This is a genomic window from Pseudomonas urmiensis, assembly GCF_014268815.2.
GTDB lineage: Bacteria > Pseudomonadota > Gammaproteobacteria > Pseudomonadales > Pseudomonadaceae > Aquipseudomonas > Aquipseudomonas urmiensis.
Genome location: NZ_JABWRE020000001.1, coordinates 3189508 through 4101875, shown reverse-complemented (window position 1 = coordinate 4101875; position 912368 = coordinate 3189508). Strand labels below are relative to the sequence as shown.

The 912368-nt window shown below is 60.8% G+C and carries 791 protein-coding genes, 22 tRNA genes, 3 rRNA genes, 1 other RNA gene, 19 pseudogenes and 1 riboswitch (2 of these 837 only partly in view); of the genes and pseudogenes, 483 read left to right on the top strand and 353 right to left on the bottom strand.

Annotation, left to right across the window (positions count from 1 at the left end; all coding sequences use genetic code 11):
* The 7 genes from HU737_RS18475 to HU737_RS18445 all read left to right on the top strand — a co-directional run.
* Window positions 1-726 carry the 3' portion of a CBASS cGAMP-activated phospholipase gene (locus HU737_RS18475; protein WP_186553709.1) on the top strand. The gene continues 309 nt to the left of window position 1, outside the view, so 726 of the gene's 1035 nt are visible here — the last part of the coding sequence; the start codon falls outside the window, past its left edge; the stop codon is at window positions 724-726.
* The gene (locus HU737_RS18470) at window positions 710-1879 is read left to right on the top strand and encodes a CBASS cGAMP synthase (protein WP_202885253.1); all 1170 of its coding nucleotides are present in this window, start codon (window positions 710-712) and stop codon (window positions 1877-1879) included. The genes HU737_RS18475 and HU737_RS18470 overlap by 17 nt, the downstream gene beginning before the upstream one ends.
* A 9-nt stretch (window positions 1880-1888) precedes the next feature.
* On the top strand, window positions 1889-3556 hold the full coding sequence (locus tag HU737_RS18465) for a ThiF family adenylyltransferase (RefSeq protein WP_186553710.1): 1668 nt from the start codon (window positions 1889-1891) through the stop codon (window positions 3554-3556).
* Window positions 3541-4020 carry a Mov34/MPN/PAD-1 family protein gene (locus HU737_RS18460; RefSeq protein WP_186553711.1) on the top strand — a complete coding sequence of 160 codons (480 nt, stop codon included), beginning with the start codon at window positions 3541-3543 and terminating at the stop codon, window positions 4018-4020. The genes HU737_RS18465 and HU737_RS18460 overlap by 16 nt, the downstream gene beginning before the upstream one ends.
* A 181-nt stretch (window positions 4021-4201) precedes the next feature.
* Entirely contained in the window at window positions 4202-4633 is a 432-nt protein-coding gene (locus tag HU737_RS18455) for a hypothetical protein (RefSeq protein ID WP_186553712.1), read from the top strand.
* A complete protein-coding gene (locus HU737_RS18450; protein ID WP_186553713.1) occupies window positions 4634-5224 on the top strand; it encodes a Cap15 family cyclic dinucleotide receptor domain-containing protein in 591 nt (196 codons plus the stop codon).
* Window positions 5225-6251: 1027 nt separating this feature from the next.
* A complete protein-coding gene (locus HU737_RS18445) occupies window positions 6252-6485 on the top strand; it encodes a hypothetical protein (RefSeq protein WP_186553714.1) in 234 nt (77 codons plus the stop codon).
* A 1-nt stretch (window position 6486) separates the two neighbouring features.
* Here HU737_RS18445 and HU737_RS18440 read toward each other — a convergent pair whose 3' ends face one another.
* From HU737_RS18440 to HU737_RS18420, 5 genes are all read right to left on the bottom strand, one after another.
* Window positions 6487-7041 (bottom strand): PqiC family protein, encoded by a 555-nt coding sequence (locus tag HU737_RS18440; protein WP_186553715.1) that lies wholly within the window; start codon window positions 7039-7041, stop codon window positions 6487-6489.
* A 17-nt stretch (window positions 7042-7058) separates the two neighbouring features.
* The gene (locus tag HU737_RS18435) at window positions 7059-8714 is read right to left on the bottom strand and encodes a PqiB family protein (RefSeq protein WP_186553716.1); all 1656 of its coding nucleotides are present in this window, start codon (window positions 8712-8714) and stop codon (window positions 7059-7061) included.
* Window positions 8698-9339: a paraquat-inducible protein A gene (locus HU737_RS18430; RefSeq protein ID WP_186553717.1), complete on the bottom strand. Its 642-nt coding sequence runs from the start codon at window positions 9337-9339 to the stop codon at window positions 8698-8700. Before HU737_RS18430 ends, HU737_RS18435 begins: the two co-directional genes overlap by 17 nt.
* The gene (locus HU737_RS18425) at window positions 9336-9932 is read right to left on the bottom strand and encodes a paraquat-inducible protein A (protein WP_186553718.1); all 597 of its coding nucleotides are present in this window, start codon (window positions 9930-9932) and stop codon (window positions 9336-9338) included. Before HU737_RS18425 ends, HU737_RS18430 begins: the two co-directional genes overlap by 4 nt.
* A gap of 106 nt (window positions 9933-10038) precedes the next feature.
* Complete coding sequence (locus tag HU737_RS18420) at window positions 10039-11595, bottom strand: methylenetetrahydrofolate reductase C-terminal domain-containing protein (protein ID WP_186553719.1); 1557 nt, start codon at window positions 11593-11595, stop codon at window positions 10039-10041.
* Window positions 11596-12179: 584 nt separating this feature from the next.
* Here HU737_RS18420 and metE point away from each other — a divergent pair.
* The gene (metE, locus tag HU737_RS18415; RefSeq protein ID WP_186553720.1) at window positions 12180-14489 is read left to right on the top strand and encodes a 5-methyltetrahydropteroyltriglutamate--homocysteine S-methyltransferase; all 2310 of its coding nucleotides are present in this window, start codon (window positions 12180-12182) and stop codon (window positions 14487-14489) included.
* A gap of 124 nt (window positions 14490-14613) precedes the next feature.
* Here the strand turns inward: metE and HU737_RS18410 are convergent, their stop codons facing one another.
* Window positions 14614-15795: an acetyl-CoA C-acetyltransferase gene (locus HU737_RS18410; protein WP_186553721.1), complete on the bottom strand. Its 1182-nt coding sequence runs from the start codon at window positions 15793-15795 to the stop codon at window positions 14614-14616.
* Window positions 15796-16024: 229 nt separating this feature from the next.
* Here HU737_RS18410 and HU737_RS18405 point away from each other — a divergent pair, with 229 nt between their 5' ends.
* Both HU737_RS18405 and HU737_RS18400 read left to right on the top strand, forming a co-directional pair.
* Window positions 16025-16291: a PepSY domain-containing protein gene (locus HU737_RS18405; RefSeq protein WP_186553722.1), complete on the top strand. Its 267-nt coding sequence runs from the start codon at window positions 16025-16027 to the stop codon at window positions 16289-16291.
* Complete coding sequence (locus HU737_RS18400; RefSeq protein WP_186553723.1) at window positions 16291-16827, top strand: cytochrome b/b6 domain-containing protein; 537 nt, start codon at window positions 16291-16293, stop codon at window positions 16825-16827. Before HU737_RS18405 ends, HU737_RS18400 begins: the two co-directional genes overlap by 1 nt.
* Window positions 16828-16941: 114 nt before the next feature.
* Here HU737_RS18400 and HU737_RS18395 read toward each other — a convergent pair whose 3' ends face one another.
* From HU737_RS18395 to HU737_RS18380, 4 genes are read right to left on the bottom strand one after another with little or no spacing between them, the layout of a single operon-like run.
* A complete protein-coding gene (locus HU737_RS18395; RefSeq protein ID WP_186553724.1) occupies window positions 16942-18051 on the bottom strand; it encodes an agmatine deiminase family protein in 1110 nt (369 codons plus the stop codon).
* A 3-nt stretch (window positions 18052-18054) separates the two neighbouring features.
* On the bottom strand, window positions 18055-19149 hold the full coding sequence (locus HU737_RS18390) for an extracellular solute-binding protein (protein ID WP_186553725.1): 1095 nt from the start codon (window positions 19147-19149) through the stop codon (window positions 18055-18057).
* Between the two features lie 2 nt (window positions 19150-19151).
* On the bottom strand, window positions 19152-20042 hold the full coding sequence (gene aguB, locus HU737_RS18385; RefSeq protein WP_186553726.1) for an N-carbamoylputrescine amidase: 891 nt from the start codon (window positions 20040-20042) through the stop codon (window positions 19152-19154).
* Window positions 20039-21094 (bottom strand): agmatine deiminase family protein, encoded by a 1056-nt coding sequence (locus HU737_RS18380; RefSeq protein WP_186553727.1) that lies wholly within the window; start codon window positions 21092-21094, stop codon window positions 20039-20041. The genes aguB and HU737_RS18380 overlap by 4 nt, the downstream gene beginning before the upstream one ends.
* 135 nt (window positions 21095-21229) lie before the next feature.
* On the opposite strand from HU737_RS18380, the gene HU737_RS18375 reads away from it, so the two are divergent.
* From HU737_RS18375 to HU737_RS18360, 4 genes are all read left to right on the top strand, one after another.
* The gene (locus tag HU737_RS18375; protein ID WP_186553728.1) at window positions 21230-22078 is read left to right on the top strand and encodes a LysR substrate-binding domain-containing protein; all 849 of its coding nucleotides are present in this window, start codon (window positions 21230-21232) and stop codon (window positions 22076-22078) included.
* A gap of 213 nt (window positions 22079-22291) precedes the next feature.
* Complete coding sequence (gene fabV, locus HU737_RS18370) at window positions 22292-23491, top strand: enoyl-ACP reductase FabV (RefSeq protein ID WP_186553729.1); 1200 nt, start codon at window positions 22292-22294, stop codon at window positions 23489-23491.
* Window positions 23492-23647: 156 nt separating this feature from the next.
* Window positions 23648-24334, top strand: coding sequence for a GNAT family N-acetyltransferase (locus HU737_RS18365; protein WP_186553730.1), 687 nt, complete (start codon window positions 23648-23650; stop codon window positions 24332-24334).
* Between the two features lie 95 nt (window positions 24335-24429).
* Entirely contained in the window at window positions 24430-25338 is a 909-nt protein-coding gene (locus HU737_RS18360; protein ID WP_186553731.1) for an alpha/beta hydrolase family protein, read from the top strand.
* 93 nt (window positions 25339-25431) lie between these two features.
* On the opposite strand, the gene HU737_RS18355 is transcribed toward HU737_RS18360, so the two are convergent.
* The 4 genes from HU737_RS18355 to HU737_RS18340 form a co-directional block, all read right to left on the bottom strand.
* Window positions 25432-25773: a HopJ type III effector protein gene (locus tag HU737_RS18355; protein WP_186553732.1), complete on the bottom strand. Its 342-nt coding sequence runs from the start codon at window positions 25771-25773 to the stop codon at window positions 25432-25434.
* Complete coding sequence (locus HU737_RS18350) at window positions 25766-26062, bottom strand: DUF1244 domain-containing protein (RefSeq protein WP_186553733.1); 297 nt, start codon at window positions 26060-26062, stop codon at window positions 25766-25768. Before HU737_RS18350 ends, HU737_RS18355 begins: the two co-directional genes overlap by 8 nt.
* A gap of 11 nt (window positions 26063-26073) precedes the next feature.
* On the bottom strand, window positions 26074-26766 hold the full coding sequence (folM, locus tag HU737_RS18345; protein WP_186553734.1) for a dihydromonapterin reductase: 693 nt from the start codon (window positions 26764-26766) through the stop codon (window positions 26074-26076).
* Window positions 26767-26844: 78 nt separating this feature from the next.
* A complete protein-coding gene (locus HU737_RS18340) occupies window positions 26845-27417 on the bottom strand; it encodes a putative antibiotic biosynthesis monooxygenase (protein ID WP_186553735.1) in 573 nt (190 codons plus the stop codon).
* Between the two features lie 217 nt (window positions 27418-27634).
* Here HU737_RS18340 and HU737_RS18335 point away from each other — a divergent pair, with 217 nt between their 5' ends.
* Window positions 27635-28576, top strand: a complete 942-nt coding sequence (locus HU737_RS18335) for a MerR family transcriptional regulator (protein ID WP_186553736.1) — start codon at window positions 27635-27637, stop codon at window positions 28574-28576.
* On the opposite strand, the gene HU737_RS18330 is transcribed toward HU737_RS18335, so the two are convergent.
* Complete coding sequence (locus tag HU737_RS18330; protein ID WP_186553737.1) at window positions 28561-29178, bottom strand: hypothetical protein; 618 nt, start codon at window positions 29176-29178, stop codon at window positions 28561-28563. The genes HU737_RS18335 and HU737_RS18330 overlap by 16 nt on opposite strands.
* 59 nt (window positions 29179-29237) lie before the next feature.
* Window positions 29238-29678: a PAS domain S-box protein gene (locus tag HU737_RS18325; RefSeq protein ID WP_186553738.1), complete on the bottom strand. Its 441-nt coding sequence runs from the start codon at window positions 29676-29678 to the stop codon at window positions 29238-29240.
* Window positions 29679-29783: 105 nt separating this feature from the next.
* Here HU737_RS18325 and HU737_RS18320 point away from each other — a divergent pair, with 105 nt between their 5' ends.
* Window positions 29784-30239 (top strand): flavodoxin, encoded by a 456-nt coding sequence (locus HU737_RS18320; protein ID WP_186553739.1) that lies wholly within the window; start codon window positions 29784-29786, stop codon window positions 30237-30239.
* Between the two features lie 14 nt (window positions 30240-30253).
* Here the strand turns inward: HU737_RS18320 and HU737_RS18315 are convergent, their stop codons facing one another.
* The gene (locus HU737_RS18315; protein WP_186553740.1) at window positions 30254-31132 is read right to left on the bottom strand and encodes a LysR family transcriptional regulator; all 879 of its coding nucleotides are present in this window, start codon (window positions 31130-31132) and stop codon (window positions 30254-30256) included.
* A gap of 100 nt (window positions 31133-31232) precedes the next feature.
* On the opposite strand from HU737_RS18315, the gene HU737_RS18310 reads away from it, so the two are divergent.
* The 4 genes from HU737_RS18310 (at window position 31233) to HU737_RS18295 (ending at window position 34430) form a co-directional block, all read left to right on the top strand.
* Window positions 31233-31619: a CidA/LrgA family protein gene (locus tag HU737_RS18310; RefSeq protein ID WP_186553741.1), complete on the top strand. Its 387-nt coding sequence runs from the start codon at window positions 31233-31235 to the stop codon at window positions 31617-31619.
* Window positions 31609-32295: an LrgB family protein gene (locus HU737_RS18305; protein ID WP_186553742.1), complete on the top strand. Its 687-nt coding sequence runs from the start codon at window positions 31609-31611 to the stop codon at window positions 32293-32295. Before HU737_RS18310 ends, HU737_RS18305 begins: the two co-directional genes overlap by 11 nt.
* Window positions 32296-32476: 181 nt before the next feature.
* The gene (locus HU737_RS18300; protein ID WP_186553743.1) at window positions 32477-33382 is read left to right on the top strand and encodes an alpha/beta fold hydrolase; all 906 of its coding nucleotides are present in this window, start codon (window positions 32477-32479) and stop codon (window positions 33380-33382) included.
* Window positions 33383-33515: 133 nt separating this feature from the next.
* The gene (locus HU737_RS18295; RefSeq protein ID WP_186553744.1) at window positions 33516-34430 is read left to right on the top strand and encodes an SDR family oxidoreductase; all 915 of its coding nucleotides are present in this window, start codon (window positions 33516-33518) and stop codon (window positions 34428-34430) included.
* A 408-nt stretch (window positions 34431-34838) separates the two neighbouring features.
* Here HU737_RS18295 and HU737_RS18290 read toward each other — a convergent pair whose 3' ends face one another.
* Window positions 34839-35627: an IclR family transcriptional regulator gene (locus tag HU737_RS18290; RefSeq protein ID WP_186553745.1), complete on the bottom strand. Its 789-nt coding sequence runs from the start codon at window positions 35625-35627 to the stop codon at window positions 34839-34841.
* Between the two features lie 184 nt (window positions 35628-35811).
* On the opposite strand from HU737_RS18290, the gene hmgA reads away from it, so the two are divergent.
* The 3 genes from hmgA to maiA are packed head-to-tail and all read left to right on the top strand — an operon-like array spanning window position 35812 to window position 39054.
* Window positions 35812-37113: a homogentisate 1,2-dioxygenase gene (gene hmgA / locus HU737_RS18285; RefSeq protein ID WP_186553746.1), complete on the top strand. Its 1302-nt coding sequence runs from the start codon at window positions 35812-35814 to the stop codon at window positions 37111-37113.
* A 3-nt stretch (window positions 37114-37116) separates the two neighbouring features.
* Window positions 37117-38409 (top strand): fumarylacetoacetase, encoded by a 1293-nt coding sequence (gene fahA / locus HU737_RS18280; RefSeq protein ID WP_186553747.1) that lies wholly within the window; start codon window positions 37117-37119, stop codon window positions 38407-38409.
* Between the two features lie 12 nt (window positions 38410-38421).
* Window positions 38422-39054 carry a maleylacetoacetate isomerase gene (maiA, locus tag HU737_RS18275; RefSeq protein WP_186553748.1) on the top strand — a complete coding sequence of 211 codons (633 nt, stop codon included), beginning with the start codon at window positions 38422-38424 and terminating at the stop codon, window positions 39052-39054.
* Here maiA and HU737_RS18270 read toward each other — a convergent pair.
* Window positions 39048-39854, bottom strand: coding sequence for a SirB1 family protein (locus tag HU737_RS18270; RefSeq protein WP_186553749.1), 807 nt, complete (start codon window positions 39852-39854; stop codon window positions 39048-39050). The two genes, maiA and HU737_RS18270, sit on opposite strands and share 7 nt — an antisense overlap.
* 123 nt (window positions 39855-39977) lie before the next feature.
* On the opposite strand from HU737_RS18270, the gene HU737_RS18265 reads away from it, so the two are divergent.
* Window positions 39978-40997, top strand: a complete 1020-nt coding sequence (locus tag HU737_RS18265; protein WP_186553750.1) for a Leu/Phe/Val dehydrogenase — start codon at window positions 39978-39980, stop codon at window positions 40995-40997.
* Between the two features lie 137 nt (window positions 40998-41134).
* On the opposite strand, the gene HU737_RS18260 is transcribed toward HU737_RS18265, so the two are convergent.
* Window positions 41135-41347, bottom strand: coding sequence for a YebG family protein (locus tag HU737_RS18260; RefSeq protein WP_186553751.1), 213 nt, complete (start codon window positions 41345-41347; stop codon window positions 41135-41137).
* Between the two features lie 700 nt (window positions 41348-42047).
* Here HU737_RS18260 and HU737_RS18255 point away from each other — a divergent pair.
* From HU737_RS18255 to HU737_RS18235, 5 genes are all read left to right on the top strand, one after another.
* Window positions 42048-43025: a site-specific integrase gene (locus HU737_RS18255; protein WP_186553752.1), complete on the top strand. Its 978-nt coding sequence runs from the start codon at window positions 42048-42050 to the stop codon at window positions 43023-43025.
* Window positions 43022-44488, top strand: a complete 1467-nt coding sequence (locus HU737_RS18250; RefSeq protein WP_186553753.1) for a site-specific integrase — start codon at window positions 43022-43024, stop codon at window positions 44486-44488. The genes HU737_RS18255 and HU737_RS18250 overlap by 4 nt, the downstream gene beginning before the upstream one ends.
* Window positions 44489-44494: 6 nt before the next feature.
* Complete coding sequence (locus HU737_RS18245) at window positions 44495-46663, top strand: hypothetical protein (RefSeq protein WP_186553754.1); 2169 nt, start codon at window positions 44495-44497, stop codon at window positions 46661-46663.
* Between the two features lie 13 nt (window positions 46664-46676).
* Entirely contained in the window at window positions 46677-47105 is a 429-nt protein-coding gene (locus HU737_RS18240) for a hypothetical protein (RefSeq protein WP_186553755.1), read from the top strand.
* Between the two features lie 175 nt (window positions 47106-47280).
* Entirely contained in the window at window positions 47281-47586 is a 306-nt protein-coding gene (locus HU737_RS18235; RefSeq protein WP_186553756.1) for a hypothetical protein, read from the top strand.
* A gap of 262 nt (window positions 47587-47848) precedes the next feature.
* On the opposite strand, the gene HU737_RS26655 is transcribed toward HU737_RS18235, so the two are convergent.
* A complete protein-coding gene (locus HU737_RS26655; protein WP_186553757.1) occupies window positions 47849-48247 on the bottom strand; it encodes a PQQ-binding-like beta-propeller repeat protein in 399 nt (132 codons plus the stop codon).
* Here HU737_RS26655 and HU737_RS18225 point away from each other — a divergent pair.
* The 3 genes and pseudogenes from HU737_RS18225 to HU737_RS18215 form a co-directional block, all read left to right on the top strand.
* Window positions 48137-48640: pseudogene (locus HU737_RS18225) on the top strand (LysR family transcriptional regulator); the annotation flags it as partial. The gene HU737_RS26655 and the pseudogene HU737_RS18225 sit on opposite strands and share 111 nt — an antisense overlap.
* 266 nt (window positions 48641-48906) lie before the next feature.
* Complete coding sequence (locus HU737_RS18220; protein ID WP_186553759.1) at window positions 48907-50574, top strand: hypothetical protein; 1668 nt, start codon at window positions 48907-48909, stop codon at window positions 50572-50574.
* A gap of 22 nt (window positions 50575-50596) precedes the next feature.
* Window positions 50597-51148, top strand: a complete 552-nt coding sequence (locus tag HU737_RS18215; protein ID WP_186553760.1) for a hypothetical protein — start codon at window positions 50597-50599, stop codon at window positions 51146-51148.
* A gap of 130 nt (window positions 51149-51278) precedes the next feature.
* Here HU737_RS18215 and HU737_RS18210 read toward each other — a convergent pair.
* Window positions 51279-51461 (bottom strand): annotated as a pseudogene (locus HU737_RS18210) (SDR family oxidoreductase); the annotation flags it as partial.
* Window positions 51462-51576: 115 nt separating this feature from the next.
* On the opposite strand from HU737_RS18210, the gene HU737_RS18205 reads away from it, so the two are divergent.
* Together HU737_RS18205 and HU737_RS18200 are read left to right on the top strand one after the other, a co-directional pair.
* Entirely contained in the window at window positions 51577-52458 is an 882-nt protein-coding gene (locus tag HU737_RS18205) for a hypothetical protein (protein WP_186553761.1), read from the top strand.
* Between the two features lie 245 nt (window positions 52459-52703).
* Window positions 52704-53732, top strand: a complete 1029-nt coding sequence (locus HU737_RS18200; protein ID WP_186553762.1) for a DUF4238 domain-containing protein — start codon at window positions 52704-52706, stop codon at window positions 53730-53732.
* A 248-nt stretch (window positions 53733-53980) separates the two neighbouring features.
* On the opposite strand, the gene HU737_RS18195 is transcribed toward HU737_RS18200, so the two are convergent.
* Window positions 53981-54856 (bottom strand): TIR domain-containing protein, encoded by an 876-nt coding sequence (locus HU737_RS18195; RefSeq protein ID WP_186553763.1) that lies wholly within the window; start codon window positions 54854-54856, stop codon window positions 53981-53983.
* Entirely contained in the window at window positions 54811-55197 is a 387-nt protein-coding gene (locus HU737_RS26455; RefSeq protein WP_367616042.1) for a transposase, read from the bottom strand. Before HU737_RS26455 ends, HU737_RS18195 begins: the two co-directional genes overlap by 46 nt.
* Window positions 55198-55331: 134 nt before the next feature.
* Between HU737_RS26455 and HU737_RS18185 the strand changes: the two genes are divergently transcribed.
* On the top strand, window positions 55332-56408 hold the full coding sequence (locus HU737_RS18185) for an ArsO family NAD(P)H-dependent flavin-containing monooxygenase (RefSeq protein WP_225915620.1): 1077 nt from the start codon (window positions 55332-55334) through the stop codon (window positions 56406-56408).
* A 23-nt stretch (window positions 56409-56431) separates the two neighbouring features.
* On the opposite strand, the gene arsJ is transcribed toward HU737_RS18185, so the two are convergent.
* From arsJ to HU737_RS18145, 8 genes are read right to left on the bottom strand one after another with little or no spacing between them, the layout of a single operon-like run.
* Window positions 56432-57664 carry an organoarsenical effux MFS transporter ArsJ gene (gene arsJ, locus HU737_RS18180; protein ID WP_186553766.1) on the bottom strand — a complete coding sequence of 411 codons (1233 nt, stop codon included), beginning with the start codon at window positions 57662-57664 and terminating at the stop codon, window positions 56432-56434.
* A gap of 9 nt (window positions 57665-57673) precedes the next feature.
* Window positions 57674-58678, bottom strand: coding sequence for an ArsJ-associated glyceraldehyde-3-phosphate dehydrogenase (locus HU737_RS18175; protein ID WP_186553767.1), 1005 nt, complete (start codon window positions 58676-58678; stop codon window positions 57674-57676).
* A 32-nt stretch (window positions 58679-58710) separates the two neighbouring features.
* On the bottom strand, window positions 58711-59214 hold the full coding sequence (locus HU737_RS18170) for a cyclin-dependent kinase inhibitor 3 family protein (protein WP_186553768.1): 504 nt from the start codon (window positions 59212-59214) through the stop codon (window positions 58711-58713).
* Between the two features lie 12 nt (window positions 59215-59226).
* On the bottom strand, window positions 59227-59943 hold the full coding sequence (arsH, locus tag HU737_RS18165; protein WP_186553769.1) for an arsenical resistance protein ArsH: 717 nt from the start codon (window positions 59941-59943) through the stop codon (window positions 59227-59229).
* Between the two features lie 4 nt (window positions 59944-59947).
* A complete protein-coding gene (gene arsB, locus HU737_RS18160) occupies window positions 59948-61009 on the bottom strand; it encodes an ACR3 family arsenite efflux transporter (RefSeq protein WP_186553770.1) in 1062 nt (353 codons plus the stop codon).
* A gap of 18 nt (window positions 61010-61027) precedes the next feature.
* Entirely contained in the window at window positions 61028-61498 is a 471-nt protein-coding gene (locus HU737_RS18155; RefSeq protein ID WP_186553771.1) for an arsenate reductase ArsC, read from the bottom strand.
* Window positions 61499-61518: 20 nt separating this feature from the next.
* On the bottom strand, window positions 61519-61875 hold the full coding sequence (locus tag HU737_RS18150; RefSeq protein WP_019752756.1) for a metalloregulator ArsR/SmtB family transcription factor: 357 nt from the start codon (window positions 61873-61875) through the stop codon (window positions 61519-61521).
* A gap of 8 nt (window positions 61876-61883) precedes the next feature.
* On the bottom strand, window positions 61884-62297 hold the full coding sequence (locus HU737_RS18145) for an arsenate reductase ArsC (RefSeq protein WP_186553772.1): 414 nt from the start codon (window positions 62295-62297) through the stop codon (window positions 61884-61886).
* 116 nt (window positions 62298-62413) lie between these two features.
* Here HU737_RS18145 and HU737_RS18140 point away from each other — a divergent pair, with 116 nt between their 5' ends.
* Both HU737_RS18140 and HU737_RS18135 read left to right on the top strand, forming a co-directional pair.
* A complete protein-coding gene (locus HU737_RS18140) occupies window positions 62414-62752 on the top strand; it encodes an ArsR/SmtB family transcription factor (RefSeq protein ID WP_186553773.1) in 339 nt (112 codons plus the stop codon).
* Window positions 62753-62796: 44 nt separating this feature from the next.
* Window positions 62797-63939 (top strand): flavin-containing monooxygenase, encoded by a 1143-nt coding sequence (locus tag HU737_RS18135; protein ID WP_225915619.1) that lies wholly within the window; start codon window positions 62797-62799, stop codon window positions 63937-63939.
* Here HU737_RS18135 and HU737_RS18130 read toward each other — a convergent pair.
* A pseudogene (locus HU737_RS18130) lies at window positions 63842-64195 on the bottom strand (GNAT family N-acetyltransferase); the annotation flags it as partial. The gene HU737_RS18135 and the pseudogene HU737_RS18130 overlap by 98 nt on opposite strands.
* Between HU737_RS18130 and HU737_RS26245 the strand changes: the two are divergent.
* Window positions 64194-64286 (top strand): annotated as a pseudogene (locus HU737_RS26245) (transposase domain-containing protein); the annotation flags it as partial. The pseudogenes HU737_RS18130 and HU737_RS26245 sit on opposite strands and share 2 nt — an antisense overlap.
* A gap of 68 nt (window positions 64287-64354) precedes the next feature.
* Window positions 64355-64843, top strand: a complete 489-nt coding sequence (locus HU737_RS18125) for a GNAT family N-acetyltransferase (protein ID WP_186553774.1) — start codon at window positions 64355-64357, stop codon at window positions 64841-64843.
* A gap of 464 nt (window positions 64844-65307) precedes the next feature.
* On the opposite strand, the gene HU737_RS18120 is transcribed toward HU737_RS18125, so the two are convergent.
* From HU737_RS18120 to HU737_RS18110, 3 genes are all read right to left on the bottom strand, one after another.
* Window positions 65308-65910 (bottom strand): DUF6088 family protein, encoded by a 603-nt coding sequence (locus HU737_RS18120; RefSeq protein WP_186553775.1) that lies wholly within the window; start codon window positions 65908-65910, stop codon window positions 65308-65310.
* Between the two features lie 58 nt (window positions 65911-65968).
* Window positions 65969-66235, bottom strand: coding sequence for an antitoxin Xre/MbcA/ParS toxin-binding domain-containing protein (locus HU737_RS26450; protein WP_186553776.1), 267 nt, complete (start codon window positions 66233-66235; stop codon window positions 65969-65971).
* Window positions 66236-66555: 320 nt separating this feature from the next.
* On the bottom strand, window positions 66556-66843 hold the full coding sequence (locus tag HU737_RS18110; RefSeq protein ID WP_186553777.1) for a helix-turn-helix domain-containing protein: 288 nt from the start codon (window positions 66841-66843) through the stop codon (window positions 66556-66558).
* 85 nt (window positions 66844-66928) lie between these two features.
* Here HU737_RS18110 and HU737_RS18105 point away from each other — a divergent pair, with 85 nt between their 5' ends.
* Window positions 66929-67381 carry a hypothetical protein gene (locus HU737_RS18105; RefSeq protein ID WP_186553778.1) on the top strand — a complete coding sequence of 151 codons (453 nt, stop codon included), beginning with the start codon at window positions 66929-66931 and terminating at the stop codon, window positions 67379-67381.
* Between the two features lie 334 nt (window positions 67382-67715).
* Here the strand turns inward: HU737_RS18105 and HU737_RS18100 are convergent, their stop codons facing one another.
* A complete protein-coding gene (locus HU737_RS18100) occupies window positions 67716-68654 on the bottom strand; it encodes an Abi family protein (RefSeq protein WP_186553779.1) in 939 nt (312 codons plus the stop codon).
* Between the two features lie 412 nt (window positions 68655-69066).
* Here HU737_RS18100 and HU737_RS18095 point away from each other — a divergent pair, with 412 nt between their 5' ends.
* Complete coding sequence (locus HU737_RS18095; protein ID WP_186553780.1) at window positions 69067-73191, top strand: HigA family addiction module antitoxin; 4125 nt, start codon at window positions 69067-69069, stop codon at window positions 73189-73191.
* Window positions 73192-73507: 316 nt separating this feature from the next.
* On the top strand, window positions 73508-74425 hold the full coding sequence (locus tag HU737_RS18090) for a pPIWI-associating nuclease domain-containing protein (RefSeq protein WP_217838538.1): 918 nt from the start codon (window positions 73508-73510) through the stop codon (window positions 74423-74425).
* 133 nt (window positions 74426-74558) lie between these two features.
* Here the strand turns inward: HU737_RS18090 and HU737_RS18085 are convergent, their stop codons facing one another.
* Window positions 74559-74825, bottom strand: a complete 267-nt coding sequence (locus HU737_RS18085; protein ID WP_186553782.1) for a YebG family protein — start codon at window positions 74823-74825, stop codon at window positions 74559-74561.
* A gap of 533 nt (window positions 74826-75358) precedes the next feature.
* On the opposite strand from HU737_RS18085, the gene HU737_RS18080 reads away from it, so the two are divergent.
* Window positions 75359-75829: a phosphate-starvation-inducible protein PsiE gene (locus HU737_RS18080; protein WP_186553783.1), complete on the top strand. Its 471-nt coding sequence runs from the start codon at window positions 75359-75361 to the stop codon at window positions 75827-75829.
* Between the two features lie 3 nt (window positions 75830-75832).
* Here HU737_RS18080 and HU737_RS18075 read toward each other — a convergent pair whose 3' ends face one another.
* From HU737_RS18075 to HU737_RS18055, 5 genes are all read right to left on the bottom strand, one after another.
* Window positions 75833-76129, bottom strand: coding sequence for a DUF3509 domain-containing protein (locus HU737_RS18075; protein ID WP_186553784.1), 297 nt, complete (start codon window positions 76127-76129; stop codon window positions 75833-75835).
* Between the two features lie 136 nt (window positions 76130-76265).
* On the bottom strand, window positions 76266-76613 hold the full coding sequence (locus tag HU737_RS18070; protein WP_186553785.1) for an HPF/RaiA family ribosome-associated protein: 348 nt from the start codon (window positions 76611-76613) through the stop codon (window positions 76266-76268).
* Between the two features lie 167 nt (window positions 76614-76780).
* Window positions 76781-79108 (bottom strand): TonB-dependent Fe(3+) dicitrate receptor FecA, encoded by a 2328-nt coding sequence (fecA, locus tag HU737_RS18065; RefSeq protein WP_186553786.1) that lies wholly within the window; start codon window positions 79106-79108, stop codon window positions 76781-76783.
* A 239-nt stretch (window positions 79109-79347) separates the two neighbouring features.
* A complete protein-coding gene (locus tag HU737_RS18060) occupies window positions 79348-80277 on the bottom strand; it encodes a FecR domain-containing protein (protein ID WP_186553787.1) in 930 nt (309 codons plus the stop codon).
* Window positions 80274-80768: a sigma-70 family RNA polymerase sigma factor gene (locus HU737_RS18055; RefSeq protein ID WP_186553788.1), complete on the bottom strand. Its 495-nt coding sequence runs from the start codon at window positions 80766-80768 to the stop codon at window positions 80274-80276. Before HU737_RS18055 ends, HU737_RS18060 begins: the two co-directional genes overlap by 4 nt.
* A gap of 179 nt (window positions 80769-80947) precedes the next feature.
* Here HU737_RS18055 and HU737_RS18050 point away from each other — a divergent pair, with 179 nt between their 5' ends.
* The 6 genes from HU737_RS18050 to HU737_RS18025 all read left to right on the top strand — a co-directional run bounded on the left by HU737_RS18050 (window position 80948) and on the right by HU737_RS18025 (window position 87247).
* Window positions 80948-81253: a DUF3649 domain-containing protein gene (locus HU737_RS18050; protein WP_186553789.1), complete on the top strand. Its 306-nt coding sequence runs from the start codon at window positions 80948-80950 to the stop codon at window positions 81251-81253.
* Entirely contained in the window at window positions 81250-82830 is a 1581-nt protein-coding gene (locus HU737_RS18045) for a PepSY-associated TM helix domain-containing protein (RefSeq protein ID WP_186553790.1), read from the top strand. Before HU737_RS18050 ends, HU737_RS18045 begins: the two co-directional genes overlap by 4 nt.
* On the top strand, window positions 82824-83150 hold the full coding sequence (locus HU737_RS18040) for a DUF3325 domain-containing protein (protein WP_186553791.1): 327 nt from the start codon (window positions 82824-82826) through the stop codon (window positions 83148-83150). The genes HU737_RS18045 and HU737_RS18040 overlap by 7 nt, the downstream gene beginning before the upstream one ends.
* Window positions 83151-83154: 4 nt before the next feature.
* Window positions 83155-83727 carry an RNA polymerase sigma factor gene (locus HU737_RS18035; protein ID WP_186553792.1) on the top strand — a complete coding sequence of 191 codons (573 nt, stop codon included), beginning with the start codon at window positions 83155-83157 and terminating at the stop codon, window positions 83725-83727.
* The gene (locus tag HU737_RS18030; protein WP_186553793.1) at window positions 83727-84710 is read left to right on the top strand and encodes a FecR family protein; all 984 of its coding nucleotides are present in this window, start codon (window positions 83727-83729) and stop codon (window positions 84708-84710) included. Before HU737_RS18035 ends, HU737_RS18030 begins: the two co-directional genes overlap by 1 nt.
* A gap of 134 nt (window positions 84711-84844) precedes the next feature.
* Window positions 84845-87247, top strand: a complete 2403-nt coding sequence (locus tag HU737_RS18025) for a TonB-dependent siderophore receptor (RefSeq protein ID WP_186553794.1) — start codon at window positions 84845-84847, stop codon at window positions 87245-87247.
* Here HU737_RS18025 and HU737_RS18020 read toward each other — a convergent pair.
* Complete coding sequence (locus HU737_RS18020) at window positions 87244-88119, bottom strand: helix-turn-helix domain-containing protein (RefSeq protein ID WP_186553795.1); 876 nt, start codon at window positions 88117-88119, stop codon at window positions 87244-87246. The two genes, HU737_RS18025 and HU737_RS18020, sit on opposite strands and share 4 nt — an antisense overlap.
* Before the next feature lie 232 nt (window positions 88120-88351).
* On the opposite strand from HU737_RS18020, the gene HU737_RS18015 reads away from it, so the two are divergent.
* The gene (locus HU737_RS18015) at window positions 88352-89254 is read left to right on the top strand and encodes a DMT family transporter (protein WP_186553796.1); all 903 of its coding nucleotides are present in this window, start codon (window positions 88352-88354) and stop codon (window positions 89252-89254) included.
* A gap of 98 nt (window positions 89255-89352) precedes the next feature.
* Here the strand turns inward: HU737_RS18015 and HU737_RS18010 are convergent, their stop codons facing one another.
* Window positions 89353-90327, bottom strand: coding sequence for a 2-hydroxyacid dehydrogenase (locus HU737_RS18010; protein ID WP_186553797.1), 975 nt, complete (start codon window positions 90325-90327; stop codon window positions 89353-89355).
* Window positions 90328-90513: 186 nt separating this feature from the next.
* On the bottom strand, window positions 90514-91461 hold the full coding sequence (locus HU737_RS18005; protein ID WP_186553798.1) for a LysR family transcriptional regulator: 948 nt from the start codon (window positions 91459-91461) through the stop codon (window positions 90514-90516).
* A gap of 182 nt (window positions 91462-91643) precedes the next feature.
* Between HU737_RS18005 and HU737_RS18000 the strand changes: the two genes are divergently transcribed.
* From HU737_RS18000 to HU737_RS17985, 4 genes are read left to right on the top strand one after another with little or no spacing between them, the layout of a single operon-like run.
* Window positions 91644-93170: an efflux transporter outer membrane subunit gene (locus HU737_RS18000; protein ID WP_186553799.1), complete on the top strand. Its 1527-nt coding sequence runs from the start codon at window positions 91644-91646 to the stop codon at window positions 93168-93170.
* Window positions 93167-95344 carry an FUSC family protein gene (locus tag HU737_RS17995; RefSeq protein ID WP_186553800.1) on the top strand — a complete coding sequence of 726 codons (2178 nt, stop codon included), beginning with the start codon at window positions 93167-93169 and terminating at the stop codon, window positions 95342-95344. Before HU737_RS18000 ends, HU737_RS17995 begins: the two co-directional genes overlap by 4 nt.
* Window positions 95334-95534, top strand: coding sequence for a DUF1656 domain-containing protein (locus HU737_RS17990; protein WP_186553801.1), 201 nt, complete (start codon window positions 95334-95336; stop codon window positions 95532-95534). The genes HU737_RS17995 and HU737_RS17990 overlap by 11 nt, the downstream gene beginning before the upstream one ends.
* 10 nt (window positions 95535-95544) lie before the next feature.
* Window positions 95545-96405 carry an efflux RND transporter periplasmic adaptor subunit gene (locus HU737_RS17985; RefSeq protein WP_186553802.1) on the top strand — a complete coding sequence of 287 codons (861 nt, stop codon included), beginning with the start codon at window positions 95545-95547 and terminating at the stop codon, window positions 96403-96405.
* 129 nt (window positions 96406-96534) lie between these two features.
* Here HU737_RS17985 and HU737_RS17980 read toward each other — a convergent pair whose 3' ends face one another.
* Window positions 96535-96981, bottom strand: a complete 447-nt coding sequence (locus tag HU737_RS17980; RefSeq protein WP_186553803.1) for a universal stress protein — start codon at window positions 96979-96981, stop codon at window positions 96535-96537.
* Window positions 96982-97244: 263 nt separating this feature from the next.
* Here HU737_RS17980 and HU737_RS17975 point away from each other — a divergent pair, with 263 nt between their 5' ends.
* The 5 genes from HU737_RS17975 to HU737_RS17955 all read left to right on the top strand — a co-directional run bounded on the left by HU737_RS17975 (window position 97245) and on the right by HU737_RS17955 (window position 103034).
* Window positions 97245-98153: a LysR family transcriptional regulator gene (locus HU737_RS17975; RefSeq protein ID WP_186553804.1), complete on the top strand. Its 909-nt coding sequence runs from the start codon at window positions 97245-97247 to the stop codon at window positions 98151-98153.
* A 232-nt stretch (window positions 98154-98385) separates the two neighbouring features.
* Window positions 98386-99927, top strand: a complete 1542-nt coding sequence (locus HU737_RS17970; RefSeq protein WP_186553805.1) for an MFS transporter — start codon at window positions 98386-98388, stop codon at window positions 99925-99927.
* Window positions 99928-99956: 29 nt separating this feature from the next.
* Window positions 99957-101018, top strand: coding sequence for an HlyD family secretion protein (locus tag HU737_RS17965; RefSeq protein ID WP_186553806.1), 1062 nt, complete (start codon window positions 99957-99959; stop codon window positions 101016-101018).
* Entirely contained in the window at window positions 101015-102463 is a 1449-nt protein-coding gene (locus tag HU737_RS17960) for an efflux transporter outer membrane subunit (RefSeq protein ID WP_186553807.1), read from the top strand. The genes HU737_RS17965 and HU737_RS17960 overlap by 4 nt, the downstream gene beginning before the upstream one ends.
* 58 nt (window positions 102464-102521) lie before the next feature.
* Complete coding sequence (locus HU737_RS17955) at window positions 102522-103034, top strand: SDR family NAD(P)-dependent oxidoreductase (protein ID WP_186553808.1); 513 nt, start codon at window positions 102522-102524, stop codon at window positions 103032-103034.
* 126 nt (window positions 103035-103160) lie between these two features.
* Here the strand turns inward: HU737_RS17955 and HU737_RS17950 are convergent, their stop codons facing one another.
* The 14 genes from HU737_RS17950 to HU737_RS17885 form a co-directional block, all read right to left on the bottom strand.
* Window positions 103161-103985 (bottom strand): SDR family oxidoreductase, encoded by an 825-nt coding sequence (locus HU737_RS17950; protein ID WP_186553809.1) that lies wholly within the window; start codon window positions 103983-103985, stop codon window positions 103161-103163.
* A gap of 472 nt (window positions 103986-104457) precedes the next feature.
* Complete coding sequence (locus HU737_RS17945; RefSeq protein ID WP_186553810.1) at window positions 104458-104922, bottom strand: multidrug transporter; 465 nt, start codon at window positions 104920-104922, stop codon at window positions 104458-104460.
* 283 nt (window positions 104923-105205) lie between these two features.
* The gene (locus HU737_RS17940; RefSeq protein ID WP_186553811.1) at window positions 105206-106660 is read right to left on the bottom strand and encodes a mannose-1-phosphate guanylyltransferase/mannose-6-phosphate isomerase; all 1455 of its coding nucleotides are present in this window, start codon (window positions 106658-106660) and stop codon (window positions 105206-105208) included.
* A gap of 33 nt (window positions 106661-106693) precedes the next feature.
* The gene (locus HU737_RS17935) at window positions 106694-107350 is read right to left on the bottom strand and encodes an alginate O-acetyltransferase AlgF (RefSeq protein ID WP_186553812.1); all 657 of its coding nucleotides are present in this window, start codon (window positions 107348-107350) and stop codon (window positions 106694-106696) included.
* A 17-nt stretch (window positions 107351-107367) separates the two neighbouring features.
* Window positions 107368-108525 (bottom strand): alginate O-acetyltransferase, encoded by a 1158-nt coding sequence (locus tag HU737_RS17930; protein WP_186553813.1) that lies wholly within the window; start codon window positions 108523-108525, stop codon window positions 107368-107370.
* Window positions 108526-108538: 13 nt separating this feature from the next.
* Window positions 108539-109996: an MBOAT family O-acyltransferase gene (locus HU737_RS17925; protein WP_186553814.1), complete on the bottom strand. Its 1458-nt coding sequence runs from the start codon at window positions 109994-109996 to the stop codon at window positions 108539-108541.
* 202 nt (window positions 109997-110198) lie between these two features.
* The gene (locus HU737_RS17920) at window positions 110199-111302 is read right to left on the bottom strand and encodes a mannuronate-specific alginate lyase (protein WP_186553815.1); all 1104 of its coding nucleotides are present in this window, start codon (window positions 111300-111302) and stop codon (window positions 110199-110201) included.
* A gap of 8 nt (window positions 111303-111310) precedes the next feature.
* Window positions 111311-112753, bottom strand: coding sequence for an alginate O-acetyltransferase (locus HU737_RS17915; protein ID WP_186553816.1), 1443 nt, complete (start codon window positions 112751-112753; stop codon window positions 111311-111313).
* Window positions 112754-112767: 14 nt separating this feature from the next.
* Entirely contained in the window at window positions 112768-114324 is a 1557-nt protein-coding gene (algG, locus tag HU737_RS17910) for a mannuronan 5-epimerase AlgG (RefSeq protein ID WP_186553817.1), read from the bottom strand.
* A 17-nt stretch (window positions 114325-114341) separates the two neighbouring features.
* Window positions 114342-115820: an alginate export family protein gene (locus HU737_RS17905; protein ID WP_186553818.1), complete on the bottom strand. Its 1479-nt coding sequence runs from the start codon at window positions 115818-115820 to the stop codon at window positions 114342-114344.
* The gene (gene algK / locus HU737_RS17900; protein WP_186553819.1) at window positions 115817-117304 is read right to left on the bottom strand and encodes an alginate biosynthesis TPR repeat lipoprotein AlgK; all 1488 of its coding nucleotides are present in this window, start codon (window positions 117302-117304) and stop codon (window positions 115817-115819) included. Before algK ends, HU737_RS17905 begins: the two co-directional genes overlap by 4 nt.
* Window positions 117305-117316: 12 nt before the next feature.
* Window positions 117317-118483 carry an alginate biosynthesis protein Alg44 gene (locus HU737_RS17895; RefSeq protein WP_186553820.1) on the bottom strand — a complete coding sequence of 389 codons (1167 nt, stop codon included), beginning with the start codon at window positions 118481-118483 and terminating at the stop codon, window positions 117317-117319.
* A gap of 37 nt (window positions 118484-118520) precedes the next feature.
* Window positions 118521-120002, bottom strand: coding sequence for a glycosyltransferase family 2 protein (locus HU737_RS17890; RefSeq protein ID WP_186553821.1), 1482 nt, complete (start codon window positions 120000-120002; stop codon window positions 118521-118523).
* A gap of 62 nt (window positions 120003-120064) precedes the next feature.
* Window positions 120065-121381: a nucleotide sugar dehydrogenase gene (locus tag HU737_RS17885; RefSeq protein ID WP_186553822.1), complete on the bottom strand. Its 1317-nt coding sequence runs from the start codon at window positions 121379-121381 to the stop codon at window positions 120065-120067.
* 899 nt (window positions 121382-122280) lie between these two features.
* Between HU737_RS17885 and HU737_RS17880 the strand changes: the two genes are divergently transcribed.
* The 4 genes from HU737_RS17880 to HU737_RS17865 all read left to right on the top strand — a co-directional run bounded on the left by HU737_RS17880 (window position 122281) and on the right by HU737_RS17865 (window position 127717).
* Window positions 122281-125856, top strand: a complete 3576-nt coding sequence (locus HU737_RS17880; RefSeq protein WP_367616040.1) for a hemagglutinin repeat-containing protein — start codon at window positions 122281-122283, stop codon at window positions 125854-125856.
* Window positions 125853-126083 carry a hypothetical protein gene (locus HU737_RS17875; RefSeq protein ID WP_055002011.1) on the top strand — a complete coding sequence of 77 codons (231 nt, stop codon included), beginning with the start codon at window positions 125853-125855 and terminating at the stop codon, window positions 126081-126083. The genes HU737_RS17880 and HU737_RS17875 overlap by 4 nt, the downstream gene beginning before the upstream one ends.
* A gap of 188 nt (window positions 126084-126271) precedes the next feature.
* Window positions 126272-127422, top strand: a protein-coding gene (locus HU737_RS17870) for an IS3 family transposase (RefSeq protein WP_186553823.1) whose coding sequence is annotated in 2 segments (ribosomal slippage) — window positions 126272-126515 and window positions 126515-127422 — 1152 coding nt in all. Because the reading frame shifts where the segments join, the coding sequence is not laid out codon by codon here.
* A gap of 94 nt (window positions 127423-127516) precedes the next feature.
* Complete coding sequence (locus HU737_RS17865) at window positions 127517-127717, top strand: hypothetical protein (RefSeq protein WP_186553824.1); 201 nt, start codon at window positions 127517-127519, stop codon at window positions 127715-127717.
* Window positions 127718-127734: 17 nt separating this feature from the next.
* Here the strand turns inward: HU737_RS17865 and yaaA are convergent, their stop codons facing one another.
* On the bottom strand, window positions 127735-128511 hold the full coding sequence (gene yaaA, locus HU737_RS17860) for a peroxide stress protein YaaA (RefSeq protein WP_186553825.1): 777 nt from the start codon (window positions 128509-128511) through the stop codon (window positions 127735-127737).
* Window positions 128512-128656: 145 nt separating this feature from the next.
* Between yaaA and HU737_RS17855 the strand changes: the two genes are divergently transcribed.
* From HU737_RS17855 to moaE, 5 genes are all read left to right on the top strand, one after another.
* On the top strand, window positions 128657-129799 hold the full coding sequence (locus tag HU737_RS17855) for a polysaccharide deacetylase family protein (RefSeq protein WP_186553826.1): 1143 nt from the start codon (window positions 128657-128659) through the stop codon (window positions 129797-129799).
* 309 nt (window positions 129800-130108) lie between these two features.
* Entirely contained in the window at window positions 130109-131503 is a 1395-nt protein-coding gene (locus HU737_RS17850) for a PhoH family protein (protein WP_186553827.1), read from the top strand.
* Window positions 131504-131687: 184 nt separating this feature from the next.
* Window positions 131688-132158, top strand: coding sequence for a cyclic pyranopterin monophosphate synthase MoaC (moaC, locus tag HU737_RS17845; RefSeq protein WP_186553828.1), 471 nt, complete (start codon window positions 131688-131690; stop codon window positions 132156-132158).
* Window positions 132158-132403: a MoaD/ThiS family protein gene (locus HU737_RS17840; protein WP_186553829.1), complete on the top strand. Its 246-nt coding sequence runs from the start codon at window positions 132158-132160 to the stop codon at window positions 132401-132403. Before moaC ends, HU737_RS17840 begins: the two co-directional genes overlap by 1 nt.
* A 2-nt stretch (window positions 132404-132405) precedes the next feature.
* Window positions 132406-132855, top strand: coding sequence for a molybdopterin synthase catalytic subunit MoaE (gene moaE, locus HU737_RS17835; protein ID WP_186553830.1), 450 nt, complete (start codon window positions 132406-132408; stop codon window positions 132853-132855).
* A gap of 159 nt (window positions 132856-133014) precedes the next feature.
* Here moaE and rhlB read toward each other — a convergent pair whose 3' ends face one another.
* Together rhlB and HU737_RS17825 are read right to left on the bottom strand one after the other, a co-directional pair.
* Window positions 133015-134454 (bottom strand): ATP-dependent RNA helicase RhlB, encoded by a 1440-nt coding sequence (rhlB, locus tag HU737_RS17830; protein ID WP_186553831.1) that lies wholly within the window; start codon window positions 134452-134454, stop codon window positions 133015-133017.
* 100 nt (window positions 134455-134554) lie between these two features.
* On the bottom strand, window positions 134555-135211 hold the full coding sequence (locus HU737_RS17825; RefSeq protein WP_186553832.1) for an alpha/beta hydrolase: 657 nt from the start codon (window positions 135209-135211) through the stop codon (window positions 134555-134557).
* 337 nt (window positions 135212-135548) lie between these two features.
* On the opposite strand from HU737_RS17825, the gene HU737_RS17820 reads away from it, so the two are divergent.
* The 4 genes from HU737_RS17820 (at window position 135549) to HU737_RS17805 (ending at window position 139706) form a co-directional block, all read left to right on the top strand.
* Window positions 135549-136577, top strand: coding sequence for an amino acid ABC transporter substrate-binding protein (locus tag HU737_RS17820; protein ID WP_186553833.1), 1029 nt, complete (start codon window positions 135549-135551; stop codon window positions 136575-136577).
* Between the two features lie 67 nt (window positions 136578-136644).
* A complete protein-coding gene (locus tag HU737_RS17815; protein ID WP_186553834.1) occupies window positions 136645-137823 on the top strand; it encodes an amino acid ABC transporter permease in 1179 nt (392 codons plus the stop codon).
* A 10-nt stretch (window positions 137824-137833) separates the two neighbouring features.
* Window positions 137834-138931, top strand: coding sequence for an amino acid ABC transporter permease (locus HU737_RS17810; protein ID WP_186553835.1), 1098 nt, complete (start codon window positions 137834-137836; stop codon window positions 138929-138931).
* Between the two features lie 10 nt (window positions 138932-138941).
* Window positions 138942-139706, top strand: a complete 765-nt coding sequence (locus HU737_RS17805) for an amino acid ABC transporter ATP-binding protein (protein WP_186553836.1) — start codon at window positions 138942-138944, stop codon at window positions 139704-139706.
* Window positions 139707-139829: 123 nt separating this feature from the next.
* Here the strand turns inward: HU737_RS17805 and algW are convergent, their stop codons facing one another.
* On the bottom strand, window positions 139830-140990 hold the full coding sequence (gene algW, locus HU737_RS17800) for a Do family serine endopeptidase AlgW (protein ID WP_186553837.1): 1161 nt from the start codon (window positions 140988-140990) through the stop codon (window positions 139830-139832).
* A 282-nt stretch (window positions 140991-141272) separates the two neighbouring features.
* Between algW and HU737_RS17795 the strand changes: the two genes are divergently transcribed.
* The 3 genes from HU737_RS17795 (at window position 141273) to cysN (ending at window position 145089) form a co-directional block, all read left to right on the top strand.
* On the top strand, window positions 141273-142031 hold the full coding sequence (locus tag HU737_RS17795; RefSeq protein WP_186553838.1) for a Nif3-like dinuclear metal center hexameric protein: 759 nt from the start codon (window positions 141273-141275) through the stop codon (window positions 142029-142031).
* 222 nt (window positions 142032-142253) lie between these two features.
* Entirely contained in the window at window positions 142254-143171 is a 918-nt protein-coding gene (gene cysD, locus HU737_RS17790) for a sulfate adenylyltransferase subunit CysD (RefSeq protein ID WP_186553839.1), read from the top strand.
* A gap of 16 nt (window positions 143172-143187) precedes the next feature.
* Entirely contained in the window at window positions 143188-145089 is a 1902-nt protein-coding gene (gene cysN / locus HU737_RS17785; protein ID WP_186553840.1) for a sulfate adenylyltransferase subunit CysN, read from the top strand.
* Between the two features lie 50 nt (window positions 145090-145139).
* Here cysN and HU737_RS17780 read toward each other — a convergent pair whose 3' ends face one another.
* The 5 genes from HU737_RS17780 to HU737_RS17760 form a co-directional block, all read right to left on the bottom strand.
* On the bottom strand, window positions 145140-145403 hold the full coding sequence (locus HU737_RS17780; RefSeq protein ID WP_312155007.1) for a bacteriocin immunity protein: 264 nt from the start codon (window positions 145401-145403) through the stop codon (window positions 145140-145142).
* A complete protein-coding gene (locus tag HU737_RS17775; RefSeq protein ID WP_186553842.1) occupies window positions 145400-145720 on the bottom strand; it encodes a pyocin-S2/colicin E7-DNase domain-containing protein in 321 nt (106 codons plus the stop codon). Before HU737_RS17775 ends, HU737_RS17780 begins: the two co-directional genes overlap by 4 nt.
* 262 nt (window positions 145721-145982) lie before the next feature.
* Entirely contained in the window at window positions 145983-146246 is a 264-nt protein-coding gene (locus HU737_RS17770) for a bacteriocin immunity protein (RefSeq protein WP_186553843.1), read from the bottom strand.
* Window positions 146243-148771: an S-type pyocin domain-containing protein gene (locus tag HU737_RS17765; protein ID WP_225915618.1), complete on the bottom strand. Its 2529-nt coding sequence runs from the start codon at window positions 148769-148771 to the stop codon at window positions 146243-146245. The genes HU737_RS17770 and HU737_RS17765 overlap by 4 nt, the downstream gene beginning before the upstream one ends.
* Before the next feature lie 113 nt (window positions 148772-148884).
* Complete coding sequence (locus tag HU737_RS17760; RefSeq protein ID WP_186553844.1) at window positions 148885-149364, bottom strand: Lrp/AsnC family transcriptional regulator; 480 nt, start codon at window positions 149362-149364, stop codon at window positions 148885-148887.
* Between the two features lie 127 nt (window positions 149365-149491).
* Here HU737_RS17760 and HU737_RS17755 point away from each other — a divergent pair, with 127 nt between their 5' ends.
* The gene (locus HU737_RS17755; RefSeq protein ID WP_186553845.1) at window positions 149492-150688 is read left to right on the top strand and encodes a methionine gamma-lyase; all 1197 of its coding nucleotides are present in this window, start codon (window positions 149492-149494) and stop codon (window positions 150686-150688) included.
* Between the two features lie 86 nt (window positions 150689-150774).
* Window positions 150775-153471, top strand: coding sequence for an alpha-ketoglutarate dehydrogenase (gene mdeB / locus HU737_RS17750; RefSeq protein ID WP_186553846.1), 2697 nt, complete (start codon window positions 150775-150777; stop codon window positions 153469-153471).
* A 77-nt stretch (window positions 153472-153548) separates the two neighbouring features.
* On the opposite strand, the gene HU737_RS17745 is transcribed toward mdeB, so the two are convergent.
* Window positions 153549-153986 carry a Z-ring associated ZapG family protein gene (locus tag HU737_RS17745; RefSeq protein ID WP_186553847.1) on the bottom strand — a complete coding sequence of 146 codons (438 nt, stop codon included), beginning with the start codon at window positions 153984-153986 and terminating at the stop codon, window positions 153549-153551.
* Between the two features lie 139 nt (window positions 153987-154125).
* Between HU737_RS17745 and HU737_RS17740 the strand changes: the two genes are divergently transcribed.
* The 3 genes from HU737_RS17740 (at window position 154126) to zapE (ending at window position 157314) form a co-directional block, all read left to right on the top strand.
* Window positions 154126-154761, top strand: a complete 636-nt coding sequence (locus tag HU737_RS17740; RefSeq protein ID WP_186553848.1) for an alpha/beta hydrolase — start codon at window positions 154126-154128, stop codon at window positions 154759-154761.
* Between the two features lie 25 nt (window positions 154762-154786).
* Window positions 154787-156136: a tryptophan--tRNA ligase gene (locus HU737_RS17735; RefSeq protein WP_186553849.1), complete on the top strand. Its 1350-nt coding sequence runs from the start codon at window positions 154787-154789 to the stop codon at window positions 156134-156136.
* Between the two features lie 83 nt (window positions 156137-156219).
* On the top strand, window positions 156220-157314 hold the full coding sequence (gene zapE / locus HU737_RS17730; RefSeq protein WP_186553850.1) for a cell division protein ZapE: 1095 nt from the start codon (window positions 156220-156222) through the stop codon (window positions 157312-157314).
* Between the two features lie 59 nt (window positions 157315-157373).
* Here the strand turns inward: zapE and HU737_RS17725 are convergent, their stop codons facing one another.
* On the bottom strand, window positions 157374-158270 hold the full coding sequence (locus HU737_RS17725; protein ID WP_186553992.1) for a GlxA family transcriptional regulator: 897 nt from the start codon (window positions 158268-158270) through the stop codon (window positions 157374-157376).
* A 291-nt stretch (window positions 158271-158561) separates the two neighbouring features.
* A complete protein-coding gene (locus HU737_RS17720; protein ID WP_186553851.1) occupies window positions 158562-159602 on the bottom strand; it encodes an NADP(H)-dependent aldo-keto reductase in 1041 nt (346 codons plus the stop codon).
* Between the two features lie 257 nt (window positions 159603-159859).
* Here HU737_RS17720 and rplM point away from each other — a divergent pair, with 257 nt between their 5' ends.
* From rplM to HU737_RS17685, 7 genes are all read left to right on the top strand, one after another.
* Entirely contained in the window at window positions 159860-160288 is a 429-nt protein-coding gene (gene rplM, locus HU737_RS17715) for a 50S ribosomal protein L13 (protein WP_186553852.1), read from the top strand.
* Between the two features lie 14 nt (window positions 160289-160302).
* Window positions 160303-160695 carry a 30S ribosomal protein S9 gene (gene rpsI, locus HU737_RS17710; RefSeq protein WP_186553853.1) on the top strand — a complete coding sequence of 131 codons (393 nt, stop codon included), beginning with the start codon at window positions 160303-160305 and terminating at the stop codon, window positions 160693-160695.
* A gap of 263 nt (window positions 160696-160958) precedes the next feature.
* A complete protein-coding gene (petA, locus tag HU737_RS17705) occupies window positions 160959-161552 on the top strand; it encodes a ubiquinol-cytochrome c reductase iron-sulfur subunit (RefSeq protein WP_186553854.1) in 594 nt (197 codons plus the stop codon).
* Complete coding sequence (locus HU737_RS17700; RefSeq protein WP_186553993.1) at window positions 161552-162763, top strand: cytochrome b; 1212 nt, start codon at window positions 161552-161554, stop codon at window positions 162761-162763. The genes petA and HU737_RS17700 overlap by 1 nt, the downstream gene beginning before the upstream one ends.
* Window positions 162763-163542: a cytochrome c1 gene (locus HU737_RS17695; protein WP_186553855.1), complete on the top strand. Its 780-nt coding sequence runs from the start codon at window positions 162763-162765 to the stop codon at window positions 163540-163542. The genes HU737_RS17700 and HU737_RS17695 overlap by 1 nt, the downstream gene beginning before the upstream one ends.
* A gap of 119 nt (window positions 163543-163661) precedes the next feature.
* Window positions 163662-164285 carry a glutathione S-transferase N-terminal domain-containing protein gene (locus HU737_RS17690; protein WP_186553856.1) on the top strand — a complete coding sequence of 208 codons (624 nt, stop codon included), beginning with the start codon at window positions 163662-163664 and terminating at the stop codon, window positions 164283-164285.
* Window positions 164286-164295: 10 nt separating this feature from the next.
* Window positions 164296-164730, top strand: a complete 435-nt coding sequence (locus HU737_RS17685) for a ClpXP protease specificity-enhancing factor (protein WP_186553857.1) — start codon at window positions 164296-164298, stop codon at window positions 164728-164730.
* Window positions 164731-164832: 102 nt separating this feature from the next.
* Here HU737_RS17685 and HU737_RS17680 read toward each other — a convergent pair whose 3' ends face one another.
* The 5 genes from HU737_RS17680 to HU737_RS17660 all read right to left on the bottom strand — a co-directional run bounded on the left by HU737_RS17680 (window position 164833) and on the right by HU737_RS17660 (window position 168608).
* On the bottom strand, window positions 164833-165051 hold the full coding sequence (locus HU737_RS17680) for a YgdI/YgdR family lipoprotein (protein ID WP_186553858.1): 219 nt from the start codon (window positions 165049-165051) through the stop codon (window positions 164833-164835).
* 114 nt (window positions 165052-165165) lie between these two features.
* Window positions 165166-165744: a BON domain-containing protein gene (locus tag HU737_RS17675; protein WP_186553859.1), complete on the bottom strand. Its 579-nt coding sequence runs from the start codon at window positions 165742-165744 to the stop codon at window positions 165166-165168.
* A complete protein-coding gene (locus tag HU737_RS17670; RefSeq protein ID WP_186553860.1) occupies window positions 165741-166334 on the bottom strand; it encodes a phosphoheptose isomerase in 594 nt (197 codons plus the stop codon). The genes HU737_RS17675 and HU737_RS17670 overlap by 4 nt, the downstream gene beginning before the upstream one ends.
* A gap of 88 nt (window positions 166335-166422) precedes the next feature.
* Entirely contained in the window at window positions 166423-166794 is a 372-nt protein-coding gene (locus HU737_RS17665; RefSeq protein ID WP_186553861.1) for a YraN family protein, read from the bottom strand.
* A complete protein-coding gene (locus tag HU737_RS17660; RefSeq protein ID WP_186553862.1) occupies window positions 166794-168608 on the bottom strand; it encodes a penicillin-binding protein activator in 1815 nt (604 codons plus the stop codon). Before HU737_RS17660 ends, HU737_RS17665 begins: the two co-directional genes overlap by 1 nt.
* Before the next feature lie 187 nt (window positions 168609-168795).
* On the opposite strand from HU737_RS17660, the gene rsmI reads away from it, so the two are divergent.
* From rsmI to lpxC, 18 genes are all read left to right on the top strand, one after another.
* Complete coding sequence (gene rsmI, locus HU737_RS17655; protein WP_186553863.1) at window positions 168796-169671, top strand: 16S rRNA (cytidine(1402)-2'-O)-methyltransferase; 876 nt, start codon at window positions 168796-168798, stop codon at window positions 169669-169671.
* A gap of 152 nt (window positions 169672-169823) precedes the next feature.
* Window positions 169824-170183, top strand: an RNA gene (gene rnpB, locus HU737_RS17650) — RNase P RNA component class A.
* Between the two features lie 308 nt (window positions 170184-170491).
* Complete coding sequence (gene mraZ, locus HU737_RS17645; protein ID WP_186553864.1) at window positions 170492-170947, top strand: division/cell wall cluster transcriptional repressor MraZ; 456 nt, start codon at window positions 170492-170494, stop codon at window positions 170945-170947.
* Complete coding sequence (gene rsmH / locus HU737_RS17640; RefSeq protein ID WP_392464703.1) at window positions 170944-171891, top strand: 16S rRNA (cytosine(1402)-N(4))-methyltransferase RsmH; 948 nt, start codon at window positions 170944-170946, stop codon at window positions 171889-171891. The genes mraZ and rsmH overlap by 4 nt, the downstream gene beginning before the upstream one ends.
* Window positions 171888-172181 (top strand): cell division protein FtsL, encoded by a 294-nt coding sequence (ftsL, locus tag HU737_RS17635; RefSeq protein ID WP_186553865.1) that lies wholly within the window; start codon window positions 171888-171890, stop codon window positions 172179-172181. Before rsmH ends, ftsL begins: the two co-directional genes overlap by 4 nt.
* Complete coding sequence (locus HU737_RS17630) at window positions 172181-173929, top strand: peptidoglycan D,D-transpeptidase FtsI family protein (protein WP_186553995.1); 1749 nt, start codon at window positions 172181-172183, stop codon at window positions 173927-173929. The genes ftsL and HU737_RS17630 overlap by 1 nt, the downstream gene beginning before the upstream one ends.
* A complete protein-coding gene (locus HU737_RS17625) occupies window positions 173929-175416 on the top strand; it encodes a UDP-N-acetylmuramoyl-L-alanyl-D-glutamate--2,6-diaminopimelate ligase (protein WP_186553866.1) in 1488 nt (495 codons plus the stop codon). Before HU737_RS17630 ends, HU737_RS17625 begins: the two co-directional genes overlap by 1 nt.
* Window positions 175409-176776 carry a UDP-N-acetylmuramoyl-tripeptide--D-alanyl-D-alanine ligase gene (locus HU737_RS17620; protein WP_186553867.1) on the top strand — a complete coding sequence of 456 codons (1368 nt, stop codon included), beginning with the start codon at window positions 175409-175411 and terminating at the stop codon, window positions 176774-176776. The genes HU737_RS17625 and HU737_RS17620 overlap by 8 nt, the downstream gene beginning before the upstream one ends.
* Entirely contained in the window at window positions 176776-177858 is a 1083-nt protein-coding gene (gene mraY / locus HU737_RS17615; protein WP_186553868.1) for a phospho-N-acetylmuramoyl-pentapeptide-transferase, read from the top strand. Before HU737_RS17620 ends, mraY begins: the two co-directional genes overlap by 1 nt.
* Before the next feature lie 6 nt (window positions 177859-177864).
* The gene (murD, locus tag HU737_RS17610) at window positions 177865-179211 is read left to right on the top strand and encodes a UDP-N-acetylmuramoyl-L-alanine--D-glutamate ligase (RefSeq protein WP_186553869.1); all 1347 of its coding nucleotides are present in this window, start codon (window positions 177865-177867) and stop codon (window positions 179209-179211) included.
* Entirely contained in the window at window positions 179208-180422 is a 1215-nt protein-coding gene (gene ftsW, locus HU737_RS17605; RefSeq protein WP_189661729.1) for a putative lipid II flippase FtsW, read from the top strand. Before murD ends, ftsW begins: the two co-directional genes overlap by 4 nt.
* Window positions 180412-181491, top strand: coding sequence for an undecaprenyldiphospho-muramoylpentapeptide beta-N-acetylglucosaminyltransferase (gene murG / locus HU737_RS17600; RefSeq protein ID WP_186553870.1), 1080 nt, complete (start codon window positions 180412-180414; stop codon window positions 181489-181491). Before ftsW ends, murG begins: the two co-directional genes overlap by 11 nt.
* Window positions 181484-182938, top strand: coding sequence for a UDP-N-acetylmuramate--L-alanine ligase (murC, locus tag HU737_RS17595; RefSeq protein ID WP_186553871.1), 1455 nt, complete (start codon window positions 181484-181486; stop codon window positions 182936-182938). The genes murG and murC overlap by 8 nt, the downstream gene beginning before the upstream one ends.
* Window positions 182935-183891: a D-alanine--D-alanine ligase gene (locus HU737_RS17590; protein ID WP_186553872.1), complete on the top strand. Its 957-nt coding sequence runs from the start codon at window positions 182935-182937 to the stop codon at window positions 183889-183891. The genes murC and HU737_RS17590 overlap by 4 nt, the downstream gene beginning before the upstream one ends.
* A 6-nt stretch (window positions 183892-183897) precedes the next feature.
* Window positions 183898-184767 carry a cell division protein FtsQ/DivIB gene (locus HU737_RS17585; RefSeq protein WP_186553873.1) on the top strand — a complete coding sequence of 290 codons (870 nt, stop codon included), beginning with the start codon at window positions 183898-183900 and terminating at the stop codon, window positions 184765-184767.
* 14 nt (window positions 184768-184781) lie between these two features.
* Window positions 184782-186044 carry a cell division protein FtsA gene (gene ftsA / locus HU737_RS17580; protein ID WP_186553874.1) on the top strand — a complete coding sequence of 421 codons (1263 nt, stop codon included), beginning with the start codon at window positions 184782-184784 and terminating at the stop codon, window positions 186042-186044.
* A gap of 55 nt (window positions 186045-186099) precedes the next feature.
* Window positions 186100-187296 carry a cell division protein FtsZ gene (gene ftsZ, locus HU737_RS17575; protein ID WP_012274054.1) on the top strand — a complete coding sequence of 399 codons (1197 nt, stop codon included), beginning with the start codon at window positions 186100-186102 and terminating at the stop codon, window positions 187294-187296.
* Between the two features lie 112 nt (window positions 187297-187408).
* Window positions 187409-188320: a UDP-3-O-acyl-N-acetylglucosamine deacetylase gene (gene lpxC, locus HU737_RS17570; RefSeq protein ID WP_186553875.1), complete on the top strand. Its 912-nt coding sequence runs from the start codon at window positions 187409-187411 to the stop codon at window positions 188318-188320.
* Window positions 188321-188407: 87 nt separating this feature from the next.
* On the opposite strand, the gene HU737_RS17565 is transcribed toward lpxC, so the two are convergent.
* A complete protein-coding gene (locus HU737_RS17565) occupies window positions 188408-188869 on the bottom strand; it encodes a DUF721 domain-containing protein (protein ID WP_186553876.1) in 462 nt (153 codons plus the stop codon).
* A 340-nt stretch (window positions 188870-189209) separates the two neighbouring features.
* Here HU737_RS17565 and secA point away from each other — a divergent pair, with 340 nt between their 5' ends.
* The 4 genes from secA (at window position 189210) to HU737_RS17545 (ending at window position 194935) form a co-directional block, all read left to right on the top strand.
* On the top strand, window positions 189210-191945 hold the full coding sequence (gene secA, locus HU737_RS17560; RefSeq protein WP_186553877.1) for a preprotein translocase subunit SecA: 2736 nt from the start codon (window positions 189210-189212) through the stop codon (window positions 191943-191945).
* A 127-nt stretch (window positions 191946-192072) separates the two neighbouring features.
* Window positions 192073-193290 carry a bifunctional glutamate N-acetyltransferase/amino-acid acetyltransferase ArgJ gene (gene argJ / locus HU737_RS17555; protein WP_186553878.1) on the top strand — a complete coding sequence of 406 codons (1218 nt, stop codon included), beginning with the start codon at window positions 192073-192075 and terminating at the stop codon, window positions 193288-193290.
* Window positions 193291-193361: 71 nt separating this feature from the next.
* Complete coding sequence (locus tag HU737_RS17550) at window positions 193362-193994, top strand: glutathione S-transferase family protein (RefSeq protein WP_186553879.1); 633 nt, start codon at window positions 193362-193364, stop codon at window positions 193992-193994.
* A complete protein-coding gene (locus HU737_RS17545) occupies window positions 193991-194935 on the top strand; it encodes a Nudix family hydrolase (RefSeq protein WP_186553880.1) in 945 nt (314 codons plus the stop codon). The genes HU737_RS17550 and HU737_RS17545 overlap by 4 nt, the downstream gene beginning before the upstream one ends.
* 45 nt (window positions 194936-194980) lie before the next feature.
* On the opposite strand, the gene HU737_RS17540 is transcribed toward HU737_RS17545, so the two are convergent.
* Genes HU737_RS17540 through HU737_RS17530 form a run of 3 tightly spaced genes read right to left on the bottom strand, consistent with a single transcriptional unit; the run spans window position 194981 to window position 198531 of the window.
* The gene (locus tag HU737_RS17540) at window positions 194981-195541 is read right to left on the bottom strand and encodes a cob(I)yrinic acid a,c-diamide adenosyltransferase (RefSeq protein ID WP_186553881.1); all 561 of its coding nucleotides are present in this window, start codon (window positions 195539-195541) and stop codon (window positions 194981-194983) included.
* A 3-nt stretch (window positions 195542-195544) separates the two neighbouring features.
* Window positions 195545-197575, bottom strand: a complete 2031-nt coding sequence (locus tag HU737_RS17535) for a sensor histidine kinase (RefSeq protein ID WP_186553882.1) — start codon at window positions 197573-197575, stop codon at window positions 195545-195547.
* 38 nt (window positions 197576-197613) lie between these two features.
* Window positions 197614-198531: a putative 2-dehydropantoate 2-reductase gene (locus HU737_RS17530; RefSeq protein WP_186553883.1), complete on the bottom strand. Its 918-nt coding sequence runs from the start codon at window positions 198529-198531 to the stop codon at window positions 197614-197616.
* 101 nt (window positions 198532-198632) lie between these two features.
* Between HU737_RS17530 and HU737_RS17525 the strand changes: the two genes are divergently transcribed.
* The 3 genes from HU737_RS17525 to HU737_RS17515 all read left to right on the top strand — a co-directional run bounded on the left by HU737_RS17525 (window position 198633) and on the right by HU737_RS17515 (window position 201510).
* Window positions 198633-199118 carry a YajQ family cyclic di-GMP-binding protein gene (locus HU737_RS17525; protein WP_186553884.1) on the top strand — a complete coding sequence of 162 codons (486 nt, stop codon included), beginning with the start codon at window positions 198633-198635 and terminating at the stop codon, window positions 199116-199118.
* A 113-nt stretch (window positions 199119-199231) separates the two neighbouring features.
* Window positions 199232-200074: a mechanosensitive ion channel family protein gene (locus HU737_RS17520; protein ID WP_186553885.1), complete on the top strand. Its 843-nt coding sequence runs from the start codon at window positions 199232-199234 to the stop codon at window positions 200072-200074.
* 194 nt (window positions 200075-200268) lie between these two features.
* On the top strand, window positions 200269-201510 hold the full coding sequence (locus HU737_RS17515; RefSeq protein WP_186553886.1) for an MFS transporter: 1242 nt from the start codon (window positions 200269-200271) through the stop codon (window positions 201508-201510).
* A 105-nt stretch (window positions 201511-201615) separates the two neighbouring features.
* Here the strand turns inward: HU737_RS17515 and HU737_RS17510 are convergent, their stop codons facing one another.
* Together HU737_RS17510 and HU737_RS17505 are read right to left on the bottom strand one after the other, a co-directional pair.
* On the bottom strand, window positions 201616-203163 hold the full coding sequence (locus HU737_RS17510) for an AmpG family muropeptide MFS transporter (protein ID WP_186553887.1): 1548 nt from the start codon (window positions 203161-203163) through the stop codon (window positions 201616-201618).
* 43 nt (window positions 203164-203206) lie between these two features.
* Complete coding sequence (locus HU737_RS17505; RefSeq protein ID WP_186553888.1) at window positions 203207-203560, bottom strand: MGMT family protein; 354 nt, start codon at window positions 203558-203560, stop codon at window positions 203207-203209.
* Window positions 203561-203713: 153 nt separating this feature from the next.
* Between HU737_RS17505 and HU737_RS17500 the strand changes: the two genes are divergently transcribed.
* From HU737_RS17500 to HU737_RS17455, 10 genes are all read left to right on the top strand, one after another.
* Window positions 203714-204721: a DUF481 domain-containing protein gene (locus tag HU737_RS17500; protein ID WP_186553889.1), complete on the top strand. Its 1008-nt coding sequence runs from the start codon at window positions 203714-203716 to the stop codon at window positions 204719-204721.
* A 134-nt stretch (window positions 204722-204855) separates the two neighbouring features.
* Window positions 204856-205587, top strand: a complete 732-nt coding sequence (locus HU737_RS17495) for a HugZ family pyridoxamine 5'-phosphate oxidase (RefSeq protein ID WP_186553890.1) — start codon at window positions 204856-204858, stop codon at window positions 205585-205587.
* A 65-nt stretch (window positions 205588-205652) separates the two neighbouring features.
* Entirely contained in the window at window positions 205653-206114 is a 462-nt protein-coding gene (locus tag HU737_RS17490) for an FxsA family protein (protein WP_186553891.1), read from the top strand.
* A 259-nt stretch (window positions 206115-206373) separates the two neighbouring features.
* Complete coding sequence (locus tag HU737_RS17485; protein ID WP_003260750.1) at window positions 206374-206667, top strand: co-chaperone GroES; 294 nt, start codon at window positions 206374-206376, stop codon at window positions 206665-206667.
* A 48-nt stretch (window positions 206668-206715) separates the two neighbouring features.
* A complete protein-coding gene (groL, locus tag HU737_RS17480) occupies window positions 206716-208365 on the top strand; it encodes a chaperonin GroEL (RefSeq protein WP_186553892.1) in 1650 nt (549 codons plus the stop codon).
* Window positions 208366-208555: 190 nt separating this feature from the next.
* Window positions 208556-209239, top strand: coding sequence for a two-component system response regulator ColR (colR, locus tag HU737_RS17475; protein WP_186553893.1), 684 nt, complete (start codon window positions 208556-208558; stop codon window positions 209237-209239).
* A complete protein-coding gene (locus tag HU737_RS17470) occupies window positions 209229-210557 on the top strand; it encodes a sensor histidine kinase (protein ID WP_186553894.1) in 1329 nt (442 codons plus the stop codon). The genes colR and HU737_RS17470 overlap by 11 nt, the downstream gene beginning before the upstream one ends.
* Window positions 210558-210671: 114 nt before the next feature.
* Entirely contained in the window at window positions 210672-211352 is a 681-nt protein-coding gene (locus tag HU737_RS17465; protein WP_186553895.1) for a class I SAM-dependent methyltransferase, read from the top strand.
* A gap of 6 nt (window positions 211353-211358) precedes the next feature.
* Entirely contained in the window at window positions 211359-212060 is a 702-nt protein-coding gene (locus tag HU737_RS17460) for a lipopolysaccharide kinase InaA family protein (RefSeq protein WP_186553896.1), read from the top strand.
* Window positions 212057-212284 carry a hypothetical protein gene (locus HU737_RS17455; RefSeq protein WP_186553897.1) on the top strand — a complete coding sequence of 76 codons (228 nt, stop codon included), beginning with the start codon at window positions 212057-212059 and terminating at the stop codon, window positions 212282-212284. Before HU737_RS17460 ends, HU737_RS17455 begins: the two co-directional genes overlap by 4 nt.
* 100 nt (window positions 212285-212384) lie before the next feature.
* Here HU737_RS17455 and HU737_RS17450 read toward each other — a convergent pair whose 3' ends face one another.
* The 5 genes from HU737_RS17450 to HU737_RS17430 all read right to left on the bottom strand — a co-directional run bounded on the left by HU737_RS17450 (window position 212385) and on the right by HU737_RS17430 (window position 220428).
* Window positions 212385-215438 (bottom strand): multidrug efflux RND transporter permease subunit, encoded by a 3054-nt coding sequence (locus tag HU737_RS17450; RefSeq protein ID WP_186553898.1) that lies wholly within the window; start codon window positions 215436-215438, stop codon window positions 212385-212387.
* 10 nt (window positions 215439-215448) lie between these two features.
* Window positions 215449-216603 carry an efflux RND transporter periplasmic adaptor subunit gene (locus HU737_RS17445; protein WP_186553899.1) on the bottom strand — a complete coding sequence of 385 codons (1155 nt, stop codon included), beginning with the start codon at window positions 216601-216603 and terminating at the stop codon, window positions 215449-215451.
* Between the two features lie 219 nt (window positions 216604-216822).
* Entirely contained in the window at window positions 216823-217920 is a 1098-nt protein-coding gene (locus HU737_RS17440) for a DUF1513 domain-containing protein (protein WP_186553900.1), read from the bottom strand.
* 2 nt (window positions 217921-217922) lie between these two features.
* A complete protein-coding gene (locus HU737_RS17435; protein WP_186553901.1) occupies window positions 217923-218987 on the bottom strand; it encodes an imelysin family protein in 1065 nt (354 codons plus the stop codon).
* A gap of 19 nt (window positions 218988-219006) precedes the next feature.
* A complete protein-coding gene (locus HU737_RS17430) occupies window positions 219007-220428 on the bottom strand; it encodes a di-heme oxidoreductase family protein (RefSeq protein ID WP_186553902.1) in 1422 nt (473 codons plus the stop codon).
* A gap of 173 nt (window positions 220429-220601) precedes the next feature.
* Here HU737_RS17430 and HU737_RS17425 point away from each other — a divergent pair, with 173 nt between their 5' ends.
* Together HU737_RS17425 and HU737_RS17420 are read left to right on the top strand one after the other, a co-directional pair.
* Window positions 220602-221351, top strand: coding sequence for a hypothetical protein (locus tag HU737_RS17425; RefSeq protein WP_186553903.1), 750 nt, complete (start codon window positions 220602-220604; stop codon window positions 221349-221351).
* Window positions 221352-221353: 2 nt separating this feature from the next.
* Complete coding sequence (locus tag HU737_RS17420) at window positions 221354-221755, top strand: hypothetical protein (RefSeq protein WP_186553904.1); 402 nt, start codon at window positions 221354-221356, stop codon at window positions 221753-221755.
* A gap of 212 nt (window positions 221756-221967) precedes the next feature.
* Here HU737_RS17420 and HU737_RS17415 read toward each other — a convergent pair whose 3' ends face one another.
* The 4 genes from HU737_RS17415 to HU737_RS17400 all read right to left on the bottom strand — a co-directional run bounded on the left by HU737_RS17415 (window position 221968) and on the right by HU737_RS17400 (window position 227227).
* Complete coding sequence (locus HU737_RS17415; RefSeq protein ID WP_186553905.1) at window positions 221968-223305, bottom strand: imelysin family protein; 1338 nt, start codon at window positions 223303-223305, stop codon at window positions 221968-221970.
* 149 nt (window positions 223306-223454) lie between these two features.
* A complete protein-coding gene (locus HU737_RS17410) occupies window positions 223455-225506 on the bottom strand; it encodes a putative bifunctional diguanylate cyclase/phosphodiesterase (RefSeq protein WP_186553906.1) in 2052 nt (683 codons plus the stop codon).
* 331 nt (window positions 225507-225837) lie between these two features.
* The gene (locus HU737_RS17405; RefSeq protein WP_186553907.1) at window positions 225838-226434 is read right to left on the bottom strand and encodes a superoxide dismutase; all 597 of its coding nucleotides are present in this window, start codon (window positions 226432-226434) and stop codon (window positions 225838-225840) included.
* 193 nt (window positions 226435-226627) lie between these two features.
* Window positions 226628-227227, bottom strand: a complete 600-nt coding sequence (locus tag HU737_RS17400) for a LysE/ArgO family amino acid transporter (protein WP_186553908.1) — start codon at window positions 227225-227227, stop codon at window positions 226628-226630.
* A 126-nt stretch (window positions 227228-227353) separates the two neighbouring features.
* On the opposite strand from HU737_RS17400, the gene HU737_RS17395 reads away from it, so the two are divergent.
* The 3 genes from HU737_RS17395 (at window position 227354) to HU737_RS17385 (ending at window position 230348) form a co-directional block, all read left to right on the top strand.
* The gene (locus HU737_RS17395) at window positions 227354-228244 is read left to right on the top strand and encodes a LysR family transcriptional regulator ArgP (protein ID WP_186553909.1); all 891 of its coding nucleotides are present in this window, start codon (window positions 227354-227356) and stop codon (window positions 228242-228244) included.
* Between the two features lie 49 nt (window positions 228245-228293).
* Window positions 228294-229289 carry an NAD-dependent epimerase/dehydratase family protein gene (locus HU737_RS17390; protein ID WP_186553910.1) on the top strand — a complete coding sequence of 332 codons (996 nt, stop codon included), beginning with the start codon at window positions 228294-228296 and terminating at the stop codon, window positions 229287-229289.
* A gap of 234 nt (window positions 229290-229523) precedes the next feature.
* The gene (locus tag HU737_RS17385; RefSeq protein WP_186553911.1) at window positions 229524-230348 is read left to right on the top strand and encodes an ATPase; all 825 of its coding nucleotides are present in this window, start codon (window positions 229524-229526) and stop codon (window positions 230346-230348) included.
* Window positions 230349-230464: 116 nt separating this feature from the next.
* Here the strand turns inward: HU737_RS17385 and HU737_RS17380 are convergent, their stop codons facing one another.
* From HU737_RS17380 to HU737_RS17370, 3 genes are read right to left on the bottom strand one after another with little or no spacing between them, the layout of a single operon-like run.
* Window positions 230465-231514, bottom strand: coding sequence for an alkene reductase (locus tag HU737_RS17380; protein WP_186553912.1), 1050 nt, complete (start codon window positions 231512-231514; stop codon window positions 230465-230467).
* Window positions 231515-231533: 19 nt separating this feature from the next.
* Window positions 231534-232703 carry an MFS transporter gene (locus HU737_RS17375; protein WP_186553913.1) on the bottom strand — a complete coding sequence of 390 codons (1170 nt, stop codon included), beginning with the start codon at window positions 232701-232703 and terminating at the stop codon, window positions 231534-231536.
* A gap of 13 nt (window positions 232704-232716) precedes the next feature.
* A complete protein-coding gene (locus HU737_RS17370; RefSeq protein WP_186553914.1) occupies window positions 232717-233019 on the bottom strand; it encodes an ArsR/SmtB family transcription factor in 303 nt (100 codons plus the stop codon).
* Window positions 233020-233173: 154 nt separating this feature from the next.
* On the opposite strand from HU737_RS17370, the gene HU737_RS17365 reads away from it, so the two are divergent.
* Window positions 233174-233743 carry an acyl carrier protein phosphodiesterase gene (locus HU737_RS17365; protein WP_186553915.1) on the top strand — a complete coding sequence of 190 codons (570 nt, stop codon included), beginning with the start codon at window positions 233174-233176 and terminating at the stop codon, window positions 233741-233743.
* A gap of 72 nt (window positions 233744-233815) precedes the next feature.
* On the opposite strand, the gene HU737_RS17360 is transcribed toward HU737_RS17365, so the two are convergent.
* Complete coding sequence (locus tag HU737_RS17360; protein ID WP_186553916.1) at window positions 233816-234604, bottom strand: lysophospholipid acyltransferase family protein; 789 nt, start codon at window positions 234602-234604, stop codon at window positions 233816-233818.
* Entirely contained in the window at window positions 234604-235359 is a 756-nt protein-coding gene (olsB, locus tag HU737_RS17355) for an L-ornithine N(alpha)-acyltransferase (protein WP_186553917.1), read from the bottom strand. Before olsB ends, HU737_RS17360 begins: the two co-directional genes overlap by 1 nt.
* Before the next feature lie 135 nt (window positions 235360-235494).
* Here olsB and HU737_RS17350 point away from each other — a divergent pair, with 135 nt between their 5' ends.
* The 6 genes from HU737_RS17350 (at window position 235495) to HU737_RS17325 (ending at window position 240300) form a co-directional block, all read left to right on the top strand.
* Window positions 235495-236382: an acyl-CoA dehydrogenase middle domain-containing protein gene (locus HU737_RS17350; RefSeq protein ID WP_186553918.1), complete on the top strand. Its 888-nt coding sequence runs from the start codon at window positions 235495-235497 to the stop codon at window positions 236380-236382.
* A 42-nt stretch (window positions 236383-236424) separates the two neighbouring features.
* On the top strand, window positions 236425-237513 hold the full coding sequence (locus HU737_RS17345) for a serine hydrolase domain-containing protein (RefSeq protein ID WP_186553919.1): 1089 nt from the start codon (window positions 236425-236427) through the stop codon (window positions 237511-237513).
* Window positions 237510-237806 carry an amidase gene (locus tag HU737_RS17340; RefSeq protein ID WP_186553920.1) on the top strand — a complete coding sequence of 99 codons (297 nt, stop codon included), beginning with the start codon at window positions 237510-237512 and terminating at the stop codon, window positions 237804-237806. The genes HU737_RS17345 and HU737_RS17340 overlap by 4 nt, the downstream gene beginning before the upstream one ends.
* Before the next feature lie 44 nt (window positions 237807-237850).
* A complete protein-coding gene (locus HU737_RS17335; RefSeq protein ID WP_186553921.1) occupies window positions 237851-238432 on the top strand; it encodes a YceI family protein in 582 nt (193 codons plus the stop codon).
* A gap of 1 nt (window position 238433) precedes the next feature.
* Complete coding sequence (locus HU737_RS17330) at window positions 238434-239591, top strand: phospholipase D-like domain-containing protein (protein WP_186553922.1); 1158 nt, start codon at window positions 238434-238436, stop codon at window positions 239589-239591.
* A gap of 130 nt (window positions 239592-239721) precedes the next feature.
* On the top strand, window positions 239722-240300 hold the full coding sequence (locus HU737_RS17325) for a DJ-1/PfpI family protein (RefSeq protein ID WP_186553923.1): 579 nt from the start codon (window positions 239722-239724) through the stop codon (window positions 240298-240300).
* Window positions 240301-240371: 71 nt separating this feature from the next.
* Here HU737_RS17325 and HU737_RS17320 read toward each other — a convergent pair whose 3' ends face one another.
* The gene (locus tag HU737_RS17320) at window positions 240372-241895 is read right to left on the bottom strand and encodes a fumarate hydratase (RefSeq protein WP_186553924.1); all 1524 of its coding nucleotides are present in this window, start codon (window positions 241893-241895) and stop codon (window positions 240372-240374) included.
* Window positions 241896-242145: 250 nt separating this feature from the next.
* Between HU737_RS17320 and HU737_RS17315 the strand changes: the two genes are divergently transcribed.
* Entirely contained in the window at window positions 242146-243066 is a 921-nt protein-coding gene (locus HU737_RS17315) for an iron-sulfur-binding ferredoxin reductase (protein WP_186553925.1), read from the top strand.
* A 140-nt stretch (window positions 243067-243206) separates the two neighbouring features.
* On the opposite strand, the gene pyk is transcribed toward HU737_RS17315, so the two are convergent.
* Window positions 243207-244661 carry a pyruvate kinase gene (pyk, locus tag HU737_RS17310; protein ID WP_186553926.1) on the bottom strand — a complete coding sequence of 485 codons (1455 nt, stop codon included), beginning with the start codon at window positions 244659-244661 and terminating at the stop codon, window positions 243207-243209.
* A 181-nt stretch (window positions 244662-244842) separates the two neighbouring features.
* Between pyk and HU737_RS17305 the strand changes: the two genes are divergently transcribed.
* The 3 genes from HU737_RS17305 (at window position 244843) to sbcB (ending at window position 247232) form a co-directional block, all read left to right on the top strand.
* Window positions 244843-245229, top strand: coding sequence for a tetratricopeptide repeat protein (locus HU737_RS17305; RefSeq protein ID WP_186553927.1), 387 nt, complete (start codon window positions 244843-244845; stop codon window positions 245227-245229).
* 122 nt (window positions 245230-245351) lie between these two features.
* Window positions 245352-245711 (top strand): PilZ domain-containing protein, encoded by a 360-nt coding sequence (locus tag HU737_RS17300; RefSeq protein WP_186553928.1) that lies wholly within the window; start codon window positions 245352-245354, stop codon window positions 245709-245711.
* Window positions 245712-245801: 90 nt separating this feature from the next.
* The gene (gene sbcB / locus HU737_RS17295; protein ID WP_186553929.1) at window positions 245802-247232 is read left to right on the top strand and encodes an exodeoxyribonuclease I; all 1431 of its coding nucleotides are present in this window, start codon (window positions 245802-245804) and stop codon (window positions 247230-247232) included.
* A 65-nt stretch (window positions 247233-247297) separates the two neighbouring features.
* Here the strand turns inward: sbcB and mvaT are convergent, their stop codons facing one another.
* The gene (mvaT, locus tag HU737_RS17290) at window positions 247298-247675 is read right to left on the bottom strand and encodes a histone-like nucleoid-structuring protein MvaT (protein WP_186553930.1); all 378 of its coding nucleotides are present in this window, start codon (window positions 247673-247675) and stop codon (window positions 247298-247300) included.
* A gap of 300 nt (window positions 247676-247975) precedes the next feature.
* On the opposite strand from mvaT, the gene purU reads away from it, so the two are divergent.
* Both purU and HU737_RS26650 read left to right on the top strand, forming a co-directional pair.
* Window positions 247976-248827, top strand: coding sequence for a formyltetrahydrofolate deformylase (purU, locus tag HU737_RS17285; protein ID WP_186553931.1), 852 nt, complete (start codon window positions 247976-247978; stop codon window positions 248825-248827).
* A gap of 16 nt (window positions 248828-248843) precedes the next feature.
* Window positions 248844-249080: a hypothetical protein gene (locus HU737_RS26650; RefSeq protein WP_405129548.1), complete on the top strand. Its 237-nt coding sequence runs from the start codon at window positions 248844-248846 to the stop codon at window positions 249078-249080.
* On the opposite strand, the gene gpgF is transcribed toward HU737_RS26650, so the two are convergent.
* The 5 genes and pseudogenes from gpgF to HU737_RS26640 all read right to left on the bottom strand — a co-directional run.
* Complete coding sequence (gene gpgF, locus HU737_RS17280; RefSeq protein WP_186553932.1) at window positions 248983-249978, bottom strand: glucosaminyl phosphatidylglycerol flippase; 996 nt, start codon at window positions 249976-249978, stop codon at window positions 248983-248985. The two genes, HU737_RS26650 and gpgF, sit on opposite strands and share 98 nt — an antisense overlap.
* Window positions 249975-250742 (bottom strand): N-acetylglucosaminyl phosphatidylglycerol deacetylase, encoded by a 768-nt coding sequence (gene gpgD, locus HU737_RS17275; RefSeq protein ID WP_186553933.1) that lies wholly within the window; start codon window positions 250740-250742, stop codon window positions 249975-249977. Before gpgD ends, gpgF begins: the two co-directional genes overlap by 4 nt.
* The gene (gpgS, locus tag HU737_RS17270; RefSeq protein WP_186553934.1) at window positions 250735-251856 is read right to left on the bottom strand and encodes an N-acetylglucosaminyl phosphatidylglycerol synthase; all 1122 of its coding nucleotides are present in this window, start codon (window positions 251854-251856) and stop codon (window positions 250735-250737) included. Before gpgS ends, gpgD begins: the two co-directional genes overlap by 8 nt.
* Window positions 251857-252091: 235 nt before the next feature.
* Window positions 252092-252688, bottom strand: a pseudogene (locus tag HU737_RS26645) (methyl-accepting chemotaxis protein); the annotation flags it as partial.
* A 261-nt stretch (window positions 252689-252949) separates the two neighbouring features.
* Window positions 252950-253909 (bottom strand): annotated as a pseudogene (locus HU737_RS26640) (HAMP domain-containing protein); the annotation flags it as partial.
* 226 nt (window positions 253910-254135) lie between these two features.
* Between HU737_RS26640 and HU737_RS17260 the strand changes: the two are divergent.
* Window positions 254136-255611, top strand: a complete 1476-nt coding sequence (locus HU737_RS17260) for a helicase HerA-like domain-containing protein (protein ID WP_186553936.1) — start codon at window positions 254136-254138, stop codon at window positions 255609-255611.
* 133 nt (window positions 255612-255744) lie between these two features.
* Here the strand turns inward: HU737_RS17260 and HU737_RS17255 are convergent, their stop codons facing one another.
* Both HU737_RS17255 and HU737_RS17250 read right to left on the bottom strand, forming a co-directional pair.
* Window positions 255745-257217, bottom strand: a complete 1473-nt coding sequence (locus tag HU737_RS17255; RefSeq protein WP_186553937.1) for an inorganic phosphate transporter — start codon at window positions 257215-257217, stop codon at window positions 255745-255747.
* A 302-nt stretch (window positions 257218-257519) separates the two neighbouring features.
* The gene (locus HU737_RS17250; protein WP_186553938.1) at window positions 257520-257720 is read right to left on the bottom strand and encodes a hypothetical protein; all 201 of its coding nucleotides are present in this window, start codon (window positions 257718-257720) and stop codon (window positions 257520-257522) included.
* Between the two features lie 565 nt (window positions 257721-258285).
* On the opposite strand from HU737_RS17250, the gene pcaR reads away from it, so the two are divergent.
* The 9 genes from pcaR to pcaC all read left to right on the top strand — a co-directional run bounded on the left by pcaR (window position 258286) and on the right by pcaC (window position 268007).
* Window positions 258286-259155: a pca regulon transcriptional regulator PcaR gene (pcaR, locus tag HU737_RS17245; RefSeq protein ID WP_186553939.1), complete on the top strand. Its 870-nt coding sequence runs from the start codon at window positions 258286-258288 to the stop codon at window positions 259153-259155.
* 425 nt (window positions 259156-259580) lie between these two features.
* The gene (gene pcaK / locus HU737_RS17240) at window positions 259581-260927 is read left to right on the top strand and encodes a 4-hydroxybenzoate transporter PcaK (RefSeq protein WP_186553940.1); all 1347 of its coding nucleotides are present in this window, start codon (window positions 259581-259583) and stop codon (window positions 260925-260927) included.
* A 191-nt stretch (window positions 260928-261118) separates the two neighbouring features.
* On the top strand, window positions 261119-261979 hold the full coding sequence (locus HU737_RS17235; protein WP_186553941.1) for a CoA transferase subunit A: 861 nt from the start codon (window positions 261119-261121) through the stop codon (window positions 261977-261979).
* Window positions 261976-262755 (top strand): CoA-transferase subunit beta, encoded by a 780-nt coding sequence (locus HU737_RS17230; protein WP_186553942.1) that lies wholly within the window; start codon window positions 261976-261978, stop codon window positions 262753-262755. Before HU737_RS17235 ends, HU737_RS17230 begins: the two co-directional genes overlap by 4 nt.
* Entirely contained in the window at window positions 262752-263957 is a 1206-nt protein-coding gene (gene pcaF, locus HU737_RS17225) for a 3-oxoadipyl-CoA thiolase (protein WP_186553997.1), read from the top strand. Before HU737_RS17230 ends, pcaF begins: the two co-directional genes overlap by 4 nt.
* 171 nt (window positions 263958-264128) lie before the next feature.
* Window positions 264129-265418, top strand: a complete 1290-nt coding sequence (locus tag HU737_RS17220; RefSeq protein ID WP_186553943.1) for an MFS family transporter — start codon at window positions 264129-264131, stop codon at window positions 265416-265418.
* Between the two features lie 9 nt (window positions 265419-265427).
* Window positions 265428-266792, top strand: coding sequence for a 3-carboxy-cis,cis-muconate cycloisomerase (locus HU737_RS17215; protein ID WP_186553944.1), 1365 nt, complete (start codon window positions 265428-265430; stop codon window positions 266790-266792).
* A gap of 11 nt (window positions 266793-266803) precedes the next feature.
* Entirely contained in the window at window positions 266804-267595 is a 792-nt protein-coding gene (pcaD, locus tag HU737_RS17210) for a 3-oxoadipate enol-lactonase (RefSeq protein WP_186553945.1), read from the top strand.
* 10 nt (window positions 267596-267605) lie between these two features.
* Window positions 267606-268007 (top strand): 4-carboxymuconolactone decarboxylase, encoded by a 402-nt coding sequence (gene pcaC, locus HU737_RS17205; protein WP_186553946.1) that lies wholly within the window; start codon window positions 267606-267608, stop codon window positions 268005-268007.
* A 105-nt stretch (window positions 268008-268112) separates the two neighbouring features.
* Here pcaC and HU737_RS17200 read toward each other — a convergent pair whose 3' ends face one another.
* The 6 genes from HU737_RS17200 to HU737_RS17175 form a co-directional block, all read right to left on the bottom strand.
* Window positions 268113-268637 (bottom strand): Mpo1 family 2-hydroxy fatty acid dioxygenase, encoded by a 525-nt coding sequence (locus HU737_RS17200; protein WP_186553947.1) that lies wholly within the window; start codon window positions 268635-268637, stop codon window positions 268113-268115.
* Window positions 268638-268737: 100 nt separating this feature from the next.
* Window positions 268738-269697 (bottom strand): LysR family transcriptional regulator, encoded by a 960-nt coding sequence (locus HU737_RS17195; RefSeq protein WP_186553948.1) that lies wholly within the window; start codon window positions 269695-269697, stop codon window positions 268738-268740.
* 162 nt (window positions 269698-269859) lie between these two features.
* Window positions 269860-271113 (bottom strand): OprD family porin, encoded by a 1254-nt coding sequence (locus HU737_RS17190; RefSeq protein WP_186553949.1) that lies wholly within the window; start codon window positions 271111-271113, stop codon window positions 269860-269862.
* 399 nt (window positions 271114-271512) lie between these two features.
* A complete protein-coding gene (locus HU737_RS17185; protein WP_186553950.1) occupies window positions 271513-272967 on the bottom strand; it encodes an AdeC/AdeK/OprM family multidrug efflux complex outer membrane factor in 1455 nt (484 codons plus the stop codon).
* Window positions 272964-276116, bottom strand: coding sequence for a multidrug efflux RND transporter permease subunit TtgB (ttgB, locus tag HU737_RS17180; protein WP_186553951.1), 3153 nt, complete (start codon window positions 276114-276116; stop codon window positions 272964-272966). Before ttgB ends, HU737_RS17185 begins: the two co-directional genes overlap by 4 nt.
* 3 nt (window positions 276117-276119) lie before the next feature.
* On the bottom strand, window positions 276120-277271 hold the full coding sequence (locus HU737_RS17175; RefSeq protein ID WP_186553952.1) for an efflux RND transporter periplasmic adaptor subunit: 1152 nt from the start codon (window positions 277269-277271) through the stop codon (window positions 276120-276122).
* Between the two features lie 256 nt (window positions 277272-277527).
* On the opposite strand from HU737_RS17175, the gene HU737_RS17170 reads away from it, so the two are divergent.
* Window positions 277528-278160, top strand: a complete 633-nt coding sequence (locus tag HU737_RS17170) for a TetR family transcriptional regulator (RefSeq protein WP_186553953.1) — start codon at window positions 277528-277530, stop codon at window positions 278158-278160.
* Window positions 278161-278343: 183 nt separating this feature from the next.
* Here the strand turns inward: HU737_RS17170 and HU737_RS17165 are convergent, their stop codons facing one another.
* Window positions 278344-279795, bottom strand: coding sequence for an MDR family MFS transporter (locus HU737_RS17165; protein WP_186553954.1), 1452 nt, complete (start codon window positions 279793-279795; stop codon window positions 278344-278346).
* Between the two features lie 368 nt (window positions 279796-280163).
* Between HU737_RS17165 and HU737_RS17160 the strand changes: the two genes are divergently transcribed.
* Complete coding sequence (locus HU737_RS17160) at window positions 280164-281033, top strand: isocitrate lyase/PEP mutase family protein (RefSeq protein ID WP_186553955.1); 870 nt, start codon at window positions 280164-280166, stop codon at window positions 281031-281033.
* Window positions 281034-281051: 18 nt separating this feature from the next.
* On the opposite strand, the gene HU737_RS17155 is transcribed toward HU737_RS17160, so the two are convergent.
* Window positions 281052-281225, bottom strand: a complete 174-nt coding sequence (locus HU737_RS17155) for a hypothetical protein (protein ID WP_217838537.1) — start codon at window positions 281223-281225, stop codon at window positions 281052-281054.
* Between the two features lie 78 nt (window positions 281226-281303).
* A complete protein-coding gene (locus tag HU737_RS17150) occupies window positions 281304-282209 on the bottom strand; it encodes a LysR family transcriptional regulator (protein WP_186553956.1) in 906 nt (301 codons plus the stop codon).
* A gap of 102 nt (window positions 282210-282311) precedes the next feature.
* Here HU737_RS17150 and HU737_RS17145 point away from each other — a divergent pair, with 102 nt between their 5' ends.
* Window positions 282312-283187, top strand: coding sequence for an MBL fold metallo-hydrolase (locus HU737_RS17145; RefSeq protein ID WP_186553957.1), 876 nt, complete (start codon window positions 282312-282314; stop codon window positions 283185-283187).
* A gap of 28 nt (window positions 283188-283215) precedes the next feature.
* A complete protein-coding gene (locus tag HU737_RS17140) occupies window positions 283216-283830 on the top strand; it encodes an NAD(P)-dependent oxidoreductase (protein ID WP_186553958.1) in 615 nt (204 codons plus the stop codon).
* Between the two features lie 36 nt (window positions 283831-283866).
* Here the strand turns inward: HU737_RS17140 and HU737_RS17135 are convergent, their stop codons facing one another.
* Complete coding sequence (locus tag HU737_RS17135; protein ID WP_186553959.1) at window positions 283867-284742, bottom strand: LysR substrate-binding domain-containing protein; 876 nt, start codon at window positions 284740-284742, stop codon at window positions 283867-283869.
* Between the two features lie 115 nt (window positions 284743-284857).
* Between HU737_RS17135 and HU737_RS17130 the strand changes: the two genes are divergently transcribed.
* On the top strand, window positions 284858-286495 hold the full coding sequence (locus tag HU737_RS17130) for a 5-guanidino-2-oxopentanoate decarboxylase (protein ID WP_186553960.1): 1638 nt from the start codon (window positions 284858-284860) through the stop codon (window positions 286493-286495).
* Between the two features lie 208 nt (window positions 286496-286703).
* Here HU737_RS17130 and HU737_RS17125 read toward each other — a convergent pair whose 3' ends face one another.
* The gene (locus tag HU737_RS17125) at window positions 286704-287624 is read right to left on the bottom strand and encodes an AraC family transcriptional regulator (RefSeq protein ID WP_186553961.1); all 921 of its coding nucleotides are present in this window, start codon (window positions 287622-287624) and stop codon (window positions 286704-286706) included.
* Between the two features lie 202 nt (window positions 287625-287826).
* On the opposite strand from HU737_RS17125, the gene HU737_RS17120 reads away from it, so the two are divergent.
* Both HU737_RS17120 and HU737_RS17115 read left to right on the top strand, forming a co-directional pair.
* Window positions 287827-288135, top strand: a complete 309-nt coding sequence (locus HU737_RS17120) for an antibiotic biosynthesis monooxygenase family protein (protein ID WP_186553962.1) — start codon at window positions 287827-287829, stop codon at window positions 288133-288135.
* 32 nt (window positions 288136-288167) lie between these two features.
* Window positions 288168-288401 carry a hypothetical protein gene (locus tag HU737_RS17115; protein WP_186553963.1) on the top strand — a complete coding sequence of 78 codons (234 nt, stop codon included), beginning with the start codon at window positions 288168-288170 and terminating at the stop codon, window positions 288399-288401.
* Here HU737_RS17115 and HU737_RS17110 read toward each other — a convergent pair whose 3' ends face one another.
* From HU737_RS17110 to bglX (HU737_RS17085), 6 genes are all read right to left on the bottom strand, one after another.
* Window positions 288402-289013 carry a flavin reductase family protein gene (locus HU737_RS17110; protein ID WP_186553964.1) on the bottom strand — a complete coding sequence of 204 codons (612 nt, stop codon included), beginning with the start codon at window positions 289011-289013 and terminating at the stop codon, window positions 288402-288404.
* Window positions 289014-289130: 117 nt separating this feature from the next.
* Entirely contained in the window at window positions 289131-289496 is a 366-nt protein-coding gene (locus HU737_RS17105; protein ID WP_186553965.1) for a heme utilization protein, read from the bottom strand.
* Window positions 289497-289872: 376 nt separating this feature from the next.
* Window positions 289873-291192, bottom strand: coding sequence for an MFS transporter (locus tag HU737_RS17100; protein ID WP_186553966.1), 1320 nt, complete (start codon window positions 291190-291192; stop codon window positions 289873-289875).
* 288 nt (window positions 291193-291480) lie between these two features.
* Entirely contained in the window at window positions 291481-292815 is a 1335-nt protein-coding gene (locus HU737_RS17095) for a sigma-54-dependent transcriptional regulator (RefSeq protein ID WP_186553967.1), read from the bottom strand.
* On the bottom strand, window positions 292809-294566 hold the full coding sequence (locus HU737_RS17090) for a sensor histidine kinase (protein WP_186553968.1): 1758 nt from the start codon (window positions 294564-294566) through the stop codon (window positions 292809-292811). Before HU737_RS17090 ends, HU737_RS17095 begins: the two co-directional genes overlap by 7 nt.
* Window positions 294567-294743: 177 nt before the next feature.
* The gene (gene bglX, locus HU737_RS17085) at window positions 294744-297035 is read right to left on the bottom strand and encodes a beta-glucosidase BglX (protein ID WP_186553969.1); all 2292 of its coding nucleotides are present in this window, start codon (window positions 297033-297035) and stop codon (window positions 294744-294746) included.
* Window positions 297036-297259: 224 nt separating this feature from the next.
* Between bglX (HU737_RS17085) and HU737_RS17080 the strand changes: the two genes are divergently transcribed.
* Together HU737_RS17080 and HU737_RS17075 are read left to right on the top strand one after the other, a co-directional pair.
* Window positions 297260-297877, top strand: coding sequence for a TPM domain-containing protein (locus tag HU737_RS17080; RefSeq protein WP_186553970.1), 618 nt, complete (start codon window positions 297260-297262; stop codon window positions 297875-297877).
* Between the two features lie 99 nt (window positions 297878-297976).
* A complete protein-coding gene (locus HU737_RS17075) occupies window positions 297977-299197 on the top strand; it encodes a class I SAM-dependent methyltransferase (protein ID WP_186553971.1) in 1221 nt (406 codons plus the stop codon).
* Between the two features lie 167 nt (window positions 299198-299364).
* On the opposite strand, the gene HU737_RS17070 is transcribed toward HU737_RS17075, so the two are convergent.
* The 4 genes from HU737_RS17070 to HU737_RS17055 all read right to left on the bottom strand — a co-directional run bounded on the left by HU737_RS17070 (window position 299365) and on the right by HU737_RS17055 (window position 304613).
* Entirely contained in the window at window positions 299365-301917 is a 2553-nt protein-coding gene (locus HU737_RS17070) for a TonB-dependent receptor (RefSeq protein ID WP_186553972.1), read from the bottom strand.
* 117 nt (window positions 301918-302034) lie between these two features.
* The gene (locus tag HU737_RS17065; RefSeq protein WP_186553973.1) at window positions 302035-302982 is read right to left on the bottom strand and encodes a FecR family protein; all 948 of its coding nucleotides are present in this window, start codon (window positions 302980-302982) and stop codon (window positions 302035-302037) included.
* Complete coding sequence (locus HU737_RS17060; protein WP_186553974.1) at window positions 302979-303512, bottom strand: RNA polymerase sigma factor; 534 nt, start codon at window positions 303510-303512, stop codon at window positions 302979-302981. Before HU737_RS17060 ends, HU737_RS17065 begins: the two co-directional genes overlap by 4 nt.
* Before the next feature lie 84 nt (window positions 303513-303596).
* Window positions 303597-304613, bottom strand: coding sequence for a DUF4917 family protein (locus tag HU737_RS17055; protein WP_186553975.1), 1017 nt, complete (start codon window positions 304611-304613; stop codon window positions 303597-303599).
* A 101-nt stretch (window positions 304614-304714) separates the two neighbouring features.
* On the opposite strand from HU737_RS17055, the gene HU737_RS17050 reads away from it, so the two are divergent.
* Complete coding sequence (locus HU737_RS17050; protein ID WP_186553976.1) at window positions 304715-305782, top strand: glycerophosphodiester phosphodiesterase family protein; 1068 nt, start codon at window positions 304715-304717, stop codon at window positions 305780-305782.
* A 36-nt stretch (window positions 305783-305818) separates the two neighbouring features.
* Here HU737_RS17050 and HU737_RS17045 read toward each other — a convergent pair whose 3' ends face one another.
* The 6 genes from HU737_RS17045 to HU737_RS17020 all read right to left on the bottom strand — a co-directional run bounded on the left by HU737_RS17045 (window position 305819) and on the right by HU737_RS17020 (window position 311814).
* Complete coding sequence (locus tag HU737_RS17045; RefSeq protein WP_186553977.1) at window positions 305819-307519, bottom strand: SulP family inorganic anion transporter; 1701 nt, start codon at window positions 307517-307519, stop codon at window positions 305819-305821.
* A 229-nt stretch (window positions 307520-307748) separates the two neighbouring features.
* Window positions 307749-307822, bottom strand: a tRNA-Gly gene (locus HU737_RS17040).
* Window positions 307823-307965: 143 nt separating this feature from the next.
* Window positions 307966-308850, bottom strand: coding sequence for an alpha/beta fold hydrolase (locus tag HU737_RS17035; RefSeq protein ID WP_186553978.1), 885 nt, complete (start codon window positions 308848-308850; stop codon window positions 307966-307968).
* A gap of 456 nt (window positions 308851-309306) precedes the next feature.
* On the bottom strand, window positions 309307-309999 hold the full coding sequence (locus HU737_RS17030) for a pseudouridine synthase (RefSeq protein ID WP_186553979.1): 693 nt from the start codon (window positions 309997-309999) through the stop codon (window positions 309307-309309).
* A 109-nt stretch (window positions 310000-310108) separates the two neighbouring features.
* Window positions 310109-310339 carry a cysteine-rich CWC family protein gene (locus HU737_RS17025; protein WP_186553980.1) on the bottom strand — a complete coding sequence of 77 codons (231 nt, stop codon included), beginning with the start codon at window positions 310337-310339 and terminating at the stop codon, window positions 310109-310111.
* Complete coding sequence (locus HU737_RS17020; RefSeq protein ID WP_186553981.1) at window positions 310336-311814, bottom strand: sensor domain-containing diguanylate cyclase; 1479 nt, start codon at window positions 311812-311814, stop codon at window positions 310336-310338. Before HU737_RS17020 ends, HU737_RS17025 begins: the two co-directional genes overlap by 4 nt.
* Before the next feature lie 212 nt (window positions 311815-312026).
* Between HU737_RS17020 and HU737_RS17015 the strand changes: the two genes are divergently transcribed.
* Window positions 312027-312488: a hypothetical protein gene (locus HU737_RS17015; protein ID WP_186553982.1), complete on the top strand. Its 462-nt coding sequence runs from the start codon at window positions 312027-312029 to the stop codon at window positions 312486-312488.
* Window positions 312489-312522: 34 nt separating this feature from the next.
* Here HU737_RS17015 and dspII read toward each other — a convergent pair whose 3' ends face one another.
* A complete protein-coding gene (gene dspII, locus HU737_RS17010; RefSeq protein WP_186553983.1) occupies window positions 312523-313626 on the bottom strand; it encodes an enoyl-CoA hydratase/isomerase DspII in 1104 nt (367 codons plus the stop codon).
* 128 nt (window positions 313627-313754) lie between these two features.
* Here dspII and ung point away from each other — a divergent pair, with 128 nt between their 5' ends.
* From ung to HU737_RS16985, 5 genes are all read left to right on the top strand, one after another.
* Window positions 313755-314447 (top strand): uracil-DNA glycosylase, encoded by a 693-nt coding sequence (gene ung / locus HU737_RS17005; protein ID WP_186553984.1) that lies wholly within the window; start codon window positions 313755-313757, stop codon window positions 314445-314447.
* 111 nt (window positions 314448-314558) lie between these two features.
* Window positions 314559-316496, top strand: coding sequence for a hypothetical protein (locus tag HU737_RS17000; RefSeq protein WP_186553985.1), 1938 nt, complete (start codon window positions 314559-314561; stop codon window positions 316494-316496).
* A gap of 214 nt (window positions 316497-316710) precedes the next feature.
* Window positions 316711-319062, top strand: coding sequence for a hypothetical protein (locus HU737_RS16995; RefSeq protein WP_186553986.1), 2352 nt, complete (start codon window positions 316711-316713; stop codon window positions 319060-319062).
* Window positions 319063-319549: 487 nt separating this feature from the next.
* Window positions 319550-322720: an autotransporter outer membrane beta-barrel domain-containing protein gene (locus HU737_RS26445; RefSeq protein ID WP_217838536.1), complete on the top strand. Its 3171-nt coding sequence runs from the start codon at window positions 319550-319552 to the stop codon at window positions 322718-322720.
* A gap of 241 nt (window positions 322721-322961) precedes the next feature.
* The gene (locus HU737_RS16985) at window positions 322962-323357 is read left to right on the top strand and encodes a hypothetical protein (protein ID WP_186556148.1); all 396 of its coding nucleotides are present in this window, start codon (window positions 322962-322964) and stop codon (window positions 323355-323357) included.
* Window positions 323358-323532: 175 nt separating this feature from the next.
* Here the strand turns inward: HU737_RS16985 and HU737_RS16980 are convergent, their stop codons facing one another.
* The 5 genes from HU737_RS16980 to HU737_RS16960 form a co-directional block, all read right to left on the bottom strand.
* Window positions 323533-324567: an AbrB family transcriptional regulator gene (locus HU737_RS16980; protein WP_186556149.1), complete on the bottom strand. Its 1035-nt coding sequence runs from the start codon at window positions 324565-324567 to the stop codon at window positions 323533-323535.
* Window positions 324560-326074 (bottom strand): tripartite tricarboxylate transporter permease, encoded by a 1515-nt coding sequence (locus HU737_RS16975; protein ID WP_186556150.1) that lies wholly within the window; start codon window positions 326072-326074, stop codon window positions 324560-324562. Before HU737_RS16975 ends, HU737_RS16980 begins: the two co-directional genes overlap by 8 nt.
* A gap of 3 nt (window positions 326075-326077) precedes the next feature.
* On the bottom strand, window positions 326078-326536 hold the full coding sequence (locus HU737_RS16970) for a tripartite tricarboxylate transporter TctB family protein (protein WP_186556151.1): 459 nt from the start codon (window positions 326534-326536) through the stop codon (window positions 326078-326080).
* Between the two features lie 221 nt (window positions 326537-326757).
* Complete coding sequence (locus tag HU737_RS16965) at window positions 326758-327738, bottom strand: Bug family tripartite tricarboxylate transporter substrate binding protein (protein WP_186556152.1); 981 nt, start codon at window positions 327736-327738, stop codon at window positions 326758-326760.
* A gap of 32 nt (window positions 327739-327770) precedes the next feature.
* Complete coding sequence (locus tag HU737_RS16960; RefSeq protein WP_186556153.1) at window positions 327771-329060, bottom strand: OprD family porin; 1290 nt, start codon at window positions 329058-329060, stop codon at window positions 327771-327773.
* A 203-nt stretch (window positions 329061-329263) separates the two neighbouring features.
* Between HU737_RS16960 and HU737_RS16955 the strand changes: the two genes are divergently transcribed.
* A complete protein-coding gene (locus HU737_RS16955; protein WP_186556154.1) occupies window positions 329264-329935 on the top strand; it encodes a response regulator in 672 nt (223 codons plus the stop codon).
* Window positions 329928-331307, top strand: coding sequence for a sensor histidine kinase (locus tag HU737_RS16950; RefSeq protein WP_186556155.1), 1380 nt, complete (start codon window positions 329928-329930; stop codon window positions 331305-331307). Before HU737_RS16955 ends, HU737_RS16950 begins: the two co-directional genes overlap by 8 nt.
* A 34-nt stretch (window positions 331308-331341) precedes the next feature.
* Here HU737_RS16950 and HU737_RS16945 read toward each other — a convergent pair whose 3' ends face one another.
* Complete coding sequence (locus HU737_RS16945) at window positions 331342-332148, bottom strand: HDOD domain-containing protein (RefSeq protein ID WP_186556156.1); 807 nt, start codon at window positions 332146-332148, stop codon at window positions 331342-331344.
* A 51-nt stretch (window positions 332149-332199) separates the two neighbouring features.
* A complete protein-coding gene (gene ygfZ, locus HU737_RS16940; protein WP_186556157.1) occupies window positions 332200-333141 on the bottom strand; it encodes a CAF17-like 4Fe-4S cluster assembly/insertion protein YgfZ in 942 nt (313 codons plus the stop codon).
* 133 nt (window positions 333142-333274) lie between these two features.
* Between ygfZ and HU737_RS16935 the strand changes: the two genes are divergently transcribed.
* The gene (locus tag HU737_RS16935; protein WP_186556158.1) at window positions 333275-333529 is read left to right on the top strand and encodes an FAD assembly factor SdhE; all 255 of its coding nucleotides are present in this window, start codon (window positions 333275-333277) and stop codon (window positions 333527-333529) included.
* Window positions 333513-333971 carry a protein YgfX gene (locus HU737_RS16930; RefSeq protein ID WP_186556159.1) on the top strand — a complete coding sequence of 153 codons (459 nt, stop codon included), beginning with the start codon at window positions 333513-333515 and terminating at the stop codon, window positions 333969-333971. The genes HU737_RS16935 and HU737_RS16930 overlap by 17 nt, the downstream gene beginning before the upstream one ends.
* Window positions 333972-333987: 16 nt before the next feature.
* Here HU737_RS16930 and nadB read toward each other — a convergent pair whose 3' ends face one another.
* The gene (nadB, locus tag HU737_RS16925; RefSeq protein ID WP_186556160.1) at window positions 333988-335592 is read right to left on the bottom strand and encodes an L-aspartate oxidase; all 1605 of its coding nucleotides are present in this window, start codon (window positions 335590-335592) and stop codon (window positions 333988-333990) included.
* A gap of 437 nt (window positions 335593-336029) precedes the next feature.
* On the opposite strand from nadB, the gene rpoE reads away from it, so the two are divergent.
* From rpoE to pdxJ, 10 genes are all read left to right on the top strand, one after another.
* Entirely contained in the window at window positions 336030-336611 is a 582-nt protein-coding gene (gene rpoE / locus HU737_RS16920) for an RNA polymerase sigma factor RpoE/AlgU (protein WP_011535354.1), read from the top strand.
* A 31-nt stretch (window positions 336612-336642) separates the two neighbouring features.
* Entirely contained in the window at window positions 336643-337233 is a 591-nt protein-coding gene (locus tag HU737_RS16915; protein WP_186556161.1) for a sigma-E factor negative regulatory protein, read from the top strand.
* A gap of 11 nt (window positions 337234-337244) precedes the next feature.
* Window positions 337245-338207, top strand: a complete 963-nt coding sequence (locus tag HU737_RS16910) for a MucB/RseB C-terminal domain-containing protein (RefSeq protein ID WP_186556162.1) — start codon at window positions 337245-337247, stop codon at window positions 338205-338207.
* 206 nt (window positions 338208-338413) lie between these two features.
* Window positions 338414-339811 carry a DegQ family serine endoprotease gene (locus HU737_RS16905; protein WP_392464732.1) on the top strand — a complete coding sequence of 466 codons (1398 nt, stop codon included), beginning with the start codon at window positions 338414-338416 and terminating at the stop codon, window positions 339809-339811.
* 284 nt (window positions 339812-340095) lie between these two features.
* Complete coding sequence (gene lepA, locus HU737_RS16900) at window positions 340096-341895, top strand: translation elongation factor 4 (RefSeq protein WP_186556164.1); 1800 nt, start codon at window positions 340096-340098, stop codon at window positions 341893-341895.
* A 5-nt stretch (window positions 341896-341900) separates the two neighbouring features.
* Window positions 341901-342755: a signal peptidase I gene (gene lepB, locus HU737_RS16895; protein ID WP_186556165.1), complete on the top strand. Its 855-nt coding sequence runs from the start codon at window positions 341901-341903 to the stop codon at window positions 342753-342755.
* Between the two features lie 164 nt (window positions 342756-342919).
* Window positions 342920-343609: a ribonuclease III gene (rnc, locus tag HU737_RS16890; RefSeq protein ID WP_186556166.1), complete on the top strand. Its 690-nt coding sequence runs from the start codon at window positions 342920-342922 to the stop codon at window positions 343607-343609.
* Window positions 343602-344504: a GTPase Era gene (gene era / locus HU737_RS16885; protein ID WP_186556167.1), complete on the top strand. Its 903-nt coding sequence runs from the start codon at window positions 343602-343604 to the stop codon at window positions 344502-344504. The genes rnc and era overlap by 8 nt, the downstream gene beginning before the upstream one ends.
* A 103-nt stretch (window positions 344505-344607) precedes the next feature.
* Window positions 344608-345291 (top strand): DNA repair protein RecO, encoded by a 684-nt coding sequence (gene recO / locus HU737_RS16880; RefSeq protein ID WP_186556168.1) that lies wholly within the window; start codon window positions 344608-344610, stop codon window positions 345289-345291.
* Window positions 345292-345352: 61 nt separating this feature from the next.
* On the top strand, window positions 345353-346075 hold the full coding sequence (pdxJ, locus tag HU737_RS16875; RefSeq protein WP_189661898.1) for a pyridoxine 5'-phosphate synthase: 723 nt from the start codon (window positions 345353-345355) through the stop codon (window positions 346073-346075).
* Window positions 346076-346124: 49 nt separating this feature from the next.
* On the opposite strand, the gene HU737_RS16870 is transcribed toward pdxJ, so the two are convergent.
* Together HU737_RS16870 and HU737_RS16865 are read right to left on the bottom strand one after the other, a co-directional pair.
* A complete protein-coding gene (locus HU737_RS16870; protein ID WP_186556170.1) occupies window positions 346125-347510 on the bottom strand; it encodes a heavy metal sensor histidine kinase in 1386 nt (461 codons plus the stop codon).
* Window positions 347507-348181, bottom strand: coding sequence for a heavy metal response regulator transcription factor (locus HU737_RS16865; RefSeq protein ID WP_186556171.1), 675 nt, complete (start codon window positions 348179-348181; stop codon window positions 347507-347509). The genes HU737_RS16870 and HU737_RS16865 overlap by 4 nt, the downstream gene beginning before the upstream one ends.
* A gap of 299 nt (window positions 348182-348480) precedes the next feature.
* Between HU737_RS16865 and HU737_RS16860 the strand changes: the two genes are divergently transcribed.
* Complete coding sequence (locus tag HU737_RS16860; protein ID WP_186556172.1) at window positions 348481-348684, top strand: hypothetical protein; 204 nt, start codon at window positions 348481-348483, stop codon at window positions 348682-348684.
* Between the two features lie 69 nt (window positions 348685-348753).
* Here HU737_RS16860 and cmoB read toward each other — a convergent pair whose 3' ends face one another.
* The 7 genes from cmoB to HU737_RS16825 form a co-directional block, all read right to left on the bottom strand.
* The gene (gene cmoB, locus HU737_RS16855) at window positions 348754-349710 is read right to left on the bottom strand and encodes a tRNA 5-methoxyuridine(34)/uridine 5-oxyacetic acid(34) synthase CmoB (protein WP_186556173.1); all 957 of its coding nucleotides are present in this window, start codon (window positions 349708-349710) and stop codon (window positions 348754-348756) included.
* Window positions 349707-350450 carry a carboxy-S-adenosyl-L-methionine synthase CmoA gene (cmoA, locus tag HU737_RS16850; RefSeq protein ID WP_186556174.1) on the bottom strand — a complete coding sequence of 248 codons (744 nt, stop codon included), beginning with the start codon at window positions 350448-350450 and terminating at the stop codon, window positions 349707-349709. Before cmoA ends, cmoB begins: the two co-directional genes overlap by 4 nt.
* Before the next feature lie 89 nt (window positions 350451-350539).
* The gene (locus HU737_RS16845) at window positions 350540-350932 is read right to left on the bottom strand and encodes a protease inhibitor I42 family protein (protein WP_186556175.1); all 393 of its coding nucleotides are present in this window, start codon (window positions 350930-350932) and stop codon (window positions 350540-350542) included.
* A 152-nt stretch (window positions 350933-351084) separates the two neighbouring features.
* The gene (gene lon / locus HU737_RS16840; RefSeq protein WP_186556176.1) at window positions 351085-353505 is read right to left on the bottom strand and encodes an endopeptidase La; all 2421 of its coding nucleotides are present in this window, start codon (window positions 353503-353505) and stop codon (window positions 351085-351087) included.
* Between the two features lie 223 nt (window positions 353506-353728).
* Entirely contained in the window at window positions 353729-356140 is a 2412-nt protein-coding gene (locus tag HU737_RS16835; RefSeq protein ID WP_186556177.1) for a glucose/quinate/shikimate family membrane-bound PQQ-dependent dehydrogenase, read from the bottom strand.
* 32 nt (window positions 356141-356172) lie between these two features.
* Window positions 356173-357519, bottom strand: a complete 1347-nt coding sequence (locus HU737_RS16830) for a carbohydrate porin (protein WP_186556178.1) — start codon at window positions 357517-357519, stop codon at window positions 356173-356175.
* Window positions 357520-358084: 565 nt separating this feature from the next.
* A complete protein-coding gene (locus HU737_RS16825) occupies window positions 358085-360142 on the bottom strand; it encodes a TonB-dependent receptor (RefSeq protein WP_186556179.1) in 2058 nt (685 codons plus the stop codon).
* Window positions 360143-360360: 218 nt separating this feature from the next.
* Here HU737_RS16825 and HU737_RS16820 point away from each other — a divergent pair, with 218 nt between their 5' ends.
* Window positions 360361-360582, top strand: a complete 222-nt coding sequence (locus tag HU737_RS16820; RefSeq protein ID WP_186556180.1) for a VF530 family protein — start codon at window positions 360361-360363, stop codon at window positions 360580-360582.
* Window positions 360583-361236 carry a Pr6Pr family membrane protein gene (locus HU737_RS16815; RefSeq protein ID WP_186556181.1) on the top strand — a complete coding sequence of 218 codons (654 nt, stop codon included), beginning with the start codon at window positions 360583-360585 and terminating at the stop codon, window positions 361234-361236.
* Between the two features lie 4 nt (window positions 361237-361240).
* Here HU737_RS16815 and HU737_RS16810 read toward each other — a convergent pair whose 3' ends face one another.
* From HU737_RS16810 to HU737_RS16800, 3 genes and pseudogenes are all read right to left on the bottom strand, one after another.
* Complete coding sequence (locus HU737_RS16810) at window positions 361241-362002, bottom strand: siderophore-interacting protein (RefSeq protein ID WP_186556182.1); 762 nt, start codon at window positions 362000-362002, stop codon at window positions 361241-361243.
* An 8-nt stretch (window positions 362003-362010) separates the two neighbouring features.
* A pseudogene (locus HU737_RS16805) lies at window positions 362011-362532 on the bottom strand (PadR family transcriptional regulator); the annotation flags it as partial.
* Window positions 362533-362640: 108 nt separating this feature from the next.
* Complete coding sequence (locus HU737_RS16800; protein WP_186556183.1) at window positions 362641-365769, bottom strand: transglycosylase domain-containing protein; 3129 nt, start codon at window positions 365767-365769, stop codon at window positions 362641-362643.
* A 437-nt stretch (window positions 365770-366206) separates the two neighbouring features.
* Here HU737_RS16800 and HU737_RS16795 point away from each other — a divergent pair, with 437 nt between their 5' ends.
* Window positions 366207-367625, top strand: a complete 1419-nt coding sequence (locus tag HU737_RS16795; RefSeq protein ID WP_186556184.1) for an amino acid permease — start codon at window positions 366207-366209, stop codon at window positions 367623-367625.
* Window positions 367626-367664: 39 nt separating this feature from the next.
* Here the strand turns inward: HU737_RS16795 and HU737_RS16790 are convergent, their stop codons facing one another.
* On the bottom strand, window positions 367665-369284 hold the full coding sequence (locus tag HU737_RS16790) for an FMN-binding glutamate synthase family protein (protein WP_186556185.1): 1620 nt from the start codon (window positions 369282-369284) through the stop codon (window positions 367665-367667).
* Between the two features lie 178 nt (window positions 369285-369462).
* Here HU737_RS16790 and HU737_RS16785 point away from each other — a divergent pair, with 178 nt between their 5' ends.
* On the top strand, window positions 369463-369717 hold the full coding sequence (locus HU737_RS16785) for a type B 50S ribosomal protein L31 (protein ID WP_186556186.1): 255 nt from the start codon (window positions 369463-369465) through the stop codon (window positions 369715-369717).
* Window positions 369718-369773: 56 nt separating this feature from the next.
* On the opposite strand, the gene HU737_RS16780 is transcribed toward HU737_RS16785, so the two are convergent.
* Window positions 369774-374051 (bottom strand): DEAD/DEAH box helicase, encoded by a 4278-nt coding sequence (locus HU737_RS16780; RefSeq protein ID WP_186556187.1) that lies wholly within the window; start codon window positions 374049-374051, stop codon window positions 369774-369776.
* Between the two features lie 574 nt (window positions 374052-374625).
* Between HU737_RS16780 and HU737_RS16775 the strand changes: the two genes are divergently transcribed.
* Complete coding sequence (locus HU737_RS16775) at window positions 374626-375039, top strand: NUDIX hydrolase (protein ID WP_186556188.1); 414 nt, start codon at window positions 374626-374628, stop codon at window positions 375037-375039.
* On the opposite strand, the gene metR is transcribed toward HU737_RS16775, so the two are convergent.
* Together metR and HU737_RS16765 are read right to left on the bottom strand one after the other, a co-directional pair.
* Window positions 375023-375940 (bottom strand): transcriptional regulator MetR, encoded by a 918-nt coding sequence (gene metR, locus HU737_RS16770; RefSeq protein ID WP_186556189.1) that lies wholly within the window; start codon window positions 375938-375940, stop codon window positions 375023-375025. The two genes, HU737_RS16775 and metR, sit on opposite strands and share 17 nt — an antisense overlap.
* A 112-nt stretch (window positions 375941-376052) precedes the next feature.
* Window positions 376053-381248: a dermonecrotic toxin domain-containing protein gene (locus HU737_RS16765; protein WP_186556190.1), complete on the bottom strand. Its 5196-nt coding sequence runs from the start codon at window positions 381246-381248 to the stop codon at window positions 376053-376055.
* 199 nt (window positions 381249-381447) lie between these two features.
* Between HU737_RS16765 and HU737_RS16760 the strand changes: the two genes are divergently transcribed.
* On the top strand, window positions 381448-382443 hold the full coding sequence (locus tag HU737_RS16760; RefSeq protein ID WP_186556191.1) for an alpha/beta fold hydrolase: 996 nt from the start codon (window positions 381448-381450) through the stop codon (window positions 382441-382443).
* Window positions 382444-382476: 33 nt separating this feature from the next.
* Here HU737_RS16760 and HU737_RS16755 read toward each other — a convergent pair whose 3' ends face one another.
* From HU737_RS16755 to HU737_RS16725, 7 genes are all read right to left on the bottom strand, one after another.
* Window positions 382477-382812 carry a GlpM family protein gene (locus HU737_RS16755; protein WP_186556192.1) on the bottom strand — a complete coding sequence of 112 codons (336 nt, stop codon included), beginning with the start codon at window positions 382810-382812 and terminating at the stop codon, window positions 382477-382479.
* Window positions 382813-382837: 25 nt separating this feature from the next.
* Window positions 382838-384166, bottom strand: a complete 1329-nt coding sequence (gene aauR / locus HU737_RS16750) for a two-component response regulator AauR (protein WP_186556193.1) — start codon at window positions 384164-384166, stop codon at window positions 382838-382840.
* Window positions 384163-386067 carry a two-component sensor histidine kinase AauS gene (aauS, locus tag HU737_RS16745; protein ID WP_186556194.1) on the bottom strand — a complete coding sequence of 635 codons (1905 nt, stop codon included), beginning with the start codon at window positions 386065-386067 and terminating at the stop codon, window positions 384163-384165. The genes aauR and aauS overlap by 4 nt, the downstream gene beginning before the upstream one ends.
* A gap of 69 nt (window positions 386068-386136) precedes the next feature.
* Window positions 386137-386871 carry an amino acid ABC transporter ATP-binding protein gene (locus HU737_RS16740; RefSeq protein WP_119138855.1) on the bottom strand — a complete coding sequence of 245 codons (735 nt, stop codon included), beginning with the start codon at window positions 386869-386871 and terminating at the stop codon, window positions 386137-386139.
* A complete protein-coding gene (locus HU737_RS16735; protein ID WP_186556249.1) occupies window positions 386868-387539 on the bottom strand; it encodes an amino acid ABC transporter permease in 672 nt (223 codons plus the stop codon). Before HU737_RS16735 ends, HU737_RS16740 begins: the two co-directional genes overlap by 4 nt.
* On the bottom strand, window positions 387539-388285 hold the full coding sequence (locus HU737_RS16730; RefSeq protein ID WP_186556195.1) for an amino acid ABC transporter permease: 747 nt from the start codon (window positions 388283-388285) through the stop codon (window positions 387539-387541). The genes HU737_RS16735 and HU737_RS16730 overlap by 1 nt, the downstream gene beginning before the upstream one ends.
* Before the next feature lie 145 nt (window positions 388286-388430).
* Window positions 388431-389351 carry a glutamate/aspartate ABC transporter substrate-binding protein gene (locus HU737_RS16725; RefSeq protein WP_186556196.1) on the bottom strand — a complete coding sequence of 307 codons (921 nt, stop codon included), beginning with the start codon at window positions 389349-389351 and terminating at the stop codon, window positions 388431-388433.
* A 337-nt stretch (window positions 389352-389688) separates the two neighbouring features.
* Between HU737_RS16725 and HU737_RS16720 the strand changes: the two genes are divergently transcribed.
* Complete coding sequence (locus tag HU737_RS16720) at window positions 389689-394077, top strand: NEL-type E3 ubiquitin ligase domain-containing protein (protein ID WP_186556197.1); 4389 nt, start codon at window positions 389689-389691, stop codon at window positions 394075-394077.
* 57 nt (window positions 394078-394134) lie between these two features.
* On the opposite strand, the gene glpD is transcribed toward HU737_RS16720, so the two are convergent.
* The 4 genes from glpD to HU737_RS16700 form a co-directional block, all read right to left on the bottom strand.
* Window positions 394135-395673 (bottom strand): glycerol-3-phosphate dehydrogenase, encoded by a 1539-nt coding sequence (gene glpD, locus HU737_RS16715; RefSeq protein ID WP_217838535.1) that lies wholly within the window; start codon window positions 395671-395673, stop codon window positions 394135-394137.
* Between the two features lie 204 nt (window positions 395674-395877).
* The gene (gene glpR, locus HU737_RS16710; RefSeq protein ID WP_186556199.1) at window positions 395878-396633 is read right to left on the bottom strand and encodes a DNA-binding transcriptional repressor GlpR; all 756 of its coding nucleotides are present in this window, start codon (window positions 396631-396633) and stop codon (window positions 395878-395880) included.
* Between the two features lie 170 nt (window positions 396634-396803).
* Window positions 396804-398303, bottom strand: coding sequence for a glycerol kinase GlpK (gene glpK / locus HU737_RS16705; RefSeq protein WP_186556200.1), 1500 nt, complete (start codon window positions 398301-398303; stop codon window positions 396804-396806).
* A 75-nt stretch (window positions 398304-398378) separates the two neighbouring features.
* Window positions 398379-399230, bottom strand: coding sequence for an MIP/aquaporin family protein (locus HU737_RS16700; protein ID WP_186556201.1), 852 nt, complete (start codon window positions 399228-399230; stop codon window positions 398379-398381).
* A gap of 305 nt (window positions 399231-399535) precedes the next feature.
* Between HU737_RS16700 and ybaK the strand changes: the two genes are divergently transcribed.
* The gene (gene ybaK, locus HU737_RS16695; RefSeq protein ID WP_186556202.1) at window positions 399536-400006 is read left to right on the top strand and encodes a Cys-tRNA(Pro) deacylase; all 471 of its coding nucleotides are present in this window, start codon (window positions 399536-399538) and stop codon (window positions 400004-400006) included.
* Window positions 400007-400082: 76 nt separating this feature from the next.
* Here the strand turns inward: ybaK and HU737_RS16690 are convergent, their stop codons facing one another.
* Together HU737_RS16690 and argF are read right to left on the bottom strand one after the other, a co-directional pair.
* Window positions 400083-401192, bottom strand: coding sequence for an ABC transporter ATP-binding protein (locus HU737_RS16690; protein WP_186556203.1), 1110 nt, complete (start codon window positions 401190-401192; stop codon window positions 400083-400085).
* Complete coding sequence (gene argF / locus HU737_RS16685) at window positions 401189-402109, bottom strand: ornithine carbamoyltransferase (protein WP_186556204.1); 921 nt, start codon at window positions 402107-402109, stop codon at window positions 401189-401191. The genes HU737_RS16690 and argF overlap by 4 nt, the downstream gene beginning before the upstream one ends.
* 364 nt (window positions 402110-402473) lie before the next feature.
* Here argF and HU737_RS16680 point away from each other — a divergent pair, with 364 nt between their 5' ends.
* Entirely contained in the window at window positions 402474-404582 is a 2109-nt protein-coding gene (locus HU737_RS16680) for a molybdopterin oxidoreductase family protein (protein WP_186556205.1), read from the top strand.
* A gap of 481 nt (window positions 404583-405063) precedes the next feature.
* Window positions 405064-405399, top strand: a complete 336-nt coding sequence (gene grxD, locus HU737_RS16675; RefSeq protein ID WP_054899444.1) for a Grx4 family monothiol glutaredoxin — start codon at window positions 405064-405066, stop codon at window positions 405397-405399.
* A gap of 87 nt (window positions 405400-405486) precedes the next feature.
* On the opposite strand, the gene bfr is transcribed toward grxD, so the two are convergent.
* Together bfr and HU737_RS16665 are read right to left on the bottom strand one after the other, a co-directional pair.
* The gene (gene bfr / locus HU737_RS16670) at window positions 405487-405960 is read right to left on the bottom strand and encodes a bacterioferritin (protein ID WP_186556206.1); all 474 of its coding nucleotides are present in this window, start codon (window positions 405958-405960) and stop codon (window positions 405487-405489) included.
* Window positions 405961-406163: 203 nt separating this feature from the next.
* Window positions 406164-406385 carry a bacterioferritin-associated ferredoxin gene (locus HU737_RS16665; RefSeq protein ID WP_186556207.1) on the bottom strand — a complete coding sequence of 74 codons (222 nt, stop codon included), beginning with the start codon at window positions 406383-406385 and terminating at the stop codon, window positions 406164-406166.
* 211 nt (window positions 406386-406596) lie between these two features.
* On the opposite strand from HU737_RS16665, the gene HU737_RS16660 reads away from it, so the two are divergent.
* The gene (locus tag HU737_RS16660) at window positions 406597-407199 is read left to right on the top strand and encodes a peroxiredoxin (protein WP_112897608.1); all 603 of its coding nucleotides are present in this window, start codon (window positions 406597-406599) and stop codon (window positions 407197-407199) included.
* A 135-nt stretch (window positions 407200-407334) separates the two neighbouring features.
* Here HU737_RS16660 and rnt read toward each other — a convergent pair whose 3' ends face one another.
* Both rnt and pyrC read right to left on the bottom strand, forming a co-directional pair.
* Complete coding sequence (gene rnt, locus HU737_RS16655) at window positions 407335-407946, bottom strand: ribonuclease T (protein WP_189661901.1); 612 nt, start codon at window positions 407944-407946, stop codon at window positions 407335-407337.
* Window positions 407947-408002: 56 nt separating this feature from the next.
* Window positions 408003-409049, bottom strand: coding sequence for a dihydroorotase (pyrC, locus tag HU737_RS16650; RefSeq protein ID WP_186556209.1), 1047 nt, complete (start codon window positions 409047-409049; stop codon window positions 408003-408005).
* Between the two features lie 130 nt (window positions 409050-409179).
* Between pyrC and HU737_RS16645 the strand changes: the two genes are divergently transcribed.
* On the top strand, window positions 409180-410127 hold the full coding sequence (locus tag HU737_RS16645) for a flagellar protein MotY (protein WP_186556210.1): 948 nt from the start codon (window positions 409180-409182) through the stop codon (window positions 410125-410127).
* 266 nt (window positions 410128-410393) lie between these two features.
* Window positions 410394-411611 (top strand): argininosuccinate synthase, encoded by a 1218-nt coding sequence (locus HU737_RS16640; RefSeq protein WP_027594196.1) that lies wholly within the window; start codon window positions 410394-410396, stop codon window positions 411609-411611.
* A gap of 51 nt (window positions 411612-411662) precedes the next feature.
* Here the strand turns inward: HU737_RS16640 and HU737_RS16635 are convergent, their stop codons facing one another.
* Entirely contained in the window at window positions 411663-412133 is a 471-nt protein-coding gene (locus HU737_RS16635; protein ID WP_186556211.1) for a hypothetical protein, read from the bottom strand.
* 334 nt (window positions 412134-412467) lie between these two features.
* Between HU737_RS16635 and HU737_RS16630 the strand changes: the two genes are divergently transcribed.
* Complete coding sequence (locus HU737_RS16630; protein ID WP_186556212.1) at window positions 412468-413094, top strand: response regulator transcription factor; 627 nt, start codon at window positions 412468-412470, stop codon at window positions 413092-413094.
* A gap of 190 nt (window positions 413095-413284) precedes the next feature.
* On the opposite strand, the gene HU737_RS16625 is transcribed toward HU737_RS16630, so the two are convergent.
* From HU737_RS16625 to metG, 7 genes are all read right to left on the bottom strand, one after another.
* Window positions 413285-413464, bottom strand: a complete 180-nt coding sequence (locus HU737_RS16625) for a PA3496 family putative envelope integrity protein (RefSeq protein WP_186556213.1) — start codon at window positions 413462-413464, stop codon at window positions 413285-413287.
* A 104-nt stretch (window positions 413465-413568) separates the two neighbouring features.
* Complete coding sequence (gene nth, locus HU737_RS16620) at window positions 413569-414207, bottom strand: endonuclease III (protein ID WP_186556214.1); 639 nt, start codon at window positions 414205-414207, stop codon at window positions 413569-413571.
* A 4-nt stretch (window positions 414208-414211) separates the two neighbouring features.
* A complete protein-coding gene (locus HU737_RS16615; protein ID WP_186556215.1) occupies window positions 414212-414736 on the bottom strand; it encodes an Rnf-Nqr domain containing protein in 525 nt (174 codons plus the stop codon).
* Window positions 414729-415331 carry an RnfABCDGE type electron transport complex subunit G gene (locus tag HU737_RS16610; RefSeq protein ID WP_186556216.1) on the bottom strand — a complete coding sequence of 201 codons (603 nt, stop codon included), beginning with the start codon at window positions 415329-415331 and terminating at the stop codon, window positions 414729-414731. The genes HU737_RS16615 and HU737_RS16610 overlap by 8 nt, the downstream gene beginning before the upstream one ends.
* A complete protein-coding gene (locus HU737_RS16605; RefSeq protein ID WP_186556217.1) occupies window positions 415328-416299 on the bottom strand; it encodes an RnfABCDGE type electron transport complex subunit D in 972 nt (323 codons plus the stop codon). Before HU737_RS16605 ends, HU737_RS16610 begins: the two co-directional genes overlap by 4 nt.
* A complete protein-coding gene (locus HU737_RS16600; RefSeq protein ID WP_186556218.1) occupies window positions 416296-416844 on the bottom strand; it encodes an Rnf-Nqr domain containing protein in 549 nt (182 codons plus the stop codon). Before HU737_RS16600 ends, HU737_RS16605 begins: the two co-directional genes overlap by 4 nt.
* 92 nt (window positions 416845-416936) lie before the next feature.
* Window positions 416937-418979, bottom strand: coding sequence for a methionine--tRNA ligase (gene metG / locus HU737_RS16595; protein ID WP_186556219.1), 2043 nt, complete (start codon window positions 418977-418979; stop codon window positions 416937-416939).
* A gap of 155 nt (window positions 418980-419134) precedes the next feature.
* On the opposite strand from metG, the gene apbC reads away from it, so the two are divergent.
* Entirely contained in the window at window positions 419135-420229 is a 1095-nt protein-coding gene (gene apbC / locus HU737_RS16590; RefSeq protein WP_186556220.1) for an iron-sulfur cluster carrier protein ApbC, read from the top strand.
* A gap of 146 nt (window positions 420230-420375) precedes the next feature.
* Here the strand turns inward: apbC and HU737_RS16585 are convergent, their stop codons facing one another.
* Window positions 420376-420585 (bottom strand): cold-shock protein, encoded by a 210-nt coding sequence (locus tag HU737_RS16585; protein WP_043197576.1) that lies wholly within the window; start codon window positions 420583-420585, stop codon window positions 420376-420378.
* A gap of 327 nt (window positions 420586-420912) precedes the next feature.
* On the opposite strand from HU737_RS16585, the gene dcd reads away from it, so the two are divergent.
* Together dcd and HU737_RS16575 are read left to right on the top strand one after the other, a co-directional pair.
* Window positions 420913-421479 carry a dCTP deaminase gene (gene dcd, locus HU737_RS16580; RefSeq protein ID WP_186556221.1) on the top strand — a complete coding sequence of 189 codons (567 nt, stop codon included), beginning with the start codon at window positions 420913-420915 and terminating at the stop codon, window positions 421477-421479.
* Between the two features lie 97 nt (window positions 421480-421576).
* Window positions 421577-421801 (top strand): hypothetical protein, encoded by a 225-nt coding sequence (locus HU737_RS16575; RefSeq protein WP_186556222.1) that lies wholly within the window; start codon window positions 421577-421579, stop codon window positions 421799-421801.
* Here the strand turns inward: HU737_RS16575 and pdeM are convergent, their stop codons facing one another.
* From pdeM to HU737_RS16525, 10 genes are all read right to left on the bottom strand, one after another.
* Window positions 421802-422461 (bottom strand): ligase-associated DNA damage response endonuclease PdeM, encoded by a 660-nt coding sequence (gene pdeM, locus HU737_RS16570; RefSeq protein ID WP_186556223.1) that lies wholly within the window; start codon window positions 422459-422461, stop codon window positions 421802-421804. It lies immediately after the preceding gene.
* 62 nt (window positions 422462-422523) lie between these two features.
* Entirely contained in the window at window positions 422524-424974 is a 2451-nt protein-coding gene (locus tag HU737_RS16565) for a ligase-associated DNA damage response DEXH box helicase (RefSeq protein WP_186556224.1), read from the bottom strand.
* A 64-nt stretch (window positions 424975-425038) separates the two neighbouring features.
* Window positions 425039-426154, bottom strand: coding sequence for a succinylglutamate desuccinylase/aspartoacylase family protein (locus HU737_RS16560; protein WP_186556225.1), 1116 nt, complete (start codon window positions 426152-426154; stop codon window positions 425039-425041).
* Window positions 426155-426251: 97 nt separating this feature from the next.
* Window positions 426252-427910 (bottom strand): ATP-dependent DNA ligase, encoded by a 1659-nt coding sequence (locus HU737_RS16555; RefSeq protein ID WP_186556226.1) that lies wholly within the window; start codon window positions 427908-427910, stop codon window positions 426252-426254.
* A complete protein-coding gene (locus HU737_RS16550) occupies window positions 427907-428923 on the bottom strand; it encodes a ligase-associated DNA damage response exonuclease (protein WP_186556227.1) in 1017 nt (338 codons plus the stop codon). The genes HU737_RS16555 and HU737_RS16550 overlap by 4 nt, the downstream gene beginning before the upstream one ends.
* A gap of 149 nt (window positions 428924-429072) precedes the next feature.
* Window positions 429073-431511 (bottom strand): penicillin acylase family protein, encoded by a 2439-nt coding sequence (locus HU737_RS16545; protein ID WP_186556228.1) that lies wholly within the window; start codon window positions 431509-431511, stop codon window positions 429073-429075.
* Window positions 431512-431690: 179 nt separating this feature from the next.
* Complete coding sequence (locus HU737_RS16540) at window positions 431691-431894, bottom strand: SEC-C metal-binding domain-containing protein (RefSeq protein WP_033694179.1); 204 nt, start codon at window positions 431892-431894, stop codon at window positions 431691-431693.
* 6 nt (window positions 431895-431900) lie between these two features.
* Window positions 431901-432374, bottom strand: coding sequence for an LEA/WHy family protein (locus HU737_RS16535; protein ID WP_186556229.1), 474 nt, complete (start codon window positions 432372-432374; stop codon window positions 431901-431903).
* Between the two features lie 2 nt (window positions 432375-432376).
* Window positions 432377-432853 (bottom strand): YchJ family protein, encoded by a 477-nt coding sequence (locus HU737_RS16530; protein ID WP_186556230.1) that lies wholly within the window; start codon window positions 432851-432853, stop codon window positions 432377-432379.
* Between the two features lie 4 nt (window positions 432854-432857).
* Window positions 432858-433352: a DUF6231 family protein gene (locus HU737_RS16525; RefSeq protein WP_186556231.1), complete on the bottom strand. Its 495-nt coding sequence runs from the start codon at window positions 433350-433352 to the stop codon at window positions 432858-432860.
* Window positions 433353-433500: 148 nt separating this feature from the next.
* Here HU737_RS16525 and HU737_RS16520 point away from each other — a divergent pair, with 148 nt between their 5' ends.
* The 4 genes from HU737_RS16520 to HU737_RS16505 all read left to right on the top strand — a co-directional run bounded on the left by HU737_RS16520 (window position 433501) and on the right by HU737_RS16505 (window position 436127).
* Entirely contained in the window at window positions 433501-434193 is a 693-nt protein-coding gene (locus tag HU737_RS16520; RefSeq protein ID WP_186556232.1) for a PA1041 family peptidoglycan-binding anchor lipoprotein, read from the top strand.
* Window positions 434194-434281: 88 nt separating this feature from the next.
* Complete coding sequence (locus tag HU737_RS16515; protein ID WP_186556233.1) at window positions 434282-435004, top strand: PA1041 family peptidoglycan-binding anchor lipoprotein; 723 nt, start codon at window positions 434282-434284, stop codon at window positions 435002-435004.
* Window positions 435005-435100: 96 nt separating this feature from the next.
* Window positions 435101-435376 carry a DUF1145 domain-containing protein gene (locus HU737_RS16510; RefSeq protein WP_186556234.1) on the top strand — a complete coding sequence of 92 codons (276 nt, stop codon included), beginning with the start codon at window positions 435101-435103 and terminating at the stop codon, window positions 435374-435376.
* A complete protein-coding gene (locus tag HU737_RS16505) occupies window positions 435369-436127 on the top strand; it encodes a collagen-like protein (RefSeq protein WP_186556235.1) in 759 nt (252 codons plus the stop codon). The genes HU737_RS16510 and HU737_RS16505 overlap by 8 nt, the downstream gene beginning before the upstream one ends.
* A gap of 51 nt (window positions 436128-436178) precedes the next feature.
* Here HU737_RS16505 and HU737_RS16500 read toward each other — a convergent pair whose 3' ends face one another.
* The gene (locus HU737_RS16500) at window positions 436179-436820 is read right to left on the bottom strand and encodes a TetR/AcrR family transcriptional regulator (protein ID WP_275959795.1); all 642 of its coding nucleotides are present in this window, start codon (window positions 436818-436820) and stop codon (window positions 436179-436181) included.
* A 171-nt stretch (window positions 436821-436991) separates the two neighbouring features.
* Here HU737_RS16500 and HU737_RS16495 point away from each other — a divergent pair, with 171 nt between their 5' ends.
* On the top strand, window positions 436992-438092 hold the full coding sequence (locus HU737_RS16495) for an efflux RND transporter periplasmic adaptor subunit (RefSeq protein ID WP_186556237.1): 1101 nt from the start codon (window positions 436992-436994) through the stop codon (window positions 438090-438092).
* Window positions 438093-438098: 6 nt separating this feature from the next.
* Window positions 438099-441164, top strand: a complete 3066-nt coding sequence (locus HU737_RS16490) for an efflux RND transporter permease subunit (RefSeq protein ID WP_186556238.1) — start codon at window positions 438099-438101, stop codon at window positions 441162-441164.
* A 45-nt stretch (window positions 441165-441209) separates the two neighbouring features.
* Here the strand turns inward: HU737_RS16490 and HU737_RS16485 are convergent, their stop codons facing one another.
* From HU737_RS16485 to plsB, 4 genes are all read right to left on the bottom strand, one after another.
* Window positions 441210-441899, bottom strand: coding sequence for a DUF4197 domain-containing protein (locus HU737_RS16485; protein WP_186556239.1), 690 nt, complete (start codon window positions 441897-441899; stop codon window positions 441210-441212).
* A gap of 33 nt (window positions 441900-441932) precedes the next feature.
* Window positions 441933-442331 (bottom strand): YbaY family lipoprotein, encoded by a 399-nt coding sequence (locus HU737_RS16480; protein ID WP_186556240.1) that lies wholly within the window; start codon window positions 442329-442331, stop codon window positions 441933-441935.
* Window positions 442332-442452: 121 nt separating this feature from the next.
* Complete coding sequence (locus HU737_RS16475) at window positions 442453-443163, bottom strand: hypothetical protein (RefSeq protein ID WP_186556241.1); 711 nt, start codon at window positions 443161-443163, stop codon at window positions 442453-442455.
* Window positions 443164-443260: 97 nt separating this feature from the next.
* Window positions 443261-445729, bottom strand: a complete 2469-nt coding sequence (gene plsB, locus HU737_RS16470) for a glycerol-3-phosphate 1-O-acyltransferase PlsB (RefSeq protein ID WP_186556242.1) — start codon at window positions 445727-445729, stop codon at window positions 443261-443263.
* 233 nt (window positions 445730-445962) lie between these two features.
* On the opposite strand from plsB, the gene HU737_RS16465 reads away from it, so the two are divergent.
* Entirely contained in the window at window positions 445963-446172 is a 210-nt protein-coding gene (locus HU737_RS16465; RefSeq protein WP_186556243.1) for a cold-shock protein, read from the top strand.
* Window positions 446173-446236: 64 nt separating this feature from the next.
* Here the strand turns inward: HU737_RS16465 and HU737_RS16460 are convergent, their stop codons facing one another.
* From HU737_RS16460 to HU737_RS16445, 4 genes are all read right to left on the bottom strand, one after another.
* On the bottom strand, window positions 446237-446614 hold the full coding sequence (locus HU737_RS16460; protein WP_186556244.1) for a hypothetical protein: 378 nt from the start codon (window positions 446612-446614) through the stop codon (window positions 446237-446239).
* 19 nt (window positions 446615-446633) lie between these two features.
* Complete coding sequence (locus HU737_RS16455) at window positions 446634-447446, bottom strand: putative RNA methyltransferase (protein WP_186556245.1); 813 nt, start codon at window positions 447444-447446, stop codon at window positions 446634-446636.
* The gene (gene dapE / locus HU737_RS16450) at window positions 447446-448597 is read right to left on the bottom strand and encodes a succinyl-diaminopimelate desuccinylase (RefSeq protein WP_186556246.1); all 1152 of its coding nucleotides are present in this window, start codon (window positions 448595-448597) and stop codon (window positions 447446-447448) included. The genes HU737_RS16455 and dapE overlap by 1 nt, the downstream gene beginning before the upstream one ends.
* A 193-nt stretch (window positions 448598-448790) precedes the next feature.
* Entirely contained in the window at window positions 448791-451391 is a 2601-nt protein-coding gene (locus HU737_RS16445; RefSeq protein ID WP_186556247.1) for a glycosyltransferase, read from the bottom strand.
* Window positions 451392-451651: 260 nt separating this feature from the next.
* Here HU737_RS16445 and tcdA point away from each other — a divergent pair, with 260 nt between their 5' ends.
* On the top strand, window positions 451652-452461 hold the full coding sequence (gene tcdA / locus HU737_RS16440; RefSeq protein WP_186556248.1) for a tRNA cyclic N6-threonylcarbamoyladenosine(37) synthase TcdA: 810 nt from the start codon (window positions 451652-451654) through the stop codon (window positions 452459-452461).
* A 467-nt stretch (window positions 452462-452928) separates the two neighbouring features.
* Here the strand turns inward: tcdA and HU737_RS16435 are convergent, their stop codons facing one another.
* Window positions 452929-453393: a CopD family protein gene (locus tag HU737_RS16435; RefSeq protein ID WP_186557574.1), complete on the bottom strand. Its 465-nt coding sequence runs from the start codon at window positions 453391-453393 to the stop codon at window positions 452929-452931.
* 98 nt (window positions 453394-453491) lie between these two features.
* Here HU737_RS16435 and dinG point away from each other — a divergent pair, with 98 nt between their 5' ends.
* From dinG to pdxH, 5 genes are all read left to right on the top strand, one after another.
* Window positions 453492-455636, top strand: a complete 2145-nt coding sequence (gene dinG / locus HU737_RS16430) for an ATP-dependent DNA helicase DinG (protein ID WP_186557575.1) — start codon at window positions 453492-453494, stop codon at window positions 455634-455636.
* A gap of 81 nt (window positions 455637-455717) precedes the next feature.
* A complete protein-coding gene (locus HU737_RS16425; protein WP_186557576.1) occupies window positions 455718-457955 on the top strand; it encodes a beta-galactosidase in 2238 nt (745 codons plus the stop codon).
* A 133-nt stretch (window positions 457956-458088) separates the two neighbouring features.
* Window positions 458089-459234: a serine hydrolase domain-containing protein gene (locus HU737_RS16420; RefSeq protein WP_186557577.1), complete on the top strand. Its 1146-nt coding sequence runs from the start codon at window positions 458089-458091 to the stop codon at window positions 459232-459234.
* Between the two features lie 99 nt (window positions 459235-459333).
* Window positions 459334-460323 carry an OmpA family protein gene (locus HU737_RS16415; protein ID WP_186557578.1) on the top strand — a complete coding sequence of 330 codons (990 nt, stop codon included), beginning with the start codon at window positions 459334-459336 and terminating at the stop codon, window positions 460321-460323.
* A 19-nt stretch (window positions 460324-460342) separates the two neighbouring features.
* Complete coding sequence (gene pdxH, locus HU737_RS16410; protein ID WP_186557579.1) at window positions 460343-460990, top strand: pyridoxamine 5'-phosphate oxidase; 648 nt, start codon at window positions 460343-460345, stop codon at window positions 460988-460990.
* Here the strand turns inward: pdxH and HU737_RS16405 are convergent.
* Window positions 460987-461220: a hypothetical protein gene (locus HU737_RS16405; RefSeq protein WP_186557580.1), complete on the bottom strand. Its 234-nt coding sequence runs from the start codon at window positions 461218-461220 to the stop codon at window positions 460987-460989. The two genes, pdxH and HU737_RS16405, sit on opposite strands and share 4 nt — an antisense overlap.
* 139 nt (window positions 461221-461359) lie before the next feature.
* Between HU737_RS16405 and HU737_RS16400 the strand changes: the two genes are divergently transcribed.
* Complete coding sequence (locus HU737_RS16400) at window positions 461360-461824, top strand: outer membrane lipoprotein (protein WP_186557581.1); 465 nt, start codon at window positions 461360-461362, stop codon at window positions 461822-461824.
* 141 nt (window positions 461825-461965) lie between these two features.
* Here HU737_RS16400 and HU737_RS16395 read toward each other — a convergent pair whose 3' ends face one another.
* From HU737_RS16395 to HU737_RS16365, 7 genes are all read right to left on the bottom strand, one after another.
* Window positions 461966-463579, bottom strand: a complete 1614-nt coding sequence (locus tag HU737_RS16395; RefSeq protein WP_186557582.1) for an NAD(P)/FAD-dependent oxidoreductase — start codon at window positions 463577-463579, stop codon at window positions 461966-461968.
* 103 nt (window positions 463580-463682) lie between these two features.
* Window positions 463683-464357: a COG3650 family protein gene (locus HU737_RS16390; RefSeq protein ID WP_186557583.1), complete on the bottom strand. Its 675-nt coding sequence runs from the start codon at window positions 464355-464357 to the stop codon at window positions 463683-463685.
* Window positions 464358-464567: 210 nt separating this feature from the next.
* Window positions 464568-465269, bottom strand: coding sequence for an ABC transporter ATP-binding protein (locus HU737_RS16385; protein ID WP_186557584.1), 702 nt, complete (start codon window positions 465267-465269; stop codon window positions 464568-464570).
* Window positions 465270-466037, bottom strand: a complete 768-nt coding sequence (livG, locus tag HU737_RS16380; RefSeq protein ID WP_186557585.1) for a high-affinity branched-chain amino acid ABC transporter ATP-binding protein LivG — start codon at window positions 466035-466037, stop codon at window positions 465270-465272.
* Entirely contained in the window at window positions 466034-467290 is a 1257-nt protein-coding gene (locus tag HU737_RS16375; RefSeq protein ID WP_186557586.1) for a high-affinity branched-chain amino acid ABC transporter permease LivM, read from the bottom strand. The genes livG and HU737_RS16375 overlap by 4 nt, the downstream gene beginning before the upstream one ends.
* A complete protein-coding gene (gene livH / locus HU737_RS16370) occupies window positions 467287-468210 on the bottom strand; it encodes a high-affinity branched-chain amino acid ABC transporter permease LivH (protein WP_186557587.1) in 924 nt (307 codons plus the stop codon). Before livH ends, HU737_RS16375 begins: the two co-directional genes overlap by 4 nt.
* A 186-nt stretch (window positions 468211-468396) precedes the next feature.
* Window positions 468397-469512, bottom strand: coding sequence for a branched-chain amino acid ABC transporter substrate-binding protein (locus HU737_RS16365; protein ID WP_186557588.1), 1116 nt, complete (start codon window positions 469510-469512; stop codon window positions 468397-468399).
* A 359-nt stretch (window positions 469513-469871) separates the two neighbouring features.
* Between HU737_RS16365 and HU737_RS16360 the strand changes: the two genes are divergently transcribed.
* Window positions 469872-470177 (top strand): DUF2288 domain-containing protein, encoded by a 306-nt coding sequence (locus HU737_RS16360; RefSeq protein ID WP_186557589.1) that lies wholly within the window; start codon window positions 469872-469874, stop codon window positions 470175-470177.
* Window positions 470178-470436: 259 nt separating this feature from the next.
* Here the strand turns inward: HU737_RS16360 and HU737_RS16355 are convergent, their stop codons facing one another.
* On the bottom strand, window positions 470437-472554 hold the full coding sequence (locus HU737_RS16355) for a hypothetical protein (protein WP_372353335.1): 2118 nt from the start codon (window positions 472552-472554) through the stop codon (window positions 470437-470439).
* A 254-nt stretch (window positions 472555-472808) separates the two neighbouring features.
* On the opposite strand from HU737_RS16355, the gene HU737_RS16350 reads away from it, so the two are divergent.
* Complete coding sequence (locus HU737_RS16350; RefSeq protein ID WP_186557591.1) at window positions 472809-473696, top strand: NAD(P)-dependent oxidoreductase; 888 nt, start codon at window positions 472809-472811, stop codon at window positions 473694-473696.
* On the opposite strand, the gene HU737_RS16345 is transcribed toward HU737_RS16350, so the two are convergent.
* Together HU737_RS16345 and rapA are read right to left on the bottom strand one after the other, a co-directional pair.
* On the bottom strand, window positions 473596-475860 hold the full coding sequence (locus HU737_RS16345) for a putative bifunctional diguanylate cyclase/phosphodiesterase (protein ID WP_186557592.1): 2265 nt from the start codon (window positions 475858-475860) through the stop codon (window positions 473596-473598). The genes HU737_RS16350 and HU737_RS16345 overlap by 101 nt on opposite strands.
* Before the next feature lie 234 nt (window positions 475861-476094).
* On the bottom strand, window positions 476095-478941 hold the full coding sequence (gene rapA / locus HU737_RS16340; protein ID WP_186557593.1) for an RNA polymerase-associated protein RapA: 2847 nt from the start codon (window positions 478939-478941) through the stop codon (window positions 476095-476097).
* A gap of 123 nt (window positions 478942-479064) precedes the next feature.
* On the opposite strand from rapA, the gene HU737_RS16335 reads away from it, so the two are divergent.
* The 7 genes from HU737_RS16335 to HU737_RS16310 all read left to right on the top strand — a co-directional run bounded on the left by HU737_RS16335 (window position 479065) and on the right by HU737_RS16310 (window position 483945).
* Window positions 479065-479763 carry a M949_RS01915 family surface polysaccharide biosynthesis protein gene (locus tag HU737_RS16335; protein ID WP_186557594.1) on the top strand — a complete coding sequence of 233 codons (699 nt, stop codon included), beginning with the start codon at window positions 479065-479067 and terminating at the stop codon, window positions 479761-479763.
* Between the two features lie 110 nt (window positions 479764-479873).
* A complete protein-coding gene (locus HU737_RS16330; RefSeq protein WP_186557595.1) occupies window positions 479874-480200 on the top strand; it encodes an aspartate-semialdehyde dehydrogenase in 327 nt (108 codons plus the stop codon).
* A gap of 60 nt (window positions 480201-480260) precedes the next feature.
* Window positions 480261-480422 (top strand): hypothetical protein, encoded by a 162-nt coding sequence (locus HU737_RS16325; RefSeq protein WP_186557596.1) that lies wholly within the window; start codon window positions 480261-480263, stop codon window positions 480420-480422.
* A gap of 137 nt (window positions 480423-480559) precedes the next feature.
* Window positions 480560-480676, top strand: coding sequence for a cytochrome c oxidase subunit CcoM (gene ccoM, locus HU737_RS26365; RefSeq protein ID WP_025340347.1), 117 nt, complete (start codon window positions 480560-480562; stop codon window positions 480674-480676).
* A gap of 206 nt (window positions 480677-480882) precedes the next feature.
* Complete coding sequence (locus HU737_RS16320) at window positions 480883-482871, top strand: FUSC family protein (protein WP_186557597.1); 1989 nt, start codon at window positions 480883-480885, stop codon at window positions 482869-482871.
* Entirely contained in the window at window positions 482858-483064 is a 207-nt protein-coding gene (locus HU737_RS16315; RefSeq protein ID WP_186557598.1) for a DUF1656 domain-containing protein, read from the top strand. Before HU737_RS16320 ends, HU737_RS16315 begins: the two co-directional genes overlap by 14 nt.
* Before the next feature lie 11 nt (window positions 483065-483075).
* The gene (locus HU737_RS16310; protein ID WP_186557599.1) at window positions 483076-483945 is read left to right on the top strand and encodes an efflux RND transporter periplasmic adaptor subunit; all 870 of its coding nucleotides are present in this window, start codon (window positions 483076-483078) and stop codon (window positions 483943-483945) included.
* Window positions 483946-484063: 118 nt separating this feature from the next.
* Here HU737_RS16310 and HU737_RS16305 read toward each other — a convergent pair whose 3' ends face one another.
* Entirely contained in the window at window positions 484064-484822 is a 759-nt protein-coding gene (locus tag HU737_RS16305; protein WP_186557600.1) for an SDR family NAD(P)-dependent oxidoreductase, read from the bottom strand.
* A 114-nt stretch (window positions 484823-484936) separates the two neighbouring features.
* Between HU737_RS16305 and HU737_RS16300 the strand changes: the two genes are divergently transcribed.
* Together HU737_RS16300 and HU737_RS16295 are read left to right on the top strand one after the other, a co-directional pair.
* A complete protein-coding gene (locus HU737_RS16300; RefSeq protein ID WP_186557601.1) occupies window positions 484937-485854 on the top strand; it encodes a LysR family transcriptional regulator in 918 nt (305 codons plus the stop codon).
* 138 nt (window positions 485855-485992) lie between these two features.
* Window positions 485993-486313 (top strand): DUF2025 family protein, encoded by a 321-nt coding sequence (locus HU737_RS16295; protein WP_186557602.1) that lies wholly within the window; start codon window positions 485993-485995, stop codon window positions 486311-486313.
* A gap of 167 nt (window positions 486314-486480) precedes the next feature.
* Here HU737_RS16295 and HU737_RS16290 read toward each other — a convergent pair whose 3' ends face one another.
* Window positions 486481-489066: a bifunctional diguanylate cyclase/phosphodiesterase gene (locus HU737_RS16290; protein ID WP_186557603.1), complete on the bottom strand. Its 2586-nt coding sequence runs from the start codon at window positions 489064-489066 to the stop codon at window positions 486481-486483.
* Between the two features lie 57 nt (window positions 489067-489123).
* Window positions 489124-490200 carry a diguanylate cyclase gene (locus HU737_RS16285; protein WP_186557604.1) on the bottom strand — a complete coding sequence of 359 codons (1077 nt, stop codon included), beginning with the start codon at window positions 490198-490200 and terminating at the stop codon, window positions 489124-489126.
* Between the two features lie 126 nt (window positions 490201-490326).
* Between HU737_RS16285 and HU737_RS16280 the strand changes: the two genes are divergently transcribed.
* Complete coding sequence (locus tag HU737_RS16280) at window positions 490327-491421, top strand: MBL fold metallo-hydrolase (RefSeq protein WP_186557605.1); 1095 nt, start codon at window positions 490327-490329, stop codon at window positions 491419-491421.
* A 3-nt stretch (window positions 491422-491424) separates the two neighbouring features.
* On the opposite strand, the gene HU737_RS16275 is transcribed toward HU737_RS16280, so the two are convergent.
* Entirely contained in the window at window positions 491425-492321 is an 897-nt protein-coding gene (locus HU737_RS16275; RefSeq protein WP_186557606.1) for a formate/nitrite transporter family protein, read from the bottom strand.
* A 539-nt stretch (window positions 492322-492860) separates the two neighbouring features.
* Here HU737_RS16275 and HU737_RS16270 point away from each other — a divergent pair.
* From HU737_RS16270 to HU737_RS16225, 10 genes are all read left to right on the top strand, one after another.
* Window positions 492861-494397, top strand: a 16S ribosomal RNA gene (locus tag HU737_RS16270).
* Between the two features lie 87 nt (window positions 494398-494484).
* Window positions 494485-494561 (top strand) — tRNA-Ile (locus HU737_RS16265).
* A gap of 26 nt (window positions 494562-494587) precedes the next feature.
* Window positions 494588-494663 (top strand) — tRNA-Ala (locus tag HU737_RS16260).
* Window positions 494664-494901: 238 nt separating this feature from the next.
* Window positions 494902-497794, top strand: a 23S ribosomal RNA gene (locus HU737_RS16255).
* Window positions 497795-497923: 129 nt separating this feature from the next.
* Window positions 497924-498039 (top strand): 5S ribosomal RNA (gene rrf / locus HU737_RS16250).
* The 16S, 23S and 5S rRNA genes sit together here with 2 tRNA genes alongside, the layout of an rRNA operon.
* Before the next feature lie 380 nt (window positions 498040-498419).
* Window positions 498420-500063, top strand: a complete 1644-nt coding sequence (locus HU737_RS16245) for an acetolactate synthase large subunit (RefSeq protein ID WP_186554616.1) — start codon at window positions 498420-498422, stop codon at window positions 500061-500063.
* Window positions 500064-500227: 164 nt separating this feature from the next.
* Window positions 500228-500782, top strand: coding sequence for a UPF0149 family protein (locus tag HU737_RS16240; RefSeq protein WP_186554617.1), 555 nt, complete (start codon window positions 500228-500230; stop codon window positions 500780-500782).
* A 155-nt stretch (window positions 500783-500937) separates the two neighbouring features.
* Window positions 500938-501567, top strand: coding sequence for a glutathione S-transferase family protein (locus tag HU737_RS16235; protein WP_186554618.1), 630 nt, complete (start codon window positions 500938-500940; stop codon window positions 501565-501567).
* 30 nt (window positions 501568-501597) lie between these two features.
* Complete coding sequence (locus tag HU737_RS16230; RefSeq protein ID WP_186554619.1) at window positions 501598-503625, top strand: pyridoxamine 5'-phosphate oxidase family protein; 2028 nt, start codon at window positions 501598-501600, stop codon at window positions 503623-503625.
* A gap of 68 nt (window positions 503626-503693) precedes the next feature.
* A complete protein-coding gene (locus HU737_RS16225) occupies window positions 503694-504593 on the top strand; it encodes a LysR family transcriptional regulator (RefSeq protein WP_186554620.1) in 900 nt (299 codons plus the stop codon).
* Between the two features lie 84 nt (window positions 504594-504677).
* Here the strand turns inward: HU737_RS16225 and HU737_RS16220 are convergent, their stop codons facing one another.
* The 3 genes from HU737_RS16220 to HU737_RS16215 all read right to left on the bottom strand — a co-directional run bounded on the left by HU737_RS16220 (window position 504678) and on the right by HU737_RS16215 (window position 509609).
* Window positions 504678-505928, bottom strand: coding sequence for a ribonucleotide-diphosphate reductase subunit beta (locus HU737_RS16220; protein WP_186554621.1), 1251 nt, complete (start codon window positions 505926-505928; stop codon window positions 504678-504680).
* A 496-nt stretch (window positions 505929-506424) separates the two neighbouring features.
* The gene (locus tag HU737_RS26355; protein ID WP_264082861.1) at window positions 506425-506556 is read right to left on the bottom strand and encodes a hypothetical protein; all 132 of its coding nucleotides are present in this window, start codon (window positions 506554-506556) and stop codon (window positions 506425-506427) included.
* 173 nt (window positions 506557-506729) lie between these two features.
* Entirely contained in the window at window positions 506730-509609 is a 2880-nt protein-coding gene (locus HU737_RS16215) for a ribonucleoside-diphosphate reductase subunit alpha (RefSeq protein WP_186554622.1), read from the bottom strand.
* Between the two features lie 817 nt (window positions 509610-510426).
* Here HU737_RS16215 and HU737_RS16210 point away from each other — a divergent pair.
* Together HU737_RS16210 and HU737_RS16205 are read left to right on the top strand one after the other, a co-directional pair.
* Window positions 510427-511131 (top strand): response regulator, encoded by a 705-nt coding sequence (locus HU737_RS16210; protein ID WP_186554623.1) that lies wholly within the window; start codon window positions 510427-510429, stop codon window positions 511129-511131.
* Complete coding sequence (locus tag HU737_RS16205; protein ID WP_186554811.1) at window positions 511128-512735, top strand: ATP-binding protein; 1608 nt, start codon at window positions 511128-511130, stop codon at window positions 512733-512735. Before HU737_RS16210 ends, HU737_RS16205 begins: the two co-directional genes overlap by 4 nt.
* A 3-nt stretch (window positions 512736-512738) precedes the next feature.
* Here the strand turns inward: HU737_RS16205 and HU737_RS16200 are convergent, their stop codons facing one another.
* Together HU737_RS16200 and HU737_RS16195 are read right to left on the bottom strand one after the other, a co-directional pair.
* Window positions 512739-513440, bottom strand: coding sequence for a 4'-phosphopantetheinyl transferase family protein (locus tag HU737_RS16200; protein ID WP_186554624.1), 702 nt, complete (start codon window positions 513438-513440; stop codon window positions 512739-512741).
* A gap of 123 nt (window positions 513441-513563) precedes the next feature.
* A complete protein-coding gene (locus tag HU737_RS16195) occupies window positions 513564-514355 on the bottom strand; it encodes a dienelactone hydrolase family protein (protein ID WP_186554625.1) in 792 nt (263 codons plus the stop codon).
* A gap of 145 nt (window positions 514356-514500) precedes the next feature.
* Here HU737_RS16195 and HU737_RS16190 point away from each other — a divergent pair, with 145 nt between their 5' ends.
* From HU737_RS16190 to HU737_RS16175, 4 genes are all read left to right on the top strand, one after another.
* Window positions 514501-515106, top strand: a complete 606-nt coding sequence (locus HU737_RS16190) for an outer membrane protein (RefSeq protein ID WP_186554626.1) — start codon at window positions 514501-514503, stop codon at window positions 515104-515106.
* A 169-nt stretch (window positions 515107-515275) separates the two neighbouring features.
* A complete protein-coding gene (locus tag HU737_RS16185) occupies window positions 515276-515953 on the top strand; it encodes a response regulator (protein ID WP_186554627.1) in 678 nt (225 codons plus the stop codon).
* A complete protein-coding gene (locus tag HU737_RS16180) occupies window positions 515950-517296 on the top strand; it encodes an ATP-binding protein (protein ID WP_186554628.1) in 1347 nt (448 codons plus the stop codon). Before HU737_RS16185 ends, HU737_RS16180 begins: the two co-directional genes overlap by 4 nt.
* A gap of 391 nt (window positions 517297-517687) precedes the next feature.
* Window positions 517688-519010: a dicarboxylate/amino acid:cation symporter gene (locus HU737_RS16175; protein WP_186554629.1), complete on the top strand. Its 1323-nt coding sequence runs from the start codon at window positions 517688-517690 to the stop codon at window positions 519008-519010.
* A 157-nt stretch (window positions 519011-519167) separates the two neighbouring features.
* Here the strand turns inward: HU737_RS16175 and HU737_RS16170 are convergent.
* Window positions 519168-519665: pseudogene (locus HU737_RS16170) on the bottom strand (SprT family zinc-dependent metalloprotease); the annotation flags it as partial.
* Between the two features lie 127 nt (window positions 519666-519792).
* Entirely contained in the window at window positions 519793-520392 is a 600-nt protein-coding gene (locus HU737_RS16165) for a Yip1 family protein (RefSeq protein ID WP_186554631.1), read from the bottom strand.
* 284 nt (window positions 520393-520676) lie between these two features.
* Between HU737_RS16165 and ttcA the strand changes: the two genes are divergently transcribed.
* On the top strand, window positions 520677-521501 hold the full coding sequence (gene ttcA, locus HU737_RS16160) for a tRNA 2-thiocytidine(32) synthetase TtcA (protein ID WP_186554632.1): 825 nt from the start codon (window positions 520677-520679) through the stop codon (window positions 521499-521501).
* Between the two features lie 4 nt (window positions 521502-521505).
* Window positions 521506-522177 (top strand): DNA-3-methyladenine glycosylase I, encoded by a 672-nt coding sequence (locus HU737_RS16155; RefSeq protein WP_186554633.1) that lies wholly within the window; start codon window positions 521506-521508, stop codon window positions 522175-522177.
* 197 nt (window positions 522178-522374) lie between these two features.
* Here the strand turns inward: HU737_RS16155 and HU737_RS16150 are convergent, their stop codons facing one another.
* From HU737_RS16150 to arsC, 3 genes are read right to left on the bottom strand one after another with little or no spacing between them, the layout of a single operon-like run.
* A complete protein-coding gene (locus HU737_RS16150) occupies window positions 522375-522788 on the bottom strand; it encodes a DUF2069 domain-containing protein (RefSeq protein WP_186554634.1) in 414 nt (137 codons plus the stop codon).
* On the bottom strand, window positions 522781-523386 hold the full coding sequence (gene wrbA / locus HU737_RS16145) for an NAD(P)H:quinone oxidoreductase (RefSeq protein ID WP_186554635.1): 606 nt from the start codon (window positions 523384-523386) through the stop codon (window positions 522781-522783). Before wrbA ends, HU737_RS16150 begins: the two co-directional genes overlap by 8 nt.
* Window positions 523383-523736, bottom strand: a complete 354-nt coding sequence (gene arsC / locus HU737_RS16140) for an arsenate reductase (glutaredoxin) (RefSeq protein ID WP_186554636.1) — start codon at window positions 523734-523736, stop codon at window positions 523383-523385. Before arsC ends, wrbA begins: the two co-directional genes overlap by 4 nt.
* An 87-nt stretch (window positions 523737-523823) precedes the next feature.
* Between arsC and HU737_RS16135 the strand changes: the two genes are divergently transcribed.
* Entirely contained in the window at window positions 523824-524288 is a 465-nt protein-coding gene (locus HU737_RS16135; RefSeq protein WP_186554637.1) for a TlpA disulfide reductase family protein, read from the top strand.
* Window positions 524289-524446: 158 nt separating this feature from the next.
* On the opposite strand, the gene HU737_RS16130 is transcribed toward HU737_RS16135, so the two are convergent.
* From HU737_RS16130 to HU737_RS16115, 4 genes are all read right to left on the bottom strand, one after another.
* Window positions 524447-524851, bottom strand: coding sequence for an META domain-containing protein (locus HU737_RS16130; RefSeq protein ID WP_186554638.1), 405 nt, complete (start codon window positions 524849-524851; stop codon window positions 524447-524449).
* Window positions 524848-525285: a hypothetical protein gene (locus HU737_RS16125; protein WP_186554639.1), complete on the bottom strand. Its 438-nt coding sequence runs from the start codon at window positions 525283-525285 to the stop codon at window positions 524848-524850. Before HU737_RS16125 ends, HU737_RS16130 begins: the two co-directional genes overlap by 4 nt.
* A 31-nt stretch (window positions 525286-525316) precedes the next feature.
* Window positions 525317-526306 carry a 2-hydroxyacid dehydrogenase gene (locus HU737_RS16120; RefSeq protein WP_186554640.1) on the bottom strand — a complete coding sequence of 330 codons (990 nt, stop codon included), beginning with the start codon at window positions 526304-526306 and terminating at the stop codon, window positions 525317-525319.
* Window positions 526307-526470: 164 nt separating this feature from the next.
* Complete coding sequence (locus tag HU737_RS16115) at window positions 526471-529227, bottom strand: response regulator (protein WP_186554641.1); 2757 nt, start codon at window positions 529225-529227, stop codon at window positions 526471-526473.
* A 206-nt stretch (window positions 529228-529433) separates the two neighbouring features.
* Between HU737_RS16115 and HU737_RS16110 the strand changes: the two genes are divergently transcribed.
* From HU737_RS16110 to HU737_RS16080, 7 genes are all read left to right on the top strand, one after another.
* Window positions 529434-530150: a response regulator transcription factor gene (locus HU737_RS16110; protein ID WP_186554642.1), complete on the top strand. Its 717-nt coding sequence runs from the start codon at window positions 529434-529436 to the stop codon at window positions 530148-530150.
* A 2-nt stretch (window positions 530151-530152) separates the two neighbouring features.
* Window positions 530153-531553 (top strand): sensor histidine kinase, encoded by a 1401-nt coding sequence (locus HU737_RS16105; protein ID WP_186554643.1) that lies wholly within the window; start codon window positions 530153-530155, stop codon window positions 531551-531553.
* Window positions 531554-531690: 137 nt separating this feature from the next.
* Window positions 531691-532590 (top strand): cysteine synthase CysM, encoded by a 900-nt coding sequence (gene cysM, locus HU737_RS16100; RefSeq protein WP_186554812.1) that lies wholly within the window; start codon window positions 531691-531693, stop codon window positions 532588-532590.
* Window positions 532590-533948, top strand: coding sequence for a 23S rRNA (uracil(1939)-C(5))-methyltransferase RlmD (gene rlmD / locus HU737_RS16095; RefSeq protein WP_186554644.1), 1359 nt, complete (start codon window positions 532590-532592; stop codon window positions 533946-533948). The genes cysM and rlmD overlap by 1 nt, the downstream gene beginning before the upstream one ends.
* A gap of 96 nt (window positions 533949-534044) precedes the next feature.
* Window positions 534045-536285, top strand: a complete 2241-nt coding sequence (relA, locus tag HU737_RS16090; RefSeq protein WP_186554645.1) for a GTP diphosphokinase — start codon at window positions 534045-534047, stop codon at window positions 536283-536285.
* A 109-nt stretch (window positions 536286-536394) separates the two neighbouring features.
* Entirely contained in the window at window positions 536395-537228 is an 834-nt protein-coding gene (gene mazG, locus HU737_RS16085; RefSeq protein ID WP_186554646.1) for a nucleoside triphosphate pyrophosphohydrolase, read from the top strand.
* 26 nt (window positions 537229-537254) lie between these two features.
* Window positions 537255-537794, top strand: coding sequence for a DUF2058 domain-containing protein (locus HU737_RS16080; RefSeq protein ID WP_186554647.1), 540 nt, complete (start codon window positions 537255-537257; stop codon window positions 537792-537794).
* Between the two features lie 44 nt (window positions 537795-537838).
* Here the strand turns inward: HU737_RS16080 and HU737_RS16075 are convergent, their stop codons facing one another.
* The 4 genes from HU737_RS16075 to purM form a co-directional block, all read right to left on the bottom strand.
* A complete protein-coding gene (locus tag HU737_RS16075) occupies window positions 537839-538021 on the bottom strand; it encodes a hypothetical protein (protein ID WP_186554648.1) in 183 nt (60 codons plus the stop codon).
* Between the two features lie 254 nt (window positions 538022-538275).
* Complete coding sequence (locus tag HU737_RS16070) at window positions 538276-538986, bottom strand: DUF3108 domain-containing protein (protein WP_186554649.1); 711 nt, start codon at window positions 538984-538986, stop codon at window positions 538276-538278.
* Between the two features lie 8 nt (window positions 538987-538994).
* On the bottom strand, window positions 538995-539648 hold the full coding sequence (purN, locus tag HU737_RS16065) for a phosphoribosylglycinamide formyltransferase (RefSeq protein ID WP_186554650.1): 654 nt from the start codon (window positions 539646-539648) through the stop codon (window positions 538995-538997).
* The gene (purM, locus tag HU737_RS16060; RefSeq protein WP_186554651.1) at window positions 539648-540706 is read right to left on the bottom strand and encodes a phosphoribosylformylglycinamidine cyclo-ligase; all 1059 of its coding nucleotides are present in this window, start codon (window positions 540704-540706) and stop codon (window positions 539648-539650) included. The genes purN and purM overlap by 1 nt, the downstream gene beginning before the upstream one ends.
* A 341-nt stretch (window positions 540707-541047) precedes the next feature.
* Between purM and HU737_RS16055 the strand changes: the two genes are divergently transcribed.
* The 6 genes from HU737_RS16055 to HU737_RS16030 all read left to right on the top strand — a co-directional run bounded on the left by HU737_RS16055 (window position 541048) and on the right by HU737_RS16030 (window position 548540).
* A complete protein-coding gene (locus HU737_RS16055) occupies window positions 541048-542103 on the top strand; it encodes a DUF2066 domain-containing protein (protein ID WP_186554652.1) in 1056 nt (351 codons plus the stop codon).
* A gap of 15 nt (window positions 542104-542118) precedes the next feature.
* Window positions 542119-543192, top strand: coding sequence for an AI-2E family transporter (locus HU737_RS16050; RefSeq protein ID WP_186554813.1), 1074 nt, complete (start codon window positions 542119-542121; stop codon window positions 543190-543192).
* A gap of 166 nt (window positions 543193-543358) precedes the next feature.
* Window positions 543359-544063, top strand: a complete 705-nt coding sequence (gene hda / locus HU737_RS16045; RefSeq protein WP_186554653.1) for a DnaA regulatory inactivator Hda — start codon at window positions 543359-543361, stop codon at window positions 544061-544063.
* A 127-nt stretch (window positions 544064-544190) separates the two neighbouring features.
* Window positions 544191-544829, top strand: a complete 639-nt coding sequence (locus HU737_RS16040; RefSeq protein ID WP_186554654.1) for a C40 family peptidase — start codon at window positions 544191-544193, stop codon at window positions 544827-544829.
* Between the two features lie 135 nt (window positions 544830-544964).
* Entirely contained in the window at window positions 544965-545501 is a 537-nt protein-coding gene (locus tag HU737_RS16035; protein ID WP_186554655.1) for a C40 family peptidase, read from the top strand.
* Window positions 545502-545978: 477 nt separating this feature from the next.
* Window positions 545979-548540, top strand: coding sequence for a dermonecrotic toxin domain-containing protein (locus HU737_RS16030; protein WP_186554656.1), 2562 nt, complete (start codon window positions 545979-545981; stop codon window positions 548538-548540).
* A 6-nt stretch (window positions 548541-548546) separates the two neighbouring features.
* Here the strand turns inward: HU737_RS16030 and HU737_RS16025 are convergent, their stop codons facing one another.
* Window positions 548547-549464: a LysR family transcriptional regulator gene (locus HU737_RS16025; protein ID WP_186554657.1), complete on the bottom strand. Its 918-nt coding sequence runs from the start codon at window positions 549462-549464 to the stop codon at window positions 548547-548549.
* 124 nt (window positions 549465-549588) lie between these two features.
* On the opposite strand from HU737_RS16025, the gene HU737_RS16020 reads away from it, so the two are divergent.
* Entirely contained in the window at window positions 549589-550647 is a 1059-nt protein-coding gene (locus HU737_RS16020; protein ID WP_186554658.1) for a tartrate dehydrogenase, read from the top strand.
* Between the two features lie 81 nt (window positions 550648-550728).
* Window positions 550729-552039 carry a dicarboxylate/amino acid:cation symporter gene (locus HU737_RS16015; RefSeq protein WP_186554659.1) on the top strand — a complete coding sequence of 437 codons (1311 nt, stop codon included), beginning with the start codon at window positions 550729-550731 and terminating at the stop codon, window positions 552037-552039.
* Between the two features lie 40 nt (window positions 552040-552079).
* Here the strand turns inward: HU737_RS16015 and HU737_RS16010 are convergent, their stop codons facing one another.
* Window positions 552080-552658: a hypothetical protein gene (locus tag HU737_RS16010; protein WP_186554660.1), complete on the bottom strand. Its 579-nt coding sequence runs from the start codon at window positions 552656-552658 to the stop codon at window positions 552080-552082.
* A 152-nt stretch (window positions 552659-552810) separates the two neighbouring features.
* A riboswitch (cobalamin riboswitch) is annotated at window positions 552811-553017 on the top strand.
* A gap of 122 nt (window positions 553018-553139) precedes the next feature.
* Here HU737_RS16010 and cobO point away from each other — a divergent pair.
* The 15 genes from cobO to HU737_RS15940 all read left to right on the top strand — a co-directional run bounded on the left by cobO (window position 553140) and on the right by HU737_RS15940 (window position 565699).
* Window positions 553140-553751 carry a cob(I)yrinic acid a,c-diamide adenosyltransferase gene (gene cobO / locus HU737_RS16005; RefSeq protein WP_186554661.1) on the top strand — a complete coding sequence of 204 codons (612 nt, stop codon included), beginning with the start codon at window positions 553140-553142 and terminating at the stop codon, window positions 553749-553751.
* Window positions 553748-555043: a cobyrinic acid a,c-diamide synthase CobB gene (locus HU737_RS16000; RefSeq protein WP_186554662.1), complete on the top strand. Its 1296-nt coding sequence runs from the start codon at window positions 553748-553750 to the stop codon at window positions 555041-555043. The genes cobO and HU737_RS16000 overlap by 4 nt, the downstream gene beginning before the upstream one ends.
* Complete coding sequence (bluB, locus tag HU737_RS15995; RefSeq protein ID WP_186554663.1) at window positions 555040-555690, top strand: 5,6-dimethylbenzimidazole synthase; 651 nt, start codon at window positions 555040-555042, stop codon at window positions 555688-555690. The genes HU737_RS16000 and bluB overlap by 4 nt, the downstream gene beginning before the upstream one ends.
* Entirely contained in the window at window positions 555687-556595 is a 909-nt protein-coding gene (cbiB, locus tag HU737_RS15990; protein WP_186554664.1) for an adenosylcobinamide-phosphate synthase CbiB, read from the top strand. The genes bluB and cbiB overlap by 4 nt, the downstream gene beginning before the upstream one ends.
* Window positions 556588-557580, top strand: coding sequence for a threonine-phosphate decarboxylase CobD (cobD, locus tag HU737_RS15985; RefSeq protein WP_186554665.1), 993 nt, complete (start codon window positions 556588-556590; stop codon window positions 557578-557580). The genes cbiB and cobD overlap by 8 nt, the downstream gene beginning before the upstream one ends.
* On the top strand, window positions 557577-559031 hold the full coding sequence (locus HU737_RS15980) for a cobyric acid synthase (protein ID WP_186554666.1): 1455 nt from the start codon (window positions 557577-557579) through the stop codon (window positions 559029-559031). The genes cobD and HU737_RS15980 overlap by 4 nt, the downstream gene beginning before the upstream one ends.
* Window position 559032: 1 nt before the next feature.
* A complete protein-coding gene (gene cobU / locus HU737_RS15975; RefSeq protein WP_186554667.1) occupies window positions 559033-559554 on the top strand; it encodes a bifunctional adenosylcobinamide kinase/adenosylcobinamide-phosphate guanylyltransferase in 522 nt (173 codons plus the stop codon).
* Complete coding sequence (gene cobT / locus HU737_RS15970; RefSeq protein WP_186554668.1) at window positions 559551-560606, top strand: nicotinate-nucleotide--dimethylbenzimidazole phosphoribosyltransferase; 1056 nt, start codon at window positions 559551-559553, stop codon at window positions 560604-560606. The genes cobU and cobT overlap by 4 nt, the downstream gene beginning before the upstream one ends.
* On the top strand, window positions 560603-561172 hold the full coding sequence (gene cobC, locus HU737_RS15965; RefSeq protein WP_186554669.1) for an alpha-ribazole phosphatase family protein: 570 nt from the start codon (window positions 560603-560605) through the stop codon (window positions 561170-561172). Before cobT ends, cobC begins: the two co-directional genes overlap by 4 nt.
* Window position 561173: 1 nt before the next feature.
* On the top strand, window positions 561174-561914 hold the full coding sequence (locus tag HU737_RS15960) for an adenosylcobinamide-GDP ribazoletransferase (RefSeq protein ID WP_186554670.1): 741 nt from the start codon (window positions 561174-561176) through the stop codon (window positions 561912-561914).
* Between the two features lie 163 nt (window positions 561915-562077).
* Window positions 562078-563256, top strand: a complete 1179-nt coding sequence (locus HU737_RS15955) for a glycoside hydrolase family 5 protein (protein ID WP_186554671.1) — start codon at window positions 562078-562080, stop codon at window positions 563254-563256.
* Between the two features lie 53 nt (window positions 563257-563309).
* The gene (locus HU737_RS15950; protein WP_186554672.1) at window positions 563310-563714 is read left to right on the top strand and encodes a MarR family winged helix-turn-helix transcriptional regulator; all 405 of its coding nucleotides are present in this window, start codon (window positions 563310-563312) and stop codon (window positions 563712-563714) included.
* Window positions 563715-563778: 64 nt separating this feature from the next.
* A complete protein-coding gene (locus tag HU737_RS15945) occupies window positions 563779-564981 on the top strand; it encodes an MFS transporter (RefSeq protein ID WP_186554673.1) in 1203 nt (400 codons plus the stop codon).
* Window positions 564978-565100 (top strand): hypothetical protein, encoded by a 123-nt coding sequence (locus tag HU737_RS26350; protein ID WP_264082859.1) that lies wholly within the window; start codon window positions 564978-564980, stop codon window positions 565098-565100. Before HU737_RS15945 ends, HU737_RS26350 begins: the two co-directional genes overlap by 4 nt.
* A gap of 47 nt (window positions 565101-565147) precedes the next feature.
* Entirely contained in the window at window positions 565148-565699 is a 552-nt protein-coding gene (locus tag HU737_RS15940; RefSeq protein WP_186554814.1) for a glutathione peroxidase, read from the top strand.
* A gap of 3 nt (window positions 565700-565702) precedes the next feature.
* On the opposite strand, the gene HU737_RS15935 is transcribed toward HU737_RS15940, so the two are convergent.
* Window positions 565703-565963 carry a DUF2798 domain-containing protein gene (locus HU737_RS15935; RefSeq protein ID WP_186554674.1) on the bottom strand — a complete coding sequence of 87 codons (261 nt, stop codon included), beginning with the start codon at window positions 565961-565963 and terminating at the stop codon, window positions 565703-565705.
* Window positions 565964-566077: 114 nt separating this feature from the next.
* Between HU737_RS15935 and HU737_RS15930 the strand changes: the two genes are divergently transcribed.
* Window positions 566078-567019: a LysR family transcriptional regulator gene (locus tag HU737_RS15930; RefSeq protein ID WP_186554675.1), complete on the top strand. Its 942-nt coding sequence runs from the start codon at window positions 566078-566080 to the stop codon at window positions 567017-567019.
* A gap of 117 nt (window positions 567020-567136) precedes the next feature.
* Here HU737_RS15930 and HU737_RS15925 read toward each other — a convergent pair whose 3' ends face one another.
* From HU737_RS15925 to HU737_RS15915, 3 genes are all read right to left on the bottom strand, one after another.
* Window positions 567137-568429 (bottom strand): OmpP1/FadL family transporter, encoded by a 1293-nt coding sequence (locus HU737_RS15925; protein WP_186554676.1) that lies wholly within the window; start codon window positions 568427-568429, stop codon window positions 567137-567139.
* A gap of 146 nt (window positions 568430-568575) precedes the next feature.
* Window positions 568576-569058, bottom strand: a complete 483-nt coding sequence (locus HU737_RS15920; RefSeq protein ID WP_186554677.1) for a hypothetical protein — start codon at window positions 569056-569058, stop codon at window positions 568576-568578.
* Between the two features lie 248 nt (window positions 569059-569306).
* Window positions 569307-569531 carry a hypothetical protein gene (locus HU737_RS15915; RefSeq protein ID WP_186554678.1) on the bottom strand — a complete coding sequence of 75 codons (225 nt, stop codon included), beginning with the start codon at window positions 569529-569531 and terminating at the stop codon, window positions 569307-569309.
* 952 nt (window positions 569532-570483) lie between these two features.
* Between HU737_RS15915 and HU737_RS15910 the strand changes: the two genes are divergently transcribed.
* Window positions 570484-570900, top strand: coding sequence for a tetratricopeptide repeat protein (locus HU737_RS15910; RefSeq protein WP_186554679.1), 417 nt, complete (start codon window positions 570484-570486; stop codon window positions 570898-570900).
* Window positions 570901-571171: 271 nt separating this feature from the next.
* Window positions 571172-572530, top strand: a complete 1359-nt coding sequence (locus tag HU737_RS15905) for a DNA recombination protein RmuC (RefSeq protein ID WP_186554815.1) — start codon at window positions 571172-571174, stop codon at window positions 572528-572530.
* On the opposite strand, the gene HU737_RS15900 is transcribed toward HU737_RS15905, so the two are convergent.
* From HU737_RS15900 to bglX (HU737_RS15880), 5 genes are all read right to left on the bottom strand, one after another.
* Window positions 572502-575981, bottom strand: a complete 3480-nt coding sequence (locus HU737_RS15900; protein WP_186554680.1) for a hybrid sensor histidine kinase/response regulator — start codon at window positions 575979-575981, stop codon at window positions 572502-572504. The genes HU737_RS15905 and HU737_RS15900 overlap by 29 nt on opposite strands.
* 121 nt (window positions 575982-576102) lie before the next feature.
* A complete protein-coding gene (locus HU737_RS15895; protein WP_186554681.1) occupies window positions 576103-577281 on the bottom strand; it encodes an MFS transporter in 1179 nt (392 codons plus the stop codon).
* Window positions 577282-577363: 82 nt separating this feature from the next.
* Complete coding sequence (locus tag HU737_RS15890) at window positions 577364-577933, bottom strand: LemA family protein (RefSeq protein ID WP_186554682.1); 570 nt, start codon at window positions 577931-577933, stop codon at window positions 577364-577366.
* Between the two features lie 2 nt (window positions 577934-577935).
* The gene (locus HU737_RS15885) at window positions 577936-579045 is read right to left on the bottom strand and encodes a hypothetical protein (RefSeq protein ID WP_186554683.1); all 1110 of its coding nucleotides are present in this window, start codon (window positions 579043-579045) and stop codon (window positions 577936-577938) included.
* 169 nt (window positions 579046-579214) lie between these two features.
* Complete coding sequence (gene bglX, locus HU737_RS15880) at window positions 579215-581542, bottom strand: beta-glucosidase BglX (RefSeq protein ID WP_186554684.1); 2328 nt, start codon at window positions 581540-581542, stop codon at window positions 579215-579217.
* A 166-nt stretch (window positions 581543-581708) separates the two neighbouring features.
* On the opposite strand from bglX (HU737_RS15880), the gene HU737_RS15875 reads away from it, so the two are divergent.
* On the top strand, window positions 581709-583583 hold the full coding sequence (locus tag HU737_RS15875) for an MFS transporter (RefSeq protein ID WP_186554685.1): 1875 nt from the start codon (window positions 581709-581711) through the stop codon (window positions 583581-583583).
* A gap of 18 nt (window positions 583584-583601) precedes the next feature.
* Here HU737_RS15875 and sugE read toward each other — a convergent pair whose 3' ends face one another.
* From sugE to rdgC, 3 genes are all read right to left on the bottom strand, one after another.
* On the bottom strand, window positions 583602-583919 hold the full coding sequence (gene sugE / locus HU737_RS15870) for a quaternary ammonium compound efflux SMR transporter SugE (RefSeq protein WP_186554686.1): 318 nt from the start codon (window positions 583917-583919) through the stop codon (window positions 583602-583604).
* A gap of 170 nt (window positions 583920-584089) precedes the next feature.
* Window positions 584090-585055, bottom strand: coding sequence for a bile acid:sodium symporter family protein (locus HU737_RS15865; protein WP_186554687.1), 966 nt, complete (start codon window positions 585053-585055; stop codon window positions 584090-584092).
* A 172-nt stretch (window positions 585056-585227) separates the two neighbouring features.
* The gene (rdgC, locus tag HU737_RS15860; protein ID WP_186554688.1) at window positions 585228-586148 is read right to left on the bottom strand and encodes a recombination-associated protein RdgC; all 921 of its coding nucleotides are present in this window, start codon (window positions 586146-586148) and stop codon (window positions 585228-585230) included.
* A gap of 206 nt (window positions 586149-586354) precedes the next feature.
* Here rdgC and HU737_RS15855 point away from each other — a divergent pair.
* From HU737_RS15855 to HU737_RS15845, 3 genes are all read left to right on the top strand, one after another.
* A tRNA-Val gene (locus HU737_RS15855) sits at window positions 586355-586430 on the top strand.
* Window positions 586431-586443: 13 nt separating this feature from the next.
* Window positions 586444-586520 (top strand) — tRNA-Asp (locus HU737_RS15850).
* 159 nt (window positions 586521-586679) lie between these two features.
* Window positions 586680-588386, top strand: coding sequence for a molecular chaperone HscC (locus tag HU737_RS15845; RefSeq protein ID WP_186554689.1), 1707 nt, complete (start codon window positions 586680-586682; stop codon window positions 588384-588386).
* A 39-nt stretch (window positions 588387-588425) separates the two neighbouring features.
* Here HU737_RS15845 and HU737_RS15840 read toward each other — a convergent pair whose 3' ends face one another.
* The 3 genes from HU737_RS15840 to map all read right to left on the bottom strand — a co-directional run bounded on the left by HU737_RS15840 (window position 588426) and on the right by map (window position 592739).
* On the bottom strand, window positions 588426-591083 hold the full coding sequence (locus tag HU737_RS15840) for a J domain-containing protein (protein WP_186554690.1): 2658 nt from the start codon (window positions 591081-591083) through the stop codon (window positions 588426-588428).
* Window positions 591080-591772, bottom strand: a complete 693-nt coding sequence (locus HU737_RS15835; RefSeq protein WP_186554691.1) for a DUF1266 domain-containing protein — start codon at window positions 591770-591772, stop codon at window positions 591080-591082. Before HU737_RS15835 ends, HU737_RS15840 begins: the two co-directional genes overlap by 4 nt.
* Before the next feature lie 166 nt (window positions 591773-591938).
* Window positions 591939-592739: a type I methionyl aminopeptidase gene (map, locus tag HU737_RS15830; RefSeq protein ID WP_186554692.1), complete on the bottom strand. Its 801-nt coding sequence runs from the start codon at window positions 592737-592739 to the stop codon at window positions 591939-591941.
* A gap of 366 nt (window positions 592740-593105) precedes the next feature.
* Here map and HU737_RS15825 point away from each other — a divergent pair, with 366 nt between their 5' ends.
* From HU737_RS15825 to HU737_RS15790, 8 genes are all read left to right on the top strand, one after another.
* Window positions 593106-597134, top strand: a complete 4029-nt coding sequence (locus tag HU737_RS15825) for a bifunctional nitrate reductase/sulfite reductase flavoprotein subunit alpha (RefSeq protein WP_186554693.1) — start codon at window positions 593106-593108, stop codon at window positions 597132-597134.
* 386 nt (window positions 597135-597520) lie between these two features.
* Window positions 597521-600073, top strand: a complete 2553-nt coding sequence (gene nirB, locus HU737_RS15820; protein WP_186554694.1) for a nitrite reductase large subunit NirB — start codon at window positions 597521-597523, stop codon at window positions 600071-600073.
* Window positions 600073-600435, top strand: coding sequence for a nitrite reductase small subunit NirD (gene nirD / locus HU737_RS15815; protein ID WP_186554695.1), 363 nt, complete (start codon window positions 600073-600075; stop codon window positions 600433-600435). The genes nirB and nirD overlap by 1 nt, the downstream gene beginning before the upstream one ends.
* Before the next feature lie 45 nt (window positions 600436-600480).
* Window positions 600481-601413, top strand: coding sequence for a pca operon transcription factor PcaQ (gene pcaQ, locus HU737_RS15810; RefSeq protein WP_186554696.1), 933 nt, complete (start codon window positions 600481-600483; stop codon window positions 601411-601413).
* A gap of 255 nt (window positions 601414-601668) precedes the next feature.
* Complete coding sequence (gene bamJ, locus HU737_RS15805) at window positions 601669-602412, top strand: BamJ family beta-barrel-assembly machinery protein (protein ID WP_186554697.1); 744 nt, start codon at window positions 601669-601671, stop codon at window positions 602410-602412.
* Window positions 602413-602680: 268 nt separating this feature from the next.
* The gene (locus HU737_RS15800; protein ID WP_186554698.1) at window positions 602681-603121 is read left to right on the top strand and encodes a YkvA family protein; all 441 of its coding nucleotides are present in this window, start codon (window positions 602681-602683) and stop codon (window positions 603119-603121) included.
* Window positions 603122-603221: 100 nt separating this feature from the next.
* A complete protein-coding gene (locus HU737_RS15795; RefSeq protein ID WP_186554699.1) occupies window positions 603222-603566 on the top strand; it encodes a helix-turn-helix domain-containing protein in 345 nt (114 codons plus the stop codon).
* Entirely contained in the window at window positions 603563-603931 is a 369-nt protein-coding gene (locus tag HU737_RS15790) for a hypothetical protein (protein WP_186554700.1), read from the top strand. The genes HU737_RS15795 and HU737_RS15790 overlap by 4 nt, the downstream gene beginning before the upstream one ends.
* A 100-nt stretch (window positions 603932-604031) precedes the next feature.
* On the opposite strand, the gene HU737_RS15785 is transcribed toward HU737_RS15790, so the two are convergent.
* Window positions 604032-606113, bottom strand: coding sequence for a carboxy terminal-processing peptidase (locus HU737_RS15785; RefSeq protein ID WP_186554701.1), 2082 nt, complete (start codon window positions 606111-606113; stop codon window positions 604032-604034).
* Between the two features lie 140 nt (window positions 606114-606253).
* Between HU737_RS15785 and HU737_RS15780 the strand changes: the two genes are divergently transcribed.
* Window positions 606254-607216 carry an NAD(P)H-quinone oxidoreductase gene (locus HU737_RS15780; RefSeq protein WP_186554702.1) on the top strand — a complete coding sequence of 321 codons (963 nt, stop codon included), beginning with the start codon at window positions 606254-606256 and terminating at the stop codon, window positions 607214-607216.
* A gap of 292 nt (window positions 607217-607508) precedes the next feature.
* Here the strand turns inward: HU737_RS15780 and HU737_RS15775 are convergent, their stop codons facing one another.
* From HU737_RS15775 to HU737_RS15750, 6 genes are all read right to left on the bottom strand, one after another.
* Window positions 607509-608162: an HAD family hydrolase gene (locus HU737_RS15775; protein ID WP_186554703.1), complete on the bottom strand. Its 654-nt coding sequence runs from the start codon at window positions 608160-608162 to the stop codon at window positions 607509-607511.
* A gap of 12 nt (window positions 608163-608174) precedes the next feature.
* On the bottom strand, window positions 608175-609164 hold the full coding sequence (locus HU737_RS15770; protein WP_186554704.1) for an ABC transporter ATP-binding protein: 990 nt from the start codon (window positions 609162-609164) through the stop codon (window positions 608175-608177).
* A gap of 1 nt (window position 609165) precedes the next feature.
* Window positions 609166-609960 (bottom strand): ABC transporter permease, encoded by a 795-nt coding sequence (locus HU737_RS15765; RefSeq protein WP_186554705.1) that lies wholly within the window; start codon window positions 609958-609960, stop codon window positions 609166-609168.
* Window positions 609950-610789 (bottom strand): ABC transporter permease, encoded by an 840-nt coding sequence (locus tag HU737_RS15760; RefSeq protein ID WP_186554706.1) that lies wholly within the window; start codon window positions 610787-610789, stop codon window positions 609950-609952. The genes HU737_RS15765 and HU737_RS15760 overlap by 11 nt, the downstream gene beginning before the upstream one ends.
* A complete protein-coding gene (locus HU737_RS15755) occupies window positions 610786-611592 on the bottom strand; it encodes an alkaline phosphatase family protein (protein WP_186554707.1) in 807 nt (268 codons plus the stop codon). The genes HU737_RS15760 and HU737_RS15755 overlap by 4 nt, the downstream gene beginning before the upstream one ends.
* A 123-nt stretch (window positions 611593-611715) precedes the next feature.
* A complete protein-coding gene (locus HU737_RS15750) occupies window positions 611716-612777 on the bottom strand; it encodes an ABC transporter substrate-binding protein (protein ID WP_186554708.1) in 1062 nt (353 codons plus the stop codon).
* Window positions 612778-613116: 339 nt separating this feature from the next.
* Here HU737_RS15750 and HU737_RS15745 point away from each other — a divergent pair, with 339 nt between their 5' ends.
* Window positions 613117-613830: a UTRA domain-containing protein gene (locus HU737_RS15745; protein WP_186554709.1), complete on the top strand. Its 714-nt coding sequence runs from the start codon at window positions 613117-613119 to the stop codon at window positions 613828-613830.
* Window positions 613831-613933: 103 nt separating this feature from the next.
* Here HU737_RS15745 and HU737_RS15740 read toward each other — a convergent pair whose 3' ends face one another.
* The 7 genes from HU737_RS15740 to minC form a co-directional block, all read right to left on the bottom strand.
* The gene (locus HU737_RS15740) at window positions 613934-616087 is read right to left on the bottom strand and encodes a mechanosensitive ion channel family protein (RefSeq protein WP_186554710.1); all 2154 of its coding nucleotides are present in this window, start codon (window positions 616085-616087) and stop codon (window positions 613934-613936) included.
* A gap of 44 nt (window positions 616088-616131) precedes the next feature.
* A complete protein-coding gene (locus HU737_RS15735; protein WP_186554711.1) occupies window positions 616132-616299 on the bottom strand; it encodes a hypothetical protein in 168 nt (55 codons plus the stop codon).
* A gap of 180 nt (window positions 616300-616479) precedes the next feature.
* Window positions 616480-617769, bottom strand: a complete 1290-nt coding sequence (locus tag HU737_RS15730; protein ID WP_186554712.1) for a M18 family aminopeptidase — start codon at window positions 617767-617769, stop codon at window positions 616480-616482.
* 110 nt (window positions 617770-617879) lie between these two features.
* Window positions 617880-618515 (bottom strand): RluA family pseudouridine synthase, encoded by a 636-nt coding sequence (locus HU737_RS15725; RefSeq protein WP_186554713.1) that lies wholly within the window; start codon window positions 618513-618515, stop codon window positions 617880-617882.
* Window positions 618516-618694: 179 nt separating this feature from the next.
* On the bottom strand, window positions 618695-618949 hold the full coding sequence (minE, locus tag HU737_RS15720; protein WP_119139657.1) for a cell division topological specificity factor MinE: 255 nt from the start codon (window positions 618947-618949) through the stop codon (window positions 618695-618697).
* Between the two features lie 3 nt (window positions 618950-618952).
* Entirely contained in the window at window positions 618953-619765 is an 813-nt protein-coding gene (minD, locus tag HU737_RS15715; protein ID WP_186554714.1) for a septum site-determining protein MinD, read from the bottom strand.
* A gap of 98 nt (window positions 619766-619863) precedes the next feature.
* A complete protein-coding gene (gene minC / locus HU737_RS15710; RefSeq protein WP_186554715.1) occupies window positions 619864-620616 on the bottom strand; it encodes a septum site-determining protein MinC in 753 nt (250 codons plus the stop codon).
* 111 nt (window positions 620617-620727) lie between these two features.
* On the opposite strand from minC, the gene HU737_RS15705 reads away from it, so the two are divergent.
* Both HU737_RS15705 and HU737_RS15700 read left to right on the top strand, forming a co-directional pair.
* Window positions 620728-621663, top strand: coding sequence for a lipid A biosynthesis lauroyl acyltransferase (locus HU737_RS15705; RefSeq protein ID WP_186554716.1), 936 nt, complete (start codon window positions 620728-620730; stop codon window positions 621661-621663).
* Window positions 621664-621792: 129 nt separating this feature from the next.
* Entirely contained in the window at window positions 621793-622935 is a 1143-nt protein-coding gene (locus HU737_RS15700) for a patatin-like phospholipase family protein (RefSeq protein ID WP_186554717.1), read from the top strand.
* Window positions 622936-623020: 85 nt separating this feature from the next.
* On the opposite strand, the gene HU737_RS15695 is transcribed toward HU737_RS15700, so the two are convergent.
* A complete protein-coding gene (locus HU737_RS15695) occupies window positions 623021-623836 on the bottom strand; it encodes an MlaA family lipoprotein (RefSeq protein WP_186554718.1) in 816 nt (271 codons plus the stop codon).
* The gene (locus tag HU737_RS15690; RefSeq protein ID WP_186554719.1) at window positions 623829-625127 is read right to left on the bottom strand and encodes an alpha/beta fold hydrolase family protein; all 1299 of its coding nucleotides are present in this window, start codon (window positions 625125-625127) and stop codon (window positions 623829-623831) included. The genes HU737_RS15695 and HU737_RS15690 overlap by 8 nt, the downstream gene beginning before the upstream one ends.
* Before the next feature lie 231 nt (window positions 625128-625358).
* On the opposite strand from HU737_RS15690, the gene HU737_RS15685 reads away from it, so the two are divergent.
* Window positions 625359-625736 (top strand): hypothetical protein, encoded by a 378-nt coding sequence (locus HU737_RS15685; protein ID WP_186554720.1) that lies wholly within the window; start codon window positions 625359-625361, stop codon window positions 625734-625736.
* A gap of 146 nt (window positions 625737-625882) precedes the next feature.
* Here HU737_RS15685 and HU737_RS15680 read toward each other — a convergent pair whose 3' ends face one another.
* Window positions 625883-627442, bottom strand: coding sequence for a glycoside hydrolase family 17 protein (locus tag HU737_RS15680; RefSeq protein ID WP_186554721.1), 1560 nt, complete (start codon window positions 627440-627442; stop codon window positions 625883-625885).
* A 206-nt stretch (window positions 627443-627648) separates the two neighbouring features.
* On the opposite strand from HU737_RS15680, the gene HU737_RS15675 reads away from it, so the two are divergent.
* The 9 genes from HU737_RS15675 to HU737_RS15635 all read left to right on the top strand — a co-directional run bounded on the left by HU737_RS15675 (window position 627649) and on the right by HU737_RS15635 (window position 640027).
* Window positions 627649-628497: a glycine betaine ABC transporter substrate-binding protein gene (locus HU737_RS15675; protein WP_186554722.1), complete on the top strand. Its 849-nt coding sequence runs from the start codon at window positions 627649-627651 to the stop codon at window positions 628495-628497.
* A 237-nt stretch (window positions 628498-628734) separates the two neighbouring features.
* Window positions 628735-629046 (top strand): DUF485 domain-containing protein, encoded by a 312-nt coding sequence (locus HU737_RS15670; RefSeq protein WP_186554723.1) that lies wholly within the window; start codon window positions 628735-628737, stop codon window positions 629044-629046.
* Entirely contained in the window at window positions 629043-630707 is a 1665-nt protein-coding gene (locus HU737_RS15665) for a cation acetate symporter (protein WP_186554724.1), read from the top strand. The genes HU737_RS15670 and HU737_RS15665 overlap by 4 nt, the downstream gene beginning before the upstream one ends.
* Before the next feature lie 221 nt (window positions 630708-630928).
* A complete protein-coding gene (locus HU737_RS15660; RefSeq protein WP_186554725.1) occupies window positions 630929-631408 on the top strand; it encodes a CS1 type fimbrial major subunit in 480 nt (159 codons plus the stop codon).
* A gap of 94 nt (window positions 631409-631502) precedes the next feature.
* Window positions 631503-633998, top strand: coding sequence for a TcfC E-set like domain-containing protein (locus tag HU737_RS15655; RefSeq protein WP_186554726.1), 2496 nt, complete (start codon window positions 631503-631505; stop codon window positions 633996-633998).
* A 227-nt stretch (window positions 633999-634225) separates the two neighbouring features.
* Window positions 634226-634960: a fimbrial biogenesis chaperone gene (locus tag HU737_RS15650; protein WP_186554727.1), complete on the top strand. Its 735-nt coding sequence runs from the start codon at window positions 634226-634228 to the stop codon at window positions 634958-634960.
* A 197-nt stretch (window positions 634961-635157) separates the two neighbouring features.
* Window positions 635158-636171 carry a hypothetical protein gene (locus HU737_RS15645; protein WP_186554728.1) on the top strand — a complete coding sequence of 338 codons (1014 nt, stop codon included), beginning with the start codon at window positions 635158-635160 and terminating at the stop codon, window positions 636169-636171.
* A 29-nt stretch (window positions 636172-636200) separates the two neighbouring features.
* The gene (locus tag HU737_RS15640) at window positions 636201-636827 is read left to right on the top strand and encodes a response regulator transcription factor (protein WP_186554729.1); all 627 of its coding nucleotides are present in this window, start codon (window positions 636201-636203) and stop codon (window positions 636825-636827) included.
* A gap of 11 nt (window positions 636828-636838) precedes the next feature.
* Window positions 636839-640027, top strand: coding sequence for a transporter substrate-binding domain-containing protein (locus HU737_RS15635; RefSeq protein ID WP_186554730.1), 3189 nt, complete (start codon window positions 636839-636841; stop codon window positions 640025-640027).
* Between the two features lie 36 nt (window positions 640028-640063).
* Here the strand turns inward: HU737_RS15635 and HU737_RS15630 are convergent, their stop codons facing one another.
* Window positions 640064-640222 (bottom strand): DUF3309 family protein, encoded by a 159-nt coding sequence (locus tag HU737_RS15630; protein WP_186554816.1) that lies wholly within the window; start codon window positions 640220-640222, stop codon window positions 640064-640066.
* Window positions 640223-640257: 35 nt separating this feature from the next.
* On the opposite strand from HU737_RS15630, the gene HU737_RS15625 reads away from it, so the two are divergent.
* The 4 genes from HU737_RS15625 (at window position 640258) to csrA (ending at window position 642046) form a co-directional block, all read left to right on the top strand.
* Window positions 640258-640446, top strand: coding sequence for a hypothetical protein (locus tag HU737_RS15625; protein WP_186554731.1), 189 nt, complete (start codon window positions 640258-640260; stop codon window positions 640444-640446).
* Between the two features lie 35 nt (window positions 640447-640481).
* Window positions 640482-641294 (top strand): SDR family oxidoreductase, encoded by an 813-nt coding sequence (locus tag HU737_RS15620; protein ID WP_186554732.1) that lies wholly within the window; start codon window positions 640482-640484, stop codon window positions 641292-641294.
* A 106-nt stretch (window positions 641295-641400) separates the two neighbouring features.
* Window positions 641401-641733, top strand: coding sequence for a YnfA family protein (locus HU737_RS15615; RefSeq protein ID WP_186554733.1), 333 nt, complete (start codon window positions 641401-641403; stop codon window positions 641731-641733).
* Window positions 641734-641860: 127 nt separating this feature from the next.
* The gene (csrA, locus tag HU737_RS15610) at window positions 641861-642046 is read left to right on the top strand and encodes a carbon storage regulator CsrA (protein WP_186554734.1); all 186 of its coding nucleotides are present in this window, start codon (window positions 641861-641863) and stop codon (window positions 642044-642046) included.
* Between the two features lie 29 nt (window positions 642047-642075).
* Here the strand turns inward: csrA and HU737_RS15605 are convergent, their stop codons facing one another.
* The 5 genes from HU737_RS15605 to mnmC all read right to left on the bottom strand — a co-directional run bounded on the left by HU737_RS15605 (window position 642076) and on the right by mnmC (window position 649358).
* A complete protein-coding gene (locus tag HU737_RS15605) occupies window positions 642076-642303 on the bottom strand; it encodes a YheU family protein (RefSeq protein ID WP_186554735.1) in 228 nt (75 codons plus the stop codon).
* A gap of 67 nt (window positions 642304-642370) precedes the next feature.
* Window positions 642371-643555: an osmoprotectant NAGGN system M42 family peptidase gene (locus HU737_RS15600; RefSeq protein WP_186554736.1), complete on the bottom strand. Its 1185-nt coding sequence runs from the start codon at window positions 643553-643555 to the stop codon at window positions 642371-642373.
* A 144-nt stretch (window positions 643556-643699) separates the two neighbouring features.
* Window positions 643700-645445 (bottom strand): N-acetylglutaminylglutamine synthetase, encoded by a 1746-nt coding sequence (gene ngg, locus HU737_RS15595; RefSeq protein WP_186554737.1) that lies wholly within the window; start codon window positions 645443-645445, stop codon window positions 643700-643702.
* A 3-nt stretch (window positions 645446-645448) separates the two neighbouring features.
* Window positions 645449-647236, bottom strand: a complete 1788-nt coding sequence (locus HU737_RS15590) for an N-acetylglutaminylglutamine amidotransferase (protein ID WP_186554738.1) — start codon at window positions 647234-647236, stop codon at window positions 645449-645451.
* A gap of 148 nt (window positions 647237-647384) precedes the next feature.
* The gene (mnmC, locus tag HU737_RS15585; protein ID WP_186554739.1) at window positions 647385-649358 is read right to left on the bottom strand and encodes a bifunctional tRNA (5-methylaminomethyl-2-thiouridine)(34)-methyltransferase MnmC2/FAD-dependent 5-carboxymethylaminomethyl-2-thiouridine(34) oxidoreductase MnmC1; all 1974 of its coding nucleotides are present in this window, start codon (window positions 649356-649358) and stop codon (window positions 647385-647387) included.
* Between the two features lie 148 nt (window positions 649359-649506).
* Here mnmC and pap point away from each other — a divergent pair, with 148 nt between their 5' ends.
* Window positions 649507-651000 carry a polyphosphate:AMP phosphotransferase gene (pap, locus tag HU737_RS15580; protein ID WP_186554740.1) on the top strand — a complete coding sequence of 498 codons (1494 nt, stop codon included), beginning with the start codon at window positions 649507-649509 and terminating at the stop codon, window positions 650998-651000.
* Window positions 651001-651211: 211 nt separating this feature from the next.
* Window positions 651212-652174 (top strand): DMT family transporter, encoded by a 963-nt coding sequence (locus HU737_RS15575; protein ID WP_186554741.1) that lies wholly within the window; start codon window positions 651212-651214, stop codon window positions 652172-652174.
* 100 nt (window positions 652175-652274) lie between these two features.
* Here HU737_RS15575 and HU737_RS15570 read toward each other — a convergent pair whose 3' ends face one another.
* A complete protein-coding gene (locus HU737_RS15570; RefSeq protein ID WP_186554742.1) occupies window positions 652275-653669 on the bottom strand; it encodes a class II fumarate hydratase in 1395 nt (464 codons plus the stop codon).
* 154 nt (window positions 653670-653823) lie between these two features.
* Here HU737_RS15570 and HU737_RS15565 point away from each other — a divergent pair, with 154 nt between their 5' ends.
* The 7 genes and pseudogenes from HU737_RS15565 to HU737_RS15535 form a co-directional block, all read left to right on the top strand.
* Entirely contained in the window at window positions 653824-654345 is a 522-nt protein-coding gene (locus HU737_RS15565; protein ID WP_186554743.1) for a DUF2059 domain-containing protein, read from the top strand.
* 10 nt (window positions 654346-654355) lie between these two features.
* Window positions 654356-654652, top strand: a complete 297-nt coding sequence (locus tag HU737_RS15560) for a BolA family protein (protein WP_186554744.1) — start codon at window positions 654356-654358, stop codon at window positions 654650-654652.
* A 176-nt stretch (window positions 654653-654828) separates the two neighbouring features.
* On the top strand, window positions 654829-655761 hold the full coding sequence (gene trhO / locus HU737_RS15555; protein ID WP_186554745.1) for an oxygen-dependent tRNA uridine(34) hydroxylase TrhO: 933 nt from the start codon (window positions 654829-654831) through the stop codon (window positions 655759-655761).
* 3 nt (window positions 655762-655764) lie between these two features.
* Window positions 655765-656397: a DsbA family protein gene (locus HU737_RS15550; RefSeq protein WP_186554746.1), complete on the top strand. Its 633-nt coding sequence runs from the start codon at window positions 655765-655767 to the stop codon at window positions 656395-656397.
* A complete protein-coding gene (locus HU737_RS15545) occupies window positions 656390-658222 on the top strand; it encodes an ABC transporter ATP-binding protein (protein ID WP_186554747.1) in 1833 nt (610 codons plus the stop codon). The genes HU737_RS15550 and HU737_RS15545 overlap by 8 nt, the downstream gene beginning before the upstream one ends.
* A gap of 183 nt (window positions 658223-658405) precedes the next feature.
* Window positions 658406-660862 carry an EAL domain-containing protein gene (locus HU737_RS15540; protein WP_186554748.1) on the top strand — a complete coding sequence of 819 codons (2457 nt, stop codon included), beginning with the start codon at window positions 658406-658408 and terminating at the stop codon, window positions 660860-660862.
* A gap of 39 nt (window positions 660863-660901) precedes the next feature.
* A pseudogene (locus tag HU737_RS15535) lies at window positions 660902-661675 on the top strand (iron-containing redox enzyme family protein); the annotation flags it as partial.
* Between the two features lie 34 nt (window positions 661676-661709).
* Here HU737_RS15535 and HU737_RS15530 read toward each other — a convergent pair.
* The 4 genes from HU737_RS15530 to HU737_RS15515 all read right to left on the bottom strand — a co-directional run bounded on the left by HU737_RS15530 (window position 661710) and on the right by HU737_RS15515 (window position 665302).
* On the bottom strand, window positions 661710-662450 hold the full coding sequence (locus HU737_RS15530) for a YciK family oxidoreductase (RefSeq protein WP_186554750.1): 741 nt from the start codon (window positions 662448-662450) through the stop codon (window positions 661710-661712).
* Between the two features lie 92 nt (window positions 662451-662542).
* Window positions 662543-663214 (bottom strand): N-acetylmuramic acid 6-phosphate phosphatase MupP, encoded by a 672-nt coding sequence (mupP, locus tag HU737_RS15525; protein ID WP_186554751.1) that lies wholly within the window; start codon window positions 663212-663214, stop codon window positions 662543-662545.
* Window positions 663215-663216: 2 nt separating this feature from the next.
* A complete protein-coding gene (gene ubiG / locus HU737_RS15520; protein WP_186554752.1) occupies window positions 663217-663915 on the bottom strand; it encodes a bifunctional 2-polyprenyl-6-hydroxyphenol methylase/3-demethylubiquinol 3-O-methyltransferase UbiG in 699 nt (232 codons plus the stop codon).
* 64 nt (window positions 663916-663979) lie between these two features.
* A complete protein-coding gene (locus HU737_RS15515; protein WP_186554753.1) occupies window positions 663980-665302 on the bottom strand; it encodes a TRZ/ATZ family hydrolase in 1323 nt (440 codons plus the stop codon).
* A gap of 109 nt (window positions 665303-665411) precedes the next feature.
* Here HU737_RS15515 and mtnA point away from each other — a divergent pair, with 109 nt between their 5' ends.
* The 23 genes from mtnA (at window position 665412) to HU737_RS26435 (ending at window position 695140) form a co-directional block, all read left to right on the top strand.
* Complete coding sequence (gene mtnA / locus HU737_RS15510) at window positions 665412-666488, top strand: S-methyl-5-thioribose-1-phosphate isomerase (protein ID WP_186554754.1); 1077 nt, start codon at window positions 665412-665414, stop codon at window positions 666486-666488.
* Window positions 666489-666782: 294 nt separating this feature from the next.
* Window positions 666783-669548, top strand: a complete 2766-nt coding sequence (gyrA, locus tag HU737_RS15505; protein WP_186554755.1) for a DNA gyrase subunit A — start codon at window positions 666783-666785, stop codon at window positions 669546-669548.
* A gap of 70 nt (window positions 669549-669618) precedes the next feature.
* A complete protein-coding gene (gene serC, locus HU737_RS15500; RefSeq protein ID WP_186554756.1) occupies window positions 669619-670704 on the top strand; it encodes a 3-phosphoserine/phosphohydroxythreonine transaminase in 1086 nt (361 codons plus the stop codon).
* On the top strand, window positions 670704-671798 hold the full coding sequence (gene pheA, locus HU737_RS15495) for a prephenate dehydratase (protein WP_186554757.1): 1095 nt from the start codon (window positions 670704-670706) through the stop codon (window positions 671796-671798). Before serC ends, pheA begins: the two co-directional genes overlap by 1 nt.
* A 252-nt stretch (window positions 671799-672050) precedes the next feature.
* On the top strand, window positions 672051-674258 hold the full coding sequence (locus tag HU737_RS15490; protein WP_367616064.1) for a bifunctional prephenate dehydrogenase/3-phosphoshikimate 1-carboxyvinyltransferase: 2208 nt from the start codon (window positions 672051-672053) through the stop codon (window positions 674256-674258).
* On the top strand, window positions 674255-674941 hold the full coding sequence (gene cmk / locus HU737_RS15485; RefSeq protein WP_186554759.1) for a (d)CMP kinase: 687 nt from the start codon (window positions 674255-674257) through the stop codon (window positions 674939-674941). The genes HU737_RS15490 and cmk overlap by 4 nt, the downstream gene beginning before the upstream one ends.
* Before the next feature lie 122 nt (window positions 674942-675063).
* Window positions 675064-676740 carry a 30S ribosomal protein S1 gene (gene rpsA, locus HU737_RS15480; protein WP_186554760.1) on the top strand — a complete coding sequence of 559 codons (1677 nt, stop codon included), beginning with the start codon at window positions 675064-675066 and terminating at the stop codon, window positions 676738-676740.
* Window positions 676741-677223: 483 nt separating this feature from the next.
* A complete protein-coding gene (gene ihfB, locus HU737_RS15475) occupies window positions 677224-677523 on the top strand; it encodes an integration host factor subunit beta (protein WP_186554761.1) in 300 nt (99 codons plus the stop codon).
* 19 nt (window positions 677524-677542) lie between these two features.
* A complete protein-coding gene (locus tag HU737_RS15470) occupies window positions 677543-677806 on the top strand; it encodes a lipopolysaccharide assembly protein LapA domain-containing protein (protein ID WP_186554762.1) in 264 nt (87 codons plus the stop codon).
* 104 nt (window positions 677807-677910) lie between these two features.
* Window positions 677911-679350, top strand: a complete 1440-nt coding sequence (locus HU737_RS15465) for an MBL fold metallo-hydrolase RNA specificity domain-containing protein (RefSeq protein WP_186554763.1) — start codon at window positions 677911-677913, stop codon at window positions 679348-679350.
* Between the two features lie 217 nt (window positions 679351-679567).
* Entirely contained in the window at window positions 679568-680644 is a 1077-nt protein-coding gene (locus HU737_RS15460) for an LPS O-antigen chain length determinant protein WzzB (RefSeq protein ID WP_186554764.1), read from the top strand.
* Between the two features lie 1293 nt (window positions 680645-681937).
* Window positions 681938-683071: an NAD-dependent epimerase/dehydratase family protein gene (locus HU737_RS15455; RefSeq protein ID WP_186554765.1), complete on the top strand. Its 1134-nt coding sequence runs from the start codon at window positions 681938-681940 to the stop codon at window positions 683069-683071.
* A complete protein-coding gene (locus tag HU737_RS15450) occupies window positions 683071-684075 on the top strand; it encodes a WaaS/CpsH family glycosyltransferase (RefSeq protein WP_186554766.1) in 1005 nt (334 codons plus the stop codon). Before HU737_RS15455 ends, HU737_RS15450 begins: the two co-directional genes overlap by 1 nt.
* Before the next feature lie 39 nt (window positions 684076-684114).
* Window positions 684115-685440: an O-antigen ligase family protein gene (locus tag HU737_RS15445; protein WP_186554767.1), complete on the top strand. Its 1326-nt coding sequence runs from the start codon at window positions 684115-684117 to the stop codon at window positions 685438-685440.
* Window positions 685437-686714 (top strand): lipopolysaccharide biosynthesis protein, encoded by a 1278-nt coding sequence (locus tag HU737_RS15440; protein WP_186554768.1) that lies wholly within the window; start codon window positions 685437-685439, stop codon window positions 686712-686714. The genes HU737_RS15445 and HU737_RS15440 overlap by 4 nt, the downstream gene beginning before the upstream one ends.
* The gene (locus tag HU737_RS15435) at window positions 686711-687958 is read left to right on the top strand and encodes a hypothetical protein (protein WP_186554769.1); all 1248 of its coding nucleotides are present in this window, start codon (window positions 686711-686713) and stop codon (window positions 687956-687958) included. Before HU737_RS15440 ends, HU737_RS15435 begins: the two co-directional genes overlap by 4 nt.
* Window positions 687900-688514: an acyltransferase gene (locus HU737_RS26440; RefSeq protein WP_367616038.1), complete on the top strand. Its 615-nt coding sequence runs from the start codon at window positions 687900-687902 to the stop codon at window positions 688512-688514. The genes HU737_RS15435 and HU737_RS26440 overlap by 59 nt, the downstream gene beginning before the upstream one ends.
* A 47-nt stretch (window positions 688515-688561) precedes the next feature.
* Window positions 688562-689422 carry a 3-deoxy-8-phosphooctulonate synthase gene (gene kdsA, locus HU737_RS15425; protein WP_186554771.1) on the top strand — a complete coding sequence of 287 codons (861 nt, stop codon included), beginning with the start codon at window positions 688562-688564 and terminating at the stop codon, window positions 689420-689422.
* Window positions 689423-689425: 3 nt separating this feature from the next.
* Entirely contained in the window at window positions 689426-690385 is a 960-nt protein-coding gene (locus tag HU737_RS15420; protein WP_186554772.1) for a KpsF/GutQ family sugar-phosphate isomerase, read from the top strand.
* 32 nt (window positions 690386-690417) lie between these two features.
* Window positions 690418-691515 (top strand): acyltransferase family protein, encoded by a 1098-nt coding sequence (locus HU737_RS15415; protein WP_186554773.1) that lies wholly within the window; start codon window positions 690418-690420, stop codon window positions 691513-691515.
* Between the two features lie 640 nt (window positions 691516-692155).
* Window positions 692156-693541, top strand: a complete 1386-nt coding sequence (locus HU737_RS15410) for an undecaprenyl-phosphate glucose phosphotransferase (protein WP_186554774.1) — start codon at window positions 692156-692158, stop codon at window positions 693539-693541.
* 21 nt (window positions 693542-693562) lie between these two features.
* Window positions 693563-694804 (top strand): O-antigen ligase family protein, encoded by a 1242-nt coding sequence (locus HU737_RS15405; RefSeq protein ID WP_186554775.1) that lies wholly within the window; start codon window positions 693563-693565, stop codon window positions 694802-694804.
* Window positions 694805-694924: 120 nt separating this feature from the next.
* Entirely contained in the window at window positions 694925-695140 is a 216-nt protein-coding gene (locus tag HU737_RS26435; protein WP_367616037.1) for a transposase, read from the top strand.
* Between the two features lie 273 nt (window positions 695141-695413).
* On the opposite strand, the gene HU737_RS15400 is transcribed toward HU737_RS26435, so the two are convergent.
* Entirely contained in the window at window positions 695414-696571 is a 1158-nt protein-coding gene (locus tag HU737_RS15400; protein ID WP_186554776.1) for an acyltransferase family protein, read from the bottom strand.
* 489 nt (window positions 696572-697060) lie between these two features.
* Here HU737_RS15400 and rfbC point away from each other — a divergent pair, with 489 nt between their 5' ends.
* From rfbC to HU737_RS15375, 5 genes are all read left to right on the top strand, one after another.
* Complete coding sequence (gene rfbC / locus HU737_RS15395) at window positions 697061-697606, top strand: dTDP-4-dehydrorhamnose 3,5-epimerase (protein ID WP_186554817.1); 546 nt, start codon at window positions 697061-697063, stop codon at window positions 697604-697606.
* Window positions 697607-697726: 120 nt separating this feature from the next.
* Entirely contained in the window at window positions 697727-698797 is a 1071-nt protein-coding gene (gene rfbB / locus HU737_RS15390; RefSeq protein WP_186554777.1) for a dTDP-glucose 4,6-dehydratase, read from the top strand.
* Window positions 698794-699690 (top strand): dTDP-4-dehydrorhamnose reductase, encoded by an 897-nt coding sequence (gene rfbD, locus HU737_RS15385; RefSeq protein ID WP_186554778.1) that lies wholly within the window; start codon window positions 698794-698796, stop codon window positions 699688-699690. The genes rfbB and rfbD overlap by 4 nt, the downstream gene beginning before the upstream one ends.
* A gap of 4 nt (window positions 699691-699694) precedes the next feature.
* The gene (gene rfbA, locus HU737_RS15380; protein WP_186554779.1) at window positions 699695-700576 is read left to right on the top strand and encodes a glucose-1-phosphate thymidylyltransferase RfbA; all 882 of its coding nucleotides are present in this window, start codon (window positions 699695-699697) and stop codon (window positions 700574-700576) included.
* 185 nt (window positions 700577-700761) lie between these two features.
* On the top strand, window positions 700762-701103 hold the full coding sequence (locus tag HU737_RS15375) for a ComEA family DNA-binding protein (RefSeq protein ID WP_186554780.1): 342 nt from the start codon (window positions 700762-700764) through the stop codon (window positions 701101-701103).
* Window positions 701104-701149: 46 nt separating this feature from the next.
* Here the strand turns inward: HU737_RS15375 and HU737_RS15370 are convergent, their stop codons facing one another.
* Window positions 701150-701317 (bottom strand): DUF2897 family protein, encoded by a 168-nt coding sequence (locus HU737_RS15370; RefSeq protein ID WP_186554781.1) that lies wholly within the window; start codon window positions 701315-701317, stop codon window positions 701150-701152.
* Between the two features lie 182 nt (window positions 701318-701499).
* Between HU737_RS15370 and pyrF the strand changes: the two genes are divergently transcribed.
* Window positions 701500-702201 carry an orotidine-5'-phosphate decarboxylase gene (gene pyrF / locus HU737_RS15365; protein WP_186554782.1) on the top strand — a complete coding sequence of 234 codons (702 nt, stop codon included), beginning with the start codon at window positions 701500-701502 and terminating at the stop codon, window positions 702199-702201.
* An 83-nt stretch (window positions 702202-702284) separates the two neighbouring features.
* On the opposite strand, the gene HU737_RS15360 is transcribed toward pyrF, so the two are convergent.
* Window positions 702285-703286 carry an NADP-dependent oxidoreductase gene (locus tag HU737_RS15360; protein WP_186554783.1) on the bottom strand — a complete coding sequence of 334 codons (1002 nt, stop codon included), beginning with the start codon at window positions 703284-703286 and terminating at the stop codon, window positions 702285-702287.
* Window positions 703287-703515: 229 nt separating this feature from the next.
* Between HU737_RS15360 and HU737_RS15355 the strand changes: the two genes are divergently transcribed.
* Entirely contained in the window at window positions 703516-704277 is a 762-nt protein-coding gene (locus HU737_RS15355; protein ID WP_186554784.1) for an SDR family oxidoreductase, read from the top strand.
* Window positions 704278-704282: 5 nt separating this feature from the next.
* Here the strand turns inward: HU737_RS15355 and HU737_RS15350 are convergent, their stop codons facing one another.
* Entirely contained in the window at window positions 704283-705128 is an 846-nt protein-coding gene (locus HU737_RS15350) for a lipopolysaccharide kinase InaA family protein (protein WP_186554785.1), read from the bottom strand.
* A gap of 97 nt (window positions 705129-705225) precedes the next feature.
* Window positions 705226-706386 carry an MFS transporter gene (locus HU737_RS15345; RefSeq protein ID WP_186554786.1) on the bottom strand — a complete coding sequence of 387 codons (1161 nt, stop codon included), beginning with the start codon at window positions 706384-706386 and terminating at the stop codon, window positions 705226-705228.
* Between the two features lie 215 nt (window positions 706387-706601).
* Between HU737_RS15345 and HU737_RS15340 the strand changes: the two genes are divergently transcribed.
* The 3 genes and pseudogenes from HU737_RS15340 to HU737_RS26630 all read left to right on the top strand — a co-directional run bounded on the left by HU737_RS15340 (window position 706602) and on the right by HU737_RS26630 (window position 710056).
* Entirely contained in the window at window positions 706602-707999 is a 1398-nt protein-coding gene (locus HU737_RS15340) for an aminotransferase-like domain-containing protein (protein WP_186554787.1), read from the top strand.
* A 116-nt stretch (window positions 708000-708115) separates the two neighbouring features.
* Window positions 708116-709195, top strand: a pseudogene (locus HU737_RS26635) (HAMP domain-containing protein); the annotation flags it as partial.
* The gene (locus tag HU737_RS26630) at window positions 709184-710056 is read left to right on the top strand and encodes a methyl-accepting chemotaxis protein (RefSeq protein ID WP_437182257.1); all 873 of its coding nucleotides are present in this window, start codon (window positions 709184-709186) and stop codon (window positions 710054-710056) included. The pseudogene HU737_RS26635 and the gene HU737_RS26630, both read left to right, overlap by 12 nt.
* A gap of 95 nt (window positions 710057-710151) precedes the next feature.
* Here the strand turns inward: HU737_RS26630 and HU737_RS15330 are convergent, their stop codons facing one another.
* Window positions 710152-711342, bottom strand: coding sequence for a benzoate/H(+) symporter BenE family transporter (locus HU737_RS15330; RefSeq protein ID WP_186554789.1), 1191 nt, complete (start codon window positions 711340-711342; stop codon window positions 710152-710154).
* A 142-nt stretch (window positions 711343-711484) separates the two neighbouring features.
* Between HU737_RS15330 and HU737_RS15325 the strand changes: the two genes are divergently transcribed.
* Window positions 711485-712087, top strand: coding sequence for a glutathione S-transferase family protein (locus HU737_RS15325; protein WP_186554790.1), 603 nt, complete (start codon window positions 711485-711487; stop codon window positions 712085-712087).
* Between the two features lie 118 nt (window positions 712088-712205).
* On the opposite strand, the gene HU737_RS15320 is transcribed toward HU737_RS15325, so the two are convergent.
* From HU737_RS15320 to HU737_RS15300, 5 genes are all read right to left on the bottom strand, one after another.
* Entirely contained in the window at window positions 712206-712577 is a 372-nt protein-coding gene (locus HU737_RS15320; RefSeq protein WP_186554791.1) for a glutaredoxin family protein, read from the bottom strand.
* Between the two features lie 60 nt (window positions 712578-712637).
* Window positions 712638-713183, bottom strand: a complete 546-nt coding sequence (folE, locus tag HU737_RS15315; RefSeq protein WP_186554792.1) for a GTP cyclohydrolase I FolE — start codon at window positions 713181-713183, stop codon at window positions 712638-712640.
* 70 nt (window positions 713184-713253) lie between these two features.
* Window positions 713254-713814 carry a Smr/MutS family protein gene (locus HU737_RS15310; RefSeq protein WP_186554793.1) on the bottom strand — a complete coding sequence of 187 codons (561 nt, stop codon included), beginning with the start codon at window positions 713812-713814 and terminating at the stop codon, window positions 713254-713256.
* 229 nt (window positions 713815-714043) lie between these two features.
* On the bottom strand, window positions 714044-714364 hold the full coding sequence (locus tag HU737_RS15305) for a hypothetical protein (RefSeq protein ID WP_186554794.1): 321 nt from the start codon (window positions 714362-714364) through the stop codon (window positions 714044-714046).
* Between the two features lie 80 nt (window positions 714365-714444).
* Complete coding sequence (locus HU737_RS15300) at window positions 714445-715035, bottom strand: cysteine hydrolase family protein (RefSeq protein WP_186554795.1); 591 nt, start codon at window positions 715033-715035, stop codon at window positions 714445-714447.
* Between the two features lie 178 nt (window positions 715036-715213).
* On the opposite strand from HU737_RS15300, the gene prmB reads away from it, so the two are divergent.
* Window positions 715214-716122 (top strand): 50S ribosomal protein L3 N(5)-glutamine methyltransferase, encoded by a 909-nt coding sequence (gene prmB / locus HU737_RS15295; RefSeq protein ID WP_186554796.1) that lies wholly within the window; start codon window positions 715214-715216, stop codon window positions 716120-716122.
* 130 nt (window positions 716123-716252) lie between these two features.
* Here the strand turns inward: prmB and HU737_RS15290 are convergent, their stop codons facing one another.
* Together HU737_RS15290 and HU737_RS15285 are read right to left on the bottom strand one after the other, a co-directional pair.
* Window positions 716253-717038, bottom strand: a complete 786-nt coding sequence (locus tag HU737_RS15290) for a hypothetical protein (protein WP_186554797.1) — start codon at window positions 717036-717038, stop codon at window positions 716253-716255.
* Between the two features lie 109 nt (window positions 717039-717147).
* Complete coding sequence (locus HU737_RS15285; protein ID WP_186554798.1) at window positions 717148-718110, bottom strand: alpha/beta fold hydrolase; 963 nt, start codon at window positions 718108-718110, stop codon at window positions 717148-717150.
* Between the two features lie 260 nt (window positions 718111-718370).
* Between HU737_RS15285 and aroC the strand changes: the two genes are divergently transcribed.
* The 3 genes from aroC (at window position 718371) to HU737_RS15270 (ending at window position 721280) form a co-directional block, all read left to right on the top strand.
* Window positions 718371-719462 carry a chorismate synthase gene (aroC, locus tag HU737_RS15280; protein WP_186554799.1) on the top strand — a complete coding sequence of 364 codons (1092 nt, stop codon included), beginning with the start codon at window positions 718371-718373 and terminating at the stop codon, window positions 719460-719462.
* Between the two features lie 127 nt (window positions 719463-719589).
* Window positions 719590-720744 carry an MFS transporter gene (locus HU737_RS15275; RefSeq protein WP_186554800.1) on the top strand — a complete coding sequence of 385 codons (1155 nt, stop codon included), beginning with the start codon at window positions 719590-719592 and terminating at the stop codon, window positions 720742-720744.
* On the top strand, window positions 720744-721280 hold the full coding sequence (locus tag HU737_RS15270) for an oxidase (protein WP_186554801.1): 537 nt from the start codon (window positions 720744-720746) through the stop codon (window positions 721278-721280). The genes HU737_RS15275 and HU737_RS15270 overlap by 1 nt, the downstream gene beginning before the upstream one ends.
* A gap of 399 nt (window positions 721281-721679) precedes the next feature.
* Here HU737_RS15270 and HU737_RS15265 read toward each other — a convergent pair whose 3' ends face one another.
* Window positions 721680-721952 (bottom strand): DUF3509 domain-containing protein, encoded by a 273-nt coding sequence (locus HU737_RS15265; RefSeq protein ID WP_186554802.1) that lies wholly within the window; start codon window positions 721950-721952, stop codon window positions 721680-721682.
* A 268-nt stretch (window positions 721953-722220) separates the two neighbouring features.
* Here HU737_RS15265 and HU737_RS15260 point away from each other — a divergent pair, with 268 nt between their 5' ends.
* Complete coding sequence (locus HU737_RS15260) at window positions 722221-722742, top strand: ankyrin repeat domain-containing protein (protein ID WP_186554803.1); 522 nt, start codon at window positions 722221-722223, stop codon at window positions 722740-722742.
* Between the two features lie 59 nt (window positions 722743-722801).
* A complete protein-coding gene (locus HU737_RS15255) occupies window positions 722802-723332 on the top strand; it encodes a hypothetical protein (protein WP_186554804.1) in 531 nt (176 codons plus the stop codon).
* A 69-nt stretch (window positions 723333-723401) separates the two neighbouring features.
* Here HU737_RS15255 and HU737_RS15250 read toward each other — a convergent pair whose 3' ends face one another.
* Window positions 723402-724340, bottom strand: coding sequence for a ZIP family metal transporter (locus HU737_RS15250; RefSeq protein WP_186554805.1), 939 nt, complete (start codon window positions 724338-724340; stop codon window positions 723402-723404).
* Between the two features lie 127 nt (window positions 724341-724467).
* On the opposite strand from HU737_RS15250, the gene HU737_RS15245 reads away from it, so the two are divergent.
* The 4 genes from HU737_RS15245 (at window position 724468) to HU737_RS15230 (ending at window position 727858) form a co-directional block, all read left to right on the top strand.
* Window positions 724468-724659, top strand: a complete 192-nt coding sequence (locus HU737_RS15245) for a PLDc N-terminal domain-containing protein (protein WP_186554818.1) — start codon at window positions 724468-724470, stop codon at window positions 724657-724659.
* A gap of 223 nt (window positions 724660-724882) precedes the next feature.
* Window positions 724883-726958, top strand: a complete 2076-nt coding sequence (locus HU737_RS15240; RefSeq protein ID WP_186554806.1) for an LTA synthase family protein — start codon at window positions 724883-724885, stop codon at window positions 726956-726958.
* A gap of 143 nt (window positions 726959-727101) precedes the next feature.
* Window positions 727102-727338: a hypothetical protein gene (locus HU737_RS15235; RefSeq protein WP_186554807.1), complete on the top strand. Its 237-nt coding sequence runs from the start codon at window positions 727102-727104 to the stop codon at window positions 727336-727338.
* Between the two features lie 187 nt (window positions 727339-727525).
* Window positions 727526-727858: a ribonuclease E inhibitor RraB gene (locus HU737_RS15230; protein ID WP_186554808.1), complete on the top strand. Its 333-nt coding sequence runs from the start codon at window positions 727526-727528 to the stop codon at window positions 727856-727858.
* Between the two features lie 239 nt (window positions 727859-728097).
* Here HU737_RS15230 and HU737_RS15225 read toward each other — a convergent pair whose 3' ends face one another.
* Window positions 728098-728898, bottom strand: coding sequence for a cytochrome c (locus HU737_RS15225; protein ID WP_186554809.1), 801 nt, complete (start codon window positions 728896-728898; stop codon window positions 728098-728100).
* A gap of 527 nt (window positions 728899-729425) precedes the next feature.
* Between HU737_RS15225 and HU737_RS15220 the strand changes: the two genes are divergently transcribed.
* Both HU737_RS15220 and HU737_RS15215 read left to right on the top strand, forming a co-directional pair.
* Window positions 729426-730160, top strand: coding sequence for an amidotransferase (locus HU737_RS15220; RefSeq protein WP_186554810.1), 735 nt, complete (start codon window positions 729426-729428; stop codon window positions 730158-730160).
* Between the two features lie 236 nt (window positions 730161-730396).
* Window positions 730397-731548: a DDE-type integrase/transposase/recombinase gene (locus HU737_RS15215; RefSeq protein ID WP_186557779.1), complete on the top strand. Its 1152-nt coding sequence runs from the start codon at window positions 730397-730399 to the stop codon at window positions 731546-731548.
* Between the two features lie 67 nt (window positions 731549-731615).
* On the opposite strand, the gene HU737_RS15210 is transcribed toward HU737_RS15215, so the two are convergent.
* The 3 genes from HU737_RS15210 to HU737_RS15200 all read right to left on the bottom strand — a co-directional run bounded on the left by HU737_RS15210 (window position 731616) and on the right by HU737_RS15200 (window position 734210).
* The gene (locus tag HU737_RS15210; RefSeq protein ID WP_186557639.1) at window positions 731616-732587 is read right to left on the bottom strand and encodes a magnesium and cobalt transport protein CorA; all 972 of its coding nucleotides are present in this window, start codon (window positions 732585-732587) and stop codon (window positions 731616-731618) included.
* A gap of 66 nt (window positions 732588-732653) precedes the next feature.
* Window positions 732654-733373, bottom strand: coding sequence for a lysophospholipid acyltransferase family protein (locus HU737_RS15205; RefSeq protein WP_186557640.1), 720 nt, complete (start codon window positions 733371-733373; stop codon window positions 732654-732656).
* 147 nt (window positions 733374-733520) lie between these two features.
* The gene (locus HU737_RS15200; RefSeq protein WP_186557641.1) at window positions 733521-734210 is read right to left on the bottom strand and encodes a crotonase/enoyl-CoA hydratase family protein; all 690 of its coding nucleotides are present in this window, start codon (window positions 734208-734210) and stop codon (window positions 733521-733523) included.
* A 288-nt stretch (window positions 734211-734498) separates the two neighbouring features.
* On the opposite strand from HU737_RS15200, the gene HU737_RS15195 reads away from it, so the two are divergent.
* Window positions 734499-734588: transfer RNA gene (locus tag HU737_RS15195), tRNA-Ser, on the top strand.
* Between the two features lie 303 nt (window positions 734589-734891).
* Here the strand turns inward: HU737_RS15195 and HU737_RS15190 are convergent.
* From HU737_RS15190 to HU737_RS15180, 3 genes are all read right to left on the bottom strand, one after another.
* Window positions 734892-737048, bottom strand: coding sequence for a TonB-dependent siderophore receptor (locus HU737_RS15190; protein WP_186557642.1), 2157 nt, complete (start codon window positions 737046-737048; stop codon window positions 734892-734894).
* A 157-nt stretch (window positions 737049-737205) separates the two neighbouring features.
* Entirely contained in the window at window positions 737206-737583 is a 378-nt protein-coding gene (locus tag HU737_RS15185) for a hypothetical protein (protein WP_186557643.1), read from the bottom strand.
* A 123-nt stretch (window positions 737584-737706) separates the two neighbouring features.
* Entirely contained in the window at window positions 737707-738894 is a 1188-nt protein-coding gene (locus HU737_RS15180) for an MFS transporter (RefSeq protein ID WP_186557644.1), read from the bottom strand.
* Between the two features lie 108 nt (window positions 738895-739002).
* Here HU737_RS15180 and HU737_RS15175 point away from each other — a divergent pair, with 108 nt between their 5' ends.
* Window positions 739003-739875 carry a LysR family transcriptional regulator gene (locus tag HU737_RS15175; protein WP_186557645.1) on the top strand — a complete coding sequence of 291 codons (873 nt, stop codon included), beginning with the start codon at window positions 739003-739005 and terminating at the stop codon, window positions 739873-739875.
* 66 nt (window positions 739876-739941) lie between these two features.
* Here the strand turns inward: HU737_RS15175 and HU737_RS15170 are convergent, their stop codons facing one another.
* Window positions 739942-740697 (bottom strand): 3-oxoacyl-ACP reductase family protein, encoded by a 756-nt coding sequence (locus HU737_RS15170; RefSeq protein ID WP_186557669.1) that lies wholly within the window; start codon window positions 740695-740697, stop codon window positions 739942-739944.
* Window positions 740698-740808: 111 nt separating this feature from the next.
* Between HU737_RS15170 and HU737_RS15165 the strand changes: the two genes are divergently transcribed.
* The gene (locus HU737_RS15165; RefSeq protein WP_186557670.1) at window positions 740809-741747 is read left to right on the top strand and encodes a LysR family transcriptional regulator; all 939 of its coding nucleotides are present in this window, start codon (window positions 740809-740811) and stop codon (window positions 741745-741747) included.
* A gap of 53 nt (window positions 741748-741800) precedes the next feature.
* Here the strand turns inward: HU737_RS15165 and HU737_RS15160 are convergent, their stop codons facing one another.
* Together HU737_RS15160 and HU737_RS15155 are read right to left on the bottom strand one after the other, a co-directional pair.
* Window positions 741801-742283: a GreA/GreB family elongation factor gene (locus HU737_RS15160; RefSeq protein WP_186557646.1), complete on the bottom strand. Its 483-nt coding sequence runs from the start codon at window positions 742281-742283 to the stop codon at window positions 741801-741803.
* A gap of 2 nt (window positions 742284-742285) precedes the next feature.
* A complete protein-coding gene (locus HU737_RS15155; RefSeq protein ID WP_186557647.1) occupies window positions 742286-742678 on the bottom strand; it encodes a hypothetical protein in 393 nt (130 codons plus the stop codon).
* A 133-nt stretch (window positions 742679-742811) separates the two neighbouring features.
* On the opposite strand from HU737_RS15155, the gene earP reads away from it, so the two are divergent.
* Both earP and efp read left to right on the top strand, forming a co-directional pair.
* The gene (gene earP, locus HU737_RS15150; RefSeq protein WP_186557648.1) at window positions 742812-743945 is read left to right on the top strand and encodes an elongation factor P maturation arginine rhamnosyltransferase EarP; all 1134 of its coding nucleotides are present in this window, start codon (window positions 742812-742814) and stop codon (window positions 743943-743945) included.
* Between the two features lie 48 nt (window positions 743946-743993).
* Window positions 743994-744566, top strand: coding sequence for an elongation factor P (gene efp, locus HU737_RS15145; RefSeq protein ID WP_186557649.1), 573 nt, complete (start codon window positions 743994-743996; stop codon window positions 744564-744566).
* A gap of 72 nt (window positions 744567-744638) precedes the next feature.
* On the opposite strand, the gene HU737_RS15140 is transcribed toward efp, so the two are convergent.
* From HU737_RS15140 to HU737_RS15130, 3 genes are all read right to left on the bottom strand, one after another.
* Window positions 744639-745067 (bottom strand): organic hydroperoxide resistance protein, encoded by a 429-nt coding sequence (locus HU737_RS15140; RefSeq protein WP_186557650.1) that lies wholly within the window; start codon window positions 745065-745067, stop codon window positions 744639-744641.
* A 129-nt stretch (window positions 745068-745196) separates the two neighbouring features.
* Window positions 745197-745652, bottom strand: a complete 456-nt coding sequence (locus HU737_RS15135) for a MarR family winged helix-turn-helix transcriptional regulator (RefSeq protein WP_186557651.1) — start codon at window positions 745650-745652, stop codon at window positions 745197-745199.
* Between the two features lie 54 nt (window positions 745653-745706).
* Window positions 745707-746663 (bottom strand): LysR family transcriptional regulator, encoded by a 957-nt coding sequence (locus HU737_RS15130; protein WP_186557652.1) that lies wholly within the window; start codon window positions 746661-746663, stop codon window positions 745707-745709.
* A 112-nt stretch (window positions 746664-746775) separates the two neighbouring features.
* Between HU737_RS15130 and HU737_RS15125 the strand changes: the two genes are divergently transcribed.
* Entirely contained in the window at window positions 746776-747525 is a 750-nt protein-coding gene (locus HU737_RS15125) for a sulfite exporter TauE/SafE family protein (RefSeq protein WP_186557653.1), read from the top strand.
* Between the two features lie 93 nt (window positions 747526-747618).
* Here the strand turns inward: HU737_RS15125 and HU737_RS15120 are convergent, their stop codons facing one another.
* Complete coding sequence (locus HU737_RS15120) at window positions 747619-748473, bottom strand: LysR substrate-binding domain-containing protein (RefSeq protein WP_186557654.1); 855 nt, start codon at window positions 748471-748473, stop codon at window positions 747619-747621.
* Window positions 748474-748569: 96 nt separating this feature from the next.
* On the opposite strand from HU737_RS15120, the gene HU737_RS15115 reads away from it, so the two are divergent.
* Window positions 748570-748788 carry a DUF1127 domain-containing protein gene (locus HU737_RS15115; RefSeq protein ID WP_186557655.1) on the top strand — a complete coding sequence of 73 codons (219 nt, stop codon included), beginning with the start codon at window positions 748570-748572 and terminating at the stop codon, window positions 748786-748788.
* A 93-nt stretch (window positions 748789-748881) separates the two neighbouring features.
* Here the strand turns inward: HU737_RS15115 and HU737_RS15110 are convergent, their stop codons facing one another.
* Window positions 748882-750228: a class II 3-deoxy-7-phosphoheptulonate synthase gene (locus tag HU737_RS15110; RefSeq protein WP_186557656.1), complete on the bottom strand. Its 1347-nt coding sequence runs from the start codon at window positions 750226-750228 to the stop codon at window positions 748882-748884.
* Between the two features lie 121 nt (window positions 750229-750349).
* On the opposite strand from HU737_RS15110, the gene HU737_RS15105 reads away from it, so the two are divergent.
* Both HU737_RS15105 and HU737_RS15100 read left to right on the top strand, forming a co-directional pair.
* A complete protein-coding gene (locus HU737_RS15105; RefSeq protein ID WP_186557657.1) occupies window positions 750350-751105 on the top strand; it encodes a spermidine synthase in 756 nt (251 codons plus the stop codon).
* Window positions 751106-751484: 379 nt separating this feature from the next.
* A complete protein-coding gene (locus tag HU737_RS15100) occupies window positions 751485-753173 on the top strand; it encodes a DEAD/DEAH box helicase (protein WP_186557658.1) in 1689 nt (562 codons plus the stop codon).
* A gap of 176 nt (window positions 753174-753349) precedes the next feature.
* Here the strand turns inward: HU737_RS15100 and HU737_RS15095 are convergent, their stop codons facing one another.
* The gene (locus HU737_RS15095; RefSeq protein WP_186557659.1) at window positions 753350-754117 is read right to left on the bottom strand and encodes a DODA-type extradiol aromatic ring-opening family dioxygenase; all 768 of its coding nucleotides are present in this window, start codon (window positions 754115-754117) and stop codon (window positions 753350-753352) included.
* A 101-nt stretch (window positions 754118-754218) separates the two neighbouring features.
* Between HU737_RS15095 and HU737_RS15090 the strand changes: the two genes are divergently transcribed.
* Complete coding sequence (locus HU737_RS15090) at window positions 754219-754869, top strand: thiopurine S-methyltransferase (protein WP_186557660.1); 651 nt, start codon at window positions 754219-754221, stop codon at window positions 754867-754869.
* 50 nt (window positions 754870-754919) lie between these two features.
* Here the strand turns inward: HU737_RS15090 and htpX are convergent, their stop codons facing one another.
* Together htpX and HU737_RS15080 are read right to left on the bottom strand one after the other, a co-directional pair.
* Window positions 754920-755807 carry a protease HtpX gene (gene htpX, locus HU737_RS15085; RefSeq protein ID WP_186557661.1) on the bottom strand — a complete coding sequence of 296 codons (888 nt, stop codon included), beginning with the start codon at window positions 755805-755807 and terminating at the stop codon, window positions 754920-754922.
* 212 nt (window positions 755808-756019) lie between these two features.
* Window positions 756020-757231 carry a pyridoxal phosphate-dependent aminotransferase gene (locus tag HU737_RS15080; RefSeq protein ID WP_186557662.1) on the bottom strand — a complete coding sequence of 404 codons (1212 nt, stop codon included), beginning with the start codon at window positions 757229-757231 and terminating at the stop codon, window positions 756020-756022.
* A gap of 167 nt (window positions 757232-757398) precedes the next feature.
* Between HU737_RS15080 and msrB the strand changes: the two genes are divergently transcribed.
* Window positions 757399-757794 (top strand): peptide-methionine (R)-S-oxide reductase MsrB, encoded by a 396-nt coding sequence (gene msrB / locus HU737_RS15075; protein WP_186557663.1) that lies wholly within the window; start codon window positions 757399-757401, stop codon window positions 757792-757794.
* Window positions 757795-757807: 13 nt separating this feature from the next.
* Window positions 757808-758296 carry a glutathione peroxidase gene (locus HU737_RS15070; protein WP_186557664.1) on the top strand — a complete coding sequence of 163 codons (489 nt, stop codon included), beginning with the start codon at window positions 757808-757810 and terminating at the stop codon, window positions 758294-758296.
* Here HU737_RS15070 and HU737_RS15065 read toward each other — a convergent pair.
* A pseudogene (locus tag HU737_RS15065) lies at window positions 758286-760642 on the bottom strand (response regulator). The gene HU737_RS15070 and the pseudogene HU737_RS15065 overlap by 11 nt on opposite strands.
* Window positions 760643-760845: 203 nt before the next feature.
* Here HU737_RS15065 and HU737_RS15060 point away from each other — a divergent pair.
* Together HU737_RS15060 and HU737_RS15055 are read left to right on the top strand one after the other, a co-directional pair.
* Entirely contained in the window at window positions 760846-761733 is an 888-nt protein-coding gene (locus HU737_RS15060; RefSeq protein ID WP_186557666.1) for an ATP-binding protein, read from the top strand.
* Entirely contained in the window at window positions 761734-762216 is a 483-nt protein-coding gene (locus HU737_RS15055) for a GAF domain-containing protein (protein WP_186557667.1), read from the top strand.
* Window positions 762217-762252: 36 nt separating this feature from the next.
* Here the strand turns inward: HU737_RS15055 and HU737_RS15050 are convergent, their stop codons facing one another.
* A complete protein-coding gene (locus tag HU737_RS15050; RefSeq protein WP_186557668.1) occupies window positions 762253-763020 on the bottom strand; it encodes a hypothetical protein in 768 nt (255 codons plus the stop codon).
* Between the two features lie 404 nt (window positions 763021-763424).
* Between HU737_RS15050 and HU737_RS15045 the strand changes: the two genes are divergently transcribed.
* From HU737_RS15045 to HU737_RS15025, 5 genes are all read left to right on the top strand, one after another.
* Window positions 763425-763500, top strand: a tRNA-Glu gene (locus HU737_RS15045).
* A gap of 4 nt (window positions 763501-763504) precedes the next feature.
* Window positions 763505-763580: transfer RNA gene (locus tag HU737_RS15040), tRNA-Gly, on the top strand.
* 92 nt (window positions 763581-763672) lie between these two features.
* Window positions 763673-763748 (top strand) — tRNA-Glu (locus HU737_RS15035).
* Between the two features lie 3 nt (window positions 763749-763751).
* A tRNA-Gly gene (locus HU737_RS15030) sits at window positions 763752-763827 on the top strand.
* A gap of 86 nt (window positions 763828-763913) precedes the next feature.
* Window positions 763914-763989 (top strand) — tRNA-Gly (locus HU737_RS15025).
* Between the two features lie 40 nt (window positions 763990-764029).
* Here the strand turns inward: HU737_RS15025 and HU737_RS15020 are convergent.
* The 6 genes from HU737_RS15020 to HU737_RS14995 form a co-directional block, all read right to left on the bottom strand.
* Window positions 764030-768949, bottom strand: a complete 4920-nt coding sequence (locus HU737_RS15020) for an RHS repeat-associated core domain-containing protein (RefSeq protein ID WP_217838534.1) — start codon at window positions 768947-768949, stop codon at window positions 764030-764032.
* A gap of 75 nt (window positions 768950-769024) precedes the next feature.
* On the bottom strand, window positions 769025-769306 hold the full coding sequence (locus tag HU737_RS15015) for a hypothetical protein (protein ID WP_186557768.1): 282 nt from the start codon (window positions 769304-769306) through the stop codon (window positions 769025-769027).
* A 10-nt stretch (window positions 769307-769316) separates the two neighbouring features.
* Window positions 769317-770639: a hypothetical protein gene (locus tag HU737_RS15010; protein WP_186557769.1), complete on the bottom strand. Its 1323-nt coding sequence runs from the start codon at window positions 770637-770639 to the stop codon at window positions 769317-769319.
* Between the two features lie 207 nt (window positions 770640-770846).
* Entirely contained in the window at window positions 770847-771224 is a 378-nt protein-coding gene (locus HU737_RS15005; RefSeq protein WP_186557770.1) for a hypothetical protein, read from the bottom strand.
* On the bottom strand, window positions 771221-772345 hold the full coding sequence (locus HU737_RS15000; protein ID WP_186557771.1) for a hypothetical protein: 1125 nt from the start codon (window positions 772343-772345) through the stop codon (window positions 771221-771223). Before HU737_RS15000 ends, HU737_RS15005 begins: the two co-directional genes overlap by 4 nt.
* Before the next feature lie 30 nt (window positions 772346-772375).
* Window positions 772376-773839 (bottom strand): hypothetical protein, encoded by a 1464-nt coding sequence (locus HU737_RS14995; RefSeq protein ID WP_186557772.1) that lies wholly within the window; start codon window positions 773837-773839, stop codon window positions 772376-772378.
* 167 nt (window positions 773840-774006) lie between these two features.
* Here HU737_RS14995 and HU737_RS14990 point away from each other — a divergent pair, with 167 nt between their 5' ends.
* On the top strand, window positions 774007-778164 hold the full coding sequence (locus HU737_RS14990; protein WP_217838533.1) for a sugar-binding protein: 4158 nt from the start codon (window positions 774007-774009) through the stop codon (window positions 778162-778164).
* Window positions 778165-778214: 50 nt separating this feature from the next.
* Here the strand turns inward: HU737_RS14990 and HU737_RS14985 are convergent, their stop codons facing one another.
* Complete coding sequence (locus tag HU737_RS14985) at window positions 778215-778625, bottom strand: PA2817 family protein (RefSeq protein ID WP_186556954.1); 411 nt, start codon at window positions 778623-778625, stop codon at window positions 778215-778217.
* A gap of 210 nt (window positions 778626-778835) precedes the next feature.
* Between HU737_RS14985 and HU737_RS14980 the strand changes: the two genes are divergently transcribed.
* Window positions 778836-781115, top strand: coding sequence for a hypothetical protein (locus HU737_RS14980; RefSeq protein WP_186556953.1), 2280 nt, complete (start codon window positions 778836-778838; stop codon window positions 781113-781115).
* Window position 781116: 1 nt separating this feature from the next.
* The gene (locus tag HU737_RS14975; protein ID WP_186556952.1) at window positions 781117-783435 is read left to right on the top strand and encodes a hypothetical protein; all 2319 of its coding nucleotides are present in this window, start codon (window positions 781117-781119) and stop codon (window positions 783433-783435) included.
* 83 nt (window positions 783436-783518) lie between these two features.
* On the opposite strand, the gene HU737_RS14970 is transcribed toward HU737_RS14975, so the two are convergent.
* Window positions 783519-785966 (bottom strand): acyl-CoA dehydrogenase, encoded by a 2448-nt coding sequence (locus HU737_RS14970; protein WP_186556951.1) that lies wholly within the window; start codon window positions 785964-785966, stop codon window positions 783519-783521.
* 229 nt (window positions 785967-786195) lie between these two features.
* Between HU737_RS14970 and HU737_RS14965 the strand changes: the two genes are divergently transcribed.
* From HU737_RS14965 to HU737_RS14955, 3 genes are all read left to right on the top strand, one after another.
* Window positions 786196-786819, top strand: a complete 624-nt coding sequence (locus HU737_RS14965; protein ID WP_186556943.1) for a glutathione S-transferase — start codon at window positions 786196-786198, stop codon at window positions 786817-786819.
* A gap of 144 nt (window positions 786820-786963) precedes the next feature.
* The gene (locus HU737_RS14960) at window positions 786964-787896 is read left to right on the top strand and encodes an ABC transporter ATP-binding protein (RefSeq protein ID WP_186556941.1); all 933 of its coding nucleotides are present in this window, start codon (window positions 786964-786966) and stop codon (window positions 787894-787896) included.
* Window positions 787893-788672 (top strand): ABC transporter permease, encoded by a 780-nt coding sequence (locus tag HU737_RS14955; RefSeq protein WP_186556939.1) that lies wholly within the window; start codon window positions 787893-787895, stop codon window positions 788670-788672. Before HU737_RS14960 ends, HU737_RS14955 begins: the two co-directional genes overlap by 4 nt.
* On the opposite strand, the gene HU737_RS14950 is transcribed toward HU737_RS14955, so the two are convergent.
* Window positions 788556-789182: a DUF2062 domain-containing protein gene (locus tag HU737_RS14950; protein WP_186556937.1), complete on the bottom strand. Its 627-nt coding sequence runs from the start codon at window positions 789180-789182 to the stop codon at window positions 788556-788558. The two genes, HU737_RS14955 and HU737_RS14950, sit on opposite strands and share 117 nt — an antisense overlap.
* A gap of 142 nt (window positions 789183-789324) precedes the next feature.
* Between HU737_RS14950 and HU737_RS14945 the strand changes: the two are divergent.
* The 8 genes and pseudogenes from HU737_RS14945 (at window position 789325) to murB (ending at window position 796265) form a co-directional block, all read left to right on the top strand.
* Window positions 789325-791548: pseudogene (locus HU737_RS14945) on the top strand (DNA internalization-related competence protein ComEC/Rec2).
* Between the two features lie 171 nt (window positions 791549-791719).
* Complete coding sequence (locus HU737_RS14940; RefSeq protein WP_186556935.1) at window positions 791720-792355, top strand: MotA/TolQ/ExbB proton channel family protein; 636 nt, start codon at window positions 791720-791722, stop codon at window positions 792353-792355.
* On the top strand, window positions 792352-792786 hold the full coding sequence (locus HU737_RS14935) for an ExbD/TolR family protein (RefSeq protein ID WP_186556933.1): 435 nt from the start codon (window positions 792352-792354) through the stop codon (window positions 792784-792786). Before HU737_RS14940 ends, HU737_RS14935 begins: the two co-directional genes overlap by 4 nt.
* Window positions 792786-793796 carry a tetraacyldisaccharide 4'-kinase gene (gene lpxK, locus HU737_RS14930; protein WP_186556931.1) on the top strand — a complete coding sequence of 337 codons (1011 nt, stop codon included), beginning with the start codon at window positions 792786-792788 and terminating at the stop codon, window positions 793794-793796. Before HU737_RS14935 ends, lpxK begins: the two co-directional genes overlap by 1 nt.
* Window positions 793797-793838: 42 nt before the next feature.
* Window positions 793839-794024, top strand: coding sequence for a Trm112 family protein (locus tag HU737_RS14925; protein ID WP_028633616.1), 186 nt, complete (start codon window positions 793839-793841; stop codon window positions 794022-794024).
* Complete coding sequence (gene kdsB / locus HU737_RS14920) at window positions 794021-794785, top strand: 3-deoxy-manno-octulosonate cytidylyltransferase (protein WP_186556929.1); 765 nt, start codon at window positions 794021-794023, stop codon at window positions 794783-794785. Before HU737_RS14925 ends, kdsB begins: the two co-directional genes overlap by 4 nt.
* Window positions 794785-795249, top strand: coding sequence for a low molecular weight protein-tyrosine-phosphatase (locus HU737_RS14915; protein ID WP_186556927.1), 465 nt, complete (start codon window positions 794785-794787; stop codon window positions 795247-795249). The genes kdsB and HU737_RS14915 overlap by 1 nt, the downstream gene beginning before the upstream one ends.
* Window positions 795246-796265, top strand: a complete 1020-nt coding sequence (gene murB, locus HU737_RS14910) for a UDP-N-acetylmuramate dehydrogenase (protein WP_186556925.1) — start codon at window positions 795246-795248, stop codon at window positions 796263-796265. The genes HU737_RS14915 and murB overlap by 4 nt, the downstream gene beginning before the upstream one ends.
* Before the next feature lie 184 nt (window positions 796266-796449).
* Here murB and rne read toward each other — a convergent pair whose 3' ends face one another.
* Window positions 796450-799707, bottom strand: coding sequence for a ribonuclease E (rne, locus tag HU737_RS14905; RefSeq protein WP_186556923.1), 3258 nt, complete (start codon window positions 799705-799707; stop codon window positions 796450-796452).
* Between the two features lie 753 nt (window positions 799708-800460).
* Here rne and rluC point away from each other — a divergent pair.
* The 3 genes from rluC to sppA are packed head-to-tail and all read left to right on the top strand — an operon-like array spanning window position 800461 to window position 803096.
* A complete protein-coding gene (rluC, locus tag HU737_RS14900) occupies window positions 800461-801417 on the top strand; it encodes a 23S rRNA pseudouridine(955/2504/2580) synthase RluC (protein WP_186556922.1) in 957 nt (318 codons plus the stop codon).
* A 6-nt stretch (window positions 801418-801423) separates the two neighbouring features.
* Window positions 801424-802104, top strand: a complete 681-nt coding sequence (locus HU737_RS14895; RefSeq protein WP_186556921.1) for an HAD family hydrolase — start codon at window positions 801424-801426, stop codon at window positions 802102-802104.
* 2 nt (window positions 802105-802106) lie between these two features.
* Window positions 802107-803096 carry a signal peptide peptidase SppA gene (sppA, locus tag HU737_RS14890; protein WP_186556919.1) on the top strand — a complete coding sequence of 330 codons (990 nt, stop codon included), beginning with the start codon at window positions 802107-802109 and terminating at the stop codon, window positions 803094-803096.
* A gap of 38 nt (window positions 803097-803134) precedes the next feature.
* On the opposite strand, the gene HU737_RS14885 is transcribed toward sppA, so the two are convergent.
* The gene (locus HU737_RS14885) at window positions 803135-803713 is read right to left on the bottom strand and encodes a Maf family protein (protein ID WP_186556917.1); all 579 of its coding nucleotides are present in this window, start codon (window positions 803711-803713) and stop codon (window positions 803135-803137) included.
* Window positions 803714-803808: 95 nt separating this feature from the next.
* Here HU737_RS14885 and HU737_RS14880 point away from each other — a divergent pair, with 95 nt between their 5' ends.
* From HU737_RS14880 to tmk, 10 genes and pseudogenes are all read left to right on the top strand, one after another.
* Window positions 803809-804336, top strand: a complete 528-nt coding sequence (locus HU737_RS14880; RefSeq protein WP_186556915.1) for a YceD family protein — start codon at window positions 803809-803811, stop codon at window positions 804334-804336.
* Between the two features lie 13 nt (window positions 804337-804349).
* Window positions 804350-804532, top strand: a complete 183-nt coding sequence (gene rpmF / locus HU737_RS14875) for a 50S ribosomal protein L32 (protein WP_008096416.1) — start codon at window positions 804350-804352, stop codon at window positions 804530-804532.
* A gap of 3 nt (window positions 804533-804535) precedes the next feature.
* Window positions 804536-805546, top strand: coding sequence for a phosphate acyltransferase PlsX (gene plsX, locus HU737_RS14870; protein ID WP_186556913.1), 1011 nt, complete (start codon window positions 804536-804538; stop codon window positions 805544-805546).
* A gap of 127 nt (window positions 805547-805673) precedes the next feature.
* Window positions 805674-806612 carry an ACP S-malonyltransferase gene (gene fabD / locus HU737_RS14865; protein WP_186556911.1) on the top strand — a complete coding sequence of 313 codons (939 nt, stop codon included), beginning with the start codon at window positions 805674-805676 and terminating at the stop codon, window positions 806610-806612.
* Between the two features lie 16 nt (window positions 806613-806628).
* Window positions 806629-807369, top strand: coding sequence for a 3-oxoacyl-ACP reductase FabG (fabG, locus tag HU737_RS14860; RefSeq protein ID WP_186556909.1), 741 nt, complete (start codon window positions 806629-806631; stop codon window positions 807367-807369).
* A gap of 214 nt (window positions 807370-807583) precedes the next feature.
* Window positions 807584-807820 carry an acyl carrier protein gene (acpP, locus tag HU737_RS14855; protein WP_008096410.1) on the top strand — a complete coding sequence of 79 codons (237 nt, stop codon included), beginning with the start codon at window positions 807584-807586 and terminating at the stop codon, window positions 807818-807820.
* Window positions 807821-807983: 163 nt separating this feature from the next.
* Entirely contained in the window at window positions 807984-809228 is a 1245-nt protein-coding gene (fabF, locus tag HU737_RS14850; RefSeq protein WP_186556907.1) for a beta-ketoacyl-ACP synthase II, read from the top strand.
* The gene (gene pabC / locus HU737_RS14845) at window positions 809228-810049 is read left to right on the top strand and encodes an aminodeoxychorismate lyase (protein WP_186556905.1); all 822 of its coding nucleotides are present in this window, start codon (window positions 809228-809230) and stop codon (window positions 810047-810049) included. The genes fabF and pabC overlap by 1 nt, the downstream gene beginning before the upstream one ends.
* A 3-nt stretch (window positions 810050-810052) precedes the next feature.
* Window positions 810053-811258: an endolytic transglycosylase MltG gene (mltG, locus tag HU737_RS14840; protein ID WP_186556904.1), complete on the top strand. Its 1206-nt coding sequence runs from the start codon at window positions 810053-810055 to the stop codon at window positions 811256-811258.
* Between the two features lie 9 nt (window positions 811259-811267).
* Window positions 811268-811561: pseudogene (tmk, locus tag HU737_RS14835) on the top strand (dTMP kinase); the annotation flags it as partial.
* 408 nt (window positions 811562-811969) lie between these two features.
* Here tmk and HU737_RS14830 read toward each other — a convergent pair.
* Window positions 811970-812257, bottom strand: coding sequence for a helix-turn-helix domain-containing protein (locus tag HU737_RS14830; protein WP_186556902.1), 288 nt, complete (start codon window positions 812255-812257; stop codon window positions 811970-811972).
* Window positions 812258-812496: 239 nt separating this feature from the next.
* Here HU737_RS14830 and HU737_RS14825 point away from each other — a divergent pair, with 239 nt between their 5' ends.
* On the top strand, window positions 812497-813156 hold the full coding sequence (locus HU737_RS14825; protein ID WP_186556901.1) for an antitoxin Xre/MbcA/ParS toxin-binding domain-containing protein: 660 nt from the start codon (window positions 812497-812499) through the stop codon (window positions 813154-813156).
* Window positions 813157-813163: 7 nt separating this feature from the next.
* Window positions 813164-813664 (top strand): hypothetical protein, encoded by a 501-nt coding sequence (locus tag HU737_RS14820; RefSeq protein WP_086978016.1) that lies wholly within the window; start codon window positions 813164-813166, stop codon window positions 813662-813664.
* 41 nt (window positions 813665-813705) lie between these two features.
* Here HU737_RS14820 and HU737_RS14815 read toward each other — a convergent pair whose 3' ends face one another.
* Complete coding sequence (locus tag HU737_RS14815) at window positions 813706-814086, bottom strand: hypothetical protein (protein WP_186556900.1); 381 nt, start codon at window positions 814084-814086, stop codon at window positions 813706-813708.
* A gap of 326 nt (window positions 814087-814412) precedes the next feature.
* Here HU737_RS14815 and HU737_RS14810 point away from each other — a divergent pair, with 326 nt between their 5' ends.
* The 9 genes and pseudogenes from HU737_RS14810 (at window position 814413) to HU737_RS14775 (ending at window position 824516) form a co-directional block, all read left to right on the top strand.
* On the top strand, window positions 814413-814970 hold the full coding sequence (locus HU737_RS14810; protein ID WP_225915616.1) for a recombinase family protein: 558 nt from the start codon (window positions 814413-814415) through the stop codon (window positions 814968-814970).
* Between the two features lie 320 nt (window positions 814971-815290).
* Entirely contained in the window at window positions 815291-817783 is a 2493-nt protein-coding gene (locus tag HU737_RS14805; protein ID WP_186556899.1) for a nuclease-related domain-containing DEAD/DEAH box helicase, read from the top strand.
* A 208-nt stretch (window positions 817784-817991) separates the two neighbouring features.
* Entirely contained in the window at window positions 817992-818651 is a 660-nt protein-coding gene (locus HU737_RS14800) for a hypothetical protein (protein ID WP_186556898.1), read from the top strand.
* A gap of 534 nt (window positions 818652-819185) precedes the next feature.
* Complete coding sequence (locus HU737_RS14795) at window positions 819186-819983, top strand: hypothetical protein (RefSeq protein WP_186556896.1); 798 nt, start codon at window positions 819186-819188, stop codon at window positions 819981-819983.
* 377 nt (window positions 819984-820360) lie between these two features.
* The gene (locus HU737_RS14790; RefSeq protein ID WP_186556895.1) at window positions 820361-821008 is read left to right on the top strand and encodes a phospholipase D-like domain-containing protein; all 648 of its coding nucleotides are present in this window, start codon (window positions 820361-820363) and stop codon (window positions 821006-821008) included.
* Between the two features lie 681 nt (window positions 821009-821689).
* A complete protein-coding gene (locus HU737_RS14785) occupies window positions 821690-822397 on the top strand; it encodes a hypothetical protein (RefSeq protein ID WP_186556894.1) in 708 nt (235 codons plus the stop codon).
* Window positions 822398-822607: 210 nt separating this feature from the next.
* A pseudogene (locus HU737_RS26430) lies at window positions 822608-822709 on the top strand (SEC-C metal-binding domain-containing protein); the annotation flags it as partial.
* Window positions 822710-822742: 33 nt separating this feature from the next.
* Entirely contained in the window at window positions 822743-823435 is a 693-nt protein-coding gene (locus HU737_RS14780) for a hypothetical protein (protein WP_225915756.1), read from the top strand.
* Between the two features lie 406 nt (window positions 823436-823841).
* Window positions 823842-824516 (top strand): DUF4145 domain-containing protein, encoded by a 675-nt coding sequence (locus tag HU737_RS14775; protein ID WP_186556893.1) that lies wholly within the window; start codon window positions 823842-823844, stop codon window positions 824514-824516.
* A 298-nt stretch (window positions 824517-824814) separates the two neighbouring features.
* Here HU737_RS14775 and HU737_RS14770 read toward each other — a convergent pair whose 3' ends face one another.
* On the bottom strand, window positions 824815-825132 hold the full coding sequence (locus HU737_RS14770) for an SDR family oxidoreductase (protein ID WP_367616063.1): 318 nt from the start codon (window positions 825130-825132) through the stop codon (window positions 824815-824817).
* Window positions 825133-825411: 279 nt separating this feature from the next.
* Between HU737_RS14770 and HU737_RS14765 the strand changes: the two genes are divergently transcribed.
* Entirely contained in the window at window positions 825412-826734 is a 1323-nt protein-coding gene (locus tag HU737_RS14765; protein WP_186556891.1) for a hypothetical protein, read from the top strand.
* Window positions 826735-828331: 1597 nt separating this feature from the next.
* Here HU737_RS14765 and HU737_RS26425 read toward each other — a convergent pair.
* Both HU737_RS26425 and HU737_RS26345 read right to left on the bottom strand, forming a co-directional pair.
* Window positions 828332-828508: pseudogene (locus HU737_RS26425) on the bottom strand (DUF2026 family protein); the annotation flags it as partial.
* A 248-nt stretch (window positions 828509-828756) separates the two neighbouring features.
* Complete coding sequence (locus tag HU737_RS26345; protein WP_186556966.1) at window positions 828757-829059, bottom strand: hypothetical protein; 303 nt, start codon at window positions 829057-829059, stop codon at window positions 828757-828759.
* On the opposite strand from HU737_RS26345, the pseudogene HU737_RS26220 reads away from it, so the two are divergent.
* The 4 genes and pseudogenes from HU737_RS26220 to HU737_RS14735 form a co-directional block, all read left to right on the top strand.
* A pseudogene (locus tag HU737_RS26220) lies at window positions 829011-829417 on the top strand (IS5 family transposase); the annotation flags it as partial. The gene HU737_RS26345 and the pseudogene HU737_RS26220 overlap by 49 nt on opposite strands.
* A 217-nt stretch (window positions 829418-829634) precedes the next feature.
* On the top strand, window positions 829635-830765 hold the full coding sequence (locus HU737_RS14745) for an SIR2 family protein (protein ID WP_186556888.1): 1131 nt from the start codon (window positions 829635-829637) through the stop codon (window positions 830763-830765).
* Window positions 830765-832579 (top strand): ATP-binding protein, encoded by a 1815-nt coding sequence (locus tag HU737_RS14740; RefSeq protein ID WP_186556887.1) that lies wholly within the window; start codon window positions 830765-830767, stop codon window positions 832577-832579. The genes HU737_RS14745 and HU737_RS14740 overlap by 1 nt, the downstream gene beginning before the upstream one ends.
* Before the next feature lie 314 nt (window positions 832580-832893).
* Window positions 832894-833655: a hypothetical protein gene (locus HU737_RS14735; protein ID WP_186556886.1), complete on the top strand. Its 762-nt coding sequence runs from the start codon at window positions 832894-832896 to the stop codon at window positions 833653-833655.
* A gap of 183 nt (window positions 833656-833838) precedes the next feature.
* Here HU737_RS14735 and HU737_RS26625 read toward each other — a convergent pair.
* Both HU737_RS26625 and HU737_RS26620 read right to left on the bottom strand, forming a co-directional pair.
* Window positions 833839-834015 (bottom strand): annotated as a pseudogene (locus tag HU737_RS26625) (IS5/IS1182 family transposase); the annotation flags it as partial.
* 46 nt (window positions 834016-834061) lie between these two features.
* Window positions 834062-834169 (bottom strand): annotated as a pseudogene (locus HU737_RS26620) (IS5/IS1182 family transposase); the annotation flags it as partial.
* A gap of 364 nt (window positions 834170-834533) precedes the next feature.
* Here HU737_RS26620 and HU737_RS14725 point away from each other — a divergent pair.
* The 4 genes from HU737_RS14725 to HU737_RS14710 all read left to right on the top strand — a co-directional run bounded on the left by HU737_RS14725 (window position 834534) and on the right by HU737_RS14710 (window position 838652).
* Window positions 834534-835505 carry a hypothetical protein gene (locus HU737_RS14725; protein ID WP_186556885.1) on the top strand — a complete coding sequence of 324 codons (972 nt, stop codon included), beginning with the start codon at window positions 834534-834536 and terminating at the stop codon, window positions 835503-835505.
* A 293-nt stretch (window positions 835506-835798) separates the two neighbouring features.
* Entirely contained in the window at window positions 835799-836467 is a 669-nt protein-coding gene (locus tag HU737_RS14720) for a KilA-N domain-containing protein (protein ID WP_225915615.1), read from the top strand.
* Between the two features lie 514 nt (window positions 836468-836981).
* Window positions 836982-837713, top strand: coding sequence for a hypothetical protein (locus HU737_RS14715; protein ID WP_186556883.1), 732 nt, complete (start codon window positions 836982-836984; stop codon window positions 837711-837713).
* Between the two features lie 78 nt (window positions 837714-837791).
* Complete coding sequence (locus tag HU737_RS14710; protein WP_186556881.1) at window positions 837792-838652, top strand: hypothetical protein; 861 nt, start codon at window positions 837792-837794, stop codon at window positions 838650-838652.
* A 280-nt stretch (window positions 838653-838932) separates the two neighbouring features.
* On the opposite strand, the gene HU737_RS14705 is transcribed toward HU737_RS14710, so the two are convergent.
* The 5 genes from HU737_RS14705 to HU737_RS14685 form a co-directional block, all read right to left on the bottom strand.
* Window positions 838933-840231, bottom strand: coding sequence for a site-specific integrase (locus HU737_RS14705; RefSeq protein WP_186556879.1), 1299 nt, complete (start codon window positions 840229-840231; stop codon window positions 838933-838935).
* 1 nt (window position 840232) lies between these two features.
* Window positions 840233-841213 (bottom strand): hypothetical protein, encoded by a 981-nt coding sequence (locus HU737_RS14700; RefSeq protein WP_186556878.1) that lies wholly within the window; start codon window positions 841211-841213, stop codon window positions 840233-840235.
* Entirely contained in the window at window positions 841210-843240 is a 2031-nt protein-coding gene (locus HU737_RS14695) for a tyrosine-type recombinase/integrase (protein ID WP_186556876.1), read from the bottom strand. The genes HU737_RS14700 and HU737_RS14695 overlap by 4 nt, the downstream gene beginning before the upstream one ends.
* A complete protein-coding gene (locus tag HU737_RS14690) occupies window positions 843237-845414 on the bottom strand; it encodes a hypothetical protein (RefSeq protein WP_186556875.1) in 2178 nt (725 codons plus the stop codon). The genes HU737_RS14695 and HU737_RS14690 overlap by 4 nt, the downstream gene beginning before the upstream one ends.
* A gap of 514 nt (window positions 845415-845928) precedes the next feature.
* A complete protein-coding gene (locus HU737_RS14685) occupies window positions 845929-846753 on the bottom strand; it encodes a deoxynucleotide monophosphate kinase family protein (protein ID WP_225915614.1) in 825 nt (274 codons plus the stop codon).
* Between the two features lie 114 nt (window positions 846754-846867).
* Between HU737_RS14685 and HU737_RS14680 the strand changes: the two are divergent.
* The 3 genes and pseudogenes from HU737_RS14680 to HU737_RS14670 form a co-directional block, all read left to right on the top strand.
* A pseudogene (locus tag HU737_RS14680) lies at window positions 846868-847206 on the top strand (dTMP kinase); the annotation flags it as partial.
* A complete protein-coding gene (locus HU737_RS14675; protein WP_186556871.1) occupies window positions 847199-848185 on the top strand; it encodes a DNA polymerase III subunit delta' in 987 nt (328 codons plus the stop codon). The pseudogene HU737_RS14680 and the gene HU737_RS14675, both read left to right, overlap by 8 nt.
* Window positions 848186-848220: 35 nt before the next feature.
* Window positions 848221-849003: a TatD family hydrolase gene (locus HU737_RS14670; protein ID WP_186556869.1), complete on the top strand. Its 783-nt coding sequence runs from the start codon at window positions 848221-848223 to the stop codon at window positions 849001-849003.
* 333 nt (window positions 849004-849336) lie between these two features.
* Here HU737_RS14670 and HU737_RS14665 read toward each other — a convergent pair whose 3' ends face one another.
* The gene (locus HU737_RS14665) at window positions 849337-850470 is read right to left on the bottom strand and encodes an aminotransferase class V-fold PLP-dependent enzyme (protein WP_186556867.1); all 1134 of its coding nucleotides are present in this window, start codon (window positions 850468-850470) and stop codon (window positions 849337-849339) included.
* 72 nt (window positions 850471-850542) lie between these two features.
* Between HU737_RS14665 and HU737_RS14660 the strand changes: the two genes are divergently transcribed.
* The 5 genes from HU737_RS14660 to HU737_RS14640 all read left to right on the top strand — a co-directional run bounded on the left by HU737_RS14660 (window position 850543) and on the right by HU737_RS14640 (window position 854021).
* A complete protein-coding gene (locus HU737_RS14660; RefSeq protein ID WP_186556865.1) occupies window positions 850543-851178 on the top strand; it encodes a TetR/AcrR family transcriptional regulator in 636 nt (211 codons plus the stop codon).
* A gap of 106 nt (window positions 851179-851284) precedes the next feature.
* On the top strand, window positions 851285-852253 hold the full coding sequence (locus tag HU737_RS14655) for a GTP 3',8-cyclase MoaA (RefSeq protein ID WP_186556863.1): 969 nt from the start codon (window positions 851285-851287) through the stop codon (window positions 852251-852253).
* A gap of 66 nt (window positions 852254-852319) precedes the next feature.
* On the top strand, window positions 852320-852925 hold the full coding sequence (locus HU737_RS14650) for a DUF4823 domain-containing protein (RefSeq protein WP_186556859.1): 606 nt from the start codon (window positions 852320-852322) through the stop codon (window positions 852923-852925).
* Between the two features lie 12 nt (window positions 852926-852937).
* Window positions 852938-853498, top strand: a complete 561-nt coding sequence (locus HU737_RS14645; protein ID WP_186556858.1) for a DUF1285 domain-containing protein — start codon at window positions 852938-852940, stop codon at window positions 853496-853498.
* A 109-nt stretch (window positions 853499-853607) separates the two neighbouring features.
* The gene (locus HU737_RS14640; protein WP_186556856.1) at window positions 853608-854021 is read left to right on the top strand and encodes a cupin domain-containing protein; all 414 of its coding nucleotides are present in this window, start codon (window positions 853608-853610) and stop codon (window positions 854019-854021) included.
* A gap of 63 nt (window positions 854022-854084) precedes the next feature.
* Here the strand turns inward: HU737_RS14640 and HU737_RS14635 are convergent.
* Together HU737_RS14635 and HU737_RS14630 are read right to left on the bottom strand one after the other, a co-directional pair.
* Window positions 854085-854160 (bottom strand) — tRNA-Asn (locus HU737_RS14635).
* A gap of 65 nt (window positions 854161-854225) precedes the next feature.
* The gene (locus HU737_RS14630) at window positions 854226-855422 is read right to left on the bottom strand and encodes an amino acid aminotransferase (RefSeq protein WP_186556855.1); all 1197 of its coding nucleotides are present in this window, start codon (window positions 855420-855422) and stop codon (window positions 854226-854228) included.
* 278 nt (window positions 855423-855700) lie between these two features.
* Between HU737_RS14630 and uvrB the strand changes: the two genes are divergently transcribed.
* From uvrB to HU737_RS14565, 13 genes are all read left to right on the top strand, one after another.
* Window positions 855701-857716 carry an excinuclease ABC subunit UvrB gene (gene uvrB / locus HU737_RS14625; RefSeq protein WP_186556854.1) on the top strand — a complete coding sequence of 672 codons (2016 nt, stop codon included), beginning with the start codon at window positions 855701-855703 and terminating at the stop codon, window positions 857714-857716.
* A 223-nt stretch (window positions 857717-857939) separates the two neighbouring features.
* Window positions 857940-859421: a glutamate--tRNA ligase gene (gltX, locus tag HU737_RS14620; protein ID WP_186556852.1), complete on the top strand. Its 1482-nt coding sequence runs from the start codon at window positions 857940-857942 to the stop codon at window positions 859419-859421.
* Window positions 859422-859701: 280 nt separating this feature from the next.
* Window positions 859702-859777, top strand: a tRNA-Ala gene (locus tag HU737_RS14615).
* Window positions 859778-859853: 76 nt separating this feature from the next.
* A tRNA-Glu gene (locus HU737_RS14610) sits at window positions 859854-859929 on the top strand.
* Between the two features lie 53 nt (window positions 859930-859982).
* A tRNA-Ala gene (locus HU737_RS14605) sits at window positions 859983-860058 on the top strand.
* A 44-nt stretch (window positions 860059-860102) separates the two neighbouring features.
* Window positions 860103-860178: transfer RNA gene (locus HU737_RS14600), tRNA-Glu, on the top strand.
* A gap of 64 nt (window positions 860179-860242) precedes the next feature.
* Window positions 860243-860318: transfer RNA gene (locus tag HU737_RS14595), tRNA-Ala, on the top strand.
* Window positions 860319-860361: 43 nt separating this feature from the next.
* Window positions 860362-860437, top strand: a tRNA-Glu gene (locus HU737_RS14590).
* 168 nt (window positions 860438-860605) lie between these two features.
* Window positions 860606-861145, top strand: a complete 540-nt coding sequence (locus tag HU737_RS14585; protein ID WP_186557671.1) for a TetR/AcrR family transcriptional regulator — start codon at window positions 860606-860608, stop codon at window positions 861143-861145.
* Between the two features lie 25 nt (window positions 861146-861170).
* Window positions 861171-862004, top strand: a complete 834-nt coding sequence (locus HU737_RS14580) for an alpha/beta fold hydrolase (RefSeq protein WP_186557672.1) — start codon at window positions 861171-861173, stop codon at window positions 862002-862004.
* 43 nt (window positions 862005-862047) lie between these two features.
* Window positions 862048-862482 carry an acyl-CoA thioesterase gene (locus tag HU737_RS14575; RefSeq protein ID WP_186557673.1) on the top strand — a complete coding sequence of 145 codons (435 nt, stop codon included), beginning with the start codon at window positions 862048-862050 and terminating at the stop codon, window positions 862480-862482.
* A 50-nt stretch (window positions 862483-862532) separates the two neighbouring features.
* A complete protein-coding gene (locus HU737_RS14570; RefSeq protein ID WP_186557674.1) occupies window positions 862533-863507 on the top strand; it encodes a tRNA dihydrouridine synthase in 975 nt (324 codons plus the stop codon).
* Between the two features lie 178 nt (window positions 863508-863685).
* Complete coding sequence (locus tag HU737_RS14565) at window positions 863686-864132, top strand: Hsp20 family protein (RefSeq protein WP_186557675.1); 447 nt, start codon at window positions 863686-863688, stop codon at window positions 864130-864132.
* Between the two features lie 178 nt (window positions 864133-864310).
* On the opposite strand, the gene HU737_RS14560 is transcribed toward HU737_RS14565, so the two are convergent.
* Together HU737_RS14560 and HU737_RS14555 are read right to left on the bottom strand one after the other, a co-directional pair.
* A complete protein-coding gene (locus HU737_RS14560) occupies window positions 864311-867607 on the bottom strand; it encodes a PAS domain S-box protein (protein ID WP_186557676.1) in 3297 nt (1098 codons plus the stop codon).
* Between the two features lie 61 nt (window positions 867608-867668).
* A complete protein-coding gene (locus HU737_RS14555; RefSeq protein ID WP_186557677.1) occupies window positions 867669-868547 on the bottom strand; it encodes a LysR family transcriptional regulator in 879 nt (292 codons plus the stop codon).
* A gap of 130 nt (window positions 868548-868677) precedes the next feature.
* Between HU737_RS14555 and leuC the strand changes: the two genes are divergently transcribed.
* From leuC to HU737_RS14450, 21 genes are all read left to right on the top strand, one after another.
* On the top strand, window positions 868678-870111 hold the full coding sequence (leuC, locus tag HU737_RS14550; protein ID WP_186557678.1) for a 3-isopropylmalate dehydratase large subunit: 1434 nt from the start codon (window positions 868678-868680) through the stop codon (window positions 870109-870111).
* Window positions 870108-870752, top strand: a complete 645-nt coding sequence (gene leuD / locus HU737_RS14545) for a 3-isopropylmalate dehydratase small subunit (RefSeq protein ID WP_186557679.1) — start codon at window positions 870108-870110, stop codon at window positions 870750-870752. The genes leuC and leuD overlap by 4 nt, the downstream gene beginning before the upstream one ends.
* 129 nt (window positions 870753-870881) lie before the next feature.
* Window positions 870882-871646: a class I SAM-dependent methyltransferase gene (locus HU737_RS14540; RefSeq protein WP_186557680.1), complete on the top strand. Its 765-nt coding sequence runs from the start codon at window positions 870882-870884 to the stop codon at window positions 871644-871646.
* A 53-nt stretch (window positions 871647-871699) separates the two neighbouring features.
* Window positions 871700-872782, top strand: coding sequence for a 3-isopropylmalate dehydrogenase (gene leuB, locus HU737_RS14535; RefSeq protein ID WP_186557681.1), 1083 nt, complete (start codon window positions 871700-871702; stop codon window positions 872780-872782).
* A gap of 63 nt (window positions 872783-872845) precedes the next feature.
* Window positions 872846-873958 carry an aspartate-semialdehyde dehydrogenase gene (asd, locus tag HU737_RS14530; RefSeq protein ID WP_186557682.1) on the top strand — a complete coding sequence of 371 codons (1113 nt, stop codon included), beginning with the start codon at window positions 872846-872848 and terminating at the stop codon, window positions 873956-873958.
* Between the two features lie 253 nt (window positions 873959-874211).
* Window positions 874212-875216: an aspartate-semialdehyde dehydrogenase gene (locus HU737_RS14525; RefSeq protein WP_186557683.1), complete on the top strand. Its 1005-nt coding sequence runs from the start codon at window positions 874212-874214 to the stop codon at window positions 875214-875216.
* 228 nt (window positions 875217-875444) lie between these two features.
* Complete coding sequence (locus tag HU737_RS14520) at window positions 875445-878132, top strand: FimV/HubP family polar landmark protein (RefSeq protein ID WP_186557684.1); 2688 nt, start codon at window positions 875445-875447, stop codon at window positions 878130-878132.
* 207 nt (window positions 878133-878339) lie between these two features.
* Window positions 878340-879194 carry a tRNA pseudouridine(38-40) synthase TruA gene (truA, locus tag HU737_RS14515; protein WP_202885272.1) on the top strand — a complete coding sequence of 285 codons (855 nt, stop codon included), beginning with the start codon at window positions 878340-878342 and terminating at the stop codon, window positions 879192-879194.
* A 60-nt stretch (window positions 879195-879254) separates the two neighbouring features.
* The gene (locus tag HU737_RS14510; protein ID WP_186557686.1) at window positions 879255-879875 is read left to right on the top strand and encodes a phosphoribosylanthranilate isomerase; all 621 of its coding nucleotides are present in this window, start codon (window positions 879255-879257) and stop codon (window positions 879873-879875) included.
* A 274-nt stretch (window positions 879876-880149) separates the two neighbouring features.
* Window positions 880150-881043: an acetyl-CoA carboxylase, carboxyltransferase subunit beta gene (accD, locus tag HU737_RS14505; RefSeq protein ID WP_186557687.1), complete on the top strand. Its 894-nt coding sequence runs from the start codon at window positions 880150-880152 to the stop codon at window positions 881041-881043.
* Window positions 881043-882350, top strand: coding sequence for a bifunctional tetrahydrofolate synthase/dihydrofolate synthase (gene folC / locus HU737_RS14500; RefSeq protein WP_186557688.1), 1308 nt, complete (start codon window positions 881043-881045; stop codon window positions 882348-882350). The genes accD and folC overlap by 1 nt, the downstream gene beginning before the upstream one ends.
* Entirely contained in the window at window positions 882334-883017 is a 684-nt protein-coding gene (locus HU737_RS14495; RefSeq protein ID WP_186557689.1) for an SPOR domain-containing protein, read from the top strand. Before folC ends, HU737_RS14495 begins: the two co-directional genes overlap by 17 nt.
* A gap of 270 nt (window positions 883018-883287) precedes the next feature.
* Complete coding sequence (locus HU737_RS14490) at window positions 883288-883842, top strand: CvpA family protein (protein ID WP_186557690.1); 555 nt, start codon at window positions 883288-883290, stop codon at window positions 883840-883842.
* 42 nt (window positions 883843-883884) lie between these two features.
* Window positions 883885-885390, top strand: coding sequence for an amidophosphoribosyltransferase (gene purF, locus HU737_RS14485; RefSeq protein WP_186557691.1), 1506 nt, complete (start codon window positions 883885-883887; stop codon window positions 885388-885390).
* Window positions 885391-885405: 15 nt separating this feature from the next.
* The gene (locus tag HU737_RS14480) at window positions 885406-886617 is read left to right on the top strand and encodes an O-succinylhomoserine sulfhydrylase (RefSeq protein WP_186557692.1); all 1212 of its coding nucleotides are present in this window, start codon (window positions 885406-885408) and stop codon (window positions 886615-886617) included.
* Complete coding sequence (locus HU737_RS14475) at window positions 886614-887387, top strand: SDR family oxidoreductase (protein ID WP_186557693.1); 774 nt, start codon at window positions 886614-886616, stop codon at window positions 887385-887387. Before HU737_RS14480 ends, HU737_RS14475 begins: the two co-directional genes overlap by 4 nt.
* Before the next feature lie 233 nt (window positions 887388-887620).
* A tRNA-Val gene (locus HU737_RS14470) sits at window positions 887621-887696 on the top strand.
* A gap of 79 nt (window positions 887697-887775) precedes the next feature.
* Window positions 887776-887852: transfer RNA gene (locus tag HU737_RS14465), tRNA-Asp, on the top strand.
* Between the two features lie 97 nt (window positions 887853-887949).
* Window positions 887950-888026 (top strand) — tRNA-Asp (locus HU737_RS14460).
* A gap of 139 nt (window positions 888027-888165) precedes the next feature.
* A tRNA-Asp gene (locus tag HU737_RS14455) sits at window positions 888166-888242 on the top strand.
* A 200-nt stretch (window positions 888243-888442) separates the two neighbouring features.
* Window positions 888443-889333: a DUF2242 domain-containing protein gene (locus HU737_RS14450; RefSeq protein WP_186557299.1), complete on the top strand. Its 891-nt coding sequence runs from the start codon at window positions 888443-888445 to the stop codon at window positions 889331-889333.
* 355 nt (window positions 889334-889688) lie between these two features.
* On the opposite strand, the gene HU737_RS14445 is transcribed toward HU737_RS14450, so the two are convergent.
* On the bottom strand, window positions 889689-890729 hold the full coding sequence (locus HU737_RS14445) for an AraC family transcriptional regulator (protein WP_186557298.1): 1041 nt from the start codon (window positions 890727-890729) through the stop codon (window positions 889689-889691).
* 3 nt (window positions 890730-890732) lie between these two features.
* Complete coding sequence (locus HU737_RS14440) at window positions 890733-891851, bottom strand: carbon-nitrogen hydrolase family protein (RefSeq protein WP_186557297.1); 1119 nt, start codon at window positions 891849-891851, stop codon at window positions 890733-890735.
* 193 nt (window positions 891852-892044) lie between these two features.
* On the opposite strand from HU737_RS14440, the gene HU737_RS14435 reads away from it, so the two are divergent.
* Both HU737_RS14435 and HU737_RS14430 read left to right on the top strand, forming a co-directional pair.
* Window positions 892045-894081, top strand: coding sequence for an NADPH-dependent 2,4-dienoyl-CoA reductase (locus HU737_RS14435; protein ID WP_186557296.1), 2037 nt, complete (start codon window positions 892045-892047; stop codon window positions 894079-894081).
* A 114-nt stretch (window positions 894082-894195) separates the two neighbouring features.
* On the top strand, window positions 894196-895095 hold the full coding sequence (locus HU737_RS14430) for a 1-aminocyclopropane-1-carboxylate deaminase/D-cysteine desulfhydrase (protein WP_189661970.1): 900 nt from the start codon (window positions 894196-894198) through the stop codon (window positions 895093-895095).
* On the opposite strand, the gene HU737_RS14425 is transcribed toward HU737_RS14430, so the two are convergent.
* The gene (locus tag HU737_RS14425; protein ID WP_186557295.1) at window positions 895086-895631 is read right to left on the bottom strand and encodes a cytochrome b; all 546 of its coding nucleotides are present in this window, start codon (window positions 895629-895631) and stop codon (window positions 895086-895088) included. The genes HU737_RS14430 and HU737_RS14425 overlap by 10 nt on opposite strands.
* Before the next feature lie 194 nt (window positions 895632-895825).
* Here HU737_RS14425 and HU737_RS14420 point away from each other — a divergent pair, with 194 nt between their 5' ends.
* Window positions 895826-897442 carry a WG repeat-containing protein gene (locus HU737_RS14420; RefSeq protein ID WP_186557294.1) on the top strand — a complete coding sequence of 539 codons (1617 nt, stop codon included), beginning with the start codon at window positions 895826-895828 and terminating at the stop codon, window positions 897440-897442.
* An 89-nt stretch (window positions 897443-897531) separates the two neighbouring features.
* On the opposite strand, the gene HU737_RS14415 is transcribed toward HU737_RS14420, so the two are convergent.
* Entirely contained in the window at window positions 897532-898521 is a 990-nt protein-coding gene (locus tag HU737_RS14415) for a DUF1853 family protein (protein WP_186557293.1), read from the bottom strand.
* A 44-nt stretch (window positions 898522-898565) separates the two neighbouring features.
* On the opposite strand from HU737_RS14415, the gene HU737_RS14410 reads away from it, so the two are divergent.
* From HU737_RS14410 to HU737_RS14360, 11 genes are all read left to right on the top strand, one after another.
* Entirely contained in the window at window positions 898566-899456 is an 891-nt protein-coding gene (locus HU737_RS14410; RefSeq protein WP_119139528.1) for an NAD(+) kinase, read from the top strand.
* The gene (locus tag HU737_RS14405) at window positions 899456-900427 is read left to right on the top strand and encodes a metallophosphoesterase (RefSeq protein WP_186557292.1); all 972 of its coding nucleotides are present in this window, start codon (window positions 899456-899458) and stop codon (window positions 900425-900427) included. Before HU737_RS14410 ends, HU737_RS14405 begins: the two co-directional genes overlap by 1 nt.
* The gene (locus HU737_RS14400; protein ID WP_186557291.1) at window positions 900424-901296 is read left to right on the top strand and encodes a rhomboid family intramembrane serine protease; all 873 of its coding nucleotides are present in this window, start codon (window positions 900424-900426) and stop codon (window positions 901294-901296) included. Before HU737_RS14405 ends, HU737_RS14400 begins: the two co-directional genes overlap by 4 nt.
* A 13-nt stretch (window positions 901297-901309) precedes the next feature.
* Window positions 901310-901570, top strand: coding sequence for a YeaC family protein (locus tag HU737_RS14395; RefSeq protein ID WP_186557290.1), 261 nt, complete (start codon window positions 901310-901312; stop codon window positions 901568-901570).
* A complete protein-coding gene (locus tag HU737_RS14390) occupies window positions 901567-902397 on the top strand; it encodes a DUF2797 domain-containing protein (RefSeq protein ID WP_186557289.1) in 831 nt (276 codons plus the stop codon). Before HU737_RS14395 ends, HU737_RS14390 begins: the two co-directional genes overlap by 4 nt.
* Before the next feature lie 13 nt (window positions 902398-902410).
* Window positions 902411-905068 carry an aminopeptidase N gene (gene pepN, locus HU737_RS14385; protein WP_186557288.1) on the top strand — a complete coding sequence of 886 codons (2658 nt, stop codon included), beginning with the start codon at window positions 902411-902413 and terminating at the stop codon, window positions 905066-905068.
* A gap of 222 nt (window positions 905069-905290) precedes the next feature.
* Complete coding sequence (locus HU737_RS14380; protein ID WP_186557287.1) at window positions 905291-906319, top strand: WD40/YVTN/BNR-like repeat-containing protein; 1029 nt, start codon at window positions 905291-905293, stop codon at window positions 906317-906319.
* A gap of 20 nt (window positions 906320-906339) precedes the next feature.
* The gene (locus HU737_RS14375; protein WP_186557286.1) at window positions 906340-908715 is read left to right on the top strand and encodes an efflux RND transporter permease subunit; all 2376 of its coding nucleotides are present in this window, start codon (window positions 906340-906342) and stop codon (window positions 908713-908715) included.
* 70 nt (window positions 908716-908785) lie between these two features.
* Window positions 908786-909088, top strand: coding sequence for a DUF5629 family protein (locus tag HU737_RS14370; protein ID WP_186557285.1), 303 nt, complete (start codon window positions 908786-908788; stop codon window positions 909086-909088).
* Entirely contained in the window at window positions 909054-910184 is a 1131-nt protein-coding gene (locus HU737_RS14365) for a lactonase family protein (RefSeq protein ID WP_186557300.1), read from the top strand. Before HU737_RS14370 ends, HU737_RS14365 begins: the two co-directional genes overlap by 35 nt.
* A gap of 149 nt (window positions 910185-910333) precedes the next feature.
* Window positions 910334-910513 (top strand): hypothetical protein, encoded by a 180-nt coding sequence (locus HU737_RS14360; protein WP_186557284.1) that lies wholly within the window; start codon window positions 910334-910336, stop codon window positions 910511-910513.
* Window positions 910514-910641: 128 nt separating this feature from the next.
* Here the strand turns inward: HU737_RS14360 and HU737_RS14355 are convergent, their stop codons facing one another.
* Both HU737_RS14355 and HU737_RS14350 read right to left on the bottom strand, forming a co-directional pair.
* Window positions 910642-911235, bottom strand: a complete 594-nt coding sequence (locus HU737_RS14355; protein WP_186557283.1) for a glutathione S-transferase — start codon at window positions 911233-911235, stop codon at window positions 910642-910644.
* Window positions 911232-912368 carry the end of an AAA family ATPase gene (locus HU737_RS14350; RefSeq protein ID WP_186557282.1) on the bottom strand. It continues 2508 nt past the right edge of the window, so the window shows 1137 of its 3645 coding nt (coding positions 2509-3645); its start codon lies beyond the right edge, outside the window — the gene reads right to left on this strand; its stop codon occupies window positions 911232-911234. The genes HU737_RS14355 and HU737_RS14350 overlap by 4 nt, the downstream gene beginning before the upstream one ends.

Sequence of the window (912368 nt, the reverse complement as noted above, 5' to 3'; positions counted from 1 at the left end):
CTCAGCGATCCGAAGCTCTTCGGTGAGCGCACACTCGCGGAGAGCAAGCATCCTGTGCTCATTCCAGCGATCAACTACTCAAGCGGACAGCCTCAGGTTTTTAAAACGTCTCACCACCCCTCTTTCAAGCGAGACCATAATTTCCGACTGGTCGACATCGCCTTGGCCACGAGCGCTGCCCCCGCCTACTTCCCAAGGCACACCTTCAATCACAACCAGTACGTCGACGGCGGCTTATACGCCAATGCCCCTGGCCTGTTGGCGGCCCACGAAGCACAGATTTTCTTTGAACAATCCTGTGAGGCAGTCCATCTCCTCTCAATAGGGACCATGTCCTCGAAATTCACTGCGAACCCAGGGCGCAACCGGAGTGGAGGTACTTACGATTGGGGAGGGATCAACCCTGCCAATACCCCTAAACGTCTGTTCGGCCTATCCATTTCAGTCTTGGAGTCGTTGAGCGACTTCATGCTTCGGCATCGCCTTCCCGGTAGATACCTCCACATCGACGAAACCCTTACGGATGAACGCGCAAGCGCCGTCGCCCTTGATAAAGCGGATGGCCCAGCGCGAGAGGTGCTCCTGGGCGCTGCCTCTGAACAGTCGAAGTTCTGGCTGGGGAACAGCGAACTACAACCGTTCCTTGAACATCTGGCGCCATCGCCAAAATTTTTCTATGGCGCTAGCGCCACCGAAGGGAGTAGTGAAAGTGCTGAAACTGAATAAGCTTTTTCATAAAGGTGGCGCCGACGATAACGTGTTCGAAGATCGAATCGCGCCGACAACTGAGCAACGCAAATTCCTGATGGGCTGCAAGAACAAGATTCGGGATCATTTGAAACCCAGAATTCGTGCGGTGACTAAAGCCGTATTGGGCATGGATCGTGTAGTGGAACCCCGCTTCCGTACTCAAGGCTCTTGGTCTTACAACACTTGCGTTGTGCCAGCCCAGCCCTCTCAAGAGATGGACTGGGATTACGGGGTTTATCTGCCCGTAACTGTTTGGGAGGAAAATGGCCCTCCACACAAGATGGCAAAGGTGTATTTCGGCTTGGTGGAGGAACTGCTGAAAGACTTGTGCGAGACAGAAGGCTGGAAGCTTTTGACTGGCAAGTCAACATGCATACGCATTCAGGTCGCCACATGGGCTCACATCGACATTCCTCTCTATGCGGCTCCTGAAGACGAATTCGCGACAATTACAGAGCGTGCGTCCCTTGAAAAGGCGGTTGTCTTGGACAGCGCTAACAACATGATTGTTGCTCGCTCCATGAACGAGAGCTTTGAGCCGCAGGAGTGGGAAGATCTGGACCATATTGCGATGGCTACACGCAGTGGTGAATGGCGCGAATCTGATCCCGAAGCCGTAGCGAACTGGTTCAGAGATCGAATTGAAGAGCACGGTGAGCAACTGCGACGGATCTGCTGCTACCTTAAAGCCTGGCGAGATGTGCATTGGCAGTCTGGAGGACCAACTTCTGTGTCGATCATGATCGCCGTCGCTCAAAACTTCATTGCTCGAAAGGGGCGGGATGATCTGGCCTTGGAAGATGCAGCAAAACATCTGGGTGAGGTCTTCAAGAGTGAGATACGTGAAGCCGGGATCGACGATGAAAAAGAAGACTTCAATCGCTTGAGTGACACCGAGCGTGCGGCAGCTGCGCGTCGGTTCTCGGAGCTTGGCACCGCGATTCATGACAGCCGGATGCTGAGGGAGCATCAAAAACCTCAAGCGATCACCCAAATGAGATCCCAGTTCGGTAGCCGTATGCCCTGGGACAATTCTCTCATCGACTTGGATAGCGAAGTGGATGCGATTCGGAACACCGCTCCTGAAAAAGTCGCTCCGCCTGTAGTTTTGTCCAGCAGTGCTGGCTGAGGAGCGCCCGTGAGCCTTTTAGGAGAAACCCTGAGGGCGCTCAGAGCACTCGGATTTGTGCCGGCGGCCGCTAAGGCGCCGGCGCGCGCATTCAAGGGTATGCTGGCCTGTAAGAAAGGCAATGTGCGAGTTAAGCTTACCATCATGGACTGGGACTTTTTGAGCTATCCCTTGATCCGCATATTGGATCGCCCTGACTACCTCCCCGAACTGATGCCACACATTGACGTACTCGGCAACCTTTGTTATTTCGCCCCAGGATCTGTAACCCTCGACAGGTACGATCCTGCAACGGCAGTTTTGCAATGTATCAACCAAGCAACTGCGATCTTAGATCGCATCGCAATGGATCCGAGTTATCGTGACAGCGACATTCAAAATGAATTTCCTGCTCATTGGGAGTACGGCCAAAAAGCCGCCCCATGGGAGGTTCTCTTAGGACATACAGATGACAAGGAAAAATTCGCAAACTACTTTATCATCGAAAGTTCCGAGAAAAAAAGAGTTCTGATTACAAACGATCAAGATGAAGCTAACAGATTAGCGACGTCGTTAGGCGCGACTATTAGTAACTCAAGGTACCGGTGCTGGATATTCAAAACCGCAATTATTCCTGCAGTACCGGAAGCTATGCCGAATACTGTTAAGGAGCTTTTCACCTGGCTTCGTATCTGGGACAAAAAGCTTTCAGACAGCATTCAGCAGATGCTATCTGAACCTGACTATCTAAGCTTCAAGTATGTTTCCTTTGCGATCGACACCCCGGTGGGCTGGATCGGCTTCGGCTTTGATCTCGACCATATGAAGCGAAAAGGCTACCGCCGAAGTCCCAATCTCTACCGACAATATCTCCACAACAAAGGAGGAGAGACATCTCTATTTAGGCTATCCATTAATAAGGTCGGCGGCCAGTTTGTTCATAGTAGAAATTTGAATTATAAAGACCTATATAACAAACGTATTACCATAGTAGGCTGCGGTGCTATTGGATCCTTTGTGGCGCACGCTATGCTGCGACTCGGCGCGGGGACAGGAAAGCTCGGCAGCTTAAAATTAATTGATCCCGATACGATGGGGCCCGAAAACTTAGGGCGGCATATTCTCGGCTATCCTTCACTTTTTCAGCAAAAAGCGAAAGCGCTTGCTGTGGATCTAAGACGCCAATTTCCACACAGTCTTGTCGAAGCAGTTGCGACGAGCGTGTTCTCTCATAAAGAATTATTCGGGGCAGAGTTGATAATCGATGCCACCGGGGAGGAGACAGTTAGCGAGCTACTCAACGGTATTCGAATACAGCGGAGAAGCCACGTACCTTTTTTACACGTATGGATTCGTGGTAACGGTGAAGCTGTACAAGCCCTATGGGTCGATAATAAGGGTGGCGGATGCTATAGATGCCTTCTTGTGCCTGATGGAAATTTTCATCGAAAAGAGCGCTATCGTGTACTGAAAACTGTGCCAGTTCGAAGGAGTGATGGTTGTCGAGCCTACACTCCGTATGCAGTTTCAGCGCCGCTGCATGCCGCAGCTTTGGCAGCGGAAATGGTGTGCGACTGGCTGCAGGGCTCACCCGATCCTAAGTTCAGAACCCGATCGATGGAAAACGCTGATATTTTCAAAATTAAAAATCAAAACCTGTCAAAAATTAAAGGTTGCCCTGCATGCGCACAGCAATAGTTTGGGGCGCCGAGCAACAGAGTGATAGAAAGATTCTGGTCGAAGCTGAGCCATTGCAAACAATGGATAAGTATCGCCAAGATAGGGCCGACAAGGCAGAGGCAGGGGGGATCCTATTAGGCTATAGAAGAGGCCCATACCTACACGTTGTTCAGGCTACTGCGCCTCAAATAACTGACCAGCGTTCGCGATACAGATTTGACAGAGCGGCTCATTATCATCAAAAAATTGCAATGGAACGATGGAGGGGAAGCGACAGTACAATTGATTATCTGGGGGAGTGGCATACTCACCCTGAAATCAAACCTTCTCCTTCAAATATTGATATCGGCGAGTGGAGTAAAGTTATAAAGCGGCAGTCGAAACCCATGATGTTTTTGATACTTGGTCTGAGCGGCGATACGTGGGTCGGAATGTCACTAGGCCAACAACTAATCCGCTACAACATAATATGGCCAAAGTGATTCATAATCCGTCCGTTTCGCTCGGAGTGCTCTGGGAGGGCATGGTGATCTTAGAAAGAGCCGGGTGCCAAGGCCGATAGAGGCTTGAGCAAAAGGAGTGAGCACTAAAAATGTTAGACCAAGGAAAAATGATGGAGTCGCTTGACGAGTGCGGTAATGTCGGAATAGAGGTTAACTAAAAATGACCCGAAAGATTATCAATTTATTAAGTAAGACGGCGTCTCTCGCAGGAGAAAATTTTTCCGGTATTGGCATAATACTCTGGAATGAAAAGTTTGAGCTTCCTATATTCCCAATTAAAGAGAACGCAGTAATACCGGAAAGCGGAAATTTATCGTGGGATCTAGCAAAAATATCCACCACGGAAAATGAACTTCATGATGGCTTTCATATATTAACACCTGCTCTGAATCTGGTTCGTGTTTCCCAATATTTTTCACCGCCGATCATTCATGGCATTTCTGTGAATCGCGAGAGGAGTTTTGGAGGGAGGTACTTGGCAGCGCTATTTGGGTCTGCGCTTCCTGGCGTAGAGCTAAGCGCAATAGCTACCCCTTCTCTGGGAATTGCTGTATTCGAAAACGGCCAAGAAACCTACTTTGAGGAGCCTTAAGTGTTTTCAATTCTCTCCCCAATAAAGCTCGTTGTTTTAATATGCCAAATATATGCGGCGCTAGTGCTCTTCATCGTCCTGGCTTTGTTTTTCATCGACCCTGATATTTCAAAATCTTATCTCTTGAAAATTGTGCTGGGGGGAGCCGGCATACTTGAGGTTACGTTACTCGTAACCGCAAATTTTTTCTGGAGGAAGTTATGGGCTAGATTCCCTGTCCTCAACGATTATTTATTTCCAGACCTAAACGGCGTATGGAGTATGAAAATTCACTGGAGCAACAATGGCGAGGGAGGAGTCGTAGCGGCCAGGGCCACTGTCAAACAGAGTTTAATTTCCGTAAGTATGGAGGTTCATTCGGAGGGATCTGACTCAGAAACTATCTTGGTAAAGACATCTAAAGACTCCGAATCGGGGCGACCGCTAATGCACTATATGTACAGGGTAGTACCTAAGTCTATCGGGGAAGAGCCATCCCCACCATACGAAGGTGCTTCCACACTTAAACTTTTCTCTGAAGAAGGTGGAGTTCTCAGGGGTAACTATTTTACAAGTCGAAATACCAAAGGGCATTTCGTGCTCATTCGGTAGTGATGACTGCTAGGTGAGTGGTGATCTCTGAGGAAAAAGTTCTAAGTCGGACGAGCTCCTTGAGGTAGTTTTAGAGGTAAAGGGCTGTATCCTCACGGGTAATAATAAAATTCAGTTACTTGTGTTAATACGATTCCTGCCTTCGAAATCCACACCCTCTGGCAATGCTCCCCCAACCCCCATTTTGAGCGGCCTTGTCGTTTCTGCTAGGCTCGTTTTCCCTTCACGCCACGGCCTCATTGATCGGCCCTGAGGCATTCAGGAAGCGGACGATTCTCAAGTCCTAGTTAAGAAAAGGAAGAACAACATGTCTAACCCTCGTCACTGGAATGATTGGGCTGGCGGACTGACCCTAGTCCTTCAGGCAGTCGTCTATATCCCTCTGCTTTACATTATCCTTATGCCATGGCTTTGCCTGGCACTGGTCAAACTAGAGAAAACTCCATTCTTCCCTAGTTTTTTCCACGCGATGGCTTCCTCAGGCTGGCTGATCGCCTCTGGGGTCGTGGGCCTAACGGTTCTATTCGTGGTGGTTCGCAGCTTAGTCCGCTGAAATCATGGCGACTTAACAGTTAGAAGGCTGATCACCATTTCCTTCATCATTGAAGGAGAATTCTGTCTCCGCTGCCCCTTGCCCCGCCAAGCCTCAAGGTCTAAATTGGCGAGGTCGCGGCAAATTCCGCGACCGGGTTTGGCGACTCGGATAACTTGGCGCAACAGCGCCCCACACGATTGCAGGCGCTTTTTTTGTGCCCGCAGCCTCGTGCCATGGCGGCTGTGCGTGGGAGACCTTCGGGTCTGCCGGGTTCCAAGTTCCCGGTTCGCCAACCTGCGTACAGCTGCCACCCAATTGTTTGGCGACGATGCGTGGCAGCTCCAATCAAACTTGGAGTCTCATGCATGCCTACTCGCATACCGAGCAAAATCCTCGCATTCGTTCTCCGCCGTCCACTGCGGCCGGCATCTCGAAGCCTTCGCTTCTATCCCATCCACACCCACCCCACCGCAACCCCAAGGCAGGCCCCCCATGCCTGACCAAGAACGCCTCTCCACCCTCCAAAGCTACACCTGGACCCTAGAACTCCTGGCCGAAGCCCTGGTCCAGCACGACGACATGCTCGAGTGCGAACACAACCCGCGCCTGAGCTTTCGCAACACCGCGGGCATCCACCAGGCGATCCGCATCATCAGCCGCCTGGCCAGCGAGCAATGTGGAAAACTCCTCGATACCGGCGACAACGCCCTAGCCGACAGCAGCTGACTCAACGCTCGCCAGGGCACCCCCCGCGCAGATTCACAGCCGCCTGACGAATCTGCGTGGCCAGCCCCTGCACGTTGTTCTGCTGCGCGCGGACCAAGTCCTCGATCTCCGGCCCGGCGGGCGTTTGCAGCAGGCTGTGGCAGTTGAGCATCTCTCCACCCTCAGCCCCGCGCAGGCGCCAGCGGGCATCGATCAGTGCGTACTGCCCGGGGATCGAGTCAAAGCGCTGCACGTTGATCTTCACCGCCACTTTGCGCGCCGCGCTGCCGTTGCCCAGTTGCACCACCAGGGCACTGCGCAGCTCTTCACTGAGGCTCGCGCCCCACCAATCGGTTTCAAGAATGGCCAGGCCATTGCTGCCTTGGCGAATGACGATCTGCGCCCGGTCGACTTGTGGCGGCACGCTGATGCCTTCGATCACCACTTCGGCGGCGTTGCTGCTGGCCTGGGTGGGGGCGTGTACTGGGGTCAGGGTGTGAAAGGCAATCGGGTCGCTGCGGCACGCGGCGAGCAGGGCCAGGGTGCAGAGCAGCGGGAGGGTGTGCCGTGGGGTCATGGGTTTCGCTCCTGCGGTCAGTTGCGCGGTGGGCCTTGCAGGTCCAGGGGCGCGGCGTTGGCGGGGCGGCCGCGGATCAGCGATTCGGGGTTGCGTCCGAGGTAGTCGGAGAGCTCGCGCAGCGAGCGCGACATGCGCGCGAGTTCGTCGAGGGTTTCGGTGAGTTTTTCGCGCTGCGGTGAGTCTTCGGCCAGGGTCGAGTTGGCCGATTGCAGGGTCTGGCTGACGTGGGCGAGGGTGTCTTGCACGCGGGGCAGGGTCTTGCTGTTGAACTGGGCGAGGCTTTTGCGCAGCTCGACCAGGTTGCTGTCGAGGTTGCTGGCGATGCGTTCGACCGGCAGTTTGTTGATCTTCTCGACCATGGCCTGCAATTGCTCTTGCAGCAGTTCGAGGCTGCCGGGGATGGTCGGGATGGCAATCGGCCGGGCGTTGAGGTCGAACTCGGCTTTTGGCGCTTTGGGGAAGAACTCCAAGGCAATGTACAGCTGGCCGGTGAGCAGGTTGCCGCTGCGCGCCTGGGCGCGCAGGCCGTTGTCGACGAAAGTGCTGAACAGCTTGGCGGAGGCGGCGATGTCGTCGGGGTTGTGCTTGAGCACTTTGAGCATTTTCACGTGGGCCTGGCCGAGGCGTTGTGGGTAGACGACGATGCCGACGTTGATCGGGAAGCTGCGTTTGACTTCGTCGAAGTCGAGGTTCACCGACACCACGCGGCCAATTTCTACGCCGAGAAATTCCACCGGGGCGTCGACCTTGAGGCCGCGTAGGGCCTGGTCGAAGCGCAGGGTGAAGTACTGCGCCTTGCCGTTGGGTGGGGCGAGGGCGGTTTGCTGGTCGGCGAACAGCTCGTAGGTCTTGTCTTCGGCGGCGGGGCTGTCATTGGGGCTGTACTCGGGGGCGCGGAAGGCGATGCCGCCGACGATCAGGGTGGACAGCGATTCGGTCTTTACCGAGACGCCATTGGCGCCGACATTCACATCGACGCCGCTGGCATTCCAGAAACGGGTGTTTTCGGTGACGTAGGCATCGTTGGGGGCGTGGATGAACACTTCGATGTTCACCCCTTTGCCGTCGGCATCCAGGGCGTAGGCGACCACTTGGCCGACCGGGATCTTGCGGTAGTAGACCGGCGAGCCGATATCCACCGAGCCCAAGTCGGGCGCGTGCAGGGTGAAGCGTTTGCCGGGTTCGCCGTAGGTGATCGGCGGCGGGTTTTCCAGGCCGGTGAAGTGCTTGGCGCGGGTGTTGGACTGGCCGATGTCGGCGCCGACGTAGTCGCCCGACAGCAGGGTGTCGATGCCGGACACGCCCCCGGCACCAATGCGCGGGCGGACTACCCAGAATTGCGAATCTTCGCGGGTGAAACCTTCGGCTTGTTTGTCCAGTTTCACCGTGGCGTTGACGCTTTTCTGATCATTGCTCAGGGCCACTTCCGACACGTGGCCGATGACTACGCTGCGGTATTTGACTTCGGTCTTGTTGGCGGTGAGGCCGGCGCCGGTCTTGAAGGTGAGGGTGATGGTCGGGCCTTCCTGCATTGTGCGGTGGATCACCAGCGACAGGCCGACCAGCACCGCGACGATGGGCACGATCCACACCAGCGAGACGCTGAAGCGGCGGGTTTTCACCTCTGGCCGGGCGGGCTCGTGGGGGGCTTGATCAGTGGGTGACGACATCCGTGCGCTCCTTGGTGGCGGGTGGTTCCCAGATCAGGCGGGGGTCGAAGCTCATGGCCGCGAGCATGGTGAACACCACCACCAAGCCGAAGAATAGAATGCCCGGGCGTGGCTCGATGGTGCCCAGCGCTTGGAATTGCACGAGGGCGGCGACCAGTGCCACCACCAGCACATCGAGCATCGACCAGTAGCCGATCAGCTCGACGAAGCGGTACAGCTTGGAGCGCTCCTTGCGCGCCCAGTCGCTGCCGCGCTGGACGGTGATCAGCAGCAGCGACAGGGCGACGAACTTGACCCCGGGCACGGCGATGCTGGCGATGAAGATGATCAGGGCGATGTCCCACGCGCCGTGCTCCCAGAACTCCAGCACGCCGCTCATGATGGTGCTGTCGGCGCCGTCGCCGAGCAGGGTGGTGTTCATCACCGGCAGCAGGTTGGCCGGCACGTAGAAGGCCAGGGCGGCGAGCATGTAGGCCCAGGTGCGCGCCAGCGAGTTGGTCTTGCGTCGGTGTAGCGGCGCGTCGCAGCGTGGGCAGTGGTGCGGCTCGTTGCTCATGTCGCAGGCCAGGCCGCAGCTGTGGCACAGGCACAGGTTGAGTTCGCTGGCGGTCGGCGGGCGGTTCATAGCAGGTCCCACAGGTCGCGCACATCGCGCCCAGCAATGCGGATCAGCAACAGGCTCAGCGCGGCCAGGGCGAACAGGCCGATGCCGGGCAGTACGTCGAGCATGCCGGCCAGCTTGAACACCGCGACCATGGCGCCGAGCAGGCACACTTCGAGCATGCTCCACGGGCGTAGGGTTTCCAGCCAGCGCATGGCCAGCTTGAAGCCGGGGGCGCGGCGCTGGGCGAGGGCGAAGGTCAGCACCCAGGTCAGCAGCACCAGCTGGAAGGCCGGGGCGATGATGATGGCGATGGCGGCGACCATGGCCATGAAGGTGATCGGGCCTTGGCTCAAGGCCAGGACCGAATCCCACAGGGTCGCGCTGTTTTTCAGGCCCTGCATGCTGATGCTCATCACCGGGTAGAAGTTGGCGAACAGCCAGAGCATGGCGGCGGTGATGCTCAACGCCAGGCGCTGTTGCACCGTAAGGCCGTTGTAGCGCTGGAGCACGCCGGCGCAGCGGCTGCAGACAGTTTTCTGGTGCTTGGCGAGCGGGACCTTTTCGTAGACGCAGTCGCAGTGCTCGCAAATGATGAACTGGGCAGCATGGGCCATGTTCACGCTCGAAGGGGCCGCTTGGCAGGGACTCAGTGAATATAGGAGCGCTGGGATAAACGGCAACTTTTTCGGGGGCCGTTTATCGTTGATGGGGGAGGGCGGGTTAGCTGTCGATTTCGGCGGGGCGTTTGGTGTGGGCCGGCTTGAGATGATGGGCTGAGGGTTTTGGGCTGGCTGGGCGGGCCTCTTCGCGGGCAAGCCTGCTTCCACAGGGTTCAGGGGTGTTTGCGGGAGTGAACCAGGCTGGCCAGGAGCTTTGGTGGCGGGTGGGGAGTTCGATGCAGGGGATCAGGCGGTCGGTGAGGACTGCGGTTTGCTCGACGGATTTGGCGGTGCGGTATTTGACGCTGTGCACGCACTCGCGGTCGCCGAACTCGCAGCGGTTGAGCGAGGTGCCGCCGCAGGGGCCGTTGGCCAAGCCCTTTGGGCAGCTTTCCGGGCAGATGTAGAGGGTGTCTTCGAGCCGGCAACGCCCGCAGGTGTCGCAGCCGAGCAGGGGCCGTTTGATGCTGCGTTCCAGCTGGTGCAGCAGGCGCGCGCCTTGGGCTGTGCGCCAAACCGGGCGGGTGACGGCCCAGCCGAAGCTGCGGCTGAGCCAGTTGCTACGGTCGAACAACAGTGAGTGCAAGCCAGACAGCACGTGGTAGCGGGCTTGCTCTGTGCGGCTGGCGCTGACGCGCGACTCGCCCAACCGCCAGTTGGCGCCGGGTGGGTTGAAGGTGACAGCGGGCAAGCCGGGCATTTGCCAGCTGGCAGCCCAGGCGGGTGCCCATTGCTCCAGGGTGTGGATTTCGCCTTGCTGGGTGTGCAGCGCCTGCTCCAACGCTTGGAACTGGGCCAGGTCATGGATGCCGGAGAGGTGCACGCCGGCATAGCCCATCAACTTCAAGCCGATCACCTGCAGCGCCAGGCGCTCGATGCTGCGGGTCTGGGCGTAGGTTTTCGACACGTCCAGTTCGGCCGCGAGGATGTCGCGCATCGCTGGGCTGACCACCGCGCCTGCCACGTGTTCGAGCATCTTGGCGCGGCCGTGGGTCAGGGCCATCAGGCAGGCGATCAGTGGCTTGGGCGTGCGCTGGCGGCGCATCCAGTGCAGCGCTTCCTGGTGTTTGCGGTCGTCATAGCCCATCTGCAGGGTGAGAAAATCCGCTCCGGCGCTGAGTTTTTTTTCGGCTTTGAAGTATTGCGCGGCGCCTTCTTCCTCGTGGTACTTGAACGGGTTGAGTGCGGCGCCGAGCAGCCAGTCGGGGCGGGCTTGGCGGGTGATTTGTAGCGCCGCGACCGATTCGAGGTAGCGCACCGGGCGTTGGCCGGGCTGGTGGCCGGGGAGGCGGTCGCCGGTGAGGATCAGCAGCTGGTCGAGGCCGGCGCTGTCCATGCGTTTGAGCTGGGCGAGCAGGTCTTGGCGTTCGCGGTCTTTGCCGGAGAAGTGCAACAGGGCGGGAACGGCTGTGTCGAGGGAGGTGAAAGCGTCCAGCGGCGACATGTCCAGCGGGCTGCCGACCCGGTCGCCGATGGCCACGGTCAGCGGCCAGCCGCACAGCTGCTTGCGGGCCATGATCGCTTCGAGGGCGGCGAAGCGCTCGGCGCTGGGCTTGGGGACGAACTCCATGACGCAGACGAAGGTGTGTTCGTGCAGGGCGTCTTTCAGCTGGCTCATGGCGGGCTGGGCACCGGGCTGGGGTAGGCTGGCATTTTGCGCGATGTGCGGGGTGGGCGCTTGTCTGGATGCGCAGCTTAGTGATTTGGTTGAGACATCGAGATTGTCGGGGGCCGCTTTGCGGCCCTTCGCGGCGGTTCGGCGCCCCGACAAGCCAGCAGGCTCATTTTCAGCCGGAAGAACGGCGCGGTAGCTGTGGTAGGTGTGGTGGATGATCTGGCCTCTTCGCGGGCAAGCCCGCTCCCACAGGCTCATTGCCAGCCGGAAGAACGGCGCGGTACCTGTGGTAGGTGTGGTGGATATTCTGGCCTCTTCGCGGGCAAGCCCGCTCCCACAGGTTCACCGCCAGCCGGAAGAACGGCGCGGTACCTCCCACAGGTTCACCGCCAGCCAGAAGAACGGCGCGGTACCTGTGGGAGCGGGCTTGTCGGGGCGCCGAACCGCCGCGAACGGCTGCAAAGCTGCCCCAGTATCTCCGCCTCATGAATAAATCTCGTGATCATCTCAAATTATATGAGTTTGTCTCACGATGCCCGTGCCGCCAAACTTCCCTCATTGAATTTCCACTCTAAGGGACAAGGCACATGGCACTGGCACACAACCTGGGTTTTCCACGCATCGGCCGCGATCGTGAGCTGAAAAAAGCCCAGGAAGCTTTCTGGAAACGCGAACTCGACGAAACCGGCCTGCGCGCCGTAGGCCGCGAGCTGCGTGCCGCCCATTGGCAGGCGCAAAAAGACGCTGGCATTGAACTGCTGCCGGTCGGCGACTTCGCCTGGTACGACCAGGTCCTGACCCACTCGCTGACCTTCGGCGTTATCCCCGAGCGCTTTCGTGGCCAAAGCGGCGCCAAGCCGACCCTGCACACCCTGTTCAGCATGGCCCGTGGCGCCGTGGCGACGGACCGCAGCGACAGCTGCTGCGGCGGCGCCCACGCCCAGGAGATGACCAAGTGGTTCGACACCAACTACCACTATCTGGTCCCGGAATTCACCGCCGAGCAGCAGTTCACCCTGAGCTGGGAGCAGTTGTTCGAGGAAGTCGCCGAAGCCAAGGCGCTGGGCCATGCAGTCAAACCGGTGGTGATCGGTCCGCTGACTTACCTGTGGCTGGGCAAGACCAAGGGCGCTGAGTTCGACAAGCTGGAACTGGTCGACCGCCTGCTGCCGCTGTACGACGAGATCTTCAACCGCCTGGCCGCGCAGGGCGTGGAGTGGGTGCAGATCGATGAGCCGATCCTGGTGCTGGATCTGCCACAAAGCTGGAAAAACGCCTACGAGCGGGTCTACAACATCCTTCAGCGTGCGCCGCTGAAAAAGCTGGTCGCGACCTACTTCGGTGGCCTGGAAGACAACCTCGGCCTGGCGGCCAATCTGCCGGTTGATGGCCTGCACATCGACCTGGTGCGCGCCCCCGAGCAGTACCCGACCATCCTCGACCGCCTGCCGGCCTACAAGGTGCTGTCGCTGGGCGTGGTCAATGGCCGCAACGTCTGGCGCTGCGATCTGGAAAAAGCCCTCGACGTGCTGCGCCATGCCGCCGAGCGTTTGGGTGATCGGCTGTGGGTCGCGCCGTCGTGCTCGCTGCTGCACAGCCCGGTGGACCTGGCCCGGGAAGACCAACTCGATGCCGAGCTGAGAAGCTGGTTGGCCTTTGCCGTGCAGAAGTGCCAGGAAGTCGCTGTGCTGACCAAGGCCATCAACCAGCCAGGCGCCGCCGACGTGCACGCCGCACTGGAAGACAGCCGCGTCGTACAGGCCAGCCGCGCTGCCTCGCCGCGCATTCACAAACCGGCTGTGCAGGCCCGTCTGGCGGCGATCAAGCCCGCCGACAGCCAGCGTCTGTCGGCCTTTGAGCAACGCATCGTCAAGCAGCGGGCGGGGCTGGACCTACCGGCTTATCCGACCACTACCATTGGCTCGTTCCCACAGACTTCGGCGATCCGTCTGGCGCGTCAGTCGTTCAAGCAGGGCAAGTTGACCGAGGCCGAGTATGTCGAGGCCATGCACAGCGAGATTCGCCACGCGGTGCAAATCCAGGAGCAACTGGGGCTGGACGTGCTGGTACACGGCGAGGCCGAGCGCAACGACATGGTCGAGTACTTCGCCGAGCAGCTCGACGGCTATGTATTCACCCGCTTCGGCTGGGTGCAGAGCTACGGCTCGCGCTGCGTCAAGCCGGCGGTGATCTTCGGTGACCTGAGCCGGGCCAAAGCCATGACCGTAGAGTGGATCAAGTACGCCCAGGGCCTGACCCGCAAGGTCATGAAGGGCATGCTGACTGGCCCGGTCACCATGCTGATGTGGTCGTTCCCGCGTGAAGACGTCAGCCGCGAAGTGCAGGCCCGGCAGCTGGCGCTGGCGATTCGTGACGAGGTGGTGGACCTGGAAGCGGCGGGCATCAAGATCGTGCAGATCGACGAAGCAGCCTTCCGCGAAGGCCTGCCGCTGCGCAAGAGCGCCTGGGCCAATTACCTGGAGTGGGCCACCGCAGCCTTCCGCTTGTGCGCCTCTGGGGTGCGTGATGAAACCCAGATCCACACCCACATGTGCTACAGCGAGTTCAACGATGTGATCGAGTCGATCGCGGCGATGGACGCTGACGTAATCACCATCGAGACTTCGCGCTCGGACATGGAGCTGCTGGAGGCGTTCGAGAAGTTCGACTACCCGAACGAGATCGGCCCTGGCGTGTACGACATTCACTCGCCGCGGGTGCCGAGCCGTGAAGAGATGGTCAAGCTGCTGCGCAAGGCTGCGCAGCGCATTCCCGCTGAGCGTCTGTGGGTCAACCCCGACTGCGGCCTGAAGACCCGTGGCTGGCCTGAGACCGAGGCGGCGCTGGTGAACATGGTCGCCGCTGCGCGCGAGCTGCGTGGTGCGGCGGTGGCTTGAGCGGTTAGTTGAGCAAAACAACGGGACGCACTGCGTCCCGTTTTGCGTTGTGCGGGCTTAGATCGATTCTGAACTGGGGTTTGTTGGGGCTGCAACGCAGCCCCAACATCTCACTGGCGAAAACTCACTCGCGCTCGATCGCCAACGCCACGCCTTGCCCGCCGCCAATGCACAAGGTCGCCAGCCCCTTCTTGGCATCGCGCTTGATCATCTCGTGCAACAGCGTCACCAGCACCCGGCACCCCGAAGCCCCAATCGGATGCCCCAGGGCAATTGCCCCGCCGTTGACGTTGACCCGCGCAGCATCCCACTCCAGCGATTTACCCACCGCCAGCGCCTGAGCGGCAAACGCCTCGTTGGCTTCGATCAAGTCCAGATCGCCCAGCGTCCAACCTGCCTTGTCCAGGCAACGCTGGGTCGCCGATACCGGCCCGATGCCCATGATCGCCGGATCGACCCCGGCACTGGCATAACCGGCAATCTTCGCCAGCACCGGCAGGCCCAGCGCCTTGGCTTTGTCCGCACTCATCAGCAACACCGCCGCAGCGCCATCGTTGAGGCTGGAGGCATTGCCCGCGGTCACGCTGCCGTCCTTCTTGAATGCCGGGCGCAGTTTGGCCAGCGACTCGGCCGTGGTGTCAGCGCGCGGCTGTTCGTCACGGTCGACCACTTTCGGCTCGCCTTTTTTCTGCGCCAGCACGATCGGGGTAATTTCATCTTTGAAGCGCCCAGCCTCGATGGCGGCAATCGCCTTGCGCTGGGATTCAGCGGCAAAGGCGTCCTGCTGCTCGCGGCTGATGTCGAACTTGTCCACCAGGTTCTCGGCCGTGATGCCCATGTGGTAATCGTTGAACGCATCCCACAGGCCATCGCTGATCATGCTGTCGATCAACTGCCCATGGCCCATGCGCTGGCCGCTGCGCGCCGATGGCATGACGTAGGGCGACAGGCTCATGTTCTCCTGGCCTCCCGCAATCACCACCTCGGCATCGCCACAGCGAATCGCCTGGGTGGCCAGGTGCAGTGCTTTGAGGCCCGAGCCGCAGACCTTGTTCAAGGTCAGCGCCGGTACTGCGAACGGCAGGCCGGCCTTGACCGCCGCCTGGCGTGCGGGGTTCTGCCCGGCGCCGGCGGTCAGCACTTGGCCGAGGATCACTTCATCGACTTGGGCTGGGTCCAGCCCGGTTTGCTCCAGCAGGCGCTTGATCACCGCAGCGCCCAGCTCGACCGCTGGCACGCTGGCCAGCGCCCCCTGGAAACTGCCAATGGCCGTACGGGTGGCGGCAACGATGACGACTTCATTCATTTTGTTGTTCTCCATGAAGGTGGGGCGCCAGGACAGGGGCGCATTCCCACCAGCATCGGCGGGATTGGTTGATTTGTTAAGTTTGTTTTTCTTTGTGATTGATCTGAAATGCAAATGAATGGCCCAGGGGGCAGCAGAAGTGGCAGCCAGCATCGCCAGGCAATCGCAGCTACGCTAGATGAGCTTGGCTGCGCCGCATGCTGTTTCACTCACACTGGAGCTTATCGTCATGCGTACCCTGATCCTGCTCACGTTGCTGCTTGTCAGTGGCCTTTCCCTCGCCTCACCGCAATGCACCACCGCCGAGAAAAGTACCTGGCAAGACCCAGAGAAATTCCAGACCCAGCTCAAGGAACAGGGCTACAAGATCAACAAGTTCAAGGTCACCAAAGGCAACTGCTACGAGATCTATGGCTTCGACAAGGATGGCCGCAAGGTCGAGATCTACCATGACCCGGTCACTGGCAAGGCGGTGAAAACCGAGATCGAAGACTGATGCCAGCCGCCAGGGTGCGGCTGTGGGATCCGCTGTTGCGCGCCTGTCACCTGTCGTTTGCCACGGTGTTCTTCGCCAATTACTTCTTCAATGAAGAAGGCGACGATTGGCATCAGTGGCTGGGTTATTACGCGTTGGGCTGCCTGCTGCTGCGGCTGGTATGGGGCTTCGTTGGCCCGCGCAGTGCCCGTTGGGCGGACTTTTGGCCGACCCGTGCGCGCTTGGCGGCGCACGCTCGGGCGCTGCTGCGGGGCGAGCCGTATCACCGGTTGGGGCATTCGCCGATTGGCGCGTTGGTGATGCTGGCGATGCTTGGCTGCATCGCCGGGCTTGGGCTGACTGGGTGGTTGTCGCAGGAAGTCGACGCGCTATGGGGCGCGGATTGGCCGGTGGATGTGCACAGTGTGCTGGCCAATGCCTTGTTGGCACTGGTGTGCGTGCATGTGTTGGCGGCGCTGGTCGAGAGTGTGCGGCTGGGTGAGAACTTGCCGTGGTCGATGATTACCGGGTGGCGGCGGGGGCCTGGGGATCGGTGAATGGGGCCGCTTTGCGGCCCAATCGCGGGGCAAGCCCGCTCCCACGCAGATATTGTGCTGACAGGTTGCGTGGGAGCGGGCTTGCCCCGCGATTAAGGCGCACGCGGCCCTGGGCTACACCGCCGGACACTGATGGGTAACGCAGTGAATCCCGCCACCCCCAGCCGCAATCGCATCGATATCCAGCTGCACCACTTCGCGCCCTGGATACAGCTTTACCAGCAAGTCACGCGCCTTGCCGTCCGCACGCTTGTCGCCAAACTGCGGCGCAATCACCGCCCCGTTGATCACGAAGTAGTTGATATACCCCGCAGCAAAATCTGGATTGCCGCGGCTGAACTTATTGCGCCTGGGCGCCAGCGGCGGCGACACGGTGTGAATTTCAAGCGGGCGGCCATCGGCATCGGTCGCGCCCTTGAGTATCTCCAGGTGCCGCTTGGTCACGGCGTGATCATACGAGTCCGGGTCGTTATCCAGATTGGCGATCACCACCCCAGGGCGGACGAAGCGCGCATAGAAATCCACATGCGCATCGGTGATGTCCTTGCCCTTGATCCCCGGCAGCCAGATGATCTTGCGCAAGCCCAAGCGCGTCTTGAGCTCTTCTTCGACCTGGGCCTTGCTCCAGCCAGGGTTGCGGTTGCCGTTGACCCAGCAGCTCTCGGTCATGATCCCGGTGCCATGGCCATCCACCTCGATCCCACCCCCTTCGCCAACCAGCTCGCTGCGCTGATACTGCGCGCCGGCCAGCTTGGCCACCCGCGCAGCCAGCTTGGCATCGTTGCGGTGGCGCTGCTTGCCACCCCAGCCGTTGAAGTTGAAATCGACGGCGGCCAGTGCGCCGTCATCGTCGACGACGAAGTTGGCGCCGATGTCGCGCATCCAGATGTCGTCCAGCTCGCAGGTGACGTAGGTGATGTTGTGGCGACCACAATAGTCTTCAGCCAGGTCGCGCTCGGTCGGACGGCAAAACACCGTCAGCGGCTGGAAGCGGGCAATGGCCTGGGCGATGCGTCCGAGGGCGGCTTGCACGTCAGCGGTGAAGTCTTCCCAGATGGCGTCCTGGGCGCCAAAGGCGAGGTACGCGCGCTGCTGCGCTTCGCCTTCGTCAGGCATGAACCAGCGCCCCAGCTCAGCGGCGCGGGCGCTGCCCAGTGGCAGCCCGAGGCCGGCGCCAAGGCCGGCGGCCAGGGACAGTTGCAGGAAGGTTCGACGAGTCGGCATGGGTCAGTCCTGTGCAGTCTTGAAGCGGGTCCAGACGCGCATGCGCGCACGCATGTCGGCCTGGGGGATGTCCTTGCCTGGGATCAACCGGGCGTAGGTCGCTGGGTCTAGGTAGATATCGGGGTTGTCGCGCATGCGTGCATCCACCGCCGGGCGCGCCTTGGCGCTGGCGGTCGGGTAGCCGGTGAAGTTGCTGATCGCGGCCATGTTTTCCGGGCGCATGACGAAGTTGATGAAACGATAGGCGTACTCCGGGTGACGCGCATCGGCGGGGATGGCCATGGTGTCCATCCACACCGTGGTGCCTTCGCGCGGCACGCGGTACTGAAAGTCGATGGCTTTGCCGGCAGCCTCGGCAGTGCGCTGGGCCTGGATCACATCGCCGCTGTAGCCCAGCGACAGGCACAGGTTCTCGTTGACCAGTTCGGTCACCGGCTGCGACTGGAACTTGCGCACGTAGGGGCGGATGGCGCTGAGCAGTGCGCTGGCGGCGGCCAGGTCTTCGCGCTTGGCGCTGCGCGGCTCGCGGCCGAGGTAGTTGAGCACCACGGCCAGGGCTTCGTCGGGCGAGTCGATGATCGAGATACCGCAGTCGGCGAACTTGGCGGCCAACTCTGGCTTGAGCAGCAAATCGAGGCTATTGAGTGGTGCATCGGGCATGCGCTGGCGGATCTTGTCGGCATTGACTGTCAGGCCGATGGTGCCCCAGGTGTAGGGTATGGTCGCCTGGCGCGCCTTGGGGTATTGGTCGTGCAGCGTGCGCAGGCCGGGGTCGAGATCGTCCAGCGCGGGCAGTTGGCTGCGATCGAGTGGTTGCAGGCTGCCGGCGCGCATCAGCCGTTCGGCTACGGTGTCGCCGGGGAATACCAGGTCGTAGCCGCTGCGCCCGGACATCAGCTTGGCTTCGAGCACTTCGCTGCCGTCCATGACGTCGTAGATCACCTGGATACCCGTCTCGGCGGTAAAACGCTTGAGGGTGTCTTCGGCAAAATAGTCCGCCCAGTTGTACAGGCGCAGGGTCGGTTGTTCGGCCTGGGCCTGGCTGGCGCAAAGCGCCAGGCCCAGGGCGGCCAGCAGGTGGCAAGGGCGCAGGGGCATGATCAGATCCTCCGGGTGGGGTGGCCGTCGAGCGTCATCAGGGGCGCGTACATCTCGGGGCGGCGGTCGCGGTAGATGCCCCAGCTCAAGCGCTCTTCGCGCATGCGCGCCAGGTCCAGGTCGTGCAGCCAGACGCCCGTGCTGTCGCGGTCCGCTTCGGCGAGCAGGGCGCCCTTGTGGTCGCAGATGAACGACGAGCCGTAGAAGCGCATGGCCAGGCTGGCATCGCTGCGTGCCACTTCACTGCCAACGCGGTTGGCGGCCACGACCGGCAGCAGGTTGGCGGCGGCGTGACCGCGCATGGCCATCTGCCAATGGTCGCGTGAGTCCAGTTCGGCGGCGCCGGGTTCCGAGCCGATGGCGGTGGGAAACAGCAACACTTCGGCGCCCATCAGCGCCAGGCAGCGGGCGGTCTCGGGGAACCACTGGTCCCAGCAGATACCGATGCCCAGGCGGCCAAAGGCGGTGTCCCAGACCTTGAAGCCGGTGTCACCGGGGCTGAAGTATTCCTTCTCCTGGTAGCCGATGGCGTTGGGGATGTGGGTCTTGCGATAGACCCCGAGCAGGCGCCCGTCGGCATCGGCCACGCTCAGCGAATTGAAGAAGGCGTTGCCGGCCCGTTCGTACCAGCTCAGCGGCAGCACCACGCCCAGCTCGCCGGCCAGGGCGGCGAAGCGCTTGAGCAGCGGGCTGTGCTGGTACGTCTCGGCCAGCGCCTGGTGGCTGTGGCATTGCTCGATGCAGAAGTACGGGGTGGCGAACAGCTCCTGCAACAGGATCACCTGGGCACCCTGGGCGGCCGCCTGGCGTACCAGTTGTTCGGCGCGCTCAAGGTTGGCCGGCAGATCCCAGCTGCAGGGCATTTGGGTGGTGGCGATGCGCAACTGGCTCATGGGCGTGCCTCGCGCAGGGGCCAGGCCGGCTGCTGCTGGGTGATGCAGTGGATACCGCCACCGCCTTGGGCAATGTTGTCGATGCGCACCGGGACGATCTCGCGCCCAGGGAAGGCCACGGCCAGCTGGCGCGCGGCGGCCTGGTCGGCGTCGATGCCGTAGGCGGGCATGATGATCGCGTCGTTGGCGATGTAGAAGTTGGTGTAGGAGGCGCAGAACACCTCGGCCTCAGGGTCGACGGCGGCGCTGGCTTCGTACAGGTCGAGCAGCTCGAATGGGCGGCCTTGGGCATCGCTCGCCAGTTCCAGGGCGCGGCGGTTTTCCCGGGCGACCTCGGCGTACACCGAGTTGTGCTCGTGGGTGGCGTCGACCAACAGCACGCCGGGGCGGGCGAAGGCGCACACGCCATCGACGTGGCCATCGGTCATGTCGCCGGTGACGTACTGCGGATCGCCCGGCAGCCAGATGGTCTTGCTAATGCCCAGCAGGCGGGCGAAGCAGTCTTCGAAATCGGCCTTGGTCAGCCCCGGATTGCGATTGCGGTTGAGCAGTACCGATTCGGTGGTGATCAGCGTGCCTTGGCCATCGACATGAATCGCACCGCCTTCGTTGCACAGCGGCGTGCTGAAGCCCTCCAGGCCCAGGTGGTCGAGGATACGCCGGCCGAGGCTGCGATCCTGGCTGTGCGCCGACTTGTTGCCCCAGGCGTTGAAGCGCCAGCTCAGGCCTGCCAGGCCATGCTGCGGATGGCAGATAAAGCTCGGCCCGCTGTCGCGGCACCAGCTGTCGTCCACCGCCAGCTCCACCAGCTCGATGCCTGGGCCGCACAGTGCTCGGGCGCTGGCGATGGCGGAAGGATCGACCACCATCTTCACCGGCTCGAAGCGGGCGATGGCGCTGGCCACGCGGGCATAGTCGCGTTGCACATCGGCCAGGGTCACGCGCCAGCCGGCTTCCCACAGGCTTTGGTTGTGCGGCCAGATCATCCAGGTGGCGGCGTGGCGGGCCCATTCGGCAGGCATGCGCCAGCCGCTGTCGTTGGACAGGTGCATAGAGAACTCCGATCAGTTAAGAATTATTTATCAACGAAGCCCGCCGTCGCGGGTGTTGAGGTCAATGCTAGGGCTAGGAAGGTGCAGCGACAAACGATAGATTTAGCGCACATCTGATCAGTCAGGCTTATCGATATGCTCAAACACTGGCCCCCGCTCAATGCCCTGCGCGGTTTCGAGGCTGCTGCCCGGCTCGGCAGTTTTCACAAGGCTGCCGAGGCGCTGAACCTCACCCAATCGGCGATCAGCCAGCAGATTCGCAGCCTGGAAAGTTATCTGGAGCAGCCGCTGTTTCACCGCACTGGGCGCAGTGTCAGCCTGACCGATGCTGGCCACGATCTGCTCAGCACAACGCAATCGATGCTGCAGCAATTGGCGGTGGGGATTCGGCGGCTCGATCAGTACCGCAAGCCCAACCAGTTGGTGGTCAACACCACCCCGGCGTTTGCCCGGCATTGGTTGCTGCCGCGTCTGGCAGACTTTCGTCAGCGCTGCCCGCAGGTCGACCTGTGGCTGTTCACCAGCTTCGACGTGCCAGACATGGCTACCCAGACCATCGACCTGGCCATTCGTGACGACCTCAGCGCCCAGGCCGAATGCAGCTTCAGCGTGCTGCATCAGGATCGACTGTACCCGGCGTGCCATCCGGGGTTGCCAGAAAGCGGCCGCACGACCTTGCACGGCGAGCGGGAGATGGACTGGAGCCACTGGCAGGTGGAGGGCGGCGAGGATGTCGGCCAGCAGGGGCGGGGGCTGAATTTTTCTGACCCCGGGTTGCTGCTCGAAGCGGCTTGCGAGGGGCTGGGGATTGCCCTGGTGAGCCAGCTGCTGGCGCAGCGGGCGGTGGCCGAGGGCCAGTTGCAGGCGCTGTCGCAGCAGCGCGTGCGCGGGCCTGCCTGGGCCTGCCTGGTGCATCGCGATAGCCAGGATGATCCGCTGGCGCGGCAGTTTCTGGCGTGGTTGCGGGGTGAGCTGGCGGGCTGAGGGTGTCTGGGCTGGCCTCATCGCGGGGCAAGCCCGCTCCCACAGTTGCTGCGCCGCTGCGACATGTCCCGCGATGTGGCCGGCAGCCTTTTGCATCACTCAATCACCCCGTAATATGTGTCGGATAACCTGCGGGGGTAGTCTCACCCTCTGATCAACGGATCCGGCCCACGCGGCGCGGCTCCTCAGCATAAACCTGACGAGGTACAGACATTGGCCATCATTCATCCCAAGGTTCGCGGTTTCATCTGCACCACGACTCACCCCAAGGGCTGCGAGCTCAACGTCCGTGACCAGATCGAAGCCACCCGCAAGCTGGGCGTGCGCGAGGATGGTCCGAAGAAGGTCTTGGTGATCGGTGCTTCCAGCGGCTACGGCCTGGCAGCGCGCATCACCGCCGCATTCGGCTTCAAGGCCGACACCCTGGGCGTGTTCTTCGAAAAGCCGGGCACCGAAACCAAGCCTGGCACCGCCGGCTGGTACAACGCCGCCGCGTTCGACAAGTTCGCCAAGGCCGAAGGCCTGTACAGCAAGTCGATCAATGGTGATGCCTTCTCCGACGAAGCCCGCGCCAAGGTCATCGAGCTGATCAAGAACGAAATGGGCGGCAAGGTCGACCTGGTCATCTACTCGCTGGCCTCGCCGGTGCGCAAGTTGCCACAGACCGGTGAGCTGGTGCGCTCGGCGCTCAAGCCAATCGGCGAGCCGTACAAGTCGACCGCGATCGACACCAACAAAGACACCATCATCGAAGCCAGCATCGAGCCTGCCACCGAGCAGGAAATCGCCGACACCGTGACCGTCATGGGTGGCCAGGACTGGCAGCTGTGGATCGATGCCCTGTCGCAGGCCGGCGTGCTGACCGACGATGCGCGCACTGTCGCCTTCAGCTACATCGGCACTGAAATCACCTGGCCGATCTACTGGCACGGTGCGCTGGGCAAGGCCAAGCAAGACCTGGACGAAACCGCCAAGCGCCTGAACAAGCAGGTCGGTGGCGGCGCCAACGTGGCCGTGCTCAAGTCGGTAGTGACCCAGGCCAGCTCGGCCATCCCGGTGATGCCGCTGTACCTGTCGATGGTCTTCAAGATCATGAAAGAGAAAAACGTCCACGAAGGCACTCAGGATCAGCTCGATCGCATGTTCCGTGATCGCATGTACCGCGCCGATGGTCAGCCGGCCGAGCTGGACAGCGAAGGCCGTCTGCGCCTGGACGACTGGGAGCTGCGCGACGACGTACAGGACGCCTGCAAGGCCCTGTGGCCGCAAGTGAGCACCGAGAATCTGTTCGAGCTGACCGACTATGCCGGTTACAAGAAGCAGTTCCTCAACCTGTTCGGTTTCGAGCGTCAGGATGTTGACTATGATCAAGACGTAGCCACCGACGTACGGTTCGACTGCGTCGAGCTGTAAGCAAGCCATTGACCGTGCACCTGTTTTCCACAGGTGTACGGTTCCCGCCTGGGCTTGTTAACATCTTGCAACACATTATCTGCTGGCCATTTGATATGGCCGCCATCTATACCGCAGTTATTGGCCGGGCAATTTCGCCGTGGCCTGGGAGGCGGTATGAGTGCACTGCAAAAACTACAAGAACGCATAAGGCGAAAAGGTCTCAAGCGCACCTTCAAGACGCTGTTCGAACGTTACGTGTTTTTCCACTGGGAACTGCTGTGGATGGAACGCGATTTGATCAGCCCCGTCCCCCCTTGCAAGCTTAAAGAGCACCCGCCGGTCACCTTGGTGGAAATCACCACCGACAATGCCGATGCCTTCGCTCGCCACTTTGGCGACCGCGTTGAAACCATGCGCGAACTGGCCGCTGCCGGGCATACCGGGCACATGTATCTGGACGAGCAGGGCGATGCCGTGGCGTTCATCTGGGCCAGCGTGGTCGACTATCACGACAAGCACTATTACGGCTGCACCTTCCCGGTCAAACCGGGGGAATTCTTCGAGTTCGGCGGTGAAATGATCCGCCGTTACTTTGGCAGTGAGCTATCGGTGACCGCCCAGGTCGCACTGTGGAATACCATGCGCGAGAAGGGCTGCCACAAGGTGGTGGATGTGGTCGAGACGCACAACGTGCCGGCGATGAAACTGCACCTGCGCATGGGTTACCACGAGCAGGGCCGGGTGATGCATGTGTACGGCCTGTTCGGCCGCTTCAAACTGTTTCGCGAGAGCCGCTATCACGGTTCGCGCCTGGAAGTGCTGCGCAAGCCAGGCGTTGCTCGCGCCTTGTCGACGACCTGAGAGGGTGGCTTGGCGCTGATTTTTTGCTAGCTTTGGCGGACAACAATTCGTGTGTCCGCCCTTTCCTGTAGGCGCGACGCCGCAGGGAGCGCGCCATGAGCAGCCTCACTCAACCCGCCAGTGCCTTTCGCCAGCCAGCCGCCGATGGTTACAGCCTCGGCGGTTTCCAGTGGCGCCATGCCCAGCCCGATCCCCAGCGTCCGCTGGTGATCATCAATGCCGCAACCTCGGTGCGCTGTCGTTATTACTCGCGTTTTGCCGATTATCTGTTTGCCCAGGGCTTCGATGTGCTGACCTACGATTACCGGGGTATCGGCGAGTCGCGGCCGGCGTCGTTGCGCGGGTTCAGTGCTTCTTGGAGCGACTGGGGGCGATTGGATTTCGAAGCCATGCTGCAGCGCGCAGCCGAGCAGTTCGCGGGGCAGCCCGTGGATGTGGTGGGGCACAGCTTTGGCGGCTGGGCGGTTGGCCTGGCGCCGTCTGCCGAGCGGGTGCGGCGGGTGGTGATGGTCGGCGCGCAGTTTGCCTACTGGCGCGACTATGCGGCGCAGCAGCGCTGGCAGCTGTTTGGCAAGTGGCATGTGCTGATGCCGTTGTTGACGCGGGTCTACGGCTATTTCCCGGGCAAGCGCCTGGGCTGGCTGGAGGATACCCCGGCAGGGGTGGTGGATGACTGGAGTACGCGTACGCCGCGCTTTGAGCACCGGCCCAGTGGCCGCTCGCTCGCCAGCTTGCCGTTTGCCCAGGTGCGGGCGGCCACATTGGCAATCAGCCTGACCGATGATCCGTTTGGTACGGTGGCGGCGACTGAGCGCCTGCTGGGGTATCTGACCCACGCCGAGCGGCTGCATCTGCGGGTGGCGCCTGGGGATATCTCAGTGGATGAGATTGGCCATTTTGCGTTTTTTCACGATCGTTTTCGCGAGGCGCTGTGGCCGATTGCCCTGAGGTGGTTAGGGCAGGGGCAGCTGGGGGCTGAGGTGCCGGGGCAGATCATCAGCTGATGGAGGTAGGTCTGGCCTCTTTGCGGGCAAGTCGCAGCGGCGCACCGCCGCTCCTACAGAGCACTGTTGGAGCGGGATTTGCCGCGAAGTGGATCAGGCCAGACGCTTGAGCGGCTGCTCAGCGAACTTGACCCCGGCCAAGCCATGGGCGATCAGCGCGCGGATATTGCCGTGGTCGCTGCCATCGGGCGTGGCCACTACGCTGCGGTAGTGCTCACCAAACGCCAGCAGCGCCTCTTGGTCGCTCAGGCCTTCGAGCAATGCCAGGCCCAGGGTCTTGCAGGAGCCTTCGTTTTGCCCGGCAGCGTTCTCCACGCCGCCATTGCTGAACGCTTGAGGCTGGTAGCTGTAGTGCTCGGCAATGAACGCCAGGGTATCGGCAAAAACGTGTTCGCCGCTGGCAAGGCTGGCGCGCAGGGTGTTCAGATCAGTCACGAGGTTTTCCTTGTTCGAACGCCGCTTGCTGCTCGGCGCTGGCTTCTTTCTGGTATTGGGCTTTCCACTGGGCATAGGGCATGCCGTACACCGCTTCGCGGGCGTCATCCATGCTCAGCTCTATCTGCTGCTCGTCGGCTGCGGCCTTGTACCACTTGGACAGGCAGTTACGGCAGAAACCGGAGAGGTTCATCAGGTCGATGTTTTGCACGTCGGTACGTTTTTGCAGGTGTTCGACCAGGCGCCGGAACGCGGCGGCTTCGAGTTCGAGTTGTTGTTGCGCGGTCATGGGAGCTTCCCTCAGGTCATGCGATTCTTCAGATGGCGGCCACCATTGATGACCACCTGGCTGCCAGTGCTGTACTGGCTATCGAGCAGGTATTTGACCGCCTCGATCAGCGGCCCGGCGCCGGGTTCGAACTCCAGCAGGGCTTTTTTCAAGGTTTGCTGGCGGTAGGCTTCGTCGCCACCTTCCTTGAGGATCAGCAAGCCCGGCAGGATACCGTTGACGCGCACCTTGGGCGCGTATTTCTGGGCAAACGACAGCACCATGTTCTGCAGCGCGGCCTTGGTCGCGGCGTAGCCGATGTGGCTCTTGCTGCCGCGTGAGGAGGTTTCGTCGCAGATGTGAATGATATCGGCCTTGTCGACCTTGGCCAGCAGTTCACCCAGGGCCAGGTTGAGGTGGTAGGGCGCCTCGACATGCAGGCGGAACATCATGTCGAGGTTGTCCAGGCCGTCATCGAGCCACACCGAGGCGTTGTGGATGATCGCTCGCAGCCCGTCGTAGTGGGTGTGCAGGTGCTCGATCAGCGCCTGGCGGTCGGCCTGCTGGCAGAGGTCGGCGCGAAACTGGACGATGTTCGGGTGCGCCGACTGGGCAAGAATGCTGCGACTGGCACTGACCACCGTATGGCCGGCCTGTGCCAGTTCAAGCGCCAGGGCCAGCCCTACGCGTTGGCTGGCTCCGGTTACGAGGATAGGGCTATTCATGTTCGGGGCGGTCTACTTGTCTGTGCGTGCAGTGATGCCCCAGCATACCCGAACTGTCTGCCTCTTGCGTGGCGTGCCTCAGCGGCTGCGCAGCCCGCGTGCCGGTTGGCTGGCGTTGGCCGGCGCCGGGTGCAGCCAGGGGGCCAGCAGACGGGTCGACAACGGGATGAACAGGTAGACCATCACCGGCGTCAGGGCCAGGGTGCTGAGCAGCACTCGGGGCACCAGATCGAGTGGTGCCAGCCAGTGGCCGAAGAGCACGTTGAACAGCAGCGAGACCGGAAAGAACGCCAGCCAGATGGCGACCGCTTGCTTCCAGCGCGGCGGTTTTTGCACCATATTGGTGCCAAACCAGTCATCAATGCCGCTGACGCGCGTCTCTTTGGGGCGTTCGAACAAGCCATCGCCGCGTTGCAGCCAGGCTCGCCGCGAAGCGGAATGCTCCCAACTGTGCAGGGTCTGCTCGTTGGTGAAACGGAAGATAATCTGGAATTCATCGCCCTCGGCGGGCGGTGCGAGGATGCCCGAGCCCAGGTAGCCGGGGAAGTCGGTGGCCAGCTGCTCGCCTTCATGCAGCCAGGTCAGTAGGTCCTGGTAGCGGCCATGGGCGGCGCGGCGCGACACCATCAAGGTGACGGGTGGGGTAGACATCGTGTATCTCCTGGCGACGGGGCTGGCGGGTAGCTGGCCCCTTGGCTTCGTCGCCCGGGGTGGTGGGCGACGCAAGCAGGCTTGCAAGAATCGGGCGCGATTATCGCGGATATTTCATGACCCGTCAGTTTCAGGCGGCGAACGGGATAATCTGAACTCTTTGCCCAAGCGGGCGTAGAATGCCTTTCAATTACCTGAGACAGGGTCATCTGGGCGCATGAACAAGCAGCTATCGGCCTCAACCAGCGCAGCTGATCTGGACTACCAGCAGCTGTATCCGATCCGCGAGGTGTCGAAGTTGACTGGCGTTAACCCTGTGACCCTGCGCGCGTGGGAGCGCCGTTACGGATTGATCCAGCCGACTCGCACCGACAGCGGCCATCGCCTGTATTCCCAAGCGGACATCGACGATATCCGCAGCATCCTGGGTTGGCTGGAGCGCGGTGTGGCCGTGAGCAAGGTCGGCAGCATCCTGGCCCGCGGTCAGGCGTTGGCGCAGGACGGCTGGGCCGCTAGCAGCGCCGATGAACGCCTGCGCTGGCGCACCCAAGTGCGTGAAGCTGTGCAGCGCTTTGACGGCGCCAGTCTTGATCGGCTGTTTGACCAGGTGTTCGCCAGCAATGCCCTGGATCAGGTGTTCGATGAGGTGTTCATGCCGGTCTGGCACAGCCTGCGTGCGGGTCACGCAAATTTTGGACAAATGAGCGAGTGGGCGTTTCTCGACCAGTTTCTGCGGGGGCGGGTGCTGATGCGCCTGCAACTGGTGCGTGGGCCGCGCAGGCAGCAGATAGTGCTGGCGCCACTGAGTTCAGGCGCGCTGGAGCTTGAGCTGCTGGTCGCAGGCTTGCTGCTGAGCAGTGATGAAGTGAGCGTGGTGGTGCTGGCGCCAGGGCAGCCACTGGATGAGCTGACGCTGGTTTGCGAACGCTTGAGCCCGGATGCATTGGTGCTGTTTTCTAACCAACAGCCTACCGCTGAGTTGGGCAAGCGACTGGCGCGATGGGTGTTGGGCCTTGGCTGTCCGCTATTGCTGGCTGGAGAAGCGGCAGAAATGGCCCAGGATCATCTGGCCGGCAGCCCAGTGGCTTGCCTGGGCGCCGATGGCAGCCTGATGCGTAAGCGCCTACGCCAGTACCTGGCGGGTCAGCTCGATACCTGAGTATGCAGCTCGGGGTGGGCCAGGCGGTGGGCCTGGAGGATGTACTCACGCAGGCGCTCGATCTCGTGCGCTGGGCTGCGGCTGAGGTCGTAGGCGGCCAGGTCGCGGCCAATGCGTCGGCGCAGCACGCCATGCAGGCCGATCGCCGGGATGCCTTCGGGAGCGAAACGCAGGTCGAAACGTGATGGCGCTTTGGCCACACCGCGGATTTCCACCAGTGCGCCCTTGAACGAGATGTCCCTGACCCACAAGCCGCTGTGTTCGCCGTGCTCGCCCAGCAGCGCCGAAGGTTGTTCCATCGACAGCCGCCAAGGGCGCAGCATCGGGCCATCTTCGTAGATTTCCGGTGAACCTACCTGCAAGTGCAGGGCGTGGAATTCGTCCTCGACCAATTGCAGCGGGAAGCTGATCTGCTGGTTGTTGAACTGCGCCTGCAGGGTGACCTGTTCATTGGCCACCAGGCGGGTCAGCAACTGCTGGATCTGCCGGTCGCCATTGACCAGTAGGCTCGACATGGAGTCGGCCAGGTTCAACTGCGGCGAATGCTGCATATCCTGGATGAAATCCATTTCGTCCTGGGTCAGGAGGGCGTTTGCGTGCATGATCGAGCTCGAGAGTGGCGATTTCTTCAACGTGATTGACCGCGTCCGAGGCGCTTGGTTCAAGCGTGCAGTTGAGATTCCAGTTCAGCCAGGCGGGCGCGCACTTTATCCAGCTCACGTTGCAGCTCGACCTGACGGCTGACGTCCTTCTGGATACCAATGAAATAGGTACGGTTTTCAGCGGCGTTGTGTACCGGGGTGATCGACAGTTCGTTCCAGAACGCGCTGCCATCCTTGCGGTAGTTGCGCAGCACTTCACGGCACGGCTGGCCTTCTTTCAAGGCTTTGCGAATGCGCGAGCGGGCAAGCTGATCGCGATCGTCGCCCTGCAGGAAGCGGCAGTCCTGGTAGAGAATCTCATCGCGTTCGAAGCCTGTGAGGCGTTCGAATGCCGCGTTCACGTAGATCAGGATGGTGTCTTCATCGCCTTCTTGTTCAGCGACGACGATCCCGTCGTTGGAGGCATCGATCATGGATTGCAGCAGTTGCGCGTTGATCATCTTCGGACCATTGGCAGAGGAGGGGACTTTCGGCTTAGGCGGCCTTTTGCTATCGCCGGATGCTAGTATCCTACGTTTTCACTCAGTTTCGGAATCCTCTTTCAGATGAAAGTCGCCATTATTTCCGGGTCGGTGTATGGCACCGCCGAAGAAGTTGCTCGTCATGCCCAAGCGTTGCTCAAGGCGGCAGGCCATGAAGCCTGGCACGCGGCGCGGGCTACCCTGCAGGATATTCAAGGGTTTGCCCCGGAGGCGTTTTTGGCCGTCACCTCGACCACCGGCATGGGCGAGCTGCCGGATAACCTGATGCCGCTGTACAGCACCCTCCGCGACACCTTGCCGGCAGCCTGGCGCGGCTTGCCAGGTGCGGTGATCGGCCTGGGTGATTCGAGCTATGGCGACACCTATTGCGGCGGTGGCGAGCAGATGCGCGAGCTGTTTGCTGAATTGGGCGTGCATGAAGTGCTGCCGATGTTGCGTTTGGATGCCAGCGAAACCGTGACGCCGGAAACCGATGCAGAGCCGTGGTTGGCGGAGTTTGCGGCTGCCCTCAAGGGCTGAATCTGGTGCTGGCCTCAAGCCTGCTCGCGCAACAGTTTCAACCAGGCCTGCGCCGCCCGTGACAGGTACGCCCCGCGGCGCCAGATAAAAGCGATATCCCAACGCAAATAGTCCGGCGCCAACAGCGGCAGGCGCACCACCCCAGGGCGTTCCAGCGCCCGTGCCACCACCCGGGGCAGCAACACCACCCCTTGGCCAGCGGCAACCAGCGCGGCAAGAAAGTCCGCCTGGCCGCTGCGCCCGCCTTCTTTAGGGGTGAACCCCACCTGCTGGCAGGCGCTCAGCAAGCGGTCATTGAGCACGAAACTGCGCTGATACAGCAAAAACGGTGTATCGGCCAGCTGGCGCAACTCGACCTGAGCCAGCCCGGCAAGTGGATGTTCCGCCGGCAGCAAGGCATCCAGCGGTTCATTGCAGAACGGTTGGTACTCAAAGTCGCCATCGCTCGGCGTCAGGCTACCGCCCAGCTCCAGCTCGCCGCTTTTGACCGCCTGCTCCACCGTGCGGCTGCCGCCTTCAAGCAGTTGAATGGCGATGTTCGGATGCCGGCGCCGGTATTCGGCGAACAATCCGGCGAACAGCGCATCGCTACCCAGCAGTGGCAGGCCCAGGCGCAGTTCACCACGGGCCATCTGGCTCAGGTCATCCAACTCGCTTTGCAGTTCCTGACGCTGGCGCAGCAGCGCCTCGCCGCGCTCCAGGACAATCCGCCCAGCCGCTGTCAGGTGCAATTGCGAGCCCTGCCGCTCAAGCAGCGGCTGGCCCACATCTTGCTCCAGCTGGGCGACCTGCTTGCTCACGGCGGACTGGCTGATATGCAAGGTCAGCGCAGCCTGGGTGAAGCCACCTCGGTGCACCACCTCGATGAAGCTGCGCAGTTGTTTGAATTCCATGCTCTGAATTCCATTTTGGAATGGTCTCCAGTCTAACAATTCGCTTCTGGCCTAGGCAGGCAAATTTTACAATGGGCACCTGCTCGAGGAACCCCGCCCCATGAACGCCCTGTTGTTGAAGAAATTCGCCCGCCTGCTGATTGAGTTGGCGGTGCTGCTCGTTTTGTTTCTGCTCGGCGGCCAGCTCGCCGTGTGGTTCGGCTGGCCCATCCCCGGAGGGGTGATGGGGCTGGCGCTGCTGCTGGTGTTGTTTGCCAGCGGTATTCTCAAGCCGGCCATGCTGCAACTGGGCGCCGGCTGGCTGATGGCCGAGATGCTGCTGTTCTTCATCCCTGCGCTGATGAGCCTGCTCGACTACGGCAGCCTGCTGCGCGACGAGGGTTGGCGCATTCTGCTGGTGATCGCCGTGAGTACCCTGCTGGTGATGGTGGTCACGGCGGTGACGGTCGAGCTGGTCTGCCGCTGGAGCCTGCGCCATGAGTCTTGAGCCCATGCCGCTGTTCTGGCTCGTGCTGACCTTGCTGGCTTATCTGGGCAGCCGCTGGCTGTACCGGCGCAGCGGGCGCTATTTGCTGTCGCCGTTGATCCTGGTACCGGCTTTGTTGTTGGCGGTGGCGCTGCCGTTGCACACCGCCTATGCCGAGTATGCCCGCAATACCCACTGGCTGATGGGCGTGCTGGGCCCGGTGACGGTGGCCTTCGCCGTCCCCATCTGGCAGCAGAAAGCATTGCTGGCGCGGCACTGGCCGGCGTTGTTGGTGGGGATGTTGGCCGGAAGTGCCGCATCGATTGCCAGCTCCTGGGGTCTGGCCCATTGGTTGGCGCTGGATGATTCGGTCAGCCTGTCGTTGCTGCCGCGCTCTATCACCACGCCATTCGCCATGCCCTTGGCACGTGATTTGGGTGGGGTGCCGGAACTGACTGCGGTGTTCGTGATGTTCACCGGCGTGCTCGGCGCCATGTTCGGCGGCATCCTGTTGCGCTACCTGCCGCTGCGTACGCCCCTGGCGCGTGGTGCGTTGTTCGGGGTCGGTGCGCATGGCGCCGGGGTCAGTCGGGCACAGGAAGTGGGCCGCGAAGAAGGTTCTGTGGCCGGCTTGGTCATGGTCTTGACCGGGCTGCTCAACCTGTTTGCCGCGCCCTTGCTGGCGATGCTGCTCTGACCGTTCATACACCTGACCTGTTAGGTCATCAAGCTGGCTGCCAAGGTAAGTTCCGCCACTGCTCGCGCTGACTAGACTGTGCCTCGACGCGACATAGAGAGCACATGTAAGTGCCGAGGTGACATGCAATGACCGCAGCCTTGCCGTATTCCTTCACCCCCTACCTTCCGGGACCACTGTGATGCCTTTGGCCGAAATTCCATTGTGCGTCTGGCGAACCCGGGGTCAGAGTTTCTCATTCCGGGGCCAGAGCATCCGCTACTGGACAGCAGGGCAAGGAGAGCCACTGCTACTACTCCACGGTTTCCCCACCGCCAGTTGGGACTGGCACTACTTGTGGGCGCCCCTTGCGCAGCGTTTTCGCGTTATCGCCTGTGACATGATCGGCTTCGGCGATTCCGCCAAGCCCCTGGGGCACAGCTACAGCCTGATGGAGCAGGCTGATCTGCAATTGGCGTTGCTGGCTCATTTGAAGATCGATCAGCCCGCGCATCTGCTGGCCCACGACTACGGTGGCAGCGTGGCCCAGGAGCTGCTCGCGCGCCATCACGAAGGGCGCGCCGAGATCGCCAGCTGCGTATTCCTCAACAGCGCCTTGTTCCCCGAGCGCTGCCCGTTGCTGCTGGTGCAGAAGCTGTTGCTCAGCCCACTGGGCTGGTTGGTGGGGCGCTCGTTTGGCCGCGACGATCTGGTGCGCAATGTCACCCAGGTGTATGGCCCTTGCACCCACCCCAGCGAGAGCGCACTGGATGACAGCTGGAGCCTGATTGTTTCCAACCGAGGCACGCGGATCCTGCACAAGTTGATGAGTTTCGTCCCGGAGCGGCGTTTTTACCGCGAGCGCTGGGTGGGGGCGCTGCAACATGACGGGGTGCCGCTACGCTTTATCAACGGTGCCGTCGATCCTTTGTCCGGCGCGCACATGGTCGAGGCTTATCGCCAGCAGGTGCCCGATCCGGACACCGTGCTGCTGCAGGGCATAGGCCACTATCCGCACATCGAAGCACCGGTACAGGTGCTGCGCCACTACCTGGCCTTTCGTGAGCAGCCGATGAGCTATCTGCCGCAAAAGGTCGCCTGGTCGTAGCGCCAGAGTGCAGGCCGGTGGCAACCATCGGCCTGTCTTATCGCCCATCATTCAGCCCCAGTGCGCTTGATTGTCCCGGGCACTTGGCTGGCCGACACTGCCTTTAATCCAATCACCCTGTGGAGCCATGAGCATGAGCGAGCCCGTACGTCTGCAAGATCGAGTGGTGATCGTCACCGGCGCCGGTGGTGGTCTGGGCCGGGCCCATGCCCTGCTGTTCGCCGCGCATGGCGCCAAGGTGGTGGTCAACGACCTGGGCGGCAGCACCCATGGCGAAGGCGCCAGTGCCTCGGCGGCGGATCGGGTGGTCGAGGAGATTCGCGCCGCCGGTGGCACCGCCGTGGCCAACCACGATTCGGTCACTGATGGCAGGCGCATCGTCGAGCAGGCTTTGGACAGCTTTGGCCGGGTCGATGTGCTGGTGAACAACGCTGGCATCCTGCGCGACAAGACCTTCCACAAGATGGAAGACGCCGACTGGGACCAGGTCTATCGGATTCATGTCGAAGGCGCCTACAAGGTCACTCACGCTGCCTGGCCGCATCTGCGCGAGCAAAACTGGGGGCGAGTGATATTTACCGCTTCGACCTCGGGCATCTATGGCAATTTTGGCCAAGCTAACTACGGCATGGCCAAGCTCGGTCTGTATGGCCTGACCCGAACCTTGGCCATTGAAGGGCGCAAGCACGGCATCCTGGTCAATGCCATCGCCCCCACCGGTGGTACCCGGATGACCGAAGGGCTGATTCCCCAGCAGGTGTTCGAGCGCTTGAAGCCCGAACTGATCAGCCCGCTGGTGGTGTACCTGGGCAGCGAGCAGTGCCAGGACAGTGGCCAATTGTTCGAAGTGGGCGGTGGTTGGGTAGGCAAGGTGCGTTGGGAGCGCAGCGTGGGCGTAGGGTTCGATCCGCGTGAAGGCTTCACCCCCGAACAGGTAGCCGATCACTGGGCGCAGATTGGTGATTTCGAAGGCGCGCTGCATCCCGAAGACAGCTTGCAGGCGTTGCAGCAAATGATGGCCAATCTGCAAAAATATCCGCTGAGTTGAACAGCAGATTCTTGCAGGCATAAAAAAGGCCGCTGCAAGCGCAGCGGCCAATCGAGACGTTAGATCAAGGAGCTTCAAAATCAACGTCGGTGAACCTGGGGTGGCGCGAAAGGCGGGGGGAGGGCCCTTCGCGCTAACCAGTGAGATAAGAATAAGCGCTTGATCCTGTGGGAAAAATAGTCGCTTCTGACATTCTCTATTACATCTTGGGTGATAATCGCGCGGCCTTGATTCGCTGATCGATCCGGGTTGCTTGTTCCCGATCCTCCATATCCCATCGTGCAGTCAGTGAAGCGGGGGGCACGGAGCAAGTGTTGGAGCACGAGAGCAAGATCAGTCGCCGTGAGGGATCCGCTATTGGCGAAATGCGTTAGGCAGCGGCCAGCGGCATGACAGCCGTCTAGGCATTCAAATCCCGGGCTCGCGCTGATAACCCATCCGCCTGCTGACTGCCTCCACGGCAGCCAGCAGGCGCTGCGCCGCTGGGCCCTGCTCATCGGCGTGGAAGATCGAAGTCGGGCCGACCACAGTCATCACCGCAGCGATCTGGCCCATGGCGTTGAATACCGGCGCTGACAGGGCATCCACCCCCGGCATCAGCAAGCCGTGCACATGGTGCAGGCCACGCTCGCGTATCCCCTCCAGCAGGGGGTCATAATCACTGGCGCTTTGCTTGAGCACCGCCAGCTCCCGCTCCAGCAAATCCTGCGTCTCGCGCGCCGGCAGATGAGCGGCGAACACCAGTCCGGTCGACGAGCTGAGCAGCGGCAACACTGAGCCGATCTGGGTCACCACGGTTACCGCACGCACCGCCGGCTCGATACTGACCACCGTTGCCCCCTGATTCCCCCACACCGCGATGAAGCAGCTCTCATTGAGCTCGTCGCGCAATTGCGACAGCGGCAGTGCGGCCACCTTGAGCACATCGATGCTGCCCAGCGCCGCCATCCCCACGCGCAGTGCTTCACGTCCCAGCCCATAGTGGTTGGTGCTTGGGTCCTGCTCGGCAAAGCCGCTGGAGATCAGCGCCTGCAAGTAGCGATGGACCTTGCTGGCAGGCATCTGCACGTGTTCGGCCAGGCGCGACAGCGAGGTTGAGGGCGACAGTTCGGCGAGCGCCTTGAGGATGTCGGTACCGACTTCCGCCGAGCGGACCTTCTGCTTGCCGGTGTCGGCAGGGTTGCGGGCGGTGGTCATGGGGCTGGGCATCCGGGGAAGACTGAGGGCGTCTTTATAGCTTGACGCCTTGATGCAATCAAATTACGTTATTCGTAATCTGATTACGATAAAAACAATGCAGACGCGCTACCGGTGCTTGCCGCATGGGCAATTGAGCTGGCAGCAGCTGCCAGCATGGCTCGCTTCGAGCCCGGAGGCATCGATGACTCGCGACACGTCCCCCGCAATCGACTACCTGAGCGGCTTCGGCAACGAATTCGCCAGCGAGGCGCTGCCTGGCGCTCTGCCGGTCGGGCAGAACTCGCCGCAAAAAGCGCCCTATGGCCTGTACGCCGAGCTGTTGTCGGGCACCGCGTTCACCATGACCCGTAGCGAGCTGCGCCGCACCTGGCTGTACCGCATTCGTCCCTCGGCGCTGCACCCGCGCTTCGAGCGGCTGGAACGCCAGCCGCTGGCAGGCTCACTTGGAGCGGTTACGCCTAACCGCCTGCGCTGGAGCCCGCAGCCGATTCCCAGCGAGCCGACCGATTTCATCGAGGGCTGGCTGCCGATGGTGGCCAACTCGGCGACCGATAAACCTGCGGGCGTGAGCATCTACATCTACCGCGCCAACCGTTCGATGGAGCGGGTGTTCTTCAACGCCGATGGCGAGCTGCTGCTGGTGCCCGAGCAGGGCCGCCTGCGTATCGCCACTGAATTGGGCGTGATGCAAGTCGAACCGCTGGAAATCGCGGTAATCCCGCGAGGCATGAAGTTTCGCGTCGAACTGCTCGATGGCCAAGCGCGTGGCTATATCGCCGAGAACCACGGCGCACCGCTACGCCTGCCCGACCTCGGCCCGATTGGCAGCAACGGCCTGGCCAACCCGCGTGACTTCCTCACCCCGGTGGCACACTACGAAGAGACCAGCGGCCCGGTGCAGCTGGTGCAGAAGTTCCTCGGCGAACACTGGGCCTGCGAGCTGCAGCACTCGCCGCTGGACGTGGTCGCCTGGCATGGCAGCAACGTGCCGTACAAGTACGACCTGCGCCGTTTCAACACCATTGGCACGGTCAGCTTCGATCACCCAGACCCTTCGATCTTCACGGTATTGACCTCGCCGACCAGCGTTCACGGTCTGGCCAACATGGACTTCGTGATTTTCCCACCGCGCTGGATGGTGGCCGAGAATACCTTCCGTCCACCCTGGTTCCACCGCAACCTGATGAATGAGTTCATGGGCCTGATCCAGGGTGCCTACGATGCCAAGGCCGAAGGCTTCCTGCCCGGCGGCGCTTCGCTGCATGGGGTGATGAGCGCCCACGGCCCGGACGCCGAGACCTGCAGCAAAGCCATCAGCGCCGAGCTTGCCCCGCAGAAAATCGACAACACCATGGCCTTCATGTTCGAGACCAGCCAAGTGCTGCGTCCGAGTCAGCAAGCCCTTGAATGCCCGCAATTGCAGGCCGACTACGATAGTTGCTGGGCCACCTTGCCGAGCACCTTCAACCCGAACCGGAGATAACCCATGAACCAGACCGCCATCGCCCGTAGCTGGGTCGAGCACGCCAACGGCCATCGCGATTTCCCTCTGCAAAACCTGCCGCTGGGCATCTTCAGCCGCCCGGGTGAAGCCTTGCGCTGCGGCGTGGCCATTGGTGATGCGATCCTCGACCTGGACGCGGTGCTCGCTGCCGGACTGTTCGAGGGTCAGGCCAAAGAAGCTGCACAGGCGACCCAAGGTGGTGCGCTGAACGCCTATTTCGCCCTCGGCCGCAGCGCTCGGGTGGCCTTGCGTGAGCGTCTGCTGGCGCTGCTCGGCGAGCACAGCGAGCACCAGGCTGCGCTCACGTCGGCGCTGTATCCAGCCAGCGAGTGCCAGCTGCACCTGCCGGCCAAGGTTGGCGACTACACCGATTTCTACGTCGGTATCGAGCACGCCAAGAACGTTGGCAAGCTGTTTCGCCCCGACAACCCGCTGCTGCCTAACTACAAGTACGTCCCGATCGGTTATCACGGCCGCGCCTCGACCCTGCGCCCCTCCGGCACCGAGGTGCGCCGGCCCAAGGGCCAGACCCTGCCAGCCGGCCAGACTGAGCCCGTTTTCGGCCCTTGTGCACGCCTGGACTACGAGCTGGAACTGGGCATCTGGATCGGCCAGGGCAACCCTATGGGCGAGTCGATCGCCATCGGCGATGCCGCCGAGCACGTGGCGGGCTACTGCCTGCTCAACGACTGGTCGGCGCGCGATATCCAGGCCTGGGAATACCAGCCGCTGGGGCCATTCCTGTCCAAGAGCTTCATCACCAGCCTGTCGCCTTGGGTGATTACTGCCGAAGCCCTGGAGCCGTTCCGCTGCGCCCAGCCGGCACGCCCTGAAGGCGATCCGCAGCCGCTGTCGTACCTGCTGGATAAACGCGACCAGGCCAATGGCGCCTTCGACATCGAACTGGAAGTGCTGCTGATCACCGAGCGCATGCGCGAGCAAGGCTTGCCGGCGCATCGCTTGACCCTGAGCAACACCCGCAGCATGTACTGGACCGTGGCGCAGATGGTCGCGCACCACAGCGTCAACGGCTGCCAGTTGCAGCCGGGTGACCTGTTCGGCTCGGGCACCCTGTCCGGTGCCCAACCAGGCTCGTTCGGCAGCCTGCTGGAGATCACCGAAGGCGGCAAGCAGCCAATCGAATTGGCCAGCGGCGAGGTGCGCAAGTTCCTTGAAGATGGTGACGAGATCATCCTGCGTGCGCGCTGCAGCAAGGATGGCGTGGCCAGCATCGGCTTCGGCGAATGCCGCGGCAAGGTCGTCGCGGCTAACTAAGAGGGTAGGGTGATGGAGCTGTTCACTTATTTCCGTTCCACCTCCTCCTACCGGGTGCGCATTGCCCTGGCGCTAAAGGGTCTGGATTACCAGGCCCTGCCGGTCAACCTACTCGAGGGCGAGCACCGCGCGGATGATTATCGGGCGGTGAACCCTCAAGGGCGAGTGCCGGCGCTACGGACTGACAGTGGTGAGGTGCTGGTGCAGTCCCCGGCGATTATCGAGTACCTGGAAGAGGTCTATCCGCAGCCGGCGCTGTTGCCCGCTGCGCCTGAGGCGCGGGCCAAGGTGCGCGGGGTGGCGGCGTTGATTGGCTGCGATATTCACCCGCTGCACAACGTCAGTGTGCTCAACCAGCTGCGCCAGTTGGGCCATGACGAAGGGCAGGTCAATCAGTGGATTGGCCACTGGATTGGCCAGGGTTTGGCGGCTGTGGAGCAGTTGATCGGTGATAACGGCTTCTGCTTCGGCGAGACGCCGGGGTTGGCCGATCTCTATCTGATCCCCCAGCTGTACGCGGCCGAACGGTTCAATGTCGAGCTCACTGCGTACCCACGAATCCGCCGGGTAGCGGCGCTGGCCCAGCAGCATCCGGCCTTCGTCCAGGCGCATCCCGCCCAGCAGCCAGACACCCCGGCTCAGTGAATCGACTGGTTGCTGGCGGGTAGATGGCCCAGCCGCTCGCTCAGTTTCACCCGCTGCACGGGGTCGTCGGTCAGCAGTAGAGCATGCTCCAGATCGAAGCGTTCGGCCTGCGGGCAATCCAGGCGCTGATACAGCGTTGCCCGCGCCAGGTAGTCGCTGACCAGCACCGGCCCCAACTGCATCACCCGCTCGGCATCGATCAGTGCCGCCAGGTCGTTGTCGTTGCTGATGTGCAACTGGCGCAGGTTACGCGACAGCCGTTGCAGCATCTGCCTAGGGCTGGCCACTTGCATGTGGTCGGCGCTCAGCGCGACTTGCGGGCCGAACTGGCGGGCCAACAGCTGGCGGCATTCAGCCGGATACAGACGGCGTCCGCCACACGGGTCGAGCAAGTGGTCGGCGCCGGGTACTCGCAGCAGGAAATGACCGGGAAAGTTCACCCCTTCCAGCGGGATCGACAAACGCCTGGCCAGCTCCAGCGCCAGAATCGCCAGCACCAGCGGTTGGCCACGACGGCGCAGCAAGACCTTGTCCATTAATGCCGCATGCGGCCGCAGCGGGTGGTATTCGTCCTGGGCAAAGCCTAATGCAGTGAGCTGGCGCAGCAGCGGTTGCGCCAGTTCGCTGACTGGCAGCATCGGCAGACTGGCATTGATCTCTCGTTGCAGGTCATTGAGCCGGGCAAGGCTGTCCGCGGGCTCGACGCTGCGGTCGTGCTCGGCGGCAATCCATAACGAGGCTTCCAGCAGGGCGACCGGCTCGCGTTCCAGGCAGGCCAGGCAGGCTTGACGTGGCTTCATGAAAATCTCCCAACACGCTTAACTATTAGCTCTGGCGCGCGGTTTCGTCCAGTGGTCCGGCTGCGATACATGGGCTTGTGGGCTGCCTATACTGTGTGGAGCACCTCTTCGGGGAGCCCGTTGATGTTCGCGCTCATGCAAAGCACCCGCACTCAGTCTCTGCACCTGTTCATTGACCCACCTACCGGCCTCAAGGCGGTGGTGGTCATCCACAGCGAGCAGCTGGGCCCGGCTTTGGGCGGCTGCCGCTACTTGCCGTACGCCGATGACGAAAGCGCCATGACCGACGCTATTCGCCTGGCCCAAGGCATGAGCTACAAAGCGGCGTTGGCGGGGCTACCGGTGGGCGGCGGTAAAGCAGTCATCGTGCGTAACCCGCATGTGGAAAACCGCGCGGCGCTGTTCGAGGCATTCGGGCGATTTGTCGACAGCTTGCAGGGGCGTTTCATTACCGCCGTCGACAGTGGCACCTCGACCCTGGACATGGACTGCATTGCCCAAACCACCCCGCATGTCACCAGCACCACTGCCTCGGGCGATCCCTCACCGCATGCAGCCATGGGCGTATTTGCCGGGATTCGCGCGACTTCGATGGCGCGTCTGGGTAGCGACAATCTCGAAGGTTTGCGGGTTGCGGTACAAGGGTTGGGCAATGTCGGTTATGCATTGGCTGAGCAGCTGCATGCGGCGGGTGCGGAATTACTGGTCAGTGACTTGGACCCTGGCAAAGTGCGCCTGGCGGTGGAGCAGTTCAATGCCCATCCGGTGATCAATGACGCCTTGATCAGCACGCCCTGCGATATTTTCGCGCCTTGTGGTGTTGGCCCGGTACTCAATGGCCAAAGCGTGATGCAGCTGCGTTGCGCAGCGGTGGCGGGTGCGGCGAACAACCAGCTGACCACCTTGCAAGTGGCCGATCAGTTGGAAAAACGCGGAATTCTGTATGCGCCTGATTATGTGATCAATGCCGGTGGCTTGATCTATGTGGCGCTGAGACATCGTGGCGAAGACCTGGGCACCATCACTGCGCATCTGGCACGCATTCCTACGCGGCTGACGGAAGTGTTCGCGCATGCTCAGGCGGAGAAACGCTCACCGGCGCGGGTGGCGCAGATGTTGGCCGAGCGGTTGCTTTACGGATGATCCGGGTTTGATGTTGTCTGTTCTGGCCTCTTCGCGGGCAAGCCCGCTCCCACAGGGATTGCGCTGTTCTCAGGTTAAGCGCTGTACCTGTGGGAGCGGGCTTGCCCGCGAAGAGGCCAGAACAGGCCCCCCAAAACTTATTCCTCGCCACCACCCTCAAGCAACTCCGCCAACGCATCCGGCTGGCTCTTGAACGCCCGGGCAAACACATCGCGGTTCTTGGCCATGTAGATACCGGCTTCCTCGACCTGCTGTTCAGTCAACGAAGGCACCGCCTTTTGCAGCACCTCAGCCAGGCGCTCGGCGAGTTCGAGCATCTTGTCGTGACGATCGGCTTCGGCTTTATCCATGATTTAGCGGAACGCGTAGTGTCCACTTGAGGTGCGCTAATCGGAACGTTTTAGCCTTTTGCAGCCTTGCTCGATTGGCGAGGTGAGCTAAGGTAAACATTGCGCCAGTGCAGCGCATAAGGAGCATGGTTAGCGGTAAGACGACGGGATCGCCCGCGGCCCCGCATCCGTACCCACGACTTTTAACTTGTCGAGTACGAGGCCATGCTGCTATTCAATTTCCAGTCCGTTTGCATACATTCGTCGAGTCTTAGCGAGATTCGCGGTGTGTTTTTCTCTCAGCTCATTGAAAGGTTTAATATATTTCTACGGTATATCGTTTGCTATCGGCATGTTGAGAGTGTTTGCTTGGTGGCGCGATATATTCAGAGAATACGCTTCTTCAATAGTTTTGAACGCCTCGGTGCAGTGTTTTATTCCTACGGCGTAATAAAATAATATGTCCTCTATATCTAGGGTCGTAAGTCTGACTTTTGTTGTTCATAAGTTCAAGGTGGGTGTGTTGTCCAGGTGCATGCTCGTGCATGCTGAAACTAGTTCCCCATCTATGTGTGTAAGCTTATACGAGGCGACTTACTCAAAAAGTAGTCGTAGGTATAAGGGGACAATTAATACTGTTTTGCATCACGTAGCTTATTTGTTTACATGGGCGGAAAATAATCTGCCAGACCTTGAGTGTCGGTTACTCAAGGGTTGTGGAGTGGATTTCCAAGATATAAAAAAATTTGGAAACTGGCTTGATAAAAACATTAAGTCAAAGACGGATGGTAAACAAGTTTGCGGTTATCCTCGTGAGATTATGGGTAACTGTAAAAGGTTTGTAATATGGTTTGTTGAAAGCTGCGCGCCAATTAGCTCTAGAGGTTTGGGTGTAAACTATAATTTCCATGAGCTTATTAAGGCGCATGAATTATGCTGGCTTCGGTGCATGTCAGGGAATACCAATGATCCCATCGCTCCTAATATCACGGATGAACAGTTATGTAATATTGAAGCGATTCTGCACAATGCCCTATCAGACAGCGGTGACGAAGACAGTTCTGCTGTTAGAAACTATCTGATCTATCGGTTAATACGAGCATTTGGTTTGCGTATTGGCGAAGCCTTGGCGCTGAGGTTAAGTGATTTAAAATTGAACGGTGCACATCCATCACTAGAAATTACAAGAATAGATGAGCGCGGTGCTGAGTATCAAGATCCGAGGTCGCCATATCACCCAAAAGTTAAAACTTTGTCTAGGTTGCTCTATTTTGATCCTGGTGATAAAGATTTGCTTGCTTTGTTAGAGCAATACATATCTTTCCATAGGGTAAAAATCGCAGATGTTGGGGGTAAGAGGCGGGCTTCAATATTCTTGGGGCACGATTTTATCTTTATTGAACATGGTGATAAAAGCTCGGCGCGACCTCTTTCGTGTTCAGCAGCTACCAAAATCGCTTCGTCTATAAGTGCGCAGGTTGGATTCAAATTTCATTGGCATGTTCTTAGGCATGCCACCTTTAACCGCCTTTACGAAGCCGCCTCTAATTTAAAAGATAACGCCACTGAAATGGATCATATCGTTTATATGGGTGGGTGGGCTAGTTCTGAGTCTCTTCGCATATACGCTCGTCGAGCAATACGTGATAGCGCTCTACGAAAGTTAAATAGAATTAACCAAATGGGGGCTTCTGGATGAGCATCGAAATGGACGAGTTTGGGGACTACAGGGATGACCTCGGAACTCTTTATGTTAAATCTGGGAAAAGGCAGCCTGTATTTGTAAAAGTGGAAGAATCTGTAATTCAAGGTCGATGGCGCCGTGTGAACTGCAAACTGGATCTAACTGGTCTCGAACTGCCTAAATGTATCGTGACAGCCGCTTATCAATTCGCGATAAGTCGGCTGGAAACTTGTGTGCCGACCGTTTTAATCGGTATGGACAAGCTAATGCGAAATTTGGCAGCGAATTGGAAGTCTGGCTGGCTAGATTTCTCTTCGCTTAGTTTACCTCAATTAATCATGTTGTTAGCTGAATATAGAAAGGATTTAAAGACTCACTTTAGAAAATTTTACATGTATTGCGCGATACATGGTTTTTGTGGGGCTGATGAGTCTTTTGCCATTGAATTAGAAGCTCTTACTTTCTCAAGCGCTAAACCTATGCTGGCGGTACTTCAATGGCACGAAACCAAAGGAGCAATGACTGCAGCTGAGCAGGAAGTCGTGCGAACAGAAATGATTAATAAGAAAATGGGCGAAACGATAACAGAGACGACGTCGAGATTATATACATGGATACTATTCGAAACTTTAAAGCGGCCATCACAAGTCGGTGATATTGAGTCTGACGCGTTATGGAGGCCCAGCTCTAGTAACGACTCGCAATATTTCTTAAGGATACCGAAAGCGAAGTATCAGGCAGGTCAGAGCGATGAAATGTGGCCGATTACAAGGGGGTTGGCACATGCAATTGTCGAGTACTCAGCGCACGACTTCGTGCGTATGGCTCAGAAGGAAACAGGATACTTGTTGGTGTCCTCAGTATTTGGGTTTCGAAGTAGGCTTGGAGTTAATTTAAATAAATGGTTCAAGGCTAGGAAAATCATCAGTCCACGAACTTTAAAGCCGCTCGTAATAACCCCCTATAGGATTAGGCATACTGGTGCTACGCAGATGGCTATGTTAGGTGCTTCTGCTCACGAAATTCAATATATACTCGAACATCGTACGCCTTATGCAGTTCAGGTTTACATTGACAGCTTAGCCTCAGAGTTATGTCCTTTAATTGATCAAGTAGGAAGAAGGCTGGGAGGGTTATTCTCAAGTCTCAATGACTTCTTTTTTCAAGGTGCTATTAGCTCCGAAGGAAAAGGTGCTCCGATTCTAATTCCGTCTTCGGAGCAGCCCGCAGTAGTTGGTGGGTGTTCGAAGAAAACTACTTGCAATAAGCACCCTTTTTTTCAGTGTTACAACGGGTGTCGTTATTTCTTGGCTTGGAGGGAGGCAGATCATACGCGATCATTATCTTATCTCGAAGGCGAGCTAGAGCGATGGAGAGTTTCGGAAGGGCGAAATGAGAGAAGTAAAGTGATCAAAGATCTTGAGCAGGTGTATCGCTCAGTTTTGGATGTCGTGGAAAGGATTAAAAAGGGGGGCTGAAAAAGAATGAGTATACAGGATAAGTTGTTGGTTAGTGGTGTTCCTGATGCTCTGCTTGCCACCGCTGAAATTTCTATCGCGCGTTTGGATGCACATGTCGACTTTTTTTCCGATGTTTGGGAAATTCTACCGTGGGAAAATAGACCTGGTAACCGTAAAAAGATGCCTCTTCGGTTTGATAAGTTTACAAATAAGGGAGCCAAGGTTATTGCAAAAATATACATTGCTGAAAAGCGAGTTAACAGACGAATATGCGCGGCGACAATATATTCAATACACCGAGCATTATTTGAGCTTGATGGACAGATCGGTACGAAAGATTTCGAAAAAATTAATACCTCAGATTTCGATGCCATTCAGCTTTCATACATCAGGCGAGGGCATCAAGGAAAAGTGCCTTCATTGACACTTCTTCAGTCATTCGCGATCTGGTTGCGCAATAAATTAGGTCTATCGATCAGTTATGACGCTCCGAAGCTTAGAGTGGGTATTAGGCACGGTCGACACGGAACGGAAGAGGGAAGAGCCGCAAAGCTAATGTCTCTGGAGGTTATAGCAAGGTTGTTCAGTCTCGCTCAAGCGCCACATGTCAGTATGCGTGATAAGTTTTTTTTGAACGCCATTGTGCTAGCTGCCGCCACTGGTATGAGAATTAAAGAGCTAGCTTGTCTTCCTGTGGATTGTTTAGTTGATCAAGCTGGAAAATGGGTTGTTAGATTGTTTCCTGAAAAAGGAGGCCTTATAACATATCGGCCTTTTCCGCAAGATATGTACCCAGCAGTTCGAAGTGCCGTCGAATACATTAAACAGAACACGGCTGATGGTAGAAGCATAGCGCTTAATTTAAAAATCCAACCCGGACTAGATTGGCAGCTGATTAGAAGATCAGAAAAAGCCTTGCGCTATTTTGCTGCAAAGTTTGCTTCAGAGTGGATGGATAAGATGAGTTTGTTTACTCCCAATGGAGTCTATTTCCGGACAAGTGATCAGTTTGTTGATGCTATTGGTTTGACAGCTAGGCTAGGGTCTGCCGCTGAAACTGCGAAATATTTAGGCACGAGCTTTCGAGTGGTTAGAAAGCTAATCGCTTGTCAGGAAGGAATGAAAAAAAATCAGTATCTTTATGAACAGCCTTTTGGAGTTTTTCATGTTCTTGATTCGAATGTCTCCAATTGGAAAGAGCGCATCGCGTTTCATCCACATGTTCCGACAGTGAAAAATATGGAGGCTCATTATGAAACCGCACTCAATGATTACGATCATATACGCATGCCTGTAATGGAGGTTCTTGATGAAGCCGTTATACGCCAGATAGAAGGTGCTCGTCCTGTATTTAAAGAAGATCCGCTATTCGAAAAAACATATGAAAGAAAGTTGCAGCCTGTTGTGCGGACAGCTAATAGTGTCTTGTTAGAGCCAGAGGATGCTCTCTTTATAATCCCAAGATACTTTTTAAGCACTCACATGCGTGCGCGTTCAAATCAATATACGACTGTCTCAAGCGGCATGTTTTCAGTCTGGTTGTTCGATTGTAGTAAGAGCGGAAATTCGCTATTCTTTGAAAATAATGTAGTCGATCCTAAAACTGGTGAGATTGTCAAGTTTACTTGGCACGATTTGCGGCACTGGTTAGATACAACTTATAAACAAGGCGGCCTGTCGGAACTCCAGGTCAATACTATCTTGGGAAGAAAGGATCAGAAGCAAGGCGCAGTCTATGACCAAACACCAGCGCTTGAACGGTCAGCAGTAGTCCATGAGCTAATTGCGAGTATTAGAGGCAATAAGGCTGTCGGGGTAGTTCAAGATACGTTTAACGAAATTTCCCTGGCTAACCGCCAAACCGCAGAAGCCTACTTACTCGCTGCGGTGCGTATTGTAAATCCAATGCCGCATGGGGGATGTCTTCATAATCTTGCACTCAAACCTTGCCCTCATAGCCTTTCTTGCTTTGTAGAGGGCCCGTCAGGGGAGCCATGCGATCACTTGATTATCGATTCGACTGACAAGGCTCAATATGTGGAATTAAAGTGGGTAAGGGATAACGCGGAAACACTTCAGGAATACATAAAATCTGCAGGTGGAGAATCTAGCCCACAATTTACTCACTTTCAGAATGTCGCAAAGTCTGCAGATAGAATTCTTAATCAGATACTTTCAAAAACTAAGACGTAGGAGTGCATATTGTATGCAGCTCAGAGGTCAGAAGTTACAGAAATTCCTAGAGCAATGTTTGTTGGATGATATTAATTTAAAGTTATCTGAAGGTGCTAGATTTCGATATAGCCAAAAGGCCTTTGCTGCGCGTGCAGGTGTCTCGCGCCAGACAATCAGAGCCCATCAAGAGTTTATTGATGAATTGCTTTTGGTACATAATTTGAATCGAAGGGTTTTGGATAAAAATGCGAGGGTTTCTAGTCTGCAAAAGTTGGTGGATAAAATGGGTTTGGAGTTGGCGTTGGCTACTAGAAGGTATGAGTCGATGCGAGCGCAGTACTTAATGATATTTGAAGTGTTGGTTGAAGAGTCCTTTGATGTATCTAAGTTGGCTCCAGTTGCTGTCAAAAAAAAATCTCTTCCGTCGAGCGCCGATAAATGTCCGGTGTGCGGTTGCTAAGCCGCCCCTGTAAAGGGGTGAATTACTCAATATCTTTATTTGTGGGTTTCAAGATTGTGCTGGACTACCTGGAGCGCACGCGCTTAGGTATTTACCATTAGCGGCGGCCCTTCAGGCGATACGATCACTCGGGGCTGATCTGCTCTCATACGCTCGCTGACGTAAGGAGATACGGATGAAAGTTATCGGCAAGGTCGAAATAGAAGGCGTCAGTGATGTCGTTTGCGATGTCTGCCGATTCACCACAAGGGTAGATGGCGGAGGCCTTCAATTCGCAACGTTGCAGGCTCATTGGGGCTATGGATCAAAGCATGACGGTGAGCGGTGGGAGATACACTTGTGTGAGAGCTGCTTTTTTCAAGCTGTTGCCGGCCTTAAACAAGAGAGGCGTACACAAGGGCTTTTCGACGAGAGCGGTGGTATGCCGGCCGACGATTTCGGCTTGGTAACGAAAGATGATTTCTTCAACGACGGAGGATGATGCTTGTATCCACAGCGCGCCCCGTTCAGCGCAGACCTCGCAGAAAAGCGAATAAAGCCCTTCAAGATCCTGGCGTGTGGTCTGTCTATCGTCCATGTCCATCCTTCAGTCCAAACCTAGCCCCCCTTCTATTCATTGAGAGTGGGCAGGCAAACTGGCTCATCGTGTAATTCGCTGTCTACGACTTGTCGGGGGCTAACCCATAGCCACCTTCATGAACGTGCGGACCAGGCCGCACGTTCTCGCAGAAAGTGATCGGTCATCATTTGGGAAGGGCGTAGGCTACGACGTAATCGCCTTTTTGAGTCGTCGATAAGTTGCCTCCGGCACTGATGACGACGAACTGCCGACCACTTGATGGCGAAACGTAGGTCATCGGGACGGTTTCTGCGCCTACTGGTAAGCGGCTCTTCCAGAGTTCTCGACCGGTTCGAGTATCCAGCGCTCTCAGGTAGTTATCCTGAGTGGCGGCCATGACTATCAGACCTGAAGCTGTCGTGATGGGGCCGCCCCGGGTCGTCACACGCCTTCTTAATGTCGGAGTATCTGCATGCCTAGTGACAACTTGCGCGACATCCAGGCTTTCCTTGCGATCGCACAGGAGAGGAGCTTTACCCGTGCAGCCGCCAAGCTGGGCGTTTCCCAATCTGCGCTCAGCCATACCCTCAGAGCGTTGGAATCGCGCCTGGGCCTGCGACTGCTCACCCGCACAACCCGCAGTGTGTCGCCAACAGAAGCCGGAGAGCGTTTGATTGCAAGCGTTGCCCCACGCTTTGAGGCCATCCGGGAAGAGTTGGTCTCGTTCGAGGAGCTTCGGGATAAGCCTGCCGGGACGGTGTGCATCAACGCTTCCGAGTTCGCAATCACGACGATGCTTTGGCCGAAACTCTCGGAGCTCCAGCCCAAGTACCCGGATGTGAAGATTGAACTGTCGATTGATCCGGGAGTAGGTGAGGTCGCTGTCGAAGGGTTTGATGCCGGCGTCCGCTTCGGTGATCAAATTGCCAGGGGCATGATAGCAGTTAGGATTTCATCAGATGTCCGCATGGCGGTTGGACGCAATGCGAAAGTGGTCCCATCGTCGAGATCCGCGCGGGCGATGTCATATGGTGCCCTCCAGGCCATGCTGACCATAGCTAAATGTAAATGCGTTGGGGGCGGGGTAAAAAAGGGGCATTGTGACATTTTCATCGAAAAACGGAGCGAATCGCTCTGAAAGGCCCGATTTTACTGGGTTCATAAACAGGCGCCGCAACGAAGCGTTGACCCTTGTTTACAAGGAGTATAAATAGCGCTGTGTGACATCCTTTGAGAACGATCATGGCTGACAATGCGCTCATCGATCTGCTGAAGCAAACCGGGCCCCTGCTGAGCAGTGATTTATCCAAGCTCCTAGAAACCAAATCTGGACTGACCCCTGAAGCGGCCAGAAAGCGTGTCGAGCGCGGGTGCGCTGGCATGACCCGTCTCAATCACATCATCTTTCCCCATCGGGCGCGCTTCTGCTATCTCCAAGATGACTATGGTTCTCCTTTGTTCTTCGACAATTTGATGGAGGCCCTGAAGAAAACGCGCAGCTCCTATTTCGCGGCATTACAAGCTCTCGCGCTTCGCGGCAACGTGATGCCTCGCCGGCATTTTCTTATCGCCTGCGGTGCGCCAGTAGCTCAGAAGAAACACATCTCAGCAGAAACCCTGCTGGAGCGTCTGGTGAAAGCCACGCTTGTAAAGGAGGTGGCACTCCCAGGTGGCGAATCCTGTGTGGTGCGATGCGATCACCACCAGATGCTCGAAATGACCTCCATGTGGGCAAAGATGAAAGGCCGGCTCATTGCAGAGAAGGTAACCCTCTTGGCCGTAAAGGATTGGGCCCGCAACCTGGGTATGGTGAGCTACGACTCTGTTGAAACACGCGAGGATGAGGGGTTAGAGGCGTTACCCAAGGTCGGAACGTTCAATTGGGACTTGGCCGGCCCTTCCTACTTATTTCCGATGCGAGAATACGTCAGCACAGCTCTCAAACCAGGCTTCTTCGTTTGCGACCTGGCGCTAAACGGGTGGGTAAATGCCGCCCACCTAGCAGGGTTCGTCAACAAATGCGTGACGCTTCGCAGTCTCAAGAAGGTGGGCAAATGCCTTCAGATTTTTGTCGCTGAAAGCTACCAAACTGAAGCTTTTGCTCTTCTCAAGGAGCAGGGCATCATTCCGGCGACAACCGAGAGCCTGTTTGGCCGGGATGTGGCAGTAGCTTTGAAGAACCTTTGTACTGTATTGACCGACACCGCAAAGCTCACTCAAAACCCGGAAGCGCTGGATAAAATTTTCAACGATTTATCCCGGATCGAAGGCGCGGCTTCCACGCTGCGCGGCAGCCTTTTTGAATTCGCGGTTGCCCAGATCGCGCGGTCTACGTTTTTGGGATATCCCCAGGAGATGAACCGGATTGTCAAAGATAGCATCGGTGCGGAAGCGGAAATCGACGTGCTGGTACACCGTCCGAATCATGAAGTCGTGTTCATCGAGTGCAAGGGAATACACCCGATCAGCACCTTAGATGACGCCGAAGTGGAGAAATGGCTGCTCAAGCGCATTCCTGTGATCAGGGGGTTTGTCAAAACGCACTCCGAATGGTCTGGCATCTGCCAAAGGTTCGAGCTGTGGACGAGCGGCAAGCTTTCCGAAAATGCGACTGCGATGGTGAACGCAGCGCGCGCGAAGAACCCCAAATTGGATATCCAGCTACGTGATTCCGAATACGTCCTTGCTCAAGCCATGAGTAGCAATGATCAGGGGCTGATCAAAGCCTATCGCCAGCACTTCGTGACTCATCCAATGCAGGAGTTTGAAGAAGCCCGCCAACGTGAGCAGCGGAAGGCCGAAAAAGCCAAGGCTAGGTTGAACGCACCTACCTCACAGCCCTCAACCGCGCTACCGGTTAGTCCTCCATCAGCCAGTGCATTGGCCATCTCCACTTTAGCGAACCTTTAATTTTCCCTGCTCGGTAGAAAAAATGAACGCAACAAACAGTCTGGATAGAGCTGAAAGATTTGGTGAAATCTGCCAAGCAATCGGCTTCACCTTGTGGCAGCTACAGATGCTTGAGGGATCAACCGCCCAATTTTTCGTATTGGTCGAGCAAGCCGTACCGCAGATGGGGGAGGAGGAAGGCAACATTCTTGTAACAGAGGCTCAGAAGAAGACCTTCGGAGGCAGCATTTCGCGCCTATCCAGAAGTGAACATCTTCCGAAAGACGTACTGGTGCGCTTCCAGTCCCTACTAAAAGACCGCAACTGGCTGGTGCATAGCTCCAACGCGGATAGCAAGAAAGCTTTGAATGACGAAGCTGCCTATGTTGGGCTTCACAGAAAGCTGGAATCTATCGTGGAGGAGTCTGCACAGTTGTTGAGGGAAATTCTGGCACTCTCGGAAAAATTCGTCCTTGGACACGGTGTGTCGATGGCGGATCTTGAGACCCGAACTGCCGAAATACTCAAAGAGTGGCAGAGCGAGATGGCCCACCCCGAGCTCAACCCGCTATTCAACGCGGAATATTCTCTTTGAGTACACGAATTCATTAGTCTATGACGCAGTCACCCCGAGGGTATAGTTGGGCCAATACAGGTTCTTGACCTGGGCATTTTGTATCTGCGCCCTGGTACAGAGAGGATCACGTCGCTCAGGCTACCCATCGCGGGCAGGAGCGTTGCTGACTTCCTAAGCTCTTGATGCCTGAAGCGGCCAGTGTGCGGGTCGGACCTGCCGAAATGGCGCTGACGCGAGTGCCTTCCGGGCCCAGGCTGCCGGATAGGTAGCGCACACCGGCTTCCAGGCGAGCCTTGACCGCCAATACACCTTCATGGCTGTGCTGCTGCATCTGCTCAGGGCGTGGGCACGTCGGTATGAGGTGTCTGATTGTCCCTGAACCAAGGCGCCGCTATCATCGCCCGCTTTGCCACGAAGTATCGCGGTGTTTAGTGAGAGGGATTGCTATGACGTTGTGGGGACCTGTCAACGGTGTGTTTACGGCTTCAGCGTCGTGGTTGCCGAACCTGGATTTTCTAGACAAGTTCCAATGGTTTCCCTTCATCTTGACGGCCACTGCAGCCCTCATTACCGCGTTGATCGGCGCTCGCCGTGGTGCATTGGCAGCACAGAAGATCGCGAAGAACCACAAGCAGCATGAAGAGCTCATAAAGGAAATCCGGGCCTGTAACGCTGGCATAACGATTTCTACTTTCATGCTGGATTATGCGGTAGGGGTTTACGAAGTCGCACACCCTATGCGTGAAAACTACCTAGAATCCATGCGGTTGCACAACCTTGGCACACCAGTCATTACACCACAGGAAGTTCGTGGCATTTCAGCATCGACTCCTCCAATCGTTGAGCTGAGGAAGATTATCTTTGAAGACGTGACAGCGCCAGTGAGTGCGCTGCGAGCGATAATGTCGTTGTCTCAAGCGGTAGAGCATGCAGTTAATGCCATCGAGAGCCGCAACGAGCTTCTCGAAAAATTCAGGAGCAACCAGTATCCCGACGGTTTCGGTTTTACTGAAATGTACTACGGCATACCTGTGGGCGGGGTGGCCCACAGAGATTACCACGACATCGTCATGAACCTCGCCGAGACAAGTGACGAAATGCTGTTTTTCAGTGAAGTGCTGTGCGTGGAGTTGTATGAGCACGCCTCTGCATTAAGAAAGAGCCTAAAGACGTTCTCGAAAGAGCCGGTGGTTGTCAGGAAATTGCTGTTGAGACCAGATGCAGAGGCTCGGCAGGTTCGGGTCAGAGAGAAATACAAAGATTGGTACGCGTCGATGAAGCCGATTCAAGATATGCGCCGTAAGTGGTGGCAGTTCTGGCGCAAGTAAGGTATCCCTTGGCCTATCTGCAAGGATCAGGATGCTTGAGGGGGGCGGACTCGTTGGCCGTCACCTGATGATCACCAAGCGGCACCTGAGAAAGTTAATGCGTCGCGCGCGAAGCTGCCTGCCAATAAGCAAGATGTAGAGGCGACGTTGGACTTCGTCCAGGATGGTTCGAGATAGGGTTCGCCGGCGAGCCGCGCAGGCGAGCCCGGTTGCCAGGTGGCAAGGCATTGGAGGATTTAGCAGAAATGGAAAGCTTTAAAAAGGACAACCACTACGTACCTCAGGCGTACCTGAGGCACTGGATGATCCAGGGCAAAGTCCTCGCCTACCGTCTGCTAGTGCCGCATGAAAAAAGCGCGATTTGGAAGCCGCTTTCAACCAAAAGCGTGGCCGTGCTTCGGCATCTTTATACTCGTCTCTCTGGCTCTGAGGAGACCGACGAAGTCGAGCGCTGGCTTGAACGTGATTTCGAAGGTCCAGGACTCGCATCCATCGATAAGGTAGTTAGCGAGTCGCAGTTGACCCGCGAGGATTGGAACAACCTGTTCCGCTTTGCTGTTGCGCAATCTGTCCGTACTCCTGCCCAGATGCAGAGCTTTATCAAACGGCACACTGAAACGCTTGAGGCATTCCTGTCTGAGACTATAGAGTGGTCAGTGGGCCAAATCGAGGCAGCTTCAGCCGCTGGAGTTCAACCTGAACCCCCTCCGGTTCTAGACCCTTACAGTAAGCTGCCGCTGAAGATTCAACGTTTGAAGAATGAGCATGGCGAAGAAGGCATCCAAGCCGAGATCCTGGTTGGGCGGAAATTCTGGCTCTGGCAGATCGAACACGTGCTCAAGAGCACTATCAATCGATTGCCAAATCATCGTTGGACCATCCTACACGCTCCACCTGGAGTCACCTGGCCAACGTCCGATAATCCGTTCATGAGGGTCGGAATTGGGGCGAATGGAGCACTCAGTCTTGAGGGCGGTTGGGATGTACCAGGCACAATGCTGTTCATGCCACTCAGTCCCAAGCACCTCCTGTTCACGTGTGTTGGCTCACCGCCCCCTCGGCGCGGCACCACGTCGAGTCTCGCTCAGGCAGCATTTTTCAGGACGATGATTTTGACCGGGGCCCATCACTACGTATTTGCGACAGATACGCGAGATATTGAGGAATACAGGCCCCGCACCGTCTGTCCCGAGCAGTTTAAAGCAGTACGTAAGCATTGGGCGGAATGGCATGAGACCCAGTCGAGAGAGGAACCCAATTATCCTGACATGTGATCAATCGAGTCCTTTTTGCTTTGGGCAGGTGTATCCCGACTGCACCATGGCCCTGGTGGTGCCGGGATACTGGTGAATATTCACTAATCAGCGAATTACGGAAATAAAAAAGCCCGCCGTAATGGGCGGGCTATCAGATGTCTCCGAGGGGAGGCTAAGCGCCAACGAGGTCTCGGAGCAAGCTGTCACAGGTTACGTTTTCTGGTCTGTGTCTACCAGCGTTATCAACGTAACCATGACAAGCGGGGCTAGCCGCGCATCACCTTATTCCAATCAATCTCATAACCGGCGTCTTGGAGTTCACGACTCAAGGCTTGCTTCCAACCGTCGTCGTTCATCGGCGTCCACACTACGCCTGCAAAGTCGCTTGGAATCTCAACCTGACCGCGCTTCAGTGCGCAGACTCTTTCCCGACCCAGGCAGCCGAGGAAATAACCTAGCTCCAACAGGACGTTTTGCCTTGCACGCGGCTCTAATTCCCCACCCTTTACACAGCCTTGGTCGTCAGGCGTGAGCAATACAACGGCAAATCCTACGTCTCGGTGTCTTTCTATCTTCTCGATCACCGTCCCGCCACGGTTTGCCTGCTCATGCAGAATGATTGGCTCTAGACCAAGCTTTTCAAGGAATCGAGCCACCGACTCTCTTGCTCCCTCGTCATGGCCATGGACAACGAACACTCGACCTGAGTGGACGACTCTATCTTCAGGGGATGATGTGACCTGGATCTGCCCCGAGGCTGAGAGATCCGCCAAATCCTCCTTCAAACTTTTCTGTGCTTGCTCAAGCAGAGCAATAGAGTTTTGTACCCTGCGTTGAATTGGGGTGTAGTAGTCAATCTGCTGTCCGGTACTGACGATCATCGGATAGTACGTGAGGTCTGCGGCGGCTGCGTAGGTCCGATAGGCACTGGTGTCTTCCCCGAAGCATCTGGTCAGACTGTCCTTTATGGCAACCTGCATAGTCTTAAGCTCAGGTGTGTTTCCATTCCGGACGGTGTTGAGGTCAAAAGCGTGGAGCTCTGCAATTCGTTCAGATAGCCGAGCAAGGCCACGGTCGATCTCTTGCGATGTCAGTTTCATCTTCGGCTGTGGAGGTACAACAGAGGGGGTTTTTCGTGCCATGGTCTACACATTCCTTGGTAGCGGTAGGCCATTATTGCTGATTTGAAATGTCCGATCACCCTCGGGAGGCCCCGGACGCATCTGGTCTCTTGCCCGGCCATGGGTAACTCAATGATCACTGACGCTTCGGCTGACCGTTTAGGTGCGGCTTTTAGCGGGACGAATGCCGGCAGTGAAGTCGCTGCGGGCTGATGTCGATAGAGCGGCATCCATTTGCGGATGACGTTGGCGTTGATGCCGTGGCTGATGGCAACGCTGGACACGGTTGCGCCAAGTTGCAAACATTCCTGAACTGGGTAATTGCATTCATTTGACCACCTGTTTGCATTCGACTTGACCACCCAATTGCATTCGACTTGACCAGTCGTTTGCGTTCAGCGCCGCCAGGTGCGCCTGAGGCCGGCAGGGCTTGGGTTAGAAATGAGCTCAGCTTTCTGAAAAGATGTACCCCATCACTGTTTCGAAGGGGATTGGAATGACAGCTCATGCAGAGCGGGTGTGGGATGTGGTCATCATTGGCGGTGGGCAAGCGGCGTTGGCGACTGCCTATTTTCTCCGCCGCACCGGGCTTTCGTTCGTCATGCTCGATGCCGAGGATGCGCCCGGCGGAGCTTGGCGACATGGCTGGAATTCCCTTCGGCTCTTCTCGCCAGCCACCTGGAGCTCCATACCCGGCTGGATGATGCCGCCTGTTCAGGATGGCTATCCCTCTCGCGAACATGTCGTCGATTACCTGAGCCGCTACGAAGCGCGCTATCAGTTCCCTATTGAGCGGCCAGTGCGGGTCACCTCCGTCGAGAGCCTCGGCGGTGCATTGCGTGTCCATTCCGAGCGCGGGTACTGGGACGCAAGAGCGGTAGTCAGTGCCACGGGCACCTGGAGCAACCCCAATATTCCTGCTTATCCCGGTGCCGAGCTGTTCCGTGGTCAGCAGCTGCATTCAGCTCACTATGTTGAGCCGCAGGCCTTCTCGGGCAAGCGGGTCCTGGTCGTCGGTGGCGGCAACTCCGGGGCCCAGATTCTCGCAGAGGTTTCCCAAGTAGCAGATGCGACCTGGGTAACGCCAACCGACCCACTTTTCCTGCCTGATGATGTGGACGGTCGAGTGCTGTTCGAGCGGGCGACAGAGCGCTGGAAAGCGCAGATGGAGGGCCGTGTGATTGAGCAGCCAGTCGGTGGGCTGGGCGATATCGTGATGGTCCCGCCTGTGGTCGCGGCGCGTGAGCGAGATGTTCTGCACGCTGTGCGGCCCTTCATTCGTTTCACCCCCGACGGTGTGGTCTGGACGGACGGCTCGGAGACCGCAGTCGATGCGGTGATCTGGTGCACCGGATTCAAGCCGTCGCTGGGGCACTTGGCGAGCCTCGGGGTAGTCACCGGTGACGGCCGCGTCGAAGTTTCAGGTACACGGGCAGTGAATGAGCCTGGCCTATGGCTGGTGGGTTATGGCGAGTGGACAGGCTCTGCATCCGCGACCTTGATAGGGGTGACGCGCACAGCCCGGAGCACTGTTGCTGAGATCGAGCAGTTTCTGGTGAAAGCGGAGGCGTGAGTGCCTCCGTTCTCCCTCAGTGATCAGTAGGTCTGCTGCGCCATATCGCTGTGTCTGGGCAACCCGATCGAGATGAGCGCGGCAGCCAGTACGAAAATGCTGGAAACCCACAGGCAGGCCTCCAGGCCATAGGCTTGGAACACCCAGCCTGACAGCAGCGTGCCGACCAGCCGCCCGAGGGCGTTGGACATGTAGTAGAAGCCTACGTCCAGGGAGACACCGTCTTCCTTGGCATAGCTGACGATCAGGTAGCTATGCAGCGAGGAGTTCACCGCGAACAGCACGCCGAACAGCATCAGCCCACCGAGCAGCACCACCTGCGCCGACCAGCCTGCTGATAGGCCCACGGCAATGAGCGCAGGCAGTCCGGCCAGGGCGAGAGCCCAGATGAATGCCGCTCGGCCGTCGGGCACATGACCACGCTTCTTGCCGGTGATGTGAGGAGCAAACGACTGGACGATGCCGTAGCCAATGATCCACACGGCGAGGAAGCCGCCGACCAGCCAGAAGTCCCAGCCAAACGCGGTGCTCAGGTACACCGGCAGCGCCACGACGAACCAGACGTCTCGGGCACCGAAGAGAAACAGCCGTGCGGCCGAGAGGATATTGATCGCCCGGCTCTTGGACAGCATGTCGCGGAACTTGGGTTTGGCCTTGGCTTTGCCCAAGTCCTTTTTCAGCAGCACCAGACTGCTGATCCAGATCAGGGCCAGTACTGCCGCCATGGCCAGCACTGCCAGGGTAAAACCGAGCAACCCGAGCAGTGCTCCGCCGAGGAAAAAGCCCACGCCTTTGAGTGCGTTCTTCGAGCCCGTCAGGATGGCCACCCATTTGTAGAGCGTCCCCTGTTGGCTATCCGGCACCAGGAGCTTGATGGAGCTCTTGGCGCTCATCTTGTTCAGGTCCTTGGCGATGCCGGACAGCGCCTGAGCGGCCATCACCCAGGGCACTGTCAGCCAGGCTGCCGGTACCGTGAGCATCAGCAAGGCCACGACCTGCATGCCCAGGCCGATGTTCATGGTGCGGTTGAGCCCCAGGCGGGCGCCGAGGTAGCCACCCACCAGGTTGGTGATCACGCCGAACACTTCGTAGAACAGGAACAGCGCGGCGATCTGCAGCGGCGTGTAGCCCAGCGAATGGAAGTGCAGCACCACCAGCATGCGCAATGCGCCGTCGGTGAGGGTGAAGGCCCAGTAGTTGCCGGTAACCAGCAAGTACTGACGCACTTCCGCAGACAGGACTGACAACGCCTTCATGATCGCTGTTTACTCCGCTGCGCCGACCAGGCGGGCCAGTTCCGCTGCACGGTTGGCGTAGCCCCATTCGTTGTCATACCAGGCGTAGAGCTTCACCTGGGTGCCATTGACCACCAAGGTCGACAGCGCGTCGATGATCGAGGAGCGCGGATCGGTGCGGTAGTCGATGGACACCAACGGGCGCTCTTCGTAGCCCAGGATATCTTTCAACGGGCCTTCGGCCGCCGCCTTCAGCAGAGCGTTGACCTCTTCAGCCGTGGTCTCACGTTCCACTTCGAACACGCAGTCGCTCAGCGAGGCGTTGGCCAGCGGTACGCGCACAGCGTGACCATTCAGCTTGCCGCGCAGCTCGGGGAAGATCTCGGCGATCGCGGTGGCCGAACCCGTGGTGGTTGGGATCAGGCTCATGCCGGAGGCACGGGCGCGGCGCAGGTCCTTGTGCGGCGTATCGAGGATGCTCTGGGTGTTGGTGAGGTCGTGGATGGTGGTGATCGATCCGTGGCGGATGCCCAGGTTCTCGTGAATCACCTTGACCACCGGGGCCAGGCAGTTGGTAGTGCAGGAGGCGGCGGTAACGATGCGATGCTGCGCCGGGTCGAATAGGTGCTGGTTGACGCCCATCACCACGTTCAGTGCACCTTTCTCCTTCACTGGAGCGCAGACCACCACACGTTTGACGCCCTGATCCAGGTAGGCCTGGAGCACGGCTACCGACTTCATCTTGCCGCTGGCCTCGATGACTAGGTCGCAGCCCGACCAATCGGTGTCGGCGATGGTCTTGTTTGCGGTGACCTGAATGCGCTTGCCGTCGATCACCACCATACTGCCCTCAGCACGGGCTTCACGGTGCCAGCGGCCGTGGACCGAGTCGAAGTTGATCAGGTGGGCATGGGTCTCGGCGTCGCCGGCCGGGTCATTGATCTGCACAAACTCGAACTCTGGCCAGTCCCAAGACGCGCGCAGCGCCAAGCGACCGATGCGGCCAAACCCATTGATGCCTACTTTGATTGCCATGTTGTTGTTCTCGCGTAGCCGTCAGGGGACGGTCAGAGGGTATTGGCGAACTGGTTGATGTAGTCGACGTGCGCAGGGTTCTGGATCGCACGTGGGCGCAGGGCCTGGACCTGAGCAACAGCTTCCTGCACAGGAATGCCGCACTCGATCATCAGGCGGGCCGCAAACAGGCCGGTGCGGCCGGAGCCGCCTTTGCAGTGAATGGCGATCGTCTTGCCAGTCATCACCAACGCTTTCAGGCGTTCCCGGTGGATCTCCCAGGCGGCAGCAAAGGGCTCGCCGGGCGCCTGGTCGTCTTCCACCGGCAGGTGGAACCATTCGAGGCCAAGCAGTTGGCACTCCTCGGGCAGCAGGTCGATCTCGTTCTGCAGCAGCTCTTCACTCGGCATCAGGGTGACCAGTGCACTCGCACCGGCTTCGCGTAGTGTTGCCAGCGCTTGGGATACCGAGGTGTCCTTGGTACCAGGGCACGGGGTGAAGATCAGCTGGCCGATCAGCTCGGGAGTCGCCAGCACGGAATACGGGTGCAATTGCATGCTCAGAAAGCCTCAGATGGATCGTTGATTAACGCGTTTGGAAAGTTCTTCAGCCGACTCCTTGCGCTCGGAGTAGCGATCGACGAGGTAGTCGGCGCGGTCACGAAGCAGCAGGGTGAACTTCACCAGCTCCTCCATCACGTCGACGACACGGTCGTAGTACGCCGAGGGCTTCATGCGGCCGGCCTCGTCGAACTCCAGGTAGGCCTTGGGTACGGACGACTGGTTGGGGATGGTGAACATGCGCATCCAGCGACCGAGGACGCGCAGCTGGTTGACCACGTTGAACGACTGCGAGCCGCCGCAGACCTGCATCACCGCGAGGGTCTTGCCTTGCGTCGGGCGCACGGCCCCCATGCTCAGTGGAATCCAGTCGATCTGCGACTTGAACACGCCGGTCATTGCACCGTGGCGTTCTGGCGAGCACCAGACCATGCCTTCGGACCACAGCACCAGGTCACGCAGTTCCTTGACCATGGGATGGTCGTCGGGCACGTCATCCGCCAGTGGCAGGCCGGTGGGGTTGAAGATCCGCGTCTCCGCACCGAAGTGCTCCAACAGGCGTGCCGCTTCTTCTGTCAGCAGACGGCTGAAGGAGCGTTCGCGTGTCGATCCGTACAGCAGCAGGATGCGCGGTTTATGGGTGGACTGCTGCTCGATCGCGAGCTTGTCGGCGGACGGCAGGTCGACCAGTTCGTTGTCGATGTTGGGGATGTGGTGTTCGGTCATGATTTTACTCCTGAGACAAGGCACCAGATGGCTGATCGAACCAGCGGCGCTTGAGCCACAAGGCCACGCCCACCAGAGAGATCAGTACCGGCACTTCCACCAAGGGCCCGATGACGGTGGCAAAGGCAACCGGCGAAGCGAGGCCGAAGGTAGCGATGGCCACGGCAATGGCCAGTTCGAAGTTGTTACTCGCTGCGGTGAACGCCAGCGCGGTGGTGCGTGGGTAGTCGGCCTCCAGCAGCTTGCCCATCCAGAAGCTGATGAAGAACATCACCACGAAGTAGATGGTCAGCGGGATGGCGATGCGCAGCACATCCAGCGGCAGCTGCAGCACCATGTCGCCCTTCAGGCTGAACATGGCCACGATGGTCAGCAGCAACGCCACGAGCGTCAGCGGACTGATCTTCGGAATGAAGCGCTGCTGGTACCAGGTCTCGCCCTTGCTACTGATCAGGATCTTGCGGGTCAGGAAGCCGGCCAGGAACGGGATGCCCAGGTAGATCAGCACCGACTGAGCGATGTCGAGGAAGCTGGTCTGGATGACACTACCCTCAAGGCCAAACAGCGGCGGCAGCAGGCCCAGGAAGATCCAGGCGTAAACGCTGAAGAACAGGATCTGGAAAATGCTGTTGAAGGCGACCAGGCCCGCCACGTACTGGTTGTTGCCACCGGCGATCTGGTTCCACACCAACACCATGGCGATGCAGCGCGCCAAGCCGATGAGGATCAGGCCGGTCATGTACTCCGGCTTGTCGGAGAGGAACACTATCGCCAGCCCGAACATCAGTACCGGGCCGATCACCCAGTTCTGGACCAGCGACAGTACGAGGATGCGCTTGTCCTTGAAAACCTGGGGCAACTCCTCGTATTTCACCTTCGCCAGTGGCGGGTACATCATGACGATGAGCCCAATGGCGATGGGGATGTTAGTCGAGCCTACCGACAGGCTGTTCAGCCACGCGGGTAATCCCTGGAACAGGCTGCCCAAGGCGATACCCAGGCCCATGGCCAGAAAGATCCAGACCGTCAGGTAACGGTCGAGGAAGGACAGTCGGCTTTTGCTCATGGTGGATCTCCCTAAACGTCAGAGCGTTCCGATGCGGGCCAGCTCGACCTTGAGCTGCGCGGCATCCAGTTGTTCAAAAGGTAGTGCGAGGAATGCCTTGAGGCGTCGTTTGATCTGCTCAAGCGTGAGGTCGAAAGCCGTGTCCAATTCGGCGGCGCTACCCTGCAGGTCCGACGGATCGGAAAGCCCCCAATGGGCTTTTACTGCCGGCCCGAAGAACACAGGGCAGGCTTCGCCAGCGGCCTTGTCGCAGACGGTGATGACGAAGTCCGGTGCCAGCTCGGCGTGTGCATCGCTGGATTTGCTGCTGAGGCCATCGGTGGAAATACCGGCGCGCTGCAGCGCGGAGATGGACAGCGGATGTACCTCACTCTTGGGCTGGCTTCCGGCGCTGTAGGCCTTCATACCGGCCGGGGCCAGGTGGTTGAACACGGCTTCTGACAGGATGCTGCGGCAGCTATTGGCGGTGCAGAGGAACAGTACTTTCATCGGCTTTTGCTCGGCAGTAATCAGCAGCAGGTAGCAGCACGCTGTGGGCGGTCACCCATGGCGTCCAGTCGAGTGGAGCTGCTGTTCAGCCACTCGCTGTTGGCCTCCAGCGTCGTTTTCAGGATCTCGCGTACCCAGGCGGGCAGCTCTGGATGCAGCCGGTAATAAACCCATTGGCCCTGGCGGCGGTCTGCCAGCAGGTCACACGTGCGCAACTGCGCCAGGTGGCGGGAAACCTTGGGCTGGCTTTCTTCCAGTGCACAGGTCAGCTCACAGACGCAGAGCTCTTCCTCGCGGGCGATCAGCAGCATCATCCGGATGCGGTTCTCGTCGGCGAGGCATTTGAAAACCTTGGTAGGGGTCAGTGGATCAGTCATAGCGATTCTCAGTGCTTGGTTTTCACGAGGACGAACATCTTGATGCGCTCATGGATCTCGTGAAGCGTATGGCGGAAGGCATCGTGTTTGTCGCTGGTGACCGGATCTTCGAAGTGCCACGCCAAGCGCGCGCCCAATGCCGGCAGTAACTGGCATTCCAGCGCCGCCTTGTCGCAAAGGGTGATGACGTAGTCGAAGCGCTCGTCGGCGAACTCATCGATGGACTTGCTGCGCAGGTCGCTGGCATCGATACCGAGGTGTTCAAGCGCCGCGAAGGTACGCGGTTCTACTTCGCCAGGCTGAGTACCGGCGCTGAATGCTTCAAAGCGCACAGGGTCTGTGTGTCGGAGCAATGCTTCGGCGAGCTGGGAGCGAGCAGCGTTTGCGGTGCAAACAAACAGGACGCGGATCTTGCCAGTCATCACGAGGTACTCTGCGTGTATATGGTTTTTCGAATATACGCTTTTTCGAATGTATCGCAACCCCTCCGGTGATGGGTGGCTTTACATGTGCATATTCGTGCACATATATTGGCGGCATGACGACCCACCAGAACCTCCGCACCCAAGTCATCGACGCTGCCATCGAGTCGCTGGACGAAGCCTTCTTCAAAGCACTCTGCGAGCCCTCCAGGGTCGCGGTGTTCAAGCGCGTGCTCCTGCTGGGCCGGGCGGATGTCGGCGAAATCGCTAAAGAGCTGCCGCAGGAGCGCTCGGTGGTCTCCAGGCATCTGCAGGTGCTGCACGATGCCCAGATCGTGAAAGCCACCAAGGTGGGCAGGCAGGTGTTCTACGAAGTGAATGGTGGGGCAATCGTCGAGCGCCTTGAGGGGCTGCTCCAGCGAACCAAGGGTCTGGTTTCGCTGTGCTGCCCGTAGCGCGTGCCCTTTTTTTGTCCTGATATATGCATGGGTGCGCACATATGAATAAATCGAGTCGCGCGGTGGATGTTATCGTCATCGGTGGTGGGCAAGCGGGTTTGGCGCTTGGCTGGCATTTGCAGCAACAGGGCTTGGACTTTCTCATCCTGGATGAGCAGACGCGCCCGGGTGGAAACTGGCGTAACTACTACGACAGCCTGCAACTGTTCTCCCCGGCAGAGTATTCAGCGCTACCGGGGATGGTGTTTCCCGGCGATCCCCAGGGCTACCCACTGCGAGACGAAGTGGTGCAGTACCTGGAGGCATACGCCGCCGAGTTTCAACTGCCCTTTGAGGGCGGCACCCGAGTGCTGGAAGTCGTGCAGAAGGACAAGGCATTCGAAGTTCGCGCTGCCAACGGATCGACCTTCACGGCGCGTGCGGTGGTCGTGGCATCAGGGGGCTTCAGCCGTCCAAGCACGCCTGACATCCCTGGCCTGGAAAGCTTTTCAGGTACCTGCCTGCACAGCTCGGCGTATCGAACGCCTGAGGCCTTTGCCGGCCAGCGCGTCGTCGTGGTCGGCGCGGCGAACTCGGCGGTTCAAATTGCCTATGAGCTTGCCGGCGTTGCGCAGGTAGTGCTGGCGACCCGCGAGAAGATCCGCTTCTTCCCCCAGCGGATCCTGGGGCTCGATTTTCATGCCTGGCTGAAATTCACCCGGTTGGAGCACACGCGGTGGTTGAGTGACCAGAGCACGCCCGTGCTGGACACCGGCAAGTACCGGAAGGCACTGGATACCGGGTGGCTCCAGCGCATAGCGATGTTCCAGCAGGTGTTGCCCGATGGCGTCGTCTGGCCAGATGGAACCACCCTGCAGGCCGACGCGCTGATTTTCGCAACGGGCTTCCGGCCGAACCTGGAGTTTCTGGCACAGCTTCCAGTCGCCGACCAGCAAGGTCGTGTCCTGCAGCGAAACGGCGTGGCAGATCAGGTGCCAGGCTTGTATTTCGTCGGGCTGCCCAAGCAAAGGAACTTCGCCTCGGCAACCCTCAGGGGTGTAGGGGCTGACGCAGGCTATCTCATGCCCCGGCTGCTTCGTCATCTGGACCGGGTTGGTTCGACGGAAACACCCGCTCAACGATCGCGCAATCCAGCCACCGGCCTTCAAGACAAGCGTGCTTCTCATAGACGCCAACCGTCCTGAAGCCGCAGGACTGGCAGAGCGCGAGGCTCACCTCGTTGAAGGTGAAAATTCGGGAGAGGACTTTCCAGAAACCACGTGCCTCAGCCTCACGGAGCAATGCTTTGAGCAGCGCCTTGCCGATGCCACGTCCGCGGACGTTACGGTGCAGATAGATCGAGAAGTCGGCGATGCCAGCGTAGCACGAACGTGCGCGGTAGCTGCTCAGGTTTGCCCACGCCACTACCGTACCGTCGACCTCGACGACCAGTACCGGGTATGCATATTTGAAGGACGTCCTCACGCGCCTGCCGACGCAGCGCTCAAGTGAGATTGCGGAGCTGCTGCCGCATCAATGGGTGCCCCGATAACCAGGCAAGGTGTTTGAGCAAATAGTGGTGAGCTAGAATGCCGAATGCATAGACCTCAAGGACGCGCGATGATATTGCAACACAGGCCAGTGAAGGCTGATGACATCAAAACTATCTGTAGCTTTCCCCTTAACGCTCAGGAACTGTTTTATATGTTCCCGAAAGCTCAATACCCTCTGACTGAAGCTCAGCTGTCTAACGCTATTACTCAACGATTCGACTCGACGATTGTCGAGGCCGGGAATAGCGTCGTCGGCTTTGCTAACTTTTATCGGGCTGAAACGGGTGGGGTTTGCTGTATCGGCAATGTCATCGTTGCCCAAGAGGCACGAGGTAAAGGTGTGGCGACCTTCATCGTGGAGACGATGACTGCTCTGGCGTTCGACCGCTATGACGCCACAGAGGTGCAGATCTCGTGCTTCAATGAAAATACAGCAGGCTTGCTGCTTTATCCAAAACTAGGCTTCTTGCCCTTTGCTGTCGAAGAGAGAACTTCTCTGGATAGTCGTAGATCAGCACTCATCCATATGACCCGCAGCAGAGCAGGCCGACCATAACCTCACCTTGAAAGCCCGGTTAATGGAGCTGCTTTTAGGTATTCAGTCAGCTGCTTTGTTTCTGGTGTGTCAGTGCTGAGTGGGCAGCGCTGTGCAGCCTAAGGATCAAGGGATGGGATTACTGGACGCTTACCGATAAGGGTGATCGCGTCCGCCTAAAAATACGCGGACACCATCGCCCTTAATGCTGGAGTTCGGAAGGTGAGTTCGCCGGACGCTTACGGATGAGCTAACGTTCAAGACGGTTCTGAAGACTGGTGAGAAGCTGGCGGTATCGAAGCCTTGAGCTTCACTAACTAGCCATGGAGCCTCTTTCAACCCTTGGCCGGCATCTGAATTAAGGGGCATGTGCGTGGCTCATTGCCGGCAAACGCGGCTCCACAATACTGCGCAGGCCTGGAAAATGGTGATGCTTCTGCGGGAGCCGGCGTAGCTTACTATCTGCGGTCTGCCTGTTCGCGAGTTTATTCGCGCGCATTCCAATTGCAATTGGCCAGTGCTGAGCGCATCCACTTAGGCATTTTGCACGTCATAAGCTTATTGAATTCCTCGTGATCGAGCGAATTGGCGATCTTGATCGCGATCTGCTCAGTTACGCCATTTTCTCCGAGATAGAAAAGGGCGGTCAGTGCCATCCCTATTTTCGTTCCCGCTTGTTGGAGTCGTCGGCGAGACGCATGGCGCAGCCGAACAACCGCGTTACCAATCTTGATCTCACGTGTCCTTCCGCTGGTGTAGAAAGTGGGCAAAACCTGCATTTGAACACTTAGCCCCAGTCGGCGAAGAGCTTCTGCACCATGGATCTGAATAGTCTCGCCTCTTGCCCTGGCAACGGCTTCTAACACAGAAATCGGGTTGGCTCGAATCATTTTGCCCGTGTATCGGCTGCGCATGGGACGCATGTAAACGCCGCGGGCAACACGCTCCAGAGAACCACTGAGCACCATCCGAGACAGAGCTTTGTTTACCGCAGTGCGTGAGCCCGTTCTCTCGAATACGTTCCTAACAAAGGGCCTCCCCTTACGCATACGCTTGATACGGTTCGAGATAGACTCTGCGATGGACACAGCTGATCCTATGTCAGACGAGTTGTGGGCAGTTACTCTGGCATGGAACCCAGCGGCGTTAAGCGTAGACACCGTATTCAATTCGTCCTAGAAGTGTCACCACTTGCTGGTAGCCCGATCGAGTTACCAAGATGCTGCAAGGTGACTGATGCCTTAGCCCGATCGCTGGCTTGTACAGCCATTGCGCGGCAAGCACACGACCGCCAAGCACTAGCGTTGCCAGATGCAAGGTTTGTTCGCACCTTCCCTTGAAGCATCGGTGGTCGATGCTCCAACACCCCTGTGGTGAACTTGGGCACAGCGCTAGTATCTGAGGATCGTTCATTTGCACACCTCAAAGGTGAAATCCTATCTCTCAACCGGCAAGTCGGCCAACGGGTTCCATTCCTTTGCCGACTTGTGCCGCTATGTCGAGGAACCTTCCTTGCGTCTGTTCCCGCCCTCGCAAAAGCTCCCGGGCGCCGCCTTCATTTTCTGCCTTTAGACGCCACTTGTCAGTCTTTACCTTCCGTCGGCCCTTCATTGCCGCTCCTCTGCCTCGTAGGTTGCGCCAAGGATCAACTCCGCCGCTGGGTCAGACAGCGCAGCCCTTGGTTGCATCCTATCGGACATCTCAGTTTATGCTGAAGGGGCAAGCGCCCATCCTCATGGGGCCAATGGTGTCACGCTTAGCTCCTCACGAACTCGCTCAATGATTGAGTCCAGGGTGGCATCCTCGTCCATAAAAAGGTAGCACTGGGTCAAGATCGTCAAAGGATGGACATTCATGGCAGAGGCGAGCCCATGCACCATTTCGAGGGTAGGGCCCTTTCCTCCGGCTTCCAGTTGACTAAGGTAGGTTTGGCTACTGTGGCCGCCGAAATCTTCTTGGCTGAGGCTACGGGATTTTCTCAGCAGCCTCATTGCCTTACCAAATGCCTGTTTCAGCTCCATTTTTTCATTCCTACAAAAGGAATGATGAAGCCGTCTTGAACGTCATACATCCATTAACTATTGTTAATATTTTGAGGGTTTTTCGATGTTCAAGACCTATAGACATGCCGAACTCAGCCCAGCAGGCATTTTCGGCGAGCCTGCCAGCCGTCACTGGAAATTTATTGAGCTGGAACTGCACCACCCATGGTTTTACGTGGAGCTTGTGCGCGATTACGGTGACGACATCGTGGGCAGCATGCTGATGATCCCTACGGTACCGATCCTGAAACAAATGCTTTCGGAGCTTGATGACCGCTCATGGTTCGCGCAGGCTCACCTGATGTCCCCTGGTCACATGAGGGGAGGGAGCGACTGGGTGATGGAACCGCTCCAGGAAGTGAGCGTTGCTGAAGACGCTTCAGGAGCGGAAGAGGGGTACATCTACAAGGTTGTAGGTGGGGCTTGTTACAGCATTCATCACTCGCCCCAGCAAGAAAACCTCAAGGTCACAGAAATTATTTTTTTGGCTGAGCGCGATCTGCGCGTGAATGGATGAGTAAAGAAACTTGAGTATTTTATTTGTCGTTGCAACTTTTAGAAGGCAAATCGACTGCTCTAGCTTAGCTGTCTTTGTGTTGATTTTAAAATTGGCTTCAATCAGTACTATTAAATACGGAAGCGAGTTTCAGTATTGTTATTCTAAACTGTTTAGTCTCCAGTCAGTAAGGTGCGGATTTTTTCCACTCAGCAACCAACGGGTTGTCAGTGAGCCCAGGCTGCTCTATGTGTATTTGGGGGAGAGGCTTGCGCTACCCAGTGCAATATGGGTATAGGCCTTCAGATTATGAGTTTCTCAAGGCTAACGAACGGCTTATCAGCAGCGATTGGCTTCAATAGAAAATTTTGTTAGATACTCTGCGACGATTGATCCTATGGATTTTTTCAGGAGTACGAGGAGTCTTGTTAGGCCAAGTGACGACTTCATGCTGTGGTGTCGTGCGAATCACCGCCTCGTACGTACCGACCCTACCACCGTTCTTCCGATACACTGTCAATGCTTCTTTTGTCAGCAGAGCTTGCAGGGACCACCAGTGATCGGACGCCTTAATGTAATTAGTAATTTCGGGATCTATCCAGCCTGCTAGCCAAGTTATTTGGTTTGCGAGCAAACGGAGGCTGTTTACCGTTTGGCGTGGCCGGCGAGGTATAAAGCCCAGATTGCCATATGAGTCAAACTCCGGCGTTCTCCAGATCTGATCGTGATGGCCAATCCTATTTCGAACATCTCGTACTTGGCTAAGTAGATTAGCCAGTCGGTCGACAAACGCTGCATCATCGTATGGCGTCGTAGCCAGGTCAGGGGCGTTTGGAAATGCTATTGATAAAACGCTAGCCTGCATGCCAGCAGGGTGCGATTTATGCTTCAAGCCTTTGATAATCGTTTCCCAGAATCCGAAGGGGACCTTCGCGACAATGTCGTCAACAGTTGCATTCCCTTTTCCTTTCTTCTTCGCGATTTTCCCTACCGCGCCGAGTACATCCTCATGGGTGTATCGTGTGAGCTTGTGCCAGTAGGTTGGCTCGGCAGGACTGGACGGGTTAGGTCTCGTTTTGAGCATCCACTCGAAGCTGTCCGCTCCGCTATAGTACTGGGACAGGCCTCTATGCAGGGCATTGCGAAGGCTGACCTCGAGGTCGCCGAGGATTGGTAGGAGAGCGGCTCCGACTGCTTGCGTCCATGCATAGCATCCCAAGAGATCGCTGTCGCTCGTGGTAACGAAAAATGTGTCGAGGGTCTTGAGGCGCGGGGCGGTCAGGTGGAAATGCATAGAGTCCCTTGTCAACGTATCGGTTTTCTACTATCTTCACTCTCGAAACGTGGGTTTTCCGGAATTCCGGTCGTGCCCGCGTACCCTGAGTAAGAACCCCGCCATGCTGCGGGGTTTTTGCTTTTTACGGGGCGAGAAAACCAAATCCCACCGTTGAGTCACTCGCGTGAGCAGTATCATCGGCTGCTCGGAACCAGCCGCCACCGCTGGGCGCTGCGATCACTCCCTTCAATACGCCCGCTGATTCAAGCTTTAGGCCTTTGACGAAAATCCTACGTCTCCTGACAGGGTCAAGCAGTCAAATGGTCCACATCTCTCCTGCTGGAGCTACATTAGTGTATTGTGTAGCGCTACGCAATACAATATTTTGGAGCGAGCTCGACTCCACAGCTTAATACACCGAGGATTCACGATGCCGACCATCGATGCTCTACACCCTGGGATACGCATTAAGACAGAGGTCATCCCGTCCGGGATGTCAGTCACGAAGGCTGCCCAGCTTGTAGGCGTTGGGCGGCCTGCCTTATCGAACCTGCTCAATGGTAAGGCTGCTTTATCTGCGGAAATGGCTGCCCGACTAGAGAAGGCGTTTAAGTTTCCGCTCAGGGACTTGATGGAGATGCAGGCGCAATACGAGGCGTCGCGAGCCCAGCGAAAGGCAGCGCCTGTTGATGCGGTGACCTATGTCCCCCCATTCCTAGCGATTCAGGCTAATGCCATTGAAGGGTGGGTCTCCCACAGCATTCGAGCGCGATCCCGCTTGGCCGTTTTCTTGCGCACGCTTGTGCACTCGACCGGCCGCGGGCTCACAAAAGTCGACTTTCCTGGCAATGACGATGCCGAGCGACCGGGGTGGGATGGTTTCGTTACAGCAGGCGAGGGGACGCCTTGGATTCCAGTCGGTCGCTCCGGCTGGGAGTTTGGAACCAATGAAGATCCCCGCTCTAAAGCAAGTGGCGACTTTGAGAAGAGCGTAGCTGCGCTCGAAGACAGAGAGCGTGCCGAAACGACGTTTGTGTTTGTTACCCCCCGCCGTTGGGCTGGGAAGGCTACCTGGGTTAATTCTAAGAAAGAGCTAAATCTGTGGAGGGATGTGCGTGCTTATGACGCGAGCGATCTTGAGCAATGGCTTGAGCAGTCTCTGCCAGCCCAAGCATGGTTCGCCAATGAGACATGCACCCCAGCACAGGCCGTTCGTTCGCTCGACAAATGCTGGGCAGACTGGGCCGAGGTCGCAGCGCCTCCTCTCACAGGTGCTCTATTCAATTCTGCGATTGAGTCTGCAAAGCGCACAGTTATAAGCCGCTTATCCAATACGCCAGAGCGTCCAATTACTATCGCTGCAGATTCAACAGAAGAGGCGCTTGCATTTCTTGCCCAGTTACTTAGTGAATATGGCGGTGAAGAGTTAGCTTCATATCGAGATCGGGTCTTGGTATTTGACAAGCCTGATGTGCTGCCTCGGCTCGCTTCGGGTAAACAAACGTTCATACCGGTCGTATACACTCGTGAGGTTGAGCGAGATCTTGCTCCCTTCGCAAAGTCTATGCACTCGTTTGTAATTTATCCTCGTAATGCCGCAATAAAGATTCCTGATGTAATCTTGGAGCCGGCTAGCTATCAGGCGTTCAATACGGCCCTGGAAGGGATGGGCAAGAGTAGGGATGAAGTCACTCAGCTTGCTAAAATTTCGGGCCGCTCTCTTACTGTTTTGCGAAGACGTCTCTCGTCCGTACAAGCAGTGCAATTGCCAGAGTGGGCTGCGAACGTCCATATAGCAACCAAGCTTGTTCCATTTCTGCTCGTCGGGGCTTGGGATAGCCGGAACGACGCCGATAAAATAGGGCTCTCACTTCTGGCTGGTGAGCGCCCCTACGACGAGCTTGAAAAAGACTGTCAAAACTTGGCAAAACTTAACGACGCGCCGATATGGTCGATAGGCACCGCCAGAGGAGTGGTTTCAAAGCTTGATCTGCTCTACGCAGCCGCTGACGGGATCATGGAAGTTGACCTAACTCGCTATTTTGAAATGGCACGCATGGTCCTAGGAGAGGACGACCCCGCTCTCGACCTTGATGAAGACCAGCGTTGGATTGCGCCACATCATGGCAAGGTGCGCGAATTCTCCAGCACCTTCAGAGAAGGCATATCGGAAACGTTGGTTTTACTCGCGGTTCACGGCGAAGAAGTGTTCAGGGGGCGCTTCGGCATTGATATTGAAACGGAGGTAATTCGGGTAGTTCGTGATTTGCTTCGGGCTCCTTTAACAACACGAGCTTTAGAAGCTAATGATCGCGACCTTCCGACTTATGCAGAAGCAGCTCCAGATGAATTTCTATCTATATTGGAGCGGGACCTTCGATCGGAGAGTCCTGCGGTATTTGGACTTCTGAGGCCAGTCAGCCCGGGCTTGCTAGGCGGTAGCCCAAGTCGAACGGGGTTGTTGTGGGCGCTTGAAGGGCTGTCATGGAATCCCGCTACCTTACACCGTGCTGCCTTGATTCTCGCACGGCTCGCGCAGATAGAGATTAAGGACAACTGGCTCAACAAGCCCGCAAATTCGCTGCGCTCGATTTTTCGAGCATGGATGCCTCAGACCGCGGCAAGTCTACCCCAACGTGTGGATTTGATTAAGAAACTAGCTTTGAAGTTTCCTGATGTCGCATGGAAGATTTGTATCGCTCAGTTTGAGAATCACAGTCAAGTTGGCGACTATAGTCACAAGCCGCGATGGCGCGCTGATGGTTATGGATACGGCGAGCCCCTTCCTACGTGGGGGCCGATTAGAGAGTTTGTACGTGAGGTGGTTGAGCTCTCTTTGAGCTGGGCGGATTACACCTTGGAAATGCTCAGTGATTTAGTCGATCGCTTACAATCGCTGAGTAACGAGGACCAGGCTAGAGTATGGAAGTTAATTGAGAGTTGGGCAAAGGCTGAGGCAAGTGACGCTGACAAGGCAGTGATGCGCGAGAAAATTCGAGTTTCAACACTATCGCGTCGTGCGGTTCTACGTGCGAAGAGGACTGGTGTTGACGACAGTTTAACCGCAGCAGGAAAAGCCGCCTATGACGCGCTTGAACCGAGCGATCTACTTCATAAGTATTTGTGGCTGTTCCGCAATGCTTGGGTCGAGGAGTCTGCTGACGAATTAGAGAATATTGAAGAGTCTAACTACCGTGAGCGTGAAAAGCGCATCAACGATCAGAGAGCAGAAGCGTTACGCGAAGTATTCATGCAACGTGGTTTTTCCGGAATTTTAAAATTGTCCGAACAAGGAGGAGCTCCTTGGGTGATTGGTTCCCTTGCCGCTGGCTCCGTCCTGTCGGAATCGGAGTTGGTCGAATTACTTCGACTTGCACTTGATCCGATCCTCATCGGTGAGAGTGAGGTCCATTCTCAGAAGAACCTCATCGGTGGTGCAATTCGAGCTATCACGGATGACGTTCAGCGCGAAACCATCTTGCTCAAAGTCATCTCTGGTGAGTCTGAGGAGGGTATGGTTGATCTTTTCTTGCTTGCCCCGTTTGGAAAAGGCACTTGGAAGCTGGTTGATACCCTTGGAGAGCGTGCTCAGTTACGTTACTGGGGCGAGGTAGCGCCGGAATGGCTGCATGGCCCAGAATCGGAGAGCAGCGAAGCTGTCGAGCGCTTGTTAAATGCCGAAAGACCTCGCGCAGCATTTTCGTGCATTCGATATGAGATAGCTAAAATTGACGGAATGGTAATTTTCAAGCTGTTGTCAGAGATGGCAAAAGGTGGTAGGGATCTGCCTGATCAGTACATGCTAGAGCATTACCACGTCGAAGAAGCGTTCAATCAGTTAAATCGATCTTCATCTATATCTCTTGAGCAAATGGCTAGCCTGGAGTTCGCATATATAGATGTATTAGGACAACCCTGGAGCAGGTCCGAAGTTTCCAAAGTTCCCAATCTTGAAAAATACATTGAGCAGCATCCTGAATTATACGTTCAGGCAATTTGCTGGATGTACAAACGAGCGGATGGCGCGACCGACCCTGCTGAGTTTCAAATCACGCCAGATCGCATAGGCGAAATGGCCAAGCGCGGTTACAGGTTGCTAGAGACTATACACCGCCTGCCTGGACAGGATGATTTCGGCGAGGTTGATGAAGTGCGTCTTGCGAAATGGATAGAGGCGGTCCGCCAGTCGTGTAACGAACTGAGTCGTGGAGACATTGCGGATGTTTGTATTGGGAAGCTCCTTTCGCACGCACCAGTGGGAAAAGATGGCATCTGGCCGTGCACGCCTGTTCGTAACGTGATTGAAGATATTCAGTCTGAGCCAATGATGGAGGGGGCGCATACAGGAGTTTACAACTCTCGGGGTGCACATTTTCGTGGTGAGGGGGGCGAGCAAGAACGCGAGCTCGCTACTAGATATCGAACTTGGAGTGAAGCTTTACAGTTTTCACATCCATTTGTTGCTTCGAAGTTGCTTATGAGTTTGGCTAGAACTTACGATCATGAAGCGATTCGAGAGGACAATCAAGCAGGTATTCGTCGCCGCTTACACTGATGAATATGGCTATGGAGCAGTTCATCATGACCGAGATCTTGACTAGCGAGTCGATGATGAACTGCTTAACTGGTTGGGTTCGAATGGATGTCCCGCCGGTCGACGAGCATGCTGTGTTTGAGCGTCGTTGGATTTAACGCGAGGCTGCGGCAGTTACCATGGATCTGGGGCTGTTGCCCCTTGCTCGGCCATTATTGGCCAAGCCCTGACTGCATGGTCCCCTGAAGCGCATAACATCCGTTGCGCTTAGCCTATAGGTGACTTCCATTCCCGCTCTGAGCGATGATCCGGAATGGTCGTAGACGAGAGGAAGAACATGGACGAAAGGATCTTGCAGTTAATCGGTGATGCTCAGTTCGAGCGTTGCCTTTATGAAGCTGCGATGTTTAATCTCGAAGACCGCAGGAACAGGCTGCGCTTTCATAACTTCGCCTTTGCTATGCGCGAGCTGGTGGGTCACACGCTGAAGCGCCTTGCTCCAGACGCCGAGGTGAAAAAGTGCATATGGTGGCAGCAGAAGGCAGAAGGCGTTGTCCCGGAGGTAACGCGAGTCGAGCGGTGTGTGTATGCAACGCAGGGCGGGCTTTCCAACCACTACGTGCGAACAAAGCTCCGGTTGGACTTCGCTCAGGAGTTTGAGGAGCTTCGAGATGCCGTAGTCCGTTTGAACGGGTACGTCCACATCACACCAGAAGTTTTCCTCTTGGAAGAAGACGATATCGAGCGCCTCGCAGTAGAAACAATCGAAGCCGTGGCCGGACTGATGGCCTGCATCCAAGAGTGCAGAGCCGCCGTCGGGGATCGTTTATCGCATGCGATCAATGATGCAACGGTCCAGCAGATTGTTGGGGAAAGTTTGGACGCTGTGGATGAGCTAGCCACGCACTATTCCCTTGAAGAAATCTACGTGGACTCGCATGAGGTTACCAGTATCACCTCTGAGACCGTACATATCAGGGTAAGCGGTAGCATAGGGGTAACACTGCAGTGGGGATCTAACTCTGATCTCAGAAGGGGCGATGGAGCCGAACTAGATGAGTCGTTCGATTACACCTGCGAATTGACCTGCGAAGCGGCAAATCCAAATCCTGAGGCGCTAGAGTTCGTCGAAGACTCTTTGATGGTAGACACGGGCGACTGGCACGATCAAGAGGAGGATTGGATCAACTCTGCGGCGAGTACATCCGAAGACCATGAAACTCTCGATGCTTCGGGGATTCGATCGGACTTCTAGGCTCAGTAGTTTAAGCAACGCCCCGTCCATAGCTATCCATCATCAAAAGCGATTATGGGGCCGAAAGCGGGACGTTCAAGCATGCTGATTCCGCCCTGCATCAAATGGGTTGGGTATGTGTTGTGACACCATCTCAATTGGCGCTATCGTCTTTCCCTGTCAACTGATCTAACGCATTAGCACCACTCTTAAACGCCGACGCAAAGATTGCTCTATTTTTCGCCATAAAAATGCTTGCGTCCTCCGCTTGTTTTTCGTCAAGGCCCGGTACATTTTTAATGAGAACGGCAGTTAAAATTTCTGCCAATTCAAGCATTTGGTCATGTGCATCAGCTAATTTTCGATCCAAAAAAACCTTCTCCAAATCGCGAGTGCTTCGGTACAAGACTTCTACTGCCATAATCGGCCTCTCAAAATTTATGGTCTACCCAACAACTTGTGGCAGTGCTCTGAAAAAATAATCAATACCTAGGGGGTAACTGTACACCCGTGATCGCTCACATCTGTACATCGACCTCGAAAAAACCTATCTAACGGACCACAGGTGTACTAGCTTAACTGACTGATTTGGATAGTCTTTAAACGTAGACTGCAAGGCCTGGCGCTGCATCGTTACACTCGCACTGTCCGATAAATCATGAACAAACGCTCCGGGTCGCGGCTGCTGCGGTACACCACTTCGACGGCCATTCATCACCTCTGTGCCTTTTAGCTGGTTGGATTGATCAATTACTGTATCGATATACAGTAATCGCTCTGGCCACTTCAATGCAACCCAATAGTGGCCATTTATATCCGGGAAAAGCGTAGCCCATAGGTGCCTTGCGGCAATCGGTCGCCTTCCAAGCCAAGGGCCTGGCCCTTTAACTGCATGGCACAAGCGTCACAGGCGTGGCGCATCATCCTTCAGCTCGTATCGGGGAATCGAACATCGTGAACATCAAATGGGCAGAAAAACTGCGCAAGGGCCTGCATGGCTCGGCCGACTCGCTGGGCAACCTGTGCGTCGAGTCGTTCCACTACCTGGCGTTGTTCGGTATCGGCGGGATCACGGCCTGGGCCGCTGTGATGACCTTCCTGGACATGCTCAGCAAAGGTGGGGTCAGCGTCGATGACATCCTGCTGCTGTTCATCTACCTGGAGCTGGGAGCGATGGTGGGGATCTACTTCAAGACCAACCACATGCCCATTCGCTTTTTACTGTACGTGGCGATCACGGCGCTGACCCGCTTGCTGATCGGCGATGTGTCGCACCACAAGGCGCCGGATGTTGGCCTGTTGTACCTGTGCGGCGGCATCCTGCTGCTGGCCTTTGCGATCCTGGTGGTGCGCTATGCCTCCTACCGCTACCCGTCGAGCCGGGTGCTGGATGCCAGCGGCAAGGAAGTCGACGAGGGCCGCTAGCGCTCAGTTGGCGATGTGGCTGGTGCTGAAATGCTGCTGGCGTGGGTCGCGGGTGAGGGCTGCGAGCACCTCAAGGGGGTTCTCGCCCTGTTCGATGGCAAGGCCCAGGCGGATGCTGTCGATCACCCGCTGCAAGCGCACGGGGTCGTTGCGCTGGGCTTGGCTGATCAGGCGCTTGGCGACGATGCCGCTGTCATCGGACAAGGTCAGCATGATGCTGCCATCCAGGCGTTCGATGCTCAGGTTGACCCGGTAGCGTGGGGCAAAGGCGTCGCTGATTTGATCGAATGGATTGTTCATGATCGCGCATCTGTAATTGGCAATGCAGGGGTTGACCGACGTACAGGCGGGTTGGTTCAGGGCCACTGATCGGGTCAAGGCACAAACCAAAACGCCCGGTGCAATGCACCGGGCGTTTGTGTTCAAGCAACCTCGATCATTCCTCGGGGTCATGCGCTTCAAGGATCACGCGCTTACTACGCAGCTTGCCGTAGAAGTGTTCCAGCGCGTTGTTCAGCTTGCTGGCGGCGCCATCGACCGCCTGGTCCAGCGAAGTGGCGGTGTGGGTCACGGAAATCGGTTGGTGGCCTTTGGGGCGAGCCTCCATCTGGCAGCGTTTGTCATGCGGTCCGGGCTTGGCGCCGTTTTCGTCGCGCAGGTGGACCTCAATGCGGGTGAGGTCGTCCTCGTAGCGTTCGAGGGTGCTTTCAAGCGTACTGCGGACCCACTCGTTAAGCCGGATGTTGCCTTCGATATGGTTGCTGCTGTTGACCTGGATTTGCATGACTTCAATCCTTATTCAGCTTGCTCGCAAAGAGACGTGCCTAGGCCACTGAGGCCTGTGGAATTTTTTCGCCTCTTGACTCTAAGGTCAGGCATCCGCGCGGCGAATTCAACCCCCCGAGAAAGAAAAATTTCCTGTTGCAATAAATTCGAAATCATCTAGGGCCGTCAGAACGCAACCGATGTTTGCAGGTATAAAGTCCGAGGTTCGCCGACGTACTTGCCCTTGTTGTTGTCATCGAACGAGCGGGTGTAGTACTCGCGATTGAACAGGTTCTTCACCCCCACCGCGACCTTGAGGTTGGACAACTGCGGGCCGAAATCGTAGGCCGCGCGGGTGCTGACCAGCATGTAGCCAGGAATCCGCCCGGTGCTGCCATCCGCGCTCTCTTCGCCGGTGTTGGCGTTGTCGGCGTACTGGCTGCTCTGGAAGCTGCTGTCCAGGTCCAACTGCCACGGACCTTCGGTGTAGCCCACGCCCAGGGTGCCCTTGTGGCGGGACGAGAACGGCACCTGGTTACCTTTGTTCGGCCCATCTTCGCGGATAGTGGCATCGACGAAGGCGTAGCTGGCATGCACATCGAAGCCGGCCAGGGCAGGGCTCAAGCCATCCAGGGCATAACGCACGCTGGTCTCGATGCCCTGGTGACGGGTTTCGCCACGGGCGATCACCGAGTCGTTGGTCTGGTTGCTTTCATACTGATTGTCGAAGTTGATCAGGAACGCGCCGATTTCTGCCTGCAAATCGCCGTTGTCGTAACGGGTGCCGACTTCCCAGGTACGCGCTTTCTCCGGTTTCACCTCACCGCTGCTGACCCGGTTGGGCATCTGGCTGTATTGCACGCTGCCGAACGAGCCTTCTGTGTTGGCGTAGAGGTTCCAGCTGTCGGTCAAGTGGTACATCACGTTAAGCGCCGGCAGGGCGGTGTTGTAGCTGCCCTGGTAGCGCTGGCCGTTGAGCTTGTTGCTCTGCTCGGAATCGATCATCTCGTAGCGCACGCCCGGGGTAATGGTCCAGCGGCCGATGTCGATGCGGTCATCGAGGTAGATGGCATGCGCTTCGGTACTGCCGCGGGTGTCGCGGTCGTTGCGACTGGCGGTGGTGGGCAGCTCGCCATTGACCGGCTCGCGGAAGCGCAGTTCGTGCCCGGCCTCGTTGATGTAGCGGTAGCCAACGCCCAGTTCGTGCCAGCTGTCGCCCAGCGCCAGGCCTTGCGAGAAACGCGTTTCGATACCACGCACCCAGTACTCGCGCGGCGACAGCGAGACGAAACTGCCCTGGTCCAGATAACCGCTGCGCAGGGTCTTGGTGAAGAAGCTATTGACGCTGAACTGGCGGTCATCCTGCTTGTAGTCATAACCGACGTTGACCAGCGTGCGACGGCCCCAGAACTTGTCTTTCAAGCGGGTCGACTGATACGGGTCGGCATCGAAGTCGGCCTTGCTCAGGCCGCCAGGCATTTGCGCCTCGCCCTCGTAGTACTGGGCCATGGCGTGCAGGCTGTTGGCCTCGTCGAGCTGCAGCTTGCCCTTGAGGATCAGGTCGTCGATCTGCGTGTCGCTGTGTTCGCGCCAGTCGCCGCCACGGGTGCCGGAGTACAGCAGCGCGCCGCCCAGGCCGTTGTCGTTGGTGCCACCGACCAGCAGGTTGGCGCTGTTCTTGAAGCCATCGTGGCTGGACGAGGGGCTGATCTGGTTTTGCATGGCGGCCTTGAAGGTCGCCTGTTCAGGAATGGCGCGGGTCACGAAGTTGACGATGCCGCCGACGTTCTGCGGCCCGTAGCGCACCGCACCGCCGCCGCGCACCACGTCTACCGCGTCCATGTTGCCCAGGCTGAGCGGGGCCAGCGACAGCTGCGGCTGGCCATAGGGCGCGAACGGCACCGGGATGCCGTCCATCAGCACGGTCGAGCGCGAGGCCAGGCGTGGGTTGAGGCCACGGATGCCGAAGTTCAGCGCCAGGTCATGGCTGCCGGTGCCGTTGTTTTCCGGGGCATTGACCCCGGGGATGCGGTTGAGCACTTCGCGCGCGCTGCTGGCGCCGCTGCGTTCGAACGCTTCGCGGCGGATCACGTCACGCGCGCCGGGGTGCTCGAAAACGTTGTCCTGCTGGGCTTCGGCCAGCCAGTCGCCGACCACGGTCGAGGCACCCAATTCAACTGGCGCACCGGCAGCAGGAGCGACGATGGGTTGCAGGCTGAAGGCATTGTCGGCCTCCTGGCGGGCTTGCAGGCCGCTGCCGCGCAGCAAGGCATCGAGGCCCTGGCGCACCTCGTACTGACCGTCCAGCCCTGGGCTTTGCAGGCCTTGGGTCAACTGCGAGCCGAACGAGATCAGCGCACCGCTTTCGCGGCCAAACTGGTTGAGCGCATCTTCCAGCGAGCCGGCCACGATGTGGTAGGCGCGGGCATCGGCCGCTTGGGTGGCGGGCACAGCGAGGCCGAGGGTGGTGGCGAGCAAAAGTGCCTGAACGAGAGGGCTGGGGCGAAGCAGCATGTGAGTGGTCCTTGAGAAGGGGTTTTGCCTTCTCTGTCACGCGAGCGTTGCTAAATGGCTCAGGTGATTTCGATATTTTTCAAAACCTTTTTATTTCGGTGTCTGTACTGGCCTTTTCGCGAGCAAGTCGCAGCGGCACACCGCCGATCCTACGGGGGATAGCGCTGATCTCAGGGTTGGCGCTGTACCTGTGGGAGCGGGCTTGCCCGCGAAGAGGTCGGTGCTGACAGCCGACTGACTCAACTGGTCCGGGATTCAACCGTCACCCAGTACCGGGTAAAGCGCCTCACCCGCACCGGCAGCGCCACCTCCAGCATCTGCAGAATCCGCTCGCTGTCATCCAACGGGTACGAGCCGGAAATACGCAGGTCCGCGACCTGCTCGCTGCACCCCAACTGGCCGTGTCGATAACGCCCCAGCTCGTCGAGAAAATCCGCCAGGCGCATCTGCGAGGCCACCAGCATGCCGTCGACCCAGGCGCCAACATTGCGCTGCAGTGGGGCGATCGCCTGCCACCCGCTGCCAGCGAACCTGGCCTGCTGCCCCGCCAGTAAGGCGTGCCCAGCCACGCTCGCGCTGCCGTCGAACACCGACACCAAGCTAAAGCCACTGAACTGGCGCACGTTGAACCGGCCCTGGTCCAGGCGCAGCACCCCCTCGGCACTGCGCAGCAGCAACGGCCGTGGATCCTTGGCCACTTGCAGTTGCAGTTCACCTTCGAACAGGCGCACCAGCCGTTGTTGGCCGTCGAAGCGCACATCGGCGGCGCTGCGGGTATTGAGCTGCAGCTCGCTGCCGTCGCCGAGGGTCATGCGCCGCCGCTGCCCCACCGGACTGCGATAATCGGCCATCAGCCCAGGCAGCGCTGTGTGCTGCTGCAGGCCCAGGCCGGCGGCGCTGGCCATGCCCACCAGCAGCAGCGCCTTGAGTGCCCGGCGGCGGGCCGGGGAGGGCGGCGCCTGCAAGGTGGCGTGCACCACCGGGGAGGCGACGCCACGTAGGCGCTGGTTGACCTGTTGAATATGGCTCCAGGCGCGCTGGTGCTCACTGTCTGCGGCCAGCCAGCGCTCGAATGCCTGCTGCTGGGCAGCGTCGAACGTTTCGTCCTGGGACTCGATCAGCCAGTGCACGGCCTGCTCGGCCACCTGCGCGCAGAAGGTGCTGTTCACAGGGCGAAGTAACAGCGCATGGCCGCCTTGTTCAGGTAGCGTTTGACCGTGGCCAGGGAGATGCCCAGCTCGCGTGCGATTTCGCCCTGGCCCAGGCCATCGACCTGAGCCAGCAGGAACGCCCGCTTGACCAAGGGCGCCAGGCCGTCGAGCAAGCGGTCGAGCTCCAGCAACGTCTCGAAGATGATCGCCTTCTGCTCCTCGCACGGCGCGACCTCTTCGGGCACCTGGGCCAAGGCCTCGAGGTAGGCGCGCTCCAGTTCCTGGCGGCGAAAGTGGTTGCACAGCACGCGCTTGGCCACCGTGGTCAGAAAGGCCCGCGGTTCTACCAGCTGCGGCACTTCCCGTGCCTGCAGCAGGCGGATGTAGGTGTCCTGGGCCAGGTCCGCGGCGTTTTGCGGACAACCCAGGCGCCGCCGCAGCCAGCCGGTCAACCAGCTGTGGTGGGCGTGATAAAGGCCTTCGACCGTGGAAGAGAGGGCGCTGGACACCGTCGACACTCCGGCGCCTGATTGCGCAACTGGAAGTAAGAATTGTTCGCATTGTATTCAGGCGATCGACCTACGGCAATCCTTGCCGATCGACGGATTTCATCAAAACGTGTCGCCTGAACTTTGCTTATGAGAATTGAAATCATTATTATTGCAGCCCCGTTTTCTCGGACCGCGTCATGAAAAGCAAAGCCGCCGGGTTGCCCCTGAGCTATCGACTGGCCGTGACTTCACGCAGCCTGGCCGCGTTGCTGGGCGGCTACCTGCTGGCGTCGATGACCAGTGTCTGCATTGCCTTGCTGGCGCCGTTGGCGCAAGTGGACGCGGCCCTGACCGGCCTGTTGTCGTCGTTCGTGTTCTACCTGCTGGCCTTCATCTGGTGCTTTGCCTGTCGCAGCGCCTGGCGCGCCTGGCTTGGCGTGCTGCTGCCGAGCCTGCTGCTGGGGATGATCAATGGATTGGCCTACTGGATGAAAAACCCATGAAAGAGGGCTTCCGCCAGGCCATGGCCTGGTTGCACACCTGGACCGGCCTGATCTTCGGCTGGCTGTTGTTCGCCATCTTCCTGACCGGCACGCTGTCGTACTTCAAGGAAGAGATCAGCCACTGGACCCAGCCGGAGATCCGCAGCCATCAGCTCGACCCGGTCGCAAGCCTGGGCTTGGCCCAGCAGTACCTGCAGAGCAACGCCGGCAACGCCAGCAGCTGGTTCATCCGCCTGCCCAATGAGCGCGAGGCGGCCCTGAGCGTCAACTGGCGCGACCCCAACGCCCAAGGCCGGCGCGGCTTCACCAGCAAAGCGCTGGACGCCCACAGTGGCGAGCCGGTCGAGGCCCGTGACAGCCGCGGCGGCGAGTTCTTCTACCGTTTCCACTTCCAGCTCGAAATGCCCTACCCATGGGGCCGCTGGCTATCGACCTTGTGCGCTTTCATCATGCTGCTTGGGCTGGTGACCGGGATCATCACCCACAAGAAGATCTTCAAGGAGTTCTTCACCTTCCGCCCGGGCAAGGGCCAGCGCTCCTGGCTGGATGGACACAACGCGATCGGTGTGTTGGTGCTGCCCTTCCACCTGATGATCAGCTACAGCAGCCTGGTGCTGTTCATGTACATGGTGATGCCGGCCGGCATCCTTGCCAGCTACGGCGATAGTGGCGGTTATTTCAACGACCTGTTCGGCCGCGACGACCCACCTGCAGTGACTGGCGTTGCCGCGCCGATGGCGCCATTGCCCGAGCTTTATGCCAAGGTCCAGACCCTGGCCCCCGGTGCGCGCATGGGCTACATCCAGATTCAGAACCCTGGCGACAGCAGTGCCCGGGTCACCTTCACCCAGGCCGCCGCCGATCACGTGGCCTACAGACGCAGCGCCAACTGGACCTTCGATGGCGTCAGCGGCGAGCTGCTGCGCCAGGGCGCCCCGGAATCCGCTGCGATGATGACCGCCTTCAGTTTCGCCGGTTTGCACATGGGTAACTTCGCTGGCCCTTGGCTGCGCTGGCTGTATTTTGCCTTCGGCATTGCTGGCACTGTGGTGATTGGCACCGGCCTGGTGATGTGGCTGGGCAAGCGCCAGCTCAAGCATGCCAAGAGCGCCAGCCTGCCGGGTGAACTGCGCCTGGTCGAAGTGTTGAACATTGCCAGCATGAGCGGTCTGCTGCTGGGCGTGGCGGCTTTCTTCTGGGCCAACCGCCTGCTGCCGGTTGCCCTGCAGGGCCGCGCCGACTGGGAGGTCAAGGCCTTCTTCCTGGCGTGGGCAGTGTCGCTGGTGCATGCCGTGCTGCGACCCGGGCGCAAGGCCTGGGGCGAGCAACTGGCGCTGGGCGCGCTGGCATTTGCCCTGTTGCCCCTGCTCAATGCGCTGACCACTGGGCTGGGGTTGGATCAGTCGATCGCTGCCGGTGATTGGGCCATGGCAGGCTTTGACCTGACTGCGCTAGGCACCGGCCTGTTCCTCGGCTGGGCGGCGAACAAGATGCTGCGCGCGCCCAAGACGGTCGCCAAGCGCGCCCCGCGCACGGCCAAGGCCAGCGCTGAAGTGGTCGAGGTGAACGGATGCTAAGCATTGCCTTGATCGGTTTTGCCGGGTTTGCCGGCCTGTGCCTGAGCATGGAAAAGCACTTCAACGAGCTGCTCAAGCGCAAGCCCAGCGGCGCTCAGGCGCGGGCGCTGCGGATCGGCGGCTGGCTGCTGTTGGCGCTGTCGCTGGTGCTTGCCGTGCAACTGCGCGGTTGGGCGTTGGGGCTGGTGGAGTGGATCGCTGTGCTGATGGCAGGCGTGACCCTGTGGGTGTTCGGCTTGCCCTATCAGCCACGCCTGCTGCTGGGCCTTGCCGCAGCAAGCGTGGTGCTTGGGCCACTGCTGGCCGTGATCGGCGTGTGAGCGCTTGAGCGAGCCGCTAGACATCAGCAAGCCTGAAGCCGACAGCGCCACTGGCCGCGCGCGCTTCGTGCAAGTGTTCCTCGCCCAACGTGCGCGCATGGAGGCGTTGGTCAGCCGCCGCGTGGGCTGTCGTGCCACCGCGGCTGATCTGGTCCAGGAGTTGTTCCTGCGTTTCTGGCGGCGCCCCGAGGTCAAGGTCGAGGCGCTGGACACCTACCTGCTGCGCTGTGCCGGCAACCTGGCCATCGATCATCTGCGTAGTGAAGGCAGCCGCGGGCGAATCGTTGAAGGCCTGCTCGCAGTGGATCAAGACTCACCCAGCCAAGCCATGGAGCAAGCGCTGCAAGTCGAGCATGACCTGCAACGGATCGAGGCCGCGCTGCGTGCCCTGCCGGAACGGACCCGGCAAATTTTCCTGCTCAACCGCATCCATGGTTGCACCTACGGCGAGATCGCCAAGGCCATGCAACTGTCCCAGAGCGCTGTGGAAAAGCATATGATGCGCGCCCTCGAAGCGTGCAAGGCGAGTATTGCCGAGCCCGCATCCGCCGTGCGCAGACCAGGGAGCGCCCGTTGATGAGCCGTACCGACCCGATCTGCGCCGACCCTGCCCAGGCGGCCCTGAGCTGGCTGAGCCGGATCAATCAGCATCCCGCCGAGGCACAGAGTGCTGCGTTCAAGCTTTGGCTGCTGGCCGACCCCGCCCATCGCCAGGCCTATGCCGAGGCTCAGGCACTGTGGCGCCTGAGTGAAGCGCCGGCAGCGAAACTGGCTGGCGAGGAGCAGGACAGCCTGCAGCACTACCTCGATGCCATCCGCCAGGCGCCAGCCCGCAACCCCTGGCGACGCCGTGCTGGCGCCCTGGCGGTTGCCGCGTGCCTGGTGTTGGCACTGGGCACCCTGGGCGGTTGGCAGCCGCAATTCTGGTTGCAGGATGTGCAGGCCGACTACACCAGCGCTGGGCAGGTGCAGCAGATCACCCTGGCAGACCAGTCGCGCATGACCCTGGATGCGGGCAGCGCAGTAGCCATCGATTTTGCCCAGGGCGAGCGGCGCGTGCGGCTGTTGCGCGGTGCTGCGTTCTTTGAGGTGACCCATACCGGCCAGCCGTTCCTGGTGGATGCCGGTGGTGGCCAGGTGCGGGTGCTTGGCACCCAGTTCGAGGTGCGTGAGCAGGGCGGGGGGGCGCAGGTCACGGTGCGTAGCGGGCGGGTCGCGGTAACCTCCGGGCAGGGTCAGCAGCCTCGCGAGCTAACCGCTAATCAACAACTGGCCTATGCCGATGGCGTGGCCGGGCAGGTGTTGGCGGTGGACAGTGACAGCCGCCTGGCCTGGCGCCAGGGCTGGTTGAATTATTACCAGGTGCCGTTGGCGCAGGTGATCGAGGATCTCAGCCGTTATTACCCTGGGCGGATCGTGCTGCTCGATGGCGAGCAAGGCCTGCGTAAGGTCAGTGGAAGTTTCCCGGTCGAGGAGCCGCTGCTAGCGTTGGACTCGCTGGGCAAGGTCATGGGCTTTTCGCGCAGCACCTTGTTGGGGCGGTTGACCCTTTTGAAGTAGCCTTAGCGCCGACACTGGCAATGTATTTTTCAACTTTTTTCACAGCACAGGTGAGGTACCAGGACGTGGCATCCGTGTAGTGAGTGGAAGTGCGATTCATTCGCAAGTAATCACCCTCTCACAGGTCAGCGTCCATGAAGTTCTCCCCGCGTTGCGTGTCTCTCTGGCTCGGTCTTGGCACCCTGTCCGCCGTCGGCGTGGTGCCGGTTGCCAGCGCTGCCCAGCAGACCCAGCTGTATGCCTTCGCCCAGCCCAGCCAGCCGCTGGCCGCAGCCCTCAACGCGTTCAGCCGCACCACCGGCCAGAGTGTGGTCTACACCCTCGAACTGCCCAACCTGCAATCGCCAGCGCTGAACGGCTCGCTCAGTGCCGAGCAAGCCTTGCAGCAGTTGCTCGGCAATGCTGGCCTAAGCTGGCGCCGGCTCGACGCACGTACCCTGACCCTGGAATTGGCCGACAGCGCCGGCGCGCTGAACCTTGAGGCCACCAACGTCAATTCGCAGATGGACGACTACAGCTACCAGCCGCCGGCCAGCGCCTCGATCATGCGTGGCCAGGGGCCGATCCAGGACATTCCCCAGGCGATCAACGTGGTCCCGGCCCAGGTCATCCGCGACCAGGCCCCGCGCAACCTCGACGACGCCCTGGCCAATGTCAGCGGCATCACCCAGGGCAACAACTTCGGCGGCACTTCCGACACGGTGATGAAGCGCGGTTTTGGTGACAACCGCGACGGCTCGATCATGCGCGACGGCATGCCGCTGGTGCAGGGCCGCAGCCTCAATGCCAGCACCGAGCGGGTCGAAGTGCTCAAGGGGCCGGCATCATTGCTGTATGGCATCCAGGACCCGGGCGGGGTGATCAACGTGGTCAGCAAGCGCCCGCAACATGAGCAGTACAACGCCTTGACCCTGCGCGGCTCGACCTACGGCAGTGGCAAGAACGGCAGTGGCGGTGGCCTGGACAGCACCGGCGCGCTGGGCGACAGCCCACTGGCCTATCGCTTGATCGTCGACCATGAAGACGAAGACTACTGGCGCAACTACGGCGTGCACCGCGAATCCCTGGTGGCGCCGTCGCTGGCCTGGCTGGGCGAGGACACGCAAGTGGTACTGGCCTACGAGCACCGCGAGTTTCTCTATCCCTTCGACCGTGGCACCGCCTTTGGTAGCGACGGGCATCCGCTGAACATCCCCGCCACGCGCCGTCTGGACGAGCCCTTCAACGACATGGAAGGGCGCTCGGACCTGTACCGCCTGGAGGTCGATCATCAGCTCAGCGATGACTGGAAAGCGCACTTTGGCTACAGCTTCAACCGCGAAACCTACGATGCCAGCCAAGTCCGAGTCACCGCCGTCAATGAAGCCAAGGGTACGCTGACGCGCAGCATCGACGGCACCCACAACGCCATGAGTCGCGATCAGTTCGCCACCTTCAGCTTTAACGGCAACGTGGTGGTGGCGGGCATGCGCCATGACCTGCTGGTGGGCGTCGATCACGAGGACCGCAAGGTGTTTCGTGGCGACCTCATCCGCCAGACCCCAAGCGCGACCTTCAGCTATGAGAATCCGCTCTACGGCCAGCAACAGGAAGGCAGCAACGTGCGTGCCAGCGACAGCGACCAGACCGACAAGCTGCGCACGGACTCGCTGTTTATCCAGGATGCGCTGCACCTGGATGAGCACTGGATCCTGGTGGCCGGTGGGCGTTTCCAGCAGTACGACCAATACGCCGGACGCGGCCGCCCGTTCAAGGCCAACACTGACAACAGTGGCCAGACCTGGGTGCCGAATGCGGGCGTGGTGTACAAGGTCGATGAGCAGCTGTCGTTGTATGGCAGCTATAGCGAGTCGTTCAAGCCCAATTCGAGCATCGCTCCGCTGAGCATCGGCGGCGGCCAGACCTTGCTGCTCGATGGCGGTATTGCACCTGAAGAAGGCAAATCCTGGGAGCTGGGCGCCAAGCTCGACATCCCCGGCCAGCTCACCGGCAACCTGGCCTTGTTCGATATCACCAAGCGCAACGTGCTGGTCGCCGACGGCGACAGCAACCCCGGCACGATCATCTACAGCAACGCAGGCCAAGTGCGTTCACGAGGGGTGGAGCTGGACCTGACCGGCCAGCTCAGCGAGCGCTGGAGCTTGATCGGCAGCTATGCCTTCACCGACGCCGAAGTGACCAAGGACCCTGAACTGAAGGGCAAGCGCCTGCAGAACGTCGCCCGTCACAGCGGCTCGCTGTCGGCGGTGTACGACTACGGCAGCCTGTTCGGTGGCGACCGCCTGCGGCTGGGGGCGGGCGCTCGCTATGTGGGCGAGCGCGCAGGCAACGCGAGCAACGATTTCGACCTGCCGGCCTACACCGTCGCCGATGCTTTCGCCAGTTACGAGACCCAGTTGGATGAGCACAAAGTACGCTTGCAACTGAACGTGAAGAACCTGTTCGATAGGGTGTACTACACCTCGGCAGTCAACCGTTACTTCGTCGCCCTCGGCGATGCACGTCAAGTCAGCCTGTCGAGCACCTTCGAGTTCTAATGGGCGAACGCTGCACGATACTCGCCAGGGGTCGCACCGAGTGCCTGGCGAAAGCGATTGCTGAAGTGGCTGGCGCTGGCAAAACCACACAGCAGGGCGATCTGCACCAGCGCCAGATCGCCCAGGCGCAACAGTTGGCAGGCCCGCTGCAGACGCCGCGCCAGCAGGTATTGGTGCGGCGGCAGGCCGAAGCTTGCGCGAAACATCCGGGCGAAGTGGTATTCGGAAAGGTTGCAGCGCAGCGCCAGGTCCGCCAGGGTGATCGGTTGATCCAGGTGCGCTTCGATGTACTCGACCAGTTGCCGGCGCAGGCTCGGTGCCAGGCCGCCCTTCAGGCGCAGGCCTTGGCGTAGACCGGCCTGGCTGAGCACTGCGTGGTCGACGATATCGTGGGCCAGGCTGCTGGCCAGCAAGCGCTCGCCGGGCTCGTCCCAGTTCAAGCTGATCAGCTGGCGAAAACGCCGGGCCTGCTGCGCATCTTCAAGGAAGGTCGCTTCTTGTAGCTGCATCTCGCGCGGCTCACGATCGAGCAGGCGAATGCAGCCAAGGGCGAACTGCTCCTCGCTGATGTACAGGTGCGCCAGGCGAATGGCGCCGTTGACCACCCAGTTCGATTCATGGCCGGCGGGCATGATGCACAGCTTGTCGGGCGCGCCTTTGTCGGACGGGCGCTGGCGGCGGAATGTGCCGGTGCCGTCGGCGATGTAGCAGGACAAGGTGTGATGGCTGGGCGCCTGGTAGTCACGGGCATCGTCGCGGTTGCTCCATAACGCAGCAGCCAGCCCCTCGCCCAGTTGCGCGCTGTGTTCCAGGCGAGCGTTGGGCGAGGCGTGCATGGCGTTGAAGACTTGCAGCTGGGTCAGTGGCGGCATGGGTGATTCCTCTGAGTGCCATCCTACTGCGCAATGGCGGGGTTGGCAGTGCCTGGCGATGGAAAAGCGCAAGTTTGTGCAAGCGCACCGGTCATCCGAGGCTCGACACTGGCTCCATGTGATGCCCATCGCGGGGCAAGCCCGCTCCCACGCTGCCTATCCAGCACTGGCTATCTGCGTGGGAGCGGGCTTGCCCCGCGATGGGTACCAATACCTGCCTGAGGATCCAGCCATGAACCTGTCGCTCTACCTGCTCACCGTGCTCATCTGGGGCACCACCTGGATTGCCCTCAAGCTACAACTGGGCGTGGTTGCCATCCCCGTTTCGATCGTCTACCGCTTCGCCCTGGCTGGGCTGATCCTGTTCGCCATCCTCCTGCTGACCCGCCGCCTGCAACCGATGAACCGCCGTGGCCATTTGATCTGCCTGGCCCAGGGCCTGTGCCTGTTCTGCGTCAACTTCATGTGCTTCCTGACTGCTAGCCAATGGATCGCCAGCGGCCTGATCGCCGTGGTGTTCTCCACCGCGACCCTGTGGAATGCGCTCAATGCGCGGGTGTTCTTCGGCCAACGGATCGCCAGCAATGTTTTGGCCGGTGGGGCGATGGGCTTGCTCGGGCTGGGGTTATTGTTCTGGCCCGAACTGTCCAGCCACGCTGCCAGCCGCGAAACCCTCTACGGCCTGGGCCTGGCGCTGCTCGGCACGCTGTGTTTCTCGGCCGGCAACATGCTTTCGAGCATGCAGCAAAAAGCCGGGCTCAAGCCGATGACCACCAACGCCTGGGGCATGGTCTACGGCGCGGCGATGTTGGCGGTGTATTGCCTGCTCAACGGGGTGCCATTCGCCATGGAATGGAACACGCGCTATATCGGCTCGTTGCTGTACCTGGTGATCCCGGGCTCGGTCATCGGCTTTACCGCGTACCTGACCCTGGTCGGGCGCATGGGGCCGGAGCGCGCGGCCTATTGCACGGTGCTGTTCCCGTTGGTGGCGCTGAACGTGTCGGCGGTTGCCGAGGGTTATCAATGGACGGCGCCAGCGCTGTTGGGGCTGGTGGCGGTGATGGCGGGGAACGTGTTGGTGTTTCGTAAACCGAAGGTCAAAGTAGTGCAAGGGGCTGTAGTTGTGCGCTGACAGGTTAGCCCTCATCGCGGGGCAAGCCCGCTCCCACGCCAACCTAGCCTTGCGAGAATGGCGTGGGAGCGGGCTTACCCCGCGATGAGGCTGGCCTGTCAGTGCTTCCACACCTGCGGATTGACCAGATCCCGAGGCCGCTCACCGAGCAGTGCCGCACGCAGGTTGTCCAGCGCCCGGTTGGCCATCGCTTCACGGGTCTCGGCCGTGGCCGAGCCAATATGCGGCAGGGTCAAGGCATTGGGCAGCTTGAACAGCGGCGAATCGGCCAGCGGTTCTTTCTCGTACACATCCAGCCCGGCGCCGCGAATGGTGCCGGCCTGCAGCGCCTCGATCAGCGCAGCCTCATCTACCACCGGCCCACGGGCGATGTTGATCAGGAACGCGCTGGGCTTCATCATCTGCAGTTCGCGAGCGCCGATCAGCTTGCGGGTAGCGTCAGACAGCGGCACTACCACGCAGACGAAATCCGCCTCGGCCAACAGCTGATCGAGGCTGCGGTACTGCGCGCCGAGTTCCTGTTCCAGCGCCTGCTTGCGGCTGTTGCCGGCATACAGGATCGACATGTTGAAACCAAAGCGGCCACGCCGGGCGACGGCGGCGCCGATGTTGCCCAGGCCGATGATGCCCAGCGTCTTGCCGTGCACATCGCTGCCGAAGCGGTCTGGGCCAACAGTGGCTTGCCACTGGCCGGCCTTGGTCCAGGCGTCCAGCTCCGCGGTGCGACGGGCGCAGCCCATGATCAGCGAGAAACCCAGGTCGGCAGTGCTTTCGGTGAGCACGTCAGGGGTGTTGGTCAGGGCGATGCCGCGCTCGTTGAAGTAATCCAGGTCGTAGTTGTCGTAGCCGACCGACACACTCGACACGACTTCCAGCTTGGCTGCGCCTTCGAGCTGCGCCCGGCCAAGCTTGCGGCCGACGCCGATCAGGCCGTGGGCCTCGGGCAGGGCTTCGTTGAACTGGGCATTGATGTCGCCGAGCTTGGGGTTGGGCAGGATCACGTTGAAGTCGTGCTGCAGGCGCTCGGCCATGGCCGGGGTGATGCGGCTGAAGGCCAGGACGGTCTTTTTCATCGGGCTACTTCTCTGCAAGGCGGTGGTGGAGTGTCAGTGCCGACCGCATCGCGGGGCAAGCCCGCTCCCACGCAGAGTTTCAGCCGGGTGGGAGCGGGCTTGCCCCGCGATGGGGCCGGCACTGACGATGACGAAGCCAATGATTAGCAACCTACCATTGTCCTTCACCGCCGTGCAGCAGGTTTTTCAATTGGCGACCAGTAACTCGTGGGTTTTCAGGTCCGCCTCATGCGCGGCAAGAATCTCCGGCAACGAGTTACGCAGGTATTCGACCCAGGTCTTGATCTTGGCATCCAGGTACTGGCGCGAGGGATAAATCGCGTACAGGTTCAGCTCCTGCAAGCGGTAATCGGGCATCACCCGCACGATGCTGCCATCGCGCAGGCCATCGATGGCCGAATAGATCGGCAACACGCCCACCCCCATGCCACTGCGGATCGCCGTCTTCATCGCATCGGCGGAGTTGACCTGGAACGGCGAGCTGGTGATGTTGACCATCTCCTGGCCCTCCGGCCCGTCGAACAGCCATTTCTCCAGCGGAATCACCGGGCTGACCATGCGCAGGCACGCGTGCTTGAGCAGGTCGATCGGCTTTTGCGCAATGCCATGCTTGGCGACGTACTCGGGCGAGGCACAGACGATGCTGTAGGTGATCCCCAGGCGCTGCGAGACAAAACCTGAGTCAGGCAGCTCGGTAGCCAGCACGATGGATACGTCGTAACCCTCGTCGAGCAGGTCGGGCACGCGGTTGGCCATGGTCAAATCGAAGGTCACGTCCGGGTGCGACTCGCGGTAGCGGGCGATTGCATCGACGACGAAATGCTGGCCGACGCCGGTCATCGAATGCACCTTCAACTGCCCGGCAGGGCGGGCGTGGGCATCGCTGGCTTCGGCTTCGGCTTCTTCCACGTAGGTAAGGATTTGCTCGCAGCGCATCAGGTAGCGCTTGCCCGCCTCGGTCAAGGCGATGCGCCGGGTGGTGCGGTTGAGCAGCCGAGTTTGCAGATGGGCTTCCAGATTGGAGACCGCCCGCGACACGTTCGCGGTGGTGGTGTCTAGTTGCACTGCGGCAGCGGTGAAGCTGCCGAGCTGGGCCACGCAACTGAAAGCACGCATGTTTTGCAGGGTGTCCATGGGTCACTCTCTAGGTAGAGGCCGAAATTGTGACACGAAGTTACAGATTTGTTCCTTCGACCAAAGCCGGATTATCGCTGTTTTGGTAACAAAGATTCGCAGGATTATGCGCTTATCGCCAGTGCGACGGCCCCCTAGAATTGCCCGGCCTCATCCACTTCTTTCCTCGGGAAATCGCAGCTGTGCCGCGTCGCATCATCAGAGCGCTGAATGCGCTCAGTGCCTGTGCCCTTAGCCTGTCCTTGTCTGGCTGTATCGGAACCTGGGGTATCGCCCCGCAAAGCAAGACGCTGCAAGCCAATACCCTAGCCACCGACCACGCCATCAGCGAGGCCGCCCGCGATGCCCGCTGGCCCGACCAGCAGTGGTGGCGCGCCTATGGCGATGCCCAGCTCGACCGTTGGGTAGCCCTGGCCCTGGCCGGCAGCCCGAGCCTGGCGATGGCCGTAGCGCGAGTGCGCGAAGCCAAGGCTATGGCCGGCGTGGTCGAATCGGCGGAGAAACTCCAGGGTAACGGCCAGGCCAGCCTCAAGCGGCATAACTGGCCAGAGGATCAGTTCTACGGCCCCGGCGCGTTGTCGGGTGCCAACACCTGGGACAACAATGCCGCCCTTGGCCTGAGCTATGCCCTGGACCTGTGGGGGCGCGAGCGCAACGCCAGCGAGCAGGCGCTCGACCTGGCCCACATGAGCGTGGCCGAAGCGCGCCAGGCTCAGCTGGAGCTGGAAAACAACCTGGTCAAGGTCTACATCCAGCTGGCCCTGCACTTTGCCCAGCGCGACATCGTCAAGTCCGAGCTCGAACAGCAGGAGCAGATCCTGGGCCTGGCCAAGCGTCGCCTGGAGGGCGGCATCGGCACTCACTTCGAGGTCAGCCAGGCCGAAGCGCCGCTGCCCGAGACCCATCGCCAGCTCGACGCGCTCAATGAAGAAATCGCCCTGGCGCGTAACCAGCTGGCGGCCCTGGCCGGCAAGGGGCCGGGGGAGGGCGCGCAGCTCCAGCGTCCGAGCCTGACCCTTGGCGCAGCGCTGACCTTGCCTTCGGCATTGCCCGCCGAATTGGTCGGCCAGCGCCCCGACGTGGTCGCCAGCCGCTGGCAGGTCGCGGCGCAGGCGCGGGGTATCGACGTCGCACACGCAGGCTTCTTCCCCAACGTCGACCTGGTCGGCAGCTTGGGCTTCATGGCCACTGGGGGTGGCGCGCTGGAGTTTCTCACCGGGCGCAAGTTCAACTACAACGTCGGCCCGGCCATCAGCTTGCCGATCTTCGATGGTGGCCGCCTGCGCGCGCAGTTGGGTGTGGCCTCGGCGGGGTATGACGTCGCCGTGGCGCGCTACAACCAGACCGTGATCGGCGCGCTGAAGAACATCTCCGATCAATTGATCCGCCGCGAGTCGATGAAAGAGCAGGCGCACTTCGCCCAAGCGTCGGTGGCCGCCGCGCAGAAGACCTACGACATTGCCCTGGTCGCCTTCCAGCGCGGCCTGACCGACTACCTCAACGTGCTCAATGCGCAGACCTTGTTGTTCCGCCAGCAGCAAGTGCAGCAGCAGGTCCAAGCCGCGCGCCTGACCGCCCATGCCGAGCTGGTCACAGCGTTAGGTGGTGGTCTGCAAGCGGGCCAGGATGCACCTGCCGAACAGCGCCAGGCCGCGCCGAAAACCCCAGCCACCCTGGCCATCTTCGACAAGCCGGACCACAGCCAATGAGCACATCGAGCTTGCCCGTGCGCTGGCTGCAAAGCCTGGAGTGGCGCCGGGGCTTCTTCGCCTGGGCGCGTACCGACGGGGTGACTTGGGTCTACATCTTCAAGGTACTGGCCGCAGCCTTCATCACCCTGTGGCTGGCCATGCGCCTGGAACTGCCGCAGCCGCGCACGGCGATGATCACCGTGTTCATCGTCATGCAGCCACAGAGCGGGCATGTGTTCGCCAAGAGCTTCTACCGGGTGCTCGGCACCTTGGCAGGTTCAGCGATGATGGTCGCGCTGATTGCGCTTTTTCCGCAGAACACCGAGCTATTCCTGCCCAGCCTGGCCCTGTGGGTGGGCCTGTGCTCGGCAGGCGCCATGCGCTACCGGACCTTCCGCGCCTACGGCTTCGTGCTCGCTGGCTACACCGCGGCGATGATCGGCCTGCCGGTGCTGGAACACCCTGACCAAGCCTTCATGGCCGCCGTGTGGCGGGTACTGGAGATCTCCTTGGGGATTCTGGTGTCGACCATGGTCAGCGCCGCGATCCTGCCGCAGTCGGCCAGCGCTGCCATGCGCAACGCCCTGTACCAGCGCTTTGGCGTCTTCGCAGGGGTGGTGGTCGAGGCGCTGCGGGGCGACAGCCAGCGTGATCGTTTCGAAACCAGCAACGTGCGCTTCATCGCCGAGGCCGTGGGCCTGGAAAGCCTGCGTAACGTCACCGCCTTCGAAGACCCGCACATGCGTCGGCGCAGCGGTCGCCTGGTGCGCATGAACAGCGAGTTCATGGCCATCACCACCCGCTTCAATGCCCTGCACCGCTTGCTCGAACGCTTGCGCGCACGCGGGCCGTTGCAGATCGTCGGCGCTATCGAGCCGGGGCTTGCAACCCTCGCCGAGTTGCTCGAACCCTACGTCGGCCGGGCCCTGACCGATGCCGATGCACTACGCCTGACCCTGGAGCTGGCCGCCTACAAGGAGGGCCTGCAAGCCCAGGTGCGCACCCTGCGCGCCGAGTACCTGGAGACCAACCCCAGCGAAGCCGACCTGCTCGACTTCCACACCGCCTTCGAGCTGCTGTACCGCTTCGTCGACGAGATGTTCAGCTACGCCGAAACCCACGCCTCGCTGTCTGCGCACAACCACCAGCGCGAGCAGTGGGACGAGCCCTATGTGTCGCAGACCAACTGGCTGGTGTCGCTGGCTGCCGGGGTACGCGCTTCGGCGGTGCTGCTGTTGCTGGGCAGCTACTGGCTGATCAGCGACTGGCCGAGCGGGGCGATGATGACCCTGATCGCCACCGTCACCGTCGGCCTGTCGGCGGCTTCGCCCAACCCCAAGCGCATGTCGTTCCAGATGGCCTGCGGCACGCTGATCGGCGCCTTTATCGGCTTTTTCGAAACCTTCTTCGTCTTCCCCTGGATCGATGGCTTCCCGCTGTTGTGCATGGTCCTGGCGCCGGTATTCGTGCTCGGCGCGTTCCTCTCCTCGCGCCCGGCCTACGCCGGCTACGGGATTGGCTTGCTGGTGTTCTTCGCCATCGGCTCGGTGCCGAACAACCTCACCGTGTACAACCCCTACACCTTCATCAACGACTACATCGGCATGGTCATCGGCATGCTGGTTTGCGCTGCCGCCGGGGCGATCATCCTGCCGCCCAACAGCCGCTGGCTGTGGAGCCGTTTGCAGCGCGACCTGCGTGAGCAGGTGCTGTTCGCCATCGGCGGGCGCCTGCGCGGGCTGAGCTCGGCATTCGAAAGCCGCACTCGCGACTTGCTGCACCAAGCCTATGGCCTGGCCGCTGGCAAGCCGCAGGTGCAGAGCGAACTGATGCGCTGGATGTTCGTGGTGCTGGAAGTCGGCCACGCCATCATCGAGCTGCGCAAGGAGCAGGACCGCGCCCCAGTGCACCCGGCCTATGCCGAGTCGCAGCCCTGGCGCCAGGCGATCCGGGTGATGGGCCGGGCGCTGGCGCGCTTGTTCCTGCAACCCAACGCCAGCAACCACGAGCGCGCGCTGGTCGCGGTGGACCATGCGATCAGTCGCGTGCAAGCCACCGACGAGCCGTTCGCCCGCCACTTCGACACCTCGGTGCTGCGCCGCTCGCAAAGCTACCTGCACTTCATCCGTACTTCCCTGCTCGACCCACAGTCGCCGCTGGCCCCGGCGAAAGGATTGCACCATGCCCCGTGAGATCGCCTTCCATGGCGTGTACATGCCCACCATGACCTTGATGTTCCTGTTCGCCGCAGGCTTGGCCTGGGGCCTGGACCGCTTCATCGCAAGCGTTGACGGCTACCGCTTCTTCTGGCACCCGGCGTTGCTGCGCCTGTGCCTGTTCATCTGCCTTTTCGGCGCCATGGCGCTGTCTGTCTACTGGTGAGAATCCTTCGATGAAAAAGTTCTTCAGCCTGATTGCCACCCTGCTGGTGCTGGTCGCCGCCGTGGCCATCGGCCGCCAGTTGTGGCTGCACTACATGACCACCCCGTGGACCCGCGACGGCCGCGTGCGCGCCGACATCATCAACGTCGCCGCCGACGTCCCGGGCTATGTCACCGACGTGCCGGTGCGCGATAACCAGCGGGTAAAGAAGGGCGATGTGCTGATCCAGATCGACGCCGAGCACTATCAGGTCGCGGTCGATCAGGCCAAGGCCCTGGTCGCTTCGCGCAAGGCCACCTGGGAGATGCGCAAGGTCAACGCCAAGCGCCGCGCCGACATGGACAACCTGGTGATCTCCAAGGAAAACCGCGACGACGCCAGCAACATCGCAAGCTCCGCCCTGGCCGATTACCAGCAGGCCCAGGCGCAATTGGCGGCAGCCGAGCTCAACCTCAAGCGTACGCGCATCGTGGCCACCGTCGACGGTTACGTGACCAACCTGAATATCCATCGTGGCGACTATGCGCGTACCGGCGAGCCGGTGATGGCAGTGGTCGATGAGAACTCGTTCTGGGTGTATGGGTTCTTTGAAGAGACCAAGCTGCCACATGTGAAGGTGGGCGATCAGGCTGAGCTGCAGATGATGAGTGGCGAGCGGATCAAGGGCCATGTGGAGAGCATCGCTCGCGGGATCTATGATCGCGACAACCCGCAGAGCCGCGAATTGATTGCCGATGTGAACCCGACCTTCAACTGGGTGCGCTTGGCCCAGCGAGTGCCGGTGCGGATTCACATCGATGAAGTGCCGGACGGGTTTTTGTTGGCGGCGGGGACTACCTGTACCGTGGTGGTCAAGCCTGGCGAGGGTTGATCCAGCACTGGCAGTGCGCCTTTTGCCGCCATCGCGGGGCAAGCCCGCTCCCACGTAGCCTGGCCCTCGTAGAAGCGAACGGCGTGGGAGCGGGCTTGCCCCGCGATGGCGTCAGTCAATCCACCCAGGTTACGCAGCCCCCACCAACACCGGAACCTGCACCCGATCAATCACCTTGGCGCTAATCGACGGATCCAGCAGCCGGCCCAGCCGCGACAGGTGGCGGTGGCCGATGATGATCAGTTCGCAGTCCAGCGCCTTGGCCTTGTCGACAATGGCCTCGACCGGCTCAGCGGCGATCATGCAGCCCTGCGCATTGAAGCCTGCGTTGCGCAGGGTTGTCAGCGCCTCGGACACGGCCTGCTCGGCCAGTTGCTGTTCTTCGCAGGCGGCGGGGTATTCCTCCAGCTCGCCTGCGCTGAAGGGAAGGGGTTTGTCGTGCACAGCAAAGCTTGAGTCGATGGCCATCAGCACGTGCAGTTGCTGCTCGTCCGGGCGGCAGTAGCGCAGCGCCAGGTTCAGCAGGGCGCTGGCAGCGGGGGAGGCGTCGATGGCGATCAGGACGGGGCGGGGCATGCAGGCTCCTCGGTCTGGGGCAGGTATTGATGCAACAACTGCCGGCCTCATCGCGGGGCAAGCCCGCTCCCACGCAATTTCTCTCACACCGATAACTGCGTGGGAGCGGGCTTGCCCCGCGATGAGGCCGGCAAAGTCTCTACAGCATTCTGAGCCGATCCACCGATCAGGATAAATAGCCCCCCACGCACGGCGCCGTTGCGTCTGGCGCAATCGGCGACCTGTTAACATCGCGCTTCCCCCAGCCGCCACGGACCACGGCCATGCAACTCCCGGACATGAACCTGCTCGTCGCCCTCGACGCCCTGCTCGATGAAGGCAGCGTGGTTGGCGCAGCCCAGCGCATGAACCTGAGCCCGGCAGCCATGAGCCGAACGCTGGGGCGCATCCGCGATGCACTGGGCGATCCGATTCTGGTGCGTGCGGGTCGCGGCCTGGTCCCCACGCCACGCGCCCTGGCCCTGCGCGAGCAGGTCAGCCTGCTGGTCGAGCAGGCCGGGCAGGTGTTTCGCAGCGCCGAAGACGTCGACCTGCTCAACCTGGATCGGGCCTTCAACATCCGCACCAACGACCTGTTCATCGCCCTGTATGGCGCCCAGCTGTTGCGCATGATGCACGAACAGGCACCGCGCACGGTCCTGCGCTTCGTGCCCGAGAGCCCAGGCGGTGATGATGACAGCGTGCTGCGCGACGGGCGCACTGACCTGGTGATCAGCTCAAGCATCGACCTGGCGCCAGAGATCAAGGTGCAGAGCTTGTTCCATACCTTTTATGTTGGCTTGGCGCGCCGCGATCATCCGATCTTCGATGCCGAGATCACCCCGGCGCGCTTTGCCGCTTATCCACAGATCAGCGTGTCGCGGCGCGGCCGGGCCAATGGCCCGATCGATGTCGAGCTGGCCAACTTCAAGGTGCAGCGGCGGGTGGCGCTGATTACCCCAAGTTTTCACTCGGCGCTGTTCTCGCTGCCCGATTCGGACCTGATCCTGCCGATGCCGGCCAATATCCTCAACAGCGTTACCAAGCTCGGGCTGCCGTTGCGTTCGTTCGAGATCCCGGTGCCGTTGGAACGGGTCAATGTGATGCAGGCGTGGCACCCACGTTTTCACAGTGATCCGGCGCACCGCTGGTTGCGCCAGACCTTGAAAGCTTGTTGCAGTGTCGATCCGTGACATCGGCGGTGTCTTCTTCGCGGGCAAGCCCGCTCCCACACTGAGCGCGCCGGACACAAACAGTGAGTACACACCCATCCCTGTGGGAGCGGGCTTGACCGCGAAGAAGGCGACGCGGTTAAAGCGGATTGCGCCTGACGCAACTTAAAACTGCCAATAAGTCAGTTTTCGTAAGCATTCGACCTTCTTAGACTTGCTCCAGCCCCGATTATGTTGCTGGAGATGTCCGTCCATGAGTTCTTTGACCGCGCCTACCGCCGCGCTCGCTACCGCCTCGGCGCCCGCTGCGCCTGCGCAAACGGCGTTCGGCCTGCGGGTGGTGGTCGGCTTGTTTGGCGTACTGCTGGCAGTGCTCTGCGCGGGTCTCAACGAAGCGGTGACGAAGATTTCCCTGGCCGATATCCGCGGCGCCATGGGCATCGGCGCCGACGAGGGCGCCTGGCTGCTGGCGGTGTACGCCGCGGCTTCGGTGTCGGCCATGGCGTTTTCACCCTGGCTGGCCACGACCTTCTCGCTACGCCGCTTCACCCTGACTGCCATCGGCTTGTTCGCTGTGCTCGGCTTGCTGCAACCCTATGCACCCAACCTGCACAGCCTGATGCTGCTGCGCGTCGTGCAAGGCCTGGCCTCAGGCGCCTTGCCGCCAATGCTGATGAGCGTCGCCCTGCGCTTCCTGCCGCCGGGGATCAAGGTCTATGGCCTGGCCTGCTACGCCCTGACTGCCACCTTCGGCCCTAACCTTGGCACGCCGCTGGCGGGGTTGTGGACCGAATATGTCGGCTGGCAGTGGGCGTTCTGGCAGATCATCCTGCCTTCCCTGCTGGCGATGGCCTGCGTCGGCTGGGGCCTGCCGCAAGACCCGCTGCGCCTGGAGCGCTTCAAACAGTTCGACTGGCGCGGGGTGCTGCTCGGTTTACCGGCGCTCAGTTGCATCGTCCTCGGCCTGTCGCTGGGTGACCGCTGGGGCTGGTTCGACTCGCCGCTGATCTGCTGGCTGCTCGGTGGCGGCCTGCTGCTGTTGGTGCTGTTCATGTACAACGAATGGTCCGAGCCGCTGCCGTTCTTTCAACTGCGCATGCTCTCGCGGCGTAACCTCAGTTTCGCCCTGGTGACCTTGGCCGGGGTGCTGATCGTGCTTTCCGGTGTGGGCACAATTCCATCGGCGTACCTGGCGCAGATCCAGGGCTATCGGCCGGCGCAGACCAGCCCATTGATGATGCTGGTGGCCATGCCGCAACTGCTGGCCCTGCCGCTGACTGCTGCGCTGTGTAACATCCGCGCAGTGGATTGCCGTTGGGTGCTGGCGGTTGGCCTGGCGATGCTGGCGCTGTCGTGCGTGGGCAGCAGCCTGCTGACCTCGCAGTGGATTCGCGACAACTTCTACGGTTTCTACTTGCTGCAGGTGTTTGGCCAGCCGATGGCCGTGCTGCCGCTGCTGATGCTTTCCACCAACGGCATGACGCCGCAGGAGGGGCCGTTCGCCTCGTCCTGGTTCAACACCGTCAAGGGCTTGTCTGCGGTGATCGCCACCGGCCTGCTCGATGCCCTTGGGACCCTGCGCCGGCATTTTCATTCCAACCACCTGGTGGACAGCCTGGGTAATGCGCCGCTGATCGATGATCGCGCCGCAGGCCTTGCGCAACGCATCCATCAACAGGCCCTGGTGCTGACCTCGGCCGATCTGTACCTGGTCATGGCGGGCATCGCCGTGGCCCTTATCTGCCTTATTCCTTTCGTGCCCACTCGGGTCTATCCACCGCGTGCGGTGGCCTGAACCCCTGGATGAATTCGAGAACACAGAACATGACCAACAATCGCAAGACTCTCGTCATCGGCTCGGTGCTGGCCGTGGCCGTCCTGGCCGGCCTGATTGGCCCGTGGCTGCTCGGCAGCGACCATCAGCAACGGACCAACGATGCCTACGTGATCGCCGACTACACCGTGGTCGCGCCAAAAGTGGCAGGTTTCATCAAAGAGGTCTTGGTCGAGGACAACCAGCAGGTCAAGGCCGGCCAGTTGCTGGCGACGATCGATGCGCGCGACTATCAGGCCGCCCTCGATGCTGCGCAAGCGCAGTTGCTGGTAGCCAAGGCGCAAAGCGCCGATGCCCGCGCCACGCTCGACCGCCAAGGCTCTCTGATCGCCCAGGCTGAGGCGGCGGTGAAAGCGGCCCAGGCTGAGATGGCCTTCGCCGAGCATGAGGTCAATCGCTACAGCCGTCTGGCCGAGCAGGGCGCCGGTACCGTGCAGAATGCCCAGCAAGCGCGCAGCCGGGTCGATCAGGCCCGTGCGCGCCTGGCCAACACCCAGGCGGCATTGGTCGCCACCCGCAAGCAGGTGGACATTCTCAGTGCCCAGGTCGCCAGTGCCGATGGCCAGCTCAAGCGGGCCGAAGCCGGGGTGGAGAAGGCCGAGCTGGATCTGTCCTATACCCGCATCACTGCCCCCGTCGACGGCATGGTCGGCGAGCGCGCCTTGCGCGTCGGTGCCTACGTCAATCCGGGCGCACGCTTGCTGTCGGTGGTGCCGCTGGAGCAGGCCTACGTCGTGGGCAACTTCCAGGAAACCCAACTGACCCACGTGCAACTCGGGCAGCCGGTGAGCATCAGCGTCGACACCTTCGCTGGCGAAACCCTCAAGGGCCATGTCCAGAGCATCGCCCCAGCCACGGGCGTGACCTTCGCTGCGGTCAAACCGGATAACGCCACCGGCAACTTCACCAAGGTGGTCCAGCGCATCCCGGTGAAGATCGTCTTCGATGACGGCCAGCCACTGTTGCAGCGCCTGCGCGTGGGGATGTCGGTGGTAGCCACCATCGACACCCAAGGCGACACCCTCGCAGGCAAAGAGGTGACTGCCCGATGAAACCGCTATTGCCCTTGAGCCCCTTGCTGCTTGCCGTACTGCTGGCAGGCTGCACCCTCGGGCCGGACTTCCAGCGCCCTGACAGCCAAGCGCCGCAGGACTGGGCGGCGCTACAAGGCCCGGCTGCGGCTAGCCAGCCGGTGGCCGAACCGCTGGAGCTGCGCTGGTGGGACAGCTTTCACGATGCCCAGCTCAGCGCCCTGATCCAGCGCGTCGCCGAGCGCAACCTCGACTTGCAGATGGCCAGCGCCCGCCTGCTGCAAAGCCGCGCCCTGCGTAGCAGCGTGGCGGCCGAGCAGGCGCCGTCGGTGGATGCCAATGCCGGTTACAGTCGTGCCCGCAATAGCGCCGAAGGCCTCAACGACCCGTCCGGTAAGGCCGGCAAGTCGGCGTTCAACCTGTGGCAGGGCGACTTGGTCGCAGGCTGGGAGCTGGACCTGTGGGGCCGGGTACGGCGGCAGGTGGAAGCCGCCGATGCGACAGTGGCCGTGGCCGAGAATGATCGGCGCGGGGTGCTGCTGGCGTTGCTGTCGGAAACTGCCGGTAACTACATTCAGCTGCGCGCCGTACAGCACACCCTGGAGGTCACCCAGGACAACCTCAAGGTCGCCCAGCACAGCCTAGAGCTGTCCCAGGATCGCCAGGCGCAAGGCGTTGCCACCCGTTTGGATGTGGCCCAGGCCGGGGCCCAGGTGGCCTCGATCGAAGCGCGCCTGCCAACGCTGGAGGCGCGCCGCGATGACCTGATCAACGCCCTGAGCCTGCTCGCCGCCGAGCCACCGCGCAGCTTGCAGAGCGAGCTGCTGAAGACCGGCGAGCTGCCGGCGCCGCAGGAGAAATTCGCCATTGGCGTGCCATCTGAGCTGGCTGAGCGCCGCCCGGATATCCGCCAGGCCGAAGCGCGCTTGCATGCTGCCACCGCCAGCATCGGCGTGGCCAAGGCCGATTTCTACCCCAGTATTCGCTTGTCCGGCAGCATGGGTTTCCAGGCCATGCAGCTGTCTGATTTTGGCGCGTGGGACTCACGCCGGTTTGCCTTTGGCCCGCAGTTGTCGCTGCCGATTTTCGAAGGTGGCAGGCTGACCGGAACTTTGCAATTGCGCGAGGCCCAGCAACAGGAAGCGGCGCTGAACTACCGCAAGGTGGTGCTGGCTGCCTGGCATGAGATCGACGATGTGTTGCGCTTGTATAACGCCAGTCAGCTGCGCCGCGATCATTTGGCCGAGGCGGTGCGGGAGAACCGGATTGCCTTGCAAACCGCTCAGCGCCAGTACGTCGAAGGGGCGGTGGACTTTCTCAATGTGCTGAGCGTGCAGTCGGCGTTGTTGGCCAGTGAAGAGCAGTGGATCGACAGCTCGGCGGCGGTTTCGCAGGCCATGGTGGGTTTGTACAAGGCGTTGGGTGGGGGGTGGCAGGCGTTTGACCAAGAGCCGCCTAGGGTGTGAAGCGGGGCCGCTTTGCGGCTGCAAAGCAAGCCCCAACCAACTAACGAGGAGGCCGCAGATGCATCTTCCCCTGAACGGCAAGCGCGCCATCGTCACTGCCTCCACCACCGGCCTGGGTTTGGCGATCGTGATCGGCTTGGTCCAGGCCGGCGCCGAAGTGGTGCTTAACGGCCGCAGTCAGGCCCACGTCGATGAAGCGTTCAGGCAGGTGCGCGAGGCACTTCCCGCCGCTCGCCTCATCGGCGTCGCTGCCGACCTGAGCACTGACCAGGGCATCCAGACGCTGATCGAGCGCGTGCCGCACACTGACATCCTGGTCAACGGCTTAGCCGTGGCCCAAGTCTGCGCTACCAGCCTGGCACGCCATTACGCCCAGGGTATGGTGGCGCGTAACTGGGGGCGGCTGGTGTTTCTGTGCGCTAAGCGCGAGCTGAAGACTCTAGTGCGCGGGATGGGCGAGACCTTGGCCAGCACTGGGGTGAGGGTTGATGCGGTTGTGCCTGGGGTGGCGGAGCAGGTGGCGACCAGGGTGGTTGATCTGGCTGCGGTTGGCGTCCAGCCCTTGTGCTGACTGTGCCGGCCTCTTCGCGGGTAAGCCCGCTCCCACAGGTACAGCGTCGGTCTCAGGCTCTACACACCTGGCTCAAACGACTCGGGCCCTGTGGGAGCGGGCTTGCCCGCGAAGCGGTCACCACAGTCAAAGCGGTCGCAACAACCCAAAGCGCTTGCGCAGCACCTTGTCGAGCAACCGCTGCGGCAGCAAGCGCGCCAGCAGCGGTAGCGCGGTGCTGCCATTGCCCAGGCGCACCAGCGCCGGCGTCGGCGACTTCTGTGTTGCCGCCAATAATCCCTGAGCGAACTGCGCGGCCGGTGTGGGTTTGTCCTGCGAAGCGCGCGCGCGTGCCTGGATATGTTCGCGCAGCGGCCACCACGGTGAATCAGCCGCCAATACCTGCTCGGCCTGCTGCTGGGCATTGCTGGCAAACTGCGAAGCAATCGCCCCAGGCTGGACCTCCATCACCCGGATGCCGAACGGCGCCAGCTCCAGGCGCAGGGCATCACTGAGTGCATGCACGGCGGCTTTCGAGGCGCAGTAGGCGCCGGCAAACGGCGTCACCAACACCCCGGAAACACTGCCGATATTCACCACCAGGCCGCGGTTGCGACGTAGCAGCGGGAACAGCGCGCGGGTCACGCCGACCACGGCGAATACGTTGGTCTCGAACTGCTGACGCAGCGCCTCGACCCCGCCATCGAGCAGCGGCCCCATGGCGCCGTAGCCCGCGTTGTTGATCAGGATATCCAGGCCGCCATGGCGCTGTTCGAGCTCGCCGGCCAACTGCGTCAGGCCGTGGGCATCATTGACATCCAGCTGTCGTGCGCAGAAACCAGCCGCGCTCAGTTGCTGCACATCCTCGAGCTTGCGGGCCGTGGCCCAGACTTCGTGACCAGTATCGCGGAAGGCGTTGGCCAGGGCGCGGCCGATGCCGCTGGAGCAGCCGGTGATGAGAACTGTGGGCATGGCGGGGTCTGCGCAAAAGGGATGAAGGTTCGATCATAGCGCAGCCGGGGCGATGCAGCCTTGCCAATGCCTGACGCAACGGTGCCGCGCGGCCAACGCGCACCACCTGTGCTGAGCCTCTGACCGGCAGCAGGATCTGCGAGGGGATGTAGCGCAGGTCGAGGTCCTTGAACACGGCGGTTAGCCAGCCCTCCCAGGCGGGATCTTCGAACTGGTCGAGGTTCAAGTCGTAAAAGGTGATGCCCCGCAGGCGGCGCGCCAGGCGTTTATAGACCGGCCGCAGGCTGTTGCACGGCGGGCAACTGTGCGAGCCGACGAAGATCACGCTGCGCCGCTCGCGGCGTTCGGCATCGAGCAGGTCGTCCAGGGCATCGGGGTCGCAGAGGGGATGCAGGTGCACGACAACGTCCTCCTGACAAGGCAATGCGCCTATTCAATGCCAGGTGGTGCCGCGGCGAAACTGACAAAAATGCTAGTTGGCAAACGAGCCTTGCAGGTGTTCTGGACGAAACTCCAGGGTCTGCGGGCGATAGCCTGAACGCAGCGGCGGCAAGGGCAGGCAGTCGCTCCACTCGGCGCCAGGTTGCAATTCGCCGGGGCCGCGGTAGCGCGGTGCGCTGTAGGTGCTTTCAGCGAGGTTGACGGTGTCGCCCGGCGCATAGGCGCCGACTCGCCAGCGTAGTTCGGTGAGGGGGGCCTTGTTGCCGTTTTTCATGGTCACGCGCAGGGCGCGGTCGGCAGGACACTGATCAGGAGCGTAGGTCAGGCGCAATTCCAGGCGGGCCAGCTGCGAAGATTCGCGGCTGTCTTGCCAGACTACCCACAGCGCAACCAGCCCCAGGCCCAATACGGCGGCCAGGGAGATCGGCAGGGCCTTGGCCGGATAGCGCAGGAGCAGGACCAGCCAGGTGAGGATGAGCAGAGCGCCGATGATCATTGTGCAGGACATGCCTTGGTTGGGCGGGTTTGACCATCGTAGCTGTAAAAGGGGTTCACCTCAAAAAGCAACGTTGGCGCACGCAAGGATGGCTGCGTGGACCTGTTGGTTGATGGACCTGTTGGTTGATGGAACTAATAGGCGGGGGGGCGTGGGAGCGGGCTTGCCCCGCGATAGCGATCTGACAGAGTGATTGCGTTGTCTGCCATGACGCTATCGCGGGGCAAGCCCGCTCCCACGTGGTCACCACGTAGTCAATGTCCCCAGGTGTTCAGGGAATCGCTTACTGGGCGATGGTCTTCACCGAAACCCCACGCTCCATCGGCGTGGACGTGCGCCCGTAGACGTCTTCGAAGCGCTCGATATCATCCTCGCCCAAGTAGCTGCCGGACTGCACTTCGATGATCTCCAGGGGGATCTTGCCGGGGTTGCGCAGGCGGTGGATCGAGGCGATCGGGATGTAGGTCGACTGGTTCTCGGTGAGCAGGAACACGTTCTCGTCACAGGTCACCTCCGCCGTGCCCGAGACCACGATCCAGTGCTCGGCGCGGTGGTGGTGCATCTGCAGCGACAGGCTGGCACCGGGCTTGACCGTGATGTGCTTGACCTGGAAGCGTCCACCCATGTCGACCGAGTCGTACGAGCCCCACGGGCGGTACACCTCAAGGTGGTTCTGGGTCTCGCTGCGGCCCTGCTTGTCGAGTGTGTTGACCATCTGCTTGACGCCTTGGACCTTGTCCTTGTGGGCGATCATCATGGCGTCCTTGGTCTCGACCACGACGATGTTCTCAAGACCGATCACCGACACCAGCTTGCCGTTGCCGTGGATCATGCAATTGCGGCTGTCCTGCACCACCACATCGCCTTTGGTGACGTTGCCGTTGTCGTCTTTCTCGTGCACGTCCCACAGCGACGACCAGCAGCCGACATCGCTCCAGCCGGCCGACAGCGGCACCACGCAGGCGCGCTGGGTCTTTTCCATCACCGCGTAGTCGATGGAGTTGTCCGGGCAGCAGGCGAAGGTGGCTTCGTCGATGCTGAGGGTGTCGCCTTGTTCATCGCTGCGCTCCAGGGCCAGCAGGCAGGTGTCGTAGATGTCCGGATCGTGCTTTTTCAGCTCTTCGAGGAAGCGGCTGGCGCGGAACAGGAACATGCCGCTGTTCCAGAAGTAGCCGCCGGCGCGGACGAACTCGGTGGCGCGTTTTTCGTCAGGTTTTTCGACGAACTGGGCAACCCGGGCCACGCCTTCGGGCAGCAGCGCGTCCTGGCTGGAGCGGATGTAGCCATAGCCGGTTTCCGGTTTGGTCGCCGGCACGCCGAACAGCACCATTTCGCCGCGCTCGGCCGCCACGGTGGCCAGGGCCAGGGCGCGTTGCAGGGCTTTTTGGTCATCGATCACATGGTCGGCCGGCAGCACCAGCATCAGCTCATCGCAACCTTCGTTGACCAGCTTCATCGCGGTCATCGCCACCGCTGGCGCGGTGTTACGGCCGAACGGCTCCATCAGGATCGCCTGGGTCTCAAGGTTCAGCGCGCTCAGTTGCTCCTGAACGATGAACTTGTGGTCTTTGTTGCAGACCACGATCGGCGCCTGCATGCCTTCGAACACCAAGCGCTCGAGGGTCTGCTGGAACAGGGTGTGCTCACCGGTCAGGGCGAGGAACTGCTTGGGGAACTGCTTGCGCGACAGAGGCCACAGACGCGAACCGCTACCACCAGAAAGAATTACCGGAATCATGATGTTTCTCCAAAGGTCGATAGAGGCAGGGGATCAGTTAGTGGACACAGGGCGGGTTACCCACACCGGCGACAGGCTGTTGCCGGAGCCAGTGACGTACAGCACGGCAGCTTCGCCGCGTTCCAGGGCGACGGGTTTGACGTCGCCGACTTTCTTGTCTCCTTGGTACAGGGCCAGGTTGACCTTGACCGGGTTGATCTCACGCTCACCACGGCCGTTGGCGGCCACCGGCTTGACCACTTCGGTCTTGCCGTCGGCGGTCTTCAGGGTCAGTTGCTGGTCGGTCAGGTTCTGCACGCGGACCAGGGCTTTTTGCTTGTTCTTGAACGGTGGCTCTTCGATCAACTGCGGGTTGCCGCCGCTGTTGTTGACCAGGGTGTAGTACTTGTCCGAGGCGAGCTTGACCGGCACCGATTTGCCCGCGACCTGGGCGGTGTAGTCGCCGCCTGGGAGGAAGCTGAAGTCGCTGCTGGCTTGCGCGCCAACCTGCTTGATCTGGGTGTTGCCGACACTGGCGGCGGTCGGTGCGCTGCTGGCGTTGTACAGGCGCACGAAGGTCGAACCTTTAGGCGCGCTAGGGCCGTACAGGGCCGCGTCAGCGCCGGCGAAGGCTTGTACCGAGGCCAGCGCGGAAAGGGACAGGCCGGCTGCGAGGGTGAGGGCTTTGGCAAAAGATGGCTTATGGGTCATGTGCGTGTTCCTCTCTATCAGTGGTTCGCCCGGTTGGACGACAGGGCCAGGTTTTCTTCAGATTTACGGGTGTTTTTCAGCTGCGCGATCCACTGCGGATCGAACGCGCTGAGGTCGTTTTTCATTGGCAGATAACGTTCGGGGAATTCCCACACCACCACCTGTGGCGCGGCATTCTTGAAGGCATCGCTTTGCAGGTACTTGAGCATCGGTAGCAATGGCCCGTGGCCGTCTTCGGCGTAGTTGGCGACATCGCTGCGCAGCGCTTGCTGCAGGGCGCCGAGGAAGTTCCAGTGCGGGTTGGCGCTGTAGCTGGTGCCGACCAGGGCCACCGGGATCTGGCTGTCGGCAAACAGCGCATCGCCGGTCTCGCCTTGGGCCTCGACCGCGTGGGTGCTGCGTTGCTGCAGGTTGTCCGGAGCGGGCAGCAGGTTGCTGAACAGCGGGTCGAGTGGCAGGAAGTTGGTCAGGTCGCCCTTGTATGGCTTGGTCTCGCCCGCTTGGGTGATGAACGCCTGTGGGTCGCCGCTGAGCAGGCTCTGGCGGGCCACCGCTTCGGCCACCGCCTGGGCGGCGACTTCGGCGCCCATTGGCGTCCAGTGAGTGTCGGTACGCAGGAACACCTGGCCACGCGCTTTGGCTTGCTCCATTGGCGCTTGCAGGTCAGGGGCGAATACGTTGGCCTGACGCGCCTGGGCATGGAACTGGTTGTACAGGTCGCCATGCAGGCTAGCCGGCAGCTCCTGGCCGAGGTATTCGGAGTAGATCCGCGCCTTGGCTGGGACGATCGCCAACACCAGTTGCGTGCCTTGGCGTTGCAAGGTGTCGCGCACGCCGCGGATCAGCGCCAGGTTTTCCTGCATCAGTTGCTCGGCGCCAGCAGTGGGCTTGAACTCTTCGTCGCTGAACAGCCACTGCTCGCGCCCCAGCACCACGCCGGGGCGGCCTTCGTTGAATAGCTTGAAATCCAGTGCCGCCCAGAGGTTGGTACTGATGCGCTTGATCGGGAACTGATCGTCGTAATGGGTCTCGGCGGCCTTGGCCAGCTTGCCGTTGAGCAGGGTCATCTGCTCGGTGCGCTGGAACGTCGAGGCGCCGCTGAGCGACCACACGCCCAAGCCTGTGAGCAGGCCGAGGAAGGTCAGGGAGTAGGTGATGCGAAGTGTCCGGGTCATGGTCGTCCGTGCCTCAGAACTGGAAGTAGAGGAATGGCGAGTAGCTCTGCGCGGAGAGCTTGAGCACCGAGGCGACGAACAGCAGCAGCACCAGCACACGGGCCATCACCCGGGTCCAGTCCAGGCCGATCGAGCCGTCGGCGTTGATCTGCACCGGGGTTGCCTTGGCGGTTGGCTTGGCATTGCGGTAGAAGTCGCGCAGGCCGAAGAACGCCAGGCTCGCGTAGGCGATGAACATGGTCGCCACTTGCAGGCCGGTGAGATTGGCGCGGTTGAGTTCCGACAGCTGCCATTCACCGAAGCTGAACATGGCACCGTACATACGCCCGGCGACGTGCAGGTTCTCGGCGCGGAAGATCACCCAGCCGACCACTACCAGCAGGAAGGTGAAGGCCCATTTGACCGGGTTGAAGCGCTGCGGGTTGGTATCCAGGCCCAGGGCGCGTTCGATCGCCAGCCACATGCCGTGCCAGGCACCCCAGATGATGTAGGTGAAGTTGGCGCCATGCCACAGACCACCGAGCAGCATGGTCAGGAACAGGTTGCGGTAGGTGTTGAAGGTGCCTTTGCGGTTGCCGCCCAGGGTGATGTACAGGTAGTCGCGCAGCCAGGTCGACAGGCTGATGTGCCAGCGCCGCCAGAACTCGGTGATCGACTGGCTGATGTACGGCTGCTTGAAGTTCTCCATGAAACGGAAGCCCATCATCAAGCCCAGGCCGATGGCCATGTCGCTGTAGCCGGAGAAGTCGAAGTACAGCTGCGCGGTGTAGGCCAGGGCGCCCAGCCAAGCATCGCCGGTGGTGGGGTTTTCCAGGGCGAAGCAGTGGTCGGCGACCACCGCCAGGGTGTCGGCGATGAACACTTTCTTGATGAAGCCCTGCATGAAGCGGGTGCAGCCTTCGGAGAACTTGTCCAGGGTGTGGGTGCGGTTGTTGAACTGGTCGACCAGGTCCTTGAAGCGCAGCACGGGGCCGGCGATCAGGTGTGGGAAGATCGCCACGAACGCGGCGAAGTCGATCAGGTTGCGGGTGGCCGGGGTGTCGCCGCGGTACACGTCGATGATGTAGCTGATCGACTCGAAGATGTAGAACGAGATACCGATCGGCAGCAGCACGTGGGTGATGATGAACGGTTCAAGGCCGAACGAGGTGATGATCGCGTTGAGGCTGTCGACGCCAAAGTTGGCGTACTTGAAGTAGCCAAGGATCGCCAGGTCGACACCGACGCCGAGCAGCAGCCAGCGCTGGGCCGGCTTGGTGCGCACGCCAGCGGCGCCGACTTTCAGGCCGATCCAGTAGTTCCACAGGGTGACCCCGGCGAACAGCGCGAGGAAGTCGACCCGCCACCAGGCGTAGAAGATGTAGCTGGCAACCAGCAGCAGCAGGTTGCGATAGCGTTGCCCGCTCAAGTAGTACAGGCCGAGGAAGATCGGCAAGAACAGGAACAGGAACACGTTTGACGAGAAGACCATCCCGGTTCTCCTTATTGTTCACAGCATCCGGGGCAGCAGCCCCCCAAACCCCCCACGAAAAGTGCAGGGTCACCTGATGTAAGAGCACTGTGCGTGGGAGCGGGCTTGCCCCGCGATAGCGTCAATGGCGACAACACCGCTGCGCCTGCCGACGCTATCGCGGGGCAAGCCCGCTCCCACGCAGTTCACTTTCACATGTGTGTTACTTCTTGCTTTCTGCGCTCGGGTCGTAGACCCGGGTCAGGTTGCCGCCGAGGCGGAAACTGTCGAACGGCTGCATGCCCCGTTTGCGCTGCAAGGTGTCGCCGTTGCAGGCGTAGAGGCTGCAATAGGGTTCGAGCCAGGAGTACTTGCTGTCGACCTTGAGGTCTTTCATGTCCTGCTTCTCCCCATTGCGGCGCTTGAACGCACTCGGGTCCTTGGCACCGGCCAAGACTTTCTGGCCCAGGCGCTGCAAGGCGTTGTTGTTCTCACCGCGCAGGTCGACACCATTGACCTGGGCGAAACTGGCGATCATCGCCAGTGGCGGCAGGGCGTAGTTGTGATAGGCCAGCGCGCGCTGCTTGCGCTTGAGCTCGTTGGGCAAGAAGCCCTGCTCATCGATCTGGTTGGCGCCGACCTTGTATTCCTTCACCGCCCAGTCGAACAGGTCGCGGCGGTCAGTTGCCACGGCGGTGGCCATGACCGACCAGGCCGCCCAGTAGCTGTGGTTGTTGATCTTCTCCAGCGGCAGGTCGCTCCAGTCGCGCACGGTCTGTTCGGCGAGGCGGGCGAACCACTTCTCGATCAGTTCGGCCTCGGCCTGGTGCGCGGCCAGTGGCTGGGAGTTGGAGAACTTAAGACGCAACCACGAACCACTCATGCTGCCCAGCGCCCATTTGCGCATGGACTTGCCGGTGTGGTTGTAGTCGGTCGACATCAAGGCATCGGCGCGCGCCCACGTGCCGAGCCAGCTCAGTGCACAATCGAGCTGGGCCGGGCGGCCGTCACGCATGTACTGACCGACCATCTTGCTGATGCCGCGCTCCAGCGTGGTGATGTCCTGGGTGGAACTGCGGAAGGCTTTTTCCGACGCCAGGTTGAGCGTCGCCCGGGCCTTGTCCGAGCCTTCGTACTTGCTGCGAAATTGCAGCGCACCGGTGTAGGGCTTGGGCGCCGCTTCACACTGGAACTTGCCGTCGGTGGTCTTGATCTGCTCGATCCCGGCGTAGTAACCCTGGGGCGGCACCAACGCGGCATGCGCGGCACTGCCAAACAGCGCCAGGGCGAGCAGGGCGGGGGCGGTGATGGTGCGAGTGTTGGTCATGGTTCGCCTCACTGGCCAGCTTGCGCGGTGTGCGCGGGGCTGGCGAAGTTGTTGCGTTTGCACAGCTTGGCCTCGACCTTCTGGGTGCCTTGTTCTGGCCCCTGGACTTCCAGCGCCAGCAGGTTCTGGCTGGCCCAGTCTTCGTCTTCACGCAGTTGGAAGACGAAACGCCCGTCGGTGTCGGAGGTTTCCGGTTTCTCGATCTTGATGTCTTCATGACGGCCGTTGAGGTACCACAAGGTGGCCTGCAGAACCTTGACCGAGGTGTCCTCGAACTTGATGTCCATCTGCAGGTTGCGGTTGACCAGATCCTTGATCACGCCGCCCTTGCCGTTGACCATCAGCTCGTTCTTGCCGGGCTTGAGGGTGGCGCTGGCGCTCATCTGCGCCGGGCGATCGTCGCAGCCATCGTCGAGCAGGCCGAGGATCTGCCGCCAGATGGTTTCCTGGTCCAGGCGATACAGCGGCGAGAACTCCCAGATGAGGATCTTCGGTGGGTTTTTCTGGAACTCTTCGCTGCCCAGGTACTGGATCATCGCCCCTTCCAGGCCGCCACCAGGGAAGGCGACGTTGAGCACGTCGGCGCCGATGTACTGCTGCAGGAAGCCCGAGAAGTTGTAGTTCTTGCCGCTGTGGCTGGTGCCGACCAGGGTGATCTCGGCGTTGCCGCTGTCACCGAACAGGTCGTCGCCGCCGCTCGAACCCTTCGGCTCAGTGGCGAACTGGTCCATGTACTGCACCGCATAGCTGGTGCCACAGAGCTGGCCGGCGACGTTGTGCAGGGTGCCGGTCTTGCCCATGCGCCCGGATTTGTGAGTTTCGAATTCCTTGCGCGGGATGCCCTCGAAGGCGGGCATCTTGTGCACCGTATCGGCGACGATCTTCGCTGCGCGCTCGGCGCCATACGGGGTCCAGTGCTGGTCGCCGCGGAAGTAGAAGTCCTTGCCCTGGTCGGCGGCGGCCAGTTGCTCGTTGGTCAGCGGCGACAGGTCCGGCACGCTGTAGCCCATCTTGGCGAAGCGCTGCAGCATGGCCTGGTAGTTACCCAGCGCCTTCTGGTAGTCGAAGGCGGCTTTCTCTTGCGGGTTGAGCATGTTGCGGTTCACCAGGCCACGGGTTGGCTGGTACACCACCACCAGTTCAACGCCGCGTTTCTTGAACGCGTCGTGTACCTGCTGCAAGCGCTTGTAGCCGGCGGCAGTGGTGGTGAACTCGGTGCGCAGGTCTTCGCGGGTTCGGAACAGCCAGTCGCCTTGCGCCTGCACCAGGGTGGTGAAGTTCTGCTGGTAGCGAGTGGTGTAGCGGCTGGCGTCATGTGCTTCTGGGCACAGCTGGCAGCAGGGCTCGGCGCTGAAGCTTGGCGCTTGCACGTCTTCGGCGCGCACGCCTTGGCTGATCGCCAGCAGGGCGGCGGACAGACCGAGCAGTTTCATCAGGTGTGGGGTCGTCATGGTCTTGGCTTTCCTTAATCGATCATTTCGGTCTGGCGTTCGACCGGGTCGATCAGCACGGCCTTCTGCTGGCGTACCAGCAGGTCGAGGATTTCGTCCTGGCGCTCGCCAAGCACGCCATTGAGGCTGATGCCGCTGGCTTTGCGCGGGGCGAGCATGGACACCTTGTACAGCTCGACCGACAGCGGCGAGTCGATCGACAAAGGCCCGGAACCATTGGCCGCCAGCTCACCGCCGACGACGATCAACGAGACCTTGGTATCGAACGGGTCAAGGGCGATGTCGCGGTCAGTGTCGGACAGGTCCTTGATGTGCCCGTAGACCCCGACCAGGCCGTTGGCCATGGCGACGTTTTCATACAGGCGGATGTTGACGCTGTTACGCACGCGAATGCCGTGGCGACGGTTGTTGATCAGCTTGTTGCCCCAGATCAGGTTGTCGCCGCTTTCGTACAAGGTGATGCCGTCGGTATGGTTGCGGTAGATCTCGTTGTAGGCGATCAGGTTGTTGACGCTGTTACGGTCGATCACTACCCCGGAGAGCTTGTTGTCGTAGCTCTTGTTGTTGATGATCCAGCTGTCGTTGACCTCACGCGAAACGATGATGCCGTGCTTCTTCTTGGTGCCGTACACGGTGTTGCCAGCGATGATCAGCCGGTGCGAGCGGTCGTGTGGGTCGATGCCGTAGACGATGTTGTCGCGGTAGGTGCTGTCCTTGACCACGAAGTCGCTGGTCTCGTAGCAATAGAAGCCGTACCACATGTCGCTGAACTCGGAGCCGATGATCCAGCCGGTCGGTTCCGGGCGGCCCATGCGCTTGGCCATGTTCGGCGTGTACTGCGAGATGCTCACGCCATACGACTTGGACTTGGCGTAGCCGAAGCTGGCCATCTTGCTGTTGACGATGTAGGTCTCGGTGCCACCCCACGACAGCAAGAAGGGGCGAAATTCCTTGGGCGAGCGGAAGGTCGATGGGCCGTTGTCCTTCTCGCGCCAGCCGGTGACCTGGGTGTCGCTGACGAACAGCCTGCCGTCGTTGACCAGGAACGAGCCGCCCTCTTGCGACAGGCGCAGCTCCTTGACCTTGCCGTCGATCTCAAGGATGCCCTTCTGTCCGACCACGATCGGCAGGCGGGCAAGGAACACCCCAGGCGAGACTTCGCGCAGATACTGGTCAGGCACCTGCTTGCTCAGCTGCGCCATGTCGACATGCCCGTCATCGACGAAGATCGCCCGGGGAATGCCGTGCTGGCGCTGGACCCATTCGGCGGCCTTGTTGTCGCCGCCGATGAACTCCTTGAGCGACTCTTCCTGGAGCATGCGGCGCACGCTGACCTTGCCCTTGCGGCTGCGATCGATCTTCTTTTGCACCGCTTGCGCGGTATAGCCGGAAAGATCGGGCAGCTTGGGCGGATCCATGTGCAGCGGCTCGACCGGCGCACTGGATACCGTGTAGGTCTTGGCCTGCTGCAGACCTTTGGCCATTTCCGGCTCGGCGGCCTGGACCATGCCTGCGGCCAGCAGCAAGGCGCTGGCGAGCAGACTGTGGCGAAGATGCGGGTGCAGGTTCATAGCTTTCCTCTCCCGGCTCAGAAGCGCCAGATCACGTCGACAAAGGCGCGGTGCATGTACGAATCGGCTTCTTTGCCATAGGCGTCACCCGGCTTGAAGACACCCGCGCGCAGGCGTACCAGGGCCGACGGTTCGTCGATCGACTGGCTCAGCGAAGCCGGCAGCAAGCCTTGCTTGAAGTACTTGGTGACGACCACGTCCATCTCTTGGCCCAGGTCCTTCTCGCCGCTGATCAGCGGGCGGTTGACGCCGTTGTCCTCGACCACCGCATTGATGCCGCTGGAGCCGATGTTCTGTTGGTCATCGACGCGCCAGAACTTGTGGTAGATGAAGCTTGCGTCGTAGTCCTCGCGCAGCTGCCAGGAGGCGAACAGGGTGGCTGCCTGCAAGTTGCCCAGCTCGCCACGGAAGGCCTCGCCGAAGCGGTGGACGCGCGAACGGGTGCCGGTGAAGTTGGAGCGATTGCTCTCAAGGCCGGTCTGTTCGAAGTTGTTCGAGCCGTCGCTGCCACCCCCGCCGCTGCCGCGGGCATAGGCGGCGCCGACCTGCCAGTTGGGGTCCAGGCGCAGGCGGATACCCAGGTCGGTGGCCCAGGCGTTGACGTCACCGCTCTGCTTGCCGGTAACCACTTGCTCGCCATTGCGCGTCTCGCTGCTGAGCTTGTCGCGATCGCCGGTCAGCCAGGTCAGGCTGCCCCAGTAGTTGACGGTGTGGTCGTTGCGCCAGTTGTAGGCATCGCTGTTGGCCTCAAGGCCAAGCCAGGTGAGATCGCCAGTGCGGGTCTTGTCGAGGGTGTCGATGGTCTCGCCGGGTTTGTTCAGGCTGCCGCTGTCATGGGTGTGATGGGCGCGCAGGCCAACCCAGTGACCTGGCGTCCACTGCGCGGCGACGTTGCCGTAGACGTGCGTGCGGTCTTCGTCTTCGGCGGCCAGCTCAGTCAGGTCGGTGCGGTATTCGCTGAAGCGCTGGGCAACGCCGACATCGGCCTTGAGCAGGGTGGTGTCGAAGGTCCAGTTCAGCGCCTCGATATTGGTGTCGCGCCACATGCCGTCGTCGTTGCGCAGGCGTTGCCGGCCAAAGCGCAGGTATTCGCCGGGGTAGGGCGTGAAGCCGTTGTAGCCGACCCAGAACTCGCGCAGGGCCAGGTAGCTTTTGTCGGGCTGGCGGCTGTCGTCGCCGGTATCGATGGCGCTGCCATCGTCCGAGGCGCGCAGGGTGTCGGTCTCGATGATGTCGGTGGCGGTCACCGCCTGGCCCATGGCGTAGGCGTTCCAGTTACCGCGCTCGCCATATACCCAGGGGCGCAGGTCCAGGCCCAGGCCGTTGACGTCACCGCCGGAGCGGGTGCCCAGGTCGCGGTCGTCTTCGGATTGAGCAGTGACTTTCACTTCCAGGCCGAAGTTCTTCTGCGCAGTCATGTCAGCCAGGGTCGGGCACGACCACAGCAGGGCGAAGCTCAGGCCGATACCGGCTTTCACGAAAGGGTTGAGCGTCATAGGGAGGCGTCCTCGGCGTCTTCATCGTCTTGCAGGGCTTCGATGGCCATGACGCTGTTGGCGCCCTGGGCCATGCTGCCGCGCGCCTGCTTCTCCTGCGCCAGCAGGCGCTCGGCCTGGCTGCGCTGGTCAGGCGTCAGTTGCTGATCGAGTTGTTGCAGCATGGCGCTGGACTGTTCGGTGGGGTTGGCCTGGGCCAACTGGGCGAACACCCAGGCATTGCCCGGATTCTGGCGAATGCCGTGGCCTTCGCTGTACAGCTGGGCCAAGGCGTAGTCGGCGCTGAGCTGACCGCCGCGAGCGGCGCTGAGCAGGTGGTCGACGGCCTTCTGTGGCTCGACCTGGCCCAGATAGCCCCGGCGATAGAGCTGGCCGAGGTAGTAGTGGGCGCTGATCTCGCCGGCATCGGCTGCGGCCTGCAAGTGGGTTTGGGCTTTCTCGGCATCGGCCGGCAGGGTCTTGCCTTCGTAGTAGAGGCGGCCCAGCAGCAGTTCGGCGCGTGGCTGTTCGGCGGCGCGGCCCTTTTCGATGTAGGCCAGCAACTGTTCGGTGTCACCCAGTTCGGGGAAGTCGTACAGCAGCTGGGCGAGGCTGGCCCAGGAGGCTGGGTTGACCGGGGCCACGTGTTCGAGCAGCTCCTTGGCGGTCTTCTCATCGGTTTGGCCGAGGTTGCGATCAGCCAGCACGCGGGCGACGCTGTCGACCCGGGTAGCCGGCACAGTGCCGCGGGCATAGCCGGCCTTGAGCTGCTCGAGCAGGGCGTTGCGCTGGTCGGCCTGGTTGCGTTTCTGGTAGACGGTGGCCAGCTCGACGTAGCAGATGTCGGTGCTGTTGATTGCGGCCTTGCAGATGTTCTCGACGTCATCCAGGTGCTGGTCGTAGGTGCCCTGGGTGCGGTAGAGCAGGATCTGCGCCAGGCCCGCTTCCGGCTGGCCGGCGGCGCGCCATTGCTCGATCTGCTGTTGCGCGTTGACGTTGGGGAAGCTCTGCGGGTACTGCAGGTAGAGCATCGCCAGCGGGATCAGGGTGTTGCCTTCGCCTTGCTTGGCGGCGAGCTTGAGCAGGGTCTCGGCTTCTTCGCGTTCAGCCTGGGTGCTGTCGGGCTTGGCCACCAGCAGGCGGCCAAGGCGCGCCTGGGCACGCGGCGAAGTGGCAGCGGCGTCGCGGTAGGTGGCCTCGGCCTCCTTGAGCTGGGCGGGGTCGCGGGAGGCGACTTTGATGTCGGCTAGGCCCACTTGGGCGTCGCTGTAGCCGAGGTCGGCCAGGGCCTTGTAGTTGCGCTCGGCGGTGGCGGTGTCGCCACGCTTCATCGCTTCGTTGGCCAGGCGCTGGTCGGGCAGGCCCGCGCAGCCGGCCAAAGTGATGGCGATGGCGAGCAACGTCGCAGTGCGTGGGAGTGGGCTTGCCCCGCGATGACGGTCGCCTGCTCGGGCGCTGTCGCGAGGCAAGCTCGCTCCCACGAAGTTCGTATGCTGGAGGGTCATGGTCAGATCCTCTTAAAGCCCACGGGCGACGGCTTTGTCGATCAGCCAGTTCAGCGACGGACCGCGGTCGCTGTTGACCGACGCTGGGCGACCGGCCAGTTCAGCAGGCAGCGCGCCGTCTGGCTTGATCTGCACGCGGATGTCGGAGGCCAGGTCTGCGCTGTTGAGGCTGGCGCTGCTGACGATCTGACCCGTGCGTACTTCGTCTTCGCCGGCAATCTGGAAGTTGACCCGGGTGCCTGGCTTGACCTCGTCGAACTGGCGATAGCTGAAGCGCGCCTCGATCATCGGGTTGGTGGTGCGGGGGATCAGCTGGAAGATCGGCTGGCCTTTGCTGGCGTACTGGTCGTCGTCCACCAGTTGCTGCGCAACCACGCAGTCGCAGGGGCTGGTGAGGGTGCCAGCGAGCTGCTTGCCGAACAGTTCCTCGACTTTGGCCGGCTCCAATTGCGCGTCGTCCAGATGGCCCTTGAGCATGTCCAGCATGCTGGTGCTGAAGCTTGCCAGCGGCGCGCCCTTGACCACTTGGCCGCCGCTCTCCACCAGGCTTTTGACGGTGCCATCGCGCGGCATGGTGACGGTGGTGGTCGGCACTGCGACCACACCGGCTTCGGCATGGCTGACGAAGTACATGCCATACAGCGACTTGGCGACGAAGCCGAAGGCGGCGATACCCACCACGAACACGCCGAGGGTCACGGTCACGGCGCGCAGGCGGCCGAAGGCGCTCAGGCCCGAGCCGCCGTCTTTCTGCTTGCGCGCCTTGGTGAAGTTGTCGCGCTGCAAGGTACTGAGCACGTCACCGGCGGTGATCAGTTCACCGGACAGGTGCGAGGTGATGATGTGGCGCAGGGTGGCGATGTCACGCGGTTCCAGGTTCTGGAACTCGGCGCCGGTACGGCCGGTGGCGGGGTCGCTGGCACGCACGAGGAATTCGATATCCATCGACAGGCCGAGGTTGTCGACCACGAACTGCAGGCGACCGCGCAGCACATCGCCGATCGGCAGCGCGCGCTTGGCATGGAAGGACAGGCCCCCAGCGGAGAGGTCGTCGACCTTGACCTCTTGTGGCTCGCGATTGCCATCCAGGAAGCGCAGCTTGGCGGGGATGCGGACCCGGGCGTGCTGGCGCTGGGCTTCGGACTCATGCACGACATTGACGTTCACGGCGGTATTCATGGCGATTTCGTTCCTGTTGTATCCGATCCGGGGTGGCTCACACGACCATGAACAGCACGGCGACGAAGATGCTCGCGGCCGAGAAGGTCATGGTGCGGGAGGACCAGGTGTTGAACCATTGTTGAAAGCTGGCAAGGTCACGCTTGAGGGCAGTGGGCTGGCGGGTCCAGGACTGCTTGTCGAGGCGGAAGAACACGTAGATCTTCATCAACGCGCCGACGATCTGGTTGTAATAGAGAATCACGGGATAGGCCGGACCCACGCTGTGGCCCGAGCACAGCAGCATGATGGTCAGGATCAGCCGGGTGATGCCGATCCACAGCAGGTACACCAGCAGGAAGGCCATGCCGAACTTGAGGCTGGCGATCACCGCGACGGTCAGGCCGAGCAGGCTGGTCCACATCGACACGCGCTGGTCGAACAGCACCACGCTGGTGAACAGCCCCAGGCGCTTGAGGCCCAGGCCCAAGGCGCGCGAGTTCTGCCGCAGGTTGTTGCCGTACCAGCGGTACATGAGTTTGCGGCTGGCCTTGAGGAAGCTTTTTTCCGGCGGGTGCTCGACCGTGTTGATCGCCGCATCCGGCACATAGAAGGTGTCGTAGCCCAGGCGCATCAGGCTGAACCAGCTCGACTTGTCGTCGCCGGTGAGGAACTTGAAGCGGCCCAGGCGCCAGTGCATCAGCGAGTCGCTCTCGACGTCGGCGATGAACTCGGGGTTGGTCACCACGCTGGCGCGGAACATCGACATCCGCCCGGTCATGGTCAGCACGCGCTTGGACAGGGCCATCGAGCACATGTTGATGTGGCGCTGGGCGAAGCGCAGCTTGTGCCACTCGCTCATGATGTAGCCGCCGCGCACTTCGCAGAATTCGTTGGTGGTCAGGCCACCGACATTGGGGAACAGCTTGAACCAGGGTACGGTCTTGCGCACCACGCCCTCGCCGAGCACGGTGTCGCCATCGATCACCGCCACCACCGCGTGCTGGTCGGGCATCATTCGCGAGATGGCGCGGAAGCCAAAGGCCAGGCCATCGCGCTTGCCGGTACCGGCGATGCGCACGAAATCGAGGGTGACGTGTTCAGGCGGGTTGTATTTTGCCCACAGGCTTTTCACCAGCAGTTCGTCGCACTTCTCCACCAGCGAGCAGACCACAGTGGTCGGGTAGCCGCAGTTGATCGCTTCGCGGATCACCGAGCTGTAGACCTGGGCGGTGGTCAGCGCATCGATACGAAAACTGGTGACCATCAGGTACACGTGGGACGGGTCCGCGGCCTTGCCCAGCTTGCGCACTTTGTTGCGCAGGTACGGGTAGACGCCGTACAGGAAGATCATGCCGCGGATGAAATGGGTGGCGCCCATCGAGTAGCGCCAGATGCCGACAGCGCCGACCAGGAAGATGAAGTGCTTCGACTGCGAGTCGAAGATGTCGCTGGGCAGGGCCAGGGCGATCAGCATGAGCAGGCTCATGTAGAGCAGCCACCCGGCGCACTGCAACAGCACTGTCTGGAACCTTTGCATGTTCGGCATCCGTCGCGAAATTCAGTGAAGAGCGGGGCCTTGCGGCCCCGCGTCAGGCTGGCTTACCAGCAGATGCCTTCGGTGCGGCTGGTGGAGCAGGTCGGCTTGCTCATGAAACCGACCAGGTCGATCACTTGCTTGCCTTCCGGGGCACGGTCGGCCAGGGCACGGAACTGCTCGTCGCGGTTGCCCAGGATGATGATCTCGGCGTCGTTGACCACTTGCTCGAAGTTGGCGTTGAGCAGCGAGGACACGTGCGGGATCTTCGACTCGATGTAGTCTTTGTTGGCGCCGTGGACACGGGCGTACTCGACGTTCTGGTCGTAGATGTTGAGCTCGTAGCCCTTGCCGATCAGGCGCTCGGCCAGCTCGACCAGGGGGCTCTCGCGCAGGTCGTCGGTGCCGGCCTTGAAGCTCAGGCCAAGCAGGGCGATCTTGCGTTTGTCGTGGCTTTCGATGATGTCGAAGGCGTTCTGCACCTGCGATTCGTTACTGCGCATCAGCGAGTCGAGCAGCGGCGCTTTCACATCCAGGCTGGAGGCGCGGTAGGTGAGGGCGCGCACGTCCTTGGGTAGGCACGAGCCGCCGAAGGCGAAGCCTGGGCGCATGTAGTACTGCGACAGGTTGAGGACTTTGTCCTGGCAGACCACATCCATCACTTCACGACCATCGACGCCGACCGCCTTGGCGATGTTGCCGATCTCGTTGGCGAAGGTGACCTTGGTCGCGTGCCAGACGTTGCAGGTGTACTTGATCATCTCGGCCACGGCGATGTCCTTGCGGATCACCGGCGCGTCGAGCTCTTCGTACAGTGCTTGCAGAACGTCGCCGCTGGCCTTGTCCAGTTCACCGATGACGGTCATTGGTGGCTGGTCGTAGTCCTTGATCGCGGTGCTTTCCCGCAGGAACTCAGGGTTGACCGCCACACCGAAGTCGACCCCGGCTTTCTTGCCCGAGCAGTCTTCCAGGATTGGGATTACCACGTTCTTGACGGTGCCTGGCAACACGGTGCTGCGCACCACGATGGTGTGGCGGCGGGTGGTGTCACGCAGCACGTAGCCGATCTCGCGGCACACCGACTCGATGTACTCAAGGCCCAGGTCGCCGTTTTTCTTGCTCGGCGTGCCGACGCAGATCATCGACACGTCGCTGGCACGGATGGCCTCGGCGAAGTCGGTGGTGCCACGCAGGCGGCCATTGGCCAGGCCTTGCTGCAGCAGTTCTTCCAGACCCGGTTCGACGATGGGCGACTTGCCCTTGTTGATCAGGTCGATCTTGGTGGCGGACACGTCCACACCAATCACTTCATGGCCCCGTGCCGACAGGCAACCTGCACAGACTGCACCCACATAACCCAAACCAAAGATGCTGATACGCATCGCATTCACCTCGTGTGTTTATCACGCCAGCCCTTCAGCGGAAGAGCCGACCGGGTTGATTAACCAGCAGTATTCGGGCGCACGGATCCATGGCGAAAAGACACTTCACCGAACGCAGGCATGAATAAATCCGGAGTGCAAAAAGTTGTGCACTCTTAAATGGCAGTCAAAGGCCGATAATTAAAAGGCGTGCCCTGAAATGCAGCCGTCTTAAATGCAGAACGCTACTTGGCGAACTGCTGTGCTTGTTTTTTCAAGTGAATAAATCCTTTGAAATCAACCACTAGGACGATTAAAGGGGGCGCGTCTATCCTCCGTGTGACAGGGCTTAGTGGCGCGTGCCATTGCCGCTGTCGAACTTTCCTGGGCGGGTGTAGATACCTGCCGTTGTCATCTGTAAGTCATCTCTCACGTTCAACGCTCGTGAATCGTTACGGGTGCTATGAGCGACCGCGGCTAGCAGAAGTTCCTGAGGGGGTTCGTGCAGAATGAATGATTTCTAAATATTTTTTCAGGCGTAAATACTTTCATACTGATGGCACTGGCGAGTGCCATCCCTATATATAAAGGGCGAAAACGGGGTGAGATAGTTTTGTGCCAGTATCCGAAAAATTTTTTCAAAATTCGTCAAAAAAGTACGAACGGTCTTATGGCGTTTGGCGATAACAATCCGCTAGACGAAATATTGGCGCCAGTTTTATGTCGCGGCGACGGGCCGTTTTGGTGCGCGTCTCATTCGGATCGCGAAAGTCCATTTTTTTAGTAGGTCTTTTCTGTTGGCTGTCGGAAAGAGAGAACGACGCCCTCCAAAATTCTGGGACCATGGTAGTAGGTGGAATCGCCGCTGATTCTCGATACATCGGAAGGTTGATCCATCAGATCTTGATGGCGGACGCGATGTGAGCGTCATAGGTAGTCAACTCAAGGCTGGCGGCGACCTGATGGTGGGAGCTACGGGCGATGTGGCGGTACTCTCTGGGGTCGAAGAGCACGGCGAATACAGCAAGAAAACCAAGTCCGGATTCCTTGGGCTGTCGAAGAGCGGCAAGAGCCAGCTCAAGACCAGCGCGAGTCAGGTAGCCAGCGAACTGGACGCGGGCAACGACATCGTCCTAGCTGCTGGGAACGACCTGCGTCTGCGCGCCAGCGAGGCCAATGCGGGTAACGATGTAGAGTTGCGCGCTGGGTTGCTAGACAGCAAGGGCGACATCAACCTGGTTGCTGCCAACGACACAACCTACAGCCGCTCCGAGGAATACAAGAAGAAGGTCGGCCTGTCGGTGTCCTCGGATCTGGTGATCCGATCAGTCTCGGTGGCCTCGGCCAAGGCCGCAGGGCAAGAGGCCCGGAGCAGCACTAGTGTCGCAAGTCAGGTGGTGGCCGAGCGTGACGCGACGCTCCAGGCAGAGCGCGACATCAATCTGCTGGGCAGTGGAGTGAATGCCGGACGCAACGTCACCCTCAATGCCGGGCGCGACGTCAACGTGGCTGCAGCCGAGAATCACCGTGACGATCAGCAGTGGTCCAAGACCACCCAGGTGGGCTTGAGCTTTGCCAGCGACGATAACGGCGTCAGTTTCTTTGCCGGTAGTGAGAAGGAAAAGGCCAAAGACCGCCTGCGTCAACAGCTGGCCGCCGCCAGTCAGCTCAAGGCAGGGCAAGATCTGGATGTAACCGCAGGGCGTGATTTCAACCAGACCGGCTCCGACCTGATCGCTGGGCATGACATCAAGCTTGGGGCTGGCCGCGATATCAACATCGATGCTGCCCGAGAAACTCAGGTCCGAGAGCAGGAGCATGAGTACGTCAGTCACGGCGCGGGAGGCTCGATCAATCATAACTTTGGCAATACCAAGGATGCGGTAAGTAGCGCAGGCAAGGGCGAGAACGCCGTCAGCAAGGGATCAAGCACCTTGCAGGCGATCGATTCGGTCAATCAGTTCCTGGCTGGCCCGACCGCTGATGGCAAATTTGGTCGCAGCGCCCAGAGCAGTCAGCAGACCAGCATCGACCAAGGCAATCGCACATCGACACTGGACGCCGGCAACGACATCACTCTCGACGCCGGCAACGACGTGACGATCAAGGGCGGTCAGTTGCAAGCCGGGCGCGATATTGCCATCAAGGGTCGAGACATCGACATTGACGTTGCCCAGGGTAGCGTTAGCCAGGAAAGCCAACAGTCGCAGAGTTGGGGGGGCGTGCACGGCGGTACCAGTGGCGGCTTCAAGTTGGGTATTGGCGCTAGCCATGGCACCGCCAGCGCCGATAGCGCACAAGGCACCTCGACGCCGAGCCAGCTCAACGCCGGACGCGATGTCAAGCTCGATGCCAGCAACGACTTGAACATCATTGGCAGTGGGGTTCAGGCCGGGCGGGGTATCGATCTGGCTGCGGGCAATGACTTGAACATCCGCGCTGCGCAAAACGACAGCAGCCAGGAACACAACCGCCGCAGTGGCGGCGGTGAAGTGGGAATTACCGTTGGATCGGAAGGCCTGGGTATCTATGCCAGCGTCAACCTGGGCAAGGGCAATCTGGAGCGCGAAGCGCAGCGCCACCAAGAGGCCTACATCTACGCCAGCGACCAGCTGAAATTTACCAGCGGCAAGGACACCTCCATCGCCGGTGCGCAGTTGCGCGGCGACCAAGTGATCGGCCAGGTGGGCGGAGATCTGAGCGTGGCCTCGGCCGTCGATACCGGCAAGGTCAAGGGCAAGGAGTTCGACCTCAGCGCGACCGTTACGGTGGGGCCGGGTGCTGGCGCCAGTGGCTCGGTGGGGTACGGCCAAACCTCAGGCAAGATCGAATGGGTCGAGAACCAGACCCGCATCACCGGTGCCAGCAAGGTCGACATCCGAACCCAAGACCATACCCAGCTAGATGGTGCGTTGATCGCCGCTGACAACGGCAACCTCAAGCTCGACACCGGCAGCCTGGGCTACAGCGATATCGCCGGCAAAGACAAAGAGCACGGTTACTACCTGAACGTCGGCGGCACTTTCAGCAACGATTCAGGCAGCGCCCAACAGGACAGTAGCCAGGTTGGTAAAGGAGAGAAGGGCCAGAACGGCTGGAGCGTAAGCGGTTGGGAGTATGAGAAGGATCGCGAGCAGATCGTTCGTGCCACGGTCGGCGCAGGTGATATCACGGTGCGCCAGGATGCCGAGACAGGCCAGGCCTCGACTAGCGGTTTGAACCGGGATCTGGACAAGGCCTACGCGATCACTCGGGACAAAGAGTCGCGCACCGACCTCTACGTGACCGGTAGCTCCTTGGACGATGCACTGAATCCGCAGGAGACGCTGCAGCAGTGGAGCGCTGGACTGCTTGATTACAACAAGACCGCGCAGAAGAACTTCGAGCAGGCCAGTACCGGACTCAACGCTACGCTCAATCGTCTTGAGCGGGTGATGGGCCGGCAGATGCCCGCCGGGGTGGGCGCTGTCACCAGCCGTGAGTTTGCCGAGCAGACCCTGGAGCAGTTGATCCTCAGCGGCAAGAGTCGCAGCCAAGCCATGGCGATGATGGCAGATGGTGACTTCCAGAATCGCGTCTTGGAGCAGCTGAGCCAGTTCTGGAACATCAGCCCGGAACATGCTGAACAGGTAAAAGGCGTCGTTGCCCAAGCGCTTGAGCCGATAAAAGCACCCACGGTCGTGAATCTTCCTCCCTCAGAGGTCGCCGCCGCGAGACTGACCCTGCTGCAGGAAAACTTGCGCGCACTGTCTGACATCAACGAGTTCATTGAACAGAACCCGGACAAAGCCCAGGCCGTCGCCGTCGTGCTGGCCTTGACCCAGGGGCCGAAGGGCGTGATTCAGGCTGTGGCCATGAGCGCCGCCGAGCAAACCCCGCTTGGGCAAGAGCTGATGGCCCGCTTGCAGGGCATGCAGGACTATGTGGGGCAGAAGATTGCCGAGCATATGGAAGGCCAGGGGCTTAGGAAGGATGATAGTTTTGACAAGTACCTGATGGGCGGTGGTAGTCTGGTTGCGAGCATCATCGGGACTGGTATATCAGCCGTTAAAGGCGGTAAAGCTGGTGCTGATGGCCCGTCGCGTGAAGTCAAGACGGGGGCTGAGAGGGGTAATGGAGGTGCAAAAGCTACTGCTACAACGGGAGAAGTTGTAGCTACTGAAGCCACAAGTGCAAATGCCCAAGCTGCATTGAGAGCGAAACTATCAGGACTACAAAAAGCTCAAGAGACAGCAGCGGTCACTAGAACACTGCCTGATGGCCGTATTCGTTACTACACACAAGAGGTTCCTGCAAGGACAGAAGGACCTACTCGGGGTGCTTCTTTCGCCACGGAGTTTGATCCTAAGACGGGCAGTACGAGGCAATGGATGGAAAGCTATGACCATGCAGGAGAAGTAATCCGTGTCCACCCGAAAAGTATTAATGGGCAGCCGGTTGATGCTCAGCACTACCCTCCGACCGGAGCAGAGCTAAAGAGTTGGGGGCAGCAATGAGCATGGAAGACATAGTGGCTGACAGACTTGGAAGAGTAGTTGCTGATGGATTTGATATTTTTAAAATATCAAAAGAGGCACTTGATATTTACCAAGATCCAAACCTTTCTCTCACAAAAGATTTAGACATTGCGTTGTTGTCACTAATGGCAATGGTCGAAGGGCCAGAGTTTGAGATGACAGAAAAAGAATTTTATGATTTTTTATCTGATATTCGACAGATGTAGTTTTCAATATATCCAACTTGATCAGGCACTATCGACACCGGCCTTGCGCCGGTGTTTTGCACTCTATTTGCACCCTTTTTGCCGCCTTCCTGCACTCATCCTGTAGTCTTCTTGTACTCAAGCTGTGAATCGCCTCTGGTTTCCTAGACACCTCCAAGCCTCATAATGAGGCCCAAACAGGAGGTGCCATGAGTCGTCAGCGTTACCCCGAAGAATTCAAAATCGAAGCGGTCAAGCAAGTGACCGAGAAAGGCAAGCCTGTCGCCGATGTTGCCCAGCGTCTGGGGATATCCGTTCACAGCCTTTACGCCTGGATCAAGCTCTACAGCAAGCCCCAAGAACAGCGTCAGCAAGACGATGATCAGCAGGCTGAACTGCGTAAGCTACGCGCTGAACTCAAACGCGTGACGGAAGAGCGAGACATCTTAAAGAAGGCCGCCGCGTACTTTGCCAAGGAGTGCGGCTGAAGTACGCCTTCATCAAGAAGCACTCGACGGATTACCCGGTGCGGCGCCTTTGCCAAACCCTCAAGGTGCATCCCAGCGGCTACTACGTCTGGCTGGCCGAGCCTCAAACTGCCCGAGTAAAAGAAGATCATCGTCTGCTCGGTTTGATCAAGCATGCTTGGCTGGAGAGTGGCGGTGTGTACGGCTATCGCAAAATTCACGATGACCTGCGTGAGCTGGGAGAAACCTGCGGGCGAAATCAAGTGGGCCGCTTGATGCAGGCAGAGGGGCTGCGTTCGCAAACGGGCTATCGGCGGCGCCCAGGATTTTATGGCGGGAAGCCGACCGTAGCCTCGCCGAATCACCTTGCGCGGCAGTTCAAGGTCAGTGAGCCGAACAAGGTCTGGGTGACAGACATCACATACATTCGCACCCATGAAGGATGGCTGTATCTGGCGGTAGTGCTGGATCTGTTTTCTCGCCAAGTGATTGGTTGGTCAATGAAGCCCAGGATGTGCAGCGACCTAGCTATTGACGCATTGCTGATGGCCCTATGGCGCCGCAAGCCACAGCAGCAAGTGATGATTCATTCAGACCAAGGCAGTCAATTTAGCAGTTCGGATTGGCAAAGTTTTCTGAAGGCCAACAATGTGATCAGCAGCATGAGCCGGCGGGGAAACTGCCATGACAATGCCGTAGCCGAGAGCTTTTTCCAGCTTTTGAAGCGGGAACGGATTCGACGAAAGACCTACGCGACACGTGACGAAGCCCGGAGTGATATTTTCGATTACATCGAGATGTTTTATAACCCTAAACGCCGACACGGCAGTGCTATGCAGCTGTCGCCAGTAGAGTATGAGAAACGCTATTTTCTGAGCTTGGAGAGTGTCTAGCAAACCAAGGGCGATTCAATAGAGCCTTGGTGGTTGCTATCGAAAGATATGGCGACATCTCTTTTTTATTATAGCTCTATGCTTTTGAAATAACTTGCGCGCGCTGTCTGACATCATCGAGTTCATTGAGCAGAATCCGGACAAAGCCCAAACCGTCGCCGTCGTGCTGGCCTTGACCCACGGGCCGAAGGGCGTGATTCAGGTTGTGGCCCTGGGCTCCGTCTTTCAGACCCCGCTTGTGCGGGATCTGACAGGATTACCGCTTAGCAACATGCTGATGCACGATACAACCTGATCTCGTGCCGCGATCATTCACTCTGAATGATCGCGCAAAAACACCAAATGATCCGTCTTCGACTGCTCGGCACTGTAGTAGTACCCCTGCACATCGAACTGCTTGAGCTGCTCAGGATCGTTGATCTGCTCCTGGATCACGAACCGGCTCATCATCCCCCGGGCCTTCTTGGCATAGAAGCTGATGATCTTGTACTGGCCGTTTTTCCAGTCCTTGAAGTCGACGTTGATGACCCGCGCATTCAAGGCGTTGCGCTTGACCGCGCTGAAGTACTCGTTGCTGGCCAGGTTGAGCAGCACGTCATCGCCTTGCTCGGCCAGGGCCTGGTTCAGCCATTCGCTGATCCGCGTGCCCCAGAATGCATAGAGGTCTTTGCCACGGGCGTTGGCCAGCTTGGTGCCCATCTCCAGGCGGTAGGGTTGCATCAAGTCGAGCGGGCGCAGCAGGCCATACAGGCCGGAGAGCATGCGCAGGTGCTGCTGGGCATAGCTGAAGTCGTCTTCGCTGAGGCTTTCGGCGTCGAGCCCGGTGTACACGTCACCCTTGAACGCCAGCAGCGCCTGCTTGGCGTTGGCTGGGGTGAAGTCTGGGGTCCAGCTGCCGAAGCGTGCGGCGTTGAGGCCGGAGAGTTTGTCCGACAGGTGCATCAACTCGCTGATTTGCGCAGGGCTCAGCTCGCGCAGCTGGGTGATCAGCTCCTGCGAGTCGTCCAGGTACTGCGGCAGGGTGAAGCGCTGGGTCACTGCAGGGGTGTCGTAATCGAGGGTCTTGGCGGGGGAAATCACCGTCAGCATCAGGTCGGCTCCTTGAATCGTAGAGGCGGATTCTACGGGCTGGCCGGGGTAAGTCCAAACTATGCCGACGATAGTCACAGAACATCGGCGAGCCTCGCGTTATAGTGCGGCTCATGATTGAACGGGATTTGCGGAGAGTCCGACCGTGCGCATTGCCTTAGCCTTGCTGGCAGGCTGGTTCAGCCTGGCCGTGCAGGCCGCCCCACCGATTCAAGCCAGCCTGGACCGCAGCCTGTGGCCCGAGCAACTGGACAGCCCGGCGCTGTTCGATGTCGCTTCGCGTGCGGAAATTTTGTCGTTTGCCCAGGTGTTGCAAGAGAGCGAGTTGCTCGATGAGCCGGCGCTGGCTGCGCGGCTCAAGCTCAGGCAGGTCAACTTGACAGTGATTCGTGCGGTGCGGGCGCGGATGTGGCAGCGGCTGTGGCAGAACTACCAGCAGGCCCAGCGCAGTTGCGAGCAGGATGCCTCGTTCTGCTACCCGGTCGAGTCGATGGCCGAACTTCGCACGCAAGCCGCCACGTTCAACGCTGATGTCGGCGAGTTCTATACCGGTTGGATCGAACCGAGCCGGCAGTTTCATGTGCGCTATCTGGATGAGCAATTGCGCAAGGCAGCGTTGTTCCCGCAAACCAGCAGCGAGATCGAGCGCCTCTCCAGCCGCGAGCGCAATGGCGATGAGCTCAATGACCGGATGTTCTTGCTGACCTTCGTCGGTGGCCCTGGCGCCGAAGGCAGCAGCACCGACAGCCTGACCGACTATTTGCGCCGGCAGAAGTTGGGCGGCACCTTCTTTGTCTTGGGTAATCGCCTGCAACAACGTCGCGACGCCGCCGCCAGTTCGCTCGGCGAGCTGTATGCCGGGCAATGCGTAGGCATTCAGGGGTGGGAGTACCGCTCGCATGCGCAGTGGCAGGACTGGCAAGACTCGCTGCGCCGCAGTCAGGCGCGGGTCCAGGCGGATTTGCCCGAGCAGTACGTGCCGTTGTTCCGTCCGCCCTATGGCCAGCGCCGCGCCGATGGCGAGGCGTTCATGGCCAGCCAGGGGCTGCAGGTGTCGCTGTGGGATATCGATGCACTGGATGACACAGCCTTGACCGCCGAGCAATCCGCCCAGCGCGTGGTAACCCTGATGCTGTTGTGGCGCAAGGGGGTGATTCAACTGCACGACAATCAGCCCAAGGCCCAGCAGGCGGTGCAGTGGCTGCTGCACAACACCGGACAAAGTGGCATCGGCTGGGAAGATTGCCAGGCGTACGTGCACCAGGATGGCCCACCTGCATCACACTAGGCGGCAACCTACCCCCGCGAAAAGCATAGGGCTTGATCTTTGACTTTAGTTCCCCGATGACAGCCAGCCAAGGCGCGTTAGCCATTCGGAAAAATAAACTTCATCGGGACGTAAAAAAGCTTTTTTTGTTCATGGTTTTTGCGGTATGAAAGAACCAGACAGCCGATTCCTGCAGCACAGGTGGCGTCATCCAGACCCTCCTTTGCCAGGTGCGCTTCCCGCCCGTAACAACGCGGATACGGGGAGAACGGCGTCACTCTGCGGCGCAGCGGTTACGCGCCGCGTGGTTCTGACACAAGGTGCCCGAGTATGGATGACCATGGACGCAACCCTTCCTCCACCCAGCCGATCCTCTATGTGCTCGATACCAACGTCCTGATTCACGATCCCAACGCATTGCTCAACTTCGAGGAGCACCACGTCGCCATTCCGATGACGGTGCTGGAGGAACTCGACAAGCTCAAGACCGGTAAACACACCATCGCCGCCGAATGCCGCCAGGCGATCCGGCTGATCGATCAAACCCTCGGTGACGCCTCGCCCAGTGATGTCGAACAGGGTGTGCCGATCCAGCGTGGCAAGAGCGGACCGAAAGGTTTCCTGTCCATCCTGATGAGCCCGCGTAGCGAGCCCAACCGTCTGCTGCCAGAGAACCTGGCCGACAACATCATCATCAACCAGCTTCTGGAACTGCGCGCTAAACGCTCCGACCTGGACGTGGTGCTGGTGACCAAGGACATCAACATGCGCCTGAAGGCGCGCGCTTGCGGGATTGCCGCCGAGGACTACAGCACCGACCAGTTGGTCGACGACGTGTCCTTGTTGTCCAAGGGCTATCACTCGGTCAGCGGATCGTTCTGGGACCGGGTCAGCAAGGTCGAGACCCGCCAGGAGCGCGGCCGGACCTGGCATCGGGTGCAGCTGACCGACAACCTGCCGGCGGTGCACGTCAACGAGTTCATCATCGATGAGCAGGGCTTCGTGGGTTGGATCAAGGGCATCCGTAACGATGAACTGCTATTGCTCGACCTGCACCAGGAGCCGCTGCTGCACCAGGAGGCCTGGGGGCTGAAACCGCGTGACATCCATCAGAGCCTGGCGCTGTTCGCCTTGCTCGATCCGGATATTCACCTGGTCAACCTGACCGGCGCTGCCGGTTCCGGCAAGACCATCCTGGCGTTGGCTGCGGCTATCGAACAGACCATGGTCAGCAAGCGCTACCGGCGCATCATCGCCACCCGCAGCGTGCAGGGGCTGGACCAGGAGATTGGCTTCCTGCCAGGCACCGAGGCGGAGAAGATGGAGCCTTGGCTGGGGGCGATCACCGACAACCTTGAAGCCTTGCACATGGACGATGAGAGCACCCATGGCAGCGTCGAGTACATCCTTGAGCGGGTACCGCTGCAGTTCAAGTCGCTGAACTACATTCGCGGTCGTAGCTTCCAGCAGAGCCTGATCCTGATCGATGAATGCCAGAACCTTACCCCGCACCAGATGAAGACCATCATCACCCGCGCGGGGGCAGGGTCCAAGGTGGTGTGCCTGGGCAACCTGGCGCAGATCGATACGCCTTACCTGTCGGCGACCAGTTCTGGGTTGACCTACTTGACCGAGCGCTTCAAGGACTTCCCGCATGGCGTGCACATCACCCTGCAGGGTGTGCCTCGTTCGGTACTGGCTGAGTACGCTGAGTCGCACCTGTAGATAGATAGGTGGCTGTAGCGGCCTCATCGCGGGGCAAGCCCGCTCCTACCGGGCTGCACCGCTCTTGTGGGAGCGGGCTTGCCCCGCGATGAGGCCGCTACAATCACCACCCGCCCGGCTTTTTTCGCTGCGTAAACCTGACCGGCAGGTTTACACTGATCGCTCCCTTCCCAGGAGCAGAGCAGTGCTGACTCATCTCGATTCCCAGGGGCGCGCCAACATGGTCGACGTCACTGAAAAAGCCGTGACCGAACGCGAAGCGGTGGCCGAAGCGCGCGTGCGCATGTTGCCGCAGACCCTGCAAATGATCGTCGACGGCGAGCACCCCAAGGGCGATGTGTTCGCCGTGGCGCGGATTGCCGGTATCCAGGCGGCGAAAAAGACCAGCGACCTGATCCCGCTTTGCCATCCCCTGATGCTCACCAGCGTCAAGGTCGAGCTCAGCGCCGAAGGTACCGATGCAGTGCGTATCGTCGCCCGCTGCAAGCTGGCCGGGCAGACCGGAGTGGAGATGGAAGCACTGACTGCCGCCAGCGTTGCCGCGCTGACCATTTACGACATGTGCAAGGCGGTGGATAAGGGCATGGTCATCGAGCAGGTGCGCCTCTTGGAAAAAATCGGCGGCAAGAGCGGCCACTATCAGGTGCAGGCGTGATGAAAGTCCAAGTGGTGTATTTCGCTCGCTACCGTGAGCAACTGGGGCGTGATGGCGAGCCGCTGGAAGGCGATTTCGCGGCGATTGCCGATGTGCGCAACGCCTTGTTGGCGAAGGGCGATGATTACCAGGTGCTGGCCGAGCAGAACCTGATGTGCGCGCGTAACCAGGACCTGTGCCGGCTTGACGAGCCGCTGGCGGAGGGCGACGAAGTGGCGTTCTTCCCACCGGTGACCGGAGGCTGAGCATGACGGTTCGAGTGCTGGAGCAGGCGTTCGATCCGGGCGCCGAGGTCAACGCCATGCATGCCGCCAATGTCGGGGTCGGGGCGGTGGTCGGCTTTGTCGGTTATGTGCGCGATTTCAACGATGGCCGGGATGTGGCCGGGATGTTCCTGGAGCATTATCCGGGCATGACCGAGAAGGCCTTGGCCAAGATCGTCGTCGAGGCCGAGCAGCGTTGGCCGTTATTGAAGGTCGAAGTGCTGCATCGTATTGGCGGGCTGGAGCCGGGCGAGCCGATCGTGTTCGTCGGTGTGGCCAGTGCGCATCGGCAGGCAGCATTCGATGCCTGCAACTTCATCATGGATTACCTGAAGACCCGGGCGCCGTTCTGGAAGAAGGAAAACACCCAGGACGGGCCGCGCTGGGTCGAGGGCAGGCAGTCGGATCAGGATGCTGCCGAGCGCTGGCAATAACCCATCGATAATGGGGCTGCGTGGGAGTCCTAGCGTGGGAGCGGGCTTGCCCCGCGATCGCTTCAGGCCAGGCAACGAAGCTGCCTGGGCCTACGCTATCGCGGGGCAAGCCCGCTCCCACGCGATGACTCTTACGCTATGCCTTCCACACTACGCCTGTCAGTGATGCTTGCGCGGTACTGCCTGCAGCAACTCGTCAGGTGGCATCTCGCACTTGATCTTGCGCCCCAGCAGCTCTTCGATCGCTGGCAACTGATACGAATCATCCTCACCGGCAAAACTGATCGACACACCCGCAGCCCCGGCACGACCAGTACGGCCAATGCGGTGCACGTAGTCATCCGGATCTTCCGGCAGGGTGAAGTTGATCACGTGGCTGATGCCATCGATGTGAATCCCGCGCCCGGCCACGTCGGTGGCGACCAGCACGGTGATGCGCCCCTCTCGGAAGTTTTCCAGGGTACGAATGCGCTTGTGCTGCGGCACGTCACCGGACAACTGGGCGGCGTTGATGCCGTCGCGCACCAGGCGCTCTTCGATGCGCCGCACTTCATCCTTGCGGTTGGCAAAGACCATCACCCGTTCCCACTTCTGCTGGGTCACCAGGTTGTACAGCAGCTTGTACTTGTCGCTGCCGGCCACGGCATAGACGTGCTGCTCGACGGTCTCGCTGGCAACGTTCTCCGGTTCGATCTCGACGATCGCAGGGTTGGTCGTCCATTGCTTGGCCAGGTTCATCACATCGTCGGTGAAGGTCGCCGAGAACAGCAGGGTCTGGCGCTCGCTCTTGGGTGGGGTCTGGCGGATGATCTGCCGCACCTGGGGGATGAAGCCCATGTCGAGCATGCGGTCGGCTTCGTCGAGCACCATCACCTCGACCATGTCCAGGTGCACTTCGCCGCGCTGGTGGAAGTCCAGCAGGCGCCCTGGAGTGGCTACCAGGATGTCGCAGTGACGCGCTTCGAGGGCCTTGAGCTGCTTGTCGAAGTCCATGCCGCCGACGAACGTCATCACGTTCAGGCCGCTGTACTTGGTCAGCGCCGCGGCGTCCTTGGCGATCTGTACCACCAGCTCACGGGTTGGGGCGATGATCAGCGCGCGCGGCTCGCCCATGTAGCGCTCTTTCGGCGCCGGGGTCTGCTGCAGCTGGGAAATGATCGAGATCAGGAACGCGGCGGTCTTGCCGGTGCCGGTCTGCGCCCGACCAATGGCGTCCTGGCCGCGCAGGGTGTAACCCAGCACTTGGGCCTGGATGAGGGTGCAGTAGGGGAAGCCCAGGTCCTGGATGGCATGCATCAGCTCGTTGGAGAGCTTGAAGTCATGGAAGCGGGTCTTGCCTTCTTGTGGCTCGACGACGAAGTCTTCTGGTTTCCACAGGCTGGCTTGTGGCTTGGGTTTGCGCTCGCGGCGCGGCTTGTCCTGTACGGGCTTGTCGACGCGAGGGCTGGCAGGCGCTGGAGCTGGCGCTTTGGCGCTGGGCTGGGCCTGGGGTGCCGGCGGTTGGACCGCAGGCGCGGGCGTAATCACGCGGGCATCGGGTTCCACGGCCTGAGGCGCGGCGTCTCCCTTGCCGAATATTTTTTTAAGTGCCTTGAGCACGGTCGTCTCATCAATTGGTTAAGGAATGTACGCCCGGCAGTGTAATGCAAGAACCGGGTGCGGCGTAGCGCAATGCACAGCCAACTACATACGGCCTGACTCAGCGCAGGCGTTCACTCAGCCAATCGTGGATGTCGGACAGCTCTGCCACGGCCACCTCGTGCTCCATCGGGTATTCATGCCAGCGCGCGGCGACGCCCCAGCTGTTGAGGTATTCGAAGGCCGTGCGGCCCATGGACGGGATCACCACCGGGTCATGCACGCCATGCAGGCACAGGGCCGGCGTGCGCTGCTGGCAGGCGCTGAGCTGATGGCCTTCGCTGAAGGTCGGGGCATAGGTGGACAGGGCAATCACGCCGCCCAGTGCTTCTTGCCACTTTATATAGGCAGTGTGCAGTACCACCGCGCCACCCTGGGAGAAACCAGCAAGGATGATCCGCGCCAGGTTGATGCCCTTGGCTTGCTCGGCCTTGATCAGTTCGATCACCTGCTCGGCCGATTCATCCAGTTGCGCCTCGTCAATGGCGCGGGCTGGGGTCATGGCCTTGATGTCGTACCAGCTGGGCATCTGATAGCCGCCGTTGATGGTCACCGGGCGGGTCGGGGCCTGGGGCATGACGAAGCGGGTACTGAGCAGGCGCTCCTGAAGAAATTCGGCCACCGGTAGGAAGTCGTAACGGTCGGCCCCCAGTCCGTGCAACCAGATCACACAGGCGTCGGCGGTATTTTGCGGTTCGAGAATCAGCGGTTGGGTCATGACTGCTCCGAAAGTGTGCGCGCTGGCTTAAGTGGTGCGTAAAAAGAAGGCATCTGTAGTGAATGCCAGAAATAGATGTCGCAACTCTACAACTTTTCCTACTTGACTACCGCTTAAACGCTTAAGCCTTCGACTGTGGTACGCGCTTTGCTATGAATCGAGTGATGCGAAGGGATGGCCCCATGCCGGTAACACCCCTCGTACGGATACAAAGGCTGTCATAGAACAGCTCATTGCGCCAATTGACCCAAAAACAAGCCAACAAGGGTCGGATGCGCCTCATAAGGGTGCGGTGCAATTCCGGCTCGATACAACAAGAGCGATTTGGAGGTTGTGAATGAAGATGTTGAAAACCACCCTGGCAGTCCTGACCGCTGCCGCCGCGCTGGGCGCCACCAGTTTCGCCCAAGCCGGCGCTACCCTCGATGCGGTAAAGAAGAAGGGCTTCGTCCAGTGTGGCGTGAGCGATGGCCTTCCGGGTTTCTCGGTACCTGATGCCAAAGGCAACATCGTCGGTATCGACGCCGATGTCTGCCGCGCCGTGGCCGCCGCCGTGTTCGGCGACGCCACCAAGGTCAAGTTCAGCCAGCTCAACGCCAAGGAGCGCTTCACCGCGCTGCAGTCCGGCGAAGTCGACGTACTCTCGCGCAACACCACCTGGACCAGCTCGCGCGATGCCGGCATGGGCCTGGTATTCGCCGGTGTTACCTACTACGACGGCATCGGCTTCCTGGTCAACAAGAAGCTCGGCGTCTCCAGTGCCAAGGAGCTCGACGGCGCTACCGTGTGCATCCAGGCCGGTACCACCACCGAGCTGAACGTCTCCGACTACTTCCGTGCCAATGGCCTGAAGTACACCCCGATCACCTTCGACACCTCCGACGAGAGCGCCAAGTCGCTCGAATCCGGCCGTTGCGACGTGCTTACTTCGGACAAGTCGCAGCTCTATGCACAGCGCTCCAAGCTGGCTGCACCGACCGAGTACGTGGTACTGCCGGAAACCATCTCCAAGGAACCTCTGGGCCCCGTGGTACGCAAAGGCGATGAAGAGTGGTTCAGCATCGTCAAGTGGACCTTGTTCGCCATGCTCAACGCGGAAGAGGCGGGCATCACCTCGAAGAACGTCGAGGCCGAAGCCAAGTCGGGCAAGAACCCGGACAACGCTCGTCTGCTCGGCGCTGACGGCGAATACGGCAAGGACCTCAAGCTGCCCAAGGACTGGGTCGTACAGATCGTCAAGCAAGTGGGTAACTACGGCGAAGTGTTCGAGAAGAACCTGGGCAAAAGCACCCCCCTGCAAATCGATCGTGGCTTGAACGCCCTGTGGAACAACGGCGGCATCCAGTACGCGCCACCTGTGCGCTGATGGCTGCACCCTGCGGCGGCATTCCGCCGCCGCAGGCTGTTCTGATCCCTTTTTTCCGGGGCACTTCATGCAAAATCAAATCGGCGCACAAAAGGGGTTTTCCCTGAGCGATCCACGTGTGCGTGCGTGGCTGTTCCAGATCGTCACGGTGGCATTCGTGGTCGGTCTGGGTTGGTACCTGTTCCACAATACCCAGACCAACCTGCAGCACCGTGGCATCACCTCGGGCTTTGACTTCCTCGAACGCAGTGCCGGCTTCGGCATCGCCCAGCACCTGATTCCCTACGTGGAGTCGGACAGCTATGCGCGGGTGTTCGTCATTGGCCTGCTCAACACCCTGCTGGTGACCTTCATCGGCATCATCCTGGCGACTTTGCTGGGCTTTATCGTCGGCGTGGCGCGGTTATCGCCGAACTGGATGATCAACAAGCTGGCGACCGTGTATGTGGAGACCTTCCGCAACATTCCGCCGCTGTTGCAGATCCTGTTCTGGTACTTCGCGGTGTTTCTGACCCTGCCCGGACCCCGTGGCAGCATCAACATCGACGACATGTTCTTTATCAGCAACCGCGGCCTGAACATGCCCGGCGCGTCCATGGCGGACGGGTTCTGGCCGTTCGTTGCCGCGGTGCTGCTGGCCATCGTCGCGGTGGTGCTGATGGTCCGACATGCCAACAAACGGTTCGATGAGACTGGCGAGCCGTTTCACAAGTTCTGGGTGGGTTTGCTGCTGTTGCTTGGCATTCCTAGCGTGTGCGCGCTGCTGTTCGGTAGCCCGGTGCACTGGGAAGTGCCGCAGCTCAAGGGTTTCAACTTCGTCGGCGGCTGGGTGCTGATCCCGGAGTTGCTGGCATTGACCCTGGCGCTGACCATCTATACCGCAGCCTTCATTGCCGAGATCGTGCGCTCAGGGATCCGTTCGGTCAGCCATGGCCAGACCGAAGCTGCGCGTTCGCTTGGCCTGCGCGAGGGCCCGACCCTGCGCAAGGTGATCATCCCCCAGGCCCTGCGGGTGATCATTCCGCCACTGACCAGCCAGTACCTGAACCTGGCGAAGAACTCGTCCCTGGCCGCCGGTATCGGCTATCCGGAGATGGTCTCGCTGTTCGCCGGTACCGTGCTCAACCAGACCGGCCAGGCCATCGAGGTGATTGCCATCACCATGAGTGTCTATCTCGCCATCAGCATCAGCATTTCGCTGCTGATGAACTGGTACAACAAGCGCATAGCGCTGATCGAGCGGTGAGGATACGCCCGTGAATGCCCATGTTTTCAAACCCGATATGCCGCCACCGGTGAAAACCGTCGGCGTGCTCGCATGGATGCGTGCCAATCTGTTCTCCAGCTGGCTTAACACCCTGCTGACCCTGTTCGCCCTTTACCTGGTGTGGTTGATCGTGCCGCCGCTGTTGCAGTGGTCGCTGATCGATGCCAACTGGGTCGGTACCACCCGTGCCGACTGCACCAAGGAAGGCGCTTGCTGGGTGTTCATCCAGCAGCGCTTCGGCCAGTTCATGTATGGCTACTACCCCAGCGAATTGCGCTGGCGCGTCGACCTGACGGTATGGCTGGCGGTGATCGGCGCAGCGCCGCTGTTCATCAGTCGCTTCCCGCGCAAGGCGATCTACGGCCTGGGCTTCCTGGTCCTGTACCCCATCGTCGCCTATGTGCTGCTGCATGGCGGCAGCCTGGGCCTGGCCACGGTGCCGACCAGCCAATGGGGTGGCTTGATGCTGACCCTGGTGATCGCCACTGTCGGTATTGTCGGCGCGTTGCCGTTGGGCATCTTGCTGGCATTGGGCCGACGCTCGCACATGCCGGCGGTGAAGGTGGTCTGTGTGACCTTCATCGAGTTCTGGCGCGGCGTGCCGCTGATTACCGTGCTGTTCATGTCGTCGGTGATGCTGCCGCTGTTCCTGCCCGAGGGCATGAGCTTCGACAAGCTGCTGCGGGCGATGATCGGGGTGATCCTGTTCCAGTCGGCGTACATCGCCGAGGTGGTGCGCGGTGGCTTGCAGGCGATTCCCAAGGGCCAGTACGAGGCCGCTGCGGCGATGGGCCTGGGTTACTGGCGGGCGATGGGCCTGGTGATCCTGCCGCAGGCGCTCAAGCTGGTCATCCCCGGCATCGTCAACACCTTCATTGCCCTGTTCAAGGATACAAGCCTTGTAATCATCATCGGCCTGTTCGACCTGCTCAACAGCGTCAAGCAGGCGGCGGCAGACCCGGCCTGGTTGGGTATGGCGACCGAGGGCTACGTGTTCGCGGCCCTGGTGTTCTGGATTTTCTGTTTCGGTATGTCCCGCTACTCCATGCATCTGGAGCACAAGCTGGACACTGGCCACAAGCGTTAGGAGTTTGCATATGAGTGAAGCGATCAAGCAGCCTGCTGGCCCCGAAGGCATCATCCAGATGCAGGGCGTGAACAAATGGTACGGCCAGTTCCATGTGCTCAAGGACATCAACCTGAATGTGCGCCAAGGCGAGCGTATCGTCCTGTGCGGCCCGTCGGGCTCGGGCAAGTCGACCACCATCCGTTGCCTCAACCGCCTGGAAGAGCATCAGCAAGGGCGTATCGTCGTCGATGGCGTCGAGCTGACCAACGACCTCAAGCAGATCGAAGCGATCCGCCGCGAGGTGGGCATGGTGTTCCAGCACTTCAACCTGTTCCCGCACCTGACCATTCTGCAGAACTGCACCCTGGCACCGATGTGGGTGCGCAAGATGCCCAAGCGCAAGGCCGAGGAAATCGCCATGCACTACCTTGAGCGGGTGCGTATTCCCGAGCAGGCGCACAAGTTTCCGGGGCAGTTGTCTGGTGGCCAGCAGCAGCGGGTGGCGATTGCCCGGGCGCTGTGCATGAAGCCGAAGATCATGCTGTTCGATGAGCCGACGTCGGCGCTCGATCCGGAGATGGTCAAGGAAGTGCTCGATACCATGGTCGGCTTGGCCGAGGACGGCATGACCATGCTCTGCGTGACCCACGAGATGGGCTTTGCCCGGACCGTGGCGAACCGGGTGATCTTCATGGACAAGGGTGAGATCGTCGAACAGGCGGCGCCGGATGATTTCTTCGACCGGCCGCGCAGTGATCGGACCAAGCTGTTCTTGAGCCAGATCCTGCACTGATAAAACGCACTCGTGGGAGCGGGCTTGACCCGCGATAGCGTCCGATCAAACTAACGCTATCGCGGGGCAAGCCCGCTCCCACAAGGTTCGCTGGCTAGGCTGAAACTCTACCTAGACTGAACCTCACTTCTCCTCGGTTTTGGCCACCGGCGCCGGTGGCGGCCGCAGCCCCACCTCGGCAATCAGCTTGAGCTGCTGCCCATTGCGAATCACCTCGATGGCCACCTTGTCGGTCGGCTTGATCCGCGCCACCTGGTTCATCGACTTGCGGCCATCGCCGGCCGGTTCGCCATTGATGCTCAGAATCACGTCACCCAGCTGCAAGCCTGCGCGCTGCGCCGGGCCATCGCGGAAAATCCCCGCCACGACGATCCCTGGCCGCCCCTCAAGGCCAAACGACTCGGCCAGCTCCTGGCTCAGCGGTTGTACTTCGATACCCAGCCAGCCACGGATCACCTGCCCGTGCTCGATGATCGACTTCATCACCTCCAGCGCCAGCTTGACCGGAATGGCGAAACCAATGCCCTGCGAGCCGCCGGATTTGGAGAAGATCGCCGTGTTGATACCGACCAGGTTGCCGTTGGCATCGACCAGCGCACCACCGGAGTTGCCCGGGTTGATGGCGGCGTCGGTCTGGATGAAGTCTTCGTAGTTGTTCAGCCCCAGCTGGTTACGGCCGGTGGCGCTGATGATGCCCATGGTCACGGTCTGGCCGACGCCGAACGGGTTACCGATGGCCAGCGAGACGTCGCCGATGTGAATGTTGTCGGAGCGGCCAATGGTAATCGCCGGCAGGCTCTTGAGGTCGATCTTCAGCACCGCGAGGTCGGTTTCCGGGTCGCTGCCGATCACCCGCGCCAGGGTTTCGCGGCCGTCCTTGAGGGCCACGACGATCTGGTCGGCGCCGCTGGTGACGTGGTTGTTGGTCAGCAGGTAGCCCTCGGGGCTCATGATTACCGCCGAACCCAGGCTCGACTCCCAGCGGCGCTGCTTGGGCAGGTTGTCGCCGAAGAAACGGCGGAACTGCGGGTCTTCGAACAGCGGGTGGGCGCTCTTGTTCACCACCTTGGTGGTGTACAGGTTGACCACCGCCGGGGCGGCCAGCGTCACCGCGTCGGCATACGACACTGGGCCCTGCATGATCCGCGTGGTTTGCGGTGCTTGTTGCAGGTTGACGTCCTGGCTGGGCAGGCCGACCCATTCGGGGAAGCGCTGGATCACCAGCAGGGCAATCAATATGCCGGTAAGCAGTGGCCAGCCAAAGTAACGCAGAACCTTGAGCATCGAATGAATCCTGGGAGTGGGGCAGGGGCCGTTGCAGAGTGGGCCGGGATGCAAGCGCGCGCGATCATACACGTCAAAAGTATGCTCGGCGACGGCTACGATCGCGGGGCAAGCCCGCTCCTACGCAGGCCGCGCTGATCCGAGGGGGGCGGGCTTGCCCCGCGATTGCCATATGCCCCAGGCGACTATCGCCGGTTTCCCCGAGTCCGGCGACGGCCCATAATGGCGGCCATTATACGGGCGTTGCGCCCGCCGAATGTGCAGATTTCGAGGAGATTTTCCATGGCCGTCGCCCTCAGCACCCTGGTCGAGGAAGCCGAGCGCTACCTGTCCAGCGCCAAGATCCAGGATTACTGCCCCAATGGCCTGCAGGTCGAGGGGCGGCCGCAGGTCAGCCGGATCGTCACGGGCGTCACTGCCAGCCAGGCGTTGCTCGATGCTGCTGTCGAGGCGCAAGCGGATCTGGTCCTGGTCCACCACGGTTATTTCTGGAAAGGCGAGAACCCGTGCATCACCGGCATCAAGCAGCGCCGGTTGAAGACCTTGCTCAAGCATGACATCAGCCTGCTGACGTTCCACCTGCCGCTGGATGTGCATCCGGAGGTGGGCAACAACGTGCAGTTGGCGCACCAGTTGGGGATTACCGTCGAAGGGCCGCTGGATCCGAACAACCCGAAAGTGGTCGGCATGGTCGGCTCGCTGAGTGAGGCGATGTCGGCGCGCGACTTTGCCCGGCGTGTGCAGGAAGCGCTGGGCCGTGAGCCGCTGTTGATCGAGGGTGATCAACTGGTGCGGCGCATTGGTTGGTGCACAGGCGGCGGCCAGGGCTACATCGACACGGCGATTGCCGAGGGTGTCGATCTGTTTCTGAGCGGCGAAGCTTCCGAGCAGACCTTCCACAGCGCTCGCGAGAATGGCATCAGCTTCATCGCTGCCGGGCACCATGCTACCGAGCGGTATGGCGTGCAGGCACTGGGCGATTACCTGGCGCGGCGGTTTGCTGTGGAGCACCTGTTCATCGATTGCCCTAATCCGATCTGATCGAGCGTTGGGCCGCTTTGCGGCTCATCGATCCTGTAGGAGCCGGCCTGCCTGCGATGGCCTGCACAGCAGGCCCCATGCGCCCCAAACCCCCAGTCATATGGTTAGATTGTTTCGATCTAGCCAGCCTCCTAAATAGAATCAGGTGCTGTGATAAAGTGGCTCGCTCGAACACGGCCCGCTTGGCCGTCCATAAGATCGTATCGTTTTACGTGAGTAGCCATGGTCGACAAACTGACGCACTTGAAACAGCTGGAGGCGGAAAGCATCCACATCATCCGCGAGGTGGCCGCCGAGTTCGACAACCCGGTGATGCTGTACTCGATCGGCAAAGACTCCGCCGTGATGCTGCACCTGGCGCGCAAGGCCTTCTTCCCGGGCAAGCTGCCGTTTCCGGTGATGCACGTCGACACCCAGTGGAAATTCCAGGAGATGTACAGCTTCCGCGACAAGATGGTCGAGGAAATGGGCCTGGAGCTGATCACCCACGTCAACCCTGAGGGTGTGGCGCAGGGCATCAACCCGTTCACCCATGGCAGCTCCAAGCACACCGACATCATGAAAACCCAGGGCCTCAAGCAGGCGCTGGACAAGTACGGCTTCGACGCCGCCTTCGGTGGTGCGCGCCGTGACGAAGAGAAATCGCGGGCCAAGGAGCGGGTTTATTCGTTCCGTGACAGCAAGCATCGCTGGGATCCGAAAAACCAGCGTCCGGAGTTGTGGAACGTCTACAACGGCAAGGTCAACAAGGGCGAGTCGATCCGCGTCTTCCCCCTGTCGAACTGGACCGAACTGGACATCTGGCAGTATATCTACCTCGAAGGCATCCCAATCGTGCCGCTGTACTTCGCCGCCGAGCGTGACGTCATCGAGAAGAACGGCACCCTGATCATGATCGACGACGAGCGCATCCTCGAGCACCTCTCCGAGGAAGAGAAAGCGCGCATCGTCAAGAAGAAGGTGCGTTTCCGTACCCTCGGCTGCTACCCGTTGACGGGTGCTGTCGAGTCGGAAGCCGAGAGCCTGACCGACATCATTCAGGAAATGCTCCTGACGCGCACTTCCGAGCGCCAGGGCCGGGTCATCGACCACGATGGCGCAGGCTCCATGGAAGACAAAAAACGTCAGGGCTACTTCTAATTTTCAGGGTTACTCCATGTCGCACCAATCCGATTTGATCAGCGAAGACATCGTCGCTTATCTGGCTCAGCACGAGCGTAAAGAACTGCTGCGTTTCCTCACCTGCGGCAACGTCGATGATGGCAAGAGCACCCTGATCGGGCGCCTGCTGCACGACTCCAAGATGATCTACGAGGACCACCTCGAGGCCATCACCCGTGACTCCAAGAAGTCCGGCACCACTGGCGAAGAAGTCGACCTGGCGCTGCTGGTCGATGGCCTGCAGGCCGAGCGTGAGCAGGGCATCACCATCGATGTCGCCTACCGCTATTTCTCCACCGCCAAACGCAAGTTCATCATCGCCGACACCCCGGGCCACGAGCAGTACACCCGTAACATGGCCACCGGTGCCTCGACTTGCGATCTGGCGATCATCCTGGTCGACGCCCGTTACGGCGTGCAGACCCAGACCCGCCGACACAGCTACATTGCCTCGTTGCTGGGCATCAAGCACATCGTCGTTGCGGTCAACAAGATGGACCTCAAGGGCTTCGATGAAGGCGTGTTCGAGTCGATCAAGGCCGACTACCTGAAGTTTGCCGAGGCCATCAACCTGACGCCGAGCAGCCTGCACTTCGTGCCGATGTCGGCGCTCAAGGGCGACAACGTGGTCAACCGCAGCGAGCGTTCGCCGTGGTACACGGGCCCTGCGTTGATGGAAATCCTCGAGACCGTTGAAGTTGCCGCCGACCGCAACTTCACCGACCTGCGCTTCCCGGTGCAGTACGTCAACCGGCCGAACCTGAACTTCCGCGGCTTTGCCGGCACCCTGGCCAGCGGTGTGGTGCACAAGGGCGATGAAATCGTCGTGCTGCCGTCGGGCAAGAGCAGCCGGGTCAAGTCGATCGTCACCTACGAAGGTGAGTTGGAAAACGCAGGTCCAGGCCAGGCCGTGACCCTGACCATGGAAGACGAGATCGACATCTCCCGTGGCGACCTGCTGGTGCATGCCGACAACGTCCCACCGGTGACCGATCAGTTCGACGCCATGTTGGTGTGGATGGCTGAAGAGCCGATGCTCCCAGGCAAGAAATACGACATCAAGCGCGCCACCAGCTACGTGCCCGGCTCGATTGCCAGCATCAGCCACAAGGTCGATGTGAACACCCTTGAGAAGGGCGCCGCTAGCGCGCTGCAGCTGAACGAGATCGGCCAGGTCAAGGTCAGCCTCGACGCCGCTATCGCGCTGGACGGTTACGACAGCAACCGCACCACCGGTGCATTCATCGTCATCGACCGCCTGACCAACGGCACCGTTGGCGCCGGCATGATCATCGCCCCGCCAGTGCTGCCGCATGGCAGCACCGGCCAGCATGGCAAGTTGGCCCACGTTGCCACCGAAGAGCGCGCCCTGCGCTTCGGCCAGCAGCCGGCTACCGTGCTGTTCAGCGGCCTCTCTGGCGCTGGCAAGAGCACCCTGGCCTATGCCGTTGAGCGCAAGCTGTTCGACATGGGCCGTGCGGTGTACGTGCTCGATGGCCAGAACCTGCGTCACGACCTGAATAAAGGCCTGCCACAGGACCGCGCCGGTCGCACCGAGAACTGGCGCCGTGCTGCCCACGTCGCGCGCCAGTTCAACGAAGCCGGCCTGCTGACCCTGGCCGCCTTCGTCGCCCCGGATGCCGAAGGCCGCGAACAGGCCAAGGCACTGATCGGCAAAGAACGCCTGGTGACCGTGTACGTACAGGCATCGCCGATTGCCTGCCGCGAGCGCGACCCGCAAGGCCTGTACGCTGCCGGTGGCGACAACATCCCGGGTGAAAGCTTCCCGTTCGATGTACCGCTGGATGCCGACCTGGTGATCGATACCCAGAACAGCAGTGTTGAAGAAGGCGTCAAGCAGGTGCTGGACGTGTTGCGCCAGCGCGGCGCGATCTGATCGCTAGCGCTGCATGAAAAAACCCGCCTCGGCGGGTTTTTTTTGCGCTGTCATGGCGACTCGCGCAAACAAACCAGCCCCTCTGCCGTCCGCCAGGCAATTACACGCTGGACAATCTGCTCAGCGCTTTCATCCTTCCCCGAGGCCGGGTTGTAGATCAGGTCGGAGCCGGATGGGTGTCCCACCAGCTCAATGAAATGCTCAAGCAAACGGTCCTGCCAGGCGCGCGTCCCGGCGGCCTGGATCAACTCCTCGACCAGCGCCTTGAACTCGCCATAGCTGTAATCAGCGAGGCTGGTTCTATCAAGGATCACCACGGAAACTCCGACGAAAGCGCAAATTGCAGGGCGCTCATGACCCTCAGGTTGTATGCGTCATACGGCGAGCCACCAAACTCGGGTGAGTCGAGGTGGCGGATCTCATAGGAGCGCAGCCCCTTTGCAGTGTCCTTGAACGGCGCACGGGGTGGCCAGCCTTGTTTGATTCGATGCAGCTGAGCACTGATGAACTGCTGGGAGTAGACCGGGTCTTCGGCAATCGCCATCCAGAAGGCCATGGAATATTGCTCGAAACTTTCGAATGTGTGCCCTGCCAGTTTGCTGGTGATGTGCCGGGGTAGGTAGGCGGCCATGAGTATTTACCTGCGTAAGTGACGACAAGCGATGAGCAGGGAGAGTCAGCCCGCTGCTAGTGCAATTGCAGGTATTGATGATCGCTTGGAATACGTAAGGGAAATAGTTTTCGCTGGCCGAATAAACTGTAAGTGATTTTTGGCGCTCGCGTAGGTTAATTCTTGCGAGGCGAACTGCAGTTAATTCAGAGGTTTCCTACGCCTTACCTACGATCAGGCAAACAATAAAAGGCCCTGAGGTCAGGGCCTTTTAGTGTAATATTTAGGACGGTTTGAAGCCGTCCTTGCCATTGGCTAGCCGCCATTCCTTGACAATTCTGAGAACCTCCGCTGGCTCTCCTGCCTTTTTAGTGGTGGGCCTATATAATAGGTCTATTCCAGAGGGGTGCTCAGTTATTTTTCTAAAGTGCATTAGCAAAGGTGTGAGCACATTATCAGGCTCGTTCTCATTTGCTTTGTCTATCTCCGCTATAAAATCGAGAAAATCCTTTTCTGTATAGTCGCTGAGTTTTGGTTTAAGGATCATTCCTTGCCTCCATAGTGGATTTTATTATGGGATCGCGGTGTGACGATTCTAATGTTGTTCATGTCATAAACTCCGCCACCTTCGCTTATTGGTACGGTGTGGTGCAGTACGTAGGCTGCCTGACTCATATAAATTTCGCTGTCGGGTACTAATGGCGCATATCCAAATTTCTTCATACGTTGCAAGCTTCTTTCGTCGAATTGTTTTGACAGCTCAGGATCGTTTGCAACAGCCTTCCATAGCCTCGTTCGAAAGCCGTCGAAATTTTTGAAATCTACGCCCCTGAGAAGATCAGCAATATGTGCTGGAATCGGGGCGCCTTCTACACGTGCAGTTTCTCCAGGCCACGCTCCAGAAACTTGTGGCGTCTGTCCGACGGCGACTCCCGGCTCGAATCGCGGACTCTTGAACACCACCAGAATGGGCGGTAACCCCGAGTCGAGTGGGAAGGTAACGATCAATCGTTCCTGATCAAGGTCTAGGGCTGGATACTGCTCCTGCTCCTGCTCCGAGATGACCGGATTGAGGCTGCTGCCGCTATAAACAATCGTACCGGGAGGTACTGGCAGAAGGCTGGTCGAGCTACCGTGTTCACTGCCTGGCGCACTGGCGGGTGTCCAGGTGAGGAAGCGTTGGGGATTATCCAGCGCCACGGTATATAGTTGCCGCTCAGAGTCGAAGCCAGCGGCACGCACGGGGATAGCTCTGCCTCCAGACTCTACGTAGAGGCTCAGTTCCTCAGCTGTTTCAGTTGCTGTGAGAAGGTAGGGCAGGTCAATGCTCTTCGAGGTCATCGCCAGTGCGGATAAGTTCGGCCCGCCAGGGGGTGACAAATCGCTAAGTGGCACGCTGATCAGGTAGCGCCGCTCGCTGTTGCCTAGTGTCGATGGCCAGGCCAAGGAGAGGGTTGCGATCAACGCTCTCCCAATAGCGGGCACGACAGACACGGCTATGTTTGCAACTGCCGCTCGGGTGGCAGTTTGTAATGCCGTGTAGGCTGCTTGCGAGATTGCGAAAGTCGCAGGCCCCAGCGGCAGAATTAGTGGCAGCGAAGCCGAGGTGCTGCCAATCGCGTTGTAGCTGGTACGGCGTCTTTCAGCATCCGCCAGCTCGCGTCGCTGCGCTTCAGCTTTTTGGGCGGCGTCCTTGGCTTTACGTTCAGCCTCCGCTTTTTGTGCAACTTCCTTGGCCTTGCGCGCTGCTTCAGCTTTTTGGGCGGCGTCCTTGGCTTTACGTTCAGCCTCCGCTTTTTGTGCAACTTCCTTGGCCTTGCGTGCGGCTTCAGATTTTTGGGCCGCCTCCTTGGCCCGACGCTCAGCCTGGACCTTTTGAGCTATTTCCCTTGCCTTCCGTTCGGCTTCTTGTTTTTGTTTCAAGGAGTTCGCATGCTGAACCTGCAGACGCTCAAATTCCAATGCACGTTGGCGAAGAGCGGTCAGCGCCGCTGAGAACTGTTGCAAATAGCGGATCGACTCGTTCAGCGCAAGCGCGCGGTGATAGTCTTTCCAAAGTTGGCCCGCACGCCGTTTGGCCTGATCATCAACAAGGTGCAGCAGTGCCTCGACCTCCGGTTTGGAGAGAGGACTTTTAATTTTTGAGTTACGCTCCTTGAACGGAGGGACTTGCGATCTTTTGAGGTTAATCAGCTTGCCAGCGGCAGTCAGACTAACGGCTAGATTCTGCTCAAGTTTTGAAGGCTTTTCGTGCTTGGTGAGTTCAACTAGCTCATGCTGCAAGAGGCTGGGCAGGCAGTCGAAGCAAATCTGTCGCTCCAGCAGTATTTGTGCGGCCCTGCGTGTGATGATCGTGGGCAGGTTGGTGGGCTGTTCTTGAAGCTCGGCATGATCCAGTTGACGAGCAAGCGTGGGGAGGTCGTTTGCCAGTGCCTGGATTTTTTCTGCCTGCAGATGCAATTTATAGGCAGCGTCTACGGAAGCATCGAAAGTAGTCCAGAGCTTTTTAGCACCCTGTCGAGTGAGATGCCCAGGGAACGCGCCGGGATCATTCATACGAGTAGAGAATGAGTCGTAGCGTTTAAAGAAGGGTATCGCGCCGTAGAAGCTTACCGCTTGCGGTAGAGTTTGCAGGTAATCGATGCGCTTTTGCTGAATACTCAGAATCGAAAGCTTTTGCTGTTTCCCAACTATTTGGGCGCGCGAGCCACCGGATTTCATGGCCTGCTGTTCAATGTTCGTGCGTTCTGACGCTATCTGAGCAGAGAGTTGTTTGAGCTGCGGAGCGTAATGTCGCGCATGGATGCGCATGATCGTTAGCTGTTCTTCTCCGTATATACTGCGCCAGGCCAACTCCTTACCGATTTGGCTTTTAGAAAGGGAGGTGCCTCGTGGTTGTCCTGCGTCCATTCCCCAGCCACCGTAGCCAGGTCCCCCGCCACCGGATTGAAGTGGCACCAGAGGTTTCCGGTCAATAGGCTCGGCACTTATGTAAACAGCTTCTGTGAGATGAAGTACAGGATTTGCGGTTACATGTGTATTTTCGAGATGTACTGTCTGTTGTTTAGCCATGTAGGTTCTCCATGATCGCTACACGGCAAATCTGTCAAATGCACTATTTTTTGTAAGTCGGGAACAGCAGATCTAAAAAGTAGGGCAATGCCTGCCCATGAGTAGGAGGCGTCCTAAATATGCTTTTCTGTTACCGGAATCACCCGTCGCTCTTTGACCGCCTTATACGAGAAACTCGAATAAATCTCCTTCACCCCCGGCAACCGCTGCAGCACTTCCCGGGTGAACTCGCCAAACGACTCCAAGTCCCGCGCCAGGATCTCCAGCAAAAAATCATAGCGCCCGGAAATGTTGTGGCAGGCAACGATTTCGGGAATCTCCAGCAGCCGCTTTTCAAACGCCAGGGCGATTTCCTTGGTGTGCGAATCCATCATGATGCTGACGAAGGCGGTGACGCCAAAACCCAGTGACTTGGGCGAGAGAATGGCCTGATAGCCGGTGATATAGCCGTTGTCTTCGAGCAGTTTGACCCGCCGCCAGCACGGCGAAGTGGTCAGCGCGACCTGGTCGGCGAGCTCGGAAACGGTGAGGCGGGCGTTGTCTTGCAGGGCCGCAAGCAGGGCGCGGTCGGTGCGGTCGAGAGTCGAAGGCATGGTTTACCCTCCAGGGTGGCTAATTGTTGTTTTTGTTCCAAGAAGCACCCGCTTGCGTGGGCAACTTTGGAAAAATCCCGGCAGCTCGTTGGCATAAGCTTATAACAAACCACACGAGGCTGTTGCCATGCGCGACTCCAACAATAATTCAGGGTTTTCCACGCGAGCGATTCACCACGGTTACGACCCGCTTTCCCACGGTGGCGCGCTGGTACCGCCGGTGTATCAAACCGCGACCTATGCCTTCCCCACTGTTGAATACGGCGCTGCCTGCTTTGCCGGCGAAGAGCCGGGGCACTTCTACAGCCGCATTTCCAACCCGACCCTGGCCCTGCTGGAGCAGCGCATGGCTTCGCTGGAGGGCGGCGAGGCGGGGCTGGCGTTGGCTTCGGGGATGGGCGCGATCACCTCGACCTTGTGGACCTTGCTGCGCCCTGGCGATGAGCTGATCGTCGGGCGCACGCTGTATGGCTGTACCTTTGCCTATCTGCATCACGGTATCGGCGAATTTGGGGTCAAGGTGCAGCATGTGGATCTCAACGATCTACAGGCGCTCAAGGCCGCGATCACGCCGAAGACGCGAATGATCTACTTCGAGTCGCCGGCCAACCCCAACATGCAGTTGGTCGATATCGCGGCTGTGGTGGCGGCCGCTGCTGGCCATGACATTCGGGTGGTGGTCGACAATACTTACTGCACGCCTTATCTACAGCGCCCGCTGGAACTGGGCGCGGACCTGGTGGTGCACTCGGCCACCAAGTACCTCAGCGGCCATGGCGATATCACGGCCGGGCTAGTGGTCGGGCGCAAGGCGCTGGTCGATCGTATTCGCCTGGAAGGGCTCAAGGACATGACCGGCGCGGTACTGTCGCCGCACGATGCTTCGCTGCTGATGCGCGGTCTCAAGACGCTGGCCCTGCGCATGGATCGGCATTGCGCCAATGCTCGCCAGGTGGCGGAGTATCTGCAAGAGCAGCCCCAGGTGGAGCTGCTGCATTACCCAGGGCTGCCGAGCTTCCCGCAGTACGCGCTGGCGCAGCGGCAAATGCGCCAGCCGGGCGGGATGATCGCCTTTGAGCTCAAGGGTGGCATCGAGGCTGGCAGGCGTTTCATGAATGCCCTGCAACTGTTCAGCCGGGCCGTGAGCCTGGGCGATGCCGAGTCGCTGGCCCAGCATCCGGCCAGCATGACCCACTCCAGCTACACCCCAGAGGAGCGTGCGCATCACGGGATTTCCGAAGGGTTGGTGCGGTTGTCGGTGGGGTTGGAAGATGTCGATGATCTGCTTGCTGACATTGAGCAGGCACTTCGGCTGTGTGCCTGAGCAGTGGGTGATGGCTTCTTTGCGGGCAAGCCCGCTCCCGCAGGGCCTGCGCGGCTCTACAAAACCTTCAGGGATGAGGCGATGCCATGGTAGCGATGATGAATCCCAATGAGCCGCTGAGCGCCGAAGATGCCGATCTGGACAGCGACCCCGGCGAGACCGCTGAATGGTGTGAAGCGCTGGAGTCGACCTTGGCCCACTGCGGCCCGGCGCGGGCGCGCTACTTGTTGCAGCGGTTACAGGCCCATGCCCTGGAGCTGGGCCTGGAGCGCGATACCCAGGCTTTTTCCGCCTATCGCAACACCTTGCCGGTGGAGCAGCAGGGCGTTTATCCCGGTGACCTTGAGCTGGACGAGCGCATCACCAGTATCCTGCGCTGGAACGCCCTGGCGATGGTGGTCCGGGCCAACCATGCCTATGGCGATCTGGGCGGTCATATCGCCAGCTACGCCTCGGCGGCGGAGATTTTCGAAGTGGGTTTTCAGCACTTCTTCCGGGGCGAGGGCGGCGGTGAGCAGCGCAGTGCGGACCTGGTGTTCTTCCAGCCGCATTCGGCACCAGGCATCTATGCCCGCGCCTTTCTCGAAGGGCGCTTGAGCGAGGCGCAGTTGGCCAACTACCGCCAGGAAGTCGCAGGCAATGGCTTGTGCTCTTATCCACACCCTTGGCTGATGCCCGAGTTCTGGCAGTTCCCGACCGGCTCCATGGGCCTTGGCCCGATCAATGCGGTGTACCAGGCGCGCTTCATGCGTTATTTGCAGCACCGCGGCCTGCTGGATACTTCACAGCGACACGTCTGGGGTGTGTTCGGCGATGGCGAGATGGACGAGCCGGAATCGATTGCCGGACTCACCCTGGCGGCGCGCGAAGGCCTTGATAACCTGACTTTCATCATCAATTGCAACTTGCAGCGCCTGGATGGCCCGGTGCGTGGCAACGGGCAGATCATCCAGGAGTTGGAGGCGCTGTTCAGCGGTGCCGGCTGGAATGTGATCAAGGTGCTGTGGGGTTCGGAATGGGATGCGTTGTTCGCCCGTGACCATGAGCATGCGCTGCTGCGCCAATTGGCAGCGACCCCGGATGGCCAGTTCCAGACCCTGGGCGCCAACGATGGTAGCTACAACCTCGAGCATTTCTTCAAGCAAAGCCCGGCGTTGCAGCGGCTGGTCGAGCACATGAGCTCAGAGCAGATCAATGCGCTCAGACGCGGTGGCCACGACATGCGCAAGCTGCATGCCGCCTACGCCGCAGCCAAGGCCTGCAAGGGCCGGCCGACGGTGATCCTGGCCAAGACCAAGAAGGGCTATGGTATGAGCAGCGCCGGTGAGTCGCGGATGACCGCGCATCAGGCCAAGAAGCTCGATGTGCAGGCACTGCTGGCGTTTCGCGATCGCTTCCATTTGCCATTGTCGGACCAGGCGGTGGAGCAGCTGCAGTTCTATCGCCCCGCCGAGGACAGCGCCGAGATGCTCTACCTGCGCCAGCGCAGGGCCGCCTTGGGCGGACTTTTGCCGCAGCGGCGCAGCGACTGCCGCAGGCTGCCAGTGCCGGATCTGCAAGCGTTCGGCAGTTTCGCCCTGCACGCCGATGGCAAGCCGATGTCCACCACCATGGCCGCCGTGCGCTTGCTTGGCAGCTGGCTGAAGACGCCGGAGCTGGGCCCGCGGGTAGTGCCGATCGTGGCTGACGAGGCGCGCACCTTTGGCATGGCCAGCCTGTTTCGCCAGATCGGCATCTACTCGTCTTGTGGCCAGCGCTACGAGCCTGAGGACGCCGGTTCGCTGCTGACCTACAAGGAAGCGCGCGACGGCCAGTTACTTGAGGAAGGCATCACCGAGGCAGGGGCGATTTCGTCCTGGGTGGCGGCGGCAACCTCCTACGCGGTGCACGGCGAGCCGATGTTGCCGGTGTACATCTATTACTCGATGTTCGGCTTCCAGCGCGTCGGTGACTTGATTTGGGCTGCCGCCGACCAGCGTGCCCGGGGCTTACTGCTCGGGGCAACTGCCGGGCGCACCACACTGGGCGGTGAGGGGTTACAGCATCAGGATGGTTCGAGCCTGGTGATGGCCGCGTTGGTGCCTAACTGCCGGGCCTGGGATCCGTGCTTTGCTGGCGAGCTGGCAGTCATCCTCGATTACGCCGCGCGGCGCATGTTGGTCGAGCAATGCGACGAATTCCACTATGTGGCGGTGATGAATGAAAACTATCCACAACCCACACTGGCTGCCCAGGCCTATGAGGATGTGCTGCGTGGGATGTACCGCTTTAGCCAACAGCAGGCGCTGAATCCGCGTGGCAAGGTGCGGTTGTTGGGCTCAGGGGCGATCTTGCGGGAGGTGATCGCCGCCAGCGAGCTGTTGGCCACCGAATGGCAGGTCGACAGTGACGTGTTCAGCGTGACCAGCTTCAGTGAACTGGCGCGTGAAGCGCGGCAAGAGCGCCGGTCTGCGGCGATGGGGCAGGGCGGCGAAGAAGAGAGTCATGTACGCCGCTGCCTGGCAGGGGATGCGCCGGTGATAGCCGCCAGTGATTATGCGCGGGCCTGGCCGCAGCTGATTGCCGAATACATCGAGGCGCCCTATATGACCTTGGGCACCGATGGCTTTGGGCGCAGTGATACGCGCCAGGCGTTGCGCCAGTTCTTCGAGGTGGATCGGCATAGCGTGGTGATGGCGGCGTTGTATAGCCTTGTCAAGCAGGGGCAGTTGGCAGAGCAGGTGCTGGGGCAGGCGAGGGCGCGTTATCAGCTGAGTGATTCACAAGCGCCCTGGTGCCGCTGATCCTGGAGGTGACGCCAAGTGTCAATGTGTCTCAAATAAACAAGGCCTCTTGCGAGGCCTTGTTCGTTACATCCTGATCAACGCTTGAGCCCGTAGCTCTCGTCGAGCATGCCCGGCGAGTTAGGTGCCTTGGGCGCGTAGTCACGCGGTACTTCAGCCGTGTCCTTCGGCGGGGTCAGGCGGTCACGTGGACCTTGCGCCGCTTCCGAGTGCAGGGCGGCCAGCAGGCGCTGACGGGTCAGTTCGTCGAGGGCCAGGCGGTTGGCGCCATCGGCCAGGTGATCCTGCACATCCTGGTAGCTCTGGGTCAGGCGTTGGACCAGGGCAGCAGTGCTGTTGAAGTGCGTCACCACTTCGTTCTGATAGCTGTCAAAACGCTGCTGGATGTCATCCAGCTGGCGTTGCGTGCTGCTGGGTGCAGCGTTGGGCAGCAGGCGGGCCACGACGAAGCCGACGACTACGCCGACGACCAGGGCCAGGGTCGGCAACAACCAAACAAGGAGCGAGAGTTCCACGAGTCCTTCCTCTATAAACGGCTTTGCTTTACGTTAACGGCTCAGACCTGCGCTGTATACCGCGAGCGATCGCAAATATTTCAGAACAGAATTCATCAGCTAGACGAGTCGACCCCTCCTGAGGTCACGGAGTAGTGATTTGCTTATCCGCGAAACCCCTTTGTTCATCGATGGCCCCTGCGGCCAACTTGAAGCCTTGCACCTGGAAGTCGCCGAGCCGCGCGGGGTGGTATTGATCTGCCATCCCAACCCGGTCCAGGGCGGCACCATGCTCAACAAGGTGGTCTCGACCCTGCAACGCACTGCCCGTGATGCTGGATACACCACGTTACGCTTCAACTATCGTGGGGTCGGGCAAAGCGCGGGCAGCCACGACATGGGCGCAGGCGAAGTAGACGATGCCGAGGCGGTCGCCGCCTGGGTGCGTGCTACCCATCCGCACCTGCCGCTGGTGTTGATGGGCTTCTCCTTCGGCGGCTTCGTTGCCGCCAGCCTGGCCGGGCGCCTGGAGGCCACTGGTGTAACCTTGCAGCACCTGTTCATGGTCGCGCCAGCGGTGATGCGTTTGAACGCCGACTTCCCATTGCCGCAGCGCTGCCCGTTGAGCGTGATCCAGCCAGACACCGACGAGGTGGTCGATCCGCAGCTGGTTTACGATTGGTCCGACGCCCTGTCGCGCCCCCATGAGCTGCTGAAAGTGGCAGAATGCGGACACTTCTTCCATGGCAAGCTGACCGATCTGAAGGATCTGGTGCTGCCGCGTCTTTCGAACTGAGCCAAGCCTGATCAAGCGATTACCCATGACTACGCGCATTCTTACCGGTATCACCACCACCGGCACCCCGCACCTGGGCAACTACGCCGGGGCCATCCGCCCGGCGATTCTCGCCAGCCAACAGCCCGGTGCCGACTCGTTCTACTTCCTGGCCGACTACCACGCGCTGATCAAGTGCGATGACCCGCTGCGCATCCAGCGCTCGCGCCTGGAGATCGCCGCTACCTGGCTGGCCGGCGGCCTGGATCCGGACAAGGTGACCTTCTACCGCCAGTCCGACATCCCTGAGATCCCCGAGCTGACCTGGCTGCTGACCTGCGTCGCCGGTAAAGGTCTGCTCAACCGCGCCCATGCCTACAAGGCCTCGGTGGACAAGAACCTGGAAAACGGCGAAGACCCGGACGCCGGCGTGACCATGGGCCTGTTCAGCTACCCGGTGCTGATGGCCGCCGACATCCTGATGTTCAACGCCCACAAGGTGCCAGTGGGCCGTGACCAGATCCAGCACGTGGAAATGGCCCGCGATATCGGCCAGCGCTTCAACCACCTGTTCGGCCAGGGCAAGGAGTTCTTCGCCCTGCCGGAAGCGGTGATCGAAGAAAGCGTGGCTACCTTGCCAGGCCTGGACGGTCGCAAGATGTCCAAGAGCTACGACAACACCATTCCGTTGTTCAGCAGCGCCAAGGACATGAAGGACGCCATCTCGCGGATCGTCACCGACTCGCGCGCGCCGGGCGAGGCCAAGGATCCGGACAACTCGCACTTGTTCACTCTATTCCAGGCCTTCTCGACCCAGGCGCAGTCGGCCGAATTCCGTGAAGAACTGCTGCAGGGCTTGGGCTGGGGTGAGGCCAAGCAGCGCCTGTTCCAATTGCTCGATGGCCAACTGGCCGCGCCGCGTGAGCACTACCACCAGTTGATCGCGCGCCCTGCAGACCTTGAGGACATTCTCTTGGCCGGCGCCACCAAGGCGCGCAAGATCGCCACGCCATTCCTTGAGCAACTGCGTGAAGCGGTCGGCCTGCGTTCGTTCCGCACCAGCGTGCAAAGCACCGGCGAAGTGAAGAAGAAGGCTGCCAAGAGCGCCCGCTTCGTCAGCTTCCGCGATGACGACGGCAGCTTCCGCTTCCGCCTGCTGGCTGCTGACGGTGAGCAACTGCTGCTGTCGCGCAGCTTTGCCGACGGCAAGACCGCGGGCGCTGTCAGCAAGCAACTGCAGCAGGGTGGTGATGCCGATGTTCGGGTCGATGGCCTGAGCTTCTCGCTGTGGCTTGAAGGCGAGCAAGTCGCCGACGGCCCGCAGTTCGCCGACGCCACCGGCCGCGACGCAGCGCTGGTCAGCTTGCGTGCAGCACTGCAACCACAGGCAGACTGAGGCATTTCGCCGCAACTCTGATTGCCATTATGCGGGCCCGTCGCTACAGTGACGGCCCGCTTTTGTTACCTCGCTAACGAATTATGACGCCCTTAGAACGATATCAAGCAGATCTGAAACGTCCCGATTTCTTCCATGACGCGGCGCAGGAAACAGCGGTGCGTCATTTGCAGCGTCTGTACGACGATCTGGTCGCGGCGCAGAACAACAAGCCGGGCGTGTTCGGCAAGCTGTTCGGCAAGAAAGACCAGACGCCGGTCAAGGGCCTGTACTTCTGGGGCGGGGTAGGCCGGGGCAAGACTTACCTGGTGGACACCTTCTTCGAGGCCCTGCCGTTCAAAGAGAAGATGCGTACCCACTTCCACCGCTTCATGAAGCGCGTGCACGAAGAGATGCGCACGCTCAAGGGCGAGAAGAACCCGCTGACGGTGATCGCCAAGCGTTTCTCCCAGGAAGCCAAGGTCATTTGCTTCGACGAATTCTTCGTTTCCGACATCACCGATGCCATGATCCTCGGCACCTTGATGGAAGAGCTGTTCAAGAATGGCGTCTCCTTGGTGGCAACCTCCAACATCGTCCCTGACGGTCTGTACAAGGATGGTCTGCAGCGTGCGCGCTTCCTGCCGGCGATTGCCATGATCAAGCAGTACACCGACGTAGTGAACGTCGACAGCGGGGTCGACTATCGCCTGCGTCACTTGGAGCAGGCCGAACTGTTCCACTACCCACTCGACGCGGCGGCTCACGAGAGCCTGCGCCAGAGCTTCAAGGCGCTGACGCCGGAGTGCACCCAGGCCGTCGAGAACGACGTACTGATGATCGAGAATCGCGAGATCCACGCCCTGCGTACTTGCGATGACGTTGCCTGGTTCGACTTCCGCGCCCTGTGCGACGGGCCGCGCAGCCAGAACGACTACATCGAGCTGGGGAAGATCTTCCACGCCGTGTTGTTGAGCAATGTCGAGCAGATGGGCGTGACCACCGATGACATCGCCCGGCGCTTCATCAACATGGTCGATGAATTCTATGACCGCAACGTCAAGCTGATCATCTCGGCCGAGGTCGAGCTCAAGGACCTGTACACCGGAGGCCGCTTGAGCTTCGAGTTCCAGCGTACCCTGAGCCGCTTGCTGGAGATGCAGTCACACGAATTCCTGTCGCGCGCACACAAGCCCTGAGTGTGCCACTGCCCCTGTAGGAGCGGGGCAAGCCCGCTCCTACAGGGGCCTCGCTGCTTTCACGCTTCCTGCATGAACTGCTGCCGGTACTGGTTCGGCGACAATTCGGTGTGCTGGCGGAACAGCCGGGCAAAGAAGCTGGCATCGTCGTAACCCACCTCATAGCTGATGGTCTTGATGCTCTTGCGGGTGCTCGACAGCAGGCCTTTAGCCGTCTCGATGCGCAGCCGCTGCAAGTAGTGCAACGGCTTGTCGCCAGTCGCCGTCTGGAAGCGGCGCATGAAGTTGCGAATGCTCATGCCGTGGTTGCGGGCCACGTCCTCGAAGCGGAACTTGTCGGCGAAGTGCTCTTCGAGCCAGTGCTGAATCTGCAGGATGATCAGGTCCTGATGCAGCTTTTGTCCGCCAAACCCCATTCGCCCTGGGGTATAGCTGCGCTGCACTTCATACAGAATGTCACGGGCCACGGCGCGGGCGACGTTGGCCCCGCAGAAACGCTCGATCAGATAGATGTACAGATCGCAGGCCGAGGTGGTGCCGCCGGCGCAATAGAGGTTGTCAGCGTCGGTCAGGTGCTTGTCCTGATTGAGCTTCACCTTGGGGAAGCGTTCGGCGAAGCTGGCGAAGAAGCGCCAGTAGGTGGTTGCCTCCTTGCCATCGAGCAGGCCGGCCTCGGCCAGCCAGAACACGCCGCTGGCCTCGCCGCACAGTACCGCGCCACGCGCATGTTGCTCGCGTAGCCAGGGCAGGACGTGTGGGTAGCGTTGCTGGAGATTGTCGAAGTCGTCCCAGAACGCCGGGAGGATGATCACATCGGCATCGCCCAGGCCGCCATCGACCGGCACCTGCACGTTGCTGAAACTGTCCACCGGCTGGCCGTCGGGGCTTACCAGGCAGATCTCGAACATCGGTTGCAGGCCCAGGCCCAGCTGTTTGCTGTAGCGCAGGCTGGCCAGGTGGAAGAAATCCTTGGCCTGCATCAGCGTCGATGCGAACACTTTGTCGACAGCCAGAATGCTGACGCGCCGCAGTGAAGCGGAGGGTTGGGTAAACATCATTGTCATTGTTCTTATAGGGTAGAGTGGTCAATCACCGGCTGGATCGTCTTATTTTTTGGCGATTGTGTCTACCCCGGGAATCGAAGGCGATTCGGTTGGTAGGGGGAGGAGCGGGCATGCCCTGCGATGTTGGATGGATAACCGACGTCATCGCGGGGCAAGCCCGCTCCCACGCATGGAAGAAGGCAATCAGGGCGCCGGGTTAGGCTGCTCCTGATGAATCGCCTCGATCGCCGCCAGCAACTCATCACCGAGCACCAGGTCGGCGCTCGCCAGGTTGCTGTCCAACTGCTCCAGGCTGGTCGCGCCAATGATGTTGCTGGTCACGAACGGCTGACGCGTGACGAACGCCAGGGCCATCTGTGCCGGATCCAGGCCATGCTCGCGGGCCACCTGCACATACCGGCTGCAGGCTGCGACCGTCTGCGGATTGGAGTAGCGGGAAAAGCGGCTGAACAAGGTCAGGCGGCCTTGCGCCGGCCGCGCGCCATTTTCGTATTTACCCGAGAGCATGCCGAACGCCAGTGGCGAGTAAGCCAGCAGGCCGCATTGTTCGCGAATCGCCACCTCGGCCAGGCCCACCTCGAAACTGCGGTTGAGCAGGTTGTAGGGGTTCTGGATCGACACCGCCCGTGGCCAGCCGCGGCTCTCGGCCAGGTGCAGGAACTTCATCGTGCCCCACGGCGTTTCATTAGATAGGCCAATGTGGCGGATCTTGCCGGCGCGCACCTGCTCATCGAGCACCTCGAGGGTTTCTTCCAGCGGCGTGAAGTGATCTTGAGGCAGGTGCTGGTAGCCCAGCTTGCCGAAGAAGTTGGTGCTGCGCTCTGGCCAGTGCAGTTGATACAGGTCGATGCGGTCGGTCTGCAGACGTTTGAGGCTCTCATCCAGGGCGGCGACGATGTGCTGGCGGTTGTGCTTGAGCTGGCCATCACGGATATGGCTGATGCCGTTGCCGGGGCCGGCGACCTTGCTGGCGAGGATCCACTGGTCGCGATCGCGGTTGGCTGCGAACCAATTGCCGATGATTCGCTCGGTGGCGGCGTAGGTCTCCGGGCGCGGCGGCACCGGATACATTTCGGCGGTGTCGATGAAGTTGATCCCGCCGCTCTTGGCCCGGGCGATCTGCTCGAAGGCCTGCGCCTGATCGTTCTGCTCACCCCAGGTCATGGTGCCCAGGCACAGGGCGCTGACGTTGAGGTCGGTACGGCCGAGCTTGCGATGTTCCATGCGGGTGCGTCTCCTCGGGAAATAAGCCATCAAATCAGGTTGAATTTTTTTGCGCAATCTGGATAATTCTGCACCTCTGCGTTCTGCGGAAGTGATGCACCGCCTTACGAGAGTAACCCCGCCGAATATTGGACGTGCCCGACCCGAGCCCCCAATAGCGTCCGTATCCGGCTGCGCGCTTGCTTGTCAAGCTGTGCACTATCCAGTAAGATTCGCCGTCTATTTTTCGCTGGGCGGCCTCTGAGGCTTTAGAGATAATGAAAACTTTTACTGCTAAACCAGAAACAGTAAAGCGCGACTGGTTCGTCGTCGACGCCGCTGGTCAGACCCTGGGTCGTCTGGCTACCGAAATCGCTCGTCGTCTGCGTGGCAAGCACAAAGCTGAATACACCCCTCACGTTGACACCGGCGACTACATCGTCGTTATCAACGCCGAGCAGGTACGTGTCACTGGTGCCAAAACTACTGACAAGATGTACTACTCCCACTCCGGCTTCCCAGGTGGCATCAAGGAAATCAGCTTCGACAAGCTGATCGCCAAAGCCCCTGAGCGTGTCATCGAGACCGCGGTCAAAGGCATGCTGCCTAAGAACCCGCTGGGTCGCGACATGTACCGCAAGCTGAAAGTGTACGCGGGTGCTGCTCACCCACACACTGCTCAGCAGCCTCAAGAACTGAAGATCTAACGGGATAGTTCATTATGTCGGCGACTCAAAATTACGGCACTGGCCGTCGCAAGACCGCAACCGCTCGCGTTTTCCTGCGTCCAGGTACCGGTAACATCTCCATCAACAACCGTCCTCTGGACACCTTCTTCGGTCGCGAAACCGCTCGCATGGTTGTTCGCCAGCCGCTGGAGCTGACCGAGAACGTGGCCAAGTTCGACATCTACGTCACCGTTTCCGGTGGTGGTGTTAGCGGTCAAGCCGGTGCGATCCGTCACGGTATCACCCGCGCTCTGATGGCCTACGACGAAACCCTGCGTGGCGCTCTGCGTCGTGCTGGCTACGTCACCCGCGACGCTCGTGAAGTTGAGCGTAAGAAAGTGGGTCTGCGTAAAGCGCGTAAGCGTCCTCAGTACTCCAAGCGTTAATTTCGCTTCGGCAGTCGAAAAAAGCCCGGTTCTTTGGAACCGGGCTTTTTTTATGTCTTGAACTAACCTGTCAGCATGTCCGTGACCACTTGCCACATAGACGCAGATCAAGCAAAGAGAGGGTTATAGCCCAGCCAGGGGGTAATCACCTTGTCAGTGTGTGGATTTGTTTCTTACCATGGCGACCAAAATTTAGTGCCACAGACTTAACTAAATACAGGCCTGATCCAACAGGCCAAAAGCAGCTGATGGGAGAGGACTGAATGAGTAATGACGGCGTCAACGCAGGCCGGCGCCGCTTCCTCGTAGCCGCCACGTCCGTGGTGGGTGCAGCGGGGGCTGTGGGGGCTGCGGTACCGTTCGTGGGGTCATGGTTTCCCAGTGCCAAGGCGAAAGCCGCAGGTGCACCGGTGAAGGTCAATATTGCCAAGGTTGAGCCGGGCCAGCAGATGGTTGCTGAGTGGCGCGGTCAGCCGGTATTCATCGTGCGGCGAACGCAGGAGATTCTGGGGAATCTGCAGAAAATCGCCGGCGAGCTATCCGATCCCGAATCGAAGGCGTCAGTGCAGCCGACCTATGTCGACCCGCAAGTGCGTTCGATCAAGCCAGAAATTCTCATCCTCGTGGGCCTGTGTACCCACCTGGGCTGCTCGCCGACCTTCCGCCCTGAAGTGGCACCGGCTGACCTCGGTCCGAAGTGGGTAGGTGGCTACTTCTGCCCTTGCCATGGCTCCCACTACGACCTCGCGGGTCGCGTCTATAAATCGCAGCCCGCGCCTCTCAACCTGCCAGTGCCTCCGCACTCATACGAGACGGACGACATCATCGTCATCGGCGTCGATCAGGAGAACGCATGATGAGCAAGTTCATGGACTGGATTGATGCTCGCTTCCCCGCCACCAAGATGTGGGAAGACCACCTGAGCAAGTATTACGCGCCCAAGAACTTCAACTTCCTGTACTTCTTCGGCTCCCTGGCGCTGCTGGTGCTGGTCAATCAGATCGTGACCGGTGTCTGGCTGACCATGAGTTTCACCCCCTCGGCGGAAGAGGCGTTCGCCTCGGTCGAGTACATCATGCGCGATGTCGAGTACGGCTGGATCCTGCGCTACCTGCACTCCACCGGCGCTTCGGCGTTCTTCATCGTGGTCTACCTGCACATGTTCCGCGGGCTGCTCTACGGCTCCTACCAGAAGCCACGTGAGCTGGTCTGGCTGTTTGGCATGCTGATCTACTTGGCACTGATGGCCGAGGCCTTCATGGGCTACCTGCTGCCGTGGGGGCAGATGTCCTACTGGGGCGCCCAGGTGATCATCTCGCTGTTCGGCGCGATTCCGCTGATCGGCGATGACCTGACCCAGTGGATCCGCGGTGACTACCTGATTTCCGGGATTACCCTGAACCGCTTCTTCGCCCTGCATGTGATCGCCTTGCCGATCGTGATCCTGGGCCTGGTGGTGCTGCACATCCTGGCGCTGCATGAAGTGGGTTCGAACAACCCCGATGGCGTCGACATCAAGAAGAAAAAAGACGAAAACGGCATTCCGCTGGACGGCATTCCGTTCCACCCGTACTACACCGTCAAGGACATTGTCGGCGTGGTGGTGTTCCTCTTCGTGTTCTGCGCCGTGGTGTTCTTCTTCCCGGAAATGGGCGGTTACTTCCTGGAAAAACCGAACTTCGAACAGGCCAACGCGTTCAAGACCCCCGAGCACATCGCTCCAGTCTGGTACTTCACGCCGTTCTACGCGATCTTGCGTGCGGTGCCTGACAAGCTGTTCGGCGTGATCGCCATGGGCGCCGCCATCGCTGTGCTGTTCGTGTTGCCCTGGCTCGACCGCAGTCCGGTGCGCTCGATGCGTTACAAGGGCTGGTTGAGCAAGATCTGGCTGCTGGTGTTCTGTGTGTCCTTCGTCATCCTTGGCATCCTCGGTGTGCTGGCGCCTACGCCGGGTCGGACCTTGCTCTCGCAGGTCTGCACCGTGCTGTATTTCGCTTACTTCCTGCTGATGCCGTTCTACACCAGGCTTGAGAAGACCAAACCGGTTCCGGAAAGGGTGACTGGCTGATGAAAAAGCTTATTGCAGTATTGTTCCTGGCTGTGATGCCTGCCTTGTCCTTTGCCGCGGAACACGGCCTGGAGCTGGACAAGGTCGATATCGATCTGACCGACAAAGCCGCCATGCAAGATGGTGCGCGCACTTTCGCCAACTATTGCATGGGGTGCCACAGCGCCAAGTTCCAGCGTTACGAGCGGGTGGCCGATGATCTGGATATTCCGCATGAGCTGATGCTGGAGAACCTGGTGTTCACCGGGGCCAAGATCGGCGATCACATGAAGATCGGCATGCAGCCGGACGACGCCAAGACCTGGTTCGGCGCCGCGCCACCGGACCTGACCCTGGTCGCCCGGGTGCGTGGCAACGACTGGCTGTATTCTTACCTGCGCAGCTTCTACGAGGACAAGTCGCGGCCTTATGGGGTCAACAACAAGGTCTTCCCTAACGTCGGCATGCCTAACGTGCTGGTCGGCTTGCAGGGTAACCAGGTGATTGGCTGCAAGCAGGTGCAGAGTGTGGTCGATGGCAAGAAGCAGTACGACCCGCTGACGGGCAGCCCATTGACCCATGAAGCGTGTGACCAGCTGACCATCGAGCCGAAATCCGGTACCCTGACGCCCGAGCAGTTCGACGAGAAGGTCAAGAACCTGGTGACCTTCCTGGCCTATTCGGCCAACCCGGTCAAACTGGAGAGCCAGCGCATTGGTACCTATGTGTTGCTGTACCTGGCTTTCTTCTTCGTGTTCGCCTACTTGCTCAAGCGCGAATACTGGAAGGACGTGCACTGATCACGCAGTAATTTCTGGTTAGTTGAACGCGCCCTGGGGCGCTCCCCGCAGCTGCGGAGAGCCTCCCAGGGCGCGTTTGCATTTCAGTTTCACGAGCATCCCATGCGAGGAGGCGCTTCATGGGCGTAACCAACAGGTTAGCCTGCTATTCCGATCCCACTGATCACTACTCTCACCGGGTGCGCCTTGTGCTCGCCGAGAAGGGCATCAGTGTGCAGATCATCGACGTCGATCCTGGTCGTCTGCCACCCAAGCTGGTTGAAGTGAACCCCTATGCCAGCGTACCGACCTTGGTCGACCGCGATTTGGCGTTGTACGAATCGACCGTGGTCATGGAATACCTCGATGAGCGTTATCCGCATCCGCCGCTGATGCCGGTCTATCCGGTCGGGCGCGGCAACAGCCGCTTGCTCATGCATCGCATCCAGCGTGACTGGTGCGCACTGGCCGATGTGCTGCTCGACAAGCGTAGCGCCGAGGCTGCCCGCACCCAGGCGCGCAAAGAGCTGCGCGAGAGCCTGACGGGCGTTGCGCCGCTGTTCGGCGAGATGGCCTGCTTCATGAGCGAGGAGCAAAGCCTGGTCGATTGTTGTCTATTGCCCATACTCTGGCGCTTGCCGGTAATGGGTATCGAATTGCCGCGGCAAGCCAAGCCGCTGCTTGATTATATGGAGCGACAGTTTGCTCGTGAGCCTTTCCAGGCGAGCCTGTCTGCTGCTGAACGTGAAATGCGCAAGCTTTAAGGAGCCGTTGATGAACTCCAGTCGCCCCTATCTGGTTAGAGCACTGTACGAGTGGATCGTCGACAACGATTGCACGCCCCATATGCTGGTCAACGCCGAGTACCCAGCCGTCCAGGTGCCTCAGGGCTTCGCCAGTGATGGCCAGATAGTTTTGAATATTTCCCCCAGTGCAGTGCGTAGCCTGCACATGGACAACGAGGCGGTGAGCTTCGAAGGCCGCTTTGGTGGGGTTGCCCATTCGTTGTATGTGCCGATCAGCGCGATCCTGGGGATCTACGCCCGAGAGAATGGCCAGGGTATGGTCTTCGAGCTGGAGCCGCCGTTGAGCGATGATGAAGATGAGTTCGAAGACGAAGGCGTCGAGCCAGATGACGATGGTCCGCCAGAGGGTGGCGGGCAGCCGCCGCGTCCGAGTGGCCGGCCGAGTCTGAAGGTGGTCAAGTAACGAAAAAGGCGATCCGTGATGGATCGCCTTTTTTGTGTTGCCGCGTCTGACCTGTCGCGGGGCAGGCTCGCTCGTACACGTTCGTAGCGGGCTGGCGTGCTATCAGAGGTCGCTGATGGTGCGAACCTGATCCTTGTTGATGCGGGTGCGCTTGCCGTCCAGTTGCTCGAACTCGTAGAAGCCGGAGTTGCGGTCGTAGTGCGGTTGGTCCACGGCCTGGATCTCGCGACCATCGTTCAGGGTGATCAGGCTCGGGGTGGAGCAGCCGGCCAGGGTGGCGCAGGCGCCGATCAGCAGGGCGGGCAGCAGGTACTTGTTCATGCGGTGTTTCCTGAGTTGTCGAGGTGTAAGCACCGCGGGGCAAGTCCGCTCGCACGCGATTGCTCAGAGCAAGGGCGCGTGGGAGCGGGCTTGCCCCGCGATGGTAGTGGCTGATCAGTCGATGTATTCGAACAGCTTGACGATCTTCTGCACGCCAGAGACGCCCTGCACCACGTTGGTGGCGGCATTGGCTTCGTTTTGGGTGACCAGGCCCAGCAGGTAGACGATACCGTTTTCAGTGATCACCTTGATCCGCGAGCCAGGGACGTTGGCGTCACCGAGCATCGAGGTCTTGATCTTGGTAGTCAGCCAGGCATCGTTGTTGCGCGCCAGGATCGACGACGGCTGCATCACCTGCAGCTCGTTGTGGACCTTCTTGACCCGTTGCACCTGGCCTGCGGTCTGCTCGGCGAGGCTCTTGAGGTCGGCGCGTGGGGTTTGGCCGGCCAGTAGTACAACGCCGTTGTAGCTGCTCACGACAATGTGCGAACCCTTGTCCAGGTCAGGGTTGGCCTTGGCGACGTTGACCGAGACCTTGGTCTCGATCAGCGAGTCGTCGATCTTGCTGCCGATGGTACGGGTGCCGCGATCATCCTCGATGGGGTTGTCGCGGGTCGAGGTCAGTACCGAGCTGCAGCCGGAGATGCTCAGGCACAGGGTCAGGGCCATCAGGCCGAAACGCTTGGGGATCATTCTTCACTCCCGAACAGTTGGCTGTCGATCAGATCGCACAGGCAGTGGATCGCCAGCAGGTGGACTTCCTGGATCCGCGCGGTGACCGTCGAAGGCACGCGGATCTCTACATCTTCGGGCAACAGTAGCGAGGCCATGCCACCGCCGTCGCGCCCGGTCATTGCTACGACAATCATTTCGCGGTCATGTGCGGCCTGGATCGCTTGTATCACGTTGGCCGAGTTACCGCTGGTGGAAATCGCCAGCAGTACGTCGCCGGGCTGACCCAGGGCGCGGATCTGCTTGGAGAAGACTTCGTTGTAGCTGTAGTCGTTGGCGATCGAGGTAATCGTCGAGCTGTCGGTGGTCAAGGCGATCGCCGGCAGGCTTGGGCGTTCGCGCTCGAAGCGATTGAGCAGCTCGGAGGAGAAATGCTGGGCGTCGCCGGCCGAGCCGCCGTTGCCGCAGGCGAGCATCTTGCCCTCGTTGAGCAGTGCATTGACCATGACCATGCTGGCATGTTCGATGTGCGGTGCCAGGATGTCCATTGCCTGTTGCTTGGTGTCGATGCTGGCCTGAAACAGCCGGCGAATTCGGGATTGCATGTCCATCTGGTGTGACCTTAAGAGGGGCGGTGGCCTTTGCTACGCGCAACAGGGACCAGCCCGCGAAACATAGAGCAAAAAATTCGGAATGGGTTCAGCATTCGAAGGCGTTTTGCAGCCATTGCAGCGGTTGGCCTGCGTGGCCACTGCCTTGCAGAGCGACTACATCGAAGCGGCAGGGATGATTGGCCCAGCGGGACTCCTTCTGCAGGAACAGGTTGGCGGCTAGCGCCAGTCGCTTCTGCTTGCGCCCGTCGATGCTACCGAGGGCGCCGCCGAAGTCCGCGTGCAGCCGGTAGCGGACTTCGACGAATACTACTGTATCGGTGTCGAGCATGACCAGATCAAGCTCACCACCCTTGCATCGCCAGTTGCGCGTGACTAGCTGCAAACCTTGCCCTCGAAGGTACTCGAGGGCTTGGTCCTCTGCGGCTTGGCCGGCGCGGCTGGGCGATGCGTCGGGCATTAGCGCGGGGTGTCCGGCAGGCGCTTGACCTGGCCGCCAGCAAACTCTGCCCACGGCAGTTGACGTTCAATCCGCTGGTTGGCATTCATGCTCAGGCTACCCGACAGGCCTTCGACGCGGTTGTCCGGCAGTGCCTTGAGTTGGCCCAGGCGTGGCGCCAGGCTGTAGGCATCGACGCCCATCGCATACAGGCGACCCAGGCTGCCGGCAGCTTGCGGCCACTGCTGGACCACTTGTTGGCGCAGGCTGTTGCTGCTGTCGAGCAGCCAGGGCGTTTCGCAGAAGCGGATGCCGGTCATGTCGTTGTACTGGTTGACGTCACCGCTGGCGCTGTACAGGTTGGACGTGGCATAGACTGGCACGTCCCCGGCGTACTGGAAGTTCAGGGTCGGCTTGATCTGCTGGGCCTGCTGCGGCGTCGAGGCGAGGAAGATGAAGTCGATGTCCTGGCGGCGCGACGGTTGGGCGGCGATGTTGCCACCGACAGTGCTCTGCAGGCTCTTGGCGCGGCCTTCGCTCTGGCGCAGCTGGAACAGCTCGGCAATCTGTTGGGCCAGGGCGATCGGTTGAGCGATGCGCTCGGCAGCCAGCAGGGTGCCGCCATTGGCTTCCCAGTCCTTGCGGAAGGCGGCCAGTACGCGGTCGCCCCATTCGCCGCTAGGCACCAGGGCGACAGCGCGAACCATGCCATCGGCACGGGCGCGGCGCGAGACTTCGCGGGCTTCGTCTTCAGCAGCCAGGCCGAACTGGAACAGTTGTGGCGGGGCTTTCTGGCCGGCGTCGGCGTAGTTCAGGGCCAGGGTAGTGATCGGCAGCTGCGGGTAGGCGGCGAGCTTCTTCACCAGCGGCTTCTCCAGCGGGCCGATGACCAGTTGCACGCCAGCGGCCTGGGCCTGACGGTAGAAGTCGTCCAGCGAGCTGATGCGCGAGCTGTCGAAGACCTGCACCGCTGGCACCACTTGACCGGATTGCTGGGCCTGGAAGTGGGCGGCCATGAAGCCATCGCGCAGGGCGCGGGCGACACCGGCCAGTTGGCCTTCCTGAGGCAGCAGCAGGGCGATCTTGGTCAGGGGCTGGCTGGCCAGTTCCTTGAGCTTGACCAGCGCGGTCGGCAGTTGCTTGGCCGCCGGGTGCTCTGGGTTCTGAGTGCGCCAGGTATCGATGGCGGCCTGTTGTTGCTCCAGGGTGCCCGCGCTTTTCACTGCCAGGGCCAGGCTGGTCCAGCCGGCCAGGGTTTGATCGGTGCTCGGTTGCAGTTGCTCGGCCGGCAATGCGGCGACCAGTGCCCAGATCGCGTCATTGTTGGCGCTGGCGGCCTCACCGCTGAGCAGTGGCGTCAGCGCTACGCGCTGCTGGGCAGCGGCGAGGGTCTGGCCATCGGCCTCGAGCGCCGCGGCGTGCACGCTATAGGTGCGCACCTGTTGCTCTTCGGGCAGCTCGCCAAGGCGCTGCAGGCTCGGGTGGGCGAGGGCGGTCAGGGCGGCCTTGGGCTGGTTACGGCTCATGGCCAGCTCAGCGCTGAGAGTGCTGGCGAACACTTGCTGGGCAGGCTTGAGTGGATCCAGTGGCACCTGCTCGAGAATGCGTGCGGCGCGTGGGTAGTCCTTCTGCTTGTAGGCAAGGTCGGCGGCGCTCAGGCGCAGCAGGGCGGCGTCCTCCGGCGACTTGCTGTTGGCTGCCTTGTCGAGCAACTGCTCGATGCTGGCATCCGGGGTGCGCGGGAGTTCGCCCAGGCTGGATGAGGGCGAGCTGGCGCAAGCTGCCAGCAGGGCAGCGAGGCAGAGGGCTGTAAGCAGCCGCAGGCAAGCGATCATGTAAAGGTCCTGTTACTCGATCAAGTTGGCCGGCAATTGTACCCAACCACTGGCCGGGGCGCGATGTTGCTGATGCCGAACCTTCACTATAGGTCGCTTGAGGGCGTGCGCCGGTGAAGTTCATTGCGCCCTATTGCCAAGGCTCGGGCTACAATGGCGCCTTTGATCCGAAAGACAGGTGTGCGCAGTGACAGATGTAGCAGGGGCTTCGAAATCCACCACCGGTACGCTGTACGTCGTCGCCACGCCTATCGGCAACCTCGATGACATGAGCGCGCGGGCGCTCAAGGTATTGGCCGATGTCGCCCTGATCGCTGCCGAGGATACTCGCCATTCGGTGCGCCTGATGCAGCATTTCGGTATCGATACCCCCCTGGCTGCCTGTCATGAGCACAACGAGCGTGACGAAGGCGGGCGCTTCATTACCCGACTGCTGGCGGGTGACGATGTGGCGCTGGTCTCCGATGCGGGCACGCCGCTGATCTCCGATCCGGGTTATCACCTGGTGCGCCAGGCGCGTGCCGCTGGGGTCAAGGTGGTGCCAGTGCCGGGCGCTTGCGCGCTGATCGCGGCGTTGTCCGCTGCCGGGCTGCCGTCTGACCGATTCATTTTCGAAGGCTTCCTGCCAGCCAAGACCGCCGGGCGCCGCGCTCGCCTGGAACTGGTCAAGGAAGAGCCGCGCACGCTGATTTTCTATGAAGCACCGCACCGTATTCTTGAGTGCCTCGAAGATATGGAGGCCGTGTTCGGTGCTGATCGTCCGGCGTTGCTGGGACGTGAACTGACCAAAACCTTCGAGACTCTCAAGGGTTTGCCCTTGGGTGAGCTGCGCGCATTCGTCGCTGGCGACAGCAACCAGCAGCGTGGCGAGTGCGTGGTGTTGGTAGGTGGGTGGAGTGCGCCAGAGGATGAGCAGGCGATCAGTAACGAGGCGCAGCGGGTGCTGGACCTGCTGTTGGCGGAGTTGCCGCTCAAGCGTGCGGCTGCTTTGGCAGCAGAAATTACCGGTGTGCGGAAAAACCTGCTTTATCAGGCCGCGCTGGAAAAGCAAAAAGCTCAGTAATGGCTTGCTGCAATTCAATTGAGTGTTTCGAATTATTTGCTGGTGCCCGAACAGGCTTGCTCGATAATCAGCCAGTAAAGCGCGCTCGGCTTGGCGATATAGCTGCTATATCACTTGTTCTTGAGCGCGCCTGCCGTTAACCTTGTCGGCGGAGAGTCGATCGGACAGTCGCTGCCTTCTTTTGTTCCGCAAAAGAGGGGGGAGGAAAGTCCGGGCTCCATAGGGCAGAGTGCCAGGTAACGCCTGGGAGGCGCGAGCCTACGGAAAGTGCCACAGAAAATAACCGCCTAAGCACTTCGGTGCCGGTAAGGGTGAAAAGGTGCGGTAAGAGCGCACCGCACGTCTGGCAACAGTTCGTGGCTAGGTAAACCCCACTCGGAGCAAGACCAAATAGGGTTCCATTAGGCGTGGCCCGCGTCGGAACCGGGTAGGTTGCTAGAGGCGTCCAGTGATGGCCGTCGTAGAGGAATGACTGTCCTCGACAAAACCCGGCTTACAGATCGACTCTCCACCTATCCCTCCCTGCTTGAATCGATAGCAGGAACGCATTGGTAATACCGAAAAAATCTTACTCTTAATAAATCACTTTAACTTCGCACTCTATCCGACTGAGTGTGCGCGATTTTTTTCCTCAGATTTACCCGCCGATACTCCTTCTTCCTCTCATTGTTACGCTAAATCGCCGTCCTGTAAGGGATTTCCCTACGAGCGTGCCTTGACGGTGTGGCGGGCGGATTCCTATAGTGTGCGCAAGTGGCAGAAAGTGGGATGAAGTGGGTTTTCTGACACAAAAACGCTAACATTGTGGGGAATCGCAGCCGTGTTCCGCGGAGCCAACGCCGTCAGCCTCGATGCAAAGGGCAGACTCGCCATGCCGAGTCGGTACCGTGACGAGCTCGATTCGCGTTGCCAAGGGCAGTTGATCGTGACCATTGATGCGGTCGATCCCTGCATTTGCGTATACCCCCTCGATGAGTGGGAACAGATAGAAGCCAAGTTGCGCGCCTTGCCGTCGTTGCGTGAGGAAAACCGCCGCCTCCAGCGTTTGCTGATCGGTAATGCGGTTGACCTGGAGCTCGATGGCAGTGGGCGTTTCCTGGTACCGCCCCGCCTGCGTGAGTACGCCAAGCTCGACAAGAAGGCGATGTTGGTGGGGCAGCTGAACAAATTCCAGCTGTGGGATGAGGATGCCTGGAACGCAGTTTCGGCAGCCGATCTTGCAGCTATCCAACAACCGGGCGCCATGCCTGATGAATTGCGTGACCTGATCCTGTGACGATAGATAGCGGCTTCAACCACATCACCGTGCTACTCGACGAAGCTGTCGAGGCACTGGCCCTGCGCGACGATGGTTGCTATCTCGATGGCACCTTCGGCAGGGGTGGTCACAGCCGCCTGATTCTCAGCAAGTTAGGGCCGCAGGGCCGGCTGCTGGGGTTCGACAAAGATCCACAAGCGATTGCCACCGGGCAAGCGCTGGCGGCCGAAGACGGCCGCTTCGTCATTGTGCAACGCAGCTTTGCCGAGCTGGGCCAGGAAGTGGCCGAGCGCGGCCTGGCGGGCAAGGTCAGCGGCGTGCTGCTTGACCTGGGCGTGTCCTCGCCGCAGCTCGATGACCCTGAGCGCGGCTTCAGCTTCCTCAACGACGGCCCGCTGGACATGCGCATGAACCCTGCCCAGGGCATCAGCGCTGCCGAGTTCATTGCCACTGCCCCGGTCGAAGAAATCGCCCGCGTCTTCAAGGAATATGGCGAAGAGCGTTTCTCCGGGCGTATGGCCCGTGCCGTGGTCGAGCGCCGCGAAAAACAGCCGTTCACCCGTACCGCCGACCTTGCCGAAGTGCTCAAGGTCGCCAACCCAGCCTGGGAAAAGGGCAAGAACCCGGCGACCCGCGCCTTCCAGGGCCTGCGGATTCACGTCAACAACGAGCTGGGCGATCTTGAAGCCGGTCTTGAAGCGGCGCTCGATGCGCTGCAAGTCGGTGGCCGCCTGGTGGTGATCAGCTTCCACTCTCTGGAAGACCGTATCGTCAAGCTGTTCATGCGCAAACTGGTCAAGGGCGAGGCAGACAACTTGCCGCGCAACCTGCCGGTGCAGCACAAAGTCTTCGAGCCGAAGATCCGCTTGATCGGCAAGGCGCAGTTCGCCTCCGATGCCGAACTCAAGGCCAACCCGCGGGCGCGCAGCGCCGTCATGCGGGTGGCGGAGAAGTTGCGGTGAGCCGGCTATTTGCCAAACCTTTGCCAGGCGGTAGCTTCCTGATGCTCCTGCTGTTTGTCGGTGTGCTGGTTTCAGCGATCGCCGTGTCCTACAGCGCGCACTGGAATCGCCAGTTGCTCAATGCCCTGTACGGCGAACTGAGCGAGCGCGACAAAGCCCAGGCCGAATGGGGCCGGTTGATTCTTGAGCAAAGCACCTGGACTGCCCACAGCCGCATCGAGAGCCTGGCCAGCGAGCAGTTGAAGATGCGCGTGCCTGCCGCTGACGAAGTGCGGATGGTGGCGCCATGATGAAGCTCGAAGGCGCACTCTACCCCTGGCGCTTCCGCGTCGTGATCGCTTTGCTGGCACTGATGGTCGGCGCCATTTGCTGGCGGATCATCGATCTGCAGGTGGTCGATCGTGCCTTCCTCAAGGGCCAGGGCGATGCGCGCAGCCTGCGCCATATCCAGATTCCGGCACACCGTGGGCTGATCACCGACCGCAACGGCGAACCGCTGGCGGTGAGTACCCCGGTCACCACCTTGTGGGCCAACCCCAAGGAAATGCAGCCCTACAAAGACCGTTGGGCGCAATTGGCTGCCGTGCTCGGGCAAAACCCGCAGCAGTTGACCGAGCGTCTTACCCAGCAGGCCAACAAAGAATTCATCTACCTGGTACGCGGCCTCACCCCAGAGCAAGGCCAGCAAGTGCTGGACCTGAAAGTCCCGGGTGTCTACGGCATGGAAGAGTTCCGCCGTTTCTACCCGGCCGGTGATGTCACCGCGCATATGGTCGGCTTTACCGACCTGGACGACCACGGCCGCGAAGGGGTGGAACTGGCCTACGACGAATGGCTGGCCGGGGTGCCCGGCAAGCGCCAGGTGATCAAGGACCGGCGCGGCCGGCTGATCAAAGACATCCAGGTAACCAAAAACGCCAAGGCCGGAAAGACCTTGGCGTTGTCGATAGACCTGCGCCTGCAATACCTGGCCACCCGCGAGCTGCGTAACGCTATCGCCGAACAGGAAGCCAAGGCCGGCAGCCTGGTGATCATGGACGTCAAGACCGGCGAAGTGCTGGCCATGGTCAACCAGCCGACCTACAACCCGAACAACCGTCGCAGCATGTTCCCGGCCGCCATGCGCAACCGGGCGATCATCGACGTGTTCGAGCCAGGCTCGACAGTCAAGCCGCTGTCGATGAGCGCCGCCCTGCAAAGCGGGCGCTGGAAGCCGACCGACAAGGTCGAGGTCTACCCGGGCAGCCTGCAGATTGGCCGCTACACCATCAAGGACGTGTCGCGCAGCGAGGGCCCGATCCTCGACCTGACCGGCATCCTGATCAACTCCTCCAACGTAGGCATGAGCAAGATCGCCTTCGATATCGGCGGTGAAGCCATCTACCGGGTCATGTCGCAGCTGGGCCTGGGGCAGTACACCGGCCTGGGCTTCCCGGGCGAGCGCGTGGGTAACCTGCCTAACCACCGTGAATGGCGCAAGGCCGAGACTGCGACCCTGTCGTACGGCTACGGTCTGTCGGTCACCGCGCTGCAACTGGTGCACGCCTACGCCGCCTTGGCCAACGACGGCAAGATGGTGCCGCTGAGCATCGTCAAGGTCGACAAGACCCCTGAGTCCACCCAAGTGGTGCCCAAGGAGACCGCCGAAACCATCCAGGGCATGCTCCAGCAGGTCATTGAAGCGCCGCGCGGTGTATACCGGGCGCAGGTGCCGTTCTATCACGTCGGTGGCAAGTCCGGTACCGCGCGTAAGGCGACCGTCGGCTCCAAGGGCTACACCGAAAACGCCTACCGTTCGCTGTTCGCCGGCTTCGGCCCGATGAGCGATCCGCGTTATGCGATCGTCGTGGTCATCGATGAGCCGAGCAAGGGTGGCTACTTCGGCGGCCTGGTCTCGGCGCCGGTCTTTAGCAAAGTGATGTCGGGCACCCTGCGCCTGATGAACGTACCGCCAGACAACCTGCCGCCGCCTGCACCCGCAACGCCTGCCGCGCCGCAGCAGGTCAACGCCGCAGTCGCCAAAGGAGGGCGTGGTTGATGACAATGCCACTGAGCAAGCTGTTCGCCCATGCCAGCCGCGATCCGCTGATCCGTGAGTTGACCCTGGACAGCCGCGCCGTGCGTCCAGGCGACCTGTTCCTGGCTGTGCCAGGGGCCAAGGTCGACGGCCGCGACCACATCGCCGATGCCTTGGCCCGTGGCGCTGCCGCCGTTGCCTATGAAGAGCAGGGTGCAACCGTACTGCCGATCACTGACGCGCCGCTGATCCCGGTCAAGGGCTTGATCGCCCAGCTGTCGGAGATTGCCGGGCGTTTCTACGGCGAGCCGAGCCGTCAGCTCAATCTGATTGGCGTCACCGGCACCAACGGCAAGACCAGCGTTACCCAGTTGCTGGCGCAGGCGCTCGATGCGTTGGGTCAGCGTTGCGGGCTGATCGGCACGCTTGGCACCGGATTCTACGGCGAACTGCAGAGCGGTCGCCTGACCACGCCTGACCCGATTGCCGTGCAGGCGACCCTATACGACCTGAAGAAAGCCGGTGGCAAGGCCGTGGCCATGGAAGTCTCGTCGCATGCGCTGGAGCAGGGCCGGGTTGCCGCGCTCGCCTTCGACATCGCGGTGATGACCAACCTGTCGCGTGACCACCTGGACTACCACGGCAGCATGCAGGCCTATGAAGCGGCCAAGGCCAAGTTGTTCGCCTGGCCCAACCTGCGCGCCCAAGTGGTCAATCTGGACGATGAGTTCGGTCGCCGCCTGGCGGCCGATTTCGCCCGCAAGCCGGCTGCCGATCACGTCGAAACGCGCCTGCTCAGCTATAGCCTGGAAAACCCCGAGGCTTCGTTGTTCTGCCGCGAAGCCACGTTCGACGACGATGGCGTGCGTGCCATCCTGGTGACGGCGCAAGGTGAAAGCATCCTGCGCAGCCAGCTGCTGGGGCGCTTCAACCTGAGCAACATGCTCGCGGCGGTCGCCGCTTTGCTCGCCCTGGACTACTCGCTCGACGAAATCCTCAAGGTCACGGCGAAACTGCAAGGCCCGGTCGGGCGCATGCAGCGTTTGGGTGGCGGCGACAAGCCGTTGGTCGTGGTCGACTACGCGCACACGCCCGACGCCTTGGAAAAAGTCCTCCAAGCCCTGCGCCCACATGCTCATGGCAAGCTGCTGTGCCTGTTCGGCTGCGGCGGCGACCGTGACCGTGGCAAGCGTCCACTGATGGCCGAAGTGGCCGAGCGCCTGGCGGATCGCGTGCTGGTCACCGACGACAACCCGCGTACTGAAGATCCTGCGTTGATCTTCGACGATATCCGCCCTGGTTTCGCCCAACCTGGTGCCGTCGAATTCGTCGCCGGCCGTGGCGCGGCCATTGCCCACCTGATCGCCACCGCCGCAGCCGACGATGTCATCGTCCTGGCCGGCAAGGGGCACGAGGACTACCAGGAGATCAACGGCGAGCGCCACGATTTCTCCGACCTGGTCGAAGCCGAAAAGGCACTAGCAGCCTGGGAGGCTCCACATGCTTAAGCCCATGACCCTTAGCCAACTGACGGCGCCACTGCAAGCGCGCCTGGTGGGTACTGACATCAGCTTCAGCGGGGTCAGCATCGACAGTCGCACGGTCACCAATGGCCAGCTGTTCGTCGCGCTCGCCGGACCACGTTTCGATGGTCACGATTATCTGGCCGACGTGAAGGCCAAAGGCGCCGTGGCGGCTCTGGTCGAGCGCGAAGTTGCCGATGTCGATCTGCCGCAGTTGGTCGTCGCCGACTGCCGCCTGGCCCTCGGCCAGCTCGGTGCGCTGAACCGCGCCGCCTTCGACAAGCCGGTCGCAGCCATTACCGGTTCCAGCGGCAAGACCACGGTCAAGGAACTGCTGGCCGCCATCTTGCGCACGCGCGGGCCGGTGTTGGCCACCCGTGGCAACCTCAACAATGATCTCGGTGCGCCGCTGACCCTGCTGGAAATCGGCGCCGAGCATACGGCGGCAGTGATCGAGCTGGGCGCTTCGCGCATCGGCGAGATCCGCTACACCGTTGGCCTGACCCAGCCGCAGGTGGTCATCATCAATAACGCCGGCACCGCCCATGTCGGTGAGTTCGGTGGTCCGGAAAAAATCGTCGAAGCCAAGGGCGAGATCCTTGAAGGCCTGGGCGAGGGCGGCACGGCCATTCTCAACCTGGACGACAAGGCCTTTGCGATCTGGCAAAAACGTGCCGGCAACCACGCCATCCTCAGTTTTGCCTTGGCTAACAGCCAGGCAGATTTCCACGCCAGCGACGTCGGTCGCGACGAGCGCGGTTGCCCATCGTTCACCCTGCACGGTCCGGCCGGTTCGGTCCCGGTGCAGTTGAACCTGCTCGGCACCCACAACGTCAGCAATGCCCTGGCCGCGGCCGCCGCCGCGCATGCCCTGGGGGTCAGCCTGCCGGGGATCGCCGCTGGCTTGAACGCGGTGCAGCCGGTCAAGGGACGTACCGTGGCGCAAGTTGCGCCCAATGGCGTGCGGGTCATCGACGACAGCTACAACGCAAATCCCACCTCGATGTGCGCCGCCATTGATATACTCGCCGGCTTTTCCGGACGCACCGTCCTGGTGCTCGGGGATATCGGCGAACTGGGTCAATGGGCGGAGGAAGGCCACCGGCAGGTGGGCGACTACGCACGCGGCAAGGTCGACGCCTTGTACGCGGTAGGGACCAACATGACACATGCGGTCGAGGCGTTCGGCGCCAATGGCCGTCATTTCGCTACTCAAGCTGAGCTGATCGACGCCGTTCGCGGTGAGAGCGCCAGCGACACCACTATCTTGATCAAGGGCTCGCGCAGCGCTGCGATGGAAAACGTCGTGGCGGCATTGTGTGGTGCCAGCGGGGAGAAACATTAATGCTTTTGCTGTTGGCTGAGTATCTGCAGCAGTTCCACAAAGGCTTCGCGGTCTTCCAGTACCTGTCCCTGCGCGGGATTCTCGGGGTACTGACTGCGTTGTCGCTGTCGCTGTGGCTGGGCCCGTGGATGATTCGTACCCTGCAAGTCCGTCAGATCGGTCAGGCTGTGCGCAATGACGGCCCGCAATCGCACCTGTCCAAGTCCGGCACCCCGACCATGGGCGGTGCCTTGATCCTGTCTGCCATCGCCATCAGCACCTTGCTCTGGGCTGACCTGACCAACCGCTATGTCTGGGTGGTGCTGATCGTCACCCTGCTGTTCGGCGCCATCGGCTGGGTCGACGACTACCGCAAGGTGATAGAGAAGAACTCGCGTGGCCTGCCGAGCCGCTGGAAGTACTTCTGGCAATCGGTGTTCGGCCTGGGCGCGGCGATCTTCCTCTACATGACCGCGCCGACCAGCGTCGAGACCACGCTGATCGTGCCGTTCGTCAAGGACCTGACCATCCCCCTGGGGATCGGCTTCGTGGTGCTGACCTATTTCGTCATCGTCGGTTCGAGCAACGCGGTCAACCTGACTGACGGCCTCGATGGCCTGGCGATCATGCCGACGGTGATGGTCGGCGGTGCACTGGGCATCTTCTGCTACCTGTCGGGTAACGTGAAGTTCGCCGAGTACCTGTTGATTCCGTACGTGCCGGGCGCCGGCGAGCTGATCGTGTTCTGCGGCGCGCTGATCGGTGCGGGCCTGGGCTTCCTGTGGTTCAACACCTATCCGGCCCAGGTATTCATGGGCGACGTCGGCGCACTGGCGCTGGGCGCAGCGCTTGGCACCATCGCCGTGATCGTGCGCCAGGAAATCGTGCTGTTCATCATGGGCGGTGTGTTCGTCATGGAAACCCTGTCGGTGGTGATCCAGGTCGCCTCCTTCAAGTTGACCGGCAAGCGCGTGTTCCGCATGGCACCGATCCACCACCACTTTGAACTCAAGGGTTGGCCTGAGCCACGGGTGATCGTCCGCTTCTGGATTATCACGGTGATTCTGGTGCTGATCGGCCTTGCAACCCTGAAACTGAGGTAGACGAGCGTGTCACTGATCGCTTCCGACCAATTCCGCATCGTTGTCGGCCTCGGCAAGAGCGGCATGTCCCTGGTTCGCTTCCTGGCGAACCGGGGCATTGCCTTTGCGGTCGCCGATACCCGCGAGCAACCGCCGGAACTGGAAACCCTGCGCCGGGAATACCCGCAGGTGGAAGTACGCTGTGGTGAGCTTGACGTCGACTTCCTCTGCCGCGCCAACGAGCTGTACGTCAGCCCGGGCCTGGCCCTGGCCACTCCGGCCCTGCAGCAAGCGGCAGCCCGCGGCGTCAAGCTGTCGGGCGACATCGAACTGTTCGCCCGCAACGCCAAGGCACCGATCATTGCCATCAGCGGCTCCAACGCCAAGAGCACGGTAACCACCCTGGTCGGCGAGATGGCCGCCAAGGCAGGCAAGCGTGTGGCAGTCGGCGGTAACCTGGGGACGCCAGCGCTGGACCTGCTCGATGACAGTGTCGAGCTGTACGTCATGGAGCTGTCGAGCTTCCAGCTGGAGACCACCGATCAGCTCAACGCCGAAGTGGCGACCGTACTCAACATCAGTGAAGACCACATGGATCGCTACAGCGGTCTGCCGGCCTACCACTTGGCCAAGCACCGGATCTTCCGTGGCGCCAATCAAGTGGTCGTCAACCGCCAGGACGCGCTGACCCGGCCACTGCCGGTCGAAGGCCGTCCATGCTGGAGCTTCGGTTTGAACGCCCCCGACTTCAAGGCCTTTGGCCTGCGTGAAGTCGATGGCGAGAAATACCTGGCATTCGAGTTCCAGAACCTGATGCCGGTGCGCGAGCTGAAGATTCGCGGTGCGCATAACCACAGCAATGCCCTGGCGGCCTTGGCCCTGGGCCATGCCGTGGGCTTGCCGTTCGCGCCGATGCTGGCAGCACTGCGCGAATTCAGCGGCTTGGCCCATCGTTGCCAGTGGGTGCGCGAGCGCAATGGGGTGAACTGGTACGACGATTCCAAGGCGACCAACGTGGGTGCCGCCCTGGCGGCCATCGAAGGTTTGGGCGCCGATATCCAAGGCAAGCTGGTGCTGATCGCTGGCGGTGACGGCAAGGGCGCCGACTTTGCCGCGCTGCGTGAGCCCATTGCGCGCTACTGCCGCGCCGTGGTGTTGCTTGGCCGCGATGCCGAGCGCCTGGCGCAAACGCTGGGTGACGCCGTGCCGCTGGTGCGGGTCAAGACCCTGGACGAGGCCGTCCAGAAATGCGCCGAACTGGCCCAGCCTGGCGATGCCGTGTTGCTGTCGCCGGCTTGCGCCAGCCTCGACATGTTCAAGAACTTCGAAGAGCGTGGGCGCCTGTTCGCCCAGGCGGCGGGGGGGCTGGCATGATCTTCGGCATCCTCAAGCCATACCCGTCGCCGCTGATCAGTGGCCGTGGCATCGACCTCGACTTCGCCTTCCTTGCGGGCTGCCTGGCACTGCTCGGCCTGGGCCTGGTGATGATCACCTCGGCCTCCTCGGAAGTGGCCGCCGTGCAGTCCGGCAATCCGCTTTACCACATGTTCCGCCACCTGGTGTACGTGGCCATTGGCCTGGTCGCCGGCGGGGTGACTATGTTGGTGCCGATCGCCACCTGGCAGCGCATGGGCTTCATGATGCTGTTGGCCGCCTTCGGCTTGCTGTTCCTGGTACTGGTGCCGGGCATTGGCCGTGAAGTGAACGGCTCGATGCGCTGGATCGGCTTCAGCTTCTTCAACGTCCAGCCATCGGAGATCGCCAAGGTCTTCGTGGTCATCTACCTGGCCGGCTACCTGGTGCGTCGCCAGCAGGAAGTGCGTGAGAGCTGGATGGGCTTCTTCAAGCCGTTCATCGTGCTGCTGCCGATGGCCGGACTGTTGCTGATGGAACCGGACTTCGGTGCCACCGTGGTGATGATGGGCGCGGCCGCAGCGATGCTGTTCCTCGGCGGGGTGGGGCTGTTCCGCTTCTCGCTGATGGTGGTGCTGGCGGTGGTTGCGGTATTTGTCCTGGTGCAGGCGCAGCCCTATCGAATGGCGCGGCTGATCACCTTCACCGACCCCTGGTCCGATCAGTTCGGTTCCGGCTACCAGTTGACCCAGGCGCTGATCGCCTTTGGTCGCGGCGAATGGCTGGGCGTGGGCCTGGGCAACAGCGTGCAGAAACAGTTCTACCTGCCTGAGGCGCACACCGACTTCGTGTTCTCGGTACTGGCCGAAGAGCTGGGCGTGGTCGGCACCCTGTGCACCGTGGCGCTGTTCGTGTTCGTCACAGTGCGCGCGCTGTACATCGGCCTGTGGGCCGAGAAGGCCAAGCAATTCTTCGCCGCCTACATGGCCTTCGGCCTGGCGTTCCTGTGGATCGGCCAGTTCCTGATCAACATCGGGGTGAACGTCGGCCTGCTGCCGACCAAGGGCCTGACCTTGCCGTTCCTCAGTTACGGCGGCAGCTCGTTGGTGATCTGCTGTGCCTGTGTCGGGCTGTTGCTGCGCATCGAATGGGAAAGTCGCACGCACCTGGGCAGTGAAGAGCACGAATTCAAAGAAAGCGATTTTGCCGAGGAGACCGCTCATGGCCGCTGACGGTAAAAACGTTCTGATCATGGCAGGCGGCACTGGCGGGCATGTGTTCCCGGCGCTGGCCTGCGCCCGTGAATTCCAGGCGCGCGGCTATAGCGTGCACTGGTTGGGTACCCCACGCGGTATCGAAAACGAGCTGGTGCCCCAGGCTGGCCTGGCGCTGCACCTGATCCAGGTCACTGGCCTGCGCGGCAAGGGCAAGCTGTCGCTGCTCAAGGCGCCGTTCACCCTGATCAAGGCTGTGTTGCAGGCGCGCAAGATCATCGCCCAGCTCAAGCCGGTCTGCGTGATCGGTTTCGGCGGCTATGTCACTGGCCCTGGTGGAGTGGCGGCAAAACTGTGCGGCGTACCGCTGGTGATCCACGAGCAGAACGCTCGCGCCGGTACTGCCAATCGCCTGCTGGTGCCGCTGGCAGCGCGGGTTTGCGAAGCCTTCCCGGACACCTTCCCGGCCAGCGACAAGCGCCGTACCACGGGCAATCCGGTGCGCCCGGAACTGTTCCTCGACGCCCAGCGCGCACCGCTGGCCGAGCGCCGTGCGCGCTTGTTGGTACTCGGTGGCAGCCTCGGTGCGGAACCATTGAATAAATTGCTGCCTAACGCCCTGTCGCAAGTGTCTGCAGACCTTCGGCCAGAGGTGTTCCACCAGGCCGGTAAGCAGCATGCGCCGATCACCGCCGAGCGATATCGCGAAGCCGGGGTCGAGGCTCAGGTCGAGCCGTTCATCAAGGACATGGCCCACGCCTACGGCTGGGCCGATATGGTGGTGTGCCGGGCCGGTGCCCTGACCGTCAGCGAACTCGCTGCGGCAGGCCTGCCCTCGATGCTGGTGCCTTTGCCCCACGCCATCGATGACCACCAGACCCACAATGCCAACTATCTGGCTCGTGAAGGCGCCGCCTTCCTGATGCCACAAGCGACAACTGGCGCAGCGCAGCTCGCTGAACGCCTGAACGAGGTGCTGATGCAACCCGAGAAACTCAACTCCATGGCTGGCACCGCACGGCGCCTGGCCAAGCCTGCCGCAACCAGCACCGTGGTCGATATCTGCCTGGAGGTGGCCCATGGTTGAAAGCCAGAAAGCCATTCCCCAACCAAAAATGGGCCGTATCCGCCGTATCCACTTCGTCGGTATCGGCGGCGTGGGCATGTGCGGTATTGCCGAAGTGCTGTTGAACCTGGGCTATGAAGTGTCCGGCTCCGACCTCAAGGCCTCGCCGGTTACCGAGCGCCTGGAGTCGTTCGGCGCGCAAATCTTCGTCGGCCACCGCGCCGAGAACGCCGCCAATGCCGATGTGCTGGTGGTGTCCAGCGCGATCAACCCGGCCAACCCGGAAGTCGCCACCGCACTTGAGCGGCGCATTCCCGTGGTGCCGCGTGCCGAGATGCTCGCCGAGCTGATGCGCTACCGCCACGGCATCGCCGTTGCCGGCACCCATGGCAAGACCACCACCACCAGCCTGTTGGCCTCGGTGTTCGCCGCTGGCGGCCTGGACCCGACCTTCGTCATCGGTGGTCGTCTGACCGCAGCGGGCACCAATGCCCAGCTCGGCGCCAGCCGCTACCTGATCGCCGAAGCGGACGAGAGCGACGCCAGCTTCCTGCACCTGCAGCCGATGGTTGCCGTGGTCACCAACATTGACGCCGACCACATGGCTACCTACGAAGGCGACTTCAACAAGTTGAAGAAAACCTTCGTCGAGTTCCTGCACAACCTGCCGTTCTACGGTCTGGCGGTGATGTGCCTGGACGATCCGGTGGTGCGCGAGATCCTGCCGCAGGTCAAGCGACCGACGGTGACCTACGGCTTCAGCGAAGAGGCCGACATTCGCGCCATCAACGTGCGCCAGCAGGGCATGCAGACCCACTTCACCGTCCTGCGCCGCGACTGCGAGCCGCTGGAGGTATCGGTCAACATGCCAGGCAACCACAACGTGCTCAACGCCTTGGCGACCATCGCCATCGCCACTGACGAAGGCATCAGCGATGCCGCCATCGTCCAGGGGCTGTCTGGCTTCCAGGGCGTGGGTCGACGCTTCCAGGTCTACGGCGAACTGCCGGTCGACGGCGGCAGCGTGATGCTGGTCGACGATTACGGTCACCACCCGACTGAAGTCGCCGCGGTGATCAAGGCGGTGCGCGGTGGCTGGCCAAGCCGGCGTCTGGTGATGGTCTACCAACCACACCGCTACAGCCGTACCCGCGATCTGTACGACGATTTCGTCCAGGTGCTGGCCGATGCCAACGTGCTGCTGCTGATGGAGGTCTACCCGGCCGGTGAAGAACCGATTCCCGGTGCCGACAGCCGCCAGCTGTGCCACAGCATTCGTCAACGTGGCCAGCTCGATCCGATCTACATCGAACGAGGTGTGGAGTTGGCGCCGCTGGTCAAGCCGCTGCTGCGCGCCGGCGACATCCTGCTCTGTCAGGGGGCTGGTGATATCGGTGGCTTGGCCCCGCAACTGATGAAAAGCCCGCTGTTCGCTGGCGCCGTAGTTAAGCAGGAGAAGTCCAAATGACCAGCGCCTACGACAAGCTGCACTCGACCCTGGACGTCAAGGCGTTCGGCCGCGTCGCCGTGCTCTACGGCGGCAAGAGCGCCGAACGTGAGGTGTCGCTGAAATCAGGCGCCGCAGTGATCGACGCGCTGACCAGCGCTGGAGTCGACGTGGTCGCCATCGATGTCGGCGACGACCTGCTCACTCGCCTGCAAAGCGAGAAGATCGATCGCGCCTTCATCATTCTCCACGGTCGTGGCGGTGAAGACGGCAGCATGCAAGGCCTGCTCGAGTGCCTCGGCATTCCCTACACCGGCAGCGGTATCCTCGCTTCGGCGCTCGCCATGGACAAGCTGCGCACCAAGCAGGTGTGGCAGAGCCTGGGTATTCCAACGCCGCGTCACGCCGTGTTGGGTAGCAAAGACGATTGTGTTGCCGCCGGTACGGAACTGGGCTTCCCGCTGATCGTCAAACCCGCCCATGAAGGCTCAAGTATCGGCATGGCCAAGGTGAACAGCGTTGAAGAGCTGGTCGCCGCCTGGCAAGACGCCGCCAAGTACGATTCGCAAGTCCTGGTCGAGCAATGGATCCACGGCCCGGAGTTCACCATCGCCGTATTGCGTGGCCAGGTGCTGCCGCCGATCGCCCTGGGCACGCCGCACGTGTTCTACGACTACGACGCCAAGTACATCGCCAATGACACCCAGTACCGCATCCCGTGCGGCCTGGACAGTGCCAAGGAACAGGAACTGATCGACCTGACCGCGCGCGCCTGCGATGCCATCGGCATCGAAGGCTGGGGCCGGCTGGACGTGATGCAGGACGAGCAGGGCCGGTTCTGGCTGCTCGAAGTCAACACCGCACCGGGCATGACTGATCATAGCCTGGTGCCCATGGCGGCCCGCGCGGCCGGTCTGGACTTCCAGCAATTGGTGCTGGCGATCCTGGCCGAAAGCGTTGGGACGCGAGGTTAAGCAAGCATGCAAGGCGCGATGATACGTCAGCAGCAACCCGTTACCGGCCGTAGCAAGCCGGTGCCGCGAGGTGCCAGCCGACTGGTGGCCGACGAGCCCGTATCGGCGCGCCTGCCGCGGCCAAGCCTGGGTGGCCTCAAGCGCCTGCTGTGGCCGGTATTGCTGGTGGCTGCCGGCTTTGGCGCTTATGAGGGCGCCGTGCGCCTGATGCCTTATGCCGACCGACCGATTACCAAGATCGCTGTGCAAGGTGATCTGAGCTACATCAGCCAGCAAGCAGTGCAGCAGCGAATCGCCCCCTACGTGGCCGCGAGCTTCTTCAGCGTCGACCTCAGCGCCATGCGCGCCGAGCTTGAGCAGATGCCCTGGATCGCGCACGCCGAAGTACGCCGGGTGTGGCCCGACGAGGTGGTGATCCGCCTCGAAGAGCAACTGCCGGTGGCGCGCTGGGGCGATGAAGCCTTGCTCAACAACCAGGGCCAGGCGTTCACCCCGCGTGAGCTGGCCAACTATGAGCACCTGCCGCAGCTGTTCGGGCCGCAGCGCGCTCAGCAACAAGTCATGCAGCAATATCAGGTATTGAGCCAGATGCTGCGCCCCATGGGCTTTTCCATCGCTCGCCTGGAGCTGCGCGAGCGAGGCAGTTGGTTCCTGACCACCGGTGCCGGTAGCGCCGGCCCCGGTATCGAACTGCTGTTGGGGCGCGACCATCTGGTGGAGAAGATGCGCCGTTTCATTGCCATTTACGACAAGACACTCAAAGAGCAGATCACCAACATCGCCCGCATTGATCTGCGCTACGCCAACGGATTGGCTGTTGGCTGGCGGGAACCGATTGCACCGACGACGGCCCAACCCGCCGTTGCGAAGAATTAGAGAGAGGCAGGACCATGGCAAACGCGCATAGCGGCAAAATGATCGTCGGGCTGGACATCGGCACCTCCAAGGTGGTGGCGCTGGTGGGTGAAGTCGGCGAAGACGGTACCCTGGAGATCGTCGGTATCGGTACTCATCCGTCCCGCGGCCTGAAGAAGGGTGTGGTGGTGAACATCGAGTCGACCGTGCAGTCGATCCAGCGCGCCGTGGAAGAGGCCCAGCTGATGGCTGGCTGCCGGATCCACTCGGCGTTCGTTGGCGTGGCCGGCAATCACATCCGCAGCCTGAACTCCCACGGCATCGTCGCCATCCGCGACCGTGAAGTCAGCACTGCCGACCTTGAGCGGGTACTCGACGCTGCCCAGGCCGTGGCCATCCCGGCTGACCAGCGCGTGCTGCACACCCTGCCGCAGGACTACGTGATCGACAACCAGGAAGGCGTGCGCGAGCCGCTGGGCATGTCCGGCGTGCGTCTGGAAGCCAAGGTCCACGTGGTCACTTGCGCCGTCAACGCCGCGCAGAACATCGAAAAATGCGTACGCCGCTGCGGCCTGGAAATCGACGACATCATCCTTGAGCAGTTGGCCTCGGCCTACTCGGTGCTCACCGATGACGAGAAAGAGCTGGGCGTGTGCCTGGTCGACATCGGTGGCGGTACCACGGATATCGCCATCTTCACCGAGGGTGCGATCCGTCACACCGCGGTGATCCCGATCGCTGGCGACCAGGTTACCAACGACATCGCCATGGCCCTGCGTACCCCCACCCAGTACGCCGAAGAAATCAAGATTCGCTACGCCTGCGCCCTGGCCAAACTGGCCGGTGCCGGCGAGACCATCAAAGTGCCAAGCGTCGGCGACCGTCCGCCGCGCGAACTGTCGCGCCAGGCCCTGGCTGAAGTGGTGGAGCCTCGTTACGACGAGCTGTTCACCCTGATCCAGGCCGAACTGCGCCGCAGCGGCTACGAGGACCTGGTGCCTGCCGGCATCGTTCTCACTGGCGGCACCGCGAAGATGGAAGGGGCCGTGGAATTGGCCGAGGAAATCTTCCACATGCCGGTACGCCTGGGCGTACCGCACAGTGTTCGGGGCCTGAGCGACGTGGTGCGCAACCCGATCTATTCCACCGGCGTGGGCTTGCTCACCTACGGCCTGCTCAAGCAGTCCGAGGACTTGATCCTGACCGGTAATAGCAACAGCAGCAGCAACAGCTATGGCGATGAACCGAAGGCTCCAGTGCTTGAGCGATTCAAGCGTTGGGTCCAGGGCAACTTCTAAGTTTCAAAGCAGTAGTGGTAGGCGCGACAACTAGAGAACTGTAAGGAGAGGGAAAATGTTCGAGCTCGTAGACAACGTCCCGCAAAGTCCGGTCATCAAAGTGATCGGCGTCGGCGGTGGCGGCGGCAACGCCGTCAACCACATGGTCAAGAGCAGCATCGAAGGCGTGGAATTCATCTGCGCCAACACTGATGCTCAAGCGCTGAAAAACATTGGCGCGCGTACCATCCTGCAACTGGGTACCGGCGTGACCAAGGGTCTGGGTGCCGGTGCCAATCCAGAAGTCGGCCGTCAGGCTGCGCTGGAAGACCGTGAGCGCATCGCCGAGGTGCTGCAGGGCACCAACATGGTGTTCATCACCACCGGCATGGGTGGCGGTACCGGTACCGGTGCGGCGCCGATCATCGCCGAAGTGGCCAAGGAAATGGGCATCCTCACCGTTGCAGTGGTGACTCGCCCGTTCCCGTTCGAGGGCCGCAAACGTATGCAGATCGCCGATGAAGGCATCCGCATGCTGGCTGAGAGCGTCGACTCGCTGATCACCATCCCCAACGAGAAGCTGCTGACCATCCTGGGCAAGGATGCCAGCCTGCTGTCGGCATTCGCCAAGGCTGACGACGTTCTGGCCGGCGCAGTGCGCGGCATCTCCGACATCATCAAGCGTCCGGGCATGATCAACGTCGACTTCGCCGACGTGCGTACCGTGATGGGCGAGATGGGCATGGCCATGATGGGTACTGGCTGCGCCAGCGGTCCGAACCGTGCTCGTGAGGCCACCGAGGCTGCAATCCGCAACCCGCTGCTCGAAGACGTCAACCTGCAGGGCGCTCGCGGTATCCTGGTGAACATCACCGCCGGTCCCGACCTGTCCCTGGGCGAGTACTCCGACGTCGGTAGCATCATCGAAGCCTTCGCCTCCGACCACGCGATGGTCAAGGTCGGCACCGTGATCGACCCGGACATGCGCGACGAGCTGCACGTAACCGTAGTGGCCACTGGCCTGGGTGCGCGCATCGAGAAACCGGTCAAGGTCGTCGACAACACCCTGCAGACCGCTCAACAGGCGTACGAGGCTTCTAACCCAGCCCCGGCTCGTCAGGAGCAGCCAGCGGTCAATTACCGTGACCTGGAGCGTCCGACCGTGATGCGCAACCAAGCGCATGCGGGCGCCGCAGCAGCCGCTAAACTCAATCCTCAGGATGACTTGGACTATCTGGACATCCCAGCTTTCCTGCGTCGTCAGGCTGATTGATGGAATTTATCAGGGGTATAAAGGTGATTGGTATTCAGCAAAGGTCGGGTCTGTTATTATCCCCAGCCTTTGTTGATACCAGTTCGCAATTTGCGCTGAAGCGGCCAATGCCATGATTAAACAACGCACCCTGAAGAATATTATCCGTGCTACGGGCGTCGGCCTGCACTCCGGTGAGAAGGTCTACCTGACCCTCAAGCCTGCGCCTGTGGATACCGGCATCGTCTTCCGCCGCGCCGACCTTGACCCTGTGGTCGAGATCCCGGCTCGCGCGGCCAACGTCGGCGAGACAACCATGTCGACGACGCTGGTCAACGGTGACGTCAAGGTCGATACGGTCGAGCACCTGCTCTCCGCTATGGCGGGCCTGGGCATCGATAACGCCTACGTCGAGCTCTCCGCCTCGGAAGTGCCGATCATGGATGGTAGCGCCGGACCTTTCGTATTCCTGATTCAATCGGCCGGCCTGGAAGAACAGGACGCGCCCAAGAAGTTCATCCGCATCCTGCGTGAAGTGACAGTGGAAGATGGCGACAAGCGCGCTACTTTCCTGCCTTTCGAAGGGTTCAAGGTGAGCTTTGAGATCGACTTCGATCACCCGGTCGTCAGCGGCCGGACCCAGAGCGCCAGCGTCGACTTCTCCAGCACCTCGTTCGTGAAGGAAGTCAGCCGCGCCCGGACCTTCGGGTTCATGCGCGACATCGAGTACCTGCGCAAGCACAACCTCGCGTTGGGCGGCAGTGTCGAGAACGCCATTGTTGTCGATGAGACCGGCGTGCTTAACGAAGACGGCCTTCGCTACGAAGACGAATTCGTCAAACACAAGATCCTCGACGCCATCGGTGACCTGTATCTGCTGGGCAACAGCCTGATTGGCGAGTTCAAGGGCTTCAAGTCCGGACACGCGCTGAACAATCAGTTGCTGCGCAAGCTGATCGCTGAAACTGATGCCTGGGAAGTGGTCATTTTCGAAGATGCCAGCACGGCACCGATCTCTTATATGCGCCCTGTTGCGGCCGTGTAAGTTCGAACACTCTCTAGTTCATTGAGGCCACCTTCGGGTGGCCTTTTTTATGGGGGTTAGCAAACTCACGACAGGCACCTCGAGGCCTCAGCGCTTATCCTTCACCTGTGCATGACTGGCCAAGCGCTCCAGCGCCGCCCTCAGGTTGGGATCGCTGATGCCCTCGGCGGTATCGCGCAGGCTCTCGGCCGCATTGCTCGACAGCTCTGGTGCATGCCCACTGCGTTTAGCCGGCGCCACCGGGGGTTGCACCCTGAAATGAATTCGCTGCAAGTTGCCAAAGGCTTCCAGGGCCAGCAACTGACGCTGCAGGCGTTTCTGCTGATAGCGCAGGCGCGTAGCCCAGTGGCCATCGGTCACCACCAGCAGCAACACGCCATCGCGCCAGGAGGCTACATGACAGTGGGCGCGGGCGGCCGGTTGCAACTGGCTTTCAAGCAAACGTTGCAGGTGCTCCAGGCGTTCGGCCTGGTTGAGCAGTAAGCGCAGCGGCCGGGCTTCGCGCAGGAGCGCGGCCGGCGGCCGGGCGGGCGAAGGTTTAAAGGCCATGAGGATTCGCAGGAAGTTACAGAACCGCCATGGTAACAGAAGGTGGGTTTTGCATAGGCTGCTCTGTCTTGTTGACGGGTAATCCGGCGAAGACGGCGGAACTCATGGCATCGCGTAAGAGTCATTCTCAATACGTTTCATCTTCGCTACACCTTGAACTTGCAAAAAAAGTCCTTATGTTAGAAACGTCCCCGCCCTAGCGCTGTGCCAGCATCGTGGAAATCCACCACTTTCCTCACCATCGTTTCCGGGTAGAATGCTCGTTCGCATGCGGCCCAAGGGCTGCTCGGGCGACTCATGGGGCCGCCCTCCATCCCTAAGTGTGGAAGATCCTGCCGATATGTTTGCGCCTTTGTTAAAGAAACTTTTTGGAAGCAAGAACGAGCGCGAGATCAAACGCCTGCTCAAGACGGTCAGCACCGTCAATGCCTTCGAAGAGAAAATGTTGGCCCTCTCCGATGAGCAGCTGCGTGGCAAGACCGCAGAGTTCAAAGAGCGCCTGGCCAAAGGCGAAACCCTCGACCAACTGCTGCCAGAAGCCTTCGCCGTGGCCCGTGAGGCCGGTAAGCGCGTGATGGGCATGCGTCACTTCGATGTGCAGCTGATCGGCGGCATGACCTTGCACGAAGGCATGATCGCAGAAATGCGCACCGGTGAAGGCAAGACCTTGGTCGGTACCCTGGCTGTCTACCTCAACGCATTGTCCGGCAAGGGCGTGCACGTGGTCACGGTCAACGACTACCTGGCCCGCCGCGACGCCAACTGGATGCGTCCGCTGTACGAATTCCTCGGCCTGTCGGTGGGCATCGTCTCGGCCTTCCAGCCACCGGAAGAAAAGCGCGCTGCCTATGCTGCCGACATCACCTACGGCACCAACAACGAATTCGGTTTCGACTACCTGCGCGACAACATGGCCTTCAGCGTCGACGAGAAGTTCCAGCGTGAGCTGAACTTCGCGGTCATCGACGAAGTCGACTCGATCCTCATCGACGAAGCGCGCACCCCGCTGATCATCTCCGGCCAGGCCGAAGACAGCTCCAAGCTGTACATCGAGATCAACCGCCTGATCCCGCGCCTGACCCAGCACATCGAAGAAGTCGAAGGCCAGGTCACCCAGGAAGGCCACTACTCGATCGACGAGAAGAGCCGCCAGGTCGAGCTCAACGAAGCCGGTCACCAGTTCATCGAAGAGATGCTCACCCAAGCCGGCCTGCTGGCCGAGGGCGAGAGCCTCTATTCGGCACACAACCTGGGCCTGTTGACCCACGTTTACGCCGGTCTGCGTGCGCACAAGCTGTTCCATCGCAACGTCGAGTACATCGTCCAGGACGGCCAGGTCCTGCTGATCGACGAGCACACCGGCCGGACCATGCCGGGTCGTCGCCTGTCCGAGGGCCTGCACCAGGCCATCGAGGCGAAGGAAAACCTCAACATTCAGGCCGAGAGCCAGACCCTGGCCTCGACCACCTTCCAGAACTACTTCCGTCTGTACACCAAGCTGTCCGGCATGACCGGTACCGCCGACACCGAAGCGTTCGAGTTCGCCCAGATCTACGCCCTCAACGTGATGGTCATTCCGCCGAACAAGCCGTTGGCGCGTAAAGACTTCAACGACCTGGTGTACCTGACCGCCGAAGAGAAGTACCAGGCGATCATCGCCGACATCAAGGAAAGCATGGCCAGCGGCCGTCCGGTCCTGGTCGGTACGGCGACCATCGAGACCTCCGAGCACATGTCCAACCTGCTCAAGCAGGAAGGCATCGATCACAAGGTGCTCAACGCCAAGTACCACGAAAAAGAAGCCGAGATCATCGCCCAGGCCGGTGCGCCAGGCGCGCTGACCATCGCCACCAACATGGCCGGCCGTGGTACCGACATTCTCCTGGGCGGTAACTGGGAGGCTGAAGTTGCCGCCCTGGAAAACCCTACCGCCGAGCAGATCGCCCAGATCAAGGCGGACTGGCAGAAGCGCCACCAGCAAGTGATCGAGGCCGGCGGTCTGCACGTGATCGCCTCCGAGCGCCACGAATCGCGTCGTATCGACAACCAGCTGCGCGGCCGTTCCGGTCGTCAGGGCGACCCAGGCTCCAGCCGCTTCTACCTGTCGCTGGAAGACAGCCTGATGCGTATCTTCGCCTCCGACCGGGTGAAGAACTTCATGAAGGCGCTGGGTATGCAATCCGGCGAGGCCATCGAGCACCGCATGGTTACTAACGCCATCGAGAAGGCTCAGCGCAAGGTCGAAGGGCGCAACTTCGATATTCGTAAGCAACTGCTCGAATACGACGACGTGGCCAACGAACAGCGTAAAGTCATCTACCACATGCGCAACAGCCTGCTGGCTGCGCAGAACATCGGCGACACCATCGCCGAGTTCCGCCAGGAAGTGCTCGATGCCACCATCAGCCAGCACATTCCGCCGCAATCGCTGCCAGAGCAGTGGGACGTGGCCGGTCTTGAGGCGTCGCTGTCGAGCGACTTCGGCATCAAGCTGCCGATCCAGCAGTGGCTGGACGAGGACGACCACCTCTACGAAGAGACCCTGCGCGAGAAGCTGCTGAACGAGATCACCAGCGCCTACAACGAGAAGGAAGACCAGGCCGGCGAAGACGCCCTGCGGACCTTCGAGAAGCAGATCCTGCTGCGCGTGCTGGACGACCTGTGGAAAGACCACCTGTCGACCATGGATCACCTGCGTCACGGTATCCACCTGCGCGGTTACGCGCAGAAGAACCCCAAGCAGGAGTACAAGCGCGAATCCTTCACCTTGTTCCAAGAGCTGCTGGAGTCGATCAAGCGCGACACCATCCGCGTGCTCTCGCACGTTCAGGTACGCCGCGAAGATCCGATCGAAGAAGAAGCCCGCCTGCGTCGCGAAGCCGAAGAGCTGGCCCAGCGCATGCAGTTCCAGCACGCCCCGGCGCCTGGCCTGGAAAGCGAGCAGCACAGCGAGGAGGGCGCGGAAGTCGCCGTCGCCGCAGCGCCGGTGCGCAATGACCTCAAACTGGGCCGCAACGAGCCGTGCTGGTGTGGTTCGGGCAAGAAGTTCAAGCATTGCCACGGCCAGATCGAGTGATCGAGCTGTCCCCGCGTCACCCTGACAACTGAAACACTGCGCCGCGAACGGTTTCGACCTTCGCGGCGTTGTTCCCTCTCACGCCTGGCCGTATCTTGTGCGGCACATATTTTCTAGGAGCGCATTCATGGCTGTTGGTCTTGGTCCTTTGCCCACCCTGCACCCGGTTCCGGGGTTTGAACTCGGCATCGCTTCGGCGGGCATCAAGCGCCCTGGGCGCAAGGACGTGGTAGTGATGCGCTGCGCCGAAGGCTCCAGCGTTGCCGGCGTATTCACCCTCAATGCCTTCTGCGCCGCCCCGGTGATTCTCTCCAAGCAGCGCGTACAGGGCACTGTGCGCTACTTGCTGACCAACACCGGCAATGCCAACGCCGGTACCGGCGCCCCTGGCCTGGCCGCCGCTGAGCGCACCTGCGCCAAGCTGGCTGAACTGGCCGGTGTCGACGCCCAGTCGGTACTACCATTCTCCACCGGCGTGATCGGTGAGCCGCTGCCGGTCGAGAAAATCGAAGGCGCGCTGCAGGCCGCCTTGGACAACCTGTCGGAAAACAACTGGGCCGAAGCCGCCACCGGCATCATGACCACCGATACCCTGCCCAAGGGTGCCAGCCGTCAGTTCCAGTTCGAAGGCCAGACCATCACCGTTACCGGCATCAGCAAAGGCGCCGGCATGATTCGCCCGAACATGGCCACCATGCTCGGCTACATCGCCACCGACGCCAAGGTCGCCCCAGCGGTGCTCAAGGACCTGATGCTCGACGGTGCCAACAAGTCGTTCAACCGCATCACCATCGATGGCGACACCTCGACCAACGACTGCTGCATGCTGATCGCCACCGGCAAGGCCGATGTGCCCGAGATCAGCGAAGCCAAGGGCGCGCTGTTCGAGGCGCTGAAGCAGGCGGTATTCGAAGTCTGCATGGAAGTCGCCCAGGCCATCGTGCGTGACGGTGAAGGCGCTACCAAGTTCGTCACCGTAGAGGTCAACGGTGGTGGCAATCATCAGGAGTGCCTGGACGTTGGTTACGCGGTGGCCCACTCACCGCTGATCAAGACCGCCCTGTTCGCCTCCGACCCCAACTGGGGCCGCATCCTCGCCGCCGTTGGCCGTGCGGGTGTACCGCAACTGGATGTCAGCTTGATCGACGTGTTCCTCGGCGAAGTGTGCATCGCCAGCAAAGGTGGCCGCAGCCCAAGCTACACCGAAGAGCAAGGCTCCAAGGTAATGGCCCAGGAGGAAATCACCATTCGTATCGAGCTGGGGCGTGGGCAGTGCAGCGAAACCATCTGGACGACTGACCTGTCCCACGAGTACGTCAAGATCAACGCTGAGTATCGCACCTGATCTGCTGATCCTTGGGGCCGCGCAGCGGCCCCAAGGTATTTCAGATTCAGCCAATTAAATGGAGCCGAACCATGAGTTACCACCTGATCATCGGCGACAAGTTGTACTCCTCCTGGTCGCTACGCGGCGCCCTGGCCCTGGAATTGGCCGGTGTTCCTTATGAAGAAACCCTGATCAAACTCAACCAGGCCGATACGCGCACGCGCATCCTGGCGTTTTCCGCGTCCGGCAAAGTGCCCCTGCTCAAGACCGAGCACGGCGTCATCGCCGACTCGCTGGCGATTGGCGAGTACCTGGCCGAGCGTCATCCTCACGCTCAACTGTGGCCAGCCGACATTGCCGCCCGTGCCCAGGCGCGCTCGGCCTGCGCGCAGATGCACAGCGGCTTTTTCGCCCTGCGCGGGGCGATGCCGTTTGACCTGTCGCGTGACCAGGCGCTGGAAAACGTGCCCTTGGACGTGCAAGTGGACATCGACCGCATCGTCGCGTTGTGGTCCGAATGCCGCCTGGCGGCCAAGGACAGCGGCCCGTTCCTGTTCGGCAAGCCAAGCCTGGCCGATGCGTTCTTCGCCCCTGTAGCTGTACGCCTGCGTACCTATCGGGTGGAAGTGCCGGCCGAAGCGGCCAGCTACATCGAGACCATCTATCAATGGCCGGCCTTCCAGGCCTGGCAGCAAGCAGGCCTGGCGGAGCGTGAAGGGTGAAACGGATTCATGTAGTAGCGGCAGTCATCCGTGGCGCTGATGGGCGCATTCTGATTGCGCGCCGCGCCGACACCCAGCATCAGGGCGGCTTGTGGGAGTTCCCCGGCGGCAAAGTGGAGGAGGGTGAGGGCGTCGAAGCGGCCCTGACCCGAGAGCTGCGTGAGGAGCTCGGTATCGACGTGAGCCGCTCGCGGCCGCTGATCAAGATCAGCCACGATTACCCGGACAAGCAAGTGTTGCTGGATGTGCGTGAAGTCGATGCCTTCACTGGCGAGCCGCATGGCGTCGAGGGTCAGCCGCTGGAGTGGGTTGCGCCGCGTGATCTGGGCCAATACCAATTCCCTGAGGCGAACAAGCCGATCGTCGCGGCTGCGCGTTTGCCCGATCAGTACCTGATCACCCCCGATGGGCTTGAGGTGCCGCAAATGCTGCGCGGTATCCAGAAGGCCGTGGCAAGCGGGATCAAGTTGATCCAGCTGCGCGCACCGGATATGTACGATCCCAAGTACCGCGATGTAGCGGTGGATGCGGTCGGGCTGTGTGCCGGCAAGGCGCAGTTGATGCTCAAGGGGCCGCTGGAATGGTTGGGCGACTTCCCCGCCGCGGGCTGGCACCTGACCGCCGCACAGTTGCGCAAGTATGCCGCCAAGGGGCGACCGTTCCCGGAGAACCGCTGGTTGGCGGCGTCGTGCCACTCGGCTGAAGAGTTGGCCCTGGCTGAGCAGATGGGGGTGGACTTCGTCACCTTGTCGCCGGTGCAGGCGACCCAGACCCATCCAGAGGCGCTGCCGTTGGGCTGGGAGCAGGCGGGGCGGTTGATCGAGGGGGTTAGCCGGCCGGTGTTCTTGCTTGGCGGTGTGGGCGCCGCTCAGCGTGAGCGTGCCTGGCAGGTGGGGGCGCAAGGTGTGGCGGGGATTCGGGCGTTTTGGCCTGAGGTTTGAGTCGCCACTGCAAGGGGCTGCAAAGCAGCCCCAGCAATTTCAGCCTCAAGGTTTTGTAGCTGCCTGCCACAAAACCTCCGCCAGCCCCTGGCGCCGGCCAATGATCCGTGCCGCGACAAACAGCAAATCCGAAAGCCGATTGATATACGCCAAGCCCACTCCGGCCAGCGGCTCCAGCGCATTGAGCTGCTGACAGCGCCGCTCGGCACTGCGCGCCTGGCTACGGCAAACATGCGCCTGTGCCACCAATGCCGATCCACTGGGCAGAATGAAGTTTTTCAGCGGCCCCAGCTCCTCGTTCCACAGATCGATAGCCGCCTCCAGCCGCTCCACTTCAGCTTGGTTCAACGCTTGATAGCTGGGCATCGCCAGCTCCCCACCGAGATCGAACAGGCGGTGCTGACACGGCGCCAGCACCTCGCTCAGCTCATCCAGCCCAGCCTCGCTCAGGCCCGCCAGCAGCAGCCCCAGCTGACTGTTGAGGCTATCCACCTCGCCAATCGCCTCGATCCGTGGGTGGTCCTTGGGCACCCGGCGGCCGTCGCCAAGCCCGGTCTCGCCCTGGTCGCCGGTGCGGGTGTAGATCTTCGACAGGCGATAGCCCATGTGTCATGCCTCCGTGTTGCCCGTCGCCGTCGGCGCGGGCTGGCCAAGGGGCAGGCGCAGGGTAAAGCACGTTCCCTGGCCGGGGGTGGAGTGCACCTCCATCTGCCCCTTGTGGTTGTTGGTGATGATGAAATACGAGACCGAAAGGCCCAGCCCGGTGCCCTGGCCGATCTCCTTGGTGGTGAAGAATGGCTCGAAGGTGCGTTTGCGCACCGCTTCAGGCATGCCGATGCCGTTGTCCTCGACCTGGATCTCCGCCCACGGCGGATTGAGCCGAGTACGCAGGGTGATGCGCCCCGGCTCGCAGGGCTGCGGGCGCAGGTGGATGGCCTGGGCGGCGTTTTTCAGCAAGTTCAGTAGTACCTGCTCCAGCTCGTTGGCGGTGCACGGCACCGGCCCCAGTTTGGCATCGAACTGGCGGACGATGGCCTGGCCCTTGAAGTCGAAACCGATGGCCAGGTCGAAGTCGTTGCCAGCAATCTCCACCGCCTGATCGATCAACGCCGGCAGGTCGCACGGGGCCAACTGGCGATTGCTGCGCCGGCTGAAACTGAGCATGTGGGTGACGATCTTCGCCGCCCGTGCCCCCGCTTGCTGGATGCCGTCGAGCAGTTGCGGCACTTCGCGGCTCTCCAGGTAGCGGTTGACCACTGGCAGGTCGATGCCCAGCTCTTCGGCCTGCTCCTGGTTGCGTGGCAGCTCTGGCGACAGCCGCCGACGAATGTTCTGCACGTTGTGCAGGATCGCGCCGAGCGGGTTGTTGATCTCGTGGGCCATGCCAGCCGCCAGGCCGCCCACCGAGAGCATCTTCTCCGACTGCACCATCATCTCTTCCAGCGACAGCCGCTGGGTGATGTCATCGATGCGGATCACCACGCCACGCCCACCGCCGCCCATCAACGGGTAGAAGGTCAGGGCATAGTGGCGCGGCTCGTCATCCTTGGGCCAGGTGACCCGTTCGATCTTCGCTACCCGGTGCTTTTCGACACTCTCTTTGAGTTGCGGCAAAAACGGCTTGAGCGGCTCGAAGGCAATGAAAATCGGCTGATTCAACGCCTCATCCAGCGGCGTGCCGGAGAGCACCGTGGCTTCGTGGTTCCACTGGGTGACGTAGAGCTGTTCGTCTAGCGCGATAAGCGCCGAGGGCATCGAGTCGATGATGCTGTTGAGGTAGTTCTGAAAGCCGGTGAGTTTCTTCTCGATCTTGCTGCGTACCTGCACCTCAAGCTCCAGCTTGCGGTTGGTGTGCCGGGTTTCCTCGGCCAGGCCCTGGGCTTGGTCGTAGGCGCTCTGGAACTCGTCACGGGTGCGCTTGAGTTGCTGCTCACGGGCCTCGATGCGCGAGAGCATGGTGTTGAAGGCGTTGGCCAGGCTGCCGATTTCATCGTCGTTGCCGCGCTCGGCACGCAGGGCATAGCTTTCTTCACGGGTTACCTGGCGGCTGAGTTCTTCGAGCTGGTTGATCGGCTGGGTGATCAGGCGCTTGATCTGCCGGGCGATCACCAGCCACAGCAGAATGCTGAAGATCAGGATCGCGATACTTGCGCTCAGGGTGCCGGTGTAGAAGGCGGTCGGCAGTTCGCTGCTGGCGACCAGCAGCAGGTGCGCAGGTGGGTTGGCGGCGCGCGGCAGGCGGATCAACTGGCTGCTGCGAAATTCCATCAGCCGCCAGCCATCGACATTGCGGTAGCGCTTGGGCAAGGCCAGTGGCTCGCCATGCTGCAACTGCGCCAGCATGCGTCCGTCGCTGCCATAGATAGCGGCGGCGCGCAGCGGCGAGTAGCTGTCGAGCTCCTTGAGCAGCTCGCTTGCGGCCTCTGGCGAATCGCCGGCGCGGGCTGACAGTTGCGGGTTGGATACCAGCCGGCCGATGGTCTGCAAGGCTTGTGGCGCCATGCTTTCCTGGGTAATCCAGTACGCGGCGCTGATGAACGTCAGGTTGGCCACCAGCAGGATGGTTACCAGCAGCACCAGCAGGGCGGCCAGCAGTTTCTGCCCGACCGGGAGGTTGTCCAGCCGTTGGCGCAGGTTCATGGGCAAGGCAGTGTCCGTATCCAGTTGAAGGGGCGCTGTCAGTCGCTAGGCAGGCCGCGGGCTTGCAGGTTTTCGACCAGGCGCTGACGCAGGTGTTCCAGCTGCGCTAGGTGCAGGCCATGGCGGGCAGCGCTGCGACAGGCGTGGCCAAGCAAGTAGTGCACCTCGGTACGGCGTGCGTTGCGTACGTCCTGATACATGGAAGAATAGTTGGCCGCAGTGGCCAGGATTACCCGTTCGACCTCTTCGCCCAGTTCTTCAGCGGCCTTGGGTTGGCCACAGCGGCGCAGCAACTCAGCCAACTCCTCGCACAGCGCGCTGACTTCGCCCAGGTGTCCCAGCAGGCCACCATTCTGGCAGTCGTGCAGTACGGTCAGAGGGTTGATCGCGCAGTTCAGCGCCAGCTTGCGCCACAGCCGGGTGAGGATATCCACGCTCCACTCGGCAGGGATACCGGCGTCGTGCAGATCGTCGAACCACTCGGGCGCCGCGGGGTTGAGTGGATCACCCAGCCAATTGAAGCCGTGGCCGGCAAAACGCACCCGCCAGTCTTCTTCGCGAAACGCGCCTTCAGTGCTGGAGGCAAAGATGCAGCGCGCGTGGGGCACCTGCTCGGCGACCTCATCCTGGCTACCCAGGCCGTTCTGCAGCAGGATCAGTTCGGCACCTTCGGCCAGCCGCGGCGCCAGGCGGGCGACGGCAGGCGCGGCGTCATAGGCTTTACAGGCCACCAATAAACGGTGGATCGGGCCACCGCAGTCATCGGTTTCGGCGGGGATGGCGAAGTGCGCGGAGTGATCCTGTTCGACCAGGGTCAGGCCACCTGCGGCCTGATACGATGCCAGCCGCTGCTGATCGCGCAGGATCAGCCGTACCGCCTTGCCAGCGCGAGCCAAGCGGCAGGCCCAAAGGCTGCCCAGGCTACCGGCGCCGAGAATATGCCAGGTGCTGCTCATCTGCGTTTCGCAACCCGTTATAATGTGTCCCGCATTTTAACCATCAAACCCTGCGTGCTCCATCTTCATGCCGAGCGCGTCTTTATTTTTGGAGAACAACCATGCCTTCGTTCGACGTGGTATCGGAACTGGACAAGCACGAAGTGCAGAACGCTGTCGACAACGCCATCAAGGAGTTGGATCGTCGCTACGACCTGAAAGGTAAGGGTAGCTTCGAATTCAAGGACAAGGAGCAGACTGTTCTTATGACCGCCGAGGCCGAGTTCCAGCTCGAGGCCATGATCGAAATCCTGCGCGGCGCCCTGGTCAAGCGCAAGATCGACGTCAAGTGCCTGGAAACCAAGGATGCCTACGCTTCGGGCAAGGAAATGAAGCAAGAAGCCAAGTTCCGCGAAGGCATCGATAAAGAGCTGGCGAAGAAGATCGTCGCCCATATCAAGGATGCCAAGCTCAAGGTCCAGGCCGCCATCCAGGGTGAGCAGGTCCGAGTTACTGGCAAGAAACGCGATGATCTGCAAGAGGCCATTGCTGCACTGCGCGCCAAGGAATTCGACATGCCGCTGCAGTTCAACAACTTCCGCGACTGATCGCGCAGCGGCCCGGAACAACGCTGGCTCAATGATGTCCATCGGGTCCGCGGCCGCTGAAATCCTGCGGCCTGCTTTACTGTGTACGTGCCGTTCGGCATCAGGAGATAAATATGGATTTGAACGCTGAGGTCGATCAGCTGGTCCGCCAATCGCAGACCTGGCTTCCCTTGATCATGGAATACGGCAGCCGTCTGCTGCTGGCGTTGCTGACCCTGGCCATCGGCTGGTGGATTACCAACAAACTCAGTGCCCGCCTGGGCAAACTGGTAGGCCTGCGCAACGCCGACCTGGCCTTGCAGGGCTTTATCAGCACCCTGGCCAACATCGTCCTGAAAGTGCTGCTGCTGGTCAGCGTGGCGTCGATGATCGGTATCGAGACCACCTCGTTCGTGGCCGCCATCGGTGCGGCAGGCCTGGCGATCGGTTTGGCCTTGCAGGGCAGCCTGGCGAACTTCGCCGGTGGCGTGCTGATCCTGCTGTTCCGCCCGTTCCGCATTGGCGACTGGATCGAGGCGCAAGGCGTCAGCGGTACGGTCGACAGCATCCAGATTTTCCACACCGTGCTGCGTACCGGTGACAACAAGACCGTGATCATGCCCAACGGCAGCCTGTCCAACGGCATCATCACCAACACCAACCGCCAGCCGACACGCAAGGTCGTGTTCGATGTCGGTGTCGATTACGACGCAGACCTGCAAAAAGCCCGTAACGTGCTGCTGGAGCTCGCCCAGGACCCACGCGTGTTGCAGGATCCGGCGCCGCAGGCAGTGATTTCCACCTTGGGCGACAGCTCGATCACGGTATCCCTGCGTATCTGGACCAAGACCGCCGACTACTGGGACGTGATGTTCATGCTCAACGAGCATGCACGTGACCGTCTGCGCGCCGAAGGGATCGACATTCCGTTCCCGCAGCGAGTGATTCGCGTGGTGCAGGAAGCGGCCACCGAGTAACCCTTAAAGATCGTGGGAGCGGGCTTGCCCCGCGAATACGCGTCATCGCACGATATCGTTGCAATGACTGGCGCATTCGCGGGGCAAGCCCGCTCTCACGTTTTCATTTCTGCGCCCTTACACTTGTTCACAGCCAGGCCCCGCCTTTTCTGGCATATAACCTGACCTTTCTTCGTACCCCGTTGATCCCTGCCATGAAACCACTGCTGTATATCACCCCCAGGCGAGCCTTGCTGTTCGGCCTGACCCTGGCCCTGTTCGAGCTGCTCACCTACCTTGCCAGCGACGCCGTCATGCCCGCTATGCCGGTGGTGGTCGATGAGCTCAACGCCAGCCCCGAGTTCATCCCCCACGCCTTGAACCTGTACCTGCTGGGCGGGGTGGTCCTGCAATGGCTGATCGGTCCGCTCGCTGACCGCTACGGCCGGCGCCCGCTGCTGCTCAGTGGTTGCCTGATCTTCGGCGCAGCTTGCCTGGCGACCTATTGGGTGCACGACATCGGCGTGTTCAACCTGCTGCGCCTGCTGCAGGGCATCGGCCTGGGTTTCGTGGTCACGGTCAGCTACCCGGCGTTGAACGAGGCGTTCAGTGAGGCCGATGCGGTGCGCATGATGGCCCTGCTGGCCAACATCGCCTTGCTCTCGCCGCTGCTGGGGCCGTTGGTTGGCACCTTGATGCTGCAATGGCTGGACTGGCGCTGGCTGTTCCTGGCCTTTGCGGTGGGCGCCGTGCTGACCTGGCTGCTGCTGTACAAGTTGATGCCGGAAACCCTTGGGGTCGAGCGCCGCGATGGCTCGCGCCTGGCGTTCACACCAATCCACCTGCTGCCGCTGTTGGCAGGCTACGGCCAGTTGCTGGGCAACCGCCGCTTCGTTGCGGGCAGTGCGGCATTGGGCTTGGTGGGTCTGCCGCTGATTGGCTGGATTGGCTTGTCGCCGGTGCTGCTGATTCACGATGAGGGGCTGAGCACCATGGCATACGCCTTGTGGCAGTTGCCGGTGTTCGCTGGGCTGATCATGGGCAACCTGATCATCAACCGCATTGCCGATCGCTATCCGCTGCCGAGCCTGGTACGCGGAGCGCTGCTGCCGTACCTGGCGGGCTTGGCGCTGATGGTCCTGGCTACGTGGCTGTGGCCGTCGGTGACCAGCGTGGTGGCGGGGATGTCGCTGTATGCGCTGGGATTGGGCGTGGCCAACGCGGTGCTGTACCGCATGACCTTGTTCTCCAGCGAGCAGAGCAAAGGCTTGGTGTCAGCCATGCTCGGCATGATCACCATTGCCCTGCTGGGGCTGGGTGGCGCGGTGCTGGCAATGATCGGGGCGGGCGCGAGCCTGTTGCATTTTGCCTTGGCGGCGGGTGTGGCGGGGGCGTTGGCGCTTTGGCCATTGTGGTTTGTGGTGGGTGGCCAGGCAGGGGAAGGGGCAGTGGCTTAGTGATCCGAGCAGTGGGCCTATCGCGGGGCAAGCCCGCTCCCACGCAACATGACAGCAGGCTGTGGGCTGCGTGGGAGCGGGCTTGCCCCGCGATAGCTCTACCTGTCAGGGTTGTTCAGGCGCAGAACCTTGCACTGGCGCTTGCTTGCCCCGCCCAATCTCCTGACGCCACTGCAGGGCGATCAGGATCAAGGTCGGCACCCCCAGCAGCGCAGTGATCAGGAAGAAGTCGTGATAGCCGAACTTCTCCACCATCACCCCAGAGTAACCACCAATCAAGCGCGGCAACAGCAGCATGATCGAGCTGAGCAGGGCGTACTGAGTTGCCGAGAACTTCAAATTGGTCAGGCTGGACAGGTAGGCGACGAACGCTGAAGTGGCCATGCCGGAGCTGAAGTTATCCAGCGAAATAGTCACCACCAGCATTTCCAGGTTCGGCCCCATATCGGCCAGCATCAGGAACAGGATGTTGGTCGCCGCCGATGCCACGCCACCGATGAACAGGATCGGCATGATGCCGAAACGCACGATCAGCAGCCCGCCAGCACCGGCGCCGAGCAGGGTCATGATCAGGCCGAAGATCTTGCTGACGCTGGCGATCTGGTCCTTGGTGAAGCCCATGTCGATGTAGAACACGTTGGCCATCACGCCCATCACCGTATCGGACATGCGATAGGTGGCAATCAGACCCAACAGCAGCAACGCCTGCCAGCGATAACGCGCGATGAAGTCGTTGACCGGCGTCAGCACCGGCGCCAGGCCGCGGCGGCCCAGGGAAGACAGGCAAGCCCAGGTCAGCAATACATACAACAGCAGACGCAGGAAGGCGCGGTCTTCGAGAAACAGGTCGAGTACGGTCGAGTCGCCGAACACCACGCTGGCCCAGTCGGTATTGAACAGCTGGGTGAAGCTGGCTGGGACCGATACCAGCAGGATGATCAGCACGAACACCGAAGCCAGCTGGTGGCCCAGGCCATAACGTGCGGCAGACAGTTGAGTGCGCAGCGGAACCGGTGGCTCACGCATCACCAGGGTAGTGAATACCGCAGGCAGCATGATCACGCCAAACAGCACGTAGGTGCCGGTCCAGGCCTGATGCAGGTAACTGAAGCCGGTGGAGCCAAACCACTCGGCGAAGAACAGCGCACCCGCCGTGGCCAACAGCGCGGCGACCCGGTAACCGGCCATGTAGCTGGCGGCGAGGGCGGCTTGGCGCTGGTCGTCGGCGATTTCCAGGCGATAGGCATCGACGGCGATGTCCTGGGTCGCTGAAGCGAAGGCCACCAGCACCGCCAAGGCAATCAGCCACGACAGATGCTTTTGCGGGTCGCACAAGCCCATGCCGACCAGGCCGATCACCACCAGCACCTGCGACAGCAGCAGCCACGAGCGACGCCGCCCAAGGCCGCCGAGCAGTGGCAGGCGCCATTGGTCGAGCAGTGGCGACCAGACCCATTTGAAGGCGTAGGCAAGGCCGATCAGGCTGGCATAGCCGATGGTTTCGCGCGCCACACCGGCTTCGCGCAACCACACCGAAAGCGTTGAGAACACCAGCATGTACGGCAGGCCGGCGGCAAAGCCAAGCAGCAAGAGCACCAGGGTTGACGGGCTGGCATAGGCAGCGAGCGCAGCGCGCCAGGTTTTACGGGGCATGGGCCAACATCTGCCTCAAGTTTACGAAAACAAAGCGCGCACTCTAACCGCTGTGCTCCATTGGGCGCCAGCCATGGCGCGTCATATCCACACGATTATTGGTTACATTGACCCCTTCCGCGCGCAGCCGGGCACGCTGTTCGTCGCCTGACGGGGTACCCAGTGCCAAGCTCAGGCGCCCTCCGGCGCCGAGCACCCGGTGCCAGGGCAAACGGGTGTCCCCAGGCAGTTGCCCAAGGGTACGCCCGACCCAGCGCGCTGCTCGCCCAAGCCCTGCTAGCTCGGCCAGCTGGCCATAGCTGACGACCTTGCCCGAAGGAATCTGTCCCAGCACGGAATACAGTGCCATTCGTCGGGCATCAGCATCTTCCGCCGAAAGGCGCGAAACCCCTGTCATCAGGCGAGCGCCGGGTGTGGCAGGCCGAACGGCGTGCCAACTTGGTAAATGAGAGTTGAACTCATCGGCATGGGCTGGGTCTGTCCTTGCTCTAGTCGTGTGTATCTGGATAATGCCCGGCTTTTTTCGTCAAACCGAGCCCGTAGTCAGCTTATGTATTCTAGAACCTTGCTTTGCCTTATCGCCGCATCCCTGTGTACTCCTGTATTGGCCGACACCGTCTGGATGAAGAACGGTGACAAGCTCAGTGGCAAGATCAAGGTCTTCGACGGCGGCAAGCTGCTGCTCGAGACGCCGTATGGCGGCTCCATCGCCCTGGACTGGAAACAGGTGCAGACGCTGGAGAGCGATCAGGAGATGCTGGTCAAGCAGGACGCCTACACGGGCGAGAAAGCCAAGTCGCTCAAGGCCGCCGAGCCAGGCAAGGTCACCCTGGCCAACGGCGATGCGCCCAAGACCGTCGATCTGGCCAGCATCGAGCAGATCATGAAGCCGCGACCTTTGGTCGAAGACTTCCTGTGGAAGGGCAATGTTGACCTGGCCATGGACTACAAGCGCGCCGAGAACGACACCGACGACTACGACGTCAGCTTCAAGACTACCGCCCGCCACGGCCGCTGGCGGCACAATGCCGAAGGCGAGTACAACCGCGAAACCAAGGACGACGTCACCACCACCAACAACTGGAGCGCCGAGTACGCGCTGGACCGTTTCCTCACCGAGAAATGGTTCTGGCAGGGCCGTCTGGAATACAAGCGTGACCACATCGAAGACCTGGCTCGCCAGCGCACCGTGGGTACCGGCCCGGGTTACCAGTTCTGGGATGACGAACTGGGCGCGTTCTCGCTCGGCTCGCTGATCAACCGCACTGACTACCAGTACCGCGATGGCGGCAAGGACAACTTCTATTCGGCGGCAGTCAAGTGGGACTACACCCGCTACCTGATCGGCAAGAACGTCCAGCTGTTCACCAATGGCGAGCTGGGCAAGCCACTGGGTGGGGTCGCCGACTACTCGCTGGATGCCGAGATCGGCCTGCGCTACAAGGTTACCGAGTGGGCCTCGCTGAACCTCAAGGCCGAGAAGGACATGATCCAGGGCACCCGCGACAGCGATCTGGACAAGACCCGCTATACCGCAGGCTTTGGCGTTACCTGGTAAAAGCAGTTGCTAGCGGTAAGCTACAAGCGCCAAGCAAGAGCGGACGTACGGACCTCTAACCGGCGTCGCTGGCTTGCTTTTTCTTGCCGCTTGTAGCTATAGCTTGCAGCTGATTTTCTTCAGGAGCCTCTTTCGTGAGTACCAACGCCCTTCGCCCCGCCCGGGAACTGCTGCTCAAGGAATACCGCGGCGTGCTCTCGACCCATTCCAAGTCCATGCCCGGCTACCCGTTCGGCTCCGTCGTGCCGTACTGCCTGGACGCCGAAGGCCATCCGCTGATCCTCATCAGCCGCATCGCCCAACACACCCACAACCTGCACAAAGACCCCAAGTGCTCGCTGCTGGTCGGTGAGCGCGACGCCGAAGATGTGCAGGCCGTCGGCCGCCTGACGGTCATGGCCGAGGCGCACAAGCTCACCGATGAAGCGGCCATCGAAGCGGCCGCCGAGCGTTACTACCGCTACTTCCCGGAAGCCGCTAACTACCACAAGGCCCATGACTTCGATTTCTGGGTGCTGCAGCCGGTGCGCCACCGCTACATCGGCGGCTTCGGTGCGATCCACTGGCTCGACCAGGTCACCCTGGCCAACACCTTCGCCGGCAAGGCCGAGGCGAGCATGATCGAGCACATGAACAGCGACCATGCCAACGCCATCGCCCACTACGTCGAACTGAGCGACTTGCCACGCACGCCAGCGGCGCACATGGTCGGTATCGACAGCGAGGGGATGCACCTGCGCATCGGCCAGGCGGTTTACTGGCTGCCATTTCCAAGCACCTGCAATACGCCGACACAAGTTCGCGAAGCCCTGGTTTTGCTGGCGCGCGCCGACAACTGGCCATCTGCGACACACGTCGAGGGTTGAAAAAGCGAGCACACGCATCCATTTGAGGTCTTACTGGAAGGTTGTCTTCCGTCGAGGAACCCTTGATGCGTGTTTTCCTACTGCTGTTTCTGATTTTTCCGGTGCTGGAGCTGTTCGTCTTCGTCAAAGTCAGCGCCGCCATCGGTTTCTTCCCGGCGCTGCTGCTGATCATCGCCGGTTCCGCCCTGGGTGTGCTGGTGATGCGTGTGGCCGGCTTGGCCACCGCCCTGCGTGCCCGTGAGAGCCTGCAGCGCGGCGAGCTGCCCGCCGAGGACATGTTCCAGGGCATGATGCTGGCGGTCGGTGGTGGCCTGTTGCTCATCCCAGGTTTCATCAGCGACGTGCTCGGCCTGATCTGCCTGCTGCCGTTCACCCGTCACCTGGCGGCGCGCAAGCTGCGTCAGCGGGCCGAGGCCCAGGCCATGCGCCAGCGAGCGTTCCAGGACGATCCGTTCAATGCCCGTCCGCCAGAAGGCGCCCACCGTCCTAACGTCATCGAAGGCGAGTACGAGCGGCGCGACAAGTAATTGTTGCAAGCCTTTACCCAACGGCCCCGAGAGGGGCCGTTGTGCGTTTTGCGATAAGCCTATGAAATATTTTCCAGGGCAAGCCTTGTAATTGTTTCCAGCGACCTCATGTATGTGGTCACCGCAAGGTTTCTGGTGGAAACGCCAGACAAGACTCAGGGGTTTGCCTGATGCAGGCCCCTCCCGGCAACGCCGGAATGCCTCAACCCGCCGGTGTCGATACCGGCCGATGAAAACCACAATTTGGGAGAGATCGACAATGAAGCTTCGTCCTCTGCATGACCGCGTAGTCATCCGTCGCAGCGAAGAAGAATCGAAAACCGCTGGCGGTATCGTCCTGCCGGGTTCGGCCGCTGAAAAACCAAACCGCGGTGAAGTTGTTGCCGTCGGCACCGGTCGCATCCTGGACAACGGCGAAGTTCGCGCGCTGGCCGTGAAAGTGGGTGACAAAGTGGTTTTCGGCCCTTACTCGGGCAGCAACACCGTGAAAGTCGATGGCGAAGACCTGCTGGTAATGGCTGAGAACGAGATTCTCGCCGTTATCGAAGGCTGATTTCCCCGATTTCCCGTTACTCCAAAGAATTCCAAGGATTAAACGATCATGGCTGCTAAAGACGTAAAATTCGGCGATTCCGCCCGTAAGAAAATGCTCGTTGGTGTCAACGTTTTGGCTGACGCTGTTAAAGCGACCCTCGGCCCGAAAGGCCGTAACGTTGTTCTGGCCAAGAGCTTCGGCGCGCCAACCATCACCAAAGACGGTGTTTCGGTTGCCAAGGAAATCGAACTGAAAGACGCCTTTGAAAACATGGGCGCCCAGCTGGTCAAGGAAGTTGCTTCCAAGGCCAACGATGCTGCCGGTGACGGCACCACCACCGCTACCGTTCTGGCTCAGGCCATCGTCAACGAAGGCCTCAAGGCCGTCGCTGCCGGCATGAACCCGATGGATCTGAAGCGCGGTATCGACAAGGCCACCGCCGCTGTCGTCGCCGAGCTGAAAAACCTGTCCAAGCCATGCGCCGACTCCAAGGCCATCGCTCAGGTAGGCACCATCTCCGCCAACTCCGACACCTCCATCGGTGAAATCATCGCCGAAGCCATGGAAAAAGTCGGTAAAGAAGGCGTGATCACCGTTGAAGAAGGCTCGGGCCTGGAAAACGAACTGTCTGTCGTAGAAGGCATGCAGTTCGACCGCGGCTACCTGTCGCCTTACTTCGTCAACAAGCCAGACACCATGGTTGCCGAGCTCGAAGGCCCGCTGCTGCTGCTGGTCGACAAGAAGATCTCCAACATCCGTGAGCTGCTGCCAGTTCTGGAAGCCGTTGCCAAGGCCGGCCGTCCGCTGCTGATCGTTGCTGAAGACGTTGAAGGCGAAGCGCTGGCTACCCTGGTCGTCAACAACATGCGCGGCATCGTCAAGGTTGCTGCGGTCAAGGCGCCAGGCTTCGGCGATCGCCGCAAGGCCATGCTGCAAGACATCGCCGTCCTGACTGGCGGTACCGTCATCTCCGAAGAGATCGGTCTGTCCCTGGAGTCGGCTACCCTGGAGCACCTGGGTAACGCCAAGCGCGTCATCCTGTCCAAGGAAAACACCACCATCATCGACGGCGCTGGTGTCGACGCTGACATCGAAGCACGCGTCAAGCAGATCCGTGCCCAGATCGAAGAGACTTCGTCCGACTACGACCGTGAGAAGCTGCAAGAGCGTCTGGCCAAGCTGGCTGGCGGTGTTGCCGTGATCAAGGTCGGTGCTGGCACCGAAGTTGAAATGAAAGAGAAGAAAGCCCGCGTTGAAGACGCCCTGCACGCTACCCGTGCAGCCGTTGAAGAAGGCGTGGTGCCTGGCGGTGGTGTTGCCCTGGTACGTGCCCTGGCAGCCATTGTCGACCTCAAAGGCGACAACGAAGACCAGAACGTCGGTATCGCCCTGCTGCGCCGCGCTGTTGAATCGCCGCTGCGCCAGATCACTGCCAACGCCGGCGACGAGCCAAGCGTTGTCGCTGACAAGGTCAAGCAAGGTTCGGGTAACTTCGGTTACAACGCCGCTACCGGCGAATACGGCGACATGATCGAGATGGGCATCCTTGACCCAGCCAAGGTCACTCGCTCGGCGCTGCAAGCTGCAGCTTCGATCGGCGGTCTGATGATCACCACCGAGGCGATGATTGCCGATGCTCCTCAGGAAGCTGCTGCTGGCGGCATGCCTGACATGGGCGGCATGGGTGGTATGGGCGGCATGGGCGGCATGATGTAAGCCAGCCTTACCCCCTCGCTGTAACGAGAAGCCCCGCCTAGTGCGGGGCTTTTTGTTTTTTGTGGCGAGATGCAGGTTCGGTGAAAAAAGCGTCGGCATCGACGATATCCCCGCAAGGCTGGCGCCCGGCCATTGATGGCCGTAAGCTGCGCCTGCCGCGCACTGCGAAAGCGCCGCACAGGAGACCCCGATGCGCATTCTTTTGGTTGAAGACAACCGCGATATTCTTGCCAACCTGGCCGATTACCTCGGCATGAAGGGCTACACCGTCGATTGTGCCCAGGATGGTTTGTCTGGCCTGCACCTGGCCGCGACCGAGCACTACGACCTGATAGTGCTCGACATCATGCTGCCTGGCATCGATGGCTACACCCTGTGCAAGCGCCTGCGCGAGGATGCCCGTCGCGATACGCCGGTGATCATGCTCACCGCTCGCGATCAACTGGATGACCGCCTGCAGGGCTTTCGCTCCGGTGCCGACGACTACCTGCTCAAGCCGTTCGCGCTGTCGGAGCTGGCCGCGCGCATCGAAGCGGTGCTGCGCCGCAGCCAAGGGGGAGGGCGTCGCACGTTGCAGGTCGCCGACCTCAGCTATGACCTGGACACCCTCGAAGTCACCCGCCAGGGCCGCTTGCTCAAGCTCAATCCGGTGGGCCTCAAGCTGCTCGCGGTACTGATGCAGAAGAGCCCGCACGTGCTGCGCCGCGAAGTGCTGGAAGAAGCCCTGTGGGGCGATGACTGCCCCGACAGTGACAGCCTGCGCAGCCACGTCCACCAGCTGCGCCAAGTGATCGACAAACCTTTCGACAAACCTTTGCTGCATACCGTCCACGGCGTCGGCTATCGCCTCGCCGAGGGTCGCGATGGAGTTTAAGCAAAGCCTTGCCCAGCGCATCATCATCGCCTTTGCCTTGATGAGCGCCCTGGTGGCCGGGGCCTTCGCCTTCGGTATCGTCGCCACCGTGCACCTGGTCGAAGAACGGCTGATCTCTGCCGTGCTCGGCGGTGACCTGCAGCGCCTGCTGCGCATGGACAGCGTCAGTGACTGGAGCCACCGGCCACGCCCGGACCAGCTGTTCTACTTCAGTGGCGGGCGCGACGATTTCGAGTTGCCCAAGGACTTGCGCCACCTCAACGCCGGTTTCCATGAAGTGTTCCGCGATCAGTTGTCTTACCACGCTATGGTCGAGGTAGTGGACGGTCGGCACTACGTGCTGTTGCAGGACCAGAGTGATTTCGAAGAGCGCGAGCGGGTGTTGTTCGCAGTGGTGGTGGTTGGTTTCGTGCTCAGCCTGGTGCTGGCGGTGTTCCTCGGCTGGCTGCTGGCCCGGCGGGTGATGGCCCCGGTAATCCGCCTGGCGCGCCAGGTTCGCCATCGCGATCAGTTGCTCGGCCTGGCGCCGCCCTTGGCCCCGGACTATGCGGCGGACGAGGTTGGCCAGTTGGCGGTGGCCTTCGATGACACCCTGGGCCGGTTGCGCGATGCGTTGACCCGCGAGCGGCTGTTCACCAGTGACGTCAGCCATGAGTTGCGCACGCCACTGATGGTACTGGCCACTTCTTGCGAGCTGCTGATGGAAAACCCCGGCCTGGACAGCCGCGCGCGTAACCAGGTGGAGCGCATCGCCCGCGCCACCGAGGAGATGCGCGAGCTGGTGAAGACCTTCCTGATGCTCGCCCGCGCCCAGCGCGATGAGGGCGCGGTCGCCTCCAAGGCGACTTTGCGTGAGGTGGCCGACGATCTGATCGGCGTCTGGCGCGATACCGTCGAGCAAAAGGGCCTGACCCTGTACTACGACGGTCGGGTCAGCGCCAGCTCGGTGCTGTACAACGCTACCTTCCTGCAATCGGTGATGGGCAACCTGCTGCGCAACGCGGCGCACTACACCGACAGTGGCTACATCCGCCTGAGCCTGGAGGCTAACGGTTTCAGTGTCGAGGACAGTGGTGTGGGTATCCCGGAAGAGCAGCGCGAAGCGATGTTCCGCCCCTTCGTGCGTGGCGACGAGCGCCGCGGCGAGGGCCTGGGCCTGGGCCTGTCGCTGGTGCAGCGGATCTGTGACGACCAGGGCTGGCGGGTCACCCTGAGCGCGACTTTGCCACACGGGTGTCGCTTCCAGGTCGACCTCAGCCAGGGCGCGACAGCGCCGGAAGCGGGCACGCTGATCGGCCAAGAGCCCTCTACCAAGTAATTAGTAACTTCTTGCAAAACTTGTGGAAAAGTCCGACAGATTTTTCACATTGGCATGACCTGATTCCAACGTGCGCTTACCTAAGGTGAGCGCACTGGAGTCTGGAGATGCCCAATGCGTAGCCCCATCAAACTCGAATTTTCCGAGAAGTACGACCAGCAACACGCGCGTGACTACTTCCTCAAGCACCAAGATGGCTTGGCTCGTCGCCTGTCGCACCAGCGTGATGAGCAACTGGCACGGCGCGCCCTGGCGCTGGCGGGTGACCCTGGCCTGGTGCTCGACCTGCCCTGCGGCGCTGGCCGCTTCTGGCCGCTGCTGGCGGAAAAGACCAATCGGGTAATCATTGGCGCCGACAACTCCGAAGCGATGATCGAGACAGCCTGTGCCGCGCAACCGCCAGAAGTGGTGGCGCGGGTACGGCCCTTGCAGACTTCAGCCTTTGCCATCGATCTGCCGGACAACGCCGTGGACAGCATCTTCTGCATGCGCCTGTTCCACCACATCGGCGAAGCGGCCCATCGCCAGACCATTCTCTCGGAGTTTCATCGGGTTAGCCGCGACAGCGTAATCCTGTCGCTGTGGGTTGATGGCAATTTCAAAGCCTGGCGGCGCAAAAAGCTTGAGCAGCGTCGTAGCGCCAAAGCGGAGCAGGGCAGTTACCAAAACCGCTTCGTGTTACCCGCTGACACAGTCGAGCAAGAATTTTTGGCTGCCGGCTTTCGCATTCAGGAACGTCTGGACTTCCTGCCGTTCTACGCCATGTGGCGAGTTTACGTATTACGCAAGGGGTAGGCATTCATGGCAGTAGCCCAGAGTCGCGGTTCGCAGTTCGATTACTACTGGCAACAGCAGGGTGAGTGGGTCGAGGAACCCAATCAGCGGCGCGGCGGCGAAAGCGGCGTGCAGCGGCTGAACGACGCGAGCGGGCAGCTGCTGTATGCCAAGCGTCAGGTCGGGCATCTCTATCGCAGCCTGCTGCATCCGTTTGGCCGGCCAACGGTGCTGCGCGAGCAGGACGCCTTGCACAGCTTCGAACAACTGGGTGTGCGCGTGCCGCGCATCGTCTACTGCGGTGCTCAACGCGATGGCGATCACCAGTGGCGCGCGCTGTTGGTCAGCGAAGCGCTGGATGGCTTCGTCGATCTGGATACCTGGCATGCCGAAGGTGCGCGGGAGCGCTATCCGCAGGTGCTGCACGAACGCATGCTCAAGGATTTGGCCGACAATCTGGCGCGCATGCACCTGGGTCATTGGCAGCATGGCTGCCTTTACGGCAAGCATGTATTCATCAAGATCAGTGGCGAGGGCGAGCAAGCCCGCGCTGAAGTCGCGTTGCTCGATTTGGAGAAGTGCCGGCGGCGCATCAGTCGCCAGCGTGCAGCGCTGAACGACTTGGGTCAGCTACGCCGCCATTCGTCACTCAACGAGGCAGAGTGGCAAACACTGCTCTATTTTTACCAGATGGCGTTTGGCAGCGCTGTCAAAGGGTTAGAGCAATGAAACTAGAAATAGCTCGAGCTTTGTTTCTGGTGGGTGCATTGGTGGTGACGACGGCGGCTGCTGCTGCCTGGGACGAACCGGGCCCAACAGTATTCAGCAAAGCTGATCAGGCAGGGCAGTGCGCTCTGCCGCGTGTGGCAAAACAGCAAGCCGTGGCGCAGCCAGACAATGATCTGCTGTTGTTCCTGTTCGGCTTGCGTCAAGGGTTGCGGCCGTTCGGCTGACAATATCCGAGTCATTCATTCCCTGTAATAGCTGGCGAAGCCTGCGACGGGCTGCATAGCAGGCCCAATCCGCTAGCGAGGGCTTCGCCAGTTCCCACGACTACCTCTCGATCACCGTCTGCTGTTCCCCTGCAATCGTCTTGTGCGCCAGCAAGGTATAGATGCAGGGCAGCACGAACAGGGTAAACAGTGTCCCGATCGACATCCCGGTGGCGATCACCATGCCGATATCGAAGCGGCTCACCGCCCCGGCGCCTGTCGCCAGGATCAACGGCACCATGCCGAACACCATCGCGGCGGTGGTCATCAGCACCGGGCGCAAGCGAATCGCTGCCGCGTCTTCAATCGCCTCGCGCCTGCCCAGGCCCTTTTCTTCACGCAACTGATTGGCGAATTCGACGATCAGAATGCCGTGCTTGGTGATCAACCCGATGAGTGTCACCAAACCCACCTGGGTGTAGATGTTCATGCTCGACACCCCCAGAAACAACGGCAGCAACGCCCCGCAAATCGACAGCGGCACGGTCACCAGAATCACCAGCGGATCGCGGAAACTCTCGAACTGCGCCGCCAGTACCAGGAAAATGATCGCCAGCGCCAGGCCAAAGGTCACCCACAGCGCGCTGCCTTCCTGGACAAACTGCCGCGCGACTCCGGCATAGTCGAAAGAAAAGCCTTCCGGCGCCTCTTCACGGGCGATCTGCTGCACGGTTGCCAGTGCCTCTCCCATGCTGACCATCGGCACGCCCTGGATCATCGCCGAGTTCAGCTGCTGGAACTGGTTGAGCTGGCGCGGGCGGGCGCGGTCGCTGAGGGTGATCAGGGTCGACAGCGGCAGTAGTTGGCCCTGGTCGTTCTTCACGTAGTAGTTGTTCAGCCAGCCTGGGTTGTCGCGGTACGGCCGCTCGACCTGGGCGATGACCTTGTAGCTGCGCCCTTCCAGGGTAAAGCGGTTGATCTCGGCTTCGCCCAGCAAAGTCGCCAGGGTACCGCCGAGCACGTCCATCGACACGCCCATCTGCGCCGCTTTGGCCCGATCAATGTCGACCACCACTTCAGGCTTGTCGAACGCCAGGTCGATGTCGAGGAAGGCGAACTTGCCTGAGGCCTGGGCACGTTCCTTGACCCGCTGGGCGACGTCCAACAGGGCGGGGTAATCGCCAGCGCTGTTGATCACGAACTGGAACGGCAGACCCTCGCCGGTGCCCGGCAGCGAGGGCAGGTTGAAGCCAAAGATCTGCAGGCCGCCGATCTCTTCGAGCTTGGCTTGGACCAGCGGCAGCAACTCCATCTGGCTGCGTTCGCGCTCATTCCACGGCTTGAGCAAAAAGCCGCCGATGCCGCTCTGTACCCCATTGAAACCGTTGATCTGGAACGAGGAGTAATACTCGGGGAAGCTCTTGAAGATCGTGGTGAATTCGTCGGTGTAGGCGTTCAGGTAATCCAGGTTGGCCGGCTGCGGCGAGCTGCTCATCATGAAGATAACCCCCTGGTCTTCGTTGGGCGCCAGTTCACTCTGGGTGAATTTCAGCAGGACCGGGATCAAGCACAGGATGATCACGGCGAACACCAGCACCACTGGCCGGCTGTTGAGGGTGGCGTGCAGCAGACGCTGGTAGCGAACCTTGAGCCCTTCGAACAGCACATCCAGGCGATGGGCCAGGCCGCTGGGGTTCTGCTCGTGACGCAGCAACAGTGCGCACATCATCGGCGACAGGGTCAGGGCGACAACGCCGGAGATGATCACCGCACCCGCCAGGGTCAGGGCGAATTCCTTGAACAGGGCGCCGGTCAGGCCTTGCAGAAAGCCGATCGGCGCATACACGGCGGCCAGGGTGATGGTCATCGACACCACCGGCATGGCGATTTCGCGGGCGCCCTCCAGGGCTGCATCGAAGGGTGACTTGCCCTCTTCGATATGGCGGTGGATGTTTTCCACCACGACGATGGCATCGTCCACCACCAGGCCGATGGCCAGCACCATCGCCAGCAGCGTGAGCAAATTCAGCGAATAGCCCATCATCTGCATGAAAAACAACACGCCGATCATCGACAGCGGGATGGTGATGACCGGGATCAACACCGAACGCAGCGCGCCGAGGAACAGGAACACCACGACGATGACGATCAACACCGCCTCGCCGAGGGTCTTGATCACCTCATCGATCGAGGCCTGGATGAACAGCGTGGCGTCGTAGGCGATGGACACCTTCAGGCTTGCCGGCAACTGGCTCTCCAGCTCTGGCATGATCCGCCGCACTTCCTTGATCACCTCCAGCGGGTTGGCCGCAGGCGTCGCCTTGATGCCGATGTACACCGATGGCGTGCCGTCGAACGAGCTGACCGTGTCGTAGTTCTCCGCGCCCATTTCGACGCGCGCGACGTCGCCCAGCAGCACCCGGGTATCGCCCTCGGTCTTGAGCGGCAGGGCGGCGAAGGCTTCCGGCGATTTCAGTTCGGTGGTGGCGTTGATGCTGGTCACCACGTACTCGCCTTTGACCTCGCCGGCAGCGGAAAGGAAGTTGTAGCGGCGCACCGCTGCGGTGACATCGTTGGCCGAAAGGCCGAAGCCTGCCAGCTTGACCGGGTCGATCCAGATGCGCATGGCGAACACCTGGTTGCCGAGGATCTCGGCTTCAGCCATGCCTGGCAGAGTGGCCAGCTTGGGCTGGATCACCCGCGACAGATAATCGGTGATCTGCGGGTTGCTCATCTGCTCGCTGTAGAAGCTGATGTACATCAGCGCCGAAGCGTCGGCGGCTTCTTTGCTCAGCACCGGGTCTTCGGATTCTTGCGGCAGCTTGTTGCGCACTTCGTTGGCCTTGGCCAACAGCTCGGTGAACAGCCGGTCGCTGTTGGCGCCGATACGCGCGTAGATGGAGATGATCGAGAAGTTCTGGCGGCTCACCGAGGTCATGTAGTCGATGCCTTCGGCGCTGGCCAGGCTCTGCTGCAGCGGCTGGGTGATGTAGCCCTGGATGGTTTCGGCGTTGGCTCCGGGGTAGGCGGTGGTCACCGTGATCAGGGCGTTTTCCATCTGTGGGTATTGGCGGATCTGCAGCTTGCTCCAGGCCTGGAAACCCAGCAGCAGGATCAGCAGGCTGACCACGCTGGCCAACACCGGGCGGCGGATGAACGGGTCGGTGAACGCCATGCCAGCCTCCTCAGTCCGCGCGCTGCGCGTTGGGTGCGTTTTGCCGCTGCAGGGCGTGGTCGGGGGCAATCCGGATCGGCGCGCCCGAGGTCAGCTTCAATTGCCCGGCGCTGACCACCTGATCGCCCGCCTTGAGCCCTTCGCTGATCACCACCACGCCGTCGCGGCGTTCGCCGGTTTGTACCGTGCGCTGCTCGGCGATCAGCACGGGTTGGCCTTCTGCGTTGGTTTCGGGCTGGCCGCCCTTGTCCTTTTTGGCGCTGACGACGTACACCGAATTGCCATACAGCGTGTAGGTAATCGCGCTTTCCGGCACCACCACTTGCGGGCGTGGATCAGGCAGCAGGATCAGCAGATTGGCGAACATCCCCGGCAGCAGCTTGCGCTCGGGGTTGGCCAGGGTGGCGCGCACCAGCAGGTTGCGCGTGCTTTCCTCGACCTTGGGGTTGATCGCGCTGAGGCTGGCTGGGAAGGTCTGTTCGGGGTAGGCGCCCACCTGTACCAGTACCTGTTGGCCGAGGCTCAGCTGCGGCAGGGCTTGTTCGGGCACGTTGAAATCGACGTAGAGGCTGGACACATCTTGCAGGGTGGCGATCACCGTGCCGCTGGCGAGGAAGTCGCCGACATCCACCTGGCGAATGCCGATGGTGCCGCTGAACGGCGCCTTGATGCTCTTTTTCGCCAGCGATGCCTTGAGCTGGTCGACCACGGCCTGGTTGCGCCGATATTGCGCAGTCAAACGGTCGAACTCACCGCGGGAGATGGCTTGGTCGCCGACCAGTTGGCTGCCGCGGCCGAAGTCCACCTTGGCCAGCCCCAGGTCAGCCTGGGCGGTGCCCAGCAGTGCGGTTTCGGCGTCGCTGTCCAGTTGCAGCAGCAATTGTCCGGCCTTGACCTGTTGGCCGGAGTCGAAGTGCAGCGACTTGACCGTGCCGGCCACTTCCAGGCTCAGGTCGACGCCCTGCAAGGCCTTGAGACTGCCGACAGCGGGCAGTCGCTGTTGCCACGGGCGCTGCTCGGCGGTCGCGGCGGCCACGCTGATCGGTGGCTTGGGCGCGGTGAATACCTGGATCTGGTTGTAGATCGAGAAGGCCTTGATGCCCCCCAGGATCAATACAATCAGCAGCACGACGGCCAACATGATCAGCATGCGGCGGCGCAGCATAAGTCCGGTTCCTTGGATGCGTGGTTGTTATAGGTATGGCACGACCACGGGCGATCCTGCCCACGTGCGGATGGGAAGAGTATTGCCTGTTTTCAGGAAAACGTGGAGAGCAGGGGCCGACTGGCCTCATCGCGGGGCAAGCCCGCTCCCACGCCAATGGCGACTGGTTGGAGTCCGTCTGCGTGGGAGCGGGCTTGCCCCGCGATGAGGCCAGTGCGGTCAAGCCAGATGCAGGTGGTTATCCCAGAACCCCGAAGGCAGTTCCATCGGCTGGCCGATCAAGTCTTGCTTGCGACAGTCATAGAAGCGGCAGCGCCCCTGCCCGGAGGTGACGACAAAACCATCTTTTACCGCCCCCACCCCAGCGCAATCGGGCATCGGTGCATCAAGCCTGACCTGGGCACTGTCCAGATCCCAGATAAACAAGCGGTTGGCACGCGGCGCAGTCAGCGCCACCAGGCGTAAATCATTGTGGATGGCCACGCTGGCGGTGTACTGGGCCATGGCCTGCAACTGCCGCTCGGGCACCGGGAATGCCCTGAACGGCTCGCCCGGGCGCTTGATCGCAAGCAGTTCGGCAGTTTCATCGGCATCGCCCATGAACTGCTGGCAGGCGACCACCGTGCCATCGTCGGCAATGGCCAGGTGACGCACGCTGTTCATCTGCTGGGTAAGGGTTTCCTTGCTCAGCAGGGTGCCGTCGCGCTGCATCAGGACCAGGCTCGGCTCCATCGCATTGAGGTTCATTTCTACCCGGCTTTCGGCCTCGGTGCGGATACCGCCATTGGCCACCACCAGGGTTTCGCCGTCGGGTAGCCAGGCCAGCTCATGTGGACCGATTCCGTGAGTGGGGATCTCGCCCGCATGCACCAGCCGTTCACCTTCGAAGCGGTAGACGCCAAGCACGCCACGTCCTGGGTCGGTGGTGTCGTTCTCGGTGGTATACAACCACTCGCCGCTGTTATGGATCACCGCGTGGCCATAGAAGTGGCGGTTGGGTTGCGAGCGGATGGTTTGCAGCAGGCGCCCGTCACGCAGGTCGACCAGGTAGCTTTCGGTACCTGGGCGGCGGGCGACGAACAGGGCGATCGGTAGCTCGGGGTGGTTGATGATGGCGTGGCAACGCTGGCCCACTTCGGTGGCGAACACGTGGCTGCCGTCCAGCCGGTAGCCCACTGCGTAGTGCTTGCCGTCGGCGTCGTCACGCGCCGACAGCAGCAGCGGTTCGCTGCCTTTGTTGCGCAACAGGCTCCAACCGCCCAGGGTCAGGGCGCTGAGCAGGAGGCTACCGAGTTTGAGGGCCTGGCGTCGCAGCATGATCAGTCACCGTCGTTGGCATTGAAGCCCAGCTGGATGTTCAACGCCTTGGCCAGCTCGCCTTCATGCAGGCGGTGCACCACGTTGAGGCTGTCGTAGATCTGGTTGAGCGTCTGTTTGCCGGCATCGTCGGCCAGCAGCTCGCCCAGGGTCTTGTGGTTGTCGGCCAGCAGTTTGACCGAGCTTGCGTAAGCGTCGTCGATCTTCTGCGCGAGGGCGCTCTGGTCTTTGCCAAGCAGGCCGCGCAGGCCTTGATTGTCGACCCCGACCCATACCGCTTGGGCGGCTTTGAGGCTGGCTTCCAGGCTTTTCAGCGAAGAGTGGCTACGCCAGGCTTCGGCTTGCAGCGGCTGGGCGATGCCCTTGCTCTGGCGGCCCATGGGTGCGCCGAGCTTCTTCTTCAGGGTATCCAGGGCGGTGACCTGGGCGCGCAGCAGATCGGCGATCGCTTCGTGCGAGTCAGCGTAGCGCTGGTTAGGGAACTTGGTCATCTGCGAGAGCATGCCGTCGGTGCTGTTCCAGCCCTTGAGGATCTCTTCGGCCAGGGCCTTCTGGTGATCGCCAATGGCCACCAGCAGCGGGCAGTACCGGGCCTTCTGCTCAGGCGTGGCGACGTCTGGCTTGCTGTCGAAGAGGATGTACTCGTAGGCCGACAGACCGCGTACCACTACGCTGGCCTTGCCCAGGCTCTGGGCGTCGATTGGCTTGTCGGCGTTGACCAACTGCTCGACCTGACGGCCGACCAGGTTTTTCTTGTCGGGCCAGAACTGCACCTGCCAGGGGCGATTGCCCTCGGCCAGTGGGCCGACCAGCAGCGGTTGCAGCTCGGCCCAGGCTTTCTGCGCGTTGAGGAAGTCGGCGCGGGCGGCGTCCAGCGAGGTTTTGCCTTCGCAGTAGGCCAGGGCACTGGCGGCCAACTGGCGGTCGGCTTCGACCCAGCGGCTGTAGGTCGGCAGGATCACCTGCTTGGCGATGGCGGCGGAGGTCACCGCTTGTGGGTCTTGCGGCGAGCAAGCACCCAGGGCGAGTGCGGCGAGGCTGGTGAACAACAGTTTGGGTCGGAACATGCCCGGCTCCTTGCGCGTTTTAAAGTGAGTTCAGGAACGCCAGCAGCGCGGCGCGCTGCTCGGCATTGAAGGTCAGAACCTGGTCGCGCGCCGCCTGCGCTTCGCCGCCGTGCCAGAGCACCGCTTCGAGCAGGTTGCGGGCGCGGCCATCGTGCAGCAATTGGCTGTGGCCGCTGACCGCTTCGGTCAGGCCAACGCCCCACAGCGGTGGGGTGCGCCAGTCTTGGCCGCCAGCGGCAAATTCGCTGCGGTGGTCGGCCAGCCCCGGGCCCATGTCGTGCAGCAACAGGTCGCTGTAGGGGCGGATGAGCTGGTTGGCCAGTTCAGGCTCGGCGGCATCGGCGGCGGTGGTGAACTGCGGTGTGTGGCAGCTTTGGCAGCCCGCCTGGAAGAACAGGTTCTTGCCGGCCAGCACCTGCGGCGCAGCCACGTCGCGCCGCGCTGGCACGCCGAGGTTGCGGGTATAGAAGGTGACCAGGCGCAGGATGTTGTCGCTGACTTCCTTCTCACCGTCGGCGCCATCGCCGTTGGGCGCGGCCAGGCAGTCGAGTTGGGCGGGTGTGCAGTCATCGTGCGGCAGCAAGGTAGTGGTCAGGCCCATGTCACCGGCAAAGGCGTGGACGTTCTGCTGGTTGACGTTGGGCTGGCCGGCCTTCCAGCCGAATCGGCCGAGCACGGTCTTGCCTTGGGCATCATCCCAGACTTGATTGGCCCGCCCGCGAATGCCGTCGCCATTGCGATCGTCCGGGTCGGCGTTAGCCAGGATCGCCGCCTCTGGAATGGCTTCGAGCAGGCCCAGGCCGATCATCGGCGGTGCTACGCGGGCGGAGAAGCGGGTATCGGCATGCATCGGCCCATAGCCGAGTTGGCTGATTTGCAGCTGCGGCCGGCGTAGCTCGACGCTGTAGCCATCGGCGAAGCGGACCGTCTCGCTGCTGTAGGTCACGCGCACCTTGCCTTCCGGGGTCACGCCGGGGATGGCCATGTCTTGCAGTTGGGTGCCGTAGGTAGGTTCCGGTACCACGCCCAGGCGCTGGATTTCCTGGGCGTAGGCAGGTTGGTCAGGAATCGACAAACGCACCAGCATCGACACCGCATTGCTGGCACCCGGCTCGGGAGGATGTCCGCGTCCGTCACGCACATGGCAGTTCTGGCAGGCGTTGGTATTGAACAGCGGGCCGAGGCCATCACGCGCGGTGGTGGTGGCGGGGGCGATCACCCAGGGGTTACGGAAAAAACTGTTGCCAACGGCAAAGTCCAGCCGACGCTCCGGCGAGAGGTTGGCCGAAGGCAGGGAAAAGGCATTGCGGTCGCTGCGCAGGACCGTCGCCTTGCCGCCAGACAGGGCCTCGCCGGGCTCGGCCTGGGTGAAACGCGGGGCGTCGTCACAGGCGGCCAGGACAGTAGCCAGTAGCAGGGGGCTTAGGCGGAGCAAGGACATCAACGATCCTGGGCTTGGGCAAAAAACCGGCGTGCAAGCTTAGCAGGCTAGGGGTGTTTGAATAAGAGCAATTTGCAACTACTGGATGAAATCGTTGTCAGTTACCGCGCCGGTTTGTGGGACGGTTCTTAAATTCGCGAAGGACTTGCGCGGCGATCCGGGCCGAGATCGACATGGGCTCCAAGGCAATCGATGCCTTGGAAAGCCAATTGCCGGAAGGCGCGGCCAGCAAGATCCTGCGCGGCTACACCTTCATTGGCGGCGACAACCTCAGTGACTGGACCTTGGCCGGCCAGCTGCACCTTGACTACATCGCCCAGCTCTACCAATCGAACGATCCACGCTGGATGAGCGAAGCCAGCAAATACACCGAGCAAACCGGCTTCAGTCCCTTTGGCTTGAATCCGCTGGCGCTCGGCGGCATGGGTAAAGGCCTGGCCAGCGCGGGCTCCGTTGGCAAGGCTGGGAGTGTTGAGCCAGGCAGCGTTTCACCAGGCTCGACGCCAGCCAAATGGGACAACGCCGTGTCGCGTGCCGAAGGCGACTTTGGCGCGCTCAATCAGCCGTCGAAAACGGGCCAGACGCCTGCGTTCTTCAATCCGCAACGGTCGGCCAGTGAGGCGCTGAACAACGGTCGAATTCACATCGATGATCTGCGCAAGCTGGTACCTCCGGGCACACCTGACGGATTCAAACCTTCGGTGACGATTACCGACGGGAGTAAGTTCAACTACGTCATTGGTGGGCAGAAGGTCGAGGTCAAATGGCATGCGCCGGATAGCAATGCTGCGGGTAAGTTCCCCGGCTCCAACTCTGGCGCCGGCTGGACTGCGCAAATCAGGATTGGTGGCAAGCTGCTGGGCCAGGATGGCAAGCTCTACAGAAAGGCCGGTAATCAAACTCACATTCCCGTAGATTTCTAGCGATGAAAACGCCTGACTATTATCAGTCCCTGCCCGACGGCATGCCGCCGCAGAGTATTCGTGATGAGTTCGAAGCCATCCTGCTGGCGCCGGATGACATGGCCACACTGCCACTGACCGAGGCGCTATACGAGCTGGCTGATCGGCAATGGCATACCTACAGCTTGCTCGATGAGGCGCTGAAGGGGCGGCTGGAACAGTTGCTCATCAGTCGCTGGCGGGATGATTTTGAGATCACCGAGAACCTGTTGTCGATAGTGTCTCGACTGGGCTTGGTGGGGGTGTGGGAATTTCTTCTGGGGCTCGATAAGCAGCGGATCTCAGCTGCAACCCGCGAGGCGATCGACGATGCCGTGGCGGAGATGGCTGACAGCATTGCCGATCCCTACAGCGGGATGCGCTAGGGCCACCAAACGACAACGCCCGGTATATACGAATTGGGGCCGCTTTGCGGCCCTTCGCGGGCAAGCCCGCTCCCACAGGGATTGCGTCGACCTTCAGGTAAACGCTTCCTCTGTGGGAGCGGGCTTGCCCCCGAAGGGCTGCAAAGCAGCCCCGATTCTTGATTGACTGGCCGGCCCGAAGGCCGCCATTTGATTGATCCAGTATCAGCCGATCAGAATTCGTGATCAGCGGTATCCGGGTTCAGGTTGGCAATGCCCAGCTTGCCGGCAGCCTGCTCGATCGCGCCGGTCTGCTTGACCAGCGAGGCGATGGCGTCACGCACGATCTGGTTGCCGGCAGCGTTGTCGGCGGCGATCAGTTGATCGTAGTGCTCGCCCTTGAGCGCGTGGTCAACGATGACCTGGATCTTGGCCTCGGTGGCCTCCAGGTCAGCCTTGAGGGTGGCGTCAGCGGCCGGGTCGACCTTGGCCACCAGCGACGACAGGCTCGGGCCGGTCAGCTTGCTGCCATCGACTCGGGTGTACTCGCCCAGGTAGACGTTGCGGATACCCTTGGCGTCGTAGAAGTGCGAGTAGTGGGTGTTGTCGCTGAAGCAGTCGTGCTCGTCTTCAGGCGAGTTGGCTTCCAGGGAGACCTTCATGCGCTCGCCGGCCAGTTCACCCAGCGACAGGCTGCCCATGCCGAACAGCATCTTGCGCACGCCGTCGTTGACAGGCTCGGCTTCAAGCTTGGCGCGGTAGTTGTCGGCGACGTTCGGTGCCCAGTTGCCAACCATCTCTTCGAGGTCTTTGACCAGCAGGTCGGTGACCGCTTTGAGGTAGGCACGGCGACGCTCGTTGTGACCGCCAGTGGCGCCTTTGCCTTCCAGGTAGTCGGTCGCTGGGCGGTTGCCCGCGCCTGGGCCGGTGCCGTTGAGATCCTGGCCCCAGAGCAGGAATTCGATCGCGTGGTAGCCGGTGGCGACGTTGGCTTCCGAACCGCCCAGCTCATTGAGGCTGGCGAGCTTCTCGGGGGTGATGTCCTTGACGTCGATCTTGTCTTCGCCGACCTGGATCTCGGTGTTGGCGATGATGTTGGCGCTGGCGGCTGGGTTACCCAAGGCGTGCTCGTAGCTCTTGTCGACGTAGTCGATCAGGCCTTCGTCCAGCGGCCAGGCGTTAACTTGGCCTTCCCAGTCGTCGATGATGGTGTTGCCAAAGCGGAATGCCTCGCTCTGCAGGTAAGGCACGCGTGAGGCGGCCCAGGCGTCTTTGGCCGCTTTCAGGGTTTCATCGTTAGGCTTGGCCAGGAACGCGTCGATGGCGCTCTGCAGGGTCTTGGCGGTGCTCAACGAGTCGCTGTACACGGCATGGACCAGCTCGGCGTAGTGCTTGACCACGGCCTTGCCGGCGGCTTCGTCGATCGCCCCAGGCGCCGCAGCAGCGGTGCTGGCGGCAGCAGGTGCCTGGGCTTGCGGTGCGGCAGCCTTGTCGTCCTTGCCTTCGCCGCAACCGGCGAGAGCGATGGCGATGGCCAGCAGACTGGCGGAGGCCAGAGGCATTCGAATCATTATTGGTTTCCCTGCGTCGTGTGGTTGGACTGCGCGGCGTGGCACGCGAAACCGCAACATCATGCGAAAGATTTGCATTTGCTGTAAAGGGGTGGGCACGCAATTCATGCAAATGCCGGTTGCCAGGGCATTCTCAGCAGTGGCAAGGGTTACAGCGCCGACACCTGATTGCGTTGCGCCTGGCGCAGGAAGGCGGTGAGCTCCCGGGCCGACAACGGTTTGCTGTAGTGATAGCCCTGACCTTCATGACAACCCTGGGCAATGATGTAGGTCTCTTGTTCGGCGGTCTCCACGCCTTCGGCGATCACCTGCATGCCCAGGCTCTTGCCCAGCTGGATGATGGCGCGAACGATGGTCGCGTCGTCATCGTCATCGAGCAGGTCCTGGACGAAGCTCTTGTCGATCTTGATCTTGTCCAGCGGCAGCGATTTCAAATAGCTGAGCGAGGAATACCCCGTACCGAAGTCGTCGATGGCGATCAGCGCGCCGGAGCGGCGCAGGCTCAGCAGGTGCTGGGCGGCGGTGCTGATGTCTTCCATCAGGCCGGTCTCGGTGACTTCCAGCTCCAGGCTGCGCGGCGGCAGGCGGTAGGCCTGCAGCAGGTTGTTGACCACCCGCGGCAGCTCATTGTGGTGCAGCTGCACGGTCGACAGGTTGACCGCCATGCGCAACTCGCTGAAGCCCAGGTCGTGCCATTCACGCAGCTGCCGGCAGGCCTGGTCGAGCACCCATTCGCCGATGCTGATGATGTTGCCGTTCTGCTCGGCCAGCGGGATGAACTGATCCGGCGGGACCATGCCCAGTTCCGGGTGCTGCCAGCGCAGCAGCGCTTCGACGCCGACCACGCGATGATCGCGATAGCTGATCTGCGGCTGGTAGACCAGGTACAGCTGGTTGCGCGGCAGCGCTTCACGCAGGTCTTTTTCCAGCTCGCGGCGCCGACGCATCTCGCTGTCGACGCTGGCGATGTAGAACTGGTAGCGGTTGCGCGAGCGGGCCTTGGCCAGGGTCATGGTCTGCTCGGCCTTTTGCAGCAGCTTCTCGGTGCTGTCACCGTCTTCCGGGAACAGGGTGATACCGATGGTCGCGCGCAGGCGGATTTCCTGCAGGTCGACGGCGAACGGCGCTTCCAGATCATCGAGGATGCTCTGGGCCAGCTCGGCCGCTTCATAGGGCTGCTCGATATTGGCCTGGACCAGGGCGAACTGATCGCCGCCCAAGCGCGCCAGGGCGCCAAGGCGGCCGCTGTGGGCGCGCAGGCGGTCGGCCAGGGCCAGCAGCAACTGGTCGCCGACCTGGTAGTTGAATTGCTCGTTGATGCTCTTGAAGTCGTCCAGCCCCACGCACAGTACCGCCACGCGCCGTTGCAGGCGGCCACCATCGACGAGGATCTGGTCGAGCTGCTGTTGCAACTGCTGGCGGTTGGGCAGACCGGTGAGGAAGTCATACTGGGCCATGCGTTGCAGGCTGTTTTCGGCTTCGTGGCGCAGATGCGTGTTGCGTTCGATCGACGCCAGCAGCTGGTTGGCCGTATTGACCCACAGCCCCAGTTCGTTGCGTTCATGACCCTTGATCAGTGGAATCTGATGCTGGCTAGGGCGGTCGGGGTTGATCTGGGTGAGGTGCTCGATGATTTTCGACAGCGGCTTGGTCAGCAGCCAGTGATAGACCAGGTACAGCACCAGGCCCATGGCCAGCGCGCGCAGCACGCCGGAGATGAAGATGATCACTGCGTTGATCAGAAAATCTTCGCCATAGGCGGCGGTGTCGAGGGTGATGCTCAGGTCGCCGTAGTATTCGCTATAGGGCCCGCGGCCGACCAGTTGAGTGGTGTAGGTGCGTTCCTGGCCGAGAAACAGGTCGGTCAGCCAGCGCATGGACATATCCTGCAGCGGCCGGGATTTTTCCGCCAGCATGGTTTCGTTGGGGTGGCCGATAGAGGCCATGCGCACCGACTCGTCCTGGAACAGGCCTTCCATGACCTGCATGCCCATTTCCCGGTCGAGGCTATACACAGCCTGGGTCGACGGGTCGCGGAACATGTCGAGGATGCGCTGGGCATCATTGTTCACGGCCTGGCGGGTCTTGTAGGTGTCGTAGACGATCTGCGCACAGCTCAGAACCACGCCGACCGCCAGTGCGCAAAGCAGCACAACCCTGAGCAACTTGACCGATAAGCTGTTGCGAAATTCCAGCTTCAATGGGGTTTCCTTAATCCATGCGCATGCCACTATTTTGCCATTAGCTTCGGCAATAGACTATCGACCTTGCTGCCTTCGGTACTGTATCGGTTGCGCGCCCCTGCGACTTGAGTGCGTTGCGTCAACTTTCCAGACGTTTGATGTTAGCGCGCTATGCCAGGGGAGCAAGAGGGGGAAGGCCGCCAGACGGTGAAAAATTGTAGGGGCTGGCACTGATCGGGGCTGCCCTTGGCCTCGCTGTGCATGCCCCAGGCTTCTCTAGCGCCATGCCATAGCGCTGCCACAAAAAAACCCGGCAAGTGCCGGGTTTTTTCTACAAGCCAGAAGCCACTCAGGCAGTGAAGGTCTTGCCTTCGAACTGCTCGGCAACGAACTTCCAGTTGACCAGGTTCCAGAACGCCTCGACGTACTTCGGACGGACGTTGCGGTAGTCGATGTAGTAGGCGTGCTCCCAGACGTCGCAGGTCAGCAGCGGAGTGTCGCCGTTGGTCAGCGGGTTGCCAGCGCCGATGGTGCTGGCCAGGGCCAGGGAACCGTCAGCCTTCTTCACCAGCCAGCCCCAGCCGGAACCGAAGGTGCCAACCGAAGTCTTGGTGAACTCTTCCTTGAACTTGTCGAAGGAACCGAAAGCGCTGTTGATGGCGTCGGCCAGAGCACCGGTCGGCTGACCGCCAGCGTTTGGCGCCAGGCAGTTCCAGTAGAAGGTGTGGTTCCAGACCTGAGCGGCGTTGTTGAAGATGCCGCCCGAAGAGGTCTTGACGATCTCTTCCAGGGTCTTGCCTTCGAATTCAGTGCCTGGGACCAGGTTGTTCAGGTTCACGACGTAGGTGTTGTGGTGCTTGTCGTGGTGATACTCCAGGGTTTCCTTGGAGATGTGCGGCTGCAGGGCATCGTGGGCGTAGGGCAGCGGCGGCAATTCAAAAGCCATGGTGGATCTCCTGATTCAGGTCTAGTTCGCGGTTTGCGCAAGGCCGATCACGGGCGGCCCGGTAAACGTCGGCGAGTTTGTACTCTTTGCGACGCAAGCTCTGGATCATATCACCAGCCCCGGCGCATAACCACGCAACAACTATAGGGAATAGAGGTTCCAGAGCGGTTACATGGCCGCTGACCTATGGCCGTCAATTGAAGATCAACTGCGCAGCCACGGCGAACATCATCACTGCCACCATCAGGTCGAGCAGGCGCCAGGTGGTGGGGCGCGCCAGCCATGGGGCCAGCCAAGCGGCGCCCAGGGCGAGGGTGAAGAACCACACCAGCGAGGCGCTGGCAGCCCCGGCCACATAGGCTCCGGGTACGCTTTGCTGGGCGCCCAGCGAGCCGATCAGCAGCACCGTATCGAGATACACGTGTGGGTTGAGCAAGGTCACGGCCAAGGCGCTGAGCAGTACCGCGCGACGTGAGCGCATGCCCTGGCCTTCCTGTTGTTGCAGGCTCTGCTTGGAGCACGCCCGTTGCAGCGCCTTGGCGCCATACCAGATGAGAAACACCGCGCCGCCCCAGCGCGCTGCCGCCAGCAGCATCGGGTTATGTGCCAGTACCGTGGCCAGGCCAAACACCCCGGCAGCGACCAGAATGGCGTCACACACGATGCACAACAAGGCCACCGGCAGGTGGTGCTCGCGGCGCAGGCTCTGGGCCAGGACAAAGGCGTTCTGCGTGCCGATGGCCATGATCAGGCCAAAGGCGACCAACATGCCGTTTAGATAGCTTTGCCACATAGCGCGAACACTCCACTGACGTCGACCGCTGGGTCGACGCTGTTTTGCTGATTGAATGCTGGTCATTGTGGATATTCCCGCTGTATAAGAAAAACAAATAAAGCTGATCAGTCATTAGGAAAATCGATGTTCGATTATAAACTGCTTGCCGCCCTCGCTGCGGTGATCGAACAGGGCGGTTTCGAGCGTGCAGCGCAGGTCCTGGGGCTGTCGCAATCGGCGATCTCTCAGCGCATCAAGTTGCTTGAGGCGCGGGTCGGCCAGCCGGTGCTGGTGCGTGCTACCCCGCCCAGCCCTACCGAAGTCGGCCGGCAGTTGCTCAACCATGTGCAGCAGGTGCGTTTACTTGAGCGCGACTTGCAGCGCCAAGTGCCGGCGCTGGACGAGGAGGGCATGCCTGAGCGTCTGCGGATTGCCCTCAACGCCGATAGCCTGGCGACCTGGTGGGCAGGCGCCGTGGGCACGTTCTGCGCCGAGCAGCAGGTGTTGCTGGACCTGGTGGTGGAGGATCAGGAAGTGGGCCTTAAACGCATGCGCGCCGGCGAAGTGGCGGCGTGCCTGTGTGGCAGCGAACGGCCGGTGGCGGGCGCGCGCAGCCTGCTGCTGGGGGCGATGCGCTATCGAGCCCTGGCAAGCCCGGCGTTCATGGCTCGCTACTTCCCCCACGGCTTTGAGCCCAAGCGGCTGGCGCGCACCCCGGCGATCGTGTTCGGCCCGGATGATTTTCTCCAGCATCGTTACCTGGCTTCACTGGGCATCCAGGAAGGCTTCCTGCATCACCTGTGCCCGTCTTCCGAAGGTTTTTTGCGCCTGACCGAAGCAGGCTTGGGTTGGGGGTTGGTGCCGGAGCGCCAGGTCGCCGCCCAGTTGCAGGGAGGTGAATTAGTGGAAATCTGCGCCGATACCCCTATCGATGTGCCGCTGTACTGGCATCATTGGCGCAACGGCGGGCAACTGCTCGCGCAATTGACCGAGCACCTGCGCCAGATGGCGCCGGGCTGGCTGGTGCCCTTGTAGGGGCTGGCGACGTCAACTGCATCTGAAATCTGGCAAGGCGGAGTGTTACATGCGAATTCTGGTCACCGGCGCGAGCGGCTTCATTGGCGGGCGCTTTGCGCGTTTTGCCCTGGAGCAGGGCCTGGACGTGCGCGTCAATGGCCGGCGTGCCGAAGGCGTGGAGCACCTGGTCAAGCGCGGCGCGCAGTTCATCCCCGGTGATCTGGGCGATGCCGAACTGGCCCGGCGCCTGTGCCAGGGCGTCGATGCCGTGGTGCACTGTGCAGGGGCGGTGGGTAACTGGGGCCGCTACCAGGATTTCCACCAGGCCAATGTGGTGGTCACCGAGAACGTGGTCGAAGGCTGCATCAAGGAGCATGTGCGGCGCTTGGTGCACCTGTCGTCGCCGTCGATCTACTTCAATGGCCGCTCGCGCCTGGATATCCGTGAAGACCAGGTGCCGCGGCGCTTGCATGATCATTACGCGACCACCAAGTATCTGGCCGAGCAGAAGGTCTTTGGTGCCCAGGAGTTTGGTCTTGAGGTGCTGGCATTGCGGCCGCGCTTCGTCACCGGCGCAGGCGACGCGAGCATTTTCCCCCGGCTGATGCAGATGCAGCGCAAGCGCCGTCTGGCGATCATCGGCAACGGCCTGAACAAGGTCGACTTCACCAGTGTGCATAACCTCAACGAGGCACTGCTCAGCGCGCTGTTCGCCGATGACCAGGCCTTGGGCCAGGCCTACAACATCAGCAATGGCCAGCCGTTGCCGTTGTGGGATGTGGTCAACTACGTGATGCGCCAGATGCATCTGCCGCAGGTCACCCGCTACCGCTCCTACGGCCTGGCCTACAGCATGGCGGCTCTGAACGAAGCCGCCTGCATGCTCTGGCCCGGTCGCCCGCAGCCGACCTTGTCGCGCTTAGGCATGCAGGTGATGAGCAAGGACTTCACCCTCGACATCAGCCGCGCGCGCCAGTATCTGGACTACCGCCCGCAGGTCAGCTTGTGGAGTGCGCTGGATGAATTCTGCGCGTGGTGGAAGAACGTCCCAGGCAACCAGTGAACCTGGCGCAGGTATGATGGTCATCAGTGCGCCGCCGTTTGCGCGGTTTATACTAGGCTTTGTTCGAAAAGTGCCTGCGCGACGATCATGCTGCGTTGAAAACAGGCTCGGAATGCTCATTTACAATCAGTAAACTCCGCTTCCTCGCCTGTTTTCGCCTTGCCTGATCGCCGCTCGGCGACTTTTCGTACAAACCCAAATGCCTCTTTGCTACCACCGCGGTTGAATCCACCCATGCGTAACGATGCTCGAGACGATTTCGACGACGTGCCCACCCTGCGCGCCGGCACCCCCGATGATGATGAATTGCTCCCTGCGCATGTCGCGCGCACGCGGCAGAAGGCCGCGCGGCCGGCCAGCAATGGCCCGCTGTGGGCGCTGCTGGGCGCGTCGTTCATCGCCTTGGCCGGGTTGGGCTGGTGGAGTTTTCAGCAGATTTCGCTGATGGAGCAGCAACTGGTGGCCACCCAGGAAAGCTTCGCCCGCATCAGCGAAGAAGCCGCCGGGCGCTTGCAGGCGATCAGCGGCAAGGTCGATGCCAGCGATGCCAGCGTCAGCACCGGGAGCGAGGCGTTGAAGTTGCAGATTCGCCAGTTGCAGGCAAGTTTGGCCGAACAGGGCAAGCAGCAGCAGGGGGTGGCGGGGCAAGCCGGGGATTTGGGCAAGCGCCTGGAGCAGGTGCTGGCCGATACCCGCGAGCAGCAAAAAGCGGTGACCGAGTTGCAGAGCCAGTTGCAGGCGCAACTGAAAGCGGTCAACGCTGAGCTGGCGGCGCTCAAGTCGGGGCAGTTGGACGGTGGCAAGTTGGACAGCGAGCTCAAGAGCTTGAGCAGTGAAGTTGCAGCGTTGAAGAAGCAGGGCAATCCGAGCGCGGCGATCGAGAGCCTGGAGCAGGATGTGCTGGTACTCAAGAGCCAGGTCGACAACAAGCCAGCGGCCACGGCTGGTGGGGCTTCGGTACAGGAGTTCGATGCCTTCCGCGGGCAGACTACCCGCAGCATCAACACCCTGCAGAGCCAGATTCAGAACTTGCAGCAGCAGATTAACGCCAGGCCCTAGAGATCGTGAGGCCGCTTTGCGGCCTTTCGCGGGCAAGCCCGCTCCTACAAGGTCAGCGCGGATCTGTAGGAGCGGGCTTGCCCGCGAAGGGGCGCAGAGCGGCCCCGGGATGTCACTTACAACCGCGGATAATCGATATACCCCACAGCCCCCTTGCCATAGAAGGTCTCCGGCCGCGGCTCATTGAGCGGTGCATCGCCAGCCAAGCGCGCCGGCAAATCAGGATTGGCAATAAATGGAATGCCAAACGCCACTGCATCCGCCTTGCCACTGGCCAACGCCGCATTGGCACTGGCTTTGTCGAACCGCTCATTGACGATATACGGCCCGCCAAAGGCTTGTTTGATCAGCGGCCCAATGCTGTCATCGGCCTGTTTTTCCCGCGAGCAGATAAACGCGATACCCCGCTTGCCCAATTCGCGGGCAACGTAGGTAAAGGTCTCGACCCGATCGGCATCGCCCATATCATGCGCATCGGCCCGCGGCGCCAGGTGCACGCCAACGCGGCCCGCACCCCACACCTCGATCACCGCATCGGTCACTTCCAGCAGCAGTCGTGCGCGGTTCTCCAGCGAACCACCGTAGTTGTCGTTGCGCTGGTTGGTGCTGCTTTGCAAAAACTGATCGAGCAGGTAACCGTTGGCGCCATGAATCTCCACGCCATCGAAACCCGCCGCCTTGGCGTTCTCCGCACCCACCCGATAGGCATCGACGATATCGGCGATCTCTTCGCTTTCCAGGGCCCGTGGTGTGGGGTATTCGGCCAGCGGCCGGACCAGGCTGACATGGCCTTTGGGCTGGATCGCACTCGGTGCGACCGGCAATTCGCCATTGAGGTAGCTGGGATGGGAGATGCGCCCAACATGCCACAGCTGCAGGACGATTCGCCCGCCAGCCCCATGCACCGCCTTGGTCACGTTGTTCCAGCCGCGCACCTGGTCGTTGGACCAGATCCCTGGGGTGTCCGGATAACCGACGCCCATTGGCGTGACAGAGGTCGCCTCGCTGATGATCAGCCCGGCGCTGGCGCGCTGCACGTAGTACTCGGCCATCAGTGCGTTGGGCACCCGGCCTGCATCGGCGCGGCAACGGGTCAGCGGCGCCATGATGATGCGGTTGGGCAGTTGTAACTCGCCCAAGGTCAGCGGATCGAACAGCGTGGTCATCGGTGTTACCTCGCAAGGATCAATGGGAAGCAGCGGCCAGTTCGGCGTCGCCACCGCGCTGGCTGAAAGCGATCAGGGTGACGATCAACGCCAACAGCGCCAGGGCGGCTGCGGCCAGCGGCACGCGGGTCAGGCCCAGGCCATGGGCGATGACGCTGCCACCGACCCAAGCGCCCAAGGCATTGCCCAGGTTGAACGCGCCGATATTCAGGGTCGAGACCAGATTCGGTGCGGCCTTGCCGTAGCTGACCACGTTGACCTGCAAGGCCGGCACTGCGGCAAACGCGGCGGTAGCCCAGAGGAACAGGGTGATCTCGGCCGGCACCAGGGCGCTGCTGGTCCAGCTCAGCGCGGTGGACACCACGGCCATGGCGGCGAACACACCGACCAGGGTGGCGCCCAAGCGGCGGTCAGCCAGCTTGCCACCGAGGATGTTGCCCAGGGTCAGGCCCAGGCCGATCAGCAGCAGGGTCCAGGTCACCCCGCGTGGCGATACGCCGGTGACATCACCGAGCAGCGGCGCGACATAGGTGAACAGGGCGAACATCGAGGCGGCGAACAGCACGGTCATGCTCAGCGACAGCCAGATGCCGATACCCTTGAGGGCGGCAAGCTCAGCGCGCATGTCCACCGCTTCTTGCTGACGTTGCAGCGGTAGGAAGCGCACCAGGCCGATCAGCGCGATCACGCCGATACCGGTGACTGCCCAGAAGGTCGAACGCCAACCCGCCACCTGCCCCAGCGCCGTGCCCAGCGGCACACCAAGCACGTTGGCCAAGGTCAGGCCGGTGAACATCAACGCCACTGCCGAGGCGCGGCGATTGGCTGGCACCAGGCTGGCGGCGACCACCGAGCCGATACCGAAGAATGCGCCGTGACACAGCGCGGTGACCACGCGGGCGAACATCAGCAGGTTGTAGTCGCTGGCCACCGCACACAGCAGGTTGCCGACGATGAACACGCCCATCAGCGTCACCAGTGCGGCTTTACGCGGCAGGCGGGCGGTGGCCAGGGCCATGAACGGCGCGCCGATGGCCACGCCCAGGGCGTAGCCGGTCACCAGCCAGCCGGCACCAGGGATCGACACACCCAAATCCAGCGCCACTTCGGGCAGCAGGCCCATGATGACGAATTCGGTGGTGCCGATGGCGAAGGCGCTGAGCGCCAGGATCAATAGGGGAAGCGGCATTGCAAGGTCCTTTTCAGAGCTCTTGGCTCATCTGCTTGAGAAACGCCTGGATGGTGTCCTCGTTGCGTTTGAAGAAGTGCCACTGACCGATCTTCTGGCTGCTGATCAGGCCGGCACGCTGCAGCGTCGCCAGGTGCGCAGAGACGGTCGACTGCGACAGGCCGCAGCGTTGGTCGATCTGCCCGGCACAGACACCGTGTTCGGTGCTGTGGTGCTGGTCGGGGAATTGCGCCGCCGGGTCTTTCAGCCAGGTGAGGATTTCTCGCCGTACCGGGTGGGACAGGGCTTTTATTATTTCGTCGAGATCGAGAGGCATGAGAGGGGCTCGTGATGTGTAGCGGTATATCGCGATGGGGCGAAATATAAATCGGTATTTCGCGATATACAAATATGAAAAGATGCTGAGCTCAGCGCCAATCGTTATATCGGGTTATAACGATATGCCTGCGGCCAGTGCTAGACTTGGCGCCATGAACTACCTCGCACACTTGCACCTGGGCGGCCAGCAGCCGCAGCAATTGCTCGGCAGCTTGTATGGCGATTTCGTCAAAGGCGGCTTGCAAGGGCGCTTTCCACCGATGCTGGAGGCGGCGATTCGGCTGCACCGGCACATCGACAGTTTTACCGACAGCCACCCGCTGGTGCTGGCGTCGCTGGCGCGTTTTCCGCGTGAGCGGCGGCGTTATGCCGGGATCGTCCTGGATGTGTTTTTCGATCATTGCCTGGCGCGGCATTGGCAGGACTATGCCGAGCAGCCATTGGCACAGTTCACCCACGGGTTCTATCAGGTGTTGCTGGCCGAGCCTGAGCTGCCGGGGCGTTTGGCGCAGATTGCGCCGTTGATGGCGGCGGATGACTGGCTGGGGGCTTATGGAGATTTCGCGACGCTGGAGCAGGTGTTCAAGGGTATCGCCCGGCGCTTGTCGCGGCCTGAGGGGATGGCGGGGGTGATGGGCGAGTTGGACGAGTTGTATGAGCCGTTACTGGCGGACTTTCGTGAGTTTTATCCGCAGTTGCAGGCATTTGCGGCTGGCCGTTGATGATGTGTCAGCAGACCCGGCCTCTTCGCGCCGAACCGCCGCGAAGAGGCCGGTAGTGATTTCAACAGACCATCAGGCCGCACGTGCCTGTCGGCGAGGCGCCACCTCGATTTCTTCAGCACCGAACAGCGCCATATGAATGGCCTGCTGCGCCTGTAAGGCCAGGACCGCACGTTCTTTTTCCAGGCTGTCGATCGGTGGCAACAGGTGAATCTGCACCTGCCCACGCGGCTTGGCAAACAAACGCATCAAGTGCGACAGCAGGTCATCATCACCAATAAACGGCGCGATCAAGTCGACCTCACCTTCACGCAAGTACTGAATCGCCACCGGCTGCACCGGCGTCCCCTGGTCAATCGCACCCGCCAGCAGGCGGCCATGGAAGGTGCGCAAGCTGCGCCCATCGGTGGTGGTGCCTTCAGGGAAAATCAGTAAAGGCCGCTGCTGAGCCAATTGCGCGCTGATCTGCTCACGCAGGCGTTGGCCATCACCACCGCCGCGGCGAATGAACAACGTCCCGGCTTTCTCTGCCAGCCAGCCCGCCAATGGCCAGTGACGCACCTCGGCCTTGGACAGAAATGACAGCGGAGTGAGCATGCCCAGCAGCGGAATGTCAGTCCAGGACACGTGGTTGCCGATCCACAACATGGGGCGCTGCGGTAACTCACCGATCACCTGCACCTCAAAGGGCAGGGCGGCGACCAGCCGTTGCATGAAAAACCGGCTCCAGCGCTGGCGTCGCTCGATCGACATCTCCAGCCCCAGGCGTTCGCGTACAGCCACCACGCTAGCCATGCCAGCGCCGAGCAACAGCACCATCAGCAACCGGGCCAGGCGGGCGATCACCCGCAGCCGCAGCATCAGACCGCTGCCTTGAAGTGACGGGCGTAGCGCGGGCAGAGATCGTCCCGCTTGAGCAGGATGAACACGTCGGCGACTTGGAAGTCTTCGTCCCAGCAGGGCTCGCCGCAGATCTTCGCGCCCAGGCGCATGTAGGCCTTGAGCAATGGCGGCATTTCGGCGATGACATTGTTCGGCAGGGCAAGGCTTGGCAGCGGCTTTTTCGGCTCGGCGCGCAAGTGCTCGGTGCACAGGTAGCGCTCACGCAGGCGCTGCATGATGGCGTGGGCCTGCACGCCGCCGTCCTGCATGGGGATGCTGGCGCAGCCCATCAGGTAGCTGTAATGGCCTTCGTTGAGCACTTCGGCCAGCTCGCCCCAGAGTACCGCGATGGTGCCGCCGTTGCGGTACTCGGCGGCGACGCAGGTGCGGCCCAGTTCGAGGATCGGGCCTTGCAGCTGCAGCAGGCCATGCAGGCTGAATTCTTCTTCGCTGTAGAAGCGACCCAGGCTGCTGGCGGCCTGGTGGTCGAGCAGGCGGGTGGTGGCGACCAATTCGCCCGTAGTCAGGTCGCGTACGCCAATATGGCGGCAGTGGATATCGTAGTCATCCATGTCCAGGCCCTGTTCGGCGCCTTTGAGCTTGGCCTTGAATTCGGCGCTGAACACCTTGAAACGCAGGGCCTGTGCTTCCTGCAGGGCCGCAGCGCCGACCAGGCGTTCGGCTTGCAGACGGCGTTCAGTGCTGTTGTCGCCAGAGCGAGCGATCCGAGTCATTACGAGTCTCCATAAGCCAGCCATTAAGGGTTGCGGCCGGTCGGCTTTGTTGTGCAAAGTCAGCCTAGGTACGCCTGGTGTCACCTCGGTGAATCTTTGGTGATGCTTGCGTGACAGCCTTTTAAGGAGCGTCTGATGGCTTGGTTGCAACGACTCAACGACCCATTACGCCAACCCCTGGCCGCCAGCCTTGGGCAAACCTATGCCGCGCAGCTCGAACGCCTGGGCACCGCTGCGCCGTTCGAATTGGCGGTGCTTGGCGGGCGGGCCATGGCCACCCCGGGGCTGGCGTTCCTGATCGGCTATCAGGCGGCCTTGCGCGTGCTCTGGCCCAGCGCCCCGGCCGCGCTCGGCGCGTTGTGCGCCACTGAGCGGCGCAGCGTGCGTCCGGCAGATTTGCACAGCCGCCTGGAGGGCTTGCGTGTGACCGGGCGCAAGGACTTCGTCACCGCCGGGCTCGAAGCTGAATGGCTGCTGGTGGCGGCGCGTTGCGAAGCTGCGGGCGAGTCTGCTCAGTTGAAGCTGGCGGTGGTCTACCCAGGTGAGCCGGGGGTAACCCTGGAGGCGTTGCCGACCCTGCCGCTGATGCCCGAAGTCGGCCATGCTCGCCTGACATTGCAGCAAGCCGCCTGCGAGCTGCTGGCAGGCGATGGCTGGGACGCCTACGTCAAACCGTTCCGTTCTCTGGAAGATCTGTATGTACTTGCCGCCCTGGTGGCCTGGTTGTACGGCGTCGGCCAGGAAAGTGCCTGGCCCCAGGCGTTGCAGCTGCGTCTGCTAGGCCTGCTCGGCGGCTGCGCTGAAGGTAGCCGGCAGTGCGCCGACAGTGTGGGCTGCCATCTGTTGTTAGGCGGCCTGTTCGCCCAGTTCCACGCCTTGCGTGGCGAGCTTGACCAAGCCTTGGCCGCAGGGCCTGAGCAGTGGGCGCAGTTGTGGCAGCGCGACCAGGGCGTGCTGGCCCTGGCCACTGCCGCACGGGATAAGCGCTTGGCCAAGGCCTGGGCCGCTGTCGGACTGTCATGAAACGCTGCCAGGCTCGCCTGATCGTAGATGAGAGGGCGGGGCATGCGCGTGTTTCGCGGTGGGCTGTGGCTGCTGTCGCTGCTGGCCTGTGCGGCGCCAGCGCAGGACTGGCCTGTACCTGACTGGCAAAGCCAACCTGCTGCCATCGACTGGCGGCCCGTCGACGACTATGCCTTCCCCGAACGCAACGAGACCGAGCGCAGTGGCGTGCGTAGCGATGCACTGCTGATCATTCGCGATGGCCGCATCCTGTATGAGCGCTACCACGCGCCGACTGCAGCCAATACCTCGCACTTGACCTGGTCGGTGAGCAAAAGCGTGCTGGCCACGCTGCTCGGCGTTGCTTATGGCGAACAGCGATTCCGGCTAGAAGATCAGGCGGCGCGCTTCTACCCACCTTTGGCCAAGCACCCTGAGCTGCGCCTGATCGATCTTTTGCACTGGGCCAGCGGTCTGGCCTGGCAGGAGGATTATGAATACGCACCGCTGAAATCGTCGGTGGTGGCCATGCTCTATACCCGTGGTCGTCAGGATATGGCGGCCTACGCGACGGCAATGGCTGCTGACCAGGCGCCGGGCCAGCGCAGTCGCTATTCCAGCGGCGACAGCAACCTGCTGGCCGCTGCCTTGCGCGGGATGCTCGACCCGCAGCAGCACGCCAGCTACCCCTGGCAAGCGCTGTTCATCCCGCTGGGCATCGACAGTGCCGTGTGGGAACGCGATGGCGCCGGGACCTTTGTCGGCTCCTCCTATCTGTACCTGAGCGCCCGCGACCTGGGACGCATCGGTTTACTGATGCTCAGGGAAGGTCGGTGGCAAGATCGGCAATTGCTACCCGTCGATTGGGTCGCCTTCAATCGAGCACTGTTTGCTCATGCGCAAGCTATCGAGGGTGAGGCCAATCCTGGCGGCCACTGGTGGCTCAACCGACCAGTGCCGGGCCATCCGCCACCCTGGCCAGACGCCCCGCAAGATGTGTACGCCGCGCTCGGCCACTGGGGGCAGGCGCTGTATGTACTGCCGAGCCAGAAACTGGTGGTGGTGCGCTATGGCGATGATCGCGATGGCAGCTACAGCCACAACGCGCTGCTCGAGCGGGTACTGGCGGCGGTGGCTGGGGAGGGTAGATGAGGCGCGTGCTATTGCTGTTAGTTGCACTGCTGCTGGCGTGGGCCTGGCATGAGCGGCAAGCGCTGGCGGACTTCCCGGGGATTCTCTCAGCCTACTCGGCCAAGGAGTATTGCTCGTGCCGCTTTGTCATGGGCTTGGACGAGCACTACTGCCGAGGTTATGTGCAGCAGTACCTGCCGCTCACTCGCCTGCAAGAGCACAGCGCCACCCGTGTGGTTATCGCCGAGGGCCTTGGCCGCAGCAATCAAGCCGCTTGGCAGGGCCCGCGTGAGGGCTGCCGCTTGCTGCCGTGAAGGCGGGCGAGTAAGGTTGAACGCTTTGTTTCACAGGATTTTCCATGTTCAAGTTTGCCCGCCTCCTGCCTGCCCTGCTGCTGGCTTTGTGCCTGCCCGCTCACGCCAACTGGCACCTCGACGGCGAGTCGTCGCGCTTGTCATTTGTCACAGGCAAGAATGGCGACACCATCGAGGTGCATCGCTTCCTGGTGCTGCATGGCAAGGTCGACCGCAAGGGCACGGCAGGGCTGAGCATCGAGATGGATTCGGTGAGCAGCGGCATTCCACTGCGCGACGAGCGTATGCGCGATGGCTTGTTCGAGTTCGAGCGCTTCCCCGAGGCCACGGTCAAGGCGCAGATTGATCTACGCCCGATCAACGACCTGGCTGACGGTGCGCAGATCGAGTTGCGCTTGCCGGTCACCGTCACCCTGCACGGCCAGTCGCACAGCTACAACGCCCTGCTGCTGGCCACCCGTCTGGATGAGCGGCGTTTCCAGGTGGTCACCCTCGAACCGCTGATTCTGCGCGCCAGTGATTATGGTCTGCTGCCGGGCCTTGAGAGCCTGCGCAAATTTGCCAAGCTCAACTCGATCAACCCGTCGGTGCCGGTCAATGCGGTGCTGATCTTCAACGCCCGCTGACATGCCGGGGCCGGTCTTTCCCTGGCGCGATGGCAACCAGTTCGAACTGCTGATCGATGGCCCCGAGTTTTTTCCGCGCATGCTCACGGCGATCGTGCGCGCCCAGCACCAGGTTGACCTGGAGCTGTACCTGGTTGAGGCCGGTGCCTGTGCCGAGGCGGTGGTCGACGCGTTGGAGCAGGCAGCGCGGCGAGGCGTGCGGGTGCGCTGCCTGTTCGATGACTATGGCTCATTGGCGTTTACCTCGGCACTGCGCGAGCGCTTGCTCAGCGCTGGGGTGCTGCTGCGCTGGTACAACCGGCTGAACTGGCGTCGCGGTTTTCGCAACCTTTATCGGGACCACCGCAAGATACTGCTGGTCGATGAACGCTGGGCGGTGGTGGGCGGGACCGGCGTCACCGATGAGTTCTGGATCCCGGACGCCGATGCCAGCGAATGGCATGAAGTGATGGTGCAGATGCAGGGGCCGATCGTCAGCGACTGGCAACTGCTGTTCGATCGCCAATGGCACGCCAACAACCGCCGCACGGCCTGGCGCCCGCCTGAGGGCTTCGGTCTGCCGCGCTTGCCGAAAGTGCCGGCGCAGGGTCAGGGCATGGGCCGGGTGGCCTACGCCGATGCCCGCCAGCACCGCGACATCCTCCATTCGCTGGTACGCGCGCTGAACAGCGGCCAGCGCCGGATCTGGTTGGCGACGCCGTATTTCCTGCCGACCTGGAGCGTGCGCCGCTCCCTGCGCCGGGCGGCGTCACGCGGGATTGATGTGCGTCTGCTGCTGACCGGCCCGCGCACCGATCACCCGTCGGTGCGCTATGCCGGTCATCGCTACTACCCGCGCTTGCTGCGCTCGGGGGTGCGCATCTTTGAGTATCAGCCGTGCTTTTTGCATCTGAAGATGGTGCTGATCGACGATTGGGTCAGCGTCGGCTCGTGCAACTTTGACCATTGGAACCTGCGCTTCAATCTGGAGGCCAATGTCGAGGCGCTCGACCCGCCCTTGACTGCGGCGGTGGCGGCCAGCTTCGAGCGGGATTTCCTCCTGAGCCAGGAGGTCGACCTGGATCACTGGAATGCGCGCCCGCTCTGGCGCCGGGTCAAGCAACGAGTGTGGGGATGGCTGGATCGGTTGGTGGTGTTGTTGCTCGATCGGCGCAGCTGAGCGCGCTTTTCCCAGCTATCGTTGGCGTTCCTGCTGGCTTATTTAATGTGTCTGTACCGGGGGTCCCGTGGGAGCGGGCTTGCCCCGCGATGAGGCCGGCACAGACACCCCAAACAGAGAGGTGCTTGCAATGACGGCAAAGAAAATTCTCATGCTGGTGGGCGACTACGTCGAGGATTACGAGGTAATGGTGCCGTTCCAGGCCCTGACCATGGTCGGCCATACCGTGCACGCAGTCTGCCCGGAAAAAATCGCCGGGCAGACCGTACGCACGGCCATCCACGACTTTGAAGGTGAGCAGACCTACAGCGAAAAACCTGGGCACAACTTTGCCCTGAACTACGATTTCGTTCAGGTGCGTGCAGAAAGCTACGATGCCTTGGTGATCCCCGGTGGGCGAGCGCCTGAGTACCTGCGTCTGAATGAGCAGGTGCTGGCCTTGGTCAAGGCGTTCGATCAGGCCAACAAACCGATTGCAGCGGTCTGTCACGGTGCCCAGCTTCTAGCTGCTGCCGGTGTGCTGGAGGGCCGGGAGTGCAGTGCCTATCCTGCCTGCGCGCCTGAGGTGAAGTTGGCTGGCGGCACGTTCATCGATATCGCGGTGGATCAGGCCCATGTCGAGGGCAATCTGGTTACGGCGCCCGCCTGGCCTGCACATCCTGCTTGGTTAGCGGCGTTTCTCAAGGTGCTCGGGACCAGGATTTCCTGACTGGCCGGCAGTTCGCGATCAAAAAAAACCGCCCATGTAGGGCGGTTCTTCTATACCCAGCGAAAGTAAAGTTACTTAACTTCTACCGCCAGGCTTTCAGCGATCTTGCCCTGCCACAGCGCGGGACCGGTGATGTGCACCGACTCACCGTTGCTGTCCACCGCGACGGTGACCGGCATGTCCTTGACCTCGAACTCGTAGATCGCTTCCATGCCCAGTTCGGCAAAGGCCAGCACCTGCGATTTACGGATCGCTTGAGCTACCAGGTAGGCAGCGCCGCCAACGGCCATCAGGTACACGGCCTTGTTGTCCTTGATCGCTTCGATCGCGGTCGGGCCGCGCTCGGACTTGCCGATCATGCCCAGCAGGCCAGTTTGCTCAAGGATCTGGCGAGTGAACTTGTCCATCCGCGTTGCGGTCGTCGGGCCGGCTGGGCCAACCACTTCGTCACCGACCGGATCGACTGGGCCGACGTAGTAGATGAAGCGGCCTTTCAGATCGACCGGCAGCTCTTCGCCACGGTTGAGCATTTCGACCATGCGCTTGTGCGCCGCATCGCGGCCAGTGAGCATCTTGCCGTTGAGCAGGATGGTCTCGCCCGGCTTCCAGCTGGCGACTTCTTCTGGAGTGATGTTGTCCAGGTTGACCCGGCGGGCGCTTGGACCGGCTTCCCAGACGATCTCTGGGTAGGCGTCCAGCGACGGCGCTTCCAGCTCGGCTGGGCCAGAACCGTCGAGCACGAAGTGAGCGTGACGGGTGGCAGCGCAGTTAGGGATCATGCACACCGGCAACGAGGCGGCGTGGGTTGGGTAGTCCATGATCTTGACGTCGAGCACGGTGGTCAGGCCGCCCAGGCCCTGGGCGCCGATGCCCAGTTGGTTGACCTTGTCGAACAGCTCCAGGCGGATCTCTTCGATGCGGTTCTGCGGGCCACGGGCCTTGAGCTCATGGATGTCGATGGATTCCATCAACACTTCCTTGGCCATGACCGCGGCTTTCTCGGCGGTGCCGCCGATGCCGATGCCGAGCATGCCAGGCGGGCACCAGCCAGCGCCCATGGTCGGCACGGTCTTCAGGACCCAGTCGACGATCGAGTCGGATGGGTTGAGCATGGCCATTTTCGACTTGTTTTCCGAGCCGCCGCCTTTGGCTGCGACATCGACTTCGACCTTGTCACCTGGGACGATCGAGTAGTGGATGACGGCCGGGGTGTTGTCCTTGGTGTTCTTGCGAGCACCGGCCGGGTCGGCCAGGATCGAGGCGCGCAGGACGTTTTCAGGCAGGTTGTAGGCGCGACGCACACCTTCGTTGATCATGTCGTCGACGCTCAGGGTGGCGCCGTCCCAACGCACGTCCATGCCGACGCGCACGAACACGGTAACGATACCGGTGTCCTGGCAGATCGGGCGGTGGCCTGTGGCGCACATGCGCGAGTTGATCAGGATCTGGGCGATCGAATCGCGCGCAGCAGGCGACTCTTCACGCAGGTAGGCCTCGTGCATCGCCTGGATGAAGTCGACGGGGTGGTAGTACGAGATGAATTGCAGGGCGTCGGCAACGCTCTGAATCAGGTCGTCTTGCTTGATCACGGTCATGCAGCGCGCTCCTCTTAAAGACGGGAACATTCGTAAAGGCTTTCCGACGCTGCACACCTGCGCGTCGAAACGCCTGGCAAGGCGTCGGCAGGTCAGGCCGACGCAAAAAAGGCGCGGCAGTATAGCGCGCATCGGTGGCCGAAACACCTGCGGGTGGTCTGGACCATGGTCGGCAAGCGACGGGCACCCTTTTTGCTGCCGCTGCCCGCTTGCCTTAGAGTGGCGCTGTAGACCCGGAGAAATGATGACCATGCCTGAACTCAGTGTCGGCGAGCGCCGCTGGACGGTGCCCACTGGCAGCAACCTGCTCGATGCCTTGAACGAGGCGGGGTTGAATGTGCCCTACAGCTGCCGCGCCGGCAGTTGTCACGCTTGCCTGGTGCATTGTCTGGAGGGGCAACCGGCGGATGCCTTGCCCGAAGCCCTGGCACTGGAAAAACATGCACAGGGTTGGCGCCTGGCCTGCCAGTGCCGGGTAGTGGGCGACTTGCGCGTGGCGGTGTTCGACCCGCTGCAGGATGGTATTCCCGCGCAGGTCTGCGCGATGGACTGGTTAGGTGATGTGTTGCGCTTGCGCCTGCGGCCCGAGCGGGTGCTGCGTTACCAGGCCGGCCAGCATGTGGTGCTGTGGAACGGTTCGGTCGCGCGGCCTTATTCGCTGGCAAGCCTGCCGGGTGAAGATGATTTTCTCGAGTTTCATATCGACTGCCAGCGGCCAGGGGCTTTTTGCGACAAGGCCCGTGGGCTGCAAGTGGGTAATGTGTTGCGCCTGGGCGAGCTCAGAGGCGGGGCGCTGCATTACGACCCCGATTGGCAGGCGCGTCCGCTCTGGTTGCTGGCGGCGGGTACAGGGCTTGCGCCATTGTGGGGCATCCTGCGTGAGGCTCTGCGGCAGGGGCATCGGGGTGAAATCAGGGTGATGCATGTGGCGCGTGACCACGCAGGGCATTACCTGGCCGAGACGCTGGAGGCTATTGAAGGGGTGGCTGTCGAGCGGGTGCTGGCGGCGCAGCTGGATGAAGCACTGGCGGCATTGCGGCCGTCGTCACGGCAGACCGTGGCGCTGGTGTGCGGCTCGCCGGGGAGTGTGGAGCGGTTTGCGCGGCGGCTGTTTATTGCGGGGGTGCCGAGGAATCAGGTGTTTGCCGATGTGTTTGTCGAGCATGCCTGATTTTTTGCGGTGTTCATGCTGGCCTCTTCGCGGGGCAAGCCCGCTCCCACAGAAAACCTGCTGCCGTTGAGTTCAGTGGGTTGCCTGTGGGAGCGGGCTTGTCCCGCGAAAGGGCCGCAGAGCGGCCCCTTCCCAGGCTATCAGCCGACCAGCGGATCACCGACATGCAGGATCTTCATGCCGTTGGTGCCACCAATGGTGTGGTAGCTGTCGCCTTTGGTCAGGATGACCCAGTCACCTTGCTCGACCAGGCCGCGCTTGAGCAGCTCATCGACCGCCGCTTGGCTGACCTTGTCGGCCGGCAGCGAAGCCGGGTCGAACGCGATCGGGTAGACGCCGCGGAACATCGAGGCGCGCGCTTGGGTAGCGCGGTGCGGCGACAGGGCGAAGATCGGCACGTGCGAACGCAGGCGCGACATGATCAGCGGGGTGTAGCCACTTTCGGTGAGGGCAATGATCGCCTTGACGCCGGGGAAGTGGTTGGCGGTGTACATCGCGGCCAGCGCGATGCTTTCGTCGCAGCGCTCGAAGGTGGTGTGCAGGCGGTGGCTGGATTTCTGGTTGGTCGGGTGCTTCTCGGCACCCTGGCAGATCCGCGCCATGGCCTGGACCGCTTCGATCGGGTAAGCACCGGCGGCGCTTTCGGCCGAGAGCATGACCGCGTCGGTGTTGTCGAGCACGGCGTTGGCCACGTCGGACACTTCTGCGCGGGTCGGCATCGGGTTCTGGATCATCGACTCCATCATCTGGGTCGCGACGATCACTGCTTTGTTGTTGCGGCGGGCGTGCTGGATGATCTTCTTCTGGATACCGATCAGTTCGGCGTCGCCGATTTCCACACCCAGGTCACCCCGGGCGACCATGACGGCGTCGGAGGCGGCGATCAGGGCGTCGAGGGTCTCGTCGTCTGCCACGGCTTCGGCGCGCTCGATCTTGGCCACCAGCCAGGCGCTGCCGCCGGCTTCGTCACGCAGCTTGCGGGCGTATTCCATGTCCTTGGCATCGCGCGGGAAGGACACGGCCAGGTAGTCCAGGTCCATTTCTGCGGCCAGCTTGATGTCGGCCTTGTCTTTTTCGGTCAGGGCCGGTGCGGTCAGGCCGCCGCCTTTGCGGTTGATGCCTTTGTGGTCCGACAGCGGGCCACCGACGATCACCACGCAGTGCAGGGCATCGGCAGTGGCGGTCTCGACGCGCATGACCACGCGGCCGTCATCGAGCAGCAGTTCGTCACCGACGCCGCAGTCCTTGACCAGGTCGGGATAGTCGATACCGACGATGTCCTGGTTGCCTTCGGTCAGCGGGTGGACGGTGGAGAAGGTGAAGGTGTCACCGATCTTCAGTTCAATGCGCTTGTTGCTGAACTTGGCGATGCGGATCTTCGGACCCTGCAGGTCGCCCAGCAGTGCGACATGGCGACCATTCTTGGCAGCGATCTCGCGGATCAGGCGAGCGCGGGCCTTGTGCTCGTCCGGAGTGCCGTGGGAGAAGTTCAGGCGTGCCACGTCCAGGCCGGCCAGGATCAATTGCTCGATCACTTCCGGCGAGTTGCTGGCGGGGCCAAGGGTGGCGACGATTTTGGTACGGCGGATGGTCATGCACAGACTCCTATAGTGAAGCGCAGCGAAAGGCTACTCCTCAATTGCGCTGTAGTCATTGTTCCGTTGCACTACCTTGCATCCTGCACGGGTGGCATTTGAACGGTGGGGGTATCCTTGCAAATGCCTGTGAAGATTTGCCGTATCTGGCCGATACACTGCCTAGCAAAGGAGATTCCCCATGCGAGCCCTGATCGTTTTAGCTGTCGCGGCCAGTGTCGTCGGCTGCACCCGGTGGTCGATGGACCATCATCTGAACAATGCCTACCGTGCCTATGATCGCGGCGACTGCCAGCGGGTCATGCTGGAGCTGTCCCAGGTCGATCGCACCAGTCGCGCCCGGCCGTTCATCCACCCGGAAGTATCGCTGCTGCGGGGCCAGTGCCTTGAGCGGCAAAAGCTCTACGTCGATGCTGCCCAGACCTATGAATACCTGATCCAGCGTTACCCACAAAACGAGTACGCCTACCGTGCCCGTGCACGCTTGCAGACCCTTGAAAAGCTGGGGCATTACCGCATTGGTGAGGCGGCGGCGGCCAACCCGGTCAGGACTACCCCTTGGCGTTAACACCAATGTGTCCTTGATTTCACGAGATTTGCACTGCGTGCTGGGCTAATCTGTCTCTTAGATGTAACAGCAACCGCCAGTACCTCGTATTCCTGGCCCGGGTACGGACAACCATTGCGATCATGTTCATTCAGCGCCACATCCAACGTCACCAGCTGCCCTGTGTGCTCAAGGTGTACAACCGCTTTACCGATCAAGAGATCGGCTACCTGGGCAATGCCTCGGAAGACGGATTGATGTTGATCAGCTCTTTACCGATCTTGGTCGGGCCGGACTTCGAATTGCAGCTGCGGGTACCGTTGGCGGGCGGTGGGCATCAGTTCATCAATCTCACCGCCAGTTGCCTGTGGTGCCGCGAAGACCAGACGCCAGGGCATTACGACTCGGGCTTCATGCTGTTGCAGGCGCCGCGCGAGTACGACGACTTCGTGCATTCTCTTCGTGACTTCTTCAGTTTTCGCCCTGCCAACGCCTCGGCCTGAGGCATGTGGACACATCGTGCCAGGATTGGGGATTCGATTTAGCGGCGCAGGCCGCTAGACTCACGGTCGACCTAGCTACAGGAAGACCCCGTGACCTCCAGCATCTTCTGGCACGACTACGAAACCACCGGAATCAATCCGCGCTGCGACCGCCCGTTGCAGATGGCGGGTGTGCGCACTGATTTTGAACTCAACGAAATCGACGCGCCGGTCAACCTCTATTGCCGCCCCTCGGACGATATCCTGCCGCACCCGGCGGCGTGCCTGGTCACCGGTATCACCCCGGCGGAACTGGCCAGCAAAGGGCTGTGCGAAGCTGAGTTCATGACCCGCGTGCATGAGCAGCTGGTGCGCCCCGGCACCTGCGGCGCGGGCTACAACACCTTGCGTTTCGATGACGAGGTCACCCGCTATAGCCTCTACCGCAACTTTTTCGACCCCTATGCCCGTGAATGGCAGGGCGGCAACAGCCGCTGGGATCTGATCGACATCGTGCGCACCGCCTATGCCCTGCGCCCTGAAGGGATTGTCTGGCCGCAGCAGGACGGTCGCACCAGCTTGCGCCTGGAATTGCTCAGCAAGGCCAATGGCATCGATCACGGCCATGCGCACGAGGCGCTTTCCGACGTGCGGGCAACCATTGCGTTGGCGCGACTGATCCGTGACAAACAGCCCAAGCTGTATGACTGGCTGTTTGAGTTGCGCAGCAAGCACAAAGTCATGGAGCACATTCGCCTGTTGCAGCCGTTGGTGCATATCTCGGGGCGCTTTTCCGCCGAGCGAAATTATATTGGCGTGGTCTTGCCATTGGCCTGGCACCCGCGCAACCGCAATGCACTGATTGTGTGCGACCTGCACTTGGAAACCTTACCTTTAATACGGGAAAGCGCCGAAACATTACGTGAGCGGTTATACACTCGGCGCGATGATCTCAGCGCAGGGCAATTACCGGTGCCCCTGAAGTTGGTGCATATCAATCGCTGCCCAGTACTGGCGCCATTGAAGGTGTTGCGACCGGCCGATCAAGCGCGGCTGGGTATTGACCTGGCAATGTTGCAATCGCGTGGCGAGGCCTTGGCCAGTCAACAGAGCAGTTGGCAAGATAAGCTCGAACACATTTACAGCGGGGAAGAGTTCCCGCCGTGCGAAGATCCCGAACAACAATTGTATGACGGTTTTATCGGAGATCGCGATCGGCGCCTGTGCGAACAGGTGCGGGTGGTCGACCCAGCGCAACTGGGTCATTCGCAGTGGATGTTCGATGACCCGCGGCTACCTGAGTTGTTGTTCCGCTACCGCGCGCGAAATTTCTTTGAAACATTGAATGAACAGGAGCAGCAACGCTGGCTGCTATTTTGCCAGCAACGGTTGAGCGATCCGCGCTGGGGCGCGCCCAACACCCTGGGTGACTTCGAGCAGGCTTGCCAGAGCAGTTGGGCCACGGCCGACGAGGCGGGGCGCCGCGTGCTGGAGGCCTGGCAGGTGCATGTCCAACAATTGAAGACGCAGTTGCAGCTGTAATGTGATTGAGCAAATAAAAACGCCGGCATCAGCCGGCGTTTTTTGCAAAGCGGGTCACGGACATATTAGTCCAGCAGGGTCGCCCAGCTTTCAACCACATCGCCACCCCATTTGGCTTTCCACTCTTTCAGGGTTTTGTGGTTGCCGCCTTTGGTTTCGATCACTTCACCGTTGTGCGGGTTTTTGTATTGCTTGACCTTACGCGCACGCTTGGTGCTGGTGGTCTTGGCGGCGCCACGTGGGGCTTTGCTCAGTTTGGCTTCTGGGTCGAGCAGGGCAATTACGTCACGCAGCGACTTGGAGTATTCACCCATCAGGGTGCGCAGCTTGCCTTCGAATTCCAGCTCTTTTTTCAGCTTGTCATCTTGCGACAGGTTGGCCAGACGCGCTTGCAGTTCTTTGATGGCTTCTTCGGTAGCGCGGTATTCGTTGATCAGGGACATGGCGTGTTCCTTAATGCATGTTCAGAGAGACAGTGTGGGCCAATAATAGACAGGCGATTCTCGCAAGTAAACAATTAATCAGGTAATAAACTGTAATCGACTCGGCAATAACAAGATTCTTTGGTTAAGAAAAATTTACATATGACTTGCCGGTCTCATCAGAACCGATGTGCTTAAGGTCTAATTGTCGCGGCTGCGGGCGGAGGGCTGGTCCGGTCCGGGCAGGCGCCGATGATTACTGCGTTTTTCCTGGCAGCTCGTTAGAATATGCGCCTTTGCGAAGTTCTTGGAGTCTCCCTCATGCGCACCTATCGACTGGTGATTGCCTGCCCCGACCGTGTCGGCATCGTGGCGAAAGTCAGTAATTTCCTGGCCTTGTACAATGGCTGGATCAACGAAGCCAGCCACCACTCCGACGAGCAGAGCGGTTGGTTCTTCATGCGTCATGAGATCCGTGCCGAGTCGCTGCCGTTCGGCATCGAGGCGTTCCGTGAAGCCTTCGCGCCAATCGCCGAAGAGTTCTCGATGATCTGGCGCGTGACTGACTCTGCGCAGAAAAAACGCGTGGTGCTGATGGCCAGCCGCGAGTCGCACTGCCTGGCGGACTTGTTGCACCGCTGGCACACCGATGAGTTGGATTGCGATATCCCCTGCGTGATTTCCAACCACAATGACCTGCGCAGCATGGTCGAGTGGCACGGTATTCCGTTCTTCCACGTTCCGGTCGATCCAAAGGATAAACAGCCGGCGTTCGCCGAAGTGTCGCGCCTGGTCGAAGAGCATGGCGCCGATGTGGTGGTGCTGGCGCGTTACATGCAAATCCTGCCGCCGCAGTTGTGCGAGCAGTTTGCTGAGCGGGTGATCAACATCCACCACAGCTTCTTGCCGTCTTTCGTCGGCGCCAAGCCATACCACCAGGCGGCACTGCGTGGGGTCAAGCTGATCGGCGCGACCTGCCACTACGTTACCGAAGAACTGGATGCCGGCCCGATCATCGAGCAGGACGTGGTTCGCGTTAACCATGCCGACAGCATCGAAGACATGGTCCGCTTTGGGCGTGACGTCGAGAAAATGGTATTGGCGCGCGGCCTGCGTTATCACCTGGAAGACCGCGTCCTGGTGCATGGCAACAAGACCGTGGTGTTCGATTAAGCAAGAGGGCGGGCCGATGGCTGATCCACGCGACAAGGCCGGCGCCAAGGCGCCACCCACCTTGGGCGAAGGCTGCCTGGCCCGCTTCGACCCCGAGGCGCTAAGCGCCGAGGATGGCACCGAATTCCCCGGCGCCGCCGCCCTGTGGCGCCAGCTCAACCCGCCTGATGGCGCCGCCAGCGCTCCAGCAGCGGACGCGCCAGCAGGCAAACGAACACAGGGCCGCCCGCCAGCAGATAAAAGTAGTAGGTAACCGCGCGCCAGATCAGGATCGCGGCGGCCGCGGTCGAGCTGCCCACCAACGGCGTCAACAGGCTCGCCGAGGTCAGCTCGGCGGCACCTGCGCCACCTGGCAGCAGGCTGAACTGGCCGGCGCTGAGCGAGAGCATCTGCACCAGAAAGCTCGGTATCCACGACAGCTCCACGCCCAATCCGCGCAATACCAGGTACAGCACGCTGTAGCGCAGGCTCCAATGCACGCAGGTCAGGCTGAACACCAGCGCCAAGGTCCGTTTGGGTAGCCGCCAGGTCTCAGCCAAGGCCTGCACGAAATGCAGCAACTTGCGCGCCCAGCGTCGGCGCCGATGCACGGCCATGCCCAGTCGCCGCAAAAGCCGGCCATTGAAACGCATGACGGCGCGCCGATAGCGCAGCAAGCCCAACACGCACGCCAAGGCGATACACAGCATCAGCGCGCTGCCCAGCAGCATGCTCTCTTGACTGTGTCCCAGGCTGTGGAACAGCGCATAACCGGCGATGGCCAGCATGGCGCAGAAGAAGAACAGCAGATCGTTCAACTGATCCATGGCGAACACCGCGCCACTGCGCGCTGGGCCGATCCGTTCACGTGCCAGCAGGGCCATCAAGGTCAAGGGGCCGCCGCTGCCTGCGGGGGTGGTGCAGATGGCGAACTCGGTGGCCATGATTACCCCAAGGCTGCGCACCCGGCCTAATTGGGCGCCTTGCTGGCCGAGTAGCAGGCGCAGGCGCAGGGCATTGATGATCCAGCACAGCAGGATCATCCCCAGCAGCGTCAGCATCAGCCCAGGGGCGAAGGTTTTCAGTCTTGGCAGCAACTCACTGCCCCCCAGCAGGGCTGGCACCAGCACGGCGAACAGCAGTGCCAGGGCCAACCAGCCAAGGCGATTCATGCTGCGATCTGGCGTTCGAGCCAGGCCGATTTGGTCAAGGGTTGGCGACCTTGCGCCATCAGCGTTTGCAGTGCGTTTAGCCAATAGTTTCGAGAGCTGGGGTGGCGCATGTCGACAGGGTGCAGGCCCAGGCGCACGGTCGGCGCTTCATGCCAGCGTCGGCGCTGCCAGTCGCAAACCACCCGTGACAGACCCCGGCGCCAGGCGCTGCGGGCGCTCCAAACCAAGCCAGGGGCTTCGATCGCGGTGAACTCAGGCAAGCGGTACAGGTGCTGTGGTGTGCTGGTGTAGCGCAACGGCAACTGGCGCAACGCCTGGCGCGTGCCTTCGCTCATCAACCAGGCCGGGGCAACGAAGCCTGCCACCGGCCAGCCCTGGCTATTGAACAGCTCAAGCCCTGCTTGCAGGCGTTGCATCGCCTGGGCTTGGTCGAGCCCATAGAACTCGCCTTCGTGGGTGTAGATCCGGCGCATGAAATAGTCGCGGCTGCTGCGTGGCGGCGGGCCGTCGTCGGCATGGTAATAGCCATGCAGGGCTAGCTCGTCACCTTGACGCAAGCGTCGTTCGAGCAGCTGGCAGAAGCTGGGTGAACGGCTCAGGGCGTTGCGATGGTGAAAGTCCGGGACCACCAGCCACGTCATGGGCACATCGCCCAGTTGGTCGACGGCCTCGACGAAGGGCTGGTAGTCGGGCCAGGTCTCGGGGGCAACATCGTGCAACACCAGCATCAGGCTGCGTGGGCTCGGATTGGCCGGTTCAGGCATGGGCGCGGACCTGTGGCTGGTGGCCGAGAACCGCCTGGTAGTGCTGCAGCAGGCCGTTGACCACGTTGTCCCAGGAATAATGCTGCTCGACATGCCGGCGCGCCTGCAGGCCCAGTTTGCGCACGCCGTCTTCGAAGACCTCGCGCACCGTCGCCGCCATCGCCAGGCTGTCGTTGGGCGCGCACAGGCGGCCGCACTGCTCGTTGACGATCTCGCCAAACGCGCCGGCACGCACCGCCACCACTGGGGTGGCGCTGGCCATGGCTTCGAGGATGACCAGACCGAAGGTTTCCTGGTCGCCGGCGTGCACCAGCAGGTCGGCGCTGGCGATGAGCCGGGCGACTTCCTGCGGGGCGCAGAACTGATTGATCACACTGACGTTGTCCGGCACGTTGGCCGGCATCCCCGAGCCCACCAGCAGCAGGTGATAGTGGCGGCCCAGCTGGCGCATGCAGTCGAGCAGAACCGGCAGGTTCTTCTCGCGCGAACCGCGCCCGGCGAACACCAGCAGGCGGGTGGTGTCGGCGATGCCCAGTTCAGCACGCAGACGGCTGTCGCGATGTTCGGGATTGAAGGTTGCGAGGTCGACGCCCAGCCGCTGTACGTGCACTTCCTTGACGCCGAGCCTGCGCAGTTTGTCGGCCATCACCTGGCTTGGCGCCAGGACCCGGTCGAAGTTGCCGTAGAGCTTGCTGACGTAGGCTTCGACATTGGGCGTGAACCAGTTGCCCATGCGGTTGCCGACCAGCAGCGGCAGGTCGGAGTGGTAGAAGCCGATCACCGGCACTTCAAGCTTGCGCCGCGCCTCCAGTGCCGCCCAAGCGGTCAAATAGGGGTCGCCCACTTCAATCAAGTCGGGTTGCAGTTCGCGCAGTACGTTGCACCAAGGCGCCAGGCGAACCGGGAAACGGTAGCCTTTGCCAAACGGCAGGGGCGGGGCGGGGACTTGGTACACGCCATCGGTATGGCTGGCGCTGGCGCCGGGGATCAACAGGCTGTGGCGTACGCCAGGCATGGCATCGAGGCGGCGGTGTTTGGCATCAAGATAGGTACGTACGCCGCCGCTGGCCGGGGCGTAGAACATGGTGATGTCAGCAATGTGCACGATCAGCATCCCTCCGGGATCGTCTTCGGGTCTGTCATCCGGCTGAAGCAGCCGGCGATGACGCGCCTAAAGGTTGACCTCTCAGAAGAATAGTTTGTTCGATCGAGGTTTGGAGGGAGGTACTGCAAACAGAGTCGCCCGTTTCTCGGGCAAGCCCGCTTACATAGACCGCTCAGGCCGTGAAGCCGGTGCGGTCCCTGTAGGAGCGGGCTCGCCCGCGAAACGGGCGACGCGCTAGCTCAATTTAGATGCGGAAACTGCCCACCAACTGCTTCAGTCGACCCGCCTGCTGCTCCAGGTCCGAACATGCCCGCAGGGTAGCCTGCAAGTTCTCCACGCCCTCCTGGTTAAGCATGTTGATCTCGCTGATGTCCATGTTGATCGACTCGACCACCGCCGTCTGCTCCTCGGTAGCCGTCGCCACCGACTGGTTCATGCCGTCGATTTCGCCAATGCGCACGGTGACGCTTTCCAAGCGCTCGCCGGCTTGGTTGGCGATCTGCATGCTGTCCTGGCTGTGCCGCTGGCTCTGGCCCATGGTCTCGACCGATTCCCGCGCGCCGACTTGCAGCTCCTCGATCATGGTCTGTACCTGTTGCGCCGATTCCTGGGTGCGGTGGGCCAGGTTACGGACCTCATCGGCCACCACCGCGAAACCACGACCGGCCTCGCCAGCGCGCGCCGCTTCGATCGCGGCGTTCAACGCCAGCAGGTTGGTCTGTTGCGAAATGCTGGTGATCACTTCCAGAATCTGGCCGATGTTGACCGTCTTGCTGTTGAGCGTCTCGATATGGCCGCTGGAGGTAACGATCAGGTCCGACAGGCGATTCATCGCCTCGATGTTGCGATCCACGACCTGCTGCCCTTCTTCGGCGAGCAAGCGCGCGGAGCTGGCGTGTTGCGAGGCCTGGGCGGCGTTACCGGCAATCTCCTGAGCGGCGGCGCCGAGCTCGTTGATGGCCGCAGCGACGCTGTTGGTGCGGTTGGATTGCTCGTCGGAGTTGCTCATCGACGAGTTGGAGGCGCTGATCACCCGCAACGCCACCTCGTTGACTTGCTCGGTGGCCGAGGACACTTCGCGGATCGAGCCGTGGATACGCTCGACGAACCGGTTGAAGGCGCTGCCGAGGATGCCGAATTCATCCTGGCTATGGATGGTCAGGCGCTTGGTCAGGTCGCCTTCGCCCTGGGCGATGTCTTCCATGGCGCGGGTCATGGTCAGCAACGGTTGCATCAAGACCCGGATCAGCAGGCCCAGCAGGCCAATGATGATCACCACCGCCACTACAGTGGCGATCACCGCCGAGGTGCGGAAGGTACTGAGCATCGAGAAGGCTTTGTCTTTGTCTACCGACAGGCCGATGTACCAGTTGGCCGAAGGCAGGCCCTTGATCGGGGTGAAGGTCAACAGGCGCGTCTGGCCGTCGGCTTGCACTTCGGTCAGCTCACCGGAGAGTTTCGGCGTATTGTGCGGGAACTGGTCGGCCAGCGATTTCATCACCAGGTCTTTGTCCGGGTGGACCAGGATCTTGCCTTGGTCATTGACCAGGAAGGCGTAGCCCATGCCGCCAAAGTTCAGCGAGTTGATGATTTCGACCAAACCGTCGAGGGCCAGGTCGCCACCGACCACGCCAACCGAGCTGGACACATTGCTGAGAATGCCGATGACCATCTTGTTGGTGGTCAGGTCGATGTAGGGTTCGGTAAGAATCGCACCGCTGGCATTCATGCCGTCCTTGTACCAGGGGCGGGTGCGCGGGTCGTAGCCGTCAGGCATCTGCGAGTCCGGACGGACGCTGAAGCCACCGTCGACCTTACCCAGATAAACAGTGAGGAAGCTTGAGATCAGCGCGTTCTGGCCCATCAGGGTTTCGGCGTTGCTCGGCTGCTGGGCGATGTTCTGCGCCAGGTTCTCGACCAACTTGATGCGACCATCGAACAGGTTGCGGATGTTGGTCGAAGTGGACTTACCCATTTCAGCCAGATAATTCTCCAGGTCCTGGCGAATCGCATTACGCTGGAGGTAATCGTTGTAGAGAGTGAAGAGGCTGAAGGCGAGCATCACGATCAGTGAGGCGGCCAAGAGGATCTTATGGCTGAAACGTAGGCTTTTGTTCATGGCGTAATCGGTTCCGCTAAGGTATTTATCGGGTCGTTCGCACAAAGAGCTGGTAAACAGTGCAACAAGTCCCGCTAGTCCTTTTTTGGGATGTTCCTGTCTTAAGGGTGAATATCACCCAGAGATATCGGCCGTTATCGGGCAAAGCTTGAGCAGAGGATGAAACAAGATGTCGGATTCTTCGCAAATAGTTGTAGGAGCAGGCCCTGATGGCCAGCCTGTCAGCCAAGCCATGCGCCTGGCCAACCGACATGGCTTGGTGGCAGGCGCGACGGGGACCGGCAAGACCGTGACCTTGCAGCACCTGGCCGAGGTGTTCAGTGATGCTGGGGTGGCGGTCTTTGCCGCCGATGTAAAGGGCGACTTGTGCGGCCTGGGCGCGGCAGGCGCGCCGCAGGGCAAGGTGGCCGAGCGAATCGCTGGCATGCCGTGGTTGGGCCATACCCCCAAAGCGTATCCGGTGACCTTGTGGGATATCGCCGGACAGTCGGGTCATCCATTGCGCACCACCCTCAGCGAAATGGGGCCGCTGCTGCTGGGCAACTTGCTCGAGCTGACCGACAGCCAGCAGGCGGCACTGTACGCGGCGTTCAAGGTGGCCGACCGCGATGGCCTGTTGCTGCTCGATCTGAAAGACCTCAAGGCCCTGCTCAACCATCTCAAAGACAACCCGCAGGTGCTCGGCGAAGACAGCGCGTTGATGACCAGTGGCTCGACCCAGGCGCTACTGCGGCGTCTGGCGACCCTGGAGCAGCAGGGCGCCGAAGCGCTGTTCGGTGAGCCGGCGCTGCAACTTGAGGACCTGTTGCAGCCTGATGCTCAAGGGCGCGGGCGCATACATCTGCTCGATGCCAGCCGCTTGGTGCACGAAGCGCCGAAGGTGTACGCGACCTTCCTGCTGTGGTTGCTGGCCGAATTGTTCGAGCAACTGCCAGAACGTGGCGATGCTGACAAACCGGTGCTGGCGCTGTTCTTCGATGAAGCGCACTTGTTGTTCAATGACACGCCCAAGGCCCTGCAGGATCGCTTGGAGCAAGTCGTGCGCTTGATTCGCTCCAAGGGCGTTGGGGTGTACTTCGTTACCCAGTCGCCCGGTGATTTGCCCGATGCGGTACTGGCCCAGTTGGGCTTGCGTATTCAGCATGGGTTGCGGGCGTTCACCGCCAAGGAGCAGAAGTCGCTCAAGGCTGTGGCTGATGGCTTTCGGCCTAACCCTGCCTTCGATTCGCTGGCCGTGCTCACTGAACTTGGGATTGGCGAGGCGTTGGTCGGCACGCTCGAAGACAGAGGTACGCCGGCGATGGTCCAGCGCGTTTTGATCGCACCACCGCAGTCGCGCATCGGACCGTTGACTGCGGCCGAGCGCAGTGCGCTGGTGGCCTCTTCGTCGTTGATTGGTCGCTATGACAAACCGATCGATCGCGAGTCGGCGTACGAGATGCTCACCCAGCGCAAGGGCGAGCCGGTGGAGCCGGCGCCGCAGCCTAAAGTCGAGCAAGACAGCTTTGCCGACAAGGCTGGCGAGTTCTTGCAGGGCGCGGCGGGGCAGGCGATCAAGTCGGCGGTGCGCCAGGCGGCGAATCAGTTGGGCCGGCAGTTGGTGCGAGGGTTGATGGGCTCGTTGCTGGGTGGCAAGCGGCGCTGACGATGTCTGCGTGCTGCTCGTACTAGCGTGTGGGCTTGCTGAGGCTATCGCGGGGCAAGCCCGCTCCCACGTTTTGTCATGTGTACGAAAAAAGGCGCCCGAAGGCGCCTTTTTCACATTACTGCACAGCGACTCAGCTAATCGCCTTGGTCGCCAGCCAGAACAACCCGGCAGACAGGCCCACGGTGGCCGGCAGGGTCAGTACCCAGGCCAGCAGAATGGTCCTGACGGTGCCGCCTTGCAGGCCGCTCTTGTTCGCCACCATGGTACCGGCGACACCCGACGACAATACGTGGGTAGTCGATACCGGCAGGCTGAACACGTTGGCCATGCCGATGGCGCACGCCGCCGTGATCTGTGCCGACATGCCTTGGGCATAAGTCATGCCTTGCTTGCCGATCTTCTCGCCAACGGTCAGTACCACGCGCTTCCAGCCCACCATGGTACCCAGGCCCAAGGCCAGGGCGACGGCCACGATTACCCAGAACGGTGCATATTCGGTGGTGGCGGTCAGGTCTTTGCGCAGTTTTTCCAGGTCGGCCTTCTCGCGCGGCTCAAGGCCCGGCAGCTTGCCAACCTTCTTCGCCGTGTCGTCCAGGCACAGCAGGTAACGACGCACTTCCACACGCTTCTCGGCGTTCAGGTCGCGGTAGTCGGTGACGCCTTTAAGCGAAGACTGCAATGCGGCAATGGTCGGCTCGGTCTGCTGCGGGTTGCAGCTGAACTGCTCTGGCAGGTCGCTGGACTTGGCTTTGCCCAGGGCCAGGTACTCGCCCAGGGTCGCTTCGTTGCGCTGGTAGAACTGGCTCAGGTGCAGGGTAGCGTCGCGGGTGCGCTCGATCTGGTAAGTGGTGCTGTTCAGGTCGAGGACAAACTTGGCCGGAACGATACCGATCAGTACCAGCATGATCAGGCCGATGCCTTTCTGGCCATCGTTGGAGCCGTGCACGAAGCTGACGCCCATGGCCGAGATCACCAGCACCAGACGGTTCCAGAACGGCGGGTGCTTCTTGTCGTCGAGCTTGCGCCGTTGCTCTGGGGTCTTGTGCATCTTCGACAGCGGGCGCCACCACTTCAGGCCCAGCAGGACCAGCGCGGCAACGGCAAAGCCGGCCATTGGCGAGAGTACCAGCGACATGCCGATGTCGATCGCCTTCTGCCAGTTGACGCCATCACCCAGCGGGATGTCGCTGATCAGCGCATTGGCCAGGCCCACACCGAGGATCGAGCCGATCAGGGTGTGCGAGCTGGACGCGGGGATGCCGAAGTACCAGGTGCCCAGGTTCCAGGTGATGGCCGCGGCCAGCAACGAGAAGACCATGGCCAGGCCGTGACCGGTGTTCACATTGATCAGCAGTTCGACCGGCAGCAGGTGGACGATGGCATAGGCCACGCCAACGCCGCCGAGCAAAACCCCGAGGAAATTGAACACGCCGGAGAAGAACACGGCCAGGTGCGGTGGCATGGCTTTGGTATAGATGACAGTGGCTACCGCGTTAGCGGTGTCATGAAAGCCATTGATGAACTCGAATGCGAGCACGAAGGTCAGTGCGAGCACCAAGCTCACCACTACCCAGGCATCCAGTCCGCTGAATAAATCGATCATGAAGGTTTTCTGGCGGTCGTAGGGGGGCCGGATTATGCCAGAAAACCTTGGCAATCGATGCACCCCCGACAGACCGATGGTGTCTTCAGGCGGTTAGCAAACCCGTGGCAATAGCAGGCTTTCGGCAACATTAATGCCGATAAAAATCGCTAATTTCGGCAAAATGGTGCGATTTTTCGAAATCTATCAGGCGCAAGAGGCGTTAAAACGGGCGTATGAAATTTGTGTAATTCCATTTCATGCGCGTCATTTGAGTAACGATCTGTCAGCCGCTTGGCCTAGTCACATGCCGGGCCGTAGCGTCAGGATTCGTCGCTGCGCAAATCCTTTTCCATCTTTTCCAGTTCCTGGGCGAATACCTGGTCCTGGACGGTGGCTCGCTTGCGCCACGGTTTGCGTTCCGGCTCCGGTTGCGCCGCATACGTGGTGACTTCACCACCATAAACATCCTTGTAACGTTCAGCCTGGCGCTCGAGTTCTGCGCGCAGTTCATCTTTCGTCACAGTAGTACCTGAATAGTATGAGAGTTGGCTCCGGCTCGGCATGCAAAGTTACGCATGCGGCTACGCAACCAGAGCGAAATCGCTGTCGCAGCAACAGTGGTCCAAAAGGTGCGAAGGCACTTGATCAAACCGTAACAGTTTTAAGCTGTTCACCTGGCGAACTGGCAAACACCCTATGCAAAGAGACAGTTGGGGCTAACGCCTACGTGTTGATCACGGCCAGCAGACTGATTATAGCAATCGGCAACTCATCGATCATCGCTCTTTACGGGTAACTGACACAAGCACTCAAAGTTGTTCATACGACTATCGACTCGGCTAGCGAATCGGTCAGAAGTTTGAGTTGAGCGGGTGCAGAAAGTTCGCTGGAACGCGAGGGGAGGTAAAACGGCCTCGTGGTGACGAGGCCGTGCCTGGGGACTTCTACGGTGGGTACCTGACCAGTCTCTCCAAAGAAGCCACATGTGGCATGAGAAAGGTATAAGCAAAAGTGTCAGCGGTCAATTGCGATTATCGGCCGTTCGTTCGATAATCGCACGAACGACAGATTTTTTTGAGGTCAGCCATGAGCGACGAAAACCTGCCCAAGGACGCCCCGGTACAGGAAAGAGCCAGTTCCCCCGCAATGGCGCCTCCGATCGTGGCGTCGCCCGCCAAGCGCATTCAGGCGTTCACTGGCGATCCGGACTTCATGACCTCTCTGGCCCGGGGCCTGGCGGTCATCCAGGCGTTCCAGGAGCGCAAACGCCACCTGACCATCGCCCAGATCAGCCACCGCACCGAGATCCCTCGCGCAGCCGTGCGGCGATGCCTGCATACCTTGATAAAGTTGGGTTATGCCACGACCAACGGTCGTACCTACTCATTGCTGCCCAAGGTTTTGACCCTGGGCCATGCCTACCTGTCGTCGACGCCGTTGGCGGTCTCGGCGCAGCCTTATCTGGATCGCATCAGTGACCAACTGCATGAGGCGGCCAACATGGCCACCCTGGAAGGTGATGACATCCTTTATATAGCGCGTTCGGCCACGGTGGAGCGGCTTATCTCGGTCGATTTGTCGGTCGGTGGTCGGCTGCCGGCCTATTGCACCTCGATGGGGCGCATTCTGCTGGCGGCGTTGGATGACACCAGCCTGCGCGAATACCTCGACCGTGCCGACCTCAAGGCGCGTACCAGCCGTACCCTGCATGATCCGGAGTCGCTGTTTGCCTGCATCCAGCAGGTGCGGGCCCAGGGTTGGTGTGTGGTTGACCAGGAATTGGAACAGGGCCTGCGCTCAATTGCCGTGCCGATCTATGACGCCTCGGGCCAGGTGCTGGCGGCGTTGAACGTCAGTACCCATGTCGGACGGGTGACTCGCAGTGAGCTGGAGCAGCGGTTTTTGCCGATCCTGTTGGCTTCGAGCCGGGACCTGTGCACCCAGCTGTTCGGATAAGCGCTACGTCGGCGCGGCTGCGGATGTTGGCTACGTGGGAGCGGGCTTGTCCCGCGATAGCGGCTGCGCGATCAATAACGCTATCGCGGGGCAAGCCCGCTCCCACGCTAGCCGACATCTGCGCTCGAACTGCTGCAGTCGACTGCACACTGATGTTGTTCGATAAACGCACAAACTCGTCTCCACCGAATTGCGCAGCGCCGGCCCGCTGATTAATGTCTTTCGCAACGGTCGGCTTTGCCGACCGAACAAGAACAACATGCGAGAGGCACACCCCATGACCACTGTCCTTTCTGTGCTGCGGCCGCACCCGCACGCAGTACCGTTGTATCCAGGCTGACGCACGGCCATAACTCCCGACCCTCGATACCTGCGCAGCCACTTGCGTCAGGATCCTGCCTGCGCCGCTTTCCTGGATAACAACAATGAACAAACCGCAAACCACTGTCGGCAATTGTCTCGACGTCCAATCGTTCATCAATGATCAGCCGCTGTCGCGCTACCAATGGCGGGTGGTGATCCTGTGTTTTTTGATCGTATTCCTCGATGGCCTGGACACCGCGGCCATGGGCTTCATTGCTCCGGCGCTATCCCAGGAATGGGGTATCGACCGCGCCAGCCTCGGCCCGGTGATGAGTGCCGCGCTGATCGGCATGGTGTTTGGCGCATTGGGTTCCGGCCCATTGGCCGACCGCTTCGGCCGTAAAGGTGTGCTGGTTGGCGCGGTGCTGGTGTTCGGCGGTTTTAGCCTGGCCTCGGCCTATGCCACCAATGTCGACCAACTGCTGGTACTGCGTTTTCTCACTGGACTGGGCCTGGGTGCTGGTATGCCCAATGCCACCACCTTGCTCTCCGAGTACACCCCGGAACGACTCAAGTCGCTGTTGGTGACCAGCATGTTCTGCGGCTTCAACCTCGGCATGGCCGGTGGCGGCTTCATCTCGGCCAAGCTGATCCCGGCCTATGGCTGGCACAGCCTGCTGGTGATTGGCGGTGTGCTGCCGCTGCTGCTGGCGGTGGTGCTGCTGGTGTGGCTGCCGGAATCGGCGCGGTTCTTGGTGGTGCGCAATCGCGGCACCGACAAGGTGCGCAAAACCCTGGCGCCGATCGCCCCTGCCGTGGTCGCCCAGGCTGCCAGTTTCAGTGTGCCTGAGCAGAAGGCGGTGGCAGCGCGCAACGTGTTTGCGGTGATCTTCTCTGGCACATACGGCCTGGGCACGATGTTGCTGTGGCTGACCTACTTCATGGGCCTGGTGATCGTCTATCTGCTGACCAGCTGGCTGCCGACGCTGATGCGCGACAGTGGCGCGAGCATGGAGGAGGCCGCTTTCATCGGCGCACTGTTCCAGTTCGGCGGCGTGCTTAGCGCAGTCGCGGTGGGCTGGGCGATGGACCGCTTCAACCCGCACAAGGTCATCGGCCTGTTCTACCTGCTGGCCGGGGTATTCGCCTACGCCGTGGGGCAGAGCCTGGGCAACATGACCCTGCTTGCCACCCTGGTGCTGGTGGCCGGCATGTGCGTGAACGGTGCGCAGTCGGCCATGCCGTCGCTGGCGGCGCGGTTCTACCCGACCCAGGGACGCGCCACCGGCGTGTCGTGGATGCTCGGCATTGGTCGCTTTGGCGCCATTCTCGGTGCTTGGAGTGGGGCGACCTTGCTCGGGCTGGGTTGGAATTTCGAACAAGTGCTGACTGCGTTGTTGGTGCCGGCGGCGTTGGCGACCGTGGGCGTGATCGTCAAGGGCTTGGTGAGTCACGCTGACGCGACCTGACTCTGCAAACCACAACGACTCTGTAGGCGCGGGGCAAGCCCGCTCCCGCAGGGGTTGAGGGTCTTGGGGTGAATGGATAGCACGATAACAAATGGTTCGATAATCGCACAAGTAATCGATTATCGGATTGTGCGCCACCCTCCAGTCTCCTTAATCTGAGCTCAACGCAGCACCCTGACCAGGAGTCTCCAATGGCAGCAATCCTCTCGCTTCACGAGGCCGTGAAGCAATTCATCCAGGACGGCGACACCGTCGCCCTCGAAGGCTTCACCCACCTGATCCCGACCGCAGCCGGCCACGAGATCATCCGCCAGGGCAAGCGCGACCTGACCCTGGTGCGCATGACCCCGGACCTGATCTACGACCAATTGATCGGCGCCGGCTGCGCCAGCAAGCTGATCTTCTCCTGGGGTGGTAACCCAGGCGTCGGGTCGCTGCACCGCCTGCGCGATGCGGTCGAGAAGCACTGGCCGCATGCGATCGAGATCGAAGAGCACAGCCACGCGGACTTGGCCAACGCCTATGTCGCGGGTGCCTCGGGCCTGCCGTTCGCGGTGCTGCGCGCCTACGCCGGTTCCGACCTGCCCAAGGTCAACCCGCTGATCAAGAGCGTCACTTGCCCGTTCACCGGCGAAGTGCTCGCTGCCGTGCCGTCGGTGCGCCCGGATGTGACCGTGATCCACGCGCAGAAGGCCGACCGCAAAGGCAACGTGCTGCTGTGGGGCATTCTCGGTGTGCAGAAAGAAGCGGCCCTGGCGGCCAAACGGTGCATCGTCACCGTCGAGGAAATCGTCGACGACCTGCAAGCGCCAATGAACGCCTGTGTGCTGCCGACCTGGGCGCTGTCGGCGGTGTGCCTGGTGCCGGGTGGCGCCCACCCGTCCTATGCCCATGGCTACTACGAGCGCGACAACCGCTTCTACCAGGCCTGGGACCCGATTGCCCGTGACCGTGAGTCGTTCACCGCCTGGATCGATAGCTACATCCGCGGCACCGCCGACTTCAATGAATTCAAGGCCAAGCTGGCCAGCACTGCGGAGGCCGCGCAATGAGCTACTCCACTTCCGAAATGATGACTGTCGCCGCTGCCCGTCGCCTGCGCAACGGTGCGGTCTGCTTCGTCGGTATCGGCCTGCCGTCCAAGGCTGCCAACCTGGCGCGCCTGACCTCGTCGCCCGACGTCGTGCTGATCTATGAATCTGGCCCGATTGGCGCCAAGCCGAGCGTGCTGCCGCTGTCGATCGGCGACGGCGAGCTGGCGGAAACCGCCGACACCGTGGTGCCGACCGGCGAAATTTTCCGCTACTGGCTGCAGGGCGGACGCATCGACGTGGGCTTCCTCGGCGCCGCCCAGGTCGACCGCTTCGGCAACATCAATACCACCGTGGTCGGTGACTACCACGCCCCGCGCACCCGTTTGCCGGGTGCCGGTGGTGCGCCGGAAATCGCCGGTTCCGCCAAGCAAGTGCTGATCATCCTCAAGCAATCGCCACGCGCGTTTGTCGACAAGCTGGACTTCATCACCTCGGTCGGCCACGGCGAGGGTGGCGACTCGCGTAAACGCCTGGGCCTGCCTGGTGAAGGCCCGGTCGGCATCATCACCGACCTGTGCATCATGGAGCCGGAAGCCGGCACCCACGAATTCGTGGTCACCTCGATTCACCCTGGTGTGACCCGCGAACAGATCATTGCCGCCACCGGCTGGGCGATCCGCTTTGCCGATGACGTGCAGACCACCGCCGCGCCAAACGAGGTCGAGCTGACCGCGCTGCGTGATCTTGAACAGCGCACCGCTGCCGCCCACGGCCAGAAGCCAGGAGAAGCCTGATGCGTGACGTGTTCATCTGTGATGCCATCCGCACCCCGATCGGCCGCTTCGGCGGCGCCCTGGCCGGCGTGCGCGCCGATGACCTGGCAGCAGTGCCGCTCAAGGCGCTGATCGAGCGTAACCCGTCGGTGCAGTGGGATCAGGTCGACGAAGTGTTCTTCGGCTGCGCCAACCAGGCCGGCGAAGACAACCGCAACGTCGCGCGCATGGCCCTGCTGCTGGCGGGCCTGCCCGAGAGCATTCCTGGGGTGACCCTCAACCGCCTGTGCGCTTCGGGTATGGATGCAATTGGCACGGCGTTTCGCGCCATTGCCAGTGGCGAGATGGAGCTGGCGATTGCCGGTGGTGTCGAGTCGATGTCGCGCGCGCCGTTCGTCATGGGCAAGGCCGAGAGTGGTTACTCGCGCAACATGAAGCTTGAGGACACCACCATCGGTTGGCGTTTCATCAACCCGCTGATGAAGAGCCAGTACGGCGTCGACTCGATGCCCGAGACGGCCGACAACGTCGCTGACGACTATCAGGTTTCCCGCGCGGATCAAGACGCCTTCGCCCTGCGCAGCCAGCAAAAGGCAGCAGCGGCGCAGGCTGCAGGTTTCTTCGCGCAAGAGATCGTGCCAGTGCGCATTGCCCACAAGAAGGGCGAGACCGTGGTCGAGCACGACGAGCACCTGCGCCCGGATACCACCCTCGAAGCACTGAGCAAACTCAAGCCAGTCAACGGCCCGGACAAGACCGTCACTGCGGGCAACGCCTCGGGCGTCAACGACGGCGCCGCCGCGTTGATCCTGGCGTCGGCAGAAGCGGTGAAGAAACATGGCTTGACCCCGCGGGCACGGGTTCTGGGCATGGCCAGTGGCGGTGTCGCGCCGCGAGTGATGGGCATCGGCCCGGTGCCGGCAGTGCGCAAACTGACCGAGCGCCTGGGCGTTGCCGTGGCCGACTTCGACGTGATCGAACTCAACGAAGCGTTCGCCAGCCAAGGCTTGGCAGTGCTGCGCGAGTTGGGTGTGGCCGATGACGCACCGCAGGTAAACCCCAATGGTGGCGCGATTGCCCTGGGCCATCCGTTGGGCATGAGCGGCGCACGGCTGGTGCTGACTGCGCTGCATCAGTTGGAGAAAAGCGGCGGGCGTAAGGGCCTGGCGACCATGTGCGTAGGTGTTGGCCAAGGGCTGGCGCTGGCCATAGAGCGGGTTTGAGCAGCTCTGGCCGCATCGCGGGGCAAGCCCGCTGCCACGGGAACCACTATCCCGTGGGAGCGGGCTTGCCCCGCGATGGGGCTTGCAAAACCCGACCATGGCCGGGTAGCGGAACGAGAGTGTAACTGGGTATGTCTAGACTCTCAGTGACCCTCCAGGAGTAAAACCACCATGACCTCAACCTATTACACCGGCGAAGAACGCTCCAAGCGCATCTTCGCTATCGTCGGTGCCTCTTCAGGCAACCTGGTGGAATGGTTCGACTTCTACGTCTACGCCTTCTGCGCCATCTATTTCGCCCCGGCGTTCTTCCCTTCCGACAACCCGACCGTGCAGTTGCTCAATACCGCAGGCGTATTCGCCGCGGGCTTCTTGATGCGCCCCATCGGTGGCTGGATCTTCGGCCGCCTGGCTGACCGTCATGGGCGCAAGAATTCGCTGATGGTCTCGGTGCTGATGATGTGCTTCGGCTCGCTGATCATCGCCTGCCTGCCGACCTACTCCAGCATCGGTGCCTGGGCGCCGGCGTTGCTGCTGTTGGCGCGCCTGATCCAGGGCCTGTCGGTGGGTGGCGAATACGGCACCACCGCTACCTACATGAGTGAAGTCGCCTTGCGCGGCCAGCGCGGTTTCTTCGCCTCGTTCCAGTACGTCACCCTGATCGGCGGCCAGTTGCTGGCGGTGTTGGTGGTGGTGATCCTGCAGCAGTTGCTCAGCGAAGAAGAACTGCGTGCCTGGGGCTGGCGCATTCCGTTCGTGGTGGGTGCCGTCGCTGCCCTGATCTCGCTGATGCTGCGCCGTTCGCTGAAAGAAACCAGCAGCGCCGAAACCCGCCAGGACAAAGACGCCGGCAGTGTCAGCGGCTTGTTCCGCAACCACGCTGCGGCGTTCATCACCGTCCTGGGCTACACCGCTGGCGGATCGCTGATCTTCTACACCTTCACCACCTACATGCAGAAATATCTGGTCAACACCGCCGGGATGCCCGCCAAGGACGCCAGTTTCGTCATGACCGGCGCGCTGTTCCTGTTCATGATCCTGCAGCCGTTGTTCGGCATGCTCTCCGACCGCATTGGCCGGCGTAACTCGATGCTCCTGTTCGGCGCTTTGGGCACTGTCTTCACCGTGCCGCTGCTGATGGCGCTGAAGACCGTGACCAGCCCATTCATGGCCTTCGTGCTGATTACCCTGGCCTTGTGTATCGTCAGTTTCTACACCTCCATCAGCGGCCTGGTGAAGGCCGAGATGTTCCCGCCGCAAGTGCGCGCCCTGGGCGTGGGCCTGGCCTATGCCGTGGCGAACGCGGTGTTCGGCGGTTCGGCCGAATATGTCGCATTGGGCTTGAAAACCCTGGGGATGGAGAACACCTTCTACTGGTACGTGACCGCCATGATGGCGGTGGCCTTCCTGTTCAGCCTGCGCCTGCCCAAGCAAGCGGCCTACCTGCACCATGATCACTAAGGACTCGCGATGACCCACCGAGCGGACAACCAGCTGTTCGACGCCTACTTCACTGCACCGGCCATGCGCGAGATTTTCTCCGACCGTGGCCGCCTGCAAGGCATGCTCGACTTCGAGGCCGCCCTGGCGCGGGCCGAAGCCGCTGCAGGGTTGGTGCCGCACACTGCGGTGCCGGCCATCGAGGCGGCATGCAAGGCCGAGCGCTATGACGCCCGCGCCCTGGCCGATGCCATCGCCACGGCAGGTAACTCGGCGATTCCGCTGGTCAAGGCGCTGGGCAGGGTGGTCGCCAGCGGCGTACCAGACGCCGAGCGCTACGTGCACCTAGGCGCGACCAGCCAGGACGCCATGGACAGCGGGCTGGTGCTGCAACTGCGCGATGCGCTCGAGCTGATCGAAGCCGATCTGGCCACGTTGGCCGATACCCTGGCCCGCCAGGCCCTGCAACACGCTGACACGCCACTGGTGGGGCGCACCTGGTTGCAGCACGCAACGCCGGTGACCCTGGGGATGAAATTGGCCGGCGTACTCGGCGCCTTGACCCGCCACCGCCAGCGCCTCAAAGAGCTGAGCCCACGCTTGCTCTGCCTGCAATTCGGCGGTGCCTCCGGCAGCCTCGCGGCGCTGGGCAGCAAGGCGCTGCCAGTGGCCGAGGCGCTGGCCGAGCAGCTCAAGCTGAGCCTGCCTGAGCAACCTTGGCATACCCACCGCGATCGCCTGGTGGAGTTCGCCTCGGTGCTGGGGCTGGTGGCGGGCAGCCTGGGCAAGTTCGGCCGCGACATCAGCTTGCTGATGCAGACCGAAGCGGGGGAGGTGTTCGAGCCTTCCGCGCCGGGCAAGGGCGGCTCTTCGACCATGCCGCACAAGCGCAATCCGGTTGGCGCGGCCGTGTTGATCGGCGCCGCCACGCGGGTGCCGGGCCTGTTGTCGACGCTGTTCGCCGCCATGCCCCAGGAGCACGAGCGCAGCCTTGGCCTGTGGCACGCCGAATGGGAAACCTTGCCGGATATCTGCTGCCTGGTGTCTGGCGCCCTGCGCCAGGCCCAGGTGATCGCCGAGGGGATGCAGGTGGATGCCGAACGCATGCGCCGCAACCTCGACCTGACTCAGGGCCTGGTGTTGGCCGAAGCGGTCAGTATCGTCCTGGCCCAGCGCCTGGGCCGCGACCGCGCCCATCATTTGCTGGAGCAGTGCTGCCAGCGCGCTGTCGCTGAGCAGCGCCACCTGCGCGCCGTGCTCGGTGACGAGGCGCAGGTCACTGCCGAGTTGTCCGCGCAGGAGCTCGACCGCCTGCTCGACCCTGCTCATTACCTCGGCCAGGCCCGCGTCTGGGTGGCGCGCGCCGTGGCTGAACATCAACGTTTGACTGCCTGAAGGAGACCGCTGTGGCGCATTTGCAACTGGCCGATGGCGTACTGAATTACCAAATCGATGGTCCGCAGGAGGCCCCGGTGCTGGTGCTGTCCAACTCGCTGGGGACTGACCTTGGCATGTGGGACACGCAGGTAGCGGCCTGGTCCAAGCACTTTCGCGTGCTGCGTTACGACACCCGTGGCCATGGCGGCTCGCTGGTCACCGCCGGCCCCTACAGCATTGCCCAGCTGGGCGCTGACGTGCTGGCGCTGCTGGACGCACTGGACATCGCCAAGGCGCACTTCGTCGGCCTGTCGATGGGCGGCCTGATCGGCCAGTGGCTGGGTATCAACGCAGGCTCACGCCTGCTCAGCCTGACCCTGTGTAACACCGCCGCCAAGATCGGCAGCGATGAGGTGTGGAATACCCGCATCGACACAGTGCTCAAGGGTGGCCGCCAGGCCATGGTCGATTTGCGCGATGCCTCCATTGCCCGCTGGTTCACCCCGGCATTCGCCGAGGCCCACGCCGCCCAGGCCCAGCGCATCACCCAGATGCTGGCGCAGACCTCGCCTGAAGGCTATGCCGCCAACTGTGCGGCGGTGCGCGATGCCGACTACCGCGAGCAACTGGCGGCTATCCAGGTGCCGACCCTGATCGTCGCCGGTACTGCCGATGTGGTCACCACCCCGGAGCATGGACGCTTCATGCAGAACGCGATCGAGGGCGCGCACTACGTAGAATTCCACGCCGCGCACTTGTCCAATGTCGAGATCGGTGAGCCGTTCACGGCGCGGGTCGTCGATTTTCTGCAGGCTTGCTGAGGAGAACAAGATGGACGAAAAACAACGCTACGACGCGGGCATGCAGGTGCGTCGCGCCGTGCTCGGTGACGCCCACGTGGACCGCAGCCTGGAAAAACTCAACGACTTCAACGGCGAGTTCCAGGAAATGATCACGCGCCACGCCTGGGGGGATATCTGGACCCGCCCAGGGCTGCCACGGCATACCCGCAGCCTGATCACCATTGCCATGCTGATCGGCATGAACCGCAATGACGAGCTCAAGCTGCACCTGCGCGCGGCGGCCAACAATGGCGTGACGCGCGAAGAGATCAAGGAAGTGCTGATGCAGAGCGCGATCTATTGCGGGATTCCGGCGGCCAATGCCACTTTCCACCTGGCAGAATCGGTGTGGGATGAGTTGGGGGTCGAGTCGCGTCAGTTACAAGAATAGTTGTTGAGGGTGCTGGCTTCATCGCGGGGCAAGCCCGCTCCCACGCAGTCATCTCAGTGAGGCTGAGGACGTGGGAGCGGGCTTGCCCCGCGATGAGGGCGCAACTTAAACCGCGGCGTTCTTGTGCCTGATCGCCACCGGCCCAGCATTGGCTTCCACGGCTTTTTTCAACTGCGGGCACAGCCCGAGCATGAACGCCGCCTCCGCCACCACGAACAACGGTCCGATGATCAACCCGCTCAGGTCATCGACGAACGCAGGTTTACGCCCCTCGTAATAATGCCCGACAAACTGGATGATCCAGCCCAGCACAAAGGCGCCCAGCCCGGCGCTCAGCCATAGCCCGGTGCTCTTCAGCGCAAGCATCTGCCCCAGCCACAGGCACAACCCCAGCAACAGCCCCATCACCAAGCCAAAGCGCAGATCCAGACGCAGGTAGAACCACACTGAGGCCGCCGCTGCGATCAACGCCGGTGACAGCCACATCCCGGCGACATCCCAACCCGGGCGCGACAGCAGAATGGTCACGGCCACGACGATCAGCGGAATGCCGACGAAGTGGGTGGCGATGTTGCGTGGGTCACGGTGGTAGGCGGCGTACTGGCTCAGGTGTTCGACGAGGCTTTTCATTGTTGTTCCTCCTTGGCTGCACCGCTGACAGTGGATCACTGTGTGCAAGCATAGCCCCCCGGCCACAACGCCGGAACCGCGCGCGGTTGATGCTTCATCATCAGCGTGGCGAATGCCCGGCACGCGGCGCGGTGCGTGGCGGCTGCTCGCGCGGCGAAGTGCGCTGATCGAGGCCAATCAAGGTCTCGATCATCGCCCGCGCGGCCGGGGACAGTCGATAGCCACTGCGGCTGACCACGCCACAGCGCACGCTCAGCACTTCCAGGCCCGGTGGCAAATTACGCCAGTGCAGGCGCACCAGGCGGCCGCTGCTCAAGTCGTCGGCCACCGATTCTTCGCTGGCGGTGCCGATCGCATCACTGGCCAGCACCACGCTGCGCAGCACGGCCAGGTGCTCGGTCTGCAAGTGGGGGGTGAAGTCATTGCGCCCACTGAGGTTGGCCAGGCGCTTGCGCACGCCAGGGGCGAGCAGGGCGCTGGCCAGCGGGTAGGCGAACAAGTCATTGGTCGACAGGCTGTCCTTGGCCAGCAACGGATGGCCCGGCCGGCAGAAGAACAGGCCCGGGCGAGGGTTGAGTGGCTCGGTGTGGAAATTGGGGTCGGCTTCGAACGGGCGGATGTCGTCGACGAAAAATTCGATTTGTTCACGGCGCAGGGCTTGGCCGAGGCGTTCGGCGTTGTCGACCAGCAGCGAGGTGCGGATGCCGGGGTGGGCCTCGATGAAGTGCTGCAGGGCATCGGGGACCAGGCGTACGGCCAGCGCCGGGCCGCTGCCAAAATGCAGCTCGCCAGCATCGAGCTTGGTCATCTGCAATACCTCGGTGCTCAATTGCGCAGCGCCCTGCACCAGGCGCCGGGCGTGTTGCAGCACCACCAGGCCTTCAGGAGTTGGGTGCAGGGCCTTGCTGGCGCGGTCTATCAGAGAACAACCGAAGGTTTGCTCCAGGCCCTGGATGGCCCGGCTGAAGGCCGGTTGGGTGATGCCCATGGCCTCGGCGGCGCGGACGAAACTGCGGTATTCGGTAAGGGCGATGAAGTAGCGCAGTTGGCGAAGGTCCATGTCGAGCTCTGCGGCGGGCGGGAGTATCGTTTTTAGCTTTAGTTACATATTCCGTCAATGATGGTTTTGTTTGTTTTTTATATGCTTATTTTATAAGCATAGGCTTTGCTGAATTGGCCGGCCTCATCGCAGGGCGAGTCGCAGCGATGAGGCCGCAACTCACTACAAGAGATTCAGCGGATAGCTGACGATCACCCGGTTTTCATCGAACGAGTTGGTGCTGTAATCCCGGCGCATGGTCGAGTTGCGCCATTTCAGCGACAAGTCCTTGAAGGTGCCCGACTGCACGACATACGCCAGCTCGGTTTCACGCGCCCATTCCTTGCCGTCGTCGACGGTGCTGGTGTGCACATTGTCACCCTTGATATAGCGGTTCATCAGGGTCAGGCCGGGTACGCCCACCGAGACGAAGTTGAAATCATGGCGCACCTGCCAGGAGCGCTCCTTGGCGTTGTCGAAGCTTGAGTTGTAGCTGTCGTTGGCCAGGGTCCCGCCGCTGGTGCCGTTGACCCGCATCCAGGCGTCATCGCCGCTGACTTTCTGCAAGCCTACGTAAAAGGTGTGGCCTTTGTAGCGTGCCGAGAGCATGGCTGAGGCGGTGCGGTTATCCAACTCGCCTGCGCGTTCGGCGCCGTCTTCCTTGCCGATGAAGTAGCCCAGGTTGGCACCCAGGGTCCATTCGCCGAGCGGCTGGCTGTGGCTGAGGTTCAGATACTGCTGGCGGTAGATGTCCTTGAGGCGGGCATCCCACAGGCCGATCAGGGTGCGTTTGTCGTTGAAGGTGTATTCGCCCCCAGCGAAATTGAAGCGGTCGGAGGTGAACGCACTGCGACCGTTGAGCGACATGTCTTCCATGCTCGCGTCATTACGCGGGCTGTTGGCGCGGAACTGGCCGCCGTACAGGGTCAGGCCGTCAATCTCTTTCGAGGTGATCTGGCCGCCCCGGAAGGTTTGCGGCAGCGAGCGGCCGTCGTCCGAGCGCAGGATCGGCAGCACGGGCATCCACTCACCGACCTTCAGTTCGGTCTGCGACAGCTTGGCCTTGAAGGCCACGCCCAGGCGGCCGAAATCATCGGCCGGACGACCGTCATCGTGCACCGGCAGCAGATGGGTGCCAGCGGTACCTTTGCCGCCGTCGAGCTTCACCGAATACAAACCCAGGATGTCCACGCCAAAGCCAACGGTGCCTTGGGTAAACCCGGAACGCGCGTCGAGGATGAAACTCTGGGTCCATTCTTCGGCCTTGCCCTGGGGGTTGGCCGGGTCGACGAAATTGCGGTTAATGTAGAAGTTGCGCAGGTTGAGAGTGGCCTTGGCGTCGTCGAGGAACCCACCGTCGGCGGCGAAGGCGGGCAGGGCGCAGGACATGGCCAACAGGCCGGGCAGCAGCTGGCGTGCGGGTTGCGAAGTGCTCATCTGTCGTGGATCTCTTGTTTTTATTGGGCGAACCGGTGCGCTGCGGGGTGCGGGCCTGCAGGGGCGACGGGGTCTTGATTGGATGAACTTGTGCAACGTTGCGGGGAGAATGGTGCGCGGCACAGCAGGGGCGGGGCAATTCGTCGCAGGCGGTACTGGGCGATAATCGAACGGAATGTTCCAGTCAGTTACTTTTTATTGTCCAGGGTGGCCTCTTCGCGGGGCAAGCCCGCTCCCACGTTGGTCAGACTGAATCCTTCGGGTAGCGTGGGAGCGGGCTTGCCCACGCTTGCCAAGAGATTCTGCTCAGACCAACGTGGGAGCGGGCTTGCCCCGCGATGACTGGCCTCACAAACAAAAAGCCCACCGCGAAGGTGGGCTTGATGCGTTACCGATCAATCAGCCTTTGGGCGCTTGCAGCGATGCCTGCTGGTTGGCCTGGCCGGTACGCTCATACCAGCCGCCACCCAGGGCCTTGTACAGATTGACCTCGCTGGTCAGCTGCGACAGGCGATCACTGATCAATGACTGTTGCGCGCTGAACAGGTTGCGCTGGGCGTCGAGGAAGGTCAGGTTGCTGTCGATACCGATCCGGTAGCGACGCTCAGCCAGGCGGTAGTAATCCTGGTTGGCCGCGACCAGATCACGCTGCGCCTGCAACTGCTCTTCGAAGGTCTTGCGCGCCGCCAGGCCATCGGAGACTTCCTGGAAGGCGGTCTGGATGGTTTTTTCGTACTTGGCGACGTTGATGTCCTTCTGGATCTTCGAGTAATCCAAGCTCGCGCGCAGGCTGCCGGCGTTGAAGATCGGCAGGTTGATCTGCGGCTGGAACAGCCAGGTCCCCGACCCTCCTTTGAACAGCCCGTCCATGTCCGGGCTCAAGGTGCCGGCATTGGCGGTCAGGCTGATGCTCGGGAAGAACGCTGCGCGGGCCGCGCCGATGTTGGCGTTGGCGGCCTTGAGCAGGTGCTCGGCTTCCTGGATGTCCGGGCGGCGCGTGAGCAGGTCCGACGGCAGACCGGCGGGCACTTCGGCCAGTTGGTCGGCATCGAGCTTGAGCGGTGCTGGCAGGTTGGCCGGCACGCCAGTGCCGAGCAGCACGGTCAGGCTGTTGAGGTCTTGGGCGACCAGGCGTTGGTACTGCGACAGCTTGACCCGCGCGCCTTCGACAGCGGTGCGTGCCTGGCTCAGGTCGAGCGCCGAGGCGACCCCCACTTCGTTGCTACGACGGGTCAGGTTGTAGCTTTCCTCGTAGGTCTTGAGGGTGTCTTCGGTCAGCTTGAGCAGGGCTTGGTCAGCCTGCCAGGTGTAGTAGGCGTTGGCCACGCTGGCGACCAGGGCGATCTGCGTGGAGCGACGCGCCTGTTCGCTGGACAGGTAAGTTTCCAGCGCTTGCTCGCTCAGGCTACGCACACGGCCGAACAGATCCAGCTCGTAGGCGCTGACGCCGAGGGTCGCCGAGTACTGGCTGGTGATACCCGATTCGCCCGTCTGCGACATGTTCGCCGGGGTGCGCTGACGGCTGCCGCTACCGGTGGCCGAGACCGCCGGGAACAGGTCAGCGCGCTGGATGCGGTACTGGGCGCGGTAGGCGTCGATGTTCAACGCAGCCACTCGCAGGTCGCGGTTGTTGACCAGCGAGGTCTGGATCAGCTGCTGCAGCGCCGGGTCCTGGAAGAACTGGCGCCAGCCTTGTTCAGCGGCGGCGACATCGGCCGATTCGGTCGGCGAGTACGCAGGGCCTTGCGGCCACTGCGTTGCCACCGGTGCGTCCGGGGTCTGGTAATCAGGGATCAGCGAGCAGCCGCTGAGGATCAGGGCGGTTACCGCCAGGGACAACAAAGACTTGGTCATTGCCCAGCCTCATAACGTGGAGTTTCAGGGGTGGCGTCGGTTTCTGGCTTTTTGCTGCCGAACAACGACGACACTGCTACGAAGAACAACGGTACCCAGAAGATGGCCAGCACGGTCGCACTGATCATGCCGCCGATCACCCCAGTACCAATGGCATGCTGGCTACCCGAGCCTGCGCCGCTGGCGATGGTCAACGGTACCACGCCGAGGATGAACGCCAGCGAGGTCATGATGATCGGGCGCAGACGCATACGGCACGCTTCGATGGTCGCGTCGTACAGGCTCTTGCCTTGTTCATGCAGTTCCTTGGCGAACTCGACGATCAAGATCGCGTTCTTCGCCGCCAGACCGATGGTGGTCAACAGGCCAACCAGGAAGTACACGTCGTTGGACAGCCCGCGCATGCTGGTGGCAACCAGTGCACCGATGATCCCCAGTGGCACTACCAACACCACCGCGATCGGGATCGACCAGCTTTCGTACAGCGCTGCCAGGCAGAGGAACACGAACAGCAGCGACAGGGCGAACAGTGCCGGCATCTGCGAGCCAGAGAGTTTTTCCTCGTACGACATACCGGTCCAGGACATACCGATGCCGGTTGGCAGTTCGCTGGCGATGCGCTCGACCTCGGCCATGGCCTCACCGGTACTGTAGCCCGGCGCCGGAGCACCCAGCACTTCGACCGCTTCTACACCGTTGTAGCGCGACAGCTTCGGCGAGCCGAACGACCATTCGCCGGTGGCGAAGGAGGAGAACGGCACCATCTCACCCTTGGCGTTGCGTACGTACCACTTCTGCAGGTCTTCAGGGTTCATCCGGGCATTGGCATCGCCCTGGATGTAGACCTTCTTGACCCGACCGCGGTCGATGAAGTCGTTGACGTAGCTACCACCCAAGGCAATCGACAGGGTGTTGTTGATGTCGGCGATGGTCACGCCCAAGGCGCTGGCGCGTTCGTCGTCGACGATCAGCTGATACTGCGGCTCGTCGTTCAGGCCGTTGGGGCGCACTGCAGAGAGGATCTTGCTCTGTGCGGCCTTGGCCAGGAACTGGTTGCGCGCCTCCATCAGTTTCTCGTGACCGAGGCCTGCACGGTCCTGCAGGAACACGTCGAAACCGGTGGCGTTACCCAACTCCAGTACCGCAGGCGGGGCAAAGGCAAACACCATCGCGTCACGGAAGCCGAAGAAGTGCTGCTGGGCACGGGCCGCCAGGTTGAACACGCTGTTCTCCGCCGAACGCTCATCCCAGGGCTTGAGCATGATGAACGCCATACCCGAGCTCTGGCCGCGACCGGCGAAGTTGAAGCCGTTGACGGTGAATACCGACGACACGGTGTCGGCTTCGTCCTTGAGCAGGTACTCGCGCATCTGGTCGACTACCGCCTGGGTGCGCTCGGCACTGGAACCGGCGGGGGTCTGCACCTGGGCGAACAGGACGCCCTGGTCTTCTTCAGGCAGGAACGCAGTAGGGATGCGCATGAACAGCCAGATCATGCCGACCACGATCAGGGCATAGGCCAGCAGGAACGGCAGCTTGTTGCGCAGGATGCCACCGACACTGCGCTCGTAGCCTTGTACGCTGCGGTCGAAGTTGCGGTTGAACCAGCCGAAGAAACCGCCTTTGGCGACGTGGTGCTCACCCTTTTTCAGTGGCTTGAGCATGGTCGCGCACAGGGCCGGGGTGAAGATCAACGCGACCAGCACCGACAGGCCCATGGCCGACACGATGGTGATCGAGAACTGCCGGTAGATCACACCGGTGGAGCCGCCGAAGAACGCCATCGGCAGCAGTACCGCCGACAACACCAGGGCAATACCGACCAGCGCACCCTGGATCTGCTCCATCGAACGCTTGGTGGCTTCTTTGGGCGGCAGGCCCTCCTCGGACATCACCCGCTCGACGTTCTCCACCACAACGATGGCGTCGTCCACCAACAGACCGATGGCCAGGACCATGGCGAACATGGTCAGGGTGTTGATGCTGAAGCCTGCGGCGGCGAGGATACCGAAGGTACCCAGCAACACCACCGGCACCGTCATGGTGGTAATCACCGTGGCGCGGAAGTTCTGCAGGAACAGGTACATCACCAGGAACACCAGCACTACCGCTTCGATCAGGGTGTGGATTACCCCGCTGATCGATTCGGTGACCACGGGCGTGGTGTCATACGGGAACACCGCTTTCATCCCAGGCGGGAAGAATGGCTCCAGGTCGCTGATGGTCTTGCGCAGCGCCGTGGCAGTGTCCAGGGCGTTGGCGCCGGTGGCGAGCTTGACCGCCAGGCCCGAGGCCGGCTTGCCGTTGAACTGCGCGCTGACCGCGTAGTTCTCACCGCCCAGGCCGACCTTGGCAACGTCACCCAGGCGCACCTGCGAGCCATCGCTGTTGACCTTGAGCAGGATCTTCTCGAACTGCTCGGCGGTTTGCAGGCGGGTCTTGCCGATGATGGTGGCGTTGAGCTGGGTACCCGGCAGGGCTGGCAGGCCGCCGAGCTGACCGCTGGACACCTGGACGTTCTGCGCGGTAACCGCAGTGCGCACGTCAACCGGGGTCAGCTGGAACTTGTTCAGCTTGGCCGGATCGAGCCAGATGCGCATGGCGTACTGGGCGCCGAACACCTGGAAGTCACCGACACCTGCGGTACGCGAGACCGGGTCCTGCATGTTCGAGACGATGTAGTTGGCCAAGTCATCCTTGGTCATGCTGCCGTCTTCGGACACCAGGCCGATCACCATCAGGAAGTTTTTCACTGCCTTGGTGACACGGATACCCTGCTGCTGCACTTCTTGCGGCAGCAGTGGGGTGGCCAGGTTCAGCTTGTTCTGCACCTGGACCTGCGCCGTATCAGGGTTGGTGCCCTGCTCGAAGGTCGCGGTAATGGTCATGCTGCCGTCGGAGTTACTTTCCGACTGCACATACCGCAGGTTGTCGATGCCGTTGAGCTGCTGCTCGATGACCTGCACCACGGTGTCCTGCACCGTCTGCGCCGAGGCGCCCGGGTAGGTCACGGCGATGGCGATGGCCGGCGGCGCGATGCTTGGGTACTGGTTGATCGGCAGCTTCAGGATCGACAAGGCGCCGACCAGCATGATCACCAGGGCGATCACCCAGGCGAAGATCGGGCGATCGATAAAGAACTTCGACATGGTTTACTCCGCTTTGCCGTCTGCTTTCGCCGCATTGGCCTGAGGATTGCCCGGCTTCTTGACGTTGGTGGCTTCGCCGACTTTGACCTCGACGCCGGGGCGTACGTATTGCAGGCCTTCGGTGATCAGGCGATCGCCTGGGTTGAGGCCTTCCTCGATCAGCCAGTCGCTGCCCAGGGTGCGGCTGGCCTTGAGTTGACGCAGCTCGACCTTGTTCTCCTGGTTGACCACCATCGCCGTTGGCGTGCCTTTCAGGTCACGGGTTACGCCCTGTTGCGGTGCCAGGATGGCGTTGGCGTTGACCCCGTTCTGCAGGCGAGCGTGGACGAACATGCCCGGCAGCAGGGTGTGTTCTGGATTAGGGAACACGGCACGCAGGGTCACGGAACCTGTGGTCTCGTCGACCGAAACTTCAGAGAATTCCAGGCGGCCTTCTTGGGCGAACTTGCTGCCATCTTCCAGGATCAGCTGAACCTTGGCGGCGTTTTCCCCGGCCTTCTGCAACTGGCCGCTTTCCAGGTCGCGGCGCAGCTTGAGCAGCTCGGCCGTGGACTGGGTGACGTCGACGTAGATCGGATCGAGCTGCTGAATAGTGGCCATGGCGTTGGTCTGGCCATTGCTCACCAGCGCGCCTTCGGTCACCGAGGAGCGGCCGATCCGGCCACTGATGGGTGCCAGGACCTTGGTGTAGCGCAGATCGATCTGGGCGCTCTTGAGCGACGCTTCGGCCTGCAATCGTTTGGCATTGGCGTCATCGTATTCCTGTTTGGATACGGCCTGCTCGTCGATCAGCTGCTTGTAGCGCTCGGCCAACGAACGGGTAGCCTGCAAGTTGGCCTGGGCGTTGGCCAGGTTGGCTTCGTACACAGATGGGTCGATCTGGTACAGCTGCTGACCTTCCTTGACCTCGCTGCCTTCTTTGAACAGGCGCTTGAGAATGATGCCATTGACCTGTGGCCGAACTTCGGCGACGCGGAACGCAGTGGTGCGCCCCGGCAGTTCCGAGGTCAGGGTAAAGGCTTGTGGTTGCAGGGTGACGACGCCGACCAGAGGAGCCTGCGGCGCAGGTGCCGCCTCTTCTTTCTTACAGCCACTTAGCAGTGTTGCCAGGGCGACGGCGGAAACCAGGGCGGTGACGGCTGGCTTGAATTGCATGAGGATCCTCGGGTCGCGAGAGCTGGGAGACGCTCAAGAATAATGGAAGAGTCTTGTCAGAAAAAATGCTATCGGCTGGATTAATAGCTTACTAACGAATATACTTACATTCATGGTTGTTTGTAAATACCATACGGTAGTGGTCAGTTGCCACACCGAGCCTTCAATTGCCCCGGGAGTCGCCCATGCAGAGGTGCCCCCGGCCTGATTCCCAGCTGCCGCGTGAGCGGCTGGGCCCTGATGAGGTTGTGCTGCCATGGTCCGTCGAACCAAAGAGGAAGCCCAGGAAACCCGCGCCCAGATCATCGAGGCGGCGGAAAAGGCCTTCTATAAGCGCGGGGTTGCGCGAACTACCCTGGCCGACATCGCGGAGCTTGCGGGGGTCACCCGTGGGGCGATCTACTGGCACTTCAACAACAAGGCGGAGTTGGTCCAGGCGCTGCTTGACAGCCTGCACGAAACCCACGACCACCTGGCTCGCGCCAGCGAGAGCGAAGATGAAGTAGACCCGCTCGGCTGCATGCGCAAGCTGTTGCTGCAGGTCTTTACCGAGTTGGTGCTGGACGCCCGAACCCGGCGTATCAATGAAATCCTGCATCACAAGTGCGAGTTCACCGATGAGATGTGTGAAATTCGTCAGCAGCGCCAAGGCGCGATCCTTGATTGCCATGAGGGCATCACCCTCGCGTTGGCCAATGCAGTACGCCGTGAACAGTTACCTGCGGATCTGGATGTGGAGCGTGCCGCCATCGCCCTGTTCGCCTATGTAGACGGGTTGATTGGCCGCTGGTTGTTGCTGCCGGACAGCTTCGACCTGCTGGCCAACGCCGAGCAATGGGTCGATACCGGGCTGGATATGCTGCGCTTGAGCCCTGGCATGCGCAAATGACACTTTGTTAAGGATTGTGAGGAAGTGTTGCCCGGTTGTATTAAGGGACAGTTAATGGGTTGGCCGAACTGACGCTATCGCGGGGCAAGCCCGCTCCCACGCTGCTGGCCCCTGCTGGGAGGCGTCGGAGCGGGCTTGCCCCGCGATAGCGCCCGTCCAACCACCTCGTCCTGCAATGCCAGCTCAATGCCCGCGCAATTGCCGATCCGGCAAACCGATCGCCGCGAACAAGCCCAACACGGCCACCGCTGCGCTGCCGATCAACAACTGCTTGAACATCTCCAGCAGCCGCGCCTGGGTCGCAGGGTCTGCATCCCCCGCCTGCAAACTGCCCAGTAGCGGATTACCCAGCAACGCAAACCCGCCATCGTGCAGCAGCGCCAGCATCAGGCTGGACATACAGGCAACGCCCATCGCGCCGCCCAGCGAGCGGAACAGATTGGTGGTGCTGGTGGCAACGCCAATGTCCTTGATCTGCACCGAGCTTTGCGTACCCACCAGCGAGGTCGGAAATTGCAAACCGCAGGCAATGCCCACCAGCAGCATGAACACAGCGCTGAGTAACCCCGACTGCGGCGGGGTGAGGGCCATGGCGAAAATCGCCAGCGGCATCAATACCGCGCCGGTAAGAATCTGCGGCTTGTAGCGGCCAGTCAGGCTGGTCAGCCGGCCACCGCCAAACGCCCCCATCGGCAGCCCCATGGCCAATGGCAGCAGGTGCAGGGCCGCGCTATCGGCGCCCGCGCCGGTAATGCCTTGGTAACGCAGCGGCATCAGCATGGTCAGGGAAATCGACTGGAAGCTGGCGAAGAAGATCACCACCCAGCACAGCACAGCGACCCGATTGCTGAACAGCGAGAGGGGCAGCAGCGGCTCCTGGCAACGGCGCTCATGGCCAATGAACAGCAGCAACCCCAGCAGGGCGCAGCCGAACAGCGCCAACACGGGCGTGGACAGCCAGGCATGTCCCTGACCGACCAGGGTAATGCCAAGCAACAGACTGCCCAGGCCAATAATCAGTAGCACCGCCCCGAGGTAATCCACTTGTGCTTCACGGCGCTTGACTGGCATGCCGCGCAAGGCGCTGTTGATCACCCAGAGCGCCGCCAGGCCCAGCGGCAGGTTGATCCAGAACACCCAGTGCCAGGACAGGTACTCGGTTAGCCAGCCACCAAACACCGGCCCGGCCACGCTGGCCAGCGCGTACATGCTGCTGAAGTAGCCCTGATAGCGGCCACGCTCGCGCGGCGCCACGTAGTCACCGATGATCGCCTGGCTGACCGAGACCATGCCGCCTGCGCCGACCCCTTGCAGCACCCTGGCCAAGACCAGCTGCTCGATGTTCTGCGCCAACGCGCAAAACACCGAGGCGAGGGTGAATAGCGCGGTGCCGGTGAGGATCATCCGCCGACGGCCATACAGATCGCCGAGTTTGCCGTAGATCGGCACGGCCACGGTCATCGCCACCATGTAGCCAGAAATCACCCAGGCCAGCAGCCCGACATCATTGAACTGGGCCGAGATCGCTGGCAGCGAGACGGCGACGATGGTCTGGTCCAGGGCACCGAGAAAGATCGCCAGCATCAGGGCGCTGAGGACACTGCGCAGGACGGCGGGGGGCAGGGCGGCGGTCACGGTCATACCTTGTAATTGAAAACAGCCGGATCGCGGGCTGCTCACGCTGGTCAAGTGTAACCTGACTTAGGTAGCTTCCTATGTAGTATGTGCATTCCCTATGCAAGATCGGCATTAGCCCTTTCACCCGGATGTGCATGGCTGCGTGATATCGTGGCCGGGCCGCAGAGGCTGAAATCAGGGCTTTGCACCAGCTTGGTGCATCATTTTGCCGCAGATTTTCCGGTCGCTGTATCCCACGCCTTTTATTCCTCTGCCTGCATGTCGAGCATGACCGCCCAGATGGCGACGGTTGGAACAGGTCAGGTAGACCCAATTTCGGGGTCGGTTGTCAGCCAGTTCAATTTCAACGTTATTGCGGAGTGATCATGCCCAAGGCTTCCCACCAAGATCTGCGTTTTGCCTTCCGTAAACTGCTCGCCTCAGGCTCGTGCTATCACACCGCCTCGGTCTTTGACCCGATGTCCGCACGCATCGCCGCCGACCTCGGTTTTGAGGTGGGCATCCTTGGCGGTTCGGTCGCTTCGCTGCAGGTGCTGGCCGCGCCTGACTTCGCCCTGATCACCCTGAGCGAGTTCGTCGAACAGGCCACCCGCATCGGCCGTGTTGCCCAGTTGCCAGTGATGGCTGACGCCGACCATGGCTATGGCAATGCGCTGAACGTGATGCGCACGGTGATCGAGCTCGAGCGCGCCGGTGTGGCCGCGCTGACCATTGAAGACACCCTGTTGCCAGCACAGTTTGGCCGTAAGTCGACTGACCTGATTTCAGTGGAAGAGGGTGTTGGCAAGGTGCGCGCAGCCATCGAGGCACGGGTCGATTCGTCGCTGTCGATCATCGCCCGCACCAACGCCGGGGTGCTCACCACCGAAGAAATCATCGTGCGCACGCAGAGCTACCAGAAGGCCGGCGCCGATGCGATCTGCATGGTCGGGGTGAAGGACTTCGATCACCTGGAGCAGATTGCCGAGCACTTGAGCGTGCCGCTGATGCTGGTCAGCTACGGCAACCCGAATCTGCGTGACGACGAGCGTCTGGCGCGCCTGGGGGTGCGGATCGTGGTCGATGGGCACGCCGCCTACTTTGCCGCGATCAAGGCGACCTATGATTGCCTGCGCTTGCAGCGTGGCCAGCAGAACAAGTCCGAGAACCTCAGCGCTACCGAGCTTTCGCACACCTACACCCAGCCTGAGGACTACATCCGCTGGGCCAAGGAATACATGAGCGTCGAAGAGTAACGGCAGGCTGCCGTCGGCTTATCTGACGGCGCTCAGGGTCGCGGTGTGGGGAACGCAGTGCTCCTGGGCGCAACTGGCCGCCGAGTTGGGCTGGTTGCGTAGCAGTTCGACTCGCCAGCAGGCCGAGCCATAGAGGCCTGCGACCGCGACCAAGGCGAAGGCCACGGCGCATCTTCTTGTTCTTATGCTCATCGAGCTTACCTCCTTCAACAGCGACAGGTGGTAACTACAAGCATAGGTCAGTCTGATCACTTTGTAGGCAGTGGCGGCCTAAATGCCGCTATCCCACTGCGGCTCATCCTTGAAACGCTGAGCAAGAAAATCGAGCATGCTGCGCAAGGTCGCCGGCATGTGCTTGCGCGAGGTATAGACCGCATTCAGGTTCAGCTCCCGGGGCTTGGCCTGCGGCAGCAAGCGCAGCAGTTCGCCCTTTTTGAGGGCGCAAGCTGCCTGGTAAGTCGGCAGCATGGCGATGCCTGCGCCGGCCAGCGCGGCCTTCTGCAAGGTCATGGCTTCGTTGGCGCTGATATTGCCTTGCACCGGCACGGCGAGCTGACGGCCATCCACTTCGAAATGCCACAGGCTATGGCCGAAATAGGCATGGGTCAGGCAATTGTGTTGGCTCAACTCCTCCACCTGTTGCGGTACGCCATGGGTTTGCAGGTAAGCGGGGGCGGCGCAGACCACAGAGCGGCAGACCGTCAGGCGGCGGGCGATCAGGTTGGGATCAAGGTCGTTGCTGGTACGAATCGCCAAGTCGATGCGCTCGTCGACCAGATTGACCGTGCGATCGAGCATCTGCAGCTCGACCTTAACCCCTGGAAACAAGCTCACATACTCCGCTACTGCATCGACCAGTTGCGCTTGGCCAAATGACGTACTGACGCTAATGCGCAGCTCCCCGCGTGGCGCATCGTCCGGCTGGCGCACGGCGCTTTGCAGGTCGCCCGCCAACTCCAGCATTTGCCGGCAGCGCGGCAGCGTCTCCTGGCCAGCGGCGGTCAGGCTGAGTTTGCGCGTGGTGCGCTGCATCAGGCGTGCGCCGACCCAGTCTTCCAGTTCTGCCAGATAGCGCGACACCACTGGCCTGGACATCTGCAGATGATCCGCAGCTGCCGACTGGCTACCCAGGTCGACGACGGTGACAAACACGCGCATGGCGTTAAGACGGTCCATGATCTGCTCGATTTTGGAAACAAACTATGTAGCAGCATCGCATTTTTTGTAATGGATCGGGCAACTAAGCTGTCCTGCATCGACCATTCACAGGATCAGCCAATGTCATTTCTTACCCCCTTGCGCAGCGTGTTGCTGGCGTGCGCAGCACTCGCAGGCCCCGTACTGGCTACCGAGCCTTTGCAGCTTGAGGTCTATAACCCAGGTCATGAGGCGATCTTTCCAGTCAGTTCGGTGATCGTCAGTGGCGAGCATGAGGCGATTCTGGTCGACGCTCAGTTCGGCAAGGCCCAGGCCGAGCAAGTGGTACAACGCCTGCGGGCCAGCGACAAGCGCTTGACCACGATCTATATCAGCCATGGCGACCCGGACTATTACTTTGGCCTGCAGACCCTGACCGCAGCCTTCCCCAAGGCACGGGTGGTGGCCTCTGCGGCCACCGTGGCGCATATCCGCAAGACCATGGATGCCAAGCTAGCCTATTGGGGGCCGCAGATGGGCGCTGATCAGCCCACGCGTCTGGTCGTTCCGCAAGTGCTGCAAGGCGATCGCCTTGAGCTGGAAGGGCAGGCGCTGCAGATCATCGGCCTGGACGGCCCGCAGCCTGATCGCAGTTTCGTCTGGATTCCGTCGATCAAGGCGGTGGTCGGTGGCGTGGTGGTGGCCGAGCATATTCACGTGTGGATGGCCGATACCCAGACCACGCAATCCCACGCCGATTGGCTGGCGACGCTGCAACGCATTGAGCAGTTGGCTCCGCGCACGGTGATCCCTGGTCACTATCTGGGCAAAAGCAGCCAATCGCTGGACGCGGTGCGCTTCACTGCCAACTACATTCGTGCCTTCGACAGCGAAACCGCGAAGGCCAAGGATGCCAACGCGCTGATCGCAGCCATGAAAGCGCGTTACCCAGACCTTGCCGACGAAAGCTCGTTGGAGCTCAGCGCCAAGGTCGCCAAGGGCGAGATGAAGTGGTAATCCCTTTCAACCTGATGGAGTGTTTCCCATGAGCAAGATCGCAATTATCGGTGCTACCGGACGGGCTGGCAGCCAGTTGCTGGAAGAGGCCCTGCGCCGTGGTCACAGTGTCGTGGCCATCGCCCGTGATCCGTCCGCGTTGCAAGGGCGCGAGGGCGTTACTGTAAAGGCCCTGGATGCCAAGGACAGTGCAGCGTTGCAGCAGGCTGTGGCTGGGGTCGACGCGGTGCTGAGCGCGGCGCACTTCTCCACCCTCGAACCGCGTGCGATCATCGAGCCGGTCAAGCGTGCCGGGGTCAAGCGGCTGCTGGTGGTGGGTGGGGCAGGTAGCCTGCTGTTGCCGTCGGGGCATCGGGTGATCGATAGCCCGGATTTCCCTGAGGCTTACAAGGCTGAAGCTACGGCCGGGGTGCGTTTTCTTGAAACGCTGCGTCAGGAGCAGAACCTGGATTGGACGTTCCTGTCGCCGTCGGCGGAGTTTGTCGAAGGGCCGCGCAGTGGGCATTACCAATTGGGCAAGGATCATCTGCTGATCGGGGCGGATGGCAAAAGCTGGATCAGCTTCGCCGATTACGCCATTGCCATGCTTGATGAGCTGGAGAAACCGGCGCATTCGCGGCAGCGCTTTACGGTCGGGTACTGAATGCTGGGGCCGCAGAGCGGCCCATCCAGCACAGCATCACTGGCTGGCACGTTGTTCCAGCCAATCCAGCAACTCGATCAACCCCGCAGGGGGGCTCTTGGCTGGGCTTGCCAGGTAATACGCCTTCCCCGTCATCACCTTCAAGCCAAACGGCATGCACAACCTGCCGCTGCGTAGGTCATCCCCAATCAGCGCCCAGTCGCCAATCGCCACGCCAGTGCCCTGCGAGGCCATGGCCATCGCCATGTCCAGGGTTTCGAAGTGCTGGCGCGGGCCGTGCAGATCGAACCCTGCCCCCGCCGCCTGTAGCCACAGCCGCCAGTCATGCTCGTCGCGCGAAGGGTGCAGGAGCATGTGCCCAGCCAGATCTTCAAGCTGCGCCAACGGCACTGATCCATCTAGCAAGGACGGTGCGCACACCGGGGTCAACTGCTCATCGAACAGCTTGCGCACCCGCAGCCCATGATTGGGCGCATTGCCGTAGACCACCGCCGCATCGAACCCTTCGCGACGAAAATCCACCCCATGCTGCACGGTGGTGGTCAGCTCCACCGGCACATCCGGACGCAGGGCCTGCCACTCCATCAGGCACGGCAGTAGCCAGCGCATCACGCAGGTTGGCGCTTTGAGTTGCAGGGTGGCGCTGCGCCCGCCCACTTCACGCACACCTTGGTCGATCAAGGCAAACACCTGCTGCACCCGCGGCAGCCAGTCCTGGCCTTCGCGGGTCAGGCTCAGGCCGCGCGCCTGGCGCTGGAACAGGGCATAGCCCAAGTGCTCTTCGAGGCTGGCGATCTGCCGACTGACCGCACCTTGAGTGATGTGCAACTGCTGCGCCGCACGGGTGAAGTTGCAGTGCTGGGCAGTCACCAGAAACGTGTGCAGTGCAGGCAGGGGAGGGAGGCGTTTCATCGCAGTCAGCCATGATCTGAGGACATGGCTAGTATGTGTTTTTTTGCATTGTGGCGATACCGGCTGCTTGGTTCCAATGAGCCCTGATTTCAACAACAAAGCTGGGTATCGAACGATGGCAACCTGTGGCGAAGTATTGGTCAAACTGCTCGAAGGCTATGGCGTGGACCATGTCTTCGGCATCCCCGGCGTGCATACCGTGGAGCTCTATCGCGGACTTGCTGGCTCATCCATCCGCCATATCACTCCGCGCCACGAGCAGGGCGCAGGGTTCATGGCCGACGGCTACGCGCGCACCCGCGCCAAGCCTGGGGTGTGCTTCATCATCACCGGCCCTGGCATGACCAACATCACCACTGCCATGGGCCAGGCCTATGCCGATTCGATCCCGATGCTGGTGATCTCCAGCGTGCAGTCGCGCGACTCGCTCGGTGGTGGGCGTGGCAAGTTGCACGAGCTGCCTAATCAGTCTGCGCTGGTTGCCGGGGTGGCGGCGTTCTCTCATACCCTGATGTGTGCAGATGACCTGCCGCACGTGCTGGCGCGGGCTTTCGCGGTGTTCGAGGGGGGGCGGCCGCGTCCGGTGCATATCGAGATCCCGCTGGATGTGCTGGTCGAGCCAGCCGATCACTTGCTACCAGGGCGGCCGGTGCGTACCAGCCGCGCCGCTGCATCACCTTCGACTGTAACGCTGATGGCCGAACGCCTGGCCAAGGCCCGCCGGCCACTGATCCTCGCTGGCGGTGGCGCACTGGCCGCAGGGGTGGAACTGACCGCTCTCGCCGAACACTTGCAGGCCCCGGTGGCGCTGACCATCAATGCCAAGGGCCTGCTGCCAGCCGCTCACTCGCTGCAGATCGGCTCGACCCAATCGCTGTCCGCCACCCGCGCGTTGGTGGCCGAGGCCGATGTGGTGCTGGCAATCGGCACCGAGTTGGCCGAGACCGATTACGACGTGACCTTCAAGGGTGGCTTCGAGATTCCCGGCAGCTTGCTGCGGATCGACATCGACCCTGACCAGACAGTTCGCAATTACTTGCCTGAGCTGGCGCTGGTGGCCGACGCCCAACAAGCGACAGGGGCGTTGCTCGCTGCGTTGCAGGCGCAGCCGCCAGCGGTGCTTGAGGCGCAGTGGGGGGTGGCCCGGGTGGGTCAGTTGCGCCAGGCGTTGGCGGCTGGTTGGGATCAGCCGACCCTGAGTCAGACGCGCCTGTTGACGGCGGTCCTGCAAACGTTGCCCCGGGCGATCCTGGTCGGCGACTCGACCCAACCGGTGTACACCGGCAATCTGACCCTGGACCTTGATCAGCCGCGCCGCTGGTTCAATGCCTCCACTGGCTACGGGACGCTTGGCTACGCCTTGCCAGCGGCCATGGGCGCCTGGCTCGGTAGTGCCGAGCAGGTCAGCCAGCGCTCGCCCGCAGTGTGCCTGATCGGCGATGGTGGCCTGCAATTCACCCTGCCGGAGCTGGCCAGCGCGGTGGAAGCGCAGGTGCCGCTGATCGTGCTGCTGTGGAATAACCAGGGCTATGAGGAAATCAAGAAGTACATGGTCAATCGGGCGATTGAGCCGGTGGGCGTGGATATTCATACGCCGGATTTTATCGGCGTGGCGCGGGCGTTGGGTGCGGCGGCTGAGGATGTGGCGGATGTGGCGCAATTGCAGGCGGCGTTGGCTAGCGCTGTCGAGCGTAAGGGGCCGACCTTGATCCAGGTGGATCAGGCGCAGTGGCAGCAGGCTGTGCAGGGCTGACGACCGCTGCGAGGGCTGCGCCCTCGTTCGCGGGCAAGCCCGCTCCCACAGGTACAGCGTTGGACCACGGGCAGCGTTTGCCTGTGGGAGGTGGTCTGGGGAAACATGTACAGCGCTGCGACATAGAGCAGCGCGGTCCTTGTGGGAGCGGGCTTGCCCGCGAAGAGGCCGCCACCGACGCAAGCAGGACAGTGCTACGCAACAGTAGTCAGTTGGCGCTGGCCCTCAGCCTGGCCACATCCCGAATCGGCGGGGCGCCATACAGGCGGCTGTACTCGCGGCTGAACTGCGACGGGCTCTCGTAGCCCACCCGATAGCCCGCCACCGCTGCTTCTATCCCATCATTGAGCATCAGCCGCCGCGCTTCTTGCAGGCGCAGTTGCTTTTGATACTGCAACGGGCTCATTGAGGTCACGGCCTTGAAACGGTGATGCAGGGTCGAGGTACTCAGGTTGACCTCACGCGCCAGGTCCTCGATGCGCAGCGGTTGCTGGTAATGCTGGTTGAGCCAGGCAATGGCCTGGCATACCCGGTGGGTCTGGCTGTTGGCCAAGGCTATTTCATACAGGCGATGACCTTGGGGACCACGCAATACGCGGTACAGCAGCTCGCGACGAACCAATGGCGCAAGCACTGCGATATCTCTTGGCGAGTCGAGTAGCCGCACCAGGCGCAGCAGCGCATCGAGCAAGGTCACGTCGCTGCGTTCGACGAACAGTCCGCGCCCCGACGGCATGCTGGGCACCAGCATCGGGCCGCTTTGGGCGATGAGCTGGCTAATTTCGGCCGGGTCGATGTCCAGGCGCAGGCCCAGGCATGGATTCTCTGGGCAGGCATCAAGCATTGCCCCGGTTATTGGCAAGGTCACCGAGACCACCATGTAGTGCAGGGGGTCGTAGGTGTAGCGTTCATCGCCGAGAAACAGCGTCTTGTTACCCTGGGCAAGGATGCACAGGGCTGGCTGCGCCAGGGCAGGCATACCGCGCACATTCTCCTCATAGCGACTCAGGAACAAGCCGTCGATCACCGATTCAACCCCATTGGTCTCGGCGGTGTGGCGCAGGATCAGCCCGGAAAGCTCCTGGCGCAGGGTCTCCAAAGTCGGTTCGAGGGTCGCTGGCGTGGTCATGGCGTGGATCCTATGTAGTGACCAGCAGGATAGGTTTGGGCAAGCCGCGGCGCTAGTCGATTACTGCACGTCGATTGCCTGATCCTGCAGCGTGGCAGGATCAGGCAATCGGCGTGCAGTAATGGCCTAACGGCGCGCGCGGGCCAGGCCCTACGCTGGCCAGCCTGGTTTTTCCGTCCGCCCCGCTTCAAGGAGATCGTTCATGACCCAACGCCAACCGGTCACTCACTTGGCTTTTATCCGTGCCAGCAACGGTCGTTCGGCGGAACTCGGCGTGCGCCTGCGTGACCTGCTCGAGCCATCGCTGCGCATGCCCGGCTGCCTGAGTTTCAGCGTGCAGCGCTCGCAAGCGGATGACGACCTGTGGCTGCTCAGCGGCAGCTGGCGCGATCAGCAGGCGATGAGTGGCTATTTTGCCTCGCCTAATCTCGATCTGTTTGGTGAGCTGGTGCAGGCGCATGTGGTCGCCAGCCTCGATCTGCATACCTTCAGTGACCAGGGCTCGGGTTAGAATGCGCACTTTTACCCAGACTGGATTGCACGATGGCACGTAGAGAGTTCCCCCACTTCGAAGCGGTTTCGGCGATGGTCCCCGTAGAAGGTGGTGGTTATAACGCGGCGATTGCGGTGAAGGCATTGAACGGCATGGGCACCCCGCGCTTTCACAAGGTGCTCGATGGCCAGGTGTTCAAAGGCGCGATAGCGGCCGATGAGGCCGCCTGCGCCGAGCTTGAACGCCTGCAAGGGGTGAGCGAAGAGGGCGAGCTGATCTGGTGATCAGCCGTTGACCTGGGGCCGGCCCATCTTGAACAGGTTGCCCAGTTCGAAGTAGTCCTGCGGGCCGCCGCCGCGCAGGATTGGCTCGCCGGCAGCGGTGTCGTAGATGCCGTCTTTGAGCAGATGCTCGGCGATGTGCACCGCCACTACTTCACCGAGGATCAGCCAGCTGGGCACCAGCTCCTGGTCAGCGCGTTTGAGCTGGACGATCTGGCTGACCTTGCATTCGAAGGCGACCGGGCTTTCACCCACCCGCGGCACGCCGACCAACCGCGATGCCGTTGGCGTCAGGCCACTCAAGACGAACTCATCGACTTCCGCAGCGACTGCTGCGCAGCTTTGGTTCATCTGCTCGGCCAGTGGCCGAGTGGCCAGGTTCCAGACGAATTCGCCGGTCTGCTCGATATTGTTCAGGCTGTCTTTGCGCCCGACACTGCAGAAACCGATGATCGGTGGAATGTAATTGAAGGCGTTGAAGAAGCTGTATGGCGCCAGGTTCAGGCGGCCTTCGCGGTCTTGCGAAGAGATCCAGCCGATGGGTCGAGGGCCGACGATGGCGTTGAACGGGTCGTGGGGCAGGCCGTGGCCTTTGGCGGGTTCGTAGTAGTACATCTGCTCAGGGCCGGGGCCCTTCCTCTGGGATGGACGAGGCGCCTAGTGTGCCAAGCCTGAGCCTTGCTGGAAATGATTAAGCCCGACCGAAGCCGGGCTGGGTGTGAGCATCAGCAATCAGCTGATGCGGTGGGCGTTGGTGCGATCGAAACCGTCTTCGGCGAAGCGTGCGCCGCCAGTGCGATCGAAGCCATCTTCGGCGAAGCGTGCGCCGCCAGTGCGGTCGAAGCCATCTTCAGCGAAGCGTGCGCCGCCAGTGCGGTCGAAGCCGTCTTCGGCGAAGCGTGCGCCGCCAGTGCGATCGAAGCCATCTTCGGCGAAGCGTGCGCCGCCAGTGCGGTCAAAACCATCTTCTGCATAGGCCGCCGACTGGGTTTGAGCGGTGGCGAAGTTGTGGGCGGTGGTGCGGTCAAAACCGTCTTCGGCGAAGGCGCCAGTAGCCAGTACAGAGAGAGCCAGGGTCAGGATCAGTTTGTTTTTCATGGTCGTTGCTCCGGTGAGTCGTTGGGTTGTTTGTTTCTATGGGTTTAATGTTACGCCGATTAATTTGATTAAAAAGCGCAAATATCTGGGTTTAATAATCGTATTTATCGATGTTTGTTTGAGTGCCTAGGAATTCCCGAGGTCATTTACCCGGGGGAGTGATTTCTTGGCAGGTTGGTCAGCAATGTCAGGATGACGGCGGGGGATTAATGAGTAATTAACGCTCAGACCGTTCGTCGAGCTATAGCGGCGTCACAGGTTTGCCACATCGTTTGGACTCTGTGAGAGCGGGTTTACCCCAAAAGCGAACTGCCCAAATGCAAAAGGGGCGCACCGTCTGACGGTGCGCCCCTTTCTGGTTACAGCCCGAGCAGGATCAGTCGGTCGTGATCCGCGAGTGGGTCTTGGTGTCTTTCATGGTCGCGTAGACCAGCAGCGAGCACGCGATGCAGCCGGTGACGTACCAGTAGAAGCCGCTCTCCATGCCGACGCTCTTGAACCACAGCGCCACGTACTCGGCGGTGCCGCCGAAGATCGACACGGTCAGCGCGTACGGCAGGCCCACGCCCAGGGCGCGGATTTCAGTAGGGAACAGCTCGGCTTTGACCACGGCGTTGATCGAGGTGTAGCCGCTGACGATGATCAGCGCCGCCATGATCAGGAAGAACGCGCCCCACCAGGTGGTGATGGTGTGCAGGGTGCTGAGGATCGGTACGGTGAACAGGGTGCCGAGCACGCCGAAAGCGATCAGGATCGGGCGCCGGCCAATCTTGTCGGACAGGCCGCCAATCACCGGTTGCAGGCACATGAACAGGAACAACGTAGCCGCCGAAATGGTGGTCGAGTCACTGATGCTCATGCCCACGGTGTTGACCAGGTACTTCTGCATGTAGGTGGTGTAGGTGTAGAAGGCCAGGGTACCGCCCATGGTCAGGCCGACTACGGTCAGCAGCTCCTTGGGATGGCGCATCAGGGTGCGCATCAGGCTTTCCTTGGACTTCTCTTTCTTGGTGAAGGAGGCAGTCTCTTCCATGCCACGACGCAGGTACAGCGCGACCACTGCGCACAGCGCGCCGATCACGAACGGTACACGCCAGCCCCAGGCGTACAGCTCTTCGGTGGTCAGGGTGTTCTGCAGAATGATCAGCACTGCCAGGGCAATGAGCTGGCCAGAGATCAGCGTCACGTACTGGAAGCTTGAGAAGAAGCCACGACGCTCCTTGCTGGCCATTTCGCTGAGGTAGGTAGCCGAGGTGCCGTATTCACCGCCCACCGACAGGCCTTGCAGCAAGCGCGCAAGTACCAGCAGGATCGGGGCGGCGACGCCGATGGTTTCATAGCCCGGGGTCAGGGCGATGACCAGCGAGCCTGCGCACATCAGCAGGACCGAGGCCATCAATGCCGCTTTGCGGCCCTTGCGGTCGGCGTACAGGCCCATCAGCCAGCCGCCGATTGGGCGCATCAGGAAGCCCACGGCGAAAATTGCGGCGGTGTTGAGCAGTTGTGCGGTGGTGTCGCCAGCGGGGAAGAAGGCCTTGGCGAAGTACAGCGAGAATGCAGCGTAGACGTACCAGTCGTACCACTCGACCATGTTGCCGATCGAGCCGCTGAAAATCGACTTGAGACGGCTGGCGGTGGTTTTTTCCGCGGCAGGCGCTATGGCCGCCCCGGTTGGCAGGGAGGTGGCGTTATCCATCAGAGGTAACCTTCTCGTTGTTTTTGTGGAGCGCGCTGGGGTGCGCTTGCACAGGTGTTTGCAGAAGGTGTGCCAGATGGGTACAGGGCGATCCATTTGGGGGCGCACCATGGTGTCGTGCGCTCCCGCAAAAAACAGTGAAACCGCGTAACCAAGGCCTTGCACGAGGCGATTGAGGCTGCGGCTTGTTGTCGCACAATGCGTGCCGTGCGCCACCACCGTTCAGGTAAATCGCCTTAAATGAGCGGATATCCGCTTATCTTAAAGATGAAATAGGCAAAAATCCGCCTATTCGCGCTCAATGAAATCTTCTCGAATCAGACCATGGCGCTGCATCTTCTCGTTCAACGTTCGCCGTGGCAATTGCAGGGTTTCCATCACGCCCTTGATCTCACCCTTATGCTGGCGCAGGGCGGCGCGCAGGCATTGCGCTTCGAAGGCTTCCATCTGTTCGACCAACGATGACCCGCCGTGGCTCTGCTCGGCACTGGACGCCCCCAGCCCCAAGGCATGGCGTTCTGCGGCATTGGCCAGCTCGCGGACATTGCCCGGCCAATCGTGGGCCAACAATTGCGCCAACTGTGCCCCGGATAGCGCAGGTGCGCTGCGGTTCAAGCGCTCGGCGCTAGTGCGGGCGAAAAACTCGAACAGCAGCGGGATGTCTTCTCGCCGTTCGCGCAGCGGTGCCAGGCGCAGTTCGGCGACGTTCAAGCGATAGGCCAGGTCTTCCCGGAAGCGCCCGGCGCGGGCTTCTTCCAGCAGATCCGGTTTGGTTGCGGCGATAATTCTCAGGTCGACATTGATGCTTTGGTTGGCGCCCAGGCGTTCGAGCTTCTGCTCCTGGATCACCCGCAGCAGCTTGGCCTGTTGGGCCAACGGCATGCTCTCGATTTCGTCGAGAAACACCGTGCCGCCGTTGGCGTATTCCAGCTTGCCGATGCGTTTGCCCTGAGCACCGGTGAAGGCGCCGCTTTCATGGCCAAACAGTTCGGCTTCGAACAACGCTTCCGGGATCGCTGCGCAATTGAGCGCCACGAACGGCTTGTCGGCGCGCGGCCCGAAGTCGTGCAGGCAGCGCGCCACACGCTCCTTGCCGCTGCCGGTTTCCCCTCGAATCAGCACATTGACCGGCAGGCTGGCCAGGTCCAGCACCTGTCGGCGCAGTTGCTGCAGGCCCTGGGACATGCCCAGCAGCGTGCTCTCCAAACGCGCCTTGAGGTCGGCCTGTTCGTGCAGGCGGCGGTTCTCCAGCACCAGTTGGCGCTTTTCCAGGGCGCGGCGCAGGCTGCCCAGCAAGTGCTGGGGCGTGAAGGGCTTTTCCAGAAAGTCATAAGCGCCGTTGCGCATGGCTTCCACCGCCATCGGCACATCACCGTGGCCGGTGAGCAGTATCACTGGCAGGTCGGGGTCTTGTGCGTGTAACTGTTCAAGCAACTGCAAACCGCCCATCCCTGGCATGCGCACATCGCTGATGATCACCCCTGGGAAGTGCGCCGGCAGTTGCGCCAGGCACTCCTCGGCACGGGCGAACAGCTGCACGCTGAAGCCCGACAGGCTCAGCCACTGTTCGACCGCGGTGCGGATACTGGCTTCATCATCGACGACGATCACTGAATTCAACATACCGGCTCCAGATCGCGAGGCAGGGTCAGGCTAAAGCGTGCGCCGCCAGGCAGGTTCTCGACTTGCAACTGGCCGCCGGCATCATGGACGATGCCATAGGAGATCGCCAGGCCCAGGCCGAGGCCTTCGCCCACCGGCTTGGTGGTGAAGAACGGGTCGAAGACCTTGGCCAAGTCGGTTTCATCGATACCGCCACCGGAGTCGAGCACGCTCAGGCGCCACTGGCCGTTGTCAGTTTCGATGCGGATCTCCAGGCGTTTGTAGCGTTTGTCGGCCATGGCGTCGAGGGCATTGCGCAGCAGGTTGATCAGCACCTGCTCCAGGCGGATCGCATCACCGCGCACCCAGGCCGGGCGGGCCAGGTACAGCGCCACTTCGACTTCATCGCTGCGGATGCGGGCGTCCAATAGATGCAGGGCCTGGTCGACCACATTGGCCAGGTCCAGGCGTTCGCGCAGCCCACCAGGGCTATTGCGGGCGAAGGTCTTCAGGTGGCCGGTGAGCGCCGCCATGCGCGCGAGCATTTGCTCCAGCGGCTCCAGGGCTTGGCGCGCTTCATCGAGGCGGCCATGGTCGAGCAGCAGGCGCAGGGTTTCCAGTTGCATGCGTTGGGTGGTCAGCGGCTGGTTGATCTCATGCGCCAGCGCTGCTGACATCTGCCCCAGCGCCGCCAGTTTGGCCGACTGCACCAGCCCCTCCTGGGCGGTGCGCAGTTCACGGGTGCGCTCTTCGACCTGGCGCTTGAGCTCTTCACGGCTGCGCTGGCGCAAGCGCGCCAGGCGCAGGCGCTGGCTGACGAACAGCGCGGCGAACACCAGGGTCAGCCAGATCGCGGCGGCGGCCAGCGCGGCGTTGCGCCCGTCCTCACTGACCTGGGGTTTGCGTAGCAGGTGCAAGGTCCAGCCTTCGCCTTCCAGCGGCAGGCTTTGCCACAGGTATTCAACCGGGCCATCCGGGCGTTGCACTCGGCTCAGGTGGCTGTTGCCATCGAAGCGCGTCAACACCTGGTGCTGCAGCGGGACCAGTGGTTGCTTGTCGTACTGACGGGTTTCGGCCAGTTCTGCGCGGTCGGCGCCCGTCAGCGGCGCCAGTTCACGGTAACGCCAGCCGTCCTGGTTAGCGATGAAGATGATCCCGCGGGCATCGCTGACCAACAGTACATCGCTGCCCTGGCGCCATTCGCGCTCAAGTTCGGGGAACTCCAGCTTGACCACCATGGCGCCAAGAAAGCGCCCTTGCTCGTCATTGACCGCGCTTGAGAGGAAATAACCTGGCACGCCACTGGTCACGCCGACCGCGTAGAAGCGGCCACTGCCCTGGGTGCGGGTCTGTTTGAAGTAGGGGCGAAAGCCATAGTTGGAGCCGACATAGGTGGTCGGCAGGCGCCAGTTGCTGGCGGCGACCGCCAGGCCGGTATGGTCGAGCAACTCAAGAGTAGAGGAGTTGGCCGCACCGTTGATGCGTTCGAGCTTGCGGTTGAGGGCATCTTGCACCGGCTCGCTGACCGGGCCACGCAAGGCGGCGATCAGTTCCGGGTCCAGTGCCAATACCGCCGGCAGGGCGCGGTAGCGTTCGATCAGGGTATGCAGAGAATTGGCGTACAAGCCCAATTGCTGGGCGGCACGGCGGGCGTCGGTTTCCATCGACTGGCGCTTGGCCTGATGCATGGCCCAGCCGGCGCTCAGAGCGGTGCCGACCACAATCAGCAACACGATCAGGCCCAGGCGCAGTGCGCGAAACGAAGAAGGCATGGTGCAGATCCTGGGGCTGTTGAGATCTATTGGAGGTGTGCTAGGTGTGCCGGCCTCATCGCGGGGCAAGCCCGCTCCCACGCGTATCCTTCTGTTGAGACTGCGTGGGCGCGGGCTTGCCCCGCGATGAGGCCGGTGAAGGCACCCCGTCGCAGGCGCCTTGCTCCGGCAGAGGCCTTACAGCAACTCGAAACTCTGCTGCTGCACCGCTTCGGAATCGAGCCCGACCTGCACATTGAACTGGCCCGGCTCAGCCACCCGCTGCAGCTGGCCATTGTAGAACTTCAGGTCTTCTTCGCTGATGCTGAAGGTCAAGGTTCGCGATTCGCCCGCCTTGAGCATCAGTTTCTGGAAGTTCTTCAGTTCCTTGACCGGACGGCTCATCGAAGCGCTGACGTCTTGCAGATACAACTGCACCACAGTCTCGCCATCACGCTTGCCGGTGTTCTTCACGGTCACCTTGGCGTGCAAGGTGTCGCCGCGCTTGAGCTGAGTGCTGGCAAGCTTCAACCCCGACAGCTCGAAGCTGCTGTAGCTCAGGCCATAGCCGAACGGGTACAACGGGCCATTAGGCTCCTCGAAGTACTGCGAGGTGTAGTTGCCAGGCTTTCCAGGGGTGAACGGACGGCCGATGCGCAGGTGGTTGTAGTACATCGGGATCTGCCCGACCGAACGCGGGAAAGAGATGGCCAGCTTGCCGGACGGGTTGTAGTCGCCAAACAGCACATCGGCGATGGCGTTGCCGCCTTCGGTGCCGCTGAACCAGGTTTCGAGCAGGGCATCGGCCTGGTCTCGTTCCCAGGCGATCGACAGCGGGCGGCCGTTCATCAGCACCAGCACCAGGGGCTTGCCGGTGGCCTTCAGTGCCTTGATCAGCTCGCGTTGCACCGCGGGAATTTCCAGGGTGGTGCGGCTTGACGACTCGTGGGACATGCCGCGCGACTCACCGACCACGGCAACAACCACGTCGGATTGCTTGGCGGCCTTGACCGCCTCGTCGATCAGCACGGCGGCAGGGCGGAGGTCGTCGACGATTTCCGGTGCGTCGAAGTTGAGGAAGTTCAGGTAATCAAACATGGCCTTGTCGCCAGTGACATTCGAGCCCTTGGCGTAGATCAGCTTGGCCTTGTCGCCGACTGCGCGGCGCAGCCCTTCGCGCACAGTGACGGAATGCTCGGGGCGGCCATCGGCGGCCCAGCTGCCCATCATGTCGATCGGTGCATCGGCCAGGGGGCCGACCAGGGCGATGGTGCCGGTTTTCTTCAGCGGCAAGGTCTGGTTACGGTTTTCCAGCAACACCAGGCTGCGCCGGGCGACATCGCGGGCGGCGTCGCGGTGCAGTCGGTCGTTAGCGTAATAGTCCTTCAGATCGGTCTCGGCCTTGCCGATACGCACGTACGGGTTGTCGAACAGGCCCATCTCGTACTTGGCACCCAGAACCTCGCGCACCGCCTGGTCGAGTTCGGCCTGGGTCACTTCGCCAGACTTGAGCAGGCCGGGCAGTTCTTCACCATACAGGGTGTCGTTCATGCTCATGTCGATGCCGGCCTTGATCGCCAGCTTGGCCGCTTCGCGCCCGTCCTTGGCCACGCCGTGACGGATCAGCTCCTGGATCGCGCCATGGTCGCTGATGGTCACGCCCTTGAAGCCCCACTCCTTGCGCAGCAGGTCATTCATCAGCCAGGTGTTGGAGGTGGCTGGCACGCCGTTGATCGAGTTGAGCGCGACCATCACGCCACCTGCACCCGCATCAAGCGCGGCGCGGTAGGGCGGCAGGTAGTCGTTGTACATTTTCGGCAGGCTCATATCGACCGTGTTGTAGTCGCGCCCGCCTTCCACTGCGCCGTACAGGGCGAAGTGCTTGACGATGGCCATGATGCTGTCGGGGTTCTTCGCACTCGATCCCTGGAAGCCCTTGACCATCTCCTGGCCAATGCGCGAAGTCAGGTAGGTGTCTTCGCCGAAGCCTTCACTGGTGCGGCCCCAGCGCGGGTCGCGGGCAATGTCGACCATGGGTGCGAAGGTCATGTCCAGGGCATCGGCGGAGGCCTCGATGGCCGAGGTACGGCCGACCTTGGCAATCGCGTCCATGTCCCAGGTCGCGGCCAGGCCCAGGCTAATCGGGAAGATGGTGCGCTCGCCATGGATAGTGTCGTAGGCGAAGAACATCGGGATCTTCAACCGGCTGCGCATGGCGGCGTCTTGCATCGGGCGGTTTTCCGGCGCGGTGCGCGAGTTGAAGGTGCCGCCAATGCGTCCGGCGGCGATTTCCTCGCGGATCTTTTCCTTTGGCATCTCTGGGCCGATGCTGATCAGGCGCAGCTGGCCGATCTTCTCATCGACGGTCATCTGCCCGATCAGGTGGTCGATGAACGCCTGCTTGTCTTGCAGGGGCGGGGCGGAGTTAGCGGCCAGGGCCGCCTGACTGGCAAGGGCCATGGCCAGGCCCAGCGAAGACAGTTTCATCATCAATTCCATTGTCGTGGCCTGGGCCGTATCCACAGGGATACGCGCGCGGCCTAAAGTTGTCGGGCGGCTGTTGTTCTTGGGTGATAGGGCGATCTTTCCGATCATTCCTACAGCAGGATGCAGCGGCAGCGGAGGATTATGCCTGATGTCACGCAGTTGTTGAGATACACTCGCGCCAGCCCCGTGCCGGGACAACAACTATAAGAACGTTAGAGACCGATGGCATGACCGTTTTCAATCAATACGAGCAACGCCAGATTGCCGAGGCCATCGCCCGCGCCGAGCGGCGCACCGACGCGGAACTTGTGACGGTACTGGCGCGTCGCGCCGACGACTATGCCTATCTGCCGCTGTTCTGGGCGGCGCTGCTGGCGCTGGTGATTCCTGCCGTGCTGCATCTACTGATCAATTGGCCGAGCTTGCGCGCGTTGCTGGTGGCCCAGGTGGTGCTGTTCATCGGCCTGTGTCTGCTGCTGCGCAATGCCCGCCTGGCCAGCCTGGTAACCCCGCGTCTGCTGCGCCATCGGCGTGCCTCGGGCCTGGCGCGCCAGCAGTTTCGCGAGTTGAACCTGCAGCGTACCGCTGGCGCTACTGGCGTGCTGATCTTCGTCAGCGAGGCCGAGCACTATGTGGCGATCCTGGCTGACAAAGGCATCGAACAGCATCTGGACGGCCAGGCTAGGGCCGTGCTGGTCGCCCGTTTCACCGAGCAGGTGCGCCAGGGCCGGACCTTGCAGGGCTTCGTCGAATGCATCGATGCTTGCGGTGAGCTGCTCAGCCGCCAGCTGCCGGCCACCCATAGCCGCAACGAATTGCCTAACCGCTTGGTGATCCTCGACTGAGCCACGCCCATCGAGAAAACCTTCGCGCAAGGCTGCCAGCGACGTAGAATGCCCGCCATTGCGCGCAGCGCTCCCGGCAATTCGAGGCACCCCGTTCCCATGTCCGCCAACCCTTCCGCTTCCACCGCGCCGGATGCGCGTGGCCAATTCCTGCGCCTGCTGGCCGATGCCCTGGAGCAAGGCAGCCTGAGCAAGCTGGTGCTCGCTCGTCACGTTGGCGCCGACCAGAGCCTGCAACGGATCATCGCCAAGCCGCTGTTGGTCAAGGGCCAGCCAAGCCTGTCGCTGGTCTACCGCCATCAAACCCGCGACATCACCCGCAACGTGCCAGTCGAGCAAGTGCAAGCGCTGGTCGCCGAGCTGTTGCCGGACAGCTTTCGCAATGCGCACCTGTTCACTACTGACGGCGAAGTGCAGCTGGCCTTCAGCAAAAAAGGCAAGCCGATGCTTCAGCGCCATGTGGCGCAGGCTCCGCGCGAAGCCGCGCCTGCGGCTGGGCATGACCGCGAGAAGAAACGCTACCTGGAGCTTTCCAGGCCGTTCCTGCGCGATCTGGGGGTGACCGATGGCCAGGGCGCGCTGATCCCGTCGATGTCGCGCAAGTGGAAGCAGATCAACAAGTTCATCGAAGTCTTCGACCATGCCCTGGCCAGTGCCCCGCTGGCGGCGGCGCAGCCATTGCGGGTTGCCGACTTCGGTTCGGGCAAGGGCTACCTGACCTTCGCCATGCATGATTACCTGCGCAACTCCCTGGGCCGCGAGGCGCAGGTCACTGGCGTCGAATTGCGCCAGGACATGGTCGACTTGTGCAACACCGCCGCCGCGCGTCTTGAGCATCCAGGCCTGGTATTCGAGTGCGGCGATGTGCGCAGCGTGGTGCCCGAGGCCATCGAGGTGATGATCGCCCTGCACGCGTGTGACATCGCCACCGACTACGCCATCCACACCGGTATTCGCTGCAACGCGGCGATCATCATGTGCTCGCCGTGCTGTCACAAACAGGTACGCCCGCAGTTGCAGAGCCCAGGCTTGTTGCAGCCAATGTTGCAGTACGGCCTGCATCTGGGGCAACAGGCCGAGATGCTCACCGACAGCCTGCGCGCCTTGTACCTGGAGGCCTGTGGCTACGAGACCAAGGTGTTCGAGTTCATCTCGCTGGAGCACACCAACAAGAACAAGATGATTCTTGCGGTCAAGCGCAAGCAGCCGGTGGATGCGACTGCCCTTTTGCAGAAGATTGCCCAGCTCAAGGCGTTCTATGGCGTCAGCGAGCATTGCCTGGAGACGTTGTTGCGGGCGGATGGCTTGATCGCTATCTGACTGCGCGTTGGCCTTTTCGCGGGCAAGCCCGCTCCCACAAGTACCGCGATACCTTCGAAAGCAGCGCTATCCCTGTGGGAGTGGGCATCGCGCATACTTCCAAAGCAGCGCTATCCCTGTGGGAGCGGGCTTGCCCGCGAAAAGGGCGCCGCGAAGTGTCAGATGTTTCAGAAGAACCGGGTCACACTGACCTTGGCATTACGCCCGATGGTGTAGGCATTTTCCCCAGACAATTCCGGCCGCACCGACACATTGAACAGGTTGTCCACCGTCAGGTTGACCTCAGTGCCTTTCAGGTAAGGCTGCTGCGGTTTCCAGTTGGCGAACAGGCCGTGGATCTGATAACGCTCGTTGCCGAAGTTGTCGTAGTAGCGGTCGCCCAATGCGCTGGCCGGGCCTTCGAAGTACTTGTCGCTGGGCAGATGGTGAGTCTTGCTAACGAACTCGGCAGTCCAGCCGACGCGGGCATCCCAGGCCGGAATCTTCACGCCCAGGGTGGCGATCCACTTGGGCGCCGGCACGTCCTTGGCCCACACATCCGGACCCCATGGGTTGGTGTAGGCGCCTTCGTGGCGGCCTTCCATCCAGGCGTACGACAGGGCACCGAACAGGTAGGTGGCGTCGTAGAAGGTCTCCACCTCATAGCCCTGGTACACCGTGTCGCCAATGTTGCGGTAGTTGCTCATCAGCCCGCCGCCGCAGGTCTGGGCGATGGTGCCGCCAGTGACCATCTGCTGCTGGCAACCAATACCCGTGGCTTTGAAAATCTCGTCTTTGACATGGTTGCGGAACAGCGTGGTGCGAATCTGTGCGCTGTCGCCCTGCACGAACACGTTGGAGAAATTGCTGATGCTGCCCAGGCGAATACCGGTGATGCGCTCGGGGTCGAGGTTACGGCTGGTGGCCGTGCGGCTGCCCACGCCCTGCACTTCGTACTGCTCGTCCAGCACCGGGGCACGCCAGGTCTTGCTGTAGTTGGCGAACAGCGCGTGCTGGTCGTTTAGCTTGTAGAACAGCGCCAGGCGCGGCGACCAGCCGCTGTAGGTCTTGGCGCTGTAGTCGTGACCGGCTGCTGGGCTGTTGTAGTAGGGCGCCTGGTTTGGCTCGCCTTCGTTGGTCACGTGGTCGTAACGCAGCGATGGGGTGATGGTCAGGTCGCCAATGGTGATCGCATCCTGCAGGTAGTAGCCCTGGCTCTCGACCTTGCCACGCGGCATGAAGTACGGCTGGAAATGGCCGTAGTTGTACTTGGGCACGTCGTACATCTTGCCCGGCATCCACATCTGCGTATCCCGCTCATGCTGGCGCACTTGCAACCCTGCGGTCAGCGCATGTTCGAGCGGGCCGGTGGTGAACAGGCTGGTGTTCTTCACATCGAGCATGCGGTCCTTGTACTCGGTGTCCATCTTGCGCCCGCCCGTGGCGGCCTGGAAGAACGCCGTGGCGTTGCGTTCGTCAGTCTGGTCGGTGTCTGACTCGGAATATTTGACCTGCAAATCGACCCAGGGATTTTCGATCGGCTGGTAGTTGTAGGTGGCCGACCAGGTGGTGTCGACCGTGTTGCGCAGGGCGAGGAAGCGTTTGATCGCGTTTTCGTAGCCATAGCGATCGATGTTGGCCTGGGTCGGCGGGGTCGGGTAGGCGGTGGACGAGAAGGCCGTCCAGCGCTCGGTCTGCGAGCGCGACCAGGACAGCCCCAGGCTGTGCTCGTCGGTAAAATGGATGTTGCTCTTGAGCAAAGCGCCTTCCAGGTCCAAGGCGCTGTTGGGCAGGCGCTTGGGGTTGATCGGGTAGCGGTTTTCCGGATCGGGCAGGCGGTCGGCCATCTTCATGTCGCCGCCGTCGCGCTTGGTCAGGTAGACCAAGCCGTCGATGCGGCCATCGTCGCTGCGGCCGAACAGCGCCGAGCTGTAGATCTGCTGGTGGTCGTTGCTGGCATAGCCGTACTTGACCATCGCGCCGCTGTTGCGGCCCTCTTGCAGCAGGTCGCTGGCGTCCTTGGTCTGCATGTTGACGCTGCCACCAAAGCCGCCGTTGCCGGTCTTGACCGAGTGCGGGCCTTTTTCCACCTCGATGAACTTGATCAGTTCTGGCTCGATGAAGATGGTGCCCTGCTGGTAGCGCTCGAAACCGCTCTTGGTAGCGCCGTCGACGGTCATCGGCACATCTTCGGCGTCACCCATGCCCCAGATGTTGATGGTCTGCCCGCCAGGTTTGGCCGAACCGCCCATGTTCACTCCAGGCAGGGTGGCCAAGACGCTGGGGATGTTGCTGGGCTGGTAGCGGTCGATCTGTTCCTGGTCCAGGGTCGAGCGGCCGACGTTGTCGGGTGTGACCTGCTGGCCATCGCCGACGATGCTCAGGGCGCCGAGCTGGATGCTGTTGTCGGCGTTGGGTTGGTCCTCGCGCAGGCGCACCACGTAGGTTTCACCCATGCGCAGTACGCTGAAGCGGCTGCCGGCCAGCAGGCGGGAGATCGCCTCGTGCGCCTCATAGGCGCCGTTGAGCGCAGGGGCCTGGGCATCGCGCAGCACCGCCTCATCGAACAGCAACTGCACCTTGGCCTGCTGCGCCAGTTGGCTGAGCGAGCGGGCCAGCGCTTGGGCCGGCAGGTCGAGCTGTACAGGCGCGGCCTCGGCGGCCAGGCTCACAGCCAGGCACAGCACCAGCAGGGATGGACGAACAGGCAAGGATCGCAACGGACGCAACGCGGACAACATGAATTCCCCCAAACGGCAATAGGCCGGAAAAAGCCTGCCAATTGCGCGACAGGCGGGGAGGAAGACGTGGCGTTGAGAAAAGTCCTCACCTGCGAATGATAAAAATTCTTAAAAAAATCAGCGGCGGTCGATGCGCAGGCGTCCGTCGGCCAGCAAGGTGGTTTTCACCGGCAGCAGAGCGGGCAGGGCGTTGAGCAGGGCGTCCGGGTCGTGTACGTCGAGATTCCCTGAGACTTTGTATTGCCCAAGTGACGGATCGGCCAGCAGCACCGGCTGTTCGCGGTACAGGCGGAGTTCGTCAATCAGGCTGGCCAACTCGCGGTTGCGAAAGCTCACATGACCGTCGCGCCAGTCGGCTACCGGCTGGTCGTTCAATGCCTGTTGGGTGACAGTGCCTCGCGTTGTGTCGTAGGTGGCCTGTTGACCTGCGCCGAGCAGCAGCGGCGGATTAGTTTCGCCTGGTGTGTCGAAGGCTACCTGGCCGTGGGCGACTGTGACCACCAGCTCCTTTTCACCGCGGCGCACATCGAAGCCTGTGCCCACCACCCGTACTTGTCCTCTGCCCGCGTCGATGAGCAGTGGCCGCTCCTTGTCCGGTGCCACGTCGATGTACAGCTGGCCTTGATCGAGGTGGATCAGCCGGCGCTCGGCGCTGAAGTCCAGGCGCAGCCGGGTCTGGGCGTTGATCACCAACTGGCTGCCGTCGGGCAGGCGCAGGCTGCGCAGGTCGTGCTGGGCGCTCAGACGCTGTTGGTAGGCGCTGCTGCCAGCGCCGAGATTGCCGGCCAGCAGCGCACACAGCAGCGCAGCGGCGGCGGCCAGGGCCGGGCGCCAGCGCGGCGCGCGGCGGACCACCAGGGGCACCGGGCGGTTGGCCTGTTTGAGCGCCTCGAGGTCGTCCCATAGTTGCTCGAACTGGCGATAGGCGCGAGCGTTCTGCGGGTCTTGCAACCACTGGGCAAAGGCCTTGCGTGCCTCACGCGAGGGGGCATTGCGGTTGCGGCTGAACCAGCTGGCGGCCTGGGCGTCGATCGAGTTGGCGTCGAGATCGTCAAGAGGGGTCATTCTGCGTGCTCCCTGCCGTTATCGCTGTCCAGGCGTTGCTTGCACTGCAGCAGGGCGGCGGCGATGTGCTTTTCGACCATGCTTACTGAAATATTCATGCGTTGTGCGATCTGCGCCTGGGTCAGTCCTTCGAAGCGATGCAGCATAAGGGCTTCGCGGCGCCGCGGCGAGAGTTGCGCGAGCACCTGGCGCAGATGTTCCAGGCGTTGCTGGCGCTGGGCGTGGTCGAGCGGGTCGTTGGCCGGCTCGCTGTGCAGCACCTCGGCCTGCTCTTCGCCCAGCGCGCTGTGGCGCACCTTCTGCCGGCGCCAATGGTCGCTGAGCAGGTTGCGCGCCATCTGGAACAGAAACGCCCGCGGCTGCTCGACCTTGGCCCGGTCGCGATACCCCAGCCATTGGGTGAACACGTCCTGGGTCATGTCTGCGGCATCGCTGGCATTGTCCATGCGCTTGCGCAGGAAGTGCAGGATGTCGGCATAGAAACCCCGGCAGGATTCCTGGGCGGCTGGGTCGGGTTTGAGGCGCTGCATGCACGCTTTCCGGGCTGGCCTGGAGAAAGGGTGCGGATCTTATCGATAATTATTTACATTTGCCAAGTTTTACTGATTGCTCGTTCAGTGCCGCCGGGAGAAATCAGCGGGGACGTCGATGGCCAGCTGGGTATCGCCCAACGGGTGGGTGCTGGCGTCGAAAAAGTGCAGGGAAATGTGTGGAATATCGGCAAACCGCTGAATGAAATGCTGTTTTTGGTTGATAACCGAAGCCTCGCTCAGCGGCCGAATGGCGATCGCCAGGTGTGCCGGCCGCGCCTGGCGAATGGCCTCGAGCAGGTGTTGGTCGCTGCTATCCAGATGCTGCCCGAACAGGCATAGCCCCTGGGTTTCACCGGCGAGTTGGCCCAGGCACCAAGACAGGTAATCGGAATGACGAATAGCCCGCAGTTTGTGTTCGCTGCGATCCTCGTTGATGAACAACGGCACTTCACCGGGAATGTTCACGGCAAAGCCATCGAGCAACTCGGCGTTATTGGCGCTGCGCTGGCGGGTGCTGCCGTCGGGCAGCTTGAGCAAGTGCAGCCCGCCATGCAGGTGCATCACCCGCGTACCTTCGCTGCGCGTGTTGCGCACATCGAAAAAGCCTTCTTCATCGAACAGCGAGGCAAACCCCTGCGGTGCATGGCGCATCGCCCAGGGCAAGAGCAGGTCGTAGTTGCTGGTATAGACACGGCGATAGCCACGCAGCGCCTGGTTGATCGTGTCGAGGGTGGCGCTTGGCATCAGTGGCCAGGGCATATGCACCGCGCGCACGGCATGGATCAGCGCTTCTTTGAGCGAGTAGTAGCGGTTCAGCGGCGCGGTGGAGTTGATCGCCAGCGCAGCGTTGGCCCGGACCGTGGTGTTCAAGGTGCTCAGCACCGGCTCGAACAACTCTGTGCCCAACGCCTTGAACAACGCCTGGTCGCTGACACCCAAGGCCTTGTGTCGCACGCGCTGGGCCTGTTCGAACAGCGAGAAATAGCCGAACGGTTTCCACAGCGCACGGCTGGCACCATTGCCCAGCAGCAAGGCATCGCAGGGATGGCTGGCGTTGAGCGTTGGCCAGGCGATCAGGTGGGCGTCTAGTGCAGGCATGCGAGGGTCCAGGGGTAGAGGCGGAAATCGCGGGGACTTTAGCATGTCATGCAAGCTGTGCGAGGCTGTCTGGCCATGGATAGAGACGCAGGAGAGCCAAGATGCACACGCAGATCGTACGGGCACTGGGCCTTGCAACACTGTTGTCGGGCGCGGCCCAAGCCAGCGATGGGCGCAGCTTGGCGGCTGCCCAGGGCATTGCACATCCGGCAGTGATCGCCCATCGCGGTGCGTCTTTCGATGCGCCCGAGTCCACCAGGCCGGCTTACCTGCTGGCCCGCGAACTGGGCGCTGACTATCTGGAGCTGGACCTGCAACGCACCCGCGATGGCGTGCTGGTGGTGGTGCACGACGATGTGCTGTCGCGCACCAGTGATGTCGCCGAGCGCTTCCCCACGCGCCGTGACAGCCCGGTCAGCGCTTTCACCTTGGCGGAGCTTAAATCGCTGGACGCGGGCAGCTGGTTCAACCAGGCGTATCCGGATCGCGCCCGGGCTTCGTTCAAGCAGCTACCAATCCTGACCCTGGATGAGGTGATCGACATCGCAGAAGACAGCCCGCAGCAGCGGCCTGGGTTGTATATCGAGACCAAGATGCCGGGGCAGTTTCCTGGCATCGAGCGTGATCTGGCCGAGCGGCTCAAGGCGCGGGGCTGGCTGGACAAGCCCGGGCGGGTGGTACTGCAGACGTTTGATCGCAACAGCCTGCGACTGCTGCATGAGGCCATGCCACAGGTGCCCAAGGTGCTGTTGCTGTGGGTGGGCAAGGGCAGTATCGAGCCGGCCTCGGGGCAGTCGTTTGCCGAATCGGGTGAGCGCGACAAAGCGGCGTTCTACGCCCGTCAGCGGCCTCGCGATCGGGCTGAGTTCGAACGTTGGCTTGAGTTTGCCAAGGCGGGCGGCGCGATCGCCACAGGGCCATCGGCGCGGCGCAGCCAGTTGGGCGAACAGAGCTATGCCGATTTGATTGAGCCGTGGATGAACCAGCTCAGCCATCAACAGGGGCTGCTGGTGCATGTGTATACCCTTGATGAGCCGGTGGATTTCGCCAAGGCGATGCAGGCCGGGGTGGATGGGATTTTTACCAATAGGACCGGGGCGCTGATGCGCTTTTATGGACGGGCGGATGCGCTGGAGGAAGGACAGGTATTGCGCAGGCTCGGGTACTGATCGAAGAGCAAGCCCTTAGTGGCCTCACGCAAAGCCTTAATCGTTCGTCGTCTCCTTACGCGCCCGATTGCGCCAAACCCGATAAGCTCGTATCCCCGCCCGCACCGAGCCGAACAGCAGCTTGTCTTCCATCTCTCGCGCCATTCCCGAGCGCACCAGCATGCGCAGGAAGGTGCCGCGGGCGCGGGCGATGGCGAAGTGAATCCCTTGTGCTGCGAGGGTGTCGCGCACCTCGCGCAGGGCGGCGATACCGCTGACGTCGATGCTGGTCACCGCCTCGGCATCGAACAGCACTGCCTGGGGCTTGTCCTCGGCTTGCACGGCGTCGAGCAAGCGCATTTTGAAATAGTCGGCATTGAAGAACAGGATCGCATCATCGAAGCGGTACACCACCAAACCTGGCACCGTGCGCGCGTCGGGGTGATGGCGCACATCGACCTGGCCTTCGATGCCTGGCGCCCAGCCGAGCACCGCATCGGTAGGTTGGTAGATGCTGTAGAGCAGACGCAGGATGGCCAAGGTCACGGCGAACACGATCCCCGGTAATACGCCCAGGCCAAGCACGCCGACGGTGGTCAGCAGGCACAGCCAGAACTCGAAGCGGCTCAGGCGATAGATTTTGCCCAACGACTGCACATCGATCAGCCCCCAGCCAGCCATCAGCAGCACAGCTCCGAGCGCAGCCTGGGGAATCCAGGCCATCGGGGCGGTGAAGAACAGCAGGATCAAGGCAATCACCAGCGCGGCAATGATGCCCACCAGTTGGCTCCTGCCGCCGACCATGTCGTTGACCGCGGTACGTGAGTCGGCGCCACTGATGGCGAAACCTTGCGACAGCCCGGCAGCCAGGTTACTCACCCCCAAGGCGACGAACTCGTGGTTGGCGTTGATCGCATAGCCATGCCGGGCGGCGAAGCTGCGGGCGGTGAGCATGGCGCTGCAAAAACTGACGGTGGCGATACCCAAGGCATCGCGCAGCAGGCTCTTGGTCTCGGCCAGATTGCTTTGCGGCCAAGCCAGCTCGGGCATCCCGCCTGGCACTGGGCCGAGGATGGCGACGCCGAAATGGTCGAGCCCGAATAGTCCGACCAGCAAGGTGAACAGCACAACGGTGACCAACGCCGCTGGCAGGCGCGGATAACGCCGTGGCAGCCAGATCAGCAAGCCGAGACCGGCCACGCCGATCAGCAGGGTCAGCCAGTGGATCTCGCCCAGGCGTTGAACAAAGTTGATCAGGCTGAGGATGAACCCGTCGCCCTCGATCTTGAAGCCCACCACCTTGCTCAATTGCCCGGCGATCAGGCTCAGGCCGATGCCGTTGAGGTAGCCAATCAGGATCGGCCGCGAGAAGAAGCTGGCAATGAACCCAGCTCGCGCCACACCGGCGGCAATCAGCATCACCCCCACCAGCACCGTGACGATCACCGACAGCTCGGCGATGCGCTGCGGATCACCCATCGCCAACGGCGCCACGGCTCCGGCGATCATCGCGCAGGTCGCCGCATCCGGCCCCACCATCAACTGCCGTGAACTGCCGATCAAGGCATAGACCATCATCGGCAGTACGCAGGCGTACAGCCCGTACTGCGGCGGTAGGCCGACGATCTGGGCGTAGGCGATGGCGATCGGGATCTGAATCGCTGCCACCGACAGGCCCGCCTGCAGGTCAGCGTGGAACCACTCGCGGCGGTAGTGCAGCAGGTTGGCCAGGCCCGGTAGCCAGCGTGAGAGAAACATGCGCAGTCCTTTCGAAATGTTTCACAGTGCAGGTGAGCATATGCGCTCACGGCGCGCTCCGTGCAAGCGGATTTTCGCGCAGGGCATTCAAGCGGATTGGGCAGGTGCAGGCCATGGGCCAGATCAAGCAAAGGGCAGAAACGAAAAAAGGAAGCCTCGGCTTCCTTTTGACAGGCGATGACGTTATGACAACGTCATGCGGAACTACTTGAACCGGTGCAGCAAGAAGTGGAGCGGGTAGAGGGAATCGAACCCTCGTCGGAAGCTTGGGAAGCTACTGTTCTACCATTAAACTATACCCGCTTGACGCCTTTACTAAGCGGCTTGCGCTTTGCAGCTCGACTTTGTACCAGAACCCTCCTGCGATGAAAAGCCCAGGCTTGAAAAAGAACAGTCGGCGGCCCGTAGCCTGCGGGTAGTCAAAGGGCTGCAGGACGCCGATGCGCTCAGATGGCCAGTGCATGGTGCCCCTGTACATAGTGGTTGCGTTGACGGGGCTCACGCGTGGTCGGCTTGAGAAAGCCCAGCATGACGTTGCGCAGCGCTTCGCTGGCGGTCTTGTGCTCCATATCGAGGAAGTGCCCGGCGCCATTGATCACGCTGAAGTGGCTCTGGCCCACATGCTTGCCGAACTGGCGGGCATCTTCGGCGGTGGTGTATTCGTCACGATCACCGTTGATGAACATCACCGGGATATTGATGTTTGCCGCGCCTTTTAGCGCCCGCTCCAGATCGTGCTGCAGCACCTGATTGATGTGGAACAGCATCTGCGCGTACTCATGGCTGTCCAGGCTGCTGACATGCCGGTAGTTGAAGCGCTTGAACAGCGACGGCAGGTGCTTGCCAATGGTGTCGTTGACCAGGTTGCCGACCTGATAGCGATCGCAAGCGGCCAGGTATTGGCAACCGCGCTCCAGGTAGTCGCGCATGGGTTCGTTGATCACTGGCGAGAACGAGCTGACGATGGCCTTTTTCACCAACCGTGGCTGGTGCGCCAGCGCCAGCAGGGTGCAGGCACCGCCCCAGGAGAACGACATCACGTGGTCGGCCTGGAAGTGCTCGATCAGCTCAAGGAGGATATGCGCCTCGGTCTCCTTGGTCAGCAGACGCTCCTGGCGGTTGTGGGGCTTGGACTTGCCGGCATACGGCTGGTCGTACAGCACCACATTGAATTGCGGGTGCAGGCTGCGCACCGTCTGGGCAAACGAGGCAGTGGTCGCCAGCGATCCGTTGATCAGAATGATCGTCTTCTCGGCGCCGTGCGCGCGATGGAACTCCGTGTAAACCCGATACTGACCTTGGATATCAAGTACAGCGATTTCTGGCCTCATGTCATCGACTCCTGGCGCAAAAAGGGTATTCGCGTCACCTAGGGTGCACGTTGTTTATGACAGGTAGGCACATGCCTTGAAGAGTTTTACCGGGCCCTGTGTCGATCCTTGGCACATGTGTCGACGGTATTGTTTTTGGCGGGCAATTCGCCGTGCCCCAGGGTATCGAGACCCTGGGTGGCCGGCAAAAGGCGTCTTGGACTGCGGTCGTGACTGGCAAGTCACATGCAGACTGACGATTTCGATTCAAGCAGCAGGTTGGCGATCCCGCAAGTGCCGTTCGGGTAATCGTGTAGGAAAAACCGCTGGGCGGTTGTGGGTGCGCTGGTATGGGGCGTAACTCAGGTCAGGCCCTATCGCGGGGCAAGCCCGCTCCCACGTGAAATCCGAGCATGGGAGCGGGAGCGTGGGAGCGGGCTTGCCCCGCGATAGCACTGCTGAGAATGACCGCGTGTCTCAGACCGCCGCGATCTCTTGCTGGGTCAGCTCGCGGAACTCGCCCGGCGCCAGGGCCGGGTCCAGGACAATGCTGCCCATGCTCTCCCGGTGCAGCCCGATCACCTTGTTCTGAAAGTGGCCGAACATCCGCTTGACCTGGTGATAACGCCCCTCGACGATTTCCAGCCGGGCCTGATGCGTACCCAGGATCTGCAGCTGGGCGGGCAGGGTGGTCAGGTCCTCGAAAGCAAAATAGAACCCCTCGCGAAACTTGGCAGGGTAGTGCTCGCCAATTTCATCCTCGGTCTGCACCTGATAGACCTTCGGCAGTTTGGTGCTCGGTTGCGTCAAGCGCCGCGACCACTGGCCATCGTTGGTCAGGATCAGCAACCCGGTGGTGTTGAAGTCCAGCCGCCCGGCAATGTGCAAATCCTCGCGCAGTTCGGCCGGCAACAGCTCAAGCACAGTGCGATGTTGCCGATCGTGAGTGGCACTGACGCAGCCGGCGGGCTTGTGCAGCATCAGGTAGCGCGCAGGCCGGCCAGCCTGGTGCAACTGCTCATCGACCTCGACGCGGCTGAACTCACGCACTTCATGCAGCGGATCGACAACGATCTCGCCATCCACGCGCACGCGCCGCTGCACCAGCAGCAAGCGCACCTGCTGGCGGTTGTAGCAAGGGAGGTTGGCGAGGAAACGGTCGAGACGCATGAGCGCAGCTGAAAGTGGAAAAAGGGCGCGCAGTCTACCCAATTGCTGGCGGATTCGCTGCTTCTCCGCGATAGCATCAGCAGCCTCAATTGGGGGGGCTGATCTGACGCTATCGCGGGGCAAGCCCGCTCCCACGGGGCGGTGTTTTGAGCTGCTCATCGACCGCTGCGCAACGTGGGCACAGGCAAGCCTGGTTGCGCAGTTCGGCGGGCAGGGCTTGGAGCACCGCCGGGTCGATGGTCACGGCAAAGCACCAGCAACCCTGGGTAGCGCTGCGTGGGTCGGCCAGGCCGCATTGGTTGAGGGCGCCGCAGGCGGGGCAGCGCTGGCTGTCGGTCATGAGGCTGTCTCGCAGCAGACGCGGTTGCGTCCGCCCTGTTTGGCACGATAGAGGGCATGGTCGGCGCGGGTCAGCAGCGTGTGCAGGGTGTCGTCACGTTGCAGGCTGCTCAGGCCGATGCTGGTGGTCAGGCGTAGCGGCTGGTCGTTGTAACTGAAAGTCAGCTGCTCAGTGCGCCGGCGGATTTTTTCCGCCACATCGAACGCTTGCCGACCATCGGCTTCACGCAACAGCACGATGAACTCCTCACCGCCCCAGCGGCAAAGTATATCCGACTGGCGCAAGCTGCCCTGCAGGACGTTGGCGAACTGGCGCAGCACTTCGTCGCCAGCCAGGTGGCCGTGGGTGTCGTTGAGCACCTTGAAATGATCCAGATCGATCAGCAGCGCCACCAAGGGCGTGCTGTCGCGTTGGGCTTCTTGCAACGCTTGCCCGGCCAGCAGATCGAAGCTGCGCCGGTTAGGCAGACCGGTGAGGCTGTCGAGGGTGGCCAGCGCTTCGATGCTGTCTTGATGGCGCTTAACCATGGCATGCAGCAGCGACAACACCACCAGGGTGATCATTGCGCAGATCGCCAGATTCAAGTACAGCGACTGGCGCACCCGCTCCAGCGCGCCGGTCTCGCGCTTGTCTACCAGCAGGTACCAGTCAAGTTCGGGGATCTGCCGCACATTGAGAAAGTGGCTGTGGCCTTCGCTGTCGAGGTAGTCATGGCTGCCAGTGCCGGGGATGGGCATGCGCGCCAGCAGTTGTTCGAACTCGCGGCTCTCGGCCAGTTGCTGGCCCACCCGCAGGCCATGCGCAGCGCCCTCCGAGCCGGTCAGCAAGACCTTGCCGCTGGCATCGGTGAAAAACACCGAGCGCTGGTAGCGCCGCTGGTAGTCGTCGATCAGCTTGACGACCGACTCCACGCTCAGGCCCACCCCGGCAGCGCCAATGAACTGGCCCTGATAGTCGAGCACCCGGTAGTTGATGAACACCGTGAGTTTGTCCTGGTTGGCCATGTCCAGGTCGACGTTGATCTCGTAGGGCTCGTTCAGCTCGCGCAGGCGGTAGTACCAGGCATCGCGCCAGGTGCCGGGCCTGATCTGCTTGAGCACGCCCTTGGCCTGGTAATAGGTGAGCGTGCGCTCGGAGACGAAGAAGGCGGTGCAGGTGTCCTGATTGCCCATCACCTCGCCCAGATAGCGGGTGATGCGCTCGGCGTCCTGTTCGCCGGCCAGCACCCAGTCACGCAGGAAGGTGTCCTGGGCCATCATCGAGGAGATCAGCACTGGGCGGATCAGGTCTTTCTGGATCTCCGAATAGACCGTGTCGGAGGTCAGGGGCAACTCGGTATTGACGATGCCATCGCGAATGGCGCTACGCGAGGCGAAATAGCCGAGCAGGGAAGTGGCCAGAAAACCACACGCCAGCAACAGCAGCAGGGTCAGGATCAGCGAGCGCTGTGAGAACAAGGCGGAACGTGACGGCATGATCTTCCCGTGATGTGTGCCAGTGGCGCCATTCTAGTGAGATGACCGGAAAATGACTGCATGTTTTTTGGGGGTATCCGACTTGTTTCAATTTGTTGCGCAAATGGCACTGGACCTTGGCGCAACTGTCTTAATCAGTGTCGATCAACGCATGCCGATCGACGCTCGCCAGCGCCGCTGTGCCGGGCACTCCAGCGGTCCAGGAGGCCGCCATGTCCCCACGAATCTTGCTGATCGCCCTGCTGGCGCTGCTGATCAGCGCCTGCGCCCCTTATTACGGTAACGGCGGCTACTATCGCACCGAGTACTACAGCGCCGATCGCTACGCCTATCCCGGCTATCAACGCTATGACCGCGGCTATTACGTAGCGCCGCAGCCGCGCTACTACTATCAAGCCGCACCGCGCTATTACCAACCGGCGCCGCGTTACTATCGGCCAGCGCCAGTGCCGCATTACCGGCCTTATCCGCAGCCTGGGGTGAAGCAGTGGCACGGCAATCCGCGCAATGACTACGGCAACCGCCAGCGCTATGACTATGGTCGCGACCGCGACCGGCATGACTACCGCAACGACAACCGCCGCTACCAGGATGATCGCTGGCACTCCAACGGCCGCGGTGACCGCAATCGCCGCCCGGATGGGCCGCGCGGTGAACGCAACTGGCACCGCTAAGCGGGTAGCGGCGTCCTTCAGCTCCGGCACAACCCTACAGATCGGCCAAGGGGTGGCGCCCTTCCCAGACTTTGGCGAAATGCGCCGCCACCACCGCTGTGGGCACCTGCGCCACATCTGGCCAGTGCCAGCGCGGTTGGTTGTCCTTGTCGATCAGTCGCGCGCGCACGCCTTCGCTAAACTCCGGGTGCCGGCAGCAATTAAGGCTCATCGCATATTCCATCTGGAACACTTGCGCCAACGACAGGTGCCGGGCCCGCTGAATCTGCTCCCAGACCAGGTGTGCAGTGAGCGGGCAGCCTGCATGCAGACGTTGCCCAGCGCTGGCCAACAATGGGTCGCTATGCTGCTGCAGCCCAGCCAGCGCCCGCCAGGCAGCTACCGGATCGGCGACATCGAGCAACTCGTCAATCAACGCCCTGCGTGGTAACCACTGTGCTTGCGGCAGTTCGACGCTGGCACGGTGCTGTTCACACTTGAGCAGGCTGTTCAATTGCAGGTTGGTTTGCTCTTGCCAGTTCAGTTGCAGCAGCTCCTCGATCAACGCGTCCTGCTGGTGCTCGCCAAAGAAACGATCCGCCAGGCCCAGATCGAGCGCATCACGCGCGTTGATCGGCGCCCCGGTCAGCCCCAGGAACAACCCCAGCTTGCCGGGCAGGCGGCTGAGGAACCAGCTGGCGCCCACATCGGGGTACAAGCCAATACTGATTTCCGGCATGGCCAACCGGCTGCTGGGGGTGACGATACGCACCCCCGCGCCTTGCAGCAGGCCCATGCCACCGCCGAGCACATGCCCATGCCCCCAGCACAATAGCGGTTTAGGGTAGGTGTGCAGGCGATAATCCAGGCGGTATTCAGCGGCAAAGAAGGTCGCCGCCAGCGGCGGGACGCTACCGGGATGCTCACGGCATGCATCGACCAGCGCGCGCACGTCGCCGCCAGCGCAAAAGGCCTTGCTGCCACTGCCACGCAGCAGCACGCAGACGATTCCCGGGTCACTGGCCCAAACGCGCAGTTGCTCGTCGAGCACCTCGATCATCGGCAGGCCCAATGCGTTGAGCGCCTTGGGTGCATCCAGGGTGGCGATACCGATCCGGGCGCCATCGACGCCGGTGAGTACCTCGCTTGTAATGGACATGGACTACCTCGCACAAGTCATCCGCCAAGTATGGCCTGCTGAGCAGATCGCGCTGGTCGTCGGTCGGATCGATTGACAAGCCAGGGCAGCTTTCCTAGTGTCGCGCCACTTTGCTTTTGGACAGCCCCATGACCGACGACGACCGCATCAAGCTCGAACCCAGCTGGAAGGAGGCGCTACGCGCTGAATTCGACCAGCCCTACATGCACCAGCTGCGCGAATTCCTCCGTCAGGAGTACGCCGCTGGCAAGGAGATCTATCCGCCGGGTCCGCTGATTTTCAATGCGCTGAATTCGACGCCGCTGAACCAGGTCAAAGTGGTCATTCTCGGCCAGGACCCGTACCACGGCCCGGGGCAGGCCCACGGTTTGTGTTTCTCGGTGCAGCCGGGCATTGCTACGCCGCCTTCGCTGGTCAACATCTACAAAGAACTGCAGCGTGATTTGAACCTGCCCATTCCTAATCATGGCTATCTGCAGAGCTGGGCCGATCAGGGCGTGTTGTTGCTCAACACCACCATGACCGTAGAGCGCGCCAATGCCGCTTCGCATGCGAAAAAAGGTTGGGAGTTGTTTACTGATCGAATCATTCAGTTGGTCAGCGAGCAGTGCCCCAACGTGGTGTTTCTGCTGTGGGGCGCCCATGCCCAGAGCAAGCAAAAGCTGATCGACGGCACCAAGCACCTGGTGCTCAAGTCGGTGCATCCATCGCCGCTGTCGGCCTATCGTGGGTTCTTTGGCTGTGGCCATTTCAGTCGGGCTAATGGCTTTTTGCAGCAGCATGGCATGAGCCCGATCGATTGGGCGCTGCGGCCGCTTTGAAGGTAACTACCTAGCATTTTTGTCAGTTTCGCCCTGGCTGCGTTGCGCGCTAGATTTCACCCAGCAAATCCGCAAGCCGAACTTTGCAGGCCTGCACCAGAGGGGTGTTTCATGACGCAGCCGCTACCAAGTACCAGGGCCGGCACCACGGATCTTCCTGAACCGAACCTGCCCGCAGTGCTTGCATTGCTTGCCGATGAAAACGGTGCCTTCACCGTACCGCTCACCGCGCAGGGCGCTGCGTTGGAGATGCAAGTGCTCGGTTGGGCAGATTACGAAGCTAGCTATGCACAGTTGGTGAGTGAGGGTTACACCGATCCGCAGATGATCTTTCGTTGCTTGTGGGAAGGCGCGGCAGTCGCAGAGTTTCCAGTAAAAATGGAGCCCCGCGCGGTAGATTTCTTTCCGGTGCAGTTGCAGATGCCCGCACACTTGCTCAACCGTGAAGGCGTGTGGTCGGTTGGCTACTCGGCCGAAGTGGAGGTCATCGGCAATCCGAGCACGTCTTCTTCCATACAGATTCGTATTGATCGAACAGCACCCAACTTCGGCAATCCTGCACCCTTGCGTAACGATAACGTGAGACTGGTTGACCCTACCTATCTCGCCAACAATGCTCAGCAAGCGATCTTTTTCCTCGATCGCTGGGTCGATATACGCTTGGGCGACCGTGCCTTGTTATTTGTTATCCCTCAAGGGCAAGCGGCGACACCCGAAACGCCTACCGTGGAAGTCGAAGTCACGCCTGAGAACATCAATCTGCAGCCGTTTCCTATCGCTGTCCCGGCCGGGTTATTACGTGATGGGCAGTTCCGAGTGGTCAGCAAGTTGCTTGACCGTTCGGGCAACGTCGGTCGTGAATCGACCTCGCGGGACGTCGAGATACGTTTGACTGTCGGCCCAGTGCTGCCTGCTCCAGTCGTACCGTTAGCTAGCGATGGTTTGATCGATCTGCAGGAGGCGCGTGGGTTGGTAACTGTTGAAGTCCCGCAAATCACCCAGGCGCTCGCCGGCGATAGCATTCAGGTCTATTGGAATGATCGCCCGCTTGCGCTATGGCCAGTACCTGCTACCCCGCAGTGGCCTGCCACTGTGATCGTGCCCTGGGCGACGATCACCGCCGATGGTTTCGTTGGCCCAGTGCTGCGGTCAGTGCGCTATGAGCTGGTGCAAAATGCGGGAAGGTCGCCTTCACCTGTCATCCAGGTGAACGTCGATTTGCGCGTGGCAGGGCCTGATCCGCAGGGGCCCGGAGAGGTCAACACACAGCTTGCTCCCGTGGTGGTGAGGGGGCGCACGGCGGATAACGTCCTCGGGCTTGCGGATGTCGCTCTGGCCGTCATGGTCGATGTTGAGCTTTACCCAAGCCCCCGCGCCGGTGAGGTGCTTGAGCTGCATTGGGGGAACTTGCCACAGGTGGTTGCTACTTACCTGGTGAGCGGTAATGAACCGCCGCGACAGAGGGTTACCTTTTCCCCGGTGCCTTACGAGGTGATCAGGCAAGGCGGTGATGGCCCTGCCGTGCAGGTGTTCTACCGAACGGCGATAGGCGGCAACCGACAACGAGCCAACCCGACGTCGGTCAGAGTTGACACGGCACAACTGACTCGATTGACGGTGACCAGACCACGACTGACGCCTTTCCAACCCATTCTCAACTGTGCCACGCAACCCTGGCTAGGCATAACGATGACCGTTGCGCAGCACGCGGACATTCAGGTGAGAGACCGTCTGGAGCTGCGTTGGCAGTTGTTCCGCACGCAGAGTGATGGGGTGGCTTCCCAGCCGCTTATGCCAGCCCCGGAATATCTTGCGCCAATAGTGGTCACCCAGGCGGGTGCGCAGACCTTGCAGATGAACGAGTTCAATAGGCTGATCTTTGATGTGTTCGCCGCAGCCGGGAGGGTTTACACGGGCTACGCGAGGATCGGCTATCGGTTGACCAAGCCAGATGGCCGAACCGTTGAAGCGCCACTGTCCTGGGTGCCCATCGATCTCCAGCGAGCAAGCTTTGTGGTCTGTACCCCAACGGGTGATGTGAGGGTTTAACACTGCTTGGCAGTTAGCAATTTAGTGTCGACCTAAGTTACAGACGTTTCATGACATGCAGTAGCACCTATCGATATCTGCTCAGACCAGCAGAGGAGGGCGGATGGCCATGTCAGAAAGATAATTACAGTGTTCAAAGAAGATGAGTAGTTGTAGTAGAGCGTTCAGTGGTAGGGATAATTACACTCCGGCTAGTAGATTAGGGATAGAGACAATGACTATTCAAGAGAAAGACTCCAGCGATAATGGCACACTGGTGATCATTGAATCAGGCGATTTTGTTGCGCCGATCGGACAGGTGCAGAAGGACCTGTCGCTCAGTGTGAATGAGCGTACTCTGGCCGAGCAGCGACTAGAAGCTGAAGAAATGTCAGCGCGTCGAAAAGAAGCCAATGACAAGCTATTGACGTCGAGTACAAAACCTAAAGCGCGGACCCGGCTCGCAGCCGGTACGGATGCGCCAGCGGACATTTCTATTCTTGCGGCCGCGGCTTTTACCCTCAGCAATATCTTGCCAGATGTTGATGATGCACGTCAAAATACCGTTCCCGCCGCGGCGTGGGAAGATGCCGATAGTAGCGGAAATAGCTTAATCACCATTACCGTGCCGCGTTGGGCATCCACGGTATCGGACACGGAAGCTCCGGATTATGCCGGCACTAATGACGTTATTTACTTCGGGCGGCAGGACCGAAATAATCCGGCCAACAATATTCGCTACGGAGATTTTTTATTCAGTACGCCATTTGAACTCACCACGGCTACCAGTCCTACCGAGTACACGTTCACGCTTACTCCAGATTTCATCCGCTGGCTTGACCCGGATCGGCTCAACAACATTTTTTACATTGTCACTAACGAAATTGTCTTAAACGATGCGATGTCGCCCCTACAGCCGTTGTTCGTAGATGCGACTCCGCCGTCCTTTCGCTCAACACCGGGTCCGCTAGGTATCCCGACAACCCCTGCCGGCATCACCGCACCGGTCGTGCTAACCAGAGCGCTACTCGAGAGCAATCAGCTCATTGAGTTTCCTGTACCACTGGCCACTGGCGCCTGGCCAGGTGATCGAATTGTGGTCAGGGCCGGTGGGGTTATCGTGCATGAGGCCGTGATGTGGCCAATTGATGACCAGGCTCAACCCCTGCCCCTTCCCGCTCCTGCTCCTAACGCTACTGTGGCCATTCCCTCCATTGCGCTTCTTGCGCTGGGAGAGGGGCCCAAGGAATTGGAATATGAGCTGATCGATCGTGCTGGTTGGGGATCGGGTCGTTCCCAGTCTCTGCAGGTCACCCTGCGGCTGGATGCTGTACCTGGGGTATTGCCTGCGCCAGTCATTACCGCTGCGCGCGTGGATCGCGTGATTGCCCGCACGGGGCTGCCTATTCGGGTGCCGGATATTACCAATGCACAGCCCGGCGACCTGATCGAAATGCGCCTGATCCGTCCCATTGCTGCCAACCCCCCAGGAGATACCGGTAATGTCGTGACACTGCCGACGTTCACATACGGTAGTAACCCTCGCACCGTCATCGCCAGTTGGGATGATCTGGCAGTGCCTAGATTAGGCGGTCAGTCCTTCTATGATCTGAATGTGGAATATACCTTGCGCCGAGGGACCGCCGATCTCGGTATCTCGCCTCGCGCCATCGTGCCTTTGGATCTGCGCACGGTGGGTCCAGTACCGATTGACCAAGGCCCTGTGAATACAGCGCTTACGCCAGTTGTTGTACGGGGTCCTGCTTCACAGACCGACAACTTGATCGATAGTCGTGATACAGGCCAGGATGGCGTCATCACGTTTACCTACTATGAAGGACTGGCTGCCGGTCATGTGGTCAGGTTCTTCTACGATGGTGGCACGGCAGCTGATCAAGTCGCTGAACTTGAACTGGTGGGCAACGAGACTGTAGGAACCACGGTTACCGTGGCGTTGCCGGAAGCTGTGATCACGGCGCGCGGCAATGGGCGCAAGCCTATCTACTATGAAGTGTATGCAGATGACACAGCGGCCAACGCGAATAACTTCCAGCGTTCGCCGACTACCGATGTCAGGGTTCAATTCGTTACCTTGGCGCTAACGTCGTTCATTAGATATACCGCTGTTGCCGACACTCGCGTAGCTAACGGGCAGGTCATACAGCAGCAGAACCGTCGGCCAGGTTCGCCCGTTACCCAAACCGGTATCATTAACTGCGGGGCGCAGCCGTGGCTTGGTATCAATCTTGAAATTATCGAGCCCACTTTAGTTGTCGGTGACATCGTTACGATTACCCTGACCTACTCCAGTAATGCTCTGGGTACTGCCTTGGTCAATCAACACTACACCTTCGATCATGATGTCACTCAAGCTGACGTGAATGATCGCCGCCTGCTTCACAGCGTGCCGTATAGCCAGATCATGTTCTACAACGTCGGCAGTGGACCAACGCCGGCACTTGCCAGCGGTAGTTTCGTCAGCAGTTTCACCGTGACTAAAGCTGACGGAGGCTTCGGTAGTACCGCTGACTGCCTTGTTCGGTACAGCAGACTGCAGACCAATACAGTCTGTGGGCCTGCCCTCTAAGTGTTGAAACTGCCGCGGTGGTTGTGATGGCCACCGCGGCGCTAGTTTTCGTGATTAGAGACAATTCTTGTAGGAAAGAACTCATACGGTTGTTGAGTTTTCCTACAGAAAAGGGCCATCCAAAAGAATAAATTGCCGGCGCTTATTCATTGGAGCGCGCGACAGTCGCGCCTTCTGTACATCTCATGCCCGAAATTGGAGCTCGAAGATGCGAAACTGCCGAACTCGCCCGGAAAAACAAATTGCCTTGTCCCTCGCTGGTGTTATCAGTTTACTGACATTGGCTGCCAGCCCCCTGCATGCACGGGATCTAACTGGGCAGAGCCTGACTATTGATGCGACCACTGCTCTGGATACCTACAACTTGAGTGCCGCTTCGGTATTGACCGTCGATGGGGCGCAGACAGGGGCAATACAATCCTCTCAATCTACATTGAACATTCTCAGCGGCACGACGACGGCGCCGACCGTTAGCGCTATCAGACTTGTGGACAGTCAAGCGACTATTGGCAACGCCACCATCACCTCGACCAATCTCACCGGGGTCTTGTTGGGGCGGTTGAACATCGGCTCTACTGCCCGTATAACCGACAGTCAGATTAGTGGCGGTTTTGCCGGCGCACAGGCGTCCGCCCGTAGTCAGCTGATCATCCAGCGTTCGCAGGTTACGGCAACCACCCCCGCCGGGGTGGGGCTGCGACTGCTCGGAGGCAGTGCCGATGTCAGTGCTAACAGTGTCATCACTGGCCAAACCGCAGGCATCCGTCTGGCGCAAGAGAGTCCGACAGTCAACGTGCCAGCACTCACGCTGGATAATTCCCACGTGGTAGGCGTAAATGGCCCGGCAATAGCGGCGGGAGGGGGCACAGAGGCCACCTTGCAAGTGAGCAATGGCTCGACGTTGACCGGTAACAATGGCGTCGCACTTAACCTGGAGCGTACCAGTAACCTTGCCGCTGTAGTGGAAGACTCTCGGCTGGTAGGCGGCGTCACGGTTGCTGAGCAAGCCCTCGGCGACCTGCTTTTCGACAATTCACAGATCGATGGCCATCTTCAGATCGCGGGGACGCTCGATGCGTCACTCGATCAGTCGACGCTCAACGGCAATCTGAATGTCAGCGAACTGGGCGATGCCTCCGCTAGGTTCACTGACACCGCGGCCATGAACGGCAACATTGATTCTGCCGGTGCTGCAGTGGTGAGTTTCGAACAGTCGAACATGACCGGTAACGCTGTGGTTACCGATACCGGTACGCTGAATTTGTCATTCAGCGAAGGCAGTATGACCGGCAATATCGAGTCTGCTGGCAATGCCACGGCCACCTTCAATCAATCGACCCTGACCGGCGATGCCGTTGCTGCTACCGGTGGTACGCTCAACCTGACCATGACCGATGGGCGCATGGACGGCAACATCGACTCCGCTGGTAGCGCAACGGTTGACCTCGCGCGAACTGCGTTGATGGGCAACGCCACAGTCGCCAACGGCGGCACGCTTGGCATGACTGTGAACGGTGGCAGCATGACTGGCGATATCGAGTCTGCCGGCACGGCCTCGGCTACGTTCAATCAAGCGACGCTGAGCGGCAATGCCCTTGCCGCTACCGGTGGTACGCTCAATATGACCATGACTGATGGGCGCATGGACGGCAACATCGACTCCGCTGGCAGTGCAACGGTCGACCTCACGCGAACGGCCTTGACCGGTAATGCCACGGTCTTCAACGGCGGCACGCTTGGCATGAGCTTGAACGGCGGCAGCATGGCTGGCGATATCGAGTCTGCCGGCACTGCCACAGCTACCTTCAATCAAGCGACGCTTACCGGCGATGCCGTGGCCGCAACCGGCGGTACACTCAACCTGAACATGACTGATGGACGCATGAACGGCAACATCGAGTCTGCCGGTACTGTCACAGCGAACCTCAGCCAATCAGCACTGACCGGCAACGCGATCGTCACTGACGCCGGCACCCTTGATCTGACCCTAAACGGCGGCAGCATGGCCGGCGATATTCAGTCGGCAGGCGCTGCTACCAGCACCTTCAATCAAGCGACGTTGACCGGTAATGCCGTGGTCGCCGATGCAGGCAAGCTCGATCTGTCCTTCAACGGCGGCGCCATGCAGGGCAACATCGATTCGGCCGGCAGCACTACTGCGACCTTCAACCAGGCGGCGTTGACGGGCAATGGCACGGTTACCAACACCGGCTCGCTCAGCCTTGCGCTGGACCAGGGCCAGATGACCGGTAACGTCACCGCCGCCTCCGGCGCAATGGCCGACGTCAGCTTGTTCAATAACTCGACCTTGCTGGGTACGCTGAACAACGTGCGCAACGCTAACGTTGCCAGCGGCTCGAACTGGACCCTGAACGGAAACAGCAGCGTCGGTGACCTGGCCTTGAATGGCGGTCAAGTGACCTTCGGCGACACCCCAAGTTTCCATGAGCTGACGGTGAACAACCTGTCCGGCAACGGCACGTTCGTCATGGGCAGTGATTTTGTCAGCGGTGAAACCGATCAACTGATCGTTACTGGCAGCTCCAGTGGCAATCACGGCTTGCTGGTCGCCAGCAGCGGCAATGAGGCCACCGTGGAGTCGATGCGCCTAGTGCAAACGCAAGATGGTGCAGCCCAGTTCCACCTGCTCAACGACCGCGACCGAGTGGATGTAGGCGCCTACTCCTATGAAATGACCAAGGATGAAAACAACGACTGGGTACTCAACCGCGAGACCCGCACCATCTCGCCGATGACCCGTTCGGTGATGGCCCTGTTCAATACCCCGATCACGGTGGCCTATGGTGAGCTGAGCTCGCTGCGCAGCCGCATGGGTGAGCTGCGCTACAGCGAAGGCCGCGATGCCGGCTTGTGGATGCGCGCCTATGGCAACAAGTACAATGTCAGCGGCGCGTCATCGGGCGCTGGCTATCAGCAAAACCAACATGGCTTGAGCCTGGGCGCCGACATGCAGGTGGCCGAGACCGACTGGCTGGTGGGTGTGCTGGGTGGTACCAGTCGCTCGGACCTGAACCTCGACTATGGCACTTCGGGCCGGGTCGACAGCTACTACCTGGGCGGTTACGCCACCTGGCTGGACCGTGAGACCGGTTACTACGTCGACACCGTGGTCAAGTACAACCGCTACCAGAACAACGCCAAGGTTGGCTTGAGCGACTCGACCCGGACCAAGGGCGACTACGACACCCACGGCCTGAGTGGCTCGGTTGAGGCCGGTAAGCACATCAAGCTCAACGATGGCTACTTCATCGAGCCCTTTGCCCAGGTGGCCACAGCCGTGGTAGCTGGCAAGGACTACAGCTTCGACAACGGTCTGCGCGCCGAAGGTGATACTGCCAGGTCGCTGCTGGGCAAGGTTGGTACCACTGTCGGCAAGACTATCCCGCTCGATGGCGGCGGCATGCTCCAGCCTTACGTCAAGGCCGCTTTCGCCCACGAGTTCGTCAAGCGCAACGAAGTACAGGTGAACAACAACGTGTTCAACAATGACCTGTCCGGTTCTCGTGCTGAGCTGGGGGCGGGGGTGTCGCTGGCGCTGTCCAAGCAGTTCCGTGTGCATGCGGATGTGGAGTACAGCAATGGTAAGCACATCGAGCAGCCTTACGGGGTGAACCTGGGTGTGCGCTACGATTTCTGATAAGCGCGGTTAGAGAAAAGGAAGCTTCGGCTTCCTTTTTTATTGGGTGTCGATTCTTGGGATTAACTTGGGCAGAAGCCCTTTTCCTAGCAGTTCTGCCAGTTTCGATCCACGTAGCGTAACGGCGCAGTGGGAAGATCTGGCAGTACCCCTGCTTCTCGGCCAGTCCTCATACACGCTGCATGTTGAATACGTATGGTATCGAGACGGTACGCCACGTGGGACTTCACCGCGTGCGGTCGTGCCACTCGATCTTCGCACAGTGGGCCCAGTACCCGTTGATCGAGGACCGGTCAGCCCCAGCCTTACCCCAGTTTCAGTTCGCGGTCGTATTTCGCCAACGGTTAATGAAATTACCGAGCGCGATGCGGCTGGCGGTGCAAATGCTGATATTACTTTCACCTTCTACCAAGGGCAGGCGGCCGGTCACTTCGTAAGGTTCTTCTACGACGGGGTGGAGTTGCTCGCGGCACAAGTGCGTACACTGGTCGGCACTGAAACCCCAGGCGGCACTGCTGTCGTGACGCTGCCCAATGCAACCTTGCTGGCGCAAGGTAATGGGCAGAAGCAGATTTTTATGAAATCTATCCTGATGCCACTGCGACCAATGCAGGCAACTTTCAACGCTCACCCGTAACCACTATAAGGGTCAACATCAGTGCGTTCGTGAGGTACGTTGCTATTCTCAACAATCAATTACAAAACCAACGCCCAGGTACTGCTGCGTCACGGTGATTCGCTCCGAGCCCTGCGTTGTAAGGTACAGCCGGGTGGTGCGAGAAGGCGTTATATGTTCCTGAGTATTAAACCCGTTACTTTTGGCGGCTGGCATTCCAACGCCGAAACAACGGCTCCGCCAAAAACAGCACGAACAGCAAACGCATAACCTGCATCGCTGTCACCAGCGGCACCGACAGTTGCAAGGTCTCGGCCGTCAGGCTCATCTCGGCGATGCCGCCAGGCATCATGCCCAGCGTCAGTGAGCGCAAGTCCAGATGGGTAAGGCTGCTCAGCGCCCAGGCGGCGCTGGCGGCAATCAGCATGCTCAATGCGCTGGCAACCAAAGTACGACCCAAAAACGAGGGGGCACGGCGAAAGAACGCCCGGTTGAAATGGCAGGCCAGGCCGCTGCCGATCAACCACTGGCCAATCTGGCTGGCGCCATTGGGCAGGGCGATTTGCAGGTTGCCGGCAAGGCTCACGCAGGCCGCCACCAACAATGGCCCGAACAGCCAGGGGTTGGGCTGGCGCAGGCGCTGCCAACCCAGGGCGACCAGCACGGCCAGCGGTGCGATCAACGCCAGCCAGCCCCAGCTAACACTGTTGGCGTGATTCAGCGGCACGCCGTCGCCGACCAGAAATTTGAACAGCGCTGGAACGCACAAAACCACCGCCAGCACCCGCAGGCTTTGCGCCGCAGCTACTTGGCTGAGTACCGCGCCATTGCGCGCGCCGAGGTTGACCATCTCTCCCGAACCGCCCGGCATGCTGGCGAAGAATGCCGTAGCGCGGTCCTCGCCAGTGCGCCGCAGCAGCCACACGCCGATCACGCTCGACACTGTAGTGAACAGCGCGCCAAACACGATCAACATGAAATGCCCAGCCACCTGTTCGATCACCGCCGGGGTGAAGTGCAGGCCAATGCCGACGCCAATGATCCACTGGCCGCATTTGCGCCCGTTGGGGATCTCCGTCAGTTGCCAGGGCGTCAGGCAGCGCACCAGGATGATCGCCAGTAACGAGCCGACCATCCATGGCAAAGGCCAGCCGACCAGGCTGGCGAGATACCCGCCCGCCAGCCCGACCAGCCCGGTGGCCCAGAACAGCGGCAACGACCGATCAGGCATCCGCCACGGCCCGACGTTGCAGGCTGCGGCGGCGCCAGATGCGCAGCAGCGGCAGGCTCAGCATGCAAATGGTCAGCACCCACACGCCCATGCTGATCGGGCTCGACCAGAGAATGCCCAGCTCACCGTTGGAGATCGACAAGGCGCGACGCAGGTTCTGCTCCATCAAGCCGCCGAGAATGAAGCCGAGCAGGATCGGCGACAGCGGGAAGTCCAGCTTGCGCAGGATGTAGCCCATGATGCCGATGCCGACCATCAGGAACAGGTCGAAGGTAGTGGCATGCACGGCGTATACGCCGATCGCGGTGATGATGGCGATCACCGGCACCAGCGCCCAGTTCGGCACGGCGAGGATGCGGGTGAAGATGCGGATCATCGGGATGTTGAGGATCACCAGCATGATGTTGGCGATGAACAACGACGCGATCAGGCCCCAGACGATGTCCGGCTGCTGTTCGAACAGCATCGGGCCTGGGGTGATGTTGTACAGGGTCAGCGCGCCGATCATCACCGCTGTGGTGCCCGAGCCGGGAACCCCGAGGGTCAGCATGGGTACCAGGGCGCCGCAGCAGGAGGCGCCAATGGCGGTTTCCGGGGCCGCCAGGCCACGGGCATCGCCCTTGCCGAAATTACCCTTGGCGCCAGCGATCTTTTTCTCGGTCATGTAGGCAACCGCGCTGGCCAGGGTCGCGCCGGCACCCGGCAACACACCCATGATGAAGCCAAGCAGGCCGCAGCGGATGTTGACCACAAACACCGAAGCCGCTTCCTTGAAGTTGAACAGCATGCGTCCGGTGGCCTTGACCGCTTGGTGGCCATGGTGGGTTTTTTCCAGCAGCAGAAGGATCTCGCTGATGGAGAACAAACCAAGCACCAGGACCACGAACTGAATGCCGTCGGCCAGGTGCACGCTGTCACCGGTGAAGCGGTACACACCGCTGTTGGCGTCGATGCCGACCGCCGACAGGAACAGGCCGATCAGGGCGGCGATAAAGGTCTTCAGCGGTTTGTCGCCGGCCATGCCGCCGAGGGCGACGATGGCAAACACCATCAACACGAAGTATTCCGCCGGGCCAAAAGCGATCGCCCATTTCGCCAGCAGCGGCGCGAACAGGACCATGCCGCAGGTGGCAATGAAGGCGCCGATGAACGAACTCCAGGCCGACAGCGACAAGGCCACCCCAGCCAGGCCCTGGCGGGCCATCGGGTAGCCGTCGAGGGTAGTCATCACGGTGGAGGCTTCACCGGGGATGTTCAGCAGGATCGAGCTGATGCGTCCGCCGTATTCGCAGCCCAGGTACACCGCCGCCAGCAGGATCAGCGCCGACTCTGGTGGCAGGCCGAGGGCAAAGGCAATCGGGATCAGCAACGCCACGCCATTGATTGGCCCCAGGCCCGGCAGCAGGCCGACCACGGTGCCGATCAGGGTGCCGGTCAGGGCGGTAACCAGGTTGTAAGGGCTCAGGGCGACGCCGAAGCCCTGGCCCAGGTAGCTCAAGGTATCCATGTGTCAGTTCTCCAGAACGTCAAGCAGGCCAAGGGGCAGGGGCACGTCCATCACGCGGTCGAACAGCCAGTACAGGAACAGGCTCATGCCCACCACGACGATCGCGCTGTGCAGCCAGCGGCCGCCATACAGACGGGCCATCGGCACGCCGACCAGGATCGCGCTGAGCACGAAGCCCAGGGCCTCGAAGGTGCTGGCGAAGACGATCAGCAGGCCCACGCAGGCGGTGATCTTGAGCAGGGTTTCGCGGTCCAGTGGTGGCTCGTCGTCCTTGTGCACGATGGGCGTGGGGCGAATGGCCAGGTACAACAGGCCCAGGCTCATCAGGCCGAGCATCAGCAAGGGATAGGCGCGTGGGCCTACCGGTTCATAGGAAAACGCGGCCTGGTAAGGCCAGGCCATCACTGCCAGGGCGGCGCAGAGCGCCAGCAGAATGAGGGCGAACAGGCGTTGCAGGATCATCAAGGAATCCTCGATACGGGTATTCGGGCACGGTGCCGGCCTTTTGGGCGGGTTGCTGCTGAGGTTCTGGAGCCGCTGTGCGGCTCTTCGCGGGCAAGCCCGCTCCCACAGGGACCGCGTCGGTCTGAAGAACTGTGGGAGCGGGCTGGCCCGCGAAGGGCTGCATAGCAGCCCCAAAGCGGCCAACACCAGTCTTAAGCAAGGGCACCCAGCAGGTTCACTTACTGGATCAACCCAAATTCCCGGGCTAGCGCCTTGTAGTCAGCAACCTGCTTCTTCACATAGCCATCGAGCTCTTCACCGGTCATGGCGAACGGGAACAGCTCACGCTGGTCACGCAGCTTGGCGAACTCTTCGGATTTGAGCAGCGTGTCGAACGAGGCTTTCCACCAGGCGTAGTCCTCATCGCTGACCTTTGGCCCCAGGTAGAAGCCGCGTACCACCGGCCAGACAATGTCGTAGCCCTGTTCCTTGGCGGTGGGGATGTCCTTCATCTCGGGCTCGTCCAGGCGGTTCTCGGAGAACACCGCAAGGATGCGCATGTTGCCGCTCTGGATATGCGGCATGGAGTCGGAAATGTCAGTGGAGCCGACCTGAATGTGTCCGCCGAGCAGTGCGGTGGCGATTTCGCCGCCGCCTTCCAGGGCTACGTAACGCAAGTCGCGCGGGTTGATTCCGGCAGCCTTGGCGATCAGCGCGGTCTGCATCCAGTCCTGGCTACCGACGGTGCCGCCGGAGCCGATCACCACTTTGCTCGGATCTTTCTTCAAGGCCGCGACCAAATCGTCGAGGTTCTTGTAGGGCGAATCGTTTTTCACCGCAATGGCGCCATAGCTGGTGCCTACCGCCGCCAGCCATTTCACCGCGTTCTCGTCGAAGCGGCCGAACTTGCCTTGGGCCAGGTTGAGCAACGAGCCACTGGACCAGGCCACCAGGGTGCCGGCATCGCCCGGGCGCTGGGCGACTACGGCGTTGTAGGCCACCGCGCCGACACCGCCAGGCATGTAGGTGACGCGCATCGGTTTGCTGAGGATCTTCTCGTTGACCAGGGCGCTTTGCACCAGCTTGCAGGTCAGGTCGAAGCCGCCGCCAGGGGAGGCCGGGGCAATACATTCGGGGCGTTTCGGTTCAGCGGCCAGGGCGTTGCCGGCGAGCAGCAGGCAGCCAGTGGCGAGGACGAGGCGGCGCAGTGAAAAGGTCATCGTCTATCTCCGTGAGCATTGTTGTTATTGGGTTACCACAGCGCCACGCTGTAGCTCACCAGCAGCCGCACTTCGTCGGCGTCGCGGGCAAAATTGGAGCGGAAGGTGGCGTTTCGCAGGCGCACGGCGACGTTTTTCAACGGGCCGCTTTGTACCACGTACTTGAACTCGGTGTTGCGTTCCCACTCCTTGCCCTCGCTGCCATCGGCGCGGCTGACGTTGTCGCCGCTGATGTAACGGGTCATGAAGGTCAGGCCGGGAATGCCTAAGGAGGCGAAGTTGTAGTCGTAGCGCAGTTGCCAGGAGTGCTCGTCAGCCCCGGCGAAGTCGTTGATCTGGACGAAGTTGACCAGGTACGGGTCGGCGCCATCGACATAGGGGAAGGCGCTGTCGCCGGACAAATGCTGGTAGGCGCCGCTGACCTTGTGCCCGCCCAGGGCGTAGCTGAGCATGCCGTTGGCGGTGGTGTTGTCGATCTTGCCGGCACGGGCCTGGCCTTGGTCGTCGCTGATCGCCAGGCGCAGGTCGGCGCCGAAAGTGCCCGGGCCCCAGGGCTGGGTGGCGACCATGCCGACGAAGTGCTGGCGATAGATATCGTCGAGTTGGGCGACGTGGTAGCTGCCGGTGATGCGCTCGCTGAACTTATAGTCAAGGCCGGCCAGGTCGTAGTTGTCGGCGGCGAAGGTGCCACCGAAACGGCCGTTCTTGTTGTTGAGGGCGATGTCTTCCCAGTTGGTGTCGTTGCGGTCCTTGGCTTTTTCCAGGCGCCCACCGGTGATGGTCAGGTTGCTGATCTCGTTGGAGGTCAGCAGGCCGCCCTGGAAGGTTTGCGGCAGGATGCGGCCATCGTTGGGCTGCAGGGTGGGCAGTTCAGGAATCAGCGAGCCGACCTTCAGCTCGGTCTTCGATACCTTGACCTTGCCGGTCAGGCCCAGCTTGGAGTACTCGTCTGCAGCCTTGCCGTCATCATGGGTCGGCAGCAGGCCGGTGTCGGTGCGGTCTTTACTGGAGTCGAGCTTGACGCCGACCATCCCCAGCGCGTCCAGGCCAAAACCGACGGTGCCTTCGGTGTAGCCGGACTCGAAGTTGAGCATGAAGCCCTGCGCCCACTCGTCGCGCTTGGACTGCTGGCTGCTGGTGCCGTCACGGAAGTCGCGATTGAAGTACATGTTGCGGGTTTCGAAGGTGGCGCTGCTGTCTTCGAAGAATGCGGCCTGGCTGACAGGAGCGACACTGGCAAGCGCAAAGGCGCTGGCGAGGGCAGACGGACGGGTGCGAAGGGAACGGGTGGGCGCGAACGCCTGCGGCTGTGCTTGCAGCATCGAGGATGACTCCGTTTATTGTTCTTATCGGTTTGCACCTTGCTGGTGCTTATAGTCGGCGCATGGAGCGACCGTGGTGCGATGCTAGGTAACCAACCTTTCGCTAACCTTTCAGGGTGAAAGGAAACGCTCGGGGGCTTCACAGTCTCGATGACGGCGGTACACTCCGCGCCACCCGACCTAACCAAGCAGGGAGAAAACCGATGCGAGTGCTGCTGGTCGAAGACCACCTGCAACTGGCCGAAAGCGTGGCCCAGGCGCTCAAGAGTCATGGGCTGACCGTGGACGTGTTGCACGACGGCATCGCCGCCGACCTGGCCTTGGCCAGCGAGGAGTACGCGGTGGCCGTGCTCGACGTCGGCTTGCCGCGCATGGACGGCTTCGAGGTGCTGGCCCGCCTGCGCGCGCGCGGCAAAACCCTGCCGGTGCTGATGCTCACCGCGCGCAGTGACGTCAAGGATCGGGTCCATGGGCTGAACCTGGGCGCTGACGACTACCTGGCCAAGCCATTCGAGCTCACCGAGCTTGAGGCGCGGGTCAAGGCGCTGCTGCGCCGCAGTGTGTTGGGCGGCGAGCGCCAACAACGTTGCGGCCCGCTGGTGTACGACCTGGATACCCGCCGCTTCAGCTTGGGTGAAGAGCACCTGGCGCTGACGTCGCGTGAGCAGGGTGTGCTCGAAGCGCTGATCGCCCGGCCGGGTCGGGTGATGAGCAAAGAACAGGTGGCCGCCCAGGTGTTCGGTCTGGATGAGGACGCCAGCCCCGACGCCATAGAAATCTACATCCACCGCCTGCGCAAGAAGCTCGATGGCCATCCGGTGGCGATCGTGACCTTCCGTGGCCTTGGCTATCTGCTCGAGCACCGCGATGCGTGACAGCACCAGCCTGCGCGGACGCCTGCTGGCCAACCTGGCGTTGTTGCTGGTGGTGCTGATGCTGGCCAGCGGCCTGAGCGCCTACTGGAACGGTCGCGAGGCCGCCGACACCGCCTATGACCGAACCTTGCTGGCCTCGGCGCGGACCATTGCCGCGGGCCTGTCGCAGCGTGACGGCACCTTGAGCGCTGATGTGCCCTACGTGGCATTGGACACCTTCGCCTACGACAGCGCCGGACGCATCTACTACCAAGTGTTGGATATTCACCAGCGGCTGATCTCCGGTTACGAGAACCTGCCGCCACCGCCACCCGGTACGCCACGCACGGACGACTATCCAGCCCTGGCGCGCTTCTACAACGCCACCTATCTGGGCCAGGACGTGCGCGTGGTCAGTTTGCTCAAGCCGGTCAGCGAGCCGAACATGAATGGCATGGCCGAGATTCGGGTGGCCGAGACCGAAGAGGCGCGGGTGAGCATGGCGCGCGGGTTGATGGCCGACACCCTGCTGCGCCTGGGGATGCTGGCGCTGGGGGCATTGGTGATGGTCTGGTTTGCCATCAGCGCCGCGCTGCGCCCGCTGGAGCGCTTGCGCACGGCGGTGGAAGAACGTCAGCCTGATGACCTGCGAGCGTTGCCGGTGGTCCAGGTGCAGCGCGAGCTAGGTCCGCTGGTGCGGGCGCTCAACCACTTTACCGAGCGTCTGCGCGGCCAGTTCGAACGTCAGGCACAATTTATCGCCGATGCCGCCCATGAGTTGCGAACGCCCTTGGCGGCGCTCAAGGCGCGGGTCGAATTGGGTCTGCGCTCGCACGAGCCGCAGGAATGGCGCCAGACCCTGGAGTCTGCCGCACAAGGCACTGACCGGCTGACCCACTTGGCCAACCAGTTGTTATCCCTGGCGCGGGTGGAGAATGGCGCGCGGGCGATTGCCGAGGGCGGTGCCCAGCGCTTGGACCTGAGTCAGTTGGCGCGCGACTTGGGTATGGCCATGGCGCCGCTGGCCCATGCCCGGGGTGTGTCTCTGGCGCTGGAGGCCGAGTCGCCTGTGTGGCTCAGGGGTGAGCCAACCCTGCTCAACGAACTGTTGAGCAATCTGGTCGACAACGCCCTGGCCCATACACCTGCAGGTGGCAACGTGATCCTGCGGGTGCTGGCGCCGGCGGTTCTTGAAGTCGAAGACGATGGCCCGGGGATTCCCGAGGACGAGCGCGAGCGGGTGTTTGAGCGCTTCTATCGGCGCAGCGCGCAGGGCAGTGGCCTGGGCTTGGCGATCGTTGGCGAGATCTGCCGTGCGCATTTGGCGCAGATCAGTTTGCACGATGGCCAGAATGGCGGCTTGAAGGTGCGGGTGAGCTTCATCGCCGACTAGATGCGACACGCTCCCACGAGCCAACTCTGCGGCGTTAGCGCAACATACTCCGCGCCTCAAGCAGATCCGCCACATCCAGCTCGGTCCCATAAGGCAGTCCCAGGTGCCGATAAGCGGGCAGGGCGGCCAGGGGGCGGCTGCGGCCGCGTTGGCTCAGGCAGCGGGCGATCTGCACGATGTCGATGTAGTCGACCTTGTCCGTGCGCCGGTCCAGGTCCTGAACTTCGCTCGGCAGCTTGACCAACTGCTCGGGAAACTCCCAGGCGCTGAGAATCTTGTCGCCCAAGGCGGGTTGAATCTGCTCGATCACGTAATGCAGGCAGACCGGGTCCGACAACAGCTCATTGTGCTCTTCGGCGTAGATCAATACCGGCAATGCGCCGATCTGATGCACTAAGCCGCCAAGGGTGGCCTGGTCAGGCTTGAGCTGGGTGTAGCGCCGACTCAGCTCATAGCTGATGCCTGCCACTTCCAGGCTATTGGCCCAGATATCACGCAGCTTCTGTTCCACCGCCGGTGAGCGGGCATGGAAGATCTGCTCGATCACCAGGCCAATGGCCAGGTTGCAGCTGTAGTTGATGCCCAGGCGGGTAATCGCGGTGTGCAGGTCGGTGACCTCGACGGCGGCGCGCAACAGGGGGCTGTTGACCACCTTGATCAGGCGCGCCGACAGCGCGGCGTCGCGGCCGATCACCTTGCTCAACGCGGCCACGCTGATTTCGCTGTCCTCGGCGGCCTCGCGGATGCTCAGGGCGACTTCCGGCAGGGTCGGCAAGACCAGGTCATCGTTGTCGATGGCTGCGAGCAACTGCGCTTGAACCATCTCGGCCAGCTTGTTCATGGATTTCTCTACCGCAATGGGGCGGCCCCGCTTGTGGGCGGGGCGGGCTGGTCAGCGTTGGATTTCCCGGTCGCGGTCCAGTTCGTAAGGCAGGCTCAGCAGGGTCAGGCGTGGGCCTTCTGGGCTGCCCAGGTGCAGGTTGTCGTCCTCTACCGAATCGGCGGTCAGCACTGCCAGCAGTTCGCAACCAGCGTGGGCGTGGGCGGCAATCACCACTTCGCCGACCGAGGAGCTGTGAGTGGGCGAAAACACTTCGGTGCCGGGCGCAGGGATCTCATCCTGGGCCAGGGCCAGGCGATACTGGCGGCGCTTGAGCTTGCCCAGGTACTGCATGCGGGCGACGATTTCCTGGCCGGTGTAGCAGCCTTTCTTGAAGCTCACGCCGCCGACAGCCTGCAGGTTGATCATCTGCGGGATGAACAGCTCGCGGGTCTGCTCCATCACCTGGCCGATACCGGCGCGGATCTGGCCCAGCAGCCAATCGTTGAGGCTGCCTTCGGGCAAGCTGGCGGCGAGTCGTTCGCGCACGGCGGCGGCTTGTTCGGCAGGAGCCCAGAGCTCCACACGTCCAGGCGAGACAGCAACAGCGATCAAGCCCTCATGACGAATGGTAGCGCCAGCATCGCCAGGCGCTGCCAGACCCAAGGCGTGCAGGGCCGCGTCGCCTTGTTCAAGACCAAAGCGAACCCAGGCCGCGCTTTCGTCGGTCAGGCTGGCCTTGGAGAACACCGCGTACTTTTTCAAGTCAGCAAGCTGCGCCTCGAGCAGGCCGCTGGCCATCGCCAGCAAAAAGCCGTTGCCCTCGGGCAGGATGCGGAAGCTCGACTGCATGCGGCCCTTGACCATGCACCGAGCGCCAAGGCTCGATTGCTCCTGGCTCAGGTAGTTGAGGTTGCAGGTCAATTGGCCTTGCAGGAATTTGCCCGCGTCGGAGCCGCGGACGGCGAGAATGCCCTCGTGGGACAGGGGGCAGAAGAAAGCAGAGTCGGCCATGGGTCATCGCGGTTACTAAAGACTGGCGGCCATCATAGAACGCCGGTAACAAAATAGGTAGGTGACTAGACCAACGCCTTGTGCCGCTGGCTTCGCCGCGCTGTATACTGGCCGGCCATTCGAGGAGGGCCCCATGGTCGAACAAACTGAACTCAACCGGCTTTTCTGGCACAGCCGCCGCGGCATGCTGGAACTGGACGTGCTGCTGGTGCCATTCACCCAGGAGGTCTATCCCACGCTGAGCGAAGTGGACCGCGAGCTGTATGTTCGCCTGCTCTCCTGCGAAGATCAGGACATGTTCGGCTGGTTCATGGAGCGCACCGAATCGGAAGATCCAGAGCTGCAACGCATGGTTCGCATCATCTTGGACCGTGTCCAGCCCAAGTGAACACTTCGAATGCCGTTGGCAGGGCTCGCGCCTGTTGCTGACGGCGTATCTGGCATGTCAGGCGCTGGCGCTCATGGCCCTCTGGCTGAGTGCGCTGCCCTGGTGGCTGACAATAGTGGTTTTGTTGATCGGCATTGCCCACGCTCGTTGGGCCATTCCCCGGCGAATTCTTCTGACGCACCCCGAGGCCATCACCGGTCTACGCCGCGATCCGCAGGGTTGGCGGCTGTTCAGCCGTGCTCATGGCTGGCAGCCTGTGCGGTTACTGCCTGACAGTATTGCCTTGCCGCGCCTAGTGGTGTTGCGTTTCGTGCGCGAAGGACGGCGTATCAGTCAAAGTCAGTGCATCCCCAAAGACGCGCTGGGGGTGGATCAGCATCGGCGCTTACGCCTGCGGCTGAAGTTCAGCCGCAGACGTTGGGCGCCGATAGCCAGCAGATAACGTGGCGTGTCTTGCTTCAGCGTGGGTCCAGAACAGTGTCACGCGCTTCAGGCAGCATTCCTGGATAGTCCAGGGTGTAATGCAATCCCCGGCTTTCCTTGCGCTGCATGGCCGAACGAATCATCAGCTCCGCAACTTGTGCCAGGTTGCGCAACTCGATCAAATCGCGGCTGACCTTGTAGTTGCTGTAGAACTCATCGATCTCATCGAGCAGCAACCGCACCCGGTGCTCCGCCCGCTGTAGGCGCTTGTTGGTGCGCACGATCCCCACATAGTCCCACATGAACCGGCGCAGCTCGTCCCAGTTGTGGGCAATGATCACATCTTCGTCCGAGTCGGTGACCTGGCTGGCATCCCAGCAGGGCAGGGCGGTCGGCATGCTGATCTGCTCAAGATGCGCCTCGATGTCTGCCGCAGCCGAGCGACCATAGACAAAGCACTCCAACAGCGAGTTGCTGGCCATGCGGTTGGCGCCGTGCAGGCCGGTAAAGCTGGTCTCGCCAATGGCGTACAGGCCCGGCACATCGGTATGACCGCGATCATCGACCATGACCCCGCCGCAGGTGTAATGGGCGGCCGGCACCACTGGGATGGGCTGGCGGGTAATGTCGATGCCGAAGGTCAGGCAGCGCTCATAGACTGTGGGGAAGTGGCTCTTGATGAAATCAGCCGGCTTGTGGGTGATGTCCAGATAGACGCAATCCACGCCCAGGCGCTTCATCTCGTGGTCGATCGCGCGGGCGACGATATCGCGTGGGGCCAGCTCTTCACGCGGGTCAAAGCGCGGCATGAAGCGTTCGCCATTGGGCAGTCGCAGCAGGGCGCCTTCTCCGCGCAGGGCCTCGGTTACCAGGAAGCTCTTGGCCTGTGGGTGGTACAGGCAGGTCGGATGAAACTGGTTGAACTCAAGGTTGGCCACCCGACAGCCGGCGCGCCAGGCCATGGCGATGCCATCGCCGCAGGCACCGTCGGGATTGCTGGTATACAGATAGACCTTGGCTGCGCCGCCCGTGGCCAGCACCGTGAAGCGTGCGCCAAAGGTGTCGACCTCGCCGGTATTGCGGTCAAGCACGTAGGCACCCAGGCAGCGTTGGCCATCCAGGCCCAGGCGCCGTTCGGTGATCAGGTCGACCGCCACCCGCTGTTCCAGCAAGGCAATGTTCGAGCGCTTGCGGGCTTGTTCCAGCAGGGTGGTGAAGATTGCCGCGCCAGTGGCGTCGGCGGCATGGATGATGCGTCGGTGGCTATGACCGCCTTCGCGGGTCAGGTGAAACTCGAAACCGCCGTCGTCGACGCTGGCATGCTCGTCGCGGGTGAAAGGCACGCCTTGCTCGATCAGCCACTCGATGGCTTCGCGGCTGTGCTCGACGGTGAAGCGCACGGCGTCTTCGTTGCACAGGCCGCCGCCGGCATTGAGCGTGTCCTCGACATGCGATTGCACGGTATCGGTGTCGTCCAGCACCGCTGCGACCCCACCCTGAGCCCAGAACGTCGAGCCATTGGCCAGGTCGCCCTTGCTCAAGATGGCAATGCGCAGGTGGCTGGGAAGGTTGAGGGCCAGGCTCAGGCCAGCTGCACCACTGCCGATCACCAGGACATCATGTTGGAATTGTTGGCTCATGTCGGGACACTAGTAATCTGGGGTAGGGGAACGGCACAATAGTCATGCGCAGATGGCATTGTGAAACTATCGTGAAACATAGCCGGGTTGCCTTTATAGCAGCCCCAGGCGCCTGATTTCCAATGGCGCTTGCGTAGCGATGGTGATCTTCGTGGGAACTTTCCGACATGCCGGGAAATCCTATGAAGGCTGCCCATACGCCACAAATGCCAAGGCGACGCAGGGCGGTAGCTCGATCCGGGCTGACACCTGCGTATTCGAGACCCGATTATCGACGCAGCCGGCCGTGACCGCGCTGTGTGTTTTTCGTGCGAGCCGACCAGAGGCCGCAGGAAACTTGCTTGGAGGGGAGAACTTTTGCGCAAAGCCCGAGTCTATGGTTGCAAGCCTGAACGATGGCTGTGGCAACGCTCCTTCGAGTTCACTGAGGAGTGTTCATGCTAACCCAGGAAGAGGATCAGCAGCTTGTTGAGCGCGTACAGCGCGGCGACAGGCGAGCGTTCGATCTGTTGGTGCTGAAGTATCAGCACAAGATTCTCGGGTTGATCGTGCGTTTCGTACACGACACCCATGAAGCCCAGGATGTAGCGCAGGAAGCCTTTATCAAGGCGTACCGAGCGCTTGGAAATTTCCGCGGAGACAGTGCGTTTTATACCTGGCTGTACCGCATCGCCATCAATACGGCGAAAAACTATCTGGTGTCCCGTGGTAGACGGCCCCCAGACAGCGATGTGAGCTCCGAGGATGCGGAGTTTTACGACGGCGATCATGGTCTCAAGGATCTCGAGTCCCCAGAGCGCTCGTTGTTGCGGGATGAAATCGAAGGCACCGTCCATCGCACCATCCAGCAACTGCCAGAAGATCTACGCACTGCTCTAACTTTGCGTGAATTTGATGGTCTGAGTTACGAGGACATTGCGAGCGTCATGCAATGTCCGGTGGGTACCGTGCGCTCTCGAATCTTCCGCGCTCGGGAGGCCATTGATAAAGCCCTGCAGCCGTTGTTGCAGGAATCCTGAGACAGCGGCGACAGCCAAGAGAGGAACCGCCATGAGTCGTGAAGCTTTGCAGGAATCGCTGTCCGCGGTGATGGATAACGAAGCGGACGAACTGGAATTGCGTCGGGTGCTCAGCGCCGTCGATGACGCAGACACCCGTGCCACCTGGTCGCGTTACCAGGTTGCCCGCGCAGCGATGCACAAGGAACTGCTGCTGCCTAAGCTGGATATCGCCTCGGCGGTGTCTGCAGCACTGGCTGATGAAGCCGTGCCGGCCAAGGTCAAGCAGGGCCCATGGCGTAGCATCGGCCGTCTGGCTGTAGCTGCCTCGGTGACCGTTGCGGTGCTGGCAGGTGTACGCCTGTACAACCAAGATGAAATCACCGGTAGCGAACTGGCTGCCCAGCAACCGGCACAGCAAGGTCTGAGCATGCCGCAAACACAAGGCCCAGCTGTATTGGCAGGCTATAGTGAAAGCAGTGAGCAACCGACCGGGCCAATGGCCAATGGTGTGCTGCAGAACCAGGCCGGCTGGGATCAGCGTCTGCCAGGCTACCTGCGTCAGCACGCCCAGGAATCTGCGCTCAAGGGCACTGAAACCGCTCTGCCATACGCCCGCGCTGCCAGCCTGGAAAACCGCTAGTAAGGAGGATCATGCGCGCGCTACCTCTCCTGTCGCTGCTACTAGGCAGCTGCATGACGGTGCCAGCGTTGGCAGCCAACTCCTCGCCTGAGGCGAGTGAGTGGTTGAACAAGCTGGCACGAGCCGAGCAAGTACAGAGTTACCAGGGTTCCTTCGTTTACGAACGTAACGGCAGCTTCTCTTCCCACGATATCTGGCACCGTGTGCACAATGGCACGGTCAGCGAGCGGCTGTTGCAGCTCGATGGCGCGGCCCAGGAAATCGTGCGCGTCGATGGCAAGGTGCAGTGCGTTAGCGGGGCTCTGGCCAGCGGGGTGGCAACGCCACCTGACTCTGCGCCGCGCATGCTCGATCCGCTCAAGCTGATGAGCTGGTACGACTTGAGGGTTGCGGGTAAATCCCGGGTCGCTGATCGCGATGCGGTGATTGTCACGCTTACTCCCCGCGACCAGCATCGTTACGCCTTCGAATTACATCTGGACCGTGAGACTGGATTGCCCCTGCGCTCGTTGATGCTCAACGACAAGGGCCAGTTGCTCGAGCGCTTCCAGATGACCCGTTTGGATACCACCGCCCCAAGCGATCAAGAGCTGCATGCCAGTGCCTCGTGCAAGCCTGTCCAGTCAGTTGCCTCGGCGTCTGGCGGTTCTACGGCGGCTTGGCGCTCAGACTGGCTGCCGCCAGGCTTCGAGCTGATCAACAGCTCCAGCCGGCGCGACGCTTCGCGCAACAGTACGGTCAGCAGCTTGATGTATGACGACGGTCTGGCGCGCTTCTCTGTGTTCCTGGAGCCGGTCAAGGGCAGCTCGGGCAACGATATTCGAACCCAGTTAGGCCCAACCGTGGCCGTTTCGCGCCAACTCAACACGCCCAATGGCAAAGTCATGGTGACCGTGGTTGGAGAGATTCCTTTGGGTACCGCCGAACGTGTGGCATTGTCCATGCGGGCGCAGGATGCTCAGGCGCGTCAGTAATGACCTTCAGCGCCCTTTCATCAGCCCCGAAAACACGGGGCTGAAATGAAATTAAAGCATTGTCATTTGCAATCCCCTCGTAAATTTTCTATAGGTCAGACTTCTTGAGGTCTGGCCTTGCCTGCGTCAGCAGGGGTCTTACTGCTAACTACGCTCGTTGTGACGGGAGCCGTATGTCAATACCACGCTTGAAATCCTATCTGTCGATGTTCGCCGCCGTGCTCATGCTCGGTCAGGTGCTCAGCGCTCAGGCCGAAGAAGCCCTGCCGGACTTCACTACCCTGGTGGAGCAGGCCTCGCCGGCCGTGGTCAACATCAGTACCAAACAGAAGCTGCCGGACCGCCTCGCCGCCGGGACCATGCCCGATCTCGAAGGGCTGCCACCGATGTTCCGCGAGTTCTTCGAGCGCAATATGCCGCAACAGCCGCGTTCGCCGCGTGGCGACCGCCAGCGTGAAGCGCAGTCGCTCGGCTCGGGCTTCATCATTTCCAGTGATGGCTACGTGCTGACCAACAACCATGTCGTGGCCGACGCCGACGAAATCATCGTGCGCCTGTCCGATCGCAGCGAGCTGCAGGCCAAGCTGGTCGGTACCGATCCGCGCACCGACGTGGCCCTGCTCAAGGTCGAAGGCAAAAACCTGCCAACGGTAAAGCTGGGCGACTCCGAGAAGCTCAAGGTCGGGGAGTGGGTGCTGGCCATCGGTTCGCCGTTTGGCTTCGATCATTCGGTGACCAAAGGGATCGTCAGCGCCAAGGGTCGTACCCTGCCTAACGACACCTATGTGCCGTTCATCCAGACTGACGTGGCGATCAACCCAGGTAACTCCGGTGGCCCGCTGTTCAACATGAAAGGCGAAGTGGTCGGCATCAACTCGCAGATCTTCACCCGCTCCGGGGGCTTCATGGGCCTGTCCTTCGCTATCCCGATCGACGTGGCGCTGGATGTCTCCAACCAACTGAAGAAAGACGGCAAGGTCAACCGCGGCTGGCTCGGCGTGGTGATCCAGGAGGTCAACAAAGACCTGGCAGAATCGTTTGGCCTCGACAAACCAGCCGGTGCCTTGGTCGCTCAGGTTTTGGAAGACGGCCCGGCTGCCAAAGGTGGCCTGCAGGTCGGTGATGTAATCCTCAGCATGAATGGTCAGCCGATCGTCATGTCGGCCGATCTGCCGCACTTGGTCGGCAGCCTCAAGGACGGCGCCAAGGCCAAGCTTGAGATCATCCGCAACGGCAAGCGGCAGAACCTCGATGTCACCGTCGGCGCACTGCCGGAAGATGACGCCGATATTGGTACCGGTGCCCAAGGCGGCGCCGAGCGCAGCAGCAACCGTCTGGGCGTCTCGGTGACTGACCTGACCGCCGAGCAGAAAAAATCGCTTGAGCTCAAGGGTGGTGTGCTCATCAAGGAAGTTCAGGACGGCCCTGCGGCGCTGATCGGTCTGCGTCCGGGCGACGTCATCAGCCACCTGAACAACCAGGCGATCAGCAACGCCAAGGAGTTCACCGAGATCGCCAAGGGCCTGCCGAAGAACCGTTCGGTGTCCATGCGCGTTCTGCGTCAGGGGCGCGCCAGCTTCATCACCTTCAAACTGGCTGAATAATCCGGTAACAAGGTAGGAAAGGGCAGCTTCGGCTGCCCTTTTTCGTCGCTGATTGAACGTTTCATGCACTGTGGGAGCGGGCTTGCCCCGCGATTGCGAGCGACCAAGCCCCCTCTCTACTTGATCAGCCGGCAATCGCGGGGGCGCAAGCCCGCTCCCACGCTTCAGCACGTAGATGCCATGACTGCCGATCAGGAATCTCCCATAAGCCATCGGCTTAAGGTACAATTCCCGGCTATTTTTCGGCGGGCGTCCGGCTCGCAGCCTTTTCCGAGTGTTGACCCGTGAGTGATTTGAGTCATATCCGCAATTTCTCCATCATCGCCCACATCGACCATGGCAAGTCGACGCTGGCCGACCGTTTCATCCAGATGTGCGGTGGCCTGTCGGCGCGCGAAATGGAAGCCCAGGTCCTGGACTCCATGGACCTGGAGCGCGAGCGCGGTATTACCATCAAGGCCCACAGCGTCACGCTGCATTACAAGGCCCAGGACGGCAAGACCTACCAGCTGAACTTCATTGACACCCCCGGCCACGTCGACTTCACCTATGAAGTCAGCCGTTCGCTGGCCGCCTGTGAGGGCGCGCTGCTGGTGGTGGACGCCGGTCAAGGTGTCGAAGCACAGTCGGTCGCCAACTGCTACACCGCCATCGAGCAAGGCCTGGAAGTCATGCCAGTGCTGAACAAGATGGACCTGCCCCAGGCCGACCCGGACCGCGTCAAGGACGAGATCGAGAAGATCATCGGCATCGACGCTACCGACGCCGTGGCTTGCAGCGCCAAGAGCGGCATGGGCGTCGACGAAGTGCTCGAACGCCTGGTACAGACCATTCCTGCCCCCGAAGGCGATATCGACGCGCCCCTGCAAGCGCTGATCATCGACTCCTGGTTCGACAACTACCTTGGGGTCGTGTCGCTGGTGCGTGTGCGCCATGGTCGGGTGAAGAAGGGCGACAAGATTCTGGTCAAGTCCACCGGCAAGGTGCACCTGGTCGACAGCGTCGGTGTATTCACCCCCAAGCACACCCAGACCGCAGACCTCAAGGCTGGCGAAGTGGGCTTCATCATCGCCAGCATCAAAGACATTCATGGTGCACCGGTCGGTGACACCCTGACCCTGTCCGCTACCCCTGAAGTCGAAGTATTGCCAGGCTTCAAGAAGATCCAACCGCAGGTGTATGCCGGCCTGTTCCCGGTCAGTTCCGACGATTTCGAGGATTTCCGCGACGCGTTGCAGAAACTGACCCTGAACGACTCGTCGCTGCAATACCTGCCGGAAAGCTCCGACGCACTGGGCTTCGGCTTCCGTTGCGGCTTCCTCGGCATGCTGCACATGGAAATCATCCAGGAGCGCCTGGAGCGCGAATACGACCTGGACCTGATCACCACCGCGCCAAGCGTAATCTTCGAGGTCAAGCTCAAGACCGGCGAAACCATCTACGTCGACAACCCGTCCAAGCTGCCGGACGTGTCGTCGGTCGAAGATTTCCGCGAGCCGATCGTGCAGGCCAACATCCTCGTGCCGCAAGAGCACCTGGGTAACGTCATCACCCTGTGCATCGAGAAGCGTGGCGTGCAGCGCGACATGCAGTTCCTCGGCTCGCAGGTGCAGGTGCGTTATGACTTGCCGATGAACGAGGTGGTGCTGGACTTCTTCGACCGCCTGAAGTCGACCAGCCGCGGTTATGCCTCGCTGGACTATCATTTCGATCGCTACCAGTCGGCCAACCTGGTCAAACTGGACGTGCTGATCAACGGCGACAAGGTCGATGCCCTGGCGCTGATCGTGCACCGCGATAACGCGCACTACAAAGGTCGTGCGTTGACCGAGAAGATGAAGGAACTGATTCCTCGGCAGATGTTCGACGTTGCGATCCAGGCCGCCATTGGCGGGCAGATCGTTGCGCGTACCACTGTCAAGGCGCTCAGAAAGAACGTACTGGCCAAGTGCTACGGTGGTGACGTTAGCCGTAAACGCAAGCTGCTGGAGAAGCAGAAGGCCGGTAAGAAACGCATGAAACAGGTGGGCAATGTGGAGATTCCACAAGAGGCCTTCCTCGCCGTGCTCAGGTTGGATAGCTAGGTCCTATGTCGCTAAATTTCCCGCTGTTGCTCGTCATCGCCGTCGCAGTCTGTGGCTTGTTGGGTCTGATCGACCTGCTGTTCCTGGCCCCGCGCCGGCGCGCAGCGATCGCCAACTACCAGGGCAGTGTCACTCAGCCCGAAATGGCTGTGGTCGAGAAGCTGAACAAGGAGCCGTTGCTGGTCGAGTACGGCAAGTCGTTCTTCCCGGTGCTGTTCATCGTGCTGGTATTGCGCTCGTTCTTGGTCGAGCCGTTCCAGATCCCTTCCGGGTCGATGAAACCGACCCTGGAAGTCGGCGACTTCATCCTGGTGAACAAGTTCTCCTACGGCATTCGTCTGCCGGTGATCGATAAAAAGGTCATCGACGTGGGTGATCCGCAGCGCGGGGACGTGATGGTGTTCCGCTATCCAAGCGACCCGAACGTCAACTACATCAAGCGCGTGGTCGGCCTGCCGGGCGACCAGATCCGCTATACCAGCGACAAGCGTTTGTATGTCAACGGTCAGCCGGTCGCCGAGCAGTTGGTCGGTACCGAGCCAGGCACCCTGGGCAGCGCTGAGCTGTACAAGGAAAAGCTGGGCGAGACCGAGCACCTGATCCGCAAGGAGATGAGCCGCTATCGCATGCCGCCGGACCAGCAATGGACCGTGCCGGCTGGCCATTACTTCATGATGGGCGACAACCGCGACAACTCCAACGACAGCCGTTACTGGGATGACCCGAACATTCCTAAAGAGCTGCACGGCATGGTCCCGGACCGCAACATCGTCGGCAAGGCCTTCGCGGTCTGGATGAGCTGGCCAGAACCCAAGCTCAGCCATATGCCCAACTTGTCGCGGGTCGGCCTGATCCATTGATACCCATCGGCGTTGTCTGACAGACAGCGCCGAATGCTTTTCTGACATAGGCTGTGTTCTCAGGGATCGGGAGATTTCGCCACCTGAACAGGGGCGATCCACAGCAAAACAGTCTTTCAGGATGTTGATTTGAACAACGCGTTGAATAACCCACGGGTGGCCGCATGAGTGCTCCCCTTGAACGCCTGGAGCGCAAGCTCGGCTACACCTTCAAGAACAAGGACCAGATGCTCCTGGCCCTGAGCCATCGCAGCTACGCCGGGCGCAATAACGAGCGTCTGGAGTTTCTCGGCGATGCCATTCTCAACTTCGTCGCTGGCGAGGCGCTGTTCGAGCGCTTCCCACAAGCGCGCGAAGGCCAGCTGTCGCGCCTGCGCGCACGCCTGGTCAAGGGTGAAACCCTGGCCCGTCTGGCCCGCGGCTTTGACCTGGGCGAATACCTGCGCCTGGGTTCGGGCGAGCTCAAGAGTGGCGGTTTTCGCCGCGAATCGATCCTCGCCGATGCCCTCGAAGCGCTGATCGGCGCCATTTATCTGGACGCCGACATGGAGACTGCGCGTGAGCGCATCCTGGCCTGGCTGACCGATGAATTCGAGAGCCTGACGCTGGTCGACACCAACAAAGACCCCAAGACCCGCCTGCAGGAGTTCCTGCAGTCGCGGGCCTGTGAGTTGCCACGTTACGAAGTGGTCGACATCCAGGGCGAACCTCACTGCCGCACCTTCTTCGTCGAATGCGAAGTGGTGCTGCTGAACAACAAGAGCCGTGGCCAGGGCGTCAGCCGGCGTATCGCCGAGCAAGTCGCCGCGGCTTCTGCATTGATCGCCCTGGGCGTGGAGAATGGCAATGACTGAGAACAACCCAACCCGCTGCGGTTACGTAGCCATCGTGGGTCGCCCCAACGTGGGCAAGTCGACCTTGCTCAACCACATCCTCGGGCAAAAGCTGGCGATCACCTCGCGCAAGCCGCAGACCACCCGGCACAACATGCTCGGGATCAAGACCGAAGGTGATGTGCAGGCGATCTACGTCGACACCCCGGGCATGCACAAGGCCAACGACAAAGCGCTCAACCGCTACATGAACCGCACCGCCTCGGCCGCCCTCAAGGACGTCGACGTGGTTATTTTCGTGGTCGACCGTACCCGCTGGACCGAAGAAGATCAGCTGGTGCTCGAGCGGGTGCAGTACGTGACCGGCCCGTTGATCCTGGCGGTCAACAAGACCGACCGGATGGAGGAGAAGGCCGAGCTGATCCCGCACCTGAAATGGCTGCAGGAGCAGTTGCCGAACGCCGAGATCGTGCCAATCTCCGCGCAGCAAGGGCACAACCTCGAATCGCTCGAGGCGCTGATCGCCAAGCACCTGCCGGAAAACGAGCACTTCTTCCCTGAAGACCAGATCACCGACCGCAGCAGCCGCTTCCTCGCCGCTGAGCTGGTGCGCGAGAAGATCATGCGCCAGCTCGGTGCCGAGCTGCCGTACCAGATCACCGTCGAGATCGAAGAGTTCAAGCAGCAGGGTCATGTGCTGCACATCCATGCATTGATCCTGGTCGAGCGAGATGGCCAGAAGAAGATCATCATTGGCGACAAGGGCGAGCGCATCAAGCGCATCGGCTCTGACGCGCGCAAGGACATGGAAACCCTGTTCGACGCCAAGGTCATGCTCAACCTGTGGGTCAAGGTCAAAGGCGGCTGGTCCGATGACGAACGCGCCCTGCGTTCGCTGGGCTACGGCGACCTGTAAGCCTTACGCTCCGCCTTTGCTCCTGTGGGAGCGGGCTTGCCCGCGATGGCGATCGCAGGGCAAGCCCGCTCCCACAGTTATTTCTGACATCGAGTGCTCTGTGATGGAACAACCCGCCGCCCAGCCGGCCTTCGTGCTCCACAGCCGCGCCTACAAGGAAAGCAGTGCGCTGGTGGACTTGCTCACCCCGCAGGGGCGGGTGCGAGCGGTGCTGCGCCGGGCGCGGGGCAAGGGTGGCAGCCTGGTGCGCTGTTTCGTGCCGCTGGAAGTCGAGCTGCGCGGGCGCGGCGAGCTGAAGAACGTCGGCCGCCTGGACAGCGTGGGGATTGCCGCCTGGCTGCATGGCGACGCCTTGTTCAGCGGTTTGTACCTCAATGAGTTGCTGATGCGCCTGCTGCCTGCCGAAGCGCCTCATCCGGCGTTATTCGAACATTACGCATTGACCTTGCAAGCGCTCGGCGAAGGCCGGCCCTTGGAGCCGCTGTTGCGCGCCTTCGAATGGCGCCTGCTCGACGAGCTCGGTTACGCCTTCGCGCTGGATCACGACATCAACGACACCCCGATTGCCGCCGAAGGCCTGTATCGCTTGCAAGTGGACGCAGGCCTTGAGCGCGTCGAGCTGCTGCAGCCCGGATTGTTCAAGGGTGACGAGCTGCTGGCCCTGGCTGAAGCGAACTGGGAAGCCCCCGGCGCACTGCTGGCTGCCAAGCGCCTGATGCGTCAGGCGCTGGCGGTACACCTGGGGCCAAAGCCGCTGGTCAGTCGGGAACTGTTTCGCAAGCGCTAAGCACGTCGTATGCTGTGTGGCTCAATCTTCAGGAGAGCCTTTCGTGACTCACAGCAACCGCATGCTTCTTGGCGTCAACATCGACCACGTGGCGACCCTGCGCCAGGCCCGCGGCACCCGCTACCCAGACCCGGTCAAGGCTGCCCTGGATGCCGAGGAGGCAGGCGCAGACGGCATCACCGTACACCTGCGCGAAGACCGCCGGCATATCCAGGAGCGTGATGTGCTGGTACTCAAGGACGTGCTGCAAACGCGCATGAACTTCGAGATGGGCGTCACTGAAGAGATGATGCTGTTCGCCGAAAAAATCCGCCCGGCGCATATCTGCCTGGTCCCCGAAACCCGTCAGGAACTGACCACCGAAGGTGGCCTGGACGTGGCTGGGCAAGAAGCGCGGATCAAGGCTGCAGTTGAGCGCCTGTCGCGTACTGGCGCTGAAGTCTCGCTGTTCATCGACGCCGATGAGCGCCAGATCGAAGCCTCGCGTCGTGTCGGCGCGCCTGCGATCGAGTTGCACACCGGCCGCTATGCTGACGCCCAAACCCCGACCGAGGTGGCTGAAGAGCTCAAGCGCATCGTCGATGGCGTCGCCTTTGGCGTGGGCCAGGGCCTGATCGTCAACGCCGGCCACGGCCTGCATTACCACAACGTCGAAGCGGTAGCGGCGATCAAGGGCATCAACGAGCTGAACATTGGTCATGCGCTGGTCGCACATGCGCTGTTCGTTGGCTTCAAGGCGGCGGTGGCCGAGATGAAAGCGCTGATTGTCCAGGCATCGCGCTAAGCAAGCCTAGGCGCAATCGCCTAGCTGATCGCGGGGCCAGCCCCGCGATTCATTCTGCGCGAAACAGCAAAGTAAACCGGGTCGGCCCTTCTGGCCGGCTACTCACCTCGACCCTGCCACCGTGCAAGTGCATGATCGACTGTACGATCGCAAGCCCTAGTCCTGTACCGCCTTCGAGCCGCGAACGCCCGCATCCAGCCCTGTAGAAGCGTTCGAACAGCTGTGGCTGGTGGGCCTGGGCGATCCCTGGCCCCTGGTTCTCCACCCACACCCAGGCATGCTCAGCATGCCGGCCAATGCCTACCGTCACGCGCTGCCCTTCAGGGCTATGCCTGATGGCGTTGCTCAACAGATTCGACAGCGCCCGCTGGAACATCAACCGGTCGGCCAGCGCCGTGCCCCAACCTTGCAGCTTCAGCTCGATATCCTTGAGCTCGGCGCTGAATGCGAACAGCTCGCCGACCCGCTCGGCCTCTTCGGCCAATGCCAAGGGTTTGAGCACGACCTGCGCCTGCGGTTGGCTGACTTGGGCGAGGAACAGCATGTCGTTGATGATGCGGTTGAGCCGGGTCAGCTCCTCGATACTGTCTTCCAGGACTTCGCGATAGTTCTCGCTGTCACGCTCACGAGCCAGGGTGACCTGGGCCTTGCCCATCAGGTTGCTCAAGGGTGTGCGCAGCTCATGGGCCAGGTCATCGGAGAACTGCGACAGCTGCCGCACGCCTTGATCCAGGCGATCGAGCATCACGTTGATGGCGCCGGCAAGCTCGGCCAGCTCAGACGGCAGGCCGCTGTCGGGCAGACGGTGAGTGAGGTCTTGGGCCGAGACCTGACCGGCCACCCGACGAAAGTGGCGCAGCGGCTTGAGGCTGCGTTGCACCAGCTTCCACGCGCCAATGCCGATCAGCACCAGCAGCAAGGGCAGGGCCAGCAAGGTCGAGTGCAGGTAGGCCTGCAGCAGGCTGTTATCGTCGTCGCGGTTGAGCGACATCATCACCCGCACCGGCGTGTCATCGCGCAGGCGCATCAAGCGGGTGGCAGTGAGGATCTGGTTGCCGGCGCTGTCCTGCCACTGCGCGAAGGCCAGCGTTGCGCCGGTTTGCAGTTCGCGGAGCGCCTGCGACTCCAGCGCTGGGCCAAGGCTGAGCAGCGGCGGGTGCCGGCCGTTGAGGGCCAGGACATTGAGGCTGAGGTTGTCATGGCCCATGACCAGGTCGAGCAGCGGGTGGGCCCGAGTGGCCAAGTCACCGCTGCGCAAGTCGACCCGCAAGTTGTGCTCGACCTGGAGCATCTTGCGCGCCAGGTCCTTGCGGGCACGGCTATCGAGTTCATGATCGAGGGCGAACACTGCCAGGCAGGCCAGCAGCAGGACCAGGGTGGCGCCCATCAGGGTCACGCTCAGGCCCAGCCGTAGCGACAGGCTGGCAGGCTTCAAGGACGCGCCTCGAGCACGTAGCCAACGCCGCGCAAGGTATGGATCAGCTTGTCTTCGAACGGATCGTCGATCTTCGCCCGCAAGCGGCGGATGGAGACCTCGACCACATTGGTGTCGCAATCGAAGTTCATGTCCCACACCAACGAGATGATCTGCGTGCGCGACAGCACTTCGCCGCTTTGACGCATCAACAGGTGCAGCAGGGAGAACTCCTTGGCGGTCAGGTCGATGCGCTTGCCGCCGCGCCAGGCACGATGACGGCCTGGGTCGAGTTCCAGGTCAGCGACGCGCAGGGTGCTCGGTTGCAGCTGCTGGTCGTTGCGCCGTAGGAGGCTGCGGATTCGCGCCAGTAGCTCGGGGAATTCGAACGGCTTGAGCAGGTAGTCGTCGGCACCCAGGTCCAGGCCTTTGACTCGGTCGGCCAGGCGGCCATGGGCAGTGAGCATCATGATCCGTGTGGCCGAATCGGCGCGCAGGCGCTGCAATACGCTCCAGCCGTCCAGCTCGGGCAAGTTGACGTCGAGGATCACCAGGTCATATGCCTGCTGGCGGGCCAGGTGCAGGCCGTCGATGCCGGTGTGGGCGCAGTCGACCACGTAGCCGTTCTCGCGCAGGCCTTGCTGCAGGTAGTCGGCGGTGCGCAGTTCGTCTTCGATGATCAGTAGACGCATGGTCGGGCTCGGTCAGGTGAAGGGCGGCGATTCTCGACCCTGAAGTGGGATGAGGGTCAAGCGGGGCAATGTTACGGCATGCGAAGCGGTGTTTTGCCTGGATTACGGATTTGTAATGTGCCAGCCATTTCCCTGACAGTCAGGGCCCTAACGTGGCACAAACCCGCGCTTACAGACGCGATAGGGTGAACCAACCGCCCCGAAAGCCAGCCTTGCAAGACTGTAATGTGCGCCTCACCTTGGCGTTAGCTACCGCCCTCTAGGATGGCCTCATCTGAACCCTTATGAGGCAAATCACCATGAACCTGACCAAGTACCTGTTGCTGGCACTGCTCACCCTGGGCAGCACCACGGCCTTGGCCGAAGGCGGCGCGGAGCGTTCGCGGCAGTTCTGGGAGGCATTCCGCCAGGACCAGGAGCGCTTGCACGGCAAGCAGGACCAGGCCGTGGCCGAGCGTGAGCGCAAGCAAGCAGAAAAGGCCCGTGAAGTAGCCAAGGACTAGTTTCACCCAGCCGCCTGGCGTTGCTCCTGCCAGGCGGTGTCGTTAGGCGCCCATTGCCGGGCGCCTGTTTTATTTGCGCGCCAGGATGGTCGCGCGGCGAGGTGCCGGCAGGCCTTCGATGGTCTTGCTGTGGTCGTCCGGGTCGAGGAAGTCACCCAGCGATTGGTAGCGCATCCAGTCGGTGCTGCGTTGCTCTTCGACGCTGGTGACGCTGACGTCGACGCAACGTACGTCGCTGAAGCCTGCGCGGCGCAGCCAACGCTCCAATGCCGGCACCGAAGGCAGGAACCAGACGTTACGCATCTGCGCATAGCGATCTTCCGGGACCAGCACCTGATGCTCGTCACCTTCGATCACCAAGGTCTCCAGCACCAGTTCGCCGCCCTTGACCAGGCAGTCCTTGAGCGCCAGCAGGTGCTCGATCGGCGAGCGCCGGTGATAGAACACGCCCATCGAGAACACTGTGTCGAAGCCTTCGAGGTTGGCCGGCAACTCTTCCAGGGCGAACGGCAAGTGCCAGGCTGGCAGCTCTGGCAGGTACTTTTGCACCGCCTGGAACTGGCAGAAGAACAGCCAGTTGGGGTCGACGCCGATGACCATGTCAGCGCCGGCACCGAGCATGCGCCACTGGTAGTAGCCATTGCCACAGCCGACATCCAGCACGCGCTTGCCGTTCAGGTCCAGGTGCGGAGCGACCCGCGACCATTTCCAGTCCGAGTGCCATTCTGTGTCGACATGCACGCCGAACAGATCGAACGGCCCTTTACGCCAAGGCGACAAGCCCATCAGCGCCTGGCGCATCTGCGCGCGGCAGGCCTCATCGCAGTCGCTGTCCAGGCGCAGGCCATTGACCAGATCGACATGGCTCGGTTGTAGATCGGGCAAGGCGTCCAATGCGCCGCGCCAGCGTTCGAGGTCACCGTGGCCTTTTTCCAGTTTACTTTGCAGCTGCGCTTGCAGGCCTTGCGACCAGTTAGCCAGGGGGGTGCCCGCCAGGCGGCGGACGAGGGGAGACAGATCGATCATGGCAGGGCTATCAGTGAGGCAAAGTTAAGGCATTGGAACCACGGCACCACCTTGGAGAAACCGGCAGCGCGCAGGCGCTGTTCATGGGCTTCAAGTGTGTCGGGGCGCATGACGTTTTCGATGGCGCTACGCTTCTGGGCAATTTCCAGTTCGCTGTAGCCATTGGCGCGCTTGAAGTCCACGTGCAGCTCGGCGAGCAACGCCTGCTCCTGCTCATCGGCGAAGCACAGCTTTTCCGAGAGGATCAGCGCACCGCCCGGCAGCAACGCCTGGCGGATGCGTGTGAGCAGCTCGAGGCGCTGCTCGGGAGCGATGAATTGCAGGGTGAAGTTCATCGCCACTACCGAGGCCGGCTCGAAGGGCAGGGCAAGAATGTCCGCCTCCAGCACCTGTACCGGCAGCAGCTCCTGGAACATCGAGTCTTGTGCGGTGAGGTACTGGCGGCAACGCTCGACCATCGCTGCGGAGTTGTCCACCGCGATCACCCGGCAACCGTCACTGCGCACATGGCGGCGCAAGGACTGCGTCACCGCGCCGAGCGAGGCGCCCAGGTCATACAGTGCGGTATTGGGCTGGGCGAAGCGTGCGGCCAGCACGCCAAGGTTCTCGACGATGGTCGGGTAACCTGGCACCGAGCGCTTGATCATGTCCGGGAACACCCGCACCACGTCTTCGTTGAACACGAAGTCGGGTACCTGCTCAAGAGGCTCGGCGAATAGGCGGTCGGGTTGTTTGCTCACGTAAGTTCCAGGGTGCTGGCTGGGTAAAGGGCCAGCATTTTAGCCAAACTGCGCCAAGGATGCATGAATGGCTGACCAGCGCTGCGTGTTTAATTCACCTTGATCTCGCAATCGAAGGTCTGTACGGGGCGCACTTCCGGAGCCCAGGGCTGCTGGTAGACCAGGATCAGGTGGCCATCGCCGGGGGCTTTGGCTTGGAAACGCCAGGTCGAGACGCCCGCACTACCGACCAGCCCGGCCTGCTCGGGTTGGGTGTAGACCTCTGCGCCGATCGGCCGAAGGATGTTGTTGGCCGGGTTTTGCACCAGCCAGCGGTAGCCGGTGGTGGGGTTGCTTGGCAGGCTCAGGGTCAGGTTCTGGCCTGTTTGCAGGCGTATCGGGCATTCGTTTTCTGCGCCCAGCTCGACGGTTTGGCGCGACTGATGGCTACAGGCGGCAAGCAGGGTGAGGCTCAGGGGAACGAGCAGACGGAGGGCAGTCATGTTGGCTCCTAAGGGCTGGCGATGCCTGAGGATAACCGAAGCGGTGGGTATTTTGGGTTGGCTGTTCTGGCCCTATCGCCGGGCAAGCCCGCCCCTACAGGGCTTACCACAGTCCTGTAGGGGCGGGATTGCCCGGCGCTAGGGCCCTCTGTTTAGAACAGTACCTTCGCTACATCGGCAAAGCGCTTGGCAAAATGCACGGTCAGCCCTTCGCGCAGGTAATCGGGCAGTTCCTCGAAATCACCGCGGTTGGCCTCCGGCAGGATCAGCTCGAAGATCTTCTGCCGCTTGGCCGCAATGACTTTCTCGCGCACACCGCCGATCGGCAGGACCTGGCCGGTCAGGGTCAGCTCGCCGGTCATCGCCACGCCTTTCTTCGGCACCTGGTCGCGAGCCAGCGACAGCAGCGCGCTGGCCATGGTCACGCCGGCGCTGGGGCCGTCCTTGGGCGTGGCGCCTTCCGGTACATGCAGGTGAATGAAGGCTTCGTTGAAGAACCCAGGATCGCCACCAAACTGCTTGAGGTTGGAGCTGACGTAGCTGTAGGCGATTTCGGCCGATTCTTTCATCACATCGCCGAGCTTGCCGGTCAGCTTGAAGCCGCGGTTGAGGGTATGGATGCGCGTCGCCTCGATCGGCAGGGTCGCGCCGCCCATGCTGGTCCAGGCAAGGCCGGTGATCACGCCTTTGCCCGCCAACACCTGCTCGCTGCGAAACACCGGCATGCCCAGGGCGGCTTCCAGGTCTTTCGGGGCGATCTTCAGTTTCGCCGTAGGGTCGTCCAGCAGCTTGACCACTGACTTGCGCACCAGCTTGCCAAGCTGCTTTTCCAGCTGGCGAACCCCGGCTTCACGGGCATAGCCCTCGATGACCGTGCGCAGGGCGCTGTCACTGATGCTCAGGCTGGTCTTGGCCACACCGGCTTTTTCCAACTGCTTGGGCCACAGGTGGCGCTTGGCGATCGCCAGCTTCTCTTCGGTGATGTAGCCGGACAGGCGAATCACTTCCATGCGGTCGAGCAACGGCCCGGGGATCGAGTCGAGGGTGTTGGCGGTACACACGAACAGCACCTTGGACAGGTCCAGGCGCAGGTCCAGGTAGTGGTCGAGGAAGTCGACGTTCTGCTCCGGATCGAGGGTTTCCAGCAGCGCCGAAGCCGGATCGCCCTGGTAGCTCTGGCCCATCTTGTCGATCTCGTCGAGCATGATCACCGGGTTCATCACCTCGACCTCTTTGAGCGCCTGCACCAGCTTGCCCGGCTGGGCGCCGATGTAGGTGCGGCGGTGGCCCTTGATCTCGGCCTCGTCGCGCATGCCGCCGACGCTGAAGCGGTAGAACGGCCGGCCGAGCGATTCGGCAATCGATTTACCGATACTGGTCTTGCCGACCCCGGGCGGGCCGACCAGCAGCACGATGGAGCCACTGATCTCGCCCTTCCAGGCGCCCACGGCGAGGAACTCAAGGATGCGCTCCTTGATGTCATCGAGCCCGGCATGATGCTGGTCGAGCACCTTGCGCGCATGCTTGAGATCGAGCTTGTCCTTGCCGTACACGCCCCAGGGCAGGGCGCTGGCCCATTCCAGGTAGTTGCGGGTGACGGCGTATTCGGGTGAGCCGGTCTCCAGAATCGCCAGCTTGCCCATCTCTTCGTCGATGCGTTTTTTCGCGGCAGCGGGCAAGGTCTTGCCTTCCAGGCGTTGCTTGAACTGCTCAAGGTCGGCACTGCGATCGTCCTTGGTCAGGCCCAGCTCCTGCTGGATGACCTTGAGCTGCTCCTTGAGGAAGAACTCGCGCTGGTGCTCGCCGATCTGTCGATTGACCTCGGCGGAGATCTCGTTCTGCAAACGGGCGACCTCGACCTCCTTGCGCAGCATCGGCAAGACCTTCTCCATGCGCTTGAGGATCGGCACGCAGTCGAGCACTTCCTGCAACTGGTTGCCGGTCGCCGAAGTCAGCGCGGCGGCAAAGTCGGTCAGTGGCGAAGGATCGTTGGGGCTGAAGCGGTTGAGGTAGTTCTTCAACTCTTCGCTGTACAGCGGGTTGAGTGGCAGCAGCTCTTTGATCGCGTTGATCAGGGCCATGCCGTAGGCCTTGACCTCATCGGTTGGCTCGGTCGACTGGCGCGGGTATTCGACTTCCACCAGATAAGGCGGGCGGTGGTGCTTGAGCCAGGTGCGGATGCGCACGCGGGTCAGGCCTTGGGCGACGAACTGCAACTTGCCGTTTTCGCGGCTGGCGTGGTGCACCTTGACCAAGGTGCCGTACTCCGGCAGCGCCGAGGTGTCGAAGTGGCGGTGGTCCTCGGGCGGCGTGTCCATGAAGAACAGCGCCAGCGAGTGATGATCGGTCTTGGCTACCAGGTCGAGGGTTTCTGCCCAGGGTTCTTCATTGACGATGACCGGCAGCACTTGGGCCGGGAAGAATGGGCGATTGTGGATTGGGATTACATAGACCTTGTCCGGCAGCTGTTGGCCGGGCAGGGCGAGGGAGTGGCCTGGGGTGGAGGCCGCTTCGAGGTGTTCGACTTCGCTGTGTTCGTCGGGATGTTCCGGAAGATCCTGCTGGTCGCTCATGGGGCACCTGCGTGAATGGCTATGGTGCTTAGATGGGGCGGGGGCGGACAGGTTTCAATGGTAGACGAAAGGGGGGCTGGCAAACGCATCGCGGGGCAAGCCCGCTCCCACGCGTCCGATACTGGCAGCGTGGGAGCAGGCTTGCCCCACGCTGCCGGTGTCAATGGAAGCGTGGGAGCGGGCTTGCCCCGCGATGGCGTCATCACTGACGCCGGGCAATCGCTTACTCGGCGAGTTTGTAAGCGATGATGTAGTCACCCATCTTGGTGCCCAGCGAGCCGTGGCCGCCAGCCGTCACAAGGACGTACTGCTTGCCATCCTTGCCGGTGTAGGTCATCGGCGTGGCCTGGCCGCCTGCCGGCAGACGGGCTTTCCACAGCTCTTCGCCGTTGTGCACGTCATAGGCGCGCAGGTACTGGTCCAGCGTGCCGCTCAGGAAGCCAACGCCACCGGCGGTGACGATCGAGCCGCCCATGCTTGGTACGCCGACCGGCATGCCGATTGGCACTGGGGTGCTGTCGCGGGTGGTGCCGTTCTTGTGCTTCCACACGACCTTGTTGGTGAACAGGTCGATGGCTGCCACGTAGCCCCAGGCCGGTGCTTGGCACGGCACGCCCAGTGGCGACATGAACGGATGCATGATCACCGCATACGGCGCGCCGGTATTGGGCTGCACGCCACTGGTTTCGCTCTCGCGCTTGCTGCCCGCGGCGACTTGCTCGCGTGGAACCATTTTCGAGACGAAGGCCATGTAGTTGGGCGAGGTGAACATCAGCTGACGCACCGGGTCGACCGAGACGCTGCCCCAGTTGAACACACCGACGTTGCCTGGGTAGATCAGGCTGCCTTGCTCGGACGGCGGGGTGTACTGGCCTTCGTAGCGCAGGCTGCGGAACTGGATCCGGCAGAGCATCTGGTCGAACGGGGTAGCACCCCACATCGCCTGTTCGGTCAGGTCCGGGCCGAGCAAATTGAGGTCCGAACGGGCCTGGGTCGGTGCGGTGTGATCACCCTTGACCGCGCCTTGCGGCGTCGGGATCTCGCGGATCGGCACGATCGGCGTGCCGTCGCGGCGGTCCAGTACGTACAGGCTGCCCTGCTTGGTCGGCACGATCACCGCAGGCTTGACGCCATCGTCGGTCTTCAGGTGGATCAGGGTTGGCTGACTGCCGACGTCCATGTCCCACAGGTCGTGGTGGGTGAACTGGTAGTTCCAGCGCACCTTACCGCTGGCAAGGTCCAGGGCGACGATACCGGCGCTGTACTTCTCGGCGCCCGGGGTGCGGTCAGCGCCCCACTGGTCGGGCGTCTGGTTACCCAGTGGCAGGTAGATCATGCCCAGGTCTTCATCGACGCTGGCGATCGACCACATGTTGGCCGAGTTGCGGCTGTACATCTTGCCCGGAGCCAGAGGCTTGGTGTCGTCTGGGTTGTTGCTGTCCCAGTTCCACACCAGGTGACCGTCGTGCACGTCGTAGGCGCGGATCACGCCCGACGGCTCGTTGGTCGACTCGTTATCGGTGACATGGCCGCCGATGATCACCAGATCACGGGTGATCGCCGCAGGCGAGGTGGAGTAGTAGCCACCGGCAGTGAACGGACCGATGCCGGTGGTCAGGTCGATCACGCCCTGGTTGGCGAAGCCTTCGCAGACCTTGCCGTTGTCGGCGTTGATGGCGATCAGGCGGGCGTCGGCGGTCGGCAGGTACAAGCGGCGCGGGCAGGCCTGGGCGACCACTTGGCCGGCGTCGGAGATCTTCGGCACTGGGCTGCCGTCACGGCTGACGTAGCGATTTTCGTCGTAGTACGAGACGCCCCGGCACGTCATGTGGGCGAAGCCCTTGAAGGTGCCAGTCGGGCTCTTGACCTGTGGGTCGAAGCGCCAGATTTCCGCGCCGGTATCCGGGTCCAGCGCCAGCAGCTTGCTGTGCGCAGTGCAGGCGTAGAGCATGCCGTTGACCTTCAACGGGGTGTTCTGGTTAGTCAATTCCACCGGGTCGTTGTCGGTTGGCAAGTCGCCGGTGCGAATGCGCCAGGCTTCTTCCAGGCGATAGGCGTTCTGCGGGGTGATCTGGCGCAGTGGCGAGTAGCGGTCGCCATGCTCGGTACGCCCGTAGGCCTGCCATTCACCGTCCGGCATGGCCGGTGCGGCGCTGCCCATCTCGCTGCTGTCGCGGTTCAGCTCGCCACGGATCTCGCCGGGGTGAGTGAACTGGCTGGCCACGGCGGTGGCGCCGGAAGCGACCACGGCCACGCTGAGCAGGGCGGTGTTGATCTTCGAGGCTGGGCCGAGCAGCGGGCGGCGTGCCCACGGCAGCAGCAACAGCACGCCGATGGCGAACCAGATGGCCAGGCGCGGCACCAGTTGCCACCAATCCAGGCCCACTTCCCACAAGGCCCAGACGGTACTGCCGAGCAGCACCAGGCCGTACAGGCCCAAAGCGATGCGGCGCTTGGCCAGCAACAGGGCGCCAGACACGGCAAAGCCAAGGCCGGCGATCAGGTAGTAGAGGGATCCGCCCAGCTGGCTCAGCTTGATGCCGCCAGCCAGCAGGGCCAGGCCCATCAGCAATAGCAGCACGCCCAGAAGGCGCGGGAGCCAGCGGGTTCCATTCTTGGCACTGTCAGTGCTCATCAATAGGTACTCCGTTAGGTCAAAGGGTGGGTTCAGAAACTGCTTTGGATCTTCAGGCCGCCGATCAGCGCATCATCGACTTGCGACACCCCGCCCGGATGGCGGATGTACTGCAGGTTGGGACGCACGGTGAGCCAGTCGGCCAGATGGATGCCGTAATAGAGTTCGGCGCTGTATTCGGTGTCCTGCACGGGCAGGAAGCCTGGATTGTCGTAGTCGTCGAGGCCCGCCACCTGGTTGGCCAGGCGGGCGTTCTTGCGATAGCCGGGATTGACGTGCACGCGAGCGAGGGCGAAACCGATGTCGTCCTTGGCGCGGGCATCGAACGGCCCTTTGTAAACCACACCTGCCTGAACATAGTTGTCGATGGCATTGGTCTTCTTGTCGTGCACGGTGGCATTGGCGAACAGGCTCAGGCCGCGCGACTGGTCGGATGCCAGCGAGGTGACCTGCTGCTGGACGCCGAGCCACATGCCATGCTTGCTGGAGCTGCTGCGGTAGGCGGCGCCGCTGATTGCGGCCGGCTGACCGTTGCTGTCCTTCAATACGTCCTGAGCCTTGGCATTACTGTAGTAGTAGCCGGCGCGATATTCCCCTTTCAGGCCATTGACCCGTGGGCTCCAGACCAGTTCGATCGGCATCACCGCGCCCTGGGTGCCGCTGCCGCTGAGCTTGAAGCCGTTGCCCGACTCAAGGTTGGACGGATTCTGTTCGAACACCCCGACCTGGGCGTATAGCGAGTCGCTGAGGTTGTAGCGCACACGCAGTGCCCACTGGCTGACGGGCCAGTTGTACCAGATGCCGCCCACCCAGTTGCCCACCTGCGAGCCGCAGAACGCCAGGTTCTGGAAATCGCAGGGGAAGCTGTTGAAGTCCTCGCCTTCACCGAAACGGCCGAATTTCACATCCAGGGCGCCGTCGAAGTATTTCTGCTTGATCCACATCTGGGTTAACCGCCAGGTCTGGCCACGGCCCCAGACTTCCTGGGCCGAGGTAAAACCGCCGACGCGTGGGTCGTTGATGCGGTCATTGCTGATGTTCTGGCCGTGGCGCTCGGTGATGGTCAGCTGCACCTCGGTATCGTGCCAGCCGAGGATCTTTTCCAGGTCCAGGTGGCTGCCAAAGGTGAACTGGTCGCTGTAGCGCGCCGTGCGGTCGTGGTCATAGCCGCCGTGCAGGTTGCTGCCCATCTCGCCGGTGTAGCCGAGGGTGAAGTCGTAGCCTTGTTCCAGCAGTTCAGTACGGGTGCCGCCCCAGTCGCCGAGCATCCACGGCGAATCGCTGGCGAACAGTTCGCTGGCGCTAGCGGTGGTCGACAGGCCGCTGAGAAGGGTGGCCAGGGCAAGGCCGGAGTATCGAGTTTTAGGCAGCTGGAGCATGAGATAGCGCTATCTTTTGATTATTGAAAAATACGCAAACGCATCGAAGAGCGGGCTCTTCAATGGAAATGGCATCGGATGGTGCGGATGAAGCGATTCAGCTTGCGGCGGGGAGGATATAGGGGAAGTTGTAAGAAAAAAAGACAAATTGTCGCAGGGAATTATTGCCGAGGGAGTAATAATCGCTTTGTTAGGCCATTTCTTGGGGCAATGATCACAGCGTCTGTGCCGGCCTCTTCGCGGGCAAGCCCGCTCCCACAGGGACCGCGCAGCTCCCAAGAGCCGTGGTGTACCAGTAGGAGCGGGCTTGCCCGCGAAGCGGCCGACGCAGAAGCGAGCTGGCATAACGAACAGTTGCCCAGGGACCGCGCAGTTCCCAAGAGCCGCGCTGTACCTGTGGGAGCAGCGGGCTTGCCCGCGAAGCGGCCGACACAGAAGCGAGCTGGCATAACGAACAGTTGCCCAAGGACCGCGCAGGTCCCAAGAGCCGCGCTGTACCTGTGGGAGCGGGCTTGCCCGCGAAGCGGTTGACGCAGAAGCTACGTTCGAACCTGCGGCGTTAGCATCAGAAACTGGTCCGCAAGCCCACCTCGACACTGCGCCCGGGCGCTGGAGCAATGTCGCGCAGAATCGAGCTGGCATAGCGCACCGTCTGATCGGTCAGGTTCTCGCCGCGCACGAAGGCCAGCCACTGGCTCTGACCGATATCGAAGCGATAACCCACGCTGGCCCCCAGGGTGGTATAGCCGTCAGTGCGAGTTTCATTGGACGGCTTGCGATGCTGCGAGGCGGCATGCTGCACGTCGACCCGCGCCTGCCAGCGATCCAGCTCCCAGACCAAGCCGCTGTTCAAGCGCAGCGGCGCAATACGCGGCAGAGGCTCACCGCTGTCCAGGTTCTTGGCGCGGGTGTAGTCACCCGACAATTCCAGGGCAAAGCTGCCATAGCGGTTCTCGGTCAACTGCCAGCGGTCTTGCGCCTCGATGCCGTAGAAGCGTGCACGCACGCCCTGGTAGAGGTACTCGGGGATGTCGCCGTGATCGTGGTCATGATCGTGGTCGTGGTCGTGCTCGTGCTCTTCATGGCCATGATCGTGCCCTTCGCGCAGGTTGCCGCTGCCGATCAGGCCGATGTAGTTACGGAAGTGACTGTAGAACACGCCGACGCTGCCCTTGTGGGTGCCGTTGTCAAACCGCAGCGCCAGGTCGCCGGAGATGGCTTTTTCCTTGTTCAGGTTCGGATCGCCCACCTCATATGCGCCAGTGGCGACGTGCGCGCCGTTGGCATACAGCTCGTAGAAGGTCGGGGCGCGCTCGGTATAGCCGAGATTGGCCGCCAGCGACCAGACCGGATCGAGTTGGTACACCGCACCGGACGACAGGCTCACTGCGTTGAAGCTGCTGGCGCTGTCGGCCCCGGCGAAGTCTTCATTGCCCTTGGCATCGGGATCTACCCGGGTGTGCTCCAGGCGCGCCCCGAAGCTCAGGTTCAGACGCTCGCTGGCCTGCCACTGCTCAAGCAGGAACAGCGCCAGGCTGTCGGTATCGGTATGCGGGACAAAAGCTTCCTCGCCCAGGGCGGAAAACTCGTTGCGACTGACCTGGGCGCCGATCACCCCTTCGAGCGGCCCGAGCGGCTGGTGCCGCGCCTCGATACGCGCCTCGTAGCCCTTGTTCTTGAAGGTGGTGTGAACCTCGCCACTTTCGATCTCGCGGTGCTGGTAGTCGGTGTACCCGGCGTCGACCTTGACCGAGCTGAACGGCCCCTCGAGGTCGCGCAGCTCCGAGGCGAAACCGTAGTGATCCTGCTGCATGTCCAGGCGTACGCCAGACTCGGCCACCGAGCCGTAGTTGCTGTCATAGCGGCTGTAGGACAGACCGGTGTAGCCGTGATCCCAATGGTAGGAACCGCCAATGGCGCCGCCGTCCTGGCGACCGTCGCTGTTTTCCAGGCGGTGCTTGCTGCCAGGTTCCTCGGCGTTGCGCACGTTCGAGCTGCGCGCGTAGCCGGGGATGCGCAGGTCATTGAACTGACGGCTGTTGGCATCCAGGTGCAGGGCGAAGGCGCCGTTGCCGGCCTCAAGCTTGCCGGCGCTGCTGCGGGTGGTGTCGGCGCCGCCGTAGCGCAGCTCGCCCGCACCATGAATCCCCTCGATGGGCGCGTCGGGGATGCGGTTATCGAAGGTGTTGACCACGCCGCCGATGGCATTGCCGCCGTAGAGCAGGGCGGCGGGGCCGCGGACGATCTCGACCCGTTCGACCGTGACCGGGTCGAGCGGCACCGCATGGTCATAGGACAGCGACGAGGCATCCAGGGCGCCGACGCCATTGCGCAGGATGCGGATGCGATCGCCATCCAGGCCGCGAATCACTGGGCGACTGGCCCCGGGGCCGAACCAGGTGGAGGCGACGCCGGGCTGCTTGTTGAGGGTTTCGCCGAGGCTCGAATGCTGCTGTTGTAGCAGGTCGTTGCCTTCCAGGACAGTGCTGGGCGCGGCCAGCTGGGAATTGCCGAGCGGGTTGGCCGTGATGACCTGGGGTTCGAGTTCGACTGCCTGGCTGGGCGTGGAGGCGAGCCATAGCGCGGCGGCGAGGGGGGAGAGGCGCAATGAGGAGCACAGCATGAGAAAAGACGATCCTTGGCAGGTATTAGTATGGTTACAATATAACATTACTATTTCAGCGCAGGGAATCTCGGTCTGTCCAGAGGGTCTTCTGCATTCCTGCCGGCGCAAGTCGCAGGGGGGCGATAGGGCCTGCCTGCCGGGTGCAGCGCTCGAATACCGCCACCGCCCACTACACTCGTGTAATGTGCGCATCTTTTCTTCGCGGGAGCACTGGCATGAGCACGGCCAACCACAACGCGCTGCACGGCAAGACCTTGGAGCAGATCCTTACCGAGCTGGTCGCGCACTACCAATGGCAGGGCCTGGCCGAGCGCATCGACATCCGCTGCTTCAAAAGCGATCCGACCATCAAGTCGAGCCTGACCTTCTTGCGCAAGACGCCGTGGGCGCGGGAAAAAGTCGAGCACCTGTACATCAAGCTGCAGCGCAAAGGCTGAATGCCTCGTCATCCTTGGTTGAGCCTGGCCGCAATCCTCGGCTGGAGCGGCCTGAGCGTGCAGGTTTACCTGGTGCTGCTGGCGCGCTGGCAGGAGCAGGCCAGCCTGATCGGCGGGTTGATCAATGTCTTCGGGTTTTTCACGATACTGACCAACACCTTGGTAGCCAGCGTGCTCAGTTATGCAGCCTTCGGCCACCCGTCTGCCGCCAAGCGTTGGTTCCTGTCGCCCGCAGTCAGCTCAGGGATTGCTGCCAGCATCGCCTTGGTGGCCTTGGCCTACAGCCTGTTACTGCGCCACTTGTGGCACCCGCAGGGCTGGCAATGGCTGGCCGATGAACTACTGCACGACGTGATGCCGCTGCTGTTCGTGATGTATTGGTGGCGGGTGGTGCCCAAGGGCAGCCTGCGTTTCTGGCACCTGGGGCTGTGGAGCCTGTATCCGGCGTTGTACTTTGCCTTTGCCTTGTGGCGCGGGCATGAGATCGGGGTGTACCCGTATCCGTTCATCGATGTTGCCGAGCTTGGCTATGCGCAAGTGCTGGTCAATGCTCTGGCGGTTTTGGCGGGGTTCTGGGGGATCGGCCTGCTGATCCTGAGCCTGGACCGCTGGCAAGGCAGGCGCCTGGCCGAAGCCAGGGCGCATTCGCGCTGAGCGATCACTCGTCGTCAGCGCTGGCATCTGCACGCCAATAAGCGGCGGCCTTCAGTGCGTCTTCTTGTGCGCCCTTGGCCAGCAGCAACGCTTTGGCCTGGCGGGTGAGGGTTTTTTCCAGGGCGACCCAGCTGTACAGCTTGCCTTGCGGCAGTGCCAGATTCTCCAGCAATGCCAGCAGGTCTTCGTCATGTCGGCGCACCCAGATCACCTCGACCTGAGCCTTGCTCGGCAGTGGCTGACGGTCCTGTTCGTCCTCGACCTGGATCACGGCCAACACCTGACGGCCAGCGGGCAGTTCATCCAGGCGGCGGGCAATGGCCGGGATTGCAGTCTCGTCACCGATCAGCAGGTAGCTGTCGAAAATGTCCGGGACCACCATCGACGCTCGTGGCCCGGCGATGTTCAGCTCATGCCCAGGTACAGCCTGCGCAGCCCAGGTCGAGGCAGGGCCATCGCCGTGCAGGACGAAGTCGATGTCCAGTTCTCCCGCCGCCAGGTCGACCCGCCGTGGGGTGTATTCGCGCATGGTGGGCCGCGCACCGCCGTCACGGCCAAGGTTGCGCGCTTCGATGGCGGCTTGCTCTTGTGCGCTCATGGCGAACAACAGCTTGACGTGGTCGTCGCTGCCGAGGCTGACGAACCCTTGCAGCTCAGGGCCACCGAGGGTAATCCGGCGCATGCGTGGGGTCAGTTCGGTGACCCGCAGAACCTGCAAACGGCGTTGTTTGATTTCATGGTTGACGCGGTGAATGGTGTCGCACATTGGGTGTTCTCCATAACGGAATCGGTCGGGCCGGCGGCGATGGCCTTGGCGGTGTCGTTGAGCAGGGTGCGCACCCGCTCGATCTCTTCAGGCGTCCAGCGGCCGCTGTGCATGTGCAAGGCATGGCGCAGGTTGCCGACCGCTTCATGGATTTCTGGCGGCCGGTCGTGGCCACGCAGGGCGCGTTTGCTGACTTCGATGCGCATGCGCACGCCATCGAGGGCGACGGCTTGCTCGATCAGGGCGGTGCGACCGGCGTCGGTGATGACGTACAGACGTTTACTGCCCTGGATTTGGCCGGTGATCAGCTCTGCTTCTTCAAGGAAGTTGAGGGTGGGGTAGATCACCCCTGGGCTTGGGCTGTAGCTGCCGTCGAACAGGGTTTCGATCTGGCGGATCAGGTCATAGCCATGGCCAGGTTGCTCGGCAAGCATCGCCAGCAGTAGCAACTTGAGGTCGCCCGGGGCGAATACCCGAGGGCCGCGTTCGCCTCGGCCGGGGCGACGTTCGAAAGGATCATGGTCACGCATGGGAGTGTTCTCGTCTTTGCGATATATCGTTAGATATTACTTAAGATATATCGCAAGACAAGCCTTAGATGGTGATGATTCTCATCTAACTTTTCGATGAGTACTTTTCTAGGGGGCATTTGCACGCATAGCCATTTGCGGTGCCTTGCACTCGGTGGCGCTGCCCGGCTCCAGGTACGGCATGAGAATCGGCGCCATGCCCTTGAGCACCTGCACCGGCAATGCCGAGGTGAAGGTGAAGGCTTCTGCCGTGCGACCTGGAACGAACGCGGTGAGGGTACCGAAGTGGTTGTCGCCCAGGTAGAACACGAAGGTGGCGGTGCGGTTGAGCGAGCGCGAGCCGATCAGCCGGCCACCGGCGCCGAAGCTTTCGATGCGGTTGTCACCGGTCCCGGTCTTGCCGCCCATCACCAGCGCAGTGCCGTCATGCAGCTTGAAGCTGCCGGAGATGCGCCGCGCGGTACCGGCATCGACCACTTGCGACAGGGCGCCCTTGAGCGCCCGGGCAACTTCCACCGGGAGGATTCGCTGGCCGCGGTCCGGGTCGCTGATCAGCTTGGTTTCATAGGGGGTATTGGCGGCGAAGTGCAGGGTATCGATGCGCAAGGTGGGCAGGCGCACGCCATCGTTCTGGATGATCCCGACCAGTTCGGAGAGTGCCGCAGGGCGGTCGCCCGAGCTGCCGATGGCAGTGGCCAGCGAGGGCACCAGGTGATCGAACGGGTAGCCGACGCGTTTCCAGCGCTGGTGAATATCGAGAAACGCCTCGATCTCGACCATGGTACGGATGCGGCTGTCGCGCGCGCCCTGGTGGCGGCTCTTGAACAGCCAGCTGTACACCTCCTGACGCTCGAAGCGGCTGGCGTTGACCATCTCGGTGAGGGTCGCCCCCGGGTTTTTCAGCAAGTAGCCGAGCAGCCACAGGTCGAGCGGGTGAACCTTGGCGATGTAGCCCTGGTCGGGCAGGTCGTATTTGCCAGGGCCATAGGCGTCGTACATCTCCGACAGGCGGCCGTCGGTGAGCTTGGCCAGGGCCTTCTTGTCTTCTTTGCTATGGGCGCGCACGAAGGCATTGAACGTCTCCTGTCCGGCCTCTGGGAACAGGTAGCGGTGCACCGCAGCCAGGCGCTGCGGGGTCACGCGCATGCTGTCGAGGAAGGTGTCCAGGCGCTGCTGGGAGGTCTTGCGCTGGTACTTCTTCCAGAAGCGCATCAGGTAGTTGGTGCCTTCCCGGTCGGCAAAGCGCGCCAGGTATTCCTGGCGACGCGGGTCGGAGTCGTCCTTGAGCAGCGGCGCCCGGTTGAACGGCTGCTGGTAGGTCACGTAGCGGACGATGTCGCGCATCAGGCGGATGAACGGCAGGTTGATCGATTCGCGCAGTGCGTCCTTGAGAGTGGGGTTGCGGCTGTTGTCTTCCTTGCGGAAGTTGTTGAACACATGCATGCCGCCACCGGTGAAGAACGCTTCACCGGTATTGGCCGAGTACTTGCGCTCAAGGGCGGCGTCGAGCATGGCGTCCAGGCTCTGATTCTTGCTGTTCTGGATCAGCCATTCCAGTGACCACTGAGTGATCCGGTCGAGCTCGGCGACAGGTTCTTTCTTCAAGTCGGCGACGGGTTTGCCCGCGTATTTGTCGTGCAGCTCGGCGATGATTTCCAGGTAGGTAGTCAGTACCCGCAGCTTGGCGGTCGAGCCCAGTTCCAGTTTGCTGCCTTCGTTGATGTCGAACGGTTGGTCGGTGCTGTCGGTCTGCACGCGCACCCGCGAGCCATCGGCGGTGCGCTCGAACAGGGTAAAGCTGTAGCGCACCTGGTCGGTGGTCTTGGTGGTCAGCAAGCGTTCTCCGATCAGCCCGATCTGCGCGGCGAAGGCCGGGTCGGAAAGGTTTTTCAGGTATTGGCTGACTTGCGTCTGCAGGTCGGCCTGCAGGGTACTGGTGGCCGACAGGTCGAGGCGGTCGAGGTCATACAGCGGGCGATTGAGCATCGCTGCCAGGCGGTTGCGGGCCAGGCTGATACCCTTGTTGGTGACGATCGGCACGATGGTCGGCTGGGCCACCCAGTCGCGATACACCGCCTTGCTGGCCAGCGCCGCGTCAGCCAGTGGTCGCTCGATGACGTTGGCGGCAGCGAGCACGCGAATATGCGAATCAGTCAGTTCAGCCAGTTCGATGCGGCCTTTGGTCAGGTAATGCGAAGGCCGGCGCTGGGCGATCATCAGCGATAACACCTGGCGCAGGGCCAGGCCACGTTGGGCCATGCTGGCCTGGTCGGTGGCGGTGGACGCCAGCGCTTGGTTTACCTGGTCGAAATCAGCGCCGTACCAGACCCGCAAACCCTCAGCCATGCCGTGCACTTCGCCATGCCCAGGCACTGCCGAGAGCGGCACGCTGTTGAGGTAGTCACGCACGATGCGCTGGCGTGATTCGGTGGTGTCCGGCCCGCCCTGGTAGGCGCGCACGCTGGCCGAGAACATCTGGCGGATCTTCTCGGCGCCCGACACGGTCAGGCCATCTGGCGAATGGCGGTATTTCTCCAGCTGCGTAGCCAGGGTGCTGCCGCCCGCCGATTGACCCGGCAAGGCGAGGTACTTGGCCACCTGGCTGTAGGCTGCCTTGGCGAAGCGCGGCCAGTCGACGGCCGGGTTGTTGCGCGGGTCGTGCGGGTCGAGCAGGTCGCGGTTCTCGATGAACAGCAGGCTGTTGACGATCACCGGCGGAATCGCCGCAAAGTTTGGATACAGGTGCTGTGGGTAGTTGTACTGGTACAGCGTGTCGCCCCGGCAGTCGGTAATCGACAGGCCCGCCTGGATCTTTTCCACGTAAGGCACGAACAGGCCGTGGTCGACGTAGTTCATCAGGGCCGGGGAGAACTGCACCTGCTGGCTGATCAGGTAGTCGCGCTTGAGCAGGCGCGGCAGGAATTCGCCCAGGGCGCTGTAACCCAAGCGTTTGTCGAACGGACCTTCGCCGGGGTAGACGATGGCATCGCTTGGGCCAGGCTCCAGCGAATAGGTGAGGGTGCTGGCCAGCCGGCTGAATTCGCGTGACTGCAGATTCGAGGTCTGCACCTCGTCATAGGCGGCAAAACCGATGGCGACGATGGCCACCAGCACGATCAGCAAAATCAACCGCCACCACAGCCGGCGCTGGCGAGGGGTCTTTGGCGCCGGAGCTTCAGCCAGATTTGCTTCAGGTGCGTCCGTTCTGGTTGGTTCCGATTGCCACAGTGCGCCCATAGTCTTCAATCCGGCCAGGTAATTTCGTCTTACTTGTCTGAAGCTTAGACGTTGGCCGGAATTGGTGAAAATTTTGTAAGAAGTGGCCAAATCTGCGGTGGGAATATAAGGCTTTGGTGCGGCTTCCAATTTGCGTGGAAGTTGTTAGGGTGGCTGCACCATTTTGGGGCTGCTGCGATGAGCACTGCAGCAGCGGCAAAAACACACTAGGTAAAGGGGCAATTTGCCGAGAATTCTCGCCAAATTTCCCTGTTTATATAGTGAAAAGCCCTACAGTTGGCTTCCTATACTGCTCGACCCCTTCGCCCTGCCCGCGCCTCTGGTGCGGGTGGACGGATCAACCCACGAGGTTGGCCCGGCAAGACGACGCCCCGCTCATCGGCGAGGCTAGTGCTGCACGAAGGTCATATCCAATAACAAAATGAGGTTGTATTGCTATGCCAGTCGGCAACCACCCTGCCCATGGTGAGACCGCTCAAGGCGGCCCACTCAAGCGTGAACTGGGCGAACGGCACATCCGTCTGATGGCCCTCGGCGCCTGTATCGGTGTCGGCCTGTTCCTCGGATCGGCCAAAGCTATCGAAATGGCCGGCCCGGCCATCATGATTTCCTACATCATTGGCGGCCTGGCGATCCTGGTGATCATGCGCGCGCTCGGCGAAATGGCCGTGCACAATCCGGTCGCTGGCTCCTTCAGCCGCTACGCCCAAGACTACCTCGGCCCCCTGGCGGGCTTTCTGACCGGTTGGAACTACTGGTTCCTGTGGCTGGTGACCTGCGTTGCCGAGATCACGGCGGTGGCCATCTACATGGGCATCTGGTTCCCCGATGTGCCGCGCTGGATCTGGGCCCTGGCGGCGCTGGGCAGCATGGGTGCGATCAACCTGATCGCGGTCAAGGCTTTCGGTGAGTTCGAGTTCTGGTTCGCCCTGATCAAGATCGTCACCATCATCGCCATGGTCCTCGGCGGCATCGGCATCATCGCCTTTGGCCTGGGCAATGACGGGGTGGCCATGGGCATCTCCAACCTGTGGAGCAACGGCGGCTTCATGCCCAATGGCGTGACCGGTGTGCTGATGTCGCTGCAGATGGTCATGTTCGCCTACCTGGGTGTGGAGATGATCGGCCTCACGGCAGGTGAAGCACGCAACCCGCAGAAGACCATCCCCCAAGCGATTGGCTCGGTGTTCTGGCGCATTCTGCTGTTCTACGTCGGCGCGCTGTTCGTGATCCTGTCGATCTACCCGTGGAACGAAATCGGCAGCCAGGGTAGCCCGTTTGTGATGACCTTCGAGCGTCTGGGCATCAAGACTGCGGCTGGCATCATCAACTTCGTGGTGATCACTGCCGCGCTGTCGTCGTGCAACGGCGGGATCTTCAGCACCGGGCGCATGCTCTACAGCCTGGCGCAGAACGGCCAGGCGCCGGCGACCTTCGCCCGTACCTCGAAAAACGGCGTACCGCGCAATGCGCTGCTGCTGTCGATTGCCGCCTTGCTGTTGGGTGTGTTGGCCAACTACCTGGTGCCGGAGAAAGTCTTCGTCTGGGTGACTTCGATCGCCACCTTCGGTGCGATCTGGACGTGGGTGATGATTCTGTTGGCCCAGCTCAAGTTCCGCGCAGGCCTTAGCAGCGCTGAGCGCAAGGCGCTGAAGTACCGCATGTGGCTGTGGCCGCTGAGCTCGTACCTGGCGCTGGCGTTCCTGGTGCTGGTAGTGGGCTTGATGGCGTACTTCGAGGAGACTCGCGTGGCCTTGTACATTGGCCCGGCGTTCCTGGTGTTGCTGACGGGGTTGTACTACGCGTTCCGTCTGGCGCCCAAAGAGGTGCAAGGGGTAGTGAGTACCGCTTCTTGAGGTAAACAATTTTGGGGCCGCAAAGCGGCCCCAAAATCCCTAAGCCGCCACCTCACTGTGCGGCTCGAAGCTGTCCGCCCTGGCCAGCTGCCACATACGCGAATAGAACTGACCATTGACCTCACCGGTGAGCAACTCGCCAGGTTTGAGGAACACATGCATCTGCGAGAACAACTTGATCTCGGTCGCCGAAATGCGCCGCACCAGGTGCTTGGCCTCCAGTTGCGCAGGGTGATCCAGGCCTGCTGCAGCGAGCATTTCGGCCAAGGCGCGCAGGGTGTTGTGATGGAAGTTGAGCACCCGGTTGGCTTTGTCCGGCACCACCAGCGCCCGTTGGCGCAAGGCGTCCTGAGTCGCCACCCCGGTCGGGCACTTGTTGGTGTGGCAGCTCTGCGACTGGATGCAGCCAATGGCGAACATGAAGCCGCGCGCCGAGTTGGCCCAGTCGGCGCCAATCGCCAATACGCTGGCGATATCGAAAGCACTGACGATCTTGCCGCTGGCACCGAGCTTGATCTTGTCGCGCAGGTTCAAGCCAACCAGCGTGTTGTGCACGAACAGCAGGCCTTCGCGCAGCGGTACGCCGATATGGTCGGTGAACTCCACTGGCGCCGCACCGGTGCCACCTTCCTTGCCATCGACGACGATGAAATCGGGCAGGATGCTAGTCTCCAGCATGGCCTTGGCGATGCCCATGAACTCCCACGGATGGCCCAGGCAGAACTTGAAGCCGACCGGTTTGCCACCAGACAACTCACGCAGTTGGGCGATGAACTGCATCATCTCGATCGGGGTGGAGAAGGCGCTGTGGCGTGACGGCGAGATGCAGTCCTCGCCCATCAGGATGCTGCGCGTCTCGGCAATCTCCTGGGTCACCTTGTGCTTGGGCAGGATGCCGCCGTGGCCGGGCTTGGCACCCTGGCTCATCTTGATCTCGATCATCCGCACCTGTGGATTGCGCGCCTGTTCGGCGAAGCGCTCGGGGTCGAAGCGCCCATCGGCGGTACGACAACCGAAGTAGCCACTGCCCAGCTCCCACGTCAGGTCGCCGCCGTGCTCGCGGTGATAGGGGCTGATACTGCCTTCGCCGGTGTCATGGGCGAAGTTGCCCAGTTTGGCGCCTTGGTTGAGGGCACGAATGGCATTGGCGCTGAGCGAGCCGAAGCTCATCGCCGAGATGTTGAAGATCGACGCTGAATAGGGCTGGCGGCATTGCGGGCCGCCAATGATCACCCGGAAACTGGCAGGGTCGGCCAGCGGCGCCGGGCGCATGGAGTGGCCGATGAATTCAAAGCCCGACTCGTAGACATCGATCAGGGTGCCGAATGGTTTGTCCGATGCCTCGTTTTTGGCGCGGGCATAGACCAGCGAACGCTGGGCGCGGGAGAAGGGCAGGGCATCGCTGTCGGCCTCCAGCAGGTACTGGCGGATCTCCGGGCGAATGGCTTCGACCAGGTAGCGGATGTTACCCAGGATGGGATAGTTGCGGCGCACCGCGTGGCGCTTTTGCAGCAGGTCGAACAGGCCGATCAAGCTGAGGATGGCGGTGGTCAGGGTGAACGGCCACAGCCATTCATGATGCAGCAGCGGCAGACTGGCCAGGGTGAACAGCACACACCCGGCGAAGAAGGCATAGCGACTGAGAAGTGACAGGCTCATACGTAATCCTTGCGATGGCTCGGTCAGGCTCAGGGCCTGGGTCAAACCCCGACCATAGCCCTTTAACCAAGCCAATGGCCAGCCTTGCCGGCAGCGGAAAAAATGAAAATTGCAGTATCAAAAATCATTCGCTTTTAGTATGTTATAAAGTATCACTTAGCGATTGAGGTCATTTGCCATGAAGCCTGATATCCACCCTGCCTATCGTCCAGTGTTGTTTCATGACACCGCTGCCGACGTGTATTTCCTGATCGGCTCAACCGTTGAGACTGATCGTACCCACCAGCACAGCGATGGCCAGCGCTATCCGTACGTGGCCCTGGATGTGTCGAGCGCTTCGCATCCGGTGTATACCGGCCAGCAGCGCAAGACCACCGTGGAAGGGCGAGTGGCTGGGTTCAACAAGCGTTTTGCCGGGTTCACTGCGCGTTAGTTCAGATTGGCCGAGGGCCCTATCGCGGGGCAAGTCGGGGCGCCGCGATGAGGCCCTCAGCCACGCAGCAACTTCAGCCGCCAGGCCTCCTGCTCGGCAGGCGCCTCAAGCAAAAACACATACTTGCCCGCCACCCGCGCAGCCACCGGCAGGCCATCGCGGTAAAGCAGCCGATTGCCACTCACCGCAGGCACCTTGCTCCCTGGCAATAATGTGCCAATCAAATTCAGCGGATCACTGGCACTTACCATCACCAGCTCGCCATCCAGCGCCCGCCGCCTGACCTGGCGCAGCAGCCCGACCGCTTCGGGCAAGGCAAACTGTTCCCCCGCCAACCCCGCAATGAAACGCCCACCACGAATCTCGCCGCGCGCTTCCAGCCGGTGATAACAGCGCAGCATCTCTCGCCACGGCGGCAGGGCATCGCTTTCGCGCTCCAGCAAGCGCCAGCAGATCACCCCATAGCGGCGCAACAGCGCCCGGGCAATGTGCTCCAGGCGTTGATCGTGATCGGGCTCGGCGCTATTGCGCCTGAGCAATGCCCAGCGTCCGGCGTGAGCCATGCTGCTGGACATCGGCGGATGGCCACGGCGGCTGATGCGCGATGAGCGCTTGGCGGCGGGTGTGATCAGGCTGCGCAAGCCGGTAAAGCTATCTGCGCCGACCAGGCCCGAGCCCACCAGCTCCTGCAAGGCGGACTCCAACTCGCTGGGCAGCAGGTGGGCCTCGTGGCTCAATTCATCGAAGAACAACGCCCCGTGGCGGTGCAATGCCTCATGCACCCGTTGCGCACGTGGCCCCAGCTCACTCACCTCAGGCGCGCTGGCCAAGCTGCGCCACAGCCCCAAGTGCTCACGCGGTAGCAGCACCAGTGGCGTGCTCGACAGGGTACTGCTCGACGCCGTCGCCGCCAGCCGGCTCCACGCCCACTGCCCGCTGCGGCAGGCATCGTCCAGCCAATGTGGGCTGTAGTCCTTGATCCGCGCTGGCAGCAGGTCTGCCTCCCAGGCACCGGCAGCACTCGGGAAGCCTTGCAACTGCCCCAGCACTTCACTGATCGCCTCAGGCCCGCGCAAGCGATCCTGGCTGGCCAGGTGCTGCCAATCGAACAGAAAGCGCATGAAGTCCTGCAGGCTGACCGGCTCGATCTCTCGGCGCAGACGTTTGACCGTGTAGCGATGAATTCGCGCCAGCAGGTGGCGCTCACACCATTGCAGCGCCTGGCTGGCTGGGCTGAAGTGACCGCGCAACACATAGCCTTGCTGCTCCAGGCGTGCCAGGGCCTGCTCGATGTCCGGCTCCGCCAAGCCCAGCGGGGCGGCGATCTGCGAGAGCGTCAGAGGTCCAAAGCCGCTGAGGCGGGCGCGCAGCAGTTCGGTGAGTGCGGTATCGGTATCTATGGGGTGATCGAACCCAGCAAGCAGGTCTACAGACGGTTCAAGCCGTGCGCCCGGGTACAACGCCGTGAACAGGTTCAAGCGCTCGCGGGCCAGCCACAGTGGCTGGCCGGGCGTATGCAGGCAGGTGCTGCGTCCGGCCTTGGCTAAAGTGTGCAGCAGTGCCTGCCAACCAGGGTTGCCTTCTACTTCAGCCTGGCTGATGGCGCCCAGGCTCATCAGTGCCTCATGCATCTCGTCGCTGCTGGTCGGTTGCGGCCAGGCTTCATCCTGCACTGCGACAATCGCCTCGGCATCCAGTGCGCCAAGCTCGTCGCTGCTGTGCACCTCGTTCCAGCGCCGATTGAGCACCGCCTGGGTGCGCCGCTCTTCGAGCGGGGCATCATCGAGAAAGGCGTAGGGACGCGCATTGAGAATGGCCGCCGCCAAGGGCGATGGCGCCGGCAAGTCACGGCTGAGCAGGCGCACCTGGCCATTTTCCATGCGCCTGAGCAGGGCCAGCCAGCCCTCGCTGTCCATCGCTTCGTGCAGGCAATCGTCGAGGGTCTGTTCGACCAGCGGGTGATCGGGGATCTGCCGTTCGCCGGCGATGTTTTCCAGGCAGGCGATCTGGTCTGGGAACACGGCTGCAACCAGGTCCTCGCTCTTCATTCGCTGGATCTGCGGCGCCACCTTGCGCCCGCCGACGAAACGCGGCAGGGCCAGGGCTACCGCAGCGTTCCAGCGCCAGCGCACGCCAAACAGCGGGGCGTCGAGCACGGCCTGGATCAGGATCGTCTCGGCGCTCTTGCTCGACAGGTAGCGCCACACTTCGTCGAGCTCGAAACTGTGGCTGGTCGACAGCGAGAGTACGATCGCGTCCTCGCTGGCCGCAGCTTGCAGCTCGAAATTGAAGGTGCGGCAGAAACGCTTGCGCAGGGCCAGCCCCCAGGCGCGGTTGATCCGGCTGCCATAGGGTGAGTGGATGATCAGCTGGGTACCGCCAGACTCGTCGAAGAAACGCTCCATCACCAGCGTCTGCTGCGAGGGCAGGGCGCCGAGCACTTGCCAGGTACGCTGGAGATAATCAAGCAGTTGGCTGACGGTGTCCTGGTGCAGTTCATAGCTGTCCTGCAGCCACTGGCGGACCGGCTCAGGTTCGCCGCCACTGAGCTGCAGCTGCTCATCGATACGGGCTTGTAGCCGGGCCACTGCGGTCGATAGCTCGTCGCTGCGCCCAGGCGCCTCGCCGAGCCAGAACGGAATGGTCGGCGGCAGCCCATGGGCGTCCTCGACCCTGACCCGACCGGGCTCGACGCGCAGGATGCGGTACGACGCATTGCCCAGCTGGAAGATATCGCCGGCAATGCTTTCGACCGCGAAGTCTTCGTTGACGCTGCCGATGTTCAACGCCTGGGGTTCGAGCAGCACGGCATAGTCGGCAGTTTCCGGGATGGTGCCGCCGCTGGTCAGCGCGGTCAGCTGGCTGCCCCGGCGCCCGCGCAACATGCCGCTGACCGCATCGCGGTGGACATAGGCGGCACGCACGCCCTGGCGGCCGTTGTAGCCCTCGGCCAGGAGGCGCAGCAGTGACTGGTAATGGCGCAGGTCCAGCTCGGCAAAAGGTTGGGCCTGGCGCAGGCAGTCGAACAAGGCCTGTTCGGACCACGGCTGGTTACTGACTTCGGCAACGATCTGCTGGGCCACCACATCCAGCGGCGCCTTGGGCGTGTGCAACTCATCGAGTTCGCCCCGGCGCACGCAATCGAGCAAGGCCACGCATTCGATCAAGTCATCGCGAGAGGTCGGGAACAGCCGCCCCTTGGGTACGCCATCGACCTGGTGTCCTGAACGTCCGACCCGCTGCAAGAAGCCCGCGATCGAGCCGGGCGAGGCGATCTGGCAGACCAGCTCGACCTCGCCGATGTCGATGCCCAGTTCCAGCGAAGCCGTGGCGACCAGCACTTGCAGTTCGCCCGCTTTCAGCCGTTGCTCGGCAATCAGCCGGTGCTCCTTGGCCAGGCTGCCGTGGTGAGCGGCGACCCGCGCATTGCCCAGGCGCTCGCCCAGATGACGGGTCAGGCGCTCAGCCAGGCGCCGGGTGTTGACGAAGATCAGCGTGGTGCGGTGTTCGCGGGCCAGGGCGGCGAGGCGGTCGTAGACCAGGTTCCACACATCGGTAGCCATTACCGCCCCTAGCGGTACCGGCGGCACTTCGATGGCCAGATCACGCTGGCGTGCATGGCCGACATCGACGATGGCGCAGGGCCGTTGATGGCCGACCAGAAACTGCGCCACGCGCTCTACCGGGCGTTGCGTGGCCGACAGGCCGATACGCCGCAGCGGCCTGCCACACAGGGCTTGCAGGCGCTCCAAGGTCAACGCCAGGTGACAGCCGCGCTTGTTTCCGGCCACGGCATGAATCTCATCGACGATCACTGTGTGCACCTGCGCAAGGCCGGCACGGCCGGACCCCGAGCCGAGCAGCACGTAGAGCGATTCCGGGGTGGTCACCAGGATATGCGGAGCCAGTTTGCGCATGGCCGCACGGTCTTTTTGCGGAGTATCGCCGGTGCGCACCGCCGTGGTGATCCGCGGCGCCTTCAGGCCCTGGGCTTCGAGGGCTTGGCTGATCCCTTCGAGGGGTACCTGCAGGTTGAGGCGAATGTCGTTGGACAGCGCCTTGAGCGGTGAAACATACACCACCTGGGTTTGCGCAGGCAGTTCACCGCCGTGCTCCAGGCCTTGGCGAAACAGCTCATCGAGTACCGCCAGAAAGGCGCTCAAGGTCTTGCCCGAACCGGTGGGGGCGGCGAGCAGCATCGATTGGCCACTGTGAATCAGCGGCCAGGCACGCGCCTGGGCGTCGGTGACCGTGGCGAAGCGCTGGCCGAACCAGCTGCCAACGGCGGGGTGGAACAGATCCAGGACCGGGTGGTGCAGGGCAGGGAGGTTCATGCATTGGTTATGCAGGGCATGGCGCGGGTTGGCAAGGGGCCGTTCGTCTGCCTGTACAACGCTATCGCGGGGCAAGCCCGCTCCCACGCCAGTCGATTTTGCTCACCTGGGAGCCGCTTCCACCCGACCAACACCATCACAGACTGGCGTGGGAGCGGGCTTGCCCCGCGACAGGGCCGCTACAGCCACCCCAGACCAGTAATCTTTGGTCGCTGTCTTAGCCTGCGCCCCCTTCCATGACCACCTCCATCATCGACTGGCGTGGGAGCGGCCTTGCCCCGCCATAGGGCCGCTACAGACACCCCAGATCAGTGATCTTTGGTCGCTTTCTTAGCCTGCGAGCCCTTCCATGACCACCTCCATCATCGACTGGCGTGGGAGCGGGCTTGCCCCGCGACAGGGCCGCTACAGCCACCCCAGATCAGTAATCTTCGGTCGCTGTCTTAGCCTGCGCCCCCTTCCATGACCCCCACCATCATCGACTGGCGTGGGAGCGGGCTTGCCCCGCGATAGGGCCGCTACAGACACCCCAGATCAGTTATCCTCAGCCGCTGTTTAGCCTGCGAGCCCTTCCATGACCAACATCATCCGCATCGCCGCCGCCCTGCTGATCGACCCCCAGGGTCGCACCCTGCTGGTGCGCAAACGCGGCACCCAGGCCTTCATGCAACCTGGTGGCAAGATCGATGCCGGGGAAACCCCGCAGCAAGCCCTGGTGCGCGAACTCCATGAAGAACTCGGCCTGCGCGTCGACCCTGAGCACGCCGAGTACCTGGGCCAATTCAGCGCCCCAGCGGCCAACGAGCCAGGCTTTGAGGTGCAGGCCGAACTGTTTCGCGTACACAGCGCCGAGGCTGTGGCCCCGGCTGCGGAAATCGAAGAGGTGTTATGGCTGGCAGCCGAGCAGACGCCAACCTTTGAGCTGGCGCCGCTGACCCGCGACCTGATCCTGCCGCTCTACCGCCAGGGCCTCAACGTACCGCGCTGACTCCATCGAGGGTGGCGAACGAAGTGTCTTTAGCCGTCAGCAAAAAGTCGCGCATGTACGGCGCATCGAGCATGTCGGTGCGCACCGCCGCATAAAGCGTGGCAAACAGGCCTTTCTCACCCAAACGCTTGCCCTTTACATAGCCGCGCGAGCTGTACTCATGCAGCGCCCAGTGCGGCATGCCGCACACGCCACGGCCACTGGCGACCAACTGCATCATCATCACGGTCAGCTCCGAGGTGCGTACCGCCGCCGGCTCGATGTCGGCGGGCTCCAGGAAACGGGTGAAGATATCCAGGCGGTCGCGCTCGACTGGGTAGGTGATCAACGTCTGGTCGAGCAGGTCTTGGGGCACGATGTAGGGTTTGCTGGCCAAGGCGTGTTGATTGGCCACTGCCAGCATCGCTTCGTAGGTGAACAGTGGCACGTAGGTGATGCCCGACAGGTCCAGCGGGTCGGAGGTCACCACCAGGTCCAGATCGCCGCGGGCCAGCGCTGGCAGTGGCGCGAAGGCAAAGCCTGAAGCCAGGTCGAGCTCGACTTCCGGCCAGGCATCGCGGAACTGGTCGATGGTCGGCATCAACCACTGGAAACAACTATGGCATTCGATCGCCATGTGCAGACGACCCGCGGTGCCACCGGCCAGGCGGGCGATGTCGCGTTCGGCGCCGCGCAGCAGCGGCAAGGTGGCGTCGGCCAGTTGCAGCAGGCGCAGGCCGGCACTGGTGAAGCGGATCGGCTTGGTCTTGCGCACGAAGATGGGCAGGCCAAGGCGTTCTTCGAGTTCCTTGAACTGGTGGGACAGCGCCGATTGCGTCAAGTGCAGGCGTTCGGCGGCCTCGACCAGGCTATCGGCCTCGCGCAGGGCATGCAGGGTTTTCAGGTGGCGGATCTCAAGCACAACGACTTCTCATGAGCGATATTGCAGCGGATGGGAAAGTCGTTGAGTTTGGCTCAAGTTGCGATGTCTGTCGATCACTTGGCAAGGCAGGGCAGGCCCTGCCAAGTGCTTGCTAGGCGAGTGCGGCGAAGTGCTGGTTGGCTATGCTGCGTGATAGCGGCCCGCGCCAGATGTTGCTGGGTTCGGCCTGAGCTGCCTGCCATTGCGGGCCGAGGAAGCGGTCCTCGGCGCGTTTGAGATGCGCTGCGCTGAACTTGTCGAATGGGGTATCGGCGCTACGGTAGTGGAAGTGCGCATACCAAAGTAGCGCATGGTCGTGGTTGGCGAGGTCGACGATCTGGTATTCCTGAAGATAATCGCGCTCGCTGAGCATCTGCCGCTGGCCTGCGCGACGCAATTCAACCTGGCGCTGCTCGATCAGGTAACTCAACTGGCCCTCGCTGGGTTGCGCGCTTTGCTTTACCTGGGCAATGCGCATGGACCGCCCCTCGGCACGTAGCGCTTGGGCTTGAGTGCGGAGTCTGGCTGGCTCGTGGGCTGATGGGTCGAGTTGCTGTAGCCGATCGGCATAACGTTGCAGGTCATCGGCCTTGATCACCATCATGTGTTCGACGTCTACTGCCAGCATGCCTTGGCGCTGATAGGTCTGAATGCGTTTGCGATAGCTGGGCAGGTTAGCCATGGCTTGGTTGGCGACGTGTTTAAGGTCGCGCAATTCATGTGCTCGCGTGGGCCTGTCGGCTGCCCGCTGACGCCAGCGCTCGCCATCGGCCTCGAAGCGCTTGAGCACAGAGCCATCATCCTTATGCATGACCATCTGGGCAGGCCGACTCGTAGTGGCTGGCTGATAATCGCCGACCAGCCAATGACCATCCGTGTCCAGGAACAACCTGGGGCTACGCGAGGGCGCCCCGTCCGTACGCTGGCGCTGCGGTAGGCGCCTGAGCTGAGTGTCTGACATGGTGATCAGGGTATCGAGATTGCTGTACAGGCGCGTGAGGTAGGACTCATCGAACAGCTCTGGAAAACTGGCATAAGTGCTTTGCAGGCGTCGCTTGTACTGACTGAAAACGCCGCGCGCCTGTTCATAGATCAGGCGTCTTTGCGCGGCATTGACCTGCACCTCGCGCAGGTCAATGACGGTATTGCGCGTTCGGTGAATGGCTTCTTCGAACTCTGCGAGCCGCTGCACAAGAAATTCGGCCACCACTGAGGGGTTGTTATGGCGCAAGGTTGCAGGCATCAGGTGCAGGGTGTCGAAGTAGGCTTTGAACTCGCCGTTCAAATGCTGCTGGTAGCGCTGGTAGGAGGCGTGTAGCTGAGGGTCACGCTCGGCTCGTTGGAACCAAGTGGCCAGATCTTCCATGCCCTGGAACATCTCGTCGCGCTCTTTCAGGTGCTCAATCGCTTTCTGTCGCCATTGCCGCAGCAAGGGTAGCTGCTCGGCAAATTCATCCACACCTAGCACGCGCATCTGCAGGTGCGCCATCTCGATGAGGCGGCCGCGACCTCGCTTGGCCAGCAGTTCGATCAGATTGAACAGGCGCTCGCAGATCAGCTTAGCGGCACGCGCTTTCTGCGTCATAGGTGTATGTTGGTTCCTGCGAGCGCTGATCTGCAGCACTTCGTCCCAGGATTGGTAAGTTTGCTTGCCCCGCGTGATGTCGTCGAGAAAGCTCGCCTGCAACTCCGCCCCCGGCGCATTACGTTGCGCTAGCCCATTACTGCGCTTGATAGAAGCGATCAAGCTGGCCTCATCGGCAAAGGCTTTGGAAGTTACCCTGCGTTGTCGCCGATAGTGCTGGTCGACCAGAAAACGCGGCAGTTGCTCGCGTATGGCTGCTGGCCAGAAGGGGTCTAGCTGCTCGGCCAGACGCCCGATAACCTGACCGCCACCTGCGCCTGCACCGAGCAGATGAACGCCATGCAGAGCGAAGTGCGTATCCCAGTGTCCGTACTCATCCAGGCTGATTGCTCGTTTCCAGCCTTTGTGGATGGTGCCCTGCAGACGCCAGGTGTGAGCGGTAGCGTCCCATTGCACCTGATAAAACTGCTGCTCGATCTGGATGAAGTCGCCTTGGGTATGTCGGTAAATACCCCGATAGCGTCCGTGCGTCGCGGCGGACACCCCGTTCATGGAGAGGGCTTGTTGATATTCATAGCCAGCGAAGCGCTTGACTCGTGAGAGTGCGCGGGCATCCAAGCGCAGTTGCGCTGAACTCATGCTGCGCAGGTTACGAAGCTGACGCTGGCGTGTCAGTTGGCGCAGGGTGAGTGAATTGACGCCGATGCCGGTGGCCACATCCATCGCCGTGTCGATCACCGCGAGCACTATATCGTTGAGCGCTTCGAGCCCCTCGATAATCTTGCTCTGGGTAAACGCGTTGACCGCACGCGCTGCCGATTCGAACAGATCGTAGATGCCAATGGCAGTGCCGAACAGTGGCACTACACCTATCGCAAGCTTCAGATAGGTAAAGATCATGTTGCTTTGATGGGTGAAATTCTCCATCCAGAGTTGGTCGTTGGAGCGAGTACTGGCCCGATGAGCCACGATCGCGCGGCCCATCTGTGCATTGAGCAGATGCTCGGCCAGTGAGGTGGTCGCAGGCCACTGTGCGCCCACGCCGATCACACCTGAGAAGTCATGCAGATGAGCCTTCCGGATGCGCGACATATGCGCCTGAAGGTCGCCGTGCAGCGCCCTGCCGGCCAAGTAGTGGCTTTGCGTTTCTTCGCGACTGCGCTCGTAGAGGCTGAGCCTGGCGGCCTCCAGGCTTGCGTGCTGAGCTAATGGGTGACTCGCATGCTCAGGTAGATATAACAGCGTGACGCCTGAGCGACGGTCTTCAATGAACGTGACACCGGACAAGGTGGTTGGGCCAAAATCGGTGTCGGCGCCGCCTGAGGTCAGCGTCGCCGCCAGCAGGCGGATGTCATAGCCTTTCGCTTGATAAGCCGAACGGCTGTCGGCCCGGATGGCGATCTGCAGGATGGCCAAGCCTTGATCATTCAATACGCCTTTTCCGTGCAACAGCAGGCCCTGCATCCGCAGCATCAACTGCACCGGCGTAGTCAAGCATTCGCGTCGATATTCGGCCCATAAAGGGCTGTCGTCTAGACCTTTATAGGCAGCAAGGATCTGCTGTTCATAGGCATTGGCTAGGTCTAGCTCCTTGACCAGTTTTTGCAGGTACTCGGCATTGAGTCCCGCCGTAAGCGTCGATTTCAGGGCAGTATCGTCGGTGGCTAAATCCAGCCGCAAATGGTTCAGCCGCCTCAGCATGTTCTCGTCGATGTTTTCCAGCAGCAGGGTAACAAGGTTGATCGTTTCTCGTTCAGGGCTGGGTCTGTAGACTTTTCGCGTGACCGTGCCTGGTGTCCCACCAGTGACAATATCCGTGACCAGATCGACGCTACGTGGCAGGTCGAGGCCTATGTCACTGTTGTCGTAGTGCGGAAAGTCGCGTTTCAGCCGTTGCCTGATCAGCGTTCGAGCAAAAGTCTGGCACTCCTGTAGATCCTTGGTCAGTAACGCTTCGCTGCGCTTTACTGCATTGATGTATTCGGGCATCAGACTGCTCAGCGCCTGACGAGTAGTCGGTGACAGCCTACTGAAGCGGGTTGCCAGCGGCGCAGCCTTGCTCACCACCTGATCTTGCTCTTGGATAAGGCGAAGCGCCGTTTCGCGTGCGGCATGGCGAGGTATCTGCAGGCGTTGTTCGAGTGTTTCCTTGAGGGGCGGAAGTTCAGTGGCCAAAGCTGCCAGACCCTGTTCATTTTGAACCTGCTGCGTGAGCGTGCGCATACGGCTGAGCGTGGCGTTGAGGGTCTGCGCCAGTACATCACCGTTGATCTGCAGCAGATCCACCGACTGATGCGCTTCACTCATGCCCAGGCAATTGGCAAGGGCCAGGCGGTTCGGGCAATGCAGAAGCCCACCGTGTTCACCTGGCCAGTACAGCAATATCGGGCCGTCAGTGGCAGCGCTCAAGGTCGCTGCGTCGGTTATCAGTAGTACTTCGCGCAGATGCTGCTCACCGGCGCTGTCAGCCAATTCACTATGAGCTTGCTGTTTTAGCAGTGGATAGGCCGCGCGCACATTGCTGTCGCTGGCAGGAAAATCCCCGCCCAGATCGAGAATGGATTGCACAGCGCTCAGTTGCGCACTACTGATTTGTCCAAGCAGCTGCTGAATTTGCGCGTGAACCTGCAGCCCTTGGCGATGGGCCTTGAGCAATGCCGAGTTGGTTTGCAGGGTGGTGGCGGCCGAGTGCCAGCGGGGCGAGCGCAACAACGTTTGCGTGGCTTGCCTGGCGTTTTCCTGTTGTTCTTGCAAGGACTTTTGCAGCGGCTGAAGTTTTTTTGCGTCGCTGTCGCTCAAATCGTTGATCAACTGCATCTGCCTGGCAACTTGGGCCGACGCGGCTGTATCTGAACTTTCAGGACCCAGGCCACCTAGGTCAAACAGCGAAAGCTGCGCTGCGTGTTCGTTAGTTTGCGCGAGGGCAGGACTTGCCTCAGTAAAAAACAGCTGGGGGGTGGGATGTGCCGTTTCCCACGCTAGTGCCTGGCTGAGGGCCACCGAGGCGAGGTTGCCAGGGTTATCTGCGCTGGCGTCTTCAAGGTTGTCGAGTGCGGCTTGCAGGTAGTTATCGAGCAAAGCGCTAAAGCCCTGGGCTACATCATCCAGCAGTCGATAGGTGATGCTGCCTGTGTGGTCTGGCAGTTGGTTTTCCAGGTCTTGGCGTGTGGCATGGCTGCTAAAGGCTGTGGCGCGTCCAGGCAGATAGAGTAGCTGTGGCGCTTCACCCTCGACCCTGAATACCAGGGCCCCAGAGGCGCCGGAGGGGCTTTCGATGGTGATGGTTTTGCCGTCGAGCATTTTCCATTCAGGATCGTTCTGCAAGCCGCTGACTGGCCGTAGCTGAGCCTCAGTGATCTGGGTGGCCGCCGAAGCCAGGCTCAGCGCTGCCTGAAAGTAGATTACATAGTATTGCTGCGCATGTTGTTGGCGGCTCAAGGACGTGCCCTGCGCGCGGCCCTTCCAGTAAGCCTGCCAGCGTTTGCGTAGGGTGTCTGGCAGATTCATCTCCGCCATTGTCAGTTCGTTCGGATCAGTTGCAGGTTTAGCGTCAAGCAGCGAGCGAATAACCAAACTGAGCCGTGGAGCTTGCTTGAGCAGCTCGTGGCAAATGTCTTGCGCTTTTTGGCAACTGGCTTTGGCTTGCAGCGTCGTGCGGGTCAGGGTTAGCGGCTGGGCCGCTATGAAAGGTGAGGCGATAACTGAAGGAAGAGTGTCGGTCATCGAGGGTTTCCATGATTGCACCTAAGCCGAAATTGGCCTGAGCATTAGAAAACCCGTGATGCAGACCAGGTAGGTAGATAGTTATCCGAAAGACCGTTGGGCGAGGTTCATCAAACTGTCACTGAACTGTGGCAGCGCGATTGAACGATTTTCATCAGACTCGCGCTCTACTGGGGATCTGCAATCTGGTGTTTCTTTCATGCGGGCTTTTCTGCTGTTTTTATTTTTCCTGTTCAGTGTGCCGGGTGCTTTCGCCGCCCAGCGTTGCGACGCGCAGGTACCTGTGCAACGGGCCGAGCTTGGCCAGGTCAGCCTGGTTTACCAAAGCGTTGGCAAACCGAGCGATCCGGTGTTGCTACTGGTGATGGGCTTGGGCGGGCAGCTCATTCACTGGCCCGACGATGTGGTCCAAGCGCTGTGCAAGCAGGGTTTTCGGGTGATTCGCTACGACAACCGCGATGTCGGGCTGTCGCGCTGGAACCAGCTACCGTCCTCGGCCAACCTTACGGTCGAGCTGTTGCGCTACAAATTCGGCTTGTCGGTGGCGGCGCCCTACACCCTGACCGACATGGCCAGCGATGGCCTGCGCCTGATGGATACGTTGCAGGTCGAGCAGTTTCATGTGCTGGGGGTGAGCATGGGCGGCATGATTGCCCAGCACCTGGCGGCGATGGCGCCAGAGCGGGTACGCAGTTTGACCTTGGTCATGTCCAGTTCTGGCGCTGCTGGGTTACCCGCGCCGAGCCCGGCACTGGTGCAGTTACTGGCGCGGCGCAGTGCGCCGAGTCGTGAGGTGGCGATCGAGCAGCAGGCTGATCTGTTGGCCGCACTGGGTAGCCCGCAGGTGCGCGATGATCGGACGGTGCTGTTGCAGCAAGCGGCTTTGGCCTATGACCGGGCGTTCAATCCAGAAGGGGCCAAGCGCCAGATCATGGCGATTCTGGCCGAGCCGAGCCGGGTCGAGCTGTTGAATCAGTTGCGGGTGCCGACGCTGGTGGTGCATGGCACGGCTGATCCGTTGCTGCCGGTGATGCATGGGGTGCATCTGGCGGCGCATATCCAGGGCAGTCAACTGCGCTTGATTCCGGGGTTGGCGCATCGGTTTCAGGAGCAGTTCAAGGCGCCGCTGCTGGGGGCGGTGTTGCCTTACCTGAAGTCACATCGCGAGGATCTGACCCATTTGGCTCGGCTGTAGATTGTCGTGGGCCGCAAAGCGGCCCCAACAATCTCAGTGTAAACGCACCCAAAGGCTGACCAGCACCGTCGCGGCCACCAACCAGGCAACCGTCGCCAGCGCCAGTGACGCTTCCAAGCGCATCCGATCGACCAGCACATACAAGGTCGCCAGATACACGAAGTACGGAATGATCGACCACATGCCAAACAGGATGGTGGTCTTCAGATCTTCTAGCGAGCGCCCCTTGCCAACGATGTAGTGCGCAATCAGGGCGAAGGTCGGAAACAGCGGCACCAGCCCGGCAATGTAGTAATTGCGCGTCTTCGACAGTATCGCCAGCAGTACCACCACGCCCGCGCCCAAGGCGGCTTTGAATAGCAGATCCACAATGTCATCCAGGTTGAGATCGAGTTCAGCCGAGGCCGTATTTTTTCACTTTGTCGAACAGCGTGGTCTTGGCCATGCCCAGCTCCAGGCTGGCCTGGCTGAGGTTGCCGCCGCTGCGCTGCAAGGCATCGCTGAGCAGGTTGCGCTCGAACGCTTCCACCGCCTCGGCAAAGCCCAGGCCCTGGCTGGCGCCACTGGTGCCGGATTTCTTGAACGCCGGTAAGCCCAGGGCATAGCGCTCGGCGACGTTACGCAGCTCACGCACGTTGCCCGGCCAGTCGTGGGCCATCAGCCGCGACAGGGTCTGGCTGTCCAGCTCCGGCACTTCACGGTCAAAGCGCAGGGCCGATTGCTGCAAGAAGTGTTCGAACAGCTGCAGGATATCTTCCCGACGCTCGCGCAAGGGCGGTAGCTCCAGGGTCACCACGTTCAGGCGGTAATACAGGTCGCTGCGGAACTGGCCGCTCTGGCCCATGGCGTCGAGGTCGGACTTGGTTGCGGCGATCACCCGGCAGTCGACCGGGATGCTCTGGTTCGAGCCAAGCCGCTCCAGGGTGCGTTCCTGAAGTACGCGCAGCAGTTTGATTTGCAGGTTCAGCGGCATGCTCTCGACTTCATCGAGGAACAGCGTGCCGCCATTGGCGTGCTCGATCTTGCCGATGCGGCGCTTGCCGGCGCCGGTAAAGGCGTTGGCTTCGTGGCCGAAGATCTCGCTTTCGAACAGGTTCTCTGGCAGGCCGCCGCAGTTGAGCGCTACGAACGGCTGGCCTTGGCGCCGACTGAAGTCGTGCAGGCAGCGTGCGACCAGCTCTTTGCCGGTACCGGTTTCGCCTTCGATCAACACGTTGGCCGAGGTATCGGCAACGTTGGCGATCAGTTCGCGCAAGTTTTGCATGGCCGGTGAGCGGCCGATGATGCGCCCTTCTAGGGTGCTTTGGCCGGCCAACTGGCGGCGCAGCGAAAACACCTCGCGGGCCAGGCCACGTTGCTCCAGGGCGCGGCGCACCACTTCGACCAGGCGCTCTGGCGAGAAGGGTTTTTCCATGAAGTCGTAGGCGCCGTTGCGCATGGCGCCAACGGCCATGTCGATATCGCCGTGGCCAGTGATCAGCACCACCGGCAGGCTGCGGTCGCGCGCCTTGAGGCGGCTGAGCAGCTCCAGGCCGTCGATCCCCGGCAGGCGGATATCGCTGACGACGATGCCGGCAAAGTCATCGCCAATGCGTTCCAGGGCCTGCTCGGCACTGCCGACGCCTTCGCAGGCGATGTCTTCCAGGGCCAATGCCTGTTGGCAGCCGAGCAGTACATGCGGGTCGTCTTCGACGATCAGTACAGTTAAAGGCGCTTGGGTCATGAATGCTCAGCCGTTTCGCTAGGGGCGTTGACCAAGGGCAGGGCGAGGACGAACGCGGTGCCGCCAGTGGCGGGGTGTTCGACGCTCAGAGAGCCTTTGGCGGCGGCGGCCAGGCTCGCCGACAAGGTCAGGCCCAGGCCCAGGCCATGCTCGCCCGGTTTGGTGGTGAAAAAAGGTTCGAACAGGTGCTTGCGCGCCTCGGCATCGATGCCGTGGCCATTGTCGCGCACGCGCAGACGATACTTGTCGCCCTGCAGCTCGCCCTCCAACCACAGCTGGGGCTGCGGCTGAGTGGCCATGGCGTCCAGGGCGTTGCCGATCAGGTTAACCAGGATCTGCTCCAGGCGGGTCTGATCGATGGCCAACTGCTGGTCATCATACTGGCTGTGCAGTTGCAGATGGCAACCGGCAATGCGATTGCCCAGCACTTGCAGGCTGGCGTCGATCGCTTTGCTCAGCGAGGCTTGGCCGCTGTCGTCGCCGCGGCGGGCGAACGAACGCAGGCTGGCGGTGATGCGGCCCATGCGGTCGATCAGGTCGTTCATGGTGCGCAGGTTGGTGCTGGCCGTTTCCAGCGCGCCGCGCTCCAGGAAACGCACGGTGTTGCCGGACAAGGTGCGCAGCGCCGCCAGCGGTTGGTTCAACTCGTGGGCAATGCTGGTCGACATCTGGCCGATGGCGGCCAACTTGCCGGCCTGGACCAGTTCGTCTTGGGCGTGGCGCAGGGTCTGCTCGGCATGCCGGCGTTCGCGGATCTGGCCCTTGAGACGCTCGTTGCTGGCGCGCAGGTCGGCGGTGCGTTCGGCGATCTTGCGCTCCAGATGGCTGTTGGCTTCTTCCAGTGCTTCACGTGCGGCCAACCGCGTGGCGATGACTTTGCGCCGCTCATTCCAGGCAATCGCCAGGATCGCCAGCAGGGCGAAGGCCACCCCGACCAGGATGCCCTGGACCATCGACTCGCGGCGCAGGTCCTGCAGCGGCGTCAACAGGGTGAAATGCCACGGGGTGTCGGCCAGGCGCCGGGTCTGCGCCAGGTAGGACACTTCATGGGGTTTGCCTTGGGCGGTTTCGCTGTTGGCCGGGAAGGTCAGCTTCTCGACACCATCGGCCAGGGTTTCCCGGGCCAGTGGCTGCAACTCGTTCAGTGGCCACCAGTAGTATTGCAGGCTACGGGCCAGGCGTTCTTTGGTCTGTGGGGTCAGCGGGCGCACCGACTTGAGGCGTCTGGCCGGGTCGCTGGAGAGGATGATGATGCCGTTCTCGTCGCTGACGAAAGCTTCCAGCCGCGCACGTTGCCAGCGCTCCTCAAGGGTGTCCAGGCGCACCTTGATCACCGCTACGCCAATGATCTTGCCGTGTTCTTCCAGGCCATGGGCCAGGTAATAGCCGGCTTCGCCGGTGGTACTGCCGATGCCGTAGAAGCGTCCAGGCTCGCCGCGCACGGCATCCTGGAAGTAGGCACGAAACGACAGGTCTTCGCCGAGGAACGAGTCGGCATCGCGCCAGTTGCTGGTGGCTTGTACCCGGCCGCTGGTGTCGAGGACGAAGATCGCCCGGCTGCGACTGCGGCGGTTCAAGCCTTCCAAGTATTCGTTGACGACCTGGCGGGAGCCGCCGTCGGTGTCGGTCAGCAAGTGCGAGACGCTGTCTTCGAGCTCCAGCAGGCTGGGCAGGTAGGTGTACTTGCTGATTTCACTCTCGACCGTGCGCGCGTGCAGCTCCAGCTGGCGCTCGCCATTCTCGCTCAACGCGCGCACGCCATTGCTCTCGCTGACCAGATAGCCAAGCAGGCCCAGGCCGACCATCAGCAGGACGATCAAGGGGGGCAGCAGCAATTGACGGATCAGGCGGGATTTCACGGCGGGTTGGGCAGGGCGCAGAAGCGAGGGGTCGCATTTCATCACAGTGGCCTTGTCACGACCAGCATCGGCTGCCCGGTGGGGGACCGGACAGCCGCTGCCGTGGCCGACTTAGTGTTGCAGGATCTTGCTGAGGAAGTGCTGGGTACGTTGGTCGCGGGCCGTCTGGTCGCCGAAGAACTCTTCCTTGGTGCAGTCTTCGATGATATTGCCCTTGTCCATGAAGATCACCCGGTTGGCGACCTTGCGGGCAAAGCCCATCTCGTGGGTCACGCACATCATGGTCATGCCTTCGTGGGCCAGTTGCACCATCACATCGAGCACTTCACTGACCATTTCCGGGTCCAGCGCCGAGGTCGGTTCGTCGAACAGCATGACGATCGGGTCCATCGACAGCGCGCGGGCGATCGCCACACGTTGCTGTTGGCCGCCGGAGAGCTGGCCAGGGTGCTTGTGCGCGTGCGCCGACAGGCCGACTCGCTCAAGCAGGGCCAGGCCTTTCTTGGTGGCTTCTTCCTTGCTGCGACCGAGCACCTTGATCTGCGCGATGGTCAGGTTCTCGGTGATGGTCAGGTGCGGGAACAGCTCGAAGTGCTGGAATACCATGCCAACCCGCGAACGCAGCTTGGGCAAGTTGGTCTTGGGGTCGGAGATCGAGGTGCCGTCGACCACGATGTCGCCTTTCTGGAACGGCTCCAGGGCGTTGACGCACTTGATCAGGGTGGATTTTCCCGAGCCGGATGGGCCGCAGACCACCACCACTTCGCCCTTTTTGACATCGGTGGTGCAGTCGGTGAGCACCTGGAAGTCGCCGTACCACTTGTTGACGTTCTTGATGGAAATCATACGGTGATCCTTTTTTGCAGGCGCTTGACCAGCCATGAAGCGGAGAAGCTGATGAGGAAGTAGACGACACCGGCGAAGATCAGGAACTCATGCGAGCGGCCAATGATGTCGCCGTTCGAGCGTGCCGAGTTGAGGAAGTCGACCAGGCCCACGGTGTACACCAGCGAGGTGTCCTGGAACAGGATGATGCTCTGCTGCAGCAGCAGTGGGGTCATCTTGCGAAACGCCTGCGGCAGGATGATCAGGCGCATGGTCTGGCTGTAGTTCATGCCCAGGGCTTGGGCGGCGCCCATCTGGCCCTTGGAGATCGACTGCACGCCAGCACGGACGATTTCGCAGAAGTAGGCGGCCTCGAACATCATGAATGCCACCACGCACGAGGTGAAGGCGCCCACCGGGGTGTCTTCGCCGGTGATCCAGCGCAGCACGAACGGCACTGCCAGGTAGAACCAGGTGATCACCAACAGCAGCGGGATCGAGCGGAAGTAGTTGACGTAGGCGCCGGCGACATTGGACATCAGTTTGTTCGACGACAGGCGCATCAGCGCCAGGATGGTGCCCAGGGCGATACCGCCAACCACGCCCATGACCATCAGCTTGAGGGTCATGACCATGCCTTCCCAGAGGGCCGGCAGGGCAGGGATGATTTCGCTGAAATCCATTTCCATCATTTACCCCCCACAGAGATCAGGCCGGGCACCGAGACTTTCTTCTCGACCATGCGCATCAGCAGCATCAGGCCCATGTTCAGGGTGAAATAGATCAGGGTAGCCAGGGTGAACGCCTCGAACAGGTTGGCGGAGAACTCGGCGGTTTGCTTGGTCTGCGCCAGCAACTCCATCAGGCCGATCAGCGAGGCCACCGAAGAGTTCTTGAACACGTTCAAGAATTCCGAGGTAAGCGGCGGAATGATGATCCGGTAGGCTTGCGGCAGCAGCACGTTGTTGTAGATCTGCGCCAGGCTGAAGCCCATCGCCCGGGCGGCGGCTTCCTGGCCGCGGGGCAGCGCCTGGATACCGGTACGCACCTGTTCGCAGACCCGCGCAGCGGTGAACAGGCCCAGGCAAATGACCACGCTGATCAGCGCCGAGGTGGTCGGGTTGAGGTCTTGCTTGAACCATTCCTGCAGGCCCTCTGGCAGCAGGTCCGGCACCAGGAAGTACCAGATGAACAGCTGCACCAGCAGCGGTACGTTGCGGAACAGCTCGACGTAGGCGGTGGCAATCCCTGACACCAGGCGGTTTGGCACGGTACGCATCACGCCGAGCAGCGAGCCCAGCAGCAAGGCGATGATCCAGGCGGTGATGGCAATGGCGATGGTCCAGCCTAGACCGGTGATGTACCAGTCCAGGTAGGTTTCGCTACCCACGCCGGTGGACTTGAAGAATACGCCCCAGTCCCAGTTGTAATTCATCGGGATTTCCCCTCAGACGGTTGTTTCACGGGCACCTTCGAACATCCAAGGGCGGCGAGCGCCCTCGGATGAAAGGTTAGACACTAACGAGTGGCCTGCAGGGTTAATTCATGCGCATGTTGAGCGCCAGGCCACTATTTGCGACTCAGGACTTCTTCTCGTCCGCCGCTTTGTCGGTCGGGTTGGCGATCAGTTCCTTGAGCTCGTCGCTCATCGGGAACTGCAGGTTCAGGCCTTTTGGCGGGATTGGCTGGGAGAACCACTTATCGTAGATCTTGTTGATCTCGCCAGACTTGTACAGCGCAACGATGGCCTCATCGACGGCCTTCTTGAACGCGTCGTCACCCTTGCGCACCATGCAGCCGTAGATCTCGTAGGACTGTGGAGTGCCGGTGATGACCCAGTCGGCAGGCTTGCGCGCCTTGGCCATTTCGCCGGCGAGCAGGGCATCGTCCATCATGAAGGCTACGGCGCGGCCGCTTTCGAGCATGTTGAAGGCTTCGCCGTGGTCTTTTGCCGAGATCACGTTCATCTTCATCTGCTTGTCGGCGTTCATCGCCTTGAGGATGCGCTCAGAGGTGGTGCCAGCGGTGGTCACCACGTTCTTGCCAGCCAGGTCGGGGAAGTCTTTGTAGGCCGGTTGACCGTCCTTGACCTTGGTCAGCAGGCGGGTACCGACTTCGAAGATGCCGACCGAGAAGCCGACTTGCTGCTGGCGTTCGACGTTGTTGGTGGTCGAGCCGCACTCGACGTCGACAGTGCCGTTTTGTACCAGTGGGATACGGGTCTGCGAGGTGACCAGGTTGTAGCGGGCCTTGAGGTTAGGAGCGTCGAGCTGCTTTTTCAGGTGCTCGACGATGGCCAGCTGGATGTCGTGGGAGTAGCCCACCGGCTCCGGCTTGCCTGCCAGGTAGGAAAATGGAATGGAGGAGTCACGGTGCCCCAGGGTGATGGTGCCCGAATCCTTGATCTTCTTCAGGGTGCCGGTCAGCTCTTCAGCCATGGCCGGCGAAGCGATCACAGCGGCCGCGATGGCGGCGCCCAGCAATTGACGAACGATACGCATCAAATTTTCCTCGACGTGTTTGTTTTTTTTATGGAGCCGTTGGCGGACTCTTTCGTTCAACGAATACAGCATGAAGCGGTGCATTCGGCTTCCAAGTGTAGAGCATGAGTCGTGCCAAGCTCTGTCAGAGATCATAACGCCCCGCAGACGCAGGCGATCAACAGTTTAGCGGTTGCCCTGTAACAGTTTTTTGTACGGATCTCCGAATGAATTGCGGCTGAGTCGTTCGGGAATCCGAATGGATTCGCTGAAGCAGGGCTCAGTCCTATCTAATTAACACCTTGTGCCAGGCCGTTCGAGGCTTGCTGTTCGCTTCTCAAGAATAGAGAGGCACCCTATGAACGATACCCCTGAGCAGGCTGTTCACGAACTTCCCTCCGACTCAATAGATGCGTTGATCGCCAGGCAGTTACCCGATTGGCTGAAAAATGCCCCCGGTGATGCGCTCGAGGAGATACATCTTGCGTTGATTGGGCAGCAGCAAAGTGCCGAACGATTGAAACGGCTGCTGAGTGGTCTCCCCGACCTAGCAGCGTTTTGCGCGCCGCTTTTGGAGCAAGCCCTTACCCAGAAATACAACTTCCATGTCGATGTACGGTCGGCGCAGCTGTGTACAGTGGTACGCAAGTCTTATCCAAGCATTTTTCCTCTGCCCCCTTTGGAGATCACGGTGCGCACAGACTCAGTGCCACTGCTGTCTGCGGCAATGCACAACTTTGCTGCAGATGAAATTGTCGCCAGGCCGCGTATCCGCCGGCGGGTAGAGGCTGCATCAGGCGCCTTGCTGCCCCTTTCGTTCGTGTTGTTCGCCAAACTTTGCCGTCAGCTGGACCTAGGCGGCAACTATCAAAGGGTATTGCGTGAGCACTTGCTGCCGGCTGACAAGGAGGGCGGCACCCCAGGGCATGCTCGGCGAGAGATCGAGATAGTGTTTGAAGAGGCGCAGCGCACGGCATTGGATGCTGCGGTACGTATCGCCTTTTTCAAAGCAGAGATTGACGAGCGCAGCTATCTACAGATGCTCAGAGTTGTCGCGCCAAAGCCGATCGTAGCTGCCGACACCACGGTGCTTGTCTGTAGGCAGCTGTTCGTGCTTGGTAAACGTGTCAACGGGGTGGTGGTGGTCGAAACGCGTGATCATAAAGATGCTGCCCCTAGCGGTCTAATCGTCTGGATTCCCGGCGATGCTGACAAGCCGGTTCGATGGCATGCCTCCTGGGTCGCACTCTACACAGATTTGGGACTGCGCTTGCGTGAGTCGAGTTATGAGACGTTTTTCATGCGTTTCATTGGCGAGCTCGAGCGGATGGACTTCACTGCCAAGCTTGAGCGTCTTCGGGCCAAGACCGCGACAGGAACCGCACTTGAACTCGATGGTCGCCATTTTCCCCTGGACAAACCGTTGTTTGCTCATCTTCGTGCCTTGCACATCGACAAGATATTCGACGATGCCAGAGTACTGGTGGTGCCTACAGATGATGAAGATGCCGCCAGCCGCAGCCGGCGCCTGGCCAGCTATGAAAATGCTGGCCTGGCGCTGTTGGGCTTGGCCGGGCTATTCATACCTGTACTGGGCGAGCTGATGCTGGGTGTTGCTGCGTTTCAGGTTGCCGACGAAGTCTACGAAGGCTATCAGGATTGGCGGCTAGGCGACCGTGAGGCTGCCCTAGGGCATGTGTTTGCGGTCGCGCAAAACCTGGCGCTGGGAGCGGCGGTGGGGGTAGGGGTGACCTTTGTGCGCAAGTTGACCCCTGTGTTAGTTGAAAGTGGGCGATTGAAACTGTGTTCTTTTGACATGACGCCTTACCAGGTCGACCAACCCCTGGGCGTGTCTCCAGGGCAGAGCGAGAGTCACCTGGGACGGACTCAAGTGCAATTCCACGAGGGCACCTTCCAGATGGCGCGTTCGCAAAGCGGCAAGGATTTGGTGATTCGCCATCCAAAGCGCAATGGGGCATACAGACCGTTGCTTGAACGCAATGGCAGCGGTGGATGGCGTCATGCGTTGGAGCTGCCTCAGGAATGGACAGGTGAACTGCAATTGTTGCGTCGGCTGGCAGCAGCATTTTTTGACATGACGCCGGAACAGGCAACTGCGGTACTCGATTGCACAGGTTTTGACGAGGAGCGGCTGCGCCAATTGCATCTGGAGCACGCCCCGGCACCTGCTCGGCTACTGGATGCGTATGATCGCCATCGCCTGCACGCCCTCCATCCCGCCATGCAGGCAGATGCATTCGAGCTGCTGGTCGCTGCGGCCCAAGAGACGGAGGAAGTTGAAGATGCATTGATACGACGATCATTTGCTGGGCTTTCGGTGCGAGGAGCAAAGGAGATACGCAAGCAGGTCGACAATCTGCTCCTTGAACAACTGCGCTCCAGCGGGCGCGTACCGTTGGTGATGGCAGAGAGAATTCGCTGGTTCCTGCATGACAGTCGGCTGGATCGTGCCTGCGCCGGTTTGCGCCAGCAGCAGGCGATCAATGGCGATACTGAAAGGCTGGCGATCGGCTTGGTCCATGAGCTTGCTCCCTGGCCAGATCGGCTGCGTATCGAACTGCGTGTTGGTTCAACGCAGGGCCTCTTGCAGGGGCAGGTGGGCTCAGAGGTGGCACAACAAACCCGTTACATCGTGCGCAAAGACCAGGGCTACGGCGTTCATGACGCTACCGTTGACTCCCGCCGCCCGGCAACACCCAGCAACAGCCTGATGCACGCTCTTCTTTTGTGCATGAGCGATGAGCAGAAAGTGCGCCTGGGCAATACCATGCTGAACGATCAGCAATTGGCCGACCGGCTGGCGGGGCACGCGCGGGTTCACCGGGACTTGGCATCGCGGCTCATAGGGCAGACGTCTATCGCCGGTGGTGTGCGCCCCCCCTTGCGCTTCGCCGATGGTCGACTCGGCTACCCGCTTAGTGGGCGGGGCGAGTCCCGAACCGAGGCTATCAGGCGCGGAATTTTGCAGGTATTCCCAACCCTCGACGATACGCAATTGCAGCGGTACATGCTCAATTTGACTTCCGAAGGTGTTGATCCGTGGTCTCACTACGAAGCGTTGCATGAGCAATGGATGGCATTGCGCGAAGCGCTGACGAGTTGGCAGTCCAATTATGGAAACGTATTGGATCTTCTCAGGCGCAGCAGGGTGGTCAGCGCTATCAGGCGTTGCTGGCGCCGCAAGTTGCGGCGGCGGATGGACGGCAGCTACGAGCTGGAAATTCGTGGCGAGCGTGTAGCAAGTCTGCCTGACTTGCCTCCAGGCATTACCTTCAACCATGTGACACGCCTGGCGTTGCTCGAAATGGATTTGGAGACTGTCGATGCTGATTTTCTCGGGCGTTTCCCGAACCTTATGGAGCTCTACCTGAGCAGCAATCGGCTGGTGTCTATCCCGTCGGGTATAGAGCAATTGACCGAGCTTCGCATTTTGCGCCTCGATAACAACCAGATAGTGATGACGTCAGCAGACAGCCAACGGCTCAGTACGTTGCTGCATTTGGAGATACTTGGGCTTAATTACAACCCGTTGCGAGATGCACCGCAGGTGAGGCACTTACTGAACTTGCGTTGGGTACAGATGCGTGGGGCGGCCATTGCAGAGCTGCCAGCTGAGGTTCAGCAGTTGCCTTGGCGAGGCATTGCCGATTTGCGAGACAACCAGATTCGCGAAGTCAATCGCGACCTTCAGGGGCTGCAGGCCCGCTTGCGGCAAATGGCGCTGCACGATAATCCATTGAATGAGGCCAGTGAGGCACTGCTGAATGAACAACCGGCCCCATCGACTGCATCTGGTCACGCTGTTCAACACAGTCCTTATTATCGGCATCACCTGATTCTGCAAGCTGAGTTGTCGGAATGGCTGGTAGGTTCCTCCTCAGCATTGCGCACTGATCGCGAAGCGTTGTGGGATAACCTGCGCAGTGAGCCTGGAGCGAATGACTTCTTCCACTTTTTGCGTGATTTCGCACGATCTTCTGATTATTTGAAACATCCCGCGTACTACCGTGCAAGGGTGTGGAACATCATCGAGGCATGCGAGGAAAATGGCGAGTTGCGCGAGCTGTTGTTCGAGCAGGCGGGCGGAATGGCCACCTGTGAGGACAGGCTGCTATGGCTACTCAGCCAGATGGAAATCCGTGTACTGGTTCATCGCGAGATGGCAGGTTTGGCCCAGATGCAGAGTGAGGCCGCTTTGATAAGGCTTGGGCGTTCGCTGTTTCGCTTGCAGCAGGTGGACAGGATTGCTGCACGTAAACTGAAGTGGCTGAGGGAGGTGAACGCGAACGAGCCGCGCAACCTGGAGCGGATCGACGACATCGAAACCTACCTGGCATACCGAACAAGGCTGGCCACGCGGCTGAGGTTGCCAGCTCAACCGCTGCGTATGCACTTTGAGGATCATTCTTTCGTGACGGCGGAAGATATCGACAGTGCCAGGGTCGAAATTCTTTCTGCGGAATCCACCGAGCAACTGGTGCAATCGCTGGCAGATCAGCCCTTCTGGCAGGATTACCTGCGACAGATCTATTTCTTGCAATTCAGAGCATTGGTCGATGCTCAGCAGCAAACGCTGGAGCGGTACGCATTACAAGTGGAAAGTAATCAGATTGATGAGAACACGTACCTGGAGCGGTGCAATGAGTTAAAGCAGCAGCTGGAAACGCAGGAAACCGCACTCATCAAGCGTTTGACGGCAGAGGCGTATGCGCGTTGGCCCTTGTAGGGTGCTCGGGCATAGACGCAGCACGTCGCGATAGGCGAAGCGCTGCGTCAATTCACGTCAGGCAGCGCGGATCCCCGCGCTGCGATCTGCTACTTGCTTCAGGTAATCGACCAGCACCTGTTGCTCCGCCGTAGAGGTGAACAGGCCCAGCTTGGTACGGCGCCAAAGGATATCTTCGGCAGTCACGGCCCATTCTTGGTTGCGTAGGTAGTCTACCTCGCGTGTGAACAAGCCGCCGCCTATCGTCTGGCCCAGGTCCGCCGGCCCTTGAGTATCTTCCAGCAGCCGCCATACGCGGCTGCCATAGGTGCTTGCCCAACGCTTGGCGATGTCCACAGGCAGCCAGTTGTGGTGTGCGAGGAGGGAATCGACCAGGGCTTGTGTTTCGGTCATGTTCTCGCCGCCGGGCAGGGGACTCTCAGCGGTCCAGCTTTCGCGCATCTGAGTGAAGAAAGGCTTGAGTTCGGTCATGGCCGACTCAGCCAGTTTACGGTAGGTCGTAAGCTTGCCGCCAAATACTGACAGCAGTGGCGCCAGGCCTTCACTGGCGGACAGCGCCAGGGTGTAGTCGCGGGTCACGGCCGAAGGGTTATCCGATTCGTCATTGCACAGTGGGCGAACGCCCGAGTAGGTGTGCAGGATGTCGGCACGGCTGAGCTGATGGTTGAAGTGCTGGTTAACCACCTTGAGCAAGTAGTCGGTTTCGCCTTCGGTGATTTTCACTTGCGCCGGGTCGCCGCTGTATTCACGGTCGGTGGTGCCGATCAGGGTGAAACGCCCGAGGTAGGGGATAGCGAAAACAATGCGCTGATCTTCATTCTGCAGGATGTAGGCGTGCTCGCCTTCGTATAGGCGCGGCACGATGATGTGGCTGCCTTGAATCAAGCGGATACCGTATGGCGCATCGAGCTTGAGGTCATCCTTGATGAAGCTGGCGACCCAGGGGCCTGCGGCGTTGACCAGGGCGCGGGCGCGGATAGTCTGCAGGCTGCCATCGGCGTGCTGCAATTCGACTTGCCACAGGCCATCGATGCGTTCGGCACGCAGGCAGCGGGTGCGGGTATGAATATCGGCGCCCTTTTCACGCGCGGCCATGGCGTTGAGTACTACCAGGCGTGCATCGTCAACGGCGCAGTCGGCATATTCGAAACCGCGGGTGATGGCCGGCTTGAGCGGGTTGCCAGGGCCAAAGCGCAGGCTGCGCGAAGCGCCAAGGCGTTTACGCTTGCCCAGGTGATCGTAGAGGAACAGGCCAGCGCGAATCATCCAGGCCGGGCGCAGGTGCGGGCGATGAGGCAGGACGAAACGCATCGGCTTGACGATATGCGGCGCCTTGGCCAGCAACACTTCACGCTCGGCCAAGGCTTCACGCACCAGGCGAAACTCGTAGTGCTCCAGGTAACGCAAGCCGCCATGGATCAGTTTGCTGCTGGCGGAGGAGGTGTGCTGGGCCAGATCGTCCTTTTCGCAAAGGAACACTTTCAGGCCGCGTCCGGCAGCGTCGGCGGCAATGCCCACGCCATTGATACCGCCACCGATCACGGCAAGATCGTAGCAGTCGGCGAGGGTAGGCTGGGACGAAACGGGCTGGGACACGGGCAAGGCCTCCTGAAGGCTGTTCACATCGAATATGAACATCAATGTTCGTTTCCGAAAATACTAGCGCAACAGAACGGCTATCGCCAGTCAGTCTTCATAGAAAAAACTGATCAGATGACGATAAAGTGAACATTTATGAACATTTGCGACGAGCCTGCATGAGCTCAGGATTGTGGGGCCGCAAAGCGGCCCCACCGCAGCTCACACCACTTCGAGGCGAATCTTGTGCTGGGCCAGCAACTGGTTCAGCGCGGGGGAGGGGGACTGGTCGGTCACCAGGCAGTCGACTAGGTTGATCGAGCCCAGGCGGACCATGGCATTACGCCCGTACTTGCTGGAGTCGGCGGCGAGGATGACCTGGCGTGCATTGGCGATGATCGCCTGGGATACGCGCACTTCCTGGTAATCGAAATCGAGCAGGCTGCCATCTTCATCGATACCGCTGATGCCCACCAGGGCGAAGTCGACCTTGAACTGGTTGATGAAGTCGACGCTGGCCTGACCGACCACCCCCCCATCGCGGCGCACCGTGCCGCCGGCCACCAAGACTTCGAAATCGTCCTTGGCGCTGAGGATCGAGGCCACGTGCAGGTTATTGGTGATGACCTTGAGGTGATTGTGATTGAGCAGCGCGCGGGCGATCGATTCGGTGGTGGTGCCGATATTGATGAACACCGAAGCGTGATCGGGAATCTGCAGGGCCACGGCTTCAGCGATACGCTGTTTCTCATCGCGCATCTGGTCTGCGCGCATGGCGTAGGCCGTGTTCTCGATGCTTGAGTCGTATGCCGCACCGCCGTGGTAACGGCGCAGCAGGTTGATCTCGGCCAGTTGGTTGATGTCGCGGCGGATGGTTTGCGGGGTAACGACGAACAACTGCGCCATTTCTTCGATACTGACGTAGCCGCGTTCGCGCACCAGTTCGAGGATTTGTTGTTGGCGAGGGGGCAGATTCATGGGCGGTCCTTTGGGGCTGCCGGACAAATGCTGCAATGATGCCGTAGGAAAGGGATGACGGCCAGCAAAGGAAGCTTGCGCAGGTCATCGCGGGCCAGCCCGCTCCCACGTGTTCAGCATAAGTGCACGTGGGAGCGGGCTTGCCCCGCGATTGGTCGATGAAGGCTGAATCAGGCCTCGTGATCTTCCCAATCACGGGTGCGCTCGATGGCTTTCTTCCAGCCAGCGTAGAGCTTCTCTTTCTGCGTCTCATCCAGCTGTGGGCTGAATTCGCGCTCGATGATCGCCTTGTCGCGCAACTCGTCCAGGCCGCTCCAGAAGCCGCACGCCAGGCCCGCCAGGTAAGCGGCGCCCAGCGCGGTGGTCTCGCGCATCTGCGGCCGCTCGACGCAGGTGCCGAGGATGTCGGCCTGGAACTGCATGAGGAAGTTGTTGGCCACCGCACCGCCGTCTACGCGCAGCTCGCTCAGGCGCTGGCCGCAGTCTTGCTGCATGGCGTCGAGCACGTCGCGGGTCTGGTAGGCGATCGACTCGAGTGCTGCGCGGATGATGTGATCGACCTTGACTCCACGGGTCAGGCCGAACAACGCGCCACGGGCATACGGATCCCAGTAAGGCGCGCCCAGGCCGGTGAAGGCCGGTACCAGGTAGACGCCGTTGCTGTCCTTGACCTTGCTGGCAAAGTACTCGGTGTCCAGCGCATCGTTGACGATCTTCAGTTCGTCACGCAGCCACTGCACGGTCGAGCCGCCATTGAAGACCGCGCCCTCCAGGGCATAGGCCACTTCACCGCGCGGGCCGCAGGCGATGGTAGTGAGCAGGCCATGCGACGAGGTCACGGCTTTGTCGCCAGTGTTCATCAACAGGAAGCAGCCGGTGCCGTAGGTGTTCTTGGCCTGGCCGGCCTCCACGCACATCTGGCCGAACAACGCCGACTGCTGGTCGCCAGCGATACCGGCGATGTCGATGCCGCTCTTGGTCTGGCCGTAGACCTCGGACGAGGAGCGCACTTGCGGCAGCATCTGGCGCGGCACGCCGAGCAGTTGCAGGAGTTTTTCGTCCCATTGCAGGGTATGGATGTTGAACATCAAGGTGCGCGAGGCGTTGGTGTAGTCGGTGACATGCACCTTGCCGCCGGAAAATTTCCAGATCAGCCAGGTATCGACGGTGCCGAACAGCAACTCACCACGCTCGGCGCGCTCGCGTACACCTTCGACGTTATCCAGGATCCACTTGAGCTTGGTGCCGGAGAAGTACGGGTCGGTAACCAGGCCGGTGGTCTCGCGGATATAGCTTTCATGGCCGTCGCGCTTGAGCTGGGCGCAGATCTCGGTGCTGCGCCGGCACTGCCAGACGATAGCGTTGTAGACCGGGCGGCCGGTTTCCTTGTCCCAGACCACGGTGGTTTCGCGCTGGTTGGTGATGCCGATTGCAGCGACCTGGGCGTGACTGATACCCGCCTGGGCCAGGGCCTCGACCATGGTCGCGCTCTGGGTGGCGAAGATTTCCATTGGGTCGTGCTCGACCCAGCCGGCCTGTGGGTAGTGCTGGGCGAACTCGCGCTGGGAGGTGCCGACCACATTGGCGTCACGGTCGAAAATGATGGCCCGCGAACTGGTGGTGCCCTGGTCCAGGGCGATGATGTAGTTCTTGTCCTGGGTGTCTGTCATGTCGGTGGCCTTGCACAAAAAGGGGTAGGTCAGGCTGGCCGGGCAATCGGCCCGGCATGCTTTGAGGTGTCCGAATCAGGAAACCTGCGCATCGCTCTGAGGATTATCGTCTGTTTGCAGGTTCGCGGTTTGCGCCATGGGCAAATTGCGCGCGATCAGGCCGCGGTAAACCGCCGCGCCCAGGCATGCGCCCACGATCGGTGCGAACACCGGAACCAGGAAATAGGGAATGTCGCGCCCGCCGGTAAAGGCGATTTCGCCCCAGCCAGCGAGGAAGGTCATCAGTTTTGGGCCCAAATCTCGGGCGGGGTTCATCGCAAAGCCGGTGAGCGGGCCCATGGCACTGCCAATCACCGCAATCAACAGGCCGATCAGCAGTGGCGCCATCGCCCCGCGGGGCAGGCCGTTGTTGTCATCGGTCAGGGCCATGATCACCGCCATGAGAATGGCCGTGATGATCATCTCGACCAAAAATGCCTGGCCGATCGACAGGGCAGGATGGGCATAGGTGGAGAACACCGAGGCCAGTTCCAGGCTTGCCTCGCTGCCACGCAACATGGCGTGGGCCTGTTCGAAATCGAAGAACAGATTGCTGTACAGGGTGTAGACCAGGGCGGCGCCGCAGAAGGCACCACAGACCTGGGCAAGGATATAGAAGGGCAGTTTGCGCTTGTCGAAACCGGCGAACAGGCTCAAGGCAATGCTCACCGCAGGGTTCAAGTGGGCGCCGGAAACCCCGGCAGTGAGGTAGATCGCCATGCTCACGCCTACCCCCCAGATGATGCTGATTTCCCACAGGCCGAAGCTGGCGCCAGCGACCTTGAGCGCGGCGACGCAACCTGTGCCGAAAAAGATAAGTAGGGCCGTGCCCAGAAATTCGGCCATGCATTGGCCAGAAAGCGTTGGTTCGCGTAGAGCAGTCGTCATGTATGACCTCGGTTCTTGTTGTTGTGAGGCGCAAGGCGCTCGACAGCAAGGCCCAGAGTCGATCCCCATTGACCCCGGGCGGATAAGCGAAAGCGCACCTTAAAAGTGCACCATTTATTCAGAAACGAAAAAATATAGGCAAGAAACGCTCATGTCAAAGGTCGAAAGTGAACGGTCAGCCACAATCTGACTAACTGCAACAAGACTGACTATTCCGATAACTCGTCGCGATCAGGCGACAGACTGGCTGGCTCAAGCCTTTTCACCTAAAGTAGCCGCCGACCTGTACTTGCTCGGAGCTCTGCATGACCCCCGCTCTCGATCTGCTGAAAAAGGCCCGCGCCGAACACCGCGTGCACAGCTATGAACATGATCCCAAATCTGCTTCGTATGGCTTGGAAGCGGCGGAAAAGCTCGGGCTAGACCCGGTGCAGGTGTTCAAGACACTGCTGGCCAGCAGCGAGAAAGGCGAATTGCTGGTGGCGGTGGTGCCGGTGGGCGGCACCCTGGACCTCAAGGCGTTGGCGCAGGCGGCCGGGGTCAAGAAGTGCGAAATGGCTGATCCGGCGGCGGCGCAGCGGGCCACGGGATACTTGGTCGGCGGGATCAGCCCGTTGGGGCAGAAAAAGCGTTTGCGCACGTTTATCGATCAGTCAGCGCAACAGTTCGAAACGATTCACGTCAGTGCTGGGCGGCGTGGGTTGGAGGTGGAGCTGGCTGCGGCAGTGCTGGCTGAGCATACCCAAGGCACCTTTGCCGAGATTGGCCGGGGCTAGATGGATAAGGGCCTGCTGCGCAGGCCATTGCAGGTAAGCCAGCTCCTATAGGCTCAGTGCTGTAGGCACTGGCTTGTCAGGTTGCCGAGCTGTAGCGGCGAACGCCATTCTCCTGGCGTGGCAACTGCGCCGCGACACTGCCAGGCACAGCGAACAGCACCAGGTGATCAGCCTTCACCGCAATTCCCACATCCTGGCCGACCTGATGGTCGACATGGCTTGGGAAAATCGCCTCGAGCTGGCTACCGGTAGCCAGTTGTAGGCGGTACAAGGTCGACGCACCGAGGAAGCTTTTGCCGACGATGCTCGCGCGCAGTTCGCTGTCTGGCGCATGGACAATGTCGTCCGGGCGCAGTAGCACGTCCACCGAACTGCCCGGCGCCATGATATAGGCACGGTTGCCGCACAGTTCACCCAGTTCAGTATTGACTGCCTCATGGCTGATCATCTGGCCACGGATGAAGTAGCCCTGGCCGATGAAGCTGGCAACGAATGGCGTCTGCGGTTCGTGGTAGAGGTTGTAGGGCGTGTCCCACTGCTCCAGCCGACCTTCCTTGAACACCCCGACCTGATCGCTGACGGCAAAAGCCTCTTCCTGGTCATGGGTGACCAGAATGGCGCTGGTGCCGCGGCTTTTGAGAATGTCGCGCACTTCATGGCTCAGGCGCCGACGCAGCTCGACGTCGAGGTTGGAGAACGGCTCATCGAGCAGCAGCAATTGCGGCTCAGGGGCCAAAGCGCGGGCCAGGGCCACGCGCTGTTGCTGGCCGCCGGACAACTCATGCGGATAGCGCCCACCGAGGCCACCGAGCTTGACCAGCTCGAGCATCTCCTCGACCACTTCACCCTGGCGCGGGTGCTTGCCAATGCCGAAGGCAATGTTCTGCGCCACGGTCAGGTGGGGGAACAGCGCGTAGTCCTGGAACACCATGCCGATCCGGCGTTTTTCCGGCGACAGGGTAAAGCCTGCGCGCGAGATCACTTCGCCCGCGAGCTGGATCTCACCCTCGTGCACCGGCTCGAAGCCGGCAATGGCACGCAGGGTGGTGGTCTTGCCGCAACCCGAGGACCCCAGCAGGCAACCGATGTCGCCTGCATTGAGGTGCAAGTTGAGGTTCTGGACGATGCGCTGGTTGCCATAGCCGCAGGCCAGGTTGCGCAGGTTAAGCAGTAGCGGTTGACTCATGCGTGGTGGTAAGCCGGTTCGACAAGGAATTCGAGAAGGGCCTTCTGCGCATGCAGGCGGTTTTCAGCTTGGTCCCAAGCGACCGAACGCGGGTCGTCGAGCAGGTCCTGGCTGACTTCCTCGCCACGGTGGGCGGGCAGGCAATGCATGAACAGGGCATCGGGTGCTGCCAGGTCGAGCAGTTCGCGGGTGACCTGGTAAGGCGCGAAATGCGCCAGGCGCCGTGCAGTTTCCTCTTCTTGACCCATGGAAGTCCAGACATCGGTGGTTACCAGATGCGCGCCAGCCACGGCTTGCTTGGGATCACGAACGATCTGCACACGCTCGCCGGCCAGGGCCAGGAAGCGTGGATCGGGCTCGTAGCCCTCGGGGCAGGCGATGCGCAGCTGGAAGTCGAACTGCTGGGCGGCTTCGATATAGGAGTTACACATGTTGTAGCCATCGCCGATCCAGGCCACGGTCTTGCCCTGGATCGAGCCGCGATGCTCCAGATAGGTTTGCATGTCGGCCAGCAGTTGGCAGGGGTGCGACTCATCGGACAGGCCATTGATCACCGGCACCCGCGAATGCGCGGCGAACTCGGTGAGGATGCTGTGGTGATGGGTACGGATCATCACCGCATCGAGCATGCGCGACATGACGATGGCGCTATCGGAAATCGGCTCGCCACGGCCCAGTTGGGTGTCACGTGGCGACAGGAAGATAGCCTGGCCGCCGAGCTGGATCATGCCGGCTTCGAACGACAGGCGGGTACGGGTCGATGATTTTTCGAAAATCATCCCAAGCACGCGGTTCTTCAGCGGCTCGAACAGCACGCCGCGACTACGCAGGTCCTTCAGCTCGATGCCTCGACGGATCACGCCGAGCAATTCGTCAGCAGTGAAATCCATCAGGGAGAGAAAGTGCCTAGCGCTCATGATTGACTACCTTATCTGCAACGGTTTGCAGGTCGACCGTATGGTTTTATTGACAACGGGAGTGACCTGCGGCGTAAGCCGCACGGGGCGGACGAAATAGGGGAAAGGCGCAATACTATAATTAAATGTCGCCTGAAACCAAGAGGGGAAACCGCGTCTCTGTATCAACGGGTGTCGTAACCCTCTGGTGGGGTACTGTTTTTTATTTACTACAGGGGTTGTACACGGGGCGCGGGGGCGTTGGCAAACCCTGTGTCGCGAATCGTATGCCTGATGGCGTGCGATTCACGCGGCAAAGCCCGCTGGCGAGAGGTTGAGGGTGGGCGCATAGTCGAAGGCTCACAACAACAAGGCAGAGGCGGCCATGTCCACGACCCTGCATCACCGAGCCTGTCACCTGTGCGAGGCCATTTGCGGCCTGAACATAGAGATTGCCCATGAAAGCGACGGCCAGGCGCGCATTGCCTCGATCAAGGGCGACCCTCAGGATCCTTTCAGCCGTGGCCACATCTGCCCCAAGGCGGTGGCGCTGCAGGATATCCAGCAAGACCCTGACCGCCTGCGCCAGCCGCACAGGCGTGTGGGCGATCGCTGGGAGCCTATCGGTTGGGACCAGGCGTTTGCCTTGGCCGCCGACAAACTGTGGGACATTCAGCAACGTTATGGGCGCAATGCGGTGGGCGTGTACCAGGGCAACCCCAGCGTGCACAACTACGGCTTGATGACCCACAGCAATTACTTCCTTGGCCTGCTGAAGACGCGCAATCGCTTTTCGGCCACTTCGGTTGACCAGTTGCCTCAGCACCTGACCAGCTTTCTGATGTACGGCCACGGCCTGTTGCTGCCGATCCCGGATATCGATCACACCGATTACATGCTGATACTGGGGGGGAATCCGCTGGCCTCCAACGGCAGCATCATGACCGTGCCGGATGTCGAGAAACGCTTGAAGGCCTTGCGGGCGCGGGGCGGGCGGCTTGTGGTGGTCGACCCTCGACGCAGCGAGACAGCCAACATGGCTGATCGGCATCTGTTCATTCGGCCAGGCGGTGACGCCGCGTTGCTGTGCGGCCTGCTCAATACCCTGTTCAGCGAGGATCTGGCCAAGGGCTCGCATTTGCCGGTCAATGGCCTGGAGCAGGTACGCGAGGCGATTGCGCCGTTCAGCGCTGAGCGCATGAGCCCACTGTGCGGGGTGGCCGCCGAGCAGATTCGCCTGCTGGCGCGTGAGTTCGCTGGCGCCGGGCGGGCAGTCTGTTACGGGCGAATGGGCGTCTCGACCCAGGCCTTTGGTAGCTTGTGCCATTGGCTGGTGCAGGTGATCAACCTGGTCACCGGCAATCTTGACCGCCAAGGCGGGGCGTTGTGCACCGAACCTGCGGTGGATCTGGTCGCCAGTACCGCCGGTGGGCACTTCAATGCCTGGCAAAGTCGCGTGTCTGGCTTGCCGGAGTATGGCGGTGAGTTGCCGGTGGCAGCCTTGGCAGAAGAGCTGCTTGAGCCTGGCGAAGGGCAGGTGCGGGCCTTGATAACGGTAGCCGGCAACCCGGTGTTGTCCACGCCCAATGGCCGACAGCTGGACAAGGCGCTGGCGGGCCTTGAGTTCATGCTCAGCATCGATCTGTATATCAACGAGACCACCCGCCATGCCGACCTGATCCTGCCGTCGACCTCGGCGTTGGAGAACGATCACTACGACACCACCTTCAACTTGCTGGCCGTGCGTAACGTCACGCGCTTCAACCGGGCGATCCTGGCCAAGCCTGAGGGTGCACTGCACGACTGGGAGATTTTCGTCGGCCTGGCCAAGGCCTTCGCCGAGCGTGCTGGCGTGGAACTCAAGCCGACCCTGCCGCCCGCCCAGATGATCGACCTGGCTTTGCGTAAAGGCCGTCATGGTGAGGGCTCGACATGGCAGTTGTCGTTGGAAACCCTCGATCGGTTTCCTCATGGGCTCGACCTCGGGCCTTTACAGCCGAACCTGGCGGCGCGTTTGCGCACCGCCAGCCAGGCCGTCGAAGCGGCGCCGCAGTTGCTACTGGACGATTTGCGCCGGTTGGCTGAGCAGGTGCCACCGGCGGTGGACGAGTTGCTGTTGATAGGACGTCGACATGTGCGCAGCAACAACTCCTGGATGCATAACTTCCACCGCTTGGTTAAAGGCAAGCCCCGTCATCAGTTGCTGATGCACCCGCAGGACCTCGCCCAGCGGCAGCTGACGGACGGTCAGTGGGTGCGGATCCGTTCGCGGACTGGGGTCGTCGAGGTTCAGGTGCAATCGAGTGAGGAGATGATGCCGGGTGTGGTCAGCTTGCCACATGGTTATGGGCATGGGCGCCAGGGCGTGCAGCTGCACATCGCCGGGGCGCAGCCTGGGGTTAGTGCCAATGACCTGACCGATGAGCATTTGCGCGATGCAGTGTCGGGCAATGCAGCATTGAATGGGGTGCCGGTGAAGGTGGAGGCGGCTTGATTCTTCTGCTGATGGGGTTGGCTCTTCCATTAGCTAACCTAGGTGCACGTGGGAGCGAGCTTGCCCCGTGATAGCGTTGTTTGCGATGACGCTATCGCGGGGCAAGCCCGCTCCCACGTTGTTAGGCGTTGTTGAAGACTGAACCGCCCACCATCCTTCGCAAATGCTGCCCTAACTGCTCCAACTCAGGTGCTGTAAGGTCCACGAGCGCATGCGTGGGAGCGGGCTTGCCCCACGTTGATAGGGGTTGTCGAGGACTGAACCGTCTACCATCCTTCGCAAATGCTGCCCGAACTGCTCCAACTCAGGTGCTGTAAGCTCTACGAGCGCTTGCGTGGGAGCGGGCTTGCCCCGCGATAACGGTGGTGGCTACAACGCATTGGTCGATCTGTCCGCACGCTGGTCGACCCACCGCTGAGCTTTCCGATACAATGCGTCACCGTGCCGACCATCGAGTCGGAAAGTTCAGACGAGGTGTTCCATGGATATCATCGAAACAATCAAAGAGCAGATTGCCAACAACACCATTCTGCTTTACATGAAAGGCTCGCCGAACGCCCCGCAGTGCGGCTTCTCGTCCCGTGCCTCGCAGGCCGTCATGCAGTGCGGCGAGAAGTTCGCCTACGTCGACATCCTGCAGAACCCAGAAATTCGCGCCAACCTGCCCAAGTACGCCAACTGGCCAACCTTCCCGCAACTGTGGGTAGCCGGTGAGCTGGTCGGCGGCAGCGACATCGTGCTCGAGATGTTCGAGAAAGGTGAGCTGCAAACGCTGATCAAGGAAGCAGCCGCCAAGGCCAAGGCTTCCGAAGCCTGATACACATTGATGCCGGAGCGGTCACGCCGCTCTGGCAGATACGAAAAAGCCCCGCACTGGCGGGGCTTTTTCGTATCTGGGAGAAGATTATTCTTCGCCCATCTGCGATTGCAGGTAGTTCTCGATGCCGATCTTATCGATCAGGCTCAGCTGGGTTTCCAGCCAATCGATGTGTTCTTCCTCGGATTCGAGGATGTCTTCGAGCATTTCACGCGAGCCGAAGTCGCCGACCGTTTCGCAATGGGCGATGGCGGCTTTGAGGTCGGTCAGGCCTTTTTGCTCGATCTTCAGGTCACACTCAAGCATTTCCTTGGTGTGCTCGCCGATCAGCAATTTGCCCAGGTCTTGAACGTTTGGGATGCCTTCGAGGAAGAGAATACGCTTGATCAATTTGTCAGCGTGCTTCATCTCATCGATCGATTCCTTGTACTCGTGCTTGCCGAGCTTGTTCAGGCCCCAATCTTCGTACATGCGTGCGTGCAGGAAATACTGGTTGATCGCGACCAGCTCGTTTCCGAGGATCTTGTTGAGATGCTGGATGACGCTTACGTCGCCTTTCATGTCCGGGTTCCTGCCCTGTGAGGTATGCCAATACAGAGAAGTTTGAGCCCGACAACTACTGCTGTCAAACCTAAGTTATTGAATAATAAATGAAATTTAATCGGAATAAGAATGTTTGTGAACCGCGTTAGAGCGCTAACTTATTGAATTACAGGCATAAAAAAACCGGACACGAGGTCCGGTTCTTCAAATTCGCTGGTATTTCAGGCCGCATTAAATTCAACGGGGTAGGGCAGGGCGGCTTGTTGGCTGACCTGAAGGTCCGTCAGGGTCTCGCGGACCACCTGCTTGGCGAGGCAGGCACACTTGCCACATTGGCTGGCCACATTGGTGGCGGCTCGAACTTCCTTGTAGCTGCAGCATCCTTCGTAGATCGCATCGCGGATCTGTCCGTCGGTCACGCCGACACAAAGACACACATACATAGGGCTGACCATCGCGGGTTGAGTCGATGGATTGGAGCTTAATGGTAATGAGAATGCTTGTCAAAGTGCTTTCTGAAAGCACCCAGCTTGAGCGACCGGCGGTTGGATTCGGACTGTCACTCGAACCTGTGTATGATGGGCGGCCTTTGTTGGATGCCTGGCGCTGTCAGCGTGCGGGCAACGATTTTTCACCATCATCAGGAGTTAACGAATGAGCGTACTCGTTGGTAAACAAGCCCCCGACTTCACCGTTCCAGCTGTACTGGGCAACGGCGAAATCGTCGACAGCTTCAACCTGGCCTCGGCCATCAAGGGCAAGTACGGCCTGGTGTTCTTCTACCCGCTGGACTTCACCTTCGTCTGCCCGTCCGAGCTGATCGCTCTGGACAACCGCATCCCAGACTTCGCTGCCCGCGGCGTGGAAGTGATCGGCGTGTCGATCGACTCGCACTTCACTCACAACGCCTGGCGTAACACCCCGGTCAACAACGGCGGCATCGGCCAGGTCAAGTACACCCTGGCAGCTGACATCACCCACGAAATCTGCAAAGCCTACGACGTCGAGTCCGAAGGCGGCGTAGCTTTCCGTGGCGCCTTCCTGATCGACAAGAACGGCGTTGTTCGTTCGCAGATCGTCAACGACCTGCCGCTGGGCCGTAACATGGACGAGCTGCTGCGTCTGGTTGACGCCCTGCAATTCCACGAAGAGCACGGTGAAGTTTGCCCTGCCAACTGGAAAAAAGGCGACAAAGGCATGAACGCTTCGCCAGAAGGCGTTGCTGCCTACCTGAGCGAGAATGCTGGCAAGCTGTAAGCGCCACGCATAAAAAAACCGGCCTAAGTGGCCGGTTTTTTTATGCGTGCTCAAAGCCCTATCGCGCAGCACGGCTACTGCCACTCTCGTAATGAATATGTGGCAGCGGCCTGGCCCCGCGGTGCGGCCTTGGGATCAATCGTTGAAGTCGCGCCAGCCGCCCATCTCTTTCCAGCGGTTGACGATGCCGCAGAACAGCTCGGCGGTCTTCTCGGTGTCGTAACGGGCCGAATGCGCCTCACGACCATCGAAGTCGATGTCCGCGCTCTGGCAGGCCCGCGCCAGTACGGTCTGGCCATAGGCAAGGCCGGCCAGGGTGGCGGTGTCGAAGCTGGAGAACGGATGGAACGGGTTGCGCTTGAGGTCGTTGCGCGCCACTGCGGCGTTGAGAAAACCCAGGTCGAAGCTGCTGTTGTGACCAACCAGGATCGCCCGCTTGCAGCCGTTGGCCTTGAGCGCCTTGCGCACGCCACGGAAGATATCGGTCAGCGCGCTTTCCTCACTCACGGCCATGCGCAGTGGGTGATCGAGCTTGATTCCGGTGAACTCCAGGGCGGCCGCTTCGATGTTGGCGCCTTCGAACGGCTCGACGCGGAAGAAATAGGTGTGCTCCGGGAACAGGAAGCCCTTCTCATCCATGCCGATGGTAACTGCGGCGATCTCCAGCAGCGCGTCGGTGGCGCTGTTGAAGCCGCCAGTCTCGACATCCACCACTACTGGCAGGTAACCCCGGAAGCGCTCGGCCATCGGGTGGCGAGGACCGCCGGTTTGACCTTCCTGGTCGTCTTCGTACAGATCTTCGCTCACGCGTTTTCCTCCAGCAGGCGCCAGCGCAGTTTTTCACCGGCGCGCAGCGGAATCACAGTGTTGTCGCCAAACGGCAGGCTGCTTGGCGCAGTCCACTCTTCGCGGACCAGGGTAATGGTGTCGGTGTTCGCCGGCAGGCCGTAGAAGGCGGGGCCGTGCAGGCTGGCAAAGCCTTCGAGCTTGTCCAGCGCGTTGCGCTGCTCAAACGCCTCGGCGTACATCTCGATTGCCGCATAGGCGGTGTAGCAACCGGCGCAGCCACAGGCGGCTTCCTTGGCATGCTGGGCGTGCGGCGCCGAGTCGGTGCCGAGGAAGAACTTGGGATTGCCACTGGTAGCGGCGTCCAGCAGCGCCACCTGATGGGTGTTGCGCTTGAGGATCGGCAGGCAGTAGAAATGCGGACGAATACCGCCGACCAGCATGTGGTTGCGGTTGTACAACAGGTGCTGGGCGGTAATGGTCGCGCCAACGTTGGCTGGGGCCTCAGTGACGAACTGCGCAGCATCGGCCGTGGTGATGTGCTCGAACACCACCTTGAGCGTCGGGAAGCGCTCGACCAGACGACGCATGTGCTCGTCGATGAAGCGTTTCTCGCGGTCGAACACGTCGATCTCGGCACGGGTCACTTCGCCGTGTACCAGCAATGGCATGCCGGTTTCGGCCAAGGCTTCGATAGCCGGGAAGATGTTATCGATGCTGGTCACGCCGGAATCGGAGTTGGTCGTGGCGCCAGCCGGGTAGAGCTTGGCGGCGTACACGAAGCCACTGGCCTTGGCCGCGCGGATGTCGTCAGGGCTGGTGCGGTCGGTGAGGTACAGCACCATCAGCGGCTCGAAGCGGCTGCCTGCCGGACGAGCGGCAAGGATGCGCTGGCGGTAGGCGTCAGCCTCGGCGGCGTCGCGCACCGGCGGGACCAGGTTGGGCATGATGATGGCACGGGCGAAGGTGCGCGCCACGTCACCAACGGTGTGAGGCAAGACGGCACCATCGCGCAGATGGATGTGCCAGTCGTCGGGACGCAGGAGGGTCAGGCGGTCGGACATTGGGAATTCCAGGCGGGTCGAACTCAAGGGTGAATGCTACCGGAAAACCCTTGGACGAGCACGGCTATCAAGTTTTCCGCCAGCCGACCGATAGCCTGCAGGTAAGCCGTCAGAATTTGTGGAGCCGCCCGTGCGCCAGCGTTACCTAGCCCTGTTCACTCTGTTTGCCAGCCTGCCGGCCGGTGCACTGACCTTCCAGACTCGGATGGAGAACATCGCCTGGACGGTCGAGGGTGACCAGTTCGAGTGCCGATTGGTCCAGCCGATCGAAGGCTTTGGCAGCGGCGAGTTCGTGCGGCGCGCCGGCGAGCAGCCGACCTTCCGGCTGCGTTCCAACAGCAACGTGTTGGGAGCGGGTTCGGCCACTTTGCTCGCTGCAGCGGCGCCCTGGCAGCCTGGGCGTGGCGATATCAACCTGGGCGCCGTGCGTATGGCGCGTACCGGCGTGCTGTTCACCTCGTCCCAGGGCCAGGCCAGTCGTCTGATCAATGGCCTGCTCGATGGGCGCAGCACGGTGGTGCGCAACTACACCGGCGAAGGCGGCCGGGCCATGGAAGTGCGAGTACTGCCGGTAAGCTTCGCCAAGGCCTACAGCGATTATCAGGCGTGTGCCGGTAAGTTGCTGCCAATGAACTACGACCAGATTCGCCAGACCCAAGTCGGTTTCCCGGCCGGGGTCGATCTGGACAGCAATGCTCGGGCGCGACTGGATGTGATCCTCGATTACCTCAAGGCAGACCCGTCGGTAAATCACATCGAGCTCAACGGCCACTCCGACAACAGCGGCAATCGCCTGACCAATCGGGAAAATTCGCGGCGCCGCGCCCTGGCGGTAGCTGACTACCTGAAGGCGCATGGCGTGCCCGAAGAACAGATCACCGTGCGATTCCATGGCGAGCGGTATCCGCTGGCCAAGAACAACAGCGCCGCCAATCGTGCGCGTAACCGTCGGGTGAACATTGAGCTGGATCGGGTTGCACCGATTGAGAAACCGGTCGAGAAGCCTGTTGAGCAGGCACCTGCTGCGCCGGCTCCGACTTCAGCGCCCGCTGCTGCGCCTGCCGCCAAACAACTCTGATCGACATCCCAAGGGTCGCGACCAGACCATTGCTCAGCTTCAGCGCTGAACCTGAGCGCGCCGCAACGCCTGTAGGAGCGGGCTCGCCCGCGAAAGGGTCGCAAAGCGGCCCCCGCGCCAGTCACCGCTAAAACCGCCACCTGTTCACTAGTCGCGCCGTCGACAGTTCCTGTCGCTTTGTCGTCAGAAGCTGTCGCCCCACTGTAAATTTGTCACTGACGCCGGTAGAATCAATCGCTTTCCGTACAACCCCGTGGAGTGATGGCATGGCGGACGTAAATAAGGTCGTACTGGCGTATTCCGGCGGCCTTGATACTTCGGTGATTCTCAAGTGGCTGCAGGATACCTACAACTGCGAAGTGGTGACCTTCACCGCTGACCTGGGGCAGGGCGAGGAGGTCGAACCGGCCCGCGCCAAGGCTCAGGCGATGGGCGTGAAAGAAATCTACATCGACGACCTGCGCGAAGAATTCGTGCGTGACTTCGTATTCCCGATGTTCCGCGCCAACACCGTCTACGAAGGCGAGTACCTGCTGGGTACTTCCATCGCTCGTCCGCTGATTGCCAAGCGCTTGATCGAAATCGCCAACGAAACCGGCGCCGACGCTATCTCCCACGGCGCTACCGGTAAAGGCAACGACCAGGTGCGCTTCGAGCTGGGTGCCTATGCGCTCAAGCCTGGTGTCAAGGTCATCGCCCCATGGCGTGAGTGGGACTTGCTGTCCCGCGAAAAACTGATGGACTACGCCGAGAAGCACGGCATCCCGATCGAGCGCCACGGCAAGAAAAAATCGCCGTACTCGATGGACGCCAACCTGCTGCACATCTCCTACGAAGGCGGTGTCCTGGAAGATACCTGGACCGAGCACGAAGAAGACATGTGGCGTTGGAGCGTCTCGCCAGAGAACGCACCAGACCAGGCAACCTACATCGAGCTGACCTACCGCAATGGCGACATCGTTGCCATCGACGGCGTCGAGAAGTCCCCGGCTACCGTGTTGGCTGACCTGAACCGCATCGGCGGCGCCAACGGCATCGGTCGCCTGGACATCGTCGAAAACCGTTATGTCGGCATGAAGTCGCGTGGCTGCTACGAGACCCCAGGCGGCACCATCATGCTGCGCGCTCACCGCGCCATCGAGTCGATCACCCTCGACCGTGAAGTCGCTCACCTCAAAGATGAGCTGATGCCAAAATACGCCAGCCTGATCTACACCGGTTACTGGTGGAGCCCAGAGCGGGTCATGCTGCAGCAGATGATCGATGCGTCCCAGGTCAACGTCAATGGCGTGGTTCGCCTGAAGCTGTACAAGGGCAACGTCACTGTTGTTGGTCGCAAGTCGGACGATTCACTGTTCGATGCCAACATTGCGACCTTCGAAGAAGACGGTGGCGCCTACAACCAGGCCGATGCTGCTGGCTTCATCAAGCTTAACGCCCTGCGCATGCGGATTGCCGCTAACAAGGGCCGCTCGCTGCTGTAATAGCGCGCTGTTTTGAAAAACCCGGCCTTGCGCCGGGTTTTTTTGTCTCTGTCAAAAGTCAGACAGTTCATCGTCATCGGCAACCGGGTGAACCATCAACCTGATGCGCATTCGTGTGTCCAAATTGCACAGAGTCCAACTACGGGACTGCGCGTGATGGTGGCTGAGCGTCCGCAAAATGTGAGTTTCGATGAATTTCTGCGCTTCAGGGCCAGACAAGGCAATAATTTGATTGTATTGGTCTGGTTCGTGTAATGGAGGCTGCGCAGTATTGTTCGCAGTGGGCTCAGAGTGTCTGTCGGCCGTGGATTGTGACGAGGGCTGATATAGAGAGTGGTGATTGAAATTCAGCGTCAGAAAAAACAGCACCGTCAAGAAGAAGGGGAAGCCGACTAAAAACCAGGTGTAGATTGTCTGACTGCTTTCAGAGAGAAACGGCAGCGAAGCCAAGGCCGAGGCTTCAACGATGCCGGCAAAGATGGCAATAAGCGTCAATGGACCCAGGCCCTTTTCAATGTTCATGACTGCAGCCTTACCTTGGATTTTTTTATATGTACCTGTAATGACGTTTAAAAACAAAAGGAAGTCATTCCCATGGGTAGGTGGGCGTGGCGGGTGTCAATTGATTTCTGTCTTCTGCTGCTTCGCTTGAGTGAGTAATACTAGGTGAGTGCATCGAGGTGTCTAGCCTAAGTCTCAACGATTAAATAATCACCCGCACCTTGTTTGTAGGACTATTCCTTATTTTATGTAGTCCGCATCTTTGCATGCGTTTATGGACCAATTCATAGGCCCGTTGAAGGTTCTCCTCGGTTATTGTTACGCCTGCAAAAAATAACGAATCAATGGATATCGCATGAATAAAGTGCTTATCGTGGATGATCATCCTGTTATCCGCCTGGCCGTGCGCATGCTGATGGAACGGCATGGCTATGAGGTGGTGGCGGAAACTGACAATGGTGTGGATGCCTTGCAACTGACGCGGGAGCATCTGCCCGACATCGTCGTGCTGGATATCGGCATCCCCAAACTGGATGGGCTCGAGGTGATTGCGCGGATGACCTTGGCCAGTCCTGGTAGTAAAGTGCTGGTGCTTACCTCGCAGGCACCTGGGCATTTTTCCATGCGTTGCATGCAGGCTGGCGCCGCCGGATATGTGTGCAAACAACAAGAGCTGACTGAACTGCTCAGTGCCATAAAGGCGGTGTTATCCGGTTACAGCTACTTTCCCAATCAGGCGTTGCACAAAACCCGTGGAAGTCTGAATAACGGCAGTGAGGTGGAAATGGTCGAGCGTCTATCGGCCAGGGAAATGATGGTGCTGCAGCAATTGGCGCGGGGTAAAAGCAACAAGGACATTGCCGATAGCATGTTTCTGAGTAACAAGACCGTCAGCACCTACAAAACACGTTTGCTACTCAAGCTCAACGCCCGCTCGTTGGTCGATCTGATCGAACTGGCACAGCGTCATGGCCTGGCCTGACCGAACAAACAAAGCCTAAGGCCAAGGATCCGCTGCGCGGCCCAATCGCAGGCTGCGCCGGCTCCCACAGGGTTGGCCGTATGCCCCGGTTCTTCTGCTCGACCACAGCCTTGTGGGAGCTGGCGCAGCCTGCGATTGGGCTGCAACGCAGCCCCACCTGCAGGCTTGCGTAAAGTAAAAATTCGATGCGCTACAAGTCGTAGTCGTAGTCGGACAGCTGGCGTTGCAGGCGGCGCTCCTCGAGCATGTTATCAATGGTGCGGCGTTTACTCAGGTTGGTCTTTGCGGTTTCCACTTGAGGCTCTGCTTCGTCATCAGCGGAAGCGGTGAAATCATCGTCGATCGACAGCTCGTCTTTATCGGTGCTCATGAGTTACTCCAAGCCAAAGGGCCATTGGGCGTCCTTATAACGAGAAACTCGATCGCGGTAAAAAAGATTTTTTCAATCGTACGACGGTGTTTTCACCTATCGGCTCAATCATCGGAGGTCTTGTGCTTGTACTCGCACAGGTCCTCGATCCGACAGCTACCACAGCGCGGCTTGCGCGCCTGGCAGACATAGCGGCCGTGCAGGATCAGCCAGTGATGGGCATCGAGCAGGTAATCTTTGGGAACGAATTTCATCAGTTTCTTTTCCACTTCCAGCACGGTCTTGCCCGGTGCGATACCCGTTCGATTGCTGACCCGAAAGATATGCGTGTCGACAGCCATCGCCGGTTGGCGGAAAGCGGTATTAAGCACCACATTGGCGGTCTTGCGGCCAACTCCGGGGAGTGCTTCGAGCGCTTCACGAGTTTGCGGCACCTCGCTGCCATGCAGCTCAATCAACAAACGACAGGTCTCGATAACGTTCTTGGCTTTGCTGTTGAACAGGCCGATGGTGCGGATGTACTCGCTCAAGCCTTCGACCCCCAGCGCATAGATCGCCTCAGGTGTATTGGCAACCGGATACAGGCGAGCAGTGGCCTTGTTGACCCCGACATCAGTGGCTTGGGCAGACAGGATCACTGCGATGAGCAGCTCGAAGGGCGTGGTGTAGGCCAGTTCAGTCTTCGGATCAGGATTGTCTTCGTGCAGCCTGCGAAAAATCTCCAGGCGTTTGGCAGCATTCATGGGGTCAACGAATTCCTTGACGACGTGAAGGGGCAGGCCCCGGACGCAGGCGATTGTACAAGGCAAGCAGTAGGCCGAGCAGTATCAATGCACCTGGAGCCAGATTGGCCAGGTACAGATCAGTGCTGCTTGTCAGCCACTGGCGCAGCGCACCGAGCAATAGGCCGGCTGTGACGAAGCCAGCTAGATGCAGGGCCAATGAGCGCCATCGTGCTTGCTGGGGTAACAGATGATCGGCTGCCAGGCATTGCACGCTGAGCAATAGCGGGTAGTGACCGAGCGCCAAGGCCAGCGGTAGTGCCCAGGCATGCAGGCTCATATGTAGGCAGCTGGTCAGTGCTGCGATCAGCAGTACGCTCGCCAGCAGGTAGGGGTAACCGCTGAGCTGCCGGCTCAAGGGCGTCAACAAGGCTTGATGAGAAACCATCAGCAAAACCGCACAGCCGCAGATTGCCGCCGCCTGGAGCAGTGTGCGGGTCGCGCCTAGCAGGGGCAGCAAACTGACGCTGAAAAACCACAACCTATTCATCAGGATTGCCCTCGATCAGGGAAGCGCGGCGTTCGTCGAAGTAGCGCAGGGCATCTTGCAAGGCATCAATCACCGCGCGAGAAGTAACCGTAGCCCCTGCCAGCTGATCGAAATCCCCCTGATCACGTTTGATCGCCCAGGCATCCGAGTGCGTGCGGCCGATAAATTGATCCAGCCAGCGCAATGCTGGGTCGACCAGGCGATCACCTAGGCCAGGGCTTTCCTGCTGGTGCAAAACCTCAATGCCGAGCAGGCGCCCATTTGCAGCAATGGCAATAGCCAGCTCTATCGGCCCGGCATAGCCTTGAGTGCGGCTGCGTAACACCACTGCTACCGGTTTTGCCGACAGGGTGGCGCGAAAGCCTGCAAGTAGCTGGCTGTGGGCAAGCTGCGTATCTTCCAGGTGCAGTGGGGCCTGCAAAGGATCGTTGTCGTAGCTATCAGCCGGCAATACCGCCAGCCACTGACGGCTCTGCAACTCGCGCTGTGCGTGCTCGATGGGTTCTTCTGTGAGCTGCCACCAGGCCACGGCCACCGCCAGTGACAAACCGCCGACCAGTGTCAGCATCAAGGCCTGGCGTGCCACGCTGTTCATGAAGCGGCCTGCTGCCGGCGCATCGCCAGACGTTCGAGGGACGGCACTGCAAGGTTCATTAGCAAAATGGCGAAGGCGCTGCCGTCAGGGTAGTTGCCCCAAGTCCTGATCAGATAGATCAACAACCCTGCACCTATGCCGAACAATAGCCGCGCCAGCGCAGGCTTGGGGCCGGACACGGGCTCGGTAGCGATAAAGAAGGCGGCCAGCATGGTCGAGCCGCTGAACAGGTGCAGCAGCGGTGAGCCATTGGAGTCGGAGCCCGAACCGTTCCAGCCTAGCAGGCTGAACACCAACAGCCCACCCAGTAGGCCCACTGGCGCGTGCCAGCTGAAGACCTTGCGCTGCAGCAAAAACAACCCACCGAGCAGAAACGCCAGGTTGACCCATTCGCCAGGGCGGGCGCCAATGCTGCCAAACCCAGGATGCCTGGCAAACAGCTCTTCGACGGTCAAGCTGCGGTTGTGGCGCAGGCCATCGAGTGCGGTGGGCTGGGCCCAGGCATCGATGCTGGCGTTGCCAAACACCAGTTGCAGGCTTTCTGGTAATCCCGGTATTGGACCTGGCCAGTGGTTCATCTGCAGCGGGAAGCTCAAGAGCACGAAGGCGTAACCGACCATTGCCGGGTTGAACAGGTTGCGTCCAACTCCGCCAAAGGCTTGCTTGCCAATGCCGATGGCGACACTTGCGCCAAGCACTGGAAGCCACCACGGCGCATAGGGCGGTAAGGCTGCTGCCAGTAGCACTGCCGTGACCAAGGCGCTGCCATCGACTAGCGAAGGCAACAGCTGTTGCCCGCGCAGCTTGAGTAGCAAGGCTTCGCTGGCGCTGGCAGCGCAGGCGCACAAGATCAGATTGAACAGTACGCCCCAACCCTGTAGCCAGAGCAGTGCCAGCAGGCCCGGTACGCAGGCCAGCAGCACCAGCCCCATGGCCGTGCGCAGTCGTGGGTCAGGCGCCTGGGTCATGTTGTGAACAATCCATTGAGGCCAGAAAACGCCATGGCCATGACCCCGGCGGCCAACAGCTCGATGGGCAGGCCGCGCAAGGTGACGGGCACGTCTTCATGCTGGCAGCGCTGGCGCAGGTCGTCGAACAAAGCCAGCGCCAGCCAAAATCCTAGCCCACCGGTCAGCCCCCAGCCTAGGGTCGTCACCCAGTCACTGCGCTCGGCGCTAAGCTGCAAGGCCAAGCCAAGGGGCGTTACATTCACCAGCAATGCCGGGCGCATCTCTGCGATGGGCCATGCGGGCCTTAGGCGGGCAAGCAGGGTTGGCCAGCCCCAGGCAATACTTGCCAGCAGCGGCAGCAGCGCCAACAGTTCCAGGTTCTGTATCTGCAATGGTGTGAAGATGAGGCTTTCGAGCAGCTTCGCGCCGAGCAGCCCAAGTAGTATCAGCACTGCGCTGGAGAGGCCGAACGCATGCACTTGCAGGCGCGAGGCAGCGCCCTTGTGCAGGAACAGGTGATTGATCAGCGCAGCGCTGACCAGAACCAGGACGTAGTCGCTCATGAGAATGCCGAAAAACCGTGGGCTGCACTGAGTATATCCGGCACTAGGGTGGGGAATGAAAAAGCCCCGGCGCAAAGACCGGGGCTGGAGACTTACTTGATGCGTTGACCCGGCTTGGCGCCGCTGTCTGGGCTGAGCAGGTAGATTTCTTCACCGCCAGGGCCGGCAGCCATGACCATCCCTTCGGACATGCCAAAGCGCATTTTACGCGGCTTGAGGTTGGCGACCATCATGGTCAGGCGGCCTTCCAGCTTGGACGGGTCAGGGTAGGCCGACTTGATGCCGGAGAACACGTTACGACGCTCGTCACCGATGTCCAGGGTCAGTTGCAGCAGCTTGTCAGCGCCTGGTACAGCCTCGGCCTTGACGATCAACGCTACGCGCAGGTCGACGGCGGCGAAGGTATCGAACTCGATTTCTGCCGACAGTGGCTCTTTGCTCAGCTCGCCGTTACCGGCAGGTGCGCTGGAAGTCTGCGAGGCGAGCAGGTCTTCCTTGCTGGCGGCGACCATGGCTTCGACCTTGGCTGGCTCGATCCGGCTCATCAGCGGTTTGAAGGCGTTCAACTGATGGTTTTCCAGGCGCGACAGGTGATCGTTCCAGGTCAGCGGTGCGACATTCAGGAACGCCTCGGCGTCGGCTGCCAATACCGGCAGTACTGGTTTGAGGAAGATCACCAGCTGACGGAACAGGTTGACGCCCTGGGCGCAGATCGCCTGCACTTCGTCCTGTTTACCTTCTTGCTTGGCCAGCGACCATGGTGCTTTGTCGGCGATCCAGGCGTTGGCACGGTCGGCCAGGCCCATGATCTCGCGCATGGCGCGGGCAAAATCGCGCGCTTCATAGGCTTCGGCGATCGACGGCGCCGCGGCGAGGAACGCCTCGCTCAGCTCCGGCGCGGCGTCGCCCGCTACCAGTACACCTTCGTTGCCCTTGTGGATGAAGCCTGCGCAGCGGCTGGCGATGTTCACCACTTTGCCGACCAGGTCAGAGTTGACCTTCTGCACGAAGTCTTCCAGGTTCAGGTCCAGGTCATCGACGCCACGGCCCAGCTTGGATGCGTAGTAGTAGCGCAGGTATTCCGGGGCCAGGTGATCGAGGTAGGTGCGCGCCTTGATGAAGGTGCCGCGCGACTTGGACATCTTCGCGCCGTTGACGGTCAGGTATCCGTGCACGTTGATCGCGGTAGGCTTGCGGAAGCCTGCGCCTTCAAGCATGGCTGGCCAGAACAGGGCGTGGAAGTTGACGATGTCCTTGCCGATGAAGTGGTACAGCTCGGCGCTGGAGTCTTCTTTCCAGAACGCATCGAAGTCCAGTTCCGGACGGCGTGCGCAGAGGTTCTTGAAGCTGGCCATGTAGCCGATCGGTGCGTCCAGCCAGACATAGAAGTACTTGCCAGGCTCGCCGGGGATCTCGAAGCCGAAGTACGGCGCATCGCGGGAGATGTCCCACTCTTGCAGGCCCGAGTCCAACCATTCGGCGAGTTTGTTGGCGACCGCATCCTGCAAGGTGCCGCTGCGGGTCCATTGCTGCAGCATGGCCTGGAAGTCTGGCAGCTTGAAGAAGAAGTGCTGGGAGTCTTTAAGGACCGGAGTGGCACCAGAGATGGCCGACTTGGGGTTCTTCAGCTCGGTTGGCGCGTAGGTGGCGCCGCACTTTTCGCAGTTGTCGCCGTACTGGTCTTCGGCCGCGCATTTAGGGCAGGTGCCCTTGATGAAGCGGTCGGCCAGGAACATGCCCTTCTCAGGGTCGAAATACTGGGTGACCGAGCGATTGGCGATGTGGCCGGCTTCGCGCAGACGGGTGTAGATCAGGCTCGACAGCTCGCGGTTTTCTTCGCTGTGGGTCGAGTGGAAGTTGTCGAAGTCGACCAAGAACTCAGCGAAGTCGCCGCTGTGCTCGGCCTGGACGTTGGCAATCAACTGCTCAGGGGTGATGCCTTCTTTTTCGGCACGCAGCATGATCGCCGAGCCATGGGCATCGTCAGCGCAGACATAGATGCACTGGTTGCCACGTAGCTTCTGGAAGCGAACCCACATATCCGTCTGGATGTACTCCAGCATATGGCCAAGGTGGATAGAACCATTGGCATAGGGCAGGGCGCTGGTGACGAGAATCTGACGTGGCTCGGACATGGTGGCTCGGCTACTTATCTGGCTACGGAAAAAAATGGATGATCGGCCACTATAAAGGGCTGGCGAATATATTTCACCCCAAGCACGCATCTCTAGACGATTGACGGGTTAGCATAAGCGTCTGTTCCACATTCAGTTTGCCAATGGGAGTCTCCATGAGTGCCGTCACACGTGCCGCCGTCGAAGGCGTGCTCCGCCAGTACACCGACCCATACCTGAACCAAGACCCGGTCAGTGCCGGTTGCGTGCGCGCCATCGATATCCAGGGCGGGCAGGTCAAGGTCCAGCTGCAGCTGGGCTATGCCGCAGGCCTGTTCAAGAACGGCTGGGCCCAGGTATTGGAAACGGCCATTGGCAATCTTGACGGGGTGGAGGCTGCGCACGTGGCCATCGACTGCGTGATCGCTGCGCACAAGGCCCAGGCCCAAGTCCCAGGCATGGCCAACGTCAAGAACATCATTGCCGTGGCATCGGGCAAGGGAGGGGTGGGTAAATCGACCACCGCCGCCAACCTCGCCTTGGCCCTGGCCCGCGAAGGTGCTCGGGTAGGTATCCTGGACGCCGACATCTATGGCCCGAGCCAAGGGGTGATGTTCGGCATCGCCGAAGGCACCCGGCCGCAGATCCGTGACCAGAAGTGGTTCGTGCCGCTCAAGGCCCACGGTGTTGAAGTGATGTCCATGGCGTTTCTGACCGACGACAACACGCCGATGGTCTGGCGCGGTCCGATGGTGTCCGGGGCGCTGCTGCAACTGGTGACCCAGACCGCCTGGGATGATCTCGATTACCTGGTGATCGACATGCCACCCGGCACCGGGGACATCCAGCTGACCCTGGCGCAGAAAGTGCCGGTGGCAGGTTCGGTGATCGTCACCACCCCGCAAGACCTGGCGCTGCTCGATGCCAGGAAGGGCGTGGAAATGTTCCGCAAGGTCAACATTCCGGTGCTGGGCGTGGTCGAGAACATGGCCGTGCATATCTGCTCGAACTGCGGGCATGCCGAGCATCTGTTCGGTGAAGGCGGTGGCGCCAAGCTGGCCGCCCAATACGGGGTCGAAGTGCTGGCCTCGCTGCCGCTGTCGATGCTGATCCGTGAGCAGGCCGATAGCGGCAAGCCAACTGCGATCGCTGAACCGGAAAGCCAGATCGCCATGGTCTATCAAGAGCTGGCGCGGCACGTCGGTGCGCGGATCGTGCAGCAGGAAGCCGCAGCACCGGCAATGCCCAACATCACCATCAGCGAAGACTGACCGTGGGAGCGGGCTTGCCCCGCGATAGCGTCGCACGTGCTGACGCTGTCGTAGGCCAGCCCGCTCCTACTTGCCCAGCAGCTGGATGTTTTTGCAGGCACAAAAAAACCCGCCAAAAGGCGGGTTTTTCTTGAAGCTAAACTGGATTAGGCCAGTTGAACTTCTTCAGCCTGCATGCCTTTCTGGCCGCGGGTAGCGACGAAAGTAACAGCTTGGCCTTCTTTCAGGGTCTTGAAGCCGTCAGCTTGGATGGCTTTGAAGTGCACGAACAGGTCGTCACCCGACTGAGGGGTGATGAAGCCGTAGCCTTTCTCATCGTTGAACCACTTGACGGTACCGGATTGACGGTTGGACATGTGTCTGTCTCCTTGGACAAAGTAAATTTCGGCACAGGAAACGCCCTGGCCGGACTGAGTGCAAAGAGTAGGAAAATTCAGCGATGGGCCGATGGAAATCGTGCATCAAACTAGAGATTCTCGGTGTCACGTGCAGCACAGTGGCGTCACCTTAACCCACTTTCCGCGACCTGCCAATGGTCAAAAGCCGGTTTGATGAAATTCGGATCGACGGCGGCCGCAAGCCCCGTCCGGCGCGGGATACGGCATGGAACTTTAACCCAGACGCCGGGACCGGTAAGATGCGCATCTTGTTTTTTACCTCGCACTCTCAGGACACCCCCCGCCATGAGCATCAAATCGGATAAGTGGATTCGCCGCATGGCGCAGGAACACGGCATGATCGAACCGTTCGTCGAGCGCCAGATGCGCGGCGAGGCAGACAGCCGGGTGATCTCCTTCGGCGTCTCCAGCTATGGCTACGACGTACGCTGCGCTGACGAATTCAAAGTCTTCACCAACATCAATTCGGCCACCGTCGATCCGAAGAACTTCGATGCCGGCAGCTTTGTCGACGTCAAGAGCGACGTCTGCATCATCCCGCCGAACTCCTTTGCCTTGGCCCGCACCGTCGAATACTTCCGCATTCCACGCAATGTGCTGACCATCTGCCTGGGCAAGAGCACCTATGCCCGCTGCGGCATCATCGTCAACGTCACCCCGCTCGAGCCCGAGTGGGAAGGCCATGTAACCCTCGAGTTCTCCAACACCACCACGCTGCCGGCGAAGATCTACGCCAATGAAGGCGTGGCGCAGATGCTGTTCCTGGAGTCCGACGAAGAGTGTGAAGTGTCCTACAAGGACCGCGGTGGCAAGTACCAGGGCCAGCGTGGCGTCACCCTGCCGCGCACCTGAGCCGACGAGCGCGGGGAATTCCTGCCCTGCCTGGCACTCCAACGAGTGAACAGTTCCAGCGCGCATGACGTGCGCTGGCTCTCGTCAGGAGCTGTCTATGAAACTCAATCCCGCAATCAGTGCGAAGCTGGCCGTCCTGCAGCCCAATCAGATCGGGTTGCTTGCATGGTCACTGCTGGCCCATCCGCCGCTGCAAGCCGGTGGCGTGCCGCACCAGCCTGATCCAGACACCCCGCAGCCGCCCGAACCTGGTGAGCATCCACCGATGGAACCGGGCGAGCCAACCCTGCCCGATGAGCCGCCTCCAGCCCCTGTAGCCTGATCAGCGCTGCAGCGCCCAGACCTGCTCAGCCCCCGCGAGAAACACGCGGGTGGCGGCATGCGGCTCGACTGTCCAGCCGCCGGTGAATTCACCAAAGGCGGGCAATAAGCTGACCTGTTCGTCAATCAGAAAACACGGCAGGCGCAAGCGCTGACGGGCTTTGCCGCGCAGAATGAAGACCGGATGTATGTGCCCCGCCAACACGGGGTGGGTCGGGTTCGCGGTCGGTTCGTGCTGCAAGGCGAAGGGCGGCAGAAGCCAGGGTTCATCCTTGATCGCGATGCCCAGCTCTGCTGGTGGATCCCCAGCGTGGCGGTCGTGATTGCCGCGTACCAACACCATGCGCAGGTGGCGATGACGCTGGCGCCAAGCCGTGAGCTTGGCGACGATGGTCGGTGCGCGCGCCGGGCGCGCATGGAGAAAGTCGCCCAGCACGATCAACTGCTCGCAATCGTAGGTATTGAGCAATACATCCAGTCGGGCAAGCGTGGCGTCGGTGGTGCCGCGAGGCACCGGTTGATGCAGCGCGCGAAAGCTTGCGGCTTTGCCGATGTGCACGTCGGCCACCAGCAAGGCGCGTCGGGCAGGCCAATACAGGGCCTTGTCCGGTAGCAGCCAGAGGGTTTCGCCACAGTGTTCGATTACCAGGTGCTGGCCCATGACACTCCTTCAGGATCGTTGACGATGTCCAACGCTTGGTAGCTCATCGATTTGGCGCCTCCTCAGCCTCTATCTGCCATTTTTTCCAAATCAGCGACCATCCGCGCAATGCGATCGGCCAGTTTCTCGGTGCTCAACGTCTCGCGCATGCCTTCGACCAATAGTGCAAACGCCAGCGGCCCGGGCCGGCGCAGCGCGCGTAAATCCAAGCGCAACCTGCTCATCTTCAGCAGTTGCCGGTGCAGCCGTTCGATCTCCAACTCCTCGCGCAACACTTCATCGCGCGCCTGACCCAGCAGTAGATTGCCCGCGTCATGCTTGCGAAACACTTCATAGAACAGGCCACTGGATGCCTGAATCTGCCGAGTACTTTTTTGCGCGGCCGGATAGCCGCCAAACACCAAGCCGGCGATCTGGGCGATTTCGCGAAAGCGCCGCAAGGCCATCTCGCCGGCGTTCAGACTGGCCAACACATCCTCCAGCAGGTTATCGGTGGACAGCGCCGGTGGCAGGTAGCTGGCCCAATCGACAGCGCTCGGGCTAAGCAGCTCGAAGCCATAGTCGCTAACGGCGATCGACACTGACAGTGGCTGCGCCCGGCTGACCCGCCAGGCCAGCAGATTGGCCAGGCCCAGGTTGGCCATGCGTCCGGCGAAGGGGTAGAGGAACAGGTGCGATCCCTGGCGCGAGGTAAGCGTCTCGGCCAACAGTGTCTGCTCGGTGGGCAGCGCTGACCACGTGTGTTGCAAGGCTAGCAAGGGACGTACGGCGCGCATCTCCGGGCCGTTGAAGTGGCCGTGGGCGGCGGCGTCCAGCTGGGCGACCAGGGCATCGGCCAGTTCGCTGGAAAGCGGCATGCGCCCGCCATTCCAGCGCGCTACCGCGGCCTTGCGCGAGGTGCTGCGACGCACGTAGGCGGTCATGTTCTCGACGCGCACCAGCTCCAGCACGCGGCCGGCGAACACCAGGGTGTCGCCGGGGCGCAGGCGGGCGATGAAGGCCTCTTCGACACTGCCCAGGCTTTTGCCACCGCCCCCCTTGCTCCAGTACTTGAGGTTGATACTGGCCTCGCTGACGATGGTGCCGATGCCCATACGGTGGCGGCGGGCCAAGCGCTCGCTGGCCACTCGCCAGACACCATCGGGGTGGGCGACTACGCGCTGGTAGTCAGGGTACGCGCTGAGTGAGTCGCCACCGTGGCGGACAAAGTCCAGCGCCCATTGCCACTGGTTATCGCGCAAATCGCGAAACGCCCAGGTGCTGCGCACTTCCTGGAGCAATTGCTCCGGTCGAAAGCCACTGCCCAAAGCCATGCTGACTACATGCTGGACCAGCACATCCATGCTTAAGCGCGGCGACTGGCGAGCCTCGATCTGGCCGGCTGCCAGGGCGTGGCGGGCAGCTGCGGCTTCCACCAGTTCCAGGCTGTGGGTAGGTACCAGGGTGATCCGCGAGGCGCGCCCCGGCGCATGCCCGGAACGCCCTGCGCGCTGCAGTAGCCGGGCGATGCCCTTGGCCGAGCCAATCTGCAGCACACGCTCCACCGGTAGGAAGTCAACGCCCAGATCGAGGCTGGAGGTGCAGATGACCGCCTTGAGCGTGCCTTGCTTGAGGCTGCGCTCGACCCAGTCGCGGGTCTGCCGTGCCAGCGAGGCGTGGTGTAGGGCAATCAATCCAGCCCAGTCGGGGCGCTGCTCGAGCAGGGCCTGATACCAGAGTTCGGCTTGCGCGCGGGTATTGGTGAACACCAGGCAACTGGCGCTGGCGTCGATTTGCGCGCTGACCTGGGCGAGCATTTTCAGGCCCATATGGCCCGCCCAGGGGAAGCGTTCGATGGCCTCCGGCAGCAGGGTGTCGACCTCAAAACGCTTGTCTTGCCTGCCCTTTATCAGTACGCCGGCGCCAGGCAGCAAGACTTCGCGGGCGTGCTCCAGGTTGCCGAGGGTGGCCGACAGCCCCCAGACCACCAGCTCAGGCCGCCAGCGGCGCAAGCGCGCCAAGGCCAGTTGCAACTGCACGCCACGCTTGTTGCCGAGCAGTTCGTGCCATTCGTCCACGACTACCATGCGCAGCGTAGAAAAGTCCTCAACTGCATGTTCGCGGGTCAGCAGCAGGGTAAGGCTTTCGGGTGTGGTGATCAGCGTGCTGGGCAAGCGTCGAGCTTGGCGCGCTCGCTCCGAAGCGCTGGTATCGCCACTGCGCACGCCCACGCTCCAGTTCAGCTCCAGCTCGTCCAATGGCGTCTGCAAGGCGCGCGCGGTGTCGGCTGCCAGGGCGCGCATAGGGGTGACCCACAGCACCTGTAGCGGCGCTGGGTGGCGTGCAGTGCCTGCTTGGGCAAAAGCGCGCAGTGCCGCCAGCCACACGGCATAGGTCTTGCCAGCGCCTGTGCTGGCATGCACCAGGCCTGACTCACCTCGCTCGACCGCCGCCCATACCTGGCGCTGGAAAGCGAACGGTTTCCAGCCGCGGGCGGTAAACCAGGCGTTGGCAAGGTCGGTCGAGGCGCTCATGCGGCGGATCCATCGAAGGCTGTGCTTCTACAGACCGTTGAGCGCGGCGATTGGTTTTACTCGATCAATTACCCAGCAGGTAGCCGCTACGGCAGATCTCTTGGCCGGCAACATGAGCGATGACCATTCCGCTGGTAGCCATGCGCCGCACGCTACGTGCGTACAACAACCCTGTCTGGCTGTTGCGTAAAGCGCTCACGCGATCGCTGAGCGGATCAATCACCTCGGCGATCAGTTGCCCGGCTTCCAGGTATTGGCCAGGTTTGGCGTGGAACACCAGCAAACCGCCCAGCGGCGCGGTGACCGGCTCCACCGCAGCCAGCGGCGAGGCTGGGTAGGGCAGGGCAGGCAGCGGCGCGGGCTGGCCATCGATGACGCCGGCATGGGTCAGGAAGTCGATGATTGCCTGGCTGTCCTTGCTCGCCAGTTCATGGCTGACATCGGCCTGGCCGCGCAGCTCGACAGTCACCGAGAAGCTGCCCTGCGGGATCGGGAAGCGTTTACCGAAACGTTGCTGCAACTGCCACCAGACCAGGCTGAAGCATTCATCGAACGACTGGCCACCAGAGTCGGTGGCCAGCAGGCTGGCCTGGGCGCCGAGGTAGCGCGCCAGCGGCTCGACCTTGGGCCAGGCCTCTGGGGTGGTGTAGAGGTGCTCGACCGCTTCGAAATCGCAGTGCAAGTCGAGCACCATGTCGGCATCGCAGGCCAGCCGTTGCAGGCACAGGCGCTGCGACTGCAACGGGGTGCGCGCCGGGTGGGCATCCAGGCCTCGGCGCAGGTACTCGCGGATCAAGGCCAGGTTGTGCGCTGGGTCATCGGTCAAGTGGCCTTCGATCTGGTCACCGATGCTGTCTGACAGATCAACGAAATTGCGGTTGAAATTCTCCCCGCTCTGGAGCTCGAAGCGCCCCAGCGGGGCGTCCAGCAGCACCTGCTCCAGCCCCACCGGATTGGCCACCGGGACCAAGGCAATCTCCTGGCGCAGTCGGCCTTGCTGCTCAAGCTCCAGCAGGCGCTGCTTCAAATGCCAGGCGACCAGCATGCCGGGCAGCTCGTCGGCGTGCAGCGAGGCCTGGATGTAGACCTTGCCACCCCCGCGTGGGCCGAAGTGGAAACTGTGCAACTGGCGGGTGATACCCGGAACGGGAGACAGCAGGTCGTGGGTCGAGTGGTGCATGGTGGTCCTGGTATGCGTTGGGTTGAACGGTCTGCGATTGAAGATAGAAGCATAAACTTGGCGATTGCGCATGTTGCCAGTGGCTTTGCGCTGTCAATCAGGCCAGCAATGCTTGCAGGGTGCCCAGGTCATCCGCCTCATCCACTGGCTTATCCAATCGCCAGCGCAGCATTCGCGGAAAGCGCACGGCAATGCCGCTCTTGTGCCGCTTGGACAGGGCGATGCCCTCGAAGCCCAGTTCGAACACCAGGGTAGGGGTCACACTGCGCACCGGACCGAAGGTTTCCACCGTGGTCTTGCGAATGATCGCGTCAACCTTGCGCATCTCTTCGTCACTGAGCCCCGAATAGGCCTTGGCGAAGGGCACCAAGCTGCGCTGGGCAGTGCCAGCAGGCGCATCCCAGACGGCAAAGGTGTAGTCGCTGTAGAGGCTGGCGCGCCGGCCATGGCCGCGTTGGGCGTAGATCAGTACCGCATCGACGCTGAACGGCTCGATCTTCCACTTCCACCACACGCCCATGTCCTTGGTTCGCCCGACCCCGTAGAGCGCCTCGCGCTGCTTGAGCATCAAGCCTTCCACCCCAAGGCTGCGTGACTGCTCACGCTGGCGGGCGAGATCCGCCCAGTCATCACCTTGCAGCAAGGGCGAGAGCAGGACAGGTGCCAGCGGGTATTGCTCCACCAGCCGTTCCAGTTGCGCGCGCCGCTCGTGCTGGGGCCGGTTGCGCCAGTCCTGGTCCTGCCATTCGAGCAGGTCGTACGCCTGCAGTACCACCGGCGCATCGGCCAGCAGCTTCTTGCCCAGGGTTTTGCGGCCAAGGCGCTGCTGCAGCAAAGCGAACGGTTGCACTGCCACTTCTGCGGCCGTGGCGCCAGGTTTCCAGACCAGGATCTCGCCGTCGAGCACGCAGCCATCGGGCAAGGTCGAGGCCAGGCTGTGCAGTTCGGGGAAGCGCTCGGTCACCAATTCCTCGCCCCGCGACCAGATCCACAACTGACCATCACGCTTGACCACCTGGGCGCGGATGCCATCCCATTTCCACTCCACTTGCCAGTCGCTGGGCGGGCCGAGCAGGCCGTCGAACTGCTCGGTAGGTGCCTGCAATGCGTGGGCGAGAAAGAACGGGTAGGGCTGCCCGCCACGCTGGCTGTGTTCATCGGCAGACTCGGCGGCGATCAGTTTCAGGTAACTGTCGGCGCTGGGTTTATGGCTTAGGTCGGTGTAGCCGACCATGCGCTGCGCTACGCGCTTGGCATCGAGCTCGGCCAGATGGGCCAGGGCGCGGGTGACCAGCAGCTTGGAGACGCCAACCCGAAAGCTGCCGGTGATCAGCTTAAGACACAGCATCAGGCTCTGCCGGTCGAGCTGCGCCCACAGCTGCGGCAGACGCTCGCGCACCGCCTCCGGGGGCTGCCCACGCAGCGGCAGCAAGTGCTGCTCGACCCATTCAGCCAGGCCTTGCTCGCTGCCGTGGGGGTTGTCCGGCAGCAGCAGGGAAATGGTCTCGGCCAGATCGCCCACCGCTTGGTAGCTTTCTTCGAATAGCCAGTCCGGCAGGCGCGACAGCTCAATGGCAAGTTCACGCAGCAGCCGCGTCGGCACCAACTGCCGGGGGCGGCCGCCGGCGAGAAAATACACCGCCCACGCCGCATCCTTGGCCGGAGCCTGGCTGAAGTAGTCGCGCAGGGCTTGCAGCTTGGCATTGCTGGAAGTGGTCGCATCCAGGCGCAGGTAGAGCTCGGCGAAGGCCTTCATGGCGAAGCCTGCTCGGCGCTGGCATCGTCTTCATCGCCGTATTCGGTGACGAATCCACGGGCATCGAGCCCGCGTTCACTCAGGTAGCGCACCAGCACATTGACCGAGCCATGGGTCACCATCACCCGCTCGGCCCCGGTTTGCTCGATGGCCCAGAGCAATCCAGGCCAGTCGGCGTGGTCAGACAAGACGAAACCACGATCCACCCCGCGCCGCCGACGGGTGCCGCGCAGGCGCATCCAGCCGCTGGCGAAGGCGTCGCTGTAGTCGCCAAACCGTTTCATCCAGCTGCTGCCGCCAGCAGACGGTGGCGCCAGTACGATGGCTTGGCGCAGCAGCGGATCGCTACGGATAAAGTCACCGGCATAGTGGGTTTCAGGCAGGGCCACCCCGGCGTCGCGGTAGACCCGGTTCAGCGGCTCGACCGCGCCATGCACAAGAATCGGCCCGATGCCCGCATCCAGCCCATGCAGGATGCGCTGCGCTTTGCCGAAGGCATAGCAGAACAGCACGCTGGCCTTGCCCTGATCGCGATTGGCCCGCCACCAGCTGTTGATCTGCTCGAATATCACCGCCTGTGGCGGCCAGCGGTAGATCGGCAGGCCGAAGGTCGATTCGGTGATGAAGGTGTGGCAACGGACCGGCTCGAAGGGCGCGCAGGTGGCGTCGGGCTCGACCTTGTAGTCGCCGGAGGCCACCCACACCTCGCCCTGGTATTCCAGGCGCACCTGGGCCGAGCCGAGCACGTGCCCGGCAGGATGCAAGCTCAAGGTAACGCCGTGGTGATCGAGGCGCTCGCCGTAGGCCAGGGTCTGCAGGTTGATGTCCGCGCCCAGGCGGCTGCGCAGAACCCCCGCGCCGGGTTCGGCAGTCAGGTAGCGCGCATTGCCGGTGCGCGCGTGGTCGCCATGGCCATGGGTGATCACCGCGCGCTCGACCGGACGCCACGGGTCGATGTAGAAATCACCGGGCGGGCAGTACAGGCCTTCGGGGCGGGCGATCACAAGATCCATGGCAGGCGCGCTGGCTAGGGGTTACCAAGTAGGAGCGTGTGCTGACAGGGGAAGTTCGCTTGGGTTGGCAGATTTTGGGGCGCAAAGCGGCCCCAAAGCAGGCGACAAGGGCCTTAAGTGAACAGCATTACGCCCATTTCGTTGTCTGCTTACTTGCCCGGTACCAAGGTCAGGCGCTGGCTGCCATAGGCCCGAGCAAAGTTCTGCGGCTGGATGGGCAGGCTCATGAACCGCCCCTTGAACCAGGCATCCAGGCCATCAGCGTAATGCCGGCTGGCCGGATTACCGGACTGGCCACTGCTGGTCAGCAGCTGCAAGGGCTCTGCCTGGCCGAAGTCGACGATCATCCGCGCCGAGGCCGGCAGTTGCGTGTCGAAGTTGCGCCCCCAGGCATACGGCGTCATCGCCAATGTGCTGAAATCACCACCGGCGGCGATTGGCGCACGGCTGATGGCATCGCCCAGGCCATGGTAGTTGGCCGCTGGCCAGCGGTACTGGTGCAACTTGCCCCATTGCCAGGCGCGACGGTCAGCGCCCAGTTGCGCAGTGCCGGCATCCACTGCGCCGGCCAGGCTGCGAGCGAGGATGGTGGGTTTGTCTTCTTTCCCTGACGTGCTGCGGTCATCCCAGAACGGGCTGTCTTCACGGCCCAGCAGATGGTCGGCCTGGGCCGAATAGGACAACTGGGCATTGCTGACGAATGCCTGCCAAGCGGGGCTGGACTCAGGGCCAAGCTCGTCGAGGAAGGTTTGCCGGGCTACTTCCTGCAAGAACAGCGCATACAGCGCGGCATCCGCCGACACCGGGCTCAGGCGGCCATCGAAGGCCTTGAGCCGGGCCAGGGCGTCGCGCGCCTTGTCGCGTTGTGCTCCGGGCAGGGCATCAATGGCCTGCTTGAGCGGTTGGGCCATGCCTGGAGCGTCGAACATCTGCTTGAGTTTGTCCGCCAACAAGGTGACCTGGTCGTTCTGCAGCGCCATCAGGCTACGGCTGTCGTGACGGCCGTTACCTGCCAACTGCGCCAGGCGCTCGGCGCGCTCCGGGTAGTACCAGGTGTTGGACAGCTGCATGCCGTAGCCCTTGGGCAGGCTGCGCTGGTTGGCATGGCCAATCCAGCCTGCTGGTGGGTCCTGATCGTAGGGGTGCAGCATCGGGTCGGCGTAGCCGTCCCAGTCATACCGCCCGTCCCAGCCTGGCGAGGGCAGCAGGCCCTGGCCTTCACGGCGATTGGGGTAGCGGCCGCTGACCTGCCAGCCAATGTGCTGGGGCTCGGCGAAGACAAAGTTCAGGGCGGCTGCACCGACCTCGCGGGTGCTGTCGAAGGCGCGCTCGACGTTGGCCGCACGGGTCAGGTCGAACAGCGCATCGAGGCTGCGATCACCCTTGAGCTGCGGCAGGCTCAGGGCCAGGCCCAGGCCGTTAGTGCCCGGTTGGCCGAGCAGGGTGCCGTGGCGGGTGTCGTACATGACTTCGCGCAGTGGGCGCTGGCCGCGGGCGAAGAAGGTTTCGCTGCGGGCGCGGGCTTGCAGCCATTTGCCATCGGCCAGGTAGGTCAGTTGCGTGCCCTGGCGGCGTACCTGTTCCAGGTACAGGTCCTGATTATCGGCCATGACCGCACTGCTGCTCCAGGCCAGCTTGCCGTTGTAGCCGCCGAGCAGAATCGGCAAGCCCGGCAGCGACAGGCCGGCGACCTGGTACTTGCCGGTATGGATCTGGACCGGGCTCAGTGCCCAGGCGGCGCGGCTATCACTGGCCAACAGGCTCTTGCCACTGCGGCTGCGCTGCGGGCCCAGGGCGAGGTTGGCCGAGCCTGGGCTGCCGAGCAGGCCAAGGTCGGCGAGCTTTTGGCTGGCGCTGGTCAGGGCCGCCAGGCCTGGCAATTGGCTGGCCAGGTTGAGCCCCTTGAGCTTGTCGACTTCGGCTTCGGCCAGCGGCTCGTCCGGCGCACCAGGCAGTAGCCAAGCCAGCTTGTCGCTGCCAACTTTTTGCGCAAGGGTCAGGGCCGCCAGCTCTTCCTGCACATTCACCGATTGGCTGAAGGCATACAGGCTGAACACCAGTGCCGAATCCTCAGGCTTCCAGTATTCCGGGCGATAGCCACTGCGGGCGAGCTCGGCCGGCAGTTTGTCGCGGTAGCGGAACAGGTAGGCGTTGACCCCGCGCGCATAGACTTCGAAGAAGCGCTTGAGCCGCGGCGACGCATCGGCGTACAGCTGGGCTGAGTTCTGCTTGAGATTGGCGGCGCGCATCAAGCGGTCGATATCCAGCGCCTCGGGGCCTGCGAGTTCGGCCAAACGGCCCTGGGCCAGCAAGCGCATGCTGATCATCTGCTCGATGCGATCACCGGCATGCACGTAGCCCAGGCTGAACAGCGCATCGTGGAAGTTGCTGCTCTCGATCAGCGGCGCGCCCATGGCGTTGCGGCGTACCGAAACGTTCTGCGCCAGGCCTTTGAGTGGCTGCACGCCAGTGGTCGGTGGCACGCTGTCCTGATAGCCGCCCATCTGGCAGCCGGCGAGACCGAACAGGCTGAGCAGCGCCATGGCGGCGAAGCGGGGACGGATGGGAGGAAAGGCGGGCGCGGCCATGACAAGGCTCCTGCAAGGCGTGGCGGAGTTCGAAAGGCGCTAAGGTAGTGAGCGAGGGGGCGCCATGCAAGGTGCTGCAAAGCTTTATTTTCGTGGGGCTGCCCAGTGGTCGCCGGGCGGGAGATCGAGCTGCGCTCGTTCGCGGGTAAACCCGCGAAGAGGCCAGTACCGGGCGTGGATCAGGCGCCGTGGCACTTCTTGAATTTTTTCTCGCTACCGCACGGGCATGGGTCGTTGCGGCCAACGTCCTTCAGGGCGTTGCGCACCGGCTCCTGGTGGCCGTGGTTGCAGTGCGGGCCGTGCACATGGCCATGGTCGTGATCGTGGTGGTGATCATGATCGTGGTTGCAGTCAGGGCCATGGACATGGGGTTGTTGAGTCATTGCGGGTCACTCCGGGTTGAAATCGCCGGGCATTATCTCACCACTGCGCGACAAGTGCAGGCTTCGCCAGATGATCAGCCCGGTATTGAGCTCAGCCTGCAGTTGATAGCGCAGCGGCTGGCGGCTCTTGAGGAGCTTGGCCAGGGGCTTGAGGTGCTGCCAGAGGTTGGTTCGGGCGGTGATCTTGAAGGTCCGCCGGGCGTGCCCGCCGACACTGCGCCAGACGCTGGTTTCATCCTCCACCAGCGTCAGTTGATTGAGCCGCAGCGAATACCCCAGGTTGCGAATGAACAGGCGACTGTCGTTAGGGTTGTCGACCCGCAGGTGCAGCACGAACTCTTGCTGGTGCAAACGCGCCTTGACGGTCTCGACCTTGACCAGATGCACCTCAGGTTCGCGCCAGTCGTCGCCCCCCCAGCTGGCACAACCGGCTACCAGCAGCACCAGGCTGAGCAGCAACAGGCGGGCCAGGGCGCTCATGCTCAGCTACCGACGTAACTGGAACAGCATTTCTTGAATTTCTGCCCACTGGCGCAGGGGCAGGGGTCGTTGCGCGTGGCCTTCAGGCCTACGGTCGGGTCGATGAAGTACCAGCGCCCATCCCGTTGGACGAAGGCCGAGCGTTCGCGATGGGCATGCTCGCCTTGTGCATCGTGCCAGCGCGCGGTGAAGGTGACGAAGGCATGCTCGGGTTGGCCGCCGAGCACCTCGGCGCTCTCCACTTCCAGGCCCAGCCAGGTACTTTGCGCGCTCCACGCCGCGATTGCGTTGCGATCCAGGCCCGCTTGCTGGGCAGGCAGGGTGGTCGCCACCAGGTAGTCGATCAGGCCCAGCACGTAGGCGCTGTAGCGCGAACGCATCAAGGCCTGCGCGTCCGGGGCCGGGGTACCGGAATGATAATGCCCGCAGCAGGCGTCGAGCAGGTTGCCGCTGCCACAGGGGCAGACCGAGACACTCATCAAATCACCACCAATACTTGCCAAAATTTTCAGGGTTGGCCCAGAACCTGGCGTTGAGCCAGTCCGGGACTTGCTTGTAGTCATGTAGATCATAGGTGAACAGGCTCAATACCTGCTGGTCACGGCGGAATTTCTCGCTGGCTGACATTGCCAGGGAGAAGAAATCGGTGTCGTGCCAGCCACAGGCGGCCAGGTCGGCCAATACCGCGACCCGGCTGGCATTGAGGTTGCGGATGCCGCCGAGCAGTTGCAAGCCGTTTCGCTTGGGCAGGTGCTCCAGGCAATCGACCAGCACGGCCAGATCGTAACGTTGCGCCGCTACGGGTGCCGGCAATGCGCCGGGTTCGGCCACTTCTATCGTGACCTCGGGGTGGGCCTGGGCGAACGCGTCCAGGGCGGGAAAGCGCGTGCCCACCAGCAACAGCCGCTGCGGCGTGAAGCGCTCTAGCAGGGCTGCCAGTGCCTGTTGCGGGGTGCGTTGGGAAAAACCGTCGGTCATTGCCAATCCTCGTTGGGGGTGTTCAAGACTAGCCGTCCCCGGCGCGCGGGCAAAGCGCATCGTGGCTTATCGCTGGCAGAGAGGAAATGTGCGGTCTTTACTCCCAGGGATCGGCCATCTGCCGATTCCCCCTAGGAGACGCAACAAAATGAGCATAGTACGCACAGCGATACCCCTGGTACTGCTCACCAGTGTGTTGACTGGTTGTGCAGGTTTGCAAAAAACCGACTGGCCGAAGTGTGCTGCCGTCGGGGGTGTGGGCGGCGCAGCGCTTGGCGCCATCGAGAGTTCCAGCTGGGCGGGTTGGGGCGCGCTACTGGGCGGTGGCCTGGCGGCGGGTTACTGCTGGGCCCACGGCGATGGTGACGAAGATGGCGATGGCGTGCCTGACAGCCGCGACAAGTGCCCTGGTACCCCGCGTGGGGTGCAGGTCGACGCCAATGGCTGCCCGCCTGAGCCGGTTGCCGTGGTCGAGGAAGTGGTGGTCGAGAAGGAAGAAGTCATTGTCATTCGCGACGTTCACTTCGAGTTCGACTCCGCCCGCCTGACCGCCGCCGACAAGGAGCGCTTGAACACCATCGCGACACGATTGAAGCAAGAGGCGGCCAGCGCTCGCTTGAGCGTTACCGGGCATACCGATAGCGTCGGCTCCGACAGCTACAACCAGAAACTGTCCGAGCGTCGGGCCCATTCGGTCACCGATTACCTGGTTGAAAGTGGCGTGTCGCGCAGCAGCTTCGTCTCGGTGGTTGGCGCTGGCGAAACCCAGCCTGTTGCCGACAACGCTAGCGCTGATGGGCGGGCCATGAACCGGCGTACGGAAATCAAGATCCAGCGTTGATGGCAGGTGCCCGCGCCTTGAGAAGTGGCGCGGGCGCGTCTTTACTCCTGTCAGACCGGTAGCGGCCGGTGACACAGGAGCATTCACCATGAGTGTTATGTCGAAGGCGGCTCTGCCGTTACTGTTGGCGTCAAGTCTGCTCACAGGCTGCGCAACCCACAGTGACGGCAGTGCGCCCCTCAATCAAAGGACCTGGCCACTGTGCAGCCTGCTTGGCGGGCTGGCCGGCGGTGGCCTGGGCGCTATCGAGAGTTCCAGTTGGGCGGCCGGGCTTGGCGCGGCCGGAGCGATCGCGGGCGGTCTGATCTGCTACGCCCAGGATGGCGACGAGGATGGCGACGGCGTCTTCGACCGCCGCGACCGCTGCCCGGATACGCCGGCGGGCACCCAGGTCGATCATATGGGCTGTCCGTTCGTGGGTTATCCACCTGCCAGCGGAACGCCGCAAGAGCCTGAAGCCACTTCCCAGGTGATCACCTTGGACGACCAAGGCCAGGTGCTGTTCGCGTTCAACTCGGCCACCCTCACGCCTGCCGCCCAGCAGCGGGTGCATGATGTACTGCCCAAGCTCAATGACCCCAGCGTGACGAGCATCAAGGTCATTGGCCATACCGATGCCGTAGGCTCCGACAGCTATAACCAAACCTTGTCCGAACGCCGTGCCAGCAGTGTCGCCGAGTACCTGATCAGCCAGGGAGTGGTGGCCAGCAAGGTGACCAGCCAAGGCCGCGGCAAGAGCGAGGCGGTGGCCGACAACGACACCGAGGAAGGCCGCGCGCTCAACCGACGGGTGGAACTGCACCTGAACTGAACCCCTCTGGCGCGCTTTCTGCCATGCGGTTACTGTTGCCGAATCGGCCCGCTCGAACGGGCCGCTTCGTCATAACAACAACTCAGGGGGCGGGGTATGAAGTTCATCCTGGGCCTGGGCAAGGCCCTGACCGTGGTGTTCTGGTGGGTGGTGCTGGTGAACTGGCTGATGCCCCAGCCGCTGCCGTTCAATCTACTGATCAATGCTGCGGGTATCTTGCTGCTGGGCCTGCATGTGCTCGAAGTGCTGTTCTTCAACGCCAGCCTGCGCCAACGCAGCCACCGCTGGTTCGACCGTCTGCAGATCCTGCTGACGGGTATTTTCCATGTAATGTCCATTCCCAAGCCGCAGGAGGCGCCGCGCCGTGCGTAAATTGATGTTGCTGGTTGCATTGACCAGCCCGCTGGCTCACGCCGAAAGCCTGGAAGTCGCCGCCCATTCGGTGCTGCGTTTGGCCAATAAAGCCAGCAGCGTGCACCTTGAGCACCTACGCGTTGCGGATTCTGCGACGTTGTTGCTACCGGCGTCGCTGACCTCGCTGAAAGTCGATCAGCTGGAGCTTGGCCGTGATGCGCGAATTGCCGTGGCGCCCGCTGAAACGGCCTTGAGTATCGAAGCGGGCAATGCCCGTTTTGCCGAGGGCAGTGAGATCAGTGCGCCAGGCGCGCCGGGCAGCTATGAGCGGGCTGCTCGACCGGGGCGCAATCTGGATGTGCAGTTGCATGCCCTGGACGCGGATCGGCTGGCGATCGATGCGCGCGGTGGGGCAGGGGCGCCTGGGTATGTCGGCCTCGATGGTGCCAATGGCAAGGCCGGTGGTTGCACCTGGGGCCAGGCTAGTCGTGGGGCTAATGGCGACAATGGCGGCAATGGCCATGACGGCGCGGCCGGTGGGCGGATCCGTCTTGCCTTGCCTGAGGGCTATCCGCAGGAACGTGTACAGGTTCGTCTGGAGGGCGGTGCGCCGGGTAAGCCGGGTGCTGCCGGCAAGGCTGGGGCAGGAGGCTCTAGCAAAGGCTGTCTGGTGTATCGCACCGATGCTGGGGCCAATGGGCGTGCGGGTGAGCCGGGGCAACCTGGGTTGGCGGGGGCTGCGGGAGAGTTGATTTTGCAGCGGCTGTAATTTAATTGGCATGGGCCTCATCGCGGGGCAAGCCTGCGATGAGGTGAAAACCTAAAACTGATAAGCCCGCATAAACAAGCCCACCACTTCGCGCACATGCACCTCTGCCTCATCCACCGACAACGCCGGCGCACAGCCCAGCAGCAAGCGATAATCCGGCGCGCCCTTGATCAAGCAGAAAAAGTGCTCGGCCGCTCGCAAGGGGTTATCGATCTGCAACAACCCGCGCTCAGCCACCGAGCGTAGCAGCGCCTCCATCTCGCCCAGTACCCGCTTGGGCCCTGCTTCGTAGAAGAACTGGCCAAAGCCTGGGTCCTGGCTGCCCAGGGCAATGATCAAACGGCTCAATTTCACCGACTCGTCACTGCTGATCAGCGCCTGGAAGCCGCGGGCGATGTTCAACAGCACCTGATCCAACGGCACGCCGTCGGGCAATTCGAAGATCAGCTCAGGCAATTGCGTCTGACAGGTCGCCATCACCGCAGAGCCAAACAAGGTCTGCTTGTCGGTGAAGTGGCTGTAGACCGTGAGTTTTGAAACACCTGCCGCCGCAGCGACCGCATCCATGCTGGTGTTGGCATAGCCAAGGCTGAGGAACAGCGCCTTGGCCGCTTCGAGGATGGCCTCTCGTTTGGCCAGGTCCTTCGGCCGGCCAGGGCCGATGGGTGCGTCGTTGGACATTGGAATCCGCATCTAGGTGAACAGTCGCCCATCTTACCGGGTCAGGCGCGCTCCGGCTGCAATCAGCGACCAATCGTTAATGTTGATTATCTGTGCGACGCCAGCTTCCCGGCTTCGGTTCCCTGATTTAATATACTCGACAGTATAAATATTCGAAGTGCTCTTCGCGAAAGGTCATTCATCATGTTGCGTCATGCCTTGTCCATCGCTTTGCCTGCCGCCGCGGCCTTGCTGCTGGCCGCCTGTGGTCAGCAGACCGCAGCACCGGCCGCACCCCGCCCGGCCTTGGTGGTTCAGCCCCAACCAGCCGCTGCGGCTGCCGACAGCTACCCGGGTGAGGTGCGAGCGCGGTTCGAGCCGGAGCTGGCGTTCCGCATCGCCGGCAAGGTCAGCAAGCGCTTGGTCGAGGAGGGCCAGCGGGTCAAGGCCGAGCAGCCGTTGGCTGAACTCGACCCGCAAGACGTCCGCTTGCAGCTGGAAGCTAACCGCGCTCAACTGGCCGCCGCCCAAGCCAATCTGGCCCTGGTGCAGGCCGAGCGTGACCGCTACCAGAAGCTGCTCGATCGACAAATGGTCAGCCGCTCGCTCTACGACAACGCCGAGAACCTCTATCGCGCCGGGCTTGCCCGTCTGAAACAGGCCAAGGCCGAGTTCGATGTCGCCGGCAACCAGGCCGACTACGCCGTGCTGCGTGCGCCGCAGGCGGGGGTGATCGCCAAGCGTCAGGTCGAGGTGGGTCAGGTCGTGGCCGCCGGGCAAACGGTGTTTACCCTGGCCGCCGATGGCGAACGCGAAGTGGTCATTGGCCTGCCAGAGCAGCAGTTCGCCCGCTTCGCGGTGGGGCAGAAGGTCAGCGTCGAATTGTGGTCGCACCCCAACCAGCGTTTCGAGGCCCATATCCGCGAGCTGTCGCCAGCAGCCGACCCACGCTCGCGCACCTTTGCCGCGCGAATTGCCTTCAATTCGACCAAGACGCCGGCCGAACTGGGCCAGAGCGCGCGGGTGTTCATTGCCCACGACGGCCAGGTGCCGCTGTCGGTGCCGCTGTCGGCGGTGACTGCCGAGCAAGGCCAGGCCTATGTCTGGCGTGTCGGCCAGGACAAACGCTTGCACCGCGCCGCAGTGCGCCTGGGCGCTTATGGCGCGGACAGCGTGCCCGTGCTCGAAGGCCTCGAAGCCGGCGACTGGGTGGTTGCCGCAGGCGGCCATGTGTTGCGCGAAGGCCAGCAAGTGCGACCGGTGGATCGCACCAACCGTGAAGTAGACCTGGCGGCCAAGGAGTAAGTCCCGATGGGTTTCAACCTTTCCGCCTGGGCGCTGCGCAATCGCCAGATCGTACTGTTCCTGATGATCCTGCTCGCGGCCATTGGCGCGATGTCCTACACCAAACTGGGGCAGAGCGAGGATCCGCCGTTCACCTTCAAGGCCATGGTCATCCGCACCATCTGGCCCGGGGCGACGGCCGAGGAGGTCTCGCGCCAGGTGACCGAGCGCATCGAAAAGAAGCTGATGGAGACGGGCGAGTACGAGAAGATCGTCTCGTTCTCCCGCCCGGGCGAGTCGCAGGTGACCTTCATGGCCCGCGATTCACTGCATTCCAAGGATATTCCGGAGCTGTGGTACCAGATTCGCAAAAAGGTCGCAGACATTCGCCACACCCTGCCACCGGAAATCCAGGGGCCATTCTTCAATGACGAATTCGGCACCACCTTCGGCAATATCTATGCGCTGACCGGCGACGGCTTTGACTACGCCGTGCTCAAGGACTACGCCGACCGCATCCAGATCCAGCTGCAACGGGTCAAGGATGTGGGCAAGGTCGAGCTGATCGGCCTGCAGGACGAGAAGATCTGGATCGAGCTGTCCAACCTCAAGCTGGCTACCCTCGGTGTGCCGCTGGCGGCGGTTCAGCAAGCGCTGCAGGAGCAGAATGCGGTGAGTACCGCAGGCTTCTTCGAAACCGCCAGCGAGCGTCTGCAATTGCGCGTCAGTGGACGTTTCGACAGTGTCGAGCAGATCCGCCAGTTCCCGATCAGAGTCGGCGACCGCACCTTCCGGATTGGCGATGTGGCCGAGGTGCACCGCGGTTTCAACGACCCACCCGCGCCGCGCATGCGCTTCATGGGCGAGGATGCCATTGGTCTGGCGGTGTCGATGAAGGATGGCGGCGACATCCTGGTGCTGGGCAAGGCTCTTGAAGGCGAGTTCGAGCGGCTGGCGCACAACCTGCCGGCGGGGATGGAGCTGCGCAAGGTGTCCGACCAGCCGGCAGCGGTGAAGGCCGGTGTTGGCGAGTTCGTCCAGGTGCTGGTCGAGGCGTTGGTCATCGTCTTGTTGGTGAGCTTCTTCTCGCTCGGGCTGCGCACCGGCCTGGTCGTGGCCCTGGCGATTCCGCTGGTGCTGGCCATGACCTTCGCTGCCATGCATTACTTCGGTATCGGCCTGCACAAGATTTCGCTTGGGGCGCTGGTACTGGCCTTGGGCCTATTGGTGGACGACGCGATCATTGCCGTGGAAATGATGGCGATCAAGATGGAACAGGGGTTCGACCGCTTCAAGGCGGCGAGTTACGCCTGGACCAGCACCGCCTTCCCGATGCTCACCGGCACCCTGATCACGGCGGCGGGCTTCCTGCCGATCGCCACGGCGGCGTCGAGCACCGGCGAGTACACCCGGTCGATCTTCCAGGTGGTGACCATCGCCTTGCTCACCTCGTGGGTCGCGGCGGTGTTGTTCGTGCCTTATCTGGGTGAGCGACTGCTGCCGGATCTGGCCAAGCTGCATGCGGCGCGCCACGGCAGCGATGGGCATGCGCCAGACCCGTACGCCACACCGTTCTATCAACGCGTACGGCGCGTGGTGGAGTGGTGTGTGCGGCGGCGCAAGACAGTCATCCTGCTGACCATTGCCGCCTTTGTCGGTAGCATCCTGTTGTTCCGCTTCGTGCCCCAGCAGTTTTTCCCGGCCTCGGGCCGGCCTGAGTTGATGATTGACCTGAAACTGGCCGAAGGCGCCTCGCTGAGCAACTCCGCCGAACAGGTCAAGCGACTCGAAGGGCTGCTCAAGGCCCAGGATGGCATCGACAACTACGTGGCCTATATCGGCACCGGCTCTCCGCGTTTCTACCTGCCGCTGGACCAGCAACTGCCGGCGGCGAGCTTCGCCCAGTTCGTGGTCCTGGCCAAATCCCTGGAAGATCGCGAAGCGCTGCGTAGCTGGCTGATCGCCACGCTCGATGAGCAGTTCCCAGAGCTGCGCTCGCGCGTCACGCGCCTGGAAAACGGCCCACCCGTGGGCTACCCGGTGCAGTTCCGTGTGACCGGCGAGCACATCGAGAAGGTCCGCGCACTGGCCCGTAAAGTCGCCGACAAGGTGCGGGAAAACCCGCACGTGGTGAACGTGCACCTGGATTGGGAAGAGCCGAGCAAGGCGGTGTTCCTGGAGATCGACCAGGACCGCGCGCGTGCCTTGGGTGTGAGCACCGCGCACCTGGCGAGCTTCCTGCAGAGTTCGTTGACCGGTAGCACGGTGAGCCAGTACCGCGAAGACAACGAGCTGATCGAGATCCTCCTGCGCGGCACTCAACAAGAGCGCAGTGACCTGGCCAATCTCGGTAGCCTGGCATTGCCCACCGAGAATGGCCAAAGCGTTGCCCTGTCGCAGGTGGCGACGCTGGAGTACGGCTTTGAAGAGGGCATCATCTGGCACCGCAATCGCCTGCCGACGGTCACCGTACGTGCCGATATCTATGACAAGGAGCAGCCGGCGACCTTGGTCAAGCAGATCTCGCCGACCTTGCAGGAGGTACGCGCCAGCTTGCCAGACGGTTATCTGCTGGAGGTGGGCGGCACCGTTGAAGACTCCGAGCGTGGGCAGAAGTCGGTGAATGCCGGGATGCCGCTGTTCATCGTGGTGGTACTGAGCCTGCTGATGATCCAGCTGCGCAGCTTCTCGCGGACGGTGATGGTGTTTCTGACCGCCCCGCTAGGGCTGATTGGCGTGACCCTGTTCCTGCTGGTGTTCCGCCAGCCGTTTGGCTTTGTCGCCATGCTCGGCACCATCGCCCTGGCGGGGATGATCATGCGTAACTCGGTGATCCTGATCGACCAGATCGAGCAGGATATCGCCTCTGGCATGCAACGTTGGCAGGCGATCATCGAGGCCACGGTGCGGCGCTTCCGGCCGATCGTGCTGACTGCGTTGGCGGCGGTGCTGGCGATGATTCCGCTGTCGCGCAGCGTGTTCTATGGGCCGATGGCGGTGGCGATCATGGGGGGCTTGATCGTCGCCACGGTGTTGACCCTGTTGTTCTTGCCGGCTTTGTATGCGGCGTGGTTCAGGGTCAGGAAAGACTGAAGATAATTGGGGCCGCAACGCGGCCCCAACAATTCAACAGTTACATCAGAGGGCGCCGAAGACTTTCTTGGCCAGGCTGGTCGCCGCCTGGGCCGGGTTCTGGCGAATGCTCTGCTCTTGCTTGGCGATCATCTCGAACAGACCGTCAAGGGCCTTCTCGGTCACGTAGCTCTCGACGTTGGCGCTCTTGGCATCGCCCAGGCCCAGTGCCGAAGCCTGGCCGGCGAAGCTGTTGTACTGCTGAACCACGCCAACCTTGTCGGTGGCCGCCTTGACGATCGGCAGGAACTTGGCGCGGATCTGCTCGCGGCTGCTCTTGTTCAAGTACTGGGTTGCCGAGTCATCTGCACCGCTGAGAATGCCCTTGGCATCGGTCACGGTCATCTTCTTCACGGCATCGACCAGAATCGCCTGCGCCTGTGGCACCGCAGCTTCGGCAGCTTTGTTCATGCTGTCTTCCAGGGCTGTGACCTGGTCGCCCTTGCCGAACATCTTCATTGCCTTGGCGGCCTTGCCCAGGTTGCCCGGCAGCTCGATACGCACGTCCGGATTGTTGCTGAAACCGCCTGGGGTGCTTAGTTGCTTGACGGCAACTTGTGCGCCTTGGGTCAGGGCGTCCTTCAGGCCGCCAGCCGCATCGTTCTGGGTCAGGTCGCCAAGCGAGACCGCCAGGGCGCTGGCGGACAGCAGCAGGCCGGCGCACAGGGTGGTGAGGCGCAGGGAGGAGCGAATCATGGGTACTTCCTTATGCAAATGAATAAACCGGGATCAGCGAACCGGATCGACCTTGATCCGCACCGGCTGCACATCGCTACCGTCGAGCTGGACGCCGTGGTGTTCGGTATTGATGAACAGCAGCTTGCCGTCCAGTTCGATGCGCGCGCTGACCGCATAGCGATGGCCGGGTTTGACTTGGGCTGGGTCGTAGGTCAGGTGGAACGGCAGCGGTACGTTACCCTTGACCGGGCCGGCCTGGCTGGCCAGGGTCACGGCAGGGGCGTCCATCAGCGATACGTCTTGCAGGCTCACGCTCAAGGTAGCGGCCGGTGGCAAGGCAATGCGCTGCAGGTAGAAGACTTCGCCATCCAGGCTGGCCTGGTTCGACGGGGTGGTGCTGGAACAGGCTGCGAGCAGGGATGCGCAACACAGCATAACGAGCTTTTTCATGGAATCTCCGTAGTCCTGGGGCTGGCTTGTGGCCAACCCCAGGGACTTTAGCGGATTTTCTCCGCCGATAGTGAGCCCTGCAGTGCCGTTGTTGGTTTTCAGGACTCACTTCGGGAGTGCCTTATCCCCTCGGCCGTCCCAGCGTCACCTGCTGGGCTTCAGTGAGTTTAGCCAGGTCGATATTTCTCAGGTTTCGACCGGCTACAGACTTACCTGAAGGCGCGCGCAGGATAATAAGAAGGTCATAGCTGCGCCCGCTGGTCAATACGTTGTTATCGTATCGAAGAGAGAAGGGGGCCTTAAGTGCGCGAACCTGATAACTGGTTTCGCTGATCCTATTGAAGAAAGGCTGCATGTCATCATTCATCCCTACTTCATGTAAGCCAATGATGAGCTGGTGACCTGCCAGGTCGTCAATCTGAGGAATTGAAATATCGCCATGAATCTCAGTGAACACTGTTGAAGCGGGTTGTTGGGTGGCTGATGTGCTCGAACCTGAGACGGTAAGATTCTGCTCCACGCGCGCTGTAGCATGATTGAGCATCAGTGGAATTTTTACCCGTTCCTTATTGCTATCAGGGCCGAAGCCCGCCTGAATTATCGCCTCCAGCTCGAGCGCCTCGCCCGCTTCAAAAGCGGCCGTGTCCACGGTCAATTGGAAGGGGATGCTGGTGCCACTATATTGCTGAATGCAGTAAGACCTGGCGTCGCGTAGTTTAGTGACAGTGGGTGGGGTCAAGGCTATGATGACTTGATGCGGATTTGCATCATAGCGGGGTATATTGACTAAACTTAATGAACCAAACAACTCGATAAAGTTCACTTTGCTCATAACATGGCTCCTGCCACGAAGAATAGTAAGTGCGCGGTTATCGCGCACTGACGAGTCTGTGTGTTGGCAGGAGTGTGAGTAAGTTGGAAAGTTATCCCTATACATCATTCCGATGCAGCGCTACCTGGCGGATCGAAAGACGCAGCTCAGCCGATAGCACACGCTTGGCCACCCCTTCGGCCAGCTCGCCGAGCTTGTCGTGATGACCAAGCTTGCCGTTGCTGTCCGGGCGCAGCACGCCTTGTTGCATCAGCGTCTGGATAAAATGACGGAACAGGGTCTTGTCGAAGAACTCCGGAGCATTGAGGCCATGCAGGATCGACAGGCGCTGGGCCATCATCACGCACAGGTCTTCCAGCTCCTCGGCGCTCAGGGTCTGCTGGCCGCTGTTGAGCAGCAGAGAGGTGGCCATGTAGTAGCGTTGCAGGGCCTGGGTGATGGTGCGGGCCAGCAAGGTCAACAGCACGAACTGTCGCGAGCTCGGTGCCGGGCGCAGGTAAACCTGGTTTTCGAAGCGCAGCAGGCCTTGCTCGACAAAAGCTGCCAGCCACTGATCCATGACCTCGTCCAGTTGCTCGGGCGTCCAGCGCAGGAACAGCTCCGCCTGCAGGTACGGGTACAGCGCCTTGACGTACTGGCCGATCAGCTCGCGGCTCATCCGCGAACTGCTCTGGAAGAAGCTCGCCAGTAGCGCTGGAAGGGCGAAGATATGCATGACGTTGTTGCGGTAGTAGGTCATCAAAACCGCGTTGGCTTCATCCAGATACAGGATGCGGCCCATCGCATCGTTCTGCTCGGCCAGCAGGTCCATGCCCCGCACGTGCTTGATCAAGGCCAGGCCATTGCCCTCGGGCAAGGTGGTGTGCGACGAGTAGGGCACTTGGCGTAGCAGCGCCAGGTACAGGTCGAGAATGCGCACCAGCGCGCGTTCGTCGAGGGCGTGGCGACTGGTCGAGAGCAGCGCCAGTGCCACCAGGTTGACCGAGTTGATCGCCGCCGCCTCGTTGAGGTGACGGGCCACGGTTTCGCCCAGGCGGGTGGTGGTTTCATTCAGCCAGGCCGGGCGGAACTGCGGACCGAGCGCCTGCTCGCGCCAGCCAGGTTGCTGCTGGTCGAGAAAGCCGGCCAGGCGGATCGGTTCACCGAAGTTGACGTAGACCTGGCCGAAGCGCTGCTTCAGCGCGCCGATGACCTTGAAGATGTCGAAGATCGACTCCTTCTTCTTGCTTGCGCCGCGCAGCTCGCCCAGGTAGGTGCGGCCTTCCAGCACGCGCTCGTAGCCGATGTACACCGGCACGAAGACAATCGGCGTACGCGAGGATCGCAGGAAACTGCGCAGGGTGATCGCCAGCATGCCGGTGCGCGGTTGCAGCATGCGCCCGGTACGCGAACGCCCGCCCTCGACGAAGTACTCCACCGGAAAACCCTTGGTGAACAGGGTGTGCAGGTACTCGTTGAAAACGGCCGTGTACAACGGGTTGCCCTTGAAGGTGCGGCGCATGAAGAACGCCCCGCCGCGCCGCAGCAGCCCGCCGATCACCGGCATATTGAGGTTGATGCCGGCAGCGATGTGCGGCGGGGTCAGGCCATTGCGAAACAGCAGGTACGACAGCAGCAGGTAGTCGATATGGCTGCGGTGACACGGCACGTAGATCACTTCGTGGCCGGGGGCGATGCCCTGCACCTGCTCGATGTGATTGACCTTGATGCCGTCGTAGATCTTGTTCCAGAACCAGCTGAGCACAACCTCCAGGAAGCGGATCGCGGTGTAGGTGTAGTCCGAGGCGATCTCGTTGCCGTAGCGCAAGGCCTGGGCCTCGGCCTTGGCCAGTGGGATTTTCTCGCGCTCGGCTTCATCGGCGATGGCCTGGCGCACTAGTGGGTCGTGGATCAGGCCCTTGACCAGGTTGCGCCGGTGGGAAATGTCCGGGCCGATCACTGCCGTCTTGAGGTTACGGAAATGCACCCGCATCAGCCGTTGGGCCATGCGCACCGTGCGTTCGTGGCCCTTGTTGTGCTCGACCAACTCGCGCAGGTGGATGGGCGCGGAGAACTGCACGCGGGTCTTGCGCCCAAGAATCAAGATGGTCAGCAAGCGCCGCAGGCGCCCGGTGACGGCCCAGCTATCGGCGAACAACAGCTTCCATGGGCTCGATTCGCTGGCGGGGGTCTGCCCCCAGAACACGCTCACCGGAATGATCTGCGCGTCTTCTTCCGCGTGCTGGCTGATCGCTGCGACCAGGCGCTCGAGCGTGGGCGGTGCACCGCGTTTATCCTGGCGGCCGAGCCAGTCGGGGTCTGGCGTCAGGTAGAAGAAAGCGGCGGGTTCCTGCAAGGGGCCGACGGCAACGGGCAGTACCGGGCGCGGCAGCCCCGCCTTGGTGCACTCCCGATCGATTACCGCCAGGTCGGTCAGTGATGGCGAGGGCAGGGCGTAGAACACCGGGCGGCTGCGATCGAGCTTGAGGGACAGGGACGATTGGTTGATGGTCTCGGAGCGCACCCATAGGTACAGCACGCGGCGCAGGGCGCCGAAGATCAGGCGACGCAAGGGAGAACGGGTCATGGAATGTGTGTGCCCTGATGAGAGGATCGGGTCTATTTACAGTCAGTTAGTCTGCCGTATCGGCGTAAGTTCAGCAAAAATCTGCAATTCACGGGGCGGTCATGAATTTTCTTTGTTCTCTGTCATATACTCGGTCCGCACCTTGCAGGATATTTCGGCAAGCTGTGTCGGCACAGGGTGGAGAACCTGTGTCAGCAAGGCGATCTTCACAATAAAAAACCGGAGTAGTTCAGATGTCGTCTCGTGAGACTGGGAATGTAAAGTGGTTCAACGATGCCAAGGGTTATGGCTTCATTCAGCGCGAAGGTGGTGCGGATGTATTCGTCCACTATCGGGCAATCCGCGGTGAGGGTCATCGTAGCCTGGTCGAAGGGCAGCAGGTCGAGTACAACTTGACCCAGGGCCAGAAAGGCCTGCAGGCCGAGGATGTAGTCGGTCTTTAAGCCTCAAGCTTCAAGCTGCAAGTTGACCGTGGAACTTGCAGCCTGATGCCAAGCGCAACGAGCTTCAGCTCGTACGCCAGGTGATTTCCTCTTCACCGTCGGCACTGATGCGGATCCAGCGATCGGCATCTTCTTCCCCTTGTTCTTCCGCCCAGCTACCCGGTGCGCAACGTATTTCCACGTTGAGCGCGGCAAAGGCTGCGCGTGCGCAGGCGATGTCGTCGTCCCATGGGGTCTGGTCGCTTTCCAGGTACAGGCTGTTCCATTTCCCTACAGCCTTGGGTAACCAGGTGACCGGAATGTTACCGGCCTGGCATTTCCAGGTCTGGCCTTTTTGCTTCCATTCGCTGCAAGGGCCCAGCGCTTGGGCGAGCCAGGCAGAAATCTGCTTGTGGTCGACGTCGCTGTCCTTGAGGTAGATCTCGATATCGGGTTGGCGCATAAAAAGGCTCCGAGTGTGCTCAGTCTTGGCGCACGAAATAGTCATAACGCATGGAAACCGTGACCTCGAACGGCTCGGGCTGGTCGATCACCCGTGCGCGTTTCTCGGCGCTGGCGCGCCAGCCGTGTGGGGTCATGGCTAGCAGGTCGGCACGGGCCTTGGGCTCGGCCAGGCTCAAGCGGAACTCGAGGATCTCGCTATGAGCATGGGCCATGCCTTGCGGGACCAATGCCAGGTGTTTGTCGTCGGCGTAGGGGCGTACTTCATCGTAGAGCACCTCGCGCAATTGCATCAGGTGGCCGCTGGTCGGTCCGACCCGCATCAGGCCACCGCCTGGGCTGAGCAGGCGCAGAGCCTCCTGCCAGTCCAACGGGCTGAACACGCTGGCAATGAACTGGCAGCTGGCATCGGCCAGCGGCACGCGGGCCATGCTGGCGACCATCCAGGTCACCTCTGGCGCGCGGCGACAGGCGCGCTTGACCGCCTCGCGGGAGATGTCCAGGGCATAGCCTTGCGCCGCCGGCAGGGCCTGGGCAATTTGCCCGGTGTAGTAGCCTTCGCCACAGCCGATATCCAGCCAGACGCCGGGCTGGCGCTCGGCAGCCAGTTCGGCCAGGCGCCGCGCCACCGGCGCGTAATGGCCGCCGTCGAGAAAGTCGCGGCGGGCCTCGACCATGGCCTGGTTGTCACCTGGGTCGCGGCTATTCTTGTGCTGCACCGGCAGCAAGTTCAGGTAGCCCTGGCGCGCGCGGTCGAAACGATGGCCGGCAGGGCACACTACGCCATTGTCCAGGGGGGCCAGGGCTGCCTGGCAGAGCGGGCAGGCGAGCATCAGGCGAGCAACCGCACCAGGGTCTGGTAGTAGATCTCGGTCAGCAGGTCGAGATCACTAGCCAAGATGCGTTCATCGACCTGGTGAATGGTGGCGTTGACCGGGCCGAGTTCGACCACTTGGGTACCCATGGTGGCGATGAAGCGGCCGTCGGAGGTGCCGCCGCTGGTCGACGGTTGGGTATCACGGTCAGTCACCGCCTTGATGCTGGCCGATACCGCATCGAGCAGATCACCTGGCTCGGTGAGGAACGGCAGGCCCGACAGTGCCCAGTCGATCGACCAGTCCAGCTGGTGCTTGTCGAGGATGGCGGCGACGCGCGCCTGCAGGCCCTCGACGGTCGACTCGGTGGAGAAGCGGAAGTTGAACAGCGCCGTCAGGTCGCCCGGAACCACGTTGGTCGCGCCCGTGCCCGAGTTGAGGTTGGAGATCTGGAAGCTGGTCGGCGGGAAGAATGCGTTGCCTTCGTCCCAGTGCTCGGCAGCCAGTTCCGCCAGTGCTGGCGCGGCCAGGTGGATCGGGTTGCGCGCCAGGTGCGGGTAGGCCACGTGGCCCTGCTTGCCACGTACAGTCAGCTTGGCGCCGAGCGAGCCGCGACGGCCGTTCTTCACCACATCGCCGAGCAGGTTGGTGCTCGACGGCTCACCGACGATGCACCAGTCCAGGCGCTCTTTACGCGCGACCAGGCGCTCGACCACGGCTTTGGTGCCATGGTGGGCCGGGCCTTCTTCGTCGCTGGTGATCAGGAAGGCGACCTTGCCACGGTGATTGGGGTAGTCGTGGACGAAGCGCTCGCTGGCCACCACCATCGAGGCCAGGCTGCCTTTCATATCGGCCGCGCCACGTCCACAAAGCATGCCGTCGGCATCGATCAGCGCCTCGAACGGCTCGTGCTGCCATTGCTGCACCGGGCCAGTGGGGACCACGTCGGTATGGCCGGCGAAGCACAGTACCGGGCCTTCCTGGGTGCCGTGGGTGGCCCAGAAATTATCGACGTCCTCGATACGCATCGGTTCGAGCTGGAAGCCGACGGCGCCCAGGCGGTTCATCATCTGGGTCTGGCAGTCGGCGTCGACCGGGGTCACCGAGGGGCGGCGGATCAGGTCGCAGGCCAGTTGAAGGGTAGGCGAGAGCTCGGCTGGGGCCGTCATGGGGGACTCCGGGGGCAAGGCAAGGCGGGAAATCAGGGGCGTTATCTTATATCAAATGATGTCGCCGGGCACGCCCAGGGCAGGTGGCAAGAGGCCAATGACCTTGAGGGAAGGGCGTGTGGGCGGGCTTGCCCCGCGATAGCGATGTTTATTCCACACTCGCTATCACGGAATAAGCCCGTTCACATGCCCCTTAGCCTTGGGCAGCAGTCGAGGGCTCAACAGACTTTGCGACAGGCTTGGGCAGCGACGACAGGAAGGCCATGATCAATGCCGCCAGGTACGGCAACGACTGCACCAGCAACATCGCCACCCAGAAACGCATGTCCGAGCTCGGCAGGCCCTGGACCAGATAGATCCCGGCCGCAGCGCCCCACAGCAAGAGCATGATGAACAGCTCTTCGCGCGCTTCGGAAATCGCCACCAGCAAGCCATGGCTGTCGGCATTTTTCGGTGTACGGAAGAACGGCATGCTGCTGGTGAAGAAACCGTACAGCACCGCCTTGGCGATGGTGTGCGACAGCGCCAACCCCGCCAGCGCTGCGGCGAAGGCATCTTTTAGGTCGACGCCGACCGCGCGACGATACAGGAACAGGATCTTGCCGACCTTGAAGAAGAACAACGCCAGTGGCGGAATGGCGAAGATCATCAGCGGCGGATCGACCCGATGCGGCACGATGATCATCGCTGCCGACCACAGCAATGCGCCGACGGTGAAGAAGATGTTCATGCCATCGGCGACCCACGGCAGCCAGCCGGCCAGGAAGTGATAGCGCTGGCCACGGGTCAGTTCGCTGCCTTTGCCGCGCAGCAGGGCGCGGGCGTGGTGCTTGATGATCTGGATCGCGCCGTAGGCCCAGCGGAAACGCTGCTTCTTGAAGTCGATGAAGGTATCGGGCATCAGGCCCTTGCCATAGCTGTTGTGCGCATAGGCGGCGGACAGGCCTTTCTCGAATACCCGCAGGCCCAGTTCGGCATCCTCGCAGATGCACCACTCGGCCCAACCCAGCTCTTGCAGGACGCTGCGCCGGGTCATGGTCATGGTGCCGTGCTGGATGATCGCGTCACGGTCGTTGCGGGTCACCATGCCGATGTGGAAGAAGCCTTTGTATTCGCTGTAGCACAGCTTCTTGAAGGCACTTTCATGCTGGTCGCGGTAATCCTGTGGCGATTGCACCACCGCGATCTTCGGATCGGCGAAGTGCGGCGCCATGTGCTTGAGCCAGTTGCGGTCGACGCAGTAGTCCGAGTCGATCACTGCGATCACTTCGGCGTCCTTGGCAGTGTGTGGCAGCAGATAGTTCAGCGCACCGCCCTTGAAACCGGCCAGCGGCGCGACGTGGAAGAACTTGAAGCGCTCGCCGAGCAGTTCACAGTGGGCCTTGAGCGGCTCCCAGACCGCCGGGTCCTTGGTGTTGTTGTCGATCACCAGCACTTCGTAGTCCGGATAATCCAGCGCGGCCAGGGCATCGAGGGTCTGCTTGACCATTTCTGGTGGCTCGTTGTAGCAGGGCACATGCACCGAGACCTTCGGCCGGTAGGCAGAATCGCCCTGCACGGGGAGAAACTCCCGGCGCCGCTTGGCGGTCCACACCGTCTCGGCCAGTTCGTGCGCCTCGGTCATCAGCACGATGAACACGCCAATTGCACCCAGCGCGAGCAGGAAGCCCACGATCAGGCTGAACCAGGTGCTGTACTGCTGGCTGTAGTCGTAGGCGATCCACACCAGCACCGAACCACACAGGAAGGTGATGAAGGTCAGGAAGGTCCGCCCGCGCTGGCGCAGGGCCGAGCCGTCGATCAACAGGATGGTCAGGGCGAGCATCGCCAGCACCACCGACGCGACCGCCAGTGCCCGCCATTGCGGGATCGCCACCACCGGCCCTTCGAAGTTGAATTTCTGCTGGCGTTCGGCGTTGAACACGCCCCAGTAGGCGCCCACCGAGCCTTCGTCACTGGCCTTCCACGGCTGGTCGTAGGCTTCGATGACGAAGTAGTTGTAGCCGCGGCGGTTGAGGGTGTTGACCAGGGTGCGCAAGTAGATCGCCTGGTCGGCCTGGGTCGCATCGGCGCCACCGCGCATGCGGCCGTTGCTTGGCCAGCCAACTTCCGAGAGCAGCAGCGGTTTGCGGGGGAACTGCAGCTTGAGCTCGCGGGCACGGTCGAGAACGAACTCCACCGAGTCCTGCATGGGCACGAACTCCCAGTATGGCAGGATGTGCGCGGCGATCAGGTCGACGTGCTTGGCCAGCTCTGGGTGTTCTTTCCAGATATGCCATTGTTCGCTGGTAGTCACCGGTACTTTCACCGCCGCGCGGACCCTATCCAGGTACTGGATCAATGCCTCAGGCGTGATCTCTTCGCGGAACAGCGCCTCGTTGCCCACTACCACCCGGACCACGCTGCGCGAGGTGTTGGCCAGCTCGATGGCCTTGCTGATCTCACGCTCGTTGCGCTCTTGATCGGGGCTGATCCAGATGCCCAGGGTGACGCGCAGGCCCAGTTCCTCGGCCAGGCGGGGGATCTCGGCCTGGGTGCCCTCGACGGTATAGATGCGAATGCTGTCGGTCAGCTTGCTCATCTGCTCCAGGTCCTGGCGCATCTCATCGTCACTTGGGTACTGGCCTTTCTGCGGACTTTCGCCCAAGCGGAACGGCGAGTAGGAGAAACCGGAGATCTGTTCCGGCCAGGCAGGGGCCGACACTGGGCGATTGATCAGCGCCCAGAACCCGGTGAACAGCGCGGCGATGGCCAGCACCACCACCAGGTTGAGGCCGAATTTGCGTGATGACATAAGCGTTTCAAGGTTCCGATGAAGGGAGCGGGGCGGGCGCCACAGGGGCGTGAGTCCTACGCTTACCTGGGAAGGTAGTTGATTGGATTTTCCGCAGAGGATGAAGTTCTGATCCCGCTCTATTGTCGTCCATATCTGGTTGCGTGGTAGGACATTAAAGCAGGGATGGTAGGGAAGGTGCCAATTGGCGGCGCTGTGCCGCGACCCTGGGAGCGCTCGATTGGCGTATAATGCGCGCCGGTTTTTTCGGGGTATTGGCCATGAGCACAGAAGATCCACGCTTTGCCGGCGTCGCCCGGTTGTACGGCGACCAGGGGCTGCAACGCCTGCGCGACGCCCACGTGGCGATTGTCGGCATTGGTGGCGTGGGCTCGTGGGCCGCAGAAGCGCTGGCCCGTAGCGGGGTGGGTGAAATCAGCCTGTTCGATCTGGACGACGTTTGCGTGAGCAACACCAACCGCCAGGCGCACGCGCTGGAGGGCCAAGTTGGGCGCGCCAAGGTCGAGGTCATGGCTGAGCGCCTGCGGGCGATCAACCCGGCCTGTCGAGTGCATGCCGTGGCTGACTTCGTCACCCGCGAAACCATGGCCGAGTACATCACCGAGCAGATGGATTGTGTGATCGACTGCATCGACAGCGTGATGGCCAAGGCGGCGCTGATTGCCTGGTGTCGTCGACGCAAGATCGGCATCGTTACCACTGGCGGCGCCGGCGGGCAGATCGACCCCACCCAGATCCAGATCGGCGACCTCAACAAGACCTTCAACGACCCGCTGGCCTCGCGGGTGCGTTCGACCCTGCGCCGCGATTACAACTTCTCGCGCAATACCTCGCGCAACTACGGGGTACCTTGCGTGTTTTCCAGCGAGCAGCTGCGTTACCCCAAGGGCGATGGCAGTGTCTGCCTGCAGAAAAGCTTCGTCGGCGAAGGCGTGCGCCTGGACTGCTCCGGCGGCTTCGGCGCGGTGATGATGGTAACGGCGACCTTTGGCATGGTGGCGGCGAGCAAAGCGGTGGAGAAGCTCGTAGCCGGCGCCCGGCGCCCTTCTGAGCGCGTGGTTGCGAAGTAGCGCAAGCGTTCCTTCAGGCCTCATCCGGGAAAAGTCAAAGCGATGAGGCCAGGCCAAACCCCACAAATCAAAAATACAAACTTGGCTTTGGCTTTGGCTTTGGCTTTGGCTTTGGCTTTAGCGAGAGCGCAGCGATTCGCCTGCTCTTGATCTTCATGCGCGCAGGTTCAGGCGCCGCAGATTCGCGACTTCAGGAGGCTGAGCAGAGGTGCCTGTAGGGCCAGGTGCGCCAGCACCCTTCGGCGTAGCCGAAGGCGCGAGATGTAGATTTGCGCAGCAAATCGTAGGCCGCGCGGGCCCGGAAGGCGCCGGCGCGAAGGGACCCCGGAGCGCAGCGCAGGGGCCGTATGCAGGAGCGAGCGGCTTTGCCTACTTTGGCCAAGACCAAAGTAGGCCGCCGTAAGGGCGGAAGGGGCCAGCAGCGCCGCCACATCAAACGGATAAGCTCAAGTCTCTAAAAGCCCAACTCAAACCAAAACCCGCGAACTAGCGACCCCAACCACCGCCAACCCCACCAGCAAATTAACCCCCACCATCCGCCGAATCCGCGCCAAAACCCCAGCCCCAGCCGCCCAATCCTCAGCCTGCACCGCCGCCCGCAGCTCCGGCAGCATCAACGCCTGCACCCGCATGAACAGCGCAAACATCACAATCGCACCCCCAATCATCACCTGCACATACCGAGGCGCCGTTTCAAACCCGGAAAAACGCAAATGCAACATCCCGATACCACTGATCGCCAAAACCGCTACCGCCGCCCAGACCCAACCAAAGAAACGTCGGAAAACTTCCACCCACAAGCGCAGCCGCGCAGGCCCCTCCAAGGCTGCAACCGTGGCCGGGCGCAGTACCAGCCAGGCGAAGAACATGCCGCCAACCCAGACCAGGGCAGCCAAAACATGCAGTGTGTAGGGCAGGGCAAAGGCAAGCATCAGGATCTCCATGCGGCACAAAGGGCGATAGCGGGGTATGATAGCCGCCCCATGCGAAACACTGAAAATATATCCAGCCCTTCGGGCGCCTGCAGACCATGATCAGCAACGAACTCAAAGCCACCATCCAGGGCGCCTACTCGCGTTTTCTCGAAGCCAAGAGCCTCAAGCCTCGCTATGGCCAGCGCCTGATGATCGCCGAAGTGGCGAAAGTGCTCGGCGATATCGCCTGCGACGACGAAGGTCGCCGCTCGGGCGAGCCGGCCGTGGTCGCGGTCGAGGCCGGCACCGGTACCGGCAAGACCGTCGCCTACAGCCTGGCGGCGATTCCCGCCGCCAAGGCTGCCGGCAAACGCCTGGTGATCGCCACCGCGACCGTGGCCTTGCAGGAGCAGATCGTGTTCAAGGATCTGCCCGACCTGATGCGCAACAGCGGGCTCAATTTCAGCTTCGCCCTGGCCAAGGGGCGTGGGCGCTACCTGTGTCTGTCCAAGCTCGACGTGCTGCTGCAGGAAGGCCACGCCCAGTCGGCGACCGCCCAGCTGTTCGAGGAAGAAGGCTTTCACATCGAAGTCGACGAGCGCAGCCAGAAGCTGTTCAACAGCATGATCGAGAAGCTTGCCGGCAATCGCTGGGACGGTGATCGCGACAGCTGGTCGGAAACCCTCGAAGACCAGGACTGGGCGCGCCTGACCACCGACCATAGCCAGTGCACCGGTCGCCACTGCCCGAACTTCCAGCAATGCGTCTTCTATAAGGCGCGCGAGGGCATGGGTAAGGTCGATGTAATCGTCACCAACCATGACATGGTCCTGGCCGACCTGGCCTTGGGCGGCGGTGCGGTACTGCCCGACCCGCGTGACACCATGTACGTATTCGACGAAGGCCATCACCTGCCAGACAAGGCGATCGGCCACTTCGCTCATTATTCGCGCCTGCGCTCCACTGCCGACTGGTTGGAGCAGACGGCCAAGAACCTGACCAAGCTGCTCGCCCAGCATCCGCTGCCGGGTGACCTGGGCAAGTACATCGAACAGGTGCCGGAGCTGGCTCGCGAAATCCGCACCCAGCAGCAGTTCATGTTCACCTTGTGCGAGCAGGTCGCGGATTTCCGCCCCGGCGAAGACACCGAAGGCCGTGAGCGCCCACGCTACCGCTTCGAAGGTGGAGTGGTACCGGAGCAGATTCGCGAAGTCGGCATAGAGCTGAAAAAGGGTTTCTCGCGTCTCAACGACCTGTTCACCCGCCTGGCCGACCTGCTCAAGGAAGGCATGGACGGGGAAAACAACATCGGTATTGCCAGCCACCAGGCCGAAGAGTGGTATCCACTGTTCGGCAGCCTGGTGACCCGCGCCCAGGGCAACTGGGAGCTATGGACCGCGTTCACCGCCGAAGATCCGCAAGACAGCCCGCCAATGGCGCGCTGGCTGACGTTGGCCGAAACCGGTGCGCTGTTCGACATCGAGGTCAATGCCAGCCCGATCCTTGCCGCCGAAATGCTGCGCCGCAGCCTGTGGAGCGTCGCCCACGGCGCTCTGGTGACTTCGGCCACACTCACCGCGCTGGGCAAGTTCGACCGCTTCCGCATGCGTTCGGGCCTGCCTCGCGACGCGGTGACGTGCGTGGTGCCAAGCCCGTTCGTGCACGGCGATGCTGGTCTGCTGCGAGTGCCTGACCTGGGCGCTGATCCGCGCGACGCTGCTGGGCACACGGCAGCGATCATCCGTGAACTGCCGGCAATGCTCGAAGAGGCCCGCGGCGCGCTGGTGTTGTTCTCCTCGCGCAAACAGATGCAAGACGTGTTCGATGGCCTGGACCGTGACTGGCGCAAACTGGTGTTGATCCAGGGCAACCTGTCCAAACAGGAAACCCTCAACAAGCACAAGGCGCGGGTCGACGATGGCCAGCACAGTGTGCTGTTCGGCCTGGCCAGCTTCGCCGAGGGGGTCGACTTGCCGGGCGCCTATTGCGAGCACGTGGTGATCGCCAAGATCCCATTCTCGGTGCCGGACGATCCGGTCGAGGCAGCCTTGGCCGAGTGGATCGAAGCCCGCGGTGGCAATCCGTTCATGGAAATTGCCGTACCCGACGCCTCGCTCAAGTTGATCCAGGCCTGCGGTCGCTTACTGCGTACCGAGCAGGATCGCGGCGTCATCACCTTGCTTGATCGGCGCCTGGTCACCCAGCGCTACGGCAAGGCTATTCTCAATGCGCTGCCGCCATTTAGGCGGGAGATTTCCTGACGGCCGGAGCAAGACGCCCCGGCCCGTTGTCCATCACTCAGTCAAGGGCCCATGAGGGCTCTGAAGGAGAGCCCCAGCCCTATGCTCCATCGCACCTTGCCCGCTGTACTTACGCTGTTGTTCAGCTCGCCGTTGCTGGCCGCGCAGCAGACGTTGTTCAGCTTTGTGCGGCCAGCTTCAGTGGTCAATGTGATCACCGCTGATGCCGGCATGCCGCAGTACAACGCGGAGCAGACGGCCGAGGGCGAGGTGCTGCGGCGGGTGGTGTTCAATCCGGTGGAGCGGCCGACACTGGGCCTCAGCCCGCAGAGTGGCGTGTGGGACTGGTCTGCCGGGCAGGCGCTGACTTTGCGCCTGCAAAGCGCCATGGACTGGGCCTTGAGTGTGGATGTCACGGTGCAGAGCAGTGATGGCCGCACGCTCACCAGCCGTATCGACCTGCCCGCCGGGCCTGCGCAGACGGTGATGGTTCCGCTCAAGGCCAGCTCGCCATTGAGCCAGGGCATGCGCGCGGGGCCGCCCATGCCGTGGACGTATCAAGGGCAACGGGTGCTGCTGACCAGCAGCGTCGGTGAAGTCGATCTCACCCAGATCAGTTCGGTTACCCTGAGCATTCCAAGGCCCAAGGTGGCCCAGAGCCTGCTGATCGAGAAAGTTGGTATCCAGGATGACGATCTGGCGTTCAAGGCCGCCTACGACGGTTTGATCGATGCTTATGGCCAGTCCACCCGCGGACGCTGGCCGGAAAAGATCGTCAACGATGATCAGCTCAAGGCCGCTGATACCCGCGAACAAGCTCAGCTCAAAGGCTGGTTGGCAGAGCGCGGCAAACAGCAATTGGACAGCTACGGTGGGCTGATCGCCGGCCCGGCCTTCGAAGCCAAAGGGTTTTTCCGTACTGAAAAGCGTGATGGCCGCTGGTTCCTGGTGACCCCTGAGGGGCACCCGTTCTATTCGCTCGGCATCAATGCCGTGGCGGCCGACGGCGGCCGTACCTATATAAGCGGACGCGAAAGCATGTTCACCGCCTTGCCGGGCGAAGGCGAGCGTCTCGCCGCGTTCTATGGCCAAGGCAACAACGATGATGGCAATGCCTCGTCGCAAGGGCGCAATTTCAATAAAGGTCGCTGGTTCGACTTCTATGCTGCCAACCTGCAGCGTGGTTATGGCCAGCCTTGTCCGGCGCCAGTAGAAGGGCAGCCACCTGTTGCCTGCCCACCTGCGGCCCTCGATGCCGCCCGCTGGCAGAGCCACACCCTCGATCGCATGCAGGCCTGGGGTTTCAATACCCTGGGCAACTGGAGCGATCCGGCCCTTGGCCTGGCCAAGCGAGTGCCCTACACGCTACCGCTGTCGATCGTTGGCGACTACGCCAGCATCAGTACCGGTATGGACTGGTGGGGGCGCATGCCCGATCCGTTCGATCCACGCTTTGCCATGGCGACCGAGCGCGCCGTGGCCATCGCCGCCCGTGATCACCGCGATGATCCCTGGCTGATTGGCTACTTCGCCGACAATGAGCTGGCCTGGGCGGCGCCGGGTGATGATCCCAAGGCCCGCTATGGGCTGGCCTTCGGCACCCTGAGGCTGACCACCGACGTACCGGCCAAGCGCGCGTTTCTCAAGCAGCTGCGCGACAAGTACCGCAACCAGGAAGGCCTGTCCAAGGCCTGGGGTATCGACCTGCAAGCCTGGGAACTGATGGAAGACCCAGGCTTCGAAGCGCCGCTGCCCAATGCGCAGCATCCGGAAATCGAGCGCGATTATCAGCATTTCCAGCAGGTATTCGCCAATACCTACTTCAAGACCATCTCCGACTCGCTCAAATGGCATGCCCCCAACCACTTGCTGCTGGGCGGGCGCTATGCGGCCAGCACTCCAGAAGCAGTGAAAGCCTGCGCCGAGTTCTGCGACGTGCTGAGTTTCAACTTCTATACCCTCAAGCCTGAAGATGGCTACGACTTCGCTCGGCTTGCCGAGTTGGACAAGCCGTTGCTGGTGTCCGAATTCCAGTTCGGTTCCCGCGACCGTGGGCCATTCTGGTCCGGGCCGCTGGAGCTGGTACGCGAGGAAGATCGCGGCCCGGCCTACGCCAACTTCCTCAAGGCTGCGCTGGCTCAACCGATGATTGTCGGTGCGCACTGGTTCCAGTACCTCGACCAACCGGCCAGTGGGCGCTTGCTCGATGGCGAGAATGGGCACTTGGGGCTGGTGGCGATTACCGATGTGCCTTATCCAGGTTTTGTCGAAGCGGTGCGCAGGAGCAATCAGCAGGTAATGGATGAATTGCGCAAGGCGCTGAACAAGCCTGCTCTGTAGGTCATACAGCGGCATTTCGGTGCCGTTTGTCGACTTTTCCCTACGACCATCCGGCCACATTCAGTTTGCAAAACCGCCAACTACTGAAACAATGCACGACTTTGTGAAGACGAGTCGTACGGAGAGTAGGCGGGTGCAGATCCAGGGTCACTATGAGCTGAAGTTCGAGGCAGTGCGTGAAGCATTTGCCGCATTGTTCGAGGATCCTCAGGAGCGCGGCGCTGCGCTGTGCATCCAGGTCGGCGGCGAGACCGTGATCGACCTGTGGGCCGGTAGCGCCGATAAGGACGGCCGCGAAGCTTGGCACAGCGATACCATTGCCAATCTGTTCTCCTGCACCAAGACCTTCACCGCCGTCACCGCCTTGCAACTGGTCGGCGAGGGCAAACTGGCCTTGGACACGCCCGTGGCACGCTACTGGCCAGAGTTCGCCCAGGCCGGTAAAGAGCAGGTGACCCTGCGTCAGTTGCTCAGCCACCGCGCTGGCCTGCCGGCGATCCGGGAACTGCTGCCGGCCGAAGCACTCTATGACTGGCAGACCATGACCGCTGCCCTGGCGGCTGAGACCCCTTGGTGGACGCCGGGGACCGAGCATGGTTACGCCGCTATTACCTATGGCTGGTTGATCGGTGAGCTGATTCGCCGCGCTGACGGCCGTGGCCCGGGCGACTCGATCGTCGCGCGTACCGTCAAACCCCTGGGCCTGGATTTTCATGTCGGCCTGGCGGATGAACAATTCCACCGTGTCGCGCACATTGCTCGCGGCAAAGGCAACCCTGGCGACGCCGCTGCACAGCGTTTGCTGCAGGTAACCCTGCGCGAACCTCAAGCGCTGTCGACGCGAGCCTTTACCAACCCGCCTGCCATTCTCACCAGCACCAACAAGCCGGAGTGGCGCCGGATGCAGCAGCCGGCGGCCAATGGCCATGGCAATGCCCGCAGCCTGGCCGGTTTCTATGCCGGTCTGCTCGATGGCAGCCTGCTGGAGTCGGAACTGCTCGATGAGCTGACGCGCGAACACAGCCTTGGCCAGGATCGTACCCTGTTGACCCAGACCCGTTTCGGCCTGGGCTGCATGCTGGATCAGCCCACGGTCGCCAACGCCACTTTCGGCTTGGGCGCCCGCGCCTTCGGCCATCCAGGGGCGGGAGGCTCGGTCGGCTTCGCCGATCCCGAGCACGATGTCGCCTTTGGTTTCGTCACCAACACCCTCGGCCCCTATGTGCTGATGGACCCGCGGGCGCAACAGCTGGTGCGTGTACTTGGCACTTGCCTTTGATCGGGTAACGCGGGTATTGGCCCGACCCTTTGACTATCCTCAATGCCAACGCCTCATGTGTGTGGGCAAAATTTCTTTCTAATTCATGGTGTATCGCTGATGTCTTCACATAAAACCTTAGCACTCGCCCTGTGCCTGGCCATGACCGGCTGCGCCAGCCACTCGCAAGGTACCGCCAAAGACGGCGGCCTCAGCTGGTGGCCTTTCGGCTCCGACAAAGTCGCTGAACAGGAAGTTAAAGAGGCGGTGACCGAGAAGGTCGCCAAGGCTGACGCCAAATCCGATAGCGCCAGCCGTTGGTGGTGGCCATTTGGTGGGGACGACAAGCAGGCTAAAGGCCCAGTCGTACCGAAGATCGATCACAAGGCCACCCAGGCCTGGCTGGACGAGTACGAGCCCAAGCTGCGTGAAGCGGTCAAGGGCAGCAAGTTCGAAGTCGAGCGGCGTGAAGAGGTCATGGCGGTGATCATTCCGGTGGAGGGTTCGTACAACCCTGATCGCCCGAACATGCTGCTGCCAGCGACCTTGGGGCCGATTACGCGCGTGGCTAAGGCGGTGGAGGTCGATCCCAAGACCGCTGTGCTGGTGCTCGGCCATGCAGACAGCAGTGGTGTGGCTGCTGCCAACCAGAAGCTCAGCCTGGAGCGCGCTGCTTCGGTATCGGCGATCTTCCGCCTCAGCGGCCTGCAGCGTGACCGCCTGACCCTCAAGGGCATGGGTTCGGTGATGCCGCGTGCGGCCAATGACAGCCTTGAAGGCCGGGCCTTGAACCGCCGTGTGGAAATGTTGCTGACCCCGCAGAACACCATGGTCGCGCTGCTGGCCAAGTATCAGCAGGCCGCACCAGCACCAACCCCAGCCGCCATGGTTGCAGTGCAAGACGCCAAGGCTCCGGCAGCTAAGGCTGCGAGTAAGCCAGCAGCGAAAGCCACCGCCGCCAAACCGGCCGCCAAGAAAGCACCGGCCAAGGCAGCTGCGAAGAAACCTGCAGCCAAGCCAGTTGCCAAAAAAGCCGCGGCAAAACCTGCCGCCAAGAAGGCCGCAACCGATAAGAAAGTAGCTGCCAATAGCCCTGCGAAGACCAACTGATCGTCAAGGAAACGCAGTCATGACCCAATCCCTGGCCGATATGCGCCGCGACTACACCCGTGATGGCCTGGTTGAAAGCCAGGCTCCGGGCGAGCCGTTCGCCCTGTTCCACCAATGGTTCGCTGATGCGGTGAAGACCGAGCAGCCACCGGTGGAGGCCAATGCCCTGACCCTGGCCACAGTCGATGCCGACGGCCGCCCGCATTGCCGGGTGCTGTTGCTCAAGGGGCTGGATGAGCGAGGTTTCACTTTCTTCACCAACTATGACAGCGCCAAAGGCCAGCAGCTGTTGGCCAATCCCTTCGCTGCCATGACCTTCTTCTGGCCGGCGCTGGAGCGTCAGGTGCGGATCGAAGGGCGAGTGGAGAAAGTTACCGCGCAGGAGTCGGACGATTATTACCAAGTGCGTCCGCTGGGCAGTCGCCTAGGCGCCTGGGCATCGCCGCAGAGCCAGGTCATTACCGGGCGTGAGCAGTTGGAAGGCTTGGTCAAGGCGACTGAAGCGCGCTTCTCCGACAGCCAGCCGCACTGCCCGGAGCATTGGGGCGGTTATCGGTTGCTGCCTGAGCGCATCGAGTTCTGGCAGGGGCGGCCGAGTCGCCTGCATGACCGCCTGAATTATCGCCACGTCGAGGGCCAATGGCTGCGTGAGCGCCTGGCACCTTAAGCCCGATAGTTGGCGGCCTCGCGTTCCAGCCAGGCCGCCAATGCCTTGCGTTTGATCTTTTGCGCCCGCGCCAGCTCCAGGCGCTGCAGCATGTAGGCGCGTTTATCATCATCCTTTCCAGCCATCGACAACGCCAGGTCGCGGTCCATCCAGCGGCGCATGCGTAGATACAGCCAGCCATGGAAATACAGGCCTGCGACGGTTGTTACCAAGACGATGAAGTAATCCATGGCTATCCTTGGTCTGACTAAATAGTGACAGCACGGCGGCTGTACCAGAGCTGAATGAAAACAAATTTGTAACGTATGTGTCGTGACAGCCGTCAACCTGCGGAGTCTAATGGACACCTGACTTATGGAGATTCAACCCATGCGTAAATCTGTATTGCTGGTGGCGAGCTTCACCACCCTGTCGCTGTTGCTCGGCGGCTGTGCGTCGAGCCTGACCGGTGACAGCTATTCCCGTGATGAGGCCCGCCGCGTGCAAACCGTGCGCATGGGTACCATCGAATCGCTGCGCCCGGTGAAGATCGAAGGCACCAAGACCCCAATCGGCGGTGGCGCGGGCGCTATCGTCGGTGGTGTTGCCGGTAGTGCTATTGGTGGTGGCCGTGGCAGCATCGTCGCTGCGGTAATCGGCGCAGTGGCTGGTGGCCTGGCGGGTTCTGCCGCCGAAGAGGGTATTACCCGTACCCAGGGTGTCGAAGTCACCGTGCGTGAAGACGACGGCAATATGCGCGCCTATGTACAGGCGGTGCAGGAAAACGAAATTTTCCGCGTGGGTGAGCGTGTGCGCATCGTCACCGTCGACGGCACCAGCCGTGTGACCCACTGAGCAATTCGCTGAAAAACGAAACCCCGACTTGGCAGCGCAGGTCGGGGTTTTTTATTGCCTATCGCGGGGCAAGCCTGCTCCCACGATGACGCGCAAGTAAGCTCGTGGGAGCGGGCTTGCCCCGCGATGGCTGACGCCAGGTTACCCGTTGAGCCCGAGGATATCGCGTGCCACCGCTTCTGCGATACGAATCCCATCGACGCCCGCCGAGAGAATCCCGCCGGCATAGCCTGCGCCTTCACCCGCGGGGAACAGCCCCTTGAGATTGACGCTCTGATAGCTCGCATCACGGGTGATACGCAGCGGCGAAGAGGTACGGGTTTCAATCCCGGTCAGGACTGCATCGTGCAGGTTATAGCCCTTGATCTGCCGGTCGAAGGCTGGCAGCGCCTCACGAATCGCTTCGATAGCGAAGTCTGGTAGGCTCGGCGCCAGGTCACCCAGGGTCACCCCCGGCTTGTACGACGGCTCGACACTACCGAGCGCGGTCGAAGGACGTCCGGCAACGAAGTCACCAACCAGTTGCGCCGGCGCCTGATAGTTGCTGCCACCCATCACGTAGGCGTGCGCTTCAAGGCGCTCCTGCAGTTCAATGCCAGCCAGTGGACCACCCGGATAATCACGCTCCGGATCGATACCCACAACGATGCCGGAGTTGGCATTGCGCTCGTTACGCGAGTATTGGCTCATGCCGTTGGTCACCACCCGGCCTGGCTCGCTGGTCGCGGCGACCACGGTGCCGCCCGGGCACATGCAGAAGCTGTACACCGAACGACCGTTCTTGGCGTGGTACACCAGCTTGTAGTCGGCGGCGCCCAGCTTCGGGTGACCGGCGTATTTGCCCAGGCGAGCCTTGTCGATCAGGGTCTGGGGGTGCTCGATACGGAAACCGACCGAGAACGGCTTGGCCTCCATGAACACGCCCTTGCCATGCAGCATGCGGAAGGTGTCACGGGCGCTGTGGCCCAGGGCCAGGACCACATGGCGCGAGTGCAGCTGTTCGCCGCTGTCGAGCACCACGCCGGTGAGCTGTTCGCCGTCGATCAGCAGGTCGCTGACCTTTTGCTCGAAGCGCACTTCACCGCCCAGGGCGATGATCTCGGCGCGCATGTTCTCGACCATGCCGGTCAGGCGGAAGGTGCCGATGTGCGGCTTGTTGATGTAGAGGATCTCGTCCGGCGCACCGGCCTTGACGAACTCTTCCAGGACCTTGCGGCCATGGTGCTGCGGGTCTTTGATCTGGCTGTAGAGCTTGCCGTCGGAGAAGGTCCCGGCGCCGCCTTCGCCGAACTGCACGTTGGACTCAGGGTTGAGCACGCTTTTACGCCACAGGCCCCAGGTGTCCTTGGTGCGCTGGCGAACTTCCTTGCCGCGCTCGAGTACGATCGGCTTGAAGCCCATCTGTGCCAGCAATAGCCCGGCGAAGATGCCGCAGGGGCCAAAGCCCACCACCAGCGGACGCTGGTCAAGGTTGGCCGGCGCTTGGCCGACGTACTTGTAGCTGACATCTGGCGCCACGCTGATGTTGCGATCGTCAGCGAACTTGGCCAGCAGCTCGGCTTCGTTGGCCGCCTGCAGGTCGATGGTATAGATGAACAGCAGTTCGCTGTTTTTCTTGCGGGCGTCGTAGCTGCGCTTGAACAGGGTGAAGCTGAGCAGTTGGTCATCGCGAATGCCCAGGCGCTGGACGATGGCCTCGCGCAGGGCTTCGTCGGGATGGTCCAGGGGCAGCTTCAGTTCGGTGATTCGTAGCATGGCAGGGTCCAGTATCCCGGCCATGGGCGGCCGGCGGCTTTACTCAAACCGCCAAGTATAAGCTGTTCGCCGCCCTGACTGGCAGGATAAAAGTGCCCGACGATCAGTTGTCGCGAGCGCCGCCATAGTAACCGCAGCCTTGCAGGGTCTGGCCGTCGATCTTCAGCTGCGCGCGCAGGTGGCGGATGGCACCGGTGGCGCTGTCGACGCAGCGCTGCGGGGAGACCCACAGCTCGACCTGTTTACCATTGGCTTCGCTGCTCAGGGTCAGGCCGCCGCCAGGGACTTGTTCTTCCAGAAAGGGCAGTGGCAGTGGCTCTTGGCCGACCCGGTTGAGCACCATGCCCTTGCCGCTGGCCTTGATGTCCCACTCCGGCTCATGGCCGCCGGCGCGCAGGGTCAGCTGTTTGAAGTTGGGGTCTTCGCAGGCGTTGGTCGAAGGCTCGAGGCGATACAGGCGACGGACGTCGAGTTGGCCATCGGTATTGGCCTGCTTGCTGCCGGTCAGGCGGGCACGGACATCGGCGAACAGCTTGTCGCCGGCATCATCGGCCAGGTTTGCCGCTTCTTGCAGAATGCCGGTGGTGCCGGCGTCATTGACCACGAACAAGCGGCTTTCACTGCACGGCTTGAACAGCAGTTTGCCACCGCTGGCGCTCAGTTCGCCCTGCATGCGCGTGGTGCCGAGGTCTGGATCGCTCGGTTTGTCCGCCAGTATCTGGCAGCCGGCGAACAGAGGCAGCAGGGCGGCGAGCAACAGGGGAGGGGTGAGGCGCATGGATGAGGCTCCGGGGTCACAGCGGATGAAGTGGGCACGTTACCCAGCATGGTCGCGGGGCACAAGGGCATTTGCGTTGTGGCGGTGCTGGCCCTATCGCGGGGCAAGCCCGCTCCCACGCTCACCCTGGTGTGGGAGAGTGGGCTGCTACAGCAGGTTCGGGCGCCCATGAAAAAAGGGCCCGAAGGCCCTTTCTGTGTGCAATGTCGATCAACCACCCAGATACGCGTCACGTACCTTTGGATCACTCAACAACGCTTCACCAGTGCCCTGCATCACCACCCGGCCGTTTTCCAACACATAGGCACGGTCAGCGATCTTCAACGCCTGGTTGGCGTTCTGCTCGACCAGGAACACCGTCACGCCATCACGACGCAGCTGTTCGATGATGTCGAAGATCTGCTGGATGATGATCGGCGCCAAGCCCAGCGACGGTTCATCGAGCAGCAGCAGCTTGGGCTTGCTCATCAACGCGCGACCGATGGCGAGCATCTGCTGTTCACCGCCGGACATGGTGCCACCGCGCTGGATGTAGCGCTCCTTCAGGCGCGGGAACAACTCCAGGACCTTGTCCAATTGTTCCTGGTAGTCGCCCTTGTTGGTGAAGAAGCCGCCCATGGCCAGGTTTTCCTCGACCGTCAGGCGAGCGAACACCCGGCGGCCTTCGGGGACCACCGCGATGCTCTTGCGCATGATGTGTGAGGAAGGCTGGCCAACCAGCTCTTCGCCCAGGTACTTGATGCTGCCGCTATGCGCCTGGGGCGAGCCGCACAGGGTCATCAGCAAGGTCGACTTGCCGGCACCGTTGGCGCCGATCAGGGTGACGATTTCGCCCTGGTTGATCTCGACGTTGACGCTGTGCAGTGCCTGGATCTTGCCGTAGAAGGTCGAAACGTTTTCGAACTTGAGCATTTACGCTTCCCCCAGGTAGGCCTTGATCACTTCAGGATTGTCGCGGATCTGCTCCGGCGTGCCGTCGGCCAGGGGCGTACCCTGGTTGATCACCACGATATGGTCGGAGATGCTCATCACCAGCTTCATGTCGTGCTCGATCAGCAGCACGGTCACGTTGTGGGATTCGCGCAGATAGCCGATCAGTGCCTTGAGGTCTTCGGTTTCCTTGGGGTTCAAGCCAGCGGCTGGCTCGTCGAGCATGATGATCCGCGGTTGGGTCATCATGCAGCGGGCGATCTCCAGGCGTCGCTGCTGGCCGTACGCCAGGGTGCCGGCGGTACGGTTGGCGAACTCGGTCAGGTTGACCTTCTCCAGCCAGTACTGCGCGCGCTCCATGGCCTCACGCTCGCTGCGGCGGAAGCTTGGAGTCTTGAACAGGCCTGCGAAGAAGTTGGTGTTCAAGTGCCGGTGCTGGGCAATCAGCAGGTTTTCCAGCGCGGTCATTTCCTTGAACAAACGCACGTTCTGGAACGTACGCACCACGCCCTTGCGGGCGATCTGGTGGCCGGCCAGGCCCTGGATCGGCTGGCCGTCGAGCAGGATGGTGCCGCCGCTTGGCTTGTAAAAGCCGGTCAGGCAGTTGAACACCGTGGTCTTGCCGGCGCCGTTCGGGCCGATCAGCGCCACCACCTGTTTTTCCTTGACGGTCAGGGCCACGCCGTTGACCGCCAACAAGCCGCCGAAGCGCATGCTCAGGCCGCTGACTTGCAGAATTTCGCGGCTCATCGACGCAGCTCCAAATGTGGACGTTGCATAGGCAGCAAGCCTTGCGGACGCCAGATCATCATCAACACCATCAGCGCACCGAACATCAGCATCCGGTACTCGCTGAACTCACGCATCAGCTCTGGCAGCAGGATCATCACGATGGCCGCGAGGATCACGCCCAACTGAGAGCCCATGCCGCCGAGCACGACGATGGCGAGGATGATCGCCGACTCGATGAAGGTGAACGACTCCGGCGTCACCAACCCTTGCCGTGCGGCGAAGAAGCTACCGGCGAAACCGGCGAAGCAGGCGCCCAGGGTGAACGCCGAGAGCTTGATCACGGTGGGGTTCAGGCCCAATGCGCGGCAGGCGATTTCGTCTTCACGCAAGGCTTCCCAGGCGCGGCCAATCGGCATGCGCAGCAGGCGGTTGATGACGAACAGCGCCAACAGGGCCAACAGCAGCGCTACCAGGTAGAGGAAGATGACCTTGTTGATCGAGTTGTAAGGCAGGCCGAAGAACTCGTGGAAGGTTTGCATCCCCTCGGCCGCACGCCGCTCGAAGGTCAAGCCGAAGAACGTCGGCTTCTCGATGTTGCTGATGCCGTTGGGGCCGCCGGTCAGATCGGTGAGGTTACGCAGGAACAGGCGGATGATCTCACCGAAACCGAGGGTCACGATCGCCAGGTAGTCACCGCGCAGACGCAATACCGGGAAGCCCAGCAGGAAGCCGAAGGTGGCTGCCATCAGGCCGGCGATCGGCAGGCAGATCCAGAAGCTCAACCCGTAGTAGTGCGACAGCATCGCGTAGCTGTAGGCGCCGACGGCATAGAAACCGACGTAACCCAGATCGAGCAGGCCAGCCAGTCCGACCACGATGTTCAGGCCCAGGCCCAACATCACGTAGATCAGGATCAGCGTGGCAATGTCGACCGCGCCGCGTGAACCGAAGAACGGCCACACCAGCGCCACTACGATCAGGCCGAGGATGATCCAGCGCTGAGTCTTGGGCAGAGTGAGGAAGTTGCTCACTGCCGGCGAGATCAGCTTGCGGTCCGAGCCTCTGGAGGTGACGGCGCTCCACTGCTTGTCGAACAGCACCCGCAGGAACATCAGCACCGAGCACACGGCGATCACCGTGAGGGTGAACGGCCCCTGGCTGTGCACGATCAGGTTGATGCCGTCGATGCTCAGCTTCAGGCCTAGCACCGGGAAGGCTACGGCCCACACCAGCAAGGCGCTGAAAAACGCCTGTTTGAGATTTTTGTTCATACTTTTTCAACCTCCGGACGGCCCAGGATGCCGGTCGGCCGGAACAACAGCACCAGAACCAAGAGACCGAACGCCACCACATCCTTGTATTGGTCGCCGAAGATGTCGGCGCCGAAGGCTTCGGCCACGCCCAGCACCAGCCCGCCGAGCATGGCGCCCGGAATGCTGCCGATGCCGCCCAATACCGCCGCGGTGAAGGCCTTCAGGCCTACCAGGAAACCGGCGTTGGGGTTGATCACGCCGTATTGCATGCTCAGCAATACAGCCGCCACCGCCGCCAACGCGGCACCGATGACGAAGGTCAGGGCAATGATGTTGTTGGTGTTGATGCCTAGCAGGTTGGCCATCTTGATGTCCTCGGCACAGGCGCGGCAGGCGCGGCCCAGGCGAGAACGGGAGATGAACAGGGTCAGCAGGGTCATGGCCACCAGGGTGACGATGAACACCAGGATCTGCATGTAGGAAATCAGGACTTCCTCCGCGCCACCTGGGCCGAAGGAGATGCTCCCCGGAATCAGGTTAGGGATGGACTTGTCCTTGGAGTCCTGCGATAGCAGCACGGTGTTCTGCAGGAAAATCGACATGCCGATAGCGGAAATCAGCGGGATCAGACGGTTGCTGTTACGCAGGGGGCGATAGGCAACCCGTTCGATGCTGTAGCCATAGGCACTGGTGACGAAGATCGTCGCGACGAACGCCACGGTCATCAGGATCGGCAGCGAGTCGATGCCCATCATGGCCAGCCCGGCAAGGGCGATGAAGGCCACATAGGAACCGATCATGTACACCTCGCCATGGGCGAAGTTGATCATGCCAATGATGCCGTACACCATCGTGTAACCGATGGCGATCAAGGCGTAGGTGCTGCCGATGGTCAATCCATTAACCAGTTGTTGGAAGAAATGGTAGATCTCAGGCATTACAGCGCTCCTAAAAACCTGATTTGCATTTCACTGGCGGGGGTAGGCCAGGAAACCGCGAGTGACGGTTTTAAGATTTTCAGGTGAACCGGCCCCCGGATCGCGGGAATCAGGTCCATGAACCTCGTAAAACAAAGCCCACTGCTCGCACAGTGGGCTCGTTAGCTCAGCTATTTAGTCACGCAGTTACTGAGGGGAGACTTCGGTCTTCGGTTTGCCGAAGTGCCATTCGTAGACCACGAACTTGAAGTCTTTCAGGTCGCCATTCTTGTCGTACGACAGGTCGCCAGTCGGAGTCTTGAAGGTACCGGCGTGGATGGCCTCGGCTACTTTGTCGGTGTCTTCGGACTTGGCTGCCTTGATGCCTTCGGCGATCAGCTCGACAGCCGAGTAGGCTGGGAACACGAATGGACCGCTTGGGTCTTTGCCGTCAGCCTTGATCGCATCGGCGATGGCCTTGTTGGCAGGATCCTGGTCGAAGGACTTAGGCAGGGTGACCAGCAGGCCTTCGGAAGCGCCTTGGGCAATCTGCGAGATGGAGTCGTTGCCGACGCCTTCTGGGCCCATGAACTTGGCTTTCAGACCTTTTTCCTGGGCTTGGCGCAGGATCAAGCCCAGCTCTGGGTGGTAGCCGCCGTAGTAGACGAAGTCGACGTTGGCTTGCTTGAGCTTCTGGATGATCGAGGAGAAGTCCTTGTCGCCAGCGTTCAGGCCTTCGAACACGGCAACCTTGGTGCCTTTACCTTCCAGGGTGGTCTTGACCGCAGTGGCGATGCCTTCGCCGTATTGCTGTTTGTCGTGCAGAACAGCAACGACCTTCGGCTTGACGTGGTCGGCGATGTAGTTGCCGGCAGCTGGGCCTTGAGCGCTGTCCAGGCCGATGGTGCGGAAGATCAGCTTGTAACCACGGGAAGTGATTTCCGGGCTGGTGGCGGCGGGGGTGATCATGATCACGCCTTCATCTTCATAGATGTCGGACGCAGGCTGGGTGGAGCTGGAGCACAGGTGGCCGATCACGAACTTGACGCCATCGTTGACCACTTTGTTGGCGACTGCCACGGCCTGTTTCGGGTCGCACGCGTCGTCGTATTCCTTGGCTTCAAGCATTTTGCCATCGACGCCGCCCTTGGCGTTGATGTCCTTGATGGCCTGTTTGGCGCCGATGAACTGCATGTCGCCGTACTGGGTCACAGGACCCGTCTTGGGACCGGCGATACCGATCTTGATGGTGTCGGCGGCAAACGAATGGCTGGCTACCCCGGCCAGAACCATTGCGGCGAACAGCTTGGAAATCTTGATCATAGTGCTCCACTCATTCTGTTGTAATTCTTATAGTCCTGGCGGCCAGGGCTACAGACCGGGCGGGATTTGCGGCATGGCCATGCCAGACGCAAGCCCACCTTCCCCCGGAACATGTCCCGGAACTGTACCGGTACAGTGTAGAGCGCTGTCCAAGCGCTTGAAAAGCGGCTGAAAAGCGCCAAATTGCCGAGGTGTCGCTTGATCGACACAAAGATACAGAAAAGCGCCATCACTTTGCCTGCATCACCAGCCCCACCCCACAAGTTCGGGACCAATCGACCAATTTACGTATTTGAAACCGGGTTTTTCTGCAAAAATGCCGACCTTTTTCATTGGCCGATTTTTGCCGGTAGGAACCCATGACTGATCAAACAAGCACCCTCTATGCCAAATTGCTCGGCGAGACTGCAATCATCGAGTGGAACGCGTTGGAACGATTTTGGGCCAAGGGTGACCTGATTTGGGTCGCGCCTGAGTTGGACCTGATCGCCGTTGCCGAGGCGATGGCCGAGAATCGCAGCGAGATCTTCGCCAAGTGGCGTAGTGATGGCACTGTTGGGGCATTGTCGGCAGAGCAGGCGCTTGACCTGCAAAGCCGCGATCCAGAGATCTGGGCGGTGGTGGTTTCGCCGTTCGTGGTGATGCAAGAGAAGAAAACGCAGTGATGTCGCGCTTTTTTGGTGCGTGAAAATGTGCAGGCGCATCAAATAAGTGCGTGTTGACGCGCACGTAAGGTGGAAGTTGGTAACAGTGCCGGGTTGATTCGGCGCAGCGGTAACAGTTTACGGAATGCGTAATGGGGCCGCAGAGCGGCCCTTCGCGGGCAAGCCCGCTCCCACAGTCATCGCGTCGCGCTCACCTGCAGCGCTGTACCTGGGGGAGCTGGCGACAGCCTGCGATGGGCCGCGCGGCGGCCCCAGTGCCTCAGTAGTCGACGCGCCCGGTATGATTATTGAGCGAGATGACCCGGGTCTTACCGATCCGGTGGCGGAAGATCTCGCGCAGGTATTTCACCGCCTTCTTCACGCACTCGCGCGACAAGCGAATGTCATTGATCGAGACAAACCGGCTCTTGTCGTTGATCAGTTCGCGGTACTTCTTCTCGTACATCGGCTTGATCGCATACCAGTTGGTATCGAGGATCTTCGCCGGGTTCTCGAACTCATTGAGCAACTCGTCAATGCGCTCTTCCTCGAAGTGCTCGCTGGTGATGAACTCCAGGATGGCGTTGTCCAGGGTATCGTCGAAGCGGTACGGGTTACGCGCGAAGCAGCGCTTGATGAACGCTACGATCAAGGTCAGGAAGTCGTCCGACAAACACGGGCTCTTGGCGATCAAGGTGGTCAGCGACAGGTTGGCCGAGGCGCCGATCACCAGCGCGTAACGCTTGAGGGTGGTGTTGGGGAACAGGCTGTTGAGGTGGGTCTTGAGCCGGTTCAGGTCCATGTACGACAGCTTGTAGTCCTTGGGCAGCGAGACGATCGATACCACCGACGAGCAGTTCTTGAAGAAGTGCAGGTCATGCAATGCCGCCGGGTCGAAGCCTGAGGCCTGGTACTGCTCCAGCGCCGCGCGATAACGGCGCGACTCGATCGGCAGCAGGCTGATGCCTTCGATGGCCTGGGTCTGCTTGTTGAAGTGCGGCAGGTCGATGGAGCGGAAGAACAGATCATCGATGTCCAGGCGCGGTGCTTCGCGCTCGAATACCTTGAACTTGTCCGACCCCTGCGCCGGGATCTCCGGCACCACCGATTCGGCATAGGCAATCGCCACTGGGCCGGCCAGGCTCATGAACAGGTCATTGGCGTCCAGGCGAATGGTTTCGCCAATGTCGATGCCGGCGCGGCGGAAGTAGTTCTGATCGTAATCGGTGGTCACCGCCTGGGCGGTGAGGATGTTGAAGATTTGTTGGGAGATGTACTGGTTGGCGTGCTTCTCCATCGCGTTGACGTCGATGTTCTGGATGGTGCCGTCATCGCTTTCTTCGGCGTAGCGCATGATGTCGTTGGAAATCAGCATCATCGCGTTCCACGGGCGGATGCGGCCCATGACGCTGGCTTCGCTGCTGTCTTCGTTGTCGAAGTTATAGGAAAAGTCCCATTCCTCGGACAGGTATTTGCACAGCAGACGACCGGCGTTGATGTGCAGCGCTTCGGACATTTCGCTGCGATGATCCGAGGCATTGGGCAGCACGCAGATGCCGCTGGTGAAGATCGGTTCGAAGACGAACGAATGCCCGCTCTTGCCGTCGTTCTCGTCGGCAGGCTTGGTGTCGAAGGTCTTGTTCATGTACGAGTACTGCTGGGCCAGGCCGAATTCCGACGCCATGCCCGAGCCGGTACCGCCACCGGCGCTGAAGATATAGAAGTACAACCGCGACTGGTTGGCCTTGATCCCGCAGGAGTCGATCAGGTACGAGTGAATCAGTTTCCAGTCGGCGCTGGAGAAACGCTGGGTGTCTTTGTTGAGGATGATCTTGGCCAGGTACTGACCGAGGATCGGTGCGTTACCGGCACCACCGGCATGGACCTCGGACAGGTCCATGATCTTCATTTTGCTGTAGTCCCGCAGGAAGCCGCCGCGCTCACCCTTGCGCGAGAAGCGGATGCGCCCGGCGATGTCCTTGTCCAGGTCACCGAGCATCACCAATGGCTCGACCAGAAACACCGGTTTTGCACCTTTGTTCTGCACCAGGCGTAGGTTCTGGCGAATCCAGCGTGCCGGGCTGTAGCCCGATTCACCTTTGTGGCGATCCTCGTTGTTGAACTCGTTGAGGAAGAAGGTGCGAGCGTTGTAGACCAGCTCCGCCACGTCCAGGGCAATGTTCGAGCCGCAGCGGCCAAGGCCGATCAGGCACACCGAAGGAAATTGCTGCTCCAGGCGCAGTTGGCTTTCGTCCTCGATGTGGCCGTTCTGGGGGAACACCAGGTCGCGCAGGCCATCGAGGTTGTCGAGGATGCGCTGGATATCCTGCTCGGTGTAATACAGGTACTGCTGCGCCGGCACGCTGCGAGTGGGCAGCGGTTCACGCGCTGCTGTCATCAGCGCGGTGGAGGGGATCGCCGACTCGGGCACCGCATTGGCAGAATTATTGGTAGAGGTCATAGTGCGCCATTTGCCTGGAGTGGTTGGCCCGAAGAGGTGAGTATCATCTGGCCATCACGGAGAAGTTCGCGACTGTATCAGTGCGCCATTTACGGGTGCGATAGGGGTTTGCCTTACAGCTTCTAAGGGTTTTTCTTTCGCGATGGCATTACATCGCCCGTTTGTCACCCTTCTTTAATCTGGAGTCGTTCATGAGTACTGCACTGCCTGCGTTAGGATTCGCCGGAATCGGTCTGATGGGCCTGCCGATGTGCCGGCGGTTGTTGGCCGCGGGCTATCGGCTGACGGTATGGAATCGCAGCCCGGACAAATGCGCCGAGCTGGTCGAGGCGGGCGCCCGTCTGGCTGCCAGCCCCGCAGAGCTATGCCGCGATACCGACATGGTGCTGCTGTGCCTGGCGGATACCGCCGTGGTGCGCGAGGTGGTATTCGGCGAGCAGGGTGTGGCCCGGGGCGGGCGCAGCGGGCAGCTGCTGGTGGACTTCTCCAGCCTGGAGCCGACCGCGACCCGCGAAATGGCCGCGGAGCTGGCGGCGCTGTGTGGCATGGCCTGGTTGGATGCACCGGTGTCGGGCGGCACTCCGGGGGCGGAGGCGGGGACGCTGGCGATCATGGTTGGCGGTGCGGCCGAGGATTTGGCCAGGGCACGCCCGGTGCTGCTCAACCTCGGGCAGCGGGTGACGCACATGGGCGGCGTTGGCGCAGGGCAGGTGACCAAGGCCTGCAACCAGATGATCGTCGCCTGCAATGCGCTGGTGATCGCCGAGGTGGTTGCACTTGCCGAGCAGTCGGGGGTCGAGGCCGGCCTGATCGCCGAGGCGCTGGCGGGCGGCTTCGCTGACTCCAAGCCTTTGCAGATCCTTGCCCCGCAAATGGCCGAGAGCCGCTTCGAACCGATCAAGTGGCATGTGCGCACCTTGCTCAAGGACCTGGATACCGCCGTGAAATTTTCTCGCGAGCAGGGCACGGCAACCCCGCTCAGTGGCCTCGCCGCGCAATTGATGCGTTTGCATGGTAGCCAGGGGTATCTGCAAAAAGATCCGGCGACCCTGGTAGAACTGTATCGACACAAGGACTGAAGTCGCTGTCCTGGCGGTCGAGGCGTTCTAGCACCGGGCGCAGTTCGCCCAGCGGTACCGGGCGGCTGAGCAGGTAGCCTTGCAGGTAGTCGCAGCTGTGGGCGGCGAGGAATTCGTGTTGTTCAACGGTTTCCACGCCCTCGGTGACCACCTGTAGGTGCAGGGTGTGGGCCATCATGATGATCGCCTGGACGATCTCGCGGTCTTTCTGGCTGGCCGGGACGTCCTGGATGAACGAACGGTCGATCTTCAGCACGTCCAGCGGCAGGCGCTTGAGGTAGGCCAGTGACGAATAGCCGGTGCCGAAGTCGTCGATCGACAGCGCCACGCCCTGGGCGCGGATGCGCTTGAGCAGGTTGATGGTGCGATTGATGTCGCCCATCAGGGCATTTTCGGTCACCTCCAGCTCCAATTGCCGTGGCGACAGGCCTGCTTGGAACAGCGCCAGTTCCACCTCGGTGGCCAGCTCTTCGCGGCCCAGGGTCAATGCCGAGCAATTGACCGTCACCTTGAGGCTGGTATAGCCGTGGCGATTGAGCTGGGCCAGGTCTTCACAGGCGCGGCGCAGCACCCACAGGTCAAGGTCGGCGATCAGGCCGTTGGCTTCGGCAATCCCGATGAAGCGATCCGGCCCAAGCAGGCCGTGCTGGGGGTGCTGCCAGCGGACCAAGGCTTCGAGCTTGGCTACCTGGCCGTTGTGCAAATCGAAGATCGGCTGGTAGTGCACGCACAGGCCGCGCTCTTCGAGCAGGGCCACGCGCAGTTCCTCTTCCAATTGCAGCTCCAGGGTGGCGCGGGTACGCAGGCCGCTATTGAAGAAATTCAGGTTATTGCGCCCACAGCCCTTGGATTGATACAGGGCCAGATCGGCGTTTTTCAGCAGCTCCTCGGCGTTGCGGCCATCGTCGGGGAAGATACTGATGCCAATGCTGGTGGTCATCACCATGCGCCGGCCGCCCAGATCGATCGGGTCTTTCATCCGGTGCATGATGCGCAGCGCCAGCTGGCGTGCTTCATCGCGGTTATTCAGGCTGGTGACGATGCAGAACTCGTCGCCGCCAAAGCGCGCCACCAGGTCCTGGCTGCGGGTGGCGGCCTTGATGTGGCTGGCGATGACCTTGAGCAGGTCGTCGCCGGCGGCATGGCCGAGGCTGTCGTTGATGCGTTTGAAGTGATCGATGTCGAGAAACATCACCGCCAGCATGCCGTCGTTGGCGGCTTGTTCGGCCAGGCGCTCGGCAAACACTTGGTTGAAGCCGCGGCGATTGACCAGGTTGGTCAGGGCGTCGTAGTGGGCGGCTTGCTGCAGCGAAACACGGGCTTGGTCCAATTGGCTGAGCAGCACGCTGACCCGACGCAGGTCGTGTTCTTTGCTTTGCAGTTTTTTGTCGGCGAGTGCGGCGCTGATGCTGCTGCCGCTGATCAGCAGGGTGATGAAAGCGATGGTCAAGCCCATTTGCAAGCTGTTGTCGGTCGATGGCAGGCTGAGGGCGGCGTCCGTTGGGATCACCAGGGTCATGGCAGCCATGCCAGTGAAGTGGGTGACCACGATACCGGCCGCCATCAGCACGCTGGCGCCATATTTCATGGCCAGGTGCAAGGTGCCACTGCCGTTGCGCAAGTGGCGCGCCATCAACAAGGCTACCAGGCTGGCGGCGATGGCAATGCCCAACGAGGCCAGCAGCAGGTGGGTCTGGTAGTACTGTTGAGCGCTGGTTTGCAGGGCGGCCATGCCCACGTAGTGCATCAAGGTGATGCCCAGGCCGATGAAGACGGCGGCCTGAAGATAGTGACGCGGGCGCATTTCACTGCGGTCCAGGCTGTTCATCGCCAGCCAAGAGGCGAGCAGGGCGATCAACAGGGACAGCCCGGTCATGGGCACGTCGTAGTGGATTTCCAGCGGTGCGCGGAATGCCAGCATGCTGATGAAGTGCATGGCCCATACCCCACCGGCCAGGCAACAGGCACCCAGGATGCGCCATTGCCGGCGCGCACCGAGGTTTTCGCTGTTGCTTTGCCGTTCGGCCATGTCCAGGGTGGCGAAGCACGCCGCACAGACCACCAGATAGGCGAGCGCTACCAGGAACGGTTCGTGACGGCAGTCGAGAACGATCTGTCCCGTAGCCGGCAAATCGGCGAACAATTGCAGTCCCAGCCAGTCCATTGCTTGCCTCTTCGTCGACCCTGCACGCGTCTCCAGGGAATCTGGATGGAGACTGTTCAGCAAGCAGTATAGGAAGAGGTGCTTAAGCCTTCCTGATTAATGGCATTTTGCTCTCTACCATTTGGTTATTGGTTTAATAGCGGTAGGCTCTAAGCAATTGGGGCCGCTTTGCGGCCCATCGCAGGCAAGCCAGCGATGGGCTGCGAAGCAGCCCCAATAGTTACAACCTTAAATTTAGCCTGCAACCAACACGCGAATCGCTTCCAACCGCAGCGCCGCCTTCTCCAGCATGGCCAAGCCATCAACCCGCTGTTTGCGCAGCGCATCGATCTCACTGTCGCGCACGCTCGGGTTAACCGCTTTGAGCGCGGTCAAACGCGCCAGCTCTTCGTCGGCCTCAGCCGCCAGGCGCCGTTGCGCCTCGGCCACGCGCTCGACATGGACCGGCAAGATCTTCGCGTCGGCGCCAGCAATCCGCTGCGCAAGCGCATCGCGCTGCGCCTGGATGAATTTGTTGGCGCTGGCGCGTGGCACGCTTTCGAGCTGGTCGTTGAGCGTTTCGAACGCCACCCGTGCGGCCAGGTCGTTGCCATTGGCATCGAGCAGGCAGCGCAGCGCCGCCGACGGCAGGTATCGGCCCAGCTGCAAGTTGCGTGGTGCTACCACTTCGCTGACATACAGCAGCTCGAGCAAAACGGTACCCGGCTTGAGCGCTTTGTTCTTGATCAGCGCCACGGCGGTGTTGCCCATAGAACCGGACAACACCAAGTCCATGCCGCCCTGGACCATTGGGTGTTCCCAGGTCAGGAACTGCATGTCTTCGCGCGACAGTGCCTGGGCGCGGTCGTAGGTGATGGTCACGCCTTCGTCGTCGCCCAGCGGGAAGCTGGCGTCGAGCATCTTCTCGCTCGGCTTGAGGATCAGGGCGTTTTCCGAATGGTCCTCGCTGTCGATACCGAAGGCATCGAACAAGGTTTCCATGTAGATCGGCAGGGCGAACTGGTCGTCCTGTTCGAGAATCGCTTCAACCAACGCCTGGCCTTCGCCAGCACCACCCGAATTGAGCTCGAGCAGGCGGTCACGACCGCTGTGCAGTTCAGCTTCAAGGTTCTCGCGCTCGGTTTTCGCCTCGGCGACCAACTTGTCCCAGGTGCCGGTTTCACCGCTTTCGAGCAGCGGCAGCAGGCGTGGGCCGAAGCGATGCTGCAGGGCGCTGCCAGTCGGGCAGGTGGCGAGGAAAGCGTTCAGCGCCAGGTGGTACCACTGGAACAGGCGCTCTTGCGGGCTGTCCTGCAAGTAGGGGATGTGCAGTTGGATAGTGTGCTTCTGGCCAATCCGGTCAAGACGACCAATACGCTGCTCGAGCAGGTCGGGGTGGGCCGGCAGGTCGAACATCACCAGGTGGTGGGCGAACTGGAAGTTACGCCCCTCACTGCCGATTTCCGAGCAGATCAGCACCTGGGCGCCGAACTCTTCGTCAGCGAAGTAGGCTGCGGCGCGGTCCCGTTCAAGAATGCTCATGCCTTCGTGGAACACGGTTGCCGGGATGCCGGAGCGCACGCGCAGGGCGTCTTCCAGGTCCATCGCGGTCTCGGCGTGGGCACAGATCACCAGCACTTTGGTGCGCTTGAGCATCTTCAGGGTATCGATCAGCCAGTCGACCCGTGGGTCGAAGCGCCACCAGCGTTCTTCCTCGTCGCCCGGGCCCTGGGCCTGGAAGGCCACCTCCGGGTACAGCTCGGCGCGCTCGCCGTTGGGCAGCTCGGCGTATTGCTCGGGATTGGGCAGCGGGTAGGGGTGCAGCTGGCGCTCAGGGAAGCCCTGGACTGCAGCACGGGTGTTACGGAACAGCACCCGGCCGGTGCCGTGGCGGTCGAGCAGCTCACGGATCAGGCGCGCGCTGGCCTCGCTGTCGCCATCGCTGACCGCAGCCAGCAGCGCTTCGCCTTCAGCACCGAGGAAGCCGTGGATAGTGGCGTGGGCCTGGGGCGACAGGCGGCCTTGTTCGAGCAGCTCCTGCACCGCTTCGGCCACCGGGCGATAGTTCTCGCTCTCGGCGCGGAAGGCGGCCAGGTCGTGGAAACGGTTCGGGTCGAGCAGGCGCAGACGGGCGAAGTGGCTGTCCTGGCCAAGTTGCTCGGGCGTGGCGGTGAGCAGCAGCACGCCGGGGATGACCTCGGCCAGTTGCTCGACCAGGCCGTATTCAGGGCTGACCTGTTCTTCATGCCAGACCAGGTGGTGCGCTTCGTCGACTACCAGCAAGTCCCAACCGGCGGCGAACAGCGCGTCCTGGGCTTTCTCGTCGTCGACCAGCCATTCCAGCGCGACCAACGCCAACTGAGCGTCTTCGAACGGGTTGCTGGCATCGCTTTCGATGAAGCGCTCGGCATCGAACAGTGCCACCTGCAGGTTGAAACGCCGACGCATTTCCACCAGCCATTGGTGCTGCAGGTTCTCTGGCACCAGGATCAGCACGCGGCTGGCGCGGCCAGTCAGTAGCTGGCGATGGATCACCAGGCCGGCTTCGATGGTCTTGCCCAGGCCGACTTCGTCGGCCAGCAGTACCCGCGGGGCGATCCGGTCGGCCACTTCGCGGGCAATGTGCAACTGGTGGGCGATGGGTTGGGCGCGGCAGCCGCCCAGGCCCCACAGCGACGAGAGCATCTGTTTGCTGTTGTGCTGCAAGGTGTTGTAACGCAGCGAGAACCACGCCAGTGGGTCGATCTGCCCGGCGAACAGTCGGTCGCTGGCCAGGCGGAACTGGATGAAGTTGGACAGCTGGGTCTCAGGCAGGGTACGCGGCTGGTTTTGCCCGTCGAGCCCGTGGTAGACCATCAGGCCGTCGATATCTTCAACTTCGCGAACGGTCAGCTTCCAGCCCTCGAAGTGAGTGATCTGGTCGCCTGGCGAGAAGCGCACGCGGGTCAGCGGCGCATTGCGCAGGGAATACTGACGGGTGTCGCCAGTGGCCGGATAAAGCACGGTCAACAGGCGGCCATCCTGCGCCAGGATGGTACCCAGGCCGAGCTCTGCTTCGCTGTCGCTGATCCAGCGTTGCCCCGGTTGATACTGCTGCGCCATACTGCCTGAACTCCCGCCGATGAAAAGCCGGCTATGTTAACGGATAGACCGGGCAGACCAAAGAATAAAGAGTCTAGCTGTTTCATCGACGAACACCTCAACACCTCGAGGGCTCCAAGTCGAATGCTTGCCAAGCAGCGCTGGTTGAACGCCTCCCTGGGCCTGGGCAGCTTGCTGCTACTGGCCGCCTGTGACCAAAACACTTTTCAAACCCTGCCACCGATCCCGGTCGAGCAGCTCGAAGTGCTCGGCGTGCAGACGCCGATCAAGAGCGTGCACTTTCGTGACCGTGAGGGTGAAGGGCTACTGGTGCTGAGCCGGGTCGATGGCCAGGCCACCGATGCCGAGAGCGAGCAGGAAGTCGACAAGGTGGTGCTCAAGGCCACCCTGTATGCGCGCAGCTCGGACAGCGATGCATTCAAGCCGCGTTGGCAGATCGAGCAGGAGACCACGTGTCCGGGGTTGGATCTGGACGTGGACTTCTATAGCGACGTCAGTGATGTCAGCGACCTTAATAAAGATGGCATCGCCGAGCTGACCGTGGCCAGCCATGCGTTTTGTGGTGGCGGTATCGAACCCCATGACATCGCCATCGAAATGCGCGAAGGCCAGGCCATTTACAGCATCACCGGACAATCGCAGATTACCCCGGCCGGTGAGGAGCCCATTGGCGGAGAGCGCGAAGACAGCGCCTCGCTCAAGAGCGCCCCGCAAGGGGTGCGCGAGCACCTCGATAGCGTCTGGCAGCAGGTCTACAAGCGCCCCTGGAGCGAAACCAGCCCGTCGCCTGAGGATGAGCCGGACGAGGAGCCAGCCCAGTAAGCCCATCTATACTTGCTGGTGCGCCGCTGTGACGCGCCGCACAATCGCCTGGCTACAGGCTCAAGACAGTTGAAGGCTGGCCGACACAGTAGCGACAGGAGAACTTCCCCATGCTGCCGCCGATCATCCCGCTCAGTGCCGCCCCCGTGACCTCGCAACAGGATCCGGTCAAGCCGACCCCCGATATTCGTCCGGTGGTCCCCGCGCAGCCTGCTTCCGGCGAAAGCGCCATCGACCTCAAGCACAAGCGCGACCCTGACGAGCAAGCCCTGCTGCTGCGCGATGAGCAGCGCCGCCAGCAACAGCGGCGGCAGAATAACCAGGATGAGCGTTACGAAGCCCTTGCCGGTGAAGAGCTCAACGCCGATAACACTGTTCCGGTGGCGCCACTCGGCGAGCGTCCGAGGCAGGGTTTGCTGGTCGATATCGAAGTCTGACTGGTCAACGCCTGCGCCTGGCTTCATCATGCATGTCTCTGCTGACTGTCGGGCCCGCCCATGAGTGAAGACAATCTGATCGACTTCGGTGCCGAGCGCGCCAAACGTATCCATGACCTCAAGGACAAGCGCCTCAATGAAGTGCGCCAGGCCTTCGAGCAGGCCATGCCGTTGAGCCAGGCCAAAAAGAACAAGCCCAAGGGCAAGCCCAAGAAACGCTGAAACTTGACGCAGGTCAACCCTGCGCCCGCCTCGCGTGCCCGGCCTCGGGCACCATTGACCCCGGTCAATTTCCTCCCCCCTCGCATTGGTTACCTTGCACCCATCGGACAACGGCAAACGAATACGGGAGCGCCGACATGTTCTTCGACAATGTGGTTATCGCGGGTGTGGTAACGGTCGGGTTGATGGTGGTGTTCTTCGCCGGTCTGGGCATTTTCATCTGGAAGGATTCGAACAAACGCAAACCGCGTTGATCCTTCCCGATTCACGAGCACGCAAGGCATTTAGGGCGACTTCGGTCGCCCATTTTTTTGTCTGCGGTTTTTGTCGATGACGCGCTCGTAGCAGGGCACAGCGCAAACAACACATAAAGATGATTAGCTAGCTAATTATTCGTTTCCGCTTTATCCTTGCCAGCGTTGTCTATCGTTCTACTCATCACTCCCGCAAGGTCCGATTCGTGCCCATCACCCTCCAGGCCCTGTTCGCACCCAGCAACCTCGCCATCAAGTTCGCCATCAAGACCCTGTTGGGCGGCGGCCTGGCGTTGTGGCTGGCCATGCGCTGGGGGTTGGAGCAGCCGTCCTGGGCCTTGATGACCGCCTTTATCGTCGCCCAGCCTTTGTCAGGCATGGTGGTGCAGAAGGGCCTGGCGCGCTTGGCCGGGACCCTGGTCGGCACCTCTATGTCGGTGGTGTTCATCGGCTTGTTCGCACAGACGCCGTGGCTGTTCCTGCTTACCCTGGCGCTGTGGTTGGCGCTGTGCACCGCCGCTTCCACGCAATTGCGCAGTGCCTGGTCGTATGCCTTCGTGCTGGCTGGCTACACCGTGGCGATCATTGCCTTGCCGGCCATCGATCATCCGCTGCAGGTGTTCGATCAGGCGGTAGCGCGCTGCACCGAAATTTGCTTGGGCATCGTCTGTGCAACCGCTACCAGCGCCTTGCTCTGGCCTATGCGGGTCGAGCAGCAGCTTGGCGGGCAGGCGCGCCAGGCCTGGCAAAACGGCATGCAAGCGTCGACTGCCATGCTCGGCGGTGAGGAGGGCGCGCGCCAAGGCTTGCTGGACATCCTGGGGCGGATCGTCGCCATCGATTCGCAGCGCGAGCACGCCTGGTTTGAAGGCAGCAGTGGCCGGCAGCGGGCCAGGGCCATTCGCGGCTTGAGTCAGAAACTGATGGTGCTGCTGCGCATTTCGCGCTCGGTACGCCGGCAGTGGCGCCAGCTCGATGACCAGGAGGCCCAGCGCCTTTCGCCGTGGCTGGATGAGGTTCGCGCCCAGTTGGCGCAGCCCGAACTGCCGAGCCTGTTGCTGTTGCGCCAACGTATCTGGGACGCCGCCCACGACGAGCAGATCAGTTCTGCCGAACATTACTGCCTGGCGCGCATGGCCTTGTTGCTGGACTACGCCATGGCGGCGACCCAGGCTTTGCAGGATGTCGAGGAGGGCAGGACGCCCAAGGATATGTCGCAAGGTCTGGCCGTGCATCGTGACCTGCCGCTGGCTCTGCTGTTCGGCTCGCGCAGCGCCTTGGCGTTTTTGGTCATGAGTAGTTTCTGGTTAGCCACCGCCTGGCCGTCGGCACCTGGCGGGCTGGTGCTGACTTGCGTGGTCTGTAGCCTGTTCGCCAGCCGTGAGAACGGCGCACAGATCGGCTTGAGTTTCTTGCGCGGGATTTTCCTGGCGATCCCGGTGGCGTTTGTGGTGGGGCAGATTCTCCTGCCGCAGTGGAGCAGCTTCGCCATGCTCTGTTTAGCCATGGGCGTGCCGCTGTTCTTCGGCGCCCTGGGCATGGCCCATCCGCGCACCGGCGCTACCGCCACCTCGTATTGCCTGCATTTCATTGTGTTGGTGTCGCCGCTCAATGCCATGCACTTTGACGTGGCGAGCATGCTCAACAGCGCCCAGGCGATGCTGATGGGCGTTGGCGCTGCGGTATTGGCCTTCCGCCTGGTGGTGATCCGCCATCCAACGTGGTTGGGCCGGCGGCTGCGCGCGGCGACGCAGAGTGACCTGGTTCGCCTGACCCGCCGCGACTTGCGTGGCGCCGACAGTTGGTTCGGCGGGCGCATGGCCGACCGCCTGATGCAGCTGGCGCGCCATGCCAGCGAGCTGCCCGAAGCTCAGCGCAAACGCTGGGACGATGGCCTGCACGGCCTGGACATCGGCGATGAATTGGTGCACCTGCGCATGTGCCTGGCTGTGGCCCAGGCACCGCTCGATGCGGCGCAAAGGCAATACTTGCAGCAAGTCGAAGCGGTGCTTTCCAGAGGCCCGGCGCCGGGGCGCGGCCAGCGCCTGGATGCGGCCAGTGAGCAATTCATCGCGGCCCTGCGCCGCCAGCCGCCGAGCGACCCGCTGCGGCTGGCCGAGGGCGCCGTGCTGCAGTTACAGAAGAGCTGGGGCAAGTGGTGCCGTTGGCAGGAGGAAATGCATGGGCTTGCGTGAATGGGCGGTGGGCGGTGTGCTGCTCAGCCCGTTTCTGATCTACGTGCTGATTGCGCTGCTGGTGACCGGTGCGCTGCGCCTGCTGGTGCAGGCCACGCCGCTTGGGCGCTGGATCTGGCATGAAGCGTTGTTCGATGCGGCATTGTTCGTTTGTATCTTGTTCCTGGTGGTACGTCTGCTAGGGCCTTTGTAAGGAGTCAGTCCATGCGTACAGCGGTACGTACCTTGGTCACCCTGTGTGTGGTGATCATCGCCGTGTTTGCCGGCTATCACCTTTGGCAGTACTACATGCTGACGCCGTGGACCCGCGACGCCCGGGTTCGCGCCGACGTGGTGGTGATTGCCCCGGATGTGTCGGGTTGGGTGCGAGAGCTCAAGGTCCAGGATAACCAGCAGGTGAAAGCGGGCGATGTGCTCATGAGCATCGACCGCGAGCGCTTCCAGGCCGCGTTCGACCAGGCCAAGGCGGTCGCCGAGACCCGCGCCCACCAGTTGCACCTGCGTGAACGCGAAGCGGCGCGGCGCACCGCGCTTGGCCCCGATGCGATCAGTGCCGAGCTGCGCGAGAATGCCCAGATCAACGCGGCGGTGGCGCGCGGTGAACTGCACGAGGCCCAAGCGCAGTTACAAGTGGCCAAGATCAACCTTGAGCGCAGCGAAGTGCGCGCGCCGCGTAGTGGACACATCACCAACTTGCGCCTGGCGCAGGGTAACTACGTCAACACTGGGCAGTCGGTGATGGCCCTGGTGGATGATTCGACGTTTTATATCCAGGCCTATTTCGAAGAAACCAAGTTGCCGCGCATTCGCGTCGGTGATTCGGTCAAGGTCTGGCTGATGGGGGCCGGCGATTCGATGCAGGGGCATGTACAGAGCATCAGCCGCGGGATCACCGACGCCAACAGCAACCCTGACAGCCAGCTGTTGCCTGAGGTTGAGCCGACGTTCAACTGGGTGAGGCTGGCGCAGCGGATTCCGGTGCGGATTCGCTTGGATCAGGTGCCGCAGGGGGTGACCCTGAGCGCGGGGATGACAGCCAGTGTGCAGGTACATGAGGATCAGGCCGAACCTTGAAGTGCTTGCCGGTTGTACTGCCGCTATCGCGGGGCAAGCCCGCTCCCACGCAGCTCGGGCAGAGTCCATTGCGTGGGAGCGGGCTTGCCCCGCGATAGCCTTGCAACAGACGACAGCGTTACAGGAACATCCCCCCGGAAACCTCCAGCCGCTGCCCAGTGATCCAGCCATTGCCCTGTTCAAGCAACAGCGCCACCGCCGCACCGATATCATCAGGCAAGCCGACCCGTCCCAACGCGGTATTGCCGGCGATGAAGTCATTGACCTGGGCATTGTCGCGCACCACTCCGCCGCCAAAGTCAGTCTCGATCGCCCCTGGCGCGAGAATGTTCACCCGGATCCCCCGAGCGCCTAGCTCCTTGGCCTGGTAACGGGTCAGCACTTCCATGGCGCCTTTCATGGCGGCATAGGCGGCATAGCCGGGCAGGGCGAAGCGGGTCAAGCCCGTGGAAATGTTGACGATGCGCCCGCCGTCGGCCAGCAGCGGCAACATCTGCTGGGTAAGGAAGAACGGCCCTTTGAGTTGGATATTCAGCAACTGGTCGAACTGCGCCTCACTGGTTTCACTGAACGGCACGTTCAAGCCGATCCCGGCATTGTTCACCAGGTAGTCGAACTGACGACGGCCAAAGTGCTGCTCCAGGGTGTCGCTAAGACGTGCTGCAAAACCTGCGAAGCTGCTGCTGTCGGCGACATCTAATTGCAGCATGGCGGCGCGCCCACCCGCTTGTTGCAGTTGTTCGGCTAGCGCTAAGGCTTGATCGGCTTTGCTGTGGTAAGTGCCGATAACATCGATGCCGCGCGCCGCCAGGTGCTGGGCGGTGTTTTTACCAAGGCCGCGGCTGGCGCCGGTGATCAATGCAATCTTGCGAGTCATGGCGAACTCCTCATGGGTGGTTGTGAGGAACAGGTTATTGATCGCCTCCAGGCTGTTAAATCCTGTGAATTTGGAAATACTGTTCGCTAGATCCGGATAATCGAGTGCCTGAGGATGAACAAGCTTGAGCTGCTGAAGACCTTTGTCAGGGTCAATGAACTGTGCAGTTTCACCCTGGCCGGGGAGAGCCTGGGCCTGCCGCGCTCTACCGTCTCCGAGCAGGTCAAGGCGCTGGAGCGATTGCTTGGTAGCCGGCTGTTCAACCGCACCACCCGCCGAGTCCAGGCGACTCAGGACGGGCTGCTGCTGTACGAGCGCAGTAAGGACGTGCTCTCGGGCATGGATGAGATCGAAAGCTTGTTTCGTGCCGACGATGCGCAATTGTCCGGCCGCCTGCGGATCGATCTACCGACCATGATGGCGCGACGGGTGATCATCCCGGCGTTGCCGCAGTTCCTCCAGCGTCATCCTCATCTTGAGGTGGAAATCAGCTGCACCGATCGTCAGGTCGACCTGTTGCGTGAAGGCTTTGATTGTGTGATGCGCATTGGTGCGCTCAGTGACCTGGACGTGGTGGCGCGGCCGATCGGCCAGTTGAGCATGCGCAACTGCGCCAGCCCCGCTTACCTGGCCACATTCGGCATGCCGCACAGTCTTGCCGACCTGGCCGGGCATCGACTGGTCCACTACGTGCGCAATCTTGGCGCGCGCAGCGCAGGATTCGAGTATGAGCGGGAAGGGCAAGTGTACTTGCAGCCCATGGGTGGCGTGGTCACGGTCAACAATGCCGAAGCTTATTCTGCCGCTTGTCTGGCAGGCCTGGGATTGATCCAGGTGCCTGCAGTTGGCGTGGCCGAGCACCTGCGCAGTGGCGCGTTGGTCTCGGTGCTCGAACCCTGGCAGGCCCAGGCCATGCCGGTGTCTTTGTTGTATGCACGTCAGCGCCATGTGCCACGCCGGGTCCAGGCGTTCATGAGCTGGTTGGCGGTGGTGCTCGAGGGGCAGGTCGATCCAGCGGCGAGCGCCAGTTGAAGCGAGCGGATGGCTTCACGGCTGCGAAAACCTTGGCCGTCCCCTGGCGACTTGCGCTAGGCTGGCCCTTGCGCGTTGCCCGGCAGAGGCAGCCGCTTACCCTGCGTGCGTGACTCCCATCTTTTTGCGAGGTACGCCATGGCCATTACATCCCAGGACATCTGCAGCGCCGCTGACCAGCTCAATGGTTTCGTCGGCTTTCACGGCAAGCGCGGTACGCATATCGTGCGCTTTTCAGAAGACGCGTTCGGCATGGACGTGGCGGATGACAGCATTACTCCCTGTAGCGAATTTGTCTGGCGAGCCGAAGCCGGGACGCGCATGGCGTTATGCCGTGAGCGGCTAGCCTTGTTGCTTGGGCAACATGTGGATGATCGACTGAATATTGGCCAGCCTTTACGCATTTATTTGCAGCGCACGGACCTGCCGGAAATCGTCGCCGAGCGCAATTTGCGCTGATTGATCGGTTGTTCTATCGGCGGGGCTGCGGTAGATGTGGTGTCAGAAGCGGCCTCTTCGCGGGCAAGTCCGCTCCTACAGGGGCCGCGCCGAACTGGAAATTGGCGCTAATCCTGTGGGTGCGGGCTTGCCCGCGAAGAGGCCAGATCTGACATAACCCCCAAGGCTCAACCCGCCCCATGCTGCTGATCATCCGGTTGACGCAACAAGGCCTCGAAACTGTCCTTGTCCACCGGCCGGCTCAAGTAATAGCCCTGCACTTCATGGCAGCGCTCCTTGCCCAGCGCCTTGAGCTGTTGCTCGGTCTCCACCCCTTCCGCGGTGACCGTCAAACCCATCGCCTTGCCCAGGTTGATGATCGCCTGCACTACCGCGCGGTCATTGCCGTTTTGGCTGTTCAGCCCGGCAATGAACCGCTTGTCGATCTTGATGCTGTCGAACGGATAGGTGCGCAGATAACCCAGCGATGAATAGCCGGTGCCAAAATCATCCATGTTCAGCCGCACGCCCAACTCCTTGAGCGCGAGCATCGTGCCTAGCGCCCCTTCGATGTCGTTGAGCATGACATTCTCGGTAATCTCCAGCTCCAGACGTTGCGCCGGGAAGCCGGTCTCCAACAGGATATCGCGCACATCGGCGACCACGTCACTGCGCGAGAACTGCGCCGGAGACAGATTGACCGAAACCAGCAGCGCCTGCGGCCAGTCGCGAGCGGTGCTGCAGGCTTCGCGCAGGACCCAGCGGCCGAGTGCGGCAATCAGGTCGCTTTGTTCGGCCAGCGGGATGAAGATGTCCGGGCCAAGCAAGCCTTCCTGCGGGTGCTGCCAACGCACCAAGGCTTCCACGGAAACGATGCGCAGATCGTCCAGGCGGTAGCGCGGCTGATAATGCAGGACGAACTCATTGTGCTTGAGCGCTCGGCGCAGGTCGTTTTCCAGCTGCCGGCGGTACTGGATCTGCTGGCTCATTTCCGGCGAGAAGTAGCGCCAGCTGTTCTTGCCGTCGGCTTTGGCCTGATACAGGGCAATGTCGGCGCAGCGGATCAGTTCGCCGGCATCGAACCCCTGCGATCGGGTCTGGGCTACCCCCAGGCTGGCGCCGATGTGCAGTTGTTGTTCTTCATAAGCGATGGGCCGTTGCAGCAGCTCGATCAGGCGCGCGCAGAGGCGGTCGATCTCGCTGCGATTGTCCATGCCGCTGAGGACCAGGACGAATTCATCACCGCCAAGCCGCGCCACCAGATCACCGTCGCGGGTGGTGTCGCGCAGGCGAGCAGCCACTTCCTGCAATACCGCATCGCCTGCCGGATGGCCGAGCGAGTCGTTGATTGGCTTGAAGTTGTCCAGGTCCAGCAACAGTAAGGTCAGCGGCGGCGAGTCGCTGCCGCGCAGCAGGGCTTGCTCCAGATGACGCGACAGTTTGTTGCGGTTGGCCAAGCCCGTCAGGGCGTCATGCATGGACAGGTGCTGGATCCTGGCGTGGGCATCGACCTCGTCGGTGATGTCGCTGGCGGTCCCGCGAAAACCTGCCAGCTTGCCGGCATACACAATCGCACGTGCCGAGATCCGGCAGTAGCGGTTCTGCCCGGTGTGGTCGCGGTAGGCGCAGCGCAGGTTGGCCAACTGCTGTGGATCGGTGTCGGTCTGGGCGTCCAGCCAGGGTGACAGGGGCGTGGTGTCGCACGCCAGTAACTGGTTGAGCGGCTGGCCCAGCCAGTCCTCCACGCGATACCCGGTGACGCTGGCGAAGCGCTGCGAGAGATAGGTCAGGCGCTGGTGGCGATCGGTTTCCCAGATCCAGTCAGACGCCGCCTCGGCAACTGCGCGAAAGCGCTGCTCGCTGGCTTCCAGGGCCTGATTGCTCTGTTGCAGGCGTTGCAGGCTCAGGTCGATGGCCTGTGAGCTGCGCAACGCATGGCGAAACAGATAAAGCATCACCAGGCCCAGCACTACTAAAGCGCCGAGCAAGGGCGGCAGCACCGCCCAGAGCAACTGGCGGCCGGGTTGTGGGCTACTCCAGGCCAGGCGATAGCCGGTGTTGCCCAGGGTTATGCGCGGTTGGCCGTGGGCATCGCTGTTGACTGGCTCGACGCGCATGTCGCTCAAACCCGCACCCTGGCCGAGCTTGGTCAGCTTGGCTTCGGTCAGTTGGTCGACGAAAAGCATGATCGGCGCCTGGGCCACGTCGGCTTCTGAAACCTCTATGTCAGGGCGAATGGCGGCGGCAGTGAGTACTGCCGGCCAGCCGTTGAGCAAGACGAAATGAGTGATCTGCTCGCGTGCGGGGGCGGCTTTTCGCGCTTGGGCTATGATCGGCGCCAGGGCAGAGTCTATGTAGGCGCTGGCCGGCGATTGGCTTGGGCTGCCTTTAAATAGGGCATAGGTTGTGCGCTGGTCATCAATCACGAACACGCCTTCATAGCCGCTGGCGCTGAACAGCGATTCGCCGACGTTCTTCTCTTCGTACGCCCATTGCCAGTCGACCTCACCGCTCAGGTGCTGGTAGGCGGCGTCCCACACCGCGTAGCTGGAGAGAAACTGACGCGAGGCGAGCAGGCGCTGCTCCAGTGCTTGTGTGGCGTGGAAGGTGCTTTGATCCTGCTCTTGCTGATCCAGGGTGGCGGCGATATTGAACAGCGCCCCGAGCGTGACCAGCGCGGCCAGCAGAAACAGCGCAGAAAAGCCAAAGATCAAACGACGTACTTGCAGACGTGGAGCGGGGCTTGCGGGCGATAGGGCGACTGTCCTGTCCATGCGCGAGGCTACTCCTTGTAGAACTGCATCCCTCCCGCCGATGGCTTGAGGGAAGGTTCATTCAGGATAGGCCAGCCTGAGCGGTGCGCCGCCGCCACGATTGAAATTCACCTGGTCGCGGCCTTGATGCTTGGCTGCGTACAACGCTTTGTCGGCCTCTTCCAGCCAGTGTTCGGCAGACTTGAGCTCGGCATTGAACGCCGCCAGGCCGATGCTCAGGCTGATACGCAGCGCAGGCAACTGCGGGTTGCGGTAGGCATTGACCCGTTCACGCAGGCGCTCCATGGCCTGGCCGGCACGCGCTTCGTCGATATTCGGGAAGATCACGCAAAACTCGTCGCCGCCGTAGCGCCCGCCCAGGTCATCCTCGCGCAGGTTACGCCGCAGTTCCTGGCTCAGATGGCGCAGCACGCAGTCGCCGACCACATGACCGAAGGTATCGTTGATGGTTTTGAAGTGATCGATATCGATCAGGGCGATAACCGCGGGTAGCTGCTGCTGGCGACAGATCTGGAATTTGAGTAGCAGCAGGTCCTTCCACGAGCCATGGTTGAGCAGGCCAGTGAGGCTGTCGGTGCGGCTCAGGGCGCTGAGCTGGCGCTTGTGATCGGCCAGCTTGATTGCCAGCCGGTAGCACACCCAGCCCAATGCCAATGGGTAGAGAGTGAGCATCGGCAGGCAGGCGAAAACCTGCAAGGGGGTGGCTTGCAGCTGCAAGCCGGTACCGATTACCAGGCTGGCCAGCAGCATACCGACCAGTTGCGCCAGTAAACCGCGGATGACCATACGTTTACCGCCGGCGGCGACATTGTTCATGGCCATCATCGACAGGATGGTGACACTGGGCAGTGGATTGAAGTGGAAGGCAGCAGTCCAGAACCCGCCCATCAGCGAATCGAGCAACAAGTTGCGCTGTTCGGCCCGGTAGGGCGCTGCCGAGCGCATCGCCCACTGATAGGCCAGGTGTGGCCAAGCCACAGCGTTGACCAGCATCAGCACCCAGACCCAGGTCGGCGGCTGCAAGGGGGCCATCGCAGCCATCACGCAGAATAGGCCGATGCCCATGCCGAGGAACCGCGGCAGGTAGATGCGCCTGACGAATGAGAGTCCCTTGCCGCTGTTATTATCGATCATGGTCGTGGTTCTTCCGTGGGACGCCGTTTATCGCATAAATCGCGTGAATATTGTTCAACAGTGTTCGCTCGGCGAAAAATGACCTTACAAGCCAATTCACGGTTGATCCGATCACTGTGGGGTAACATGAACGCCTTGTTCCTGCTCGGAGTGCTTCTGTTCATGCTGCCCACGGCCTCTAACGCCGCTGACCCGGCGCACTACAGGGATGGACGATTCCACAATCAGGCGACGCTGCCCCAGGATGGGGCGATGAACAAACTGCGCATTGGCCTTAAGTACTTGTTGTTGCGCAAGCCGCCCGAGACCCGACCCGTTGCGCCCATCAGCCTGCTGCCGATGACCCGTCAGCAGGTGCTCGATGCGCCAGACCACAGCCTCTGGCGACTGGGGCATTCAACGGTACTGCTCAAGCTGCGTGGGCGCTTCTTTATTACCGACCCGGTTTTTGCCGAACGTGCCTCGCCGGTGCAATGGGCTGGGCCACTGCGTTTCCATGCGCCGCCCCTGGCGCTGAACGAAGTGCCAGCACTGGCCGCGGTGATTCTTTCGCACGATCATTTCGATCACCTCGATGAACAGGCCATTCGCCAACTGGCAGGGCGCACCGACAAGTTCCTTGCCCCGTTGGGCGTGGGCGACCGGCTGATCGACTGGGGTGTACCGAGTGAGAAAGTGCGTCAACTCGATTGGTGGCAAGAAACCGAGATAGGCGGCGTGCGTTTGGTGGCCACCCCGGCGCAGCATTTTTCTGGTCGCGGGCTGTTCGACAGCAATCGAACCCTGTGGGCCTCGTGGGTGATCATCGATGATGACCTGCGGCTGTTCTTCAGTGGTGATACCGGCTACTTCGACGGCTTTCGGCAGATCGGCGAACGCTATGGGCCGTTCAACCTGACCCTGATCGAGACCGGTGCGTATAACCTGGCCTGGCCGAATGTTCATATGCAGCCAGATCAGAGTTTGCAGGCACACCTGGATTTGCGCGGGCAGTGGTTGTTGCCGATCCACAACGGCACCTTTGATCTCTCCATCCATGGTTGGCAGGAACCGTTCGAGCGCATTCTGGCGTTGGCCGCGCAGGCGCAGGTAAAACTGAGTACGCCGCAGATGGGCGAGCGCATCAGCCTCGACTCACCGCATGCCGGGCAGAACTGGTGGCAGCCACGTCCGATACGCCAGCAGGGCAGGGCGGCGCAGCGCTCGGTGGCTTCACGCTGAAGATCAGATCTTCGGCTCCTGGCGGCGGCTTGTGGGCTTATTGCCTTCTTTAAGTAGCTGCGAAGGAGGCTTGCCGCTGTCGCTGCGGACTTGGGCGTGGCTTATGAGGGCGAAGATAAAGCTGCCGCCTATGATGTTACCGACCAGGGTGGGCAAGGCGAACTCCAGCCAGAAGGCCTGCCAGGTTTCATCTCCGGCCCATACCAGGTAGGACACTTCCACGGAGCCTACGACGATATGGGTGAAATCGCCCAACGCCATCAAGTAGGTAATCATCAGGATGATCCAGATCTTGGCGTTCTCCATGGCGGGGATCATCCAGACCATGGTGGCGATCATCCATCCGGAGACGATGCCCTTGGCGAACATCTGGCTGATGTCGTTCTTCATCACCTTGCGGCCCACTTCCAGAAACGCCACATCGGCCTTGCTGTCGAAGATCGGCAATTCGAGCATCACCCACGCTACTAATATAGTGCCGGCCAGATTACCCAGGAGAACCACGCTCCAGAGTCGCAGCAGCCGACCCAGGTTGGCCAGGGTGGGAGTGGTCATCAGCGGCAGCACGGCAGTCAGGGTGTTTTCGGTAAACAGTTGCTGGCGAGCCAGAATCACGGCCATGAACCCCGCGCTGTAGCCGATGCTGGCAATCACCTGGGCGCTATCGCCTTCGGGTAGGCGGGCATAGAACAAGCCCATCGCCATGAGCGATAGGCCCATGCTCAGGCCTGCGGCCAAGGCTGACCACCATAGCGCGGCGAGCGTGCGCTCAAGCTCTTGGTCGCCCTGGGCACGAATGATTTCGTGCAGAACCGCTGCTCGGGGCGGTTGGTTGTGGCTGATTTCCTGCTCTTCATCCGCCGACAGGCCTGGGGTCTTGTCGCTCTGCGCATCGCTCATGGCCGCTGTGCTCCGCTGGGTGGTTCTCTACAGATCCGTTGAGCTTCTATTTAGTTGCTCACAACCTTGATAACAGTCAGAAAGTTTTTTTAGATCAAGGTGTTGACTCAGATTTCAAACCGCGTATTATTCGCCTCCTCGCAGCGATGCACGCAGCGAGATGCAGCAAACGCTTGAGATCCACAGCGGTGAAAAAGGTAGTTGACAGCAGTTTGTAACGCTGTAGAATTCGCCTCCCGCTGCGAGAGATCGCAAGCGAGTCAAGTGTTTGAAGTTGAACGAGTTTCTCGCAAAATACTTCGAAATAAACGCTTGACAGACACAGAGGAAAGCGTAGAATGCGCGCCTCGGTTGAGACGAAAAGCTCTTAACCAAACGCTCTTTAACAAATTGAATCAAGCAATTCGTGTGGGTGCTTGTGAGTACGGTTTGATAGTCGCCAAGATTATCAGCATCACAAGTGGCCACATGAGCAATCATAGTAGTCATTTGAGATTGCTGAGCCAAGTTTAGGGTTTCTTAAAAACCCAAGCAGTATTGAACTGAAGAGTTTGATCATGGCTCAGATTGAACGCTGGCGGCAGGCCTAACACATGCAAGTCGAGCGGATGAGAAGAGCTTGCTCTTCGATTCAGCGGCGGACGGGTGAGTAATGCCTAGGAATCTGCCTGGTAGTGGGGGACAACGTTTCGAAAGGAACGCTAATACCGCATACGTCCTACGGGAGAAAGCAGGGGACCTTCGGGCCTTGCGCTATCAGATGAGCCTAGGTCGGATTAGCTAGTTGGTGAGGTAATGGCTCACCAAGGCGACGATCCGTAACTGGTCTGAGAGGATGATCAGTCACACTGGAACTGAGACACGGTCCAGACTCCTACGGGAGGCAGCAGTGGGGAATATTGGACAATGGGCGAAAGCCTGATCCAGCCATGCCGCGTGTGTGAAGAAGGTCTTCGGATTGTAAAGCACTTTAAGTTGGGAGGAAGGGCAGTAAGATAATACCTTGCTGTTTTGACGTTACCGACAGAATAAGCACCGGCTAACTCTGTGCCAGCAGCCGCGGTAATACAGAGGGTGCAAGCGTTAATCGGAATTACTGGGCGTAAAGCGCGCGTAGGTGGTTTGTTAAGTTGGATGTGAAAGCCCCGGGCTCAACCTGGGAACTGCATCCAAAACTGGCAAGCTAGAGTACGGTAGAGGGTGGTGGAATTTCCTGTGTAGCGGTGAAATGCGTAGATATAGGAAGGAACACCAGTGGCGAAGGCGACCACCTGGACTGATACTGACACTGAGGTGCGAAAGCGTGGGGAGCAAACAGGATTAGATACCCTGGTAGTCCACGCCGTAAACGATGTCAACTAGCCGTTGGAATCCTTGAGATTTTAGTGGCGCAGCTAACGCATTAAGTTGACCGCCTGGGGAGTACGGCCGCAAGGTTAAAACTCAAATGAATTGACGGGGGCCCGCACAAGCGGTGGAGCATGTGGTTTAATTCGAAGCAACGCGAAGAACCTTACCAGGCCTTGACATGCAGAGAACTTTCTAGAGATGGATTGGTGCCTTCGGGAACTCTGACACAGGTGCTGCATGGCTGTCGTCAGCTCGTGTCGTGAGATGTTGGGTTAAGTCCCGTAACGAGCGCAACCCTTGTCCTTAGTTACCAGCACGTTATGGTGGGCACTCTAAGGAGACTGCCGGTGACAAACCGGAGGAAGGTGGGGATGACGTCAAGTCATCATGGCCCTTACGGCCTGGGCTACACACGTGCTACAATGGTCGGTACAGAGGGTTGCCAAGCCGCGAGGTGGAGCTAATCTCACAAAACCGATCGTAGTCCGGATCGCAGTCTGCAACTCGACTGCGTGAAGTCGGAATCGCTAGTAATCGCGAATCAGAATGTCGCGGTGAATACGTTCCCGGGCCTTGTACACACCGCCCGTCACACCATGGGAGTGGGTTGCACCAGAAGTAGCTAGTCTAACCTTCGGGAGGACGGTTACCACGGTGTGATTCATGACTGGGGTGAAGTCGTAACAAGGTAGCCGTAGGGGAACCTGCGGCTGGATCACCTCCTTAATCGAAGACATCAGCCTGCTGATGAGCTCCCACACGAATTGCTTGATTCACTTGTATAAAGACGATGCTGTAACGCGACCCTGTTATAGGTCTGTAGCTCAGTTGGTTAGAGCGCACCCCTGATAAGGGTGAGGTCGGCAGTTCAAATCTGCCCAGACCTACCAATTACTTGGTGCAGCCTAGGTAATACGGGGCCATAGCTCAGCTGGGAGAGCGCCTGCCTTGCACGCAGGAGGTCAGCGGTTCGATCCCGCTTGGCTCCACCACTCTTTCAGGTTTCGCAGCACTGCTAGAACTTAGAAATGAGCATTCCAATGTGAATGTTGATTTCTGACTTTTGTCAGATCGTTCTTTAAAAATTCGGATATGTGATAGAAATAGACTGAACGCTGCTTTCACTGGCAGTGGATCAGGCTAAGGTAAAATTTGTGAATGCTCGCAAGAGCGAACGAATTTTCGGCGAATGTCGTCTTCACAGTATAACCAGATTGCTTGGGGTTATATGGTCAAGTGAAGAAGCGCATACGGTGGATGCCTTGGCAGTCAGAGGCGATGAAAGACGTGGTAGCCTGCGATAAGCTTTGGGGAGTCGGCAAACAGACTGTGATCCAGAGATCTCTGAATGGGGGAACCCACTCAGCATAAGCTGAGTATCTTGTACTGAATACATAGGTGCAAGAGGCGAACCAGGGGAACTGAAACATCTAAGTACCCTGAGGAAAAGAAATCAACCGAGATTCCCTTAGTAGTGGCGAGCGAACGGGGACCAGCCCTTAAGTTGGTTTGAGATTAGTGGAACGCTCTGGAAAGTGCGGCCATAGTGGGTGATAGCCCCGTACACGAAAATCTCTTATCAATGAAATCGAGTAGGACGGAGCACGAGAAACTTTGTCTGAACATGGGGGGACCATCCTCCAAGGCTAAATACTACTGACTGACCGATAGTGAACCAGTACCGTGAGGGAAAGGCGAAAAGAACCCCGGAGAGGGGAGTGAAATAGAACCTGAAACCGTATGCGTACAAGCAGTGGGAGCCTACTTTGTTAGGTGACTGCGTACCTTTTGTATAATGGGTCAGCGACTTATATTCAGTGGCGAGCTTAACCGAATAGGGGAGGCGTAGCGAAAGCGAGTCTTAATAGGGCGTTTAGTCGCTGGGTATAGACCCGAAACCGGGCGATCTATCCATGGGCAGGTTGAAGGTTAGGTAACACTGACTGGAGGACCGAACCGACTACCGTTGAAAAGTTAGCGGATGACCTGTGGATCGGAGTGAAAGGCTAATCAAGCTCGGAGATAGCTGGTTCTCCTCGAAAGCTATTTAGGTAGCGCCTCATGTATCACTGTAGGGGGTAGAGCACTGTTTCGGCTAGGGGGTCATCCCGACTTACCAAACCGATGCAAACTCCGAATACCTACAAGTGCCGAGCATGGGAGACACACGGCGGGTGCTAACGTCCGTCGTGAAAAGGGAAACAACCCAGACCGTCAGCTAAGGTCCCAAAGTCATGGTTAAGTGGGAAACGATGTGGGAAGGCTTAGACAGCTAGGAGGTTGGCTTAGAAGCAGCCACCCTTTAAAGAAAGCGTAATAGCTCACTAGTCGAGTCGGCCTGCGCGGAAGATGTAACGGGGCTCAAACCATGCACCGAAGCTACGGGTATCACCTTTTGGTGATGCGGTAGAGGAGCGTTCTGTAAGCCTGTGAAGGTGAGTTGAGAAGCTTGCTGGAGGTATCAGAAGTGCGAATGCTGACATGAGTAACGACAATGCGAGTGAAAAACTCGCACGCCGAAAGACCAAGGTTTCCTGCGCAACGTTAATCGACGCAGGGTTAGTCGGTCCCTAAGGCGAGGCTGAAAAGCGTAGTCGATGGAAAACAGGTTAATATTCCTGTACTTCCGATTGTTGCGATGGAGGGACGGAGAAGGCTAGGCCAGCTTGGCGTTGGTTGTCCAAGTTTAAGGTGGTAGGCTGAGATCTTAGGCAAATCCGGGATCTCAAGGCCGAGAGCTGATGACGAGTTGCCTTTAGGCGACGAAGTGGTTGATGCCATGCTTCCAAGAAAAGCTCCTAAGCTTCAGACAATCGGGAACCGTACCCCAAACCGACACAGGTGGTTAGGTAGAGAATACCAAGGCGCTTGAGAGAACTCGGGTGAAGGAACTAGGCAAAATGGCACCGTAACTTCGGGAGAAGGTGCGCCGGCGAAGGTGAAGGGCTTGCCCCGTAAGCTTTTGCTGGTCGAAGATACCAGGCCGCTGCGACTGTTTATTAAAAACACAGCACTCTGCAAACACGAAAGTGGACGTATAGGGTGTGACGCCTGCCCGGTGCCGGAAGGTTAATTGATGGGGTTAGCGCAAGCGAAGCTCTTGATCGAAGCCCCGGTAAACGGCGGCCGTAACTATAACGGTCCTAAGGTAGCGAAATTCCTTGTCGGGTAAGTTCCGACCTGCACGAATGGCGTAACGATGGCGGCGCTGTCTCCACCCGAGACTCAGTGAAATTGAAATCGCTGTGAAGATGCAGTGTATCCGCGGCTAGACGGAAAGACCCCGTGAACCTTTACTATAGCTTTGCACTGGACTTTGAATTTGCTTGTGTAGGATAGGTGGGAGGCTTTGAAGTGGGGACGCCAGTTCTCATGGAGCCATCCTTGAAATACCACCCTGGCAACTTTGAGGTTCTAACTCAGGTCCGTTATCCGGATCGAGGACAGTGTATGGTGGGTAGTTTGACTGGGGCGGTCTCCTCCCAAAGAGTAACGGAGGAGTACGAAGGTGCGCTCAGACCGGTCGGAAATCGGTCGTAGAGTATAAAGGCAAAAGCGCGCTTGACTGCGAGACCCACACGTCGAGCAGGTACGAAAGTAGGTCTTAGTGATCCGGTGGTTCTGTATGGAAGGGCCATCGCTCAACGGATAAAAGGTACTCCGGGGATAACAGGCTGATACCGCCCAAGAGTTCATATCGACGGCGGTGTTTGGCACCTCGATGTCGGCTCATCACATCCTGGGGCTGAAGCCGGTCCCAAGGGTATGGCTGTTCGCCATTTAAAGTGGTACGCGAGCTGGGTTTAGAACGTCGTGAGACAGTTCGGTCCCTATCTGCCGTGGACGTTTGAGATTTGAGAGGGGCTGCTCCTAGTACGAGAGGACCGGAGTGGACGAACCTCTGGTGTTCCGGTTGTCACGCCAGTGGCATTGCCGGGTAGCTATGTTCGGAAGAGATAACCGCTGAAAGCATCTAAGCGGGAAACTTGCCTCAAGATGAGATCTCACTGGGATCTTGAATCCCCTAAAGGGCCGTCGAAGACTACGACGTTGATAGGTTGGGTGTGTAAGCGCTGTGAGGCGTTGAGCTAACCAATACTAATTGCCCGTGAGGCTTGACCATATAACACCCAAGCAATTTGCTAGCGCGAATTGCGGTGGTGAAGACGAAAGACCCGAAAGTTCGTAATCACAACAATCGCATATCTGAATTCGCTGGGCTGTCCATCTGGACATTCTGGCTACAGAATTTCTTGACGACCATAGAGCATTGGAACCACCTGATCCCATCCCGAACTCAGTAGTGAAACGATGCATCGCCGATGGTAGTGTGGGGTTTCCCCATGTGAGAGTAGGTCATCGTCAAGATTCATTTCGCAAAACCCCTATCTGCGCGAGCAGGTAGGGGTTTTGTCTTTTCTGCCTTCCGCCAAATCAGCCTAATCGATACCTCATTCAGTTGAGACGAAGCATGCGTGGGAGCGGGCTTGCCCCGCGATAGAAACTGCCCCCCGCTCAACCCCTCCCGCCTTTCCCCCTCAAGCAAATGCATTTTGTCCGAACAAGCGCATCTCTCCTGCACGATAGGTGCGACAATATTGCAGTTCAATGACGTGACTTTCTCGCACATAGTCAGCGTCAAGACTTAGATTCGGGGGCACCTTCCGCCCGCGACAGACCGAAGTCAGTACACCGTGCTGACCGTCCTGGACGTCTCCACCGTCCTACTACTTGAGGTAACAAGCAAGATGGCTAAGGCCGCCGATGTCGTTGTGCAATGCCTGGAAAACGAAGGTGTCGAGTATGTGTTCGGCATTCCTGGTGAGGAGAATCTCGACCTGCTGGAGTCCCTGCGCAAGTCGAAGATCAAGCTGGTACTGACCCGCCACGAGCAGTCCGCAGGCTTCATGGCCGCCACCTATGGCCGCCTGACCGGCAAGACCGGCGTCAGCCTGTCGACCCTCGGCCCTGGCGCGACCAACCTGGTGACCGCCAGTGCCTACGCCTACCTGGGCGGTATGCCGATGATGATGATTACCGGCCAGAAGCCGATCAAGAAGTCCAAACAGGGCCGCTTCCAGATCATCGACGTGTGCGGCATGATGGCCCCCATCACCAAGTACACCCACCAGTTCGCCTCGGCCGACAACATCCCCGCGCGCATGCGTGAAGCTTTCCGTCTGGCTGAAGAAGAAAAACCGGGTGCCGTGCACCTGGAGCTGCCGGAAGACATCGCTGCCGAGCAGACTGATGCCATGCCCATCCCGCGTAGCCTGCACCGCCGTCCGCTGGCCGAGCATGTGGCCATCGAAGCCGCCATCGAGAAACTGCGCACCGCCCGCAGCCCGATCCTGGTAATCGGTGCCGGCGCCAACCGCAAGATGACCGCCAAGGTCCTCAAGCAACTGATCGACAAGACCGGCATTCCGTTCGTCACTACCCAGCTGGGCAAGGGTGTGGTTGACGAGCGCAGCCCACGCTTCCTGGGCAATGCTGCGCTGTCGTCCGGTGACTTCGTGCACCGCGCGATCGAGGCTGCCGACCTGATCATCAACATCGGCCACGACGTGATCGAAAAACCGCCGTTCTTCATGGTCCGTGGCGGCACTGAAGTCATTCACATCAGCTTCCGCTCCGCCGAAGTCGATGCCGTGTACTTCCCGCAGGTCGAAGTGATCGGTGACATCGCCAACGCTGTCTGGCAGATCGGCGAAGGCCTGGGCGATACCTCGCACTGGGACTTCACTCGCCTCATGGCGATTCGCGAAGCCAACGAAGTGCAGATCGCCGAAGGTGCCGACGACGATCGCTTCCCGGTCTACCCGCAGCGCCTGGTCGCCGACATCCGCCGCGTGCTGCCATCGGAAGGTATCGTGGCCCTGGACAACGGCATCTACAAGATCTGGTTCGCCCGTAACTACAAGGCGCACAAGCCCAACACCGTGCTGCTCGACAACGCCCTGGCGACCATGGGCGCCGGCCTGCCATCGGCCATGGCGGCGCACTTGGTCTACCCAGATCGCCCAGTGATTTCGGTGTGCGGCGATGGCGGCTTCATGATGAACAGCCAAGAGCTGGAAACCGCAGTGCGCTTAGGGATGCACATCACCGTGGTGATCCTGCGTGACGACGGTTATGGCATGATCCGTTGGAAGCAGGCCAACATGGGCTTCACCGATTTCGGCCTGGACTATGGCAACCCGGACTTCGTCAAATACGCCGAAGCCTATGGTGCCAACGGCCACCGTGTAGAAAGCGCCGAAGGCTTCCTGCCGCTGCTCGAGCACTGCATCAAGACCCCAGGCGTGCACGTGATCGACTGCCCGGTCGACTACTCGGAGAACGACCGTATCCTCAACAGCGAGCTGCGTGAGCGCGCGCTGGCGGTCTAAACGCTGATGCTTCTATCGCAGGTCAAGCCCGCTCCCACAGAGCCAATTCAGGCCTTGTGGGAGCAGCTTGACCCGCGATGAGGCCAGCCCAGACAACACCTCTGTGCTTCACCTGATCATGTGCTAGGGTGCACCCAAACTCCTTACCCAGGACACCCAGACTCATGCTTCCCCGCCTCAATGACAAAGAACTCGCCCGCCTCGAAGACCTGCTGATCACCTACGGCAACGACTTCTCCGTGCTCAACCTGGCCGAGCTCAATGGTTTCTTTACCGCGCTTGCCAGCTCGCCAACCACCGTCACCCCGGAAAAATGGTTACCCGCCGTCAGCGGCGGCAAAGTGCCTAAGTTCAAACGTCCCGCTCATGAAGAGGCCTACACCGCACTGATGCTGCGTTACTGCAATGACGTAGCCGCCGAGCTGGCCGAGCAGTTGGAGCACTTCGAGCCGTTGTTCGAAGAGAACGAGGGCGAGGAAGGGCCGGCGATCATTCTCGAAGAGTGGTGCTTTGGCTACATGCGTGGCACCCAGGTCGCCCAGTGGGACGCACTGCCACCGGAGCAGGATGCACTGCTCAAGGCGATCTCCTTGCATGGCCTGGAAGATAACTTCGAGTTGCTCGACTCGATGAGCTTCGATGAGCTGCAAGCCTGCGTGCCGCTGGTTATCGATGCCGCGCGTGGCTTGTATCGCTACCAGAAGCAGCAGCGCCACTGACTTATTCGCGCAGCGCCATTCGCGCCATGGCCGTGAATGGCTCGCTAATGATTATTTCGTTTGGCGAAATTATGGATTGCCCCTTGCACTGATTCTGTTGCCAGCAGATTAGGCGCAGCATGTGTTCCACAGCCTAACCCGCCTGGAGCGCAATCATGTCGACCGCCATCAAACTGTACAACTTCCCGAAATCTGGCCATGCCCATCGCATCGAGCTAATGCTCTCGCTGCTCAACCTGCCCACCGAACTGGTGTTGGTTGATCTGGCCAAGGGCGCGCACAAGCAGCCCGAGTTCCTGGCCATCAACCCGTTCGGCCAAGTGCCGGTGATTGACGACAACGGTACGGTGATCGCCGATTCCAATGCCATCCTCGTGTATCTGGCCAAGACCTACGGCCAGGGCCGCTGGCTGCCCGAGCAAGCACACGCGGCCGCCCAAGTGCAACGCTGGCTGTCAGTGGCTGCCGGGCCGGTCGCCTATGGCCCTGCAGCTGCGCGGTTGGTGACTGTTTTCGGCGCCACGTTCAATACCGAGGAAGTCATCGCACGTGCCCACACGCTGCTGACAGTGATGGACCGTGAACTGGCCAAGTCGCCATTCCTGGTCGGGGATACGCCCACCATCGCTGATATCGCCAACTACTCCTACATCGCCCACGCGCCGGAGGGCAATGTGTCGCTGGAGCCTTACGCTAACGTCCGTGCCTGGTTGGCGCGCATCGAGGCGCTGCCCGGATTCGTAGCGATGCCACGCACCGCCGTGGGCCTGCAAAGCGCAGATTGATCGCCACCCAACGCTGCGAGGTATTCCACCATGCGCGCACACCATCGAACTTCGCCCTGGCACCCCGGCGAAAAAAGCCTGCAGGAAAAGGTCGGCGTCGCCGAGCGCATGGAGCAGTTCGGGCAAAAGGTCATTCGCGACTACATGCCCGATCAGCATCGCCAGTTCTACCATCAGTTGCCGTTCATGGTGGCCGGCACGGTAGATGCCCAGGGCAGGCCTTGGGCGACCCTGCTCGAAGGCCCAGAAGGCTTCGTCACCTCACCCGAACCCCGCCAGCTGGTGATATCCGCTACACCGGCAGCTGATGATCCTGCTGCATCAGGTATTGCGGCAGGCCAATCGATCGGCTTGCTGGGCATCGAGCTGCACACCCGGCGACGCAATCGGATCAATGGCCAGATCAGCCTGGGCGCAGCGGGACAGCTGCTGGTTGAAGTGGAGCAATCGTTCGGCAACTGCCCGCAGTACATCCAGTTGCGTGACTACCGACGAGTCGACGAACCTGCAATGCCGCGTGAGGATTCGACGATATTGGATGCTCGGGCGACTGCGATGATCGAGTCGGCCGACACCTTTTTTGTCGCAAGCTACGTCGATCACGACGACGCTCAGCGTTCGGTGGATGTCTCGCACCGCGGAGGTCGCGCAGGCTTCATCAAGGTCGAGGGCAATCGCCTAACCATCCCCGATTATGCCGGCAACCTGCATTTCAACACCCTTGGCAATTTGCTGCTCAATCCACGGGCCGGGCTGCTATTCGTCGATTTTGCCAGTGGTGATGTGCTGCAGCTTTCAGGTCGCACCGAGCTAATTCTGCAGAGCCCGGCCATAGCCGCTTTCGAAGGTGCCGAGCGGCTCTGGACGCTTGAAATCGAGCAAGTGGTGCTGCGCCCAGCTGGCGTGTCGCTGCGTTGGGCGTTCGAGGAGTATGCGCCGACCAGCCTGATGACTGGCACCTGGGCCGAGGCCGAGCAGCGCTTGAAACAGAGCAAGGTCCAACGAGAGTGGCAGGATTGGCGTGTGCTGCAGATAGCGCAAGAGAGCCGCGATATTCGCTCGTTCTATCTGCAACCACAGGACGGCTTGCCCGTTCCATTCGCCGCAGGTCAGCACATACCTGTGCGTGTTCGCCTGGGCGAGGATTCAGTGGTGCGTACCTACAGCCTGTCCAGTGCCCCCGCCGATGGCTATGTGCGTATCAGCGTCAGGGCGCAAGGCCCGGCATCGCGGCACTTGCATGAACAGGTTGCCGTGGGTGACCTGCTGCAGGTGCGCTTGCCGATGGGCAGTTTCAAGCTCGATAGCGACAGCCCGCGCCCGGTCGTGCTGATTGGCGCGGGCGTGGGGATCACCCCGCTCTGGGCAATGCTGCGCGAGCAGCTGACGCGCAATCCCAGCCGACCTATCCATCTGTTCCAAGGCGCTCGAAGCCTGGCTGAGTTGCCATTCCAGCAGGAACTGGCTGCGCTGCGACAGGCCAATAGTGCGCTGAGCGTGCACCGAGCCCTGAGCCAGCCGGAAGCGCATGCGCAACAGGGACGCGATTACGAGCTCACGGGGCGCCTGGGTATTGAGCAGATCAAGAGTCGCCTGGCCTTGGATGACTACGACTTCTATCTGTGTGGCCCCCCTGGTTTCACCCAGGATATCTACGACGGACTACGTACTGTAAACGTGCCGGATCATCGCCTGCATGCCGAGGCTTTCGGACCTTCAACGCTCAAACGCCACGGCGATGCCGCGCAGCCGCCCCTGGTGCAGCCGCCCGCAGCCAGTGTGCCAGTGCCGGTGTATTTCGCCGGTTCCGCCAAGGAGGCACGCTGGACACCTGACAGCGGCAGCTTGTTGGAACTGGCGGAGAATCGTGGTCTGTCACCGGACTTCAGTTGCCGGGGCGGTTCGTGTGGCAGCTGCAAGACCCGTTTGCTCAGTGGCCAGGTGCATTACCCGAATCCACCGGCAGAACTGCCGGAAAGCGGCTCAGTGTTGATCTGCTGCGCAGTTCCAGCCCAGCTAGAGGGGGACAGTGCTCAACCGTTGGTACTGGATCTATAGATCGCCGCACTTGTGCAAGCGTGTTGCCCCCGCGAATAATCGCCCCACGACAACCACGGGGGCGCGGCATGGATCAGATCCACCTGATGAAGGTGTTGGTGGCCGTCGGCGAGCTGGAGAGCTTTGCTGGCGCCGCCCGCCGTCTGGGCATCTCGCCCGCGGCGGTGACCCGCGCAATCAGCACGCTGGAGGAAACCCTCGGGGTCAAACTGCTGCTGCGCACCACCCGCAGTGTGCGCCTGACTGAAGCGGGCAGCCGCTATCTGGAAGACACCCGCAACATTCTCGCCAGCATCGTCGAAGCCAACGAAGCCGCCGCCGGGGTCAATGCAGCGCCCAAGGGCAATCTCTCGGTGACCGCGCCGCTATTGTTCGGCAAAGCCTTCGTCATGCCTTGCATCGTCGACTACCTGCGGGCCTACCCGCAGGTTGATGTGTCGGCGTATTTTCTCGATCGGGTGGTCAACCTGGTGGAGGAGGGCATGGACGTTGCGGTGCGCATCGGCCCGCTGCCCGACTCGGGCCTCAAGGCCTTGTACGTCGGCCAGGTGCGCCGGTTGTTGTGCGCCTCGCCGGAGTACCTCGACCGCCACGGCGTGCCGCAGCATCCGAGTGAGTTGGTGCAGCATACCGTGATCGCTGCCAGCGGCGTGTCACCGCGACTGGATTGGAAGTTCGGGCCGGCCCATGAACCGATCCAGGTTCGGCTCAAGCCGCGCCTGACCGTTACCAGCAATGACGCAGCCATCGTGGCCGCCAGCGCTGGCCTGGGGATCGCCCGGCTGCTGTCCTATCAGGTGGCGGGCGATCTGGCTGCCGGTCGTTTGCAGGTGGTGCTGGAAGCGTACGAAGAGGCGCCTTGGCCGATTCATGTGCTGCACCGGGAGAGCAAGTACGGCTCGGCCAAGGTACGTGCCTTCATCGATAGGCTGGCGCAGCAGTTGCGGGCGCATCGGTATCTGAATTGAGTGGATTTGAATCAGGGCAGACCAATCAAGCGCTCACAAAAAAGGCTGCCCATTGGGCAGCCCTTTCCAGTTTAAGCGGGAAGATCAGTCCCAGCTCAACGCCCCACCCGTCTGATACTCGATCACGCGCGTCTCAAAGAAGTTCTTCTCCTTCTTCAAGTCCATGATCTCGCTCATCCAAGGGAACGGGTTGGTGGTACCTGGGTATTCTTCCTTCAGACCAATCTGGGTCAGGCGACGGTTTGCGATGAACTTGAGGTAGTCCTCCATCATCGCGGCGTTCATGCCCAGTACGCCGCGTGGCATGGTGTCACGGGCGTATTCGATCTCCAGCTGAGTCCCTTGCAGGATCATCTGGGTGGCTTCTTCCTTCATCGAGGCATCCCACAGGTGCGGGTTCTCGATCTTGATCTGGTTGATCACGTCGATGCCGAAGTTCAGGTGCATCGACTCGTCACGCAGGATGTACTGGAACTGCTCGGCAACGCCGGTCATCTTGTTGCGGCGACCCATCGACAGGATCTGGGTGAAGCCGCAGTAGAAGAAGATGCCTTCCAGTACGCAGTAGTAGGCGATCAGGTTGCGCAGCAATTCTTTGTCGGTCTCTGGGGTGCCGGTGTTGAACTCCGGATCCGAGATCGCGCGGGTGTACTTCAGGCCCCAGGCGGCCTTTTTCGCCACCGATGGGATCTCGTGGTACATGTTGAAGATCTCGCCTTCATCCATGCCCAGCGACTCGATGCAGTACTGGTAGGCGTGGGTGTGGATCGCCTCTTCGAAGGCTTGGCGCAGGATGTACTGGCGGCACTCCGGGTTGGTGATCAGGCGGTACACGGCCAGCGCCAGGTTGTTGGCAACCAGCGAGTCAGCGGTGGAGAAGAAGCCCAGGTTACGCATGACGATGCGGCGCTCGTCTTCGGTCAGGCCGTCCTGGCTCTTCCACAGGGCGATGTCGGCGGTCATGTTGACCTCTTGCGGCATCCAGTGGTTGGCGCAGCCGTCGAGGTACTTCTGCCAGGCCCAGTCGTACTTGAACGGTACCAGCTGGTTGAGGTCGGCGCGGCAGTTGATCATGCGCTTCTCGTCAACCGCAACGCGGGCCGAGGAGCCTTCCAGTTCAGCCAGGCCTTCGGCGATGTCCAGGTCGTTCAGGGCAGCCTTGGCGCGCTTGACCGCCTCGGAGTCAGAAGCGGTAGCGGCACGCGCTTCCAGGGCGGCGGCGCCACCGGCGCTGTCGAGCTTGTCGAGGGTAGCGGCGGCGTTGGCCTGCGCGGGGGTGCTGCCTTTGGCGGCGACTTCGCCGTCTTCTTTATCGAATTCGTCCCAGCTCAGCATGGTCCTGGCTCCTGCTAGAGGGTTGCGCGGGGCAACCGGTTGGATTTGAGGTGATGCCTGTACTACGCAAGGCCCATAAGGCAATACGGCGGGCAGTGAGAGCTCGCTCTCGTCACATTTGAAATTGTCGGGTCAGCGCTTGGCCTGTCCTCGAACGAGGGGCCAGGACGCCTGAAAACAGTGTGGCAACGACAAAACATGCGGTCTGGCCAAGCGGGGCTTGTGTCACGCAGTCGATCATTGGCTCAACCCTTTTTTGGGGGGCGAAGTATAACGGAATTCGCAGGCGATCGGAGCGACGCTGGGCCGGTCTGCGGTAATTTTTCGACCGGTACAGGGCGATTCCGTTCACGAATAACGCGTCGTTTCACGGGGAAGGAGTGTAGCCGAAAAATCGCTAGATGTGGTGTTTGGTTATTGGATTTGGCACAAAATATTGTGTTTTAAGCGAGGAGAGAGGAGGGGCGGGAGGCTGTGCGCCTCCCGCGATCGGGGGCTAGCCGCACTTCTTGCGAAGCGTTTCGACGATGTGGGTCTTAGGGTTGTCGCGCGCTTCTTCGACCGTGGTGAAGCGGCCGGTTGCAGCATTGCGGCCAATCCTGCGAGTGATGGTTTTTTTTCGAGCCATGCTTGCCTTCCTCATTGGATGTGGGGGCCGATGCCGCCTGTGCGGTGTCGACACTCTTTTTTATCCATTGACGAAGGTTGGCAGGCAGCGGGTGATGATTCCCTGTCATGCCCCAGTACAGACAAAAATGCCGCAAGCGGCGCTCCTCAGAGCGCCCCTTGCGGCATCAGGCCTTACTGGCAGGCTTCGCAGTCAGGCTCGTCGATCGCGCAGGCCTTCGGCACAGGTGCTGGACCTGCGGCCTGGACCGGGGCGCTGTCGCCACCGCTGGAAACGGCGTTGAGCTTGCCGGTGTTGATGGTCGACTTCTCGGTGCTGGTCGCGGCCAGGGCACGGAGGTAGTAGGTGGTCTTCAGACCACGGTACCAGGCCATGCGGTAGGTCACGTCCAGCTTCTTGCCCGAAGCGCCAGCGATGTACAGGTTCAGCGACTGGGCCTGATCGATCCACTTCTGGCGACGCGAGGCGGCATCGACGATCCACTTGGTCTCGACTTCGAACGCGGTGGCGTAGAGGTCTTTGAGCTCTTGTGGGATGCGCTCGATCTGTTGGACCGAACCATCGTAGTACTTCAGGTCGTTGATCATCACCGAGTCCCACAGGCCGCGAGCCTTGAGGTCGCGAACCAGGTACGGGTTGATCACGGTGAATTCGCCCGAGAGGTTCGATTTCACGTACAGGTTCTGGTAGGTCGGCTCGATCGACTGCGATACGCCGGTGATGTTGGCGATGGTCGCGGTTGGCGCGATGGCCATGATGTTCGAGTTACGAATACCTTTTTGTACGCGGGCACGTACCGGCGCCCAGTCCAGGGTCTCGTTGAGGTCGACGTCAATGTACTTCTGGCCACGGGCCTCGATCAGGATCTGTTGCGAGTCCAGCGGCAGGATGCCTTTGGACCACAGCGAGCCCTGGAAGGTCTCGTAGGCGCCGCGCTCGTCGGCCAGGTCGCAAGAGGCCTGGATGGCGAAGTAGCTGACCGCTTCCATCGACTTGTCGGCGAACTCGACGGCGGCGTCGGAGCCGTAAGGGATGTGCTGCAGGTACAGTGCGTCCTGGAAGCCCATGATGCCCAGGCCGACCGGACGGTGCTTGAAGTTCGAGTTACGCGCTTGCGGCACCGAGTAGTAGTTGATGTCGATCACGTTGTCGAGCATGCGCACGGCGGTGTTCACGGTGCGTTGCAGCTTGGCGGTGTCCAGCTTGCCATCAACGATGTGGTTCGGCAGGTTGATCGAGCCCAGGTTGCAGACTGCGATCTCGTCCTTGTTGGTGTTCAGGGTGATCTCGGTGCACAGGTTCGAGCTGTGCACGACGCCCACGTGCTGCTGCGGCGAACGCAGGTTGCACGGGTCCTTGAAGGTCAGCCATGGGTGGCCGGTCTCGAACAGCATCGAGAGCATCTTGCGCCACAGGTCTTTGGCCTGGATGGTCTTGAACACCTTGATCTTGTTGTACTCGGTCAGGGCTTCGTAGTACTCGTAGCGCTCTTCGAAGGCCTTGCCGGTCAGGTCGTGCAGATCAGGTACTTCGTTCGGCGAGAACAGGGTCCACTTGCCGTCATCGAAGACACGCTTCATGAACAGGTCAGGGATCCAGTTGGCGGTGTTCATGTCGTGGGTACGACGACGGTCATCACCGGTGTTCTTGCGCAGTTCGATGAATTCTTCGATGTCCAGGTGCCAGGTTTCCAGGTAGGCACACACAGCGCCTTTGCGCTTGCCACCCTGGTTCACGGCGACGGCGGTGTCGTTGACCACTTTCAGGAACGGCACGACGCCCTGGGATTTACCGTTGGTGCCCTTGATGTAGGAGCCCAGTGCACGCACAGGGGTCCAGTCGTTGCCCAGGCCACCGGCGAATTTCGACAGCATGGCGTTGTCGTGGATCGCGTGGTAGATGCCCGACAGGTCGTCCGGCACGGTGGTCAGGTAGCAGCTCGACAGCTGTGGACGCAGGGTACCGGCGTTGAACAGGGTCGGGGTCGAAGCCATGTAGTCGAACGACGACAACAGGTTGTAGAACTCGATCGCGCGGGCTTCTTTGTCTTTCTCTTCCAGCGCCAGGCCCATTGCCACACGCATGAAGAACACCTGCGGCAGCTCGAAGCGCACGCCATCCTTGTGGATGAAGTAGCGGTCGTACAGGGTCTGCAGGCCCAGGTAGGTGAACTGCTGGTCACGCTCGTGGTTGATCGCCTTGCCCAGACGCTCCAGGTCGAAGTCGGCCAGGGCAGGGTTGAGCAGCTCGAACTCGATACCTTTGGCCACGTAGGCCGGCAGGGCCTTGGCGTACAGCTCGGCCATCTCGTGGTGAGTGGCGCTGTCGGCGACGCTGAGGAAGCCCAGGCCTTCGGCACGCAGGGTGTCCATCAGCAGGCGAGCGGTGACGAACGAGTAGTTCGGCTCACGCTCTACCAGGGTACGGGCGGTCATCACCAGGGCGGTGTTGACGTCCTTGATGGCGACGCCGTCGTACAGGTTCTTCAGGGTTTCGCGCTGGATCAGCTCGCCATCGACTTCGGCCAGGCCTTCGCAGGCTTCGCTGATGATGGTGTTCAGGCGGGCCATGTCCAGCGGCGCCTTGCTGCCGTCGGCCAGGGTGATGCGGATCGATGGGTGCGGCTCGACCACGGCATCGGTGTTGGCACGGGTAGCGCGCTCTTTGGCGCGCTGGTCGCGGTAGATCACGTAGTCGCGGGCAACTTTCTGCTCGCCGGCGCGCATCAGGGCCAGTTCGACCTGGTCCTGGATTTCTTCGATGTGGATGGTGCCGCCCGATGGCATGCGACGCTTGAAGGTGGCGGTGACCTGCTCGGTCAGGCGCGCAACGGTGTCGTGGATGCGCGACGAGGCGGCGGCAGTGCCGCCCTCAACTGCGAGGAACGCCTTGGTGATGGCCACGGTGATCTTGTCGTCGGTGTACGCGACGACAGTGCCATTGCGCTTGATCACGCGCAGTTGGCCAGGTGCGGTGGCAGCCAGATCCTGGTTCGAATCTGCGCCCTGCGGCACCTGGGCCTGCGGGTTCTCGCGAGTTGTGTCGGTTTGCATCGGTGGGTGTCTCCACAGTTTCTATATGTTCAGGCGCCTTTTGAGCGCCCACCGTTCCATCCACTAGCCTGGTGGCCCCGCGGGGATGCACACGCACGTGCATCCGCCCGCTCGGGCTTACCGACTTCGGGACAGACTCAGGAATAAGGGGCAATAGCTTGCCGCTCCCTGGCCGAAGTCAAAGGTTCTGGGCCGTGGCCCAAAAACTGTTGCTGTCGAGTGTCACCAGGCGATGCCTGCAACACCCATACCCGAACAAGACCGCTTGGACGGGCTTGCCTCGGTCGCCTCCGCAGGAGCGGTTTGGCTGCGCAAATCACACTAAGTTCAGGCGGAAAAATCGCTTGAGTTTGCGTGCCGACTTGTGTTTGTGATTTCAAGCGAAACCCAATATGTAGTGGTTCGCTGCAATGGGGATACAAGATAATGCGGTCGCGGGGGCTTTGCAAGGTGAGCGCCTGTGGATAACTTGTGCGTAGTTTGTGTGTGATTCGTGGGTATTGGCTGTAGGCCTTGTCCCATGAGGTTTTCACTTTTTTTCTACGCGTTAATGCCCCGGCAGAGTTTTTTTAGGGCGCGCACCCTATCACAAAAAACGGTTCAGTCCAGGGCGTGTTGGCGCGGGCTTGGATGAGATTTGGAAGTCCGTGGTGCGCGACGTAGTATCCGTCGGTGATATTGCCTTTTGGTGAACGGCAGGGACACTGTAGTGGCTCGCGCGCAACCGTATCTGAGCGTGGGAGCGGGCTCGCCCCGCGATGAGGCCCGCCCAGGCAACACCCTACAGCAGATAACTAGAACAACACAGAGGAAGGCCATGGACCAGTCCTGCAACCGCATCCTGATTGTCGAGGACGACCAGCGCCTCGCTGAGCTCACCGCCGAGTACCTGCAGGCCAACGGTTTCGAGGTGGCAGTGGAAGGCGATGGCGCGCGCGCAGTGCGGCGCATTCTCGACAGCCAGCCGGACCTGGTGATCCTCGACCTGATGCTGCCCGGCGAAGATGGCCTGAGCATCTGCCGCCGGGTGCGCGGCCAATACCCCGGGCCGATTCTCATGCTCACCGCCCGTAGCGACGAGCTCGATCAAGTCCAAGGCCTGGACCTGGGAGCCGACGACTATGTGTGCAAACCGGTGCGCCCCCGCTTGTTGCTGGCGCGTATCAATGCCCTGTTGCGCCGCAGCGACAGCCTGGATGGCAAGCGCCAGGAGTTGCAATTCGGTGCCCTGCGGATCGACAGCAGCCTGCGCGAGGCCTGGCTCAACGAACAACCGATCGACCTGACCGGCGCCGAATTCGACTTGCTCTGGCTGCTGGCCAGCCACGCAGGGCGTGTGCTCTCGCGCGAACAGATCTTCACCTCCCTGCGCGGCGTCGGCTACGACGGCCAGGACCGCTCCATCGATGTGCGTATTTCCAAGATTCGCCCCAAGATCGGCGATGATCCGATTCACCCGCGGCTGATCAAGACCCTGCGCAGCAAGGGCTATCTATTCGTCGCCGAGGCGGCCCAGGCCTGATGAACTCGATCTTCCTGCGTATCTATGGCGGCATGCTCGCCGTCCTGGTGCTGGTCGCGGTGCTTGGCGTGCTCAGCCTGCACCTGGTCAATCAGGTGCGCGCCGAACAGCACCGCGAGCGCCTGGCCCAGGGCACTTTCAGTTTGATGGCCGACAACCTGGCGCTGCAGAACGACGTCGAGCGCAAGCGTTCGCTGGTGATCTGGGAGCGGCTGCTCGGTGTGCCGCTGGACCTGCAACCGATGAGCGCGTTGACCCTCGACGGCGGCCAGCGAGCGCGTCTTTACCGTGACCTGGTGGTGGTGGAGAAGACTGGCCCGCATGCGGCGCGAGTATTGCGTCGGGTCGGCCGCGAAGACGTGTTGCTCGAAGCCCAGGTCCAGCAGGTCAGCGAGCAATTGGCGCGAGCCACGCTGTACCTGTTGGCCGATGAACTGGTGCGTTATCCGGTCACCGAGCAACAGCGACGCCTGGCCGAGCTGCGCCAGAGCAAGGGCTTTGGTTTTGACGTCGCCCTGCAGCGCTTGGAGCGCGTGGGCCTGGACGACGACCAGCGGCGGCGGGTGGAGGAGGGCGACACGGTGATGGCGTTGGGTAAGGATGGCGACTCGATTCGGGTGTTTGCTGGCCTGCCTGGCTCGCCCTGGGTGCTGGAGATCGGCCCGCTGTATCAGCTCAACCTCTATCCACCGCAGTTGTTGATCCTTATCGCCTTCCTTGGCCTGTGCCTGATCGGCTTGGTCGTGTACCTGCTGGTGCGCCAGTTGGAACGGCGGGTTTCGGGCCTGGAGAATGCCGCCACGCGTATTGCCCAGGGCAGTCTGGATACCCGCGTGCCAGCGGGCGATGCGGACTCGGTCGGGCGTCTGGCGGCAGCGTTCAATGGCATGGCCGAGCACCTGCAGCGTTCGCTGAGCATGCAGCGGGAGTTGGTGCGTGCCGTTTCGCATGAGCTGCGCACACCGGTGGCGCGCCTGCGTTTTGGCCTGGAGATGATCGAAACCGCCAACAGTGAACAAGCCCGGGCCAAGCATCTGGCGGGCATGGACAGCGACATTCAAGACCTCGACAAGCTGGTCGACGAGATGTTGACCTACGCTCGCCTGGAACAGGGCGCACCGGCACTGAAATTCCAGGCCGTCGACCTCGACGCCTTGCTCGACCGGGTGATCGCCGAGTTGGCGCCCCTGCGCGCCGAGGTACGCGTTAGCCGTGGCGTATGCCAGGGACTGGAAGGGGCGGGCGCCTGGGTCGAGGCGGAACCGCGCTATCTGCACCGCGCCTTGCAGAACCTGGTCGGCAACGCCATGCGCCATGCCGAGTCCGAGGTGCGCCTGAGCTATCAGATTGGCCAGCAGCGTTGCCGGATCGATGTCGAAGACGACGGCCCAGGCATTCCCGAAGGCGTCTGGGACCGCATTTTTACCCCCTTCACCCGCCTGGACGACAGCCGCACGCGTGCCTCGGGCGGCCACGGTCTGGGGCTGTCGATCGTGCGACGAATCATTTACTGGCACGGCGGGCGGGCCATGGTCGGGCGTAGCGAAGGCTTGGGCGGTGCGTGTTTCAGCCTCAGTTGGCCACGGGCACAGGCGCCGTCCTGAGGGCTAGACGCTGATCAAACTCAGCAGGTGGCCGTCCTTGATGCAGAACTGCCCGTCGATCTCGAGCCCCTGCTGCCATGCTGGCGACAAGTCAGTGAGCAGGCGAAGCCGGGCCAGGCCGTCGGCGGACCATTCGAGCACTTCGGCGTGTTCGAAGTAGAAGCGTTGTTTAGTGAGTGGGTAGAGGGTCTTGAACAGGCTCTCTTTGAGCGAGAAGGTCAACGTCACAGTCAGGCCAAACTGGCTGCGGTCCAAACGTTCGAGCTCGGCAGGCGTCAGGATCTCCTGGGCCAGGCGCTCGGCACGCTCATCGTCCAGCAGGCTTTCCTGATCCAGACCCAGGCCCTTGCAGCGGCCATCGGCGGCCACGACCGCAGCGGCCCACCCCTTGCCGTGGGTGATCGAGCCATGAATGCCGGTTGGCCAGATCGGAGAGCGGTCTTCATGGCTGCCGGGTACATAGTCGCGACCGTCCAGTTGCTGCAACGCGGCCCGCGCGCAGACGCGGCCCGCCAGGTATTCAGCCCGACGCTTGGCCACCGAACGCTGCAAGCTGGCGCTCTGTTCGATGCCTGCGCGCTGAAAGTCATCGGCGGCAAGCTTGGCGGGGTCGAAGGCACAGCTGACCAGCTGCGCACCGGGGACCGGATGGGGCAGGGGCCAGTGGTGCTGGAGTGGGGCGCAGCAGGCGGGGAGTCTGTTCATGGCCGATATTGTGCCAGCCGATGAGTCATGTGTCAGGGGCCGCTATGCCGCCGTTGGCAGGCTCAATGCACCCTGTAGGAACTGGCTTGCCTGCGATGGGCCGCCAAGCGGCCCCGGCGATAGTCAATCAAACGCAGTCTTGAAGAACGCCTGCATATCCGCCCAAGAGCTCTCGTCCGCCGCCTTGTCATAGCCGATGTCCGGCCCGCCATGCCCGCCATGGCTCAAGCGGTCAGCATCCGGATTGGTAAAGCCATGCTTGGCCCCGGCAATGCCGACGAACTTCATATCAGCCCCGGCCGCCGCCATCTCTTGTTTGAACGCCGCGACCTGCTCGGGTGTGATCATGCTGTCAGCGTCACCGTGCTCCACCAGGATCTTCGCCCTGATAACCCCAGGCTTGGCGGGTTCCTGCGTCACCAGCGCGCCATGGAAGCTCACCACGCCATCAAGCTTTACCCCACGGCGGGCGGCATCGAGCACCACTTTGCCACCGAAGCAGTAACCCACCGCGCCCAGTTGATGCTTATTAATGTTGGGCTGGATCTTCAAGAGCTCAAGACCTGCATCGAAGCGTGCGGCAGCTGCCTTGGGATCCTTCAGGGCGGCGGCCATGAACGCCTTGGCGTCAGCCGGGTGTTCGGTGTTCTTGCCATCGCCGTACATATCGATCGCCAACGCGTTGTAGCCCAGCCCAGCAAGGTCGCGGGCACGGCGCTTGGCGTAGTCGTTCAGCCCCCACCATTCATGCACCACGACGATGCCGGGGCGCTTGCCCTCGATGGCGTCATCGTAGGCGTAGTAACCCACCAGACGGTTGCCGTCGGCGTCCTGGTAAGCGATCTCGCGGGTTTGCACGGCCGCTTGGGTAACAGCGGCGCTGCACATCAGGGTCAGGGCAAGCAGAAAACGCATGGTCGTAGCTCCTTTGGACATGGCGTTTCGACAATCGGTGCGACTCGTTCAGCGAAGGTTCAGCCTGGGTTCAGCAGCGGTTCAGGGCGTCCTGCTTACTCTAGCTTCCAGACAGAAACAGCGCATCCAACTGGAGTACGAAGCTATGAAAACACTCAATACCCTGATCGCTGCCATGGCCGTTTGCGCCGCAGGCTTCACCGTCAGCGCCCAGGCCGACGACACCTTCGCCAGCCTCACCTACGGCCAGACCAGCGACAAGATCCGCAAGTCCGGCCTGCTCGACCGCAACACCGACCATCTCAACGCCGATGGCATCATCAGCAAGGACGGCACCTGGGGCGTGCGGGTCGGTAAGATCAACGACCAAGGTCGCTACTACCTGACCTACGACAATGTGTCCAACGACCATAGCGGCCTCAAGCTGCGCCAAGAAAACCTGCTCGGCAGCTACGACCTGTTCCTGCCCGTGACTGATACCACCAAACTGTTCGGCGGCGGTAGCCTGGGCATGACCAAGCTGTCCCAGGAGTCCTCCGGCTACGGTCGCGATACTGACTATGGCTACGCTGTCGGCCTGCAGGCCGGTGTGATCCAGGACATCACCGACAACGCCTCGGTCGAGCTGGGCTACCGTTACCTGCGCAGCAACGCCAGCACCGAGCTGGTCGAACATGGCGGTCCAAAGGTCGGCACCCTGCGCCTGACCAGCAGCGCCCAGACCTACCTGTCGGCCAACTACAAGTTCTGAGGTGATGGCTAAGCCGGACCGGCCCGCTGAAGGGGCCGGTTCGCTGTTATGCTTTTCGTCAGTTCCGGCTTCATCGCGGGGCAAGCCCGCTCAGGTATCGACGCACACCGTTGCGCTAGGAGCGGGCTCGTCCCGCGATGAGGCCAGTAAATAGAGGAAGGAGAGCTGCATGAAACTGCTGGTGGTCGAGGACGAGGCGCTGCTGCGTCACCACCTGTTCACGCGCCTGAGCGAAACGGGCCATGTGGTCCAGGCGGTCGCCAACGCCGAGGAAGCCCTGTATCAGGTCGAGGAGTACCACTTCGACTTGGCAGTGGTCGACCTGGGCTTGCCCGGCATGAGTGGGCTGGACCTGATCCGCCAGTTGCGCAACCAGGGCAAGAGCTTCCCGATCCTCATCCTTACCGCGCGCGGCAACTGGCAGGACAAAGTCGAGGGGCTGGCCGCCGGGGCCGACGACTACGTGGTCAAGCCCTTCCAGTTCGAAGAGCTGGAGGCCCGCCTCAATGCCCTGCTGCGCCGCTCCAGTGGTTTCACCCAGTCGACCATTGCCGCCGGCCCGCTGGTGCTCGACCTCAACCGCAAGCAGGCGACCCTGGACGAGCAGCCGCTGGCGCTGACCGCCTACGAATACCGCATCCTGGAATACCTCATGCGTCATCACCAGCAGGTGGTCGCCAAGGATCGCTTGATGGAGCAGCTCTATCCCGATGACGAGGAGCGTGATCCGAATGTCATCGAAGTGCTGGTTGGCCGTCTGCGCCGCAAGCTCGAAGGTGAGCATGGCTTCAAGCCGATCGACACCGTGCGCGGCCTGGGTTACCTGTTCACCGAGCGCTGCCGATGATTCGCTCGCTGCGCGTGCGCCTGATGCTGGCGGCGGCGCTGCTTGCCTTGCTGTTTATGTTGGCGCTGCTGCCGGCCCTGCAAAAAGCCTTCAGCATGGCGCTGCAAGAGTCGATCGAGCAGCGCCTGGCCTCCGACGTCACCACGCTGATTTCCGCAGCGCGCATCGAGCATGGCCAATTGCAGATGCCCGAGCTGCTGCCGGATGAGCGCTACAACCTGCCTTATACCGGCCTGATGGGCTACATCTTCGATCGCCAGGGCAATCAAGTTTGGCGCTCGCGGGCCACCACCGACCGCAATATCAATTATCACCCCCGCTACGATGGGCGCGGCAACGAGTTCGCGCGCATCCGCCAGGACGACGGTGAGGAGTTCTTCGTCTATGACGTCGAGGTCAAGCTGCTCGGCGGCAAGAACGCGGCCTACAGTATCGTCGCCCTGCAGCCGGTGCGTGAGTACCAAGACACCATCAATGGCCTGCGTGAGAAACTCTATCTGGGCTTTGGCGCAGCCTTGCTGGCGCTGATGGTGCTGCTCTGGGCCGGCCTGACCTGGGGGCTGCGCTCGTTGCGCAGGCTCAGCCTTGAGCTCGACGAAGTGGAAACCGGCGCCCGCGACGGCCTGAGTCGCGAGCACCCACGTGAGCTGCTGCGCCTGACGGGCTCGCTCAACCGCCTGCTGCACAGCGAGCGCGAGCAGCGCCAGCGCTACCGCGATTCGCTCGATGACCTGGCGCACAGCCTGAAAACGCCGCTGGCAGTGCTGCAAGGGGTAGGCGAAAGCATGGGCCAGGGCAGTGGCGAGCGTGAGCAGGCGCGGGTGCTGCAGAGCCAGATCGAGCGCATGAGCCAGCAGATCGACTATCAATTGCAGCGCGCCAGCTTGCGCAAGAGCGGCCTGGTGCGCCACCGGGTGCAGCTCAAACCGCTGCTCGACAGCCTGTGCAGCACATTGGCCAAGGTCTATCGCGACAAGCGCGTGGCCATCGACGTGGATGTCCCAGAGCACGCCCAAGTGCCGATGGAACAGGGCGCTTTGCTCGAGTTGCTTGGCAACCTGTTGGAGAATGCCTATCGGCTATGCCTGGGGCAGGTGCGGGTGAGCCTGCAGGAAACGCCCGGCCACCTGGTGTTGTGCGTCGAGGATGATGGGCCAGGGGTGCCGGCGGATCAGCGCGAGCGGATTCTGCAGCGCGGTGAGCGGTTGGATCGCCAGCATCCGGGGCAGGGCATCGGCCTGGCGGTGGTCAAGGACATCATCGACAGCTATGACGCGCACCTAAGCCTGGATGATTCGCCACTGGGCGGCGCGGCGTTCCGGATCATCTTCAACCTCGATTGAGTGCTTCGTCAGTACCGACCTCATCGCGGGGCAAACCCGCTCCTACAAGGTCACCGCTAATCTTGTAGGAGCGGGCTCGTCCCGCGATGAGGTCAGCAGGACACACTCCGGGCGGATTCCCGCCATCGACCCTGTTCAATTCCCGCCACCGGGCGGAAATCCGCCAGCGATTCCCCCCGCCATTGCCCCCTCATTGGGCGAGCGAACCCTTCAAATCCGGCTCCTGCACCCAATCCGGGCATTTTGGCATCGCCCTTGCTATTGACTTGGCAGAGACCTGCCCAGGCGGCTCGAACACAACGACAAATCCCTCCAGGTGCAGGAGGGTTAGCGATTCAGGTGCCCCCGCCCTGGGAAGGGTGGAAACCGGCACACTTGAGGAAAATTAGCCATGACGACACGTCAGCCGCTGTACAAATCCCTGTATATCCAGGTGTTGGTTGCCATCACCATCGGTATTCTGCTCGGTCACTACTACCCTGAAACCGGCGTCGCGCTCAAACCCCTGGGTGACGGGTTCGTCAAACTGATCAAAATGGTCATCGCCCCGATCATCTTCTGTACCGTGGTCAGCGGCATCGCTGGCATGCAGAGCATGAAATCGGTCGGCAAGACCGGCGGCTACGCGCTCCTGTACTTCGAAATCGTCTCCACCATCGCCCTGATCATCGGCCTGGTCGTGGTCAACGTGGTCAAGCCAGGCGCTGGCATGCACATTGACGTCAGCACCCTGAACGCCAGCAGCGTGGCCGCCTATGCCGCCGCCGGCGCGCAGCAGACCACCGTCGGCTTCCTGCTCAACATCATCCCTAACACTGTGGTCGGTGCCTTCGCCAACGGCGACATCCTGCAAGTGCTGATGTTCTCGGTGATCTTCGGCTTCGCCCTGCACCGCCTGGGTAGCTACGGCAAGCCGGTGCTGGACCTGATCGACCGCTTCGCCCATGTCATGTTCAACATCATCAACATGATCATGAAGCTGGCCCCGATCGGTGCCTTCGGTGCCATGGCCTTCACCATCGGCCAATACGGCGTCGGTTCGCTGGTGCAGCTGGGCTACCTGATGGCCTGCTTCTACGTCACCTGCCTGGCGTTCATCCTGATCGTGCTCGGCGGTATCTGCCGCGCCCACGGCTTCAGCGTGCTCAAGCTGATCCGCTACATCCGTGAAGAGCTGATGATCGTGCTGGGTACCTCTTCCTCGGAGTCTGCCCTGCCGCGCATGCTGGCCAAGATGGAGCGTCTGGGTGCGAAGAAATCCGTGGTTGGCCTGGTCATCCCGACTGGCTACTCGTTCAACCTCGACGGTACCTCGATCTACCTGACCATGGCTGCGGTGTTCATCGCCCAGGCCACTGACACCACCATGGACATCACCCACCAGATCACCCTGCTGCTGGTGCTGCTGGTCGCGTCCAAAGGTGCTGCTGGCGTTACCGGTTCGGGCTTTATCGTCCTGGCTGCGACCCTGTCGGCTGTCGGCCATCTGCCGGTTGCCGGCCTGGCGCTGATCCTCGGCATCGACCGCTTCATGTCCGAGGCGCGTGCGCTGACCAACCTGATTGGTAACGGCGTGGCTACCATCGTCGTGGCCAAGTGGGTCAAGGAGCTGGACGAAGACAAGCTGCAAGCCGAACTGGCTTCCGGTGGTTCGCCGCTGGAAGACACCCGTCCGACTGACGACCTGGGCGTGGCTGAAGGCCCAGCTCGCTGATTCAGGCGTAAGCACAAAGGCGACCTTCGGGTCGCCTTTTTTATCGCTGGGATTTGTGATGCAGCGTCGGTCTCATCGCGGGGCAAGCCCGCTCCCACGCAGCACGAGCGGCACAAGATGCTGCGTGGGAGCGGGCTTGCCCCGCGATAACGGTGGTCTATTCGACGCGCGTCTGGCCGCTGTACACCAGAATCTGCCGGCAGCGCCGACACAGATAACGCCGGCCCTGGCGCACCAGCTTGTGGCGCTGCGCACTGAACGGAAAATCACTCTGCGGGCAAGGGCACTGATAGATGTAGCGAGTAGCCGTGCGCCGCTTCACTTCATAGTTATGGCAGCGATTGGGCGGCAGCTCGTACACCCCACGCATGATCAGCTGCCACTCCTCGCCATGCGGCTGGATGCTGTCGCCAAACAGCTGATGCGCCACTAGGTGGGCCACTTCATGGGCCACGGTCTGGCGCAGGAAGTCTTCCTGGTTGTCGCGATACAGCTGCAGGTTGAAGCGCAGCAGGTTCTCATGCAGGTGGGCAACCCCGGCTTTCTGGCCGCGCAGCTTGAAGCTGACCTGCGGGCGGGCAAAGGGGCGCTTGAAGAAGGCTTCGGCTTGCTGATAGCAGGTTTCGACGCGGGATTCGAGCAACTCGGGCATGGCGGTGAATAGTCTCCTGAGCCGGGCATTATGCCGTAACCACCTTTGGCCTGCCGAGCCACCGGTCAGCAGGCAGCCAAAGGCCGCCTTGCGGCGGCCCGTGACTTGATGCCCCAGTGTTGGTTTGGATCTAGTTGGTATACACAGGCCCCACGCCCAAGCCCCAGATGATCACGGTGGCGGCCATGATTGCCACCAACACCACCAGGCCCACTGCCAGCACCGAGCTGGAGAACAGGAAGCCTTCATCTGACGGGATGTTCATGAACGTCGGCAAGCCCACATACAACAGGTAAACCGTGTAGCAAATGGCCGCTGTGCCGACCAGCATGCCCAGCCATAGGTGTGGGTAGAGCGCCGCCAGGCCGCCGATGAACAGCGGGGTGGCGGTGTAGGTGGCAAAGGCGATGCATTGGGCCATGGACGGCGTGGCATCGTAGGTGCGCGCCATCCAGTGAATGAAGGCGCCCATCACCGCCACCCCGGCTAGCATGGCCAGGTAGGACATCACGCTCATCCACAGCGCGCTTTCCATGGTCAGCATCACTGCCGGTCGATTACCGATCACCCAGCCCACCTGGGTAGTGCCGATAAATGCCGAGACCGCGGGGATCGCCGCCAGTATCAGCGTGTGGGTCAGGTACATGTGGCTGATGGTTTCGTCCTCGCCACGAATCTCCTTCCACTCCTGATCGGGATGGGTAAACAGCCCCAGAACGTGATGGATCATGCGGGTCACTCCTATCGTCGTTGCCAAACGCCCCCCAAGTGGAGCGCTTGCGGCCCGAGGCCAGGCACCGATGCATGCGGTAATGTGGCCTTATGTCGCAGTATAGGAAGCAGATCCCCGCTTAATACCTGCTTTTTAGAGCAAATTGCGCTGTTAAACGGCTTGCTGATTCCCTTGCAGTCTTTGATCGGAATACGGCCGTTAATTGTGCCCAGGCCCTACGCCCACGTGCGGTTTGTGCGTAAAATAGCCGGCTTTTGTCACACCTCGCGGATTCAAGCGCTATGGGCACCCTCTCGGTCAACCAGAACAAACTGCAAAAACGCCTGCGTCGTCTCGCCGGCGAAGCCATCACCGACTACAACATGATCGAGGATGGCGACAAGGTCATGGTCTGCCTGTCTGGCGGCAAGGACAGCTACACCATGCTCGATGTTCTGCTGCACCTGCAGAAGGTGGCGCCGATCAAGTTCGAGATCGTCGCGGTGAACATGGACCAGAAGCAGCCAGGCTTCCCCGAGCATGTGTTGCCGGCCTACCTCAAGGAACTGGGGGTCGAGTACCACATCGTCGAGAAGGACACCTACTCGGTGGTCAAGGAGCTGGTGCCCGAGGGCAAGACGACCTGCTCGCTGTGCTCGCGCCTGCGCCGTGGCACCTTGTACACCTTCGCCGACGAGATCGGCGCGACCAAGATGGCCCTCGGTCACCACCGCGATGACATCGTCGAAACCTTCTTCCTCAACATGTTCTTCAACGGCGCGCTCAAGGGCATGCCGCCCAAGCTGCGTGCCGATGACGGCCGTAACGTGGTGATCCGCCCGCTGGCCTACTGCCACGAGAAGGACATCCAGGCCTACTCGGACATGAAAGAGTTCCCGATCATCCCGTGCAACCTCTGCGGCTCGCAGGAAAACCTGCAGCGCCAGGTGGTCAAGGAGATGCTGGTGGAGTGGGAGCGCAAGCACCCGGGGCGTACCGAGAGCATCTTCCGCGCCATGCAGAACGTTGCCCCGTCGCAGTTGGCCGACCGCAACCTGTTCGACTTCAACAGCCTGAAGATCGACGAAAACGCCGCGCCGCGCTTCCTTGACGTGCTGAACATCTGAGCCCATGCGCGATTATCAGTGGCTGCATGAGTACTGCCTGAACCGCTTCGGCTCGGCCAAGGCCCTCGAAGCCTTCCTGCCGCGGCCGAAAACCCCGGCGCAGTTACGCGATATCGGCGATGACCGCTACCTATCGACCCTGTCGCTGCGGGTGTTTCGCGCGGGCCTCAAGCACAGCCTGGTGGACGCCAAGTGGCCGGCCTTCGAGCAGGTGTTCTTCGGTTTCGATCCTGAGAAAGTGGTGCTGATGGGCGCCGAGCATCTGGAGCGGCTGATGCAGGATGAGCGGATCATCCGCCACCTGGGCAAGCTCAAGAGCGTGCCGCGCAATGCCCAGATGATTCTGGATATCGAGCAGCAAAAGGGCAGTTTCGGTGCGTTCATTGCCGACTGGCCGGTGACCGATATCGTGGGCTTGTGGAAGTACCTGGCCAAGCATGGCAACCAGCTCGGTGGACTGTCGGCGCCGCGCTTCTTGCGCATGGTCGGCAAGGACACCTTCATTCCAACCGATGACATGGCGGCGGCGTTGATTGCCCAGGGGATCATCGACAAGGCGCCGACCAGCCAGCGCGATCGGGCGTTGGTGCAGGAGCTGTTCAATCAGTGGCATGCCGAGAGTGGCCGGCCGCTGTGTCAGCTCTCGGTGATGCTGGCGCACACAGTCAACCACTGATTCGGCCCCTCGTCGGCGGCCCCTTGTCGGAAGGGGCATGGGAGCGAACTGCGTGGAAGCGAACTGCGTGGGAGCGAGCTGCGTGGGAGCGAACTGCGTGGGAGCGGGCTTGCCCCGCGATAGCGATGTCAGCCTCAGCCTCGCTATCGCGGGGCAAGCCCGCTCGCACGTAGCCTACGCAGTCCACATAGCTTGTTCTAGTTTCCTTCGCCGGCCAGCCTGCGCTCATGCTGAAACTTCCAGCGCACAAACAGCAGCCCGCTAACAAACAGCCCCAAGCTCACCAGCACCTCGATCCAGCCAAACACCGCGCGCGCCGGATCGAACGCCGCCAACACGCCCTTGATGAAGTAGATGTTCACCACAAAGCAGGTCCAGGCATGCGCCCGGGCGCTGCCCATCAGCATCCCCGGCAGCAACAGCAGCAGCGGGATCAGCTCGATCGCCAGGATGACCTCGACCCGCGCCCCATGCAGGTTGGCGAACCACAGGTTATTGATCACCAGCAGGACGATCAGGCCGAAGAAACAGCCCAGGCTCAGCGCCCGCGTCAAGCGCAGGCGCGGGCTCAACCACTCAAGCGCTGGCAGCACCTTGGGCTTCCTAGCCACGTTCACCACCCAAAGCCTTGGCGGTGCTCGCCAGGCGTTGGCCGAGCGCGCGGCACAGGGCGATCTCATGGCTGTCCAGCTCGCGCTTGCCATCTGCCCCGGCATGATGGCTCGCCCCGTACGGGGTGCCGCCACCACGGGTCTCGAGCAGCGCCGACTCGCTGTAGGGCAGGCCCATGACCAGCATGCCGTGGTGCATCAGCGGCAGCATCATCGACAGCAGGGTGGTCTCCTGGCCGCCGTGCAGGCTGGCGGTGGAGGTGAACACCGCCGCCGGCTTGCCGACCAGCTCACCGCCCAGCCACAGGCTGCTGGTGCCATCGAGGAAGTACTTGAGCGGCGCGGCCATGTTGCCGAAGCGGGTCGGGCTGCCCAGGACCAGCCCGGCGCAGTGGCGCAGGTCGTCGAGGGTGGCGTACAACGCACCGCTGGCGGGGATATCCGGGGCTACTGCCTCGCATTCGGTGGAGATCGCCGGCACGGTGCGCAGGCGCGCTTCCAGGCCGGCCATCTCGACGCCACGGGCAATGTGCCGGGCCATCTCGCTGGTCGAGCCATGGCGGCTGTAATACAGCACCAGGATGAATGGATCGCTCACGGCAGGATCTCCAGCACCTTCTCGGGTGGGCGACCGATGACCGCCTGGTCGCCGACCACCAGAATCGGCCGCTCGATCAGTTTCGGGTGTTGTGCCATGGCTTCGATCAACTGTTGGTCGCTGAGCGCCGGGTTGGCCAGCTCCAGGGTCTTGTATTCGTCTTCACCGGTGCGCAGCAGCTGGCGCGGGGCGATGCCCAGCTTGCCCAGCAATGCCTTGAGGGTCGCCGCATCGGGCGGGGTTTCCAGGTAGCGCACGATGGTCGGGCTGAGGCCGCGCGCTTCGAGCAGCTCCAAGGCGCCGCGGGATTTCGAGCAGCGCGGGTTATGATAGAGAGTCAGATCAGTCATGACGGGTCGCATCCAGCAGGGTGTGGCGGCTATTCTAACCGCAGCGACTGAATTACAGGTTTAGAAAACTTCGAGAAGGATTGACCCATGGCAAAGCGTTTGGCAGCTGCACTGGCCATCACTGCGAGCCTGTTGCTCGGCGGTTGCGGTGCGGACTACGGCGTGGACCAGCACGGCAATACGGTAAAGGCTGAACAGATCGAGGGGCACTGGCTGGTGCTCAATTACTGGGCCGAATGGTGCGGGCCGTGCCGTACTGAAATCCCTGAGTTGAACGCTGCGGCCAAGCAGTGGGACAGCCAGGGCATCAAGGTGGTCGGGGTGAACTTCGATGGCCTGCAAGGGCAGGACCTCAAGCAAGCTGCCGAGACCCTCGGGATTGGCTTCACGGTACTGGCCCAGGATCCGGCAGAGCGTTATGAGCTGCCGCGTAGCGAGGCGTTGCCGGTGACCTACATCATCGATGACAAAGGCAAGGTCCGTGAGCAACTGATGGGCGAGCAGACCCTGGAAGGGCTGCAGGAGAAGATCAAGGCCCTCAAAGGCGCCTAATGATGTTGACTTGATAGCTGGGGCTGCTTTGCAGCCCTTCGCGGGCAAGCCCGCTCCCACAGGGACCGCGCTTGTACCCGGTACACACTCTGTGGGAGCGAACTTGTCGGGGCGCTGACCCGCCGCGAAGGGCCGCAGAGGGGCTCCAACAGAGGTGATCAGCCTTCTTCAGGCCAGAACCGCAACGGTTTGCCTTGGGCCGGCCAGAACCGAATCTGTTCGATCGCCGAAACATCCCAACGCTGCACCGTCTCCAGCGCCTCGAGGAAACGCTTCTCCTGCTCCATCAACGCCGGCGCGCACAGCTTGCGGGTCTTGCCGACCTTGCCGAAGCTGATCCGCTCACCCTCAAGCGTATACGGCGCAAACCAGTGGTTGCAGCCGCCATTGCCATAGGCGCGGCCGTCTTCGGCCAAGGTCAGGGTCAGGTGGCTGTAATCGATCAGCGGGCGTTCGCCAATCCACTCAAGCACATAGCTCTGCTCTTGTTGCAACTTCGACGGCTGCGCAGCGCAGCCCAGCAGGCCGGTGGCAATCAGCACGCCGGTCAGCATGTTTTTCACTGAGCGCTCTCCTGGCAGTGTGGGCACAGGTGCTTGTCACCCTTGCTGATCCAGCCCAATTCAGCGACGCGGACACTGGCGGCCGGCTTGTGCGCCTTGTTACCCAGCTTGCCGTCGACGGCGAACTCGAAGTCGAGCACGGCTTGGCAGCTGTCGCACTTGACCTGCCAGTTGAGGATCTCCAGCTCTTTGAACGCCGGGCCGCTGGCCACCGCGACCCACTGGCCGCGCGGGTTGATCAGGTGGCGTACGCTTTCCACGGTCAGGCGCATGGACAAGTCCTTGCTGCCTTTGAGGGTGACCAGCAGGACGTCGTCCTTCTGGATCGAACCGCCATTGCCGGTTACCTGATAGCGACCCGGCACCAGCGCGCGGCATTCGATCAGGGTGTGTTGCGGGTTGAATAGGGTGTAGCGGAAATCGTGCTCGACCATGGGTCCTCCAGAAATGCCGCGTATCCTAGCATCAACCCTCGACCAGATTCTGCGGATTGCCTGCCACCCAGCGGATGATATTTTCCAGGGTGGTCGCAGCGATCGCATCCAGCGCCTCACGGGTCAGGAACGCCTGGTGGGCGGTAATGATCACGTTGGGGAAGGTCAGCAGCCGGGCCAGCACATCATCTTGCAGGGGCAAGTCGGAGCGGTCCTCGAAGAACAGCTGGGCTTCTTCTTCATACACGTCCAAACCCAGGTAGCCGAGTTGGCCGCTCTTGAGCGCATCGATCAGGGCTGGGGTGTCGACCAGCGCACCGCGACCGGTATTGATCAACATCGCGCCCGGTTGCAGCGCTGCCAGGCTGTGGGCGTTGATCAGGTGGCGGGTGTGCTCGGTCAGCGGGCAGTGCAGGCTGACGATCCGCGACTGGCGCAGCAACTCAGGTAGCTCCAGGTAGCGTGCACCCAAGGCCAGCATGTCGGGGTTGGGGTAGGGGTCGTAGGCCAGCAGCTGGCAGCCAAAGCCGGCCATGATGCGGGCGAAGGCCACGCCGATCTGGCCGGTGCCGACCACCCCGACGGTTTTGCCATGCAGGTCGAAGCCGGTCAGCCCGTGCAGGGTGAAGTCGCCTTCGCGGGTGCGGTTGTAGGCGCGATGCAGGCGGCGGTTGAGGGCCATGATCAGCGCCACCGCGTGCTCGGCCACCGCATGCGGCGAGTAGGCCGGCACCCGTACCACGGTCAGCCCCAGGCGTTTGGCGGCGGCCAGGTCGACGTGGTTGTAGCCCGCCGAGCGCAGGGCGATCAGGCGCGTGCCGCCGGCGGCCAGGCGCTCCAGCACCGGCTGGTCCAGTTCGTCGTTGATGAAGGCGCAGACCACCTCGAAGCCGCTGGCCAAGGCGGCGGTGTCCAGGGTCAGGCGGGCCGACTGGAAGTGCAGTTCAAGGTTGTTGTCGGTGCTGGCGCGGGTGAAGCTTTCCTGGTCGTAGTGCTGGCTGCTGAACAACAGAGTGCGCATAGCGGATTCCTTGGCAATGAGGCGAGGTGAGTTTAGCCCGATTGGCTTGGCGGACTTTGATCGGTGCCATGAGAGGCTCAGTCAGTACTGGCCTATTCGCGGGCAAGCCCGCTCCCACAGGGTCCGAGGTGTCGAGAAGCCCGTGGGAGCATCAGTAAACGCACTCAAGCACTCTGCTGCGCCTGTTCGGCCAACCGGCTGATCGCCTGATCCAGCTCATCCAGCGCCTGCAAGGCCTGGGGATTATCCTGCTTGAGCAGGGTCTCGCTACGCTGGCACGCCGCCCGCAACTGCGGCACTCCACAGTAGCGCGATGCGCCATTCAAGCGGTGTACCCGCTCGATCATCGCCTCACGGTCACCTGCTTCACGTGCGCTGCGAATCGCCTGGCGATCAGCCTCCAGCGACTCCAGCAGCATGCTCAGCATGTCCGCTGCCAAGTCCGGCTTGCCCGCGGCCAGGCGCAAGCCTTCTTCCGGGTCGAGCACCTTCAGCTCGCTGCTGTCCGGCAGGCGCTCGGTGATGCGTTCCTGCTGCGGGGTGCCCAGGTTCAGCCCGGTCCATTTCATCACCACCTGGCCCAGTTGCCGTTCACTGATTGGCTTGGTCAGGTAATCGTCCATGCCGCTGTGCAGCAGGGCGCGTTTTTCATTGGCCATGGCATGCGCGGTGAGCGCGACGATCGGCAGCGGGTTACCGCTCTGGCTGTTTTCCCACAGGCGGATCTGCTCGGTGCAGGCGCGCCCGTCCATACCGGGCATCTGCACATCCATCAGCACCAGGTCGAACGGCTCATCCTGCACCGCTTGTACCGCCGCAAAACCATTGTCGACCGCCAGCACCTCGGCGCCGAGGTCTTCGAGCAGGGTCTGCACCAGCAACAGGTTGGCCGGGTTGTCGTCGACGCAGAGGATCTTCGGCACCCGCTGGCTGCCGGCAACCCGGACTTCGCTGGTTTGCCGACGTGGCTGAATCAGCTCTACCAGCAGCCGGCGCAGCTTGCGCGTACAGGTCGGCTTGGACAGCAGCTGGCCATGGGCGTTGGGCAGGTAAGGGTGGTACAGCGCCTGTTCGGTGGTCGGGCACAGCACCACGCACTGGCAGTCCAGGCGCTCCAGTTGTTGGTGGTACTGGGCGAGTTGTTCCGGCGACAGGTTGCCCAGGTTGGCCCCGAGCACGGCGAATTCGAACGGCTGGCCAGCCAGGTGCGCCGCCTGAACGCCTTGCAGCAGCTGATCGAAGGAGGCGAACAGGCTCACGCTCAAGCCGCAATCTTCCAGTTGGTGCTCAAGGGCCTGGCGCGCCAGTTCGTGGCCGTCGACGATTGCCGCGCGTCGCCCGAGCAAGGGTTGCAGCGGCAAGTCTTCGGCATCGTCGTGGGCCTTGGGCAGGTTCAGGCTGATCCAGAACTGCGAGCCTTCTCCCGGCGTGCTGTCGACACCGATCTCGCCGCCCATTTGCTCGATCAAGCGCTTGGAGATCACCAGCCCCAGGCCGGTGCCGCCGGGTTGGCGCGATAGCGAGTTATCGGCCTGGCTGAAGGCCTGGAACAGGGTGCGCACATCTTGCGGCGACAGGCCGATGCCGGTGTCTTGCACGCTGATGCGCAGTTGCACGCTGTCTTCTTGCTCGTCTTCGAGCATGGCGCGCACGACGATAGTGCCCTCACGGGTGAACTTGATAGCGTTGCTGACCAGGTTGGTGAGGATCTGCTTGAGCCGCAGCGGGTCGCCGACCAACGACAACGGCGTGTCGCGATAGACCAGGCTGAGCAACTCCAGCTGCTTGGCGTGGGCTGCTGGGGCGAGGATGGTCAGGGTGTCCTGGATCAGGTCGCGCAGGTTGAACGGGATGCTGTCGAGCACCAGCTTGCCGGCCTCGATCTTGGAGAAGTCGAGGATCTCGTTGATGATCCCCAGCAGGTTGTCGGCCGATTTCTCGATCGTGCTCAGGTAATCGAGCTGGCGCGGCGCCAACTCGCTTTTTTGCAGCAGGTGGGTAAAACCGAGGATGCCGTTGAGCGGGGTGCGGATCTCATGGCTCATGTTGGCGAGGAACTCGGACTTGATCCGGCTGGCTTCCAGGGCCTCCTTGCGCGCCATGTCCAGTTCGATGTTCTGGATCTCGATGGTCTCAAGGTTCTGGCGCACATCTTCGGTGGCCTGGTCGATGCTGTGCTGCAGCTCTTCGTGGGCGTTGTGCAGGGTTTCGGCCATGCGGTTGATGCCGGCAGCCAACTCGTCCAGCTCGTGGCTGCCCATGGCCGGCAGCCGCGCTTCGAGGTTGCCGTCCTTGAGTTGGGTGACCGCTTGCTTGATGCGGCTGATCGGGTCGTTGATCGTGCGGCTCATGCGCAGGGCGAGCAGGGCCGTCAGGATCAGGCAGCCCAGGATCAACAGTACGCTGGTGAACAGGTTGCGATAGCCGCGCAGCAAGGTGCCGTCGTGGGACAGCTCGATCTCGACCCAGCCGAGCAGTCGCTCGGCCTCGGCGGGGATGGCATCGGTAGCCAGGTCGCGATGATGACCGAACACCGGCATCAGGTAGCGCGTGGCATCGTTGCCACTGCGTTGCAGCAGTTGGGTACCAGTGCCGCCGCTGGGCGGCTGATTGAGCATGCTCGGGCCGGCGTGGGCCAGGCGCGAGCGGTCGGGCGCGAGGAACGCTACGGCGCGCACGTCGGCCTGCTCTAGCGCCTGGGCCGCGATGCGTTCGAGCTGCGGCGCGGTATGCTGGGCCATCGCCGGTGCGGCCAGCGGCGCCAGCTGTTCGGCGATCATCTTGCCGCGCTGCAGCAATTGGCTGCGCAGCTCGTTCTGCTGCAACCAGGTGAAATAGCTGCCCAGCACCAGTGCCATCAGGCTGGCCGGCAACAAGGCCAGCAACAGCACCCGGCTTCTGATTCCCAAACGATCGAGCACACTCGCCTCCTGTGATGTGCCTTGCGGCCGTCGCCGAGCGGGACGGAATAATCTCGGAACGTTACTCCGGGTCTGGCGCTAATGCACTCATTGCAGACGATTTTTGTCGCCTGCGCTGGCCTCATCACCTCACCGGTCGCAATTGGGTTGCCTGGCCCGGCCACATGGCCAATAATCGCGCAACTGAGAATAAATGTCAGAAGCCAATGAATCCTGTAGCTATTCACAATTCGAACATTCTCGCCATCGAGGACGACCCAGTCCTTGGCGCCTACCTGCATGAGGAGTTGCAGCGTGGCGGCTTCCAGGTGACCTGGTGCCGCAATGGCCAGGAAGGTTTGGAAAGGGCAGGCCGCCAGGTGTTCGATGTCGTGCTCATGGACATCCTGTTGCCTGGCCTCAATGGCCTGGACGCGCTCGCCCAGCTGCGCAGGCGCAGCACGACGCCGGTGATCCTGATGTCGGCGCTCGGTGCCGAGGCCGATCGCATCACAGGCTTCCAGCGCGGTGCCGACGACTACCTGCCCAAGCCGTTCAGCATGGCCGAATTGCAGGTGCGCATCGAGGCGATCCTGCGCCGGGTCGATCTTGAGCGCCGGCGCAAGGTCCAGCCGCAGGTCGAGCCGGGTCAATTGCAGTTCGACGAGGCCGCCAGCGACGTCTGCCTGAATGGTCAATGGGCCGGGCTTACCCCCAGCGAATACCGCCTGCTCGATACCCTCAAGCGCAGCCAGGACGAGGTGCTCAGCAAGCCCTTCCTTTATCAGCAGGTGCTCCAGCGCGGCTACTCGCGTCACGATCGCAGCCTGGACATGCATGTCAGCCAGATCCGTCGCAAGCTCAAGAGCGTGGGTTATCACGATCAGCAGATTCGCACTGTTTGGGGCAAAGGCTATGTGCTCAGTGCCGGTGAGGCCGACTGATCATGCTTGACCGACACTCGTTGTTCTGGCGGCTGGCGATTCTGCTGGTGGGCTTCTGCCTGTTGATGATCGGCCTGAGCTACACCTGGGGCCGGCACATGGAAACCCAGAATGCGTTTCTCTCCGAATCGGCCCGCCAAGAGCTGCGTGGATATGCCGCCGAGGCCGAGCGGGCCTGGCGCGAAGGCGGCCAGGCTGGGGTCGATCGCTGGCTGGCCGAGATGCACCAGCGCGAACCAGGCTGGGTCGGTGTGCTCGACGCCGACCTGCAATCACTGAGCAGCACGCCGCTGGTCACCGCCGAGCGCCAGCGCATGACCCGCTTGCGCGGCATCGACTGGCCCATGAGCCGGCGCAGTGTCGATCAGCCCTGGGTGCGCCTGGCGTTTCCCACGCTGCCCGAGCAGGGCATGTTGGTCATCGAGTTACCCGAGCGGCTCAATCCCGGCAAGTACCGTCTGCTCTGGCAGGTCGTGACCAATGGCGTGATCCCGGGTCTGTTCACCTTGCTGTTGTGCGTGGGTCTGTATCGCATGCTGATCGTGCCGCTGAACCAGCTGCGCGAACAGGCCAATGCCTGGCGCGCCGATCAGCTCTCGGCACGTCTCGACTCGCGCACCATCGGCCGGCATGACGAGTTGGGCGAGTTGGCCCGGGCATTCGACCAGATGGCCGAACGCTTGCAGGGTACGGTCGCCCTGCAGCAGCAACTGCTACGCGATTTGTCCCATGAGATGCGTACTCCGCTGAGCCGTCTGCGCGTGGCCTGCGATGGCGAGAACGACCTGGAGCGCCTGCGCGAGCGTCTGACCCGTGAAGTGGACTGCATGCAGCAACTGGTCGAGGACACGCTGCAACTGGCCTGGCAGGACGCCGAGCGGGCGCCGATGAACCTTGAGCCGATCCAACTCCAGGCGTTGTGGGACATGCTGGCTGAGGATGCCTGCTACGAGAGTGGCTGGAGCCCGTCGCGGCTGCGCTGCGAGGTGCCGGCAAACTGCTGGGTGCAGGGCAACCTCAATCACTTGGCCCAGGCCTTCGAGAACATGCTGCGCAATGCCATTCGTCATTCGCCTGAAGAGGGCTTGATCAGCCTCGGCGCAAAGCGTGAGGGCAATCACTGGCGGATCTGGCTGGAAGATCAAGGCGGCGGAGTGGCCGAGGACGATCTGGAGCGGATCTTCGCGCCTTTCTCGCGCCTGGACGGATCGCGGCCGGGGGATGGGGGCTTTGGCCTGGGCCTGAGCATCGCGCGCGGCGCCATCCAGCGCCAGGGCGGTACCTTGTGGGCGGAGAATGGCAAGCACGGCCTGCGCTTGTGCATGCGCCTGCCGGCGCATATCGCGGGGCAAGCCTGCTCCCACGAGGCCACTGTAGAGCCAAAGTCATACGCTGGAGCCTGAACTGCGCGGGCTGGCCCGGGAAGCGTCTCTAACGCCTATATAGCGGTTAGCTATAGCAACCGCAGATTGCGTGATATGGCCGCGAAAGGTTTGCCGGTATGATAGTCGCCCCTGCCGTCCGGATTGCGAAATACGCCATGACCCCGCAGTACCCAACCATCGCCGATTGCGTCGGCAATACGCCTCTGGTTCGCCTGCAGCGCATAGCCGGTGAAACCAGCAATACCTTGCTGCTCAAGCTCGAAGGCAACAACCCCGCAGGCTCGGTCAAAGACCGCCCGGCGCTGTCGATGATCACCCGCGCCGAGCTGCGCAACCAGATCAAGCCCGGTGACACCCTGATCGAAGCGACCTCCGGCAACACCGGTATCGCCTTGGCCATGGCGGCGGCGATCAAGGGTTACAAGATGATCCTGATCATGCCGGACAACTCCACCGCCGAACGCAAGGCGGCGATGACGGCCTATGGCGCCGAGCTGATCCTGGTCAGCAAGGAAGAGGGCATGGAAGGTGCGCGCGATCTGGCCGAGAAGCTCCAGGCCGAAGGCCGTGGCCTGGTCCTGGATCAGTTCGCCAACGGCGACAACCCGATTGCCCACTACACCAGCACCGGCCCGGAAATCTGGCAACAGACCCAAGGCACCATCACCCATTTTGTCAGCTCCATGGGCACCACCGGGACCATCATGGGCTGCTCGCAGTACCTCAAGGAGCAAAACCCAGCGGTGCAGATCGTCGGTCTGCAACCGATGGAAGGCTCGGCCATCCCCGGCATCCGCCGCTGGCCGCAGGAATACCTGCCGAAGATCTTCGATGCCACCCGCGTTGATCGGGTCGTGGACATGTCTCAGGCCGAGGCCGAAAACGTCACCCGTCGCCTTGCCCGTGAAGAGGGCATTTTCTGCGGTGTGTCTTCCGGTGGTGCGGTGGCGGCCATGCTGCGCCTGTCCCAGGAAGTGGAAAACGCCGTGATGGTCGCGATCATTTGTGATCGCGGTGATCGTTATCTCTCCACCGGCCTGTTTGACGCGACCTGATGACCAGCAAGAAAAGCAAAGGCGGCCTGCGCTTCCAACCGGCCGGCGGCAACCGTGCACCCCAAGTCCCGGTGGGCAAGAAGCAGCGCCTGGACATCGAGCGGCTGTCCGGAGATGGCCGAGGTATCGCCTTCCATGACGGGCGCACCTGGTTCGTCAGCGGTGCGTTGGCTGGCGAAGCGGTCGAGGCGCGGGTGCTCAATGCCCGCGGCAAGATCGTCGAAGCGCGTCTTGAGCGGGTGTTGCAGGCCAGCGCCGAACGGCGCCAGGCGCCGTGCCGGCATTTCGACCGCTGCGGCGGCTGCAACTTGCAGCACCTGGCGCATGAAGACCAGCTCGTACTCAAGCAGCGCCTGCTCGCCGAGCAGTTGCAGCGGGTGGCCGGTATCCAGCCGCAGGCCTGGGCCGCGCCGCTGTTCGGCCCGGAGTTCGGCTACCGCCGCCGGGCGCGCATCGCCGTGCGCTGGGACGCCAAGGCGCGGCAACTGGACGTAGGCTTTCGTGCCCAAGCCAGCCAGGACATCATCGCCATCGACGACTGCCCGGTGCTGGTACAGCCCTTGCAAACGATCATGCGGCATTTGCCGACTGTGCTGCGCAGCTTGAGCAAACCTCAGGCCCTGGGCCATGTCGAGCTGTTCAGTGGTAGCGCCGAAGCGTTGCTGGTACGGCATGTGGCGCCACTGCCGGAAGACGACCTGGCGCGCTTGCAGGCCTTCTGCAAACAAGCCGGTGCCCAGCTATGGTTGCAAGGGGACGGTGAGCCGGCGCCAGTCGAGGCCGGGCAAACCTTGGGCTTCACCCTGGAGCCGTGGGCGTTGCAACTGGCCTGGCGACCGGGTGACTTCGTCCAGGTCAATGCCCAGGTCAATACGATGATGATCGAGCAGGCCCTGGCCTGGCTCGCGCCGCAAGCCGATGAGCGGGTGCTGGATCTGTTCTGTGGCCTGGGCAACTTTGCCCTGCCGCTGGCCAGGCTGGCCCGCGAAGTGGTTGCGGTGGAAGGTGTACAGGCCATGGTCGATCGGGCCGCGGCCAATGCCGGGGAAAACAATGTGCATAACGCACGGTTTTTTCAGGCCGATTTATCGCAGCCTTTGGCAGGCGCCGGATGGGCCGCCGAGGGCTTTTCTGCGGTACTCTTGGATCCACCGCGCGACGGTGCTTTCGAGGTGGTGCAAGGCATCGCACGCCTCAAGGCCAAGCGGTTGGTCTATGTGTCCTGCAACCCAGCGACGCTGGCGCGAGACGCCCAGGTGCTGGTCGCTCAAGGGTACCGGTTAACAAGGGCCGGGATTCTCGACATGTTTCCTCAGACGGCGCATGTCGAAGCCATGGCGTTATTCGAAGCGGGCTAGCCAGCTGGCCCCTTGGTGCGGCTTCCATGGATTGGAGGCCACACGGTGATTGTCAGTGCACCTGCGTGGTGCACTGTATGGAAAGGTAAAGCAAAGATGGTACAGGTGAGAGTGCACCAGCCGGTCAACACCGACGGCAGTATCAATCTCGAAGCGTGGTTGGATCATGTGGTCAGCGTCGATTCGGCGTTGGACCGCGTGGCCCTGAAAGAGGCTTGTGAGTTCGCCCAGGAAGTCGAGAAAAAGGGCAACCCGGCCAAGCATTCCTGGGCGGACGGTACGTCCAGCTTCCAGGCCGGTCTGGAAATTGCCGAAATTCTCGCAGACCTGAAGCTTGACCAGGATTCGCTGGTAGCCGCAGTGATCTACCGCTCGGTGCGCGAAGGCAAGGTGACCCTGGCCGAGGTCGGCCAGCGCTTTGGTCCGGTGGTGTCCAAGCTGATCGACGGCGTGCTGCGCATGGCGGCCATCAGTGCCAGTCTCAGCCCGCGTCAGTCGCTGGTACTCGGCTCCCAGGCGCAGGTGGAAAACCTGCGCAAGATGCTCGTGGCCATGGTCGACGACGTGCGCGTGGCCCTGATCAAGCTGGCCGAGCGCACCTGCGCGATTCGTGCGGTCAAGGCCGCCGACGATGAAAAACGCCTGCGCGTGGCGCGTGAGGTGTTCGACATCTATGCGCCGTTGGCCCATCGCCTGGGTATCGGTCATATCAAGTGGGAGCTGGAGGACCTGTCCTTCCGCTACCTCGAACCCGATCAGTACAAGCAGATCGCCAAGCTCCTGCACGAGCGTCGGCTGGACCGCGAGCGGTTTATCAGCGACGTGATGAACCAGCTGCAGAACGAGCTGCTGGCCACCGGCGTCAACGCCGATATCAGTGGCCGGGCGAAACACATCTATTCGATCTGGCGCAAGATGCAGCGCAAGGGCCTGGAGTTCAGCCAGATCTACGACGTGCGCGCCGTGCGCGTGCTGGTGCCGGAAATCCGCGATTGCTACACCGCGCTCGGCATCGTGCATACCCTGTGGCGGCACATCCCCAAGGAATTCGACGACTACATCGCCAACCCCAAGGAGAACGGCTATCGCTCGCTGCACACCGCGGTGATCGGCCCAGAGGGCAAGGTGCTGGAAGTGCAGATCCGTACCCACGGCATGCACGAGGAAGCCGAGCTCGGCGTCTGCGCCCACTGGCGCTACAAGGGCACCGACGTCAAGGCCAGCTCCAACCACTACGAAGAAAAAATCTCCTGGTTGCGCCAGGTGCTTGAGTGGCACGAGGAGCTGGGCGACATCGGCGGCCTGGCCGAGCAGTTGCGGGTCGATATCGAGCCGGACCGGGTGTACATCTTTACCCCCGACGGCCATGCCATCGACCTGCCCAAGGGTGCCACGCCGCTGGACTTCGCCTACCGCGTGCACACCGAGATCGGCCACAACTGCCGCGGCGCCAAGATCAACGGGCGGATCGTACCGCTCAACTACAGCCTGCAGACCGGCGAGCAGGTGGAGATCATCACCAGCAAGCACGGCAGCCCTAGCCGCGACTGGCTGAACTCCAACCTCGGCTATGTCACCACCTCGCGGGCCCGGGCGAAGATCGTCCACTGGTTCAAGCTGCAAGCACGCGACCAGAACGTCGCTGCCGGCAAGACCCTGCTCGAACGTGAGCTCAGCCGCCTCGGCCTGCCGCAGGTGGACTTCGAGCGCTTGGCAGAGAAGGCCAACGTCAAGACGGCCGAGGACATGTTCGCAGCCCTCGGCGCCGGCGACTTGCGCCTGGCCCATCTGGTCAACGCCGCGCAGCAGCTGCTCGAACCTGAGCGCATCGAGCAGATCGAGCTGACCCCGCGCAAATCGTCGAGCTCGCGCACCGGCAAGCGTGCCGATATCCAGATCCAGGGGGTCGGCAACCTGCTCACGCAGATGGCCGGTTGCTGCCAGCCGCTGCCCGGCGAGGCGATCGTCGGTTACATCACCCAAGGCCGCGGCGTGACCATCCACCGCCAGGACTGCGCCTCGGTGCTGCAACTGGCTGGCCGTGAGCCGGAGCGGATCATCCAGGTCAGCTGGGGCCCGGTGCCGGTGCAGACCTACCCGGTGGACATCATCATCCGCGCCTACGACCGCCCAGGCTTGCTGCGCGACGTATCGCAGGTGTTGCTCAACGAGAAGATCAACGTGCTGGCGGTCAACACCCGCTCGAATAAGGAAGACAACACCGCGCTGATGTCGCTGACCATCGAGATTCCGGGTCTGGGTGCCCTCGGACGCTTGCTGGGGCGCATTTCGCAGTTGCCTAACATCATCGAGACGCGGCGTAATCGTACCCCTTGAAATCGCGGCGGCCTCATCGCGGGCAAGCCCGCTCCTACAGGATCTCAGCGGTCCTTGTGGGGGCGGGCTTGCCCGCGAATGGGACGACACGGTCCGGAAGGATTGACCCATGACCTACACCCTAGAAGACCTGCTGCACCTGATGGCCCGGCTGCGCGACCCCAAGCACGGCTGCCCCTGGGACCTCAAGCAGGACTACGCCAGCATTGTCCAGCACACCCTCGAAGAGGCGTATGAAGTCGCCGATACCATCGAGCGCGGCGACTTTGTTCACCTGCAAGGCGAGCTGGGCGACCTGTTGTTCCAGGTGGTCTACTACAGCCAGCTGGCGCGCGAGGAGGGCCGTTTCGAGTTCGCCGGTGTGGTCGATGCCATCACCCGCAAGCTGATTCGTCGCCACCCTCACGTATTCCCCACCGGCGATCTCTACGCGGCCCTCGACACCCCACGCCTGAGTGAGGCCGAGGTTAAATCCCGTTGGGAGCAGATCAAGGCCGAGGAGCGCGCCGAGCACAGCGAGCCAGAGCAGCTGTCGTTGCTCGACGATGTGCCTGCCGCGTTGCCAGCCTTGTCGCGAGCGGCCAAGCTACAAAAGCGTGCGGCCACGGTCGGCTTCGACTGGCCAGAAGCACTGCCGGTGCTGGACAAGGTCCGCGAGGAGCTTGATGAGGTATTGCAGGCCATGGCCGACGGCGACAGCGATGCGCTGGAAGACGAAATCGGCGACCTGCTGTTTGCCACCGTCAACCTGGCCCGGCACCTCAAGCACGATCCAGAAAACGCCCTGCGTCGCGCGAACCGCAAGTTCGAGCGACGTTTCCGCTTCATCGAACAGGCCTTGCGCGACAGCGGCAAGCCGATCGAAGAGTGTAACCTTGACCAGCTGGACGCCCTTTGGGGTGAAGCCAAACGTCAGGAAAAGAACCTGCCCAGCTGCGGCTGAGCTGTTGCATAAGTGAGTGAACATCCATGAGCCTTTCCCTTCGCGACCAATTGCTCAAGGCCGGTCTGGTTAACCAGAAGCAGGTCAAGCAGACCAACAAAGCAGAAAAGAAACAGAAGCGCCTGGAACAAAAGGGCCAGGTCGAGGTGGACGACACCCAGCAGCGCCTGGCCAAGGAAGCCATGGCCGAGAAGGCCAGGCGCGATCAGGAGCTGAACCGTCAGCAGCAGGAAAAGGCCGAGCACAAAGCCCGCGCCGCGCAGATCAAGCAATTGATCGAAGCCACCCGCCTGCCCAAGCTGACCACCGAGGACTACTACAACTTCGTCGACGACAAGAAGGTCAAGCGCATCGCCGTCAACGCCTTGATGCGCAGCAAGCTGAGCAATGGCTCGCTGGCGGTGGTGTCGTTCGGCGGTGGTTACGAGGTGATCCCGCGCGAAGCGGCAGTGAAGATCCAGGAGCGCGACCCTAATCGCATCCTGTTGCTCAATACCCATGTCGAGGAGGCGGACGAGCACGATCCGTACGCGGCCTACAAGATCCCTGACGACCTGATGTGGTAAACACGAAAAACCCCGCCTTGGCGGGGTTTTTTATCGAAGACTGTTTACTGCGTATGGCGCTGGTTCTCAAGGTGCTCAAGCTCCATGCGGTACTGATGGGCTTCATGCTCCTGGTGGAACATGCCGACCAGCTGACCTTGCTGATGCACATCCCAGATCCGCACACCGGCGGCCAGGCCTTCGTGGGACATTTTCGATTCGTCGCGTTCGCTTACTTGGACTGTCATCGTTAAAACTCCACTTCTCGTTGGCTGCGGCACTGTGTCGCAGGCCTTAGTTATAGAGTTTGTTAGCAGGCTAAGTAAATAAACTGCCGATGAAACATGTTTAATGAAGCCTTATGCAAACGTGGGAGCGGGCTTGCCCCGCGATAGCGTCAGACCAAGCAACGCTATCGCGGGGCCATGTATCACCCAATACCACAGGCAAAAAGAAACCCCGCACGCGGCGGGGTTTGTGTATCAGCAACAAGCCCAGGCGATCAGTTACCCTTCACCGACTTGCCATCGACCGTGCCATCCTGCAGCACGATCACGTACTCCTTGCCATCAGTTTCGACCTGGCGCAGTTGCACTAGCAGGTAGTCCCAGTCCTTGGCGAACCACAACTCGGTGATGCGCTTGCTTTGGCTCGGGTCGCGCACGCGCTCGACCTTGATCGCATCGACCTGGCCGGTCTTGGTGCTGACTTTCTCAGTCCCCAGCACGCGGAAGTCGTAGGTGTCGATCTCGTCACCGTCGACCACCTGATAGGTCATGCTCTTCTTGCCAGCGGCCACATCATGCTGCAGCGCCAACTGATAGGACGACTTGTCCAGCACGCCGCGGTTGAGCGGCAGGCTGATGGCATCGCCACGGTCGCTACCGGTGACCTTCTTCGCGGTCCAGTCGAAGTCCAGATCGACTTTCTTCGCTTTGCCCAGGCCGCCACGCTCGAAGTGGTACTTCTGTGGCAGCAGGGTGTCGTTGTCCAGGCGCAGGGTGCTTTGCTCGGTGAGGCTGGCAATCATCATGGAAGCCTTGAAATGAAGGTCCCAGGTACCATTGGCATTCTTCACCAGGCTACGTTCAGCGGTGCCGCTCATGGGCAGCTGCTTCCAGTCGGCGGTGTAGCTGGCCGAGAACGGCTTCAGATCGGCTGCCTGGAGGGGCAGGGCAAGCACGGCGAGAGCCAAGAGCAGGGCGCGACGCATAAATTCTCCTAGGGTCGAATCAAGTGACCGCTGGCCGCCAGCGGCTGGCCATCCAGTAATGCACCGTGTTCGCCAAGACGCAAGCGCCCTTCAGCGAACCAGCGCACCGCCAGCGGGTAGATCTGGTGTTCCTGATGGTGAACCCGGTCGGCCAGGCTTTGCACGGTGTCGTCTGGCGCTACCGCAACCACTGCCTGTACGACCAGTGGCCCGCCATCGAGTTCCTCGGTGACGAAGTGCACGCTGCAGCCGTGCTCGGCATCACCCGCCTCCAGCGCACGCTGGTGGGTATGCAGGCCCTTGTATTTGGGCAGCAACGAGGGGTGGATGTTGAGCAGGCGGCCCTGGTAGTGGCGCACGAAGTCGCCACTGAGGATGCGCATGAAGCCAGCCAGGACCACCAGGTCAGGCTGCATGCCGTCGATCAGCGCCATCAGCGCTGCATCGAAGGCTTGGCGCCCGTCGAAACCCTGGTGTTCCAGCACTGCGGTGTCGATCCCGGCGGCCTTGGCCCGTTCCAGGCCATAGGCGTCGGCGCGGTTTGAGATCACCCCGCGAATCTGCACCGGGCTGTCTTGACCCAGGCTGCTGTCGATCAGCGCTTGCAGGTTGCTGCCGGAACCCGACAGCAGTACCACAACGTTGCAGGTCTTGCTCGGCATCAGTGTGCCTTGAGGTTTTGCAGCTCGACCTGGGCAGCGCCTTCGGCGGCATCGGCGATCTGGCCGATGACCCATGGCTGCTCACCCGCTGCGCGCAGCACGTTCAGGGCGTTGTCGACCTGATCCTGAGCGACGCAGATGACCATGCCAACGCCGCAGTTCAGTACGCGGTGCATTTCGTGCTCGTCGACGTTGCCTTTTTCCTGGAGGAAATCGAACACTGCCGGACGCTGCCAGCTGGCCACGTCGATGATCGCCTGGGCGTTCTTCGGCAGCACGCGTGGGATGTTGTCGAGCAGGCCACCACCGGTGATGTGGGCCATGGCTTTGACCGCGCCGGTGTCTTTGATCAGCTTGAGCAGCGGCTTGACGTAGATGCGGGTCGGGGCCATCAGCAGGTCAGCCAGCGGCTTGCCGTCGAGCTGGGTGCTGTCGATGTCGGTGTTGGACACTTCGAGGATCTTGCGGATCAGCGAGTAGCCATTGGAGTGCGGACCGGACGAGGGCAGGGCGATCAGCGCATCGCCGCTGGCGACTTTCGAGCCGTCGATGATCTCGGCCTTTTCCACCACGCCGACGCAGAAGCCGGCCAGGTCGTAGTCTTCACCCTCGTACATGCCTGGCATTTCGGCGGTTTCACCACCCACCAGGGAGCAGCCAGCCAGTTCACAGCCAGCGCCGATGCCGGTGACCACGGTCGCGGCGACGTCGACATTGAGCTTGCCGGTGGCGTAGTAGTCGAGGAAGAACAGCGGCTCGGCGCCACAGACCACCAGGTCGTTGACGCACATGGCGACCAGGTCCTGGCCGATGCTGTCGTGCTTGTTCAGGTTCAGCGCCAGGCGCAGCTTGGTGCCGACGCCGTCGGTGCCGGAGACCAGAACCGGCTGCTTGTAGCCGGCCGGGATCTCGCAGAGGGCGCCGAAGCCGCCCAGGCCACCCATGACTTCAGGGCGTGCGGTGCGCTTGGCCACGCCCTTGATGCGTTCGACCAGTGCTTCGCCGGCGTCGATGTCTACACCGGCGTCCTTGTAGCTCAGGGAGGGTTGCTTGCTCATTGATCCAGGCCTTTAGGAGGGAGGGATTCAGGAAAACGACCGCGACGGCCAAGGCCGGCTGTTAAAGCGGCGGCTGCCTGTTCGTCACTGGTCTGCGAAGGCGCGCGATTTTATCAGGGTTGCCGGGCAGCGGCCATCCTCAGGCCGACCGACTGGCCGGGAATCGATTAAAAAACCTTGTTTAGGCGTGCGCGACTGGTTGCCGCGCCAGCGCCTGTATAAGGTATAGAAAAGGCGGCGGACTCTGATTGCAGGCGTGAAGGAGCGATTTTCTCACGCAGTGGTCTGAGCCGGCAGGCGCGACGTTCGCCGTCACTTAGCTCACTGGACAGGAATCCTCCATGCGTTTTCTCAACTACCTGGCCGCCGGTTGCCTGGCCCTGGTCGGCACTGCCGCCCAGGCCGAGGCGGTATCCGGGCTGTATCAAGTTCGCGAACCGCTGCAAGGGCAGGGCAGCGAAGCGCGTACCCAGGCCACCCGCCAAGCCCTGGATACCTTGGTACTGCGCTTGACCGGCGACCCCAAGGCGCCGCAGAGCCCGGCCCTGGCCGCGCTGCGCAGCGATCCGCAGCAGATCATCAATCAGGTCGGTAGCGATGCTGGCCCGCCGGAAAGCGTGCTGGTGGAGTTCGACCCCGGCAGCACCGAGCGCGCCCTGCGCAAGGCCGGCCTGGCCCTGTGGGGCAGCAACCGGCCAGCGATTCTCGGTTGGTGGTTGAATGACAGTGTCGATGGCAGCAGCCTGGTCGGCGATGGTCAGAGCGCTGCCGAACCGCTGCGCCGCGCCGCCCAGCATCGTGGCCTGCCGCTGCGCCTGCCGTTGGCTGATCTGCAGGAACAACTGGTCGCCACCCCCAAGCAGCTGGAAGGCAAGGACCCGGCGCCGCTGCGCGAGGCCTCCGAGCGCTATGGCGCCGATGCCTTGCTGGCGGTGCACGCCCATGAAGCCGACGGCAAGTGGCAGGGTAAATGGCAGCTGTGGCTGGGGGATCAGCGCGAACAAGGCGATGCCGAAGGCGCTGACCAGGCCGCGTTGGCCGATGCGGTCATGCTCGCAGTCAGCAACCGCCTGGCACCGCGCTATGTCACCCGCCCGGGAGCCAGCAGTGAGCTGCAAGTGCAAGTGCAGGGCATGAACCTGCAGCGCTACGCTGAGCTCAGCCGTGTGCTCGAACCCTATGGCCCGCGCTTGCAGATGGCCGATGGCGCCACGCTGACCTATGCCGTCACCGGCAATCGCGAACAGCTGCGCGCCCAATTGGGCCTGGCCAAGCTTCAGGAACTGCCAGCCGAACAACCGGCCAGCCCGGCTAATCCGCCGGCGCCCGCAGCCCAGCCTGCGGCGGTTCAGGCCGCTGCGCCCAAGCCGTTCGACGGCCTGCGTTTTGCCTGGTAAGGAAACGTGCACATGATGACTGACCCGCGTCGCTGGGTATGGCTGGGCGTGGCCCTGCTGATCGCCGTGCTGCTATATAGCCTGCACAACATTCTTTCTCCGTTTCTGGTTGGCATTCTCCTGGCGTATCTGGCCGACCCGCTGGTCGATCGCCTGGAGCGCCTGGGCCTGTCACGCACCTGGGGCGTGGTGGTGGTGTTCAGCCTGTTCACCTTGATCTTCATGGCCATGTTGCTGGTGCTGATCCCGATGTTGGCCAAGCAGTTGGTGCGCCTGTACGAACTGACGCCGCAAATGCTCGACTGGCTGCAGCATGTAGCGCTGCCTTGGGTGCAGAGCCGCCTGGGCCTGGCCGACGGCTTCTGGAAGTTCGACAAGATCAAGGCTGCGGTCGGCGCGCACATGGGCCAGACAACCGACATCGTCGGCATGCTGCTGTCGCAGGCCACCGCCTCGAGTCTGGCGCTGATGGCGTGGCTGGCCAACCTGGTGCTGATCCCGGTGGTGGGCTTCTACTTGCTGCGCGACTGGGACGTGATGATGGCCAAGCTGCGCGGTTTGCTGCCACGCCAGCGTGAGTCGCAGGTGATGGGCCTGGCGGGCGAATGCCATGAGGTACTCGGCGCCTTCGTGCGTGGTCAGTTGCTGGTGATGCTGGCGCTGGGCGTGATCTATTCCAGCGGCTTGATGCTGGTAGGCCTGGAACTGGGGCTGTTGATCGGTCTGTTGGCCGGGCTTGCGGCGATCGTGCCGTACATGGGCTTCATCATTGGCATCGGCGCCGCTTTGATTGCCGGGTTGTTCCAGTTTGGCGGCGATCCGTATCCGCTGCTGGGCATCGTCGCGGTGTTCATGATCGGCCAGGTGCTCGAAGGCATGGTGCTGACGCCGATGCTGGTGGGCGATCGCATTGGCCTGCATCCGGTGGCGGTGATCTTCGCGATCCTGGCCGGGGGCGAGCTGTTTGGCTTTACCGGGGTGCTGCTGGCCTTGCCCGTGGCGGCAGTGATCATGGTGCTGCTGCGTCATGTGCATGACCTGTACAAGGAGTCGGACATGTACGGCGGCGAGGTCGATCCGGACCTGTGATACCGTCAGGGGCCGTGCAAAGGCCCCTTTTTTTGCATTTTTACCGCGCAACTCATTGATTTTGCTTGTGCTCTTGCGCTCGCCGATTGTGCCGCCCGCGCTGCGGGTATAGACTTTGCACACTGTTCACCAAAGGCCCCCGTGGTCCTCGCGACCGTCAGCCAGCATGAAACCGATCCAGTTGCCCCTGGGTGTGCGTCTGCGCGATGACGCTACCTTCATCAACTACTATCCGGGCGCCAATGCCGCGGCATTAGGCTACGTCGAGCGGCTATGTGAAGCCGACGCCGGCTGGACCGAGAGCCTCATTTATTTATGGGGCAAACAGGGTGTGGGCCGAACTCACCTGTTGCAGGCCGCCACCCACCGTTTCCAGCAACGCGGCGAACCTGCCGTGTACCTGCCGCTGGCCCAATTGCTGGAGCGCGGCGTAGAGCTGCTCGACCACCTCGAACAATACGAGCTGGTGTGCATCGACGACTTGCATGTGATCGCCGGCAAAGCCGATTGGGAAGAGGCCATGTTCCACCTCTTCAACCGCCTGCGCGACAGCGGCCGGCGCCTGCTCTTGGCGGCCTCCAGCTCGCCGCGTGAGCTGCCGATCAAACTGCCTGACCTCAAGTCGCGCCTGACCTTGGCGCTGATCTTCCAGATGCGCGGTCTGTCCGACGAAGACAAGCTGCGCGCCTTGCAACTGCGGGCTTCGCGCCGTGGCCTGCACCTGACCGATGAGGTCGGCCATTTCATCCTCACCCGTGGCGCGCGCAGCATGAGTGCGCTGTTCGATCTGCTCGAACGCCTCGATCAGGCCTCGCTGCAGGCCCAGCGCAAACTGACCATCCCGTTCCTCAAGGAAACCCTCGGCTGGTAAGTCCTTGAAAACAGCGGGCCAGAGCGTTGCGTAGGAAAAGTCACATCTTTTTCGATAAAATTTGCAAATGGCCATGATAGAGGGCATAGTCTCACCCTTCTAAAGGATTACAGACACGGTCGTGCCCATGCTCAAGCGCTTCGCACCCCTCGTGCCACTCGCACTCGTGACCCTGCTTTTTGGCTGCGCGGCTCATGGCCCGGTTTCCCAGCCTCAGGATCAACATCAGGTCGCCGCCCATTCGGCAGTCATGGCCAAAGCTTCGGCCTCTTCGGTTTTCGCTGAAGAGCCAGTGGCCACTGAAGAAGACCTCGACGCCTTTTCCAGCACCAGCAAGCCGTACCAGTTGCCAGTCCTTGCCGACAGCATCCTGGAGCGTGGCATGTCGCTGATCGGCACTCGCTATCGCTTTGGCGGTACCTCGGAGAAATCCGGTTTCGACTGCAGCGGTTTCATCGGTTATCTGTTCCGTGAGGAAGCCGGCATGACCCTGCCGCGCTCGACCCGCGAGATGATCAACGTCGATGCGCCCAAGGTTGCCCGGAACAAACTCAAGCCAGGTGATCTGCTGTTCTTCAGCACCAATGGCCGTGGCCGCGTCAGCCATGCTGGCATCTACCTGGGTGACAATCAGTTCATCCACTCCAGCAGCCGCCGCAGCGGTGGTGTGCGCATCGACAACCTCGGTGACCGCTACTGGAGCAAGACCTTCATCGAGGCCAAGCGCGCCCTGGCCATGGCGCCGACCACGATCTCGCGCAACTGATAGCGAATTGCTATATTCTCCCGCGGCGGCGATGCTGAAAAGCTCGCCGCCGTGCGCATTTACAGAAAGCGTCTAATCTAATTTCTCAACTCTTTTCGGCTGCGGTCGATCGGTCTCTGACAGGAAGTTCTGGCCATGGTGATGATGGCGCGCTTCGCATTACTTTCCCTGGTGGCCTTGCTGGCTGCCTGCTCCAGCCGTGCGCCTGCACCGGCGCCGGTGGTCAAGCCACAAACTACCTTCAATCAACACGTTAGCGCCTCGCCGGTGGCGGAAGATGTGCTGTTTCGGGCAATTGGCTTGGTCGGTACGCCCTATCGTTGGGGCGGTAATACGCCCGATTCAGGGTTCGATTGCAGTGGCTTGATTGGCTATGTGTACCGCGATGCTGCGGGGATCAGTTTGCCGCGTTCGACGCGGGAGATGATCGTCATGCGCGCCCCAACTGTGGAGCAGCGGGCGCTGCAGTCGGGGGATTTGGTGTTCTTTGCGACGAACGGTGGGTCGCAGGTTAGCCATGCCGGAATTTACGTGGGGGAGGGGCGCTTTGTTCATGCGCCTTCCACAGGTGGGACGGTGCGTCTGGATTATCTGTCCAATAGCTACTGGGCCAAGGCTTATTTGCAGGCCAAGCGGATCATCCCGCCGGGGCATTTGGCGCACAATCCCTGATTTGTAGTGTTTGTTCTGGCTTCTTCGCGGGCTTGCCCGCGAAGAGGCCGGAGTAGTCATCGACGATTCCACTTTCGCGCCAACTGGCTGGCGATGCCCGACTCAGCCGGGGTTACGCATCCATCGCCGGCAAGGTCGGTTCTCACAGAAAGACAGTTGCTCCCACAGGCACCGCGCCGTTGTTCCGGTTGGCGGTGAGCCTGTGGGAGCGGGCTTGCCCGCGAAGAGGCCGGAGTAGTCATCGACGATTCCACTTTCGCACCAACTGGCAGGCCCATCGCCGGGCCCTCCCATCAAAAAAGCCAGTCCTGGGCATCGTCAACATGCCTGCCGTCCTCCAGCGTTGGTCTGCGTAAATTCAGGGGGCTGGCCGACGCTGCAGGTCATTTGGCAATTATGGGCACACACACATGTACCGCCTGATGCACACCTGACAGTCCATGATGGGCGCCTGATAATCAGGCCAGGAGGTGGCCATTGAACGGGATCAAGGACAAGAAACAGCGTCAACTACAGTCGCTGGATGTGGCGCGGTCGTTGATGCAGGTGGTTGGAGATTTTCTGCGTGACTATCCCGATCCTTATGTATTGGCACGCAAGCATGCTGCACGAATAGTGCTTAAGCACACCGGCAAGGCGATCGACCCGCGCTTCGTCTGGTGGCACCGGTTTGAGACCTCCAGCTCCAGCAGGCGTAGCTTCAACGGCTGGCAGCATAGCGGTCCGCCAGTGAAATCTGTCACCCTCACCGAACTGGTTGTCGAGCGCTTCGAGCTACGTTTTCAAGATGCCAGTGACGAGCTGGACCTCTATGGCGGCTTCTATAAGCAAGGGCCACAGGCTGCTCATTTCGATGAACGCAACGAAGTGCGCATGCTGGGCAGTGCGGTGCAGCAAGATCTGTGGGCATTGGATTTCGCCGAGGTGTACCGCGCAGAGGTCGCCCAGTTCTGGGCAACGCAGACTGTGAATGTACAGGTACTGGCCAAGATCAATCTGCTCGGCGAATGTGTCAAGGCCGTCCGCGCTGGGCGCATCAGTCCGGCGGATGCCACGACTTTGCGTGCCATGGCAGCTGACGGGTTGGAGTCCTCGGGACAACTGCCGAGCCTCTTGCAGTTACGCCAAGACAGCACCAGTGGCTCGCTGGCAGTAAGTCGGTACGCATTGGGGCGTGGGGACAACGCTTGCATCTACAGTTTTCGCGCAGACAGTGGTCGCGTGCTGCTGTATCTCCCCTGGTCGACAGAAGCGCTGCGAGCGTTCGATAGCGAACTGGCCATGGCTGGATGGTTGCGCGGCGAATTGAAAAGCACGCATGGGCAGCAAGGGTTTCTCAGCAATCTGCTGACCAATCCGCGCGACAAGCCGCTTGCCGAGTTGGTCCGAGCAACGCTTCAGGCAATCGCCAACTCCCGTTCCGATCAGGCCGCCCTGGCGTTGCTGGCGCTTCAACAGGTGCAGATCAGCCAAGACATCTTCGTTTACCTGGCTGCACAGGCCCGCGCCCAGATGCAGGACAGTGCAGCGATCATGCTGGATAACGCCGGGCTGCGCGAGGCGATGTGGAGTGGCTATCTTGCCGCGTTCCTGAATGTATTCGGTGGCTTCGCACCCCTGGGGTGGCCGGTGACCCTGGTGTTGCTCGGTGCTGCGGTGGCAAAACTTGGCCTAGGTTTGGACATTGCCTTGCACGCGCCCAGTGAGGAGGCGCGCAAAGCCGCTTTGCGTGACGCGCTGCTCGACAGCCTGTTCGCCGCTTTGAATATGGCTGATCTGGGCTTTCAGTCCAGTTATGCCTCATTGGCCTACCAGGCACCGTTCCACGAGGCGGATGCATCGCTGTCACAGTGGACTGTTTGCTCTACGCCCGAAGCTGTTCTTGCGGGTAAAGAAAGCAATGCGTTGAGCAGCGACCAGCGGATCAGCAGCGGACGCCTGTCGGGGTTGCGGGTCACCCCTGACGGCGCCTGCTGGATTATGTTGCGTGGGTTGTCCTATCGGGTGCGTTATAGCCATGAATTGTCTGTCTGGCTCATCGTCCCAGCGGACAAGCCCTTTGCCTTTGGCCCCTTGCTACCGGTACGCCAGAATGATTTCGGTGAGTGGGAGTTGCTCGAGCCCCCCAGGCTGCTAGGCGGGAGCCCGCCGCCAGTAACGGGTATACCCAGCCGTACGTCAGCGCTGTGGGACGAGTACATGAAGACTCACGGAGTTCGTAGCAAACACTTGTCGGCGCAAGCACGGGCACGTCATAAAAAAATTCTGCTTGCATCGGGCATACCTAGCCTGAGCCCGGAAGTGACGCTGGATGTCGACAGCCACGGATTGTCCTGCGTCATGCTCAATGGCAAAGCGCAGTATTCGTTTCGCTACGAAGGCGGGGAGTTCGTCAACTTCCTGATCGAGTACTACACCGATGAAGAATCGCAGATCAATCAGGTTTTTCGCGAAGGGGTGCATCGCTACGACGACTGCGCAAGCTACATCGACGATCTGGCTGACACCCTCGAATCATTGCCCAAGAGCAATGCGGTGACGCTGTATCGCGGTGGCCATGGCGGGCGTGGTACCAGTGGCGAGCACTTTCGCCGTGGCCAGTTGAGTGTCGGTGATGTATTGGTCAATACCGACATGACGTCCTTTACCGAAAATCCCTACCTGGTGCGCCAGTTTGCCTCGTCAAGCACGGCCGGAGAAGCTAGCGGCCTGGATGGATCGTTCGACGATACCTCGGTGGTATTCGAACTGCCGGAAGGGCGCTATCAGAGCGGTACCCCGATCAGTGCATTTTCCATGTACTGGGATGAGGCAGAAACCTTGTTCTTGCCGGGGCATTACTTTCGTATCGACCGGCTGGAGCAGGTCTACGGTGATGGCTACCGGTTTATTCATGTGTCGCTGAGCCAGATCGACAAGCCAGCCGCCGGATCGCTGTACGACATGCGCACCGGTGAGCTGTTCGAGCGCGCGGCCTACACTGCCAAAGTAAAATCCTCGGCATTGGTCGAGCGTTTTTTCCCTGTCGATACCCAGTAACGGTTGTCACTGGACATCCTCCAGATCCAGATGATCGATGCGCTCAAAACGTTCGATCAAAAAGTCGATCAGACGCCGCACCCGCGTCGATAGATGTAACTGCTGCGGGTACACCGCATAGACGTCGGCGCGGCTAGGTGTCTGGTCTTCGAGCAGCAAACGCAAGCGCCCGCTACGCACGTAGCGGGCGATGTCCCACTCGGCGCGCAGCAGGATGCCATGCCCTTGCAACGCCCAATTCAGTGCCACTTCACCATCGTTGCAGCTCAGGGCGCCTTGCACCTTGATGGTCTGCGTGCGCCCGCCGCTGGTGAAGCTCCATACGCCATAGGGCGACTCGTTCTGGCGCAGGAAAATGCAGTTGTGTTGGGCCAGGTCGGCCAGTTTCGACGGCGTGCCGTATTTGTCCAGATACAGCGGTGAGGCGCACAGCAGGCGCCGATTGGAGGCGATCTTGCGTGCATGGAACGAGGCGTCGGGCAGGGTGCCGAAGCGGATGCCCAGGTCGAAGCCATGGCTGGCCAGGTCCAGCGGATGATCACTGATTTCCAGCTGCACTTCGATATCTGGATAGCGCGCGTAGAAGTCGGCGAGCGCCGGGCCGATGTAGCGCCGACCGAAGCCCAGCGAGGCATTGACCCGGATCAGCCCCTTGGGCTCGGCGCGATGACGGCCGAGCAACTGCTCGACCTCATCGACCTGCACCAGGATCCGCGCCGCATGGGCAAAGTACAACTCGCCTTCAGCAGTCAGACTCATCGAGCGGGTGGTGCGATTGACCAAGCGCACCCCCAGGCGCGCCTCCAAGACGCTCAAGCGCTTGCTCACCGCCGGGGGCGTAACCCCCAGCTCACGTGCAGTTGCGGCCAGGCTGCCTTGCTTGGCCAGCAGGTGAAAAAAGCCCAGGTCCTGTGTTGGATTCATTGTTAACCCTGAGTTATCTATGTAGTAATCCAGGGTTAACTGCTGCCCTGATTTCACTACATATACTCGGCCCATACCCGTCAGGACAAGCCCGGCGGGGCACAACAACAATGGGAACCGAGACATGAGCAACTACAAGATCGCAGCAATCCCAGGTGACGGCATCGGCGTGGAAGTGATCGCCGCAGGCGTTGAAGTACTCAAGGCGCTGGCGGCCAAGCGCGGCACCTTTGGCCTGGACTTCGAGCATTTCGACTGGGGCTCGGAGCGCTATCTGCGCGAAGGCCAGTACATTCCCGAAGGTGGCCTTGAGGCATTGAAGTCATTCGATGCGATCTTCTTCGGCGCCGTCGGCAGCCTGGAGGTAGCCGACCATGTCTCGCTGTGGGGCCTGCGTCTGCCGATCTGCCAGGGCTTCGATCAATATGCCAACGTGCGCCCGGCGCGGGTCTTGCCGGGGGTGACCAGCCCGCTGGCCAAGGGCAAGGCGATCGACTGGGTGATCGTGCGGGAGAACTCAGAAGGTGAGTACTCCGGCAGTGGCGGACGGGTGCATCAGGGCCTGCCGATCGAGGTCGCCACCGAGGTATCGACCTTCACCCGCGTCGGTGTCGAGCGGATTCACCGTTTTGCCTTCGAGCTGGCCCGCAGCCGCCCGGCCAAGCACCTGACCCTGGTGACCAAATCCAATGCCCAGCGCCATGGCATGGTGCTGTGGGATGAGGTGTTCGCCGAAGTCGCTCAAGATTATCCGGACGTGCGCACCACCCGTGAGCTGGTCGATGCGGTGACCACCACCATGGTGCTCAAGCCTGAGCAACTGGACGTGGTGGTGGCCACCAACCTGCATGCCGACATCCTCTCCGACCTGGCCGCCGCGCTGTCCGGCAGCCTGGGTATCGCGCCAACCGCCAACCTCAATCCAAGCCGCGATTTCCCCTCGATGTTCGAGCCGATCCACGGTTCGGCCTTCGATATCACCGGCAAAGGCGTGGCCAACCCCATCGCCACCTTCTGGACGGCGGTGATGATGCTCGAGCACCTGGGCGAAACGGCGGCGGCGGCTGAATTGATGTCTGCCATCGAAGCGGTGACCGAGAGCGGCCTGCACACCCCGGACCTGGGCGGCAAGGCCACTACCCGTGAGGTCACCGATGCGGTGCTGGCGCTGATCCGCCGCTGATTCGCGCGACTTGCGCTGCGGGGCCGGTAACCGCCAGGCCCCAAGGCACTCCTGAACAAAAACAACAATCAGGGCCAAATAATGAAACGCATGCTCAGCAAGCTGTACGTGCAAGTCCTGCTCGCCGTCATCATCGGTGCCATCGTCGGCGTGCTCTGGCCGCAGACCGGCGAGGCGCTCAAGCCGATTGGCGATGCCTTCATCAAACTGATCAAGATGCTCCTGGCACCGGTGATCTTCCTCACCGTGGTCACCGGCATCGCCCGCATGGAAAACATGAAAGAGCTGGGGCGGGTGGGCTTTCGCGCGCTGATCTACTTCGAGGTGGTGTCGACCCTGGCGCTGGTGATCGGCCTGGTGGTAGTACAGGTGTTCCAGCCGGGCGCAGGCATGAACATCGACCCGGCGAGCCTGGATAGCGGTAGCATCGCCAGCTACACCGCCGCTGCCAAGCACAGCTCGTTCCTCGACTTTGTTCTGGGGATCATCCCCGACACCGTGGTCGATGCCTTTGCCAAGGGCAATATCCTGCAGATCCTGTTGTTCTCCATTCTGCTTGGGGTGGCCCTGGCCAAGGCCGGTCCGAAGGCGCAGCTGTTCGTCGACAACCTCGACAGCTTGATGCGCGGCATGTTCGTGGTGGTCAACATGGTCATGCGCCTGGCCCCGATCGGGGCATTCGGCGCGATTGCCTTCACCATCGGCAAGTACGGTTTCGAGTCGCTGTTCTCGCTGGGCAAGCTGATGGCCTGCGTGTACCTGACCTGCTTTGCCTTCGTGGTGGTGATCCTCGGGCCGATCTGCCGCTGGGCTGGCTTCAGCTTGTGGAAGTTCCTGCGCTTCATCAAAGAGGAGCTGTTCACCGTGCTCGGCACCAGCTCGTCTGAATCGGTACTGCCGCAGATGATCGCCAAGATGGAAAAGGCCGGAGTGTCCAAGCCGGTGGCAGGGATGATCATTCCCTCGGGGCTGACCTTCAACCCCGACGGCCAGGCGATCTACTACACCATCGCGGCGATTTTCATTGCCCAGGCGACCAACACGCCGCTGAGCTTCAGCGATCAGCTGATCGTGCTGGCGGTGTTGATGTTTACCTCCAAGGGCTCGGCTGGGGTGACGGGGTCGGGGTTCATTATCCTCGCAGCGACCCTGGCTTCGCTGGGCACGATCCCGGTGGCTGGGATGGTCTTGCTGTTGGGCGTGGACCGGTTCATGTCCGAGGCGCGGGCGATTACCAATACCATTGGCAACGGGGTCGGGACGCTGGCGATTGCCAAGTGGGTAGGTGCGCTGGATAAGGACAAGTTGCGCGAGGCGATGGAGGGGGAGGTGTCGGTGAAGCAGCAGGAGTCTGCTGCTGGCACCGTTCTTTTGCCTGAGCGATCGGTGTAAGGGGGGCCGCTGCCAGGGGCTGCAATGCAGCCCCGATTCTTCAACCCTGCTTCACAATCAACGCCACCCCCGGAAAATACTGCCCCAGCTCGTTATGCAACTTGCGATAGGCATACGGGAAATACCACGCCAGCACACACGCCGTGTGCTTTTGCAGATCATCCACCAGGTCCTGCAGCTCCTCGGGGCTGGCATGCTGTCCTGCCTTCCACGGGCTGATGAACAGCGCGCCGGCCTTGAGCTGACTGGGGTAGGCAATGGGCTTGGCCAGCGCCGTCGCCTCCTGCAGCGCCGCGTTCAAATCCAGCCGGGCAATCCGCGGCCAACGCTGGCTGGCACGCAAATGAATCGACTCCTCAGCATTGCTGATGGACAGATCACAGCGCCCCTCACGCTCGCCCTCATCACGCTGCTTCTTGCTCTGGTACTGCTCCAGCGCCACCAGTTCAGCCTGCCAGGCCGCCGCAGCCAGCATGCCGACGTTGGCCGCCGCGCCATGCCAGTAAGGCGCCTCATTGTCGCCCTGGACCTGATTGAAGCGGTCGATGCAGTCGACCCAGCGCTCCAGTGCCGGGCGCAGGAACTCCAGGCGCGGGTTGTTGATGATCAGACCTTGCATGCTGCGCTCTCCTTATCGTTATTGGTCGCGTTCAGCTGAGGTTAATGGCTATGTGATATCACTGCTGGCAGTCTGGCACAAGCTGCCGGATCGGCCATTGATCCAGGCCAAATCGGCCTTGTTTCATTGACGCTCCCGGTGCAACCCTCTAACCTTCGCGGCGTGTTTCAGGTGCCCTGCAGGCTGCGGTCTGGCGGGGTGAAACTGGGAAGCCGGTGGTATTCCGGCGCTGCCCCCGCAACGGTAGGTGAGTCAAGGTCGCGCATGGCCACTGGGTTGAATGACCCGGGAAGGCGCGCGGCGCAGAAGCCCGCGCTTCGCTCACGAGCCCGGAGACCGGCCTGTTACTGCCAATGGCATCACGGAGGGTGATGCGCGGTTGCCTGTGGCGTGGGTCACGGCGCCTGCGTGTTCTCCGTTTGCCTGCCTATCGATCTGTCGCCGCGCCCTTGCGTGCGTCGCCAGCCAGCGGAGAACCCTGATGAGCGAAACCCCCGAACGTGACGAACGCCACCTGGCGCGCATGCAGCGCAAGAAGGCGATCATCGACGAGCGTATCGCCAATTCCCCCAACGAATGTGGCCTGTTGCTGGTGCTGACCGGCAATGGCAAGGGCAAGAGCAGCTCGGCCTTCGGCATGCTGGCCCGGGCCTTGGGCCATGGCATGCAATGCGGCGTGGTGCAGTTCATCAAGGGCCGTAACAGCACCGGCGAGGAGCTGTTCTTCCGCCGCTTCCCCGAGCACGTGCGCTACCACGTGATGGGCGAGGGCTTTACCTGGGAAACCCAGGACCGCCAGCGCGATATCGCCGCCGCCGAAGCCGCCTGGGCGGTCTCGCGCCAATTGCTGCAAGACCCATCGATTCAATTCGTCGTGCTCGACGAGCTGAATATCGCCCTCAAGCACGGCTACCTCGACCTCGATCAGGTACTGACCGACATCCAGGCCCGTCCGCCCATGCAGCACGTCATCGTCACCGGGCGTGCGGCCAAGCCGGAGATGATCGAGCTGGCTGACACCGTCACTGAGATGAGCATGCTCAAGCACGCCTTCCAGGCCGGCATCCGGGCGCAGAAGGGCGTGGAACTATGAGCCAAACCCGGCATTGTCCGGCGGTGCTGATCGCGGCACCGGCTTCCGGCCAGGGCAAGACCACGGTCACCGCTGCCCTGGCACGCCTGCACCGTAACCTTGGGCGTAAGGTCCGGGTGTTCAAGTGCGGGCCTGACTTTCTCGACCCGATGATTCTCGAACGCGCCAGTGGTGCCCCGGTGTACCAGCTGGACCTGTGGATGATCGGCGCCGAGGAAAGTCGCCGCCTGCTCTGGGAAGCTGCGGCCGATGCTGATCTGATCCTGATCGAAGGCGTCATGGGGCTGTTCGACGGTACCCCATCGAGCGCCGACCTGGCGCGCCATTTCGGTGTGCCGGTGCTGGCCGTGATCGACGGCACGGCCATGGCCCAGACCTTTGGTGCGCTGGCGCTGGGGCTGGCGCGTTACCAGGCGGACTTGCCGTTTGCCGGGGTGCTGGCCAACCGAGTCGGCAGCCTGCGGCACGCCCAGTTGCTCGAAGGCAGCCTTACTGAAGGCCTGCGCTGGTATGGCGGGCTGTCTCGTGAGCGCGGCATCGAGCTACCCAGCCGTCACTTGGGGCTGGTGCAAGCGAGCGAATTGAACGATCTGGACCTGCGTCTGGACGCCGCCGCCCAAGCGCTGGGCTCCAGTTGCGATGCAGCGTTACCGCCGCCTGTAGCGTTCGACGCCCCTCAACGCGCCGCAGCAGTGCCTTCGCTGGCCGGCCTGCGCATTGGCGTGGCCCAGGACGAGGCGTTCGCCTTCACCTATGGCGCCAACCTCGACCTGTTGCGCGAGATGGGCGCCCAGCTTGAATTGTTCTCACCACTGCACGACCGCCAGTTGCCAGCGATAGACAGCCTGTACCTGCCAGGTGGCTATCCAGAGCTGCACCATCAGGCACTGGCGGCCAATGCGCCGATGCTGGAAGCGATCCGCGCCCACCATGCCCAGGGCAAGCCGCTGCTGGCCGAATGTGGCGGCATGCTGTACTTGCTCGATGCACTGACCGATGTCGCTGGTGAGCGTGCGCCACTGCTTGGCCTGCTGCCCGGCGAAGCGGTGATGCAAAAGCGCCTCGCCGCCCTGGCCTTGCAGGCGGTCGAGTTGCCGGAAGGCACCTTGCGCGGGCATACCTATCACCATTCCCTGACCACCACTGCGCTCGAACCCATCGCTCGTGGCTTGAGCCCCAACGGCGGGCGTGGCAACGAGGCGGTCTATCGCCTGGGGCGCCTGACGGCGTCGTACGTGCACTTCTACTTCCCCTCCAACCCTGACGCGGCGGCGGCGCTGCTGCGACCATGAGCGAGCACGCCTTCAGCGCGGCCGAGCGCGCCGCGGTCTACCGGGCCATTGGTGAGCGCCGCGACATGCGCCACTTTACCGGCGCAGAGATCGCCCCGGAGCTGCTTACACGCCTGCTCAACGCTGCTCACCAGGCGCCAAGCGTCGGCTTGATGCAGCCTTGGCGCTTCATCCGCATCAGCCAACGCGAACTACGCGGGCGCATCCAGGCCCTGGTCGAACAGGAGCGGGCGCGCACCGCCGAGGCGCTCGGCGAGCGCTCCGATGAGTTCATGAAGCTCAAGGTCGAGGGCATCAACGACTGCGCCGAAGTGCTGGTCGCGGCGTTGATGGACAACCGTGAGCCGCACATTTTCGGCCGCCGCACCTTGCCAGAAATGGACCTTGCCTCACTGGCCTGCGCCATCCAGAACCTGTGGCTGGCGGCGCGTGCCGAAGGCCTGGGGATGGGGTGGGTGTCGCTGTTCGACCCGCAGGCACTGGGCGAACTGCTGGGCATGCCAGCCGGTGCCAAGCCAGTGGCGGTGCTGTGTCTGGGCCCGGTACAGGCGTTCTACCCAGCGCCGATGCTGGTCATGGAAAACTGGGCCGAGCAACGCCCGTTAAGCGAGATGCTCTACGACAACCAATGGGGAGAGCGCCGATGAGCGTGGCCTTGCTGACCGTGGCCGGGGTGGCCGTGGACGCTTTGCTGGGTGAACCGCAGCGCCGCCATCCGTTGGTGGCCTTCGGCAATTTCGCCTCGCGCCTGGAACAGCGGCTCAATGCCGGCGGCAGGGGCTGGCGCAGTCACGGGGTCAGTGCCTGGTTCCTGGCGGTGGTGCCGCTGACCCTGCTGGCGCTGATCCTGTCCTGGTTGCCCTACCTCGGCTGGCTGGTCGAGGTGCTGGCGCTGTACTGCGCGCTCGGCCTGCGCAGTTTGGGCGAGCACGTGCTGCCAGTAGCCGAAGCCTTGCGCCGTGGCGATCTGGATGAGGCGAGAAAGCGCGTGGGTTATCTGGTCAGCCGCGAGACCCGTGAGCTCGACGAGCCCGCTGTGGCCCGCGCAGCCACCGAATCGGTGCTGGAGAATGGCAGCGATGCGGTATTTGCCGCGTTGTTCTGGTTCATCGTCGCTGGTGCTCCCGGTGTGGTGCTGTATCGCCTGAGCAATACCCTCGATGCCATGTGGGGTTATCGCAATGAGCGCTTCGAGCGCTTCGGCTGGGCGGCAGCGAAAATCGATGATGTGCTCAACTATATTCCCGCACGCCTGGTGGCCCTGACTTATGCATTGTTGGGCAAGACCCGCCTGGCGCTCAGTTGCTGGCGTCAGCAGGGGCCGCTGTGGGACAGCCCCAACGCCGGGCCGGTAATGGCCGCTGGCGCTGGTGCGTTGGGGGTCGAGTTGGGTGGCCCTGCGGTGTACCACGGCGAACTGCACGAGCGCCCGCGCCTGGGCCAAGGCCCGATGGCCGATGCCGATGCTATCGAGCGTGGCTGGAGCCTGGTGCAGCGCGGCGTCTGGCTGTGGCTGCTGGTGATCTGCCTGGGAGGCTACCTCAATGCTTGAACACGGAGGCCGCTTGCAACGGGCCGTACGCCACTACGGGATTGCCCGCGAGCAGTGGCTCGATCTGTCCAGCGGCATTGCCCCTTGGTCCTACCCGATCCCGCCCATTCCCGTTGAGGCCTGGGCGCGCTTGCCTGAGGCCGAAGATGGCCTGGAACAGGCGGCGCGACGTTACTACGGGGCCGAGCACCTGCTGGCGGTGGCTGGCTCGCAGGCGGCGATTCAGGCGCTGCCACACTTGCGTGCGGCAGGTCGGGTCGGGGTGCTGGGGCCTTGCTATGCCGAGCACCCGTACGCTTGGCAACGTGCTGGCCACCAGCTGGTGGAGCTTGACGATGAGCAGGTCGAACAGGCGCTCGACAGCCTGCAGGTGCTGCTGCTGGTTAACCCGAACAACCCCACTGGACGCACTGTACCGCGCGAGCGCCTGCTCGACTGGCATGCCCGCTTGGCCCGCCGTGGCGGCTGGCTGGTGGTCGATGAAGCGTTCATGGACAACACCCCAGAGCACAGCGTGGTCGACTGCGCCGAGCGTGCAGGGTTGATCGTGCTGCGTTCGTTCGGCAAGTTTTTCGGATTGGCCGGGGTGCGCCTGGGCTTCGTCATGGCTGAGCCGAGCCTGCTGCTGCGCCTGGCCGAGCTGCTGGGGCCGTGGACGGTTGCCGGTCCGACCCGAGTGCTCGGCCAAGCGTGCCTGGCCGATGAGCAGGCTCATGTCGCGCAGATCGTCAGTTGCCGGCAGGCCAGTCAACGCCTGGCAAGCCTGTTGAATGATGCAGGTCTGACGCCAAGCGGCGGTTGTGACTTGTTCCAGTACATCCGTGGCGAGCAGGCCGCGCGCCTGCATGACTTTCTCGCCCAGCGCGGCATTCTCGTGCGCGTGTTCGAGCACCCTGCGGCGGTGCGCCTCGGCCTGCCTGCCAGCGCGGCGGACGAACAGCGCCTGCGCTTGGCGCTCGATGATTACCAGAAGGAATCGGCATGACCACCCTCATGGTGCAAGGCACCACTTCCGATGCCGGCAAGAGCACGCTGGTCACCGCCTTGTGCCGCTGGCTGCTGCGCCAGGGCATTGCCGTGGTGCCGTTCAAACCGCAAAACATGGCCCTCAACAGTGCGGTCACCGCCGACGGCGGCGAGATTGGCCGCGCCCAGGCGGTGCAGGCCCAGGCCTGTCGGCTGGCGCCGCACACCGACATGAACCCGGTGCTGCTCAAGCCCAACAGCGATACCGGCGCCCAGGTGATCATCCACGGGCGGGCGGTCACCAGCATGAACGCCGTTGCCTACCACGACTACAAAGCCATCGCCATGCAGGCCGTGCTAGCCTCGCACCAGCGGCTGGCGGCTGCGTACCCGGTGGTGATGGTCGAAGGTGCCGGCTCGCCTGCCGAGATCAACCTGCGCGCTGGCGACATCGCCAACATGGGTTTTGCCGAGGCGGTCGACTGCCCGGTGATCCTGGTGGCCGACATCAATCGCGGTGGGGTGTTCGCCCACCTGGTCGGCACCCTGGAGCTGCTCTCGGCCAGCGAGCAGGCGCGGGTCAAAGGCTTTGTGATCAATCGTTTTCGCGGTGACATCGCCCTGTTGCAGCCGGGCCTGGACTGGCTCGAACAGCGCACCGGCAAACCGGTGCTGGGCGTGCTGCCGTATGTCACCGACCTGCACCTGGAAGCCGAGGACGCCATTGACGTGCGTCAGCCGAGCAAGGCTGCGCAGGTGCTCAAGGTGATCGTGCCGGTGCTGCCGCGGATCAGCAACCACACTGACTTCGACCCGCTGCGTCTGCACCCCCAGGTCGATTTGCAGTTCATCGGGCCGGGCGAGCCTATCCCGCCCGCCGACCTGATCATCCTGCCGGGCTCCAAGAGCGTGCGCGCCGACCTGGCGCAGTTGCGCGAGCGCGGCTGGGACAGCGCCATCGCGCGCCACCTGCGCTACGGCGGCAAGCTGATCGGTATCTGCGGCGGCTTGCAGATGCTCGGTGGCCAAGTGCGAGATCCGCTTGGCCTGGAAGGCCCACCGGGTACCAGTGCCGGCCTGGGCCTGCTCGACTACGTCACCGAGCTTGAGGCCGAGAAACAGCTGCGCAACGTCTGTGGCACCTTGCAGTTGGAGCAATCGGCGGTTGCCGGCTATGAGATCCACGCGGGGGTGACCCGTGGCCCGGCCCTGGAGCAGCCTGCCGTGCACCTGGCCGATGGCCGCTGCGACGGCGCGATCAGTGCCGATGGGCAGATTCTCGCCACTTATTTGCACGGCCTGTTCGAAGGTAGCCAATCGTGCGCCGCGCTGTTGCGCTGGGCCGGCCTGCAAGCGGTGCAAAGCATCGACTACGAGGCCCTGCGCGAACGCGATATCGAGCGCCTGGCCGACCTGATCGAGCAACACCTGGACACCGCGCACCTGCGCCAATTGTGTGGAGTCGCCTGAAATGCGCAACCTGATCCTTGGCGGTGCCCGCTCCGGCAAGAGTCGCCTGGCCGAACAACTGGCCCAGGACTCGGGCCTGGCGGTGACCTACATCGCCACCAGCGAGCCGCTCGATGGCGAGATGAATGCGCGGGTGCAGCTGCATCGCCAGCGCCGCCCCGATCACTGGGCGCTGATCGAACAGCCGCTGCAACTGGCCGCGGTACTGCGCGCCGAGGCGGCGCCAGGGCGCTGCCTGCTGGTGGACTGCTTGACCCTGTGGCTGACCAATCTGTTGATGCTCGAGGACGACCAGCGCCTGGCGCAAGAGCGCGACGCGCTGCTCGACTGTCTGCAAAGCCTGCCGGGCACGATCATTCTGGTCAGCAATGAAACCGGCCTGGGCGTGGTGCCCATGGGCGAACTGACCCGCCGTTATGTCGATCTGGCCGGCTGGCTGCACCAGGCCGTAGCCGAGCGCTGCGAGCGCGTGGTGCTTACCGTTGCCGGCCTTCCTCTGATGCTCAAAGGACCTGCTCTATGACCCAATCGTGGTGGCGTGATGCCTGCCAAACTGTCGATAACGCCGCCATGGACCAGGCCCGCGCCCGTCAGCAGCAACTGACCAAACCCACCGGCTCGCTCGGTCAGCTAGAGACCTTGGCAGTGACCCTTTCTGGCCTGCAAGGGCGTGAACGGCCGAGCCTGGAGCACGTTGCGATCAGCATTTTCGCGGGCGACCATGGCGTGGTCGAGGAGGGCATTTCGGCCTATCCGCAGGCGGTGACCGGGCAGATGCTGCGCAACTTCGTTTCTGGCGGCGCGGCGATCAGCGTACTGGCGCGCCAGCTCGAAGCGAGCCTGGAAGTGGTCGACCTCGGTACCATCGATCCCACCTTGCAGCTAGCGGGCGTGCGCCATCTGCGTCTGGGCGCCGGCACGGCCAATTTTGCCCAGCGTCCGGCGATGACTGACGAGCAACTGCGGGCGGCGTTGCAGGCCGGACGTGAAACGGCATTACGCGCTGCCGAGCAGGGCGCCCAGCTGTTCATCGGCGGTGAGATGGGCATCGGCAATACCACTGCGGCCGCAGCCGTGGCGAGCACCTTGCTCGGTTGCCCGGCACGTGAACTGAGCGGCCCAGGCACGGGCTTGGACACAGCAGGGGTACGGCACAAGGCTGAGGTGATCGAGCGTGCCTTGGTCCTGCACGGGCTGCGTGCCGATGACCCATTACAGGCGCTGGCGTGCGTCGGCGGCTTCGAGATCGCCGCACTGACTGGCGCCTACCTGGCCTGTGCCCAGCAGGGTGTGGCGGTGCTGGTCGATGGCTTTATCTGCAGCGTCGCCGCGTTGGTCGCGGTGCGCCTGAACCCGCACTGCCGTGCCTGGCTGCTGTTCGCTCACCAAGGTGCAGAGCCTGGGCATCAGGCGCTGCTCGCGGCCCTTGAGGCCGAGCCGCTGCTGGCCCTCGGCCTGCGCCTGGGCGAGGGCAGCGGCGCCGCGTTGGCGGTGCCATTGATGCGCTTGGCCTGTGCCCTGCACGGGCAGATGGCGACCTTTGCCGAAGCTGCGGTGGCGGATCGCCCGGCATGATCATCGACCTGCTGCGCCATGGTGAAACCGAGCTGGGTGGCGGCCTGCGCGGCAGCCTTGACGACGCCCTGACCGAACGGGGTTGGGCGCAGATGCGCGCGGCGGTCGAACAGGGCGGGCCGTGGCACGCGCTGGTCACTTCGCCGTTGCAACGCTGCGCGCACTTTGCTGACGAACTCGGCGCCCGCCTGGCGTTGCCGGTGCAGCTGGAAGCGGGCATCCGCGAGCTGCACTTCGGTGACTGGGAAGGGCGCAGCGCTGCGCAGATCATGGAGGATCAGGCCGATGCGCTTGGGCTGTTCTGGGCCGATCCCTATGCCTTCACCCCGCCGGGCGGCGAGCCGGTCGAGGCCTTCGCTGAACGGGTGCTGACGGCCATCGAGCGTCTACACCGCGAGCATGCTGGCAAACAGCTGCTACTGGTGACCCATGGCGGGGTGATGCGCCTGCTGCTGGCCCGTGCGCGGGGGCTGCCCCGTGAGCAATTGCTGCAGGTCGAAGTCGGCCATGGCGCGCTGGTGCGTCTGCAGCTGGAAGACAACGGACAACTGCGGGAGCTGCCCTGAGATGCTGCCACTGTGGATCGCCTTGCAGTTTCTCAGCAGCCTGCCGGTCACCCTGCCGGGGATGCCTGAACCGCGTGAGACGGGTCGCTCATTGTTGTTCTATCCGCTGGTAGGCCTGCTGTTCGGCCTGTTGTTGTGGGCGGCCAGCCATTTGCTGCACGGCACTCCAGCACCGTTGCATGCCGCCTTGCTGCTGACCCTGTGGGTGCTGCTCAGTGGCGCCTTGCACCTGGATGGGCTGGCCGACAGCGCTGACGCCTGGCTGGGCGGCTTTGGCGATCGTGAGCGCACCTTGCTGATCATGAAAGATCCGCGCAGCGGGCCGATCGCCGTGGTCACCCTGGTGTTGGTACTGTTGCTCAAGTTCTGCGCGCTGTGGGTGTTGGTCGAGCGCGGCGTCGGCGCCTGGCTGGTGCTGGCGCCCTTGGTTGGGCGGGCGGCGTTGCTGGGGTTGTTTCTCTGCACGCCCTACGTACGTCCCGGTGGGCTTGGGCAAGCGCTGGCTGAGCATCTGCCCAAGCGCACGGCGCGCTGGGTGCTGCTGGCAAGTGCACTGGCCTGCGTGGCGTTAGGTGGTTGGGCGGCGCTGTGGCTGGTGCTGCTGGCGGGCGTGGTGTTTGCCTGGTTGCGTCAGCTCATGTGTCGAAGGTTAGGCGGCACCACAGGGGATACCGCCGGGGCGATGCTTGAGTTGTTGGAATTGGCAGTGGTGTTGGGGCTGGCGTTGCTGCCTCTTACGTGATTGCTGCATGGCTGTAGCTCGGTGCAATACGTGGGAGCGGGCGTGCCCCGCGATAGAGCCTTGGCGGTCAGTCGCAATCTCCAGCAATCCTTGAGGCAATGCTCCCCTGGCAGAGCAGGCGTACCCTTGAGCGCTTCTCAAGCCTGCCAAGGAGGCGCCGAGCATGCGCCATTGGATACTCACCAGCCTGTTCCTGCTCGCCATCCAATCAGCCCATGGCGCCGATCTGATCGAGTTCTGGAATACCCCCCGCCACGGCGGCAACAGCTTCAACCGGCTGCCACCGAACCAAGCCTACTTCCAAGCCCTGCAAGGCTATGGCGCCACTTGGGTGCGGCTGTCCTACGACAAATGGCAACCTGAGCAACGCGACTTTCTGCTGGGCAATGCCGATGCCTATCAGGGGCTCGCCACAGCCGACCTGGCCCAGCTCAGGCAGGTCCTCGACCATGCCCATGGCGCAGGCCTGAAAGTGGTGATCGCACCGCTTTCGCTGCCGGGGATGCGCTGGTCGCAGAACAATCACGACCAATTCGATGATCGCCTCTGGCAAGACAAACATTACTGGGCGCAAGCCGCCGCCTTCTGGCGTGACCTTGCCCAGGCGCTGAAGGATCACCCGGCAGTCGCCGCCTACAACCTGATCAACGAGCCAGCGCCGGAGAAACTCGGCGGTTTGGCCGAACACGCAGACCCACAGCGGATGCAGCAGTGGTACGCCGCCCAGCAGGGCGGCCCCCGCGATTTGCCGGGCTTGTACCAGCAGTTGCTGGCGGCGATCCGTGAGGTCGACCCTGACACGCCGATCATGCTCGACGCCGGCTGGTACGCGGCAGCGGATGCGTTTGCCTACTGGCCAGCAGCGCTGAGCGATGAGCGGGTGCTGTATAGCGTGCACATGTACGAACCCTACGCGGCTACCAGTGCGCCGAACATGACCCGCAAAAAGCCCTTTGCCTATCCCGGGCCGGTGCCTTTCGCCGGGCATACCGAGCAATGGAATGCCCAGCGGGTAGCGCAGTATCTGCAAGCGCCGCTTGAGTGGTTCGACCGAGTGAAACTGCCCCATTCACGGCTGGTGGTCGGAGAGTTCGGCTGCATGCGACGTCTGCCCGGTTGCCAGCAGTACCTTGAAGATGTGCTGACGGTGCTGGACAAAAACGCCCTGCATTGGGCGTTCTACAGTTATCGTGAAGACAGCTGGGATGGCATGGACTACGAACTGGGCACTGCCAAGGTGCCGTGGCGTTACTGGCAGGCGATCGAGCAGGGCGCCGAGGATCCGCTCAAGCGCGCGGCCAAGGCGGCATTCGAGCCCATCCGCAAGCGCTTGCAGCAATGATCCGCGTTTGAAACGTCTTGCAACATCAGTGATGCGGGTATATACACGTATCCATGCTGACCAGTGAATGTATCTGTACCCATCTGCGTCGAGCCGCCCGCGGGGTGAGCCGACATTACGACGAGGCCCTTGCCGGCTTCGGCATCAATGTCGCCCAGTTTTCCCTGTTGCGCCATCTACAGCGGCTCGATCAACCGAGTATCACCAGCCTGGCTGAAGCCATGGGCCTGGATCGCAGTACCCTGGGGCGCAATCTCAAGGTGCTCGAGGCCGACGGCCTGGTGGCCCTGGCCGAGGGGGCAGACCAGCGCAATCGAGTGGTGCTGCTGACCGAGGCTGGTAAAGCACGCTTGCAGGATGCCGGTCCGGCCTGGGAGCGCGCTCAGCTGACGTTGGTCGAGCAGTTGGGTGAAGGGCAGCGCGATGAACTGGTGCGCTTGCTGGAGCGTTTGGCGTGACCGCGTACGATGATAAGCGGGTATATACCCGTATTAACCTTGTGATGTGCTGGAGATAACAACAATGACTTCCGTTTGGCGAACCAGTGGGTGGGTGCTACTGGGGGCGGCGCTGATTTTGGCGTTGTCTCTGGGGGTGCGACATGGCTTCGGGCTGTTCCTGGCGCCGATGAGCGCCGATTTCGGCTGGGGGCGCGAAGTGTTTGCCTTCGCCATTGCCTTGCAGAACCTGATCTGGGGTCTGGCCCAACCGTTCGCCGGCGCGCTGGCTGACCGTTTCGGCGCAGCCAAGGTGGTGGTCATCGGTGGGATTCTCTACACCGCAGGGTTGATCACCATGGGCATGGCCGACTCGGCCTGGTCGCTGTCGCTGAGCGCCGGCTTGCTGATCGGTATTGGCCTGTCCGGAACATCCTTCTCGGTCATCCTCGGGGTGGTTGGGCGCGCGGTGCCAGCGGAAAAAAGCAGCATGGCCATGGGCATCGCCAGTGCGGCAGGCTCGTTTGGCCAATTCGCCATGTTGCCGGGCACGCTCGGCCTGATCCAGTGGCTGGGCTGGTCGGCGGCCTTGCTCGTACTGGGCCTGCTGGTGGCGTTGATCGTGCCGTTCGTGGGCCTGCTCAAGGATCGTCCGCTGCCGAGTCATGGCGCTGAACAGACCCTGGGCCAGGCACTGCGTGAAGCGTGTTCGCATTCGGGCTTCTGGCTCTTGGCCCTGGGGTTCTTCGTCTGTGGCTTCCAGGTGGTGTTCATTGGCGTGCACCTGCCGGCCTACCTGGTCGACCAGCACCTGCCGGCGACCATCGGCACCACCGTGCTGGCGCTGGTCGGATTGTTCAATATCGTGGGTACCTACACCGCCGGTTGGCTCGGAGGACGCATGTCCAAGCCGCGCTTGCTGACGGCGCTGTACCTGCTGCGGGCGGTGGTGATCGTGTTGTTCCTGTGGGCACCGGTGACCCAGTTCAGTGCCTACCTGTTCGGCATTGCGATGGGCCTGCTGTGGCTGTCTACAGTGCCGTTGACCAATGGCACGGTGGCCACCTTGTTTGGCGTACGTAACCTGTCGATGCTCGGCGGCATCGTCTTCTTGTTCCATCAGCTGGGCGCCTTCCTCGGCGGTTGGCTGGGTGGGGTGGTATACGACCGCACGGGCAGCTATGACCTGGTCTGGCAGATCTCCATCCTGCTCAGTCTGTTGGCTGCCGCGCTCAACTGGCCGGTGCGTGAGCGTCCGGTCGCCCGCCTGCAGGCGCAAGCGGCATGAACCGCTACCTGGGCGCTAGCCTGCTGGCAGCCGCAGCAATCGTGCTGCTGGCGTTGGCCTGGTGGGGCTGGCACCGGGGAGGCTTGGCGCTGATGCAACTGGGCATGAGCCTTTGTTAGGCGCTACCCTGCAAGTTCAAGGACTGTCTTGCAGGGGATTTACCATGATGCATGCACGCTGGCTGGCGATACCTTTCCTGGCCCTGGCGACGCTGGCCTCAAGCTGGGCCGCAGACTGCCCGGCAGTGTTGCAGGGCAGCCTGCCCGAGCTTAGCGGCAAACAGCAGATCGACTTGTGCGAGCGCTTTGCCGGCAAGCCGCTGGTGGTGGTCAATACTGCCAGCTACTGCGGTTTCGCCCCGCAGTTCGAAGGGCTTGAGGCGCTGTACAAGGAGTACCAGGGGCAAGGTCTGCAGATGCTTGGCGTACCTTCCAATGACTTCAAGCAGGAAGACGCCGACAGCGAGAAGACCGCCAAGGTCTGCTTTGCCAATTATGGTGTGACCTTCGCCATGACCAAGGCGCAGCATGTGCGCGGCAACGATGCGGTGCCGTTGTTCAGCGAGCTGGCCAGGCAGAGCAGTGCGCCCAAGTGGAATTTCTACAAGTACGTGGTGGATCGTCGCGGCAAGGTGATCGCCAACTTCTCCAGCCTGACCAAGCCTGACGATCCTGAGTTCAAGGCGGCGATCGAAAAAGCCATTGCCTCCCAGCCCTGAGGCTTAGTGGGGGTGCACGGTCAGAGCCACCAGGCGCACGACCACAGGGCGCACCATCAACACGCAGACAAAGGCCACCGGCATTGCCAGCTGGTAGGCCTTGAGCACGTTGGCCAGATAGTCGGGGGTAATCCCGGCATTGGCTGCAGTGATCACAAAGCACATCAGCAAGGCCATGATCGCCGACATATACAACGCGAACACATAAGGCGTGGCACCTGGGCGCAAGCGCCGCCGGCTACGGGTGGGAGACAGTTCGCTCATCGATGACCTCCAGCAGTGGGTGAAGGCGCAGGTTAACAAGCGGGCAAGGCGGGCTGTAGACCGTCGCGGCTGAGTTCTTTATAAAGAGATTCTTACGAATCATCAGGGCTCGCCATGGATCTGCTCAACACCATTCGCAGCTTCAGCAAGGTGGTCGAGGCGGGCAGTATCGCCGGTGGCGCGCGGCTGCTGGGGATCAGTCCCGCAGCTGTCAGTCAGAACCTGGCCCGGCTTGAGGCGCACTTGCAGGTGCGGCTCGTGTCACGCACTACCCGCAGCATGACCCTGACCCCAGCGGGCAGCCTGTATTACCAGCGGGTCAGGCAAATCGAGCATGACCTCGCTTTGGCCGAGCAAGCGGTGAGCACGCCTGACAGCGAACCGCAGGGGCGCCTGTGCATTGCATCGACCTCGGCATTCGGCCGGCATGTGCTGGCGCCGTTGATCCCCGCCTTCAGTGCACGCTACCCGCAGCTTTCGATAGAGTTGATTACGACTGATCGCAAGGTCAACCATGCGCGCGAGCAGGTCGATGTCAGCCTGCGCATTACCCCGCAGCTCGAAGATCACCTGATCGCCCGGCATATCGCACGCATCCCCTTCATCTGCTGCGCATCGCCCGGCTATCTGGCGAGCGCTGGCCTGCCGCCGACGCCGCAGTCGCTGCGTGACCATCGTTGCCTGGTGTTTCGCTATCCGGTGGATGGGCGTTTCTTGCGCTGGGGCTTTGTGGGGGGCGGCGTGCGTTTCGATGCCCAGTTCGGTCAGGTGCTGATCAGCGATGATATCGATGCCCTGACGCAGATGGCGCTCAATGACGGCGGGATTGCCCGGTTGGCCGAGTTCATCGTCCGGCCGTATCTCGACGCTGGTGCGTTGGTGCCCTTGTTCGAGTGCTCCGAGGCTGGTCTGGTCTATGCGCAGACCGAGCCGATGGATGTCTACCTGTGCGTGACTGATCGTTTTGCCATGACGGCTAAGGTGCGGGTATTCATGGATTATCTACAGGAGTGCCTCGGGCAGCGGTGGGGCGTGCAAGCGGATTCGTCTGTTTGATAGTGGCAGGTGGGCCGGAAAGTGCTTACGCAAAACTCAAAAAAAACCGCCACGAGGGCGGTTTTTTCATGAAGCTTGGCTTACTCAAGAGCGGCTCAAAAGCGGCTTAGAAGCAGCTCAGAAGCGGTAGGTCAGCGAAGCACCTACACCGTGAGCGCTGTTCTCGTACTTGGCTTGGTACGAGCCTTTCAGCGCGCCTACAGTTGGTGAGTCCGGCTGATTGTTGACCTTGGTGTCTTCTTCCCACAGGTAGGAATAGGCCACGTCGATGGTCATGTCTTCGGTCGGGCTCCAGCCTGCGCCGACACTGAAGATCTTGCGATCGCCAGTCGGAATGCGTGGCGAGCGGTCATGGTTGTTGGTAGGCGATTGATCGACCGAGAAGCCGGTACGCAGCGTCCACTCCTTGTTGACCTTGTAGGACACGCCAATAGCGTGAGCCCAGGTGTCATGCCAGTTCTGCTCTTCGCTGATGGTGCCGAAGGAGCTACCGATCGGGCTACCTGCCAGCGCAGCAGGCAGCTCGTTATTGACGGTGATGGCTTCCAGGCGGCTCCAGCGGGTCCAGGTGCTACCCGCGTAGACGGTCCACTGATCGTCCAGCTCGTGGGTGATCGAGAAGTCCACCGACTCTGGGGTCTTGATCTTGAGCGTGGCATCGAACTTGTTGCCATCGAACGGGCCGAGCAACGGGCTGCTGACGCGAGTCTTGCCTTCGAGTTTGTAGTCGACCATCGAGTGATAGGTCAGGCCCAGACGAGTCTGATCGGTGGCCTGTACCAGAATACCGATGTTGTAGCCTACAGCGGTGTCGTCACCCTTGATCTTCACCTCGCCATCACCCTGACCGATGAACGACTGGTTCAGGTTGGAACCCAGCTCACCCTTGATCCGGTTGAAGGTAGGGCCGAAACCGATCGATACCTTGTCGTTGAAGGCATAGCTGACGGTCGGCTGGAAGGTGATGACTTCTACGTGGCTTTTCTTGCCCCAGTAGCGTGCGGCGTCGTCTCCACCGTAGTCGGTAACCAGGCCGAACGGCACGTACACGCCAAAACCTACGCTCCAGTGATCATCGATTGGCTTGACGTAGTAACCCATCGGTACGCCAACCACCGGGACCATGTCACCGTCAGTTTCCCCCCCATAGTTGCTGCCTGGGCCCGAGATGTCGGATTTTGCGATAACGGCGGCGCCACCCACGGTGATCTGTTCACGCTTGAGGCGCGACATACCAGCAGGGTTGCCAAACACGGTGCTGGCATCTTCGGCAGAAGAAGAACGACCCGCGAAACCTGTCCCCATGCCGCTGATGCTTTGCTCGTTAAGCGCAAAGCCGCTGGCCAGCAATTGGCTGGAAGCGAGAGCAACGGCGACGCCGAGGGAGGTTTTGAGCATTACTTTTTTCATTATTGTGAAACTCCTTGGGATCTCCGGGGCGAAAAGCTACCAACAAATCACGCGCCGCGCCATAGCCTCAAACGCAGGAGATAGAGCGGTTTTGTAGGACAATCCGACCAAAATTCCCTTTTTTCCGGTTTTTTGTAGGATGACGCTTAGGAGGCTTCCGACAGGATTGGTTCAATGCAGGTGTGCCAAGCGTGAGTGAAGTCACGCAGGCGTCCCTGGGGCTGGAAGATTTGCCGCCAGATTCGGGCAAGTCCAAGCAGATCATCGGGCGCGGGGAGGGCGGTGGATTGCTGTTCGATGAGCATCCAGGCGATGGCGGTGGAGTAGCGCAGGTTGACCGTCAGCTCCAGGTGCGGCCCGCCCAGGAAGGCGTGTTGGCTGGCAAGGCCGCGGACCAGGCTGGCCAGGTCCGGATCGCGAGCGAGGTAGTCGTCCCACAGGGCCTGGTGACGTGTCTCACCGATTCGGTAGAGACCGTGTCCGCGTCGGTCGTGCAAGGCTGAACCGAGTGCCGATTGGCTGGCGGCGACACCGAGTAGCAAGGCCTCGGCGCTGGCGCAATGACGGTTCAGGTAGACCAGGGTTGGACGGATCACATACTGACACAATTCATTCGCAGCGATACCCATGATGCCCTCGTTCTATTAAGGGCCGACGGGCGCTGGAGCTTGGCAGCTGGTGAAGGATCAGGCCCGCCGGAAGCGGCTTACACCACTCGAGTTGAAGTGTAGTGTGATAACCACGGCGTAAAGGCCTGTTTTTAAATCGATTGCTGCCTGAGGTTGTTCGCCATATGCCATACAGCAATTAGGCCAAGAACCAACAGGCAGCAGGGAAGTGCGCCGATTCAACCCATGAATGGGCTGGCATTCGCCAATCACGCGGTCAGCGATTGGCGGGTCCGATCGATGACCGCTTGCAGCGGTTCGGCGCGGTTGTACTGCTCGGGATACAGGCGCTCGCTGTGGCAAGCGATACCGTGTTCGTCGACCAGGGTGAAGCTGAAGCTGCCCTTGCGTGGGGCAACGATAAGGCACTTCAGTGGGGCGAAGGCCTGAGAGAGAGTGCCAACGGCACGCTGAAACTGATGATGATTTGTCATTATGTGGAGGTTCCTGCATTAGTCATGGAATACGATCCATGCATCTTAGAAACGTTCCAGTGACGCCTTTATTAAGGAGGCGCTGAACCTGACTGGAACAGGGCAGCCAGAGGTGGCGCATTCAATAGGTAGGCGCTGGGCTGACTGGTAGGTACGTCAAAAGTCGGGCAGGCACACCGAGGCGAAGGTTCAAGGCCTCTGGGTGAAGATCCCGATCAATCTGCGAGGTGATTCGTGCTTGAGCAGCGTTGGCTGCCGAGTGAATCATCGAAAGGGCCGGTCCTGTTTCAGCAGGTGCTGCTCTTGGGGGAGCTGGACGCTGCAGGGACCTTACTGGCCAGAATTGATTTTCAGCTGGGTACTAACGAGGCGCACCCTACAGGAAAAAAACAGGGAGTGCAAGCATCGCTGCTTTTTAGCCGCGAAGCCGACCAGTATGTCTGTTCCTGGCCCTCTTGTGAAGTGGGGGAGCAACCAGGGCAATTGGTCGCATGGACTATTTTCGTGCATCCAAATGCGGGGTTTCGGTGCACTTGTACACATTTGAGGCGCAGCTTGTAACGGCACTGCAACAACCGCCGATGGCCTCGCCAATGCCTTGACTGAAAGCTTAAGTCAATGAAAAAAAACACTAATTTTAGCTGGTGAAAAAATCGACAGTTTGACTGTAGGCCCCATTTCATGGGGGTTTGAAGGCAACATGAAGTGGTTGTCCACCGAGTTATCCACAGGATCTGTGGATTGTCCCGAGCGCTTGCTCTAGGACGGGCGTGCCAGCAATATTCATAACTGTCCGACAATCGTCGTCAATCGACTCGGTGATAAATGCCGGTTGGAAAACGTCAAGAAAAGATCACCAAATTTTTTTGAAATTTCATCAACAAACGCCCAGGCCATCGCGCAAAAAATGGAGTAGAGTGGCGCGCCTCACGAATTGCCTTCGCTGTCAGTCATGAATTTTCGCGGTAAAAACCTCGCTCAACCCCCCGCATCGTCCGAGCCTGTTCCCAAGCGCTTTTCCCTGAAAGTAGCCCTGTGGCTGCTCGACAGCCCGCGCCTGGGTGACAAGCACAGCGTCAAGCACCTGGCTGGGCGCTTGCTCAAGCAGCCGGCGCGCCAGGGTGTGGTGGTGGCACAGAGTCGCCTGGGGCAGATGCTTTGCCGCGACTGCGGTAATGCCCGGGATCGGCGTATTGGCCATGAACTGCTGCGCCAAGCGGCGCGGGCGGGGGATCGCCGGGCGCAACTTGAATATGGCCGCTTGTGCCAGCGCAGCGAGCCGGAGCAGGCGCGCTATTGGCTGGAGCAGGCGGCAGGGCAGGGCTCGCAGGAGGCTGGGCGGTTGCTCAAGCAGATGTCATCTACCTGACAACTGTGGGCCATCGTAAGCACAGCCAGTTGCTACAGGCTCCGCGGTCACTGTAGGCGCTGGCTTGTCTGCGATGGCCCGCAACGCGGGGCCGAGGACCGAACAGCCTGCGTACTGTTAAGCTCCATCCACCGAAATCGAACTAATTGGGGTAGCTATGGCAGTAGATCTGGCCAGCATTCTGCTGGGCATCGTGGCGGCGGCAGTTCCCTGCCTGACCTGGATCCTGCAGAGCCAGCGTCGCCAGTCAGCCCGGCAGAACGCGCTGGCGCTGCTCGAAGAGCGCCTCAGCGCGGCCATGCTCGCCCACGAAGGCCTGCAGGCCCAACTCGACGCCAGCCGCGACGAAATCAGCGACCTCAGCGAAGCCAACGGCGTCAAGCAAGCCAACCTCGCCGCCCTTGGCCGTGAGCTGGAACTGCTCCAGATCGACCGCGACAACGCCCGCGACGCCGCCCATGCCTGGCAGCTCGAACGCACCAGCCGTGAAGCCGAATTACGCCGGCTGGAGGCCCAGGCAGCGCGTCTGGAGGCTGAACTGCGCGAGCAGCAGGAAAGCCACCAGCAGCGTCTGGAAGACTTGCAGCAAGCCCGTGACACCCTGCGTGCGCAGTTCGCCGAGATGGCCAGCAAGATCTTCGATGAGCGCGAACAGCGCTTCGCCCAGACCAGCCAACAGCACCTGGGCCAACTGCTCGATCCGCTCAAGGAACGCATCCAGGCGTTTGAAAAACGCGTGGAAGAGAGCTACCAGCAAGAGGCCCGCGAGCGGTTCTCCCTGAGCAAAGAGCTCGAGCGTCTGCAGCAGCTCAACCTGCGCCTGTCCGATGAGGCGACCAACCTGACCCAGGCCCTCAAGGGGCAGAAAACCCAGGGCAACTGGGGCGAGCTGATCCTGGAGCGAGTGCTCGAGCACGCCGGCCTGGAAAAGGGCCGCGAATATCAAACCCAGGTCAGCCTGAAAAGCGCCGATGGCGAGCGTTATCAGCCCGATGTGCTGATCATGCTGCCCGGCGACAAGCAGGTGGTGGTCGACGCCAAGGTCAGCCTCACCGCCTACCAGCAGTTCGTCAGTAACAACGACGAAGCGGCGCTCAAGCAGCATGTGCAATCGCTGCGCAGCCACGTCAAAGGCCTGTCCAGCAAGGACTACAGCCGCCTGGAGGGGTTGCACAGCCTGGACTTCGTGCTGCTCTTCGTGCCCATCGAAGCGGCCTTCTCGGCCGCTCTGCAGGCCGAACCCAACCTGTTCCAGGAAGCCTTCGACCGGCAGATCGTCATCGTCAGCCCCACCACCCTGCTGGCGACCCTGCGGGTCATCGACAGCCTCTGGAAGCAAGAGCGCCAGGGCCAGAACGCCCGCGAGATCGCCGAGCGCGCCGGCTGGCTATACGACAAGTTCGTGCTGTTCATCCAGGACTTGGACGAGCTCGGCGCGCGCCTGCAACAAGTCGACAAAGCCTATGCGGCGGCGCGCAACAAACTCTGTGAAGGGCGCGGCAACCTGATCAGCCGCAGCGAGCAGCTCAAGCTGCTCGGCGCTCGCGCCAGCAAGAGTCTGCCGGCCGAGCTGCTCGAGCGCGCCTTGAGCGACCAAGCGCTTACTGAACCAGGCTCAGATGCCGATTGAGCAAGGCGCGTAACGCTGCGGGCTTGACTGGCTTGGCCAGGTAGTCGAGGCCGGCGGCATGGACCATGGCGATGGTCTCGTTGCGCCCATCGGCGCTGATCACTACCCCTGGCACCGGCTCACCCAGGCGGGTCCGTAGCCAGGCCATCAGCTCGGTACCGGTGTCGCCATCGTCCAGGTGATAGTCGACCAATGCCAGGTGTGGGCGCATGCCTTGGGCCAGCAACGCTTCACATTCCTCGCGGTTGCGAGCGGTCCAGACCTGGCAGCCCCAACGGCTGAGCAGGCTGTTCATGCCGATCAAGATGCTCGCCTCGTTGTCGACGCACAGCACGTGCAGGCCAGCCAGCGGTTGCCCGGGCTGCTGCTCGGCAGGGGCACTAGGCGCGGCTGTTGCGGCGCTGGCGATAGGCACGCTGACGCGGAACACGCTGCCCTTGCCTGGCCATGAGCGCACCTCAAGCGTATGCCCCAGCACGCGGCACAGGCCATCGGCGATCGCCAGGCCCAGGCCCAGCCCCTTCTCGGCGCGGGTCTGGTGGCTGTCCAGGCGCTTGAACTCCTGGAAGATCACCTGCAGCTTGTCGTCGGTAATGCCCGGCCCGCGATCCCACACCTCTAGCCACAGGCGCTCGCCCTGGCGGCGTACGCCGAATAGGATCGGGCTCTTGCCATAGCGCAGGGCGTTGGTGAGGAAGTTCTGCAGCACCCGGCGCAGCAGCTTGATGTCGCTGTTGACCCGCAGGCGACTGCCGCGCAGGCGGAACTCCAGGCCTTTTTCCGCCGCCAGCACCTTGAACTCGGCGCCCAGCGTGTCGAACAGGTCGCTGAGGGCGAAGGGCTTGATGTCTGGGGTGACCTTGCCGTTTTCCAGGCGCGAGATGTCCAGCAGGTCGCTGATCAGCTCTTCAGCCGAACGCAGCGAGCTGTCCATGTGCTGGACCAGTTGCTGGGCCTCGTCCGACATGCCTTCGGCCTGCTGCGACAACGCCGCGGAGAACAACCGGGCGGCATTGAGCGGTTGCATCAGGTCATGGCTGACCGCCGCCAGGAAGCGGGTCTTGGATTGGCTGACCGCCTCGGCGCGGCTCTTGGCCTCGGTCAGCGCTTGGTTCAACTGAGACAGCTCGTGGGTGCGCTCGGCGACCCGCTGCTCCAGGCCCTCGTTGGCCTCCTTGAGCGCCTGCTCAGCCTCGCGGAACGGGGTGATGTCGGTGAAGCTCATGACGAAGCCACCGCCCGGCATCGGGTTGCCGATCAGCTCGATAACCCGGCCATTGGGGAACAGTCGCTCGGAGGTGTGCGCCCGGCCCTGGCGCATCCAGTGCAGGCGCCGCGCCACGTGCACCTGGGCCTCGCCCGGGCCGCACAGGCCGCGCTCGGCGTTGTAGCGGATGATGTCGGCAATCGGCCGGCCCACGCTGATCAAACCGTCCGGGTAGTTGAACAGCTCCAGGTAGCGGCGGTTCCAGGCCACCAGGTGCAGGTTCTGGTCGACTACGCTGATGCCCTGGTTGATGTTCTCGATCGCCCCTTGCAGCAGGGCGCGGTTGAACTGCAGCACCTCGCTGGCCTCGTCGGCGATGCGCACCACGTCTTCGAGCTGCATGTCGCGGCCTTCGATGGCGGCCTTGACCACTGCCCGGGTCGAGGAGGTGCCGAGCACCCCGGCGAGCAAGCGTTCGGTGTGTTCGATCCAGTCGCCGTCGGCATTCTGGTTAGGGTTGAAACCCTTGCCCTGGCGGTAGGCGAAGCGGATGAAGCTCTGCCGCGCCCGCTCCTCGCCGACGAAGCGCGCCGCGAGCTTGAGCAGGTCATCGATCTGCACCGCCAGCAGCGAGCGGCTGTTGGGCCGGGCGCTGGTCTGCTGGCCGATGAAGCGGCCGGCCTGCCAGTGTTCCGACACCCGTGTGCGCGACAGGATCGAAACCCACGCGAACAGGGTGAAGTTACCCGCCAGCGATAGCACCACGCCTTGGGTCAATGGGGTAATCGGCAGGTTCAGAGGGTTGCCATGCAGCCAGGCCAAACCTGGGAACAGTTCCAGCGACCAACCCAGGCTATGCGCGGTAATCGGCAGCACCAGGGTGTAGAACCACAGGAAGATACCGGCGGCCAATCCTGCGAACACCCCGCGGCGGTTGGCCTGCTTCCAGTACAGCGCGCCGAGCATCGCTGGGGTCAGTTGGGTGACGGCGGCGAAGGCGATCTGGCCGATGGTCGCCAGGCTTGCGGTAGAGCCGAGCAGGCGGTAGCTGACATAGGCCAGCAGCAGGATGACCACGATAGTCACCCGGCGTACCGAGAGCATCCAGTGGCGGAACGCCTCGAACGGCCGTTCGGCATTCTTGCGCCGCAGCAGCCAGGGCAGCAGCATGTCGTTGGAGACCATGGTCGACAGCGCCACCGCCTCGACGATGACCATGCCGGTGGCGGCCGAAGCGCCGCCGATGAACGCCAGCAGCGCCAGGCTCGGATGGGCTTCAGCCAGCGGCAGGCTGATGACGAACGAGTCGGAGATCACCGTGCCCGGCAGCAGCATCTGCCCCGCCAGGGCAATGGGCACCACGAACAGCGCCGCCAGCACCAGGTACATCGGGAACACCCAGCGCGCCATGCGCATGTCCTGGGCTTCGATGTTTTCCACCACGGTCACATGGAATTGGCGTGGCAGGCAGATGATCGCCATCATCGCCACGCCGGTCTGAACCACCATCGACGGCCAGTTGATGGTCTCCTGCCAGTAGCTCTCCAGGTGCGCCGACTGGCGCGCCTGGGTGAACAGGTCGTCGAAACCGTCGTACAGGTTGAATACCACGAACACGCCCACGGCCAGGAACGCCAGCAGTTTGACCAGCGCCTCGAAGGCAATCGCCAGGACCATGCCGCGATGGTGCTCGGTGACGTCCAGGCTGCGCGTACCAAACACGATCGAGAACAGCGCCAGCACCAGCGACACCACCAAGGCGGTGTCCTGTACGCGGGTGCCGGTGGCGTCGGCGTTGGCGCCAATCAGCAGGTTGACCCCGAGCACGATGCCTTTGAGTTGCAAGGCGATGTAAGGCAGTACCCCAACCAGGCAGATCAGCGCCACCACCACTGCCAGGCTCTGCGATTTGCCATAGCGCGCGGCGATGAAGTCGGCGATCGAGGTGATGTTCTGCTGTTTGCTGATCAGCACCATCTTCTGCACCACTTGCGGCGCGAAGATCAGCAACAGTACCGGGCCCAGATAGATTGGCAAGAACGCCCACAGCTGTTCGGCGGCCTGGCCGACGGCACCAAAGAAGGTCCAGCTGGTGCAATAGACGGCCAGCGACAGGCTGTATACCCAGGCACGCAGGCGCGGCGGCAACGGCGTGCTGCGGCGATCGCCATAAAAGGCGATGGCGAACATGATGGCCATGTAGGCCAGGGCGACCACGGCGATCAGCCCGCTGGATAACGACATGAAGACTCCGGAGCAAAAAAACCAACGCGGTCCCGATCAACCAGTCTGGCACGCCGTTCGGGCTTCGTCAGCGCCGACCATGGTCGCAGTGGCAGGACGTCGCAGGCCGCTGAACCGATTTCTAGTGCTTTTGTGTGCCCAGGTAATAAAACACTGCCGCCAGTATCACCGACAACACCAGCAGGTAGAAGGCCGCCACCGGCACCCACTGCCCCAAGGCAAACCCTACGATCACCGGCCCCAGCGCCGCGCCGAGGTTGGACAGGTTCTGCGCGCCATAATAGACCCCGCGCAGATGCTCCGGCGCAATCAGGTCGATGAACATGTATTCGGCCGGAATGACGATGATCTCGCCCAGGGTGAACACCAGCATCGCCAGGCACCAGGCCAGCGCCGAATCAGCCAGGGAGAAGCCCAGCAGCCCGGCGATGAACAGCCCCATCCCGGCCAGCAGCCAGGGCATCAGGCGTTGGCGGCTGATACGCCGGCCGATCAGGTACTGAAGCGCAATCACGGTAACGGCGTTGGTCGTCACCAGGTACCCCACCAGCCGCGCCGCTTCGGCGGGGCTGGCGGTGACCACCAGGTACTGCGACAGGTACGCGGTGAACTGGCCGAACACCACTGCGCTGAGCACCCCGCCCAGGGTAAAGCAGACCAGTCGTCGATCCCGCGCCAGGCGCAGGGCCACCTGGCCAAAGCCGGCGCCTGTTTGTCCCGGACTGCTCGCGCGCAACTGCCGATCGCCCAAGCGCGCATAGCAAAGGCACATGCCCAGGCCGATCGCTGCCGAGACCAGAAACGGCAGCTGATCGTCCAGCTCGATCAGCGCCACGCCTAGCAGTGGGCCGATGGCGTAGCCGATATTGCTCAAGGTGTACTTGATGGCGAACACCTCGGCGCGCTCCTCGACCGGCAGCAGCGCGCAGAAGCCCGTTTTGGCGGCAATGTCGACCACCGCCAGGGCCAGGTTGATCAGCACCAGGCAGACAAAGAACAGCAACGCCGAGCGGCTGGCGATGGCCACGCCGAAGGCCAGCGCGAACAGCAGCGTGGCGCTGATTACCAAGGTGTGGTTGCGCAGGGTGTCGACCAGGTGCCCGCCGTACAGACTCAGCAGCGACGCCAGCATCAACGCGCCGCCGATCAGCAGGCCGATCTGGCTGACTGCGAGCTGGAAGTTGTCCGCCAGGTAGACCACCAGGTAGGGCAGGGTGATCGCGCGGGCCAAGGTCAGGACGAACGTGGTCAGCAGGAGCAGGTTGACCGCAGGGGGATAGCGCTTGAGTGAGGCGAGCATTACCACGTCCTTGTCGTCGAAGTATCGCAGGAAGCCCAGTATAGGTCTCAGTCAACGCCGCCCTCGGCGACGGCTGCATTGCCTACAGGTTCGGCCGGTACGAGAAGCCCTGCGCGGCCTGGGCATCGGTAAACGGCGTGATCGGGGACTTCTTGTTCAGCGCGCCATTGACCAGCGAGCCTGGAAACATCTGGAGGGTGTTGTTGAAGCGTTCGACCTCGCCATTGAAGATGACGATGGCTGCACCGACGTTTTCCTGCTGTTCGGTAATTTCGCGCATCAGATTGTTCAGCACCTCGGACGCCTTGAGGTCCGGGTAGGCTTCGAAGGCGACCCGCAGCCCGCTCAACAGCGCCTGGGTCGCCTGTTCGGTCTTGGCCAGCGAGTTGCCATCGGCCGCAGCCGGCAACTCGGCAATGGCGCTGCGCAGACGGGTGATCTCGCCAAGCAGGCTCTGCTCGTACTCTTGATACTGGGTGACTTGCTCCTGCAGGGCATCGAGCACCTTGGTTTTCTGCCGTTCATAGGTCAGCACATCGGCCCAGGCGCGTTGCGCGCGGTTGTGCCCACCGATGATCGAGTTGTACAGGCCGATCACCGTCAACGACACGATGACGGCGGTGATCAGCCCGATGATGACCGGGATATCCATTGTCAGTTCTCCATATGAGGGGTTGCCTGGCGAGGCAGGTTGAAGTTGTCGTCATGCTGCTCGGCAAGCGTGTGGATCGCTTCGAGCAGTTGGGTAAGCGCGGGCAGTGGCACTCCAGCGTCGATCAACGCGTGGAATTCGCTGGGCGAATGCAGGTCGCACGGCAGCTGGAAGCCAAGCAGGTCGCTGTTGTCGAAGCTGATGCACAAGCCGCCCTGGTTCAGCGAGAACTCAAGGTTCAATTGGCTGAACCTCGGCTTCAGGCCAAGCAGATGCACAACCGTCACCGGCTTGGCGAAGCGCGCGCAAGCCATGGCGCTGGCACCAGTCAAGGTAAAGGCGCGGTTGAAGTCGGTCGAAGAGGTTTGGTGCTTGTGCTCGAAGTCGATGGCGCTCGGCCCGCCCGAGCGCACGGCAATGCCCTCGATCCAGGGGAAGTCCAGCACCAGGCTGAAGCGATCATGATGGTCGTAGACCACGCGGGTTTGCTGGCGGGTGCCGCCTTTGCCGTCCGACACCTCTTCCTGCTCTAGGCGTCTGACCACGTAATGCAGCTGGTAGTAGGCGTACTCGAAACTGTGCAGCGGGCCTTGATAGCGCCCGCGCAGCGCACGGGTGATATCGCGGCTGTGGTTGCCGCGTTGATAATCTTCGAAGTGCTCGCCCAGTTGCTCAAGGATCAACCCAGGTGGGCTGTCGATAGGGCTCAGTCCGGCGCTGAACAGGCTTGAGCGTCTGGCCAGGTCAGTGGACAGACCTGACAGCAGGTTGGCCCGCTTGAAGATCGCGCGCAGGCTGAGCAGGGTCAGGGTCAGCAACCCTGCTACCACGGCCAGCAATAGCAGGTGGGCTTTGTCCGGGGTGACCTTGGCGGCCCACGTGGTTGCCTGCATGGGGTACTGGTAGCAAAGGCCAACGACAACCAGGGTGAGGCCGGCAAGCAGCAGCGTCAGGCACCAGGGCAGGGTATTGTCGAAGCGTAATGGGCCTTTGAAGTCGCGGATCGCCTGCACTGCATGCAGAAGATCTTGTTTGTTTCTGGCGCTTTGCCCAGTCTGGGTGGCTAGTTCAATCACGCCCTTCAATTGAGCGTTGTGCGTGCGATTACCCATCGATCCCTTCTGTCATCCTTGAATAGCGCTCGCTACTTGCGACGGGGCGGGCGTCCAGTGCGCGCAGTTTGCCTCAGCCTCCATTTAGCTGCCAGCGTTGCGCGCTACGAATATCAAGCCCGAAGCTGTCGGGCAACTGCAAACCTGACGGCGCAGGTGCAGGGCAATGCTAGCGTGAGGCTTCCAGTAGCTCGAAACGGGCATGCTCGAGGTGCTGCGAGTCCAGGCCGATCATCACGTCGAACTTGCCAGGCTCGATGATCCATTGCAGGTCCTGGTTGTAGAAGCCCAGCGCGGTCTGGTCGACAGTGAAGGTGATCCGGCGCGATTCACCTGGGGCGAGCAATACCTTCCTGAAACCCTTGAGCTCCTTGATCGGCCGGCTGACTGAGGCTACCCGGTCGCGTAGATACAGTTGCACCACTGTCTCGCCGCTGCGCGAGCCCTGGTTCTTGACGGTGATACTCGCTTGCAGTGACTGACCTGGGGGCAGCTGGTGCGTGGAGAGGCGTAGGCTGGACAAACTGAAGGTGGTGTAGCTCAAACCATAGCCGAACGGGTACAGCGGAGTGGGGTCCAGGTCGAAGTAGCGCGACTTGTATTTGCTCGGTCGCTCCTTGATGAACGGCCGACCGGTATTGAGGGTATTGTAATGCACAGGCAACTGACCGACCGTGCGCGGAAAGCTGATCGGCAACTTGCCGGAGGGGTTGTAGTCGCCCAGCAGGACATCGGCGATGGCGTTGCCGCCCTCGCTGCCACTGAACCAGGTTTCCAGCACCGCATCGGCCCACTGGCTTTCCTCGACGATGGACAGCGGGCGGCCGTTCATCAATACCAGCACCAACGGCTTGCCGGTCATTTTCAAGGCGCGCAGCAGTTCCCGCTGCTGCTGGGGCAGGTCGAGGGTGGTTTTGCTGGCGCCTTCATGCGACATCCCCCGCGGCTCGCCGAGTGCGGCGATCACCACGTCAGCCTGCCTGGCAATTGCCAGCGCTTCTGCCAGCAGGGCCGATGGCGGTCGCGGGTCGAGCACTACCTGGTTGTCGGCCAACAGGTCGAAGGCGGGTGGGTTGTCATGAATGTTCGCCCCCAAGGCATACAGCAGCTGTGCATGATCACCCAATGCCGTGCGCAGACCCTGGTAGAGACTGACTGCCTGGCTGGGCTGGCCGTTGGCCGGCCAACTGCCGAGGATATCCCGTGAGTTGTCGGCCAGCGGGCCGATCAGCGCGATGGTACCTTGGCGCTTGAGAGGCAGTGTGGCGCGTTCATTCTTCAGCAGCACCAAGGTCCGTCGGGCGACGTGCCTGGCCTCGGCTCTATAAAGAGCAAGGCCTGCGTTGGAGAAAGCAGCGCCGTGGCTGCCGCTCAACCTGCGAAAAGGCGATTCGAACAGCCCCATATCGTATTTGACTGCCAGGACCCGGCGCACGGCATCATCCAGCAGTTCAACCTCAATCTGGCCCTGCTCGATCAGCCCTGGCAGCGTTTGCAGATAGTAGCGATCGTTCATGCTGACGTCGGTTCCGGCGACGAGAGCCCGCTGCGCGGCCTGTGCACCGTCCTGGGCAACGCCATGGACGATCAGTTCCTCGATCGCACTATGATCACTGATGACCAGTCCGGAGAATTGCCATTGCTGACGCAGTACGCTGCGCAGCAGCCAGCCATTAGCTGTGGCTGGAACGCCGTTGAGACTGGTCAGAGCAGTCATGATGGCGCCTGCCCCTGCATTAATGGCAGCCAGGTAAGGAGGCAGGTAGTCCTGATAGAGGCGTAGCGGGCTGACGTCGGTCGAGTTGTAGTCCCGCCCGCCCTCCACTGCGCCATAAGCGGCGAAATGTTTGACGCAGGCCATGAGGCTGTCTCTGGCTCCCAGCTCACCCTGAAAACCGCGGACCACCGTGGCGGCGATGCGCGAGACTAGGTAAGTGTCTTCGCCAAAGCCCTCGGAGATCCTGCCCCAGCGCGGATCACGACTGATGTCGACCATTGGCGCGAAGGTCATATCCAAACCATCGCCAGTGGCTTCGCGCGCGGCTACCCGGGCACTGACGCTGATTGCGTCAAGGTCCCAGCTGGAGGCAAGGCCCAGACCGATGGGGAAGATCGTTCTGCGCCCATGCACCACGTCACCGGCGAAGAACAGCGGGATACCGAGGCGGCTGTGCTTTACCGCATGCTGTTGGAGGGTTCGCAGCTGCGCGGGCGTTGCAGCGGGGTGCGCGAACACGCTACCCACGTTGCCTGCCGCCACTGCATCGAGGACGATTTGAGGGGGTGGTTCGGCTTCGGCGAAACGCATGAGCAATTGACCGGCCTTCTCTTCGACAGTCATGCGCGCCAACAGGCTTTCGATGAAGGTCGATTTGGCGTTGGCAAGAGCTGTCGCCGCTTCGCTGGGTGGAGAGCTTGCCAGCGCTAAACATAGGGCAAGGCCCCAAGCCAGGTACCTTGCGAACGCGGCATAAATCGTTGCCAATAAACCTTCCATCCGTGGGTATCCAGCATCCGCTAGAGATCAGCCCCAGCTTGGACAATGCGCGGCTGAGCTGCCACTGGTAAAAATCGCAGTTGACAAGCTGGATGTGGCTTTCAACCCTATGCACGCATTCTAATAAGGCATAAGCCCTCCGCGGCTCTATTCAGGGATACGATTGATGAGTCACCCCTCGCAATTCACCTTGCTCGGCAAGCGGCGCTTTCTGCCGTTCTTCATCACCCAGTCGCTGGGCGCCTTCAATGACAACCTGTTCAAGCAGTCGCTGATCCTGGCGATCCTGTACAAGCTGAGCCTGGAAGGCGATCGCTCGATCCTGGTCAACTTGTGCGCGTTGCTGTTCATTTTGCCGTTCTTCCTGTTCTCGGCGCTGGCCGGGCAGTTTGGCGAGAAGTTCGCCAAGGACGCGCTGATCCGCATGATCAAGCTGGCGGAGATCGTCATCATGGCCATCGGCGCGGTCGGTTTTGTCAGCAATCACCTGGTGCTGATGCTGCTGGCGCTGTTCGCCATGGGTACCCATTCGGCGCTGTTTGGTCCGGTGAAGTATTCGATCCTGCCGCAGGCCCTGCGCGAAGAAGAGCTGGTCGGTGGCAATGGCCTGGTGGAAATGGGCACCTTCCTGGCGATCCTGGCCGGGACCATCGGCGCCGGGGTGATGATGTCGTCGAGCAACTACGCCACGGTGGTGGCTGGCGGCATCGTCGGCACCGCGGTGCTGGGCTACCTGGCCAGTCGCTGGATCCCGCGCGCGGCAGCGGCGGCGCCAGAGATGAAACTGGACTGGAACATCTTCAAGCAGTCCTGGATCACCTTGCGCCTGGGCCTGGGGCAGACGCCGGCGGTGTCGCGTTCGATCGTCGGCAACTCCTGGTTCTGGTTCGTCGGCGCCATCTACCTGACGCAGATTCCGGCCTATGCCAAAGACTGGCTGCACGGCGATGAAACCGTGGTGACCTTGGTGCTGACCCTGTTCTCGGTCGGCATCGCCGTGGGTTCGCTGCTCTGTGAACGGCTCAGCGGGCGCAAGGTGGAAATCGGCCTGGTGCCGTTCGGCTCGTTCGGCCTGACCCTGTTCGGCTTGCTCTGGTGGTGGCATTCGGGCGACGTGCCGAGCGGCGCCGTCGCGCACGACTGGCTGGCCCTGCTGGGGATGCACCAGGCCTGGTGGATCCTGGTCTCTATCGTTGGCCTGGGGGTGTTCGGCGGTTTCTATATCGTGCCGCTGTATGCACTGATCCAGGCGCGCACTGCCGAGGGCGAGCGGGCGCGGGTGATCGCTGCCAACAACATTCTCAATGCGCTGTTCATGGTGGTCTCGGCGATCCTTACCATCGTCTTGTTGAGCCTGGCCAAGCTGAGCATCCCGCAGCTGTTCCTGGTGGTATCGCTGCTCAATATCGCGGTCAACACCTACATCTTCCGCATCGTGCCTGAGTTCACCATGCGCTTCTTGATCTGGCTGCTCAGCCACTCGATGTACCGCGTCGAGCACCGTGATCTGCAGCGCATTCCCGATGAAGGCGCGGCGCTGCTGGTGTGCAACCACGTGTCGTTCGTCGATGCGCTGCTGATCGGCGGCGCGATCCGGCGGCCGGTGCGCTTCGTCATGTACTACAAGATCTACAACTTGCCGGTGCTCAACTTCGTCTTCCGCACCGCTGGGGCGATTCCGATTGCCGGGCGTGGTGAAGATGAAGCGACGTACGAGCGGGCCTTCGCGCGGATCGCCCAGTACCTGGCGGCGGGCGAGGTGGTGTGCATCTTCCCCGAGGGCAAGCTGACCGCCGATGGCGAGATCGATGTGTTCAAAGGTGGGGTCAATCGGATTTTGCAGGAGACCCCAGTGCCGGTGATCCCCCTGGCGTTGCAGGGCTTGTGGGGCAGCTTCTTCAGTCGCGATCCGGGCAAGGGCTTGTTCAAGCGACTGTGGTCGCGGGTGACCCTGGTGGCGGGCGCCGCCATCCCGGTGGAGGCGGCGCAGCCGGAAGCGCTACGCGAGCAGGTCAGTGCTCTGCGCGGCGATCTGCGTTAACAGATAGTAGGGGGGAGGTCAGCTGGCGCTGACCTTCAGGCCGACCAGGCCGGTGATGATCAGGGCAACGCTGAGCAGGCGGACCAGGGCCATGGATTCACCGAACAGGATGATCCCGGCAATCACCGTACCGACTGCACCAACTCCGGTCCAGATGGCATAGGCGGTACCCAGTGGCAGTTCTTTCATGGCCAGGCCCAACAAGCCAAGGCTGATCACCATGGCGCCGACCGTGAGCACGGTTGGCAGTGGCCGGGTGAAGCCGTCGGTGTATTTCAGGCCTACCGCCCAGCCTACTTCGAACAGGCCGGCGAAGAACAGAATGATCCAGGACATGAGTGTGTCTCCATCGTTTGAATGATGGGGCCGTCCCCTGATTGGTCACGCGGTGCGTCGTGAGGTCGTCCTCACAGTGCGCAGTATATTGCCCAATTGCAGGGGGGATGTCCATAGCGCCTTCATCGCGGGCCCGAGGGAGCGGGCCCGCGGTGAGGCCACTAACGTCATCAAGGGTTGGCGGGTCTAGCCTCGGCTTCTACTGTTACAGGCTCTTGCATGCGCCGGAACCAGGTCGACAGCAACGCCCCAGAGATATTGTGCCAAACGCTGAACAGCGCACTGGGCACCGCCGCCAATGGCGAGAAATGCGCCGCCGCCAACGCCGCGCCCAGCCCCGAGTTCTGCATGCCCACCTCCAGCGCCAGCGACTTACGCTGGGCCAGCGGCAGTTTGCACAGCTTGCCGGTCAGATAGCCCAGCAGATAACCAAAGCTGTTGTGCAGCACTACCACCGCCATGATCAGCAGGCCTGACTCGGCGATCTTCGCCTGACTCGCCGCGACCACCGCACAGACGATCATCACGATACTCACCACCGACACCAGCGGCAGCACCTGCACCGCCAGTTGCACCCGCTCGCCCAGCAGTTTCTGCGCCACGACACCGAGCACGATCGGCAGCATCACCAGCTGCAGGATCGACCAGAACATGTCCATGAAGGACACCGGCAACCAGGCCGAGGCCAGGAACCAGATCAGCGTGGGGGTGAGCAGTGGCGCCAACAGCGTGGTCACTGCGGCAATCGCCACGGCCAGCGCCAGGTCGCCCTTGGACAACCACACCATCACGTTGGACGCCGTGCCGCTCGGGCAGCAGCCGACCAGGATCACGCCGACGGCGATCTCCGGCGGCAGGTGAAACAGCTGGCACAACAACCAAGCCATGCCCGGCATGATCACGAAGTGCGCCACTACCCCCAGTGCCACGCGCCAGGGTTGGCGGGCGAGGGCGGCGAAGTCGTCGAGTTTGAGGGTAAGGCCCATGCCGAACATCACCAGGCCGAGCAGCGGCACGATGGCCACTTTCAGGGCGATGAACCATTGCGGCTGAAGGAAGGCCAGGCAGGCGAACAGCAGCACCCAGATGGCGAAGGTGTTGCCGACGAAGCGGCTCAAAGCGGCGAGGGCACGCATGGGTAGATCCTTATTCTTTTAATCGGCGTAGTTGGGGCTGCTTTGCAGCCCTTCGCGGGCAAGCCCGCTCCCACAGGGATTACGCTGCCCTTCAGAACAGCGCGGTCCTTGTGGGAGCGGGCTTGCCCGCGAAGGGCCGCAAAGCGGCCCCAAAATGCTACTGCGACAACGCTCAGACCCCTTGCGGAATCTCTTCGCCACCCAACGCCTCGAACAGCGCCGGCAGGAACTCGGTAAAGGTCATCATCATCAGCAGGAAGCTGGCATCGAACTGCTGCTGCGCTTCATCACCGCCATCCTGCTCAGCCTGCTCTTGCAGCAGTTCCTCGAACTTCAGGCGCTTGATCACGGTCTTGTCGTCGAGCACGAACGACAGCTTGTCCTGCCAGGCCAGGGCCAGCTGAGTCACCACCTTGCCGGTGCCCAGGTGCAGTTGGATCTCGTCGCTCTTCAGGTCCTGGCGCTTGCAACGGACGATACCGCCGTCTTCATGGGTGTCACGCAGTTCGCACTCGTCCAGCACATAGAAGTCTGGCGCGGCGGCTTGCGACTTGACCCAATCGGTCATGGTCGCGCTCGGGGCGATCTTCACGGTCACCGGCCGCACCGGCAGCGAACCCATCACTTCGCGCAGGGTCGACAACAGGTCTTCGGCGCGCTTGGCGCTGGCCGAGTTGACCAGGATCAGGCCCAGGCGCGGGGCGATGGCAGCGAAGATCATCGAGCGGCGAATGAAGGCACGCGGCAGGAAGGTCTGGATGATGTCATCCTTGATCTGGTCGCGTTCCTTCTTATAGACCTTGCGCATCTGCTCGGTCTCGATCTCCTCGACCTTCTCTTTGACCGCGTCGTTGACCACGCTGCTGGGCAGGATGCGTTCTTCCTTGCGCGCGGCAATCAGCAGGAACTCACCGCTGACATGCACCAGAGGAGCGTCTTCGCCTTTGCCGAACGGCGCGACGAAACCGTAGGTGGTCAGCTCCTGGCTGGCGCATGGGCGGGCCGGCTTGCTGGCCAGGGCGGCTTCCAGTGCCTCAGGCTCGAATGGGACTTCCTGGGTCAGGCGATAGGTCAGCAGGTTCTTGAACCACATGAGGGTAGATCTCTCCTTAATGCATAAGGCGGGCATTATTCTCCGACTGGTGCCATGCGGCCAACCCTGTCAGAGGGCCATCAGCCACTTATTAGTAAGGAAAAGGGCGGTTGCGCTAGGTCCTTGAAAGCCCTGCAAAAAATTTTTAAAAAAGTGCTTGCCAGGGTGGTACGTCCTCCGTAGAATGCGCGCCACACCGAGACGAAGGGTGATTAGCTCAGCCGGGAGAGCATCTGCCTTACAAGCAGAGGGTCGGCGGTTCGATCCCGTCATCACCCACCACTCGATGTATAGCGCAGCGGTAGTTCAGTCGGTTAGAATACCGGCCTGTCACGCCGGGGGTCGCGGGTTCGAGTCCCGTCCGCTGCGCCATATTCAGCTTCAAGGGCCCACTGAACACCCTGAAGCAACAGAGAAAGCGACCTTAGGGTCGCTTTTTTTGTTTCTGGCATTGCGTCAGAATGCCCCCTGTCCGCCGGAAGCGGCCAGCAGGTTCCGCTCCGGCTCTTCACCGCAAGCAAGAGACCGACCATGCAGGATGCCAGTACTTCTCTCTCCCCCGCAGTTGCCACGCCATTGCTGGGCATCGACTTGGGCACCACCAATAGCCTGATTGCCGTCTGGCAAGACGGGCAAGCGCGGCTGATCGCCAACGCCTTGGGCGAAGTGCTGACGCCGTCGGTGGTCAGCGTCGATGACGATGGCAGCATTCTCGTCGGCAAGGCCGCCAAGGCGCGCTTGACCACCCATCCGCTGCGCACGGCCGCCGCGTTCAAGCGTTTCATGGGCAGCGACAAGCGCTTTGAGCTGGGCGAGCATCGCTTCACCCCTGAAGAGCTGTCGGCACTGGTCCTGGGCGCGCTCAAGCAAGATGCCGAAGCCTATCTGGGCTGCCCCGTGAGCGAGGCGGTGATTTCGGTGCCCGCCTACTTCAGCGACGAGCAACGCAAGCGCACGGTATTCGCCGCCGAGCTTGCCGGGTTGAAGGTACAGCGGCTGATCAACGAGCCGACCGCTGCGGCAATGGCCTATGGGCTGCATGAGCAGAAATTCGAGCGCACCCTGGTGTTCGACCTGGGCGGCGGCACCTTCGATGTCACCGTGCTGGAGTACGCGCTGCCGCTGATCGAGGTGCATGCCTCCACCGGCGACAACTATCTGGGCGGCGAAGACTTTACCGATGCCTTGCTGCTGGCGTGCTTGCGCGATTGGAATCTCACGCTGGACGACCTGCAGCCGCAAGCGCTGGCCAGCCTGCATGACGCCATCGAGCAGTTCAAACATGAATTGGGCGAGGGCAACTGGACCCTGAGCTGGAACGGCGATGCACAGCCGCGCCAATGGCAACTCGATGAGCTCAAGCTGCAAGCGATCTGGGCGCCATTGCTGGCCCGGGTGCGTGCGCCGATCGAGCAGGCTCTGCGTGACGCCCGCTTGAGCCCCAAGGAGCTGGACAGCCTGGTACTGGTCGGTGGTGCGACGCGCATGGCGCAGGTGCAGCAGCTGGTGGCCAAGTTGTTTGGCCGGTTGCCGTATCGGCACCTGGATCCGGACACCATCGTCGCCCTCGGCGCTGCCAGCCAGGCGGCGTGCAAGGCGCGAGACGAGGCTATCGATGAGCTGATTCTCACCGATGTCTGCCCCTACACCCTGGGCATCGCCGCCCAGCGTGGCGGGGAGAACAGCGGGGCGTTTTCGCCGATCATCGAGCGCAATACCGTGATCCCGACCTCGCGGGTCGAGCGCTTCTATAGCAGCCATGCCGAGCAGAAAGTGGTGCGCATCGCTGTGTATCAGGGCGAGCGGCCTTGGGTGCGTGACAATATTCTGGTGGACAGTTTCGAGATCCCGTTGCAGCAGACCGGGCAGATTCAGTCGCTGGATGTGCGTTTTAGCTACGACATCAATGGCTTGTTGGAGGTGGATGTGACCTTCCAGGAAACCGGCCAGAAGCACAGCCACAGCATCGACCGCAGCCCGACCGGGTTGGATGAACCCGCGCGCCAGGCCAGCCATGAGCGGCTGTCGCGGTTGAAGATTCATCCGCGCGATGCGCTGCCCAATCGCACCTTGTTGGCGCGTTTGGAGCGGGCGTGGATGCAGAGCCTGGGTGAAGAGCGGGAGTTGATTGGCAGTTGGCTGGATGCGTTCAATACCGTGTTGGCGGGGCAGCAGGCCGGGGAGATCAGTCGCCAGCGCCAGCAACTGAGCCAGGCGTTGGATGAGTTGCGCTATTGACAGTGTTGGGGCCGCAACGCGGCCCCCGCTGCTCATCGTTCAACCGTTCAAACGCCGCAACGTCGCCTGCAACCCACCGTCCAGCTGCTGCGCCTTGCCCGGCGGCGGGCCATAACGATTGGGCAGCTTGTCTCCCGGCAGCCCCAGCAACATCAGCGGCAACACCGGCAACACCCGGCTGACCACCAGCAGCAACAGCAGCGCCGGCACCCCTTGGCCAATGTCACGCAAGCGCCTGAGAAAGCCGCTGACCAACAGCAACCCCATCACCACCACGATCATGGGGGCGGTCAGCATCAAGCTCCCGCACAACGCAATCGCGCCCAGGTGCAAGGCAAAACCTGTGCGGTTGAGCCGGCTTTTGAGCTTCCACACCGCCCAGAATGGCGCAGGTGCCTGCTTGAGATCGTTGCGCAGCATACGCTCGCTCCACGACAGCAAGGCCATGATCGCGCAGCGCAGCCCTGGATCGAGCTCGGCGTCGTCCTTGGCTTTTTGCAGGGCGCGCAGCAACCGGGTCTTGGGCGGGGCGCAGTGGTTGAGCAGGCTGTCCAGCGCATCCAGGGCATCGTTGAATGGGCGGCTGGCGATGCCTTGCTTGTGCAACAGGTCAGCCGGCGGATGCTTGGTCTTGCCCTCGACCAGATTGCGCCGCAGCGGCTCGTACCCGTAGTCCTCGATGTACAACGCCTCGATGCGGTTGCGCAGGCGCGTGCGTTGCTCCTCGTCCAAGCTGCGGTCGTGATAGAGCACCGCGCAGAACAGCAGTTTGCCCAGCGGGTAGTCGTCGAGCACGTTGGGCTCGTTTTCCAGGCTTGCCAAGAGCTGCGCGGCGCTGGGCAGTTGGGCACTGTCGAGCAGGGTGCGCAAGGTCAGCATCTGGTTGGCCACTAGCGCTTGTGCCGGATCGGCGCTGTCCAGCGCGCCGAACAGGCCGTTGCTGCCGTCTGGGCTGGCCAGGGTTTGCAGCAGCACGCCATGCAGCGGGGCGAATGGATGCTCGGCGGGGTAGTGCAGTTGGCCGGGCAACTGCGCCGGTATCAAGCTCAGCCAGCGCGTCGGGTGTTCGAGCAGGGCGAGCATGAACAATTGCTGGCGATGCCAGTTCCAGGCGGCTTCGCCATCCGGCATCGGCGGCAGCAACAGGCCGCGCTCGGCGAGTTTGTCCTGTGTTTGCAGGGCGAAGGGGACGGTGAACATGCGCCGCATCTCGAAGTTGCGGTTGAGGCTGTGCAGTGCTGGCGCGCCGTAGTTGCGCATGCGCCGCAGCCACTCGCGGCACGCCGGGTGCAGCTGTTGCGTGGCGAGTGCCTCGGGCAATGACGCGGCAGGGTCTTCACGCTGGCAGAACTGCACCAGGGCCTGCACCACCGGTGCCTGTTGCAACCAGTGCAGTTGTTGCTCGGCCTGGCGTTGGAAGCCTTCCAGGATCAAGGCGTCGAGGGCATCTTCGCCGGGCGTTTGCGCAAGGATCTGCCGTAACAGCTCGGCTTCACCGCGCTGCAACGCCCAGGCATACCAGTACAGGCGATGCAGGGCGCGGTCTTGCGCCTCTGTCGGGTCATCCAGCAGCAGGGCCAGCAAAGGCAGTTCGTCGTCACCGTCCAGGCGCCAGTCGATGAACTGGCTGGCGATACCACCCAGCTCCAGGCGCGAGGCTTGCAGCCAGCGCGCCAGGGTTTGCGGGTTTTGTGCCGGGGTGCCCAGCAACTGCGCAGGATCGGCAAGATCCTCGGGCCAGGAAACGGGCTGCGACACACTATCGAAGGCCTGGATCAGCAGCGGCAGGCGTTGCGACTGGTACTGCGTGCAGAGCTCGATCAGCCAGCGCTCAGCCTGCGGATGGCGGTGTTCGCGCCACAGCCGCAGCCAGCAGTCCATCGCCTGCTGCTTGGCGCCCAGGGCGTCGGCCTGGCAGGCCAGCAGGTAGAGCAGGTCCTGATCGTCCGGGGCCTGGCGTTGGCGCTCCAGCAGCAGCGCGTGCAGGGTTTGGCTGGCGACCCCAGCCTGGCTGAACTGCACCAGCAGGCGCTGGATCAAGCCCTGATCGTCGGGGAAGGCCAGGCAGGTATGGGTTTGGGCGAATTGCGCGTACTCGAACAGCGGCCGTTGCTGGAAGCAGTACTCCAGGCTGCGGAAGTACCACAGCGCCTCCAGCTGCGCCGCCGGCGGCCAATCGCGCATCAGCCCGGTGTCGAATGGATCGGGTTGCTCCAGACGCTGGAGGAAGGCTTCCACCTCATGTGGATCTTCCAGGCACAGCAGTTGTTCGGCCCAGCCCAGGCGCTGGGCCAGCAGGCCGACACAGCGGTGCGAGATCGGCCCGCAGTTACGCAGTTCGTGCAGCAGGCGCCAGCTCAGCGCTTCGAGGTCGTCCAGTGGTAACTCGTCGAGCTCGGCGATGTATTCCTGCCAGGCGACCGGATCGAAGCGCAAGGCCGGCTCTTCAAGCAGGCGGTGGAAGGCCTGCAAAGCTGGGTGTGGCGTGTCATCCTGGGCCGCGGCGTCAGCTTCGGAGGCGGCGCTCGATTCACCTTCGCGGGCCAGGCGCAGGGCCTCTTCATAGGCCTCGCGCAGCGCTTGGAAACCTTGCGGGTCGGTTTCTGGGTGGTGCGACGGCAGCAGGCCACGGTAGGCCTGGCGGATGCTGTTCAGGTCCTGGGTCGGTTCCAGGCCCAGGCGTATCCAACAACTCATGACCAGCAGTCCTCTTCCAGTGAGGCGGGGCGTTGCGGTTCGGGCAGCTCCAGGTCCCACGGCAGGCTGGCCAGCAAGTCGCTGGCGCCGTGGCGCAGGTTGAGCACGATGCAGCGGTTCCAGTGTTCGCTACCTTGGCGTTCGAGTTCGGCGGCCAGGGTGTCGTCGCTGCTGTCGGAGGCATTCCACAGCGCCTTGCCGATCAGGTAGCCGGCCAGGTAACTGTCCCAGCGGTTGTAGTAGTGGCGGGCGCGCAAGGCCAGGCGGTAATGCAGGTAGAGGCTTTCATCGAGCGTGATGAAGTCCTTCTTGAGCCCGGCCCGCAGGAGAAAACTCATGCGTCCCAAGTCCCACGCGCGGGTGCCACCGGGGCCGCAGTCGGGGAAGGTGCGGGCGGCGTATTCGTGCTTGATGCGTTCGCGCAGTGGCAGGCTGGCCAGCAGCGCCTGCCACTCGCTCGGCAGGCGGCGCTGGAATTGCCAGTAGGCTTCGGTCAGCTCGGTGGCGTGGCCGTTATCGGCCATGCCGAGCATGTCCAGCAATTGCGCCCGGTTGCTGATGCCCCACCAGCGTTCGAGGTCAGTCTGATCGTCGCCTTCGAAGTACTGCGCGGCGGTGTAGCTGGCGCCATTGAGGGCGGCCATGGGTGCGGACAGGGCATGCAGCCAGTGCTGCGCGGTTTCTTCCATGAGGGGGCTCCTGGGCCGGCTCGAAACAGAAAAGGCGGCCGGCCTTGCTGGGGGCGATTGTAGAGAGCGAGGGGGGTGGGGGCAAATGTCGCTAGTTGGCTTTTGGGGTGGCTGCGCCGGCCTTATCGCGGGGCAAGCCCGCTCCCACGACGCCAAGCGATGAGTCTTAGGCGATTTGGCTGGCTGAGACGAAACGCCCGCGCTCTTCATCGCGCAAGGTCAATACTTCAAAGCCCTCGGCAGTCACTGCCACGGTATGTTCCCACTGCGCCGACAAGCCGCCATCGCGGGTAATCACCGTCCAGCCATCTTTGAGCGTGCGCGTGCCGCGCGCGCCCTGGTTGATCATCGGCTCGATGGTAAACACCATCCCTGGCTTGAGTTTCAGGCCCATGCCGCGCTGGCCGTAGTGCAGCACTTCCGGCCCTTCGTGCATCTGTTGGCCAATGCCGTGCCCGCAGTATTCGCGTACCACGCTGTAGCCGGCGGCCTCGGCATGGCTCTGGATGGCATGGCCAATGTCGCCCAGGGTGGCGCCCGGGCGCACTTGCTCGATGCCTTTGCACAGCGCGTCATAGGTGGTGTCGACCAGGCGTTGGGCGTCTTCGCTGATCGCGCCGATGCGGTACATCTTCGACGAGTCGGCAATGTAGCCCGCTTGCTCCAGGGTGATGTCGACGTTGATGATCGAGCCTTCCTTGAGCACTTCGTCAGCCTTGGGGATGCCATGGCACACCACGTGGTCGACCGAGGTATTGAGCGAGTAGGGGAAACCGTACTGGCCCTTGCTCGCTGGCCGGGCGCGCAGGGTCTGGACGATGAACGCCTCGGCGCGGTCGTTGATCTGCAGGGTGGTGACGCCGGGGCGGATGAAGCCGTCGAGGTCGGCGAACACCTGGGCCAGCAACTGGCCGGCGCGGCGCATCAGGTCGAGTTGCTCGGGGGTCTTGAGGATCACCTGGGACATTGGGGCTATGCGAATCTCGGTTGAATAGGCGTTTACAGCATATCCCCAGGCTGGTTGCCGGTGCTACCGGTTGGTGCGCAGGTCACCAACTCGGTGCAAGGCCGTTGCCAGGGCTGCGCCCTGTCGTGGGCACGCCCGCTCCCACAAGAATCGTGGCGAACCCGCAAATCCAGGTGTGCAGGGCGGGTATGACAGCGTTGGCCTGCGAGAAACAGCAACTGGCCCAGGATTTGCTCAATCCCCTGTACCCGGGTCGTCAATGCCGATGGCCCACCTCTTTTCACGACAAAGGCGCCGTGTTGCCCCGCTTGCTTAGGCAAGCCCAGGGCAGCCGGCGCCTTTTTCGTTTTTGCCGGGAGAAGCCCGATGGCCACTAGCCAAGTGCGCAGCGTTTGCCCTTATTGCGGGGTAGGGTGCGGCATCGTCATGTCGGTGGAAAATGGCCAGGTGCAGAAGATCGCGGGCGATAAACAGCACCCCGCCAACTTTGGTCGCCTGTGCACCAAAGGCCTGACCGCGCACCTGCCGCTAACCGCCGCTGGGCGCATGGCCAATGCCTACGTCCGTCAGCAGCGCGCCCAGCAGCCGGTGCGCAGCAGCTTGGACGCGGCGATCGAGCAGGCCGCCGCGCGCCTGCGCGCAATCATCGACGAGCATGGCCCGGATGCCGTGGCGCTGTATGTCTCCGGGCAGATGTCGCTGGAGGCGCAATACCTGGGCAACAAACTGGCCAAGGGCTTTATCCGCACCCGCCATATCGAGTCCAACTCGCGCCTGTGCATGGCCAGTGCCGCCAGCGGCTATAAACAATCGTTGGGCGCCGACGGGCCGCCCGGCAGCTATGAGGATTTCGAGCAGGCGGACGTGTTTCTGGTGATCGGCGCGAACATGGCCGATTGTCACCCGATCCTGTTCCTGCGCCTGCTCGACCGGCTCAAGGCCGGGGCCAAGCTGATCGTCGTCGACCCGCGGCGCAGTGCCACGGCCGACAAGGCCGAACTGTTCCTGCAACTGCGCCCCGGCAGCGACCTGGCGCTGCTCAATGGCCTGCTGTACCTGTTGCACCAGAACGGCCACACCGATGCCGAGTTCATCGCTCGCCACACCGAAGGCTGGAGCGATCTGCCGAGCTTTCTTGAGGACTATCAACCCGAGCGCGTGGCGGCCCTGACCGGGTTGTCCGAGGCTGACATCCGCCAGGCCGCACAGTTGATTGGCAGCGCCAACAACTGGATGAGCTGCTGGACCATGGGCCTGAACCAGAGCATCCATGGCACTTGGCACAGCAATGCACTGTGCAACCTGCACCTGGCAACGGGCGCCATCTGCCGCCCCGGTAGCGGGCCGATGTCGTTGACCGGTCAGCCCAATGCCATGGGCGGGCGCGAGATGGGCTACATGGGCCCGGGCCTGCCGGGCCAGCGCTCGGCGTTAGTGGCCGCAGACCGGGCGTTTGTCGAGGCGCAGTGGCAACTGCCCGCTGGCAGCCTGCGCAGTGAAGATGGCGAAGGCACGGTGGCGCTGTTCGAGCAGATGAAGGCGGGCGAGGTGAAGGCCTGTTGGATCATCTGCAGCAACCCGGTGGCCAGCGTCGCCAACCGCCAGCAGGTGATCGACGGCCTAGGCCAGGCGCAGTTGGTGATCAGCCAGGATGCTTTTCTCGATACCGAGACCAACCGCTACGCCGACATTCTCCTGCCTGCGGCGCTGTGGGCCGAAGGCGAGGGGGTGATGATCAACAGCGAGCGCAACCTGACCCTGATGCCGCGCGCCGTCGACGCCCCAGGTGAAAGCCAGGAAGACTGGCGGATCATCGCCCGCATCGCCGGCGCCATGGGCTACGCGGACGCATTCGATTACGCCGATGCCGAGGCGGTGTACGACGAGATCCGCCGCTTCTACAACCCCGCCACGGGGTATGACCTGCGCGGTATCGGTTATGCCGACCTGCGCCAGCGCCCACGGCAATGGCCCAGCGCACCCGGTCGCGAAGACCACCGCAGCCCGCTGCGCTACCTCAATGACGGCAGCAGCCAGCAGTTGCTGCGCGACGCGCAGGGTCTGCAACCGGCGCTGGCATTCCCCACCGCCAGCGGCAAGGCGCGTTTCTTTGCCCGGCCGTGGTTGCCGGCCGCCGAGCTACCGGACGATGACTACCCCTTCGTGCTCAACACCGGCCGTGTACAGCATCAGTGGCACACCCTGACCAAGACCGGCAAGGTCGCGAGCCTGAACAAACTCGAGCCGGGTCCCTTCGTCGAGATCAACCCCGAGGACGCCCGGCGCCTGGGGATCGCCGAGCACGATCAAGTTGCGATCCGCTCGCGCCGTGGCCAGGCGCTGTTGCCTGCGCGCGTCACTGACCGGGTCATGGTCGGCGCTTGCTTTGCGCCGTTTCACTGGAACGACCTGTACGGCGAGCAATTGGCGATCAATGCCGTGACCTCTGATGCGCTCGACCCGACCTCACTGCAACCGGCCTACAAGCACTGCGCCGTGGCCCTCGAACGGGTCAGCGGTGCACGCATCGATGCCGTGGACTTGACCACTGCCGCCCCTTCGGAGCCTGCCAGCATGCCGCTAACCACCCTCAACCGTCTGCTCGGCCTGGACAACCTGCCAGCGCCGGCCTTGGCCGAGGATGAGCGCCATTATCTGCAAGGTTTTTTGCTCGGCCTGGGCCAAGCGCGGCCGCAAGGAGTGCCAAGCCTGCCCGCCACGGCACCGCTGGCGCCGGCCCGGCGCCTGTTTGTCGATGGCTTGCTGGCCGGGCTGTTCGTCCAGCCCCAGACGCTGCCGAGCGCCTTGCCCGAAACCGCCCCGCACCGGGTGCTGTGGGCGTCGCAGACGGGTAACGGCGAGGCCCTGGCCGATCGTTGCGCGCAGCGCTTGCGTGCCGCCGGGCTTGCCGTGGAGCTCAGTTGCATGGAAGCGGTCACGCCCAGCCAACTGCAAGGCGCCGCCAGTGTGCTGTTGATCGCCAGCACCTTTGGCGATGGCGAGGCGCCCGATAGCGGCGCGGCGTTCTGGCAAGCCTTGCAGGGCGAGCAGGCCATTGATTGCGCTGAACTGCCCTACGCGGTGCTGGCCCTGGGCGATTCGAGCTATGGCCAATTCTGTGGCTTCGGGCGCAAGCTCGATGAGCGCCTGGCGCAACTGGGTGCGCGCCGGCTGCTGGCGCGGGTCGATTGCGAACCGGATTTCGACCAGGCCTTTGCCGCTTGGCTCGACGCGCTGTTGGCCGAGCTGGGCAGTACCGCGCTGCTGCCAGCGGCCATCGAGCCTGAGCCACTGGCCGCCTATGGCAAGCGCCAGCCTTGGTCGGCACAGTTGCTGGAGAACCGCCTGCTCAATGGCCCCGGTGCGAGCAAGGAAACTCGGCAGCTGGTGTTCGACCTGGCTGGCAGCGGCTTTACCTATCAGGCCGGAGACGCCCTTGGCGTGTGGCCGCGCAATTGTCCGCAGTTGGTCGAAGAACTGCTGGCCTTGATCAAGCTCGACGCCAGCACCACGGTCGAGTTGCAGGGGCACCCCGCCATGTCATTGGCGAGCGCTCTGCAGCAGCATCTGGAGATCGCTCGGGTCACCTCCCAGCAGCTACACGTGTTCAGTGAAACCGCCGCTGATTTGCATCGTTTGCTACAGCCTGAACACAGCGCCGAGCTCAAGGACTGGTTGTGGGGGCGGCAGTTGGTCGATGTGCTGCGCGAGTTTCCCCAGCAACTGCCGTTGGCCACCTGGCTTGAGCTGCTCAAGCCATTGCAACCGCGCCTGTATTCGATCAGCTCAAGCCCCAGGGCCCACCCTGAGCAGGTTCACCTGACCGTGTCGACGGTGCGCTATGGGCAGCGCAAGGGTGTGTGCTCGGCGTTTCTTGCCGATCGCGCCGAAGCGCTCAAGGTGGCGATCTTCCCCCAGGTCTCCAGGCATTTTCGCCTGCCCGAGGATGACGCGGTGCCGATCATCATGGTCGGTCCGGGCACCGGTATTGCGCCGTTCCGGGCTTTTCTGCAAGAGCGCCAGGCCAGGGGCGCGAGCGGCGGTAACTGGTTGTTCTTCGGTGAACAGCACCAGGCCTGCGACTTCTATTACCGCGACGAGCTGCTGGCTTGGCAAGCCAGCGGCCACTTGCGCTTGGATACGGCGTTTTCCCGTGATCAGGCAGAGAAGATCTACGTTCAACAGCGCATGCGCGAGCAAGGCGCCGAGCTCTGGCGTTGGCTACAGCAGGGGGCCTATTTCTATGTCTGTGGCGATGCCCTGCACATGGCCAAGGATGTCGATGCGGCGTTGCGCCAGATCGTGGCCGAGCAGGGCGACATGAGCGCCGAGGCGGCGGCTGCCTATGTCGAGGCGTTGAGCAAGGACAAGCGCTACCGCCGCGATGTGTACTGACATGCCCCATGATGGGGAGTGATGCACTTTGGCTGTGCGATTTTTCGCAGATAGAGGTTGCCCGTACCGGCCTCTTCGCGGGCGAGCCCGCTCCCACAGGGGCCGGGTCGATTACAGGGGCTGCGGCTTGCAGGGCCATGTGGGAGCGGGCTTGCCGCGAAGAGGCCAGTACTGGCAACGCAAGAAGAATGCTCCCTGCACAGTCAGCACATCAAATTGGCACACTCCCTGCTTTTACTCTTGTACAACACGCCCCGCTGATCAACGGCGATCACTCAGGGGCCTCACACTGATGAGAACAGGCAAAGGCGCCTGGAGCTTCGGCTCCAGGCGTTTTTTTTGTCTTTACGGCGGCCAACCCCGCCAACCGTGATCGAGGATCGGCTATGAAGGCAACAGCGAGCGGCGAACATCTACAGCGACTGGTCATCGTCGGCAACGGCATGGTCGGTCACCACTGCGTCGAGCAACTGGTCGAGCGTGGCGCCTTGGCCCGTTTCGAGGTGCGGGTGTTCGGCGAAGAGCGCCAGCGCGCCTACGACCGGGTGCATCTGTCGGAGTACTTCGCCGGCAGCGATGCTGAAACCTTGGCCATGTGCCCCAGCGATTTCTACACAGGCCACGGGGTGCACCTGCACCTGGGCGAAGCGGTGGTGGACATCGACCGCGAGCGCTGCGAGGTGGTCACCGCCGAGGGCCGTTATGGTTATGACCAACTGATCCTGGCTACCGGTTCCTACCCGTTCGTGCCACCCATCGAGGGCTCCAGCGGCACTGCGCGCCTGGTCTATCGCACTTTGGATGACCTCGACGCTATCCGTGCTGCAGCCGCTGACGCCCGTCGCGGGGTGGTGGTCGGTGGCGGCTTGCTCGGCCTGGAAGCGGCCAACGCGCTGAAATCTCTTGGCTTGGAAGCGCACGTGGTGGAGTTCGCCCCGCGCCTGATGCCGGTGCAACTGGACGGCGAGGGCGGCGCGGCGCTCAAGGCGCAGATCGAAGCCCTCGGCGTTGGCGTGCACCTATCGCGTGCCACCCAGTCGATCAGTGCCGGCGAAGCCTACCGCTACCGGATGAATTTCGACGGTGGCGAGTTCCTCGAAACTGACCTGATCGTGTTCTCCGCCGGTATTCGCCCGCAAGATGCCCTGGGCCGCAGCTGCGGCCTGGACATCGCCCCGCGCGGTGGGGTGGTGATCGACAACGACTGCCGCACCAGCGACTCGCAGATCTTCGCCATCGGTGAGTGCGCCTCGTGGAATGGCAGCGTGTTCGGCCTGGTCGCGCCGGGCTACAGCATGGCGCGCAACCTGGCTGCGCGGTTACTCGGGGAGGCCAGCAGCCCGTTCACCGGCGCCGACATGTCGACCAAGCTCAAGTTGCTCGGCGTCGATGTCGGCTCGATCGGCGATGCCCACGGTGCCACGCCCGGCTCGCGCAGCTATCGCTTCATCGACGAAGCCAATGCGGCCTACCGCCGCCTGGTGGTCGATGCCAGCGGCAAGCATGTGCTCGGTGCGGTACTGGTCGGCGACAACAGCTACTACGACACCCTGCTGCAGTACTGCCAGAACGGCATCGCCCTACCCGCCGACCCGGCCGCGCTGATCCTGCCGCAAGGCGCTGGCGCACCCGCCTTGGGCGCCGATGCGCTGCCCGACAGCGCGACCATCTGCTCGTGCCACAACGTCAGCAAAGGCGCGGTCTGCGCCGCCATCGACAGCGGCTGCGCGGACCTTGCCGCAGTCAAGAGTTGCACCAAGGCCGCCAGCGGCTGCGGCGGCTGCGCGGCATTGCTCAAGCAGGTGTTCGAACACGAACTCAGCGCCCGCGGCGTTACTGTCGACAAGAGCCTTTGCGAGCACTTTGCCTACACCCGCCAGGAGCTCTATGGCCTGGTTCGGGTCGAGGGCATCCGCACGTTCAATGAGCTGCTCGAACGCCACGGCAAGGGTCATGTCGGTTGCGACATCTGCAAGCCAGCGGTGGGTTCGATCCTCGCCTCATGCTGGAACCAGCCGATCATGGACCCGGCCCTGGTACCGCTGCAGGACACCAACGACACCTTCATGGCCAACATGCAGAAAAACGGCACCTACTCGGTGGTGCCGCGCATCCCAGGTGGCGAGATCACCCCGGACAAACTGATCGTGATTGGTCAGGTGGCGAAAAAATACGACCTCTACACCAAGATCACCGGCGGCCAGCGCATCGACCTGTTCGGCGCCCAGTTGCACGAGCTGCCGCTGATCTGGGGCGAGCTGATCGAGGCCGGCTTCGAAACCGGGCATGCCTACGGCAAGTCGACCCGCACGGTGAAATCCTGCGTCGGCAGCACCTGGTGCCGCTACGGCGTACAGGACAGCGTCGGCATGGCCCTGCGCCTGGAAGATCGCTACAAAGGCCTGCGTTCGCCGCACAAGCTCAAGTTCGCGGTGTCTGGCTGCACCCGCGAATGCGCCGAAGCGCAGAGCAAGGACATTGGCGTGATCGCCACCGACAAGGGCTGGAACCTCTATGTGTGCGGCAACGGCGGCATGCGCCCGCGCCACGCCGAACTGTTCGCCACCGACCTGGACGACGACGCGCTGATCCGCACCATCGACCGCGTGCTGATGTTCTACATCCGCACCGCCGACAAGCTGCAGCGCACCTCGGTCTGGCGCGAGAGCCTGGAGGGCGGCCTGGATTACCTCAAGGCGGTGATCCTCGACGACAGCCTGCAACTGGGCGCCGAGCTCGAAGCGCAGATGCAGCATGTGGTCGACCAGTATGAGTGCGAGTGGGCCAACGCCCTGAACGATCCCGAGAAACTCAAGCGCTTCCGTACCTTCGTCAATGACCGGCGCGCCGACCCGGACGTGCACTTCGTCCGCGAACGCGAACAACGCCGACCTGCTAGCGCGCTGCACCTGATCCCCACTGTCGAGGAGGCTGTCTGATGAACCTGTCCAATGCTGCTGTTGCGCAACACGCCCACTGGCAGGCGGTGTGCCAGGTGCAGGACCTGGTCGCCGATTCTGGCGTAGTGGTGTGGCTCGAAGGCGAGCAGGTCGCGCTGTTCTACCTGCCCAATCAAGAGCAGGCGTTGTACGCCATCGACAATCGCGACCCGCGCTCGGGGGCGAACATCATCGGCCGCGGCTTGATCGGCAGCATCGGCGGCGAGCTGATGGTCGCCGCGCCGTTGTACAAGCAGCACTTCAGCCTGCACAGCGGGCGCTGCCTTGAGGATCCGCAGCAGGCGCTGCGGGTGTGGCCAGTAAGGATGCGCGGCGACGCTGTGGAGCTGGCGATGCTATAAGATGGCGCATCGACGCTATCGCGGCAGCGGCCGCCCCCCCAAGGCATGAATCTCGACACGCGTATCAAGTATCGCCATCTTCTGTGCTTCCTGGAGATTGCCCGCCAGGGCAGTCTGGCCAAGGCGGCTGGGGTATTGGCGATCAGCCAGCCGGCTATTTCCAAGACCCTCAAGGAGCTTGAAGAGCTACTTGAAACGCGCCTGTTCGAGCGCACCCGCCAGGGCGTCGAGCTGACCCCGGCCGGGACCCGTTTCATGCGCTACGCCGGGCCCAGCGTGCAGGCGTTGCGCGACGGCGTGAGCACGCTGCGTGGCGAGGCGCGAGCGCCTTCGCAGGTGCGCATTGGGGTGCTTTCGACTGTCGAAGGGCTGTTGATGCCGGAGGTGCTGTGCCGCTTGCACCAGCGTCATCAGGATCTGGTGATCAGCGTGGTCACAGGCGTCAGCGCGCAGTTGCTGGGCCAGCTGCATGTGGGTGAGCTGGAACTGGTGGTCGGGCGCATGACTGATAGCCCGCAGATCCAGGGGTTGTCATTCGAGCATTTGTACAGCGAGTCGATGAGCCTGGTGGTGCGCCCTGGGCATCCGCTGCTGGCGCGCCAGCCAGTGGAGCGCGGGCGGGTAGGGGACTATCCGCTGGTGCTGCCGCCGGCGGGCACGACCATTCGCCAGCATGCTGACAGCCTGTTCGTGCAATGTGGCATCCAGCTGCCGGCGCAGCGCCTGGAGACGCTGTCGCTGGCGTTGAGCCGGCGCTATCTGTTGGGCAGCGATGCGGTGTGGGTCGCGCCGCGCGATGCAGTGCTGATCGACCTGGGCAGTGGCGAGCTGGTTGAGCTGGACCTCGGCGTGCAGGAGCCGGGTGGCTCGGTGGGGATCTGTCGCAATGCAGCGTTACCGCAGAGCCTGCCGGCGCAGTGGATGTGCGAGGTGTTACGCGAGGTGGCAGGGCAGTATCGGGAGGGGGTTTATCCTTGAGCTTGCCGGGCATGTCAGCGGCTTCTCTAGTGCCCTGTCACCTGCACTTCGAAATAAATAGCCACAAAAACCCGGCAAACCGAGCCTATCCCGTCAATACTGGCCATTGGCTGCAAGCCTGGGATGAACAACCTTTCACCCACTGAACTTCCAGCCCGCAACCCGCTCTTATGCCGGTAGCCATTGGTAACGGCCGCCTGATAAGCTCGCGGCTTTACCCTGATTGCCCTTATGGCGCATGAACAAGGAACTAGCATGAAACAACATCGTTTGGCGGCTGCGGTTGCCCTGGTAAGCCTGGTTCTGGCGGGCTGCGATGCCCAGACCAGCAGCGTAGAGCTGAAAACCCCGGCACAGAAAGCCTCCTACGGTATCGGCCTGAACATGGGCAAGAGCCTGGCTCAGGAAGGCATGGAAGACCTTGATTCCAAAGCAGTAGCCCTCGGTATCGAGGATGCGGTCAGCAAGAAAGAACAACGCATCAAGGACGAAGAGCTGGTCGAGGCCTTCACCGCCCTGCAAAAGCGTGCTGAAGAGCGCCTGACCAAGGCCAGCGAAGAAGCCGCTTCCGCTGGCAAGAAGTTCCTGGAAGAAAACGCCAAGAAGCAAGGCGTGGTTACCACTGCCTCCGGCCTGCAGTACGAAGTGGTGAAAAAGGCCGATGGCCCGCAGCCTAAGCCGACCGATGTGGTCACCGTCCACTACGAAGGCAAGCTGATCGATGGCAAGGTGTTCGACAGCTCGGTCGAGCGCGGCAGCCCGATCGACCTGCCTGTCAGCGGCGTGATCCCAGGTTGGGTCGAAGGCCTGCAACTGATGCACGTCGGTGAGAAGTACAAACTGTACATTCCGGCTGAACTGGCCTACGGCGCGCAGAGCCCAAGCCCGCTGATCCCGGCTAACTCGGTACTGGTGTTCGATCTGGAACTGATCGCCATCAAAGACCCGAGCAAGCTCGAAGGCGAAGCGCCGGACGCTGCCGAAGCGCCAGCCAAGTAAGCCTCGGCTGAATGCACAACGCCCCGCCTGCCGGGGCGTTGTCGTATCTGTGGGGCAGGCAAGACGAACCTTGCGGGCGCCGGGCTGTCCGAAAAAGGACTGGCGTTGCGGTTGCCGCAAAACGTTTGCGAAGATGAAACAACTGTGTAAAAAACGCCCGATCTGAGCCAGACCCTTGCCCACTGGGCGCCCGGCGTCGGAAACTGTGCCCTGTTCACAAGGTTATCCACAATAAATGTGGATAACCTTCTGCCGATCTGGAGGCCTCATGAGCGCACCCTGGAATTTCGCCCGTTTCCTGCCCCTGGCCGAGCGTCTGCTCAGCCGTGGTCGGTTGCCGGCTTTGCTGTTCGCCGTTGCCCGTAAAGGGCCCAGGCTTGGCCAGTTGCGCGAAGACGTGCGGCTGATGCAGGCGCTGTGCCTGGCATGGTGGCGGGGTGAGTACCGCGCGGTCAGCCCCAAGGCGCTGGTCACCGTCGTGGCCGGCCTGTTGTATTTCGTTAGCCCATTGGACGCGATTCCCGACTGGCTGCTGGGCGTCGGGTTTCTCGATGACATTGCCGTGCTGGGTTGGGTGCTCAAGACCGTGGCCGATGAGCTGGGCCGCTTCAAAGCCTGGCGTGACAGCCAGGCCCCGGAGCGTCTGCGCGTGGTCGAGCGCCTGCCAGACACCCCTGAAGCGCTACGCCTAGAGCGCCGCACGCCCTGATTTGCACCTGAACTGCACAGACTCCCGCGCTTGGTAATATAATTGGCATAAGGATTATGCCTACGGATTACATGGAGTAATCCTACGTAAGGGGATTGTGATGGAAATTCAGGTCATCAGCCGGGACGGTCAGCCCGAATATGCCGTTGTTCCCTGGGAGCACTACCAGGCACTGCTCAAGGCGGCTGGTCACGCGCCTGCCACCGCCAAGGTCGAAGCAGGCCAGGCAGATACTCCTGCGCCAAGGGTAACCTTGCTCGACCTGAGTGAGCTGGCGCAGTTACGCCAGGCCAAGGGCCTGGCTGCCGAACAACTGGCGCGTACGGTGGGCATTAGCCCGGCGTACCTGGCCATGATCGAAGCAGGCGAGCGCCGGCCTGATGCGGCGATCTTGCGCAGTCTGGCCTGGCACCTGGGTATCGCCGGCTGGAGCGAGCCATCATGAGCCAGGTGAGGATCAGCCGTCAGCAGTGGCAAAGCCTGCTCGATGAACTTGATCTAGCCCGACGCCAGCGTCATCTGCTTACCTACCGCGCCTTGCTCGAGCGTCTGCAGTTGCCCACCCCGGCGATGCAGACGCTGACCGCTGCCCTGGAATACCTGGCGCGTCTCGATGCCCAAGCCGAGCAGCCGCTGCGCAGCTCGCTGGTGATCAGCCAGGGCGCCAGCCGCCTGCCACGCACCGGCTTCTTCGAATGTGTCGAACGCCTGGGGCGGTTTTCCGGGCCGGTGGATGGCATGGAGGCGGCGTCCTGGCATGCATCGGAAGTGGTGCGGGTCTTCGAGTACCGCTATCCCGAAGAGGCCTGAGCCAGGCGCTGTTACAAGCCGTACATAAGCCAGAAGGGCCGAACGTTCACACGTTCGGCCCTTCTGGTTTGTGTCACACGCTTGAGCGGCTGCTCGGCACTTAGTGCTTGGCCACCTGCGAGTTCAGGCTCAGGTAGTCGAGCAGGATGCGTCCAGTCTCGGACAGGTAGGCGTCATCTTCCGGCTTGGTGTCTTCATCCTCGACCGGCAGGGCGTCCTCGTCTTCCTTCTTCAGCTCCTTGAGCGGCTCTTCGCCCTTGGCCTTGCGACGAATGTTCTCCAGGGCCAGTTGCTTGGCTTCGATCTCATCGTGGCGAGCGCGGCGCTCCTGCTCATTGAGGCTGACGGTCTTTTCGTTCATCAGCTTCTGGGTCAGGGCCAGGCGGTCTCGGATGTAGGCGAACTCGGCGTCCTTGGCGCTGCGCGCGTCATGGCGTGCCTTGAGCTCAGCCAGGAACGGCTTGAACGGATCGGCAGCCGGTCTGATCACCGGGCGGATGGTGTCCCACGGCATCGCCTCGGGCAGGGCGCTCTCGCCAATTTCCTTGGTGTCGATGATCGACGGGTAGTCGATGTCCGGCAGTACGCCCTGGTGCTGGGTGCTCTGCCCGGAGACCCGGTAGAACTTGGCCAGGGTCAGCTTCAGTTCGCCATGGTTGAGCGGCTGGATGGTTTGCACCGTGCCTTTGCCGAAGGTCTGGCCACCGATGATCAGCGCGCGGTGATAGTCCTGCATGGCACCGGCGAAGATCTCCGAGGCCGAGGCCGACAGGCGGTTGACCAGCAGCGCCAGCGGGCCTTTGTAGAAGGCGCCGGTGTTCTCATCTTCCAGCACATCGACGCGGCCATCGGCGTTGCGCACCAGCACGGTCGGGCCTTTGTCGATGAACAGGCTGGTCAGCTCGGTGGCTTCCTGCAGCGAGCCGCCGCCGTTGTTGCGCAGGTCGATGACCACGCCATCGACTTTCTCTTTCTGCAGCTCGGTGAGCAGCTTCTTGACGTCGCGGGTGGTGCTCTTGTACTCCGGATCGCCGGCACGGTAGGCCTTGAAGTCCAGGTAGAAGGCTGGGATCTCGATGATCCCCAGCTTGTAGTCACGCCCGTCCTGCTTGAGCTTGAGCACCGATTTTTTCGCGGCCTGCTCTTCAAGCTTGACCGCTTCGCGGGTGATCGAGACCACTTTGCTGGTCTGGTCGTTCGGCGCATTGCTGGCCGGGATGACCTCCAGGCGCACCACCGAGCCTTTCGGGCCACGGATCAGCTTGACCACTTCATCCAGGCGCCAGCCGACCACGTCGACCATTTCCTTGTTGCCCTGGGCGACGCCGATGATCTTGTCAGCCGGGGCCACCTGCTTGGTCTTGGCTGCCGGGCCTGCCGGCACCAGGCGCACGATCTTGACCTGGTCGTTGTCGCTTTGCAGCACCGCACCGATGCCTTCGAGCGACAGGCTCATGTTGATGTCGAAGTTTTCCGCGTTGTCTGGCGACAGGTAGTTGGTGTGCGGATCGTAGGACTGGGCGAAGGTGTTGATATAGGCCTGGAAGATGTCTTCGGCACGGGTCTGGTTCAAGCGCGCCAGTTGGTTCTTGTAGCGCTTGGTCAGGGTTTCCTGGATCTGCTTGGGATCCTTGCCGGCAATCTTCTGGCGCAGCACTTCGTCCTTGACGCGTTTGCGCCACAGGTCGTCGAGCTCGGCCTCATTCTTCAGCCACGGGGCGTCCTTGCGGTCGACCAGCAAGGATTCCTTGGCAGTGAAGTCGATCTTGTCGACGCCTTTGTTCAGCTCGACCAGGGCGAAGTCCAGACGCGATTTGACCCGATTGAGGTAGCGCTTGTAGATGGTGAAACCCGGGTCGAGATTGCCGGCCTTGAGGAAGTCGTCGAACTGGTTCTTCCACTTGTCGAATTCGGCGATGTCGGACGCGGTGAAGTAGCTGCGCGAAGGGTCGAGCAGCTTGATGTAGCTGTCGTAGATGATCACCGAGCGGGCATCATCGAGCGGCGGCTTGCTGTAATGATGGCGCTTGAGCAGCTCCACCACGTTGAGGCTGGCAACAACCTCGTCTCGATCTGGCTGCAGGCTTTCCCACTTGTTGGCGGCCGCCGCATTGCCGCCGAGCGTCAGACTGCCGACGCCGATGAGCAGGGCGAGGGCGGTGCTGGGCAGGAAATGCTTCATGCTGATTCGACGTAAAGGCAATTGATCACGCATAGTAGGCCGTCTATTCCGTTCGCCGGTTCCATGGAGCCGGACAAATACTGCGAAAAGCCCGAGGTAAGCATCCTCGGGCTCAGTCATGACTCAACTATGGAGGCACTGTGAAGGCATTGCAAGGCGTTGACGGACATGTGGAGTGGCGTGATGCCGAGCGCCCGACCTGTGACGCGGGCCAGGTGCGCATTCGTGTGGCCGCCGCTGGGCTGAACCGCGCTGACCTGTTGCAGCGCGCCGGGCTCTACCCACCGCCGCCGGGGGCCAGCCCTTACCTGGGCCTGGAATGCTCGGGGGTGATCGAGGAGGTTGGCGCTGGTGCCGACTGGCGTGTGGGTGATCGGGTGTGCGCACTGCTCGCCGGTGGCGGCATGGCCGAAGAAGTGGTGGTCGATGCCCGCCATGTGCTGCCGGTGCCCGAGGGCCTGAGCCTGCACGAAGCGGCGGCGATCCCCGAGGTGTATGCCACGGCCTGGTTGAACATCTTCCAGCTCGGCGGCCTGAAGGCCGGCGAGAAGGTGCTGGTGCATGCCGGGGCCAGCGGCGTCGGTTCGGCGGCGATCCAGCTGTGCAAGGCGTTTGGCAACCCGGTGTGGGTCAGTGTTGGCTCGGCCGAGCGGCTGAGCTATTGCCAGGACCTGGGTGCGGCCGGTGGCGTGGTGCGCAATGAGAACCTGGATGATTTGAAGGGGCTGGCGCCGTTTGACGTGATCCTCGACCCGGTGGGCGCTGGTTATGGGCCGCTTAACCTTGAGCTGCTGGCGCGCGATGGGCGCTGGGTGATCATTGGCTTGATGGGCGGGCGCAAGGTCGAGCTGGACTTGGCGGTGGTACTGGGCAAGCGCCTGCAAGTGACGGGCTCGACCCTGCGCAATCGCGATGATGGCTTCAAGGCTGAGTTGCTGCAGGAGTTGGCGCAGCAGGTGTGGCCGCTGTTTACTGAAGGCCGCCTGAAGGCGCAGTTGGTCGATACCTACCCGGTGGCGTTTGCCGAGGCGGCTTATGCGGAGCTGGCCACCAACCAGGTGTCGGGCAAGCTGGTGTTGGTGATCGACCAGAGCCTTGTGTAGTCCCTGCTGACCCCATCGCGGGGCAAGCCCGCTCCCACGCCAGAGCGACCTACTGGCGTGGGAGCGGGCTTGCCCTGCGAATGCGAGCTCAAGACCAAGTCAAAATCGGCCAGCCATTGATCTGGGCATGCTCGCTCCTAGCCAGAGCGACTTACTGGCGTGGGAGCGGGCTTGTCCCGCGAATGCGAGCTCAAGACCAACTCAGAATCGGCCAGCCATTGATCTGGGCATGCTCGCTCCTAGCCAGAGCGACTTACTGGCGTGGGAGCGGGCTTGCCCCGCGAATGCGAGCTCAAGACCAACTCAGAATCGGCCAGCCATTGATCTGGGCATGCTCACGCAACACCGCATCCGGATTGACCACCCTCGGATGATCCACCTTCAGCAACAACGGCAAGTCATTGCGCGAGTCCGAATAGAAACTCGCCCCCTCCAGGTTCTCCTGCTCTTGATCCAGCCACTCCAGCAAGCGGGTGATCTTGCCTTCGCGGTAGGTCAGCACGCCATGGGTCTTGCCGGTATACACCCCGTTGACCGCCTCTAGCTCGATCGCCAGGTACTCATCGACCCCCAACCGCGCAGCGATCGGCCCTACCAGGTGAGTGCCGGAGGCCGAGATGATCAGAATCCGATCGCCCAGCTTGCGATGCTCGGCGATACAGCGGCAGGCATCGCCATAGATGATCGGCTCGATCACCTCCTCGACCCACGGCTCGACCAAATGCTCGACCTCTTCCAGGGTGCGCCCGGCGATCGGCTCCAGGCTGAAGGCCATGTACTCCTCCATGCGCAGGTGACCCTTGCCGTAAGCCTCCATCAGTTCATGGTCACGGCGCAAAAACTCCTTGCCGTCGACCCAGCCAAGCCGCGCCATCTGCTCACTCCACAGTGACGCGCAGTCTCCGTGAATGAGGGTTTCGTCCAGATCGAAAATTGCCAAAGCCATTGCGCAAATCTCCTAAGCCACTTCTCGTAGCGCGGTGGGGTCGATTGCCAAGGATACCCGCTGGCCGTCCGGATGCAGATCGGCCGATGAGCGGTTGAGCACATCCACCACCAGTTCCACCCCGCGCACCTCGACCCGATAGCGGATGACATTACCCAGCAGGCTATGACTGCGGACCAGGCCGTCCAGCTCGCCATCGAGGCCGAGGCTGATCGACTCAGGACGGATCGCCAGGCGGCTGGCGATTGGCCGCTGCAAAACGCGGCTGGCGCTGTCGGCATCGAGCAGGTTGTAGTTGCCGATAAAGCCTGCGGCAAACAGGTCCACCGGCGCTGTGTAGAGGGTTTCGGCATCGCCGCTTTGGACGATGCGGCCCTGGTTCATCAGGAAGATGCGATCAGACATGGTCAGCGCCTCTTCCTGGTCGTGGGTGACGAAAATGGTGGTCAGGCCCAGCTCGCGCTGGATCGCCCGGATTTGCTCACGCAGGTGCTTGCGGATGCGCGCATCCAGCGCCGACAGCGGCTCATCGAGCAGCAGCAGGCGCGGGCGAGTGACCAGCGAGCGGGCCAAGGCCACCCGCTGGCACTGGCCGCCCGACAGCTGGTGCGGGTAGCGCCCGGCGAAGCTGCCCAGCTCGACCAACTCCAGCACCTCGCGCACCCGCGCCTGGCTTTCTTCGGCTTTGGTCTTCTGCATGCGCAGGCCAAAGGCCACGTTCTGCTCCACGGTCATGTTGGGGAACAGCGCATAGCTCTGGAACACCATGCCGATTCCGCGCTTCTGCGGGCTCAGCGGGACGATGTCCTGGCCGTCCAGCAGGATCTGCCCGCTGTCCACCGGGGTCAGCCCGGCGATGCAGCGCAATAGGGTGGACTTGCCGCAGCCGGAGGGGCCGAGCAGGGTGACGAACTCGCCGCGTTGGATCTGGCAGTCGATGTCCTGGAACACCGGGGTGCCGGCATAGCTTTTGTGCAGTTTTTCTACGCTGACGAAGCTCATGTCAGGATTTGTCCTTGTTCAGGCGGTTGGCGACCCAGGTCAGCAGCAGGACGAAGGCGAAGTAGGAAATCACCAGTGCGCTGTTGAAGTGGCCACTGCTGTTGCGCATGTTGTTCAGGTACACCTGCAGGGTCTCGTAGCGGGTGCCGACCAACAGGTTGGCGAATACGAACTCGCCGAACAGGAACGAGAACGACAGCAGCAAGGCGACCATCAAGCCCTTGCGCAGGTTGGGCAGCACCACCAGCAACGCCGCCTGCCAGGTGCTGGCGCCGAGCAATTGGGCGGCGTCCATCAGGTCGCGCAGGTTGATCGCCTGCAGGTTGTTGGTGATCGCCCGGTACATGAACGGCAGGGCAACGGTGAAGTAGCAACCGATCAGGATCCACGGCGTACCGACCATCGCCATTGGGCCGCTGCCATACAGTTGCAGCAAGCCCACCGAAGACACCACCGGCGGCACCGCGAACGGCAACAGGATGAGGATGTTCATCAGTGCGTCCAACCGCGGGAAGTGGTAATGCACCACGAACAACAACGGCAGGATCAGCACCACCGACAGCAGCAGGGCGCCCACGCAAACCAGCAGCGATTGGCCGAATGCGGCGAGAAAGCGCGGCTCGCTCCACAGCGCCACGTACCACTTCAAGGTCAGCCCGCTGGGGAGCAGGCTTGCCGACCAACTGGTGGCCAGCGAGTAGAGCAGGGTGCCGGCCAGGGGCAGCAGCAAAATAAGGAACAGCAAGTACACCACCACGCGATGGTACACGCCGCCCTTGCCAGGTTCAGCGCGCATGGTAGCTCCTCTTCAACAGCCATTGATGGACCACGGTCACCAGCGTCATCAAGCCCACCAGCACCATCGCCAGGGCGCTGGCCAGGTTCGGGTCGAGGCTGATGTCGCCGGCCACCAGCGCCGCGATGCGGATCGGCAGCACGTTGAAATTACCGGTGGTCAGCGCGTAGACGGTGGCGTAGGCGCCCAGGGCGTTGGCCAGCAGGATGACGAAGGTGCCCAGCAGGGCTGGCATCAGCACGGGCAGGCCAATGTGTCGCCAGTATTGCCAGTGGCTGGCGCCCAGCAGCGCGGCCGACTCCCGCCAGTCTTCGCGCAGGGCGTCGAAGGCCGGGTAGAGCAGCAGCACCCCCAGCGGGATCTGGAAATAGGTGTAGACCAGGATCAAGCCGCTCTTGGAGTAGATGCTGAAGTCTTCGAGCAGGCCGATCTGCTTGAGCAGCAAGGTCAGTGCGCCGTTGAACCCGAGCAGGATGATGAAGGCGAAGGCCAGCGGCACGCCGGAGAAGTTACTGGTCATGTTGGCGAAGGCGCTGACGAAATCACGCAGCCGCGAGTCGACCTGGCGCAGCGAATAGGCGCCGAGGGTGGCGATCAGGATGCCGAACAGGCTCGAATAGAAGCTGATCTCCAGGCTGCGTTGCAGCGCCTGCAGGTAGAACTTGGAGGCGAATATCTTGCTGAAGTTGTCCAGCCCCCAGCCGCCTTCGGCGTGCAGGCTGTGCACCGCGACCCAGCCCAGCGGGGCGATCTGGAAAATGAAGAAGAACACCGCGAACGGCAGCAGGCAAAGCAGGGCCAGGAAACGGCCGCGGTGGCTGGAGGTCACTTGAGCAGCTCCCGGCAAACCGTTTTGTCGTGGGCCACCCCGAGCAGTTCGCAGATCGTCCCGCACAGCTCGGTTTGCAAGGGCTTGGCCGCAGGATCGAGGCTGAACGCGTCGCCGAAGACGAACAACGGCACCTCGCGCTCTTCGGCCAGCAGGCCGTTGTGCGAGCGATCGTTGTTCATGCCGTGGTCGGCGGTGACCAGGATCTGGTAACCCTCTTCGAGCCAGCGCGGCAGGTAGTCGGCCAGCAGGATGTCGGCGCTGCGCGCCGCGTTGCGGTACTGGCTGCTGTCCAGGCCATGGCGGTGGCCGGTGTCATCGATGCTCATCGGATGCACCAGGAGGAAATTCGGTGCGTGGCGCCGGCGCAGGTATTCGGCGTCGGCCAGCAGGTGCGAATCGGGGTAACGGTCGTCCCAGTAGAACAGGCCGTGCTGGATCGGCAGTTTGGGCGCGTGGGTATGGCGGTCGCGTTGCGGGTCGAACGGCGAGCGGTTGTACAGCTCGCTCATCCAGTGATAGGCCGCCGCCGCGGTGCCCAGGCCGGCTTCGCGGGCGTAGTGGAACACGCTGCGCTGGTTGGACAGGCGATTGACGTTGTTGTGCACGATGCCGCTGTCGATCGGCGGCACGCCGGTGAGGATGCATTCGTACAGCGGCCGCGACAGTGACGGCAGTTCGCATTCGACCCTATACAGGGCGGCGCGGTCGGCCTCGACGTAGGCGTGCAGGTGGCCCATGGCGTGATGGGCCACCTGGTGGTTGAGGCCGTCGAGCAGGACCAGGATGACGTTGTGTTGCATGTTGACTCCGCAGGGACAGTGAGAACCTAGGCGTGGGAGCGGGCTTGCCCCGATGGCGGTTGGGCAAGCGTTGCTGGTGACGCTATCGCGGGGCAAGCCCGCTCCCACGAGGGTCCGGATACGTCATTCCATTTCGATGATCACTTGCTCTTGCCATTTTTGCGGCAGTGCCTTGGAGGTCGCTTCCCAGGCCTCGGCATTTTCGATCGGCTGCGCTGCACCATACTGCTCATTAGGCAGCAACTTGGCCTGCACATCGGCCGGCAGCTTCAGGTGCTCGGCACGAATCGGCCGGGCATGGCCCTTGGCCAGGTTGATCTGCCCGGCATCGCTGAAGATGTACTCGCGGGTCAGCTTGGCCGCATTGGGATGCTTGGCGTACTTGTTGATGATGGTGGTATAGCCGGAGGTGATCGAGCCGTCCGACGGGATCAGTACCTCGAAGCGCTTCGGATCGATCTGGGCGCGGTAGCTCAAGCCGTTGAAGTCCCACACCACGCCGACTTCCACTTCACCTTTCTCGATGGTCTGGATGGTCGGGTTGGCCAGCGACAGGCGCTTCTGCTGCGCCAGCTTGGTGAACAGCTGCAGGCCCGGTTCGATATTGGTTTCGTCGCCCTTGTAGGCAATCGCCGCCGCCAGCACGCCGTTGGCCGCCTGGGCCGCAGTACCGACATCACCAATGGCGACTTTGTATTTGCCTTTTTCCAGGTCGTGCCAGGTTTTTGGCCGATCGCCTTCCTTGACCAGATCCTTGTTGATGATGAAGGCAATGGTGCCGGTATAGGCCAAGGCCCAGTGGCCGTCCTGGTCCTTGGCCCAGGCTGGAACCTGATCCCAGGTGCTCGGCTTGTACGGCTGGCTCACGCCCTTGGCCACGGCGATAGGGCCGAAGGCGGCGCCGACGTCCCCGATGTCGGCGCTGGCGTTGTCTTTCTCGGCGTCGAACTTGGCAATTTCCTGGGCCGAGCTCATGTCGGTGTCGCTGTGCTTGAGGCCGTACTTGCTGGCCAGGTCTTGCCAGGTGTCTTTCCAGTTGGCCCAGGCATCGGGCATGCCCACGCTGTTGACGGCGCCTTCCTTGCGGGCGGCGTCTTCGAGGGCCTTGAGATCGTCCGCGGCCCACGCCGAACTACCCAGGGCGATGGCCGAGCCCAGCAGTGACGCCATGAAGAACTTTTTCATCCGAAGCTCCTTTGGTGGGGATGCCTTGCAGTTGTGCTTTGAAATTATGCTTATCGAGCAAACCTTGCTTGCGGTGGTGGTCTAGGTCAGCAAACCTTGAGCCAAGGTAGGCCGCTTGCGTGACAGTTTGATGTAGGAAAGGCGCCAGTACGGGCAACCGGCAGCCCTGGAGATACAGCGTAGACCAAGACCCACGCCTTGATTGGCAAGGGCTGGCCCGTTTCTGGCAGGGGCCTGTGCAGGTCTTTGTCACAGGATGTTCATCGGCTGTGCCTAGGCTTGCACTATTCTCCAAATGCCCTGTTCTGGGGCTGGACTAGTCCAGATAGGTAACCTTTGATGCAAGCGACGCCACCGCGCGCGGTAACAGCTATCTGTCATGCCTTGCAGGAACAGATCGAACACGGTCTGCTGGCGCCGGGCGGCAAGCTGCCGGCTGAACGCAAGCTCAGCGAGGTGTTCGATACCACGCGCATCACCCTGCGCGAGGCATTGGTGCAGCTGGAGGCACAGGGGCTGATCTATCGCGAAGAGCGCCGTGGCTGGTTTGTCGCGCCGCAGCGGCTGACCTATGACCTGATCGAGCGCAGCCACTTTCACGCCATGGTCCGTGATCAGGGGCGGCTACCGAGTACCGAGCTGTTGTCGGCGCGGCTACTGCCGGCGTCGGCGGCGATCTGCGCGCGCTTGCGCCTGCCGGGGTTGTCCAGCGTGGTGCAGATCTGCCGGTTGCGCCGCATCGATGGGCGGGCAGTGCTGTATGCCGAGCACTATTTGAATCCGCACTATTTTCCGGGGATTCTCGAACAGGACCTGGCCCAGTCACTGACCGAGATCTATCAGCGCGAGTATCAGATTCGCTACGGCCAGGTGTGTTTCGAGATTCTGCCTACTGCCTTGCCGGTGGCGGCGGCGCTGGCATTGAAGGTTTCCGCGGGCAGCCCTGGGCTGCACATCACCCGGGTCAACAGCGATCAGCATGGGCATTTGATCGACTGTGACCTTGAGTATTGGCGCCATGATGCGATTCGTATTCGGGCTGAGGCAGGGTAGTGCTGCACGCTACGCCATCGCGGGGCAAGCCCGCTCCCACGCCAAGTGCTCCCACGCTCAATGTAGGCGCTGCGTGGGAGCGGGCTTGCCCCGCGATGAGGCGTCACCCAGCAGCGCCAGTTTCGGTCAAAACACCACCCCCAGCCGTCACCACCTGCACCGACAGCCTAGGCATGGCCAGATCCACCCCAGCCTCATCCAACTGACGCTTGAGCGCCAGGTTGAACGCCCGCGACACTTCCCACTGCTTGATCGGCGCGGTCTTGAAGCGTGCGCGCAAGATCGCCTGGCCGGACTCGAAGCTTTCCACCCCTTGCAGTTCCAGCGGCGACCAGATGTTGCGGCGCATCAGCGGGTCGCTGCGCAGCTTTTGGCCCACCTCACGGATCAGCGTTATCGCCTCGTCGATGTTCATGCTGTGCGGGATCGCCACACGGAAAATGGCGTAGCCGAACTCGCGCGAGTAGTTCTTGATGCTCTTGATCTCGCTGAACGGGATGGTATGCACGATGCCGTCGATATCGCGCAGGCGCACGGTGCGGATGGTCAGGCCCTCGACCGTGCCCAGGTGTCCGCCGACATCGACGTAGTCATCGATGGCCAGCGAGTCTTCGATGATGATGAACAGGCCCGTGATCAAGTCGGCCACCAGCGACTGTGCGCCAAAACCGATGGCCAGGCCGATCACCCCGGCACCGGCCAGCAGCGGTGTGACGTTCATGCCCATGTTGGCCAGGGCGACGATCACCGCGATGATGAAAATGGCCACGAACAACACGTTGCGGATCAGCGGCATCATGGTCTGCGCGCGGGCGTTGGCCAGCCCTCGGCGCGAGCGCACCAGCGCGTGGTGTACGGCGGTGTCGGCCAGGATCCACACCAGCCAGGCGGCGATCAGGGTGCCGGCCAGGCCCAGCAGGCGCAGGCTCACTTCATGCCCTTGGCCTTCGGCGAAGCCAATCATCGACAAGCCCCACACGCGCAAACCCAGCTCGATGAACACCAGCCAGATGAACAGGTGCACCAAGGCATAGCCGAAGTTCTTCAGGCGCTCGGTATAGACCTCCTGGCGGCGGTTGGCGCGCTTGGGGTTGGCGGCGTGGCGGCGCACCAGGCCATTGAGCACCATGCACACCACCACCAGCACAGTACACATCAGCGACTGGCGCAAGGCGGTGCTGGTGTCGCCGGCTGAGACGAAGGTGGCGAACAGCGAAATCGCCACCAGGATCAGCGCCGGGATGTACCAGAAGCTGCCGAGGATTTCGATGGTGTCGCTCAAGGTACGCCGGGTCAGGCGCCGCGACAGTGGCTGGTTGCGGATCAGGTGGGCGATCGGCCGGCGGAAACGCAGGATGAACAACCCGGTGCACAGCGCCGCCAACACATTGGCCAGGGTCGCCAGGGCGTGCGCCAGGTGCGTGCCCAGGGCGGTGGTCAGGCGCGGGTCGTTCATCGCCTCGCCGAAGGCCGCGAAGCTGCCGATCAGCCACAGCGGGCGGAATGCTTGATGGCGCAGGATGTGCAAGGCACGGTGGCGGTGCGGGCCGTCGAGCAGGGAGAAGGCGATCACACAGATCGCCGAGAAACAGGTGCCGACCACCAGTGCATAGGCCAGCACCATGGCCATCGATTTACCCAGCGAGGAAGGCAGGGCGAAGCTCAGGTACACGGTGAACACCAGCGCCACCAGCCAGGGGCCGAGTTTGCGCAGGGCAAAGCGCACCAGGTCCCAGGTGCGCGGGTGCTGCGGCAGCTCTTCACTCAGGCCGAAGCGCAGACGTACGCGGTGGCCGATCCAGTTGAAGGCATAGGCCAGCAGGCTCCACACCGCGATGATCGCGATGAAGCCGAACAGGATCGCCGGCCATTGGTGCACCGGCACCATCAGTGAGGTCAACTCGGCTTGGGCTTGCTCGATTTCCTGCGACCAGCGGCGAAACGGGCTGGCGTCACCGCTGAACTGGCTCTCCAGGTCGTGCAGGGCGCCGCCAATCAGGCCGAGCACGCCTTGCTCGGGGCTGGTCTGGGTCTGTTTGCTGGCGTCGCGCAGCTTCTTCAGGTCAGCAAGCAGCTTGCTCCGTTGCTGGTCGTTTTCAAGGTTCTTGATCACCTCGTCCAGCGACTTGGCTAACGGCTCGCTGGCTTGCGGCTGGGCAGGGGCGCTGGAGCCGAGTATCCCCGGCAGACCGGCAGCGTGTACGGGCAGGGTGAACAGCAACAGCAGCAGGGTCAGGCAACGCAGGAGGGCAGGCACCGGGAAATCTACCTCAGGTCAAACGATTGACCGAGTGTAGAGGTTTATGTGGGCAGTTTCTCAAGGATCTTCCAGCACATGATGCCGAAAATGCCGAGCGTACCGACCCACATCATCACCACTCCGACATTACGCTCGCGCAGGCTGAAACCGATGGTCAGCAGCATCAGCAGGAGGAATACCGGCAAGAACAGCGAGATGAACGGGGACATGGACAGAATCCTTCTGCTTTGGGGCCATGTAGTAAGCATAGCGGCTGGGGCGGGGTGGGGCTTGATCCGTGGCAGGTGTTTTGCCTGTACCTGCCCGATCGCGGGGCAAGCGCGCTCCACGCTTATGCACAGGCGGTCTGCGTGGGAGCGGGCTTGCCCCGCGATGAGGCCGGTACTAACTCAGGGCAATTCGCGAGTGCGATAGAACGCCGTCAACACCTTCACCAGGTGCGCCAGGTCGTGGCTACCACACAGCTCGCGGATTGAGTGCATGGCAAAGGTCGGCAGGCCAATATCCACCGTGCGCACACCCAGATGGCTGGCGGCTATCGGGCCGATGGTCGAGCCACAGCCCATGTCGCTGCGCACCACGAAGCTCTGCACCGGCACCTCTTCGGCCATGCACAAGTGGCGGAAGAAGCCCGCGGTCTCGCTGTTGGTGGCGTAGCGCTGGTTGTTGTTGACCTTGATCACCGGCCCGGCATTGAGCTTGGGCCCGTGGTTGCCGTCGTGCTTGTCGGCATAGTTGGGGTGCACGCCGTGGGCGTTGTCGGCCGAAACCATCAGCGAGCGCTGGATGGTGCGCACATACTCGTCGCCATCGGGCAGCAGACGCTGCAAGGTTTGTTCGAGCATCGGCCCGTCGGCGCCGCAGGCCGAGCACGAGCCGACTTCCTCATGATCGGTGCACACCAGCACACAGGTTTCGTCACTGTCCGAGGCCAGCATCGCTTGTAGGCCGGCGTAGCACGACAGCAGGTTGTCCAGGCGCGCGCCGGCGATGAAGTCAGCGTTCAGGCCGATCAGCGCGGCGTCCTGAGTGTCGTAGAAGCTCAGCTCGTAATCGAGCACAACGTCGGCGTTTAGATCGTGCTCACGGGCCAGTTGCTCGGTGAGCAAGGCGCGGAAGTCGACCCGCTCGTCACCCGCCACTTGGGCGATGATCGGCGGCAACTCGAGCTGCGGATTGATCGGCCAGCCTTCGTTGGCGGTGCGGTTGAGGTGAATGGCCAGGTTGGGAATGATCGCGATGGGCAGCTTGAAATCGACCAGCTGGCTTTCCACCTTGCCGTCCCGGCGGAAGGTGACTCGGCCTGCCAGCGACAGGTCGCGGTCAAACCAAGGTGCGAGCAGCGCACCGCCGTACACTTCCACGCCCAATTGCAGGAAGCCGTGGCGTTGCAGCTCAGGTTGCGGCTTGACCCGCAGGCACGGGCTGTCGGTGTGGGCACCGACCATGCGGATGCCACTGAGCAGCGGCGAGTGCTTGCCGAGCTTGATAGCGATGATCGAGGAGTCGTTTCGGGTTACGTAGTAGCGCCCGCCAGGCACCGTGGCCCAGCTGTCGCGCTCGTCCAGGCGCTGGTAGCCGCCGGCTTCGAGGCGCTGGGCCAGGCTGGCGGTGGCGTGGAAGGGCGTCGGGGAGGCCTTCAGAAATTCGATCAGGCCCTGGTTCAAAGCATCGCGCATAAGTCACTCCAGACAGCAGTGGCGCGAGTTTAGCGTAATTGCCCGGGAATTTGTGTCGGTGCCATCGCGGGGCAAGCCCGCTCCCACGAATCCGCGATGGACCTATGGCTTCAGAATGGTGCCGGGCACTCGAACTTCAGGCGCTGCCCGCTTACCGGGTGGGTGAAGCTCAGCATCGATGCATGCAGGCACAACCGCTCATGGGCCGCCAGCGCCTCGGGATTGGCATACAAACGATCACCCAGCAGCGGATGGCCAATCGACAGCATATGCACCCGCAACTGGTGCGAGCGCCCAGTAATCGGCGTCAGCTCGACGCGGCAATAGTCGCCACAACGCTCGACGATGCGCCAGAAGGTCAGCGCATGCTTGCCCTGTTCATGGTCCACCACATGCCGTGGCTTGGTCGGCGGGTCGTAGCGCAGCGGCAGGTCGATGCTGCCGCTGTCCAGCGCGGGTTGGCCCCAGCACAGCGCGGTGTAGGCCTTCTCGGTCTCGCGGTCGTGGAACTGGCGTGACAGCTCGCGGTGGCTGTCGGCATCGCGTGCGAGCAGGATGATCCCCGAGGTTTCCCAATCCAGCCGGTGCACGATGAGTGCGTCGGGGTAGCCGTTTTGTTGCAGGCGGGTGATCAGGCAGTCCTTGTTGTCTTCGGCACGGCCGGGGACCGAGAGCAGCAGGGTCGGCTTGTTGACCACCAGGATGGCGGCGTCTTCATGGAGGATCTGCACGTTCGACAGCGGCATTACGTGTTCTCTGCAAATGCCAACGGCGCCTGCGGACTGGGAGTGGCTGCGTGGCAGCGGGCTTGCCCGGCGATTACCCGACCCGCTGCAACTGGGTCTGGCGTAATCGCGGGGCAAGCCCGCTCCCACGAGCCACCTGCTAGTCAGCAGGCGCCGTGGCGATTACCCGAAAGCGTGAATCAACGCTCGGGCAGGGTGATGTTCAGCTCGAGGATCGAGCAGCTGCCTTGGTTTTCCAGGGCAACCACCACGTCATCGTTACCGATATTGACGTACTTGCGGATCACCTCGACCAGCTCCTTCTGCAAGGCGGGCAGGTAGTCCGGCGTAGTGCGCTGGCCGCGCTCGTGCGCCACGATGATCTGTAGACGCTCTTTCGCTACCGACGCGCTGGTCTGTTTTTGTCTGCCACGAAAGAAGTCAAAAAGGTTCATGGTTTATTTGCTCCCGAAAAGGCGCTCGAAGAATCCCTTCTTCTGTACATCGATGAACCGAAGTTCTTTCTCTTGGCCCAGCAGGCGGTCGACAGTGTCGCTGTACGCCTGGCCGGCATCGCTCTGGTCGTCCAGGATAACCGGGACGCCTTGGTTGGAGGCCTTGAGCACGGCCTGGGACTCTGGAATCACACCCTTGAGCTTGATCGCCAGGATCTCTTCGACGTCGGCGATGCTGAGCATTTCGCCGTTGTTGACGCGCTCAGGGTTGTAGCGGGTGATCAGCAGGTGTTCCTTGATCGGCTCTTCGCCACGCTCGGCGCGGCGCGACTTGCTCGACAGCAGGCCGAGCATACGGTCGGAGTCACGTACCGAGGACACCTCAGGGTTGGTCACCACGATCGCTTCGTCAGCGAAGTACATGGCCAAGTGGGCACCTTTTTCGATACCGGCTGGCGAGTCGCAGATGACGTAGTCGAAATCCTTGGCCAGCTCTTCGATGACCTTTTCCACGCCTTCGAGGGTCAGCGCGTCTTTGTCGCGGGTCTGGCTGGCAGCCAGGACGAACAGGTTTTCCAGGCGCTTGTCCTTGATCAGGGCTTGCTGCAGGTTGGCTTCGCCGTTGACCACGTTGACGAAGTCGTACACCACGCGGCGCTCGCAACCCATGATCAGGTCGAGGTTACGCAGGCCCACGTCGAAGTCGACGATGACAGTCTTTTTGCCGCGCAGAGCGAGGCCAGTACCGATGGCGGCGCTGGTGGTGGTCTTGCCCACACCCCCTTTGCCGGAAGTAACCACGAGAATCTTGGCCAAGGTGTTTCACCCCTAAAAATAATCGGGACGCGAGTCCCAGCAAATACACAAAATGGCAACGAGGAAAAAGTTGCTCTAAAAATGCCGGCAAGTATCCGTTAAAGACGGGTGATGTTCAACACATCGCCGGACAGGCTGACCTGCACGCCGGCCCCCCACAACGGGTCGCGTCGAAGGTCTTCGCAGACACGGTACTGACCCGCGATGGAGACCAGCTCTGCGGTCATCTGCTGGCAGAAGATACGCGCTTTGGTGTTGCCCTTGATGCCTGCCAGGGCGCGGCCACGCATGGCGCCGTACACATGGATGTTGCCATCGGCGAGAAGTTCCGCACCGGGGCTGACCGAGGCGGTCACCACCAAGTCGCCGCCTTGAGCATAGATCTGTTGGCCGCCACGCACCGGTGTGGTGATGATCCGGGTCGGACGGATTTCTGGCTCCGCGGGCGGCGCAGGCACTGGCTCGGGCTTCTTCACCTCAGGTTCGGGCTCCAGCGGCCGCTCACGGGCGCCGGAGGGCGGTAGCACAGGCAGGTCGATGGCGATCGCCGCGGCGATGTCCTCGATGCGGCTGGCGCGAATGGCCAGGGTGCGCAGGCCATGATGGCGGCAGACGCGCATCAGCCCAGGCAAATCGATCGCCCCTTCGTCGGCGGGAAGCTTGTCCAGCGCCAGCACCAGCGGGGTATTGCTGAAGAAATTCGGCGCCTGGGCCACTTTCGCCGCCAGTTGCCGGTCGAGGGACTCGAGGTCGTTGCGCGCCAGTTCCAGCACGGTAATGGCAAGCATGCTGCCTTTGAGCTGGAACACGGGGGCGCTTTCGGGGGTCTGGTTTAGGCTCATGGTCTGCATAGACGGCTTGTTGCTCAAAAAGTGCCCTGACTTATAACGAGAACGCCGGTTGCCCGCAACCGGCGGCGATCCGTTGTAGAATGCTCGGCCCTTGTCTTGCCGGAAGCTTCAATGGAACGCCCGCGTTTTCGTCCGTATTTTCTCCACCCGCGATTCTGGGGCCTGTGGCTAGGCCTTGGGCTGCTGTGGCTGACCGTCCAGCTGCCGTATCGCGCGCTGCTGTGGCTCGGCCGCGCCTTGGGTGCGCTGATGTACCGGGTGGCCGGCGAGCGTCGGCGGATTGCCGCGCGCAACCTGGAGTTGTGCTTCCCGGAGCTGTCCGCCGACCAACGGCGGCATTTGCTCAAGGAAAACTTCGCCTCCACCGGCATCGCCTTCTTCGAAATGGCCATGAGCTGGTGGTGGCCCAAGGCCCGGTTGGCGCGGTTGGCGCATATCGAAGGCCTCGAGCATTTGCAGGCAGCGCAACGCGATGGCCAAGGGGCGATCCTGATGGCCGTGCATTTCACCACCCTGGAAATTGGCGCGGCGCTGCTCGGCCAGGTGCACACCATCGACGGCATGTACCGCGAGCACGGCAACCCGCTGTTCGACTTCATCCAGCGCAGCGGTCGTGAGCGGCATAACCTCGATTCGCTGGCGGTGGAGCGTGAGGATGTGCGCGGCATGCTCAAGCTGCTGCGCAGTGGCCGTGCGATCTGGTATGCACCGGATCAGGACTATGGCGCCAAGCAGAGCCTGTTCGTGCCGCTGTTTGGCATCCCGGCAGCGACGGTGACCGCCACGACCAAGTTCGCCCGCTTGGGCAAGGCACGGGTGATTCCGTTCACCCAGCGGCGGTTGGACGATGGCAGTGGTTATCGCCTGGTCATTCATCCGCCGTTGGACGACTTCCCGGGCGAGAGCGAAGAGGCCGATTGCCTGCGCATCAACCAGTGGGTCGAAGGTGTGCTGCGCGAGTGCCCCGAGCAGTACCTGTGGGCGCACCGGCGGTTCAAATCGCGGCCAGAGGGTGCGCCGCGGTTGTATGACAAGAAAAAGCGTTGATTGCAGGGTGTCAGTGATGGCCTCTTCGCGGGCAAGCCCGCTCCCACAGGGATCGTGAAAACCCTGTGGGAGCGGGCTTGCCCGCGAAGAGGCCATGACTGAAACACCAATGATTCCAGGGAGGACCACATGACCCCAACCACCGGCCTGATCCTCTCTGGCGGCGGCGCCCGCGCCGCCTATCAGGTCGGCGTATTGGCTGGCATCGCCGAGTTGTTGCCCCCCGGCGCAGCCAATCCCTTCCCGGTCATCGTCGGTACCTCGGCCGGCGCCATCAATGCCGTGACCCTGGCCAGCGGCGCCACCCGCTTTGGCGAATCGGTACAACGCTTGACCCACTTCTGGCAGAACTTTCGCAGCCACCTGGTGCTGCGCAGCGATTGGCCCGGGGTCATCCGCCAAGCCAGCCGCTTCGTCAGCCACAGCCTGTTAGGCCTAGGTGGCCAACTGCCGGTGGCGCTGCTCGACAGCAGCCCGCTGCGCGGCCTGTTGCAGGCGCATCTAGACCTGGACGGCATCACCCATTCCTTGGCCAGCGAGCAGTTGCGCGCCGTGGCCATCACCGCCTTTGGCTACGACTCCGGGCAAGCGGTGACCTTCTATCAGGGCCGCGACACCATCGAGCCCTGGCTGCGCCATCGGCGCATTGGCCGGCCCACGGCGCTGACGGTCGAGCACCTGCTGGCCAGCTCGGCGATCCCGCTGCTGTTCGCTCCGGTCAAACTGGGCGAGGAGTATTTTGGCGATGGCGCGGTGCGCCAGTCGGCGCCGATCAGCCCGGCCTTGCACCTGGGCGCCAGTCGGGTGCTGGTGGTCGGGGTCAGCGGCAACCCGCAGCGGCCGGCGCCGCCGTTGCCGACCCAGCGGGTGTTTAGCGGTCAGCAGCCCAGCCTGGCGCAGATTGGTGGGCACATGCTCAACAGCACCTTCATTGACAGCCTGGAAGATGACATCGAGCTGCTGCAGCGGCTCAATCACCTCAGCCACCTGTTGCCCGCTCACCTGGACGCGCGGCGCTTGGGGTTGGCGCCGATCGAGGTGCTGGTGGTGGCGCCAAGTCAGCCACTGGATGAGATTGCGGCGCGCCATCGGCGTGAATTGCCGGCGGCGTTGCGCATGTTCTTGCGCGGGCCGGGAGCGACCCGCACCAGCGGGGCAGGGGTGTTGAGTTATCTCTTGTTCGAGGCGAGCTATTGCAGCGAGCTGATCGAGCTGGGGCGCAACGACGCCCTGGCCAAGCGCCGCGAGCTGGGGCAATTTCTGGGATTGTGATGCTGTGCAGGGCCCGCCCTATTGCCGAGCAAGCCCAGCACGTGGGAGTGGGCTTGCCCCGCGATAGGGCCGGTATTGGCCCTCCCTACTCAGCAATCTGCAACTTGCGCGCCTGGGTATACACGTAGCGCACTTTCTCGTACTCGAACGGCGAGTTCAGCTGCCCATAGCGGAAGGCCGTGGTATAGCGCTTGTCCACCGCCCTGACGAAGAAAATCTCCGGATGATCGGTGCTGGCCTCGGCCACATTGAGGAAGTTGATCGCCTGCTCGCCAGCATAATCCACCACCACCCCGGTGGTATCGCGCAGGTTCGAGGGACCGAGGATCGGCAGCATGATGTACGGCCCATCGGGCACGCCATAGAAGCCCAGGGTCTGGCCAAAGTCTTCGCTCTGGCGGGGCAGGCCCATCTTGGTCGCCGGGTCCCACAGGCCGCCGACCCCGATGATGGTGTTGAACATCAACCGCGCGGTGATCTCGGCCGAGCGCTTGCCCTTGAGCTGGAACACGCTGTTGAACAGGTTGGGCACATCACCCAGGTTGTTGAAGAAGTTGCTCACCCCGGTGCGCAAGAAACGCGGGGTGATGGCGGTGTAGCCCTTGACCGCCGGCAACAACACCCACTGGTCGAAGCGATAGTTGAAGTGATAGATGCGCCGGTTCATCGACTCCAGCGGGTCGTAGACGTTGAGCGCAGTCAGGGTCGAGCGTTCGAATTCACGCTGGTCGAGCCCAGGGTTGAATTTCAGCGCGCGCATCGGATCGAGAAAGCCATCGCTTTCTGCTTGGGGGGTAACCACCGGGTCGGCTTCGATCACGCTGGTGCGCGGCGCGATCTCCGCCGCCATGGCAGGGCCGGCAGCGAACAGGGCGGTGACGAGCAGCAGTCTTTTAACCACGGAAGAACTCCAGCATGGCGTCGCTGTTGACGCGGTAATTGAGGTTGCCGCAATGGCCGCCGTGCGGGTACAGGGTCAGGCGATCGCCAAACACCTTGCGCAGAAAACCGATATCGCCAGGGCCGAGGATGACGTCGTCGGCGTTGTGCATGACCTCGATTTTCGGCGTGTTGTGCAGGTAATCGGCCAGCGCATACAGGCTGACCTGATCGACCAGCTGCAGCACGCTGCCGCCATCGGTGCGGGCCCGCCACATGGGGATGACTTGCTCGGTCAGGTAGCACTCGAAGTCGCACTGCAAGGCGCGCTTGAACCACGGCGTCAGGGTGCTGCCTTCGGTGATCGGCTGTTTCGGTGGGGTGATCAGGCCGCGGCGATTGATCAGGTCGGAGGTAAAGGCGATATCGGCCGCCGAGAAGCGGAACGAAGTGCCGATCAGCATCGCCATCTGCTCGTTGGACAGGTGCTGGCGCGACTTCTGGAAGTCGTACAGCAGGGCGTCATTGAGGTCGATGTAGCCCTTTTCCTGGAAGTACAGCGTGAGCTTTTCCAGCATCAACTCATAGAAGGTGGTGCTGCGGTCGATGCCCTTGACCTGGGTCTGCACCAGTTTGTCCAGGTTGCTGACCGAGGTGTAGAGGTTGACCGGCGGATTGAGCAGCAGCACCCGCTTGAAGTTGAAGCTGCGCCGGGTTTCATCCAGGTGGCTGACGAATGCCGCATCCAGTGCGCCCAGGCTGTAGCCGGTGAGGTAGAAGTCGCTGACTGGCAGCCGCGGATGCTGGGCACGTACCGCCTGCATGACCCGGTACAGGTCCTCGGCGTCCTCTGAAGTGATGCCGGGGGTAGCGAAGCGCGAGGCGGCGCTCATGAAGTCCCAGCTGGTCGGTGACGACAGCTGCACGACGTGGAAGCCTTCCTGGTAGTAGAGTTTCTTCAGGTATTCGTTGATGGTGCTGGAGTAGGGGGCGCCGGTGCCGGCGATGATGAACATCAGCGGCGCCTCACGGTCCTGGCGGGCCAGGCGGTACTTGAGCTTTTTCACTGGCCAGAAATTGTCGGGCAGGGTGAAGGCGCGCTCCGGGCGCAGGTTCAGGCTGTAGTCGGCTTGAGTGATGTCTTCGTCACTGGGCAGGGTCGGCCGTTGTTCGGGCGGGGTGGTGGCAATGGTCGCCTCGAACGGGTTGGTCAAGGGAAAGCCGTAGCTGGCGGCGTCGATGTCCCGCGCCGAGGCGGCCGCAGCCAGTAGCAGGCCACCCAGGAGGGCGGCGAGGCGCATTGATCGAAGCATTGAATCCCCCAGAAAAAATCAGCAAGGCGGTGCGATACCCAGGCTCTGACAATGGCGGCCTGTACAAAGTTGCCCAGTGCACGGTTGTCCGTCGCACTGGATATTGCCGCGCCTTACAACAGCGCGGCAACGGTGCTTCTGTGCAACATAGCTGGTGGCGGGCGTTCTTGCCTTGCACAGATGTTGCACAGGGTTATGCTTGCGCATTGTTATTACCACCCGGAGATCGTCATGTCCCGTTCATTGCCCGTGATTGTCTTGCTGCTGTGCTTGCCATTATGGCTGGCAGCGAGCTATGGCGTGCGTTATGGGCTGATGGAAGACGCCCAGTGGGTGGGCCTGTGCGGCGTGCCGGGGGAGTACTGGCAATGCCAGCTGCGCTCGCTGCTGGGGTTGGCGATTCATTTTCAGGTGATTGCCTGGGTCGGGCTGGGCTTGGCGCTGCTGGCGCAGCTGCTGGCGGGGCGGGCCGGATGGATTCTGGCGGCGCTGGCGTTGCTGTTCGGGATCCCGGCGTTAGTGCTGTACACCGCCAGCATTGCGGTGTTTGCGGTGGTGTTGGCCGGGTTGCGGTTGGTGCGTCAGCCAGTGCCGAGCAAGCTCGGTTAAGCGGAGACTGCGCAGCCCTCATCGCGGGGCAAGCTCGCTCCCACGCAGTTTGTCCATCCAGGTCATGGCGTGTTAGCGATGCAGGTCATGACGAGTTATCCATGCAGGTCATGGCGTGGGAGCGGGCTTGCCCCGCGATAGCAGGCTCAAACCTTGCGCAGACTGCGCCATAACGCTGCAGTCATCAAAACACTGACCCCCGCCCAGACCCAAGCCTGCTGGTTGTGCAGCCCTTCCCGGAACAACTGCGGCGCAACCCCTGCGCCCACGATAAACGCTAGCAAGGCCACCTCAGCCCGCCGCGCTGGTACGGGTCGCAGCAGATAAACCAACGCCGGCAGCAACAACGCCGCACTCGGAAAACTGCGATAGCGCGGATCAACCACCATCGCCAACATGCTCACTGCCGCAGCGAAGCCTGCCGCCAGCAGCCACCAGCCAGCCCGCGCCTCAAGCCAGGCGAACAGCCGCTGGCGCCAGCCGCTACGCTGCGCCAAGGCCAGCGCTGCATGCGCCAGCACCAGCAGATTCAGCCCCGCCAGCAAAACCGCCCACAGCCACTCGCCAGCAAACCGCGCGTTGGTGCGCATCAGCTCGCCCCATAGCCCCAGGCTACCGGCACCAATCGCTGCCAACAGCGGCAGCAACAATGCCGCACGCGGATCGGCCGGCCGGCCAGCCAGCAGCAGCACCGCGATCAGCAACAACACACTCGCCAGCAACCACTGCGGCCACAGCGCCAGGTTGCTCACCGGCCCTTCAAGCACCCCTTTGTCCTGGCGATCGGCGTCATACAGCCCCCAGTAACCACCCACCGCGCCCTCGCTGGCGCGCTTCCACGGTTGGTCGAAGGCTTCGATCAGGTTGTAGCTCCAGCCATTGCGCTCGGCCATGGCGACAAAACCACGAATGAACAGTGCCTCATTGACCCGGCTCGGCACCGCCGTCTCGCGCTGGCGCCCCTCGCTGGGCCAGCCGGTCTCGCCGATCATCACGTCCTTGGGCGCAAAGCGCGTGCCGAACACCCGCCGTACCTCGCCGACATGCGCCAGGGCCTGGTCGATCCCGCTGGGGTCATCTTCCCAGTAGGGCAGCAGGTGGATGGTCAGAAAGTCCACCGCAGGCGCCACTTGTGGATGCTGCAACCAGAACTCCCAGACATCGGCATAGGTCACCGGCACGGTCACACGACTCTTCACCCGGGCGATCAGCTCAGCCAAGCGATCACCCGTAACTTCCTTGCGCAGCAGCGCCTCGTTGCCGACGATCACCGCGCTGACCACATCCGGGTTGGCGTTGGCCGAGGCGATCAGCAGCTCGACTTCCTTGTCGGTGTCGGCAGCGTTGGCATTGACCCAGGCGCCGATCATCAGCTTCAGCCCATGCTTGCGCGCCAACGCCGGAATCGCCTCGAGGCCGGTCATCGAATAGGTGCGGATGCACTGAAAGCGCTCAGCCAGCAGCGCCAGGTCGGCGTCCATGCGCGCCGGGCGCAGGCGGAACGGCTGGTCGAACGGCGACTGGTCTTTATCGAACGGGGTGTACGAGGCGCATTGCAGTTTATGCGTGGGGCTGGCCGCATCGGGCAGCAGCACCGGCTTGCCCAGCCCGTACCAGAGCGCCCCGAGCCCGAGCAAGGCGAGCAGGCAGGCGAGTAGGTATAGGGGCAGTAGCAAGCGGGCGGAACTGGGCATCAGGCGGTCCATCGTCAGGCGCAAAGGGCTAGATGATAGCCGCAAATGCCCGGCGTCAACGCATTGGCATGCAAGGATCGCGCAGGGCAGGGCGGGCCGATGACGCTAATGGCCAAGTGCTGTCGCATCTGGTTGGGGTAGAGGTCGCTGATAGAGCAGGTCGACCTGTGTGGCAGGTTGATGATGCAATCTCCAAGACCTGACGAGGGGATGCTTTGATGAATATGCGACGTTTCCTGGGCGTGGGATCCGCCCTGGTGTTGGCCATGAGCGCTGCACAGGCAATGGCCAAAGAAGTGAGCATTGGTTACGTAGATGGTTGGGCCGACAGCGTGGCGACCACTAACGTGGCCGCCGAAGTAATCAAGCAGAAGCTCGGTTATGACGTGAAACTGCAGGCGGTGGCCGCCGGCATCATGTGGCAGGGGGTGGCCACCGGCAAACTCGACGCCATGCTCTCGGCCTGGCTGCCGGTTACCCATGGTGAGTACTGGACCAAGAACAAGGACAAGGTGGTCGACTACGGCCCCAACTTCAAGGATGCCAAGATTGGCCTGATCGTCCCTGAGTACGTCAAAGCCACCAGCATCGAAGACCTCAAGACCGACGACACCTTCAAGCAGAAGATCGTCGGCATCGACGCAGGCTCCGGGGTGATGATCAAGACCGAACAGGCCATCAAGGACTACGACCTGACGGGCTACAAGTTGCAGGCCAGCTCCGGTGCGGGCATGACCGCCGAGTTGGGCCGGGCCTATCCCAAGCAGCAGTCGATCGCGGTGACCGGTTGGGTGCCGCATTGGATGTTCGCCAAATGGAAACTCAAGTTCCTGGAAGACCCTAAAGGCGTGTATGGCGCGGCTGAGACCGTCAACAGCATCGGCAGCAAGGAGCTGGACAAGAAGGCGCCGGAAGTGGCTGCATTCCTGAAGAAATTCCAGTGGCAATCCAAGGATGAGATCGGTGAGGTGATGCTGGCGATTCAAGATGGTGCCAAGCCTGACCAGGCGGCCAAGGACTGGGTGGCCAAGCATCCGGAGCGGGTGGCCGAGTGGACTGGCAAATGAGGGCGTAAGGCTTAGCGGCCAATGTGCTTTCTTCGCGGGCAAGCCCGCTCCCACAGGGCCTTCATCGAACGCTGTGGGAGCGGGCTTGCCCGCGAAAAGGGCGACCCTGGCCTGTCTGTTGTTACCAAATCTGCAAAACACCGTTGCATCTAAGACTAAGGTCGTCTGGTTGGCGTCCAACGGCAGCATAAAGTTACAGGCGGGTTATCCCTAATCTGTGCTGCTAGGACAAAAACAATGAACGACAGCATTTACCTCTCGATACAGAACAGTCCGCGCTTCAAGGAACTGGTCACCAAACGCGAACGCTTCGCCTGGATTCTCTCGGCGATCATGCTCGGCCTCTACTGCGGCTTCATCCTCCTCATCGCCTATGGCCCGCAGATTCTCGGTGCCAAGCTGAGCCCGGACTCGTCGATTACCTGGGGTATTCCCCTCGGTGTCGGCCTGATCCTCTCGGCCTTCATCCTCACCGCCATCTATGTGCGTCGTGCCAACGGCGAGTTCGATGAGTTGAACAAGGCAATCCTCGAGGAGGCCAAGCAATGATCCGCCAAGCCAAAGCCCTGGCCGTCCTGGCCTGCGGCGTTTTTGCACCCGCTGTGTGGGCCGCTGATGCGCTCACCGGCGAGGTGCAGAAACAGCCGCTCAACATGTCTGCCATCGTCATGTTCCTGGCCTTCGTCCTGTTCACCCTGGGGATTACCTACTGGGCGTCCAAACGCAACAAATCAGCCTCCGACTACTATGCCGCCGGCGGCAAGATCACCGGTTTCCAGAACGGTCTGGCAATTGCCGGTGACTACATGTCGGCAGCCTCGTTCCTGGGGATTTCCGCCCTGGTATTCACCTCCGGCTACGATGGCCTGATCTACTCGATCGGCTTCTTGGTCGGCTGGCCGATCATTCTCTTCCTGATCGCCGAGCGCCTGCGCAACCTGGGTAAATACACCTTCGCCGACGTGGCCTCGTATCGCCTCGGGCAAAAGGAAATCCGCACCCTGTCGGCGTCCGGCTCGCTGGTGGTAGTGGCCTTCTACCTGATCGCGCAGATGGTCGGCGCGGGCAAGCTGATCGAGCTGCTGTTCGGCCTGGACTACCACGTTGCGGTCATCCTGGTCGGCATCCTGATGTGCATGTACGTGCTGTTCGGCGGCATGCTCGCCACCACCTGGGTACAGATCATCAAGGCCGTGCTGCTGCTGTCGGGTGCCAGCTTCATGGCGCTGATGGTGATGAAGCACGTGGGCTTTGATTTCAACACCCTGTTCACCGAAGCGATCAAGGTGCACGCCAAAGGCGAAGCGATCATGAGCCCGGGCGGTTTGGTCAAAGACCCGATCTCGGCGTTCTCCCTGGGCCTGGCACTGATGTTCGGTACCGCTGGCCTGCCGCACATCCTGATGCGCTTCTTCACTGTCAGCGACGCCAAGGAAGCGCGCAAGAGCGTGCTGTACGCCACCGGTTTCATCGGCTACTTCTACATCCTGACCTTCATCATCGGCTTCGGCGCGATCCTGCTGGTCAGCACCAACCCAGACTTCAAGGACGCCGCTGGCGCGTTGCTGGGCGGTAACAACATGGCGGCGGTGCACCTGGCCGATGCCGTGGGTGGCAGTATCTTCCTCGGCTTCATCTCGGCGGTGGCCTTCGCCACTATCCTGGCGGTGGTCGCTGGCCTGACCCTTGCCGGTGCCTCGGCGGTATCCCATGACCTGTACGCCAGCGTCTGGCGCAAAGGCAAGGCCAACGACAAGGACGAGATCCGCGTCTCGAAGATCACCACCATCGCGCTGGGCGTACTGGCGATCGGCCTGGGCATTCTGTTCGAGAAGCAGAACATCGCCTTCATGGTCGGCCTGGCCTTCTCCATTGCCGCCAGCTGCAACTTCCCGGTACTGCTGCTCTCGATGTACTGGAAGAAACTCACCACCCGCGGCGCCATGATCGGCGGCTGGCTGGGCCTGGTCAGTGCAGTGGGCCTGATGATCCTTGGCCCAACCATCTGGGTGCAGATCCTCGGTCATGAGAAAGCCATCTACCCGTACGAGTACCCCGCGCTGTTCTCGATGATCATCGCCTTCGTCGGTATCTGGTTCTTCTCGGTCACCGACAAGTCCAAGGCAGCTGAAAACGAGCGTGCGTTGTTCTTCCCGCAGTTCGTCCGTTCGCAGACTGGCCTGGGTGCCAGTGGCGCGGTTTCCCACTAACCCTTGCCTGCAATGCCACAACGCCCCGCTAGTCGGGGCGTTGTCGTTTGTGAATGGCTGACCTGTCTTGCAAGCCAGTTTGATGGCGTTTTGAGGTCGCTGGGAAATTTCCGAAGCCCGCTCGGAACGGTCTTACTCATCGCGACGAATCGACCCTGAATAATCTCCTTGCTGACCGGGAATCGCCCGGCAGGCATTAGCCCTTCAAGGAGATCAGATTCGTGAAACGTACGTTATTCGCCCTTCCTCTGGCCATGTGCTGCGCCACTTCGGCTTTTGCCATTGACCCGATCGAGAAGCAGGTCCAGGTCACTGCTCAGATCCCCACCGCAGCCTTTTTCGTCGAGCCGGTAGGCGGCAACTGGATGAATGACCCACAGGAGATGAGCTGGAACTCGTACCAAGAGAGGCTCGACCCGATCACCAAGCAACTGCAGGTCAAGAGCACTATCGGCCCGATCAGCGCCTACCTGGTGTCGCCAGCGGTCATCGCCAGCGGTGCCCACAACATTGGCCTGGATGTCAAAGTTGGCGACACCGTGTTGAAAACCACGCCGGCCGAGGTGGTCAGCGCTGCCCAGGCCGCCCCAGGCGCGATCATCGGCTTTGAGGTCAGTGCCCAACCAGCACCGGCAGCCGGCTATGAGCCAGGCAGCTATCAGGGGCTGGTCAGCATGATGTTCGAGACCGCTGCGCCTTGAGCCTGACGCTCATCCGTTAACCCATCCGTTATTGCCCTCCTTGCCCTCGGCGTCTGTCGAGGGGAGGGGTGGGTATTGCCTGCAAGCGACGCTCATGCCAATCACTGACTCCATCTTCGCTTCGCTGCGCCGCTGGTGGCCCCTGGCTGCCTGCTTGACTGCTGCGCCGTTCTGGTCGTTGGCGGCGGCCACGACATTGGGCCGTATCGATGGCCTGCCGCGCGAGTTCGAGGCGCATTTTTTCGATGTGCCTTTAGCGGTGCGGGTCGATCTGGATGGTCGTTACCTGGGCGATGCCATGGTCGTGCTCAGCCGTGACCAGCAGGTGCAACTGCTCGAATTCACCGACACTCAAGAGAGCCGCGAGCCCGAGCGCCTGCGCAAGTTGTGGCGCGAACGCCTAGCCGCTGGCCGCCCCTTGGGAGACTGCCAAGTCGATTGCCCGGACGGGCTGCGTGCAGTGCACTACAGCCTGGTCAATTCGCAACTGTCGCTGCTCACCCGTCAGGCCGAAGTGGCAGGCGTAATCGAACGCTTTCACCACTTGCCAGAACAAGGCAGCTATGGCTTGCTGCTGCGCAATCAACTCAACCTGGTCGGCGATGGCCACGGTACCACCGGCCGTTATGCCATGCAGGGCCAAGGCAGCATTGGTAACTGGACCGCCTTGGCCGATGGTCAGCTCGACCGTGGCAGCGACAGCGAGCAAGGCACCCGCTATCGCCTCGACCAGCTCTACGCCGAGCGTCTGGTCGAAGCTAACTTCTACCGCCTGGGCTACTTCACCCCCAGCGCCCAAGGCTTGACCCGCCAGCCACGGCTGATGGGCACCAGCCCCGATACCACCCTTGGCCTGATGTTTGGCAGCAGCGACAGCCTGGCCATCGACAACGGCGCGCCCAGCGCCACACCGATCTACGTCACCCCAGACCGCCCGGCAGTGGCGGAGATCTACCGCAACGGCGTGCTGATCAACAGTCAGCCTGTCCAGCCGGGCTTGCAGACGCTCGATACCAAGGTGCTGCCCGGTGGCATCTATGAAATCGAAGTGCGCCTGGTCGAGGACGGCCAAGTCACCTCGCGCAGCCAGGAATTCATCTACAAACCCAGCAACTGGCGCAGTACCGATGCGCCGTGGCGCTACAACGTCTATCTAGGCCGGCAGAGCAGCCTGCTGAGCAACTGGGAGCGCGGCCACGACGACAGCCTCAGCGCTGGCGTGCTGGCCAACTACCTGCTGCACCCACGGGCGATTGTTGGTCTGTCGGCCCAGCGTATCGACCAGATGATGCAATACGGCACCTCGCTGGATTGGGACGTGCTCGACCGCTTCAAGCTCTACTCCAATGTCTACCAGGCCCAGGATTACGGCAGCGGCTACGATCTGCAGGCGATTCACAGCTATGGCAGTGGCTCGTTGGTCGCCAGCCACAGCCGCTCATGGTTATCACGCCCGCGTGAGGCACGTGGCGCGGCATTCGTGCAGCGCCAGACGCAGTCTTCGCTGTCACTCAACCATCGCCTCGATCCACGCAACACCGCCAGCTTGCGCATCTCCCACAGCAGCGGCGCCAGTGCCGGCATGGGGCTCGATCTGGGCTGGTCGTACTTCGGTCGGGTGATGGGCTCGGACGCCAACTGGCGCCTGTCGCTGTTCGACCGCCCAGGCACCGCCGGCACCGGCGATGCGCGCAGTCGTGGGGTCAATCTGAGCTTGAGCATGAGCCTGGGTGAGGGCGGGCGGCGGGTGTCGGCCAGTCTCGGTACACGTACCTCACGCGACGGCGGGCGCGACCTCAACGCTTCGCTGGCCTACCAGCAAGACGTCGACATCGGCCCACTGCGCAGCCTTGGCATGACCGCCAGCGCTGACCGTTATGGGGTAGGGCTGGGCGGTGACACGCAGTTTGAAAACCAGGTAGTGCATGGCGATGCCTATGTTCAGCGCTCCTCGTACAACGGCGAGTTCACGGGTGGCTTGAACATGGAAAGCCTGCTTGCCGTAGGCGACGGCAAGGCCGCCTTGAGTGGCCAGTACCTGCCGCATCAGGCCGGTTTGATCGTCGATGTCGAGACAGACCTGCCCGGCCTGCAACTGCGCGCCGACGACCCCAACGGCAGCACCGCCAACCTACGCCCAGGGCGCAACGTGATTCCGGTGGCGGCCTACAAGGCTGGCCATGTGCAGTTCGATTTTGAAGGCAGCGAGGCGACTGCTGCGGTGATCCAGCCTTCGAGCCTCGATTACCACCTCAACCGCGGCGGGATTGCCTATCGACAACTGCGCGTACTGCGCACGGTGACGGTGATAGGCCGCTTGATTGACCCCAAGGGCCGGCCGCTGCGTGGGGCTCAGGTGATCAATCACGCCAGCCGCACGGTTAGCGAAGCCGATGGCTTCTTCGCCGTAGAGATGAGTGAAGCGACCCCGAGCCTGGAGGTTCACCAGCATGGCGCGGCGGCTTGCCTGCTCAGTTTCGACCTGCTGGCACTGGAGCGCGAAGGCGACGTGGTGCTGGCCGGGGATCAAACCTGTAGCCCGGCGAGTCTGGCTGGAGTGGGCGATGTTGCGGGTAACCGGCGCGGTTGAGTCAGTGCCGGCTCTACGCGGGACAAGGAAGATAAAAAGCCGTGGGAGCGGGCTTGCCCCGCGATGACGCCGGCACTGGCGCCTATGCACTCAACGCAATCACCCATTTCAGAACAGCACTTGGGAAATTTCCGAACTGGTTTTAGGACGCATCCCGCGACCTAGGCCATAGCCATCAACGCCACGGTATCAATACTCTCGTTATGTCGAAAAAGAGACCCATAAACATGACCCTTCCCAGGCTGATCCTGTTGACCCTGCTGATCACCCCGCTGGCATCGCGCGCCGCGCCCGAGCTCAATGTCGGCGCCCTGTACGATTATCTCGACAGCGGCAAGAGCACCTTGCTTAAACGCGTGCGCAATGGCGGCGACACTACCGCGTTCGTCAAGATCAGCGTCGCCGAGTTGGTCTATGACGCCGATGGCGAGCCTCGCGAGATCGACACCGATGGCCTGCCCTTGAAGCAGCGCGGCCTGGTCGCCAGCCCTGCACGGCTGATCGTGCCGGCCCAGGGGATGCAGGCGGTGCGCCTGCTGTATCGCGGTTCACGGGACAAGGAACGCTACTTCCGCCTGCGCTTCGTGCCAGTGCTGCCAGAGTCCGGCGATGGCTTTGCGGTCAATGAGCAAGAGGCCCAGCAGTACCGCGACAGCCTCAAGGTGGGGGTCAACCTGCTGGCCGGATACGGCTCGATCTTGTTCGTGCGCCCCGCCGAAACGCGCTTCCAAACCCCTGTGAAACGCCAAGGTGGCCAACTGCAGGTGGCTAACGAAGGCAACACAACTGTGGTGCTCGATCATTTCCGCCAATGTCAGGCAGCGGAGCAGGGCTGCGAGCCGGCGACCAAGCACCACTTGCTGCCGGGGCGTAGCCGGCAGTTCGACGGGCAAGTGGGCAAGGTACATCAGTTCGAGTTGCACGAAGGCAGTGAACGCAAGCAAATGGTGGTGGAAGGATGAGCCTGCTCCAGCCGATCCGGGCCATGCGCCGAGCTGCACAACTGGGAGGTGCGCTGCTATTGGCGCTTGCCTGGCCAGCAGCCCAGGCTCTGGAAGTGACACTTACCGCCGAATACCTCGGGGGTGGCTCAGGGCGTTTCGACAACACCACGCCCCCAGGAGGACTTTGCCGTTACTGGCCATCCCGGTGTAAAACAATGACCACTGTCGATCTTCCAATTACCTACAACAAGAAGACTACCGGTCACGCGCCGGATCCTCGGGACAACTATTTCATTCAGTTACCCGGTCGACGGCAAGTGAACATTTATAACGACCAGACAGGCGAATCGCGCACGGCGACGCTGGAGTGGACGTCACTCAGTCAGCGTGTACAGATCGATGGCTCGCTGGATGAGGATCACCCTCTATTCTATAGAACGCTGAGCGGAGGTTGTGGCGGTGGTGCCTACAATTCACAATACAGTCCTGCCTGGGTCATGTACTTGTGGAGGGTGAGAGACCCGCAGTCGCCACAAGGTTGCTGGAGTTTCAATTGGCGGACTGCTGTTGGCAAGGTGGTGGATGCAGAGGTCCTGGAAACCAGCATTGCCTATGACCTGGTCGTGCCGCCGCCCTATCAAATGCGCGCGGGTACCTATCGCGGCAGCATCACCTACTCAATGGGTGCTGGCGCCGACTTTGACTTCGGCAACGATGTCAGCGCGCTCAGCGGTAATTCGCTTACGGTCAATTTTGTGCTGGACGTGCGGCACGCCTTTATCTTCGAGTTCCCGCCTGGCTCTGATCGGGCCGTACTCGAACCCAAAGGCGGCTGGAGCGCCTGGCTGGCCGGCGGCAAAGCCCCAACCAAGCTTTACCGTGACCTGCCGTTCCGGCTGTGGTCGACCGGCCCGTTCAAGGTCTACAAGCTGTGCCAGCACTATACCGACGTGCGCTGTGGCATCGTCAATGACAACGGGCATCAGGTCCCGGTCGAAGTGGCCTTGAGCTTGCCGCCCGGTATGCACTACCAGGGCCGGCCCATCGAACACCTGGCGCTGCCGTCAGGCCGTGCGGCGGCGCTGCAATTCGAGTCGTCGATGCCCACCCTCAATCGCCCCGGCCAGCTGCATTTTGAAGTCGGCCGAGCGGATGTGCCCGGTATGCTTGCCTATTCCGGCAGCACCTACACCGGCCAAGTCACGGTGGTGTTCGATGCCGAACTCTAGCCTGGCCGGCCCGCCTAGCGAGGAAGCCTATGTACACCGCCTTGGTCGTCGATGATCACCCGTTCATCCGCTCCACCGTCTGCATGCTGTTGCGCCAGGAGCACCTGGAGGTGGTCGGTCAGGCCGACAATGGCATCGATGGCTTGCGCCTGGTGCGCGAGCACCGGCCTGACCTGGTAATCCTCGACATCACCATGCCCGGCCTCGATGGCCTGGATGTGATCGGCAGGATTCGCACGCTCGAGTATCCGGCCAAGGCCCTGGTGCTCACTTCACAGTTGGCTGAGGCCTACTCTCTGCGCTGCATGCAGGCCGGCGCTGCGGGGTTCGTGTCGAAAACCGACGACCTTTGCGAGCTGAACAAGGCGGTACGCGCGGTGATGTCCGGCTATACCTATTTTCCTGAAGTGGCCCTGAGCTCGGTTCACAGCCAGGACTTGAAGGCCACCGAGGCCCAGTGCATCGCCAGCCTCACCGATCGCGAGCTGATGGTGTTGCAGCAGCTGGCGCGGGGTTTGAGCAATAAAGCCATCGGCGAGGCGATGCTGCTGAGCAACAAGACCATCAGCACCTACAAGGCCCGACTGCTGGAGAAGCTGCGGGTCAACTCGCTGATCGACCTGGCGGATTTCGCCCGCCGCAACCTGCTCATCTGAATGCCTTACTGGTGCGCCTGAGTGCCCTGTTCCTGGCGGTGTGGTGTGCCTGGGTGTGGTTGCCGGTCGCCGCTGCCCCGGTATTGCATGCCCGGGCCAGCCTCGATGGCCCCCGGCCGGAACCCGACAACAGCCAACTGCGTTGGCTGTGGGAGCGGCGCCAGCTACGTTTGGGCGTGCTCAATCGGGAGAACCCGCCGTACGACATACTCGGTACCGGCCAGGCCTATGAGGGCATCAGCGCTGATTATGCAGGGCTGTTGGCCGAGCAGATGAACCTTGAAATAAGCGTGCAGGTGTTCGCCTCGTTCAGTGAGGCGGTGGCCGCGTTACACGATGGGCAGGTCGATCTGCTCGCCTCGGTGACCGCCCAGCAGGCGTTGCAGGCGAACCTGCGCCTGTCGCGACCTTATGGCGAAGACCGACCATTGTTGATGGCCCAGGAACAGGACCTGCGCGCCCGCATCCGTCGCGCCGAGCCCTTCGATCTGGTGATGGTCGAGGGCTATCGGACCCAGGAGCAGGTCAGTGAGCATTACCCGCTGGCCCGGGTTCATTTGCACCCAAGTCCATTCAGCGCCCTGACTGCGTTGGCCTTCGGCCAGGCCGACCTGTACCTGGGCAATGGCCTGACCGCACGCTATGTGCTGGGGCGCAGTCAATTGAGCGGGATCGAGGAAATCGGCCACGCCGCCTTGTCGCGCCAGGCCATCGGCTTTGCCATGCTCGAAGCTGACTCACCTTTGCCGCACTTGGTCGACACGGGCCTGGCGGCGTTGTCTGAGCGCCAGCATGCACGTATCCGTGAACGCTGGAGCCCAGTGTCGGCCAATACGCACAAGGCCCAACCGCTACAACTGAACGAGCGCGAGCTGCGTTGGCTGAGCGAAAACCCATCGGTCAAGGTGTTGCTCGACGAGCACCTGCTGCCGTTGAGCTACCGCGATGGCAAAGCGCAGTGGCGCGGCTTGAGCCTGGATATCCTGCAGTTGATCAGCCGCCGTACTGGACTGCGCTTTGAAGTGGAGGCCGGTGGCAGCGTTGCGCGCATGCTCGAGCAGGTGCGTCAGGGCCAGGCGCAAGTGATCGCCGGCATCCCTCGCAGTGCTGCGTTGGAGCAGCACCTGCGGTTTAGTCGGGCTTATCTCAGCGCTTCGCGGGTGCTGGTAACCCGCGACGATCCACACGCGCCGAACAGCCTGGCGCAATTGGCTGCAAAGCGGCTGGCAACGGTGTGGGGTAGCGATGTGCTGGAGGAACTCAAACAGCACTATCCTTTGGTCGACCCGCTGATCGTCCCCGGCCCGGTAGCGGCCTTGCAGGCGGTGGCGCGCGGCCAAGCCGCGGCAGCGGTATTGACCCTTGATGACGCGCGCCCGCTGATTGCCCGCTGGTATCCAGGGCGTTTGCGCATCAGTGCTAGTTTGCCGATGTCGCCAGCGCACTTTGCCCTGGCCAGTGCCCGAGGTTCGGTCGAGCTACAGAGCATTCTCAACAAAGCCTTGCTCAGCCTCGCGCCGCGTGAGACCGATGTACTGGTGCGTCGCTGGCGCAACCCGATGATCGTCGCCGACGGCGTCTGGCCGCGCTATCGCGGCAAGATCGTGCTTGGCTTTGGCCTGGCACTGGGGTTGCTGTTGTTGGCGCTGATGTGGATTCGCTACCTGCGCCGCCTGCAAGTTCAGTTGCGCCGGGCCACCCAGCAAGCCGATGCGGCCAACCAGGCCAAGACACGTTTTCTGACCACCATGAGCCATGAAATCCGCACCCCGCTGCACGCAGTGCTGGGCATGCTCGAGCTGGCCCAGCACAAGGCTGAACAAGGTGTGCTCGACCGCCTGGCGATCGAAGTGGCAACCGATGCTGCGCGGGGTTTGCTGGAGCTGATTGGCGACATACTCGACATCACCCGTATCGAGGCGGGTCATCTGCACCTGGCGCCACAGCGGGTGTGTCTGCGCGAGCAGGTGGTGCGGGTGGTGCAGTTGTTCGAGCAGCAGGCGCGTGGCAAGGGCCTGGAGCTGCGCTTGCAGACGCACGGCGAGGTGGATGCGCAGGTGATGCTTGACCCACTGCGGTTCAAGCAGGTGCTGGCCAACCTCTTGAGCAATGCCATCAAATTCACCCGCCAAGGCTATGTGGCGGTCAGCCTCAACGCCGTGCCGCGAGATGGCCGGCTGGCGGTGCAAGTGCAGATCAAGGATACCGGGGTCGGTATTGCCGAGGCCGAGTTGGCTGGGCTCGGCCAGCCGTTTCGCCAGGCCAGCAATCAGCAACAGTCGCCGCGTTGCAGTGCTGGCCTGGGGCTTGGTATCAGTCGTAGCCTGTGCGAGATGATGGGAGGGCGCTTACGCCTGCGCAGCGTGTTGGGCCAGGGCACCGAGGTGGATATCCGCTTGAGCCTGGCAGTGCTGCCCGCCGAGCCCACTCTGGACACGCCGGTGCTGCTGTCCCCCGCCGACAGCGAGCGCCTGCGGGTGCTGGTGGTCGACGACTATCCTGCCAACCGGCTATTGCTGGCCCAGCAGCTGGACTACCTCGGCCACCAGGCGCGGGTCGCCGAAGATGGCGCCCAGGCTCTGCGCCTGTGGCTAAAGGAACACTTCGACGTGGTGATCAGTGACTGCAACATGCCGCGGCTCAATGGCCATGCCCTGGCCCGAGCGATTCGCGAGCATGAGCGGCGCAGTCGCAGGCCTGCATGCCGCCTGATCGGCCTGACGGCCAACGCTCAGGAACAAGAACGCCGCCGCTGCAAAGCGGCAGGCATGGACGATTGTCTGTTCAAACCCTTGGGGCTGGAAGAACTGCTGCAAGCCCTGGCCAGTTGCCGGGCCAATACCAGCGATGAAGATGCCTTGATGTTGGATATGGACCATCTACAACGTTTGGTGGGCAAGGATGAAGCAGCGCTGAAAGCGTTACTCGGTGATTTGCGCACCAGTAACCGCGAAGACCTGCAACGCCTGGAGCGGGTCGCGGAAGATACCTTGGAGTTGGCCCAACTTGCCCATCGGGTCAAGGGCGGCGCGCGAATCGCCCGTGTCCTGCACCTGGTGGCGCTGTGCGAGCAAGTCGAGCAGAGTTGTGCTAGCCGGCCGTTGGCCCGTGAGCGCTTGAGCACCGATGTACAGGCGCTGCGCCAGGCCATGCAACACCTTGAGCGGCAACTGGATAACCAGGCCGCTCGCAGTGTCTGAGAGGACGGCCCCCTGGCTGGCGGCCAGGGGGCGGAGTCATATCATGCCAAGCAACAACAACACCAGCAGGATCACCAGCACCACGCCAATGATGCCGGATGGGCCATAGCCCCAGCTGCGCGAGTGTGGGAAGACGGGTAAGCCACCAATCAACAGCAGGATCAGGATGATGATGAGGATCGTGGTCATGGGCAGAATCCTTGCGTTGTTCTAGGGGAAGGGGCCTAGGAATGCTGGCCGCTTACAATTCCGACCTGCGCCGCTTGGCAAAGATTCAATTGGCGTTGCGGGCAGTGGATTTTGTGGTGTCAGTGCTGGCTCTATCGCGGGGCAAGCTTGCTCCCACGGAGATGGTGCGCGGCCATGCCGGCCCATTCAGCAGCCTGATAGCGCACCAACTCGATGCAGGCCTTGGCTAGACTCGGCCCATTGCCCACAGAACAAGGCCTGCACCATGCACAACCGAATGATGATCACTGGCGCAGGTTCCGGCCTTGGCCGCGAGATCGCCCTACGCTGGGCGCGCGAGGGCTGGCGCCTGGCCCTGGCCGATGTCAACGATGCTGGCCTGCGCGAAACCCTCGAGCGGGTGCGCGCTGCGGGCGGCGATGGTTTCACCCAGCGCTGCGATGTGCGCGACTACAGCCAGCTGACCGCCCTGGCCCAGGCCTGCGAAGAGAAGTTCGCCGGCATCGATGTGATCGTCAACAACGCCGGGGTCGCCTCGGGCGGGTTCTTCGCCGAGTTGTCGCTGGAGGATTGGGACTGGCAGATCGCGGTCAACCTGATGGGCGTGGTCAAGGGCTGCAAGGCGTTCTTGCCGCTGCTTGAACGCAGCAAGGGGCGGATCGTCAACATCGCCTCGATGGCGGCGCTGATGCAGGGGCCGGGGATGAGCAACTACAACGTGGCCAAGGCCGGCGTGCTGGCGTTGTCGGAGAGCCTGCTGGTCGAGTTGCGCCAGCTGGAAGTGGCGGTGCATGTGGTGTGCCCATCGTTCTTCCAGACCAACCTGCTCGACTCGTTCCGCGGGCCGAACCCGGCGATGAAGGCGCAGGTGGGCAAGTTGTTGCAGGGCTCGCCGATCAGTGCGGCGGATATCGCCGAGTACATGCATGAGCGGATTTCTGCTGGCGAGTTTCTGATTCTGCCGCATGAGGCCGGGCGCGAGGCGTGGAGGCTCAAGTGCCAGGCGCCAGAGCGGCTGTATGACGAGATGGCCGAGATGGCGGTGAAAATGCGCGCCAAGGCGGGCAGTCGGGGCTAGCGTGTCCTGAGCGGGCTTACCCGCGAAGAGGCCATCATTGTCATCCGGTCATTGCAGATCAATCAGGTATCCTAGACGCCTTTTACATGGCCTAAGGGAGCCTGGCGTGATCAACTACTTCTGGTTCTTCCTGGCCGCACTGTTCGAGATCGGTGGCTGCTACGCCTTCTACCTGTGGCTACGCCTGGGCAAGAGCGCCTGGTGGATCGTACCGGCGCTGCTCAGCCTGACCGTGTTCGGCCTGATCCTCACCCGCGTCGAGGCCGCCTACGCGGGGCGCGCCTATGCAGCCTATGGTGGCATCTATATCGTTTCGTCTTTGCTCTGGCTGGCCCTGGTAGAGCGCATACGGCCGCTGGGCAGCGACTGGCTCGGTGCGCTGCTGTGCGTGCTCGGCGCAACCATCATCGTCTTCGGGCCACGCTTGCAGCAGGGTTAAAGCCAGGTATTTCTGTAGGGCGAATTACCTTTGCTAGTAGGACTCGTCTCTTTCGCTGGCGCAATATTGTGTAGCCCGATAGACCTGAAGCAGGCTCCGGTTTTCCCTTAGCGGCGAGGATCGGAGCATGCTGGTAATTGGACGCGATGTTGGCGAAGTCATCACCGTCGGCGATGACATCGAGATCAAGGTGATGGCGGTGGGCAACGGGCTGGTGCGCTTTGGCATCAGCGCGCCGCGTGAAGTGCCGGTGCACCGCAGCGAGGTGTACAAGCGGATCAAGGCGCAGGAGAAACAGCAGCGGGACATGTAAGCGGGGCTGCACGGGGCAACCCCGGTTGATCACTCGAGCAGTTCCCTGGGCACTTCATGCTTGGCCAGCAGCTGGCACTGTTGGCTGTCCAAGTCGAACAGAATGAACGCCTGACCCTTGGCCAGAGCCTGGCGCACGCGCAGCACGCGGGTCTCCAGGGGCGTGTCATCGCCATTGTCGGTGCCTTCGCGGGTGACGAAGTCTTCGATCAGGCGGGTCAGGGTTTCGGCTTCGAGTTGGTCGTAGGGGATCAGCATACGCAGGGACGGTCTGTAGTCGGGAGTGGCCCCATGCTACGCGAAACCCGCCCCCTGCGTGTAGGCATCAGCTCTTGTTGCCGACCAGGCTGTCCACGGCCGGCACGCGGGTATCGCTCTCCATTTGCGCATCATGCTCCAGCTGGTGACTGAAGCGCTCAAGCGAAGCGCTGGCTGGGTTGGAATCGCTGGCGAACACCGGCGGGCTGAGCAGGTAACCGGCCAGCAGCCGGCTGAGGGTCGACAGGCTGTCGATATGGGTGCGCTCGTAGCCATGGGTAGCATCGCAGCCAAAAGCTACCAGCGCGGTGCGGATATCATGACCGGCGGTGACGGCCGAATGCGCATCGCTGAAGTAGTAGCGGAACAGGTCGCGGCGCACCGGCAGGTCTTGATCACCTGCCAGTTTCAGCAGGTGGCGCGACAGGTGGTAGTCGTAGGGGCCAGAGGAGTCCTGCATGGCCACGCTCACCGCGTGTTCGCTGGAGGCCTGCCCAGGTGCTACCGGGGCGATGTCGATGCCGACGAACTCGCTGACATCCCACGGCAATGCGCCGGCCGCGCCGGAGCCAGTTTCTTCGGTGATGGTGAACAGCGGGTGACAGTCGATCGGCGGCTGCTGGCCACTTTCCACCACTGCCTTGAGTGCGGCAAGCAACGCCGCTACGCCGGCTTTGTCATCCAGGTGGCGGGCGCTGATATGGCCGCTCTCGGTGAACTCCGGCAGCGGATCGAAGGCGACGAAATCACCAATCGAGATGCCCAGCGTCTCGCAGTCGGCACGGGTTGCGCAGTAGGCGTCCAGGCGCACTTCGACGTGGTCCCAACTGATCGGCATCTGGTCGATCGCGGTATTGAAGGCGTGCCCGCTGGCCATCAGCGGCAGCACACTGCCGCGCAGTACACCGGTGTCGGTGAACACGCTGACCCGGCTGCCTTCGGCAAAGCGGCTCGACCAGCAGCCGACCGGGGCCAGGGCCAGGCGGCCGTTGTCTTGCAGTTGGCGCACGCTGGCGCCGATGGTGTCCAGGTGGGCCGAGACGGCGCGGTCGGGCGAGCTTTGGCGGCCCTTGAGGGTGGCGCGGATGGTGCCGCGGCGGGTCAGTTCGAAGGGGATACCCAGTTCATCCAGGCGTTCGGCGACATAGCGCACGATGGTGTCGGTGAAGCCGGTCGGGCTGGGGATGGCGAGCATCTCCAGCAGGACGCGTTTGAGGTATTCCAGATCCGGTTCGGGGTGGTGTTTGGACATGTGCACTCCTCGGCGGGTGGGTGGTTGTGCTGGCGGGCCTCATCGCGGGGCAAGCCCGCTCCCACGTTGACTGCTTTACCTCAAAAGAGAGCACAGCGTGGGAGCGGGCTTGCCCCGCGATGAGGCCCACCAGGACACCATCATTCAGGCAGGCGACCGGCTATGGGGAAACAGCAGGTCGACAAATCGTTCAGCGGTCGGTTGCGGCTCGTGGTTGGCCAGCCCGACCCGTTCGTTGGCCTCGATAATCACGTAGTCAGGCTGCTCGGCGTCGCGCACCATCAGGTCCAGGCCCACCACCGGGATATCCAGCGCCCGTGCCGCACGCACGGCAGCATCGGCCAGGATCGGGTGCAGGCGCTCGGTGACATCTTCCAAGGTGCCACCGGTATGCAGGTTGGCCGCGCGGCGCACTGCCAGGCGCTGACCAGCAGGCAGGATGTCGCTGTATTGCAGCCCGGCAGCGCGCACCGTGCGCTCGGTTTCCTCGTCCAGCGGGATACGGCTCTCACCCCCGGTTGCGGCTTGGCGACGACGGCTCTGTGCCTCGATCAGCGCCTTGACGCTGTGCTTGCCATCGCCGATCACCTGGGCCGGATGGCGAATCGCGGCGGCGACCACTTCATGGCCAATCACCACGATGCGCAGGTCGAAACCTGGGTGGTAGCTTTCCAGCAGCACCCGGCTGTCGAACCGCCGCGCCTGCTCCACCGCCTGGCTGATCTCTTCCAGGCTGGTCAGGTTGACCGCCACGCCCTGGCCCTGTTCGCCATCCACCGGCTTGACCACCACCGCGCCATGCTCTTCGAGAAACGCCAGGTTGTCGTCGGCATTGCCCGCCAGTTGCTGCACCGGCACTTGCAGCCCGGCATTGTGCAGGGCGTGCTGAGTCAGGCGCTTGTCCTGGCAGAGGGTCATGCTCACGGCGCTGGTCAAGTCGCTGAGCGACTCCCGGCAGCGCACTCGGCGCCCGCCCAGGCTGAGGGTGAACAGGCCGGCAGCAGCGTCGTCGACCTGCACCTCGATGCCGCGACGAAAGGCCTCGTCGACGATGATTCGCGCATACGGGTTGAGCCCAGCCTCGGGGCCGGGGCCAAGGAACAGCGGCTGGTTGATGCCATTTTTGCGCTTGACCGCGAAGGTTGGCAGGTTGCGAAAGCCGAGCTTCTTGTACAGGCGCTTGGCCTGGCGATTGTCGTGCATGACCGACAGATCGAGGTAGGCCAGCTCACGACTCATGAAGTGCTCGATCAAATGCCGCACCAGCACTTCGCCGACACCGGGGCGGCTGCAGTGCGGATCGACCGCCAGGCACCACAGGCTACAGCCGTGCTCCGGGTCATCGAACGCCTTGCTGTGATTCAGGCCCATGACGCTGCCGATCACTGCCCCGGTGTCTTCGTCTTCGGCCAGCCAGTAGACCGGGCCGCCCTGGTGGCGCGGGGTGAGCAGCTCGGCGTTGACCGGCAGCATGGCGCGGGTCTGGTACAGGCTGTTGATCGCCTGCCAGTCGGCCTCGGTCTGCGCCCGACGGATACGAAAACCGCGAAATACCCGCTGCGCCGGGCGGTAGTCGGTGAACCACAGTCGCAGGGTGTCGGACGGATCGAGAAACAGCTGCTGCGGCGCATGCGCCAGCACCTGCTGCGGCGCCGCCACGTAGAGGGCGATATCACGCTCGCCGGGAGCCTCTTCAAGCAGCGCTTCGGCCAGCTCGCTGGGGTCTGGGTAGGTATGCCCGATCAGCAATCGGCCCCAGCCGCAATGCACCGCGCGTGGCTGGTTGTGAGGTTCGCTACCGTCACCGGCCAGGCGCGCTTGCAGGCGCTCGTAGGAGGGCGCCTGGCCGCGCAGCAGGCGCTGGCCATAGGCGATTTCGTGGGCTTTCATCGATCAGATTCCTTGTTCGCTGAGCCACAGGTTCAGAGCCGCCAGCTGCCACAGCTTGGAGCCGCGCAGGGGCGTGAGCTGGCCGTGCGGATTGCTCAGCAGCTTGTCGATCATCGCCGGGTTGAACAGGCCACGGTCCTGGCTTGGGTCGGTCAGCAGCTGGCGCACCCAATCGAGGGTCGCGCCTTCCAGGTGCTTGAGGCCCGGGACCGGGAAGTAGCCCTTCTTGCGGTCGATCACCTCATGAGGGATGACCCGGCGCGCCGCCGACTTGAGCACCTGCTTGCCGCCATCGGGCAGCTTGAAGCGTGCTGGAATGCGCGCCGACAGTTCGGCCAGGCGATAGTCGAGGAATGGCGTACGCGCCTCCAGGCCCCAGGCCATGGTCATGTTGTCGACGCGTTTGACCGGGTCGTCGACCAGCATCACCGTGCTGTCCAGGCGCAGCGCTTTGTCTACCGCATCGGGAGCGCCGGGGCGGGCGAAGTGCTCGCGGACGAACTCGCCTGCGGCATCGGTCTCCAGCAGCCACGGCGCTTGTACAGTGTCGCGGTACTCGGCGTGGCTGCGGTCGAAGAATGCCTCACGGTAGGCTGCGTAAGGGTCTTCGGCACCATCGACCTGCGGGTACCAGTGATAGCCGGCGAACAGCTCATCTGCACCCTGGCCGCTTTGCACGCCCTTGCAATGCTTGGCTACCTCGCGCGAGAGCAGGTAGAAAGCGATGCAGTCGTGGCTGACCATCGGTTCGCTCATGGCGCGGAACGCGGCCGGCAACTGCTCGATGATCTCGCGCTCGTCGATGCGCAGCTGGTGATGGCGGGTGCCGTAGTGACGGGCGATCAGGTCGGAGTACTGGAACTCATCACCGCGCTCGCCGCCGGCATCCTCAAAGCCAATGGAGAAGGTCGACAGATCGTCCACGCCAACCTCGCGCAGCAGGCCGACCAGCAGGCTCGAATCGACCCCGCCAGAGAGCAGCACGCCAACGTCGACCGCTGCCCGTTGGCGGATCGCCACGGCGTCGCGGGTGGCGTCGAGTACGCGGGTGGTCCAGTCTTCGAGGTCGAGCTTGTGCTCATCCGGGTTAGGCCCGTATTGCAGCTGCCACCAGGTCTGGCGCTCGACTTCACCGTGGCGGTCGATGCGCATCCAGGTGCCGGGTTCGAGCTTTTGCACGTTGGCCAGCAGGGTGCGCGGCGCGGGAACCACGGCGTGGAAATTAAGGTAGTGATTGAGCGCGACCGGGTCGATCATCGGGTCGATATCGCCGCCCTTGAGCAACGCCGGCAGGGTCGAGGCGAAGCGCAGGCGCTCGCCATTGCGCGACAGGTACAGCGGCTTGACGCCGAGGCGGTCGCGGGCGAGGAACAGGCGCTGGTTGTCGCGCTCCCAGATGGCCAGGGCGAACATGCCGTTGAGCTTGGGCAGCAAGGCTGCGCCCCAGGCGTGATAGCCCTTGAGCAGCACCTCGGTGTCGCCGTCGGACCAGAAGGTGTAGCCCAGCGCTTGCAGCTCCTGGCGCAGTTCGGGGAAGTTGTAGATGGCGCCGTTGAACGCCAGCGACAGGCCGAGGTTGTTGTCGACCATCGGTTGGGCCGAGCCATCGGACAAGTCCATGATCTTCAGCCGGCGGTGGCCGAGGGCGATCGGGCCCTGGCTATGGAAGCCCCAGGCATCCGGGCCACGCGGCGCCAGATGATGGGTGATGCGCTCGACCGCGGCGAGGTCCGCCGGGCGCGGGGCTTGGTTGATCGGGGTGAAGCGTAACTCTCCTGCTAATCCGCACATAAGTCCTTACCGGTTTTGCCGTTGGGGAGGGGTGCCCAAAAGTAGGGCACTTAGGAACTGACCTGTGCGGTTTGTGAGAGTTTTAGATCAATCTGTTATATGGGTGGGCGGTATTGGGGCCGCTTTGCGGCGCAGCAGCCGCAAAAATCTATGCCTTGCCGCGAATCAGGGCGCGCAAGCCAAATCGATTCGGATGACAGGCTTCGGCCACCGCCCGAGGCACCGGCAACGGCTCGCCGCACACCCAAGCAGCAATCATCTCGCCGCTCAAGGGCGCCGTGATCAACCCCCGCGAGCCATGCCCACTGTTCACATACAGGCCATCCAGCCAAGGACATTCCACCGCCGGCAGTTGCCGCGCATCCTTGCGCAACATGGCATACGCTTGCGCGAACGCCTGCGCATCAGCCAGCGGCCCGACAATCGGCAAATAATCCGGGCTGGTACACCTGAACGCTGCGCGGCCTTGCAGCGCTGCCGGATCCATCCCGGCCGTGCCCAGCCGCTGCGCCAGGTCAGTGGAAATCTCATCGAGCAAGGCCAGGTTGCCCTGGTGCTCGGCAGCGCTCGGGGTCAGGTCTTCATTATGAAAATCAAAGCTGGCGCCCAGGGTGTGCTTAGCCCCGCGCACCGGTGCCACATACCCCTCTGCACAGACCACGGTGCTCAGCTCACGGCTACTCGCGGTGGCCGGCAAATGGGTGATCTGCCCGCGGATACGCTTGAGCGGCAGGTCGGCGCAGGGGGCAAAGCGGCGTACATCTGCCGCGCCCGCCAACACCACCAGTGGCGCGCTGGCCAGCAGCTGTTCGCCGTCCCAGGCGTGCCAAAGCCCATCGACCTTACGCAGTTCGATAACGTTCTGGTGCGTCAGCAACTGAATCAACGGATGCTGCAATTGCGCAGTGCACAGCGCGGGTGGGTGAACCCAGCCACCCTCGGGGTAGAACAAGCCGCCGCAGGCCAATTGCACCCCGGCGACGGCCTCAGCCTGAGCCCGATCGAGCGAGTGCAGCAGGCTGCTGTCGAAGGCCGCTGCCAGCTTGGCCTGACGTTCGGCCTCTTTGCTATCGAAGGCCAGTTGCAACACGCCACAGCCATCCCAGTCCTGGCCGCGCTGCAACCGTTCGAGCCAGCGACGGGTGTAGCCGAAACCCGCCAGGATCATCTGCGACAGGGCAGTGCCATGGGCCGACAACTTCAGGTACAGGACACCTTGGGGATTGCCTGAGGCTTCCTGCGCCGGGGCTTGATGGCGCTCCAGCACACTGACCTGCCAGCCACGCGCGGCAAGGCTGGCAGCCGTGGCGCTACCGGCCAGGCCGGCGCCAATCACCAGGGCCCGGCGGGGCCCTTCGAGCGCAGGTGGGCGGGCGTACCAGGGCGCTACCTTCGCGCTGGCTTGGCCAGTGAACTGACCATGCATCACCTCCCACTTTTTACCCAGCCCTGGCACTTTCTTCATGCTGAACCCGGCTTCGATCAGCCCACGGCGAACCCAGCCGGTGGTGGTGAAGGTGCCTAGGGTGGTGGCCGGATGCGACAGGCGCGCAAGCTGGGCAAACAGCGCTGGGGTCCACATGTCGGGGTTTTTCGCTGGCGCGAAACCGTCGAGGAACCAGGCGTCGATCCGCGCATCGAGGTGCGGCAGTTGTTCCAGTACATCACCGATCATCAGCGTCAGGGTGACCCGGCCGCCGTCGAAACTGAACTGCTGGAAGCCCTGGTGCACCGCGACGTACTGCTCCAGTAAAGGCTGCCAGTAAGGCGCCAGATCCGGCCATAACTGCACGGCGCGGCTCAGATCGTCGTAGCTCAGCGGGTACTTCTCGACGCTGACGAAGTGCAGCCGCGCCTGGGCAGGGGCTTGCTTGGCGAACAGCTGCCAGGCGCAGAAGAAGTTCATCCCGGTGCCAAAACCGGTTTCGCCGATGACCAGGCAGCTGTGCGCGGCCAATGCCGCGAAGCGCTCGCGCAGGCGATTGCCTTCGATGAACACGTACTGGGTCTCGTTGACGCCCTCGTTGATCGAGAAATACACGTCGTCGTAGTGCCGCGAATGCGGGCGACCCTGGTCGTCCCAATCGATCTGGGCATGGCGGGGGAGGTGGGTGTCGGGCATGGTCGAATTCAGCTTCAAGTTGCAAGCGACAAGCTGCAAGAAAAAGCAGATGGTGGCACGGTTCGGTTTTTCTTGCAGCTTGTCGCTTGCAACTTGTAGCTGCGTTTCCGCTAGTCTTGTCATTCCATTGAAGGAGCCAGGCAAAGCCATGTTCGAATCTGCGGAAATCGGTCACAGCATCGACAAGGAGACCTTTGAAGCCGAAGTGCCCGCCCTGCGCGAGGCACTGCTCGAGGCTCAGTACGAACTCAAGCAGCAGTCGCGCTTTCCGGTAATTGTGCTGATCAACGGCATCGAGGGCGCCGGCAAGGGCGAGACGGTCAAGCTGCTCAACGAGTGGATGGACCCGCGCCTGATCGATGTGCTGACCTTCGATCAGCAGACCGATGAGGAACTGGCCCGGCCGCCGGCCTGGCGCTATTGGCGCGCACTGCCGCCCAAGGGGCGGATGGGGGTGTTCTTCGGCAACTGGTACAGCCAGATGATCCAGGGCCGGGTGCATGGCCAGTTCAAGGATGCCGTGCTCGACCAGGCCATCGCTGGCGCCGAGCGGCTGGAGCAGATGCTTTGCGATGAAGGCGCGCTGATCATCAAGTTCTGGTTCCACCTGTCCAAGAAGCAGATGAAAGCACGCCTCAAGGCCCTGCGCGACGACCCGCTGCACAGCTGGCGGATCAGCCCGCTGGACTGGCAGCAGTCGCAAACCTACGACCGCTTCGTGCGCTTCGGCGAGCGGGTGCTGCGCCGCACCAGCCGCGACTTTGCCCCCTGGCATGTGATCGAAGGCTCTGACCCTCACTACCGCAGCCTGGCCGTGGGGCGCATCTTGCTCGAAAGCCTGCAAGCGGCGCTGGCGGTCGACCCCAAGGCCAAGCACAAGAGCAACGTCGCACCGCTTGGGCGCAGTATCGACAACCTCAACCTGATCGGCGCGCTGGACATGACCCAGCGCCTGGACAAGAAGGACTACCAGGAACAGTTGGTCACCGAACAAGCACGCCTGGCCGGGCTGTTGCGTGACAAGCACATGCGTCGGCATGCGTTGGTGGCGGTGTTCGAAGGTAACGACGCGGCGGGCAAGGGTGGGGCGATTCGCCGAGTAGCGGCGGCGCTCGACCCGCGCCAGTATCGCATCGTGCCGATTGCCGCGCCGACCGAGGAAGAGCGCGCCCAGCCGTATCTGTGGCGGTTCTGGCGGCATGTTCCGGCGCGGGGCAAGTTCACCATCTTCGATCGCTCCTGGTATGGGCGGGTATTGGTCGAGCGGGTCGAGGGCTTCTGCAGCCCAGCCGACTGGATGCGCGCCTACAGCGAGATCAACGACTTCGAAGAGCAGTTGAGCAACGCTGGCGTGGTGGTGGTCAAGTTCTGGCTGGCGATCGACCAGCAGACCCAGTTGCAGCGCTTCGAAGAGCGCGAGCAGATCCCGTTCAAGCGCTACAAGATCACCGAGGAAGACTGGCGCAACCGCGACAAGTGGGATGTCTATACCGAGGCGGTGGGCGATATGGTCGACCGCACCAGTACCGAGATCGCGCCGTGGACGCTGGTCGAGGCCAATGACAAGCGCTGGGCGCGGGTCAAGGTGCTGCGCACCATCAATGATGCGTTGGAGGCGGCGTTCGCCAAGGACAAGAAGTGATGGTGTCAGCGCTGGCCTCATCGCGGGGCAAGCCCGCTCCCACGTTGCCGAGGTCGCGTGGGAGCGGGCTTGCCCCGCGATGAGGCCGGCATGACCAGCCATGCCCTGTGGGAATGACCTGATGAATTCTTTTCCCGCCACTTTCCCCCAGTCACGTACTCCAAGCCCTTAGAATCCACAGACCCGAACCAAGGGCTTGAACGAGGACGTTATGCATATCACTTCCGGACGCTGGGTCCATGGCCTGCTGTTGGCACTATTGACCGCGCTGCTCTGGGGCATCTTGCCGATCAAGCTCAAGCAAGTCCTGCAGGTCATGGATCCGGTGACCGTCACCTGGTATCGCCTGCTGGTTTCTGGTGGCCTGCTGTTCGCCTGGCTTGCGGCCAATCGACGGCTGCCAACCTTTGCAGGCATGGGGCGCAAGCGTCTGGGCCTGGTGGGCGTGGCCATCTGCGGCCTGCTGGGGAACTACGTGCTGTACCTGATCGGGCTGAAGCTGCTCAGCCCCGGCACCGCGCAACTGGTGGTGCAACTTGGCCCGGTGCTGCTGTTGGTGGCCAGCGTGTTCGTCTTCAAAGAGCGTTTCAGCCTGGGGCAGGGCTTGGGTCTGCTGGTGTTGCTGATGGGCTTTGGGTTGTTCTTCAATCAGCGCCTGGAAGAACTTCTGACCTCGTTGGGCGCCTATACCACGGGTGTATTGACCATTTTGCTGGCGACCAGCATCTGGGTGTTCTATGCCCTGAGCCAGAAGCAGTTGCTCACCGTGTGGAACTCGCAGCAAGTGATGATGGTGATCTACCTGGGCTGCGCCGGCTTGCTGATGCCCTGGGTGCATCCGCTGGAGGCGCTGCAGTTGAGCCCGTTGCAGGGTTGGCTGTTGTTGGCCTGCTGCCTGAACACCCTGGTGGCCTACGGCGCGTTTGCCGAGGCGTTGGCCCACTGGGAAGCCTCGCGGGTGAGTGCGACCCTGGCCTTGACGCCGTTGGTGACCTTCGTTGCCGTGGCGCTGGCGGCGTGGTTGTGGCCGGATTATGTGCATGCCGAGGACATCAATGCCCTGGGTTATGTGGGCGCGGTGACGGTGGTGGCGGGGTCGGCGATGGTCGCCCTGGGGCCGTCGTTGGTGGCCGGCTGGCGGGCACGGCGGGCGCGTTTGGCTCAGGTGCATTGATTGCCTCGCCGGCCCTATCGCGGTACAAGCCCGCTCCCACGTGTGATCCCGTGGGAGCGGGCTTGTCCCGCGATAGGGCCAGTACAGGCACTACAACTCTTTAGCCCTTGGCCCCCGGCGCCAGCATGTTTTCCGGTCGCACCCACTCATCGAACTGCTCGTTAGTCAGGTACTGCAGCTCCAAGGCCGCCTCGCGCAAGGTCGTGCCCTCGCTATAAGCCTTCTTGGCAATCTCTGCCGCCTTGTCATAGCCAATATGCGGATTGAGCGCTGTCACCAGCATCAAGCCGCGCTCCAGATGCGCCGCCATCTGCTCGGCATCCGGCTCGATCCCGGCCACGCAGTGCTGCTGGAAGTTGCGACAGCCATCGGCCAGCAACTCGATCGATTGCAACAGGTTATGAATGATCACCGGCTTGAACACGTTCAACTGCAGATGCCCTTGGCTGGCGGCAAAGCCAATCGCCGCGTCGTTGCCCAGCACCTGGCAGGCGAGCATCGACAACGCCTCGCACTGGGTCGGGTTGACCTTGCCGGGCATGATCGAGCTGCCCGGCTCATTGGCCGGCAAGCGCACTTCGGCAAGCCCGGCACGTGGGCCAGAGCCGAGCAGGCGCAGGTCGTTGGCGATCTTCATCAAGGCCACCGCCAAGGTCTTCAGCGCGCCAGCCAGGCTGGTCAGAGGCTCGTGGCCGGCAAGGGCGGCAAACTTGTTCGGCGCCGTGACGAACGGCAGGCCGGACAGCGCCGCCAGTTCAGCTGCCACCGCCTCGGCAAAACCGTGCGGGGCGTTCAGGCCGGTGCCCACCGCCGTGCCACCCTGGGCCAGCTCGCACACCGCCGGCAAGGTGGCGCGGATGGCGCGCTGGGCGTAGTCGAGCTGGGCAACGAAGGCCGATACCTCCTGGCCAAAGGTGATCGGCGTGGCATCCATCATGTGCGTGCGGCCGGTCTTGACCAGATTGATGTGGCGCGCCGACAGCTCGGCCAGCCCTGCGGACAATTCGGCAATCGCCGGCAGCAGCTTGTCGTGCACAGCCTGCGCCGCGGCGATGTTCATCGCGGTAGGGAAGCAGTCGTTGGAACTCTGCGAGCGGTTGACGTGATCATTCGGGTGCACCGGCACTTTGCCGCCGCGACCCTTGCCGGCCAGTTCGTTGCCGCGCCCGGCGATCACTTCGTTGACGTTCATGTTGCTCTGGGTACCGCTGCCGGTCTGCCAGACGACCAGCGGAAACTGCTCGTCATGCTCGCCAGCGAGTACTTCGTCGGCGGCTTGCTCGATCAGCCGGGCGATGTCGGCCGGCAGGTCGCCATTGCGGTCGTTGACCCGCGCCGCGGCTTTCTTGATCAGCGCCAGGGCGTGCAACACGGCAAGCGGCATGCGCTCTTTACCGATGGCGAAGTTGATCAGCGAACGCTGGGTCTGTGCGCCCCAGTAAGCGTCCTCAGGAACTTCGACCTGACCCAGGCTGTCTGTCTCGATACGGCTCATGCTGCGTTCACTCCTTTGTCGTCTGAATCCGCAGTTTAGGCCCTGATTCGAAAGAGCGGTTCAATCGCTCGTCGTGCCACTTGAGTACAGCGCCCAGCGCGGCGCAGAATGCTCTACTCTGAGGTATCCGCCTCCCTCTCTTGAAGGATTTGCAATGACCCGTCTCCGTGTCCTCTGTGCCGCCGTCGCGCTGGCCTGTGCCAGCGGCCAGGTACTCGCCGCCACCCCTGCTCACAACCAAGCCGCCGAGAAATTCCTGACCCTGGCCAACGCTGACAAGTTGGGCACTCCGGTGTACATGCAGGTCCAGCAGATGTTTGCCCAGCGCTTCGAGCAGACCAAGGCGCCGGCCTCCAAGAAGTCCGTGCTCGACAGCTACCAGGCCAAGGCCAACACCGCCCTGGACAACGCCATCGGTTGGAAAAAGCTGCAGCCGAAAATGGTCAGCCTGTACACCGCGACCTTCACCGAAAGCGAGCTCAAGGACCTGGTCAAGTTCTACGAGTCGCCGCTGGGCAAGAAAGTCCTGCGCGAAATGCCGAAGGTCACCCAGCAGTCGGCCCAGCTGACCCAGCAGAGCCTTGAGCCTGCGGTGCCTGTGGTCAACAAGCTGCTCGAAGACATGACCAAGGAGCTCGACCCCAACGCTGGCAAAGCGGCTCCCGCGAAAAAGTGAGTAACACCCGATGAGCATGCAGCAACGCATCGAGCAGCAACTGGCGCCGTTGGGCACCCAGCACCTTGAGGTGTTCAACGAGAGCCACATGCACAGCCGCGGCCAGGAAAGCCACTACAAGGCGGTGCTGGTCAGCGAGCAGTTCGCCGGCCTCAACAGCGTCAAGCGCCACCAGAAGGTCTACGCGACCATGGGCGACTTGATGGGCCAGATTCATGCCCTGGCGATTCATACCTATACCCCTGAAGAGTGGGCCCAGGTTGGCGCTGCGCCAGCCTCGCCGGTCTGCGCGGGCGGCGGTCACTGAATCCTTCAGGCCATTCTGGTAAACTTCGCATCACCCGTGGGAGCGGGCTTGCCCGGCAATAGCGCCAATCGACGCTATCGCCGGGCAAGCCCGCTCCCACGTGCATTTATGATTCATCGTCAAATTGTCATTCCGGTCCGCCCCTTACGAGGGTGACCACCTGGAGAAAAGTGTTCATGTCCCAAGCTATCGTCGTGGCGGCGCTGTACAAGTTCGTCACCCTGGAAGACTACGTCGAGCTGCGCGAGCCGCTGCTCAAGGCCATGCTGGACAACGGCGTCAAAGGCACCTTGCTGCTGGCCCTAGAAGGCATCAACGGCACCGTGTCGAGCACCCGCGAAGGCATCGACGGCCTGCTCGCCTGGCTGCGCAATGATCCGCGCCTGATCGACGTTGACCACAAAGAATCCTACTGCGACGAGCAGCCGTTCTACCGCACCAAGGTCAAGCTGAAAAAAGAGATCGTCACCCTCGGCGTGCCGGGCGTGGACCCCAACCACAAGGTTGGCACCTACGTCGAGCCCAAAGACTGGAACGCGCTGATCAGCGACCCCGAAGTGCTGCTGATCGACACCCGCAACGACTACGAAGTGGCCATCGGCACCTTCAAGGGCGCGATCGACCCGAAGACCGAGACCTTCCGCGAGTTCCCCGACTACATCAAGGCCAACTTCGACCCCAGCAAGCACAAGAAGGTGGCGATGTTCTGCACCGGTGGCATCCGCTGCGAAAAAGCCTCCAGCTATATGCTCGGTGAAGGCTTCGAGGAGGTCTATCATCTTAAAGGTGGCGTGCTGAAGTACTTCGAGGAAGTGCCTCAGGAACAAAGCCTGTGGGACGGCGACTGCTTCGTCTTCGACAACCGGGTCACGGTGCGTCATGACCTGACCGAGGGCGAGTACGACCAGTGCCACGCTTGCCGTCATCCGATCAACGTGGAAGACCGTGCGTCCGAACACTACTCGCCGGGTGTCAGTTGCCCGCATTGCTGGGACAGCCTCAGCGAGAAGACCCGACGCAGCGCCATCGACCGGCAGAAGCAGATCGAACTGGCCAAGGCGCGCAATCTGCCCCACCCGATCGGCTACAACTACAAAGCCGAGGCTTGATGCATGTCTGCACGCCTGCTTTATGTGATGGACCCGATGTGCTCCTGGTGCTGGGGCTTTGCGCCAGTGGCGCAGGCCCTGATCGCCCAGGCGCAAGACGCCGGCGTGCCGACCCGCCTGGTAGCCGGCGGTTTGCGCACCGGCAGCAGCGCGCTGGATGCCTCGACCCGTCGCTATATCCTTGAGCACTGGCAGGCCGTGGCTGAAGCGACGGGCCAGGTGTTTCGCTTCGACGGGGCGATGCCTGATGGTTTTGTCTACGACACCGAGCCTGCCTGCCGTGCCCTGGTCGCTGCGCGCGAGCTGGATGCCGAGCGGGCCTGGGGCCTGCTGGCACTGATTCAGCGCGGTTTCTACGAGCACGGCCTGGACGTCACCCGTGCGCCGCAGTTGCTCGAGCTGGCCGAACAGGCCGGCTTTGACCGCGAACAGTTCTCTGCCAGCCTGATCAGTAGCGAAACCCGCGCCGCGACCGCTGCCGATTTTAGTTGGGTGCAGGACCTGGGCATTGCCGGCTTCCCGACGCTGCTGGCCGAGCGCAATGGCCAGCTGGCACTGCTGACCAACGGCTACCAGCCGCTGGAGCGCTTGCAACCCTTGCTCGGCCGCTGGCTGCAGCAGGCCGCTTGTGCTTGATCTGCCAGGGTCGCCCGACCCTGTGCCGGGGAAGCCTCAAACTGTGGCCGATCGACTGAGCTGGGCGGAAATCCGCCGCCTGGCCCTGCATCACCGCAAAGCCTTGTGGAGCGCCAACCTGGTGGCGGTGCTCGCAGCCCTGTGCAGCGTGCCGATCCCTTTGCTGCTGCCGCTGTTGGTCGACGAGGTGCTGCTGGGTAACGGTGACGCCGCGCTCAAGTGGATGAACAACCTGTTGCCGGCCAACTGGCAGGTAGCGGCTGGTTACATCGGCCTGATGCTGGTGGCTACGTTGTGCCTGCGCCTGGCGGCGCTGGCGTTCAACGTGGTGCAGGCCAAGCTGTTTGCCGGCTTGGCCAAGGACATCGTCTACCGCCTGCGCATTCGCCTGATCGAGCGGCTCAAACGGATCTCGCTCAAGGAATACGAAAGCCTGGGTAGCGGCACCGTGACCACCCATCTGGTCACCGACCTGGATACCCTGGACAAGTTCGTCGGCGAGACCCTCAGTCGCTTCCTGGTAGCGGTGCTGACCTTGACCGGTACAGCGGCGATCCTGATCTGGATGCACTGGCAGCTGGCCTTGCTGATTCTGCTGTTCAACCCGCTGGTGATCTACTTCACTGTGCAGCTGGGCAAGCGGGTCAAGCACCTGAAGAAGCTGGAAAACGACAGCACCGCACGCTTTACCCAGGCACTGACCGAAACCCTCGACGCCATCCAGGAAATCCGCGCTGGCAACCGCCAGGGCTATTTCCTCGGGCGCCTTGGCCTGCGCGCCCGGGAAGTGCGCGACTATGCCGTGGCCTCGCAATGGAAAAGCGACGCCAGCGGGCGGGCCAGCGGCCTGTTGTTCCAGTTCGGTATCGACATCTTTCGCGCCGCGGCGATGCTCACGGTGCTGTTCTCGGACCTGTCGATCGGCCAGATGCTGGCCGTGTTCAGCTACCTGTGGTTCATGATCGGCCCGGTCGAGCAGTTGCTCAACCTGCAGTACGCCTACTATGCCGCAGGCGGCGCGCTGAGCCGGCTCAACGAACTGCTGGCGCGCGATGACGAGCCGCAGTACCCGGCGGCCACTGACCCGTTCAGCGGCCGCGAAACGGTGGCAATCGAGGTGCGCGACCTGCGCTTTGCCTATGCTGACGAGCCGGTGCTGGAGCATCTGGAGCTGTCCATCGCCCCCGGCGAGAAGGTCGCCATCGTCGGTGCCAGCGGCGGCGGCAAGAGCACCCTGGTGCAGTTGCTGTTGGGCCTGTATACCGCGCAAGCCGGCACCATCCGCTTTGGCGGCGCGAGCTTGCAGGAGATCGGCCTGGAGACCCTGCGTGAGAACGTCGCAGTCGTGCTGCAGCATCCTTCGCTGTTCAACGACACGGTGCGCGCCAACCTGACCATGGGCCGCGAGTGCAGTGATGATGCCTGCTGGCAGGCGCTGCGCATTGCCCAGCTCGACGCCACCATCGCCGCCTTGCCGCAAGGGCTGGACAGCGTGGTAGGGCGTTCGGGTGTGCGCTTGTCGGGTGGTCAGCGCCAGCGTCTGGCGATTGCCCGGATGGTCTTGGCCGAACCTAAGGTGGTGATCCTCGACGAAGCGACCTCGGCGCTGGATGCCGCAACCGAGTACAACCTGCACCAGGCGTTGGCCCGGTTCCTCAGTGGCCGCACCACGCTGATCATCGCTCACCGCCTCTCTGCGGTGAAACAAGCCGATCGGGTATTGGTATTCGATGGCGGGCATGTGGCCGAGGATGGCGATCATCAGCAACTGATTGCTGAGGGTGGGCTGTATGCCAAGTTGTACGGGCATTTGCAGCAGACCTGAGTTTTTCTGTAGTTAGTTTGGCCTCATCGCACCGCTGCGACTTGTCGCGCGATGAGGCCCGACTAGACGCTACAAATCTCTTTTATGGCGTTATTAAAATCCCTCCACGCAGATGGCAAATGGCCTACGCTAGTGCTTGTCTGGGTTGATTCGTGCCTTATCTGCCGCAGTGACAGGGAATCCATGAAGGGAATTCGTACTCTAGAAGCGCCAAAGCTATTGGGCATCATCTGGCCCTTTGTCGCGGTTGTCATTTTCCAGGTCTTGCTGGGCAGCCTCAGCCTCTACACGCTTTCGGCGGTACGCGCCTATGTGGCAGGGGAGAGCCTCTGGTCCAAGGCGCAGAAAGACGCCATCTATTACCTCAACCTGTACGCCGAAAGCCCAAGCGAACGGATTTTCCAGCGCTATCGCCAGGCCATTGCCGTGCCGCAGGGCGACCACGAGCTACGCCTGGCGCTCGACCAGCTTAACCCTGACCTCGATGCTGCGCGGGCGGGCATCCTGCAGGGCGGCAATCACCCTGATGATGTCACCCGGATCATCTGGTTCTATCGCAACTTTCGTCATATCAGCTACATGGAAACGGCCATTTCCTATTGGGATATCGGCGATGACTATTTACGTCAGCTGGATATTCTCGCCAACGAGATGCGCACAGGGTTCGCCAGTGGGCAGCCAGACCCCGAGCAGATAAGTGCCTGGAAGGCGCGCATCGTCAATATCAACGAGGGCGTGACGCCTGCGGCCAAGGCCTTCAGCGATGCCCTGGGTGAAGGCTCGCGGGTGTTGCTCAAGGTGTTGCTGATCACCAACCTGCTCACCGCGTTGTTTCTCATCACCATGGCTTGGCGCCGCTCAAGCAAACTGTTGGCCCAGCGCCAGGCGTTTGCCAGTGCCTTGCAGGCCGAGCGCGAACGGGCGCAGATCACCTTGGAGTCGATTGGTGATGCGGTGATCACGGCCGATGTCGAGGGCAATATCGTCTTCATGAACCCGGCCGCCGAGCAGTTGACCCACTGGCAGGCCGGGCCGGCCCATGGCCTGCCGTTGACGGCCTTGTTCAGCCTGGTCGATGAACACAGTGATGAGGATGCCCGCAGTCTGGTCGAGCAAGTGCTCAGCGGCAGCCTCAAGGGCGGTGCCGAACATGCTCGTTTGATCCAGCGTCTGGACGGCAGCACCGTGTCGATCAATCTGGTCGGCTCGCCGATCATCAGTGCTGGCAAAGTCAGCGGCATCGTGCTGGTGCTGCACGACATGACCCAGGAGCGCCAATACATCGCCAACCTGTCCTGGCAGGCAACCCACGACGCCCTGACCGGTCTGGCCAACCGCCGCGAATTCGAATACCGCCTGGAACAAGCGCTCAATAGCCTGGCGCGCCAGGCTGGGCGGCATTCGCTGATGTTCCTCGATCTGGATCAGTTCAAGCTGGTCAACGATACCTGCGGCCATGCTGCCGGCGATGAGTTGCTGCGGCACATCTGCGCCGTATTGCAGTCGGGTTTGCGCGAGGGCGATACCCTGGCGCGCCTGGGGGGCGACGAGTTCGGCGTGTTGCTGGAAAACTGCCCGGCGGAGCAGGCCGAGCGCATCGCTGAGCATCTGCGCCAGCTTGTCCAGAGCCTGCATTTTGTCTGGAAAGGCCGCCCGTTCATTACCACGGTGAGTATTGGCCTGGTGCACATGGCCCAGGCGCCGAGCACCCTGGAAGCTTCGCTACGGGCCGCCGACATGGCTTGCTACATGGCCAAGGAGAAGGGGCGCAACCGGGTGCAGGTCTATCACGCCGATGACAGCGAGCTGTCCATGCGCTTTGGCGAAATGGCCTGGATCCAGCGCCTGCACGTGGCGTTGGAAGAAAACCGCTTCTGCCTGTATGCCCAGGAGATCGCGCCTTTGAGCTACCAGGAAGGGCCGGGGCATATTGAAATTCTGCTCAGGCTGCACGACGAGAGCGGACGCACGGTGATGCCGGACAGCTTCATTCCGGCGGCCGAGCGTTATGGGTTGATGACCGCGCTGGATCGCTGGGTGGTGCGCAATGTGTTCCAGATCATTCGCCAGTGCCTGGACGAGGACCGCGGCGGGCCGCTGGCGATGTGCGCGATCAACCTGTCCGGTTCGAGCATCGGTGATGACAAGTTTCTTGAATATTTGCAGCGGCTGTTCGGCGAGTTCGACATCCCGCCGCGGCTGATTTGCTTCGAAATTACCGAAACCAGCGCCATCGCCAACCTGGGCAGTGCGATTCGCTTCATCAACGAATTGAAGGGATTGGGCTGCCGGTTCTCCCTGGATGATTTCTGCGCCGGAATGTCGTCATTCGCTTATTTGAAGCATTTACCCGTCGACTTCCTGAAGATCGACGGAAGTTTCGTTAAAGATATGCTGGACGATCCGATCAATCGCGCTATGGTGGAGGTGATCAACCACATCGGCCACGTCATGGGTAAACGGACGATTGCCGAGTTTGTCGAGACTCCATTGATCGAGCAGGCCCTGCAGGAAATCGGCGTGGACTACGCCCAGGGCTACTTGATCGAGCGGCCGCAGGTATTCACCTGCGACAGCCTGCAACGCCAGCGGATTGCTGCAAGGCCACTGCTGCAAAGGGCACCAGGGACGTTTCGCTGAAGGTCGTTCGAAAAATCACAAGGAATCAAGGAGCTGACAGTGATTGATACATTCGTTCGGATCGGGCCATTGATGGATCCCGCCAGTTATCCGCAGTGGGCGCAACACATGATCGACGACTGTCGTGAAAGCAAGCGGCGGGTGGTCGAGCACGAATTCTATCAGCGCCTGCGCGATGGCCAACTGAGGCCGGCGACCATTCGCCAGTACCTGATTGGCGGCTGGCCGGTGGTCGAGCAATTCTCCTTGTACATGGCGCACAACCTGACCAAGACCCGCTTCGCCCGCCATCCCGGCGAAGACATGGCCCGGCGTTGGTTGATGCGCAATATCCGCGTCGAGCTCAACCATGCTGATTACTGGGTGCACTGGTGCCACGCCCATGGCGTCACCCTGGGGGATCTGCAGGCGCAGGACGTGCCGCCTGAGCTCAATGGCCTGAACGATTGGTGCTGGCGAGTGTGCGCCACCGAGTCGCTGGCCATTGCCATGGCGGCGACCAACTATGCCATCGAGGGTGCGACCGGGGAGTGGTCGGCGGTGGTCTGTGCGGATGATACCTATGCCCAGGGCTTCCCTGAAGAGACCCGCAAGCGCGCCATGAAGTGGCTGAAGATGCATGCCCAGTATGACGATGCGCATCCGTGGGAGGCGCTGGAGATCATTTGCACGCTGGTCGGGGAGAATCCCACCCCGCTGTTGCGCGCCGAGCTACGCCGGGCGGTGTGCAAGAGCTATGACTGCATGTACCTGTTCCTGGAGCGCTGCATGCAGCTGGAGCAGCGTCAGGCAGGGCGGACTCGGTTGGGCTTGCCTCGCGATAGCGTCGCTACAGGCGCAGGCCAGCTTACTGGGCGTTCAGCGCCTGCCCATTCACATCCTTGCTATCCGGCCCCATCAGGTACAGATACACCGGCATGATCTCTTCAGGCAGCGGATTATCCTGCGGATTCTCGCTCGGATAGGCCAGCGCGCGCATGGCGGTGCGGGTTGCCCCTGGGTTGATGCTGTTGGAGCGTACCGGCGCCACGTTTTCCAGCTCGTCGGCCAGGGTCTGCATCAGCCCTTCGGTAGCGAACTTCGACACCCCGTACGCCCCCCAGTAAGCCCGGCCCTTACGCCCAACGCTACTGGAGGTGAACACCACCGAAGCATCCTCGGACAGCTTGAGCAGCGGCAGCAGCGTGCTGGTGAGCATGAACGTGGCATTGACGTTGATGTGCATCACGCGCATGAAGTTGTCACCCGACAGCTGCTCCAGCGGGGTGCGTGGGCCGATGATCGAGGCATTGTTGAGCAGGCCGTCGAGGCGACCAAACTCTTTCTCGATCATCACCGCCAGCTCGTCGTACTGGTGGGGCAGGGCGGTTTCCAGGTTGAACGGGACCGCTACGGGCTCAGGGTGGCCGGCGGCGACGATTTCATCATAGACCTGGTTGAGATTGGCTTCGGTCTTGCCCAGCAGCAGGACGGTGGCGCCAAGGGCGGCGTAGGCCTTGGCGGCAGCGGCGCCGATGCCACGGCCAGCGCCGGTGACCAGGATGACCCGGCCTTTGAGCAGGTCGGGGCGGGCGGTGTAGTCGAACATGAGCTCTGTCCTTTGAATTCAGTAGGGCCGCACACCTGCGAGGGGGCGGGAAAGCCCGCTCCCACGCGGCTGGTAAGCTCCTTTGAGAGTAATCAGCAGCCGCAAAGCGCGCTGTCGAGCACCTTGCGCAGCTCCAGCGGGTGGTCCACCACCACGTCTGCACCCCAATTGTTGGGGTTGTCCTGAGGATGAATATAGCCATAGCGCACTGCCGCAGTACGGGTGCCGGCGTCGCGGCCAGACTCGATGTCGCGCAGGTCATCGCCGACGAACAAGACGCTGGCCGGGTCCAGGTCCAGGGTCTTGCAGGCCAAGATCAGCGGCTCAGGGTCAGGCTTGCTGTTCTTCACATGGTCCGGGCAGATCAGCAACGCGGAACGCTCGGCCAGGCCCAGGCGCTGCATGATCGGCTCAGCGAAGCGCACCGGCTTGTTGGTCACCACGCCCCAGATCAGGCCGCCTTTTTCGATGTCGGCCAACAGCTCGCCCATGCCATCGAACAGCTTGCTGTGCACGGCACAGTCTCGCTGATAGCGCTCGAGGAACTCCAGGCGCAGGGCCTCGAAGCCTTCGGCTTGCGGGTCCATGGCAAAGGTCGCAGCGACCATCGCCCGGGCGCCGCCGGAGATCACGTCGCGGATCAGCTTGTCGTCAATGGCAGGCAGGCCGCGCTCGGCGAGCATGGCCTGGCAGATGGCGATGAAGTCCGGCGCGGTATCTAGCAGCGTGCCGTCCATGTCGAAGAGTACTGCTCGCAAACGCATGCTCATTCCTCGCGCAGGGTCTGGATCATGTAGTTGACGTCAACGTCGCTGCACAGCTTGTAGTGCTTGGTCAGCGGGTTGTAGGTCAGGCCGATGATGTCTTTGACTTCCAGGCCGGCCACGCGGCTCCAGGCGCCGAGCTCCGACGGGCGGATGAATTTCTTGAAGTCGTGGGTGCCGCGCGGGAGCATCTTGAGGATGTACTCGGCGCCGATGATCGCCAGCAGGTAGGCCTTGGGGTTGCGGTTGATGGTGGAGAAGAACACCTGGCCGCCCGGCTTGACCATGCGGTAGCAGGCGCGGATTACCGACGAAGGGTCGGGCACGTGTTCGAGCATCTCAAGGCAGGTGACCACGTCGAACTGCTCGGGCATTTCTTCTGCCAGGGCCTCGGCGGTGATCTGCCGGTATTCGACTTCGACGCCCGATTCCAGCTGGTGCAGCTGGGCCACCGCCAGCGGCGCTTCGCCCATGTCGATGCCAGTCACAGTGGCGCCGCGCTGGGCCATGGCTTCGCTGAGGATGCCGCCGCCGCAGCCGACGTCGAGTACCTTCTTGCCGGCCAGGCTGACGCGTTCATCGATCCAGTTCACGCGCAGCGGGTTGATGTCGTGCAGCGGCTTGAACTCGCTCTCGCGGTCCCACCAGCGGTGAGCCAGGGCCTCGAATTTGGCGATTTCGGCGTGGTCGACGTTGCTCATTGAACAAATCCTCTGAATCTTCGATGAAAGGTGTCACAGGGCGGCAGCCGCAGCTGCCGGCCAGTCATTCTTTGCCTGCGATGCGCGCGCCCCAGGTGCGGGCCATGGCGGTCAGCGCCGTTTCGTCCATGCGCGTCAGGCGGCGCTCGTCGAGCAGTTGCTCGCCGGCCACCCAAACGTGCCGCGCGCAGTCGCGGCTGGTGGCGTAGATCAATTGTGATACCGGGTCGTGGACCGGCTGCTGGGCCAGGCCCGACAGGTCGAAGGCCGCCAGGTCCGCAGCCTTGCCCACCTCCAGTGAACCGATGCGCGCTTCCAACCCCAGGGCGCGGGCGCCGTTGAGGGTAGCCATGCGCAGCGCGCGGTGAGCATCCAGCGCCGCCGCAGAGCCAGCGACCGCCTTGGCCAGCAGGGCGGCGGTGCGAGTCTCGCCAAGCAGGTCCAGATCGTTGTTGCTGGCTGCACCATCGGTGCCTACCGCGACATTGACCCCAGCCTGCCACAGGCGCTCGACCGGGCAGAAGCCGCTGGCCAGCTTGAGGTTGGACTCCGGGCAGTGGATTACGCTGGTGTTGCTTTCTACCAGCAGCGCCAGATCGTCGTCGCTGATCTGGGTCATGTGCACCGCTTGCAGGTTGGGGCCCAGCAGGCCCAGCCGAGCCAGCCGGGCCAGCGGCCGCTCGCCATGCTCGGCCACGGCCTGCTCGACCTCGCTGGCGGTTTCGTGGATATGCATGTGCAGCGGCGCATCCAGCTGGTCGGCAATCACCCGGATCTTCTCCAGGTTGTGGTCGTTGACCGTATACGGCGCGTGCGGGCCGAGGGCGATGGTGATGCGCGGGTGATGGCGCAGATCGCCGAACAGCTCGATGGCCAGGTGCAGGCCTTCGTCTGGCGTGCGTGCGCCAGGGATCGGGAAGTCCAGCAACGGCACCGCCACCTGGGCGCGGATGCCGCTACGGTGGACCCGGTCGCAGGCCTCGCGGGGGTAGAAATACATGTCGGCGAAGCAGGTGATGCCGCCTTTGAGCTGCTCGGCGATGGCCAGGTCAGTGCCATCACGGACGAACCCCTCATCGACCCAACGCCCCTCGGCGGGCCAGATGTGCTCGTGTAGCCAGGTCATCAAGGGCAAGTCGTCAGCCAGACCGCGGAACAACGTCATGGCGGCGTGGCCATGGGCGTTGACCAGGCCAGGGCAGAGCAGGCAATCGGGCAGCTCGCGCACCTCGTTGGCGGCCGGTGCACGCTCGCGTGGGCCGATCCAGGCGATCAGGCCGTCGCGTAGGCCCAGGGCATGGCCTTCCAGTACTACCCCGGCCGGTTCCACAGGTACCAGCCAAGCCGGCACCAGCAGCAGGTCTAGGGGAGTGGAGGGCGTGGGCATGCGTGGGCTACCTGCAACGTTTGGGCGGAACGCGCAGTATACCCGAGCGCCCGCGGCTGAGGCTCGCTATAATCGCCGCCTTTTGATCACCGAACGACGGGGACAGGCGATGCGCGAGCGACTTTTGGCGGCGGAGAAGGTGACCGGCATCCAGTGGCGTGGCGGCACCCTGCATCTGCTCGACCAGCGCCTGCTGCCGTCGCAAGAGCACTGGCTGGCTTGCACCGATGTAGAAGATGTGGTCAAGGCGATCCAGGGCATGGCGGTGCGTGGCGCGCCAGCGATTGGCATCAGCGCCGCCTACGGCCTGGTTCTGGCCCTGCGCGATCGGCTGGCCGAGGATGACGACTGGGAAATGGCCCTGGAGGAGGATTTCCTCGCCCTGGCCGAGTCGCGCCCGACCGCCGCCAACCTGTTCTGGTCGCTCAACCGCATGCGTGATCGGCTGCAGCGCCTGCGCCCGGATGAAGACGTGCTGGCGGTAATGGAAGCCGAAGCCGTAGCGATTCATGAGAGCGACCGTGAAGCCAACCTGACCATGGCCCAGTACGGCATCGAGCAGATCCGTCGCCATCAGGGCAATGAGCAGACCCTGCTCACCCACGGCAATGCCGGGGCCTTGGCCAGCGGCGGCTTTGGCACGGCGCTGGGGGTGATTCGCGCAGCCTTCCTCGAAGGGATGGTCGAGCGCGTGTATGTCGGCGAAACCCGCCCTTGGTTGCAGGGTTCGCGCCTGACTACCTGGGAGCTGGCCCACGAAGGCATCCCGGCGACGCTCTGCGCGGATTCGGCAATGGCCCACCTGATGAAGGTCAAGGGCATCACCTGGGTGGTGGTCGGCGCCGACTGCATCGCTGCCAATGGCGATGTGGCCAGCAAGATCGGCACCTACCAGATGGCGGTGGCGGCAATGCACCACGGCGTGCGCTTCATGGTCGTGGCACCGAGCACCAGCATCGACCTGAACCTGGCGACGGGGGATGACATTCCACTGGAAGAGCGCGATGCCGACGAGTTGCTGGATGTCGCGGCCAGCCGCTTTGCCGCTGAGGTGGAGGTGTTCAATCCGGTGTTCGACGTGACCCCGGCGGACCTGGTCGATGTGATCGTGACCGAAAAAGGCATCGTCGAGCGGCCAGACACCGCCAAGCTTGCCCAATTGATGTGCCGTAAGCGTCTGCACTGAAACCGGTCTGGAGCGGGGCGTGGGAGCGGGCTTGCCCCGCGATGGGAGTGGCTGCGGGCCTGCGGATTTCACGAATTAGCGGCAACCTGCCATATCTCCCATCGGCACCGCCTTTGTGATACCATCCGGCAGTTTCCAAGGCCGCCCATTGAGGTGGTCTTCATTGCGCAGATCCAAGGCACAACCTATTGATTTGTCGTAAGTCGTCGCACCACTGTGCGCTGCGGCGACGAGCTTCGTTCGTCCTTGATGGACTTGGACGAGGTTTCACCAGAAAAAGGAATCAGGCTTCTCATGGGCGAACTGGCCAAAGAAATCCTCCCGGTCAATATCGAAGACGAACTGAGACAGTCTTACCTCGACTACGCGATGAGCGTGATTGTCGGGCGTGCACTGCCCGATGCGCGTGACGGCTTGAAACCCGTGCATCGCCGCGTTCTCTATGCGATGAGCGAGCTGGGCAACGACTGGAACAAACCGTACAAGAAGTCCGCCCGTGTGGTCGGTGACGTCATCGGTAAGTACCACCCGCACGGCGACACTGCGGTCTACGACACCATCGTGCGTATGGCCCAGCCGTTCTCGCTGCGCTACCTGCTGGTCGACGGTCAGGGCAACTTCGGTTCGGTCGACGGCGATAACGCCGCGGCCATGCGATACACCGAAGTGCGCATGACCAAGCTGGCTCACGAGCTGCTGGCCGACCTGCACAAAGAAACGGTCGACTGGGTGCCCAACTATGACGGCACCGAGCAGATCCCGGCGGTCATGCCAACGCGGATTCCCAACCTGCTGGTCAACGGTTCCAGCGGTATCGCCGTGGGCATGGCGACCAACATCCCGCCGCACAACCTCGGCGAGGTCATCGACGGCTGCCTGGCGCTGATCGACAATTCGGAAATCACCATCGATGAGCTGATGCAGTTCATCCCTGGCCCTGACTTCCCAACGGCCGGCCTGATCAATGGCCGCTCCGGCATCATCGAGGCCTATCGCACCGGCCGTGGCCGCATCTATATGCGCGCCCGCTCCGAGATCGAAGACATCGACAAGGTCGGTGGTCGCCAGCAGATCGTCATCACCGAGCTGCCGTACCAGCTGAACAAGGCCCGTCTGATCGAGAAGATCGCCGAGCTGGTCAAAGAGAAGAAACTCGAAGGCATCACCGAGCTGCGCGATGAGTCCGACAAGGACGGCATGCGCATCGTCATCGAGCTGCGTCGCGGCGAAGTGCCGGAGGTGATCCTCAACAACCTCTATGCCCAGACCCAGCTGCAAAGCGTATTCGGCATCAACATCGTCGCCCTGATCGACGGTCGTCCGCGCCTGCTCAACCTCAAAGACCTGCTCGAAGCGTTCGTCCGTCACCGCCGTGAAGTGGTGACCCGTCGTACCGTATTCGAGCTGCGCAAGGCCCGTGAGCGTGGCCATATCCTTGAAGGCCAGGCAGTCGCGCTGTCCAACATCGATCCGGTCATCGCCCTGATCAAGGCCTCGCCGACCCCGTCCGAAGCCAAGGAAGCCCTGGTGACCACGCCTTGGGAGTCCAGCGCTGTGCAGGTCATGGTCGAGCGTGCCGGTGCCGATGCCTGCCGTCCGGAAGACCTCGATCCGCAATACGGCATGCGCGACGGCAAGTACTTCCTGTCGCCGGAACAGGCCCAGGCCATTCTTGACCTGCGCCTGCACCGCCTGACCGGTCTTGAGCACGAGAAGCTGCTGGCCGAGTACCAAGAGATTCTCGACCAGATCGGCGAGCTGATCCGCATCCTCAGCAGCGCCGAGCGCCTGATGGAAGTGATCCGCGAAGAGCTCGAAGCGATCCGCGCCGAATACGGCGATGTGCGCCGCACCGAAATCCTCGATGCCCGTCACGACCTCAGCTACGGCGACATGATCCCGGAAGAAGAGCGCGTGGTGACCATCTCCCACGGTGGTTATGCCAAGACCCAGCCGTTGTCCGCCTACCAGGCCCAGCGCCGTGGCGGCAAAGGCAAGTCGGCTACCGGCGTCAAGGACGAGGACTACATCGAGCACCTGCTGGTCGCCAACAGCCACGCCACCCTGTTGCTGTTCTCCAGCAAGGGCAAGGTGTACTGGCTCAAGACCTACGACATTCCCGAAGCGTCCCGCGCTGCCCGGGGTCGTCCGCTGGTCAACCTGCTGCCGCTGGAGGAGGGTGAAGGTATCACCGCCATGCTGCAGATCGACCTCGAAGCCCTGCAGCAGAGCGCTGGCGTCGATGAAGACATCGACGATGCCGACGACACTGTGCTCGAAGGCGAGGTGGTCGAGCCAGAGGAAATCGACGAAGAAGACGGCGATACGCCGGAACTGGTCGCCGAACCGACTGGCGCCTACATCTTCATGGCTACCGCTTCGGGTACCGTCAAGAAGACCCCGCTGGTGCAGTTCGCCCGTCCGCGCTCCAATGGCCTGATCGCCCTGAAGCTCAAGGAAGGTGACACCCTGATCGCCGCGGCCATCACCGACGGTGCCAAGGAAGTCATGATGTTCTCCGACGCTGGCAAGGTGATTCGCTTCGCTGAGAGCGTGGTCCGTGAAATGGGCCGTACCGCACGCGGCGTGCGTGGCATGAAGCTGGGCAAAGGCCAGCGGATCATCTCCATGCTGATCCCTGAGTCCGGCGCGCAGATCCTCACCGCCTCCGAGCGTGGCTTCGGCAAGCGCACTCCGCTGTCCAAGTTCCCGCGTCGCGGCCGTGGTGGCCAGGGCGTGATCGCCATGGGTACCAAGGGGCGCAACGGTCTGTTGATCGGGGCGATCCAGGTCCAGGAAGGCGAAGAGATCATGCTGATCTCCGACCAGGGCACGTTGGTGCGTACCCGGGTGGGCGAGGTCTCCAGCCTGGGTCGTAACACCCAGGGTGTGACCTTGATCAAGCTGGCCAGCGACGAGACCCTGGTGGGGCTCGAGCGGATCCAGGAGCCTTCCGAAGACCTCGATGAGCTGATCGAGGGCGAAGAGGGCGTCGAGATCGACGCGGTGGACGCGGCTGATGACGATGCCGGCGCCGCCGAAGAGGCGCCTCAGGAATAACACAGCGCAACAACCCGGCGGGGCGACTATGGTCGCCCCGCTTACTGAACAGAGCAGAGCGAGAGTGGATGTGAGCAAACGAGCCTTTAACTTCTGCGCAGGCCCTGCTGCGCTTCCTGACGCTGTCCTGCAGCGCGCCCAGGCTGAAATGCTGGACTGGCGTGGCAAGGGCTTGTCGGTGATGGAGATGAGCCATCGCAGCGACGACTACGTGGCCATCGCTGAAAAGGCCGAGCAAGACCTGCGTGACCTGCTGTCCGTCCCCTCCAACTACAAAGTCCTGTTCCTGCAGGGTGGTGCCAGCCAGCAGTTTGCCGAGATCCCGCTGAACCTGCTGCCGGAAACCGGCACTGCCGACTACGTCGAAACCGGCATCTGGTCGAAAAAGGCCATCGAAGAAGCGCGCCGCTTCGGCAACATCAATGTCGCTGCCAGCGCCAAGGGCTACGACTACCTGGCTATTCCAGGCCAGAACGAATGGAGCCTGACCAAGAACGCCGCATACGTCCACTATGCTTCCAACGAAACCATTGGCGGCCTGCAGTTTGACTGGGTGCCCGCGACCGGAGACGTTCCGCTGGTGGTCGACATGTCGTCCGACATCCTCTCGCGTCCGATCAACGTTGCCGACTACGGCCTGATCTACGCCGGCGCGCAGAAGAACATCGGTCCAAGCGGCCTGGTCGTGGTGATCGTGCGCGAAGACCTGCTCGGTCGCGCCCGCAGCAGCTGCCCGACCATGCTCGACTACAAGGTTTCGGCCGACAACGGCTCGATGTACAACACCCCGGCGACTTACTCCTGGTATCTCTCGGGCCTGGTGTTCGAGTGGCTCAAGGAGCAGGGCGGCGTCGAGGCCATGGAAGCACGCAACCGCGCCAAGAAAGACCGTCTGTACGGCTTCATCGATGCCAGCGACTTCTACACCAACCCGATCAGCGTCAACGCCCGTTCGTGGATGAACGTACCGTTCCGCCTGGCTGACGAGCGCCTGGACAAGGCCTTCCTTGCCGGTGCTGACGCCCGTGGCCTGCTCAACCTCAAGGGTCACCGTTCGGTCGGCGGCATGCGTGCCTCGATCTACAACGCCTTGGGTCTGGACGCCGTTGAAGCGCTGGTCGGCTACATGGCCGAATTCGAGAAGGAGCACGCTTGATGGCCGAGCAGGAACTCAAGGCGCTGCGCGTGCGCATCGACAGCCTCGACGAGAAAATCCTCGAGCTGATCAGCGAGCGTGCCCGCTGCGCCCAGGAAGTGGCCAAGGTCAAGACCGCCACCCTGGCCGAAGGCGAGAAGCCGGTGTTCTATCGCCCTGAGCGCGAAGCAGCTGTGCTCAAGCGCGTCATGGAGCGCAACAAGGGGCCGCTGGGTAACGAAGAGATGGCGCGGCTGTTCCGCGAAATCATGTCCTCGTGCCTGGCCCTGGAAGAGCCGCTCAAGGTCGCCTACCTCGGCCCTGAAGGCACCTTCACCCAGGCGGCGGCGATGAAGCACTTTGGTCACGCCGTGATCAGCAAGCCGATGGCGGCGATCGACGAAGTGTTCCGCGAAGTGGCAGCTGGCGCCGTCAACTTCGGCGTAGTGCCGGTGGAGAACTCCACCGAAGGTGCGGTCAGCCACACCCTCGACAGCTTCCTCGAGCACGACATGGTCATCTGCGGTGAAGTCGAGCTGCGTATTCACCATCACTTGTTGGTGGGCGAGAACACCAAGACCGACAGCATCACCCGCATCTACTCCCACGCCCAGTCGCTGGCCCAGTGCCGCAAGTGGCTGGACGCCCATTACCCGAACGTCGAGCGCGTGGCGGTTTCGAGCAACGCCGAGGCGGCCAAGCGGGTCAAGGGTGAGTGGAATTCGGCGGCGATCGCCGGCGATATGGCGGCCAACCTGTATGGTTTGACCCGCCTGGCGGAGAAGATCGAAGACCGTCCGGACAACTCCACGCGGTTCTTGATGATCGGCAGCCAGGAAGTCCCGCCGACCGGCGACGACAAGACCTCGATCATCGTCTCGATGAGCAACAAGCCCGGTGCGCTGCATGAGCTGCTGGTGCCGTTCCATGACAATGGCATCGACCTGACTCGCATCGAGACTCGTCCGTCGCGTAGCGGCAAGTGGACGTACGTGTTCTTCATCGACTTCGTGGGTCATCACCGCGACCCGCTGATCAAGGCGGTGCTGGAGAAGATCAGCCAGGAAGCCGTTGCGCTGAAAGTGCTGGGCTCGTATCCGAAGGCGGTACTCTGAGGTTGAAGCGGGTCTGTGAGGGTGATGGGGCCGCTGCGCGCCCCTTCGCGGGCAAGCCCGCTCCCACAGGGTTCTGTGCTGTACCTGATCTTGTGCACGACACAAATCCCTGTGGGAGCGGGCTTGCCCGCGAAGGGGCGCGCAGCGGCCCCAGCCCCTCAAATGACCTGCATGTTTTCATCCGGCAGCAGGCTGCCGTTCTGAACAGGGTTCGCACTCGTGGTTGATGTGGTAGCAAACAAATCCGCGCCGATTATCGGTCGCCTGGTAGTCGTCGGCCTCGGCCTGATCGGCGGCTCGTTCGCCAAGGGCCTGCGCGAAAGCGGCCTGTGCCGTGAAGTGGTCGGTGTCGATCTCGACGCACCCTCACGCAAACAGGCAGTAGCGCTAGGCGTGGTCGACCGCTGCGAAGAAGACTTGGCGACCGCCTGCGTCGGCGCCGACGTCATCCAGCTGGCCGTGCCAATCCTGGCCATGGAAAAAGTCCTCGCGCGCCTGGCCCAGCTCGATCTCGGCGATGCGGTCATCACCGATGTCGGCAGCGCCAAGTGCAACGTGGTACGCGCCGCCCGCGAAGTGCTCGGTGCGTCCCTGCCGCGCTTCGTCCCCGGTCACCCGATAGCCGGCTCCGAGCAGAGCGGGGTGGAGGCTTCCAATGCGACGCTGTTCCGCCGCCATAAAGTCATCCTCACGCCTCTGGCTGAAACCGACCCTGCCGCGCTGGCGCTGGTCGATCGCCTGTGGCGTGCGCTGGATGCAGATGTCGAGCACATGCCGGTGGAGCGCCACGACGAAGTGCTGGCCGCCACCAGTCACCTGCCGCACCTGCTGGCGTTTGGCCTGGTCGACTCGCTGGCCAAGCGCAATGAAAACCTCGAGATCTTCCGGTACGCTGCGGGAGGCTTCCGCGATTTCACGAGAATCGCCGGTAGCGACCCGATCATGTGGCACGACATCTTCCTCGCCAACCGCGAAGCTGTCCTGCGCACCCTTGATACATTTCGTAGCGACCTCGACGCCTTGCGCGACGCGGTCGATGCAGGGGACGGGCACCAGTTGCTGGGTGTATTCACCCGCGCTCGGGTTGCCCGCGAGCATTTCAGTAAAATCTTGGCCCGTCGGGCCTATGTGGACGCTATGAACGCCAACGATCTGATTTTCCTGGCCCAACCTGGTGGCCGCGTGTCCGGACGGATCCGCGTTCCAGGCGACAAGTCGATTTCCCATCGCTCGATCATGCTCGGCTCGCTGGCCGAAGGCACCACCGAGGTCGAAGGCTTCCTCGAAGGCGAGGACGCCCTGGCGACCCTGCAGGCCTTCCGCGACATGGGTGTGGTCATCGAAGGCCCCAACCATGGTCGGGTGACCATTCATGGCGTCGGCCTGCATGGCCTCAAGCCGCCGCCTGGGCCGATCTATGTCGGCAACTCCGGCACCTCGATGCGCCTGCTCTCCGGCCTGCTGGCCGGTCAGCCGTTCGACGTGACCATGACCGGCGACGCTTCGCTGTCCAAGCGCCCGATGAACCGCGTGGCCAACCCGCTGCGTGAGATGGGCGCTGTGGTCGAGACCGGCCCGGACGGCCGTCCACCGCTGACCATTCGCGGTGGGCAAAAGCTCAAGGCGCTGACCTACACGCTGCCGATGGCCAGTGCCCAGGTCAAATCCTGCCTGCTGCTGGCAGGCCTGTACGCCGAAGGCAAGACCACCGTCACCGAGCCTGCGCCGACCCGTGACCATACCGAGCGCATGCTGCGCGGCTTTGGCTATGCCGTTGAGTCCAACGGCCCGGTCGCCTCGCTGCAGGCTGGCGGCAAGCTGACGGCAACCCGCATCGAAGTCCCGGCAGATATCTCGTCGGCGGCGTTCTTCCTGGTCGCGGCATCGATTGCCGAGGGTTCCGAGCTGGTGCTGGAGCACGTTGGCATCAATCCGACCCGTACCGGCGTGATCGACATCCTGCGCCTGATGGGCGGCGACATCACTCTGGAAAACCAGCGTGAAGTTGGCGGCGAGCCCGTGGCTGACCTGCGCGTGCGCGGGGCCAAGCTCAAAGGTATCGAGATCCCTGAAGAGCTGGTGCCGCTGGCCATCGACGAATTCCCCGTGCTGTTCGTCGCCGCTGCCTGCGCCGAAGGGCGCACCATCCTGCGTGGCGCCGAAGAGCTGCGGGTCAAGGAATCGGACCGTATCCAGGTCATGGCTGACGGCCTGATCACCCTGGGCGTGAAGTGCCAACCGACCCCGGACGGCATCATCATCGACGGCGGCCCGATCGGCGGCGGCGAAGTGCATGGTCACGGCGACCACCGTATCGCGATGGCCTTCAGCGTTGCCTCGCTGCGCGCCACTGCGCCGGTACGCATCCATGACTGCGCCAACGTCGCCACCTCGTTCCCGAACTTCCTCGCCCTGTGCGCCGAAGTTGGCATCCGCGTCGCGCAAGAGGCTCAATCGTGAATTCGCAAGCCCCCGTCATCACCATCGACGGACCTAGCGGTTCGGGTAAAGGTACCGTAGCCGGACTGCTCGCCCGCGAGCTCGGCTGGCGCCTGCTCGACTCCGGCGCGCTGTACCGTTTGCTGGCGTTCAACGCCAGCAACCACGGCGTCGACCTGACCAACGAAGAGCTGCTCAAGGCCCTGGCCGCCCATCTGGATGTGCAGTTCATCGCGGCTGAACCCGGTAAGCTGCAACAGATCATCCTTGAGGGTGAAGACGTCAGCAATGTCATCCGCACCGAGACAGTCGGCGCCGGCGCCTCGATGGTGGCTTCGCTGCCGGCAGTGCGTGAAGCCTTGCTGCAGCGCCAGCGCGCCTTCCGCGAAGCCCCCGGGTTGATCGCCGATGGCCGTGACATGGGCACCGTGGTGTTCCCCGATGCGCCCTTGAAAGTGTTCCTCACCGCCAGCGCGGAGGAACGCGCTCGACGCCGCTATTTGCAGTTGAAGGGCAAGGGTGAAGATGTTAGTCTGGCGAGTCTCCTGGATGAGATACGTGCGCGCGATGAGCGTGACACCCAGCGTGCAGTGGCCCCGCTCAAGCCGGCGGCCGATGCGATTCAGCTGGACTCGACAGAGTTGTCCATCGAGCAGGTGTTGCAACGCATCAGAAGTGAGCTCGCCCTTCGCGATCTCATTTGATGACAGGAAGGCAGGCAGGGGCACCAGTCAACGTCCTGCCCGCTTTCCTTTACATAACGAAACCCACATTGTCTGGAATGTGGCTAGGGGCGTTTCCTTCGCCCAAATCTACAGGAATTAAAATGAGCGAAAGCTTTGCAGAACTCTTTGAAGAAAGCCTGAAAACCCTCAATCTTCAGCCGGGTGCGATCATCACCGGTATCGTTGTCGACATCGACGGCGACTGGGTTACCGTACACGCTGGCCTGAAGTCCGAGGGCGTCATCCCGCTCGAGCAGTTCTACAACGAAGCTGGCGAGCTGACCATCAAGGTCGGTGACGAAGTTCACGTTGCGCTGGACGCGGTCGAAGACGGCTTTGGCGAAACCAAACTGTCCCGTGAAAAAGCCAAGCGCGCCGAGTGCTGGATTGTTCTGGAAGCAGCTTTCGCCGCCGAAGAAGTGGTCAAGGGCGTTATCAACGGTAAGGTTAAAGGCGGCTTCACTGTCGACGTTAACGGTATCCGTGCGTTCCTGCCAGGTTCCCTGGTTGATGTCCGCCCAGTGCGCGACACCACCCACCTCGAAGGCAAAGAGCTGGAATTCAAGGTCATCAAGCTGGACCAGAAGCGCAACAACGTCGTTGTTTCGCGTCGCAGCGTCCTGGAAGCCGAGAACAGCGCCGAGCGCGAAGCCCTGCTGGAAACCCTGCAGGAAGGCCAACAAGTCAAAGGTATCGTCAAGAACCTCACCGACTACGGCGCATTCGTGGACCTGGGCGGTATCGACGGCCTGCTGCACATCACCGACATGGCTTGGAAGCGTATCAAGCACCCGTCGGAAATCGTCAACGTTGGCGATGAAGTTGATGTTCGCGTCCTGAAGTTCGACCGTGAGCGCAACCGCGTTTCCCTGGGTCTGAAGCAAATGGGCGAAGATCCGTGGGTCGCTATCACTGCACGCTACCCAGAAGGTACTCGCGTACAGGCTCGCGTTACCAACCTGACCGACTACGGCTGCTTCGCTGAGCTGGAAGAAGGCGTTGAAGGTCTGGTACACGTTTCCGAAATGGACTGGACCAACAAAAACATCCACCCGTCGAAAGTCGTTCAGGTTGGCGACGAAGTGGAAGTTATGGTTCTGGACATCGACGAAGAGCGTCGTCGTATCTCCCTGGGCATCAAGCAGTGCAAGTCCAACCCATGGGAAGACTTCTCCGGCCAGTTCAACAAGGGTGACAAGATCACCGGTACCATCAAGTCGATCACCGACTTCGGTATCTTCATTGGTCTGGACGGCGGCATCGACGGTCTGGTTCACCTGTCCGACATCTCCTGGAACGAAACCGGCGAAGAAGCCGTACGTCGTTTCAAGAAGGGCGACGAGCTGGAAACCGTCATCCTGTCGGTCGATCCAGAGCGCGAGCGCATCTCCCTGGGTATCAAGCAACTGGAAGACGATCCGTTCTCCAACTTCGTTGCTGTGAACGACAAGGGTGCAATCGTTAAGGGTATCGTCAAAGAAGTTGACGCCAAAGGCGCCATCGTTACCCTGGCCGACGACATCGAAGCCACTCTGAAAGCTTCCGAAATCAGCCGTGACCGCGTCGAAGACGCCCGTAACGTCCTGAAGGAAGGCGAAGAGATCGAAGCTAAGATCATCAGCGTCGACCGTAAGTCCCGCGTTATCAGCCTGTCGATCAAATCGAAAGACGACGCTGAAGAGCGCGAAGCTATCCAGAGCCTGAAAGCGGCTCCAGAAGCTGCTGCCGACACCACCATGGCTGCGCTGCTGCGCGAAGCAATGGCCAAACAGAACTGAGTTCTGTTTGATCGGTAAAAGAAGGGCGACTTAGGTCGCCCTTTTTTATTGCCCGCCTTTTAAGCCCCTCTCTCCCGCCGAGGACTGGCACTCATCGCCTAGGAGATCACTTAGCCCTCGCGGGCTGCGCTGCCGCGCAGGGAGCAGGTTCCAGCGTGGGAGCGGGCTTGCCCCGCGATAGCGCTTAATCAGGCAATGATGTCGACCCTGCTAATGCCAGTGCCGGCCAGGCTCGCCTACAGCAGTTGTATATGCCTTAAGCGCGCTGTAGGCATTGCCTTGGCTGCGAGGCAGCCCCAGAGGCCCTAACCCCACCATACCCGTGTGAGCACCCCACGCCCCAGCACTGTGCGCACCCTCATCTCCCACTGCACCAATCTTGAATTTTTTTATTAAGTCAAGAACCGCCCTGTTCAAATCCCCCAGAGCGTGCTACAAACTGGTTAAGCAATGATCTAGCTGCTTGATAACGAAGGGAAAAATATGACGAAGTCGGAGCTGATCGAACGTATTGTCACCCATCAAGGGCTGCTCTCGTCCAAGGACGTCGAGCTGGCCATCAAGACCATGCTTGAGCAGATGTCGCAATGCCTGGCCACTGGCGATCGCATCGAGATCCGTGGATTTGGCAGCTTCTCTCTGCACTATCGCGCTCCCCGGGTAGGGCGCAACCCCAAGACCGGCCAGTCGGTGAGCCTCGAAGGCAAGTTCGTGCCACACTTCAAGCCGGGCAAAGAGCTGCGTGACCGGGTCAATGAAGAAGAGCATGAGGTCCACACCTGATTAGGGAAGGAACAGACTGATGCGTAATCTCAAGCGCGCCCTGGCGGCGTTGTTCGTTCTGCTGCTGGCGGCCGTGGTGCTGTTCTTCGTGCTGGAAAATCAGCAAGCGGTCTCACTGGTGTTGTTCGGTTGGGCGGCGCCTGCGGTGCCGGTTGCGGTACTGGTGCTGGCTGCCCTGGTCGTCGGCCTGGCGGTCGGGCCTTTGCTCGGTGCTTATGGGGTGATGCGCAGCAAGCGCAAAATTCGCGCTTCGGCCCGTCAGGCGGCCGTGGCAGGCAACTAACAGGCGATTCCTACAAGTGCAGCCAATTTTTTCGATTGGCAGGCCGCGCCCAGAATGAAGTAATAGCGCCCTTCATTTTTCTGGCCCGCAAAGGTGTCGCTCGCATGGAATACCCTTTCCTGTCGCACCACGGTGGCACCCGAGGCGTCACCGGCTCCTGCCACCAGCTGCACCTTGATCCCCATACCAGCCTGCTGGTCGATTGTGGGCTCGAGCAAGGTAGTGATGCAGCCCCGGGTGCCGAATCAGCGCCGCTGGGGTTTTCCATCGAGGGTATTCAAGCCCTCATCGTCACCCACGTACACCTGGATCACGTCGGCCGAATCCCTGCCTTATTGGCTGCCGGCTATCGCGGCCCAATCCTGTGTAGCGAGCCCTCTGCAAAACTGCTCCCCCTGGTGCTGGAAGATGCCTACAGGCTCGTTGTCAGCAGCGAGCCTGCTCAAGTTGCGCGATTCCTGGCGCTACTCGAAAGCCTCGTTACGCACTTGCCATTTGCACAGTGGCACAACCTGGTCGAAGCTGATGGCCTGGTGTGTCGCATCCGCCTGCAGCGCGCTGGGCACCTGCTCGGTTCCGCTTATGTCGAATGCGATGTGCAGCGGGCAGGTCAAGAGGGCAGCACACGCATCGTGTTCTCGGGCGATCTCGGTGCGCCCAACAACCCGCTGTTACGGCCCGTTCAACCACCTGAACGCGCAGACCTGTTGGTGCTGGAAAGCACCTATGGCGACCGCCTGCACCCTGATCGTAGTGAGCGACAGCAACGTTTGGAAGCCGCGATCGATCGCGCGCTCGCCGATCAAGGCACCATCCTCATACCCGCGTTCAGTCTTGGCCGTACGCAGGAGCTGCTGTATGAGCTGGAAGACATTCTGCATCGCAAAGGCTTGCTCAGCGCAGAGGGGGGGATCACGGGTAATGATGCCCTCATCTGGTCGCGACTGCCGATCATCCTCGACTCACCACTGGCCCTGCGCATCACTCAAGCCTATCGGGAGCTGCATCGGTTCTGGAGCGATGAGGCCAGGCAGCGGTTGAGCGAAGGGCGCAAGCCGCTGGCGTTCGAGCAACTGCTGTGCATCGATAGCCATGCCAAGCATCAGCAGGTGGTCAATTACCTCAAGAGCACTGGGCGGCCGGCGATTGTCATTGCCGGCAACGGCATGTGCTCGGGTGGGCGGATCGTCAATTACCTCAAGGCGATGCTTGGAGATTCGCGGCATGAGGTGATTTTCGTCGGGTATCAGGGGAGGGGGACGCCTGGGGCGGTGATACAGGGCAGTGAAAGGGCTGAAGGGCTTGTGCGGGTTGACTTGGACGGGGATATGTATGAGATTCGTGCGAAGGTGATGACGTTGGGTGGGTACTCGGCGCATGCGGATCAGGAAGGGTTGGTGAGGTTTGCGTTGGGCGAGGGGAGTGTGGCAAAGCGGGTGGTGTTGGTGCATGGGGAGGGCGAGGCGAAGCAGGGGCTGGCGCAGGCTATGGTCCGCAGGTTCGCTGAGACGGGAAATGAAGTGGATGTGTGCATAGCATCATGATCAACTGATGGGCTGCAAAGCGGTGATCGGAAAAGAAGGAACTTTTCTGTGACAGCTTCTCTCTATTACTGATTAACTCTTATGGATAGAAGCGCGCCAAGCATGTTGGCGATTTGCCGCTACGCTTCATAGGGTTGGGGGTGCCGCCGAGTTGGCGCGGCTGAGGCCTTATCCAGGAATGTATGTAACCAGACGGACCCAAGGAAAACTAGAATAAATGCGCGATGATCGTGAGCGCCTGCATGGTGATGATGAAATTGATGTGTTCGAGCTGGTGGGAGGACTTTGGAGGCGAAGGGGTCTGATCGTGCTGACAGCTACGATCGTGGGTGGGGCGGCTGTGCTATATGCGCTCTTCGCAACGCCGATTTATGAGGCTAAAGTCTTTGTGCAGCCACCTTCGCAGAATGATATTGCTCAGTTGAATTACGGGCGCGGGGGGAGCTCTGGGCTTGGTATGCTCGGGGTCAAGGATGTGTATGAAATCTACCTTCGCAATCTTCAGTCGGAGTCTTTGCGTAGGGAGTTCTTTCGCACTATCTATCTGCCGAGTTTGCCTGAGGATGAGCGGGGAGGCTCACAGGATGAGCTGTACGGCGAATTTCAAGAAGTGCTTTCATTAGGGGCAGCCGCCAAGGAAACCCCTAATCGTTTTTATGTAAAGGCTCGGCTACCGGATCCGCAGCAGGCTGCTGAGTGGGCAGTGCATTACATAGAGATGGCAGGTAGTCGTGGCAAGGTAGAGGTCACCAAAGACGCAAAGGCTGACGCAACGATAAAAGCGAATAACCTAGAGCAGGAAATTAAAGCTGCGCGAGAAAGCGCACGTAAGCAGCGCGAGGATCAGGTTGCTCAGCTGACAGAGGCGTTACGAGTAGCTCATTCGATTGGTTTAGAAAAGCCGCCAATTATCTCTGGCAATCTCTCTACCGAGGTCTCTGCTGGGATGGATGGCTCTCTCACTTACATGCGTGGCTCTAAAGCGTTAGAGGCTGAAATCGAGAATCTGCGTAAGCGTGTATCAGATGATCCTTTTGTGGATAACCTCCGGCAGAGGGAAGAGGCGCTAGCCTTCTATCGCTCTTTGCAAATTGATCCTGGCGTAGTTCAAGTCTACCGGCAAGACGGCGCAATCGAGTCTCCAGATAAACCAGTCAAGCCCAAGAAATTACTAATTATCGTTCTAGGAGTGCTCGGGGGGCTGGGCATTGGAGCTCTGTTGGCGTTCTTGTTGAATCTCAAGTCTGAGATGGGCGTGCGAGGTTCTAGAGAGCATTCAGGTATGTCCAAGTGATGGCGTTTTTTACGCGACTGCAGCGCTAAGATGGCGCACTGGCCTGTTCATCCGTGCGGGACGTTGATAGTTTTCTCGGGCATTTTGTGGCTATTGCGCAATGATGGCGAAAAGACGTTCTCCGTTCTGGTCGGATGATTTGCTACTGATAGAAATACAGGCCATGTTATGACCAGCCTTATTCCGAGCCCTCATACCGCTTCTCATGATCAGAGAGATTTTGAAGATATTCCGATTAGCGCGGCGGCGGCCTCTTGATCGGACCCATTACCGTATGTGTGCCACAGTCTCGTTCATTTACGCTCTTTGCTCAACCTATGAGTATGAAACCAATACACTTCTTCGGCCGGTCTCGTCGAGTGATCTGGAGTAGCTTGATCATACTCAAATCCACTGTCTGTATTCGACCCGTTTGCGGTTGCGTAGGTGAGTGGTACTAAATTTCTGCGACACTCTTCTTAAATACCTCTGCTCATACACTGCGCTTTAGGTCGGATTTAAGTACGGCGGGGGGCGCGATTGGGCAAGGTTTTAGGGATAAATTTAAATATTTAAGCTGGTTCTGTGAGAGCCATAAAAATTATGGATAGTCATAGCTTTGTTGGTTTAAAAGTTTCATTATATCCAGGGGCGGCCCGGTGGCTCAAAGTGGTCCGGTTTAGTTCGCTGTTCAGCAATAGCGTCGGGACATCGTTAAGGATTTTTAGGTGGATTTTCCAAGGTGCATCAAGGAAGTCCGGTTACAAGATAGATTTTTTTGGATGTATTATGCTGCAGGCATAATTGGTTGAGTGGCTGAATTGCTTGAGAGTGATACAGTTGAGAGGCTGGCCTGAGTGGTGAGTTTTATAGCCTGCGCTTACAGTTGGTGTTACAGTTTTTTGATATGGTATGGAGTGCGAGCTGAGCATTTTGATCTTGTACGGTTTTTCACGTTGTCACTACTTTAACCTTCTCGCGAGGCGCGCGATTATTCTGACCTGAGTGTAAGTTGAAAGTGCTCGTATATCTCGTGGCTGCTATTGATTTGCAATTGATTATGAATGGCTGGGTATTCATCCTGAATTACTCGTCACGTATTTATCATTTAATCTAACCCTTAGAGATTACCATACATGTATTTAGGTACAGGAATGATGCAGGGCGAGCGGGTAGCTTTCCGGAGGCATCGATAGCTCCGGTGTGTTGCAAACGTCAGCTGGATGTGGTTGAAAAAGGGTGATGCGCTCGGGCTGTGTTGCACTGCGCTCGCGCAACAGCCATACTTATATTTTTTTGAAAGGAACAGTGTCAATGAAAATTCTCATCACTGGCGGCGCGGGCTTCATCGGTAGCGCGCTGGCAATTGCACTTGCGGAACGAGGAGATGAGATAACTGTTCTGGATAATCTTTCGCCACAAATTCATGGTGAAAATCCTGAAACATCTGCGCTTGTCCAGCGCTTGCCTGCTTCGGTTCGTTTTGTAACAGGGGATGTTCGTGATCGTGCTGCCTGGGCAGCCGTATTGGCGGGGCAAGAGGTGGTTGTGCACCTGGCTGCTGAAACCGGCACGGGCCAATCCATGTACGAGATTGACCGCTATGTAGACGTCAATGCTCGCGGTACATCTTTGCTGCTAGACATCTTGGCAAAAAAGGAAGCTGGCAGTGAATCCGTGCGCCGTCTGGTGGTTGCGTCTTCACGAGCGATTTATGGTGAGGGCAAGTATCAAGGCCGAAATGGCTTCGTCTACCCGGGTGCACGGTCCTTGAGAGACTTGCAAGCTGGCATCTTCGAATGCAGAGACCCGGAAACTGGTGATATTGCCACACCCGTACCGACCGATGAGTCCTCGCGCATTCATCCTAGCTCGATCTACGGCATTACGAAACAAGTACAGGAGCAGTTGATGCTCACTGGAGGTGCGTCTTTGGGCATCGGTGCTGTGGCGCTGCGATACCAAAATGTGTACGGTCCTGGTCAGTCACTGAAAAATCCTTACACAGGTATCCTCTCGATTTTCTCCACATTGCTCTTGCAGGGCAAAGATGTGAACATATTCGAGGACGGCAAAGAGAGCCGCGACTTCGTTTTTATCGATGACGTGATTGACGCGACCATCGCAGCTATTGATTCGGACGTAACGGGCACTGCTTATAATGTGGGCACGGGAGAGGCCACAGACGTATTGACCGTAGCGCACTTGCTCAAATCCAATTACGGTGTTGGGGGCGAAATCAAGGTTTCCGGTAATTTCCGTATCGGAGATATTCGTCATAATATCGCTGATCTCTCTAATATTAAGCATGATATCGGCTTCGTCCCAAAAGTTTCCTTCATCGAAGGCGTCAAGGCATTTTCGCAGTGGGTGAAAACCCAAGAAATCAGTGATTCTGGCTATGAGCGCTCGGTTAATGAGTTACGAGTTAAGGGTTTATTAAAGTGATGGATGGCGCAAAAAATTTAGTTGGCAAGCGAGTGTTGTTCATCGCTCCAATGTTTTTCGGCTACGAGAAGCTTATTAAAGCAGAACTGGAGTTGAAGGGAGCAAGTGTCGAATACTTTAACGACCGCCCCGATAATGGTTTTTGGACTAAGGCGCTGATCCGGGTGGATCGGCGCCTACTTGCACGTAAGACGGATGTTTATTATAGAAATATCATAGAGTCCACTTGTGGGGAAACATACGATCATATTTTGATTGTCCGGGGTGAGGCTATTTCAATAAAGTTGCTGAGGCGGCTTCGCGAGATTCAGCCTAAAGCCCGTTTAAGCTTGTATCTCTGGGACTCCATGCATTATAACCCTAATGCACGTAAGTTGCTGGGCGAATTTGATCAAGTGTTTTCCTTCGACCGCTCTGATGTTGAGCAGAATATGAAGTTGGAGTTCCTACCCCTGTTTTACGGGAGGGAATTTGAACGTTCGGCACAGTGGTCGGATGCGCCGGAGTACGACGCCTGTTTTATAGGCACTATTCACACTGATCGTTACAAGGTCTTAGAGAAAGTAGTTAATAGCTTGCAGGCGCGAGGACGGAAGGTATTTGTGTTCTGCTATTATCCTTCAAAATTACTATTCCGCTTGCGCGCCCTGATGGACCCTGGCTTTCGTCGATTCGGTAGAAAATATGTCAGCTTCAACGGAATGAAGCTTAGCGCGGTAGTAGAACGTATTGCTCAAAGTCGGGCGGTAATCGATGTAAATCGACCCGGCCAGTTGGGTTTGACTATGCGCACAATCGAGGCGGTAGGGGCGCAACGTAAGCTTATTACCACTAATGCGGATGTGGTTAACTATGATCTTTATCAGTCACGTGGTGTACTACTGGTGGATAGACAAAATCCCGTGGTTGACGATGAGTTCCTTTATCGAAAAGAATTACCCTTCGATTCAGTGCTTCGCGAACAATACTCGGTTTCGACCTGGGTAGACCGGATTTTCCGATAAACACCTGAGTGATTGTTCGTCATTGGTTCCATTAATTATATGAAAAATGACACAGCAGAAAAGAAATCTGGCTTCGACAAAGTATTGGTGTGGCTTGCACTGTCCTCAATATTTGTATCGGGGCTTTATGTTGAAACTAGCTATGGGATTTTATTTTTTTCATATTTTTTGATGATTGTCACGTATGTATTTGCTATTGTGCGGATAAAGTCATTTGGGTTTAGAAGGGTCTATGTCTTATTGTTTTTATCATTGTGCGCTATTTCAGTTCTGGGTTATGTAGTTTCGGGTTTTAGTTACGACCTGGATATAAATAGGTTGATCTCTATTTTTGTGAAGATCGCCATGCTTTTGTTTTTTGTCCTATTTTTCACAGCTGTTTATGATTTGTGTGGGCGATCGGCAAAGCGTTTGTTTCAGCGTTATCTCGACGTCGCATTTATTTTTTCTAGTATAGGGGTTCTCCAAGAGCTGCTTTTTTTGGCTTCCGGCGTGGATTTCCTTCTCCCTGTGGCGGATGGTGCAAAGAATTATGGAACATATCTTGGTGTCGCCGGTTTAAGTGTTGAACCAGCATTTTTTGCTTGTGCCTTGTTGCCTGCTGGTAGTTATTACGTATCGAACTTTACACGCACCTTTAAATTTGAGTTGCGGGCGGTGGTTGTCATTGGTGCTGTGTTGCTCTCAACATCTTCTCTTGGATATTTGGGGTTGTTTATATCGGCACTGATAACGATCGTGTTTGGAATAAAGCTTCGCCATGCTTGGGTACTGTTTTTGATCATACCTCTACTCAGCTTTGGTGGATACAAGGCAAGTCAATTAGAATTTTTCCAAATGCGCTTGAATGACACGCTTGCGGTGATAAGGGGTGCTGAGCTTACTATGAGTACAGGTATGAATATTAGCACCTACTCGCTTGCTGTAAATATGTCCATGTCTCTGCGTTCTATCCAGGATAATTATGGATTTGGAACAGGTTTTGGAACGTACAGTGCTGTTTTTGATCACTATATTAATGATTATGAAATGCCTAATTATCGTGATGACCTGCCAGGTCGCGGCTCTGGAACATCACTTTTTGCACGCCTTACCGCAGAGCTTGGTGTTGCTGGCTGGCTTCTTTTTTTAATATCTTTAATTTGGTGTTGGCGTGAGATTCGTGGAGGTGACACTCCAGCTATCAGTATTGCTTATACTGCTACCCTAATGATTATCTTGTTGCGCATGGGGGAGTATTACGTGAATGGAGTAGTTCTTGTCTTTATGATGATCTACTGGCTCCATCTTGAAGGGCATCGACGGAGGGTGCAAACCCGCGCTTCGAAAGATTTTGTTAAGGTGAGCGGGCACTTATCACAATGAACTTTAAGCGTGTGGCTGCTGTACTTAATACACTTATTCTTCGTGGCTTAGGTTCTGGAATTGCAGTGTTGTTTACTGTTATGGTCTCGCGTCATTTGCCTACAGATTCAGCCGCGCGGTTTTTCTTATTGTTCAACATTAGCACTATCGCAGCGGTCTGCTTCCGTTGGGGGTTAGATGAAGTCATTATCCGTCGGGTAGCTAAACTGTCTGCAGAGGAGATCCCGAAAACGGCGCAGCACTTGGCGGCCCTTTCACATCGGCGCGTGGCTCTCTGGGTAGTTATTTGCTTGTTATTATTATCTGTAGTGGTTTGGCATCCAACGTTTCAAAACACCTTGGTGGCGATTGATACACTCAGTCTGATAAACGCTATATTCGCTGCTGCATTTGTGGCATTGTCAGCATGTATTGCCCGCATTTTGCAAGGCAGTGGTCGTACCAACTTGGCGACTTTTCTTCTAAACATCGTAGTGCCAGGGCTGTCCCTTCTTGGCCTACTTGTGTTGATCAGTAGCAAGAAGGCTGATGCTCGTGATCTTATTCTCCTCTATACTTGTGTATCTGCCGTAGTGTATCTCTTCACTACCATAAGCTTTTACGGTAATCCGCTGGGTTTGCTTTTGATGGCATATAAGCTGAAGTGGGAGGGTGTCGATAGCAGTGCTGCCAACAAATTAGGCGTAGTTGTACTAGCACAGCAAGTACTAGGATGGGCAGCTCTACTCATTGTTCCATATTCATATGGCGACGAGGCGTATAAAGGGTTCGTAGTGGTGCAAAAACTTGCCACGCTCATTAGTTTGGCTATGTTGGCAGTTAACTTCACTTTTTCAAGACGCTTCGCATCATTATATGCCGCAGGCGACTTGCAGCAACTCCGAAGAATAGTCCGATATTCCCTGCTAACCATAATGATAGCTAGCATAGGGGGCGCACTATTTCTTGTGCTGACTCGTCAATGGTTGTTTGCCTATGCAGAGGTAAGCAATAATATGACGACAATGCTTCTTATTTTGTTGATAAGTCAATTGTTTTTTTCGATTTCTGCTTTGTTTTCAATAGTGCTGAGTATGGCGCATGACGATAACTTTTTGTTTATCACCCAAGCTGCGATCAATGGGGTGGGGAGCTTAGTATTCATTACGGCCAGTCACTTCTTCTCCCTGGAGGCAGTCTCGGTGTCTTTGGTTTGCTCTTACGCATTACTTTCGTTCGTCCTTGGTGTGCGCGTGTATAGTCTATTTATTATTCCCCAGGACGAGCAGAAATGACTTCCTTCCATGATTATGAAAAAATACAAAATTTTAAGTCTAGTGGCACGGCTTTCTTCGGTGGCGTGAATTATGCTCATGTGGTTGCACCTTATTTGTATGATAAGTCATTAATTGGGTTATTCAAGAAGATTATATTTTCCCTGTTCTTTTCGACGTGCGTTTCGCTGGAGAAGTCGAAGGGGGGCTCGATACTTTTATACTATTCGGGTCGCTACAAGCGGAGGGCTGATTATGATTACATTCCTCAGAGGTTGCGTGAGTTGCTGGGCACCAATTGTGGCTACGCCGAATCCATAGAGCGATTTTCATTAGGTCAGGCTTTTTTTACACTGAAAGAGTTTTTTAGCGGTTGGCATGGTGCTAAAGGTTACGACGTCAATGCTCTACAACGTTTGGGTTGCGCGTTACTGATATCTAAGTATCGTTCTACGGCGAAGCGAATTTTTCCCGCGTTACTTCAGGATAAAAAACGACTTATTACTTTTTGCGATGCACATGCCCCGGAAAATTTGTTAGCGCAAATGGCCAATGTCGTTGATATTAAGACATTCACAACACAGCATGGCCAATATCGAGTTCTCGATGCTTCTAACATTAGTTCCGATGCAGAAGCATATGCGAATTTCGTTTCAAATTATATTTTATGCTGGGGTGAAGCAACCGCAAGCGAATTCGTTCGTTTCGGTTTCAAAGCAGAGCAATTGATTGTCACCGGATGGATCAAGGATTGGGATGCTATAACACCTCACCCTTCGCTCGGTGTATTCGGTGTGATGCTTAATGGAGAGAATGGTAGGGCGTCCAATGCTGCCCTACTAGATGCTGCTAAGCGAATTGCTCAAAGTCTAGATTTACAATATGTGGTGCGCTTACATCCATGGAGTACACCAAAGCAATATTTGGAATTGCTGGATGAACGTTGTGCTGGGATTGGTCATTACGGTCTGTCTTGCTATTTAGCTAAAATTGACTTCGGTGTGGCTCACATGACTGGGGCAACCATTGAAATGTTGTATGCTAATGTGCCAGTTTATTTGCTAAATGACGGGAGACTTTCCACAGCTTTTTGCGCTGACGGTTTGAGTTTTAGTAGTCCAGAGACCATAATAGCAGCTCGGTCTGAAGATATACGATTCCCTGAGTGCGCAAGGAAAAGAACGCAGAAATTGAGTAAGTGGTTTAATGACGACGACGCTCAGGCTACGCGCATCCGCGCAGTTTTGCTCAATGAGAGATCTTGAAGTGCACAATTTATTTAAAGTGGCGTGGGCGATACGAGGGCTATTGTATAAAATAGTCTTCGGCCAATTTTCTATGCCGAGTTATATCGGTCCGCCAATATTTCTATTCCGGTCTCGACGTATGTATGTGGGTAAGCGTGTACGTATTTTTCCGAATTTGCGAGCAGAATGTCACGGTATAGGTCGCTTGTTTATACATGATAATGTGGCGATTGGGCAAGGGCTACATGTCACCTGTATGGGAGATCTGCATATCGGGGAAAGTACGCTTATCACAGGTTATGTCTCCATTACCGATATTGAGCACGAGTACGAGTCTATTGGTGTCCCAGTATTGGATCAAATTACAACTTGGAAGAAAACGGAGATTGGCAAAAACTGCTTTATTGGAATGGGCGCACGTATACAGGCGGGAACCATTTTAGGTGATGGGTGCATAGTGGGTGCCAATTCAGTTGTTCGGGGTAAGTTCCCAGACTTTTGTGTAATCGTCGGCTCACCTGCTCGCATCGTGAAACGCTATGATCCCGTCTCCGCACAGTGGCAGCGTTGCTAATCTGCTACAAACTTTTATCCCAATACTTTGAAAGGCGAAAGTTACCAATGCCCATCGATGCTGTTACCGTCCACATTAGTGAGAAAATTGCTGTTGCGAATAATAAACCGTTCGTACTGTTCGGTGGTATCAACGTGCTTGAAGACTTGGACAGTACCCTTCGTGCGGCCGAGCATTTTGTAGAGGTCACCCAGAAGCTGAATATCCCTTATGTATTCAAGGCTAGCTTCGACAAGGCAAATCGCAGTTCAATTAGGTCATATCGTGGTGTCGGCTTGGAGGAAGGCCTGCGTATGTTTTCGGAGGTGAAGGCGCGCTTTGGCTGCCCAATCATTACTGACGTGCATGAGATCGAGCAGGCAGCGCCTGTTGCCGAGGTCGTTGATGTGCTGCAGCTTCCGGCTTTTCTCGCCCGTCAGACTGATTTGGTAGTGGCTATCGCCAAGACCGGGCGCGCGGTAAACATTAAAAAGCCTCAGTTCCTTTCACCTTCGCAAATAAAACACATTACTGGGAAAATTCAAGAAGCTGGTAATGACAAAATAATCTTGTGCGAGCGCGGTAGTCAGTTTGGCTATGACAATTTGGTAGTCGATATGCTCGGTTTCCAAGAAATGATTGAGGCGTCGGGTGGTTACCCCGCGATTTTCGATGTTACCCATAGCTTGCAACGGCGTGATGCCGGCAGCGAGGCTTCAGGTGGGCGCCGCCGTCAGGTCGCAGAGCTTGCCCGAGCGGGTATGGCTGTAGGTTTAGCCGGGTTATTCCTGGAGGCTCATGCAAATCCCGATCAGGCGCGATGCGACGGCCCTAGTGCTTTGCCGCTGGATAAGCTAGAACCTTTCCTGGCTCAAATTAAGGTTTTGGACGATATTGTGAAGGCTTTCCCAGTTATGGATATTTGCTAACCCATGGAACATATTACGAGTAAGGTTGAGCTTATGCTGAATTATGTAGCCTCGGCGCGGAGGGTTTTCCAAATCGAGTCTGAGGCTGTAGCTGCGCTCTCAGACAGGATTGACGAGAATTTCAGTAAAGCAGTAGCTCATATAGTGAGCTCCCATGGTAGGGTAATCATTTGCGGTATGGGAAAGTCTGGGATCATTGGTAAGAAAATAGCAGCCACGCTCGCAAGTACCGGTACGCCAAGTTTCTTTATGCATCCTGGTGAGGCCTATCATGGTGATTTAGGTATGGTGGCAAGCGCGGACGTGTTTATTGCTATTTCTAACTCTGGGGAGACTGAAGAAGTTGTCAAGCTGCTGCCTTTTTTAAAGGATAATGGAAACTTCCTGATTGCAATTACCGGAAATCCATCATCTTCGTTGGCGCGAGCCGCAGATTGTCATCTTGACGTTCGAGTTGATCAAGAAGCTTGCCCTTTGCAACTAGCTCCCACATCTTCTACTACTGCTACCTTGGCGATGGGGGACGCTTTAGCGGTGACCTTAATGGAGGTCAGAGGATTTAAGCCTGAAAATTTTGCTCGTTTACATCCAGGTGGATCTTTGGGTCGTCGTCTTTTACGCTTTGTCGAAGATGAGATGGTAGAGGACGAACTACCGTTTGTGGGTGAGGGCGCAAAAGTCTTAGATGTAATCCAGGCAATGACTCATGCGTCATTAGGGTTGGCGATTGTTAGATCAGATACAGGCTGGGGGGTGATAACTGACGGAGATATTCGGCGGGCGATTGAATGCTACGGCGAAGAAGTGTTCTCCAAGACAGCTCAGGAGCTGATGAGCGCGGATCCTGTAATGATTTGTACGGGGACTCGAATAGAGGATGCTTTGGCAGTCATGGAAAAACGTCAGATTACCGCTTTGCTAGTGCTAAAGGGTGACGATGTTGTCGGCGTGTTTAAAAAGTAATTAGCTGCTCTGGGGCAGTTGGGGGGCAGGGAATGGATACGCGGGTCTTGACGGGATTGAGGTTTTTAGCTGCAGCGATAGTTGTGGTTTTTCATTTTGGTAGTAATGTCGGCTTGGTGGATTCTGTCGGGAAAGGATTTCTGACAGCAGGGCCACAAATGGTTGGTTTTTTCTTTGTGCTCTCCGGCTTCATTATGGCTTATGTTTACTTGGAACGTCCTAGATTCCATGTTGGTGAGTATTTCATTGCTAGGTTTGCTAGAATTGTTCCTGTATACATGCTGGCATTATTGGTGCTTTTATGCTTCAGGTCTTTTGGTGTTTGGCAATTGATTGTCGACGTGACCCTTCTTAAAGCATGGTTTCCTCAATTTGCTGGCTGGGGAAACTATCCCGGGTGGTCAATTTCTGTCGAGCTATTCTTCTATGCACTATTCCCGTTAGCTCTCTTCTTGATGAGAGAAGTTAAGGCTTCGGCATTTTCCTTTTCTGTCTTTGCAATCTTGGTCTGGGCTTTTTCACAGCTTGTACTTGCTAATCTGTTTTATTCAGATTTCTACAAGGTTGGTGGGAAATTAAGTCATGCATTGATATTCTATTTTCCAATATCTCACTTGGCAAGTTTTATAGTTGGACTTGCAACCGCGTTTTTGTTAATAGCTTATAAGGCAGATTTGGCATCGCGCCGGGCGGTGCTACTCGCATTTTTTGGGGTCCTGGCGTCGGCGTGCGCTATATATTTTGCGCTAAATTTCCGTGTTTCCAGTTTGCTTGGATTTAAGATATTGAATGCAGCGGGCGGATTAGCTCCGCTTTACGCTTTCTTTATTTTCGCTATAGTGGTTTCCTCTCGTTTGTTTTCATGGCTATTGGCGAATAGGATTTCAGTTATTCTGGGTGAAGCTAGCTATGCTCTTTATATATTGCAGCTGCCTGTGTTTCTAGCCTTCAAGGCATTGTTTTCTGAGTGGTATGTCCGCGCAGGAGATTCTGCATTCTATTTGTATTTTCTGTTTCTTGTTTTTCTTTCAATCGTTGTGTTTGTATTCGTGGAGCGGCCTTTTCGGGATATGGTGAATAATTCTTATCGAAAGCTTGCCTTGAAGCGCAAGGAGTTATATGTGGTGTAAGTTTACTTTTTGGCCTAAGCACAAAGGTACCGCTAATGCTACATTCCAGTAAATCTAGCGGCTGTTGTGTTGTGATGATTTTTTGATGTTTTTTTCAACTGGCTTTTGATCAAGTGCGCGTGAGAATAAGAAGATGGGTTTGGTCTTCTTGCCAGCAACTTTCTTATTTCTGTACCTAAGTTGTGCTAGTGACGATATTCCTCTTCGCCGAATTTCCCGGCGTTGGTTCGAGATTATCGTAAAGGGGCAGGGTACGTGCTCCAGTGCTGCGTTGATGGCAGCGTCGGCATGTGAGGTTGGCTTCTTTTTCACCTACGGAACTGGGAGAACCCAGCTTCGTATCGGCTACCTCCTCCGGCGCCTATGCGAGGGTTTTGGCCACTAACGGCCTCGGGATGATATAGTACCTATCAAAGTCAGTAAGCTGCCAGGTCGCGCTTTTTCATTTACCTTAGAGGTATGTGAGCTTGAGCTTGCGGGCCTATCCTTGGTCATGAAATCATCTGGCTAAAGGGCAGGCCGAATCGGACGCCCCTGCGACGCGTTTGAGTAAGCTTTCGGAGTTTCCTTAGATATCTGTGGTAAAGGGCAGTATTATTGCCTTCATCGTTCGCGTTCAGTCGGAGTTTTCGTAAAGGATATGCAAGCTATCCCTCGTTATAGGCCAACCTTTGCCGAGCGTTATCCCGTGCCCTTTTTTGTGGCGCTACTGGATTTTTTGACAGTCCTCCTAGCAGGAATCCTGGCTCATTACTACCGTTTCGGCACCTTAGAAATGACCGGTCGCTATAACAGCGCAACAATGCTGACGGCGATTGTGGTCGTGCTTTGTCTGGGAATGGGGGGGGTGTACGGCTCCCAACGAGGGTACGCATTCCTTCGTCAGTTCAGTGTGCTGCTGGCTGGCTGGTTAGCGGCGGCGGGTATTCTGTTGTCGTTGACTTTCTTTCTTAAAATATCCGAAAACTACTCACGAATTTGGTTTAGCACCATGCTTGTAGCGGGGGGGGGATTAAGCCTTTTGCTTCGGTTGAGCGTCTTTTTACTGTTGAGACGTTTGCGAGCTTCAGGGCTGAACCTTAAAACAGTCCTACTCGTGGACTCGGGAGGGAGGTTGGCAAGCCAGTTGAGTAACGGCCCTGCGCTCGACGAGTATGGTTTCAAGGTCGTTTATAGCCTGCCCTTCCAATTGGAAAAAGCCTGGCTGGAAGAACTAGTTGCAAAGGTTAACGAATTGGGAGTACATGAGGTCTGGTTATGCTTACCGCTGAGCGATGGGGGTGGGATTCATTCGATTATGTATGCGCTTCGCCATCATACCGTTGCGGTTCGATTTATTCCAGAGTGGGAAGACATCCCGCTTTTAAACCACAGGGTGAGTCATATAGCGGGAGTCTATTCACTGGACTTGAGTTGCAGTCCCATGGATGGACCCCCTCGCTTGCTGAAGCGATTGGAGGACCTTGTAGTCGGTTCATTAATTTCATTGATGATTGCTCCGATTTGTTTAATTATTGCAATAGCAATAAAGTTGACTTCGAAAGGCCCTGTATTGTTTAAGCAGTATCGGACTGGTATTAATGGGAAATGCTTTAAAGTTTATAAGTTTAGGTCTATGGTGTTGCATGATGAGAATTCGGGGGGGGTAACGCAGGCGACTCGAAACGATTCGCGTATAACGAAGGTTGGTGCTTTTTTAAGGCGAACAAGTCTTGATGAGTTACCGCAGTTTTTCAATGTCTTGCAAGGTCGCATGTCTATCGTGGGCCCGCGACCTCACGCGTTATCACATAATGAATACTATAAAGAATTGGTTGAGTCCTATATGCAGCGGCATAAGGTCAAGCCCGGTATAACGGGCTGGGCGCAAGTCAGTGGTTATCGTGGCGAGACTGATACGCTCGAAAAGATGCAAAAAAGAGTAGAGTATGATTTGTGGTATATTGATAATTGGTCGCTTTGGCTCGATTTGCGAATAATTGTCATGACTGTGTTTAAAGGTTTTGTTAATAAGAATGCGTATTGATTTGGTGATAAGACAAAAGTTATGAATGGAATCAAGCTAGAGCGGTTGAGCTCGTTAGCTTCAAATGCAAGCTGGTCGAAACTGATGCTTTGGATGTTGGCTGTAGGTTTTTTTATACAGCTCAGTGGTAAAGTCTGGCTGGTATCAGGCAGTGCTCGAAATACTCAAGTCTACATATGGCTATTACTGCCGGCGCTTCTCTTATCTCTCCATAAGCTCATTTTAAAGCGTGATTTTAGGCTTGACTTACAATATCTACCGTGGGCGTTATTTCTTGGTTGGGTGGCCCTGAGTACTTTGTGGGCAACGGCGGGCGAATCCAGTGCTTTGTCACTCGCGAAGCGCGGTGTTTTTGTCGGCTTGTACTTGCTAGCTATTCATATGCTACTCAATCGTCACGAAGATTTGTTTCGACGTGTCTTGCTCGTCTCATTGGTTGTAGTGGCCTTCGGTGCTCTAGCAAGTTTGATTTATCAATATGGTGTGTTGGATAAACCTAAAGCATTCAGAGCTTATCGAATTGACCGAATGGGAATTGGCGATTTGGTAAATTACGGTTGGCCTGTAGCGGCAGGAATTTTCAATGGAGCTGTCGCTACTTGGGTGATAGGGGTAGTGTTAGAGAGGCGAAGCGATCGTCGTAGTTTCCTGTTTTGGCTGATGCTTTTTTTTGTATTAGCTGCTTATGTTTTTATGACAGGTACCCGGGGAGCGTGTTTCGCCCTAATGGGTAGCTGTATATTGGCAGTGTTGATGCACCGCTCCAAGCGTGGTTTGTGGGGGATTTGCTTATGTATCCTGCTCACTCTTGGTGCGGGTATTATCCTCTGGGATCAGATTATTGAGGAGGTAAGCAAACGTCAGTTATCTGGCCGCGGGCCAATCTGGGATTATTACTTCCAGGTTATGTCAGGCCATTGGCTATTTGGACATGGTTTAGGAACACCGTTCACGTATTTATGGCCGGATGGGAAGATGATTTCTCCTCATGCTCACAGTCTCTTCTTGCAGCAAGTATATGATAGTGGGCTAGTCTCACTTTTCTTGATGGTTATAGGTCTAATGGGGTTGTGCTATAGGGCTTGGACGCTGCGAGATAACCCATGGATCCGGCTTGCATTCCCTGCTTTACTTTTTGCGATAATCGCGATGTTGACTGATGTCGAACGAATTTACACGCGGCCCGGTGATTACTGGACGGTCTTCTGGCTGCCGGTTGCCATCTTGTTAGCAGTGTCAAATAAAAAGCCGCACGCGCATTAGATTCTTTACTTAACCCCGAGAAAACCAATCGGCGCGCTGGAATAGCATTAATTCTAGAGAGTTTCCAGCCATCTACGGAAGGAATTTTTTGATGGCAAAGCGTTACCAGCTCTCTGAAGCTTGGGCGGTGGTTGCTTAGATTTTAGCCAAACCCGTGGTAGAGGGCGGTCCCGATTAAGCGACCGCCTGATACTCGATGGCTTGCTCTGGATGCTCTGCTCGGGTGTTGAATGGCGAGATGTACCACATTGTTTGGCCCATGGGCACTATGATCAACGGTGCTGTGGCTGGCGAAAGCTGGAGGAATTCGATCACATGCTGAACACTTGCATCTGAGATTGTTTGAGCAAGGCGTGATCAAGATGATCAACTCAAGCGCAGTAAGCGAGCCTCATCTGGCACTCGGAAGAAAGAGGGCTGTCGATCATGATCTGTTCCGCAGTCTTGATGGCCAGACAACTGAAATCCACGTGCAGGAAGGTTCTTCTGGGATTCATACTATATTTTCACAGTGCCTAATGTAGCTCGGCCGTATTTTGTTGTGCGAGATCTCGGCTGAAAGCTTTAATTGCTTGCTGTTCGTCGAGTTTGTGTGAGTTCACGATATGCTTATTTGATCGTGATTTCTGATGTTTTAATCTGCTCTTCCATGCTGGAGAGTGGCTTGGATTTTGTTATGAATGGAAGCTCAAGATATTTGTGCTGAATGGCGGATGCCCCAAAGATGAGTGTTGTTCCGATGAAAGTTACTAGGATGTAGTTTTGGGGTTCCTGTGTGCCTATGTTTAGAATGTTTGCAAACAGTACTCTGTTGAGAATTAATAAGGGTGCGTGAAGCAAGTATATGCTGTAGCTTATCTCACCAAGATATCTAAGTGGCTTGGATTCTAGGATAGTGGGTTTGCACAGCGTAATGAGTAAGAATAGAGAGGATGATACGATGAAGTGTTTTACGCCGTATTGTTGATAATTGGATGTAATTAAGTAGTAAATCAACGAAAGGATGCACAGTCCGCAAAGAAATTTTGTCGCGGTGGAGGGCTTTGTTTTTTGGGCCAATATATAGGCAATGCCGCCAGTGAGGAAGTATCCAGCAAATGTGGTTCCCGTGCTTGCTAGTTCATATCCAACAGCTGCAAACATAATCGACAGGCCTGCGCCAATGCCTGTTCTTGCTACTAGGTAAGTAATGAATGGAAGTGTGATGTAAAAAATAATTTCATATTTAAGCGTCCAGATTACGCCGAATACGAGATCAAGAGGAACGCTTGCAAACATCTTTCCCTCGCCTTTTCCTGCAAACCCGAAAAAAAGCATGTCTGCAAGGCTGGGTATTTGTTCGGTCGAGGCTTTTGTTATATCTCCGTAGGCGAGCACGGTAATTATTCCTAGCGCATAGAATGCTAGGTATGCCGGAAGTATGCGTCTAACTCGAGAGCGGTAAAAAGTACTCCATGAGAAAACACCTTTTTTGGCGATTATCTGACCAAAGAATAGAAAGCCTGTAATGCAAAAAAAGATCTGTACACCAATTGGGCCATAATTGGCTCGGCCGTCGAATAAGAATGATATTCCATTGCTTGACGGTGTCGTCCTCCAAAAATGAGTCACAACTACCACTACCGCTGCAATGCCTCTAAGTCCATCTATATAGGCGAATCTATTATTATTGATGCTTCCAGCGCTACCGTGTTTTATTGTTGTTGCCCAAGCAAATGCTATAAATAATGAAAAAATTATTAAAGGTAGTAAGTTTGAGAGGGTCATAGCATATCGACAATTATTTGTTTGAGTTTGCAGCTTTTAACATGTTTTACAAATTTTATCAAGTTTTGACTGAGTGGCGTACGCGTGGACTATCGATTGTAATAAAGCTTTTCTGTATGCCGCTATGAACCGGCAATTTTTATGTCGCGGGGACTGGCTTCGGACCTGCTATTTTACCATTTTGTGTAGTGATAAAGTCCGTTTTATTGTAGGACATGATAGCTGAGAACTCTGGATAATGACTCAGTTGTAATCGTTGTTTGGGCGTATTGCTGGCATTAGGGCGGCAGAGGTCTGGTTCATAGTCATAAGGACGGAGGCGCTCGCTCGTTTTCTCGGAGAGGCGCATATTCGCGGACCGGTGGTGTGGACCGAAAAACAAGAGGACGGGGTGGCGAATTTTCTGGATCCCTTCTGGCCTACGGATCCGTCATCAGTCGCCCGCAGTATCGCAATGAGATGTATAATCTGCTTTTTTTGGTGATTTCTGTGAAAGCAACCGCTTTAGCTATTCCCGATGTTATTCTCTTCGAACCTCGCGTGTTTGGCGACGATCGAGGGTTTTTCTTCGAAAGTTTCAACCAGCGTGTTTTTGAAAATGCTGTCGGGCGGCATGTAGAGTTTGTTCAGGACAATCACTCCCGCTCCGCCCAAGGGGTCCTGCGTGGCCTGCACTATCAAGTCGAGCAGGCTCAGGGCAAACTGGTCCGTGTAGTCGCGGGGGAGGTGTTCGACGTGGCGGTCGATCTACGGCGTAGCTCTGCGACATTCGGGCAGTGGGTAGGTGCATATCTCTCTTCTGAGAACAAGCATCAGCTCTGGGTACCGGAAGGTTTTGCTCATGGATTTGTAGTACTGAGCGAGGATGCTGAGTTCCTATACAAGACCACCGATTTTTATGCGCCCACTCATGAGCGTTGCCTGGCATGGAATGACCCGCAGATCGGCGTCGACTGGCCCTTGAGTGCACCACCCTTACTATCTGATAAAGATTTGCGGGGTAAACTGCTTTCTGAGGCCGAATGTTTCGGTTAAATATTGCCTAACTGGTGAGCGCTAATTCCGATCCCAACCCCAAGGTTGTTTCAGAAAGTGGGAAGGCACAGGTGGCTCTCCTGGTAACCCTCTAACGATGCTATTGAAAAGATCCGAACAATGACTATCTTAGTAACCGGCGGAGCCGGCTTCATCGGCGCCAACTTTGTCCTGGACTGGGTAGCTCAAGCAGATGAGCTGGTCATCAACCTGGATAAGCTGACCTACGCGGGCAACCTGCAGAGCCTGGCGTCCATCGATGGTAACCCCAAGCACCTGTTCGTCCACGGCGATATCGCCGACTCGGCGCTGGTCGAGAAGTTGCTGGCCGAGCATCAGCCGCGTGCGGTGATCAATTTCGCCGCCGAGTCGCATGTCGATCGTTCGATTCATGGCCCGGAAGACTTCATCCAGACCAACATCTTTGGCACCTTCCGCCTGCTCGAAGCGGTGCGCGCCTACTGGAAAGCCTTGCCGGGCGATACGCAGCAAGCGTTCCGTTTCCTGCATGTTTCCACCGACGAAGTCTATGGCTCCTTGGCGCCTGACGCTCCGGCGTTCACCGAGACGCACCAGTACGAGCCCAATAGCCCTTACTCGGCGAGCAAGGCGGCCAGCGATCACTTGGTGCGTTCCTACCACCACACCTATGGCCTGCCGGTTCTCACCACCAACTGCTCCAACAACTACGGCCCGTACCACTTCCCGGAAAAGCTCATCCCGCTGATGATCGTCAACGCGTTGGGTGGCAAAGGGCTGCCGGTCTACGGTGACGGCCAGCAAATCCGCGACTGGCTGTACGTGAAAGATCACTGCAGCGCGATTCGCCGGGTGCTTGAGGCGGGCACGGTGGGCGAGGTCTACAACGTTGGCGGCTGGAACGAGAAGCCAAATCTGGAGATCGTTAACCGCATTTGCGCTTTGCTCGATGAGCTGCGCCCGCGCGCTGATGGCAAGTCCTACAGCGAGCAGATCACCTTCGTCACCGACCGCCCAGGCCATGACCGCCGTTACGCCATCGATGCGCGCAAACTCGAGCGTGAGCTGGGCTGGAAGCCTGCGGAAACCTTCGAGACCGGTATCCGCAAGACGGTCGAGTGGTACCTGAGCAACTGGCAGTGGGTTGAAAACGTGCAGTCGGGCAACTACCGCGAGTGGGTCGAGAAGAACTACGGCGAGCGCAGCGAATGAAGATTTTGCTGCTTGGTAAAGACGGCCAGGTCGGCTGGGAGCTGCAGCGCAGCCTGGCGCCGCTGGGAGAGCTGCTGGCCCTTAACTCCAAGAGTCAGGATTACTGCGGTGATCTCGCCAATCTGCAAGGTTTGGCGCAGACCGTCCAGGCCTGGGCGCCAGATGTGATTGTCAATGCGGCGGCTTACACCGCGGTAGACAAGGCCGAGTCCGAGCAGGCGCAAGCTCATCGCGTCAACGCCGAGGCGCTCGAAGTGCTCGCGCAGGCCGCTGCACGTTCAGGTGCGCTGCTGGTGCATTACTCCACTGACTATGTCTTCCCAGGGGAGGGTCAAGCGCCCTGGCGCGAAGAAGACGTGGTGGGGCCGCTGAATGTCTATGGTCTGAGCAAGTTGGCTGGAGAGCAGGCTATTCAGGCGTCGGCGTGCTCGCACCTGATCTTCCGCACCTCGTGGGTGTACGCGGCGCGTGGCAATAATTTTGCCAAGACCATGCTGCGCTTGGCTGGCGAGCGAGACACCCTTGGGGTAATCGATGATCAGTTCGGCGCACCAACCGGTGCTGAGTTGATCGCAGATGTGACGGCGCATGCGATCGTCGCCTGGCGCGCCAAGCCTGAACTGGGTGGGCTCTACCATCTTGCAGCAGCGGGTGAAACCACCTGGTGTGGCTATGCGCGATACGTTCTTGAGCTGGCTGAGCAGATGGGCATTGAGCTGAAGGTCAAGCCGCAGGCAGTCTCGGCGTTGACCACTGACGCCTACCCCACGCCTGCGCGGCGGCCGGCCAATTCGCGACTCGATACGCTAAAACTTGAAAAGGCTTTCGGTTTGCAGCTTCCTGACTGGCGCCTGGGCGTTGCGCGGATGCTGACGGAAATACAAGGGAAATAACCGCATGAAACGTAAAGGCATCATTCTGGCAGGCGGCTCGGGTACTCGACTGCACCCTGCAACGTTGGCGATCTCCAAGCAGCTCTTGCCGGTCTACGACAAGCCGATGATCTATTACCCGCTGACTACGCTGATGCTGGCGGGGATTCGCGACATCCTGATCATTTCCACCCCGCAGGACACCCCGCGTTTTGAGCAGTTGTTGGGCGACGGTAATCAGTGGGGCCTGAATATTTCCTACGCCGTGCAACCCGCTCCGGATGGCCTGGCGCAGGCGTTCATCATTGGTGAGCAGTTCATTGGCAATGATCCGTCGGCGTTGGTGTTGGGCGACAACATCTATTACGGCCACGACTTCCAGCACCTGCTGAGCAACGCCAACAGTCGTGCCACTGGTGCTAGCGTGTTCGCCTACCACGTGCACGATCCTGAACGCTATGGCGTGGTTGAATTCGACGCCCAGGGCACCGCGATCAGCCTTGAAGAGAAGCCGCTGCAACCCAAGTCCAGCTACGCGGTAACCGGCCTGTATTTCTATGATCAGGATGTGGTCGAGATCGCCAAGGCCATCAAGCCCTCGCCACGTGGCGAGCTTGAGATCACCGACGTCAACCGCGCCTACCTTGAGCGTAACAAGCTGTCGGTTGAAATCATGGGCCGCGGCTACGCCTGGCTGGATACCGGCACCCACGATTCGTTGCTCGAAGCCAGCCAATACATCGCGACCATAGAGCGCCGCCAGGGCTTGAAAGTGGCATGCCCGGAAGAGGTTTCGTTCCGCCAGGGCTGGATCAGTGCAGAGCAACTTGAAAAGCTTGCCGCCCCTCTTGCGAAGAATGGATACGGTCAATATTTGCAGCGCTTGTTGCAAGACAAAGTTTATTAATTGGTAAGTTTTTTATCCTCTTCTTGTGCGACTTTTTGCTCAAGAAGAGGACATGAAATGTGACGTCTAATTCAGTAAAGATTCTCACCCTTCGCGCACTTTCACCGGCACTTCAGAAGCGCTAGGTTTGTTTGGCAGCTACGGAAACGCTGCCCTGCAATTCTCGTCTCAATGGAGTGTGCCAAATGCGTAATACCGTCCTTTCCTATCTGTTCCTTCCGCTGTTCGCGGGCCTGTCCTTTTCCCTCAGTGCAGCGCCCAATCCCGCTCCGGCACCCGCTGAACTAACCGCTAGCGCAGTGGCCACACCGGCAACGGTTGCCCACACGACTCGCGTCAATCTCAACGCTGCCGATGCGCCAACCTTGCAAAAGGAGCTGAACGGGATTGGTAAAGCAAAAGCCGAAGCGATCGTGGCCTACCGTGACGCACATGGGCCATTCACTTCGGTCGATGAATTGCTGGAAATCAAAGGGATCGGCAACGCGATCCTGGATCGCAACCGTGACAAATTAACTGTGGAGTAAGCTCAGGTGGCGATGGCCGATCAACTCATGGTCGGCCATCCAGGCTTTAGCGATCTTTGGCTTCCTTGGCATCCATCTCTGCATTGCGCTCATGAACTTTCTTCAACTGCTCTTCGGTCAGCGGCAATTTCTTCGCCGTATCGCGCAGCAGCATCAGCCCACCTACGATCGAGCCAAGCGCTACGATGAGGATCAACCAGGCATACCAGGGCATTGTCTTTCTCCTGCAAAAACGGAAGGCACCGTTTGTATGATTTTTGAGCTGATACCTGTGCCGATGGTTCAATTATAGAGCCCGCCCACACTTGGGCCAATTCTCGTGACCTGCGGGCCCCCATGGCCCCGTCACTTCGTTTACAATGCGCGCCGTTTACGACTTGCCAAGAGACCCCGACCATGTCCGCCTGCCAGACGCCCCTGATCGTCGCCCTCGATTTCCCTACCCGTGAGGCCGCTCTGAAGCTGGCTGACCAGCTCGATCCGGCGCTGTGCCGGGTAAAGGTTGGCAAGGAGCTGTTCACCAGCAGCGCTTCGGGCATCGTCGAGACCCTGTGTGCCAAGGGCTTCGAAGTATTCCTCGACCTCAAGTTCCACGATATCCCCAACACCACGGCGATGGCGGTAAAGGCTGCAGCCGAGATGGGCGTGTGGATGGTCAACGTGCATTGCTCCGGCGGCCTGCGCATGATGGCGGCCTGCCGTGAAGAGCTGGCCAAGCGCAGTGGTCCTCAGCCGCTGCTGATCGGTGTAACCGTACTGACCAGCATGGAGCGTGAAGACTTGGCGGGCATCGGCCTGGACATCGAACCGCAAGAGCAGGTGCTGCGGCTGGCAGCCTTGGCCGAGAAGGCCGGGATGGACGGTCTAGTGTGCTCGGCGCTGGAAGCGCCGGCGTTGAAGGCGGCGCATCCGTCGCTGCAGTTGGTCACTCCAGGCATCCGCCCGGCTGGCAGCGCCCAAGACGATCAACGTCGCATTCTTACCCCGCGTCAGGCCCTGGATGCCGGTTCCGACTATCTGGTAATTGGACGTCCAATCAGTCAGGCAGCGGATCCGGCCCAAGCGCTGGCGGCGGTAGTAGCTGAGATTCGCGGATGAATTGACCGAGTAGGTGCGCGAACGCTGCGCCTACTGAGGTTCGCGCCGGTCACAGCAAGTGTGCCCGGCGCGTGTGCAGCGCGTCAGACCTTCAAAACCAACTTGCCAAAGTTCTCGCCGCTGAACAGCTTGAGCAGCGTCTCCGGGAAGGTCTCCAGCCCGTCCACCACATCTTCCTTGCTCTTGACCTTGCCACTGGCCAACCAGCCGGCGATCTCCTGCGCCGCCTTGCCGTATTCCTTGGCGTGGTCCATCACCACGAAGCCTTCCATCCGCGCGCGATTGACCAGCAGCGACAGGTAGTTGGCCGGCCCTTTGACCGCTTCTTTGTTGTTGTACTGGCTGATCGCCCCGCAAATCACCACGCGCGCCTTGAAGTTCAAGCGGCTCAGTACGGCATCGAGGATATCCCCACCGACGTTGTCAAAGTACACGTCCACGCCCTTGGGGCACTCGCGCTTGAGGCCCGCCAGCACGTCTTCGGCCTTGTAGTCGATCACCCCGTCAAAACCCAGCTCATCCTTGAGGTACTGGCACTTCTGCGCGCCACCGGCAATGCCGACTACCCGGCAGCCTTTGATCTTGGCGATCTGCCCGGCGATGCTGCCCACCGCGCCCGCGGCGCCGGAGATCACTACGGTTTCCCCTTCTTTAGGCTGACCCACGTCGAGCAAGGCAAAGTAGGCGGTCATGCCGGTCATGCCCAGGGCCGAGAGGTAGCGGGGCAGGGGGGCGAGCTTGGGGTCGATCTTGTGCAGGCCCTGCGGTTCGCCAGTGAAGTAATCCTGCACGCCGAGCGCGCCGCTGACGTGGTCGCCGGGTTGGAAACCTGGGTGCTTGGAGGCGACCACTTCACCCACGCCCAGGGCGCGCATGACATGGCCTAGGCCCACTGGGGGAATGTAGGACTTGCCTTCATTCATCCAGCCGCGCATTGCAGGGTCAAGCGACAGGTACAGGTTCTTGACCTGGATCTGGCCCTCGGCCGGCTCACTGGCGGGGACTTGTTCGTAGGTGAAATCGTCACGGGTAACGGCGCCGACCGGGCGTTTGGCAAGCAGGAAGCGGCGGTTGGTCTGGGTCATGGCGAATCTCGCTGATAGTAGGCAAAGCCTGTTGATAGTGGTTGGCGCGCGGCGCGGCAAGGTTTACCGGTGTGGCGAATGCCGGGCGATCCACGCGGATGATCGGGAGCTACAGGGACAATCACTGGCAACGATGGTAGCTCAACCGTTGGCCTAATGATGCTGCCCCTGGCAGCGGTCGCCTGACTAGACTCAGGCTCGACTTCAATTTTTGTTGCAGGAGCGAGCGATGAGCATGACCTTTTCCGGCCAGGTCGCCCTGGTCACCGGGGGCGCGGCGGGTATCGGCCGGGCGACGGCACTGGCCTTCGCTGCCGAGGGGCTGAAGGTGGTAGTGGCCGACCGCGATGCGCTGGGTGGTGAGGCCACCGTGAGCTTGATTCGTGAGGCAGGGGGCGAGGCGCTGTTCCTGCCCTGCGATGTGACTCAGGACCGCGATGTGCGCCAACTGCACCAAGGCGTTATCGACGCCTATGGCCGTCTCGACTATGCCTTCAACAACGCCGGCATCGAGATCGAGAAGGGCCGCTTGGCCGAGGGCAGCGAGGCAGAGTTCGACGCGATCATGGGCGTCAACGTCAAGGGCGTGTGGTTGTGCATGAAGTACCAGCTGCCGTTGCTGCTGGCCCAGGGCGGTGGGGCGATCGTCAATACCGCGTCGGTGGCAGGCCTGTCGGCCGCGCCGAAGATGAGCATCTACGCCGCCTCCAAGCATGCAGTCATCGGCCTGACCAAGTCGGCGGCCATCGAGTATGCCAAGAAGGGCATTCGGGTTAACGCGGTTTGCCCGGCGGTGATCGACACCGATATGTTCCGCCGCGCCTATGAAGCCGACCCGCGCAAGGCCGAGTTCGCGGCCGCAATGCACCCGGTTGGGCGGATTGGCAAGGTCGAGGAAATTGCCAGTGCCGTGCTGTATCTGTGCAGTGACGGTGCGGCGTTCACCACCGGCCACTCGCTGACCGTAGACGGTGGTGCCTTGGCTATCTGAGGGGGTTATCCCGCGTTTGGCACTGTCCCTTTGAGGAAGATCTCGCGGCGCTCCAGGCGCCCGATATCTTCATGCTTGGCGATGGCAAACACCCGGTCGAACGCGGGCCGGTCGATGGCCGGGAAGTACCGCTCAAGCGCCTGGTCCACGCAGGCGTCGAAGTCTGCTTCGGTGATGTAGCGATAGATTTCCCGCAAGTACAGGAAGCCGAACTGAAAGCCAAGGGTTTCGCTAAAAAACGCCGTCGGCACGCAGAAGCTGTTTTCCAGGTCGATGGCCAACGGTTGGCGGGTGTCGTCTCGCGGCAGCATGACATTGGCGGCCCACAGATCCATGTGGCTGATCCCCCGCTGGTGTAGGTCGTGCAGCAGTTCAAATGCCGCTCCGATTACGCTGTGCACTGCGCTCGGGTCGTTGCGAACCTTGCTCAAACCATCATCATGGGCATCCAGTAGTTCGGTGATCAGGTACAGGTCCTGCACCAAGCCAAGCTTGGAGCGGCTGTAACCAAAGCCGACCAGTCCAGCTACCCGCGCGCCACGTCGGGTGGCTTCGCGGGTGTTGATCAGTTCCTCGATTGTCCAGTCGTAGAGCCCCTTACTCCTTGGATTGCCGCGCTGCACCCGCCATTTCTTTTTCAGCGAATCGAGTTGCTCACGCTTGGTGAACAACCCACTTTCGCTGCAGGCCAGTGGTGCGCTGACGCGTTTGGCGCTAGGCGCCTGTTCGATCAGTTGCTTGAGCGCGCAGCGGGTCTTGGCTGCCAAGGGCGACTGAAAATGTAGCGTGGTATGGCTGTGGCTTAGTACATGGGGGTACTCGCTGCGCCAGGTGGGGGAATTGGGGTGCACGCTACATCCTTGGTAGTGTCAAAGTGCTATTGCTTGCTTTCAGTTATCTTACATTTTTTCACAAAATTCCTACAAATCTTTCATCTAATTCCGATCATCAACAGGCGGCTTCAACACGTTGTTTGCGCGCGCTGAGGTGAAGCATCGCCGCAACGATCAAGCAGCCTGTGAGCAGCACTGCGCCAAATGCTATCAGCGCCACTCGCGCCCCCAGCGCATCACTGAGCAACCCGGTAAAAATCACTGGCAGGCTGAACCCCATGTACGCAAGAAGGAAGAACCCGGCACTGGCCCGGGTCTTTTCGCTGCCGGCCAATTGGTTCACCGCCGCCAACCCGCCGAGGTAGATGAAGCCATAGCAAGCGCTGCTCGCGGCCACCGCGCCGAGCAGCACTGCGAGCAGTGCGCCGCTGTCCGCGCCCCAGGCCAACAGGGTATAACTGCAAGGCAAGACGGCCAGCCCCAGCAGGGTCGCTTGGGCACTCGGCAAGCGCCGGGCCATGGGCTGGAACAGCAGGCCGCAGCTGATCACGCAGAAGGTGGAAAAGCCTGACCAGGCGCTCAAGCCATGCTGACGCAGAATCCCTGGCAGCAGGGCGATCACCAGGCCGACGCAGGCCCAGGCCAGGAGGATGGCGAAGCCATAGGCGAGGCTGCCGGCCGGGTAGCAGGGCAAGCGCAGCATGGCTGTGCGCTGTGCCGGGCGTGGATCCGGCAAGCGCCACACCAAAACGATGGCGATGAACGCCAGCAGCAGTTGCAGATGGAAGCTACCTGGGGTCAGGCTCGGTCCGGCTAGGAGGAACAGGCTGGTCAAGGCCGCGCCCAGGCCAAAGCCCAGCGAGGTGCTGGCAGTGACCCAGTTGGCGGCGCGGCTGCTGTCGCTGCCGGCCATCAACTCGCCCATGTAGGCGGTAGCCGTGGCTGAGGCAAGGCCGGTGCCCAGACCGAGGAACAGGCGCGCGACGCCGAGGGTTTCCAGACTAGGGGCCAGCAGCATCAGCAGCGTGGCGAGCATCGACAGGCCTAGGGCGGCGAGGATCAGTGGCCGCCGGCCGACCCGATCCGCCAGGCCGCCCAGGGCCAGGAGTATCGGCAGCACGCCGAGTACATAGCCGGAGAATGCCACTGCAGTGGCGGCGGCGCCGCGGCCGGAGAGGTCGGCGTAGGTGATGTAGAGCGGCGCTTGCAGGTTCACCGCGAGGGTGATGATGCACAGGGCGAAGGCCAGCAGGGCGGGGGCGTGGCGATTGGGCATTTCGGGGTGGTCCGTTGGTCTGTGGGTGTTTGTGCCTGCTCTATCGCGGGGCAAGCCCGCTCCCACGGGCGTCGATCACAGAAGCCTCGTGGGAGCGGGCTTGCCCCGCGATAGAGCCGGCACTGGCCACACTGATGCCCAGCCGCTCCACCAACAAGACACACCCCCAGCCCATTTATGCTTAACTGTTCGCACAAAATCCGCGAACACTTGCCATGAACCTGCAGCTTGATCGCCTCAGCCCCACCCCCCTGGTCCAACAACTCACCGACCAGCTCCAGGCCTGGATCGAGCACCAGCGCCTGCGCCCCGGCGCGCGCTTACCCTCGATTCGCGCCCTGGCACGAACCCATCAGGTCAGCCCGTCGTGCGTGATCGAGGCTTACGATCGACTGGTCGCCAGTGGCTGGTTAGAAGCGCGCCACGGCACCGGCTTCTTCGTTGCCGAGCGCAAGCCGGGCCTGGAAGCAGCCGACGCTGAACACTGGGGAGAGGCGCTGGTGGGTAGTTGGCGCCAGTTCCGCGAAGGCCACGACGAGCTGCTCAAGCTCGGCTGCGGCTGGTTACCCAACGCGTGGCGCGCGGCTGAGGAATTGGCCCAGGCCATTCGCCAGGTCAGCCGTGGCAACCCTGCGGACTTGTTCGACTACAGCCCGCCGTTGGGCCTGAGCAGCCTGCGCCAGCAGTTGCACAAGCGGCTGGCGCGGCTGGATATTGCGGCGGGTGCCGAACGCATCCTCACCACCCAAGGCGCCAGCCATGGCCTCGATCTGCTGGTGCGCACCCTGCTGCGCCCAGGCGATACGGTACTGGTGGAGAACCCCGGTTACTACAATCTGTACAACCTGCTAAGTGCCCATCAAGTACGCATGCTGCCGGTTCCGCGTACCGTCCATGGCCCTGACTTGCAGGCACTGGAGCAGCTGTTGGTCGAGCATCGCCCGCGCTGCCTGTTCATCAACAGCCTGTACCACAATCCGACCGGCACCAGTCTGACGCCGAAGGCCGCCTACCGCCTGCTGGAATTGGCCCGCGAGCGAGACGTGCGGATCATCGAGGACGATATCTACGCCGATTTCCAGGAAGGTCCGGCCACCCGCCTGGCTACCCTCGACAGCGAGCAGCGGGTGATCTACCTGGCCAGTTTCTCCAAGACCCTCAGCAGTTCGCTGCGAGTCGGCTACCTGGTGGCCGACGAGGACCTGATTGCACGCTTGGCCGAGCTGAAAATGGTCAGTGGTATCGGCAACTCGCGCTTCGCCGAGCAGGTGGTGGCGCAGATGCTCGCCAATGGCAGCTATCGCAAGAGCGTGCAGCGTTTGCGCGTGCGTCTGGGGCAGCACATGGCCAAGTTGCTCGGCCAGCTTGAAGGCTATGGCTGGCAGGTGTTCTGTGAGCCGTACGGTGGGATGTTCGTCTGGGCGCGGGTGCCAGGCCGCGACTTCGCCAGCCTTGAGCGGCTGGCACTGGAACATGCGGTGCTGCTCACGCCGGGCAGCGCCTTTGATGTTCAGGGGGCTGCCAGTGACTGGTTGCGGATCAATGTCGCCTACGGGCAGGACCAACGTGCCCAAGCCTTCCTTCAGCATGCAGGGCGACCTTCAGCGGCCTGAAAACGACACGCTCATAGCTATTTGACACCATTCTGGCGCCAAGGACTTGTGAGCATCCTCTCGCCATTGTCACTCTTACCCTTCAGAAAGCCTGACAGGGCGAGGGGGAATCGGCGATGGCAGTGACCAAGCACGGCGTTCTGGCCAATCTCGGCATGGCTCGCAAGCTCGGCTTGGGCTTTGCTTTAGTCCTGTTGCTGACCCTGGCGGTGGCGGCGATTGGCGTGTTTGCGCTGTACAGCGTCGGTCAGCGCTTTGATGGCTTACGCCAGATGACCCAGTTCAATACCGACCTGCTGCGCTTGCGCCAGCTCGAACAGGGCTTTGCGTTGCGCTCCGACAGCGAGGACGCCGAAGCGTTGCGCACTGGCCTGCAAGGGCTGATCGAACGTGCCCGGGGAGTCGCGCAATTGAGCGCGAGCGAGGCTGACTTGACCGCCTATGGCCAGGCCTTCGACACCTTCGTTGAAGCTGTACAGGCCAAGGAGCTGGCGCTGGACATGGCCAGTTGGTCGGTCTCAAGCGTGGCCAATAACCTCGATGTACTGCAGGCGGGGTTGGCTGACGATGGCAGCTACACCCTCAAGCAGTCCCAGGGCCAGCAAGGCGGTGAGTTTCTCGAACAGGCCGCGCAGGTGGCCCAGGTGTCGCGACTGATGTTGCAGGCGATGGACGAGGCGCGGGTGCGACTGGAGCAGGGGCGCAAGGGCGAGGAGGCGGTCAACCAGGGGCGGATCGCCCAGACCGTCGAGGCGGCCAGCCTGGTCGAGCAGCTCAAGACCTCGGTCAGCGACAGTGGTTACCAGAGTGTATTGGGCGAGGTCGCCGGGCATATCGCCAGCTTCGGCCAAAAGCTCAACGAATACACCGATCTGCTGGCCCAAGAGCAGGGCCTCAAGGCGCAGTTGCAGGCGCGCGCCGACCAGGTCACCGCCAGGGTCGATCAGGCCTACAGCAATCAACAACAGGCCATGCAGGGCGAGCTCAAACGCAACGCCCTGGCGATTGTTCTGGCCACTGCGCTGGCGCTGCTGGCTGGGGTGGTGGCGGCGTGGCTGATCACCCGTGCTGTAGTCGGCCCGCTCAAGCGGGTGATCACCCGTGCCCAACGGATTGCCGCCGGTGACTTAGGTATGCAGGCCGAAGCGCCGCGGGGCGATGAAGTCGGCCAGCTGTTGCAGGCCATGCAGCAGATGGCGGCGGGCCTGTCCGGCATGGTCAGTGGTCTGCAGCAGGGCATCGAGCAGTTGGCTGGCAGCGCTCAGTCGCTGTCGAGCGTGACCGAGCAGACCAACCGCGAGGTCGGCAGCCAGAAAGAAGAAACCGAGCAAGTTGCCACCGCCATGCAGCAGATGACCGCCACCGTGCACGACGTGGCCCGCAATGCCGAAGAAGCCGCCCAGGCCGCGCAGGCTGCCGATGACAAGGTCGAATCCGGCCAGCAGGTGGTGCGCCAGAGCATGCAGCGCATCGAGCAGTTGGCGGCGGCGGCAGAGACCGCCAGCGCCGGCATCGAGAGCCTGAGTGCAGAGATTCATACCATTGGCGATGTGCTTGAAGTGATCAAGAGCGTCGCCGAGCAGACCAACCTGCTGGCGCTCAATGCGGCGATCGAAGCAGCGCGGGCCGGGGAGCAAGGGCGTGGTTTTGCCGTGGTCGCCGATGAGGTGCGGGCTTTGGCCAGGAGGACCCGGCAATCGACCGAGGAAATCGAGCGTTTGGTCGCAAGCTTGCGTGGCAACGCCCAGCAGTCGGTGGCGCAGATTCGCGGCAGTACCGAACTGGTGCGCTTGGCGGTGGCGGATGCGCTGCATACCGAAACCGCACTGGGGAGCATTGCCACGGCGGTGTCATTGATCCAGCAGATGAACCAGCAGATTGCCGCCGCGGCCGAGCAGCAGAGTTCGGTCGCCGAGGAGATCAGCCGCAGCGTCACACAGATTCGCGGCAGTGCCGATCAGGCTGCGCTGGCGATGCGCGACAATGCCCAGTCGAGTGTGCAACTGGCGCAGTTGGGGGATGAGTTGAAGGGGATGGTCGGGCATTTCAGGCTCTGAGCAGAGCCTGAGTATCGTGTCGGCAGATCGGGCCTCATCGCAGCCTTGCAGGAGCGAGCTTGTCCCGCGATGAGGCCCGTTCAGCCATCGACATTTCAAGCCCTGCGCGGATTGAGGATCAGCAAGGTAATCACCCCCGCCACGATCCCCCAGAACGCCGAGCCAATCGAAAACAAGGTAAAGCCCGACGCCGTCACCATGAAGGTAATCAGCGCCGCCTCGCGCTCGCGCGCCTCACTCATGGCCACGCTCAAGCCATTCATGATCGAACCGAACAGCGCCAACGCCGCAATCGACAGCACCAGCTCCTTGGGCAGGGCGGCAAACAGTGCGGCCAAGGTCGCGCCGAACACGCCGGCGATGCCATAGAAGATCCCGCACCACACCGCTGCGGTATATCGCTTGCTCGGGTCTTCATGGGCGTGCGGCCCGGTGCAGATCGCCGCGCTGATCGCCGCCAGGTTCACCCCGTGCGAGCCAAACGGTGCCAGCAGCAACGAAGCAAAACCGGTCGCCGAGATCAGCGGCGAGGCCGGCACCTGGTAACCATCGGCGCGCAATACCGCCACCCCCGGCATGTTCTGCGAGGTCATCGCTACCACGAACAATGGGATGCCAATGCTGATGGTCGCTGCCAGCGAGAAGCTCGGCGTGGTCCACACCGGCTTGGCCACTTCCAGGTTGAAGCCGCTGAAATCCAGCAGGCCCAACGCGCCAGACAGCGCCGTACCCACTATCAACGCGGCCAGCACGCAATAGCGCGGTGACAGGCGCTTGACCAGCAGGTAACTGAAGAACATGCCCAGGACCAGCAAGGTCCGGTGCTGCGCGGCAACGAAAATCTCACTGCCGATCTTGAACAGGATCCCAGCCAGCAGTGCCGATGCCAGTGATGCTGGAATCCGTTTGACCAGGCGCTCGAAGCTGCCCGTCAGGCCGCAGATCAGCACCAGTACGGCGCAGGTGATATACGCGCCGATCGCTTCGCCGTAGCTGACGCCGCCTAAGCTGGTGATCAGCAGCGCCGCTCCCGGCGTCGACCAGGCCACGGTGATCGGCGTGCGATAGCGCAGCGACAGGCCAATGCTGCAGATCGCCATGCCGATCGACAGCGCCCAGATCCATGAGGAGATCTGCGCTGTGGTCAATCCGGCCGCCTGGCCGGCCTGGAACATCAATACCAGCGAGCTGGTGTAGCCGGTGAGCATGGCGATGAAGCCGGCGACCACCGCCGACGGGGAGCTGTCTGCCAATGGGCGCAGGCGCGCTGAAGTGGCATCGGTCATGGTGCAATCCTTGTACTTGTAAGCAGTTTTTTCAGACTAACGCGGCAAGCGTTGATCCTTGCCATACAGCGACCATTGCATTTAGCCGTACAGTCGCCAACTATTGGGCCTATATCGGCAACTGCATTGAAGGGGAGGGGCGATGTACAAGGTCTATGGGGACTACCAGTCGGGCAACTGCTACAAGATCAAGCTGATGCTGCATTTGCTCGATCGTCCGTATCAATGGCATCCGGTGGACATTCTCAAGGGTGAGACCGAGACGCCGGAGTTTCTCGCCATGAACCCCAATGGCAAGGTGCCGGTGCTGGAGCTCGAAGATGGCAGTTATCTTTGGGAGTCCAACGCGATTCTCAACTTCTTGGCTGACGGCAGCGAGTTTTTGCCCAGCGAGCCGCGTCTGCGTACCCAGGTGTTGCAGTGGCAGTTTTTCGAGCAGTACAGCCATGAGCCGTACATTGCGGTGGCGCGCTTCATCCAGTTTTATCTGGGCTTGCCACAGGAGCGGCTCGAGGAATACAAGGGGCTGCACAAGGGCGGCTACAAAGCGCTGCGGGTGATGGAAAAGCAGCTGCAGATGACGCCGTATCTGGTCGGGCAGCAGTATTCGATTGCCGATGTGGCGTTGTATGCCTATACCCATGTGGCGCACCAGGGTGGATTTGATCTGGGCGCATACCCTGCGGTGCAGGCGTGGTTGGCGCGGGTGGCTTCGCATCCGCGGCATGTGCCGATGGGCGAGTAACGCTATCGCGGGGCAAGCCCGCTCCCACGTGTGTAGCTGCATTGGCGCAAGTCGGGCGAGAGCTGGCTGCGTGGGAGCGGGCTTGCCCCGCGATGAGGCCGGCACCGCCCCCAAAAAATCAAACGCCGGCGAAACGCTTGTCCAGATAGGCAATGATCTCCTTGGACTCATACATCCAGGTCACTTGGCCTTGTTCCTCGATGCGCAAGCACGGCACCTTCACCCGGCCGCCACCTTCAAGCAGGGCCTGGCGGTGTTGCGGGTCGTTCTTGGCATCACGCAGCGCCACCGGCACATTCAGCCGATGCAGGTTGCGTCGGGTCTTGACGCAGAACGGGCAGGCGTGGAACTGGTACAGCGCCAGGCCCTTGGCCTGTTGCTCGACCAGCGCCTGGGCCGCCGGGTCACGCTTTTGCTTGGCCGGGCGGCTGATCCAGTCGCCGAACACGATAAGCTGGCCGAGGCCGACCCGCAGGGCTTTGACGATCATGGGCAACTCCTGAACAAATAAAAAGCCGACCCTGAGGGCCGGCTTGGGATCACGCGCCGATCACTTGATCAGGCTGAGGAACTCGCTGCGAGTCGCGGCGTTTTCGCGGAACTGGCCGAGCATCACCGAAGTGATCATGGTCGAGTTCTGCTTCTCGACACCGCGCATCATCATGCACATGTGCTTGGCTTCGATGACCACCGCAACGCCGGCAGCGCCAGTGACCTGCTCGATGGCTTCGGCAACCTGGCGGCTCAGGTTTTCCTGGATCTGCAGGCGGCGGGCGAACATGTCGACGATCCGCGCAACCTTGGACAGGCCCAGTACTTTGCCTTGTGGCAGGTAGGCCACATGAGCCTTGCCGATGAACGGCAGCATGTGGTGCTCGCACATCGAGTAGAGCTCGATGTCCCGGACCAGCACCATCTCGCTGTTGTCGGAGCTGAACAGCGCGCCGTTGGTGACCTCTTCCAGGGTCTGTTCATAACCGCGGCAAAGGTACTTCATGGCCTTTGCGGCCCGCTTGGGCGTGTCCAGCAAGCCCTCACGGGAGACGTCCTCGCCAAGTTGGCTGAGGATCTCGGTGTAGTTCTGTTCCAGGGACATGTATCTACCTGTAGGGAATAAACGCAAAAAAGAAGGGTACGGCGGCAAGGGCGGCGCTGCAAGCGCGGCGTTATTCGTCGCGCCCGTCGAGCATGGTCCGTTTGAGTATCACGTACACCGCGCCGGTGCCGCCGTGGCGCGCCTGGCAGGAGGTGAAGCCCAGTACTTGCGGGTGCTGGCGCAGCCAGGTGTTGACGTGGCTCTTGATCATCGGCCGCTTGCCATCCAGCCGCGCTGCCTTGCCATGGGTGACCCGCACGCAACGCACTTCCAGCTTGGTCGCCTCGGCGAGAAACGCCCAGAGGATCTCGCGGGCCTTCTCCACGCTCATGCCGTGCAAGTCGATGCTGCCTTCGAAAGGGATCTGACCGAGCTTGAGCTTGCGGATCTGGCCTTCCTGCACGCCGTCGCGACGCCACATCAGCTCGTCTTCGGCGCCCACGTCGATGACGAACTGATCGGACATGCCATCGACCACCAAAGGTTGGTCGCTGCGCACCGTAGCCGACTGGCGCAGGCCGGCCAGCTGCTTGCGGTCAGCCTTGGGTTTGCCGACCTCGGCACGATCGTGCTTGATCGGCTTGACGCCGCGCACTTCGGCATGGAACAGGGAAAAATCGTCGTCTTGCATGCAGGCCTCCACGTGGGCGGCGTAGTTTACGCGAGTGCGCGCCTGCGTACACCTGTGCTGGCCCCATCGCGGGACAAGCCCGCTCCCACGAGTTATGTGCAGCGCTATGGCGCCATCACGTGGGCTTGCCCCGACCGACATCCCACTCAGTCGTACTCTTTCATCAGATGCGGTGGCCATTACGTGGGAGCGGGCTTGCCCCGCGATGAGGCCAGCACTGACAGCCAACTCAGTCGTGCTTCTTCATCAAATGCGGCGACAGGTTCAACTCCCTCCCACGACGCAGGCGAATCCGACTACGGCGCCAGAAACGCACGCCCATCCACAGCAACAACAACCCCACCGCCAGCAGGATGCCCGACAGCGGCCGATTGGCATTGAGTTCGGCAAGCGCGGGGTAATTGCCCAGCAGACCGGCAAAACCGGCCATCGCCAGGAGTATGCCGAGCGTCGCCAGCAGGGCAGACAGCCCGGCAGCCAGGCGTGCGCCCCAGTTACGCGGTTCGCGCGGGCGCAGGCGCTTGGCGTCGAAACTGCCTTTGAGCTTCATTCCGATTTCCTCTATGGGTATCCGGAGTTCGACCTGCCCGTGGCTATCAGGTTCCGCCCGTCTGCCGGGCGGTCATGCGCTCAGACCAGGCTGGCGGTTGGGGCGACGCAGGCGAAGTTGTCGGCCATCACGGCCATTTCGCACTGGTGGATCTGCGCGGCAGGAATCACGCCATCCTTGAACGCCAGGTCGCGGGTTGCCGAAGCATCCTCGACCAGCGTGCAACGATAACCATAGTCCTTGGCGCGGCGCACGGTGGTGCTGACGCTGGAGTGGCTCATGAAGCCGCAGACGATCAGGTCCAGGTGGCCTTTGTCCTGCAGGGTTTCGTGCAGCTTGGTGTTCTTGAAGGCGTTGGGCATGCGCTTTTCGATGATGATTTCATCACCACGCGGCTCAAGGCCTTCGATGAATTCGCCGCGCGGGCCCTGTGGGTCGAACAGGCCGCCAACGGTACCTAGGTGACGGACGTGGATGATCGGGCGACCGGCTTTACGCGCGGCGTCGAGCAACCTGGCGATGTTGGCCACGGCCTCGTCCATGCCCGACAGCGCCAGGGGACCGCTGAGGTACTCCTTCTGCGCATCGATGATGATCAGGCTGGCGTTGCCCAGCTTGGCCGGCGGGTAGTCGCGGCCACTGAGGCGGAACATCGTGGTTGGAACGGACATCAAGGGCTCCTTCAGTAGGGCTTTTGTGCGCCTATTCTCCCTTGCTTGGCCGCTAATGGGAATGGTTGACATCGTAACCTGCGTGTTTACTGGCCTGGGGCTACTTGTTGGGGATTGGGTGGAACATTTCAGCGGGTGGGCCTGTTAGACTTTTGTCCTGTCTGAAAAGGAGTACCCCGTGATCACATCCCGCCTGCGCACCCTGCGCGACTACATCCGCTGGGCAGTCAGCCGCTTCCACGAGCATGAGCTGTTCTTCGGCCACGGTGCCGACAACGCCTGGGACGAGGCCCGCCTGCTGGTGCTGGGCGCCGTGCACCTGCCATGGGAGGTGGCCGACAGCTACCTGGATTGCCAGCTCGAGGATGACGAGCGAGTGCGTCTGCAGCATCTGCTCAAGCGCCGCATCGAAGAGCGCGTGCCCACCGCCTACCTGCTCGGCGAGGCCTGGTTTTGCGGTATGTCGTTCCTGGTCGATGAGCGTGTGCTGGTGCCGCGTTCGCCGATTGGCGAGCTGATCGAAAAACGTTTCGAGCCGTGGCTGGCGCAAGAGCCGGCCCGCATTCTTGACCTGTGCACGGGCTCCGGCTGCATCGGTATCGTTGCCGCCGAGGTGTTCCCTGAGGCGCAAGTGGTATTGGCCGATTTGTCGTTCGACGCGCTGGAAGTGGCCAACCAGAACATCGAACGCCATGGTCTGGATGAGCGGGTGTTCACCGTGCAGGGCGATGGCTTCGCTGGGTTGCCGGGGCAGCGCTTCGACTTGATCCTGTCCAACCCGCCGTATGTCGATGCCGAAGATTTTGCCGACATGCCGGCCGAATACCAGCATGAGCCGGAGCTGGGTTTGGCGTGCGGTAACGATGGCCTGGACCTGGTACGGCGGATGTTGGCCGAGGCGGCTGATCACCTGACCGAGAAAGGCTTGCTGATCGTCGAGGTGGGCAACAGCCAGGTGCATGTCGAGACGCTGTACCCGGAAGTCGATTTTGCCTGGCTGGAGTTCGAGCGCGGCGGCCATGGGGTGTTCATGTTGACGGCTGAGCAGTGCCGCCAGCATCAGGAGCTGTTCAGCTCGCGCGTCTGAAGCCAATGGGCCTGTGGGAGCGGGCTTGTCCCGCGATAGCGTTAGACCAGGCGACATCTATCGCATTGGCCATCGCTATCGCGGGACAAGCCCGCTCCCACCAGTGCGACCGCGAAGGGGCGCAAGCCGCCTAGCGGGTAGCGATCCAGATCAACAGCCCCGCCTGGAACACCGCAAACGCCACCAGGCAGGTAATGGTAAAGCGCAGCCCGCTGTCTTCACGGCGGTACTTGGCCACCCGCTCATCGCGCTCGCGCAGTTGCGCTTCTTTTTCCTGCAACGTCTGCTCGGCCTGTTGCAGCATGCCGGCCGATTCCAGCGTATCGATCCTTTGGACCTTCTCGGCGTTCCAGCCGCCTTTGAGCTGACCGACCGCCACCTCCACGGTGCGCCCCTTGAGCACCTGGCCGTCGGTGTACTCCACCTCTACACCGATACTGCGCAAGACATGGTCGCGGCGCAGGCGGGTGTCTTCGTTGAGCGCATCCTTGTTCGGCAGGGTCATGCCTTCAACGCGGTAGTGCGACCAGTTGGCCTGCAACCACTGCACTGCCTGGCCCAGCAGGTAACGGCCCAAACCACGGTTGAGCGGTTCTATTTGCAGCCCGGCTTCAGCGCCAATGCTGACCAGGCGCTGGCCGTGATCGACACGGATATCCAGCTGGTTCTGCTCTTTTCGCACTTTCTGCCCGGGCAAGCGGATTTCCATGCGTAGCAGGCTGTGCTCCTTGCTGTGCCGCTCGACATAGCCGAACTGCACGAAGCGCAGCGGCCGGGCGCCACTGTTGCGGTCGGTGGGCAACGGCGCCAGGCGCAGCAGCTGGAAATGTTCAGCGGCCACATCCGCCCAGGGCAGCGGGGCGCTCTCCGGGGCTTGCGGCTCTTCGGTCGCCTCAGCGGCGGGGGCATCGGTCATCACGGGCTTCCTCACATGCACGATGGCCGGATATCGCAGGATTTCCCCCGCAATAACCGGCCCAATGCCTGCTTATCGGCAGCAGCGGTCAGTACTGTAGGGGCGCGCCCTACGCCTGCGGCAATTGGCGAATGAAAGCGACGATCCGTTGGCCCAGTTCGCGCGCCAGCGGCAGCTCAGGATTCTGATAGCTCTCACGCTGGCCGCTCATGGCGCGCGGACTGATACGCAGCATGTGGTTCATGCCATCGATCAGCGCCAGCTGGGCATCGGGCTTGGCCGCCTGCAAGCGCTCGGCATCGGCCACGTCCACTTGCACATCGTTGCGCCCCTGGATGATCAGGGCAGGCACTTGGAGCTGGCCGAAGGCGCCGGCCGGATCCTGGCGCAGCAACGAGATCAGGTAGGGCTGCACCGAAGGGCGGAACACTTCGCGCAGTGCTGGCGGCACATCCAGGCTGGTCTGGCCGGCTTGCAGGCGGTCGATCAAGGCGTTGCCGCGCGCCAGTTGCGCCGCTGGCAGGCGTTGCGCCAGTTGCTCGCGCAGCACCTGCGCCACTGGCCGGCCGCTGCCGGCGACAGTGATGACGGCGCTGGCGCCGGCTTGTTCGGCGGCCAGGGTGGCGATCAGCGCACCTTCACTGTGGCCGAGCAAAATCAATGGGCCAAAACGCGGATCGGCCTGAAGTTTGCGGCTCCAGGCCACGGTGTCTGCAACGTAGCGCTCGACGCTCAGTTCGCGCTCGTCCGGGGTTGCCGGCTGGCTGGCGGCAACCCCGCGTTTGTCGAAGCGCACACTAGCGATGTGCTCGCCGGCCAGCAGCAAGGCCAGTCGCTTGAGGTTGTCGATTCGCCCGCCGGCAGGGTTGTTGCCGTCGCGGTCGGTTGGACCGGAGCCGGCGATGATCAATACCACTGGCGGCGGGGTGTCCTGCTGGGGCAATAGCAGGCTGCCGTGCAGCACGCCCTGGCCGGTGTCCAAGTCGATCGGACGTTGCAGGACGGTGGGGGCGGCAGCATTGGCGAAGGTGGTGCAGAACAGCAGCAACAAGGCGGCGAAGCGCAGCATCATGGGGTACTTCATGAGGAGATGAGGGTTGGACCTGGAGGCCTGATGAAGGTTCTGCCAGTGCTGTGATCGGCTCGGGTCAATTGCGGCCTCTTCGCGGGCAAGCTCGCGACTACGGGGCTTTCGCTGTCCATGTAGGTGCGGGGTTGCTCCGCGATAGCGCCAGAAAGGGCAACAAAAGCCCCCTGATTTTTTTCGCAAGCCAGCGGCTTTCCGTATACTGGCCGCCTCATCCAAACTTCAGGCTGATTCGCGGAGCGTCCATGTCCGGCAATACCTACGGCAAGCTGTTCACTGTCACCACCGCTGGCGAAAGCCATGGCCCGGCGTTGGTCGCCATTGTCGATGGGTGCCCGCCTGGCCTGGAGATTTCCCTGGCCGATCTGCAGCACGACCTCGACCGGCGCAAGCCCGGCACCAGCCGGCACACCACCCAGCGTCAGGAACCGGACGAAGTCGAGATCCTTTCCGGGGTGTTCGAAGGCCGTACCACGGGCTGCTCGATTGGCCTGCTGATCCGCAATACCGACCAGAAATCCAAGGACTACTCGGCAATCAAGGACCTGTTCCGCCCAGCCCACGCCGACTACACCTACCACCACAAGTACGGCCTGCGCGACTACCGTGGCGGTGGTCGCAGCTCGGCGCGGGAAACCGCCATGCGCGTCGCTGCCGGTGCCATCGCCAAGAAGTACCTGGCCAGCCAAGGCATCACCGTACGTGGCTACATGAGCCAGCTGGGCCCCATCGAAATCCCGTTCAAGACGTGGGACTCGGTCGAAGACAATGCCTTCTTCAGCCCGGACCCGGCCAAGGTGCCAGAGCTTGAGGCCTACATGGACCAACTGCGCCGTGACCAGGATTCGGTCGGGGCCAAGATCACTGTGGTGGCCGAGGGCGTCATGCCGGGCCTGGGCGAGCCGATCTTCGATCGCCTGGATGCCGAGCTTGCCCACGCGCTGATGAGCATCAACGCGGTCAAGGGCGTGGAAATCGGCGCCGGTTTCGCCAGTGTCGCCCAGCGTGGCACCGAGCACCGTGATGAGCTGACCCTGCAAGGCTTCCTCAGCAACAATGCGGGCGGCATTCTCGGTGGTATTTCCTCCGGCCAGCCAATCGTTGCCCATCTGGCACTCAAGCCCACGTCGAGCATCACCACCCCGGGTCGTTCGATCGATGTCGATGGCAACCCGGTCGAAGTGATTACCAAGGGCCGCCATGATCCCTGCGTAGGCATCCGCGCCACGCCGATTGCCGAGGCGATGATGGCCATCGTGCTGATGGATCACCTGCTGCGCCATCGTGCACAGAATGCCGATGTGCGGGTCAATACTCCCGTTTTGGGCCAGCTTTAATCAGCGTTGATCGGCGCAGGCCCTATCGCGGGGCAAGCCAACGCCTACACGGTCTTTGTAGGCGCTGGCTCGCCTGCGATAGGGCCGCAAAGCAGCCCCCAATGATCACCACAAAGCGCACTGCCCCATGACGCCAATTCCCTACTGGCGCCTGTCCAGTTTCTACCTGTTCTACTTCGCCCTGCTCGGCTCCACCGCGCCGTTCCTGGCGTTGTACTTCGATCACCTCGGCTTCTCCCCGGCGCGCATTGGCGAGCTGGTCGCCATCCCCATGCTGATGCGTTGCCTCGCCCCCAACCTGTGGGGCTGGCTGGGAGATCGCAGCGGCCAGCGCCTGCTGATCGTGCGCCTGGGCGCGTTGTCGACCCTGGCGACGTTCTCGCTGATCTTCTTCGGTAAAAGCTACGCCTGGCTGGCGCTGGTGATGGCCCTGCATGCGTTCTTCTGGCATGCGGTACTGCCGCAATTCGAGGTGATTACCCTGGCCCACCTGCATGGCCAGACCTCACGCTACAGCCAGGTGCGGCTGTGGGGCTCGATTGGCTTCATCCTCACCGTGGTGGGCCTGGGCCGGCTGTTCGAATGGTTGAGCCTGGATATCTACCCGGTGGCGCTGGTCACCATCATGGCCGGTATCTTCCTCGCCAGCCTGTGGGTGCCCAATGCCCAGCCGGTGGAACATGCCGAGCGTAGCGGGGCAGGGGGCTTTCTGCGCCAGCTGCTGGCGCCTGGGGTGATTGCGTTCTATCTGTGCGTGGCGCTGATGCAGCTAAGCCACGGGCCGTACTACACCTTCCTTACCCTGCACCTGGAACACCTGGGCTACAGCCGCGGCAGTATCGGCTTGCTGTGGGCGCTAGGGGTGGTAGCGGAGGTCTTGATGTTCATGGCCATGAGCCGGATCTTCGCGCGCTTTTCGGTGCGCCGGGTGCTGCTGCTCAGCTTTGTCCTGGCGGGGCTGCGCTGGCTGCTGTTGGGTAATCTGGCCGAAGTCCCGGCCGCGCTGATCTTCGCCCAGCTGTTGCATGCCGCAACCTTTGGCTGTTTCCACGCCGCCTCGATCGCCTTCGTCCAATCCAGCTTCGGCGCACGCCAGCAAGGTCAGGGCCAGGCGCTGTACGCGGCGTTGTCGGGCACAGGCGGCGCGTTAGGCGCCTTGTATTCGGGCTACAGCTGGAAATTGCTGGGCCCACACTTCACCTTTGGTATGGCCAGCGTCGCAGCCTTTGCCGCAGCCGTTATCATTGCAACTCGAATGACCGATAGCAGGAACAGCCCCTGATGAGCATCCTCAGCGTTTTTCACCCGTCAAGCCCGGGCCTTCCCAACAAGTTGCTGACCCACCATGACGACATTGTCGCGACCCTCGCCGAGCAGGGCGTGCGCTTCATGCATCAACCGCATGAGCTGCGGGTTCGCCCTGGGACGGGTCAGGACGAAGTGCTCGACGCCTGCCGTGAGCCATTGGATCGGCTGATGACCGAGCATGGCTGTGCGGCCTATGCGTTGCTCAACCGTGATGGCGTGGATGCGGCGCAGGTCGATCTGCGTAACGAGCATGTGCATGGCGGCGATGAGGTGTTCGCGGTGATCAGCGGGCGGGCTCAGGTCACCCTGCGGGTGGGTGAGTATGTGTATGCCGTGCTGTGCGAGAAGGGCGATGTGCTCATTGTGCCGGCCCAGGTTCGGCGTTGGATTGACCTGGGGGATACGCCGTTTTGTCTGGCGCTGCGGTTGTTCCGCGATGAGCAGGCGAAGGCTCCGCGGTTTACCGGTGATGCGGCTGCGCTGGAGTTTGCGGGTATCGACGAATTCTGAGGTTTAGCACTCCGGCCCTATCGCGGGGCAAGCCCGCTCCCACGTAATCAGCTTCAGCTGGAAACTACGTGGGAGCCATCGCGGGGCAAGCCTGCTCCCACGTAATCAGCTTCAGCTGGAAACTACGTGGGAGCTTTCGCGGGGCAAGCCCGCTCCCACGTAATCAGCTTCAGCAGGAAACTACGTGGGAGCCCTCGCGGGGCAAGCCCGCTCCCACGTAATCAGCTTCAGCAGGAGACTACGTGGGAGCCTTCGCGGGGCAAGCCCGCTCCCACGTAATCAGCTTCAGCAGGAAACTACGTGGGAGCCCTCGCGGGGCAAGCCTGCTCCCACGTAATCAGCTTCAGCAGGAAACTACGTGGGAGCGGGCTTGCCCCGCGATAGCAGTGGTACTGACACTCAGCGGTAAGTCGGCAGCGCAAACCGCTGCTGGCTCTGCAGCATCGAGATCACTGGCAGCTCACTGGCCTGTTCCGCCAGGTCACGGCGAATCGCGCTGATCGCCCACGACAGCTGCTCGGCACTGTGCAGTTGGCCGTAAGTCAGTACCCGGCGGGTGACCACGCCATCAGCGGCACGCAGGGTCAGCAGGATGCCGCCGTCCGGGCGGGCCTGGGTAGCGACCTGGTAGGCGGAAAACACCGAGGCGAACTTTTGCTGAATGAGGTCCATATCAACTCCTGACTGTTGTGTTGGCAGACGTGAGTTGATCGTTGCAGTGACCGTGCCAGTCTTCGTTATCTATTAAATTCCTTTAAAATCAGTGACTTAAAGGATATTGAAAAGGAGGTCTTCGTGCATAGTGCATGGTCGTGCATTTTGCACAGTGCATTTTGCAAGGCCATAGAGCCAGCCTCTGGGCCCAATAGAATCTGAACCTTTGACCCCTCAGGGGTGCCTGACAAAGACTTGGGCTCTAAATTTTGCCAGGAGGTTCAGAATGTCCGACCAACAGCCCGCCACCATGAACGACGACGAAGCCGCAGCCTTTGCCGAAGAGGTGTTCGAGCGCGCTCGCCGCGGTGATGCCCCGATGCTGGGGCGTTTGCTCGCCAGCGGCCTGCCGGCCAATCTGCGCAACCACAAGGGCGATACCCTGCTGATGCTTGCCAGCTACCATGGCCATCATGATGCCGTGCAGGTGCTGTTGAGCCATGGCGCCGATCCGTTGATGGCTAACGACAACGGCCAGTTGCCCATCGCTGGCGCCGCGTTCAAGGGCGATCTGGCGATGATTCGCCTGCTGCTCGAGCACGGCGTACCGGTGGATGCCGCCGCCGCCGATGGGCGTACAGCGTTGATGCTGGCGGCGATGTTCAATCGCAGCGAAATTGTCGACTACCTGCTGGCCCAGGGCGCCGACCCTGCGCGTCAGGATGCCCGGGGCGCCAATGCCCTTGCCGCCGCCCAAACCATGGGCGCGGTCGACACCGCTGCGCGCTTGCAGGCGCTGGTCGGCTAACCCTCAGGGGGCGTTTGCAGCTATCCTTGGTGACTTTTTCACCATTGCAGAGCCCCCTCATGAAAGACCAATTGCGCGAATTCATCAGCCTCGTCGGCGCCGGTTGCATGCCCGATGACGAGATCGAGCGCATTGCCGACGAGGCCGCTCAGGCCTACGCCGACCCCGCCGCGTTTCTGGCCGCCAACCCGGATATCAACTACGACGACACCTTCCCGATCCCGCTGGGTGAGTGGATCGTGCTCGGTAGCCTGCCGGATACCGTGCTGTTCCAGGCCGACAGCTATCAGGAGTTGTTCCAGAACATCACTGATTCGTTCGACAAGAGCGTGCCGTTCAACCTCAAGCCCAAGCAGCTGGCGAAAACCGAGCCATTGACCGCACTCAACCGCATTCAGGTGCAGATGGGCGCGCTGAACAAGGAAGCCGGTGGTTATGTGCTGCTCAACTTCAGCCAGTTGCTCGATGACGAGTTGCAGATGGTGATGGTCGGTCAGAATGACCTGGCGCGGGTGCTGGAGTTGGGCGCTGAGGTGGGGATCGCCGTGGAACCGGCGTTGGAGGCCTTGAAGGTCGCTGTGCACAACTGACAGTGGTTGTCGCCAGTGCGGCCTCATCGCGGGGCCAATCGCAGCGATGAGGTCGGCACTGGCAACCCATCAGCCCAACGCCGTATCCAGAAACATCATCACCCCAAAGCCCCCCATCAACCCCAGCGTCGCCGCTGTCTGATGGCCATTACGGTGGGTTTCGGGGATCACCTCGTGCGACACCACAAAGATCATCGCCCCCGCAGCCAGGCCCATGCTGATCGGGTAGGCGAGGGCAAAGCCGGTGGAAATCCCCAGGCCGATCACGGCCCCCAAAGGCTCCATCAGCCCTGAGCCTATCGCCACCAGCGCCGCTTTGAGATTCGACAGCCCCGTCGCCCGCAGAGCCAGGGCCACTGCCAAGCCCTCAGGAATGTCCTGGATCGCGATGGCGCTGGTCAACGGCAAGCCAATGGTCATGTCGCCATTGGTAAAGCTCACGCCAATCGCCATGCCTTCGGGCAGGTTGTGCAAGGTGATCGCCAGCACGAACAGCCACACCCGGCTGATCCGCTCCGCCTCAGGGCCACAAGGGCCGGTGCTTTCGTGTTCGTGTGGGGTAAACCGGTCCAGGCCAAGCATCAACAGCACGCCCAGGCCCATCCCCAGGACCACGGTGAACGCTGCGGCCGGGCCGTTGCCGGTGATCTCGCGGGCCGCATCGAGGCCGGGCAGAATCAACGAAAACGAGCTCGCCGCGAGCATCATCCCCGCGGCAAAGCCAAGCATCACGTCCTGGCTGCGCGCGCTGACATCACGTAGTACCACCGCCAGCACTGCGCCCAGCGCGGTAGCGCCAAAACCTGCCAACCCGCCGAGCAGTGCCAGGTGCAGGTTGTCTGAGTGATCACCGTTGACGGCATTCCACATGCTGGCCAGCAGCAGGATAACAATCGCGAGCAAGCTCACACCCAGGCCGGCACTGAGCCAGGGAGCATTCAGGGCTTGTTGCCGCCAGGCGCTCAGCATCGAGGCTGGGGCGGCGCTTTGAGTGTTGGCAGGTGGCATGCGGACCTCAATGACAATGAATGAAATCAGTCTAACCAGTGACCTGCGCCGCTGCCCAAGGATTCCCTTCTATCGGCGTGATAGACGCTATGCTCAGCCGCACACGGATTTTTTCAGGAGCGAAGGCATGGGCTCGACATTCAATGGCCTGGTAGGCCTGATCATACTGGCGTTGGACATTTGGGCGATTGTGAATGTTCTGAAAAGTGGTGCCGAAGTGGGCATCAAGGTGCTGTGGATCTTGCTGATTCTGTTGTTGCCGGTCATTGGCCTGATCATTTGGGCGATTGCTGGCCCCAGAGGCAATATCCGCCTCTGAGCGCCCCGCCAGCAGGGGCATTGCGAGTTGGCGTGGGAGCGGGATTGCCCCGCGGTAGGGGCAATCTCGCGCCGTCTGTCGGCGTTCGTGACAAAATTTTCACACTGGATTAACCAGAATCCGCGCCGCACAATGCTGCGTTAGTCCAACGCCACGCTTGATGGCAGGGCTCTGTGGCGATGTCGCCTTCCCGCAAACCCGCAATCCTAGGATCTCCCCATTCATGGCTAACACGGATGCCTTGAAACAACGGGCCGTGCCGGTCCCGTTCGCGCCGACCCTCAAATCGCACCTGGCTTATACCTTGCTGTGCGGCCTGGTGATCATGCTGATGCTCAGCCTGGTGCGCCTGGGGCTGCTGGTCTACAACAGCGACATGATCGGCGACACCCCTTATTCCACCGTGGCCGAGGGCTTCCTCAACGGCTTGCGTTTCGACCTGCGGGTGGTGGTGTACATCAGCATTCCGCTGCTGCTGGCGGTGCTCAGCCCTTGGGCGATGGCTCGGCGTGGCTTCTTCCGCCTGTGGCTGACCCTGGCCGCCAGTACGGTGATGTTCCTCGGCCTGATGGAGATGGACTTCTACCGCGAGTTCCATCAGCGCTTGAACGGCCTGGTGTTCCAGTACATCAAGGAAGACCCCAAGACCGTCATGAGCATGCTCTGGTACGGCTTCCCGGTGGTCCGCTACATACTGGCCTGGCTGGTCGGCACCTGGTTGCTGAGCCTGCTGTTCAAGGGCATCGATCGCCTGACCCGTGGCAGCAGCGCAAGCGCAAGCGTCAGCCCACGTGCGCCGGTTGCCTGGTACGGCCGCCTGGCGGTGTTCATGGTCATCCTGCTGGTGGCGGTGATCGCCGCGCGTGGCACCCTGCGCCAGGGCCCGCCAATGCGCTGGGGTGATGCCTTCACCACCGACTCCAACTTCGTCAACCAGTTGGGCCTGAACGGCACCTTGACCCTGATCGACGCTGCCCACAGCCGCTTTGGCGAAGACCGCAGCAATATCTGGAAGGCCACCCTCGACCCAGTGGTCGCCCAGGAGGCGGTACGCAACCTGCTGCTGACCCCTAACGATACCCTGGTCGATACCGATGAAGCGGCCGTACGCCGTGACTTCGTGCCGCCTGCCGAGCGCACCCTGCCGGTCAAGAACGTGGTGGTGATCCTCATGGAGAGCTTCGCCGGTCACTCGGTGGGCGCCCTGGGTAGCCCGAACAACATCACTCCGTACTTCGACAAGCTGGCCAAGGAGGGTCTGCTGTTCGACCGCTTCTTCTCCAACGGCACCCATACCCACCAGGGCATGTTCGCCACCATGGCGTGCTTCCCGAACCTGCCAGGCTTCGAGTACCTGATGCAAACGCCAGAGGGCGGCCACAAGCTGTCCGGCCTGCCAGCGCTGCTCAGTGCCCGTGACTACGACGACGTCTATGTCTATAACGGCGACTTTGCCTGGGACAACCAGTCTGGTTTCTTCGGCAACCAGGGCATGACCACCTTCATCGGCCGCAATGACTTCGTCAACCCGGTGTTCTCCGACCCGACCTGGGGCGTGTCCGACCAGGACATGTTCGACCGCGGCGCCGAAGAGCTGGCCAAGAACTACGGCAAGAAACCGTTCTACGCGCTGCTGCAGACGCTTTCCAACCACACCCCGTACGCGCTGCCTAAAGACCTGCCGGTGGAGCCGGTGACCGGCCAGGGCCGTCTGGATGAGCACTTGACCGCCATGCGCTACTCCGACTGGGCCCTGGGCCAGTTCTTTGAGAAGGCGCGCAAGGAGCCGTACTTCAAGGAGACCCTGTTCGTCATCGTTGGCGACCACGGCTTTGGCAACAGCCAACAGGTCACCGAATTGGACCTGGGCCGCTTCAACGTGCCGCTGCTGCTGATCGCTCCGGGGATCCAGGAGAAATTCGGCGCCGTTGACCACACCGTGGGCACCCAGGTCGACATCGTGCCGACCATCATGGGCCGTCTCGGTGGCCAGACCCGTCACCAGTGCTGGGGGCGCGACCTGCTCAACCTGCCTGAAGGTGATCCGGGGGTGGGCATCATCAAGCCATCGGGCAGCGAGCAGATCGTCGGCCTAATCAAGGGTGATCACATCCTGATCGAGTCCAAGGACATGAGCCCGCGCCTGTACCGCTACCAACTGGGCCGCGAGTTCAAGGCCGAGCTGGTTGAAAGCGAGGATCAGCCGCACATGCTGAAAAACCTCGAGGCTTACATCCAGACTGCGACCAAGAGCCTGCTGGATAACACGGCAGGTGTAATCCACGGCACGCCGAAGTAATTCGGGTTTGCTGTAAACGAGGCTCGCCGGGTGACCGGCGGGCCTTTTTCATGCTCGCTCGGCAGCCATGCTGAACAATGTCCTTATGCAGGGGTCAAGCTAGAACGGATGTCACTCATTGCTGTATCGAGGAGGGCTATTCAATGAAAGAGTGGGAAGTCATCTTTGCCGACCAGAAAGGCGAAACCACCACGCTGCTGCTGACTGCCGAGCAGCGTCCCAGTGACGAGGATGCGGCGCGGGCTATCCGCTCGCACCTGTTTCCAGTGATGGACGAACTGGACCTCAACGACTTCCAAGACCGCAGCCAATCCCCCACCGCACGCTGGCTCAAGGAGCAAAGCGGCGTGTCGATCACCGATATCCGCGAATTGCCGTAAAACGGCGCCGCTCTGGCGTAGTGCTCTGAGAGGCACTACGCTGGGTGAACACGTCGGTCTTTTCTGCGGGCCGGGGTGGGTTTCATTCGCGTCTTGCATCAGCTCGATCTGTCCGGCATCGCCAACACGCCGGCAGGTGCGTAGTGCACGGAAAGTCTATCCATTGCTTTATTCAGGAGGACGATTCATGAGCAGCCAGAACGACGATATCAGCAGCAGTGTCCTGCGCCAGATGAAAGCTGGCGGTTTCGACTTCACCCAGATCCACCCCATCGAGTTCTACGCGGTATTTCCCAATGAAGACGGCGCGCGCCAGGCCGCCGGACAGTTTCGTGGTGAGTCACTCAATGCTCAGGTGCGTGAACGTGACGATGGTGGTTGGGATCTTGAGTTGAGCAAGATCATGTATGCCACCTACCGGGGAATCGGTGCCTTCGAGGAAGCCTTCGAGGGGGTTGTCGTGCCCCTTGGCGGTGAGGTCGAAGGGTGGGGCGTCAAGCATGAACGACAGACTGCCTGAGGTTTGAGCAGGGGGCTGCTGTGCAGCCCATCGTAGGCATTGCCATTCAAGTCGATCACAAGAGTTATTGAATCATGCCTGCACTGAAGCGTTCTCCAAACGATGCTCACAGCCCGGTGTGATGGTGGCAACACGGGCCTCTTCGCGGGCAAGCCCGCTCCTACAGGTACCCCGTTGAGTTCGAAGCCAGCGTGGTACCTGTGCGAGCGGGCTTGCCCGCGAAAGGGCCAACGGGTGCTTCAAGGCTTGCGCTTGGCCATATGGCGTAGATACGCCAGTAACGCATCCAGCTCTTGCTCACTCAGCACACTTTGCGCAAACCCCGGCATCTTCGCCTGCGGCCAATGCCGCAAGCTTTGCGGGTCGCGAATGTACTGACGCAAAAACTCGGGCTGGAAGTATTCCGTTGGATTATGCGGCAAGTTCAAATCCGGGCCGAACTGGGCGTCACCTGCGCCATTGAGGCGGTGGCAGGCCAGGCAGTTTTGCTGGAACAGGGCAAAGCCTTGTCGCGCCGGATCGCTACTGGGCAATTTGGCATCGGGTAGCAGGGCGGGAAAACGTTGCTCGACCGACTCCAACTTGCGGATCATGGCAATCTGGAACGGCCACTGTTCCGGGCGAATGCCGCTGGCCTGTGGATCGGTCCATACCAGATAGAACGGCCCCGCACTTGGCTTACCCGGTGTTAGCGCCGGCCACGGCTGGGTGGGGTCTTCAATGGCGAGCCAGGCGCGGGCCGGACCCTGTTGCAACAAAGGCGCAGCTGGCATTTCGGCGGCAAAGCCATCCAAGGCTACGGCCTGCAGGTGGTCGGCTGGCTGGATGCCTTCAAGCAACACCGCCAGGGGCACCGCGCGATAATGCATGGCGCGTTTATAGGCAACGTCCTGGGCGATATCGAGGTTGCGCGCTTGTGGATGGCTGAGCAGCTCGGCGCTGTCCCATCGGTGCGTGCCATCACCCAGCTCCAGGTTCAATTGCGCTGCGTGCAAGGGCAGGCTGAACATCAAGACGAGCAGGGCAAGGCATCGGCGCATAGGTATTCTCCAACCATCAGGGTCGGCAGGTTACCTGTGCTCGGCCAGATAATTCCACAGATGCTGTCAGCCAAATAGCCGAGTGAGGTTCGGCAGGATCAGCAGCAGTGTAGTGGCGAACAATATGAGTCCGGCTTGGCGTACTTTCGATTGTCTGAACATGGCGGACCGCCTTCTTGTTGTTATTCCTGAATAGCCTTTGGCTTCCCTGTCTTTGCGTCGGGTCGATCGCAGCGGCGTAGTTGCACGCCAACTCCTGCATGCCTCTTGTTTTGTGGATATAAACCAACAGTAGGGCGAACGTTATCCATGTTTCAGAACCCTTTGTTCTAACTGAGTACTGATCGAGTTCCTTTGGTTTTAAGGCCACTGGCTAGCACGCTGGCATGGCGGGGCTAGACCGCTGCGCGAGGGTGGTTACCAAGGGTTACAGGGCTTACCGTTCGTCAGTGCAACCCCTTGCTTGTACGTCCCTTTCGCGTCAGTCTCTAGCACAATTTCCACACATGTCGTTCAGGACTATCGCTATGTCGTTACGCATCTGCATCCTTGAAACCGATGTTCTGCGACCGGAGTTGACGGCGCAGTATCAGGGCTACGGAAGGATGTTCGAGCAGTTGTTCTCGCGTCAGCCGGTTGCGGCCGAATTTCAGGTGTACAACGTGATGAATGGCGACTATCCCCCTGACGGCGAAAAGTTCGATGCCTATCTGGTCACGGGCAGCAAGGCTGACTCGTTTGGCACGGATCCGTGGATCCAGACGCTGAAGGCGTACTTGCTCAAACTCTATGAGCGTGGCGAGAAGTTGCTCGGTGTGTGTTTCGGTCATCAAGTGCTGGCGCTGGTGCTAGGTGGCAAAGCCGAGCGCGCCGATCGCGGCTGGGGTGTTGGCATTCATCGCTATAGCCTGGCGGCGCATGCGCCGTGGATGGATCCTGAGGTTTCTGAGCTGACCTTGCTGATCAGCCACCAGGATCAGGTCACTGAACTGCCAGAAGGCGCTACGGTGATTGCGTCCAGTGATTTCTGCCCGAACGCGGCGTATCACATTCGCGACCAGGTGCTGTGCTTCCAGGGACATCCGGAGTTCGTCCATGATTACTCGCGGGCGTTGCTCGATGCGCGTCAGGAGTATTTGGGCGATGAGGTGTACCAGCGGGCGGTTGCCAGCCTGTCGACCGAGCACCAGGGAGATCTGGTTGGGAAATGGATGCTCAAGTTCATTGGGCATTCGGCGAAGGGCAACGAGAGCGCTGCCTGATTAGAGATTGTTAGTGCTTGTGCCGACGCTATCGCGGGGCAAGCCCGCTCCCACGCTGGTATGTGGATCTGGCGTGGGAGCGGGCTTGCCCTAAACCACTCTGAGCGCCCCCACGCTAGGGCGACTTACCCGCGTGGGAGCGGGCTTGCCCCGGGTACAAACCGGAGACATCGTTTACATTTCAAACCGGGGACATGGTTTACAGGCTAATACGCATGATCAGGAGGTATCTGATCATGCCCTGGAATCAAGAGTCCCCAATGGATCAACGAGTCAGATTGGTCAGCGAGTGGCTTTCCGGTGACTACACCAAAAGCCAGCTTTCCCGCCGCTACAACGTCAGTCGCCCCACCGTCGATAAGTGGATATCTCGCTATTGCGCAGGCGGTTTTGACGCTCTCTCTGATGCTTCCCGGCGTCCCCATAACAGTCCGAATAAGACCAATGTTGAGCTATTGGCCCGCATTGCTGCGATGAAAGATGCGCACGATAAGTGGGGGCCGAAGAAGCTTATCGAGTTGCTGCGCCTCGAAGACCCTTCAATCGACTGGCCATCCCCAAGCACGGCTGGCCAGTGGTTGGACCGGATGGGTAGAGTCCACAAACGCGGGCCAAAACGGCGATACGCCAAAGGCCCCACAAAAATGCGCGAGGCCAACGAGCCGAACCAGACCTGGTGCATCGACTATAAAGGCCAGTTCAAGATGCTTAACGGCCAGTGGTGCTACCCCTTGACGGTTACCGATCACGCTTCGCGCCTCATCCTGGCCTGCAGAGCCCACAAAAACATCATGACCCAACCGGTCAAGCAGACGCTGGAATGGCTTTTTCAAGAGCACGGGATGCCGGACGTACTCCGGTCTGATAACGGCAGTCCATTTGCTTCGACGGGCTTGGCCAGGATGTCCACCATCGCTGTTTGGCTAATCCGCCTGGGCATCTATCCCGAACGCACCATGCCTGGTCGCCCTGATCAGAATGGCCGCCACGAGCGGATGCATCGCAGCTTGAAGCTTGAGCTGCCATTGGGGAGCAACTTGGTTGACCAGCAATTGCTGCTGGAGCACTTTCGCCATGAATTCAATTACGTGCGCCCGCATGAGGCACTGGGGATGAAGCGCCCGTATGAGCTGTACGTGCCGTCCAATCGACCTTATCCAGGATGCCTGCCGGTTGTGGAGTACCCCGCCGAAATGACGGTTCGGAGCGTCCGACAAAATGGTTCGATCAAATGGAAAGGTAAGCTGCTGTTCATCAGCGAGGCTCTTGCTGGCGAGCAAATAGGCCTGAAAGAAGTAGAAGATGATATTTGGGATGTGTTTCTGTGTGACCATCTCCTGGGGAGGCTTGGGCGGGGCGAGAGCCGCGTCCAAGCCTCAAATGTGTAAACCATGTCCCCGGTTTACGGTGTAAAGGATGTCCCCGGTCGTACACCCGCGATAGCGTTGCTACAAGCTACAACCATCCCGAGCGCTTGAAGCTGGCATACAACCCGGTGCAGCCCAACCCAATCACCCCCAGCACCGCAAAATACCCATAGTGCCACTCCAGCTCCGGCATATTCTGGAAGTTCATCCCATAAATCCCGGCAATCGCCGTGGGAAACGCCAAGATCGCCGCCCAGGCGGCAAACTTGCGCTGGGTTATGCTTTGCCGTGACGACTCCAGCAACATGCCAATCTCGATGGTCTGGCTGGCGATATCGCGAATGCTCACCAAGTCTTCCATCTGCCGAGTGACGTGGATTTGCACGTCCCTGAAGTACGGACGCATGTTCTTGTCGATGAACGGGAAGCTCAAGCGCTGCAGCTCTTCACTGATCTCCACCATGGGCGCTACGTAGCGGCGCAGCCTTAAAATGTCGCGACGCAGGCTGTGCAGGCGCTGGATGTCTTCTTCCTTGAGCGAATTGCTCAGCACGCTCTGCTCCAGCTCCTCGATCTCACCGTGGATCGCCTCGCTGACCGGCTGGTAGTTCTCGGTGACGAAATCGAGTAACGCATACAGCACGAAGTCTTCGCCGTGCTCGAGCAGCAGCGGCCGTGCCTCGCAGCGCTGACGCACCAGGGCATAGGATTTGGAGTGGCCATTGCGGCAGGTGATGATGTAGCCGTTGCCGGCAAAGATGTGGGTCTCGATGAACTCCAGCTTGCCTTCGTGGCGAACCGGCGAATAGGTGACGATGAACAGCGCGTCGCCGAAAGTCTCCAACTTGGGCCGGCTGTGCTTTTCCAGCGCGTCTTCGATGGCCAGCTCGTGCAGGTTGAATTGGCACTGCAGGTTGGCCAGCTCTTCGGCGTTGGGCTCTTCCAGGCCGATCCAGACGAAGTGGCCGGGCTTTTTCGCCCACTCGCTGCCTTCGTCGATACTGATATTGGTGACCTTTCTCCCGGCGCTGTACACCGCCGCTGCGACGACTCGACCCATGGTTGCCCGCTTATTCGGTTGAACACGTGACACAGCTTGGGCTGTGTCAGGCCAGAGAGCAACCGATCAGGCGTGCGGTAGCTCGGTTTCCATGCGGTCCAGGCATTGCTGCATCTGCGTGCGGCACTGCTCGATCAGCGCCGGCACGTCCTGCTTGCTCAGGCCAGCAGTTTCGATTGGAGGCAGGGAGCGAATGATTACCGTGCGCTGGCGCCAACTGTTGAGGCCTAGGCGCTTGGCATAGCGACTGACGCACACCGGTACGATCGGCACGCCAGCGTCGATGGCCATGTGGAAGGCACCTTTCTTGAACGGGGCCAACTGCTCGCCAGGGTTACGGGTGCCTTCGGGGAAAATCCAGATCGAGGTGTCGTCACGCAAGATGCCGGTGGTTACCTGCATCGCCTTGCGCGCCTGGTAGGCGTTGTTGCGGTCGATCAGGACATTACCGCCCAACCAGAACAGCTGGCCGAACAGCGGGATCCAGCCCAGGCTCTTCTTGCCAATGGCCACGGTGCGTTGCGGCACTACTTGGCCGATGATGAACAAGTCGAAGTTCGATTGATGGTTGGCGACGATCACGCAGCCCGGCGGCTGGTCATGCAGCGGGCCGACCTCGGCCTTGACCTTGATACGCATCAGCCAGGCGGCTGGCACGCTGTACAGGCGGGCATAGAGGCGGCTGTTGTCGGGGTTGAACGGGCGGCACAGGCCAATCACCAGGCCGACTAGGCCGACCAGCAGAAAGTGCAGCCCCAGCAGGAGCATGCGAAGCAGATAAAGCATGGTACGACTCACACCAGACAGTCGCGCGGCAGTGTACGACTGTGCACTGGTGGGGGCAAACCTTCTGCGGTCAGTGCTGGCCTCATCGCAGGGCAAGTCCGCGCCTACACGATGTGGGGGGGCGTGCCCGCGATGAGGCCGGGAGGATCAGCCCATGTGTTCCTGATCGCGAATAATCGCGTCATCCAGCAGCTCCAGCAGCGCTTTGCGCACTTTGAGCTTGGTGTTCTTGTGCGCCAGCATGTTGAGCTTCTTCAAGTCGCGCGCCACGTGCAGTGCTGTCTCGTGCAACTGCTCGGCCGGCACCACCTTGTCGAGGAAGCCGGCATCCAGCGCGTCCCTAGGGTCGAACATCTCGGCATTGATCACTGAGCGGTGGAACGCCGAGCGGCGCAGGCGATCGCGGGCCAGCTCGATACCGGCGTGGTGCATGGTCATGCCGATCTGCACTTCGTTCAGGCCGATCTTGTACGGCCCTTCGACCCCGATCCGATAGTCGCCCGACAGCAGCAGGAAGGCGCCTTTGGCGACCGCATGGCCTGGGCAGGCAACGATTACCGGGAAGGGGTGCGAGAGCAGGCGGCGGGCCAGGGTGGAACCGGCGGTGACCAGGCCAACGGCTTGTTGGGGGCCAGAGGTCATGACTTTCAGGTCGTAGCCGCCAGAAAGGATGCCTGGCTGACCGGTGATGATCACCACTGCACGGTCGGCTACTGCCTGGTCCAGGGCGGCGTTGAAGGCGGCGATGACGTCCGGCGAGATGGCGTTGACCTTGCCGTTGTTCAGGGTCAGGGTGGCGATGCCGTCTTCGGCATGGTAGGTAATCAGCTCGCTCATGGCAGAGTCCTTTGGATGGCGTGGCAATGACGTTACCCAGCACGGGCGAGCAGGTAAAGCAGCAAGGCTGACTGATCAGTCAGGCATTGGCCGCTATGCCTTGCCGCTTGGGTGCGCAGTACAGGCCACAGGTAAAAGTGCTGGGTACAATGGCAGCATTGCCCTGGCTGGCCGGTTTTTCGTTCGATCTGCTTAAGCGCATGAAAATTCTGAAAAAAACGCTTGCCAAGATTAGAGCCTTCAACTAAATTAGCGCGCCTCGACAGGCTGAATAGCTTGAAGAGAAACGGTGAAGTGTCCGAGTGGTCGAAGGAGCACGCCTGGAAAGTGTGTATACGAGAAATCGTATCAAGGGTTCAAATCCCTTCTTCACCGCCACATTCTACGAGAAGCCCCCGAACTGAAAGGTTCGGGGGCTTTTTGTTTTGCGGTGCGTTTTAGAGGGTATTCAGGGCGGGTTAAATGCAGCGCAGCTGCTGGCGCTATCGCGGGGCAAGCCCGCTCCCACGTGAGATCAGCCTCAAACCTGCCTGGTAGATCACCCCAAACCTGCGTGGGAGCGGGCTTGCCCCGCGATGAGGCCAGCACTGGCACCACTCAATCCCCCGCAGTCTTGAAGTTGATCTGGCGTGGGAGCGGGCTTGCCCCGCGATGAGGCCAGCACTGGCACCACTCACCCCATCAAAAACTCACCGTCGCCGACAACCGCGCCGTACGCGGCGCGCCCTGGAACAGGTAGTTGTCGCCCAGGTAATCCCCCACATCACGCCAGTAACGCTTGTCAAAGACGTTATCCACGGTCAGGCGCAGCACTGTGTCATACCCGCCAACCGTGGTGCGGTAGCGGCTACCGACATCGAACACGGTATAGCCACCCACCTCGACGTTGCCCGCTTGACTTGCGTACTTGCTGGCGCTGTAGCGCGCTCCGCCAAGCAGCGCGAGACCCGCGACCGGCAGGCTGTATTCGGCCTGCAAGGCGGCGCGCAGCGTGGGCACGTTGATCGCCTGATGGCCCTCGTAGGCATCGGTGCCACTGTTCTGCACCCGGGCGCGGATTGCTGCCGCGCTTGCCTGGATCTGCAAGCGCGAAGTGACCCAGCCGCTGGCGCCGAGCTCAAGTCCGGTGTTCTTTTGTTGGCCCTGTTGCACGTAGGTGAAGCCAGTGGCGTCTGGGCGGGCGTACTGGTAGGCCTGGCGGATCTGGAACAGCGCGGCACTGAAGCTCATGCCCTGCCAGTCGCGCTTGATGCCCACTTCCAGTTGCCGTGACAGGGTCGGGGCTAGAATCTCGGCGGCATTACTAGCGAACCAGGGCGCGGTGCCCCCCGCGGATAGCCCTTTGGAATAGCTGGCATACAGCGTGGTGTCTGGCTGCGGCTTGTAGATCAACGCCGCGTTGGGCAGTAATTGATACTGCCGGGTATGCCGTCCGGCCAGGCCAGTTTCATCCCAGGTCTTCTCATCCAGGCGGACTTCACGCGCACCGAGCACGGTTTGCCAGTGTTCGTTGAAGGTGATGCGGTCGCTGAAAAATACCCCGTACTGGCGGCTGTCCAGGCGGCGTTCGCTGGAGCCGATGGGGCGCTCCGACGGCGGCACGGCAGGGGCGCCAGTGGCGATGTTGCCGCTGCCGACAAACTCGTTGTAGTAGGGGCGCTGGTCGAGTGTGCGACGCTGGGCACTGGTGCCAACGGTTAGCTCATGGCCCAGGCCCAATCCATCGAAACGACCGTTGAGCATAGCTTGTACTTCGTCAGTGCGGCGGGTGTCGTCGGGGCTGCGGAAGTCATAGATGTCGTAATCGCCTTGCGGGCTGAAGTAGTTCGGTACAGCTGCGCTTGCACAGCTTGCCGAGCCGTAGCAGCCCCAGGCAAACGAGCTGTAGTCATCGATCACCACCTTGCTGCGCGAAGCGCTCAAGGTGCCGGTCCAGTCGTCATTGAAACGGTACTCGAAGCGCCCGCCGAGGTTCAGCGAGTCGTTCTGTACCGGCTTGGCCCAGTGCTGATAAGCCAGCCGGTCATCCGGGTCAATGCCGTGCGGCAGCTCGGTGCCACCCAGCAACTGGTAGCCCGGTACTGATCGCTGTTCGCGGTGCTGATATTCAGCGTCCAGTTGCAGGGTGGCATTGGCGCTGATCTGCCAGTCGAACGCCAGCGAGGCGAAGTCGCGCTTGCCATCGGCGTGATCGACGTAGGAGCGGATGTCCTCATGGGCCAGGTTGGCGCGCAGGCCAAATTGCCGCTCACTGCCAAACCAGCCGCCCAGGTCGGTGGCCAGATAGCGCTCGCCTTGCTCGTTGGTCGAGACCGTGACGCTGCGCACGTCTTCTGCGCGCTTGGTCACGTAGTTGACCAGCCCGCCGGGTTCGGCCACGCCGCTCTGCAACCCCGACAGCCCCTTGAGCAGCTCGACCTGCTGCTTGTTCTCCAGCGCCACGTTCTGTTCGCCGACCACGGTCTGGCCGTTGATCTTGTAGCTGCTGGCAGCGTTGAGCTCAAAGCCGCGCACGTTGAAGTTCTCGTAGTAGCCGATCGGCGCATAGCTTTCGCCAACCGAGGCATCGCTTTGCAGCACCTCACTGAGCTTGCGCACCTGGCGGTCTTGCAGCAGCTGTTGGCTGAACACGCTGATCGATGCCGGGGTGTCGAGCAGTGGCGCTGGTTGAAAGCCGCCCACCTGGGCCTCGCGCGGCTGGTAGCCGCCATCGCCATACAGCTCCGAGATGCGCACCGGGGCCAGGGTCACGCTGTCGTCGGCAAGGCCATGGCCGCTGTGCAGGGCAAGGCCCAGGCTGAGCAGGCTCAGGGGCAAACGAGGGCGAAGCGAGGTCATGCGGGCTCCTTGATGGGCATACGCGCCGTTGTGGGTCGGCTGTTATTGGGGGAGGGCGGGGCAGATAAAAAGGGCGCCATGTTAGCAGGCGCAGATGTGCTGAGCGCCCCTATTTCAGGAGCGCTCAGGCAAATAGACGATCAGGGTCTGGAGCGATTCAGGCGGCCGTGCGGCGTTGGTGCTGACGCCAACTGTCGTCGATTTTCGACCAGGTCTTGCCATCGGTGATGGCCATCAGCTTGCGACCATCCTTGAAGGTGGCGAGGAAGGTCGCTTCTTCTTCCTTGCCACCCAGCCAGAGGCCGGCGATCAGCCCGACTGGGCCGGCCACCAGCGCGCCGGCAACGCCCCAGCCAAGGGCGGTGCCCAGGCTGCGGTTGGTTTCCAGGCTGGCCAGCTTGAGTTCCTTGATCCGCGCCAGCGAGATCCGCTCGCCAGGCGAAGGGCTGCGTGGGGTCTTGAGTGTGAGCGATCCATTGCGATACTCGCCTTCACCTAGCAAGAAATCGCCGGATTGCACCGTGAGTCTTGTCATTGTGTCGTCCTGTCAGTGGGAGGGCTGTTGACCACCGCCTATGCAGCTCTTTGCGTGTGAGCAAGTCAACGGCAAGGCGACGGAGGGTCGTGCGGTCGGTTGTCGCGTCAGCCGCTGGCCTGATCAAACCGCTTGAATCAGCACCTTGCGCTTGCGCTCTGCCAGCCCCCAAACCACCAGGGCCAAGCTGCCGATCAGCAGCCCAGCGGCGACGATCCCCAGCCATCCCTGACGTTCGAACAGTTGCGTGCCCAGCAGCGAACCCAATGCGCCACCGATGAAATAGCAGGTGATATAGCCGGCATTGAGCCGCGTGCGCGCCTCTGGTCGCAACGCGATCACCGCATTCTGATTACTCACGTGCACCAGCTGCACGGCCAGGTCCAGCACCAGCACGCCGACCAACAGCGCCAGCAGCGAATGCTCGGCAAAGCCCAGTGGTATCCACGACAGCAGCAAGGCGATCAGCCCGACCGTGGTGCCCAGCGAGCCCTTGCCCCGATCAGCCAGGCGCCCCGCCCAGTTCGCCGACAGCGCGCCCGCAGCGCCGGCCAAACCGAACAGGCCGATCACCGCGTCGGAGTAGTGATACGGCTCGCGCGCCAGCAGAAACGCCAGTGGCGTCCAGAACAGCCCGAACAGGCTGAACGCCAGCAGCCCCAGCAGTGAGCGCAAGCGCAGCACCGGCTCTTCGATGAACAGACGAAATACCGAGCCGATCAACGCCGGGTATTTCAGCCCGGCATGGCTGTTGTGCTGCGGCAGGCTGCGGTACAGGGCGATAGCGCTGACCGCCATCAGTACCGCAGCCAGCACATAGATACTGCGCCAGCCACCCAGCTCGGCCATGAAGCCTGCGGCGGTACGCGCCAGCAGAATGCCCAGCAACAGCCCGCTCATCAGCGTGCCCACCGCGCGCCCACGATGCTCCGGGGCAGTCAGGCTGGCGGCCATGGGCACCAGGATCTGCGCCACGACCGAGAACAATCCGGTCAAGGCGGTGCCGAACAGCAGCCACGGCAGGCTGGGGGCACAGGCGCTGATGATCAGGCCAAGGGTAGCAATGCCGATCATGATCACGATCAAACGGCGTTGTTCGAACAGATCGCCCAGCGGCGCCAGCAGCAACAGGCCGGCGCCATAGCTAAGCTGCGCGGCGATGACGATGGTGCCAGCAGTGGCGGTGCTCAGGCCGAACTGTTCGGCGATGCTGTGCAGCAGTGGCTGGGCGTAGTAGTTGCTGGCCACGGCCAGGCCGGTGGCAGTCGCCATCAGCAGGATCAGGGCGCGACTGAGGGTCGGGGCGTTCATGGTGGTTCTCATTGCGGGCAGAAGGAAAGTGCGCTCAGTATCGGTAAGTATCTGGCATGACACCAATGTATAGTTTTCACGTTATCTATCTCAATTGCAGATCAATCCATGAATCTCAAGCAGCTCGAATATGCCTTGGCCGTGGCCGATACCGGCAGCTTCACCCGCGCCGCCGAGCGCTGCCATGTGGTCCAGTCGGCGCTTAGTCATCAGGTGGCACGCCTGGAGGCGCAGTTGGGCGTCAGTCTGTTCGAGCGTACCTCGCGGCGGGTGCGCTTGACCCCGGCTGGTGAAGCCTTCGTGCTCAGCGCGCGGCCAGCGCTGGAGGCTGCCCAGCGCATTGCCGATGACGTGGCGGCTGCCTGCGGGCAGGTGCGCGGACGGCTGTCGATCGGTGAGATCAGTTCGTTGACGGCGCTCGATCTGGTCGATCTGCTGGCGCTGTTTCATGCGCGTTATCCGGCGGTGGACGTGCGCTGGCTGACCGCCAAGAGTGAGTTGCTGGTGGCCGATGTCTGTGAGCGGCGCCTGGATGTAGGTTTTATCGGCTTGTGGCAGGGCGAAGTGTTGCAGGGCGTGCAACATCGATTGCTGGGCCGGGAAGAACTGGTCGCGGTGCTGCCGCCCGGGCATCCTTTGGCCGGACCTCGGCGGCTGGCCTTGGCCGATATTGCCGATCAGGTGTTGGTCGACTTTCCCGAAGGCACTGGTGCCCGGCGCCAGACCGATGAGGCCTTCCAGGCGGCGGGATTGGTGCATCGGGTACAGTTCGAGATCGGCCATATTCGCCTGGTGGAAAAGTTTGTACAGCGTGGCCTGGCGATCGGGCTGGTACCGGAACGGATTGCCAATGAGTTTGCTGGGGTCAGTGTGGCTCACTTGGATGACGCCCCTGTACGACATTTGTATGCGGTGTGGTCGAGCAGCCCGACCCCAGCAGCGCGCGCATTCCTTGAGGTGCTGGAACAAAGCCTGGCCTAGCAGACGCTATCACCCCTCTTTGTAGGCGCGGCGCACCGCTACTGCTACAAAGAGGGGCCGCATCCCTCAGGCAGAGAAACCACCATCCGCCGTCAAGCTGGCGCCAGTGATATACCCAGCCTCAGGCCCAGCGAGATAAGCGACGAAGCTGGCGATCTCTTCGACATGCCCATAGCGCCCAATCGCCATCAGCGGAATCAAGCTCTCGGCAAAATCCCCCGCGGCCGGGTTCATGTCGGTGTCGACTGGCCCAGGCTGTACGTTGTTGACGGTAATCCCCTGCGGCCCAAGGTCACGCGCCAGGCCCTTGGTCAGGCCAACCAGCGCCGACTTGCTCATCGCATACGGCGCGCCACCGGCAAACGGCATGCGCTCGGCATTGGTGCTGCCGATATTGATGATCCGACCACCCTGGCCCATGTGCCGGGCAGCGGCTTGGCTGGCAACGAACACACTGCGCACGTTGACGGCGAGGATCCGGTCGAAGTCGGCCAGATCGAACTCGGCCACTGGCGCCACCGCCAGCACACCCGCGTTGTTGACCAGAATGTCGAGCCTACCGAATGCCTTGACCGTCGCCTCCACGGCCTGCTGCACAGCGCTGGCATCGGCACTGTCGGCGCGCAAGGCCAAGGCTTTGCCGCCAGCGTCGTTGATTTCTGCTGCCAGGGCCTCAGCGGTGTCCGCCGAGCTGACATAGGTAAAGGCCACCTGCGCCCCTTCCTTGGCCAGACGGCGCACGATCGCCGCACCGATGCCGCGCGAACCGCCCTGGACCAGGGCTCCCTTGGTGTCGAGAGTAAGTGAATGGGACATGCTGATCTCCTGCAAGTGAAAGGCCGGATGCCTTGGGATGGGAGAAGTATCGGCTGTGGATTACCTGCTGATAAGATGGCAATCGCGATCAGCAGAGTAAACCTGGGGTTGGTAATCATGGCCATGGAGTCGTTCAGCACGCTGGAGTGCTTTATTCGCAGCGCCGAGGTCGGCAGCTTCGCCGAGGCTGCCCGGCGCCTGAGCCTGACCCCGGCAGCGGTGGGCAAGAACGTCGCCCAGCTGGAGGCGCGGCTGGGTGTGCGACTGTTCCAGCGTAGTACGCGCAAGCTGACCTTGACCGAAGCGGGGCAGCGATTTCTCGCCGAGGTCAGCGACAGCTTTCGCACCATTCAATACGCCATGGCCAACCTGGCCAGCGCCGAAGGCCAGCCGGCCGGGCTGTTGCGGGTGAGCATGGGGACGGTTTTCGGGCGTTTGTACGTGCTGCCGCTACTGGCTGAATTTCTTCAGCGCTACCCGGCGATCACCCCCGACTGGCACTTCGACAACCGCCAGGTCGACCTGATTGGCCAAGGCTTCGATGCGGCGATCGGCGGCGGTTTCGATCTGCCGCCGGGGGTAGTGGCGCGCAGGCTGACCCCGGCACACCGGGTGCTGGTCGCCTCGCCGGCTTATCGCCAGCAGCATGGGCCTATCGAGCAGCCCGAAGACTTGCCACGCCACGCCGGGATTTTAATCCGCTCGCCGCAGACCGGCCGCGTGCGCTCCTGGCCGCTGACCAGTCGCTGGCAGGAGCAACGGCCTTTGCAACTGCGCCAGGCCATGACCATGAGTGACTCCGACGCCGCCTGCGCGGTGGCTGAACAGGGCTTGGGCATCGCCCTGGTCAGCTTGCCGTTTGCCGTGCCTTACCTGACCTCAGGCAGGCTGCAGCGGGTGTTGCCGGACTGGTATGTGGATGATGGCAACATCAGTCTCTATTACGCCGAGCACAAGCTGTTGCCGGGCAAGACCCGGGCGTTCATCGATTTCGTGGTGGAGCGGTTTGCGCGGCAGGGGCTGGCGAAGCGCTTTGATGCGCTGGAGGCGCTATAGAAGGCACCCGTGCCGATCTTGTGGGAGCGGGCTTGCCCCGCGATCAGGCCAGGTCAGACGACATCGATCACAATCGACACCTGCGCCACCCCAGCCACCTGCAAACTCACCTCATCATCAACCCGTTTGCCGATCAACAACTGCCCCAGCGGAGAGCGCGGCGTAATCACGGTAACCACCTGCTCGCCCTCGCCGATCTTCAGCCCAGCCCCTTGCGGCCCAAGAAACAGCATCCTCTGGTGACCCTGCTCATCTTCCAAAGTCACCAGGTTGCTGATCTGAATGCCCCGCGCCGGATCATAGTCACGCATGATCAACTGCTGATACGTCAGCAGCGCCTGGCGAATCTCGGCGGTGCGCCGCGCTTGCCCGGTGGCCAGGTACGAAGCCTCAAGGCCCAAGGTGTCGTACTTGTTCTCGGCAATGTTCTCTTCGGCCGTGGCCGTTTCATAGGCGGTCTGGGCGGCGCGGCGCAGCACTTCGACGTCGTCTTCCAGGGTTTGCACGATGCGCGCGAGCAGGGTGGTCTTGTTCATGGTCAGTAGCAGAACTCCAGCACGTTGGCCTGGCTCTTGTCGGTTGGGGCGGTGCGGTTTTGTTGCAGCCAGAACTGACACTTGGGGTTATTCAGGTTGCGCGGGTTGCCTTGGGCGGCATCAGCGGCCTGCTGGGCCTCTTGCTGATGGAGGATGTCCTTGTACCGCTCGAACATCTGCGCCTGGGCATCGGCGGGCTGTGCCGGTGGCGGGGCAGGTGCGACGATTGCTGGCGCCACAGCCTGGGCGACTGGCGTCACCTGTTCAGGCCACCAGCGCAGTGCCAGCCACAGGCTCAGGCCAATGGCAACGGCGCCCAGCCACAGGCCGAAGGCCACGCAGAGGATCAATTGCACGGGCTTGAGGGTAATCTTCAGTTCGCGGCGGCGATACATGGCGGCTTCCTGGCAGGGCGGGTCATGCCGGCATTGTCGCATGGGGGGCGAGAATTATTCAGCGCCAGAGCTTTTGTCGGCAAGCATTTATCCGCACAATCGGCGGTTTTTCCGCGCGGCGAGGGAAGTGGGCATGAAAACCACGTGGGACATTTTCTGCACGGTCGTCGACAACTACGGCGATATTGGCGTGACCTGGCGCCTGGCCCGCCAGTTGGTGGCCGAGCATGATCTGGCGGTGCGCTTATGGGTCGATGACTTGAACGCCTTCGTCCGCCTGTGCCCAGAGGCCGACGCCAACGCCGAGCAGCAATGCCAGCAGGGCGTTGATGTGCGCCATTGGCCGGCTGACTGGCAGGGCGCTGCCCCGGCGCAGGTGGTGGTTGGGGCCTTTGCCTGCGTATTGCCTTCGGCCTATGTCGAGGCGATGCGCGCGCAAGCCACGCCGCCGCTATGGCTGAACCTTGACTATCTGAGTGCGGAAGATTGGGTGGAGGGCTGCCATGGCCTGCCGTCGCCTCAGGCCAACGGCCTGCGCAAGATGTTCTTTTTCCCAGGGTTTACCGCAAACACCGGGGGGCTACTGCGCGAGGCCTCGCTGCTGGCGCGCCGCGATGCTTTCCAGCAAACGCCTGGCGAACGGGCGAGGTTTCTTCAGGGGCTTGGCGTGCAGCTTGAAGCGTCGGCACGATTGATCTCCCTGTTCGCCTACGAAAACCCGCAGTTGGCCAATTGGCTCGATGTGCTGGCGGCAGATCAACAGCCCAGCCATTTGCTGGTGCCGCAAGGGCGGGTGCTGGCTGATCTCGCTTGCTGGTTGGGCGAGGCGCACTTGCCGGTTGGGGCGATCCACCAGCGTGGCGCCCTGACGGTGCAGGTGCTGCCTTTCGTCAGCCAGGACGACTACGACAAGTTGCTCTGGGCGTGCGACTTCAACGCCGTGCGCGGCGAGGATTCATTCGTCCGTGCGCAGTGGGCGGGAGCGCCGATGCTCTGGCACATCTATGTGCAGGAAGAAAACGCCCACTGGGAAAAACTCGAAGCGTTTCTTGGCCATTATCGTCGCGGCTTGTCGGACGCTGCCGCAGGGGCTCTGAGCGATGTGTGGCGCGCCTGGAACATGGATCAAGACATGGCCCAGGCCTGGCAAGCGCTGCAACCGCACTGGCCGCAGTTGCGCCAGCATGCCCGTGACTGGGCCGCAGAACAGGCCACTCGGCCGGACCTTGCCACGGCGCTAGTACACTTTTACCGAAATTCGCTATGATACGCGGCCTCGATTTTTATAAATCCATCCAGATTCGGATACTTCGCAATGAAAACTGGTAAAGAAATCAAACCTGGTACCGTTCTGCGCATCGATAACGATCCGTGGTTGGTTCAGAAAGCTGAATTCACCAAATCGGGCCGTAACAGCGCGATCATGAAGACCAAGCTGAAGAACCTGCTGACCGGCTACAAGACTGAAACCGTCTACGGTGCCGACGACAAGCTGGACGATGTGATCTTGGATCGCAAAGAAGCCACCCTGTCGTTCATCAACGGTGACTCGTACACCTTCATGGACACCACCGACTACACCATGTACGAACTGAACGCCGAAGACATCGAGGCCGTTCTGCCGTACATCGAAGAAGGTATGGAAGACATCTGCGAAGCTGTGTTCTTCGAAGAGCGCCTGGTTTCGGTTGAACTGCCGACTACCATCAGCCGTCAGGTTGTCTACACCGAGAACGCTGCACGTGGCGATACCTCCGGCAAGGTCATGAAGCCTGCCAAGCTGAAGAACGGTACCGAGATTCAGGTTGCCGACTTCATCCAGATCGACGAGTGGATCGACATCGACACCCGCGACAACAGCTTCAAGGGCCGTTCCAAGAAGGCCTAACTTCTTGCGACCCGCAAAAAACCCGGCCTTGGCCGGGTTTTTTTGTGCCTGAAACAGTGTGGGGCTGCTCTTTCACACAGTCACATGCAGCCGCACATCTACATTGCCACGGGTGGCGTTGGAATACGGGCAAACCTTGTGCGCCTTCTCTACCAGGCCTTCAGCTTCAGCCTGTTGCAGGCCAGGCAGGTTGATCTGCAGATCGATATCCAAGCCAAAGCCACCTGGGATTTGGCCAATGCCAACCTTGGCAGTGATCGAGGCATCGGCCGGCAGTTGTTTCTTCTCTTGCCCGGCCACGAACTTCAGTGCGCCGATGAAGCAGGCCGAATAGCCAGCGGCGAACATTTGCTCGGGGTTGGTGCCTTCACCGCCTGCGCCACCCAGCTCTTTGGGGGTGCTCAGCTTGACTTCCAGCTTGCCGTCGCTGGAGCGGGAGGTGCCGTCGCGACCACCGGTGGAGGTTGCCTGGGCGATGTACAGGGGAGTGACCTTTTGCATCTTGAGCCTCGCTTGTGTGCTGTGCGCCGTGGCGCTGGGTGGGTGTGGGATTAAATTAGCGCGCAATTATTTAGTGCGCAAGATAAATCTTCCACCGTTCATCCGAACGGCCATTTCACAGCATAGTCCTCAGAGGCTCTTTTGCAGGCTGGCGCGCAGCTCCAGTAGGTCGGCTTGCAGCTGTTGCAGGCGTTCCAGGCTCAGCCCGCTGGCTTGCAGGATGCACTGCGGGACGCGCTGGGCCTCGTCCTGCAGGGTGCGGCCCTTATCGGTGAGTTGCACCAGCACCACCCGTTCATCCTCGCGGCTGCGGGTGCGCTTGAGCAGACCCTCGCTTTCCAGGCGCTTGAGCAGCGGGGTCAGTGAGCCGGGGTCGGTGAGCAGGCGCTGGCTGATTTCACCCACGGTCAGGCCGTCCTGCTCCCACAACACGAGCATCGCCAAGTACTGCGGGTAGGTCAGGCCCAGGGCCTGCAGCAAGGGCTTGTAGACCTTGGTCATCAGCAACGAGGTGGAGTGCAGGGCGAAGCAGACCTGGTTGTCCAGCAGCAGCTCGGTGCAAGGGGCTTTAGTGTCGGCGTTCATGCAGGTCCTTGAATTAATTCTGGTGAAAATTTAGCACGCTGATGGTTAGCGCGCTCATGACCAGCGTAATCCACTGCGCAAGGCCAGATCCCAAGGTGGAACCGGGCTGAAGCGGCTCTTGAGAAATTCGAGCAGCAATCGACTGCGAGAGTTCGTTTCATGTTCCAGGCGTAGTGCATAGACGCCACTGGTTTCCGGCTGGGGCAAGCCGTTTTGGCAGAACAGCGGCAGCAGTTCACCGCGCAGCAGGTAGTCGCTGATCAGCCAGGTGGGCAGGTGCGCGATGCCTAGGCCGGCGAGCGCGCCGAACAACAGGGTTTCGGCGTTGTTGGCCGACATGCGCATGCGTGCCGGGCGATACAGGCGGTTCTGGCCGTCCACGGCGAAGCGCCAGGCGAACGGCGGCGCCAGGCCGTCCCAGTCCAAGCCATCGTGTTCTGGCAGTTCGCTGGGGCAGGCCGGTACGCCGCGGCTGGCCAGATACCCTGGGCTGGCGCAGGCAATGCGCACCATGTAGGCCAACGGCGTGGCGACCAGGCGCGTATCGGCCAGCGGACCTGCCCGCAGCACCAGGTCGACTTCGCCTAAGTGGCTGCCATGCAGGTCGACGAAGCTGTCGATCAGCCGCAGCTGCACGTCCAGGCCCGGGTAGGCCACGAGGAAGTCGGCGATCGCTGGAGCCAGGTGGCGCCGGCCAAATGCTGCTGGGGCATCGATACGGATCAAACCTTCCGGGGCGTTGCTCAGCGACACCGCCTCGGCGCGTGCCAGGCGTAATTCTTCAACGATGCGCCGGGCGCGTTCGGCGAAAGCCTTGCCAGCCGGGGTCGCACGCACCGCGTGGGTACTGCGTACGAACAGCCGGCTGCCTACGGCGCTTTCCAGGTTGTCGATGCGCCGCGCCACCGCTGAGGGGGTCAGCGGATGGCGGCGGGCGGCCGCGGAAAAGCTGCCGGACTCCAGCACATCCAGGAACAGGCTCAATTGCTCGGTAAGGGTATCGGGGCTCATGCTCGGTCTGCTTGTGCGAGTTACGCATAGCCATTGTGCGTTGCTGTGCGTTTCCCCGCTAGCCTAGTGTCGGTAGCATGCGCGCATCGTGTAACCGGCGGATGAGGCCCTGATGATCGAGTGGTTGATGTATATCGTGTTGGGCGCCGCACTAGGCACCGTGGGTGGTTTGTTCGGGATTGGCGGCGGCTTGATCGCCATTCCGGCCCTCGGCGTGTTATTTGGCCTGGATCAGCAACTGGCCCAAGGCACCGCGCTGGTGATGGTGGTGCCGAACGTGTTGCTGGCGCTGTGGCGCTACCACCAGCGCAACCGCATCGAACTGCGCCATGCGCTGCCGTTATCGTTGTGCAGCTTGCTGTTTGCCTGGTTGGGCTCGATCTGGGCGGTGGGGATCGATGCTCACTCGATGCGCCTGGGTTTTGTCGGCTTCCTGGTGGCGTTGGCGGTGTGGAACGTTGCCCGGATGTTCATGCGCGTTAGCCCGCCGAGCAGCGAGTTGCGCTATGCCTGGCCCTGGCTTGGGGTGCTGGGCAGCTTTGCCGGAACCATGGGCGGGCTGTTCGGCGTAGGTGGGGCCGTGGTGGCGACGCCGATTCTGACCAGTGTGTTCGGTACTACCCAGGTGGTTGCGCAAGGGCTGTCGCTGGCACTGGCGGCGCCCAGCACCATGGTGACGCTGCTGACCTATGGGCTGCACCAGAGTGTGGTCTGGCAGGTGGGCGTTCCGTTGGCGGTCGGCGGGTTGCTGAGCATCAGCTGGGGGGTGAAGTTGGCGCATGCCCTGCCGGAAAAAGTCCTGCGCACGATGTTCTGCGTGTTCTTGGTGGTGTGCGCGGTGATGCTGGTCTACGAGCTCTGAGGATGGATTGTGCTGTCAGTGCATGCCCTATCGCGGGGCAAGCCCGCTCCCACGCGAGTAGCGCAATGGACTGCGCCGCGCGATAGGGCGGTACTACACCGCAAACCCTTCGGTGATGTAGTCAGCCATGCAATCAGTGATCGGCGACTGAGTCTGCGCATTGCGCAGCAACATCACATTGGCCAGCGGCAGCTGGGGCAGGCCGTCGGCTTCACCGAGAATGCGGATGTTGCCGCCGACCAGGCTCTGCAACTGCGCCGTCACCGCCAGGCCGGCCGTGACAATGGCAAAAATCGCCGCAAGGCTGGGGCTGGTATAGGCGATGCGATAATCGATGCCCTGGCTCTCCAGCGCATTGCAGGTCCAAGCCCGGCAGAAACAATCGGTGTTGAACAGCGCCAACGGCATCGGCCGCTGCTCCTGCGGACAAAAGCCCTGTGCCGCGGCCCAGACCAAGCGCTCCTGGCGCAGCAGCTGGCCTATCTCATTACCCGGCTCGCGGGTGACGATGGTCAGGTCCAGGTCCTGGCGCAGCATCAGCTGTTTCGACGAGTCGCAATGCACCTCCACCTGAATCAGCGGATAGGCCTGGGCGAAGCTTGAAAGGATGCTCGGCAGAAAGCGCATGGCGTAGTCGTCAGGCGTGCCGATGCGCACCACCCCGACCATGTGCGGCATGCGCAAGGTGTTGAATACTTCGCCATGCAACTTGAGGATGCGCCGGGCATAGCCAAGCAGCACCTGGCCTTCGGCGGTCAGGCGCACCTGGCGGCCGTCGCGCTCGAACAGCTGGCGCTGGAGGATGTCTTCCTCCAGGCGCTTCATCTGCATGCTGACCGCCGACTGGGTGCGGTTGACCACCTCGCCAGCGCGGGTGAAGCCGCCTTGTTCGGCGATGGCGACGAAGGTGCGTAGGACGTCCGAATCGAGGCTCTGGTACTGGGACATTGCATCAATCTCCGAGATGCATGGCATCAGAAACATTCGTTGGATTGATCGTATGCCTGGCGCGAGACTGAAGCCATCAACACGGAGGGCTTCACGATGAAAGGTCATGTCAGCGTTACCCAGCAACCTGTCTTTTCTGTCGGCCACCTGCTGCATGAGGTGGGGCACCGGTTGGCGCGGTGGCATCAGCTGTATCGTCAGCGCCAGGAGCTGGCCGGGCTAAGTGATGCGACGCTTGCCGATCTGGGGTTGAGCCGGGCGGATATCCAGCGCGAGGCCGAGCGGCCGTTCTGGGATGATCCGCTGCGTAAGTAAGTGTCAGTATCGGCCTCGTCGCGGGGCAAGCCCGCGCCTGCACCCGCGATGAGGGCCGAACAATCGCTACAAAGATGATTGCCAGGCCTTAGCTCAGCGGCGCACCTGCTTCAGCGTCTCGGCAATCAAGAACGCCAGCTCCAGCGACTGATCAGCATTGAGCCGCGGATCGCAATGGGTGTGGTAGCGATCCGACAGCCCATCCTCGGTAATCGGCCGCGCCCCACCAATGCACTCGGTGACGTTCTGCCCGGTCATCTCGATGTGAATCCCGCCCGCATAAGAGCCTTCGGCCTGATGCACCTGGAAGAACTGCTTGACCTCATCGAGGATCTGGGCGAAGTCGCGGGTCTTGTAGCCGCTGCTTGCCTTGATGGTATTGCCATGCATCGGGTCGGAGCTCCACAGCACCTTGCGTCCCTCGCGCTCGACGCTGCGAATCAGCCCTGGCAGGTGATCGCCAACCTTGCCTGCGCCCATCCGCACGATCAGGTTCAGGCGCCCTGGGTCGTTGTCCGGGTTGAGCGTATCGATCAGGCGGATCAACTCCTCAGGCTTCATGCTTGGCCCGACCTTGACGCCAATCGGGTTATGCACCCCACGCAGAAACTCCACATGGGCGCCGTCGAGCTGGCGCGTGCGGTCGCCGATCCACAGCATGTGCGCCGAGCAATCGTAGAAATCGCCGGTCAGGCTGTCGCGGCGCACGAAAGCTTCTTCGTAATTGAGCAGCAGCGCTTCGTGGGCGGTGAAGAAGCTGGTTTCACGCAGTTGCGGCGCGCTGTCCAGGCCACAGGCGCGCATGAACGCCAGGGTCTCGTCGATACGGTCGGCCAGCTGGTGATACTTCTCGGCCAGGGCGGAGTTGGCGATGAAATCCAGGTTCCACTTGTGTACCTGGTGCAAGTCGGCGAAACCACCCTGGGCGAAGGCGCGCAGCAAGTTGAGGCTGGCGGTGGCCTGGTGGTAGGCCTGCAGCAGGCGCTCAGGGTCGGGGATGCGGCTGGGCTCGTCGAAACCGATACCGTTGACGATATCGCCGCGATAGGCCGGCAGGGTCACTTGGCCGATGGTTTCGTCGCCCGCCGAGCGAGGCTTGGCGAACTGACCGGCCATGCGTCCGACTTTCACCACCGGGCAACCGGCGGCGAAAGTCATGACGATGGCCATCTGCAGCAACACCTTGAAGGTGTCGCGGATTTTCGCCGCGGAGAACTCGGCGAAGCTCTCGGCGCAATCACCGCCCTGGAGCAGGAATGCGCGGCCCTGGGTGACCTCGGCAAACTGTCGGCGCAACTCCCGCGCCTCGCCGGCGAAAACCAAGGGTGGGTAGCTGGCCAGGGTCTGCTCGACCTTGAGCAGGTGCGCAGCGTCTGGGTAGGTCGGTTGCTGCTGGATCGGCAGGGCGCGCCAGCTTTCAGGGCTCCAGGGTTGCTTCATCACGGGCTCGGTATGGTCTGTTATGGGCTGTCTGTCATGGTATCAGCTGGCGAGCCGCTTGTTGCACCGGGGGCATTGACGGACAATGGCGGTTTTGTGCGCAGGTCAGGCGGGAGTGGCAATGTCCAACGAGCGGGAAGAGCGGCTGCTGGCGCGGGTCGAGGATGCCTTTGGCGTTGTCAGCGTCTACGAAGTCGAGGACTACCGTTTTCTTGAGTTCGGCGATGCTATCGAGCAGAGCTGCGTGTTCACTGCCGACCCCAGCTGGCTGGAGTACGACTACACCCGCGCGATGCTGCTGGGCGCGTTGTGCCATCCACAGCCGGAGAGTGCGCTGTTTCTTGGGCTGGGTGCCGGCACCCTGACCCAGGCCTGCCTGAAGTTTCTGCCGTTGGAAGATGTCGAGGCCATCGAACTGCGCCCGGATGTGCCGCGTCTGGCCATGGAGTACCTGGGCCTGGATGACGATCCGCGCCTGTACGTGCGGGTGGGCGATGCGCTCGAGCTGCTGGCGAGTGCGGAAAAGGCCGACCTGATCTTCGTTGACCTGTACACCGACCATGGTCCGGGTGTCGGGCACCTGGCCTGGGGTTTTCTGGAAAACTGCCAGAAGCAGCTCAACCCCGGCGGTTGGCTGGTGATCAACCAATGGGCCGGCGATGACGGCAAGCCGCTGGGCGCGGCGCTGTTGCGCGGGTTGTATCACCGCCATTACTGGGAGCTGCCGGTCAAGGAGGGCAACGTGATCCTGTTCGTGCCGGCCGAGCTTGAGCAGCAGTTGGATATCGAACAACTGCGCGGGCGGGCCGAGGCGCTGGCGCCGCAGCTGGGATACAGCCTTGAGTACCTGGTCAAAGAGGTGCGGCCAGCGACCTGATGTTGGCTTTAAAACACCACGATCACTGTGGGAGCGGGCTTGCCCGCGAAGAAAGCACCACAACCTGAAGGGGAAACGATTCAGCCACTATCAGATGATGGCTGCATACTGGCCGCTATTTCCGAAAAAAATCTAACTGCCCGAAACGATTTCAGGTATAGTACGCGCCGGTCTTTTAGCGGGCCGCAAAATCAGGTGGTGCAAATCCTCCGAGTCCAGCTTCGGCTGCACGTCCGCTAGGCGGACCTTCCCAAGTTTTTCTTTTTCAATCGTTTTCGCAAATCCCCGCCGCCAAAGCTGCCTGGGTGACCCTCGGGTCTTTCAAGGCATGTGCAGCTTTGGAGCATGGGTCTTTGCGGATGCACATAGAGGCAGACCCATGACCCAGGAAACCGGCGGATTCGCCGCTCTCGGACTTAACCCGAACATTGTTGCTGCCGTACTGGCCACCGGCTACGAAGAGCCGTCCGCCATTCAGCAACAATCGATTCCGATCATCCTCGACGGTCATGACATGATCGGCCAGGCGCAGACCGGCACCGGTAAAACCGCTGCCTTCGCTCTGCCGATCCTCAATCGTATCGATGTGAGCAAGCGCGAACCGCAAGCCCTGATCCTGGCGCCAACCCGTGAGTTGGCGCTGCAAGTTGCAACCGCTTTCGAAACCTACGCCAAGCAAACGCCAGGCGTTAACGTAGTAGCTGTCTACGGTGGTGCCCCAATGGGCCCACAGCTGCGTGCCATTCGCAACGGCGCGCAAATCGTCGTAGCTACCCCAGGCCGTCTGTGCGACCACCTGCGTCGTGACGAGAAAGTCCTGTCGACCGTTCAGTACCTGGTACTGGACGAAGCCGACGAGATGCTCAAGCTGGGCTTCATGGATGACCTCGAAGTGATCTTCGACGCCATTCCGGCCACGCGCCAGACCGTGCTGTTCTCGGCGACCCTGCCGTCGTCGATCCGCAGCATCGCCGAGCGTCACCTGCGCGAGCCGAAGCACGTCAAGATCCAGAGCAAGACCCAGACCGTTACCGCGATCGACCAGGCGCACCTGATGGTCCACGCCGACCAGAAGATCCCGGCTGTGCTGCGTCTGCTGGAAGTCGAAGAATTCGATGCCTTGATCGCCTTCGTGCGTACCAAGCAAGCCACCCTGGACTTGGCCGCTGCCCTGGAAGCCAAAGGCTACAAGGCTGCCGCGCTGAACGGCGACATCGCCCAGAACCAGCGTGAGCGCGTAATCGACTCGCTCAAGGATGGCCGCCTGGACATCGTCGTCGCCACCGACGTCGCTGCCCGTGGTCTGGACGTACCGCGTATCACCCACGTGTTCAACGTCGACATGCCGTACGACCCAGAGTCCTACGTGCACCGTATCGGCCGTACTGGCCGTGCGGGTCGCGAAGGCCGTGCACTGCTGCTGGTCACCCCGCGTGAGCGCCGCATGCTGCAGGTCATCGAGCGTGTAACCGGTCAGAAGGTTGCTGAAGCCCGCCTGCCTGGCCCACAAGCTGTACTGGATGCGCGGATCAAGAAATTGACCGCAAGCCTGGCGCCGCTGGTGGCCGAAGCAGAAGCCAGCCATGGCGACCTGTTCGACCGTCTGACCGCTTCGCTGGAATGCACGCCACGTGCCCTGGCCTCGGCCCTGCTGCGCAAGGCCACCAATGGCCAGCCGCTGGACCTGGCTTCGGTTGAGCGCGAGCAGCCACTGGTGCCGACTAGCGGCCCACGTGGTGAGCGTGCCGAGCGCGGTGAGCGCAGCGATCGTGGCGAGCGTAGCGACCGTGGTGACCGCGAGCGTCGCGCGCCAATGCCACTGGCTGAAGGCCGTGTGCGTTGCCGTACCGCCCTGGGTGCCCGTGACGGTATCGCCGCCAAGAACCTGTTGGGTGCGATCCTCAACGAGGGCGGCCTGGCCCGCGACGCTATCGGCCGCATCCAGGTGCGCGACAGCTTCAGCCTGGTCGAGCTGCCGGAGGATGGTCTGGAGCGTCTGCTGACCAAACTCAAGGACACCCGCGTAGCCGGTAAGCAGCTCAAGCTGCGCCGCTATCGCGAGGATTGATCCTGGCGCAATGAAAAAATCCCCGGCCTAGGTCGGGGATTTTTTTGCCTGTCGAGCTAAGAATTATGCCGGATGTGCTGGCCTCTTCGCGGGCAAGCCCGCTCCCACACGGCTTGATGCGATCTGTGTGGGGGCGGGCTTGCCCGCGAAGAGGCCGCTGATCTCAACACAAGGCTTTAGTCAAACCGATAGATATCCATTCCCAGCGCACCGAGGGTGAACCCCTGGTGCACCACACCAAACTTGTCACCCGCGCCCAAGGCAAAGAACAGCGGCAGCAAATGCTCATCACTGGGATGATTGCGTAGCGCATGCGGCGCCTGCTGGCGGTAGTCGAGCAGGGCAGGGCGGTCATCTTCCTTGAGCCTGTCGACCACCCAATCACGAAACGCCAGTGCCCAAGGCTCGATCGCATCTGGCCCGGCATGCCAGTCCAACTCGCCCAGGTTGTGCGTGATGCTGCCCGAGCCGATCAGCAGAATACCTTCATGGCGCAGCGACTCCAGCGCCTGGCCCACCTCCAGTTGCAAGCGAGGCCCGGCCTGGCTGGGCAGAGAAACCTGCACTACCGGGATGCCCGCATTGCGGTACATCAGCGACAACGGCACCCAGGCACCATGATCGAACGGTCGCTGCTCATCCAAAAGCGCCGGCAGGCCCGCAGCGGTCAATTGCGCGCTTATCTTGCGGGCCAGCTCGGGGTCACCTGGCGCCGGGTATTGCACCGCGTACAGCGCCGGAGGGAAGCCGTGGAAGTCATGCCAGGTGTGCGGCTGCGGATTACTCATGACCAGCAGCTCACGGCTCTCCCAGTGCGCCGAGACCACCACGATCGCTTTCGGTCGGGGCAAGGCGTTGGCCAGTGCTGCCAAGGCCGGTCCGCTGGCGCCAGGTTGCAGGGCGAGCATGGGCGATCCATGGGAAATGAACAGGCTGGGCAGCATGGCGGGGTCCTGACAGTTAAGATGCAGCCATCTTCGATCAGTTGAAGATCGAGATCCAATATAAGTTTTCACCGCGAACTATCGAAAAATCGGGAGCGAACATGCAGCCGGCGTTCTGGCACAAAAAGTGGGCAGACAACCAGATTGGCTTTCACCAGGCTCAGGTCAACCCCTATCTGCAAGCGTACTGGCCGCTCGCTGAGCTAGCGCCGGGCAGTCGGGTGCTGGTGCCGTTGTGTGGCAAGAGCCTGGATATGATCTGGCTTGCCGCCCAAGGCTATCGGGTGTTGGGCGTGGAATTGTCGAGGCGGGCGGTAGAGGACTTCTTCGCTGAGCATGGCTTGCAGGCGCAGGTGTCGCAACAGGGCGCCTTCGAAGTCTGGCGCAGTGCTGAGGTGGAACTATGGTGTGGCGATTTCTTTGCCTTGCAGCCTGGCGATGTTGTCGATTGCGCAGGCCTTTATGACCGTGCTGCGCTGATCGCCTTGCCCCAGGAGATGCGCCATCGCTACATGGCGCTGCTGTCTGAACTGCTACCAGCAGGCTGCCGAGGCGTGCTGGTGACACTCGACTACGAGCAGGCCCGTGTGGACGGGCCGCCGTTTTCGGTGGCAGATAGTGAGGTGCGCGCTGGCCTGCGCGGATGGCAGGTCGAGCAGGTGCAGCAAGAGCAGGTTATCGGGCAGAGCCCGAAGTTTCAGCAGGCTGGGGTGACGAGCCTGTTCGAGCGGGTTTATCGGCTACACCACTGAGCCACAAAAAAGGGCGACCGAAGTCGCCCTTTCTAATGGCTGGTAGAGGATCAGCCGCGGCGACGCAGCGCCTCGATACGCTCTTCCAGCGGCGGGTGGCTCATCAGCAGGCCCGCCAGGCCTTGCTTGAGGCCGCCGTTGATGCCAAACGCCTTGAGGGTGTCGGGCATGTGCACCGGCATGCCTTGCTCTACGCGCAGGCGCTGCAGCGCGCCGATCATTGCGGCGGTGCCGGCCAGCTGGGCGCCGGCTTCGTCGGCACGGTACTCGCGGCGACGCGAGAACCACATGACGATCATGCTGGCCAGGATGCCCAGAATCAGCTCGGCGACGATGGTCGCCACGTAATAGGCGATGCCTTGGCCTTCTTCGTTCTTGAAGATCACCTTGTCGACGAAGTTGCCGATGATGCGGGCGAAGAACATCACGAAGGTGTTCACCACGCCTTGCACCAGCGCCAGGGTGACCATGTCGCCGTTGGCCACGTGGCCGATTTCGTGAGCCAGTACCGCGCGCACTTCATCGGGCGAGAAGCGCTCCAGCAGGCCTTGGGACACTGCCACCAGCGCGTCGTTACGGTTCCAGCCGGTGGCGAAGGCGTTGGCCTCGTAAGCCGGGAAGATACCCACTTCGGGCATCTTGATGCCGGCTTCGCGCGACAGCTCCTCGACCGTTTGCAGCAGCCACTGCTCGTGGCGGGTGCGCGGCTGGGTGATGATTTGCGTGCCGGTGCTCATCTTCGCCATCCATTTGGAGATGAACAGCGAGATCAGCGAGCCGGCGAAGCCGAACACGGCGCAGAACACCAGCAGCTGGCTGAGGTCGAGATCAACCCCGTTGGCCGCCATGAACCCATTGAAGCCAAACAGGCTCAGGGTAATGCTTGCAACCAGCACCACCGCAAGGTTGGTGGCTACAAACAACAAGATGCGCATCATGGTTGTTACGTTCTCCTGACGGATAAAAATGTTGCGTACTGCGGGGTATATAAGGGGGAGATGACGCCGATTCAACCGGTCGACTATTTCAAACTGTGTAGCGCGGAGTATGGCAGAGGAAACTGGCCGGTTTGTGGGATAGAGCGTTGCAGGATGTAAGAAGATTCGCGGCGCTAAGCATTGAATGGGCCGCAAAGCGGCCCCAAGCTCAATTACTGCTGATAGGTACGCAAGAAGTTGCCAATCCGCCCAATCGCCTGCTCCAGGTCATCGACCCGGGGCAAGGTCACCACGCGGAAGTGATCCGGCCACGGCCAGTTGAAGGCGGTGCCTTGAACGATCAGCAGCTTCTCCGAGAGCAGCAAATCCAGCGCGAACTTTTCGTCATTGAGGATTGGGCACACCTTCGGGTCGATCCGTGGGAAGGCATACAGCGCGCCCATCGGCTTGACGCAGCTCACCCCGGGGATGGCATTGAGCAGTTCATAAGTGCGGTTACGCTGCTCCAGCAGGCGGCCAGGCGGCAGCACCAGGTCATTGATGCTCTGGTAGCCGCCCAGGGCGGTCTGGATCGCGTGCTGGGCCGGCACGTTGGCGCACAGGCGCATGTTGGCCAGCATGTCGATGCCTTCGATGTAGCTCTGGGCGTGGTGCTTGGGCCCGGAGATGATCAGCCAGCCGGAGCGGAAGCCCGCCACCCGGTACGACTTGGACAAGCCGTTGAAGGTCAGGCAGAGCAGGTCAGGCGCCAGCGAGGCGGTGCTGATGTGCACGGCTTCGTCGTAGAGGATCTTGTCGTAGATCTCGTCGGAGAACACCACCAAGTTATGCTGGCGAGCCAGTTCGAGCATGCCCAGCAGCAGCTCCTTGGAGTACACCGCGCCCGTGGGGTTGTTCGGGTTGATGATCACCAGCGCCTTGGTATTGGGGGTGATCTTGGCCTTGATGTCTTCAAGGTCAGGGAACCAGTCGGCCTGCTCGTCGCACAGGTAGTGCACCGGCTTGCCGCCCGCCAGGCTCACCGCAGCGGTCCACAGAGGGTAGTCAGGCGCTGGGATCAGCACCTCGTCGCCATTGTTGAGCAGGGCCTGCATCGACATCACGATCAGCTCGGAGACGCCGTTGCCGAGGTAGATGTCCTCGATGGTCACGCCTTCGATTTCTTTTTGCTGGCAGTACTGCATGACGGCCTTGCGCGCGCTGAACAGGCCTTTGGAGTCGCTGTAGCCCTGGGCGGTCGGCAGGTTGCGGATTACGTCCTGGAGGATCTCGTCCGGCGCCTCGAAGCCAAACGGCGCCGGGTTGCCGATGTTCAGCTTGAGGATGCGGTGGCCTTCCTCTTCCAGGCGTTTGGCGTGCTTGAGCACTGGGCCGCGAATGTCGTAGCAGACATTGGCGAGCTTGTTCGATTTACTGAACTGCATGATGTGATCCCGATTGAGAAGTCGCAGGCGCCGCCGTCGAAAGGTTTGAAAGGGCGTGGCGCGGGTGCCAGACTTGAGGCCTGGCACACGAAGCCAACTAATATACGTGCCACCCGCGCCCTGGAAAAGACGGTGCGGCGTGAAATTCAGCCTGCCGAGGTTCCTACATGCAAAAGATCGACAAAACCCTAGAAGAGTGGCGCGAGATGCTCGACCCTGCGCAGTATCAGGTCTGTCGTCTGAAGGGCACCGAGCGGCCCTTCAGTGGCAAGTACAACAGCGAGAAGCGCGCTGGTGTCTACCATTGCATCTGCTGCGACCTGGCACTGTTCGATGCGCAGGCCAAGTTCGATTCCGGCTGTGGCTGGCCAAGCTTCTATGAGCCGATCGCGCAGAGCGCGATGATCGAGATTCGCGACACCTCCCACGGCATGATCCGCACCGAGGTCACCTGCGCCCAGTGCGATGCCCACTTGGGGCATGTCTTCCCTGATGGCCCGCCACCGACCGGCCTGCGCTACTGCATCAACTCGGTGTGCCTGGATTTCAAACCGCGTGACTGACCGGAGAGCGCCAATGGCTGACTCGTTGCTGGATATTCCCTGCGTTACCCTCACCGGCGAGCACAAGCTGCTGGGCGATTTCCAGGGCAAGGCTGTACTGGTGGTGAACACCGCCAGCCAATGCGGCTTCACCCCGCAGTACAAAGGCCTGGAGCAGCTGTGGCAGGACTACCGCGAGCGTGGCCTGGTGATCGTCGGGTTCCCCTGCAATCAGTTCGGCAAGCAAGAACCTGGCGATGCCCGCGAGATCGCCACGTTCTGCGAAACGCGCTTTGGCGTGAGCTTCCCGTTGATGCGCAAGATCGAGGTCAACGGCCCCGGCGCCCACCCGCTGTTCGTCGAGCTGAAAAAACGCGCCCCCGGCCTGCTGGGCACGCAGAAGGTCAAGTGGAATTTCACCAAGTTCCTGCTCGACCCGGTCAGCGGCAAGGTCACCCGCTTTGCTCCAGCGACCAAACCTGAAGCGCTCAAGGCCGCCATCGAGCCGCTGCTCAACCGCTGACCGGCACCCAGTGCTCGATCAGTGCCAGTAGTTCTTCGCGGCGAAACGGTTTGGCCAGGTAGTCATCCATGCCCGCCGCGCGGCAGCGTTCGCGCTCCTCGGGCATGGCATTGGCGGTCAGGGCGACGATTGGCAACTGCGGCCAACGACCGCTCTGGCGAATCCGCCGGCTGGCTTCATAGCCGTCCATGATCGGCATGTTGCAGTCCATCAGCACCATGTCGACGTCTTCTTGCTCCAGCACCTCCAAGGCTTGCGCGCCTTGGGTGGCGAGCAGTACATCGCAGCCGAGCTTGCCCAGCATGCCCTTGGCCACCAGCTGGTTGACCGGGTTGTCCTCCACCAGCAGGATGCGCGCCCGGCGCTCGTGCAGCTTGGGGAATTCGTGTGGCAGTGGGGCATCTGGCGCGCCCCCTTGAAGCATTCGCCGCAACGTCTGATACAGCGCATTGCGCGCCAATGGCCGCGCCAGTTGCACCAGTGGCGCCAGGCGCTGGGCCTCTTCGCCGGGGAGGAAGTTGCCGTAGGCGGTTACCAACAGAATCGGCGCCGTGACCGCAGGGCGCAGATCCAGCAGATGCTCCACGTCATCGGTGATCAGCAGATCCAGGGCGCTGTGAGGGAGTTCAGCGGCATCGTCCAGCCGGGTGAAGGTCAGGCCCCAGCCAGGCAACAGCCCGGACAATAGCTCGGACAGGCCACTGCCAGGCTTGCTCAGCGCCACCACCTGGCCGCGCAGCTTCGCCGGCGCAATCGCCTCGGTGTGGGTGGGTAGCGGCAGGTCGGCACTGAAGCGGCTGCCAAAGCCGGTTTGCGAATGAATGTGCAAGTGCCCCTGCATGGCCTTGCACAGGTTGCGTGTCAGCGCCAGGCCAAGGCCCGTGCCGCCATATTGGCGGGTGATGCCAGCGCCGGCCTGGGTGAAGGGCTGGAAAATGCGCACCTGGGCTTCTTCGGGGATGCCGATGCCGGTATCGCTGACCTCCAGGCGTACGCCACCGACGATAGGCATCAAGCGCACATCGACCCGGCCAAAGCGGGTGAACTTGAGCGCGTTGGACAGCAGGTTGCTGACGATCTGCCGTACCCGGGTCGGGTCGCCCAGCACCGTGCTGGGGAAGTCCGGCGCGATCAGGCAAGTCAGCTCGACACTGCTCGCGGCGTTCTGCGACAGCAGGTTGGCGGTGTCTTCGACCATCGCTCCCATATCGAAGGCAATTCGCTCCAGCTCCAGCTGGCCAGCGTCGAACTTGGACAGATCGAGGATATCGTTGAGCAGCTCCACCAGCACCTTGCCCGAGTCGTGGGCTATCGACAGCTGTTGGCGCTGCTCGGCCGCCAGCGGGCTGTCCAGGGCCAGCGCGATCATGCCCAGCATGCCGTTGAGCGGGGTGCGGATCTCGTGGCTCATGTTGGCCAGGAACGCCGCCCGTGCCTGGGCCATTTCCAGGGCGCGGCGGCGCGCCTCTTCCAGGTCCTGATTGGTCTGGCTGAGCCGGTCGTTGCTGGACTTGAGTTCGTTGGTACGCGCCGAGACGATGTTTTCCAGTTCGTTGAGGTACTGCGTCAGGCGGTTTTCCGCAGCGCGCCGTTGCTGGATTTCAGTGGCCATGCTGACGAACTGTTGGTTGGCCACTTTGACCAGCACGCCAATTTCGTCGAGCTCATGGCCGTGCGGGCAGTCCAGGCGGGTCTGCTGTGGCTGGCGCGGGTCGCTGTTGCTCAGCGCGGCGATCACCGTGACCAGCGGTTTGGTCAGCATCATGTAGAACAGTGCCAGCAGGATCCCGGTAAGCACCAGGCTGCGGGCAAAGCCATTGAACAGGGTGACCCCGGCACGGTCGAGGAAGCGGCTGCCGAAGGTGTAGGTGTCGACATCCAGGTACAAGGTGCCGAGGTATTCGTGGGGCATGTGCGCCAGGTACAGGCGATCCTGGAGCTGGCGATACTCGCCGAAGAGAAAGTCGCTCAGTGGCCGGTAGCGGTCTTCCAGGCGCGGGCGCTGGACGTCTGCCAGCACCGTGTCATTGTTGTCGATCAAGCGCGCGCGGATCACCGCTGGCGATTGCAGCAGCCCGCCTGTCAGCTCCTGGGCCAGCTCGGCATCGATGTTATAGGCGATGCGCGAGGCCGGATTGTGGCTGATTTGCAGCAACGCCTGCACTTCGCGGTTGATGGACGCGTCTTCGCTGGCATAATCGATGCCGATCTGGATGAGACTGAGCAATGTTCCCAGGATGAAGCCGACCAGGACTGTCAACCGGGCTTGCTTGTATGACAGGCGATTGGTGAACTTGATATCCATGTGTCCCGAGCCGGTTCCTCGCTCCTGCGCTGCGCAAGCATAGCCGATCAACCTCGGCTGCTGGCGGGTCTGTCGAACATTCAGCTGGAAGATTGCTGTTGGCAGTGCCGGCCCTATCGCGGGGCAAGCCCGCTCCCACGCCTGCGCCCTCTTGAAGATAGGCCGGCGTGGGAGCGGGCTTGCCCCGCGATAGGGCCGGCACTGCCAACCAAAACCTCAAAGCCTCGCCTTGCCAGGAGTCACCATGGACCCCCGCTTGAACGCCTTCCTCGAACGTGCCGAATCTGTCCTCGCCCGTCTCGAGCCGCTGCTGCCGGCGCCGCGCCCGCAGATCGACTGGAATACTACCCTGGCCGCGCGCTGGCAGCGCGATGGCCGCAGCGGCTACCTGATGCCGCTGCACGTCAGCCTGGATATCCGCCTGAGCGACCTGATCGGCGTCGACAAGCAACGCGATCAGCTAGGCCGCAACACCCATCAGTTCATCAACGGCCTGCCGGCCAACCACGCGTTGCTGTGGGGCTCGCGTGGCACAGGCAAGTCATCGCTGGTGCGCGCCTTGCTGGCCGAGCATGCCGATGCCGGGCTGCGCCTGATCGAGATCGAACGCGATCACCTGGCCGACTTGCCGCGGGTGGTCGAGCAGCTGCAAAAGCTTGAGCAGCGCTTCATCCTGTTCTGCGACGACCTCTCGTTCGAAGCCGGGGAGGGCGACTACCGGGTACTCAAGAGCGTGCTCGATGGCTCGCTGGAGCAGGCGCCGGACAATGTCTTGCTGTACGCCACCTCCAACCGTCGCCACCTGGTGCCGGAGAAGCAGAGCGACAACGAAAACTGGAAGATGGTCGACGGCGAGCTGCATCCCAATGAAGCAGTAGAAGACAAGATCGCGTTGTCCGACCGCTTCGGCCTGTGGCTGTCGTTCTACCCCTTCAGCCAAGAACACTTCCTCAACGTGGTCGAACACTGGATCGGTCAGTTGGCCAGCGCCGCCGGGCTTGACTGGCAGCGTGACGAGGCGCTGGAAATACTCGCCGTGCGCTGGGCAACCGGGCGCGGTAACCGAAATGGCCGTTGTGCCTATCAGTTCGCCCGCTACTGGGTCGGGCTGCAATTGCTGGAGCAGAAATAAATGATCGACCTCAATGCCAGTGGCGCAGGCCTAAACGGCTATGACTTGCTGGCTGCGCAAGTGCAGGCACTGTTCGCCGACGAGCGCGACTTCATCGCCAACGCCGCGCAGTTCTCGGCTTTTCTCTATAGCCAGTTGGATGACCTGAACTGGGCGGGCTTGTATATCAATCGCAACGAGGAGCTGGTGCTTGGCCCGTTCCAGGGGCAAGTGGCCTGCGTGCGCATTCCGTTCAGCAAGGGTGTGTGCGGGGCAGCGGCGGCGACCCAGCAGACTCAGCGGGTGGACGATGTGCATGCCTTCCCTGGGCATATCGCCTGTGACAGTGCGTCCAACAGCGAATTGGTGATTCCCTTGGTGAAAGAGGGCAGGCTGATTGGGGTGCTCGATCTGGATAGCCCGAAGCTTGCGCGGTTCAGTGAGGCCGATCAGCAAGGGTTGGAAAAGTTGGCGGCGATCTTTCTTGAGCTGACCGACTGCTGAGCATGACAAAGGGGCCTGACAAGGCCCCTTTTTGGGTCAATCGTAGATGACCTTCTTCTTCCAGGTCTCATCTTCATCAGTCTTGAGCCCCGCCGTCAGCTCATTCTGATCATTCTCCGCCGGCTCCATCTGATCGAGCACCATCGCGTTGGCCCGTGCCAGCAGCTTCTCCAGATAGGTCAGCTGCTCTTCATATTGTTTAGGCTCAGGCTGCTTGCGCAGATACTGCACACCCCGCTCGAACGCCAACCGTGCATGCCCTGGCTGATTCTGCTGCAGCGCCTGCTGCCCCAGGTTGTTAAAGAACTCGATATGCAGCAATACCAGGATATGGCGGATTTCCTTGACCCAGTACTTGCCCTCATTGGTCGCCAGGAAACCTTCCTGGGTAGCGCGCACGATCTGGTTATGCAGCGCTTCGAGCAAGAAACGTACATCCTTGGCCTTGACCTCGGTTTGAATCGGGCTGGGTGGATTGTTCACGGGCAGCTTGTCGCCCTGGGCAACCAAACCTTCAAGTTCAGCCAGGCGGCCTTTGAGGTCACCGTTGTGCTTGTCCACCGCCAACTGACGTTGGGTGACGTTCAGTTCCAGGCGAGTCATCAGCAGCTTGAGGGCAGGGGTCATCAGCTGGCCGGGGAAGGTTTCGTTGATTTCCCCGCAGCGGCGCGCGCGTTCGGCCAGCTCGATCTTCAGTCGGGCGCGCTCAAGCTTATTGTTCTCGACCACATTATTGAGGTAGCCGATCACGATCAGTAACGCGATACCGGCCACGATGAGCAGGGTGATCAGAAGTGGTGTCACCGTTAACGCCTCATGAAGAAGTTTTGCATCATTGAGTGTAGTGAGTTCGCCAACAGGCGAACAGTGCAGCCTGGCGGACTGAACCGCGAGTACCCTGTGGGAGCGGGCTTGCCCGCGAAGAGGCCGGCACGCCTGCCGCAATCTATATGTCGGCCCACTTCTCGATTTCTCAAGGTAGTGGCACTTTGCTGCGAGCTTGCCGGGCCATCGTCAGAAAATCAACGCCAATAGCCAGACACATCCTGCCCGCAGCGGTGACAACTAGGGAAGTCATTGATTTAAATAAATTTATACAAAGGGGTTGACGGCTTTCCATCCCATCCCTAGAATGCGCGCCACTTGCAGCGTAAAGCACACAGCGATACGCCGTAGGGAGTGAAAGCAGGCAGTAATGCCAGCAGCGTGTCCCCTTCGTCTAGTGGCCTAGGACACCGCCCTTTCACGGCGGTAACAGGGGTTCGAGTCCCCTAGGGGACGCCATATTGCGGGAATAGCTCAGTTGGTAGAGCACGACCTTGCCAAGGTCGGGGTCGCGAGTTCGAGTCTCGTTTCCCGCTCCAGTTTCTCCGGCACTGCTTAAGGGCGGGGCAGGAAAAGAAAGTCCAGGTCGAATCGTGAGGTTCAGTATCTGGCGCACTGAAAAGTGTTGTGTGTCCCCTTCGTCTAGTGGCCTAGGACACCGCCCTTTCACGGCGGTAACAGGGGTTCGAGTCCCCTAGGGGACGCCATTTGCGGGAATAGCTCAGTTGGTAGAGCACGACCTTGCCAAGGTCGGGGTCGCGAGTTCGAGTCTCGTTTCCCGCTCCAGTTTAAATACTGTGGCGTTCGCACGGTGCAGTGGTGGTGAAGGTCGTCAAGGTGCTTCACGCCGATTAGCGGTAAAGCTTCACATTGCGGGAATAGCTCAGTTGGTAGAGCACGACCTTGCCAAGGTCGGGGTCGCGAGTTCGAGTCTCGTTTCCCGCTCCAAATTAAAAACGCCACTTCGGTTGAAGTGGCGTTTTTTTATTTATGCAATTGTATAGTGCCTAAACGCATGAACATCGCTGCTCCCTTGAGTTGGCATGGCGTTGCTTTTGGGGCGGGTGCTGCTAGAAAGGGCGGGCGAGGACGCTTTAAAAGTTTTCTGAGCCATCATGGCGGCTTTAGTTGCTTTAGCTGTTGCGAGCGTTAATGACAAATCCAGGGCTGCAGTACCCATTGATACGTAATCTAGAATGTCTGCAGCTTGCATCATTCCCTCGTCATTCTTTGCAAAACCCACAGCGCTGACTACAGTGCTAGCGATGGTCAAGCTGGTGGATACTACGTTCATCAGCGTCATGGCAGACAGCAGGCCGGTAAAATAAATACCGACACCGAGGCTGGCTACTGACAAAATGATGGATGCGATACCCACGCCAATTATTTTCGCAAGAATACCCTTCTTCGCCTTTTGCATTTCTTCTTCCGCACGTTTCACAGCGGCTTCATATTCATATCGGCGGTAGCGATAGTAACGCTCACTCTCAGTCTCATAAGCAGAGGTCAGTTCGATACCTCGTGCGCCAGCGCTGTATGCGGTCCTCTCATATGCCCTGGTTAAAGCGATACCTTGGGCGAAGTGCCCCGTCGGATCGCGGAAGGCTATGGGGTTTCCTTGGGCGTAACCGTAGTCATTGATGCCACCCTTGCCGAAAGGGCTGAGCGAGTCGGGGCTATGGAAGCGCATGAGGGTCGGATTGTAGGTACGATAGCCGCTGCCCAGCAGATACCAGCCGGTGGCAGGGTCGATGAGTTCTCCGTTGAAGCCCAACAGGCTTGACCACTGCTCAGCATCTGACGAAAGCGCTCCATAGGACGAGTAGCTGGCATCCTGCCGAGTAGCATCCGCAGCTTCAGTGATGATGCTGCCATTGGCATTGCAGTGCAGTAACAGGGGGGATTCCGAGCTTGCTGGACCTTGCTGAGCCAGGGGTATGTCCAGGGCATGCAGCCACTGTATTTTATGGGCGCCACGAATAGCGAAACGCAGGCGATTTTCTTCGAATATCAAACGCGTTTCATCGCCATCGGCGCCACGTTTGGTGTACAGCAGTTGCCCGAGTGCATCATACCGGTAAGTGCTGTGTGGTTGCTGATCGGTGCTCCCGTTGGTGACTTGCAGCAGGTGCCCAAGTGCGTCGTATGCCAGCAGTCGTCCTTGTTCATCTTGCTCTAAGTGGCCGTCCGGGGTGTAGCGTAATGGGGGCATAGGGTTTTTACGGGCGGGATGATGGATAATTGACTGCAGTTGGGTAGGGTTGCTCACGTTTGCAAGGTGCTCGGTGAGCTCATCTTCGCCGTTGTCGAAATCACTGCGATAACAAACAATATTATCGAAAGCATCAAAGATAAAACTTTGCTTTATGATGTTCCGCCCCAGAGCGTCTTTCGGCAGAAGGGTGCCTCTGTACTCATGCGTCGATAAGCGTTTGTGGGTGTCGTAACCAAACGATTCACCGAGTAGTAATGAACTACCCTCCTTGAGTTCTCGTCGTCGAAGCAAATCGTCAAGACCCCAGGTTTGAGTCACCGTTCGTATGGCTTGGTTGTCCAACGTTAGCGTGCGAAGAACTTCGCGGTCGTGCTCGTCATACTCGATGGTGGTCTTGTTGAGTGGCCCGGCCTTCGCGGTCTTTTTTAGCTCGACCGAGTTTGGGCGCCCCAGCGAGTCGTAACCGATCTCTACGCTGAGCGGCGTCTGCTCGATGCGGATGACTCGCCCTTTATCGTCATAGTGCCAGCGTGTGGGGGCAAAGTCGGTTGCTGCTTCACTGAGCACGAGTCCTCTAAGGGAGTGGCGTTTCTCGCGATTGAAAACGGCCTTGCCATTTTCTTCCCAGGTCTCGCTCTTCTGTCGGTTGTTCCAGTCGTAACCAAAGCGTCTTACGCCGTGTTGGTTAGTGGCGCTCAGCAGATTCGCGCGGACGTTATCGAAAGTAAACTCACTCTGAAATTCTGCTTTGGCTTCGCCCATCAGCGTGGTGTTGAGGGGGAGGTCAGTAAGCGTGGGCAGGTAGTCGAACTTCAGTATTCTTTCAGCGGCGGTAATACGTTGCTTGGGCAGGCGCTTGCCTTCATCATAATCAAGTTTCTGCGTGCGTGTACCTGTCGTAATTTGCGTAACACGGTCAACTCCATCATATGTTTTGCTGCCCAACTCAATGAGCGGATCGGTTTGCCCCGCAGGGCCGGCGTAGGTGATTTGGACTTTGGTGGGCAGATCCTCGCTGCTGTGCATCGCGTAGGCACGTTTGACCTTGGCGTTGTCCGGCAATTGGATCTGAGTGACACGCTCCCAAGGGTCGTAAGTGAAACGTGTGCTATTGCGGTGTTCATCTGTTTCCTTTACGCACTGCCCCAGCCCATTGTATTCATAGCGCTGGGTACCTGCGCTCACACCGTGACGGTTGAGTCTTTCAATTTTATCCGGTTTGCCAAATACGTTGAACCAGGTTTTACGCCTGCTGCTGATCTGGGGCGCTTCGCCCGCCGACTGGCGCCATGTTTCCACTGTGCGGGTTTGGGCGGCATTGGCGCCGACCATGTCGTTAAGCGTGTGCTCTTGGACACCGTCTGGTTGTTCGACCCAGTTCTGTTGGCTCCAGTGATCATAGGCGTAACGATGCCGGAGCGTTGGGAGTGACTTGGCCCCATCGAAATCGTATTTAAGTGTCTTTGTGACTCTGCCGAAATTGTCGTATTCGATGGCCTGGATAACGAATGATCTCTTCAGGTCAGCCTCATCGATATGATCACGGTGTTCTTTCACCGGATGCCCCAGCCCGTCCAGATGGGTCACCGTGGTTATGCCGTGCGCAGTAATAAACGTCTGTTGTGCTCTGTCGTTATCATTGGCGCACAGCGCGTAGTGGTAGTGGCGTGTTGCCGCGTGATCAGTGCCTGGCGCTACTGCTTCTGTGCTGATGCGACGCAAAAGGTCGTATTGATAGCTGACTTGTACACCTTCCTCATCTTCGCTAAGTAATAATTCTCCAGTGAGCAGCGAGTGTTCGCTGGTCGTGGTTTTTTTGATGATGTTCGTGGCGCTGTTGTCGTGTCCGGTGACCGTCTGGGTGGTCACCAGCACTGTTTCGTTATTGTCATGAGTGGCAAACGTTGGCGCCCGAGTGGCGTAGGTGTAACTGGTCTTGGTTGGCAGGTCGTTCATGGTGAGCGTGTGCTCCTCCAAACGGCCATAGGTGAGAGGCTGCTCGATGCGCTCGAAATACTTGTACTGGGTGCTCTGCAGGGGCTGGATCACTGCCCCTCCCTCATTGATCTGATCCAGCGTCTCTACCTCTACGACATGCCAAGCGGTGGTGCTCGCATTGCCTTCATACGCCGGCAGCGTGCGGTAGCGATAACCCTGGGACAGGATCGGTGCATCGAGCGTTTGCCCAGGCTTGGCCGGTGTCACGGTCTTGCTCTTGAGGTGGCGTACGAAACCACTTGGGTCTGCCGGGCACTTGTCGATCTCTCCGGCGGCGGGGTACCAGAGGCTGGTTTCGACCACGCCGCTGGGGTGCTCTACGGTGTGCAGGTTGCCGTCATCGTGATAGGTACGCTTGAGCACCTCCGTTCGGGCAGTGTCGGTTTTAGCTTTGCGCCAGGTGGTAGTGGTGGTCAGCGGCAGCTGGCAATAGGCAGGCTGGTCCTTGAAAGGTTTGCCTTCCGTATAGGCATAGCTGGTCTCCACGGTCTGGATGTGCAGGTCATCCGCAGGCCCTTGGCTGGTGATCTCACGGGTCAGCAGGTGGAACTTGTTGAAGTGCCGTTCGATGCTGCGCAGGCTTGTTTTGCCATCGGCGCTCAGCAACGTTTCTACCGAGCCATAGCGATAAGGGTTGGGATGCTTGTAGAGGATATCCAACCCCGGCGTGGGTTCGCCGAGCGCGAGGTTGGCCCCCAGGAAGTTATTGTCAGCCTGGTAGCCGTCTTCTTCGGTGTTCACTGTGTACGCGTAGCTGACGATTTGATTGCAACTGGCGCCGGCCTTGGGCACCTCGTCGGCGTTACCAGGCCGAACCTCATGCTTGGAAACCCTGGGCAGGGTGCCGGGAAGGTTGTTACTGCGCTTATGCCCTACCGGATCATAGGTGATGAGCTCCCAAGCACCGGTAGGGGTACGCACCTCTGCAAGACAGTTGTAGGTATGGCTGACGGTATACATGAAGCGCCACTTGGCCTGATTACCATCGACCGTCGGTAATTGCAGTTCAATCACCCGGCCTTGCGTATCCAATTGCATGACGAAGCGTACCTGGGTGGCGGCAGCGCCCTGCGGATTGAGGGTGATCTCCACTTGGCGCTTGCTTTCATCACGCTTGATTTCGAGCAGCGGGGCATAGACGCCTTCGACGTCACTGCCCTCGATGCTGGCCAGCCGGTCGTAGGTCTGGCCATCAGACTCGAAGGACGCATAGGTGAACTTCAGCGGCAGGGTTTGCCGAGTCCAGACCTCGACAGGCAGCGCGACAGGCCGGCTGGCAGCGCGGATTTGGAGTTTTTCGAGCAGCCCGGAGCGGTGCTCGACGAGGTAGTGGGTCGATCCGCCATCGGCTACTTCATCCAGGTGAAAGCTGTCGAGCTTCTTCTCTTCCATCAGCATTTGCGCGCCGTTACGGCTGGTGACCAAGAAGCTTTCGCCGGTATGTAGAGCCGCCACCTGGGTATCGGGAGTGAATTGCGACAGCTGCAGGTTCCAGCCCTTGCCGTAGCCTGTGTCTTGCTGATTGAGCGGGTTGAAGAACAGCGCCAGGGGCAGGCTTGGGCCGAGCAGGGCGTTGGCTTCGACCTGCGGCAAGTTGAGCGACACCGTGTACTGGCCTGTACGCGGGTCGACGCCGCTTTGCAGGAAACTCATGAAGTTGAAGGCGTTGGAGTGGAGGGCGGTCGTGGCGGTCATAGTTTTACCCGTCGCTTAGTGTAGTGAGCTAGGCAATGTATTAATTCACTGTATATAAATATAACGTTGAAGAGGCTACTTCATTTTGATGAGGCCTGGGGCGACTAAACCAGGGGGGGGTCTTCTTAGATCGCCCCACCTCAGCCAGCCGGTGGTGGTGAGGTGCAGGAGACTTTTGAAGGTGTAGATGTCGGTGTGGTTGTCCCATTCACGAATGGTAAATTTTTCCGTCGCGCGCAAGTCCATGATTTTAATATAATAACTATCATCGTAGACCCAAGCAGTTCCGTTATCAAAATAAGGGGTCGTTAGACGTGAGGTCGGGTCAGGCAAGGATTTAGCTTGATAGATTCGCATGTGTGAGCCTCTAAAATATTAATGTGTCACGGTGGCGGCTTTGGTTTTTCGGGATGAAGCCAAATACTTTTGTGATACGGTTGCCGTCCTCGTCGTAAAACTCAAGCAGGAGGTTTTTGGCGTAGCCCTCAAAAAGCAATTCGCGCTGTGCCTCGCTTAGTTTGTTTATTTCGAGGTTGGATAAGCGATGCACAGAAATAATGACGGAATCATTGTCAGGTTTACGTGCGACTTTCAAATCACTCAGTGAAGAAAATACCGGAATTCTTAGTAGCTCGCTGTCGAAAATGACGTTGGGTTGGTCTTTTGTGAGTATAATTCCTGTTACACTGCAAACAGAATCGGCTGGTATGTCGCGTTCAAATCGAACAATGGATTTGCGTGGTTCCTTTTCCGTTGGTTCGTCCTCGCCTTTGACGGTGCAGAACTTGAAGCCGCCCTTTACCGAGACTTGGTAGTATTCGTATGTGTCGAAATTCATCTCGTAATCATAGGGGACACTGTCGTTGTCAAAGCCAAATCGTAAAACTGGCTCCGTGGACATTGTTAGTTGAGGCGTATTGAATGGTAATACGGCAACTTCAAATGTATTGGTTTGTTCGGTGAAGAAGTGCCACCAGCCATGCCTGTCTTGTAAGCCGGCGTATAATTTTTTTCGCGAAGCTGGCGGTGCGAGACTGTGCAAGTAAAAAGTGCGTGAGTCGTCGGAGGTTTTTTTGTAGTTTTTACTCGTTCTTAGTTGGGCGCTCGCTGGATTAAAATCTGGATTTCGCTCAGTGGCCAGCGCCCAGTCTGTACTGAGTGATTCTAATATGGGATGTGGCGTTGTGTACTCGAGAGAAGGGATGGCCTGATGACTATAGTAGTCAAATAAAGAGAATGTTTTCCACTCATCTTCAGTGACTTTTTCCTCTCCATCCATTTTGATCTGAACCTTCATGGCCAGTTGTTGAGCGCCATTACCAAACATATCGGCTCTGAGGGGGAGGGGGGGCGCAAAATCTGGAAGTTCAATTGTTCCGGATTGTACGGCTCCTTGTTGATCGAGCTGGAAGTCATGATGATTTAAAGTCACCTGGCCAGGCAGGTAAGTTACATTGTTGTGCCGAAGGTGACAAGAAACCTTCGAGCTGCCAGACGCTTTATTCGATTCATAGAGGCCGCCAGCAGTGATCGTGCCTGAGTCACAGGTCCAATCTCGCGTCGCCTTTGGAATAAATTCCGGGTCTGCCAAGAAGTGAACCTTATCCTTGAGTGAAAGGCTGGAAACCACGTCTGGTAAGATGAAAACGCCCCCGCTGTAGTTGGCTTGCTGTCCAAAGCTTGGATTCATTTACTACTCCTACTGAGTTGAGGTGGACGCAGAATGAACGGTACCGCTGGAAGTTCTATTCGTCTTTCGTTGTCTCTCGTTGTCTTTCGTTGTCTTTCGTTGTCTTTCGTTGTCTTTCGTTGTCTTGGAGGTATGTGTCTTGGAGGTATGTGGGGTTTTAGGGTGCTCAAAAGCACTTTGTGCTGGGTGGGTTAGGGGGGGTAAATACTATCGAATGTTCATTTTGGTGAAGATGTCATTGTCGGACATCTCATCGTAAATGCCAGTGTCTTTTAACACCCCTTGTGCAATTACACCATCAGGGTGTACTAGGGCTGACAAATATTCGATAACGCCAGTGGTTGTGTTGAAATTAGTAGTCCTCAGTGCAATCCGGGTGAAAAAATGCCCAGGATCGAGGCTGTTACCCAACCCTATTTCGATCTCCCATGATGAAGGTATATTCTCAAGTCTGAAATACTTGGCGGAAACGGCGCCGGAACCGTCCGGATGAGTAGGAAGATTAATATATTGAGCGCCTTGCTGGATGTCGAGGTACCAAGCGGATGAGACAAACTCGGGGTCGTTCGACAGTAAAATTCTCATGGCATGCTCTCGCTGATGACGTTTCTATGGTAATTTTGGCCTTTCGCAACAAATGAAATGGTTTGTTCAATTTCGTTTCCTTGCTGATTGCGGAAAATCATAGTCAAGCCTTCACCCATGCTGCTGAACAGGGTTTCGCGAGCTTCTTTTTCAATCAAATGTGCAAAGATATCATCGAAGCGGTGAACCGAAATGACGATGGTATGGTCATCGAGTGGCCCGTGAACGGGGAGCTTTGATAGACGATCTCCAAAAGCTGGACTTAGATCGGAGCCGTAAAGCCGTTCATCGAAAGTTATGTGTTCTTGGTTTTTGTGTCTGATCAAGCCGGTGACTGTGCATAGCCGTTCACCAGCATCATCCCGCTCGAAGCGTACAATGGAACCACGCTTTATTAAGCTGCTGTCGTGATGCTCTTTGACATTGCAGGTTGTGAATCCTCCCGGCACATGCACTATAAAATACTCTGTGGTCGTGAGGTTGTAATCGTACTTGTATGTTTCGGTGTATCCGACTTCGTCATTCCTAAGGGTGTAATCAAATCCGGCTATATTTTTTGAAGTGATTGTGATTTCTGGTGGGCTTGGGCGGCGTGTAATCGATATAGTGATTGACTGATTAGTCATGATATGTTTCTTTCCATCGACATCGGTCACGCACACATAAAAATCTGTTGCGCCAGTGGTCTCGGCAACTGTGCTGTGAAGGTACAAAACTCTATATGTCCATGCGTTTGAATATTCCTCTGCATTGACCAGGGGGGATGCGTCATGCGCCTGTTCGTAGACAGCGCTTCTGATCGGCGTGCAGGCCCACTTGCCAGAGACCTCTAGAAGCGGTGGTTCTTGGATCGGTAAAACATCGACTTTAGTTTCTTTATCGCTGTGAAGCAGGGTGAGCGAGTCCCATTCTTCAGGTGAAACCACACCGCCCGCTCGCCAGAGTTTCACGCGTATAGCCAATTGTTGCGCACCGTTGGCATACATGCTGCCGCGGCGCTCAGATGCATTTGCCGAAGGGAAACCGTCAAGTGTGATTTCGCAATTTAGGGTTTGCGCATCCGTGAGGAGGTGTGCCTCGGCTGATGTATTGTGCAGGGGGGTAGGTGATACATTTTCCATGGGCGAATCCTCTGCCGAAGCGGCCTGGAGTCAATCAATCAGTTGCAAGGTCACCGATTTGAAAGGCTGAGCAGGGCCGCCGTTTCTAAACGCGACTTGGGCCGTGATCACCATATGGCTACCGTGTTGTACTTTAAGGAGTTCTTCGCGTGGCAGTAGCTTGACTACAGCGCCTTGTTTGACATCGTCGGCGCTAACGAGATGTTGTTCGAATGCGTAATCCTTTCTCTCTTTTTCATATTTTAATGAAACCTTGATATTAACGATCTGCCCCTGCTTCATGAATGGCCAACGGTTGAGTTTAAGGCTGGCACCGCTCAAGGCAGGCATCAGGTTTTTAAGCGCCAATGTGTCCTCTCCATAGGTTTCGACACACTGAATCGCTGGCATTGAACTCAATGGAAGGTTGTTGAGCTTAATGTTTCGTAGCAGGGAGCGTTCGTATGTGATTCCATCGCATACTTCGTAGTACCAGTTCAGCGATTCCCCAATGTGGGAAGAGAATAGGGCTTCCGGAAACGCAATTACGTTGTCTTGCTTATCGGTCGGAGGTTTCATCACCACGCTGGCGAGTAATGTGCCTTGCTCGGTACTTACGCAACCCAGTACGGTCGCATCCTGTATTTCGGCATCTTTGGGGATCTGCAGGACAGCCGCCTGGCGTATGACAATCGCGGCGACTTCACCGTTGACAGCACCCGCCAGGCTGGGAGCGGGAAGGATTCGAGATTTTTTCACAGTGAGTTCGCCTGGCTTGGAGCTGCGGGCGAATGACGTGGTTGCAATCTGGGCGCTGAGTTTAAGTTGGTGGTCAAGTAGCTGCTCAAACCAAGCCTTCTCGATGGTGAAGTTTAACCGCTTGTTGTTTACATCATCGGTGTTGGCCCTGCGCCATTGTTGGGTATTGGCAACGACTGAGTCCGAACCGTTGAATGCCTGAATCAATAGCACCCCTTCATCATGTTCCTCAACATCATCGTAGCGAAGCGTTACTGTCGCTCCCTCGGCGCCAATCAATGCTGGATTCAGAAATCCATCTTCAGTGTCGGGGATAGTCGGTGGCTCGAGGAGGTTGTCTGACTCGTATGTTTTTACAATATCGAAGCGTTGTTCAGAGGAGGTGAATTTAATCTCGTCTGAGTCCTTTGCCAAAACGGTATAATTTACCTTGATGTAGTTACCTTTCCAGACTGAAAACTCGCTGTCGGGTACTCTAAATTCGATGAGTGTGTCTGTTGTTTCTATCGTGATCGACCAACGTCTTATTGTGGGCGGATTGTCACCCCGGAAACCCTGGAAGGTGAGCTTAACGATGTCGCCGAGTCCCATGCTTGAATGCGGTAAGATAAATACGGGTACAGGCTGTTGATTCAGCTGATCTATAGCAACGATGGATTCATGTGATGGGTAAATATGCACCCGCGCTAATTCATTATCGGTTATGCCAATGCGCTCGAGATCCGGGGAGGCAGCGAGCGGATCAGTGGATTTCATTGTCATGTCCTCATTATTTGCGCAGTAGTGCGGTAATCGTTTACCCATTTTTTACAGCACGGGTTCACGCTATGAAACTGGCAAAAATGCTAGGTGTGGATCGTACGGGTCGTTGCTAGCGTGTGGGGTAGCTGTTCATAGCCCGAACCTCACGAGGCCAACTGACCATGACCGCCACGACCGCCCTGCATTCCAACGCCTTCAACTTCATGAGTTTCCTGCAAAGCGGCGTCGACCCGCGTACAGGCCAGTACACGGTGTCGCTCAACTTGCCGCAGGTCGAAGCCAACGCCCTGCTCGGCCCAAGCCTGCCCCTGGCGCTGTTCTTCAACCCGCTCAATCAGCAAGACACAGGCTACGGCAAGGGCTGGAACCTGCAGCTGTCGCAATTCACTCCCGATACCCAGGTGGCGGCTCTACATACCGGCGAAAGCTTCTTGGTCACCAGCCGTAACGGCGCGCAAATGCTGATGGAAGAGAAGAAGCTCGACAGCTTTCACCTGGATGAAGTAGCCGATGGCGGATCGACCCACTACCTCGTCGAGCACCGCTCCGGGCTGCTCGAAAAACTCCAAATCCGCGCTGCCAGCCGGCCTGTCGCGCTGCCTGTCGAGGTCTGGACTCGGCAAACCCTGCCGCTGAAGTTCACCTATGCGTCCTTCGAGTCTGATGGCCAGACCTACGACCGGCTGGCCAGCATCGAGGGCAGTGACGTCGAAGGCGTCTATGCCCCGCTGCTCGAAATCAAGCGTGATGAAAGCAAGCGCCAAGTGGAGATCACCCTCAATCCGCAGGGCGCTGCCGCCACCCAGGTACGCTTCGTCATGCAATTGGATACGCAAGGCCGGGTGATTGAACTGCAATTACCGACGGTCGATGGTAATCAGGCCAAGTGGCGCTTCATGTATACCGTCAGCCATACCTACAACTGTCTTGCAGAGGTGCGTACCCCTACCGGTGCTTGGGAGCTCATCACCTATGATCCGGTAGGGCATAAGCGCAGTAACAACCTTCCCGGCACCCTGCCCAGGGTTTCCAAGCATGAGGTTCGGCCTGGTAACGCCGACGAGGTGCCCAAGGCCGGCGCCAGTTGCAATCAAATCGTCAGCTACGCGTACACAGTGAACACCGAAGAAGACGGCTACCAGGCTGACAATAACTTCCTGGGGGCCAACCTCGCGCTCGGCGAACCCACGCCGGGGTTGGATATCCTCTACAAGCATCCCAACCCTTATCGCTATGGCTCGGTAGAAACGTTGCTGAGCGCCGATGGCAAAACAAGCCTGCGCAGCATCGAACGGCACTTCAACAAGTTCCACCTGCTGACCCGTGAGATCACCAGCCAAGGGCCTGCGGATGACCTGCACATCCAGACCGTGGAGACCAGCTATGCCTATACGGAAGGCAAACCTTTCAAGGACCAGCCTGCCTATTGCCAGCTGCCGCTGACCACCACTACCACCTGGCGCAAAGCTAAAACCGACACTGCCCGAACGGAGGTGCTCAAGCGTACCTATCACGATGACGGCAACCTGCACACCGTAGAGCACCCCAGCGGCGTGGTCGAAACCAGCCTCTGGTACCCCGCCGCCGGAGAGATCGACAAGTGCCCGGCAGACCCAAGTGGTTTCGTACGCCACCTCAAGAGCAAGACCGTGACACCGGCCAAGCCTGGGCAAACGCTCGATGCACCGATCCTGTCCCAGGGTTATCGCTACCGCACGCTGCCGGCGTATGAAGACAATGCGAGCACCACCGCTTGGCATGTCGTAGACGTAGAGACGCTGGATCAGATCAATGAGGGAGGGGCAGTGATCCAGCCCCTGCAGAGCAACCAGTACAAGTATTTCGAGAGCCTCGAGCAGCCTCTCACCTATGGCCGTTTGGAGGAGCACACGCTCACCATGAACGGCCTGCCAACCAAGACCAGTTACACCTACGCCACTCGGGCGCCAACGTTTGCCACTCATGACAATAACGAAACAGTGCTGGTGACCACCCAGACGGTCACCGGACACGACAACAGCCCCACGAACATCATCAAAAAAACAACGACCAGCGAACACTCGCTGCTCACTGGAGAATTATTACTTAGCGAAGATGACAATGGCGTGAGGATTAACTACCGATATGATGTGCTGCGCCGGGTCATCCAGGAAATCGTCGCCCCTCAATCCCCCTATATGGCTGACCGTAGCTACACGTATTGGCTCTGTGCAAACGATAATGATCGAGCCAGCCAGAAACGCACCGATGTGAATTGTGTTTTGACACACACCCTCCTTGACGGACTGAACAGGCCGGTCAAAGAACAGCGTAATGACCTCGACAATGCCACGCCGCGGCAGGAGGGTGAGGAGGAGCTACTCCGTGCGCTATACCTGGCCACATACGATGCGTTTGGAAGGCTGCAAAGCGAAACTGAGACTGATTGGCGCAGCGCGCAAACATCGGATGATCTAACGCTGATTCGCAGCTATGACTACGATGATTGGGGCCAACAACGCGCAGTCACCGGACCCGATGGGATCAAGGTGATAGAAGAAGACGATCCTGTTGGCGAAAGCTACCCTGGGCAACCGGCAGACGCCCCCAAACAACGTATCGTCAAACGTTGGCGGGAAAGCACAGACGGCGAGAGTAGTGGTATTAACAAAACCTGGTTGAACCTCTTCAACCAGCCTGCGCGCACAGAGCGTTTGCAATGGTCGGGGGAGGGAGACAACTATCAGGAAACTCGAATTAGCCTGCAGCAAAATACATACGATGGCTTAGGCCGTACCCTAAGCGAAGCGGTTGGCTTATTGGGCGAGAGAGTCAATAAGTACAGCTATGACGTATTCGGTCGGCAGCTCGAACAGACGTTAGCCGACGGTGCAAAAGTGGTGCGCACATTTGCCAAGCACAGCAACGCAGACTTGCCAACCTCCATCAGTGTTGCGGGTAAAGAGCTGGGGCAGAAGGAGTACGACGGCCTGGACCGTGAAAAAAGTACCACGACAGGTAAGCGCAAGCAGACCTACACGTATAAAGGAAGTGAGCGTAAGCCCTGCGAGGTGGTTACGCCGGGTGGACAGATTATCCGCTATCAATATGAATTCCGATTGAATGAAGAGCCTAAAGCAAGACAATTCATCGACGTCACGGCGCATGACGAGGAAGAAGTTGTTCAGGAAACCACTTTTACTTATCATGAAAAAAATGCTCGTTTGCGTGAATGTTCCGTTATGGATCAGACTTTCGAGCGTACCCATTATCTCAACGGCGCTGTCAAATGGGAGAAGCGTGAGCTAGCAGGCGTGACCTATGAAGTGAATTATGGCCACAGTCAACGTGGGCGCATAACGTCCTACACGGGTGCCCAGGGGCTGGAGCAGACGTACGATTACGACGAAAATAGTGGTCAATTAACAGGGACTGGCTTGGGCGACCAAGTGAGTAGTGAATTAAGTTACGACAGCTTTGGTCGGTTGTGCTCTTTCACTACAGGCAACCCGCCGCAGTCCTTGGAAACTAAGTTGACCTATGATCAGTTTGATCGTGAGTGCACGCGTACGTTCGTACCCGGCAGTGGCGATGGCCAATGTCTTGAACACTGCTATAACGATGTCGATGCGTTGACCTCGCGCACGCTTCGAAATACAAAGACACAAGAGATCATACGGCTGGAAACCTATGGTTATGACGACAGGCAGCGTCTGACCAGCTACGAGTGCACAGGCTCCGAGCTGCCTGTAGACCCCTCAGGCGCCGCGATCAAAAGCCAAGTCTTCACCTACGATGAACTTGATAATATCGATCTATGTATGACGGAATATCAGGAAGGGGGGGAGCAAATAATATTTTATTCATTCTCTGATGACGACCCTGCCCAGCTGAAGGGCTTGGACGTTGTTAGTCACCATGGCGGCTTAAAAGCCCTTGATCTTGCCGGCGCACGTTTGCTGGTCAAGGCACTGAAGCTTATCAAGCCTCTTGATCTGTGGTTGCTCTGGGATCTTCCAGCCCTGCACGAAATTGAATTGACCTACGACGCTAATGGCAATATGACCTGCGACGAGCAAGGGCATCTGCTTGAATATGATCGTGTCAACCGCTTGATCAAGGTTAGCCGGCCATCCGCCGAAGGTGACATCGTGTTGGCGGAATATCATTACGATGGCAAGGACATTCTCACGGGTATGAGCCGGGATGGGGTAGGCACACAAAATCGTCTCTATCAGGGGGGCAGGGTCGCAAGCCTTGAGCAGGCCGGTAACTCGATTACCTTTTATGGAACAGAGGGGCTGATTCTCGGCGAGCTGCAGGACGAGAATGGCCTTTAACCCGAGCAGGGAGATGCAGCCCGCTGAGTAGACGGGCTGCTGAGCATTGGTCAGTGCTGGCTACCTTCGTCAGGCTGAGCCAGCAGCCGCTTTTGCTGATGCCAGTCGAACGCCTCGCCATTTTGTTCGGCTTGGTATCGACGCTCTTCCAATGTTTGGTAAAGATCGAGCTCTTCATCCGGCATGAAGTGCAGGCAGTCGCCGCCAAAGAACCACAGCAGATCGCGTGGCACCAAATGGGCGATTTGCGGGTAGCGTTGAATGACCTGGCAGATAAGGTCCTGACCCAGGTATTGGCTTTCCAGCGGGTCTTTGGGGAGCAACGTCAGCAGTTCATCGAAGCGCTCAAGGAACAGAGCGTGACTCTCCTCGGGCACCTGCTCGGCCTCGCCCAGTGCGGCCAATATGGTACGCAGGTGCTGTAGTAGATGCAGGTGATAGTCAAGTTGGGCAGTGGCCATGGCGATGTCCTTGGGTATTGAATAATAGCGTGCAGTATACGCCGCTCGCAGTGATCGCTTCACGCCGCCAGGAATATTTTTGATGAGGCGCTGCGAGCTAAGGAATAAGTGCTTGACGACGCAACTGGTAAATCTGCCAGTAGTGCCCGCCGAGAATAATGCGTAAAACAAGGCAGTAGGCACCCAGCCTAAATACAGTGAGGGATTACCATGGCGCTCAATAAACAGCAGTTGATCGAATGGCTGGCAGGCGGTGTGCGGGCACCAGCTTGGGATGTAGTGGTGAGCCTTGATCAGTCAACGGTTAACCACGTCTTCGCTCAAGAATATGTCAGGCGCTTTGCGGAAAATACATACTTTGACCCGTTCTCTAGTGATCCAGAACAGTCAGACGATGACGACGCCATTTATCTGCTGCATGGCGCGCTTCTCGACAAGCCACGGCTGACCTTCATCAAACCGGAGGATTCGGAGGGCAGTATTGCCCGGCTGAGCATGGCATTGCTGGGCGGGGGGGATGTCGGCTTGACGCGGCGCGCGGAACGCTGGTTGGTACATCGCGTGGAGTGGATAAAGCCCCTGCACGCGCCGCTGTTAACGATGGACCTTAAGTTAGATGACACCGTTATAAAGGTGGGTGATGAAAGGAGGCTGCTGGTTGATTTAAGTAAAAGTACAAATTTCCAGCTGGTATTTGGCGAGGATGCCTCCGTTCAAAAGTTGCACGGGAAGAGTTTTGAGGACTGGTTTCTCGGGTTGGACGCTGAACAACAAACGTTCGAGTTTGGGCAAATTGCCCTCGACTTGCCGGATGGGTTTGCGCCGCAGACTTACCGGTTACGAGCGCGTGCAGATAAAGAGGTAGAGGGGCAGGGGGCGGTCGAGGTATTCATTAGCTCAACAGGGCAAGAATCAACTGAATTGCCCGGCGATAATGCTGACTTCAAATACTTGCTCCCTTCAGGTGTCGAGGCCTACACGGGTACTGTGCTGTTCCATCCGATGTATGCGTTATTTGTTTCGCTTGTCGAAAGCATGGCCCGTCATTCTCCCGCTGTAACAGCCTATGATCTGGTGTATGGCGCTGACGGGATAATTCAGTCGTTCAAACTGAAAAACCCTGAAATTATTATCAAGGATGGAGTGGCTGAATATGAGCAAGCAGAGGGCCCGCCTCTCGCGATTTACTTCCATGATCTTTCGATGCGGGTAGCCACAGGCGGTGAGTTTAGCGTGTTCACAGATGAAAAAGGAGGAGCTAGGGTAACCTGGGAGGTTGAGGGAGAGGTTCATTTTTTCAAAAGAGAAATCCCGAAGTGGGGGCCGTTTCGATTTCATAAGCGGGTCGAAGGTAGACTGGTTGGGGAGCTGCCACAATTCGGGTTTGAGTTTGAGGTAATAGATCTCGATGAGTCTGATTACAAAGGGTGGATCCCCATCTGGGCAAGGTTGTTAGTGGTCTTCTCGAATATGTGTGTCACAGAAGTAGTTAAGGACGTGATGGCGCAACTCTCGATCCCCGCAGTGGAACGCCTTATTAAAATGAGCTTTGGTAATAACTTTTTGGTCGGCGAGTCGCCCGCGACCGCCAATATTGCTTTTCTAGGGTGGTTTAGTTCGCACCTTGAATTACCCCGGTTGGATGTCGAAGAGCTGATCATCATGGCGGGCGCTAACCATGCGTTTAGTGTGTCTAATGGCGTGCCCATCGCCAAGTGGGAGATAGAACCGCTGCATCAAGACGATCCGAACATCGGTACCATCGATGCAAAAACTGGCAGATATACAGCACCCGCAGATGCTGCATTCAGTGGTGATTTCATGCGTCTTCGGGTCAAGGCTACAACGGCTGCCGGTGTCAGCGGCTATGCGTTGCTAACGGTAGTGCGTGAAGCGCTCAGTTTAACCCCCCTGGCGTACCATCTCGGCACGGAGGGCAGCGGTGTCGACCTGATGGCAGGTACTACTGAAGACGCCTCGAAATTAATCTGGTCGTTCAAGGACGGAGACAATGCGAAAGGCGAATTAAGCGCTCTCAGCGGTGCCAAGGTTCGGTATACCGCAGGTACAGTTGATACCTTTCATGTTGATGTAGTGCTGGTGTATGACCCCAAGACCAAACTGACTCGAGAAACCTGGCTGGTGTCTGGCAACAACTTTGCTCCGCTCTACGTCACTGAGGTTGAAGAGGGTAATACAGAGCATTCAATCCATCTGACGATGTCGCCTACGGGGGTATCAACGCCTACGACCTGGCAACTTCGGTTTGGGCCTGGGCAGATAAACCCTGAGGGTCCAACCGGCGTGTACACGGTCGACCCCAAGGCAAGTGAACACTTCGCGCTGATTGTTGGCAAGAGCCTTGACCCGGAACTGGGAGTCGAGGTAGAGGGGTTTATCCTTCTGCCTTTGCCGCTCACCCAATACAAAACAGCCTATAGCAAACTTCTGGAAAATAAGGCTGCCGCTGCATCCCTGGGAGGACATTGATATGAGCATGACCCCCCCTGAAGCGCTGGTGGCGTGGATGGATAGAAACCCGTCAATGCTCAACTGGGACATGATCGCCTCCCAACCGCTTTCGCTACTTCAATACACCGTGCAACAGCAAGAGTTGCAGCGATTGGCGGAGCAGACTGTCGCATTCCTCAGTGGCCAAGCGTTACGTCAAGAAGATGACTCTCTGCATGAGTTGGATAACTACATTGTCCGCCTCACGGATGTACATATTAAGGCGAACGGCTATGAGCGGCCTATGCTCCATGTCCGGTTGAGCCTGGAGGGCGGTAGCTATGTGAAATCCAGTTATCTGGGTGAGGTGATGAGTATAGCGGTGCATGATACGGTGAGTCGGCTGCAGGCCACGATGAACTTGCCGGTGCGCTCCGAGAACGGTCAAGTGGTGCTTGATCTTGGCCAGGGTCAGGACCATACCCTGGTGTTGAACAGCACTGCGGATATTGAATCGCTGGGCCCCCAAATGCTCAAGGCTGGCCTCGATGCCTTGGAGCCTGCGCAGCAGGTGCTAGCGCTTGCCGATGTTATGAGCAGCCAAGACAACCCGTTTCGCCAGGTATCGCAGGCCTTGCCTGCGGTGCAAGGGAGCGATGGGCTGACACCGGCGTTGCTGTTTTTCGTCAACTTTACTCACGGGGGAGAGGGGCGCGTGCCACAAGATGGCCTTGATTTCCCCTCATTGCTGGCGAACACTGCCGATGACAGGTATGCGAGCACTGCCATTCTCTCTTGGCGACTTTTGCATCGGGATGCCTACGCGCAAAGCATTTTGGGCGTCTTGCAAGGAGAAGAGTATCACTATGTTCAGAGCGACCCCCCAGAGAAAGGCCTGGGCAGTATGGAGGCACTGAAAGGGCAACTTTCGATCCCGGCAGGAAGGTGCGAGGGCTTGGGGTTGGAGATGTTGTTCGATGAGATTGTCGTGCCGGGGAGCGGCGGTAAGGCTGCACTCAAGATAGCATTCGCTGAGGAGCGCATCAGTCAAACGTGGCAGCCCAGCTGTACAGTGGAATATAAATACCGGCATGTGGGTGCAACAGAAGAGTGGCAGAGTAGCAAGATTACAGTTGAGCCTCGACTGGATTACGCATTTGAACTTGCAGCCGACGCCACGGCTGCGTTGACGGGGCGGCTGGACAGCATGGTAGAGCAAGCCGCTGCGAGCATAGATGACCAGTCCGTCCCGCCATCTACTCATGAAGACGCCATTAAAGCCCTTGCGGATTATGCGGTGCAAAGGGGGTTTTTGAACGCGCTATCCACCCGCCTGACCGCTCATATCGATAGGCAAATCCTACCGTGCCTGCGCCAGCCTGATGGGCGTTTTATTCAGCCTCTCGTCAGAAACAGAACGAACAATCTGTTGCTGATGGGCGGATTCACGTCTACGGATAGTTCGTTCCGAATAGTCGAGCAGAACGTAGAGTTATCAGCTGCGGCTCAAACTACATTCACCGTTGAGCCGCCAAGCAACGGCGTGAAATGGAGCATCGAACCCTTGCCGGGAACTACAGGTGAGATGGGTACAATCAATGAAGCCACAGGTTATTACCAGGCGCCAGCTGCGGCGGCGCTGGGGGGTAAAAACCTGATGGTTCGGGTCGTTGCAAAACTTGCCGATGCCGATGCCGATGCCGAGCAGCGTAGCGAGTCACTGGTCATGGTGATAGGGCATTCGCTGGATTTCAATCCGAAGTTCGCCACCTGTTTTAGCGGTACTTCGCTCCAGTTGCGTGCGGATCTGCTGGAAGACCCCAGCATGGCCGCTGAAGAGCTGGAGTGGCAGGTGCTGACGGACGGTGCGGGCAGTGGAACCATCTCAAGCTCGGGGACTAACAGCGCTATCGCTGACTACCAGGCGGCGCCAGCCCCTGATGATGTGAGGTATGTAATCGACCAAATACAGGTCACGGGTAAAACTTCAGGGCGTACTGCAACTGGGTATGTCTTGGTAACGCATAAGGAACCCGATTTGCATTTGTCCGTGGATGAGCAATGGGCAGGAGCGGGGTTGAAAATCGAAGCGAGGGTGGCAGGGAGCCCAAGTCCTCTACCTGAAGTGGAGTGGATACTGCCCCTGGAAGGAACCGGCCAGATAGATTCAGGGGGAGTCTACACGCCACAGGGAGACGCACGTTTTGTCGTCATCCTGGCGAAAAAACAAACGTCTACCAGAACCTATGGGGGCAGCCTGACCCTTCCTTTGCCCTTGAGTAGTTTTGCTGAATTACGCAAAGCCCAAATAGCACGGGCCACCCTCAAATGGGAGGCAAAAGATGAAGAGGGCGCCTAGTCGAGCAAGCGTGATGGCGACCGGTTGAAGTGATCATTGCAACTGCTGGATCGAAACGAGGGCCGCTAAGCGGCCCCCTGCGATCAGCGTATCTTATCCGTCCCTGGTAATAACTGGTCTTTATCGAAGGCATCCACATCAATGACCGCACGTCGAGCGGATTCAGCATCGCTTAGCTGCTGTCCTTGCGTCTCCTGCAACACGCCAGCCTCGATTGCAGCCTCGATCACCGAGCGCCCGGCTTGAGCCTGCACTGTTCCCTCTCGAGTAGCCTGATGCAGGGTCTTGCGAAGCGGCGCAGTTTCGTCCAGCAAGTCACAGGCCCTTTGCAATGCCGCCACCGGATCACCTTCGGCCTGTGGCCGGAAGCAGCCTGCCAACAGCTCCTCCAACGCCGGATCCCCCTTGCTGCGCCCAATCAACTGTGCAACCTCGGCATCCAACTCATCACTTGGCCCGGTATGCCGACGTCCAAACGGGAACACCAGCACGCGTAGCGCACAGCCGATAAACCGGTTGGGGAAGTTGTCTAGCAGCTTATCCAGCGCCTGCTCTGCTTTACCCAGGCTCTCTTCCATCGCCCAGCGCAACAACGGCTGCATGTGCTCCGGCGACCCCAGGTCGTGGTAACGCTTGAGCGCGGCCGAGGACAAGTACAGGTAACTCAGTACATCCCCCAGGCGCGCGCTGAGGCGTTCACGACGTTTCAAGGCGCCGCCCAGCAGCATCATCGACAGGTCTGCCAACAAGGCGAAAGCCGCAGCCTGGCGGTTCAATGAGCGGAAGTAACCTTGACTCAAAGCATCGCCCGGCACCCGTTCGAAGTGGCCCAGGCCCAAGCCCAGTACCAGGGTGCTGGCGGCGTTACCAGCGGCGAACATGATGTGCTTGAGCAGCAGCTCGTCAAACTCCTTGAGTGCCTGATCGCGGTCTTCGCGCCCGGCCAGGGCCATTTCCTTGAGCACGAACGGGTGGCAGCGGATCGCCCCTTGGCCGAAGATCATCAGGTTGCGCGACAGGATGTTGGCGCCTTCTACCGTGATGAAGATCGGCGCCCCTTGCCAGTTGCGGCCCAGGTAGTTGTTCGGGCCCATGATGATGCCCTTGCCGCCGTGCACGTCCATCGCGTGCTGGATGCACTCGCGGCCGCGTTCGGTCAGGTGGTACTTGAGGATCGCCGACAGTACCGAAGGTTTTTCGCCCAGGTCCACGGCCTTGGCAGTCAACAGGCGGGCGCTGTCCATCAGCCAGGCGTTGCCGCCGATGCGCGCGAGCGATTCCTGGATGCCTTCGAAAGCGGCCAGCGGTACGTTGAACTGTTCGCGGATATTGGCGTATTGGCCGGTCACCAGGCTTGTGTACTTGGCCGCCCCCGTGCCGACTGCCGGCAGGGAGATCGAGCGGCCCACCGACAGGCAGTTCATCAGCATCATCCAGCCTTTGCCGAGCATTTCCTGGCCGCCAATCAGGAAGCTCAGCGGCACGAACACGTCCTTGCCACTGTTGGGGCCGTTCATGAACGCCGCGCCCAGCGGTAAGTGCCGTTTGCCGATCTCGACGCCCGGTGTGTCGGTGGGGATCAACGCCAGGCTGATGCCCAGCTCTTCTTGTTCGCCCAGCAGGTGCTCGGGGTCGTAGGCCTTGAACGCCAGGCCCAGCAGGGTGGCGATGGGGCCCAGGGTGATGTAGCGCTTCTCCCAGTTCAGGCGCAGGCCGATCACCTCTTCGCCTTGCCATTGGCCTTTGCAGATGATGCCGGTGTCGGGCATGGCACCCGCGTCGGAGCCGGCCAGCGGACCGGTGAGGGCGAAGCAGGGGATCTCATCGCCACGGGCCAGGCGCGGCAGGTAGTGGTCGCGCTGCTCATCGGTGCCGTAGTGCAGGAGCAGCTCGGCCGGGCCCAGGGAGTTGGGCACCATGACCGTGGAGGCCAGGTCGCCGCTGCGGGTGGCCAGCTTCATCGCGACTTGGGAGTGGGCATACGCCGAGAAGCCTTTGCCGCCGTATTGCTTGGGGATGATCAGGGCAAAGAAACCGTGCTCTTTGATGAACTGCCAGGCTTCTGCCGGCAGGTCCAGGTCCTGGCCGATCTGCCAGTCGCTGACCATGGCGCACAGTTGCTCGGTGGGGCCGTCGATGAACGCTTGTTCTTCGTCGGTGAGCTTGGGCGCAGGGTAGTCGAGCAGGGTGTTCCAGGCGGGACGGCCGCTGAACAGCTCGCCATCCCACCACACGGTGCCAGCCTCGATCGCCTCGCGCTCGGTCTGTGACATCGGCGGCAAGGTGCGCTGGAACCATTTGAAGATCGGGCCGGTGAACACCTTGCGGCGCCAGTCGGGCAGCACCAGCAGCGCGGTCTTGGCGGCCAGTACCAGCCAGATCAGCGTCAGCAGCCAGCCTGGGGCGCTGCTGAAAATGCCCATCAGCAGCGTGTAGGCGGCGATGATGCCAAGTATCTGCAAGGGCGGCAGGCGCCGATGGGTGAGATACGCCGCGCCGATCACCAGAACTACCAACCACAACAGCAACATAATCCTTCCTCCTTGGAACCTTGGGCGTGGGCCGAACCCACAGAGCTTAGACGGCATCCGGCGAACGGCCTTGTCAGATCAGTGACAGGGTGTGGCGGCAGGAGTTCGCCGGGGGTTGTCAGGGTATGTGTCTGGATTGCCTGGGCTGGCTTGTCCCGCGCTGAGGCCAGTACAGACGATCAAGCTGTGGAGTAAACTGCCGAATTCGCGCATTCATAAGGACGTTGTCATGCTGAAGATCTGGGGTCGCAAGAATTCGAGCAATGTACGCAAGGCGTTGTGGATCGCCCACGAGCTGGGCCTGGACTTTGAGTCGATCGACGCCGGCGGCGCCTTCGGTGTGGTCAACGACCCCGAGTACCGCTCGCGCAACCCCAACGGCCTTGTGCCGATGCTCGAAGATGGCGACCTGGTGCTGTGGGAGTCGAACGCCATCGTGCGCTACCTCTGCGCCGAGTACGGCCGCGAGCAGGGCTGGTATCTGGACGACCCGCGCCAGCGCGCCCTGGCCGATAAGTGGATGGACTGGACCACTTCATCCTTCGCCACGCCTTTCCGCCCGCTGTTCTGGGGCCTGCTCCGCACCCCCGAGCAGCAGCGCGACTGGGTCGCGATCAATGCCGCGCAAAAGGCCTGCGCCGAGCTGCTGTCGATTGCCGACCAGACCTTGGCCAGGCAACCCTACCTCTCCGGTGAGCAGATCGGCATGGGTGACATTCCGCTGGGCAGCTTCGTCTACGCCTGGTTCGAAATGCCCATCGAGCGTCCGCACATGCACCACCTACTAGCCTGGTACCAGCGTTTGCAAGAGCGCCCGGCGTACCAGGCGGCGGTGATGACTGCGCTGACCTGATCGAACACCTGCACTATTTCGATAGTCACTATCAATACACATGACTGTACTTGTGCGGCCAGGCCTTGCACCATGGCCGCACTCACTGCGCCAGTGACCTGATCTGGCGTGTCCTGAACCTCTTCGCATGGTACGTGACCCGCTATGAGTTCTGCCCTGTCCATAAGACAGCTGACCAAGACCTACGGCAATGGCTTCCAGGCCCTCAAGGGCATCGATCTGGATGTCGCCGAAGGTGACTTCTTCGCCTTGCTCGGCCCTAACGGCGCCGGCAAATCCACCACCATCGGCATTCTCTCGACCCTGGTCAACAAGACCAGCGGCACGGTGAATGTGTTTGGCCATGACCTGGACCGCGAGCCTGCCGCGCTCAAGCGCTGCCTGGGCGTGGTGCCGCAGGAATTCAACTTCAACCAGTTCGAGAAGACCTTCGACATCGTCGTCACCCAGGCGGGCTACTACGGCATCCCGCCCAAGCTTGCCAAGGAGCGTGCCGAGCAGTACCTGACCCAGTTGGGGCTGTGGGACAAGCGTGATGTGCAGTCGCGTTCGCTGTCCGGTGGCATGAAGCGCCGCTTGATGATCGCCCGCGCGCTGATCCACGAGCCGCGTTTGCTGATTCTCGATGAGCCAACCGCAGGGGTGGACATCGAGTTGCGTCGCTCGATGTGGAGCTTCCTGACTGAGCTGAACCAGAAAGGCATCACCATCATCCTCACCACCCACTACCTCGAGGAAGCCGAGCAACTGTGCCGCCATATCGGCATCATCGACCACGGCACCATCGTCGAGAACACCAGCATGCGCAAGCTGCTGAGCAAATTGCATGTGGAAACCTTCGTGCTCGACCTCAAGCAGGATCTGGCCGTTGCCCCCAACTTGCAGGGCTACCCGTGTCGGCTGATCACGCCGCATACCCTGGAGGTGCAGGTGGATAAGGATATTGGCATCACCGCGCTGTTCGGCCAGTTGGCCCTGCAGAACATCGAAGTGCAGAGCCTGCGCAACAAGACCAACCGACTTGAGGAGCTGTTTGTGTCCCTGGTGGAGAAGAACCTGTCGAAGGTGGCGGTATGAATGTGGAGCTGCGCACCAACTGGGTGGCCCTCAATACCATCGTCTACCGCGAAGTCCGGCGCTTCTTGCGCATCTGGCCGCAGACCTTGCTGCCGCCGGCGATCACCATGGTCTTGTACTTTGTGATCTTCGGTAACCTGATCGGCCGGCAGATCGGCGATATGGGTGGCTTCACCTATATGGAGTACATCGTCCCCGGGCTGATCATGATGTCGGTGATCACCAACTCCTATGGCAACGTGGTGTCGAGCTTTTTCGGCAGCAAGTTCCAGCGTTCGATCGAGGAGTTGATGGTTTCGCCGGTGTCGCCACACACCATCCTCGTCGGTTATGTGCTGGGCGGGGTGTTGCGTGGTCTGGCAGTGGGAGTGATCGTGACCATCCTGTCGCTGTTCTTCACCCATCTGCAAGTGCATCACCTGGGCGTCACCGTGGTGGTGGTGTTGCTCACGGCAACCATCTTCTCGCTGCTGGGCTTCGTCAACGCAGTGTTCGCGCGCAACTTCGATGACATCTCGATCATCCCGACTTTCGTGCTGACGCCGCTGACCTACCTGGGCGGGGTGTTCTATTCGATCAACCTGCTGCCGCCATTCTGGCAGACCGTGTCGTTGGCTAACCCGGTGCTGCACATGGTCAACTCGTTCCGCTATGGCATTCTAGGGGTGTCGGATATCAGCATTGGTACGGCGATCACCTTCATGCTGGTTGCTACCGCAGTGCTGTATACCCTGTGCATCCGCTTGCTGGTCAGCGGCCGCGGCATGCGTGCATGAAGCCTTGAGTTTGCGCCGGCGCCACTGCCGGCCAACCCACCAGCGCCAATAGAACATGGTGATGAAGTAGGCGGCGATACCGAGTACCACGCCGCAGACCACCGAACCGAGCAGAAACGGCTGCCACAAGGTCGACAGCTGATCGGTGATCCACTCGAAGGTCAGGTCGTCGGGCAGGGTGCGCGGTGGCGTCTGCAACAGCCAGGCGCCGGTCATGTAGGTGACGAAGAACACCGGTGGCATGGTCAGCGGATTGGTCAGCCAGACCAGGCTCACCGCGATTGGCAAGTTGCCGCGCAGGGGAATGGCCAGGCTGGCGGCCAGCAGCATTTGCATCGGGATAGGGATCAACGCCGCGAACAGGCCTACACCCATGGCCCGTGCCACTGAATGGCGGTTCAGGTGCCAGAGGTTGGGATCGTGCAGCAGTTTTCCGAAGAAGCGTAAGGATTTGTGTTCCCGAATGCTGGTCGGATCCGGCATGTACCGTTTGAAGAGGCGGCGCGGCATGTAGGCTCCCCGGGTTTGAAGGGGGTCAGTATGCCTTGATTCCCTGACTGGCTTGTTCAGAGTTTGTGACAATTGTTGAGCAAGATTAGGCGCCAATTGCGCTATTGCTGTGCAGGCTTATCGGCTTGCGGAGCTCTACCTCATGCGCACAGGGATGTTTGCGCTCGCCGCGGGGTTGTTGGCCCTGCGTTTTCTTCCGGTTCTGCCATCGGTCGGATGGCTGCTGATCCTGCTTTTGCTTGGGCTGGGCTGCTTGCGTACGCGCGTTTGGCCGCTGGGTTGGCTGCTGCTGGGCTTTTGCTGGGCGTGTTGGTCGGCGCAGCAAGCGCTGGATGACCGTCTGGCGGCCACTCTGGATGGCCGCACCTTGTGGCTGGAGGGCAGGGTGGTGGGGCTGCCAGCACAGACTGGCCGAGGCGTGCGTTTTGAGCTGGATGAGGCAGTGTCGCGCCGGGCTGATCTGCCCAAACGCCTGCAGTTGAGCTGGTTTGCCGGACCGCACGTGCAGGCCGGCGAGCGTTGGCGCCTGGCCGTTACACTCAAGCGCCCGCATGGCCTGCTCAACCCCCATGGGCCAGACCGCGAAGCGACGCTGTTGGCTCGCAGGATCGGTGCGACCGGCACAGTCAAGGCCGGGCAACTGCTGACGCCAGTCTCCGGCGGCTGGCGCGACAGTCTGCGCCAGCGCTTGCTGGCTGTGGATGGCCAGGGCCGCGAAGCCGCTTTGGTCGCGTTGGTGCTTGGTGATGGCTCGGGGCTGGCGCGCGAAGACTGGCAGGCCCTGCAGGCCAGCGGCACAGTGCATTTGCTGGTGATTTCCGGGCAGCACATCGGCCTGGCTGCGGGGCTGATGTATGGGCTGGTGGCGTTCATGGCCCGTTGCGGCGCCTGGCCGCATCGCTGGCCGTGGTTGCCCTGGGCCTGTGGCCTGGCAATGGCGGCAGCATTGGCGTATGGCTGGCTGGCGGGTTTTGCGGTGCCGGTGCAGCGCGCTTGCCTGATGCTCGCGGTAGTGCTGGCCTGGCGCTTGCGCTTTCGTCATCTGGGCACCGGCTTGCCGCTATTACTGGCGTTGTGCGGCGTGTTGCTGATCGAGCCGTTGGCCAGCCTGTTGCCAGGGTTCTGGCTGTCGTTTGGAGCGGTGGCGGTGCTGGTCTACTGCTTCGCTCACCGGCTCGGTGGTTGGCGACCTTGGCAGGCCTGGACCCGGGCGCAGTGGGTGATCGCTGTGGGCCTGCTCCCGGCATTGCTGGCGGTGGGGCTGCCGATCAGTGTCAGCTCACCTGTGGCCAATTTGCTGGCTGTACCCTGGATCAGCCTGCTGGTCCTGCCTTTGGCGTTGCTTGGCACTGTTCTGCTGCCTGTGGCGGGGGTAGGCGAGTCGCTGTTGTGGCTGGCTGGCGGGCGGGGCGCTGGAGTGGCTGTTTCGCGCGCTCGGCCACCTGGCCCACTGGCAGCCCGCCTGGATACCTCGACCCTTGCCGCTGATCGCTTGGCTGCTGGTCGCCAGCGGCGCCTGGCTGGTGCTGCTGCCGCGTGGCTTGCCGCTGCGAGGCTTGGGGGCCGTGATGCTGCTGGCGCTGTGGGCGCCGACGGAATCCGTGCCGCATGGCCAAGTGCACGTGCTGCAACTGGATGTCGGGCAAGGGCTGGCGATACTGCTGCGTACCCGCCAGCACACCCTGCTCTACGACGCAGGTCCCGCGCAAGGCGGAAGCGATCTGGGGCAGACGGTAGTGCTGCCCACCCTGCGCAAGCTGGGGGTGGATCAGTTGGACGTCATGCTGATTAGCCATGCCCATGCCGATCATGCAGGTGGTGCGTTGGCTGTTCACCGCGGCCTAGCGATTGCCCGGGTGCTGGCCGGGGAGGCCGCTGAGCTGCCAGCGGCATTGCAGGCGGACATGTGCCTGACGGGCGAGGGCTGGGAGTGGGATGGGGTGAGTTTTTCGCTCTGGCATTGGCCCGAGGGGCCGGGGAGCAACGAGCGCTCTTGCGTGCTACTGGTCGAGGCCAATGGCGAGCGGCTGCTACTGGCCGGGGATATTGAAGCCGGGGCCGAACGGGCCTGGCTGGCGGCCAATGGCCAGACGCGGGTCGACTGGCTGCAATCGCCGCATCATGGCAGTCGCAGTTCTTCCACTGAACCGTTCATCCGCGCCACGGCGCCGCGTGGGGTATTGATTTCGCGGGGGCGGTACAACGGGTTCGGGCATCCGCATGCGCAGGTGATCGAGCGTTATCAGCGGCATGGGGCGGTGATTCACGACACGGCGATCGAGGGGGCCCTGAGTTTGCGCCTGGGTAGCTTTGGCGGTGTAGAGGGGCAGCGGGGGCAGCGGCGGTTCTGGCGTACTGGGGATTGAGTAGAGCATAGGCTGGGCCGACCTCTTCGCGGGGCAAGCCCGCTCCCACGGTGCCTGTGGTTGGTTAGCGTCGGGGGAGGGGATGCGCTGCTGCGCATTGCGACCTCCGGCAGATGAGGCGACTTGCGTCCTATGTTAGAGTGGCGGCCTTTTTCCGAGGGGATGCTTACTGTGTGGGAATTGGTCAAGTCCGGTGGTTGGATGATGCTGCCGATCATTCTGAGCTCCATCGCCGCCATGGCGATCGTCGCCGAACGCCTGTGGACCCTGCGCGCCAGTCGCGTGACCCCGCCGCACCTGCTCGGCCAGGTATGGATGTGGATCAAGGACAAGCAGCTCACCAGTGACAAGCTCAAGGCCCTGCGCGCCGATTCGCCATTGGGCGAGATCCTTGCCGCAGGCCTGGCCAACTCGCGCCATGGCCGCGAGATCATGAAAGAGTGCATCGAAGAGGCCGCCTCGCGCGTCATCCATGAGCTGGAGCGCTACATCAGCACCCTGGGCACCATCGCTGCGATGGCGCCGCTGCTCGGCCTGCTCGGCACGGTACTGGGCATGATCGATATCTTCAGCGCCTTCATGGGCTCGCAGATGACGGCCAACGCCTCGGTGCTCGCCGGCGGTATCTCCAAGGCCCTGGTCACCACGGCTGCGGGCCTGATGGTCGGTATCCCGGCGGTATTCTTCCACCGCTTCCTGCTGCGTCGTATCGATGAGCTGGTGGTGGGCATGGAGCAAGAGGCGATCAAGCTGGTCGAGGTCGTGCAGGGCGACCGCGAAGTGGAAGTGGCTGGAGGCAAGGCGTGAAGTTTCGGCGCAATCGCCAGCGCGAGAACGTCGACATCAACCTGGCGTCGTTGATCGACGTGGTGTTCGTGCTGCTGCTGTTCTTCGTCGTCACCACCACCTTCACCCGCGAGAACCAGCTGCGCGTCGAGCTGCCGGAGGCCACCACGGCTGCACCGCCTAGCCCCGACGAGGGCAAGCGGGTGGACATTACCATCAGCGCCGACGGCGTGTATTCGGTGAACAACCACCTGCTGCCCAAGAGCGACCTGGCGACCCTGACCGAGGCGCTGCAGCAGGAGTCCGGTGGCGACACCCAGTTGCCGCTGTCGATCAGTGCTGATGGCAAGACGCCGCACCAGGCTGTGGTTACCGCAATGGATGCTGCCGGCAAGCTCGGTTTCAGCCAGCTGCGCATGACCACCGTCGAGGCGGCGCCGGGGACGCCCTGATGTCCTTCGCCGATCGTCTGCTGGAGGCCTGGTATGCCGGACATCCGGCCTTGGCCCTGTTGCGCCCACTGGAGGCGCTGTACCGGCGCGTAGTGCTGCGCAAGCGTGCGCGCTTTCTCAGCGGCGAGAGTGCCAGCTACCGCGCGCCGGTACCGGTGATCGTGGTGGGCAATATCACCGTTGGCGGTACCGGCAAGACGCCGATGATCCTCTGGCTGATCGAGCACTGCCGCCGTCAGGGGCTGCGGGTTGGCGTGGTCAGTCGCGGTTATGGCGCCAAGCCTGCGCAGTTGCCCTGGCGGGTCGAGGCGACTCACAGTGCCGAGCAGGCAGGCGACGAGCCGTTGCTGATCGTCCAGCGCACCGGCGTGCCGCTGATGATCGACCCTGACCGCTCCCGCGCCGTGCAGGCGCTATTGGCCAGCGAGCCGCTGGACCTGATCTTGTGTGACGACGGCATGCAGCATTATCGCCTGGCCCGCGACCTTGAGCTGGTGCTGATCGATGCTGCACGTGGCCTGGGCAATCGCCGCTGCCTGCCGGCAGGCCCGCTGCGTGAGCCGGTCGAGCGTCTCCAAGACGCGGATGCCGTTCTGTACAACGGCGCGAGCGGCGACCGTGATGGCGGTTTTGCCTTCCAGTTGCAGCCCTCAGCGCTGATCAACCTGCACAGCGGCGAGCGCCATTCGCTTGAGCATTTCCCGCCCGGCCAGGCCCTGCACGCGGTGGCTGGTATTGGTAACCCACAACGTTTCTTCAACACCCTGCTGGGGCTAAACTGGCAGCCTGTGCCGCATCCTTTCGCCGACCATGCGCAGTTCTCTGCCCAGGCGCTGACGTTCAGCCCGGCTTTGCCGCTGGTAATGACTGAAAAAGATGCGGTGAAGTGCCGGGCGTTCGCCGCTGACGATTGGTGGTACCTGGCGGTCGAAGCGCAGCCTTCGCCAGCCTTCGTCGGTTGGTTCGACGCTCAGCTCGACCGGTTGCTGCCTGCGCGCCGTCAGCCCTGAGCCCTATTCATTTTTCCGGCCACTGGCCTCAAGGAAGCTTCCATGGACACCAAACTGCTCGACATCCTGGCCTGCCCGATCACTAAAGGCCCGCTCAAGCTCAGCGCCGACAAGACCGAGCTGATCAGCAAAGGCGCAGGCCTGGCTTATCCAGTGCGTGACGGCATCCCGGTCATGCTGGAAAGCGAAGCGCGCACCCTGACTGACGACGAGCGTCTGGACAAATGAGCCTGAATTTCACCGTGGTGATCCCCGCTCGCCTGCGCTCGACGCGCTTGCCGGGCAAGCCATTGCTGCCGATCGCCGGCAAGCCGATGGTCCAGCACGTGTGGGAGCAGGCGCGTAAGAGCGGTGCCAGCCGCGTGGTCATCGCCACTGACGATGCCAGCATCGTCGAGGCGTGCCAGGCGTTCGGCGCCCAAGTGCTGCTGACGCGCGCCGATCATGAATCCGGCACCGACCGTTTGGCCGAAGTTGCCGCGCACCTGGGGCTGCCCAGCGATGCCATCGTGGTCAACGTGCAAGGTGACGAGCCGCTGATTCCGCCAGTGATCATCGATCAGGTGGCGGCCAACCTGGCGGCGCACCCTGAGGCGGGCATCGCCACCCTGGCCGAGCCGATCCATGAGCCGCAGACGGTATTCAACCCCAACGCGGTCAAAGTCGTCAGCGACAAGCATGGCCTGGCCTTGACATTCAGCCGCGCGCCGCTGCCCTGGGCGCGTGACGCCTTCGCCAAGGATCGTGAGCAGCTGCCTGAGGCAGTGCCTTATCGTCGCCACATCGGCATGTACGCCTACCGCGTGGGCTTCCTGCAAGACTTCGTTAGCTGGGGCCCGTGCTGGCTCGAGCAAACCGAGGCGCTGGAGCAGCTGCGGGCGCTATGGCATGGCGTGCGCATTCATGTCGAGGACGCCATCGAGGCGCCTGCCGTGGGTGTCGATACCCCTGAAGACCTGGAGCGCGTTCGGCGCTTGCTGGAGGCTTGATGCGCGTTCTGTTCGTCTGCCTGGGCAATATCTGCCGTTCGCCAACGGCCGAGGGCGTGTTACGCCATCAATTACAGGTTGCCGGCCTGGCTGACCAGGTCCATGTAGCGTCTGCCGGGACGGGCGACTGGCACGTGGGCAAGGCGCCCGACGCGCGTACCTGCCGTGCAGCGCTAAGCCGCGGTTACGACCTGTCGGCGCAGCGTGCCCAGCAGGTCAGTGCACGCCATTTCGCCGAGTACGATCTGGTGCTGGCCATGGACAAGAGCAACCTTGCCCATTTGCAGGCGTTGCGCCCGCACGCGGCAAGCGCTGAGCTCGATCTGTTCCTGCGCCGCTATGGCGCAGCGCTGGACGAAGTACCCGATCCGTATTACGGCGGCGCCGACGGCTTCGAGCAGGTCTTGGACCTGATCGAGGCGGCCTGCCAGGCGCTGGTTGTGGAAATCAAGGGGCGGCTATGACGGCGCAGTGGCAGGAGCGGGTTTCGCTCAAGCCGTTCAACACCTTCGGCATCGACGTCAAAGCGCGCTATTTCACTCAAGCGCACAATGACGATGACGTGCGTGCGGCGCTGGCCAATGCGGCGCAGCGGCACGTTGCCGTGCTGGTGATTGGTGGTGGCAGCAACCTGTTGCTCACCCATGACATCGACGCCCTGGTGCTGCATATGGCCAGCCGTGGTCGCCGGGTGCTGAGCGAGCAGGGCGATCGGGTGGTGGTCGAGGCCGAGGCTGGCGAGCCCTGGCATGCTTTCGTGCAGTGGAGCCTGGAGCAAGGCCTGAGCGGCCTGGAAAATCTCAGCCTGATCCCTGGCACCGTAGGCGCTGCGCCGATGCAGAACGTCGGTGCCTATGGAGTGGAGATCAAGGATGTGTTCGCAGGGCTGACGGCGCTGGATCGCCAGACCGGCGAGCTGCGTGATTTCGGCCTTGAAGAATGCGCATTCGGCTATCGCGACAGCTTGTTCAAGCGCGAGCCGGGGCGTTGGCTGATCCTGCGGGTACGCTTTGCCCTCGATCGCACGCTGCGGGCGCACCTGGACTACGGGCCGGTGCGTCAGCGTCTGAGTGAGCAGGGCATCGAGCAGCCCACTGCCCAGGCGATCAGTGATGCGATCTGCAGTATTCGTCGCGAGAAGCTGCCGGATCCGCTCGAACTGGGCAATGCCGGCAGTTTCTTCAAGAACCCGGTGGTCAGTGCTGCCCTGACTGAACAGATCCGTGCGCGCTATCCGAGTGTGGTGGCTTATCCCCAGGCCAATGGCCAGGTGAAGCTGGCTGCGGGCTGGTTGATCGAGCAGGCGGGTTGGAAGGGGCATCGTGAGGGTGACGCGGGCGTGCATCGTTTGCAGTCGCTGGTGCTGGTCAATTATGGCCAGGCGACCGGGGTGCAGCTGCATGAGCTGGCGCGCAAGATCCAGGCGGATATTCTCGAACGGTTTGGGGTTGAGTTGGAGATGGAGCCAAACCTGTATTGATGGCCTGCCTGTGATGGCCTCATCGCGGGGCAAGCCCGCTCCCACGCAAACGATTCGATTGCGACGGGGTACGTGGGAGCGGGCTTGCCCCGCGATAAGGCTTTTACAGGCAGCACATTACCAAAAGCCATGAAAAAGCCCCGCCAGTTCACACTGGCGGGGCTTTTTCATTCAGCCGTTGCAATCAACCGTGATGAGGCTTCTGCTCTTCGGTTGTTTCCAGGGCTTCAGGTTGCGCAGCTTCAGCAGCCTGTGCGGCGGCAGCGGCAGCAGCGGCGGCCTCGGCTTCACGCTTGCGGCGACGCACTTCACGTGGGTCGTTTGGCGCGCGGCCGTTAGGCAGCATTACCGGTGCTGGTTCGGCGGCAACCGGTGCTGGCTCGACAACCTCAGGCTTGGCTTCGACAGCCGGAGCAGGCTGCTCAGCTACTGGCGCCTCGACGGGTGCGACCGGTGCAGCTTCGGCAACTTCCGGCGCTTTCTCGGCTTCACCCGATTCAACCGCTGGAGTTTCGATCGCTACAGCCTCGACAGCAACTTGTGGCTCAGCAGCTTCAGCGACAGGCGCTTCAACGACAGCTTGCGGCACCACTTCGACAACTGGCTCGGCGCTCGGCTCGACCACGGCTACCGGCTCGCTGAACGGCTGCTCGACCACAGGTGCGGCGGCAACGGTTTGTTCTACCTGGGCGTTAGGCTCAGATGGCAGGGCGATGACTTCGCCTGTCGCAGCCTCTGGGGCCTCGGCAGTGGCGATTTCAGCCTGTTGATTGGCCTGGGCCTCAGCTTCAGCGCTGATGTTGCTGGTGGCAACGGCAGCGGTGACGGCCAGGCCAGCTGCCAGTTCGGCACCCAGTTCGGTCGCTTGGTGCTGCTGTGGCTGCTGCTCATCAGTGGCTTCTTCATCGCCATCGATCAGCTCGCCATTGGCATTGCGCTGACGTTCGCGACGGTTGCTGCGACGACGCTGGCCACGGGAACGACGACGTGGACGCTCGCCATCGGCGCCTTCCAGTTGCTCGTCCTGCAGCAGCTCTTCGTTTGGCAGTTGCTCGTCGGCGATTTCCGCTGCCTGCTCGGCGGCTTGTTCGGCAGCGCGCGGCTGGCGTTCTTCACGAGGAGCGCGTTCTTCACGCGGTGCACGCTCTTCACGCGGTGCACGCTCTTCACGAGGAGCACGTTCTTCGCGCGGTGCACGCTCTTCACGAGGAGCACGTTCTTCGCGCGGTGCGCGCTCTTCACGAGGAGCACGTTCTTCACGAGGAGCACGTTCTTCGCGCGGTGCGCGCTCTTCACGAGGAGCACGTTCTTCGCGCGGTGCACGCTCTTCACGAGGGGCGCGTTCTTCGCGTGGTGCGCGCTCCTCACGAGGTGCACGCTCTTCACGAGGAGCGCGTTCTTCGCGGGCAGCCGGTGCGGCGTCCAGAGGTTCGCGCAGTTCGCGAACTGGGCGTTCCTCACGGTTGCCGCGGCGGTCCTGGCGTGGAGCGCGTTCTTCGCGAGGTGCTCGCTCTTCACGTGGGGCGCGTTCCTCACGCGGTTGACGCTCTTCGCGCGGGGCGCGCTCGGCACGTTCTTCGCGCGGTTTGCGGTCTTCATCGCGGCGGCCGTTGCGGTTGCGGCTCTGCTGGCGACCGTTGCGACGCTCTTCGTTGCGCTGTGGGCGCTCGGTAGCAGGCTTCTCGGTGGTGGCAGCGGGTGCAGCGACAGGCTCGTCCTTGCCTGCGAACAGGCTGACCAGCGACTTGACCAGGCCTTTGAACAGGCTTGGCTCAGGCGCATTGGCAGCTGCTGCGGCGGGGGCGGCGGGCTGTTCTGGTGCGGCGGCAGGAACCGGAGCGTTGGTGCGGGCCGGGGCCGTCTTGACCGCTGCTTCCTGGCGAACCAGGGTGCGAGTGGCGGCGGTCGGTTGCGGCGCTTCCTCGGTTTCGGTGGCAGCGATTTCGTAGCTGGACTGGTTGGTCAGCACGTCCGGATTGTCGTCGCGCAGGCGCTGGACTTCGAAGTGCGGGGTTTCCAGGTGATCGTTCGGCAGGATGATGATCCGTGCGCGCGTGCGCAATTCGATCTTGGTGATCGAATTGCGTTTCTCGTTGAGCAGGAACGCGGCGACCGGGATTGGCACCTGGGCACGCACTTCGGCAGTGCGGTCCTTCAGGGCTTCTTCTTCGATCAGGCGCAGGATTGCCAGCGACAGCGACTCGACGTCACGGATGATACCGGTGCCCGAGCAGCGTGGGCAGACGATGCCGCTGCTCTCGCCCAGCGATGGGCGCAGGCGCTGACGGGACATTTCCAGCAGGCCGAAGCGCGAAATGCGGCCAACCTGGACGCGGGCGCGGTCAGCTTCAAGGCACTCGCGCACACGCTCTTCGACGGCGCGCTGGTTCTTGGCTGGGGTCATGTCGATGAAGTCGATGACGATCAAGCCGCCGATATCACGCAGACGCAGTTGACGGGCGATTTCCTCGGCCGCTTCCAGGTTGGTCTGCAGGGCGGTTTCTTCGATGTCGCTGCCTTTGGTAGCGCGCGCCGAGTTGATGTCGATGGACACCAGGGCTTCGGTCGGATCGATCACGATCGAGCCGCCGGAAGGCAGGTCGACTACGCGCTGGAAGGCGGTCTCGATCTGGCTTTCGATCTGGAAACGGTTGAACAGCGGTACGCTGTCTTCGTACAGCTTGACCTTGCTGGCGTACTGCGGCATCACCTGGCGGATGAAGGTCAGGGCTTCTTCCTGGGCATCGATGCTGTCGATCAGCACTTCGCCGATGTCCTGGCGCAGGTAGTCGCGGATCGCGCGGATGATGACGTTGCTTTCCTGGTAGATCAGGAACGGCGCAGTGCGGTCCAGCGAGGCTTCTTTAATTGCGGTCCACAGTTGCAGCAGGTAGTCCAGGTCCCACTGCATCTCTTCGCTGCTGCGGCCAAGGCCGGCAGTGCGCACGATCAGGCCCATGTCGCCCGGCACGGTCAGGCCATTGAGGGCTTCGCGCAGTTCGTTGCGCTCTTCGCCTTCGATGCGACGGGAAATACCGCCTGCGCGGGGGTTGTTCGGCATCAGTACCAGGTAGCGGCCAGCCAGGCTGATGAAGGTGGTCAGGGCGGCGCCTTTGTTGCCGCGCTCTTCCTTCTCGACCTGGACGATGACTTCCTGGCCTTCGCTGAGCACTTCCTTGATGTTGACGCGGCCTTCAGGGGCCTTTTTGAAGTACTCGCGGGAGATTTCCTTCAGCGGCAGGAAGCCGTGACGGTCGGAGCCGAAGTCGACGAAGGCGGCTTCGAGGCTGGGCTCGATCCGGGTGATCTTGCCTTTGTAGATGTTGGCCTTTTTCTGCTCACGGGCGCCGGATTCGATATCCAGGTCGTAGAGGCGTTGGCCATCCACCAGGGCTACACGCAACTCTTCGGGTTGAGTTGCGTTAATCAGCATTCTTTTCATGTTGTACCGTCGGTTTCCGGGCTGCCGGAAACGGCGTTCGGCACACACGACTTCTCATGGTCGGTGCCAAGGTGCGCAAAGGGTAGCGAGCCACCCCCGTGTCGGCGACATTCGGCACCAGCCGGTTGCCCAGCCTGCCGTGGTCGCGACGACGCGTCCTGTTGCTGCGGTGCCAAGTGCACTCAGTCAGGAGGAGGAATCAGCCATTGAATCGTGGACGCCCGTAGGCATCTGGAGAACATCGAGGCTCGCTCGCCGGGCCATTACAGAGGGCCGGTGGCCGAACGCCGTGCTACACGATCCGGGAGGCTGTACATCTCCACCCTGCACGTATCCCTGAAAATTCGGGTGCTGCCGCGCGCTGAATCCGCAACGGGTTGCATTTTTCGCCAGCTCCGATTCAGAAGCTGACGCCATTCATGTCCAAGGCAGGTATTTCCGAAGCATTCGCCGGGTGTGACGCGGAAGCGACGGTGGCGGGGCAGAGGTCCAGCGAAAAGAAGCGGGAAAGCAGGTGAAACACCGCGCTTGTCGTTTTTTTTCGGTCTTCTCTACTCGGCGCTGGTGGCGATTCCAGGCATTTCGGTAAACTGGCGAAAACCCCGTAGGACGGCCTCGCGTCCTCGAGAATTGCGATGGTCAGGGCCCGGCGTAGAGCCAGGTGCCGCTGGCCTGCCGCTTTTGGCGGCGTTCGCGACTATAGCAGTAATGATTAAGTGCTTCAATTCCATAAAAAATTGTTATGATCGAGCAATGACGACCAATACCCCTCCGACTTCCGGCGTTCAGCTGATCGAAGTCGCGCCGGAGCTTGCCGGCCAACGTATCGACAATTTCCTTATCACGGCCCTCAAGGGCGTGCCCAAGACCCTGGTCTACCGCATCCTGCGCAAGGGTGAGGTGCGGGTCAACAAGGGGCGGGTCAAGCCTGAGTACAAGATCCAGGCCGGCGACATCGTGCGGGTACCGCCCGTCCGACTGCCTGAGCGCGACGAGCCGGTACCGGTCGCCCAGGCGCTGTTGCAGCGCCTGGAGGCAGCGATTGTCTATGAAGACAAGGCGCTGATCGTGCTCAACAAGCCAGCCGGTATCGCCGTGCATGGCGGCAGCGGTCTGAGCTTTGGGGTGATCGAGGCGCTGCGTCAGCTGCGCCCGGATGCCAAGGAGCTGGAGCTGGTCCACCGCCTGGATCGCGACACTTCCGGCCTGTTGATGATCGCCAAGAAACGCAGCATGTTGCGCCACCTGCATGCCGCCCTGCGCGGTGATGGTGTCGACAAGCGCTACATGGCGCTGGTGCGCGGTCACTGGCCGACCTCGAAGAAGCAGGTCAATGCGCCGCTGCAGAAGAGCAACCTGCGCTCTGGCGAGCGCATGGTCGAAATCAATGACGAAGGCAAGGACGCGCTGACCCTGTTCCGCGTGCTGCGCCGCTTTGGTGAGTTCGCCACCATGGTCGAGGCGCGGCCGATTACCGGCCGTACGCACCAGATTCGCGTGCACACCCTGCATGCCGGGCACATGATCGCCGGCGACAGCAAGTACGGTGACGAGGACTTCACCCGCGAGATCCGTGAGCTGGGGGGCAAGCGCCTGTTCCTGCATGCCTATGCCCTGACCGTGCCGCTGCCCGATGGCGGCGAGCTGAAGATCGAGGCGCCGGTCGACGAGATGTGGGCCAAGACCGTGGAGCGCTTGAGTGCGAGCTGATTGTCGATGAGTAAACGCTACGAGCTGTTGATCTTCGATTGGGATGGCACGTTGGCCGACTCGATTGGGCGGATTGTCCTGGCCATGAACCTGGCGGCCGAGCGTGCGGGCGAGGTGCCAAGCGCCGAAGATGCGGTGAAGGGCATCATTGGCCTGGCGTTGAGCGAGGCGATCTCGGTGCTCTATCCCCATCTTCAGCCGGTCCAGGTCGAGGTGTTCCGTCAGCACTACGCCGACGTCTACATGGCGCTCGATCAGCAGCCTTCGCCGCTGTTCGAAGGCGTGCTGGAGTCGCTGGATGCCTTTCGTGCCGAGGGCTATCGTCTGGCGGTGGCAACCGGCAAGGCACGTCGCGGGCTGGATCGGGTGCTCAAGGCCAATGGCTGGGAGCAATTCTTCGACATCACCCGGGCTGCCGACGAAACCCGTGGCAAGCCTCATCCGCTGATGCTCGAAGAGATTCTCGCGCATTGCCAGGTCGAACCTGGGCAGGCGCTGATGGTCGGAGATTCGGCGTTCGATCTGCAGATGGCCAGCAATGCCGGGATGCATTCGGTGGCGGTGGGCTACGGCGCGATGTCGCTGCAGGCGCTGGCTGAATTCGGTCCGCAGGTCTGTATTGATCATTTTTCCCAGTTGCGCCAGTGGTTGAGCGGTTCGGCGCAACTTCAATTCCAAGGTAGGTGAGCATGGCTGACGAGTGGAAAGCGCCCAAGACCGAGGTGGTCGAGGACGAAGATCGCAAGAGCTGGAAGCTGCTGGAAAAGACCCTGCTGGCCGGTGTGCAAGAGCAGCGCCGAGCGCGGCGCTGGGGCATCTTCTTCAAGCTGCTGACGTTCCTCTATCTGTTCGGCATCCTGTTCCTGTTCTCGCCGCTGATGAGCATCGATAGCACTGCCTCGCGCAGCGACAGCCATACGGCGTTGGTCGAAGTGCGTGGCATCATTGCCGACCAGGAGGCCGCCAGCGCCGACAATATCGTCAAGAGCCTGCGTGAGGCGTTCAAGGACGCCAAGACCAAGGCTGTAGTGATGCGCATCAACAGCCCGGGCGGCAGCCCGGTGCAGTCCGGTTATGTGTATGACGAGATCCGTCGCCTGCGTGCCGAGTACCCGCAGATCAAGTTGTATGCGGTGATCGCCGATCTGGGGGCTTCGGGTGCGTATTACATCGCCAGTGCGGCGGACGAGATCTACGCCGACAAGGCGAGCCTGGTCGGTTCGATCGGCGTGACCGCAGCGGGCTATGGCTTTGTCGGTGCCATGGACAAGCTGGGGGTGGAGCGTCGTACCTACACCGCCGGTGAGCACAAGGCGTTTCTTGATCCGTTCTCGCCAGCCAAGCCTGAAGAGACCGAGTTCTGGCAGGGTGTGCTCAACACGACCCATCAGCAGTTCATTGCCATGGTCAAGCAGGGTCGCGGCGAGCGCCTGAAGGACAAGGAGCATCCTGAGCTGTTCAGCGGCCTGATCTGGTCGGGTGAGCAGGCCAAGGCGCTGGGGTTGGTGGATGGTCTGGGTAGTGCCAGCTATGTGGCGCGGGATATTGTCGGTGAGAAGAACCTGGTCGATTTCACTGTCCAGGAATCGCCGTTCGATCGTTTCTCCAAGCGCATTGGCGCCAGTGTGGCTGAGCATTTGGCCATGTGGATGGGGTTCCAGGGGCCAACCCTGCGTTAAGGTTGAACGAGTCTGGGGGCAAAGCGCCCCCAGAATTCTCAAGGAATCTGCACGCCTTCCTTAAGCAGCATATCCACCAGCCGAATCAGTGGCAGGCCGACCAGGCTGGTCGCATCGCAGCCATGGGTGCTCTGAAACAAGCTCACGCCCAGCCCTTCCGCTTTAAAGCTGCCAGCACAGTCAAACGGCTGCTCAGCCCTCAGGTAGCGCTCAACGCGCCCCCGGTCCAGTTCACGCATCGCAACGGTAAATGGCACGCAGTCGACCTGGCACTGGCCTGTCTGGCTGTTGTACAGCGCCAGGCCGGTGAGGAAGGTAACGTGCTGCCCGCTCGCCGCAAGCAGCTGCTCGCACGCTCGATCGAAGGTGTGCGGCTTGCCAAGGATCTGTTCGCCCAGCACGGCAACCTGGTCAGAGCCAATGATCAGATGATCAGGGTGGCTGTGCGCAAGTGCCTCGGCTTTCTGTCGGGCCAGGCGTCGAACCAGTTCGACAGCCGGCTCGTCATCCAGGCGCTGCTCGTCTATATCGGGGCTTGCCCAGGTGAAGGGCAGGCGCAGGCGCTCGAGCAGTTCGCGCCGGTAAGGGGAGCTGGAAGCCAGTAACAGGGGAAGCATGGTAGACTCCTGGGCAGATCATCCGATTCTAACATGTCAGATGCCGCCGAATTTCCTTTGACAGGGGCGGGGGGCATCCCTAGAATGCTGCGCCTATGTTGAATGACCCGATTCCACCTCACGTTGACCCGCGCAAATTAGCCGATCGTGGCGTAACCCTCCAAGGTTCGCTGCAACTCGCTGATTTGGAAAGACTCTGCGACCCGCTTTCCGACAATGTCGGTACGGTGCAGGCGAAGTTCGATTTTGAACGAGACGAACAGAACGCTGTGGTTATCCACAGTGAGCTCGACGTCGAAGTCAAAATGGTTTGCCAGCGTTGTCTTGAGCTGGTCACCCTGCCGATTCACAGCGAGTGTTCCTACGCTGTGGTGAAGGAGGGTGCGAATACCCAGTCGTTGCCGAAAGGCTATGACGTGCTGGAACTGGGCGAAGATCCTTTGGATCTGCAGGCGCTGATCGAGGAAGAGCTTTTGCTCGCCTTGCCCATCGTGCCTGCTCATCATCCGGAAGAATGCCAGCAGCCGGCGGGCGCAGACGAGCCCGAATCGAGCAAGGACGAGGTAACGCGGTCCAACCCGTTCAGTGTCTTGGCGCAGTTAAAGCGTGACCCAAACGTTTAGGAGTTAATCAATTATGGCTGTTCAGCAGAACAAAAAATCCCGCTCTGCCCGTGACATGCGCCGTTCGCACGACGCCCTGTCGGAAAACGCGCTGTCGGTAGAGAAAAGCACCGGTGAAGTACACCTGCGCCACCACGTATCGCCAGAAGGCGTATACCGTGGTCGCAAAGTGATCGACAAGGGCGCTGACGAGTAAATCTTGTCCGCTCAGATCATCGCGATCGACGCAATGGGCGGGGACTTCGGTCCCCGCAGCATTGTCCAGGCAAGTATCGCTTGCCTCTCGGCTACTCCCTCGCTACACCTGACCCTCGTCGGTCAACCCTCCCTTCTTGAAGATCTTGTCAGTGGCCTCTCGGCTGCGGATCGCGCGCGCCTGCAAATCGTGGCCGCCAGCGAAGTGGTGGGCATGGACGAGCGGCCTTCTCAGGCATTGCGCGGTAAGCCTGACTCGTCGATGCGCGTCGCCCTCGAATTAGTGCGTGATGGCAAGGCGCAGGCCTGCGTGAGTGCCGGCAATACCGGTGCGCTGATGGCCTTGTCGCGTTTCGTGCTCAAGACCCTGCCGGGCATCGACCGGCCGGCGATGGTGGCGGCAATTCCGACCCAGTCAGGCTTCTGCCAGTTGCTCGACCTGGGCGCTAACGTCGATTGCAGCGCCGAGAACCTCTTCCAGTTCGCGGTGATGGGCTCGGTCGCGGCCCAGGCGCTGGGCATTCATCGCCCGCGCGTGGCGTTGCTCAATATTGGCACCGAAGACATCAAGGGCAACCAGCAGGTCAAGCTGGCTGCCACGCTGTTGCAGAATGCCCGCGGCCTTAACTACATAGGTTTCGTCGAAGGTGACGGCCTGTACCGGGGGGAGGCTGACGTGGTGGTGTGCGACGGTTTCGTCGGCAATATCCTGCTCAAGTCCAGCGAAGGCCTGGCGACCATGATCAGTGCGCGCATCGAGGCGCTGTTCAAGGGTGGTGTATTCGCCCGAGCTGTCGGCGCCATGGCCTTGCCGCTGCTCAAGCGTCTGCAGGCCGATTTGGCCCCAGCGCGGCACAATGGCGCGAGCTTTCTCGGCTTGCAGGGTATCGTCATCAAAAGCCATGGCTCGGCGGGCGTCGAGGGCTTGCAGAGTGCAATCCAGCGCGCGCTGATCGAGATCCAGGAAAACCTGCCGCAGCGCTTGCATGGTCGCCTGGAAGACTTGCTGCCTTAGGCATAATCGCCATGAAGTGGTTAAATGTGACCGCTTGGTTTTCGTTTTCATCCAAGTTTTCAGATTGCGCGTCCAGCCTTAGGCTCGGCGCACCCTATCCGACGACAAGATCATAAGGGCTTGTTCAATGTCTGCATCCCTCGCATTCGTCTTTCCCGGCCAAGGTTCCCAGTCGCTGGGCATGCTTGCTGAACTCGGCGCCGAAAAGCCGGTGATCATCGAGACCTTCAAGGAGGCCTCCGAGGCTCTGGGTTACGACCTGTGGAAGCTGGTTCAGGAAGGCCCGGAAGAACAACTCAATCAAACCGACAAGACCCAGCCGGCGATCCTCACCGCATCCATCGCCCTGTGGCGCTTGTGGCTGGCAGAGGGCGGCGCACAGCCTGCCTTCGTCGCAGGTCACAGCCTGGGCGAGTACAGCGCGCTGGTCGCCGCTGGCAGCCTGTCGCTGAAAGACGCCGTTCGCTTGGTCGAGCGTCGCGGTCAGTTGATGCAGGAAGCCGTGCCGTCCGGTCACGGTGCCATGGCCGCGATCCTTGGCCTGGACGACGCCGTGGTAGTCGAGATCTGCGCCAAGGCGGCTGAAGATGAAGTGGTCAGCGCGGTGAACTTCAACTCGCCGGGCCAGGTTGTGATTGCCGGCAACAAGGCTGCGGTCGATCGTGCCATGGAGCTGTGCAAAGAGGCCGGTGCCAAGCGCGCCCTGCCACTGGCGGTCAGCGTACCGTCGCACTGTGCCCTGATGAAGCCGGCCGCCGAGCGTTTCGCCGAGCACGTCAACGCCATCGACTGGAAAGCCCCGCAGATCCCGGTAGTACAGAACGTTACCGCTGGCATCGCCGCTGATCTCGATGCGCTCAAGCGCGACCTGCTCGAGCAGCTGTACAAGCCAGTACGCTGGGTCGAGTGCGTGCAGACCCTGGCCGCCAACGGCGCGGTCAACCTGGTCGAGTGCGGCCCGGGCAAGGTCCTGGCTGGCCTGAACAAGCGTTGCGCTGACGGCGTGACCACCTACAACCTCAATACCCCTGACGCCGTCGCCGCCACCCGTGCGGCGCTGGCCTGAATTTGGAGAAGCTTGCATGAGCCTGCAAGGTAAAGTTGCACTGGTCACCGGCGCGAGCCGTGGCATCGGCCAGGCTATCGCCCTCGAACTGGGCCGCCAGGGCGCGACCGTGATCGGTACCGCGACCTCGGCCTCGGGCGCAGAGCGCATCGCCGCCACCCTCAAAGAGCACGGCATCACCGGTACCGGCATGGAGCTGAACGTGACCAGCGAAGAGTCGGTCACCGCCGTTCTTGCGGCCATTCAGGAGCAATTCGGCGCTACCGCGATCCTGGTCAACAACGCCGGCATCACCCGCGACAACCTGATGCTGCGGATGAAAGACGACGAGTGGTTCGACGTGGTCGACACCAACCTCAACAGCCTGTACCGCTTGTCCAAGGGCGTGCTGCGTGGCATGACCAAGGCGCGCTGGGGTCGTATCATCAGCATCGGTTCGGTTGTGGGTGCCATGGGCAACGTCGGTCAGGTAAACTACGCCGCCGCCAAGGCAGGCCTGGAAGGCTTCAGCCGCGCCCTGGCGCGTGAAGTGGGTTCGCGCAATATCACCGTCAACTCGGTCACTCCTGGCTTCATCGATACCGACATGACCCGTGAATTGCCCGAAGCGCAGCGTGAAGCGCTGCAAACCCAGATTCCGCTGGGCCGCCTGGGTCAGGCTGATGAAATCGCCAAAGTGGTGGCCTTCCTGGCATCCGACGGCGCAGCCTACGTCACTGGCGCTACCGTGCCGGTGAACGGCGGGATGTACATGTAACACCGCAACTCAATGTGACGGATTGGTTCAAAAAAGAGTCATACTCCGAGCCTAAAATCCGTTATAAAGCTGCAACCAGATTCCGGACAGAGGGTTGGGTGACTATTCAATAGGGTATGGCAGGGCGCGTTCCGCTTGAAAAGCAAACGTCTTGCTATAAACTTGGTCACCGGCCAGCTGCCTGACATATGTCCATTAGGAGTGAAAACTAGGTATGAGCACCATCGAAGAACGCGTCAAGAAAATCGTCGCCGAGCAACTGGGCGTCAAGGAAGAGGAAGTGACCAACGAGAAGTCCTTCGTCGATGACCTGGGTGCCGATTCGCTTGACACCGTTGAGCTGGTGATGGCTCTGGAAGAGGAATTCGAGACCGAAATCCCTGACGAAGAAGCCGAGAAGATCACTACCGTTCAAGCTGCCATCGACTACGTCAACAGCCACAAGGCCTAAGACGTTTGTAGTCGACGCTTCTTGTCGGGAAAAACCGCACTGCCTTTGCCGGCGTGCGGTTTTTTCTTTGCGAGAACCGTGAATCAAGAGTTTGTTGCCATTGCATTCCGAGTCCTGGATGCAATGGCAAGAGACTCTGTTATTAGAAAATGAGGAGAGTACTGTGTCGCGTAGACGCGTCGTGGTCACCGGTATGGGTATGCTGTCGCCACTGGGTACCGATGTACCGAGCACCTGGCAGGGCATTCTGGCTGGCCGCAGTGGCATCGGTCCGATCGAACACACGGACCTGACCGCTTACTCAACCCGTTTTGGCGGCTCGGTCAAGGGCTTCGAAGTCGAGCAGTACCTGTCGGCCAAGGAAGCACGCAAGCTTGACCTGTTCATTCAGTACGGCTTGGCAGCGGGCTTTCAGGCAGTGCGCAACGCAGGGCTGGACATCACCGATGCCAACCGCGAGCGCATTGGCGTGGCCATGGGCTCGGGCATTGGCGGTCTGACCAATATCGAAGAAACCAGCCGGACCCTGCACGAGCAGGGCCCGCGGCGCATTTCGCCGTTCTTCGTGCCAGGTTCGATCATCAATATGATTTCCGGCTTCCTGTCGATCCATCTGGGTCTGCAAGGGCCGAACTACGCCATTGCCACGGCTTGTACCACCGGCACCCATTGCATTGGTATGGCCGCGCGCAACATTGCCTACGGCGAAGCTGACGTGATGATCGCCGGCGGTGCCGAGATGGCCGCGTGTGGCCTGGGCATGGGTGGTTTTGGCGCCTCGCGTGCGCTGTCGACGCGCAATGACGAGCCGACCCGGGCCAGCCGTCCATGGGACAAGGGGCGGGATGGCTTCGTGCTCTCCGACGGTGCCGGTGCGCTGGTGCTCGAAGAGCTCGAGCACGCCAAGGCGCGGGGTGCGACCATTTATGCCGAGCTGGTTGGTTTCGGCATGAGCGGTGACGCCTACCACATGACCTCGCCACCTGATTCGGGTGAAGGCGCTGCCCGCTGCATGGCCAACGCCTTGCGCGATGCCGGCATCCAGCCTGAGCAGGTCAGCTACATCAACGCCCACGGCACCTCGACCCCGGCCGGCGACATCGCTGAAGTGGCCGCGATCAAGCGCGTATTCGGCGAGCACGCCTACAAGCTGGCAGTCAGCTCGACCAAGTCGATGACCGGCCACTTGCTCGGTGCGGCGGGTGCGGTGGAGGCGATCTTCAGCGTCCTGGCGATCAACAGCCAGATGGCGCCGCCGACCATCAACCTGGATGAGCCGGACGAAGGTTGCGACCTGGACTTCGTGCCGCATCAAGCTCGTAGCATGCCGATCGATGTGGTGCTGTCCAACTCGTTCGGCTTTGGTGGAACCAACGGTTCGCTGGTATTCCGCCGGTTCGCCGACTGATGCACAGCTGGATCGACGGTCAGCCTGCGACTGCGGTGAATCTGCACAATCGTGGGCTGGCATACGGCGATGGTCTGTTCGAGACCATTGCCGTGCACTCCGGCAGGCCGAGCTTGCTGGAGCTGCATCTCGAACGCCTGGCGTTGGGTTGCCAGCGCCTGGCGATCGAAGCCGATTTCCCCCTGATTCGCGATGAACTGACGCGTTACGCCAGCCAGCTTGGCGATGGCGTGGCCAAGCTTATCCTCACCCGCGGCGACAGCCTGCGCGGCTATGCGCCTGCTGCCGGATCACCGGCCCGACGCATTGTGCAAGGCAGCCCGCTGCCAGCTTATCCCGCCGCCAATGCCGAGCAAGGCGTGCGCCTGTTCGCCTGCCAGACGCGTCTGGCGGAACAACCGCTGTTGGCCGGGCTCAAACATCTCAATCGCCTTGAGCAGGTGCTGGCCCGTGCCGAATGGCAGGACGCCGAGCATGTCGAAGGGCTGATGCGTGATACCCAAGGGCGGCTGATCGAAGGCGTCTACAGCAATCTGTTTCTGGTTCGCGATGGCGTCTTGCTGACTGCCGACCTGAGTCGTTGCGGCGTGGCTGGAGTGATGCGCGCAGCGTTGCTGCAGCAAGCGTCAGTGCTGGGTATCCCGTTTGAGGTGCGAGACCTTGAGCTGGCGGACTTGGAGCAGGCCGACGAAGTCTTCGTTTGCAACAGCGTGTATGGAATTTGGCCCGTGCGTGAGTGCCCTGCACACACGCTCGACTGGCCGCCGGGGCCGCTCACCCGTAAACTGCAGGCCGTTGCCCGTACGCTACTGGATACCTGATTCGTGAGACGCAAATTCCTGCTGCTGCTGGAAATGGGCCTTATCCTTGCCGGCCTGGCATTGGGCTGGTCGGCCTGGAAGGTCCATTCGGTCCTGGAGCAGCCGCTGCACGTTGAGCAAGAACGCATGCTCGACGTACCCAACGGCACCACGCCCAACCGTATGTTTTATCGCATGCAAAGCGAAGGGCTGCTGGACGACGCGGTCTGGCTGCGCCTGTATTGGCGCTTCAATATGGCCGGCACGCCGCTGCATACCGGTGAATACCGCCTGACCCCTGGCATGACTGTGGAACAGCTGTTCGACGCTTGGCGTCGGGGTGATGTGGTGCAGTACAACCTGACCCTGGTCGAGGGCTGGACATTCCGCCAGGTCCGCGCCGCCGTGGCCAAGCACGAAAAGATCAAGCACACCCTCGAAGGGTTGTCCGACGCTGAGGTGATGGACAAGCTTGGCCATACCGGCGTGTTCCCCGAGGGGCGCTTCTTCCCTGACACCTATCGCTTCGTGCGCGGCATGAGCGATGTCGAATTGCTCCAGCAGGCCTACATGCGCCTGGAAGAGGTGCTGGCCAAAGAGTGGGCTGAGCGGGTCAGCGACCTACCGTACCGCGACCCTTACCAGGCGCTGATCATGGCCTCGCTGGTGGAAAAGGAAACCGGCATACCGCAGGAACGTGGGCAGATCGCCGGGGTATTCGTGCGCCGTCTGCGCCTGGGCATGATGCTGCAGACCGATCCGACGGTGATCTACGGCATGGGTGAGCGTTACAACGGCAGGATTACCCGTGCCGACCTGCGTGAGCCGACGCCCTACAACACCTACACCATCAGCGGCCTGCCGCCGACGCCGATCGCCATGGTCGGGCGTGAGGCGATCCATGCCGCGTTGAATCCGTCCAATGGCACCAGCCTGTACTTCGTCGCCCGTGGCGACGGCAGCCATGTGTTCTCCGACGACCTCGACGATCACAACACCGCAGTGCGCGAGTACCAACTCAAGCGCCGCGCCGACTACCGCTCCAGCCCCGCGCCACAGGCCCAGCCAGGGGTAGAAGGGGGCGTAGCGCCAAGCCAGGCGCCTGCTGAGAACGGTGAAGCGCCGGCCGACGCCAACCAAGCGCCAGGCGATAACCCGGCGCCCGAGGCCGACGCCCCTGCTACCGACCCTGTGCCAGCCGATGCGCCGGTACCTGACGAACAACATTAAGGACTGCCCGTGAGCGGCTTGTTTATTACCCTGGAAGGCCCCGAAGGCGCGGGCAAGAGCACCAACCGCGAATACCTGGCGCAGCGTCTGCGCGAGCAGGGGCTGGACGTGGTGCTGACCCGTGAGCCTGGTGGTACGCCCGTGGCCGAGCAAATCCGCGAGCTACTGCTGGCGCCCAGTGACGAGTGCATGGCGGCTGATACCGAGCTGCTGCTGATGTTCGCTGCCCGTGCCCAGCACCTGGCCCAGGTGATCCGGCCGGCCCTGGCGCGCGGCGCGGTGGTGTTGTGCGATCGCTTCACCCTGACGTTGTTTTTTCCGGGTCTAGGATGTAAACGTAAACCTCAGCCCACGAAATCCCCGTCCCTCTTTGCTCTAACCTGCTAAAACAGGGCCTTCTGAGCCTTTTCTCCGGTCTACCCGACCTACTCACCACCGCCAAAAACCAAAAAATGTAAACCTGGCTGCTTTCAGAGCCTTGGAGCATCAGAATGTAAACGCGTTTTGAGGCAATCCAGGCACTTTTGCCCCTGCGGATTTCCGCAAAATGTAAACATCGCGTCGCTACGCCAGATCTAGGGTACTCGCACAGCCATTTCTAGCAGGCGATGACAAGGGCTCCCATTCTTAGCTATCTGCACGTCTCTGAATGACGGCAACAGCTGATCCTGCCTCGCTCAAAGCACGTGGTCGGCAAAACTTTCCGCAGAATTATTCCAGTCGATTCAAGCGGCGCAAATCGTTCTCGATCCTCTCAATCACCGCTTTTCCCTCCAGCGTGCCGTCTTGCATCGCTGCCGTCAGCACGAGCAGGACGATCGGTTCGATTGCCAGGATCTTCGCCAGCCCCTCGATTACGGGAAGTGTCGGTACCTGCACGCCCCTTTCGATGCGGCTGAGGGTCGATATCGCTGCAACGCTTTGAAAGCGTGCCTGTGGAAGTCCTAGCTGGACGCGCAGGCTTCGAAAAGTCAGGCCAAAAGCCTCTGCAAATTCCATTGAAAAAGAAGCTCATATCCAAAGTGGTATTTGATGCCGAAAGGCGCTAAATTGAAAGAGCGCAGACGCCTACTTACGATATATCTTGGCGTTTTTCTTCGAGATTTGGAGTGAAATCACGTCAATCTCATAAACGCAGGGATGTGAATGGGTAGCGCGCTTCGCCGCCCAAGGGCGTTCAGCAGCCGGCGCCGAAGCGGACGCCAACAGCTGATCTACGAGTCGATAGAGGGAAGGGAATGTTCGAGACAATGCCGGTTCATCAGCTGCTTTCCGACCACGAGGATTTCCAGGCTTGGAAGATCGTGATGCTGAACAGCCCTCGCAGGTGGTTCTACATCACGACCAGCAACTACAGCGCTGACGGCGAGCATCTCCACACCTGGATGATGCTGATTACGGATCCATTGATCTTCCGACGGGTGATACATGCCAAATCCGAGACCACCAAGTATGGAAACGTCTATCTGATGATGCCGGTGGGAGAGCCTGGCTCTGAGGCTATGGGCTGGGATTACTCTAGGCTAATTGCGATGAAAGAATTCGATCCAGAGAACGGCGATGAATCCGCTTATGCCTATCTCACAGCAGATGGTGCATGGGAAGACGCGCGGCTCGAAGAAATGAAAAATGTGGAGGGGCGTATGGTGTACAAATCGCCTGATTACGATGAGCACGTCGCGGCCGAAGATATTACGGATGAGTACATCGCCTCTCTTGCCAAAAAAGTGTTCACTATCGCTTGTGAATTACATGGAGGAGATATGCGTGCGGCTGCTGCATGGCTTCAAACCCCAATGTCTGCCCTAGGCAATCTTGCACCCATTGATATCACCGAAGCGGACCTGCCGCGCTTGATGAATGCGATCGGAAAGGAGATTAGAGATATCTTACCTTGAGGTGGCTATGTTTGATGTTCCTAAGATGATTATGGCGAATGCTCCGGATCTCCTGGATCAGATCGCGATGGCTGTTACCTCCGATGGCACCTTTGCATATCTTCAGCTGAAGAGCTTGGTTTCGAGCCCGAGGCTTGCTGAGTATTGGATTCAAGATTTGAATATCGATGGGTTAGTGGAAGTAGGCGATAGCTTCCTCACTAAGCACACTATGCTTGGCGATTGGGATTATAAGAGCTATGGTATGGAGCTAAGCGCATGGGAGAAAATCAAGGGCGAGAGCGTCATGCTTGAATATGGCGATCTCAAAAGAGCGGAAGCAGGTAATCATAAAATTATAAGGTTGCAGATTTGGCCCTTCAATCCAGCAACCTTGAGCTTGGAAGAAATGAAGATAGCGGTGGCCGTGTCTTATGCACCGCTTGAGCTGATCTACGAGTCTCGGATTTTCGGAGCAATAAATGAGATGCTTGAGGAATACGGCATCGATGCTGATCCGGGGATGTAACGGGGTGCAGGGATGTAGTTGATCACATCCCTGCCATAGATTTACGTAGGGGTGTGCGCATCGCAGCGAGTGATGAGCCACCCTTGCACAGTCTTCTTCTGCCCAGGTTTTCCGCAGATTTCGCAGATTTTGGATAAAAGTTCCTCGGCGAGATCGATCATTCCAGAGATGTGGTCATCGCCTCCTTGAAAATAGAATCTTAGGGAGCCGAATTTTTCCTTAATCTGAGTTGCGTGGACTTCTAAGCCGGTTGCCTCAGCTCGCGCCTGAATACTAGCGCACAGGGTGTCAATAAGCTGATGCCAGCCGTCGCCGCACTGGAAGCCGCCCCATAGGCGAGTTTTATACGTTCCTTCTTCATTGATATACCCAAGGACCTTTGGGTATTTCGTGTGTAGCTCTATTTCGATTTCTGGACTCATAGGTATTTCTCCTCGGATGATATTGGGGTGGAGTGGCTCGGGCTATCTCCTCTTATATGTGATTAGCGTGAGCTGTGCAATGCTTGATTGGGTGGCTGCTGAGTTGTTCGCCCGTCTCTGAGTTTTGGGCGTTAATATAATTTACGCTTCGAATGAAGAGCGTAAATGGTATTGTCGTTTAAAGATGGGAGGTGATTTGTCGCATAAGTATTAAGTTTTGCGACACATCCGATTGCAACATATTTGTTGAACTACTCTTGTTGCATAAGTTTGTCGCAAGTCATGTTATGCTGAATCTAATAAATGCGACAAGAATGGAGCGGAGAATGAATATTGGATATGCACGGGTGTCAACCAACGGTCAGGATTTGCAGATACAGCGGGAGTTACTCATCCAAGAGGGTTGTTCCCGAATATTTGAAGAAAAAATCAGTGGAGCCAAAACAGACCGTCCTGAGCTTCTCAGGCTGCTTGATCACCTGAGAGAAGGCGACGTTGTCGTGGTCACTCGACTAGACCGTTTGGCGCGGTCCACCTTGGATCTGCTTTCTATAGCCGATGGTTTGAATGGGGTGGGAGCAGGGCTGCGCTCGCTCGCCGAGCCTTGGCTCAATACGACCAGCGCAGCTGGGCAAATGATCATGACGATATTCTCTGGGATCGCTACGTTCGAACGAAGCCTTATCATTGATCGCACTAGAGCTGGCAGGGAAGCTGCGCAGCGAAGGGGGGTCAAGTTCGGTCCTAAACCGTCCTTAACAGCAGCCCAGATCGAGCACGCAGGGTTGCTTGTCGACCAAGGCAAATCAGTTGCGCAAGTGGCTTCATTGCTCGGCGTTCACCGATCAACACTCTACCGAACCCTAAGCCGCTCACAGCCGTAGCTTAGTGGCTTATGGAGGTCGACGTTCGCGATGAATCCAGGCAGCGGGGGAGTAGCCGTTACCGGCTATATGTGACCAGGCGCTGTTGTGTTCGGCAGATCAGTGCTTATGGATCAGGGTTACGATCGATCCAGGAGGCAAGGCTTGGTGACCTTGGGTTCATTTCCCCGTTAGGGGGAGTACTGGTTAACACCCCAGATGGAGGGTAACCAGGCGATCTGCCTTGCTGAGGGAGAGGGGCGCTTGGCGCACGCCTGAATCTCAGAATGCTATCATCGCGGCGAACGGTGTCTGAGATCAGCAAGAAGCGAGCGTTGTAGATGGCAAGGATGATTCCAGAGCATGGCCCGCACCACACAGACAGCTTTGGCGAGCGGGATCTGTATTCAATCTTCAAATCTCAGTTGTCTGAAAGCTACACCGTAATTCATAGCTTGCCATGGCTCTGCTCTGCTGTGAGTAAGTTAGACAATAGATCTCGACCTACGGGGGAAATTGACTTCCTCATCATCCATCCCGAGGATGGCGTTTTGGCATTGGAAGTCAAAAGCGGTAGATATAGGTTTGAGAACTCTTGCTTCGTTCATGTTCGTGATGGCTACAAAATAGACCCGCTCGGGCAAATCAAGCGAAGTGTGCACGGGTTTGCTTCCTGGCTAGGCGCTAAACCGGCTTTTCGACTCCGAATCGGTTATGGGTTTGTTTTTCCAAATTCTGACTTCCGGAACGCCCACCTACCGGGGATGTTTGATAACAGCACAAATCCGCCACAATCACTTTGTATAGATTTTGAAGCGTATCCGGACGTAGCTCAGAAAGTCGTCGAGCTTATGAGGTACTGGAAAGGGACCCATATCCAACCTGATTTGGGATTATCCAAGGCTCAAGAGTTAATTGACTACCTCTCACCGAAGGTTGATGGCCAGCCCACATGGGCGAGCCGAATTCGATACGACAACAAAACATGGCTTCAATTGACCGCTGAGCAAAGCTCCGTAGTTAGATATGTGCTGAAGAATCAGAATTCATTGATAACGGGATGGCCGAGTACGGGGAAAACCGTATTAGCCATCGAAGCTGCGCGAAAATTAACTGCCGAGGGTAAAAGGGTACTGCTACTTTCTTTCAATGGGAAACTCACTGACCATATACGAAATCAACTAGGCGGCTATGATGGTTGCACCGTGTTGACGTGGCATGGGCTGTGTCGGATGGCGGCAGGGGCACTGGAGCGTTCTTTCGAAGGCGAGGCTTGGTTCAGGGTCCAGTGTCTGGAGGATTTGAAGCTAGGGATTAGTCAGGGTCTTCTTGGTGAATTTGATGCTTTAATTGTTGATGAGTCTCAAGCTCTGGCAGAGTCGTGGTGCCAAGTCTTAATCGATTGGTTTGGTCAACGGCCTAAAGTGTTTTTCTGTGACGAGACGCAGGTTTTTAATTTTGAGCGAAATGGCATACCTCTTGAGAGACTGAAAGCAATTCTCGCTGTTGATGACTTTACGCTCACCATCGTCTTGCGAATGCCAAAGGCTGTTACTGAAATTTTGTCAGAAGTGATGCCTCCGAAATTCCAGCTATCATCTCCTCGCTTGTCTGAGGCAGACACAGCACTTGAAATTGTGACCATAGATCCCGGTAAAGAACTTTTTGGTATTAAAGAAAGATTGATGGCTGGTGGGGTGGATGCCAATGATATTGTAATTTTAGTCGGTTCAAGGGATCCTAGAAAATACATCGAAATGTTAGGTTCTCATAACCTAGCTGTTGAGGGTATAGCAAAGTATCGCGGGCTTGAATCTCCAGTTGTAATCGTGCTGGGTGCTGAAGCGCTCGATACCGCAGAGCTATTTAGTGCTTACTCCCGAGCTACGACTAAATTTATCGCTATCTACAACGCTACAAACCCGGAGTGGAAGGGGCACCTAGGTTTCCAAGCTCGACTTCAAGCAAATTCAGAAAGTGAAGCGATCTTAACAAAGGCTCAAGAGCCTCTCCGCATAAGAAGTTTGGTGCATGCTAGTACTAACATAAGAAGCTTAGGGACGAAAAGTCTAGACCTGATGTGGGCCGAAGACTGGCAGGCCTTGCTTGTTGAGCTGGAAACGCATGAAAGCCAAATGCGCCTATGGGTGAACTATTTGAGTCGGGTAATTAGTCAACCTGTTTTTGTGTGGTTCAAAGACATACTTAATAAATTCTATGTGGTCGCAACCGTTACGGATGGTGAGTTTGAATCGTATTACAATCTTCCTTTAGTCATGGGGAAATGTAAGGCGTGCGACAGCATCACCCCCTGCACTAGCTCGCCGGAAAGCCACTGTGCGCTTTGTGCCACTGTGGAAAGCAGGCTACTACCATCAGACCCACACATCCTGGCTCAGGTCTGTACGTATGATGGTGCTATCACCTCCCAGTTTTCGAGGGAGCGCAGCATTGAACTAAGGTCACAGCTGCCTCTTGAAGTGGCCGCTGTTGCATCGTTCCGGCATGCTAAAAAACATCGAGTTCGAGATAGAGTTTTGCTGCTTGCAATGCCTTCTGGCCGTCAATTGTATGAGACGGCTTTTGTTTTTGCTCAGTCCAGGATCGCAACCTGTCCAGCTGGGGGGGCGCTTTCCGTGGACGTAATCGCGGACGAAATCTACGAACGATACCAGTCACTAAAGAACGTCACGCCAGCTGAGTGGCGCTCTAACGTGGCGATGGCATTCGCCACCATCAAGGAAAAGGGCTTTGCGGTCAGGGTTGGCAAGAAGCTCTATCGGCCGGTTGAAGACGCAGATGCCCCACCGCCGAAGCGGTTCAATTACGACTGATCGTGTGGCTTGAAGGCTCATGTTTCCTGTCGGAGCAACACATATCGCCTCGGGATCTCTGCGCTGGTCACACTGAGCCATACCGCAAGCGGATGTGCCCAGCGGTTTGACGGATAGCTCTACTCAGCGGCTTTGAGAGAGGGCCCGATCGTGGTACGTTCCGCGCCGGCACTGCCAGGTGGATTAGAGTAAACGGAGAGGGGGAAGGATGAGCGTTCTGGAAACCATGCGTTTGGTCTTGGAAGAGCAGCTTGATGGCCACCGGCGTAATCCATCCAAATTCAGCGGCTATGCAGAGCAGCTCAAGGGCGCCGCGCAGTTTGCCAAGAACGTCGCCACCAAGCATAGCGACGGGCCCTTGATTGCCGCAGCCGATCAAGTGCTGGCGTGGCTTGATCAGCGAGAGGATGCATTGGAGGAGGAGAGCCAAGCTGAGCACGAACGCATTTGGGAAAGAGACCAGGCACGGTACAACGTTCGGAAGGCCACATCTCGCTCGGTCAAGGAATTCGTAGGAATGGAGGTCGTGGACCCCCGCTGGAGCGTCCTTCTTGATGAGTACCGGGAGGAATTCCCCACGTTCCAAATTCGTAACTCTGTTGCAGACCGACTTCATCCAAAGAAGCACTCCGCCTCCATCCGAAATTTCTTATGTGATTTCATCATTGCACAACGGCTTGGTCGAGAACCGCGCCTCTCCGAGATTCAGGCGCTTCATCCTCAGGCGCTGGTTGCGCATCAGGAAGAAATCCTGAAATACCTTGAGCGTGCGCTACCGGGCTTCGATTTCACTTCCGCCTTGTTGCGGGTTGATCAAGCCGCGCATGCCCTCACTACCAACGATCAAGTAGAACCACAAATCCAATGAATATTTACTCGTTCAGAGCAGGCCATGTCCAAGACGTGTTTGATCTGATGCTGCTACCTGGAATGCGAGCTGTGCGACGTCTAACGATCTTGCCTGATACCGGGTTCCCAGACGCTGAGGTTGAGCTAGTAAGTGATTTGGCCGAAAGCGAAATGAGACGACTCATCGAGCAACTGGATGATACACACGTCATCATGGACACCTTTCGCCCGTGTGCGCTAGCTGAAAACCCGCTTAGCCGAGGAGATGATCCTGATCACCTACCTGACGCACCAGAGTTCTAAGGCCCTTACACCAGCATTCCTGATGATGAGCTGCGAATGTCGAGTCAGAGAGCCTCTATTCTGGTGGTCACACAAGATTAGAATGGGAGCAGCCGTTAAGAATAATCCCTCATGGGGCTATTCGCGGCACGCGCTCCGTGTTGCATGCTAGTTGAAATCTAATCGAGGGTTGACGCCCTCTGAAATCAAGGCTGCACCGCAGGATAGCTCGCGGTGCAAGATTTATAGATCGAAAGGATCAGAGGGCACTGTGACGGCTTCAAAATTCAACGAGTTCTTGACGTCCGAGATTGACCGCCTCGATGACCTCCTCAGTGAGCGAGAGTCCCGAAGAAAGGCGTGGATCAACCATCCTCAGCTTGAGTACCCAGGTTTGTCCTTAGTCGCTTCTCGCAGCCATGCCCCGAGGCGCGAGCTTCTCGCCGAGATTGCGAACCAAATCTTGCTGGAGAGGGCTTACGCTAAAAGTGATGAAGCGACATCATCGTTGATCATCATTCCAAACCAAAGCCCACACGCTTTCGTTCGACAGATGCTTGCGACGATGAGCAAGCTTGATTTCATCACTATCGATGAATGTGCGATGGAAGATGACGACTGGCCACGTTTGACTACTGGTGTAAACCTGATTGGGGTGTCCGATGATTCAGTCCAGGATTTTGAGCCTTGGTTGCGTTGGGAAATTGACCCCATTTCACTCGATGATTTACTTACCCTTATCAGCAGTGCGGAGAAGGGTACAAAAATTCTCGTCGAGAACTACCACCAGATACAGCTGATTGCTGATCATGTTGGCGTAGTCTCAAAATTGCGATGTGCGGCTGTTACAAATGGAGTGTTTTTGTACATTGGAGGTGGGCTTTCTCACTGGCACGAAGTGCGAGAGAAAAAAGGGATGTATCTGTCTGATTTAGCTGACTGCTTAGCTGAAGCTGTGCATGTTGCCGATGTGATCACCATTTTGCCTCCTGAAAAGACCAAGTTTGCAGCAGTTGTGTTCGATTCTCGTTACGAGTCGCCTTATAAAGGGGATCTGGCCTCACTATAGATGGTGGTAAGTTTTCGATGCGCTAGCGACTTTAATCAAGTTTGCTAGTCCTCCTATGGTGGTGTTTCTGGCTAAGTCGTGATGAGGTATAGCGCGGGGCAATGATAGAGCTTCCGACCCTTCTCCTAATAAGACCCATCAGCGTGGCGCTAGAGATCGTGCCTGCCTGATGGAAGCTCCGGATACGGATGGGGCTATAGCTATGCGGGGCCCCCTGCACGGATTGCACATGGCTGAAAGATTCGCGCCGAAACACTTTTGGCTGCATATAGGGAGATTGTGGAGGGAGTGCCGAGCTACTGAAATCATTTCAACGCATCTTAGTGGCAGCCAGCGAAACTAATAGGTAGATCTATTCTCAGTCAAAAGGAAGCTTTATGGGTGCTAGGATTTTTCTTCGTTCAAATGGAAAAGATAGCCTGTTTCGGATCTATTTGAATCGACTTATACGCGCCACGCAAGGGGACTCACTTTTACTATGTTCTGGATATATTTCTGATATCCCCTCAATGCAGCAAGATATCGCCGAATCCATTAAAGTAGGATGCGCGCCAAGTGGGACAGTTATCTTGTTAGCGGGAAAATTTGCCCAGTCAACTAGCGAGGAACTTGGCATCGATTGGGAAGCCCGCTTTAACAATTTTGCCTCATTTCTTAAGGGGGAACTATCGTCGACAGGAATTAACTTGAAGGTAATGGTGGCGCCGAATAGAAATTGGCATGCAAAAATAGCGCTTAAGGTCAGTGGGACAACCCCTGTAATCGCGTTGCTTGGAAGTAGCAACCTTACCGGGCCAGCTTATTTGGCAGGGATTAAAGCGTGGAATTACGAAAGTGACACACTTCTATGGGATGAAGATATTACGGGATCCGGAATATTAAATTCGCCAGCCTCATCTGACGATGTTGAGCTTGATATGGTTGTTCGGCCCGGGAGCAATCGAACAGAAAAAACAGAAATGAATAAATTATATAAAATCATTATGGGCTTGCCGCTAGAAACTCTGAAAGATGATGAAGAATAGCGGCTGGCGTATTTTTATCTAAAGCTATAAGGAAAAGCTAGGCTTAGGTCTCGCCACCTATTGCCAAGCATCCAGATGTAGGCCTATCCCAATAAGGCAGGGGATATTTGAAAGCGTTACGATAGGTCACATCGGGCCAATACAGCCGAAAATGGGCCTCTGCTATCGGCCCAGAGCGTGTAGGAACGCCTTCTTGAACCGTTGCTATGATTTTTGAGGGTTTCATCGCAGGTATCGTCAGACTCTTAATTACAGATTTTCTATCGGCTCTTACTGACCGCCAAGTGTCGGTACCAGTCGGTCATGGCTACAATGTCTTCCCCATGTAATGAAAACCCACTCAAGTGGCACAGATATTTCTGGTTCCAGGCGACGCTTTGGCCTACTAATTTCCTGCTCCGAGGTATATGGTAATATTGGCAATGTGGTCTATGCGGTGTCCTCCATGGGGTAATAAAGATGGGTTTGTAAAAGTGGGCCGTGGTTGCAGACTGTTCCATAGCGCGTCGTAGCAACGGTCTTCGCACGTTTCCCTATACGTTATTCCATTGCTGTCAGCATCGTATAGAGGCCATAGAGGGCATCGTATGGTGTGCATGCGATTCGTAAGTATCATATCATGGCGTAAAGACTCAAGCATGCCTAGATAAAATAAGGAATTTTTGATGGTCGAGATCAGAAATGGAAAGTAAATCGAAAAAAAGCGCAGTTAACGATATGGTTGAAGAATTTCAGGATACTTGCGGAGAATATTTATTCTGCTTGATGTTTGCCTCTAATGGAATAGAAACAAATGGAGACCTCGTAGCAAAGGAAAAGGCGAAGCCTGGTCAGAAAATCTGGATAGCATCTGATACGAAGTCCGATCCGAAGTATCATGCCAGAATGGATGTTTCGATGTTTGTCGAAAAATCAAAGAAAAATGGCTTCTTTGTTAATGAGCTTTGCAAGTCGTTATTGTGTAGCATTTATTCGCTATGGGACGAAACTTATAGGCATAAAATAGCCAAAGCAGCAGAGGTTGAAGCTGGCGCACTGATTGCGCCACTGATGGGAGATTTGCGTAAAATAAGGCACTGTATTATTCATAATAAGTCCATAATACCCGAGGACGGGTATCAGTTTGAGGTGCTTACTTGGAAACTAGCGCCTGGTGCCCTTGCAATTACAGCAGAAATGTTCCGTGAATTCATTGATATAGTCAGAACCAAAATGGCCATTCAAGCAGCTTCGCTAACTCCAGAGATGCTGGAAATCTATCAGCTCATGACAAAGAAAGAAAAAGAGAGTTTTGATAGCTGGTTCAAAAAGCCTGGAAATAAACAAAACGACATACCGTGGCCAGGGATGAATGATGTGCTAAAAAGAATTAATAAAATAGAAAAGTGAGGGGTGGTTGAAGGCGCTAGAAGCAATAGTATTGCATGCAAATTGCCTCTCGCACCTGATCCATCAAGAAAACCGATCCACTATGGTGTATAACTCCCATTGAAAGTCAGAGGAAGGATGGAGGAATGTGCTTAGATATATAAAAATGGCGAGGAATATATTAAAATCTCTAGCGAGACCGATAAAGGCGTTGTGGTGCAGCTGTTGCCCATGCCATATACGTCAGGACGATATGCGGATATAATTATGAAAAAAATAGGAAGAAATACTTCGTGCCCTTGTGAGTCAGGCTTGAAATACAAGTACTGCTGTATAGGCAAGGAGGAGCGGCCAAGGATCATCAAAATGAAAAATTTGCATGGGGATTGTGGCTTAGAGAAAGAAGTTGATCTTTCAAGTGACTACATGAATATTCTTGCGAGATCTAGAATACCGCTACTGAATTTCTTTAAAGACAATGATCTTTATTTCTTTGGTACCACCCTTACTGTCGGAGATTCAATCGAGTTTAATGAGCTTCTACAGCGTGGAGCGCTGACCAAAAACCATCTAGTTGAAAGGTATATACAAAGATTAAAATATGAAGATGTCGTATTTTATATAGATGATGCGGCCACGATGCATTCGGCATTTGAATCAAGAGAGCGGATACTGAAAGATGCGGTTGAGGCTCACTTCAATGGTAAATATACGCTATCAGTTCCGGTGCTTTTCGCACAGGTGGAGGGGATACTGAGAGAATATGGTGGAATGAAGCTGGCAGATAAATTTAGGCCTAATGTGTCTACGCAAATTTGGAATAGCAGGCTACTATTCAATATGTCCGATGATGCGCAATATTTCAATGCCTTTATAAGTAAACTTTTTGAAGGCCAGCAGAGTCAATCCAGCTTCAACAGAAATCCAATCCTACACGGGATGAGTGTAAATTATGATTCCCAAGAATGGTCGGCCGTATTGATTTTAATAATATTGGAGGTTCGAAATTTTGTGTGGTTTGAGAGAAATACGAAAAGTTTAATTCCAGGTGCTATTTGATAAATTTGATCATGACTTCGTCACGGAACGATAAAAATCTATATTTAGCTCACAGCTGTTCTGCAATAAATGCGGTACTCGCGAGTGCACCATTCTCTACCAGGGGCACTTCATAGCGGAAGGTGACCGCCGGCAAAAAACAGCCAAAGCGGTCCTTTTGGGAAGGTATCTAAAGACTTGTAACTAATAGCACTGGCCGACCAAAAACAGGCCTTCGGCACACTACTATCTACTTCGTAATCTCGGTTCCGGTCATGCTTTTGCCGCATTTTGACGTCTTCCTGCAAGCATCTGAATGAATTATTAGTAGGTAAGGAGTTTTTCAAACAAAATGGACTGTAATTGTTGCGCTGTTTGTGTATTCCGCTTACAGTTAGCCTCAACTTAATTGCAGTGAGTCGTCCAAATGGCACAAGATTCTGAATTTATTGATCCTGAGTTTCAAGATGGCCTCGACTTACTAGTGCCTGGTACAAAGCAACGGGTAAAAAATCTGTTTAGGATTGGTGCCGAACTAGAAAAAGAATCGGATCGTGGGTGCGCTCTAGTGGCAGCTGCATACCTTGAGAATGAAATCAACGAGCTGCTGGGCTGCTTCTTTGTAAAGCAAGGCGCGAGGGCCAGAGCCGCGCTATTTGATTTCAATGGGCCGGTAGGAACATTTTCATCAAAGATAAAGATGTCTGCTGCTTTGGGGCTGCTACCGGAGGAGATTCATAAATCACTTGATCTTATTCGCAAAATCAGAAACGAATTTGCTCATCTTCACGAGCCGTTAGATTTCGAATCAACCAAAATAAAGCAACAGGTAACAAATCTTCTACCAGGTTTGGATGTGTCACAGAAATCCATCCGGGAAGGTTTCATCATGAAAATACAAAGCATTGCAGCTACTATTCATTTGTGCATTGCTCACACCTTCTCACGAATGATTCCGGAGTATGAGCAAGTACCAATATGCGCAGATGCCAGTGAACAGGAAATTGAGATAGCAGCACGTAGATTGATGAAAACAACGGCGCCAGATATCACATACGAACAAGCCGTAGCAATGGCACGAAGTTTCAAAGATATTGTATGAGTGTCATTCGTCTCTCGCGCCTTCACGGCCTAACAAATGATTGACATCGTTCGCTTCGCTCACATGGACAAGCTAAAATCAGTGCCTTAACCAATCGTCAGAGGCCGTTTGAGATCGAAAGCCGTCTTAAGTGAGCGATCGCTTTTGGCCGAGTGCTGCGCTCACCGAAGGGCAGCTCTGGATCGTTAGCGGCCTGTCGGGAATGGCTGTTATTGACCCAAAGCTGCCTTTCGCAGAGGCAGCTCTAATCGTGAGCGCATTTGGCTAGCATTGAGATTGCGTGATGAATTTTATCAGATCATCCGCCTGGCATTTCTAAAGAAAAAGCCCCCTGCCACACGAACCACCATGCGTGGTGGCGGTTCGTGCGGCCGAAGCCCACAGCAAGCTGGCGGGTGAGGTTCACAACCGAGCCTTTCGACGCGCAATAAGCAGGCTGCTGCGCTATCCCAACCAGACCTCTGATAGACGCAATATTGATGATTCGGCCTCGCGGACGCCCCGCAGAGGCTTGCTGCCTCATCATCCGCGCAATCGCATACTTGGAGCCGTGCCATCCATCTTTTACGTTTATATGCATGGTCAGGTCGAATTCATCCTCAGTTTCCTCCAGGATGTTTGTAACTCTCCTCAGGGCGAGTATGACTGGTCAGAGGACCTGAAGAATCACCTTCTAGTGAAAGCTGAGGGAGAGGTCCCTCCATTTGCACGGATACTGCGTCAGAGAGTGAATTACTATTTTGGGATGATCGCTATGGGAATTGGACGGTCCGCAAACGTAGAATGAGGCACGCTGGGGAATCCGGGAGAGTCATCGCCCGGTAACTGCCCTGCGTGTGGTAGAGCTATCCATTCCATTACACGTGGTAAGATTTGTTAGTTATTTGGGGCTATAATGCGGGCTTATAAGAATGCAACTTTTTGTGGTGCTGATCCTGGTTGGGCAAATGCCTGTGTAGGGAATAATGGAAGCCCTGGTTACTACGATTATGCGAAGGGTTTTTCAAAAGCTGCAAATGTTTTGATTGATCAAGTGATTGCAGGTCGTGGATACGATTTTAGTGTAGATGACTTCGTCTATCCTGTTTGCTTTAATATGCGTCATTCAGTCGAGTTGAGGTTGAAAGGAGCTATTGAGGAGCTGGCTCATGTCTCCACTGCAAAAGGGCAGGCTCTCAAGTTTGACTTGGTAGGTTCCCATGATATTGGGAATATTTGGAGCTTCTTTAAGCGTGAGTCGGAAGCGCTAGATAAGCGGTACACAGAAATAAATGATAAAATTGATTCAACCATCAGTGATATTGCAGAGGTTGATGCAACTGGGCAAGTCTTTAGATACCCAGAAAGCAACGATAATCAGAAGCACCTAACAGATGTCGCTAGTATAAATTTCTGCCGCCTAAAAATAAAATTTGCTGAGCTTGAAAAGGGTCTCGATTTACTTCATAGCCTAAACGTTTGGCTTCGAGAAGAATACTTCCAAGGCACATTTACATTGAGTTTTTCTCGCCCGATGTTGTATGGATTGGCCTTGGAGTTGCCAGCTATAGCGACTTGGTCGAATCCAGAGTTTGGCGCCGTAAAGCGTAGCTTGATGGATAAATATGATGTTGGCAGTAGAGAGCTTTCAAGGGCTATTGACAAAATAAAGTCGCACTATTATCTAAGCTCGCTCATTGGTGCTCCTCTTCCACTAAAGGGGCTTGTTCGTGAGCAGTTGTTAGAGTTTTTTGATTATTGGGTCCCAGAGAATCCTGATATACAGCGTGAGCCTGAAGGTGAAGAAGTTTTTAGATTTTCAGAGGCGGATACGAAGCAGCTAATTCAGGAAATGATTCAGCGGGTAGAGTCGGGGAAGAATGTTTGGATTCATTTTTCGAAGGTGATCTCAGCAGAGTTTCTTGCAGGAATTCATACCTTGTTCTATTTTGCGCGAGACAAAGAGTATGTTGAGTATTATGGCAGGTTGTATGAGTCAGAACTCTCCGAAAGCCAGGCTTATTTTCGTTGGGGCGAGGAACAGGTTAAAAAGAGCTTTTTTCACATATTTAATAAGACTAATGCGCTGGATAACATCGTGATGTCACTTTTTGCCCTCGGGTGTGTTGATCTGGCTGAGGAGATTATCGCGCGATATGGCGTCGAAAGAGCATTGCATTGGCTCGAACGTGCAAGAAGTAGAGAGTTGTTTGCATTTCCTGAATATGCTAAATATTAGTTTTGTATTGGTAGGTGTAAAGGGGGTGGATGGACATGCTGAATTAGGAAAAACAACGAGTTAGCAAAAATCACAATGTCCATTTTTTGCTATGTGAGATGTAAATTCCTAGATACTGGGCTGGCTTACATTAAGGGGCTCATAGATATGACGGCGGTCGTTTCAGTCATGACTTTTGAACCTTGTCGTTCGCGTGGAGGTTTTGCGGCCCGATGACTGTTCCACTCACAGCGAGCAGTCATCGGGCCACAAAGGCACGTTAGTCGCACAAGCTGACTTTTTGAGAGGAGGCAAAACCGTGGCTTGTGTCGCTGATGCACTAGGTTAGTGGCGCACTCGGCAGGAGGCTGCTCTCCCTGCCTTTAGAATGCCCTACCAAATGAGGTTTTGGGCAAGGCTATAAGGGCTTCAGGCGTGGTTTTGGTCGTGTCACGGGTGATAGGCTGGAGCTGCTCGCCAGGCTCGCAGGATGGCCCCAGCGGTGTGGTCATCTCCTAGCGTACACCTGTGGGAATACCGGCCAAAGCTCATGAATTGCGTTTTAAGCGTGATTGCCTATGACCCCTTGGGGGGTAGGGGTGCCACGACCATTGAGTTGAAAATATGGGTGTCTCAGCGCGTTACAGGATCATATTTGACCCTTGCCTTTCTTTTTCACAAAGCAAAGAAAGCAAAAGCAGTGAGGGGTGAGGTGCCATAAAAAAACCTTATTTTTCATTGATTTAACTTGACAGATTCTATATAATGCACTTGACTTTAGCTCCGCTTCCGCTGGAGGAGCAGGACTGAATCCTCTGCTGGGTTCATTCCCGGCGTTAGCCGGGGTATAGCTTTTTTGATTTCAAAGAAGAGCGCGTGCGCGCGAAAAAATTGCTTACTAGCCGGCAGGCTGTCTTTCGTCAGCCTGTGTTCCGAGGTTGCCCCAGGTCCTGAAAAAGCAAATCCTACCTTGGGTTCATTCGCGAGCCATCGCGAGCGATATCTCCAGTCGATCCCAGCCCCCCGGTGCTACACCGCTAATATGGCTTCACCGCACCAGATTACGCAATAAAAAAGAGGTCTCAAATGAGCACTGATTCTCTTGAGGAAGAGATGCGTCGTGCGCTCTTCGGTGGCTCCGCTAACGTTAGCGAGAGGGCAGAGTCACTAGTGGTGAGTGGTCCAGCACCCAAGCAAAAAGCGACTGTGGGTTACTCGTCCAAGCTCCGTGTAGAGCTACATGTCACAAATGTCTACGAAGGTGATTACCAGGTGGTGCATTACGAGTCGTCCGTGTTGAGCGCTCTCGTAGCTGAAATGGAAGCTCGGAAGAAATACGCCAAAAAATACAGGTATGTAACGATTGTCTCCACTACCCGGATTTAACAACAGCCCATTTGCAGATCGCTAATTGCAATTTAGGTGGCAATGGGCTGATGTCTATTTGGTGGGGCGGCGTCGTTTTGCATCCTGATTAGTATGCGAGCGCCGTTGGATTCTCAATCATTTTTTTGTAAATTAGCCTAAGTCTTCCCAGATGATTTTTTTGCGGTTGATCTATTGGCGCTTGCCTATTTGAGTTCGAAAACAACTAAAATCATCAAGTGACTGGTAGCACTTAGTTACAGGCACCGGCCACCCATGCCTCGTTCAGCCTTACCTTGGCGAACTTTCCCTTCATATCATTCATCATGATCCACGCCGGGAGGGTCTGAGGTGGGCGCGTATACCAGGTCACGCAAGCGTTGAACACGTCCTTCTGTAGAAGGCTCTGCGCAACCCGCCGCTCCAGATAAGCGCCGAGACGAGACGAGGCATTACGTTTCGCCTAGGTGCTTCAGGCTACCTTCGCTGCGACCTTTCTCAATAGTGCGCCTGTACGGCGCTAGAAAATCGTTTTGATCACCTTATCTACCCCAGTGATCAGGTCTTCCACTTCGGCAGGTGTAGGTTCGGCAGTGCTCTTATGTCCACACTTATTCCTGATGTCTCCGAGGAAATCGATATGGCTGGATTGAGCAAGATCAATCACATCTGCGACCTTCAGCGCGATATTAATTGGATTGATAGTTTTTGCTGTTTTAGGCAGGTTGTGCTTGCCGCTAGTTCTTTGAGGTGGCCTTCCAGAACGACCCCGGCTACAGCGCCGGCAGCGCGTGTGTAGCCATTTTTCAGCAGGCCTCTCACGCTATCCAGCTCGTCGTCGAGGACGTCAGCCTGTACGAGTTGCTTGATCTCAAAAAGTGAGCTTTCGAAGCGGCGTTTGATCGCATTGACGATCGCGATCTGCTGTCGAAGCAGGTGCAACGTGGCGAGATATGCCGGAACGCCTCGATCCGTGGTCAACGGTGTATCAACGGTTTCGGGGCTGGCGAAACCAGGGGGGATTCGATCAGAAGTTCAAACGCTTGCACTTGAGCTTAAATGAGCAAGGCTTGATCGATGTGCAAACCTGGATGATCGACTCAACCGCAATATGTGCCACCCGAGCCTCAGCAGGCACCGGAAAAAAAGGGGGGCTGATAAACTTGCTGACCATGCGCTAGGCCGCAGCCGCGAAGGCTTGACTACCAAGATCCATATTCTCTTTGACGCCAACGGCATGCCTTTACGTTTCCTCCTTTCTGGCGGTCGAGCCAGCAACATCAGCTATGCCGAGCCTCAACTGGATGACGTCAGCATCCCCAGTCAGCGGGGTCGTCCAGATACGGTATCACGGTCCCGGTAGGTACTTATGCTACCCGCTTGGGTTGCTAGGCGTGATGGCTTTGCCAAATACGTTTGCGCCTGCCATGGTTGACCTGTGAGAGTGGGCTGCGTGGTGGCAAAATAGTGGCGTTCAGTCTAGAGGGGCGAGGGTAGTTGCAGCACCGTGCTGGACGCATGAGAGAAAGAACTAGGACTAAGGACAGGTAGGGCGCATGTTTGAGCCAATTGAAGCGGTCGATATATATAATAAGAACATTAATATCCTAATTGGTTCCGGAGCCTCAGCGGACCTGTTTCCCACTTTGAGTTTGCAAGTCAAGGATGCTGTGGGGAACTGGGAAACGATTGAGACCCTTGCCACTAAATTCGCAACTTGGCCTGAAAAGCAGACTGCGCTATTTATGCACTATTACAATACGTGCATTCACCCAGTGCAAAAGTTTTCACCTGCTGCCGTCAGCTCTGAAGAGGGAATTGAAAATCTCGATAACTATGAAAAGTTTTTGCGTACATTGTTAGGTTTTCTCGATAGACGTAAAGATATTAATCGCAAGGTTAACATTTTTACGACTAATTATGATGGATGCTTGGCACACGCGGCCGACCGTCTGCTGGTCAGAGGTGCACACGAATTTGTCGTGAATGATGGCACTTCAGGATTTTACAAAAAGCACCTGCACGCCAGAAATTTCAATACGTTTCAATGCCAGACAGGCGTGTTTGAGCGTGCTGCCTATGGCGTTCCGCAGCTTAATATAGTCCATCTCCATGGTTCGGTCTATTGGGAGAAGAGCGGAGATGGTATCGAGGTCAGGTATCGTGACGATTTCAAACATATTCTCAATCCCCGTACCGTTGGAAAGATTGCGAAATTTTCACAGTACTTGCAAACCGAAGGGGCGGTAACCAGCCGTATACCTTCGGTGATTTTCAATCGTACGCAGATCGACAGATTTTGGCGAGAATACAATAAGCTTCCAATCGTAAACCCCACAAAGTGGAAATTTCACGAAACCGTATTTGAAGAGCATTACTATCAAATGCTTAGGTTGCTCAGCTACGAGCTTGAGCGGCCCAACTCGATTCTTATAACCTTCGGGTTTTCCTTTGCGGATGAGCACATTTTGAAGCTTGTGCAGCGCTCACTGGCGAACCCCAAGCTCCAGACATTCATATGTGGATACAGCTCACGTGCGGCAAAAAAAATGACGGAGGTCTTTAGCCCCTGGCGAAACGTGAAGGTTATAGGCCCGCCAGAGAATGCAGTCTTAAATTTTACCAATTTTAATAAATATGTCCTTTCGCTCAAGCCGGAGGCATACATGCCCTCGGAGGTTTTCTGATGGCAATCCCAATTGGCGAAGTCATCGCTGTAAGCGGTGTGAAAATCTCCTTACGCATTTTTGAGGATTCTAACCAAGAAACGATATTTCACGATGGCGTTAAGTATCGCGGTGTATCGTTGAGAGAGCACTTGCTAATCCAGCGTGGTTTTATTGACATCGTGTGCTTGGTTGAAGGTGAATACCTCGATGAGCGTAGATTGGATGAGCAGGCCGAGAAGACCACCTACATACGAAAGGTGGACGTGAGACCAATAGGCTACTTGATTGACGGAAATTTTAACGAAGGCGTGAAGTACATGCCGATGATTAGGGATCGGGCATCCCTGCTAAGCGAAGATATAGTTGGGAAAATATACGGCGCAGAACAGGGTTCGAAATTTATTATTGGCACGATGCTGAAGGAGAATGTCTCAATCAGCCTCCCCTGGACGAAGCTCTTTAATAGCCATCTCGGGATATTTGGTAATACGGGCAGTGGGAAGTCCAATACCCTTGCTAAGCTGTACACTACGCTATTCAGAGAGAAGGTGCAGGGGCTGAGAGGAAAGAGTAAATTTGTAATAATCGACTTTAATGGTGAGTATGCCGAAGGTCAGATACACTCGGGGTTTGATAAGGGTGTGACTGTTCTTGACTCTCGGAAGGGTGGTCAGAAATTCATGTTGGAAAGCAGTCATTTCTGGGATGCTGATACACTGAGCCTGCTATTTCAAGCTACGGCAAATACCCAAGCCCCTTTCCTTAGGCGCGTGCTCACGGGGCGAGAAAAGTTTAAAGATATTCCACTGCATACCTACCTGGTCAAAACCTTTGAGCGCGTTTTTGCCGCAAGTGAACCTAAGCCAGAAGGGCTTGAATTAACGCGAGAAATAGCTCGGGTCATAGGCTCACCGGCATTGGAAAAGCACTTGGCGGAGGTTAAGTACAACTCTTATAATAAATCATTTAAAGCAGCTGAGGGGCATTTTTATGATTCGGATGGCAAAAGCTTTAATTCGTTCTTGAGACCATTTCTCAGTCAGCACGCAAAGCTCGATGATTTGGATAAGTTCGATGAACTAATGTTACGCTGTTACTTGCAGTTGTGCCGGGATGTCGTGCTGGGTTATGCACAGTATGATCACATTCAGCCTGTGCTTGCTCGTGCAAGATCATCTATTTCCGGGCTGCGCAACGTACTTGAGGTCGTCGATGTCCCGCTACCGCCATATCTACTGCACGTCATCTCACTAAAAAAATGCAAAAATGACGTAAAAAAAATACTGCCAATGCTGATTGCCAAGAACTTCTATGAGAATCACAAAGAGTCAGAAGGCTTGAGTAGTCCACCTACCAAAACCCTGCATTTGATAATTGATGAGGCTCATAACATCCTTTCGGAACAATCAACCCGCGAGCACGAGATGTGGAAGGACTACAGGCTTGAGTTATTTGAGGAAATTATTAAGGAAGGCAGGAAGTACGGTGTCTACCTGACTTTGTCCAGTCAGAGACCTGCCGATATCTCTCCAACCATTGTCTCTCAAATCCATAATTTCTTTATTCATCGTTTGGTGAATGAGCGGGACCTGATGCTGCTAGATAATACAATCAGCACATTAGACTCTTCTTCGAAGGCGTTGATCCCCACCTTAGCTAAAGGGTGTTGTGTCCTGACGGGCACTGCATTTGAACTACCTATGATTTTGAAGGTTGAGCCGCTGATAAAAAAATATAGGCCTGCGAGTGATGATGTTGACTTGGAAACGCTATGGGCCACTCAAGAAAACTCTGAAGAGGACGATGTTCTCGCGTACGACGATTTGGTTTAGCTCCACTGAAATATTTAGGTGGGGCGAGAGTAATACCCGCGCGGGTGCCAAACATGCCCAGGGCTCACTTTGCAGAAGATACGGGCATGTATCAGGACTGGCATGTCCAACCCAGATGAAGCCAAATACGTCAAGGGTATGGTTGTAGAGCTACCGTGCTTTACGGATAACGTGCGTTTGATGCCGCGTGTGAAGCGCACGAGCATGTATATCGTGAGGGTTAGATGTTGATCTGGTACGGGACGATTTTGTAGAGTCTGTTCGCATCGGCCCTCAGGGCGTGGATTTCTTATTGCAAAAGGGGGAACTGCTTAATGATCGGATCAAGGACGCTCCATTCGCTTGCTCAGTTTTTGGAGCTACAACCTGCGCAGAACACGACAGTCTTGCTCGGCAAGCACGGCATCAACCACACAAGCCTGCACCCTAGTCAATTGCTCATTGGTATTCTCAATGGGCTCCAATCCGGCTCCAGCGAAGCAGTGATGCGAATTTTAGCTGAGGTCATTGCCACCGCTGGAGATCTTCGCTCCAGGGTCAATCCGAAGTATCGCTTTGACGAGCGTGAGCAGGATTTAAAACAATGTCTCGTTCTGGACGGTTACAGGGTGGACGGCAAAGCCCTTGTCCAAACAGACCCTTCGCTGTCTGACACACCTGTGGAGGATGATCTGATTGCAGCTTTGAGAGCTTGTGGTGCGCCGAGGCGTGAAGAAATCATAACCAAGATTAATGACTCCGCAGCTGCGTTTCGGGCTACGCCCCCGGATTACAACGCAGCCCTCACTAATGCTCGCGTGGCGCTCGAAACCTTGGCTGTCGACGTCGCAGGAGACATTGCTGCCAGACCCAGCGCCCAAGGAACCTACAGCCCTGCTAAATGGGGCGAGGTGATTGCGTATCTGCGCATCAATGGGGAGATAACGGTGGAGGGGGAGAAGGGGTTGGCGGGGGTGTTTGGGTTCCTGAGTCCTGGTGCTCATAGGCCCGTTGGGATCCCTGAGGATCAGATGACCCGTCTTGGTCGATCATTTGCGCTCAACATGTGCTGGTTCCTGCTGAAAAATCACGTGTGAGTTGAGGTTTGCTTTTAGCTCCTACTTCTCAATGCGAGACAGCCTCGCTCGTCCGAGGTGAGTTGAGTAGATACTGGCTGCTCCGACCATCACGGCAACAACTGGCGCTGCCCTGACAAATACCTCTCTGGCGGGCCTAGATAGAAGCAATCGGTGCTGGTGGTGCATCTATGGGGCTGGCTGTTAAGCACTGTACGAAAAGAGATGTCGTAAACACCGCCGGCAGCAGGCCAATGTGACCATGGCCGCATAACCTGTTGCGAGCTTGCAATAACGCGTTGCCAGGCGGCGGTGCTCCTTCAGCCAGCTGAATAGACGCTGGATGACATTCCGCTCTTGGTATTTGGGTTTGTCGAGTATCTCGCCAGATTGCGCCTGAGCAGAGCACCCAGAGCACATCGTTAAGCATGAGTCGATCATCGGCTCGCGGGCGTCCCACGCAGCGGGGCGTGTTGAAGAGATCCGCGCCCAGCTCCCAGTCGGTGTCGGAAATTTCATATCGCTGTTTGGGCATGGCAGAGTCTTGCGCTGAAAAGGCAGGAACTTTACGAAAACTCAGGCAGGCTGGGGCGTTGACGGGATTTCAAAGGTTTTCATACAGAACCTAGTGATCAGCGTAAAGGTAAGTCGTCATGATGGCCACTGGCCGACGCTAGATTGTGAAAGCTGGGTTCCGAGCAGCAGACGACGCTTCTCCGGTGGCAGCGCTTAGGGGGAGCACATTTGTACTCATTTCATGGCTCTTGCGCATTTTGACGCTTGGACCCGTTTTTTTGTCCTGTTAACATCGGGACGTGGATAGGCATACAGTTTGAGAGGCGGAGTCGAAGCAGTGCCTCTTAGACCCGATCATCAAGCTTGGTGTGTGAGGCGAGTGGATGCTTTCAACTGATGACTTCGTCCCTATGGAGGCTGCAATCGGATCGCTGAGGCAGACCGCTCCCGCGTTTCTCGATGCTGTTGCTACCGCTATGAGGACGTATCGACCTTCTGATGTCGTACCGAATGAGCAGGTCTGCTCCCGTGCACACGGCAAGCCCATCCCCGGCTTCTCTCTTACTTACGCCCACCTAAGCAGTTACCTCGACCTTGCCGTATCCAAGCACGCTTCGGTCTTTATCGAGACGGAGGCGGGCGTGTACCGTTCTGAAAATGTGTTTATCAATCGCAGCTGGTTGATGGCTCTGAATGAGCTTGCGATTCTTCAGCCAGGTATTGCACAACCCATAGCGCTGCGCGCCTTCGGAACGCAAAAGGCCAGTGTTACTCCGCTTTTTCCACCGCTCGATGACCAAACTCCTGACTCAGCTCGCGCGGAATTACGTCGACTCAAGATCCAGATTGAGAAGAATCTTGTGCTTCCTGGAGAGGATGCTCGCGATCGAGAAATCGAGAGTCTGCGAGCACAAGTGGCGTCGCTGGTGGAGGCCAAGTCACAAGGCGATGAGTTGAACGCAGCTCAGGCTATGACTCTGAAGATGCTGACCTTGGAGAATGACCAGCTTCGTAGAGTCAGAGAGGATGAGGCATCGTCGAGGAGGCTTTCGGCTCCTGTAGAAGCAGTGCAGCCAGCTGCGCGTTCAATCTCCAACGTCGAGCTTCGCAACGCGGCTATCCGCGAGGCTCGTTGCGAAGTGGCGAAGCTTGCGATGGCCCTCTGGGCTAGCCCAGATCTCGCGGACTGCCGTACCGGCAAAATGGCCCAGCTGGTCAGAGATCACATCGATCCAAAATACGCAGAGCTACTGCCCGCGACGAATATTTCACTCGCGAAGTGGTTATCGTCGGATGTGGCTCCCCCATCGGCAAAGCGCCGGGGTAGGCCTTCGAAGTCTGATCCAAATAAATAAACTACACACCCGGCCGGATATGTAGTTTTCCGGCCCCGTCCAGCGGTTTTAACCGTTGGATATCCCTGCCAGCATCCTCGTCGTCAATCACATTTGACGTTCTGGAGGACGTTGACGATGCCACTTCTTTCCCAGCCTTGTGTTTCTCGCTTTCCGCCCGAGAAGTCTTCGTGGTCGGCGAGCCTAATTTATCAAGCAGACCTTTCGCATGTGATCACCCTCGGGGCTGTCGCAGGCACACAGCTGGCCGGCATTTGCCTGGATAGCGATGACATTTTGCCAGGAGGTATTGTATGAAAATGCGCAAGATCATTTCGCACGAGTATGAGGGTGCCTCCATCAGCTTCGATGTGGAGGGTTGGATGAATGCTTCCCATGCTGGCGGAGTGTTTGAGAAAGAGCCTCGGGAGTGGTTAGAGCTGGATTTGACTCAGCTGTACGTCACGGAATTGGCGAAGAGGAGGGGAGTGACGATCGAGTCGCTGGTAGTGACCCGGCGCGGTAACGAGAGGCTCCGCGGGCTCTGGCTGCACCCCAAGCTTGCCGGCAAGTTCGCTCGTTGGCTCTCGATCGATTTTGAGATCTGGTTCGATGACCAAATGGAGGCGTCGACGTTGAGGGATGTGGTGGCTGTGGAGGCGGCTCGTCGCCAGGCTGCGATGGGCTTTCGAAGCCTGTGCGAAGCCCTTGTCATTACTCATCAGGCGATCGGAAAAGAAACGAAGCCTCATCACTATATGAATGAGGCCAGGCTCATCAACGAAATTCTGACAGGAGTCTTTCAAGGGCGAGACCGAAGCCAGTTGACGATACCCGAGCTAGAGCTGATTACGCTGATGGAAAGCAGGGACGTTCTGCTGCTTGGTCAAGGGAAGGGGTACTCAGATCGCAAGGCTGCTCTCACTCAATACCTCGGTCAGCTCAGCGATAGCCGCTCACAAATTCACCGACATTTCGGGTAGATGGGCAGCGTAATGCATCAGTTGCGCGTTTCAGGGGGCGTCACCGCGCCCTAGCGCACCCACCCTGGGCCATCCTGCGAGCAAAGCGAGAAGATCCCTATTTAGGTAGCTATCACACCGACGTAGGGCTTACAGGTCGTACTCGGCCCCGGACTCTCATTACGTATTGGAGAGGTGCCGATCCTTACCAGATTCGGCCACATTGGCAATAAAAAACACGTGGAGTACATTTGTACTCCTAATGCAATTTTCTGTGTAGCAGTGCTGAGACGCCTTCCGCTTACGCACCGCTTCGTTTAGCGAGGTAGGCGGCTATAGCGTCTGAGGAGATCTCATCAGTCCCTACGGCGACGGATGCTGCCGAGCCGCCCAGGCTCATCCCAGCTATTGAGGCGGCGGGGGTTCAGTCGCTCTCACCCGGCCTCTGAGTAAGAGCAGGGTATCGGTGGTGGCGTTTGGCTATCCAGCAAGCTAGATTCATGATGCAGACGTATTCACCCAAGGAACGGCAGGAATGACTCAGTACAACGCAGCTTTGATTCTGGATCTGAAACGACGCATTGAAGAGGGTTTCACATCTTCCAACTGGGAAGAAATCGGTTTGCTAACTGATAGCTCCCACATCATTACTGGGCACTCAAGGTTATTGAGAAGCTTGAGCTTTGGTGATCAAGATTATGCGGGCAACATCATTAGCGTCCTCCGGGCAATGTCCGACCACAACCCCGGCTCTCTCAGCGTAGTAAAGGAATACCTGGATCAATGGTATCCAGATCAAAATGTAACGTACATTTCTGCAAAGCCGTCCGAAAGAAAAATCTCCTTTGCGCCCAATGTGTTCTCCATCCCTGATGGAGATGTAGAGGATGACCTGGTCACGGTCATGATGCCTTTCGCTGGTTTTGATGGTGTTTACACTGCGATAAAAAATGCGTGCAGCGCAGCTGGGTTCAGGTGTCTGCGGGCTGACGATATCTGGGACAATTCTTCAATTATCCAAGACATTTTTAGCCTCATCTATCGGGCGAAAATTGTCGTAGTTGATTTTTCGGGAAAGAATCCGAACGTGATGTACGAAACTGGAATCGCTCATACGCTCGGGAAAACTGTCGTACCGCTAGCTCAAATCGTTCAGGACATCCCTTCGGACATGGTGCACCACCGAGCGCTCATCTACCTCAAAAATGGTGAGGGTCTTGCCAAGCTTGAGGACGATTTGATGAAAAAGCTTCGGATGATCAGCTGATTCCGAACGGCGCAACGGAGGCTGCCATATGAGTAGTCTCCTCAGTAGCAGTCCTTAGGTCATAGGGTGGTGCTGTATATGTTTAACATGCTTGTAAAGTCTTCTCCATGGAATGAAGGAAGAGACGTTTTCTGGAAATCCAGAGTGTTCGAGTACACAAACGATGATCTGAGGCGATTGTATACAATAAATGATGCTCCTAACTTCGACGCGCTGATTAAGAATCCAGTTATTTTCATCGAGGAAACAATTCGAGATCGTCAGCAATTTGGTAGGGTGGGGCGGATCTCTAGGGTGAATGTTAATGCTGATGACGAAATAACACTTGAGTACCATTTTGACCAGCTGATCCCTCCAATCCCGCAAAGAGATCTAATTAGGCTTGCACCATTATTGGGAATGCCGTCAACCCGCTTTGGGCATTACAGTCGGACACATTGGGCGGTTAAAGATATCGACATCTACCATGTGATTCTGTCAGAGACTTTGCGTAATCAGAGGGTACCCGCCGTTTTTAGGCTTCCTCCTGCGCAGGCAGTTGATACAAATTTGCTGTCAGCCATGATGCCTTTTGCGGGATTCGACAACGTATGGACCGCTATTCAGCAGGTGGCTGAATTCTCTCTCATGACCGCTCAACGGGCGGACAGCATTTGGGAACATCAGGAGATCATCCAAGACATCGTGTCGTTGATAGACAGGTCAGCGGTCATCATTGGTGATTGTTCTGGTCGAAACGCCAACGTTTTCTATGAAATCGGCATAGCTCACGCGTTGGGCAAGCAGGTCATCCTAATCACCCAGAATCCAGAAGATATTCCATTCGATTTGGCGCATCTGCGTAACATCAGGTATCACAACAACGGCGAAGGCATCGAGCGCTTGAAAACGGAGCTGAGCGGCAGGCTTGCCACTATTCGCAACCAGGCGTTGGGCTAAATTGGTGATACACCGGAAGAAGACTACAGCGTTCCATTCCTCAATGCCGATGTAGAACAGGCTGCAAGTCTTGACGATCTATGCTGGCCTCTCGTGGCCGCTTACAGGGCATGTAGGCGGCTAAAACGCGTCTCCTGGCATGCGAGAGCCTCCCAGCAAATCGCGAGGCCGCTACGCTCGCCCAAGCCCCTCCCTCTGGGTCATTCTACGAGCGAAGCGAGGAGGTGCGAGAGATACACAGGGATGCCTTAGCTCATAGGGCGGTCCCTTTCGAGAGGTTTCACCAAAGTCCTTCGTCCATGCGTCTCATGAAATCGCTCACGCTTTCTTCGGGAGCAGTGATCAATTCATTCACCTTACCTTGATGCGCCATCAGAAGGAGACGTGCCATGTCGATGTAGTGTTTGTAAGTGGTGTCGATATCCTCATGCCCCAGCTGGTTTCTGATCGCCTCGGCACACGCTGCGTAAAGCGCATCTGCATTTTTCGTCAGCAAGTCATCTTTAAAGAATTTGATTAAAAACATCGTCGGCCACCAGCCACGACTGTCGTAGAAACGGATGGCGCTCCGGAAGCTTTCATCCTTCGCCACAGCCTTCTTTTTGGCATCTGTTGTTCTTCTGCTAATGCGATCTCCGTCGACCGGATCTCCGGCCTTCGTCAGGAACAGGATGGAAGGAGGGCAGTCTTCCCCGTATTTCTCCTTGTAGAGCTTGGCTCTATCTCGGTAATGAGGGTTTATGTACGTTCGTTCAAGCTCCTTGAGATCCGCTTGGTTGATGACGATTTCGCGAGTCTTACCACGCTTGCTACGAATAACCGTATACTTGACTATGGGGTTGGTTGAATTTCGCATTTCTGAATGAGGCGCAATGTGCTTATTAACGCCGTTGCCATACAGAGGGAATTTGCAAAGTTCTGATGGGCGCATGGCGGTGCCAAGCGCAAATTTGAACAATGCGGAATAGACAGGGTCTGTGTAGCTTTCAGCCAGCAGGCTGATCTCTTTATTTGTGATGAGAGAAAGCTTTCTCTTCTGGCGAGACTCGCGCTCCAGAACGCTGATGTTGCGGCCATCAATGACGGTTCTTGCTTTGGCATCAATGTAGCTGAGCATTTTTTTGTTCTTGAAATTCGGGAAGGCAGTTTTTAATAACACCTGGACGCCCGTTACGTAGCCTACGTCAGTGATCCACCTGAAAAAATTCAGCAGAACTTTAGCGTCGGTGATAGTGGTTTCGCACGTTGGTGAAGTCCTTCCCCTGTTTTGGCGTACGACTTGGCGATAAACCTGCCACCTTTTTAGATGTCTATTCGTTACAACGGCATGGAAGCGCCCGCTATCCACACCTTTGAACTCTGGCAGTGTGGAGAGAAACCTATAGAGCATAGAGATCAAGCTCGCGTATCGAGCCGAGGTGCCTCGGGCGCTGCGGGTACAGCTATAAAGAAATAGGTTCGGGTAACTGAGCAGGACTTGTTTGCGGTTTTCATGCGCTATAAGAATGTGGTGCGTAACCTCAATGCCCAGATCATAGGCGTAATAGGTTATTTCCTTTGTTTCAATTCGTTCGATCATCTCAGTCACCTTGATTGACACGGAAAATGCAAAGCTCGTCCATCAAGGGTGACATGTTGAGGGTGGAAAACTTGTCCGCCATCTCCAGTTCGAAGTCAGGGATGCCCCGGAATTGAAATGCGCGCTGAGCCTTTACTATCGCAGGAGCATCGCACGTTGGGAAATACACTTTAATCGGTGTCGGCTTTATTACTTTCGCCATCCAGCTCTTAAGCTCCAGGCTCGACGCGATGGGTAGCCTGACGATTATCGTCTGGCCGCCGGTAGGCAGATAAAAGCTATCTACGAATTTTTGAAAGCTGGAAATATAGCGTTCTACGAATACGACAACTGTCGTGGCTGTGGTTCTAGCGAAACTGTTAATCTTTCCCAGAACCTCATCGATCGCTTTTGCCTTTTGCACTTCGTAAGTGTCGATGTCGTCGTTCTTATGGATAGCTGAAAAAGCGTTTAGCAGATTAGTCTCCAGCGCAATTTTATTGGCTATGAGGCGAGGCGCAGCAGGTACTTCTGCCGCTTTTTCCTGATCACTCTGAATAGCTGCAAGCTTCAGTTCATTGATCTGACGCAGCAGCTGCTCGTTATGAAGCAACTGCTGTTGCATGGATTTCCGGATCTCGTTGGCGCTGAAGCGGAGGATGTCTTCATTCATCAAAGACGTGATCAGCCCGTTTCGAAGCTTCTCTTTCTCTTTAACGAATTGAGCCTGCTGGGTCTCAACCCGCTCATTCAATTCCACAAGCTTGGTATGGCTCTGGGTCAGTAGCTCGGTAGCATTCGGAGCTGAGCCGGTGAGCAGGTCGGACAGTGGCTTACGCCCCCATGCGTAATCCTTCAGGTCACCATAGTATCTGTTGAACGCTTGGCGAGTGATGCCTACGCGCTCAGAAAGCTCGCTAACCCCCAGCTTTTTGCCGGGGAGTGAATAGTGATGTTCAGAAATGATCTGGACGAGCTTGGCTCGGGTTGCGCTCTCGTTCATGCTATTGCTCTCAAAGGAATTAGGCCTGGGGCATGCTGGTTACGCTCCAAGTTGGTTAGATGGCGTTGATGGGCCTCGATTTTGCGGCGAATTTGCAGCTCCGCTTTCTTCGAGATCGTGTCGATATTGTCCGCGAGGACGGATGTGAAGAACTCGATGTTATCCACGATCGCTTGTCGTGCTTTCGCCAAGACAACCGCGTTTCGACAATCGATCTGGCAATTCTGAGGGTCTGGCATCAGATGACCATCGGAATTAGGCCGACCCTCAAGGCATGGAGGCGGGTTATCGGGCGAGAACAGCTCTCCAGAGACGCAGAAGGTCCCGATGGCCGTGCGACTGATGTAGACAGGCTCGCCAGCTACCAAAAGATGCGAGATATAGACCATGATGCTGACGCGTAGGCGCTTTCCGGTGAACTCATTCGGACGCGTCGCGATTTGCTCAGCAATCCTCTCGGCTGGAGCGCCTGAATAGCTACCGTCGCGCACCGAGGACACAATCTCGTGGAATTCGCTAGCAAAGCTATCCTCAAGCGCTTGGGCTACGCCCATGACTAAATGTGGGTTCCGACTGATATATCGCAGGGTCATTTCATAGCTGTGATGTCCGAATAGCATCCGGATTAGCTCAATGTTGCGTTCATCACGATTGATCAAGATTTCTGCGATCGTCTTCCTGAAGCGATGGCAGTGAATGCGTTCGACCGGTACCTCATCTTTGAGCTGGTTGATAATGCCGTTCAGGATCGCCGGTGTGACCTGGTTGAGTGGTTTCACGCTCTGGTTAGCCTGGAACAGGATCTCACGTTTTCTGAATGGCTCAACATCGCGCAGTTCTTTGAAGGCTTGGACTTTTTCCCCAATAAACTTTGGTAGCGGCAGGTCATCAGCCTCACCATTGTGGGCCGGGTCGTTGGCGGTTTTATACCGTTTGATCCTGATCCAATACTCTCCGGCTTCATCTGCCCAGATGTCGTTCAGGGTCAGGGGAGCCAACTCGGACTTACGCGCGCCAGTGATCAGCGCGATGAGAATAAAAAGTCCATTCCGTACACGGTCCAAGGCAATCGCATAATGCTGAACCCAAGTGTACGCATGACCTGGCCAGCTGTATTTGCCTTTGGTAATAGTCCTGTGGACGACATTGTAATTAAGGATGCGCGTTCCATTTATTTCAATGTTGAAAAATTTCTCGAAGTCGGGAAGCTCTTGATGGCGGAGTATAGTGTACCCCGCAATCTCATCGAACTTGTTTTCTCTGATGTAGTTTCTAGCAGCTTGAAGGTGCGGCATCGCCTCTTCGGTCCAAAAGAGAGCGTAGTTAATAAGGTGTTCAAGTTCATTTTCGGAATAAGGTACCCACCCTTGCATGACTCCAGTGAAAATCTCTCGCACATCACGATGTCGCTCGGTCGTATCAACATTTCGCAAGTCTAAATTCAGACAGATCTCATCCGGAATAAGCTTCTGGATGGATAGTGCACTCCATAGGCGAATGAAAAAGAAAAGTGAAACGTATTTTCGAGTGGTTTCACTATTCTTCGCAGCGTCAAGCGCCTTGTTAAGCATAGGTATCGAAATGAGTGCCAAGTCAGCAGGTGTAGCGGTCAGATGATTAGGCTTAAACAGGAAGTCATCGATCGCCGAATATTCGTAACCTCGGGACTTGGTCGTTCGATATGATTTTACGTTGCCTTGGAACGAAAAATTTGGGATAAGGTAATAGAGTAGGCAGCTTTTAAGGAAATTCGACCCTGGGATTTCTCGATCAAGTTTTACCTTGGGTGCAAAATCGTGCTTTGGTTTGTCGAGTATCCACTCTTGGTCGCAAAAATTGGAGTATTCAGATACAGGGAAATCGCCATTCGGGAATATGGCAAGCTTATTCTTTAGCGAGTCCTTAGCTTGCACTGCGCCTGCTGACGACTCAGTTAGCATATCCTCAAGGGCTGCATCCAAAGCTTCCTCATTATCTGCCTCAAACGCAGCAATGAGTTCGTCGTCGCTAAGTTTAATTGAACTCATTGCGCTTCTTCCTCTTCAAAAATCATCCTCAAAGCTGCCATGTCGCGAGGCAGCAAGCTTTTCTTCTGTCTGCGCTGGAACCGAAGCGCGTCTAAGACTGCATCTTGGTCGTCCCAGCTTTCGAAAAGGAATTCAATGATTTCCTTTTCAATGTTTAGTCGTCTGGTAAAACCAGATTCATCGCGATCGTAAAGATCTTGTTCAATATGACTCAGCCGCTCATGTAGATAGGGCAGGCTGTCAGTTGTGACCCAAACCTTGTCGCAGCCGAGGCATTTTTCGATGGCAAAGCATTTTTGGCCTTCCCTCAGTTGGCGATCAGCACCTGGCCAGCTAGGTGCGGTTTGATCCATGCATCCCCAGAGAGGCGCGGTATGTCCAGGTATGTGGAAAAAGCGCGGGATTACATTGGTCAATTCACTTGCTCGTTTCCCCAACAAACCTTCGAATTTGCGAGCACGCAAGAGATCCATGATTTCTTCAAGAGCAGATCTCAGTTCGAGCCTGCGGCGCTGCATAGCCTCCCCGGAGCTGTCGTAATGAATGTCCGTGGTTCGCTGTTGGGCGTGGCCCATTTGGAGGGAAACAATGCTCAGCGGGTCTGTCCGGCGCTTATGCAGGCTCCACGTAGGCCTGAGGCGGCGGGCGATGTCCTTTGCGGCCACAAACCTCCGACCGTTCTCATAGATCGGGTGCAGGTCGAAGAACTGTTTGGCGGCCGTGTGGTAGGACTTCGGGTAAGAAATCGAACCGTGTCGGCCACCAGTTGACTTGAAGTCTCCCCAAGCCCTCAGGAACAGAAACAGCTTGCTCAGGCTATCTCCATTTTCAAGCGAAGTTTCGACATCGAATTCGTGCCCCACAAGTGGCTCGGAGAGCGCCTTTGCCAGATGAATCAGATTGTAAACTGAGTAAGGATCAGCGGAATCGCTTGTTGCTGGGATCTGCGCAGGATCCTCATAGTTCTTGCCGTTGCTTTGGGATTTATCTTTTTCACCAAACAGCATCCGGAGATTATTGTTCACGGCGCCGGAAAGCACGTGCTCACAATTATCTGGATCAACAGATAGTACGATTTCTTTATTCCACCCTGACTGAATCATCATGAACATGACCAGTGCAGTCATATCGACGCCTGTTGGGTAGTACATAGCCAGCAGCTCATCCCATGAAGTAATTTTATTCATGTCGGCTCTGTTGGCGTGGGTGTATCTGTAGAGAAGAATTTTTACAGAGTTGGTGCATGACTCTGAGAAATTTAGCAGGGCTGATCGGGAGTATTTATCATTAAGCTCATTCAAAGATACTGAGAATGGATAGCCGTCCTCAATAATGGTCTTTAGGGCGCGGAGATCATCTGGTTTCCAAGTAAAAATTCCTACGCCTTCGAAAGGGTCAATGGGCACCTTAAGCAAAAATGGCTTGGCATTAGCTTTGTAAAATTCACGGAAAGGGCGCAATGGCCTATCAAGCTCGGACAAAGCTAGAAGCTCTGCGTCATCACACATGCTCAGCCGATTACGCAACGTGTCACCATGGACCTTGATTTCGCAATCCGTGTTGTATTGGTGCCAACGAAAAATATTCTCCCGGCTATAGCAGGGCTTTGTAGCTGCGCAAAGCTCCTCGTATGTATAAGGCTGTACTGATTCAAGCTTTTTCCGGAGATCCAGCTTTTGATAAAGCTTTTCCGTGTGATTTTGCAAGGCCTTAGTCAGTTGATCGTAAGCTTCGTCAGTGAGCGGCTCGGTGGGCGTATCTTTTTTTGTCTTAACTGGCGGTAGAATTAGCTTTGGTATTTTTCCTGTGTTCTTTGCCACCACTGACAAAGCTGCTCGCAATTTTTCGGCGTAGCTAAGTGGAAGCTCATTGCGATTCAAGTAGCTAACAAAACCCGAGAATACGGACACTGAGATGTCGGTGTACTGACTCAGTCGCAGAGCCTCAGGATTTTTCTGATCGTATGAGGATGCATAGTCAAGCCACGCATTCAGTCCGGAGCGCAGTAAGTAGCCATTCGCGTGAGAGACGGTAGGGCAGTACTGAATAAAGACGTAGTGCAGGGTTTGGCAGAGGTTTTTCTCTTTGGAGAACCCTGGGTGTTCAAGGTAATTGCAAGATATGACCCGGCCCTTGAGGGTCTCTACTTCAGTTGTTGCAAATTCTATTTCCATAGCAAAGCTCTTTCATGGCTGCGGTGAAACCTTGGCCATTGATCGAGCCACGCGTTGTCAACCTTGTGAATAGTTATTTCAGTCTATCATCAAGTGTTGCGTGAAAATCAAGTGTTTTTTTGTTTTGTCTCGTTTTTGGCTGAATACTGATCGGTTCCAAGGGGTGCATCTTCCGATGCGTGCGGAACTTAATATCGCTTTGCTTTTGCTAGTGTCAATCACATTGTCGTAGCAAGAGCGTCTGAAGGAAGGCTTAGTTGGGATTTGGTTGGGGCTGCTTGGTTGTCATTGTTTAGAGAACTGCGTGATTGGTAATCACAAGTGATCGGGAACAGTTTAAGACAAGGGGGGTAGCGCGAACAGGCGAATTGAAGGTGGCCTAGCGAGGACGATGCATAGATCAGGGCTTGGCAAAGCTTGATCGCTTGCAAGCCCTGATTGGCGTTGGATTGTGAGGCATGATCGGCGGCGTGGTATCTGCTTTCTCCGTTGCTCGCATCAGCGCTTAGGCAAACTACTGAGTGAAGACGCCTGTGCGGGCCAATGTTTCGAGCCAGGCGTGGTCGACTTTTGCTTGAAGCTCTTCCAGGGTGGCATCATTCACTATCAGGAGATCAAGAGGCTTTTGCTGAACCCCTTCCTCGGAGGAGTGAGAGGCTACTTTCAAAGCATCCTTCCTTTGGATGTGCCAGATAACTCCGTGATGAGAACGCCAGAAGTCAGCCTCATTTTCATACCTGATATCTTTGATAATGAATACAGACTTACCTTCTAAACTCAGCTGTTTGGTTTCAAGCGGTCCCACCGGGCGTTTGGCTCTGACATCCGTGTAGTTTGGAAAATATTGGAGGGTAAGGTTTTTAATCAGCTTGAATGCTTCGTTAGGTGTGATGGACCAGTATTGGTCCACTGCACCTTGCTCGGAGGGCTCCCAGGTCTGGGCGTTCGTGAAGCCGAAGAAAGCCTGCGTGGTGAGACGAATTGGCGCTTCCGGGTGGGAGAGGTGCTCGTCGGTGGGGGGAGGGGTGAGGTCGGTGTGCGGATGGTTCAATTGCTTATCCGCGCGCATAAGCCAGTGCTCTGGGTTATGATGCCGCATCCACTCGGTGCCCAGCATCTGGAACATCAGGCGGGGTGAAAGAGACCACAGGTCGATGACCTCTTCCTTTATAGCATCGCTCCAGGCTTCATCATGGCTAAGGCCGAACAGCGCTTGGCAGCCGGATTTCAAAGGGTCAGCGAGAGCGAAGGCAGCGACGTTTTCATGCTTGAGCAGCATCGAAGCAACTGTGTCTTTACCGCTCCGCGCCAACGCAGCCAAACCAATGATGGTTCTCATACCCGCTCCAAATGCCTGTATTCTCTAGGTTTTATGACCTTTTTTCTATGTTTACATTTTCAGGCACGGACATACAATTGAGTCATGTTTACATTTAGTTCAGACGTAAAACAAGATGCCACCTACGCCTACCAAGGCGGTGGGCGTGGCCTGCCGGTGGAGCGCATCGCCATTCTGGAAAACTTCGTTCAGGGCGAGCTACGTCCGGACCTGACCCTGGTCTTCGATCTGCCGATTGAGGTCGGCTTGGCACGCGCTGCTGCGCGCGGTCGCCTGGACCGCTTCGAGCAAGAGGGCCAAGCGTTCTTCGAAGCGGTGCGTCAGGCCTATCTTGAGCGCGCCAAAGGTGAGCCACAGCGTTACAGCATTGTCGATGCTGGCCAGTCCCTGGACGCCGTGCAGCGGGCCATCGACGGTTTGCTGCCGCGCATCCTGGAGCGTTGCCGTGGCTGAGGCCTACCCCTGGCAGCAGTCGATCTGGCAGCAGTTGGCCGGTCGTAGCCAGCACGCCCATGCCTATCTGCTGCATGGGCCGCAAGGTATTGGCAAACGCGCCCTGGCCGAGCGGCTGATGGCGCGTTTGCTGTGCCAGCAACCGCAGGGGCTTGATGCCTGTGGCCAGTGCAAGTCGTGCCTGCTGCTCAAGGCCGGTAGCCACCCGGACAACTTCATCCTCGAGCCGGAAGAGGCCGACAAGCCGATCAAGGTTGATCAGGTCCGTGAGTTGGTGGCGTTCGTGGTGCAAACGGCGCAGCTGGGCGGGCGCAAGGTGATCTTGATCGAGCCGGTGGAGGCGATGAATATCAACGCCTCCAACGCTTTGCTGAAAAGCCTGGAAGAGCCCTCTGGCGATACCGTGTTGCTGCTGGTCAGCCACCAACCCAGTCGCTTGTTGCCAACTATCAAGAGCCGCTGCCAGCAGGTCACCTGCCCGCAACCAAGCCTGGCCCAGAGCCAGGCCTGGCTGGCCGGCGCTCTGCCTGGCAGTGACGAGACCGAGCGCGAAGAGCTGCTGACCCTGGCGGCCGGTTCACCGCTGATGGCGGTCAGCCTACAGGCGCAGGGTGTACGCGATCAGCGTGCACTGGTCACTGATGGGGTAAAGAAGCTGCTCAAGCAGCAACAGTCCCCCAGCCAGCTGGCCGAGGCGTGGAACACCGTGCCGCTGCTGCAACTGTTCGACTGGTTCTTCGATTGGTCGCAGTTGATCCTGCGTTATCAATTGACCCAGGACGAGGAGGGGTTAGGCTTGGCTGATATGCGCAAGGTGGTGCAGTACCTGGCGCAGAAGAGCCGGCAGGGCAAGGTCCTGGAGGTCCAGGCGTGGATCCTTGAACAGCGCCAGAAGGTGCTGGGCAAGGCCAACCTCAATCGTGTGCTGTTGCTGGAAGCCTTGCTGGCCCATTGGGTCCAATTGCCCGGCGCCCGGTAATTTTTCTTAGATTTCTTTTTGTGTGTCGTGCTCCCATGCTCGTAGATTCCCATTGCCACCTCGACCGTCTTGACCTCAGCGCCCATCAGGGCTCGCTCGATGCCGCCCTGCAAGCTGCCCGTGAGCGCGGCGTGGGCCACTTTCTGTGCATTGGTGTCAGCGCTGATAACGCTGGGGCAGTGAAGGCGCTCAGTGAGCAATATGCCGACGTCGATTGTTCGGTGGGAATCCATCCGCTCGATCTGGCGCCGGGCGAGACGCCTGCGCTTGACTGGTTGCTCAAGGAGCTGGCGCACCCGCACGTAGTGGCGATCGGCGAAACTGGCCTGGATTATCACTACGAGCCTGAGGCCGCTGAGTTGCAGCAGGCGTCTTTCCGCCTGCACCTGGAAGCGTCGCGCCAGACCGGCAAGCCGGTGATCGTCCACACCCGCGCGGCACGGGCTGACACCTTGGCATTGCTGCGCGAGGTCAATCTGCCGCAAGCCGGCGTGCTGCACTGCTTCACCGAAGACTGGGAGATGGCCAAGGCCGCGTTGGACCTGGGTTACTACATCTCGTTGTCCGGCATCGTCACCTTCCGCAATGCCGATGCCCTGCGTGAGGTGGCTCGCCAGGTGCCGGCTGATCGTCTGCTGGTGGAAACCGATTCGCCCTATCTGGCGCCGATTCCCCACCGCGGCAAGCCGAATCTGCCACAGTACGTGCGTGAAGTGGCTGAGTACATCGCCTCGCTGCGCGGTGTCAGCTATGAGCAGTTGGCTGAGCAGACCACGGGCAACTTCAAGCGGTTGTTCCCGTTAGCCCGGGTTGCGTGATTCCTGCGGCCGTTATCGCGGGTCGAGCGGTTATCGCTAACCCTGTAGGAGCGGGCTTGCCTGCGATGAGGCCAGACCAAACACTGCACAGCAGCACCTGCCCATCCTCCCTTTAAACAGCCCAAAAAAAACCCGGGTTCTGGGGGGGGAATCCGGGTTAAGACCATTAGGAGTAAAACAAAGGTACGCGGTCCCTGAGCACCTTTATCGGCGCGCCACTTGGGGGGATGCGCCGCGCCAACACTTCAAGTATTGGTCAGGTTTGGCGCAGTGCCAGCGACAGCTGGTCGTTTTTTAAACAGATTTGGAATACGTGCGGGATCCATAGCGCATTCAGTGCATGGCAATTCGCCGAATATGTCGAAGTGTTTCGTCGATGATCCACTCTGAGGTGTAGAAGTGCGGTGATAAGCGCACACCGCCGCCGCGTTTTGCACAGATCACGCGTTGCTCGCTCAGCTGCTGGAACACCCAGCCACTGTCATGCCCGTCAATAGCGAACGTCACGATGCCGCCCCGGCGTCCTGGCTCACGCGGGCTAAGCAACATTACCCCTGGGATAGCCGAAAGCCCCTCGAGCAATTGCTCGATGCGCCGCTGTAGCTGCTGTGCAACGCTGTCCATGCCCACTTCCTCAAGCAGCGACAGGCTAGCGTCCAGCGCACAGGCACCGAGCATGTTCGGGCTGCCGCACTCGAACCGGCGTGCGCTGCGGGCAATTTGCCAGTGTTCACGCTCGAAATCGCCTAGATGTTCCAGCATGTGCCAGCCATAGGCGTGCAGCTTGAGGCGTGGTCGCAGCGCCGCGCGGCAGTAGAACACCCCGAGCCCCTCAGGCCCGAGCATCCATTTATGGCCATCAGCCATGGCAAAGTCGCATTGATAATGCTGCACATCGAAGGGCAGGGCGCCGATCTGCTGGATGGCATCGACGCAGAACAGCACGCCACGTAGCTGGCAGGCCTGTCCCAGGCGGGCCAAGTCCAGGCGCAAGCCGCTGGCGAACTGTACCGCGCTGACCGCCAGCAGGCGGGTGTGCTCAGTGCAAGCGGCCAGCAGCGCCGTTTCTGGCTCGTCGCCAGCGAGGCTTACCTGAATCACCTGCACGCCCTGATCGGCCAGGGCTTGCCAGACGATTCGGTTGGAAGGGAACTCTTCGTCGCTGATCACCACCTGATCGCCCACCTGCCAGTCGAGGCCGAATGCCACCAGCGAGAGCGCCTCGGAAGTATTCTTCACCAGCGCGATATCGCCTGAGCTTGGGGCATTGATCATCCGCGCCAGGCGCTGGCGCAAGCGCCGCTCGGTAGCCAGCCACTGCGGGTACTCGCTGGCCCCTAGGCAAACGTTGTCGTGGGCGAAGCGCGCCACCGCATCGGCACTACGTCTAGGCCACGGCGCCACGGCAGCATGGTTCAGATAGCACAGGCCCGGGGCCTGCTCGAACTCATCGTGAAACATAGACATGGTTGGATGATCCGTGCAATTTCCTGCAAGTTAGGCATAATAATCGGCTTCGATTGTCAACCAGTCCTTCCTATGCAGAAAGAACCTCGTAAGGTCCGTGAGTTTCGCCGCCGCGAACAAGAGATCCTCGATACCGCCCTCAGGCTGTTCCTCGAACAGGGTGAAGACAGCGTCACCGTCGAGATGATCGCCGACGCCGTGGGTATCGGCAAAGGCACGATCTACAAACACTTCAAATCCAAGGCAGAGATCTACCTGCGCCTGATGCTCGATTACGAGCGCGATTTGAACGGCTTGTTGCATTCGGCCGATGTCGACCGCGACAAAGAGGCCCTGTCGCGTGCCTATTTCGAGTTTCGCATGCGTGATCCGCAGCGCTACCGTTTGTTCGACCGTCTGGAAGAAAAGGTGGTCAAGGGCAACCAGGTGCCGGAAATGGTCGAGGAGTTGCACCGCATCCGCGCGTCCAACTTCGACCGCCTGACCCAGCTGATCAAGGGCCGCATCAGCGAAGGCAAGCTTGAAGACGTACCGCCGTACTTCCATTACTGCGCCGCCTGGGCCTTGGTCCACGGCGCCGTGGCGCTGTATCACTCGCCGTTCTGGAGCAATGTCCTGGAAGATCAGGAAGGCTTCTTCCAGTTCCTGATGGACATCGGTGTGCGGATGGGCAACAAGCGTAAGCGCGACCCAGAACCGGCCAGCTGAAGGCCTTTGCCGGCATCCGTCCGGCGCGCTCCGATAGGGAGGCTTGCAAAAACCTGATTTATGAGTCAGGTTTTGCACGCCCCATTCTTCCATGTCGGAGTCATCCATGATCGTCGATCGTCAAGGCAGGCGCTTTCGCAACCTGCGGGTCAGTCTTACGGCTGCCTGCAATTACGCCTGTACCTATTGCGTGCCCGACGGCAAGCGCCTGGTGGCGGCGCAGGATGAGCTTAGCGGCCAGGCACTGGCCCGAGGCGTGGCCTATCTGGTCGAGGCGGCAGGCATCGAGCGGCTGCGCATCACCGGCGGTGAACCGCTGATCAGCCCGAGGCTGGAAGCCTTCCTGGATTCACTGGCAGGGCTCGGCCTGCAGGATGTCTCTCTGACCACCAATGGTCAGCTGCTTGCGCGCAAGTTGCCGCTGCTGCGCGCGGCGGGTATCCGCCGCTTGAACGTCTCCCTCGACACCCTGGATGCTGGCGCTTTCCGCCAGATTGCCCGTGGCGGTGATCTGGCCAGTGTTCTCGATGGCATGGCCCAGGCGCGTGCGGCGGGCATGAGCATCAAGGTCAACATGGTGCCCATGCGCGGGCAGAACCTGGATCAGGTGCTGCCGTTGCTCGAATACTGCCTGGCTCAGGGTTACGAGCTGCGTTTCATCGAGCTGATGCGTATGGGGCACCTGGCGCGTGACGGCAATGCCTTCTTGCAGCAGTTTGTCAGTCTGGAGCAGCTGCTGGCGCTGATTGGCCAGGCCTATGGCTACCAGCAGGCCAGTGCCGCCCTGGATGCCACTGCCTTGCGCTACCAGATCCCGGGCAGGGGCCATTTTGGAGTGATCGCCAACGAGAGCGTGCCGTTCTGCCGTACCTGCTCGCGCCTGCGCTTGTCCTCCACTGGCTGGCTGCATGGCTGCCTGTCCTCGGGCAATCGTCATTTCATCGGCGATCTGCTCGACAAGCCGCGCCATCAAGCGCTGCCGGCCCTGCAGCGCTTGCTGGTCAAGGCCCTGGCAGACAAGCAGGACATGGCGTTTTCCGGGGGTGTGACGGTGATGAAGGTGATCGGCGGCTGACTCTGGCGCAAAAGCTGCATCTGGCGGCTATTCGCCGGTTTTTCGTCACCGGTTTCTGGAGGAAAGATGCGTAGCCTGGTCTTGCTGCTGGCGCTGATGGCGTTGGGCGGCTGCATGAATGTCAGCGATATGGGCGAAGGTGTCCGTTATCACATGAGCGATGCGGGGTTGCTCGATCACAGTGATACCCAGCGGAACCTGTCGATTCGTTTGCAGCCCGACTCATTCATCTTCATTGGCCAGGGCGCATTCGTGCCACCCGGCAAGGGCCCAGTGCCAGGGCAGAATGTGGTGGCCGAAGAGGCCTTCAAGAGCTTCGTCGAATACTTCCCGCTGGTGCGTCGCGCCCAAGGCCCACTTGGCTTGGAAGAGGCGATTGCCGAGGCGCGCTCGGTGGGCGCGCACTATGTGTTGTACACCCGCTTCGCTCGCACCGATGACCGCATTGGCAATGGCGATCAATGGTATGACGAGCAGGCAGTGGATCGCCTGGGTTGGGATACCGGCGTGGTCCAGCTGATGTTGATCGAGACCAGCACTCGCTATCTGGTCGACACTGCCCGCATCAAGAGCCGTGGCGGTTTGTTGACGTTCCACGACAACGCCCCACAGGATTTGCTCGCCGCCCCCATGCGCGAGTACGCTCGTAGTCTGTTAGGCATGAGCCGCTGATAGGAGAGGGTGATGACCGATTCCGCCAAGGCCAATGATCTGCTGGCGCAGATCCCCAAGGCGAAAGGACCGGCGCCGGTGCATCTATGGAATCCGGATTTCTGCGGCGATATCGACATGCGCATCGCCCGTGATGGCACTTGGTACTACCAAGGCACCCCGATCGGCCGCAAACCCATGGTGCGCTTGTTCTCCACCATCATTCGCCGCGATGGCGACGCCTACTTCCTGGTAACGCCAGTGGAGAAGGTGGGCATCCAGGTGGATGACGCACCGTTCGTTGCAGTGACACTGGAGGTGCTGGGCAGTGGCGAGCAGCAGGTGCTGCGCTTTACCAGCAACGTTGACGACCAGGCCGAGGCGGGTGTCGATCATCCGCTGCGGGTGCAGGTCGATCCTGCGACCCAGGAGCCATCGCCCTACATTCTCATGCGCACCAACCTCGAAGCGCTGATTCACCGCAATGTGTTCTATCAGTTGGTGGAGCTGGCGGTGCCGGGTGAAATCGATGGCCAAGAGTGGCTTGGGGTATGGAGCCACGGCCAGTTTTACCCCATTGGGCGTGTTGACTGATATCGACGTGTTTCACTGGCGGCCTCCCGTTTTTTCTCTGAATTGGCCATTTGCCGTCGCACTCCCTGGGCATAACCTGCAGGCAGTTGCCCACTCAGGAGATGCCCCGATGAAACCCGCGCACCCGTCGCTCGCCTTGCTCATGGCTATAGGCCTGGTTACCTCGCAACCTGCCGCCTGGGCTCATGGCGAGCGCCATGACCAGGTCAAGGTCCTGCAAGAACAACTGCCGACAAACGCCCCTGGTAAGAAAGCGGTGATGCTTACCGTCAGCTACGCCCCAGGCGAGGCCTCGCCTGCGCACCAGCATCCGGGCGCAGTCATGGCCTACGTGTTGGAGGGCGCGGTGGTGTCCAAGCTGAACGATGAGCAGGAAAAAACCTACAAGGCGGGGCAATACTGGTACGAAGCGCCAGGGACCGTGCACAGCGTTTCGCGCAATGCCAGTGCGAGCCTGCCGGCCAAGCTGCTGGTGTGGAGCCTGGTCGATCAAGGCAAGCCCGTCACCGAGCCGCTGAAGTAATCCAAGCCCGCGACAGAAATGAAAAAACCTCCAGTGCTTGCGCATCTGGAGGTTTTCAATGTTTGGCTCCGCGACCTGGACTCGAACCAGGGACCCAATGATTAACAGTCATTTGCTCTACCGACTGAGCTATCGCGGAATCTGCGGCTATCTTACTGATTGGAAAGGGGAAGTCAAGCCTGTTCCCCCTTAACAATCAAGCAGTTACAGCACTTCTACGATGGCCTTGGTGACCACGTGAATATTGCTCTGGTTCAGCGCGGCCACGCAGATGCGGCCAGTATCCAAAGCATAGATGCCGAACTGATCCTTCAGGCGCGCTACCTGCTCGGCGGTCAGGCCCGAGTAGGAGAACATGCCGCGCTGGCGACCGACAAAGCTGAAGTCGGTTTTCGCGCCGTACTGGCTTAGCAACTCGACCATCTGCTTGCGCATGCCGTGGATGCGCTCGCGCATTTCGCCCAGCTCCGCTTCCCACATCTGACGCAGCTCAGGGCTGTTCAGCACGGTGGCAACGATGGTCGCGCCGTGGGTTGGCGGGTTGGAGTAGGTGGTGCGGATCACCCGCTTGACCTGCGACAGCACGCGGCTGCTTTCGTCTTTCGACGCGGTGACGATCGACAGCGCACCGACGCGTTCGCCATACAGCGAGAACGACTTGGAGAACGAGCTGGAAACGAAGAAGTCCAGGCCGGATTCGGCGAACAGGCGCACGGCGAAGGCGTCTTCGGCGATGCCATCACCAAAGCCCTGGTAGGCCATGTCGAGGAATGGCACGTGACCTTTGGCCTTGACCACTTCCAGGACGTTTTTCCAGTCGTCCAGGCTCAGGTCGACGCCAGTCGGGTTATGGCAGCACGCGTGCAGGACGATGATCGAACCCGCTGGCAGGTTGTTCAGGTCTTCGAGCATGCCGGCGCGGTTGACGTCGTGGCTTGGCGCATCGTAGTAGCGGTAGTTCTGCACTGGGAAGCCAGCGGTCTCGAACAGCGCGCGATGGTTCTCCCAGCTTGGATCGCTGATGGCGACGACGGCGTTGGGCGACAGGCGCTTGAGGAAGTCGGCGCCAATCTTCAGAGCACCGGTACCGCCCACTGCCTGCACGGTCACTACACGGCCTGCGGCCAGCAGCGGCGACTCGGCGCCGAATAGCAGTTTCTGCACGGCCTGGTCGTAGGTGGCGATACCGTCGATCGGCAAGTAGCCGCGCGAGGCATGCTGGGCGGCACGCTGGGTTTCGGCTTCGATTACCGCGCGCAGCAGCGGGATACGGCCTTCCTCATTGCTGTAAACGCCCACCCCCAGGTTGACCTTGTCGGTACGTGGGTCGGTGTTGAAAGCTTCGTTGAGGCCCAGGATAGGGTCGCGGGGTGCCAGCTCGACAGCGGAAAACAGGCTCATTGTTACCTTGGCTCTGAATGGAGTGTGATAGGACGCGCACGCTCCAGCCGAATGCACTGAAGCGGTGCACAAACGGGGAGTCAGTATAGTGATACCCATCGGTCACTGCGACAGTCTGGCGCAGCTTTTCCGGCGTTTTTGCCGAATTTTTTTCAACCATTGGTCGAATTGCCAGGTCCACTGACACATACACTCACTCAGCTAACCTGAAAGCGATCCTGAAAGGGCTCATTTCAGTATAGACTACTGGCTATATTTACAGTTGCTCGAGGTCAGACATGTCCGAGTTCCAGCTCGTCACCCGTTTCCAGCCGGCCGGCGACCAGCCCGAGGCCATTCGCCTGATGGTCGAGGGCATCGAGGCCGGGCTATCGCACCAGACCCTGCTGGGTGTGACCGGCTCGGGCAAGACCTTCAGCGTGGCCAACGTCATTGCGCAGGTGCAGCGCCCGACGCTGGTGCTGGCGCCGAACAAGACCCTGGCCGCCCAGTTGTATGGCGAGTTCAAGGCGTTTTTCCCGAATAACGCAGTCGAGTACTTCGTCTCCTATTACGACTACTACCAGCCCGAAGCCTACGTACCGTCGTCGGATACCTTCATCGAGAAGGACGCCTCGATCAACGACCACATCGAGCAGATGCGCCTGTCGGCGACCAAGGCGCTGCTCGAGCGGCGTGACGCGATTATCGTTACTACGGTGTCCTGCATCTATGGTCTGGGTAGCCCCGAGACCTACCTGAAAATGGTCCTGCACATCGATCGCGGCGACAAGCTCGATCAGCGTGCGCTGCTGCGACGCCTGGCTGACCTGCAGTACACCCGCAACGAAATGGACTTTGCCCGGGCCACTTTCCGCGTGCGTGGCGATGTGATCGACGTATTCCCGGCCGAATCTGACCTGGAGGCGATCCGCATCGAGTTGTTCGATGACGAGGTAGAGAACATTGCCGCCTTCGATCCATTGACCGGCGAGGTGATCCGCAAGCTGCCGCGTTTCACCTTCTACCCCAAGAGCCACTACGTCACCCCGCGCGAAACCCTGCTCGAGGCGGTCGAGGGCATCAAGGAGGAGCTCAAGGAGCGCCTTGAGTACCTGCACAAGGCCAACAAGCTGGTCGAAGCCCAGCGCCTGGAGCAGCGTACTCGTTTCGACCTGGAGATGATCCTTGAGCTGGGCTACTGCAACGGCATCGAGAACTACTCGCGCTACCTGTCCGGACGTCCGGCCGGCGCGCCGCCGCCGACCCTGTATGACTACCTGCCCGCTGACGCCTTGCTGGTGATCGACGAGTCCCACGTCAGCGTTCCCCAGGTCGGCGCCATGTACAAGGGTGACCGCTCGCGCAAGGAAACCCTGGTGGAATATGGCTTTCGCCTGCCGTCGGCGCTGGATAACCGGCCGATGCGTTTCGATGAGTGGGAATCGGTCAGTCCGCAGACCATCTTCGTCTCGGCCACCCCAGGCCCGTACGAGGCCGAACACGCCGGCCGGGTAGTCGAGCAGGTGGTGCGCCCGACTGGCCTGGTCGATCCACTGGTCGAGGTGCGTCCGGCGCTGACCCAGGTCGATGACCTGCTGTCGGAAATCGGCAAGCGGGTCGCGGCGGGTGAGCGTGTGCTGGCAACCACCCTGACCAAGCGCATGGCCGAAGACTTGAGCGATTACCTGGCCGATCACGACGTGCGCGTGCGCTACCTGCACTCGGATATCGACACGGTCGAGCGGGTCGAGATTATCCGCGACCTGCGCTTGGGCACCTTCGATGTTCTGGTGGGGATCAACCTGCTGCGTGAAGGCCTGGACATGCCGGAAGTGTCGCTGGTGGCCATCCTCGATGCCGACAAGGAAGGCTTCCTGCGCTCCGAGCGTTCGCTGATCCAGACCATTGGCCGCGCCGCACGTAACCTCAACGGCAAGGCGATCCTGTATGCCGACAACATGACCGGTTCGATGCAGCGTGCCATCGACGAGACCGAGCGCCGCCGGGCCAAGCAGATCGCCTTCAACGAAGCCAACGGCATCGTGCCCAAAGGCGTGGTCAAGGATGTCGCCGACATCATGGAGGGCGCCAACATCCCGGGTGGGCGCAGCAAGAAGCGCAAAGGCATGGCCAAGGCGGCCGAGGAGAGCGCCCGCTACGAGGCCGAACTGCGTACCCCTGGCGAGATCACCAAGCGTATCAAGCAGCTGGAAGAGAAGATGTTCCAGCTTGCCCGCGACCTGGAGTTCGAGGCCGCCGCGCAATTGCGCGACGAAATCACCCAGCTGCGTGAGCGCTTGATTACCAGCTGACCGGCAAGCGACACGCTCCTGTAGGCGCGCATTTGTGCCGTGATAGCGCCTATCTGGGCGTAGCTGCTGTCAGCAATGACGCTACCGCGGGGCAAGCCCGGTCCTGCACGATCAACAGCGCCTGGCGGTCGGATCACACGTGACGATCGCGCCATTGCTGGAGCCAGGTGCCTGCTCCCTGCTAACATCCTGCCTTTGTTTCATCTTTCGTTCGAGACTCTCCATGACCACCGTTCGCACGCGTATCGCGCCATCGCCCACCGGCGACCCCCATGTCGGCACCGCCTACATCGCCCTGTTCAACTACTGCTTTGCCAAGCAGCACGGCGGCGAGTTCATCCTGCGCATCGAAGACACCGACCAGCTGCGCTCGACCCGTGAGTCGGAACAGCAGATCTTCGACGCCCTGCGCTGGCTGGGCATCGAGTGGAACGAAGGCCCGGACGTCGGCGGCCCGCACGGCCCTTACCGGCAGAGCGAGCGTGGCGAGATCTACGCCAAGTACGCCAAGGAGCTGGTCGACGCCGGTCACGCCTTCTACTGCTTCTGCACTGCCGAAGAGCTCGACCAGATGCGCGCCGAGCAAATGGCCCGTGGCGAAACCCCGCGTTATGACGGCCGCGCGCTGAAACTGAGCGCCGAGGAAGTGCAGCGGCGCCTGGCCGCGGGCGAGCCGCACGTGATCCGCATGAAGGTGCCGAGCGAAGGCATCTGCGTGGTGCCGGACATGCTTCGCGGCGATGTCGAGATCCCGTGGGACCGCATGGACATGCAGGTTCTGATGAAGAACGACGGCCTGCCGACCTACTTCCTGGCCAACGTGGTCGATGACCACCTGATGGGCATCACCCACGTGTTGCGTGGCGAAGAGTGGCTGCCCTCGGCGCCCAAGCTGATCAAGCTGTACGAGTACTTTGGCTGGGAGCAGCCCAAGCTGTGCTACATGCCGCTGCTGCGTAACCCGGACAAGAGCAAGCTGTCCAAGCGCAAGAACCCGACCTCGGTGACCTTCTACGAGCGCATGGGCTTCATGCCTGAGGCCATGCTCAACTACCTCGGGCGCATGGGCTGGTCGATGCCCGACGAGCGCGAGAAGTTCTCCTTGGCGGAAATGGTCGAGCACTTCGATCTGTCGCGCATCTCCCTGGGTGGGCCGATCTTCGACATCGAGAAGCTGTCCTGGCTCAACGGCCAGTGGCTGCGTGATCTGCCCGTCGAAGAATTCGCCGCACGGGTGCAGAAATGGGCCTTCAACAGCGACTACATGATGAAGATAGCCCCCCACGTGCAGGGCCGGGTCGAAACCTTCAGCCAGATCGCCCCGCTGGGTGGTTTCTTCTTCGAAGGTGGGCTCAAGCTCGATGCCAAGCTGTTCGAGCATAAGAAGCTCTCGGCAGACCAGGTGCGCCAGGTCATCCAGCTGATCCTGTGGAAACTCGAAAGCCTGCGCCAGTGGGAAAAAGAGCGCATCACCGGTTGCATCCAAGCCGTGGTCGAAGCCCTGGAGCTGAAGTTGCGCGACGCCATGCCCTTGATGTTCGCTGCCATTACCGGCCAGGCGAGCTCGGTCTCGGTGCTCGATGCCATGGAAATTCTCGGCCCTGACCTGACCCGCTTCCGTCTGCGCCAGGCGCTGGATCTGCTCGGCGGCGTGTCGAAGAAAGAAAACAAAGAGTGGGAAAAGCTGCTGGCGAACATCGCCTGAACCACCCGGTAGCATTTGCGTGGAAGCGGGCTTGCCCCGCGATTGCAATGGATAATCCACCATCGCAATCGCGGAGCGGGCCCGCAACTGCACGATAAAACCCCAGCAGCGATGGGGCAGGGCGGTAAGTGATTGTTATCTGTGAAAAAACTTTTGATTAATTTCAAAAATTCGTTTGACAGCTCTGCAATCCGCTCTTAATATGCGCCCCGTCCACAGCGATGAACGAAACGAAGCGCCAGGCACCCAGCCGGCGATTCCAGTTCAAAGCGACATTCGTGGGGCTATAGCTCAGCTGGGAGAGCGCCTGCATGGCATGCAGGAGGTCAGCGGTTCGATCCCGCTTAGCTCCACCAAATTCCGATTCTCAGTCTGCCAAGGCGACTGGGGATGAAATCCGGATTCAGCGCCGGGTTTCAAGGTAGAAGGTTCGTCCCCTTCGTCTAGTGGCCTAGGACACCGCCCTTTCACGGCGGTAACAGGGGTTCGAGTCCCCTAGGGGACGCCAGTTTTACACAAGCGATGTTTCAGGATGTCGCTGGGCCGCGAGGCTAGAAATCTGGGGCTATAGCTCAGCTGGGAGAGCGCCTGCATGGCATGCAGGAGGTCAGCGGTTCGATCCCGCTTAGCTCCACCAATTTGCCAGGATTCGTGAAAACGGATCTCTACGAAGGTTGTAATGTCCCCTTCGTCTAGTGGCCTAGGACACCGCCCTTTCACGGCGGTAACAGGGGTTCGAGTCCCCTAGGGGACGCCATTTTTACCCGCGTTTTGCGGGGCTTTAAAGGCTCATTCGCATATTGGATGGGCCTTTTGTTTTCGGGGCTATAGCTCAGCTGGGAGAGCGCCTGCATGGCATGCAGGAGGTCAGCGGTTCGATCCCGCTTAGCTCCACCAATTTGCCAGGATTCGTGAAAGCGAATCTCTACGAAGGTTACATGTCCCCTTCGTCTAGTGGCCTAGGACACCGCCCTTTCACGGCGGTAACAGGGGTTCGAGTCCCCTAGGGGACGCCATTTTTACCCGCGTTTTGCGGGACTTTAAAGGCTCATTCGATTATTGAATGGGCCTTTTGTTTGTCTGTAATCCCACTTTTCTTGAGCGCCGACCAGAGGTCGAAGATTTCGCTTGCCTAAAAATATTATAGGCATAATATTTCAGCCATAATATTTGCGAGGCCGCCCATGAGCGACAAGAAGAGCAAGACCCGCGAGCGCATTCTCGACGCGGCCTGCAGTGCGCTGATCCAGCAAGGCCCGGCTGACCCCAGTGTGAGCCAGGTGATGAGTGCGGCTGGGTTGACGGTGGGAGGGTTCTACGCGCATTTCGACAGCAAGGACGAGCTCATGCTGGAGGCTTTTCGCCAATTGCTCGGCGAGCGCCGGGGCTTGCTCGCCCAGGTCGATCCAGCACTGGATGGTGCCGGGCGTCGCGCCTTGGCCGCGGCTTTCTACCTTTCGCGCAAGCATCGTGACGCTCACGAGCACGCCTGCCCGCTACCTAACTCCCTGAGCGAAATGCAGCGTCTGCCTGAAGCGTTTCGCGAGGTGCTGGCCGAGCATATCGAGTTGATGACGGCGCAGATGGTCGATTGCCCGGAAGACATCGATAAAGCCTTTGCCGACCTGGCCCTGATGGTCGGTGGTTTGGCCCTGGCTCGCGCCTTGAGCGGCACCGAGTTATCCGACCGTATCCTGCGCGCCGCCAAGTCGGCGGTGATCTGAGCAACCTCAACCCTGGAGCAAGGCGATGACTACCCTGAGCTGGATTCGCGGCGTCAACGGAACTCTCGGTCGGCTGGCCCCCGAGCATGTTGCCGGGAAGATGCGACGGGCGTTCATGACGCCCCGCAACCTGCCACCCAGACCGTGGGAACTGCCGCTGCTGGCGCGTGCTGAACGGATCACCTTGCGCTTCGGACTGTCGGCCCTGCGGTGGGGTAATGGCCCCACCGTGTTGATGATGCATGGCTGGGAAGGGCGTCCGACGCAATTTGCGGCGCTGATCGAGGCATTGGTCGATGCGGGTCACACGGTGGTCTCCCTCGAAGGTCCCGCTCATGGCCGGTCGCCTGGTCAGCAGGCCAACGTGGTGCTGTTCGCCCGCGCGCTGCTTGAAGCCGCTGCAGAGTTACCACCATTGCGGGCGGTGATTGGCCATTCCATGGGCGGCGCCAGTGTCATGTTGGCCTTGCAATGGGGATTGCGCACCGAGGCCGCAGTGAGTATCGCTGCGCCTGCGCAGTTAATCGGCGTGTTGCGCGGCTTTGCTCAGCGTTTAGGGCTACCTGCGCGGGCCAGGGCAGCGTTCATTCGCCAGATCGAACACGATGTCGGCATGCAGATCGCCCGCCTGGACGTCAGTGGCTACCAGCTGGAGCTACCGGGCCTGGTGGTGCACGCGGCTGACGATCAGTTGGTCCCGGTCGGCGAGGCGCAGCTGATCCACAAGGCCTGGTTCGACAGCCGCCTGATGCTGCTGGAAGAGGGCGGCCACCAGCGAGTGCTGGCCGACCCGCGCCTGAGCGAAGCGGTGCTGGATTTGCTCGCGCGTACCCAGGAACCTACCCGGCAAAGCGCTTGAGCTTGGGTTACACTCCGCCCGTTCACTGACATTGGGAGCGGGCATGAGCTGGGATTTGGCATCGCCATTTATCATCGACCTTCGCGTCGGTGCCGACGACATCGATGGCCTCGGCCACGCCAACAACGCGGTCTACGTCACCTGGCTGGAGCGCTGCGCCTGGCGCCACTCGCAGCGCCTGGGTCTGGACCTGGCCGAATACCGCCGCCTGGACCGGGCCATGGCTGTGGTTCGCCACGAAATCGACTACCTGGCCGCTGCCTACGAAGACGACGAGCTGCAGCTGGCTACCTGGATCATCGACTGGGACCAGCGCCTGCGCATGACCCGGCGCTTTCAGCTCAAGCGCCCACGCGATGGTGCAATCTTGCTGCGGGCGCAGACCACCTTTGTCTGCATCGAACTGTCCACTGGCAAGCCCAAGCGTATGCCGACGGAATTTATCGAGGGTTACGGTCAGGCGCTGATCGGTGCCTGAACTGCTGTGATTGTTTGCTAGACTGCCGCCTTTTTCGCCGAGACCCCTTCATGCAAATTGCCCTGGCCCCGATGGAGGGGCTGGTCGACAACATTCTGCGCGACGTGCTTACCCGCGTCGGCGGCATCGACTGGTGCGTTACCGAGTTCATCCGCGTCTGCGACCGCCTGCTGCCGCCTTCGCAATTCGACAAGCTCGCCCCGGAGCTGCGCCTGGGCGCGCGCACGGCGGCGGGCGTGCCGATGCGCCTACAGCTGCTCGGCTCGGATCCGGTGTGCCTGGCGGAAAATGCCGTGCTGGCTTGCGAGCTTGGCGCGCCGGTGATCGACCTGAACTTCGGCTGCCCGGCCAAGACCGTGAACAAGTCGCGCGGTGGGGCGGTACTGCTCAAGGAGCCGGAGCTGTTGCATGCGATTGTCAGCCAGGTGCGGCGGGCGGTGCCGGCGCATATACCGGTGACGGCCAAGATGCGCCTGGGCTTCGACAGCCCTGACGGCGCACTGGACTGCGCCACGGCACTGGCCGAGGGTGGCGCTGCGCATCTGGTGGTGCATGCGCGCACCAAGGTCGAGGGCTACAAGCCGCCGGCACACTGGGAATGGGTGGCGCGCGTGCAGGATGTGGTCAAGGTGCCGGTGTTCGCCAACGGCGAAATCTGGACGGTGGATGACTGGTGGCGCTGCCGTGAGGTCAGCGGGGCAGAGGACATCATGCTCGGTCGCGGGCTGGTGTCGCGGCCAGATTTGGCCCTGCAGATCGCTGCCGCGCGGGATGGGCGCGATTACCAGCCGTTGGATTGGCAAGCGTTGCTGCCGCTGCTGCGAGAGTTCTGGCGCCAGGCCCAGGCCAAGCTGTCGCCGCGCTATGCGCCGGGGCGCATGAAGCAGTGGATGGCGATGTTGACCCGCAGTTATCCCGAGGCAGTGGTGATGTTTGCTGAGCTGCGGCGGGTGGATGACTGTGAGCGGATCAGCCAGCTGCTGGGGGTGGATATGCGCGAGGCGCGGTGCGAGGCGGTCGCCTGATTGAACCTGTTGTGTGAGTGCGGGTGTTATCGCGGGGCAAGCCCGCTGCCACAAAGAGCTAGAAAAAATTTTGCAGTCTGCACTTGAAACCTTTTCCCTGGCCCTTATCTCTTGAGTACGCGATGCCGAAGTCGGGTCGCGTAATGACTTACTTGCTGAATCTCAGGAGTTTATGACCATGACTACCGCTTTCTCTCTTGCACCACTGTTCCGCCATTCCGTTGGCTTCGACCGTTTCAATGACCTGTTCGAATCCGCGGCGCGTAACGAGGCGGGTAGCAGCTACCCACCCTACAACGTGGAAAAACATGGCGATGACCACTATCGCATCGTGGTTGCCGCAGCTGGCTTCCAGGAAGACGACCTCGACCTGCAGGTTGAAAAAGGCGTGCTGACCGTAAGCGGAGGCAAGCGCGACGCAGGCAACGCAGGCGCAGTGACCTATCTGCATCAGGGCATTGCCCAGCGGGCCTTCAAGTTGTCGTTCCGCCTGGCCGATCACATCGAAGTGAAGTCGGCAGGTCTGGCCAACGGTCTGCTCAGCGTCGATCTGCTGCGCGTCGTCCCGGAAGAGGCCAAGGCCAAACGCATCCCGATCAACAGCGACAAACCTGCGCTGAACTAAGCTTGTCGGGATGTACGAAAGGGCACCTTCGGGTGCCCTTTTTACGTGTCATGGATGTACATGTTATGGATGTACATAGCGTGGGAGCGGACTTGCCCCGCGATTTGCCAAGGCACAAGTGGCGAAGCCGGCCTCGCGAACGATAATCGCGTGGCAAGCCCGCTCCCACGCATTTCTTTCAGTAGTCAGCTGGCGCTTCCAGCAGCATCTGCCGGAACTCCTGCAGCGGCAGTGGCCGGCTGTGCAGGTACCCCTGGTACAGGTGACAGCCCAGCCGCTCAAGAAACTCTAGCTGCTCGGTCAATTCCACACCCTCGGCAATCACCGCGAGCTCAAGACTGCGGGCCATGGCCACGATGGCGCGGACGATCTCGGCATCATTGGGGTCGATCGGCGCGTCGCGGACAAAGGTCTGGTCGATCTTCAGCGCATCCACCGGCAGCCGTTTGAGGTAGGTCAGCGATGAGTAACCGGTGCCAAAATCATCCATGGCAAAACTTACGCCATAGCGCTTGAGCTCGCGCATCTTGGCAATGGTGTCCTCCAGGTTCTGGATGACGATGCCTTCGGTGATCTCCAGCTTGAGCATGTGCCGTGGCAGGCGGTAGTCGTCGAGGCTGCGCAGCACTCGCTCGACGAAATCGTTCTGGCGGAACTGCCGAGGGCTGATGTTCACGCACAGGCTGAAATCGTCGGCATCGATCAGGCCGTCCTGCAGCATATGGGCGCAGGCATCGCAGGCTTCGTCGAGGATCCAGCTGCCAACTTCAAGGATCAAGCCACTTTCTTCGAGTACCTGAATGAACTGGGCCGGTGGCTGCTGGCCCAATTGCGGATGGTGCCAGCGCAGCAGCACTTCGGCGCCAACGATGCGGTTATCGCGGGCATCCACCTGGGGCTGGAAGTGCAGCGCCAGTTCACCCCGGGCCAAGGCCAGGCGCAGGTCGTTCTCCATGCGCAGGCGCTCGCTGGCGGCCTTCTGCATGGTGGTGTGGAACAGCTGGGTGGTGTTGCGCCCGGAGTCCTTGGCCCGGTACAGGGCGATATCGGCGCGCTTGAGCAGGTCGGCGGGGGTGGCGCCATGGTCGGGGATCAATGCCACACCAATACTTGGGGTCACTTGCAGGCGCTGGCCATCCAGCGACATCGGCTCGGCGAGCAGCTCGCGCAGGGTGTCGGCCAGCTCGCGGACTTGGGTTTCCACCGCCTCGCGGCTGCCTTCAAGGCCGGTCAATAGCACCACGAACTCATCGCCCCCCAGGCGCGCCACGGTATCCTCAAGGCGCACGCTGGCTTCCAGGCGCGCAGTGATGATCTTCAGCACCGTGTCGCCGACTGGATGGCCGAGCGAGTCGTTGATGTGCTTGAAATGGTCGAGATCGAGGAACAGCAGCGCGCCGCGCAGGTTGTGGCGCTTGAGCAGGGCGATCTGCTGGCTGAGGCGATCCATCAGCAAGGCGCGGTTGGGCAGGTTGGTCAGCGGGTCGTGATAGGCCAGGTGGCGGATCTGCGCCTGGGCGTTCTTCAGTTGGCTGACGTCGCGCGCGGTCAGCAGCAGGCAATCGCTCTCGTTGAGGCTGATGGGTTCTACCGACACTTCGACGGTGAGAATATCGCCGCGCTTGTTGCGCCCGAGCATCTCCCGGTGATGCACCCGGCCGCGCTCCTTGAGCTCGTTGAGCAGGGCGCTGCGCTGTTTGTCATCGGCCCAGATGCCGATCTCATACACCGACTGCCCGACCACCTCGGCAGCGCTGTAGCCGGTCAGTCGGCAGAAGCCATCGTTGACCTCAAGGTAACGGCCGGTCTCACGCTCGGTGATGGTGATCGCGTCGGGGCTGGAATGGAAGGCCTTGGCGAACTTCTCCTCGCTGGCCTTGAGCGCCGCTTCGGCGCGTTGCTGCTGGGTGATGTCGCGCAGTGAGGTGACGCTGCAGGGTTGGTTGTCGACCGTGATCAGGCGGCTGGAAATCACGCAGGTCAGGGCTGCGCCGCTGCGGTGGTTGACCACCACCGCGACATTGCTCAAGTCCTGCTCGCGGATTACCCGCTCGATGCGGTGTGCGCGTTCGGCCGATTCGGCCCACAGGCCAATCTCCTCGGCGGTACGGCCAATCACCTGCTCGGCGTTCCAGCCGAAGGTCTGGGTGAATGCCGGATTGATCTCGATGAACTGGCCAGAATCCTGGCGGGTTACGCAGATCGGGTCGGGGCTGACCTGGAACAGGCTGGCGAACTTCTCTTCCGACGCACTCAGGCGCAGCTCGCGCTCGACCTGGTCGGTGATGTCGAGCAAGGTGCCGGCCATGCGCAGCGGGTTGCCTTGTTCGTCGCGGTAGAGCCGGGCGCGGCTTTCGATGTAGCGCGAGGCGCCGTTTTCCAGCTCCACCCGGTAGGTGATCTGATAATTGCCCGCCGGGCCTTCGCGCAAACTGCGATAGGCCTGGCGCATGACATTGCGCTCCTGTTCCGGCACGCCTTCGAAAAAGGCTTCGAACGACTCGTGAAAGGGTACTGGGTCGAGCCCATGCAGCTGTGCGGCGCGGGCCGAGCCATACAGCATGCCACTGGGGATGTGCCAGTCCCAGGTGCCCAGTTGCGCGGAATCCAGGGCAAGGTCCAGACGCTCCTGGCTGTCCTTGAGTGCCTGTTCGGCGCGTTTGCGTTCACTGGTGTCGACGAAGGTACTGAGCAGGAACGTGACGCCTTCAAGCTCAATGCCCTGGGTGCAGAGGATGCCGTCGTGGATCTTGCCGCTGCTGGCGCGAAATTGCACTTCCATGGTCACCGGGCCGCTGGTGTTGCGGGTGGCTTCCAGCACCTGGTGACGCTGGTCGGGATTGACCCACAGGCCGAGCTCGATGCTGGTCTTGCCGACGATCTGCGCACCGGGCCAGCCGAACATGTCTTCAAAGTGCTGGTTGACCTCGAACAGCATGCCGTCGTTACGGCGGGTCAGCAGAATCGCGTTGGGACTCAGGTGGAAGAGGGTGGCGAAGCGTTTTTCCGAGTTGATCAGGGCGGTTTCGCGTTCGCGCTGGCGGGTGATCTCGCGGATCACCCCGATCATCTGCCGCCGGCCATGGCGGTCTTGGGTCAGGCTGCCGTTGATCTCCAGCCAGTGCATGCTGCCATCTGGCCAGCGGATACGATGGCGCATGGCCTGTTCGATCGGTTCGCCGTTGACCACCGCCTGAAAGGCCTGGCGGGTGCGCGCGCGGTCCTCTTCAGGCAGCAGGTCGAGGTAGTCGATGTCGCTGGGCAGCGGCCGCAGCGGGTCGAAGCCAAATAATGCCTGGGTGCCGCGCGACCAGCTGACCCGACCGCTCTCGATGTCCCACAGCCAGGCGCCCAGGCGTGCACCATTGAGGGCGGCCAATAGTTGTGGGGCATTCTGCCAAGCCTGTTCCGACGCCTGCGGGTCGGCCGCAGGGATGCGCGGCAGGCGCGCAAAGCGATTAACTGATTTGGGCATCGATACCAGACCTTTGGCGAATGACGCGTCCCTGAGAGTGAAATGCCGTGCTGACGACCGGTCAGGCGGGCCCTGCGTGGCTGTCGAGCAGGGCCATGAACGCCCTGGCTGCGTTCGACAGCGTTCGCTCGGTGTGCAGAATGTAGCCTAGCTGTCGCGACAGCTTTACGCCGGGTAAAGCGATGGGTGCAACTTGTTCATCGAGCATGGTGCGCGGTAGCACGCTCCAGGCCAGGCCAATCGACACCATCATCTTGATGGTTTCCAGGTAGTTGGTGCTCATGGCGATGTTCGGCGTCAGGCCCTGGCTTTCGAACAGGCGTTGAACAATGTGCCGGGTAAAGGTGTTGCCGCCCGGGAACACGGCCGGATGGCTGGCGACGTCGGCCAGGCTGACTGCGCCGTTGCTGGTCAACGGATGCTCGGGGGAGGCGACGAAGTCCAGTGGATCGTCCCACACCGATACCGCCCGAACCAGGTGGTGCGGCTCGGGTGCCAGGGTGATGACGGCGATTTCCGCCCGGCCATGGAGAATTTCGTCGTAGGCCGCTTCTGAATCAAGAAACTGAATATCTAACGCGACTTTTGGGTGCTCGCGAGTGAATGCCCGTAGTAGTGGGGGAAGGCGGTGTAAACCAATATGGTGGCTTGTCGCCAGGGTCAGCCTACCGCTCACTTCCCCGGTCAAATTGGTAAGCGCCCGTCGGGTATCATCCAATACGTTGAGGATTTGATAAGCCCGCGGCAGCAATGCCCGGCCGGCTTCGGTCAAGGTCACCTCCCGGCCCAAGCGGTCGAACAGGCGGACGTCCAGTTGCTGCTCAAGGCCAGCGATGCGTTTGCTGATTGCCGGCTGAGTCAAATGCAGGCGTTCGCCGGCCCCGGAGAAACTGCCGGTCTCGGCGATGGCGATAAATGCGCTCAGGTTGGCCAGGTCCACCGTTTGTATTCCTTCAGGTTATCCAAAGCATAAAAATTATGAATTTGAGTTATTCAATCTAACCCCATAGCATCGACCGTACAAGCCAAGGGGTTATTGGCATAGAAAGACGCTGATGAGGAACAGTCTGATGGCCGGCAAAACGCTCTACGACAAACTCTGGGATGCGCATGAAGTCAAGCGACGCGACGACGGCTCGTCCTTGATCTACATCGATCGCCACATCATTCACGAAGTGACTTCGCCTCAGGCCTTCGAAGGTCTGCGCCTGGCTAACCGCCAGCCATGGCGCATCGACGCCAACATCGCCACGCCTGACCACAACGTGCCAACCACCCCTGAGCGCAAGGGCGGCATCGAGGCCATCGCCGACCAGGTGTCGCGCCTGCAGGTGCAGACCCTCGACGAGAACTGTGACGAATACGGCATCGTCGAATTCAAGATGAACGACGAGCGCCAAGGCATCGTTCACGTCATCAGCCCAGAGCAGGGCGCGACCTTGCCAGGCATGACCGTGGTGTGCGGCGACTCGCACACCTCGACCCACGGCGCCTTTGGCGCATTGGCCCACGGCATCGGCACCTCCGAGGTCGAGCATGTGCTCGCGACCCAGTGCCTGGTGGCCAAGAAAATGAAAAACATGCTGGTGCGCGTCGAAGGCAAATTGCCTGAGGGCGTCACCGCCAAGGACATCGTCCTCGCCGTGATCGGCAAGATCGGCACCGCCGGTGGCAACGGCCACGCCATGGAGTTCGCCGGGAGCGCCATCCGCGATCTGTCGATGGAAGGCCGTATGACCATCTGCAACATGTCCATCGAGGCCGGTGCCCGGGTTGGCTTGGTGGCAGTGGATGACACCACTATCGATTACGTTGAAGGGCGTCCCTACGCGCCGACGCCTGCTCAGTGGAGCCAGGCAGTGGCCGCCTGGAAGGGCCTGGTCTCCGACGCAGATGCGGTGTTCGACACCGTGGTCGAGCTGGACGCTGCGCAAATCAAGCCGCAGGTCAGCTGGGGCACTTCTCCAGAGATGGTGCTGGCGGTCGATCAGCGCGTGCCGGACCCTGCTGCCGAGCCAGACTTGATCAAGCGTAGTTCGATCGAACGTGCGCTCAAATACATGGGCTTGAGCGCCAATCAAGCGATCACCGATATCCGTCTGGATCGGGTGTTCATCGGTTCGTGCACCAACTCGCGGATCGAAGACTTGCGCGCCGCTGCCGACATCGCTAAAGGCCGCAAGGTCGCTGCCAACGTCAAGCAGGCGTTGGTGGTACCGGGTTCAGGCCTGGTCAAGGCGCAAGCCGAACGTGAAGGGCTGGACAAGATCTTCATCGAAGCCGGTTTTGAATGGCGTGAACCCGGCTGCTCGATGTGCCTGGCGATGAACCCGGATCGCCTGGAAAGCGGCGAGCACTGCGCCTCGACCTCCAACCGTAACTTCGAAGGCCGCCAAGGCGCCGGTGGTCGTACCCACCTGGTGAGCCCGGCGATGGCCGCCGCCGCCGCAGTGACCGGTCACTTCATCGATGTCCGCGAGTTGATCCAAGGGAGCGCAGCATGAAAGCCTTTACCCAGCACACCGGCTTGGTCGCACCGTTGGATCGCGCCAACGTCGATACCGACCAGATCATTCCCAAGCAGTTTCTCAAGTCGATCAAGCGCACCGGCTTCGGCCCGAACCTGTTCGACGAGTGGCGCTACCTGGATGTGGGGCAGCCTTACCAAGACAACAGCAAGCGCCCGCTGAACAAAGAGTTCGTGCTCAACCACGAGCGTTACCAGGGCGCCAGCGTGCTGCTCGCCCGCGAGAACTTCGGTTGTGGCTCCAGCCGTGAGCACGCGCCTTGGGCGTTGGACGAGTACGGTTTCCGTAGCGTGATCGCGCCAAGTTTTGCCGACATCTTCTTCAACAACAGCTTCAAGAACGGCTTGCTGCCGATCATCCTCAGCGATGAGGAAGTCGATGAACTGTTCAAGCAGGTTGAAGCCAACCCTGGCTATCAGTTGACCGTGGACTTGCAAGCCCAGGCGGTGACTCGTCCAGATGGCAAGGTGCTGCATTTCGAGATCGACGCCTTCCGCAAGCATTGCTTGCTCAACGGCCTGGACGACATTGGCCTGACCTTGCAGGACGCCGATGCGATCACGGCGTTCGAGGGCAAGCATCGCCAGAGCCAGCCGTGGTTGTTCCGCGATGCCTGAAGTGTGTAAGTGACTGTACCGGCCTCATCGCGGGGCAAGTCCGCTCCTACAGGGGCAGCGCTCATCGTGTAGGAGCGGGCTTGCCCCGCGATAGCGCCGGCACAGGCAAAACCAGATAAGGACCGATCCATGACCAGTAGCCAACACACCGACGTCGTCCAGCGCCAGTTCGGCGAGCAGGCCAGTGCCTACCTGAGCAGCGCCGTGCACGCCCAAGGCAGCGAGTTTGCCCTGCTGCAGGCCGAGCTCGCCGGCCATGCCGACGCCCGGGTGCTGGACCTGGGCTGTGGTGCCGGTCATGTCAGTTTCCACGTCGCGCCATTGGTTGCCGAGGTCGTCGCCTATGACCTGTCGCACTCGATGCTCGACGTGGTCGCCAGCGCCGCGGCACAACGCGGCCTGGCCAATATCACTACCGAACGCGGTGCGGCGGAACGCTTACCGTTTGCCGATGCCGCGTTCGATTTCGTCTTCAGTCGCTACTCTGCGCATCATTGGAGCGACCTGGGCCTGGCCTTGCGCGAAGTGCGCCGGGTGCTCAAGCCGGGTGGGGTGGCGGCGTTCGTCGATGTCATGTCGCCGGGCAGCCCGTTGCTCGATACCTACTTGCAGAGCGTCGAAGTGCTGCGTGACACCAGCCACGTGCGCGATTATTCGGCCGCCGAATGGCAGCGCCAGGTCAGCGAGGCAGGTTTGCATGTGCGCAGCCACAGCCGCCAGCGCCTGCGCCTTGAGTGGAACTCCTGGGTCGAGCGCATGCGCACCCCTGATGCGCTGCGCGTGGCCATTCGCCAATTGCAGCAAGCGATGGGCGAGGAAGTGCGGCAGTATTACCAGATCGAAGCCGATGGCTCGTTCAGCACCGACGTGCTGGTGTTGTGGGCTGAGCGCTAGTATTTTCCGGCGAAGCCGCTACCGGCGCGCCGTTTGAATGGATAGAGGAAAGCATGAGCAAGCAGATTCTGATTCTCCCAGGTGATGGCATTGGTCCGGAAATCATGGCCGAAGCGGTCAAGGTGCTGGAGCTGGCCAATGACAAGTTCCAGCTTGGCTTCGCCCTGGAGCACGACGTGATCGGTGGCGCGGCCATCGACAAACATGGCGTGCCGCTGGCTGATGAAACCCTGGAGCGTGCGCGCGAGGCTGACGCTGTACTGCTCGGCGCCGTTGGCGGGCCGAAGTGGGACAAGATCGAGCGCGACATCCGCCCGGAGCGCGGTCTGCTGAAAATCCGTGCGCAACTGGGCCTGTTCGCCAACCTGCGTCCGGCCATTCTCTATCCGCAACTGGCCGATGCCTCCTCGCTCAAGCCAGAAATCGTCGCCGGCCTGGACATCCTCATCGTCCGTGAGCTGACTGGCGGCATCTACTTTGGTGCCCCACGTGGCCAGCGCGAGCTGGAGAACGGCGAGCGCCAGGCCTACGACACCCTGCCGTACAGCGAAAGCGAGATCCGCCGGATTGCCCGCGTCGGTTTCGACATGGCCCGCGTGCGTGGCAACAAGCTGTGCTCGGTAGACAAAGCCAACGTACTGGCGTCCAGCCAGCTGTGGCGGGAAGTGGTCGAAGACGTGGCCAAGGACTACCCGGGCGTCGAGCTGAGCCACATGTACGTCGATAACGCCGCCATGCAGCTGGTACGCGCGCCCAAGCAGTTCGACGTGGTGGTGACCGACAACATGTTCGGCGACATTCTGTCGGATGAAGCTTCCATGCTGACCGGCTCCATCGGCATGCTGCCTTCGGCGTCGCTGGATGCCAATAACAAGGGCATGTACGAGCCGTGCCACGGCTCGGCCCCGGACATCGCCGGGCAGGGCATTGCCAACCCGTTGGCGACCATCCTCTCGGTGTCGATGATGCTGCGTTACAGCTTCAACCAGCACGCCGCTGCCGAGGCGATCGAGCAGGCGGTCAGCCTGGTGCTGGATCAAGGGCTGCGCACTGGCGACATCTGGTCGGCTGGTTGCAGCAAAGTCGGTACGCAGGAAATGGGCGACGCAGTAGTCGCAGCGCTGCGGAATCTGTAATCTCTCTGGCCCGCCACCGTTCTGTCTCGGTGGTGGCCCACTTTTAGCAAAGGTGTAGTTGCGATGAAACGTGTAGGTCTGATCGGTTGGCGTGGAATGGTCGGTTCCGTGCTCATGCAGCGGATGCTCGAAGAGCAGGATTTCGACCTGATCGAGCCGGTGTTCTTCACCACCTCCAATGTGGGTGGCCAAGGTCCGAACGTGGGCAAGGATATTGCTCCGCTCAAGGACGCCTACAGCATTGAAGAGCTCAAGACCCTCGACGTCATTCTGACCTGCCAGGGCGGCGACTACACTAACGAAGTCTTCCCCAAGCTGCGCGAAGCCGGCTGGCAGGGTTACTGGATCGACGCCGCTTCCTCGCTGCGCATGCAGGATGACGCGGTGATCATCCTCGACCCGGTCAACCGCAAGGTGATCGACCAGCAGCTCGACGCCGGGACCAAGAACTACATCGGCGGCAACTGCACCGTCAGCTTGATGCTGATGGGCCTGGGTGGCCTGTTCGAAGCCGGTCTGGTCGAGTGGATGAGCGCCATGACCTACCAGGCCGCCTCCGGTGCTGGCGCACAGAACATGCGCGAGCTGATCAAGCAGATGGGCGGCATCAATGCGGCGGTCACCGATGAGTTGGCCAATCCGGCCAGCGCCATCCTCGACATCGACCGCAAAGTGGCCGAGGCCATGCGCAGTGAAGCCTTCCCGACCGAGAACTTCGGCGTGCCGCTGGCCGGCAGCCTGATTCCGTGGATCGACAAGGAACTGCCGAACGGCCAGAGCCGCGAAGAGTGGAAGGCCCAGGCTGAAACCAACAAGATCCTGGGTCGCTTCAAGAGCCCGATCCCGGTCGACGGTATCTGCGTGCGCATCGGCGCCATGCGTTGCCACAGCCAGGCGCTGACCATCAAGCTGAACAAAGACGTGCCGTTGGCCGATATCGAAGGCATGATCAGCCAGCACAACCCATGGGTGAAGCTGGTGCCGAATCAGCGTGAGATCAGCATGCAGGAGCTGAGCCCGACCAAGGTCACCGGCACCTTGAATGTACCGGTTGGCCGTCTGCGCAAGCTCAACATGGGTTCGCAGTACCTGGGTGCCTTCACCGTTGGCGACCAGTTGCTGTGGGGCGCTGCAGAGCCGCTGCGGCGTATGCTGCGGATCTTGCTCGAGCGTTGATTGCGCCTGGCTTGACCGAAACCCGTGCTCTTGCTGAGCGCGGGTTTTTTGCTTTTAGGGGGCTGTTAAGGCTCTATCGCGGGACAAGCCCGCCCCCACGCAAGTTTCGCAGCCAAGGTCGGGGCTGGCGTGGGGGCGGGCTTGCCCCGCGATAGCAATAGCGCATCCGAGGCTATTCAAATGCCCTGAAGGTACCCCAAGCCCAATAATCCAAGTAAAGTGCCGCTCCCGCCGAACCCGCAGAGGATTTCCCATGAGCCAACCCCTAGACATCGCCGTCATCGGCGCCACCGGTAGCGTCGGTGAAACCCTCGTGCAGATCCTCGAAGAACTCAGCTTCCCGGTCAAAACCCTGCACCTGCTCGCCAGCATGGAATCTGCTGGTAGCAGCGTAATGTTCGCTGGCAAGAAAGTGCGTGTGCGCGAAGTTGACAGCTTCGACTTCAGCCAGGCCCAGCTGGCCTTCTTCGCCGCGGGCCCGGCCGTCAGCCGCAGTTTCGCAGCCAAGGCCCATGCCGCCGGCTGCACGGTCATCGACCTGTCAGGTGGTCTCGATCAGGCGCTGGCGCTGGTCCCGGAAGCCAATGGCGATCAGCTGGCCAAGCTGACCCTGCCGGCGCAAATCACCAGCCCAAGCGCTGCCGCCGTTGCGCTGGCGGTGGCCCTGGCGCCGCTCAAAGGTCTGCTGGATATCGAGCGCGTTCAGGTCATGGCCAACCTGGCAGTGTCGGCCCAGGGCAAGGAAGCGGTCAGTGAGCTGGCGCGCCAGACCGCCGAGCTGCTCAATGCCCGTCCATTGGAGCCACGCTTCTTCGACCGGCAGATCGCTTTCAACCTGCTGGCCCAGGTCGGTGCCAGCGATGAGCAGGGGCACACCGCCGTAGAGCGGCGCTTGGTCAATGAGCTACGTGTGCTACTGGACATGCCTGCGCTGAAGATTTCCGTGACCTGCGTTCAAGTCCCGGTGTTTTTCGGCGATAGCTTGAGTGTGGCCGTACAAAGCCGCCGCCCGGTGGACCTGGTGGCAGTCAATCAGGCCCTGGACGCGGCCGACAGTATCGAGCTGGTCGAAGCGGACGATTATCCGACGCCGGTGGGTGACGCAGTGGGCCAAGACGTGGTCTATGTTGGTCGTGTACGCCTTGGCATTGATGAAGAGCAACAGCTCAACCTCTGGCTCACCACCGACAATGTGCGCAAAGGCGCTGCGCTCAATGCCGTTCAAATCGCTCAATTGTTGATAAAAGACAGGCTCTAAAAGATACTTCTGAGGGTTTGCACGAAAAGTCGCCGAGCGGCGATCAGGCAAGGCGAAAACAGGCGAGGAAGCGCAGTTTACTGGTTGTAAATGAGCATTCCGAGCCTGTTTTCACCGCAGCATTTTCACCGCAGCATGATCGTCGCGCAGGCACTTTTTGTACAAAGCCAAGCAATTTTGTCCTATATCACATTAGATTTTGGGACGATTCATACAAGGGAAGAGGTCATGCTTCGAATTCGCAAACTGGTTTTGGCCATGGCGGCAGCATCTGCGCTGTCGTCCGGCATGGCGAATGCCCTGGGGTTGGGTGAGCTGACCCTCAAGTCGGCACAGAACCAGCCGCTGGACGCCGAGATCGAATTGCTCGACGTGCGCGACCTCTCCGCTGCCGAAGTGGCGCCGAGCCTGGCGTCGCCGGAAGAATTCGCCAAGGCCGGGGTGGCCTATCCACCCTATGTCGAGGACCTGACCTTCACCACGGTGCTCAATCCCAATGGCAAGAGCGTGCTGCGGGTTACCTCCAGCCGGCCATTGAGCGAGCCTGTGGTCAAGTTCCTGGTCCAGGTGATGTGGCCGCAGGGCCGTCTGCTGCGCGACTACAGCGTCCTGCTCGACCAGGCCAAGGCCCAGGGCGAGCAGCCTGCGGCGGCCAACATCAGCGCGCCGGTCAGCGGCGCTGGTAGCTACACCACCAAACGCCGTGACACCCTTTGGCAGATTGCCGCGCGCAACAGCCAGGGCGGCTCGGTGCAGCAGACCATGCTGGCGATCCAGGCACTGAACCCGGATGCCTTCATTGGCAACAACATCAACCAGCTGAAGATCGGCCAGGTCTTGCGTCTGCCGGATCAGCAGCAGATTCAGAGCATTGCCCAAGGCGAAGCGAACCGTGAGGTGGCCGAGCAGTACGCGGCCTGGCGCGAAGGCCGCCGTTTGGGGCCGCGCGCTCGTCAACTCGACGCGACCCGTCGCGGCGCAGCCGAGGCGGCGCCATCGCGCATCGCCCAGGGCGACAACCTGCGTCTGGTCAGCCCTGGCAATCAAGCAGGGGCGGCTGGGGCGAAGGAGCTCAACGACAAATTGGCGGTCGCCCAGGAGAGCCTGGACACCAGCCGACGCGACAACGAAGAACTCAAGAGCCGCATGACCGACCTGCAGAGCCAGCTGGACAAGCTGCAGCGTCTGATCCAACTGAAAAATGACCAACTGGCGCGCCTCGAAGCCCAAGGCGCCGCCGGGCAGACGCCGCCAGTCGCTGCTCTGCCAGGTGAGCCTGCGCCGGCCCAGCCAGCCGTCAACGCCCAGCTGACGCCAGCGGAGCCTGTCGTCGAGCCAGCACCCGCTGCGGTCGATACCGCGCCGCAAGCCGCGCCGGGCGCTGAAGCCAAGACTGAGCAGAGCGCACTCGACGAGCTGCTCGGTAATCCATTGCTGTTGGGCCTGATTGCTGGCTCGGCGTTCCTTGTGTTGCTGCTGTTGCTGCTGTTGTTGGCACGCAAGCGCAAGGCTCAGCAGGAAGCCGAGAAGCACCTGCGCATGGCCCGCGCCTTGTCGGAGGAGGGGGAGCGCAACCCTGATCTGGACCTGCCGCCAAGCAGCTTCGATGAACTGGATGTGTCGGCGCCAAGCGTGACCCTGTCGCCGGCAGTGGTGGCGGCTTCTGCCGCAGCCGCTACGGCAGCGGAGAAGCCTGCGGTCGTCGCCCCGGTGATGGCGCCTGCGCCAGAGCCGCAAGAAGATTCGCTCGACAAGCTGCTGGCCGAAGTCGAACTGAGCCTGCAGCGTGGTCGCCTCAATCACGCCGCCGACCTGCTCGAGACGGCTGTGGCCGCCGAGCCTGAGCGCAGCGACCTGCGCTTGAAGCTGATGGAGGTCTACGCACGTCAAGGCGACCAGAACGCCTTTGCCGATCAGGAGCGCAAGCTGGCGGGCAATGAGCAGAACAAGGCTGAGGTCGAATCGCTCAAGGAACGCTTCCCGGCCATGGTCGCCGTGGCGGCTGCCGGCCTTGGCGCGGCGGCCCTGGCGGCAGAGCTGGACGAGCAATACGTTCAAGAGCTGCTGCAAGACGAACAGGATATCCCGGCTGCTGAGCTAGGCGAGCCTGAGCCTGTGGTCGAGGAGCTGGTGTCCGAGCCTGTAGTCGAGCCTGAGCCGCAAGTACTCGCCGATGTGACACCCGTCGAAGAGAGCGACCTGGACAGTGCCTTCGATCTGAGTCTGGACGATGACCTGGCGCTGGATGATCAGTTGCAGTCGCCGATCCTGGATGAGGTTGAGCCTGCTATTGAACCTGAGGCTCAGTTCGAGCAGCCCGAGGTGGTTGAGCCGGCAGTCGGTGAAACGGATGCCGATGACGACTTCGAAGCGCTGCTGGCCCAGGCCCAAGCTGAGGCCGAGCCGCAGAGCGTCGACGACCTGGCCGACTTCGATCTGGATGTCGGTGATTCGCCAGTTGCGACTCCGGCCGAGGAAGCCCCGGTGGATGTGGCCGCTGAGCTGGCAGCGTTCGACGAGATTCCCGAGTTCGATCCGATCTCCGAACTGGAGCTGCCAGACGACTTCGACCTGTCGCTGTCGCTGGAAGACGACTCGCCCGCGGCAAAGAACTTTGCCTCGGAGCTGGACGACGTCAACGCCGAACTGGACAAGCTCTCGCAGAACCTCGAAACGCCGTCGCTGGAGGCGCAATTCACCGCTGCCGACGCCGCGCAGGAGCCGGAGCCGCTGGACGACCTGGACTTTGACTTCTTCTCCGGTGCCGACGAAGTGGCCACCAAGCTCGATCTGGCCCGTGCCTATATCGATATGGGTGATCACCAGGGCGCGCGCGACATCCTCGATGAAGTGGTCAAGGATGGTGATGATGGTCAGCGCAGTGAAGCCGAGGAGATGCTGTCCCGGTTGGTGTAAGACTGCAGGTCGGTGGTGTTCTTTTCGCGGGCAAGCCCGCTCCCACAGGTACCGCATTGATCTTGAGGGGCGTGCGCTCCCTGTAGGAGCGGGCTTGCCCGCGAAGAGGGCGACGCGGCCCCTGATGCAAGCCCCGCAACGGCAGCCCAGAAGGCTGCCGTTGTCGTTATAATGCCGCCCTTCGTTCCATCCACAGGTTTCAGTTACTTGGACATCATCGACAACGACGCGGCCGAATCGGCGGCCGAAGGCTACTCGCGCATCGCCCTGGGCGTGGAATACAAAGGCGCTCGCTACCGCGGCTGGCAACGCCAGGCCAGCGGTGTGGCCAGTGTCCAGCAGGCCCTTGAGCAGGCGTTGTCGAAGGTGGCCAATGCGCCGATCTCGGTGGTCTGCGCCGGGCGCACCGACGCCGGCGTGCATGCCTGCGGGCAGATCGTGCACTTCGATACCAATGCCGTGCGCGATGAGCGCGCCTGGACCATGGGCACCAACTTCAACCTGCCGCGAGACATCAGCGTGGCCTGGGCGCAGCAGATGCCGGCGGATTTTCACGCGCGCTTCAAGGCCACTGCCCGGCGCTACCGCTACGTCATCTACAACGATCCGATCCGCCCGGCGCACCTGGCCGAGGAAGTCACCTGGAACCACCGCCCGCTGGACGTCGAGCGTATGGCCCAAGCGGCGCAATACCTGCTCGGTACCCATGACTTCAGCGCTTTTCGTGCCAGCCAATGCCAGGCCAAGTCGCCGGTCAAGCACATGTACCACCTGCGCGTCACCCGCCATGGCCAGATGATCGTCCTGGACATCCGCGCCACGGCGTTCCTGCATCACATGGTGCGCAACATCGCTGGGGTGCTGATGAGCATTGGCAGCGGCGAGCGGCCGATCGAGTGGGCCCGCGAAGTGCTGCAAAGCCGCGATCGCCGCGAGGCCGGGGTGACCGCGCATCCGTATGGCCTGTACCTGGTGCAAGTTGAGTACCCTGAGCAGTTCACCTTGCCCCAGCGTTACATCGGCCCACACTTTCTTACCGGTTTCGACGCCTTGGCAGACTGACGGGCGAAAAGTGATTTGCTAACATCCGGCCTTTCACCGATTACTCAAGGTTCGCCGTCCATGAGCAACGTTCGCAGCAAGATCTGCGGGATTACCCGCATCGAAGACGCCCTGGCCGCCGCCGAAGCCGGCGCCGATGCCATCGGCCTGGTCTTCTATGCCAAGAGCCCGCGTGCGGTGGACGTGCAGCAGGCGCGGGCGATCATTGCCGCGCTGCCGCCGTTCGTGACCACCGTTGGCCTGTTCGTCAATGCCTCGCGCTGCGAACTCAACGAGATCCTCGAGGCGGTACCGCTGGACCTGCTACAGTTCCACGGCGACGAAACCCCGGCTGACTGCGACGGTTTTCACCGGCCCTGGATCAAGGCCTTGCGGGTGCGTCCTGGCGATGACCTTGAAGCTCAGTGCAAGCACTACGCCAATGCCAGCGGGATTCTCCTGGATACCTTCGTCGCCGGCGTCCCGGGGGGGACTGGCGAGGCTTTCGACTGGTCGCTGGTGCCGCCACGCTTGAGTAAACCGATTATCCTTGCCGGTGGTCTGAACCCGAGCAACGTCGGCCAGGCGATTGCCCAGGTTGGCCCTTATGCGGTGGATGTCAGCGGTGGGGTCGAGCAGGCCAAGGGCATCAAGGACGCCGCCAGGATCGAGGCGTTCGTGCGTGCAGTGAAGCAGGCGTGAAGGCAGATGTGACGGCTGGCCGCGCGCCATCGTCCATAGCTATCGCAGCCTTTTGCTGCCAGGCGCGCGTGCTGTTGCAGGCGCAGCCAGGTGCAGAGTCGGTGTCAATGGCGCCGGCATGACAGATTGAAGAGGGTTCGGTCGTTCGGTTGGCTTCGCGCAGTAGCGGGCCCCGGAGCCGGTCCATCATCGTTTCATTGAAGAATATGAGCTCAAGGGTAGGGCATGGCCGGCCAGATCGGTCCCCGCCCGCCAAATACTGGAGAAAGAAAGCATGAGCAACTGGTTAGTCGACAAACTGATCCCATCGATCATGCGTTCCGAGGTGAAGAAGAGCTCGGTACCGGAAGGCCTGTGGCACAAGTGCCCAGCCTGCGAGAACGTGCTGTATCGTCCTGAGCTGGAAAAGACCCTGGATGTCTGCCCCAAGTGTAATCATCACATGCGTATCGGCGCCCGTGCGCGCATCGACATTTTCCTCGACGCCGACGGCCGTGCCGAGCTCGGTGCCGATCTGGAGCCGGTTGACCGCCTGAAATTCCGCGACGGCAAGAAGTACAAGGACCGCCTGGCTGGCGCGCAGAAGCAGACCGGCGAGAAAGACGCCCTGATCTCCATGAGCGGCACCCTGATGGGCATGCCGATCGTGGTCAGCGCCTTCGAGTTCTCCTTCATGGGTGGCTCGATGGGTGCCATCGTCGGTGAGCGTTTCGTCCGTGCCGCCAACTACGCGCTGGAAAACCGCTGCCCGATGATCTGCTTCTCCGCCTCGGGCGGTGCACGTATGCAGGAAGCGCTGATCTCGCTGATGCAGATGGCCAAGACCTCGGCAGTGCTGGCGCGCCTGCGCGAAGAAGGCATTCCGTTCATCTCCGTGCTGACCGACCCGGTCTACGGTGGCGTTTCCGCCAGCCTGGCGATGCTTGGCGATGTGATCGTTGGCGAGCCTAAGGCGCTGATCGGCTTTGCCGGCCCGCGCGTCATCGAGCAGACCGTTCGCGAGAAGCTGCCAGAAGGCTTCCAGCGCAGTGAGTTCCTGCTCGAGCACGGCGCCATCGACCTGATCATCTCGCGTCACGAGCTGCGTCCGCGCCTGGCTCGCCTGCTGGCACAGATGACTGGCCAGCCGACCCCGGCCGAAGCTCAGGAAGTGGCGGCCGTCGCGTAATGACTCAACGTACCCTCGGCGACTGGCTCGCCTATCTCGAGCAGCTGCACCCTTCGGCCATCGACATGGGCCTGGAGCGTTCGCAACATGTTCTCCAGCGGCTCGGGCTGGGCAAGCTGGCGCCTCGGGTAGTGACCGTTACCGGTACCAACGGCAAGGGTTCGACCTGTGCCTTCGTCGCCGCCTTGCTCCAGGCCCAGGGCCTCAAGGTCGGCGTCTACAGCTCGCCGCACCTGCTGCATTACAACGAGCGGGTGCGCATCGATGGCGTCGACGCCAGCGATGAGCAGTTGTGCCAAGCCTTCGCCGCCGTCGAGGCGGCGCGCGGCGAGATTTCCCTGACCTATTTCGAAATGGGCACCCTGGCGGCGTTCTGGCTGTTCCATCGGTCGGCTCTGGATGCCGTGGTGCTCGAAGTCGGCCTCGGTGGCCGGCTGGATGCGGTCAACCTGGTCGATGCCGACCTCGCGCTGGTTACCAGCATTGGCGTCGATCATGTCGACTACCTGGGCGATAGCCGCGAGTCAGTGGCCTTCGAAAAGGCCGGTATCTTCCGCCAGGGCAAACCGGCCCTGTGTGGCGATCTGCTGCCACCGCAACCGTTGCTGGACAAGGCCCGCGAGTTGGCCTGCCCGCTGTTGCTACGCGGGCGCGATTTCGATCTGGCCGAGACGGCTAATCATTGGCAGTGGCGTGGGCGCAAGCTCGATGGCGCGGCGGTCGAGTTGCATGACCTGCCGCTGCTCGACCTGCCGATGGAAAACGCCGCGCTGGCGTTGCAGGCCTACCTGTTGATGGGCTTGCCGTGGGAGGCCGGGCAAGTCCGCCAGGCCCTGCTCGATACTCGCATCACCGGTCGTCTGGATCGTCGTGCATTGGTCTGGAACGGCAAGCGCGTCGAGCTGCTCCTGGATGTGGGGCATAACCCCCATGCTGCCGAGTACCTGGCTCGTCGCCTCGCCGCACGAGCGCCGCAGGGCAAGCGCCTGGCGGTGTTCGGCCTGCTCGCCGACAAAGACCTGCAAGGCGTGGTAGCGCCGCTGCAGGGCCTGTTCGACAACTGGGCGGTGGCACCTTTGGCTACACCGCGCACGCGCCCGGCGGCTGAGTTGGCAGCGGCCTTGACGAACCTCGGCGCTACGGTGAAGTCTTATGCCAGCGTCGAGGCTGCTTTGGAAGGACAGTGCGCGCAGGCGACGGCAGATGATCAGATCGTGCTGTTCGGTTCGTTTTTCTGTGTCGGTCAGGCCCTGGAATGGCTTGAACGGCAGGCTCCTGAGGGTGGAGTAGATGGCAGTGCTGGATAAGGGAATGAAACAGCGCATGGTTGGTGCGCTGGTGCTGGTGGCGCTGGCGGTGATCTTCTTGCCGATGTTGTTCAGCCGCGAGGACGAAATGCGTCAGGTGCAGGTCGATGCGCCGCAGGCGCCGGCGATGCCGAGCTTGCCGCAAGTGCAGGTCGAGACGATCCAAGTGCCTGAGCAGCAGCCGGTAGCGGATCTGTCCGAACAGCCGCCAGTGGTCGTCGATGAGTCGACTGCACCGGCTAGCACGCCGAGCCAGCCGATTGCGCCGGCGCCGTCTGCCGTGCCGCAGGCCCAGGCGCCCGCCGCCAAGCCGGTGGCACCGGCGCCAGCGGCCAAGGTCGAGACCCGTCCGGCGGCAACTCCAGCGCCGGCGACAGCAGCCAGCGCCGCCAAGCCTGCAGCACCGTCGAAGATCGACGCCAATGGCCTGCCGGTGAGCTGGTCGATCCAGTTGGCCAGCCTGTCCAACCGTGTCGGTGCCGATAATCTGCAGAAAACCTTGCGCAGCCAGGGCTACAACGCCTATATCCGTTCTGCCGATGGCATGAACCGGGTGTATGTCGGGCCATTGATCGAGCGCGCCGAGGCCGAGCGTCTGCGTGATGTGATCAATCGCCAGCACAAGCTCAAGGGCTTCGTGGTCAGGTTCCAGCCGGAGCGTAGCTGACCACGGGCGCCTTCGTGTTCAAGGTATTTGCTGCCTGGCCTGAGGCTATCGCGGGGCTGGCCCGCTCCCACGCGGTACCTGCCTGGCCAGAATATTGGAGCCTACGCTTGCTACGTGGGAGCGGGCTTGCCCCGCGATAGCAGCAGCCGGGGTAAACCGTCCCTTGAGGCCATGTCGATGATGCCAATGCCTCAACGCCCCGACATTCCGCTTACCCCCGGCCCGCCGCTCTGGTAAAATGCGCCGCCTCAAACGTCTGCAGGCAGCACCGTGGCATTTACCTGGGTTGATTGGGCGATCATCGCGATCATCGCCGTTTCCACATTGATCAGTCTTACGCGCGGCTTCGTCAAGGAAGCCCTGTCGCTTATCATCTGGATAGTGGCGGGCGCTGTAGCCTGGATGTTCGGCGGTTCGTTGTCGCAGTACCTGGAAAGCTATATCCAGACGCCTTCGGCACGGGTCATCGCCGGCTGTACCATTCTTTTCATCGCCACCCTGATCGTTGGGGCGATGCTCAATTTCCTCATAGGCGAGCTGATCCGCGTAACCGGGCTGTCCGGTACCGATCGCTTCCTGGGCATGGCCTTTGGCGCCGCCCGGGGTGCCTTGCTGGTCGTCGTGGCGGTCGGGCTGCTGAGCCTGGGGCCGGTGCAACAGGATCCGTGGTGGCAGGAATCACGCCTGATACCACAATTTCTATTGGTCGCTGACTGGTCAAAAAACCTTATCCTAGGGATGACCGGTCAGTGGATGTCCAGTGGGGTCAGCGTACCTGCTGATCTTCCGTTCAAGGAACAGTTGCTCGGGCCTGCCAGGCCTTGAGCGCTATTCACTCAAGTTTCATCAAAGTAGGGGTTGCGTTGCATGTGTGGCATCACCGGTATTGTCGGTAAGTCGAACGTCAATCAGGCGCTGTATGACGCGCTAACGGTCCTTCAGCACCGCGGCCAGGATGCTGCCGGTATCGTGACCAGCCATGACGGCCGGTTGTTCCTGCGCAAGGACAATGGTCTGGTGCGCGACGTCTTCCAGCAGCGGCACATGCAGCGTCTGGTCGGCCACATGGGTATCGGCCATGTGCGCTACCCGACTGCGGGCAGCTCGACTTCGGCCGAGGCCCAGCCGTTCTACGTCAACTCGCCTTATGGCATCACCCTGGCGCACAACGGCAACTTGACCAACGTCGAGCAGCTGGCCAAGGAGATCTACGAGTCTGACCTGCGCCACGTCAACACCAACTCCGATTCGGAAGTGTTGCTCAACGTGTTCGCCCACGAGTTGGCCGTACGCGGCAAGCTGCAGCCGACCGAAGAAGATGTGTTCGCTGCGGTTTCCCATGTTCACAGCCGCTGCGTCGGCGGCTACGCGGTCGTGGCGATGATCACCGGCTACGGCATCGTCGGCTTCCGTGACCCTAACGGTATCCGCCCGGTGGTATTTGGCCAGCGTCACACCGACGAAGGCGTCGAGTACATGATCGCCTCGGAAAGCGTGGCGCTGGACGTGCTCGGCTTCACCCTGATCCGCGACCTGGCGCCGGGCGAGGCGGTGTACATCACCGAAGAAGGCCAACTGTACACCAAGCAGTGCGCGACCAATCCGCAGCTCAAGCCGTGCATCTTCGAACACGTCTACCTGGCCCGTCCTGACTCGATCATGGATGGCGTCTCGGTGTACAAGGCGCGTCTGCGCATGGGTGAGAAGCTGGCCGAGAAAATTCGCCGCGAGCGCCCTGAGCACGACATCGACGTGGTTATCCCGATCCCGGACACCAGCCGCACCGCCGCGCTGGAGCTGGCCAACCACCTGGGCGTCAAGTTCCGCGAAGGGTTCGTCAAGAACCGCTACATCGGCCGTACCTTCATCATGCCCGGCCAGGCCGCGCGCAAGAAATCGGTCCGACAGAAGCTCAACGCCATCGAGCTTGAGTTCCGCGGCAAGAACGTGATGCTGGTCGACGACTCGATCGTGCGTGGCACCACGTGCAAGCAGATCATCCAGATGGCCCGCGAGGCCGGTGCCAAGAACGTCTACTTCTGCTCCGCCGCTCCGGCGGTGCGTTACCCCAACGTCTACGGCATCGACATGCCGAGTGTTCACGAACTGATCGCCCACAACCGTACCACCGACCAGGTGGCCGAGTTGATCGGCGCCGATTGGCTGGTCTACCAAGACCTGCCAGACCTGATCGAATCGGTCGGTGGCGGCAAGATCAAGATCGAGCATTTCGATTGCGCAGTGTTCGACGGTGAGTACGTCACCGGCGACATCGACGACGCCTATCTGGAACGCATCGAGCAGGCCCGCAACGATGCGGCCAAGGTCAAGACCCAGGCAGTCAGCGCGATCATCGACCTGTACAACAACTGATTTGGGAGCGACGGCATGAGTGATCAATGGGATGCCGGGCGACTGGACAGCGACCTGGAGGGTGTCGGTTTCGACACCCTGGCGGTGCGCGCCGGTCAGTACCGCACGCCGGAGGCCGAACACAGCGACCCGCTGTTCTTCACCTCCAGCTATGTATTCCGCACGGCTGCCGATGCGGCTGCGCGCTTTGCCGGTGAAACACCGGGCAACGTTTATTCGCGCTACACCAACCCGACCGTGCGCGCCTTCGAAGAGCGCCTGGCGGCGCTGGAAGGTGCAGAACAGGCCGTGGGTACGTCCACGGGCATGTCGGCGATCCTGTCCACGGTGATGGCGCTGTGCAGCGCCGGTGACCATGTGCTGGTGTCGCAGAGCGTGTTCGGTTCGACCATCAGCCTGTTCGAGAAGTATTTCAAGCGCTTTGGCGTGCAAGTGGACTACGTGCCGCTGGCTGACCTGAGCGGTTGGGAGCGGGGCATCAAGGCCAACACCAAGCTGCTGTTCGTCGAGTCGCCATCCAACCCCTTGGCGGAGCTGGTGGATATCGCCGCGCTGGCCGAGATCGCCCATGCCCGTGGTGCGATGCTGGTGGTGGACAACTGCTTCAGCACCCCGGCGCTGCAGCAGCCGCTCAAGCTCGGGGCCGACATCGTCGTGCATTCGGCGACCAAGTTCATCGACGGCCAGGGCCGTTGCATGGGCGGCGCCGTGGCGGGTCGTAGCGAGCAGATGAAAGAAGTGGTGGGCTTCCTGCGCACTGCGGGGCCGACCTTGAGTCCATTCAACGCCTGGGTGTTCCTCAAGGGTCTGGAAACGCTCAAGTTGCGCATGCGTGCCCACTGCGAGGGCGCCAAGGCGCTGGCGCAGTGGCTGGAGCAGCAAGAGGGCGTGGAGAAAGTCCATTACGCCGGTCTTGCCAGCCATCCACAGCACGAGTTGGCCAAGCGCCAGATGAGCGATTTCGGCGCAGTGGTGAGCTTTGAGGTCAAGGGCGGCAAAGACGGCGCCTGGCGCTTCATCGATGCCACGCGTCTGCTTTCGATCACCGCTAACCTGGGTGACAGCAAGACCACCATCACCCACCCGGCCACCACCTCCCACGGCCGTCTGTCGCCGCAAGAGCGCGAGGCTGCCGGAATCCGCGACAGCCTGATCCGCATTGCAGTGGGCCTGGAAGATGTCGCTGACCTGCAAGCCGACCTGGCACGTGGGCTGGCTGCGCTGTGATCGACTGGAAGGGCGGCGAACCGGGCCATAACGGTCGGGTAGCCCTGGTTACCGGTGCCGCACGCGGCATCGGCCTGGGCATCGCTGCCTGGCTGATCTGCGAAGGTTGGCAGGTGGTACTCAGCGACCTTGACCGGCCGCGCGGCGCCAAGGTGGCCAAGGCACTTGGCGACAATGCCTGGTTCATCACCATGGATGTCGCCGACGAAGCCCAGGTCAGTGCCGGGGTCTCCGAGGTGCTTGGGCAGTTTGGTCGATTGGACGCGTTGGTGTGCAACGCGGCCATTGCCAACCCGCACAACCACACCCTCGAGAGTTTGAGCCTGGCTCAATGGAATCGGGTGCTGGCGGTCAACCTCAATGGGCCGATGCTATTGGCCAAGCACTGTGCACCTTATCTGCGCGCCCATGGCGGGGCGATCGTCAATCTGACCTCGACCCGTGCACGCCAGTCCGAGCCCGATACCGAGGCTTATGCGGCGAGCAAGGGTGGCCTGCTGGCGCTGACCCATGCCCTGGCGATGAGCCTGGGTCCGGAGATCCGTGTCAATGCAGTCAGCCCGGGTTGGATCGATGCGCGTGATCCTGCCCAACGCCGTGCCGAGCCGTTGAGCGATGCTGACCATGCCCAGCATCCTGCGGGCAGGGTAGGGACCGTGGAAGATGTCGCGGCGCTGGTGGCCTGGCTGTTGTCCAGGCAGGCGGGGTTCGTCACTGGTCAGGAGTTTGTGGTCGACGGCGGCATGAGCCGTAAGATGATCTACACCTGAGCGGTAAGCAGAAAGACAAGAAGAGGCCATAGGGTCTCTTTTTCGTTTTTGCGCGAGGATGGCGGTGTTGCCTGGGCCAACCTCTTTACCGGCAAGCCCACTCTGCAGAAGACCTAAGGTTTTTTGCTCTTTTTGAAAAAAAATTCAATGGGGGTATTGACTTAGCATCGGTACCTGCGTAAATTTCGCGGCCTCAGCGAAGCAAACGTAACACGCAACACAAGCAGCACAATGGGTGATTAGCTCAGCCGGGAGAGCATCTGCCTTACAAGCAGAGGGTCGGCGGTTCGATCCCGTCATCACCCACCACTTCCTGAGACGTTCCTGAACTTGGAGCCTTCGCAAGAAGCTTCCTAATCGAGAGGAACAGGACGCAAGTCCACTATGCGCAGCGGTAGTTCAGTCGGTTAGAATACCGGCCTGTCACGCCGGGGGTCGCGGGTTCGAGTCCCGTCCGCTGCGCCACTTTTCTCCAGATGGGTGCTTGTCACCGGTCTGAGGTATTAAGGCCAAGCCTTGGTGCCAGATCCCAGTTTCAATCGGGCGCAAGCCTGAACGATACGCAGCGGTAGTTCAGTCGGTTAGAATACCGGCCTGTCACGCCGGGGGTCGCGGGTTCGAGTCCCGTCCGCTGCGCCATCTTCTGCTACGAGGCCCCTTGAACGCCTCGCAGCAAAACAAGAGAAGCGATCAAGATATCGCTTTTTTTGTGCCTGACTTCCAAGTGCGACTTGGAAAGCAGATCCCAGTTTCAATTGGGCGCAAGCCTGAATGATACGCAGCGGTAGTTCAGTCGGTTAGAATACCGGCCTGTCACGCCGGGGGTCGCGGGTTCGAGTCCCGTCCGCTGCGCCATCTTCGCCTCCAGGCCCCTTGAACGCCTGAGGCAACACAGAGAAAGCGACCTTCGGGTCGCTTTTTTTGTTTCTAAAGCCTAGTGTTTCTCCATGGCGCAAGATTTACACGAACCTGACAGTGTCTTCACCGATCAGCGGTTTCAGTACCGGGTGATGTGATGCACAATAGGCGCCATTCGTCTTTTTCCGGTATCTAAGATGTCCAGATCATCCGTCTTCGGTGCGCTCGGGCTGGCCCTTGTGCTGGCGGGCGTATCCGGTTGCTCCTCGAAAAAAACCGCAGTCTACGAGCACGAGAACTTCGATGACTCGGGCACCTTCTCGCGCAGCTTCCCGGTCAGTGAAGCCGGCTCCTGCGAGGCCGCCCGTCGTGCCTTGCTCAGCCAGGGCTACATCATCACCAGCAGCGGTGCCAATCAGATCGCTGGCAACAAAAGCTTTCAGCAGAACAGCGAAAACCACCTGCAGATCAGCTTCAACGTCACCTGCGCGCCTGACAGCAGCGACGAACAGCGCTCGACCATGTTCGCCAACGCCCTGCAGGATCGCTATGCGCTGAAAAAATCCAACACCTCTGCCAGCCTTGGCGTCGGTGTATTGGGCTCGGTGTCGATGCCCATTGGCTCTAGCGACGACTCCATGGTCAAGGTTGCCAGCGAGACGGTGACTGCGCCGCAGTTCTACGAGCGTTATTTCGCCTTGGTCGAAAGCTTCCTGCCCAAACCGAAGAAAACCAAGAAGGCCCAGCCCCAGGCTGAGGCGCCGAAAGCTGACAAACCAGCACCGGCCTTGGGCCTGCCTGAGCAGGCACCTTCCGCCTTGGCGCCAGCACCGCAGGGCACGCCTGCGGTTGCCGCCAGCGAGCAGCCTGCGGCTACAGCACCGGTCGAGGCACCGATTGCAGCGCCTCCGACTGAGCCCATTGCGCCCCCACCGCCTGCCGCAGTTGCGCCTGCCAGTGAAGTTCAGCCAGCGCCGGCGGTGGATGACAGTCAGGGCTCCCAGCCGATTGCGCCGCCTAGCGAGGCTACGCCAATCCAAGTGCAGCAACAGGCTCCCGCCACTGAGCCGGCTCCTGCGCCGCTTTAATTGATCACGGGGCGGTGCCGGCCTCTTCGCGGGCAAGCCCGCTCCCACAGGCACCCCGTTGAGTTCGAAGCCAGCGCGGTACCTGTGGGAGCGGGCTTGCCCGCGAAAAGGCCGGCGCTGCTAGCGCATAAACTTCTGTTACAGCTTGCCCCTGATAACGTGTCGAACCCCTGCTACGTTTACCACTCATAAGACTGTCATCAATGGTTCATCCGGCCGGCTTAGCTTGGCCTGGACACCAAACAAATCATGAGTGAAGAGGACGTAGGGCGATGGACGATTATCAAGAAGAACTGCTCGAATTCCAGGCCTACGAACTGGACATCCCGGAACCTACCGACGACGCCACCGAGCTCTAGCCGGTGCGCCGCTGATTGCGGCGAAACTCTCCCGGCGTCAGGCCCGTCCAACGCTTGAATGCGCGCTGGAAGGCCTCAGCCGAGGCAAACCCCAACAGATAGGCGATCTCGCCAAAGGCCAGTTCCGTGTCGCGGATATAGGTCTCGGCCAAGTCGCGCCGCGTGTCGTTGAGCAGGTTGCGAAACCGCGTGCCTTCTTCGGCCAGCTTGCGCCGCAAGGTCCAGGTTGGCAGTTCCAGATGCTGCGCCACCTCTTCCAGGTCAGGTTCCCGGCCGCCATTGAGCAATGGCCCGAGCAGATGGGTAATGCGCTCGCCAAGGCTACGCACACGGGTACGCTGGGCGAGTTCTGCCTCGCACAGCTGTAACAGGTGCTGCCAGGTGCTGGGGCAGTGCTGGGGATTGACCAGCGACAGCGTTTCTCGGCTCAGGCGCAATTGATTGTGCGCCGCGCCGAACTGCACGTTGTTGCTGCACAGGGCTTGGTACTGGCTTGCATAGTGCGGGGCATCGAATTCGATGTCCATGCGCTCGGCTAACACCTGTATGCCTGCCAACTGACCCAGCTGGGCCAGCCAGCCGGCCAGCAGCGAGTCGACCACGAAGCGGTTGTAGCCGTTGTAGGGGCTGATCGAGTAGAAGCGCAGCCAGGCACCCTGAGCGTCCTCGATGAACAGCGAGCGGCCGCGATAGTTGGCCGCATACAGCGGCTCGTAGCGCAGCAAGGTACGCGCAGCTTCACCTACGCTGGGTGCCTGGGCCGCAGTGACGCCAGCCAGGCCCGCCTGGGCCAGGCGGCTCAGTTGCCCCATGCGCAGGCCCAGTGCTGGATCGCCACTGAGCTCGATGGCGGCATGCCCCAGGTGCATGTAGCGCGGGATCGACAGGCGTGCGCAGGGCTCGGCAACGCGCGCCGCATCCAGCCCATAGCGTTGCAGCAGCGGCAGCGGGTCGTGGCCTGACTGGCGCAATGCCTCGGCCAGCGGCTGGACGAAACCTACCGAAAGGTCACCCAGGCGTACGCGGGGGCGCGGCATCGGTCACAACCACAGGTTGAGCAAGCGCGCACCAGGGTGCTGGCTGCCGGCCAGCTGCTCGCCAGCATGGTTGGCAAAACCTTGGCCATCGCCGCCCAGCTCCCAGAACTGGCCGCGCAGGAATACGCTCATGCTGGTGATGCCAGCGTTGGCGGCCAAGGTCAGTTGCTGCCAGGCCGTCTGCTCGCTGACCTCGCCGCGCTGCACCGGCAGGTCGGCGGCAGCATCCTGATGGCGGTTACCGCGCCAAGGTGCACTCCAGCTGCCCTTGCCGCTGAGAAACACCGGATTGGCGATCAACTGCACCGACTGCCCAGCCAGCTGGCGGTAGTTTTCTGGGTACCAACTGTCGCTGCCCACCAGCACGCCAAGCCGGCCTGCGGGGGTCTGAATCACTTGCAGGGGGTGCTTGCGACCGTCATGAATGTAGCGGCGCACCTCGCTGTCGGGGAATTGCTGCAGTTGTGGCTGACCGAGCACGGTGCCATTGCTGCCGAACACCAGGCTGCTGTTGAACAGCGGGCCGTTGCCTGCGTACAGCACACCTTTTTCCACGTAAGGGGCCGGCAACACGATCGAGCCCGCCACCAGGGTGACGCCGAACTCCTTGGCCAGGCCGCCAAACAGGGCCTGGTAGTCGGCGGCCATTTGCCCGGCCTTCATCCGTAGATGGGCGTCGGCGCGGCGATCATCGCCGGTGGCCCAGAGCATGGCCAAGCCATAGCGCAGCGGGTTGCTCAACTCCAGCCACTGCACTGCCTCGCGCTGCTGGGTGACCTGGTACAGCTGGTTTTTTTCGCCGCGCGCCCACAACCAGGTGCCGATGTGTTCTGGCAACACGACCACTGTGCGCGAATTGATCAAGCCTTGGCCGCGCGCCTGCTGCAGATAGGCCGACAGCTTGCGGTGCAGGCGTTGCAGGTTCTGGTAATCACTGGGGTTGAGCTGCGGCTCGACGCCCAGCAGGTTGCCGTGTTCGCCCGGCACGCCCTGGTTGAGCGCCAGTTCGATGCGCAAATCGGAGAGGTAGTGGCCTTCCGGACGCTGCAGGGTCCAGAAACCATAGCCACACAGGGCGGCGATCATCACCAGCGCCAGGGCGCTTGCCAGGAGTTTGCGCATGAAGCGGTCAGGCACCATCGGAACAAAGGTGTCCTAGGGTAGACCTGCTGTGCAGCAGGATCAATAAGTTGTCAGTTTCGATCATTGAGCCGGTTCAAACGGCTGTTTAATGTCGTCACCAGATAAACGACGGGGCCCGCATGGTACGTGAGGCACCCGCATACCGTGATCACGCCACATGGGGAGTACATCCATGGCCGCCGACCGTTACCCGCACCTGCTCGCCCCGTTGGACCTGGGCTTCACCACGCTGCGCAACCGCACCCTGATGGGCTCGATGCACACCGGCCTCGAAGAGCGCCCAGGCGGCTTCGAGCGCATGGCGGCGTACTTTGCCGAGCGCGCCCGTGGCGGAGTCGGCTTGATGGTCACCGGCGGCATTGCCCCCAACGATGAAGGTGGGGTGTACTCGGGCGCGGCCAAGTTGAGCACCGAGGAAGAGGCCGACAAGCACCGCATCGTCACCGACGCCGTGCACGCGGCGGACGGCAAGATCTGTTTGCAGATCCTCCACGCTGGGCGCTATGCCTATAGTCCGCGGCAGGTGGCACCCAGCGCCATTCAAGCGCCGATCAACCCGTTCAAGCCCAAGGAGCTGGACGAGGAGGGCATCGAGAAACAGATCCGCGACTTCGTCAACTGCGCAGCGCTCGCCCAACGTGCCGGTTACGACGGCGTCGAGATCATGGGTTCGGAAGGCTACTTCATCAACCAGTTCCTCGCCGCGCACACCAACCATCGCACCGACCGTTGGGGTGGCAGCTACGAGAACCGCATGCGTCTGGCGATCGAGATCGTCAGCCGCGTGCGTGCAGCGGTAGGACCGAACTTCATCATCATTTTCCGCCTGTCGATGCTCGACCTGGTCGAGGGCGGCAGCAGCTGGGACGAGATCGTGCTGTTGGCCAAGGCCATCGAAAAGGCCGGCGCCACCCTGATCAACACCGGCATCGGCTGGCACGAGGCGCGGATTCCGACCATTGCCACCAAAGTACCGCGCGCGGCCTTCAGCAAGGTCACCGCCAAATTGCGCGGCGAGGTGCAGATTCCGCTGATCACCACCAACCGCATCAACACCCCGGAAGTGGCCGAAGCGGTGCTGGCCGAAGGCGATGCCGACATGGTGTCCATGGCCCGGCCGTTCCTGGCCGACCCAGACTTCGTCAACAAGGCCGCTGCTGGCCGTGCTGATCTGATCAATACCTGCATCGGCTGCAACCAGGCCTGCCTGGACCACACCTTTGGCGGCAAGTTGACCAGTTGCCTGGTCAACCCACGGGCCTGCCACGAAACCGAGCTCAACTACCTGCCGGTGGCCCAGGCCAAGCGCATCGCGGTAGTCGGCGCCGGCCCGGCTGGGCTGGCCGCCGCCACCGTGGCCGCCGAGCGTGGTCACCAGGTGACCCTGTTCGATGCGGCGGGCGAAGTTGGCGGGCAGTTCAACGTGGCCAAGCGGGTGCCGGGCAAGGAAGAATTCTTCGAGACCCTGCGCTACTTTGCCAACAAAGTGAAATCCACTGGGGTCGAGCTGCGCCTCAATACCCGGGTGGGCGTCGATGAGCTGGTGTCCGCCGGCTTTGACGAGATCATCCTCGCCACCGGTATCTCCCCCCGCAACCCAGCCATCCCCGGCATCGACCACGCCAAGGTGCTCAACTACCTGGACGTGCTGCTCGAGCGCAAGCCGGTGGGTAACCGCGTGGCAGTGATTGGCGCGGGCGGGATTGGTTTTGACGTTTCCGAGTACCTGGTACACAAGGGCGTGGCCACCAGCCAGGACCGTGAAGCGTTCTGGAAAGAGTGGGGTATCGATGCCCACCTGCAAGCCCGTGGCGGCGTTGCCGGGATCAAGGCCCAGCCACATGCGCCGGCGCGCCAGGTGTACCTGCTGCAACGCAAGAAAACCAAGGTCGGCGATGGCCTGGGCAAGACCACTGGCTGGATTCACCGCACGGGTTTGAAGAACAAACAGGTGCAGATGCTCAACAGTGTCGAATACCTCGGGATCGATGACGACGGCCTGCATGTGCGCATCGGCGATGGCGAGCCGCAGGTGTTGGCGGTGGATAACGTGGTGATCTGCGCAGGCCAGGAGCCAATGCGCGAATTGCACCAAGGCTTGGTTGCGGCGGGGCAGTCGGTGCACCTGATCGGCGGCGCCGATGTGGCAGCTGAGTTGGATGCCAAGCGGGCGATCAATCAAGGCTCGCGCTTGGCGGCTGAGCTGTAGGCATCTGGGCTGACTAAGCGGGGCAAGCCCGCTCTTGCAGGGATCTTCACAACCTCTGTGGGAGCGGGCTTGCCCCGCGATGGCATCGGCCCAGGCAACTGATAGACTCGCGCCATGATTGCTGATTTCGACTGTCTCCCCATCGCCCCACTGCAACCGTTGCCAATCCCATGGCTCGACCACGCCCGCATCCAGGCAGCGGTCTTGCGCCTGGACCTGATCGACCCGCTGATCAGCGGCAACAAGTGGTTCAAGCTGCGCGATCACCTGATCCAGGCTAAAAACGCCCAAGCCCCCGGGCTGATCGGCCTCGGCGGCAACCATTCCAACCATCTGCACGCCCTTGCCGCTGCCGGCAAACGCTTTGGCTTCGCCACCGCCGGCCTGCTTCGCGGCCATCCGCAAGACACGCCAACCGTGCGCGATCTGCAAGCCCTGGGCATGCACCTGCACTGGCTCGGCTATGGCGGCTACCGCGCGCGCAATGAGCCGGGGTTCTGGGCGCCGTGGCAGGCGCGTTATCCAGGCTGGCAGTGCATCCCCGAAGGCGGAGGTGGCCTGGCAGGCGCGCAGGGCTGCCGGCTTATCGTCGAGCAGGCGCAGGCCCAGTTGGGTGCGCTAGGCTGGGATGATTACGATGGCTGGTGGCTCGCAGCAGGGACTGGCACGACCTTGGCCGGCCTGGTCCTGGCCGAGGCGGGCAGGCGCCAGGTACACGGGGCGCTGGCTGTGCCCGCTGATCACGGCGTTGCGCAGACGGTCGCAGGCCTGGTCGGCGAAAGCGGCTACCAGTTGCACGATGCCTGCCGTGGCGGCTTTGCCCGCATTGATCCCGAGCTGCTGGCCTTCATCGAGCGAACCGAGCGCGACAGCGGCCTGCCGCTCGAAGCCCTGTACACCGGCAAGGCCCTGCTGGCCCTGCGTGAGCACGCCGAGGCAGGTTTGTTTGCCCCCGGCAGCCGCCTGATCTTCGTGCACACAGGCGGGCTGCAGGGCCGCCGCGGTTACTTGTAGGGCAGCATGCGCAGCAGGGTGTTGTCGCGCCGTACATAGTGGTGATACAGCCCGGCCAGGGCATGCAGGCCGATCAGCCAATAGCCCCAACTGCCAATCCGCTCGTGCCAGCCCTTGATGAACTTGGCCTGATCCGGGTCGGCGCCAATCAGCGCGGGCAGCTCCAGCCCATAGAACGGAATCGGCTTGTCCGCCGCGCTGAGAATCAGCCAGCCGGCCAGCGGCAGGCCGATCATCATCAGGTACAGCAGCGCGTGAACCAGGTGGCCAAGGCCCGTCTGCCAGGCCGGGGGCTTGGGCACGATCGCGGGTGCCGGGTGCAGCGCGCGCATGGCCAGGCGCAGCCAGACCAGCACGAACACCGTCAGGCCCAGCATGAAGTGCAGGTCTTTCATCAGGTTGCGCTCGGCGCTGTCCTTGGGGAACAGGCCGCGTAGCTCGATGCAGGCGTACACGGCTGCCAGCAGCACCAGCATCAGCCAGTGCAGGGCGATCGACAGGCGTGCGTAGTGTGGCGTGGGGGTGGATGACAGCATGGGCGGTCCTCTTGTTCAGGTCATCAGGTCGAAAACGGCGCTCTTGTTGGCACCTGGCTTAACTCTAACCGCTGGCTGGAATATTTCTTTGCTTCAGATCGGGTAATCGTTGCCGACATAGCAAACTGGATGATGGCACTGAGCTATTGACTCTGGCGTATCCGCTTCACCTATCGCACAAGGATTCTGTGTAAATGAAACACCTCCCGACTGCCGCCAAGGCAGCGCTGTACTCGACCTTTTCCACGCTGCTGCTGGGCTGCCAGCAGACCCCCGAGGCGCTCAAGCCGATTAGCGCAATGACCATCCCGGTCTGCGTCAACGATCAATGCGCGGTGCTCGACCAGACCGGTGCGCTGCGCGTAGGGCCGGACAACGATTACCAGGCGATCTACGCCCAACCCATGGCCGACAGCTTCATTTTTGGCCGCGACGGTTACTGGAACCTGGCCAGTGGCGATGGCAAGCAGGTGCTCAAAGCCAACTTCACCGACGAGTTGTACAGCCTGACTCCGGGCTACTTCGGCTTCGTGCGCGAGGGCAAGGTCGGGGTCATGGATGAGCAGGGCAAGGAAGTCCAGCCAGCAGTTTTCGATGATGTCTTCGTCGGCGGCGACAACGATTTCATCGTCTACGAAGTCAACCAAAAGCGCGGCATCCTCAGTGTCACTGGCGAGAAGGTCAGCGAACCACTGTTCGACTCGATGGTGGTGCGTGACGATTTCACCAAGCGCGGCAATTGGGTGCTGGCTGAACACGATGGCCAAAGCTGGGGTTACAACCTGGCCAGCAAGGTGCTGCAGAAACTTGAGTTCGACAGCATCGAAAGCGCTGCCGATGGGCATCTGGTGGTCGCCAAGGAAGGCGTCACTGGCGTGGGGCTGGCCGATGCTGCGGGCAATCTGCTGATCCCGATCGGTCAGTACTCGCTGGGTACCCCTGGTGGCGGGCTGGTGGCGTTCAAGACCGCCTACGACAGCGCCTGCGGTTATCACGACTACCAAGGCAAGGTGGTCATCCAGGCCACCTTCGAGACCTGTGAAACCTTCGGCAAGAGCGCTGGCATGGTGCAGCTGCGCCGCACCGAACAAGGTCGCGGCAAGGCCGGCATGATCGATCACACCGGCAAATGGCTGATCGAGCCGCAGTACGACTCGATCGGTGATGCAGGTCTGGGTGTGCTTGGCATGAGCGGGCATCGCCCAGGCTTCAATCACATCGGTAAGCTGCAGAGCGCATTTTTGGCCACCTACGGCACCGTCGACCTGGACCAAGGCGCGGTAGTGTTCCAGCCCAGCTACAGGCAGATCGGGGTGATCACGTCAGAGCGCTTCGCCTTCTCCGAGGCCCAGTCACCAAGCAAATCGATCAAGGTCTTTGGCATGGACAGTCCGGTGCAGACCGTGGGTGTGATGGACGCCAAGGGCAAGGTGTTGATCAAGCCGGAGCAGTTCGTGGCGGTCAAGCTCACGGCCGACCAGCATCATCTGCTCGCTGCCGAAGGCAGCACGGACGACGCCAACCGCGCGCTGTACAACCTCGATGGCAAGCTGCTGGTGCCGGCCAAGTGGCAGGACGTGCGAGTCGATGAAGCGCGTGGGGCGATCTTTGCCTATCAGGTGCAGGGTAATGGCGACGATGCCGTGCGCAGCTTGCGCGCGCTGTATCGCCTGGATGGCAGTGTGGTGTTCGACACCAATCGACTGCCGTGCGGGGCTGAGCAGGTGGTCGATGGCAAGGGCAAGGTGCTCTGGCCGGCCGATCCGCAGGCGCATTGCCCGCAGGCGGAGCCGGTGGCTGATGCGTCCTGACAGCCAGTAGATGGGTGTCGAGTGGACCGGCCGCTGAGTTCCTTGTAGGAGCGGGCTTGCCCCGCGATGAGGCCGGTCCACTCAACCCTTCAATCAGGCAGGTGCGGCCAACTGTCAGCCACCAGAAACACCCGCTCCACCTCCTGCCAAACGCCATCCTCACCTTGCTCCAGCCTGACCAGCAACTGCGCCGGAGCAAAGCCATCGAGCTGGGCCAACCAGCCATCAAAGCGCTCGGCTGTCCAGCACGCTGGCTGCTCGATGCGCGCCGGTGCCAGCCATTCATGCCGGGCCAAGGGCTGCCAACGGCCGTCCGCCAGGCGCGAGCGATAAGCCATCCAATCCCGCCGATGCAGCCAGCGCCCGCGCAGATGCTGGGCATTGGCGCCTGCCGGTGGCTGCGTATGCCCAGGGCTTGGGTAGAACAGATACCCCCCCAGCCATAGATGCGCCTGCACCTCGCTCACCCCCAGCGTTGCCAGAATCGCGCGGCTTTGCGGGCGAGCCGAGATCGGCAATTGATGCCCGAGCAGATGCGCCAGCTTAAGGTCCAGGCGGTCGTGGCAGCCGGGGCCAAGCCAGTGCGCCGGATCATGCCCATCGTCCCCAGGCGGGCCGAGGTAGAGCTTGATCGCCAACTCCAGATGGTGCACGCCTTGGCAGTCGCGCAGCAGGATGTCCAGCTCGCCAAGCGTGTGTCCGCCCTCGCGGATGGCCAGGTTGGCGGCCAGCAACTCGACGCCTGGGGCGTGGCTCAGGGCAAATTGCCAAAGACTTTCGTAGTACAGGCCCAGGCGCCGGCTGGTGAGCCGCGCCAGCCAGTCGCGCAAGGCGTGCTCGTCGCGATCCAGCGTCCGCAGCCAGTGGGCCAGGCGCTGTGGGTCCGCGGCCCAGGCACTGGCCGCCAGCGGGTGGCGCTGGGGGCAGGGCGGGTCGTCCAGCAGGGGGGGCGACAGTATCGCCCAGGCCAGATCGCGCACGTGTGGGCGCTGCAGTTGGCGGGGCAGGTCGCTCAGGTCGGCGAACGGCGTCATCCTGCGAGCATAGCCGGTTTGCCGCTGGCCGGTCGTTTCGCCCATAATCCTCGTTATCGTTACCCGCCGCAGAGCCTTGCAGGAGCACCATGGAGCAATTTCGCAATATCGGTATCATCGGCCGCCTTGGCAGCTCCCAGGTGCTCGACACCATCCGCCGACTGAAAAAATTCCTCCTCGACCGCCATCTGCACGTGATCCTCGAGGACACCATCGCCGAAGTGCTGCCCGGCCACGGCCTGCAGACCTCCACGCGCAAACTGCTCGGCGAGGTCTGCGACCTGGTCATCGTGGTCGGCGGCGATGGCAGTCTGCTGGGCGCCGCCCGCGCCTTGGCCCGGCACAACATCCCGGTACTGGGCATCAACCGTGGCAGCCTGGGCTTTCTCACCGACATCCGCCCGGATGAACTGGAGGTCAAGGTCGCCGAGGTGCTCGACGGCCATTACCTGGTGGAAAACCGCTTTTTGCTGCAAGCCGAAGTGCGTCGCCACGGCGAGGCCATCGGCCAGGGCGATGCGCTCAACGACGTGGTGCTGCACCCCGGCAAGTCGACGCGGATGATCGAGTTCGAGATCTACATCGACGGGCAGTTCGTCTGCAGCCAGAAGGCCGACGGCCTGATCGTCGCCACCCCGACCGGCTCCACCGCCTACGCCCTGTCGGCCGGTGGGCCGATCATGCATCCCAAGCTCGACGCCATCGTCATCGTGCCGATGTATCCGCACACCTTGTCGGGGCGGCCGATCGTGGTCGATGGCAACAGCGAGCTGAAGATCGTCGTCTCGCAAGACCTGCAGATCTATCCGCAGGTGTCCTGTGATGGCCAGAACCACTTCACCTGCGCCCCGGGCGATACCATCACGGTGAGTAAAAAGCCGCAGAAACTGCGCCTGATCCATCCGCTCGACCACAATTACTACGAGGTCTGCCGCACCAAACTCGGCTGGGGCAGCCGCCTGGGAGGTGGAGGCGACTGATGCTCGATCCGGCGCGAAGTTTCGACATCATCGGCGACGTGCATGGCTGTGCACAGACCCTCGAACGCCTGCTCGACACCCTCGGCTACAAGCGCGTGGCGGGTGTCTGGCGGCATCCAAGGCGCCAGGCGCTGTTCCTCGGCGACATCGTCGACCGCGGCCCGCGCATCCGTGAGGCGCTGCATATCGTCCACGACATGGTCGAGGCCGGCCAGGCGTTCTGCATCATGGGCAACCATGAATACAACGCCCTGGCCTGGGTCACCCCGGCGCTGCCGGGCAGTGGCAAGACGTTCGTGCGCGAGCATACCCCGCGTCATGCGCGGCTGATCGATGAAACCCTGACCCAGTTCGCCCAGCATCCGGCCGATTGGCACGATTTTCTCGCCTGGTTCTATGAGCTGCCGCTGTTCGTCGACGCGGGTCGGTTCCGCCTGGTGCACGCCTGCTGGGACCCACGTCTGATCGAGCCCCTGCGTCAGCAGTACCCCCGAGGTTGCATCGACGAGCATTTCGTCCAGGCCTCGGCAGTGTCCGGCAGCTTCGCCTCGACCGTGTGCAACCGCCTGTTGCGTGGTACCGACATGCGCCTGCCGGACGGCTTGACCCTGACCGGCGGCGACGGCCTGACCCGGGCCTTTTTCCGTACCAAGTTCTGGGAAGAAGACCCGCAAACCTACGGCGATATCGTCTTCCAGCCCGATGCCTTGCCTGACGCTGTGGCCAGTACGCCGCTCAGTCACACCCAGAAAAATGCCCTGCTGCGCTACGACGAAGACGAGCCGTTGCTGTTCGTCGGCCATTACTGGCGCAGCGGCCGGCCCGCGCCGATCCGCCCCAACCTGGCCTGTCTGGACTACAGCGCCGTGCTCTACGGCAAGCTGGTGGCATACCGGTTGGATGATGAAACCCGCATCGACCCCCACAAGTTCGTCTGGGTCGATGTCGACCGCCCACAGGCCAATCAATGAACGTGATCGAAGTGCTGCGCTTGCCGTTGGCGGTCGACCTCAGTGGTTTCGTCAGCCTGCTGCGCCGTCTGCAGGTGCCCCATCGGGTGGTCGAGGAGGGCCAGGAGCAAGTGCTGTGGGCACCGCCGAACCTTGCTGAAGATGTGCGCCAGCTGTACCAGCGCTACCCCGAAGGCAATGACCAGATCGAACTGCCGGCCGAGGCCCAGGCCAATCTGCCGCAGCGCCCGTCACTGGCCGAACAGGCCCGGGCCTGCAAGGTCACGGCCGGGGTCCTGCTGCTGTGCGTGGTGGTCGCCGGGCTCACCGGCCTTGGCGACAACCTGTCGACTATCGGCTGGTTCACCTTCCTCGATTTTCGCGTGCAGGGTGAATACCTGTACTTCACCTCTCTGGCCCAGGGCCTGGCCGAAGGCCAATGGTGGCGGCTGGTGTCGCCGATGCTGCTGCACTTCGGCGTGCTGCACCTGGCGATGAACGGCCTGTGGTACTGGGAGCTGGGCAAGCGCATCGAACTGCGCCAGGGGCCATGGGTGTTATTGAGCCTGACCCTGTTGTTCAGCCTGGTATCCAACCTGGCCCAGCACTACGTGGGCGGGCCGAGCCTGTTTGGTGGCTTGTCTGGCGTGTTGTATGGGCTGCTCGGCTATGTCTGGCTCTATCAGTGGCTGGCGCCCAACCCTCATTACAGCCTGCCCAAGGGCGTGCTGGTGATGATGCTCATCTGGCTGGTGGTGTGCCTGTCGGGCGTCATCAGCCAACTCGGCTTCGGCCAGATCGCCAACGCCGCGCATGTCGGCGGCCTGCTCATCGGATGCCTCGCTGGCCTCTTGGGCGGTGGCCTTGCCCGGCGTAAACTGTCGGCTTGATTCAGGAGACCCTATGTCCACCTTCGCGCAAATGATCGAAAACATCACCCCGGAAATCTACCAGAGCCTGAAAACGGCGGTGGAACTGGGTAAATGGGCTGACGGGCGCAAGCTCACCGTCGAGCAGAAAGAGCTGTCGCTGCAGGCGGTGATCGCCTGGGAGATGCAAAACCTGCCCGAAGAACAGCGCACCGGTTACATGGGCCCGCAGGAGTGCGCATCGAAATCCGCACCGATCGCTAACATTCTGTTCAAGTCGGACTCGGTACATTGATCGAACTCGCTCGTGGCTCTTTGAGCAAGATGGCGGTGCGTCTTGAAGCACCGGTCGTGCAGTACAGCTTTCGCCTGGGCGAACAGCACGTGCCAGTCAATCCGCTGATCGGCAAGTCGCTGCGCCTGGAATACCTCGGTGCCATCCACTGCAGCCATTGCGGCAAGCGCACCAAGACCAGCTTCAGCCAGGGCTACTGCTACCCATGCATGACCAAGCTGGCCCAGTGCGACATGTGCATCATGGCGCCTGAACGCTGCCACTACGACGCCGGCACCTGCCGCGAGCCGTCCTGGGGCGAGCAGTTCTGCATGACCGACCATGTGGTCTACCTGGCCAACTCGTCGGGGATCAAGGTCGGCATCACCCGCGCCACCCAACTGCCGACCCGCTGGCTCGACCAGGGCGCCAGCCAGGCCCTGCCGATCATGCGCGTGGCCACCCGCCAGCAATCCGGCCTGGTCGAAGATGTGCTGCGCAGCCAGGTGCCCGACCGCACCAACTGGCGCACCCTGCTCAAGGGCGATGCCCAGGTGCTGGACCTGCCTGCCATCCGCGAACAGATCTTCGATGCCTGCGCCGATGGCATCCGCACCTTGCAGGAGCGCTTTGGCCTGCAAGCGATCCAGCCGCTGCCGCAAGCAGAGGTGGTAGAGATGCGTTATCCGGTCGAGGCTTATCCGAAAAAGATCGTCAGCTTCAACCTCGACAAGGACCCGATCGCCGAAGGCACCCTGCTCGGGATCAAGGGTCAGTACCTGATTTTCGACACCGGCGTGATCAATATTCGCAAATACACGGCCTACCAGCTGGCCGTGCATCAGTAAAAAGGACAGCCACATGCGCACCGAACAACCGCAAGTGATCTACCTCAAGGACTACCAGGCGCCCGAGTACCTGATCGACGAGACGCACCTGACCTTCGAGCTGTTCGAGGACCACAGCCTGGTCCATGCGCAACTGGTGATGCGCCGCAACCCCGCGCGTGGCGCCGGGCTGCCGCCGCTGGTGCTCGACGGCCAGCAGTTGCAGCTGCTCAGCGTGCAGCTGGATGACCAGCCGCTGTCCGCCGCCGACTACCAGCTCGACGACGACAGCCTGACCCTGCAGCCCAAGGCCGATAGCTTCACCCTCGACACCACGGTGAAGATCCACCCGGAAAGCAACACTGCGCTGGAAGGCTTGTACAAGTCGGGCAAGATGTACTGCACCCAGTGCGAGGCCGAGGGCTTTCGCAAGATCACCTATTACCTCGACCGCCCGGATGTGATGAGCACGTTCACCACCACGGTGATTGCCGAGCAGCATCGCTATCCGGTGTTGCTGTCCAACGGTAACCCGGTCGGCAGCGGACCGAGTGAGGACGGCCGGCATTGGGCGACCTGGGAAGACCCGTTCAAGAAACCGGCCTACCTGTTCGCCCTGGTCGCTGGCGACTTGTGGTGCGTGGAGAACAGCTTCACCCGTCAGTCCGGCCGTGAGGTGACCTTGCGCATCTATGTCGAGGAAGAGAACCTCGACAAGTGCGAACACGCCATGACCAGCTTGAAGAAGTCCATGCGCTGGGATGAACAAGTCTATGGCCGTGAATACGACCTGGACATCTTCATGATCGTTGCGGTCAACGACTTCAACATGGGCGCCATGGAAAACAAGGGCCTGAACATCTTCAACTCCAGCTGTGTGCTGGCCCGTGCCGAAACCGCCACCGACGCTGCCCACCAGCGCGTCGAAGGGGTCGTGGCGCACGAGTACTTCCACAACTGGACCGGCAACCGCGTGACCTGCCGCGACTGGTTCCAGCTGTCGCTCAAGGAAGGCTTCACGGTGTTTCGCGACGCCGAGTTCAGCGCCGACATGAACTCGCGCACGGTCAAGCGCATCGAGGACGTCGCCTACCTGCGCACTCACCAGTTCGCCGAAGACGCCGGGCCCATGGCTCATCCTGTGCGCCCGGACAGCTTCATCGAAATCTCCAACTTCTACACCCTCACGGTGTACGAGAAGGGCGCTGAAGTGGTCGGCATGGTCCGCACCTTGCTCGGCGCCGAGGGCTTTCGCAAAGGCAGCGACTTGTACTTCGAGCGCCACGATGGCCAGGCAGTGACCTGCGATGACTTCATCAAGGCCATGGAAGACGCCAATGGCGTCGACCTGACCCAGTTCAAGCGCTGGTACAGCCAGGCCGGCACGCCGCGCCTGGAGGTCAGCGAGGCCTATGACGCCGCTGCTCAGTGCTACAGCCTGACCTTCCGCCAAAGCTGCCCGCAGACCCCGGACAAGGCAGAAAAACTGCCGTTCGTGATCCCCGTGGCCCTGGGCCTGCTGGATGCCCAGGGCAATGATCTGCCGCTGCGTCTGCAAGGCGAAGCCGCTGCCCAGGGGACCAGCCGCGTGCTGTCGTTGACCGAGGCCGAGCAGACCTTCACCTTCCAAGACGTTGCCGCCAAGCCGTTGCCCTCGCTGCTGCGTGGCTTCAGCGCGCCGGTCAAGCTGAGCTTCCCCTACGATCGCGATCAGCTGATGTTCCTCATGCAGCACGACAGCGACGGCTTCAACCGCTGGGAGGCCGGCCAGCAGTTGTCGGTGCAGGTGTTGCAGGAACTGATCGGCCAGCACCAGCGTGGCGAAGCGCTCACCCTCGACCCACGTCTGATTACCGCGCTGGGCACGGTGCTGGGCAATGAGTCGCTGGATCCGGCGATGGTCGCCGAAATGCTCTCGCTGCCAGGTGAGGCTTACCTGACCGAGATCAGCCAGGTGGCGGACGTCGACGCGATCCACGCCGCCCGTGAGTTCGCCCGCAAGCAGATCGCCGATCAGCTGTTCGATGCCTTGTGGACGCGTTATCAGGCCAATCGCGACGTGTCGCGCAAGACTGCCTATGTCGCTGCGGCCGAGCACTTCGCCCGTCGCAGCCTGCAGAACATCGCGCTGTCGTACCTGATGCTCAGCGCCAAGCCGCAGGTGCTGGAGGCGACCCTGGAGCAGTTCGAGCAGTGTGACAACATGACCGAGCGCCTGACCGCGTTGGCGGTGCTGGTCAACTCGCCGTTCGCAGCCGAGCGCGCCAAGGCGCTTGAGGCCTTCGCCGAGCACTTCAAGGACAACCCGCTGGTCATGGACCAGTGGTTCAGCGTCCAGGCGGCCAGCGCGCTGCCCGGTGGCCTGGCGCGGGTCAAGGCGTTGATGCAGCACCCGGCGTTCACCCTGAAGAACCCGAACAAGGTGCGAGCCTTGATTGGCGCCTTTGCTGGGCAGAACCTGGTCAACTTCCATGCGGCCGATGGTTCTGGCTATCGCTTCCTGGCGGACCTGGTGATCGAGCTCAATGCGCTGAACCCGCAGATTGCCTCGCGCCAGCTGGCGCCGCTGACGCGCTGGCGCAAGTATGACGCTGCGCGTCAGGCGTTGATGAAGGCAGAGCTTGAGCGGATTCTGGCGTCTGGAGCGCTGTCCAGTGATGTGTATGAGGTGGTGAGCAAGAGCCTGGCCTGAAACCGGGTTGAACCCATCGCGGGGCAAGCCCGCTCCCACGCGTGGGAGCGGGCTTGCCCCGCGATGCTTTTGGCTGCTTAACAAAACATAACGTCCTACTCGTTGTGTTCCTCAAGAAATCCCCGATAGGATGGCCCAAAGCTATTGCAGGGCTCTGGCACAGGGTTTTCGCAGTGCCTGCAATGAATTGACCCACTTACAAGAACACAACAGGGGACGGTCATGAGGGAGCGGGGAATGGCGCAAGCCAGGCGTGGTGCCTGGCCGCTGGCGACCGGCGCGATGCTGGTGCTGGCACTGGGGATGTGGACAGGCAGCGTTGAAGCTGCTGCTGCCGACGAGTATTCGACCGAATCTGCCAAGGCCAGCGATAGCCTGCTGATCGACGCTGCCCATGCCGGCAAGCGTCTGGTGGTGGTCGGTGATCGCGGCCATATCCTGTTCTCCGACGACCAGGGCAAGACCTGGACCCAGGCCCGGGTGCCCACCCGGCAACTGCTCACCGCAGTGTTCTTCCTCGACGACAAGCGCGGCTGGGCGGTCGGCCACGACGCGCAGATCCTTGCCAGCACCGATGGCGGCGCCACCTGGAGCAAGCAGTTCGAAGACCTTTCCCGCGAAGCGCCGTTGCTCGACGTCAAATTCCTCGACGCCCAGCATGGCTTTGCCGTGGGCGCTTATGGTGCGCTGCTGGAAACCACCGATGGCGGCCAGCATTGGCAGGACGTCGCCGAGCGCCTGGACAACCCTGATCAGCTGCACCTCAATGGCATTGCCGCAATCAAGGACGCCGGCCTGTTCATCGTCGGTGAGCAGGGCAGCATGTTCCGCTCCAGCGATAACGGCCAGAGCTGGACCACCGTGCAAGGCCCCTACGAGGGCTCGCTGTTCGGCGTGATCGGCACCGCCCAGGCGCAGACCCTGTTGGCCTATGGTTTGCGCGGCAACCTGTACCGCTCGACTGATTTTGGTGACAGCTGGCAACAGATCGATCTCAAGGCCGCGCGTGGCCCGCTCGAATTCGGCCTGGCAAGCGCTACGCTTCTCGATGACGGCAGCCTGGTGCTGGTCGGCAATGGCGGCAGCGTGCTGCGCAGCCATGACGACGGCCAGAGTTTCACGGTCTACAACCGCGCTGATCGGATTGCCCTGGCTGGGGTCAGTGGCCTGGCCGATGGCGGCCTGTTGCTGGTCGGCCAAGGCGGGCTGTACCTGGCCAACGGCGAAGGTGCCGAAGAGGTGCGGCCATGACTCGCCAGGAGAGCTTTGACATGCACCAGCACCATCAGGACAAGGCCACGCTGCTCGAACGGCTGATCTTCAACAACCGCCCGGTAGTGATCGGCCTGTGCCTGTTGGTGAGCATCTTCCTGTTCTGGCAGGCCACGCAGATCCGGCCATCGACCAGCTTCGAGAAGATGATCCCGCTCGAGCACCCGTTCATCGAACAGATGCTCGAGCACCGCAACGACCTGGCCAACCTCGGCAACACCGTGCGCATCTCGGTCGAAGCGGTCAATGGCGATATCTTCGACAAGGACTACATGGAGACCCTGCGTCAGATCCATGACGAGGTGTTCTACATCCCCGGCGTCGATCGGGCCGGGCTCAAGTCGCTGTGGAGCCCCAGCGTGCGCTGGACCGAGGTCACCGAGGAAGGCTTTGCCGGCGGCGAGGTGATCCCCAATACCTACAACGGCTCGGCCGACAGCCTCGACCAGTTGCGCGACAACGTGCTCAAGTCTGGCCAGGTCGGGCGCCTGGTGGCCAACAACTTCAAGTCGAGCATCGTCGATGTACCGCTCTTGGAGAGCTACCCCGACCCGCAGGATCAGGGTAAGCAGATCAAGCTCGACTACCAGCAGTTCTCCCATCAGCTGGAAGAGAAGATCCGTGACAAGTTCCAGGCGCAGAACCCCAATGTGAAGATTCACATCGTCGGCTTCGCCAAGAAGGTCGGCGACCTGATCGATGGCCTGGTGATGGTGGCGCTGTTCTTTGGCGTGGCGCTGGTGATTACCTGGATCCTGTTGTACTGGTTCACCTGGTGCATCCGCAGCACCATCGCCGTGCTCATCACCACCTTGGTGGCGGTGGTCTGGCAGCTTGGGCTGATGCATGCGGTGGGCTTTGGTCTTGACCCGTACTCGATGCTGGTGCCATTCCTGATCTTCGCTATCGGCATTTCCCACGGGGTGCAGAAGATCAACGGCATCGCCCTGCAATCGAGTGGCGCCGACAATGCCCTGACAGCTGCCCGGCGCACCTTCCGCCAGCTGTTCCTGCCGGGGATGATCGCCATCCTCGCCGACGCCGTGGGCTTCATCACGCTGTTGATCATCGACATCGGCGTGATTCGCGAGCTGGCCATCGGCGCTTCGATTGGCGTGGCGGTCATCGTCTTCACCAACCTGATCCTGCTGCCGGTCGCCATCTCCTATGTGGGCATCAGCAAGAAGGCGATCGAGCGCAGCAAGAAGGATGCGACCCGCGAGCATCCGTTCTGGCGCCTGCTGGCCAATTTCGCCAGCGCCAAGGTCGCGCCGATCTCCATCGCCCTGGCCTTGGTCGCCTTCGCCGGTGGTCTGTGGTACAGCCAGAACCTGAAGATCGGCGACCTGGACCAAGGCGCGCCTGAGCTGCGCCCGGACTCGCGCTACAACCAGGATAACCACTTCATCATCAGCAACTACTCGACCAGTTCCGATGTCCTGGTGATCATGGTCAAGACCCCGTCGGAAAGCTGCTCGATCCACTCGACCCTGGCGCCGATCGACGAGCTGATGTGGACCATGCAGAACACCCCGGGGGTGCAGTCGGCGATCTCCCTGGTGACGGTGTCCAAGCAGATGATCAAGGGCATGAACGAGGGCAACCTGAAATGGGAGACCTTGTCGCGTAACCCGGATGTGCTCAACAGCTCGATCGCCCGGGCCGATGGCCTGTACAACGCCGACTGCTCGCTGGCACCGGTGCTGGTGTTCCTCAACGACCACAAGGCCGAGACCCTGGAGCGGGTGACGGCGGTGGCCAAGACGTTTGCCGACAGCCATAACAAAGAAGGCCTGCAGTTCCTTCTGGCGGCGGGTAACGCAGGTATCGAGGCGGCCACCAACGAGGTGATCAAGTCGGCCGAGTTGACCATCCTGATCCTGGTCTACCTGTGCGTGGCGGTGATGTGCATGATCACCTTCCGCTCGTTTGCCGCGACCTTGTGTATCGTTCTGCCGCTGGTACTGACCTCGGTGCTGGGCAATGCGCTGATGGCCTTCATGGGCATTGGCGTGAAGGTCGCTACCCTGCCGGTAGTGGCGTTGGGGGTGGGGATTGGCGTGGACTACGGCATCTACATCTACAGCCGCCTGGAGAGCTTCCTGCGGGCTGGGTTGCCGTTGCAGGAAGCCTATTACCAGACCCTGCGCTCGACCGGTAAAGCGGTGCTGTTCACCGGTTTGTGCCTGGCGATTGGCGTGTGCACCTGGATCTTCTCGGCGATCAAGTTCCAGGCCGACATGGGCTTGATGCTGACCTTCATGCTGCTGTGGAACATGTTTGGTGCGCTGTGGCTGCTGCCGGCGCTGGCGCGGTTCTTGATCAAACCGCAGAAGTTGGCGGGCAAGGAGGGCGGCTCGATCTTCGCTCATTGATCGGTGTACGGGGGCCGCAAAGCGGCCCCACAGGTATACTGCGGGTCTTTGCTCCCCAGGTACCCCTTCGATGACCACCCTCGCCACCGCCCTCGAATCCAGCGACATGCTCCTGATCGACGGCCTGCACGCCTTCGACTTCACCTTCAATGCCAACGGTCTGCTGATCGAATGCATGGACGGCCGCGACCTCAAGCGCTGGACCTTCACTCCCGAACAAGTCGCCGCGGCAATCGGCGCGGGTGAACAGTGGCGCCTCAACGATGATCAGGGCGAGCATCAACTAGTCTGTATGAGTGCCGTGTACGGCTCGGACGATGACGATGAATACGACGATGATGAACCGGACCTGGAAGTGCCTGCTGGCCGCTAGTCTGATGAGCCTTGTTCTCCAGGCCCACGCCGTGACCCTGCTGGTGGGCAGCTACACCGACGGCGCCAGCAAGGGTATCTACCGCTACCATTTCGACACTGAGCGCGGCCAGATCGATACCCAGCCGCTGCAAGTGGTCAACAGCGTCAGCCCGTCGTGGCTGGTGCTCTCTGCTGACCAGCGCCTCTTGTTTGCGGTCAATGAAACGCCCAAGGGCCAGGTCAGCAGTTTTGCCCTCAGCAGCAAGGGCGAGATCAAACCGTTGAACCAGGTCGCCAGCCAAGGCGATGAGCCGACCCACGCCAGCCTCAGCCACGATCAGCGCTACTTGTTCGTCGCCAACTACGCGGTCGCCGCCGACCCGGGCGGCAGCCTGGTGGTGATCCCGGTGGCCAAGGACGGCAAGCTCAAGCCGATGGTACAGCAGGCGCGGCATGCGCCGAGCAAGGTCAACCCCGAGCGCCAGGCCGGCGCCCATGTGCATTCGCTGGTGCCTTCGCCTGAAGGCCGCCACCTGTATGCCAGCGATTTGGGCGCGGACAAGGTGTTCATCTACCGCTACGACGGCGCCAGCACCGAACAGCCGCTGAGCGCGGCGATTCCGGCCTCGGTCAGCCTGCCGCCAGGCAGCGGGCCGCGGCATTTGCTGTTCGATGCCAAGGGCCAGCACGCTTATCTCACCCTGGAGATGAGTGGCGAAGTGGTGGTGTTCGATGTTGAGGATGGCGCCCTGATCGAGCGCCAGCGCCTGCCCTTGAGCGAACGCCAAGACGCCGCTGCAAAAGCGTCGGGTGGCTTGCATCTGTCGGTCGATGGACGCTTCTTGTATGTCAGTAACCGCGGTACGGCGAATGAAATCGTGGTGTATGCGGTGGCCAAGGACAACGGCCAGCTAACCCTGCTGCAGCGCCGTTCGGTCGAGGGCGATCATCCGCGTGAGTTCGCCCTGGATCCCAGTGGCAACTACCTGCTGGTGGCCAACCAGAAGAGCAACCAGATCGTGGTCATGCGCCGCGACCCGCGTAGCGGCAAGCTCGGGGAGACGGTACAGAAGCTGGCCCAGGGTGCGCCCTCGGACCTCAAGTTCATCGAGTGACTATCAACAGGGGCTATCAACAGCGACTATCAACCGGGGTGATAATTGCTACTGCTGCAATGAATTTCAGTGGCAGACCTTGGCGGCGTAAGTTTGACCCAAGGCCCACCCGGGCCATTGTCAAACCACCGATGTCGAGGTCAGCCCAGATGAACTTCAATCTCTTCCCGGTTATCGCCGCTTCCGCCATTTCCGCCTCGGTTGTGCTACCGACGCATGCCCATGCCGACACCAGCCGCAAGGCATCTGCCACCCACAGCTATACCGAGCAGTACCTGCGCCAGAGTGCCCATTTTCATGCGGCGTTGAGTGGCAAGACCGGCCTCTGATCCCGATGTCAGCACTGAACCTGTGGGAGCGGGCTTGCCCGCGAACAATACCCTGCGGTGTATGGCCAAGGCTTTGCCCTGGTTCGCGGGCAAGCCCGCTCCCACAGGTTCCGCTCCCAGGCTGATAGCTATTTAGCCATAACGGCCTTGAACAGCTCTGAAGCCAGCCACCCCTGCAACCAGCTCCGCACCCGCGGATAAGCCGCCTCGGCGAACCACTGCGGTTCGACCCCGGCAAACTGGCGCATAAGGGGTAGCAGGGCGGCATCGGCCAGGCTTGGATGCCCGGCAAGCAGATAAGGCCGGCCTTCGAGCAGGCCTTCAAGCTCCGCCAGCCAGGGCTCGGCCTGCTGGCGGTAATGCTCACGCGAATGCTCGGGGTAGCGCTCGGCATACTTGTACAGGTTGACCTGGGCCTTGAATACGCTGTCGTTGCGTGCGATCAGGGCCTCAGCGTGCTGCGCCGCAGCCGGGTCTGCTTGCAGCCGCCAGTCCTGCGGATCGTTCTGCGCCAGTGCCCAGCGCATGATATCCAGGCTTTCTTCCAGTACGCCGTCGGCAGTCGCCAGCACCGGCACCGTGCCCTTGGGCGACAGTGCCAGCAGTTCGGCCGGTTTGTTCTTCATTGCCACTTCACACACCTGCACGGCGCAGCCGGCATAGCGCAGGGCCAGGCGCGCACGCATGGCCCAGGGGCAGCGGCGGAACGAGTAGAGGATCATCCGCAGACTTCCACATCGCTCAAACCGTTGCCCTGACGGCGCACCTGGATCTGCACCGGAATCCGTTCGTGCATCTCCTGCACGTGCGAGATCACCGCGACCTTGCGGCCCTGGGCCTGCAAGCCATCGAGGGCGTCCATGGCCTGTTGCAGCGACTCAGGATCAAGGCTGCCAAAGCCTTCGTCGATGAACAGCGACTCGATGCGCAGGGTACTCGAAGCCATCGAGGCCAGGCCCAAGGCCAGGGCCAGCGAAACCAGGAAGGTCTCACCGCCAGACAACGAGTGCACCGAGCGCAGCTCATCGCCCATCTCGGTGTCCAGCACCAGCAGGCCAAGGGCACTGCCGCCGCGTTTGAGGCGGTAGCGCTTGGCCAACTGGCGCAGCTGGCTGTTGGCGTGGTGCAGCAGCAAGTCGAGGTTGTAGCCCTGGGCGATCTTGCGGAACACATCGCCAGAGGCCGAGCCGATCAGGGCATTCAAGCGCGCCCAGCGTTGCCACTGTTGATAGGCCTGCTCGATCTCTGCGGCCAGGGCCTGATGCGCTTGCTGGCGACGCTGGTCGTCGGCCTGTTGCGCGCGCAGTTCGGCGCACTGGTGTTCATGCACGGCCAGTTGTTGCTGCAACTGGCTGAGGGTCTGCTCCAGCTCTTCAATGGGCATTTCGCTGATGGCGTGCTGGTTGTGCTGTTGCAGGCGCTGCTGGCGCTCTTGCAGCAGTACGCGGCCTTGTTCGATGGCTTTGTCGGCAGCTTGCACGCGTTGGCGTAGCTCGGCCACTGCGCCATCGTCGATAGCCAGCAGCCGGTCCAGGCCTTGGTCGTCCAGCTCCGGATGATCGGCGCGCCATTGGCTGATTTGCTGTTGCAGCGCCTGGTGCTCCTGCTCCAGGGCCTCGCGGCGCTGTTGATTGGCCTTGAGTTCAGCGGCCACTTGCAGGCTTTGCGTGTTGGCCTCCTGGAGCGCCTGGGCAGTGCTGGCTTCGCTGCTGCGCGCCTGTTCTACCTGCTGCTCCAGATGCTGCTGCCAGGCTTGGGCATTGGCGTGCTCGGCCAACAGTTCGGCCAGGGTCGCGCGCGCTTGTTGCTGTTGCTCGGCAAGGCTGGCCAGTTGCTGTTGCAGCTCGCCCAGGCG

What these genes read in the sequence shown, in the direction of transcription:
- HU737_RS18460 (WP_186553711.1), top strand. Translation starts at nt 3,541, where the DNA reads ATGCGCACAGCAATAGTTTGGGGCGCCGAGCAACAGAGTGATAGAAAG.
- HU737_RS18455 (WP_186553712.1), top strand. Translation starts at nt 4,202, where the DNA reads ATGACCCGAAAGATTATCAATTTATTAAGTAAGACGGCGTCTCTCGCA.
- HU737_RS18445 (WP_186553714.1), top strand. Translation starts at nt 6,252, where the DNA reads ATGCCTGACCAAGAACGCCTCTCCACCCTCCAAAGCTACACCTGGACC.
- HU737_RS18440 (WP_186553715.1), bottom strand. Translation starts at nt 7,041, where the DNA reads ATGACCCCACGGCACACCCTCCCGCTGCTCTGCACCCTGGCCCTGCTC.
- HU737_RS18435 (WP_186553716.1), bottom strand. Translation starts at nt 8,714, where the DNA reads ATGTCGTCACCCACTGATCAAGCCCCCCACGAGCCCGCCCGGCCAGAG.
- HU737_RS18430 (WP_186553717.1), bottom strand. Translation starts at nt 9,339, where the DNA reads ATGAACCGCCCGCCGACCGCCAGCGAACTCAACCTGTGCCTGTGCCAC.
- HU737_RS18425 (WP_186553718.1), bottom strand. Translation starts at nt 9,932, where the DNA reads ATGGCCCATGCTGCCCAGTTCATCATTTGCGAGCACTGCGACTGCGTC.
- HU737_RS18420 (WP_186553719.1), bottom strand. Translation starts at nt 11,595, where the DNA reads ATGAGCCAGCTGAAAGACGCCCTGCACGAACACACCTTCGTCTGCGTC.
- metE (WP_186553720.1), top strand. Translation starts at nt 12,180, where the DNA reads ATGGCACTGGCACACAACCTGGGTTTTCCACGCATCGGCCGCGATCGT.
- HU737_RS18410 (WP_186553721.1), bottom strand. Translation starts at nt 15,795, where the DNA reads ATGAATGAAGTCGTCATCGTTGCCGCCACCCGTACGGCCATTGGCAGT.
- HU737_RS18405 (WP_186553722.1), top strand. Translation starts at nt 16,025, where the DNA reads ATGCGTACCCTGATCCTGCTCACGTTGCTGCTTGTCAGTGGCCTTTCC.
- HU737_RS18400 (WP_186553723.1), top strand. Translation starts at nt 16,291, where the DNA reads ATGCCAGCCGCCAGGGTGCGGCTGTGGGATCCGCTGTTGCGCGCCTGT.
- HU737_RS18395 (WP_186553724.1), bottom strand. Translation starts at nt 18,051, where the DNA reads ATGCCGACTCGTCGAACCTTCCTGCAACTGTCCCTGGCCGCCGGCCTT.
- HU737_RS18390 (WP_186553725.1), bottom strand. Translation starts at nt 19,149, where the DNA reads ATGCCCCTGCGCCCTTGCCACCTGCTGGCCGCCCTGGGCCTGGCGCTT.
- aguB (WP_186553726.1), bottom strand. Translation starts at nt 20,042, where the DNA reads ATGAGCCAGTTGCGCATCGCCACCACCCAAATGCCCTGCAGCTGGGAT.
- HU737_RS18380 (WP_186553727.1), bottom strand. Translation starts at nt 21,094, where the DNA reads ATGCACCTGTCCAACGACAGCGGCTGGCGCATGCCTGCCGAATGGGCC.
- HU737_RS18375 (WP_186553728.1), top strand. Translation starts at nt 21,230, where the DNA reads ATGCTCAAACACTGGCCCCCGCTCAATGCCCTGCGCGGTTTCGAGGCT.
- HU737_RS18365 (WP_186553730.1), top strand. Translation starts at nt 23,648, where the DNA reads ATGAGTGCACTGCAAAAACTACAAGAACGCATAAGGCGAAAAGGTCTC.
- HU737_RS18360 (WP_186553731.1), top strand. Translation starts at nt 24,430, where the DNA reads ATGAGCAGCCTCACTCAACCCGCCAGTGCCTTTCGCCAGCCAGCCGCC.
- HU737_RS18350 (WP_186553733.1), bottom strand. Translation starts at nt 26,062, where the DNA reads ATGACCGCGCAACAACAACTCGAACTCGAAGCCGCCGCGTTCCGGCGC.
- folM (WP_186553734.1), bottom strand. Translation starts at nt 26,766, where the DNA reads ATGAATAGCCCTATCCTCGTAACCGGAGCCAGCCAACGCGTAGGGCTG.
- HU737_RS18340 (WP_186553735.1), bottom strand. Translation starts at nt 27,417, where the DNA reads ATGTCTACCCCACCCGTCACCTTGATGGTGTCGCGCCGCGCCGCCCAT.
- HU737_RS18335 (WP_186553736.1), top strand. Translation starts at nt 27,635, where the DNA reads ATGAACAAGCAGCTATCGGCCTCAACCAGCGCAGCTGATCTGGACTAC.
- HU737_RS18330 (WP_186553737.1), bottom strand. Translation starts at nt 29,178, where the DNA reads ATGCACGCAAACGCCCTCCTGACCCAGGACGAAATGGATTTCATCCAG.
- HU737_RS18325 (WP_186553738.1), bottom strand. Translation starts at nt 29,678, where the DNA reads ATGATCAACGCGCAACTGCTGCAATCCATGATCGATGCCTCCAACGAC.
- HU737_RS18320 (WP_186553739.1), top strand. Translation starts at nt 29,784, where the DNA reads ATGAAAGTCGCCATTATTTCCGGGTCGGTGTATGGCACCGCCGAAGAA.
- HU737_RS18315 (WP_186553740.1), bottom strand. Translation starts at nt 31,132, where the DNA reads ATGGAATTCAAACAACTGCGCAGCTTCATCGAGGTGGTGCACCGAGGT.
- HU737_RS18310 (WP_186553741.1), top strand. Translation starts at nt 31,233, where the DNA reads ATGAACGCCCTGTTGTTGAAGAAATTCGCCCGCCTGCTGATTGAGTTG.
- HU737_RS18305 (WP_186553742.1), top strand. Translation starts at nt 31,609, where the DNA reads ATGAGTCTTGAGCCCATGCCGCTGTTCTGGCTCGTGCTGACCTTGCTG.
- HU737_RS18300 (WP_186553743.1), top strand. Translation starts at nt 32,477, where the DNA reads ATGCCTTTGGCCGAAATTCCATTGTGCGTCTGGCGAACCCGGGGTCAG.
- HU737_RS18295 (WP_186553744.1), top strand. Translation starts at nt 33,516, where the DNA reads ATGAGCGAGCCCGTACGTCTGCAAGATCGAGTGGTGATCGTCACCGGC.
- HU737_RS18290 (WP_186553745.1), bottom strand. Translation starts at nt 35,627, where the DNA reads ATGACCACCGCCCGCAACCCTGCCGACACCGGCAAGCAGAAGGTCCGC.
- hmgA (WP_186553746.1), top strand. Translation starts at nt 35,812, where the DNA reads ATGACTCGCGACACGTCCCCCGCAATCGACTACCTGAGCGGCTTCGGC.
- fahA (WP_186553747.1), top strand. Translation starts at nt 37,117, where the DNA reads ATGAACCAGACCGCCATCGCCCGTAGCTGGGTCGAGCACGCCAACGGC.
- maiA (WP_186553748.1), top strand. Translation starts at nt 38,422, where the DNA reads ATGGAGCTGTTCACTTATTTCCGTTCCACCTCCTCCTACCGGGTGCGC.
- HU737_RS18270 (WP_186553749.1), bottom strand. Translation starts at nt 39,854, where the DNA reads ATGAAGCCACGTCAAGCCTGCCTGGCCTGCCTGGAACGCGAGCCGGTC.
- HU737_RS18265 (WP_186553750.1), top strand. Translation starts at nt 39,978, where the DNA reads ATGTTCGCGCTCATGCAAAGCACCCGCACTCAGTCTCTGCACCTGTTC.
- HU737_RS18260 (WP_186553751.1), bottom strand. Translation starts at nt 41,347, where the DNA reads ATGGATAAAGCCGAAGCCGATCGTCACGACAAGATGCTCGAACTCGCC.
- HU737_RS18250 (WP_186553753.1), top strand. Translation starts at nt 43,022, where the DNA reads ATGAGCATCGAAATGGACGAGTTTGGGGACTACAGGGATGACCTCGGA.
- HU737_RS18245 (WP_186553754.1), top strand. Translation starts at nt 44,495, where the DNA reads ATGAGTATACAGGATAAGTTGTTGGTTAGTGGTGTTCCTGATGCTCTG.
- HU737_RS18240 (WP_186553755.1), top strand. Translation starts at nt 46,677, where the DNA reads ATGCAGCTCAGAGGTCAGAAGTTACAGAAATTCCTAGAGCAATGTTTG.
- HU737_RS18235 (WP_186553756.1), top strand. Translation starts at nt 47,281, where the DNA reads ATGAAAGTTATCGGCAAGGTCGAAATAGAAGGCGTCAGTGATGTCGTT.
- HU737_RS26655 (WP_186553757.1), bottom strand. Translation starts at nt 48,247, where the DNA reads ATGGCTGAGCGCAGATTGGGAAACGCCCAGCTTGGCGGCTGCACGGGT.
- HU737_RS18220 (WP_186553759.1), top strand. Translation starts at nt 48,907, where the DNA reads ATGGCTGACAATGCGCTCATCGATCTGCTGAAGCAAACCGGGCCCCTG.
- HU737_RS18215 (WP_186553760.1), top strand. Translation starts at nt 50,597, where the DNA reads ATGAACGCAACAAACAGTCTGGATAGAGCTGAAAGATTTGGTGAAATC.
- HU737_RS18205 (WP_186553761.1), top strand. Translation starts at nt 51,577, where the DNA reads ATGACGTTGTGGGGACCTGTCAACGGTGTGTTTACGGCTTCAGCGTCG.
- HU737_RS18200 (WP_186553762.1), top strand. Translation starts at nt 52,704, where the DNA reads ATGGAAAGCTTTAAAAAGGACAACCACTACGTACCTCAGGCGTACCTG.
- HU737_RS18195 (WP_186553763.1), bottom strand. Translation starts at nt 54,856, where the DNA reads ATGGCACGAAAAACCCCCTCTGTTGTACCTCCACAGCCGAAGATGAAA.
- HU737_RS18185 (WP_225915620.1), top strand. Translation starts at nt 55,332, where the DNA reads ATGACAGCTCATGCAGAGCGGGTGTGGGATGTGGTCATCATTGGCGGT.
- arsJ (WP_186553766.1), bottom strand. Translation starts at nt 57,664, where the DNA reads ATGAAGGCGTTGTCAGTCCTGTCTGCGGAAGTGCGTCAGTACTTGCTG.
- HU737_RS18175 (WP_186553767.1), bottom strand. Translation starts at nt 58,678, where the DNA reads ATGGCAATCAAAGTAGGCATCAATGGGTTTGGCCGCATCGGTCGCTTG.
- HU737_RS18170 (WP_186553768.1), bottom strand. Translation starts at nt 59,214, where the DNA reads ATGCAATTGCACCCGTATTCCGTGCTGGCGACTCCCGAGCTGATCGGC.
- arsH (WP_186553769.1), bottom strand. Translation starts at nt 59,943, where the DNA reads ATGACCGAACACCACATCCCCAACATCGACAACGAACTGGTCGACCTG.
- arsB (WP_186553770.1), bottom strand. Translation starts at nt 61,009, where the DNA reads ATGAGCAAAAGCCGACTGTCCTTCCTCGACCGTTACCTGACGGTCTGG.
- HU737_RS18155 (WP_186553771.1), bottom strand. Translation starts at nt 61,498, where the DNA reads ATGAAAGTACTGTTCCTCTGCACCGCCAATAGCTGCCGCAGCATCCTG.
- HU737_RS18150 (WP_019752756.1), bottom strand. Translation starts at nt 61,875, where the DNA reads ATGACTGATCCACTGACCCCTACCAAGGTTTTCAAATGCCTCGCCGAC.
- HU737_RS18145 (WP_186553772.1), bottom strand. Translation starts at nt 62,297, where the DNA reads ATGACTGGCAAGATCCGCGTCCTGTTTGTTTGCACCGCAAACGCTGCT.
- HU737_RS18140 (WP_186553773.1), top strand. Translation starts at nt 62,414, where the DNA reads ATGACGACCCACCAGAACCTCCGCACCCAAGTCATCGACGCTGCCATC.
- HU737_RS18135 (WP_225915619.1), top strand. Translation starts at nt 62,797, where the DNA reads ATGAATAAATCGAGTCGCGCGGTGGATGTTATCGTCATCGGTGGTGGG.
- HU737_RS18125 (WP_186553774.1), top strand. Translation starts at nt 64,355, where the DNA reads ATGATATTGCAACACAGGCCAGTGAAGGCTGATGACATCAAAACTATC.
- HU737_RS26450 (WP_186553776.1), bottom strand. Translation starts at nt 66,235, where the DNA reads ATGAACGATCCTCAGATACTAGCGCTGTGCCCAAGTTCACCACAGGGG.
- HU737_RS18110 (WP_186553777.1), bottom strand. Translation starts at nt 66,843, where the DNA reads ATGGAGCTGAAACAGGCATTTGGTAAGGCAATGAGGCTGCTGAGAAAA.
- HU737_RS18105 (WP_186553778.1), top strand. Translation starts at nt 66,929, where the DNA reads ATGTTCAAGACCTATAGACATGCCGAACTCAGCCCAGCAGGCATTTTC.
- HU737_RS18100 (WP_186553779.1), bottom strand. Translation starts at nt 68,654, where the DNA reads ATGCATTTCCACCTGACCGCCCCGCGCCTCAAGACCCTCGACACATTT.
- HU737_RS18095 (WP_186553780.1), top strand. Translation starts at nt 69,067, where the DNA reads ATGCCGACCATCGATGCTCTACACCCTGGGATACGCATTAAGACAGAG.
- HU737_RS18090 (WP_217838538.1), top strand. Translation starts at nt 73,508, where the DNA reads ATGGACGAAAGGATCTTGCAGTTAATCGGTGATGCTCAGTTCGAGCGT.
- HU737_RS18085 (WP_186553782.1), bottom strand. Translation starts at nt 74,825, where the DNA reads ATGGCAGTAGAAGTCTTGTACCGAAGCACTCGCGATTTGGAGAAGGTT.
- HU737_RS18075 (WP_186553784.1), bottom strand. Translation starts at nt 76,129, where the DNA reads ATGAACAATCCATTCGATCAAATCAGCGACGCCTTTGCCCCACGCTAC.
- HU737_RS18070 (WP_186553785.1), bottom strand. Translation starts at nt 76,613, where the DNA reads ATGCAAATCCAGGTCAACAGCAGCAACCATATCGAAGGCAACATCCGG.
- fecA (WP_186553786.1), bottom strand. Translation starts at nt 79,108, where the DNA reads ATGCTGCTTCGCCCCAGCCCTCTCGTTCAGGCACTTTTGCTCGCCACC.
- HU737_RS18050 (WP_186553789.1), top strand. Translation starts at nt 80,948, where the DNA reads ATGAAAAGCAAAGCCGCCGGGTTGCCCCTGAGCTATCGACTGGCCGTG.
- HU737_RS18045 (WP_186553790.1), top strand. Translation starts at nt 81,250, where the DNA reads ATGAAAGAGGGCTTCCGCCAGGCCATGGCCTGGTTGCACACCTGGACC.
- HU737_RS18040 (WP_186553791.1), top strand. Translation starts at nt 82,824, where the DNA reads ATGCTAAGCATTGCCTTGATCGGTTTTGCCGGGTTTGCCGGCCTGTGC.
- HU737_RS18030 (WP_186553793.1), top strand. Translation starts at nt 83,727, where the DNA reads ATGAGCCGTACCGACCCGATCTGCGCCGACCCTGCCCAGGCGGCCCTG.
- HU737_RS18025 (WP_186553794.1), top strand. Translation starts at nt 84,845, where the DNA reads ATGAAGTTCTCCCCGCGTTGCGTGTCTCTCTGGCTCGGTCTTGGCACC.
- HU737_RS18020 (WP_186553795.1), bottom strand. Translation starts at nt 88,119, where the DNA reads ATGCCGCCACTGACCCAGCTGCAAGTCTTCAACGCCATGCACGCCTCG.
- HU737_RS18015 (WP_186553796.1), top strand. Translation starts at nt 88,352, where the DNA reads ATGAACCTGTCGCTCTACCTGCTCACCGTGCTCATCTGGGGCACCACC.
- HU737_RS18010 (WP_186553797.1), bottom strand. Translation starts at nt 90,327, where the DNA reads ATGAAAAAGACCGTCCTGGCCTTCAGCCGCATCACCCCGGCCATGGCC.
- HU737_RS18005 (WP_186553798.1), bottom strand. Translation starts at nt 91,461, where the DNA reads ATGGACACCCTGCAAAACATGCGTGCTTTCAGTTGCGTGGCCCAGCTC.
- HU737_RS17995 (WP_186553800.1), top strand. Translation starts at nt 93,167, where the DNA reads ATGAGCACATCGAGCTTGCCCGTGCGCTGGCTGCAAAGCCTGGAGTGG.
- HU737_RS17990 (WP_186553801.1), top strand. Translation starts at nt 95,334, where the DNA reads ATGCCCCGTGAGATCGCCTTCCATGGCGTGTACATGCCCACCATGACC.
- HU737_RS17985 (WP_186553802.1), top strand. Translation starts at nt 95,545, where the DNA reads ATGAAAAAGTTCTTCAGCCTGATTGCCACCCTGCTGGTGCTGGTCGCC.
- HU737_RS17980 (WP_186553803.1), bottom strand. Translation starts at nt 96,981, where the DNA reads ATGCCCCGCCCCGTCCTGATCGCCATCGACGCCTCCCCCGCTGCCAGC.
- HU737_RS17975 (WP_186553804.1), top strand. Translation starts at nt 97,245, where the DNA reads ATGCAACTCCCGGACATGAACCTGCTCGTCGCCCTCGACGCCCTGCTC.
- HU737_RS17970 (WP_186553805.1), top strand. Translation starts at nt 98,386, where the DNA reads ATGAGTTCTTTGACCGCGCCTACCGCCGCGCTCGCTACCGCCTCGGCG.
- HU737_RS17965 (WP_186553806.1), top strand. Translation starts at nt 99,957, where the DNA reads ATGACCAACAATCGCAAGACTCTCGTCATCGGCTCGGTGCTGGCCGTG.
- HU737_RS17960 (WP_186553807.1), top strand. Translation starts at nt 101,015, where the DNA reads ATGAAACCGCTATTGCCCTTGAGCCCCTTGCTGCTTGCCGTACTGCTG.
- HU737_RS17955 (WP_186553808.1), top strand. Translation starts at nt 102,522, where the DNA reads ATGCATCTTCCCCTGAACGGCAAGCGCGCCATCGTCACTGCCTCCACC.
- HU737_RS17950 (WP_186553809.1), bottom strand. Translation starts at nt 103,985, where the DNA reads ATGCCCACAGTTCTCATCACCGGCTGCTCCAGCGGCATCGGCCGCGCC.
- HU737_RS17945 (WP_186553810.1), bottom strand. Translation starts at nt 104,922, where the DNA reads ATGATCATCGGCGCTCTGCTCATCCTCACCTGGCTGGTCCTGCTCCTG.
- HU737_RS17940 (WP_186553811.1), bottom strand. Translation starts at nt 106,660, where the DNA reads ATGATTCCGGTAATTCTTTCTGGTGGTAGCGGTTCGCGTCTGTGGCCT.
- HU737_RS17935 (WP_186553812.1), bottom strand. Translation starts at nt 107,350, where the DNA reads ATGACCCATAAGCCATCTTTTGCCAAAGCCCTCACCCTCGCAGCCGGC.
- HU737_RS17930 (WP_186553813.1), bottom strand. Translation starts at nt 108,525, where the DNA reads ATGACCCGGACACTTCGCATCACCTACTCCCTGACCTTCCTCGGCCTG.
- HU737_RS17925 (WP_186553814.1), bottom strand. Translation starts at nt 109,996, where the DNA reads ATGGTCTTCTCGTCAAACGTGTTCCTGTTCCTGTTCTTGCCGATCTTC.
- HU737_RS17920 (WP_186553815.1), bottom strand. Translation starts at nt 111,302, where the DNA reads ATGACCAACACTCGCACCATCACCGCCCCCGCCCTGCTCGCCCTGGCG.
- HU737_RS17915 (WP_186553816.1), bottom strand. Translation starts at nt 112,753, where the DNA reads ATGACGACCCCACACCTGATGAAACTGCTCGGTCTGTCCGCCGCCCTG.
- algG (WP_186553817.1), bottom strand. Translation starts at nt 114,324, where the DNA reads ATGAACCTGCACCCGCATCTTCGCCACAGTCTGCTCGCCAGCGCCTTG.
- HU737_RS17905 (WP_186553818.1), bottom strand. Translation starts at nt 115,820, where the DNA reads ATGACGCTCAACCCTTTCGTGAAAGCCGGTATCGGCCTGAGCTTCGCC.
- algK (WP_186553819.1), bottom strand. Translation starts at nt 117,304, where the DNA reads ATGACCCTCCAGCATACGAACTTCGTGGGAGCGAGCTTGCCTCGCGAC.
- HU737_RS17895 (WP_186553820.1), bottom strand. Translation starts at nt 118,483, where the DNA reads ATGAATACCGCCGTGAACGTCAATGTCGTGCATGAGTCCGAAGCCCAG.
- HU737_RS17890 (WP_186553821.1), bottom strand. Translation starts at nt 120,002, where the DNA reads ATGCAAAGGTTCCAGACAGTGCTGTTGCAGTGCGCCGGGTGGCTGCTC.
- HU737_RS17885 (WP_186553822.1), bottom strand. Translation starts at nt 121,381, where the DNA reads ATGCGTATCAGCATCTTTGGTTTGGGTTATGTGGGTGCAGTCTGTGCA.
- HU737_RS17875 (WP_055002011.1), top strand. Translation starts at nt 125,853, where the DNA reads ATGAGCATGGAAGACATAGTGGCTGACAGACTTGGAAGAGTAGTTGCT.
- yaaA (WP_186553825.1), bottom strand. Translation starts at nt 128,511, where the DNA reads ATGCTGACGGTGATTTCCCCCGCCAAGACCCTCGATTACGACACCCCT.
- HU737_RS17850 (WP_186553827.1), top strand. Translation starts at nt 130,109, where the DNA reads ATGGATGACCATGGACGCAACCCTTCCTCCACCCAGCCGATCCTCTAT.
- HU737_RS17840 (WP_186553829.1), top strand. Translation starts at nt 132,158, where the DNA reads ATGAAAGTCCAAGTGGTGTATTTCGCTCGCTACCGTGAGCAACTGGGG.
- moaE (WP_186553830.1), top strand. Translation starts at nt 132,406, where the DNA reads ATGACGGTTCGAGTGCTGGAGCAGGCGTTCGATCCGGGCGCCGAGGTC.
- HU737_RS17825 (WP_186553832.1), bottom strand. Translation starts at nt 135,211, where the DNA reads ATGACCCAACCGCTGATTCTCGAACCGCAAAATACCGCCGACGCCTGT.
- HU737_RS17820 (WP_186553833.1), top strand. Translation starts at nt 135,549, where the DNA reads ATGAAGATGTTGAAAACCACCCTGGCAGTCCTGACCGCTGCCGCCGCG.
- HU737_RS17815 (WP_186553834.1), top strand. Translation starts at nt 136,645, where the DNA reads ATGCAAAATCAAATCGGCGCACAAAAGGGGTTTTCCCTGAGCGATCCA.
- HU737_RS17805 (WP_186553836.1), top strand. Translation starts at nt 138,942, where the DNA reads ATGAGTGAAGCGATCAAGCAGCCTGCTGGCCCCGAAGGCATCATCCAG.
- algW (WP_186553837.1), bottom strand. Translation starts at nt 140,990, where the DNA reads ATGCTCAAGGTTCTGCGTTACTTTGGCTGGCCACTGCTTACCGGCATA.
- HU737_RS17795 (WP_186553838.1), top strand. Translation starts at nt 141,273, where the DNA reads ATGGCCGTCGCCCTCAGCACCCTGGTCGAGGAAGCCGAGCGCTACCTG.
- cysD (WP_186553839.1), top strand. Translation starts at nt 142,254, where the DNA reads ATGGTCGACAAACTGACGCACTTGAAACAGCTGGAGGCGGAAAGCATC.
- cysN (WP_186553840.1), top strand. Translation starts at nt 143,188, where the DNA reads ATGTCGCACCAATCCGATTTGATCAGCGAAGACATCGTCGCTTATCTG.
- HU737_RS17775 (WP_186553842.1), bottom strand. Translation starts at nt 145,720, where the DNA reads ATGGCCGCCTACCTACCCCGGCACATCACCAGCAAACTGGCAGGGCAC.
- HU737_RS17770 (WP_186553843.1), bottom strand. Translation starts at nt 146,246, where the DNA reads ATGATCCTTAAACCAAAACTCAGCGACTATACAGAAAAGGATTTTCTC.
- HU737_RS17765 (WP_225915618.1), bottom strand. Translation starts at nt 148,771, where the DNA reads ATGGCTAAACAACAGACAGTACATCTCGAAAATACACATGTAACCGCA.
- HU737_RS17760 (WP_186553844.1), bottom strand. Translation starts at nt 149,364, where the DNA reads ATGCCTTCGACTCTCGACCGCACCGACCGCGCCCTGCTTGCGGCCCTG.
- HU737_RS17755 (WP_186553845.1), top strand. Translation starts at nt 149,492, where the DNA reads ATGCGCGACTCCAACAATAATTCAGGGTTTTCCACGCGAGCGATTCAC.
- mdeB (WP_186553846.1), top strand. Translation starts at nt 150,775, where the DNA reads ATGGTAGCGATGATGAATCCCAATGAGCCGCTGAGCGCCGAAGATGCC.
- HU737_RS17735 (WP_186553849.1), top strand. Translation starts at nt 154,787, where the DNA reads ATGACTACGCGCATTCTTACCGGTATCACCACCACCGGCACCCCGCAC.
- zapE (WP_186553850.1), top strand. Translation starts at nt 156,220, where the DNA reads ATGACGCCCTTAGAACGATATCAAGCAGATCTGAAACGTCCCGATTTC.
- HU737_RS17720 (WP_186553851.1), bottom strand. Translation starts at nt 159,602, where the DNA reads ATGGAACATCGCAAGCTCGGCCGTACCGACCTCAACGTCAGCGCCCTG.
- rplM (WP_186553852.1), top strand. Translation starts at nt 159,860, where the DNA reads ATGAAAACTTTTACTGCTAAACCAGAAACAGTAAAGCGCGACTGGTTC.
- rpsI (WP_186553853.1), top strand. Translation starts at nt 160,303, where the DNA reads ATGTCGGCGACTCAAAATTACGGCACTGGCCGTCGCAAGACCGCAACC.
- petA (WP_186553854.1), top strand. Translation starts at nt 160,959, where the DNA reads ATGAGTAATGACGGCGTCAACGCAGGCCGGCGCCGCTTCCTCGTAGCC.
- HU737_RS17700 (WP_186553993.1), top strand. Translation starts at nt 161,552, where the DNA reads ATGAGCAAGTTCATGGACTGGATTGATGCTCGCTTCCCCGCCACCAAG.
- HU737_RS17695 (WP_186553855.1), top strand. Translation starts at nt 162,763, where the DNA reads ATGAAAAAGCTTATTGCAGTATTGTTCCTGGCTGTGATGCCTGCCTTG.
- HU737_RS17690 (WP_186553856.1), top strand. Translation starts at nt 163,662, where the DNA reads ATGGGCGTAACCAACAGGTTAGCCTGCTATTCCGATCCCACTGATCAC.
- HU737_RS17685 (WP_186553857.1), top strand. Translation starts at nt 164,296, where the DNA reads ATGAACTCCAGTCGCCCCTATCTGGTTAGAGCACTGTACGAGTGGATC.
- HU737_RS17680 (WP_186553858.1), bottom strand. Translation starts at nt 165,051, where the DNA reads ATGAACAAGTACCTGCTGCCCGCCCTGCTGATCGGCGCCTGCGCCACC.
- HU737_RS17675 (WP_186553859.1), bottom strand. Translation starts at nt 165,744, where the DNA reads ATGATCCCCAAGCGTTTCGGCCTGATGGCCCTGACCCTGTGCCTGAGC.
- HU737_RS17670 (WP_186553860.1), bottom strand. Translation starts at nt 166,334, where the DNA reads ATGGACATGCAATCCCGAATTCGCCGGCTGTTTCAGGCCAGCATCGAC.
- HU737_RS17665 (WP_186553861.1), bottom strand. Translation starts at nt 166,794, where the DNA reads ATGCCCGACGCATCGCCCAGCCGCGCCGGCCAAGCCGCAGAGGACCAA.
- HU737_RS17660 (WP_186553862.1), bottom strand. Translation starts at nt 168,608, where the DNA reads ATGATCGCTTGCCTGCGGCTGCTTACAGCCCTCTGCCTCGCTGCCCTG.
- HU737_RS17630 (WP_186553995.1), top strand. Translation starts at nt 172,181, where the DNA reads ATGAAGCTCGAAGGCGCACTCTACCCCTGGCGCTTCCGCGTCGTGATC.
- HU737_RS17625 (WP_186553866.1), top strand. Translation starts at nt 173,929, where the DNA reads ATGACAATGCCACTGAGCAAGCTGTTCGCCCATGCCAGCCGCGATCCG.
- HU737_RS17620 (WP_186553867.1), top strand. Translation starts at nt 175,409, where the DNA reads ATGCTTAAGCCCATGACCCTTAGCCAACTGACGGCGCCACTGCAAGCG.
- mraY (WP_186553868.1), top strand. Translation starts at nt 176,776, where the DNA reads ATGCTTTTGCTGTTGGCTGAGTATCTGCAGCAGTTCCACAAAGGCTTC.
- ftsW (WP_189661729.1), top strand. Translation starts at nt 179,208, where the DNA reads ATGATCTTCGGCATCCTCAAGCCATACCCGTCGCCGCTGATCAGTGGC.
- murG (WP_186553870.1), top strand. Translation starts at nt 180,412, where the DNA reads ATGGCCGCTGACGGTAAAAACGTTCTGATCATGGCAGGCGGCACTGGC.
- murC (WP_186553871.1), top strand. Translation starts at nt 181,484, where the DNA reads ATGGTTGAAAGCCAGAAAGCCATTCCCCAACCAAAAATGGGCCGTATC.
- HU737_RS17590 (WP_186553872.1), top strand. Translation starts at nt 182,935, where the DNA reads ATGACCAGCGCCTACGACAAGCTGCACTCGACCCTGGACGTCAAGGCG.
- HU737_RS17585 (WP_186553873.1), top strand. Translation starts at nt 183,898, where the DNA reads ATGCAAGGCGCGATGATACGTCAGCAGCAACCCGTTACCGGCCGTAGC.
- ftsA (WP_186553874.1), top strand. Translation starts at nt 184,782, where the DNA reads ATGGCAAACGCGCATAGCGGCAAAATGATCGTCGGGCTGGACATCGGC.
- ftsZ (WP_012274054.1), top strand. Translation starts at nt 186,100, where the DNA reads ATGTTCGAGCTCGTAGACAACGTCCCGCAAAGTCCGGTCATCAAAGTG.
- lpxC (WP_186553875.1), top strand. Translation starts at nt 187,409, where the DNA reads ATGATTAAACAACGCACCCTGAAGAATATTATCCGTGCTACGGGCGTC.
- HU737_RS17565 (WP_186553876.1), bottom strand. Translation starts at nt 188,869, where the DNA reads ATGGCCTTTAAACCTTCGCCCGCCCGGCCGCCGGCCGCGCTCCTGCGC.
- secA (WP_186553877.1), top strand. Translation starts at nt 189,210, where the DNA reads ATGTTTGCGCCTTTGTTAAAGAAACTTTTTGGAAGCAAGAACGAGCGC.
- argJ (WP_186553878.1), top strand. Translation starts at nt 192,073, where the DNA reads ATGGCTGTTGGTCTTGGTCCTTTGCCCACCCTGCACCCGGTTCCGGGG.
- HU737_RS17550 (WP_186553879.1), top strand. Translation starts at nt 193,362, where the DNA reads ATGAGTTACCACCTGATCATCGGCGACAAGTTGTACTCCTCCTGGTCG.
- HU737_RS17540 (WP_186553881.1), bottom strand. Translation starts at nt 195,541, where the DNA reads ATGGGCTATCGCCTGTCGAAGATCTACACCCGCACCGGCGACCAGGGC.
- HU737_RS17535 (WP_186553882.1), bottom strand. Translation starts at nt 197,575, where the DNA reads ATGAACCTGCGCCAACGGCTGGACAACCTCCCGGTCGGGCAGAAACTG.
- HU737_RS17530 (WP_186553883.1), bottom strand. Translation starts at nt 198,531, where the DNA reads ATGAGCAGCACCTGGCATATTCTCGGCGCCGGTAGCCTGGGCAGCCTT.
- HU737_RS17525 (WP_186553884.1), top strand. Translation starts at nt 198,633, where the DNA reads ATGCCTTCGTTCGACGTGGTATCGGAACTGGACAAGCACGAAGTGCAG.
- HU737_RS17520 (WP_186553885.1), top strand. Translation starts at nt 199,232, where the DNA reads ATGGATTTGAACGCTGAGGTCGATCAGCTGGTCCGCCAATCGCAGACC.
- HU737_RS17515 (WP_186553886.1), top strand. Translation starts at nt 200,269, where the DNA reads ATGAAACCACTGCTGTATATCACCCCCAGGCGAGCCTTGCTGTTCGGC.
- HU737_RS17510 (WP_186553887.1), bottom strand. Translation starts at nt 203,163, where the DNA reads ATGCCCCGTAAAACCTGGCGCGCTGCGCTCGCTGCCTATGCCAGCCCG.
- HU737_RS17505 (WP_186553888.1), bottom strand. Translation starts at nt 203,560, where the DNA reads ATGACAGGGGTTTCGCGCCTTTCGGCGGAAGATGCTGATGCCCGACGA.
- HU737_RS17500 (WP_186553889.1), top strand. Translation starts at nt 203,714, where the DNA reads ATGTATTCTAGAACCTTGCTTTGCCTTATCGCCGCATCCCTGTGTACT.
- HU737_RS17490 (WP_186553891.1), top strand. Translation starts at nt 205,653, where the DNA reads ATGCGTGTTTTCCTACTGCTGTTTCTGATTTTTCCGGTGCTGGAGCTG.
- HU737_RS17485 (WP_003260750.1), top strand. Translation starts at nt 206,374, where the DNA reads ATGAAGCTTCGTCCTCTGCATGACCGCGTAGTCATCCGTCGCAGCGAA.
- groL (WP_186553892.1), top strand. Translation starts at nt 206,716, where the DNA reads ATGGCTGCTAAAGACGTAAAATTCGGCGATTCCGCCCGTAAGAAAATG.
- colR (WP_186553893.1), top strand. Translation starts at nt 208,556, where the DNA reads ATGCGCATTCTTTTGGTTGAAGACAACCGCGATATTCTTGCCAACCTG.
- HU737_RS17470 (WP_186553894.1), top strand. Translation starts at nt 209,229, where the DNA reads ATGGAGTTTAAGCAAAGCCTTGCCCAGCGCATCATCATCGCCTTTGCC.
- HU737_RS17465 (WP_186553895.1), top strand. Translation starts at nt 210,672, where the DNA reads ATGCGTAGCCCCATCAAACTCGAATTTTCCGAGAAGTACGACCAGCAA.
- HU737_RS17460 (WP_186553896.1), top strand. Translation starts at nt 211,359, where the DNA reads ATGGCAGTAGCCCAGAGTCGCGGTTCGCAGTTCGATTACTACTGGCAA.
- HU737_RS17455 (WP_186553897.1), top strand. Translation starts at nt 212,057, where the DNA reads ATGAAACTAGAAATAGCTCGAGCTTTGTTTCTGGTGGGTGCATTGGTG.
- HU737_RS17450 (WP_186553898.1), bottom strand. Translation starts at nt 215,438, where the DNA reads ATGGCGTTCACCGACCCGTTCATCCGCCGCCCGGTGTTGGCCAGCGTG.
- HU737_RS17445 (WP_186553899.1), bottom strand. Translation starts at nt 216,603, where the DNA reads ATGCTGCGCCGCCGCATGCTGATCATGTTGGCCGTCGTGCTGCTGATT.
- HU737_RS17440 (WP_186553900.1), bottom strand. Translation starts at nt 217,920, where the DNA reads ATGCTGCGACGCCAGGCCCTCAAACTCGGTAGCCTCCTGCTCAGCGCC.
- HU737_RS17435 (WP_186553901.1), bottom strand. Translation starts at nt 218,987, where the DNA reads ATGTTCCGACCCAAACTGTTGTTCACCAGCCTCGCCGCACTCGCCCTG.
- HU737_RS17430 (WP_186553902.1), bottom strand. Translation starts at nt 220,428, where the DNA reads ATGTCCTTGCTCCGCCTAAGCCCCCTGCTACTGGCTACTGTCCTGGCC.
- HU737_RS17425 (WP_186553903.1), top strand. Translation starts at nt 220,602, where the DNA reads ATGGGCTCCAAGGCAATCGATGCCTTGGAAAGCCAATTGCCGGAAGGC.
- HU737_RS17420 (WP_186553904.1), top strand. Translation starts at nt 221,354, where the DNA reads ATGAAAACGCCTGACTATTATCAGTCCCTGCCCGACGGCATGCCGCCG.
- HU737_RS17415 (WP_186553905.1), bottom strand. Translation starts at nt 223,305, where the DNA reads ATGATTCGAATGCCTCTGGCCTCCGCCAGTCTGCTGGCCATCGCCATC.
- HU737_RS17405 (WP_186553907.1), bottom strand. Translation starts at nt 226,434, where the DNA reads ATGGCTTTTGAATTGCCGCCGCTGCCCTACGCCCACGATGCCCTGCAG.
- HU737_RS17400 (WP_186553908.1), bottom strand. Translation starts at nt 227,227, where the DNA reads ATGTGGCAAAGCTATCTAAACGGCATGTTGGTCGCCTTTGGCCTGATC.
- HU737_RS17395 (WP_186553909.1), top strand. Translation starts at nt 227,354, where the DNA reads ATGTTCGATTATAAACTGCTTGCCGCCCTCGCTGCGGTGATCGAACAG.
- HU737_RS17390 (WP_186553910.1), top strand. Translation starts at nt 228,294, where the DNA reads ATGCGAATTCTGGTCACCGGCGCGAGCGGCTTCATTGGCGGGCGCTTT.
- HU737_RS17385 (WP_186553911.1), top strand. Translation starts at nt 229,524, where the DNA reads ATGCGTAACGATGCTCGAGACGATTTCGACGACGTGCCCACCCTGCGC.
- HU737_RS17380 (WP_186553912.1), bottom strand. Translation starts at nt 231,514, where the DNA reads ATGACCACGCTGTTCGATCCGCTGACCTTGGGCGAGTTACAACTGCCC.
- HU737_RS17375 (WP_186553913.1), bottom strand. Translation starts at nt 232,703, where the DNA reads ATGCCGCTTCCCCTATTGATCCTGGCGCTCAGCGCCTTCGCCATCGGC.
- HU737_RS17370 (WP_186553914.1), bottom strand. Translation starts at nt 233,019, where the DNA reads ATGCCTCTCGATCTCGACGAAATAATAAAAGCCCTGTCCCACCCGGTA.
- HU737_RS17365 (WP_186553915.1), top strand. Translation starts at nt 233,174, where the DNA reads ATGAACTACCTCGCACACTTGCACCTGGGCGGCCAGCAGCCGCAGCAA.
- HU737_RS17360 (WP_186553916.1), bottom strand. Translation starts at nt 234,604, where the DNA reads ATGCTGCGGCTGCGGGTGATCGCCCGCCTGGCCCGGTTGCTGATGGTG.
- olsB (WP_186553917.1), bottom strand. Translation starts at nt 235,359, where the DNA reads ATGACTCGGATCGCTCGCTCTGGCGACAACAGCACTGAACGCCGTCTG.
- HU737_RS17350 (WP_186553918.1), top strand. Translation starts at nt 235,495, where the DNA reads ATGGCTTGGTTGCAACGACTCAACGACCCATTACGCCAACCCCTGGCC.
- HU737_RS17345 (WP_186553919.1), top strand. Translation starts at nt 236,425, where the DNA reads ATGCGCGTGTTTCGCGGTGGGCTGTGGCTGCTGTCGCTGCTGGCCTGT.
- HU737_RS17340 (WP_186553920.1), top strand. Translation starts at nt 237,510, where the DNA reads ATGAGGCGCGTGCTATTGCTGTTAGTTGCACTGCTGCTGGCGTGGGCC.
- HU737_RS17335 (WP_186553921.1), top strand. Translation starts at nt 237,851, where the DNA reads ATGTTCAAGTTTGCCCGCCTCCTGCCTGCCCTGCTGCTGGCTTTGTGC.
- HU737_RS17330 (WP_186553922.1), top strand. Translation starts at nt 238,434, where the DNA reads ATGCCGGGGCCGGTCTTTCCCTGGCGCGATGGCAACCAGTTCGAACTG.
- HU737_RS17325 (WP_186553923.1), top strand. Translation starts at nt 239,722, where the DNA reads ATGACGGCAAAGAAAATTCTCATGCTGGTGGGCGACTACGTCGAGGAT.
- HU737_RS17320 (WP_186553924.1), bottom strand. Translation starts at nt 241,895, where the DNA reads ATGACCGTGATCAAGCAAGACGACCTGATTCAGAGCGTTGCCGACGCC.
- HU737_RS17315 (WP_186553925.1), top strand. Translation starts at nt 242,146, where the DNA reads ATGCCTGAACTCAGTGTCGGCGAGCGCCGCTGGACGGTGCCCACTGGC.
- pyk (WP_186553926.1), bottom strand. Translation starts at nt 244,661, where the DNA reads ATGACCATCCGCCGTACCAAAATCGTCGCCACCCTTGGCCCCGCCAGC.
- HU737_RS17305 (WP_186553927.1), top strand. Translation starts at nt 244,843, where the DNA reads ATGCGAGCCCTGATCGTTTTAGCTGTCGCGGCCAGTGTCGTCGGCTGC.
- HU737_RS17300 (WP_186553928.1), top strand. Translation starts at nt 245,352, where the DNA reads ATGTTCATTCAGCGCCACATCCAACGTCACCAGCTGCCCTGTGTGCTC.
- mvaT (WP_186553930.1), bottom strand. Translation starts at nt 247,675, where the DNA reads ATGTCCCTGATCAACGAATACCGCGCTACCGAAGAAGCCATCAAAGAA.
- purU (WP_186553931.1), top strand. Translation starts at nt 247,976, where the DNA reads ATGCGCACCTATCGACTGGTGATTGCCTGCCCCGACCGTGTCGGCATC.
- HU737_RS26650 (WP_405129548.1), top strand. Translation starts at nt 248,844, where the DNA reads ATGGCTGATCCACGCGACAAGGCCGGCGCCAAGGCGCCACCCACCTTG.
- gpgF (WP_186553932.1), bottom strand. Translation starts at nt 249,978, where the DNA reads ATGAATCGCCTTGGCTGGTTGGCCCTGGCACTGCTGTTCGCCGTGCTG.
- gpgD (WP_186553933.1), bottom strand. Translation starts at nt 250,742, where the DNA reads ATGCCTGAACCGGCCAATCCGAGCCCACGCAGCCTGATGCTGGTGTTG.
- gpgS (WP_186553934.1), bottom strand. Translation starts at nt 251,856, where the DNA reads ATGCTGATCGTGCACATTGCTGACATCACCATGTTCTACGCCCCGGCC.
- HU737_RS17260 (WP_186553936.1), top strand. Translation starts at nt 254,136, where the DNA reads ATGTCGGATTCTTCGCAAATAGTTGTAGGAGCAGGCCCTGATGGCCAG.
- HU737_RS17255 (WP_186553937.1), bottom strand. Translation starts at nt 257,217, where the DNA reads ATGATCGATTTATTCAGCGGACTGGATGCCTGGGTAGTGGTGAGCTTG.
- pcaR (WP_186553939.1), top strand. Translation starts at nt 258,286, where the DNA reads ATGAGCGACGAAAACCTGCCCAAGGACGCCCCGGTACAGGAAAGAGCC.
- pcaK (WP_186553940.1), top strand. Translation starts at nt 259,581, where the DNA reads ATGAACAAACCGCAAACCACTGTCGGCAATTGTCTCGACGTCCAATCG.
- HU737_RS17235 (WP_186553941.1), top strand. Translation starts at nt 261,119, where the DNA reads ATGGCAGCAATCCTCTCGCTTCACGAGGCCGTGAAGCAATTCATCCAG.
- HU737_RS17230 (WP_186553942.1), top strand. Translation starts at nt 261,976, where the DNA reads ATGAGCTACTCCACTTCCGAAATGATGACTGTCGCCGCTGCCCGTCGC.
- HU737_RS17220 (WP_186553943.1), top strand. Translation starts at nt 264,129, where the DNA reads ATGACCTCAACCTATTACACCGGCGAAGAACGCTCCAAGCGCATCTTC.
- HU737_RS17215 (WP_186553944.1), top strand. Translation starts at nt 265,428, where the DNA reads ATGACCCACCGAGCGGACAACCAGCTGTTCGACGCCTACTTCACTGCA.
- pcaC (WP_186553946.1), top strand. Translation starts at nt 267,606, where the DNA reads ATGGACGAAAAACAACGCTACGACGCGGGCATGCAGGTGCGTCGCGCC.
- HU737_RS17200 (WP_186553947.1), bottom strand. Translation starts at nt 268,637, where the DNA reads ATGAAAAGCCTCGTCGAACACCTGAGCCAGTACGCCGCCTACCACCGT.
- HU737_RS17195 (WP_186553948.1), bottom strand. Translation starts at nt 269,697, where the DNA reads ATGGACCTTCGCCAACTGCGCTACTTCATCGCCCTTACCGAATACCGC.
- HU737_RS17190 (WP_186553949.1), bottom strand. Translation starts at nt 271,113, where the DNA reads ATGAGCACTTCGCAACCCGCACGCCAGCTGCTGCCCGGCCTGTTGGCC.
- HU737_RS17185 (WP_186553950.1), bottom strand. Translation starts at nt 272,967, where the DNA reads ATGACCAAGTCTTTGTTGTCCCTGGCGGTAACCGCCCTGATCCTCAGC.
- ttgB (WP_186553951.1), bottom strand. Translation starts at nt 276,116, where the DNA reads ATGTCGAAGTTCTTTATCGATCGCCCGATCTTCGCCTGGGTGATCGCC.
- HU737_RS17175 (WP_186553952.1), bottom strand. Translation starts at nt 277,271, where the DNA reads ATGCAATTCAAGCCAGCCGTCACCGCCCTGGTTTCCGCCGTCGCCCTG.
- HU737_RS17170 (WP_186553953.1), top strand. Translation starts at nt 277,528, where the DNA reads ATGGTCCGTCGAACCAAAGAGGAAGCCCAGGAAACCCGCGCCCAGATC.
- HU737_RS17160 (WP_186553955.1), top strand. Translation starts at nt 280,164, where the DNA reads ATGCCCAAGGCTTCCCACCAAGATCTGCGTTTTGCCTTCCGTAAACTG.
- HU737_RS17155 (WP_217838537.1), bottom strand. Translation starts at nt 281,225, where the DNA reads ATGAGCATAAGAACAAGAAGATGCGCCGTGGCCTTCGCCTTGGTCGCG.
- HU737_RS17150 (WP_186553956.1), bottom strand. Translation starts at nt 282,209, where the DNA reads ATGGACCGTCTTAACGCCATGCGCGTGTTTGTCACCGTCGTCGACCTG.
- HU737_RS17145 (WP_186553957.1), top strand. Translation starts at nt 282,312, where the DNA reads ATGTCATTTCTTACCCCCTTGCGCAGCGTGTTGCTGGCGTGCGCAGCA.
- HU737_RS17140 (WP_186553958.1), top strand. Translation starts at nt 283,216, where the DNA reads ATGAGCAAGATCGCAATTATCGGTGCTACCGGACGGGCTGGCAGCCAG.
- HU737_RS17135 (WP_186553959.1), bottom strand. Translation starts at nt 284,742, where the DNA reads ATGAAACGCCTCCCTCCCCTGCCTGCACTGCACACGTTTCTGGTGACT.
- HU737_RS17130 (WP_186553960.1), top strand. Translation starts at nt 284,858, where the DNA reads ATGGCAACCTGTGGCGAAGTATTGGTCAAACTGCTCGAAGGCTATGGC.
- HU737_RS17125 (WP_186553961.1), bottom strand. Translation starts at nt 287,624, where the DNA reads ATGACCACGCCAGCGACCCTCGAACCGACTTTGGAGACCCTGCGCCAG.
- HU737_RS17120 (WP_186553962.1), top strand. Translation starts at nt 287,827, where the DNA reads ATGACCCAACGCCAACCGGTCACTCACTTGGCTTTTATCCGTGCCAGC.
- HU737_RS17115 (WP_186553963.1), top strand. Translation starts at nt 288,168, where the DNA reads ATGGCACGTAGAGAGTTCCCCCACTTCGAAGCGGTTTCGGCGATGGTC.
- HU737_RS17110 (WP_186553964.1), bottom strand. Translation starts at nt 289,013, where the DNA reads ATGTACTACTACGAACCCGCCAAAGGCCACGGCCTGCCCCACGACCCG.
- HU737_RS17105 (WP_186553965.1), bottom strand. Translation starts at nt 289,496, where the DNA reads ATGAAAAACAAACTGATCCTGACCCTGGCTCTCTCTGTACTGGCTACT.
- HU737_RS17100 (WP_186553966.1), bottom strand. Translation starts at nt 291,192, where the DNA reads ATGGATAACGCCACCTCCCTGCCAACCGGGGCGGCCATAGCGCCTGCC.
- HU737_RS17095 (WP_186553967.1), bottom strand. Translation starts at nt 292,815, where the DNA reads ATGTTGAATTCAGTGATCGTCGTCGATGATGAAGCCAGTATCCGCACC.
- HU737_RS17090 (WP_186553968.1), bottom strand. Translation starts at nt 294,566, where the DNA reads ATGCCTTCTTCGTTTCGCGCACTGCGCCTGGGCCTGATCGTGTTGCTG.
- bglX (WP_186553969.1), bottom strand. Translation starts at nt 297,035, where the DNA reads ATGATGAAACTGTCTTCGCTGGGCCTGGCCATGGCCCTTGCCAGTCAG.
- HU737_RS17080 (WP_186553970.1), top strand. Translation starts at nt 297,260, where the DNA reads ATGACCGTTTTCAATCAATACGAGCAACGCCAGATTGCCGAGGCCATC.
- HU737_RS17075 (WP_186553971.1), top strand. Translation starts at nt 297,977, where the DNA reads ATGTCCGCCAACCCTTCCGCTTCCACCGCGCCGGATGCGCGTGGCCAA.
- HU737_RS17070 (WP_186553972.1), bottom strand. Translation starts at nt 301,917, where the DNA reads ATGTTGTCCGCGTTGCGTCCGTTGCGATCCTTGCCTGTTCGTCCATCC.
- HU737_RS17065 (WP_186553973.1), bottom strand. Translation starts at nt 302,982, where the DNA reads ATGACCCCTCTTGACGATCTCGACGCCAACTCGATCGACGCCCAGGCC.
- HU737_RS17060 (WP_186553974.1), bottom strand. Translation starts at nt 303,512, where the DNA reads ATGCAGCGCCTCAAACCCGACCCAGCCGCCCAGGAATCCTGCCGGGGT.
- HU737_RS17055 (WP_186553975.1), bottom strand. Translation starts at nt 304,613, where the DNA reads ATGCCTGCACTAGACGCCCACCTGATCGCCTGGCCAACGCTCAACGCC.
- HU737_RS17050 (WP_186553976.1), top strand. Translation starts at nt 304,715, where the DNA reads ATGCACACGCAGATCGTACGGGCACTGGGCCTTGCAACACTGTTGTCG.
- HU737_RS17045 (WP_186553977.1), bottom strand. Translation starts at nt 307,519, where the DNA reads ATGTTTCTCTCACGCTGGCTACCGGGCCTGGCCAACCTGCTGCACTAC.
- HU737_RS17035 (WP_186553978.1), bottom strand. Translation starts at nt 308,850, where the DNA reads ATGAGGCCAGAAATCGCTGTACTTGATATCCAAGGTCAGTATCGGGTT.
- HU737_RS17030 (WP_186553979.1), bottom strand. Translation starts at nt 309,999, where the DNA reads ATGCGTCTCGACCGTTTCCTCGCCAACCTCCCTTGCTACAACCGCCAG.
- HU737_RS17025 (WP_186553980.1), bottom strand. Translation starts at nt 310,339, where the DNA reads ATGACCGACAGCCAGCGCTGCCCCGCCTGCGGCGCCCTCAACCAATGC.
- HU737_RS17020 (WP_186553981.1), bottom strand. Translation starts at nt 311,814, where the DNA reads ATGCCGTCACGTTCCGCCTTGTTCTCACAGCGCTCGCTGATCCTGACC.
- HU737_RS17015 (WP_186553982.1), top strand. Translation starts at nt 312,027, where the DNA reads ATGTCCCCACGAATCTTGCTGATCGCCCTGCTGGCGCTGCTGATCAGC.
- dspII (WP_186553983.1), bottom strand. Translation starts at nt 313,626, where the DNA reads ATGTCCATTACAAGCGAGGTACTCACCGGCGTCGATGGCGCCCGGATC.
- ung (WP_186553984.1), top strand. Translation starts at nt 313,755, where the DNA reads ATGACCGACGACGACCGCATCAAGCTCGAACCCAGCTGGAAGGAGGCG.
- HU737_RS17000 (WP_186553985.1), top strand. Translation starts at nt 314,559, where the DNA reads ATGACGCAGCCGCTACCAAGTACCAGGGCCGGCACCACGGATCTTCCT.
- HU737_RS16995 (WP_186553986.1), top strand. Translation starts at nt 316,711, where the DNA reads ATGACTATTCAAGAGAAAGACTCCAGCGATAATGGCACACTGGTGATC.
- HU737_RS16980 (WP_186556149.1), bottom strand. Translation starts at nt 324,567, where the DNA reads ATGCCTGATCGGTCGTTGCCGCTGTTCTGGGCCACCGGGCTGGTCGGG.
- HU737_RS16975 (WP_186556150.1), bottom strand. Translation starts at nt 326,074, where the DNA reads ATGGATACCTTGAGCTACCTGGGCCAGGGCTTCGGCGTCGCCCTGAGC.
- HU737_RS16970 (WP_186556151.1), bottom strand. Translation starts at nt 326,536, where the DNA reads ATGATCCTGCAACGCCTGTTCGCCCTCATTCTGCTGGCGCTCTGCGCC.
- HU737_RS16965 (WP_186556152.1), bottom strand. Translation starts at nt 327,738, where the DNA reads ATGACCTTTTCACTGCGCCGCCTCGTCCTCGCCACTGGCTGCCTGCTG.
- HU737_RS16960 (WP_186556153.1), bottom strand. Translation starts at nt 329,060, where the DNA reads ATGCTGCAAGCACAGCCGCAGGCGTTCGCGCCCACCCGTTCCCTTCGC.
- HU737_RS16955 (WP_186556154.1), top strand. Translation starts at nt 329,264, where the DNA reads ATGCGAGTGCTGCTGGTCGAAGACCACCTGCAACTGGCCGAAAGCGTG.
- HU737_RS16950 (WP_186556155.1), top strand. Translation starts at nt 329,928, where the DNA reads ATGCGTGACAGCACCAGCCTGCGCGGACGCCTGCTGGCCAACCTGGCG.
- HU737_RS16945 (WP_186556156.1), bottom strand. Translation starts at nt 332,148, where the DNA reads ATGAACAAGCTGGCCGAGATGGTTCAAGCGCAGTTGCTCGCAGCCATC.
- ygfZ (WP_186556157.1), bottom strand. Translation starts at nt 333,141, where the DNA reads ATGGCCGACTCTGCTTTCTTCTGCCCCCTGTCCCACGAGGGCATTCTC.
- HU737_RS16935 (WP_186556158.1), top strand. Translation starts at nt 333,275, where the DNA reads ATGGTCGAACAAACTGAACTCAACCGGCTTTTCTGGCACAGCCGCCGC.
- nadB (WP_186556160.1), bottom strand. Translation starts at nt 335,592, where the DNA reads ATGAGCCAACAATTCCAACATGATGTCCTGGTGATCGGCAGTGGTGCA.
- rpoE (WP_011535354.1), top strand. Translation starts at nt 336,030, where the DNA reads ATGCTAACCCAGGAAGAGGATCAGCAGCTTGTTGAGCGCGTACAGCGC.
- HU737_RS16915 (WP_186556161.1), top strand. Translation starts at nt 336,643, where the DNA reads ATGAGTCGTGAAGCTTTGCAGGAATCGCTGTCCGCGGTGATGGATAAC.
- HU737_RS16910 (WP_186556162.1), top strand. Translation starts at nt 337,245, where the DNA reads ATGCGCGCGCTACCTCTCCTGTCGCTGCTACTAGGCAGCTGCATGACG.
- HU737_RS16905 (WP_392464732.1), top strand. Translation starts at nt 338,414, where the DNA reads ATGTTCGCCGCCGTGCTCATGCTCGGTCAGGTGCTCAGCGCTCAGGCC.
- lepB (WP_186556165.1), top strand. Translation starts at nt 341,901, where the DNA reads ATGTCGCTAAATTTCCCGCTGTTGCTCGTCATCGCCGTCGCAGTCTGT.
- rnc (WP_186556166.1), top strand. Translation starts at nt 342,920, where the DNA reads ATGAGTGCTCCCCTTGAACGCCTGGAGCGCAAGCTCGGCTACACCTTC.
- era (WP_186556167.1), top strand. Translation starts at nt 343,602, where the DNA reads ATGACTGAGAACAACCCAACCCGCTGCGGTTACGTAGCCATCGTGGGT.
- recO (WP_186556168.1), top strand. Translation starts at nt 344,608, where the DNA reads ATGGAACAACCCGCCGCCCAGCCGGCCTTCGTGCTCCACAGCCGCGCC.
- pdxJ (WP_189661898.1), top strand. Translation starts at nt 345,353, where the DNA reads ATGCTTCTTGGCGTCAACATCGACCACGTGGCGACCCTGCGCCAGGCC.
- HU737_RS16865 (WP_186556171.1), bottom strand. Translation starts at nt 348,181, where the DNA reads ATGCGTCTACTGATCATCGAAGACGAACTGCGCACCGCCGACTACCTG.
- HU737_RS16860 (WP_186556172.1), top strand. Translation starts at nt 348,481, where the DNA reads ATGAACCTGACCAAGTACCTGTTGCTGGCACTGCTCACCCTGGGCAGC.
- cmoB (WP_186556173.1), bottom strand. Translation starts at nt 349,710, where the DNA reads ATGATCGATCTGTCTCCCCTCGTCCGCCGCCTGGCGGGCACCCCCCTG.
- HU737_RS16845 (WP_186556175.1), bottom strand. Translation starts at nt 350,932, where the DNA reads ATGACTGCCCTCCGTCTGCTCGTTCCCCTGAGCCTCACCCTGCTTGCC.
- lon (WP_186556176.1), bottom strand. Translation starts at nt 353,505, where the DNA reads ATGAGCGACCAGCAGGATCTTCCGGAACATCCCGACGAACACAGCGAA.
- HU737_RS16835 (WP_186556177.1), bottom strand. Translation starts at nt 356,140, where the DNA reads ATGAGCACTGACAGTGCCAAGAATGGAACCCGCTGGCTCCCGCGCCTT.
- HU737_RS16830 (WP_186556178.1), bottom strand. Translation starts at nt 357,519, where the DNA reads ATGCTCCAGCTGCCTAAAACTCGATACTCCGGCCTTGCCCTGGCCACC.
- HU737_RS16825 (WP_186556179.1), bottom strand. Translation starts at nt 360,142, where the DNA reads ATGCTGTGCTCCTCATTGCGCCTCTCCCCCCTCGCCGCCGCGCTATGG.
- HU737_RS16820 (WP_186556180.1), top strand. Translation starts at nt 360,361, where the DNA reads ATGAGCACGGCCAACCACAACGCGCTGCACGGCAAGACCTTGGAGCAG.
- HU737_RS16815 (WP_186556181.1), top strand. Translation starts at nt 360,583, where the DNA reads ATGCCTCGTCATCCTTGGTTGAGCCTGGCCGCAATCCTCGGCTGGAGC.
- HU737_RS16810 (WP_186556182.1), bottom strand. Translation starts at nt 362,002, where the DNA reads ATGTGCGACACCATTCACCGCGTCAACCATGAAATCAAACAACGCCGT.
- HU737_RS16800 (WP_186556183.1), bottom strand. Translation starts at nt 365,769, where the DNA reads ATGGGCGCACTGTGGCAATCGGAACCAACCAGAACGGACGCACCTGAA.
- HU737_RS16795 (WP_186556184.1), top strand. Translation starts at nt 366,207, where the DNA reads ATGCCAGTCGGCAACCACCCTGCCCATGGTGAGACCGCTCAAGGCGGC.
- HU737_RS16790 (WP_186556185.1), bottom strand. Translation starts at nt 369,284, where the DNA reads ATGAGCCTGTCACTTCTCAGTCGCTATGCCTTCTTCGCCGGGTGTGTG.
- HU737_RS16785 (WP_186556186.1), top strand. Translation starts at nt 369,463, where the DNA reads ATGAAGCCTGATATCCACCCTGCCTATCGTCCAGTGTTGTTTCATGAC.
- HU737_RS16780 (WP_186556187.1), bottom strand. Translation starts at nt 374,051, where the DNA reads ATGAACCTCCCTGCCCTGCACCACCCGGTCCTGGATCTGTTCCACCCC.
- HU737_RS16775 (WP_186556188.1), top strand. Translation starts at nt 374,626, where the DNA reads ATGACCAACATCATCCGCATCGCCGCCGCCCTGCTGATCGACCCCCAG.
- HU737_RS16765 (WP_186556190.1), bottom strand. Translation starts at nt 381,248, where the DNA reads ATGACCGACACTCTTCCTTCAGTTATCGCCTCACCTTTCATAGCGGCC.
- HU737_RS16760 (WP_186556191.1), top strand. Translation starts at nt 381,448, where the DNA reads ATGCGGGCTTTTCTGCTGTTTTTATTTTTCCTGTTCAGTGTGCCGGGT.
- aauR (WP_186556193.1), bottom strand. Translation starts at nt 384,166, where the DNA reads ATGACCCAAGCGCCTTTAACTGTACTGATCGTCGAAGACGACCCGCAT.
- aauS (WP_186556194.1), bottom strand. Translation starts at nt 386,067, where the DNA reads ATGAAATGCGACCCCTCGCTTCTGCGCCCTGCCCAACCCGCCGTGAAA.
- HU737_RS16740 (WP_119138855.1), bottom strand. Translation starts at nt 386,871, where the DNA reads ATGATTTCCATCAAGAACGTCAACAAGTGGTACGGCGACTTCCAGGTG.
- HU737_RS16735 (WP_186556249.1), bottom strand. Translation starts at nt 387,539, where the DNA reads ATGGAAATGGATTTCAGCGAAATCATCCCTGCCCTGCCGGCCCTCTGG.
- HU737_RS16730 (WP_186556195.1), bottom strand. Translation starts at nt 388,285, where the DNA reads ATGAATTACAACTGGGACTGGGGCGTATTCTTCAAGTCCACCGGCGTG.
- HU737_RS16725 (WP_186556196.1), bottom strand. Translation starts at nt 389,351, where the DNA reads ATGCGTATCGTTCGTCAATTGCTGGGCGCCGCCATCGCGGCCGCTGTG.
- HU737_RS16720 (WP_186556197.1), top strand. Translation starts at nt 389,689, where the DNA reads ATGAACGATACCCCTGAGCAGGCTGTTCACGAACTTCCCTCCGACTCA.
- glpR (WP_186556199.1), bottom strand. Translation starts at nt 396,633, where the DNA reads ATGAATCTGCCCCCTCGCCAACAACAAATCCTCGAACTGGTGCGCGAA.
- glpK (WP_186556200.1), bottom strand. Translation starts at nt 398,303, where the DNA reads ATGACAGACACCCAGGACAAGAACTACATCATCGCCCTGGACCAGGGC.
- HU737_RS16700 (WP_186556201.1), bottom strand. Translation starts at nt 399,230, where the DNA reads ATGACGACTGCTCTACGCGAACCAACGCTTTCTGGCCAATGCATGGCC.
- ybaK (WP_186556202.1), top strand. Translation starts at nt 399,536, where the DNA reads ATGACCCCCGCTCTCGATCTGCTGAAAAAGGCCCGCGCCGAACACCGC.
- HU737_RS16690 (WP_186556203.1), bottom strand. Translation starts at nt 401,192, where the DNA reads ATGAGTCAACCGCTACTGCTTAACCTGCGCAACCTGGCCTGCGGCTAT.
- argF (WP_186556204.1), bottom strand. Translation starts at nt 402,109, where the DNA reads ATGAGCGCTAGGCACTTTCTCTCCCTGATGGATTTCACTGCTGACGAA.
- HU737_RS16680 (WP_186556205.1), top strand. Translation starts at nt 402,474, where the DNA reads ATGTCCACGACCCTGCATCACCGAGCCTGTCACCTGTGCGAGGCCATT.
- grxD (WP_054899444.1), top strand. Translation starts at nt 405,064, where the DNA reads ATGGATATCATCGAAACAATCAAAGAGCAGATTGCCAACAACACCATT.
- bfr (WP_186556206.1), bottom strand. Translation starts at nt 405,960, where the DNA reads ATGAAAGGCGACGTAAGCGTCATCCAGCATCTCAACAAGATCCTCGGA.
- HU737_RS16665 (WP_186556207.1), bottom strand. Translation starts at nt 406,385, where the DNA reads ATGTATGTGTGTCTTTGTGTCGGCGTGACCGACGGACAGATCCGCGAT.
- HU737_RS16660 (WP_112897608.1), top strand. Translation starts at nt 406,597, where the DNA reads ATGAGCGTACTCGTTGGTAAACAAGCCCCCGACTTCACCGTTCCAGCT.
- rnt (WP_189661901.1), bottom strand. Translation starts at nt 407,946, where the DNA reads ATGGCCGAGCGCTTCCGGGGTTACCTGCCAGTAGTGGTGGATGTCGAG.
- pyrC (WP_186556209.1), bottom strand. Translation starts at nt 409,049, where the DNA reads ATGTCCGACCGCCTGACCCTCCTGCGTCCCGACGACTGGCACATCCAT.
- HU737_RS16640 (WP_027594196.1), top strand. Translation starts at nt 410,394, where the DNA reads ATGGCGGACGTAAATAAGGTCGTACTGGCGTATTCCGGCGGCCTTGAT.
- HU737_RS16635 (WP_186556211.1), bottom strand. Translation starts at nt 412,133, where the DNA reads ATGAACATTGAAAAGGGCCTGGGTCCATTGACGCTTATTGCCATCTTT.
- HU737_RS16630 (WP_186556212.1), top strand. Translation starts at nt 412,468, where the DNA reads ATGAATAAAGTGCTTATCGTGGATGATCATCCTGTTATCCGCCTGGCC.
- HU737_RS16625 (WP_186556213.1), bottom strand. Translation starts at nt 413,464, where the DNA reads ATGAGCACCGATAAAGACGAGCTGTCGATCGACGATGATTTCACCGCT.
- nth (WP_186556214.1), bottom strand. Translation starts at nt 414,207, where the DNA reads ATGAATGCTGCCAAACGCCTGGAGATTTTTCGCAGGCTGCACGAAGAC.
- HU737_RS16615 (WP_186556215.1), bottom strand. Translation starts at nt 414,736, where the DNA reads ATGAATAGGTTGTGGTTTTTCAGCGTCAGTTTGCTGCCCCTGCTAGGC.
- HU737_RS16610 (WP_186556216.1), bottom strand. Translation starts at nt 415,331, where the DNA reads ATGAACAGCGTGGCACGCCAGGCCTTGATGCTGACACTGGTCGGCGGT.
- HU737_RS16605 (WP_186556217.1), bottom strand. Translation starts at nt 416,299, where the DNA reads ATGACCCAGGCGCCTGACCCACGACTGCGCACGGCCATGGGGCTGGTG.
- HU737_RS16600 (WP_186556218.1), bottom strand. Translation starts at nt 416,844, where the DNA reads ATGAGCGACTACGTCCTGGTTCTGGTCAGCGCTGCGCTGATCAATCAC.
- metG (WP_186556219.1), bottom strand. Translation starts at nt 418,979, where the DNA reads ATGTCCGAGCCACGTCAGATTCTCGTCACCAGCGCCCTGCCCTATGCC.
- apbC (WP_186556220.1), top strand. Translation starts at nt 419,135, where the DNA reads ATGAGTGCCGTCACACGTGCCGCCGTCGAAGGCGTGCTCCGCCAGTAC.
- HU737_RS16585 (WP_043197576.1), bottom strand. Translation starts at nt 420,585, where the DNA reads ATGTCCAACCGTCAATCCGGTACCGTCAAGTGGTTCAACGATGAGAAA.
- dcd (WP_186556221.1), top strand. Translation starts at nt 420,913, where the DNA reads ATGAGCATCAAATCGGATAAGTGGATTCGCCGCATGGCGCAGGAACAC.
- HU737_RS16575 (WP_186556222.1), top strand. Translation starts at nt 421,577, where the DNA reads ATGAAACTCAATCCCGCAATCAGTGCGAAGCTGGCCGTCCTGCAGCCC.
- pdeM (WP_186556223.1), bottom strand. Translation starts at nt 422,461, where the DNA reads ATGGGCCAGCACCTGGTAATCGAACACTGTGGCGAAACCCTCTGGCTG.
- HU737_RS16565 (WP_186556224.1), bottom strand. Translation starts at nt 424,974, where the DNA reads ATGAGCGCCTCGACCGACCTTGCCAACGCCTGGTTTACCGCCCGCGGC.
- HU737_RS16560 (WP_186556225.1), bottom strand. Translation starts at nt 426,154, where the DNA reads ATGCACCACTCGACCCACGACCTGCTGTCTCCCGTTCCGGGTATCACC.
- HU737_RS16555 (WP_186556226.1), bottom strand. Translation starts at nt 427,910, where the DNA reads ATGAAGGCCTTCGCCGAGCTCTACCTGCGCCTGGATGCGACCACTTCC.
- HU737_RS16550 (WP_186556227.1), bottom strand. Translation starts at nt 428,923, where the DNA reads ATGGATCTTGTGATCGCCCGCCCCGAAGGCCTGTACTGCCCGCCCGGT.
- HU737_RS16545 (WP_186556228.1), bottom strand. Translation starts at nt 431,511, where the DNA reads ATGGCCGCGCCCGCCTTTCCTCCCATCCGTCCCCGCTTCGCCGCCATG.
- HU737_RS16540 (WP_033694179.1), bottom strand. Translation starts at nt 431,894, where the DNA reads ATGACTCAACAACCCCATGTCCATGGCCCTGACTGCAACCACGATCAT.
- HU737_RS16535 (WP_186556229.1), bottom strand. Translation starts at nt 432,374, where the DNA reads ATGAGCGCCCTGGCCCGCCTGTTGCTGCTCAGCCTGGTGCTGCTGGTA.
- HU737_RS16530 (WP_186556230.1), bottom strand. Translation starts at nt 432,853, where the DNA reads ATGAGTGTCTCGGTCTGCCCCTGTGGCAGCGGCAACCTGCTCGACGCC.
- HU737_RS16525 (WP_186556231.1), bottom strand. Translation starts at nt 433,352, where the DNA reads ATGACCGACGGTTTTTCCCAACGCACCCCGCAACAGGCACTGGCAGCC.
- HU737_RS16520 (WP_186556232.1), top strand. Translation starts at nt 433,501, where the DNA reads ATGAGCATAGTACGCACAGCGATACCCCTGGTACTGCTCACCAGTGTG.
- HU737_RS16515 (WP_186556233.1), top strand. Translation starts at nt 434,282, where the DNA reads ATGAGTGTTATGTCGAAGGCGGCTCTGCCGTTACTGTTGGCGTCAAGT.
- HU737_RS16510 (WP_186556234.1), top strand. Translation starts at nt 435,101, where the DNA reads ATGAAGTTCATCCTGGGCCTGGGCAAGGCCCTGACCGTGGTGTTCTGG.
- HU737_RS16500 (WP_275959795.1), bottom strand. Translation starts at nt 436,820, where the DNA reads ATGCGGATTCCAATGTCCAACGACGCACCCATCGGCCCTGGCCGGCCG.
- HU737_RS16495 (WP_186556237.1), top strand. Translation starts at nt 436,992, where the DNA reads ATGTTGCGTCATGCCTTGTCCATCGCTTTGCCTGCCGCCGCGGCCTTG.
- HU737_RS16490 (WP_186556238.1), top strand. Translation starts at nt 438,099, where the DNA reads ATGGGTTTCAACCTTTCCGCCTGGGCGCTGCGCAATCGCCAGATCGTA.
- HU737_RS16485 (WP_186556239.1), bottom strand. Translation starts at nt 441,899, where the DNA reads ATGATTCGCTCCTCCCTGCGCCTCACCACCCTGTGCGCCGGCCTGCTG.
- HU737_RS16480 (WP_186556240.1), bottom strand. Translation starts at nt 442,331, where the DNA reads ATGAAAAAGCTCGTTATGCTGTGTTGCGCATCCCTGCTCGCAGCCTGT.
- HU737_RS16475 (WP_186556241.1), bottom strand. Translation starts at nt 443,163, where the DNA reads ATGAGCAAAGTGAACTTTATCGAGTTGTTTGGTTCATTAAGTTTAGTC.
- plsB (WP_186556242.1), bottom strand. Translation starts at nt 445,729, where the DNA reads ATGACCCGTTCTCCCTTGCGTCGCCTGATCTTCGGCGCCCTGCGCCGC.
- HU737_RS16465 (WP_186556243.1), top strand. Translation starts at nt 445,963, where the DNA reads ATGTCGTCTCGTGAGACTGGGAATGTAAAGTGGTTCAACGATGCCAAG.
- HU737_RS16460 (WP_186556244.1), bottom strand. Translation starts at nt 446,614, where the DNA reads ATGCGCCAACCCGATATCGAGATCTACCTCAAGGACAGCGACGTCGAC.
- HU737_RS16455 (WP_186556245.1), bottom strand. Translation starts at nt 447,446, where the DNA reads ATGCTCGCCTGCCCGCTCTGCCAGGCAGCCCTGGCCCCCCTGGACAAT.
- dapE (WP_186556246.1), bottom strand. Translation starts at nt 448,597, where the DNA reads ATGACGGCCCCAGCCGAGCTCTCGCCTACCCTTCAACTGGCCTGCGAC.
- HU737_RS16445 (WP_186556247.1), bottom strand. Translation starts at nt 451,391, where the DNA reads ATGTCATCACGCAAATTCGGCCTCAACCTGGTGGTGGTGCTGGCCATC.
- tcdA (WP_186556248.1), top strand. Translation starts at nt 451,652, where the DNA reads ATGAGCACAGAAGATCCACGCTTTGCCGGCGTCGCCCGGTTGTACGGC.
- HU737_RS16435 (WP_186557574.1), bottom strand. Translation starts at nt 453,393, where the DNA reads ATGCTTGCCTTTGCCCTGCCCTACACACTGCATGTTTTGGCTGCCCTG.
- dinG (WP_186557575.1), top strand. Translation starts at nt 453,492, where the DNA reads ATGATCAGCAACGAACTCAAAGCCACCATCCAGGGCGCCTACTCGCGT.
- HU737_RS16425 (WP_186557576.1), top strand. Translation starts at nt 455,718, where the DNA reads ATGCTCCATCGCACCTTGCCCGCTGTACTTACGCTGTTGTTCAGCTCG.
- HU737_RS16415 (WP_186557578.1), top strand. Translation starts at nt 459,334, where the DNA reads ATGTCTTCACATAAAACCTTAGCACTCGCCCTGTGCCTGGCCATGACC.
- pdxH (WP_186557579.1), top strand. Translation starts at nt 460,343, where the DNA reads ATGACCCAATCCCTGGCCGATATGCGCCGCGACTACACCCGTGATGGC.
- HU737_RS16405 (WP_186557580.1), bottom strand. Translation starts at nt 461,220, where the DNA reads ATGGATTACTTCATCGTCTTGGTAACAACCGTCGCAGGCCTGTATTTC.
- HU737_RS16400 (WP_186557581.1), top strand. Translation starts at nt 461,360, where the DNA reads ATGCGTAAATCTGTATTGCTGGTGGCGAGCTTCACCACCCTGTCGCTG.
- HU737_RS16395 (WP_186557582.1), bottom strand. Translation starts at nt 463,579, where the DNA reads ATGCTACGAATCACCGAACTGAAGCTGCCCCTGGACCATCCCGACGAA.
- HU737_RS16390 (WP_186557583.1), bottom strand. Translation starts at nt 464,357, where the DNA reads ATGCGCCTCACCCCTCCCCTGTTGCTCGCCGCCCTGCTGCCTCTGTTC.
- HU737_RS16385 (WP_186557584.1), bottom strand. Translation starts at nt 465,269, where the DNA reads ATGCTCAAGTTCGAAAACGTTTCGACCTTCTACGGCAAGATCCAGGCA.
- livG (WP_186557585.1), bottom strand. Translation starts at nt 466,037, where the DNA reads ATGAGCCGCGAAATTCTGCAAGTCAGCGGCCTGAGCATGCGCTTCGGC.
- HU737_RS16375 (WP_186557586.1), bottom strand. Translation starts at nt 467,290, where the DNA reads ATGAACAAAAATCTCAAACAGGCGTTTTTCAGCGCCTTGCTGGTGTGG.
- livH (WP_186557587.1), bottom strand. Translation starts at nt 468,210, where the DNA reads ATGCCTGAGATCTACCATTTCTTCCAACAACTGGTTAATGGATTGACC.
- HU737_RS16365 (WP_186557588.1), bottom strand. Translation starts at nt 469,512, where the DNA reads ATGATCAAGATTTCCAAGCTGTTCGCCGCAATGGTTCTGGCCGGGGTA.
- HU737_RS16360 (WP_186557589.1), top strand. Translation starts at nt 469,872, where the DNA reads ATGACTGATCAAACAAGCACCCTCTATGCCAAATTGCTCGGCGAGACT.
- HU737_RS16355 (WP_372353335.1), bottom strand. Translation starts at nt 472,554, where the DNA reads ATGACAGCAGCGCGTGAACCGCTGCCCACTCGCAGCGTGCCGGCGCAG.
- HU737_RS16350 (WP_186557591.1), top strand. Translation starts at nt 472,809, where the DNA reads ATGAGTACTGCACTGCCTGCGTTAGGATTCGCCGGAATCGGTCTGATG.
- HU737_RS16345 (WP_186557592.1), bottom strand. Translation starts at nt 475,860, where the DNA reads ATGGACTGGCTGGGACTGCAATTGTTCGCCGATTTGCCGGCTACGGGA.
- rapA (WP_186557593.1), bottom strand. Translation starts at nt 478,941, where the DNA reads ATGGCGCAGCAGTATCAACCGGGGCAACGCTGGATCAGCGACAGCGAA.
- HU737_RS16335 (WP_186557594.1), top strand. Translation starts at nt 479,065, where the DNA reads ATGCTTGCCAAGCAGCGCTGGTTGAACGCCTCCCTGGGCCTGGGCAGC.
- HU737_RS16330 (WP_186557595.1), top strand. Translation starts at nt 479,874, where the DNA reads ATGCTGCCGCCGATCATCCCGCTCAGTGCCGCCCCCGTGACCTCGCAA.
- HU737_RS16325 (WP_186557596.1), top strand. Translation starts at nt 480,261, where the DNA reads ATGAGTGAAGACAATCTGATCGACTTCGGTGCCGAGCGCGCCAAACGT.
- ccoM (WP_025340347.1), top strand. Translation starts at nt 480,560, where the DNA reads ATGTTCTTCGACAATGTGGTTATCGCGGGTGTGGTAACGGTCGGGTTG.
- HU737_RS16315 (WP_186557598.1), top strand. Translation starts at nt 482,858, where the DNA reads ATGGGCTTGCGTGAATGGGCGGTGGGCGGTGTGCTGCTCAGCCCGTTT.
- HU737_RS16310 (WP_186557599.1), top strand. Translation starts at nt 483,076, where the DNA reads ATGCGTACAGCGGTACGTACCTTGGTCACCCTGTGTGTGGTGATCATC.
- HU737_RS16305 (WP_186557600.1), bottom strand. Translation starts at nt 484,822, where the DNA reads ATGACTCGCAAGATTGCATTGATCACCGGCGCCAGCCGCGGCCTTGGT.
- HU737_RS16300 (WP_186557601.1), top strand. Translation starts at nt 484,937, where the DNA reads ATGAACAAGCTTGAGCTGCTGAAGACCTTTGTCAGGGTCAATGAACTG.
- HU737_RS16295 (WP_186557602.1), top strand. Translation starts at nt 485,993, where the DNA reads ATGGCCATTACATCCCAGGACATCTGCAGCGCCGCTGACCAGCTCAAT.
- HU737_RS16290 (WP_186557603.1), bottom strand. Translation starts at nt 489,066, where the DNA reads ATGGACAGGACAGTCGCCCTATCGCCCGCAAGCCCCGCTCCACGTCTG.
- HU737_RS16285 (WP_186557604.1), bottom strand. Translation starts at nt 490,200, where the DNA reads ATGATCGATAATAACAGCGGCAAGGGACTCTCATTCGTCAGGCGCATC.
- HU737_RS16280 (WP_186557605.1), top strand. Translation starts at nt 490,327, where the DNA reads ATGAACGCCTTGTTCCTGCTCGGAGTGCTTCTGTTCATGCTGCCCACG.
- HU737_RS16275 (WP_186557606.1), bottom strand. Translation starts at nt 492,321, where the DNA reads ATGAGCGATGCGCAGAGCGACAAGACCCCAGGCCTGTCGGCGGATGAA.
- HU737_RS16245 (WP_186554616.1), top strand. Translation starts at nt 498,420, where the DNA reads ATGGCTAAGGCCGCCGATGTCGTTGTGCAATGCCTGGAAAACGAAGGT.
- HU737_RS16240 (WP_186554617.1), top strand. Translation starts at nt 500,228, where the DNA reads ATGCTTCCCCGCCTCAATGACAAAGAACTCGCCCGCCTCGAAGACCTG.
- HU737_RS16235 (WP_186554618.1), top strand. Translation starts at nt 500,938, where the DNA reads ATGTCGACCGCCATCAAACTGTACAACTTCCCGAAATCTGGCCATGCC.
- HU737_RS16230 (WP_186554619.1), top strand. Translation starts at nt 501,598, where the DNA reads ATGCGCGCACACCATCGAACTTCGCCCTGGCACCCCGGCGAAAAAAGC.
- HU737_RS16225 (WP_186554620.1), top strand. Translation starts at nt 503,694, where the DNA reads ATGGATCAGATCCACCTGATGAAGGTGTTGGTGGCCGTCGGCGAGCTG.
- HU737_RS16220 (WP_186554621.1), bottom strand. Translation starts at nt 505,928, where the DNA reads ATGCTGAGCTGGGACGAATTCGATAAAGAAGACGGCGAAGTCGCCGCC.
- HU737_RS26355 (WP_264082861.1), bottom strand. Translation starts at nt 506,556, where the DNA reads ATGGCTCGAAAAAAAACCATCACTCGCAGGATTGGCCGCAATGCTGCA.
- HU737_RS16215 (WP_186554622.1), bottom strand. Translation starts at nt 509,609, where the DNA reads ATGCAAACCGACACAACTCGCGAGAACCCGCAGGCCCAGGTGCCGCAG.
- HU737_RS16210 (WP_186554623.1), top strand. Translation starts at nt 510,427, where the DNA reads ATGGACCAGTCCTGCAACCGCATCCTGATTGTCGAGGACGACCAGCGC.
- HU737_RS16200 (WP_186554624.1), bottom strand. Translation starts at nt 513,440, where the DNA reads ATGAACAGACTCCCCGCCTGCTGCGCCCCACTCCAGCACCACTGGCCC.
- HU737_RS16195 (WP_186554625.1), bottom strand. Translation starts at nt 514,355, where the DNA reads ATGCGTTTTCTGCTTGCCCTGACCCTGATGTGCAGCGCCGCTGTTACC.
- HU737_RS16190 (WP_186554626.1), top strand. Translation starts at nt 514,501, where the DNA reads ATGAAAACACTCAATACCCTGATCGCTGCCATGGCCGTTTGCGCCGCA.
- HU737_RS16185 (WP_186554627.1), top strand. Translation starts at nt 515,276, where the DNA reads ATGAAACTGCTGGTGGTCGAGGACGAGGCGCTGCTGCGTCACCACCTG.
- HU737_RS16180 (WP_186554628.1), top strand. Translation starts at nt 515,950, where the DNA reads ATGATTCGCTCGCTGCGCGTGCGCCTGATGCTGGCGGCGGCGCTGCTT.
- HU737_RS16175 (WP_186554629.1), top strand. Translation starts at nt 517,688, where the DNA reads ATGACGACACGTCAGCCGCTGTACAAATCCCTGTATATCCAGGTGTTG.
- HU737_RS16165 (WP_186554631.1), bottom strand. Translation starts at nt 520,392, where the DNA reads ATGATCCATCACGTTCTGGGGCTGTTTACCCATCCCGATCAGGAGTGG.
- ttcA (WP_186554632.1), top strand. Translation starts at nt 520,677, where the DNA reads ATGGGCACCCTCTCGGTCAACCAGAACAAACTGCAAAAACGCCTGCGT.
- HU737_RS16155 (WP_186554633.1), top strand. Translation starts at nt 521,506, where the DNA reads ATGCGCGATTATCAGTGGCTGCATGAGTACTGCCTGAACCGCTTCGGC.
- arsC (WP_186554636.1), bottom strand. Translation starts at nt 523,736, where the DNA reads ATGACTGATCTGACTCTCTATCATAACCCGCGCTGCTCGAAATCCCGC.
- HU737_RS16135 (WP_186554637.1), top strand. Translation starts at nt 523,824, where the DNA reads ATGGCAAAGCGTTTGGCAGCTGCACTGGCCATCACTGCGAGCCTGTTG.
- HU737_RS16125 (WP_186554639.1), bottom strand. Translation starts at nt 525,285, where the DNA reads ATGGTCGAGCACGATTTCCGCTACACCCTATTCAACCCGCAACACACC.
- HU737_RS16120 (WP_186554640.1), bottom strand. Translation starts at nt 526,306, where the DNA reads ATGCGCACTCTGTTGTTCAGCAGCCAGCACTACGACCAGGAAAGCTTC.
- HU737_RS16110 (WP_186554642.1), top strand. Translation starts at nt 529,434, where the DNA reads ATGAATCCTGTAGCTATTCACAATTCGAACATTCTCGCCATCGAGGAC.
- HU737_RS16105 (WP_186554643.1), top strand. Translation starts at nt 530,153, where the DNA reads ATGCTTGACCGACACTCGTTGTTCTGGCGGCTGGCGATTCTGCTGGTG.
- cysM (WP_186554812.1), top strand. Translation starts at nt 531,691, where the DNA reads ATGACCCCGCAGTACCCAACCATCGCCGATTGCGTCGGCAATACGCCT.
- rlmD (WP_186554644.1), top strand. Translation starts at nt 532,590, where the DNA reads ATGACCAGCAAGAAAAGCAAAGGCGGCCTGCGCTTCCAACCGGCCGGC.
- relA (WP_186554645.1), top strand. Translation starts at nt 534,045, where the DNA reads ATGGTACAGGTGAGAGTGCACCAGCCGGTCAACACCGACGGCAGTATC.
- mazG (WP_186554646.1), top strand. Translation starts at nt 536,395, where the DNA reads ATGACCTACACCCTAGAAGACCTGCTGCACCTGATGGCCCGGCTGCGC.
- HU737_RS16080 (WP_186554647.1), top strand. Translation starts at nt 537,255, where the DNA reads ATGAGCCTTTCCCTTCGCGACCAATTGCTCAAGGCCGGTCTGGTTAAC.
- HU737_RS16075 (WP_186554648.1), bottom strand. Translation starts at nt 538,021, where the DNA reads ATGACAGTCCAAGTAAGCGAACGCGACGAATCGAAAATGTCCCACGAA.
- HU737_RS16070 (WP_186554649.1), bottom strand. Translation starts at nt 538,986, where the DNA reads ATGCGTCGCGCCCTGCTCTTGGCTCTCGCCGTGCTTGCCCTGCCCCTC.
- purN (WP_186554650.1), bottom strand. Translation starts at nt 539,648, where the DNA reads ATGCCGAGCAAGACCTGCAACGTTGTGGTACTGCTGTCGGGTTCCGGC.
- purM (WP_186554651.1), bottom strand. Translation starts at nt 540,706, where the DNA reads ATGAGCAAGCAACCCTCCCTGAGCTACAAGGACGCCGGTGTAGACATC.
- HU737_RS16055 (WP_186554652.1), top strand. Translation starts at nt 541,048, where the DNA reads ATGCGTTTTCTCAACTACCTGGCCGCCGGTTGCCTGGCCCTGGTCGGC.
- HU737_RS16050 (WP_186554813.1), top strand. Translation starts at nt 542,119, where the DNA reads ATGACTGACCCGCGTCGCTGGGTATGGCTGGGCGTGGCCCTGCTGATC.
- hda (WP_186554653.1), top strand. Translation starts at nt 543,359, where the DNA reads ATGAAACCGATCCAGTTGCCCCTGGGTGTGCGTCTGCGCGATGACGCT.
- HU737_RS16040 (WP_186554654.1), top strand. Translation starts at nt 544,191, where the DNA reads ATGCTCAAGCGCTTCGCACCCCTCGTGCCACTCGCACTCGTGACCCTG.
- HU737_RS16035 (WP_186554655.1), top strand. Translation starts at nt 544,965, where the DNA reads ATGGTGATGATGGCGCGCTTCGCATTACTTTCCCTGGTGGCCTTGCTG.
- HU737_RS16025 (WP_186554657.1), bottom strand. Translation starts at nt 549,464, where the DNA reads ATGAATCCAACACAGGACCTGGGCTTTTTTCACCTGCTGGCCAAGCAA.
- HU737_RS16020 (WP_186554658.1), top strand. Translation starts at nt 549,589, where the DNA reads ATGAGCAACTACAAGATCGCAGCAATCCCAGGTGACGGCATCGGCGTG.
- HU737_RS16015 (WP_186554659.1), top strand. Translation starts at nt 550,729, where the DNA reads ATGAAACGCATGCTCAGCAAGCTGTACGTGCAAGTCCTGCTCGCCGTC.
- HU737_RS16010 (WP_186554660.1), bottom strand. Translation starts at nt 552,658, where the DNA reads ATGCAAGGTCTGATCATCAACAACCCGCGCCTGGAGTTCCTGCGCCCG.
- cobO (WP_186554661.1), top strand. Translation starts at nt 553,140, where the DNA reads ATGAGCGAAACCCCCGAACGTGACGAACGCCACCTGGCGCGCATGCAG.
- HU737_RS16000 (WP_186554662.1), top strand. Translation starts at nt 553,748, where the DNA reads ATGAGCCAAACCCGGCATTGTCCGGCGGTGCTGATCGCGGCACCGGCT.
- bluB (WP_186554663.1), top strand. Translation starts at nt 555,040, where the DNA reads ATGAGCGAGCACGCCTTCAGCGCGGCCGAGCGCGCCGCGGTCTACCGG.
- cbiB (WP_186554664.1), top strand. Translation starts at nt 555,687, where the DNA reads ATGAGCGTGGCCTTGCTGACCGTGGCCGGGGTGGCCGTGGACGCTTTG.
- cobD (WP_186554665.1), top strand. Translation starts at nt 556,588, where the DNA reads ATGCTTGAACACGGAGGCCGCTTGCAACGGGCCGTACGCCACTACGGG.
- HU737_RS15980 (WP_186554666.1), top strand. Translation starts at nt 557,577, where the DNA reads ATGACCACCCTCATGGTGCAAGGCACCACTTCCGATGCCGGCAAGAGC.
- cobU (WP_186554667.1), top strand. Translation starts at nt 559,033, where the DNA reads ATGCGCAACCTGATCCTTGGCGGTGCCCGCTCCGGCAAGAGTCGCCTG.
- cobT (WP_186554668.1), top strand. Translation starts at nt 559,551, where the DNA reads ATGACCCAATCGTGGTGGCGTGATGCCTGCCAAACTGTCGATAACGCC.
- cobC (WP_186554669.1), top strand. Translation starts at nt 560,603, where the DNA reads ATGATCATCGACCTGCTGCGCCATGGTGAAACCGAGCTGGGTGGCGGC.
- HU737_RS15960 (WP_186554670.1), top strand. Translation starts at nt 561,174, where the DNA reads ATGCTGCCACTGTGGATCGCCTTGCAGTTTCTCAGCAGCCTGCCGGTC.
- HU737_RS15955 (WP_186554671.1), top strand. Translation starts at nt 562,078, where the DNA reads ATGCGCCATTGGATACTCACCAGCCTGTTCCTGCTCGCCATCCAATCA.
- HU737_RS15950 (WP_186554672.1), top strand. Translation starts at nt 563,310, where the DNA reads ATGCTGACCAGTGAATGTATCTGTACCCATCTGCGTCGAGCCGCCCGC.
- HU737_RS15945 (WP_186554673.1), top strand. Translation starts at nt 563,779, where the DNA reads ATGACTTCCGTTTGGCGAACCAGTGGGTGGGTGCTACTGGGGGCGGCG.
- HU737_RS26350 (WP_264082859.1), top strand. Translation starts at nt 564,978, where the DNA reads ATGAACCGCTACCTGGGCGCTAGCCTGCTGGCAGCCGCAGCAATCGTG.
- HU737_RS15940 (WP_186554814.1), top strand. Translation starts at nt 565,148, where the DNA reads ATGCATGCACGCTGGCTGGCGATACCTTTCCTGGCCCTGGCGACGCTG.
- HU737_RS15935 (WP_186554674.1), bottom strand. Translation starts at nt 565,963, where the DNA reads ATGAGCGAACTGTCTCCCACCCGTAGCCGGCGGCGCTTGCGCCCAGGT.
- HU737_RS15930 (WP_186554675.1), top strand. Translation starts at nt 566,078, where the DNA reads ATGGATCTGCTCAACACCATTCGCAGCTTCAGCAAGGTGGTCGAGGCG.
- HU737_RS15925 (WP_186554676.1), bottom strand. Translation starts at nt 568,429, where the DNA reads ATGAAAAAAGTAATGCTCAAAACCTCCCTCGGCGTCGCCGTTGCTCTC.
- HU737_RS15920 (WP_186554677.1), bottom strand. Translation starts at nt 569,058, where the DNA reads ATGGGTATCGCTGCGAATGAATTGTGTCAGTATGTGATCCGTCCAACC.
- HU737_RS15915 (WP_186554678.1), bottom strand. Translation starts at nt 569,531, where the DNA reads ATGACAAATCATCATCAGTTTCAGCGTGCCGTTGGCACTCTCTCTCAG.
- HU737_RS15910 (WP_186554679.1), top strand. Translation starts at nt 570,484, where the DNA reads ATGAATTTTCGCGGTAAAAACCTCGCTCAACCCCCCGCATCGTCCGAG.
- HU737_RS15900 (WP_186554680.1), bottom strand. Translation starts at nt 575,981, where the DNA reads ATGTCGTTATCCAGCGGGCTGATCGCCGTGGTCGCCCTGGCCTACATG.
- HU737_RS15895 (WP_186554681.1), bottom strand. Translation starts at nt 577,281, where the DNA reads ATGCTCGCCTCACTCAAGCGCTATCCCCCTGCGGTCAACCTGCTCCTG.
- HU737_RS15890 (WP_186554682.1), bottom strand. Translation starts at nt 577,933, where the DNA reads ATGGATATCCCGGTCATCATCGGGCTGATCACCGCCGTCATCGTGTCG.
- HU737_RS15885 (WP_186554683.1), bottom strand. Translation starts at nt 579,045, where the DNA reads ATGGGTAATCGCACGCACAACGCTCAATTGAAGGGCGTGATTGAACTA.
- bglX (WP_186554684.1), bottom strand. Translation starts at nt 581,542, where the DNA reads ATGGAAGGTTTATTGGCAACGATTTATGCCGCGTTCGCAAGGTACCTG.
- HU737_RS15875 (WP_186554685.1), top strand. Translation starts at nt 581,709, where the DNA reads ATGAGTCACCCCTCGCAATTCACCTTGCTCGGCAAGCGGCGCTTTCTG.
- sugE (WP_186554686.1), bottom strand. Translation starts at nt 583,919, where the DNA reads ATGTCCTGGATCATTCTGTTCTTCGCCGGCCTGTTCGAAGTAGGCTGG.
- HU737_RS15865 (WP_186554687.1), bottom strand. Translation starts at nt 585,055, where the DNA reads ATGCGTGCCCTCGCCGCTTTGAGCCGCTTCGTCGGCAACACCTTCGCC.
- rdgC (WP_186554688.1), bottom strand. Translation starts at nt 586,148, where the DNA reads ATGTGGTTCAAGAACCTGCTGACCTATCGCCTGACCCAGGAAGTCCCA.
- HU737_RS15845 (WP_186554689.1), top strand. Translation starts at nt 586,680, where the DNA reads ATGCAGGATGCCAGTACTTCTCTCTCCCCCGCAGTTGCCACGCCATTG.
- HU737_RS15840 (WP_186554690.1), bottom strand. Translation starts at nt 591,083, where the DNA reads ATGAGTTGTTGGATACGCCTGGGCCTGGAACCGACCCAGGACCTGAAC.
- HU737_RS15835 (WP_186554691.1), bottom strand. Translation starts at nt 591,772, where the DNA reads ATGGAAGAAACCGCGCAGCACTGGCTGCATGCCCTGTCCGCACCCATG.
- map (WP_186554692.1), bottom strand. Translation starts at nt 592,739, where the DNA reads ATGTCCCAGGTGATCCTCAAGACCCCCGAGCAACTCGACCTGATGCGC.
- HU737_RS15825 (WP_186554693.1), top strand. Translation starts at nt 593,106, where the DNA reads ATGGCCACTAGCCAAGTGCGCAGCGTTTGCCCTTATTGCGGGGTAGGG.
- nirB (WP_186554694.1), top strand. Translation starts at nt 597,521, where the DNA reads ATGAAGGCAACAGCGAGCGGCGAACATCTACAGCGACTGGTCATCGTC.
- nirD (WP_186554695.1), top strand. Translation starts at nt 600,073, where the DNA reads ATGAACCTGTCCAATGCTGCTGTTGCGCAACACGCCCACTGGCAGGCG.
- pcaQ (WP_186554696.1), top strand. Translation starts at nt 600,481, where the DNA reads ATGAATCTCGACACGCGTATCAAGTATCGCCATCTTCTGTGCTTCCTG.
- bamJ (WP_186554697.1), top strand. Translation starts at nt 601,669, where the DNA reads ATGAAACAACATCGTTTGGCGGCTGCGGTTGCCCTGGTAAGCCTGGTT.
- HU737_RS15800 (WP_186554698.1), top strand. Translation starts at nt 602,681, where the DNA reads ATGAGCGCACCCTGGAATTTCGCCCGTTTCCTGCCCCTGGCCGAGCGT.
- HU737_RS15795 (WP_186554699.1), top strand. Translation starts at nt 603,222, where the DNA reads ATGGAAATTCAGGTCATCAGCCGGGACGGTCAGCCCGAATATGCCGTT.
- HU737_RS15790 (WP_186554700.1), top strand. Translation starts at nt 603,563, where the DNA reads ATGAGCCAGGTGAGGATCAGCCGTCAGCAGTGGCAAAGCCTGCTCGAT.
- HU737_RS15785 (WP_186554701.1), bottom strand. Translation starts at nt 606,113, where the DNA reads ATGAAGCATTTCCTGCCCAGCACCGCCCTCGCCCTGCTCATCGGCGTC.
- HU737_RS15775 (WP_186554703.1), bottom strand. Translation starts at nt 608,162, where the DNA reads ATGGCTTTGGCAATTTTCGATCTGGACGAAACCCTCATTCACGGAGAC.
- HU737_RS15770 (WP_186554704.1), bottom strand. Translation starts at nt 609,164, where the DNA reads ATGAGCTTCGTCAGCGTAGAAAAACTGCACAAAAGCTATGCCGGCACC.
- HU737_RS15765 (WP_186554705.1), bottom strand. Translation starts at nt 609,960, where the DNA reads ATGCGCGCTGAACCTGGCAAGGGCGGCGTGTACCATCGCGTGGTGGTG.
- HU737_RS15755 (WP_186554707.1), bottom strand. Translation starts at nt 611,592, where the DNA reads ATGCAACACAACGTCATCCTGGTCCTGCTCGACGGCCTCAACCACCAG.
- HU737_RS15750 (WP_186554708.1), bottom strand. Translation starts at nt 612,777, where the DNA reads ATGAAAAAGTTCTTCATGGCGTCACTGCTGGGCTCGGCCATCGCCCTG.
- HU737_RS15745 (WP_186554709.1), top strand. Translation starts at nt 613,117, where the DNA reads ATGCAAGCGACGCCACCGCGCGCGGTAACAGCTATCTGTCATGCCTTG.
- HU737_RS15735 (WP_186554711.1), bottom strand. Translation starts at nt 616,299, where the DNA reads ATGTCCCCGTTCATCTCGCTGTTCTTGCCGGTATTCCTCCTGCTGATG.
- HU737_RS15730 (WP_186554712.1), bottom strand. Translation starts at nt 617,769, where the DNA reads ATGCGCGATGCTTTGAACCAGGGCCTGATCGAATTTCTGAAGGCCTCC.
- HU737_RS15725 (WP_186554713.1), bottom strand. Translation starts at nt 618,515, where the DNA reads ATGCCGCTGTCGAACGTGCAGATCCTCCATGAAGACGCCGCCATCCTG.
- minE (WP_119139657.1), bottom strand. Translation starts at nt 618,949, where the DNA reads ATGAACCTTTTTGACTTCTTTCGTGGCAGACAAAAACAGACCAGCGCG.
- minC (WP_186554715.1), bottom strand. Translation starts at nt 620,616, where the DNA reads ATGCAGACCATGAGCCTAAACCAGACCCCCGAAAGCGCCCCCGTGTTC.
- HU737_RS15705 (WP_186554716.1), top strand. Translation starts at nt 620,728, where the DNA reads ATGGAACGCCCGCGTTTTCGTCCGTATTTTCTCCACCCGCGATTCTGG.
- HU737_RS15700 (WP_186554717.1), top strand. Translation starts at nt 621,793, where the DNA reads ATGACCCCAACCACCGGCCTGATCCTCTCTGGCGGCGGCGCCCGCGCC.
- HU737_RS15690 (WP_186554719.1), bottom strand. Translation starts at nt 625,127, where the DNA reads ATGCTTCGATCAATGCGCCTCGCCGCCCTCCTGGGTGGCCTGCTACTG.
- HU737_RS15685 (WP_186554720.1), top strand. Translation starts at nt 625,359, where the DNA reads ATGTCCCGTTCATTGCCCGTGATTGTCTTGCTGCTGTGCTTGCCATTA.
- HU737_RS15680 (WP_186554721.1), bottom strand. Translation starts at nt 627,442, where the DNA reads ATGGACCGCCTGATGCCCAGTTCCGCCCGCTTGCTACTGCCCCTATAC.
- HU737_RS15675 (WP_186554722.1), top strand. Translation starts at nt 627,649, where the DNA reads ATGAATATGCGACGTTTCCTGGGCGTGGGATCCGCCCTGGTGTTGGCC.
- HU737_RS15670 (WP_186554723.1), top strand. Translation starts at nt 628,735, where the DNA reads ATGAACGACAGCATTTACCTCTCGATACAGAACAGTCCGCGCTTCAAG.
- HU737_RS15665 (WP_186554724.1), top strand. Translation starts at nt 629,043, where the DNA reads ATGATCCGCCAAGCCAAAGCCCTGGCCGTCCTGGCCTGCGGCGTTTTT.
- HU737_RS15655 (WP_186554726.1), top strand. Translation starts at nt 631,503, where the DNA reads ATGCCAATCACTGACTCCATCTTCGCTTCGCTGCGCCGCTGGTGGCCC.
- HU737_RS15650 (WP_186554727.1), top strand. Translation starts at nt 634,226, where the DNA reads ATGACCCTTCCCAGGCTGATCCTGTTGACCCTGCTGATCACCCCGCTG.
- HU737_RS15645 (WP_186554728.1), top strand. Translation starts at nt 635,158, where the DNA reads ATGACCACTGTCGATCTTCCAATTACCTACAACAAGAAGACTACCGGT.
- HU737_RS15640 (WP_186554729.1), top strand. Translation starts at nt 636,201, where the DNA reads ATGTACACCGCCTTGGTCGTCGATGATCACCCGTTCATCCGCTCCACC.
- HU737_RS15625 (WP_186554731.1), top strand. Translation starts at nt 640,258, where the DNA reads ATGCTGGCCGCTTACAATTCCGACCTGCGCCGCTTGGCAAAGATTCAA.
- HU737_RS15620 (WP_186554732.1), top strand. Translation starts at nt 640,482, where the DNA reads ATGCACAACCGAATGATGATCACTGGCGCAGGTTCCGGCCTTGGCCGC.
- csrA (WP_186554734.1), top strand. Translation starts at nt 641,861, where the DNA reads ATGCTGGTAATTGGACGCGATGTTGGCGAAGTCATCACCGTCGGCGAT.
- HU737_RS15605 (WP_186554735.1), bottom strand. Translation starts at nt 642,303, where the DNA reads ATGCTGATCCCCTACGACCAACTCGAAGCCGAAACCCTGACCCGCCTG.
- HU737_RS15600 (WP_186554736.1), bottom strand. Translation starts at nt 643,555, where the DNA reads ATGTCCAAACACCACCCCGAACCGGATCTGGAATACCTCAAACGCGTC.
- ngg (WP_186554737.1), bottom strand. Translation starts at nt 645,445, where the DNA reads ATGAAAGCCCACGAAATCGCCTATGGCCAGCGCCTGCTGCGCGGCCAG.
- HU737_RS15590 (WP_186554738.1), bottom strand. Translation starts at nt 647,236, where the DNA reads ATGTGCGGATTAGCAGGAGAGTTACGCTTCACCCCGATCAACCAAGCC.
- mnmC (WP_186554739.1), bottom strand. Translation starts at nt 649,358, where the DNA reads ATGCCCGACACCCACCTCCCCCGCCATGCCCAGATCGATTGGGACGAC.
- pap (WP_186554740.1), top strand. Translation starts at nt 649,507, where the DNA reads ATGTTCGAATCTGCGGAAATCGGTCACAGCATCGACAAGGAGACCTTT.
- HU737_RS15575 (WP_186554741.1), top strand. Translation starts at nt 651,212, where the DNA reads ATGCATATCACTTCCGGACGCTGGGTCCATGGCCTGCTGTTGGCACTA.
- HU737_RS15570 (WP_186554742.1), bottom strand. Translation starts at nt 653,669, where the DNA reads ATGAGCCGTATCGAGACAGACAGCCTGGGTCAGGTCGAAGTTCCTGAG.
- HU737_RS15565 (WP_186554743.1), top strand. Translation starts at nt 653,824, where the DNA reads ATGACCCGTCTCCGTGTCCTCTGTGCCGCCGTCGCGCTGGCCTGTGCC.
- HU737_RS15560 (WP_186554744.1), top strand. Translation starts at nt 654,356, where the DNA reads ATGAGCATGCAGCAACGCATCGAGCAGCAACTGGCGCCGTTGGGCACC.
- trhO (WP_186554745.1), top strand. Translation starts at nt 654,829, where the DNA reads ATGTCCCAAGCTATCGTCGTGGCGGCGCTGTACAAGTTCGTCACCCTG.
- HU737_RS15550 (WP_186554746.1), top strand. Translation starts at nt 655,765, where the DNA reads ATGTCTGCACGCCTGCTTTATGTGATGGACCCGATGTGCTCCTGGTGC.
- HU737_RS15540 (WP_186554748.1), top strand. Translation starts at nt 658,406, where the DNA reads ATGAAGGGAATTCGTACTCTAGAAGCGCCAAAGCTATTGGGCATCATC.
- HU737_RS15530 (WP_186554750.1), bottom strand. Translation starts at nt 662,450, where the DNA reads ATGTTCGACTACACCGCCCGCCCCGACCTGCTCAAAGGCCGGGTCATC.
- mupP (WP_186554751.1), bottom strand. Translation starts at nt 663,214, where the DNA reads ATGCGTTTGCGAGCAGTACTCTTCGACATGGACGGCACGCTGCTAGAT.
- ubiG (WP_186554752.1), bottom strand. Translation starts at nt 663,915, where the DNA reads ATGAGCAACGTCGACCACGCCGAAATCGCCAAATTCGAGGCCCTGGCT.
- HU737_RS15515 (WP_186554753.1), bottom strand. Translation starts at nt 665,302, where the DNA reads ATGCCCACGCCCTCCACTCCCCTAGACCTGCTGCTGGTGCCGGCTTGG.
- mtnA (WP_186554754.1), top strand. Translation starts at nt 665,412, where the DNA reads ATGCGCGAGCGACTTTTGGCGGCGGAGAAGGTGACCGGCATCCAGTGG.
- gyrA (WP_186554755.1), top strand. Translation starts at nt 666,783, where the DNA reads ATGGGCGAACTGGCCAAAGAAATCCTCCCGGTCAATATCGAAGACGAA.
- pheA (WP_186554757.1), top strand. Translation starts at nt 670,704, where the DNA reads ATGGCCGAGCAGGAACTCAAGGCGCTGCGCGTGCGCATCGACAGCCTC.
- rpsA (WP_186554760.1), top strand. Translation starts at nt 675,064, where the DNA reads ATGAGCGAAAGCTTTGCAGAACTCTTTGAAGAAAGCCTGAAAACCCTC.
- ihfB (WP_186554761.1), top strand. Translation starts at nt 677,224, where the DNA reads ATGACGAAGTCGGAGCTGATCGAACGTATTGTCACCCATCAAGGGCTG.
- HU737_RS15470 (WP_186554762.1), top strand. Translation starts at nt 677,543, where the DNA reads ATGCGTAATCTCAAGCGCGCCCTGGCGGCGTTGTTCGTTCTGCTGCTG.
- HU737_RS15465 (WP_186554763.1), top strand. Translation starts at nt 677,911, where the DNA reads ATGGAATACCCTTTCCTGTCGCACCACGGTGGCACCCGAGGCGTCACC.
- HU737_RS15460 (WP_186554764.1), top strand. Translation starts at nt 679,568, where the DNA reads ATGCGCGATGATCGTGAGCGCCTGCATGGTGATGATGAAATTGATGTG.
- HU737_RS15455 (WP_186554765.1), top strand. Translation starts at nt 681,938, where the DNA reads ATGAAAATTCTCATCACTGGCGGCGCGGGCTTCATCGGTAGCGCGCTG.
- HU737_RS15450 (WP_186554766.1), top strand. Translation starts at nt 683,071, where the DNA reads ATGGATGGCGCAAAAAATTTAGTTGGCAAGCGAGTGTTGTTCATCGCT.
- HU737_RS15445 (WP_186554767.1), top strand. Translation starts at nt 684,115, where the DNA reads ATGAAAAATGACACAGCAGAAAAGAAATCTGGCTTCGACAAAGTATTG.
- HU737_RS15440 (WP_186554768.1), top strand. Translation starts at nt 685,437, where the DNA reads ATGAACTTTAAGCGTGTGGCTGCTGTACTTAATACACTTATTCTTCGT.
- HU737_RS15435 (WP_186554769.1), top strand. Translation starts at nt 686,711, where the DNA reads ATGACTTCCTTCCATGATTATGAAAAAATACAAAATTTTAAGTCTAGT.
- HU737_RS26440 (WP_367616038.1), top strand. Translation starts at nt 687,900, where the DNA reads ATGACGACGACGCTCAGGCTACGCGCATCCGCGCAGTTTTGCTCAATG.
- kdsA (WP_186554771.1), top strand. Translation starts at nt 688,562, where the DNA reads ATGCCCATCGATGCTGTTACCGTCCACATTAGTGAGAAAATTGCTGTT.
- HU737_RS15420 (WP_186554772.1), top strand. Translation starts at nt 689,426, where the DNA reads ATGGAACATATTACGAGTAAGGTTGAGCTTATGCTGAATTATGTAGCC.
- HU737_RS15415 (WP_186554773.1), top strand. Translation starts at nt 690,418, where the DNA reads ATGGATACGCGGGTCTTGACGGGATTGAGGTTTTTAGCTGCAGCGATA.
- HU737_RS15410 (WP_186554774.1), top strand. Translation starts at nt 692,156, where the DNA reads ATGCAAGCTATCCCTCGTTATAGGCCAACCTTTGCCGAGCGTTATCCC.
- HU737_RS15405 (WP_186554775.1), top strand. Translation starts at nt 693,563, where the DNA reads ATGAATGGAATCAAGCTAGAGCGGTTGAGCTCGTTAGCTTCAAATGCA.
- HU737_RS15400 (WP_186554776.1), bottom strand. Translation starts at nt 696,571, where the DNA reads ATGACCCTCTCAAACTTACTACCTTTAATAATTTTTTCATTATTTATA.
- rfbB (WP_186554777.1), top strand. Translation starts at nt 697,727, where the DNA reads ATGACTATCTTAGTAACCGGCGGAGCCGGCTTCATCGGCGCCAACTTT.
- rfbD (WP_186554778.1), top strand. Translation starts at nt 698,794, where the DNA reads ATGAAGATTTTGCTGCTTGGTAAAGACGGCCAGGTCGGCTGGGAGCTG.
- rfbA (WP_186554779.1), top strand. Translation starts at nt 699,695, where the DNA reads ATGAAACGTAAAGGCATCATTCTGGCAGGCGGCTCGGGTACTCGACTG.
- HU737_RS15375 (WP_186554780.1), top strand. Translation starts at nt 700,762, where the DNA reads ATGCGTAATACCGTCCTTTCCTATCTGTTCCTTCCGCTGTTCGCGGGC.
- HU737_RS15370 (WP_186554781.1), bottom strand. Translation starts at nt 701,317, where the DNA reads ATGCCCTGGTATGCCTGGTTGATCCTCATCGTAGCGCTTGGCTCGATC.
- pyrF (WP_186554782.1), top strand. Translation starts at nt 701,500, where the DNA reads ATGTCCGCCTGCCAGACGCCCCTGATCGTCGCCCTCGATTTCCCTACC.
- HU737_RS15360 (WP_186554783.1), bottom strand. Translation starts at nt 703,286, where the DNA reads ATGACCCAGACCAACCGCCGCTTCCTGCTTGCCAAACGCCCGGTCGGC.
- HU737_RS15355 (WP_186554784.1), top strand. Translation starts at nt 703,516, where the DNA reads ATGAGCATGACCTTTTCCGGCCAGGTCGCCCTGGTCACCGGGGGCGCG.
- HU737_RS15345 (WP_186554786.1), bottom strand. Translation starts at nt 706,386, where the DNA reads ATGCCCAATCGCCACGCCCCCGCCCTGCTGGCCTTCGCCCTGTGCATC.
- HU737_RS15340 (WP_186554787.1), top strand. Translation starts at nt 706,602, where the DNA reads ATGAACCTGCAGCTTGATCGCCTCAGCCCCACCCCCCTGGTCCAACAA.
- HU737_RS26630 (WP_437182257.1), top strand. Translation starts at nt 709,184, where the DNA reads ATGCAGCAGATGGCGGCGGGCCTGTCCGGCATGGTCAGTGGTCTGCAG.
- HU737_RS15330 (WP_186554789.1), bottom strand. Translation starts at nt 711,342, where the DNA reads ATGACCGATGCCACTTCAGCGCGCCTGCGCCCATTGGCAGACAGCTCC.
- HU737_RS15325 (WP_186554790.1), top strand. Translation starts at nt 711,485, where the DNA reads ATGTACAAGGTCTATGGGGACTACCAGTCGGGCAACTGCTACAAGATC.
- HU737_RS15320 (WP_186554791.1), bottom strand. Translation starts at nt 712,577, where the DNA reads ATGATCGTCAAAGCCCTGCGGGTCGGCCTCGGCCAGCTTATCGTGTTC.
- folE (WP_186554792.1), bottom strand. Translation starts at nt 713,183, where the DNA reads ATGTCCCTGGAACAGAACTACACCGAGATCCTCAGCCAACTTGGCGAG.
- HU737_RS15310 (WP_186554793.1), bottom strand. Translation starts at nt 713,814, where the DNA reads ATGCAAGACGACGATTTTTCCCTGTTCCATGCCGAAGTGCGCGGCGTC.
- HU737_RS15305 (WP_186554794.1), bottom strand. Translation starts at nt 714,364, where the DNA reads ATGAAGCTCAAAGGCAGTTTCGACGCCAAGCGCCTGCGCCCGCGCGAA.
- HU737_RS15300 (WP_186554795.1), bottom strand. Translation starts at nt 715,035, where the DNA reads ATGTCCGTTCCAACCACGATGTTCCGCCTCAGTGGCCGCGACTACCCG.
- HU737_RS15290 (WP_186554797.1), bottom strand. Translation starts at nt 717,038, where the DNA reads ATGACCGATGCCCCCGCCGCTGAGGCGACCGAAGAGCCGCAAGCCCCG.
- HU737_RS15285 (WP_186554798.1), bottom strand. Translation starts at nt 718,110, where the DNA reads ATGATGCTGCGCTTCGCCGCCTTGTTGCTGCTGTTCTGCACCACCTTC.
- aroC (WP_186554799.1), top strand. Translation starts at nt 718,371, where the DNA reads ATGTCCGGCAATACCTACGGCAAGCTGTTCACTGTCACCACCGCTGGC.
- HU737_RS15275 (WP_186554800.1), top strand. Translation starts at nt 719,590, where the DNA reads ATGACGCCAATTCCCTACTGGCGCCTGTCCAGTTTCTACCTGTTCTAC.
- HU737_RS15270 (WP_186554801.1), top strand. Translation starts at nt 720,744, where the DNA reads ATGAGCATCCTCAGCGTTTTTCACCCGTCAAGCCCGGGCCTTCCCAAC.
- HU737_RS15265 (WP_186554802.1), bottom strand. Translation starts at nt 721,952, where the DNA reads ATGGACCTCATTCAGCAAAAGTTCGCCTCGGTGTTTTCCGCCTACCAG.
- HU737_RS15260 (WP_186554803.1), top strand. Translation starts at nt 722,221, where the DNA reads ATGTCCGACCAACAGCCCGCCACCATGAACGACGACGAAGCCGCAGCC.
- HU737_RS15255 (WP_186554804.1), top strand. Translation starts at nt 722,802, where the DNA reads ATGAAAGACCAATTGCGCGAATTCATCAGCCTCGTCGGCGCCGGTTGC.
- HU737_RS15250 (WP_186554805.1), bottom strand. Translation starts at nt 724,340, where the DNA reads ATGCCACCTGCCAACACTCAAAGCGCCGCCCCAGCCTCGATGCTGAGC.
- HU737_RS15245 (WP_186554818.1), top strand. Translation starts at nt 724,468, where the DNA reads ATGGGCTCGACATTCAATGGCCTGGTAGGCCTGATCATACTGGCGTTG.
- HU737_RS15240 (WP_186554806.1), top strand. Translation starts at nt 724,883, where the DNA reads ATGGCTAACACGGATGCCTTGAAACAACGGGCCGTGCCGGTCCCGTTC.
- HU737_RS15235 (WP_186554807.1), top strand. Translation starts at nt 727,102, where the DNA reads ATGAAAGAGTGGGAAGTCATCTTTGCCGACCAGAAAGGCGAAACCACC.
- HU737_RS15230 (WP_186554808.1), top strand. Translation starts at nt 727,526, where the DNA reads ATGAGCAGCCAGAACGACGATATCAGCAGCAGTGTCCTGCGCCAGATG.
- HU737_RS15225 (WP_186554809.1), bottom strand. Translation starts at nt 728,898, where the DNA reads ATGCGCCGATGCCTTGCCCTGCTCGTCTTGATGTTCAGCCTGCCCTTG.
- HU737_RS15220 (WP_186554810.1), top strand. Translation starts at nt 729,426, where the DNA reads ATGTCGTTACGCATCTGCATCCTTGAAACCGATGTTCTGCGACCGGAG.
- HU737_RS15215 (WP_186557779.1), top strand. Translation starts at nt 730,397, where the DNA reads ATGCCCTGGAATCAAGAGTCCCCAATGGATCAACGAGTCAGATTGGTC.
- HU737_RS15210 (WP_186557639.1), bottom strand. Translation starts at nt 732,587, where the DNA reads ATGGGTCGAGTCGTCGCAGCGGCGGTGTACAGCGCCGGGAGAAAGGTC.
- HU737_RS15205 (WP_186557640.1), bottom strand. Translation starts at nt 733,373, where the DNA reads ATGCTTTATCTGCTTCGCATGCTCCTGCTGGGGCTGCACTTTCTGCTG.
- HU737_RS15200 (WP_186557641.1), bottom strand. Translation starts at nt 734,210, where the DNA reads ATGAGCGAGCTGATTACCTACCATGCCGAAGACGGCATCGCCACCCTG.
- HU737_RS15190 (WP_186557642.1), bottom strand. Translation starts at nt 737,048, where the DNA reads ATGACCTCGCTTCGCCCTCGTTTGCCCCTGAGCCTGCTCAGCCTGGGC.
- HU737_RS15185 (WP_186557643.1), bottom strand. Translation starts at nt 737,583, where the DNA reads ATGACAAGACTCACGGTGCAATCCGGCGATTTCTTGCTAGGTGAAGGC.
- HU737_RS15180 (WP_186557644.1), bottom strand. Translation starts at nt 738,894, where the DNA reads ATGAACGCCCCGACCCTCAGTCGCGCCCTGATCCTGCTGATGGCGACT.
- HU737_RS15175 (WP_186557645.1), top strand. Translation starts at nt 739,003, where the DNA reads ATGAATCTCAAGCAGCTCGAATATGCCTTGGCCGTGGCCGATACCGGC.
- HU737_RS15165 (WP_186557670.1), top strand. Translation starts at nt 740,809, where the DNA reads ATGGCCATGGAGTCGTTCAGCACGCTGGAGTGCTTTATTCGCAGCGCC.
- HU737_RS15160 (WP_186557646.1), bottom strand. Translation starts at nt 742,283, where the DNA reads ATGAACAAGACCACCCTGCTCGCGCGCATCGTGCAAACCCTGGAAGAC.
- HU737_RS15155 (WP_186557647.1), bottom strand. Translation starts at nt 742,678, where the DNA reads ATGTATCGCCGCCGCGAACTGAAGATTACCCTCAAGCCCGTGCAATTG.
- earP (WP_186557648.1), top strand. Translation starts at nt 742,812, where the DNA reads ATGAAAACCACGTGGGACATTTTCTGCACGGTCGTCGACAACTACGGC.
- efp (WP_186557649.1), top strand. Translation starts at nt 743,994, where the DNA reads ATGAAAACTGGTAAAGAAATCAAACCTGGTACCGTTCTGCGCATCGAT.
- HU737_RS15140 (WP_186557650.1), bottom strand. Translation starts at nt 745,067, where the DNA reads ATGCAAAAGGTCACTCCCCTGTACATCGCCCAGGCAACCTCCACCGGT.
- HU737_RS15135 (WP_186557651.1), bottom strand. Translation starts at nt 745,652, where the DNA reads ATGAACGCCGACACTAAAGCCCCTTGCACCGAGCTGCTGCTGGACAAC.
- HU737_RS15130 (WP_186557652.1), bottom strand. Translation starts at nt 746,663, where the DNA reads ATGAGCCCCGATACCCTTACCGAGCAATTGAGCCTGTTCCTGGATGTG.
- HU737_RS15125 (WP_186557653.1), top strand. Translation starts at nt 746,776, where the DNA reads ATGATCGAGTGGTTGATGTATATCGTGTTGGGCGCCGCACTAGGCACC.
- HU737_RS15120 (WP_186557654.1), bottom strand. Translation starts at nt 748,473, where the DNA reads ATGTCCCAGTACCAGAGCCTCGATTCGGACGTCCTACGCACCTTCGTC.
- HU737_RS15115 (WP_186557655.1), top strand. Translation starts at nt 748,570, where the DNA reads ATGAAAGGTCATGTCAGCGTTACCCAGCAACCTGTCTTTTCTGTCGGC.
- HU737_RS15110 (WP_186557656.1), bottom strand. Translation starts at nt 750,228, where the DNA reads ATGAAGCAACCCTGGAGCCCTGAAAGCTGGCGCGCCCTGCCGATCCAG.
- HU737_RS15105 (WP_186557657.1), top strand. Translation starts at nt 750,350, where the DNA reads ATGTCCAACGAGCGGGAAGAGCGGCTGCTGGCGCGGGTCGAGGATGCC.
- HU737_RS15100 (WP_186557658.1), top strand. Translation starts at nt 751,485, where the DNA reads ATGACCCAGGAAACCGGCGGATTCGCCGCTCTCGGACTTAACCCGAAC.
- HU737_RS15095 (WP_186557659.1), bottom strand. Translation starts at nt 754,117, where the DNA reads ATGCTGCCCAGCCTGTTCATTTCCCATGGATCGCCCATGCTCGCCCTG.
- HU737_RS15090 (WP_186557660.1), top strand. Translation starts at nt 754,219, where the DNA reads ATGCAGCCGGCGTTCTGGCACAAAAAGTGGGCAGACAACCAGATTGGC.
- htpX (WP_186557661.1), bottom strand. Translation starts at nt 755,807, where the DNA reads ATGATGCGCATCTTGTTGTTTGTAGCCACCAACCTTGCGGTGGTGCTG.
- HU737_RS15080 (WP_186557662.1), bottom strand. Translation starts at nt 757,231, where the DNA reads ATGCAGTTCAGTAAATCGAACAAGCTCGCCAATGTCTGCTACGACATT.
- msrB (WP_186557663.1), top strand. Translation starts at nt 757,399, where the DNA reads ATGCAAAAGATCGACAAAACCCTAGAAGAGTGGCGCGAGATGCTCGAC.
- HU737_RS15070 (WP_186557664.1), top strand. Translation starts at nt 757,808, where the DNA reads ATGGCTGACTCGTTGCTGGATATTCCCTGCGTTACCCTCACCGGCGAG.
- HU737_RS15060 (WP_186557666.1), top strand. Translation starts at nt 760,846, where the DNA reads ATGGACCCCCGCTTGAACGCCTTCCTCGAACGTGCCGAATCTGTCCTC.
- HU737_RS15055 (WP_186557667.1), top strand. Translation starts at nt 761,734, where the DNA reads ATGATCGACCTCAATGCCAGTGGCGCAGGCCTAAACGGCTATGACTTG.
- HU737_RS15020 (WP_217838534.1), bottom strand. Translation starts at nt 768,949, where the DNA reads ATGACCGCCACGACCGCCCTCCACTCCAACGCCTTCAACTTCATGAGT.
- HU737_RS15015 (WP_186557768.1), bottom strand. Translation starts at nt 769,306, where the DNA reads ATGCGAATCTATCAAGCTAAATCCTTGCCTGACCCGACCTCACGTCTA.
- HU737_RS15010 (WP_186557769.1), bottom strand. Translation starts at nt 770,639, where the DNA reads ATGAATCCAAGCTTTGGACAGCAAGCCAACTACAGCGGGGGCGTTTTC.
- HU737_RS15005 (WP_186557770.1), bottom strand. Translation starts at nt 771,224, where the DNA reads ATGAGAATTTTACTGTCGAACGACCCCGAGTTTGTCTCATCCGCTTGG.
- HU737_RS15000 (WP_186557771.1), bottom strand. Translation starts at nt 772,345, where the DNA reads ATGGAAAATGTATCACCTACCCCCCTGCACAATACATCAGCCGAGGCA.
- HU737_RS14995 (WP_186557772.1), bottom strand. Translation starts at nt 773,839, where the DNA reads ATGAAATCCACTGATCCGCTCGCTGCCTCCCCGGATCTCGAGCGCATT.
- HU737_RS14990 (WP_217838533.1), top strand. Translation starts at nt 774,007, where the DNA reads ATGACCGCCACGACCGCCCTGCATTCCAACGCCTTCAACTTCATGAGT.
- HU737_RS14985 (WP_186556954.1), bottom strand. Translation starts at nt 778,625, where the DNA reads ATGGCCACTGCCCAACTTGACTATCACCTGCATCTACTACAGCACCTG.
- HU737_RS14980 (WP_186556953.1), top strand. Translation starts at nt 778,836, where the DNA reads ATGGCGCTCAATAAACAGCAGTTGATCGAATGGCTGGCAGGCGGTGTG.
- HU737_RS14975 (WP_186556952.1), top strand. Translation starts at nt 781,117, where the DNA reads ATGAGCATGACCCCCCCTGAAGCGCTGGTGGCGTGGATGGATAGAAAC.
- HU737_RS14970 (WP_186556951.1), bottom strand. Translation starts at nt 785,966, where the DNA reads ATGTTGCTGTTGTGGTTGGTAGTTCTGGTGATCGGCGCGGCGTATCTC.
- HU737_RS14965 (WP_186556943.1), top strand. Translation starts at nt 786,196, where the DNA reads ATGCTGAAGATCTGGGGTCGCAAGAATTCGAGCAATGTACGCAAGGCG.
- HU737_RS14960 (WP_186556941.1), top strand. Translation starts at nt 786,964, where the DNA reads ATGAGTTCTGCCCTGTCCATAAGACAGCTGACCAAGACCTACGGCAAT.
- HU737_RS14955 (WP_186556939.1), top strand. Translation starts at nt 787,893, where the DNA reads ATGAATGTGGAGCTGCGCACCAACTGGGTGGCCCTCAATACCATCGTC.
- HU737_RS14950 (WP_186556937.1), bottom strand. Translation starts at nt 789,182, where the DNA reads ATGCCGCGCCGCCTCTTCAAACGGTACATGCCGGATCCGACCAGCATT.
- lpxK (WP_186556931.1), top strand. Translation starts at nt 792,786, where the DNA reads ATGTCCTTCGCCGATCGTCTGCTGGAGGCCTGGTATGCCGGACATCCG.
- HU737_RS14925 (WP_028633616.1), top strand. Translation starts at nt 793,839, where the DNA reads ATGGACACCAAACTGCTCGACATCCTGGCCTGCCCGATCACTAAAGGC.
- kdsB (WP_186556929.1), top strand. Translation starts at nt 794,021, where the DNA reads ATGAGCCTGAATTTCACCGTGGTGATCCCCGCTCGCCTGCGCTCGACG.
- HU737_RS14915 (WP_186556927.1), top strand. Translation starts at nt 794,785, where the DNA reads ATGCGCGTTCTGTTCGTCTGCCTGGGCAATATCTGCCGTTCGCCAACG.
- murB (WP_186556925.1), top strand. Translation starts at nt 795,246, where the DNA reads ATGACGGCGCAGTGGCAGGAGCGGGTTTCGCTCAAGCCGTTCAACACC.
- rne (WP_186556923.1), bottom strand. Translation starts at nt 799,707, where the DNA reads ATGAAAAGAATGCTGATTAACGCAACTCAACCCGAAGAGTTGCGTGTA.
- rluC (WP_186556922.1), top strand. Translation starts at nt 800,461, where the DNA reads ATGACGACCAATACCCCTCCGACTTCCGGCGTTCAGCTGATCGAAGTC.
- HU737_RS14895 (WP_186556921.1), top strand. Translation starts at nt 801,424, where the DNA reads ATGAGTAAACGCTACGAGCTGTTGATCTTCGATTGGGATGGCACGTTG.
- sppA (WP_186556919.1), top strand. Translation starts at nt 802,107, where the DNA reads ATGGCTGACGAGTGGAAAGCGCCCAAGACCGAGGTGGTCGAGGACGAA.
- HU737_RS14885 (WP_186556917.1), bottom strand. Translation starts at nt 803,713, where the DNA reads ATGCTTCCCCTGTTACTGGCTTCCAGCTCCCCTTACCGGCGCGAACTG.
- HU737_RS14880 (WP_186556915.1), top strand. Translation starts at nt 803,809, where the DNA reads ATGTTGAATGACCCGATTCCACCTCACGTTGACCCGCGCAAATTAGCC.
- rpmF (WP_008096416.1), top strand. Translation starts at nt 804,350, where the DNA reads ATGGCTGTTCAGCAGAACAAAAAATCCCGCTCTGCCCGTGACATGCGC.
- fabD (WP_186556911.1), top strand. Translation starts at nt 805,674, where the DNA reads ATGTCTGCATCCCTCGCATTCGTCTTTCCCGGCCAAGGTTCCCAGTCG.
- fabG (WP_186556909.1), top strand. Translation starts at nt 806,629, where the DNA reads ATGAGCCTGCAAGGTAAAGTTGCACTGGTCACCGGCGCGAGCCGTGGC.
- acpP (WP_008096410.1), top strand. Translation starts at nt 807,584, where the DNA reads ATGAGCACCATCGAAGAACGCGTCAAGAAAATCGTCGCCGAGCAACTG.
- pabC (WP_186556905.1), top strand. Translation starts at nt 809,228, where the DNA reads ATGCACAGCTGGATCGACGGTCAGCCTGCGACTGCGGTGAATCTGCAC.
- HU737_RS14830 (WP_186556902.1), bottom strand. Translation starts at nt 812,257, where the DNA reads ATGGAATTTGCAGAGGCTTTTGGCCTGACTTTTCGAAGCCTGCGCGTC.
- HU737_RS14825 (WP_186556901.1), top strand. Translation starts at nt 812,497, where the DNA reads ATGTTCGAGACAATGCCGGTTCATCAGCTGCTTTCCGACCACGAGGAT.
- HU737_RS14820 (WP_086978016.1), top strand. Translation starts at nt 813,164, where the DNA reads ATGTTTGATGTTCCTAAGATGATTATGGCGAATGCTCCGGATCTCCTG.
- HU737_RS14815 (WP_186556900.1), bottom strand. Translation starts at nt 814,086, where the DNA reads ATGAGTCCAGAAATCGAAATAGAGCTACACACGAAATACCCAAAGGTC.
- HU737_RS14810 (WP_225915616.1), top strand. Translation starts at nt 814,413, where the DNA reads ATGAATATTGGATATGCACGGGTGTCAACCAACGGTCAGGATTTGCAG.
- HU737_RS14805 (WP_186556899.1), top strand. Translation starts at nt 815,291, where the DNA reads ATGGCAAGGATGATTCCAGAGCATGGCCCGCACCACACAGACAGCTTT.
- HU737_RS14800 (WP_186556898.1), top strand. Translation starts at nt 817,992, where the DNA reads ATGAGCGTTCTGGAAACCATGCGTTTGGTCTTGGAAGAGCAGCTTGAT.
- HU737_RS14790 (WP_186556895.1), top strand. Translation starts at nt 820,361, where the DNA reads ATGGGTGCTAGGATTTTTCTTCGTTCAAATGGAAAAGATAGCCTGTTT.
- HU737_RS14785 (WP_186556894.1), top strand. Translation starts at nt 821,690, where the DNA reads ATGGAAAGTAAATCGAAAAAAAGCGCAGTTAACGATATGGTTGAAGAA.
- HU737_RS14780 (WP_225915756.1), top strand. Translation starts at nt 822,743, where the DNA reads ATGAAAAATTTGCATGGGGATTGTGGCTTAGAGAAAGAAGTTGATCTT.
- HU737_RS14775 (WP_186556893.1), top strand. Translation starts at nt 823,842, where the DNA reads ATGGCACAAGATTCTGAATTTATTGATCCTGAGTTTCAAGATGGCCTC.
- HU737_RS14765 (WP_186556891.1), top strand. Translation starts at nt 825,412, where the DNA reads ATGCGGGCTTATAAGAATGCAACTTTTTGTGGTGCTGATCCTGGTTGG.
- HU737_RS14745 (WP_186556888.1), top strand. Translation starts at nt 829,635, where the DNA reads ATGTTTGAGCCAATTGAAGCGGTCGATATATATAATAAGAACATTAAT.
- HU737_RS14740 (WP_186556887.1), top strand. Translation starts at nt 830,765, where the DNA reads ATGGCAATCCCAATTGGCGAAGTCATCGCTGTAAGCGGTGTGAAAATC.
- HU737_RS14735 (WP_186556886.1), top strand. Translation starts at nt 832,894, where the DNA reads ATGATCGGATCAAGGACGCTCCATTCGCTTGCTCAGTTTTTGGAGCTA.
- HU737_RS14725 (WP_186556885.1), top strand. Translation starts at nt 834,534, where the DNA reads ATGCTTTCAACTGATGACTTCGTCCCTATGGAGGCTGCAATCGGATCG.
- HU737_RS14720 (WP_225915615.1), top strand. Translation starts at nt 835,799, where the DNA reads ATGAAAATGCGCAAGATCATTTCGCACGAGTATGAGGGTGCCTCCATC.
- HU737_RS14715 (WP_186556883.1), top strand. Translation starts at nt 836,982, where the DNA reads ATGACTCAGTACAACGCAGCTTTGATTCTGGATCTGAAACGACGCATT.
- HU737_RS14710 (WP_186556881.1), top strand. Translation starts at nt 837,792, where the DNA reads ATGTTTAACATGCTTGTAAAGTCTTCTCCATGGAATGAAGGAAGAGAC.
- HU737_RS14705 (WP_186556879.1), bottom strand. Translation starts at nt 840,231, where the DNA reads ATGATCGAACGAATTGAAACAAAGGAAATAACCTATTACGCCTATGAT.
- HU737_RS14700 (WP_186556878.1), bottom strand. Translation starts at nt 841,213, where the DNA reads ATGAACGAGAGCGCAACCCGAGCCAAGCTCGTCCAGATCATTTCTGAA.
- HU737_RS14695 (WP_186556876.1), bottom strand. Translation starts at nt 843,240, where the DNA reads ATGAGTTCAATTAAACTTAGCGACGACGAACTCATTGCTGCGTTTGAG.
- HU737_RS14690 (WP_186556875.1), bottom strand. Translation starts at nt 845,414, where the DNA reads ATGGAAATAGAATTTGCAACAACTGAAGTAGAGACCCTCAAGGGCCGG.
- HU737_RS14685 (WP_225915614.1), bottom strand. Translation starts at nt 846,753, where the DNA reads ATGAGAACCATCATTGGTTTGGCTGCGTTGGCGCGGAGCGGTAAAGAC.
- HU737_RS14670 (WP_186556869.1), top strand. Translation starts at nt 848,221, where the DNA reads ATGCTCGTAGATTCCCATTGCCACCTCGACCGTCTTGACCTCAGCGCC.
- HU737_RS14665 (WP_186556867.1), bottom strand. Translation starts at nt 850,470, where the DNA reads ATGTCTATGTTTCACGATGAGTTCGAGCAGGCCCCGGGCCTGTGCTAT.
- HU737_RS14660 (WP_186556865.1), top strand. Translation starts at nt 850,543, where the DNA reads ATGCAGAAAGAACCTCGTAAGGTCCGTGAGTTTCGCCGCCGCGAACAA.
- HU737_RS14655 (WP_186556863.1), top strand. Translation starts at nt 851,285, where the DNA reads ATGATCGTCGATCGTCAAGGCAGGCGCTTTCGCAACCTGCGGGTCAGT.
- HU737_RS14650 (WP_186556859.1), top strand. Translation starts at nt 852,320, where the DNA reads ATGCGTAGCCTGGTCTTGCTGCTGGCGCTGATGGCGTTGGGCGGCTGC.
- HU737_RS14645 (WP_186556858.1), top strand. Translation starts at nt 852,938, where the DNA reads ATGACCGATTCCGCCAAGGCCAATGATCTGCTGGCGCAGATCCCCAAG.
- HU737_RS14640 (WP_186556856.1), top strand. Translation starts at nt 853,608, where the DNA reads ATGAAACCCGCGCACCCGTCGCTCGCCTTGCTCATGGCTATAGGCCTG.
- HU737_RS14630 (WP_186556855.1), bottom strand. Translation starts at nt 855,422, where the DNA reads ATGAGCCTGTTTTCCGCTGTCGAGCTGGCACCCCGCGACCCTATCCTG.
- uvrB (WP_186556854.1), top strand. Translation starts at nt 855,701, where the DNA reads ATGTCCGAGTTCCAGCTCGTCACCCGTTTCCAGCCGGCCGGCGACCAG.
- gltX (WP_186556852.1), top strand. Translation starts at nt 857,940, where the DNA reads ATGACCACCGTTCGCACGCGTATCGCGCCATCGCCCACCGGCGACCCC.
- HU737_RS14585 (WP_186557671.1), top strand. Translation starts at nt 860,606, where the DNA reads ATGAGCGACAAGAAGAGCAAGACCCGCGAGCGCATTCTCGACGCGGCC.
- HU737_RS14580 (WP_186557672.1), top strand. Translation starts at nt 861,171, where the DNA reads ATGACTACCCTGAGCTGGATTCGCGGCGTCAACGGAACTCTCGGTCGG.
- HU737_RS14575 (WP_186557673.1), top strand. Translation starts at nt 862,048, where the DNA reads ATGAGCTGGGATTTGGCATCGCCATTTATCATCGACCTTCGCGTCGGT.
- HU737_RS14570 (WP_186557674.1), top strand. Translation starts at nt 862,533, where the DNA reads ATGCAAATTGCCCTGGCCCCGATGGAGGGGCTGGTCGACAACATTCTG.
- HU737_RS14565 (WP_186557675.1), top strand. Translation starts at nt 863,686, where the DNA reads ATGACTACCGCTTTCTCTCTTGCACCACTGTTCCGCCATTCCGTTGGC.
- HU737_RS14560 (WP_186557676.1), bottom strand. Translation starts at nt 867,607, where the DNA reads ATGCCCAAATCAGTTAATCGCTTTGCGCGCCTGCCGCGCATCCCTGCG.
- leuC (WP_186557678.1), top strand. Translation starts at nt 868,678, where the DNA reads ATGGCCGGCAAAACGCTCTACGACAAACTCTGGGATGCGCATGAAGTC.
- leuD (WP_186557679.1), top strand. Translation starts at nt 870,108, where the DNA reads ATGAAAGCCTTTACCCAGCACACCGGCTTGGTCGCACCGTTGGATCGC.
- HU737_RS14540 (WP_186557680.1), top strand. Translation starts at nt 870,882, where the DNA reads ATGACCAGTAGCCAACACACCGACGTCGTCCAGCGCCAGTTCGGCGAG.
- leuB (WP_186557681.1), top strand. Translation starts at nt 871,700, where the DNA reads ATGAGCAAGCAGATTCTGATTCTCCCAGGTGATGGCATTGGTCCGGAA.
- asd (WP_186557682.1), top strand. Translation starts at nt 872,846, where the DNA reads ATGAAACGTGTAGGTCTGATCGGTTGGCGTGGAATGGTCGGTTCCGTG.
- HU737_RS14525 (WP_186557683.1), top strand. Translation starts at nt 874,212, where the DNA reads ATGAGCCAACCCCTAGACATCGCCGTCATCGGCGCCACCGGTAGCGTC.
- HU737_RS14520 (WP_186557684.1), top strand. Translation starts at nt 875,445, where the DNA reads ATGCTTCGAATTCGCAAACTGGTTTTGGCCATGGCGGCAGCATCTGCG.
- HU737_RS14510 (WP_186557686.1), top strand. Translation starts at nt 879,255, where the DNA reads ATGAGCAACGTTCGCAGCAAGATCTGCGGGATTACCCGCATCGAAGAC.
- accD (WP_186557687.1), top strand. Translation starts at nt 880,150, where the DNA reads ATGAGCAACTGGTTAGTCGACAAACTGATCCCATCGATCATGCGTTCC.
- folC (WP_186557688.1), top strand. Translation starts at nt 881,043, where the DNA reads ATGACTCAACGTACCCTCGGCGACTGGCTCGCCTATCTCGAGCAGCTG.
- HU737_RS14495 (WP_186557689.1), top strand. Translation starts at nt 882,334, where the DNA reads ATGGCAGTGCTGGATAAGGGAATGAAACAGCGCATGGTTGGTGCGCTG.
- purF (WP_186557691.1), top strand. Translation starts at nt 883,885, where the DNA reads ATGTGTGGCATCACCGGTATTGTCGGTAAGTCGAACGTCAATCAGGCG.
- HU737_RS14480 (WP_186557692.1), top strand. Translation starts at nt 885,406, where the DNA reads ATGAGTGATCAATGGGATGCCGGGCGACTGGACAGCGACCTGGAGGGT.
- HU737_RS14450 (WP_186557299.1), top strand. Translation starts at nt 888,443, where the DNA reads ATGTCCAGATCATCCGTCTTCGGTGCGCTCGGGCTGGCCCTTGTGCTG.
- HU737_RS14445 (WP_186557298.1), bottom strand. Translation starts at nt 890,729, where the DNA reads ATGCCGCGCCCCCGCGTACGCCTGGGTGACCTTTCGGTAGGTTTCGTC.
- HU737_RS14440 (WP_186557297.1), bottom strand. Translation starts at nt 891,851, where the DNA reads ATGCGCAAACTCCTGGCAAGCGCCCTGGCGCTGGTGATGATCGCCGCC.
- HU737_RS14435 (WP_186557296.1), top strand. Translation starts at nt 892,045, where the DNA reads ATGGCCGCCGACCGTTACCCGCACCTGCTCGCCCCGTTGGACCTGGGC.
- HU737_RS14430 (WP_189661970.1), top strand. Translation starts at nt 894,196, where the DNA reads ATGATTGCTGATTTCGACTGTCTCCCCATCGCCCCACTGCAACCGTTG.
- HU737_RS14425 (WP_186557295.1), bottom strand. Translation starts at nt 895,631, where the DNA reads ATGCTGTCATCCACCCCCACGCCACACTACGCACGCCTGTCGATCGCC.
- HU737_RS14420 (WP_186557294.1), top strand. Translation starts at nt 895,826, where the DNA reads ATGAAACACCTCCCGACTGCCGCCAAGGCAGCGCTGTACTCGACCTTT.
- HU737_RS14415 (WP_186557293.1), bottom strand. Translation starts at nt 898,521, where the DNA reads ATGGGCGAAACGACCGGCCAGCGGCAAACCGGCTATGCTCGCAGGATG.
- HU737_RS14410 (WP_119139528.1), top strand. Translation starts at nt 898,566, where the DNA reads ATGGAGCAATTTCGCAATATCGGTATCATCGGCCGCCTTGGCAGCTCC.
- HU737_RS14405 (WP_186557292.1), top strand. Translation starts at nt 899,456, where the DNA reads ATGCTCGATCCGGCGCGAAGTTTCGACATCATCGGCGACGTGCATGGC.
- HU737_RS14400 (WP_186557291.1), top strand. Translation starts at nt 900,424, where the DNA reads ATGAACGTGATCGAAGTGCTGCGCTTGCCGTTGGCGGTCGACCTCAGT.
- HU737_RS14395 (WP_186557290.1), top strand. Translation starts at nt 901,310, where the DNA reads ATGTCCACCTTCGCGCAAATGATCGAAAACATCACCCCGGAAATCTAC.
- pepN (WP_186557288.1), top strand. Translation starts at nt 902,411, where the DNA reads ATGCGCACCGAACAACCGCAAGTGATCTACCTCAAGGACTACCAGGCG.
- HU737_RS14380 (WP_186557287.1), top strand. Translation starts at nt 905,291, where the DNA reads ATGAGGGAGCGGGGAATGGCGCAAGCCAGGCGTGGTGCCTGGCCGCTG.
- HU737_RS14375 (WP_186557286.1), top strand. Translation starts at nt 906,340, where the DNA reads ATGCACCAGCACCATCAGGACAAGGCCACGCTGCTCGAACGGCTGATC.
- HU737_RS14370 (WP_186557285.1), top strand. Translation starts at nt 908,786, where the DNA reads ATGACCACCCTCGCCACCGCCCTCGAATCCAGCGACATGCTCCTGATC.
- HU737_RS14365 (WP_186557300.1), top strand. Translation starts at nt 909,054, where the DNA reads ATGAACCGGACCTGGAAGTGCCTGCTGGCCGCTAGTCTGATGAGCCTT.
- HU737_RS14360 (WP_186557284.1), top strand. Translation starts at nt 910,334, where the DNA reads ATGAACTTCAATCTCTTCCCGGTTATCGCCGCTTCCGCCATTTCCGCC.
- HU737_RS14355 (WP_186557283.1), bottom strand. Translation starts at nt 911,235, where the DNA reads ATGATCCTCTACTCGTTCCGCCGCTGCCCCTGGGCCATGCGTGCGCGC.